The following is a 914314-nucleotide window of genomic DNA, read 5'->3' as shown; positions in this document are numbered from 1 at the left end:
CACATTCGCTTCCACGCTGTCCAGGTCCGGCGCGGCAGGCGCGTTGACCAGGCCGTGCGCGAACACTTTCCACAGCAGCGCGATATCGTCGCGCGTGGTGGTTTCATCGAGCGACACGCCCACGTGGGTATTGTCGATCTTGCGCAGGTTGACGCCGTGGTGAATGGCCGTCGCGTGCAGTTGCGCCGCATCGGCGACGTTGATGGTCAGGGTGTCGAAGTAGCTTGCATTGACGACGCCATAGCCCAGGGTCTTCAGGTTGGCGGCCAGCACGCCCGTGTAACGGTGCACGCGCTGGGCGATCTGCAGCAGGCCGGCAGGGCCGTGGTAGACGGCGTACATCGAGGCCATCACGGCCAGCAGCACTTGCGCCGTGCAGATGTTGGACGTCGCTTTTTCGCGGCGGATATGCTGTTCGCGCGTTTGCAGGGCCAGGCGATACGCCTTGTTGCCTTGCGCATCGACAGTCACGCCGACCAGGCGGCCCGACATATTGCGCTTGAATTCATCGCGCGTGGACAGGAAGCCAGCGTGCGGGCCGCCGAAACCGAGCGGCACGCCAAAGCGCTGGCTGTTGCCGACGACGACGTCGGCGCCCCATTCGCCTGGAGGCGTGAGCATGGTCAGGGCCAGCAGGTCGGCTGCGACGATGACCATGGCGCCATGCGCGTGCAGTTTTTCCACGCCGGCGCGGTAGTCGCGCACGACACCGTTCACGCCAGGATATTGCAGCAGCACGCCGAAGCAGGCGTCCAGCGACTCGATTTCCGCCGGGTCGAAGGTGCGCACCTCGATGCCGATCGGCTGGGCGCGCGTCTGCACCACTTCCAGCGTTTGCGGCAGCACGTCATTGGCGACATACAGCACGTTCGATTTCGACTTGCCCACGCGCTGGATCAACGTCATCGCTTCGGCGGCGGCCGTGCCTTCGTCCAGCATCGAGGCATTCGAGATGCCCATGCCGGTCAGGTCGGTGATCACTTGCTGGAAGTTCAGGATCGCTTCCAGGCGGCCTTGCGAAATCTCGGGCTGGTAGGGCGTGTAGGCCGTGTACCAGGCAGGATTTTCAAAGATGTTGCGTAAAACCACACCAGGGGTGAACGTGTTGTAATAGCCTTGGCCAATCAGCGACTTGAGCACCTGGTTCTTGCCGGCGATGGCTTTCAGGCGCGACAAAGCTTCCTGTTCCGGCATCGGCTGCGAATACGCGCCCAATGGCAGGGCGCCTTTGTTGCGGATGTTGGCCGGTACCAGGGCATCGATCAGCGCGGCGCGCGATGGATAGCCGAGGGTCGCCAGCATGGCTTGCTGTTCGGTGGAGGAAGGGCCGATGTGGCGGGCGATGAAGGCATCGCGTGCTTCGAGTTGGGTCAGGCTGGTGCGGGTCATGATATAGAGGCCAAAAAAGACTGAAAAACCGGGAGGCGGCGCGCGGGCGCTGCTGGAAAAAAGCAAACGGGCCGCAAGCGCGGCCCGTGAGTCAAACGCGATTACGCGCTGGTGGTGGCGCCATAGGCGGCAGCGTCGAGCAAACCGTCCAGGGCCGACACGTCGGCTGGCTTGATCTTGAACAGCCAGTTGGCGTAGGCGTCGGTGTTGATCGATTCAGGCGCATTGACCACGTCGTCGTTGACGGCCACGACTTCGCCGGCGATAGGCGCGTAGATGTCGCTCGCGGCCTTGACCGATTCCACCACGGCGGCGTCGTCGCCGGCGCCATAGGTATTGCCCACGGTTGGCAGTTCGACGAAGACGATGTCGCCCAGGGCGTCCTGCGCGTACTCGGTGATGCCGACGGTGATAGTGCCGTCGCCTTCAAGGCGTACCCATTCGTGGGAGGCTGTGTACTTCAGGTCTGCAGGAATGTTCATGTGTGGCTCCAGATGGTAAGTGTTCGTTATTGATTATGATTGTTCGGTCTTGCGGGCGGTGGCTCTCTATCGCTAATCGCTTACGCAGCCAGGATTTTACCGTTACGCACGAAAGGAAGCTTGACGACGGAGGCGGCCAGTTGTTTGCCGCGGATTTCCACGTGCACGGTGTCGCCCACGTTCACGCCATTCGGTACGCGCGCCAGGGCAATCGCTTCCTGCATGGTCGGGCTGAAGGTGCCGCTGGTGATTTCGCCTGTGGCTTCGTTGCCGGCGATGATGACTTTTTGGTGGGCGCGCAGCACGCCGCCTTTTTCACGCAGGATCAGACCGACGAATTGCGCGTTCTGGCCTTTTGCCAGCAGGGCGGCCTTGCCGATGAAGTCACGCTCGCTGACCAGGTCGATGGTCCACGCCAGGCCCGCGTCAAGCGGGTTGACGGTTTCATCCATGTCCTGGCCGTACAGGTTCATGCCCGCTTCCAGGCGCAGGGTGTCGCGCGCACCCAGGCCGGCCGGCTTAACGCCGGCGGCGATCAGGGCGTTCCACAACGCTTCCACCTGGGTCGCGGCCACGCCGATTTCAAAACCGTCTTCGCCCGTGTAGCCGGTGCGCGCCAGCATGACTTCGCCGAACGCGGTGTCCTTGACGATGACGACATTGAAGGGCTTGATGGCTTCGGACGCGGCTTGCGTCTCCGGCAGCACTTGCCACACCTTGGCGCGTGCGTTCGGCCCTTGCACGGCCACCAGGGCCATGGCGTCATTGCCGTCGCGGCGTTCGGTAATCGTCAGGCCGCTGTTGGTGTTGGTATTTTGCTGCTGCATCCAGGCCACGTCTTTTTCCGCCGTGCCCGCATTGACGACCAGGCGGAACCAGTTTTCGCTGAAGAAGTAGACGATCAGGTCATCGATGACGGTACCTTCGGCATTCAACATGCACGAATACAGCGCCTTGCCCGATACTTGCAGCTTGTCGACGTTGTTGGCCAGTAAGCCGTGCAAAAAGGCGCGCACGTTCGGGCCTTCGATATCGACCACGCACATATGGGACACGTCGAACATGCCGGCGTCGCTACGCACGGCATTGTGTTCTTCGATTTGCGAGCCGTAGTTGACGGGCATGTCCCAGCCGCCGAAATCGACCATGCGGGCGCCGAGGGCACGGTGGGCGTTGTTGAGTGGGGTCGCTTTGAGCGTCATGGATTCCTCGGGACGAAGGTAAAGGGGGAAGTTAACAGAACACACAGAGCCAAACACGGCTTTCCGGCGTGATCACTGACCCCCCTGTCCTTTGTACCTGAGAGATTACGGGGGCTTGCCCCGTGCGCCCCTTCGGTGGGCCGCCGGCAATAGCCGCGGCCGCTCTCCAGAGTTGAGCTAAAGGTGTCGCAAAAGCAACAACTTCAGTCCGCCTGATCGGTCCTTTTGCCTGAGAGTTTTTGGGTAGTGCCCCTTCGGCGGCAACGCTGGGTTGCCCTCTCCCGATCAAGTGTGAGGAATATATGCCAGCAGGGGTATTCTGTCAATCTGTAAAGGCGTTGCCAAATTGCCGTAAAAGCCCCGATTTGCGGGGCTGTTGAGGGGGCTGACCCAGTGCAAAAGGGCGCCCGGCCCCGCGCGAATGGGCTATGATGAAGTTCGGGCTTTCTTGTGGGTGGCTGCCATGAACACGACACAGAGCGGGATACAATACGAGATACAACACGAGATACAAAACAACACCGAGCAGCACGGTTACTTCACCCTCTCGGGCGACGTCAACAGTGACATGGTGCGGCGCGTCTTCAACGCCGTGTCCGACATCACGGAAGACAAGCTCACTACCGCGCACATCCTGATTCAATCGAACGGCGGCTATGTCAGTGATGGCATCTGTTTGTACAACTTCATCAGTCAGTTGCCGCTCGACATCATTACCTATAACGCAGGCGCCGTGGCGTCCATCGCCGTCACCCTGTTTCTGGCGGGGCGGCACCGCCATGCCAGCGACACGGCCCGTTTCATGGTGCACAAGTCGCATGCAACCGCCTCGCCCGGTTCCCGGCCCGATGCGCTGAGCATCATCGTCGAGGGCTTGCGCGCTGATGACATGCGTACGGAGCGCATCCTGCGCGCCCACGTCAAGCTGACGGACGAGCAGTGGCAGGTGCATGCGTATTCCGACCTGCACCTGACGGCCGACCAGGCGCTGGAAGTGGGCATGATCGAATCGATCCGCGATTTTGCGCCGCCCAAGGGCAAACGCCTGACGAATATCTGAGGCGCGCCCGGCGCTGTCAGGCGGATGGTTGGGCGTGGAAATTTTGTAATCGAATGTAATTCTTCGCTGCAGCACAGCAAAAGCCGCGCGGAACAGGGCCGAGTCATGGCATAGTGCGAGTTGTTCATGAAATAAGTGCAAGCACGATGACTTGGTGGAATGGGATTTCTTTTGCGGCTGACATGTCCGTGATGGGGCCGGCTGGTGTGGCGATCGCCCTGTGGCTGCTCGTGTCGCGCCAATGGCGCCTGGTGCTCAGCTGGAGCTTGTGGTACGGCGGCGGACTGGCCCTCGTGGTGCTGTCAAAACTGGCCTTCATGAGCTGGGGCGTGGGCAGCAGCGCGCTCGATTTTACCGGTTTCAGCGGCCACGCCATGCGCGCCGGCGCCGTGTTTCCCGTGCTGATGTATGTGCTGCTGCAGCGGGCTGAACCGCGCTGGCGCAATGCCGGCGTCTTGATCGGCGTGGCGTTTGCCGTGCTGGTCGCCATTTCCCGCGTGGTCGTGCAGGCGCACAGCGTGTCGGAAGCCGTCAGCGGCTGCGTGCTGGGCCTGGCGCTGGCGCTGGGCTTCATGTGGAATGCCCGCGGCGTCGTCAATTTCGCCGTCAGTCATGCGCTGGCGCTGGCCAGCATGGTGCTGATGGTGGCGCTGAGCTTCAAGGCCGAGCCCATGCCGACCGAGCAGTGGCTGCAAAAACTGGCCATGTTGCTGTCCGGCCATGAGCGTGTTTTTTCCCGCGAAGACTGGAAGCTGGCGCAGGATGGCCGCCCAGCCCCGTGACAAGGGGCACGCTGCTGCCTGGCGCTGCTGTTTTTTGGCCAGAAAAGCATCAGGAAATGGTATGATGAACCACTTTTCAGCGGTGAGCAGCCAGGCTGCCGTCGCAATGGTGCATCTGAACTGAATATGAACCGGGTTCGCCGATCTCAACCGCCAGCATAGGCCAGGAACTCTAAAACACGTGCGTCTCTCTTCCATCAAGTTGTCGGGATTTAAGTCTTTCGTCGATCCCACCAATTTCCAGGTGCCAGGCCAGCTCGTGGGCGTGGTCGGGCCTAATGGCTGCGGCAAGTCGAATATCATCGACGCCGTGCGCTGGGTGCTGGGCGAATCGAAAGCGTCTGAATTGCGCGGCGAGTCGATGCAGGACGTCATTTTCAACGGCTCCACTCATCGCAAGCCTGCCGGGCGCGCTTCCGTGGAACTCGTGTTCGACAATAACGATGGCAAGGCGTCCGGCCAGTGGGGCCAGTACGCCGAGATCGCCGTCAAGCGCACCCTGACGCGCGACGGCACGTCCACCTATTACATCAATGGCCAGCCCGTGCGCCGGCGCGACATCCAGGATATTTTCCTCGGCACGGGCCTCGGCCCGCGTGCCTACGCCATCATCGGCCAGGGCATGATTTCGCGCATCATCGAATCGCGCCCCGAAGAATTGCGCGTCTTCCTGGAAGAAGCGGCCGGCGTGTCGAAATACAAGGAACGCCGCCGCGAGACGGAAAACCGTCTGCAGGATACGCGCGAGAATTTGCTGCGCGTGGAAGACATCTTGCGCGAACTCAATGCCAATCTGGAAAAGCTGGAAGCGCAGGCGGCCGTGGCCACGCGTTTCCACGCCTTGCAGGCGGACCAGGAAGAAAAGCAGAAGTTGTTGTGGCTGCTACGCAAGAACGAGGCGCAGAACGAGCAGACGCGCTATTTCCGTGAAGTGGAACAGGCGCAGACGGACCTGGAAGAACAGACGGCCAAGCTGCGCAACGTGGAACTGACCCTGGAGCAGATGCGCCAGGCGCACTTCGCCGTGGGCGACCGTTTGCATACGGCGCAGGGTCATCTGTACCAGACGAATGCGGAAATCGGCAGCCTGGAAGCGCAGATCAAGTTCGTCATCGAATCGCGCGCCCGCCTGCAGGCCCAGCTGGCCACCCTGACAGCCCAGCGCGACCAGTGGAACAGCCAAGGCAGCGAGTACCAGGAACAGATCGAAGAGGCAGAATTCCACCTCGAGGAACTTGCCGCCAAGGTGGAACAATCGCAAATGATGGCCGAGCAGAAGGGCGAGCAATTGCCCGAGCTGGACGCCGCCTGGCGCGCCGCGCAAAACAAGAGCACGGAATCGCGCGCGCGGATCATGCAGGCCCAGCAGCAACTGGAACTGGAATCGGCGCACCAGCGCAATGCCTCCAACATCCTGGCCAGCCTGTTGACGCGCCGCGAGCGCTTGCAGCAGGAAAAGAACAGCCTGAGCCTGCCAGACAGCAGCCATCTGGAAAACCTGAAACTGCAGCTGGAAGAAAAACAGCAAACGCTGGAAGAACAGGGTTTTTACCTGGAAGAAGCGCTGGAGCAGCAGCCGAAGCTGGAGCAGGAGCGGATGGAGGCGCAGGCGCAGGTCAATGCCGAGACGGCTGCCAACGCGCAGCTGGAAGCGCGTCTTTCCGCTTTGAAACAATTGCAGGAACGAGTACAGACGCAGGGCAAGGTTCAGCCGTGGCTGAAAAAGCACGAACTCGACACCTTGCCGCGCCTGTGGCAAAAGCTGCAGATCGAAGCGGGCTGGGAAGCGGCCATGGAATCGATCCTGCGCGAGCGCACGTCGGCCCTGCAACTGTCGAATATCGACTGGGCCAAGGCTTTCTTTGCCGACGCGCCGCCAGCCAAGCTGGCCCTGTATGCGCCGTCCACCGTGGCGCCGCTGCCCCTGCCAGAAGTGGCGGGCCTGAAACCGTTCCTGAACTTGCTCAAACTCAACGATCCTGGCTTGCGCGGCTTGCTGCAGGATTGGCTGTACAACGCCTACGCCGTGGAAGACGCGGCCGAGGCGCTGGCCGAGCGGGGCAAGTTACCGCCAGGCGGCTATTTCGTCACGCGCGCCGGCCATGTGGTCACAGCGTCCAGCGTGCGTTTCTATGCGGCCGATTCGGAGCAGGAAGGCATGCTGGGCCGCCAGCAGGAAATCGAGAATATCGGCAAGCAGTTGCGCGCACAGCAATTGCTGGCCGAAGAGGCGCGCGCCCGTTCCGTGCGGGCCGACGCGGCCGTCGCTACCCTGACGCGCAACCTGTCCGACTTGCGCCTGCGCATACAGCAACTGACCTCGTCCGTGCATACGTTGCAACTGGACGTGGTGAAACTGTCGGAAGTGGAAGCGCGCTTCAACCAGCGCAGCACGCAGATCGGCGCGGACCTGGCCGAAATCGCCGCGCAGGAAGCGGAACAGATGCAGACCAAGCTGGAATCGGAAGAAAAATTCGAACAGCTGGACATGGAGCTGGGCAACTTGCAGGAAGCGCACGAAGACGGCCATACGGACTTCTTGCAAAAGGAACAGCGTCTGGCCGAGGCGCGCGAAGCCTTGCGCGACCTGGAGCGGGCCGCCAAGGATACGGAATACGCGGAAAAAGCCCACCGCGCGAAGATCGAGGAATTGCGCCGCAACATCGCCACGGCCAGCACGCAGGCGCAGCAAGTGACGGCCAGCCTGCAGGCGGGCGAACTGGAGCTGGCCAACCTGGAAAGCGGCGCGGCCGCCGACGGCTTGCAGGACTTGCTTGAGCGCCGCACCACGCAGGAGCGGGCGCTGGCGGACGCGCGCCACGAACTGGACCAGATCACGCAGCAACTGCGCCTGTCCGAAGATGCGCGCACGCAGTCGGAGCGCAGCTTGCAGCCGCAGCGCGACAAGATCATGGAAATGCAGCTCAAGGAACAGGCCGCGCGCCTGAACCAGGAGCAGTTCGCCCAGCAATTGCTCGAATCGGGCGCCGATGAAGCGGCCTTGACGGAAAAGTTGCATCCGGACATGCGTCCATCGTATCTGCAGGGCGAAGTCACGCGGTTGACGAATGCGATCACGTCCCTGGGCGCCGTCAACCTGGCCGCGCTGGATGAACTGGCACAGGCCTCCGAGCGCAAGAACTTCCTCGACGCCCAGAATGCCGACCTGACGGAAGCGATCAACACCTTGGAAGACGCGATCCACAAGATCGACAAAGAGACGCGCGACCTGTTGCAAGACACGTTCGACAAGGTCAACCATCACTTTTCCGAGCTATTCCCGATTCTGTTTGGCGGCGGCCAGGCGAAACTGACCATGACGGGCGACGAGATTCTCGATTCCGGTGTACAAGTCATGGCGCAGCCTCCCGGCAAGAAAAATGCCACCATCCACCTGTTGTCCGGTGGAGAGAAGGCGCTGACCGCGACCGCATTGGTGTTTTCCATGTTCCGCCTGAATCCGGCGCCGTTCTGCCTGCTCGACGAAGTCGATGCACCGCTGGACGATTCGAACACGGAACGCTTCTGCCGCATGGTCAAGCGCATGTCCGACCAGACCCAATTCCTTTTCATTTCGCATAACAAGATTGCGATGGAAATGGCCCATCAATTGATCGGTGTGACGATGCAGGAGCAGGGCGTATCGCGCATCGTGGCGGTGGACATGGAGTCCGCCGCAAATTTTGCTACCGAGGCACAAGCAGCATGACAGACTTACAAATTACCTTGTTCGGCGCCGGCGGCGTCTTTATCGTCGGTGTTTTCTCATACAACAAATGGCAGGAGTACAAGGCCAAGAAAAGCGTGGAACGGGCCTTTTCCACCGACCACGACGATGTGCTGATGCGCGAGGGCGACGCCCCCGTGACGGATGTCCCGGAACCTGTCTTGCGCCAGGAACCGCGCTTTGATGCCGCGCCTGCCGCCAAGGCCGAACCGTCGTTCGGCGCGCCGCCGGCGGCACCCGTGTCCGACGCCCCTGTGCATGCGGAACCGTCGCTGGGGGATAGCCCAGCCGAGCCGGTCCAGGCACCTGCTGCCGAGCCCGTGCAAGAGGTGAGCGCCGCCAGCGAACAGGCGACCAGCCTGGTTGACCCGCTGATCGATTGCCTGCTGCCCCTGTCGCTGGAAGCGCCCGTGCGGGGCGACAAGATCCTGCCGGTCCTGCAAACCTTGCGCCTGGTGGGCAACAAGCCCGTGCACTTCATTGGCTTGCACGTGAATGGCGACTGGGAACCGATCACGCATGGCGGTGTCTATACCAAGATGCAGGGTGGCGTGCAGCTGGCCAGCCGCAGCACGGCCTTGAATGAACTGGAATACTCGGAACTGGTTACGCGGCTACGCGGTGTGGCGGACGAAATCGGCGCCGAACCGGAAGTGCCCGACATGATGGAAGTGATGGCCGAAGCGCGCAATCTGTACCGCTTTGTTGCCGGTCACGATGCCCAGCTGGGCGTCAACCTGCACACGAACGGCGCGCCATGGGCCATTTCCACCTTGCTCTTCGCCTTGGAAAAGCAAGGCTTTGATGTGCGTCCGGACGGCCGTTTCGTCATGCCTGATGGCGACGGCAGCTATCTGTTCTCGCTGTCGACGAATGTCACGCTGGCCGAGGAAACCACGCCCCGCCTGACCCTGCTGCTGGACGTGCCTTGCGTGGCGCCCGCGCGCGACGGCTTCGGCTCCATGGTTGCCTGCGCCAAAGCGCTGGTGGGCCGCCTCGACGCGACCATCGTCGACGATTACAACCAGGCCTTGTCCGATGCGGCCCTGGCCGAGATCGCCGGCCAGGTGCAAGAGTTTTACCAGGAAATGGACGCGGCCGACATTCCGGCCGGTTCCACCCGCGCCCTGCGTTTATTTAGCTGAAGAATCCCGCAACAATGACTGATCCGACTAACCAGGACGCCGCCCGGCGCGTCCTGGCACTCACTGCCGAACTTAACCGGCATCTGCACGCCTACCACGTGCTCGACAACCCCACCATTCCCGACGCCGAGTACGACAAGCTGTTCGTCGAACTGCAGGCGCTGGAAGCGGCCCATCCTGACTTGCGCACGCCCGATTCGCCCACCTTGCGCGTGGGTGCGGCGCCCCTGCCGCAATTCGAGCAAGTCACGCATACGGTGCCGATGTTGTCGCTGAACAATGGTTTCACCGATGACGATATTGTCAATTTCGACCGTCGCGTGCGCGAAGGCCTGGACCTTGATGGTGCAGAAGTCGAGTATGCCGCCGAAGTGAAATTCGATGGCCTGGCCATCAACCTGCGCTATGAAAACGGTTTGTTCGTGCAGGCGGCCACGCGCGGCGATGGCGCCACGGGCGAGGACGTGACGGCCAATATCCGCACCATCGCTGGCATTCCGCTGCGCTTGCAGGGCGACATGATTCCCTCCGTGCTCGATGTGCGCGGCGAAGTGATGATGTTCAAGGCCGATTTCGCCCGCCTGAACGAACGCCAGCGTGTGGCGGGACACAAGGAGTTCGCCAATCCCCGCAATGCGGCAGCCGGCAGCCTGCGCCAGCTCGATTCGCGCATCACTGCACAGCGCAAGCTGCGTTTTTATGCCTACGGCATCGGCGCCCTCGGTGGCGCCGCCATGCCGGTGTCGCATTCGGCCTTGCTGGACTGGTACGCAACCCTGGGCATTCCCGTGTCCAAGGAACGCCGTGTGGTGCAGGGCGCAAAGGGCTTGCTGGCATACTACGCCGATATCGGCGCGCGCCGTCCCGCCTTGCCCTATGAAATCGACGGCGTGGTCTACAAGGTGAACGCGACGCAAGACCAGCAGGAGCTGGGCTTTGTGTCGCGCGCACCTCGTTTTGCGCTGGCGCACAAGTTCCCCGCCGAAGAAGCCTTGACCGTGGTGCTGGGTATCGATATCCAGGTGGGCCGCACGGGCGCCATGACGCCCGTGGCGCGCCTGGCGCCCGTGTCCGTGGGCGGCGTGACGGTGACCAATGCCACCTTGCATAATGAAGATGAAGTGCTGCGCAAGGATGTGCGCGTGGGCGATACCGTTGTCGTGCGCCGTGCCGGCGATGTGATCCCTGAAGTGCTGTCCGTGGTGCTGGACAAGCGCCCCGAACCGGCGCCGCCGCCTTTCAAGATGCTGGAACGCTGCCCTGTTTGCGATTCCCACGTGGTGCGCGAAGTGGGCGAAGCGATCGCCCGCTGCTCGGGCGGCCTGTTCTGTTCGGCCCAGCGCAAGGAAGCATTCCGCCATTTCGCGGGCCGCCGCATGATGGATATCGAAGGCCTGGGCGAACGTTATATCGATACCCTGGTCGAACTGGAATACGTGCATGGCCTGGCCGACCTGTACAGCCTGACCCTGGACAAACTGCTGGAAATGAAGCTGCGCGCCGACGAGCGCGATGGTTCGACGCCAGAAACAGTGCAACAAGGCAAGATTCCCACCAAATGGGCGGAAAACTTGCTGGCTGGCATAGACGCGAGCAAGCGCCCGCCGCTCGAGCGTTTCCTGTTCGCGCTAGGCATCCGCCATGTGGGTGAGTCGACGGCCAAGACCCTGGCCGAGTGGCTGGGGAGTCTGGCGTATGTGCGGCAGGCGCCGGCGGCCTTGCTGCGCGTGCTGCCCGATATCGGCGGCACGGTGGCCGAGTCGATTGCCGATTTCTTTGCCGAAGAAAAGAACCAGCAGGCGCTGCAGGCATTGCTGGATGCTGGCGTCACGCCGCAGGGTGAACACGCGCCCAGTGCGAAGCTGCGCACGCAACTGGAGCAAACCACGCTGCTGGCCGCTATCGGTATCCCAAAGCTGACGGAACCGCGCAGCAAGCAACTGGTGGAGCGGGGCGTGACCCTGGCCAGTCTGGCGGCGCAGGGCGCGAGCTTCCACGCGGGCTTGCCCGCCGCCGTGGCTGAATCGCTGGCGCAATGGCTGGCCAATGACAGCAATGTCAGGCTGCTAGCTCAACTGGACGCCTTGCGAAATGAATTACTGTCACAATTACCTGAAATGCCAGCGGCTGGTGGCAAGCTGGACGGCAAGACTTTCGTCCTGACGGGCACCTTGCCCACTATGAGCCGCGACGAGGCTGCGGAGCTGATCGAGGCTGCCGGTGGCAAAGTCAGCGGTTCCGTGTCAAAGAAAACCGCTTACGTCGTGACCGGTTCGGACGCTGGCAGCAAGCTGGCCAAGGCGCAGGAACTGGGCGTGGCCATACTCGACGAAGCTGGTTTGCTAGCCTTGCTCGCGCAAGACTAATCATTAAAATATTATAGAAGACCCATGAAAAAAATCAGAAAAGCAGTCTTTCCCGTCGCCGGCCTGGGCAGCCGTTTCTTGCCTGCGACCAAGGCACAACCGAAGGAAATGCTGCCCATCGTCGACAAGCCGTTGATCCAGTACGCGGTGGAAGAAGCGGTGGCGGCCGGCATCACGGAAATGATCTTCATCACGGGTCGCAACAAGCGCGCCATTGAAGACCATTTCGATACTGCCTATGAGCTGGAGTCGGAGCTGGAAGCGGCCGGCAAGCGCCAGTTGCTCGAGATGGTGCAAAATGTCATTCCCAAGCACGTCAATTGCATTTACATACGCCAGTCGGCGCCGCTGGGCCTGGGGCATGCCGTGCTGTGCGCCCGTCCCGTGATCGGCGACGAACCGTTTGCTGTCTTGCTGGCCGACGATTTCATGGATGTGGAAGAGGGCGTGCGCCCCGTGCTGGCGCAGATGACCGATGTCTTCCAGTATGAAAACTGCTCGCTGCTGGCGGTGCAGGATGTGCCGCGCGCGGAAACCAAGCAATACGGTATCGTATCGGCAAAGAATTATCAGCCCGACCTGGAACTGGTCTCGGCGATTGTGGAAAAGCCTGCGCCGGAAGAGGCGCCATCGACCCTGGCCGTGGTGGGCCGTTATGTGCTGACCAGCCGTATCTTTAACCACCTGGAAAATATCGGCACGGGCGCCGGCGGCGAAATCCAGTTGACGGACGGCATCGCCGCCCTGATGCGCGAAGAGCGCGTGCTGGCTTACCGCTACCAGGGGCAGCGTTATGATTGCGGCTCCAAACTTGGTTATCTGAAGGCCACGACGGCGATGGGCATGAAGCATCCGGAAACGGGTGCTGCCTTCCGCGCCTACTTGCAAGAACTGCAAACAACACTGGGCGAAAAATGACGGTACGCGAGATTCTGAAGATGGGCGATCCACGCTTGCTGCGCATGGCCGAGCCCGTGCGTGACTTCGATACGCCCGAATTACACGCCTTGATCGCCGACATGTTCGACACCATGCATGCCGCCAATGGCGCGGGCCTGGCGGCGCCGCAGATCGGCATCAACCTGCAACTGGTGATTTACGGCTTCAAGCAGAATCTGCGCTATCCCGATGCGCCGCAAGTGCCGGAAACCGTGTTGATCAACCCTGTGCTGACGCCTTTGTCGGAGCGCAAGGAAGAGGGCTTTGAAGGCTGCCTGTCCGTGCCGGGTATGCGCGGCAGCGTGCCGCGCTGGAGCGAACTGCACTATGAAGGCGTGGACCAGTTTGGCCAGCCCATCAGCCGCGACTGCGACGGCTTCCATGCCCGCGTGGTGCAGCATGAAGTGGATCACTTGCACGGTATTTTGTATCCGATGCGTATCGTTGATTTTACGCAATTCGGTTATACGGAAGTGATGTTCCCCGACCTGGACCCGAACGACGACGATTGATTGGCGCTTAAGCTGGGGGCTGACCCGCCGGGTCAGGCCCCGAACGTTGTCAGTCGCAGTGCCGAGTAAGTATGAAAAATGGCCGTGCAGCTATCAGCTGGGCGGCCATTTTTTCATGTGGTGCAGCTCAGCGCACCTTGCGGTTGCTGCCCAGGTTGTCGAGCAAGGCTTTCAGCTCATCTTGCATGGCATCCGTCAGGTTCAGGAAGCGGCAGCCGATCTGCACTTGCTCGCCCAGCAGGAAGGAGCGGAAGGTGCGCGACAGGCGGATTTCCAGGTCGGCGATCATGACTTTGTCCGGCCCCAGTTCCAGGCGCACGCGCGACAGCTTGCGGCCCACATACAGGCCGACCGTATCGCGCGGGTGGGCACGCATGCCGATGCCGCCGGCCGAGAAGTCATACAGCTGCAATTCGTACGGCCGTCCTTCCAGCACAAAGGCGGCCAGGTAGTACACGCCCAGCGGTGTTTCCAGGCGTGCCGATTCGCGCCGTTCCAGCACCAGGCAATGGCTGGGGAAGTTCGTCAGGTAGACGTTCGGCCGCTCGGGATAGGCCTCCCATTCGCCATTGATGGTAAATTGCAGCTTGGCGCTTTGCACCCACGACACAAACGTGGCGCCACCAGGCGGCAGGGTCGCGCCTTCATTCAGTTCCAGCACGAATTGCGGCAAGTCATCGTCGACGGACAATATGCGCGCCATGATGACATCTTCGCCGCCTGTCGGGTAGATGGAAATGGCGTCGCCGTTATCAGCCAGGCTGCATAGGGTTTCGCCGATATCCCACGGATCGCTCATATGGTGCGGCTTGGTGCCTGGCTCCATAGGCTCGGCCACATCGGCCAGGCTGGGCGCGCCTTTGCGCAGGGGATTGGGGATGGGATCGTTCACGACAGCGTATCTCTTTTGTTCTAATGGGGAATAGTGTATAGGTTTAAGGCAATATTTACTAAGTAAATCACAATAATTGTTTTTATATCACTATATTCCTGTTGCTTATGTAGCATGGCATGCCGGGGCGCATGCCATCTCGATACCGTCGCTTAAAACTGTTCGTCCGCGCTCAGGTAGCGCCATTGGCCCGTTGGCAAGTCGCCCAGCTTGACCTTGCCGATGCGCACGCGTTTCAGGCCCAGCACTTTCAGGCCGACGGCTTCGCACATGCGGCGGATCTGGCGTTTCTTGCCTTCGCGCAAGGTAAAGCTCAGCTGGTCTTCATTTTGCCAGCGCACCTTGGCCGGCAGCAGCGGTTTGCCGTCGAGCCACAAGCCATGGTTGAGCCTTTTCAGCTCGCTGTCGGGCAGGGTATCGCCTTTGGTGTAGCTCACGCGCACCAGGTATTCCTTGTCGATATCGGTATCGTGGCCGATTAGCTGTTTGGCCACGCGCCCATCCTGCGTCAAGACCAGCAAGCCGACGGAATCGATGTCCAGGCGGCCGGCGGCAACCAGGCTGCGCAGCTGGGTCGGGTGGAACTGTTCCGGGCTGCGGTCTTCCGCCCAGCGGTTTTCCGCCTTGATCAACGCCACGGCGGGCGTGTAGCCGTCTTCGGCCTGGCCGCTGACATAGCCGACGGGTTTGTTGATCAATACGGTGACGCGCTTCGACTGCTCGGCTGCCGCCTGGCGTTCCACGGTGACGCGCTGGCTGGGATAGACCTTGCTGCCCAGCTCGGACACCACCTTGCCATCGACGCGGACCCAGCCGCGCGCGATCCATTCATCGGCTTCACGGCGCGAGCACAGGCCCAGTTCGGACATGCGTTTGGACAAGCGTAATAATTCTTCGGTCATGTTGTTTCAGTTTCAGTAAGGGTAGGCGCTGCACGCAAGGTTTACACCTTCAGCGCATCGAGTAAATCGGTTTCCAGCAATATCTGGTTGCGGGCATTGTTGAGCGCGGGACCGTCGACGAGGAAGACGTCTTCGACCCGTTCGCCCAGGGTCATGATCTTGGCCGTGTGCAGGTTGATGCGGTACTTGGTCAGCACATTGGCGATCGCATACAGCAGGCCCGTGCGGTCGTTGGCGGCCACCGACAGCAGGTAGTACTGTCCCCTTTCGTCGGGCCGCAAATCCACCGTCGGCTGGAAGGGGAAAGTGCGCGACAGGCGCGACAGCCGTCCCTTGCCCGGCGGCGGCAGCGGCGTTTGCGACTGCAGCAGTTCGCCCAGCTCGTGCTCGATCAGGCTGATGATGTCGCGGTAGCTCTTGGCGAAGTTCTGCTCCGTGACGAGGAAAGTGTCGAGCGCGTAGCCATTCCTGGTCGTGTGGATCTTCGCGTCGAGGATGCTGAAATTCTTGCGGTCGAAATAGCTGCAGATGCGCGCGAACAGGTCGGGCTGGTCGGGCACGTACACGGCTACCTGCAAGCCTTCGCCGATGGGGGCCAAACGGCATTTTACCACCGGCAACTTGCTGTCGAGCTTGTCATACAGCGAGCGCGTCTGCCAGGCGATGTCGGAGGCGTCGTGGCGCAGGAAATACGCCACGTCCAGCTGCTGCCACAGTTTCAGATGGGCATCGGGCGGCAGGCCGTACAGGCGCAGCGTGGCCAGCGCTTCCTGCTGGCGGTTCTTCAGTTCGCGGTCGGCCGTATGCGGTTCGCCGCCCAGCACGCGCAGGGTGATCTTGTACAGGTCTTCCAGCAGTTTGCCTTTCCATGCGTTCCACACTTTCGGACTGGTGCCGCGGATGTCGGCCACCGTCAGCAGGTACAGGCCCGTCAGGTGGCGCTCGTCCTTGACCACTTTCGCAAAGGCGGCGATGACGTCGGGGTCGGACAGGTCTTGCTTTTGCGCCACTTGCGACATGGTCAGGTGATTTTCCACCAGGAAAGCCACCAGTTCCGTGTCCTCTGCCGACATGCCGTGGTCCTGGCAGAACTGGGTGGCGTCGGCCACGCCCAGCTTGGAATGGTCGCCGCCGCGGCCCTTGGCGATGTCGTGGAACAGGGCCGCCACGTACAGCAGCCACGATTGCGAGAAATCGGCCATCAGCTGGCTGCAGAACGGGTATTCGTGCGCATGTTCGCTCATGGTGAAGCGGCGCATGTTGCGCACCACCATCAAAATGTGCTGGTCGACCGTGTACACGTGGAACAGGTCGTGCTGCATCTGCCCCACGATGCGGCGGAAATTCGGCAGGTAGCGCCCCAGGATGCTCATCTCGTTCATGCGCCGCAGCGCATGGATGATGCCCACGGGCGCCCGCATGATGCGCAGGAAGAGGGCGCGGTTGACGGGATCCTGGCGGAAGGCGGCATCGATCTTGAAGCGCGCATGCCACAGGGCCCGCGTGGCGCGCGACGTCATGCCCTTCAGGGCGGGGCGTTCCGTCATCAGGACAAATATTTCCAGCATGGCCGACGGGTATTGCTCGAACGTATCGTCGGCGCTGATGTCGATCAGGCTGTTGACTTCATTGAAGCGTTCGTTGATGGGCACGGCCACATCGTCTTGGGGAAACAGCCGTGCCTCGATATTTTGCAGCAGAATCGTGTTGAGCTGGGTCACCGTCTTGGCGGCCCAGTAATAGCGCTGCATGAGAAATTCGCTGGCGCGGCGCATGTGCGGCCCGCTGCCCGTGGCTTGCAGGCCCAGTGATTCGGCAATCGCCGTCTGCACGTCGAACACCAGGCGGTCTTCGCGCCGCCCCGCATGCAGGTGCAAACGCACGCGGATATCCTTGAAGGCGCGCTCCTTTTCCATCAACTGGCGCGCTTCCGTCAGGGTGATCAGGCCTCCCGTGGCCAGGGTGCGCCAGGAATTGGCCAGGCCGGCCGCCTTGGCCACCCACAAAATCACCTGCAAGTCGCGCAAGCCGCCCGGGCTTTCCTTGCAATTGGGCTCCAGGCTGAAGGCCGTGTCTTCGTATTTGGCATGGCGCTGGCGCATTTCCGCCGTTTTCGCCTGGAAAAACGCCTGTGGGTCCATGGCGGCCTCGTAGCGCTGCTGCAGTTGCGCGAACAAGTCCGCGTTGCCGCACACGAGGCGCGCTTCGAGCAGGCTCGTTTGCACGGTGATGTCGGCTTTCGATTCGACCATGCACTCCTCGACCGTACGGATGCTGTGGCCGATTTCCAGGCCCAGGTCCCACAGCAGTTGCACCAGTTCCTCGAGCTTTTCCTGTGTCGCCGCGTCCGGCGCCTGCTGCAGCAGGATCAGCAGATCGACGTCGGAATACGGAAACAGTTCACCGCGGCCGTAGCCGCCCACGCCCACCAGGGCAGTGCCGGGAGGCAAACCCGCCTCCTGCCAGGCGCGCGCCAGCACCCCATCGACGCTGTGGCGAAGGCCGCGCAGCAGTTTTTCAGGCTTGCCATCGGCCTGGAAGGCCGCAATGACGACCTGGCGGTCGGCTTTCAGTTGCTGTTTCAGCTGTTCCCGAACTTGCTTTTTCATCTGGGCCCTGGGGTGGCGGTGCGTGGGATGGAAGAATCAGGCTTTGTTCAGGATCAAGGCTGGCGGCGGCGGCATGCCAGGCGAGACGGTCAGCACTTCATAGCCCGTTTCCGTCACCAGCACCGTGTGTTCCCACTGCGCCGACAGGCTGCGGTCCTTGGTTTTGATGGTCCAGCCATCGTTCATTTCGCGGATCTCGCGGCGGCCCGAGTTGATCATCGGTTCCACGGTGAAAATCATGCCCGCCTCCAGGCGCTCCAGCGTGCCTGGTTTGCCGTAGTGCAGCACTTGCGGTTCTTCATGAAAGACCTTGCCGATGCCGTGGCCGCAGAATTCGCGCACCACGCTGTAGCCTGCTTTTTCCGCGTGTTGCTGGATGGCGTGCCCGATATCGCCCAGGTGGGCGCCCGGTTTGATCTGGTCTATGCCCAGCCACATGCATTCATAGGTGATTTCCGACAGGCGCTTGGCCAGGATGGTGGGCGTGCCGACGAGGAACATGCGGCTGTTGTCGCCGTGATAGCCATCCTTGATGACGGTGATGTCGAGGTTGACGGAGTCGCCGCTCTTCAAGACCTTGTCGCCCGGAATGCCATGGCAGATGACGTCGTTGACGGAGGTGCAGATGGCTTTCGGGTACGGCGTATAGCCGGGCGGGCAGTAGTTCAGCGGGGCGGGAATGGTGCCCTGCACATTGACCATGTATTCGTGGCACAGGCGGTCAAGTTCGCCCGTGGTGACGCCCACCTTGACGAAAGGGGTGATGTAGTCGAGCACTTCGGCGCCGAGCTTGCCGGCAACGCGCATGCCTTCGATGTCGGCGGCGCTATTAATACGGATGGTGGACATGGTGTAATTCGCAATCTGCAAGATATTCGGCTGAAAAGCGCGGGTGAAAAGCACAGACGATTCCTGTGTAGGGGAAAAAGTCTGCAAATATGTCGAAATTATAAACGAGCCGCCCTGAATCCGCCGCCTCCTTCCTATGGCCGGGCGGCGATTTGTGGGGGGAATGGAGAGGTGCTGCCGCGGCGGCCATGTCTTGCACCATAGTGGTGCATAGGACGTTTCCGCCGGGCGGGCGATTTGCAGTGCGGACTTGATGCGGCGGTCATTTTGGTGTAGAATCCCGGGTTGCTTGAATTCACTTTTGAGCAATGCAATAAATAGTGTCTTTAATTTTAAATAAACACGCGAATCCGGTCGACAAGGGTGCCTGTATGGTGACTGATCGGATTCCAGACCCAACCCTGGAGTTAATAATGTCCGTAACAATGCGCGAAATGCTGGAAGCCGGTGTCCACTTTGGTCACCAAACCCGTTTTTGGAATCCAAAAATGGCACCGTTCATCTTCGGCCATCGCAACAAGATCCACATCATCAACCTGGAAAAAACCATGGCGATGTACCAGGACGCAATGAAGCACGTGCGTCAACTGGCTGCAAACCGTGGCACCATCCTGATGGTCGGCACCAAGCGTCAAGCTCGCGAAATCATCGCTGCTGAAGCACAACGCGCTGGCGTGCCTTTCGTTGATCAACGTTGGTTGGGCGGCATGCTGACCAACTTCAAAACGATCAAAACCTCGATCAAGCGTCTGAAGGACATGGAAGTGATGGTCGAAGACGGTTCGATCGAGAAGCTGTCGAAAAAAGAAGCGCTGATGTTCTCCCGCGAAATGATCAAGCTGCAAAAATCGATCGGCGGCATCAAGGATATGGGCGGCATTCCTGACGCAATCTTCGTTGTGGACGTCGGCTACCACAAAGGTGCGATCACCGAAGCAGCTAAACTGGGTATCCCGGTCATCGGCGTTGTCGATACCAACCACTCCCCAGAAGGCGTGAACTTCGTGATCCCAGGTAACGATGACTCCTCGAAAGCCATCATGTTGTACGCTCGCGGTGTTGCTGATGCAATCATCGAAGGCCGTGCAGCTGCCGGTAACGAAGTTGTTGAAATGGTTAAAGCAGCCGCTGGCGACGAATTCGTCGAAGTGAACGAACAGGCTTAATAGCCAGGCTATCGCGAGATAGCCGTTTGTAAGCACAGCAGTAAGGGAAAAGGGGTGGCAGCAGCTCCCCCTTTTTTTTAACAAAAAAACGATAGTGACCGCTGGCGAGGCATACCTGCCCGGCCGCGACTATCGACTCACCGAATCAGGAGAAACACATGGCAGCGATTACAGCAGCGATGGTAGGCGAATTGCGCGGCAAAACCGACGCACCAATGATGGAATGCAAAAAAGCACTGACCGAAGCCGATGGCGACATGGCTCGTGCGGAAGAGATCCTGCGCGTCAAACTGGGCGGCAAGGCATCGAAAGCATCGGCACGTATCACCGCTGAAGGCGTCGTGGCAACCTACATCGCCAATGGCGTAGGCGCCCTGGTTGAAGTCAACTCGGAAACCGACTTCGTTGCGAAAAACGACGATTTCCTGGCACTGGCCAACAACGCTGCCCGTCTGGTAGCAGAACACAACCCGGCTGACGTAGCTGCCCTGCTGGCCCTGCCACTCGATGGCAAGACCCTGGAAGAAGTGCGCGCTGCCCTGATCGGCAAAATTGGCGAAAACATGACCATCCGCCGCTTCCAGCGTTTCGAAACCAGCAACAAGCTGGCTTCGTACCTGCACGGTTCGCGCATTGGCGTGATCGTCGAATTCGACGGTGCCGATGAGCAAGTAGGCAAAGACGTGGCCATGCACATCGCTGCCATGAAGCCAGTGTCGCTGTCTTCGAACGAAGTTCCAGCGGAACTGATCGAAAAAGAGCGTTCGGTTGCCCAACTGAAAGCCGAAGAAGACGCAGCCAAAGCGGCCGCCGAAGGCAAGCCAGCGCAATCGCCGGAAATCCTGGCCAAGCGCCTGGAAGGTTCCGTACAGAAGTTCCTGAAAGAAGTATCGCTGCTGAACCAGGCATTCGTGAAAAACGACAAGCTGTCGGTTGAGCAAATGCTGAAGGCGGCTAACACCAGCGTCAAGGGTTTTGCCATGTACGTGGTAGGCGAGGGCATCGAGAAGAAGCAAGACGACTTCGCAGCAGAAGTCGCAGCACAGATGGCTGCCTCCCAGGGAGCGTAAGTAAAGCGGGCCGAGAGGCCCGTTTTTTTGGCCCGCCCGCACCTGTCGTGCCGGGCGGCGGCATGGGCAGCCCCGCGCGCCTGTCCGGCGCTGCAAGGCGCTGCGCCATGTCATACTCGAATAAACTCATTTATGGAGCCCCAGCTCATGTCAAAACCAGCCTACAAGCGCGTCCTCCTCAAGTTGTCCGGCGAAGCCCTGATGGGCGATGATCCCTACGGCATCAACCGCGCCACGATCGAGCGCATGGTGGCCGATGTGGCCGAGGTGGCGAAATTGGGTGTGGAACTGGCAATCGTGATTGGCGGCGGCAATATCTTCCGCGGCGTTGCGCCTGGTGCGCAAGGCATGGATCGTGCCACCGCCGACTACATGGGCATGCTCGCCACCGTGATGAATGCACTGGCCCTGGCCGATGCCATGCGCCATGTCGGGATCACCGCACGCGTCATGTCGGCCATCGGCATCGAACAAGTTGTCGAGCCGTACGTCCGTCCGAAAGCCCTGCAATACCTGGAAGAAGGCAAAGTGGTCGTCTTCGCCGCCGGCACCGGCAATCCGTTCTTCACTACCGACACGGCGGCCGCCCTGCGCGGTTCCGAGATCAGTGCCGAGATCGTCCTGAAGGCCACCAAGGTCGACGGCGTCTACACGGCCGATCCGAAGAAGGATCCGAACGCCACCCTGTTCCACACGATTACGTTCGACGACGCCATCGCCAAGCACCTGCAAGTGATGGATGCCACCGCATTCGCCCTGTGCCGCGACCAGAAACTGCCAATTAAAGTGTTTTCGATCACCAAGCCAGGCGCGCTGATGCGCGTCATCATGGGCGAGGATGAAGGCACCTTAGTGCACGTTTAAGGAGATATGGAAGCCATCCATGGTTGCCATGGATGGTTTCCAGACTCCCGACTGCGCGGGCTTGTTTCCTGAGCCTGGCACAGTAGTATATTTATTATTATCAAGATTGGAGAGCAGCATGTCCTTAGCTGACGTTAAAAAGAATGCCCAGGAACGCATGACGAAGTCGCTGGAAACACTGCGGGCCGACCTGGCCAAGGTGCGTACCGGTCGCGCCCATACGGGTATCCTGGACCACGTGATGGTCGATTACTACGGTTCGCCCACTGCGCTGACCCAGGTTGCCAACGTGACCCTGATCGACGCGCGTACCATCGGTGTGCAGCCGTACGAAAAGAAAATGGCTTCGACCGTTGAAAAAGCTATCCGCGACGCCGACCTGGGCTTGAACCCATCGGCACAGGGCGACCTGATCCGCGTCCCGACGCCGCCGCTGACGGAAGAGCGCCGCAAGGAAATGGTCAAGCTGGTCAAGAGCGAAGCGGAAGACGCGAAGATTGCCGTGCGTAATATTCGTCGCGACGCGAACGAGTCGCTGAAGAAGCTGGTCAAGGAAAAAGCCTGCTCCGAGGACGATGAGCGTCGCTCGTCGGAAGAAGTGCAGAAGCTGACGGACAAGTTTATTGCCGACATAGACAAGATGGTAGTCGATAAAGAAAAAGAAGTGCTGACGGTCTAGTTTTCAGTCCTTTTGACGCTGCCCGGAAAAGCATGGCTTTTCCGGGCAGTGCTATTTGGCGCATAATAGTTATCTGTTATTTTTTGGTATTCGTGTTTTCATGATCTATTCGAGTTCGACAACGGCAGTACCTGAGGTTGGCACGGTGCCGCGCCATGTGGCAATCATTATGGATGGCAATGGCCGCTGGGCAACCAAACGCTTCTTGCCGCGCGTGGCTGGCCACGTAAAGGGCGCTGACGCCGTGCGCGGTGTCGTCGAGACCTGCCTGGAACGGGGCGTCGAGTATCTGACCCTGTTTGCTTTCAGTTCGGAAAACTGGCGCCGCCCGGAAGAAGAGGTGTCGATGCTGATGCGCCTGTTCGTTACCATGCTGGAACGCGAAGTGGTCAAAATGCATGCCAATGACATCCGCCTGAAAGTGGTGGGTGACTTGTCCCGCTTCAACGACCAATTGCAAACCCTGATCGCCGATGCGGAACGCAAGACGGCCCGCAACACGCGTCTGACGGTGACCATCTGCGCTAATTATGGCGGCCGATGGGACATCATGCAGGCAGTCAACAAAATGACGGTCGAGGCTGTAGCCAAGGGCCAGCCTGCCGGACAGGCTTACACGGAAGAACAACTGGCGCCGCACTTGGCCATGGCCTATGCGCCCGAGCCTGACCTGTTCATCCGCACCGGCGGCGAGCAGCGCATTTCCAATTTCCTGCTGTGGCAACTGGCGTACACTGAGCTGTTTTTCACCGAGACTTTCTGGCCCGACTTCAACGAAGAATGCCTCGACGCGGCAATCGCGTCTTACCAGCAGCGCGAACGGCGCTTCGGCCGCACTAGCGCGCAATTAACTGAAAAGACAAACTGATGCTGAAAACACGGATAATCACCGCCCTGGTCCTGTTGGCGGTCTTGCTGCCGGTTCTGTATCTGAATTATTTCCCTGCCTTCGCCGTGATCGCCACGGCGTTCTTCGGCGCCGCCGTATGGGAAAGCTTCCGCATCTTCAAAAATCGCCAGGCGCTCCTGATTGCTGCCGTCTGGACTGCCGCCTTCGCGTATACGTTTTTTGTCGGTAACGGCATGGCGCAGCTCAATTTCTGGTTCGCCCTGTGCGTGGCCATCTGGCTGATCCGTTTCGTGCCATCGCTGGCGACGGGCTTGCCACCCACCGAAGGCTTGGGCAATACCTTGCTCAGTCTGGTGTATCCGGTCACCATCGTCGGCTGCTTCGTCGCCATCATTGCCTTGTTCCTGCATAGCCCTTTGTTCCTGCTGTCCGTCATGGCGCTCGTGTGGATCGCCGATATCGGCGCGTATTTCTCGGGCAAGGCTTTCGGCAAGCGCAAGCTGGCGCCAAGTATTTCCCCGGGGAAATCCTGGGAGGGTGCCATCGGCGGCGGGATCGCCGTCTTGCTCATCGCCGCCATCACCATCGTTGCCGCGCCATCGCTGCCAGTGCTGCAAGACACCTTTGCCGTGCAGCTGCAATTGCGCCGCGGTTGGCTGGTGGCCTTGCTGGTGCTGCTGCTGGTCGTCGCTGCCAGCATCGTCGGCGACCTGTTTGAATCCCAACTGAAGCGCCGCGCCGGCATCAAGGACAGCAGCAACCTGCTGCCCGGCCACGGCGGTGTACTCGACCGTATCGACGCGCTGATCCCGGTCCTGCCATTTGCCGCCCTCGTGGCCAGTTGGCTTTAAGGAAACTCATGCAATACATCACCATCCTTGGCGCGACCGGCTCGATCGGCGTGTCTACCCTGGACGTGCTCGCGCGTCATCCCGAGCAATACAGCGTGTATGCGCTGAGTGCACACAGCCGCGTGGCCGAACTGGCCGCCCAGTGTCTGAAGTTCCGTCCGCAGCGCGCTGTCGTCGGCACTGCTGAAGCCGCTCTTGAACTGACGCGTTTGCTGCGCGGGCAGGGCGTCGATACGCAAGTCGAGTACGGCGTGGAGGCCCTGTGCGCCATTGCCAGCGCGCCGCAGGTGACGGGCGTGATGGCGGCCATCGTTGGCGCAGCAGGCCTGGCTCCCACCTTGGCGGCGGCACGTGCTGGCAAGAAAGTATTGTTGGCCAATAAGGAGGCGCTGGTCATGTCTGGCCAGCTGTTCATCGATGCCGTGCACGATAACGGCGCCGTGCTGTTGCCCATCGACAGTGAGCATAACGCCATCTTCCAATGCATGCCGCACGCCCATGGTCGCGCGCCAGGCGCCGCTGGCGTGGCAAAAATCGTGCTGACGGCTTCCGGCGGTCCCTTCCTCACGCGCGACGTCGAGACGCTCGACAAGGTTACGCCGGACCAGGCCTGCAAGCATCCGACCTGGGCCATGGGGCGCAAGATTTCCGTCGATTCGGCCACCATGATGAACAAGGGGCTGGAGGTAATCGAGGCGCACTGGCTGTTCGGCGCGCCTGCCGAGCAGATCGAAGTGCTGATCCACCCGCAAAGCGTGATCCATTCGATGGTGTCGTATATCGACGGTTCCGTGCTGGCCCAGTTGGGTAACCCGGACATGCGCACGCCGATCGCCCATGCGTTGGCGTATCCGCAGCGCATCGCTTCCGGCGTGGCGCAGCTGGACCTGGCGCAAGTGGCAACCCTGCAGTTCGAACGTCCCGATTTCCGTCGTTTCCCTTGCCTGGCGCTGGCGTTCGACGCCTTGCGCGCGGGCGGCACGGCGCCGGCCCTGCTCAATGCGGCCAATGAAGTGGCCGTGCAATCCTTCCTCGACGAGCAGATCGGCTTCCGCCAGATCGACCGCGTCATCGCCCACGTGATCGAGACTGTGCCGCATGGCGCCGCCTCCAGCATCGAGGCCGTGATGGAGCAGGACCGCCTGGCCCGCGTGGCCGCGCACGCGTATATCGCCCAAAGGCTGGCCGCATGACGCTGATCACCACCTTGCTGGCTTTTATCGTCGCGCTCGGTTCGCTGATTACCTTGCACGAGCTGGGTCACTACCTGGTGGCGCGCTGGTGCGGCGTGAAAGTGCTGCGCTTCTCGATCGGTATGGGGAAAGTGGTGTATTCGCGCAAGTTTGGCAAGGACCAGACGGAATGGGCTATTTCCGCGCTGCCGCTGGGCGGCTATGTCAGCATGCTCGACAGCCGCGCGCAAGACCTCAGCGACTTGCCGGAAAGCGAATTGCGCCGCGAATTCACGCGCCAGAGCGTGTGGCGCCGCATTGCCATCGTGGCCGCCGGCCCGCTGGCCAATTTCCTCGTCGCCATCGTGCTGTACGCGGGCCTGTTCATGCATGGCATCGAAGAGCCGTCGAGCATGCTCGGCCCCGTAGCCGAGCAGACAGCTGCCTATGCGGCTGGCTTGCGCAGCGGCGATACGGTCGAAGCGGTGAATGGCAAGGCCGTGGCCAGCTGGTCCGAACTGCGCTGGGAGCTGATCCAGGCCACCCTCGACAAGCAGCCGGCCCGCATCGAAGTGCGCCGCCCCGACCGTGGCCAGCAGGAAGCGACCTTGCCGACGGCCAGCCTGACGGAGACGGACCTTGAAGGCGACGTGCTGGGCAAGCTGGGCCTGACCCTGGCCCGTTCCGCGCCCACCCTGATGGAAATCATGCCCGATGGCGCCGCCGCGCGCGCCGGCCTGCAGAAAAACGACCAGATCCTGGCCATCGACGAACAGCCCGTGCACGACGTGGCGGCCGTCATCGCCACCCTGAGCCAGGCGCCTGGCCGGACCTTGCAATTGCAACTGTTGCGCCAGGGCCAGGACCTGACCTTGCCCATTACGCCGGACGCCGTGCCGGGCACAGGGACAGAGGGAGCTGTAACAGTTGGTAAGATCCAGGCAAAGCTGGGACAGGTGCCGGATATGATTACCGTGGCCTCCGGACCGTTCTCTGCCGTGGGCAAGGCGTCTGCCAAGGTCTGGGATACCAGTGTCATGAGCCTGAAAATGCTGGGTAAAATGGTCACCGGCCAGGTCTCGCTGAAGAATGTGACGGGGCCCATTACCATCGCCGATTACGCGGGCCAGACGGCGCGCATCGGCCTGGTAAGCTACCTGAGCTTCATCGCCTTCATCAGTATCAGTCTGGGCGTGATGAATTTGCTACCCATTCCTGTTCTGGATGGCGGGCATTTGCTGTATTATTCGCTGGAAGTTTTGACCGGACGCCCCTTGCCGGAGCGCGTAGGCGAGATTGCCCAGCGCCTGGGGATCGGTTTGTTACTGACCTTGATGGTGCTTGCCGTCTTTAATGACGTGTTGCGATTGCTTAATTAGGGCGGTGGTTGATGCCATTGCGTGAGTCGCACAAGCAATCTTTTGTGTATGTTGTCCATTGATTTACCCATTGAATAACCCCAATGAAATTACATTCTGCTCGTTTTGCCTTGCCTTCCTTTCGTCGCAGCCTGATCGGCGCCGCCGTCATGGCCTTCTGTGCCGGCCATGCGCTGGCCGTCCAGCCATTTACTGTCAAGGACATCCGGGTCGAAGGGATCCAGCGTACTGAAGCGGGCACTGTTTTCAGCTACCTGCCGGTGCGCGTCGGCGAAACGTTCTCCGACGAGAAGAGTATCGCCGCCATCAAAGCCCTGTACGCGACGGGTTTCTTCAAGGACGTGCGCCTGGAAGTCGATGGCGACGTGCTGGTGGTGCTGGTCGAGGAGCGCCCGGCCATCGCTGCCGTGGAATTCACGGGCACCAAGGAATTTGAAAAAGATGTGCTGGTCAAGGCATTGAAGGAAATCGGCGTCGGCGAAGCCAAGATTTTCGACAAGGCCTCGGTCGACCGCGCTGAACAGGAACTCAAGCGCCAGTACCTGTCGCATGGCCTGTACGGCGTGAAGATCACCACCACCGTCACGCCGATCGAGCGTAACCGCGTCAACGTGGTGTTCGCCGTCGACGAGGGCGACGTGGCCCGCATCAAGCAGATCAACATCGTCGGCAACAAGGCCTTCACCGACAAGGAACTGCGCGAACAGCTGGCCCTGAACACGGGCGGCTGGTTCAGCTGGTATACCAAGGCGGATCAATATTCGAAGACCAAGCTGACGGGCGACATCGAGTCGCTGAAGTCCTACTACCTGGACCGCGGCTATATCGAGATGCAGGTCGACTCCACGCAAGTGTCGATCACGCCCGATAAAAAAGATATCTACCTGACAATCAATATCACCGAAGGTGAAAAGTACAAGATTGCCGGCACCAAGTTCGAAGGCGAGATGTTCGGCCGCGAAGAAGAGCTGAAAGCCCTGAACCTGATGCGCGAAGGCGAGATTTACTCGGGTGCGCGCCTGACAGCCACGAACAAGCGCATCCAGGACCGCCTGGCCACGTTCGGCTATGCCTTTGCCAACGTCAATGCCAATCCGGAAATCAACCGTGAGAAGCATGAAGTGGGTTTTACTTTCTTCATCGATCCGGGCAAGCGCGTCTACGTGCGCCACATGAATATCGCCGGCAACACCACCACGCGCGATGAAGTCATCCGCCGTGAATTCCGCCAGTTCGAATCGTCCTGGTACGACAGCAACAAGATCAAGCTGTCGCGCGACAGGGTCGACCGCCTGGGCTACTTCAAGGACGTGACCATTGACACGCCGGAAGCACAGGGCACGACCGACCAGGTCGACGTCAATGTGACGGTGGTGGAAAAACCGACGGGTAACTTCCTGATCGGTGGTGCCTTCTCGCAATCGGAGAAGTTCACCCTGTCGGCATCGATTTCGCAGGCCAACTTCGCCGGTAGCGGCAACACCGTTGGCATCGAACTCAATACCAGCCATTACAGCCGCACGATCGCGTTTTCGCAAACCAATCCGTACTTTACGGACGATGGCATTTCGCGCAGCTTTGAAGTTTACCTGCGTACAACGGAACCGCCGGCGCTGAACATCGGCAGCTACAAGATCAAGCAAACCGGTGGCCGTGTCAGTTTCGGCGTGCCATTCTCGGAAGTCGACACTGTCTTCTTCGGCATCGGCGCCGAGCGCTCGCGCATCGAAACCGACATCACCAGCCCAATCCGCTTCAAGCAGTACGTGATCGACAATGGCGGCCCGTCCGACGGTATCGGTTCGGCCACCACGAATTCCATCCCGCTGACGGCGGCATGGCAGCGCGACAGCCGCGACAGCGCCCTGACGCCATCGATCGGCCGCTACCAGCGCGTCAACCTGGAGGCTGACCTGATCGGCGACCAGAAGTACTTCCGTGCCATCTATGAGCACCAGTATTTCCGTCCGCTGTTCAGCAAGGTCACCCTGGCGCTGAAAGGCGAGATCGATTACGGCCACGGCATCGGCAATCACGTGTATCCGGTCTTCAAGAACTTCTACGGCGGCGGTATCGGTTCGGTGCGCGGCTACCTGAGTTCCTCGCTGGGCGCGGTCGAACCGAGCACCAACGATGCACTGGGCGGCGCTTCGCGCCTGATCGGTAATGCCGAGCTGCAGATGCCATTCCCCGGTTCGGGCAATGACCGCAGCCTGCGCTGGTTCGGTTTTCTTGACGGCGGCCAGGTCTACCAGGAAGGCGAAAAAATGCGGATCTCGCAATTGCGCTATTCTGCTGGCTTGGGCATCAGCTGGATTTCACCGGTGGGCCCGCTCAAGCTGAGCTATGCCAAACCGCTGAACGCCAAGCCGACTGACCGCCTGGAGCGCTTCCAGTTCCAGATGGGCACCGGTTTCTAACCGGCCATCTGAACCGGGGCGACAGCTTTTACCTTTTGACCATGGAGTATCATGAACACCGCATCCGCTACCCTGCCCAAGTCCCTTGCCGTGATCGCATTGTGCTGGAGTTCGCTGTTGCCGGTGCAGGCGCAGGCTCAGGAGTCGAAAATCGCCTGGATCAGCAGCGAACGTATTTATAACGAGTCAAGGCTGGCCAAAGCGGCCAGCGCCAAACTGGCCGAAGAGTTCCGCGCGCGCGAAAAAGCCGTGCAGGAACTGGCCAGCCGCTTCAAGGTGGCCAACGAAGCCCTGGAAAAGGACATGCCCACCTTGAGCGAGGCCGAGCGCGCCAAGCGCCAGCGTGAGTTTTTCGAGCTGGACAAGGAGCTGCAACGCCGCCAGCGCGAATTTCGCGAAGACTTGAGCCAGCGCACGAACGAAGAGCGCAGCGCCATCGCGGAAAAAGCCAACACCATCATCCAGCAGATGGCGCATATCGAAGGATATGACATCGTGCTGCAGGAAGCCCTGTGGGCCAGTCCGCGCATCGACATTACCGACAAGGTCTTGAAGGCGCTGGACAAGTAATCGAAACGGTTTTAAGCCTGGCAGTGCCTTAGCGAGCGGATGTGAGTTGTGGTTGAGAAGCGGAGCTGTGCGTATGCACGGGGCCGCCCGAGGCAGTGAGCTTCGGAGACCGCAATTCGCGCCGCGCAGCAGGCGTAGTCAGGCGTTCTTATAAGGGTAAAAGATGGGCACTCGACTAGGAGACTTGGTCGAACGCTTCGGTGGTCAATTGGCGGGCGATCCCAACCTGGAAGTCACAGGGATCGCGCCGCTGGCCGACGCCGGCGCTTCGCACATCAGCTTTCTCAGCAATAGCAAATTTCGCGCACAGGCGGCGCAAAGCGGAGCTGCCGCGCTGATCCTCACGCCTGCCGACGATGCGCTGATCGGCGCCGAATACGCCGGCACGCGCATCGTCACACCGAATCCCTATGTCTATTTCGCGCGCGCGGCGCAGTATTTCGCCGCACTGCATGAGATCAAGGCACCGGCAGGCATCCATCCGAGCGCCTTTGTCGATGCCGGCGCGCAGGTCGATGCCAGCGCCTCTGTCGGCGCACACGCGGTGATCGAGGCCGGCGCCATTGTCGGCGCCGGCTGCATCATCGGCCCTGGCTGCGTGGTGGGGCGCGATGCGGTCATCGGCGCGGGCACGCAATTGCTCGCCAACGTGACCTTTCATGCGCGCTGCGTGATCGGCCAGCGCGGCATCATCCATTCCGGCGCCGTGATTGGTACCGACGGATTCGGCTTTGCCAACGAAGGCGGCGTGTACATCAAGATTCCGCAAACGGGCAGGGTGGTGATCGGTGACGATGTCGATATCGGCGCCAATACCACCATCGACCGTGGCGCACTGGCTGACACCATCATCGAAGATGGTGTCAAGCTCGATAACCAGATCCAGATCGGCCATAACTGCCATATCGGCGCGCATACGGCCATGGCCGGCTGCGTGGGCGTGGCCGGTAGCGCCGTCATCGGCAAGTACTGCACCTTTGGCGGCGCTGCCATGGTGCTGGGCCATTTGACAATCGCCGACCGCGTCCATGTCGGCTCTGGCAGCATGGTGTCTCGCTCGATCGCGGAACCGGGCCAGTACACGGGTTTTTATCCGCTGGCCAAGAACGCCGACTGGGAAAAGAGCGCCGCCATCGTGCGCAACCTGTCAAGCATGCGCGAGAAGATCCGCACGCTTGAAAAAACAATTAAAACACTGACCACGCAAGACGAAAAATGACTACTGAAAAAAAGACCCTCGACATCCTGGCCATCAAATCGCTGCTGCCGCACCGCTATCCGCTGCTGCTGGTTGACCGCGTGCTGGACTGGGAAGCGAACAAAACCATCACCGCCATCAAGAACGTGACGGTCAACGAAGAGTTCTTCCAGGGCCATTTCCCGCACAAGCCGGTCATGCCTGGCGTGCTGATGATCGAAGCGCTGGCGCAAACGGCGGCCTTGCTGTCGTTCCTGTCGATGGGCGTCAAGCCCGACGAAAATTCGGTGGTGTACTTTGTCGGCATCGACAATGCGCGTTTCAAGCGTCCTGTCGAACCGGGCGACCAGCTGAAGATGGATGTGGAAATCCTGCGCGTCTCGCGCGGCATCTGGAAATACAAGGCAGTCGGCTCGGTCGACGGCAAAGTGGCGCTGGAAGCGGAATTGATGTGCACCATCCGTAGCGCGCAGGATGCGAGCCAGTCTGCGAGCCAGCCAGCGGGGCAGTGATGGCGGCCATCCACTCTACGGCAGTGATTGACCCGAAGGCTGAGCTCGACAGCTCGGTCGAGGTGGGTCCGTATACCATCATCGGTCCGCACGTGCGTATCGGCGCTGGCACCAAGGTCGGCCCGCATGTGGTCATCGATGGCCACACGACGATCGGCTGCGACAACCACCTGTTCCAGTTTTCCTCCATCGGCGCGCAGCCGCAGGATAAAAAATGGGCGGGTGAGGCGACGCGTCTGGAAATCGGCGACCGCAACACCATCCGCGAATTTTGCACCTTCAACACGGGCACCGTGCAGGGTGGCGGCGTGACGCGCCTGGGCAATGACAACTGGATTTCGGCGTACGTTCACCTGGCGCACGACTGCCTGGTTGGCAACAACACGATTTTTTCGAACAACGCGCAGCTGGCGGGCCACGTGGAAATCGGCGACTGGGTCATCATGAGCGGCTTCGCCAATGTGCACCAGTTCTGCAAGATCGGCGCCCACGCCTTTGTCGGCATGAGCACCAGCCTGACGCAGGACGTGCCGCCTTTCGTACTGCTGAACGGCAATCCGGCGCAGGCACATGGCGTCAATATCGAGGGCTTGAAGCGCCGCGGCTTTACGCGCGAGCAGATCAACGGCATCCGCACCGCGTATAAACTCATCTACCGCGCGGGACTGACCCTGGAAGAATCCAAGGCAGCCCTGTTCGAAGAAGAAGCGGCGTCGTCGCCTGAGGTGGCGCAACACATTCGCGCCATGCGCGAATTTTTGGGCGTGGCGTCGCGTGGCATCGTCCGCTGACCAGGCCAGCGACCTGTCGGTCGCCAATGTCGCCATCGTCGCCGGCGAGGTGTCGGGCGACCTGCTGGCCAGCCGGCTGCTGTCCGGCCTCGTGCCGCAGTTGCCCGGTGCCCGCTTCCACGGCATCGGCGGCGAGCACATGGCCAAACAGGGTTTCATTTCCGACTGGCCGCTGGACAAGCTGACCGTGCGCGGCCTGTTCGAGATCATTCCCCGCTACCGCGAAATCAAGGGTATCCAGAACGCGCTGCGTGACCAGTTGCTGGCGGAGCGTCCCGCCGTCTTCATCGGCGCCGACTATCCGGGCTTTAACCTGGGGCTGGAGCAGCAGCTCAAGGAAGGCGGCATCCCCACCGTGCACTACATCGGGCCGCAGATCTGGGCCTGGCGCGGTGGACGCATCAAGAAAATCATCAAGGCTGTCTCGCACATGCTGGTGATCTTCCCGTTCGAGGAAGAGATCTACCGCAAGGCGGGTGTGCCCGTCACCTATGTCGGCCATCCACTTGCTGAAATGATTCCCCTGCAGCCGGACGAGGCGGCCGCGCGCCGCGCCCTGGGCTTGCCGGAAGATGCCAACGTGATGACCCTGATGCCGGGCAGCCGCATGGGTGAACTCAAATACAATGCGGTGGCCTTTGTGGCCGCCTGCAAGCTGCTGCTGGCGCGCGACCGCTCGCTGCGTTTCGTCGCCCCCATGGCCGGTGAAAAGCAGCGCCAGTACTTTTTACAGCTGATTACGGAAGCGGGCTTGCAGGACGTCGAGATACTGCTCACCGATGGCGGCTCGCACACGGCCATTTGCGCCGCCGATGCAGTACTGGTGGCGTCCGGCACGGCGTCGCTGGAAGTGGCGCTGTACAAGAAGCCCATGGTCATCGCCTACAAGATGATGCGCGCATCGTGGGAAATCATGCGCCATATGGGCTACCAGCCGTGGATTGGTTTGCCAAATATCCTGGCGCGCGACTACCTGGTGCCTGAGCTGCTGCAGAACGCGGCCAGCCCGCAAGCGCTCGCCGACGCCATGTGGCAGCAGCTGAGTGACGTGCCAGGGCGCTTGCGCCTGGTGCAGCGCTTCACGGACATGCACCACAGCCTGCTGCGCGACAGCGCGCGCGAGAGCGCCAACGCCGTCATGCAAGTCATCGCCGCCCACCGCAAGTAAACTCCGTTCATCGCTTCAATCGCAGTACCAACCAAAGATTCAACGTGAAAAATATCTATCCCGGCCTGTTTGACGACTTGCCATTCTCGCTCGATGAAATCATCTGTGGCGTCGACGAGGCAGGCCGCGGTCCGCTGGCCGGCCCCGTCTTCGCCGCTGCCGTGATCCTCGACCCGCACCAGCCCATCGATGGCTTGCGCGATTCGAAAAAACTCACCGAAGCCAAGCGCGACTTGCTGGCGCCACAGATCAAGGCAAAGGCCCTGGCCTGGGCCATCGCCGAAGCGTCGGAAGAGGAAATCGACCGCCTGAACATTTTGCAAGCGTCGATGCTGGCCATGCGCCGCGCCGTCGAGGCGTTGAGTACCGTACCCACGCTGGCCCTGATCGACGGCAACCGCTGCCCTGTGATGCCGATACGCGGCATGGCCATCATCGGCGGCGACGACAAGGTCGATTCGATTTCCGCCGCCTCGATCCTGGCCAAGACGGCGCGCGACGCGGCCCTGGTGCACCTGCATGCGGCCTATCCGGAGTACTGCTTCGACCAGCACAAGGGCTATGGCACCAAATTGCACCTGGAGCGCTTGCACTTGCACGGCGCCTCGCCCGTGCACCGCCGCTCGTTCGCGCCCGTGCGCAATGTGATCTCCCTGTTCGGTGGACAAGAGGTGGTGGCATGAAGACGATTACCTCGCGCGACAACGCGCAATACAAGGATTTGTTGAAACTGGCGGGCAGTTCGCAGGTGCGCCGCAAGTCGGGCCGTACCTTGCTCGACGGCGTGCATTTGTGCCAGTCATACTTGCAGCTGCGCGGCATGCCGGAGCAGTGCATCGTCAGCGAAAGCGCCTTGCGTAACCCGGAAGTGGCGGACATCGTCGGCCAGCTGGAAAGCCAGCGCGCGCACGTGCTGGGCTTGCCCGATGCGCTGTACCACGCGGTCAGCCAGGTCGAACACGGCGTGGGCGTGATGTTCCTCATCGAGACACCGGAACGCGCCGTGACGCAGCCTCTGAGCGTGTCGGCCGTGCTGCTCGATAACCTGCAAGACCCGGGCAACGTGGGCTCCATCCTGCGCAGCGCGGCCGCTGCGGGCATCACGCAGGTGTACTGCAGCGCCGGCACGGCTTTCTGCTGGTCGCCGAAAGTCCTGCGCGCGGCGATGGGAGCGCATTTCGTGCTCGACATCTTTGAAAACGTCGACCTGGCGGCGCTTGTTTCCGGCGCCAAAGTGGCGACACTCGCCACCAGCGGCTACGCCACCCAGCGATTGTACGACGTCGATCTGCGTCAGCCCGTCGCCTGGCTGTTTGGCCATGAAGGGCAGGGCGTGGCCGACGATCTGCTGTCGATGGCGACACACCAGGTGGTCATTCCGCACCTGGGCCAGATCGAATCGCTGAACGTGGCCGCCTGCGCCGCCGTCTGTTTCTTCGAGCAGCTGCGCCAGGGCCAGTCCTGACACCTTCCAGGCAAAGCCCGCCATGCCTGATCATCCAGTTCTGCCTTTGCTCGCCGACGGCGCCGCACGTGACGCGGCCTGGTGGCGCCAGGCCGCCGCCTTTTATCCCGCGCCGCCGGACGCCATCGTCAATCTGGAGCATGGCTATTTCGGCGCCATGGCGGCGCCCGTGCAAGCCGCCTTCGAGCAGGCCGTGCGCTATACGAATGAACAGCTGAGTCCTTTCGTGCGCGGCGAGTTCACGCGCACGCATGTGGATATCCTGCGCCAGCGCGTCGCCGCGCTGATCCGGGCGGAGCCGCACGAGATCCTGCTTACCCGCAGCGGCACCGAGTCCATGCAGGTGCTGATCACGCAATACCACGGTCTGGCGCCCGGTGATACGGTGCTGTGGAGTAATCTCGACTATCCGGCCATGCGGACGGCCATGCGCTGGCTGGCGCAGCGCCATGGCGTCACGAGCACGCAAGTCACGTTGCGCTTGCCCATCAGCGATGACGAGATCATCGCCAGTTACGCGCAAGCCATGCGCCAGGCTGTCAAGCCCAAATTGGTGCTGCTGTCGCAGGTGGCGCCAGCCAATGGCCAGCAACTGCCGGTGAAGGACATCATGGCGCTGGCGCGCGAACACGGCATCGACGTACTGCTTGACAGCGCCCATGCGCTGGGGCAGGTCGACGTGGACGTGCAGGCCATGGGCGTCGATTTCGCCGGTTTCAATCTGCACAAATGGCTGGGGGCGCCGGCGGGATTGGGCGTCGTGTATATCCGCGCATCGCAGTTGCACAAGATCGAGCCGCATTTTGGCGACGATGATTATCCGCTTGACGATATCCGCAGCCGCCTGCACATGGGCATGCCGCCAATCGGCGCCATCCTGGCCGCGCCTGCCGCGTTCGACTTTCATGAGCGCCTGGGCGGCACGCCGGCCAAGAAGGAGCGCCTGGCCTGCTTGCGCAATTACTGGGTCAGCCGCGCCGCGCAACTGCCTGGCGTGCGCCTGCTGTCGCCGCTGGACGCGGCGCACGGCACGGCGCTGGTGGCGTTTGCTGTCGATGGCATGGACGCACGCGCGCTGCAACAGACCTTGCTGCACCGTTTCGGGATCTTTACCGTGCAGCGCAATGTCGGTGATACCGATATCGTGCGCGCCACGGTGGCCGTCACGACGCAGACCAGCGAACTTGATCAGCTGGTCGCAGCGCTGACAGTGCTGTCCAGCGAGGCGAACGCCTGACAGGTTTGGTCAAGCGTTCTAGTACTCGCGGCGGTTCGGCTTGATCTCCTGCAGGATCGTCGTGGAGATCTCTTCGATCGACTTGGTGGTCGAGGAGAGCCAGCGAATACCTTCGCGTTTCATCATTTTTTCCGCCTCGTTGACCTCGTAACGGCAATTTTCGATGGCCGCATACTTGCTTCCAGCGCGTCTTTCGTTGCGTATTTCCGACAAACGTTCGGGCGTAATGCTCAATCCGAAAATTTTATTCTTAAATTCCAGTAGGGCCGATGGCAGTTTGTCGCGCTCGAAATCGTCGGGAATCAGCGGATAGTTGGCCGCCTTGATACCGTACTGCATGGCCAGATACAGGCTGGTCGGGGTCTTGCCAGAGCGCGAAACACCCACCAGAATGACATCGGCCGAGGACAGGTTCTTGTGCGACTGGCCGTCGTCGTGCGCCAGCGAATAGTTGATCGCCTCGATGCGGTTCTTGTATTCCTCGCTGTCCACGATATTGTGCGAACGCCCGATGGTATGGGTCGACATCACGCCCAGTTCCTGCTCCAGCGGAGCGACAAAGGTCTGGATCAGGTCCATGTGCATGCCGCTGGACTTGCGGATCACGGCCGACAGGTCGTTCTTCACCAGGGTGGAGAAAATGATCGGGCGCTGGCCATCGGTGACAAAGGCTTCGTTGATCTTGCGCGCCGCCTCGTAGGCCTTGTCCATGGTATCGATGAAGGGCAGGCGGATCTGGCGGAAACGCAGATCGAACTGCGTCAGCACCGAGTGGCCAAAGGTCTCGGCGGTAATGCCGGTGCCGTCGGAAACGAAGAAGACGGTGCGGGCCGCAGAGGGCAGAGGGGGGCGTGGATCTTGTGTCATGGGTTTTCGGATCAAGATTGTGCGTCGTCAATTTGCGCCGCACAAGGTAAAATGGCTGCAACGGTATGATTGTGCTGCACGACGCCAAGAATAACAAGAAGACTGTCCGTGCGCCGCGCGTAAAGATTTCTATCATCAGTAAGGGTGTCATTATGACCAACGCAGTATCGCAACAGCAGGAAGACAAGGACGCGGTGTATGTTGCCTCGTTCGAGCATTTGCGCATGACGGATGTTGAATCCGTCGGCGGCAAGAACGCCTCCCTGGGCGAAATGATCAGTCAGCTGGCGGAAGCCGGCGTGCGCGTGCCCGGTGGCTTTGCCACCACGGCGCAGGCATTCCGCGATTTCCTGTCGTACAGCGCCAACGGCGGCTTGCCGCTGGCCGAACGCATCGCCCAGCGCCTCGAAGGGCTGAACATCGATGATGTGCGCTCGCTGGCGCAAGCCGGCGCCGAGATCCGTCAATGGATCGTGGAAACCCCGTTCCAGCCGCGCCTGGCCGCCGAAATCGATCAGTTCTATGCCAAGCTGGTGGCCGATTCCGACACGGAAATGTCGTTTGCCGTACGTTCCTCGGCAACGGCGGAAGACTTGCCGGACGCGTCTTTTGCTGGTCAGCAAGAAACCTTCCTGAACGTGGTCGGCATCGACAACGTGCTCGACGCCATGAAACAGGTGTTCGCGTCGCTGTATAACGACCGCGCCATCTCGTATCGCGTGCACAAGGGCTTTACGCATGCTGAAGTAGCCTTGTCGGCCGGCGTGCAGCGCATGGTGCGTTCCGACCTGGGCGCGGCCGGCGTGATGTTTACCATCGATACCGAATCGGGCTTCAAGGACGTGGTTTTCGTTACCTCCAGCTATGGCCTGGGCGAGACCGTGGTGCAGGGCGCCGTCAATCCCGACGAATTCTATGTACACAAGCCGATGCTGGAAAAAGGCAAGTCGCCTGTGATCCGCCGCAATATCGGTTCGAAGCTGCTGAAGATGGAATTTACGAACGAAGCGAAAGCTGGCCGTTCCGTGAAAACCGTCGACGTGCCCGTCGAAATGCGCAACCGCTACTCGCTGAACGACAGTGAAGTGGTGGAGCTGGCAAAGTACGCCGTCATCATCGAAAACCACTACGGCCGTGCGATGGACATCGAGTGGGGCAAGGATGGCCGCGACGGCAAACTGTACATCCTGCAGGCGCGTCCTGAAACCGTCAAGTCGCAGCAAAAGGCGACTGACGTGCAGGAACGCTTCAAGCTGAAAAGCACGGGCACGGTGCTGACGTCCGGCCGTGCCATCGGCCAGAAGATCGGCGCCGGCCCTGTGCGCGTGATTCACGATCCGGCCGACATGGAACGCGTGCAGCCAGGCGACGTGCTCGTTGCCGACATGACGGACCCGAACTGGGAACCGGTCATGAAGCGTGCATCGGCCATCGTCACCAACCGTGGCGGCCGCACTTGCCACGCGGCAATTATTGCGCGTGAACTGGGCGTGCCTGCTGTCGTCGGCTGCGGCAATGCCACCGACGTGCTGAAAGACGGCACCTTTGTCACCGTGGTGTGCTCGGAAGGCGATGAAGGCAAGATCTACGATGGCTTGCTGGAAACGGAAGTGTCGGAAGTGTCGCGTGGCGAGTTGCCGAAGCTTGACACCAAGATCATGCTCAACGTGGGCAATCCGCAGCTGGCGTTCGACTTCCAGTCCGTGCCGAATGCGGGCGTGGGCCTGGCGCGCCTGGAATTCATCATCAATAACAATATTGGTGTGCATCCGCGCGCGATCCTGGAATACCCGAACATCGACGCCGACCTGAAAAAGGCCGTGGAATCGGTGGCGCGTGGCCACGCTTCGCCGAAAGCCTTCTATATCGACAAGCTGGCCGAAGGCATCGCCACCATCGCCGCCGCCTTCTGGCCGAAAAAGGTCATCGTGCGCCTGTCCGACTTCAAGTCGAACGAGTACAAGAAGCTGATCGGTGGTTCGCGCTACGAGCCGGACGAGGAAAACCCGATGCTGGGCTTCCGCGGCGCGGCGCGCTACCTGTCGGCCGACTTCTCCGAAGCGTTCAACATGGAATGCGAAGCGATGAAGCGCGTGCGCAATGACATGGGCCTGACGAACGTGGAAATCATGGTGCCATTCGTGCGCACCCTGGGCCAGGCCGAGAAAGTCATCGACCTGCTGGCGAAAAACGGCTTGAAGCGCGGCGAGAACGACTTGCGCGTCATCATGATGTGCGAAGTACCGTCGAACGCCATCTTGGCCGACCAGTTCCTCGACCATTTCGACGGCTTCTCGATCGGTTCGAACGATCTGACCCAGCTGACCCTGGGTCTGGACCGCGATTCCGGCATGGAATTGCTTGCCGCCGACTTCGACGAGCGCGATCCAGCCGTGAAAGCGCTGCTGTCGCTGGCTATCAAGGCTTGCCTGGCGCGCGGCAAGTACATCGGCATTTGCGGCCAGGGTCCTTCGGATCACCCTGACTTCGCCGTATGGCTGATGGAGCAGGGCATCGAGTCGATGTCCCTGAATCCCGACTCGGTGATCGACACCTGGCAGAAGCTCGCTGCGCTGAAAGCGTAAGCATCTTTTCGCCCTCTGAAAACCCGCTGCCGCTCACCTGGCAGCGGGTTTTTTTCATGCCTTGTTCATTGCCATCAAGTTCATCGCGGTCGGCGCACGCGTCTGAACGATGAGGTGGCGCAAGATCAGCTAAAATGATTCCACCAACACATAGACGGGAGTTCATATGGCAAGCAAGAAACCGAGCAAAGCTGCAAAGATCGACATCGGTATTTCCGAGGCGGACCGCGCGAAGATCGCGGAAGGCCTGTCCGGCCTGCTGGCCGACAGCTATACCCTGTACCTGATGACGCATAATTTTCACTGGAACGTCAAGGGACCGATGTTCAACACCCTGCACCTGATGTTCATGACGCAATACACGGAGCAGTGGGCCGCGCTGGACCTGATCGCCGAGCGTATCCGCGCCCTTGGCTATCCGGCGCCGGGCACCTACAAGGAATTCGTCAAACTGGCCTCGATCAAGGAAATCGACGGCGTACCGCCGGCGCTGGATATGGTCAGCCACCTGGTGGCGGCACAGGAAGCGACCGCGCGCACGGCGCGCCGCTTGTTCCCGCTGCTGGAAAAAGCCAATGACCAGCCGACCGCCGACCTGATCACGCAGCGCCTCGATGTGCATGAAAAGACGGCGTGGATGCTGCGCAGTCTGCTCGAGGAATAAAAGCCGGGCCGGCGGCGCTAATTCGCCCCCGGCTATTGACGCCATCAGGAATTGCGTTAGACTGTTTGTATATAGGTGTTTGGCAAGAGGAATATCAGGCAGCACTGCGCATTAAACCCCGTCGCTTATATAGGCCGCGGGGTTTTTTTATTTTTGGATTCGCAAGGATGGAGGCATCATGGCTGAATGGGTAGGCTGGTTTGTTGCGGCTGGCGCGGTATTGATCCTGGAACTGTTTACGGGCACGTTTTATTTGCTGATGATCGCCATCGGTATCGGTGCCGGAGGACTGGTGGCGCTGGCGGGAGGCAATGGCAGTTGGCAGGCCGCGACCGCCGCCATAGTCGGCGTGGCGGCCACGCTGTTATTGCGGCGCAGCCGCTTTGGCAGGGCGGCGCGGCGCGATGCGGCACAGGATCCGAATGTGAACCTGGATATTGGCCAAAGCGTGGCGGTCGCGCATTGGGTCGATGGCGCTGCGCGCGTCATGTATCGCGGCGCCTTGTGGGATGTGGAACTGATTGCCGGCAGCGATACGCAGGCCGGTCATTACACCATACGTGCCGTACGTGGCAGCCGTTTGATTGTTGGATAACCTGGAGAGTAGATTATGGAAGTAAGCATCGGAAGCATGTCGCTGATCTTGTTATTGCTGGCATTGGTATTTGTCTTCAAGACGGTCAATGTGGTGCCGCAGCAGCATGCCTGGGTGGTGGAGCGCCTGGGCAAGTTCCACGCGGTATTGGGTCCTGGCCTGAATATCGTTGTGCCCTTCGTCGACCGCATCGCTTACAAGCACGTGCTCAAGGAAATTCCACTCGACGTGCCGCCACAGGTATGCATTACGCGTGACAATACGCAATTACAGGTCGATGGCATTCTGTATTTTCAGATTACCGACGCCATGCGTGCTTCATATGGTTCGTCGAATTATATTGCCGCCATTACGCAGTTGGCGCAAACGACCTTGCGTTCGGTGATCGGTAAAATGGAACTCGACAAGACATTTGAAGAGCGCGACCATATTAATACCGCCATCGTGAATGCCATCGATGAATCGGCAGCGAATTGGGGGGTCAAGGTGTTGCGTTATGAAATCAAGGATTTGACGCCGCCCAAGGAGATTCTGCATGCGATGCAGGCGCAGATTACGGCCGAGCGTGAAAAGCGCGCACTGATTGCCGCCTCGGAAGGGCGCAAGCAGGAGCAGATCAATATTGCCAGCGGCGAGCGCGAAGCGAACATTGCCCGCTCGGAAGGCGAAAAGCAGGCATCTATCAACCGCGCCGAAGGCCAGGCTACGGCCATCGTCGCGCTGGCGCAAGCCAGTGCTGAAGCGCTGCGCCAGGTAGGCGCCGCCATCCGCGAGCCGGGCGGTGAGGATGCCGTCAATTTGAAAGTGGCCGAGCAGTATGTGGGCGCGTTTGCGCAATTGGCGAAAACGAATAACTCGATTATCGTGCCGGCCAATCTGGGCGATATGAGTGGTTTGATCGCCACGGCGATGCAAGTGGTGAAGACGCAGAAGCCGAAGGGCAGCGTGGCTATGCCCTGATTGCCTGACTGGCTGGGTAAATAGCAAGCTTGTAGCAAGGTTTCATCAATACTGCCCGCTGTATAGCGGGCAGTTTGCATTTGCGCTTTCCCTATTATCTGGTGGTGTTAGGGCTGACGTATCGGTGGCTACATGAATTGCGTTGAAAATATTTTCTTTATGCTATGCTAAGCGCACATTCAGGATTACTTGCTGTCATGTTGCGCTTATTTCTTTGACTGGCGTACCATCTGCTGCGCAGGATCCCTGGTAGCATTTGCAGGCGATGTGCGATTGGCGATAGTATCGGACCCATGTATATTTTGAATTGCATTTTATAGTTGTTATAAATTGCAATGAAACAAAAAGTGCTGCAGAATAAATATAGCCGATGGCGCTGTATTGAATCGCAGCCGCACAAGGCAGGGTACTTGCACAGACAGTCCATGGCCGATTTTCGCTCCCGTGATTGAACACCAACATCGCTTGATCGCCCGGGATGCAGTTTTTTGGTCAGAGAATTGTAAAAAACAATCAAATCTTAAGAAAAATCACCTTAGGCGCGTTACAATTGGATAGAATTTAACTATTCAGTTATATTTTTCAACTCACACAAGGAAATATCATGGATCTGTCGAGCTTATCCCTGTCCGAGCTGCGCACCTTGCAGGACGACATCAAGAAGCAAATGAAGAAGCGCGAACAGGACGATCTGTCCAAGGCGCGCGAACAAATCCTGGCGATTGCCCAGAGCGTCGGCGTTTCCGTAAAAGATCTGGTTGGTACGGGTATCCGCGCTAAAACCGGCACGGTTGCAGTACGCTATCGCAATCCGGATGATGCGACACAACAATGGACTGGCCGTGGCCGTCAACCGAAATGGGTCAAAGAATGGACCGATTCGGGCAAGTCGCGTGATCTGCTGAAGGTTTGATTCTGAAGGTTTAAAAAACCGTTCATTCGGATGCTTGTACTGTGGAGTAGTGCAGGTGTAGTACACGGCAGCATGCAAGCATCCGGAACTTTCCAGGTTTATCGTCTTTGGCCAGACAGGCCAAGCTAATGTACACAGGCTTATCTCAATGGTATTTTCGCCAATACCAGTCTTTTCCCCGCCTTACCTGCTTCCTCTCCCGTTTTATTTCCGTCGCGCTGAGTTCTTTTCCGTTTGCTGAAGGCAATCGGCAAAATAAAACCCGGCATATAGCCGGGCTTGTTGATATGGCGTCAGCACGCTGCGCGCAGCGGCGTATCAGCGGCGTATCAGCGGCGGTGCGACTTCATTGCCGCCTGCACTTCGCGCGCGCCATCGCGGTCGCGCTCTGCAGCCCGCTTGTCGTGCTGTTTCTTGCCCTTGGCCAGGCCGATCTCGCATTTCACGCGGCCGCCCTTGTAGTGCAGGTTGAGCGGCACCAGCGTGTAGCCGGAGCGCTCCACCTTGCCGATCAGTTTATCCATTTCCGTGCGGTGCAGCAGCAGCTTGCGCGTGCGTACGGCTTCCGGATGAATATGGGTGGAGGCGGTCGGCAGGGCGCTGATATGCGCGCCGAACAGGAAGAGTTCGTCGCCGCGGACGACGACGTAGGCTTCCTTGATTTGTACACGGGCGTCGCGGATGGCTTTGACTTCCCAGCCTTCCAGCACGATGCCGGCTTCGTAGCGATCCTCGATAAAGTAGTCGTGGAAGGCTTTTCTGTTGTCTGCTATGGTCATGAGATGGTAAATGTGCGCGGGTCGGTTAAACTACTGTCTCGCGCAAGCGCGATAAAATCAAATGTATCCAACATCATAGCAAATGGTTCTTCAATGGCAGTAGTACATAAATCAGTTTTTCTCGGGTATAGCGCCGAACAAATGTTCGCGCTGGTGGTGGCGGTGGAAGATTATCCCAAATTCCTGCCCTGGTGTGGTGCGGTCGAGATTCGCGAGCGGAGCGAGAACACGGTTGTCGCCAGCGTGGGCATACATTACCACGGCGTGCGCCAAAGCTTCACCACGTCCAACGAGAACGTGCCCCCGACATCCATCAAGATGAAGCTGGTGGACGGTCCTTTCAAGACCCTCGACGGCGTGTGGACCTTCAAGGCCCTGCGCGAAGATGCCTGCAAGATCGAACTGGATCTGCACTACGAGTTCTCCAGCCGCGTGCTCGAGCAGATCATCGGCCCCGTCTTCGGCATGATCGCCAACAGCATGGTCGATTCCTTCTGCAAGCGCGCGGAGACGGTGTATGGCTGAAGCAGACATCACGGTACAAGTATGCTACGCGATGCCGGACAGCACGTTCCTGCGCTCCTTGAGCGTGCCTGTGGGCACTACCATCGGGCAGGCTGTGACGCAGAGCGGCTTGCAGCAGGCCATCCCGGGCATCGATCTGGCCATCAATTTGGTTGGCATCTATGGCAAGAGGAAGCCGCTCGATACCGTATTGCACGAGCATGACCGTGTGGAAGTGTACCGGCCCTTGCTGGCCGACCCGAAGGAGGCGCGCCGGCGCCGCGCCAGCAGCAAGCCTGCCAAAGGCTGAGGCGCCAGGGCGGCACCGTCTGACGACCGCTATTTTTTGCCATTCTCAAGTATCTTTTCTATGCTGCAAGGATGGAGGGCGCTTTTTCCTTGATAAGTTGCTTTTATCCGTCACAAGCGATTATCCATGCGGGTTCCAGCCATTCCGCAATAGGCATGGGCGAAACATTGGCGAAAAAGCTAAGCGCCCCTTGCCTTAAGCCCATCCGTCAAGTCGCAGTAGTGATCGGGCAAGACCCCTCCTTCCTGCTCAAGCCAGTGGCCGTAAGTTCTTATGGTCGTATCGGTATGTCCCATTTGCTTTGCCACGTACATCGCGTTGGCGCCCGTCGTTAGCAGGGGCGACGCGAAGGTGTGCCTTGTTTGATACGGATTTCGGTAGCGGACCTGGGCCTTCTCGATCATTGCCGTCCAGAAGAGGGTCAGGCGCTGCGTGTTGTCCCAGCCCTGACCGGTAGCCGGATCAAGGAACACCAGGCCGCCAGCAAGGAGGCGATGTAGTTTCTGCGCAAGCAGCGCGTTGACGGCGCCGCTACGCAGATCGACCAGGCGGCCGGCGCGCGTCTCCAGTTCCTCCCGAGACTTGCCCATCACGCGTCACCGTGCTGGGCCATTGCTATCCGGACGTATCGAACCTGGGCGACATGACCAAGATCGCCGTCCTGGTCCGAGACGGCTTCTTGCCTGCGCCGGACGTCTTCTGCGGCGGCACGCCGTGCCAAGTGTTCTCGATTGCGGGCCTGCGCAATTCGCTCGACGACGAGCGCAGTAACCTTTCCCTTGTTTTTTGCGAGATCGCAGATGAAATTGACGCACGACGCGCTGCAGCTGGTCTTCTTCCAACCGTTGTTTTTTAGCCGACCTGGAGCGGCGCTTGGTCGATCAAGCCCGCGCCAACGAAATCGAAGCGCAGCGTTTGCGCGACGAAGCGGCAGCACGGGCTGCTGGGGCTGTCGCCAATTCGCAAGTTGCCAGCCTGAGCAAGGAGCAACTGCAGACTACGCTGGATCACAAAGGCATCAACTATCCCACAGCAGCAAACAAGGCTGAACTGCAAGCGCTGCTGGGCGTTTGAGCGAGCCAGTCGTGACCGGCAATGAAACCGGCGCCATCATGCCAGGCGCCGGCTTCGATCAAGTGGACTTGTTCTTGCGACGAGCCACGAAGCCGAGGAGGCCCAGGCCCGCCAGGAGCATGCCGTAGGTTTCTGGCTCAGGCACGGCGGCGGTGATATTCGCTGTATAGGTCAGATTGCTTACATAATAGGTGTCCCACGCCTGATTCAAATCAAGGGGATTTTTGCCACCAGAATTCAGATACACGAAATTACCTGCCAAGCCACCGTCGCCGGTCGACCCTAGCATCGTTACGCTTGAAATGGGATTGGTGATGCCCGCGACTGTTAAGTATGCGATGTAATTTGCATTGGCCTCTAATGTCAAATTGATTCCATTTGCTCCGAGCAGCTGGCTGCCGCCGGTGTACGCGATGGGTGAACTGGTGTACAAGGCGGGCCCGATGGCTTTGCTGCCATCCCAGGCTGCAATTGTCAGCCCTACGTTGCCTCTAGCCCCTGAAGTCGCATAAAAGGTGAAATCTTGAAGCACTCCGCCGAGTGAGGTGAAAGTTTCGCCATAACTGGTCGTGTCAGGAGCGCCGAGGGAGGAGATTGCCGTACCTATTGTCCCGACGTTGGAATAGGTCGTGGCTTGTGCATGGATAGAGGAGCAGCAAATGAGAGCGCTGAGTACAATTTTGGCAACGGCTTGTGTGTTCATTTTTCCCCCGTATTATTGATGTTTAAAAGGTACGAAAATTAATTATATGATAATTTCCGTGGGGTATTCCGCCTATAGTTTTTTATTATAAAAACAACATAAGTGATTGTGATCATCATAGAATCTGGCACCGGCCTGCCTAATGCCGACTCCCAAGCCGGCATCGCCGCAGCGGACGCCCGTTGCACCAGCCTGGGCGGCGCTGGATGAGGCAGCCAAGGAACTTGCGTTGCGCAAGGGTCAGACGATGGGCAATGTTGTAGGAAAACCGCACGCCGCGGTATGCCACGAATTGGATGGAACTGCCCAAGGTGAGGGCGCAGTAAAACCCGGCATCCCTATTGGCCTCGACGTGAATTTCTATGCTACTGCCTCGCGGAGTGGCGTTGCGCTGACAGCGACTTGGGGGGCGTTGCAGTAGTTCCACCAGATATGCAGCAGCAGCATGCGTTTTTCCAGCAAGTCGTCCCTGCGATACGCCGCCTCCACCTTGTCAGGCAAGCTGTGCGCCAGCCGATGTTCGCACACTTCGCGCGGGAAAAAGTTTGCAACCGATTCCAAGCACCAATCGCGTAACGTCGACCGGAAGCCGTGCACGGTGATAGTAGGCCGGTTCCTGTGGCGCCGCTGCCCGCGTTGCGGCCGATCCCATCGGCGGGCTACCTCCTGACGCAGTGGCGCGAGATATTCAAGCCTTGATCCTGCAGACGGAAGAGGTGGCCGCGACAGTGCGCACTTGCCAGGCGTTTGTGAGTCGGAACGGCATGCGTCAGTAGCATCATGCAATCGCCCTGTGTTGCCTACGGCTATCATTTATTGACAATGAGCTTCAGCTCCAGTAGTCTGAGGATATTGTCTAAAGTATAAAGAAAAAAGATGCCTCAGCCCCTTATCTCCAATGTCCAAGCCTATATCGGCGAGCAATTTCTCACGATGTATTTCGATGTGGCGCTCGACGCCGCACATCCGCCGCCAATCGAGGCCTTCGAGGTGTATATCGACGGATTCCCGACCCCGGTGACCGGAGTGCAAGTCGATAGCGTCGCCAAGACCGTCACGTTGAGCTTCAGTGGCTCGCCGCTTAGCGCCAACAACTCCATCGATATCGTGTACTACGATCCGAGCGGCGGCAACGACCTTAATGCCATCCAGGGCGTAGACGGCGCCGATGCGCCCGATTTTATTAGTGGCACCATCGTCTCCGGCTTCCGTCCCCCCCCGTCCGCACCGTCGACGCCGGCGCTCTCCAGCGGCAGCGACAGCGGCATACTGGGCGACGGCATCACGAATGACACAACGCCGACGGTGACCGGAACCGCCGCCGCTAATGCCACCGTCAAGCTGTACGACACCAACGGCACCACCTTACTGGGTAGCAGCACCGCCGATGGTTCCGGCAACTGGAGCATCACCAGCAGCGCGCTGACCGAGGGTACGCACTCGCTTAAGACGACCCAGACCGACAGCGGCAACAAAACATCGCCGCTGAGCACCGGACTGTCGCTGACCATCGACACCACGGTGATCGCGCCGAGCAGCCTGCAGTTGTCGAACGGCAGCGACAGCGGCAGCCTGGGCGACGGCATTACCAACGCCGGCACACCGACCATCACCGGCCACGCCGAAGCCAACGCCGCCGTGCGCCTGTACGACACTAACGGCACCACCTTGCTGGGCTCGACCACCGCCGACGGCTCCGGCAACTGGAGCATCACCAGCAGCACGCTGATCGAGGGTGCGCACACGCTGACGGCCAAGCAGACCGACGCCGCCGGCAACGTCTCCGGTACCTCCAGCGGCTTCAGCTACATGCTCGACACCATCGGCCCCGTCGGCATGGCGCTGAGTTCGACCTCGGTGGCGATGTCCAACGCCACCAACGGCGCCACCATCGCCACGCTGTCGGCCACCGATGCCACCGCCATCACCTACGGCTTCGCGGTTGGCAACGGCACCACCGACGCCGACAACGGCAAATTCACCGTCTCCGGCACATCACTTGTGGCGGCGCAGAGCCTGGCCGCCGGCACTTACCATATCTACATGAAGGCCACCGACGCTTCCGGCAATGGCGCGTACCAGATTTTCGCCATCCAAGTGGTCAACGCCCCCAGCGTCACCGCCATCGAGCGCACCGCAGGGGCCTCGCTCACCGTGCCGAGCGGCGCCACCTCGGTGAACTACACTGTCACCTTCGACCAGTCGGTCACCGGCGTCGACACCGGCGACTTTACGCTGACCGCCACCGGCAACGCCGCCGGCACCATCAGCGGGGTCGTCGGCAGTGGCAGCACCTACACCGTCACCGTCAATGGCGTCAGCGGTGACGGCACGCTGCGGTTGGACCTGAACAGTAGCGGCACCGGCATCCAGAACGGCTCGTCGGTCGCTATCATCGGCGGCTACGCGGCGGGCCAGATCTTCGGGCTGGACCACACGGCCTCCTCCGCGCCGTCCACTCCGGTGATGAAGGCCGGCGCCGACACAGGCACTTCCAACACCGACGGCATCACCAGCAATGCCATGCCGGAATTCACCGGCACCGCAGAGGCCAACGCCACCGTCAAGCTGTACGACACCAACGGCACCACCTTGCTGGGCTCGACCACCGCCGACGGCTCCGGCAACTGGAGCATCACCAGCAGCACGCTGACCGACGGCAGCCATACGCTGACGGCCAAGCAGACCGACGCCGCCGGTAACACCTCGGGCGCCAGCGGTGGATTGGTGGCGGTGATCGACACCAGCGCCGCAGCGCCGGCTGCACCCACGCTGGCCGTTGCCAGTGATGGTGGCGTGCCGGGTGACGGCATCACCAAGTATGCCACGCCGACCATCACAGGCACGGCCGAAGCCCATGCCAGTGTGACGCTGTACGATACCGACGGCATGACCGTGCTGGGTATTGCGACGGCCGATGCCAGCGGTGCCTGGAGCCTCGTTTCTTCTCCCCTGAGCGAAGGCAGTCATACGCTGAGCGTGAAGCAGGTCGACTTGGCAGGCAACGTTTCGTCCATCAGCGCCGGCCTAGCGCTGACCATCGATACGCAGGCGCCGCCCGCGCCGTCCGTTCCTGTGCTGGCAGTCGCCAGCGACAGCGGCACCGTGGGCGACAACATCACCGATATCACCGCACCCGTCATCAAGGGCAGCGCGGAGGCCAACGCCACCGTCAAACTGTACGATACCGACGGCACGACGGTGTTGGGCACGGCCGTCGCCGATGGCGCGGGCAACTGGAGCATCACGAGCAGTACGTTGGCGGTCGGCGTGCATACCCTGAGCGCCAGGCAGGTCGACCTGGCCGGCAACGAGTCGTCGGCCAGTGCATCGCTGGCGCTGACGATCAAGGCCTTGCCAACGCCGTCGCTGCCGACGACACCCGTTACCTCGATCGATGGCGTGGACGTGACGCAGCAGCCGGTTGCCTTGCCGGGCGGCGGCACAGGTACCCAGACCACGATTCCGATCGTCAGCACCGACCGCAGCGAATCGACCGGCAATGCCAGCGTCGCCGACATTCCACTGGTAACGGCGGGTGTCAATAACCTGCTGCTGGCGCAGCTGTCCCCCGGCTTCGGCTTGACGGCCAGCGGCGGAGCCAGTCAACCGGCCGGCAGTTCGATCGAGCATCTGCTTCAAGCCATCCTGGCGGCCACGTCTGGCCATGCCGCCAGCGATCAGGGGCATCTGACCGGCAACGGCCTGGCGTTTTTGAACCAGTTGGCCGCCAGCGTGCCGCTGCTGGTACAGACCATTGTGCCGACCAGTACGCCGACGGCGCCGAGCGGCGCGCTGACGCTGACAGGCACCAGCACCGACGCGCAACACACGGCGTTGGTCATCGACGCCAGCCATCTGGCCGCCGGCAGCTCGCTGGTGCTAAACGCTGTGGATTTCGCCGCCATCGTCGGTGCCGCCAACGTGGTCGCCAATACCAGCGGGCAGGTTTTGGCGGGCGACGCCGCCAGCCAGCAATTCACGGTTTCTTCAGCCAGTGGCGGCGCAGTATTCTCGGGCGGCGGCAACGATACCCTGCTGTTCAATTCGCCGTCGGCCGCACCGGCCGGTGCCACTGGAGTGGCCGCGCGGGCTGCTGCCGGCGCTGACACGACCACTATCCTGCACGGTGGACTGGGCAGCGATACTGTGGCTTTCAGCGGCGCCAGTTCCGACTATACGGTGGAGACCCATGAAGGCTATCTGATTGTAACCGCCAAGACGCAGCCGACGCAGCACGCGCTGGTATTGAACGCGGAGAACCTGAAGTTCAGCGATACCACGGTGGCCGTGGAAAATCGAGAGGTGCTGACGTCGATTGCCGGCCTGTACCAGGATATCCTGGGGCGCCAGGCCGATTACTTGGGCATCGAGTACTGGGCCACGGCGGAAAAGAATGGCGTCAGCATGGGCAAGATTGCGCTCGACATGATCAGCGCGTCAGAGGGCCACCTCTTGCAGTCCACGCCTTTTAACGGTGACAGCGCGCATGACCTGGAACTGCTGTACCAAGGGATCTTCAGTCGCCACAGCGATGCTGGTGGATTGACGTACTGGAGCGACAAGTTGGCGCAGGGTATGAGCCTGGAATTGGTGGCACAGAACATGATCGCCGCCGAGGAAATGAACGGGCATAAGGTGGCGGTGCAGGACTGGAATTTCTTCGCCTAGCCGTGCCGTCGGTGCGGAGATCTGCTGCCTGAGGTCTCCGTTCGCCTGAGCTATCGGGTGTGGCGCGACATCAAATGACGATTTCGCGCCGCACACCAAAAGGCCTATTGATGCCTATGATGGGCGGCATGGCGAAGGACCGGGGCGGCCGCCTGTTGTTTTGGCCTGGCGGTTTGCATTGGCCCGTACGCTACCGGAACCCGGCCGCCTCTCCACCGTAATTGCGCTGTAGGCGCTCGCCCGGGGGCTGACAGCTGACGGGCGCGCTGTAGCGGGCGGCGAGGGCGAAGCTGTCCAGCCCTATCAGATCGCCGCTGCGGCGTTCAACAATGCCGTTTGATCTGCAACGGCACAGTGCAAGCAGAGGAGGGCGCCCAGCGCGTGCTTCATTGCAATCTTTCTATTTTCTTATGTTTGCAGATGGCACTGCCTTCGATTATGTCGGGTGCCTGTCTACCTGATCTTGGGCAGCATCAGAAAGAGACGAAGAAGCCGCCAAAACAGGGGCGAAATTTGGGCGAAAACGTGGACATTTCCAGACATTTCGATGGGGCCGAAAACGGCATTCCCACTATGTCTACCGAGGTTTGTGAATGTTCAAGACAAGAGGCAGGAATTTCTGTATAATCTGCTTTTGCGCCAATAGGAAATGCTATGCGTCTACTTCAAAAAGCACTCACATTCGATGACGTGCTGCTCGTCCCAGCCTACTCCAACGTTCTGCCCGCCGATACGTCCCTCAAAACTCGCCTGACCCGCAATATCACCCTGAATATTCCCTTGCTGTCCGCAGCCATGGATACGGTGACGGAAGCCCGCCTGGCGATCGCGATGGCCCAGGAAGGCGGCATCGGCATCATCCACAAGAATTTGAATCCGAAGGACCAGGCGCGTGAAGTGGCCCGCGTAAAGCGTTTCGAAGCTGGCGTATTGCGTGATCCGATCACGATTCCGCCGGACATGAAAATCCGCGACGTGATTGCGCTGACGGAACAATACGGCATCAGCGGTTTCCCTGTCGTCAAGGGTAAGGAAGTCGTCGGTATCATCACCAACCGCGATTTGCGCTTTGAAAAGGAACTCGACGCGGAAGCTTCCGCCAAGATGACCCCGCGCGAAAAACTCGTGGTCGTCAATGAAGATGCCGATACGGCCGAAGCCAAGCGCCTGATGAACAAGCATCGCCTCGAGCGCGTGCTGGTCGTCAACGACGCATTCGAATTGCGCGGCCTGATCACCGTCAAGGATATCCAGAAGTCGACTTCTCACCCGTTCGCGTCGAAAGACAGTCAGGGCAAGCTGCTGGTCGGCGCGGCCGTCGGCGTAGGCGCCAAGGATGAAGAGCGCATCGACCTGCTGGTCGCTGCTGGCGTCGACGTGCTGGTGGTCGACACGGCCCACGGCCACTCGCAGGGCATCCTGGACCGCGTACGCTGGATCAAGACGAAGTATCCGCAAGTAGAAGTGATTGGCGGCAATATCGCCACTGCTGCTGCCGCCAAGGCGCTGGTGGAATACGGCGCCGATGCAGTCAAGGTCGGTATCGGTCCTGGCTCCATCTGCACCACGCGTATCGTCGCCGGTGTGGGCGTGCCGCAAATCACGGCCATCTCGAACGTTGCCGAAGCACTGGAAGGCACAGGCGTGCCATGTATCGCCGACGGCGGTATCCGCTTCTCGGGCGATATCTCGAAAGCGCTGGCCGCTGGCGCTTCGACCGTCATGATGGGTTCCATGTTTGCCGGTACGGAAGAAGCACCGGGCGAAGTGATCCTGTACCAGGGCCGCAGCTACAAATCGTACCGCGGCATGGGTTCGCTGGGCGCGATGTCCGATGGTTCGGCTGACCGTTATTTCCAGGACGCCACCATGAAGGCCGACAAGTTCGTGCCTGAAGGTATCGAAGGCCGCGTCGCTTACAAGGGCAGTGTGCTGGCGATCATCTTCCAGCTGGTCGGCGGCGTGCGTCAATCGATGGGTTACTGCGGTTGCGCAACCATCGACGAATTGCGCGAAAAAGCGGAATTTGTGGAAATCACCTCGGCCGGCATGCGCGAGTCGCATGTCCATGATGTGCAGATCACGAAAGAAGCGCCAAACTACCGTTCAGAGTAATTAGCGACAGACCAGACCGGCGCCTAGTGCGCCGGTTTTGTAATGACCTCAGATAAAGTCCCCATCATGCATTCTAAAATCCTCATTCTCGATTTCGGTTCCCAAGTCACCCAGTTGATCGCCCGCCGCGTGCGCGATTCCGGCGTGTTTTCCGAAGTCTTTCCGTATGACGTCAGCGACGAATTCGTGCGCAACTATGGCGCCGCCGGCGTGATCCTCTCGGGCAGCCACAACTCCACGCTGGACGGTGATTCGCCGCGTGCGCCGCAAGCCGTGTTCGAGCTGGGCGTGCCTGTGCTGGGCATCTGCTACGGCATGCAAACCATGGCGGCCCAGCTGGGCGGCAAGGTTGAAAACGGCCTGGTACGCGAATTCGGCTACGCCGAAGTGCGCGCCCGCAGCCACACCAAGTTGCTCAACGGTATTGCCGACTTCGTCACCGACGAAGGCCACGGCATGTTGAAAGTGTGGATGAGCCACGGCGACAAAGTGCTGGAGATGCCGCCAGGCTTCAAGCTGATGGGCAACACCCCGAGCTGCCCGATCGCCGCCATGGCCGATGAAGAGCGCCAGTTCTACGGTGTGCAATTCCACCCGGAAGTGACGCACACGGTGCAGGGCAAGGCCATGATCGGTCGTTTCGTGCATGAAATCTGCGGCTGCAAGTCGGACTGGAACATGCCTGACTACATCAGCGAAGCGGTGGAAAAAATCCGCGCGCAAGTCGGCACCGACGACGTCATCCTGGGCCTGTCGGGCGGCGTCGATTCCTCCGTGGCCGCTGCCCTGATCCACCGCGCCATCGGCGACCAGCTGACCTGCGTCTTCGTCGACCACGGCCTGCTGCGCCTGGACGAAGGCAAGATGGTGATGGACATGTTCGCCAAGAACCTGGGCGTGAAGGTCATCCGCGTCGATGCGGAAGACCAGTTCATGGGCCACCTGGCCGGCGTCACCGACCCGGAGCAGAAGCGCAAGATCATCGGCCGCGAGTTCGTCGAAGTGTTCCAGGTCGAATCGGGCAAGCTGGTCAACGCAAAATGGCTGGCGCAGGGCACGATTTACCCGGACGTCATCGAATCGGCCGGCAAGGGCAAGAAAGGCCAGACCATCAAGAGCCACCACAACGTGGGCGGCTTGCCGGACACCATGAAGCTCAAGCTGCTCGAACCCTTGCGTGAATTGTTCAAGGATGAAGTGCGTAAGCTGGGCGTGGCCCTGGGCTTGCCGCATGACATGGTCTACCGTCACCCATTCCCGGGCCCGGGCCTGGGCGTGCGCATCCTCGGTGAAGTCAAGAAAGACTACGCCGACCTGCTGCGCCGCGCCGACGCCATCTTCATCGAAGAACTGCGCAACACGCCCTACGAATTCGTCGCTGGCCAGGCCGTCGACCCGGACGCGCTGCCAGCGAACTGGTACGAGGCTACCAGCCAGGCTTTCGCCGTCTTCCTGCCCGTCAAATCGGTGGGCGTGATGGGCGATGGCCGCACCTATGAATACGTGGTGGCCCTGCGCGCCGTGCAGACGCAAGACTTCATGACGGCCCACTGGGCGCATCTGCCGCACAGTCTGCTGGGCAAGGTGTCGAACCGCATCATCAATGAAGTACGCGGCATCAACCGTGTCGTCTACGACATTTCGGGCAAGCCGCCGGCGACCATCGAATGGGAATGACGAGTTCGCTTTAACCGATTGACTTAAAGTGAAAAACATATGGCCCTGGATCATTCCAAGAGAATTATCCAGGGCCATTTTTTTGATGTGCATTCGCTTGATCATCTCAGCGCACATGCGCTGAACTGGACAGGCATCGTTTTACCTGGTCTTGTCGACCATCAGATCGATGGCAAGGCCGAACGCTTCATTCCATCGGCGCTGTGCGAATGGGTCTATGGCTTTGCCTGCCAGAACTTGCAGGGGCGTTTGCGCATGCTCAAGGAATGGAATCATCACGACAAATGGCGCCCGCCACATCAGGGCGTTGCTGGCAAGGCCCCGATGTCACGGCGCAGATCCTGTGCGAATAATTTCTTGCAATTCCACATATTCTTTGAGAACAGGCTGCGTAGTCATAGCGAGGATTGGCCTGTGCCGCCGCGACGCAGGAGAGAGTTGAAACTTGCGGATATCTTGCTCGAATTTCAAGCACGCGCCGCTACTTCATCTGTTGTAACTGCACCAGCAATCCATTTAGCGCACCTTGCGCCGGGGGGCTCAGTTGTGGGGAGCGCCGGTCGATTTCATTGGCCAGGTCGGATGCCAGCCACTCCAGTTCGTCGAGCATGTGGCGTAATTCTGCCAACATATCGGGGTCATCCTGGGCAATGACAAGCATGCTCGCCATGCTTTCCGGGTCGAATCCTGCCTGTAAAATCAAGGAGCGCATGGTGGCCATGCGTTCGAACAGGAATTCCAGTGCCGTGGTGTCGGGCTTTGCAGGGGCAGCTTCCTGCCTGATGATGCCACGCAAGGTGATCCACGTTTCCAGCAATGCAGTCATATGCTCCACCTGGGCAGTTGCATTGCGGGCCGGCCGCATATTCTGTGCATCGGTGGTGGTAATGTGCAGCAGGTCGCGCAAGGCATTGACGATGTTGCTGTCAAAGCGCTTCTGACCGAGCCTGAACAGCATCTCCACACGCAGAAGGTCAAAACGCCGGATGGCGGTCTCCGCGACGTCGGCGACCGCCAGCACTCGTGCGGGCATCGCTATGCTGTCGCCCTGCAGGGCGTTGGGATAGCCGCTGCCGTCGAGTCGTTCATGATGCTGCAAAATGGCCAGGGTGGCATCGTTTGAAAAACCGGACAAGCCTTGCACCAGTACATGACCCGTGATGGGGTGGACATGGATGTACCGGCGTTCGTCTTGGGTAATGTCGTGCTCTGCAACAAGTATTTCGGGGTCGGTATGCATCTCGCCGAAATCGTGGCAAAGTGCTCCCAGCAGGATGGCGGCCCGTTGCCCCTCGGGCAGATCGAGGCTCTGCGCCAGGGCGAAGGCGATCAGTGCTGTATGTATCGAATGCATGAACAGTTCGGGCCGGCGCTCGCGCATGACCGTCAGGCGTAGCATGACCTCCGGCGCGAGCTGCATGCTGGAGAGCGCTTGTTTCATGGCGTGCGGGTCGCCCGTCCGCGTCAATATGCGCCGATAGACAGCTTCATGTTTGACGACACTGTCCAGCTCCATCACGAGGCTGTGCGTATTGACCGGATGCTTTGCCGTGAGCATGCTGTCCAGCGGTGCCGTGAGGCGGTGCTGGGTAAGCCGGTTGAACAGACGGCTATCGATACGTGTGCCCTTGGCAACCAACTTCATGCCATTGCTTTCGAAGATGTCCGCATGGGCGATCACTTCCTGCGTGTCGCCCACTTGCGTGACGGCGCGAATATAGTGCGGATTTTCGTCTGGCGGAAAGGAGAGGCGGATGTCAGGAACATTTTTGTTCATCAAAGTACCTCTGTGCAGAAGGAAATCCACAGGCCAGACATATGCGACACTCTGCCGTGCATGGCGCCTGCAATTGTTTCTAGTAGGACACAGTATGTGCTTGCATGTGTACACCAGGTACTGCGTAAACTCTCAGTACTGTGTGGCAATTACATGGCATTTAATGTAGGGGAACACCTGCATGCGCCGACAGTTTGTTGTCAGCAGCCCCCGGGATCTCCCGAACCTGACTATGCTGTCGCCGGCGCACCTGGATCGGCGGTCCACTTCAGCCGCAGCGACACGGGTGTTCAAGGTGTCGTTGAATGCTCGTCAGAAGCTGGCAGGGCTGGCTTGACTGCGGATGCGGCGCAAGCCAGGTCCTTCTGGCGCATGGCATCAAGGCCCAGATGTACCAGGTCCAGCACTTCCATCTCGACGGTGCTGCCATTTTGCATGGCCAGTCGCTTTACGACGAAGGCAAGCGCGGGGGGAAGTTCCAGGAATTTCAGGATCAGCCCCCCTCCGGCCGGCACGGGAGGGTCGATTTGTGTCCCTCTTGCAACAGGTAACGTCCCGTGCACGAGCCAGGCGGTGCTGACGCCGAGCGCTGCGGCGATCTTCTCTGCCGCTTCCGGCCGCAGTTTGGCCTTTCCTGATTCGTAGCGATAAAGCTGCGTTGGATTGATGCCCGCCAGTTCGGCAAGAAACACTTGCGAGATACGCAGATTTTCGCGGCAGTTTTTGATCCGTTCAGAAACATGGGTGTCGCCAGACATACATTTTGCCTTTCAATAGACAGCGTTCGTGAATGACCGGCTGTCGCGCACTTGTCAGCGGAGTGATGAACGGTACGGTCGCGCTTTTCCAGCGACAGCCTGGTCACCAGCATGAATTTTACCGCCTGGGCGTGCCACCGCGGCATCTCCTTGTCTGGATTGGGGCCGGTTTGTGTTGACGAGATAGCCAAGGCTCATGCTAGTGCCGCTCGCCGGCGATTGACCATGATCTACATCACTGTTCTCGTTCGTGCCAGGCCTCAGGCCCCAGTCTCCCAGGCAGTGGCAGTGCCACTTGACGCATTGGCAGCGCTGCGACAGTATGGCTGCACAATGAGGAGCCAGCATGTCAACGCCAATGCCAACGCCAGCGGTTACCAAGATCGAGCCGTCCCCCGGCGCGCCCATGGTGCAGTCCTTGATCTCGTTTCTCGAACACGAGGTCCAACCGATGATCGTGCTTGACCCCAATTACACGATTCTGGCTGCGAACGTCGCTTACCAGCGGCAATTTGGCAGCATCGGCCAGCCGGTGACCGGCCACAAGTGCTACCGCATCTCGCATCACTACGATGCCCCTTGCGACCAGGCCGGTGAACATTGCCCCATGAAGAAAGCGCGGGAATTGCGCGGACCCGACCGTGTGCTGCACATCCACCATACGCCGCGGGGCCCCGAACACGTCGCCGTCGAACTGCGTCCGATCTTCGATGCCGGCGGCACTATTACCGCGTATGTCGAGCGGCTGGAAGTGGTGCGCAGCGCCTCGGCCAAGCCGAGCGAGGAAGGGCTGGTTGGGCGTTCCGCGCCATTTAACCGGGTGCTGTCGGCATTGCAGCGGGTGGCGCCCTCGATGCTGTCGGTGCTGCTGCTGGGCGAGTCAGGCACCGGCAAGGAACTGTTTGCGCGCGCCGTGCATGAAAGCAGCACGCGGGCCGCAGGACCGTTCGTCGTGGTGGATTGCTCCGGACTGACCGAAACGCTGTTTGAAAGCGAATTGTTCGGGCACGAAAAGGGCGCCTTCACCGGCGCGACCTCGCGCAAACCGGGGCTGGTCGATACGGCGCAAGGCGGCACCTTGTTTCTTGACGAAATAGGCGACGTGCCCCTTTCCATGCAAGTCAAGCTGCTGCGCCTGATTGAGTCAGGCACTTACCGGCGCGTGGGCAGTGTCGAGACCCAGCATGCGAATTTCCGCCTGGTCGCCGCCACCCACAAGTCCCTGGAACACATGATGGCGCGGGGCGAGTTCCGGCAGGACTTGTATTACCGCATCAGTGCCTTCCCCATTGCCTTGCCGCCGCTGCGCGAGCGGCCGGACGATATCGCGTTGCTGGTGCAGTCATTCCTGCGCCGCGCGGGTGCGGGCAAACGCCCCCTGACGATAGACGCCGATGCCATGGCGCAGCTGCAGCGGCGCCCATGGCCCGGCAATATCCGCGAACTGCGCAACGTGCTGGACAGGGCCAGCCTGTTCGCCGATGATGGCGTGATCCGCGTCGAGCAGCTGCTGGCGGCACCGGTGGAGCAGGGCGCCTGGTCAGGCATGGCGCTGCGCGGCGCCAGCATACCGCTGGCCGAGGTGCACGCCACCTTCGGCGGCACGCGCAAGGAACTGGCCGCCCACCTCGGCCTCAGCGAGCGCACCTTGTACCGCCGCCTGAAAGCGCTGGGTATCGCCTAGCGGGAGCCGGGAGCGATGGCCGGCCGGGGCCTGGCGGCACTGCCATGCTGCCAGCGTGGCAGTGCCGCCGGTCGAATGGCAGCGCGCTGCTGCCTGCCACATCGTCCCAAGTCCCTGTTTTCTATCCATTCCTCACCTCGTGTAACGCTGGCATGAAATATGCACAGATGTAGCAGGACGCGTACCGGGAATGAGGGCGTGCGTCTCTTGTTGTCATCGCGACGATCAACCATTGAGGAGCAAGACCATGAACGCGAACGTCGGCAATATCGATCGTGCCATTCGGATACTGTTGGGGCTGGGCTTGATCACCGCCACCCTGGCTGGCGCCATCGGCGTCTGGGGCTGGCTGGGCGTCATTCCCCTGGCGACAGGCATCTTCCGCTTCTGTCCCGCGTATCTGCCGTTTGGCATCCGTACCTGTGCGGTGAAAAAATGAAACTGGGAAGGGAGGTTGAAACATGATCATGCATGCTGGCGGCTATCGCGCATTGACGCAGTCGGTGTCACAACAATTGGCGACCCTGCGCACCGATATTCCCGACGTGATGAAAGGCTTTGGCGATCTGGCGCGCGCGGCAACGCGCGATGGTGCGCTGGACAAGAAAACCAAGGAGTTCATCGCGCTGGCCCTGGGCATCGCGGCCCATTGCGATGCCTGCATCGGATTTCATGTCCAGGCTCTCGTCAAATTGGGCGCTACCCGGGCCGAATTCGAAGAGACCCTGGGCATGGCCATCTACATGGGCGGCGGCCCGTCGGCGATGTATTGCGCCTATGCGCTGGCGGCGTTCGAGGAGTTTTCCGTTCCTGCGTGAGCCGCATGCTGCTGCCGCGCATTGCCTTTGGCCTCAGGCCGCAATGTGTCACTTTAGTCTCGCAGCGATTGATCTATGTCATGAAGGGCCAGTGACGTGACTGCCCGCAGTCGCGTACATTGGCCGGTAGTGGCGACACTTGCCGCCATGAGCGTGTGGCATTAAGCTGCCGCAATATCGACCGGATTGCCACCATGGGAGTAATTTTCATGCAACGAACCGCACTCGTCACTGGTGGCACCCGAGGCCTGGGCAAAGCCATTTCGCTCGCATTGCAAGCAGGCGGTCATCGGGTCGCCGCCGTCTACCACAGCAATGCGGACACCGCCGCTACCTTTTCCGAGGCCACAGCGATTCCCGTATTCCGATGGGATGTCAGCGATTTCAACGCCTGTCGCGACGGCATTGCCGCCGTGGAACAGCAACTGGGACCCATCGATATCCTGATCAACAATGCCGGCATCACCAGCGATGCGCTATTGCACCGCATGGACCCGGATCAGTGGTGGCAGGTCCTCAATACCAATCTCGGCTCGATGTTCAATATGTGCCGTCATGTCATGGAAGGCATGCGGGCGCGCGAGTTCGGCCGTATCGTCAATATCAGTTCGGTCAATGGAGAGAAGGGCCAGCTTGGGCAGGCCAACTACGCCGCCGCCAAAGCCGGTATTCTCGGCTTTAGCAGGGCGCTGGCGCTGGAGGGTGCGCGCAAGAAAATCACGGTCAACGCGGTCGCTCCCGGCTATTGTGATACCGACATGGTGGCCGAGGTCGCCCCCGATGTCTTGCAAAAAATCATCGCCGGCATCCCCGTTGGCCGGCTCGGCACGCCCGAGGACATCGCGCGCCTGGTGGCATTCCTGGCCGACGACGCCAGTGGCTTCATCACGGGGGCAACCTTTGATGTCAATGGCGGCCAATACATGGGCTAGCGCTACCCGTAGCCGCGCATGCGGCTTGACGCGGTGCAGTGGCGTCTTTGCGGCACGCCGGGGATGGCTCGCATGATCTCGCTGACGGTCAATGGGCGGGCTGTTGACGTCGAAGAAGGCGCGACCTGCCTCGATGCCGCCAGGGAGCCAGGCGTGCATATTCCCACGCTTTGCTACTATCCGCGCTTGCCCACTCATGCCGTGTGCCGCATGTGCCTCGTGCATGTCGCAGGCCAGCCGCAGCTGCAGCCGGCCTGCATCACGCTGGCAAAAGCAGGCGACGTTGTCGAGACGGCATCGAGCGACCTGCAAGCATTTCGCGCAATGGATGCACAATGGCTGCTGGCGCGCCATCCGAACGATTGCCTGCGCTGCGAAGTCAACGGGTCTTGCCGCTTGCAAAGCCTGATCGGCGAAAATGAATGGGTAGAGCGCTGGGAAAAGATGCCGCGCGGCTCGGTGGCGCATCCCGAGCACCGCTTGATCGATCATACCTCGCCGAGTATCTGGCGCGACCTGTCCAAATGCATCGAATGCGGCCTGTGCGTGGAAGCGTGCGGCGCGTCGGGACAGAAGCAATACGTGATCGGCTTTGCCGAACGCGGCTCGGGGCGCTTGCCGGTGACTGTATTTGACCATACCCTGGCCAATACTCAATGTATTTCCTGCGGTCAATGTACGCTGGTCTGTCCCGTCGGGGCGCTCGTCGAGACGCCGCACTGGCATGCGGTGCTACACACCCTGGATGCGCACAAGCGCGTCTCCGTGGTGCAAGTTGCGCCCGCCACCCGCGTTGCCATCGGCGAAGAATTCGGCATGCTGGCCGGCACGGTCAGTACGGGAAAAATGATCAATGCCTTGCGACAACTTGGTTTTGACTACGTGTTCGACACCAATTTCGGCGCCGACCTGACGATCATGGAAGAAGCCAGCGAGTTGCTGGCGCGTATACAGGGGCAGGCAGGAAACGCGCAGCCCTTGCCCCTGTTGACTTCCTGTTGCCCGGGATGGGTGAACTGGGTGGAAATCAACCGGCCCGACCTGCTGGACCACCTGAGCACGACCCGGTCGCCGCAGCAAATGCATGGCGCCTTGACGAAGCGCAGCGCCTTCGCGCGCACGCTCGGTCCCGCCTTTGCCGAGGGCAGGGAGGAGCCTTACGTGGTCAGCGTCATGCCCTGCACGGCCAAGAAGGACGAGGCGGTCCGGCCCGGCCTGTCCGGCGATGTCGACCATGTCCTGACCACGCGGGAACTGGCCAGGATGATCAAGTCGCGCGGCATCGCCTTTCATGCGCTGGCCGACGATGGCGCATTCGACGACCCCTTGGGGGAAAGCACGGGTGCCGCGCAGATTTTCGCCGCGTCGGGCGGCGTCATGGAGGCCATGCTGCGCACCGCCGCCTACTTGCTCGGCAGGCCAGAGCCGCTGGCGCTGGAGTGGCTGCCACTGCGCGGCATCGGGCCAGGGATCAGGACAGCGCAGATCGCCGGCTTGGGGGCGGTCGCCATCTGCAATGGCATCGCCGCGGCACAGCATCTGCTGGAGACAGAGGCCTGGCGCGATCAATTCGTCGCCATCGAGGTCATGGCCTGCGTCGGGGGCTGCCTGGGCGGCGGTGGCGAGCCCAAATCGATGGATCCCCTGGTGCTGGACAAGCGCATGCGGGCGATTTACGCACTCGACGAGCAGGCAGCGCAGCGCAGTGCACATGAAAACCGGGCCGTGCAAACCTGGTACGCCACTGAGCTGCAGGAACCCCATGCCGTCCAGGCGCGCGCGCTGCTGCACACAAGCTATGCCGCGCGCAATTCCGGGCGCCTGCTGCTGATGCAATTTCTCGATTGCGTGGACCGGCGCGACGGCGCGCAGGCGGCAGCCTTGCTGCATCCCGATGCGTGGTGGTCGACGGCGTCTCCATTCGGCGACGTTCACGGCGCCAGCGCGATCCAGGCGCTGATCGATACAAAGTTGCCTCCACGCAAGTATGGACCGGCGTTCGCCCGGCACCGGATGGTATCGGGCGCCGATGTGGACGACCTGGCCGTCATCACCCCGATGGGCGAGCTGTGCAGCTTCAGCGTGGAGGTTGACCGCAGCCAGTCACCGATGGTGATCAGCAGGCTGGTGCGCACCATGCGCCAGGAATGCGTTCTGTTGTCAGCTGCGGCAGATCCGGCCCTCCTGGCAAAGGGAACGGGGTGAGACAGCGGCTTTCCGTGGTGAAATGGCTGGCGCCGCCGCGCTTTCCGGCATAAGGATCCCTGCGCCGTTTGATGTGCATCATTCATTTTCCTGTAGCAAATCAATATCATAAGTTCAAGCATCTATCCGGGTGCCGGTCAACAGGGAGGGAACATTGTCATGGTTAATCGTCTGACTCGATTCGATCCATTTTCTGACATCGCACGCTTCGAACCCCTGAACGGCATCGAGGACTGGTTTCGCGATTTTCAGCTTCGACCCTCCTTGCGCGACTGGAATGTGGAGCCGCGCATCAAGATCGATGTGTCGGAAACGGATGTGGCGGATACCGTGAAGGCGGAGATTCCCGGCGTGAAGAAGGAGGACATCAAGGTGGACGTCGAGGGCGGTGTCGTGTCGATCACGGCCGAATTGAAACACGAGAGCGAAGTGGAAACCGGCAAGTTGCTGCGTACGGAGCGTACATACGGCGAACAGCGCCGCAGTTTTACGCTGGCGCAGGATATCGACGATGCCAAGGTGGTCGCCAGTTATGCCGACGGCGTGCTGACCCTCAGTTTGCCGAAAAAAAGTGGCAAGGCAAGCCAGCACATCCCGATCAGCTAGGACTGTTGCGCGGCGGGTATGAGGCTGTCCTGACATGCGCGCCAGCGTAGGAACTGCATGCCGGGATGCAACAGGAACGTTGCCGGGGGAGGGGGCGCCGCATGCTGCATCCCATGTGGGCAATGTGGCTGCGACGAGCCACCGGGCACTTCCAGTGACGCCAGGGCCGCGTTCACTGCGCATCGTTTCCGTCTTGCTGCATCTGTATGCCGAGTGAAAAGGGCGAGTCTATGTCTGCTACGGTGCGTTCTGCCACCCATCCAGGGTGGATTGTTTTCCGGAAATTTTCTCTGGTCGCGTTGGCGGCTGGATGTGTAGTGCTGGCATGCCTTTTTATCCTGGCGATCCAGTTGTCGACCATATGGCGCGCGCGCGAAGTGCGGTTGCACGAGGCGGGCGACGCGGCTGCGAATGTCAGCCAGGCGGTCGCACAGCATGCCTATGACACGCTCAAGGAGGTCGATACGCTGTTGCTTGGATTGGTCGAGCGCGGCGACATTTTGGGGCCGTCAGACATCGATCGTTCCCGCATGCAGGCGTTGTTGAGGAGCCGCGTCGCCGAACTTCCCCAATTGCAGGCAATCGTCGTGTTTGCCGATGACGGCAGGGCGCTGATCAGTTCCGGTACGGGTATGCCACTCCATTTCGATAGCGCAGACAATGAATATCTTGGCCACCATCGTCAGCAGAATGATTTGCAGCCGTATATAGGAATGGGGGTGGGAAACCAGGCAAATGGTGACTGGATCATGGCAGTGTCGCGCCGAATCAATCTGCCCGACGGGCGGTTCGGCGGCGTTGTGCTGGCTACCCTCCGCCTCGACTATTTTAGGAAGTTCTACGAAGAGTTTTCCATCGGCGAGCAAGGGGCGATCCTGATGCAAAGCGCTGCTGGCCGTATCGTGCTGAAAAGGCCATTTGATGGTGACCTGCCAGAAATTGAGACACGGCCATCGACTTTCTTTTCGGAAGCCCTGGCGGCGGTGAAGCTCAAGGAAACGCGCGCCAGCCAGGGGCAAGACGGGAAATCAAGGATCATCAGCTATCGTAAAATCACCGACTATCCATTGGTCGTATTGACTGCCTTGTCACAGGATGAAGCCTTGAGGGCGTGGCGTAATGATGGCTGTCTGCAAATTGCGGCGTTGAGCGCCCTGATCCTGCTCATCGGATTTTTGGGCTGCCGCATGATCAGGCAGCTGACTTCGCGCCTGATCATCGAGGAGGAATTCAAGGAGTCGAGCGATGAATTAAAAGTATCCAACCAGCTTCTGACGCACCTCGCCCTGCAGGATGGATTGACGGGCTTGGCAAATCGACGCAGTTTTGATGACGCATTGACTGTGGAGTTCAGTCGTGCCCAGCGCGCGGGAAATTCCCTGGGCCTGATGATGATCGATGTTGATTTTTTCAAGCAATATAATGACCTTTATGGCCATGTGGCCGGTGATGAATGCTTGAAGAAAATTGCCTGCGTGGTCGCCACAGGCATGCGCAGGGCGGGCGATATGGCGGCACGCTATGGCGGCGAGGAAATGGTGTTGTTATTGCCAGGATCGGATATCGCCGGAGCCGTATCGCTTGCGGAAACCATACGTCATGGCATAGAGAGTTTAGGCATTTCCCATCTTGGCAGTCCCCTGTGCAAGGTGACGGTAAGTATCGGGGTGGCGGTGTTCCCCCTGATTAAAATGGATACGATGGCCATTACCCTGCTAAATGCTGCCGACCATGCCCTGTACAAGGCCAAGGCCTCGGGGCGCAATAATGTATGTACCTGCGATTCGCGCGAAAAGAAGTTCTTCCGCAGCAATGCCGTTGAAATCAATGAGAACTGGTGCCAGGAATATGTGGCACAGGCAGACGTGCGTTCGGAACGTTAGCGACGGCTGCCAAGCAGATCCGCAAATGGCATGAGAACCAGCTTGTCCATCGGGGCGAGAAAATTCCAAAATATAACATTCTATTTTTGATAACTGTGTTGTTGTCAGGCTCAGTTATTCGCCTCATTGATGTAGATCATTCATCTGCCGTGACTGTACCTATTTGGAACGATACAGTACACATCAGCAAGCACCCCATTCACCCTTCCCCAGCAACGGCTTGGGTCGACCCAAGGCAGAGCCCAGCACAGCGGGCATATGCACAACGATAGGAAGCTCTCCATGCATGCAGATATCTGGATAGTTCGGAACGGTAGCGATTATCTCTTGTTGCATGGCCATTTGCGCCTGCATTCCACCTTGAACGGCGAGGGTGCCGCCTATGTCGAGGTGGCGGACGAAGGTATCGTCAAGATCACCTGCGTATCGGGCTGCCTCCAGGTCGATTCCGGTAATGCGCTGTCACCACTTTGTGTTCAGGGGGCAACAGTCAAGCCCCTGGGCGAAAACCTGCCCAACGCTTGGTGACGGACAGCGGCCTGGCGAGCCACGGCGCCGGGCGATCACATCGATCCATGCGGGTTATTCTGGCCGCATGTTGTGCAAAAAAACGGCATATTTTTTTCGCGACTATGACTGAGCTCGCTATTGCGCTAATATAAATTAGATTGCTTGTTAGTACATTCCATCCATGAACCTTGCCAAGATGTGATGCGGCAGGGGGACAACTTGCTAACGATGGATATGGTTAACGAATTATGTGCGCGAAGCGAAGAAAGTATTTTGCCGCTCCCTTTCAGACTGAGCAATATTGGCACTCATTGCGTCAGCATGCGGAGCAGCGGCTGAAATTACAACAGGGATCGTCCAGGCGTCTCTCTCATGAGCGTTATCCCGCGTCGCTGCAAGCAGTGCGGCGAGAAATGAGCGTGCGGGAGATCGAGCTGGAAATGCAGAACGATGAACTGCGTGCCGCCCAGGCCGCATTGAAGAATACTGGCGAATTGTATAACCGCCTGTACGACCAGGCGCCCGTCGGCTATGTCAGCATGGATGCCCGCGGCATCATCATCCAGTCGAATCTCACCGCTTCGGCCTTGCTGGCCATTTCGCCGGAAATGCTGCCTGGCCAGCCGTTCACGCGTTTCATTGTGCCGGATGACCAGGATATCTTTCACTTTTTACGCCAGCGCCTCCTCGCTGGCACCGCATCGTGTTCGGCCGTACTGCGCATGAAAAAGGGCGAGGGTGCCACATTTTCAGCGATGGTGGAGGCCAAGCTGAGCCAGGAACATTTTGGGCCCGGCGTCGTTTTGTTGGTACTCAATGATATTACCGAGCGCACCGTGGCGGCGGCACAGCTGCATGCCAGCGAGGAACGTTTTCGCGGTGTGTTTGAAAACGCCACACTGGGCATGATCATTGCTGACATGCATGGCAGCTGGGTCAATGTAAACCGGGCGCTGTGCGAGATGCTGGGCTACACGGGGCCGGAACTGCTGGCGAAGGGATACCTGAAACTGACGCACCCCGACGACGTGGACAATAGCGTGCAGTTCGGGCGGCGCCTGTGCAGCGGCGAGATCGGCAGCTATCGCATCGAAAAACGCTATGTGCACAAGGATGGCACTGCCATCTGGACCGTGCTCAGCGCCACGACGGTATGCGATGCCACCGGGCTTACCCGGCAGTACGTGGGTTTGGTGGAAGATATCAGCGTGCGCAAGCTGGCATTGGAAACGCTGGAACTATCGCATGAGAAACTGCGCCAGTTCATCGCCCACCAGGAGCGCGTGAAGGAAGGGGAGCGTATACGGATTGCCCGGGAAATGCACGATGAACTCGGTAGTGTATTAACTGGGGTCAAGGCCCACCTTTCCGTTGCTCTGATACATGACCAGCGCAATGGCGGCACGCTGCAACCCCGCCTTGACGATGCCTGTGCCTTGCTCGATACGGCGACCGCTGCCGTGCGCAGGGTGATTACCGAACTGCGCCCCAGCGTACTCGACCAGCTTGGTGTCTGGGCAGCGCTGGATTGGCACGCGGAGGAGGTCTGTGCCAGGGCGGGACTCATTTGCCATGTCCGCCTTCATCCTGAAACTGTTCTGCTGGAGATCGACCCCGAGCGCAGTACCGCCTTGTTCCGTATCTTGCAGGAAGCGCTCACCAATGTCGTCCGCCATGCCGGGGCAACGCGGGTCGACGTGCGCGTCAGTCATGCCTACGCATCGATCCGGCTGGAAGTGGAAGACGATGGCAGGGGCATGGATTGCGAAAGCCTGTTGACGGCCAACTCCTGGGGGCTGGCGGGCATGCGGGAGCGCGCCCATCATTTTGGTGGCGATATCCGTTTCATGGCGGTCGAGCGTGGCACCTTGCTGGTTTTGCAGTTGCCGATACGGGGGGGCGCGTGAGAAGCGGAAAAATCAGGGTGCTGCTGGTGGACGACCATGTTGTCGCCCGCAACGGCATTCGGCTGATGCTGGGCACGGATGATGGCATCGAAGTTGTGGCCGAGGCCGAAACTGCGCGTGCGGCATTGTATCTGCTGCAGTCTCAGCAATTTGACCTTGCCATTGTCGATATCGGACTCCCCGATCAGAACGGTTTGCAATTGCTGAAGCAATTTCGCCGGGAGCAACCACGCCTTGCCGTGCTGATGCTTTCCATGTATGCCGAGACGGTGTACGCCGTGCGGGCCCTGCAATACGGCGCTGCCGGCTATCTGACCAAGAACTGCAACGCGTCCGTACTGCTCGGGGCGGTACACAAGGCTGCCTCCGGAGGGAAGTACATCAGCTCGGCAGTGACGGAAGATCTCGCCGACATGATCAGTGGCAGCAGGATGGCCTGGCACGAGAAACTATCGGACCGCGAGCTGGAAGTCCTGCGCCTGCTTGCCGCCGGCGAAGACCTGGCTGATATCGCGCAAATATTGCATTTGAGCATTAATACCGTGGGGACTTACCGGGCACGCCTGTTGGAAAAGACGCGCGCCAAGAACAATGTGCAGCTGACGCGCTTCGCCATCGAACATGGCGTCGGTCCGCCGATTCTTGGCGGCGCTTAGCCTGTGCGCCGGCACCGATGCAAGGCCGCTGGATCCGGCACTGCATCGATGTGGCGCTGCTCAAGCCTGCTTCGCTGTCCTTGAAATGGAGGCCAGTATCGCCGTGGTGTGCTCCGTGAGCGATTCCATGCCTGCCACTGTTTCCATGCTTTCGCCGTTGGCCAGCGCCGCGATGGCGGCATGATTGAGGATATGCAGGTCTTTGCCGTCCGTGCTGATCCAGCCCTGGCGGCGGAACTTCGACATCAGGCGACTGACGCTTTCCATCGTCAAGCCGATATAGTTCCCGATGTCTTCACGTGACATCAGCACCGTGAAGTCGTAGCGCGAATAACCCCGGGCCGCGAAACGGTTCGACAGATCCAGCAGGAAAGTGGCAAAGCGCTGCTCGGCCGAGCTGCCCAGGAAGCGCATGACGCGCTGGTCGCGATTGATTTCCTCACTCAAGATGCGGTGGAAATGTTGTTGTAGTGCTGGAATGCTGGCGCACAGGATCTGCAGCTGGGCAAAGGGAACTTCGCAGACCTCGCTATCCTCGAACGCCATCGCATTGCTGTCATGAATGCCGTTACTGATGGCGTTCATGCCCAGAATTTCGCCTGCCATGTGAAACCCCATGACATGCTGCTTGCCATGTGCGCTATCGCGGAACGTCTTGAACTGGCCGCCGTGAATAATGTACAGGCAATGAAAGGGTTCGCCTACCCGTATCAGCAGCTCATTGCGTTCCACCCAGTGGCGTTTGCCGATAATTCTGTCGAGCTGAGCGACGCCGCGCTCGTCCAGGCCAAATGGCAGGCAGCGCAGCTTCGAACTGCATTTCGCGCAGGTATTGTTTGCCGCGTAGTTTTTCTCTGGCAACGATTGACAGGTCGAGAGTTGGACGTTCATGGGATCCTCTTATTGCTGTTCATGGTTTGCATTGAGCGTCTTGTATTTCTGATTACATTTTTTGCTACATGCTTAATAGTATGTGCGCACACAAGCACCGTGCATATAAGACTTAACCCCTGCCTCGCGTAGCAATTTCCTCATATCGAAGAGTAGGGGAATCCCTGCAAGCATCCTTGGCCCCCTACGCATGGGCTTTGTTTGCCGCGCAGGCACGCCGGTTTCAGCTTGGCGTTGACGCCGCTTGCCGTTGGGCGCAGAATCAAATGCATGAAAATCATCGATTCACGCTAGGCTAGGCATGTTCAGGACGTCGGTCATGGAAGCGAAAAACATTCGGGTGCTCTTGGTTGACGACCATGCCATCGCGCGCAATGGCGTGTCGCTGATGCTGGGCACGGCAACGGACATTTGCGTTGCCGCCCAGGCGGCATCCTTTGACGACGCGAGCGAACGTATTGCTTCCGAGGAATTCGATGTCGCCCTCGTTGACATTGCCATGCCAGGCAAGAGCGGTTTGCAACTATTGCAAATGCTGCGGTTGACCAGGCCGCGCATGCCAGTGGTGGTACTGAGTCATTACTCGGAGGAAGTCTATGGCTTGCGGGCGCTGCATTTGGGAGCAGCGGGCTACCTGACCAAGGATGTTTCAGCCGACGTGCTGGTGCAGGCCGTGCGCAAGGTGGGATCTGGAGGGAAATATGTCAGCGAGGCAATGGCGGAGCGGCTGGGAATGCTGGTTGCGCAGGGGCCGCTGGGTGCGCACGAGAATCTGTCCGAGCGCGAATTGCAAGTGTTCCAGCGCATCGCCGCTGGCCAGTCGCTGGTGCAGATCGGCACCGCATTGAATTTGCGCCCGAATACCGTTACCAGTTACCGTGCACGCGTTCTGAAAAAGATGAAAATGGCATGTAACGCCGATTTGACCCGCTATGCGCTGGAACTTGGCATGCTGTAGGCTACTCAGGGCTCTGTCGGCAGGGAAGCCGCGTCACACGCGCGCCATGGGACGGGACGTTCAGTAACGACTGAACGTTGTGCTGCTGACTTGGGGGCAATGATGAAACTGACGTTCTTGGGCGCGACGGGGACGGTTACTGGTTCGCAATATCTGCTCACCAGCGGGAGTGAACGGATTCTCGTCGATTGCGGCCTGTTCCAGGGGTATAAGCAGTGACGCTTCGGCAGAAGACGCGGCATCGGTCCGGCGCGCGAAGCGCTCGACGTGCTGGCCGTGTTGCAGAATCACAGCGGTGGGCCGGATGACTTGCGCCAGCGGGCGCTGGCCGCAGGCTTGCTGGAGCTCGCCGGCAAGGCGTCCCAGGGTGCCGGCACGGTCATGGCCATCGACAACCGACTGCTGGCCCGGACCGCCAGGCTGGGCCGGCGCACCCAAGACGCCGGCGGCAGGCATGGTATTTCATGCGCCGCTAGGTACGCTGGTGGCGGTGGGGCAACCGCTGTTTACCTTGCACGCAGGCTCCCCCGGCGAACTCGCGTATGCGCTTGCCTATGCACAGGCGCAGGATAATCTCGTCACGATCGGCGAGGCGGGGTAGGCGCCGGTCTGGCCGGCGCTGGACCAGGCTTCCGCGCGTGCTCAGGCGGCACGAAAGACCAGCACCGGCAGAGGGCTGTGCACGAGGACTTTGTGTGTTTCGCTGCCCAGCAGCACGCCTTTCAAGCCGAATTTGCTATGCGTCCCCATGGCGATCAGGTCGCAGCCGTTTGCCTCGGCCGTCTCGAGTATTTTTTCGTGGGGGTGATCGGAGCGCGTCAGGAAGGTGCCACACTCGACACCGGCTTCGCGCGCCTGCCCGCAGACGAAATCGAGCACTCTCTTGCCGTTCTCCATGCTTTCGTCCAGATAAGTTGTGCGGGTCGCCTCCAGCATCTCCGTATCATGGCTGAGGACGTGAAAATCCGGTACCACATGCAGCGCGGTAATGCGCGCGCCGCACGAGCGCGCCAGCGCGATGGCCGACAGCAGCGCAGGCCTCGAGGCGGGCGAACCATCCGTTGGAACCAGTATGTGCTTGAACATGGTGCTCTCCTCAAACTTGTTGTGGTGCGTCCAGTGTGACGTTGATAATGCAGAGTAACCATGATCCTGATCATTCTGGCGACAGCAAATGTATGCCTGGCATGGGCTGCCATGCCGGGTGATGGTCGGTATTGTCGCTTGCCGTACTCGCACTTCCTTTCGATGCAGGATGCTGCCCTGCGGCAATCTGATGCAGGGCAGGGCGGTCGAGCAGGCGAAGCTGGCGATATCTGACGGAGATGATGCCGAGCTCCTGCAGGTGCGAGATCATGCGCGTGACGGTGGCATGCGTCAGGTCAAGATAGTCGGCAATCTCCTTGCGCGACAAGGCAAGGTGCAATTGAGGCACGTGATCGTTCTGGTCGCCGCCTTTCCAGGCCTGGTGCGACAGGAACTGCGCGAATTTCTGTTCCGCATAATCACACCGGACCAGCAGGCCCAGCTCCTGCTGTTGCCCCAATTGCTTGCTCAGCCGCCATTCCAGCGAACGCGCAAGTCCAGGAAAGTGCCGCGCCGCTTCAATGAGTTGGGGATAGGAAAACTCGCACACTGTGCTGTCGCAGAGCGCCGTCGTTGAGTCGGTGTAGCGATCGAGGTCGAGACTGTCGAGTCCCAGCAGGTCTCCTTCACTGGCGAACCTGGTAATACAGGGTTTTCCATGCTGGTCTGCCTGAAAGGACTTGAACTGGCCACTGCGAATGGCATACCAGCGACCGCGCACCGGTTCATTGACACCTTGCAAGGCATCGCCCCGCACCAGGTGATGCTGCTGCAGCACCAGGCCACTGACCCTGCCGCAGTCCGCGTCGTTCATGTCTGCTGGCAAGCATACGCCGCGCGTGCTGCACTCGGAGCATGGAAGAGGAGAGGCCGCATCGCTGGCGGAACTGGAGGTCTCGTACATGATTAGCTCGTCGAAGAGTGGCTGATGGCAAAGGGGGAGCGGGCAGCATGGGGTGAAGCGGGGTGCGCGGCAGTGGCGATCGTTTCCATTGCGCCGGCATCAAGGAGCGCGATATAGCGGTTTTCCAGCAAAATGAGGCCGGCTTGCTTGAAGTGATGCATAACCCTGCTGACGCTCTCCGGCGACAGGTGCAGGTAGTTGCCTATGTCGCAACGCGACATGGGCAAGCGATAGCATGGCGGCGTGCCCTCCTGGCGGGTGTGCCTGGCCCGCTCAAGCAGAAAAGCGGCCAGTCGCTGCTCGGCCGTGGCCTGATGCATTTGCACTGTGCCTGCGCGCATTTCCCGGATGCTCAATGCGAGCAGGTGGTGCAATATGGTCTGCTGCTGGCGCAATATGGCGTAGCTGATCACATACACTTCGCTGTCTTCCAGCGCCACGGCGGTACAGGGATGCCAGTCAAGCCCGATACTGTCGAGCGCAAGGAAATCCCCGCGGGCAGGGAAACAGGTGATTTTCCTTGCCCCCGTCTCATCCGTACGATAGTGCTTGAAACTGCCGGCGTGTATGAAAAACACGCAATCGGTGACGCGATCTCCAGAACGATACAGGCTGGTATTGCGCCTGATCCACTGGCGCTGCCCACCGGCGATGTGATCGGGAAACCCGCGAGCGGCAGGTGTAGTGTCATTGTGCATTACGTCCTCGCTTGCCAGGGCGCGCGAACCAGCCGCCTGTGCACTAAGATAGTCAGGGAAACCATCGCCTCATGCTCCCGCCGCTAGCGGTCCGGCATTGCGCAGTCGTTGAGCGACAGGGACACGAATGGCCCCGCTTCCACGCCGGTCTGCAGCCCTGTGCCCAGTTTGAAGAAGGCGGGAGCGCTCCAGCTGCCATTCTCCCGCTTGCGCAGCAGTACACCGGTGCCGCCGCTGGCGCCGAAGGCCAGCGTGGCGCGGCGGCAGGAGGGCAGTATGAAGACCCCTTTCGACCAGCGCAGCGCTTCCGTCATCAGCGTATCCTTTTCCAGCAAGGCCACAGCAGTGCGCGCGTTGTCGACATGCTCATTTGCCGTCGCTTGCAACTGCACTCTTGCGATTTCCTGGTCGGACGCAAGTCCATCCTTCGGCTGGGTTAGGGCGAGCATGGGAACGCAAGCGAGCAGGATGCCGCACAGCACGCTGCCAAGCGGTTTTATATGGGCAATCATGGCCTTACTCCTGTTTTAGGGGGGCAACTGCCTTTCACACTACAGGCAGGCAGCCACCGCTTGCCATGATCTGTATCAATACCGCGCTTGAATAGTGTTGTGCAGCCCCTGTGCCATCCGCGATGGCTGTCACCCGGGCCAGGCCTGCGTCTGCCGATTACCGTCGCTCTTGATATCGATCATTGTTCGGACAGACAAGTGGAAATTCACCCTTTATAGTGAGCTTGGGTACACGGTTGCCGCTGCCCGCGAACGCCCGGCGATACGGCGACGGGAGCTTGGCCAGCCGATTTTCAGGTAATGGAGGGGAAGTGAAGAAAAATGCACTGACAAGCGAACCTTTGCCGTTGATGGGGCCGGGTACGTTCGAACTCGATGCCGATATCAGTGCCCTGGGCATGGCCCTCATCGAGGTGTTGAAATTGCGCCAGTCGCAGCGCGAATTCAGCGAGCACGAGCTGTCCTGGTACCGGCTCTCGCGCCTGCTGTGGGCCGCCGATGGCTGCAACCGCCCCAGCACGGGCCATCGAACGGCGCCATCCGTTTGCAATGCGCAGGAAATTGAGATTTATGTCGCCATGTCCAGCGGCCTGTACCGATATGATCCGGTGGCGCCATCACTGCGGCAACTGAGCACTGTCGATATCCGGGCCGTGACGGGGAAGCAGGATTTCGTGGCGACGGCGCCCGTCAACCTGCTGTATGTCGCCAATTTGTCGCGGATGCCGCCCGAGGAGCAGGCCAGGCAGTTGCTGTTTGCCGCCCTCGACGCCGGTCACATCAGCCAGAACGTGTACCTGTTTTGCGCCGCCGAGGGCCTGGCGGTGGTATCGCGTGGCTGGTTCGACCAGGGAGAGCTGGCCGCGGCCATGGGCTTGGCGGATGGACACCACGTGATGCTGGCGCAATCGCTTGGCCATCCGCTGGCTGTCGCGGCGCCACCGCGCTACTCCTGAGTGTCGGGGCGGCTGGGGAGGGCATGCGGCACCTGACTAGGACGAGCCGATTTTCTGCCACTGCTTGTAGCCGTCATAGAGGGCCGAACTGCCGCCTTCCACCAAGGTGCGTTGCATGTCCAGCAGGATGGCGAACAGATTCACGCGGTAATCATCGCCCAGTGTGCATTGCGCTTGTAAACTGGCAGCATCGAACTCGTACAGGTGGGCGACGCCTTTCTCTTGCACGCGCTGGAGCAGCGTGTTCATGTTTTCCTGTGACAAGTCTTGCAGGTAATGCAGTGTCAGGCGCGCGGCGTCTGCGCCATTGTCGAGTGTGTGCTCCGCCATCGCATGGTAGTGATCGAGCAAGCTGCTGCTGCCCGAAGTGAGCAGCTTGGCAAAGTTGATGTTGATGTCGGGCATGTTGGCTCTCCGGCGTAGGCGTGTCGCGGCACGCAGGGTTTGCTGCGGGAAACGCAGTGATGACGTCAGTGTAGTAGCCGGCATCCGCAGCGGAAGGCGGTGAATTGATGCGTATCAAGCGCGACATTAATCTGCCATGCCCCAGGCGCAAAGCCGGTGACGCGCCATGTATCAGCTGACAGCAAATAATTCGGTGTGGCCGAACCCCAGTTCATAGTTCAGCAAGGAAATGACGCTTGGCTTGATGCGCAGGAAGACGAGGCCAGGCCACGGCGCGGCCGTGCTGGCCCCCATGACGTCGCGCAGCTGGGGAAAGCGAAACAGCATCAGGTCGGCCACCTGCTCGTTTTCGCTGGCATTGTCGACCAGGGCTGCCGTGCCCGCCATGGAAAGGCCGCGGATATGCTGCCAGTCATGGTACGGGGGCGTAATGGCCAGAGAAACCTTGTCGTGCTGCCGGATATTATGCGCTTTCTGGCTGTTCAGGCCGATGCTGCAATACAGCGTCAGGTCGTCGTGCACGTAACTGACCACCGTCGTCTGAGGATAGCCATCCGGACGCACGGTGGCCAGGGCCATGTCCGGCGTGGCTGCGAGTACATCGGCAATGAACTGGCGATGGGATGAGTCCAGCGGCATCATGATGGCTCCTTGACGCAATGCACGGTGGGCGCACTGGGCCCGGACTTTGATAGTAGTAAGTTGCACGGTGTTTGGCAAGGCGCCAGATCATGTGCCTGCGATGTTGCCCGGCCGGCGTGCCGCAGACGCCAGCGACTTTGTAGCGTTAATGTGATATGTCTAAAAGTACCAGGAAGGCAACGTTATCGCGACGCGCTACAGTGGACGGGTGGCAGCGCGAACATGCTGCTCAAACTACATCAAGGTGCGGCAGCCATGACTCAGCGTAATCGCAAACGGCAGGCGCGTATCGAGCAGCTGGAGCAGGAGCCGGGACACGATGGGCGGCAGCGGGAAACCGTAGCGCCATGCGCACTGAAGGGCTGCCGAATCCTCGATGCCGGTGTCCCACCCATATGGGCGGACGCTTCAGTTGCCAACCTGAAGCTGGTTCGTGACGGCAGTGATGCCAGGCGCCATCCAGGCCGCGCGCTCGACCTCGTCGCGTTCAGTCCAGGAACGTACCTTGCCGCTCAGGATGACCGCATCGCCATCCGCCTCGACCTTGATGCCGCTGGCCTCGATCAGGGCGCTGCGCTTGAGGGCTGCCTGGATGCGCGCCTTGATATCGGCCGGGATGGCCTTGTGGCTGATATCGATGGCGCTCTTGATGCTGCGTATGCCATGGACATGGCGCAGTGCCAGCTGGGCGTGCTCGCGCTGGTAGTTCCAGTCAACCGTGCCTTCCAGCCTGACATGGCCATGCTCGACGATGACCTTGATCGTTTTTGACGACACGGGCAGTTGCAGCGCGATGGCGGCGATGGCATCGTGGGCAATTTCCGCGTCCAGCCGCGAGTGGGGGCGCACCTCGATGTCATTGGCCACGCCCAGCACGCCAGCGAGGCATTGCGCGTCGCGCTCGGCGTGCAGCTTGTGGCTGTAGGCATGCACAAAGCCCGACAGCGTGACGACACGGTCGTTGACCGAGACGCCGATGTGGCTGGGATTAATGCGTGCATCCCACAGTAATTCCTGTTCGACTTGCGCCTTGATGTCGTTGTCGGTGATCATGAGTGTGCTCCCTGGAGGATGAAAAGGCGCTTGCTGCCTGCGCCTCGGCATCAGCAGTGCGCAAGCGGCCGGGCGGCGACGCCGCTCAATGGCCCAGCAATACCGGCGAGCGTGACTGGCTCAGCAGGCTTTGCGTCGTCCCGCCGAGCACCCATTCCTGGAAGCGGGCCAGCTGTTCCCGCGCCGCGTCGCGCAAGGGCTCGTAGTCTATCGGCGGGGGCGGCGCCAGCGTTACCGCCCCGTAGACCAGGTAATCGAGTTGCGGCCCGCCGCTGGCCACAGTGCCTATCAAATGCGAGTCGGCTTCGCTGGCGAGTGCCGCCGCCACTTGCAGGCGCCGTTCGAAACCGGAAAACTGGTCGGCATACATCAGGATGGTTTTGTACATGGTGGCCTCCAGAAAAGACTTACGATACGTGTTTCAGCCTTGCCTGTAATGAGCGCCAACTGATCCAGGTCAAGCCAGCCATCAATTCATGGGTTTTGGGAACTGGCGCCGGGCAAGCAGTGATCCGGATCATGTTTTCTGGCGGAGTGGCCATGCTAGGATCACTGCCGGAAAGCTGATGCACAGCAAGAAGTGGCGGTTTGCCCGCAGCGTCTGGCCCCAGGAGGAAAGCATGTTGACCGATGCTGAAGTCAAGCAGAATGTAGAGCATGAACTCAGCTTTGTTGCCCGTATAGGGCCGCCTTCCATCGTGGTGTCCGTCAATCACGGTGTCGTCGCCTTGTCGGGACGCGTGCATTGTTTTCCCGACAAGATGCGGGCCGGGCGCTGTGCCGCAGGCATGGCCGGGGTGGCTGGCGTGCTCAATAACATCGAGGTGGCGCTGTTGGGCGAGAAGCGCCCGGATGCGGACCTGGCGCGCGCGGCGGTGGCGGCCGTCAAGGCGCAATTTCCCAGCTCCGCCGACGCCATCGCGGTGCTGGCACAGCACGGCATGCTGCGGCTCGAAGGGACGCTGTGCTGGAACTATCAGCGCAAGCGGGCCGAGGAAGCAGTGTATGCCTTGTGCGGGGTGCGCGGCGTCGAGAACCGCATTGCCCTGGCGCCCGCAGGCCCTTGCAGTGAAATACGATGGAAAAGACGGCTGCCTTCCCATGTCAATGGCGACATCCATGCTCTCCGGCGAAACCCGGCCGCGCAGGGCAACGCTGTGCGATTCGGCGACAATGTAGCCAGGCAGACCGGTGTACTGCCCCTCGTCGCGCAGGGGCCGATGCACATGCCGCAAAGCGAGCAGCAGTGGCCGGATAGCAGGCAAAGCCACGTGGAGGAGTACGAGGTTTTGCGGCAAACCAGGCTATTGCGCCGTCTGGCCCATCGCCTCGACAGCGAAGGTGCGCCGGTGCAGGTCATCGTCACCGATATTTCACGCATCATGCTGGTGGGCGACCTGGCCTACAAGTTCAAGACGGCCCTGCATCGCGACGTGCTCGATTACAGTACCCTGTCAGCGCGGCGGTATGCATGCGAGGAAGAGTTGCGCTTGAATCGGCGCCTGGCGCCGGAATTGTACCTGGGCTTGGCAAGCATTACCGGTACGCGGGCCTGTCCCGCCATCGACGGCGAGGGCCCGGTAATCGAGTACGCCGTGCGCATGCGTCGCTTTGAGCAGTCCGCCCTGTGGCAGGCGCGCTTGAATGCCGGCCAGCTAGGCGTGGATGAAGTCAGCGCTCTTGCGTTGTTGCTGGCGGATTTTCATGCGGGCGCTGCGCGGGCGACACGCCAGTCGCCCTGGGGCAACGGTGCATTGATCGTTGCCCGCACCCACGAGGATGTGGCTGGCATTGCCGCCGTACTCGACGACACGCGCCAGCGAGCCATGCTCGACGAGATTGCTGCCTGGTTGACGTGGCAGGAGCAGGCCCTGGTGCCGCTGTTTACGCGCCGCAAGGCTGATGGCTGGGTGCGCGAATGCCATGGTGATTTGCATTGCAGCAACATCCTGACCCTGGCCGGACAGGTTCGCGTGTTTGACGGCATTGAATTTAACACCGCATTGCGCTGGATCGACGTGGCGCAGGACCTGGCGTTTGCCTGGATGGACTTGCAATGCCAGGGCCGCCGCGGTCTGGCCGCCCGCTTGCTGAACGATTATCTGGAGCGTTGCGGTGACTACGGCAGCCTGGCGCTGCTGCCGTATTACCGGGTGCAGCGGGCACTGGTGCGCTGCAAGGTGTTCCTGTTGCGCTCCCGGGCTGGCAGCCGTGGACGCTCTGCGGCGTTGCTGCAGGCGCAGCGCTATCTGGCCTTCGCGCATGCGTGCATCGCACCGGCCTCGCCGGCGCTGCTGATCTCCTGCGGACTGGCCGGCAGCGGCAAGTCATGGCTGTGCAATGCGCTGGTCGAAGGGCTGGAGGCGGTGCGTATGCGCTCGGATGTCGAGCGCAAGCGCCTGTTTGCGGGGCCGGCCGCCACCGGCACCACAGCTTCGCCTGCGCAGGGGATGTATGACCAGGCCGGTAACGCAGCGACCTACCGGCGGCTGGCGCAGCTCGCACAGCAAGGGCTGGCGGCCGGCTTCGTGATGGTGGTGGACGCCACTTTCCTGGAGCGCCGCCGGCGCCTGGCCTTTCGCGCCTTGGCGCGCCGCAGCCAGGTGCCGTTCCTGCTGCTGCACGTCGATGCGCCGCTGCCCGTGCTGGCGTCCCGTCTGGCCTCCCGTGCGCGAGCCGGTACGGACCCATCCGATGCGGACATGGCCGTTCTCGCCGGCCAGATCGAGCGCTGCGCCGGGCAAGGCTTGCGTCCGGACGAAGCGGCTGACGTCATCGAGATCGCCAACGGCCCCGAATTTGACGCCGCAGCGTTGGCGTTGCTGCTGGAACAGCTGCGCCAGGCCTTGCTGCGGCGCGCCGCAGCATGCGAGCCGCATCGGAACACGACATGATCTGCCCCCACGGGAGCCGTGTGGTGTGAACTGCTGAAGCGGCTCCGACGCCCATCCACTGGGACTTGACCCGGCGCCCACGGCCCGGAAGCGGTGTGCTCAACGCGAACAAGCGCCGAGGGGGCGGTTGATCTACGCTCTGTTTGCGCAATGTCTCTTTTTAACTGTGGATACAGCAATATTCTTTTAATTTATTAAAAAGCAAAATTTCATATTAAAATTACTACTTGGTTGCCAGGGCTGTGCCAACTTGGCTAGTCACGAATCACTGACACGGTGATTTTTGCCGTTGTTATTTGTATGTTGATAGTCAGCTTGCGGCCGCCGCGACAGCCTCCAAGCCCAGTACCGGACAGGGAGTGATGATGCAATTGAAGACCCCCGGCGTGTATATCGTCGAGCAGGATGCATTTCCCAATACGGTCATCGAGGTGCCCACGGCAATACCGGTGTTTCTTGGCTACACCGAAAAGGCTGTCGATGGAGCGGTTCCCAAGGCAGGCATTCCCACCTGTATCGGCTCGCTGCTGGACTATGTGCGTATCTTCGGCGGCCCACCGGTATCGAGGTTTTCGCTGGCCCCCAGCGTCGACCAGGAGACCCTCACCGCCGCATTGGCGCAGCGGTTTTTCCTTTATCACGGTGTGAAGCTGTACTTCATGAACGGCGGCGGACCGGCCTACGTGCTATCGCTGGGAACTTTTGCCAGCGTCCAGGCTAATGGCATCCAGGCCTCGGATTTCATGCCGGAGCCTGATCCCGCTATTGATAGGGTAGCACCGTTCGATGCCTTGGAAAAAGTGCCGGAGGTGACGCTGATCGTGGCGCCAGACAGCACCCTGCTCGATAGCGCAGACGATTGCTACAGGTTCTGGCAGGCGGCGCTCCAGCATTGCAGCACGATGCAAAGCCGCATGGCGCTGATCGACATCCATGGCGGCGGCACGAAGCGTAGCCATGACCCGGACGGTGATGTTATTTCCGGCAAGAACGATGGCTTTCGCGAGAAAATCGGCAGCAATTTCCTCAATTACGGCGCAGCCTATTATCCGTGGCTTAATTTTGATGTGGTTGACGCAGGCAGCATTAGCTACGACAACCTGACAGACGCAGGGCTGGCGGTGCTGGCTGACGCGCTCAAGGGCGAACTGGCGGCGATGAAGCCGCAACCCTCCGCGCAGATGCAAGTCCGCATGAGCACCCTGTATGCAGCCATCCAACAGCGGCTGCCTGCCGACGCCGTTGCGCTGCCAGCCGGCACGGAAAGCCGCACGGCGGTGATCGCGCGCGGCCATCAACAGCTCATGTAGGTGAGTCCCCTGTACCAGCGCGTGGCGGCCGACATGCTGACGCTGGCCAACCAACTGCCGCCTGCCTGCGCCATGGCTGGCGTGTACGCACAGACGGATGCAAACAGGGGCGTGTGGATGGCGCCGGCGAACACCAGCATCGTGGGGGCGGTCTCGCCGATGGTGGATATCTCGCAGGACGAGCAGGAGGATCTGAACATGCCGCTCGACGGACGGGCGGTCAACGCGATCCGCACCATTCCCACGCGTGGCCTGGTGGTGTGGGGCGCCCGCACGCTCGATGGCAACAGCGACGACTGGCGCTACATCAATGTGCGGCGCACGCTGCTCATGATGGAGCAATCGATCAAGAACGCGATGCTCGCCTATATCTTCGCGCCCAACGTGGCTACCACCTGGGTGGCGGTGCAGAACATGATTTCCAACTTCCTGATCAACTTGTGGGCGCAGGGTGCGCTGGCCGGCGCCAAGGCGCAGGATGCGTTCAGCGTCCAGGTCGGTCTGAACAGCACCATGAGCAGCGACGATATCCTGAACGGCTATATGCGCGTGTCGGTACGCGTGGCATTGGTCCATCCGGACGAATTCATCGTGCTGACATTCCAGCAGCAACAGCCGGTTTCCTGAGCGCTTATTGAGGAGTCATTATGATGGCAGGTGAAGCGCAAGACGCAGGCATATGGCCGTTGCCGAAGTTCCATTTTTCGGTGGACATCGGCGACATGAAGGACCTGGCGTTCCAGGAAGTGAGCGGATTGGAGGCGGAGGCGCAGATCATCGAGTACCGCGCCGGCAACAGCAAGCAGTTTTCCGGCGTGAAGATGCCCGGCATCGCCAAATGCGGACATGTCACGCTGAAGAAAGGCGTTTTCGCCAGGGACAACAGCTTCTACGCCTGGTACGCGCAAATCTCGATGAGCCTGATCAAGCGGGTAACGATGGTGATCAGGCTGCTCGACGAGAAGGGCAACCCGACCATGGTCTGGACCTTGCAGAATGCCTGGCCTACCAAGGTCAGCGGCACCGACCTGAAAGCCGACGGCAACGAGGTGGCGATCGAGACGCTGGAAATCGCCTACGAGAGCCTGGTCATTGCTGTTCCGCCGCCACCCGGGGGCGCCGCATGAACGTTTCGCCGCTGGACGGCGAGACTGACCTGGTGTCGATGACGGTCATGCTGAACGGGCATGCCATGCCAGATGACTATGTAGTCGAATGCATGCACGTCACGCGCGAGGTCAATCGCCTGGGCACGGCCCGCATCGTGCTCGCCGACGGCGATCCATCGATGGGGGGATTCAAGCTCAGTACGGCAGACACGCTGGCACCCGGCGTGATGGTGGAGGTCAGAATGGGCTACCACCAGAACACCAGCACCGTGTTCAAGGGCATCATCGTCAAGCACGGCGTGAGGATGGCCCAGCAGGGCCGTTCGCAGCTGGTACTGACCTGCACCGACAGTGCCGTCAAACTGACGGCGGGCCGCAAGAGCGCCGTGTATCGCGGCCAGTTCGAGGCCGATATCTGGCGGGCACTGCTGGAGGCGCAGGGGCTGACGCTGGTGCAGGGCGGGGCAGCCGGAACAGGGGAGGGTGCGGTGGCAGAACCGTCGGACCTGGTGCGCTATGACAGCAGCGACTGGGACTTCATGCTGGCCCGCGCCGAGGCTGGCGGCCTGGTGCTGCTGGTGGACGACACCGAGGTCGCCATCGGTGCGCCGGTGCAAGCCGACAACGGCTGCGGGCTGCTACTCGCCTATGGCGTGTCGATGATCGCGCTCAATGTCGAGATCGATGCGCGCAACCAGCTCAGCGCGGTAAGTGCCGGCGAGGTGCCCGGCGCAGGCGTGCGCGGTACGGTGAGTTTCCAGGGCAACGCACTGGCGGTGCCGGGCAAGACCATCAAGCTTGCCGGACTGGGTGGGCGCTTCGACGGCGACGTGTACATCACCCGTGTGGAGCACACGCTGGAACAAGGTAACTGGGTGACCGAGGTCGCTTTCGGCCTGCCGCCGCGCTGCTTCGCCAGTGACGACGCGCAGGTGCATGCCCCGGCCGTGTTGGGCTTGCAGGTTGGCAGCGTGCTGCAGATCGAAGCCGCCCCCCAGGGCCAGCTGCGCGTCCGTGTCAGCTTGCCCATGCTTGACGCCGAAGACAAAGGCGTGTGGGCACGGCTGGGCACGCCATACGCGACGGACCAGGGCGGGTTGACGGTATTGCCGGAGGATGTCAGGAAGATCACCACCATCAGCACGCCGGGCGGCCATACGCTGGTGCAGGATGATGACGGCCAGTCAAACACCATCACCGACTCGGATGCGAAGATGGTAGCCATGTCGAAGGAGGGCGTGGCCCAGTGCAGCAAGACCAGGCTGCCCCTCAGCGCCGACGGGGACAGCGAGATCACGGCCGCCAGGGCGCTGGAGGCCGAGCTGGCCTGGCTGGATGCCGTCATCGCGTCGTCGATGGCGCATCATTTCCAGCACGCCGACGCTCCTTGCATGCTGCTGGAGCCGCCCAACTTGCCGGCGCACGCGCCGTATGCCTTGGCGTTGCACAAATGGGGGCTGAGTGCCGAGGAGCGGCTGGTGCTGATACTCGCGCTGGCGCCGCATGTGCGTCCGCAGGCGCTGGACAGTTTCCTGATTCGCAACGCCAACCTGGATTTGCCGTTCAGCGAATTCGGCGGGCAGGGCGGTAGCCACCGGGGCTTCTGGCCGACAGCCGAGACCGCGTCATTTCTGCTGGCCGGCGACCGGCTGGCGGCACGCGTGGCCACGCAGCGCCTGTTCGGCGCCGGCGCGCCGCTGCGCAGGCTGGGCTTGCTGGCCTGGGATGAGTGGCCAGCCGACGGCGCTGCGCCCCGGGCCCTGTTCGATCACCCGCTGACACTGGGACGCGATGCGCTGTCGTTGCTGGTCACCGGGGAGTCTTGCCAGCCCGACTACGACGGCGACTTTCCGGCCCGGCGCCTCAGTACCACCTTGGACTGGGACCAACTGGTGCTGGCGCCGCAGCTGCAGGACCAGGTGGACGAAATCCGCGCCTGGATCGAACACCGCGACACGCTGCTGCGTGGCTGGGGATTGGAGTGGCGCATCCAGCCGGGCTTCCGCAGCCTGTTTTATGGCCCGCCCGGCACCGGCAAGTCGCTCACCGCCGCGCTGCTGGGCAAGCAGAGCGGCTTGCCGGTGTACCGCATCGACCTGTCGATGGTGGTGTCGAAATATGTCGGCGAGACGGAGAAAAACCTGGCGCGCGTGTTTGAACAGGCCGAGCAGCAAGACTGGATCTTGTTCTTCGACGCGGCTGATGCACTGTTCGGCAAGCGCAGCGGCGGCTCCGGCGTCAACGGCCGCTACGCCAGCGAGGACGCTGCCCGCCTGTTGCAGCGGATCGAGGATTACCCAGGCGTGGCCATTCTGGCGACTAATCTCAAGGACGATATCGACGAGGCCTACGCGCGGCGCTTCCAGTCGATGCTGCATTTCCCGATGCCGGACCGCGCCGAGCGCCTGCGGCTATGGCAGGACGCCTTTGCGCCGCCGTGCCGGCTGGCGCCGGACTGCGTGCTCGATGTGCTGGCCGATGAATTTGAACTGAGCGGCGGCGCCATCATCAACGTGCTGCGCTACGCGGCGTTGGCTTGCCTGCGACGCGGCAGCGAGGAAATCGGCATGGACGACGTACGCCAGGGCGTGCGGCGCGCGTTGCGCCAAGACGCTTGCCTTCCCCTTCTGGAGAAACGATGTTAGGGCAGAGCGTTTCCTGAACTCTCCAATGGCAGTCGCAAAACTGCCGGCGATACCTGCATCGACTACTCTGTCGTCTGCCCCAGGCTGACCAGGCGAGCCAGCGTCTCCTGTGCGTTCATTGACTTGGCCAACGAAACGGCATTCATGCCGCGGCTGTCCACGGCATCGATGCTCGCGCCGTGCTGCAGCAGCAGGTCGAAGATGGCCAGGCGGTTGAACATGGCGGCCATCATCAACGGTGTCTTGCCGTCCGGGCTGGCGCCTTCGACGCTGGCGCCGTGCTGCAGCAGCAGTTCGGCGATCTCCAGATAGCCCTTGTAGGCCACGCCGGCCAGTGGCGTCTGGCCCTGGTCGTTGGGCACGTTGGCGTCGGCGCCCGCTTCGAGCAGCAGGCGCGACGTTTCCAGGTGGCCGAGGTAGCTGGCCAGCATGATCAGGCTGTCGCCTTTTTCGTTGCGGAAGTTCACTGGCACGCCGTGGGCGAGCATGGCGCCCAGTTGCTGCGTGTCGCCTTCGCGCACCAGGGCGAACAGGCCCTGGATGAATTCCAGCGTTTCGGCATCCATCGTTGCCGGGATTTTTCGTGCATCGGTGTTCATCGTATGTTTTCCGCAAAGGTGGGTCATGCCTGTAGTCTACTATGTGGCTGGCGCCAGCGCCTTTTGCCGCGAGGCCAGCGCCGCGCCGATGAAAAGGGCGATGGCCGAGGCGATCAGCCCCCGCTCCAGGCCGGCGGGCCCGTCGGCGATCCAGCCGACCACGATGGGGCCGACGATCTGGCCCAGCGCGAATACCGTCGTGTAGGCGCTGATGCCGGCCGTCCAGGATTGCTGTGGCAGGTTATGCCGCACCAGGGCCGTGGTCGACGCCACCACCGACAGAAACACGGCGCCGAAGACCAGTCCGGACAGGAACACGACGGGGACAAAGCTGGTCAGCGCAGGCAGGATGGTGACCACGCCCAGCACGCCATTCAATATAGCCAGCGATTCGCCGCCCCTGTAGCGGTCCAGCATGCGTGCCCAGATGCGCGACGACGCCACCACCGCCAGGCCCAATACCGTGTAGAACACGGTGATCAAGGCAGGCGGCATGCCTTGCTGCTTGAGCAGGGCGATGACGAAGGTCATGTAGCCGATGTAGCCGACGCCGAACATGAAGTAGCCGGCCAGGCTGGGGAAAAAGTCGCGCCAGGCGAAGCGCAGCGGCGTGTCGAGGGTGCGCGGCGCTTCGCCGATGGCTTTCGCCGGCAGGGCCATGATGGCAGTGGCGGCCAGGCAGGCGATGCCCAGTGCCAGCCATGGCCATTGCCAGGCATGCGCGGCGCCATGCTCCTGTGCAGATGTCAACGCGGCCGGCACCAGCAAGGCCGACAGCGCGATGCCGAAACCCGTGCCGCCGTAGTACAGGCCGATATAGAAGCCGGCGCGCTGGCTGTGCATGGAACCGAGGCGCGCCGCCAGCACGCCACCGGCGATGAACATGAAGGCGCTGGCCACGCCCGCACACACACGCTGCAGGAACAGGGTAGTCGTATCGCTGACGAGGCCCGACATCAGCATGAAGATGCTGGCCAGCACGGAGCCGGCGATCAGCAAGCGCCACACGCCCAGGCGGCGCATCAGCGCTGGCGTGGCCAGGGCACCGAGAAAATAGCCGAGCGCATTGAATGTGTTCATGGCGCCGGCCAGCAGGTAGGACCAGCCCAGGTCGGCGCGCATGGGCGGCAGCAGCAAGCCATAGGAAAAACGCGACAGGCCCAGGGCCACGGCGGCACCCAGCGAGAGTGCCAGCGCCGTGGCCAGCGGATGGGAGGGGGAATGATCGTGTGACGGCATGGCCTGGTGACCCATCTAGAGGAAAGCGTGCGGTGGAGTTGGCGCCGGGGCTGGGCGCGGTGCAAGGTCTGTCGGTCGCGGTGGCACTCACCGTACGCCGTTTTTTACTGCCAAGTTAATGAATTGAGCTTGAGAAGTCAAGCATGCGCCGTAGCTGCATGGCACTGGCAATAAGGCAATCCTTTCCGCCTTTACTTTTGGAAAAGATTATGAAACACGCAATCCCATTTGATTGCAAGCAGAAAATTAACTTTCTTGCAATTAATTTTGCAGCTTGCTCCTGATCCTCCATGGCATAAGGGCACTATGAACAAGAACAAACCTGGCGCATTGTTGGCTGGCTGCGCTTCGGAGTCGTCAAAAGCCCTGGCTGTCCTCACGTTGGTCCACACACCCTGATCGCTGCCGGCAAGTTCGACAAGCGCGAGAATTTCATGCGCGCCATCTTTTCCGATGGCATTGACCGTCTGGGCAGCCAGTTGAAAACGTTTTTGATTGTGCACCTGCAGACGTCCAACCGTTTCAATGTGCTCAACCGCGATAACGTGGCCGAACTCAAGCAGGAAGCGCAGTTCAAGAAGGATATCTTGCCTGATTCTTGCCGTGCTAGGAATCTATGAGTATGAAAATGGCACAGCAGGAATTGATATTGCGACTGCGGTCATCACAGAGTTCGCTCTAGCGGTAGTATTTTTCAATCTTTGGCGAAGTGACCGGACGCTGTTAGCGCGCATGCTTATCGGCCGTACATAAATCTGACAGGATGTTGAAGGGTAAGCGCTGCCGTAGTCTAATATCGGCCAGGAGCAGACCTATTGCGAGGCTACGCCTTAACTCGTCATGTAGTCGTTACATCGAATTCTCATTGTTCGTTGTTCGACTTCAGAGATAATCATCAGTAACCCCAGATTCAGCATCCTCCAAACGTAGCAAGAAAGGATTCAATGCGCCGTCTCGTCACCTTAATTCCCCTGATGTTTTGCACTCCTATGGCCTTTGCTGCCGTACCAGTGAATATTCACGTTCCACCTAATGTACAAGCGTGCACTCGTGCGCAACCCTGTCCAGTTGCAATCCTTAGCCCAGGATATGGGCTTTCCGGTTCAGACTACTCATTCGTCACACGAAATCTCAACCGAATGGGTTACTTGGTTGTCGCGTTGCAAGATAGCTCTGGCGGCATAGAGTTAGATCGAGACGCGCCGATTAGGAAGCAACTACAGGCGATGGCCCGCGTAGCTTCACGGTCGATCTCCACCGTGATCGACGGGACCGCAGTCCGCTATCCTCAGTTCGATTGGCGACACTTGCTTCTCGTCGGGCACTCCCTTGGTGGCGACAGTTCGGCTCAGTTTTCCGCTGACAACCCGAGCCGCGTATCCAGCTTTATCAGCCTCGACAGCCGTCGGGTCGCGTTGCCCCGCTCAGCTGGTATCCACGTCCTGACAATTCGTGCCAGTGACACCACTGCCGACCCCGGTGTACTGCCGAATAAGAAAGAGCGCGGCTACTACGGTACATGCGTGGTCCACATCAAAGGCTCGCGCCACAAGGATATGCAAGATGCTGGTAGTGAACAATTGAAGGCCAAAATTGTATCCGCTATCGATACTTTCCTCGCTCCAGCGCAGCACCCTAAATACGCTTGCGACCGAGACTCAAAGCTCGAATAATGTTCAGGCGATCATTTTGATATTGCAAAGTCCGCTAAGGGGTGGAACCTGCCGATGACTGCGACCGGCCAGGAGCGGACAGTCGGCAATTGACCAATCAAACTTTACTCAGAAAGTCAGCATGTCTCACCGTGATCCTTTTGATGTTATTTCATCCACCGTTGATCTGGATGATCCGGTAGAGCACGGTGATGCTCAACGCTTTATGGTTAACGCCCTGGCTCGGGTGATCGAATGTCTACCCGTTACCGCGCAGTCTTCTGTTTTGGCTGCTAAACGATATCTTGAGGGCGCGGCAACGGATAGCGAGGCCATAGCTGTCCGGGTGAGGCTTTGGGAGACCATCCGAGGACGCGATATGTCGGATGACCCTGAGGTGTTGCGTATCAGAACCACGATTTGTGCGCTGCACGGCATGGACGCTGAAGCACCTTACGACAAGTTGGAATACTTTCTGTTTTTTTGGGAGCGCAGCGGCTTAAGCATGGTCGAGCTAGCTGGAGCGATGTTCGACACATACGGCGTTGTTTATCACGACGCTTAATCGGCTGCGGTGACATATGTCGAATGCGCCAGAACTATGTCTCTATGTATGCTTCGAGGCGGAGCCTGGCAACGATGGCAACCAGCCACAGCGGACTTAAGTACTGCATGAAAATTGATAAATATTTGATCACACGACTGCCAAAGAACGGTAAGGATGTGGACGGTGCCAAAGAACTGTTGGCCTTAGAGCAAGATGTCCATTCGGGGCGATAGTGGTCGTTTTGCGAGGCTACTTTGAGCCGAGCTGCTAAAAAGCAGAGGCTCGCTAACCCTGTCGCCCCTGTTGAATGTCCGCTTAGTTTATTTAAGGAAGAATTGATGTCAAAAATATCTATATCGCTCGCAATGCCAAGTAATAATTTGGATGCTGTGAAATTGATTCATAAGGTAACGGGGTTGCCACTTGGTGTGGCAAAAGAAAAGATTTCGATGGGTGAAAAGGGAGTATTTTATTCTACTGAATTATTCCTTAATGATCACGTCACTAGGGACAAAGAAATTAGAGCACTAATCCATGGATTTCATGAAATTGGTCTCGATTTGTATATTGCTGAAATACCTTATGATCAAGATTGGGATGCTGCAGTTGATATCGGTCGTATAGATGAAGAAATATTGGAGAATATGTTGGATAGCGCATACGATTAGAAAAGGAGCAAGAAGGCCGGCCCTGTGGCTCCTGCGGGAATATGCGTCAGGGGAGCTTCCGCTTTGGGGTGCAGACGGTCGCCTGACGTGATGTGTCAGCTCAAGTCTGAGCTACTGCAATTCAGGTCAGCTTCAACGTGGTATCGGAAGAGATGCGGGACAAGACCGCGCTGGTCTTCCTGAAACCGCAGAACCCGCAGAGCAAATGCCAGATCCATGCCTGGCAAGTGTTGACGGGCGTGCCTGACACCACCAAATCTATCGTCTACCCCCATATCCAATTCGACGGCAACTGCTACGTCGTCGCCAGGCCCATAGGGCCATGCAATATGTCGATGCGCATTCGGCCACGATGCAGGGCGTGGCGCCGGTCCCGGCCGGCGTCAGTGGGCAGGGGCGACAATGCCTGCGTACCGGGTCACTTGCTTGCTGACGTGGCGGGCGCCAGCCGGCTTCCCCCAGCCACGTTAAGATAGCGGTATTTTCAAGACTATGAGGTGCCTGCGTGCGCGTGTTACTGGTGGAGGATGATCCGATGATCGGGGAAAGCCTGGTCGAGGGCTTGCGCGGTGAGTGCTATGCCGTTGACTGGGTGCGCGATGGCCACGATGCGGAGCTGGCGCTGGCCGGTTTCGCCTACGATTTGATGCTGCTGGACCTGGGCTTGCCCGGCAAGGAGGGCATGGAGGTGTTGCGCGCCATGCGTGCCCGGGGCGCCGAGTTGCCCGTGCTGATTATCACGGCGCGCGATGGCACGCCGGCACGCGTCGAAGGACTCGACAGCGGCGCCGATGATTACCTGATAAAACCGTTCGACCTCGATGAATTGCTGGCGCGCATACGCGCGCTGCTGCGCCGCAGGGTCAGCCGTTCGCGCTCCGTCATTGAACATGGCGCGCTGACCCTGGACCTGGCCAGCCACGACGTCACTTATGAAGGTGCACAGATCAAGCTGCCGCCGCGCGAGTTTTCCGTGCTGCGCGCTTTGCTTGACCATCCGGGCAAGGTGGTGTCGAAGCGCCAGCTGAGCGAAAAGCTGTACGGCTGGGATAGCGAAGTGGAAAGCAATACCGTTGACGTGTATGTCTACCAGCTGCGCAAGAAGCTGGGCGCGGACAGCATCCAGACCGTGCGCGGCGTGGGCTACAAGATGCGGGTAGCAGCTTGATGACCATCCGCCGCCAGTTGCTGCTGGGTTTGCTGGCGGCCACCTTGCTATGCGTGCTCGGCGCGGGCATTTCGCTGTTCCGTTCGCTGCTGGAAGAAGCCAATGAACTGGCCGATTTGCAGCTGCGCCAGCTGGCCGTGGCCTTGCCCGACGAGTTCGAGCCGCAAACGGGCCTGGCCGCCGCGCAAGAGCCGGAAGAAGCGTTCGCGCTGCAGGCGTGGGACGAGGACGGCCAGCCGCTGTCCGTCTTGCCGGACCAGCCGGCACTGCCACGCTATGCGCTGGCCGGCTTTGCCGATGTCACCTTGCGCGGCGAGGACTGGCGCCTGTACGGCGAGACGCGGCGCGGCCGCTATGTGCAGGTGGCGCAGGCGCAGGCCGTGCGCGACCAGCTGGCCTGGCAGATGACGATGCGCGCTGGCGCACCCCTGCTGGTGTTCGCGCTGATCCTGGCGTTGCTGATCGTCGCCGTGGTGGGACGCGCGCTGGCGCCCCTGCACCGGCTGGCCGAATCGGTGGCGGGCCGTTCGCCGGACACCCTGACGCCGCTGGTGGCCGACGACATGCCGCCTGAGCTGCGGCCCGTGGCGCTGGCGCTGAATGGATTGATGGGGCAGTTCGAGGCGACGCTGACGGCGCAGCGCACCTTCGTTGCCGATGCCGCGCATGAATTGCGTTCGCCGCTGACGGCGCTGAAATTGCAGCTGCAGGTGGCCGAGCGGGCCGGCAGCGAGGAAGAGCGCCGCGTCGCGCTGGCGCGTCTGCATGAACGGCTGGACCGCAGCACGCACCTGGTGCGGCAACTGCTCAGTCTGGCGCGCCACGAAACGGCGCTGGCGGCCAGCCAGCTGCACACGGTGGACCTGGGGCAGTTGCTGGAAGCGGCCGTTGCCGACCACAGCGCGCTGGCCGACAGCCGTGCCATCGACCTGGGCGTGGTGGAAACCCTGCCGGCCAGGGTGCTGGTGCAGGCCGATCCCGATGGTTTGCAAGTGTTGCTGAATAACCTGATCGACAACGCCTTGCGCTACACGCAGCAGGGCGGAAGGGTCGACTTGCAGGCGGCGGTGGAAGAGGGCCGGCCCCTGCTGCGCGTCTCCGACAACGGCCCCGGCGTGCCGCGCCAGCACCATGCACGCCTGTTCGACCGCTTCTTCCGTCCCGACGGCAACGACGCCTGGGGCTGTGGCCTGGGCCTGTCCATCGTGCGCCATATCGCCGAGCACCACCGGGCCGATATCGCGCTGGCCGATGGGGAAGCGGGGCGGGGCCTGCAGGTGACGGTGCGCTTTCCGCAGCCAGCATGAATGTAAAAAAAGCGGATGCCGGTCAACATGACATCACCGCTCAACACGCTAAAATGAGGTGCCTACTCTAGCTGATAGCGTTGTCAAGCGCGGTCTCTAGCCTCTTGCGGCCGCTGGCCCGAACATGATGCATGCCAAGTCGTTTTGCCATCGCTGTCACCGCATCGTCGCCAGCCCAACCTTCTCTGGCGACCAGTTGGGCGAGGGATATGAGTTCCGCCATGCAAATTTCGTCCACGCTGCGCCCACCTTTTCCGTCGTGGCTGAACAGAGTAGGTAGCTCAGGCTCTCGGTCACGTGTCCAGAAGAACATGCCGACGTCCTCCTCCGTGAATTTCAGACATGACAGCGCTATCGAGGTGACGCGCTCCTGAATGCGCGTGCCCGTACGCTGCCAACCGTGGGCCCGTGCGATCCGGCGCGCCAGTACGGTGTCGCGTGATGGTCCATCGAGATCAACGATCTGTTCAATCATCTGTTGAAGATGGCCATCGTAGGATGCATCAAAGAAAGCGTCGGCGTTCATGCTGCCTACCGGTGCAGGGCTAGTCATGTCAGATTGCGGGATGATCGTCGAGTCAAGAACCTGACCCGTTACAACACGTGAGGCGTATTGGATCTCAAGAACGGGTCTTGTCAGTTCTATCATTTCTGTGGACGCCGTCGTTTCTGCTTCCGCCTTGGCTAGGATTTCCTTTGCCTCAGCATCAGCCGCCTCTCGCTCCGCTACCTTACTGCGCCGTTGCCGGCTCAATTCTAGCAAGCGCTCTAATGCCGCGTGTGTCTTTTCAAGTGTACCTGCCCGGTCTATCCACCAGTCGGTAGACCAGATGCGCACGATTTCCCAGCCTAAACCTCGCAATACCTGTTCACGTAACATGTCCCGGTCGCGCGCCGTTGCCGAGCGATGGTAGGTAGCGCCGTCGCACTCGACTCCGCACAGATAGATGCCAGGCGCATCGGGATGCACCACGCCCAAGTCCACCCGGAATGACGATGCGCCGATTTGGGTATGCACCAGCCAGCCACGAGAGGCCAGCGCTGATGCCACTGCTTCTTCAAATGGACTGTCGAAGCCACCCAAGCTACCTTTGGTCACCTCGGCCAGCGCGCGCGGGCCACGTTCGGCAAACTCCAGAAAGTGCTTGAGGTCTCGCACCCCAGCGGCTTGCGTGCGAGACAGGTCGAACTGCTCCGGCTTCAGACTAGAAAACACTCGCAACTCTTGGCGCGCGCGCGTGATCGCGACATTCAGCCGGCGCTCGCCGCCATCGCGGTTCATCGGACCAAAGTTCATCGAAACCGCACCTGCCAGGTCTGGGCCATAGGTGAGCGAGAAGTAGATGATATCGCGCTCGTCACCCTGCACCGATTCCAGATTCTTGATAAACAGAGGTTCGAGTTCAGTCTCCGAAAAATATGGCTCCAGCGATGGGTCCTTGCGGCGCTCTTCGTCAAGCAAGTCTTCGATCAGGTTCATCTGTTCGGTATTGAAGGTGACGACGCCAATCGTCAGTTTTGAATCCTTGAAGTTCGGCGCGCGCAGCTTTGCAACGATATCGGCCACCAGCTCCTTCGCTTCGCGCTTGTTAATGCGCGCGCCACCTTTCTCATACACACCATCCACGTGATGGAAACTGACGGCACGGTCATCGGCGACCGGTGATGGGAATGTTACCAGGCCGCCGCCATAGTAACGATGGTTGGAAAACGCGATTAGGGATTCGTGGCGGCTGCGATAGTGCCAGGCCAGATTCATTGTCGGCAGGTTCGCCCCCATGCATTCATCGAGGATGCTTTCCAGGTCGCCTTCGACATCCCCGTCATCGTCCGACGATTCGGCGCGATCAAAAAAAGCGGTCGGCGGCAACTGCTTGGGATCTCCCACCATCACTACCTGCTTGCCGCGCGCCATGGCACCTATCGCATCCCATACCGGAATCTGCGATGCTTCGTCGAACACCACCAGGTCAAATGCACTGGCATCGGCTGCCAGGTACTGGGCAATCGATAGCGGACTCATTAACAGACATGGCGCCAGCTTGCCCAGCACAGAGGGAATCTTTTGTATCAGCTCGCGCAATGGCATGTGCTGCTTCTTCTTGTTGATTTCATGACGCAGATCGCCCCATTCCGATTGGCGCGTAACGTCCTCAGAGCGTGGCATGCCGGCGCACAGCGAGGCGCGCACCCACGCGCGCGTGACGTCGGTAAATTGCCGGTCAAGTGCGCGGAAGTCTCCGACCCGCTTTTCATGCTCGGCAGAAACGAAGTTGCGGATAACGGTTTCGTTGTCGACAGCCTGATTGAGCCACCAGCGGCTATAGTTAGTTTCAAAGGCACGCAGCACTTCTGCTGGCTGCACACTGCCGTTCTCCATTGCGTTGACCAGCGACGTCAGCGACAACGACAGCGCTTCAGTGCGTACCTTGCGCCACGCGCACCAAGCCTTTAGGCGTGGTTCTGCGGCAACGATATGCTTGCAGCAGGCGATCAACTCGTTCAATGGCAGCTCGTTGAACGGCATGGCGCCGCCTTCGCTGAATGTGCCGACGTTGGCAAGACTTGCGAGCACGGACTGCAAGGCGTCAAGCGCGGCGCGATACTGCGCGCCGGTGCTGGCCAGTACACCGGACGGTGTTAGTAATGCGTTGCCTTCAACCACCAATTGTTCAAATGCCTGACGCAGCACGCCAGCGTCTTCGACTGTCTCGGCCAGGTTGGCAATTGCAGCTGTAAGCACCGAATGGAAGGTTGTCACGCAGTCGATGTCGTCTGCGCGTGTCTGTAGGCCTGCCCAAGTGCCGCCGGTCGAGGCGCGCAGATAATCAAATGTGCGTAGCTTTTCCTCAAGAATGGCGCGTTGACGCACATGCTGGTAGTCAGCTGCCAGAGCCGGGCCACAGTCTGACGCCGCGACCTCGTCATGCTCGCCTTGCAGTGCGCCGGCGTCCTGCACAGCGCGCAAGGCAAGTGCAAAGCGCATGGCTGCTGCCAGCAGATGCGGGCGTGTCGCCTGACCATCCCACAGTCCGTCTGTCTCTGCTGCCAGCGGCTGCATATCCGTGATCTCGGTATTCAGCGCGCGCAGTTGCCGCAAGCGCTCCAACTCCAGTGCAAGTAACTTGCCACAACGCCCGCTCTCGATGATGTCAAATCCCTGGTCATTCCAGGCTTCTTGCCGGCGTGCCTGCCCCAGCACATGTTGCAAGCGCAGCGCCGCCTGAACAAAGTCATGGCGGGTCTTCAATCCCGCCCAGATTCCTTCGCTCACCGGACCCATTTCCACCTTGTCGATTGTGGACCGCACTTCACGGATACGAACCAACAAAGGCAGGTCACGCGCGACATCGGCATCACCCTCGCCGGTCACGCAATCGGTCAGTACTTTGGTGATCTGGCGCTTGCGCATCCACGACAAGGGCCATGCGCTGCGTTCTGCTTCGACCCAGCCACGTTGCAGCTGGTGCACGTTCAGTGCGTCCACCTGCTCGCCATATTGCACGGATAGGCTGCTTACACTCGCGGCCAGATCGTCGAGCAGTTGCAATCCTTTCTCTAACTCGGCTTGAATATCGTCAGACCAGGGTTGGCCCAGCAACGACATCACGCGGTCACGCTCGTCGAGCAGCGCCAGCGCTTTTTTGCCTCGGGCGACGACGGATTCGGTCCATGCAGGACGGATGTGCTCACTCAGATTACGATGCTGGAGAAGCAGTTGGTATCCTTCACGCAGATGAGTCAGCAGCTCGCGTGCGTCAGGCCGGAACACGAAGCCCCATTGACGGCCAAAGGCATCGGGCAGCGCTTGCGCGAGATCGGCCACTGCCAGGCGCGCGCGCCGGCCAGTCGGCAAGCCCGCAAGACTTGTTGCATTCTCAAAACTGGTGATGGCCAATTGTAGTTCTTCAGCTGCTGGCGCCACCGCTTTCGTCGCGCTGATGAATGCCTGCTGCCAGGAAGGTGTCCAGTCCGCTTGCCCGACTGCCATCAGCGGCCCGTTGAGTATTTCGTGGGCGCCAACCGCCCCGGCATTGACCTCCAATCGGGTAGTCAATTCGCGCATGGCCTCAAGCTGGGTATGGTCGTGCGTATCGGCTGCGGACCAGGAAAGATCGAGTTTAGGTACATCTTCGCCATCGACCACGATGCCGATCGCCTTGTAAATTGTCAGGCCATTACGATGTCGATGGTGCAGTCGAGCGACATACTGGTTCAATTCGTCGCGCAGCCGCTTCAACTTGACCGCCTGCGCTTGCCATTCTTCGGGATCAACCGCGCCCTGGGCCTCCCAAGCCCTTTGGAGCTGGGTGATCACATCGAGCTTGCGTGCCTTGCTCGAGTGCAGTTCGAGGCAGAACTCGCCTAGACCCACCTCGCGCAAGCGCCGGTACACGACATCGAGTGCGGCGATCTTCTCCGATACAAACAACACTCGTTTTCCCTCGGCTAGGCACTGGGCTATCAGGTTGGCAATGGTTTGGCTCTTGCCTGTGCCCGGTGGCCCGATTAGTACAAAATTCTTGCCCTTGGCTCCAGCCATGACAGCCGAGAGTTGCGATGAATCGGCAGGAAGTGGACAGAAAGTCTTGTCAGGAGAAAATTGCGCATCGAGTTCTTTCGGCAGCGGAAACGCTACCGTGGACGGATAGGGCTCGCGCGGACTGTCGATCAGGTGGCGCACGACCGGACTCTGGCGCAACTGATCCGTGCGCTGCGTTAGGTCGACCCACATCAGGTATTTGGCAAACGAGAACGAAGCTAGCACCACTTCGTCTGACACTTCCCAGCCCTTGATGTCCCGCACGGCATGCGAGACGGTACGCCAGATGAGCGCGACGTCAAGTCCTGCTGCATCCTGCGGCAACTTGCCATCAGTGACGCCCAGGTTGAGATGGAAGTCTTGCCGCAGCATCTCGATCAGCGTTGGATTGAAGCGCGGTTCGTCTTCATGCAGGCACAAGGTAAAGCCGGAGCGCGCACTCTTGCGCTGCAGCGACACTGGAATCAGGATCAACGGCGCCTTGCACTTCTGTCCCGCTTTGTCATCGCGTGTCCAGTTCAAAAAACCTAGTGCCAGGAACAGCGTGTTGGCTCCCCCTTCCTGCAACACCGTGCGGGCACTACGGTAAAGATCGACGAGCCGGGTCTCCAACTCCTGTTCGTTCACGCTGACGAATACCTCGCGTCGTTTCAGTGCATCAAGGGCATGTTCGCGACGTACATCTTCACGTGCGCGCTGTTCGTGTATTGCCTGGTTGCGCGGATCCTGCCCATCCATCAGGTCCGGTCTCGGCAACAGGCGTATCGGTGCACCGTCGGACAGCACATCCTCCTGCATGCCAGGTTCCGGTGCATCGATTCTGAGAGATTTCTTGCCGCTTTTGAAATTGAGGAGATTGTTACGCAGCGATAGATCAAGCAGCTTGCGTTGCCATCGGGCCAGCCTGTCCGTCGGATCGAAACCGGGTGCCTCGGTCGTCATCCCGGAGTCCGGCAAATCAGGTGCGCCATCATCAAACGTGGTGGCAGTTGCTTTCATCGTGCTATCGGCGGGTGGTAGGATGACCTGGCTTGCACCACTGGCAAGCGGTTTGATCCGTTGCATGCGGGCACGCCGGATATCAACCACCAGCTCGAATTGTTCTTCGGCCTGTTCGGCGACCTGACTGGCGGCCAGATCGGTGGCATACGTAAAGGATGGTGCCGGCCGCGAGGTAACCAGTGTCGTTTCGAACAGGGTTAGTTCTTTCAACCTAATGCGTTTGCGGATGGCCGTCACGTCATCGACAACCACTGTGGAAAATTCTTCCTGGCGTAGCCATACGCCAGCGAATGCGTGACCCTTCGTGAATATCACAATGGGATTCAAGCCCGCCTGTTCCAGCGCTGAGCAAAACATCAGCGTCAGGTCGAGACAGGTGGCGATGCGTGCGTCCATCACCTGTGCTGCACTGCGTACCTTCTGGCCCCGGTGCTCGAAACTTGCTGGTGGCAGTGCATAGTCTAATCCCAGCCCTGCCACGGCTGTCCACAGTGCCGAGGTCAGCTCCCATGCCCGTTTTGCGCCACCCTGATAACCATCCAGCGCCGGGCTTTTTCCCGCCTGCCGCAATACCTCGGCGGCCTGCTTGAGCAACCGGTCGATTGCCGGCTCATTTGGCTGCACGAATGCCGCTACGAGGTCGGGCAGGTGGGACAGCCCCCCCCACTGGTTACGCGGCAACAGCTCGACCTTGCGCTCTTCAGTCGCTAGCACGCGCTCCGTGGCCGAGCCTGCCTTGCCAACCAGTGTCAATGTAATTGTCGAGGTCTCGGCTTCGGTCAGTTTGCCCAGTACGATGCCGTCCAGCTGCACATCGCAGTCCTTGATGTCGTAGTTGGACTTTGCCTGACAGGCATCGATCAACCAGGTTTTCGATTTCAAAAACGGAGGAAACGATTCTAGGCGCAACCGCAAGTCGGTGATCTCGCCACCACCATCGTTGACAATGGCCAGTTCACGCAGCAGAGGAATGGAGTTCTGGAAGTCTGCCAGGTTCAGCTTGCTGGCATTTGATATGCGAATTGCGTACTCAGATGTTGCTTTGACGGGCTGTTCCGCCAGGTCTTCTACTTGTTCCACGTACTTCCCCGTTAATGAATTCGATGAATTTCGTATCTATTTTACAAATCAATTTGCTATAGAGACATTCATCGAACGACATTAACACATTGGAAAGAGACAATTACTCACCAAATCTCACTTCGTTGACATTCGGTTCCGGTAGTGTGTTCTTGCAGCGACGTGCCCGCGCTGCGCTGCCGCGGTAATATCACTGGACACGGGTGAGCTGCCATGAAAAAAAGCGGCTGCCGGTGAGGGCATCCGCTTTTCAGTCACGGGCCAGGCGCTTACGCCAGCTCGGTGATGAACTGCTCGCGCGCAGGGCGCACTTTTTTCAGGTCCACCAGCCAGTCGCCCTCGTCGGCGCGGTAGCCCAGCGGCAGCATGACGACGGAACGCAGGCCTTTTTCGCGCAGATTCAGGATTTCATCGACCTTGGCCGGATCAAAACCTTCCATTGGCGTCGAATCGACTTTTTCCTGCGCCGCGGCGATCAGGGCCGTGCCCACGCCGATATACGCCTGGCGCGCCGCGTGCTGGTAGTTGGTTTCCGCATCGCGCTGCGGATACGTGGCCAGGATTTGCTGGCGGTAGGCTTCCCAGCCTTCGTTCTTGAAGCCGCGCACGGTATTGACCAGGTCAAACATCTTGTTGATGCGTTCAACCGTGTAATTGTCCCAGGCAGCAAACACCAGCAGGTGCGAGGCGTCTGTCACTTGCGACTGGTTCCATGCATGCGGCTTGATCTGCTCGCGCAGGGCCGGATTCGTCACGACGAATACTTCATACGGGTGCAGACCGCTGGAGCTGGCTGTCAGGCGCACGGCTTCCAGAATGCGCTCGACCTTGTCTTGCGGCACCGTTTTCGTCGGGTCCATCTTCTTGGTGGCGTAGCGCCATTGCAGTGTTTCGAGCAAATCGGACATGTAAGTCCCTTTCATAATGAATAGTTCAGATTGGAAATGATAGCGGATTCAGGCATTTCAAGTGCAAAGGGCCAAAGAACTTGTATAGCGCACTCAAACGGGGTTGTCTACAGGCCAAGCATGGCAAGCTCATGCTGTGGATAGCGCGCGCCCTGCACGCTGGCGGGCGCAAAGGCGGCGCCGATGGCGGCCAGTTCGGTTTCGCTCAGGGTGATCTGCGCAGCAGCCACATTCTCTTCCAGGTGCGTCACGCTGCGGGCGCCAGGAATGGGCACGAGATCGGCGCCCTGGGCCAGCAGCCAGGCCAGTGCCAGCTGGGCCGCTGTGGCGCCGCGCGCCGCCGCCAGGCGCTGCAGCTCGGCAATCATGTGCGCGTTGGCCGCCATCGCCAGCGGCTGGAAACGGGGCAGGCTGTGGCGGTAGTCATCCGGCGCCAGTGCGGCGCTGGACGTGAGCTGGCCCGTCAGGAAGCCCCGGCCTAGCGGGCTGTAGGGGACGAAGCCGACGCCCAGCGCGCGGCAGGCCGGCAGCACTTCGGCTTCCACGTCGCGGCTCCACAGCGAATACTCGGATTGTACGGCCGCAATCGGGTGCACGGCGTGGGCGCGGCGCAGGGTGGCGGCCGATACTTCCGACAGCCCCAGGTTGCGCACCTTGCCCGCGCGCACCAGATCGGCCATGGCGCCCACGACGTCCTCGATGGGCACGGCGGGGTCCACGCGGTGCTGGTACAGCAGGTCGATACACTCGATGTCCAGCCTGGACAGCGATGCTTCCACGGCGCGGACGATGTGCTCGGGGCGGCTGTCCACGCCCGCCATGCGTTCCACACCCTGGCCGTGGGGCAAGATCTTGAAGCCGAACTTGGTGGCCACACTGACCTTGACTTTGCCGCGCAGCTGCTTCAGGGCGCGGCCCACCAGCTCTTCGTTGGCGTAGGGGCCGTAGACTTCCGCCGTATCGATCAGGGTGACGCCCAGTTCCACGGCGCGGTGCAGCACGCGCAGCGAGGTGGCTTCGTCGGCGCCGCCGTAGGCAAAGCTCATGCCCATGCAGCCCAGGCCGATGGGGGCGACGCGCAAGCCGGACTTGCCCAATGTTCTGTATTCCATTTCCATTCCTCGTCAAAAAAGATGCAATGAGTATGGACGAAGCAACAGCATGCGATAAGATCACTTATTCTACATGTATTACTGAATATGGCTCATTAATCTTTTTCCTCCATCATGGCTGACCTTAATGAATTGACGGCCTTTGCCGCCGTCGCCCGCCTGCGCAGCTTTCGCAAGGCGGCCCTCGAACGGGGCGTGTCCGCCTCGGCCCTGAGCCATGCGCTGCGCACGCTGGAAGAGCGCCTGGGCGTGCGCCTGCTGAACCGCACCACGCGCAGCGTCACGCCGACCGAGGCGGGGCAGCAGTTGCTGGCGCGCCTGGCGCCGGCCATGCGCGAAATCGATGATGCCTTGCTGGACCTGAGCACCTTGCAGGATGTGCCTGCAGGCAAGCTGCGCCTGAACGTGCCCCGTCCGGCCGCGCGGCTGCTGCTGGCGCCCATGCTGAGCTGTTTTGTGGCCCGCTATCCGCGCGTGCAAGTGGAACTGGTTACCGATGACGGCATGATCGATATCGTGCGCGACGGTTTTGACGCGGGCATCCGCTTCGGCGAGCAGGTGGCGGCCGATATGATTGCCGTGCCTGTGGGCGCGCCGCAACCGTTCTTGGTGGTGGCGTCGCCCGCCTACCTGGCTGCGCATGGCGCACCGGCCACGCCGCACGCGCTACTGGAGCATGCCTGTATCGGTCGGCGTTTTCCCAGCGGGCGCCAGTATGCGTGGGAGTTCGGGCAGGAGGGGGAAGCCGTCAGCATCGCCGTCAGCGGTCCGCTGGTATTCGACGATGATGAGCTGATGCTGCGCGCGGCCCGCGATGGCGCGGGACTGGCGTATGTGTACGAGGCCGATGCGCGCGCCGATATCGCGGCGGGGCGCCTGGTCAATGTGCTGGAGCGCTGCTTGCCGCCGCCGTCCCGTTACTTCCTGTATTACCCCAGCAGGCGGCAGATGCCGGCCGTATTGCGCGCCTTTGTCGACATGCTGCGTGCGCCGCCGGTGTAGTCAGCCGGTGGCCGGCGGCGCGCCATGCTCGACCGGCCACTTGATCGTAAACAGGCTGCCGCCCGCCTTGCCGCGCGTGCACACCGCGCTGCCGCCATGGGCCCGGGCGATGGCTTCGACCACGGCCAGCCCCAGGCCGCTGCCCGCGTTCAGGTCGACACGCGCGCTGTCGCCGCGGCGGAACGCCTCGAACACGTGCGGCGCCAGTTCCTCGGCAATACCGGGACCCGCATCCTCGACGCTCAGGTAGTACTGGCCGGCCTGTACGCGGGTGCGCAGGCGCAGCAGGCCCGGATGCGCATAGCGGCGCGCGTTGTCGAGCAGGGCCAGCACGATTTGCCGGATGCGCGCGGCGTCGCAGCAGACGGGATGGTCGGACAGGTGCAACTGCAGGGAAAAGCCGGCCGCTTCCATGTCCGGCGCCAGCAGGCGGCCCACTTCCTCGATTTCCAGCGTCAGGTCCGTCCACGCCATGCGCAGCTGCATGTAGCCGCTGTCGGCCAGGCTCAGGGTGCGCAAGTCCTCGATCAGGCGGCCCAGGTCCTCGACTTGCGATAGCAGGCTGGAAAACGGCACTTCTTCGGGCTTGAAGACGCCGTCGACCACACCCTGCAAGGTGCCGCGCAGGATGGTCACGGGCGTGCGCAGTTCGTGCGCGATGGCGGCATTCCACGTCTCGCTTTCCTTGGCCGCCCGCTGCAGGCGCTCGGCCATGCTGTTGAAGTCATCGACCAGCATGGCCGTCTCGCCCAGGCTGCGGTCGCCCGCGAAGGCGCGCGCGGACAGGTCGCCATGCGCCACGCGGCGCACGCTGTCCATCACCGAATTGATGGGTTTCAGGATGCGCGAAGCGAGTTTGATGGCGAAAAACGCGGCCAGCAGCAAGCCGAAGATGGTGATGGCGAAGATCCACAGCCACTCGACGGTACTGGGCGACCAGTCGTCGGGTTCGGACAGCATGTTGGGGTCGATCTTGAAGGCGACGGCAAAGAAGATCCATGAACCCATCCAGATGAGCAGGATGCTGCTGACCATCAGCACGGACATCGACAGCACGATCTGCCGGTTCAAGCCTGTGAAGCGCATCAGTCGCTTTCCAGCCGGTAACCTACGCCGCGCAGGCTGGCCGGCATGTTCATGACGCCCGCTTCCTCGAGCTTCTTGCGCAGCTTGCTGACATGGCTGTCCACCGTGCGTTCCAGCGAATTGCTCTCGGGCATGCACGACTCCAGCAATTCCAGGCGGCTGCAGACGCGCCGCGGCGTGCGCGCCAGGTGGGCCAGCAGGCGAAATTCCGTCAGCGTCAGGCTGAGCATGAGGGGCTGGGGCGCGCCTTCGCGCAGCACGCTGGCCACATACGTTTCCTGGTCGATCTCGATGGGGCCGCAGCGCAGGCGCTGGCCGCCCACCGGGTGGTGGCGCACGCGCGAGCGGCGCAGCACGGCCGCCACGCGCGCCACCACTTCGGCTGGATTGAAGGGCTTGATGATGTAGTCGTCGGCGCCCACGCGCAGGGCGGCCAGCTTGTCCGCATCCTGGTCGCGCGCCGTGAGCATGATGACGGGCGTTTCGCCGCGCCGCCGCACTTCCGTCAGCACGCCCCAGCCATCGACCTTGGGCATTTGCACGTCGAGCAGCAGCAGGTCCGGCGCCAGCGCCAGGTGCTGCTGCAGCGCTTCCTGGCCGTCCAGGGCGAAGGCCGTGCGGTAGCCATCTCGCTCCAGATAACCGGCGAGGATGCGGGCGATTTGCGGTTCATCTTCAGCGATCAGGACGAGGGCGGAAGGGGGTGTGGTGGCAAGAAACGAGGGCTGCGTGGCGCTGTGATGATAGTTCATATAAATAGTCTAGCATTCTTCGCGCTCTCCATCGAATCTCCACATTTCTTTGACGAAACATCCACGCAAGGCTTTTATGCTGCGCTTATCTGTCGACCGGACCGCCGGTTGGGATCCGCCATAGAGAAAAGTCATGCCAGTCAAGTACCTCGCCAGGAAAAACATATTCATCGCCGCGGCACTGCTCAGCCTTGCCGCCTGTTCCAAACCCGCGCCGGAAGAAGGCGCCGCACCGCCCGCCGCCGTGACGGTGCTCAAGCTGCAAGCGGCGCCCGTGGTCCTCAGCGACGAATTGCCGGGCCGCGTGGCCGCCTTCCGCACGGCCGATATCCGCCCGCAGGTGGGCGGCATCGTGCTGCGTCGCCAGTTCGAGCAGGGCGCCGAAGTGAGGGCGGGGCAGAAGCTGTTCCAGCTCAACCCCGCGCCGTTCCAGGCGGAAGTCGATTCGGCCGCCGCCGCCCTGCAGCATGCGGTGGCCACGGCGAACCGCGCCAGCAGCCAGGCCGACCGTTTGAAACCGCTGGTGGAGGCGGACGCCATCAGCCGCCAGGCATATGACGATGCAGTCGCCCAGCGCGAGCAAGCCGTGGCCACCGTGGCGCAGGCGCGGGCCAGCCTCGCGCGCCGCCGCCTGGACCTGGCCTTTGCCAGTATCGAGGCACCGATTGCCGGGCGCATCGGCTCCGAACTGGTGACCGAAGGCGCGCTCGTGGGCCTTGCCGATGCAACGCCGATGGCGCGCATCCAGCAAATCGACAAGGTGTATGTCGACGTGCGCCAGCCAGCCGCCGCGCTGGCAGCGCTGCAAGCCTCAGGCAACGGAGGCGCTGACAAGCTGCCCGTGACGATCCTGGGCGCGGACGGCCAGCCGCATCCCGTGACGGGGCGCATCCTGTTCTCGGGCATCAGCGTCGATGCGGGCACGGGCGACGCCGTCATCCGCGTGCTGGTCGACAATCCGCAGCGCCAGCTCTTGCCGGGCATGTTCGTGCGAGCCCGCATCGCCCGCGCCGTGCAGGCAAATGGCGTGCTCGTGCCGCAGCAAGCCGTCTTGCGCAGCAGCGATGGCCAGGCGCAGGCCTGGGTGCTCGATGACACGCACAAAGCCAGCCTGAAACCGATTGCCGTGGGCGACGTGGTCGAGCACCAGTATGTGGTCAACGGCGGATTGAAGGCAGGTGAAACCGTCGTCATCGAAGGCCAGGAACGCTTGCAACCAGGCGCCACCGCCGCGCCCCAACCGTGGAAGCGCGCCGCCGCCGTTGCCAAAGCACCTCCCGTCAGCGCCGTGCGCTGACCCGTACGCATTGAAAGTGTACTTACTGAAAGTGGTTTAATCACATGCCTCAATTTTTCATCAACCGCCCCGTCTTTGCGTGGGTGGTGGCGGTCTTCATCGTCCTGTTCGGACTGATCGCCATACCGCAATTGCCGATTGCGCGCTTTCCTTCCGTGGCGCCGCCTAGCGTCAGCATCAGCGCCAACTACCCTGGCGCCACGCCGCAAACCATGAACGATTCCGTGGTGGGCCTGATTGAACGCGAGCTGTCTGGCGTCAAGCACCTGCTGTATTTCGAGTCGTCCACCGATACGTCGGGTTCGGCCTCGATCACCGTCACTTTCCAGCCCGGCACCGATCCGGAAATGGCGCAGGTGGATGTACAAAACCGCCTGAAAGCCATCGAACCGCGCCTGCCGCAAGCCGTGCGGCAAAATGGCCTGACGGTGGAATCTGCGTCGTCGGGCTTTTTGATGATCGTCAGTTTGATCTCCGAGAATGGCCAGCACGATGAAGTAGCGCTGGGCGACTACCTGGCGCGCAATGTGACGGAAGAACTGCGCCGCATTCCCGGCGTGGGCAAGGTGCAGCTGTTCGGCTCCGAGCGGGCCATGCGCATCTGGGTGGACCCGGCCAAACTGGTATCGTACAACATCGCCATGGGCGAGCTGACGGCCGCCATCGCGCAGCAAAATGCGCAGATTGCGCCCGGCCGCCTGGGCGACTCGCCCGCCGTCGAAGGCCAGCGTGTCACCATTCCGCTGACGGTGCAGGGCCAGCTGCAAACGCCGGCCGAATTTTCCGCCATCGTGCTGCGCGCGAATGCGGATGGCTCGAAAGTGACGATTGGCGACGTGGCGCGCGTGTCCTTGGGGGCGCAAAGCTTCAACTTCAGCATCCGCGAAAACGGACAAGCCGCGTCTGGTGCCGCCATCATGCTGTCGCCGGGCGCCAACGCCGTGCAGACGGCGGCGGCCGTGCGTGCGCGCATGGCCGAGCTGGCGCACACCATGCCTGCCGGGATCAAGTACTCGGTGCCGTTCGACACGGCGCCGTTCGTGAAAATCTCGATTGAAAAGGTCATCGTCACCTTGCTGGAAGCGATGGTGCTGGTGTTCCTTGTCATGTACCTGTTCCTGCAAAAGATACGCTACACGCTGATTCCCGCCATCGTCGCGCCGATTGCCCTGATGGGCACTTTTACGGTGATGCTGCTGGCCGGCTATTCGGTCAACGTACTGACCATGTTCGGCATGGTGCTGGCCATCGGCATCATCGTCGATGACGCCATCGTGGTCGTGGAGGCGGTGGAGCGCCTGATGGCCACCGAAGGCTTGTCGCCAAAGGAAGCGACGTCGAAAGCAATGCGCGAAATCACGGGCGCCGTGGTCGGCATCACTCTGGTGCTGACTGCCGTGTTCATCCCCATGGCCTTGGCCAGCGGTTCCGTGGGCGCCATCTACCGCCAGTTTACGCTGGCCATGGCCGTGTCGATCCTGTTTTCGGCGTTTTTGGCGCTGACCCTGACGCCGGCCCTGTGCGCCACCATGCTGAAACCGATCGGCCCGCACGACCACGATAAAAAGGGATTCTTCCTGTGGTTCGACCGCCAGTTCGAGCGCATGACGGCCCGCTATGAAAAGGGCGTGGTGGCGATGCTGAAACGCGCCGGCCGTTCGATGGTGCTGTATGGCGCCATCGTCGCGGCGCTGGGCGTGGCCTTCATGCAGCTGCCATCGGCCTTTTTGCCCGAGGAAGACCAGGGCTATTTCATCACCTCGATCCAGCTGCCGTCCGACGCCACCATGGAGCGCACGCTCGATGTCGTCAAACTGTATGAGCAGCACGTGGCCACGCGACCCGGCATTGAGGTGAATCAATCGATCCTCGGCTTCAGCTTTTCCGGCGCGGGACCAAATGCGGGCCTGGCGTTCACCATGCTGAAGGACTGGAAAGAGCGCAAGGGCGCCACGGCGCAGGAAGAAGTGGCGCTGGCGCAGGCCGCCATGTCGCAGGCGAAGGAGGGCGTGATCATGAGCCTGATGCCGCCCGCCATCGATGAACTGGGCAACTCGTCCGGCTTTTCCCTGCGCCTGCAAGACCGCGCCAACCAGGGTATCAACGCTTTGCAGACGGCGCAGAACCAGTTGCTGGGCCTGGCCGCGCAAAGCAGCAAGGTGGCGGGCGTGTATCCGGACGGCTTGCCGCCCGGCGCCAGCGTGCGCCTCAATATCGACCGCACCAAGGCCGAGGCATTGGGCGTGTCATTTACAGCCATCGCCGACATGCTGACGGCGGCCATGGGCTCGACCTATGTCAATGATTTCCCGAATGCTGGCCGCATGCAGCAAGTGATCATCCAGGCCGATGCTGCCGCGCGCATGCAGTTGAACGACGTGCTGGCCTTGCGCATCCGCAACAACGCGGGCGGCATGGTGGCCTTGGGCGAGCTGGTGCGCCCCGTGTGGAGCGAATCGCCGCTGCAACTGGTGCGCTACCAGGGTTATCCGGCGGCGCGCATTTCGGGCAGCGCGGCGCCCGGCGTGTCCAGCGGCGACGCCATGCTGGAAATGGAACGTCTGGTGAAACAGCTGCCGCCCGGCTTCACGCTGGCGTGGACGGGACAGTCGCTGCAAGAGAAGGAATCGGCCTCGCAGGCGCCCATGCTGATGGCGCTGTCGATGCTGGTGGTCTTCCTCGTGCTGGCGGCCCTGTATGAAAGCTGGTCGATTCCCGTCTCCGTGATGCTGGTGGTGCCGCTGGGATTGCTTGGCGCCGTGCTGGCCGTGATGGTGCGCGGCATGCCGAACGATGTGTTCTTCAAGGTGGGCATGATCACGATCATCGGCCTGTCGGCGAAGAATGCCATTTTGATCGTCGAATATGCGCGCCAGTTGCAGGCGCAGGGCAAGGGGCTGGTCGAAGCGACGGTGGAAGCGGCCCGCTTGCGTCTGCGCCCGATTCTGATGACGTCTTTGGCGTTCGCGCTGGGCGTCGTGCCGCTGATGCTGGCCACGGGCGCCAGCGCCGAGACGCAGCATGCAATCGGCACGGGCGTGTTCGGCGGCATGATCACCGCCACCGTGCTGGCCGTGTTCTTCGTGCCCGTGTTCTTTGTCGTGGTGCTGGGCGCCGTGGACAAGATGGGCAGGTACTTCAACAAACGCAGTAATCGCATCGCCGTCAAGGCGGTGGAAGGAGAGTTGTAATGCGTTTATTTTTTATTACGCCGCTGGCTGCGCTGGCCTTGTCGGCGTGTTCCTTGACGCCGCCGCTGGTCAAGCCGGCGCCGCCCATTCCCGCCAGTTATGAGGCGACGCCGCCAGTGGCGCCAGGCATGGCTGACACTGCGGCCGACCTGGGCTGGCGCCAGATGCTGCTCGATGCGCGCCTGCAGCGCCTGGTCGACATCGCACTGGAAAACAACCGCGACTTGCGCGTGGCCTCGCTGAACGTGGAAGCCGTGCGGGCCCAGTACCAGATCCAGGATGCGGGCCGCACTCCGGCCATCGGCGCCAATGCGGGCGGTGTGCGCCAGCGCGGCACCGATGCGGTGACACAGAATCAGTTCACTTCGGGCATCGCCATGAGCGCGTTCGAGATCGACCTGTTCGGCCGCCTGCGTTCCCTGTCGGACGCCGCGTTTGCCCGCTACCTGGCCACGCAGCAGGGCCAGCGCGCCGCGCACATGGCCCTGATCGGGGCCGTGGCCGATGCCTACCTGGAACAGCGGCTGGCGGAAGAGCAACTGGCGCTGGCCCGGCAAACCCTGGCCGACTGGCGCCAGGCTTTGATCTTGACGCAGCGCCTGCACGGCGCGCAGCAGGGCAGTGGCCTGGACGTGGCGCAGGCCGAAGGGCAGGCCGCCACGGCGGAAGCGGATGTGCAGGCCCGGGAGCGGGCCAGCGCCTTGGCGCGCAACAACCTGGAGCTGCTGCTGGGCGCGCCCCTGCCAGCAGATTTGCCGGCCGGCCGCGCACTCGACGGCCAGCCCGTGCTGACGCAGCTGCCGCCCGGGCTGCCGTCGGACTTGCTGGTGCGCCGGCCCGATATTTTGCAAGCCGAGTACACGCTGGTGGCGGCAAATGCGGAAATCGGCGCCGCCCGCGCCGCCTTCTTCCCCCGTCTATCCTTGACGGCGTCGCTGGGCATGGCCAGCCCGGAACTCGGTGACCTGTTCCGTGGCAGCGCGCGCAGCTGGTCGTTCGCGCCGCAAATCACCCAGCCCCTGTTCCAGGGCGGCCAGCTGCGCGCGGAGCTGCAACTGTCGCGCCTGCGCAAGGACGTGGCCGTGCTGCAGTACGAGCAAGCGATCCAGGCGGCGTTTCGCGACGTGCGCGACGGCCTGGCCGGCAGCGCCACGTATGCGCAACAAATCGATGCGCAGCAGCGCGTGGTGGTGGCGGCGCAGCAGCGCCAGCGCCTGTCGCAGCTGCGCTACGACGCGGGCCAGGACAGTCGCCTGGAATTGCTGGATGCGCAGCGCCAGTCCTATGCGGCCCAGCAAACCTTGCTCGACGTGCGGCGCGACCAGTTCAAGTCGGCCGTGGCCCTGTACAAGGCGCTGGGGGGAGGGCTGGAAGAGTAGTCGCTGCGCGGGCCTGGCCCGTACACGCCCCGATCGATCGCTTGCGCGCCAGGCTCCAGCCCGTCGTGTGTTTGGCTGCTGGCTGGCCGTCCGCCTGGTGCAGGCTGTAGGTCCAGAGGCTTTCCGTCAAGCGCAGCTTGAACTGCTCGTTCGGCATGTCATTGGGATGGGTTTGCAACTCGATTTCGCTGATCAGGGCGTCGCGCAGGGCGATGGCGATGACGGGGCGCCCCTGTGTGCGCGCCGCGTTGCTGACGTCTGTCGTTCACTGCTGCTGTATGCCCTGGCCCTGGTGCAGCGAAACCAGTTCCATGCAGTTCGTCCTATCCTGGAATGTGGCGCCATCGCCCCAGATGGCATCGTTGCCACTGCTGACCTCGTGTTCGGCGCCTTGCCGAACACGAGGTCAGGGTTGGCGGGTTCCAGCAAAATCAAATCCATGACGCGCTCCTCCGCCTGATGTCAGGCGCCGCCGTGCGACAGGCAGCCCTTGTACCGATGTGGCCTGGCCCAGCCTGCTTCGCTGGCCTGGTCGACAAAACAGATGGTCAGCTGCGCAAAGCCTTGCGAGGTGAAATACACGCTGGCCGTGGCATCCTGGCGCTCACGGGTGATGAACCACTGCGCGTCGCCATGCGCCAGGCCCAGGCTGGCAACGCGGTGCACGAACAAGTCGGCGTTGCCGCGCGGCACGATGGCCACCCGCAAGTCGGCTTCGGCCATGTTGTTGGTCTGAAAGATGCGCGCCACTGTCCTGCCCCCTGTTTCAATCGTGCCTGCGACTATACATCGATTATGTTGCTTAACGACAATCAAAAACGGCGGTGGAGACACTTTTTTTCCACCGCTGCATCCAAAAGCGCGCATGGGGGGTAGTACCGGGGTGCGCTCGCTGCAACAGCGGCTTGGGCGGCACTTCCATTCACTCACTTACCGGAGTCACGCTCATGTCCACACTGCCATCCTTGCCATTTGCCAAGCTGTTGCTCGCTTCGGCCGTCGCCATCACCTTGTCCGCCTGCGGGGGCGGCGACAGCCACGATGATGTCGTCGTCGCGCCCCCGCCGCCCCCGCCGCCAGCGGTCGTCACGGGCGACGTGTTTGTGCTAACGGCCAGCAATAAACTGTTGTCGTTCGACCGCGCCGCGCCGGGCACCATTCGCAGCGCGGTCACCGTGACAGGCTTGCAGGCGGGGGAAAACCTGCTGGGCATCGATTTCCGGCCCGCCGATGGCCAGCTGTATGGCGTCGGCAGCACGGGCCGCATCTACACCTTGAATGGCAGCACGGGCGCCGCCACCGTGAAAGCCAGCCTGGCGGCCGATGCGGCCGACACTACGGCGCCCTACACGGCGCTGGCCGGCACGGAATTTGGCGTCGATTTCAACCCCGTCGCCGACCGCCTGCGCATCGTCAGCAACACGGGCCAGAGCCTGCGCATCAATGTCGATACGGGCGCCACCACCACGGATGGCAACATTAATGGCGGCGTGGCCAGCACCGCCATCACGGCCGCCGCCTATACCAACAGTTTCGCCGGCACGGCCAGCACCACTTTATTTGTCATCGATGGGGTCAACGCCACCCTGTACACGCAAAATCCGCCGAACAACGGCACCCTGGCCGGCGCCGTGCCGCTGGGCGTCACCGCCACGGCGGTGGCCGGTTTCGACATCGATGCGCGCACGAACACGGGCTACGCCGTCATGACGGTGGCCGGTGCGCGCAATCTGTACAGCGTCAACCTGGCGGCGGCCAGCGCCCCGGCGACCCTGGTAGCGGCCATCGGCGTGACGGAAGAGCTGCGCGGCATCGCCTTGACGCCGCTGGCGGCGCCCGTCGCCTACGGCTTGACGGACGATGGCCGCGTCGTTACCTTCAAGACGGCTACGCCAAACACGCTCGATGCCAACGTGGCCGTCACGGGCCTGGCGGCGGGCGAGCGCCTGCTGGGCTTTGACATTCGTCCCAAGGATGGCCTGCTGTACGGGATATCCTCGACGGGCCGTATCGTCACCATCGACCCGGCTACGGGCGCCGTCACCGTCAAGGCGACGCTGGCGGCCGACGCGGCGGACGCCAGCGCGCCATACACGGCCATTGCCGGCACTGCCTTTGGCGTGGATTTCAACCCTGTCGCCGACCGCCTGCGCGTGATCGGTAACACGGGGCAAAGCCTCCGCATCAATGTCGATACGGGCGCCACCACCACCGATGGCGCCATCAACCGGGCGGGTACGGCGCCTGTCGTTACGGCAGCGGCCTATACCAACAGCTTTGCGGGCACGGTGACGACCATGCTGTTCGATATCGACACGGCCAGCGCCAGTCTCGCGCTGCAAAACCCGCCGAATGACGGCACCCTGGTCAATGTGGGGTTGCCGGGCGCGCTCGGTGTCGCCGTGGCGGGCGACGTAGGCTTCGATATCGCGGGCGGCGCCAACGGGCTGGCACTGGCGGTCCTGCGCACGGCGGCCGGCGGCCCCAGCTCGCTGTACCGCATCGACCTGGCGACGGGGGCGGCGGTGCTGAGCGGCGGTGCGGCCACGCCGGCCCTGTCGGCTATCGGCAATGGGACGGTGGGATTGAGCGATATCGCCATCGCACTGAAATAGGGCAGCTTCGCCGCAGCCTTTGCATCCATTCAATAATTCCAGTATTATGGAATTATTGTTGACATTCACAGGCTGCGGCGCATGGTGCCCGCGATGCCGCATCGCACGGGACCCTAGCCGCATGCTGACCGCTTTCCTCATCTTTCTCGCTACCCTGATCCTCGTCATCTGGCAACCGCGCGGCCTGGGTATCGGCTGGAGCGCCGTCATCGGCGCTTGCGTCGCCTTGCTGGCCGGCGTGATCCACTGGGGCGACATCCCCGTCGTCTGGCATATCGTGTGGAACGCCACCGGCACCTTCGTCGCCGTGATCATCATCAGCCTGCTGCTGGACGCGGCCGGCTTCTTTGAATGGGCCGCCTTGCACGTGGCGCGCTGGGGTGACGGCAGCGGGCGCAAGTTGTTTGTCTTGCTGGTCTTGCTGGGCGCCGCCGTGTCCGCCGTGTTCGCCAACGATGGGGCCGCGCTGATCCTGACGCCCATCGTCATCGCCATGTTGCGGGCGCTGAAGTTTTCCACCAGGGCCACGCTGGCCTACGTGATGGCGGCCGGTTTCATCGCCGACACGGCCAGCTTGCCGCTGGTGGTGTCGAACCTGGTGAATATCGTCTCGGCCGATTTCTTCAAGATCGGCTTTGCCGAGTACGCGTCTGTGATGGTGCCCGTCAACGTCGTCGCCGTGCTGGCAACCTTGGCGGCCTTGCTGCTCTTCTTCCGCCAGGATATTCCACGCGACTATGAAGTGACGCAGCTGAAACGCCCGGACGCCGCCATTCGCGACCTGGCCACCTTCCGCGCCGGCTGGGTGGTGCTGGCGCTGCTGCTGGTGGGCTTTTTTTCCCAGGAACACCTCGGCGTGCCGATCAGCCTGATCGCCGCCGCGGGCGCCGCGCTCCTGCTGGGCGTGGCGGCCAAGGGCCACGTGATTTCCACGCGCCACGTGATCCGCCATGCGCCGTGGCATATCGTTGTCTTTTCGCTGGGCATGTATCTGGTCGTGTATGGCTTGCGCAATGCGGGCTTGACGGCTTACCTGACGGGCATGCTGAATCACTTTGCGCAGTACGGCGTGTGGGGCGCGGCCATGGGCACGGGCGTGCTCACGGCGTTATTATCTTCCGTGATGAACAACCTGCCGACGGTGCTGGTGGGCGCGCTGGCCATCGACCCCACGACGGCGCAGGGAGCTGTGCGCGAAGCAATGATCTACGCGAACGTCATCGGCAGCGACCTGGGGCCGAAGATCACGCCTATCGGCAGCTTGGCTACCTTGCTGTGGCTGCATGTGCTCGACAGCAAGGATATCCACATTTCCTGGGGCTACTATTTCCGTGTCGGCATCGTGCTGACCGTGCCCGTGCTGCTGGTGACCCTGGCGGCATTGGCGCTGCGCCTGGCGTGATGCCAGAGGCGAATATCGTTTACTAGACGATCGGTCAGATTTGTTGCTATACTGGCCGCATGAGCAAAAAATCCTCCGCTGACATGCGCCAGCACCTGATCAATATCGCCAAGGCACTGATGGCAGAGAAGGGCTACACGGCCGTGGGCCTGGCGGAACTGGTGGCGGCGGCCGGCGTGCCGAAAGGTTCCTTTTACTATTATTTCAAGTCGAAGGAAGAGTTTGGGCAAGCCTTGCTCGATGACTATTTCAGCAGCTATCTGCAGACGGTCGACGCCTTGCTGGCGGGGCCTGGCAATGCCCGTGAGCGCCTGCTGGCCTATTTTGACAACTGGAGCGCGACCCAGGCAAGCAGCGCGCCGGAAGGCAAATGCCTGGTGGTCAAGCTGGGTGCCGAAGTGTGCGACTTGTCGGTGGACATGGGCGCCGTGCTGCAGCGAGGCACGGGCGCCATCCTTGAACGCCTGACGCTGTGCGTGGAAGCGGGCCATCTCGACGGTTCCGTGGCGACGACGACGCCGGCGCGGATGCTGGCGGAGTCCCTTTACCAGTTGTGGCTGGGCGCTTCCCTGATGGTCAAGGTCGCCAGGAGCGGCGGGCCGTTCGACTCGGCGATGGTGACCACGCAACGGCTGCTGTCGTAGCCGTTTTTTTTAATCACAAACTAGACGACCGGTCAGTTATGTCGGTTTTTTCTCACAGAACATGAAAGCAATACGATGATCGAGCAGCATGAAAGCGATTTGTTTTCTCCCGTCAAACTGGGTGCGTTGGCCCTGGCGAACCGCATCGTCATGGCGCCGCTGACGCGCAGCCGCATGGACGACGATGGCGTGGCGCTGGCCGTGGCGCCGCGCGAGGCGTATTACGGTGGTGGCGCCCATGGCTACACCGACTGGCTCGCAAGCCCGTACTGATTTCTTTTTCACCCAACTAGGGAGCGCAACATGAACAACACCACTTATGTACAGGATTACCAGGCGATTGTCGCCGTGCTGAATCGATACAATGCGGGCGGCGCGCAGGCCGACAGCAGCATCATGCGCCCGGCTTTCAGCAGCCAGGCCACCATTTTCGGCGTCGATGGCGAAGATAAACTGACGGGCGGGCCTATCGAGGGCCTGTTCGAGATCATCGACAGTGCCTTCCGGCCATCGCCGCAGGCGCAGGCGGCTATCGTGCGCGTCGATATCGTGGGCACGGCCGCCAGTGCGCGCGTCGACACGGATGATATCTCGGGTTTCCGCTTCACCGACTTTTTCAACCTGCTCAAGGTGCAAGGCGAGTGGAGCATCGTCAGCAAAATCTATCACACGCACGCAGGCGCCTGACGCACAGGCGGGTACAGGGGCATCAGATGCTGTATCGTGTGGCGTCGAGCATGCGGGGAGAAGGAATGAAACTGATACTGATAGGCGCCACCGGCCTGGTGGGCCGCGAAGTACTGCGCCTGGCGCTGATGGATGCGCGCGTCAGCAAGGTTGTGGCGCCAGCGCGCAAGGCTTTGCCGACGCATCCAAAACTGGAAGCGCCCGTCGTCGACTTCGATCACTTGCCGCCCGACGCGCCCTGGTGGCAGGCGGATGCCGTCATCTGCACCCTGGGCACGACCATGAAGGTGGCCGGCACGCGGCAGATGTTCATGCGCGTCGACCACGACTATCCCCTGGCCGTGGCGCGCCTGGCACTGGCGGCCGGCACGCGCACGTATGCGCTCAACTCCGCCGCCGGCGCCAACGCCGCTTCGCGCTTTTTCTACAACCGGGTCAAGGGCGAGCTGGAACGCGACCTGGAAGCGCAGGGCTTTGCCTCCCTCACGCATGTGCGCCCCGGCCTGATCGGCGGCGAGCGCGACGTGGCCCGGGCGGGCGAGGGCGCCGCCTTGCGCCTCCTGCGTGTGCTGGGCCCCGTGCTGCCGCGCCGCTGGCGCATCAATCCCGCACCGCGCATCGCCCGTGCCTTGCTGGAGGCGGCCATCGCCGCTGCGCCAGGCGTGCATGTGGTGACGTCGGAACATCTGCTGTGAAGGGCGGAGCCGACTAATTTCCATTCCTGTTTTTGAAAGGATAACAATGCAGACAGTACGTCCTTACCGGGCCAGTGACCGCGATAACTGCCTGGCCCTCTTCGATGGCAATACGCCGCGTTTTTTCGACCTCTCGGAGCGCGCCGGCTTTGCCGCCTGGCTCGATACGTCGACGAACCCGTATCTGGTCATCGAGCGCATCGTCGATGGTGACGCGCGCATCGTCGCCTGCGGCGGCCATGCGCTGGACGCGGGCGGCGCCGTTGCCAGCCTGTGCTGGGGCATGGTGGCGCAGGATCTGCATGGGCAGGGACTGGGCCGCGCGCTGACGCAGGCGCGCCTGGACGCCATCCGTGCCGTGCCGGGAGTCGCCAGCGTGAGCATGAATACCAGCCAGCACACGCAGGGTTTTTATGCGCGCTTCGGTTTTGAGACAGTTAAAGTGACGCCGGACGGCTTCGGGCCAGGCATCGACCAGTGGGATATGCACTTGTCCCTGAAAAACGAGGAGCCTGAACATGGTCATATCGCCCCCGTGCCACTGGAAAAAGCCTATCGCCTGCTCAACCACGGCCCGTCCATCCTCGTCTCTGCCCGCCATGCTGGCATCGACAACGTCATGGCCGCCGCCTGGGCTTGCGCCCTCGATTTTGCGCCACCGAAACTGACCGTGGTGCTGGACAAGGCCACGCGCACGCGCGCGCTGGTCGAGGGCAGTGGCACGTTTGTCATCCAGGTGCCGACGGCGGCGCAGCTGCAACTGACGCATGCCGTGGGCACGCACAGCCTCGACGCGCAGCCCGACAAGCTGGCGCGCGCCGGCGTGCAGCTGTTTCACATGGAAGGTTTTGATTTACCGTTCGTCGCCGGCTGCTCAGCCTGGCTGGCCTGCCGTTTGATTCCCGAGCCGCACAACCAGGCTGCGTATGATCTGTTCATCGGAGAGGTGGTGGGCGCCTGGGCCGATACGCGCGTGTTTCGCGACGGGCATTGGCATTTCGAGGAGGCCGATCCATCCTGGCGCAGCCTGCACTATATCGCGGGCGGGCGCTTTTACGCGATTGGCGAAGCGCTCGACGCGGATACCTAACTAATCGAGGGCGATGATACGGTCGTTTGCTCCGGGCACGCAGCCGTCGGCGATCGGTTCCCAGCCCCGGTGCACCACCACCTGCTTGCCGTCGTGGCAGATTTCCACGCGTTCGCTGGCGGGCAGGCGCTGGCGCGCGAACGCTTCCAGACTGGCCGGCAGGCTCACTGCCAGCTGCATCGTGCCGATGGCCTCCGGCGGATGGTCGTCCATATGTACCAGGGGGACGAAAATCGAACCGAGCATCAGCCAGCGCGCGCCCACGTCGACGGGGGCGGGCGCATACGGCGCGGCGCGCAACCAGTCCTGGGCGCGCGCGCGCAAATCGCTGCCCTCGGCCAGCTCGCCCCAGGCGGCGGCCAGCAATTCCACCACCCATTGATTGCAATTCTGATATTTCAGGCTGAACGCATAGGCGTTGGCGCTGTAGCGGCCAGCCAGCAACTGCTGCACGCGCACCGGGTCGAGCAGGGCGCGGCGCAGGGGCGGCACGGTTTCCGCAGGCAGTTTCACGACAGAGATGTAGCCGAGTGAGGGATTGTCCGTGCCCATGGCGAAACCGGCCGTGCCCTGGTCGAAGATGCGCGGGCGGCCTTCGTCGCAGGCGTAGTAGAGCTGGCGCGCGGACCAGCCCTTGTCATCGTCATGACGCCAGGCCAGCGCAGCGTGCGAATAGCGGATGCCGAAGCGGGCCAGGTCCAGGCCGGAGCGGCTGATCAGGGCCACGCTGCCTTCGCTGGCGGCCAGCTCCTCGCGCACCACGGCGGCAAAGCGCAACAGGCGATCTTGCTCCGTGGCCGTGAGTTCCTGTGCGCGGTCGCAAAAGCGCGATGAGGCGAGCGAAGTAGCTGCCTGGGCGGTGCCAGCCAGGACCAGGGCGGCGCAGCAGGCCAGCAGCCGCGCCAGGTGACGCGAGGTCAAACGAGGGATCAAAGGCTGACGGGACGCGTGGCCAGTTCGCCGTACCAGTCATCGGCCAGCACGAGGAAGAAGGCGGCGCGCGTGTCGTTGCGCGAGAATTCGATGCCGTAGGCGCGGTTTTGCGCATGCACCACGTCGCCCTGCGCCAGCTGCTGCTTGTCGAGCGCCGCTTGCGGCAAGTCCAGCACCAGCGGCGTTGCCGTGGCATCGGCCTGCATCGTCAGGCGCGTCATGCCGTCGCGGCCCGGCATGGCGGCCACGTCGATGATGCGGTAAGGGCCATTGGCCACCTTGTTGTCGCGCGAGGAGCTGTTGCTCGAACCGTTGAGCGAATCGGAAATGCTGCCGCTCGACTGGGAACCGGCGCTGGAGGCCGAAGAAACGAAGCTGTCGGCGTTGGCGTTGCACGCCATGGTCAAAGCTGCGGCCAGGCCGAGCATGCGTAAGGAGGTAGTCAAGGCAGTTTTCCAGTGGACGTCAATGAAAGCGGGCCGGGTCTATCCCGGCCTGCGCCATCATAGCAGATCGGCTATCAGCTGAGCAGTACCTCGATCAGGCCCTTTGCTTCGGCCGACGGCTCGGTGCGCAGCGCCTGCAGCACGGGATCGTGCTCCAGGTAGGCTTGCAGCGGAGCGCTGACGGTGACGTTGGCCTGCGGTAGCGGCGAGGGCACGGGCGCGAGCGCCTTGGCCAGCAGCAGGGTATCGCGCAAGCCTTCGGGCGGCAGCATGATGGTCGAGCCGGGCAAGGCATTGACGGCATCAGCGACGGGCAGCGGCACGCTCAGCTGGCGCATCAGCGCGCGGCCAATCACTTCCAGGGTGGATGCCATCTGGATTTCCAGCTGGGCGTACAGGCCCGGAGTCTTGTCGGCCTGGGCCAGCATGTAAAAGCCGGCCACTTCATGCACGATGCCGGCGAACAGGGCCGTATCGGCATCCGTGTGCGTGACGGCGCCCGCCAGCGCATGCGCCAGCGCCGCCACGTGCACGGTGTGTGCCCACAGCTGGGTGGCGCGGGCGCGCAAGGCTTCGTCGCGGATGCCGGCGTTCAACTGGCGGATCACGGCCGCCGTCGCCAGCGCATACAGGTTGCGGTGGCCAAGCCGTTCGACGGCGGCGCGCACGCTGGTGATGGCGGGCGCCTGGCCCGGCGAGAACAGGGCCGAATTGGCCAGCGCCACGGCACGTGCCGACAAGGTCGGTTCGCACAGCAGCAGCCGGCTGATGTCGGACGAATGGCAATCCGGGTTGGCCAGTTCCTTTTGCAGGAGCAGGGCCGTGTTGATGCTGGTGGGAAAGGCCAGGGTTTCCGTTTCGGCACTGGCCAAAAGTTGCGCCAGGCTGCTGAGCGTGTTGACGTGCATGGATAGGGGGGAGCGAGAAGTAGCAATGCCCCATCTTATCAGGCAATCCGGCCCGCATGGCGCCCGCCAGCCTTAACTGTGACACAAGCAACTATTCGTCAGGCTAGCTGAGCAGCCCTGGCGCGTTTGCGCCGCCAGGCGACGCAGGCCAGCACTGTCAAGGCAGCAGCAGCGTATGCTGGCTGGCCGTATGAAAATCGCGCCACACGCGGTTGATGGTGCTGTCTTCGCGGGCTGCGTACAGGCCGCAGTAAGGATACAACGCGTCGACGGCCGCGCGGCAGACGGCCACCAGGGCCAGCGAAGTGGTTTGCACGGCCTGCATGGCGTCGTCGTCCAGCGCCGCGCCGGCAGCCACTTGCGCCCAGCTGTCGTCCAGCACGGTGTAGTAGCGGGTGCGGGCGGCGGTGAACGCATCTTTCCTGTCCTGCAACATGTTGGCCACTTCCGGCACGTCCAGCAGCGGCAAGCCGGCGCGCGCATGGCGGCGATGGCGCATGCATGCTTCGGCCAATTCCATGAAATGCCCGGCCATGCCGGCCATATTCGCGGCCAGGGTCACATAGGCTAGCGAGTAAAACGGGTAGCGGTACAGGGGGCCGCCAGCCGTCGCGGCTGCGGGGCTGATCGTAAAACCGTGTTCCTTGCTCAGCCACTGGCCGTCGATGCGGTAGCTGTGCGAGGCGCTGGCGCGCATGCCGATGCTGTTCCACGATGGCACCAGTTGCACCAGCGCGGCAGGGACCAGGAAGGCGCGGATGCGCGGCTTGCCTTCTACATCGAGCAGGGGCTGGCCATCGCGCTGCAGCCGGGCGTTCAGGGTGAAATGCGTGGCCATCGGCGCGCCGCTGGCGTAATCCCAGCTGCCCGTGATGCGGTAGCCGTCGCCTTCCTCTTCCGCGCAGCCCGTGGCCGCTCCGCTGCCGCCCAGGCAGACACGGGGCGTGCCGATGATGCTGCGCGCCATGTCAGGGGCCAGAAAACCCGCGAACCAGCCCGCGCCCGCGCACAGGGTCAATACCCAGCCCATGCTGCCGTCGACGGCGGCCACTGCTTCTTCCAGGCGCACCACGTGCGGCAAGGGCAGCTCGGCGCCGCCCGCGCTGCACGGCGCCAGCATCGTCAGCCAGCCGCGCCGGTGCAGCAAGGCTTGCTGGGCCGGATGCAAAAAGCGGGCGGCGTCGGCTGCCGGCGCATGGCGGGCGATGCGGCGGGCGTCGCGCTCGCAAAGGGTATCGATGACAGCGTGCGGCATGGGCAGAATCCGGCAATGGCGAAGGCGGGCATTTTCGCACAGCCCGGCGCGCCGGGGCCAGCCTTCGCCCGTTATCGTCCCAGTCCGGCGCCTCCAAGCTGCAGGAAAGGGGACGCCATGAGCAGATCGGGAACGTCACCTATGCCACCACCGCATTGCTGCGCAGGTGATAGCGGTGACCGTTCCCGTCCTACAACAAGGGGGGCGATAGGGCCGGACGGCAAGGCTATTTGCCGATTTGTTTGCTGACCACATTTTCCTGCTGGTTCAGGGCGCGCTGGTCCGCCTTGGTGATATGGCCGTTATCGAGCTTGGCCATACTGCGCTCTTCGCGGCGGATGCTGCGGTCTTCGCGGTGCAGGGCGGCCGCCTGCCCTTTGGTGATGTCGCCTTCCTTGACTTCCTTGTGGATGCGCGCGTTTTGATGCGCGAGGCGGTTGTTCACCTGTTCGCGGCGCGGATGGTTTTTCTGCCAGGTCGTTTCTGCGGCAAAGCTGCTGGCGGTAGCCGAGGCAAGAGTCATCAGGAGGATGGCGGACAGAGTGGTGGTTTTCATTGCAGTCTCCAGGTGGATGGTCAGGGATGTGACCCTGCTCAAACGTGCCGCCGGGGCCGCTGGTGCACAGCATATTTGTTTCAAATGTAAGCAAATGTGGCTGGAACGGCGGTTTTGCCGCATCATGGAGCGGACCAGTGCCACCCACCAGGAACATCGCCATGAGCGCATCGGCTGCGACGCAATTGAACCGCTGGCAAGATGTCAGTGCCGGCCTGTCGATCGCCGGCCTGCTGCTGCCTGAAGCGGTGGCGTATGCCAGCATCGGCAATCTGGCGCCCCAGGCGGGTATCCTGGCCCTGTTCGCCGGTTTACTCTGCTATGGCGTGCTGGGCACGAGCCGCTTTGCCATCGTGTCAGCCACGTCGTCATCGGCCGCCGTGCTCGCCGCCGCCATGGCGTCCATGCCGGGCGGCACGGCGGGGCACCGGCTCATGCTGATGGCAGGATTGGTGATGTTGACGGGGGGATTTTTCCTGCTGGCCTGGGTGGCCCGGCTGGGCAGCGTCACGCAATTCATCGCCAAGCCGGTATTGCGGGGCTTTTCCTTCGGCCTGGCCATCGTCATCATCGTGAAACAGCTGCCCGGCGTGCTGGGCGTGCAGCCGCCGCAGGGCGACATGCTGCACCTGGTGCCCGGCTTGCTGGCACGGGCAGGGCAGTGGAACGGGGTTGGCGCGGGCCTGTGCGCGGCGGCCCTGTTGTTGCTGTTCCTGCTGCGGTGCCGGCGGCGCTGGCCCGCCGGTCTGATCGTCATTGCGCTGGGCATAATTGCAGGCCGCTGGCTGGATCTGCCTCGCCACGGCGTGGCCCTGGTGGGCGCCATCGATGTCAGCCTGGTCATGCCCGTCCTGCCGCGCCTGACGCAAGAGGAATGGACGCGCCTGGCCGAGCTGGCGTTTGCACTGGCGCTGATCCTGTATGCCGAATCGTATGGCGCCATCCGCAGTTTTGCCTTGAAGCATGGCGACCCTGTGGCGCCCGAGCGCGACTTGCTGGCGCTGGGCGCGGCGAACGTGTTGGCGGGATTGCTGCAAGCCATGCCGGTGGGCGCCGGCTATTCGGCCACCTCCGCCAACGAGGCGGCGGGCGCCACCTCGCGCCTGGCGGGCCTGGTGGCCGCCGCCGTGGTAGGCCTGATCGTGCTGACCCTGCTGCCGCTGGTGGCGTTCACGCCCGTACCCGTGCTGGCCGCCGTGGTCATCCACGCGGTCAGCCATACCCTGAATCCTGTTTCTTTGCAGCCATACTTTGTCTGGCGCCGCGACCGCCTGCTGGTGCTGGCGGCGATTGCCGGCGTGCTGCTGTTCGGTGTCCTCGACGGCTTGCTGGTGGCCATCGACATCAGCCTTCTGCTGATGCTGCGCCGCCTGTCGCGGCCGGGCATGTCCGTGCTGGGGCGGCTGGGCAACAGCCACGACTACGTCAAGCTGGCGCTGCATCGCGATGCCCGGCCGCAGCCGGAGCTGCTGATACTGCGTCTCGATGAACCCCTGTTCTTTGTTAACGCCGAGCGCAGCCTGCACCTGGCGCGTGCCATGCTGGAAGAGCGGGCCGGTCCGCTGCGCAAGGTAATCCTCAGTCTGGAAGAGTCGCCCGACCTCGATGGCAGCAGCGTCGAAGCCTTGCGCGACTTTGCCGCGTTTGTGCGTCAGCAGGGGCTGGCGCTGGCGCTGGCGCGGCTGAAGGAGCCGGCCTGCAGCGTGCTGCAACTGGCCTTGCGCGACATGCTGGCTGTCCAAGCCGGGCCGGCACTGCTGCTCAGTGAGTTGAGCGTGGCCGAGGCCGTGCGACTGCTGGACGGCGCCACGCCTGAACATTAGCGGCGACTATGCTAGGCTGGCGGCCAGGCGATGCACCTTGGGAGATGGCATGACAAGCGCGAAACCGCAACTGGTCAAGGCAAGGCTGAACAAGCTGCTGCCCACGCAAATCACGGTCGGCATGGCTGAGGTGGCGCTCAAGCGCGCGCACTGGGCCAGCCTGGGCAGGAAGGCGCGGACGGCGGCGCTGGCCGATCACTGGTTTCCCAGCATCATCGGCCCGGAAGGACGCCACTACATCGTCGACCATCACCATTTCGGCCTCGCGCTGCACCAGGAAGGCGTGAAAACCGTCAGCCTGATGATACTCAAGGATTTGTCCTGGCTGGAGCCGCTGCACTTCTGGCATGTAATGGACCACCACCAGTGGGTGCACCCCTACGACAGCGAGGGCTTGCGCCGCGATTTTTCCGCCATTCCCCGGCACCTGAGCGGCTTGCACGACGATCCTTACCGCAGCCTGGCCGGCGAATTGCGCGGCGCAGGCGGTTATGCCAAGGATGTGACGCCGTTCAGCGAGTTCCTGTGGGCCGATTTCCTGCGCAGCCGTATCGCGCCCGCAAGCCTGCAAAAGAATTTCCCCAAGGCACTGGAGCAAGCGATGAAGCTGGCGCGCGGCCAGCTGGCGCGCTATCTGCCTGGCTGGAGCGGCGTCGTGCCACCGGCCTGACAGCGTCTACAGCAGGAAGGCGCTGCCGGCCGCCAGTATGCCGGCCGCTGCCGCGCCCACGGAGCCCCACAGCAGCCAGCGGCGCCGCGTCAGCACCGTGATGGTGGCCAGCGCGACGGCGATCTGGATGAAGGTCAGGGCCATGGCCAGGCGTTCGTGCGGGCGCAGCTTGGCTTCCGATTCCTCGCCCAGCTTTCTCGATTGCTCTTCCAACTGGCGCGCGATGGATTGCACCACCAGTTTTTCCCTTTCCTGCCTGGCTTGCTTTTCGCGGGGGCAGGTGGGAGCGAAGAAACTGGTATTGACATGATGTCACTACCGCATCTGCCATGCAAGCTGGCGAGCGCCGCAACATGGTGCGAACAGGCATAAGCGGGTACAGTACAGCGTTCCGTCCCTGAAAGCGTATAGCCCATGAGCACGTCCCGTCTTCCCGACCCGCAATTTGCCGACAGAGTCCGCGCCAGTTTTGATTTGCAGAATGCCATGACCCTGATTCAGGCCAGCCTGCCCGTGGTGGCGCATGGCAGTACGGAAATCCACGTGCCGCACTGGAGCGGCATCGAGCAGCAGCACGGTTTTGTGCATGGCGGCGTGGTGGGCATGATCGCGGACTCGGCCGCCGGCTACGCGGCCATGAGCATGGTGCCGGACGGTGCTTCTGTGCTGACCGTGGAATACAAGATGAATCTGGTGGCGCCCGCCGATGGCGAGAAACTGATCGCGCGCGGCAAGGTGGTGCGCCCGGGCCGAACCCTGATCGTCACGCAGGCCGAAGTGTTCGCCGTCAAGGATGGCCGGGAATCGCTGTGCGCGCTGATGCAGCAAACCATCATGGTGATGCACGGCAAGTCGGAAAAAACCTGAACCGTACACCACGGCACGCGATTCAAGCGGCTTTTGCCAGGCCCTCCGCTGCCAGCGCCGCCTTGACGCTGTCGCGCTGGGCAATTCTGCCCAGGAAGGCCTGCATATTTGCCAGGCCCGACAAATCGACGCCCACGCGCGGCGCCCAGCCCGTGATGACGAACAGGTAGGCATCGGCCACGGTGAACGTGTCGCCCGTCAGGTAGGCCTGGCCTTCCAGGCGGCTGTCCACCCATTTGAACTTCTTGCCAAGTTGCTCAATGAATAAGGCCTTGGTGGCGGCGTCGTAGCGGGGATCGAACAGGGGACTGAACGATTTGTGCAGCTCGGACGTGATGTAGTTCTGCCATTCCAGCACCTTGTAGCGGGCAAAGTTGCCCACAGGGGGCAGCAAGTCCTGCCTGCCCGCCAGTTCGGCGATGTATTGGGCGATGACGGGGCCTTCGCTCAATGTCGTCCCATTGTCGAGCGCCAGCAGCGGCACCTGCCCCTTTGGGTTAAGTTCGTAGTAATTGCCGCCTTCCTGCGTCTGGTGCTGGCCCAGGTCGACCTTGACCAGAGTGAATGGTGTGCCCGTTTCGCGCAGGATGATGTGCGGTGCCTGGGAGCAGGCGCCCGGCGAGTAAAAGAGTTTCATGGCGATCCTTGAATAGGTGGGAAAGAGGCCACTATAGTCCTGTGCTGGCGCACAGTAAACGCGTGTTCGCGTGGTGACTATGACTGCCCGGTGCAGGATTGCGCCGGCTCGGGTAATACAGCTTGTAGCCTGCATATGTGGGGCACCAGTCGTCCAGCACGCGCATTGACAGGCCATCGGCCAGGTAGGGCAGGACGATATCTTCGGCCATGCAGGCCACGCCCAGGCCATCGAATGTCGTTGAAGGCGATTTGTGTCATATCGTCAACTTTCGGTCATTCATCGTGCTGCGTGTGCGCTTATTCTGCAAGCATGTCCCCGCCATGTAGCCGGAATATCGCCTGACGAAAACTTTTCTTGATTCGCTACTGGGTGTTGTCCTTGCCAGCGTCATCGCATGGGGCGATCTGTTGCTGTGGGGCGCTCTGGTTTTGCATCTGCCGCCTGGCGACAGCTATTGGGACCGCACGCCGTTTGCGGCCGACATTTGCGTTGACCCTGGTTTCACGCAATGCATTCGCGCTGCTAATCAATTCGTGCCGAACTTAGCACCTATTCACGGTAGTGCGTACATCTTACGGTGATGGCATGCTGCTGTCATGCCGCCGCAGCCGCTGACCACTCGCGCAGCAATTGCCCGAACGCTTCGGCCGCCGCCGTGGTACTCGCGGCACGCCAGAGCAGCTGGAACTGGGCGGCGGGCAGGGCGGGCAAGCCATGCTGGCCATCGATGACCACCATGCCCGGCTCCAGGTCGCCCTGTGGCAGGGCCGTGATCGCCAGGCCCGCCAGCACGGCGGCGCGCAAGCCCTGCTGGCTGGGCGAGGTGAACGCCACGCGCCAGTCGAGGCCGGCGCCGTCGAGGGCGTCGACGCCCACTTGCCGGTGCATGCACGGCGCCGGTGAAAACGCCAGCGGCAGCGGCGCCTGGCCGTCATGGCGAAAATCCTGCGCCGCCGCCCAGACGAAGCGCGTGCGGCGCAGCACGGCCGGCTCATCTTGCCCGCCGGCCAGCGCCATGACGACGGCCAGGTCCAGCGCATCGGCGGCGACCAGTTTCTGCAAGTCAAGATACGTGCCGACTGTCACATCCAGGCGCACGGCGGGAAACAGGTGCGCAAACTGCGCCAGCAGGGCCGGCAGGCGCGCGCCCATGAAATTTTCCGGTACGCCAAAACGCACGGCGCCAGCGATCGAGGAACGCTGGAAGCGCCGCGACAGCGCATCCTGGGCCGCCAGGATCTGCCGCGCGTGGCGCAGGAAATCCTCGCCATCTTCCGTCAGGCGCAGGCTGCGCGTCGTGCGTACCAGCAGCGCGGCGCCCGCCTGCTCTTCCAGGCGGCGGATCTGGTGGCTGATGGCGGACTGGCTCAGGTGCAGCCGTTCGGCGGCGCGCGTAAAGCCGCCTGTGTCCTGGACGGCGACGAAGGCGCGCAGCAGGGCGGTATCGAAGTCCATCGTGTCTGGCTCCTGTGATTCATGATGAAAATGAATGAATTGTACAAAATTTTATCATTTCCCTCATGAGTCGATGCTTTCTAGAATGGTGGCTCCAGCGCGCCGGCACCACGCGCTCCTCCATGACTACCGACATCAAGGCTTCGATGCACCTGACTACTTCGCAACAAAATGCACTGACCCTGGCCGCCGTGTGCCTGGCCTCGCTCATGTTCGGCCTGGAAATTTCCAGCGTACCCGTCATCCTGCCCACCCTGGAAACCGTGTTGCACGGCGACTTCAAGGACTTGCAATGGATCATGAACGCCTACACCCTGGCCTGCACCACGGTGCTGATGGCAACGGGCACCCTGGCCGACCGTTATGGCCGCAAGCGCTTGTTGCTCGCCAGCCTGGCACTGTTCGGCCTCAGTTCGCTGGCATGTGGCTGGGCCGGCAGCACCGGCCTGCTGATCGCCGCGCGCGCGCTGCAGGGCATGGCCGGTGGCGCCATGCTGATTTGCCAGGTGGCCGTACTGTCGCAGCAATTTCCGGCCGGCGCCGCGCGGGGCCGGGCGTTTGGCGCCTGGGGCATCGTCTTTGGCCTGGGCCTGGGTTTTGGCCCTATCATAGGCGCGGCCATCGTCGCGCTGTCAAACTGGCAATGGGTATTTCTCGTGCACGGGCCGCTGGCGCTGGCGGCCCTGCTGCTGGTGGCGCTGGGCGTGAGCGAATCGCGCGATCCGCAGCAGCGCAAGCTGGACGTGGCGGGTATCGCCACCCTGTCGCTGGCCGTGTTCAGCCTGGCATGGTGCCTCACGCAGGGGCCGGCGCTGGGTTTCACGGACCCGCTCACGGTGGCCAGCCTGGCCGTGGCGCTGCTCAGCCTGATGCTCTTTGTCATGATCGAGCGGCGCCAGCCTGAACCGATGATCGACTTCAGCGTATTTCGCATTCGCCGTTTTTCGGGAGCACTGCTCGGTTCGGCGGGCATGAACTGCAGTTTCTGGCCGCTGATGATTTATCTTCCCCTGTACGTGCAACATGGCCTCGGCTACAGCAGCCTGGGCACGGGCCTGACCTTGCTGGCCTACACCTTGCCCACCTTGCTCGTGCCGCCCCTGGCCGAACGGCTGGCGCTGCGCTACCAGGCCGATACGGTCATTCCTGCCGGCTTGCTGGCCATCGGCCTGGGTTTTCTGCTGATGCTGTGGGGCAGCAGTGTGGATGCCGCCAACTGGCTGACGATCTTGCCCGGCTGCCTGCTGGCCGGCACGGGCCTGGGCTTGACGAATACACCCGTCACCAACACGACGACGGGCGCCGTGCCCGGCGAGCGGGCCGGCATGGCTTCCAGCATCGACATCAGCGCGCGCATGGTCAGCCTGTCGATCAATATCGCGCTGATGGGCTTTATCCTCGTCGAAGCCATACAGTCCGCCTTGCGGCCCCATCTGCCAAATGGACTGGACGCGGCCACATTGCGCGCCATGGCGGAAGATTTGTCTGCCGGCAAGGGGGCCGGCACACTGCCGGCCGGCATGGCGCAGCTTGCGCTGGCACAAGGCTTTGGCGCCGTGATGCTGTACGGCGGCGTGGCCGCCTGCCTGTTCGCCGTGGCCAGCTGGCTGGTATTTGGCGCCGGGCGGACGCGGCAGGCAGCCGGGCAGCCGGTGCGCTGAAATCCAGGAGCAGGGGAGGCTATAATCTGGGCACGTTGGCAAGTGTTGCTCAACGTCATTACGAGGCTGCCCATGCATAAACTGATTTCCGAACTCACCCGCCTGTACCTGTTCGAGGAACAGCAGCACTATCTGGATGCGGATGGCGGCGCACAAGCGCTGACGCCGGCTGTGCTGGCGCGCCATCTGTCGGGCGAGCAGACGGTGGCCGTAGAACTGGTACAGGATCGGGGCCATGGCGGCCTGACGCGCGCACTGGTGCTGGAGTTTGGCGGCAAGGGCGGCGGCGAAGCGCACTGGAGTGCGCTGTGCACGATCGCCAATGCCGTGCAGCACGAGCTGGACATGCCGGCGCCCGCCGTCAGCATCTCGGGCAAGGCGTTCCAGTTATGGCTGTCTCTGGCCACGCCCGTACCCGTCGCCCAGGCGCGCCAGTTCGTGCAGCTGCTGCGCTCGACCTTTTTACCCGCCTCGACCGACATCCTTGCCGTCGCGCCGCCAGGCGACGTGGAACAGGTGGCGCTGCCGCCATGTTTGCAGCCATCGGGCAAGTGGGCAGCTTTCATCCACCCCAGCATGGGGGCCGCCTTCGTCGACGAACCGGGCCTGGACATGCCGCCACCGCCAGCCGCCCAACTGGGTTTCCTGGAAAGCTTGCGCAGCATCAACCCGGCCCAGTTCGCGCAGGCGCTGGCGAAGTTGCAAAGACATGCGGGCTTGCTTGATGTCGTGTCAACTTCCGTGCCCGTGCCCGCTCCCGTCGCCGCCGCATTGCCAGCGCCTATGCCTGTTACACAACCAGGCTTGCTGCTGCAGGACGCCACCCTGGAAGACATCGTGCGCTGGCTGCACGCGCGCAATATCGAGCCCACTTTCCGGCACCGGCTGCCGTAACGGGGGAGCCTGCAGATAACGGCAGCGGGCGGCCAGCAGTGGATATTTCCACTGGTGTGACAATGTATGCATTTTTCTTACCGGCAATTTGCTATCGTTCACGGCCGCTCTCGACTCATGTTTTCAATGAAAAGCCAGGCCGAGCATCGCAACAATTCAAATCCAGGAAACCGTCAATGCAACTGCCAGCCGATAAAAATGCCCCCCGGGATTTTGATTTCATCATCGGTGACTGGCTAGTGAAACATCGCCGGCTCAATTCCAGATTCACCGATTGCAAGGAATGGACGGAATTTGACGGGCTATCTTCGACCGTCAAGACACTGGGTGGCTTTGGAAACCTGGAGGATAACGTACTCTACTTCCCGGAAGGCAGCTTCCGCGCCCTTGCACTGCGCTCGTTTTGTATTAAATCCGACACCTGGTCGATCTGGTGGCTCGATGCACGCAAGCCGACAACGCTCGATGTCCCAGTTGTTGGAAAATTCTCCAATCACGTCGGCGTATTTTTTGCCGATGACCTACTCGATGGTCAAGCAATAAAAGTGCGCTTTACCTGGACTGCAACACCTGGGAAGAATCCTCGCTGGGATCAGGCTTTTTCCAAGGACCAGGGAAGAACATGGGAAACGAACTGGACTATGGATTTCATGCGCAGCGCACAGGCAAGGGCACCCATTCAGCCTTGAAGGCTGCGACTGCCAACGGTAGCAAGCGGCCAGAAGCGGACCTTCAGGTGAAGTAGCAAAAAGATCGATATTTTCTCGATACAGAATCGTTTGCGACCTATGTCCCCCTTACCCGCGAAGAGTATGCTCGTTCGACACGGCTTCAGGTCGTCGAGACCGCGAGAAAATCGAAGGCGAGTCCCTGATAAACGGGGGCGAACTCCGTTTTTTTGAAAGCATTGCGCGTATGCATATCAAACGGGAAGGACTTTAGAGCGAAATTACGGCAATTTACTCATGCGCCCGGTGGGCGGTTAGAGGGAGAACAACATGTTTCGAGTTTTGCTTGCCTGTCTCTTGATGGTCGGTACCGCTGCAAAGGCGGACAATATCGAGCGCGACCTCGATGCCATCGTACAAAGCTACGGTAAGGTCGGCATATTCGCCGGCACGGTGCTGGTGGCGCATGACGGAAAGACCGTCTACGAAGCGGCCGTGGGCCTGGCCAATCGCGAGACCAATGTGCCAAACCGCGCCAACACGCGCTTTAACATTGGCTCCATCGGCAAGACCTTCACCGCGGTGTCCATCTTGCAGCTGGCCGAAGCAGGCAAGCTCAAACTAAGCGACCCGATCTCGCGCTTCCTTCCCGAGATCCCTTACGCGGAGAAGGACACGATCACCGTCGCCCACTTGCTGAACCACTCGGCCGGCACCGGCAACTACATGGCGCACAAAGACTTCGCCGCGAACATGGGCAAGCTGCGCACCATCGACGCCTTCCTTCCTCTGATTTACGACCAGCCGCCCAGCTTTGCGGCCGGCAGCCGCTTCCAGTATTCGAACTCGGGCATGGTGTTGCTCGGCGCCGTCGTCGAAAAAGCCAGCGGCCAGTCCTACCGCGACTATCTGCGCGACCATATCTTCAAGCCTGCCGGCATGACGGACAGTTCGCTCACCCTCGAAGACGAGCCACTGCCTAACCGCTCGATCGGCTACACCCGCAACGGCGACGGCAGCATAAGCGCCAACGTGAGGTCAGTTCCCCCGCCGTCCTCCGATGGCGGCATGCGCACGACCACGCGCGATATGCTGCGCTACGATCAGGCGCTCAAGCAAACGGCGTTGTTGTCCGAAGCGAGCAAGGCGGCCATGTGGGCCCCTGTGGGACCGGACAAGGAATATGCCTTCGGCTGGCAGCGCAAGAGCGCTTTCGGCGACACCGTCATCGGCCATACTGGCGGTGCGCCCGGCATCAGTGCGGTGTTCCACCGCTACCAGGGCAGCGGCTATACGGTCATCGTCCTTTCCAACACGGGCATGGGAGCAAGCGACGTTGCCGAAAAGATCGAGGCACGCCTGTACGGCAAACCAGTGCAACTGGCCGAGCAGGCCGATTCCGACATGATGCTAGCGCTCGATCTGGTGATGCGCGGCGACCTGCGCGGCGCCGCCAAGCTGTATGACCGCAATCCGAGCCACGCACCGTCGGTGTACCAGGCTGCTAGGACCCGCATCGACGGCGGCTATGAAGCCACCGAGGCGATAGCACTGCTGGACCGCTACCTGCGTTTCGACGCCGCAGTCCAGGTGGCGCCTCCCGCTGGTGCTTGGTGGCGCAAAGGCTTGGCCTACGAGCAGCTGGGCGACAAGACCATGGCGCGCGCGAGCTATATGCAGTCGCTGGCGCTCGATCCCGCGTTCGACAAGGCCAAGCAGGCGCTGGCGAAGCTCGATACGCCAAAGACCTGATGCTAGGCGTGGCCGGCGCGCGAATTGGGGCGGTGCTTCCGCCCGTGCCTGCATGCCGTAATTGCGCACAACATGGGGCACCCGCAGACGGTAGTCGGCGAAGATGTCGCCCCGCATGCTTCCTGAATGGCGCGGTGCGCTTCGAGCTTGTGCCAGCTCTTATGGATACTTAGCCTACGCTCAAAACGGATTCGCGCTTTCCAGAAGCCGGAAAACCAGTTGCGCGTGCATTCCACGTAGGTCCGCTTTGGGCGGAACCTGGCAACGATGGCAACTGGCCAAGAGAAAACATCGAAACTTTGCAGTATAAGGAGGACGTCATGGCGATTAAAAGTGTTGTTCTGCTGGGCGCCGCAGCACTCAGTATCAGCGTTGGGGCTATTGCAGGAGAAATGCATGCAACAGTGGTTTCGGTACATTATTCAGTGCAAGAAAATGACCCGGAGACGCTGGAGAAAAACGTGCTGAATCCAATGATGAGCAGTATGCAAAAGCTTGATCGCGTCATGAAGGTAGCCTCCACCATTACCCATGGCGTTGTTGATCTGGAAGTTGGATTTCAAGGTAACGCGACGGCGCAAGATTTGGCTGCCGTCACCGCTCAAATTGAAATGCTGAAGTTCGATGAACACGTCGCTGTTCTGTCCCGCATTATCGAATTGCGGCCTGCTCGTTTTCTGTTGGAACCATGACGTCTATCGGCCAGGAGCAGCCATTCAGCTTGACGTGACAATGCGTGACTTTTCGCACTTGGTAATTCGTTATGCTCATGAGCCGGTGATGGCCAGGCAAATCCACCGACTTAATAGATTATGAAGGAATTTATAATGACAAAAATCATTGTTCGACGAAAGAAATCAATTTGGCAAGATAGAGCTCGGAAATACACTGTTCTTCTGGATGGGAGCGAAATTGCCAGCGTTTCGAATGGCTCGGAAGTTGATTTCGATGTCGAGCCCGGAAAGCACACCGTGCAGATGCAAATCGATTGGTGTCATTCGCAAAAGTTTGAGGTTGACGTTCGTCTTGCAGAGCCTGTGATACTTGAATGCGGGCCGAATGCGTCACCATTTTCAGCGATTTTTTACATCACCGTATGGAAGAACAAATATATTTGGTTGCGAGTTTGGCGTAACGTTAACGTCTGAGCGACTTAGACAGGATTCGTCCAGAAGCAGGCACCCCACAAAAAGCTACCGTCGCCTGTAAGGAGTTCAGAAATGTGATGAATTCATTGTATGTTTAGTATTTTTCTCAATGTGTGATAACTCGTGAAATTTTTTCATGGTTAATATGTTAGATTTTCAATACCCCGCACTTCAGCCGGAGCCGCGCTTCGAAGTCGGCGGCAGCACTTCAAATAGACGATTCGAGAACCAATGTGAATCGCCACGAGTTCACTAGACACTGCTGAACTGCTCATAAGCTCTGGCGGGGCGACAGTTGCAAACAGTCAGTATTGCATGCAATGGGGCGTAACCTGCCAACGACGGCAATCGGCTGCCAAAAGGTGCCAGTCGCCAATATATATGGAGAGTAGTAGATGCAAAAGGAATATAATAAAATCTTGCTAGCAGGAGAATTGTTGGTCGAAGCAGCGAATGAATTTCGGAAAGCAAAGAGTGATGTCGGCTATGCAAAAAGCATTCTTTTGGCTGGAGCAGTCAGTCTAATAACCACTCCGTATCTGAGCGAGCTGGGCATCGATTCAATGCATGAAAGTTTGGCGAAAGCAGCTGTTCAGATGGATGGGACTGACATATCCAAACTAACAGCAAAACAACTTTATGAAGCCGTTGGAAAGGGAATCGGCTATTATCGGTTCACCTACAATTCACTAAAGCATTCGGGTGATAAGAGGCGTGACATCAAACCGTCTGATGACTTGAACTTCACTGCTAACTTGCGTGAAGAAGCGAATTGGCTAATCGACGCAGCTATTTCTGACTTCAGTCGACTTCCTCATCAGCTGAGTACAATAAACAACGTATTTTCCGACGAGCTTCTTACATTACTCCAATCGCCTTGGAATTTCTCACCGATAGAAGATAAGAAAAGACTTAGTGATTTTTAATTTGTCGCAGGTCGGCTAATTGCAGACGTTCGACTCGGAAAGCCAGCGTGAAATTTTCGCAACGTAACTCTCGGAAGCAAAATGACAACAAGGCTAACACCAGCTGAGTTCGCTGCCCACTTTGACGCGCTTGTTAGGACTATGCCTCCAATCGCTACACTATGTCACGACAGCCAGGAAAACCATGAATAGTTGGGTTTGGCTGCCCACCTAGTTCAGACAACGAATTATGTTCGGGGAATGACATTTAGTATGGAAATGACAAGGCTGTATAACGGTTTGAACCGTATGCCGGGCGAGACTGAGAAATTATTGGTTTCTATGGTGCAACAGTGCAAGATGGAATGGCGGTTCAAATCGTCTGGGCCACTCGCTGTAGCGTTTGAACCGCGTCGACCATTCGCTTACTTCGATGAAGTGCGGAAATATATTGAATCAGCGGCGACGGAAGTTTTTTTCATTGATCCATATATGGATGCGGAATTTGTGTCTCGTTACCTGCCATTTGTTAAGCCGGGCGTAGCGGTTCGTCTTCTCGAAAGCAATAGGATCACGGCGCTTAAAGCTGCGGTCGAAATGTACTCGGCACAGAGCGACACTGCTATCGCGTTGCGGCATTCCATGTTTCATGATCGGTATCTGATTATCGACAAATGTGAGTGCTACCAAAGTAGCGGAAGCTTCAACCATGGGGCGGCGACGGCCGCATCTTTGTTGGTGCAGATCGTCGACGCATTTGAGACAATTCAATCGATATACGAGGCCCGCTGGGCTACGGGCACCGTGCATATATAAGACCTATACGGTGACAGTGAATACACGAATCAAAAATTATTAGGGCCGCCGCTTTCCTGTGCGTCTATTTTTTATTCCTCCCAACCGACTGCCTTGGGGCGATTGCTGACGTAAAATCTGCGCTGTAGAATGAAGTAAATTTCAGAACTGTGTTAAGGATTTTTCAATGTTTCTATCTCTTCCAGATGTATTGCGTACGCAAAGAATGATATTGCGTAAACCGCGTCAATCAGATGTCCGGATTATTTTTGATGCATATGCCCAAGATGTTGAAGTAGTACGCTACATGGTATGGCGTCCACACCGCACATTGGCCGAGACTGAAGCCTTCATTTCATATTGTATCGAGGAGTGGGATAGTGGTCGTAGCCGTCCTTATGTTTTGGCCCTTGAGGAAAATGACGACGAACCAATTGGTATGTTGGAAGCAAGTTTGCATGATCACATGATAGATATTGGATACGTTTTGCAACGCAAGTATTGGGGCGCGAAACTCATGTCCGAGGCAATAAATACTTTGAGTGAAGCAGCCTTGGCGCTGCCGCACTGTTTTCGTATTCAGGCAACCTGTGACACAGAAAATTATGCATCTGCGCGTACATTGGAAAAGTCCGGGTTTGTACTTGAGAGCAAGCTTGCGCGACACCTGGTTCTACCAAATCTTGCTGACGAACCTCGGCCATCTCTGATGTATGCCCGCTGCAGGTAAGGCGCCAAAAGTACGGACTTGAAAGGAGGTCGCTACCGTTCAGGAGCAGATTTTTAAGAATCCGTATGTGTGTACCTTATGATTGCGCTCAGAAAATGTATACTCACTAGACATTCAATAGTTTGCGATAGGTGCCGGTGTGCATCTTCTGAAGATTGGATGTCCGCAAAGGCGAAAGCGGATACCGCTGTGTAGCCGTAGCGCCGGGCCACCTTTTTATCTCCAGGTAACACATGGCCTGTGGCATAGCTGTCCTGGCGGCAATCATGTCAACGGCATGCTGAAATCAGCGCGCCATTTCCCTAGCCAAAGTCAACACCAATTCCTCCGCGCCCATTTCCCGCGCCAGCGGCGCGCCCTGGCCGGCCCATTGCGCGGCGAATTCACTGTTGCCGTGCTGGCTGGCTGCTGCGTTCAATTGTTTTGCGGCATCGTAGGCGACCGGGTAGTCGGCCGGCGGTGGGCTGCCTGGCGCTTCGCCATGTTCGATCAAGCGGTTCACCATGCCGCGCGCCAGCCGGCCCGACAAGGTCGCCGTCAATCGCGTACTGGCGGCCCGTTCGCTTTTCAGGTTGGCGCGGTAGCCCGCGTTGGCCGCCGATTCCGGGCATAGCACGAATGCCGTGCCCAGTTGGACGGCGGCGGCGCCCAGGTCCAGTGCGGCGCGGATGCCTTGTCCATCCATGATGCCGCCGGCGGCGATGAGGGGCAGGGCAGTGCGGCCCGCCAGCAGGCGCAGCAGCACGCTGGTGCTGTGGCGCTCGTCGTGCGCTTGCGGATCGAAGACGCCGCGATGCCCGCCCGCTTCCACGCCCTGCGCCACGATGGCGTCGACCCCTGCCTGTTCGATCAGGATCGCTTCGCGCACGCTGGTGGCCGTGGCCATCGTGTAGATGCCGGCCTGGCGCAGGGCGGCAATCTGCTGCTGCGTCGGCAAGCCAAAATGAAAGCTGACGACGGCAGGGCGCTGCTCCAGCAACAGGGCGAATGCCGCCGCATCGCCGATAAACGTCCGGTAGATCTCTTCAAGTCCTGCCGGCACGGCCGCGCCCAGCTCCGCAAACAGGGGCGCCAGATGGGCCAGCCAAGCCGCTTCGCGCCGCGCATCCCTTGCCGCAGGCGCATGGCAAAACACATTGATGTTGAAGGGGCGGTCCGTCAGCGCGCGCGTGTCTTCGATCATCTGGCGCGCCTGCGCCACGCTGCCGGCGCCAATGCCCAGCGAACCGAGGCCGCCCGCATTCGAGACGGCGGCGGCGAGGCGCGGCGTGGAGACGCCCGCCATTGGCGCCTGGATGATGGGCAATTGCAGGCCGAGGCGGTCGAGGAAGCGCTGGGACGAGCTCATAATGTTTCCTTCAGGAAGTTGAGGATGCTGTGTCGTACGCATATTCGTATTCGTATTTTGAGAATATAATAGCATAATCATTTCGAATGAGAGAACATGATGGACATGGAGTCATTGACGATTTTTTGTGCCGTGGCCAGTGAACTGAGCGTCACCCAGGCCGCAGCCAGGCTGGGCCGCGCGCCGTCCAGCGTCACCACGCGCATCCAGCAGCTGGAAGCCGATATAGGCGCCGAACTGTTCGTGCGCACGAACAAGCGCATGGCCCTGACGGCGGCCGGCGAGCGCTTTCTCGAGTATGCGCAGCGTCTGCTGGCGCTGGCGGAAGAGGCCAGGCATGTCGTCACGGGCGGGCGCGAGGGCGGCACCTTGCGCGTCGGCAGCATGGAAAGCACGGCGGCCAGCCGTCTGCCGGCGCTGCTGGCCGCATATCACGCCCGCTATCCGGCGACGCGGCTGGCGCTGAGCACGGGGCCGTCGCGCCCCCTGATCGAGCAGGTGCGCACAGGTTTGCTCGACTGTGCTTTTGTCGCCTTGCCGCCATCCTTCGGCGGCGCCGCCGCCTTGGCGGAGCTGGGCCTGGCCGCGACAGCCGTGTGGCGCGAGGAACTGTGTTTGCTGCTGCCGGCCAGCGAAGCGCAGGCGCGCCGCGCCGCGGACGTGCGCACGCGCTCGCTGGCGGCGTTTCCGCAGGGTTGCACCTACCGCGGCATCGCCGAAGAGTTGCTGTGCGTGGCCGGCAGCACGCAGTGGCGGGTGCAGGAAATGAGTTCGTATCACACCATGATCGCTTGCGTGGCGGCCGGCGCCTGCGTGACCCTGCTGCCGGCCAGCGTGCTGGCGCTGTCCGAGGCGCCGGCCGCCTTGGTGACGCTTTCCGCTGGACAAGCCGACACCTTGCTGGTGTGGCGCGCCGGATTCGACGTGCCCGCCTTTCAACACTTGCTGGCGCAGCTGGGCGAGGTGGCGCCGTGAGCGCGCCGGCCAGGCTGCGTGCAGCCATCGCCGCAGCGGCCATCCTCGCCATCGGCATGGGCTTCGGCCGCTTCGCCTTCACGGCCATCTACCCGCACATGGTGGCGGAAGGCGTGCTGACCTTGCGCGACGGCAGCTTGGCCGCTTCGGCCAACTATGCCGGTTACTTGCTGGGCGCCATCCTGGCCATGCGCGCGCGGGCCCACAGCGCGCACCGGCTATGCCTGTGGTCGGTGGCCGGTACGGCGCTATGCCTTGGCGTGCTGGCCTTGACTATGCCGGTCTGGCTCATCGTGACGGTGCGGGGCGTGGCGGGCGTCTTCAGCGCCCTGGCCATGGTCGCCGCCTCGCTGTGGCTGCTGGAACAGCGCCGGCATGGTCGTGGTGCGCCGCTGCTGTACGCGGGCGTGGGCGCTGGCATCGCCGTGTCGGCCGAATTGCTGGTGCTGGCATCGCACCTGGGCTGGCACAGCGCCGGCATGTGGCTGCTGCTGGCCGGCGTCACCGTGCTGCTGGGGCTGGCGGCTGCGCCCGCCATCGCCGCCAGTGGCCAGCCGACGCTGGATGCGCCGCCGCATGCCGCTGCATCGACCTTGGCGCCCGTGGCGCCGTGGCCGCTGGTGCTGATCTACGGACTGGCGGGGCTCGGTTACATCGTCACGGCCACGTATCTGCCCGTGCTGGTGGGCGTGGCCTTGCCTGGACTCAATTCCGCCCATGTGTGGGCCGTGTTCGGCCTGGGCGCGGCGCCGTCGTGTTTCCTGTGGCACCGGCTGCACGAGCGTCTGGGCACGCGCCAGTCACTCAGGCTGAACTTGCTGCTGCAGGCGCTGGGCGTGGCCTTGCCCGTGCTGGCGCCTTCGGCCGCCGCTTATCTGCTCAGCGCCATCCTCGTCGGCGGCACGTTTGTCGGCACGGTGACCATCGCCATGCCCGCCGCGCAGCGGGCCGCCGGCAAGGTGGGCAAGTTTGGCACCAACATGATGGCCATCATGACGGTGGTGTATGGCATCGGCCAGATCATCGGCCCCGTGCTGGCGGCCAGCCTGTATGCGCAGTCGCACAGTTTTAATAGTGCACTATTGGCGGCGGCCGGCGCGCTGCTGCTGGCCATCGCCGTGAGCTTGCGCCTGTAAGAACGCCTATCAACACCTGCTGCGCGTCGTAATTTGCGGCCTGCGATGCTCACTGCCTCGGCGGCCCCGTACTTCGTACAGTTGCGCTTCTCGAGTCAACGGGGGCGCCGAGCCTTCCTTCCGCTCGCTACGGTTTTGTTAGGCGTTGTAAAACTTAGAGACCGAACGCGCAGCGCATGACGTCGCTCCGCAGCGCGTTGATCCTGGTGAAATCGCGCGTGTAATACAGCTTGTTCGTCAGCAGCACCGCATAGCGGCCGCGCCTGGGGCTGATCCACATGGCCGTGCCGGTGAAGCCCAGGTGGCACCAGACGTCGTCTTCCGGCCCGGTGCCTGCCGCCGGATGCCAGAACAGGCCGCGCGACGGAGTCAGCGAACCGGTCTGCACCGTCAGCGAAGCGCGCACCCAGTTGGCGTCCAGCACCTCGCCCTGCAGCTCCTGCGCCAGCATCGCCTGCAGGAAGCGCTGCAGGTCGGGTACGTTCGAAAACAGCCCGGAGATGCCGCACACGCCCCCCAGCAGGCGGGTGGAGAAATCATGCGTGACGCCAGAAAGGTGTGCGCCCGCCTGCTCGCAATATTCAGTCGGCGCGACCTGCTTGCCATGCGCAGCTGCCAGCGGGCCGAAGCCCGTGGCAGCCATGCCCAGCGGCCGCAGGACATGCTCGGCCAGGGCCTGGTCCAGGGGCAGACCCAGCAGCCGCTCGATGACCAGGCCGAGGATCAGGGCCGCGCGGTCCGTGTATTCCACGGCTAGTCCCGGCGTGCCTTCCAGCGGCTCGCGCAGTACGCCACGCACGATATCGTCGTACACCTCGCCATAGCTGGCGCGCAGGCGGGCGCGCAACGGCAAGCCAGCGGTATGGGTAAGCAGCTGGAAAATCGTGACGGGCGCCAGCGCATGGCCCTGCGTGCCGGGCAGCACGTCGGCCAGGCAGCTGTCCAGGCGCAGGCGATTTTTGCGCAGCAGCCAGCCCGTCAGCGACCAGACGCTGATGATCTTGGTCAGCGAAGCGATGTCGAACAAGGTGTCGACCTGCATCGCTGCACTGCCGGGCTCGGGCGTGAGTCGCCCGGCCGCGCCCGCCACGCCGTGGTCGCTGGTGCCCATGGCCCAGGCCGCGCCCGGGAAAATCTGTTCCTGGACGCCGGCTTGCACCAGCGCTGTCAGCTGTTCTGTATGGTCTGTCAGGTTTGCTATTGGCATATTGATTGTGTCGTGATTGTCTTGTCATGCACTGCCGCGTCCACCCCCAGCCAGCGCGCCACCGATTGCGCCACCCATTCCCCCTCATCCAGCGGCAAGTCGTGCCCGGCGTCGCGGTGGATCAGGCAGTCGGCCTGCCAGGCGCGCGCCAGGCGCTGCGAGCAGCGGTGGTCGACCAGCCGGTCTTGCGCGCCGGCCATCACCAGCACGGGCATGGCGGGGCGGATGAGGGGGGCGCGGTAGCGGGCGGCCGACAGTAGCTGGCGCAGCGCGTTGCGGCGGCTGACGGGATATTCTTGCTGATATGCACACCAGTCGGCCAGCAGGGCGGCGTTGCCCTGTGCATGCCGGCGGCTGGTCAGGCGCAAGATCAGCGCTTCCTGGCTGCGTTGGTCGCCCAGCAGCAGTTGGCGCAGCAGGGCGCCGTAGTTTTGCCAGCGCAGGCGCCGGTAAAACGGATTGAACGGTCGCATGCTGGTGTTGAGCAGCACGCAGCGGGCGATTTCCTGCGGGTAGCGGCTAGCCCATTCGACGGCCACCATGCCGCCCAGCGACAGGGCCAGCAAGTGGTACGGTGCAGCGATGCCCCGCGCCGACAGGTCCTGGCGGCAAGCTGCCACCATATCTGCCACACGGGTGGCGCTGTCCTGCGCGTGGCGCCTGCCATTGCCGGGCAAGTCGGGCGTGACAATGCTGGCGCCGGGCAGGGCGCGCGCCAGGGTGGCGGGGAAGTCACCCCAGTGGCGTTGTTCGCGCATCAGGCCGCGCAATAAAATCCATGTGGGCTGCGTCATGACTCATACCATTGCGCCAGGGCGCGCCGGCGCTGCGCCTTGCGCAGCAAGCCTTCCGGCATCCAGCGGCCGTGGCTGCTGGCGGCGCGCATGAGGAAATCGAACCACACCAGGTGCCGCCGCAACACCCGCTGCAGGCGGTGCGCGGCCGTGGGGTTGAAGATGCTGACCCGGTTGAACAGCTGGCGCGGGTTTTTCTTGACCCACAGCCACGAGCCCATTTCCAGGGTCAGCGGCAGGAACACGCGCCCGCTGTAGCTGGTGCCGTTCAGGTACAGATAGTCCCACAGGTCGCCATGCGTGCGGTATTGCCGGCTTTGCGGCTCGAACACATAGTTGTGGTTGGGGTAGCTTTGGCTGAACAGTTCTTCCAGGGCGCCGATCTCGGCCAGGTGCTCTATCGGCACCTTGGTATGCGCATGGGGAAACCAGATGCGGTCGCGCAAGCCGAAGCCGGAATGGCAATCGAGGGCGATGCTGAACTGGCGCGACAGCAGCTCGCGCTCGACCAGGTCGCACACGGCCTGGCTTTCCTGCTCCATGGGCGCATCGGCTGCGCCCCGGTACCAGGGCAGTCGGGCGCTGTAGCGCTGTCCACCCAGCATGAACGGCACTTTTTCGCGCGCGCTCAGCGGTGCGTTGCGCATCAGGTCCACGCCGCGCGGATTGCAGCGCGTGGCTTGCCACATGCCGCCCGGGTTGACCAGCGGCATGAACACGAGGCGCATGGTTTCCAGCTGCTGGTGCAGGGTGGCATCCCAGCGCAGGCGCGCGATCAGGCTTTCGAGGAAGGACAAAAGCACTTGCGTGCCGATGCGTTCGAGGCCGTGGATGCCGCCAAAAAAGCCCAGCACGGGCACGTCGGGGCCGGGATTGCCCAAGGCGATGGAGTACACGGGAAAGTCGCGCCCATCCATGGCGATGCTGCAGGGCGCGGCCACTTCCAGGTGGCTGCCACCTTCGTCAATGAGACGCTTCAGCATGACCAGCTCGGGCAGATTCTTTTCGATCATCAGGCGTCAGAAAGGGAAAGTAACAGCCAGTGTAGCCGAAATAGTTGCTGCGCCAGACGTCCCGCATGGCGAAATTTATTGGTGGCAAGCATGTCACGAAGCCGTCATGTTTGCTGTGTAGGCTATTGCAGCTGACACAAGAATTATTACTCGGCACTACCCCATTTCCACGCCGTTCCACCCTCACGCAATAGCGACGCGATAGCAATATAACAGGCAGGTCGGCATCCGTCCATGTGCTGGCGCTGGGGGATATCTGGTGCTGCCGGGCTTCCTGATTGCGGTAGGGCCCGCACGGGCCATGCGGCGCTGGGCGGCGCCGGCACGACCCTGCGCAGCCTGAGGCTGAACGTTCGTTCGCGTACAGACGCGTCACATTCCTGCCGCCAGACTGGCACTTCGGGCCTGCATGCGCCCACCCAGCCAGTAAACAGCCAGGAGGAAGCGCGAGATGACAGAGTGTAATCACATCAATGCCGGCCGGCGCGGCTTGCTGATCGCCGGCGCGCTGTCGGCCACGGCCGTGGCTGTGCCCGGCGTGGCCGGGGCCGCTGAAGCTGCCCATGCTGCGGCCCAAGCCGGCCAGGCGCCGCCCGTCCTGATGAAGGTCAATCTGGATATCAACGGCCAGCGCCATAGCCTGGAACTCGACACGCGCACCACCTTGCTCGACGCCTTGCGCGAACACCTGTATCTGACGGGAACCAAAAAGGGCTGCGACCACGGCCAGTGCGGCGCCTGCACCGTCATGCTGGACGGCCAGCGCATCAACGCCTGCCTGAGCCTGGCCGTGATGCACGAGGGCGCCCGCATCACCACCATCGAGGGACTGGGCACGCCCGACAAGCTGCACCCGATGCAGGCCGCCTTCATTGCGCATGATGGCTATCAATGTGGCTATTGCACACCGGGGCAAATCTGCTCTGCCGTCGCCGCACTGGGAGAAATCCGCCAGGGCATCCCCAGCCACGTCAGCGTGGACTTGAACGCTGCCCCGCAGGCGACGCCGGAAGAGTTGCGCGAACGCATGAGCGGCAATCTCTGCCGCTGCGGCGCCTATTCCAACATCATCGAGGCGATTTCCGAGGTGGCGGGGAGGCCGGCATGAGAGTGTTCAGCTACCAGAAGGCTGCCACGCCGGCCGAAGCGGCGGCCGCCGCCTTGCACACGCCGGGTGCCCGCTTTATAGCCGGCGGCACGAATCTGCTCGATTTGATGAAGCTGGAGATCGAAACGCCTACGCATTTGATCGATGTCAATGGCCTCGCGCTCGATCGCATTGAAACGACTGCGGACGGCGGCTTGCGCATCGGCGCCCTGGTACGCAACACGGCGCTGGCCGCCCACGCCACGGTGCGGCGCGATTACGGCGTATTGTCGCGCGCCTTGCTGGCCGGTGCTTCGGCACAATTGCGCAACAAGGCGACGACGGCGGGCAACCTGCTGCAGCGCACGCGCTGCCCGTATTTTTATGACACCAACCAGGCCTGCAACAAGCGCGTGCCGGGCAGCGGCTGCTCGGCCATCGGGGGGGTCAGCCGGCCGCTGGCCATCCTGGGCGGCAGCGATACCTGCATCGCCACGCATCCCAGCGACATGGCCGTGGCCATGCGCGTACTCGACGCCGGCATCGATACCGTGCGGGCCGACGGTGCCGTGCGCACCATCCCGATTGCCGATTTTTACCGCTTGCCGGGCACCACGCCGCAGCTGGAAACGCTGCTGCAGCCGGGCGAACTGATCACCAGCGTGACCTTGCCCCCGCCCGTCGGCGGCACGCACGTCTATCGCAAGGTGCGCGACCGCGCTTCTTACGCGTTCGCGCTGGTGTCCGTGGCGGCGATTATCTTGCCCGATGGCACGGGCAGGCTGGCTCTGGGCGGCGTCGCGCCGCAGCCGTGGCGGGTTGCCGGCGCGGAGCAGGCGATGCCCGCTGGCGCCGCCGCCGTGAACGAACGCCTGCTGGCCGGCGCCAAACCGACTGCCGACAATGCCTACAAGCTCATCCTGGCGCAGCGTACCGTGGCAGCCGTGTTGAGGGAAACACCAGTAATGAAAGGCTAAGTCCATGAAATTCACGACACCCGCCACTACCAACCCCATCGACCAGCTGAAAGTCGTGGGCCGCCCCACGGACCGCATCGACGGCCCCCTGAAAACCACGGGCACGGCGCCGTACGCGTATGAACAGCACGCCGCGGCGCCGCATGCCGCCTACGGCCATGTCGTCGGCGCGGCCATCGCCAAGGGGCGCATCGCCTCCATCAACACCAGCGCCGCGCGGCGCGCACCGGGGGTGCTGGCCGTGGTGACGGCGGAATCCGCAGGAAAACTGGGCAAAGGCAAGATGAACACGGCGCATCTGCTGGGCGGCCCGGAGATTGAGCATTATCACCAGGCCATCGCGCTGGTGGTGGCGGAAACCTTCGAACAAGCACGGTCGGCCGCGCAGTTACTCGACGTAAAGTATATCGAGCAGCCGGGCGCGTTCGACTTGGCCAAGGCGAAGAACACGGCGGCCAAGCCGAAGGACGGCAAGCCCGACAGCAAGGCTGGCAATTTCGCCGGCGCCTTTGCCCATGCCCCCGTACGCCTGGACGCCAGCTACACGACGCCTGACCAGTCACATGCCATGATGGAGCCGCACGCCTCGATTGCCGCCTGGGAGGGGGGCAAGCTGACGCTCTGGACGGCGAACCAGATGGTGGACTGGAGCAGGGGCGACCTGGCCCGCACCCTTGGCATTGCAAAAGACCAGGTGCGCATCGTCTCGCCCTATATCGGCGGCGGTTTCGGCGGCAAGCTGTTCTTGCGCGCCGAAGCGCTGCTGGCGGCCCTGGGCGCGCGCGCGGCACAGCGTCCCGTAAAGGTGGCCCTGACGCGGCCCTTGATGTTCAACAACACCACGCACCGGCCCGCCACCATCCAGCGCCTGCGCATCGGCGCCACGCGCGACGGCAAGATCACGGCCATCGGCCACGAATCGTGGTCGGGCGATCTCAAAGGCGGGCAGCCGGAAACGGCCGTGATGCAGACGCGGCTGCTGTACGCGGGACCAAACCGCATGACGGCCATGCGCCTGGCCGTACTCGACTTGCCGGAAGGTAACTCCATGCGCGCGCCGGGCGAGGCGCCGGGCTTGATGGCGCTGGAAATCGCCATGGACGAGATGGCGGAAAAGCTGAACATGGACCCCATCGTCTTGCGCATCCTGAACGACACGAAAGTGGACCCGGAAAAACCGGGCCGCCCGTTTTCCCAGCGCCGCCTGATCGATTGCCTGCGCACGGGCGCCGTGGAATTTGGCTGGAAGGAGCGGCAAGCACAGCCCGGCAAGCGGCGCGACGGCCGCTGGCTGGTGGGCATGGGCGTGGCGGCCGCCTTCCGCAATAATCTCGTCATGCGGTCCGCCGCCCGGGTGCGCCTGGACGGCAAGGGCATGATCACGGTGGAAACGGACATGACGGACATCGGCACGGGCAGCTACACGATCATTGCCCAGACAACGGCGGAAATGCTGGGCGTGACCCTGAACCGCGTCGTCGTGCGCCTGGGCGACTCGGATTTTCCCGTCTCGGCCGGTTCGGGCGGGCAATGGGGCGGCAATAGTTCCACGGCGGGCGTGTATGCGGCTTGCGTGCGCTTGCGCCAGGCCATCGCAGGCAAGCTGGGCTTTGACGAAAATCAAGCGCGCTTTTCCGATGGGCAAGTAAGTCAGGGCGAGCGCAGCGTGCCGCTCGCTGCCGCTGCCTTCCATGGCGATGTGGTGGCGGAAGACCACATGGAATACGGCGACCTCGACAAAAAATTCCAGCAATCCACGTTTGGCGCCCATTTCGTGGAAGTGGGCGTGGACAGCGACACGGGCGAAGTGCGCGTGCGCCGCATGCTGGCCGTCTGCGCGGCCGGCCGCATCCTGAATCCGAAAGCGGCGCGCAGCCAGGTGATCGGCGCCATGACCATGGGCGTGGGTGCGGCCCTGATGGAAGAACTGGTGGTCGACCGGCGCCGCGGCTTTTTCGTCAACCACGACTTGGCCGGCTACGAAGTGCCCGTGCACGCCGATATCCCGCACCAGGACGTCATTTTCCTGGACGAAACAGACCCCATATCCTCGCCCATGAAAGCCAAGGGCGTGGGCGAGCTGGGCATCTGCGGCGTGGCGGCGGCCATCGCGAATGCCGTGCATAACGCCACGGGGGTGAGGGTGCGCCACTATCCGCTGACCCTGGACAAGCTGCTGCGTGGGCTACCCGAGGTCACCTAGCACCGTTACGCCGCCATGCGCGTGACAAAGCGTGTATTTTTGGTAATTTTCAAGTGCTATGCTCGGAACGCATGCTGCGGGGCAAGTTCCCGGTCCGCAAGGTCATGCCGCCAGGAGAATGCATGAATAGCTCATCAATGCCGCCACGTATCCTCATCGTCGATGACGAGCTGGCGCATGTGTACGCGCTGTGCGATACCTTGCGGGGGCAGGCGTATGACACGACGGGGCTGGCTTCGGGCGAGGCGGCGCTGTCCCTGCTAGCCGTCGAATCGTTCGATCTGCTGCTGGTCGACCTGATGATGCCGGGCATGAACGGCATCGCCGTGGTGGAAGCGGCGCGCCTGATCGACCCGGACCTGGCTTGCGTCATTATGACGGGCGAAGGCACGATTGCCTCGGCCGTGCAGGCCATGAAGGCGGGCGCGCTCGATTATGTGGTCAAGCCGTTCAAGGTATCGGGCATCCTGCTGATACTGGCGCGGGCGCTGGAAACGCGCCAGCTGCGCATCGCCAATGCGCGCCTGGAATTGCTGCTGCGCCAGCACACGGCCGAACTCAACGCCATGAACAAGGATTTGCAGCTGGCCCGCGAAGTGGCCGAGCGGGCGAACCAGGAAAAGACCAATTTCCTGTCCAGCATGAGCCACGAGCTGCGCACGCCGCTCAACGCCATCCTGGGCTTTTCGCAGATGCTGATGTCCGATTCCATCCCCTCGACGGCGCAGGAAAAGAAAACCTTTGCCTCGCACATTTTCGGCGCGGGCCGGCATTTGCTGACCCTGATCAACGATATCCTCGATATCGGCAGGATCGAGTCGGGCAATATGTCGCTGGCGATGGAAGCCGTGGAACTGGCCGGCATCTACCATGAATGCTGGCAAATGATGGAACCGCTGGCGCACAAGCGCGGCATCACCTTGACGTTCGTCGATGCGGGCGGCATGCATGTGCTGGCCGACCGCACGCGCCTCAAGCAGGTGCTGCTCAACCTGCTGTCGAACGCCGTCAAGTACAACCGTGAACAGGGCGAGATCCACGTTGATTGCCAGCCCGTCGATGCGCGGCAACTGCGCCTTTCCGTGCGCGACACGGGCGGTGGCATGAGTAGCGCGCAGCTGGAGGCGCTGTTCCAGCCCTACAACCGCCTGGGACGCGATGCGCGCGACGAAGAGGGCACGGGCCTGGGGCTGGTGGTCAGCAAGCGCCTGGCCGAAGCCATGCAGGCCAGGCTGGGCGTGGACAGCACGCCCGGACGCGGCACCACCTTCTGGCTCGATATCGCCAGTTGCCCGGCGCGCCAGCCGCTGCAGGAAAGCCCACGCCTGTCCGCCATTGCCCGACCCGCAGAAACGATACGGCTGCCGGACCGCAAGACGCTGCTGTATGTGGAAGACAATCCCCTGAATCTGGCCCTGGTGGCGGGCCTGATCCATTTTCGCCCCGATCTTGACCTGCTGTCGGCCGGCGACGGCCAGACGGGCCTGGAGCTGGCGCGCCGCCACCTGCCGCAACTGATACTGATGGACAGCGACCTGCCCGACATCAGCGGCACGCAAGTCATGCAGCTGCTGCGCGCCGATGCCCGCACCGCGCATATCCCCGTCATCGCCCTGACGGCCATGGCCGGGCCGGGCGATGTACGCCAGGGGCTGGCGGCGGGCTTCTACCGCTATCTCACCAAGCCGATCGACGTGGTGGCGTTTTCCGAGGCCATCAACAGTGCGCTGGAATCGGCCACGGCGCAGCGCAGCGCATGACTGGCGAGGCCCCGGTGCGGCGGGCGATCTGGCTGGCGGCCGCAGTCCTGCTGGCGCTGGCCGCTGCAGCCGTCTGGCTGCTCAATGCCCGTCCTGGCCCGCCGCCCGGCCCCGTGGAAGTGTTGCGCGTGGCCGTGAATGCGGAATACGTGGGCAGCTGCCCCGTGCTGGCCGCGCGCGCACAGGGCTATTTTGCGCGTGAAGGCATCGACGCGCTGCTGCAACCGTATTCCTCGGGCAAGGCGTCGATGGAAGCCGTGTTGGGGGGCAGGGCCGACCTGGGCACCGTTTCCGACATCCCCGTGGTGCTGGCCAGCCTGAAGAACCAGTCCGTCGTCATCATCGCCAGCATTTTCGAGGCCGAGCGCGACCACGGCATCGTGGGGCGCCTGGACCGCGGCGTGTCCACGCCCGCCAGCCTGAAAGGCAAGCGCATCGGGGTCACCCTGGGCACCTCCGGCCATTTCACGCTGGACGCCTTTTTGAACCGCCAGAAACTGTTGCCCGCTGAAGTCACCTTGCGCAACTACACGCCGGACCAGCTGGCCGGTGCGCTGGCCCGGGGCGATGTCGACGCGGCGGCCGGCTGGGAACCGTTCCTGACGGGCATGACGCATGCTATCGCGGGCAACGCGGCCATCTTCTATGGCGAGGACGTGTATGCGGGCCTGTTCAACGTGGCCGGCACGGGCGATTATGTGCGCAGTCACCCGGCGACGATGCGCAAGGTGCTGCGCGCGCTGCTTGCCGGGGCGCGCTTTTGCCGCGACGAACCCGACGCCGCGCGCGCCCTGTTTACCACGGCGTCGGCCAGCGAGGCGGCGCGCCTGCAAGCGGCCTGGCACGGTTATCAGTTCGGCATCGTGCTCGACCAGGGCTTGCTGCTGGCGCTGGAAGACGAGGCGCGCTGGGCCATCAAGAACCGGCTGGCCGAACGCGGCGAGATGCCGAACTTCCTCGATGCCGTCTACCTGGACGGCCTGGAAGCCGTGGCACCATCGGCCGTGACGGTCATTCATTGAGAAAGCCACCGTGAAAATCGTAACGCGCTTCAAGCTGGCAGAACTGTTTTGCGTGGTGCTCGTGGCCATCATCGTCGCCATGCTGTTCTCCACCACCATGGCGATGCAGCGCGAACTGGCGAAGAACAAGGCTGCGGGCGATATCCTGCAAGCCGTCACGTCGCTGCGCTACCTGTCGATCGAATATGCGCTGCACCATGGCGCGCGCACGCGCGCCCAGTGGCAGCTGCGCAGCGAATCGCTGTCCACGGGCTTGCTGGCTACGCCCGCCTTCAGCACCGGCGAGGAGCGCGCGCTGCTGCGCGAATTGCAGACCGACCTGGCCGGCGTGGGCGCTCTGTTCGAGCTGTTTGTGGCGAATCACCGCGAGCTGGGGCAGGACCCGCTGCGGCGCGAGGTGCTGGGCGAACTGGAGTCGCGCCTGTCCGGCCAGATCATGGGCAAGGTGCAGGGCATGATCTCGGATGCGATGCGGCTGTCCGAATTGAGCCGGCAAGGCGTGCTCGATGCGCAGCAGCGGGCCAATGTCGCCGTGATGTTGTTTGGCGGCGTGATCATCGCCCTGGTGGCCGGCCTGATTTACTTCACCATGACCAGCGTCACGGGACCGCTGGAAAAGCTGCGCCAGGGGACCTTGATCGTCGGCGCAGGCAAGCTCGATTTTGCGCTGGGCGTGCACACCAAAAATGAAATCGGCGACCTGGCGCGCGCCTTCGACGGCATGACGGAAAAGCTGCGCCGCACCACCGTCTCGCGCGACGAGCTGGCGCACACGAATGCCGCCCTGGAAACGCAGATCGCCGAGCGCCAGCTGGCCGAGCGCAAGGTGCATGAGCAGCTCGAGCGCCTGAACCTGCTGCAGCAGATCACGCGCTCTATCGGCGAGCGGCAGGACTTGCGCAGCATCTTCCAGGTGGTGGTGCGCAGCCTGGAAGACCAGCTGCCCATCGATTTCAGCTGCATCTGCCTGTACGAGCCGTCCCAGCACGCGCTACAGGTAACGTGCGTGGGCGTGCGCAGCGAAGCGCTGGCGCACGCCTTCATGATGGGCGAACAGGCGCACATTCCCATCGACGAGAATGGCCTGTCGAGCTGCGTGCGCGGCAAGCTCGTGTATGAAGCCGATATCGCCGAGGTAGCGTTTCCGTTTCCACAGCGGCTGGCGCAAGGGGGCTTGCGCGCCCTCGTCATGGCGCCGCTGCTGGCCGAAAACACGGTTTTCGGTATCCTGATCGTGGCGCGCCGCACTGCGCACAGCTTCACCAGCGGTGAATGCGAGTTCCTCAGCCAGCTGAGCGAGCACGTGGCGCTGGCCGCCAACCAGGCTCAGCTCTACGGCGCACTGCAGCGCGCGTATGATGATTTGCGCCAGACGCAGCAATCGGTGATGCAGCAGGAACGCCTGCGCGCGCTGGGGCAGATGGCCAGCGGCATCGCGCACGACATCAATAACGCCATTTCCCCCGTTGCCCTGTACACGGAATCGCTGCTGGAGACGGAAACCAGCCTCAGTCCACAGGGCCGGCATTGCCTGGAAGTGATCGAGCGCGCCATCGACGACGTGGCCGCCACGGTGGCGCGCATGCGCGAATTCTACCGCCAGCGCGAACCGCAACTGGCGCTGTCGCCCATCAATGCCAACCTGGTGGTGCAGCAGGTGCTCGACCTGACGCGCGCGCGCTGGAGCGACATGCCGCAGCAGCGCGGCATCGTCATCGCCCTGCGCACGGAGCTGGCGGACGAGCTGCCCATGCTGCCCGGCAGCGTGGGCGAACTGCGCGAAGCGCTGACCAACCTGGTCTTCAACGCCGTCGACGCCATGCCAGACGGCGGCACCCTGACTGTGCGCACCAGCTGCATCGGCGTGCCCGGCCAGGCGGCGCGCCAGGTGCAGATCGAGGTGGGCGATACAGGCATCGGCATGGACGAGAATACGCGCCGCCGCTGCCTGGAACCGTTTTTCACCACCAAGGGCGAGCGGGGAACGGGCCTGGGCCTGGCCATGGTGTACGGCATGATGGAGCGCCATGGCGCCAGCATCGACATCCTCACGGCGCCGGGGCAGGGCACGGCGGTGCGCCTGGCTTTTCCCGCCTGCGCGGCAGGCGAGGGGGAGGAAGCGCCCGACACGTTCCACGCCGTGCCGCCGCGCCTGCGCATCCTCGTGGTGGACGATGATCCGATGGTGCTCAAGTCCCTGCGCGACATCCTGGAAATCGATGGCCACGAAGTGGTGTCCGCCGATGGGGGGCAGGCCGGCATCGACTGCTTCCTGGCCGCGCGCGACCGGCACGAACACTTTGCGGTGGTCATCACGGACCTGGGCATGCCCCACGTGGACGGGCGCAAGGTGGCCAGCGCGGTGCGCCAGTGCTCGCCGGACACGCCCATCATCATGCTCACGGGCTGGGGCCAGCGCCTGGCTGCCGACAGCGATTTCCCCGAACACGTCAACTGCGTGCTGGGCAAGCCGCCCCGGCTGAAGGAGTTGCGGCGCGCGCTGAACGCGGTCATGTCGATGGGGTAATGCCATGCAGGGAGGAGCAAGGCCGTCGGCGCCTTGCCGCGTTGCCGGCCGGGGAGGGGCGTACTATGCTCCCGTGCAAGTCGTTTCGGTCATATTCAAATGTGCGGGATTGATGCGGGCATTCAGGCGGAATTCCCGGCCCCGTCCAACTGGCGCATCTTGCGTGCTATAGATGCCGGCGCTGCCATCATGCGCGGCACCGGGACCCGTGATGATGCCCTGGTTAAGATTAGCGTGTGTGCCGATGCCCAAGATACGGGTAGTGGGCGAGGCCAGATATCTGCAAGGTATCGCCGGCGCCGTCGGCGATCTGTCCCAGGGCCTGCGAGCCCGTTGCACACTTCCACTTGCCGTCCGATGTACCGCTGCTGATGGCCGCGATGCGCGATGGCGCGGTGGCATCGCCACCGCTATCGCTCTCTAGCAATGTAAAAAACCGGAGCCGTCGCGCCTGGCCTGCTCCGGTGCCGGGGTTCAGAACCGGTACGTCAAGGTTCCCCGCACGCTGCGCGGCGCGCCATACGTGCCTTGCGCATAGGTATTGATGTTGATGTATTTTTTATCCAGCACGTTTTCCACGTTCAGCTGGGCCGTCAACTGGCGCGACAGCTGGTACGTGGCCATCAGGCTCACCGTGCTGTAGGCCTCCTGCGTCACGCGCTCCTTGCCGTTCGGCCCTTCGTCGTCAAAGTAGAACTTGCTTTGCCAGTTGACGCCGCCGCCCACGGTGAGGCCGGGCTTGACTTTCCAGGTGGTAAACAATCGCGCCGTCGAGCGGGGCGACAGGGTGTTGATGTCCTGCTGCTCGCGGTCCCTGGCCCGGAAGTGGCTGGCGCTGGCCGTCACATTCCAGCCCGGCGCCACGCGGCCCGACAATTCCCCCTCGATGCCGCAGCTGGTGGCACCCCGCGCCGCATAATACGCTTGCGTGGTGGTGCCGGGGACGCGGTGCGCGCCGTCCGGCTGGGCCAGCTTGTCCTGCTTGATTTCAAAGATGCCGATGGAACCGTTGGCCCTGCCCTCCGCCAGTTCTCCCTTCAAGCCCACTTCCATGCTTTGCCCTGTCAGCGGGTCCAGCCAGGCACCCGTGCGGTCCTGGTTTTCCTGAGGGCGGAAGATGTCCGTGTAGCTGGCATACAGCGAATACGTGTCGTTGAGGTCCACCACCACGCCCGCGTAGGGAACAAACTTGTTCTTGGCGAAGGCAAAGCGGGCGCTGCCGTCAAAGCCGATGCGCTCCTTGTCCCAGCGGCTCAAGCGTCCACCGAGGATCAGCTTGGTGTTCTCGGCCAGATTCAGGCGCGCGGCGCCATATGCGCCATATTGCTTGGTGGTATATTTTTCCGACAGCACGGGTTCGCCCCAGGCCGGCTGCGGGTAGCTGCCATCCCAGGCGAGGAAATTGCCGATCGGTTCAGGGTCGAGCGCTTCCTTGACGCTGAACTCGGCGTGCTGCAGCGTGTAATTGGCGCCGACGATGACTTCATGCTGGCGTCCGCCCAGGGTAAGCGGGCCGGACAGCTTCACGTCGGCGCTGCTCTGGTCGCGCGCGCCGATGTAGCGGTTCGGGTAGCCGAGCATGCCCAGGCCCGTGATGCGGTCCGGCCGCTCGGCCAGGAACACCAGCGGCGTGTCTTCCGTGTGCTTGCTGTACATGGCTTGCGCCTGCGCCTTCCAGCCCTGGCCCAGCGCGTGTTCCAGGGTGGCGTGCACATTCGTCTGTTCCGTGGCCCAGGCGGCCCAGCGGGGCGCCGTCGTGACGGAACGGTCGAAATCGGTGCGCGAGCCGTCGCTGTACCACAGGGGGAAGCCGCCCCAGTTGCTGCCTTTCGGATCGTTCTTCTGGTAGCTGGCGCCCACCATGGCCACGCTGCCGGGAGCCAGGTCCGCCTCGACGGTCGCGTAGGCGAGCTGGCGCTGGTTCGAATAGCCATCGGTAAACGATTTGCGGTCCTGCCAAGCGCCCGCCACCCGGCCGCGCACGGAGCCGTCCCCGTTCAGCGGCGTGGCCAGGTCGAGCGTGCCCCGGTAATCGCTCCACGAGCCGGCCGCCAGCGACCATTGCCCTTCGAATTGCCTGGCGCTGGCGCGCTTGCGCACCAGGTTGATCGAGGCCGACGGGTAGCCGGCGCCCGTCAGCAAGCCCGTGGCGCCCCGCGTCACTTCCACGCGGTCGTAGATCAGCGAGTCCATTTCCGACTCGCCGCCAGAATACTGCACCTTGTAAGTGGTGGGCACGCCGTCGTACTGGAAATTGTCGACGTCGAAGCCGCGCGCGGAAAAGGTGCTGCGTTCCGTGTCGAACTGGTTGACGGCGATGCCGGGCGTGTTGCGCAGCACGTCGCGCACTGTCAGCAAGTCCTGGTCGTCCATGCGCTGGCGCGTGATGACGCTGACCGATTGCGGTGTCTCGCGCAAGGACAGCACCAGTCCCGTGGCGCTGGCCGTGGCCGGCGTCGTGTACGAACCCGTGCCTTCCGTGCTGGTGCTGCGTTCGGCCGTGGCGCGCACGGCGATGCCGGGCAGGGTGGCCGCGTCGGCTATCGAGGGCAGCCTGCGCACGGCGTAGTGGCCGCCGCCCTGGTCGACGGCAATGAGGCCGCTGCCATCGAGCAGGCGGGCGAAACCGTCAGCCACCTGGTAGTTGCCGTTCAAACCGCGGCTGTGCAAGCCCGCATACAGGCTGGCGGCGCCGGAAATGCTGACGCCGGCGTCGGCCGCAAACGCGGACAGGGCCGTGCCGAGGGGGCCGGGCGCCACCTGGTAGAGGCGCGCGGGCGCCTGCTGCGGTTGCTGCTGGGCGAATGCGGGCGCGACCAAGGCCAGGCTGCCCAGCAGGGCCAGGGTCATGGTAGTGTGGCGGGGGTGCTTCATCAGGTGTTTCCCTTCGTTCATGTGTTGGTCCTGTGTGGATTGACGGGGTACATGCGCGAAAGGGACATACTTTTCCAAAAACTTTATGCGGACTCGACAGAAATCCACCAACGGCTGTGGCGCCGTACGCGGATGGGCAGCGACGCCTGCAACAGGGCCAGCAGGGCGTCCGTGTCGCGCAACTGGTACACGCCCGACACGCGCAACCGCGCCACGACCGGATCGCAGCGCACCACGCCGGGGCGGTAGCGGGCCAGCTGCGTCAGCACGTCGGCCAGCGGCGTGTCGTCCGCGTACAGCAGGCCATTGAGCCAGGCGGCCGCATGCGGTGCCAGCGGCCGTGGCGCGCTGGCGGCCATTCCATCGAAACTGGCTTGCCAGCCCGCCTGCACGATGACGGGCCTTCCATCGGCAGGCCGCACTTCGACGGCGCCCTGTGACACGGCCACGTGGGTATGCGCGCCCAGCAGGCGGTCCTCATGGCGCACCGTGAAGCGCGTGCCGATGGCGCGGATGCTGCCATTGCTGGTGCGCACGAGGAAGGGCCGCCGCAGGGGATCGGGGCTGGTCGCCACGTGGATTTCGCCGGCACGCAGGTGGACCAGGCGCAGGGACGCGCCGAAGACGATGTCGGCGGTACTGGCCGTATTCAGGCTCAGCGCGCTGCCATCGGCCAGGGGGACATGGCGGATTTCTCCCGTGGCCGTGTGCAGGTCGGCCGTCCATGCCTGCCATGGCGCCACGCGCAGCAAGGCCCAGCCGGCTGGCCCGGCGACGATCAGCACGGCCAGGGTTCTCAGGATGGCGCGGCGCTGGGCGCGGGCCGGGCGGTCCAGCACTTGCCTGGACAACGGCATGGCCAGCGGCGGGGGCAGCATGCCAAAGGTGCGGCACACTTGCTCGGCCCGCTGCCACGCCGTTTCATGGTCGGCGTGAGCGGCGCGCCAGCGGGCCAGCCCCTGTTGCGCGGCAGCGTCCAGTTCGCCGCCTTGCAGGCGCATCATCCAGTGCGCCGCTTCGCGCGCGGCGCGCGCATCGATGGCTGCGCTCATGTCAGGCCAGCAGCAGGATGCATCGTTCGAACGCCTGCACCATGTAGCGCTTGACGGTGCGCTCGCTGACGCTCAGGCGCGCGGCGATGTCCGCATACGCCATGCCTTCCAGCTGCGACAGCAGGAAGGCCGTGCGCACTTTCGCACCCAGGCCGTCGAGCATGGCGTCGATCTGGTGCAGGGTTTCCAGGATCAGCAAGCGGTCTTCCGCCGACGGCGTGACGGGGGCGGGCAGCTGCGCCAGGGTGGCCAGCCATGCCTGCTCCAGCGACTGGCGACGGTAATGGTCGATCAGCAGGCGGCGCGCCACGGTAGTCAGGTAGGCGCGCGGCTCGCGCAGGGTGACGGCGCGTTCGCCGGGCGTGGCCAGCAGCTTGACGAAGGTATCCTGCGCCAGGTCGGCCGCGTGATCCGTGCAAGACAATTTTCCGCGCAGCCAGCGCAGCAGCCAGGGGTGGTGCTGGACATACAGATGAGCTAAAGAATCGGCGGCAGGCGATACGGCATACGTCACGGCACACTCCAGGTTGGCGCGGAAGTCCCGTGCCGCTGGCGCATGCAGGCCCTTCTTAAATGCGAATGGTTCTCATTTTACATTGGCGCGCCTGAATGTCAATGCGGCAAGCTCCGTTGGCAGGGCAATCACGGTCTTTCCGCTATACTGGCCCCCCGATATTGCCGCCATTCTTAGAAAATCACCATGGACCTGAGTACCCACGCCGCCGTCGTCAATTGCGAAGCCTATCGCGATGGCAAGAAAATCGCCCATTTCGACATCGACAAGGTGGGCGACTTCCTCGGCGACTCCGATTGTTTCGTCTGGATCGGCATGGCCAGCCCCGACGTCACGGCCATGCAGGCGTTGCAATCGGCCTTCGGCTTGCATGAACTGGCGGTCGAGGATGCGCAGGGCGCGCACGAGCGGCCCAAGCTGGAAGAATACGGCGACACCCTGTTCATGGTGATGCACACGGCCACCCTCGACGGCGACGCCATCGTTTACGGCGAAACCCACGTCTTTCTCGGCCCCCGCTTCATCATCACGGTGCGCCACGGCGCCTCGGCCGGCTATGCGAAGTTGCGTGAGCGCAAGGAAAGCGTGCCCGAGAAACTGGCGAGCGGCCCCGGCTACGTGCTGTATTCCATCATCGACTTCATCGTCGACCAGTACCAGCCCTGCATCGACCATTTGCAGTCCCGCTTCCAGCACTATGAGCTGCAACTGTTCAAGCCCAGTCTCTCCGAAGACAAGCTGCAGGATTTCTACCAGCTCAAGACGGAGCTGCTGAAGCTGGACGCGGCCGTCAATCCCCTGCATGACATTTGCACTCAGCTGATCCGTTTCCATGGCGATATCGTGCCCAAGGAAAACCGCATCTATTACCGCGACATTCTCGATCACGTCAAACGGGTCACGCACACGGCGGGACAGATGCGCGAACTGGTCAATTCGGCCATGCAGGTGGCGCTGGGGCAAATTTCGATCCGCCAGAACGAGGTGGTCAAACGCCTGGCCGCCTGGGCCGCCATCCTGGCCGTACCCACCATGGTCTTCAGCCTGTACGGCATGAACTTCGAATTCATGCCGGAGCTGAAGTGGCGCGGCAGCTATCCGGCCGTGATCGTTGTCATTATCGCCGGCTGTTACTGGCTGCACCGTCGCCTGAAGCGCGAGGGCTGGCTGTAGGCAGCAGGCCGATTCTTAGGCCACCGCGCCGCTTCCTGGATCGACGCAGCCGCTTCTGCTCATGTGCTACCCCAGGTGTGGGGGGGGGGGGAACATCGGCGCCGTGCATGAAGAACGGCTAAGCGCCGCATGAAGACAGGCTGAAGGGCGGTGCGCGCTACAGCATGCGCTGGAAGACGCCGTCCTTGTCCAGCAGCAGATGTTTGACGCCCGCCAGTACATGCAGCACGATCAGACCGGCCAGGGTCCAAGCGCCCAGTTCATGCAGGCCGAACCACTGTTCGGCCAGCGCATGGTTGGGCGCAAACCAGCGCGGCAGCGCCAAACCGAAGAAGGCTACGCTACTCTTGCTCAGCAGCGCCCCCGCCAGGCCAGCGGCAGGCACCAGCAGCATGCCCGCATACAGCAGGCCGTGGCCCAGGCGCGACAGGCGCGCCTGCAACGGCGCCACCGACGGCGGCAGGCTTGCCGGCCTGTGGCCCAGGCGCCAGGCGGCGCGCGCGGCGAGCAGCAGCAATAGCAGCAGGCCCAGCGATTTATGCAGATTGAAGTACACCTCGCTGCCGGGATCGTCTTCGACCTCCATCATATACCAGCCCAAGGCCAGCATAACGGGGATCAGTACCGCCATCAGCCAGTGCAGCAGGCGTGCCGGAGCTGCATAGCGCCAGTCTTGCGTCGTCCATTTCTCGGTGTTCATGGTGTTTCCTTTTCGGTGAGTCGCATGGATGAATCGTGTAAGCGCCGCATCAGTCGATGGACCAGATGGCGTGCGCGTCGAGCTGCAGGCGCGCCTGGGCCGCCAGCGCCTCGATCTGGGCCGTCTGCGCCGTCAGCGCCGCGTCGAGCGCCTGCCGCCTGCCGGCCAGCGCTTCGGCCAGCGTGCATTCGCCCGCCTGGTAGGCGCGCTGCATCAGTTCGGCCTGGCGGATGGTTTGTTGTTGTACCTCTTGCAATGTAGTCCATATTGCGTGGCTATGCACGCTGTCGCTGGCGGCACGCCGGGCCGCCAAAGCGACGCGCAGCTGTGTCTGCGCCACCCGTTCGCGCGCCATCGAAGCCTTGATGGCCGCCGCCGACCTGTCCGCTGCACGTCCGGCGCCGGGCAGGGGAAACGACAGGCTGACGCCGAATACCCGCTCCTGGCCGTCGCGCTCGCGCGCGGCCCGCAGTGCCAGCGTCGGGTCGGGCATGGCGTCGCTGGCCAACCGGCTGGCGCGCATGGCGTACAGGTCCGCTTCCGCCTGGGCCAGCTGCAGTTCGTGGTTGTCGTGCACGATGCGCTCGGTCAAGCCGTCTACGGCTTCGCTGCCGGCTTGCGGCAGTGGCAGCGAGTCGGCCAGTGGACGCGGCAAGCCGGGGTAGCTGATGGCCAGCAGCGTGAGCGTCTGTTCGCTGCGCTGGCGCGCCTGTTGCAGCAGGGCCAGCACGCGCCGCTGCTCCGTGTCGGCCTGCAGCAAGTCGAGCGCGGCGCCGTCGCCGGCCTGCACGCGGCGCGCGGCAATCGATTGCAAGCGCTGCGTCACGGCCAGCTGCTCTTCCAGCCGCGCTACGCCGGCCAGGTCGCGCAGCGCGTCGAACCAGTCGCGCAGCAGGGTGCGTCCCGCTTCGTGCCAGGCGTCGCCATGCAGCGCGCGCGCCACAGTCAGCCCTTGCTCGCCCAGCGCCTGGTCCAGGCTGGCCTTGCCGAACCAGCGCAGGGGCCGTTCCAGCGCCACTTCCTGCTCCAGGTAGCGTTCCGCGCCGGGGGCGGTGCGCCGGCTGGCGCCGGCACGCACCGTCCATTCATAGGGGCCGGCGGCCAGTTTGTCCCGTTCCGCGCCGGCCAGTGCGGTGTTTTGCATCCCCTGGCGCAGCGCAGGCAGGCTGGCCAGCACGCGCCGCACCTCGGCTTCGGGCGGCAGCGCGGAAGGGTTGCCAGGCGCCGCCTGTGCTCCCGCCGCGAGGAACAGCAACGCCAGGGCGCGCGCCTTCATGCCAGCCTCCCGTGGCACAGCACGGGGCTGATCCAGTAGGCGATGTCGGGCTTGGGCAACTGTGCCGCCAGCGCCTGCACGAGCAGGCGCAAGTTGGTATCGGCGCCGGCGATCAGGACCAGCTTGCGCCGTCCCCGTCCCCGTACTTGCTCCAGGCTGGAGGGGTAGGCGGCGCCCGGTCCCATGCCTTGCGCATCGAGCACGGAAAAACCGGCCGCCCAAGCCGGGTGCAGCAGCAGGAAATCGAGGACGTCCTCTTCGAGGGCTACGGGCATGGCCAGCGTCAGCATGGCGTCGCAGGGGGAATGGTCAGGGTGCTGCATGGTGGGCTCCAGTCAGGGCAATGGTAGGGACAGATGGCCGCGCCACGCCGTAGCGGCGGAACAGCAGGGGCAGCAGCACGAGGGTCAGCACGGTGGCGCTGAGCAGGCCACCGATGACGACGATGGCCAGCGGCTTCTGGATTTCCGAGCCAGGCCCCGTGGCCAGCAACAGCGGCACCAGGCCCAGGCCTGTAATACAGGCCGTCATCATGACGGGACGAAAACGCCGGACGGCGCCTTGCAGGACCAGGTCGCCGACGGCCGCGCCGCGCGCATGCAGATCGTTGAAACAGGTGATCATCACCAGGCCATTGAGCACGGCGATGCCCATCAGCGCGATGAAGCCCACCGAGGCGGGCACGGACAGGTATTCGCCCGTCAGGGCCAGCGCATACACGCCGCCCGTCAGCGCGAACGGGATGTTGACCAGCACCAGCAGGGTTTGCCGGATGCTGCGCAAGGTACAGAACAGCAGCAGGAAGATCAGTGCCAGCGCCACAGGCACGACCAGCGCCAGGCGGGCTGCCGCGCGCTGCTGGTTCTCGAACTGGCCGCCCCAGGCAATGTGGTAGCCGGGCGGCAGCGGCACCTGGCGCGCCACCAGGGCCTTGGCCTCGTCGACAAAGCCGACCAGGTCGCGGCCGCGCACATTGGCGCGCACCACCACCAGGCGCGCGGCGTTTTCCCGTTCCACCTTGACGGGGCCGTCGACCGTGCGCAGGCTGGCCACCTGGCTCAAGGCGATGGCCGGGCCGTCGGCCATGGGCAGGCGCAGCTGCTGGAACAGGTCGGCCGACAGCTGCAGCTGTTCGCCGCCGCGCAGCAGCAGGGGCAGTCGCTTGCCGCCTTCGATGACGATGCCCGCCTGGCGCCCTTCGACAAGGGTGCGCAAATCGCCTTGGATCTGTTCCACGGAGAGGCCCAGGCGGGCGGCCGCCACGCGGTCGATATCGACTTGCAGGTATTGCACGCCCGAGTTTTGCGTCGTCAGCACATCTTCACTGCCGGCCAGCGTTTGCAGCTGCGTCACGATGCGCGCGGCCAGCGCGCCCAGCGCCTTGCTGTCCGGGCCGTAGATCTTGACGGCCACGTCGCCGCGCACGCCGGACAGCATTTCCGAGGTACGCATTTCGATGGGCTGGGTAAAGCTGATGTTGACGCCTGGAAAGCTTGCCGTGGCCGCCCGCAAGGCATCGACCAGCGCTTCCTTGTCCGCGCTGCGCCATTGCGCGCGCGGCTTGAGCACGAGGAAGGAGTCCGTTTCGTTCAGGCCCATGGGATCGAGTCCCAATTCGTCCGACCCCAGGCGTGCCACGATGCGCTGCACCTCGGGCACCTGTTCCAGGATGCGGCGCTGGATGGCCTGGTCCAGGCGCGCCGATTCCTGCAAGTTCACGGAGGGCAGTTTTTCGATCTGCATGATGATGTCGCCTTCGTCCAGCGTGGGCATGAACGATTTGCCCACGTGCAGGAAGACGCCGGCGGCCAGCAGCAGCGCCGCCACGGCCACGCCGCCGACCAGGCGCTCGCGGCGCAGGGCGCGCCCGAGCAGAGCCAGGTAGGCCGCTTCCATTTTCTGCACCAGGCGCGGCGTGCCCGCGTGGCGTTCGGACAGCAGCAGCGAGGCGAGCACGGGAATGACGGTCAGCGACAGCAGCAGCGAGGCGGCCAGCGCGAAGAGGATGGTCAGCGCCACGGGGGCGAACAGCTTGCCTTCCAGGCCCTGCAGGGTCAGCAGGGGCAGGAAGACGATCATGATCACCAGCATGCCGGCGCTGACGGGCAGGGCAACCTCGCGCACGGCCCGGTAGATGCGGTGCAGGCGCGGCACGCCCGGCTGGGCATGGGCGCCATGGGCCTCGATGTTTTCCACCACCACGACGGCCGCATCGACCAGCATGCCGATGGCGATGGCCAGGCCGCCCAGCGACATCAGGTTGGCGCTCAGGCCATATGCCTGCATGAGCAGGAAGGTGCCCAGCGCCGCCAGCGGCAGGATGCAGGCGACCACCAGCGCCGAGCGCAAGTTGCCTAGAAAAACAGTCAGCAGCACGATCACCAGCACGGTGGCTTCGGCCAGGGCGCCCGTGACGCTGGCCACGGCCCGCTCCACCAGCTTGCCGCGGTCGTAGAAGGTGCTGATGCGGGTGCCTTTGGGCAGGCTGGGGCCCAGCGCATCGAGGCGGGCGCGCACTTGCTGCACCACTTGCTGTGCATTCGAGCCGCGCATGGCCAGCACCAGCGCCTGCACGGCTTCGCCGCGCCCATCCTGCGTGACGGCGCCGTAGCGCGTCAGCTGGCCGATGCGCACCGTGGCCACCTGGCCCACGTTCACCGCCATGTCGCCGCGCCGCGTGATGCCGATGGCGCGCACGTCAGCGAGCGTGCGGATGCCCGCGTCGCTGCGGATTAGCAGCGCCTCTTCGCCGCTGCCCAGGCGGCCCGCGCCATCGCTGCGGTTGTTCGCTTCCAGTGCCTGCTGCAGCTGGGCCAGCGACAGGCCGCGCGCGGCCAGGGCGGCCAGGTCGGGCACCACTTCGAAGCTGCGCACCATGCCGCCAAGCGAATTGACGTCGGCTACGCCGGCGATGTTGCGCAGCTGGGGACGGATGGTCCATTCGAGCAAGGTGCGTTTTTCCATCAGGCTCAAAGGCCCCTCGATGGTGAACATGAAGATTTCACCCAGCGGCGTGGTGATGGGCGCCAGGCCGCCGCTGACGGAGGCAGGCAAGTCCTTCAGCACGCCGGCCAGCCGCTCGCTCACCTGCTGGCGCGCCCAGAAGACGTCCGTGCCTTCCTGGAAGTCCAGTGTGATGTCGGCGATCGCATACTTGGACTGCGAGCGCAGCACGGCCTGGCGCGGTATGCCCAGCAGTTCCTGCTCGATGGGGGCGACGATGCGCGCCTCGACTTCTTCCGGCGTCATGCCGGGCGCTTTCAGGATCAGCTTGACCTGGGTGCCGGCGACATCGGGAAAGGCGTCGATGGGGAGCGCGCGGAAGGCTTGCACGCCGGCCGCCGCCATCAGCGCGGCCAGTACCAGTACCAGCAGGCGCTGCGACAGCGACAGGGCGATCAGCCGGGCCAGCATCACTTGCCTCCTTGGGCGGGCGCGTCCGCAGTTTGTCCCAGGCCGCTCCAGCTGCCCTTGAGGGCCGCCAGGCCGCTTACGGCCACCGCGTCGCCTGCGGCCAGTGCGCCGCGCACCCAGGCCATGCCGCCACCGGCCGGCGTGGCTTGCACGGGGGTGACCAGGAAGCCTCTGGCGTTGGCGACAAAGACATAGTCTTGCCGCGCCTCGCCCATGCCGCGCACCAGCGCCACGGCCGGTACGGCCACGCCGCCCACCGCGCCCGCCCGTTGCGCCGGGCGCAGCAGGCGCGCTTCGACAAAGGCGTTCACCTTCAGGCACGGATCCTGGCCCACTTGCTGTGCGCGCAGCTGCGCGCTTTGCGTGGCGCCGTCGACGACGGGAGAGATGGCCGTCACGCGCAGCCTTGCGCAGCCGTCCACCTGCAGCAGGTCGCCCACGTGCAGCAGCGGCAGTTGCACACGGCTCGCCTGCAGCTGCACCCACAGGGGGCCGCTGGCGGCCATGCGGGCCAGCAGCGCGCCCGCTTCGACATGCTGCCCCTCCTCGACAGGCAATGCCAGCACGCTGCCGGCGCGGCTGGCGCGCACCGTCAGCAGGGGCGACAGCGTGCGTTGTTCGCGCAGGCGCCGCAGCGCCACGCCATCGAGGCCGGCGCTGCGCAGCGCCTGTTCGCGTTCGCTGGCCGCCAGCGTGGCCAGCTGCGCCGCATCGCGGCTTTCATCAAGACGGGCACGGGCGATGATGCCGTCGCCGTACAGTCCTTCGTCGCGCGCCAGCCTGGCATGCGCCAGCCGCGCCGCACTGGCCTTTTCCAGGTAGGCGCGCTGCCACTCCAGCCAGCCCTGGCTGTACAGGGTCAGCAGCGGCATGCCGGCGCGCACCTGTTGCAGCGGCGTCACGTGCACCTGCTGTACCACGCCGTCCTGCACGGCGCTGGCCACGGCGCCCGAGCTGGGCGGCGCCACCACGGTGCCCGACAGGACCAGGTCGTTGCCCGCCGGCGTCCCTTCGCCGGCCAGCGTGGCGACCGCCGGCGTGGTGGCGATGCCGGCACGGCTGATTTGTTGCGGATTCAGCAGAAGTTGCTGTGGCGCGGCCGCCGATAGCAGCGGCCAGCCGAACAGGGCCAGTATTGTCCAGCAAGGCTGGCAGCGGTTAAGATGGGGAGAAGCGGGCATGGGAGGCAGCCGGAAGTGGATGATGGACGGATAGTCGCCAGCAGATGTTAAGAAGTTCTTAATGTCCGGCGCCTACGCTGCCAGCATGAAATTCGGACACGACAGCCGGACACGACATCCAGACAGGACAAGCCACGATGCGCATATTGCTGACAGAAGACGACCCCCAGCTGGGGCGCGCCACGCAGATGGGGCTGGAGCAGGCCGGCTATGCGGTCGACTGGGTACAGACGGCTGAAAGCGCGCATATGGCCGTGCGCCTGCACCGCTATGGCTGTTTGCTGCTCGACCTGTCCCTGCCGGGCGAGGATGGCATGCAGGCGCTGGCGACCCTGCGCCGCGGCGGTTACGACGGGGCGATCCTGATCGTCACGGCGCGCGACCAGATCGCCGACCGCGTGACGGGCCTGGATGCGGGCGCCGACGACTTCATCGTCAAACCCTTCGACCTCGATGAGCTGGCGGCGCGCATGCGCAGCGCCTGCCGCCGCGCGGCCGGGCGCACGCACGAAGAACTCGTGCATGGCGATATCGTCATCGATGTCGCCGCCCGCCAGGTGCGGCAGGCTGGCGTGGCGGTGCCAGTGACGGGCAAGGAGTTCAGCATCCTGCTGATGCTTGTCGAGCAGCGCGGGCGCATCCTGAGCCGCGTGCAGCTGGAAGAAGGCGTCTATAGCTGGGGCGAGGAAGTCGACAGCAACGCGCTGCAGGTACATATCCACCATTTGCGGCGCAAGCTGGGCAAGGCGCTGATCCGCACCGTGCATGCCATCGGCTACAGCATCGACAAACCCGATACCCAGGAGTGTCCATGACGACGCGCGCCCTGCGCGCCGCCGGCGCATGGTCGCTGCGGCGCACGCTGCTGGCCGTGTTGCTGGGACTGACGTTCACCTTATGGGGCTTCAGCGCCGCTATCGTGTACCTGGAAGCGGGGCGCGAAAGCCAGGAACTGTTCGACCAGTCGCTGGCCGAGACGGGGCATTTGCTGCTCTCCCTGGCCGAGCACGAGGTGCAGGAACATGGCGCGAGCACGTCGCTGGTGATGCCGGTGGCGCAGAACCGCAACCACCGCCAGTATCTGCTGTTTCAGGTGTGGGATGCGCAGCGGCGCCTGTTGTACAAGAATGCCGGCGCGCCGGACCAGGCGTTCGCCGCGCCGGCCGATGTCGGCTACAGCTGGCACGACAACGATGGCCAGCTGTGGCGCATCTACACGAGCTGGAATCATGACGCGCAGCTGCAGATCCAGGTGGCGGAACCGGCCAGCCACCGCCAGGAAATCAGCAGCCGCTTCGCCCTGAAGTTGCTGGCCATCGGCTTGCCGATGGCGGCCCTGGCGGCGCTGGCCATCTGGTGGAGCATCAACCGCGTGTTTCGCGCCCTGCGCCGTAGCGCCGATGAAGTGGCGCAGCGCACGCCCGACGATCTCGCCAGTGTCAGCGTGACGGGCGCGCCGCTGGAAGTGCAGCCGCTGCTGCAGGCCATCAACCGCCTGTTCGTGCGCGTGCGCCAGACGCGCGAGCAGGAGCAGCGCTTCACGGCCGATGCCGCGCATGAATTGCGCACGCCGCTGGCGGCCATCAAGACCAACCTGCAGGTGTTGCAGCGCGCGCGCAGCGATGCGGAACGCAGCGAGTCCGTGACGGGCCTGGGCTTGAGCGTGGACCGTGCCACGCGCCTGGTGGGGCAGTTGCTGACCCTGTCCCGGCTCGACCCGCAGTCGCAGCCGCCGCCCGACCTGCCCGTCCTGGACCTGGCCGCCGTGCTGGCCGAACAGCTGCCTGGCTGGATGGCGCAGGCGCAGCGCCAGGATCTGCAACTGCGGGCCGACCTGGCCACGGCGCCGTGCCGCCTGCAGCTGGACCATGTCCTGATCCTGGTGCGCAACCTGATGGACAATGCCATGCGCTATACCCCGGCCGGCGGCACGCTGATGCTGGCCTGCCGCACCGAGGCTGATGGCGTGCTGCTGCGCGTGAGCGATACGGGGCCCGGCATCGCCGAGCAGTTGCGCGAGCGCGTGTTCGAACGCTTTTTCCGCGCCGCCGGCGCGCACCAGCCAGGCAGCGGCCTGGGCTTGTCGATCGTGCGGCGCATCGCCGAAACGCATGGCGCCAGCGTGCAGCTGGCCGCCGGACCGTATGGCGCGGGCCTGGTGGTGACGGTGCACTTCCCCGCGCCCGCCGGCGCGCCCATTCATGAATAAAGGAGGCTGACCATGCCATTGCGACACCGCGAGTTTCACCGGATGGACAACGTGGGCTGGCTGCGCGCCGCCGTGCTGGGCGCCAATGACGGCATCGTTTCGACGGCCAGCCTGGTGCTGGGCGTGGTGGCGGCGCACGCCACGCACGACAGCATCCTGGTGGCCGGCGTGGCTGGCCTGGTGGCGGGCGCCATGTCGATGGCCACGGGCGAATATGTCTCGGTGCAGTCGCAGGCCGATACGGAACAGGCGGCGCTGGAACGCGAGGGCGGCGAACTGTTCGATGATCCCAAGGGGGAGCTGCACGAGCTGACGCACATTTATGTGGCGCGCGGCCTGGAACCGGCGCTGGCCGCGCAAGTGGCCAGGGCCCTGACGGCGCACGACGCGCTCGGCGCGCATGCGCGCGATGAACTGGGCATCACCGAAAGCATGCGCGCGCGCCCGCTACAGGCGGCGCTGGCCTCGGCGCTCAGTTTTGCCGTCGGCGCGGCGTTGCCGCTGCTGGTGGTGCTGCTGGCGCCCATGCCCATGCTGGCGCCGGCCATCGTTGCTTCCGCGCTGCTATTTCTGGCGCTGCTCGGTGGCTTGGCGGCCAGGGCCGGCGGCGCGCGCTTGGGCCGGGGCGTGCTGCGCGTGGTGTTCTGGAGCGCGCTGTCGATGGCGGCGGCATCGGGCATCGGGGCGCTGTTCGGCGCCACGGTCGCGTGATGCTGTCAGTGTGATACCAGCACCGGCAAGGTCATCTCCTGTAACACCGTGCGCGTGACGCCGCCCAGCAGCGTCTCGCGCAGGCGCATGTGGCCGTAGCAGCCCATCACCACCAGGTCGCAGCGCCGCTGCGCCGCCATCGCCAGCAGGGCCGTGCCCACGTCCTGGCCAGGCGGCGTGTCATGCTGCAGCACTTCGACGTTGACGCCGTGGCGCGCCAGGTACAGGGCCAGGTCGGCACCCGGCTGCTCGCCGTGCGCGGCCGGCTGGGCGTGCGAATTGACGACGGCCAGGCTGACCTGCTGCGCGCGTTGCAGCAGCGGCAGCGCGTCCGTGATGGCGCGCAGCGCTTCGGCGCTGCCGTTCCAGGCCAGCAGGGGATGCTGCGCGCTGCCCGATAGTGCGGCGGACGGGGCGTGCGGCACCATCAGCACGGGCCGGCCGCAATGGAGCATCAGGTATTCGGGCGTGCCGGCGATGACGCGCGACGGCGTATCCTGCGCGTCGGTCTGGCCGAGGATCAGCAAGTCGCAATAGCGCGCCTGCAGCAGCAGAGCGCCTTGCGCGTCGTCGTCGACGAAGCGCGTTTCGTAGGTGCCCAGGCCTTCTTCGCGGGCGATGCGCTCGAATTCGTGCAGGGCTTCGCTGGCCTGGCTGCGCAGCGCCTGCATCTGCGCCGGCGCAAATTGCAGCGCGTTGACGCCGCCGCCATACGCATAGCGCGAGATGCCGCTCATGGCCGAACCGATCAGGTGGGCGCCTTCTGCGACGGCCAGGCGTACGGCCAGGCGGATGCGCTGGGCACAGTGGCGGGAATTGTCTACGTGGACCAGCAGGGTAGTGTAGGGCATGGCGTTTTCCTCGGTTGTCTGAAGTCGGTTGTCAAGTCTGCAGCACGTAGTTGCCCGGCGCGTCGCCCAAGTCTGGGCCCATCGCTGGCGGCGCCACCTGCGCGCCCGAGCGCTCTGCCAGCCAGGCTTGCCAGGCAGGCCACCATGAACCGTCGTGACGCGTCGTGTCGCGCTGCCAGCTGTCCGCGTCGATGTAGGGCGCGTCGTGGGCGTGCGTGGCCAGCTGGTAGCTGCGGCGCGCCTGTCCCGGTGGCGAGACCACGCCTGCATTGTGCCCGCCCGAGGTGAGCAAAAAGGTGACGTCCGTGTCGGTCAGCAGCTGCAGCTTGTACACAGAGCGCCATGGCGCCACGTGGTCCGTCAGCGTGCCGACGGCAAAGATGGGCGCGTCGATGTCCGGCAGGGCGATATGGCGGCCTGCCGTGCGGTAGCGGCCTTCGGCCAGGTCGTTGTGCAGGAAAAGGCGGCGCAGGTATTCCGCATGCATGCGGCAGGGCATGCGCGTGGCGTCCGCATTCCAGGCCATCAGGTCGCTGTCCTGCTCGTCCAGCCCCAGCAGGTAATGGCGCAGCCGGCGCGACCAGATCAGATCGTTCGAACGCAGCAGCTGGAAGGCGCCCGCCATCTGCCGCGTATCGAGGTAACCCTGCTTCCACATGGCCGCCTCCAGGAAGCTCACCTGGCTCTCGTCGATGAACAGCGACAGTTCGCCCGGTTCCTTGAAGTCCACCTGCGACGCCAGCATGGTGAGGCTGGCCAGGCGCGCATCGCCGTCGCGCGCCATGCTTGCTGCGGCAATCGCCAGCAGGGTACCGCCCAGGCAGTAGCCGGCCGCATGCACCTGCGGCGCGCCCGTGATGCGGGCAACGGCGTCGAGCGCGTCCATCACCCCCAGCTGGCGGTAGTCTTCCAGCGACAGCTCGCGGTCTTCTTCGAGCGGATTTTTCCATGAAATCATGAACACCGTGTGGCCTTGTTCCACCAGGTAGCGCACCAGCGAATTGTGCGGCGACAGGTCGAGTATGTAGTATTTCATGATCCAGGCCGGCACGAACAGCAGGGGCGTGGCATGCACGGTCGCTGTCGCTGGCGCGTACTGCAGCAGCTCGATCAGGTCATTGCGGTAGACCACCTTGCCGGGCGTGACGGCCACGTTGTCGCCTGCCTTGTAGCTGCGCTGGTCGGGCGCATGCGCGCCCATGGCGGCGCGGCGCCAGTCGTCGGCCAGGTGCCGTGCGCCATTCGCCAGGTTGGCGCCGCCGCTCGCCAGGGTTGCCTGCTGCACCACGGGATTGGTCAGCATGAAGTTCGACGGCGCCAGCATGTCGAGCCACTGGCGCACGGTGAACGTGACGACATCTTCGTGATGCGGCGAGACGCCGCGCACGCCAGTGGTGGCGCGGTGCCACCACTGCTGCTGCAGCAAGAAGCCCTGGTAGGCCAGGTTGTAGGGCCAGCGCTGCCAGGCCGGGTCTTCGAAGCGCCGGTCCTGCGGCAGCGGCGCGATGCAAGGCGGCTCACTGGCGCTGCCGGTCTGGGCCGATTGCAGCGCAGATTGCAGCGCGTACTGCTGCCAGCGGCCGATCTTCTTCCACGCTTCCTGCAGCAAGGTTAGCTGCTTCGATGGCGCCAGTGCCAGGTGGCTGAGCCAGTCGGCATAAGCATTGCCCAGCGCGGCCGGCGAAATGCCGCCCGTGAACTTGCCCAGCCAGGCGTTTAGCAGCAGGTCGAGAGTGGCACCTTCCGGTGCGCTCTCCGGATAGTCGGGCGCCGGCACGCCTTGCCAGGCGCTGCCCTGGCGCTCATGTTCAACTTTTTGCTCCGCATTGCTCGGCTGCGTCTTGCTCATCCAGGACTCCTGTCATTTTTTTACAGGATAGCAAGAGCTTGTTCAAAAAATTATGATCTACATCAAGTTTGCCCGGATGCGTGCAGTGTCCCGCCTGTCGCCGCGATGGCCGCGCCCGTTTCCTGCATAAACAGCCGCAACTGTTCCTCCAGCGCATCGAGGCGCGCCAGCAACGCCGTTTGCGGGGCCTGGGCTGCTTCGCGCTCGATGGCTGCGACGATGGCGACGGCGGGGAGGGCATGGAAGTTGGCCAGCAAGCCAGCCAGGGTATGTGCCTGCCGGCTCGCGGTGGGCCGGTCGCCCGCCAGCATGGCTGCGCGCAAGGCCGTCAGCTGCTCCGGCAAGCCGGCCAGGAAGGAGGCGCCGATGATGCCGATCACGTCGGCGTCGGCGTTGGCCAGCGCGGCGGCGTAGTCGAAGCGCGGCGCGCTGCCGGTGGCCGGCGCTGCCACTTCCGGCGCCATGGCGGGCGGCAGCGTAAACTTGCTTATCTGCAACACATGCTGCTCGATCAGACTTTGGAAGGCGGCGGTGCGGAAAGGCTTGGACAGGTAATCGTCCATGCCGCCGGCGATGCAGCGTTCGCGGTCGCCTTCGAAGACGCTGGCCGTCATGGCGATGATGACGCTCTTCGGCATGCCTTGCGCTTCGCGTTGGCGTATCTGCGCGGTGGCTTCGAAACCGCCCATTTCCGGCATCTGCAGGTCCATCAGGATCATGTCGAAATGGGCTGCCGCCTGGCAATCGAGGGCGATGCGGCCGTTCGCCGCATGCGTGACCCGGTGGCCCGCATTGGACAGCAGTACGGTGGCCAGTTCGCGGTTCATGGCGTTGTCCTCGACCAGCAGGATGTCCAGGCTGGACGTGCCTTCGCGCACGGAATGGCGCGTCACCACGGGCGCAGCGCTGGGCATGCCGCGGCAGGTGCCCAGCACGCTCATGGTGATGGCCAGCAATTCCTCGGGGCTGGCCGGCTTGAGCAGGTAGCCCTGGATGCCCAGTTCGCGGCAGCGCGCCGCGTCGCCCAGGCTGCCGCTGGAGGACAGCATGACGATGGGCACCTGGCTCCAGTGGGGCAGGGCGGCGAGGGCCGCTGCCGTGTCGAAGCCATTCATGCCGGGCATGGCAAAGTCCATGATGATGCAGTCGGCCGGCAGGGCGGTGCGGCAGTGGTCCAGCGCCGCCTCGCCCGACTCGCAGGCGGTGACGCTGGCGCCGCTGTGCTCGAAGATCTTGCGCAGGATGGTCAGGCTGCTGGAATTGTCGTCGACCAGCAGGATCGCCCGCCCCGCCAGCGAGGCAGCCGGCGGCGGCAGGCACGGCTGATTCTCGCCGATGGGCAGGGCCAGATCCACGGTGAAGCTGCTACCCTTGCCCAGTTCGCTCGACAGGCCGATGCTGCCTTCCATCATCGTCACCAGGCGGCGCGTGATCGACAAGCCCAGTCCCGTGCCGCCGAAGCGCCGCGTGGTCGAACCGTCTTCCTGCTGGAAGGCATCGAAGACGGCCTCCTGCATGTCGGCGGCGATGCCGATGCCGGTGTCGCGCACGCACAGCTGCACCTGGGCCATGCCATCGGCGCAGGCGCGCAGCTGGGCACTGACAGTCACCTCGCCGCGCGGCGTGAACTTGATGGCGTTGCCCGCCAGGTTGGTCAGCACCTGGCGCAGCCGGCCAGGGTCGCCGAGCAAGGTTTGCGGCAGCGCGGGATCGACGTCGAGCACCAGTTCCAGGCCCCTGGCCTGGGCCCGCATGGCCTGGGCACGCATGGTTTCCTGCATCAGCTGGCGCAGATTGAAAGGAATGCTTTCCAGGGTCAGCATGCCCGCCTCGATCTTCGAGAAATCGAGGATGTCGTTGATAATGCACAGCAGGGCGTCGGCCGAAGCCTTGACGATTTCCAGGTATTTGCGCTGGTGCACGTCGAGTTCGGAATCGAGTACCAGATCCGTCATGCCCAGGATGCCATTCATCGGCGTGCGGATTTCGTGGCTCATGTTGGCCAGGAATTCGCTCTTCGAGCGGCTGGCCGATTCGGCCACTTCCTTGGCCAGCAACAGCGCGCGCTCTGCCGCCTTTTGGCTGGAAATGTCGACTATGGTGCCCACCAGGCCGAGCAGGCTGCCGTCCGACTTCAGCAGGGCCGCCTTGCTGAACAGGACATCGACCTGGCGCGTGCCGATGGTCAGGCGGTCTTCAAACGTCTGCTTGCCCTGGTCCTGCAGCAGGTGGCAATCGTGCAGAATCACTTGCTGCGCCCCCTGCTGCGGCAGGATGTCGGCCATCGTCATGCCCAGGATGTCCGTTTGAGCGAGATCGAAGAAGGCGCAAAAGGCGCGGTTGGCGCGCAGGTAGCGGCCCTGCACATCCTTCAGGTACAGGGGAATCGGGATGGTCTCGATCAGTGCATCGACGAAGTTGAGGTTGTGCTGCAGGTCGCGCGCCGCCAGGCGCCGTTCGGTGATATCGGTCAGGCTGCCGGTGATGCCAGCCAGGCGTCCCTGGCCATCGCGTTCGGCGCGTGCGCACACGTCGACCCAGCGCACGTTGCCGTCCTTGGTGACGTAGCGCGCTTCATGGCGCATCGTGTCCACCTGGCCTGCCAGAAGCTGTGCCAGGCCGATGCCGGCGCGCTCCCGGTCGCGCGCATCGATGAATTGCAGGACATTCTTGCCCATGCTGTCGGCGGCGCTGAAGCCGGTGATGGTGTGCCATGCGGGGTTCAGGAAGGTCCAGGCGCAGTCCAGGTCTGTGCGGAAGACCACTTCATTGAGGCTGTTGACAACGTTGCGATATTCGCGCTCGCTTTTGGCGATGGTTTCGGCCATGCGCTTGCTTTCGCTGATTTCCGTGCGGATGGCGATGTACTGATAGGGCTTGCCGGCCGCATCGAGGAAGGGCACGATGGTGGCGTCGACCCAGTATTGCCCGCCATCCTTGGCGTGGTTGCAGATTTCCCCGTGCCACACCTGGCCGGCGGTAATGGTTTGCCACATCTGCGCAAAGAAGGCGTCAGGATGCGTGCGCGAATTGATCAGGCGGTGCGTCTTGCCGATCAGCTCTTCGCGCACGAACCCGCTGATGGCGCAGAACTTGTCGTTGACGTAAATGATGACGCCGGCTGTGTCGGTAATGCTGATAATGGCATGCTGGTCCATCGCAAAGCGCTGGTTCTGCAGTTCGATGCGGCGCAGTTCCTGTTGCGACACCAGCTCGGCGAGCAGCACCGAGAGGCCTTCGATATCGCCTTCCTGCGGCAGGTGCTGGCCGGAATCGTCGTTGTCGAGCAGGTGCACGGCTGCCACGCGCAGCGATTGCAGGACGCGGTTGCGGCTGGCCAGTTCCGTGCGCAGCAGATCGTTGGTCATGCTCAGTTCTGTCGAACTCAGCTCCAGGCTGCGCGAGCGCAAGTCCAGGTCGCGTTCGGACTGTTCGTAGGCGCTGTCGATGCGCAGCAGCAGGGCCGGCAGGCCGGCCAGGAAAGCGGCCAGTTCGGGGGGCGTGCCGGCTTGCGCCCCTAAGGCCTGGGCCTGTTCCAGCAAGGCGATGCAGGCGCTTTCCGAGTCGATATTGCAGACGCGGCTCAGTTGGCGGGCAAGGGTACGGTTCATGCTTCGCTCAGCACGGTCACGGTCATCGTCTGGTTATGCAGCTGGCACGCGCCATGCGGCTGCGTGATGCCGATTTCGCCGTTCGAGTAGAAACCGGCGATACAGGTGGCACCGCTGCCCAGTACGTCGGCCACCGCTTCGACCTCTTCCTCGACACTGTCGCCCATGACCAGCTTGCGCCCCACGCAGCTGACCAGCAGGGCCAGCTGGTCGCCCACCGCATCGGCGTGGAGCTGGACGCTGTGCGCGGCCGTTTCGGCCCCGTCTATCAGCCGGTTGGTACTGGAATGCATTAATTTCAGGTAGCCGTCGGCGAGGATGTCACCGGCCAGTGTCAGCGAACCCTGTTCTTCATCGACGGCGAGGATGGTGCGAAACACATTGCTTTTTTCATGCGCCGCCGTGAGCATTTCAAACGGAAACAGCAGGCCCGAACCCGGCAGGTCGCGCGCATAGTCGCCCAGGTACAGTTTGTAGATGTCCAGCGCCCGCGCGCCATCCAGCCCATACAGCACGTTGTCGACGCAGCGCGTCACCTTGCGCGCCGGACCGAACGCTTCCCATCCCGCATGGCTGCCGTAGCCGAGGCGGATATGCTCGCCGTACAGGCCGACGGCGATGATGGTATTGTCGGCCGTACCGCGTGGACCCAGGGTCCAGGTCTGGCGGAAGGCGCCGCCGTCGGCGGCCAGCCCGCCGGATATGGTGACGCCCGGGGGAAGATTCGCCTGCAGGCCAGCGATGAGGGCACTGCCGTTGATGGCCACGCCCGTGCCCAGCATGAAGACCGCCGTCAGGTTTTCCTGCGGCAGCGCCTGCGCCAGGCGCTCGCCCGCATCGTGCGAGTCCGCCATGTCGCAGATAATGGCGTCGGCGATGGCCACCGCCGTGTGCGCGAAGGCGATGGCGGTGATGACGCAGCTGTCGTCATAGACGCGCTTGCCGGCGATCTCGCCGGCCGTGGAGCAGCCGGCGATAACGGCGCCGGGCAGTTGGCGGCGCAGCGCCGCCGTCAGCTCCGGGGTGGAGAAATAGGCGCAGGCGCCAAAGACAAGCACCAGCTGCGGCTGTATGGCGGCCAGGGGTGCCAGTGCGGCATCGATATCGGCACGATTTTTCAGGATCAGTTGTTGCACGCGCATGGCAGGGTCCTCGCTTACAGTGGGTGGGCGTGATGCTGGACGGGGTCGGGCAGGCTGCTGCGGATATCGAGCACCTCGTCCCAGGCGCCCAGGAAGGCGTCGATGCAGCGCGGGCAGAAATGACTGCCCGTATTCTGTTGGAGGAACAGGTACGCTTGCTCCACTGGCCAGGCCGGCTTGTACGGGCGTTCCGAACTGAGCGCGTCGAAGACGTCAGCCACGGCGACGATGCGCGCCGACAGTGGTATTTGTTCGCCCGCCAGGCCGTCCGGATAGCCGCTGCCGTCGTATTTTTCATGGTGGCTGCGGGCGATTTCCTCGGCCAGGCGGATCAGCGGCGCATCGCTGCCGGCGAGGATCTGGCCGCCGATTTCCGCGTGCTGGCGCATGATGGCCATTTCCTCGTGGTTCAGTCGCCCCGGCTTGAGCAGGATATGGTCGGGCGTGGCCAGCTTGCCCACGTCGTGCATGGGGGCTGCCTTGAGCAGCAGTTCCTGCCATTGCGCATCCATGCCCAGGTTCCTGGCGATCAGCGCCGAGTAGCGGGCCATGCGCATGATGTGAGCGCCCGTTTCAGGGTCGCGGAATTCGGCCGCCCGCGCCAGGCGCGTAACCAGTTCCATCTCGCGCGCCGTGACGTTGGCGATGGCCTCGCTCACTTCATGCTCGAGCAGCTTGGCACGGTCGGCCAGCATGGTTTGCGCTGTGCGCAGGGCCAGCAGATTGCGCACGCGCAGGCTGAACTCGATGGTGTCGACGGGCTTGGTGAGAAACTCCGTGACACCGAGCGAAAATGCCTGCTTGCGCACGGCGCGGTCGTTCTCGGTGGTGACCATGATGATGGGGATGTCGGCCATGCCTTGCATCTTGCGGAAAATGCTGAGAAATTCATTGCCCGACAGGCTGGGCATCCGGTAGTCGAGCAAGACCAGGTCCGGCACATGCGACTCGCACCAGGTCAGCGCATCGATGGGGTCGTTCATGCAGACGGGCTCGATGCTGCTGGCCTTGCGCGCCAGGGTCGATAGCAGGCTCAGGTTGGTGTCGTTGTCATCGACGATCAGGATGCTCATATTGTCTCCGGAGGATGGCTGTCAGGTGGCGGCCGGGATGGCGATGGCTGCCTCAGGCAGCCAGTTTGCCCGTGGCGGGCATGCCCAAGCCTGACAGCAGGCTGTCCATGTCGAGCACGATCAGCAGCCGTTCATCCAGGCTGCCGATGGCCGTTACATGGCCGGCCATCGCCGAGCCGTGCAACTGCGGCGGGGGCTTGAGCTGTGCCGGCATCAACGGCACCACATCGGCCACGCGGTCGACCACGATGCCGGTGGCGCCATGCGCGAAGATGAGGATGATCACCACGGTCGAGGCGTCGTATGCGGGCGCGGCCTGGCCCAGTGCAATGCGCAGGTCGATCAGCGGCACGATGCTGCCGCGCAGGTGGATGAAGCCCTTGAGGAAGGCGGGCGCATTGGCGATACGGGTCACGGCGCCGTAGCCGCGGATTTCCTGCACCAGGCCGATGTCGATGGCGTATTCCTCATTGCCAAGGCCAAAGACCAGCAATTCCCGGGCGCCCGCTTGCGCCAGCTGGCTTGCTGCCGCGGCATGTGTTGTGGTGGTTTCCATGTGCTTGCTCCTGTCAGGTGATGCGTGATGCATGAAACTGCGAGGGTTACCGGGTGATGCTCAAACCTGCTCGATGCGGTTGCGGCCATTGCTCTTGGCCTGGTACAGGGCGGCGTCGGCTTGCATGAAGCCGGCTTTCCAGTCACCGTCTGCAGGCAGCGGCGCCAGGCCGATGCTGATCGTCACCGTGATGGGCGTGTGCTCGAAGTCGACGCACGTTTCGGCCACGGCAAGGCGGATGCGTTCGGCCACCTGGCGCGCCATGACCATGTCTGTATGGAGAAACAGCAGGCCAAATTCCTCGCCGCCCATGCGGGCGACGACATCGGATGCCCGCGCCTGGCTCTGGAGCACGGCCGAGATGGCTTGCAGCACGGCGTCGCCGGCGGCGTGGCCATGCCGGTCGTTGACGAGCTTGAAGAAATCGATGTCGGCGATGCCGATGGTCATCGGACTACCCGCGCGCCTGGCCCGCGTGGACGAACGCACGGCGTCTATCTCGAAGGCGCGGCGATTGGGCAGGTGAGTCAGGGGATCGCTCAGGGCGATGCGCTGCAACTGCTGCCAGCGGGCCGCGTTCTGCAGTTCGATGGCGCGTTCGTGGCGCTGGTCGATGAAGAAAGCGCCCATGTAGTTTTCATTATCCAGCTTGCCCAGATCCATGGCCTTGAGCATGATGGGCAGCATCGTGCCATCGCGATGGCGAATGGCGAAATGGCGCTTGTTGCCCAGCACCTTGGGGTTCTTGCAGCTGCCGGCCAGATAGGCGCCGATCTGCTCGCCATGCTGCTCGCGCACGGCGTTAGGCAGCAGCGTTTCGATCTGCTGGCCCGGCAGGCTGCCTGCGTCATAGCCGCTCAGCGCATACATGGCATCATTGGCATAGTGGATGCGTGAAGCGGCATCGATGATGATGGCTGCATCGTCGGCGACGTCGAGCAGGCGCAAGGCCAGGATTTGGTTCATGTACTTCTCCCCTGCAAAGAATACGGAGATGCCGGGTGGTCGAGGCTGCGATAGCTGTTGCACCACTTTGATTTCTCCTTGGAAATCATCATACATCAAATAAAATTGATTTCAACAAATATTTTGATTTTCATGATTTTATTTGGTTTTTTTGCACGCGACAAAATCCCGCTCTTGATCGCCTTGCCAGCGTATCGGTCGTCATTTCACTCTCCGGGCAGCTGTATTTTCCCAGTATTCGTTTGCCTGTCGGCAAAGGAAATTGTATTTTTCGGGTATATATTTATTGTATTTGGTAAATTTATGCAGCAAAATACCAGGGATACAGGTCAGTCACTGTAAATGGAGGAGATGGACATGCGTACGAAGATGCCGGTCAGGGGCAGGGCAGTGGTGTACAAGGGCGGGCCGGCATCCGGCAGCGCTCCCCATCGGCACAGGCTGGGCGATGGCGTCTCCCGTTCAGCGTCGCGGCGCCTGAAGGCGATCGCCTGTCTGATCTTGTTGCTGGCCGTGATACCGGCCGCGACTTGCATCGCCACGGGGCACGCCGGCGTGCCGAAGCTGTTCAGCACCGTGTGCGGCGTGGTGTCGTGCGCGGCCGCGGCTGGCAGCGTGCACGGCTGGTAGGTGGCGCTTACAGCGCCTGGCTGGCGGCGTAGATCAGCAAGCCGGCCAGGCCGCCCACGATGGTGCCGTTGATGCGGATGAATTGCAGGTCACGCCCGATGGCCAGCTCGATGCGCTCGCTCATTTCTTCCTTGCTCCACAGGTCCAGCCGACTGGCGATGAAGGCGCCCACTTCGCCACGGTAGCGGCGCACCAGCGCACCGCTGCCGGTGACGATGGCGTCGTTCAGCCATTGCCGCGCAGCCGTATCCGCGGCCAGCACCTGGCCCGTGTTGCGCGCCAGGCTGGCGATGGCTTGCGCCATCACAGGCTGGGCCGCGTGCAGGTCGGCCAGCAAGCGCGTACTGAGGTTGTTCCAGACGTCGCCCAGCATCGCTTGCACCGTATCGCTGGCGATCAGCTGCAGCTGGTAGCGGCGCACGGTCTCTTGCCACTGCGGGTCGGCCTTCAGGTGCAAGGCGCTGTCGGCGATCCAGCCGGCGATGCGCTGGCGCAGCGGGTGCTGCGGATCAAGGCGCACGGCGAGGGCAAATTTTTGCAGCGAGGCGATCATGCGCGGCTCATACGCTTTCACGGCTTTTTTCACCAGCGTGTTTTCGATCTGGAAGGCGCCCAGCACGAAATCGCCGATGGCGGCGTGGTGGCGCTCGTCGTCCAGGTAGGCGGCGCTGCGGTCGAGCATGAAGTCCAGCAGTTCCTGCGGCTTGCCGTCAGCGATCAGCGCGTCGATACAGTCCGCCGCCACCTCCGATACATTCAATTGGCCCAGGTAGTTGCTGGCCTGTACACGCAGCAGCCGGCCCAGTGCTTCGTGGTCGGCCATTGCCAGCAGTTGCCTGGCGACGCCGGCGCTGGCCATGCCCAGCTGCTGCGCATGGGCAGGCTGGGCCAGCCAGGCGCCCAGGCGTGCGGCAGGATCGACCTGCACGATGCGTTCGGCGATGCCTTGTTCGGTAATGAAATGGTTTTCCACGAAGGCACCCAGGCTGCGGCCGATGTCCGCCTTGCTGTTCGGGATGATGGCCGTATGCCACAGCGGGATGCCCAGCGGGTGGCGGAACAGGGCCACCACGGCGAACCAGTCGGCAATCGCACCCACCATAGACGCTTCGGCGAATGCCTCCACATAGCCCCAGGCGGGATGGCTGCCGCGCTGCGAACGGGCCACGGCGAAGACCAGCGCTGCGAGCAGCAGCAAGCCGACGGCCAGCCACTGCATGCTGCGCAGGCGCGCGCGCTTGAGCTGGTCCGTGCTCTGGTCCAGTTGTTTGATGAGGTCGGGGGAACGTTGCATGGATGGCGGCCTGTATTGCTGCGAGACCGCCATCTTAACTGGGACAGCGACAGAATATGTCGCTGCAGGGACTTTTACTGCGGCGGGTGCAGCAGCGAGCGCCGGCGCGCGTAGCCGAAGTAAATAACCAGGCCGATCGCCAGCCAGATGCTGAAGGCCATCCAGGTGACCCAGCTGAGGAAGGTCATCAGGCCCACGCACAGGATCACGGCCAGCGCCGGTACATAGGGCACGCCGGGGCAGCGGAAGGCGCGCGGCAGGTCGGGACGCTTCTTGCGCAGCACCACCACGGCGACGGAGACCATGGTGAAGGCGGCCAAAGTACCAATGTTGATCAGCTCGGCGAGGATATTGAGCGGGATCACGGCGGCGATCAGGCCGAAGACGATGCCGACCAGCCAGGTGGCGAAGAACGGCGTGTGGAAGCGCGGGTGCACGGTCGACAGGCGCTTTGGCAGCAAGCCGTCGCGTGACATGGCGAAGATGATGCGCGTCTGGCCGAAGGCCATCACCAGGATGACGGTCGTCATGCCAAGGATGGCGCCCAGGTCGACGAAGCCGGCGATCCAGTTTTCGCCCGCGTATTGCAGGGCCAGCGAGACGGGATGGTCGACGCCGAGGAATTTTTGATACGGCACGATGCCCGTCATGATGGCCGAGACCACCACGTACAGCACGGCGCACACTGCCAGGGAGCCGATAATGCCGATCGGCAAATCGCGCGATGGTTTCTTGACTTCCTCGGCGGCCGAGGTGACGGCGTCAAAGCCGATGAAGGCGAAGAACACGAGCGCGGCGGCGCTCAGCATGCCGTGGTAGCCGAACGGCATGTAGGGCTGCCAGTTGGCCGGCTGCACGTGGCGCGCACCGAAAATGATGAACAGCAGCACCACGCCCACCTTGATGGCCACCATGATGTTGTTCAGGCGCGCCGATTCGCGTACTCCCCAGCCCAGCATGGCCGTCAGCAGCAGCATGATGACCAGGGCCGGCAGGTTGATGAAGGTGGTGACGCCCGGCAGCGCGCCCGGCGCGGCCGTCAGGGCCGCAGGCAGGGCGATGCCAAAGCCCGACAGCAGCGACTGGAAGTAGCCGGACCAGCCGACGGAGACGGCGGCCGCGGCCAGGCCGTATTCGAGCAGCAAGTCCCAGCCTATCATCCAGGCGGCCAGCTCGCCCAAAGTCGCATAGCTATAGGTGTAGATGGAGCCGGCCACGGGCACGGTGGAGGCGAATTCCGCATAGCACAGGGCGGCGAAGCAGCAGGCGACGGCGGCCACGACAAATGACAGCGAGAGGGCGGGGCCGGCCGTCAGCGCACCCGTGCCGGTGAGCACGAAAATGCCTGTGCCGACGATGGCGCCTATGCCCATGAGCACCAGGTCGAAGGGCCCAAGCACCTTGGCCAGTCCTCCCGGCTTCTTGCTGTGGGCAATCATGTCATCCAAATTCTTGGTTCTAAATAAGCTCACTGTGTCTCCTGGTAGTTTTTGTCATGGCGCCATTGCCGCCTCGTGAGTAGCACGACGCAGCCAGATTCTAGCCCAGGCGGCGCGCATTCCAGAAGGAAAACTGTACTGTGCCGTGCCTGCCCGCCTGCAAGCTTGTCTGGCAGGCAAAAAAAAGCCCCGGGATGATGGACCGGGGCTGTAAAGGAGACTACTTTATTTATCTATTTTGCTATTTTGCAAAATGGGCTTCGATCTCTTCCAGAGTCTTGCCCTTGGTCTCGGGCAGCAAAAACGCGGCCGCCAGGAAGTACAGCACGGTGCAGCCGGCGCCGAAGAAGAACAGTGTCGAATAGCCGTGCAAGCCCACCGTCGGCAGGAAGATGGCGGCGATCACCGTCGAGACGAACTGGTTCACCAGCAGGGCGATGCTCATGCCATTCGAGCGGATACGGGTCGGCATCAGTTCGGACAGGGCCAGCCACACGCACACGCCCGGTCCCACGGCAAAGCTGGAGACAAACACGCAGATGGCGATCGCCACCAGCCAGCCGTGCGTGGACGAGGGCACGGGACCCAGGCTGGCCTTCTCGATGCGCAGCGGCGCTTCGCGGCCGGCGGCCGGGTCGGCGAACGGGTTCAGGTGCAGCTTGCGGAAGAACACGCCGATCACGCTGTCGGCCTGTACGGCGTCTTCGCGGGCGATGCTGACCTGGCGCAGCACGGGATCATCGCTGCGCAGGCTTTTCACATTCGTGAACGGGCCGTAGGCGTAGGCGATGGTCAGCTGCTGCGGCGTGCCGTCGGCCGCCGCGCCCAGGGCGGTCAAGGTGGCCACATCGAGGCGCAAGGCCAGGGCGTCGTTCTGCACCTGGGTGGCGATGGCGGGGCGCACGTCAACCAGATGCGCTTCGGCGCCGCGGAACAGCAAACCGGCCGCCAGCAGAGAGACGACGATGCCGCCCGTGCCCAGCATCAGCAGGAATTTGCGGCCCTTGCGGTCCACCAGCAGCACGGCTACCACCGTCATCACGGCATTCAGTACTTTCAGCAGGACGTCCGCCATGTTGGCCGAGGCGCCGGACAGCCCCGCCTGGTTGAGGATGTTGACAACATACGCGAGGATGGAATTGATGCCCGTCGCCTGCGTGCAGGCCAGGATCAGGCAAGCGAGCAGGAAGGGCAGCACATAGCGGCGGCTCAGCAGCGGGTCCTTCGCCTTGCCGTTTCCGCTGGCCTTGGCCGCATTTTCGGGGGTATCGAGCATTTCGCGCAGCTCCAGGTCGGCAACGGCGGGCAGGCGCGTGCGCAGCAGCGACTGGCGCGCCTGTTCGATGCGGCCGCGTTGCGCCAGCCAGCGCGGCGATTCGGCCAGCAGCAGGGCACCGATGGTAAACACCAGGCCCGGCGTCAGGCAGACCCAGAAGATGCTGCGCCAGGCGTGGTCCTTGGCCGTGAAGATGGCGGCGATGCGGCCCGCTTCCGGCAAGGCTTGCGCCGCTTGCGTGGCCGTTTCCACCGTCTGCGCCTGCTGCAGGCCGATCAGGGCGGCGGCTACCAGGCCGATGGTCAGCAGCAGCTGGAACAGGGCGGCGCCCCGTCCGCGCTGTTGCGCGGGCAGGCATTCGGCCAGGTACAGGGGCACGACGACGCCGATCAAGCCGCCGCTGATGCCTTGCAGCAGACGGCCCAGCAGCAGTGGCGTGTAGCCATCGGCCAGGGCGATCAGGGGAATGCTGGCGCTGAACAGGGCGCCGGCCAGGAACATCACCCAGCGCCTGCCGAGGAGATCGGCCAGGGCGCCGGCGAACAGCGAAGAAAGGACTGAACCCAATAGCACGGCGGCGACGATAAAACTCAGCTGCTGGGCCGTCAGCTTCCACGCCACCGAGGCCGTCGATTCCAGGTAGGGCAGGGCGCCTGCGATGATGCCGATGTCTATGCCGTACAGCAATCCCCCCATGCCGGCAATGAATAGCAGGTAGCGCATGGCCCACACGGGGGCCTTGTGTAACGTGTCGTGCATGAAAACTCCGTGACGGGGTTGAGGTAGGTTGAGGTGGTCTAGCGGGTGGAAAGATCGATGGCCGCGCCTTCGACGAAGACGGACACTGGCTGCAAGTTGGTATCGAGGACAACGATATCGGCCCAGGCGCCGGGCGCCAACCGGCCCCGTTCGGATTCGCCCAGGTAATCGGCGGGGTACAGCGACAGGCGGTTCGAGGCGTCGGCCAGGTCGAGGCCCAGCTCGACGAAATTGCGCAGGGCCTGGTCCATGGTCAGCACGCTGCCTGCCAGCGACCCCGTGGCCAGGCGCACGCAGCCCAGGCATTTGTAGACGCGCTGCGTGCCCAGGCCATATTCGCCATCGGGCATGCCGGTGGCCGAGGTGGCGTCCGTCACGCCGTACAGGCGCGGAATGGCGCGCAGGGCCGCGCGCAGGGCGCCCTTGGCCACGTGCTGCAGGTCGGGGATGATTTCCGCGTACTCGGCATGCGCGAGCGCGGCGCCCACCATGCCCGGGTCGTAATGGCTCATGCCCGTCATGCCGTTGTACAGGTGGGTAAAGCCGGCGACGCCGGCTTTCAGGGCCGCCACGCCTTCGTCATACGTGCCGGCGCTATGGCCGATCTGCACGCGGATGCCCATCGCCGCCAGTTGCGGGATCAGTTCCATGTGGCCCGGGATTTCCGGCGCCATAGTGAGTACCTTGATGGGGGCGATGGCGTGAAAACGCTGCACCAGCGCCAGGCTGGCTTGCACTACGTCGGGCGGCTGCGCGCCCAGGCGGTGAAGGTTTAAAAAAGGTCCTTCCAGGTGCACGCCCAGCATGCGCGCGCCGTTGGCCGGGCGCTCGGCGATGACGCCGGCCAGACCTTGCAGGGCGCGCAGGATCGAGGGTTCCTTGGCCGTCAGGGTGGTGCCCAGCAGGGCGGTGGTGCCGTGGCGCGCATGCACTTGCGCCACGGTGGCGCCCGCGTCGCCCCCTTCCATGATGTCGACGCCGGCCGCGCCATGCACGTGCAGGTCGATAAAGCCGGGCAAAATGGTCAGCGCGCTGTCGGCGGCAGGGTCTTCTTGTATCTGAACGATACGCTGGTCAAAAGTGATGGTGCCCGTGATCCAGCCAGATGGGGTAAGGATTCTGCCGCTCAGCATGTGTTATTCCGCTATAAAAAGTTCGATGCCCAGCTTTTGCAGCCCTTCGCGGTATTCCTGGCTGATGCTGGCATCGGTGATGACGGTATCGACGCGGTCCAGCTGCACGATGCGGTGCAGGCTGACGCGGCCGAACTTGGAGGCGTCCGTGAGGACGATGATTTTCTTGGCCCGTTCCACCATCTTGTGGTTCAGGCTCGCTTCCGCTTCGTGGTGGGTGGTGACGCCGAACTGCAGGTCGAAGCCGTCCACGCCCAAAAACAGCTTGTCGAAACTGTAGGCTTGCAAACAGGTTTCCGCCTGGCTGCCCTGGATCGACAGCGATTGCTTGCGCAGCAGGCCGCCCGTGAGGATCAGGTCCACGCCGGGCGCGTCGGCCAGTTCCCACGCGATGTTGAGGCCATTCGTGGCCACCGTCACGCCGGTTGCATCGCGCAAATGGCGCGCCAGCGAGATGGTGGTGGTGCCCGAGTCGATGATGATGTTGTCGCCCGGTTCCACCAGCCGCGCCGCATAGGCGCCGATGCGCTCCTTTTGCTCGTGGTTGATGGCGTCCTTCTGGCGTATCGTATGCTCGGGCGGCGGCGTGCGCGTCAGGGTCGCGCCGCCGTGGCTGCGTGTGGCCATGCCTTGCGCTTCCAGCGCATTCAAGTCGCTGCGGATGGTGACCGCAGACACGCCGAGTTTTTCCACCAGATCGGTTACTTGCACCGAGCCCTGCTGGGTAAGCATTTGGAGGATGGATTCACGGCGTTGGCTGGTATTTCGCATGGTGGCGGGCTCAGTAAAAAATGAAAATATCGAGCTTAACAGATTGCCGCTTCGGCAACGACGGGGACTGCCGTATTGCGGTTGCAGGCACGCGCATATTGCGCCAGCAGGCTGCCGATCTTGTGCTCGATCAAGGCCGGCGCCTCCGCCCTCAAGCTGCCCTGCACCACAGCCAGGTACTGCTCCGGCAAATGCTGGCTCAGGAGCGGCAGCGGAATCGTCAAGGCGTCCAGGTTGGCCAGCAGCTTGTCGACGGTGGCTGCCACTTCCGGCTCGCCCCAGTAATAGCGGCAACGGTCGCTCAAGCCGTAGCGGCGCATCAGACGCTGTTCTTCCGGCGTGCCCAGGTAATGCTTGATCCAGTTCTTCGGCTTGGCCAGCATCACGTCGTCGAGTACCTGCATCAGCCGCGAGGTGGCGTGCGCCGGCAGCAGTTCCTCCTCGATCTGGCATAGTGCATACAGCGCCTCGCGCAGGGCGAAGGTGGCGGCCGGACCCACTTTCAGGATGGCGAAATGGTCGCGCACCATGGCGTGCAGGGCCGATTCGCGCTGGTAGTCGGTGGAATGGGCCTCAAATACCAGGCCAGGCTGCTCGGCAACAAAGGCCGACAGTTCGGCGGCCGCAGGCGCATCGTAGTGCTGGATGCTGCTTTGATCGAAATCAACGCCCGGCTGCACCACCATGGCGATGACGCGGCGCCAGGCGCCGTGCAAGTCATTTTCCAGGAAGGCGCTGCGGTGCACGTCCAGGGTGCGCCGCGCGGCAAGCGGGCTGGTGACGGCGCCGGCCTGCGCCAGCGATGCTTCGCCGCCGGGTATCGGCACTTCCGTGCCGATCACGTAGACGGGCGGCGCGAAGCCGGCGGCGGCGGCGGCCGCTTCGGCGACGATGCACAGGCGCGCCGAACGGGCGGCCACGGTTTCATCGTCGAGCTGCAAAGGGTCATCGGCACAGCGCATGCTGCAATCGAGGTGTATTTTATGGAAACCGGCCGACGCATACGCGGCGATCAGGGTCTCGGCGTGGTCCATGGCGGTGGCCGCATCGAGGTGCTGCCAGGCGTTCGGGCCAAGATGGTCGCCGCCCAGCACCAGGCGCTCGGTCGGGAAACCCTGTTCCCGCGCCAGTGCCAGCATGGTGTCGCGGAAAACGGCCGGCGTCATGCCCGTGTAGCCGCCGAACTGGTCGACCTGGTTCGAGGTCGCTTCGACCAGCAGCACGGTGTCGTAGTCGCTGGCCACGCGCATGGCGGCGCGCAGCACGCTCGGGTGGCTGCAGCAGACGGCGTACAGTCCCACGCGTTCGCCGCGGCGGTGCGCCTTGATCACTTGCTGGATGGGGGACAGTGTAAAGGTCGGGTTTTCCACTTGCTTCATCATGTTGACGCCTTTGTATGTTGTCGTATCAAAAGGGCCGCGCCGCGCGCGCCGCCGGCGTCGCCAAAGCGGGGCGGCAAAATGGGCGGCACGTGCACGCCGGGGAACAGATGGCGCTTGACGGCGGCCGGCAGCTTGTCGTACAGGTGGGGCAGCTTGGACAGGCCGCCACCGAGCACGATGACGTGCGGATCGTAGGCCAGCACCAGGCTGGCCAGCGCGTGGCCCAGCACATCGAGGTGCACGGCCACCGTGCGTTCGGCCACGGCATCGCCCATGTTGGCCCGGGCCACGATGGCCAGCGGCTCGGCGCCGTCGCCGCCGAAATGCGCGTGGATTTTGCTCATGGCTGGGCCGGAGACGTAGCGTTCCAGGCAACCCGTCTTGCCGCACGGGCAGGGGTATTCTGCCAGGCCGTGCTGTGCCAGCAGGGTGGCGGGCAGGCTCCAGTGGCCCCATTCGCCGGCCACGCCGTTAAAGCCGCGCAGCAGCTGGCCGCCCACGCAATAGCCGCCGCCGGCGCCCGTGCCGAGGATGGCGCCGAACATGCTGGCGGCATTCTCGGCCGCGCCGCCTTGCGCTTCGGACAGGGCGAAACACTGGCAATCGTTGCCGATGGCAACCGGGCGCTGCAAGGCCTGTTGCAGGGTTTGCGCCACCAGCCGGCCGTTCAGGGCGGGCACGTTGGAACTCAGTTGCCGGCCGCTGGCGCTGTCGATCACACCGGGCAAGCCGATGCCGACAGGCGCCGCCGTGCCCAGGGCGGCGTCGCCGCGCGCTACCAGGTCGACGATGGCTTGCACGAAGGCGGCAAAATCGTCACCGGGCGTGGCCACCCGTTCGCGGAACATTTCCGTCAGCGTGCCGTCGCGGTCGGCAAAGGCCACCAGCTCCATCTTGCTGCCGCCGATGTCGATGCCGTGGTAGCCCGCGGTAGGGTTAGAATTGGTCATGGCCATAGATGGTGACGCCCTGCACGACACGGTTGACGATGCCGCCGGCAAATGGATTGTCGGGGCGCAGTTGCAGCAGCGCGGACTGGTGCAGCGCATATTGCTGCGCCATCAGCAGCCACAGCGGGGCCAGCCACGCATCGGGCCAGGCCGGCGCATCGGCCGAGAGGTCGCCGCCGATGCCTACCGTCAGGCACGTCTGTGCCACGCTGTCGCGCTGCAGCTCTTTAAGTAAGTCATCTTCATACTGGCGCGCCAGCGGCTTGCTGCTGCGCAGCAGTATCACCAGCGACTCCGTGGTGACGGCCGATTTCGGGCCGTGGCGGAAACCCAAAGGGGTATTCGCCATCGCCATCACGCGGCCACCCGTCAGTTCCAGGATCTTCAGGGCCGCTTCCTTGGCCAGCGCTTCCAGCGGACCGCTGCCCAGGTAGACGACGCGCTGCACCGGGGTTGATCCCAGGTCCGCCACAGGCGCCGACCAGTCGCGCAAGGCTTGTTCGCCCAGTTGCGCCAGCGTCTCCAGGCGGGTCAGGTCCGTGCCCTTGCCCAGCACCGACAGGGCCGCCAGCAGCATGCTGCTAAAGCTGCTGGTCATGGCGAAGCCGCGATCACAGCTGCCTTCCGGCATCAGCAGGTTATAGGTATTGCTGTCATTGGCGCCCTGGCGCGCCAGCTTGCCGTCCGCGTTGCAGGTGATGTTGAGGAAGCGCGCGCCAGGCACGACCTGGCGCAGCAATTCCACGGCGGCCAGGCTTTCCGGGCTGTCGCCGCTGCGGGCAAACGAAACGAGCAGGGTGGGCGCGTCCGCTTCCAGGTACAGCTCGTGGTGCGTCAGCAGGGTGGTGGTGGCGATGGCGCGGATCTGCGCGGGCCAGGCGGCATTCAAGGTGTCGACGACGATTTCGCCCACGTAGGCCGAGCTGCCGGCGCCCGTCAGGATGACGCGCTGCACGGGATTGGACAGTGCGTCGCCCAGGAAGGCGGCCAGGCTGGCCTGCTCGCCGCGCAAAATGCCGGCCAGCGCACGCCAGATGGCCGGCTGGTGGGCGATTTCCTCGGCCGTGTGCAGGCCGCCGATGTCGCGCCAGGTTTGAATGTCACGCTGAAGTAGGGTAGTCATGGAGTGTCAGTAAAGTGTTTGTTGGAGAAAGCATAAATACTAAATTTCGAAAAGTCAAATACGAAAGCAAAACGAAAGTAAATTGTTTTTCGGCTTGCGAAATAATGTCGTTTTATCGGGTCTGTATCGTGTTGCGGTGCCGCATGAAACCCAGTTGTGCTGCCGCTTGTCGCTGAAATGCGACGATAACGAAAGTATGTTTTGTGACATTTTGGTGAAACGTAAGAAAAATGCGCCAATTTTGGGCGTTTTATTAATAAATTGCTTGCAAAACTTTGTTTTGATTGACGATATTTATTTTTCTTCTTAAAGTATTTCCATCACTTCGATTTTCTGAAAGCCGCCTGATGAAACCACTCCCGCTTCCCCGCCGCGTCCTTGCCGCCTGTGTCCTCGCCGCCCTTGCCACCCTGGCTGCCCCTGGCCTGCATGCCGCGCCGCTCGGCAATTTGCAGTCGCTCTCCGCCGTGCACCTGGCCGACGTGGCCAAGGGCGAGGCGCTGGGCTGGGATGTGCGCAGCGATACGGGCATGCAGTTGCGTATCAGCCTGCCACAGGTGGACGTGCTGCGCATCCAGGCGGGCGGCAAGGCCGGTCTGACGGGGCCGGGCGACAAGGCCGCGCCCATCGTTGTCGGTCAGCCTGCGGCGCAGGTGGCGTATCAGCTCAGCGAGCAGGCCGACCATGTCCTGATCAGCACCAAGGCCCTGAGCTTGCGCATCGACCGCAAACCCTTGCGCTTTACCTTGTTCCGCAAGGGCGACGCAGTACCGCTGTGGCGCGAGGTGCAGCCTTTGTCGCTGGACGACAAGCAGGGCGTGCAGGTGCTTTCCAGCCTGCCGGGAGAACGCTATTTCGGTGGCGGCCAGCAAAATGGCCGCTTCGAATTCAAGGGCAAGCAGGTGCCCGTGTCGTATTCGGGCGGCTGGGAAGAGGGCGACCGCCCGAATCCCGCGCCATTTTTGATGAGTTCACGGGGCTGGGGCATGCTGCGCAATACCTGGTCCGACGGTAATTACGACTTGCGCGACAAGGAGCAGATCTCGCTGCAGCACGCGGAAGGCCGCTTCGATGCGTATTTCTTTGTCGGCAAGGACCTGCGCGACGTCGTCGCCCGCTACACGGACTTGACGGGCCGCGCGCGCATGTTGCCCCGCTGGGCACTGGAATACGGCGACGCCGATTGCTACAACGACGGCGACAATGTGAAAAAGCCCGGCTCCGTGCCGAAGGGCTGGACCGATGGCCCCACGGGCAAGACGCCGGACGTGGTGGAAACGGTGGCGCGCCAGTACCGCGAACACGACATGCCGGGCGGCTGGATCCTGCCCAACGATGGCTATGGCTGCGGCTATACGAACTTGCCGGAAACGGTGAAGGGACTGGCTGGCTATGGCTTCCGCACGGGCCTGTGGACGGAAAATGGTGTCGACAAGATCGCCTGGGAAGTGGGCCAGGCGGGCAGCCGCGTGCAGAAGCTGGACGTGGCGTGGACGGGCAAGGGCTACCAGTTCGCCATGGATGCGAACAAATCAGCCTACGACGGCATCCTGAACAACTCCGACAGCCGCCCCTTCCTGTGGACGGTGATGGGTTGGGCCGGTATCCAGCGCTACGCGGTGGCGTGGACGGGTGACCAGAGCGCCAGCTGGGACTACATCCGCTGGCACATTCCGACCCTGATCGGTTCGGGTCTGTCGGGCCAGGCGTATGCGTCCGGTGACGTCGATGCCATCTTCGGCGGCAGCCCGGAAACCTATCTGCGCGACCTGCAGTGGAAAAGCTTTACGCCCGTCCTGATGGGCATGTCCGGCTGGGCCGCGGCCGAGCGCAAGCATCCGTGGTGGTTCGATGAGCCGTACCGCGACATCAATCGCCGCTATTTGAAACTCAAGATGCGTTTGACACCGTATATGTATACGCTCGTGCGCGAAGCGGAGCAATCGGGCGCGCCGCTGGTACGCGGCCTGATGTGGGATTACCCGCAAGACCCGGCCGCCTACACGGAAGCGTACAAATACCAATTCCTGCTGGGGCGCGACGTGCTGGTGGCACCCGTTTACCGCAGCCAGGCCGTCAGCGGCGGCTGGCGCAAGGGCATCCACCTGCCGCAAGGTACGTGGTACGACTACTGGGATGGCCGCCAGGCCACGGCGGACGCGAAAGGGCGCGACCTGGATATGCAGGTGACGCTGGACAAGCTGCCCGTGTTTGTGCGCGCTGGCGCCATCCTGCCCATGTATCCGGAAATGCTGTACGACGGCCAGAAGCCCAAGGATCAGCTGACCCTCGATATCTACCCGCATGGCGATTCCGCGTACACGCTGTATGAAGACGACGGCAACACGCGCCAGTACCAGGGCGGCGCCTTCAGCCAGCAAGTCATCCGCATGCGCCAGACGGGCGGCGATGTGCAGGTCGACATCGGCGCCGTCGATGGCAAGTACCAGGGCCAGGAGGCGCGCCGTGGTTACGCGCTGCGCATGCTGGCGGGCAAGGCACCGGCCGCCGTGCGCGCGGGTGAGCGCCTGATCGCGGCATCCGGTGAACGTGCCGCCTATGACAAGGCGATCGAAGGCTGGTATTTCGACGCGGCAGACCGGCAAGGCACCCTGCACGTGAAAGTGGCGTCGCAGGACATCCGCCAGCCTTTGATGCTGCAGGTCGCTGGTGCGCTGGCCGTGGCGAGAATCGATGCAGATTTCCCGGCCGCCCCCGTGCCGGGCCGCGCCTTGCCGGCCGACGCCATGCAGGTGGTGGCGCGTCCGTTTGAAGAAAGCGGCTATCCGCTGGAAAACGCCTTCGATGGCAAGCCGGAGACATGGTTCCGCACCGTGCGTAGCCCGTCCGTGAAAAGCGGTCCGCACGAATGGGTGATCGGCTTTACGGAACGGCGTTTGGTGGACGGCATCGAACTGGCGCCGCGCAACGACCAGCACTGGAAGCATGGCCAGGTGCGCGACTATGAAATCTACATCGGCGACAACAACGGCGAGTGGGGTGCGCCGCTGGTGCGCGGCACCCTCAAGCTGCAGGAAGGCAAGCAGACGATCAACTTTCCGGCCACGGCCGGGCGCTTGCTGCGCTTCCGCGTCATGAGCACGCAAAATCCGGAAGGTGACGGCGCAGCGTCCACCGATCCGATGGTCACTGCGGCGCAAGCGGGGCCGGTGGCGCGCGCGTTTGATGCGGCGCTGGCGACCGACGTGGCGCCAGTGACCTTGTCCGAATTCCGCGTGCTCGAACACCGCATGGCCGAAGGCGAGGAGGTGCTGCGCTACCTGTCGGACCTGGCGCTGCCGAAGAATATCGCGAAAGACCGGCCGGCCGGCAAGGCGGCCGAGATGCGCATGAACGGGCTGTGGTTCCGCAAGGGCCTTGGCGTGGGACCAGCCAGCCGCATCGACTTGCAGCTGGCTGGCAATTGGAATCTGCTGCGCGCCGACCTGGGCGTGGACGATAGCTGCCGCAGCGCGGGCGGCTTGCAATTCCAGGTATGGAGCGGTGAGCGGCTGCTGTACGACAGCGGCCTGGTCACGGCTCCCGGGGTGGTCAAACCCGAAATCGACGTGCGCGGCCTGAGCCAGCTCAGTTTGCGCACTCTGGGCGCGCGCGGCGTCCGGCCGGCCCAGGTTTGCGGCAACTGGGCCAATGCCGTACTCACCGGCACGGAAGGCGCGACAGTCAAGCCGCGCTAACCGGCCTTCAATCATTTCACTAAAAACGAGCCCCTCTTCGGACCGGGGAGGGGCTCTTGCAGCCTGACGAAAACAAATCACTTATAAGAGGGAGATGGGAATGCACTTGAAAAAACTGATGGCCGCCATGGTGGCGGTAGGGTTGGCGTCGACAGCGCTGGCAGCGGAGGAGGAGAAACTGGCGCGCGTCGAAGTGACGGGCTCGAGCCTGAAGCGCATCAACGCGGAAACGGCGTCGCCGGTACAGGTGATCAATGCCAAGCAGATCGAAAACATGGGCGCGCTCACCTTGCTGCAGGTGCTCGACAACCTGCCCGCCGCCCGCCCGGCGCAGCAGGACTTCCGCTCGATGTTCACGGGGTCGGACGGCGGTTCGCAAGCGAACTTGCGCGGCCTGGGGGCGCAGGGCACCTTGGTGCTGCTGAATGGCCGCCGCCTGTCGTTCTATGGCGCGCCAGCCGGCTTCCAGACCATGTTCGTCAATATCGACGCCATTCCTGCCGCCGCCATCGAGCGCATGGAAATTTTGACGGACGGCGCGTCGGCCGTGTATGGCTCCGATGCCGTGGCCGGCGTGATCAACGTGATCACCAAAAAGAGCTACCAGGGCCTGGAAGCGCGCGCCAACGGCGAGTTTTCTCCCCGCGTGAAAGCCTATGGCGAGCGCCAGGCCAGCGTGCTGTACGGCCTGGGCGACCTGGCCAGCGACGGCTACAACATCTACGGTTCCGTGAACGTCTACCAGCGCGACCGCATCGCGCTGGCCGATACCTACCAGAAGCGTCCCTCGTATTTTTATGTAAACAATCCCAATTTCATTCCGAACATGCGCGTGGGCGTCGGCAGCGAACCGGGTGTGATGAATCCCGGGACCTTCTTTGTCTTCGACAAGGCCAACAACAATGCCCGCACCCAGCGCGCCGCGCCAGGCTGCAACAACAGCATCACCGAGGCGTCGGGTAGTCGCTGCGTGTGGAATGCGCTGCCCAACCAGCTCGACACGGGCCCGACCTCGGAGCGTGCAACGGCTTACCTGAGCGGCCGGCTGAAACTGGGTGGCGACATGGAAGCGTTCGCGGAAGGCGCCTTCACCCACATCAAGATGCGCGGCGAGAATGGTCCGTCCAGCTTCAACAGTGGCAGCACGAATAACTGGTTCGCGCGTAACACAGGCAATACCCTCAACACCTTCGCCACGCCTTTCCTGAGCCCGAACAACGTCTACCTGAAAGGCAAGCTCGATGCCGACATGGTGGCCAAAATGGGCGGCGCGGCCGGCTTGAATTACCTGTTGCAGGATGCGACGAGCCACTTCGGCCAGAAGAATGTCGATGAAAACTACCGCGCGCTCGTCGGCTTGCGCGGCAGCCTCGGCGGCGGCTGGGATTTTGAAACGGCGCTGAGCGTGGCGGGCAGCCACTCCACGCTGTTCCAGACGGCGAATATCAACATCAAGGGTTTTGAGCAGGCGTTTGGCCCGTTCACGAAAGACCCTGTCAGCGGCCGCACGTATATCTCGGACAATCCCGCCTACAAGTTCGGCGAAATCAGCGACGCCAACGCGGCGCTCCTGCGTGCCGCCTACCCGACCTTCGCCATCGAATCCTGGACCAAGCTGATGACCTGGGATGCGAAGCTGGAAGGCACCTTGTTCAAGCTCGGTGAGCGCGAAGTGCGCGCCGCCGTGGGTACCAACATCATGCGTGAGAGCTTCCTCACGCCCGGCAACGCGGACGCGGCCAATGGCCTGATCACGCAGCAGGGCGGTTCCTGGTTCGATGGCCGGCGCACCATCGCCGCCGTGTTTGGCGAAGTGGTGGTGCCGCTCAGCGACACGCTGGAAGTCAATGCGGCCGCGCGCCTGGACAAATATCCGCATTTCGCCGCCAACCTGGCGCCCAAGCTGGGCGTGATCTGGCGCGCGCGGCCTGACCTGATGCTGCGCGGGACATATTCCGAGGGCTTCCGCGCGCCCAATCTGGCTGAAGCGGGTTCGGGCGGCGTCTTTGCGCAGGTGGGCGGCATCCGCGACACTGTGCGCTGCGATGAAACGAACGCCATGGCGCGCGCCCTGATGAAGTCCCGGGTGGCGACGGATGCGGACCTGGGCAAGAGCTTGCTCAATTCGAATTGCTCGACGACCGTGGGCGGCCTGACCCCGCCGAACCAGAACCTGCGTCCGGAGAAGGCCAAGATTTCGACCGTGGGCCTGGTCCTGCAGCCGGCCAAAGACGTGAGCATTTCGCTCGATTACTGGTTCATCAACCGCCGCGACGAAATCGTGCGCCAGGACTTCAACGAGCTGTTTACGGAGTTGGTGGACAAGTACGGCCCCACTCTGGCCGGCACGTCGAGCGCCATCCGCAATGGCTTGACCGACGCGGACCGGGGCAACATGGCGGCGGTGGCGGCCATGTGCGCCAATCCCGCCAACGCGGGCGTGTGCGCGGCTGGCGTGCCGGGCTACTCGGTGGGCAACCTGGGCGGCTTGATCAACTCGTATTCGAACCGTGGCCGTACCCTGATGGACGGCGTGGACATCGATGCGCGCACGCGCTTTGCGCTGGGCGACTGGGGCAAGCTGAGCACCGGCATCGCGGCCACCATCCGCAAGCGCGACACCCATGACAGCGAAGACGGCAGCGACATCAAGGGCAATACCGTCGGCTACTACGATTCGCCGCGCTACCGCGCTACCGTCAACGCCGACTGGAGCTACCACAACTTCGTCAGCAGCGTGTTCGTCAATTACTCGGGCAAGACGCGCTGGGCGTATGGTCCTTGGGACAAGGACAACACACCGGAAAACTGCACTGCGGCCTCCGTGGCCCTGCCTGCAGGACAGTGCAAGGGAGCGCCGTCGTACACCACGGTCAACCTGGCCTTCAGCTGGAAGCCGATCAAGCACCTGGACGTGGGCCTGAACGTGAAAAACGCGTTCAACAAGCAGCCGTACTACGACCCGAACGGATGGGAAGGCTACAACCATAGCCAGGACCTGTTCGGCCGCCAGTTTGCCCTCTCGGCCAGCTACAAGTTCTTTTAAGACGTGATGATGCCCCGGCCCGCCAGCGCGACCTGCGTTATGGCGAGCTGGGCTACTGTCATGAAAAGAAAAAGACAGCATTCCGAAATGCGCAATACGAAAGATAAGCGTAAGCGAAAGTGGATAGCCATGTCCACTTTCGCGTTTTTCTCCCCCGGTTCCTGTGCGAAATATGCGCTGCCGACCGTCTCCTTGCGTTCAGGTGTATCTGCCACACCACGGTAACGAAAGTTATCTGCCTCGACACTCATTCAATCGAAAGATAAATCGCCTTTTCGTGCCACGTTTAACGATAATTTTGCCTTATAACTTTCTTTTCATTGACGATACTTATTTTTCTTTTTAAAGTAATCCCAAGAAAACGAAAATCGGCCGATACGGACCGATTTCCCGAAAGGTGCGGTTGCCTGGCTGCACCGGCCGACGACCACCATAAAAATTGCGCCCCCGACTCCGCCCTGGAGCTGGGAGGGCGCGTAAAACCCTCGATATAGACGGAGAGACAATCATGCATACCACCCGACTCAAATTGCGCGACATCAGCCGCGCCGCCGCGATCGTGATCGCACTGGCGGCCGGCGTGCCAGGCCAGGCCTGGGCACAGTCGAACGCCACCAGTACCATTTTCGGCGAAGTGAGCGCACCTGCCGGCGCCACCGTGGTGCTGGAAAACCTGGCGACGGGCGTGCAGCGTACCCTGACGCCGGATACGTCGGGCCGCTATGTGGCCAACTCCATGCCGCCAGGCCGCTATGCGGTGCGCGTGCTGCGTGCCGGTTCGGTCGAGGCATCTCAGGAAGTCGAAGCGCTGATCGGCGCGGGCGCCGAAGCCAACTTCGGCCCTGCCAGCGCGGCCGGTACCGTGGGGCAGGAGCAGACCGTCGTGGTGAAAGCGTCGCGCAATCCGATCGACGTGTCGAATACGAACAATGGCGTGATCTTCACCGCCAAGGAATTGAAAGCGCTGCCAGTCGGTAACGACGTGGCTTCCATCGTGCAGCTGACGCCGGGCGTGGCGCGCGGCACCAACAGCGTGTACGGCAATGCGCCATCGATCGGCGGGGCGGGCCAGTCGGAAAACGCCTTTTACGTCAACGGCTTCCCCATCACCAACATCCTGACCCAGGTGGGCGCGTCGGAGCTGCCGTTTGGCGCGATCTCGAACCTGCAGGTGCTGTCGGGCGGCTATGGTTCGGAGTTTGGCCGCTCCACGGGCGGCGTGATCAACATCACCACCAAGAGCGGCGGCAACAAGGTCGAATTCGGCGGCAAGGTGTCCATCATCCCCCTCTCGCTGAAGGGCGAGCCGGAAAACACCTATTACCCGAATACGGGCGCCAATCCCAAGACGGACGGCAATCTGCTGTACTGGAACCGCGACAATGGCAGCACCAGCAAGGTGGTGGGCTTGTACGGCAGTGGCCCCCTGATCAAGAACAAGCTGTTCGCCTTCGTGGCGCTGGAACAGACGCGCACCGACAGCCAGGCCGTTGCCGCCACCGCCGACTCGGGCACGGCCCTGGCGCGCGGCTGGAGCACCAGCCAGAGCAAGGTGGACCGCATGATGGCCAAGCTGGACTACAACCTGACGGACGACCATCACTTCGAATACACCAAGCTGTATGACCGCACGAAGACGGACAGCCAGGCGTATGGCTACAGCTACGCCACGCATGCGAGCAACGGCGTACAGGCAGGCAAGGGCGAGACGACGGTCAACTGCTGCGGCTCATCGGCCGCGCCGGGCGCCAATATCGACATCTTCAAATACACGGGCTACCTGACGGACAATCTGACGGTGACGGCCATGATGGGCGAATCGCGCACTTCGCACACCCGTACGCCCAATGGCTACAATCCGCTGCTGGCGCAAACGTCGTCGAATGCATCGACACAGGTGCCTGGCCTGGCGTACGCCAATCCGCAAACGGTGACGGGCACCCTGGTCGACCCGTCGTCGGAAGACCGCCAGAAAGCCAAGCGCCTGGATCTCGAATACAAACTGGGCCAGCACTCGCTGCGCGGTGGCATCGATCGCATCGACGTGGAATCGAAGGTGGGCCTGAGTCTGGCCGGCGGCTACCGCTGGAGCTACCAGCGGGCGACCGATCCGAACCGGGCTATCAACGGCGCTTTTGAGACGCCAGCCCAGGGTGGCGGCTATGGCGCGCAAGGCTATTACGTCAGCAAGGACCTGAACGCCAACCTGGCGCGTCCGACCAGCGTGCAATCGGCGCAATACATTCAGGATCACTACCAGGTCACCGAACGGGTGCTGCTGGATCTGGGCTTGCGCCGCGAACAGTTCACCAACTACAGCACCGATGGCGTGGCTTTCATTTCGCAGCGCAACATGATTGCCCCGCGCTTGGGCGCCACCTGGGATTACCTGGGCGACGGCACCCTGAAATTCTTTGCCAACGGCGGCCGCTACCACTTGCCGGTGCCATCGAATTTGTCGAGCAACATGGCCAGCCCCTTCCTGGCCACCAGCGAGATGTACACTTACACGGGCGTCGATCCCGTCACTGGCGCGCCGACGGGCCTGCATGCGATCAGCAAGCCATATTCGGCCAACAACGCTTATGGCCAGAGCCGCGATGCGCGCGAAGTGACGGCCATCGGCCTGAAACCGCTGTCGCAGGATGAATTCTCGCTGGGCTTCGAACGTGCCCTGAGCAAGAAACTGGTGGTGGGCGCCAGCGTCCTGTACCGCAAGCTGAACGATACCAACGACGACGTCTGCGACGCGCGTCCGCTGCAAGCCTGGGCCACGCGCAACAGCGTCGACACGAGCAACTGGGGCGGCTTCCAGTGCGCCATCATCAACCCGGGCCGCGACAACAGCCTGATGGTGGACTTCGATGACGGCAAGGGCTTGCGCCGCGTGGATATCTCGGCGGCAGAGTGGGGCAATCCGCTGCCATCGCGCACCTATCGCGCCTTGAACATGTTCGTCGAACATCCTTACACGAACGGCTGGTACGGCAAACTGACCTACACCCTGTCCGCGCTGAAGGGCAATATGGAAGGCCAGACGGACAGCATCGGCGGCGGCGACGTGGGCCTGACAGTCAGCGACGACCACAAGGAACTGATGTACAACGCCTATGGCTACCTGCCGGGCGACCACCGCCACGCCTTCAAGGCCTACGGCTTCATGCAGGTCATCCCGGACGTGACGGTGGGCGCCAACCTGTCGCTGACCTCGGGCGCGCCACGCAACTGCATCGGCGCGCTGCCCGATAACCTGAAGTTCGAGAACGATTACGGCGATTCCTACTTCTATTGCAATGGCAAGCCGGCGCCGCGCGGCAGCCAGGGCCGCCTGCCATGGCAAGCCCAGCTGGACATGAATGTGGCCTATACTCCCAGCGCCGTCAAGGGCCTGAGCCTGAAAGTGGACGTCTTCAATGTGTTCAACAGCCAGACCGTGACCCGCTATAACGAGACGCGCGAAGACCATGGAGCCATCGCCCGCAGCTATTTGCAGGTGGCCGGCCGCACGGCGCCGCGGTCCGTGCGCTTCACTGCTGAATACACCTATTAAACTGCAGCCGGTCTGCCAAGCGGCGGGCCGGCGACGATCATTACCAATGGAAGCGAGAAGAGACCAATGACGACAACACAATTCAATCGACGCAATTTCCTGTCCGCCAGCGCCGCGCTGGCCGGTGGCGCCATGGCCGGCAGCGCATTGCTGCCTGGCGCCGCCAACGCCGCCCCTGCCGCCGCCCGCGACAAGGTGCGCCTGGGTCTGATCGGCACGGGCATGCGTGGCCAGGTGCTGCTGGCGGAACTGGTGCGCCGCGATGATGTGGAAGTGGTTGCCCTGTGCGATATCGAACCGATCATGCTGAAACACGCGCTGGGCCAGGTGGAAAAAGCCGGCAAGCCGCGTCCGCGCACGTATGGCGAAGACCGCGACCAGAAAGCCTACAAGCGCATGCTGGACGCGGGCGGACTCGATGGCGTGATCATCGCCACGCCGTGGGAATTCCATGCGCCCATGGCGATCGCCGCCATGCAGGCCAAGATACCCGTCGGTTGCGAAGTGGTGGCCGGCATCACCCTGCAAGACCACTGGGATGTGCTCAACACCCAGCTGAAAACGGGCACGCCCTACATGTTGCTGGAAAACGTATGCTACCGCCGCGATGTGATGGCCGCGCTGCAGATGGTGCGCGCGGGGCTGTTCGGCGAACTGCTGCACCTGCAGGGCGGCTACCAGCACGATCTGCGCGCCGTCAAATTCAACAGCGGCAATCCGGCCAAGCCATATGGCGGTGGCGTGGAATTCGGCGAAAAGGGCTGGTCGGAAGCCCATTGGCGCACGCAGCACTCGGTCGACCGCAATGGCGAACTGTATCCTAGCCACGGCATCGGCCCGTGCGCCATGTACACGAACATCAACCGCGGCAACCGTTTTACGCGCATCAACGCCTTCGCCACCAAGGCGCGCGGCCTGCACGACTACATCGTCAAGCAGCCGGGCGGCGCGCAGCATGCGAATGCCAAGGTGAAATTCAAGCTGGGCGATATCGTCACCACCACGCTGGCGTGCGAAAACGGCGAAACCATCATCCTGCAGCACGACACGAGCCTGCCGCGTCCGTATTCGCTGGGTTTCCGCGTGCAAGGCACGGACGGCCTGTGGATGGACTTGAACAACTCGATTCACATCGAAGGCGTCAGCAAGCCGCACCAGTGGGACGACTTCAAGGCCTACCAGGACAAGTATGACCACCCGGTCTGGCGCAAGTACGCGGCGCAGGCGGAAGGCGCGGGCCACGGCGGCATGGACTTCTTCGTCATCCACGCCTTTGTCGAAGCCCTCAAGGCCAACGCGCCGATGCCGATCGATATCTACGATGCCGTGACGTGGAGCGCCATCACGCCGCTGTCCGAACAGTCTATTGCCGCCAACTTCCAGACCCTGGACTTCCCGGACTTCACGGGCGGGCAGTGGAAATCGCGCAAGCCGATCTTTGCCCTCGACGGCAAGTACTAAGCCTTCACAACCCGCTACCGCGCCTGCCGCCGTAGCGGGTTTTTTCTATTCCAGGAGACGTTGATGAAACACCGAGGTTCATTGCTGTACGCAGTCCTTCCCGCCATGCCCTTGCTGCTGGCAGCCTGCGGCGGCGCCACCGCCACCACCACCAGCACGGGCGGAACCGCCTTGCTGGCCGCCAGCGTGGCTGCGCCGGCCACGTCCGCCAGCGTGGAACTGGCCGGCAATGCCTTCATCACCAGGGGGCAGGAGGGCGCCGTCATCGGCGAACATGGCCTGGCCGGCTGGAGTAATCCGGCTGCGATAGCCAGTACGTATTTCCGCGTGGACGGGGCGGGCCCCGTCCAGGTGGCGCTCGACGCCAGCCTGGCCGATGGCGGCAACAGCACCATTCGCGTGAAGATCAATGGCACGCCGTTCGACGTCAAGCTGGCCGGCAAGGCCAGCAAGACCTACGCCGTCGGCACCGTCAATGTGCCGGCGGCCGGCTATGTGAAGGTGGACTTGCAGGGATTGACGCGCGCCAAGGCCACGTTCGGCGACGTCACCGCGCTGAAAGTGACGGCGAATGCCACGCTCAATTATGCCAACGATCCGGCTAATTATTACTGGTCGCGGCGCGGACCTTCCGTGCACATGGGCTACACGGTGCCGGCCAATACCGAGTATTTTTATAACGAGATGACGATACCCAAGGGACAGGATGCGATCGGCTCCTATTTCATGGCCAACGGCTTCGGCCAGGGCTATATGGGCATCCAGGTGAAGTCACCGAGCGAGCGCTGGATATTGTTCTCGGTGTGGGATGCCGACAATGGCGCGAAGACCACTCTGGTCAGCAAGGGCGCCGGCGTGGTCGACAATGCTTTCGGTGGCGAAGGCACGGGCGGACAGACTTATCTGTCGTATGACTGGGCGGCCGGCACCACCTACCGTTTCATCACGCGCGCGCGGCCTGATGGCAAGGGCGGCAGCGATTACTCGGCCTGGTTCTTCGCGCCCGAAACGGGCAAGTGGCGCTACATCGCCACCTGGAAGCGGCCGGCCATCAGCACATATTTGACGGGCGTGCATTCCTTCCTCGAGAACTTCATCGATACCCTGGGGTACACGGAGCGCCGCGTCCAGTTCGGCAACCAGTGGGCGAGGAACGTTTCCGGCACCTGGTCGGAAGTGACGGCAGGGCGCTACACGGGCGACGCCACGGCCACCAACGCGCAGCGCATGGATTACGCAGGCGGCCTGGAAAACGGCAGGTTTTACCTGCATAACGGCGGCTTCTTTGCCGATGTCGTGAAAACCGGCCAGAACTTCACACGCCCGGCCACGGGCCAGGCGCCGGCTGTCGATGTGGCAGCCTTGCCGATGCAATAGGCGCCCTTAGCCCGGCCGCTTGCCCGCCATCGCGTCGATGCCGCGATAGTAAGTGAGTGGCCGGCCTATCGTCACGCCCATCAACGCTGCCGCCTGAATGATGTCGTTTGTATCGCGCCGGTACACCAGCAGCGCATCCATTTCGTCGGAGCCGTTGCCGTCGATCTGGATCAGGTCATAGCCGCTTTCTTCCACGGCGCGCTGCGCCAGTTCCGTGTCCAGCCACTCGAAATAGGGCAGCGCGCTGCCGCCACTTTCCTTGAGCAGTTCGTACGGGAAGTCGGGGAATTCGTCGAACATGTCCTGTATCTGTTCGTGCAGTTCATCGAGCTTGTCGCTCGACGCGATATAGTCGGCCAGGTGCGAGAGGATCGCCACCGCGTAGGCTTGCGCATCGCTGTCGATCCACTCGTCGCGTGGAGCGGAGGGCGCATCGGTGATGGCGGTGACAGCCTCGTCGAGCTCCTTTCCTTCCAGGTCACCGCAGGTCAGCTTGGTCAGCAGTTCAGATAGCAGCATGTTTGCCTTTCGATGGGGGCGGCATGGCCGGGATGGCCAGCTTGTGCAAGATGTCATAAATACTATCATTGCCGTGCAAGCTGGCGCGTTCTGCAGAACCGATCACGCGCCCTCCGCCGACCGCTTGCGCCGCAGCACCGCCTAGATATAGAATGCGAATCATTATTATTTGCGAACCAGGGAGTATGCGACGTGTCGGCTGCCCAATCCGGCGTCCACCAGGAGGTGGGCAGCCTGTATCACGAACACCACAGGTGGCTGCAAGGCTGGCTCAGGCACAAGTTGGGCAATGCGTTTGACGCGGCCGACGTGGCGCACGACACCTTCATGCGCCTGCTGAGCCGCGACGAGGCCATCGCCGCGCGCGAGCCGCGTGCCTTTCTGACGACGGTGGCCAAAGGCGTGCTGGGCAATCTGTACCGCCGCCGCGACCTGGAGGCGGCCTACCTGGAAACCCTGGCCAGCCTGCCGTCGCAAAGTGCGCCCGATCCCGAGGCGCAGGCGATTTTGCTCGAAGCCCTGTTCGACATCGACCGCCGCCTCGATGGCCTGGCGCCTGCCGTGCGCCGCGCCTTTCTGCTGTCGCAGCTCGATGGCATGCCGCAGGCGGCCATCGCGCTGGAACTGAATATCTCACTGGCCATCGTACAGCGCCACCTGGTAAAAGCGATGCACCAGTGTTTCTTTTCCCAGCCGGCGCCGTGATGGGCGCCTTGACGCCGGAAGCGGCCAGCTTGCAGGCGGTCGAATGGCTGGTGCGCCTGCAGGACGGTGACGCCACGCCGGAAGTGGAGCAGGCGTGGTGCGCCTGGCGCGGCAGCGACCCGAAAAACGAGCAAGCCTGGCAGCATGTGGAAGGCTGCATGGCGCGCATGCGTGCCTTGCCCGCGCCGCTTGCGCACGGCACCCTGGTGCGCAAGCCCGCGCATGCGCAGGTCAATGCGGCGCGCCGGCTGTCGCTCAAGTTGCTGGCGCTGCTGGCCGTGGGTGGCGGCGGCTGGCTGGCGGGCGGCGATGAGCAGGCGCGATACTGGCTGGCCGATTACCGCACCGGCACCGGCGAATTGCGCCACGTCGTGCTGGCGGACGGCACGCGCATCACCCTCAATACGGCCACCTCCATCGACGTGCGCTACGACGCGGATCAGCGCCTGGTGACCCTGTTAAAAGGCGAGATCATGGTCGCTACGGCGCGCGATGTGGCGGGCCGGCCTTTTTTCGTGCGCACGGCCCACGGCCGCTTGCAACCCGTGGGCACGCGCTTTGCCGTGCGAGCTGGCAGCGAAGTCACGCGCCTGGGCGTGTTTGCGGGCGCCGTCGACATGGTGCCGGAACAGGCGCCCGATGCGGCGCGCAGGCTGCAGGCCGGCCAGCAAACCAGCTTTACGGCGGCGCAGATCGGTGCAGTGCAAGCCCTGCCTGCCGGGGCGGATGCGTGGACGGCAGGCATGCTGGTGGCGCACGACATGCCGCTGGCCGATTTTGTCGGTGAGCTGGCCCGCTACCGCCATGGCCGCCTGGCCTGCGATCCGGCCATCGCCCACCTGCGCGTTTCGGGCATCTATCCGCTGGCCGATACGGGGCAAGTACTCGACATGCTGACGCGCACCTTGCCCGTCGACGTGCGCGAGAGCACGCGCTTCTGGGTGACCGTGGTGCCGCATCGGAAGAATTCATGATTATTTTCTGAAAAACTGAGGGGTTTTCGATTTTCGCGTGACATAGCAAGTGAACCCTTCATTCACTTTCAGGAAAACAGTCCGCATGCCCAGCACAACACCTATTTACGCCTCTTCCGCTTCCAGCACATGCCGCCGCAGCGTGGCGGCGCTGGCCGTCAGCCACGCCCTGTGGCTGCTCGCCGCCAGCGGCGCCTCGGCTGCCGCACCTATTGCCCAGGCAGCCAATGCGGCGCGCATCGAACTGGCGATACCCGCCGGCACCCTGGAACAGGTGCTGGTGCGCTTCGGCCAGGAGACGGGCACCATGATCTCTTACCAGGCCGCCACCGTGGCGGGCAAGCGCAGTGCCGGACTGACGGGCAGCTACAGCGTGCCCGAGGCGCTGGGCGCCATCGTCGCCGGTTCCGGCTTGCGCGCCGTGCCGCAGGCAAATGGCGGTTATGTGCTCGACGTGGCTGCGGCCGATGGCGGCCAGACCATGCCCGAGATGAAGGTCAGCGCGAGCGCCGAGGCGAATGGCGCGACGGAAGGCAGCGGCTCGTATACGACGCAGACCATGCGCTCGGCCACGCGCCTGGGCCTGTCCGTGCGCGAGACGCCGCAAGCCGTCAGCGTGGTCACGCGCCAGCAGATGGACGACCAAAATTTACAGACGGTGGAGGAGGTGCTGCAAAACGCGGCCGGCGTGGCCATCAACCGCTACGACAGCGACCGTACCTCATTCTTTGCGCGCGGCTTTTCCATCGCCAGCTACCAGTACGACGGCATTCCCACCACGGTCGACAATGCCTACAACGTGGGTGACAGCACTCTGGACATGACGGCCTACGACAGGGTCGAGATCGTGCGCGGCGCCACGGGCCTGCTCACTGGCGCTGGCGAGCCGTCGGCCACCATCAACCTGGTGCGCAAGCGCGCGTCTTCGAGGCAGCTGGCCGGGAATGCCGCCCTGAGCCTGGGTTCCTGGAACAATGCGCGCGCCAGCGCCGACCTGTCCACGCCCTTGAGCAGCGATGGCAAGGTGCGTGGGCGCGTCGTGGCCAGCTACCAGGACAGCGAATCGTATGTGAACCTGTATCACGGCAAGAAAGCCATGGCCTACGCCACCGTGGAAGCGGACCTGGCGCCCGGCAGCGTGCTGATCGCCGGCTATGAATACCAGGATAACCGCCCGCGCGGCGGCATGTATGGCGGCTTGCCGCTGTGGTATGCGGATGGCGAGCACGCCACGTTTTCCCGCTCCACCACGACGGCAGCCACCTGGAGCCGCTGGTTCAGCACCAGCCAGACGGCTTTCCTGCGCCTGGAGCAGGACCTGGGCAAGGGCTGGAACCTGACGGCCATGCTGAATCACGGCTGGGGCAATTATTCGGCCGCCGAGACCTTCGCCTATACCTGGCCAGACAAGGCCACGGGGCAGGGCGTGACGGGCAGCCCCGGGTTTTACTCGGGCACGCGGCGCCAGGATAGCGTCGACGCCTATGTGCAAGGGCCGCTGCAGCTGCTGGGCCGCACGCACGACCTGGCGTTCGGCGTCTCGGGCAGCAACCAGTTCGCCAGCAATCCTGGCATTTCGGGCGGCAGCGTCGATTACGCCAATTTCCATCAGTGGCAGGGCGTGGCGCCGGAGCCGGACTGGAATGACCCGAATTTTTACCGCTGGAAGCTGCTCGATACGGTGCAGCAGCGTGGCATCTATGGCACGGCGCGCTTGTCGCTGGCCGACCCATTGAAATTGATCGTCGGCGCGCGCTACAGCCGCTACAAGGCTGACCACGTCGATGACTGGGGCGGCAACTACTCCTATGCCAAGCACGCCGTCACGCCCTACGCGGGCCTCGTGTGGGATATTGATGCACAGCATGCGCTGTACACCAGCTACAGCAAGATCTTCAAGCCGCAGGGCTACCAGGACCGCTTCGGGCGCTACCTTGATCCCGTACAAGGCAAGAATTTGGAAGCGGGCGTGAAGGGCGAGTATTTCGGCGGCAAACTCAATGCGGTGCTGGCCGTGTTCCGCATCGCGCAAGATGGCCTGGCGCAGGAAGACACGGGCCATTTTGTCGGCAATTCGCTGACGCAGGCGTATTACGCGGCATCGGGCACCACCAGCAAGGGCGTGGAACTGGACGTCTCGGGCGAGCTGGCACAGGGTTGGAACGTATCGGCCAGCCTGTCGCACGCGGCGGCCGAGGACAACAAGGGAGCGCGCCTGAACAGCTATGTGCCGCAAACCCTGGCGCGCGTGTTTTCCACATACCAGCTGCCTGGCGGCTGGCGCGCATTGTCCGTGGGCGGCGGCGTGAACTGGCAAAGCGGCGCCTACCGCGACGCCACCGGACCGAAGGGCACGCAGCGCGTGGAGCAGGGCGGTTATTCCGTGGCCAGCCTGATGGCGAAATACGCGCTGTCGCGCCAGTTGTCCCTGCAGGCGAATATCAACAACCTGTTCGACAAGCATTACTACAGCCAGCTTGGCATGTACAACCAGGGTTACTGGGGCGCCCCGCGCAACGCCAGCGTCACCCTGCGCTATATCTTCTGATGTATCAGAGTGGCCATGCCTGTTTGGTGACGGCCACGGCGACGAGGTAGGCAAATACCAGCACGGCGAGTGCGAAGGCGGCGCCGCGCACGGCTGGCGTCTTGCCACGTTTCAGGGCGATGGTGCCCAGCACGATGTAGGCCACCAGCGCGCACAGCTTGGCGGCCAGCCAGGGCTGGCTGCCCGGCGACTGGCCGCTCCACACGGCCAGGGCGATGGCGCTGGCCAGCAAGGCCGTGTCGACCAGGTGCGGCAGTACCTTCACCCAGCGCTGCTGCAAGGCGGGCGAGGCGCGCAACATCCAGGCGCCACGCAAGAGGAAAAGAAAGCCGCTGGCAGCGGCGCAACCCATGTGGAAATGCTTGAGGCTCAGATAATCCATGCGTGATGTGATGGGCGTTGATTGACGATGGCGCCAGCATAGCCGCCTTTGACGTGCCGCGCCATACGCCGTCGGGAGGACGCGCAGTCAGCAGCACCATTTCATGTACACCAACTCCGGGTCACCCTCATCGAGATGGTCGATCTGGCCGCTGCGCACGAAGCCCGCGCGGGCGAACAGCTGTTGCGCTGCCAGGTTGGACGCGTTGGTCGAGGTGAACAGTTTGGGCGTCGTGCAGGCGTCTGCGGCGGCCGCCAGCAGGCGCAAGCCCACGCCTCGCCGCTGCTGCCCGGGAGCAACCACCACCAGCGACACAAAACCGTAGGCGAAGAAGTCGTCGTGCGTGAGGACATAGCCGGCCACCTGGCCGGCGCAAATGGCCACCTGGCAGTGGCCCTTGCCTACGGCGGCGCCCACGGCATCGCCCCGGCTGGCGTGCGCCTGCGCGTACGCATCGCAGGCCAGCATGGCTTCAACATCGCCAGCCTGGGCCGCGCGCGTGCGGACGGTGTCTGTTTCGTTCCTGTTCTCCATGCCGCTCCTTTTCTCCAGGCGCCGAGTGTGCCAAAAATACGTCCGTTTGTAAAACGCCCGCCATCCAGGCTAGGTCCGCGTGCCTGCATCTAGTCACTTTTGCCGATGCGGCTATCCAGATTGCCTTCCCAAAATCACCCTGTGGCCGATAGTGCCTTTCGTCACTGCCACGTAAGCTGGTCGGGACGGCTGGCCAGACGGCCAGTGCATTCATGGAGAAACATCGTGGCTACCCTAGATGGCACTAAGAACAACAGTAGTAACAAGGCAGTCGAACCGGGCATGCGGCGCAAGCAGGCGTCCGTGCTGATCAGCAGTACCTTCGCGTTTACCATCTGCTTTGCGGTATGGATGATGTTTGCCGTGCTGGGCATCCCCATCAAGACCAGCCTGGGCTTGACGGAAACGCAATTCGGCCTTCTGGCCGCCATGCCCGTGCTGACGGGCTCCCTCGTGCGCGTGCCGCTGGGTATCTGGACGGACAAATACGGCGGACGCCGCGTTTTCTTCCTGCTGATGCTGGCCAGCGTGGTGCCGATTTACCTGATTTCCTACGCCACCGCCTACTGGCACTTCCTCTTGCTGGGCATGTTCGTGGGTCTGGCGGGCGGCTCGTTCTCCGTCGGTACGCCGTATGTGGCGCGCTGGTATGAAAAGGAGCGCCGCGGCCTGGCAATGGGCATTTTCGGCGCCGGGAACTCCGGTTCGGCGCTGACCAAGTTCGTCGCGCCGGGCATCGTCGCCGCCTTTGGCTGGCAAATGCTGCCGAAGGTGTATGCGGTGGCCATGCTGGCCACGGCCATCATCTTCTGGCTGTTTTCGTACACGGACAAATCGCACCTGGCACCATCGGGCGAAAGCTTTTCGGCGCAGATGAAGGTGCTGAAGGACCCGCGCGTGTGGCGCTACTGCCAGTACTACTCGGTGGTGTTCGGCGGCTATGTGGCGCTGGCGCTGTGGATGACGAAGTACTACGTGGCCGAATACGGTTTCGACCTGAAGCATGCGGCGCTGCTGGCCGCCTGCTTCTCGCTGCCTGGCGGCGTGCTGCGCGCGCTGGGCGGCTGGATCTCCGACAAATACGGTGCGGCAAAGGTGACGTGGGCCGTGATGTGGGTGTGCTGGGTGTGCTTCTTCCTGCTGTCGTATCCGCAAACGCAGATGGTGGTGGAAACTGTCACGGGGCCGCTGGCTATCCACATCGGCCTGTCGCCGCTGTGGTTCACCGCGCTGCTGTTCATCGTCGGCATCGCCATGGCCGTGGGCAAGGCGTCCGTCTTCAAGTTCATCGGTGATGACTTTTCCGACAATATCGGTGCCGTGTCGGGCGTGGTGGGCCTGGCCGGAGGTCTCGGTGGCTTCATCTTGCCCGTGATGTTCGGCGCCCTGGTGGACTTCACCGGCGTGCGCTCGAGCGCCTTCATGCTCCTGTACGGCACCGTCTGCGTTTCCCTCGTCTGGATGTATTTCTCGTTCAAGCCGCTCCGTGCGGCGACTAACCCTCAACCTGCAGGAGTAACGTTATGAGTAAGCTCGTGAGCCGCTACATGATCAATACGTGGGAGCCGGAAACCCCGAGCTTCTGGCAAAACACGGGCAAGGCCACGGCCGCGCGCAACCTGTGGATTTCGATTCCCGCGCTGCTGCTGGCGTTCGCCGTGTGGATGGTGTGGAGCGTGGTGGTCGTCAACCTGCCCAACATCGGTTTCACCTACAGCAACAACCAGCTGTTCTGGCTGACGGCCTTGCCTGGCCTGTCCGGCGCCACCCTGCGCATCTTTTATTCGTTCATGGTGCCCATCTTTGGCGGCCGCCGCTGGACAGCCATTTCCACGGGCTCGCTCCTGATTCCCGCCATCGGCATCGGCCTGGCCGTGCAGGATGTAAACACGGGCTATCCGACCATGCTGATCCTGGCGCTGCTGTGCGGCTTCGGCGGCGGCAATTTCGCCTCGTCGATGGCCAACATCAGCTTTTTCTATCCGAAGGCGAGCAAGGGCTTCGCGCTGGGCATGAATGCTGGCCTGGGCAACCTGGGCGTGTCGGTGGTGCAGTTCGTCGTGCCGCTGGTGATCACCTTCGCCGTCTTCGGCGCCTGGGGCGGCGATTCGCTGACCTGGGTCAAGAATGGCGTGAGCAAGGACATGTGGCTGCAAAACGCGGGCTTCATCTGGGTGCCGTTCATCGCCTTGAGTACCTTGCTGGCCTGGTTCGGCATGAATGACCTGGCTTCGGCCAAGGCTTCGTTTTCCGAACAGGCCGTGATCTTCAAGCGCAAGCACAACTGGCTCATGTGCTGGCTGTACACGGGCACCTTCGGCTCCTTCATCGGTTATTCGGCCGCGTTTCCGCTGCTGATCAAGATCCAGTTTCCCGACGTGAACCCGCTCGATTACGCCTTCCTGGGCCCCCTGGTGGGTGCGCTGGCGCGCGTGGCCGGCGGTGTGATTTCCGATAAATTAGGCGGCGCCCGCGTCACCCTGTGGTCTTTCCTGCTGATGATAGGCGCCGTGCTGGGCGTGCTGTACTTCATGCCGCAAGCTGGCGTGGGTGGTAGTTTTAGTGGCTTCTTCTGGATGTTCATGCTGCTGTTCGCCGGCACGGGCATCGGCAATGCGTCGACCTTCCGCATGATTCCCGTGATCTTTTTGACGGAGCATCAGCGCGCGGCCGCCGGCAAGGGCAAGGCGGCGCAGGAGCAAGCCATCGTCGACGCCAACAAGGAGGGGGCGGCAGTCCTGGGCTTCACGTCGGCCGTGGCGGCCTACGGTGCCTTCTTCATTCCGAAAAGCTATGGCACCTCGATTTCGCTGACGGGCAGCCCCGATGCGGCCCTGTGGTGCTTCATCGGCTTTTATGTCAGCTGCATCGCGATCACCTGGTGGTGCTATGCCCGCAAGAACGCGCCGATGCCTTGCTAGTTAGAACGTCTGGCAAGTCGTTCTTGCCAGACGTTGAGGAAATGAAAGTATGTCATGGAAGAACTGGAAAAATTCGTCAACGGCTTCAGCCTGTTTCAGCAGCAGTACTTCAGCGAGCCGCAGACCTTGTACGACAGCTTGCGCGATGGGCAGCGGCCCACGACCTTGCTGATCGGTTGCTGCGATTCGCGCGTCGACCCCATGCTGCTGACGGGCAGCGACCCGGGTGACATGTTCGTCGTGCGCAATATCGCCAACCTGGTGCCGCCGTGTACGCCCGACGCGCCGCCCGGCGTCAGCTCGGCCATCGAGTTCGCCGTCTGCAAGCTCGAAGTGGCCAGGGTGATCGTGCTCGGACATGCGCGCTGCGGCGGCATCCGCGCGCTGCTGGAACCGCAGCCGCGCGCGGAAGGACAGGAAACGGACTTCGTGGGCCAGTGGATGCGCATTGCCGAACCGGTGGCGCAGCGCGTGCGGCGCGAGCTGGCGCACCGCTCATCGGAAGAGCAGCACCATGCGTGCGAACTGGCCAGCATCCTGCAGTCGCTGGACAATCTGCTGACCTACCCTTGGCTGAAGCGCCGGGTGGAGCAGGGGGTGTTGAAACTGCATGGCTGGTATTTCGACATCGACAGCGGCGCCCTGATGGCGTATTCGGCGCGCCAGCAGCAGTTTTTGCCCCTGGTATGCCCGATAGAGCGCGCGCGGCATTTACACGAGCGCCCTTGGCCGGATTCAGCTAAAACGTAACAAATCCCCGCTGCGGTCAAACGCCAGCAGGCTGTCGATGCGGCCTTGCTCGATGGCTGTCACCATGCCGCGCAGGGGCGCTTCGCATTCCTGCGCTGCCGGCGGTTGGCCATCCTGGCCCGCCAGTCCCGCCACGAAGACCACGTCCCAGTGCGTCTGCATCTGTTTCGACTCCTCCTTCAATGTATCGAAGCTGTCCAGCTCCTCGGGCAGCTTGTCTGCGCACATCACAGGCGTGAGGGACTTGCCCTGGCCGCCAGGCTGGGCCTGCGCCTGGGTAAAGGTGAACAGCAGGCGTTGCGGCTGCTCCTGGTTGCGGGCGCTGCGCAGCAGGCTGGCGTAATCGGTGATGGACATGGTTTTCTCCTGGTTGAACGATGGCGACAGGTATACCGCAGCAGGTCTGCGGTGCCCATAGGCAATAGTGACTACCCGCCTATGCATTCCTGGTGCGGGAAACCGACTTCTTGCCAATACCGCCGGGCAGGGCGCATCGATAGACTGTTTGTATCGACGCTTGAGCCATCCTGCTTGCAGCGTTTTTTAAGACCTGGCGCCGCTGTCCGCGGCGTAATGTGGAGGTAGCATGAGTCACTTTCTGGACCGCCTGAAATTTTTTAGCAAGCCCGCCGAGCCGTTTTCCAACGGCCATGGCACCGTGGTCGATGAAGACCGTACCTGGGAAAACGCCTATCGCCAGCGCTGGCAGCACGACAAGATCGTGCGTTCCACGCATGGCGTGAACTGTACCGGCTCGTGCAGCTGGAAGGTGTATGTCAAGAATGGCCTGATCACCTGGGAAACCCAGCAAACCGATTACCCGCGCACGCGGCCCGACCTGCCCAATCACGAGCCGCGCGGCTGCCCGCGCGGCGCCAGCTATTCCTGGTACGTGTATTCGGCGCAGCGCGTGAAGTATCCGATGGTGCGCGGCCGCCTGATGGAAATGTGGCGCGAGGCGCGCAAGACCATGGACCCCGTGACGGCCTGGGACTGGATCAGCCAGGATCCCGTGCGCTCGCAGCAGTACAAATCCATCCGCGGCCTGGGCGGCTTCGTGCGCGCCACGTGGGAAGAATCGAATGAAATCATCGCCGCCGCGAATGCGCTGACGATCAAAAAATATGGCCCGGACCGCATCGTCGGCTTCTCGCCGATTCCCGCCATGTCCATGGTCAGCTATGCCTCCGGCACGCGCTACCTGTCGCTGATCGGCGGCGTGGCCCTGAGCTTCTACGACTGGTACTGCGACTTGCCGCCCGCCAGCCCGCAAGTGTGGGGCGAACAGACGGACGTGCCGGAATCGGCCGACTGGTACAACTCGACCTATTTGATGGTGTGGGGCTCGAACGTGCCGATGACGCGCACGCCGGACGCCCACTTCTACACGGAAGTGCGCTACAAGGGCACGAAAACCGTGGCCATCTCTCCCGATTACGGCGAAATGGTGAAGTTCGGCGATATCTGGCTGGCGCCTAAACAAGGCACGGACGCCGCGCTGGCGCTGGCCATGGGGCACGTCATCCTCAAGGAATTCCACTCGGAAGGGCAGAGCGCCTACTTCCGCGAGTATGCGCGCCAGTACACGGACTTCCCCATGCTGGTGCTGCTCAAGGAGCATAACGGCACCCTGGTGCCCGACTACTTCCTGCGCGCTTCGCACCTGGACAACAACCTCGACGAAACCAATAACCCGGAATGGAAAACCCTGGTCATCGACGAAACCACGGGGGCGATCACGGCGCCGGCCGGCTCCATCGGCTTCCGCTGGGGTGAGTCGGGCAAGTGGAACCTGGAACAGAAGGCGGGCGGCAGCGGCGTGCCCATCGTGCCGATGCTCTCCATGATCAACGACAGCGACGCCGTCACGGAAGTGGGTTTCGCCTACTTCGGCGGCAAGGATGCGGCTGACATGCTGCTGCGCAAAGTGCCGGTGAAGACCATCCGCCTGGCCGATGGCACGACGGGCCTGGTCACCACCGTGTTCGACCTGACCCTCGCCAACTACGGCATCGACCGTGGCCTCGGTGGCGGAAACGTGGCGGAAAGCTATGACGACGACGTGCCATACACCCCCGCGTGGCAGGAAAAGCACACAGGCGTGAAGCGCGCCGACGTCATCACCGTGGCGCGCCAGTTCGCGCAAAACGCGGACCAGACGCGCGGCAAGAGCATGGTCATCGTAGGCGCCGGCCTGAATCACTGGTACCACATGGACATGACATATCGCGGCATCATCAACATGCTGATGATGTGCGGCTGTATCGGCCAGTCCGGCGGCGGCTGGGCCCACTACGTGGGCCAGGAAAAACTGCGTCCGCAAACGGGCTGGACGCCTTTGGCCTTCGCCCAGGACTGGGTGCGTCCGATGCGCCAGATGAACGGCACCTCGTTCTTCTATGCCCACACCAGCCAGTGGCGCCATGAAAAGCTGGAAACGGGCGACATCGCCTCGCCATCGGCGGCCGGCGGCACGGGCGACCTGACCCTGCTCGACTATAACGCCAAGGCTGAACGCATGGGCTGGTTGCCATCGGCGCCGCAGCTGCAAACCAATCCGCTGGAAGTGGCCAGGGCCGCCAAGGCGGCAGGGCAGGCACCGGCCGCATATGCGCTCGATCAGATCAAGGCGGGCCAGCTGCAGTTCTCGTGCGACGATCCGGACAATCCAGCCAACTTCCCGCGCAATATGTTTGTCTGGCGCTCGAATATCCTGGGCAGCTCGGGCAAGGGCCACGAGTACTTCCTCAAGTATTTGCTGGGCACGCAGAATGGCTTGCTCAGCGACGAAGACGACTGCATCACGCCAAAGCAGGTGAAAGTGCGTCCCGCCGCCGAAGGCAAGCTCGATCTGCTGGTGGTGCTGGACTTCCGCATGTCGACCACGTGCCTGTATGGCGACGTGGTGCTGCCGACGGCCACCTGGTATGAAAAGGATGACTTGAATACGTCGGACATGCACCCCTTCATCCACCCGCTGTCGGAAGCCGTGCAGCCCCTGTGGCAATCGAAGTCGGACTGGGAAATCTACAAGGGTATCGCCGAGAAATTCTCGGAAATCGGTGGCGAACTTCTGGGCACCCAGCAAGACATCATCCTCACGCCGCTGATGCACGATACGCCAGGTGAGCTGGGCCAGCCTTTCGATCCCAAGGACTGGCGCGCCGGTGAATGCGAGGCCATCCCGGGCAAGACCATGCCGAACATGACGGTGGTCGAGCGCAATTACCGCGACGTGTACAAGAAGTTCACCTCGATCGGACCACTGCTGGAGAGCATCGGCAACGGCGGCAAGGGCATTTCCTGGAAAACGGGCCATGAAGTCGAGGTACTGCGCGGCATCAACCGCACGGTGCTCGATGAAGGCGTGTCGAAGGGCCAGCCGCGCCTCGACACGGCCATCGATGCGGCCGAGATGATCCTGACGCTGGCGCCGGAAACGAATGGCCACGTGGCCGTCAAGGCCTGGGCCGCGCTGTCCGCCATCACGGGACGCGAGCACACGCATCTGGCCAAGCCGCGCGAGCATGACAGCATCCGCTTCCGCGATGTACAGGCGCAGCCGCGCAAGATCATTTCCTCGCCCACCTGGTCAGGACTGGAAAGCGAAGAAGTCAGCTACACGGCCGGCTATACCAACGTGCATGAAATGATCCCATGGCGCACCCTGACGGGCCGCCAGCAGTTTTACCAGGATCACCTGTGGATGCGCGATTTTGGCGAAGGGCTGTGCGTGTACAAGCCGGCCATCAACACGAAGACGACGGAAGCGCTGTTGGGTACCAAGCCGAACGGCAACAAGGAACTGGCGCTGAACTTTCTGACGCCGCACCAGAAATGGGGCATCCACTCCACGTATTCGGACAACCTGCGCATGCTGACCTTGTCACGCGGCGGGCCGCACGTATGGCTGTCGGAAATCGATGCGAAAACGGCCGGTATCGTCGACAACGACTGGATCGAAGTCTTCAACGTGAATGGCAGCCTGACGGCGCGTGCCATCGTCAGCCAGCGCATCCCGGCCGGCATGACGATGATGTACCACGCCCAGGAAAAGATCATCAACGTGCCCGGCGCGGAGATGACGGGCAAGCGGGGCGGCATCCATAACTCGGTGACGCGCGCCGTGCCCAAGCCGACGCACATGATCGGCGGCTACGCCCAGCTGGCCTACGGCTTCAATTACTACGGCACGGTGGGCTCCAACCGCGATGAATTCGTATTGGTGCGCAAGATGAACAAGGTTGACTGGCTCGAAGGCCCGTTGCAGGAAGAAGGAGCATAGTATGAAAATCAGAGCGCAAATCGGCATGGTGCTGAACCTGGACAAGTGCATCGGCTGCCACACCTGTTCCGTCACCTGCAAGAACGTATGGACCAGCCGCGACGGCGTCGAGTACGCATGGTTCAACAACGTTGAAACCAAGCCCGGCATCGGCTATCCGAAGCAGTGGGAAAACCAGGACAAGTGGAATGGCGGCTGGCGCCGCACGGACGCGGGCAAGATCGAGCCGCGGCAGGGCAGCCGTCTGAAGATCCTGGCGAATATCTTCGCCAACCCGAACCTGCCGGCCATCGACGAGTACTACGAGCCGTTCACCTACGACTACGAGCACCTGCAAAGCGCACCGCTGTCGCAGACGCCGCCGACGGCCCGTCCGATCTCCGTGCTGACGGGGAAAAAGATGGAAAAAATCGAGTGGGGTCCGAATTGGGAAGATGACCTGGGTGGTGAATTTGCCCAGCGCAGCAAGGACAAGCTGTTCGACAATATGCAGAAGGAGATGTACGGCACCTTCGAAAACACCTTCATGATGTATCTGCCGCGCCTGTGCGAGCATTGTCTCAACCCGACCTGCGTGGCGTCCTGCCCGTCCGGCTCCGTGTACAAGCGCGAAGACGACGGCATCGTGCTGATCGACCAGGACAAGTGCCGCGGCTGGCGCATGTGCATCTCCGGTTGTCCGTACAAGAAGATTTACTACAATTGGTCGTCAGGCAAGGCGGAGAAGTGCACCTTCTGCTTCCCCCGCATCGAGGCAGGCCAGCCTACCGTGTGCTCGGAAACGTGCGTGGGCCGCATCCGCTACCTGGGCGTGCTGCTGTACGACGCCGACAAGATCGAAGCTGCCGCCTCCGTGCCGCAGGAGCAGGACTTGTACCAGGCGCAGCTGGACCTGTTCCTCGATCCGCACGACCCGGCCATCATTGCCGAGGCGCGCCGCCAGGGCATTCCCGACCTGTGGCTGGAAGCGGCCGTCAAGTCGCCCGTCTACAAGATGGCCGTCGAGTGGAAAGTGGCGTTCCCGCTGCATCCCGAGTACCGTACCTTGCCGATGGTGTGGTACGTGCCGCCCCTTTCGCCGATCCAGGCGGCTGCCGAATCGGGCAAGCTGGGCGTGAATGGCGTGCTGCCGGACACGCAAAGCCTGCGCATTCCCGTGCAATACCTGGCCAATTTGCTGACGGCGGGCGACCAGCCGCCGATCATCTCGGCGCTGGACCGCATGCTGGCCATGCGCGCCTATATGCGCAGCAAAACCGTCGAGAAGGTGGAGAACCTCACGGTCCTCAAGCAAGTGGGCCTGACCAAGGCGCAGGTGGAAGACATGTACCACATCATGGCCATCGCCAATTACGAAGACCGCTTCGTCATTCCCAGCAGCCACAAGGAAATGGCGGAAGACAGCTTCAACGAGAAGGGTTCGTGCGGCTTCAGCTTCGGCAATGGCTGCTCGGACGGCAGCAGCGAACCGACCTTGTTCGGCAAGAAAAAACATGGTTCGGCCATCTTCATGCAGATGCCGAAGTCGCGCAAAACGGCGCCAGGCGCTTAAGGAATCGATATGACACACGCTATGAATCACTATCAAATCCTCTCGCGCCTGCTGCTGTATCCCGAGCCCGAGCTGATCGCGCACCTGCCGCAGCTGGACGCGGCGCTGGCCGCCATGCCGGAACAGCACGCCTTGCTGCGGCCCTTGCTGTCGCACCTGGAAAGCAGCAGCCTGATCGACCTGCAGCAGCAGTACGTGGCCACGTTTGACCGCAATCCATCGCACTCGCTGCACCTGTTCGAGCATATCCACGGCGAATCGCGCGACCGGGGCCAGGCCATGGTTGACCTGATGGAGGAATACAAGCGCCATGGCTTGCAGATGACGGGGGACGATCTGCCCGACTTCGTGCCCTTGTTCCTGGAATTCCTGGCGCAGCTCGACGCGGCGGCATCGGCGCCGCTGCTGGGCGACGCCGTCCACGTACTGGCGCATATCGGCCGCAAGCTGACGGCCAACGGCAGTCCATATGCGCCCGTCTTCACGGTGCTCGAACGACTGAGCCCCGTGGCAGCCGAAATGCTGGCCGAACCGCCCATCCGCGACATGGATGAAGCGCTGGAAACCTTCGGTCCTGGTGCGGATGGCGTCGAGCCATTGCTGCGCCCAGGTCAGGGCCAGGTCGCAGGCGGCGTCCATCCCGTGCATTTTCACCCGCAGCCGCGGCGCGCAGCTTGAAGCGCGCCCGCATGAGGAGAGTACATCATGAATAATTATCTGCATCAATTTGTGTATGGCATCTATCCATACATCGCGCTGGCCATCTTTTTCCTTGGCAGCCTGATCCGTTTCGACCGCGAGCAATACACGTGGAAGTCCGACTCCAGCCAGCTGCTGCACCGTGGCAGCTTGCGCCTGGGCAATATCCTGTTCCACATCGGCATCATCGGCCTGCTGTTCGGCCATGCGGCCGGCTTGCTTACCCCCGTCTGGGTGTGGGATACCCTGGGCATCACGCACAGCCTGAAGCAGGGCGTGGCCATGGCGGCAGGCGGCATCATGGGCGGACTGTGCCTTGCCGGCCTGCTGATCCTGCTGGTGCGCCGCTTTTCCAATGACCGGCTGCGCGCCGTCACCACGGCCGGCGACAAGCTGGTGATGGTGTGGATTTTGCTGACCTTGCTGCTGGGCTTGTCGTCGATCTTTGTCTCGGCTTCGCACATGGATGGCCACATGATGGTCTTGCTGATGAATTGGGCGCAGCACATCGTCACCTTCCGCGGCGACGCGGCCAGCTTCATCTTTGACGCGCCGCTGGTCTTCAAGCTGCATCTGTTCATGGGCATGTCACTGTTCGTCATCTTCCCGTTCACCCGTCTGGTGCACGTGTGGAGCGGCTTTGGCGCAGTTGCCTATTTGGGCCGCGCCTATCAACTGGTGCGCCGCCGCTAAGAAAGGAGTCAGTCATGGGAATCTCCGTCAATGGCATCGATATCGACGATGCCGACATCGCGCAGGAACTGTCGCATCACGACCGTGCCGGCAATCCGCTGAAACAGGCTGTGCATGAACTGGTGCTGCGCCGGATGCTGCAAGACGAGGCCGAGCGCCTCGATGTGCCGGGCGACAGTATCGACGACCGCATCGAGGCGCTGTTTGAGCGGGAAGTGCGCGTACCACCCGCCGACGATGCGGCTTGCCGCACCTTTTATGCGCAGCGTCCGCAGCTGTTCCGCAGCGGCGCGCTGGTCGAGGCGCGCCACATCCTGTTCCAGGTGACGCCGGAAGCGCCACTGGAGCTGCTGCGCGCGACGGCACAAGCCGTGCTCGATGCCCTGAAACAGGCACCGGAACGCTTCGCCGAACTGGCAGCGCAGTATTCGAACTGCCCGTCAGGCGCGCTGGGGGGCAACCTGGGCCAGCTCTCACCGGGGCAGAGCGTGCCGGAATTCGACGCGCTGCTGTTCCGCCTGGAGGCGGGTGCGCTGGCCGGGCACTTGCTGGAAACGCGCTTCGGCTACCACATCGTGCAGGTGCAGCGCCGGGTCGAAGGCCAGGCTATCGCCTACGAGGCGGTGCAGGCACAGATCGCCGACCGCCTGTCGCGCGCCGCGTGGCAGCGCGCCGTGCACCAGTATCTGCACATGCTGGTGGCGCGCGCCGAGATCTCGGGCATTGAACTGGAAGGTGCAAGCGTCGAAGGCACCGCCAGCCCGCTGGTTCAGTAGGCTGAAATGCCTAGGCCGGAAGGCGTAGGCCGCTAGGCCTTATGGGGCACAGTCAGATCGTGCCCCAGCCTTTACAATCAAGGAAGAAACAGGAGTAGCGTCATGGGTAGCGTCAAGTTGCAGGACCGTTTTGGCCGTTCGATCGATTATGTGCGGCTGTCCGTTACCGACCGCTGCGATTTGCGCTGCAGTTATTGCATGCCCAAGGGCTTTCGCGGCTTCGAAGAGCCGAAGGACTGGCTGACGTTCGACGAGATCGAGCGCTTGCTGGGTATTTTTGTTCGCCTCGGCACGCGCCGCGTGCGCCTGACGGGCGGCGAGCCGCTGTTGCGGCGCGACCTGCCCGAACTGGCGCAGAAGCTGTCCGCGCTGCCCGGTTTGCAGGATTTGTCGCTGTCGACGAACGCTACCCAATTGGGCAAGCATGCCGTGGCACTACGCGCGGCGGGCGTGGACCGCATCAATGTCAGCCTGGACTCTTTGGACCGCGCCTGCATGCAGCAGATCACGGGACGTGACAGCCTGCAGCCTATTTTGGACGGCCTAATGGCGGGCAAGGCGGCCGGTTTCGACCCGATCAAGATCAATATGGTGGCCATGCGCGGCATCAATGACGGCCAGATCGAGGCCATGGCGGCCTTCTGCATCGAGCAGCAGTTCATCCTGCGCCTGATCGAAGCCATGCCCATGGGCAGTACGGGCCGCAATGCCAGCTACATGCCGCTGGGCCCCGTGCGCGAGCGCCTGGCGTCCCGCTTTGGCCTGGTGCCGCAGGCGATGGAACTCGGTGGCGGGCCGGCGCGCTACATGGCGACCCCCGATGGACGCTCGAGCATCGGCTACATCACGCCCATGTCGCAGCATTTCTGCGCCAGCTGCAACCGCGTGCGCCTGTCCGTCGATGGTACCCTGTATCTGTGCCTGGGCCAGGAAGAGAAATTCGCCTTTGGCCCCATGCTGCGCGGCGGGGCCAGCGATACGGAGATCGAAGCGGCAATCCGCGCCGCCATCGAACTGAAGCCGCAGCAGCATGATTTCAATACGCAGCCGGACAAGATCGTGCGCTTCATGGCGCAGACGGGCGGCTGAGTGGAGGTGTCACTGCTGGGGTCAGACCCGCCGGGTCTGACCCCGGATCTTGGCCTGTGGGTGGAGTGATGTCGCTGACTTGACTGCATAAGGGCCACAAACAGGCATTTATTAGGGGTAGTATGAAAATCAAGGCGATGTTTTCCTCCTGGCAGAAGCTGTCGACCAAGATCGTCGGCGCGCTGCTGCTCATGCTGGTGCTGGCCTTGAGTGCCATTGGCTGTACCCTGTTCCTGTCGTGGCAGCTCGAAGGCAGCTCGGCCGCCATCAACGAGACGGGCCGATTGCGCATGCAGACTTACCGCCTGACCCTGCTGCTTGCCAGCGACGCCGATGAGCAGGCACGCCAGCAAGTGCTGCTGATCGACGAGACCCTGGCCAAGATTGGCCACGGCGACCCGCAGCGCCCCTTGTTCCTCCCCCCCAGCACGGCCATCAAGTCGGAATTCGAGCGCATCAGCGCCGCCTGGCGCGGCGCCTTGCGCCCGGCCGCCCTGGCTGCCGCTTCCGCCGCGCGCGCGCGCCAGTTCGAGCACGACGCCGATACCTTTGTCGGCCAGGTCGACCAGCTGGTGCGCCTGATCGAGCATGATAGCGAACAGCGCACCTTCTGGCTGCGCGCCTCGCAGCTGATCCTGGTGGGCATGGCCGTCATCGGCACGGTCAGCATGATTTACCTGATGTTCATGCTCATCATCGAGCCTGTGACGCGGCTGCGCCTGGGCATGCAACGCATGAAGGAACGCGATTTCAGCGTGCGCCTGGCCGTCGAAAGCAATGACGAATTCGGCCAGCTGGCCAGTGGCTTCAACCAGATGGCCGACCGCCTGCAGGCCCTCTACGGCAACCTGGAAGAGGGCGTGCGCAGCAAGACAGCTACCCTCGAGTACCGCAACCGCGAATTGGCCCTGCTGTATGAAAGCTCAGCTTTCCTGCAGCGCCCGCAGCCCCTGGAAGATCTTTGCGGGGGCTTCATGCAGCGCATCGTCGATTATTTCGAGGCGGACGGCTCCACCGTGCGCGTGCTCGATGCGGAGCGTGGCAACCTGCACATGGTGGTGCACCACGGCCTGTCCGAGGAACTGGTGGCGTCCGAGCATTGCCTGAAAGTGGGCGACTGCCTGTGCGGCACGGCCGTCGAGATGAAGGTGGCGAAGGTGCATGACATGCGCCGTATCGACAAGGCACACGAGCTGCGCTGCCACCGCGAGGGCTTTGCCACCGTCTCCGTCTTTCAACTCCACGCGCACGAACAGCACCTGGGCTTCTTCAACCTGCATTTCCGCCATGCGCGCGTGTTTTCCGCGCGCGAGCTGGCTTTGCTGGAAACCCTGGGCCAGCTGCTGGGTATCGCCCTGGAAAACATGCGCCTGGCCGCGCGCGAGCGCGAGATGGCCATTTCCGAAGAGCGCAACCTGGTAGCGCAGGGCCTGCACGACAGCATCGCGCAAAGCCTCAATTTCCTCAACCTGCAAGTGCAGATGCTCGACGATTCCGTGCGCAATGCGCGCTTCGATGAAGTGGCGGGCATCGTGCCGGCCCTGCATGCGGGCGTGAAGGAAAGCTATGAAGACGTGCGCGAACTGCTGGCCAACTTCCGCAGCCGCCTGATGGAGGATGATCTGATCGGCTCCCTGCGCGCGGCAATCGACAAATTCCGCCGCCAGACGGGCATCGAGGCCGAGCTGCTGGCCGATGTCGACGGCGCGCCATTCCCCCGGGAACAGCAATTGCAGTTACTATTCATCGTGCAGGAAGCGCTGTCGAACATCCGCAAGCACGCCCAGGCCAGCCATGTCGAGGTGCGCCTCGCCGATCATCAGGACTTTACGCTGACGATCAGCGACAATGGCGTCGGCTTCGATGCTTGCGCCTTGCTGGAAAAGGGCGACAGCCATGTCGGCATCCATATCATGCGCGAGCGCGCACAGCGCATCGAAGCGACGTTCGACGTGCACGCCTGTCCCGGTGGCGGTACGACCGTGGAACTGCATCTGTCGCGCGAGCAGCGCCGCGCCGCCTAAGCCACTATCTGAAAGCACAAAAAAATGGAGATTCCCGATAAACCGATCACCGTCATGCTGGTGGACGACCACGCGCTGTTCCGCAGCGGCATACGCTCGTTGCTGCAGCGGCATACCGAATTTTCCGTGGTGGGCGAGGCGGCCGATGGCGTGGAAGGCATCAAGCGCGCCATCCAGCTGCAGCCCGACGTAGTCCTGCTGGACCTGAACATGGCCGGCATGTCGGGCGTCGAAGCGCTGCAGCTGATGCAGCATGACTGTCCCGACACGGCCATCGTCATGCTGACCGTGTCCGAAGATGCCGAGGACCTGGCGACAGCCCTGCGCGCGGGCGCCTGCGGTTATCTGATCAAGAATATCGACGCCGACTACCTGGTGCGCGCCATCCGCCGCGCGGCCGCCGGCGAAGTCGTCATCGCCGAAGCCATGACGGGCAAACTGGTGGCGCAGCTCCAGGCGGGCACGCGGCGCGAGGAACCTGTGTCGGAACTCGACAAGCTCACGCCGCGCGAAAAGGAAATCATCGACTGCCTGTCACGCGGCGAGAGCAACAAGGGCATCGCGCGCACCCTCGACCTGGCCGAAAGCACGGTCAAGATCCACGTGCAGAACGTGCTGAAAAAACTCAATCTCACCAGCAGGGTGCAGGCCGCCGTGTATGCGGTCGAGCACCGCCAGGGCAAGTAGCCCGGTAAATGGGGTCTGAACCGCCGGGTCGGACCCCATGCCCACTTCCATCTATTTCGCTAGTTCTTTTTGCCGATAGCCGTCTTTGTGCTTTTAAAGTAGTATATTGAATATATCTTTAAAAACGAGTCCATCATGGCCATCACCCCGATCAGCGAACCTACCCCATCCTCCACGACAGCCGGCGCCGCGCCCTGGCATGCCCGCCATGCCGTCTGGCAGCTGGGTTTTAGACCGTTCTATCTGCTGGCGGCCGTGTTCGCGGCCCTCAGTATTCCGCTGTGGCTGGCCAGCTATGCCGGCTTGTTGACGGGCAGCCTGCAAGTGGGCCTGGGCTGGCACATGCATGAAATGGTGTTCGGCTTCGCGCTGGCCGTCGTCGTGGGCTTTTTGTACACGGCGGGACGCAACTGGACGGGCTTGCCCACGCCGCATGGCGCCCAGCTGATGGCGCTGCTTGGCCTGTGGTTGGCGGGGCGCATCGCCATGCTGTGCGGGCCCGGGCTGGCGGCGGCGCTGGTCGATTGGCTGTTCCTGCCGCTGGCCGCCTGGCCCCTGTATCAGGTACTGCGCCGCTCGGGCAATACGCGCAATCTGTTTCTGGTGGGGCTGCTGGCCTTGCTGGCGTTGGCCAATGGCCTGTTCCACGCGGCCGTGCTGGGCTGGCTGACGCTATCCGTATTCCTACCCGTGCAGGCGGCCATCTTCCTCATCGTGCTGATCGAATCGGTGATCGGCGCGCGCGTCATTCCCATGTTTACCCGCAATGGAGCGCCTGGCAGTACGCCCGTGGCCAGCCCGAAGCGTGCGCTGGCAGCCGTGGCCTGCATGGCGGCGGCGGCCATCGCGTGGCTGGCCGGCGCGCCAGCCTGGCTGACGGCGCCGCTGGCCCTGGCGGCAAGCGGCGTGTCGCTGGCCAATCTGCTGGCCTGGCAGCCGCATCGCACCGTGCGCGTGCCCTTGCTGTGGATTTTGCACCTGTCGTATGCGTGGATAGGCGTGGGCTTTGCGCTGCTGGCGCTGGCCAGCCTGGGGCTGCTGCCGGCCAGCGCCGTATTTCACGCGCTGACGGTGGGCTCGATGGCGGGATTGATCATCGGCATGATGACGCGCACCACGCTGGGCCACACGGGCCGCCCTTTGACGGGCGGCCGTGCAGAAGCGGCGATGTACTGGCTGATCCAACTGGGCGCGCTGGCACGCCTGCTGGCCGCCGTCGGTCCAGCAGCACTGGCCATGCCACTGCTGCTGGCTGCCGGCACGTGCTGGTCGCTGGCCTTTGGCGCGTATGTGTGCGTGTATGCGCCCTATCTGTGGCGTGCCAGGGTGGACGGGCGAGAAGGGTAGGCGGCTGTCAGAAAGGGCGCCAGGCCATCAGTTTCCTGATTTCCGGCGCCCAGTAAGACAGCGATTCGCCCACGACGAATAGCAGCAGGCCCAGCATCAAGGCTCTCAGTAGCACATCCCTGCACCAGATCATAGCGTCCCCCGAATTTTCATATTGGCAAGTTTACCATTGGTATGCGCTGGCAGGTTAAGTTTATGGCGCTGACCCTGGTCATTGCAGGCACAGCTTGCCTGGTTCATTGCACCACTCCTGCCCCCACGGCTGGCTGGCTGGGTGGCGGTGTTTGCGCCGTGAAGGCAGCGACGGCATCGATGGCGCGCGCCAGGGCCTGTTCCAGTGTATCGAGCGCGGCCGACGCATCGTCGCCGGCATGCAGCAACTGCTCTGCTTGCTGTGCAGCCTGCAGGGTGGCGGGCAGGGCCAGGCTGCCAGCCTCGCCCGCCAGCTTGTGCGCGAGCGCGGCGGCATCGTCGCGCGCGTTGGCCGCCAGCAGTTCGCGCATGGCGCCCACCGCGTTGCGGTAGTTGCGGCCAAAGCGCGACAGATGCTGGCGGTAGGGCGCCTCATCGAGCCACTGCGCCATGCCTTGCGCCAGGTCGATCACGGATGCCGCGCCGCATGGCGGCACGGGCATCGTCGCTTCGGCCACGACCGGGGCCAGGGCTGGCAGACCTTGCGCATGGCGGCGATGCGCGCGCGCGATCAGGGCGATGGTCTGCGGCACGTCGAATGGTTTGCTGATGAAATGATTCACGCCCGCTTCGAGTGCCGCCGTGCGCTGTGCCTGGAACGCCCCGGCCGTCAGCGCCACCACGGGCAAGTCTTGAAACTGCGGTAGCTGGCGCAACGCGCGCGTCGCCTGCAATCCATCCATGACGGGCATCTGCACATCCATCAGCACGATGTCGACGTCGGCGGGGGGGGCCTGCAGCCAGTCCAGCGCCTGCCTGCCATCGCAAGCGAACGATGGCACTGCCCCCTGGTCGCACAGGATATGGTTGACCACATCGCGGTTGATTTCGCTGTCGTCGACCACCAGCACCCGCACGCCGGCAAGCACGCGTCCTTCCAGCGTACCCGGGCTGGCATCCACGCCGGCCGCCCGGGCGCGCTGCTGGCGCGCTTCCATCGTCGCGTTGTACAGGCTGGAAGCCGTCACCGGCTCGTTGAGGACGGCGTCGGCAGGATCGGCCGGGTCACTATGGCGCCGCGCCGGCCGCGTGGCTGGCACGTCGCTGGCCGCCAGGATGATGACGGGGCAGTCCTGCGGTGGCAGGTGTTCGCGCAGCGCGCGCGCGGTGGCTTCGCCGTCCAGCTCGGGCATGCGCGCGGCCAGCAGGACGACGCCGGGCCGCGCGCCCTCGGCGCAGGCGAGCGCATAGTCGAGGGCCGCCCGCCCGCCGGACACGGCATGCACGCTCCAGCCCAGGCCGCGCGCCACGGCGGCAACGGCATCGCGCGTGTCGGCATTGGCATCGGCCAGCAAGGCATGCAGGGCTTTCATGTCCGGCGAGGACAGGGCGCCGGCGGGCAGTAGTTGCAGCGGCACCGTGAAACTGAAGTCGCTGCCCTGGCCCAGGCCGCTTTCCAGGCGCAGCGAGCCGCCCATCAGGCTGACCAGCTGGCGGCAGATGGTCAGGCCCAGGCCCGTGCCGCCGAAGCGGCGCGTGGTGGATGTGTCTGCCTGGGCGAAGGCGGAAAAGATCGTCTCCTGCACCTCGGGGGCGACGCCGATGCCCGTGTCGCGCACGCTGAAACGCAGTACGGCGGCGTCGCCGTCGCGGCGCTCCAGTGTGGTCAACAGCTCCACCGTGCCTTGCGGCGTGAACTTGATGGCATTGCTGGTCAGGTTGACCAGCACCTGTTCCAGCCGCAGCGCGTCGCCCAGCACCTGGTCCACGCCATCGGGCAGCGGCCCGATGCGCACGGCGATGGGTTTGTCATGCGCGGCAACGTCCATGCTGGCGGCGATCTTCTCGATCACCTCGGCCAGGCGGAACGGCGCTTGTTCGATGGTCATGTGGCCTGCCTCGATTTTCGACACGTCGAGCACGTCGTTGATGATGCCCAGCAAGGATTGGCCGGCGGCGCGGATCTTGCGCGTCATCTCGAGTCCTTCCCCGTCGAGCCTGCCACGTTCCAGCAGCCATGCCATGCCGAGGATGGCGTTCAGCGGCGAGCGGATTTCATGGCTCATGTTGGCGAGGAATTCCGCCTTGCTGCGGTTGGCCGCTTCGGCCGCATCGCGCGCCAGCAGCATGGCCTCTTCGGCCTGCTTTTGCGCGGAAATATCCTGCGCAAAGATCAAGGTGGCCGGTCCATCCTTGAGCATCACGCGCGTGGTGGTCTTGAACACGGGCACGGAAAGGCCCTGCTTGCCCAGACCGATGGCTTCGAATACCTGTTCGCTGGGCGAGTCCGCCTCGATCAACGCCTCGTTGGTGGCCAGTGCCGCCTGCGATTGCGCGGAAATCATGGCGGACCAGGGCAGGCCGTTCAAATCGTCTTCAAACGAGTAGCCATGCAGCCTGCGGTAGCGGGGATTCGAGTAGATGAAGCGTCCGTGGCGCAGGATGGCGATGGCCACGGGCGCATCTTCGATCAGCGTGCGAAAGCGCGTTTCGCTGTCGGATATGGCTTGCATGGCCTGGCGCTCCGTTTGCTGTTTCGCATGCCATGCCGCCTGCTGCCGGCGCCGCCGCTGGCTCCAGAACAGCAGGCTGGCCGCGGCCAGCGCCAGCACGGCAAAACAGAGGGTGTAGGCCAGCACCTGCCGCCGCAATGGGGCGGCGATGGCCGCTTCGTCGCGGCTCAGGCCAATGATGATGGCGCGGTCCATGTGCAGCGCGGGAGGCGCGATGGTCGCCATGGCCATGATGCGGGGTGCCGCCACGCTGGCGCCGGCGATCTCGACGCCGCTCAGCACGCCAGCCTCATAGCCGCTGTCGCGGAAGCGCCGCAGGAAGCTGCCGGGGACATCCATATTGCCGCCATCGGCAGTCCTGGCGGGATAGTTCAGGAATTGCCGGCCGTCGCCATGCAGCAGCACGGCCCAGACATCGGGGGCATACATGGCGGTGCGGAACTTGGCCGTGAAGTATTCGGGATCGAGGGTAGCCACCACCACGCCGGCAAAGCGGCCCTGCTTGTCCTGCACCATGCGCGACGCCGTGATGACCAGGTCGCGCTTGAAAGACAGGAAGGGGGCCGAGATGTACAGCATGCGCGCATCAGGGGCGTCGCGCGCCGTCTGGTAGTAGCCGCGGCGCGAAAAATCCTGGTCGGCCAGTTCCGGGATATTGGTGGCGATAGGCTTGCCCTTCGCATCGATGACCAGCATGGTGCGCACGCCCGGCATGGCGTCGACCACTGCGGCCAGGCGCCGGGGCAGGGCTTGCGCGGAGTCCGTAGCGCCGGCGGCAAGATAGTCGCGGATCACGCCGTCGAGCACCAGGTTGGTCGCTGCCAGGTCGACTTCAATATTTTTTGCCAGCAGTGCCGTCAGCACGCTGAGCCGTTCACGCTCGGCCGCGTCGTGCCGCGCCGCTTCGGCCAGATGCGCGTAGGCAAGGGCAGCCGCCACGAGGAGCAGCCCGAGGAGTAAGAAAAGCCATTCGATCCATCGTCTGCGTACCGCCGCCGCATCTGTGTGGTAGGTCATGGGACGATGCTATACCCGATATGCACGGAGGACAACGTTTGCGTACGACTACGCATGCGATAGTGTGGTCAATTTGCCGCCAGCCGCCATCGCGCCGGCCGTGCCGCCGAGCGGCAGCCGCAGGCGGAAGGCGGCGCCGTGGCCCGGCGCGGATGCCACGCCGATGCTGCCGCCCATCAAGGTGGCGAGCTGGCGCGCGATGGCCAGCCCCATGCCGGCGCCACCATGGGCGCGGCTCGGCGAGTCGTCCGCCTGCGAGAATTTGTCGAAAATGGTGGCTTGCTGCGCCTGCGCAATGCCGATGCCCGTATCGCGCACCTCGATTTGCAGGTCCGCGCCATTGCGCATGACGTGGACATCGACCCGCCCAGCGGACGTGTAGCGGATGGCATTGTCGAGCAGTATATCGAGCACGCGCACCAGGCGGACCCGGTCGCAATCGATGCTGAGCGGCGTTGCGGGCGCGACGTGCGAGGCCAGCAGCAGGCCCTTGTGCGCCGCGCGCTGCCGGTGCGGCGCCAGCGCCAGCGCCAGCAGCTGGTCCAGCGGCACGGCGCCAGACTCCAGCCGCACCTGGTCGTTTTCGAGCGCGCTCAGTTCCATCGCGGCCTCGACCATGCCAAGCAACTGGCGGCCGCTGTTCTGTATCGTTTGCGCGTAGGCGGCCTGTTCCGGCTCGTGCAGCTGCTCCAGCAGCAGCTCGGAGAAACCCAGGATGGCATTGAGGGGCGTGCGCAATTCATGCGACATGTTCGACAGGAAGCGCGACTTGGCCTCACTGGCGGCGATGGCCCTGGCGCGGCTGCCGACGAGGCGGCCGATCAGCAGCACCAGCGCAGCCCAGGAAAGCACGATCAGCGCGCTCGTGACTGCGGCCATCAGCAAGGCCTGGTTGCGGCGCGACACATAGTCTGCCAGCACCGTGTCGTGGTCCAGTCCGACCAGCATGTAGAGCGGGTAGTTGGCCAGTTTTTCGAAGGCGTAAATGCGCAGGGTGCCGTCGACGGGACTGCGCTCGGTGAAGCTGCCCCGCGTGTTACCTTGCATCAAGCCAAATACCTTGCTGCCGCTGACATCCTGGCCGATGGTGTTGTCGGCGCCGACCCGGCGCGCGCGCACCACGCCGTCGCTGCCGACGAGCGTGATGGAACTGTTCGCGCCCAGGTCGACTTCGTCATACAGGCGCGTAAAGTAATACGGGTCCATCGAGACCACCACCACGCCCTTGAAGTGGCCGTCGGCATGGTTGATGCGGCGCGTCATCTGGATCGACCATTTTTTCGACACGCGGCCCAGCACCGGCTTGCTGATATACAGTTCGCTGCTGTCGCCTTGCATGTGTACCCGGATGTGTTCGCGGTCGGCCAGGTTGGTCGGTTTGAAGGGGCGGCTCGACAGTACTGTGTCGCCACGTTCGTCGACGATGGTAAACAGGTTGTACAGGGGGCCGGGATTGAGGCCTTGCTGCAGGTCCGCCACGATGTCGAGTTGCTTGCCCAACGCCTGGTAGCGGCTGCGCAGGTAGGTGACCGCCTGGTCCGCCGCCTCGATCGTGCGGATCGCGTGTTCGTCGAAGACGCGCGCCATGCTGCGCGCATCGCGTCCGGCATCGGTGATGGCGGTATCGTGCGCGCGCTGCAATTGCAGCAAGGTGATGCTCCACAACCCTGCCAGCAGGACCGCCATGAAGAGCGACAGCAGGCTGCGCGTATCGCAGCGCTCCCAGGCCATGGCTTTCCAGTATCTGTACTCCCGCATGCTGCCTCCGCAAGGTCTGCCGTTCGCCTGGGTACCCGGCGTCACCGGCGCGTTGATTTGTCAATTATAGCGAATATAATTGATTTCATCAAATAAAACGATTTTTATGAGGAGGTGTTGTTTTCAGCGCAGGCCCGCGGGGCTAGCGCATTGCCGCCTGGCGCGTCAGCCAGTGCTCCACCGTCGCGCGCAACTGGGCGGCGGTAAAGGGTTTGGAGAGATAGTCGTCCATGCCGGCCGCCATGCAGCGCTGCCGGTCGTCCTCGGTAACGCCGGCCGTCAGGGCGATGACGGGCAGGCGTGCCGCGCCGCTGGCCGTTTCGCGGGCGCGCAAGGCCTGGCAAGCCTGGTAGCCATCCATGACGGGCATCATGCAATCCATCAGGACCAGGTCGTACTGCTGTTCAGCCAGCGCTTCCAGGCCCAGTGCGCCGTTCTCCGCAGTGTCGATGCTGTAGCCGCGGTCGGCCAGCTGCAGGCATACCAGTTGGCGGTTCAGCGCCGTATCCTCGACCAGCAGGATGCGTGCGACCGGCACGGATGCCGATGCGGGTGTGGCTGCGGGTAGTGGAGCAGGACCCGGCTCCGGCATGGAAGCGGCCGTTGTCTGGGCCACCTGGCAGGGAATGCGCACGGTGAAGCGGGAGCCGGCGCCGGGCTCGCTGCTGCAGAAAATTTCGCCGCCCAGCAACGCCACCAGGTGCTTGCAGATGCTCAGACCCAGTCCCGTGCCGCCATAGGCGCCGCTGATGCTGTCGTCGGCCTGGCAAAACGGCTCGAAGATGCGGCTCAGCTGCTGCCCGGTCATGCCGATGCCCTGGTCGTTGACGCTGGCGACGAGGCAGGGGCCGGCGCCGTCCGGCGTGGCCGGTTCCAGGTGCAGGCGCACGGTCACGCTGCCGGAGGGCGTAAACTTGATGGCGTTGCTGAGCAGGTTGCCGAGGATTTGCGCGATGCGCGTGCGGTCCGAGCACACCAACTGCGGCACGCTGTTGCCGATTTCGCTGGCAAGTTGCAGCTTCTTCCTGTCGGCTTGCGGGCGGTGCAGCGCCAGCACGTCATCAAGCAGCAGGCGCGGGTCGAAGTCGCGCAGTTCGATGCTCATCTGGCCTGCTTCCACCTTGGACAGGTCGAGGATGTCATTCAGGATGCGCATCAGGTGCTGCACGCCATCGCCGATGCGGTGCGCATATTGCTGCTGCGAGGCGTCGAGTTCGGTTTCCCGCAGCAGTTCGCCCATGCCGGCGATACCGGCCATCGGCGTGCGGATCTCGTGGCTCATGATGGCCAGGAAGCGCGACTTGGCCGCATTCGCCGCGTCCGCGCGCGCCTGCAGTGCCAGCGCCATGGCCGCGTCGCGTTCCTGGCGCCGCAGCAGGGCCATGATCAGCGCAATGGCCAGGGCCAGCACGAGCAGGCTGATGACCGCGGCGCCGCCCATGGTGCGCAGCATGCGCCGCCAGGCCGCCAGGTAGACGTCGTCGCTAATGGTCACGTTGATGGCCAGCGGATAGTCGCGCACCAGCCGTACGCCGGCCAGGCGGTCGACCGTGCGCCCCTGCTCGGCCGTGCGCGGCGAGTCCACCTGCAGCACGCCATCGGTCTTGCCCTGTTCCAGCAGGCGGTAGGTGCTGCCCGTCAGGTTGCGCTTGCCCATCATCGCGGGTACGGCTGGCCATCGCGCCAGCAGCGTGTAGTCGCTGCGATACAGGGAAAAGGCCGTGTGCTCGCCGATGCTGGCGTTCTGGAAGAACTTGCTGAAGAAATCGCACGACAGGCCCACCAGCACCACGCCCAGGAAGCGGCCGTCGGGGCTGCTGATGCGCCGGCTGATATAGAAGGTCCAGGCGCCATTGCCCTTGTTTTGCACGGGTGCGCTGACATGCATGCCGCCGTCCGGGTGGCGCCGGTGATATTCGAAGTAATCGCGCTCGTCGAGGCGGATGGGCGGCGCGGGATACGCGCGGCTGAAGGCCAGTACGCTGGCATCGCTGCCGACGATGGATACGACGTCCACTTGCGGTACGCCGCCGATCTTGTGCAGCAGCATCTGGTGCATGGCCGGGGTGCCGACGGCGGCCGCCAGCGCGTGCGCGTCTGCGGGGGCGGCGGCCTGGATGTCGCTGCTGACGCCGTCGAGCACCAGGCGGGCCGCCGTCATGCTTTGCGCCGTGTTTTCCGCCAGCAGCAGCGACAGGTTGGACAGATCCTGCTTCCAGTCATCGACAGCTTCGCGGTGCAGCAGTACGCCGGAAACGACGATGCGCAGCGCCAGCAGGCACACCAGCACCAGGCCCACTACGGCTGCCGTGCTGCGCGGGCGATAGCGGTGCGCCAGGCGCAAGACGGCCTGGCGTGGGTTCATGCCTGCGCGCCCGTGTACTCGCGCATGCTGCGGCGCACCTCCTGCTCCACTGCGCCGACCAGTGCTGCCGTTTCCGCCAGCCAGCCGGCTGCCGCCACGCCCTGGTGGCGCACCAGCTGTTCCAGTTCCGCCAGGCGCGCTACCAGCGCGCTGGCGCCCAGCAGGGCCACGGTGCCGCGCAAGGTATGGCAGCTATGCACGATGGCTTGCGCCGCACCGCCCCGTACGGCCTGTTCCACGCGCGCGAACATGGCCGGTGAAGTGTCGAGGTAGGTCTGGGACAGGGCGCGGAACATCTCCAGGTCATGGCCGGTGGCCTGGAACAGCACGGCTGGATCGATGTGGCGATAGGCTTGCATGGCGGCTCCGTGGCGAGGGAAAAACGGTGGCGGGCTAGGCGGCCAGGCTGTTGCGCCGCGCATGGCCGGCGCAGCAGGCGCGCAGATAGCCACGCAGCTCGTCGTAATTGACGGGTTTGGCAAAGAACACCACGCCGGGCGGCACGCCACCGCGTTCTTCCAGTTCCTCCGGCGTCAGGCTCGACAGCATGGCGATATGCATGTCCGCCAGCAGCGGGTCGGCCAGGATGGTACGGATGACCTCGTAGCCATCGATGCCTTCCATGACGATGTCGGCCAGCAGGATGTCGGGCTGGTCGCGGGCGATTTCCATCAGCGCCTGGTAGCCGTTCTCGCAAAAGCGCAGGCTTGCCTGCAAGCCCCATGAACCGATCTGCTTTTCATACAGCGCGCGTTCGATCGGATTGTCTTCGATCACCAGGATGGACGGCGGGCGGCCCGATGGTGCGGGGCGGCTGGCGCGTGCCGTGCGCTGATCCTGGCCTTGCTGGCCGGGGTTGCCCTTGTAGGCCTCGACGGCCGCGAGGGGAATGCGCCGGTGGCCGCCCTTGGTCTTCCAGGCTTCGATAACGCCGGCCTCGACCAATTGCTGCACCGATGTGACCGAAATGCCGAGGATTTCGGCGGCCTTTTGGGTAGTGCATACGTCTGCAGTGTGCATGATGGACTTTATGGTCGAGGATGAGGATGAATGGAATGATACGCAATCACGCTCAAAAAATCAATTTCAACAAATTAGATGAATTCACTAAAAACCTGCCGCGCGGCGGGCCCGATTCTGATGCGCGTGCGGCAAAGGGCAATATGGGCGTGCGGTTCGAGGATCTCGCGCCATTCGCTCCACTCCGCGTTGCTGTGGCGCAGCAGGGTTTCCATGTGGTCCACATCCAGCCCCAGTACTTGCGCTGCGGCCGTGGCCGGCCCCCGCGGTCCCTGGCCATTGCGCAGTATCAGGTCGGCGAAACTGCTGGCCAGTTTCAGCAGCCAGGCCAGGTCTGTCATGCGTCCGGCCTGCCCGAAACCGGGTGGCGCGGCATGGCAGCGCACGGCGTCGCACAGGATGTCCGGCATGCCCCAGCCCCGCATGAGGCTAGCTGATAGCGCCAGTTGATGGTGGCCGAAACGCCGCGATTCCTCGCGCAGCAGCAGCGCCCTGGCAGTGCTCCCGTGCTGGTCCAGCAGTTGATCATACGCTTGCGGATGCAGCACAGCCAGGGCCAGTTGGCCGGTATTGGCCAGCAAGCCGCAAGTGTACAGCTCTTTGGGCGGCGCCAATTTCAGCGCATCGCCCGCCACGCGGGCAGCGCAGGCCATGGCCTGCGAATGCGACCAGTAACGCTGTTCGTCGAAGTGCGCACACGTGGCCGCTGGCAGGGCCGGGATGGCGAACGCCTGTCGCAGGGCGGGCAGGCCGATGGCTTCCAGCATCGCGGCGTCGACTGCCGCATGCTTGTGCCCGCCCGGTGGCTCGGCCCCATTCGCCAGGCCGATGATCTTGCCGGTCAGGGCCGGATCGCAGCCCAGTTGTTCTGCCATTTCATTGAACGGTACCTGCTGCTGGCATAGCGTCGCCAGCCAGTGGCGCCGCCAAGCGGGCGAGGGCAGGATGGCGCCGCCGAGCAGGCGCGCCAGGTCGATGTGCGCGCTCATGGCCGGCTCTCTACGCCGTCGCGATCATCGGCCAATACCGCGCCCGTTTGCAGGGCGGTGACCGCTTGAGACAGGGCATCGAGCGCCATCAGCAGGTCCGCGTGCAGGTGGCGCAGCGCGCCGATGTCGTTGGAAAAGCCCGCATGCACGGCCTTGCGCGCCAGTGCCTGCAAGGGAAGCAGGCCCATGGCCTGGCTGCTGTCGAGAATTTCCTGCGCCAGTACGCGTGCCGGGGCGGGGCGTTCGCAGCGCAGCGCATGGGCGATGCCGGCCAGCCGGTCGCGCGTCTCGGCCACGAAGAGGGCCAGAATTTCACCCTGCAGGCGCCGGTCGTGGCCAAACATGGCGTCCAGGCGGGCCAGCTCGAACGGCGGCCTGTCCAGTGCCTCTGGCTCTGGCGGCGGTGCCGTGTCTGCCGCCTTGGCCGGGTGGATTGCCTTGCGCATTTGCAGCTGCTGATGCAGATCGACAGCTGTCGCGTTGGCGGCAGGTGCACAGCCGGCCTGGCGCCAGCGGAGGCGGCGCCAGAGCAGGGCGGCCAGCAGCAGCATCAGGCCTGCCAGGGCCAGCGCCGGCCGCATCAGCGAGACGTCGTCGCAGCGAAGGAATGGTTGGGCGGCGAGGAAGGCGTTCATGGCAAGGCCTGCATGCAGTAAGAATGGTTGGAAACGGATGTCATGGCGATGCTCCAGGATGATCGATGCTGATGTAGCTGCGTGCTGGCTGGGTCAGAATTCTTCCCAGTCGCCGCCGGCACTGGTACTGGTCGTGCTGCGGGCATGGCCGGGGTCGCGCTGCGCGACCAGCTTGAGCCGCGCCACCTTGCGCGCTGCAGGCGGCTTGGCGGCTGGGGCTGGGCGCACCGGCGTGCTTTGTTGCACCGCGTTGGCTTGACCATGCGCCAGCTTGAAGGCGCCGACCAGGTTGGCCAGGTTGCCTGCCTGCTCCTGCAGCGATTGCGATGCCGCCGCTGCTTCTTCGACCAGGGCTGCATTCTGCTGCGTGACTTCGTCCATCTGCGTGATGGCGCGGTTGATTTCGTCGATGCCCGTGCTTTGCTCGGCGCTGGCGGCCGAGATCTCGCTGACGATGTCGGTGACGCTGCGTACCGTGTCGACCACTTCCGTCATGGCCGCGCCGGCTTGCTGGACCAGCTTGCCACCTTGTTCCACCTGCTCCACGGAATCGCTGATGAGTGCCTTGATTTCCTTGGCCGCCGCCGCCGAACGGTGCGCCAGGTTGCGCACTTCGGTGGCCACGACGGCAAAGCCGCGTCCTTGTTCCCCCGCCCGGGCCGCTTCCACGGCCGCATTCAGGGCCAGGATGTTGGTCTGGAAGGCGATGCCGTCGATGACGCTGATGATGTCGGCGATCTTGTTGGACGAGCTGTCGATCGCTTCCATGGTGCGGATGACGTCGCCCATCACCTCGCCGCCCCGCACCGCCTTGTCCGAGGCGCTGACGGCCATTTGCTTGGCCTGGCGGGCGTTGTCCGAGTTTTGCCGCACAGTAGCCGTCAGTTCTTCCATGGCCGAGGCGGTTTCTTCCAGCGAGCCGGCCTGCTGTTCCGTGCGTGCCGACAGGTCCAGGTTGCCTGCCGCGATCTCGCCCGAGGCCGTGTTGATGGTCTCCGTGCCGGAGCGCACTTCGGAGACGATGCGCACCAGGCTCTCGCTCATGTCGGCCATGGCGGTCATCAACTGACCTACCTCGTCGTTCGAGGCGGCGCTGATCTGCACGCTGAGATCGCCGCCTGCAATGGTGCGGGCAACACCGACGGCGCTGGCCAGCGAGGAGGCGATGCGCCGTGCCAGCATCAAGCCCATGCCGGCCACCAGCACCGTCACGGCCAGGGCCAGGACTATGGAAATCCAGCGCGCACTGGCAGCGGCAGCGGCGCCGTCGGCGGCGCCCTTGGTGGCCAGGCTTTCGTTGTAGTGGTGGTGGGCGGCGAGGGCGTCGACCAGTTCCTTAATGATGGGCTGGTTCTGCATCAGCAAGTCGCGTGCCGCGTCGAGCTCACCCGCCTTCGACAGCGCCAGTACCTTGTCGCGCACGCCATCGTAGCGCAGCAATACGGCACGGTCCGTGGCCAGCAGCGCTTTGTCTTGCTCGTCGGAAATATCCTCTTTTTCATATTTGTCGAGCGCCTGGCTGACTGCCGCGCGCGCTTCATTGATGCTCGCTTCCAGCTTGGCGCGCGCGGCGGCATCCTTGCTGGCCATATGTTGCCAGACGGCCGTGCGCATCTGTGTAAAGGGCACGAAAGCCTGGTTCAAGGTCAGCAGGCTGGGAACGGTGTTGACCGTGGCATAGCTGGCCGCTGTGTAGACGCGGTCCATTTCATAGATGCTGAAGCCCGTCAGCGCGGCGAGTCCGAGGACGACGGAGAGTATTAATGCATACAGGCGTTTTGCGATTGTCATGATGGGTGCCGCTCCACGTGAAGGTTGAAAATCGGGAAAATCGGTTGCAAAAGTTCATATTTTTCATTTTACGGGAAAAATTTGATTTATTAGAGAAATTTGTGATTTATTTGATTTATTTTGTGTTTTTTTGAAATCACAAGATGAAGGGCCTGCTGGCGGGGACGGATTGTGATGAAAAGCAACACCGCGCGGATATCGCGTTCTGGCGTGTGCCACGCTTGGCAAAATAGTGAAAAAATGGAACTCCTTGATTGCCATCAAATACGGTGCGCAGGCGCGTGCCGCCGACCGACTCTTGTAAAGGAGCATCATGACTGCCTCTGCCCGGCCTGGACCCTTGCTTATCCTCACCGCAGTCATCTTCATCTTGCTGGGCCTGGCGCTTGCCGGCGGCGGCGCCTGGCTCGTCAGCCTGGGCGGCTCCTGGTATTACGTCGTGGCCGGCATCGGCATGCTTGTCGCCGGTGCGCTGGTATGGCGAGGGCGGCGCAGCGCACAGCTGTGTCTCGCGCTGCTTTTGTTCGCCACCCTGATCTGGTCCGTGATCGAAGTGAAGTTCGACTGGTGGCAATTGCTGCCCCGCCTCGATATTTGGTTTGCCGCTGCCGTCTGGCTGCTGCTGCCCTTCATCGACCGCCGCCTCGATCCGCCATTGACGGCCGGGGCGAAACCGCGCGACGCCGGCAAGAGCGCCCTGGCCGCCGCGGTGCTGCTGACGGCGGCCGTGGGGGTGTTCTCGCTGTTCCAGGATTACACCACCTTGCACGGCGAAGTGCCGGCCGAGAACATGGCCGCCGCGCCGCAAGGCGATTTTGCGCCTGGTGTGGCGCCCAACGACTGGGCTGCGTATGGCCGCTCCGGCTATGGCGATCGCTACGCGCCGGCCGCGCAGATCACGCCGGCCAACGCCGCGCAGCTGAAACAGGCGTGGGTGTACAACACTGGCGACTTCAAGGGGCCGAACGACCCGGGCGAGATCGCCAATGAAGTCACGCCCCTGAAAGTGAACGGCATGCTGTATCTGTGCACGCCGCACAACATCGTCATCGCGCTGGACCCCGACACGGGCAAGGAAATCTGGCGCCACGATCCGAAGATCAACCGCGACGCATCCAGCTACCAGCACATGATTTGCCGTGGCGTCGCCTATTGGGATGTCAAGGCTGGCCGCGCCAAGGATGATCCGGCGCCCGAAGCTGCCAGCATGGAATGTCCGCGCCGCATCTTTGCCCCCACCATGGATGCGACCCTGATTGCCGTCAATGCCGATACGGGAGTAGCGTGCAAAAGCTTTGGCGAAAACGGGGTGATTGGCCTGTACCACGGCATGGGCATGAAGAAGCGGGGCTTTTTGATGCCCACGTCGCCGCCGGCCGTGGCGCAAAACGTGGTGGTGATGGCTGCCAGCGTGACGGACAACTTTTCCACGGAAGAGCCGTCGGGCGTGATCCGTGGTTACGATCCCGTTACCGGCAAGCTGATGTGGAACTGGGATGCTTCGAATCCGGACGACACGGCGCCGATTGCCGAGGGCAAAACTTACACGAACAATTCGCCCAATTCCTGGGGCGTGTCCAGCGTGGATGAAAAACTGGGCATGGTGTATATCCCGATGGGTAATGAAACGCCGGATACCTGGGGCGGCAACCGCAATCCAAACGGAGAGAAATACAATAGCGCCATCGTCGCGCTCGATCTTGCCACCGGCAAGGTGCGCTGGGCCTACCAGACCGTGCACCACGATATCTGGGACATGGATATCGGCGGCCAGCCCACCCTGGTCGACATCGACACGCCGAAAGGCAAGGTCCCGTCCGTGGTCGCCACAACCAAGCGGGGCGACATCTATGTGATCGACCGCCGCGACGGCAGCCTGGTCGTGCCGGCGCCGGAAAAACCCGTGCCGACGAATAACCCCGCTCCGGGCGACCGTTTGTCACCCACGCAGCCATTCTCGGCCCTCACTTTCCTGCCCGAGAAAAACATCAGCGAAACGGATATGTGGGGCACGACGCCGTTCGACCAGCTGGCGTGCCGCATCATCTTCCGCCAGCACCGCTATGAAGGGCCGTTCACGCCGCAGACGGTGGCCGAAGGCAAGATCAAGGGCGCCATCATCTCGCCGGGTCCGCTGGGCATCTTCGAGTGGGGCGGGGCGGCCGTCGATCCCGTGCGTCAGTTGCTGTTGGTCAATCCCGACTACATGGGATTCCTGGAGCGCCTGGTGCCGCGCGCGCAAGCCAACGCGAAAGGCGGCACGGGCACGGAAATGGGCTTACAGCCGCAGACGGGCGTGCCGTTTGCCGTGGAAATCAAGCCCTTCCTGTCGCCACTGGGCTTCCCATGCCAGGCGCCGCCGTGGGGCTATATCGCCGCCGTCGACCTGCGCACCATGAAAAAAGTGTGGATGCACAAGAACGGCACCACGCGCGACAGCGCGCCCGTGCCCATCGCCTTGCCGCTGGGCGTGCCCAGCCTGGGCGGCATGAGCACCACGGGCGGCGGCGTGGCCTTCCTCAGCAGCACGCTCGACTACTACATCCGCGGTTACGACGTGCGCAATGGCAAAACCGTCTGGAAAGCCCGCTTGCCGGCCGGCGGCCAGGCTACGCCGATGAGCTATGTCTCCGACAAGACGGGCAAGCAATATGTCGTCGTCATGGCTGGCGGCCACGGTTCGCTGGGCACCAAGATGGGCGATAGCCTGGTGGCGTTTGCCTTGCCGGATGAAGCGGTGAAGGAGGCGGGGAAAACGAAATAGAGCATGGACGGTGCGGCGCCATCGCGTGGATGGTGCCGCATGCAATTGCGCATGGCGGCACTCGGCCACCTGCGCTTGTTTTATTTGAAAGGCAGCCATGAGTACAGCCAGGACCAGATTGATTGGAGCGCTCAGTGCCGTCCTGAGCTTTCTCGCGGTATTTCTCGTCTACACGAGCTTTGAAAATTTCCCAGGCATGGTGCATGTATTGGCCATCGCTTCATGCGGATTGGTCATCGGCATATGCCAGGGTTTTTTTATCCAGCGTCCACAACATCGAACCATCGGCATGGCGACCTTCGTCGGTGTGTTGATTTTATGGCTGCCGGTGGTCTTTGTTACTTACGGGTTTGCCTTGCTGGCACTGCCCCTGCTGGCTGCATTTTCGCTGCTGGTCTTCTACGGTGCCAGACTGGGTAGCCATATACGCGCGTCGGCTTGGCGGTCCGCATAGCAAGCCGCCGGCACTGCTGCCGCTTGCATGGCGTTGCCGCAAGCTTGTTGCGGCAACGCCTGTCGATTACTGCGCAGCCAATCCCAGCTTCAGGCCCACCAGCTTGCCCGGCGCGGCCTCCGTTTTTTCCGGCGCGCCCGCGCTGACCCTGGCAGCCGGTGTACCGTCCTGCTGCAGGGCCGCCAGAATGGCCGCGCTGCGCTGGGCGCCCAGCTTGCTCAAGGCATCGGCAGGCAAGGGCTGCTTGGCTTCCAGCTGTTCGCGCAAGCCGGTATAGAAGGCGCCCGTATCGGCCACTTGCGGCTCGCCTTCAATCAGCTTGCCCAAACGTTGGAAGACGGGGATTTTTGCCGCTGCGGGAGCGGAGGCGGCAGATGAGGCCGCCGCTGTCGCCGGCGCGGCCGATTCCGCCGCCTTCTTCTGCTTGTCCAGCTCGGCCTTGCCGAAGCGTTCGCCGTACAGGTCGCGCAGGGCGCCCCGTATCTTGCGTTCGCCCAGGTTCAACGGTCCCGGTTCTTCTCCCGCTTCCAGCTTGATGCCGGCCTTGGCGGCGACGGCGCGGCGCACGGCTTGGGCGCGCAGGGCAGCCGCATCCGTGTCGCTGTACTGGCCCGGCACGGCCAGCTTCAGCTGTTCGCGTTTGGCCAGGATTTGCGCCACCTGCTTGAGCTTTTCCCGCTCGGGCGGCAGCAGCACGGCGCTGCCCGCGTCGAAGTCGATGGCTTCGAGCTTGTCGGCGCTGATGCCCAGCAAGTTGCCCAGCGCGCGGAACGGCGCCGTGACGATTTTCGTCAGCACATTGCCCACGGCTTTCCAGATCAGGGCGCCATAGCTGAATTGCGGGTCGTTCATGTCACCCGACACGGGCAGACCCAGGTCGATACGCCCATCGCTATCCTTGAGGATGGCCAGTGCCAGTTCCAAAGGCAGCTTCAGGGCATCCGGGCTGTCGATGCGCTCGCCCAGGGTCAGCTTGTCGAGCACGATCTGGTTGGTGCCGTCGAGCTGGCGGTTGCGCACCTTGTATTGCAAGTCCAGCGAAATCTTGCCTTCCGCCACCTTGTAGCCGGCGAACTTCATCGTGTACGGCGAGGCGGACACCATGTCGACGTTCTTGAAGACCACATTCAAGTCCGTGTTGTCGGTGGGCGCGAACGGGTTCAGCTGGCCGCGCACGCGGGCCAGGCCGAATTCGTCGATGCGGCCATCGAGTTCGATCTGGCTGCGCGCATCGCGTTTCGTCGACAGGCCCGTGACGACGCCATTGAGTTCATAGATCTTGGCGGCGAACTGGGGCCGCAGGCTGAGGTCGGCAAAGTCCAGCTTGGCGTTTTGCAGGCGCACGCGGCGCACGCGCACGGGGAAGGCGGCGTCGGCCGCCGGCGTGGCGGTGGCGACGGGGGCGGCGGCGGACGGCGCTGTTGCCGGCTCCGGCGCCTTGACCAGCAGGCGCTGCGCATTGAGGCTGCGGTCGTTTTCGATGATCAGCTGGGCGTTCGGTTCCACCACGCGCAGTTCGGGGATGTCGACAAAATCGGGGCCCACGCTGGCCGTCAGCTTGTCGGCGCGCACGCTCTTCCACGACGCAAAACGCTTGCCATCCGTTTCATTCAGCACCAGGCCGGCGATATCAACGCCGCCCTCATAGCGTACTTTTGGCGCTTTCGGCGCACCGCCGCCCGTCGTCAGGCGGCCGCTGCCGGAGAGCGAGCCGCCCGCCAGTTTCAGCTTCACATGCTGCGCCAGCAAGGGTTGCACTGGCGCCAGGGTCAGCTGTTTCAGGTTCAGCTGCGCATCGACGGCGCCCGTGCCAGGCACGAACTTGCCATTGGCCGTGAGCAAGCCGCCTTCGCGCAAGCCCACGCCCAGTTCGAACGGCAGCGCCTGTTTCATGTCGTTGCTGACGTTGTGCAAGGACAGGCGTGCATCCTGCAAGTTGCCCTTGATGCCAGTGCCCGCATCATCGAAACGGGCGCCGAACTTGCTCAGTTCCACCTTGTCCACCTTGGTGGACCACGGTGCTGATGGTGCATCCTTGCCCGCGTCGGCCTTGCCGGAGGCAAATACGGGTAGCTTTTGCGCAATCGCAAACTCTCCCTGGCGGTTGCGCGCCAGGTCGATCTGCGCGCCACTGGCCGTCAGCGCGCCCAGGTGCACGGTATGCGCTGCCAGATCGATCTTGCCTTCCGTAAAGCCCAATTGGTCCAGCTTGAACGGTGTTTGTGCACCGCGCTGCATGGTGAGATCGGCCAGGCCGAAACTGGCGCCATCGACAATGATGCTGTTCCCCGCCTGCGCCTGCTGCAAGGCCAGTTGCAGGTTCAGCTGCAGCTGCCTGGCGCTCAGTTGCAGGGCCGGCGAAACGGTTTCATCAATGGCGGACACGTCCACGTTGGCCAGCGCCAATTGCTTCAAGTCCACCTTCCACTTGCCAGGCTTGGATGGCGCGGTGGTGGCTGATGCTGCCGGTGCGGGATTGCCAGGCAGCATCAAATTTGCCACGTCGATTTCGCCCCTGGCATCGCGGCGCACGGCCACCTTGCCGCCATACAGATTGATTTTATCGACGGTGACGCTCTGGTGCGCCAGGTCGGCGTTCACGCCGGCAATACCCAAGGTGTTCAGCGACGTAAATGCTTCTCCCTTGCCGTCGCGTACCAGCGCCAGGTCGCGCAAGGCCAGGCCAGCGCCTTTGACCGTGGCTTCCAGCTTGCCGTCGGTATAGGAAAAGGCGTAGGGCAGGCGCGCGGACAACTTGCCGCTAGTCACTCGCGCGCGCGTATAGGCTTTCAAATACGCGGCCAGGCCGGGCAGGGAGGCGTCGTTCAGGATCAGTTCGCCTTCGCCACGGATGGGGCTGAGCGAGGCCGTGCCGCGCCAGTGCAGCTTGCCGCCGCGCGCCGCATAGGCGCTGAGGCTATAGCTGCCGTTGGCGTCAGGCAGGGTGGAGATATTGTCGAGCGTGAAGTTGATCGGCGTGAAGTTGTCTGCATAGCCCGCCTTTTGATCTTGCCAGTCCACTTTGCCTTGCTCCAGCGCAAAGTGGGCGATGACGAGGCGCGGCATGCCGCCGTCGCTCTTTTCCGGGTGATTGCGTTGCCAGGTGGCCAGCACTTCGGCCAGGTTGAACTTGCCGTCGGGCGTGATCGTCAGATGCGTTTGCGGTGCCGTGATGCGGATTTCCGCCAGGCTCCAGGCGCGGCGCACGATGGACTTCCATTCCAGTTGCACGGCCAGCGCACCAATGGACAGCAGCGGCGCACCGGTTTTGCCATCCGCGCTGGCCGCTTCCCTGAAAGCGATCTTGTCCGCTTCCAGGCGCAAGGTAAACGGGTTGAAGCGTACGTCGTCTATGCTGGCCTGGCGCGCGAGTTCTTTTTCGGCAAATTTGGGTAACTGGTTTTTGATGACGTAGGGCACCAGCCAGAAGCCGGCCGCGCTGTAGGCCGCCAGGGCGCAGCCTGTGCCAACGGCCCAGCGCTGCCAGCGTTTCCAGCGAAATGTTTTCGTCTGCACGCTTTTGTTGTCGATTGTGTTCACGAACTTACCTTTTGATCTTGTTGGGCGGCGCACCTGTGCGCCGTGACTGTCAGTATGCCTCTTTGCGGCCTCGTCTGCAAAATCCAAACGTGTTCATGTGATAACAGGCGCCAGAGGGAGCTTGTTTCTTCTGTAAAACTCACACAAACTCACCATTTCTTGATAATGATTCTCATTACGAGTATCATGCTCGCTTACCGTAAGTTTCCATTTGTACATATTTCCTCATTGAAAGCCCGATGTCATGCCTGTCGTTTCTCTCCGCACCCGCCTGCTTCCACTCGCCGCTTCTCTGTCGCTGGCCTTCGCTCCCCACGCCGCGCTGGCGGTCAATGGGGCCAGCGGCCAGGACGACTTGACGGCGGACGATGCGAAAGTCATGCAAGCCGTGCAAGTGACGGGCGCACGGGCACAAGGTCTGGTGCCCGTCACTACGGAGGCGGGCAGCTTTCGCGGCGCCAACATCATGGATGTGCCATCGACCGTTAACGTGATCACGCGCGAATTGCTGGAACAGCAAGCCGTCTCCGGCCTGTACGATGCCGTGCGCAATACGGCCGGCGTGACGCGCCAGCAAAATGGCGGCGAAACCTGGGACCAATTGGTGATACGCGGCATCGCCGTGGAAAACCGCACGAATTACCGCCTCAACGGTTCCATGCCCATCATGAACTTCTCGCAAGTACCCATGGAAAACAAGGAAAGGGTGGAAGTGCTGAAAGGCGCTTCGGCCCTGTACTACGGTTTCACCTCGCCGGCCGGCGTCGTCAACTTCGTCACCAAGCGGGCCGGTAGCCAGCCCGTCACCAGCATGGGCCTGAGCCTCGATGACCGGGGCAGTGCCGTGGCAAACGTGGACATCGGCCGCCGCTTTGGCGCGCAGCAGGAATTCGGCGTGCGCATCAACGCCGCCGGCGGCACCCTGGGTTCTTACCTGGACCATGTCGGCAACGGCAACCGCCGTTTTATCTCCACGGCGCTGGACTGGCGCGTGAGCAACAAACTGCTGCTGAAGGCGGACCTGGAATACGAGCGCCGCAAGGTGACGGAGCAGGCGGGCGTGGCCTTGCCGGCCGCCGTGAAAGGCGTGATCACCTTGCCGCGCGCCGTCGATCCGCGCCAGCTGATCGGCCCCGACTGGTCCGCTTTCGAGGCGCAAACGAAAAACGCGCAATTGCGCGCCGATTACGCCATCGCGGATGGCTGGGCCTTGACGGTAGAGGCGGGCCACTCGGAAACGGCGCGCGACCGCCGCCTGGCCATCTTTCGCCTGAACAATTCGGCGGCACTGGCCACGGGCGCGGGCCGCATCACGGGCAATATCCAGCACAGCGTGACGGCGTCGGACTTGCTGCGCCTTGAACTGGCCGGCAATTTCCACACGGGTTTGATTGCCCATGAACTGACCCTGGGCGCTTCGCGCACGGACAAGTCGCAAGACCCGATTTACCAGAGCAATTACACGATTGCGTCGCAAAACCTGTACAACCCTGTGCCCGTGACGAATGTCGTGTTCGGTCCCAAGCCGACTTCGCCCACGACGGCTGCGCTCGACACGCGCGACACGGGCTTGTACGCGCTCGACCGCATGGTCTTCAGTCCGCAATGGCAAAGTATCATCGGCGTGCGCCGCAGCAGCTATCAAAGCGACCAGGGCGCCAGCCACTACGACGTCAGCAAGACGACGCCGATGGCCTCGCTGATTTACAAGTCCACGCCCGAACTGTCGTTCTACGCGTCCACGGCGCGGGGGCTGGAAGAGGGAGAGACAGGCCCGACGGGCACCGTCAACCAGGGCGTCAAGATGGCGCCCGGCGTGAGTAAACAAAAGGAACTGGGCGCGCGCTGGCTGACGCCTGCTGGCACCTTGCTGTCGGCCGCGCTGTTCGACATCACGCGCCCCGGCTATTACACGGATGCCAGCAATGTGTTTACGTCGGATGGCGAACAGCGCTACCGCGGCCTGGAACTGTCGACGCAGGGCAAGCTGACGCGCCAGCTGTCGTGGCAGACGTCGGCCCAGTTCCTCGACCCCAAGTTTGCCAATATCAATGCCGATTACAACGGCAAGGCGCCGGAAAACGCTTCCAAGCGCACGGCCAGCGCCTTCCTCGCCTACGCGTTTGACGCTGTGCCGGGCCTGTCCGTCAATGGCGGCGCGTACTACTATAGCGCCCGTCCCGTCAACGATTTGAACCAGGCCTTCCTGGGCGGGGTGACACTGTTCAGTGCGGGCGCCCGCTATGCGAGCCGCGTGATGGACAAGTCTGTCGTGTGGCAGCTGAACGTGGAAAACCTTGCCGACAAGCGCTACTGGGCCGGCGCCGGCACGCGCCTGGCGTCCGGTGCGCCGCGCGCCATCAAGCTGTCGATGAAGGTGGATTTGTAAGAACGCCTATCAAAACCTACTGCGCGTCGGTATAGGCGGCCTGCGATGCTCACCGTGCTCAAGCACGGTTGCGCTTCTCAGCCACCTCTTCCTTCCGCTCGCTACGGTTTTGTTAGGCGTTGTAAGTCAGGTTTGACCTGCGCCCTGTGCGCAGGGTGCTTGCCCTGATACAATGTTGCCATGTTCATCAGCAAAAGCAAGGCCAGCATCGTCCTGTGGATCGCGTGTATCGCCATCTTCCTGGCCACGCTCGCCCCTACGGTGTCGCGCGCGCTGACGGTCGCCAGCGGCATGGCCGTGCCCAGCCTGGAAATCTGCTCGGTGGCGGGCGGCATGCAAGCCATGCCCATCCGCTACAGCGTGGAGCAGCCATCGGCTCCTGAAAAATCGGGCATGCGCATGGCTGATTGCCCCTGCTGCAGCATGCATGCTGACACTTTATCGATTCCGCCCACCTCCCTCGTGCTCGCTTCCGGAGAACTGCTCACGGGCTTGGTGCCCGATCTGTTCTACCAGTCCGCCACGCCGCTGTTCGCCTGGACGCCCGTCCAGCCCCGTGGCCCGCCCGCCGCTTTCTGATCTGTCCCTTTTCCTGAACAGCCTTGCGCCGCGCGTGTCGTGCGCTTGCGTCTGTTCGACTTACCTATACAGAATTTGAAAGCAGCACCATGAAACATTTACCGTTATTGATTTCCCTCGCCATCGCCATGCCTGCCTTGGCGCAATCCCGCAATGAAGCAGATAGCACCGTCCTGCCCGAGATGAAAGTCATCGTTACGGCCATTGGTGATGGCTACCGGCCCGTCGCCGACACGGCGCTGATGCTCAGCAGTACGCCTGGCTACAGCGTGGCGGCAGGCGGCGGGGTGTCCGGCTTGCCAGTGGTCAATGGCTTTGGGGATGACCGCATCAAGATTCGCATCGACGGCATGGAACTGACGTCGGCCTGTGCCAATCACATGAATGCGCCGCTGTCCTACATTGATCCGCAACAAGTGCAGCGCATACGCCTGATCGCCGGCGTCACGCCCGTCAGCGCGGGCGGCGACAGCATAGCCGGCACCATCGAGGTGCAATCGAACGTACCCGTGTTCGCCCAGCCCGGCGCGCCGTTGTTGACGCAAGGCAGCTTTGCCGTGTCGGGCCGCAGCGTCAACAATAGCGTGGCGACCAGCGTGCATGCCTCGGCCGCCAGCGACAGTCTGAGCGTCGGCTACAGCGGCGCCTATACACGCGGCCACAGCTATGACGATGGTCATGGCAACAAGGTGCTGGGCAGCATGTTCGAGAGCATCAACCAGGCCATCGTGCTGGCGGCAAAAGGCCAGGGCCAGCAACTGACCCTGCGCGCCGGCGTGCAGCACATCCCGTATCAGGGTTTTCCGAACCAGTATATGGACATGACGGACAACCACGGCCAGTTCGCCAATCTCGCTTACAAGGGCGAATTCGGCTGGGGCGTGCTTGATGCGCGTGCCTACTGGCAACAGACGGACCATGAAATGGGCTTTTTCACGCCTGAGCGCACTGGCACGATGCCGATGCTGACGCACGGGCGCAACACGGGCTATGCGTTGATGGCCAGCCTGCCCACGGGTACGGGCGAGTTGCGCCTGGGGCAGGAGTGGCACGGTTTTCGCCTTGACGATTACTGGCCGGCCGTGCCCGGTTCCATGATGATGGGGCCGCGCACCTATCTGAACATCAACGACGGCAAGCGCGACCGCACCGTGCTGTTCGGCGAACTGGAAACGCGCCACGATGCGCGCTGGACGAGCGTGCTGGGCTTGCGCGGCGAATCCGTGCGCATGGACACGGGCGACGTGCAATCGTATGGGACCAATATGATGAACATGCCGGACGTGATGGCCGCCAGGGCCTTCAATGCGCGCAGCCGCAGCCAGCGCGACACGAATATTGATGCCTCGGCGCAAGCGACCTTCACACCGGACGCGGCCAGCAACTATGCATTCGCGCTGGCGCGCAAGGTGCGCTCGCCGAATCTGTACGAGCGCTACTCGTGGGGCCGCGGTTCGATGGCGATGACCATGACCAACTGGTTTGGCGATGGCAACGGTTACGTGGGTGATATCGACCTCAAGCCCGAGACGGCTTACACGGCAGCCTTCACGGCCGACTGGCATGGCGGCGGCGAGGAGGGCTGGTTCCTGCGCGTCAACCCCTATTACAGCAAGGTCGACAATTACATCGATGTCGATGTGCTGGCGTCTTTCCACCCGTATATGAAAATGGTTGCGAACGGCAATTTGCTGCGCTTTGCCAACCACGACGCCAAGCTGTACGGCGCCAATGTGGCATGGCAGCTGCCGCTGGCCAGCAGCGCACGCTGGGGCCGCTTCATCGCGACGGGCAATGCTGCTTACACGCGGGGCAAGCGCAGCGATGGTGGCGACCTCTACCGCATGATGCCGTTCAACGCCTTGCTGGCCGTCGAGCACAAGCTGGGCGCCTGGAGCAGCCGCATCGAAACGAAGATCGTTGCCCGCAAGGACAAGGTCGACGCCCGCCGCTTTGAACCGGAAACGGGCGGCTATGCCCTCGTGAACCTGCGCAGCAGCGTGGCATTGAGCAAGATGGCCAGCCTGAGCGCGGGCGTGAGCAACCTGTTCAATCGCGCGTATGCGGACCCGCTCGGTGGCGTGTATTTGTCAGGCTTGAAGGCGAACGGTGGCGCGCTGCAAGCCTTGCCGGCCGAAGGCCGGTCGATTGATGTGGGGCTGCAGCTCAAGTTCTAAGGTTGCCATCAGAAAGGGCGTCTTCCTGCTGCTGATGCCGGGAGCGGAAGGCGCCCGCTGACTTTTCGTATCGGCGACAGCCAGATGTTCGTGACAATGTGCGCATGTTTCGTTTCGGTAATTTGTTATTGTTTACAACTTACTGTTTCCGGCATTTTCCACACAGGAGTGCAATAGCGAGGCTCGTCGTTGTCGGTGGATGATGCTGACTTGCAAAAAGGGTGTACATGATCGCATTTAAAGATTTTCGTTCGTCGACTTCAGGCAGTCCTCTCTCCGATGGCATCGACAGATCGCTGGTATTGGCCAATGAATGGCTGCAGAAAACGGGTGTCCGTCCTGTCAACATCGAAACCATCACGGAAACCAGGGGCAGAATGGCTATAACCCAGGTTGAGCGGGGTCTGCGGGTGTGGTATGAAGTGGGCTCCATGCCGCTTACTCCGTAAGGAGATTGGTATTTTCCCCCGCAAGCTGCTAGGCGACGATGCCGCCGCCATCGTGCTGTCCCTGACCGTTGTCGCGTATGTGGCATCCTTGTTGTTAACGGCAATCGTGGACTCCCACGAAGTCTTGCTGGGTGGGGGCGTATTATTGCTCGGCTGGCTAGGGCCGTTGACCGGCAGTTTTGCCTGGTTTGCCAATCCGCTGCTTATTTTTGCCATGTACTTCTCGAAAGAGAAGCCCAGTGCCGCAATGGTGGCCGCCTTTTTTGGCTTTGCACTGGCCCTGACAACCTTTGGCATCAAGACAATTCCCAGTGATAATGGTTACTACACGGTGCTGGGATTCGGTGCCGGATTCTATCTTTGGCTGGCCTGTTTTCCAGCCGTGTTCATCGCATCGTTCTTAAGCAGCAGAAAATCCACGGCCCTTGCTCCTGGCGAATAGCATGGTGTTTTCTGTAGCAGCATGACAGATGACCTCTCGTCATCCATTGCCTGATCAACCATCCTTTGCCAGCGGCGCCCGGATGCGGTCTAATCATGGCTTGTTCCTTCACGAGGTTGCCATGCTGCCCACTTCCGCCATCGCCGCGCTGCGCGAAAAATTTCCCCTGATTACAGACCTGATGGCCTTGCAGCCCTTGAGCTGGTTCAATCCCGGCATCGCGCCGTCGGCCGAAGCCTTGAACGACGTGGGCTTGACGGCTGCTGACGTGGCGGACTCCAGCGCGCGCCTGGCGCGCTTTGCGCCGTACCTGGCCAAGGCCTTTCCTGAAACGCAGGCCAGCGGCGGCATCATCGAGTCGCCCGTCGTGCCGCTGCCTGCCATGCAGGCGGCGCTGGGTTTGGCGTTAGGCATGACGAGCGGTCAGCTATGGCTCAAGCAGGATAGCCATTTGCCCATTTCCGGCTCCATCAAGGCGCGTGGCGGCATCTATGAAGTGCTGAAGCACGCGGAAATGCTGGCGCTGGACGCGGGTTTGCTCAAGGAGGGCGACGATTACAGCCTGCTGGCCAGCGACGCCGTGCGGGCGTTTTTCGGCCAGTACGCGATCGCCGTCGGTTCCACGGGCAATCTGGGCTTGTCGATCGGCATCATGAGCGCGCGTCTGGGCTTTCGCGCCACCGTGCACATGTCGGCTGACGCGCGCCAGTGGAAAAAGGATAAATTGCGCAGCCATGGCGTCACCGTCGTCGAGTACGCGACCGACTACAGCGTGGCCGTGGAAGCGGGGCGCAGGCAGGCGGAGAGCGATCCGACCTGCCACTTCGTCGACGATGAAAACTCGCACGATCTGTTTCTCGGCTACGCGGTGGCGGGGCAGCGCCTGAAAGCCCAGTTCGACGCAAACGGCGTCAAGGTGGATGCGGATCACCCTCTGTTCGTGTATTTGCCGTGCGGCGTGGGCGGCGGCCCCGGCGGCGTGGCCTTCGGCTTGAAGCTGGCGTTTGGCGATTTCGTCCACTGCGTCTTCGTCGAACCGACCCACTCGCCGTGCATGCTGCTGGGCGTGCATACGGGCTTGCATGAAGGCATCAGCGTGCAGGAGATCGGCATCGACAACCTCACGGCCGCCGATGGCTTGGCAGTGGGCCGGCCTTCCGGCTTCGTCGGGCGCGCCATGCAGCGGTTGATCGACGGCTACGCCACCGTCACGGATGAAGAACTGTACCGTTTGCTGGCGACGCTTGAGCAAACGCAAGGCTTGCGTTTGGAACCGTCCGCCGTGGCCGGTTTCGCGGGCATAGCACCTGTGCTGGCCGCGCCGCAATATCAGCAGCACCTGGAAACGGCCACGCACCTGGTCTGGGGCACGGGCGGCAGCATGGTGCCGGAGGAGGAAATGCTGGCCTATGTGGCGCGCGGCCGCGCGCTGCTGGTGGCCGGAGTGGTTTGATGCCGGCCAGCGCGCCGCGCATGGCCGCGCTGACGGCCAGCCAGTTCGCCAACCTGCACACCTTCCTGGTGGCGGCGCGCCACGCCAGCTTCGCGCTGGCCGCGCAGGAACTGGCGCTCACGCCCAGCGCCGTCAGCCACCGCATCGCCCGCCTGGAAAGCAGCCTGGGCCTGCGGCTGTTCGAACGACTGACGCGGCAAGTCAAGCTGACGCAAGACGGCGAACGCATCTTCGCCGCGCTGCAAATTGGCTGGGATGGCTTGCATGCGGCCATTGCCGGCGGCGATACGCTGGCGGGCAGCATCACCGTGCATGCACGCCCCTCCATCGCCCAGTGCTGGCTGGTGCCACGCCTGGCAGGGTTCGCTGCGCAGTATCCGGACTTGTCGATTGACTTGCGCGTGGGAAATGATAGCGTGGACTTTCGCGCCGGCCAGGTGGACCTGGCCTTGCACTATGGCGATGGCCACTTTCCCGGCCTGGCATCGCGCAAGCTGATGGAGGAATGGCTGGCGCCCGTGTGCAGTCCCGCGTATGCGCGCGAGCACGGCTTGTTTGACGCGCCGCAACAGCTGTCCGGCGCGACGGTGCTGCACGACACCCTGGCCTGGCCCGCCTGCGCGCCCGATGCCGAGTGGCGCCTGTGGCTGGACGCGCAGGCGCCAGAGGTGAACTTGCCCGTGCGCAGCCTGCGTTTCGACCGCGCCGACCTGTGCGCGCAGGCGGCCATCCACCACGCGGGCGTGGCCATGGGCCGGCGCCAGCTGGTGCAGCCGTGGCTAGCGAGCGGCCAGCTAGTCTTGCCGTTTGGCGGATTTACCTTGGCCAGTCCGCAGGCGTATTACCTCGTGCATGCCGCGCGGACACTGCCGGCGAGAGTGCAGGCGCTGCTGGATTGGTTGCTGGGGCAAGGCCGGGGTCAGACCCGGCGGGTCTGACCCCAGTACGCCACTTCAGCCACATTTGATACACTGCGGCCCTTGCTGGAATCAGCGCAGGAAGGAAGCACCATGCACGCATCATCTTCATTGACCTCCACGCCGCCGCAGGAATTGCGCACCACCGCGCTCGCCTGCCTGCTCGAACCAGACCCGGCAACCAAGGTGGCGATGGTGGCGGCCATGGCCGAGGCGCCACTGGCACTCGATGCGCAATCGCCTTTGGCCCCCACCGGCCCCGTGCCGGGCCGTCCCGAGCGCCCGGAATTGGTGCCGCCGCGCCTGGTGGGGCGGCGTTCGATGATCACGCCGGAAGGGCGCGCCATGCTCGTGCATGCGCTCGCGCATATCGAATTCAATGCGATGAACCTGGCACTCGACGCCCTGTGGCGCTTCCCGGACCTGCCCTTTGACTACTACACGGACTGGCTGCGCGTGGCCAAGGAAGAAGCCACGCATTTCGCCATGCTGCAGGCGCATCTGCAGGTGCTGGGTCATACGTATGGCGATTTCCCCGGCCACGACAGCCTCTGGGAAATGGTCGACAAGACGCGCGGCGACGTGCTGGCGCGCATGGCGCTGGTGCCGCGCACCCTGGAAGCGCGGGGCCTGGACGCGATTCCACCGCTGCGCGCCAAGCTGGCGCAGGCGGGCGACATGGCCGCCGCCGCCATCCTCGACATCATCCTGCGCGATGAAGTGGGGCATGTGGAAATCGGCAACCGCTGGTATGGCTACCTGTGCCAGCAGCGGGGCCTGGAGTTGCGTGCCACGTATGCCGAACTGGCCCTGCGCTATGAAGCGCCCACCCTGCGCGGCCCGTTCAACCTGGAAGCGCGGCGCCGCGCCGGGTTTTCGGAGCTGGAACTGTCCGATTTGCCGGCCTGATTAGGCGACCCACATTCTGTCGGGTGGGATCAACGCGCCCGCGTTGACCAGGTCCGGCGTGGCTGGCTCATGCGGCGGTTTCCCGATGACGATCCTACGCTGCCAGGGCAGATGGAAGACGTGATCTGGCCGTGGCACTACGACCATATCCCTCCGCAAGGCTTGCTTTGCAATGAAATGCCTGGCGCGCTCCGTGACTGGCCGCGCTCGCCTGGACATTTGCGCAGGATGATACCTTAACCATGAACTGCAATTGTTGAGCCTGTCAGCGTTGTCCTACCCATCTTGTCGAAACTGTCTGATTGTATGCCTTGTGGAAACACGCGATGATCGTGTTCAAGCTGCAACAGCCAAACCAATCCGATGGAGTATGCGATGCACAAGCCAGACCAGTCCATTCACGTGAACAAGCCTTTCCTGCTGATCTGCCTGTTCACCTTCTCGACCCTGGCGGCGACGTTGATGAATACGGGCGATGCGCAGACGAGCGATGCCACACCGGCCGCCGTGGCGCGCGATGCGGGGCACGGCGCCTTGCCGGTCTGCAGCAGCGATGCCCTCAAGCTGTCGGCACACTGCCAGCCTGGGCGCCAGGCTTGACTTGAGCGGGCTCTTGCAGCCGTTGCTGCAGCAAGGCCAGCACGGCCGCTTCTTCCGGCGCCAGCGCCGACAAGTCTTCCTGCAACTGCTGGCGCGCCCGTACGCGCATGCCTTCCAATAGACTGCCATCCAGATACGACGCCAGCACGGCCGGGTGCACATAGCACTTGCGGCAGATTGTCGGCGTGTTACCCAGTTTTTTTGCCACCGACTCGATCGCCTGCACGATGTTCTTCTTGGCCTGCGCCTGGGAATCGACTTGCTCGAACGCCTGCAGGGCCAGCGCGGCGAGCACGGTGCCGGACCAGGTGCGGAAATCCTTGGCCGTGTAATCCTCGCCCGTCACCTCGCGCAAGTAATCGTTGACGTCGCCCGAATCGATGCCGTGGCGCTCGCCGTTTTCATCGACATATTGAAACAGTTCCTGCCCCGGCAGCTCGCGCATGCGTTGCAGCACCCTGGCCAGCTTGCGGTCGCTCAGGCGGATATCGTGGCGCACGCCGCTCTTGCCCCTGAAGTGAAATGCCACGGCGCTGCCATCGACCTGCACGTGGCGCGTGCGCAGGGTGGTCAGGCCGAACGATTTATTCGTGCGCGCATATTCTTCGTTGCCGATGCGCATCATCGTCAATTCCAGCAAGTGCACGATGGTGGCCAGTACTTTTTCACGGGGTAAGCCAGGCAGCTGCATGCCGCGCGCGACGGCGGCGCGGATGACGGGTAGGGCGCCGCCAAAGCTGAGCATGCGCTCGTACTTGGCCTCGTCGCGCACCGCGCGCCAGCGCGCATGGTAGCGGTATTGCTTGCGGCCCCGCGCATCGCGCCCCGTCGCCTGCAGGTGGCCGTTCGCACGCGCGCAGATCCACACGTCCGTCCAGGCCGGTGGGATGGCCAGCGCCTTGATGCGCGTCAAGGTGGCGGCATCGCGCAGGAGCTGGCCTTCGCCGTCGCGGTAGCGGAACTTGCCGGGCTTGCCCAGGCGGATGATGCCGCTTTGATGGTCGCCCGTGTAGCGCAGGCCGGCGGCGCGGGCCGTAGTGGTAGCAGATATTTCCATGACGATAGCTTACCTTGAACACCGCCCGTCCGGCGCGCCGTTATGCTAAGGTGCGCATTCGTAACGCCGTGCGCGGCAGACAGGAGCAGCAGATGTTTGGCAGAAAAAAGAATCTGGAAGAAGACCACGCCCCCCAAGCCGACAAACAGTATGAAAAGAAATACACGGAAGACAGCTTCTGGGACAAGGTCGTCAAGTTCGCCAAGACGGCAGGGCGCGAAGTCATCGAGAAAGCCCTGTGGCTATACTACGCGGCGCAGCAGCCGAACACCCCGCTATGGGCCAAGACGGCCATTTACGGCGCGCTCGGCTACTTCATTTCCCCCATTGATGCGATTCCCGACATCACGCCCGTGATCGGTTATGCGGATGACCTGGCCGTGCTGGCGGCGGCCGTTGCCACGGTCGCCACCTATATCACGGCCGACGTCAAGGAACGCGCCGCCGAGAAACTGCGCGGCTGGTTCGGCGCCTAGCCTTTCTTGACAGCACGCGCGCCGCTGCCGCCATGCGCCAGCAGGCGCAGCACGACTTCTTTCTGGAACGAACGAAACTCCTTGTCGGCGCCGACGTTGGCGAAGGCCAGCACGGCGGTCTTGCTGGCGGGGTCGACGCAGACGACGGACGCGGCGCCCGGGTCGCCGCCACTGTGCGTGGCCAGCGCCTTGCCGTCGACATCGCGCAGCAGCCACACCAGGGCCTGGCGCACGGACGAATCGGCAGGCACGACGGCAGCCGTTTGCGGGGCAAAAAATAATTGCAGGGTGGCATCTTGCAGGTAGCGGTGGCCATCGACCCGGCCGCCATTGCTGAAAATGGCCAGGAAGCGGGCAAAATCATGCGCCGAGCTGCGCAGCAGGCCGGCCGGCCAGTCCGGATAGCCGACGGGCGGCAGCACTTGCAGGCCCGGCTCCTTGTGCGCATACGGCTGGGCAACGATGGCGCGCCGCGGCAAGCCGGCCAGATTCCAGGCCGTGCTGTCCATGCCCAGTGGCTCGAACAGGTGCTCGTGCGTGTAGGCATCAAGACCGTCGGGGTTCAAGCGGCCCACCAGATAGCCGAGCAGGGCGATGGCCACATTGCTGTAGCGCCATTCCGTGCCGGGCCGGGCGGCAAACGATACATCCGCGTCATACCAGGCGCCGCCGCGCGACAGATAGCCCTTGACGAAGTCGCGCAGTGGTAATCGCGGATCGCCCTGCACGGCAAACGCCGTCGTCTTTTCGTACACGGCATCGGAAATGCCTGACGTGTGGCTGAGCAAATGGCGAAAGGTGATGGGCACGTCGGGAAACTTCGGATGCATGAGCGGGAAGTCCAGATAGGCGGCCACCTTGTCGTCGAGCTGGAAGACGCCCTGTTCCATCAGCATCATGACGGCCGTGGCCGTGACGAGCTTGCTGACGGAGGCGACATGGAACACCGTGTTGGCATCGGCCTTCTTGCCGGCCTGGATGTCGGCCCATCCATAACCGCGCGCGAAAATGGTTTGCTCTCCGCGCACCACGGCCACGCTCATGCCCGGCGTTTCCGTGCGGGCCAGCCCGTCGCGCATGAAGCCGTCAAATTCTGTTTCCCACGCCAGCCTGGCCGGATCGGTGGCGCAGCCCGTTTGCAGCAGGGCCAGTGAGACACCCAGTCCCAGCACGCTTCTTCGTTTCATTGATTCTCTCTTTTGCCGTTTTTAATTATCTTAACAATATTTCCGCCCGTCATAGGGGCAATTGACAAAACATTGCTTTGCAGCAATGACAAAGGGGGCTGACCAGCGCTTATTTGCACCAGTTATTTGCGCCAGTAGCGTTCCAGCAAGGGTTTGACGGTCAGGCCGTGCGCGACGATGGAGAGGATGACGACGACGACGGTGATGTCGGCCAGTTCGCGCGCCAGGGTGCGCGGCAAGCCATGCGCGATGGCATAGCTGAGGTAGTACAGCGAGCCGATGCCGCGCACGCCGAACCAGGCGGCCAGGCCCCGCAGGCGCACGCTGGTGCCCGAAGCCAGCAAACCGAGCATCACGCTGGCCGGGCGCGCGACCAGCAGCAGGAACAGTGCCACGCTCCACGCCTGCCAGCTCCAGGCGGCCGCCGTGACAGTACCGCCCAGCAACAGCACCAGGGTCAGTTCGGACAGGCGTTCCAGGTGTTCCTTGAAGACGAGCGATTCGCCGCTGACGGTCAGCGGCACCTCGCTGTCGTGCGGCTTGGTGGCGGACACCGCGTGGGTTTCCTCCGCTTGCAGCAAGCCTTGCCTGTCCTTCGGCGCGCCGGCCAGCCGCAGTTCCGTCTGGCGCAGGGCCACGCCGGCAAAGAATACGGCCAGGAAGCCCCAGGCGTGCAGCCACGTGGCCACGCCATACACGAGGGCGATCAGGCCCAGGGCGGCCAGGTCGTCCAGCATCGCGTGTTTCGGTTCCTTGGCGCGCACCTGCCAGCCCAGCCAGGCCAGCAGCGCGCCGCCGGCCGCGCCCAGGGCGATGGCGGCCCCGCTGGCCCAGAATAAATCGCGCCACAGCCAGGTGGCGCCATGCGGCCCCAGCTCATGCAGGCCCAGCAAGCCCAGGCCCAGCATGACGAAAGGAAAGCCGCTGCCATCGTTCATGCCCGCTTCGCTGGTCAGCATGAAGCGCAATTGCTCGCTGTCGCCCGCATGGCGCAGCTGCACGTCGGTAGCCAGCACGGGATCGGTGGGCGCGAGGATGGCGCCCAGCAGCACGCCCGCACCCAGGGGCAGGCCCAGCACCAGGCACGCAAAGGCCGCCACCAGCGCCACGGAGACAGCCATCGATAGCCAGGCCAGGCGCAGCGACGGCAGCCAGCGTGCCAGGCTGAAGGGGACGGGCATCTTGACGCCGGCGGAAAACAGCGAGATGAGGACGGCGATTTCCGTCAGGGTTTCCAGCAGCGGGGCCTGCTGCAGCAGGTCGAACGCAAACAGGCCGAGAAACATGGGTCCCAGCAGCAGGCCCACGCCCAGGTAAGCCATGGCCGAAGTCAAGGGCAGGCGCGCGATGCGGTCGGCGCCCAGGCCACGCGCCAGCATCAGGCAGCCGATCAGGATGAACCAGGCGGTGGTGCTCATGCGGCCATTGTAGCGGCGCGTGGGCCAGGGCAGCGCGCCGCAGGTTTTTTCAAGCCTGGTTTTTAGCCTGGTCCTAAGCCTTGTACAGCGACACGCTGTCGTTCTGCGCCTGCATCTCGCGCACTTCGATGGGGTCGTGCGTGGAGCGCAGGCGGGGCAGGCCGTGCGGGTAATTGGCCGTAATAAATGCCAGCATCTGCTCGCGCACGATGCAGCGCAGTTCGAAGGCCGTGCCCGAATCTTTCGCACTGATCAGAAAGCGTACGCGCACGGCCCGCTCGTTCGAATCCGTCGCCTGCACCGTGCAGACCCGGCCATCCCATTGTGTGGCGGACTCGCAGATGCGCGTCAGTTCCGCGCGCAGCGGCTTGATCGGGATGCTGAAATCGAGCCACAGAAACACCGTGCCCAGGATGTCCGAGGAGGTATGCGTCCAGTTTTCGAACGGATTTTCGATGAACCACTGCAGCGGCACGATCAAACGCCGTTCATCCCACACGCGCACGACCACATACGTGCCCTTGATTTCCTCGACCGTGCCCCATTCGCCATTGACGATCAGCACGTCGTCGATGCGGATGGGTTGAGAGAACGCAATTTGCAGCCCTGCAATGAAATTACCGAGCACGGGGCGGGCGGCGATACCGGCCACCAGGCCCGCCACGCCGGCCGAAGCGAGCAGGCTGGCGCCAATCTGCCGCGCGCCCGGCAGTGTCAGCAGTACGAAGGACAGGCCCAGGATGACGACGATGGCGTGTGCGCTGCGCGTCAGCACGCGCGCCTGGGTGATCCGGCGCCGCGCGCGCAGGTTGTCGGCCGCGTCGACGGGATTGATCTGGGAAATCGTGATGGAAAGCGACTCGATGCATTGCATGGCCAGCCAGGTCAGCGCGATGATCAGCGCCACGCTGGTGAGATGCGACATGGCGACCAGGCCCGGCGTGTCGTCGGGCGCGCCGGCCAGCACCATGCGCAGGCCGAAGACGATCATGCACAGCTGGCTGGCGCGGAAGGCCACGCGCGCGACGTTGCTGGTGAACGGGTGGCCATTGGCCAGTTTTTTCAGCAAGCCGATGCCGGCCCGGTGCACGACGATGGCGACCAGGGTGACGAGCAGGGCGGAAACGAGCACGGTCAGCGCCGAGCGCAGCGGGCCTCCCATCAGCGAGTGGAACGTGCTGAGATCCATAGGCGAAAACTCCTTGAGATGGTGAGATGGATATTGGAAGCGGCTATTTTACGGGCAGATGACGTCGCGGGGGCGTGCGTTGCCGTACGGATAAGACTTGGATCAAGGTAGATACTGGCAGAAATTGCTGCGGTGCGCCATGCCACGTTGACGTTTCAATACGCAAACCAAACGGGCGCCGCCTTTTTGGAAATGTAGCCATACTTGCAATGGTTGTTTATGTCTGCAAAGGAAAACGATGATAGTACGATCACTCCGAATGTCCTTGCGCTTCATCCTGCCACTGGCCCTGGTGCTGGGATTGTTTGCTTATATTGTGGTACCCCTGCTCGATAATATTACCTTGCGCTGGTATGTGCGCGACCTCGACAGCCGGGCGGAATTGCTTGCTGGAACACTCCGGCCCTCGCTCAGCGAATACCTGCCCGCCCAAGACGCCACGCGCGTCAAAGAACTGTTCCAGGGCGCCACGCGCGACGAACGCCTGATCGCCATCGGCTTTTGCGACAATGCGGGCCACCTCGTCTACCAATCCGCGCAATTCCCGGCCTCGATCGGCTGCTGGACCACGCCTTCCACGGGCGGCCTGTACAAATCCCTGGCGCAGTTGCCGCAAGGGCAAGTCCACATCAGCGAAACTCCCGTCATGCAGGACGCGACCCAGCTGGGCCGCCTGGTGCTGGTGCAGGACATGAGCTTTGTCGAGCGCCGCAATACGGATACCAAGCGTTTCATCTTTGCCTTCCTGGCCGTGCTGGCCGTGCTGATTTCCCTGATGACCGTGTTCGTGGCGCATCTGAGCTGGCGCGGCTGGCTGTCGGCCGTGAAGGATATATTGCGGGGCGAGTTGATGCCGCGCAGCGCCATGGCCGTCCAGGCCGCCGATGCGCCCGCCGCCGCGCCCGCGCCGCCGCCGGAAATGCAGCCGCTGATCGGCGACTTGCGCGAATTGCTGCAGGAATACCATCTGGAACGCCAGGGCGACAGTGGCTGGACCTCGGAATGGACGCCGGAAAAACTGCGCGGCTTGCTGGAAGCGGATCTTGCGGGAGATCAAGTGCTGGTGGTATCGAACCGCGAACCGTATATCCACACCAAAACGGAAGATGGGATAGCGGTGCAGCGCCCGGCCAGCGGCCTGGTCACGGCCGTGGAAGCGGTGATGCGCGCCTGCTCTGGCACTTGGATCGCGCATGGCGCCGGTTCCGCCGACCGCGAAACGGTGGATAAACTCGACCACGTGCCCGTGCCGCCCGATCATCCCAGTTATACCTTGCGCCGCGTGTGGCTGACGGAAGAGGAAGAGCAGGGCTATTATTATGGCTTCGCCAATGAAGGCATGTGGCCGCTGTGCCATATCGCCCACGTGCGCCCCGTGTTCCGCTCGTCCGACTGGGATCAGTATGTGAAGGTCAACCGCCGCTTCGCCGAAGCCGTGATCGCCGAGGCGAAGACGGACAATCCCGTCGTGCTGGTGCAGGATTACCACTTCGCCTTGCTGCCGCGCATGGTGCGCGAAGCCTTGCCGAAAGCGACGATTATTACCTTCTGGCATATCCCTTGGCCTAACTCGGAATCGTTCGGCATTTGCCCGTGGCGCGAAGAAATCCTCGACGGTTTGCTGGGCAGCACGATCCTCGGCTTCCACACGCCATTCCACCGCAAGAATTTCCTGGAAACGGTGGACCGCTACCTGGAAACCCGGATCGAGCCGGAAGCGTCGACGATTTCGTATGGCGGCGAGATGACGCAGGTGGAGGATTACCCGATTTCCATCGCCTGGCCGGAAGTTGATCCGGCACAGCCCGACGTGGCAACCTGCCGCGCGCAAATCCGTGCCGAGCTGGGCGTGGCGCCCGATCACTTGCTGGGCATCGGCGTGGATCGCCTCGATTACACGAAAGGCATCGTCGAGCGCTTCCAGGCCGTCGAGCGCATGCTGGAACAGCAGCCTGGCATGGTCGGCAATTTTACCTTCGTGCAAATTGCCGCCCCCAGCCGTGCTTCCCTGGACGAATATCAAAGTTTCGATGCCCGCGTGCGCAAGATGGTCGAGCGCATCAACCGCCGTTTCGGCAGCGGCAACTACGTGCCCATCCTGCTGAAAGCCGAACACCATGGCCAGGACGACTTGCAGCGCTATTTCCGCGCTTCCGAGGTGTGCATGGTGACAAGCTTGCATGACGGCATGAATCTGGTGGCCAAGGAATTCATCGCCGCGCGCGACGATGAGATGGGCGTGCTGGTGCTGTCCCAATTCACGGGCGCGGCGCGGGAACTGCATGAAGCGCTGATCATCAATCCGTATCATATCGAGCAGGGCGCTGATGCCTTGTACCGTGGCCTGGTGATGCCGCCCGTGGAGCAGCGCGAGCGCATGAAGAGCATGCGGGCTAGAGTCAAACATTTCAATGTCTACCGCTGGGCCGGGCGCATGCTGCTGGACGCGGCCCGTTTGCGGCAGCGCGACAAGGTCATGACCAAGATCGACGCCCACAGCCGCATCAAGCGGCGCAAGGGGATTTGATGACGGACATGCCTGACGATAGCGCAGCCCTTTTGGAGCTGCTGAGTACCCCCGGCAGCGCCGTCTTTCTCGACTTCGACGGCACCCTGGTCGACCTGGCGCCCACGCCCGATGGCGTGCGCCTGGAACCGGGTGTGGTGGAAGCGCTGGCGCTGCTGGCCGAGCGCCATGGCGGCGCGCTGGCCCTTATTTCCGGGCGTCCCGTGGCGCAGATCGATGCCATGCTGGCGCCCCTGGTCTTGCCGGTGGCGGGCGTGCATGGCGTGGAGCGGCGCGGCGCGGACGGCGCGCTGCGTGTAGCGGTTACGCCCGACGTGTCGCCCGTGCTGGCGCGCGCCCGGGCGCTGGCGGCGATTCACCCCGGCTTGCTGGTGGAACAGAAGCGGGGCGCCGTGGCCCTGCATTACCGGCTGGCGCCCGAACTCGAGCATTTGTGCTCGCAGGAAATGACGGCCGCCGTGCAAGCGTGCCCGGGGGTGTTGCTGTTGCATGGCAAAATGGTCCTGGAAGCCAAGCCGGCCGCCACCGACAAGGGCGGCGCCATCGCCGCCTTCATGCAGGAAACCCCATTCGCCGGCCGCCGGCCCGTATTCGCGGGCGACGACACCACCGATGAGGCAGGCTTTGTCTTTGTACAACAAGTTGGCGGGCAGGGCGTGAAAGTGGGCAGCGGCTCCAGCGCCGCCACCCTGCGCCTGGCCAGCCCGGGCACCCTGCGCACAGCGCTGCTGGCCGCCTCCGTATCCCCAGAAGGAGTAGATGATGACGCAATCCCAGGAACAACCGTATGACACGCCCAGCGGCGCCGCCGATTCGCTGGCTGCTTCCGCCACTGCCGCAGCCAGCGCGTCGGCACCCGTCACGCCCATCCAGGCTAGTCTCAACTGCGGCGTGGTGGGCAATTGCGCCTTCAGCGCCCTGATCGACCAGGCAGGGCAGGTCGTCTGGTCCTGCCTGCCCCGTTTCGATGGCGATCCCGTGTTCAACAGCCTGCTGGACGCGACGGAAAACGGCAGCGTGTGGGGCATCGATATTGAAAACTATGCGCGCAGCGAGCAATTCTACGAGCCGAACACGGCCGTGCTGCGCACGCGCCTGTACGACACGGAAGGGCGCGGCGTGGAAATCACGGATTTCGCGCCCCGTTTTCTCAGCCGCGACCGCATGTTCCGTCCGCTGATGCTGATCCGCCGCGTGCGTCCGCTCGATCACGCCGTGCGCATCAGGGTACGCCTGCGCCCCCGCTACGACTGGGGCAAGCTGGCGCCGCAGATCACGCAGGGCAGCCACCACATCCGCTATGTGGGGCCGGAACAGACCTTGCGCCTGAACACGGATGTATCGCTCAACTATGTACTGAGCGAAACGTATTTCGTGCTGGGGGGCACCGCCAACTTCCTGCTGGGACCCGATGAAACCCTGGCTGGCGGCATCGACGAGACGGCGCGCATCTTTGAAAAGGAAACCATTAACTACTGGCGCACCTACACGCGCCGGCTGGCCGTGCCCCTGGAATGGCAGGACGTAGTCATCCGCGCAGCCATCACCCTGAAACTGTCGCTGTATGAAGACACGGGCGCCATCATCGCCGCCATGACCACCAGCATCCCCGAAGCGCCGGGCAGCAGCCGCAACTGGGATTACCGCTATTGCTGGCTGCGCGACGCTTTCTTTGTCGTGCGCGCGCTGAACAGCTTGTCCGAAGTGGGCACGATGGAAGAGTATTTGCGCTGGCTGACGAATATCGTCGCCCGCTCGAAGGGCGGCCATATCCAGCCACTGTACGGTATCGGCCTGGAAGAGCAGTTGCCGGAATCGACGCTAGCCCACTTGCCCGGCTACCGGGGCAACGGCCCCGTGCGCGTGGGCAACCAGGCGCAGGAACACTTCCAGCACGATGTCTACGGCAATATCGTCCTGGGCGCGGCGCAGGCGTTTCTTGACCACCGTTTGTTCCACCGGGCCGGCAAGGCCGAGTTTGCCGCGCTGGAAGCCGTGGGCGACCAGGCATTCCGCTTGCATGCGGAACCGGACGCGGGCATGTGGGAGTTGCGCACGCGGGCGCGTGTCCACACTTCGTCCATGCTGATGAGCTGGGCCGCCTGCGACCGCCTGGCGAAAGTGGCGCATAAACTGGGCTTGCCGGACCGGGCCGACCACTGGAACAGCCGCGCCGTGCTGATCCGCGAACGCCTGCTGCGCGAAGCGTGGAGCGAGGAGCGCCAGGCCTTCGCCGAAAGCCTGGGCGGACGCGACCTCGACGCCTCCGTCTTGCTGATGGCGGAAGTCAACTTCATCGACCCCATGGACCCCCGTTTCATCGCCACCGTCGATGCGCTGGAAGCATCGCTGTGCGACGGTCCCTACATGCGCCGCTACGAGGCGCCTGACGACTTCGGCAAGCCCGAGACCGCCTTCAACATCTGCACCTTCTGGCGCATCGACGCCCTGGCGCGCATCGGCAGGAAAGACGAGGCGCGCAAAATTTTTGAGACCATGCTGCTGGCGCGCAACCACCTGGGCCTGCTGTCGGAAGACACGCATCCGGTGACGGGCGAAATGTGGGGCAATTTCCCGCAGACGTATTCGATGGTGGGCTTGATTAACTGCGCCGTGAGGTTGTCGGCGCCGTGGGATAGCGCTATTTAAGTGCGGGCCTGGATCGCGGGCCCGGGGAGCCCGAGGTTTCGGGCTTCGATGTAATCATGCGCTTCGCTCGCCACGCCCATACAAGCGGCACTCGGCCGCCAGCGCCAGCAAATTCGGGTCGCGCTCGCGGCTGCTCAGCATCAGCAGGGTGATCTGCTGGTGCGAGCCGTAGCGCGCGTCCAGCGGCAGCAGTTCGATGCGCGAGCTGAAGGCGCGCACCCGGCCGGGCAGCAGGCTGTAGCCGATGCCGCCGCTGACCAGGTTGATCAGCGAGAAGATATCGCCCACGCGCATGGCCGTGTCGGGTACGAAGCCCGCCAGTTCAAACGCGTGGTTGAAGCTTTGCGAGGTGACGAAACCCTCGTTGAGCGTGACGAATTTATCGTCGCGCAGCTGCTGCAAGTCTACCGATGCGGCTCCCGCATAGGGCGAGGCTAGCGGCGCGGCCAGGTAGACGTCGTCCTGGAACAGGGGCACTGCTACCAGGCCCGCATGCTGTTCGTCTTCCTGCACGCCGATGATGATGGCGTCCAGGCGGCCGTCAGCCAGGCTTTGCAGCAGGTCGCGGTTCGAGCCCAGGGTCAGGTCGATGTCGAGACCGGGCCGGCGAAGCTTCAGGGCGATCACCAGCTGCGGGATGCAGTGCAGGGTCAATGAATACAGCGAACCGATCTTCAGGCGCACGGGATTGATGCCCGACATTTCGCGCACCTTGCGCACGCCTTCCTCGCATTCGGCCAACGCGCGCCGGGCCGATTCGGCAAAGGTGTAGGCCGCATGCAGGGGGATCAGGCTGCGCCCCTCGCGCTTGAACAGGGGGCAGCGCAAGCCGTCTTCCAGCGAGTGCAGGGCGCGGTGCACGCTGACGGTGCTCTGGCCAAGTGCATCGGCCACCCGCGCCAGGTTGTTCAATTCCATGAAGCTGAGAAAAACTTCCAGCTTTTTCAGGGTAATTTCTTCGTTGATAGCCATGGCTAGCCCCTTCCAAGGGAGTTCATTAACTTCAGGGTAATGAACATGGTAGCAGCTTGATTGTAGTGGTGCCGCCTTTTCACTATCGTTGAAGTTCGATAGCTAACAGGGAGGCATGATGTCAACCGCCACAGCAGCGCCAGCGCAGCGGCAAAAACAATGGGACACGCGGCGCACCGAGAAACGCCGCCGTCTCGACGCCGTGCGCCATTACGCGAACGGTCCCGTCCTGCAACAGGGGGACATGGTCGCCGTGCTCGAAGCCTTGCTCGCGCCGGGCGACCGCGTTGTTCTTGAAGGCAATAACCAGAAGCAGGCCGATTTCCTTGCCCGCATGCTGACCCAGGTCAACCCCGACAAGATCCACCATCTGCACTTGATCATGCCCAGCGTCAGCCTGCCCGAGCACCTGGACCTGTTCGAACGGGGCATCGCCCGCAAGCTGGACTTTTCCTTTGCCGGCACGCAAAGCCTGCGCATCGCCCAGTTCCTGCAGGATGGCTTGCTGGAAGTGGGCGCCATCCATACCTATATCGAGCTGTATGCGCGCCTGTTCGTCGATCTCACGCCCAACGTCGTCATGGTGGCCGGCTACATGGCTGACCGCCAGGGCAATCTGTACACGGGCCCCAGCACGGAAGACACGCCCACCCTGGTGGAATCGGCGGCCTTCCGCGACGGTATCGTCATCGCCCAGGTGAACCAGATCGTCGATGCTGTCAGCGACTTGCCCCGGGTCGACGTGCCCGGCTCGTGGATCGATTTCGTCGTGCAGTCCGACAAGCCGTTCTTCATCGAGCCTCTGTTTACCCGCGACCCGCGCGTGATCAAGCCCGTGCACGTGCTGATGGCCATGATGGCGATTCGCGGCGTGTATGAAAAACACCAGGTGCAGTCGCTCAATCACGGCATCGGCTTCAATACGGCCGCCATCGAGCTGATTTTGCCCACCTACGGCGAGCAGCTGGGGCTGAAAGGCAAGATTTGCCGCAACTGGGTGCTCAACCCCCATCCCACCCTGATACCGGCCATCGAGACGGGCTGGGTCGAGAGCGTGCATTGCTTCGGCGCGGAGCTGGGCATGGAAGGCTATGCGGCCGCGCGGCCCGACGTGTTTTTCACGGGCCGGGACGGCTCCATGCGCTCGAACCGCGCCCTGTGCCAGCTGGCGGGCCAGTACGCGGTCGACCTGTTCATCGGTGCGACCCTGCAGATGGATGGCCTGGGCAACTCGTCGACCGTGACGAATGGCCGCCTGGCGGGTTTCGGCGGCGCGCCCAATATGGGCCACGATCCGCATGGCCGGCGCCACCCGACGCCCGCCTGGCTGGACCTGATCGAGACGGACGACCCTCTGGCGCGCGGCAGGAAGCTGGTGGTACAGATGGTCGAAACGTTCCAGGATGGCGGCCAGCCGACCATCGTCGAATCGCTCGATGCGGTGGCCGTGGGCCAGGCCAGCGGCATGCCGCTGGCGCCCGTGATGATCTATGGCGACGACGTCACCCACGTGCTGACGGAAGAGGGCATCGCTTATCTGTACAAGGCCCGCTCGCTCGACGAGCGCAAGGCCATGCTGGCGGCGGTGGCTGGCGTGACGCCCATCGGCCTGCGCCATGACCCGAAAACCACGGCCAAGCTGCGCGCCGACGGCCTGATCGCGCTGCCCGAGGATATCGGCGTGCAGCGCGGCGACGCGAATCGCTCGCTGCTGGCGGCGAAAAGCATTGCCGATCTGGTCGAATGGTCCGACGGCCTGTATCAACCCCCCGCCAAATTCAGGAGCTGGTAATGACCACAATGATGACAATGACTATCGCGATGCCAGTGCGGGAACGCTCTGCCGCGCTGGCGCGGCAGGTGCTGCAGGCGCTGCTCGACGAAGTGACCCTGACGCCGAAACCGGGCCTGGTCGATTTGCGCAGCCGCGGCGCCCACACGGACTTGAACTGGGCCCTGATGTGCCATTCGGCCTGCGCGCTTCGGCCTGTGTTTGCCGCCATGGCGCAAGCGGGTTGGGAAAGTAACGATGACGACGGCCTGCGCCAGCGCATCGGCGCCATCGGCCGCGATGGCGAAGCGCTGATGCTGGCGGCCACGGATGGCGTGAACACGCACCGGGGCGCCATCTGGGCACTGGGATTGCTGGTGACGGCGGCGGCGCAGCTGAGCGCGCGCGGCGCGTCGCTGGCGCCGCGAGCCGTGGCGGCGCGGGCCGGTGCGCTGGCCCGTTTGCAGGACCGCAGCGCGCCAGGCGAGACGGGTAACAAGGGCGAGCTGGCGTGCCGCCAGTACCAGGTCGGGGGCGCACGGGGCCAGGCCCGCGCCGGTTTTCCCCTGGTGACGGGCGCCGGCTTGCGGCAGCTGCGCGCCTCGCGGTCGCGCGGCGACAACGAAACGACGGCGCGCCTGAATGCCTTGCTGGCCATTATCAGCCAGCTGGACGACACCTGCGTGCTGTCGCGCGGCGGCGAGACTGCCTTGCTGGAATTGCAAGCGGGAGCGGCGCAGGTGCTGGCGGCGGGCGGCGCGGCCACGGCCGCCGGGTCGCAGGCGCTGCTGGCGCTGGAAGCGTGCGCGCTGGCGCGGGGCGTGTCACCGGGCGGCGCGGCCGATTTGCTGGCGGCGACCCTGTTCCTGGATCGATTGACTGAAGGAGAAGCGCATGGAAACGCGTGACTATACATTCCCGGCCGGGAAGCCGGCGGCAGGGCGCGCCTTGGCCGGCGTCGTCGGTTCGGGCGACCTGGAAGTGCTGCTGCAGCCCGGCGACGATGGCGTGACACGCATCGTCGTCAACACTTCCGTCGACGGCAAGGGCGCCGTCTGGGATGCGCTCCTGCAGCGCGTATTCGGCGGCGAGCCGCTGCCAGCGGCCAGCATCGCCATCAACGATTGCGGCGCCACGCCGGGCGTGGTGCGCATGCGCATCGAGCAGGCCTACGAAGAATTGCAAGCGGGGAGGGCGGCATGAGCACATTGAAGGAATTACTCGAGCGCGACAGCTTCATCGAACGGAGCGCGCGCAGCCGGGCACGCGCCTTGCTGGACGCAGGCAGCATGCGCGAACTGCTCGACCCGTTCTGCGGTATCGCTTCGCCCTGGCTGCCGCAGCAGGGTGTCACGGCGCAGGCGGACGACGGCGTGGTGGTGGCCAAGGGCCTGTTCGACGGCCAGCCGGCCGTGGTGCTGGCTATCGAGGGGGGCTACCAGGGCGGCAGCATGGGCGAACTGGGCGGAGCAAAAATCGCCGGCGCCCTGGAACTGGCGGCGCGCGACAACCGCCAGGGCGTGCCGACACGGGCCGTGATCCTGTTCGAGACGGGCGGCGTACGCCTGCAGGAAGCCAACCTGGGCCTGGCGGCGATTGCCGACATTCATGCGGCCATCGTCGACTTGCGCCGCTACCAGCCCGTGATCGGCATCACGGCCGGCACGGTCGGCTGCTACGGCGGCATGTCCATCGCGGCGGGCCTGTGCAGCTATTTTGTAGTCACGCGCGATGCGCGCCTGGGCCTCAACGGCCCCGCCGTGATCGAGCAGGAGGCGGGCGTGGACGAATTCGACTCGCGCAACAAGCCCTTCATCTGGAGCCTGACGGGTGGCGAACAGCGCTTTCACAGCGGCCTGGCCGACGCCTACGTAGCAGACGACACGGCGCAGATGCGCGCCACGGTGGCTGATTTGTTCCGCCGCGGCCTGCCGGCGCAGCACCGCAGCGATCAGGCGGTAGCCTTTCTGGCGCGCCTGGCCGACGTCGACGCGAGCGTGCAAGTCACGCCGGATGCCGTGCGCTTGATTTACAGCAAAGGAGTCGCAGCATGAACGCCATCACCGACACGAGCCGCGGCGCCACCTGGCTGGCGGCACTCACGGATAACACTGCGCCGCTGGAAGGTTACCCCGCTTCCGTGCGCGTGGTGGACGCGCCACTGGCGGGCGAACTGGCGCGCTACCTGGCCGTGCTGCCGGACCCGGACAACCGCTTTACGCGCGCACGCACGGGTGAAATCGGCCTGGTCGAAGCGTGGCAGCTGGCGCGCGCCGTGCAGCAGGTGGTTCATGAAGACCACGCGCTGGCCGTCAAACGTCCCATCGTCGCCGTCATCGACGTGGCCAGCCAGGCGTATGGCAGGCGCGAAGAGGCGTATGGCATCCACCAGGCGCTGGCCGGCGCGGCGGGAGCTTATGCCAGGGCGCGCCTGGCCGGCCACCCCGTCATCGGCCTGATCGTCGGCAAGGCCATGTCGGGCGCTTTTCTGGCGCACGGCTACCAGGCCAACCGCCTGATCGCGCTCGACGATCCGCAAGTGATGGTGCACGCCATGGGCAAGGCGTCGGCGGCGCGTATCACCTTGCGCACTGTGGAGGCACTGGAAGCGCTGGCCGAGACCATCGCGCCCATGGCCTACGACATCAGGAACTACGCCACCCTGGGGCTGCTGTGGCAAACCTTGCAGGTGGCGCAGCCGGATGCGCCGTCAGCGCTTGATCTGGCGCAGGTGCGCGCCAGCCTGCAGGCAGCGCTGGCCGACATCCGCGCTGACCCGCTGGCGGACCTCTCCAGCCGGCTGGGCGCACCGCACCGCCAGGCTTCGGCCAGGGTCAGGGAGGTGCTACGGCAGCAATGGTAGGTGAATCAAAAGAGAAGACAAAAAGTCATTCCTATTCCTCATCCTGTAACGGAGACAATCATGATCATTTACGGAACCGCACTGCTGGCCCTGTGCCATTTGCTCGGCATCTTCCTGGGCGACTTGCTCGGGCAGCTGATGGGCGTCAAGACCAACGTGGGCGGGGTGGGCATCGCCATGCTGCTTTTGATCTGCGCCCGGCTCTACATGCAGCGGCGATCCTGGCTGCCGCAGATGACCGAACGGGGCGTCGAATACTGGGGCGCCATGTATATTCCCGTGGTGGTGGCCATGGCGGCGCAGCAGGATGTGGTCGCGGCGCTGCGCGGCGGCCCGGTGGCCGTGCTGGCCGCCATCGGTTCCGTGCTCGTCTGCGGCGCCGTGATTTCTCTGATGAACAGGATGGAAAGCCCGGCCGCCGTCGCCGCCGCCGAAGCTGAGTCGATTCTGATCAAGGAGCACCGTCATGCTTGAAATCTTTGAAAAAGCCGCCATCCACAATGGCCTGGTGACGGCATTCGCCTTTGTCGGCCTGATCATGCTGCTGTCGGTGGCGCTGTCGAAGTATCTGACCCTGGGCCGCGTGCACGGCTCGGCCATTGCCATCGTGATCGGCCTGGGCCTCGCATACTGGGGCGGGGTGCATAGCGGCGGCCATAAGGGCCTGGCCGATTTGTCGCTGTTTGGCGGCATCGGCCTGATGGGCGGTGCCATGCTGCGCGACTTTGCCATCGTTGCCACCGCTTTCGAAGTGCAGGCGACGGAGGCGCGCAAGGCTGGCCTGATCGGCGTCGTGGCCCTGATGCTGGGCGTGGTGCTGCCGTTCCTTGTGGGCGCTGGCGTTGCCTACGCGTTTGGCTACTCGGACGCCGTCAGCATGACCACCATCGGCGCTGGTGCCGTCACGTATATCGTCGGCCCCGTCACGGGCGCGGCCATCGGCGCCAGTTCGGATGTCATGGCCTTGAGCATCGCGGCGGGCTTGATCAAGGCCATCCTGGTGATGGTGGGCACGCCCGCAGCGGCGCGCTTCCTGCGCCTGAAAACGCCGCGTTCGGCGATGGTCTTCGGCGGCCTGGCCGGTACCGTCAGCGGCGTGTCGGCCGGCCTGGCGGCAACCGACCGCAGGCTGGTGCCGTATGGCGCGCTGGTGGCCACGTTTCACACGGGCCTGGGCTGCCTGCTGGGTCCATCCTTGCTGTTCTTTGCCGTCAAGGCGGTGGTGGCCTGATGCAAAATCTTCGCGCGCATGATCTGCTCTGGGCATCCGGCCTGCCTGAGGGGGCGCCGTTGCCCGCCTGGCTAGACGCGCTCTGGCTGCGGGCGGCGCCGCTGGTGGTGCGGCGCGCCAGCTGCGCGCCCGGACGCATTCCCGTAGGCGCGCGCGGCATGCTGCGCAGCGAGCGGCACGCGTGCGAAGTGGAGGCCGCCGCCGTGCTGCACCGCGTGACGCCGGAAATGCTGGCGCGGCTGGCGCACGCGCCGCTGCCTGGCTTTTCCTGCGCTGCGCTCGATGCGCTGCGGCAGGTGGCGCCCCTGCTCGACGCCACGGGCTGGAACTGGGGCCCGACGGGCGGCGTGGGTTTCGCGCTGGCCAGCGGCTTGCCCGTGCTGCGCGCGGACAGCGACCTCGATTTGCTGCTGCGCATCGCCGCGCCGCCGGATGGCGCGCAAGCCGATTCCCTGCGCGCCATCGCGGCGAGTGTCACGGCGTGCCGGCTGGACTTGCAGATCGACACGGGCATAGGCGGCTTTGCGTATGCCGAATGGGCGGAGGACCGGGGCAGGGTCTTGCTGAAAACGGATCGCGGCCCGCTTCTGACGGCCACGCCCTGGGAGCTTGCATGAGCGTGTTATTTACCTTTCCGGGCCAGGGGGCCCAGACTCCGGGCATGCTGCATGCGCTGCCGGACGATGCGGCCGTGACGGATACCCTGGCCGAAGCGGCGGCCGTGCTGGGCCGCGATCCGCTGGCGCTGGACACGGCCGTCGCACTGGCCTCGACGCGGGCCGTGCAACTGTGTTTGCTGATCGCGGGTGTGGCGATGGCGCGTTCCCTGGCCACGCGCGGCGCGCTACCGGACATGGTGGCCGGCTTTTCGATCGGCGAGTATGCGGCGGCCGTCGTCGCCGGCGCGCTCGATTATGCCGATGCCCTGCGCCTGGTGGCGCGGCGCGGACAATTGATGGAACAGGCGTATCCCAGCGGTTACGGCATGGCGGCCATCATCGGGCTTGATTTGGCGCAACTCGAATCGTTGCTGGCGCAAGTGCACGGCGCCGCCACGCCCGTGTATATCGCCAACCTGAATGCGCCGCGCCAGATTGCCATCGCCGGCAGCGAACCCGCCCTGCAAGCCGTGATGGCGCTGGCCCTGGCGCATGGCGCCAGCAAGGCCAAGCGCCTGGCCATCAGCGTGCCGTCGCATTGCCCGCTGCTGGACGGTGCCGCGACCGACATGGCCGCCGCCTTCGATGGCGTGATTGTGCGCCGGCCGTCGCTGGTATACCTGAGCAGCAGCACAGCGCGCGCGCTGTTCGACCCGGCCCGCATCCGCGACAGCCTGGCCGCCAACATGGCGCAGCGCGTGCAGTGGACCGCTACCTCGCGCCTTGCATGGGAGCGGGGCGCCCGGCTGGCGCTGGAAATGCCGCCGGGCAGCGTCCTGACGCGCCTGACGGCGCCTGACTTCACCGATGGCGTGGCCGTCTGCTGCGATGGCAACCGGGGCGACAGCCTGCTGGCGCTGGTGCAGCGTGAGCGGGGTAGTGCCGCTTAATCGGCCGCCGCAAGCTTTTTCTTCGCCTGCAGCCGGCGCGAACGGCGTTTTCTTTCCCATATGACGATGCCCGTCACCGACAGCACGGCGACCATGACGCCCATGAAGGACATCAGAATGCGTCCCGGCAGGCCGAGGATGCGGCCCGAGTGCAGGGGGAACTGCAGTTGCACGAAGACGTCGGCGGCCGTGCCTTGCCACGGCTTGTGCTGGCCGATGATGGTGCCGTCCATGCCATCGATGTAGAGGTTGGACAGGCCCATGCCGGCCGCGCCGAACTCGTCGGCCGGGTCGAAGAACGAGACGTTGTAGAAGGAATAATTACCGCCATAATAGATGCCGCCTATGGGTGCCGTGATACCGCGCTGCACGGCTTGCTCTTTTGCAATATCCACGGCCTGCTCGAAACCGATCACGGGCTTGATGTAGCTGCCGTAGGGTGCCGGCGTCTGCGTTTCATACGGGCCTGGCGTGGTTGTCGATACCAGCGACATGAGGGGATAGAACACTTCGCGGTACAAATTCAGCGAGAACGAGGTAAACGCGACGACAATGATGATGGCCCACACCCACAGGCCCCCCGCACGGTGCAAATCGAAGTTGAGCTTGTAGCCGCCGGCCGCCCAGCGCACCACCCACGATGGTTTCCAGCGTTGCCACCAGCTGGCAGCATCGCGGTGGCGCGGCGCCTCGTCCGGGGCGCGCGGGCGCAAACGGCGTGGCGTGGTCAGATAAAACGCCACCATGCTGTCGAGCAGCCAGATCAGGGCGACCGTTCCCATCAGCCAGTAGCCCCAACGGTCGGTGCCCCAGAAGGCGGGCACGTGCAGGCTGTAGTGCAGGTGGCGCAAGAACGGCATCAGGCTGCGGCGCGACAGGGAAATGGCGGTCGAATCGCGCGTGCCCGTGATGTGCGCCGTGACGGGGTCGATGTAGACTGTGTCGTAGTCGAGCACGAACGGCTTGTTGCTCGCCGGGTCCGTCAATGGGCGGACCATGAAGGCGGCGGCATGGCCTTCTTCCAGGCCCAGGGTCAGGTAATTGACTTCCACGCGTGGGTCTGCGGCGGCTACCTTGTGCGCCAGCGCAAACGGCGCCTGCAGGGGGCCGCGGCCCGGCGTGTCCATGATGTCGGCGTTGAGCCACTCGTCCAGTTCATGGTCCCACGAGGTGACGGCGCCCGTGAGGCCTGCGACGATGAGAAAAAGGGCGATGGTGAGGCCAGCCCAGCGGTGTATGACAGTCCAGAAAGCGCGCATGCAGTACAAACCTTCAACATAAAACCGGCTTGTTGCCGCCAGCGGGCGCCAAAGCGGCGCACAGGGAAAGCCAGGCACACGCCTGGAATTTTGATAATGGGAATCGTTCTCATTATCCGTCGTGGCCAGGCGTTTGTCCAGCGCGAACGGTGTTGCCCAAGGTGCAATTGTGCATGCTAAGATGCCGGCAATTAGGTAATTTACATTCCCAATGGAAATATTCTGGGCATGCGCATGGAAGATCTGCACCATGTCCGCGTGAGCGAATGCGCCGGTGCGCCGCAGGCGTCGTGGTGTTCATGCACGGCCATGCCGTCAGCGGAGGTCCCCTGATTTGCGTGGGCCACTTCTGCGCCATGAACGCCTTGCCGGCTGCCATCGCCGCAGCGATCCCTGCGGCTAGCATCTCATCCTCGTGGCCATCACGGGCCAGGACAAGGACCGCCAACTGGCGTCCGATGGGGGCTTTGATTTGCACCTGAGCAAGCGCGCGGATGTTAATGCGCTCGATGCGATGTTGCAAAAGATGCTGCAAACGGGGTGAGGATGGTATGAGTAAAATGAAAGACATGGAACAACTGACAGAACTTGAAATCGCCGTTTTCCAGCTCGACATGGGTTTTGCTCCGGCTGAGCGCTGCGTGGACTGGGCCGTGGAACGCCTGCGCCTGGACCAGGAAGGCGACGACCTGGAGGTCGTGCTGCTGGCCAGCGCCCGGGGGCGCGATGAAGTGCTGCCGCTGGCCGACGTGATCATCGCGCGCTACCGTGGCGCGCAGCGGCGCGATCAGCAGTTTTTGGCTGGCAAATACATCGTCGAGTTGCGCCTTGCCTATCTGCAAAGACTGGAAAGCGTGTCGTCGCTCGATGCCATCTTTACCCGCTTGTACCCGGCGCTCGCTTATCCGGACTGGCTGGTCATGTTGAGCCGCAATTGCGAGTATGCGATGGACGTGCCCGATTTTGAGCAGCCGTTCGAAGAGGAATTCAATTACATCGCCGCATTGTGGGCGAATGCTGACAGTCGCGCTGACTTTGATCGCCTGTATAGCCGCGAGACGTCGAACCGGCATGATGTCATGCTGGGCTAGGGAATGACCACACTGGCCTTGCCAACCATCGTTGAGAAAAGAATCCACAGTCTGATGAAAATTGTCCACGTATCCGATGCAGCCGGCGCAAAGAGTAATGAAGATCTGGTGGCGGTTTATCTGCACAATGCGGGAATCGTGGATATCCTGATATTTGATGGTGCAAGCTCGGTCTCCGAAAAGAATTATTTCGATACGCTGGTAGGCGACGCCGCCTGGTTCGTGTCGGCTTTTGCGGCCCTGCTGAAAGAGGTGGTCGCGCCCGGATTAAGTCAGCATGACAGCATCAAGCTGGCATTGGCACATTTTCAGCGCGATGTGCAGGCGAGTTTTAATCTGGCGCAGATTCCTGCGTATGCCTACCCGATTGCCGCCTTGACGTGGGCACGCATTGTCGAAGGCGGCGTGGATGCCGCTGTACAGATCTACGCGCTTGGCGATTGCAAGGTGTTTGTCTCGAACGCAGCCGGGGAAGTGCGCGATATCGATCCCTACGAGAATGCGCAGGAAGATATTCTGAAGGCGGCCATTGCACAGTTGAAAGCGCAAGGTATCGAGGATAAGGCGCAGGTATTCGCGGCCTTGCTGCCGATGTTGCGGGAGCGGCGCGCATTCCAGAATATGCATGCTGCGCCGACGATACTGTGCATGTATCCGCAAGGGGAATTCGAGGCCAGGCAATATGCGTTTGACATGGAGGGGCAATCGCAACTGCTGGCAATGACAGATGGCTTCTACCGCCTGGTCGATACCTATGGCCTGTATTCCATGGACGGACTGGTGCGGCGCTGTGCTGAAACGGAGCTGGACACGCTGCTGCAGGAATTGCGCCAGTTTGAACAGGATAATCTGGCGTCCGGCGCACATTCCGTCAAAAAGTCCGACGATGCCTCGGCCGTGCGTTATGCGCGGCGCGCGCTCAACGGCGAGAGCATTGCAATTTTATAAGCCTGGCCACGCCTTTGCTTGGCTTGCCTCAACGTATAATTTACGCAATTCATGGCGTGGGATTTGACGTGCAAAACAAGACTATCGGTTTAATTGGCGGCATCGGCTGGGCTTCCACCCTCGAATACTACCGCTTGCTCAATGAAATGCTGGTGGCGCGCATCGGTCCCGCCCATAGCGCGCGCATCTTGCTGGTCAGCATAGACCAGGCGGATTTTGTCGCGCACGCATCGCAGCCCGATTCCCATGCTATCGAGCAATTTCTGGTCGGGGAAGGGCAGCGTCTGCAAGGCATGGGTGCGGATTTCTTCCTGCTGTGCGCGAATGGCGCGCACCGTTTCGCCCCGGCCGTTGTGCCGCAGATCGGCTTGCCATTCATCAGCATCGTTGAGGAAACGGCGAAAAGGGTGCAGCAGTCGGGCGCTCACAAGGTGGGCTTGCTTGGCGTCAAACAGACGATGGGGGGCAGGTTTTATCACCAGGCACTGGAAAAGTGCGGCATCGCGACGGTGACACCCGATGCGGCCGACCAGGAAATCATCCACGACATCATCTACAAGGAACTGGTGCAGAATATTTTTACCGACGCCAGCCGGGAAATTTTTCTCGGCATCATCGAGAAACTTCGGCTGCAAGGCGTGCAGGGCGTGATTTTGGGTTGTACGGAGATACCGTTGCTGATCCGGCAGGTCGATGTCGACTTGCCGCTATTTAATACCACGGAGATTCATTGCGAGGCGGCGGTGTCATTTGCCGTTGCGGACTAGGCGCAGGCAAATGAGCGGCCGACCAAGCTGGTCGCCGCTCTTGTCAATCATCAAGCCGGCTGCGCGCCGCTCAGGTTGCGGCTGCGGTTTTCCACCAGTACGGAAATGCCGAGCACGACGATGCCGCCGCAGGCCAGCATGGCGCCGACCCAGCCTGTCGAACGCAAGCCCATGCCCATGGCGATGGCGATGCCGCCGGCCCAGGCACCCAGCGCGTTGGCGATGTTGAAGGCGGAATGGTTGAGGGCGGCGGCCACGGTTTGCGCGTCGCCGGCCACGTCCATCAAGCGCGTTTGCACGGCGGGGGCGACGGCGATGCCGGCGCCGATGGCGAACAGGTTGATCGCCGTCAGCCAGACATTGCTGCTGGTGTAAGTAAACGCGGCCAGCGCGGCCACGTTCCACAGCAGCACGCCAAAAATCGTCCACAGGCGCGAGCGGTCGGCCAGCCAGCCGCCGATCAGATTACCCAAGGTCATGCCGACACCGATAATGGCCAGCAAGATGGAAATGACCAGGGGCGACACTTTCGTGATTTCCAGCAAGGTTGGCGTGATGAACGTGTAGACGGCGAACATGCCGCCGAAGCCGATCGCCACCATCAGCAGGGTCAGCCATACTTGCAGGCGGCGGAACACGCCCAGTTCGCGGCGCGGGCTGGAATCGCCGGCAGCGACCATGGGCACGAAGATGCGCACCATCAGCATGGTCAGCAAACCCAGCGCGGCGACCAGCAAAAAGGCGGAGCGCCAGCCCAGGGTCTGGCCGATATACGTGGCCAGCGGCACGCCGAAGATATTTGCGACCGTCAAGCCCATCAGGACACGCGCCACGGCCTGGCCCCGCTTGTCCGGTTCGGCCAGGGCGGCCGCCACCAGGGCTGCCACGCCAAAATAGGCGCCATGGGGAATGCCGGCGACGAAGCGGGCCACCACCAGCAAGCCATAGTTGGGGGCGATGGCGCTGAGCAAGTTGCCGCCAGCGAACATCAGCATCAAACAGATCAGCATCAGCCGGCGCGGCATGCGCGCCAGGAAGATCGTGATCAGGGGCGCGCCGATGACCACGCCCAGCGCGTAGGCGCTGATCATGTGGCTCATCTGCGGCAAGGTCGTGCCCAGGTCGTCGGCCACCACGGGCAAGATGCTCATGGAAGCAAATTCGCCCGTGCCGATGGCGAGGCCGCCGATGGCCAGGGCCAGGTCGGCATAGCCAGCGCCAAAAGGCGCGGTGACGCGCGGAATGAGGGGATCTACGGAGGCGTGCATGTTCTTGTTAGTTGGGTAAGGAATGACAGGGTGGAGAGGCGTGCTGTGGCCCGGCCGGAAGTGGCCATATGCCACCAGAGTCGACGGCTGGCCGGTATTTTCGGGCGATAAGAACTACTCAAGGACAACATTGTAAAAGATTCGGGCAAGCTCTGCTGGGCGATGGCTAAAATCTGCTGCACTGCACACACCAGCGATTGCTATGTTTGTTAACGATAACACGGAACGCGTCCGCTGGTGGGATCTTCCGCGAGACCTTGCTGGAGCAGGCGGGCATCGCCGCCTAGATTTTCCTGGCGTGCTTCAAGTGCAAGGGCAGCCACCACCACATGCAGATGATGAGTGAGCCCATCAGCACGCAGGCGACGATGCCGGCGACGTGGCCGAAGACTTCCGACATCACCAAATTGGTGCCGAGGATGAAGGCCAGTGCCAGGGAGAAGGCACCGCACATCATGATGCGGTCAGCCACGCGCTTGAAGCGCTCGCGGTCTTGCAGGGGGCGCATGACGCGGTGCTGGATGGCTGGCGCGCTGAGCAGCACCAGGCTGGTCATGGAGAGGAAAAACGTCAACAGGAAGACGATCTTTTCCGCTTGCACGATCTTTGCGAAGCCGCCGTTGAAGGGCAGGATGATGAGGAAGGCCGTCAGCATTTGCGCGCCCGGCAGCAGGATGCGCAATTCGCTGAGCAGGTCGGACAAATCGCCTTCGTCGCCTGGCTGGCCATCTTCATCCTGGTGTTGCGCGTGTGGCATGGGAGCGTCCTCGTGGTGGTGATGGGGCCAGTCTACGCACAAGCGCCCAGGCCGACTGTGGCCCGGCGCACCGTCAGAAGCATTGCGTGTAGTGTCGACGCAAACGCCACAGGGGCGTCGAAACGATGGGCGTGGCGCTGTGCGAGGCATCATGGCCGCAATGGCCGCAACTGTGGCGCCGGTGCGGCGCCAGCGCGAAGCTGCCCAGGTCCAGATGCGGGTGGCCGCAGCGGGCGCAGTCGCTGCAGTCCATCGGCATGGCCGCCTGCAAGGCGGCGGCGTAGGCTTGCGCGGCGGGCGGCGTGATATTCAGCTGCACGATGTCGGGAGGGAACAAGCCGGGCAGGGCGCGGCAGTCGATGGCCAGCGCGGCTGCGTTGCGTGCCAGCAGGGTGCCGCCGTCACCAGTCCGGGCGCGCAGTTGCAGCAAGCCATCGGGGCCCAGACGCAAGGTGGTGGCGTGAAACTGGCTGGGGTCGAACAGCACCGGATACAGTACATAGCCCATGGGACTGGCGTGCTGGCGGCAACGCATCTGCTGGCTTGCTTGCCGGTCGGCCAAGTCGGCCTGAGTGCCCCAGTAGCATTGGTGCGTGCGGCACCAGTGGCGTGCTGCGCCATTGCGAAACTTTCCGGCGGGGAGCAGGTCGCACAGGACGATGGCGTCTTCGCCCGCGCCGGCGCGAAAGTGGCCGGTGATGTGGGCGGTGGTGACGGCCAGATGGCCCGTGCTCGCTTGCAAGGGCCAGCAGATGCCGGGCAGGGTCAGCGGCATAGACAATGGCGCCTCCGCGCAGCTATCGGCTTGCCAGCCAATAGCCTCCCGGAATGAAAAAGCCCGCCGACTTGGGCGGGCTGTGCTGACGGGCTTGGCTGGTGCATGTCCCCGTCTATTCTTCCGTATCGGCCAGGGTGACGATGGCGCGCGCCCACTTCGAGTATTTCAGGTTCGCCAGGTCGCGCACGGTCTTGATATTGAATGCCTGCTTGAGCAGCTCTGCATCCTTCTCGCTTACGCCTTGCAGCGCATCAACAGGGGCATCAGCGATTTCCTTGAACGTTTTTTTCTCGTAGGCTTTGTCTACCGCTTTATTGATGTTCATGTATTGATACTCCTCAGTAAGTAGGAAAATTAATTCTACACGTTTTTGCGAGCCGTCAATTTACGCTTGCATGTTGTGCCGAACTAAATATGATGGAGGTGGGCGCAGCTGAGGCCAAGCCTGTTTTTGAATAGCTTGTTGCATTGTAAATATGGCATGTGAATTATGTATAGTATAATTGTTGTGTATGTCGGCGACTAGGCGTCGGCCTACCGGACGCCGCTATACGCGGCACTAATGGACAGCGTTCAGGAGAATACGATGAGTTTGCTAGATCAACTTGCGGGACAGGCGATGAGCGCTTTGGGCAATAAGGGCGCGGATGGGGAGGCCCCGTCGGGGCTGATGGCCAGTGTAATGGATCTGGTCAACCAGCATGGCGGCTTGCCGGGCCTGCTGCAGAAATTCCAGGAAAGCGGCCTGGGCGACCAGGTGGCCAGCTGGATCGGCACCGGTGCCAATGCGCCCGTCTCCGGCGAACAGATCAAGGATGCGCTGGGTGCCGACACGATCTCCCAGATCGCTGAAAAAGCGGGCGTCGCACCGGACGCGGCCTCGGGCGGCCTGGCAGCCTTGCTGCCCCAGCTGATCGACAAGCTGACGCCCAACGGTCAAGTGCCAGAAAGCAATGACCTCGTCAGCCAGGGCTTGAATATGCTCAAGGGTAAGTTCTTCGGTTGATTTTCTGGTCTTGGAAGTGAAAAACCTCGCAGCGATGCGAGGTTTTTTTATGCGCAAGGTCTTGCGTGTAATGTGTGAACGTCTGAAAAACGCCTGCGGCCAGGCGCCGCCCCGATGGCAGTAGGCCAGTACGGCGAAGGACTAGAGTAAGCCCGGCAACAACGCCACGGTTTTTTTTCAGGCAGCGGCCATCATGCCGAAATGGGGTTGCGCGTCGGTCAGCCGCGCCGTACTTCCCTCCACCAGATAGGAACAATAGCGCCGCCGCTCGGCGATGCCGCCGCGCCGCTCCATCAGTTCGCCCAGCATGGCGACGGCATCGGCAGCCATTTTTTGCACGGGCTGGCGCAGGGTGGTGATGTCGTAGCTGAGCCAGCCGGACGCTTCCAGCGCGTCGAAACCGGCCACCGACATTTGCAGCGGCACCTGGATGCCCAACTGGTGGCGCGCCGTGTCCAGGCAGCCGATGGCCATGATGTCGTTGCCGCAAATGACGGCGTCCGGCACGCGACCCAGGCGGTCGATGACCTTGCGCAAGCCCCGACCGCCGCTGGCGTAATCGTAGTTGCCGCTGACGACGATGGGCGCGGGCAAGCCCAGCGTGAACAGCCGGTCCAGCACGCCGGCCTTGCGTTCCTGCGCCACGGCCGAATCGCCGGGGCCATCGATGATGGCGAACTGGCGGTGACCCGCCTCGGCCAGGCGCGAGACGAGCAGGCGCGCCGCTTCCGCCTGGTCGCACAGCACGGCATGCACGGCGTGCTCTCGGGGGCTGCGGTTGAACAGCACCAGCGGCACGTCGCGGCGGCCAAATTCGGCCATTTGCTCGTCCGACAGGCAGGCGGCCACGACGGCGCCATCGACCTGGTATTGCCACACATCGCTCAAGACTTTGCCGATGTCCGCTTCGCGCTCCAGGGTAAATAGCAATAAACGCTTGCCCTGGCGGGCGATTTGCTGGCTCAGGTCGGACAACACTTGTGGATAGTACAAATTGGCCAGGTTGGAAATGATGACGGCAACCAGGTTCGAGCGGCGCGTGATCAAGCTGCGCGCGGCCGCGTTGGGGATGTAGTCGAGGCTGATTGCCGCCTGCATGACCTTGGCATGCGTGGCGGGCGAGATGCTGGCGCCCGGCTTGAAGCATCGCGATACGGCCGATTGCGACACGCCGGCAAGCAGGGCCACATCATACGAGGTCACGCGCCGTCCGGCACCGGGTGCGGGGCGGGTGGTGATGGGTGTCCGGGCCACAGTATTCTTTTTTCGCATATTGGTCTGGCAAGCAATCTGTCTCAAAATATTCCTGCAGGCCCGGCCGCTCGTGGCGGCCTGGGCGGGCAGAATGAGCATAGCGCAAAAGATTGCCGCATGGCAAGACTGTTTTCTTGTTCATGTTGCAAAAAATATGACTGAATGGCAAGTGGTATGCTTGCCCTTGAATCGGTACCGCGCCGCCGCCGTCGCAGCAGACCAGGGAAACGAGGAGGGCAGCCAGCAACGCTGCGGCCAGGGCGCGCGGGCGGTGCATGGGGGCGTAGGGCGCGATGGGTCTCCGGGAGCTGGCCGAGTTGCTCGGTGTCACTTCCCAAGAGTAGCTTTTGCACGCCGTAGCTACTTGATGAAAAGCAAGCTTGTTGTCTTGGCCGTACCGGAAGTATTTTTCTGGTGCAATGGCGTGCATTCTGATAAGATAACGCCCCTTTATTCAGGGAAGGGTCGACATGGCCAATGCTTGCGGCGTCGATTTCGGCACGTCAAATTCCACGGTAGGCTGGGCGCGTCCCGGGCAGAGCACCATGCTCGGCCTGGAAGATGGCAAGACGACCTTACCGTCCGTTGTCTTCTTCAATGCGGAAGACGAGGAAGTCAGTTTTGGCCGCGCGGCGCTGGCCGGCTATCTGGCCGGCTACGAGGGGCGCTTGATGCGCTCGCTGAAAAGCTTGCTGGGCACCAGTCTCATCGACGGCCAGACGGAAGTGGGCGGCCGTGCGCTGCCATTTCGCATGTTGCTGGCCCAATTCATAGGCGAAGTGAAGCGCCGCGCCGAGCAATCCGCCGGCCGCGAATTTTCGTCCGCCGTGTTCGGCCGTCCCGTCTTCTTTATCGACGACAATGCGCAGGCCGACCAGCTGGCGCAAGATACCCTGGCCGAGGTGGCCCGTTCCGTGGGCTTCAAGGACGTTGCTTTCCAGTTCGAGCCGATTGCCGCTGCGTTTGACTACGAGTCGCAAATCGACAGGGAAGAGCTGGTACTGATCGCCGACATCGGTGGCGGTACATCCGACTTTTCCCTGGTGCGGCTGTCGCCGGAGCGTGCGAAGAAGACGGAGCGGCGCGAGGATATCCTCGCCACCGGCGGCGTACACATCGGCGGCACGGACTTCGATAAATACCTGAGCCTGTCTTCCGTCATGCCTCTGCTCGGCTATGGCAGCCGCCTGCACAACAATAGCGAAGTGCCATCCAGCTATTATTTCAACCTGGCTACCTGGCACACCATTAACCTGGCTTACACCAAGAAGATCTGGGTGCAGCTGGCCGACGTGTGTCGCGATTCGCGTGAGCAAGACAAAGTGAAACGTTTGCAAAAGCTCATCGACGAGCGCGCCGGTCATTGGCTGGCCATGAAAGTGGAAGAGGGCAAGATTGCCCTGTCCGACGCGGCTGAAGTGCAGCTGGAGCTCGACCGTTTGTCGCCCGCGCAAAGCCTGTTGCTGAAGCGCACGCAATTCGACGAAGCCATCGGCCATTTGTGCGGTTCCGTGGAAGAAACCGTGCTGCGTTTGCTGCGCGATGCGGGCGTGGCGCCGGAAGCCGTCGACACCGTGTTCTTCACGGGCGGCTCTTCCGGCGTGCGCTTGCTGCGCGAAAAGATCGCCGCCCTGGTGCCGGCCGCGCGCAAGGTCGAAGGCGACTTGTTCGGCAGTATTGGCGCGGGATTGGCGCTGGACGCAGTACGTAAATTTGGTTGATAATCATCACCCCGCCGCACCTCCGAAAGAACGCCCCATGAATGTGTTTGACAAACCGATCGTCATGATCGACTTCGAGACGACCGGTCTGTCACCCGACATGGGCGATCGCATCACGGAAGTGGCGGCCTTGCGCATCGAGGGCGGGAAAATCACCGACCGCTATGTGACCCTGATCAATTGCAATGCGCGCATTCCCTCGTTCATCACGGGCTTGACGGGCATTACGCAGGCCATGGTGGACAAGGCACCGCCCGTGGCCGAGGTGGTGCCGCAGCTGCTCGATTTCATCGGCAGCGATGCCTTGTCGGCGCACAATGCCAGTTTCGATGAAAAATTCCTGCGCGCGGAAAGCGCCAGGCTGAACCTGACGCCCGCGCACCAGTCGCTCGTGTGTTCCTTGAAACTGTCGCGCCGCGTGTTTCCCGGCATGGCCAGCTACAAGCTGGGCTTGCTGTCGAGCCAGCTGGGCATCGCCTTCAAGAGCGCCGCCCACAGGGCCGAGTCCGACGCGGAAGTAGCGGCGCAAGTGCTGATCCATATTGGCCGCCATTTGCGCAGCAATTACGGCATTGCCGATGTCGACGCCGACCTGCTGGTGTCACTGAACAAGCTGGCGGCCGCGAAAGTGCCGCAATTCCTGCAAAAGCACCCATCACGCCGCTGAGCTGCATCGCGCATCGAAGCGGGCTCATCAAAACGATATGATTTTGCTATTTCGTTTGAGCCTGCTCAAGTCCTTCCCCCGCATCGAATTTACAATTTAGGCAACACACGATTTCGCCGCCCTGGGCCGCCGTTTTGCGCGTGCCGCCGGCAAGCGCGATGTGGGTGGGGGCGCACATGGACAAGCACCATACTGCCAGAGACAGCCATCAGGCGTATATCTGGTTCCGCACGGCTGCCGAGCAGGGCAATGCCTATGCCCAGTTCAACCTGGGATTGCTTTACAGGAAGGGCGAAGGCGTGGCGCAGGACGACGCGCGCGCCTTTGTCTGGCTACGCCTGGCCGCGCTGCAAGGGCTGGCTTATGCGCAGAACCACCTGGGCGCCCTGTATTACCACGGCCGCGGCGTGGCGCAGAGCGACGAGGACGCCGTTCTGTGGTTTCGCCGCGCGGCCGCCCAGGGCGATGCTTCGGCCCAGCATAACCTGGGACAGATGTACCGCAAGGGGCGGGGCGTGCTGCAGAGCGACGAGCTGGCCCTGGCGTGGTTTTACCGCGCCTCGGAGCAGGGCGTGGCCAGTGCGCAATCGCTGCTGGGTGTAGCGTATGCCCGAGGGCTGGGAGCGCAAAAGAACGATGCGCTTGCCCTGGCCTGGTTCCGCAAGGCAGCCTTGCAGGGCGATGCGCAGGCGCAGCTGAACCTGGGGTTCGTCTACAAGCGCGGCCAGGGCGTGGCGCAAAACGATGCGCAGGCGCTGTCCTGGTTCCGCCAGGCCGCTGCCCAGGGCTTGGCCGTGGCCCAGCGGCAACTGGGCGTGGCGTATGCGGAAGGCCTGGGCGTGGCCCCCGACCAGCGGCGTGCCTATGCCTGGCTGCAGCGTGCAGCCGAGCAGGATGATGCCGAAGCCCAGTTCAACCTGGGTCTGATGCTGGCGCGCGGCCGGGGCGTGGAGCAGGACGAGGCGCGCGCCCTTGCCTGGTACCGGCGCGCTGCCCTGCAGGGCCATGGCATGGCGCAATACAATCTGGGCGGCATGTATGCGGGCGGGCGCGGCATCGCTCGCGACTTGCGCCAGGCGCTGGACTGGTATGCCAAGGCGGCTGCCCAGGGCGCGTCGAATGCGCAGTTCAACCTGGGCGTGATGTATGCCAATGGCCAGGGCGTGGAACGCGACGAAGTCTGTGCCGTGCGCTGGTATCGCACGGCCGCCGAGCAGGGCGATGCCAGCGCGCAAAACAACCTGGGCGTCATGTATGCGAATGGCCATGGCGTGCCGCAAGATGACAGCCTGGCCGTGCAATGGTATGCGCGCGCGGCCAGCCAGGGCCTTGCGCTGGCCCAGTACAACCTGGGTTGCATGTATAACAGCGGGCGCGGCGTGGAGAAGGACTTGCCGTGCGGTTACATGTGGCTGGCGCTGGCGTCCGAGGGTGGCGATAGTGGGGCGGCCAGGGCCAGGGAAGCGGCGGCCGCCAGCCTGGAACCGGCACAGTTGGAAGAGGCGCAGCAGCGCTTGCGGCAATGGCAGCAGGGGCGTTACCCGCCGTCGTCGCCGCCAGACTGAAGCGCGGCCGCTGTGCGCGCACGCACGCGCACTGCATGCGATAATTGCTCACCGGCATGTCGCGCCGCATTGAGGCAATGCGCGCATGCGTGCGGCGCAGATTTTTGGCATAGTGAAAGGTGGAACATGGTAAGGCAGGCAGGCGAGGATGCATCCGAGCAAAAAGTCATCGACGACATCGCCACGCATGGCTGGCATGGCGTCCATATCCGTGCTGATGAAGAGGGTCCCGGCTATGCCTTCACCATAGGGGCTGGCCACAGCTTTGGCCAGCCCGAATTTCTCATCATGGGCTTGCCGCGCGCCATGGCCCATCAGATACTTGACCTGGCGCTGGATGCCGTGCGCAGCGGCGCCATCACGGATTTCGCGGCCACCACGGACGTCTTGCTGGAAGGCCATCAGTGCGCCTTCGTGCGCGTGCCCGTCGCGCAATACCGCAACTATGTGGGCTATGCGCGCTGGTACTACCAGGGCGACGATTTTACCTTGTACCAGATCGTCTGGCCGTCGCGTGATGGCCATTTCCCGTGGCAGGCGCAGGCCAGTGCGCAATATGTGGATAGCCAGCCCCTGCTGGGACCGGCGCCGCTGGCGGCATGACGGCAGGGACGACGGCCAGGGTTTGTACCGACACGGCTACCCTGTGCGTGTTCGACCCGGCGCTCTTGCGTCACAAGCTGGACGATGACTGCGACTGGTGGAGCATTCCCGGCGCGGAATTGGCGGCCGTGAATGCGGGCCAGGTGGCTTTTTTCAACGTGGGCGGCGACGGCGCGTATGACCTGGTAGTGCACGCAGAACTTGCCGAGCCGCACGTTAGCGTGCATCTGGCCGTGGTCTCGGGCCGCGTCTTCATCGGTGCCGGGGAAGACGTCACGGGCGGCGGCCTGGAACCGGACACGGCATTTGGCGGCCTGTTCGTGGACGTGCCCGTGGGCGGCTGCGGCGTGCAGGCGCGCCGCGATGGCGACTTGATCAGCCTGGCATTCGTGCCCGATGCGCGCAGCAGCAATGCATTTGGCGACCTCGTGCGTATCTGATCCCCATTCATTCTCTTGCTATCGACCCTGGCTAGGCATCCAGGCGCGCCACGCCCGCACCTTGCCGCCGGTCCAGGAACAGGCTGTTGCCGTGGATTTTTTTCGCCTGCTTCTTTGCTTCGGCCGCCTGCGTGGCAATCTGATGGTGGGTGTAGTACTGGTGCGCCTCGACCTTGATGACGCCCAGGGATAAGCTGATCAATGAATAAAACACTTTCTTGCCCTGCCGGTCTTCGCTGATGTAGCCGCCCCGTTCGCAGTCGCTTGTGCTGTAATAGGCGAGAATGGCGGCGGCAAAGCGCTCCAGGATGGCCTGGCAGCGCGTTTCCCAGTCTTCGCTCTGGAACAGAATCATGAAATCGTCGCCGCCGATGTGGCCGATGAAGTCGCGGTTCGGGTCGCAATGGCTGCTGAGGATTTCTCCCGTCAGCTGTATCACGTCGTCGCCCTTGCGGTAGCCGTATACATCGTTGAAGGGCTTGAAGTGGTCGAGGTCGCAATAGCAGACCCAGAAACGGGCACCGCTGTGCAGCAGGCGGTCGATATGCTCGTTAATGGGCACGTTGCCGGGCAGTTGCGTCAGCGGGTTGGCGTAACGCGCTGCATTGATCTGCATCTGCGTGATTTCGCGCATCAGGTCGTGGCCCGTGCCCATGCCCAGGTAGCGGCCCTCTTCGGTGATGATGAAGCCGTTGAACAGATGGTGGGCATCGGACTGCACCATGGTGTAGCTGAGTTCCTGCAAGCTCGTCTCGTGATCGGCAATCAGGGGCGTGGCATCCATGAACAGGCTGCATGATTTCTTGCCATACAGTTCGCGCTGGTAGGGACGGGCGAAGTGGTCGATCATCTCGAAGCGGCTGATCAGGCCCAGCGGCACGCCGTCATCGACGACGGGGATGATCATCAACTTCGGTTCTTTCAGGAAGATATCGTACACCTCGTTATTATTGCGCTGCGGCGAGACGGCCGCCACCCGGTGCAGCAGCTTGCGGATGCTGGAGCCGTTCTTTTCCAGGCTGCTGCGCTGCGGATACACGGCCACGCCGTTGCGCCCCAGCGCCTGCACCACTTCGGCCGGCAGCGCGCGAGCCGGCACCGCGTTGGGCCGTCCCAGGTGATAGCCTTGCCCGAAGGCCACGCCCAAGTCGCGCAAGACCAGCAATTCCGTCTGCGCCTCGATGCCTTCGGCAATGACCAGGGTGCCCGATTTTTCCGCGATTTCCTGGATCGAGCGCACGAACTGCAGTTTCACGGGATCATGATTGATGCCCTGGATGAAATGCATGTCGATTTTTACGTATTCCGGGCGCAGTTCCGACCACAGGCGCAGGCTGGAAAAGCCTTCGCCCAGGTCGTCGATGGCGATCTGGAAACCCATATTGCGGTAATGTAGCACCGCTTCGCGCATCAGCTCGTAATCGTAGGTGGGTTGGTTTTCCGTCAGCTCGATGATGACACGGTCCGGATTGATGCCGATGTGCTCGATGTATTCCAGCGTTTCGCCATGGCGGGCATTGCGTAGCAGCAGGCATTCGGGGCTGACATTGAGAAACAGCTTGCCCGGTAGCTGCAGTTCGGCAAAGCGTTCTAGCACCACTTGTCGGCACAAGTGTTCCACTTCCAGGGTCAGGTCATGCGCGCGCGCCACCTTGAACAGATTCATCGGCGCGTGCAGGGGGCTGTCGGACGGTCCCCGTATCAAGCCTTCGTAGCCGATGATGTCGCCGCTGTGCATGTGGATGATGGGCTGGAACAGTGCGCTGAGTTTGCGGCCCGCCAGGATCTCGTGCAAGGCATCCGTTCCTTCGATGGGCATGGGGGCCGATGGCGGCTTCAGGTAAGCCACATTCGATGGCATCGCGCCGGGCGGCGCGGCGGTGGTGGAAGGGAGGGCGAGAGTGTGCATAGGAGGATGTGGCGGCACGGCCTCTGGACGGGCCATGAACATGTTGCCTATAGTAAAGAAGATTTATGACAGCTTGATGAAACGTATTAGCTTTTGATAATGTTTCTTTCCTACCTGTCAGTTTGCCGATTCTCCCCAAAAACGTGATTTACCACGGCGTTTACTGTGGAAATCCCAAACAAAAAACGGCAAATCCCGCAGATAACTGTGCTTTAAAAGTGGCAATCCGCGCTATGATTTCTCTTGGCGAAAGTCAACATGGGCAGCCGCCACGCGTGTTTGTGCGGCCTGCTTTCCTCGACATCCAACAATGAGACAAACAACCCATGCAATTACGTAGTGCAACCCTCATATTCAGCTTGCTGGCCGCTTTCGGTGGCAATGCCATGGCACAGTCCGCAACAGCATGCCCGGCAGGCGACGGCGCTCCCGTGACGTATCCGCTCAGCAAAAAAGTCGACCAGCAAGACAGCTATTTCGGCACCACCATCGCCGATCCGTACCGCTGGCTGGAAGACGCCAACAGTGCGGAAACGGGCGAATGGGTCACGGCGCAAAACAAGCTGACGCAGTCGTACCTGGGCACCATTCCCGAGCGCGCCGCGATCAAGCAGCGCCTGACCAAGCTGTGGAATTATGAGCGTTTCTCTACGCCAACGAAGCAGGGCGGGCGCTACTTCTACAGCCGCAACGACGGCTTGCAGAACCAGGCCGTGCTGTACACGGTGAAAAAACTGACGGACGAGCCACGCCTGCTGCTGGACCCGAACACCCTGTCCACCGATGGTACGGTGGCGCTGGCCGGCACCTCGATCAGCCCGAACGGCAAATATCTGGCTTATGCCACGTCCGCTTCCGGTTCCGACTGGAACGAGTGGAAAGTGCGCGACATCGAATCGGGCAAGGATTTGACGGACCATATCAAGTGGGCCAAGTTCTCGGGCGCTTCGTGGACCAAGGACAACAAGGGTTTCTTCTATAGCCGCTATGACGCGCCGAACGAAGCAACCAAGCTGGCTGATATCAATTACTTCCAGAAATTGTATTTCCACAAGATCGGTACGCCGCAAAGCGACGACGTGCTGGTCTTCGACCGTCCCGACCAGAAAGAATGGGCGTTTGGCGGCAGCACCGTCAGCGATGACGGCAATTATTTGATCATCACGGCCACGCAGGGCACGGAACGCAAGAACCGTGTCTTCTACAAGGACTTGCGCCAAAAGAACGCCAAGGTGGTGGGCTTGCTGGAAGCGTTCGACGCTTCCTACTCCTTCATCGACAACGACGGCCCCGTGTTCTTCTTCAAGACGGACAACAATGCGCCGAAATCGCGCGTAATCGCCATCGATACGCGCAAACCTGCGCCTGCCGACTGGAAAGAAGTCGTGCCGCAAAGCGCGGAAACCCTGGTTGCCGTCAACCTGATCAACAATCAGCTGGTGCTCGATTACCTGAAAGATGCGCAAACGCAAATCAAGATCGTCGACCTGAACGGCAAGCTGGTGCGCGAAGTGGCCTTGCCGGGCATCGGTTCGGCGGGAGGCTTTGCCGGTAAACGTGGTGACACGGAAACGTTCTACTCGTTTACCAGTTTTACGACGCCAGCGACCATCTACCGCTACGACATGAAGTCGGGCAAAAGTACGGTGTACCGCCAGCCGAAGGTCGATTTCGACCCGAATGCCTTTGAAACGCGCCAGCAATTCTTTACCAGCCGCGACGGCACCAAGGTGCCGATGTTCATCGTCTCGAAAAAAGGCATGAAGCTCGACGGCACGAACCCGACCTATCTGTACGGCTATGGCGGCTTCAATATTTCGCTCACGCCTAGCTTCTCCGTGGCGAATCTTGCCTGGGTGGAAATGGGCGGCGTCTACGTGATGGCCAACCTGCGCGGCGGCGGCGAATACGGCGAAGCCTGGCACCAGGCTGGCACCAAGCTGAACAAGCAAAACGTGTTCGACGATTTTATCGGCGCGGCGCAGTGGCTGGTGGACAACAAGGTTACCTCGCCATCGAAACTGGCGATCGGCGGCGGCAGCAATGGCGGCCTGCTGGTGGGCGCGGCCATGACGCAGCGTCCGGACCTGTTCGCTGCAGCCATCCCGCAAGTGGGCGTGCTTGACATGTTGCGTTTCCACAAGTTCACCGTGGGCTGGGGCTGGGTGCCTGACTACGGTTCGTCGGACGACGCAGAGCAGTTCAAGGCGCTGGTGAAGTACTCGCCATTGCACAACCTGAAGGCGGGCGGCTGCTATCCGGCCACCATGATCACCACGGCCGACCACGACGACCGCGTCGTGCCAGCCCACAGCTTCAAGTTCGCCGCTGCTGCCCAGGCGGCGCAAGGTGGCCCGGCACCCGTGCTGATCCGCATCGACAGCAAGGCGGGCCATGGCGCCGGCAAGCCGACGACCAAGCAGATCGAAGAAGTGGCTGACCGCTGGGGCTTCCTCAGCCGTTCGCTGAAGATGACGCCGGTAGTGGCGGAGCCGGCCAAGGTGGCGGCGCAGTAAAACACGGCAGGTCGGATTAGCGCGGCATCGCCGTGCGTAATCCGACACCACCTGTCATGTCAGCACGATGTCGGATTACGCGGGGCTTTTCGCCCCGCTAATTCGACCTACAGTCACAATCCTCGCCAGCACACCCTCCCCAAACAAGGCCTGAAACGGCAAATCCTTGCGCTGCGCATAGCCGATATAGCAATCGCACTTGAAGCGGGGGCAGGGCCGTTCCTGCAGCATGTCCTCCAGTTCATCCGCGTACAAATTCCCCAGCCGCTCGGGCACGAAGTGGCAGCGCGCCAGTTCGCCAGCGCCATCGACGGACAGCGACGCTTCGCCCGCCAGGCAAGGTTTGCCGCGTGAGGGAGACGGGCGGCGGTTTTGCGCGAACCACGGGTCGACGCCATCGAGCCAGGCCAGGTCTTGCTCGCTGTAGTAGCCGGGGCCACGGCGGTCATACGCATTCAGCCACAGGTAGACGTGGGCGGGCAGGGACTTGCGAAGGGCGCGGATGGCATCCAGGTGTTCATTCATTGCCACGACGCCCACGGAATAGCGCACGCCCATGGCGTCCAGGCGCGCGCAGCGTGCGAGAAAACGGGCCAGTGTCGTCTGGTCCGGATGGTAGGTGCACCACAGGCCGATCTTTTCCAGCCCGTCCATGTTCTCCAGCCAGCCCAATGGGCCGGACAGATTCGTCTGTAGCGCCACCTGGCGCACGTGCGGCAGGCTTGCCAGGGTTTGCATGGCCGTACGGTAGTGGCGCCGCACCAGCGCTTCACCCCAGGGCGTGAACAGGACACTGATGTTCCGGTTTTGCGCCGCCACCCAGCTGGTGAAGCGCGCCACTTCGTGCGCATCGCGGGCCAGCGCAGCGCGGCTGTCGCGTTTCTTGGCAAACGGGCAGTAGCCGCAGGCGTAATTGCAGCTCGATAGCGTGCCCCGGTACAGCAGGGACAGCGTTGCTGCCGGCGCTGTCAGCACGCCTGGCCGCCTTCGGCCATCAGCGCCCGCACCGTATCGGACGCCAGCCAGGGGCCGATGGTATCGGCGTAGCTGTAGCCCCGCTCATTCAGGCGCAGCAGCGGGCCATCCTCTTGCACCAGGGCCAAGGAGTGCAGCTCGGCCAGTTGCGGCAAGTCTTCTTCGCAGCGCGTGCCGAAGCGCGCCATGTAGGTGTCGCGGTCCAGGCCCGGTTCGGTCAGCAGCGACTGGATCACGTAGCGGCGGCGCTGTTCTGCTTCATCAAGCTGGTAGCCGTGTTCTGCCTGCGCGAAGCGCGCTTCATCGAGCGCCAGATACTGTTCGATGATGTTGATGGTGTCCGTGCGCGCCACTGCGTACTCGCTCGAATAATGGAGGTTGGCCGTGTAGGAGCGGGCGCCCGCGCCCAGGCCCACCATGCCATCGTTCTGGCAGCAGTACGATGGCCCGTTTTGTTCCGGCGCATGGGGCGCGCGGAACATGCGCATCGAGACCTGCTCGTAGCCTTGCGCGCGCAAATGGTCGCGCGCGGCCGCGTACAGGGCCAAACGGCTGTCGCCGTCCTGCGCCAGCATGATGGGATTGAGCGATTGAGCGCCCTGGCGGCGCGCCACCTTGCCGAGGCCTGTCTGCTCGCGCACGTACAGCGGATACAAATAGATTTCCTCGGGCGCGAAGGCCAGCGCGCTGTCGATGGAGGCCAGCAGGCTGGCCACGGTTTGCCCGGCGATGCCGTAGATAAGGTCCAGGTTCAGGGTCGGAAAACCGGCGGCGCGTATCAGGCCGATGGCGTGATGGACGGTGGCGTTTTGCTGCGGCCGGGCCAGCGCGCGCATTTCGCCGGCGGCAAAACTCTGAATGCCCAGGCTGACCCGGTCGATGCCATGCGCGCGGCACACGGCCAAGCGTTCGGTGGTGATGGTTTCGGGCGACGCTTCGATGCCGGCCGGCGTGTGCTGCAGGTCGATGCCGAGAATATCGCGCGCGCCGCGCAGCAAGGTGTCCAGCTGCGCCGGCGACAGATAGGTGGGCGTGCCGCCGCCCAGCGCGAAGCGGGCAAAGCGCCGTTCGCCCAGTGCGCCGGCCAGGGCGCGCATCTGCACCAGCACTTGCTGCACATAGCGCTCGACCATGTCGCCGCTTGGGCGGGCCATGGCGAACAGGTTGCAAAAGCCGCAGCGCATCTCGCAAAACGGGATGTGGATGTAGGCAAAGAGGGCGGAACGGTCTTGCTGCGCCCACAGTGGCGCGAGGGGCGCCGCCTGCGGCAAGGCGCGGTAGGCTGCCTTGTGCGGATAGGAGTAGGAATACGCCTGGTAGGGCGTGTGGCGCATGCGCTGCGCCAGGGTGCCAGGCTGTTCGGCTGGGTTCACGGTGGGGACTCCTTGGGATGTGTATCGGGGGCGATGAGGAAGTGCGCGTACGGCACGTTCCAGACGCTGTCATGGGCCACCCTGTGGCCCCGGTAACCGTCTTCGCCATACGCGCTGCCGTGATCCGAGCAGACGATGGCAAACGTGGGCGCGCGCGCGGCGCAGGCGGCAAACAGTGGCGCCAGCGCCTGGTCGACATAACGCAGGGCCGCCGCATGGCTTTCCAGGCAGTCGGCGCGGCAGCCGGGCAGGTAGGCGCGGTTCGGCGTGTGCAGGGCCGCCACGTTGATGAACAAGAAGGTGCGCTGATCGCCGTCCGCCAGGCGGGCTATGGCCAGAGCTACCTGTTTTTGCGTCGAATGGCGGCTGGCCACGCCCATGCCGGCGTTCCAGTGGCTTTCCTGGAACAGCGCCGGCAGCACCGTGCCCAGCGCCGTCTGTTTATTAAAGAAACCCACGCCGCCGATGCAGATGGTGCGGTAGCCGCGCGCGGCCAGCGCGGAGGGAAGGTCCGCTTGCTCGAACGCAAACGTGTGCGGCGAGGTGGTTTCGCTGCCCGCAAAAGCGCTGGCGAACAGGCGCGGATGGCGGCCCGGTGCGGCCGGCGTGGGCAAAAAGCCCGCGAAGAAGGCCTGGTGCGCCGCATACGTGAAGGTCGCGGGCGAGTGGCGCCGTTCCCAGCCACCCGGTGGTAAAAAACGCCCCAGCACGGGCAGTTCGCCTGCTTCATGCAGCGCTTGCGCCACGTCAAAGCGCAGGGTGTCGAGCGTGATGAAGACGATGTCGTGGCTGCCGACGATGGCGTGCATGTCAGGGATGGTCGGTGGTTCTTTAGGCATGTTGGCTGAAATGAGAGAGCTGCGCCGTGTACGTATCCGCGTCATGCCACAGCAGGCCGGGCAGCAGGTCGCCAAAGGCATTGGCTTCGAGCACGCGGGCCTTGCCGTTGCTCACGACAAGGTCGTAGCCTGTCACATGGCTGGCGGGGAAGGCGCGCGCCGCTTGGGAGCTTGTGTTCTCCAGTGCGCGCATGTCGGCGTCGTTCAGCAGGCTGGAAGCGTCGCCGCGCCGGTTGTCGAGGTGCAGATTGGTCATCATGTGTTGTCCGATGCGCGCCACGCGGTGCGCGGGCTGGCCGGCTACGGTCACGACGCGCAGGTCGTAATGGCTGTCGCCGCAGCGGGGTTTGTTCAGCCACGCTTCCGCGTACAGTTCCTGCGCGGCCAGCGTATCGACCAGGGCCGCGATGTCGTGTTGCGTCTCGTAGCGCGCCATGCGCTTGACATTGAACAAGCGTGTCTGGCCATCCGCCTGCGATAAGGTGGCCGAGGTGGTGGCTTGCTGCCGCCCGGCCTTGTTCCTGCGGTAGGCGACGACGCCGGATGCGGACGAGCCGTAGCGCGGCTTCAGATACACGCGGTCCAGGTCATGCTGGTGCAGCAGCGACTGCAGGTGCGCGTAGCCGTGCACGGGGCCGAGCAGGGTGGGAATGGCGACGCCATGCGCGGCAAGGTGGCGCTGGCAGGCCAGCTTGTCCGTCATGAGGCGGATGTCGGCCGGCGCATTGAGCACGCGCGCCGGCGGCAGCTCGGCCAGCTGCGCGGCCAGGGTCGCCATGGCAGACGTAAAACCGGCAAACCAGGCATCCATGGCCAGCAGTTCGCCATGCGCAGGCGCGGCGACCGGCGGACGGTCCAGCAGCCGGCAGCCTGCCTGCAGCAACAGCAAATGGGCGGCGGGATCGTCGCCGGGCGGTTCGATTTTCAATAGGCGGGGATGCGCCAACGCGACATTGAGCAAGGCGGGCTGACTTAGCCAGTCGCGCCATTCCAGCACCTGCGCGGGCGGCAGGCGCAGCTGCGCGCGCGCCGCCTGCATCAGGCGCACGCGCTTGCTGCCAGCGGTCGCCAGCAGGGTGAGATGCGTGTGCAAGGAATGAAACTCCGTTTACTTGACCACGACTACTCGCCCACGGCCACGTAACGGTAGCTTTCACCGTCGTCTTCGTCCGCTTCCTGCGGATCGTCCAGCACCACCTCGAAGGGCAGCGCCTTCAGTTTCGCCTGGTTTTCCTCGGAAATGTAGTGGTGCGACAGGTCCAGGCGCGTCAAGCCGCCCAGCTGCGTGTGATTGAGTACGGCCACGGCGCCCAGGTCGCCGATGGTGCCCAGCGACAGGTCAAGCGTGGCGAGCTGCGCCACCAGCGGTTCTTCCGCCAGCCAGACGGCCAGGTCGTCGGCGATTTCCGCGTCGCGCAAGCCCAGGTAACGCAGGGAGGGCACGGTCAGCTGTGCCAGCACCTTGCGGTACAGGTCGACGTCTCCCGAAAAGCCATATTCGTCCGTGCCCAGCCACAGTTCCAGGTGTTCCAGCTGCGGCATGCTCGATTGCGCCAGTGCTTCGGCGATCTTTTGATCGAGTCCGCCCGCTTCGATGGTGAAGCGACGCAGGTGCTGGTGGGCGAACGGTTCGATGACAAGTTCATTGCCGCCGCGGATACGCAACTCTTCCAGCTGAGGAAAGGCCTCCAGCAGGGGCTTGTAGCTGCCTTGCACGATCCACGAGATTTCGCATTCCTCGTACGTCATGTCGCCGATGAACAGGGCGCGCAAGCTGGGCAGTTCGGCGGCGTGGGCGATCAGCGCGGCCATCACCTCGTCGGCGCCCGATTCGTACGGGTCGCCCCACATGCCGATGATCAGCGCTTCGAGCGCATTCTTGTCGGCCTTGCCGAGGAAGCCGGCGATCAGCTCGTCCATCTTGCGCTCGTCGTCGTACTCGAGCGACAAACGGTAGACGATGTCGGGCGAGGCGTCGAACGGCAGGTCCGGGTCGTACTGGACGACTTTCTTGTTGTGGAAGGTGGTGGTGCTGTCGGAAATCGTCATTGCTAAGGCTCCATGAAAGACAGTGAAAATCTTGTCTAATCCAAAATCTTAGCATGGGCGAAAGAGCTTATTGCACACTGCTGAAAAGCAACTATCTATGGATTACCACTAATAAGGCTTTGCCTTCGGTCTTGCCCAGGTTGCGGATGATATGCGGCTGGTCCGCCGGATAGCGTGCCGTACCGCCATTCTTGACCTTTTTCTTTGCCGCGCCCACTTCCAGTTCCAGGTTGCCGTGGATGACCGTCAAATGCTCGGTCGTGCCCGGGTCATGCGGCTGCGACGCCAGTTCGCCACCCGGTGCCAGGGTCACTTCATACCATTCATATTTGCCCGCCAGTTCCATCGGCCCCAGGATGCGCAGCACGTAGCCCGCATGGTCGCCGGGCAGGGTGGGGGTTTCGTGGGCGTCCGTGATGCGGATGGTTTCCACGGCTTTTTCCGCGCTGGAGAGCAATTCGCCGATCTGCACGCCCAGGGCGTTGGCCAGGCGCCAGGTGATGGCGATGGTGGGATTGGCTTTTTCGCGCTCGATTTGCGACAGCATGGACTTCGAGACGCCCGCGATGCGCGACAAATCCTCGAGTGTCAGGCCGCGCGCCAGGCGCAGCCGTTGCAGGGTGGCACCCACTTCAGGGGGAGAATTGGTCGAAACACTGGTTTTCATCGGCGGGTGGCTTGCAAAGTTCAATCGGCTTGGGTAATATCCACTATATTGAATTTCAGTTCGACATAGTGGATTTTGAGGAAAAACACGGAAACGTGTAGACTTCAAACAGCGCTTCACGGTACAGCATACTGCGCGCACCGGTCAAGCGGCCGCTCCCCCTATGACGGCTGAGGTCACCCGGCTACCACACATACAACAGGGACACACAAGGATCATCATGAGCGAGCAAGCGAAGAACACCTTTTTCAGCGGTCTGCAACAGAATCTCGATCAATTGCGCCAGCAGGGCTTGTACAAGCCCGAGCGCGTGATCGCCTCGCGCCAGGGCGCTGAAGTGGTGTGCGACGATGGCCGTACCCTGATCAATATGTGTGCGAATAACTATTTGGGCCTGTCCGGCGACCTGCAAACGCAGGAAGCGTCTATTGCCGCTACGCAAAAATACGGTTACGGCCTGTCGTCCGTGCGCTTCATTTGCGGCACGCAAACCGTGCACAAGGAACTGGAGCAGGCGATTTCCGCTTTTCTGGGTACCGAGGACACGATTTTGTACGCGGCCGCATTCGATGCCAACGGCGGCGTGTTCGAGCCTCTGTTCGATGAAAACGACGCCATCATCTCGGACGCGCTGAACCACGCCTCCATCATCGACGGCATCCGCCTGTGCAAGGCTGGCCGCTACCGCTACGCGCACAACGACATGGCGGACCTGGAAGTGCAGCTGCAAGCAGCGATTGCCGCCGGCAAGCGCCATAAAGTCATCGTGACGGACGGCGTATTCTCGATGGATGGCACGATTGCGCAACTCGACAAGATCTGCGACCTGGCCGACAAATACGGCGCGCTGGTGATGATCGACGAATGCCACGCCTCCGGCTTCATGGGCGCGACGGGCCGCGGCACGCACGAACACCACAATGTGATGGGCCGCATCGACATCATCACGGGCACCCTGGGCAAGGCACTGGGCGGCGCCATGGGCGGCTTTACCTCGGCGCGCAAGGAAGTCATCGACACGCTGCGCCAGAAATCGCGCCCGTACCTGTTTTCGAATACCCTGGCGCCATCGATCGCAGGCGCCTCGCTGTCGGTGCTGGAGCGTCTGGCCAAGTCGACCGAGCTGCGCGACCGCCTGCATGAAAACACGGCTTTCTTCCGCAGCGAAATCGAGCGCATCGGCTTCACCATCAAGCCGGGCACGCATCCGGTGGTTCCCGTGATGCTGTTCGATGCTCCCGTGGCGCAGAAGTTCGCCGCCCGCCTGTATGAACTGGGCGTGCTGGTGACGGGTTTCTTCTACCCGGTCGTGCCGATGGGCCAGGCCCGGGTCCGCGTGCAGCTGTCGGCCGCCCACAGCCGTGAACAGCTGGTGCAAGTGCTGGCCGCCTTCGAGCAGGCCGGCAAGGAACTCGGTCTGCTGACCAACACCACCACTACCAATTAACAAGAACCCAGGAAAATAGCATGGAACGCATCTTAGTCATAGGCGCAAACGGCCAAATCGGTAGTGAGTTGGTGGGCGCGCTGGCGCAGCAGCACGGCGCGGACAACGTCATCGCCAGCGACATCGGCACGAATAACCTTTACCAGGCCAAGCGCTATGCCCAGCTGAACGTGCTGGACAAGGACGGCCTGGCGAACATCATCGCCGACGAAGGCATCACCCAGGTATACCAGCTGGCGGCCATGTTGTCGGCCACGGGCGAGGCGGCGCCATTGAAGGCGTGGAGCTTGAACATGGATGGCTTGCTCAATATCCTGGAACTGGCGCGCGAGCGGGGCGAAGCGGGCAAGCCATTGCGCATCTTCTGGCCATCGTCGATTGCCGCATTTGGCCCGAACACGCCGCAAGTGAACACACCGCAAATGACGGTGATGGACCCGACGTCGATGTACGGCATCAGCAAGCTGGCCGGCGAACGCCTGTGCGAGTACTACTTCAACAAGTATGGCGTGGACGTGCGCAGCATCCGCTACCCTGGCATCATCAGCTATAAATCGCCTCCGGGCGGCGGCACCACCGATTACGCCATCGCCATCTTCCATGCGGCCTTGCGCGGCGAACGCTATGACTGCTTCCTCGATGCGAACACCACCTTGCCGATGATTTACATGCCCGACGCCATCCGCGCCACCATCGAACTGATGGACGCGCCGGCTGCATCTATCCAGATCCGTTCGTCCTACAATGTGGCCGGCGTGTCGTTCAATCCCGAGCAACTGGCGAAAGCCATCGTGCACATGGTGCCGGACTTCAAGATCAGCTACAAGCCGGACAGCCGTCAGGCCATCGCCGACAGCTGGCCGCAAAGCCTGGACGACAGCAAGGCCAGTGCCGACTGGGGCTGGAAGGCGCAGATCGGCGTCGAGCAGATGGTCACTGACATGCTGGCCAATGTCGATGCAGGGCAGCCGGCCAAGGCAGCCTGAGTCCCACACAAGCATTCATAAAAACATACTAATATAAAGAGACACTACATGGATATGAGCGTATTTGACCTGTTCAAGATCGGCATCGGGCCGTCGAGTTCCCATACTGTGGGGCCGATGGCGGCGGCGCGGCGTTTTCTGGTCGAATACGGTCCGCTGGACCAGGTAGTGGGCGTCGAGGCGGCCCTGTATGGCTCGCTGGCGCTGACGGGTGTGGGCCATGCGACGGACAAGGCCGTCATTCTGGGTTTGATGGGTGAAACGCCGCAAGACGTCGCGCCCGATGCGGTCGACAGCAAGCTGGCCGCCATCGAGTCGGCCGGTGAAATCGCGCTGCTGGGCACGCATGTAGTGCCGTTTACGGCGGCCACGGGCTTGATCTGGCACAAGAGCGAGTCCCTGCCCGAGCACCCGAACGGCATGCGCTTTACCTTGAAACTGGCGGACGGCAGCCGTGTCGACAAGGTGTATTACTCGATCGGCGGCGGTTTTATCCGCGAAGCGGGCGAGGCGCAGGCCGAAGCGGCCGTGGAGTCGGCCGCCAGCGCCAGAGTTGTGTTTCCGTTCGACACCATGGAGCAGTTGCTGGCGCATGGCGTGGAAAGCGGCCTGTCGATTCCGGAAATGCTGCGCGCCAACGAGTGCGTCAAGCGCAGCGACGAAGAATTGAATGCTGGGCTGGACCGCATCTGGCAGGTCATGCGCGACTGCATCGCGCACGGCCTGGAAACGACGGGTAACCTGCCGGGCGGCTTGAACGTCAAGCGCCGCGCCGCCAAACTATGGCGTCTGGCGCAAGAGGCGAAGGCGTCCGACAACCGCGCCAACGACTTGCCGCACGACGCCGTGCACCTGGTCAGCCTGTACGCGATGGCTGTCAACGAAGAAAACGCTGCCGGCGGGCGCGTGGTGACGGCGCCGACCAACGGCGCCGCCGGCATCATCCCGGCCGTGTTGCGCTATTACGCGCAGGATTGCCGCCCCAGCGACCCCGTGGGCGGCGTGCGCCGCTTCATGCTGACGGCGGCGGCCATTGGCATGTTGTGCAAACGCAATGCCTCGATCTCGGGCGCCGAAGTGGGTTGCCAGGGCGAAGTGGGCGTGGCCTGCGCCATGGCGGCTGCCGGCCTGGTGGCGGCCCTGGGCGGCACGAACGAACAAATCGAAAACGCGGCCGAAATCGGCATCGAGCACCACCTGGGCATGACCTGCGACCCTATCGGCGGCCTGGTGCAGATTCCCTGCATCGAGCGCAACGGCATGGGCGCCGTGAAAGCGATTACGGCCGCCTCGCTGGCGCTGAAGGGCGACGGCACGCATTTCGTCAGCCTCGACGAAGTCATCGAAACCATGCGCCAGACAGGCGCAGACATGCAGGACAAGTACAAGGAAACGTCGCTGGGCGGCTTGGCCATTCACGTCATCACGGTGAACCACGCCGCTTGTTGATGCGCTGGCGGTGGTGTCGGATTACGCGCGGAGCGCTAATCCGACCGACGATACGCCACGGTCGGCGTAGGTCGGCTTAGCCCGCAGGGCGTAAGCCGACATCACCACCTCAGCCACCAACTTCACTCCTCCTCAAACAGCTGCTCCAGCCTTCTCGGGTAGTGATTCAAAAAATCGCGCGTCACGGCATAGTGTTCCGTATCCTCATACGCCACTTCGTGGATGCCGCCGCCCGTAAACATCAGGATTTTCGCGTTCGGGTAGGCCAATAAAATCGGCGAGTGGGTGGCGATGATCAGCTGCGAGTCGTCCTGCACCAGCTGGTGGATCACCGACAAGGCCGCCATCTGACGGCTGGGCGACAGGGCCGCCTCGGGCTCGTCCAGCAGATACAGACCCTTGCCCCGCAGCTTGTTGATCAAGGTCGCCATGAACGCTTCGCCGTGCGATTGCGCGTGCAGTGACTTGCCGCCATAGCTTTGCAGGTATTCCGGCGGCATCTCGTCCATGTAGGTGGCGACGTTGAAAAAGCTCTCGGCGCGCAAAAAATAACTGTCATCGGGCTTCTTGTAACTCTTGCTCAGACGCAAGTGCGCGTGCAAGCCCGATTCCTCGTCCGATGGCAGGGCGATGCGCACATTGCGCGTGCCGCCATCCTTGCCGAAGCCCAGCGCCACGGCCAGCGCTTCGAGCATGGTCGACTTGCCGCTGCCATTCTCGCCGACGAAAAACGTCACGTCGCGGTGGAAGTCCATGTGCACGAAGTCACGGATGGCGGGGATGGTGAATGGATAGTGGTCCAGGTCGACGACGGCGTCGGTGCGCAGCGTGGCGCTTTGCAGATACGGTTTTTTACTCAGCGACATGGCCTGTTCCATGAATGGCCGCAATTCGGCCGACAAACACCAGTGTGGCGCAAATCAGGCGCGCGCGCCAGTATGGGGACGCATCTTTACGAGGGGCGTTGATCTCGCCATAGAAAATTTCCAAAGTGCAATGGTTCTAGCTCTGCCGGGCGCTGCTGTTTGACAACAGATGCGGAGGGCCGGACGGCTGTGTTCGCAGGCGATTCGCCTTGGGGAGCGGCTGGCACTATAATATCCGCTGCCATTCATGATCAACCGCACTCAGCTCAACTGGACTCTTCAAATCTATGCATTACGTGTCTACCCGCGCTGATAAAGCGCCATTGCAGTCGCAACAGTCATCTTTGCAGCAATTTTCCGACATCCTCCTGGGCGGCCTGGCCCCCGATGGCGGACTGTATCTCCCAGAACACTACCCGCAAGTCACTGGTGCCGAGCTCAATGCCTGGCGCACATTGTCGTATGCCGACCTGGCATTCGAAATCCTGAAGAAGTTCGCCACCGATATCCCGGCCGCGGACCTGAAGGCACTGACTGCGAAAACCTATACCAAGGCAGTTTACAAGAACGCCCGCGCCGGCGAAAACGCGGCCGACATCACGCCGCTGCGCGTGCTCGAAGAAAACGTCGTCAAGGGCGGCCAGACCACCCTGATGCTGCAGGCGCTGTCGAACGGCCCGACCCTGGCCTTCAAGGACATGGCCATGCAGCTGCTGGGCAACCTGTTCGAATATACCCTGGCCAAGCACGATGCCGAGCTCAATATCTTCGGCGCCACGTCCGGCGACACGGGCAGCGCGGCTGAATACGCGATGCGCGGCAAGAAGGGCATCCGCGTCTTCATGTTGTCGCCGCACAAAAAAATGAGCGCCTTCCAGACGGCGCAGATGTTCAGCCTGCAAGATCCGAACATTGTCAACATCGCCGTCAAAGGCGTGTTCGACGACTGCCAGGATATGGTCAAGGCCGTGTCGAACGATTTGCCGTTCAAGGCGAAACAGAAAATCGGCACCGTCAATTCCATCAACTGGGCTAGAGTCGTGGCGCAAGTCGTGTATTACTTCCGCGGCTACCTGGCGGCCACCACCAGCAATGAGCAAAAAGTGTCGTTCACGGTGCCGTCTGGCAACTTTGGCAATATCTGCGCCGGCCATATCGCCCGCATGATGGGGCTGCCGATCTCGAAACTGGTGGCGGCGACGAATGAAAACGACGTGCTCGACGAATTCTTCCGCACGGGCGTGTACCGTGTGCGCAAGTCGGCCGAAACCTACCACACGAGCAGCCCGTCGATGGATATCTCCAAAGCGTCGAACTTCGAGCGTTTCGTCTACGACCTGGTGGGCCGCGACAGCGAGCGCGTGCGCGCGCTGTTTGCCAAAGTGGAAACGCACGGCGGTTTTGACTTGTCCGGCAAGCCTGGCAGCGATGGCGACGAGTTCAAGCTGGTGGCAAAATATGGTTTCAAATCTGGCAAGTCCACGCACCGGGACCGCCTCGACACCATCCGCGACGTGGCCGACGACTACGGCATCACCATCGACACGCACACTGCCGACGGCATCAAGGTGGCGCGCGAGCACCTGGAGCCGAACGTGCCGATGATCGTGCTGGAAACGGCGCTGGCGGCCAAGTTCAACGAAACCATCCTCGAGGCGCTGGGCGTCGACGCCGAGCGCCCGGCCGGCTTCGAAAACATCGAGGACTTGCCGCAAAAGTTCGACGTGATGGATGCCGACGTCGAGAAAATGAAGGCGTACATCGCCGCCAACACGGGACTGTGATGACAGACGCCAGCACTGTACGCAAGCCGATGCTGTCGGTGGCCGAGGCGCAAGCCTTCATGCTGGGCGCGGCGCGTCCGGTGGCCGAGGTGGAGCATATTGACACCATGCGCGCCAATGGCCGCGTGCTGGCGACGGCGCAAACGTCGACCCTGAACGTGCCCGAACGCGACAACACGCAAATGGATGGCTACGCCGTGCGCGCGCAGGATTGCGCCAGCGGCGCGGCCAGGCTGGCCGTGTCGCAGCGCATCGCGGCTGGCCACGTGGGCCAGCCCCTGCAGCCGGGGACGGCGGCGCGCATCTTTACGGGCGCCTTGCTCCCGGACGGCGCCGATTGCGTGGTGATGCAGGAGCAGTGCACCTTGCTTGAGGGCGTGGTGACGGTGAATCACGTGCCGCAGGCGGGTGAATGGGTGCGCCGCCAGGGCGAGGATATCCGCGCCGGCGGCGAGATCCTCGGTGCGGGGCGGCGCCTGCGCAGCCAGGAAATGGGCCTGGCTGCCTCCGTGGGCCTGGCCCAGGTGCCCGTGCTGCGCAAGCTGCGCGTCGCCGTCTTCTTTACGGGCGATGAACTGGCCATGCCCGGTGAACCCTTGGCGCCGGGCGCCGTCTACAACTCGAACCGGTTTACCCTGCGCGGCCTGCTGGAAAACCTCGGCTGCGAGATCACGGACCTGGGTATCGTTCCCGACAGCCTGGAGGCCACGCGCGCCGTGCTGCGTCGGGCTGCCCAGGGCAATGATTTGATCATCACCTCGGGCGGCGTGTCCGTGGGCGAGGAAGACCATATCAAGCCGGCCGTGGAAGCGGAAGGGCGGCTGAACATGTGGCAGATCGCCGTCAAGCCGGGCAAACCGCTGGCGTTTGGCGAAGTGCAGGATGCGTTCTTTGTCGGCCTGCCCGGCAATCCCGTGTCCAGCTTCGTTACCTTCCTGCTGTTCGTGCGTCCGTTCATCCTGCGCCTGCAGGGCGTGGCGGGCAATCTGGCGCCGCGCAGCTACAGGCTGCCGGCTGCGTTTGAACGCCTGAAGGCGGACAGGCGCAACGAGTTTTTGCGCGCCAGGATCAATGAGGAGGGCGAACTGGAACTGTTCGCCAACCAAAGCTCGGGCGTGCTGACGTCCACCGTGTGGGGTGACGGCTTGATCGATTGCCCGCCGGGGCTGTCGATTGCGCGCGGCGACATGCTGCGTTTTATCCCGTTTAACGAATTGCTGTACTAAGGAAGTATCGATGAAGATCAATCTGCGTTTTTTCGCCAGCGTGCGCGAGCTGGTGGGCACGGGCCAGGAAGTGCTGGAGGTGGCCGGGCCGCTGACGGTGGGCGAGGTGAGAACCCTGCTGATCGCCCGCGGCGGCAACTGGGAATATGCGCTGGCGCAGGGCCGTGCGCTGCGCATGGCGCATAATCAGGTGATGTGCGATGCCGATACCGTGATTGCGGAAGGCGATGAAGTGGCATTCTTCCCGCCCGTGACGGGTGGCTGATCGGGCTTGCCCAAATGAAACGGCCACTTCATCGAAGTGGCCGTTTTTTCATGAGGACTTGGTTTTCCGCTTGCTGGCCGGTGTATCGCTGCAGGTGGCGCAGGCGATGGCTTTCTTGTAGCGCCAGTATTTCGAGCCGATGAAGATGGCCGACGCCACCAGTGACCAGGCCAGGGCACTGAGGATATCGGCCTGGCTGGTCGTGCCCTTGCTGTACTCGACCACTGAAAGGATGATGAATAAAATCGAGCTGGCCAGCAGATAGCGGGAAATCCAGAATCCTGCACCCATGTGTTTCTCCTCTTGTCGTCTCATTGTCTCGTGAAGTCAAAGTACTGATCGCTACAGCATGTCCGCGCAGTATGCATCATTTTTCGGCATTATTGCCATCCCCTGGCCTTATCTCGACTAAAATGCCGGGGTTTTCAGCGTCTTCCCTGCTTGCCATGACCAACTCCAGTTCCCCTCCGTTTCACATCGCCGTCATCGGCGGCGGCCCCGCCGGCCTGATGGCCGCACAGGCGGCCGCCGACCAGGGCGCGCAGGTGGAATTGTTCGACGCCATGCCGTCCGTCGGCCGCAAATTCCTGCTGGCTGGGCGCGGAGGCATGAATATCACGCACGCGGAAGGCTATCAGGCCTTTGTCTCGCGCTACGCCAGGCAGGCCAGCCGCCTGAAACCGGCGCTGGACCAGTTTGGCCCGCAGAGGGTGCGCGATTGGGTGCACGGCCTGGGCGTGGACACCTTCGTCGGCTCATCGAACCGCGTCTTCCCCACCGATATGAAGGCCGCACCCTTGCTGCGCGCATGGCTGCACCGCTTGCGCGAAGCGGGCGTGCAATTTCACATGCGCCACCGCTGGACGGGTTGGCGGGACGGCCAGCTGGCCTTCGCCACGCCGGACGGCGAACGCCTGCGCTCCTTCGACGCCGTGATCCTGGCGCTGGGTGGCGGCAGCTGGGCGCGCCTCGGTTCCGATGGCGCCTGGGTGCCTTTGCTGCAAGGGCAGGGCGTGGCCGTGGCAGCGCTGGCGCCGGCCAATTGCGGCTTCGACGTGGACTGGAGCGAACATTTCAGCAGCCGTTACGCGGGCGAGCACCTGGCCACGGTGGCCATCACGGCGCATGACATCGACGGCTTGACTGTCAAGCGCCAGGGGCAGTGCGTCATCACGGCCGGCGGCGTCGAAGGCGGCCTGATTTATGCGCTGTCGGCCGCACTGCGCGAGCAGATCGCCGCTGAGGGCCACACCACCATCTGGCTGGACCTGGCGCCCGACCACAGCCATGAGCGGGTGTTCGAGGAAGTCACGCGCCCGCGTGGCGCCCGTTCCATGTCCAGCCATCTGCAAAGTCGGCTGGGCATCAAGGGCGTGAAATCGGGCTTGCTGCGCGAATGCCTGGGCGCGGCCGACTTTGCCGACGAGGCCAGGCTGGCTGCCGCCATCAAGCTGCTGCCCGTCACCTTGCAGCGCCCGCGCCCCATCGATGAAGCCATCAGCAGCGCCGGCGGCGTGGTCTTCGATGGCATCGACGGCTGCATGCTGCGCGCCATGCCGGGCGTGTTTGTCGCCGGTGAAATGGTGGACTGGGAAGCGCCCACGGGCGGCTACCTGCTGACGGCCTGCCTGGCGCAAGGCAAGGCGGCCGGCGAGCAGGCGGTCAGTTGGCTGGAAGGGAATTCTTGAAATTACAACAGCATTTGGTCGTTCGCGCCATCATTAATGCCAGATGATGTCGCCTGATCCGCTTTTCTGCGCATCGCGCTGGCGCGGGTTGCCGTGGACGTGGATGTCGCCGCTGCCGCGCAAGGTCAGGTTGGCGGCGTCGCGCACGAAGACGGTGCTCTGACCCGAGCCTTGCAGGCTGACGCTGGCCTTGTCGGTGGCCAGATGCTCGGCATCGATGTCGCCTGAGCCGCTCAAGTCGGCGCGCAGGAATTTCGTGTTGCCGCTGGCGGCGATGCGCCCGGAACCCACCATTTCCAGCACCACGCTATCGCTGTTGCCGCCATTGATGTCGAGGTCACCGCTGCCGTTGACCGTCGCTTGCACCTGCTTGTAGCGTCCCGTGAAGCTGACGTCGCCCGAACCCGTCAATTCCAGGATGAAACTATCGCCCGAAAATCCCGTTATCTTGCTGTCGCCATTGCCGTGCACTTCCAAGCGCACAAGCGATGGCAGCACCAGTTCCACCTGTAACGGCTGGCGATGGTGGAAGAGCATGCCTTTCTGGCCGATATGCAGGGTCGTGCCGTCGGCGGTGGTCGCGACGTTCGACAGCAAACGCTGCTCGCCGCTCACCTTCATCGATGGCATGGCGCCGCGGCGCAGCACCAGGTCGATGGGGCCGGCCAGGTCGATGCTGTTGATATCGGCGGAAATCGGGCGCGTTTCGCTACGCACGGCGCGGCCGGCAGCGCTGCTGGGATTGCTGATTCCCTTGGCGCGCAGCGCCGCATAGGACATGGCGATCAGGACCATTGCCAGCAGCAGCATGGACAGGCCAACTTTGAGCAAGCGTTTCATGGCAGCCTTTCTAGTGACCTTTGAGCAGGGAGACATTCATGGCGATGTAGCGCTTGATACCGATCAAGGTGTAGCGCGTTACCACCAGACTGAGCAGGAAGATGGCGATGCCGCCGAGCAGCATGCCCACGCCGAAGACGGTTTGCGTGGTGCGCGCATCGCGGTCCATATCGGTGGAGATGCGGATGCCGCCTCCGGCCAGCGCTTCGGCCCGTTCCATCATGCGCGACGACGCACCCGGTGCCTCGGGTTCGGATTTGACGGGGCCGGGCAGGTGATCGACTTCGATGCCCGTGTCGCCGATGGTGATGCGTGTCTCGCGGCGCTCGCCGCCATCGTCGTCATGGATGAAGACGTGGCGCAAGGGGCCGTCGAGCACCAGTTCGTTGGCGCCGGACAGGCCGCTGGCCGTGATGGCGATGCCGGCCAGGTAAAAGCTCAGGCCCACGGCATACAGGGTGGCCAGCAGGGCCGCGTAGACGGCGGCAGGCACGACCATGAACAGGTTGAAGATGGCCAGGCCCACCAGCGAGACGAGCAGGCGCAGCAGGTTGACGGGGGTTTTTTTGTGTTCGAAGGCCTGGCGGTGTGTGCTGTTGCGCAAGGTCAGGGCGATTTTCTTCGGGTCGCCCAGGTCGTCGGCCATCTCCTGCTCGCTGCGGCCGGCCGCAGCGCCTTCGATGAAGGTCTGTTCGTAATAATCGAGGGTCTTGGCCACCAGATCCGGTGGCAAGCCTGCCAGCGCGCGCCGCAGAGAGTCGAGATAGTCTTGCTTGTTCATCATATTCTTCCTGTCCGTCCGCTTCGCCGCCTCAGCCCACTGCTGGCAGCAACATGCTTGCCTGGCTCAGCAGCAATGGCGCTTGTGGCGCCTGCTGACCGTGTATGACGATCAGGGTGGCCAGCGCCACGCAAGCCAGCAGCGCCAGGGCTTTCAAGCTGTTTTTCAAGTGCAAGGTGGTGTGCATGGTATTCCCCGTGGCATGGCCGTTGTCGATGATCAGACTGTACCCAAGCACACGCGAGCGCACCAGCGCGGTGCGACAGAATGCAATTTCGCAGGGGCGAGCGACACCAGGGGAGGATGCCCCGTCAAGTCTACTTTGCCACCTTGCCCGCGGTGACGGCCTTTGCCGCCGCCACGCCGCTGCGCACGGCCGCCTCGATGGTGGCCGGATAGTCTTGCGTTCGGTCATCATTGGCCGTGTAATCGCCCGCCAGCAGCAGGCCCGGCATGCCGCTGGCGTTGCCGGGATGCAATAAATCCGGCGTGCAGGCAAAGGTGGCGCGTTTTTCCGTGATCAGCTGGGTCCAGATCGGTTGTGCCAGTTCCGCCCGCTGCAACACCTGCGCCAGCTGCGCCGCGATGGCTTGCGCCAGCGGCCCATGGCCTTGCTCGGCGGCAGGGCCGGAGGCGCTGATGACAACGGCCAGCAAGCCCGCCTGGCGCGCGTCGAGCTGACCCCGGTCGAAGACGAACTGGCCCCAGTGCTGCCGCTCCGGCGCATCGACAAGGGCGTAAAACGGCAAGTCCAGGCGCACCGAGGCGTCGTATTGCAGATAGCAGGTGCTGATGGCTTCCGGCGTGAAAGCTTGCATGCGGCTAATGACGTCGTCGAGGCGCGGATCCTGCAAGCCTTGCAGCAGGCTGGCCGCCTGCACGGACGAGGTGGCCACGATGACGCCGTCATAGTGCTCGCCGTCATGGCCGCCGTCATCGAGCCGCCAGCGGCCATCGGGCAAGGCGTGCAAGGCGGCCACCTTGGCGCCCGTGCGCACTGCGCCGCCATGCTGGACCAGATATCGGGCGGCGGCCTCGGGAAACAGGGCACTCAGGTTTGCTTTCGGGATCAGCATGTCGGATGCGCGGCGGCGGCTCGCGCCCAGGCTGTCGCGTAGCACATTGATGAAGACGCGCGCCGAGGCCCGCTCGGGCGGCGTATTCAGTGCAGCCAGGCACAGTGGATACCACATCAGCCGGTTCAGGCGGTCCGTCTGGTCGAAGCGCTGCAGCAGTTCGCTGACCGTGCAATCGTTGTACAGTTGCCAGCCCATCCACCGCATGGCGGTGGAAAAGCGCATCAGAGCGAGCTTGTCGGCGCGCAGCAAGCCCTGGGCGCGCAGCAGGGCCCACGCCAGATGCAGCGGTGCGGGCAGGCGCGGCGCGACGAAATCCATACCATCGGAACCGGGCGGATAGCGCATCTGCAGGGGCAGGGTGAGGATCACTTCGGCCGGGTCTTGCCCCGCCAGCTTGATCAGGCGCAAGGTTTCCGTGTAGGCGCCCAGCAAGATGTGCTGGCCGTTGTCGAGGACAGTGTTTTCTCTCTCGACCCGGCGCGCGCGCCCGCCCAGGGTACGCGCCGCCTCGAAGACGGTGACGGCATGGCCGGCGCGCGCCAGTTCCATGGCCGCCGCGCAACCAGCCCAGCCGGCGCCGATGACGGCGTAGCGTTGCTTCACGCTACTCTCAGCCACGAACCCAGGTCTTCCAGGCCAGCCACAGTTTGCGGATCGGCGTGAGCGAAATGCGCTGTTTCAGCACGTGATAGCCGTCGCGCTCGACTTCATTGAGCACGGTACGGTAGATGGCCGCCATGATCAGGCCCGGGCGCTGGGCGCGGCGGTCCTCGGCTGGCAGGAGCGCAAACGCTTCGTCATACGCCTTTTGCGCGCGCGCTACCTGGAAACGCATGAGATTTTCAAAGTTTTCGCTGTGGCGCGCGTTCAGCAGGTCGGCCGCCGTGACATTAAATTGCTGCAACTCGCTGATCGGCAGGTAGATGCGCCCCTTGCGCGCATCTTCGCCCACATCGCGGATGATATTGGTCAGCTGGAAGGCGTGACCCAGCTTTTCCGCGTACAGCAGCGTTTCCGGGCGCGTCGCGCCAAAGATGCTGGCCGACAAGATACCGACCACGCTGGCCACGTGCCAGCAATAGCGGCTCATGGCCTGGTAGTCGAGGTAGCGGGTCTGGTTCAAGTCCATTTCCATGCCGTCGATGATGGCCTGCAAATGCTTTTCTTCCAGCTTGTAGGTGTCCAGATGGGGCTGCAGCGCGCGCATCACGGGATGCGTGGGATTGCCCTCGTACATGGCCTTGACTTCCTTGCGCCACCAGACCAACTTGGTGCGTGCCACGGCTTCGTCCGTGCATTCATCGACCGTGTCATCGACTTCGCGGCAGAAGGCATACAGGGCCGTGATGGCCTTGCGGCGCTCCGCAGGCAGGAACAGAAAGCTGTAGTAGAAGCTGGAGCCGCTCTGGGCGGCCTTTTGTTGGCAGTATTCGTCGGGAGACATAGTCAAAAGAGCAAGGGTTGCAGATCGAAGCCGCTATTCTATCGTCTTACAGAGTGGGCGACGGGGGAAAAGCCGTTTTTACTTGCGTCTCTTGATGCAGGCTTTTGCGCGACATGCGCAGGGCGCGCCAGAAAATGATCAGCCAGTCGCGTTTCTCCAGCTTGGGGCGGCGCCGGAACACGTCGTAATTGACCGCTTCGATGGCTTCGAGAATGCGCAAGCCTCCTTGCACCACGAGACGCAATTCCCAGCCGATGCGCCCCCGCAAACGCAGGGCCAGCGGCGCGCCGGACAGCATCAGGGCGCGCGTGCGGGCCACTTCGAAGCGCATCAGGGCGCTCCACTTGCCGTGCGCTTCGGGCCGCTCAAAGGAGGCGGCGGAAACGGCAAAGCGGGTCAGGTCTTCCATCGGCAGGTAGATGCGCTCCTTTTGCTGGTCGATGGCGACGTCTTGCAGGAAATTAATTAGTTGCAAAGCTGAGCAAATCGCATCGGAATCGCGTACATTCTGTTCATCGGCCGCACCGTACAGGTGCAGCATCAGCAGCCCCACCGGGTTGGCGGAACGGGCGCAGTAATCGAGCACGTCGTCGTAGCTGACATAGCGCGTCGTTTCCACATCCTGCTTGAAGGCCGACAACAGATCGTAAAACGGCTTGAGCGGCAGCTGGAATTTGGCGATGACGGCGGCCAGGCGTTCGAACATGGCGGCGTTCTCGCCCGCATGGCTTTCGTGGCGGGCTATGCGGCCCAACGCCTCTTCGTAGGCGTGCAGGGCTGCCAGGCGTTCGGCCGGCGTGGCGTCGCCTTCATCGGCCAGGTCGTCGGCGCTGCGGGCGAAGGCATAGATGGCCTCGACAGCGGGCACCAGGCGGCGCGGCAGCAGGAATGATGCAACAGGAAAATTTTCGTAATGGTCTACAGGCATGAACACACTTCTCTAGTCTTGCGTTTGTCCGGCACCCTGCCAACGCAGGAAGCGCCAAACGTTGTACGTCTCAAGATTAATGACGCAAAAGTCACTAAAAGCTTTTGCGCACGATTATAATTAATAACCAGAAAGTCATTAGGGGAAATCGCTCCCTGTCATGACCAAGCTGATATTGTCACAAATTTAAGGATATCGTGTGCGAAAAAGTTTGGCTAGCATCACTTAGCAAGCGAAAAGTTTCCTCACGCAAAAATCTAACAGCCCGCATAGTAAAGGAAAATACCTTGTTTGCCCTGAAAACCCTGCGCCGCGAGACCGGCGCACCCGCACTGCCCGCTCTGCGGCTGATTGCCGCCGCCGCCCTGGTACTGACCCTGGCGGCCTGTTCCAAGCCGGCCGTCAAAGTGGAAGATGTGCGCCCCGTGCGCGCGATGGTGTTGTCTAGCAGTAATGTTGACGTCAGTGCGGAACTGGCGGGCGAGGTCGTGCCCCGCGTCGTGTCGCAGCTGGGTTTCCGCGTGGGCGGCAAGATCGTCGCGCGCAAGGTCGATGTGGGCGCCAGCGTGAAAAAGGGGCAAGTGTTGATGCAGCTCGATCCCGTCGACTTGCAGCTGTCGCAAGCCCAGGCCAAGGCGTCGCTGGTCAGCGCGGAAACGAACCGCGACCTGGCACGCGCGGAATTGAAGCGCTACCAGGATTTGCGCGCGAAGAATTTCGTCAGCCAGGCTGTGCTTGATGGCAAGGATGCCACTTACAAGGCGGCGCAGGCCAACGTGGAAGCGGCCCAGGCCCTGCACCGCGGCCAGGCCAACCAGTCCGGCTATGCCAGCTTGCTGGCCGACGTCGATGGCGTCGTCACGCGCATCGAGGCCGAGGTGGGGCAGGTGGTCGCGCCTGGCACGCCCGTGGTGCAGGTGGCCAAAAGCGGCGAAAAGGAAGTCGTGATCGGCCTTCCCGAAGACAAGGTCGAGACCTTGCGCAGCGTCAAGGATGTGGTGGTGCGCCTGTGGGCCGATCCGAAGCAGGGCTGGCCGGGCAAGATACGCGAAGTGTCGCCCGTGGCCGATGCCGCCACGCGCACTTACCTGGCCAAGGTCAGCATCCCGGACGTGCCGCAAGCGCGCCTGGGCATGACGGCCGTGGTGCAGTTCGCTTCGCAGTCGGCCACGCCGCAGATCAAGGTGCCGCTGACGGCCCTGTTCAATGAAAAGTCGCAAAGCTCAGTGTGGGTGGTGGAGAACGGCGCCGTGAAACTGGTGCCGGTCACCGTGGGCGGGGTGGCGGGCAATGAATTGCTGCTGACCTCGGGCGTGAAAGCGGGGCAGACGGTGGTCACGGCCGGCGTCAACTTGCTCAAGCCCGGGCAGAAAGTCTCTATCCTTGGCGCAGAACTGGCCAGCAAGCCGGATGTGGCCGCCGCCGCAGTCAGCGTGGGGGCCGGCAAATGAAGGGCGGCTTCAATCTGTCGCGCTGGGCCCTCGAACACATCCCGCTGACGCGCTACCTGATGGCCGTGCTGCTGATCGGCGGCATGCTCAGCTATGCCAGCCTCGGCCAGGATGAAGATCCCCCGTTTACCTTCCGCGCCATGGTCTTGCAAGCGTACTGGCCCGGTGCCACGGCGCTGCAGATGGCCGAGCAGGTGACGGACAAGCTGGAAAAGAAGCTGCAGGAAACGCCCTACATCAATGAAATCACCAGTTATTCGAAGCCGGGCGAAACCCTGATCTTGCTGGAGCTGCGCGAATCGGCGCCACCCAAGGAAACGGCGGCCGCCTGGTACCAGGTGCGCAAAAAGATCGGCGACATCAAGGGCACCTTGCCGGCCGGCGTGGTGGGACCGTTCTTCAATGACGAGTTCGGCGACACCTACGGCTCCATCTTCGCCCTGTCCGGCGACGGTTTTACCTACGCGGAAATGAAGGATTACGCGGACAAGGTGCGCCAGGAGCTGCTGGCCGTGGGGCAGGTATCGAAGGTGGAACTGTTCGGCGTGCAAGACGAGAAGATCAATATCATCTTTTCGCACAAGAAATTTGCCCAGTTGGGCATTCCTTTTGACGCCATCGTGCAGCAATTGTCCGAGCAAAACAGCATCAACGCCACGGGCGTGCTGGTGACGCCGACAGACAATCTGCAAGTGCGCGTGACGGGCGCCATGGTTACCGTCAAGGATCTGGAAAACCTGGAGCTGCGCGCCAACGGCACGACCTTCCGGCTCGGCGACTTTGCCACCGTGAAACGCGAATTCGTTGATCCGCCGAAGGACAAGATGCGTTTCAATGGCAAGGAAGTGATCGGCCTGGGCGTGTCGATGGAAAAGGGCGGCAACATCATCGACATGGGCAAGGCCTTGCAAGCGACGGTGACGCGCATGAAGAGCGAATTGCCGGTGGGCATAGAGCTGCAGCGCGTGTCGAACCAGCCGGAAGCTGTGTCCGCCTCCGTGGGCGAGTTCGTGCATACCCTGATCGAAGCCATCCTGATCGTACTGGCCGTCAGCTTTGTCGCGCTGGGCCTGCACACGAAACCGCTGCGCATCGACGTGCGGCCCGGCCTGGTGGTGGCCCTGACCATCCCCCTGGTGCTGGCCGTCACCTTCCTCTTCATGCGCCTGCTCGATATCGACTTGCACAAGATTTCCTTGGGCGCCCTGATCATCGCGCTGGGACTGCTGGTCGATGACGCCATCATTGCCGTCGAAATGATGGTGCGCAAGATGGAAGAGGGCATGTCGCGCTTCGACGCGGCCACGTTCGCCTACACGTCGACAGCCATGCCCATGCTGACGGGCACCCTGATCACGGTGGCGGGCTTCCTGCCCATTGGCCTGGCCAAGTCGGCCGCCGGCGAATACACGTTCTCCCTGTTCTCCGTCAATGCGCTGGCCCTGATCATTTCCTGGGTGGTGGCCGTCGTCTTCACGCCCTATATCGGCTACGTTTTGTTGAAAGTGAAACCGCACGCGCATAACGACCATGAATTGTTCGATACGCCGAACTTCCGCCGCTTCCGCCGTGCCGTCACATGGTGCGTGGAATGGCGCAAGACGACGATCGCCGCCACCCTGGTCATCTTTGCGCTGGGTATTTATGGTTTTAACTTCATCGAAAAGCAATTCTTCCCCGATTCCAGCCGTCCCGAATTGATGGTGGAGCTGTGGTCGCCCGAGGGCACGACCTTTGCCGCGAATGAAAAGCAGGTGAAGAAATTCGAGGCATTTGTGGGCAAGCTCGACGGTGTGGACAGCGTGACCAGCTATGTGGGCACGGGTAGCCCCCGTTTCTACCTGCCGCTGGACCAGATCTTCCCGCAGACCAATGTGTCACAAGTGGTGATCTTGCCCAAGAGCCTGGCGGATCGCGAGCAACTGCGCCAGAAGATCATCGATGTCTTCAAGAAGGATTTCCCGGAAGTGCGGGGCAGGGTAAAACTGTTGCCGAACGGGCCGCCTGTGCCGTATCCCGTGCAATTCCGTGTCACGGGGCCGGAAGTGGCGGGCGTACGCACCATTGCCGACCAGGTCAAGGACATCCTGCGCGCCAATCCGAACACTCTGGGCGTCAACGATAACTGGAATGAATCGGTAAAAGTGCTGCGCCTGGACCTGGATCAGGACAAGATGCGCGCGCTGGGCGTCACCTCGAAAACCGTGATGCAGGCGGCCAATACGATTCTGTCGGGCACCGTCATCGGCCAGTTCCGCGAAGACAATAAGCTGATCGATATCCAGGTGCGCCAGCCACTGGAAGAGCGGGCGACGATATCCGTGCTGAATGACACGAATATCCCGACGGCAACGGGCAAGTCCGTGCCCATCTCGCAGCTGGCCCGCGCGCATTTCGTGTGGGAGCCGGGCGTGGTCTGGCGCGACAAGCGTGAATGGGCCATTACCGTGCAGTCCGACGTGGTCGACGGCATCCAGGGCGCGACGGTCTCCACGCAGCTGGCGCCGCAGCTCGACGCCTTGCGCGCCAAGATGCCGGCCGGCTACCGCATCACCGTGAAGGGCGTGGCGGCCGACAGCGGCGAGGCGGAAGCGTCGATCGCGGCCAACCTGCCGCTGGCCATCTTCATCATCTTCACCTTGCTGATGCTGCAGCTGCACAGTTTCTCGCGCTCCCTGCTGGTGTTCCTGACGGGCCCGCTGGGCGTGGCGGGCGCCGCATTTGCCTTGCTCCTGCTGCATCGCCCGCTGGGCTTTGTGGCCAACCTGGGCGTCATCGCGCTGTTCGGCATGATCATCCGCAACTCCGTGATCCTGGTCGACCAGATCGAGCAAGACATCAAGGATGGCTCGGCCCCCTGGGATGCCATCATCGACTCGGCCGTGCGCCGTTGCCGCCCCATCGTGCTGACGGCCGCCGCCGCCGCACTGGCCATGATTCCTTTGTCGCGCTCCGTCTTCTGGGGCCCGATGGCGGTCGCCATCATGGGCGGCCTGATCCTGGCGACGGCCTTGACCTTGCTGTTCCTGCCGGCCCTGTATGCGGCCTGGTTCCGGGTCAAGAAGCCGGAGCAGGTGAGCGCAAAAGAGGGCTAGGGACAGGCGCCAGGGTATCAGCATAAAAAAGGCGGCATTCCTCTGGGAAATCCAGTAGAATGCCGCCTTTGCTTTAGCGCGGGCTTGCTCGACAAGTCCAAGGTAGCCAGATCGTTCCTGAGTTGTTAAAATCAGTAACGGCAGGTGTATAGCCTGCGGCAAATAGTACGAAATGCGGATGTGGTGGAATTGGTAGACACGCTGGTCTTAGAAGCCAGTGCTTCGGCTTGGGAGTTCGAGTCTCCCCATCCGCACCAATCCGGGTTGTTACAGCCCGGACGTGCAGCACCATCAAGTTGTTCTTCAGCCTCGTTGCAGGCATCTTTTTTGTTTTCCTGTTGCCTTTGCTATATTTCCGTCATTCGGGATGTCTTCGTTTGCACTATTTTTTGCCAGAGATCGGGCGGCGGTGCAGGAGCCGGGCTGAGATTTGCCTGGAAAATGGCCAAATTGAGGTAAATCAAAGGTTTTTTGCCCGAAATCTTCGCCAAGAGCGCATTTCTTTGTTTCGGACGGAGCGACAGTTCGCATATACTAATGAACGAAGCAGGCTGGAAAGCCTGTCTCTGGTGAAATAAAGAATGCCGGGGCAAGAGTAAAGACAGGGCCATCCAGGCTGTGGCGATTCGTTCGCCGCCGCTGGCATCCTCTGTGGTCGGGCTGCAAAGCCAGCCACTTTCCCGAAGTCCTTTGTTATAATGCCACGCTTTACCGAATGATGGCCGGCCTTGCATTTACTTGGAAGCAAAGCTGGACGCTCGGAGCCCTGTCGCAGTACTGGAAGCGGCGGATTGTTTGGTGCCTGGTGCGGGTTTTTCCCTCAGCCGGGTAGACCAGGTCCATCGTCCTGTTTTCCAGTACTTTTACAGATGAATATGCGAGCGAGTGAAGCTGGACCCATGTCTTGCCGCCAGTGATGGCGCAAGGGGTCGGGTCTTCTTTTCTCGCACCAACAGTGTTTATTTTTTGGACGATTTTTTACATGGCAACTGCAGTCGAAACCTTGGGCAAACTCGAACGTCGTATCACGATCTCCTTCCCGCTGACGGACGTCCGCACGGAAGTTGAGAAGCGCCTGAAAGTGCAAGCCCGTACGGCTAAGGCACCGGGCTTCCGTCCGGGCAAAGTGCCGTTGAAAATGGTCGCAGCACAATACGGCTACCAAATTGAATCGGAAGTGCTGAATGACAAAGTCGGCCGCGCGTTCAACGACGCCGCCAACGAAAACAATCTGCGCGTGGCCGGTTTCCCGAACATCGTGCCGAAAGAAGAAGCAGCCGAAGGTCAGCTGGCTTTCGATGCAACCTTCGAAGTGTATCCGGAAGTCGCCATCGGCGACCTGACGGCTGTTGAAATCGAAACCGTGCAAGCCGACGTGTCGGAAGCCGAAATCGACAAGACCATCGACATCCTGCGCAAGCAGCGCGTGCACTTCCACACCAAGGGCGAAGCTGGCGAACACAGCGACGGCGGTGAGCCGATCGCTGCCAACGGCGACCGCGTGACCGTCGACTTCGTCGGTTCTATCGATGGCGTTGAATTCCCGGGCGGCAAAGCTGAAGGCTACGCTTTCGTGCTGGGCGAAGGCCGCATGCTGCCAGAATTCGAAGCAGCGACCCTGGGCCTGAAAGTGGGCGAGTCCAAGACTTTCCCATTGTCGTTCCCTGAGGACTACCATGGCAAGGACGTGGCCGGCAAGACCGCCTCGTTCACCATCACCCTGCAAAAGCTGGAATGGGCGCACCTGCCGGAAGTCAACGCTGAATTCGCAAAGTCCTTGGGCGTTGCCGATGGCGACCTGGCCAAAATGCGCGAAGACATCAAAGTCAACCTGCAACGCGAAGTTGCTGGCCGCGTAAAAGCACGCAACAAGGAAGCCGTCATGGACGCGCTGATCAAAGTTGCTGAACTGGACGTGCCAAAAACGCTGATCGCTCAGGATTCCGAGCGTCTGGCCGAAATGACCCGTCAAGACATGGCGCAGCGCGGCATGAACGTCAAGGACGTGCCTTTCCCAGCAGAACTGTTCGCAGAAAAAGCCGAGCGTCGCGTACGCCTGGGCCTGATCCTGTCGCAACTGGTGGGCGACAACAAGCTGCAGGCAACGCCTGAGCAAGTCAAGGCGCAAATCGAAGATTTCGCTCAAAGCTACGAAGATCCACGCGAAGTGCTGAAGTACTACTACAGCGACCGTCGTCGTCTGGGTGAGATCGAAGCCCTTGTATTGGAAGAAAACGTCGTCACTTACGTGTTGGGCCTGTCGAAAGTCACGACGAAAGCAGTTGCTTTCGACGAACTGATGGGAAGCAACGCACAAGCGTAAACCAGTTGGTATTGGGATGCCATTGTTGCTGAAAAGTAATGGTGGTATCCCCTAACTGCTTCACAAGGAAATGAAATGACAGGTATGAACCGTAATCCAGCGCTGGACACAGAGATGCTCGGCCTGGTGCCGATGGTGGTGGAACAAAGCGGTCGCGGCGAGCGCTCGTATGATATTTACTCGCGCCTGCTGAAGGAACGCTTGATTTTCATGGTCGGCCCGGTCAATGACCAGATGGCCAACCTGGTTGTCGCCCAGCTGCTGTTCCTGGAAAGCGAAAATCCGGAAAAGGAAATTTCGCTCTACATCAACTCGCCAGGTGGTTCGGTCTCGGCCGGCATGGCCATCTACGATACCATGCAGTTCATCAAGCCGGACGTCTCGACCCTGTGTACGGGCATGGCTGCTTCGATGGGCGCTTTCCTGCTGGCCGCTGGCGCCAAGGGCAAGCGTTTCTCGCTGCCGAACTCGCGCATCATGATTCACCAGCCGTCCGGTGGTTCGCAAGGCATGGCGTCCGACATCGAGATCCAGGCAAGGGAAATCCTTTACCTGCGTACCCGCTTGAACGGCATCATGGCCGAGCGCACGGGCCAGTCGATCGAGCAGATCGCCAAGGACACCGACCGCGACCGTTTCATGTCCGCCGACGAGGCCGTTGAGTATGGTTTGATCGACAAAGTGTTGACCAGCCGCGCTTGATGAGCCCCTACCGGTATTGCTAAGCTTGTAAGTAAACGCCCGGGCGATCAAACGTTCGGGCGTTTCGCTTTTATTTCGGGTAGCATGGAGCTTGTGCACGTTGTTGGCTTGCGCCATGGGTGGCTGTCTTTCGGACAACTACCGCACTCCGGCTTGCGATTTTGCAATATTGTTAATGCAGTTCCAACCAAAATGCCTTATGTCAGACAAAAAATCCTCTAGCGGCGAAAAATTACTGTATTGCTCGTTCTGCGGCAAAAGCCAGCACGAGGTGAAGAAACTCATCGCCGGCCCGTCCGTGTTCATTTGCGACGAGTGCATCGACCTGTGCAACGACATCATCCGTGATGAAACGTCGAGCATCGAGACGGTGACCGGTAGCAAATCCGACCTGCCGACGCCGCAAGAAATTGCCGCCTTGCTCGATCAGTACGTGATCGGCCAGCAGACTGCCAAGCGCATCCTGTCGGTGGCGGTGTACAACCATTACAAGCGCCTCAAGCACCTGGGCAAGAAAGACGACATCGAGCTGGCCAAGAGCAACATCTTGCTGGTCGGTCCTACCGGCTCGGGCAAGACCCTGCTGGCACAGACCCTGGCGCGCATGCTCAACGTGCCGTTCGTGATCGCCGACGCCACCACCCTGACCGAAGCCGGTTACGTGGGTGAAGACGTGGAAAACATCATCCAGAAGCTGCTGCAAAGCTGCAACTATGACGTCGAGAAAGCCCAGCGCGGCATCGTCTACATCGATGAAATCGACAAGATTTCGCGCAAGTCCGACAATCCGTCCATCACGCGCGACGTGTCGGGCGAGGGCGTGCAGCAAGCTTTGTTGAAACTCATCGAAGGCACGATGGCTTCCGTGCCGCCACAAGGCGGCCGCAAGCACCCGAACCAGGATTTCGTGCAGATCGACACGACCAACATCATGTTCATCTGCGGCGGCGCCTTCGACGGCCTGTCGAAAGTGATCGCCAACCGTTCCGAAAAGAGCGGCATCGGCTTCTCGGCCACGGTGCGCAGCAAGTCGCAAAGCTCGGCCAGCGAACTGATGCTGCAAGCAGAACCGGAAGATCTGGTCAAGTTTGGCCTGATCCCGGAACTGGTGGGTCGTCTGCCCGTCATCGCCACCCTGGCGGAACTGACGGAAGAGGCGCTGATCCAGATTCTGGTCGAGCCAAAGAATGCGCTGATCAAGCAGTATTCGAAGCTGCTTGAGATGGAAGGCGCGGAACTGGAGATTCGTCCGGCCGCCCTGCATGCGATCGCCAAGAAGGCGCTGGCGCGCAAGACCGGTGCCCGTGGCCTGCGTTCTATCCTGGAACATGCTTTGCTGGACGTCATGTACGAACTGCCGAGCGAACAAAATGTGGTGAAGGTCGTTATCGACGAAAATACCATCACCAGTGGTGCCAAACCTTTGTTGATTTACCAAGAGACTGCCAAAGCCTCCGGAGAAAATTGAAAACTGCCGAGACAAATGCATAAAAAGGGTTTTGATTCCTTAATGCATGGCAGTACAATTTAAATTAATGAGTGCAGGCTTCAATCGTAAAGCCACTCGCGGCGCTTAGCTGCGCGTGGCTTTTTTACTGTTAAAACTGCATTTGTTACAGTCATGCGGGTGTGTTTTGCGAAATAGACTCTATGTTTGTTTCACAGAATTATTTATTCTCGCCGGTCTTGTGTTTTGGCAGCGAGCGCCAACATCGTAAACACGCTTTCTATAAGGTACGCCATGACAACTTCCAAATTAACTGAGCAAACTCAACTGCCGTTATTGCCGTTGCGGGATGTCGTCGTTTTCCCGCATATGGTGATACCGCTGTTCGTTGGCCGTCCAAAGTCGATCAAGGCGCTGGAAGCTGCGATGGAGCAGGGCAAGAGTATTATGCTTGCCGCTCAAAAAGCAGCCGCGAAGGACGAGCCGTCCCCTTCGGATATCTATGAAATTGGCTGTGTCGCCAATATTCTGCAAATGCTGAAGCTGCCCGATGGCACCGTCAAGGTGCTGGTCGAAGGCGCGCAGCGTGCCCGAATCAACCACATCAGCGATTCGCCGACGCACTTCATCGCCGACCTGACGCCGCTCGAGTCCGAGCCGGGCGACGAGTCGGAAGTCGAAGCCATGCGCCGTGCGATCGTGCAGCAGTTTGACCAGTACGTCAAACTGAACAAAAAGATTCCACCGGAAATCCTTGCTTCGCTGTCGGGCATCGACGATGCCGGCCGCCTGGCCGACACGGTGGCCGCGCATCTGCCTTTGAAGCTTGAGCAAAAACAAGTCATCCTGGAAATTTTCAGCGTGGCCAAGCGTCTCGAGCACCTGCTGGGCCAGCTCGAAGGCGAGCTCGACATTCTGCAGGTGGAAAAGCGCATCCGCGGCCGCGTGAAGCGGCAGATGGAAAAATCGCAGCGCGAGTACTACCTGAACGAGCAAGTCAAGGCGATCCAGAAAGAACTGGGCGAGGGCGAAGATGGCGCCGACCTCGACGAGCTGGAGAAAAAAGTCGCTTCGGCAAAGATGCCGAAGGAAGCGCTCGACAAGGCGACCAACGAGTTGAAAAAGCTCAAGCTGATGTCGCCGATGTCGGCCGAAGCCACCGTCGTGCGCAACTACATCGACACCCTGGTCAACTTGCCTTGGAAAAAGAAATCCAAGGTCAATAACGACCTGGCGAATGCGGAAAAAGTGCTCGAAGGCGACCACTACGGCCTCGACAAGGTCAAGGAACGCATCCTGGAATACCTCGCGGTGCAACAGCGCGTCGACAAGCTGAAAGCGCCTATCCTGTGCTTCGTCGGTCCTCCGGGCGTGGGTAAAACCTCGCTGGGCCAGTCCATCGCCCGCGCCACGAACCGCAAGTTCGTGCGCATGGCTCTGGGCGGCGTGCGCGACGAAGCCGAGATCCGCGGCCACCGCCGCACCTACATCGGCTCGATGCCGGGCAAGATCTTGCAATCGCTGTCGAAAGTTGGCGTGCGCAATCCCCTGTTCCTGCTCGATGAAGTCGACAAAATGGGTGCCGATTTCCGTGGCGACCCGTCGTCGGCCCTGCTGGAAGTGCTCGATCCTGAACAGAACCACACGTTCTCCGACCATTACATCGAAGTCGATTTCGACCTCTCCGACGTGATGTTCGTGGCGACGTCGAACTCGTACAACATTCCGCCAGCCTTGCTTGACCGCATGGAAGTGATCCGTCTGTCCGGTTACACGGAAGATGAAAAGACCAGCATCGCGCAGCGTTACCTGCTGCCGAAGCAGATCAAGAACAATGGCTTGAAGGAAGAGGAAATCTCGGTGGCCGAGTCGGCCTTGCGCGACATCATCCGCTACTACACGCGGGAAGCCGGTGTGCGTTCGCTCGAGCGTGAAGTGTCGAAGATCTGCCGCAAGGTGGTCAAGATGCTGCTGCTGAAGAAATCCGACAAGAAGGTCATCGTCAACTCGAAGAACCTGGATAAATTCCTTGGCGTGCGCCGCTATGATTTTGGTGTCGCAGAGAAAGAAAACCAGGTGGGTCAGGTGGTCGGTCTGGCATGGACGGAAGTGGGCGGCGATCTGCTGACCATCGAAGCCGTGTCGATGCCGGGCAAGGGCGGCATCATCCGCACGGGTACCCTGGGCGACGTCATGAAAGAGTCGATCGAGGCAGCCCGCACGGTGGTGCGCAGCCGGGCGCAGCGCCTGGGCATCAAGGCGGACGTGTTCGAGAAGAGCGATATCCACATCCACGTGCCGGAAGGCGCGACACCGAAGGATGGTCCTTCGGCTGGCGCGGCCATGACGGTGGCGATGGTGTCGGTCTTCACGGGCATCCCCGTGCGCGCCGACGTGGCGATGACGGGCGAGATCACCTTGCGCGGCGAAGTGTTGCCGATTGGCGGCCTGAAAGAGAAGCTGCTGGCGGCCCATCGCGGCGGCATCAAGACGGTCCTGATCCCAGAGCAAAATGTGAAGGACCTGGCCGAAATTCCGGACAACGTCAAGAACAAGCTGGAGATCGTGCCTGTGCGCTGGATCGACAAAGTGCTGGAAATCGCCCTCGAGCGCATGCCTGAACCGTTGGTCGAAGTCGCTGCGGTGGAGGCCGTCACGGCCGCCGCAGCCAAGCCTGACGCGGCTGGCGAGGTGGTAAAACACTAACGTTTTACCCCTGTTTTCCCCAAACAAGCGCTTTTAGAGCGCTTGTTTTATATTGAAACGTGAATTGCGCCCCCAAAGCGCTTGACACATATACAGTGTGGCTTGTTTAATACGCCTGCACATTTTTTTCGCCGGACAGCTGTGGTGCCAAAAGTGCCGCAACGATACGGTAAACGTTTTATACCTTTGTAATTGGGGATGCTAGTGAACAAGACTGAATTGATCGACCACATTGCTGAAAAAGCTGACATTTCCAAAGCCGCCGCTGCGCGCGCACTCGACGCTGTTATCGGCGGCGTGACGGAAACTTTGAAAAACAACGACAGCGTGACGCTGGTTGGTTTTGGCACTTTCTCGGTCAGCGAACGCGCTGAGCGTACCGGCCGCAATCCGCGTACCAAAGAAGCGATCACGATCGAAGCAGCAAAAGTTCCAAAATTTAAAGCTGGTAAAGCTTTGAAGGATGCTGTAAACTAACGGACTTCGGTGAGGTGACAATCACCGGAAACATTTGGCGGTGCCCCCGGGTGCCGCGATTTCAGGATCGAAGTTCCTTGAATAACGATCCTGGATGCAAATGCAAGTAGTACTGTGTATTTTTCGGAGTGGTAGTTCAGTTGGTTAGAATGCCGGCCTGTCACGTCGGAGGTCGCGGGTTCGAGTCCCGTCCGCTCCGCCAAAAAAAAATACGCTCTTAAGGAGTGGTAGTTCAGTTGGTTAGAATACCGGCCTGTCACGTCGGGGGTCGCGGGTTCGAGTCCCGTCCGCTCCGCCAGAATATAGAAGCCCGCGCTGCTGAATAAGTAGCGCGGGTTTTTCTTTTATGCGTCCGATTATCTTGGTGCTCCTTCATTTTCAATTATCCGCCTGCCGTTTTTAATTGGACGGCGCGGGTATTTAAATCCGCTTTAAGCTTTGCCGTGTTTAATGTCTCTGCTGGCGCCTTGCCAGCCCGGCGCCGCCGGGGCAGGGCGCGCGCCCTGATTTACTCTTGCTATAGCGCTATGGGCATTGTAGAATCAGGAGATAATGGCTTGGGCGTCAGAATCCTGCTTTAGTTCCAGCGCCAAGTTGTTGAATCTAAAGGGGAAGTGGACATCTGTCCCGTCCATTCCGCCGAAGAAATCAAGGCGAACGCATGTTCGCCTTTTTTTATAGTGATCCACTCATCCCGAATTGGCTGACCATGTTTGAATTTATTCGTACCCATCGACGCTTGATGCAGTTTCTCTTGATGCTGGTCATCGTCCCGTCTTTTGCACTGGTCGGTATCAGCGGCTACCAAAGCTTCGGCGACGGCGCGAACACCATCGCCAAGGTCGGCGACCAGGTCGTGACGCAGCAGCAATATGAAGAAGCGCAACGTCAGCAGATCGACCGCTACCGCCAGATGATGGGCGAGCAGTTCGACCAGAAAATGTTTGACACGCCGGAAGCGCGCCAGAGCATCCTCGACAACCTGATCGCCGAGCGTGCCGTGGCCGCCGAAGTGGGCCGTAGCCACCTGGTCATCAGCGATGCCGCGCTGCAAAAGGAAGTGCTGGAAATCCCAGGCTTGACCTTGCCGGACGGTAAATTCGACCTGGAACGCTACAAGTCCATGCTGGCCGCCCAAGGCATGACGCCGCAGATGTACGATGCGCGCCGCCGCAGCGACATGGCCCTGCAGCAATTGGCCGGCGCCGTGCAAGGCACCGCCTTCGCGCCGAACACCGTCGCCAAGCGCCTGTCCGACATCACCTCGGAAGAGCGTGAAGTGCAGGAATTGCTGTTGCCGATCGCGCAGTACGTGCCGGAAGTCAAAGTGACGGACGCCATGATCAAGGCTTTCTATGACAAGAACAGCAAGTTCTTCGAAATCCCGGAACAAGCCAAGATCGAATACGTCGTGCTGGACGACAGCGCTGCCGGCGAGCAAGTCGACGTCACCGACGCCGACGTGACCGGCTACTACGCGAAGAACCAGAAAGCCTACACGACCGAAGAAGCGCGCCAGGCCAGCCACATCCTCGTAGCCGTCAAGAAAGACGCATCGGCCGCCGACAAGGCAGCTGCCAAGGCCAAGGCTGAAGCGATCCTGGCCGACGTGCGCAAGGCACCTGCCAGCTTTGCCGCCGTGGCCAAGGCCAAGTCGGAAGACCCGGCCTCCGCCGAACAAGGCGGCGACCTGGGCGTGATCGGCAAAGATGGCTTGCCGGCACCACTGCTGAGCGCAGTCAGCAAACTCAAGCAAGGCGAAATCAGCGATGTTGTCGCTTCCGATTTCGGCTACCACATCCTGACCGTTACCTCGCTCAAACCACAGCACGTGCGGGCGCTCGATGAAGTACGCGGTGAAATCACGGCCGATCTGCGCAAGCAATTTGCTGCCAAGAAATACTCGGAAATGGCAGAGACGTTCACCAACACGGTCTACGAGCAATCGGACAGCCTGAAACCGGTGGCTGACAAGTTGAAGCTGAAAGTGGAAACCGCCGCCAACCTGTCGCGCACGCCGTCGCCAGCATTGGGCAAGGCGCCGTTCAACAACGCCAAGTTCCTCGCCGCCATCTTCTCGAACGATACACTGAAAGACAAGCGCAACACGGAAGCCGTCACCGTTGCACCGAACGTGCTGATCGCCGGCCGTGTGGTGGAATTCAAGCCTGCCTCGAAGCGTCCTCTGGCTGAAGTCGAAGCGATGATCCGTCAGCGCGTGACGATGGAAGAAGCGGAAAAGCTGGCCAAGAAAGCGGGCGAGACCAAGCTGGCAGCCTTGAAGGCTTCTGGTGATGCCAGCGGTTTCGGCGCCGCACAATGGGTGTCGCGCAGCAAGCTTGACGGCATCAACCGTGCCGCCATTGCGCAAGTCATGAAAGCGGATACGAGCAAGCTGCCAGCCTATGTGGGCGTGGACTTGCCAGCCCTGGGCTATGGCATCTATCGCATCGGCAAGGTGCAGCAGCCGGCGCAAGTCGATGCAGCACGCCGCCAGCAAGAGAAAGACCAGATCAGCGGCATCCTGGCACAACAGGAAATGTTCGATTACGTCGAGTACCTGAAATCCAAGGCCAAGGTGAAGATCGTCAAGCCGGTCACCGCCCCGGCAGCCACAGCGCCAGAAGCACCATAAGAGTTAGTTTCCACGCATAAAAATAGCCGCTTTCGAGCGGCTATTTTTTTGTCTGCGTGTCGTGAACTTTATTCAACCCACCGGAGTAAGACTGGGGCCAGTCACTTCGTGATCGGAATACGCTCCATTGGAGCGTATTCCCCCGGCGGGTCTGACCCCGGATTCTTGTCTCGGGCTGGAGGTAACGTCTACAACTGGCTTACTTCGCGTTCAGTAACGGCGCTAGCCGCGGCCAGATATTCTTCAGTATCGTTGGATGCGCCTGCGCATTCGGGTGCATGCGGTCGGCCTGGAATAGCTGCGGCTGGTCGGCGATGCCCTCGAACATGAAGGGCACCAGCGGCGCCTTCCATTCCCTGGCCAGCTTGCCGTACACGCCATAAAACTGCTCGCCATAGGCACGGCCATAGTTGGGCGGCATGCGCATGCCCACCAGCACCACCTGCGCGCCCGATTTCCTGGCCGCCTCGCCCATGGCGCGCAGATTCGCTTCCGCGGCCGCCACGGGCAAGCCGCGCAAGCCGTCGTTGGCGCCCAGTTCGATCAGCACGACATCGGGCTGGTGCTTGGCCAGCAGCGCAGGCAGGCGCGCGCGGCCGCCGCTGGTGGTCTCGCCGCTGATGCTGGCGTTGACGATGCGCGTATCGTTCTTTTGCGCTGCCAGCCGCTGCTCCAGCAGCGCCACCCAGCCCGTGCCCCGTGCCAGCCCATACTCGGCCGAGAGGCTGTCGCCGAGCACCAGCAGCGTTTTTGGTGCAGAATAGGCATTCGTCATGCTCGATACCAGCAGCAGGGCTGCCGCAGGAAGCAGGGACAGCGTGCGCCGCCGCATGCGGCTGCTGCCCTTGACACTTATTTGTTCACGAATTTTTTTAAGATAGATCAGCATGCCCGAATTCCCTAAAGCGACTTCCACCAGTTTTCTCCCGTCCGACGCAGCGGCCCAGCGGCCTGCTGCAGCCAACAGCCAAAATGCCCAGCCGGCCATCGAAGTGGTCCAGCTGGCCAAGCGCGTACCCGATGCCGATGGTGAGCTGACCATCCTGCATCAAGTCGATTTTACCGTGCAAACGGCCGAGACGCTGGCCATCGTCGGCGCCTCCGGTTCCGGCAAGTCGACTTTATTGGGCCTGCTGGCCGGCCTGGACACACCGAGCGAGGGCAAGGTCATCCTCGACGGCACCGATATCTTCGCCCTCGACGAAGACGGTCGCGCCGGTTTCCGCAAGGAAAAGCTCGGCTTCGTGTTCCAGTCCTTCCAGCTGCTGGCCCACCTGACGGCGCTGGAAAACGTCATGCTGCCGCTGGAATTGCGGGGCGACCCGGACGCAAAGGAAAAGGCGCAAGCCATGTTGGGCAGAGTCAACCTGGGCAGCCGCCTGAAACACTATCCAAAATACCTGTCCGGCGGCGAGCAGCAGCGCGTGGCCCTGGCGCGCGCCTTTGTGACGGAGCCTCCGCTGCTCTTTGCCGATGAGCCGACTGGCAGCCTGGACGCGGCCACAGGGGAGGCCGTGATCCAGCTGATGTTCGAGTTGAACCGCGAACGGGGTTCGACCCTGGTTCTCGTCACGCATGACAGTTCCATTGCGGCCCGTTGCGGGCGCACCATTACGATTGCGGCGGGCAGGTTGGTGTGATTGCGGCGCGGTGGTGTTGGATTACGCTGCGCTAATCCAACCTACGGCTTGAGGATATCGGACGTCGGGTAGGTCGGATTAGCGGAACGCGTAATCCGACAAACACGCACCGTATACCTATGCCGACAAGGCATTGATCAGCTTGCGGATGGCCGGGATCAATTCCCCTGCAGTCAGGCCGATGGGGCCGCTGCCTGCGGCCACCAGCGCATCGGCCGCCGCACCATGCAGCCAGACGGCGCCGAGCGCCGCTTCCCATTCCGGCCAGCCCTGCGCCAGCAGGCTGCCGCACAGGCCGGACAGCACATCGCCCGTGCCGGCAGTCGCCAATGCGGGGCCGCCCGTGTTGTTGATGACGATGCCACCATCGGGTGCGGCGATGACCGTGCCCGAACCCTTCAACACCACAATGACGCCCAGCTGCGTGGCCAGCTGGCGCGCCGCGCCCAGGCGGTCGGCCTGGACCTCGGCCACTGTCAGGTCGAGCAGGCGTGCCGCTTCCAGCGGATGGGGCGTCAAAATTGTCGCCCCCGCGCCCGTGCGCACGGCCAGCGCCGATTGCAGTTCCGGTTCGGCCGCCATCAGGTTCAGCGCATCGGCGTCGAGCAGCAGCGGGCTGTCGCTCTCGAACGTCCGCTGCAGCAGCTCCACCGTATCGACATCGTCGCCCAGGCCTGGTCCCGCCACCAGCGCGGCAAAGTGCAGGCCCGAGAAATCCACGTCCCTGGCGTGCCGGCACATCAGTTCCGGCTGGCCGCTGTCAAATGCTGGCGGCGTGTCGGGAAAGGCGATATAGACTCTTCCCGCGCCCGCATGCAGGGCCGTGCGGGCCGCCAGGATGGGTGCGCCCGCCATGCCTTGCGCGCCGCCGATGATGGCCACGCTGCCGTAGCTGCCCTTGTGCGTATTCTGGCGCCGTGGCTGCAACTGGCGGGCGAACAGGTGCAGGCCGCCCAGCTGGGCTTTGGCGGGCTGCAGCAGGGAAGGATCGATGGCCAGCGCGGCCACTTCCACCTCGCCCGCATAATCGCGGCCGTTTGCCGTGTGCAGACCAGGCTTGTCGCCGATGAAGGTGAGCGTATGCGTGGCGCGGATGGCGACGCCGTCGATGGCGCCCGTGTCCGCTTGCAAGCCGCTGGGCACGTCGAGCGCCAGCACGGGGCATGCTAGCTTGTTGACCAACTGCGCCACTTCGCGGCATTCGCCGTCCAGGGGGCGCGATGCGCCGATGCCGAACAGGCCATCGATGACGAGGTGCCATGACGCTGCGCCCACTGCCGCCGAGGCCATGGAAGTTGCCGCGTCCATGAAGCGCGCGGCGCTGTTGCGCGCGCGGCTCAGGGCCTGTTCGCGCTCGGGCGACGTGGCTTGCGCCTCGGGCGCCAGCCATATCAGCACCTCGGTGCCGCTGGCGGCCAGGTGCGCGGCCGCTTCCAGCGCATCGCCGCCGTTGTCCCCGGGGCCAGCCAGCACCAGTACGCGCCGGTGGCCCGCTTCGCCGTGTTCCGTGGCGTGCAGCAGCTTCAAGGCGGCACTGGCGGCGGCCTGGCCCGCCCGCTGCATCAGCAGCCCTTGCGGCAGGTCTTGCATGGCGGCTTGTTCGATGGCGCGCAGTTCGGCGACGGAATAGAGGGGAAGGGCGGTGCTGGCAAAGTCGGTAGGGGTCATGGTGCGTTCCATTTGTTGGTATGCCTTCAACATAAGGCCGATCCACGCGGAAGGCAAGGCGCGCACGCCTGAAACGCGCGTCTGTTTGGCGGCTACAATAGCCATCTCACATAAGTACGGGGGCGTGACGATGGACTGGCAATTCTGGATCGACCGGGGCGGCACCTTTACGGACATCGTGGCGCGCCGTCCTGACGGCAGCCTGGCCACCCACAAGCTGCTGTCGGAGAACCCGGGCCAGTACCGCGATGCGGCGCTGGCCGGCATGCGCCGGCTGATGGGCCTTGCACCCGGCGCACCGCTGCCCGTCGAACGGCTGGGCGCCATCAAGATGGGCACGACGGTAGCGACCAATGCGCTGCTTGAGCGCAAGGGCGAGCCCACCGTGCTGGCCATCACGCGCGGTTTTCGCGACGCCTTGCGCATCGCCTATCAGAACCGGCCGCAGCTGTTTGCGCGCCAGATCATCTTGCCGGAACTGCTGTACGGCGACGTAATCGAGATCAATGAACGCCTGGGCGCCCACGGCGAAGTGGTGCAGGAGCTCGACGAGGCGGCTGCGCGCGCGGCGCTGGAACACGCGCATGCGCGCGGCGTGCGCGCCATCGCCATCGTACTGATGCACGGCTACCGCTACCACGCGCACGAGGCGCGGGTGGCGCAGCTGGCGCGCCAGGCGGGATTTACCCAGGTATCCGTGTCGCACGAGGTGAGCCCCATGATGAAACTGGTGGCGCGCGGCGACACCACGGTGGTCGACGCCTATTTGTCGCCCATCTTGCGCCGCTATGTCGACCAGCTGGCAGCCGAGCTGCCCGGCGTGCACCTGCAATTCATGCAGTCGAACGGCGGCTTGACGGATGCGCGCGCTTTCCAGGGCAAGGACAGCATTTTGTCCGGCCCTGCGGGCGGCATCGTCGGCATGGCGCGCGCCAGCGCGCTGGCCGGTTTCGATAAGGTCATCGGCTTCGACATGGGCGGCACGTCCACCGATGTGTCGCACTACGCGGGCGAGTTCGAGCGCGTGTTCGAGACGCAGATCGCCGGCGTGCGCATGCGCGCGCCCATGATGAGCATCCACACGGTGGCGGCGGGCGGCGGCTCCATCCTGCATTTCGATGGCGCCCGCTACAAGGTGGGGCCGGACAGCGCGGGCGCCAATCCCGGCCCCGCCAGCTACCGGTGCGGCGGCCCGCTGGCCGTCACCGACTGCAATGTCATGCTGGGCAAGCTGCAGCCGGCATTCTTCCCGCGCGTTTTCGGCCCGGACGCCAATGAAGCGCTGGACGCGGCCACCGTGCGCGCCCAGTTCGTGGCGCTGGCGCGCACGGTGAACTCGACGCCGGAGCAGGTGGCCGAAGGCTATATCGCCATCGCCGTGGGCAATATGGCCAACGCCATCAAGCAGATTTCCGTGCAACGCGGTCATGACGTCACCGAATATACCCTGACCAGCTTTGGCGGCGCGGGCGGCCAGCACGCCTGCCTGGTGGCCGATGCGCTGGGCATGCGTACGGTCTTCATCCACAGCCTGGCGGGTGTGATGTCGGCCTACGGCATGGGCCTGGCCAACCAGAGCGCCATGCGCGAGCAGGCCATCGAGGCGGCATTGGGCGTGGACCTTGGGCGTGATGTCGCGGCGCTGGGCGAACTGGCGCGGGGCGACTTGCTGCGCCAGGGCGTGGCAGGGCAGCGTATCGCGCTGGTGTCGCGCGTGCACCTGCGCTATGAAGGCACGGATTCGGCCCTCGTCGTGCTGTTCGACACGCTGGCCGGCATGCAGGCGCAGTTCGAAGCGGCATACAAAAAGCGCTTTTCCTTTTTGATGCCGGCGCGGGCATTGATCGTCGAAGCCATCTCCGTGGAAGCCATCGGCGCGTCCGATGCGCCGCCAGTGGCCACACCGGCGTATGCATCGCGTGAAGGCGGGCTGGCGCCCCTGCAGACGGTGGAGATGTACTGCGCCGGAAAGTGGCGGCCAAGCGGCCTGTTTGGGGCTGACAGTCTGCGCCCCGGCGATACCATAGCCGGTCCTGCCATCGTCAGTGACGCCAACGCCACCACCGTCATCGAGCCGGGCTGGCGCGCGGAAGTGACGGCGCATGGCCATTTGATCTTGCGCAGGGTCGTCGCCTTGCCGCAGCGTGTCGCTATCGGGACGCAGGCCGATCCCGTGATGCTGGAAATATTCAATAATCTGTTCATGTCGATCGCCGAGCAGATGGGACTGCGCCTGCAAAACACGGCCCATTCCGTCAACATCAAGGAGCGGCTCGATTTCAGCTGCGCCATCTTCGACGCCCAAGGCCACTTGATTGCGAATGCGCCCCACATGCCCGTGCGCCTTGGTTCCATGGGCGAGAGCATCCGCACGGTGATGACGCGCAACGCGGGCGTCATGCAGCCGGGCGACGTCTTCATGCTGAACGACCCGTATCACGGGGGCACGCATTTGCCCGACGTGACGGTCATTTCTCCCGTCTTCGATGAAGAGGGCAAGGCCATCCTGTTCTATGTCGGTTCGCGCGGCCACCATGCGGACATCGGCGGCACCACGCCCGGTTCGATGCCGCCCGATTCCACGCGCATCGAGGAAGAGGGCGTGTTGATCGATAATTTCAAGCTGGTGGACGGCGCCACGGGACGGTTAGCAGAAGACGAGACCCTGGCCATGCTGGCGGGCGCCACCTGGCCCGCCCGCAATCCCCGGCAAAACCTCGCCGATTTGCGCGCCCAGGTGGCGGCCAACCAGAAGGGGGCCGAGGAACTGCATGGCATGGTCGCGCATTTTGGCCTGGACGTGGTGCAAGCCTATATGGGCCATGTGCAGGACAATGCCGAGGAAGCCGTGCGCAGGGTCATCACGACCCTGAAGGATGGCAGCTACGCGCTGGACCTGGACAACGGCGCGCGCATCGAGGTGGCGATCAGGGTCGACGTGGCTGCGCGCAGTGCCACCATCGACTTTACGGGTACTTCAAGCCAGCTGCCGAACAACTTCAACGCGCCGTCCGCCGTCTGCATGGCGGCCGTGCTGTACGTGTTCCGCACCCTGGTTGACGACGAGATTCCACTCAATGCGGGCTGTCTGAAGCCTTTGACCGTGATCATCCCGCCCGGCTCCATGCTCAATCCGCAGTACCCGGCCTCCGTCGTCTCGGGCAATGTGGAAACCTCGACCTGTATCACGAATGCCCTGTATGGCGCGCTGGGGGCGATGGCTGCCTCGCAGGGCACGATGAACAATTTCACGTTCGGCAGCGCCAAATACCAGTATTACGAGACGATTTCGGGTGGCTCTGGCGCCGGCCCGGGCTTCGACGGTACGGATGTAGTGCAGACGAACATGACCAATTCGCGCCTGACGGACCCGGAAATCCTCGAGTGGCGTTTCCCCGTGCGGCTTGACAGCTATAGCATCCGCGCAGGCTCTGGCGGCGCGGGGCGCTGGCACGGCGGCAATGGTGGCGTGCGCCGGGTGCGCTTTTTGGAAGCGATGACGGCGGCGATCTTGTCGAACAACCGTGTCCATCCTCCGTTTGGCATGGATGGCGGTGCGGCGGGCGCGCTGGGGCGCAACTACGTGGAGCGCGCGGACGGTACGGTGGAGCACCTGGCGCATATCGGCAAGACCGGCATGCAGGCAGGTGACGTGTTCGTGATCGAGACGCCGGGCGGCGGCGGTTACGGCAAGACGGAATAGGCGGTGCCGGCGCTGGCCCCGCTGAGCTGCGCGCGCACCTGGCCCACGTCGCGCATCGGTGCGCGGCCGAACTGGCGGCTGTATTCGCGGCTGAACTGCGATTCGCTGGCGTAGCCGACCCGGTAGCCGGCCGTGCCTGCGTCGATCTGCTCGACCAGCATCAATCGCCGCGCTTCCTGCAGGCGCAGCAGCTTCTGGTACTGCATCGGCGTCATGGCGGTGATCGCCTTGAAGTGATGGTGCAGCGACGACATGCTCATGTTCGCCATGCCGGCCAGGTGCTCGATGCGCAGCGGCTGCGCGTAATGGTGCTTGATCCAGTCGATGGCTTGTCCCACCTGGTGCGACTGGCTGCTGGCCAGCGCCATGTGGCGCAGGCGCGCGCCGACAGGGCCGTTCAGCAGCCGGTAGGTCAGCTCGCGGCGGATCAAGGGCGCCAGCGCGGCGATTTCTGCCGGTTTGTCCAGCAGGCGCACGAGGCGCAGCATGGCGTCGAGCAGCTCGGGCGAGACGTCGCTGACGGAAATGCCGCGCGTGGCGGGCAGGATTTTCTGCTGCGCCGCACCGCCTGCGCTTTCACTGTCGAGCAGCGCCGCCACGTCGGCGATGTCGATGCCCAGCACCACGCACAAATGTGGTTGTTCTTCGCTCGCTTGCGCCACGCGCACCTGCACGGGCAATTCGACGGACGTCAGCAGGTACTGCATGCGGCTGTAATGGAAGGTTTCCGTGCCCAGGGTGACGTCCTTCGCGCCTTGCGCGATGATGGCCACGCTGGGTCGCGCCGCATGGAACAGCGATTCCGTGACGGACGACTGGCGGTGGAACGTCAGGTTGCCGATGGCCGTCGCGTAGTCGCCGTTGCGCGGCGCGTGGCGGCTGATCAGGGCGGCAATTTCATCTTGCGGAGCGAGTGGTGTGGGCATGGAGTTCAGTATGCGTCAGGCGAGGAGGGGCAGGGGGTGATCTTACCCAGATTTGGAGGATCGTGCAAAGGTCTTGCAGGATCGCGATAACGGCGGGCCGGCATCTCGGGCACACTTGTGCAATCGCATGCATGGCAGGCGTCCCCCTCGTCACACACATATAGATACAGGAGTTTTCATGACCACCATCGCCAAAGGCTACGCCGCACTGGGCCCGACTTCCGCACTGCAACCGTTCACGTTCGAGCGCCGCGCCCCGCGCGAAGACGACGTGGCCATCTCGATCAAATACTGTGGCGTGTGCCATTCCGACATCCACCAGGCGCGCGACGAATGGGGTGGCGCCGCCTTCCCGATGGTGCCTGGCCATGAAATCGCCGGCGTCGTCACGGCCGTTGGCGCCAACGTCAGCAAGTTCAAGGTGGGCGACCATGTGGGCGTGGGCTGCTTCGTCGATTCCTGCACCACCTGCAAGACGCGCAACGTGGACCTGGAGCAGTACATGCCAGGCCTGATCCAGACCTACAACGGCCTGGAAGCGGATGGCAAGACGGCCACGCAGGGCGGCTACTCGGACAGCATCGTCGTCAAGGAAGGCTATGTGCTGTCGATTCCCGACAACCTGCCGCTGGACGCAGCCGCGCCGCTGCTGTGCGCCGGCATCACCCTGTACTCGCCGCTGAACCACTGGAAGGCCGGCCCTGGCAAGCAGGTCGCCATCCTGGGCATGGGTGGCCTGGGCCACATGGGCGTCAAGATCGCCCACGCCATGGGCGCCGATGTGACGGTGCTGAGCCAGACCCTGTCGAAGCGCGAAGACGGCCTGCGCCTGGGCGCCAAGCATTACTATGCCACCAATGATGCGGAAACCTTCAGCAAGCTGGCCGGCACGTTCGACCTGATCATCTGCACCGTGGGCGCATCCATCGACTGGAACCAGTACATCAACTTGCTGAAAGTCGATGGCAGCATGGTCATCGTCGGTATCCCGGACGGTGCCGTGCCGCCGATCAGCGCCTTCGGCCTCGTGGGTGCGCGCCGCAGCCTGTCTGGCTCCATGATCGGCTCGATCAAGGAAACCCAGGAAATGCTGGATTTCTGCGGCAAGCACAATATTGTCTCCGACATCGAAATCATCCGCATCCAGGAGATCAATGAGGCGTTCGAGCGTGTGGTGAAGAGCGACGTCAGATATCGTTTTGTGATCGACATGGCATCGCTGTAACACCCGGCGCAGCTGTGTTTGTCGGATTAGCGCGCAAGCGCGTAATCCGACAATCCCACCAACGTCCACATCCCCGCCAAAAATCAAGCTCGCGCGTCACTTTCTTTACTTGCGTCAAGAATCGGCCTAAAATGAAACCGTACAGTACAGTTTCACTACGTAGATTTAAATAATCAGCCATCTCCGGCGTATTTGCCTGGGCAGGGGAGGCGTCATGGATAAAAAATGGACACATCAGTAAATAAAGGGGCGCCGGCGATCCCGGCGGTCTTCAGGGGCAAGCGGCTTGCCCTGACGGTTTTTGGCGTTTTTCTTGGATTTTCCGGCCTGGCCCTGGCGGCGGGCGGCATCGAACTCATTACCCTGGGCGGTTCCTGGTATTACCTGCTGGCCGGTCTCGGCCTGATCCTGGCCGGCGTGCTGTATCTGCGCCGCAAACCGCTGGCTGGCAATATCGTTGGCGGGCTGCTCGCCGCCACCCTGATCTGGGCTGTATGGGAAATCGGGTTTGCGTTCTGGCCCATGGTGCCGCGCCTGGCGCCTTTCCTCGTCATCGGCCTGGTGGCCACCCTCGTGCATCCGTGGCTGACTGGCCAGGCACACACTGGCCAGTCGCGCGGTTTCGCCGCCCTGTTTGCCGTCGTGCTGGTGGCCGGTTTCGCTGCCATGTTCAAGCCGCATGGCGTGACGGACGCCGCGGTGCAGCCGCAGCAGGATGCCGTGACGCCCGTCAATGACGGCAGCGCCAACTGGGCACACTATGGCTATGGGCCGAAAGGCACGCGCTTCGCGCCGTACACGCAGATCGACAAGGCTAACGTCGATCAGTTGCAGGTGGCCTGGACCTACCGCTCGGGCGAATTGGCCGAAGGCGCTTCCGAGTCGCAAAACACGCCGCTGCAGATCGGCGACACCATCTACACGTGCACGCCGACCAGCAAGGTCATCGCGCTGGACGCGGACACGGGCAAGGAGCGCTGGACCTTCGATCCCAAGCCGGCCAACACCAAGACGTGGAACCGCTGCCGCGGCGTGGGCTATTACGAGCCTGCCAAGGTCACAAAACCGTTCCAGTTCGAAGGCATGCAGGCGGCCAGCGCTGCGGCGGCCGGCGCGTGTGCCAAGCGCATCGTGCAAGTGACCATGGATGCGCGCCTGATCGAGATCGACGCGCAGACGGGCAAGCAGTGCGAGGGCTTTGGCGACAAGGGCTCCGTCGACCTGACGGTCGGCCTGGGCAAGGTGAAGATGAACGTGCCGTATTACGCCTACACGTCCGCGCCCACGGTGGCGCGCAACCTGATCATCCTCGGCGGCTGGGTGTTCGACGGCCGCTCCACCGATGAACCATCGGGTGTCGTGCGCGCCTACAGCGCCGACACGGGTGAACTGGTATGGGCCTGGGACCTGGGCAATCCGGCCATCACCAAGCTGCCGCCGGAAGGGCAGACGTACACGCGCAGCACGCCGAACATGTGGTCGGCGCCCGCGTTCGATGATGCACTGGGTCTGGTGTACCTGCCGACGGGGAACGAGCAGCCCGACTTCTGGGGCGGCAAGCGTCCGCCGCTGACGGAAAAATACGCGTCGGCCATCGTCGCCCTCGACATGGCCACGGGCCGCGAGCGTTGGACCTATCAAACCGTCCACCACGATATCTGGGATTACGACGTGGCCGCGCAGCCGGCCCTGTACGACGTCCCGGACGGCAAGGGCGGCAAGATCCCTGCGCTGGTGCAGCTGACCAAGCGTGGCCAGATCTTCATGCTGGACCGCCGCACGGGAAAACCCATTGCCGACGTGGTGGAAAAACCCGTGCCGCAGGAGCACGCGGCCGGCGATTGGGTGGCAAAGACGCAACCCTATTCCACCGGCATGCCGGCCCTCGGTGCAGAAACGCTGACGGAGCGCGACATGTGGGGCGCCACTTTCTTCGACCAGCTGGCGTGCCGCATCAGCTTCCGCAAGCTCAATTACCAGGGCGAGTTCACGGCCCCAAGCACAAAGGAAACGCTGATCTACCCGGGCTATTACGGTGGCTTCAACTGGGGCGGTGCAGCCGTCGATGAAAGCAACGGCTATATGTTCGTCAACGATATCCGCATGCCGCAAGTGGTCAAGCTGGTGCCGCGCGAAACGGTGGACGTGGCCAAGCTGACGGCTGGCCACGGCGTGGGCAGCACCTATCCGATGGATGGGACGCCGTTCGTCATCGACCACAAGGCCTTCAATTCGCCGCTGGGCATACCTTGCCAAAGCCCGCCCTGGGGCGTGTTTGCCGCCATCGACCTGAAAACCCGCACGAAAGTGTGGGAACGTCCGGCCGGCACGGTGCAAGATGCCGTCATTAACGGCGTGCGCGCGCGCCTGCCTATCCCGCTGGGCATGCCCACCCTGGGCGGCGGCATGAGTACGGCGTCGGGTCTGGTGTTTTATGCGGGCACGCAGGATTACTATCTGCGCGCCATGGATATCGCCACTGGGCGTGACGTGTGGAAGGTGCGCATGCCCGTGGGCTCGCAAGGCACGCCGATGACGTATGTGTCGCCCAAGTCGGGCCGCCAGTATGTCGTGGTGGTGGCGGGCGGCGCCCGCCAGAGTCCGGATCGGGGAGATTACGTGATAGCATACGCGCTTCCCAAGACACAGTAAGAGTTTGCTTCATGCCCCAGTTGCGCACCGTTCCAGCTTCCCCGACTACCCGAAGCGAGGAGCGGCGCCGCAAGCTGCTGGTGGCGGCCGCGGACCTGTTTCTCGCCTCCGGCTACGACGGCGTCAGCATGGATGCCATCGTGGCCGAGGCGGGTGGCTCGAAAGCCACCGCTTACCGCTACTTCGGCAGCAAGCAGGAGCTGCTGGTGGCGGTGGTCGAATACCTGTGCGCGGACTTCATCATCGCGCTGCGCCAGCTCGATACGTCGCAAGCGGGCCTGGAACAGGGTTTGCAGCTGATCCTCGATGAACTGGTGGCCGTCGTCACCAGCCCCCGCCACGTGGCTTTCTACCGTCTCGTCGTAACCGGCGCCGCCGCCGTGCCGGCCGTGGGCCTGACCTGGTACGAACACGGCCCGAAAGTGTGGCACGCCCTGATATTGCGCCTGCTGGAGCAGCAGCGCGCCCAAGGCCGCATCGCGGCCGATACCTCGTTTTCCAACCTGCCGCAGATTCTGTTCGACGCCGTCTTCTCGCACCTGACCACGCGCACCGTCATGCTGGGGCAGGGCGGCAACGCAGCCACCTTCCGGCCATTGATTGCGGAATTGATCGAGCTGGTGGTGGCGAGGGTGGCGCGCAGGGCGAATTAAGCCCCAAGAGCGGCTGACATACTTTCAACATACGTCACTGAAACGTGGCCGAGCACCTTTCGGCGACGGTGTGCTGAAGGCGGGCAGCAAAAAGGACGCGGGACCCACCAGGCTGCATTGCTTTAACCATTGCATCAGTTCAGCTCACTATCCTATTGCTGACCGCCGCGTCCGTCCGCTTTCGCCCAAATCGGACCTTCGCGTTAATTGAAAACGCTGGTGTTCCATACCTGCGCCAAAAGACATAAAAAACTAGCCCGGCCGAACCGCGCAGGGCAACTCTGCTCACCTACTTCGCGTCTCTCAGCCTCCGTGCAAACTCGCGCATCGTCTCCGTGAACTTATTTGGCTCGATGACCTGTAGACGGCGGGCGCGCAATTTGGAGATAAATTGGAATTGCAAGGGATCGCTCTCGATGCCCCCCATCGACCACTTCTCAAAGATCCGATCGTTCGCCGGGGAAATATAAAGAATCTGTGCGTCGCTGTGTCTTGGATCATCTAGAATCTTCACATATTTTCGAAGCACATCCTGTTCCGGCCCTTCTAAAACTTGCATGAACAGTCCTCCACCGTGGATCAGGATGCCAGTGATACTGCTGGCCGAATTATTTCGGCGCGAGGACAGAAGGATGTCCTGCACTTGTTCATCCGATATCATGGGGGCGGCGTGGCTGATATAGAGAAGTCGAATCATTGAGTTATCTTCGTAGGGCCAGCCGCAACGGCATGAGGGTTGTTGTTGGAATGGATCACGAACGTCTGGTTGAAGCGTTATTTGTTGTCGTGGTCATAGGGCTCGACAATGCGCAAGACAGGACTTCATTTTCTGAACGGCGGCTTCTGGCCGCTAGCGGACGAGGGTGCTCGGAATAGCCTAGCGTACTAGGTTATTGCTTTCCGAGCAAATAAGTGATTTCGTCAGGTGCGCTAAAACCGCAAGCCAGGACCGCGGTTGGACGGGGACGCCGAGTCCCCCAGGGTCCAAACCCGTCAGTCAAAGGGGGCAGGCAGGAGTCAGGTCGCAATACCGTATTTATGCTGGGTCGCCGCATACTGCTGCTTGAGCGACTCCAGCTTCGGATGCCTGGGGTCGATCTTGCGGATCACTTGCATCTGGTGCTGCGCCTGTTCGGCCAGCGGGGCTTCCCAGCCCAGCATATTGAGCTGGCGCAAGATGGCATCGACGGAGGCGAACAGCACGGGCAGGTTGCCTGGGGTCTTGCGCAGGGCCTGGCGCAGTACGAACACAGCTCCCTTGAGTTCTCCGCTTTCCGACTTGCTGGCCGCATCCTGCATCAATTCCTGCACCTGGTTCGTGATCTGCTGGCCCATGCCTTGCGCCAGGTCATGTCGGCCCGCCTTTTCAAACACGTCGACGGCCGCTTCCATCGTCACGTCGCTGTCGGCTTCGTTGACGAGTTTCATCATGACGTCGGACGCTGCCTGCTCCAGGTTGTTTTTCAGGCAGCTCTGCACCAGGCCTACCTTCAGTTGGGTCGACAGGCCCCGCGCCGTGTCCAGGGCGGCGGCGGCCAGTTGCAGTTCGCTGGCGGCGGCGATGTCGTTGCCCGACAGTTCATGCAGCATGGCGGCCGAGATGGCGCGGCAGGCTTCCACATTGGCGCCGCCCCGCAGGGAGCGCTCCATGTCGCGCAGCACGCCGCTCGCTTGGGGCGCATCGCCCTTCTTGACCAGCGTCTTGACCAGGTTGACGTGGTCTTCGGGATCGCGGAATTCAGAGTACTTCGCTTTCGTCACCACTTGCTTGTAGGCCCGTTCGGCCGCGCCGATATCGCCCGTGTCAAACGCGATGCCGCCCAGGTGGCGCAGGCGGCGCACCATGTGCGGCGAAATGGCCACCGCGTCTTCGAGGATTTTCTTCGCCTGCAGCTGCTGGCCCATGGCTTCATGGTTTTGCGCCAGCAGGTCGTAGGCGGCCATGAAGCGGGGATAGGTCTCCACCAGTTCCAGCAGCGCTTCCTGCGCCTCTTCATGGCGCTGCTGTTCGAACAGGGTGCGCGCCAGGCCCAGGTGGGCCCAGGCCATGGGCCGCGTGGCCAGCATGTCGGCGTACAGCTGTTCCGCCTCCTTCCATTCATCGAGGGAGATGTGCAGCTCGGCGCGCAGGCGGGTGAAATCGGCCGCCAGGCGCGGGTGCTGCAGTTCGGCCGCGCGGCAGCTTTTCACGGCTTCACGCAAGTCGCCCTTGTCGATCAGCTGATACGTGGGCAGGAAGATGGCGCGCCGTTCGATGGCGCGGGCGATGCGTCCGCTCAGCACATCGACGGTGAACGGTTTCAATATGTAGTCGGACGGGGTCAGTTCGGCCGCGCTGATCACCTTGCTGTGGATGGCTTCGGAGGTCAGCATGATGAAGATCGTCCACAGGCCGATCAGCTTGTGGTGGCGCAAGTCTTCCAGCAATTGCTGGCCATCCTGGCCGTCCGTGCCACTACCAAGATCGTACTCGCACAGGATGATGTCGAACGGTTTCTTCATCAGCAGGCGGATGGCCGTGCCTGAATTGACGGCATATTCCACCTTGGTGATGGCCGCCTGGTTCAGCATATTGTGCAGATTGCCCCGCATGCTGGGGTTGGGGTCGACGATCAGGACAGATAAGTCGCTAGTTTCTGGCATTGTTCAGCTCTCGTTCATCTGTTCGGTCATTTGCGGGAACTCTTTTATATGTCTCTGCCCGGCAGCATTATTTTTTATCAGCATACTGCAAAGCTGGCTGGCACTGCCAGCAAAATGCATGCAATCCGGCGCGCTGCGTGAGGGCAGGCGCGTCCGGCGCCGTCCAGCGTTGTATTTCATGACACAGGGTTCCGCTTGGGGCGGTGCCAGCAGCTGTTTTTTCGTCCATTGATTGACTAGCGTGATAGTATTTTATAAATGCAACAAGTGTTGCATCCCGCGCCATGTCGCGGCCAGGCATGCGCAGGCTGTACGGGCGCTTTCTCCCTCTCTGGTATTGATACCCGTCATGCGTTTACCTGATCTGTCTACCTTGCGGCGCATTGCCGTTCCGCTGGCATTTGGCGGCAACAGCGAACAGCAGCATACCTATTTTGCGGAACTGCACCGGGTCGGCATGGTCACGCAGCTGCTGGGCATCATCGCCTACAGCCTGACCTGGCTGATGATGCCGGAGCCCTATCATCCGAATCTGGTGCACGCCGTGCTGGCGCTGCTGGGCATGCTGGCCAGCCTGGTGGTGCGCTACCGCTGCACCACCCTTGCCGTGCTGACTATCACCGGCGCTTGCGCCGTGCTGGCTCTGACCTTCGGCCTGCGCACCATGGCCGACGCCGTCCAGCACGCCAGCTTCTGGGTCTTGCCCGTGGGCGTCTTCATGACCCTGGCCATCGCCTCCATTTTCAATGGCGGCCTCAGCTACCTGGCCGTGGTGGCGGGCGTCTGGTGGAACGTGGGCCACGGCCTGTACCCGGTGAACGCGGGCTTGCCTGACCAATCCTGGGCGCCCTTGATGATTGCCGTCAGCGTCCTGTTCGGGCTGGCGCTGAACGTCAGCTTCAGCCTATTGCGTTTGCGCAACTATCACGCCAAAGTGGAGTTGACGCGGCTGGCCTTTCAGGACAGCCTGACTGGCCTGAATAACCGCCGCATGTTCACGCAGCGCGCCCAGCAGATGCACGGCGCGACTCGCGGCGGCATGCTGTATTTCCTGATGATCGATATCGACGATTTCAAGGTCATCAACGACCAGCAGGGGCACGATGCGGGCGACGAGGTGCTGGTGCGCACGGCCGCCATCATCGCCGACAAGGCGCAAGGCCATTTGTGCGGACGCCTGGGCGGCGAGGAATTCGGCGTGGTCTACGCGGGCAGCCGCGAGGATGCGGGCGCCTTTGCTGGCGGCCTGGTCGAGGCCGTCAGCCAGGCCTTCCTGACAGCACAGTTCGTGTCGATCAGCGTGGGCGTGGCCGAACTGGACCGGGGCAAGGAGCTGGGCCACAGCTACCGGCTGGCCGACGAAGCGCTGTACCTGGCCAAGCGCCAGGGCAAGAACCGCTATGTGATCGCCTGATGATTGCCAGAGGGTGTTGCTGGCGTGTCAAAAAACTGCCGCTTTGCGGGGCAAGAGGGTGGCAAAAGGGGGGCAAAACCGCAAGTTCCGGTCATAAGGCAGGGGTAAAACGGGTATAATGCGCGCAAAGGAAATTTGCCGTACGAAAGATATTGTCATACCTACCTTTAACCCGCAGCCACGCTGCATCAACCACCTTCCAATCATGTTGATACTGCCGGGTTCCAATGCCCTGTCCGTTTTCCGTAGCCACCGTCTGTTAAGCCAACTGCAAGCCGTGTCGCCTGCGATTGTTGCCGTACAAGCACGCTATGTCCATTTCATCGATGCCAGCGCGCCTCTCACCAACGACGACAGCACGCGCCTTGGCGCCTTGCTGACGTACGGCGAGCCGGCCCAAGCTGACAATACGGAAGGCGCTGCCGAAGAATTCTTCGTCATCCCCCGTTTCGGCACGATTTCGCCGTGGGCCTCGAAAGCCACCGACATCGCGCACAATTGCGGCATGGCGCACATCAAGCGCGTCGAACGCGGCATCGCTTTCCGCATCAACCTGAAATCGGGCATTCTGGGCAGCGCCATTGGCGCCGGCAAATTGTCGGACGAGCAGGTGCAGGCTGTGGCCGACCTGCTGCACGACCGCATGACGGAATCCGTGCTGCGCAGCGCCGACCAGGCCAAGGACTTGTTCCGCACCCTGGAAGCGCGCCCGCTCGAATCGATCGACTTGCTGGGGCAGGGCAAGCGTGCCCTGGAAACGGCGAACACGGAACTGGGCCTGGCGATGTCGGAAGACGAAATCGACTACCTGGACGCCGCCTTCACCAAGGCTGGCCGCAATCCGACGGACGTGGAACTGATGATGTTCGCGCAAGCGAACAGCGAGCATTGCCGCCACAAGATCTTCAACGCCGACTGGACCATCGACGGCGTGGCGCAGCCAAAATCCTTGTTCGGCATGATCAAGAACACGCACGAACTTCAGCCGAAGGGCACCGTCGTCGCCTACAGCGACAATTCCTCGATCATGGAAGGCGCGACGGTATCGCGCTTCTACCCGCGCGGCGCCAGCCACGAATATGCGGCATCGACGGAACTGACGCACACCCTGATGAAGGTGGAAACGCATAATCACCCGACGGCGATTTCTCCTTTCCCCGGCGCCTCCACGGGCGCAGGCGGCGAGATCCGCGACGAAGGCGCGACGGGCCGCGGCGCCAAGCCAAAAGCTGGCCTGACCGGTTTCACCGTATCGAACCTGTCCTTGCCGGATGCAGTGCGCAGCTGGGAAACGGCCGCTTCCGTGACGGCGTCTCTGGCTGGCCGTACTGACGCCGATCAATACGGCAAACCGGAGCGCATCGCTTCGCCGCTGCAAATCATGATCGAAGGCCCGTTGGGCGGCGCCGCATTCTCGAACGAATTCGGTCGTCCCGTGCTGGGCGGCTACTTCCGCACGTATGAACAGAACGTCGGCGCAAAAGAAGCGGGCGCCCCTGACGCCGTGTTCGGCTACCACAAGCCGATCATGATCGCTGGCGGTATCGGCAATATCTCGGCGCAGCACACGCACAAGAACGACATCCCTGTCGGCAGCCTGCTGGTGCAGCTCGGTGGCCCGGGCATGCGCATCGGCATGGGCGGCAGCGCCGCCTCGTCGATGACCACTGGCAGCAACACGGCCGACCTGGACTTCGATTCCGTCCAGCGCGGCAATCCGGAAATGGAACGCCGCGCCCAGGAGGTCATCAACGCCTGCTGGCAAATGGGCGCCGACAATCCGATCATCTCCATCCACGACGTGGGCGCGGGCGGCTTGTCGAACGCATTCCCGGAAATCACCAACGACGCCAAGCGCGGCGCGATTTTCGACCTGCGCAAGATTCCACTGGAAGAATCGGGCATGGCGCCGAAAGAAATCTGGAGCAACGAGTCGCAGGAACGCTATGTTCTCGCCATCGCGCCGGAAAGCCTGCCCCTGTTCAAAGCCATGTGCGAACGCGAACGCTGCCTGTTCGCCGCCGTGGGCGTGGCCACCGAAGAGCGTCAACTCAAGCTGATCGACCCGGAACTGGGCAACGAACCGGTCGACATGCCGATGGACGTCTTGCTGGGCAAGCCGCCCAAGATGCAGCGCGACGTGGTTCACGTGGCCAACGATTTCCCCGCCATCGACCTGACGGGCATGGACCTGGTGGACGTAGCGCAAAAAGTGCTGCTGCTGCCGACCGTGGCCGACAAATCCTTCCTGATCACCATCGGCGACCGCAGCGTGGGCGGCATGACCGTGCGCGACCAGATGGTGGGACCATGGCAAGTGCCGGTGGCCGATTGCGCCGTCACCACCATGAGCTTCGAAGGCTACCTGGGTGAAGCGATGGCCATGGGTGAACGCACGCCGCTGGCCGTCATCGACGCCGCTGCCTCGGGCCGCATGGCCGTGGGTGAAGCCGTCACCAACATCGCCGCCGCCGCGATTGCCGACATTTCAGACATCAAGCTGTCCGCCAACTGGATGGCCGCCTGCGGCCAGCCTGGCCAGGACGCAGCCCTGTACGACACGGTGAAAGCCGTCGGCATGGACCTGTGCCCGGCGCTGGGTATCAGCATCCCCGTCGGCAAGGATTCGCTGTCGATGCGCACGACGTGGAAAGACGACAGCACGGGCGCGGCGAAATCCGTCACGTCGCCAGTGTCCCTGATCGTGTCCTCGTTCGCGCCAGTGACGGACGTGCGCAAGTCGCTCACGCCGCAGCTGAAAACGGACAAGGGCGACACGTCATTGATCTTGATCGACCTGGGCCGCGGCAAGAACCGCTTGGGCGCCTCCGCCCTGGCGCAAGTCATGGGCCAGCTGGGCAATGAGACGCCGGACGTGGACAGCGCGGAAGACCTGAAAGGCTTCTTCGCCGCCATCCAGAAATTGAACAGCGACGACAAGCTGCTGGCCTACCATGACCGTTCGGACGGCGGCCTGTACGCCACCCTGACGGAAATGGCCTTCGCCGGCCACACGGGCATGTCCGTCAACCTGGACATGCTGACCATGGAAGGCGAGCACTCGAGCGACTGGGGCGACGCCAAGAACTGGACGGGCCAGGTAGCGGAACGCCGCAACGAACTGACCCTGCGCGCCTTGTTCAGCGAAGAGCTGGGCGCCGTCATCCAGGTACGTGCGGAAGAAAAATCGCTCGTCATGGACGTGCTGCGCACCTTCAATCTGGGCGCCTGCAGCCATATCATCGGCAAATTGAACGACCGCGACGTCATCGAATTCACGCGCGACGCCAAGCTGGTTTACACCCAGCCACGCGCTGCCCTGCACCGCCTGTGGAGCGAAACGAGCTGGCGCATCGCCCGCCTGCGCGACAATCCGGCTTGCGCGGACGCCGAATACGACCGCCTGCTGGACGTGCAAGACCCGGGCATGTCGCCTATCGTCACGTTCGACCAGAACGAGAACATCGCCGCGCCATTCATCGCCACCGGCGTGCGTCCGCGTGTCGCCATCCTGCGCGAGCAGGGCGTCAACTCGCACATCGAGACGGCTTACGTGATGCACCAGGCAGGCTTCACGGCTGTCGACGTGCACATGAGCGACCTGATTGCGGGTCGCGTCAAGCTGGACGACTTCCAGGGCGTCATCGCCGTGGGCGGCTTCTCGTACGGCGATGTGCTTGGCGCGGGCGAAGGCTGGGCGAAAACGATTTTGTTCAACGCCAGCCTGGCGGAACAGTTCGCGCGCTTCTTCAACCGCACGGACAGTTTTGGCTTGGGTATCTGCAACGGCTGCCAGATGATGAGCAACTTGAAATCCATCATCCCCGGCGCCCACGCCTGGCCTAAATTCACGCGCAACAAGTCGGAGAAATTCGAAGGCCGCTTTGCCATGGTCGAAGTGATGGATTCTCCGTCGATCTTCTTCAACGGCATGGCCGGCACGCAAGCCGGCATCGCCATCGCCCACGGCGAAGGCTACGCCGACTTCTCGCAAACGGGCGACATCACCCAAGTCAGCAAAGCCATGCGCTTCGTCGACAACAAGGGTGCCTCCACCGAAGCGTACCCGTACAACCCGAACGGCTCGCCGGAAGGCATCACCTCCGTCACCACGCCAGACGGCCGCTTCACCGTGCTGATGCCGCACGCAGAACGCGTGTTCCGCAGCGTGCAGCAGTCGTATCACCCTGAAGCATGGGGCGAGGATTCGCCATGGATGCGCATGTTCAGGAATGCGCGGAAGTTTGTGGGGTAATTTTTTATCTGCGGCGCGTCGTGGTTCAAGGCGCTGCTGTTGGGTAGGAATGAGAAAGCCGCTGTCGGGAGACAGCGGCTTTTTTTATCAATCAATTGTTTAAAATTTTTTGGGCTGGTATATCCGTTCTAGGGAGCCTTTCCCGAAATATTTTTCATATTCTTGAGCCGCGAAAGAGTCCATCATTCCAGCTATATAATCAATGACTAGACGCTCAATTGGATCATTTAAATGCCGTAATTCTGCGGGTAATAATAATTTTCCCTTATTGTATGACTTGTCCGTAAGAACTTCATATAGTCCTTTTATTATTTTCTCACCACGTTTTTCATAAAGTTGAACATCTTTTTTTCTTAGTATCGCTTTGAAGAGGAGATTTTTTAATCCGGCAGCAAGATCATGCTTCGATGCATAGCCAAGCATTTTATCATCGTTATCGCCAATTACTTTAATATCCTTGCATAATTCATTAACAATGGTGGATGTTAATTCTTTTCTTAATACTACTGAATATTCCTCGGATGAACAATGCGTATTACATTTAAGTGCTTCACTTTCTGAGTGTTTTACAATTTTCGAGAAATCATCGTATGCCGAATTGTATTTGGCGCTAATTTTGAACTCGTGTAAAATTTCACCTATGGTTATCATCTTGAAGCTTAATGCATCTTCAAGGTCGTGTGCTGCATAGGCAATTTCATCAGAAATATCCATTATCTGCGCATCAATACTTTTTCTGATCTTGATGTCATGAATTGAAAGTTCTTTAGTTAAAAAATCATAGTCGTCCGGGTAAAGATATTTTTTACTATTTTCTTCTTTTTTGTGAAAATACTTAGTGATTCCAAAAAAAGTTCGAATTGTTAGATTTAAACCTTCGTAAGAATGATGTTTTTTTTCCAGTTTCCTCATTACTCTAAAAGCTTGCGCATTACCCTCGTAGCCACCAATATCAGAGCTTAATTCATTTAGTACCACTTCACCGTAGTGACCAAAGGGCGGATTGCCTATATCATGCGCCAAAGAGCAAGTTTCAGCTACAACGCTTTTTTGAAGGCCTAAATCTACCGCAATGCTTCTTGCTAATTGCGCAACCTCTAAACTATGTGTCAGTCTGTTGCGGTTAAAGCGATTGGCATCCACTCCGAGTAATTGCATTTTTCCTTGTAAGCGGCGGAATGATGAGGAGTAAAGAACACGTGCATAATCGCGCATAACTTCATCCCTACCTTCGCCTCTGCTGTCGTTGCTATCCGTCGCTCTATACTCCAGCGGCAAGACTATTGCCTCTTGTTCCTGTGCAAAATTCTTTGTTTCTTCATCATACATGTCGGTTTTCCTTAGAGTGTTTTTATGGTATTGCTATTGTATATATTGTCGAGAATAGTTATGCGAAAAGAGAGATCTTGATCTCGATTATTTTTTTCGCCGATTGAAAGTGATTTTTAAAAAACCATATTTTTTGCGTGCTTGATTTTTTGGCTAGATGAAAAATCTAGTCTGCGAGTCTATTAATACCATGTTGAGTTAATTGCTGCATGCGTTGGCCACGATGATCGGCGTCCGTGGAAGTGTTTATTCATTAATCATACTTTATCGCTACTCCGTTAGGTTGTAGTGGGCTCCGCTTGGTAAAGCGATACCTCATCATGCACTCTAAGCTCAAAGAGCGGGTTGAATTTTTTCCTCGGTTAATAAAGAGCATGTCTCATGCACATTTTTTGGCATCATTATACGTTAGGGGATGTTGCTGGGTAATAATGAAAAATCCGCCATTCCAGACAGCGGATTTTTTCATAAAATACTAGTTGAACTACTTTATGGCTTCGTAAATTTGCAATCAAAGCTACTTGAAATTAATTCTCGAAGATTTATTACTGTAATTCTGTTTTCATAAGTTCCTCCATCCGTGTTCTCAATGTCAAATATTTCCCATTCGAAAGAATTTCCGGGAATTTTTCGTACATTTCCGAAGCATGTAAACGTGTCTCTAACCGATTTTTCTTCATCGACATTCACATCCCACGCAACGATAAAATCAACTACAGCAAGAGCGTGATTGAAAGGGCCGAAATTATTAAACTCATATTTGTATTCTATAGAGCAAATATTTTTTTCATGCAGTGGATGTGTCGCGTGTTCGTCGCGCAATCCTAAACTATCAATGCCTTGGGTTGAGAAAGTTATAATTCTACGCCAATATTTTTCCAGTTCTTTATTTTTTCCTTTAAGCGCAGATAATTGAGAGTACATCACTCCAACCAAGTATTCTTCGCCAGGTTGCGGGGATAAGAATAAGTGTTTTTCCTTTGTTGAATCCGTTATTCTAATTCTTTCCCTGGATTTAATATTGAATTTTGCTAATCCCAACATTTCAATTTGCTCATTAAGCAAATTTTCGGAGCTTTCTCTCCTTAGTCTGGAAAGTAATTCGGCAAACGTATAATCGGTGGTAAATTGCGTGTCTAGGAACTTCTTTATCTCAGACATGAAATTTGGATCAGTTAAAGTGTCATATGCCCGTTTGCTGAGTGCACTTCTATTCGTGACAAGATCAAAGTCCCCATCAATTATTAGTGAGTAGTGACTTGCTGCATCTCCTTCGGATAAGACCTCATAACCGTCTATTCTTGTTAAAATATCAGGATATTTGCAAATTTTTATGCCTTTTACAGAAATAAAAACACCTCTTTGATCACTTAACCTAATGCCAGACTTTCCTTGACCTTTTCTGCCTAAATTTGGATATTCATCGTGTGCTCGACGATTGCCGTCAATTGCTAAAATAATCGAAAATTTATTTGGTCCTACGCTAAACTTCTTGGCTGATCGACTAAAAAATCTACCGTCTCTGAGGCGAGCAATTTGAGCGGGACCTTTTAAACTCGGATCAGGATTACCTTTTTCAAGATATGGATAGCCAAATGGTATTTTTGAAGTGTGTTCGTCGGCAAATAATGTAAAATCAGCAGCTTTCAACCCTGAAGTTACCTGTTGACGTTGACTTGCTGTGAACCCTTGTGCCGTTGTTAAATGCCTGACGTCACCGTGGCGAGTGTAGAATTGAATGTAATTTTGAACATAGGATTCATTTGATGATGGACCAAATGTAAAGTGTTTCAAATATGCTTCTGTTTCCAAATGATCAATTAGTACAAGTGTTATGGAAGACGATAGCTCTGGATCTTCAATAGCATTTTTTATGTATGAAATAGCCATTGCTGTATCTGATGTTGGTGCGATTATAAATGAATCAAGAATGTCATTTATGTTATTTGATGCAATAGGGGTAATGTCAAAATTTGTATCGAGGTTTGCCCGTGGGTTATCGATGGTCTTGTATTTCCATTCGCCTTTATTTTTGTCTGATGTTGTTGCAACTAAAATTCTTGCGCATGCAAAACATAATTTCGATCCTTGGCATTTGTAGCCAATAGTTTCACCTTGTTTTTTTGTTGATTTTCCAATTGAAAAAAATGCCTCCCAAGGTGTTATCCCATTTATCTTGGTTTTATCATCAAGGCCAGTTCCGTCGTCAAGAAAGAGAAAACCTTGCCGATCTTTTAGCGGGACATATATCATATGAGTAGCTTTAGCATCATATGAATTTGATATTAACTCTCTCAGTACTTCGCAAGGATCGTTTCTGTTTACAGAAAGCTCACCAAGTACATGACTAAACTCAATTTGTGGCCGCATGTCTTATTTTTCTTTCAATAGATTATTTAATGAGTTGGGGAATAATAGAAATATTTATAATGTTTTATGATGCTTTTTCTTGATTACGTTTATATATTCTTCGCCACCCCCACAATCACCACTGCCGACGGCACCAGCAAAAACTGCGCAATCAGCGTCCCAGCCAATCTGCTCCCCACCAGCCATACCACCGCACGCCGGAATTGCGATTCTTCGATCTTGCCTTCGATGACGTCATCCGTCATGCCCGACATGTGCGGGTCGATGAAGACGGCCATGATGATGGTGGCGCCGCCGTTGATGATGGAAGACAAGGTGCTGGAGGTGACGCGCACGCTGGGGTCCAGCACGCCCGCGTATAACGCCGCGAAGACGCCCACCGTCCACAGGGCCGTGGCGATGATGTTCATGGCTGTCATGGAAATAGATACGCCGGATTTTTCGCGCAGGCCCGTGACGTTGGCGGGCTTCGGCAGGCTGGCGGAGGTCTTGAGATAGGACAAGCCGCCCTTGAAGACGGCGTGCAGCAGCAGTTTCGGTACCGACCTGTGCACCTGGAAATGCTCGACGGCGCGGCAGAAGGCGCGCTGGAAGGTGGGGATTAGGATTGCGCCGAGTATCGTCGCCAGGCTGGAGGAAAACAGCAGCCAGCGGAAGTCTACTAATAGCGTGCTGGCGGCGACATGCTGGTCGATTCCCGTTTCCACGCGCTTGGCGAGGAATGGCCCGAGGAAAGAGTTCGAGGTGCGCGACAGCAGCATCAGAATACTGAACAGGGCCAGCGAGACGGCGATGCGTCGCGTGCGGATGCCGGCGATGCGCACGGAGTAGGCGAGGGTGCCGATAATGTGGATGATGAACGTCAGTGCGCAAATCAACAGCAATTGCTTGTCCATCACAACCTTGCAGTAAAGAAAATGTAATTCCATGCTGCCATGGAGTTACTTATTTTTCAACTGCAAATAAGATAATTTTATGTGATTGGGGTTTTGTGGTGGTTTGTGTGGAGTTGACTGAATTTCATCCCAAGGCAGAAACTGGGGTCAGACCCGACGGGTCTGACCGCGGCCTTTGCCTGTGGGGGGGATAAATGCCGCCAGTGAGTGTATGGCGTGGTTTCATTGCTTGTATTTCAAGCTTGCACCCTCAACTACCGCACATGGCGGCGTGTCTTGCCGCACTGATCAATTACCCAACCCGGAGGTACACCATGAGTTTCGATTCCTTTCTGTCCAAACTGAAGACCAAAGCCAGCGAACTGAAAACCGAGGCCTTGAAGTATAAGAACAAGGATTTCCTGAACGCCGCGATGGCGGGCTCGGCCTTGATCGCCATGGCCGACGGCAGCGTCAGTGCGGAAGAGAAGCAGAAGATGGTGAAGTTTATTGAAAGCAATGATGCGCTGTCGGTGTTTACCACCACGGACGTGATCAAGGCTTTCCAGGACTATGTCGGCCAGCTGGAATTCGACAAGGATATCGGCGAAGCCAAGGCGTATCAGGCGCTGGGCAAGATGAAGTCGAATGTGGAGGCGTCGCGCCTGCTGGTGCGCATGATTATCGCCGTCGCTTCGTCGGACGGCAATTTTGACGCTAACGAGCAGCGCGTGGCCAGCAAGATCGCGCGCGAGCTGGGCTTGACTCCTGCGGAGTTCGAGCTGCAGTAACTGCCAAGCCAGCCGAGCCCGGCTGGCTAGCTCAAGCCTTCCAGGTCATCGTCATGCCGCATCGGCTTGCCAGCGTCATAGGTAAAGCGCAGGATGACTTGCGTGGGCTCGCTGGCAGGATGGCGCGTGGTGCTGGTGCAGGCGGCGCTGACAAGGGCCGGCAGTGGCCAGGCCAGCAGGCGCAGGCCGCCGCGCAGCACCGTGAATGTCGGGTTACTGCGAGTGTCTGCATTGCGCTCCATGGGTCGTTGCCATTCTTTCAATGAAATGGCGGCGATGGTAGCATGCGATGGCAGCGCAAACCTTCCTGGCACTCTGCTACGGTATAGCGCCATTCGTTTCTATTAACGGTGCCCGCCGCCTCAACGCGACGCCAGGCCGATGGTTTGCACGTGGGAGGGCACGATGCCGCCGCTCGACACATTCTGCGACGGCACCACCATCACCAGTTCGCCATCCACGCTGCCGTCATCGTTGTGGTCGATGCGCACCTTCAACTGGCGGTCCAGCGCGACGAAGGCGTTGTGGTCGGTGGCGACGATGCGGTGCTCTTCCTGCTGGCCGATCCGCGCATACTTGACAGCGCCGGCGAGGCGCAGTTCCAGGGTGTCGCCATTCGACAGATCATAGGTGCCGACGAATTTCTTGAAATCCTGGCGCATCATGTAGCGCTGGTGTTCTGGCACGTCGATGCTCGGCGAGTTGCCCGGCACGGTGACAGTGTGTTCTGGGGGCAGGGTCTGCGCGATGGCTGCCGTGCTGGCGGCGGCGAGACACAGGAGTGTGCTCAGGATGATGGTTTTCATTGTCGTCCTCGTTGGTTTGTGGCCTCTGGCGCATGGTGCGGGTGGGCTAGGGGCAGTAAGCAGTCTAGGTGCGGGTTTGGCGATGTGCATTGTTCATTCGATGGAGAGCCGCAGTTCATGCGGCGTCGATATTCAGCGGGACCATGCTAGGACGCGCCGTGATTCAATTCCTGCAGCACTTTCTTGCACAGCAGCCCGTATCCCATGCCCGTGCCGCGTTTGTGTGCGGCCAGGTCGTAGCTGGCGCTGATATCGTCCCACGCCACGCTGCCGGGCAGGGGCCGCAAATCGTCGTCCAGGTCCATCTCGAAATGGATGAAGTGGCCGTCGGCGCTCAGCAGCTTGCCGTACACGGCGGGCATGCCAGGGTAGGCCAGTTGCAGGTCAAGCATGAGGGCCGTGCCCAGTGCCACGCCATGGCTGGCGGCGCACTGGCGCAAGGCGTCGGGCAAGGGGCGGGCGCGCCACCAGGCCGCCGTCTGTCGGATGGCGGCCAGGGTCAGCGCGTTTTGCTGTTGGACAGAATATTGTTTGCTCATGGCTGCCACCGATGCGGAATGCAACATGCCCCCTCAACGTGATGCCAGGCCCATGTTTTGCACGTGGGCAGGCACGAGGTCGCCGTTCGCCAGTTTCTCGGCCGGTACCTGCATCAGCACTTCGCCACCCACGCTGCCATCGTCGCGCAAGTCGATGCGCATGGCCAGTTGCCGGTCGAGCGCCACGAAGGTATCGCGGGAAGAAGCGACGATCCGGTGTTCTTCCTGGTCATCGATGCGCGCATACATGAAGGCGCCGATGCTGCCCGCATTGCGCAGGTGGAGCACCTGGCCGTTCGCCAATTCATAGCCGCCGCGGAACGGGGCAAATTCTTGCGCAGTCATAAGGTGCCTGTGGGCCGGCAGTTCGATCGCGTGCAGGCGTCCACCGGGAATGGTGACGGTCTGGCTGTCGGGAAGCGTTTGCGCATTTGCCAGCAGGGCGCAGACGCCCAGGGTGCCGGCCAAGATCCATGTTTTCATTTTTTTACCCATCCTTGAACTTTGGTGCCGTCCGCTGCCGGCGCGGCGATGTTGATGTGGGTGCCAGGGAACCAAACCGGCTGGTCCGTGTGCGGTGCTGTCACTCTGGCAAGGCGCGGGCTACCGGTCTTGCCAGTGTAGGCAGGCAATATGCACCGCGCATCATCCGATCGGATGACATGTCCTCATGCATCAAGGACGGCCAGGTGCGCCGTTGCGCCGTGGATCAGGGCGATCAGCTCGCCCTGGCGCCGTGTATCCGTCTTTAAATAGGTGTGGTGCAAATGCGTCTTGACGGTGTTGACGCTGATGCCGCTTCGTGCGGCGATTTCCTCGATGGTGGCCCCTTGCGCCAGCGCCTTGCCGACCTGCGCTTCGGCTTGCGTGAGGTCAAACAGCTGCCGCAAGGCCGGGACGGAAGTGCTCGTTTTTGTGGGGTCGTGCGCGATCATCAGCGCGCAGGCGGGCTGGCAATCGGCAAGCGGGGTGACAGTCATGGCCAGTGGCGCTTGCTGCTTGCGCGCCAGGCGCAGCGACTGGCATTGCTGTGCGCCGTCGGCGCTGGCGATGACCAGGCGCACGGCGCGCGCCAGGGTGGGCGGCACGGACGGTTCCAGTTGTGCCGCATGCAGGGCGTGGCCGGCGGGGGTGGCAAAGCGCAGTCCGAGGCCCGCGTCGAGCACCAGCACGGCGGCGCCCATGGCGTCGAGCGCCGCCAGTGCGCAGTGGCTGGCCAGTTGCGCTTCGCGCAGGCGCTGCTGCAGGCACAGTGCGCGTTGCAGATGCGGCAAGAGTTCCTGCCATTGCTGGCCGCTCAGACCTGCGCTGTCGAGTTGCGGCCAGTCGTCTGCGCCGCAGGCCGAGTCGTACATGGCCCCGATCAGCTTGCTTACATCTGTTGCCGTGCCCATGCTTGCCCCCATTGCCCGATGACATCAGTGTGCCGCAGGCGTGCAGGTGCGGAACTGGGTAAGGGCGGTGTTGTGCAGCGATCCTCCCCACCTTTGTGAGGAAGGGGTGGTCGCTGCCATCTGGCCTGGGCAACTTTCAAGATAGTACAAAGATAGTGCTGCTGCAATGGAGCGCGCAAATCTGCCTGGATAGTGTTCTGTAGGAAACTCGCGCGGCTAAAACGCGTCCATGATGTAAGATTCGCACTATGTCCGATTTCACATTTACCGATTGCCCATGAGTTCAATAATGATTCCCGACGTCGCCCTGGTCGACAACACCGAACAACGCACGCCGCTGGTGCTCGTGCTGGACTGTTCCGGCAGCATGGATGGCGAACCCGTGTCGCTGCTGAACGAAGGCCTGGCCTTGCTGGAACAGGAACTCAAGTCAGACGTGATCGCCGCCAAGCGCGTGCGCATTCTGGTGATTCAATATGGCGCCCACGATGAAGCGGTGGTCGCCAGCAACTGGTGCGATGCCATGGATTTCACGGCGCCCCACCTGGAAGCGAACGGCACCACGCCGACCGGTGCAGCTGTCGAGTTGGCCCTGGCCGAGATCGAGCAGGAAAAGCAGCGCTTCCGCCAGGCGGGCGTGGCGTACACGCGGCCATGGCTGTTCCTGATGTCGGACGGCGAACCGACGGACCGCTGGCAGCATGGCGCCGAACAGGCGCGCGCGGCCGAGCAGGCCAATAAAGTGGCGATCTTCCCCATCGCCGTGGGCGACAACGCGAATATCGATAGCCTTGGGCAGTTTTCCAGCCGTGGCGAGCGGGGCGTGAAGCAGCTGAAAGGCTTGCAGTTCCGCGAACTGTTCCTGTGGCTGAGCGCCAGCATGCAGGTGGTGTCGCAATCGCGTCCTGGCGCGCAGGCGCAGCTGGCCTCGACGGACGGCTGGTCTGTCGTGAATACGTGAAAGCCCGCTGATCCATGGCGATAGCAAATAAGCATTGGCGCGTGTTTGGCGCGTCCGTCACGGGCAAGGCGCACCTGGATAAAGATATCCCATGCCAGGATGCGCACGCGCATGCCGTCGTCAACGGGGTACTGGTGGCCATCGTTTGCGATGGCGCCGGTTCGGCGCGGTTGAGCGAGCAGGGCGCGCAGTTTGTCGCAATGCAAACCGTGCAGGCGCTGGCCGGACGGCTGGAGCAGGGTGCCACCGTGCAGGATTTGCATGACGGCGCGCTGGCGGGCGCCCTGGCGCAGATCCGTGCCGCACTGGACGACATCGCACGCGCCGCCAACGCCACCCTGGACGACTATGCCAGCACCGTGGTGGGCGTGGTCATGGGCGCCGACCAGGGCTTCTTTTTCCACCTGGGCGATGGCCTGGGCGTGGCGCAATTGCCGGACGGTGGAGAGCTGATTTCACTGCCCGCCAACGGCGAGTATGCCAACGAAACCTACTTTATCAGCGGCGAGCGCTGGCGCGAACAGCTGCGCCTGCTTGCGATTCCGCAAGCCGCGCGCGGCGTCGTGCTGATGTCGGACGGCTGCATGCCCTTTGCCATGAGCAAGAACAATGCGGCGCTGTATGCGCCTTTCATGGATGCCGTGCAAGGCTATCTGCGCACGGTCGGGAGTATCGAACTGGGCAACGAGGCGCTGGCGTCCACCCTGGCCGACCCGCGCACGCACCAGATCACGGGCGACGACAAGACCCTGCTGCTGGCCTTGCGCGCATGAGCCAGAAGCAGGGTGTGACACCGGGCCTGAGTCCGGGTGGAAAAATTTGGCTGGATAAAGTCCGTAGTTTGATCCTGGGCAAACTCGTCAAGAGCGGCGGCGCGGGTAGCGTGTATCTGTTGCCCGGCGCGCCCGCGCAGGTGGCCAAGCTGTACCACCCGCACCTGGACCGGGCCGCCAACCGGCGCAAGCTCGAAGCGATGCTGGAACTGTCGCCCGAGCTGCCCGATCAATTGGAAAACGGCAAGCGCTACGTGCAGATCGCCTGGCCGCAAGCGGCCGTGTTCGACGGCCAGGGCGGCTTTGCCGGTTTCGTCATGCCCCTGCTGGACATGGCGCAGACGGCGGAGCTGGAACAGATCATGCAGGAGCGCCAGGCGCGCGCGGCCGGTTTGCCCACGGGGCTCGGTCCCAAGCTGACCCTGGCCGCCAACCTGGCCGCCGTCATCGATGCGCTGCACCAGCAGCAGCATTACGTGGTCGATCTGAAACCTGTGAACTTGCGCTTTTACCGCGATTCGCTGTACATCGCCATGCTTGATTGCGATGGTTTCAGCATCCAGGGCCATGCCGAGCGTTTTCCTGCCGAGCAATTCACGGCCGACTACCTGGCGCCGGAATTCCAGCGCAAGGGCATGCCGGCGGGCACCGAAATGGCGCAGGACCGATTTGCGCTGGCCGTTATCATCTTCCAGTTGCTCAACTTCGGCATCCACCCGTACAGCGGGCGGCCAGGCAATGCGCAGGTGGCCACCGACATTCCCGGGCGCATTCGCGACGGCTGCTATGCGTATGGCGTGAAGCGCCACAAGCAGCTGGCGCCGAACGCCACCAGCGGCCACGCGCTGATGCCGCCCGAATTGCGTGCCATGTTCGATCGTGCGTTTTCCCAGTCCCCCAAACCGCAGCGCCCGTCGGCTGCCGACTGGGCGCAGTTGTTGCGCGGCTATGCACAGCGCAGCGGCGGCAAGCTCGTCGTGTGTACCGTCAATCCCGAACACCAGCATTTTGCGGGCCAGGGCTGCGCCGCCTGCGCGCGCGACAAGGTCATCGTCGCGGCCGCGCAAGCGTCCGTGCAGGCGCAGCAGCAGATACTGGCGCAGTCTCAGCCTCAGCCGCCGCAGCGCAGTACGCGCCGCACGGCGCCGGGGCAGGCGCCCGCCGCCATTCCAGTGGCGGGCAACACGGGCGGCGGCATCACGGGCAAGGGCTGGGCCGTCGTGGTGCTGCTGATCGTGCTGTTCCTGATCGGCTTTACGGCCTGGACCTCGTCGCCGAATGAAACCAAGGCCAAGGCCAGCTTGCAGGCGCAAGCCGAGCAGGCGGCTGGCCTGGAAGTGTTTCGCTGGCGTACGCGCAAGGCGGCCGGTTTCCAGCCGTCCGATGCGCGCAAGGCCGTGCGCAGCCTGTCGCAAGCGATCAGCAAGGGCGACGATGACGCCGTCACGCGCGGCTTGCAGCTGTTGTACCGTTCCGGCCAGGAAAAGCCGTCCGACTACGGCGTCGACCGCACGCAGGCGCAGCTGCGCGCCTCGTTGCTGGAGGGCCTGGGCTGGGTGCCCGGCTATGAGCCGGGGCTGGTCGCGACCTATCTTGACCTGCTGCAAGCGAACCCGCGCGACCATCTGGTGGCGGCGGCCATGGGCCGCATGCATCTGAGCCTGAACGAACCGCAGGCGGCGCGCCAGTACTTCGAGCAAGCCGTGTGGGCGCACCCAACGGATGGCACGGCCTGGCTGGGCATCGCGGCCGCGGCGCAGCTGCGCGGCGGCGACGAGGGCGATGCCGTCAATCTGGTGGCGCTGGCGCAACTGACGGCTTACCGCTACGCCGTGGAGCATGCCTTGCCAGCCGAGCCGGGTCAGCCGGCCGACAATGGCGTCGCGCGCATGACGCAGCGCATGGATCTGAACGCCAAGGTGCTGCGTCTGGCGCAGCCGGGCGCTTACCAGAAACGTTGGGACAAGGTGCTGGCCGAGGGCGCGCTGCTGGCAGCCAGGCTGAAGGCCTTGCCGCCCTTGCGGGACCAGGTCGGCAGTGTACAGCGCGAGACGATGACGACGGTTGCGTATGGCGTGCTGGACGAAAAGCACGCAACGGGTGAAAACCGCCTGACCCTGACCATCGCGGCCGACGGCACCCTGACCTATGCGGCGGCCGAGTTGCCGATGGAGCCGATGCTTAACAAGGTGCTGCTCGATAGCGTCAAGCGCTGGACCTACTTGCCGGCCGTGCAGCACGGTCAATTGCGGGATGCCGAGGTGGTGGTGCTGGTGCGCTACCGCGATGGCCGGGTCAGCTTCGTGCCGGGCGGTGTGGCCGTCACGGCGGAAAATTAAAGGAATACCATGAAAATCAAGATTATATGCGCCTTACTGGGCGCCTCCTTGCTGGCCTCAGGCATGGCGCAGGCGGACATCGTGCAGCGCCTGGTAGTGACAGCCATGGCGGCCGAGCCAGATAGCGAAGGCGGCGATGTGTACACTATTGCGGGCACGACGGCCTGCGGCGGCAAGCAGATACGCATGGATGCCCGCTCGGTGAACCTGGACGAGGCGCCTTACGACGCGCTGAAAGCCGATCTGGCCCGGCACATTCGCAACAAGACGCCCATGCGCGTCACCCTGAAAAAATGCCCGGAGGATGCGAGCGTACCCATCGTGCGCGACATCGCCGCCTGCACGCCAGCGGTCTGCGCCGATGGCCGGGCGCGGCTGTACCTGCACGACCGTTTCTTCCCCATCGAGCAAGAAAAAGCACCGAATGTGCTGCTGTTGCCCTTGCCGAAAGGCAAGCTGCCAGGCACGTGGAAAGTGGAGATTTATAGCGTCGCCGGCCACAAGCTGCGCCTGTCCGGCCAGGTCAACAAGGCCGATTATGCATCCGGGGAACTGGTGGGCGGCTATGTCACGTATTACCCGAACGGCAAAATCGAGAAACAGGTTGCGCAGGATGGGCAGGGTCAGCAGCACGGCATCGGCAGCAAGTACTTTCCCGATGGCACCCTGGAGTTGCGCGGTAACTGGCGCCATGGCTTGCCCGAGGGCGAGCACCAGCGTTATCACGCCACGGGCAAGCTGAGCGAGACGAGCAGCTACCGAGATGGCAAGCAACTCGACGGGCCCGTGCAGAAGTTTGATGAAAATGGCAAGCTGAGCAGCAGCTACACTTTGCGCGACGGCAAGATGGAAGGCGAGATGCTCACGTACTTCCCGGATGGAAAAATCTCCAGCCGCGCGGAAATGCAGCACGGCAAGTTCAACGGCGTGAGCACGAATTACTACCCCGATGGCGCCGTGCGAGCCAGGATGACGCAGGTTAACGATTTACCCACGGGCGTGGCAATGGAATTCTATCCAGATGGCAAGGTGGAGAGCCGCCAGGAGTATGGCGACAAGGGCGGGCTGCTGAGCTTGCAGCGCTACAGCCCCCAGGGTGTGCTGGTGCTGGAAAGACGGTGGGATGCGCAATTGCGTGAACAAGGCACGTCGCGCTCGTGGTACGAGAACGGCAAGCCCGAGCAATCCATCGAGTACGTGAACGACCGGCGCGAGGGATGGAGCCGCAGTTGGCGCCAGGATGGCAGCCTGAAGAGTGAATGCCAGTATGTGGCCGGCAAGGCTCAGGGGGCTTGCGGCGAAGCGCCGCCAGCGCCGGAATTGTTGCGCAAGGAGCAGGCATGGCGCGCACTTTGAAACATTTATTTGGCGCCATGCTGCTGTTGCCGGCGCTGGCCAACGCCGAGATTGAGCAGCGGCAAGTAGTCACCGCGATCAAGGCGACGCCCGACGGCGATGTGCTGACCCTCGCCAGCGACAGCGGCTGCGGCGGCAGGCAGGTGCTGATGAATGCCGTTTCCGTGCGCCTGGATAAGGATCAGTATGTCGCCATGAAGCATCAATTGGCTACCTTGATCCGCAACAAGACGCCCTTGTTGATGCGTATCACATTCTGTCCCGCGCCAGGCAAGGTGGGAGGCGAAGCGGGAGCGCTCGCCATGCCCGAAGTTGGCAAGCTGGGCCGCTGCGAGCCGCAGGCCTGTGCCGACGGCAAGCCGCGTTTGTACCTGAATCACAATCTGTCGCGCGGCGAAGTCAAGGAACATGCGCGCTATGCGCTGGTCCTGCCGCTGCCGCCAGGCAGTACGCCAGGCACCTGGCAAGTCGAGGTTTATCATGTGCGCGAAGGCGAGCCGAAGCGTCTGACGGGTCTGGTCAACGATCCAGATTACCTGCGCGGCAAGCTGGTGGGCAACTACAGCATGTATTACCCGCATGGACAGCTGGAAATGCAGGTTGAGCAAGATGGGCGAGGCGTGCAGCAGGGGACGCAGACCCGCTATTACCCTGACGGCAAGATGTCCATACGCGGCACGTGGCGCAACGGCGTGCAGGAGGGGGAAGAGCAGACCTATCACCAGAATGGCAAGCTGATCGAATCGCGCACCTACCGCAACGGCGCCCGTGCCGATGGCCTGGTGGAAACGTTCGACAAGGATGGCAAGCTGCGCACGCGCATGACGCAGGTCAAGGGCCAGACGGAGGGCGAATTGCTGCTGTTCTATCCGGACGGCACAGTAGAAAGCCGCAGCCTGTATGTGAACGGCATCCAGACGGGGCCGAGCACCAGTTATTTCCCGGATGGCAAGGTGCATCGCACAGGCAACTATGTCGACGGCAAGCCTGCCGGCGAAAGCGTCGAGTATTATCCGGACGGCAAGGTCGCCAGCAAGCGCACGCATAGCGGGCACTACGTCATGCGCAGCGAACAACGCTTCAGCCGGGCCGGCGTCTTGATCGTGCAAAAGCAGTGGAATGCAGGTGGGCGCGAGGAGGGCGCATTGCGTTCGTGGTACGCCGATGGCAAGCCGCGCCAGCTGATCGAGTATGTGGATGGCGAGCGCCAAGGCTGGACCCGGCACTGGCGTGCAGATGGCAGTGTGGAAAGCGAATGCCGCTATGTAGCTGACGAGCCCCAGGGAATGTGCACTGGAGATTCAGCCAAAATGTCGTACGCGGAAGATGGGATTGCGTTCGACATGCCGGAACCCTGACCAGGGAAAGTTATTGCCTCTCGATCCGTAATGCGTGGCCTGCCTTTTTGCGACGCATGTACCGCTACAGGAAAGGGCACTGGAGGGAGTTCAGACTTTGTCCCGTTGCGTCACGGTGCCGGTGGTGTCGTTTCGCGTATAAACACCGCTGCCAGCCTGCACCGGACCGTGGCGCACGGCTGCCTGCGCCGAGCAGGGCTTGTTGTGGTCGGCAGCTGTCGCCCCATTGCCGCCGTTCGAGTTTCGATGGCCACGGTCTGCTATGTAACGCTTACCGGCTGATGCCCACATGCAAGCTGACCGGATGCGTGGGAAGAGGCGCTTGCATAAAACCTGAAAAATCGCATCCAGCTCCTGTCAAGCTCAGCCGGCCGCTCGGCTTCGTCACTGGGGACATGACTTTCTATCCGCGTGGAATCCCGTACACATCATTCAATGCGGTACAGGCTGTCAAAGCCGCCTACCTCCACTGACGTGCTGTCTGCGCCACCAAGCAGCGGTAGACCCTGGCTCCATCCGGCTGCCAAGACCTGCACGTCACGCACAGGATCGGACGCCTTGGCCCTCTCGTTGCGGATGCGACAGGTTTCGGTATCTGTGGCGAACAACCCACGTGCGAAGCCCCGGCCCTGTTCCGCCAGCCTTGCGGTTTTGGGAGCGCGAATTCTCGCAAACGCCTGGAAGATGTCTTCCAAGCCTCCACTTGCACCATCCAAACACCGGGCCAAATGCCACGCATCCTCAAGCGCCTGGCAGGCTCCTTGCCCCGACGTCGGCAACGGCGCGTGCGCCGCATCTCCCACGAGCAGCACATTTGCCCGGCTCCACGTGTGCAGCGGCTCCAAGTCGTGCACGGCAATCAGTCGGATGGCATCCGCCGGTGTCGCCTGGATGAGACGTGTGACAGGCTCAGGCCATTCCGCGAACAGGTCCTCAATTTCCTTACGCATATCCGCTGCAGGCGCCGCCATCGGCAATGGCCGTGCCTGCGCCGCCGCCCAGTAGACCAGATCCGGCCGGACCGGCACGCAACCGAAGCGCTTGCCCACCCCCCAGAAGTCTTGAATCGAAACATCGTTCACCAGCGCATGCGGCCCCTGCGCTACGCCAATCCAGTTCACAAAGCCTTGATAGATTGGTGTGTTGTCACCCGCGACAAACCTGCGCGCCACTGATTCCATGCGGCCGTCGGCCCCAATGAGCAGATCCGGGCGGACGCTCGCGCCATTTTCGAAATGGGCCACGGCTCTGCCATGAGTATCAAGCTCAATAGCCACCGCCCGGTGCCCGAACTCCACCGGAATCCCTGCCCGTGCCGCATGATCCAGCAACACCTCCTGCAGGTGCCTACGCAGCACCGTGTAGGTCGGGTATCCCATCGTCCGGTCCAGCAAACCAATATCGAGGCCCCCCAGTGCATTTCCCGCAGCATCCTGGCGACGCATTGTCAGCGGTCTACCGCCAATGGCCTCAATGTCTTGCAGCAGTCCCAGTTCTTCCAGCACAAAGCTGGCATTGGGCCAGAGCGTCACGCCAGCCCCCATGGTTGCCGGCCCCGCCCGGCGCTCATATACGCGGGGACTGTACCCCCGCTTGCTCAAGGCAAGCGCCACGCTCAACCCTGCAATGCCGCCGCCAAGTATTCCGATTTCCATGCTAAAGCTCTCCTATTCAATCCGTCCCGACGTGCCGCCGACGGCGATTCATCGGACGAGATGGCATATTAAATTCCGCCACTGTGGAGTACTAGTATGTGAAAATGGATAGCTTTCATACCTTAATCGGGATAATAATGCGCAATGCCCTCGACCTGAATACAGTCCGTGTCTACGTGGCGGTCGTCGATGAACAAAGCTTTGCCGGCGCAGCACGCCTGCTGACCCTGCCATCTTCTAACGTTAGCCGCCACGTCGCCTCGCTGGAACGCATGCTGGGCGTCCGCCTGCTGGAACGCAGCACCCGCCACCTGCGCATGACGGAAGCTGGCAGGCTACTCTACGAACGCGCAAAACCCTTGCTCGACGCCTTGCTCTCCACCGAGGAAGAGCTTGGCGCAGTACAGCGTGAGCTGCGTGGCCCCCTAAGGATGTGCATGCCAGGCGAAGCGCCAAGGCTGCTAGCTCCTATCCTGGCCGAATTCTGTAGCCTCCATCCAGGCATCGAGCTTGAATGCGATACCCGGATGACCGGACTTGAGGTACTTCGAGAGGACGTCGATCTTTCAATCGTCTTCCACCGTGGCCATCAGGAGGACAGTACTTTCATCACCCGCGAACTCGCCACCCTGCCCAGCATCGTGGTTGCCGCCCCCACCTTGCTAGCCAAGACCGGCATGCCACACTATGTGCGCGAACTGAAGTCTCTACCGTGCATCACCACCCTCAGTGCGCTGAAAGGTCAGCCCTGGCAGTTTCAGAACGCTGCGGGAGAAATCGTCAAGGTGCCGGTCCGCAGCCGTTACCGCGTCAACAGCGGAGAACTGGCAGTGGCAGGCGCACGGCAAGGCATCGGCTTCGCGATTGTGGCGGCCTATCCCTGCCAGGAAGATCTTGCTACGGGCCGATTGCAGGAGGTACCACTGGACCTGTGTCCCGCGCCCCTGAAATTACTGGGGGCATACAGCCATCGCCATTCCGTGACCGCGCGTGTGCGGGCGCTGCTGGATTTGATACAAGTGCGGTTGGCTGGGTCGGTTAACCCTCCCGTGGACCCCATAACTTGTGGAACGGTCTAGGATCGAAGTAGTGCACTGGACTCAAAGTGGAGTTCTTCGGAGCAGAAGCAGTCGCTCGGTATGACTTTCTCAATGTCAGCTTTTGGCCGAACCCGGCCGTTCGGGCAGCATAGCAGGTTGTCAGGGTGAAAATCTAGCGGCTGCATCGTCAGGCTGGATTCGCCCCAAAGCGGACCTTCCAGCATCCATCAGGAACGGGCGGCCGCCAATGGCTTGGCGTCTGGATATCGGGTAACGAACGAATCGATGGCCTGCGCTGGCAGATTGATCAGAATCGTTCCACTACTATCCCAGCAAGCAATTTCGAACAAAGCACCTTCTAGCTGCGGCCCCGGTTCCGTGCCGTCCCAATATCGCGGGTTGTCCTCAACGCATGGCGCCGGAGTAGTTATCGGACGAAGCCCCTTCGGTACCGCACTAAACACCGCCCAGATAAACTGAATCTCGTTGGCAAGCAGAAAGCCTGCGAGTTCGTCGCCGGTGAACCATTGATCATCCAGCTTAAACCCCGGTGGCTTCCAGTTAGTTTCGATGTCGCTGACGTACCAGTCATAGTCTTGCGGCGCAATGTTGGCGGCCTCGAACACGTCGCGCATGTTGGTGTACCAGCGGACCTGATCGGGTTTTTCCAAGATGAGATTTTTCATTTTTCCCTTTATCCCTTGACCGTTGAAGGACCGGTTTTGGCCGATTGCCGTCGTCGGCAGTTTCCGCCCCAAAGCGGAAGTTCGAAATTATTCCTCATCACGCAATCGCGTCCGAGCTTCTGACAGCGCTTGACCATATTCCATATTAAATGGAGCTACTGATTTCTTCTCAAAAAAGCAGCACAGATTCCAGAGCGCTCTTTGTTCTGCTTGGTCTATTATGTTCAACTGGTCTGAATCAGAGTAGCGGCTCAACAGCTCAAATAATACAAGGGCTACGTCAGCAGTAAGTGTTATTCCCTCCAACCCTTCTAAGGTGTCACGAGCTGCGCAGAAGCGCTGCCTTCGGGGATAATCAGGGCAAAGTCGTAGCCGTTGATCAGGTTAAACATTTCAATGTCGCCCCCCGCCAGTTTGCGCGAGCCTGGCCGCAGTGACCGCAGATCAAATAGAGACCAGCTGCCGTCGGTGGCGCCTGCACTGGCCAGCAGATTGAAGGCCGGGCTGTCAAGTTCGATGTGTGCCGGCTGATATGGCTTGCGCGCTCCCCCGAATCTCAGTTGCGTACCCTTCGCCGCCAGCACGATCAGGTGCAGCGAGGTATGGCCCTGGCCTTCGGCGCGTTCAGCCAGAAAGTTGCCAATGTCACGATTGTTGAGTGGATTAAGACCCTTGTATGCGTGATTTGCGCCGACCTTGACCACCAGCTTTTGCTCTTGCATGCCGAGCCGGGTTTCCAGGGTTCGCTTTAACAGCGTCAAACGTAAGCGGTTGGAGAGGTCGCGATCACCGGGCACTTGAGAGGCGCTTTTCTGATAGATGGCGCGGGTGGCCAGCAATGCATCGAGCAGCCCTAGCGCGGTTTGCTCTTTGGGGCCGGCAAGTAGCGGGCGCAACGAGGTCAGTGCCTCGCTTGGGGCCGACAGCATAAAGTACTCGAAGGGATTGCCGGTGGCTGCCGCCTTTTGAGATGCGACGGCTTCCATTTGACGCAAGGCTTCCAGCTTCGCGCGGGCAGCCGGATTAACCGGCTGGGCCAGCATCAGGGTGATCAGGTATTTGGCCGCCCCCACGAATTCCTGATCGATGCCCCAGTGCTTGAAGCGCGGTCCTGCGGCCAGGGCAAAGCCGGCGAGCATCTCTGCTTCCTGGCGCATGGTGTAGAAAGCAACGGAGTCCGGATAGGTGGCGTCGAATCTGGCGATAGCAGCAACCGCGTCGGGGCCCTTGAGTATCCCTTCGAGCGCGCTCGTCACGGCTGGACCATTTTCAGTTACCAAGGTCGTGAAGCCGGCAGGGGGCAAGGCATTGAAGTAGGCGGATGAGAATTGGGCGATCTCGGCGACACCGTGATCCTCGCCGAGGAGGACGTACTGCGCCTGGCGCGAAGCCTGTAGCAGCAGTGCCGCACCGGGTCCCGATAACGTGCCTTTGTCAACGGTGATAGCGAGCCGGCTGGCCGTGAGTTTTTCAAGGACGGCGGTATCGGCGACGGCCGAATCGGCGAAGCCGAGCGTCAGGGTGGCGGCAAGGAAGGCGAGACGGATGAACATAATAGTGTGGGCCGATCAGGGCGGTCAGTGAATGTATCAACAGTTTAACTGTCGCTGGCAACATCGGCTTCTGGCCGAAAGCTGCTATTGCCAGGTTCCGTTCCAAAGCGTACCGTTTGACCTCACGCTGAGGCCTATACGATCAAGTTATTTCTACCCGCACGCCGTTGTCATTGATGCGGCAACACTATTTCGCGGGTTTGCTCCACTCGCCATTGGCAGCAACGTCATTCAATTCAGCAGTGCCCTCGGCAAGCAAATACTCTTCGGTGCCATCGGCGTAGCAATTGTATTCATAAACAAATACCGGCAGGCCTTCACTAAGCAATACACTGGCACTCGTTGCATCAATAATAAGGTCGGTTTTTGATAGCAACACCACATCTGGTTGAACCAGTTCGTTGAAGTCCACTTGTATTCTTGGCTTTTCCATCGCTCTCATCGTAAGCGAAGCGTGATGTCAATCAAGTAATTAGTTGCGATGGCCGCTACTGGCCGATAGCGGAACACCGCAATGACTGATCGCACGATGCGCCTGCCTTCCGAATCAGGAGGCGGTTGCCTTGTTGTCTACCTGTGCGGCGGCGTCAGCACGCTGGCGATGGCTTTCGGCAAGGTTTCCGGATAATCACGGCTGAAGTGCAGGCCACGGCTTTCGCGGCGCGACAGGGCGCTGTTCACGATCATCGAGGCCACGTCGACCAGATTGCGCAATTCCAGCAAGTCGTGCGTGATGCGGAAGTTGCGGTAGTACTCGTCGATTTCCTCTTTCAGCAGGGCGATGCGGTGCTGGGCCCGCTCCAGGCGCTTGGTCGTGCGCACGATGCCCACGTAATTCCACATGAAGCGGCGCAGTTCATCCCAATTGTGGGAAATCACCACTTCTTCATCCGCATCCGTGACGCGGCTTTCATCCCAGTCGGGCAAATACGGCGTGCCCAGCTTTTCCTTGCTTTCGATATCCTGTGCGCAAGCGCGGCCGATGACGATGCATTCCAGCAAGGAATTCGACGCCAGGCGGTTCGCGCCGTGCAAGCCGGTACAGGCCGTCTCGCCCACTGCATACAGGCCCGGCAAGTCGGCGCGACCGGACAGGTCCGTGACGACGCCGCCGCAAGTGTAGTGGGCGGCGGGCACGATGGGGATAGGCTGCTTGGTGATGTCGATGCCCAGTTCCAAACAGCGCGCGTAAATTGTGGGGAAGTGTTCGATGAGGAACTCGGCCGGCTTGTGGCTGATGTCCAGGTGCACGTAATCGAGGCCGCGCTTTTTGATCTCAAAGTCGATGGCGCGCGCCACCACGTCGCGCGGCGCCAGTTCGGCCCGCTCATCGTGGGCCAGCATGAAGCGCTGGCCGGCCGCTGCGCCCGCTTCAGGCGGCAGTTTCAGCAAACCGCCTTCGCCACGGATAGCTTCGGTGATCAGGAAGGATTTCGCATACGGGTGGTACAAACAAGTCGGGTGGAACTGGATGAATTCCATGTTCGACACGCGGCAGCCGGCGCGCCAGGCCATGGCGATGCCGTCGCCGCTGGCCGTGTCAGGATTCGTTGTGTATAAATACACCTTGCCGGCGCCTCCCGTGGCCAGCACGGTGTGCTCGGCGGCAAAGGTGTGCACCTTGCCCGTTTGCTCATCCTGCACGTACAGGCCGTGGCAATGCGGTTGCGCATTGCGCTGTGTCGGCTTCATGCCCAGCTTGTCGGAGGTGATCAGGTCGATGGCGCAATGGTGTTCGAACAGGCTGATGTTCGGGTGGGAACGTACCTTTTCTTCCAGGGTCACCTGCACGGCATGGCCCGTGGCGTCGGCCGCGTGGATGATGCGGCGCTGGCTATGGCCACCTTCGCGGGTCAGATGGAAGCCCAGTTCGGCCGTGGCGTCGCGCGTAAACGGCACGCCTTGCTCGATCAGCCATTCGATGGCTTCGCGGCCGTGTTCGACGATATAGCGCGTGGCGCTCTCGTCGCACAGGCCGCCGCCCGCTATCAGTGTGTCTTCGATGTGCTGCTGATGGCTGTCGCCCGAGTCCAGCACGGCCGCGATCCCGCCTTGCGCCCAGTTGCTGGCGCCATCGAGCAGCGCGCGTTTGGAAATGATCGCGACAGTGCGCGTCTCAGCTAAATGCAGTGCAACCGATAAACCCGCCAGGCCACTGCCGACAATCGCTACATCAAATTTCATGACATTCATCTCATTTAGGGGAAGCATACTATATGCCATTTCCCCTCATTCGGTAATGTGTTGAGATAAATTCTGCAAGCGAAAGATCGCCGGGGGCGTAGCTTGTGGCGCATCAATGTCCTCGCGGAACAGTTGGCCATCATGGCAAGACAGCAGCAGGCCGCCCTGCGCGCGGCGTGCCGCTTTTTGCCGCAGGAGGAACCATGATCCGCATCTTCAGCCATTATGTCTCGAAAACAGCGTTTATATTGCTGTTGCTGGAAATCATGATCCTGTTGCTGTCGGCCACCCTGACATCGATGCTGTGGCTGGCGGACGACAGCCGCCTGGTGCGGGTGGGTGAGCTTTACCTTTCGTCCACGATCTTTGCGCTGGTCATCGTGCTGAGCATGAGTGCGCTGGGCATGTACCAGCACCGCTCGCGTGAAGATATCCGCAACACTTTATTGCGCATCCTGCCTTCGTTCGCGCTGGGCTTTGCCGTGCTCAGCGTTTTGATCCGTTTCATCCCGTCCTTGCATTTCGGGCGCGGTAGCGTGCTGATCTTTGGCCTGGGCGCCATCGGCGTGCTGCTGGCGCGCCTGGTGGTGTTCAAATCCTCGCAATCGCCGCTGATGGAAGGCCGGCTGATCCTGGTGGGCGGCGGGGCACTGGCGCGCGAATGCATGGACTTGGCAGCGAGCAAGATCGGTTTTCACCAGTTTACGGTGGTCGGCTGCATCGATGTGGCGGGAGAGCAATGCTGCGTGCCGGTCTCGGCCTTGCTGCCGGCCGAGCCGTCGCTGCTGGCCATGGCCCAGCGCCATGCGGCGCATGAGATCGTGGTGTCCGTCAGCGACCGGCGCAATGGGGCGTTTCCTGCCAAGCAGCTATTGGAATGCGCGCTGGGCGGCGTGAAAGTGATCGACGCGGCCACGTTTTTCGAGCGCGAAGCGTGCCAAATCCGCATCGATTCCTTGCAGCCCAGCTATCTGATCTATGGCGGCGGCTTCGACCAGAGTTTTTTCCGCGCCGCCTCGAAGCGCCTTTTTGACCTGGCCGCCAGCAGCGTCATCTGCCTGGCGGCGCTGCCCGTGATGCTGGTCACGGCAATGTGCATCCGCCTGGAAGACGGCGGCCCCGTGTTTTACCAGCAGGAGCGGGTGGGGCGCGACGGCTTGCCCTTTAAGGTGCTGAAATTTCGCAGCATGCGCTGCGATGCCGAGCGCGATGGCAAGCCCATCTGGGCGCTGGCCAATGATGCGCGCATCACGCGGGTGGGCAATCTGATCCGCAAGCTGCGCATCGACGAATTGCCGCAAATGCTCAATGTGTTTCGCGGCGAGATGAGTTTTGTGGGGCCGCGCCCCGAGCGTGCCTACTTTGTCGAGCAACTGAAGCAGCAGGTGCCGTACTACAACATTCGTCATAGCATCAAGCCCGGCATCACGGGCCTGGCGCAGGTGCGCTATCAATATGGCGCCTCCGTCGACGATGCCGTGAAGAAGCTGCAATACGATTTATATTATGTGAAAAATAATAGCCTCTTCCTCGACTTGCTGATCCTGCTCGACACGGTGCAGGTGGTGCTGTTTGGCAAGGGCAGCCGATAATGCAGGCGCAATCGGCCTGGCTGGCGCAGACTGATGCGGCGGCCCTCAGCCACGGCCTCGCGTCGCTGGCCTTCTTCGCGCTGGCACTGCTATTCATCAGCAACTGGCGCGCGCGGCAAAACGTGCGCGCCTTGCTGCTCGCCTGCCTGGCGACGGGGGGCTGGGCCACGGGCACGGTGGTGCTGGTGCTGCTGGGGCAACGCATCGCGCTGGCCGGCGATGCGCTGGAGTTGCTGCGCACCCTGGCCTGGCTGGTTTTTTTGCTGCTGCTGATCGAACCGTCGCGGCCCCGCTTGCGTCTGGTGCTGGCCGGCGTCGCCCTCACGGCGCTGGCGCCCTGGCTGTTGTCCATGGCCTCGTCGTGGCTGGCGCTGCCTTTGCCGGCGCGTATCATCGCCAGTGTCTGCCGTTTGCTGCTGGCCGTGCTGGGCATGCTGCTGGTGGAGCAGTGGTACCGCAACACGCCGCCCTTGAAACGCTGGGGCATCAAGTTTGCCTGCCTGGGCGTGGGCGGCCTGTTTGCCTACGATTTCTATCTGTACAGCGACGCCTTGCTGTTTCGCGCGATCAACGATGATATCTGGGCCGCGCGCGGCATCGTCGACGCCCTGTGCGCCCCGCTGCTGGCCGTGTCGGCCGCGCGCAATCCAGGCTGGGCGCTGGGCCTGTCCGTTTCGCGCCAGATGCTGTACCGCTCGGCCGCCTTGCTGGGTTCGGCCATCTATTTGCTGGCCATGGCGGCCAGCGCCTACTACTTGCGCTATGTCGGCGGCACCTGGGGTTCGCTGATGCAGATGGCCTACCTGGGCGGCGCGGCCCTGTTGCTGGCGGGCGTGCTGTTTTCCGGCAGTCTGCGCGCCAAGCTCAAGGTCACCATCAACAAGCATTTCTATAACGCCATCTTCGATTACCGCGAAGAATGGCTGCGTTTTACGCGGGCCTTGTCTGAAGATGGCCCGGCCCTGGGCGAACGCACGATACAGGCCATGGCGCAGCTGGTCGAAAGCCGCGCCGGCGCGCTGTGGATAGTGCGCGAACAGGGGCAGTTTGCCCCGGCCGCCACCTGGAACTGGCCACCGAGCACGTGGAGCGAGCCGGCGACCGGCAGCCTGTGTCAGTTTCTGGAAGCGCGGCAGTGGGTGATCGACGTGCCTGACTGTCGGCAAAACCCGCGCCAGTACGGTGGCTTGCAGCTACCGCCTGCGCTGCTGGCGCTGCCCGACGTGTGGCTGCTGCTGCCCTTGATGCTGCATGGCCAGCTGTTCGCCTTTGTCGCGCTGGCGCGGCCCCGTACGCGTATCGGCTTGAACTGGGAAATCCGCGACGTGCTGAAAATTGCCGGCAGCCAAGCCGCCAGCTATTTGGCGCACCGCGAATCGCTCGACACCCTGACGGTGTCGCGCCAGTTTGACTCGTTCAACCGCATGTCCACTTTTATTGTGCATGACTTGAAAAACCTCGTGTTCCAGCTGTCCTTGTTGTTAAGCAATGCCGAAAAGCACCGCGCCAATCCCGCCTTCCAGCAGGACATGCTGGGCACCCTGGACCATTCCGTGCAGAAAATGAAGACCTTGCTGCAGAAGCTGGCGCGTGGCGAGGCGCCGGAAGCGCCGGCGCCGCTGCTGCTCGATGGCTTGCTGCGCCAGGCCGTGGCCGCCAAGGCCAGCCTGGCGCCGGCGCCCCGACTGGAAATTGTCGATGCCGAGCTGACGGTGCTGGCCAACCGCGCTCGGCTGGAAAGAGTGCTGGGCCATTTGATCCAGAACGCCATCGAGGCCACAGCCAGCGATGGCAAGGTGGCCGTACGGCTGCGGCGCGAGCAGCACACGGCCGTGGTCGAGCTCGACGATACGGGGCAGGGCATGAGCGAGCAATTCATCCGCGAACGCCTGTTCAAGCCCTTCGACACGACCAAGACGGCGGGCATGGGCATCGGCGTGTTCGAAAGCCGCGAATACCTGCGCGAAGTGGGCGGCAGCCTGGAAGTGCGCAGCGAACCCGAGGTCGGCACCAGGTTTCGCGTGATCCTGCCGCTGCACGCGGCCTAGCAAAGGAGTGCCATGGGCAAGCAAAAACTGCTGGTCATCGAAGACGACCCGGGCCTGCAAAAGCAGTTGCACTGGAGTTTTGACGGCTATGAAGTCTTGTTGGCGGGCGAGCGTGAAACGGCGCTGGCGCTGGTGCGGCGCCACCAGCCATCCGTGGTGACGATGGACCTGGGCTTGCCGCCGGACCCGGACGGCGCCACGGAAGGCCTGGCCACCCTGCAGCACATCCTCGCGCTGGCGCCGGACACCAAGGTCATCATCCTCTCGGGCAACCAGGAGCGGGCGCATGCGTTAAAGGCCATCGCCCTGGGCGCCTACGATTTCCACCAGAAACCGTTCGACGCCGACATGCTGGGCCTGGTCATCGCCCGCGCGTTCTACCTGCACGCCATGCAGCAGGAAAACCGCCGCATGCTGCAAACGCAGGCGGACTCGCCGCTGGCCGGCATCGTCAGCCGCGATCCGGGCATGCTGAAACTGTGTCGCAGCGTGGAAAAAGTGGCGCCCTCGTCGGCCAGCGTGATGCTGCTGGGCGACTCGGGCAGCGGCAAGGAATTGATTGCGAAGGGCTTGCATGCACTGTCCAGCCGCCATGCGCAGCGTTTTGTGGCCATCAATTGCGCGGCCATCCCGGAAAACCTGCTGGAAAGCGAGCTGTTCGGTTATGAGCGGGGAGCATTTACGGGCGCGGCGCGGCAAACCCTGGGCAAGATCGAGCTGGCTCACGGCGGCACCTTCTTTCTCGACGAGGTCGGCGACATGCCGATGGCCCTGCAGGCGAAATTGCTGCGCTTCCTGCAGGAAAGAGTCATCGAAAGGGTGGGCGGGCGCGCCGAGATCGCCGTCGACGTGCGCATCGTCTGCGCCACGCACCAGGATTTGAAAATGCTGGCGGAACAGGGGCGTTTCCGCGAAGACCTGTTCTACCGCCTCAGCGAAATCGTCTTGCGCATTCCGCCCCTGCGCGAACGAGCTGGCGATGCAGCCTTGCTGGCCCACCATTTCAAGAACAAGTTCTGCGCCAGCGAGGGACGCAGCAACCTGCATTTCAGCGCTGGCGCGCTGCAGCTGATCGAAAGCCATGGCTGGCCGGGCAATGTGCGCGAGGTGGAAAACTGCATCAAGCGCGCCGTCATCGTGAGCGACGGGCCGCAGATCGCGGCCGACGATCTGGGCTTGTCCGCCAGCGCCCAAGCGGCGCCCATGGACGAGGCCATCAACCTGCGCCAGGCCCGCGAAGCGGCCGAATACAAGGCCATGGTGCGCGCGCTGGCGCGGGCCGACGGCAATATCGCCCGCGCAGCTGACTTGCTGGGAGTGAGCCGGCCCACCTTGTACGACCTGATGGGCCATCACGGCATCAAGTAGCCGCAGGATACTGATATGAATTGAATATCAAGTTTGTGTAAGGCGTCGCACATACGCTGACGCCGCCATGGCGCATCCTTGTCTCATCCACAACAAGGAGGCGCCATGAATGCGATCAGTTTATTAATGCAGGACCACAAGGCCGTCAAAGCCTTGTTTGCCCAATATGAAGGCTTGAGCGACCGCTCATTCGCCACCAAGAAAAAGTTGGCCGACCAGATCTGCCAGGAATTGACCGTGCACACGCAGCTGGAAGAAGAAATCTTCTACCCGGCCGTGCGCCGCCCCATCCACGACGGCGATTTGATGGATGAAGCCGTCGTCGAGCACGCGAGCGCCAAGGAACTCATCGCGCAGATCGAAGCGATGGATCCCGCCGACGACCTGTACGACGCCAAGGTCAAGGTGCTGTCCGAACAGATCGAACACCACGTCAAGGAAGAAGAGGGTGACATGTTTCCCAAAGTGCGCCATACAGCCGTCGACCTCGATGCGCTGGGCCGGGAAATGGCCGCGCGCAAGGAACAGCTGAAGGGCGTGGCCACCTGAACGGCTTAAAAAATCAACAACCAAGGGAGAATTCCATGCAAGCTACACAATTGTCCGTGTCGGACCTGAACAATCCGGGCGTATCCTGGGGCGCCGTGCTGGCGGGCGCTGCCGCTGCTGCGGCCTTGTCCTTCATCTTGCTGATCCTCGGCGTGGGGCTGGGCCTGTCGTCCGTGTCGCCGTGGTCGTTCAACGCCACGGCCATCGGCGTGTCGACCATCGCATGGCTGGCCTTCATGCAACTGGCCGCGTCCGGCATCGGCGGCTACATGGCCGGCCGTTTGCGTGTGAAATGGAGTTCCATCCACACGGATGAAGTGCATTTCCGCGATACGGCGCATGGCTTGCTGGCCTGGGCCGTGGCCACCCTGATCACCGTGGCCGTGCTGGCCGGCGGCACGCGCGCCGTGCTCAGCGGCGCAATCGATGCGGGCAGCGGCGTGGCGGCGGCAGTGTCACCGGCCGCAGCGGCTGGTGCTGGCGTGGCTGCGTCCAAGGCGGGCGAGGGCGGCAGTGCCGTCAATCCGCTCGATTATTTCTCGGACATGCTGCTGCGCGCCGCACCCGCACCCGCACCTGCTGCCGTCAGCGGCGCGCCCATGCCAGCATCTGCTGGCGTCACGCTCGCCGACCAGCGCGTGGAAATCGGCAAGATCTTTGCAACGGGCCTGTCCACGGGCAGCCTGGCCGCCGATGACCGCGCCTACCTGGGCCAGGTCGTGGCCAGCCGCACGGGCTTGACGCAAGCTGAAGCAGAAGCGCGAGTCGACGCTGTCTACGGCCGCGCCGCCAAGGCCGCCGCCGATGCCAAGGCAAGTGCCCAGCAAGCGGCCGATACGGCACGCAAGGCCGGTGCCCACACGGCCCTGTGGATGTTCGTCGCCTTGCTGCTGGGCGCTTTCGTCGCCAGCCTGGCCGCCACTGTTGGCGGGCGCCAGCGCGACCATGAGCGCGTGCTGCGCCATGTGACCATTTAAATCATCCATTTCAATCTAGGAGACTGCCATGCGTTCCATCCTCTTGCTGCTGCTGGGCATTCCATTGCCCATCGTCATACTGATCGCCCTGTTCGTGCACTAACAAAGCAAGAACCGGCGCCCGCCGCAAGGTGGGCGCCGGTTTTTGCGTGAAAGCGGCCGCATGTGTAAGATGGCGCCATCTTTCCACCGAGACTATCCATGAATGTGACCGCCATCCGTCCCTTGCTGAAAACCGCCGCCATCGCCGCTTTTACCTGCACGCTGCTGGCCTCGTGCTCCACCCTGATCGGCCCGCGCGACGTGAATGTGTCGCTGAGCAAGATGCAGCAAGGCCTGGAGCGCCGCTTTCCCATCGACAAGCGCGTGTTGTCCGTGCTGGACGTCAAGCTGACCCACCCGCAACTGTCCTTGCAGCCCGAGCGCGAGCGCGTGGCCCTGAGCGTGGATGCGAGCGTCTTGCCGCCGTTCATACGTCAGAGCTGGCGCGGCAGCCTGGCCATGTCGGGCCGTCTGGTGCTCGACGCCCAGCGCAATGCCGTCTACCTGAGCGAAGCGAGCGTGGACAAGGTAAGCATCGACGGCATGGATGAAGCGCAGCAGCGCCAGTTCGCCAAGGTGGCCAGCCTGGTGGCCGACCAGCTCATGCATGAAACGCCGATCTACACCTTCAAGCCCGATGAATTGCGCTACGCGGGCGTGCAATTCGTGCCCACGCAGATCAGGACCACCGGCAATGGGCTGACGGTGACGTTCGAGCCGGTGAAATAGGCTAGACCTCGAACGCTGGCGAGCTGATTTGCGTTGCCGTGTTATTGCGCGGCGTCGCCTCTTCGTGGAACAGGTCAGCCAGGTATTCGCACAACGCATCGGCTTGAATATCGTCCGGAATAATGAAATCGGCGGGCCGGCGCTTGCCTTCCGTGCCGAGATAGAATGCGCGCCATGCTCCCGGATTTCCCCGGACGGCAATCAGCGTGCCGAAAATATTGAATCTGCATTCCTGCATCAAGCTGCTCCATTTCCTTGCTCAAGTTTGACATTTGTTGTGCTATAGTAATATTTACTTATATAGTAACATTTACTTATCCAAGGGCGGGCAATGGTCAATATCAGCACGGCGGGAATCCAACCCGGGGCACTGTCTGCCGCGGAAGGCAGCAAGGTGTCATCAGGCAAGGCAGCATCGGACAAGGCCCAGACAACCCAGGCGCCGGCCGGCGCTGGCGCCGTGGCGGACGATGTCGTGATTTCGACCCTGGCCGGGCGCCTGGGGAAGGCTGCCACGGCCACCAGCGCCACCATCCGGGGCTTCGATCATGCGGCGCTGGGTCGGTGGGTGAATGACAATACCGATGACATCCTGTATCCGCTGGACGCCGAACAAAAGGCGGCCGCGGCAAAGCAGGTGCCGCAACCGAATGACGCGGCATCGGCAAAGTCGGCCGCCGCCGCCACCGCTTATGTCGACAGGAAGGGCCCCAATCCGTTTGCCGGGCTTTCGCGCGAGCAATTGTCCGCCATTTCGAACGATGACAGCGGGACATTTACCATCAACGAGCGGCGTGCCGCCTTTATGCAGGCGTATCAGGAAGAAGAGGCCTGGCGCACTCAAGTCGTGGCGCAAGCCATGCATGAATACAATACTACCGGCAAGACGACCAATTTCTTCAAATCCGTGCTCGCGCATTTCAATGCATTGCCCCAGCTGGAACAGTCGCAATATCCCGCCAATTATGCGAGCGACCTGGAAGACAAGATCAAGCTCGATTTTAACTATTTCAATCATGCGGCCGGCAATGGGGGGCCAACGCCGGGTTCGCTTGCAGACATGCTGAAAAATCAGGATAGAAAAGGCCTGGATCTGTTTGATCTCCTGGGCCGCTGACCTCTGGAATTGTTCAACTGTCATTGTTGCCCGCAGGCAGGCCGACTATAATCCTGCCTCCCATGCCTGGACACAGCATGTTACCCAACATGAAGTTAAAACAATTAAAGGAATCTTCGTGAAACGTTCACTCATCAGCGCCGCTTGCTGCGCCTTGCTCGCCTTATCTTCGCCATCGCTGTACGCCCAGCAAGGTGCTACCGCCGCTGCGCCAGTCTCAGGCATCGACCTGAAAACCCTGGACCCCGCGGTCAGCCCCAGGGATGATTTCTACGGCTACGTCAACGGCGTGTGGACCCGCAATACGGATATCCCGGCCGACAAATCCGTCTGGGGCACGTATATCGAATTGCGCGAAATCGCGCAAGGCCAGCTGCGCGGCCTGATCGATGCCACCGTCAAGAACCCCGGCAAACCCGGCAGCGAGGCGCACAAGATCGCCGACCTGTACACGAGTTTCATGAACGACAAGGCGCGCGATGCGGCCGGCTTCAAGCCCCTGCGCACCGAGCTGGCCCGCGTTGCTGCCGTAAAAGACAAGAAGGACTTGCCGGCGCTGTTCGCTTACCTGCAAGGCAATGGCGTTGCCACGCCGTTTTCCGCCTATGTGGCGCCCGATGCGCAAGATCCCGAGCACTACACGGTCAACATCAGCCAGTCCGGCCTGGGCTTGCCTGACCGCGACTACTATCTGAAGGAAGACGACGCCAAGCTGCAAGCCGTGCGCGCCAAATACCTCAAGCATATCGAGACCATGCTGGCCATGAGCGGCGACAAGGGCGCCGTTGAACACGCGGCGCAGATCCTCGATGTCGAAACGCGTCTGGCGGCCGTGCAGTGGACGCGCGTGCCGATGCGCGACCCCGTCAAGTCCTATAACCGCGTCGACTTCGACAAGTTCGCGGCACTGGCGCCGGCCTTCGACTGGAAAGCCTACTTTGCCGCCGCCGGCCTGGCGCCGAAAGCCTCTTCGGCCGTCGTGCGCCAGCCCAGCTTCATCAATGGTTTTTCCGAGGCTGTGGCTGCCGTGCCGCTGGCATCGTGGAAGAGCTATCTGAACTGGCGCATCATCGAAAGCTATGCATCCTACCTGGACAGCGCCAGCGTCAAGGAGCGTTTTGCGTTCGACGGCACGGTGCTGCGCGGCGTGCCGCAAAGCGAACCGCAGTGGCAGCTGGCGCTGCGCTTCACGGATAACGCCATCAGCGACGCCGTCGGCAAGCGCTACGTGGACATGTATCTGCCGCCGGAAACGAAGCCGCGCGTGATGGCCATGTTTGACAATTTCGTCGCTTCGTTCAAGGATGGCATCGAGCAGCTCGACTGGATGGGCCCGGAAACCAAGAAGGAAGCCCAGCTCAAGCTGGCCGCCTTGAAGCCGAAGATCGCCTATCCGGACACCTGGCGCGACTACAGCAGCATGAAGACGCAGCCAAACGACTTGATCGCCAACGTGCGTGCGTCGCGCGCGTGGAGCCGCCAGCAAAACCTGGACAAACTGGGCAAACCCGTCGACCGCGACGAATGGTCGATGACGCCGCAAACCGTCAACGCCAGCTACAGCCCGGCCCTCAACGCCATCACGATTCCCGCCGCCATCCTGCAGCCGCCATTTTTCAATGTGAAAGCGGAAGATGCCGTCAATTACGGCTTGCTGGGCATTACTTTCGGCCATGAAATCAGCCATGCCTTCGACGATTCGGGCAGCCAATATGATGCCAAGGGCCGTTTGCGCAACTGGTGGACGGCAGAGGACCGCACGGCCTTCAAGGCGCTGGCCGCCGGTCTCGTCAAGCAATACGGCGCCTACAGCCCCGTGCCTGGCTACCACATCAATGGCGAGCTGACCCTGGGTGAAAACATCGGCGACAATTCCGGCCTGTCCATCACCTACAAGGCCTATCAGCGTTCGCTCGGCGGCAAGCCATCGCCCGTACTCGACGGCCTGACGGGCGAACAGCGCCTGTACATCGGCTTTGCGCAGAAATGGCGCGCGAAACTGCGTCCGGAAGCGGCGATTGCCCAGATCAAGAGCGACCCGCATTCGCCGGGCGAATTCCGCGCCAAGGGCACGGTGAAGAACCAGCCCGGCTTCTATGAAGCGTTCGGCATCAAGCCGGGCGACCCGATGTATCTGCCGCCCGAACAGCGCGTGATCATGTGGTAAATCATGTGGTAAGCCCGTAGGGCCGTCGGGCAAACGCGCCGGGGACTATTCCTTGGCGTGGTTGAGCGTGTACCGGGGCAGTTCCACGGTCAGGTCTTCCTGGCTGACGCGTGCCTGGCACGACAGGCGGGAATGGGGCTGCAAGCCCCAGGCCTGGTCAAGCATGTCTTCCTCATTGTCGCCCAGTTCATTGAGCGAGTCGAAACCCTGCACCACGACCACGTGGCAGGTGGAACAGGCGCCCACCTGGCCGCAGGCGTGTTCCATGTCAATCTTGTTGAGCAGCAAGGCGTCGCAAATGCTCATTGTTTCTCGCGCGTCGAACACGGCGCCGTCGGGGGCCAGCTCGGGATGGGGCAGGACGGTGATTTTTGGCATGTGGGGTTCTCCTCGGTTATTCTTCAATCCCGTCACCTTGGACCTTCCCGCCTTGGCAAGGTCAAGCCCCTGCGCGATCCTGTCCGACGATGCACGCATCCAGATGGTCGAGCAATTGCAGGAACACGCGTTTATCTGCAATGTGATTCATCGTGGCACTCGTCAATACATCGCTGGCAGCCGCCGTCACGGCCTCCTTGGCCGCTGCGCAGGCGGCATGCAGTTGCGCGCGATCCAGTTCCTGCAGCGCCGTGTCGATGCCTGCGCGCGTGAAATCGAAGGCATCCATGCCGCAGCAGCCGGCCACGCAATGGGTTTCCAGCCGGCAAATCAGTGGCCACAGCCCGTCCAGCAGGGCATCGATGTCGCCGGCCTGATGATAGCGCTCCCCGATGTCGATGCATTCGATCCAGTCATCATCGGCGATCTGGATATCGTATTGGTGCTCGCGTTGAGTCATTTTTCAACATTCTCCTGGTCTGTGGGATCGCATTATAAAAAAACCGCCCGAAGGCGGTTTGCTTGCATCCGAGACGGCGCGTCAGCTAAATAAGCTAGATAAAGTAGATCAGCGCGACCACACCTACGACGAGGGCCACGCGGGTAATTTGATACGCGGTCTTGTTCCACGCCTTGAAGCGGCGGCGGTACTGGCCCATGGTCCAGGAAATCTGGAACAGTTTGCTGACACCGCCCACCTGGTCGCCCAGTTCGTTGGGCGAGGCGGCGGCCGTCATCAGGGTGCGGCCCAGCCAGCGGTTCAGACCTTGCGCCCAGCGGTAGCGCATCGGGCGCTCGATGTCGCAGAACAGGATGATGCGGTCGCTGTCGGCATCGTTACGGGCCCAGTGTATATACGTTTCATCGAACATCACGGCCTGGCCATCGCGCCAGCTGTGGCGTTCGCCATCGACGTCGATGAAGCAGCGGTCATCGTTGGGCGTCTGCAAGCCCAGGTGGTAGCGCAGCGAACCGGCGAACGGGTCGCGGTGCGGGTTGAGCTTGCCGCCTTGCGGCAGTTCCGCAAACATGGCTGCCTTGATCGAGGGAATCGATTGCAGCAGCGCATAGGTTTGCGGGCACATCTGCTGAGCAGACGGGTGGTTCGCGTCATACCATTTCAGGTAGAAACGCTTCCAGCCATATTTGAAGAAGGAATTGAAGCCCACGTCATTGTTCTTTTCCGCCGCTTTGATCTTTTTCATTTCCTGCATGCGCAGCGCTTCATCGCGGATGATCTGCCAGTTCTGCTGCAGCGGCGCCAGTTCGGGAAATTGATCGACGGAAAGATATGGCGTGGCCGGCACCTTGGAAAAGGTGTGCATGAACAGGTTCAGCGGCGCCATGAACGAGGAGTGATCGAAGATCTGGCGGCGAAACGGCAGGCGCACCTTGCCACGAAAATGAATATGTAAAACAGAAAACACAAAAATGCCCAGCAAGGCCCACTTCATACACAACCTCGTTTTTTAAGAATGGGGCAATTATAACCAGTTAATGCCACCGCTACCCCCTGCGACGGTGAAGGAAAGATGAAGCAGCGCGTGCGCGCCGCCTGCCCTACAATGGTTTTTTCTCCACACTTATCCGAGGTAACAATGGAAATCTGGCACGCACCGCTCGACCTGGCCACCCTCAACGCCGCCTGTGTAGGCACGGCCATGCGCCACCTGGGCATTGCATTCACGGCCTTCGGCCCCGACTGGATCGAGGCGACCATGCCCGTCGACCACCGCACCATGCAGCCGTTCAAGCTGCTGCATGGCGGCGCTTCCGTACTGCTGGCCGAAACCCTGGGCAGCATGGCCGCGAATGCCTGCCTCGATTCCAGCCGGCAAGTGAGCGTGGGACAGGAAATCAACGCCAACCACGTGCGCGGCGTGCGCGGTGGCCACGTGACGGGGCGCGCCACGCCGATACACCGGGGCCGCAGCAGTCAGGTGTGGGAAGTCCGCATCGTCGACGATGACGGCAAACTGTGCTGTATATCGCGCATCACCATGGCCGTCATCGACGCGCCTTGACTTGCATCAAAGCAATAAAAGTGAGCGCGTGAAATCATCCATAACGCTGTTCGCTTATAATTCAGTGTGCTGTTGTGTGGCGTGGGGTGTCTCCCGCATGCCTGCATTGCCCGAATATTAGAAGCTGACTGCCCAAAAAACGCCAGTTGGATACTGATATTGCTCTCTACGCAATATCGGCAAATGACGGTGAGCAGATCGCCCGGTTCCAGCGGAGCCGGCAAAAATCAACTTTATTACAGGGCAATAATAACAATGATGTCATTCAATCGTTTGACGATAGGCGCACGCCTGAGCGCAGGTTTCGGCTTGCTGGTGGTATTGATGCTGGTGCTGGCTGCCTTCGCGCTGCTGCGCATCGCTGCCATCTCCGGTGCCATGGACGCGCAGGACAAGGTACAGCAGGAAAAACTCGACCCGCTGTACGTGGCGCGCGAAGCGCTGGACCAGACGGGCCTGGCCGCCCGCAACGCGTATATCTTTCATGATCAGGCCGCCGCCGAAAAAGAGCTGGCCATCCTCGACAGCCAGAAGGCGCTGTACCTGGAAGCGCTGGCCAGGCTGGCGCCGCATTTCGCCGGTGACGCGCAATTCGAGAAAGTCAGCACGGGCCTGAAAACCATGGCGCAGGAATTGCAGCGTCCGCGCCAGTTCCGTGCCACGGGGCAGATGGAGCAGTACGGCACCTTCCTCGTCGAGGAGTGCAGCCCCCTGCGGCGCCAGATCGTCGCCGACATCGATGCCGTCCTAAAAAAGGTGCAGCACGAATCGGAGCAAGCCAGCGTGGCCGCGCGCGCCATCTACGGCCAGTCGCTGCGCTGGATCGGCGTGCTGGCCGCGCTCAGCGTGCTCATTTGCATTGCGGTGGCCACCGTCATCACGCGGGGCCTGCTGCGCCAGCTGGGCGGAGAACCGGCGTATGCGGCTTCGATTGCCGGGCGCATCGCGCTGGGCGAACTGGCCATCGACGTGCACACGCGCCACGGCGACGATAGCAGTTTATTATTTGCCATCAAAACCATGCGCGACAACCTGGCCACCATCGTCGGCAAGGTGCGCCACGGTACGGAAAGCATCGCCACGGCCTCGACCGAGATCGCTACGGGCAACCGGGATTTGTCGCAGCGCACGGAGCAGCAGGCCGGTTCGCTGGAAGAAGTGGCGTCGTCGATGGAAGAACTGATCTCCACCGTGCGCCAGAATGCGGACAACGCGCAGCAGGCGAACCGTTTGGCGCGCGAAGCGTCCACCGTGTCTGAACAGGGCGGCAAGGCGGTGGCCGAAGTGGTGCACACCATGGGCTTGATCAATGCCTCGTCGAACAAGATCGTCGACATCATCGGCGTGATCGACAGCATCGCCTTTCAGACCAACATCCTGGCCTTGAACGCGGCCGTGGAAGCGGCGCGCGCCGGTGAACAGGGTCGCGGTTTCGCCGTGGTCGCCACCGAAGTGCGCAGCCTGGCGCAGCGTTCGGCCGCCGCCGCGCGTGAAATCAAGACCCTGATCGACGATTCCGTCAGCAAGGTGGGCACGGGCACGGTGCTCGTCGAGCAGGCAGGCGCCACCATGCATGAGGTGGTGGCCGGCATCGGCAGGGTGACGGGCATCATGGCCGAGATCAGCCACGCCACGCAGGAGCAGGGCGCCGGCATCGAACAAGTCAACCGCGCCATCGTCGACATGGACCGCGTCACCCAGCAAAACGCGGCCCTGGTGGAACAGGCGGCCGCCGCCGCGCATGAGCTGCAGCAGCAGGCGGCCCAGCTGGAACAGGAAGTGGGTATCTTCAAACTGGCCCAGCCGGCCAACGCTCCCTTGCGCCTGGCGGCCTGAGGCCGTTCGCGCAGCAGCGCGGCGCGCCAGCAGACTTATTACGCGCTACAATAAGAGCTGGATCACCGCCAGGACTACTCATGCAAGTGCGCAGCAGCCACGATCTCTCCAGCCCGGACGACGACAAGCCGGCGCCGCCCGTGCTGCAGCTGGCCCTTGCCGGCCTGGGCTGGGGCTTGCTCACCTGCATGCTGTGTTTTGCCATCCTGTTCCTCACCAAATGGCTGCTGCCGCCCGACTACTGGGGCGCGCACACGGGCCTGACCAAGTTCAAGCGCGAAATGTCGCTGCCCTTGCTGGTGTTCTGGGTCGTCATCTATTCTCCCATCCTGGAAACCTTCCTCGGCCAGCTCCTGCCGCTGGAAATTCTCAAGCGCCTGGGCGCCAGCCGCCAGCTGAGCATTTTCATCGGCGCTGTCCTGTGGGCCATCGTGCATTTCATCAGCGGCGGCTTGCTGCACGCCATTGTCGCGCTGGGCTCGGGCGCCATGTTCAGCTTTGTCTACCTGCGCTACCGTGCTCCCGGCGTGGCTGTTGCCTATGCGACGACGACCTTTTCCCGCGCCTGCAACAATATCGCCGTTCTGGTCGCCGTGTTCTATGGCCTTGATGCCTGAGTCCCATCCTTTCTGAGCAAACACGGCACCAGCGCCGCCAGTGCCACGGCCAGCCCCGCCAAGCCGCCCAGCAATTGGCGGAAGGCGGCGTCATAGCTGGCGCGCAGCAGCGCTTCCTGCCCGCCCAGCAGTTGTGTTGCCTGTTGGATATCGCCGAGCGCGGCGCGGCTGGCGGCCGCCAGCACGGGCAGATCGGCAGGCAGCTGGCGCGCCAGGCCCGCGCCGATCAGACCGGCCAGCACGGCGCCCGCCAGGGCCAGCGCCACGCCATCGGCGCTGATGCGCACGGTATTGAAGATGCCCGTTGCCATGCCGGCCCGCGCTGTTTTCACCACGTTCAGCGCCATGCCGTCCATCAAGCCCCAGGGTAAGCCGATGCCCGTGCCGATCAGTAGCAGCGGTCCGGCCCAATCCGCAGGGGTGCCATGACCCAGGACCTGCGCCAGCCAGGCCAGGCCCGCCGCCGCCAGCAGCAGACCTGCCGCGCACACGGTACCGGCCTTGACCCAACGCAACAGCAGCGGCGCCAGCATGGGCACGAGCAGCAGCGGCGCGGCCAGGGCGGTCATCAGGCGGCCCGCCGCCAGCGCGGACATATTGTCGATGCCGATGAAGCGCCCCGGTAGCATGACGATGAGCACGATGAACAGGAAGGCGGGCGAGGCGGCCAGCACTTGCACTGCGACAAAGCGACGCTGGCGGAACAGGCTCAAGTCCAGCATGGGCTGCGTCGTCCTGCGCTCGATCGCGATAAAAACGCATGCCAGCAGCACGGACAAGGCGACGGGCAACAGCACGGCCCCGCTGTGCCAGCCGTGTTCGGGCGCCAGCAGCATGCCCAGGGTCAACAGGGCCAGCGCGGCGCTAAAGCTGAAGGCGCCAGGCCAGTCCAGCCGGCCCTTGCCGCGCGGCGGATCGGCCGGCACCTTGCCCCATACCAGCAATATGCCAATGACGCCCAGTGCGGCCGTGGCGTAAAAGATGGCGGGCCAGCGGGCCAGTGCCAGCATGGCGCCCGCTACCAGGGGACCGAAAGCCAGGCCCATGCCAAAGGTCGTGCCCAGCACGCTCATCACGCGGTTGCGCGCCGCACCGTGGAACAATGGCGCCAGCGACGACATGGCGGCGGCGAACGCGGCCGCGCCACCGAGGCCCTGCACGAAGCGCAGCGCGGCGATCCAGGCCACCGAGGGCGCGACGGCAATGGCCAGGGTTGCCACGCAAAACAGCGCCAGCCCCGCGAGCCAGACCCGGCGCCGTCCCAGCACATCCGTCAGGCTGCCCGCTACCATCATGGCGCTGCCATAGCTGAGGATATACGCGTTGATGACCCAGTTCAGGGCGGCGGCGCTGCCGTGCAATTCGGCGCCGAGGGCGGGCAGCGCCACGGCCGGGCCCGTGAAGCACAGGGGAATCAGCAGGCCCGTCAGGCAGGCGGCCAGCACTTGCAGGGAGAGTGAAAAAGATGAGGAAGAGGGCATGGAAATCGGTTCGGAGTGAAGGAGCGGCGAGTATGGCGCGCCCGTCATTGAAGAAAAATGGGCTAAACTGCCGAACATATCGGACAAAAATGTCCGCAATGGGGAATCATATGGATAGCTTGGGTGGCATCGCCATGTTTGTGCAGGTGGCCGACAGTGGCAGTTTTTCGGCCACGGGCCGGCTGCTGGGCTTGTCGTCGTCGGCCGTGGGCAAGAGCGTGGCGCGCATGGAGGCGCGCCTCGGCGCGCGCCTGTTCCAGCGCAGCACGCGGCACTTGGCGCTGACGGACGAGGGCGAGAAATTCCTGCTGCGCTGCAAGCGCATCCTGGCCGAGGTGGCGGCGGCCGAGCGCGAACTGAGCGAGTCCAGCAGCGGTCCCAGCGGACGCTTGCGCATCAGCCTGCCACGCTACAGCGGCCTGTTCGAGCCGGCCATCGGCGCCTTCATGCAAGCCTATCCCGCCATCGAACTCGATCTCGATTTCTCCGACGCCATGGTCAACCTCGTCAACGACGGCTATGACGTCGCCGTGCGCACGGGCGAACTGGACGACTCGGGCTTGACGCGTCGCAAACTGTGCACGTTTCGCCGCCTGCTGGTTGCGTCCCCCGCCTACCTGGCGCGCCATGGCCGGCCCCTCGATGGCGCCGAGATGCTGCTGCACCGGCGCCTGGATTACCGTTTTCCCGCCACGGGCCGCCTGGAACAGTGGCCGCTGCCGGACGAGGCAAACCAGCCGGCGCCCGGCATGGTTTGCAACAGCGTGGAAATGCGCATCTTCCTGGCCGTGCAGGGGCAGGGCATAGCCTACCTGCCTGCCTTTGCCGTGCAGCGCGAACTGGCGGCGGGGCAACTGGTGTCGTTGCTGGACGAGCATACGCAGGCGCGCACGGCCTTCTGGCTGCTGTGGCCAGCCAGTCGCCACCTGCCGCCGCGCCTGCGCGTGTTGATCGATTTCCTGGTGGAACAATTGCAGGATCAGGCTTATGGAGCGCAGCCCTGACGCTTGCTTCCTCCCTGGAAGCGCCGTAGCTGCATGTGCCTGGTGCCATCGCGCGCCATGGCCGCGCAATAGTGACTATATTGATAGCTATCCTTCCCGGCGCGGGAAGGCGTTCCTATCCTGACTATTCCGACCTAGGGAGACATCATGCACAGCGTACAAAAGATTACCCCATGCCTATGGTTCAACGGCAACGCCGAGGCGGCGGCCCGGTTTTATACGGGAATATTTCCCAATTCGAAGGTTGGCCAGATCCTGCGCTACGGAGAGGAGGGCAGGGAAATTCACGGCCAGGAACCGGGCAGCGTACTGACGGTGGCCTTCGAACTCGATGGCCAGACGTTTACGGGCTTGAACGGCGGCCCTTTGTTCCAGTTTTCCGAGGCCATCTCGTTTCAGGTCAATTGCGAAACCCAGGACGAAGTCGACCACTACTGGAAGCAGCTGTCCCAAGGTGGTCCACCGGAAGCGCAGCAGTGCAGCTGGCTCAAGGACCAGTTTGGCGTGTCCTGGCAAATCGTGCCCACCCTCATGATCCGCCTGTTGACGGACCCTGATCCCGTCAAGGCCGCGCGGGTGATGAAAGCCATGATGGGCATGAAAAAAATCGACATTGACGAGATCAAGCGGGCTTACGCCGGTTAGTGCGAGCCGCCGGACGGGGACGAGCGGCCGCACGCCAGCGGCGCGCCCTGTCCAAGATGGCCCGCATTTGTTATAGTCCCAGCCATCTTTCCAACGCCACCTGACCCTGCCATGACCTCAAGCACCAGCAGCACCATCGCGCCCCGCACCTTCGGCACGCCCCTGTCGTCCACCGCCATCAAAGTCATGCTGCTGGGCTCGGGCGAACTGGGCAAGGAAGTGATCATTTCGCTGCAGCGCCTTGGCGTGGAAGTGATCGCCGTCGACCGCTATCCGAACGCGCCGGGCCACCCCGTGGCGCATCGCTCGCACGTGATCGACATGAGCGATGGCGTGGCCCTGGCCGCCCTGATCGAGCTGGAAAAGCCGGATTTGATCGTGCCGGAAATCGAAGCCATCGCCACCGACACCCTGGCTGCGCTGGAAGCGGCCGGCCAGATCACCTGCATCCCGAACGCGCGCGCGGCCGTGCTGACGATGAACCGCGAAGGCATTCGCACGCTGGCGGCCGAAACGCTGGGCGTGGCGACCTCGCCATACCGCTTCGCCAGCAGCCTGCAGGAGCTGCAGCTGGCGTGCCAGGAAATCGGTTTCCCTTGTGTCGTGAAACCCGTGATGTCGTCGTCCGGCAAGGGCCAGTCCAAGCTCGATAGGGCCGCTGACGTGGACGCGGCGTGGGCGTATGCGGCCAGCGGCGGCAGGGTCGACACGGGCCGGGTCATCGTCGAAGGCTTCATCGACTTCGATTACGAAATCACCTTGCTGACCGTGCGCGCCGTCGGTGCCTCGGGACAGATCGAGACGCAGTTTTGCGAACCGATCGGCCACTTGCAGGTGCAGGGCGATTACGTGGAATCGTGGCAGCCGGCCCGCATGGCGCCGCTGGCCCTGGAGCGTTCGCGCGACATCGCCCGCAGGGTGACGGATAATCTGGGTGGCCTGGGCCTGTTCGGCGTAGAACTGTTCGTCAAGGACGACATGGTATGGTTCTCGGAAGTGAGCCCCCGTCCGCACGACACGGGCATGGTCACCATGGCCAGCCAGGTGCAGAGCGAATTCGAGTTGCACGCGAAAGCCATCCTCGGCTTGCCTGTCAACGTGGCGTTGCGTTCGCCCGGCGCCTCGGCCGTCATCTACGGCCAGCTGGAAGCGAAGGGTATCGCCTTCGAAGGCGTGGCCGACGCCTTGAGCGTGCCGGGCGCGGACTTGCGCCTGTTCGGCAAGCCGGAATCGTTCGCCCGCCGCCGCATGGGCGTGGCGCTGGCTACGGCGGACGATACTGACACGGCCCGCGCGCGCGCCGTGCTGGCCGCGTCCAAGGTCAAGCCGGTCGCGAGGTAATGGCTGCCCTGATGGTGGCCCCCAGCCTGCCGCTGGCCGACGCTGGCGGCGACGACATCAAGCGCAAGCTGCGCGGCCACATCGCGCGGCGCAACCTGGCCGGCGCCGCCAACGACTGCAAGTGGAACGAGCTGCTGGCCTTCATGCGCGGGCAGACTGAATGGCTGCCGTCGTACCGCTATGGTTCAGTGTCCGGCTATGTCTCGCGCTGGGATACGGAATGGGATTACCATCCGCCGTTCCCGTTCATGGGCGTGGAATGGTTCGACATCGGCCTGACCTCGGAAGAACACGTGGGCATGCTGCTGCCGAAGATCATCATCGACCATGGCGTGTGGATCGTGCCTGAACTGGAACGCATCGGCTTCGATTTCGAGGTGCGGGACCGGGTGGCGCGCATCTGGGGCTATTTGCCCCGCAACTATCACGACTTTCCACCCGCCGACTAATTCAAAGAGTAATCTCATGCCTGACAACGATATCCCGCAAGTACCGCAACCGGACGACGCCGTCGTCGGCAAGGAAGCGGGCGCGCAGATGCTTGCTGCGGCCTGCGCCGCGCGCGACGCTTTTTATGCCACCCTGGGCACCATGGACGCCGACGTGCTGGCGCCGCTGGTCAATCCCGCCTTCATGGGAGGCCCCCGCTGGCCGTCACTGCGGCAAGCCTGGCGCGTGATCCGCCGGCCTGACTCGGTCATTATCGCCAGCGACGGCTTGAGCGACCCGTTCGAGGATGACGACGACGTTTTCGTCCCGCGCGGGCACCTGCTGGAAGTGTGCATTGAGGCGCCGCTGGCCGCCTTCGACGGCGATCCGGTGCAGGCCTCGTGGCTGTTCGACGTGATCTATCAAATCAGCCAGAACGTGGCCGATCATGGCTCCATCGATTTGCTGCTGCAGCGCCACGGCAGCGTGTCGATGGTGCTGGATGTGCAGGATGCGCCGGAGGGGCTGGAAGACGAAAACGAACAGGTGGGCGTGCTGCTGGCTCAGGGGGCAAGCACCATCCCGCCATTGTTCGCCACGCCATATGGAGAAGTGATGCTGCTCACCGCCACCGTGCTGCAGCCGGCCGAACTGGCGTACATCAGCGAGGCCGAAGACAAGGCGCAGTCGCGGCGCGACCTAGCCGCTGCGCTGGCTGCTTCGCCGTCGGGGCATTTGAGCGTGGCCAAGCGGCCAGCCGTCATTCCTCGCTAGTTTTTTCGGCCGGCACGGCAGTTGCAGGTACTGGCGTTTCTTCCGTTTTAGGGGCTGCCTTCGCTTCTTTGTCTTGAATGACGGCCGGCGGCGGATCGCGCCACTGGCCCGCCGCTTTCAGTTTATTCTTCAGTCCCGGCAGGGGAAAACCCAAGGCATAGGCTTTTTGCGCGTGCGCGCTGGCCTTGTCGTATTCCTTCTTTTTGACATACATCAGGCCCAGGTTGTACTGGATGGTGGCCTGGTCGGGCGCCAGGCGGCTGGCCGCCTCCAGCTGTTCCAGCGCCGTCGCATCCTGGCCCATGGCCAGCAGGTAGTTACCATACACCATGCGTGCCGTCACGTCGTGCGGCGCGAAGGCGATGGCCCGTTCGAAAAAGCAGCTGACCGTATAGCGGGCGCCGACTGGCTGCGCGCTTTTCAGGCGCAAGCCCAGCCTGGCCATGGATGCCAGTGCACGGTGGTGGTTCGCGAAGTGCTCCAATGTGTAGCTGATGTCGCCCCCCAGACTGCCCGTCATACCTTGCGTGAGCGTTTCCACGGCGCGCGAAAAATGGAATTTCTCGACCACGGACAGGCCGGAGCGGTCTTCCGCGCTCGTATAGTCGCCGCCCGGCGTGTGCTTGACGTAGGGCGGGCAGTCGGCGGCGCCGGTATGGGCGCAGCAGGCGGCGAGGGCGCAGGCAAGTATCAGGTGTTTCATGTTCTTCTCCTGTGGCTGACCTGGTCCAGCAAGTCGGCCAGGGCGTTGCTGCGGGCTTGCCGCGATTGCAGGGCGATGGCGTTGGGACTGGCCAGAGGGGCGCGTCCCTGGCGCGCCAGTTCCAGGAAGCGCAGCAACGCGCGCGCGCAGTCGGTGCTGGAATCGAGCCGGCCGATGGTGTCGATGCCGCAGTGGCGCAGCTTGGCCGCGCTGTCGCCCGCCAGGTCGGTCAGCGCCAGGATGGGCCGGCGGCAGCGCAGGTATTCATACAGCTTGGCGGGAATCTGCGCATTGCAATTAGCCGCCTGCAGCAGCAGCAAGCCGTCGGCCGCCAGCATTTCCTGCAGAGCCGCACCGTGTGGCTGCAAAGGTTCCAGGCGCACCAGGTCCCGGATGCCGTATTTCGCCAGCAGGCAGGCCAACCATGCATCGTGGCCTGTGGCGCGCAGCACCAGCTGGAAATTATGCGCCTGCAGCACGCCGTCGTGGCGCAGCCTGGCCAGGGCCTCGAACAGCGGTTGGGGATCGCGCTCGGACGGGTAGATCACGCCGCTGTGCAGCAGCAGGAAGCGGCTGCGGTGGCCGCCCGGCCCGTGCGGCGGCGCGTCGCCTTCGTCATCGTCATGGCCATTTTCGATCAGGCGGAAGCGCTCGCGCCCCACCTGCGCCAAGCGCCGCCGGTGCGCGTCGATGGCGCCCGGCGTGGTGCAGACGATGGCCGCGCTGCGCGCCGCGATGCGCTGTTCTATCCACGCATGCATGCGGTGCAGCTGCGGTTCGGTCGGATACGGCGCCAGCGGGTCGCTGTCGTCCAGCATGGGGTCGCGCTGGTCGGCGACCCAGGGCAGGCCGCTGAGTTTTTGCAAGGTCAGCGCGATCAGGTGCGCCGTGGCGATCGGGTACGTGGACCAGATGGCGTCGGGGCGGTACTGGCGGATCATGCGCAGGCCGGCCGGCACGGCGCTCAGCCACCAGGATATCCAGCGGTCGGGCAGCGCCAGGCAGCGCGGATAGCGCCCGGCGATGGCCAGGTGGCGCGCCGCATCCAGCGCCAGGGTGCGCCGCACGGTCGCTTGCGCGCCGATCCGCGCCAGCTGCGCATCGCCCCGCTGCGCATACGCGAGCGGCGCGGGGCTGAGCACCAGCGGCTGCCAGCCGCAGTCGGGCAAATGGCGCGCGAAGCCCAGGGTGCGCAGGATGCCGCTGCCGCCAGCAAGCGGCGGGAAATGGTAGGCCACCATCAGCACCCGTTTTGGTCGGGCCGCGTTCGGTCGGGCCGCGTCCGGCGTGATCCCTACCATGACTGCAGCCACCGTGCACACAGTTGTTCGACTTCGCCGCGCCAGGCGCCACTGGCGAAAGTGTGGTTGGCGCCAGCCACCTGCGCCTGCGTCCAGTGCGCGCGCGCGGCGACGGCGCGCCACGCCACATCGCCATCGAGCAGGGCTTGCCACTCGCGCGCGCCCAGATCGTCGCCGCTGAGGATCAGGAGCACCTTGCCCTGGAATTGCGCCAGCGCCCGCAGCAGGGCCGGCGCGGGCGCATCGTCTTGCTGCATTGCCTGCAGCTGCGTTGCGGCCGCCACCTGCCGCAGCGAGGCCAGGCTGGCGCCCAGCTGCAGTCCGCCGCCAGCCAGCTTGCGCCAGAACGCACCTTGCAGCAGGCGTGGCAAATAGTAGTGGCGCAAGGTGGCCCGCGCCAGGCCCATGCTGCTGCGTACCCACGGGTTGAGCAGGATCAGTGCGACGATGCGCGCGTCGCTTGGCGCATGGCAGGCGGCGGCCGTGGCGCCATCGCACAAGCCCCATAGTGCCACTTCGCGCAGCGACGGCACGCTGTCGAAGAATTGCTTGAGCGCGCCCGCGATGTCGGGGCCGGCAGCGCGGTAATCGCGCGCGCTCCCTTCGCTGTCACCCATGCCGCGCAAGTCGAAGCGCAGCACGGGCCAGCCGTGCGCGGCCAGGGCGCGCGCCAGCAAGACAAACTGGCGGTGGCTGCCCACCCGGTACTGGGGCCCGCCCGTGATGATCAACACGCCGCGCGGCCCTGGTGCGGCGGGCAGGCTGAGGATGCCGACCATGCGCGCCGGCGCTTCGGCGTCGTCGGCCGCGCTGCGAAAGCGCAGGGGCAACTCGCGTACGCTGTACCCTGCGAGGTGCTGCTGACTGCTGTCGCGCTTCATGGCCGCGTCCTTTCCTCGCCGAGCCAGTCGTGGCACAGTTTTCCCGTGGCGTCCAGCAGTTGCGGACACGCCAGCAGCTCGCCGCTGTGCCAGAACGGACCGTCGCCGAAGCTGGCCACATGCACGGCGGCGCCATGTTCGCGCCACTGGCGCGCCAGCGGCGGCACTGGTGCGCAGGTTTGCTCCGGTGCCTGGTAATTGAGCCAATAGACAGGTACCGCGGGCAGCAGCGCTGCTGCGCTGACGCCATCGATGGCCAGCGCCAGCTCGGGCGCCAGCAGGTAGCCGGCCACTTCCACAGCTTCGCCTTTCGCCAGTGTGGCGCGCGCCTGGCCGGGCGCTTCCCGCGTGCTCCTGGCCAGCATGCTGGTGGCCAGGCGCAGGCGCAGGAAGCGGTCGATGCTGCGCCGTCCATCGAGTTCCGGTTGCCAGAGCAGCAAACGCGCCAGGGGCAGCGGCGCGCGGCTGGCGAAATCGAGGGCCAGCAGGGCGCCCAGGCGCAAGCCCCACACGGTCAAGGGACCATCGACCCGCTGCGCCAGCCACGCGCCAGCCAGGTGCAGGTCGTTGTGCCAGATGTCCCAGCGCGCCTCGCCGAAGTCGCCGCTGCTGTCGCCGCAGCCAAACAGGTCGATTTGCAGCACGCTGTAGCCAGAGGAGGCAAAGGCGCGCGCCTGCGCGGCAGCCACGTGGCGACTTTTATTGAGTTCCTCCGTAAATGGATGCACATAGAGGATGCCGCCGCGCGCGCTGCGGCCCGGCGGCGGCAGGTGCAGCAGGCAGTAGCGCTGTCCGCCGCTGGCGGGCAGGAAGAATGGCAGCAGCGGCAGCGCGTCGATGGCGGCGCTGTTCATGATCGCAGCTGTGCAGACACGAAATCATGCAGGGTGCCGACAGTGGCGAAGTGGCGCGCGTGAATGTCGTCGTCGGCGACAAAGATGCCGAAATGCTCTTCCAGCGCAGCGATCAAGCCGATCACGGCCATCGAATCGAGCTCCGGCACGCTGCCCAGGAGCGGCGTGTGGGCTTCCAGCGCGCGCCCGTTCAAGCACAGCGTGGTGTCGAGGATGTATTTTACTGCTTCAAGATGCGGCATGTCAGCTCCAGGGATGGGTAGTGGGGCAGGCGGCTGGTATCGAAGGCCAGGCAGGGAATATCGTCGGGCCGGCGCGACAGGTAGAGATACGGCGGCAGGCTGGCGGCCATCCATTGCCAGCGCCCGCAGCGGATGAACGTGGCCGTGCCCAGCGCGTGCGTGCCCAGGCGCGCATGGGCGCCCAGCGAAGCGCGGTTGAAACGCGAAATGCGGCTGCACGACCAGCGCACGCCCTGCGCGTACAGCACGGCGTTGGCTTCTTCCCACAGGCGTGCGAAGACCAAGCCGCCCCGTTGCGCGGGATGCACCCACACGTCCAGGTCCCACGAAGACTGGCCCGACGCCAGCGCATAGCGGGCGCGCACCTCGTCTTCCTGGCAGCCGTGGCGCAGCAGCCAGATCCAGCCGGACATGCATGCCGTCTTCTCGTCTTGCGCGCTGCGCGCGACCAGGCATTGCGCGCCCTGGCGGTAGCGCTCGCGCAACGCGCCGGGACGGCGTTCGGGGCCGGACGGCAAGTCCGCCTCCGCCAGGCAGGGCGTGACGGTGATCGACTGGCCGCGCCCGCGGCACAGCGAGCCGGGCGCCACGGCTTGCGCCACGAACTGGTAGCGGTGCAGCGCGCAGCGCCCGCCCGGCACCATCGCCAGCAGCCGCGCCAGGGCCAGCCAGGCGCTGTCGCACCAGCCCAGCTGGCGAAGGCTGGCGGCAAGCCGTTGCAGGCGGGGGGAATGGAGGAAATGGACGAAGCTGGCCATGGCGCTCAAGGATGGGACGGCTTTGCAGCCAACGCTATTCATTAGAACGCAGCGGCCAGCGGCGGTCTTGCGCCGGCTCAAGCTGTGTTGCTGAAACTGATAATTGATCAAAATCAAGACCGCTGTGGCCGTTTGTCTGAATCATAGGGGAATGCATGGCAATCATGGCAACCCGGGGGCGAAACGATGGCGACACTGATACACGATCTGATCTTCGACGCGGCGCAGCGCGCGCCCCATGCGCCGGCGCTGTCGTGGCAGGGCGAGGAAATCAGCTATGCAGCGCTGGCGCAATCCGTGCGCGATGGCGCAAGCACTTTGCTGACCCTGGGCTTGCAGCGCGGCGCGCGCGTGGCCGTGTACCTGGAAAAACGCCCGGAAAACGTCAGCGCCATGTTTGGCGCGGCGGCTGCCGGCGGCGTGTTCGTGCCCGTCAATCCGCTGCTCAAGCCGGACCAGGTAGCGTATATCCTGGCCGATTGCAACGTGGTCATCCTCGTCACGTCGCGCGAACGCCTGGCGCAGCTGGGCCCCGCGCTGGCCGCCTGCCCGGACTTGCGGACGGTGCTGCTGACGGGCGAACTACCGCCGCAAAGCAGCCTGGACGGCGTACGGCTGCTGCCGTGGAATGGCGTACCCGCGGGCGGCGCGCCCGCGCCCGAACCCCTGTGGCATACGGTGATCGACACGGACATGGCCGCCATCCTGTACACCTCGGGCAGCACGGGGCTGCCGAAAGGCGTGGTGCTGTCGCACCGGAACATGCTGGCGGGCGCGCTCAGCGTGTCGTCCTACCTGCGCAATACGTCGCAAGACCGGATTTTGTGCGTCCTGCCGCTCAGTTTTGACTATGGCCTGAGCCAGCTGACGACGGCGTTTGCCAGCGGCGCCTGCGCCGTGCTGATGAATTACCTGCTGCTGCGCGACATCGTCGAAGCCGTGGAGCAGGAGGCCATCACGGGATTGGCCGCCGTGCCGCCCCTGTGGGTGCAGTTGTCTCAGCTGAGCTGGCCCCTGTCCACGCCCTTGCGCTACATCACCAATTCGGGCGGCGTGATGCAGAGATCCACGCTCGACCGTCTGCGCCATGCGCTACCGCGCACCCAGGTCTACCTGATGTATGGCTTGACGGAAGCGTTCCGCTCCACCTATCTGGCGCCGGAACAGCTGGAGCGGCGTCCCGATTCCATCGGGCAAGCGATTCCCAACGCGGAAGTGCTGGTGCTGCGCCCCGATGGCAGCCTGTGCGACGCCGACGAGCCGGGTGAGCTCGTGCACCGTGGCGCGCTGGTGGCGCTTGGCTACTGGAACGATGCGGCGCGTACGGCCGCGCGCTTCAAGCCGCTGCCGCCGCAGGCTAGCGGCCTGGTGCTGCCGGAACTGGCCGTCTGGTCGGGCGACACCGTGCGCCGCGATGCGGACGGCTATCTGTATTTCGTGGGCCGTAGCGACGACATGATCAAGACGTCCGGCTACCGTGTCAGCCCGGCCGAGATCGAGAAAGTCGCGTATGCGAGCGGGCTCGTGGGGGAGGCTGCCGCGCTGGGCCTGCCCCATGCCGTGCTGGGCCAGGCTATCGCCTTGCTCGTCACGCCCGCGCCGGGCGTCGCATTGCTGCGCGAGAGCGTGCTGGCCGCCTGCCGCGCGCGCCTGCCCAGTTATATGGTGCCGCTGTGGGTGGAAATCCGCGACGGCGTGCTGCCGCGCAATCCGAACGGCAAGATCGACCGTCCCTTGCTGGCCAGGGAACTGGCGCGCGCGGGTGCGGTCCAATCAGGAGACGCGGCATGAATGGTCCCGCCATGAAAGACGCCCATTTGAGCCGCCCCGATAGCGCGGAAAGCCCCGATAGGCTGGAGCTGCCGTCGCACGCGCCCCTGCGCCAGTTCGCCGTTGCGGGTGACATGCTGCACGTTGGCGGCATGCCTTTGCGCCGCCTGGCACAGCGCGTGGGCAGCACACCGTTCTATGCGTATGACCGCGCGCACATCACGCGTCGCGTGGCGGAACTGCGCGCTGTCTTGCCCGCTGGCGTGCACGTGCATTACGCGATGAAGGCCAATCCCATGCCGGCCGTGGTGCAGTGGCTGGCCGGTCTGGTCGATGGCATCGACGTGGCATCGGGCGGCGAACTGTCGACCGCGCTCGATACGACCATGGCGGTCGAACGCATCAGTTTTGCAGGGCCGGGCAAGAGCGATGGGGAACTGGCGCGGGCTGTGGCGGCTGGCGTGCTGATCAACGTGGAATCTGGCGCCCAGCTGGAAAGGGTGGCGCTGGCCAGTGAACGGCTGGGCGTGACGGCCAGAGTGGCCGTGCGCGTGAATCCCGATTTCGCCTTGCGCCGCACGGGCATGCGCATGGGCGGCGGGGCGCAGCCGTTTGGCGTCGATGCGGCCCTGGTGCCCGCGCTGCTGGGCCGCATCGGCCAGCTGGGCCTGGATTTCCACGGCTTTCACCTGTATGCGGGCTCGCAAAACCTGTCGGCGGCGGCCCTGGCTGAAGCGCAGGCGCTCAGCGTGCAACTGGCCCTGCAACTGGCCGACAGCGCGCCGTCGCCCTTGCGTACCCTGAATATCGGCGGCGGCTTTGGCGTGCCATATTTTCCCGGCGAGCAGGCACTCGAGTTGGCGCCCGTGGCGGACGGCCTGCAGCGGCAGCTCGCCATCCTGGCCGAGGCGGCACCCGGGGCGCGCCTGAACCTGGAATTGGGGCGCTATCTGGTGGCCGAGGCCGGTGTTTATGTGTGCAAGGTGATCGAACGCAAGCTGTCGCATGGGCAAGTGTTTCTCGTCACGGATGGGGGTTTGCACCATCATCTGGCCGCTTCCGGCAATTTCGGCCAGCTGATCCGCAAGAATTATCCGGTCGCCATCGGTAGCCGCCTGCAGGGCGGGGCGCGCGAAGTGGCGTCCGTCGTGGGCCCGTTGTGCACACCGCTGGACTTGTTGGCCGACCAGATGGAGATGACGCGCGCCGAGGAGGGCGACCTGGTGGTGGTGTTCCAGTCGGGCGCATATGGCTTGACGGCCAGTCCGACGGCCTTCCTCGGCCATCCTTTGCCGGCCGAGGTGCTCGTATGAGCGGCCTGTGCGGTTGGCTGGCGGCGGCGGGCAGCGTTGCGGCAGCCGATGGCGCGGCGCGGGCCACCTTGGCGAGCATGGCCGCGCCCCTGTCGCGTTTCGATGGCGCTCCCCTGGCCACCAGCGCAAGTGACGTGGGCAGCGTGGCCGTGGCCGCCATCGATGGCAGCCGCCATGTATATCAGCAGGATGGTTTGCAAGTGGCCATCTGGGGGCGGCCCGTGCTCGACGGCTCGGCAGACGACGTGGCGGGCCGCCTCGCATCCCTGTGGCTGAGCCGGGGCGTGGGCGCCTGCGCCTGCCTGTCCGGCCCCTTTTCGCTGGCCATCCTCGATGCTTTTTCCGGCTCGGCCCTGCTGGCCGTGGACCGTGCCGGCATGCATCCGCTCAGCTATGCGAGTAATGCGCAAGGCCTGTTCTTTGCCTCCTCGCACGACGCCTTGCTGGCCCATCCGAGCGTGCGGGGCGCGCTCGATCCCCAAGCCCTGTATCACTATCTGTTCTTCCACATGGTGCCTGGCCCGGCCACGGCTTACCTGGGCCAGCAGCGCTTGCTGCCGGGCGAGTACCTGCATGTGCGGGGCGGCAAGCCATGCAAGGGCCGCTATTGGCAGCTGGCCTTCCAGGAACCAGGCGCGGCGCACGCGCGGGCCAGCTTTGCCGGCAACAAGCAGGAATTCCTGCGCTTGCTGCGCCTGGCCGTGGAAAGCAGCCTGGGGGCGGATGGCGCGGACACCGGCGCATTTCTCAGTGGCGGCACGGACAGTTCCACCCTGGCCGCCATCATGGGCCAGGTGACGGGCCGGCCCGCGCGCACGTATTCCATCGGTTTTGATGCGCCCGGCTATGACGAAATGGCGTATGCGCGCCTGGCCGCCAGTCATGCGGGCAGCATCCACCACGAGCGCTACGTGACACCAAACGACGTGCTGGCCGCGATTCCTGCCATGGCGGCCGTCTTCGACCAGCCTTTCGGCAATGCCTCGGCCATTCCCGCCTTTTACTGCGCGCAGATGGCGCGCGAGGATGGCGTGAGACGTTTGTTGGGCGGCGATGGCGGCGATGAATTGTTTGGCGGCAATGAACGCTATGCGCACCAGGCCTTGCTGTCGCAGTACGGGCGCTTGCCCGTCATGCTGCGCCAGGCCATCATCGAGCCGCTGCTGTTCCGTGTACGCGCGGGCAAGCCGTGGCGACTGGGCGACAAGGCGCGCCGCTACATCGAGCAAGCGAGCCTGCCGTTGCCGGCCCGCCTAGACAGCTATAACCTGCTGCTGCGCCATGGCCATGGCACGGTGCTGGAAGCGGGTTTTATAGACACCATCGTCCCGGGCATGGCACCTGGCTGCGTGAACGTCGCCTATTGGGAGCGGCAAGGCCAGGGCTTGAGCCAGATCAATGAGTTGCTGGCGCTGGACATGCGCTTTACCCTGGCCGACAACGACCTGTTCAAGGTGCGCAAGGCCTGCGAGCTGGCCGGCGTGGAAGCGGCCTTTCCCTTCCTGCACGATGCGATGGTAGCGTTCGCTTCGCGCCTGGCGCCGCGCGACAAGCTCGACGGCAGGCAGTTGCGGCCCTTCTTCAAGCGGGCGCTGGCGGACATCCTGCCGCCGGCCATCGTGCGCAAGAAAAAGCACGGCTTCGGCTTGCCCTTCGGCTTATGGCTGCACAGCCACGCGCCGCTGCGCGAATTTGCCTTTGATAACCTGACGCAGCTGCGGGGGCGCGGCATCGTGCGGCCCGCCTTCATCGACGATTTAAAAGGGCGGCTGCTGGCGGAGCACCCGGCCTATCACGGCACCATGGTGTGGCTGCTGCTGATGCTGGAACAATGGCTCAGCCAGCATCCGGGCGCGCTGGGTGCGCTTGCCGGCGGTTTTGCCGCAAGCGCCACAGAAATGCCAGCCGTCCTCGATCCCACGGCGTAAAGCGGGGCAGCTGCAGCAGATCCAGCCCCGCGCCGGGGCGCGCCACGCCCCAGTCCGTGGCCACGGCCGCTTTGAAACCGAGGTTACGGACCATTGCCACGTGCGGCGCGCCATAGTCGCGCCCGGCCTTGCCGTTCGGATAAGCAAACAGGGTGACGGGCGCCTGGATCAAGTCTTCCAGCTGATGCTTGCCCTTGGCGATGTCCAGCCGCGCCTCCCGCTCCGGCATGGTGGACAGGATAGGGTGGCTCGCCGTGTGCGCGCCCAGGCCCATGCCGGCCCCGTGCAGCTGGCGCAGCTGCGCCGTGCTCAGCATGGCGGGCGGTCCGGGCGTGGCGCCCGCTTGGTGGCGGATGTGCATGGCCAGCTGCTGGCGTTGGGCGAACGGCAGGTACTTGAGCTGCCCGAGCAAGGTGGCGATGGCCGCTTGCCGCTGCGCCAGGCTGGCGACGGACAGGCAGTCCAGACCGAGGCCTCGCAAATCGAGCACGGGACCGGGCGCATGGCGCACGGCATCGATCACCGTGTCGTTCCACATCTGTCCGCCGTCCAGGTAGCCCGTGGCGATAAAAAACGTGGCGTGCAAGCCATGGCGCTGCAGCAGCGGCAGGGCGACTTGCGCATTGTCCGCGTAGCCGTCGTCAAATGTGATGCAGGCGGCGCGCGGCGCCAGGTTGCCATCCTGCAGCCGCTGCACGGCCACGGCCAGGGGCAGCGGCGCATAAAAGCGTTTCAACAGACGCAGCTGGCGCTCGAACAAGCGCGCATCGACTTCGCCGGGAAACAGGGGATCGGGCCGCGCCAGCACGCGGTGGTAAATCAAAATGCTCAGGCTGGCCGTCATGGCTGCTCCGCGATGGCGGCCCGGGCCTTGGCCTGGCGGGCGGTGGCGTCGGGGGTGAGGATGGGTGCCTGCTGCTCGACGATGATGCGCGTGGCGATCAGGGCGGCCATCAGGTAATACGGCATGTCGAAATACAGCAGGCTGAGGAAGGCGCCGCCCACGGCAAAGCCGATCAGGCTGGCCTGGCTCATGGTGGCCAGGCCGTGTGCCCAGCGCAGTTCCGGCTTGCCCCGCGTGCGGCGGATGATGGCGGCAGCTGTGCGCCAGGTGGCGACGCCCAACGCCAGGTAAATGAACAAGCCGACGAAGCCGTGTTCGCCCAGCGCCTGGAAGTAGATGCTGTGCGCGGCATGCACGTCCATGGGGTTGGGCGCGTAGCGGGCAAAGATGGCGGCGTCGGATACATCGAAGCCACCTCCAGGAAAACGGTCGCGCGCCAGGTTCCAGGCCATGCGCCAGGCATTCAGGCGGCCCATGGCGGACACGTCATCCTGATACGTGTTGATGGTGTCCATGCGTTCGGCCCAGCGCTCGGGCATGAAAGCCAGCAGCAGAGGAGCGACTGCACCGAGCAGCGCGCCCAGCACCAGCTTGCGGTCGCTTTTCAGCCACATGAACAAGCCCATGGCGGCAATGGCCAGCAGGCCACCGCGTGAGTACGAGCCCAGCGCGGCCAGCGCCGACAGCAGCATCGCCGCCGACAAGCCGTGGCGCACCCAGCGCTTGCCCGTGTTTTGCTGCAAATAATACATGAGGGGAATGATGATGATCAGGGCCAGGGCCAGCGCATTGTTATCCCCGATAAACGTTTCTTCCGGCCCCCAGACCCGTTCCGTACCGCCGCTGCGGAGGGTGAAGATACCGCCTTTCACGCCGTAATAGCCGATGGAGCCCACCAGCACCCACACGAGGCGCACGATGTCCCGCCGCGTGCGTATCACCATCATGATCACAAAGCTCATCAGCATGATCTTCATGACCTTGTTCCACTGCACCCACGACGCGTCGGGCAGCAGGGCGAACGGCGCCGTGACATTCATCCACCCGACGAACAGCAGCAGCAGCACGCTGACGGGCGTGAGCGGCAGGCTTTTCGGCGAGCGCGTCATCATCAGGCTGAGCATGGTGGCGATGGCGATGATGAAGGCGAATGGCAAATGGGTGGCAAAGCCCCACGCTTGCGTGTGGGGATTCATCACGCTGACCCAGACCCACATCAGGCCGCCGATGGCCGGTGACTTCAGGATGAAGGGCAGCGAACCCAGAATGATGATGGTAATCAGTATGTCGCGCATGAATGGGGACGCTCCTGTTTTTGCCCGGCTTGGCAAGGTCTTGATGCCTGTCAACGGGCTGGCGGGCAAGCTCGGTAGACTGGATTAAACCTGTTCAGCGCTGCTGAAACTGCGGATCAGTTTTGTCATGGTAAGACCAGGGAGGCATGTCCTTGTTGACCGTTCTCATGGCGACCTACAATGGCGCCGGCACCTTGCCCCAGGTATTGCGCGCCTACATGGCGCTGCGCCCGCCCGTGGGTGGCTGGCGCCTGATCATCGCCGACAATGGCAGCACGGACGCGACGGCGCAGGTGATCGCCGCCTTCTGCGGGCGCTTGCCCTTGAGTTCGGTCTACGTGGCGCGGCGCGGCCGCAGTCCCGCCCTGAACGGGGCCGTCGAGCACGCCTTGCGCCAGGGCGGCGATGGCAGCGAGCTGTTCGTCTTTGGCGACGACGACGCCATGCCCGCGCCCGACTGGCTGTGCCGCTTGCAGGACAGCGCGCGTGATCACCCCGGCTATGCCCTGTTTGGCGGCGCCATCGTGCCCGCCTGGCGGGAGCCACCGGCGGACTGGCTGCTGCGCCTGACTCCTGTCGGTTTGACATGGGGCATCACCAGCCCCGACCTGCGCGACGCGCCCGTCTATCCGGGCCTGGTGTGGGGCGCCAACATGGCGATTCGCCGCCGCATCTTCGAGGCGGGCGCCCGCTATGACGAAAGCATCGGCCCGCAAGGGAGCAATTACGCCATGGGCAGTGAAACCCGCCTCAACCTGGAGATGCATGCGGCCGGCAACCCTTCCTGGTTCTGTCCGCTGGCCAGAGTGGCGCACATCATCCGCGCCGCGCAAGTGCAGCGCCACTGGATACTGCGCCGCGCCATGCTGTTCGGACGGGGCCAGTGCCGGCTGGCGACCTTTGCGCCCAGCGTGGAGCTGCTTGGCGTGCCCCGCTGGATGCTGGGCAGATACCTGCGCGATTCCCTCGGCGCCGCGCGGGCCTGGCTGCGGCGCGACCGCGCCGACCTGTTCCTGCGCCAGTGGGAACGTGCCTGGCTGCGGGGCTTCTTCCATGAAGCGTGGCGGGGGCGACGCAAGCGGCTGCCGCGCATCGTCATCAGCAGTTATTCGGGCGAACTGGGCGGCATGGAGCTGCGCATGGCGCAAGAGGCGAAAGTACTGGGTGCGAGCGGCTATGACAGCGTGCTGGCGCTGCGCCGCTTTCCCGGTTTTCAAGCCTGGGTGCGGGGCTTGCGCGCGCAGCATCTGCAGGTGTGCGTGTATGAACCGCCCTTGTTTCTCGAACACTGGGCGTGGCGCCGCTGGAATCAGCTGCGCGCCAGGGTCTCGGGCGCCTGGCGGCTGCGGCGGCTGCGGCCCGACCTCGTCCACGTGGCGTTTTGCTGGACCAGTTATGGCGCTTCCATCCTCTGGCTGGCCCGGCAATGCCGTTTGCCGGCCGTGATCAGCGTGCACAATGCCTTTCCTCTGGAAGCCTTCAGCGACTGGCAGCGGCCCCGCTTGCAGGAAGCATTCCACAGCGTCAAAGGCGTATATGCCGTGTCGGACTCGGCCATGCGTCACTTCCTCGACCTGTACCGCGACATGCTGCCGCCGCAAACGCGGCTGGCCGTCATTCCCAATGGCGTCGATACGGACACTTTTATTGTCTCGCCCGAACGGAAAGTGCTGGCGCGCAAGCAACTCGGGCTGCCGCCCGATGCTCTGGTGCTCGGTTGCGTGGCCAGATTATCTACGCAAAAGCGTCCGCAAGCGCTGCTGGCCCTGTTCGCCCGCCTGGCGCCGCAGTTTCCCCAGTTACATCTGGTGCTGGTGGGCACGGGGCCGCTGGAAGCCATGTTGCGGCGGCAGGTGCAACAGACGGGCGTGCAGGAGCGCGTGGTGTTTGCCGGCTTCCAGCAGCGCATCGAGTTGCTGATGCCTGCCTTCGACCTGCATGTGCTGCTGAGTAAAAATGAAGGCTTTGGCATCGCCACCATCGAAGCCATGGCCTGCGGCGTGCCGGCCGTGGGGACGGATGTGCCGGGCACCCACGATATCCTGCACGATAGCGCAGGGGGGCTGCTGCTGCCGCTCGACGACGATAACGCCGCCTGCGCGGCCATCGCAAAGCTGCTGCTGGATGCCCCCCGGCGCGCCCGCATGGGACGGCTGGCGCGCGAGGAAACCGTGCAGCGCTACTCGATGCCACGCCTGGAACGCCAGTTGCGCCAGTTCTATGCAGGCCTCGTGTAGACGCGGGCGGCCCGCATGAGTGCCACCCGCCATTCGTTTTTCTTTTCCTTCGCCGAAAAATATACGGTGCTGCTGCTGGGCATCATCGCCACCATGGTGCTGTCGCGCCTGCTTACGCCGGCCGAGGTGGGCGTGTATTCGCTGGGCGCCGTGCTGGTGGCGCTGGCGCAAGTGGTGCGCGATTTCGGGGTAGGGCAATACCTGATCCAGGAAAAGCAGCTCGATACCGCGAAACTGCGGGCCGCGCTGGCGACCAGCCTGCTCGTTGCCTGGCTGCTGGCGGGCCTGGTGCTGCTGGCCAGCGCGCCGCTGGCGCAGTTCTATGGCGAACCCCGGCTGACCCTCGTGCTGCGCCTACTGTCGGTCAATTTCCTCTTGATACCGTTGAGTGCCTTGACACTCCCCATGCTGCGCCGGCAATTGCGTTTTCGCGCCATCTACGCCATCAACGCGGCCAATAGCGTGGTCAACCTGCTGGTGGCCGTGCTGCTGGCGCTGCATGGCTACAGTTACATGAGCATGGTGTGGGCGGCGTTGGCCGGTTCCTGGGCTTCGCTGCTGGTGAGCCTGCTGGTGCGGCCTGGCGAGCTGCCGTGGCTGCCGGGCCGGCGCGGCATGGGTGCCATCGCCCGTTTTGGCGCGTATGCGACGGGTGGCAGCCTGGTCGACGAGGCTGGGGTGGCGGCGCCGGACCTCATCATTGGCAAGCTGATCGGCATTGAAAGCCTGGCCCTGTTCGGCAAGGCGCAAAGCGTGCTCAATCTCTTTAACCAGGCCATTACCAGCGCCATTTCTCCCGTGGTGTTTCCCCTGTTTGCGGCCCGTGCTCGCGGAGAAGGGGGGCAGGGCGGGGCGGAAATCGTGTATTTGCGCACGATCAGCTACATGACGTCACTGGCCTGGCCCTTCTTTTTCTTCCTTGCCTGCATGGCTTTGCCCCTGGTCAAGGTGTTGTATGGCACGCAATGGCTAGCCTGTGTGCCCTTGATCCGCATCATGTGCCTGTCTTCGGCCGTGTATAGCATGTTCAGCATGGCCCGTTATCTGTTGGTGGCGACGGGCCAGTTGCCTGCACAGGTGCGGCTCGATGCCTGCGCTGGCGTAATCAAAGTGGCGCTGCTGCTGGCCGCGGCGCCGTTCGGCCTGGTGGCGGTGGCCTGGGCCGTGGTGCTCGGCAATGTGCTGCGCAGCTGCCTGGTGTATGGCTGCCTGCGGCGCTTGAGCGCTCTGGACTGGCGCATTTTGGCGCGGGCCGTGCGCAAAAGCCTGCTGTTATGCGGCATCAGCGGCATGGCGCCCGTCGCTGCGCTGCTGTGGCTGCCGCTTGATACACCGGCGTTGCTGGCGCTGACGGGCACTGCGCTGCTCTCCTTGCTGTGCTGGCTGGCCGGTCTTTTCCTGTTGAAGCATGAGCTTGCCGGCGAATTCCTGTTGTTGCAGCGTCAGCTGCTTGGCCGTTGGCTGGCTGTCAAATCACGGCACTGAGCCGTTGACAGTGGCGCGGGCGCACGAAAGGATGACCATGCGTGTTGGTATCTTGTCCTACCCGATGCTGTTCCAGCGCGACGGCGGCTTGCAGTTACAGGTACGTGAAACCATTGCCGCACTGAAGCTGCTGCCCCAGCGGGCGGCGCGCACGCTTGACGTGCAACTGGTCGACGCCAACCACCAGCGGCTGGCCGATTTCGACGTGCTGCACGTGTTTTCAGCCAGCAATGGCACTTACCGCATCATGGAAACGGCCAGCGAGCAAGGTGTGCCCGTGGTGCTGTCCCCCTTGCTGTCGCCGGGCTGGAGCCGTGCCAGTGCCTGGCGCGCGCGGCTGGCCGACCGGTTGGCCGGGCGCCTGACGGCATGGATGGTGCAAACGAGCTATGCACAGACGCGGCGCGCCTTGCAGCTGGCCGACGTGGTGATCGCGCTGGGCGAGGCCGAGCGCGACGCCATCGTGCAAGGTTTCGGCATGCAGGACGACGCCATTCGCGTCTTGCCGAATGGGATCAACCCGCATTTCTTCACGGCGAATGGCGATTTTTTTCTGCGCGAAACGGGTATCGCCGGGCCATTCGTGTTAATGGTGGCCAGCATTTCACCGTACAAGAATCAGCTTGGGCTGGCCCAGGCGCTGGTCGGGGCCGGCTTGCCCCTGGTGCTGATCGGCGCGGTGCCCCGCGAACAGCAAGTGTATCTGCAGCAGTTGCTGGATTTGCCGCATGTCAGATGGCTGGGCGCGCTCGATCACGCCGACCCGCTGCTGGCCAGCGCCTACCATGCGGCGGCTGTGGCAGCCTTGCCCAGCCAGGGCGAAGTGTTTCCCTTGAGCGTGCTCGAAGCGCTGGCGACCGGCACACCCGTTGTCATGACGGCGCAAAGCGCGCTGGACCTGCCCGATTCTGCGTTCGCGCTGCGCAAGGTGGCCTGGAACGATGGCCCCGCGCAGCGCCAGGCCATCCTCGCATTGCTGGCGCTGCCGCCCGAGCGCTGCCGCGTGCGGGCGCTGGTGGAACGTTTTACGTGGGAAAGGGTGGCGGCCCGGATTGCCGATTGTTACTACCAGGTCCAGTCCTTGCCTGCCAGGAGGCAACATGCTGTTTAATTCCTTTGCCTTCCTGTTCGCTTATCTACCCATCGTGCTGGCCGGCTATTTTCTGCTGGACCGCCGGGCGTCCTGCGCCAGTTGGCGCCTGGCGCCAGCCGTGTGGCTGGCGCTCGCCTCGCTGTTTTTCTATGCATGGTGGGACGTGCGCTATCTGCCGCTGCTGCTGGTCTCCATTTGCGTCAATTATGGTGCCGGGCGCTTGCTGGGGGCCAGCGCGGGCGCGGCCCGCAAGCGTGTGCTGGTGGCGGCCCTGGCGCTGAACCTGGGTTTGCTTGCGTACTACAAATATGCAAATTTCTTCATCGATAGCGTGAACGCCATCGCCGAGCTTGCTGGTGCTCGTGCTGGCGCTGGCAGCCTGCCGTGGCCTGGCCTGGCCATCATCCTGCCGATCGGCATCTCGTTCTTTACTTTCACGCAGATCGCCTTTCTCGTCGATTGCTACCGGGGCGAGGTGCGCGAGTACCATTTCATTCATTACGTGCTGTTCGTCAGCTATTTCCCCCATTTGATCGCCGGCCCCGTGCTGCATCACCGCGACATGATGCCGCAGTTTGCCGACCCGGCCAATGCCCATCCGCGCGCCGCCAATTTCGCCATCGGCCTGTCGATTTTCACCATCGGACTGGCAAAAAAGGTGCTGATCGCCGACAATCTGTCGCCGCTGGCCATCCCTGTCTTTGCGGCCGGTGCCACACCCGCTCTGATCGAAGCGTGGATCGGCGTGCTGGCCTATACTTTCCAGCTGTATTTCGACTTTTCCGGCTATTCGGACATGGCCATTGGCCTGTCGCGCCTGTTTGGCGTGAAATTGCCGCTGAACTTCAACTCGCCGTACAAGGCGGCCAATATCGCCGACTTCTGGCGCCGCTGGCACATGACACTGTCGCGTTTCCTGCGCGACTATCTGTACATTCCCCTGGGCGGTAGCCGGTGTGGTGTCGCCATGCGCTACCGCAACCTGATGCTGACCATGCTGCTGGGCGGACTGTGGCATGGCGCCGGCTGGACCTTCGTCATCTGGGGCGGCTTGCACGGCCTGTACCTGGTGTTGCAGCAGGCATGGCAGCGGGTCTTTGGCGCGGCCCGGTCTCGTTGCTGGCCGGCCATCCTGACCTTTCTTGCCGTGATGCTGGCCTGGATATTTTTCCGCGCGCCCGATGTGGCCACGGCCTGGGATATCGCGGGCGCCCTGGTGGGGGCGAACGGCGTGAGCCTGCCGCGCGGCCTGGTGAGTCACGCGGCCAGCCTGGCGCAGTGGGGATTGCATCCGGCCTTCGACGGCATCCGCTGGATCGAACTGGCGGGACCGGGCTTGCCCGTGCTGCTGTGCGCCATGCTGCTCGCTTTCAAGGCACCCAATACGCAAGAAATTTTCTTTCTCTACGAGCCTGCCATTGAAAGAATATTTCAACCCGCAGGACGCTGGGCCTTCAGTTGGCGGCCCACGCGCCGCTGGAGCGTGGGTTGTGCCGGGTTGTTCGTCGCCTGCATCTTTGGCATGAACCGGGTCACCGAATTTCTCTACTTCCAGTTCTGAGCATGGATACCAACGCCCGCCATTACCTCGCCATCTTCCTTGCCTGCGTGCTGGCCGCGCTGGTCCTCGTTTCCGCCGTGAATTACCGTGTCGATCCCTACTTGCTGCACCAGTGGGACACGCCCCTGGTGCAGCGCCTGCGTCCCACGTCTGAAAAGCTGGCCGTGTGGGGCAAGACGTATGCCGTGGCGCGCTACCGGCCCGCCGTCGTCTACATCGGCAATTCGCGCACGGAAATGGGCTTGCCGACGAGCAGCATGCGTACTTTATTCGCGGGCAAGAGTGTCTTCAACAGCGCCGTGTCGGGTGCCTCCATCGGCGACGCCATCTTGCTGGCCGAGCACGCGGCCAGGGTCAGCCATGTCGACACCATGGTCTGGGGCATCGACGCGCCCTCGTTTTCCCTGGAGCTGGGTTCGGCCGGGGTGGAACCGGGCCTGACGGAGGGCGGCCCCGCGTTTTTCGCGCGGCGCGCCTTGCTCAACATCAAGCGCGGCCTGAGCCTGGACATGACGCGCGACACCTGGCGCATCCTTAGCGGCAGCTACGACGGCGCCTGCCTGTCCAGCCTGGCCCTGCATGGCCAGCGCGACCAGGCTTGCATCACCAGCCGCAATCACGGCTGGGCCGGCACGGCGCGCGCGTTCACGCCACGCCTGCAGGAATTCGGCGACGGCCTGGGTCCGACGGCGCCCGCGCTGCAAGCTTTCGATACAAGCGTCGGCAAGCTGTGCCGGGGCGGCACGCGCTTGCGCCTGTACATCAATCCCACGCATGCGCTCACGCTCGACGCCCTGTACTGGCGCGGCAAGTGGGACGCCATGCAGCAGTGGCAGCGCGACCTGGCGTGGATGGCCGGGCGCTATCGGCGCCAGGGCTGTGACGTGCGTCTGTACGATTTTTCAGGTTTCAACAGCATCACCAGCGAGCCGATCCCGCAGGTGACGGGGGCGCGCGCGATGCGCTATTACTGGGAAGCGTCGCACTACCGCGACAATGTGGGCCGCTACATCCTGGCGCGCCTGTTCGGCGGCGCGCCACAGCCGCCGGCGGACTTTGGCGTGGAGCTGACGGAAACCGGCATCGCCGCCCACCAGGCGGCCATGCGCGCCGCGCGCGAGCGCTACCATGCGCAACATGCGGACGAGACAGCGTACCTGCGCCATGCCTTGACCTTGCCCCGCGAGCCCAAATAGGCGGAAGCCGGTGCCAGGCGTACGCCGTGGGGCAGGGCGCTTGCGTTATGATAATGTTTTGCCATTCAGCAAGTTCCAGGACTCCCCATGAAAATCGCCTTCTTTGCCAGCCAACCCTACGACCGCCGCTTCTTTGACGAAGCCTTGCCGTCCCAGCCCGACTCTGCCGGCATCGAACTGGTCTTCCACAGCGCCTTGCTGAGCGAGGAAACCGTGGTCCTGGCGCAAGGCGTGGACGCCGTCTGCGTCTTCGTCAACGACGTGCTCGACGCGCAAGTGCTGGAATCCCTGCACGGCTACGGCGTGCGCGCCATCCTGCTGCGCTGCGCCGGCTACAACAACCTCGACCTGGAAGCGGCGAAGCGCCTGGGCTTTTTTGTCGCCCGCGTGCCCGCGTATTCGCCGGAAGCCGTGGCCGAATACACGCTGGCCCTGGTGCAGACCCTGAACCGCCACACGCACCGCGCCTACGCCCGCGTGCGCGAAGGCAATTTCTCGCTCGATGGCTTGCTGGGTGCCACCTTGCATGGCAAGACAGTGGGTATCGTCGGCACGGGCAAGATCGGCCTGGCCACGGCGCGCATTTTCAAGGGTTTCGGCTGTAAGGTCCTGGGCCACGACCCGTATCCGGCGCCCGCGTTCGCAGAACTGGGCACAATGGTGGAATTGCCGCAGTTGCTGGCCGAATCCGACATCGTTTCCCTGCATTGCCCCTTGATGGAAAGCACGCGCCACATGATCAGCGAAGCAACGTTGCCGCTGATGAAGAAGGGCGCCATGCTGGTGAACACCTCGCGTGGCGGCCTGATCGACACGGGCGCCGTCATCGAAGCGCTGAAATCGCGCCAACTGGGTTCCCTGGCCATCGACGTGTACGAGCAGGAGAGCAATCTGTTCTTCCAGGACCGTTCGTCCGACATCATCGACGACGACATCTTCCAGCGCCTGATGACGTTCCCGAACGTGCTGGTGACGGGCCACCAGGGCTTCTTCACGATCGAAGCGCTGCGCGAGATCGCCGCCATCACCTATCACAACCTGCAATGCTTCCTGCAGGGCAAAGTTTGCGAAAACAGCGTATTAGCTGGCTGAAGCCGGTTTTCTGGGCTTGGGCGGCGGCTTGGGTTTGGGCAGCGGCAAGGCGTCCGCCGTGCGCCGCGCCAGCTGGCTCAGCCAGTCGCGCTCGTCCCATAGCCCGCCATCGATCAAAAAGTATGGCTTGGCTTGCGGGTAGGGCGGCGCTTCCTGCAGCGTGCCTTGCGCGCTGATCCAGGCGCGGCCTGCGTCCGTCGGCTTGATGAACAGCTGGTCGTCGGCGACGATGGCGAACATCTTGCCGTCGCAATACAGGCCATATTCGCCAAACATTTTTTTCGCATGGATGTTGCCTGCGCCCGCCAGCTGGTCGAGCAAAAAATCCACCGTGCCTTGCTGTGATGCCATGTTGTCCTCCATTTGAGCGGCCAGTGTAGCGCAAGCTATTTAGCCCAGCGGCCTTTTTCGGCGGCGCTCTGGCCAGCGGGCGGCCGGCGCGGCTACACTATCGCCATTATTTATTGAGCACTGTTTATTTTTCCATGACTCCCCACCTGATCACTCACCGCGGCATTTCCATCGCCACCCTCGCATCGACCCAGGACGTGGCAGACCACTGCGCGCCGGGCCAGACAGCCATCCGCGAGCAGGGCGACGGCTGGTGGCTGTATTTTGTCGACGAACACGGCACGGTCGACGGCTATGACAGCCCGTTCGCCAGCTACGCCGAGGCGCTGTGGGCGGCCAAGGCCGCGGCCGAGTTCAGCGCGCAATGAAGGCCAGTCCATGGGCTTTCCTGGGTTTGCGGCAAGCGCCAGTGCCGGAAGCGGAAAGCGCGGACTACGGCGCCTGCCGCGCCGAGCTGCACGGCAAGCGGCTGGTCTTGCGCGTGGCGAAAACCACGCCGACGAAAACCGGCCAGTTCGTCACCGTCTGGAAGCGCCCCCATCCCGATGCCGAGATCGCCCCGCTGGATGAAGCGGACCCCGTCGATGTCGTCATCATCGCCGTGGGCGACGGGGCGCAGCACGGCTTCTTTGTCTTTTCCCGCGCCGTGCTCCTGGAACGGGGCGTGATGTCGCGCGCGTGCAGCGGCGGCAAGCGCGCGCTGCGCGTCTATCCGCCGTGGTGCGCGCCCGCATCCATCCAGGCCCAGCGCACCCAGCGCTGGCAGGTCGAGTGTTTTGTAGCGGCCGGGGATCAGCAAGGGCTGGAGCAACTATGCAGGAGCGGAAAGGTTCAGGGTGAATTTTGATTTTTTCGATCGTTGCCCCAAAAGATGTCGTGCGCAACTCTTTCGGCAGCTCATCAATATTATGTCGCATACCAAGTCCTAAAGTTATCGAAACGCTTGATCCTTTCAATGGGGAAGGTAAGCGTCGCCAAAAAAAGAAAGTCGTGTCGATGCAAATTTCAATGAATGACGTGATCACTGAGCAGGAAGTTATTGACATCTACAAGGCCAATAACTGGTCGTCTGCAGAAAAACCAAAAGAACTGATGGCCGCGCTGCGCAATTCCCACAGCCTGGTTACGGCCCGCGCAGCTGGAAAGTTAATTGGCATCGGCAATGCCATTTCCGATTGATATCTGGTTGTCTATTTCCCGCATATGCTCGTCGATCCGATGTCGCAAGGACTAGGTGTCGGCAGAAGGATGATGGCTGCCATGCTTGAAAAATATGCGGGGTTTCACCAGCAAATGCTGACAGCAGACGGCAAGGCCATCGACTTCTACAAGTCCGTGGGTTTCGTTCGCGCCGGGAAAACAGAGCCCATGTGGATCTATGCAGGCGACGAGCACTGAAACTGACCATGTTGGAAATACCAAAGCTAATAGAGCCCGTCTTTCGAGAAGCAGGCTGGAAGGGACCGAAGAGCCAAGCACCTCTAGGCAGGCCTCCAGCGTCTGCCTATGCCATCGCCAATCAAATAGTTGATGAGTTCGGAGGTTTGACTGTAGGTACCTGTGGCTTAGGAACAGAAATGGCATCGAGCGACGTGCGCTTCTACGAGTGTCCTCGTTGCGGTTTGTTTCAAGCTTGGGCAGAACAAATTGGTGAGGTTGTCGCATTTGCCTCGGCCCACCATGACCACATGATCTTGTCTGTCGGCACTGATGGGACATTTTATGTATTTACCGATCCTGACGGTCAGCTATACCAAGGGCCGCAGAATTTCGGAGAGCTGATGCGTCGTTTGCTTTGGGGCTTTTCCTACGGTTCCACAATGTCAAAAGACGCGTACCAGTTCTAAGATCGCACCGTTCGCCGCTGATTAAAAAGACCGACTTTGCCTGCGGGTAGGGTAGCGCCTCCTGTGGGCGCCGAGTTTTGCTGACCAAACCCATTGCGCGCCTGGGCAAACGGCCATCCGGGAACAGGGGCGAATGTAATGCTTTGATTCTGCACTCCTTTAGTGATTTTACATAATATAAATTATGCGAAGTTATGTATAGATCTGAGAAAAGCCCCATTTTGCCAATTCCCCAATCGCAAATGCGATTTTATCCCTCTGCGCGCAGCTACCGTTGCTGTGCGCCTTCGCTTGAACTAGCTACATGAAATACGGCTTGTCCCCGTCTGTGTTCGGTTTGTTCACACCCAGGTTGGCGTGCCGGTGCAAGTCTGGTGCGTCGATGATGCTGGCGATCAGGTCTGCCACGCTCCTGCGCGATACTACGGTGCCTTTGAATGGCGCGTGGCGCGTCGTCAGTTCGTAGTCGACTTCGTCTTCATTTCCACTTTCATCATGGCACGGTGCCATGATGAAAGTTACAGGCTTTCTCTGACGAAAGAAACACGGCGCGCTTATAAAAAAGAGATGGCCCCGTGAAGCGTGCCGGCCCATCGCCTTGTCTCGTGGTAAATTGCCGCCCGTGACAAATCTTTCATTGCCTGCGATATCAATCAAATCGGCAATAAAATCAGTCTCTTGCCGACTATTTTGAATGAAAAGTCTCAACATTGAGTTTCGATGATCAGGAGACCCGCATGACACAGGCACATCCACGTACCGTGCTCTTATCGCAGTCCCGCCGCTGTCTGTCCCTTGCCGGCGCGCTGGCCATCGCGGCCGCTTTGTCTGCCTGTGCCAGTAAGCCCGGCCCTTGGCCTGCACGCGCCCTGCCGCCGTCTGCTGCCGTGTCGGTCGATGCCACGCAGTTTCTACCCAGGAAGCAACTGGTCGACTGGCAAGTCGACCTCGATGAGCGCCGCCTGCGTGCCACGGGATCGCCGCGGCATGAAGCGTATATCGACGCCCTGCATGAACGCCTGGCGCGCGCCGGTGTCAAACAGCTGCGCTACGAGCCGTTCAGTTTCCGGCAATGGTCTGTGGAAGCGGAAAACTGGGGTCTGGACGTGGTCTACGACGACAGATCTGGCGTGCTGCCCTCGGCTGGCTATATCCCGTATTCGGGCGTGACGCCGGCGTCCGGCATTACGGGACGCGTCGTCTATCTGGCGCCAGGGGCCCGGCCCGATGCCAGTCTGGCGGGCAAGTTGGTGCTCGTCGAGATGCCAAAAGTGGCGTGGACAGGCCAGGTTTTCCAGCAATCCGCCGTCCACATTCACGATCCGGACCACGCCGTGGGGCCGGACACGCCATATGTGCGCCCGTTCCAGATGCTGGGGCCATTCATCGCCTTGCTGGACAGCTTGCAGGAGGCCGGTGCGGCGGGCGTGATCGTCACTCTCGATACGCCGTCCAAGATGGCGGATGGCTTGTATGCGCCCCACGACGGCGTAGTGCGCCAGTTGCCTGGCGTGTTTATTGACCGCGAACTGGGCAAGCGCCTGCGCGAAAGAGTGCTGGCAGGCACGGCCCCAGTCTTGCGGCTGACCATGGCTGCCACCGTGCGGCAGGTGCAGACGCGCAACCTGGTCGGCATCATCCCCGGCGAATCCGGGGAATTGATGGTGCTGGCTAGCCACACGGATGGCCCGAACGGGCTGGATGACAATGGGGCGAACGCCATCGTCGACATGGCCCAGTACCTGACGCGCTTGCCGCAGAACAGCCTGCCGCGCAGCGTCATGCTGCTGTTGACGAGTGGCCATTTCGCGGGCGGCGTGGGTATCGAGCAGTTTTTCAAGCGCCACCAAGACGATGGATTGACGCAGCGCATGGCCGCGATACTGGCCATCGAGCACCTGGGCGCGCTGGAAGTGCTGCCCGACAGCAATGGTTATTTGCATCCCACTGGCAGGTCCGAGCCGGCCGCCTTGTTTTCGCCGCGCACACCCGCCTTGATGGATGCGTCCTACGCCATGCTGAAACATGCCAACGCAGCACCCGCGTTCGTGCTGCCGTCGATCCAGCCCGGCCCGAAGCACGCCGCCTGGCTTGGCGAAGGCCGGTATTTCCAGGTGGCGCTGCCCATTCCCACGCTTCATTACATGGCGCAACCGTATTATTTGCTCAGCCATGGCATCGACACCACGACCCAGCTGGATTACCGACTGATGCAGCGCCAGACCGTGGCCTTGACGCAGATGCTGCTGGACCTGTCGCGCGTGCCGTCTGCCGATTTGCGCAAGGAAACGGCGCCGTAACTGCCGCAAGACCTTGCCTGGCGTCCTCCTCCCTTCCCCGCCCTGCTCCCGGCACCATTCCGGACACCATACCAGCGCACTGGAAAACAGGCACTGGTATGGCCCGCATAGCCCATCTCCTGGGGTAATGCCACAACTGGTATTGTGATATTGCGCAAAAGACGAAACCAGTTGACTACCAGCTACTGTGCTTGCACTCTGAAAAATCGGACGGTGTCCAGCCGCCCGGCCATGAAAAAATACACAAGGAGATGCGATGAACCGGACAGTCATGAATACCCTCATCCTTACCCTCTTCGGGGGGACGTTGGCCGCCTGCGGCGGTGGCAGCGGCGACGGGTCCAGCGGGGGCGCGAGCCAGCTGCTGGCCGCCTCGACGGAAGCAGTCGCCTGCTTTACGCCGTGGAACAGCGGCACCGCCTACAACGGCGGTGGCAAGGCCAGCTACAATAACGTGAACTACACAGCCAATTGGTGGACGCAAGGCAATAACCCGTCGACCAGCAGCGGCGGCGCCGGTAGCGGCCAGCCCTGGACGGCGGTGGGAGACTGCGGCACGCCGACTCCTACCCCTACTCCAACGCCGACTCCTACCCCGACACCAACGCCTACTCCGACACCAACGCCAACGCCAACGCCAACGCCTACTCCGACACCAACCCCGACTCCAACACCCACGCCTACCCCCAACGGCCTGGCGAAACACGCGCTGATCGGCTACTGGCACAACTTTACCAACCCCAGCGGCGCCACCTACCCGATCAGCCAGGTCAGCGATGACTGGGATGTGATCGTCGTCTCGTTTGGCGACAATGCGGGCGGCGGCAATGTCAGCCTGACCATCGATCCGGGCGCGGGCACGGAAGCGCAGTTCATCGCCGACGTGGCGGCCAAGCGTGCCAAGGGCAAGAAAGTCATCCTGTCGCTGGGCGGGCAGAACGGCTCCGTTTCCGTCGGCAACACGGCCGAAGCGACGAATTTCACCAACAGCCTGTACGCCATCATCACGAAATATGGCTTCGACGGCATCGACCTGGACCTGGAAAACGGCGTGGCGCAAGGCGCGGCCATTCAGACCTATTTGCCAATTGCCGTGAAAAACCTGAAAACCAAGGTCGGCAGCAGCTTTTATCTGTCGATGGCGCCGGAATGGGTGTATGTGGAAGGCGGATATACGAGCTATGGCAGCATCTGGGGCGCCTACATTCCCATCATCAACGCCTTGCGTTCCGAGTTGACGGTGCTGCACCCGCAGTACTACAACAATGGCGACATCTACACGCCGTATGCGACGGGCGCCATCAAGGCTGGCTCGGCCGACCAACTGGTGGCCACGGCGCGTATGCTGATCGAAGGATTCAACTATGGCGGCAACACCTTCGCTGGCCTGCGTCCTGACCAGGTGGGCTTCGGCGTGCCATCGGGACGCAGCTCGGCGGGCTCGGGATTTACCACCAACGCCGACGTCAGCAATGCCCTCAATTGCCTGACGCGCCTGCTCAACTGCGGCACCATCAAGCCGCTGCAGGCGTATCCGGACTTCCGCGGCGTGATGACGTGGTCGATCAACTGGGACCGCCACGATGGCTATAACTTCTCCGTGCCGACGAAGACTGTGCTGAAGACCTTGCCGTAAGCTGCATTAGCCACGGTCGAGCAGCAGCAGGTCGTCCAGGGAAAGTCGTTCCAGGTGTTCGAACAGGAACTGGCGCTCGCCGCGTTCGTGGACGGAGGCGGCGAGCATCAGCTCAGGCCCCCTGCAAGAACAGGCCGAACAGGCCGAATAGGATTTTATCCATGAGAACTGGTACTGGGAGCACTGATTTTTTTTAACAGACGCAACTGGGAAAAAATGACAATAAATCGCGCCACAGCCGCAAAAGTCTTGGAATGGTAAGCGATCCGTGCATTCCTATTTAAATGTAATTGCAAATTTATATATAAAAATTACTAAAAAACCGTGTTAATCCTATCAGGCCGCCATACGATTAAGCGAAGTAACTAATACCACCACCAAGCATAATCAGCTCCCCTCAGCAATATCACCATTCAGGGCATCGCCCGAAGTTGCATTACCGCGATCTCCACCGGATACCATTATTACTTCACCCATAATCAATATTTGCATATTTAATCCTGTTTGGTCAACGATCACTTCTGCGGGCCGGCGCAGGGCGTCACCTGCGCCCCGGACACCGTGCTTCACGCCCGCCGCTATTGCGGGCCGCGCGGCTTTGCCCTATTCTGCTGCTTTTATGGCAATTCCTGGGGCCGTCACATTCATGTTTACACTGCGCTCCGCCATTGATGGCCTGCGAATCTGCCTGTCCGCGCGACGCTTGTGCGTGGCCGGGCTTGCTGCGCTATTCGAATTCTCCCTGTTTTCCCTGTCCTGGGAAGATCCGCTATGGTATCTGGCCATGGCGGTCTTCCTGCCGGCGCTGGCGGCGCTGCTGGCGTATGGCCTGTTCGAGCGCTGGCCGCGCCGCTTGCCCGGCAGGCTGTCCCACTGGGTGTTGCAGGTGGTGGGCGTGGCGCTGGCGATCGTGCTGACCCTGGCCAGCTTGTATCTGTTCAATACCAAGCCCGGTGCGCCGCCGTTCTGGCAAGTGCCGGAGCGCTTGCAGAGTTATGTCGCGCTCGCTTTCCTGGGACTGTTGCTTGGCCCATGGACGGCGATGGCCGCCCTGCTGCGCCAGCGCGACGCCCGCGTGCGCGAAGCCGAGCGCAGGCGCGGCGAGCTGGAACGCCAGGCCCGCGATGCGCGCGTGTGGCTGCTGCAGGCTCAGGTCCAGCCACATTTCCTGTTCAATACGCTGGCCAGCCTGCAAGCCCTGCTTGATGCGGGATCCAGCCATGCGGCGCCAGTCCTGGCGCACCTGGTCACGTATCTGCGGGCCGCCGTGCCGCGCCTGAGCGAAGCGGCCACCCGCCTGGAACAGGAACTGGAGATGGTGCGCGCCTACCTGGTACTGATGCAGATGCGCATGCCTGACCGCCTGCAGTTCGGCATAGCCGTTGCGCCTGGCTGCGAGAGACTGCAGTGTCCGCCCATGACCCTGATGACGCTAGTCGAGAATGCGGTGCGCCATGGCATCGATCCCTGCATGAATGGGGGGCGTATCGATGTACGCATCGGCGAGGTGAATGGCCGTTGCCATATCGAGGTCAGCGATACCGGAGCGGGCCTGCAAGCGGGCAGCCCCGGCCTCGGCACGGGACTTGGCAGCCTGCGCGAGCGCCTGGCGCTGATGTTTGGCGGCGAAGCGGCCTTGCGCATCAGCGAACTTGCCCCTCACGGTTTCCGTGTTTCCATAGAATGCCCCGCATGGCCATGACATTGACCGCCCTGATTGCCGACGATGAACCCTTGCTGCGCGCCAGCCTGCGGCGCCAGCTGGCCGAGTGCTGGCCGGAGCTGCTGGTCGTGGCCGAAGCGCGCAACGGACCGGAGGCGCTCGCGCTGTTCGAACGGCACCGGCCGGCGGTCTGCTTCCTCGATGTGCACATGCCGGGCCTGTCCGGCGTCGACGTGGCAAGCCAGATCGGCGACCGCGCCCACCTGGTCTTTGTCACCGCTTACGACCAGTATGCGCTGCGCGCCTTCGAGCAGGGTGTGCTCGACTATCTGGTCAAGCCGGTGCAGCTGGCCCGCCTGGCCGCTACCGTGACGCGCTTGCGCGAGCGCCTGGCGGCCATCCAGCCCGGCGCCGCCAGCGAGTCGCTGTTGCGGCAACTGGCGGCGTACCTGCAGGCCGCCCCCGCGCCGGTGCCTGCACCAGCTGCGCTGCGCTGGCTGCGCGCAAGCGTGGGCCCGGCCGTGCGGCTGATACCGGTCGATGATGTCGATTACCTGAAGTCCGACGATAAGTACACGCTGGTTGCCTGGCGCGACGGCGGCAAGCCCGCCGAAGCGCTGCTGCGTCATTCCCTCAAGGAATTGCTGGTGCAGCTCGATCCAGCGCAGTTCCAGCAAATCCACCGGGCCGTGGTGGTCAATCTGCATGCCATCCGCCAAGTCGTGCGCGGCGCTCACGAGACGGCCGAAGTGACCTTGAAGCACCGGCCGGAAGTGCTGCCGGTCAGCCGCACCTTCCTCCACCTGTTCAAGGCGGAATAGTCCCCGGGCGCGGCAGGGCCGCGTCACTCATCGTGCATAGGCGCAATTCGGCCCCTTGGGCGCGTGACGCGTCGGATCGGCCTTGCCGCGGCGCGTCCGTATGCCGACACTGCGCTCGCTGGTCCTGCCTCGGCAGGCTTGATCCCACTCCGACAAAGGTGTATCGATGAACCAAACCAACTCCTCCGCCACGCGGCAAGCCCCTCCCCTGTTCGCCTTGCCCCTGCAGCGAGGCGCCGCCATCCCGTTGGGGCGGTGGCTGGGACTGGGCTTGCTACTTATTTTCGGCCTGGGCATCTGGTCGAATTTCTGGCTGCAGGAACAAGTATTTGCCGCGCCGGGTTTCCTCTTGCGGGCGGCCGGCATGCCGCTACAGGTGGGGCTGATCGTCATGCTCGGTCTGCTCACGGCCTTGATTGGTCTGGCTATCGCGGCAGCCCTGCGCGGCCTGTATGGCGAGCAGCACCCCATCCTGAGCCGCTGCTACGTGGCGCTGGTGGCGGCGGCGCTGGCAACCAGCCTGTTCGAAGGCACGCTAGTGCTGGCCATGCGCAGCCTGAGTATCGCCTTCCTCAACGCCGGCGCAGACGGCAATGTCTATGAGCCGGTGCGCGCCATGCTGGCGGGACTGCGTAACGGCGTGCACTTTCCGGACAAACTGCTAGGCGGACTCGGCGTGACCCTGATGTATCTGTTGCTGTACCGCGCCCGGGCAATCCCGCGCCTGCTGGGGCTAGCCGGGATGCTGGCTGGCGTGCTGCAGTGGATCGCCGTCGCGCGCGAACTGTTTGGCCTGGATGTGATGCACGCCTTGCTGATTCCGCTGGGCCTTGTGTACCCGCTGACCGGGCTGTGGCTCTTGCTGCGGGGCCTGGCGCCGCGGCCTGCCGGTCGTTGATGCTGTCGTCCTCGCAGAGCTTGCAATGAGATGCAGCCTATTAATAGTTTGTATCTATTGATTCGGTTGAAATATTTTACTTCCTTTTGTAAATGAGAATCGTTACTATCTAAATCAAGGATAAGCGAATTCAACAGAAAGGAGCATCCCTTGTTCACCGCCATCAAAACATTTAGCCAGGTCTGCACGCATATGTCGATCGCCTTCGGCCTCGCCTATTTGCTGACGGGGTCGCTCGCGCTCGGTGGCTTGGCCGCCATCATCGAACCGATCATCAATGTGGGCTTGCTGCCATGGCATGAAAAAGCCTGGCACGCGATCCGCCGCCGCCATGCCGCCAGCCGCGTGGGCTTTGCCGCCCTGGCCGGCGAAAAGCTGAGCCAGACGGCCTTGCACATGGGCGTGGCCTTCGGCGTCATGTACTGGGCCACGGGTTCCATGGCGTTCGGCGGCTTGCTGGCCGTGGTCGAGCCGATCTGCAATGTGATTGTGCTGCCCTTCCACGACCGGCTGTGGGAAAAAGTCCGCTTTCGCCTGGAAAGCCGGGGCGCGGCGCCGCTGGCTACGATGCCCACCTGATACTTTTCACCCAAGAACAAGGACTAGGGTCGGACCCGCCGGGTCCGACCCTGGCTTCTTGTCGCTGGCCAAAGCCGTTATGGTGGCCGGTTTCAGCTTTCTGCAAGGCATGCTTACACCTTGCCCGCCCACACGGGTGGCCGCCTTTGGCCCCATGGCGCCGCCCGTTCCAGTTGCCCTGCCAGGCGCAGCAGGACGCCATCCCTGGCGTAGCCTGCCATGAATTGCATGCCTATCGGCAAGCCTTCCTCCGACATGGCCAGCGGCACGGACATGGCCGGCAAGCCCGCCACGTTTGCCAGCGGGGTGTACGGTGAATGCTCGAACAGGCGCGCCGTCCAGCCCAACCCATCGAGTGTTTCCTCGTCCTCGCCATAGCGCCCCAGCTGCCAAGGCACATCCGGCATGGTGGGCGTCAGCAAGACGTCGTATTGCTCAAACAAGGCGCCTGCGTGGCGCGTGACCGTGTTGCGCACGTCGAGGGCGGCGACGAAATCGACGGCCGAGACCATCTGCCCATGGCGGTAGCAGGCCAGGGTCGCCGGCTCCAGGGTATCGCGAGACACATCGCGGCCGCTCTCGCGCGCCAGGCTGTCTATCCATGGCACCAGATTGGCGCACCAGATGCTGGCATTGGCGTGCACGAACGCGTCCCACGACACGCCCAGCGCGGGTGCTACTTCTTCCACGTGGTGGCCCAGGCTTTCCAGCAGGCGCACGGTAATGTCAAGCGCGCCATCGATGGCGGGCGCGGGACGGGCGCCATTGCTGGCTGCGCGCTGCACGCCGATGCGCAAGGTGCCCGGCGCCACACTCACCTGCGACAGCCAGCTGTGGCCGGGAGGACTCGTCAGATAGGGTTCACCGGGTAGTACTGCCTGCGTGCAATCGAGCAAGGCGGCGCTGTCGCGCACGGTGCGGCTCACGCCCAGTTGCACGCCCAGGCCGCTGAAAATCTCGTCCATGGCAGGGCCGTTCGACACTCTTCCCCGGCTCGGTTTGAAGCCGAACAGGCCCGTGGAGGCGGCTGGAACGCGGATGGAACCGGCTGCGTCCGTCGCATGGGCCAGCGGCACGATGCCGGCCGCCACGGCTGCCGCTGCGCCGCCGCTGGAGCCGCCCGCGCTCAAGCTGACGTTCCACGGGTTGCGCGTGGCGCCGTACAAGACCGGTTCCGTGGTGGTGGCAAAGGCCATTTCAGGCGTGCTGGTGCGGCCGAACGTCACCAGTCCTGCCTGACGGAACTGCGTCATCAGATGGGAATCGACGGGCGCGACATGGCCGGCACCCAGGCGGCTGCCCGCTTCGCTGCGCTGGCCCGCCATTGTCACGGCCACATCCTTGATCAGGAATGGCACGCCGGCAAACGGCGCCGCATGGTCAATCTTGGAAAAATCCGCTGGCCACAGCTCGACCACGGCGTTGAGGCGCGGGTTGACTGCGGCGCAGGCGCGCACGGCCGCGTCGTGCAATTCGGCGGCCGAGACGGCGCCAGTGCGCAGCAGTTGCGCCAGTCCTAAACCATCAAAGCTTGTATATTCATGGAGTTGCATCGCTTAGTTCCTGTAATAGATAAAGAGTGGGTATCACAGAAACTACTCTAAGCCTTGCGCTATCATAGTGGAAATGAATAGATGATATACAAGGTATAGCCATGAACAATTTGCGCAAGCTGGACTTGAACCTGCTGCTGACCCTGAACGCGCTGTTAATTGAACGCAACGTCACACGGGCGGCCGCGCGGCTGCACCTGAGCCAGCCTTCCGTCAGCGTCCAGCTGGGCAAGCTGCGCAAGGCTTTCGGCGATCCCTTGCTCTTGCCCGGTCCGCGCGGCATGCTGCCCACAGCGCGCGCGCTGGCCTTGTTTGAACCACTGCAAGCCGTGTTGGCCCAGCTGGAGCAAGTCTTGCAGCCAGGACAGGCGTTCGAGCCGGCCACGGCCCAGGTGTGCTGGAACCTGGCGGCGGCCGATGCCACCGAATATGCGATTTTGCTGCCCCTGCTGCCGTCCCTGCGCGCGCAGGCGCCCTTGTCGCGCATGGCCGTGTTCGAAGCCGTGCCGGCGCGCATGGCGCAAGACCTGGAAAGCGGCCAGGTCGACCTGGGCTTTTTGGCGCAGGAGGAAGCGCCGCCCGGCTTGCGCCACCGCAGCCTGTTTACCGAGCACTATGTGCTGGCAGGCCGCCACGATCACCCGCTGCTGCAGGCACCGCCCGACCTCGATCAGTTTTGCGCGCTGGAATTCATCGTCGTCTCGCCCAACGGCGGCGGGTTTCGCAGCAACGTCGATACGGCCTTGCAGCAGCGGGGCCGCACGCGCAAAGTGGTGCTGTCCGTGCCGCATTTCCTCATTGTCCCGCCCCTGCTGGCGGCGTCCGACATGGTGGCCCTGCTGCCGTCGCGCCTGCTGAAGAATGCGCTGGGCGCGCTGCGCACGTGGGAGCCGCCCGTCACCTTGCCCGATTACGAGATGGCCATGGTCTGGCACGAGCGCATGCATCTGGATCCGGCGCACCGCTGGCTGCGCGAGCGCATCATGGCCAGCTTGCAGCCTGCCTTACACGATTTTCTAGTGTGAAACACTAGGGAAGATTACCTAGTTGATCGAAAGAAACTCCCAATTTTCGCCGTGGTGACGAATGCGTAAGCTTGCGCTTAATAATAAAGGGTCACCATGAACGCCATTTCCATCCTGCATCGCGGTGCGCACCGCTCTCTTGCCTCTATCTTTGCGACAACTACCTGGCTGGCGACAATGCTGCTACTCTTGGGCATGCTGGCCGTTTGCGCCAACGTCTGGGCCGCGCCCGCCATGCCCGCCGCCTCTGCCAAACTGATCAAGCGCGGTGAATATGTCGCCCGCCTGGGCGACTGCGTGGCTTGCCACACCAGCCCGAACGGCGCCTCCATGGCCGGCGGTCTGGAGCTGAAAACGCCGTTCGGCACCATTTACAGCACAAATATCACGCCCGACGCCAAGACAGGCCTGGGCACGTACACCTTCGTGCAATTCGACCGCGCCATGCGCAAGGGCGTGGCGGCTGATGGGCACAAGCTTTATCCGGCCATGCCCTACCCTTCCTACGCGAAGATCACGCCGGACGACATGCAAGCGCTGTACGCCTACCTGCAACGGGGCGTGGCGCCCGTGGCGCAGCAAAACCGCGAAACGGACATGAAATGGCCATTTAGCATGCGCTGGGGCTTGTCCTTGTGGAATGCCGTCTTCCTCGACGATGCGCCATTCAAGCCCGACAGCGCCAAGTCGGCCATGTGGAACCGGGGCAGCTACCTCGCCCAGGGCCTCGGCCATTGCGGCTCCTGCCACACGCCGCGCGGCGTGGCCTTCCAGGAAAAAACCATGAGCCAGGATGGCAGCAGCGGCAAGCAATACCTGGCCGGCTTCACGTTCGACGGCTGGCATGCGGTGAACCTTCGCAATCTGTGGACGCCGGGTGACATCGTGCAATTGCTCAAGACGGGCCGCAACAGTTTCGGCACGGCGGCCGGCAGCATGACGGAAGTCATCACCCACAGCACGCAATACTTTACGGATGGCGACCTCGATGCGCTGGCGCATTACCTGCACGGCTTGCCGGCCAAGGACGGGACTGGCGCGCCGCCGAAGAAAACGGCGCCCCTGGTGGCGGCCAGCAACGATGCGCTGTACAACACGCGCGGCGGCCTCGGCTACCTGCAGTTTTGCGCTACCTGCCACCGCCGCGACGGCCGTGGCGTAGAAAACATCTTCCCGCCGCTGGCGCAAAATGACACGGTGCAGTCGAAGGACGCCACTTCCGTCATCCATATCGCGCTGACGGGCTGGCAGTCGGCCGTCACTCAGCACTCGCCCCGTTCCTTCGGCATGCCTTCATATGACCGCCTGTCGGACACGGAACTGGCGGAAATCCTCACCTTTGTGCGCGGCAAGTGGGGTAACCATGGCGCCCCCGTCACGCCCGCGCAGATCGCCAGGGTGCGCAAGGAGCTCAAGCGCAAGGCGCCGGACGCGGGCGGCTTCGTCACGCCCCGCTTCGCCGCCCTGACGGCCGATCCGAATGCCAGCCAGCTGATCCACGGCATGCAGCTGATGACGGAAACGCGCGCGCGCCTGCCCCAAAACGTGGGCAACGACCTCAATTGCAGCAGTTGCCACCTGAATGGCGGCACCGTGGCCGACGGTTCGCCCTTCCTCGGCATTGCCGCCTTCTTCCCGTCGGAAGCACCGCGTGCCGGCAAGGTCATCAGCCTGAGCGAGCGCATCAATGGCTGCTTCCGCCGCTCCATGCACGGCAAGCCGCTGCCCGTGGACGGCCCCGACCTGCAGGCGATGGTCGCCTACATCGACTGGATGAAGGGCGCCACGCAAGCGAACGACAAGGTACCGGGACGGGGCGTGGCGAAGATAGCCCGCAATCTGCTGCCCAATGCCGTGCATGGCAAAAAAGTGTATGCCGAGCAATGCGCCGTCTGCCATGGCGCGAATGGCGAGGGCATCAAGGGCGCCAACGGCGTGGTTGCATTCCCGCCGCTGTGGGGCGAGCGTTCGTTCAATATCGGCGCCGGCATGGCCCGCACTTACACGGCGGCCGGCTTCGTCAAGGCGAACATGGTGATGGGCCACGGTCAGAAATTCCCGCTGGGCCAGGGCAACCTGTCCGACCAGGATGCCGTCGACGTGGCCGAATATTTTACGCACATGCCGCGCCCGGACTTCCCCGACAAAGTCAAGGATTGGCCGAAGGGCGGCAAGCCCAAGGATGCGCGCTACTGACGCCCTATCAAAGTCAAATATTTATGGGCCTGTGTATGCGAGCAAACAGAAGAATGTGGCGTTGGCGGCAATGATGGGGCACACTCACCTATTACAAGGAAAAGCCATGTTCGCCATTCCACGCCCACCCCTGCCCTACGAGCCACGCTACGAGTTTGAAGAGGAAGGCGAGCAGGAGACGTGCGCGCACCTGCTGCAAACCCTGCACGGCATTTCCGCCACCACCTATGCCGACTCGGGCCATGCCACGCGCAGCGTGCATGCGAAAAGCCACGGCTTGCTGCGCGCCCGCCTGCAGGTGCTCGATGGCCTGGCGCCCGAGCTGGCGCAAGGCCTGTTCGCCACACCGGCCAGCTACGACGTGGTGATGCGCATCTCCACCATCCCTGGCGACATGCTTGACGACAAGGTGTCCGTGCCGCGTGGCATGGCCATCAAAGTGATCGGCGTACCGGGCACGCAGCTGTCCAGCCTGGAACCGGACGATGGCACGGAGCCCGCCAGTACGCAGGATTTCGTGCTCGTCAACGGCCCCGCCTTCCTCGCACCTAGCGCGAAAAAGTTCCTCGGCAGTTTGAAGCTGCTGGCCAGCACCACGGATAAAGTCCCGCGTCTGAAACAGGCACTGTCGACCGTACTGCAGGGGGCGGAAAAGGCGCTCGAAGCAGTGGGCGGCGAAAGCGGTACGCTGAAAAGCCTGGGAGGCCATCCGGAAACTCATGTGCTGGGCGAAACCTACTATAGCCAGGCGCCCATTTTATATGGGGCCTACATGGCCAAAGTGGCGCTGGTGCCCGTGTTGCCGGAACTGTCAGCCCTGAAAGATGCGCCTGTGGACCTGGATGACAAGCCGAATGGCTTGCGCGACGCCGTCGTGGCCTACTTTGCCCGCCATGCCGCCACCTGGGAAGTGCGTATCCAGCTGTGCCGCGACATCGCCAGCATGCCGCTGGAAGACGCCTCCGTCGCCTGGCCCGAGGAAGACAGCCCGTATCTTTCCGTGGCGCGCATCACGGCCCCGCCGCAGGCGGGCTGGAGCGAAGCACTGTCGCGCGCCGTCGATGACGGCATGGCCTTTAGTCCCTGGCATGGCCTGCTGGCACATCGCCCCCTCGGTTCCATCATGCGCGTGCGCAAGGCCGCGTATGCGATGTCGGCCCATTTCCGCTTCGAGCGCACGGGCACAGTGGCCCGCGAACCGCACAATCTTGACGATTTCCCAAGCCATTGACACCCCCTCATGCACAGCGACAAGCCCACGAATGACAAACCAGTCCCTTCCGACACCTGGCTGGGCAAGCTGGGGCCGGGCCTGATCACGGGCGCGGCCGACGACGACCCCAGCGGCATCGCCACGTATTCGCAGGCGGGCGCCCAGTTCGGCTTCGGCATGCTGTGGACCGTATGCCTGACGTTTCCCCTGATGCTGGGCATCCAGGTCATCAGCGCCAAGATCGGCCGCGTCAGCGGCCATGGGCTGGCGACGAATATTCGCCGCCACTATCCCCGTTCCTTGTTGTACGCCATCGTCGGCTTGCTGCTGCTGGCCAATGTCATCAATATCGCCGCCGACGTGGCCGCCATGGGCGATGCGTTGACCCTGATCATCGGCGGCCCCACCCATTTGTACGCCGTGGGCTTCGGCCTGCTGTCCCTGCTGCTGCAAGTATTCATTCCCTATCAAAAGTACGTGCGCATCCTGAAATGGCTGACCCTGGGCTTGCTGGCCTATGTGGCCACCGTGCTGACCGTGCACATTCCATGGGGCGAGGTGGCGCTGCGCACCGTCTGGCCTCAGTTCGCCTGGTCGGCCGCCTCGGTGACCATGATCGTGGCCGTGTTCGGCACCACCATCAGTCCCTACTTATTTTTCTGGCAAGCTTCGCAGGAAGTGGAAGACTTGCAGGCGGATTCTGGCGCGCAAGCCTTGCGCCGCACGCCCGAGCAGGCGCCACGGCAATTCCAGCGCATCAAGATGGACACGGCCATCGGCATGGGCTTTTCCAACCTGGTGGCGTTCTTCATCATGCTGACCACGGCCGTGACGCTGGGCGCGCAAGGCATCACGCACATCGACACCTCCGCGCAAGCCGCTTCCGCCCTGCGCCCCATCGCGGGTGAGTTCGCCTTCGCCCTGTTCAGCCTGGGCATCATTGGCACGGGCTTGCTGGCCATTCCCGTGCTGGCCGGCTCGGCCGCCTACGCCATGGCGGGCGCCTTTCACTGGAAAAACAGCCTGGAACTGGCGCCCAAGGCCGCCAAGAAGTTCTACGGCATCATCGTCACGGCCACCGTGATCGGCGCCGCCCTGTGCTTTTCGCCGCTCGACCCCATCAAGGCCCTGTACTGGAGCGCCGTCATCAATGGCGTCATTTCCGTGCCCATCATGGCCCTGATGATGGTGATGGCTTCGCGCCCCGCCATCATGGGCACGCTGACCATTTCGCGACGCCTGCGGGCGCTGGGCTGGCTGTCGACCATCGTCATGGCGACAGCCGTGCTGGCCATGTTCGCCACCATGGCGTTCTGAAGCCTACGCCGCCCTCGGCTTGAGCATGCCTTCCACGATGCCCAGCACGGTCTGGCGGGGCAGCAATCGCGGCAGCCAGGCCAGCAGCCGGTTGGGACGGCCCGCCACGTGGCTGCTGCGGCCCCGGTCCAGCGCGCGCAGCGCTTCATCGACGACGTCTTGCGGCGCCATGCGCTTGCCCACGGCAGCCTCGGGCGCTGCCACCACGTCGAAGAAGGCCGTTTCCGTGGCGCCCGGGCAAAGGGCCAGCACGCGCACACCGCGGCTGCGGTTTTCCGCCCACAGCGCTTCCGAAAACGACAGCACGAAGGCTTTGCTGGCGCCGTAAATCGCCATGTAGGGATCGGGCTGAAGGGCAGCCGTGGACGCCACGTTGATGATGGCGCCCCGCCCTTGCGCCAGCATGTGCGGCAAGGCGCAGTGCGTGAGTTCCATGAGGGCCGTGCAATTGACGGTCACTTCGGCCGCCTGGCGCGCCAGATCGATGCTTTCGAAGCGGCCATGGGTGGCAAAACCCGCGTTATTGATCAGCACGTCGGGCGGCATGCCCAGCGCGCACGCTTGCGCATGGGCGTGGGCGGCCGCGCCGGGCAGGCTCAGATCGGCCACCAGCGTATGCGCGCGGATGCCGTGCCGCCGGGAAAGGTCGGCGGCCAGCGCATCGAGCACGGCGCCCGAGCGGGCCAGCAGCAGCAAATGCGCGCCGCGTGCGGCCAGGGTTTCCGCAAAGACACGGCCGATGCCGGACGAGGCACCTGTGATCAGCACGGTTTGATTGGTGTAATTGAAAGCGGTCATGGCAGCGGTGTGGAGTGAATGGAGTTTTCACTGTAAACTGTGGTCTTTAGTCCACGGTCAAGGGGAATCGATGCGCATCGGAGAAATCACCCGCCTGACGGGCGTCAGCAAGGATACGGTGCGCTTCTACGAGCGCCAGGGACTGCTGGATGAAGCGCCGCAGCCGGGCATGACGAACAACTATAAAGAGTACTCGGCGCAAGCCTTGCGGCGCATCGAGCTGATCGGTCACGCCAAGGCGCTGGGCTTTACCTTGAAGGAAATCGCCGAAGTCATTGCCGTATGGCAGGAAAACGCCCTCGATGCGGCGACCAAGCGGGTCATGCTGGAGACGAAAATCGCCCAGATCGATGAAAAGGCCCGCTCGATGGCCGTGCTGCGCGCCGGTCTCGTCGATGCGCTGGCAAAGGTAGAGACGGGCTGCGAGGACGGTGTGACGATCGCAAGAAATTTACAAGGATAATCAATGACTTATTACACGCAATACCGCCACCTGGCGCTCGAGGGCGCCAAGCCTGCCCCCACGGCACAGCAGATTGCCGCCATCGAAACCTTGCTGGAAGCCCCGCTGCCGCCCGCCTTCCTGGCTTTCCTGCAAGTGGCCAACGGCGCCTGGTTCGACTACACCACGGATGTACCGGACGGCAGTGGTGGCGTGGAAAGAATGGGGTTCAACACCTTCTTCAGCGCCGACGAAGGTGATTTCTGCGATGAAACGCTGGTGGGCGAAATCCGCGCCGCGCGCCAGCATACGGACATGCCGGTGCGCATCCTGCCCTTTGCCCGCGATGGCGGCAATTCCATGGTTTACCTGGATTTGACGCAAGAAGGCGGCGGACGCGTGCTGGCCTATGTGCAAGAGTTGCCCGAGTGGACGGGCAAGCGCGCCCACGGTTTCATCGAACTGGCGCCCTCCTTCGATGCCTGGCTGGACAGCCTGTACATCGACCGCGACACGGTGCTGGACGAACTCGAACACAGCGTCTCGGAGCCATGCCATCTGGATGCGATGGCGGAGTGGCTCGATATCGGCATGCCCGCCTGGCGCCGCGATGCCGGCATCGCCGCCTTGTTTGCTCTGAAACAAGTCGAACTGTGCGCTAACGAACAGGATTAGTCCTACGGGCATGGCCGCGACTGTCCTATGGGTGTGCGCAGGCTGCGGGCTTAACATTGCCATCAGCTTGCAGGAAAAACCATACTTGAAAGGCATCCCATGCGCATCTCGACCACCAGTTCCCGTACCCCCTCCCTGAAAAGCGTGGCCATCGGCGCCGCCGTGGCGCTCTTGAGTGGCATCGCCATCAACAGCATCGCCGCTGCCGCACCGGGCGCGTACGACAAGCAATTCCTCAGCAAGGCTGCCGACGCGGGCAGTACGGAAATCGCCGCCAGCAAGGTGGCGCAAAGCAAGAGCAGCAATCCCGAGGTGAAGAAATTCGCCGACGCCATGGTGACGGAACACGCGAAAGTCGCGGAGGAACTGAAACAGCTGGCCAGCAGCAAGCAGATCGCGGTCAGCGACCAGCCCGGCGCGAAGCACAAGCTACAGATCGACAAGCTGGGCCGGCTGGAAGGCCAGCAATTCGACAAGGAATATGCGGCCAGCATCGGCGTCGCCGCGCACAAGGAGGCCGTGAAACTGTTCACGGATGCCAGCCAGAAAGCCGGCGATCCCGACATCAAGGCTTTTGCCGCGAAAACCTTGCCAACGTTGCAACATCACCTGGATATGGCGAATGCCTTGCAGGCAGCATTGGCGAAATAGGCAACCATACGGGGCGAAATGCGTGCTGTACGTGCTGTACGGCAAGCACTTCCGGTCTTGACATACAATGCGGCAACTCAGTTTCTGGCACCGCCATGACCTCATGCAGCTACTCAAGAAAACCGGCCTGATCGCCGCCGCCATCCTCTTCCTCATCCTGCTGGCAGGCTGGCTGTTCATCAAGGTGGCGGCTGCCCGCAACGCCACCGTGTATGCCCAGCAGTGGAACGAGCAAGGTACGTGCGTGATCAAGACCTATGTGCCGCACTATGGTAACGGCGTGCCGCACACCATCGTGCGCGCACTGAGCACCTCCACGTTTTTTCGTGTCTATCACAAGGATGGCACCTTGCTGGAAAGCACGGAATGGGTGCTGGACATGCATGAAGACGGCATCCTCGACCATGCCCGCTGGGGCCAGAACCAGAACCGCGCCATCTACCCGACCGACATGGGCTATGAAGGCTGGACCTTGCCCGAGTGCGCGTAAGCCAGCCATGATGCCGAAATCTAAGTCTACAGGCCGACGCAGCCCCTGGGTCGACGTGCCATATGAACCCACGCTGTACCATTTCCTCGGCCCCTTCGACGTGTATGACCGCGAACACACGCTGGGCGTGGAACTGGACGCCTGGGACATGAATGATCCTGCCCAGCGCGCGGCGCTGATACGGCGCGATATCACGTCGCAATACAAGGAACTCAGCTACCGGCACCGCCATGCGCTGATGGCCGTGCTGGCGCAGGCGCTACAGGACCCTGATTATGACTTCCAGGCCATCCTCGAACATGACCCGGAGAGTACCTACGCCCTGCCCGCCCGCTGGGATGAGATGGCCGACCCGCGCGCCTTCTTTGCCGATATCTACCGCCTGGCACGGCAAGACTGGCGCGATGACCTGGCGCGCGCGGCGGCGGAAGACCCGTCCAGCTGGTAGGACGGTGTGGATGCCACACTAGCGTATCGATAGTCTGCTGCCCTCTTTCTCCTCTGAAAACTCCATGGTGGCAAGGTGCAAGTGGCGTTGCAAAAACGCCCATCTGAAAAAAAATCTGTTGCACCAGCGCATGCCCGTCGGCATCGCGCTACCATGAACCGTCAGCATTCACCCCACCGCACCGGTTCCCCGCCGGCTTTCCCTGCCGCAATGTGAAGGAGATTCTCATGTCCAAGTTCGCCCCTGCCGTTGGCCTGTCGCTCATGCTTGCCGCCGCCACCCTGCCATCCATCGCCAGCGCTGCCGACGGCGGCGCCACGCGCCCCGATGCCGAAGCCATGGTCAAGAAAGGCGTGGCCTACATCAAGAGCGCCGGCGATGCCAAGGCGTATGGCGAGATCACGGCCAAGTCGCCGCAATTCATCCTGCACGACCTGTACCTGGTCGTCTACAAGCTCGACGGTACGGTCGTCGCGCATGGCGCCAACCCGAAAATGGTGGGCAAGAACTTGATCGAGCTGAAGGATATCGACGGCAAGGCCTTCGTCAAGGAGCGCGTCGACCTGGCCAAGAGCAAGGGTACGTTCTGGCAGGAATACAAATTCACGAATCCGGAAACCAAGAAGATCGAGCCAAAGGTGATGTATTGCGAAAAGCTGTCCGAAACCGTCGTCTGCGGCGGCATCTACCTGTAGCCATCGCCGCGCCGCCAGTGGCGCGACGGCACACCGATCTCGCAACGAATTTCTCAACGATACAGGCCCCGATGAAAATCGCACAGAAGATGTTGATCGTCCCGGTGGTCGCTCTGGCTTGCCTGCTGGCCATGGGGGCCTTGTCTTACTTCGCCATGCAGCAGAACGAGCAGCGCATGCGTGACCTGAAAGACGTCACCCTGACGGCCGAGCGGCTTGCCAACCAGCAAGCTATCGCCCTGGGCCAGGTGCATGCCGACGTGTATGCGAAGATTGCCATCGCCGCCAGTCTGTCGGACGAGCAGTTCAAGCAATTCGGCGCGCAAACGGATGGCCAGCTGAACGCCATCGTGCAAGGCTTGACGGAACTCAAGAAATTTTCTGGCGCGGCCACGGAAGCAAGCCAGGCCCTGCCGGGCGTCGAGCGCTACCGAGCCAGCGTGGCGCAGGCACTGGATCTGGCCTCGATGGACCCGAATACGGGTGTGGCAGCGATGCAAAATGCCGCCACGCACTACCAGCAGGTGCGCGGGCAGCTGCACCAGGTGCTGCTCAATCTCGACCATCGCACTGTCGATGCGCTGCAGGAGACAAAAAATGCGGGCCAGCGCGCCGGCTGGCTGTCGCTGGGCACCATGGCCATCGGCTTTGCCCTGCTGGCCCTGATCGCCATCTGGGTGGCGCGCTCCGTGGTCGGCCCCATCGACGAAGCGTACCGCGCCGCCGAAAGCCTGGCCGCCGGCGACCTGACCATGCGCATCGATGCCCGGGGCGACGACGAGGTGGGCAAGCTGTCGCGGGCACTGGCTACCGTGGTGAAAAACTGGAGTACCTTATTGGGCGAGATACGCCAGGCGGGCTCCACCATCACGGTGGAAGCGAGCGAAATCGCGCTGGGCAATGCTGACTTGTCGGCCCGCACGGAGTCGCAAGCCCATTCCTTGCAGGAAACGGCAACCTCCATGCATGCCTTGACCGATACCGTGCGCGAAAACGCCAGCCATGCGCACCAGGCCAACCAAATGGTGCTGTCGACCTCGAACGTGGCGCTGGAAGGCGGCCGCGTGGTGGGCCAGGTAGTCGAGACCATGGGTTCGATCAAGGCCAGTTCCGGGCGCATCGTCGATATCATCGCCGTCATCGACGGCATTGCCTTCCAGACCAACATCCTTGCCCTGAACGCGGCCGTGGAAGCGGCGCGCGCGGGCGAACAGGGGCGCGGCTTTGCCGTCGTCGCCACCGAAGTGCGGGGCCTGGCCCAGCGCTCGGCCACGGCGGCGCGCGAAATCAAGCAGCTGATCGAGGATTCCGTTGCCAGGATAGAAACGGGCAGCGAGCTGGCCGACAGCGCCGGGCGCACCATGGGCGACATCGTCGCGTCCGTCCAGCAGGTGACGGCGATCATGAACGACATCACGGCGGCCAGCCAGCGCCAGAGCAAGGGCATCGAGGAAGTCAACAATGCCATCACGGAAATGGACGAATTGACCCAGCGCAATGCCGCCCTGGTCGAGCAATCGGCCGCTGCCGCGCAAAGCATGCAGGACCAGGCGCATGATTTGCTCAGGGTAGTCGACGCCTTCCGCCTGGGCGATGGCGGCCCGCCGCTGTTGCCGCGTTAGTGGCGTTGCGGCAACGCGGCCTTGGCGCAGGCCAGCATCTTATTGCCCGCCTCAGCCAGCGCGGGGTCCGGGTCCGCCTGCAAGACGCTGCCCCTGCTGTTCTGGTCATCGTAACTGCCCAGCATGGCCGCATACAGCGAGGCCTGGTCCTGCAGGCGCCAGGTGGCGCTGCGGGAATTGCTGGGCGCGGCAGGCATACTGGCGCTGAAGTAACTATACAGGCCGCCGACCTGTTTCTTGTGCAGCCATTCCATCAATTGCACGATGCGGTACTGTTCCAGCAGGGTCAATTCGCTGACATTGACGCCGGACAGGGTGTAATACAGTTCCAATCGGGCCATCCAGTTGCCCTTTGCGCCAGCCGCCACCAGCGCATCCCAGGCGGGGCCGGAGCGTACGCTGCGCACGGCGCGCGGCGCGCCTATCCAGGCGTCAACGGCGGCCTGGTCCGGCACGGGGCCGTAGTGGCCGGGTGCGCGGCAGACGAACTGGCGCGCGTCTGGCCCACCATCCTTGAGCGCGTTGCTAATCTGCGCGGCAACCTTGTCGCCTATGCCCAGCAGGCGCTTGCCATAGCCTTCCAGGGTCCAGCTCGACGGCAGGCGCCCCAGCCAGGCCAGTGCATCGTCGTTGGCCCTTGCCGCCACCGCATAGGCGGCGATCCTGGCCTGCATCTTGGCGTCCTTCTGCTGCTCCGCCAGCTTGAGCGCATCCTGCTCTTCGTCATAGCGGCTCGTGGTTTTGGCCAGTTGCATGCATTGCTGGAAGGCGTCAGGGGCGCCCAGCCAGCATTGCGCGGGGACCTTCAGCTGCCAGCGCATGCTGACGGTTTTCAGGATATAGTTTTCTTCGCCCTCCTCCGCCTTGACATAGGCGCGGCCATCGGCCTTCGTCACCCCCTTCGTCAGCTGCTTGCCGCCAGCCGTGCTCCAGGTGTACGGGTCATCGTCCTGCGGCACGCCGGGCACGGCGTACAGGGTCAGGTAATGGCCAGCAGCGGCAGGCGGATCGGCCGCATGGCTTAGCGGCGACAGCAGGGATAAGGTCAGCAGAGTTCTTCCAGGTAGCAGTTTCAGCATGCAGTCATCGGTTCAATGGAGTTCGGTATGGCAGGCGCAGTCGTGGCCGCTGGCCGCCTCGGACAGGTTTTGCAGGATGGCGCAGTCTTGCGACGGCTGCGGCTGGTCACATTGGTGGCGCAGGGTCACCAGTTGCTGCTGCAGGGTTTGCAAATTCGCCATCTGTTCGGCAATGCGCAAGATATGGTGGTCGAGCAATTCATTGACGCTTTGACAACCTTCGGCCGGATTGTTCTTGAACTCCAGCAAGGCGCGGATATCCGTCAAGCCGATCTGCAGGGAGCGGCAATGGCGGATGAACTGCAGCCGTTCCTGGTGTTCTTCGCGGTATTCGCGGTAGCCGGCGCTGTTGCGCCCCGGTTCCTGCAGCAAGCCCGCCTTTTCATAGTAACGCACGGTTTCCACGTCACAATCTGTCCGTTTGGCCAGTTCTCCGATACGCATGGCATCCCCTTTTCATTCTTTCGTGCAAATTCTGCTTGACCCTGTAGCGGCTACAGGGTTTCTAATGGAAGCATACACCAATCCTGAAGGATGATGCGATGCCGCACGATAGCCATAACCACGCGCACGACCATGACCACGAGCACGAGCACAAGCCTGCGCAAAATGCCAAGCCTAGCCACGGCGGCTGCTGCTCACACAGCCACGCCGCCCCCGCTGGCGACTCCGCGCCTGTCCTGCCCAGCGCTCCCATCGCTGGCGCGAGCACGGCCAAATACCGGATTGCCAACATGGATTGCCCCACGGAAGAGCGTTTGATCCGCAACAAGCTGGCCAATATGAGCGGCGTGGTGGGCCTCGATTTCAACCTGATGAACCGCGTGCTGGACGTGCACCACACCTTGCCGTCGCTGGCCACGGTGGAAGCGGCGCTGCACGGCATCGGCATGCAGGCGATCCCCATGGAGGCGGACGCCGTCGTCGCGCGCGATCCGAACGAAGGCAGCCTTAGCGGTCTGCAGAAAGGCTTGCTGGTCGTCTCCGGCCTGGCTGTCGCCGGTGCCGAGGCGCTGGCGTGGACCACGCATGAAGACAGTTCGCCCCTCGTCATCGCCCTGGCCCTGCTATCGATCGCCACGGGCGGCTGGCCGACTCTGAAAAAGGGCTGGATTGCCCTGAAAACCTTCACTCTGAACATCAATTTCCTGATGAGCCTAGCGGTGTTTGGCGCCATCGCCATCGGCCAGTGGCCGGAAGCGGCCATGGTCATCTTCCTGTTCGCCATTGCCGAGCTGATCGAAGGCTTGTCCCTGAACCGCGCACGCAACGCCGTGCACAGCCTGATGCAACTGGCGCCCGACACGGCGACGGTCGCCGACGCCAGCGGCGCCTGGCAGCCAGTATCCGTCGCCACGGTTGCCATCGGCACCTTGATGCGCGTCAAGCCGGGCGAACGCATCGCGCTCGATGGCGTGGTGGCCAGCGGCGCATCGTCCGTCAACCAGGCGCCGATCACGGGCGAAAGCATGCCGGTGGACAAGGCCGTGGGCGATGTGGTGTATGCGGGCACCATCAATGAGCGGGGCTTGCTCGACGTCACGGTGACGGCCAACAGCGGCAACAGCACCCTGGCCAAAATCGTCAAGGTGATCGAGGAAACCCAGGGAAAACAGGCGCCCACGCAGCGCTTTGTCGATAACTTCGCCCGCTACTACACGCCGGCCGTGGTCGTGTTCGCCATCCTCGTGGCCGTGCTGCCGCCACTGCTGCTGGGTCAGCCCTTCATGGCCTGGGTCTATAAAGCGCTGGTCATGCTGGTGATTGCCTGCCCGTGCGCGCTGGTCATTTCCACGCCGGTGACGGTGGTCAGCGGCCTGACGGCGGCTGCGCGTCGCGGCATCCTGGTCAAAGGCGGGCAATTTCTGGAAACGGGCTACCGCCTAAAGGCAATCGCCGTCGACAAGACGGGCACCCTGACCATGGGCAAACCGGCCGTGACGGACGTGGTGGCCATGGACGGCAGCAACCGCGATGCCATCCTGCTGCTGGCCGCCAGCCTGGACGCCAATTCGGCCCACCCGCTGGCTGCCGCCATCGTCAAGGCCGGTCCGCCCGCCAGCAGCCACTTGCCCGTCAGTCAGTTTGCCGCCCTGCATGGACGCGGTGTGCAAGGCGATATCGCTGGCCAGACCTATTACCTGGGCAATGCGCGCCTGATGGCGGAATTGAAGGTTTTGACACCGGAACTGCAAGCCATCCTGGCGCGGCTGGAACAGCAAGCGTACACGGCCATGGTGCTGTCCACCTCAGCCGGCGCCTTGGGCGTGATCGCCGTGGCCGACGTGCTGCGCTCCACGGCGGCGTCCGCCATCGCCAGACTGAATGCCCTGGGCGTGACCACCGTGATGTTGACGGGAGACAATTTGCTGACGGCGCAGCGCATCGGCGCCGAGGTGGGCGTCAGCCTGGTCAAGGCGGAATTATTGCCGGAAAACAAACTCGATGAAATCAAGGCCTTGCAGCAGCAATTCGGCGTGGTGGCCATGCTGGGCGACGGCGTCAACGACGCCCCGGCCCTGGCGCAGGCCGACATCGGCTTTGCCATGGGCGCAGCCGGCAGCGACACGGCCATCGAAACGGCGGACGTCGCCCTGATGGATGATGAACTGGGCAAATTACCTGAATTCATCAGCCTGAGCCAGCGCACGCGCAGCATTCTCGTGCAAAACATCAGCTTCGCCATCGGCATCAAGGCCGTCTTCTTCGGCCTGGCCCTGGCCGGTACGGCGACCCTGTGGATGGCCGTGTTCGCGGACGTGGGCGCCAGCCTGCTGGTGGTAGCCAACGGGCTGCGCTTGCTGCGCAATAGCAAGCAAGCATAGTCCCGCGCAGAAATATTTCCTTCTGGACAATTGCTGTAAAAAACGCTACTTTGGCGGCTGCTCCCCATCGCCGCCAAGGTAGCCGATGACATTCCTGCCCCGCCCGACACTGCTTGCCACTCTGCTGGCTGTCACCTCCCTGCACGCCGAACCGATGTTTTTCACGCCCTGCTCCGTGCAGAGAGCCTGAACGCAGCGGCGCACTCGGTTCTGTGGATCAATAGAATAGCTAACTATCAAATGGAATCAATTATGGAAAAAGATGACATACCTGTTTCGTCAAAACAGGTTCTGTACCTTGCCCTCCTGATCTTTCTTCCTTTGGCTCTGTCAGCCGCCATGATTCACTGGGCTCCCCCAAAACCGGGACAGACCGAGTTGGATAATCTTTTGGCTTTTGGAATTGTAGGAGCAATCGCTACTGTCCTATTTGGCATGCTTATCATTGCGGCGAAGCGGCACGTGATTGAGATTTCACGCGATGTGTTGGTCGTAAAACATAGCCTGTACACGTTAGCTTTAGACCGCAGCGAAGTCGAATCAGCGAAAGCTCGTGAAGTAAATTCATTGGATCAACTTGGACTATCAACAAGAAAAAATGGCATTGCCGCATTTGGCTACTTTTCTGGTTGGTTCTGGGGCGCGCACGGAAATATTACATTTTGTGCATTGTCAAGGTGGCCGGTCTACCTTGTAACGTTCGAAGGCAGTACGAAATGTCGACAACTCGCCCTAAGCGCAAGTCCGGAAGTGGTTCGTCGTATCGAAGTATGGGCCAACTCGTAAATTTTCCTATTGCGCCAATAAATGGGCCTTGATGTAAGGCATCAGGCCAATCTATTAACTAATAGCGAGCGCAAAAAAAATGCAACTAAAATCGGTATTATGTTGTTACTTGAAGCTCAAAGCCCGAAGACGCCATACGCGTGCGCGCAGGCGCACGTGCCGGCTTTGACGCAAAGCAAGGCCGGCAAGGTGGCCCTGTCCACCGTGCGCAACGCGCCGCTTTTCCTTTCATGGACGGCGCCCGCCTGCTTTGAACAGGCCAGCCGGCGCTTTATCGCCGGTAAATCCGCGCAGAATTGCACGCTGTAATTCCCACGGCCGTTGCTGCGCTAAGCAAGCCATCAGTCTCGTGCCTGCCGCGCCGATGCCAGCGCCTCGACGAAGGCGGCGTCGCCCTCGGTGCAGGCGCTGGCCATGCAGCTGCCCGTGTCCTCGGCGATTCGGAAGCCTTCGCCCAGGCTGCTGGCATTGCCGCGCCCGCCATGCCCGCGCGCGGCGCTACGCAGCACCTGGCGCGAGGAAGAATAGCTGCCGCCCCGCGTGATGAAATAATCGCCTTCCGCTTCGCAGCCCCGGATCCAGGCCGCGCCATCGGCGGGCGCCCCCCGGTAATCGGGGTGCTGGCAATCGGCCACCCACTCGGCCACATTGCCCATCATGTCGTGCAGGCCGTAGCCGTTGGGCGCATACATGCCCACGACAGCCGTGTACTCGGCGCCATCGTCGCAATCGGTGACCAGCATGTCGAGGCCATGATCGCGCAGGGCCGCTGCCTTGAAGCGCCGGTCTTTCATATTGGCGTAGGTACATAACTGCTCGGGATGATCACCGGACGAGTATTTCGTGCTGGTGCCGGCGCGCGCCGCGTATTCCCATTCCGCCTCGCTGGGCAGGCGGAATGGGCGGCCCGTTTCCCGCGCCAGCCATTGCACATAGGCCGTCGCGTCGTTCCAGCTCACGCAGATGACGGGGTGATAGTCCGTTGGCGCATGCGCGGGGGCGTTCCAGCCCGACTCCTTGAGCGCGATGCCGTCAGTGCGGTCGAATGCCCAGCATTCGCCAGCCGCCCGATAACCGGTGGCTGCAACAAATTGCCGGAACTGCGCCACCGTCGTCTCGTATTTTGCCAGTCGGAATGCGGCCACGCGCACTTCGTGGGGCGGCCCCTCGGCCGGATTGTGGCTGCCGTCGCCGATGCGCGGCTCCGTACTGCCCATGGTAAACACACCGGCGGGAATACTGGCCATGGGCGGGAGGATGGGTGCGGCGTCGGCCTGGGCGCTGCAAAAGATGGCGCAGGCAAAGATAAGCGTGATGTGCTTCATGTGGCTCCTGTAATCGGTGGGTGAAAACACAGATTGACAGTTCGGCCAGAGGATGGCGGTGCGCATGCGACGAATCGACAATAGGGCCGATGAATGGCAAGCCATGTTCTGGTCAATCAGGCAACGGGCCGCTACACTATGCCCATGATCAGAAAAACGACTTTGGCACAGGGCTGGCATTCACTTTGGGAACTGCGCCCCCGGCACGATGTGTCCACCCTGAGCCGCCTGCTGGTCGTTTCCCTGATCGGTGTGGCCCTGGCATTGGCCCTGATGGCCATCGTGGCCATCTTCGGCCGGGTCGACCGGCCGCTCTGGTGGTGGGCGTCGCTGCTGCCGAACATCGGCATCTGCCTGTGCATCGTGCATACCCTGTTTGGCGTGCTGCGCCTTGCCGAGCGCTGCCTGCCGGCGCCGCTCGTCGAGCGCATGTCGAACGTGCGCGACTTGCGCGCCGGCATGGGTCTGGGCGCGCTGGCCCTGGGCGGCATTATCGTCGGCATGAGCATCGGTTTCACCATCGTCCCGATACTGGTGGGTTTCAAGGTGTGGGGCATGTTCGTCTCCCTGCCTGCCGCGCTGACCAAGTTTGCCGTGTTCATCCTGTTTGTGATGGCGGCCAACTGGGCCTGGTGGCGTTCGCGCCTGCGCCAGCAGCAGCTGCAAACCGAGGTGACGGATGCGCACCTGCGCCTGCTGCAGGGCCAGATCGAGCCGCACCTGCTGTTCAATACCCTGGCGAATATCCAGAGCCTGATGGACTACGACCCGCCGCGCGCGAAACGCATGCTGGAAATGTTTTCCAGCTATCTGCGCGCCAGCCTGGCCCAGCTGCGCCAGGGCGACAGCACCCTGGACGCGGAACTCGACATGGCGAGCCAGTATCTTTCATTGTTACAAATACGCATGGATGAGCGCCTGCGTTTCCGCATCGACGCCAGCGCGGAGGCGCGCCTGGCCCGCATGCCCACGCTGATGCTGCAGCCGCTAGTCGAGAACGCCGTCCAGCACGGACTGGCGCCCAGGCTGGACGGCGGCAGCGTCGTCGTGCATGCGGCAGTGCACGCGGGCCGCCTGGAAATCCGCGTGCTTGACGACGGCGTGGGCTTGACGGCGCCCGGCAAGCCACGCCGTGCGGGTGGCGGCCTGGCGCTGGCCAATCTGCGGTCGCGCCTGCAGGCTCAGTTCGGCGCCGCCGCCAGCCTGAGCCTGCGTGAGCGCGAGATTGGGCCTGGCGTCGAAGCCGTGCTGGAGCTGCCCTACCAGCGCGCCGCCGGCGCCCCCGCAGTGCAGGCAGCGGCATGATGCGCGCCCTGATCGCGGACGATGAACCGCACTTGGCGCTCTACCTGCGCGACCAGCTGCTGGCCCTGTGGCCGGACTTGCAGATCATTCATATGGCGCGCAATGGCGTCGAGGCCGCCGCCTGCATCGCCGAGCTGGAACCCGATATCGCCTTCCTCGATATCCAGATGCCGGGACTGACCGGACTGGAGGTGGCGCAAGGCATCGAAGGCCATACCCGCGTGGTATTCGTCACGGCCTACGACGAATTTGCCCTGCAAGCCTTCGAGCACGCGGCGCTCGATTACGTATTGAAACCCCTCACCATCGAACGGCTGGCCCGAACCGTGGCGCGCTTGCGGTCGGTGGCGCCCTTGCCTCCCGCCAGTGCGGCCATGGCACAGGCGCTGCAGCAACTGACGGCCGCGCCCTGCCCTGTCCGCCCCCGGCTGCGCTACATACTCGCGTCCCGGGGCGAGCGCACGCACCACCTCGACGTGGCCAAGGTGCGCTTTTTTCATGCCGACGACAAGTACACGGTCGTCGCCAGCGTGGACGGCGAATTCCTGATACGCACGCCCATCACGGAACTGGCCAACCAACTTGATCCGGAACAATTCTGGCAAGTGCACCGCTCCACTCTGATCAACCTGGCCTGGCTGGACGGCACGCGCCGCGACGACGCCAGCCGTTTGTTCCTGCGCATGCGCGACCATGCGGGCGAGCTGCCCGTGAGCCGCGCTTTCGTCCACCTGTTCAGGGCCATGTAGCTCCAGCTACCAAGTAGCGCTGACGTCGCCGGAGGTCGTCCTGGCGTCGATCTGGCAAGTCTTGCCCTCAGCCAACTGCGGGTACGAGGTACGAAAATGCAACTGGCCCGCCGTTTGCGCGGCGAGCCAGTATTCAGTTCAATATTTTCGGGGCGTAAGGCCCCGTCCATCAAACCGCGCGGCGTGCCCTCAGATGCAAATGGCGGATGGTGGCCGCGGCCGCCATCAGGATGGCGGAAGCCGTTGCCAGCACGACAATAAATGCCTTGTCGAACGCTGAACGGGCCAGCTCCGACACTTGCAAGCCCAGTTCGGCCGGCAATTGCTCGGCGGCCAGCAGCGCCGCGTCGAGGGTGTCATGGGCATTCGGCAACAGGCCAGCGCTTTCCGGGATCACCAGAGTGGCGCTGTAGACCGCCGACATGATCGTGCCTAGCACCGTCACGCCGATCACGGCGCCCAGTTCGTACGACACTTCCTCGATCGAGGCGGCCATGCCAGCCTGTTGCGGTGCCACGTTCAGCATCACGGCGCTGGATGCGGCCGTCATGACGGCGCCCAGGCCAAGGCCCAGGATCACCAGGCTGGCCACTTGCGCCGAGACGGCGGCGTCATGCAGCACCAAATACGATGCCATGCCGATACCGGACAGCAGCAGCGAACCCCACAATACCTTGGCCTTGTCGGCGCGCGGCAGCATGAAACCCGTCAGCGGGCCGGCAAATACGGACGCCAGCGGCAGCGGCAACAGCAGCAAGCCAGCTTCCAGCGGTGACAGCTCGCGCACCAGCTGCATGTGCTGGCTCAGCGCCAGTTCCATGCCGATCAGGGCGGCGGACGCCACCATGGCGGCCGCCACGGCGCTGGAAAACGGCAGTTCGCGGAACAGGGCGAAGTCGATCAGCGGCTTGGCTTGGCGCTTCTGGCGGCGCACGAACTTCAGCATGAAGAAGGCGCCCACGGCGAACGAGGCGGCCGCCAGCGCATACGAGGGCTGCGACTTGCCCAGCTCCTTGATCGCATACACGCCACCAAGCAGACCCATCATGATTTGCAACGAGCCCTTCAAGTCCCACGGCTTGTCGCGGTTACCGGCCCGTTTTGGCAGTACCACGGCGGCCAGCACCAGGGTCAGCAGCACGATGGGCACGTTGATCAGGAAGACGGAGCCCCACCAGTAGTGTTCCATCAGGAAACCGCCCAGCACGGGGCCGAACGCGGCGCCACCGGAGGCAATCGCCGCCCACACGCCGATGGCGAACGAGCGCTCGCGGTTATCGGTAAAGGTCAGGCGGATGATGGACAAGGTGGCCGGCATCATCAGCGCGGCGCCGATGGCCAGCAGGATGCGGGCAAAAATCAGCCATTCCGGCGCGGGCGAAAACGCGGCGCACAGCGAAGCGATGCCGAACACGGCCAGGCCGGCGAGGAAAACGGGTTTGTGGCTCAAACGGTCACCGAGGGTGCCGAGGCCGGGCAGCAGACCGGAGACGACCAGCGCGTACACGTTGATGATCCACAGTTTTTGCGAGGATGTCGCCTGCAAGTCGCGCGTCAGCGCGGGCAAGGCGGTGTAGAGCACGGTCATGTCGACCACGATCAGGAACAGGGCGCTGGAGACGATGGCCAGCGTCAGCCATTTTTTCATTGGATGCATAAACAACTCATGTATTATTTAACAACTATCGGTTTGGATGAATTTGGTGCTGCGCAAATATTTACGTTCCAGGCTGCCACGGGCCTGGCCTTGTCGGGGGCGGCGGGCGTCAGCCACGGTCGCCATCCTTGTCATCTACCGCAGCGCTCGCTGGGGAAGCGTCCAGTTCGCGCAGCATGACGACGGACACTTGCTTGAAACCACGACCCTGGAAGAATTTCTGTGCCGTCAGGTTATGCGCGCCGCATTCGAGGAATAAACGGGCGATGCCGTGGCTGCGCAGCTCGTCGGCTACCCACTCCACCAGCAAGCTGCCGATGCCGCTGCCGCGCACGGAAGGCAGCAAGACCAGGTCGTCCAGTGCGGCGAACGATTTCGAGGCGCGCTGGCGCGTGTCTATCGACACGAGGGCCATGCCGACGATGGCGTCGCCGGACATGGCGACAGCCAGCAGGGTCGAATCGCCATGCGCCCAGTCATGCGACAGGGCAGCGCGGATTTCGCCGCGTATCACCTCAGGCAAGTCCGCGCGCCAGTTGCCAGGCGCATCGGCGCGCTCTCCCTGCAGCTCCGAATGGGAGATATAGTCGGCGCTGACGTTGTCAAGATATAAATTGCACAAGGTATCTTCGGCGGTGGCGTCGTGACACCAGCTGAAGCTGATGGCGGGGGTATGGGCTTGAGCGTTTTTCATGGCGGATCTCATGTTATTGAATTAGTAAAGGCATTTTATGTCGCCCCTGAATGGCATTCAAGTTAAAATCCATCTGTAAAACAGATAGGTGGATGCCATGCAATGGACTTTGGAACAAATGCGCTACTTTGAGGCGGCTGTCGCGGCCGGTTCTTTCTCGGGCGCGGCGCGCCGCCTGGGCCGCGCGCAATCGGTGGTCAGCACCTCGATCGGCTTGCTGGAAGCGGAATTCGGCGTGGAACTGTTCGACCGCTCGCGCCGCAGCGCCGTGCTGACAGAAGCGGGCAAGGTGATGCACCTGGAAGCGTGCGAACTGCTGCGCCAGGCCGAGCGATTGCAGCTGCGCGCGCAACTGTTGAGTGTGGCACCCGAAGCCCAGCTCACCCTGGCACTGGACGAAGCCCTGCCCTACCTGGCCATCAGTACGCTGGTGAAAGAATTGGCGGCACGCTACCCGGCGCTGGAATTGGTCATGCTCAACGCGACGGCGTCGGAAGTGGCGCAATACGTGGAGCAGCAGCAAGCCGACGTAGCTTTTCATTTTGACCGCGGCCCCATTTCCCCCGTACTGGAACAGCAGCACATCGGCAGCGTGGCGCAAGGCGTGTTCGTCGCGAAAGGCCACCCCATGGCCCACGGCCAGGAAGTAAGCCGCAACGAGCTGACCCGCTACCGCCAGCTGATCATGGATTCCGAGTTGAACCGCGAACACGCCTTCAGCCCCGCCGTCTGGTTTTCCGACAGTTTTTACAGCATCGCGGAAATGGTCGCGGACGAGCTGGGCTGGGCCATTCTGCCGCTGAATATCGCCAATTACGACAACTACAAGGGTTATTTGCAGGAAGTGCCCTGCCCTGCCTTGGCCTTGTCACGCCTGCCGGTGCGGCGCTTGTCGATACATGGGAAGAAGCTCAGCGAGACGAGTTTGTGGCTGACGACTAGGCTGGCGGAATTGCTGTTGGATGGGCCGAGGGGCTAAGGCTTACTGCAGTCATTCAAGTAATTTAAAGAGGGAAGAGCCAGTTCCGGTATTTTGGTGGCATGGCAAAGGCAGTATGATGGCCGTAGTTGAAAGGTATATCGAAAAGATGCCCCTTGCATTGAATGCCATCTCAATTCACAAGCAGAACTGGCGGCATAAAATTGCACTGCACGGTGACATTACTGTGACTGCGAGAAGGAGCACAGCATGGATTTCGATTGGCACGGCGGCGTCATTAAGCGGAACACGGTCGTTGATGCCCACTACAGGAGCACGCAAAACGTCAGGCGTTTCCTGTTTGACCAGTGCGGTCCCGCATTCAAGCTTGACCGTGATTTCATGGCCTGGATACGCGACGGCGCCGTCAAAACCATGGGCGATGTCGCGGATGAATGGATGCGTAGGCATCATCAAGCCAGTGATGCGTAAATAAACAAATTAAACAAATATTAATAAGTACTGAAAGCTTTACATGATGCACTCAACTGTCGTAAGCAACTGGCTCGCCATGGCAAAAGACGATGCCGTGGAGATTGATCCCGACGACATCAATCACGAAGCATTGAGCAATATGTGGAGGTTTTCGCCCACGGACGAGGAAACGCCGCAGATCCATGCGGCGGATATCGTTGCGTTCATCGGCCAGGTGATTGCGGCCCGCAGCAGCGCACTCAAAGGCGAGGACATGCTGTTCTATTGCTGGCACGATGCGCAATGCCGCCAACTACGGTTCAGTCTGGTGTCGCGTTCGCATGGCCGGCTGCCGTTTCGCTGCGAGTTGCGCGAAACGCAGGATCTGGCGCTGATCGTCGACCGCGTGGTGAACGGGGACTGGCGCAACGAGCACTATATGCAGGAACCGCCAGAGCAAGGGGATGAACAGGAGCCGGCGCCGTTCGTCCTGCCCGTCTTCGTGGCGCCTGTGCCGCAGGAACCCGCGCACGATCACGCCTGAAAACGCGCGGGCCGGCAAGCCTCCAGGGCTGACGCTGGCTGTCCATCGACGATTTCCTCGCTGGCGAGCTGGCCCACGATGGCCGCCAGCACCACGCCCGGATGCATGGCGCATACGTACACGCTTTCGACCTGCGGCAAATAGCCGATGACGGGTACGCCGTCAAAGGGCATGGGGCGCAGGCCGACACAGGCAAGTTCCAGCGCGATGGCGTCGGCGCCCTCGAGTTCATTGCGGATCGTGCTGGCCGTTTGCTGTGCCATGGCGGCGGGCTGGTTTTCCGGCGCCTCGTCCACATAGTCTTCCGCTGCCAGCAGGGTCCCGTCTTCGGCTTGCCGCACTTCCATTGCATGGCTGGAAATAATGCCGCGCACCAGGCCCGGAGGCGCCTTGTAGCGCAGGAAGATGGCGGGCGAGGCGTGAATCGGCAGGCTGGCCCCCAGTTTCTGCGCCAGCGCGGCAGTGCCTGTGCCCGCTGCCAGCACGACCATATCGGCCTCGATGACCTTGGTGGCCGTTTCCACGCCCGTCACCCGCCCGTCCTGGATGGAAAAGCCCAGCACGGGCGTGTGCGTGCGGACAGTCGCGCCCAGCGCCCGGGCCGCTGCCAGCAAGGCATGCGTGGCGGCAACGGCGTCGAGGGCGCCCTGCTCCGGCTCGTACAGCGCTTGTTCCGGCGGCTGCCGCAGCTGCGGTTCAAGCTGGGCGATGCGCGTGCGGTCTATCAAGATGGACCCGGGCGACACCCGCCCATCCTGCGTGCCATACGACAAGGCGCCATGCCAGCGCACCGTCAAGCCGGGCACTTGTGTTTCCAGCTGCCGATAGGCCTCGATGGCGCCGGCGCGCAGGGCCGCAATGGGGTCGGACCCCGCGCAAGACGTGTTAATCCAGGCAAACGAGGTGCTCGTCACGCCGGAAGCGATGCCGCCCGCCTCGACCACGGTGACTTGCGCGCCCTTGCTGGCCAGGTGATACGCGAGCGACGCACCGACGATGCCGGCGCCGATGACGATGATGTGTTGCGGCTTTTTTAGATTCATATTTGCCAACGTTGAATATTTGTCACAGGGCAGAGTCTACCCCAGCCACCCGCAAATCCAGCGTGTAGGCATGGCCATCGACGACCTTGCCTTCCACCATGGCAATATCGGGTACGGCCCTTCCCTGCACGAAACCGCAGCGTTCCAGCACGCGGATTGACGCCGCATTGCCATCGATGGCGTAGGCGCACAGGCTGGCAAGCTGCCATTCGTCTTGCGCCAGGGAAATCAGGAAGCGCAGCGCGGCCGTGGCCAGGCCCTTGCCCGCCTGCTGCTCCCCGATGCGGTAGCCGACTTCGGCCGTTTTAGCCTGCGCGTCTATATCCTTGAGGTTGGCGCGACCGATCAAATGTCCGTCTTCATCGACAATGACGCAGGGGTGCAAACGCTCCTGTTCGTGCTCGTCCAGGAATTGCCTGACGTGAGCATGGATGCCCTCAATACTGTAAAAATCGTCCGGGCGCGAGTCGATATGGCGCTCGAACCAGGCCCGGTTGGCTTGCTCAAATGCCAGCAGTGGCCCGGCGTCGTCCCGGTGCAAAATGCGGATGGTGTATGTGCTCATGGATGCTCCGAACTATGCCGGTGTGGGCAGGGAAAGGCATGAGTCTAGTGATGCGCCACCCGGCCCGTCAATCTTGATTCCATCAATCAATATAAAATGACAAACGCTACAATGGCCGCCATGAACAACGATTTGTCCGCTACTGAGGCGGCGCGCCTCTTGGGCGTCAGCCTGCCTACCCTCTATTCCTATGTCAGCCGGGGCTTGCTGGTTTCCGTCAGCAATGGCGCGGCGCGCCGCAAGCGCTATCCGCAAGAGGAAGTACTGCGCCTGGCAGCCCGCAAGAATGACGCCAGGCGGGGTGGCCAGGCGGCCGTGACCGCCATGCACTGGGGTTTGCCGGTGCTGGAAACGCAGATTTCCCACATTCTCGAAGGACGATTGCTGTACCGGGGCTGCGATGCGACGTTGCTGGCGCAGCACGCAAGCCTGGAAACGGCCGCCAGCCTGCTGTGGGACGATGGCGCAATCGACTATTTTCATCAAGACGCGCCGCCCCTGCCGCCACAGCTGGCCAGCGCGCCGGACGCCACGCCACTCACGCGCGCCATGGTCGCCATGGCTATGCCGGCGTCCACGCCCGCGCCGGCGACTACGCCTGCAAGCATGCTGCAGGCCGGCCCCGCCCTGATGCGCACCCTGGCCGCCGCCCTGCTGCAGACGGCGCCGTCCGCCCTGCCGTTGCACCAGCAACTGGCTCAGGCGTGGCAAGCCGACGCGGAACAGACTGAATTGCTGCGCGCCGCGCTGGTGCTGCTGGCCGACCATGAATTGAATGCGTCGACCTTTGCCGTGCGCTGCGTCGCTTCGACGGGTGCCAGCCTGCCCGCCGCGCTGGGTGCGGGCTTGGCGGCCTTGTCAGGAGACAGGCACGGCGGCGGCAGCGCAGCGGCGCGGCGCATGTTGACGCAGGCGTTGGCAGCGTCTGACGCCAGGGACGCCGTCGGCGCCTATTACATGAGCATCGCACCGGAGTTTGCCGGCTTTGGCCACCCGCTGTATCCGCACGGCGACCCGCGTGCCGCGTATCTGCTGGGAATCTTGGCGACGCTGGCGCACGAGCCCCCGCGGCTGCAGGCGATCCTGGCTGCATGCGCCACGGCGGAAGAGTTGCTCGACGCCCGCCCGAATGCCGACCTGGCGCTCGCCGCCATGGAGCTGGCTTTCGGCTGGCCCGAGGGCGCGGGCATGAGCGTGTTTGCGCTGGCCCGCTCGGCCGGCTGGATCGCGCATGCTGCCGAGCAAGCCGCCAGCGCGGCCCTGATACGGCCGCGGGCCCGCTACATCGGGCGCCACCAGCGCGATTAGAAATCCAGGCTTGATTTATTACGCATACGTAGTAGTATACTTCGCATGCGTACCAATACCTCCCCCACCCCAGACATTCCCGATGCTGCAGCCTGCCCGCTGGGCGAACGTTCGCCGCGACTGTTCAACTTGCTCAACCTGGCGCGCCAGAACCTGTTCCGCTCGGCCGATGCCGTCTTTACCAGCGAACTGGGCTTTTCCGGCACACAAGTTGTCGCCCTGTTTGCCCTGAAGGGCGAGGAAGGCTGCCAATTGAAGGATCTGGGACGATTGTTGCAGCTGAAAAATTCGGCCGTGACGGGTCTGGTGGCGCGCATGGAAGAAAACGGCCTCATCGTGCGCGGCCAGTCGGCGTTAGATGCGCGCGCCGGCACCCTGCACATGTCGGCCAAAGGCGGCGAGGTGCTGGCCGCCGCCCTGCCCCTGCTCGACAGCCTGAATGAACAATTGAAGCAAGGTTTCAGCGAAGAAGAACTGGCCGTCGTCGCCCGCTTCCTGCTGCACGCCTCGCGCCTGCGTTTTGCGCAGGACGTCTGAGTCATCCCCACATTACCACCACAGGAGTTACCCATGCACCCGAACGACATGACTGGCTTGCAACTGATGCAAGCTTTCGCGCAAGGCCTGTTTCCACGGCCCGGCATCTCCAAGACCATGCCCATGGACGCGCACACGGTGGAGCATGGCCGCGTGATTTTCACGGCCACGGCAAATGAAACGCACACCAATCCCATGGGCGGCGTGCACGGCGGTTTCGCCGCCACCGTGCTCGACACGGTCACGGGCTGTGCCACGCACACGGTCTTGCCGGCCGGCGAAAGCTATGGCACAACGGACCTGAACATCAAGATGTGCCGCCCCCTGCCCTTCAACGTGACGGTCTACGCAGAAGGCAAAGTGATCAATGCGGGGCGCAACCTGGTCATTTCCGAAGGCACCATCCGCGACGAAGCCGGTAAAGTGTACGCGCACGCGACAGCCACCTGCATGATCATCCGCCCGCGGGAACAAGCGGCCGCATGATACGGCCCGGCACGATCGAGGAAGCCTGGCAGGTGCTGCAGGCCATACCCGAGTTCGACCAGCGGCGCAGCCTGTCGCAGCTGCGAGACCGGCTACCCGCGGGAGCGCTGATCCTGATCGCGGAAGCGGACGGCCAGCCCGTCGGTTTCAAGCTGGGATATGGCGCCGAGGATGGCTCTTTATATAGCTGGCTCGGCGCCGTGCTGCCCGCGCACCGCAAGACGGGCCTGGCGCAGCGCCTGCTGGAAGCTCAGGAAGCTTGGGCTGCCGAAAACGGCTTTGCGGCCGTCACAGTGAAATCGATGAACCGCTACCCGTCCATGCTGCGTTTGCTGATACGCAATGGATACCCGATCCGGCTAGTGGAGCACTTTGGCGACCCGGCCAGGGAGCGCATCCACTTCATCAAGCCCTTGCCCTGGAACGGCGCACAAGGCCACTTGCTTGCCAATAGAGCATTGATGTGACGATCATTTTCCTGGCTTACTCCTTGTGACGAATAGCTTCGACAACAATCCGCAGTGCCCTCGATTCGTGGCGGCGGCTGGGATAGTAGGCATGGAGGCCAGGAAACTTTCCACACCAGTCTTTCATGACGCTGATTAATCGGCCTTCCCGTACGTGTCCGGCCACCAGGTCTTCCGTGACGAACGCCAAACCATTGCCGCTCAAGGCGGCTTGTACCATGGGCACGGCGCTGGTAAACACGGCCTGGCCACTCACCCGCGCCTCCACGTTGCGCCCGTCATGCTGCAGCTCCCACGCATAAATGCCACCACTGCCTGCGAGCCGCAGCGTGATGCAGTTGTGCTTCATCAGGTCTTGCAGCTTGGCGGGTTGCGTATGCCAAGAGAAGTAGCTGGGCGAACCAACGATCATGGTAGGTATGTCGGGCGTGAGCCGGACGGCAATCATGTCTTCCGCTACCTGATCTCCATAGCGCACCCCAATGTCATAACGGTCCGCCGCAATATCGATCAACTTGTAATCCGACTGAATCTCGATATGCAGGTCTGGATAGTGAGGCAGGACGGGAGCCAGCCTTGGCCACAGCAGGGTATCAATAACATGGTCGATGGCCGTGATGCGCACGGTACCCGCCGGTTTGCCATTCAAATCGCTGACGGCGGCAATTTCAGCATGGACTTCCTCAAGCCGCGGCGCGACATTGCTCAGCAGGCGCTCGCCTGCTTCGGTCGGCGAAACACTCCTGGTCGTACGATTGAGCAGCCGCACGCCCAGCCGGGCTTCCAGATCCCGAATGATGTGACTGAGAGTGGATTGGGACATGCCCAGCTTGATGGCGGCACGGGTGAAACTGCGTTCGCGAGCGACCTCGAAAAATATAAGAATATCAATAATATTATCTCTGGCCATATGAGTCATTCCTGAAGCCGGCTGTTAAGAGTATCCCGTCGTGGTGCCTGGCAATGGATGATAGCAGTGGAATGAGCGATTTTTAATATAAATATACGTAGCATTCATGGCCTGGGCACATATACCTGTTCGAGATTTCGGTGCGCAGATGCGTTAGCCGCAACGTACGATGTCCGTCAACGCATGCAACGCGCCCCATACCTGACGAACTGGAGAAACAGACATGACCATAGATGATGTAGCACGCCGAGATTTCCTGAAGACTGCTGGCACAGGCATGGCCGTCCTGGGCAGCCTTTCCATTGCCGCCAGTTCCGCGTTCGCCGCCGATAACAATCCAGTACCGGACATGTCCAACAACGCTGACAACTTCTACAGGAGCGCCACAGTCACTGCGCGCAAGGTCAGTTTCAACAATCAGTACCAGATGCAGGTCGTCGGCGAGCTATTCACGCCCAAGGATCTCAACCGCAATGCCAGGCATCCCGCGATCATCATCGGCCACCCGATGGGCGCGGTAAAGGAGCAAAGCTCGAATCTGTACGCGCAGAAACTGGCCGAACAGGGCTTCGTCACCCTGGCCATCGATCAGTCATTCTGGGGCGAAAGCGCCGGCCAGCCGCGCAATGCTGTGGCGCCGGATATCTACTCGGAAGCCTTCAGCGCAGCGGTAGACTATCTTGGTACCCAGCCGTTCGCCGACAGGGAACGGATCGGCGTTCTCGGCATTTGCGGCAGTGGCAGTTTCGTCATCAGCGCCGCCAAGATTGATCCGCGCATGAAGGCGATTGCCACCGTCAGCATGTACGATATGGGCGCCGCCAACCGCAATGCCTTGCACCATTCGCAGACGCACGAGCAACGCAAGCAGATCATTGCCGAGGCGGCGCAACAACGCTACGTGGAATTTACCGGCGGCGCCATCAGTTACACCGGCGGCACCGTGCACAAGCTCGATGGCAATACGCATCCCATCCAGCGCGAGTTCTACGACTTTTATCGCACCTCGCGCGGCGAGTTCACGTCGGCAGGTTCGCCGCGCGAATGGACGACGCACCCCACGCTGTCCAGCAACGTCAAGTTCATGAACTTTTATCCGTTCAACGACATCGAGACGATTTCGCCGCGTCCCTTGTTGTTCATCACGGGCGACCAGGCGCATTCCCGCGAGTTCAGCGACGATGCCTACCGGCTTTCGGCCCAGCCCAAGGAACTGGTGATCGTTCCAGGCGCCGGGCACGTCGATCTGTATGACCGGGTGAAACTCATCCCCTGGGAGAAGCTGAACGCGTTCTTCCACAAGAATCTGGCATAGGCGCATCCCATGACAACACCAATAAGCAGCACGCCCCACGGTGGCGTGCAGGAAGGGCATGCTGATGTCAGCACTCAGGCAGCCATGTGGGGCGGGGTCTTCGCCATGACGCTGTGCGTTTTCGCGCTGATCGCCTCGGAGTTCATGCCCGTTAGCCTGTTGACGCCTATGGCCAGGGATCTCCGGGTCAGCGAAGGCCTGGCTGGACAGGGAATTGCCATATCGGGGGCATGCGCCGTGCTCACCAGCCTGTCGATTTCCGTCATGGCTGGCAGCATGAATCGCAAGATACTCCTGCTGGGGCTAACCGCCCTGATGGCCGTCTCCGGGGCCGTTGTCGCGATGGCGCCGAACTATTTCCTGTATATGGTGGGACGTGCGCTGATCGGCGTGGTGGTGGGCGGTTTCTGGTCCTTGTCGGCGGCCACCGCGATGCGCCTTGTGCCATCCCATCAGGTGCCGCGTGCCCTGGCCATCTTCAATGGCGGCAATGCGCTGGCGACCGTCGTCGCCGCACCCCTCGGCAGTTATCTCGGTTCCGTCGTCGGATGGCGTGGCGCTTTCTTCTGCCTGGTGCCAGTGGCCTTGATTGCCTTTGTCTGGCAGTGGATCAGCCTGCCTTCCATGCCACCCCAGGCTGCCTCGGCGGATTCCCGCAACGCCTTCAGACTGCTTCGCGATCCGAAGGTTGCCCTGGGCATGCTGGCTGTCAGCACGTTTTTCATGGGTCAGTTTGCCTTGTTCACCTATTTGCGCCCATTCCTTGAAAACGTGACGCGGGTAGGCATCTCCACCTTGTCGCTGATTCTGCTGGCAATTGGCGTAGGCGGCTTTATCGGCACCACCGTCATCAGCAAGTTCCTGAAGTGGCATTTTTCCCGGACCTTGGTTGCCATTCCCATCGTGATGGCAATGATCGCCGTGGCGCTGACCATCTTTGGCAGCAAACTTGCTGCCGTGACGGTACTGCTGGGCATCTGGGGCGTTGTCGCAACCGCTGCGCCCGTGGGCTGGTGGTCCTGGCTGGCAACAACGCTGCCCCGGGATGCAGAGGCAGGTGGTGGCCTCATGGTTGCAGTCGTGCAACTCGCCATCGCCCTGGGTTCCACGATCGGCGGTTTCCTGTTCGACAAGAGTGGATACCAAAGCACGTTTATCGCCAGCGCGGCCGTACTGCTGCTGGCTGCCTTGCTGACCTCGCGCGCGCAAGCGCTGCGGGCAAGCTGAGCCATATATCAAGGAAGGAGCAAGCAATGGTCACACGCAAATTAGCGGTTCGCAACGGCGCACGGCATCCAGTAGCCAGCATGAGCGAGTGCCGCCTGTCCGATCGCCTGCATGGACTGGGCCTGTTGCTTGGCTTGCTCCTCCTCGGCGCTTGCGAAGCCCGACAGCAATCTTCCTCCGGGCCATGCGCTTCCGCCTCGGCTGAGGCTGCAGCCGCCCTGAAGCCCGATGAGTCGCGCATGTCGATGATCGTTGGAGAACGTCGCTTCGTCGTCACCTTGTCAGACAATGCGACTGGGCGAGCCTTTGCCCAGATGCTGCCGCTGACCCTGGATATGGCCGAACTCAACGGAAACGAGAAGCATGCAGATCTGCCAAAGCCGCTACCGGCTCACGCGACTAGAACGCAGATAATCTGCAATGGTGACCTCTTACTGTACGGTTCGAAGACCTTGGTTGTCTTCTATAAGGCATTTACTTCACCGTATTCCTACTCAAACGTTGGCCGCGTGGACGATCCGGCTGGGCTGGCCCATGCGCTGGGCCAGCACGGTGTGCGGGTCGAGTTTCTTCAATATAAATGACCGCACTCAAGGCTTGTTCAAAGACCGTTTTGGGGTGAAAGCAGACGCACAAATCCGTGACGCGGGCATAAGGCTGGCCGTCCTGTCGGCCGCCGGACTGACGCCCGCGTGGGCCGTTGAGGGATTCCTTGCACGGCGGCACCGATTTCGAAGAACGCGCAGCCGTCATGAGCGATGAGCATGCCTTCAACAAGCGTTCCTTTCACTCCTTCCGTAGGCCCGCCGCAAGGTCTTGTCGGGCGCCCTCAGCCCGCCGGCTTCTTCTTTCCCTTCAATAAACTGCCCGCCGCATTTTCCTCGAAGCGCCCCGCCTCTTCTATATAGCCATGCACGGTGCCGTCGTGGCGCCAGCCGCCCTGGCGCTTGATGGCCTGGAAATCGGCGCCTGCCCGGTGCGCGCTGGTGGCCATGCCGCGGCGCAGGCTGTGGCTCGATAGTTCCGGCACGTAATCGAGCGCAGCCAACCCGGCGCAGCTTGCCAAGATCGTATTGATGCTGCTCGCGTGTAATCCTTTCATGCTCACGTGGCCCCACTGATTGACGGGGCGCAAGAGCGGTCCTGTGCGGATATGCGCGGCGGCCAGCCAGGCGCGCAGGGCCGTGGCTGGGCAGCAAACGCCGTCGCCAAACGGGATCGCCTTGACGATGCCCTCCCCCAATTGGTCCGTTTTCGAGCGGGGCAAGGTGATCACCATGCCCTGCGGTTCCCAGCTCACGTCTTCCAGCATCAATCCCACCAATTCGCTGCGGCGAAACCCTCCAAAAAAGCCTAGTTGCAGCAGCGCGCTGTCGCGCAGGGCCTTGACGCTGCCCAGCGCGGCCAGTTTGGCGACAATTACTTCCAAATCTTCCAAAGGCAAAGCCTTGGCCTTCTTCTTCGGCTTGCCATGCAGGCGGGCGATGCCGGCCAGGGTCTTGCGCACGGTGGGCGTGGACGCGGGGTCGGCAAAGCCCTGGTACACATGCCATTGCGACAGAGCCGTCAAACGCAGGGCCAGGGTGCGCGCGTTCAGGCTATCCGCATAGGCCAGCAGGTAGCGGATGACGGTGGACTCGTCCGCAGGCAGCGCCCCGCCCCAGCCCTGGAAGTGGCGGATGGCAGAACGGTAGGTGCGGCGCGTATTTTCGGACGTGGCGGCCGCAATAAAAGCCTGGTGGCGCGCGGCAAGCTCGGCATCGATCAGGGTGCCGCGTAATGGCGCAGCGGCGACGGCGACGCTTTTCGGTACGACAACACGGCGTTTCGGGAGGGGTAAATCAGGCATGGCGGCAGCGAAATCGTGGTTTTGTACTGTGAGGTACGCAGAATAGCATGCAAAACACCCCCATAACACGTGATAAGCGATCTTATCGTAACTTATATTTCTAAAAAATATGCAAAATTTCTATCGTAATATAATGCGATATTACGTATCATGTAATACGTTACTAAATTTCGCTCATAGGTGGTTTTATGGCCCGCACCGGCATTTTGTACTCTGATGTTATGAAAGCAGCTCAAATCGTTGCTGCCGATGGGCGCAATCCCACGGTCGACAGCGTGCGCGAGGCACTGGGCAGCACGGGCAGCAAGAGCACCATCGCGCCCCTGCTGAAACGTTGGAAGGAAGAGTTCCAGGGCGCGGGCGCCGTGAAAACGGAGGCAGGCTTGCCGGCCGAACTGATGGAAGCGATGCGCGGCGTCTATGACAAGCAGCAGCGCGACGTGGCGCAGCAGCTGGAAACGGGCATGCAGCAAAACCGCGCCGAACTCGATGCGGCGCTGGAAAAGCTGAAGAAGACGGAAAACGAAGGACTGAAACTGACGGAGGCGCGCGCCGCCCTCACCCAGGAATTGCGCGCCACCCAGCATGCGCTTGCACAACTGAAGGAAGAACACCATTTTCGCGCTGTCACCCTGGCCACCTTGCACAGCGATAACGCGGGCCTGACGCAGCGCCTGGCCGACCGCAGCGAGGAAATCGCCGCCCTCAACCGCCAGCTGGCGCAAGTGCGCTCGCAGTTCGACCATTACCAGGAAGCGTCAGCCGCACAACGCAGCGAGGAACGGGCGGAGGCACAGCAACGGATCAGCCGGCTGGAACAGGACAACGCGCAGCTGCAACAGCGCCTGCAAGGCCAGCAAGCGACCCTGGTGCAGCAAGACATGCGCCTGGCGCAACTGCAGGCGGAACACGCGCACTTATCCAGCGTAGCGACCGCCGACCGCGAAGCGCTGGCCAGCGTGCGTCCCGAGCGCGACCAGTTCGAATTTCAATACTTGCAGGCGGCCGCGTCCGCCGACGCCTTGCTGGCCAAGCTCGACACGGCCTTGCTGGCGCTGAATGACGCCAAGGTGGCGCTCGCCGCGCAAGACCGGCAGCTCGACATGCTGGCGGAAAATACACAGGCATCGCAGCAGAAGATAGAAAGCCTGGCGCAGGAGCGCGATGGTTTGTTGCGCGACAATGCCGGCATGGCGGCCAGGCTGGCCCTGCTCATGGATAGCAAGGAGAAACGTGATGGTTGAACCGGTTTGCGTGGCATGGAATATTGACGGTGCCAGCCCGGTCGGGCCTGGCCAGCGAACAATGACTGAAAGCGCTGCCAGGCGGCGTGCTGCGTGCAGGCGAAGTGCAGTGTTCACTTTGCGCCACGTCCAATCTGAAGCTAATCTGACGCGTCACTCTCGCTTTCGGATACAATTGGCAGCCCCGTATTGGCCAGCAACTGCTACAGGCGGCGGTTCAGCACGCTGTCGATATCGTGGCTAGGCAGTTCAAGGTCGACCTTGCCGTCTTGCAGCCAGTAGCCGTCACCTCCCCGTTGCAGCGCATCCATGTCGAGCGTGCCCAGCGCTGGCGGGATGGCGGCCGCGAGCATCGCTGCTACGTCATCCCACGCCGCATAGAAAAGTTTCAAATACCAGCCGTCGTCGTGGGCAAAGGCGAGAAAGCGGCTGCGCAGGGCCGGCAGCGGCGTGAGGGCGGCACGGTGGTCGAGCATCGCGGCCACATCCGCCTCAAGGGAAGCAGGTGGCTTGCCCTGGCCATCCTTGTGCCAATCGGCCCAGGCATGACTGCCGCAGGCGTACAGCTCTTCGTGCGCCATGGCCGGCAGTTGCTGCCGCGCCAAGGTCTGGTAGCGGCCAGGTTTCCTGGCCGTCCCGGCGCTGCCCGTGCGCAGCACGACGCCGTCCGCCTTGACGAGGGCGGGGATAAAGTCTTTGAACTCGATGCCCGAAGCAACCAGCATGCGTTCGGCCGGCTCGTGCCAGATATACAGATAATGTCTCAAGTAGAAGTCCGTTTTGGTTTTGGCGCCGTATTTGCGGCCACCGCGGCGCGTATCAGCGCCTTGAACGCCGCAGTGTCGAGGTGCTCGCCTTCGTGTATGTCGATGGCGCGGCGCGTGTTGCCGTCCAGGCTGGCATTGAACAGGCGGGCCGGATCGGGCAAGGCGGCGCCCTTGGCGAAGGTGAGCTTGACAGCCAGTTGATAGGTTTCGCCCGTGCAAATCATGCCCGCGTGCGACCAGACGGGCACGCCGCGCCATTTGACTTCTTCGACCACGTCAGGGTCCGCCTCGTGGATCAGTGCGCGCACGCTGGCCAGGGTCTTCCCGCGCCAGTCCGCCAGCGAGGCGATCTTCGCGTCGATCAGACTGGCGGCGGGTCCTGCGTTCGCGGCGTCATCGTCGGGCGGCTTGCCCGCTGCTGCTTTTTTCATGGCTGGTATCTCCTTCAATGCACGTACGCCTTAAGTGCCGTACAGGCCATGCAACTGACCAGGGAGGCAAGGCGCTGGTCGAGCAAGGGCTGGTATTGCCCATCCGCCGAAAAGTCACGCGGATCGGCAGGCTGGTTCAGTATGCAGGCGGTGGCGACCGTGCGGCTGGCGGCGTGCAGCAGCCAATACAGACTGATGATACCCGGTGCCTGCGCGATACTTGCGTTATGCAATCCTGGCACTTCCACGCCATCGCGCGCGTCCGTTTCCAGAGGCAGCTGCTGCGGCGGCTTGCCCGTGGCGGCCATTTCCTGCATCTGCGCCACGTTGGTCTCGCGGTCGGCGGCAAACTGGCCTTCGGCGCTGCGTTCGATCTTCAGGTTCGCGAAAAGCAAGCTGCTCTTGCGCCTTGACCTTGAACTCGCTGCGATTGATGCATTGTGCCAATGACGCCAAAGGATCTGCCTTGCGGCCTTGCGCCTGGACGCCCGGGGCGGCAAGCAAGGCGGGGATGGCAAGCACATGGCGGCGGTGCATGAAAGGCATCCATCATGGAGTCCAGGTGCCGCGAGCATAACTGTCTATATTACCAGAAGGCAAATGTTTAATTATCATCCTCTAAATACCCACGGGGATAGCTTCTTAATATGAACTTCACCTTGCCCGCGTAGCATTCAAACTGGCAAGGCTCTCATTGTGCAGCGCCTGCCATTTCCCGGCAAAACCATGAATGACAACGCTTTAACCTTGTGCCACAGCACCGCCGTGGCGCCACATCGCGCCAGCGGGCACCGCCTGAAAGCGGCGCTGGGCGCCCTTTTCTTCCCCCGCCAGCGCACACGCTGGCAAGCCTTCCTGGGCAGCATGCCCGGCTTGAACTCTCTGGCGCAACTGCATCCCTGCTTGCGCTTCAAGATTTACCGCCCCTATGCCTCGCGCCAGCTTGCTTGCGCAGATCGCCTGGCCTTGCTGGAAGGGCATTACCGCTTCCTGTGGCAGGCGGGTGCGCGCACGCTGGTCGAGCGCGCCGCGCGCCTGCCCGTGGTGCTGGCCGCGTTCGAAGGCAAGGATGGGGCGCTGTACCGATTGCAGTTGACGGCCATCCACGACAGCTACCGCGAAGGCGAACTGTGCCTACGCTTGACACGCGACGGCCAGCCCCTGTACCTGGCCAGTTTTTTGTTCCTGCCGCGCGCCGATGGCGTTTCCTTGCAGCTGGGCGCGCTGCAAGGCTTGCGCTCGGAGGCGGGCAAGCTGGCTGTCAAGGACGCCACGCGGGCCTTGCACGGTTGCCGTCCGAAAAACCTGATGGTGACGGCCTTGCGCGATTTCGGCGATTTTTTTGCTTGCAATAACCTGTTTTTGATCTGCAATGACAACCGCATCGCCCTGAATGCGCGCCGGCGCCGCCGTATCGCCGCCGACTATGACCTGGTGTGGCAGGAATTGCACGCCTTGCGCATGCGCGACGGTAATTATCACTTGCCTTGCATTCCCTACCGGGTGCCCGACATGGCCGAGGTGCCGTCCAAGAAACGCGCCGATGCGCGCCGGCGTGGCGAATTGCTGCTCTGCATGGCCGCCGACATGCGCGCGCAGCTGGCGGCCATGATCACCGCGCCATCTTGCCAAAACGGCCATCTTGTCAATGGAACTGTTATGCTGTATTCCCATCAATCACATACCTGACGGAATCGACGATGCTCCCACGCTTACGCACCCTGCTGCTACCCATGCTGTCCATGTCCAGCGCCGCCACCCTGGCCGCCCCCGCCCTCGATGCCGCCGTGCGTGAACGGGCAGAAGCATTGGTGCGTGACGGCAAGCATGCGAGCCTGGTCATCGCCGTGATCGACGGCAAGGACAGCGCCGTGTACGGCTTCGGCCGCGCGCGGCCCGGCGACAAAGGCGTGCCCGATGCGGATACCGTGTATGAAATCGGCTCCGTCACGAAAACCATGACGGGCTTGCTGCTGGCCGACGCCATCGTGGCAGGCAAGGCGCAGCTGGAACAGTCGGTGGCCGAACTGCTACCAGCCTACGCCATCCCCGCGCTGGCGAGCCAGAAAATTACTGTAGGCCAACTGGCCACGCACTTTTCCGGCTTGCCCCGCCTGCCCGCCAATCTGGCGCCGGCGGACATGCGCAATCCCTACGGCGACTATGCCGAAGGCCAGTTGCGCACTTTTTTGGCCGGCCATGCGCTGGCGCGCGCGCCGGGCGCCGCGTATGAATACTCGAACCTGGCGTATGGCTTGCTGGGCACGGCATTGGCCACGCAAGCCAATATGTCTTACGAAGAACTGCTGCAAGCGCGTATTTTCCGTCCGCTGGGCATGGCCAGCAGCTCGGCAGTGACGACGCCCGCCCTGCGCGTGCGTCTGGCGCCGGGCCACCTTGCCGACGGCAAGCCGGCCGAGAACTGGGACTTCCAGGCCATCGCAGGGGCTGGCGCCGTGCGTTCCAGCGCCCGCGATATGATTGCCTACATGCAATCGTACATGCGGGCGACCAGTCCCGCGCAGCAACTGGCCGTGCAGCCGCGCCGGGTACTGGCCGGCGAAGGCGAAGGCGATGGCGTGAAAAAGATCGGCCTGGCGTGGATGCTCGACCAGGTCAAGGGCCAGCCTTTTGCCTGGCATAACGGGCAGACGGGCGGCTATGCCAGCTTTGCCGGCTACACCCTGGATGGCAAGCGGGGCGTGGTGGTGCTGAGCAGCACGGCACGCGACGTCGATGGGCTGGGTGTGGGCGTGCTGCTACCCGGCAGCCTGCCGCCGCCAAATGCCCCGGCGCCGAAGGAAATCGCCATCGCCCCCGCCGAACTGGCCCAATATGCGGGCCAGTATGCGCTGGCGCCCACGTTTGTCCTCAGCGTGCGCCAGGGTCCGGACGGTTTGCTGGTGGGCGCCACGGGCCAGCCCGAAGCCCCCGTGTACGCCAGCGCGAAAGACACCTTCTTTTACAAGGTGGTGGAAGCGCAACTGGTATTCCAGCGCGACGCCCAGGGCGCCATCACGGGCGTCGTCCTGCACCAGAATGGCCAGGCGATGCCGGGCAAGCGAAAACCCTAAATATTGCCAAATCAGCAAAGGTGGCATAAAACTCAGGCGGCCTTCATGTTGGCGCCGTATCCTTCCCAGCGCATGCCAGCCACCTTATCCAGGCGCTGGCCTGTATTCGGCCCACCCTGGACAAGGTTCCCATGACACCCACTTTCGCCCTTCTCCCCCTTTGCCTCATCGGCAGCAGCGCCCTGGCCGCCCCCACCCTCGACGACGCCGTACGCCAGCGCGCGGAAGAACTCACGCGCACGGGCATGCACGCCAGCATTGTCATCGCCGTGATCGAGGGCAAGCACAGTGCCGTGTATGGCTTTGGCAGCGTGCATGCAGGCAAGAACGCCAAACCGGGTACCGATACCGTCTACCAGATCGGTTCCGTCACCAAGACCATGACAGGCTTGCTGCTGGCCGACGCCGTCGTCGATGGCAAGGTCACGCTCGAGGAGCCGGTGGCGACATTATTGCCCGGCTATACGGTGCCTGCGTTCGAGGGCAAGACGATCAGCGTGCTCGACCTGGCCACGCATTACTCCGCGCTGCCACGCCTGCCCGACAACTTCGCGCCGAAAGACCCCGCCAATCCGTATGCAGATTACACGGACGCCAAACAGCGGCAGTTTCTCGCCGCCTACCATCTGCCGCGCGCCCCCGGCAGCGCCTTTGACTATTCGAATATAGGCTATGCCGTGCTGGGCACAGCCCTGGCTACGCAGGCGGGCAGCAGTTATGAAGCGCTGCTGCAGTCGCGCATCGCCGTGCCCTTGGGCATGCGCTCGACCTCGAACACGCCCACCCACGGCATGTTGGCGCGCCTGGCGCCCGGCCACCAGCTGTCGGGCGAACCGACGCCGGCCTGGGACTTGAACGTGGTGGCGCCGGCCGGCGGCGTGTATTCGAGCGCGCGCGATATGATCGCCTATCTGCAAGCCTACATGTTCAAGCCGCTGCGTCCGTATGCGCTGGCGATCAAGCCGCAGCGTCCGCTGGCGCCGGACAGCGACACAAAAATCGGCCTGGCCTGGTTGCTGGAGCAGCAACAGGGACAAAGCTACGCCTGGCACAGCGGGCAGACAGGCGGCTACACCAGCTATGCGGCATTTACCACGGACGGCAAGCGGGGGGTAGTAGTGCTGACGAACACGGCGCGCACCGTCGACACCCTGGGCTTGTCCGCCTTGCTGCCTGGCACGCCCTTGCCGCCCCTGAAAAAGCCGCAAGCCGCCATCGAGCTGCCGCGCGCAACGTTGGCTGAATACGTGGCCGACTATGTGCTTGAGCATTCCCCTGAGGAACATTTCACCTTGACGGTGAGTCAGGGCAAGCATGGGCTGGAAGCGGCCGGCACGGGCGTCGGCTCGGCGCCCCTGTTTGCCAGCGCAAAAGACCAGTTTTTCTTCCGCGCCATCGAGGCGGAGCTGACCTTTACGCGCGACGCCACGGGCAAGATCGTCAGCGCCGTGCTCAAGCAAAGCGGGCAGGACGTGGTCTTGGCGCGCAAACAGTAAAACTCAAGCTGCAGGGTCTTGCATGAATTGCTCGACCCGTTCAACAAACGCCGCCTTGCTGCGCGTGCGCCATTCCCCAAGGAACACCTCGCTGCCCTTGACGGCTTTGCCGTGGCGGTCATAGTCCACCTTGCCCATTTCCAGCACGAATTCACCGTCTGGATCGTCTTCCGGCTCGAAGTGCGAATTGAAGCAGTAGCCGCTATCGCGACGATGGCCCCACAGCAGCAGCGCGCTGCTGAACCACTGCATGGTGTCCGGGCCCGGTTCCACCTCGAACAGGGTATTGACGGTGATGTGCCAGCCACCGGGCACGCGCAGCGGCTGTAGCGGATAAGGGAAGTTTGCCTGTTTCATGTGGACGATGGCGCGCGGCGCGCCCGGTAAAAAGTGAGGAATTCTGCAGCCGGCAGCGCTTTGGCAAACAGCCAGCCCTGGCCGAATTCGACTTTGCGTTCCAGCAAATAATCGGCTTGCTGCTGCGTTTCTATGCCTTCGGCCACGATCAGCATGTTCAAGGTGCGGGCCATGGCGATGATGTGCGGTGTGACGCTGCTGGTGGCGGCGTCCGTGCCGATGGTGTCGACGAAGGATTTGTCGATTTTCAGGGCGTCGAGCGGCAGGTTTTGCAAGCTCGACAGGCTGGAGTATCCCGTACCGAAGTCGTCGATGGCCACGGCGTGGCCGCGTGCTCTCGCCTTGTCGATGGTGGCGCGGGCCGCTTCCACGTTGATGAAGCCCCGTTCCGTTGCTTCCAGCCAGATCTGCTGCGCCTCGATGCCTGTGCCGTCCAGCGCACGCTCGAGCACGTCGAGCACCCTGCCCGTTTCGATATCGCTGGCGCACAGGTTGATGGCGATGTGCAGATCGCGGTCGGCCAGCAGCGCGGCGCGCATGTCGGCGATGACGCATGCGATGACCTGGTCGGTGATGGGCAGTATCAGCTCGCTTTCTTCGGCAACGGGGATGAACAGGTCCGGCCTGATCATGCTGCCATCGGGACGGCGCCAGCGTATCAGCGCTTCGGCGCCCACGCACACGCCCGTGTCGAGCGCGATGATGGGTTGATAATGGACAAAGAATTCGCGCCGCTCGATGGCGATCTTCAGTTCTCCCATCAGTGACAGGCGGCGGCGCGATAGCCACACGACGATGCCGACGATGAAGGCGGCCATCAGCAGGCCCAGCGGCAAAAGCAGCAGCTGTTCGCGCCGCAGCCTGTCGTTCAGCTTGCTGCGCGGCTCGATCATGACGGCCGTCAAGCCGTCGCGGTACAGCATGGCATGGATGCTGCCGTCCTCGGTGGCGCCGCCCGCCCCTGGCTGGCCGGCGAGCAAGGCTTGCACCAGCGCGGGATCGGGATGGTGCAAGGTGTCGAGCACGCCACCCTTGCCGATGGCCACGGCCATCTGGATATCGCTGTCGACAATGACGTCGGAAAAGCGCACGGGATCGATCAGCACTTTATAGGCGCGGTAAGTCAGCCCCACCATGCGCTTGCCGCCACTGACGACGGGGCGCAGATTGAAATCGAGGCCCATGCCATTGTCCAGGATGAAATCGGGGGGCGTGACGGCGATGTGCTCGTCCTCCATGCCCGTGGAGGTGCATTTAAGCAAACCATTCTCGATATAGCCGATATCGTCGATACTGCGCGTGGTGATGGTGATGCGGCGCAGTTGCTGGACATGCGCTTCCGAGCACGGCGCCAGGTCCAGCGCATCGGCGCTGCGCAGGGCCATGCTGGCCGAGGCGATCGAACGGTGGGCACGCTCGAGCGCGTAGCCGGCCAGCAGGCGCAGGCGTTCCTGCTCGCCTTGCTCGGCGCGCACGGACGACAGGTAGAAGGCCAGGCTCAAGGGAGCGGCCACGCCGATGACTGCGACCAGCACGCTGGTGATGATGATGCGTTTTCTGCGCATGCGATTGCCTGTGGTAGTTATATGATTGCCATGTATTTCCTGATGGCATCATATTACAAGCCGAGGCCGTGTACTTGAATATTGCTGAACAGTTACACTTTTCATACTTTCTGTACCGGCCGGGTCAGCACGAAGACCAGCGCCGCCACCACGGCCGCCAGCCCGCCAGCCAGGTAGAGCACGCTGGCAAAGCCATCGATAAAGGCGTGCCGGGCCGCTTCCTGCGCCACGGCCTGCATGGCGGGCGGTAGCTGGCCGAAAGCCTCGGCCGCGTTGCCGGCGACGATACGCCCGATCATCTCGGGCGAGGCCTTCAAGCCGTGCAACCACGCCAGCTTGTCGAACGAGGCAGCCGTGCGCATGGCCAGCACGGCGCCCAGCGCGCCCACGGCCAGGACGATGCCGACAAAGCGCGTGGTGGTGCTGATGCCGGACCCCATGCCCGTGCGCTCGCGGGGAATGCAGGCGAGGATGGCTTTTTGCGTCGTTCCATTGAGCAATCCTGCCCCCGCGCCCGTGACGACCATGCCGGCTGCCACCAGGCCATACTGCAAACTGGCGGCGGCCAAGGCAGTGGCCACGTTGCCCACGGCGACGATCAACAGACCCGTCACCAGGATGCCGCGGTCGTCCAGATGGCGCATGGCGCGCGGCGCCAGGCGCGACAGCACCACCATGGCCACGGCAAACGGCAACATGGCGCAGCCGGCCAGCACGGCGGAAAAGCCAAAGGCGTTCTGCAAATAAAGCGGCAAGAAGGTCATCATCACTTGCGCGGCGATGGCGTAGCCGAACATGCCCAGCACGGCGCCGACAAACACGCGGCGGCCAAACAGGGACAGATCGACCATGGGCGCGCGCTGGCGCCGTTCCACCAGCACGAACCCGGCCAGCAGCGCCGCGCCCGCCATAAACCGCAGCACAGTGGCGTGGCTGGCCCAGCCCGCCACGCTGGCGTCGATCAAGCCCCAGATGATGCAGAACAGGCCAGCCGAGAACAGCAGCGCGCCCAGCGGGTCGAAACTGGCGTTGGACGCATCCTTCGATTCATCCACATGCTTGCCTACCAGCCACATCAGGATGGCGACTACGGGCAGGTTCAGATAAAAAATCCAGCGCCAGTTGATGGCGCTCGTGATCAGGCCGCCCAACAGCGGCGCCACCGTCATGGCCACGCCCATGGCCGCGCCCCACACGGACCACGCCCTCGCCCGCTCCTTTTCCGCGTGAAAGGTGTGGCCGATGACGGCCAGCGCGGACGTGAGCAGCAGCGCGGCGCCCAGGCCCTTGATGGCGCGCGCCACGTTGAGCACGAACGGCGTCCACGCCAGGCCGCACAGCAGGGACGCCAGCGCGAACACGGCCAGGCCAAACAGCATCACCCTGCGCCGCCCCAGACGGTCGGCAATGCTGCCGGCCGGCAGCAAAAACGAGGCGAACGCCAGCATGTAGGCGCTGACTACCCATTCCACGTCGACAAAGCTGGCATTGAGCGAGCGGGCGATCGACGGCAGGGAGACGGCCACCACGTTGGTGTCGAGCATAATCAATGCACACACGCCCGAGCACGTATATAAGGTCCAGTTGGTATTCTTCATGCCTCGATTGTAAGCAAGCTTGTATTATTTCCTGTTATAAGATGAGCGCCTTATAATTCACCCATGGTGAATATAGACAAAGACATGGAGTTGCGGCACTTCCGCTGCGTGCTGGCCGTGGCGCACAGCCTGCATTTCGCGCGGGCGGCTGCCGAGCTGGGCATTTCGCCTCCCGCGCTGACCAAGCAGGTGCAGGAAACGGAGCATTTGCTGGGCACGCGCCTGTTCCAGCGCAGCAAGCGCGCCGTGGCCCTGACGGCCGCCGGAGAATTGTTCGTCATCGAGGCCACGCGCGCGCTGGCGCAGCTGGCGCAGGCGCAGGACGTGGCGCGGCGCGCGGGCCGGGGAGAGCTTGGAAGGCTGGAAATCGGCTACGTGGCCTCGGCCGCCTATTCCGGCGTGCTGCAAGACCAGTTTGCCCGCTTTCGCGCCAGCCACCCCGGCATCCACATCTGTGCGCGCGAACAGGCGATGGATACCCTGCCCGGCTTGCTGGACCAGGGCCGCGTTGACCTGGCGTTCGTGCGCCCGCCCCTGCACCTGCCGGACGGCATAGACATGGTGGTCTTGCTGCGCGACCGCTTCGTGCTGGCCCTGCAGGCAGACAGCCCGCTGGCCCGCCTGGACGTGGCGGAACCGGCCGCGCTGGCGCAGCAGGCCTTCATCGTGCCGGAACAGGAGCTGGGAACACTGGAAGTCAGCCGGCGCGGCGGCTTTGCGCCACAGGTAGTGTCGCGCCCCGGCAGCCTGGTGGCCGTGCTGACGGAAGTATCGCTGGGCGTGGGCTGCGCCATCGTGCCCCACTCCGTGATGGCCAGCGTGCAATTGCCCGGTGTGTGCTTCCGCGACCTGGCAGCGCCGCAGATCAGCTCGGAAATCGCCGTAGCCTTCCGCCGCCACGAACAGGCGCCCGCCGCGCGCGCCTTCATTGCCCAGCTGCGCGCCGCGGCGCTGAATTGAGAAGATGCTGCCTCAGCCCTGCTTCAGCACGACCACGGCATAGGTGCAATCGCTGGCCGTTTCATTGCTGAACACGCAGTCGGCGGGCGGACCCAGTTCCAGGCAATCGCCCGCGTCCAGCATGTGGCGGGTATCGCCTTCGATGAAGACGAGGCTGCCGCTGAGTGACCAGATCAGCTGGCGCCGCGCCACATAGGCGGCGGCCGGCATCGCCACCATGGCGCCTGGCGGCAAGCTGATATGCACGAGGTCGAGCGGCATGTCGGACGCGGGCGACACATGGCGCCGCACATAGTCACTCTGCGGGTCGATCCACACGGGCTGCTCGGCCTTGCGCAGCAAGCGCCCTTCGCGCATCTCCGCGCGGGCGATCAGTTCTGACATGCTCAGGCCGAAGGCGCCGGACAGCCTTGCCAGCAAGGTGGCCGTGGGGCTGCAGTCGCCCCGCTCCACCTTGTGCACCATCGCGCGCGAGACGCCCGAACGGGCCGCCAGTTCCGTCAGCGACCAGCCCAGCGCTTCCCGTTCGAGGCGCACCCTGGCGCCGATGCGCTGGTTCAATTCGTCTGGTTTAGTGGACATGGGTCAGATTCTATTCGGATTCTATTGGACAAGGCTTGGACGGCAATCTATGATTTGTCCATTATAGTAGACGACTAGCAAGGAGATCAACATGCACATCCGCGATGCCCATGCGGGCGATATCGAGGCAATCACGGCCATCTATAACGATGCCGTCAGCAATACCCTGGCCATCTGGAATGAACGGACCGTCGATGCGGCCAACCGCGCAGCCTGGCTGGCCGACCGCGAGCGGGCCGGCTATCCGGTGCTGGTAGCCATCGATGCGCAGCACAATGTCGCCGGCTACGCCTCGTTTGGCGACTGGCGCCCGTTCGAGGGTTTTCGGCATACGGTCGAGCATTCCGTGTATGTGCGGGCCGATCGCCGCGGCGCCGGCGTCGGCAAGGCCTTGATGGGGGAACTGATCGTGCGCGCGCGCGGCCTGGGCAAGCACGTCATGGTGGCGGGCATCGAAGCGGGCAACGCCGCCTCGATCGCCCTGCACAAGCAGCTGGGTTTCGAAGAGGTGGGATTGATGCGCCAGGTGGGCACCAAGTTTGGCGCCTGGCTGGACCTGACATTCCTGCAGCTTCAGCTCGATGCGCGCAGCGATCCGGACGGCATCACGCCGTCCAGATAAGGTCAGGCAGGCATCAGGGATCGCGTATCAGAGATCGCGTATCAAAGATCGCGTATCAAAGATCGATATCCGGCGGCGGGCGGCGCAAGGCCATGTGTTCCCAGACGGCCACCAGGACCAGCACGCAACTGGTGATGCAGGCCAGGGTCAACGGCGTGTACAGGCGGCCATAGGCCATCGGGATCAGCGCCAGGATGATCAGGATGCCCAGCAGATGCGACAGCGGCGGCGTGGCGCGGTCATTGCTGACCCATTTGAACAGCGCATTGCCCAGCAGATACAGGATCGGCCCGCCCAGCAAGGCGCTGATGCCGGCGAAGCTCGCTTCATCCGGATGCACGAGCGCCAGTTCGTCGGCCACGGCGCTGACGATCACGCCGCCCACGATCAGCACGTGGATATACGTGTACGCCTTGCGGGCGATGCGGCCCGGGTCCTTCGAGTGGGCGATGCGGTGGTGACCCGCCTCGGCGCCCGTATCGAAATAAATCCACCACATGGCGATGCTGCCGACCAGTGCCGACAAAAAGCCCAGCCAATTGCCGGCCGTCCATTCCAGACCCGCGAAGGTGGCGCCCGTCACCAGCAAGGATTCACCGAGGGCGATGATGACGAACAGGCCGCAGCGTTCGGCCATGTGGCTGCCATCGACATCCCAGTCGGCGATCGTCGAACGGCCCAGGCCCGGCAGGCCGAACTGCATCCATGGGCCGGCCAGGTCGATCAGCAGGGCCGCGCCCCACCAAAAGATGCGCTGCTCGGGCGACGCGAGGCCGCCGGCGATCCAGAAGATGCCGGACAGCACGGCCCACAGCGCGATGCGCTGGAAATTGCGGCGGCGCGCCAGCGCTTCATGGCGCACGGCCCACCAGGCGAACAGGGGCCGACCCACCTGCATGGCCACGTAGGCGCCCGCAAAGCCCAGGCCCCGCGTGCCGAACGCTTCAGGAATCGAGGCCGACATGATCAGGCCGCCCAGCATCAGCGCGAACAGGCTGATGCGCACGGGAATGCGCTCGGGGTCGAGCCAGTTGGTGATCCACGACGTAAAGATCCATACCCACCAGACGGCCATCAGGAGCAGGCCCGTCTGCAGCCAGCCCATGGCGCTCAGGTGCGCCAGCAAGCCGTGCGACAGTTGCGTAACGGCAAACACGAACACCAGGTCGAAGAACAGCTCGATCATGCCCACCTTGCCGCTGTCCTGCCCGCCGCGCGTGCGCAACAGCGATTTTGTCAATTCCATAGATACTCTTTCATTCATGCTAGTAAAACGTTCAATTCGGGCGTTTATGACTTTACCGGCGTCAATAAGGGCAAGCCGGCAAAGTGCGCCGCCAGATTATCGACGACCAGTTGCCCCATCGCATGGCGCGTTTCCACGGTCAGGCTGCCCACATGCGGCGTCAGCACCACGTTCGGCAAGGCGCGCAAAGCGGCCGGCACGCGCGGTTCGTCCGCAAACACATCCAGGCCTGCCGCGCCCAGGTGGCCATCCTGCAAGGCGGCAATCATGGCGTCTTCGTCGATGAGGGCGCCACGGGCGATATTGATCAGGGTGCCTTGCGGGCCCAGCGCGTCTAGCACGGTGCGGTCGATAATCTTGCGCGTGGCGGGCGTGCCCGGCGCGCAGACGATCAGATAATCGCATTCCTGCGCCAGGGCCAGCAAGGATTCGGCGCGCGGTACGGATGTGCCGGCAATGGCGCGGGGCTGAAAGTAGCGCACTTGGACACCGAAGGCGGCCAGGCGCAGCGCGATGGCCTGGCCGATCTGGCCGAAGCCGAAGATGCCGGCCGTCTTGCCGCGCAGGCTGGAGGCGGGGGCGATGGCCTCGCGGCGTTCCCAGCCGCCATCGCGCACGAAACGGTCGAGCGTCACGATGTGCCGCGCGCTGGCCAGCAGCAAGGCCAACGCCACGTCGGCCACGTCATCCGTCAGCACGTTCGGCGTGGTGGTGACGGCGATGCCGCGCGCGCGGGCTGCGTCGAGGGCCACGCCATCGAGGCCCACGCCATTCACGGCGATGATTTCCAGGGCGGGCAGCAAGGCCATGTCGGTGGCGTTCAAGCCCAGCGCGCCCGTCGTCACGACGGCGCGGATGGCAGGCGCGCGTTCGGCCAGCCAGGCGTGGCGCTCGTCCGCCGGCACTTGCCAGGCGTGGTGGCAGGTATATTGCTGCTCCAGCTGCGCGTTAACGGCAGCCGAGGGGCTGGGAGCGAGGATGAGGAGTTCGGGTGGCATGGGCGTCCTGGGGCGTGTCGACATAAGGGTGGGAAACAAACGCAGACGCAACTTAGCATATTTGACGCCCAGCCGGGGATGGCTGCCCCGGAATGGCCGTCAAACCCATACCATTGATACTGTCTTTAGCCAGGGCAAGGCACGCGTTTCACCTTGCCGCCCGTCTTGAACGGGTCAGCGCCAGAGCCAGGATTCTCGGCCATGCCATAGCAGGTGGCGCCGCCGGCGCTGACCACGCGCGTGGCGGGCCGGCCATCAGCCGTCAGGTATTCCTCCACGCGAATGACGGGGCCGCCGCGCCAGGCGGAGGCGACCAGCTTCTGGAAAGCGCTTTCGCTTTTGAGTTCGGCTGCGGCCAGCCACGGCTTGTCTTGCTTGATTTCGCCGCGCAGGGACTTGTCGGCGGCCCCCGCGGCCAGACGGGCGCGCGTGCGCAAGTCTGCGGCGGGCGCAGCTGCGGGCGATTCTTCGGCAGGCACGGTGATGGTTTCTGCTGCAACGGCGGGCGGTGCGAGGATGGCGGGAGGCGTGGCAGGCGTTGCACTGGCGCGCGCACGCGGCATGGGAAACGGCAGCGGCAGCGGCAGCGGCAAGGCCATCGGCGGCGTCTGCGGCGGTGGACGGGGCGGCATCAGGCTCATGAAGGCCACTTCCGTGTATTGCTTGAGCTGGCGCGCCGGCAGCATGAGGAAATACAGGCCCAGCGCGTGCATGGCGAGTATCAGCGCAACAGCCATGCCTTTCAGGCTCAAGCCCCGCCGCATGCGCAGGGAGGCGGACTGTAGATGGCGGAGCAATGGCATGCGGTTTCCTGTAGGCGCCGGGCGCGATGGCCCATTTTAGCGAAACTTGAGCATAGGCATTAATAAATCCATAAGGTATCGTCTGGCGCGCCTTTTTCCGCCAGATTCCAGTGCCTGCCTGCCTGGTGTTGTACGAATGGCGACTTTTTTTATGACATTCTCACACTTATTCACGCCCCGCTCGTCACTGGAATATAATGATAATCATTCTCATTAATATCCAAACAACACCATGCGCCCCTTCCGCCTCGCTCCTACCCCCTTCGCCCTGGCCGCCTTCCTGCTGGCCAGCACTGCCGCCCACGCCCAACATACGTCGCCAGACAGCGATGCGCAAACCATGCCCACGGTGGAAGTGAATGCCTCGGCCGATGCGTCGGCGGAAGGCTTGTCGAAAGCGTATGCGGGTGGCCAGGTGGCGCGCGGCGGGCGTTTGGGCTTGCTGGGCAACGTGGACATGATGGACACGCCCTTCAACAGCACCAACTATACGCAGGCGCTGATCCAGGACCAGCAGGCACAGGGCGTGGGCGATGTACTGCAAAACGATGCTGGCGTGCGCGTGACGCGCGGCTTCGGCAATTTCCAGGAAATGTACATGATCCGCGGCTTCGCCGTGAATTCGGACGACCTCGCGTATAACGGCCTGTATGGCTTGCTGCCACGCCAGTTTGTCGCTTCCGAATTGCTGGAACGCGTGGAAGTGTTCCGTGGCGCGAATAGCTTCATCAATGGTGCGGCGCCCGGCGGTGGCGGCGTCGGCGGCACCATCAATCTGGTGCCCAAGCGCGCCACCGATGCACCGCTGACACAGATTACGGTCGGCACGGAAAGCGGCGGCCAGGGCTATGTGGCAGCCGATATCGGCCGCCGCTTCGGCCCCGACAATAATACCGGCGTGCGCATCAATGCAGTACGACGCGATGGCGACACAGCCGTCGACCGCGAAAAGCACGAACTGAGCGTATTCTCTGTCGGCGCCGATTACCGCGGGCGCGATTTCCGCCTGTCGGCCGATGCCGGCTTTCAGGAACACAAGCTGCGCAATCCGCGCCCAAGCGTCAGTGTGGCCAGCGGCGTTGCCGTGCCCGCTGCGCCTGACGCCAGCAGCAACTTCGCGCAAGGCTGGACGCACTCCAACGAACGCGATACTTTCGGCACCCTGCGCGGAGAATACGACCTCGCCAAGGACGTCGTGGCTTGGGCTGCCATGGGCTTTCGTAATGGCGACGAGTCGAACGTGCTGGCAGCGCCCACGGTGAACAGTACGTCCGGCGCGGCCAGTTCCTATCGCTTCGACAATACCCGCCACGATAGCGTCCGTACGGGCGAGATCGGCGTGCGCGGCAAGCTGCGCACAGGCAGCGTCGGGCATACCATCAGCGCCACCGTCTCGACCTTCTGGTCGCAATCGAAGAACGCCTATGGCATGAGCGATTTTGTGACAGGCTTTGGCACGAATATCTATGCTCCCGTGCAGGTAGCCGCGCCCGCGCCAACCTGGTTCATGGGCGGCGACCTGGCGCATCCGCTGGTGACGGCACGCACCATGCTGTCGAGCTTTGCCATTGCCGACACCATGGCCTTTGCCGATGACAAGGTATTGCTGACTGTGGGCGCGCGCCGCCAGACCATCAAGGACGATTCGAACGACTACAACACGGGCGTCCGGTTTGATAGCAGCAGCTACAGCGAAAGCACCACCACGCCTGTGCTGGGCCTGGTGTATCGCCCAGTCAAGGAAGTGTCCGTCTATGCCAACTATATCGAAGGCCTGCAAAAAGGCGCGGTCGCCGCTGGCACCGGGGTGACCAATGTCGGCCAGGCGTTCGCGCCCTACAAGTCGAAACAGAAAGAAATCGGCGTCAAGTATGACGCTGGCCGCATCGGCGCCAGCCTTGCCCTGTTTACCACCAAGCAGCCATCGGCCTATGTGGAAAACGGTATCTTCGGCGTGTTTGGCGAACAGCGCAACCGCGGCATCGAATTGTCGGTCTTCGGTACACCTGCCCGTGGCCTGCGCCTGCTGGGCGGCCTGACACTGCTCGACACGGAGCAGTTGAGCGCCATGAACGCTGCCAACGTGGGCAAGGATGCCATCGGCGTGCCTGCTACCCAGCTGAATTTCGGTGCGGAATGGGATGTGCCCGGCGTACGCGGCCTGGCTTTGACGGGACGCACCTTGTATACGTCGAAGCAATACATCGATGGCGCCAATATGCAGAAAGTGCCGTCCTGGACACGCCTGGACTTGGGCGCACGCTACCTGACCACCATCGCCGACCGCGCCGTCACCTTGCGCGCGCGCCTGGATAACGTGACCGACAAGAACTACTGGGCGTCTGCCGGCGGCGCCTCGGGCGCTGGCTATCTTGTGCTGGGCGCCCCACGCACCGTCGTCGTGTCGGCGTCAGTGGACTTCTAAGCCAGAAGACAAAGCTGCCCGAGGGCAGCTTTTTTTTTCGCGTGCGCGCCTGTGCCGGCACGCCCGATTCGGCGACAATGCCCGCATGAAACGACTCCCCGCCCTGCTGCTCTTGCTCTGTCTATCCCTGCCGGCGGCTGCCCAGAAGCAAGCCGCCTGCCCCTATGCCGCCTGGAAAAGCGGCTTCAAAGGTGATGCGCGGGCGCAAGCCACGTGTTTATTACGTCCCGTCAAGTTGTATGCGCGCCTGGGCGACAGCGCGCCGCTACCGGACATTCTTGCCGCCCACATCGGCCAGCGCACGGGCATCACTCCGGCACGGCTGCGCGCCTGGCTGGCACAGCAGTCGATCAGTGAAGCGGACGTGGGCGGCGCCGTCGACGCACCGCTGTCGCGCGCCGTGGGCCGGCTGGCGGCGCCCATGGCCCGCTATTTTGTCATCCATGACACCAGCTACCCGAATTTCTTGCTGGAAACTATTCCCGACCATATCAACGATGCCAGCTGGGACTTCAACGATTTTAGCTTGCGCAATCCGGCGCTGGGTGGCGGGCCGAAAGGCCATGTGTATGTGAACCGCCTGGGCGCCTCGCTGCAAGTGCGCGACTTTGGCACGCCCAGCTACGCCAGCAAGCTGGAAAAGGACAAGCCGTCGCTGACGGGCCTTTTTCTGCACGTGGAGCTGGTGCAGCCGCGCAATTCCGTGCCGGGCGGCGGCAAGGGCAACGACGGGCTGGCCCCCGATCCGGGCTTTACGCCAGCGCAATACGACCGCCTGGCCCTGCTGTACATCGCTGCCAGCGTGCGCAAGGGCACGTGGCTGATTCCCGCCTTCCACGCCGTGCTCGATACGGGTTTTGCGAACGGTCATGACGACCCGCAGAACTTTTCTCTGGACGAGTGGTCAGCATCGCTTTCCCGCCTGCAGGCGGCTCTGCGGCAAGCCGATACGGGACAATAAGGCGTTTCCCTGGCCGCCGAATTGGCGCATACTATGATGAGCATAGCCATTCCTGTCAGGGAGTTCAGGTGAATATTGCCACGGATCATCAGGCGGACCGCCAGGCGGGCGCGCGCCATCCACTGCAGCGCGCACAGCGCATCTTTGCCATGCGCGACGCCGTCCTTGGCGTCTGGGAACAGCGCGTGCGGGCCAGCGTGCGCGGTGCGGATCAGTTGCTCAAGCCCATACTCACCAACACCTTGCCCGCTTTTTTCGATAATCTGGCCGAAGCACTGACCCCGGGCCACCCGCGCGAAAACGCCGCCAGCAACAGTAACGTGCCCGCCGTGCATGGCAATGAGCGGGCGCGCATGACGAATTACGGGCCGGAACAGGTAATCCAGGAATACCAGATCTTCCGCGACTGCTTTGCCGCCGTCGCGCATGAATCAGGTATCACCCTGCGCAGCAAGGATTGGCATGTCATCAACGAGTCCATCGACGTGGGCATCTGCGAATCGATACGCGAATTTACCAACATGCACGAAGCTTTCCGGCGCCGCATCGCGGCCGGTCTGTCGCACGACATGCGCAACCCCCTCGCTGTTATCAGCACCAGCGCCCAGTTGCTGCTCAGGCCAGTGGACCCGGAACGGGTGGTATTGCTGGCGCACAAGATTGCCGAGCACAGCAAACGGCTCGACAGCATGATCGAGGAATTGCTCGATAGCCTCAGCTACCACCAGGGCCAGCGGCTGCCGCTTGCCCTGAGCCAGTTCGATGTGCTGCCCCTGGTGCACGCCGTGGCCAGTCAGGTCAATCTGCAGCTGCCCGACAAATGCCAGGTCAACGGCCAACCTGTCGTCGGCTGGTGGTGCGAGAACTCGCTGCGACGCGCGCTGGAAAACCTGCTCGGCAATGCCATCAAGTACGGCGACGACGCGCCCATCAGCGTGCACGTGGAAGCGGTCCACGAACGCCTGATCATCACCGTCCACAATGGCGGCCAGGCCATCGCGCCGGAGCAGGCCGAACGCATCTTCGACTACCTGCGCCGCGAGAACGACAGCCCCGCGCCAGGCTGGGGCATCGGCCTGCCTTTCGTGCAGAACGTGGCCGAAAGCCACGGCGGCAGCATCGCCGTCGACAGCGCACCTGAAACGGGCACCAGCTTCATCTTTGACGTGCCCGTCGATTGCCGTCCCTTCGTCCAGCCCGCCGACTTCCCCAAGAGTGACAGTTAGCGCACCAAATCGGTGCGAAGAACGCCGCAACGCCACAAAAGTGGTCATATTTGCACATCTTCGAGGCCACCCTGTTGGCACGCTTCCTGCTGAGCTATACATAGACACGGCTCAAGGGAAATCACAACATGGCAAATTTTTTCAATGAAATGACTGCGGATGAAGTGGGTACGGACAGCAAGGTACGTGAACACTATCGTGAATTTGACAACTGGCTGGCGCAGCAATCCCCCGAGACCATCGCCCGCAAGCGGGCCGAAGCCGACCTGACGTTCCGCCGGGTCGGCATCACCTTCGCCGTGTATGGCGACGATGCCGGCACGGAGCGCCTGATACCGTTCGACACCATCCCCCGCATCATCCCCGCCGCCGAATGGGCGCAGATGCAAACGGGCCTGGTGCAGCGCGTGCAAGCCTTGAACATGTTCATCCATGATATTTATCATGGGCAAAACATCATCAAGGCGGGCATCATTCCTGCCGAGCAAATCTACAAGAATGCCCAGTATCGGCCGGAAATGCAGGGTATTTCCGTCGCCTCCGACATCTACGCGCACATCGCCGGTGTCGATATCGTGCGCGCCGGCCAGGGCGAATTTTATGTACTGGAAGACAATTTAAGGGTGCCTTCGGGCGTGTCCTACATGCTGGAAGACCGCAAGATGATGATGCGGCTGTTCCCGGAACTGTTCGCCCGCAACCGCATCGCCCCCGTTGACCATTATCCGGACATGCTGCTCGACAACCTGCGCTCCGTCGCGCCCATGGGCGTGGATGACCCAACGGTCGTCGTCATGACACCCGGCATGTACAACTCCGCCTACTTCGAACACGCCTTTTTAGCCCAGCAAATGGGCGTGGAACTGGTCGAAGGCAAGGATTTGTTTGTCAACGACAACTCCGTGTACATGCGCACCACGCGCGGCCCCAAGCGCGTCGACGTGATCTACCGCCGCGTCGATGACGATTTCCTCGATCCGCTGGCTTTCCGCTCCGATTCCTCGCTGGGCGTGCCAGGCCTGCTGTCCGTCTACCGGGCCGGAAGAGTCACCTTGGCCAACGCCATCGGCACGGGCGTGGCCGACGACAAGTCCATCTACCCCTTCGTGCCCGACATGATCAAGTTTTACCTGTCGCAGGAGCCGATACTCAACAACGTGCCCACTTACCAGTGCCGCAAATCGGCCGACCTGTCCTACGTGCTGGCGAATTTGTCCAAGCTGGTGGTCAAGGAAGTGCATGGCGCGGGCGGCTATGGCATGCTGGTGGGCCCGGCATCGAGCGCCGCGCAGATCGAGGATTTCCGCCAGCGCCTGCTGGCCAATCCGGGCGGCTACATCGCCCAGCCTACACTTGCCCTGTCCGCCTGCCCCACGTATGTGGACGCCGGCATTGCGCCGCGCCATATCGATTTGCGCCCGTTCGTGCTGTCTGGCAAGACGATTTCCATGGTGCCGGGCGGCCTGACCCGCGTGGCGCTGGGCGAAGGCTCGCTGGTAGTCAATTCCTCGCAAGGGGGCGGCACCAAGGATACCTGGGTACTGGAAGCCACATCCGCTTTTGCAGGAGAAAAAACATGCTGAGCCGCACTGCCGATCATTTGTTCTGGATGGCCCGCTACACGGAACGGGCGGAAAACACGGCGCGCATGCTGGACGTCAACATGCAGACCTCGATGCTGCCCCAGTCCGAGCAGGACGCGGAACAGGGCTGGCGCGCCACCCTGGGTATTTCCGAACTGCAAAGCGCGTATGACCACAAATATGGCCGCTTCCATACGCGCGACGTACTCGACTTCATGGTGCGCGACCCGAACAACCCGTCTTCCATCCTGGCCTGCCTGACGGGCGCGCGCGAAAACGCCCGCGCCGTGCGGGGTACATTGACGACCGAAGTGTGGGAAATCCAGAACGCCACCTGGCTCGACATGCAGAAACGCCTGAAGAGCAATCTGCTGGAAACGGACCCCAGCCAGTTCTTCGAATGGGTCAAGTACCGCTCGCACCTGTCGCGCGGCGTGACCCTGGGCACCATGCTCAAGGATGAAGCCATCCATTTCATCCGCCTGGGCACCTTTCTGGAGCGCGCCGACAACACGGCGCGCATCCTCGACGTGAAGTTCCACGGCGCGCGCGACACGTCGAAAGACATCACCCAGCGCGACTTTTACTACTGGGCGGCCCTGCTGCGCTCCGTCTCCGGCTTTGAAATCTACCGCAAGGTCTACCGCGACGTGATCACCCCGGCGCGGGTAGCGGAATTGCTGATGCTGCGCGGCGACATGCCCAGATCCTTGCTGGCCTGCATGGATGACGTGGTGGAAAATCTGAAGCATATCCGCAACGATGTGTCGGCCGATACGGAGCGGTTCGCCGGCAAATTGCATGCCGAGTTAAAATTTGGCCATATCGACGACATCATGAAGGCTGGCTTGCACCAAACATTGACGGAGTTTCTGGAAAACATTTATGAGCTGGGCAACCGGGTCAGCCGCGACTTCCTCGTTCCCCTGGCGGCCTGATGCAGCTCACCATCCGCCACGAAACCCATTACGCCTATAGTGCACCGCTGGCCTACACCATCCAGCAGCTGCATCTGACGCCGCGTATCGAGCCGCAGCAGCGCGCCCTGTCCTGGCAGATCACCACGCCAGGCCGGTGCCACGCTTATACGGATGCCTACGGCAATTTGTCGCACATGCTGACCATCAGCGGCAGCCATCAATCCCTGAGCCTGGTGGCGCACGGCGTGGTGGACACCATCTACCCGCACAAGGGACGGCTGAACCTGATCGACACCTTGTCGCCGCTCTTGTTTACCATGCCGACACCCCTGACGCAGGCTAACCCCGCCATCCTTGAACTGGCGGCTGCCAGCCTGCCGGACCGCCGGGTGACGGCCGGCACGGGACATTTGCTGCGCCTGGCCGAGCACATCGTCGGCAAGGTGGCGTATGAAAGCGGTGCCACCATGGTCACCACCACCGCTGGCGATGCCCTGGCGCTGGGACGCGGCGTGTGCCAGGACCACGCCCATCTGTTCCTGGCCTGCTGCCACGCCTGGGGCATCCCGGCCCGCTATGTGTCCGGCTATATCGATCCGGGCACGACGGGCCATGCGGCCAGTCACGCCTGGGTCGACGCCTGGACGGAAGACACGGATTTCGCAGGCTGGGTCAGCATCGACGTCACGCATGCGCGCCTGATGACGGACGCGTATTGCCGCCTGGCCATCGGGCGTGACTATGATTCGGCCGCCCCCGTGCGCGGCGTGCGCCAGGGTGGCGGCACGGAAACGTTAAGAGTCGATGTGCAGATCGTGCCCGTGTAACTGGCAGGAATGAGGCTGGCCGGGCCTTGCCAGCAGGTGGCAAGGCCCGGCTGGTGTAGAATGTCCACCCTTTTGACTTGATTTACGACGATGACTTATTGCATAGGCATGCGCCTCAACGAAGGCCTGGTCTTCCTGTCCGACTCCCGCACCAACGCCGGCGTGGACCAGGTGGGCACCTTCCGCAAGATGAGCGTGTTCGAAAACCCGGGCGACCGCATGCTGGTCCTGATGACGGCCGGCAACCTGTCGATCTCGCAGGCGATCCGCCAGATCGTCTCCGAACACGTGGATGCAGATGGATGCAGTATCTGGAACGTGGCCAGCATGTACGATGCGGCGCGCATCGTGGGCGAAGCCGTGCGCACCGTGCACCAGCGCGAAGCGAAGGCCCTGGCCGAGTGCGGCATCGATTTCAATGTCAGCTTCATTTTAGGGGGCCAGATAGGCGCCGAACGCTGCCGGCTGTTCCAGGTGTATTCGGCCGGCAATTTCATCGAATCGCACGATGAAAACACGTATTTCCAGATCGGCGAAGCGAAATACGGCAAGCCCATCATCGACCGGGTGATCAACCCGGCCACGCGCCTGGACGAAGCGGCCAAGTGCGCGCTGATCTCCATGGATTCGACCCTGCGTTCGAACATTTCCGTTGGCTTGCCGCTCGATCTGCTCGTCTACGAGACGGGCAGCCTGGCCGTCACGCGCTTCGTCACCATCGATGAAAAGAACCAGTATTTCCGCATGATCCGCGACACCTGGGGTGAGCAATTGAAACATGTTTTCGAAGGCATCGTCGATCCCGTGTGGAATGCGGCGCCGGAAACCACGACGAACGTATTGTCGTCGGCCAACATGCACAGCAAGCCCGTGCGCGTGGCCATTCCCGAGCACGTGAGTCGCGGCGGCCTGACGGTGGCGCCCTTGCAATCGCTGGCGCAGCAGTTCGGCGACGACAAACAGCATTGATCTGCCGCGCACCGCCCACGCGCGGTGCTGGACAAATCGTCCCTACCGTGCTTTTATGGCAATATGGCTTGACATTCAATCCAGATTGACCTGAAAGGCAGGTGGCGCATGGACTTGATTACTTCCGCCGTCGTGGCGGCCATCGGACAGGGCGCGCCTGACCACGCGTCCGAAGCCGTTACCAGCCATTTTCAAAGGCTCAAGCGGGCCATCGCCAAGTTCGACAGCGCGGCCTCCATCCTGGCCGCCATCGCCGCCGTGGAGGCGGCGCCGGACCATACCCGGCTGCAACTGGCCCTGTCGGCCGCCCTGTCCCGCGCGAAAGTACCTGATGACATGGAAGCCCTGTTCGCCGCGCAAGGCTTGCTCGATGCGTTGCAGCGGCCTTTCCCCCAAATACCTGAAGTGCAAGCGGTGCCCGCGCCTGCCGATAAAAGCGCCGTCGTGTCCAATTATGCGGTGATGAAAGTGTATTTCGCCACGGACCGCCAGCGCGACGTGGGCAAGCCGCCCGCACAGCGCTTCAGCGGCGAACGCAGTAAAGGAATGAGCAGCGGCAACGGCGGCGGCGATGGCCTGCTCAGCTATGGCAGCTGCGACATCAGCATCCCCCGCGACCACCGCATGGGCCAGCTGGAATCGCCGTCGTTGTGGCGCCTGGAATTTCGCGACGACCCGGCCAAGCATGTCGTGCTGCTGGACGCCGTGGTGCAAGACCGCGAGCTGTTCTTTGCGGCCTTGAAAACGCAGATCCGCGCCTCGGCCGGCAAGAGCGCCTTTGTCTTCGTGCACGGCTACAACGTGAGTTTCGAGGATGCGGCGCGGCGCACTGGGCAAATGGCCTACGACCTGGGTTTCGATGGCGCGCCCGTTTTCTACAGCTGGCCGTCGCGCGGCGACCTGGCCGGCTACACCATCGACGAAAACAATATCGAGTGGAGCACGCCCCATATCACCAATTTCCTGGCCGACTTTCTCGCCAGTACGGAAGCGGCGCAAGTCTATCTGGTGGGACATAGCATGGGCAGCCGGGGCCTGGCGCGCGCCGTGGCCGACTTGCTGGCCGCGCAGCCGCAGCTGGCGCAAAAGATCACGGAAATCATCCTGTCCGCGCCCGACATCGACGCCGCCATCTTCAAGCATGATATCGCGCCGAAACTGGCCGGCGCGCGCAACCCTGTCACTTTATATGCCTCGTCGCAAGACCTGGCCCTGGCCGCCTCGCAAGCCGTGCACGGCTACCCGCGCGCGGGCGCCAGCGGCGCCGCCATGCTGATCGTGGCGGGCGTGGAAACCATCGACGCCACGGGAGTCGACACGAGCTTCATGAAGCACACCTACTTTGCGGAAAAGCGCTCTGCCCTGTCCGACATATTCTATTTGATACGCAACCATGCTCGTGCCAACCAGCGCTTTCTCGACCCCGTCGATACAGTAGCCGGCCGCTACTGGACGTTCAAACCATGACGCGGCTTCATGCTAGTGGGCACGCATGCTAAGATACGGCCAAGAGGGTGGCAACGGGCACGGCGATGACGCCGTCAGCCGATCCCCCGCAAGCAGGCCATATCATGTTGACATCATCTTCTACACCGCAAGCCGAATCACTGATCCGCAACACCAACGCCCGCGTCACCAAGACGCGCGTAAAGGTGCTCGACTTTTTAATGGCGCAAAGCCGTTCGCTGACCCACCATGAAATCCAGCAGGCACTGTCGCAGGACAGCGATATCGATTCCGTCACCCTGTACCGGGTATTGGAATGGTTGACGGAAAATGAACTGGTGCACCGCATCGCGGGTGCCGACCAAGTGTGGCGCTTCAGCGCGGGCGCTGGCCACCAGGCGCACGAACACGCGCACTTCCAGTGCACCAAATGCGCCAACGTCACCTGCTTCAATGAAGTCAAGCTGCCACCGCCCGTGCTGTTGCCGGAAGGTTTCAGTGGCGGCGAAGTCGATTATTTGATCAAGGGCCTGTGCCCCCGCTGCAAGTAAGGCACTTCTGACATCACTTGAGCAGCCAGGCCAGGTGATGCTCGTCGTAAAGCAAGTTGCCCACGCTCATAGAGCGCGGCTCCGTGCCATACGGGATAAATCACGGCGATTCATATAATTGCCGTGTGGCATTTTTTTCCGCATTCACGCTCATGCATGACTGCAGGGTCCGTCCCGGCCTGTTCCATGCAGGCGTTGACGGGACGCGACGCCACCCCCTTACCCCGCTGCGCCACATCGACGCAGACGCCCCATAGCAAGGCCTTGTGCCACAGCTGGCGCAGCGGTGCGCGCCGCAAACCGGCAAAGCCCACGAGGCGTTCGCCATCGAAGGCGCCAAAGCCGCTTTGCTGCGCGCCGCCGGCGATGCGCTGCGGGTGTTCTTCTTGTGCGCGCGCCAGTTCGTCCTCGCGCGACGATGAAAACGCGCTGGGCGAATCAAGGATGGCGCGCAGGTGCAATGCGCAGAGGCGGCGGGGTCTGCTGGCGTCAGCAGGCGGATGACGATAGCCGGTGCGTGCCTGGTGGAATTCGGCTTTTTTCCATCCTGCCCACGCCCTGCCCTTACGCAGGCACGCGGCGCAAGACTAGCAAGGTCCAGCCGTACAGGGCCGCCATCAGCAATACCATGGCCCCGCCCAGTGCCGCCATCCAGCTTTCCGGCAGCGACCAGGCGTCGTTCAGCTTGCCGGCGGCCATGCAGGCGGCCATGGCCACACAGATGGCGACGATGGGCCAGCCCAGGCGGCGCCGGAAGGCCCGCACGATATCAATCTTGCCGGTGCGCATGACTTTCGCCGTGACCCAGCCATCGAAGGTATCCGTCACGGCCATGCCCACGGCAAACACCGTACCTGTGAGCAAGGCCGGCCCCATGCCGCCCAGCGCCACGGCCGCATAGCCCCAGGCGGCCGCCTGCACGGCCGTGTCGAACACCAGCGCGAACAGCATGCCGACGATGATGGCGGCAAGCGGCCCGGACGTGTCCCGCACCCAGCGGGGTAGCAGCCGGGCGCGCACCTCGGCCAGTTGCGCGCCCGCCAGCAAGCTGCGCGCGTTCAGGGCTGCGATGAGCAGCAGCAAGGCGATGGGCAGCCACTCCAGCCAGCCGAACACGGCTTCCGATGGTGAGAAATGCCTTGAGGCCAGCGCGGCGACAGCCACGATGGCCAGCACGCTGACGCCATGCCCCAGCGCAAACAGCGCGCCCATCCACGGCGCCCAGCGCGGATGGGCGGACTGGCTGCGCAGGGTCAGGCCATCGACGGCGGCCAGATGGTCCGGCTCCAAACCATGCCGCATGCCGAGCAGGAAAATCAGCGCCAGGGCGGGCAAGCCCGCGTCCACGCTCATGCGGCCGCCAGGCTGGGGGCGCTGGCCGCCCCTGCCACGCAGCGGTCCAGGCCCCGCGTCAGCATCTCCTGCGGCAGGTCGCGACCGATGAAAATCATCTTGCTGGCACGCGTTTCATCGTCGCGCCATGGCGCACCCAGTTCCGAGCCCATCAGCATGTGCACACCCTGGAAGACGGCGCGGCATGGCAAGTCGGCAACAGACAAAATGCCTTTGTAACGCATCAGCTGGGTGCCGAACAGCTGCACCACGGCGTCAAGGAAGTTTTCCACCTGCAGCAAATCGAGGGGCTGGGACTGGTGGTACACGAACGATTGCACGCCGTCGCCATGGCGGTGGCCCAGTTCCCCCAGGAAATCCGGCTCCAGCTCGACGATGGCGTTCAAATTGAATCCGCGAATGTTCAGGATATCGCGCAGCGGTACATTGCCAAAGCGCACTTTCTGTATGCTGGCGCGGCCATTGATGGCGACCAGGCGCTGGCGCAGCGCGGCCAGCTCGTCCTTGCTGACCAGGTCCGTCTTCGACAGCAGGATGCGGTCGGCAAAGCCAACCTGCTCCTGCGCTTCCTTGTGCGCCGTCAATTGCTGTTGCGCATGGCGGGCGTCGACCACCGTCAGGATGGCGTCGAGCATGAAAAACTCGCTGACGGACGGCTCGGCAAAGAAGGTTTGCGCCACGGGGCCGGGCGCGGCCAAGCCCGTCGTTTCGATGATCACGTGGTCAAAGGCGATCATCGCGGCGGCCCGTTTGGCCTGCAATTCGCCCAGGATGCGGATCAGGTCGCCACGTACGCTGCAGCAGATGCAGCCATTGTTCATTTCCACGATCTGCTCGTCGCTATCTTGCACCAGCAAGCCATGGTCGACGCTTTCGGCGGCAAATTCATTTTCGATCACGGCGATGCGCACGCCGTGATCGCCCTGCAATATGCGCTTGAGCAAGGTGGTTTTCCCGCTGCCGAGAAAACCCGTGATGATGGTGACGGGGATCAGTTCTGTCATGGTGCGTTCCTATCGATGGTTAATCTTCCAGTTCTTCCATGCGTTGCCATTGGGGAAACGGGTCGGGAAACTTGCGCCAGGCGGCCATGCCCTGGCGCGTTTCCGTGTAGTTGAGTTGACATTTCTTTAAGTCCGCCTCGATGGCGGCCTGGTCCATGTCCTGGCCGATGAAGACGAGTTCCTGGTAGCGGTCGCCATACGTTTCGCTCCAGCCCGCTTTGACTTCCGCCAGCGAGGCCGCATCCGTGGGCCAGCGATCTTTCGGCACGGAGGCCCACCACAGGCCCACGGGTTCGATATTCATCAGCTTGCCTGCGCCGGACAGGCTGGCCACCCATTCGGGCCGGCTGGCCAGCCAGAAATAGCCCTTGCTGCGTACCACGCCCGGTATCGGCCGGGAAATATAGTCATGCAGGCGCTGCGCGTGGAAAGGCTCTTTCGCCCGGTAGACGAAGCTGTGGATTCCATACGTGTCCGTTTCCGGCGTATGGATGCCGGCCAGCTCTTGCGCCCAGCCCGGCATGGCGGCCGCCTGCTCCAGGTCGAACAGGTTTGTGCCCAAAATGGCGTCCAGCGGCACGACGGACTGGTTGGTTTCAATGATGCGCGCTGCCGGATTCAATGCCTTGAGGATGGCCAGCACGCGCCGGCGCGCATCCGCATCGACCATGTCAACCTTGTTGAGGACGATGACATTGGCAAACTCGATCTGTTCCGTCAGCAAATTGGCCAATTGGCGGTCGTCGCCCTCGCCCGCGATCTCGCCGCGCTGCTCCAGGCTGTCTTCGCTGTGAAAATCCGCCAGCAGGTTGGCGCAGTCGACCACGGTGACCATGCAGTCGATGCGCGCCACGTCGTTCAGGCTGTCGCCGTGCTCATCCTCGAAGTCGAAGGTGGCGGCCACGGGCATGGGCTCCCCTACGCCCGTCGATTCGATCAGCAGGTAATCGAAACGGTCTTCGGCAGCCAGGCGCCGCACTTCCAGCAACAAATCGTCGCGCAAGGTGCAGCAGATGCAGCCATTGGACATTTCCACCAGTTTTTCTTCCGTGCGCGACAGGGCCGCGCCGGCCGCCTCGGCACTGTCCTTGACCAGCGAGGCATCGATATTGACTTCGCTCATGTCGTTGACGATGACGGCCACGCGCTTGCCTTCGCGGTTGCGCAGTATGTGGTTGAGCAAGGTGGTCTTGCCGGCGCCGAGAAAGCCGGACAGGACGGTGACGGGGAGTTTGCGCTGGGTCATGGGTAATCCTTCGGATTGGTGAGTTCGTGATGGTGGACGTAAATGCAGCTTAGTTGCATTTTTAAATTATAATGCAACTTACTTGCATTTGCATGGCAATCGTTACCCACCATGACGAAAGAAACCTTGCTACACACTCGCATTTCACGACATGTCGTGCAGTCAAGGACCACGCTCCTCAAGGTGCTATAGTGAAATTGTGTCGGCCATGCTATCGAAGCAAGCGCATGGCGACTGAACAGTCAAATTCTCACAGTTTCCAAGGAATCGATGATCTTGCGCAGCTATACAATGTTTCTTGCATTAGTTATTTTGATGATGGGCAGTGCGATTGCCGCAGAAATAAAACACCCGATCAAACACTATATTTACTTTAATCACCGCGAACTGAACGGGGAAAACATCACCTCGGATAAAGCACTAAACGATCCCCGTTTCAGCGGCGCGCAAATCGTGTACACGTGGCGCAGCCTGGAGCCGGAACAGGACCGTTATGATTTTGCGGCGATCCGCCACGACATCGCCTATCTCGATTCAATCGGGAAAAAACTGTGGATACAACTGCAGGAAAAATCATTCACGCCACGCTATAACGTGCCGGCCTATTTGCTCAGTGATCCTCGCTACCATGGCGGCATCATCAAGCAAAGCATGCTTTCGGCGCCGGAACGCGACCCGCGCAAGCCGGTGACGGATGATGAGTACGGCTGGTCGCCAAAAATGTGGGAAGCACCGGTACGCGAGCGCTATCAACGCTTGATACGGGCGCTGGGCAAGGAATTCGACGGGAAAATCGAGGGCATTAATTTCAGCGAAAGCTCGATCGACATTGGCGTTGAGGACAGCAAGGGAAATACTACTTTCCCCGATGATTTCAAGCCGCAAGAATATGTGGATGCCATCAAGGAAAACATGCAGGTACTGGCCACTGCTTTTCCCCACACCACCACCATGGTGTACTTAAACTTTCTGCCGGGTGAATGGCTGCCGTGGACCGACAAGGGCTATATGCGCAGCCTGTTTGCGCAAGCGCAAACGCTGCATATGGGCGTGGGCGGTCCTGACCTGATGCCGTATCGAAAAAGCCATATGGGCCAGAGTTACCGCTTTATCAAGGACTACCCTGCGAACCTGGTCAAGGGCATGGCCGTACAGGACGGCAACCTGCGCCAAATCAATCCCCGTACCGGAAAAAAAATTCCGTGGAAGATTTGCTCGATTTTGCCCGCAATTACCTGGGTCTGAACTATATTTTCTGGGTAGAAGACGAGCCTTACTTTAGCAATGAAGTGCTGAAAAAACTGCCGGCGCATTGATACGCAATCGCGCCATCGCGCGGCAGCGTGTATCCATGCGCCTTGCACGGCTGTCATCGGCGCGTCATATGGCGGCGTTACAGTCGCGTCCTTTGAATCTTTCCGAGGGCGGTAATGAAAACAAATTGGGTCATGCTGGCGGCGCTGGCAAGTGCAGGTTTAACTGGCTGCAACGGCAGCTCGACGACGGCGCAGGTCATTCAAGAAGGGACGACGGTCACCGTGGCATTACTGGAAACCACGGATATCCACTCGAACGTCCTGAGCTACAACTATTACGCGCTGGCCGAAGACACCAGCCTGGGCCTGGAGCGCACGTCGACCCTGATCCAGGCGGCGCGCGCGGAAAACCCGAACAATGTGTTGCTTGACGATGGCGACGTCATCCAGGGCACCCTGCTGGCCGACCTGCAAGCCGTGGCCGCGCCCGTGCCCTGCTCCGGCACTCTGGCCGTGCACAAGGCCATGAACGCGCTGAAATACGATGCGGGCGGCATGGGCAACCATGAATTCAATTATGGCTTGCCCTACCTGAGCCAGATCACCAACACGGATTTCGGCATTCCCGGCGTGGCCAAGCCGACGGGCACCTGCGGCGCGCCCGCCTTCCCTTCCGTGCTGAGCAATGTCGTCGGCGTAGCCAGCGGCAAGCCCATCTTCCAGCCCTACACCCTGCTGCCCCGCGATTTCACCGCCACGGCACCCGATGGCAGCAAGCTGACCGTGAAGATCAATGTGGGCGTGCTGAGCTTTGTGCCGCCGCAAATCCTCGAATGGGATCAAAAAGTACTCGCTGGCAAGGTCAGCGTGACTGGCGTGCAGGAAGCGGCCAAGCAATACGTGCCGGAACTGCGCAGCAAGGGCGCCGACCTCGTCGTGGCCCTGTCGCATGGCGGCCTGGACACCAGCGCCTACAGCCCGAAGATGGAAAACGGCAGCTATCACCTGACCAGCACGGGCATCGACGCACTGATGATCGGCCATTCGCACCTGATCTTCCCGAAGGGTAAAGAAACGGGCGCGGCCGCGCTGGACGCGTCGTTTGCCGCCTTCCCCGCCAGCGCCAAGATCGACGCCGTCAACGGTTTCGTCAATGGCGTGCCCACCGTCATGGCACAAAGCTGGGGCCGCCGTCTGGGTATCATCAAGCTGACCATGGTGTATCAGGGCGGGCGATGGGTAGTACAGCCGGCCAAGACGACGGTGGAATCGCGCGGCTTCAAGTACACGGATGGCACGACCCTCGTGAAAGCCGACCCGGCCATCGCGCCCCTGGTCACCACCGAGCACGCGGCCACCATCGCCTATGCCAAGCAGCCGCTGGGCATCAGCACGGATTTCGAAATGTCCGCCTATTTTGCGCTGGTGGGCGACGTCAGCGCCATCCAGCTGGTGAACCAGGCCCAGCTCGATTACGTGAAGAACTTCATCGCCACCAGCACGGATGCCACCTTGGCCAGCTACAAGAACATCCCCGTCATCTCGTGCAGCGCGCCTTTCAAGGCGGGCCGCAACGGGCCATCGGACTTCACGGACGTGGCTGCAGGCGCGACGCCAGCCGCACCAATCGGCTTGCAGGTGCGCAATCCGGGCGACTTGTATTTATATAGCAACAACAACCTGCAAGCCGTCAAAATCAAGGGTTCGGACTTGAAGGCGTGGCTGGAAACGTCGGCCAAGCAATTCAATCAGATCGACCCGAGCGCCACGGCCGAGCAAGACCTGGTGCCGTCGTATGGCACGATTTACAACTATGACGTGTTCTACGCGGAAAACAATGCTCTCACATACCAGATCGACGTGACGAAAAAGGTCGGTAGCCGCATCGTCAATCTCACGTACAAGGGCGCACCCGTGGCCGATGGCGATGACTTCATCGTCGCCACCAACGACTACCGCGCCGGTGGCGGCGGCGCCGTGCCGGGCATCGATGGCAGCAAGACCATCATCAAGTCGCCCGATGCGAACCAGGCCGTGGTCAGCAACTACCTGGCGTCGCTCAGCACCAAGGGCGGCAAGGTGACCCTGGCGGCCAATGGCAGCGCACGCAGCTGGAGCTTCGTCAAGACAGCCACGGCCGGCCCCGTGATCCTGCGTTCGGCACCGGGCCATCTGGCCTTGGCGCAAGGCAACGGTATCGCCAACGTGGCGGCTGAAGGCGGACTCGACGCCAGCGGTTTCGCCAAGTACCGCATCGACCTGAGCAAATAAGGTCCATGGGCCGGGACTGCGGTGGTTCCGGCCTGTTTTGATGAAAGGTGATCCAGATGAAACATGCACTCTCCCTCCCCGCCGTCGTGCTGGCTGCCGTCCTGGCCGCCTGCCAGGCATCGCCGCCGCCCACGCCGGCTGAAATCGAAGCCGTGGCCATGCATGCGCGCCAGGCGGGCGACCACCAGGCCGAGCGCCGTGTGCGCAGCTGGGCCAGCAAGGACATCCCCGTCGCCGAGCGCGAACTGGCGCTGATTTACCAGCCCCGTCCGGAACGCCGCGCCGAGGCGCTGAGTCTGTTCGAACAGGCGGCCCGCGCCGGCGATACGGAAGCGGCATTCGAACTGGGGCAAATGCTGCGCGCGGCAGCGCCCGGCCAGGCCTGGTTATGGTACCGGCAAGCGGCCCAGCAAGGCCATGCGAAGGCGGCATTGATGCTGGGCTTGCTGGCAGCGAACGGCGAAGGCGTGCCAAAAGATCAAAGCGAAGCGGCGCGCTGGCTGGAAAAATCGAGTGAGCTGGGCAACCCGCACGCCATGTTCCTGCTGTACAACGCCTACCGCGAAGGCCGCGGCGTGCAGCGCGACCTGGTCAAAGGCCATGCCCTGCTGGAAGAAGCGGCCCACCACGAATACCCGCCCGCCATCCAGGAACTGGCCATGACGGTGCAGGCGGACGACGCTCTGCGCGCGGGGCATCTGATGAAGGAAGCGACGGAACACCGGCACAATAACTGGAACAAGTTTTAAGCCAGTTCAATGTCAAGCCGTATTGCTGGATGCCACATATCGCTAGCGCCAGAAAATCACGCTGCGCTTTGGGCCAGGTCAATCGTGTTGGACTGGACATTGCCGAGGGGCTATGATGAACAAGCTGCTTCCGTGGAGGCGGCGGGGCTGTTGCCGGCCCCGAAATAGCACACTGTATTTGCTTTTTAGAAATTTGTTACTCTGGACCAGCCTCGGTGAGCATGTCGCATACGCTCAGCCCAGCCAGTGTTTGGGTAGGCCCTGGCTCGTCCGTTGACCTCCCTATAAGAAAGAGTCCAATGAAAAAGCTGACCACCGCCTTTGGCGCGCCTGTAGTCGACAACCAGAACATCCAGACGGCCGGCCCGCGTGGCCCTGCCCTCTTGCAAGATGTGTGGTTCCTGGAGAAGCTGGCCCACTTCGACCGCGAAGTCATCCCCGAGCGCCGCATGCATGCAAAGGGTTCCGGCGCGCACGGCACGTTTACCGTCACGCACGACATCACGCGCTACACCCGGGCGAAGATTTTTGGCGCCGTGGGCAAGCAAACGCCCATGTTCGCACGCTTTTCCACGGTGGCTGGCGAGCGGGGTGCGGCGGACGCGGAACGCGACATCCGCGGCTTTGCCCTGAAGTTCTATACGGAAGAAGGCAACTGGGATTTGGTCGGCAACAACACCCCCGTGTTTTTCATGCGCGACCCGCTGAAATTCCCGGATCTAAATCACGCCATTAAGCGCGACCCGCGCACGGGCTTGCGCAGCGCCAACAGCAACTGGGATTTCTGGACCTCGCTGCCCGAAGCGCTGCACCAGGTGACGGTGGTGATGAGCGACCGGGGCTTGCCGCGCAGCTTCCGCCACATGCATGGCTTCGGCAGTCATACCTTCAGCTTCCTGAATGCGCAAAACGAGCGTTTCTGGGTCAAGTTCACGTTTAAAACCCAGCAAGGGATACAAAACCTGACGGACGCCGAAGCAGAGGCGCTAGTGGGCAAGGACCGCGAAAGCTCGCACCGCGACCTGTACGAAAGCATCGAGAACAAGGATTTTCCCCGCTGGACCCTGTACGTGCAGATCATGCCGGAAAAAGAGGCAGGCACATATCACATCAACCCCTTCGACCTGTCGAAGGTGTGGCCGCACGGCGACTATCCGCTGATCGAGGTGGGCGTGCTGGAACTGAACCGCAATGCCGACAACCATTTCGCGGAAGTGGAACAAGCTGCCTTCAACCCGGCCAACGTGGTGCCCGGCATCAGTTTTTCGCCAGACAAGATGCTGCAAGGCCGCTTGTTTTCGTATGGCGACGCACAGCGCTACCGCCTCGGCGTCAACCACAGCCTTATCCCCGTCAACGCGCCAAAGTGCCCGTTCCACAGCTACCACCGCGACGGCCAGATGCGCGTCGACGGCAACCAGGGAGGAACCCTGGCCTATGAGCCGAACAGCGAACAGGAATGGGCCGAGCAGCCGGATTTCCGCGAACCTCCGCTGAGTATCGAAGGCGCGGCCGACCACTGGAACCACCGGGTCGACGAAGATTACTATTCGCAACCGCGGGCCCTGTTCCGCCTGATGACCCCGGCACAGCAGCAAGTGTTGTTCGACAACACGGCGCGCGCCATCTCGGGCGCCTCGGAGCAAGTCAAGCAACGCCACATCGGCAACTGCACCCTGTGCGACCCCGCTTATGGGGCGGGCGTGGCCGAAGCGATCGGCCGCCTGAGCAAATAAGGGCAGGCTGAAAGCAGACAGTCAGGAAAGACGGCGGCGCCATGCCTGGCAACAGGCCTGGCCCGCAACACCGTGCGACTTGGTCGCCAGGGCCGCTTGCCTAACTGCGCTCGATATCGACCTGGCCCGTGATGCTCGTTTCCACCGGATAGCCATCGACTTGCGACGGCACGCGCCGCCTGACGGACGCATCATGCAAATACACGACGAGGGCTTCGCCGCCGATGGCGGTCTGTCCCAGGCTGACGCCTTCGACCCCATCGATCGCCATCAGGGCCCGCTCGTGGCGCCGCTTTGCCGCTTCCAGCCGGCCAGGTGGCGGGGCCGCATCAGCGAAGCCCGCCACCGCGTGGCCACTGGCCTCGTCCGGCACATATGGCATGGCCCCATCCTCGAAAACGGCGTATGGCGCTTGTACGAATTTACTGTTTGACATGACACATCCTCCCGATGCTGCCCATGGCACGCATGGAACAAGGAGGCACGGCAGCGCCTCTTGCCCGTCAGGCCATGCATGGCAGCCACACCTGACCAACTCATCATCGTGCAAAAGGCCGTGCAGTGCAAGGTAGCATCACGCCGCCACGCCGTTTTCTGTGACAATGATCAAGTGTACAACTCTCTGTTCGTCCCTTGCCGCTGCTGCCCGGCGGGGTGCCCGCAGTCTGCGACGTGCAGCTCCTTGCGCACGCTGTCCATGCGGCGGCCGTGTTCGCCATCCTCAGCCGCCTGCGCGAGCACGGCCGCTTCCAGAAAGTGCGCGCAGCCGTGAAGGCGCACAGGTCCGAACTGCTCGCCACGCCTGACTTGATGGCACGCTACCCATGCTGACCTCCCGCCAACTGATGCGCACCTCAGGCCAGGTCCGCCTGCGCCACATACCAGGCAATGGTCTGCCGCAAGCCCTGCGTCAGGTCGTGCGTGGGCACATAGCCGAGCAGGCGGGCCGCCTTGGCGATGTCCGCCTGCGAATGGCGCACGTCGCCGGCGCGGAATGCGCCATATTGCGGCGCCAGCGGCACGTGCTGCGGGCGGGCGGCCAGCAACATCTGCTGCATGGTGGCGTGCAGCAGCGTCAGGCTGGTGCTGGCGTTGACGGCCACGTTGTAGACCTGGTTCACGGCGGCCGGATCGGCTTGCGTGGCGGCCAGGATATTGGCTTGCACGGCATTGTGCACAAAGCAGAAGTCGCGGCTGGTGGCGCCGTCGCCATGGATGTACACGGCCTGCTCGTCCAGCATGGCGGCGATCCAGCGGGGAATGACGGCCGCGTAGGCGCCCAGCGGGTCTTGCCTGGGGCCGAAGACATTGAAGTAGCGCAGCCCCACCGTCTGCATGGCGTAGCAGCGCGCGTACACCTGCGCATACAACTCGTTGACATACTTGCTCAAGGCATACGGCGACAGGGGCGCGCCGATGTGCTGCTCCACCTTCGGCAAGGCCGGGTGGTCGCCATAGGTGGCGCTGGAGGCGGCGTACACGAAGCGCTGCACGCCCGCGTCGCGCGCGGCGGCCAGCATGTTCAGGAAACCGCTGACATTGACGGCATGGCACAGCAGCGGGTCTTCCAGCGAGCGCGAGACGGAACCGAGCGCCGCCTGGTGCAGCACGTAGTCGACAGGACCGCCAGTCCCGGCACGGCCGCAGCCGGCAGTCTCCGCTTCAGCGTCGCCAACGCTGGCGGCCAGCGTCGGCGCGCCACACGCGCGCGCGCACGCCTGCGGGTCGCGGATATCGGCCTCGATGAAGGTGAAGCGCCGCCATGCCGCTTCGCCCACGCTGGCGCGCACCAGTTCCAGATTGTGGCGGTGGCCCGTCAGGAAATTGTCCAGGCCTCGCACTTCCTGCCCCAGTTGCAGCAAGGTTTCCAGCAGGTGCGAGCCGATGAAGCCGGCCACGCCCGTCACCAGCCAGCGGCGCGGCTCCCTGGCCAGCTGCGCGCAGGCCAGCGCATACGCACCTGTCGCCGGGCCGCCGGCGGGATCGCCTTGCGCCATGTTTGCGCCTTGATCGAAGGCATCGGCCGCCATCACAGCCGCCACACATGCAAGCCCCCATCCTCCAGCGGACGGGGGTCGAAATGCGATTTGATGTCGATGAAGCAGCCGTTTTCCAGCACCTTGGCCTGGAAATCGGCCAGCGGGCGGGCCAGCAAGGCCTGGTGCGAGACGGCGCTGATAATTGCCTCGGCACGCGGCAGCTGCTCCCAGCTTTCCAGCGCCAAACCGTATTCTTCCAGCGCTTCGTGGCCATCGGCGACGGGGTCGTGCACATGCACCTGCACGCCATACGATTGCAGTTCGTGAATCATGTCGACCACTTTGGAGTTGCGCAAGTCCGGGCAATTTTCCTTGAAGGTCAGGCCCAGCACATTCACGTGCGCGCCCTTGAGTTTAAAACCGGCGCGCACCATTTCCTTGATGGTTTTTTCCGCCACGAACTTGGCCATGCCGTCGTTGATGCGGCGCCCGGCCAGTATCACATGCGGGTGGTAGCCCAGCATTTCAGCCTTGTGCGTCAAATAATAGGGGTCGACGCCGATGCAGTGGCCGCCCACCAGCCCCGGGCGGAATGGCAGAAAATTCCATTTCGTGCCCGCCGCCTGCAGTACTTCCAGGGTGTCGATGCCGATGCGGTCGAAGATGATGGCCAGCTCGTTCATCAGCGCGATGTTCAGGTCGCGCTGCGTGTTTTCGATGACCTTGGCCGCTTCCGCCACGCGGATGCTCGACGCCCGGTGCACGCCCGCCGCGACCACGCCTTCGTACAGGGCGGCCACCTTGTCCAGCGTGGCGTCGTCGTCCCCCGAGACCACCTTGCGGATGCTGTGCAGGGTATGCGCCTTGTCGCCAGGGTTGATGCGCTCCGGCGAAAAGCCCACATGAAAATCTTCCTTCCAGCGCAGGCCAGAATGCCGCTCCAGTATGGGGATGCAGATTTCCTCGGTGGCGCCCGGATACACGGTAGACTCGTAAATGACGATGGCGCCGCGCCGCATGTGGCGGCCGACGGCCGCGCTGGCGCCGGCCAGAGCGGAGAAATCGGGATTGTGTGCGCTGTCGACGGGCGTGGGCACGGCCACGACAAGAAAATCGGCCAGTTGCAGCTCGGCCGGATCGCAGCCCACGCTCAGCCACTGCGCCGCGCGCAACTGTTCCGTACTCACCTCGCCCGTGGGATCGACATGGTTGCGGTAACTTTCTACCTTGCGTGCCGACAAGTCAAAGCCGATGGTGCGCTGGCGCATGCCAAAGGCCACGGCCAGCTGCAAGCCGACATAACCGAGCCCTACCACCGCCACCACGTCCGCCTTGCCACCTTCCTTGCTATCCATATGCATGTGCTCCCAATGGTTGCGGCCTGAGCAACGCCGTCCGGGAAATTCTACGGTCGCCGGCCCGGCAATTCTTGAGCGGGAACAAGGAACACGGAGCATGGGCAGGCAGGCGCGCGGCCAATCGGCCGCTTGTTGAGCGCAATCAAGGAGAGCTGCGGCCATCTTTTTAAGCTAGGCCATGCCCATCCTTCATGCACGCCGCTACCGGAGACTTCCATGGCCCGCTCCCTGCCCCGTCCTTTTTCCGCCTTGCCGGCCGCTGCGCTGTGCTGCACCCTGCTGCTGCCCGTGCTGACGGGGTGCCACGGCACGCAGAGCAGCGCATCCCTGCTGGCTGACGCGCAGCAGTACCGCCAGAAGGGCGAGGCGCGCGCCGCCATCATCCAGTTGAAGAACCTGCTGCAAAAGGAACCGGACAATGCAGCGGCCCGCTTGCTGCTGGGCAGCATCTATCTCGACACGGGCGAAGCGCTGTCGGCCGAGAAAGAATTGCGCAGGGCAAAGTCGCTGGGCCTGGCGGCGCAGCAAGTGATGCCATTGCTGGGCAAGGCATGGCTCATGCTGGGCCAGTTTGACAAGGTACTGGCCGAGATCGCCGACGATGCGGCGCAGCCCGCCAGCGTGCTGGCCCTGCGCGGCGATGCCTTGCTGGCCCTGGGCCGTCAGGACGAGGCGCGCGCCGTGTTTGCGCGCCTGCTCGAAACCCATCCTGGCCAGGTCGAGGCCCTGCTGGGCCTGGCGCGACTGGCGGCACTGGAGCAGCAGGTCGCGGCGGCCGAGCTGCTACTGGCGCAAGCCTTGAAAGGCGCGCCCGCCAACCTCGACGCCTTGCGCCTGCAGGGTGACCTGCTGCGCCTGCAGGCCAAGAATGGCGCGGCGCGCCGCGCCTACATGCAGATCCTCAAGCTCAAGCCGGACAATACCCAGGCGCATATCGACCTGGCCAACCTCGACCTCCTGGAAAACCGCTACCTGGAAGCGGCGGCCCAGCTAGCCACGGCGCGCAAGACGGCGCCCAACAGCCTGGCCTTGCTGCAGGCGCAGGCGCTACTCGATTTCCGCCAGGGCAAGAACAAAGCGGCCCTGCAATCCTTGCAACTGGTGCTCAAGGCGGCACCCGAGCACATGCCGTCCGTCCTGCTGGCCGGCGCCGTGCAACTGAAACTGGGCTCGCTGCAACTGGCGGAAAACTATCTGCAGCGCTTCCTGGCTGCCTATCCCAGACATGTGTACGCGCTTAAGATGATGGCGTCGATCGAACTGATGCGCGGCAAGACGGACGCCGCCCTCGACATGCTGCTGCCCGTGCTGTCCGCCTTTCCCGACGACGTGGAACTGCTGTCGCTGGTGGGCGAGGCGCATTTGCGCGCGCGCCGCTACGACCAGGCCTCGGCATACTTCGAAAGGGCCAATACCCTGGCGCCGGACACGGCCAGGCTGCATGCGGCGCTGGGCATCAGCAGCCTGGGCATGGGAGAGAACAGCCGTGCCATCGACGAGCTGGAACGCGCCAGCATGCTCGACAAGAGCACGCCGCAGGTGGGCACCATGCTGGTGCTGACCTTGCTACGCAACAAGCAGAACGACAAGGCCCTGGCCACCGTCAAGATGCTGGAACAGCAGCAGAAAGGCACGAATCCGCTGTTGCTGAACCTGAAAGGCGGCGTCTACCTGGCCTTGCGCGACTTGCCCGCCGCGCGCGCCAGCTTCGACCAGGCCCTGGCGATGGACCCTGTCCATCTTCCCGCCCTGAACAACCTGGCGCAGATCGACCTGGCCGGAAAAAAGCCGGAACAGGCGAAACAGCGCTTCGAGCAGGCGCTGGCAAAAGCGCCAAAAAATGCCGACCTGTGCGCGGCGTTGGCCAAGCTGGCCGCCTCGCAGGGCAAGACGGACGAGGCGCGGCGCTGGCTGGAACGGGCTCACCGCGACAATCCAGACGCCGTCGCGCCGGCTCTGCTGCTGAGTAACTTTTACCTGCAGAGGGGCTCGCCAGAGAAGGCGCTGGAACTGGCGCGCACCCTGCAGGCTGGCCACCCGGGCGACGCCGATGCGCTGGCCCTGCGGGCGCAGGTCGAATACGGCGCCGGCCAGACGCAGGCTGCGCTCGACAGCTACAGCAAGCTGGCCAGCATACAGACGACGTCGGCACCGCTGCAGATGCGCATCGCCAGCCTGCACCTGGCGCTGGGCGACCGCCACAATGCGCTGCAAGCCGTCAAGCGGGCGCAGGTGCTCGATTCCACGCTGCTCGAAGCGCGCGTGGTCGAAGTGACGCTGCTGCTGGGCCTGAACCGCCAGCACGACGCGCTGGCCGTGGCGCGCCACGTGCAGGAGCAGCAGCCGAAGCTCGCGGCCGGCTACAAGCTCGAAGGCGATGTGCTGATGGAGCAGAAACGGCCGCAGGAAGCCGTCAAGCTGTACCAACACGCCCTCCAGCTCAGCAAGATCGGCCCCATGCAAGTGCAGCTGCACCGTGCCTTGCTGGCCGCGGGCCAGGTGCGCGAGGCGGATGCACGCATGGCGGCCTGGCTGAAGGACAAGCCCGATGACCTGGGTGTGCGCACCTATCTGGCCGGCGCCAAGCTGGCCGCAAAGCAATACGGCGCGGCCATCGAACAGCTCCAGCACATCGTTGCCAAGGACACGGCCAATGTGGCGGCGCTGAACGACCTGGCGTGGGCGTATCAGCAGCAAAGAGATCCGCGCGCGCAGGCGACGGCCGAGCAGGCGCTCAAGATGGTGCCGGACAACCCCATCGTACTCGACACCCTGGGCTGGATCGTGCTGGAACAGGGCGACATCAAGCGCGCGACCACCCTGCTGCGCAAGGCGGCCGGCCTGGCGCCGGAGTTGCTCGACATCCAGTACCACCTGGGGGCGGCGCTGGCGAAATCGGGCGACAAGCCGGGGGCGCGCAAGCAACTGGAACAGCTGCTTGCCGCCAGCAAGGATTTCCCGCAGCGGGCCGAGGCGCAAGCCTTGCTGACCCAGCTCTAGGCCATGCTGGCGCACGCAGCCCTGCCCGGCCTGGCAGCGCGGCTGCTGGCCTTGCTGGCGGGCGCGGCCTGCATGCTGGCCCTGCGCCATTATCCGCTGGACCACGGCTGGCCCGCCCTGCTCTTTGCCACCCTGCTGCCCGCCTATTTCCTGCTGCTGTGCTGGCGTCCCGCCTGCTGGCTGTTCTGCCTGCCGGCCTTGCTGCCCGTGCTGGACCTGGCGCCGTGGACGGGCTGGTTCTTCTTCGAAGAAATCGATGTGCTGCTGTTGCTGACGGTGGCCTGCGGCTATTGGCGCCTGGGCGGGCCGGCCCGGCCTGCAGCGGCGCAGCTTTCGCCCGCCGCCCGCGCCTGTCTGCTGCTGTGCAGCCTGGCCTGGCTGGCGGCGCTGTTGCGCGGCGTTCTGCCGCTGCCACCCCCAGCCGTGTATGCCTGGGATAATTACTTAAGCCCCTACAACAGCTTGCGACTGGGCAAGGCCTGGGCCTGGAGCATGCTGCTGCTGCCGCTGCTGCTGCGCGACGGTAACGCAGCCGCCCTGCGCCGCTACGCGCTGCCGGGCATGTTGGCCGGGCTGGCCATGGTATCGCTGTTCGCGCTGTGGGAACGGGCCGTGTTTCCCGGTGTGATGAACCTGTCCAGCGACTACCGCATCACGGCGCCGTTTTCCGCCATGCACACGGGCGGCGCCGCGCTGGACGGCTATCTGGCCCTGAGCCTGCCATTTGCGGGACTGTGGCTGGCGCGCGCGCGCAGTCGCTGGCCAGCGGCGCTGGCCATGCTGCTGCTGGCACTGGCCCTGCACGCGGCATGCGCCACTTTTTCACGGGGCCTGTACGCGGCCGTGGCGGCGGCTGTACTGCTGGCCTTGTGGCACGTCTTGCGGACGCCCCCCGGCGCGGCGCGGCGCCCGGCCGGCCCGCTGCCAGCGCGGGGCAGGTTGCTGAGGCTGCTGCTGGCCGGCTTGGGCACAGTACTGCTCGTGACCATGTTCAGCCTGGCCGGCTACCGGGGCTTGCTCGCCGCCGTGGTCATGCTCGCAGCCAGCTTCGTGCTGGCGGCGCGGTCCTTGCCGTGGCGCTTGGCGCCAGCCACCGTGTTGTGCGCGCTGTGCCTGCAGGGGCTGCTGGCCGGCTGGTGGCCGGAACCTGCCGGCCAGCAGGCCGCCGGCTGGCTGAAAGGCCCGTATTTCCTGTTCCTGATGTCCACCATGCTGCTGGCGGGCGCGCTGTGGCCGGGCGGCGCTGCCAGCAAAAGCCCAGCCAGGCTGGGCCTGGCAATGATGGCGTGGACCATGCTGGCGTGCAATCTCGTCTGGATAGGCTGGCACTGGGCCGGTGCTCCCGCCCTGATGCCAGCCGGGCTGGTCGTGCTGCTGGCCATGCTGATGCTGTGCAATGGACGCTTGCGCCCTCCGTTGTGGCGACTGGACCGCGCAAGCCTGAGCATGGCGGGCGCGGCCGCTATCGTGTTGCTGCTGGCCATACCCGTCTCGGCCAGCTATTACGCCGCAGAACGTTTCGCCACTACCGCCTTCGACATGCAAGGCCGCTTGCGCCATTGGCGGCAAGTGCGGGCCATGCAGCCATCCGACTGGGGCGATCAGCTGTTCGGCATGGGCATGGGCAGCTTTCCCGCCACGTACTACTGGCACAATCCCCAGCGCGAGGTGCCGGCCAGCATCGCCTATGCCGAAGAAGTGGGCCAGCCTGGCAATGCCGGCAACACCTATGTGCGCCTGGCCAGTCCCGGCTACAGCGCCGGCTACGGCGAACTGCTGCGGCTGCTGCAACGCCTGCCGGTGCAGCCGGCCAGGCGCTACACCCTTGCGCTCGACGCGCGTAGAAGCGGCACCATGCCCGTGCTGCTGGTGCGCCTGTGCCAAAGACAATTGCTGTACGCACAAAATTGCGTGCCTATCCCCCTGCACCTGCGCCTCCCGCAGCCAGGCGAGCCGGCCGGCACGTGGCAGCACTATGAAGTAGCGTTCGACAGCGCATGGCTGGGTGCGGGCGCCTGGCTGCTGCGCCCGCCCGTGCAACTGGAACTGGCGGCCAGCGGGACGGCCGCCTCATCCGTGATCGAGCTCGATAATCTGAGCCTGCACGCACCGGGCGGCGAGGAATTGATCGCCAACGGACGTTTTACGCAGGCCAACAATTACTGGTTTTTCAGTAGCGACCACCACCACTTGCCGTGGCATATCAAGAGCCTGGCGCTGCATCTGCTGGTGGAAACGGGCTGGTGCGGCGCACTGTCCATGCTGGGCCTGCTGGCCCTGGCCGGCCTGCGCCTGCTGCGCCAGGCGGCGGGAGGCGACCAGGGCGCGCTGGCCTGCGCCGCCGCCCTGCTGGGTTTTCTCGTCGTCGGCCTGTTCGACAGCCTGCTTGACGTGCCACGCATTGCCCTGTTGTGCTATCTGATGCTGCTATGCGCGCTGCTGCAGCCGCCGCCATCTCCTCCTGCTGAAAGTACGCCACCATGAAAGCCCTGCCGCAGACGCTCTCCTCCGCCCTGATGTCCTGCCTTGCCTTGGCCCTGGCCAGCGCACCCTGCAGCGCCGACGATGCGCTGGCGCAAGTCATTGCGCGCGTGAAACCCTCCATCGTCGGCGTGGGCAGCTGGCAAAAGACGCGCACGCCGCCCATGCATTTCATTGGCACGGGCTTCGTGGCGGGCGACGGCTTGAGCGTGCTCACTTGCGCCCATGTGATCCAGAAGCTGCTAGACGCCAATCCGGACGAAGTCATCGGCATACTCACGGGCCAGGGCGAGGCGACGCAATTTCGCCCCGCCAAAGTCCAGGTGCTGGACACGGAACACGACCTGGCCCTGCTGCGCCTGGCGGGCGCGCCGCTGCCTGCCTTGGCGCTGGGCGACGCGGCCACGGTGCGCGAAGGCCAGGCCATGGCCTTTACGGGATTTCCTCTGGCTACCTTGCTGGGCTTACATCACGTCACGCACCGCGCCACCGTGTCGTCGCTGACGCCGGTGGTCACGCCCAGCGACAATGCGCAGCGCCTTGACCCACGGCGCCTGGCGCAACTGAAAAAAGCACCGTACATCGTGTTCCAGCTGGACGCGACGGCGTATCCGGGCAGCAGCGGCAGCCCCTGTGCGACCCCGAGACCGGTCTCGTCTACGGCATCGTCAACATGGTGTATGTCAAAGGTTTGAAAGAAGCGGCCATCAGCACGCCCAGCGGTATCACCTACGCGATTCCGGGCAGCCACATGCAAACGATCCTGCTGAAAGATAAATGCGTCAGTTGCGTCCCTGCCTCAGCCGGTCGGTGATGCCAGGTTCATCCCATGTCGGGAAAAAATAGGGGTAAAACGATCGTTCACCGCCATGCTGCTCCATCATGCCGCCGTACTCGCGGATCCTGGCCCCCATGTAGTCGAGGTCCAGACGCAGCAGCACGGCCGGCGCCCCCACGCGCGTGCACTCTCGCTGGCCGCCAAAATCCTTGAAACCGAGCATGCGCTTGTAAAACACCACATGCCGTGGATTGACTTCGATCACGTAATCCGTAAAACCGTGAATATTGTGGGCATAGATATACGAAATATGAATCAGCGCCGCAAACACGCGCTTGCTCACGCCCTTGTCGATGGCCAGGCGCGATGGTTCGCACAGGCGCCGCCCCTCCTCGCGCAGCACGTCGAGCTTGTCGCGGAAGTTTTCATCGGCGGGCAAGCCCGTCTCTTCATTGTCCAGGCACAAGGTCATGGTACCGACGGTGGAGCCTGCCGTTTCCGCAAACAGGGTGATTTTGTTCAGGGCATGCGCGATGCCGGGATCGACGGCATAGCCGCGCCAGCCGTACATCTTGCGGATCAGCAAACTGGCCGCTTCGCGCCGGCCACGCGAATTGGCCATGCGGATATGAAAGCGCTGCAGGTCGAGCTCGTGCTCCATGGCCGGGTCGATCTGTCCCTCGCCCACCACCAGGTCACTGAAGGTGCCTGGCGTGTCGAAGGAAATAATGGGTTCATCTTTCACGCTCATCTTGTCCTCACGTTCATCGGCCGCAATCGCTACGGATTGAAGCCAATGCCTTGAGACAAGAAAAAGTCGAGAAAAGTTCCCAATTCCAGGCAAATAAACAGAAGATGGCGCCTTTGGATGGCAACATTGCACGCTGAAATTTGCTGAAGAGTACAAAAAGACAAATGTCACTGCTGTTTTAATATTGCTGAGTTCGTTACTAGAAGAAGCTCTCCGGTATCAATAGCACGTCACCCGGCCGCATCATGACGTTGGCGGAAATATCGCCACTCTTGAGCAGGTCATCCAGGCGCACACCCAGCTGCTGCTGCCTGCCATCGGTTGTGCGGATGATGCTGGCCTTGTTGCCAGCGGCAAAGTCCGTGATGCCGCCCACGGCGATGAGCACATCCATCAGCGACATGCCCAGGCGGTACGGCAGCGCCTGCGGCTTGGCCGCCTCGCCGATGACCCGGATCTGCTCGCCGTACGGGCCGGAGAAATTGGTGACAATGACCGTCACCACCGGTTGCTGGATGAACTTGCCCAAGGCTTGCTCGATGTCGCGCGCCAGCTGGGTCGATGTCTTGCCGCTGGCGGCCAAATCCTCGACCAGCGGCGTCGTGATCTTGCCGTCCGGCCGCACGGCCACCGTTAGCGACACTTCCGGATTGCGCCACACAACGATGTTGACGGAGTCGCCCGGGCCGATCAGGTAATCGTGCATGGGGGCGCTGTCGTCGGCGGGCGCCAGCGGATAGCGTGTGCGGCAGCCCCCCAGCAAGCTCGCGCTACAGGCCAGGACCAGCGTGTGGCAGACAAATGCACGGCGAAACGGATTCATGCGGGGCCTCTTCGAGTCGATGGCGCGTCCATGGCAGTTCCCGCAGAACCAGCCTGGGCCGCGAATTTCCTATGATTATTAAAACCCGGCAAGTGAACCTTGAGGCGTATCAAGAAGCAATCATCTTGGGAAATCTTGCCCGATAGGCGCTCTATACTTTGCTTACTCAACAGGCAAGCATTCCTTGCAAGACGCCGTTGTCCGCGCCGCCCAGCCATCGACCGTGCAGCACCGTCACCTGAAGGAAGCGACATGGAGCAATTGATACAGCAACTGCTTTCCAGCCTGAAGGGCATCTGGAAATACCGCTGGCATGCAGTGCTGGTGGCATGGCTGGTGGCGATCGGCAGCTTCATCAGGGTGATTACGCTACCCGACGACTTCCAGACGTCGGCGCGCGTGTTTGTCGATACGCAAACCATCCTCAAGCCGCTGCTGGCCGGCATGACCAGCGTGCCGAACACGGAGCAGCAGGTGGCCATCATGAGCCGCACCCTGCTCAGCCGCCCGAACGTGGAGCGCGTCATGCGCATGGTCGACCTCGATCTCGATTCGAAGACCGTGCGCGAACATGAAGCCCGGCTCGATGAGCTGATGAGCCGCATCAAGATCACCGGCACCAACGCCTACGATATCTACACCATCAGCTACAGCGGACGCGACCCGAAGCTGGTGCGCGACGTGGTGCAAAGCCTGCTGACCATCTTTGTCGAAGGCAGTTTCCAGGGAAAAAAAGGCGATTCGCAGAAAGCCGTGCAATTCATCGACGAGCAGATCAAGAATTACGAGGACAAGCTGAGCGCGGCGGAAAACCTGATGAAGGAATTCAAGATCCGCAACAATCTGCTGCTGCCGCGCCAGGGCATCGACTATGGCAGCCAGTTGCAGATGTCGTCCGATAGTCTGAACAATGCGAAGCTGGAATTGCTCGAGGCGGAGCAATCGCGCAAGGCCATCCTGAGCCAGATCGAGGGCGACGAGCCCGTGCTCGACCTGGAGCCGAACGCGTCGGCCATCACGAACCCGGAACTCGACGAGCGCATCGCCTCGCTCAACAAGAATCTGGACAGCCTGCGCATGCAATTTACGGAGTTGCACCCCGACATCATCGCCTCGAAGCGCCTCATTGCCCAGCTGGAAGAGCGCAAGGTCGAGGAAAGCAAGCTGAAAACGGCGTCAGGCGACCCGGGCAAGAACTACAGTCCAATGCTGCAGCAGCTGAAGGTGGCGCTGACGGACGCGGACGCCAAGGTGGCCGCCATCCGCGCCCGCGTGCAGGAATACAAGGCGCGCAATGAGCGCCTGCTGGCGCAAAGCAATGCCGTGCCCGAGGTGGAATCGCAGCTGGCGCAACTGAACCGCGACTACATCATCAACAAGGAAAACTATGAAAAGCTGATTGGCCGGCGCGAAGCGGCCAAGCTGTCGGGCGAACTCAGTTCCACCACCGAGATGATGGCCTTCAAGATCATCGATCCGCCCACGGTGCAATATGCGCCCGTCGGCCCGAACCGTCCGCTGCTGTTCAGCGCGGCGCTGGGCGCAGCCCTGGTGGCCGGCATCGCCACGGCCCTCTTGATCAGCCAGGTGCGCCCCACCTTCCTCAGCCCCGCCGAACTGCGCGATGCCACGGGCTTGAACGTGCTGGGTACGGTATCGATGAACTGGACGCCGCTGCAGCAGGTGCGCCGTCGCCGCGCCCGCTATGGATTTACCGCCTGTCTGGGCAGCCTGTTTTTGCTGTACAGCGGGGTCATGACGGCCGCCCTGCTCAAATTCTAGACCACGCCACGGGAGCGACGATGACCAGCAAGGAGTGCATCAGCAAGGACAGCGGCAGGCAGGATGGCCTCATCCCGGGCGTGGCGGAAACCCCCATGCCGTACGCAGCGGACAACGCCGATGGCGCCGACAGCGCGGACACCCTGGCGGCGGCCAGCAACCCCCAGTACCGCGCCCTGAACCTGGCCAGGCTGGCGGAGCAAGGCATGCTCACGCTGGAAGGCGGGCGCAGTTCGGTGGCCGAAGACTTCCGCATCATCAAGCGCCCGCTGCTGCGCCAGGCGCGCGCCAGCGGCGCCGAGGCCATCCGCCACGGCAACCTGATCGTCGTCACCAGCGCCATGCCAGGCGAAGGCAAAACGTATTGCGCCGTCAACCTGGCCATGAGCATCGCCATGGAAATGGATATCACGGTGCTGCTGGTCGATGCCGACGTGGCGCGCCCGTCCGTGCTGAAAGTGCTGGGCCTGTCGCCCGAGCCGGGGCTGATGGACGTGCTGCTCGACCCGCAGCTGGCCATGGCGGACGTGATCCTGAAAACCAACGTGGCCAACCTGAGCATCCTGCCTGCCGGGCGCAGCAACAAGCATGCGACGGAGTTACTGGCCAGCCGGGCCATGAGCCGGCTGCTGGCCGAGATCGCCAGCCGCTACGCCGACCGCGTCGTCGTCTTCGATTCGCCGCCCCTCTTGATCACCAGCGAAGCGCACGCGCTCGTGGGACAGATGGGCCAGGTGGTGATGGTGGTCGAGGCGGAAACGACGACCCAGCACGCCGTCAAGGAAGCGCTGCGCCAGATCGAATCGTGCGAACACATCCATTTAATCTATAACAAGACCAAATCGTTTCCCGGCAACGACTACTACGGCTATGGCTATTACGACTAGCCGCCGCACGCCGCCGGCGATGCCGCTGCTGCCCTTGCTGTCCCTGCTGCTGCCCGTGCCGGCCTTGGCTGTCGACTGGCTGGTGCAACCCTCGCTGCGCCAGCGTGTCAGTTATACGGACAATGCGCTGCGCGCGCCGCCCGGCAAGGCGCAATCGGATTACATCACGGAAATCGCACCCGCCATCGCCCTCATCGGCACGGGCCCTCGCCTGCGCGTGGACCTCGATTACAGCTGGCACAAATCCCTCTCGGGGCAGCGCGGCAATAGCGAAGACCACGACTTGCGCGCTGCGGCCGACGCCGAACTGGTGCAGGACTGGTTCTTCATCGATGCCAACGCCAGCGTGAGTCGGCGCAACATCTCGCCATTCGGCCAGCAACTGATAGCCGATCTTCCGGACACGGACAATGCCAGCACGGTGCGCACCACCGGCATCAGCCCCTACCTGCGCCACCGCTTCCGTGGCCTGGCCACAGCCGAACTGCGCTACACGCGCAATTCGGTCGACAGCGGCGGCGACCTGCTGTCCGTACACAGCGACGAGCTGGAATTGCTGCTCGGCGGCGAGCCGCGCAGCCAGGGCTGGACCTGGAACGCCAGCCACGACGTGCGCCGCACGCAGGACAGCAAGCTGGCGCCCGTGCGCATGCAGCGCAGCAGCGTGGGCCTGCGCTATCCGTTCGGCAGAAAATGGGCGGCCACGGCCAGCGGCGGCACGGAAAAGGAAGGCTATATGTCGAGCACCGGCAAGGCGCCGGAAGGCCGTTTCTGGTCGCTGGGCGGCGTGTGGACGCCGTCGCCGCGCACCAGCCTGGCCTTCAGCACGGGCAAGCGCTTTTTTGGCAACACCTACAGCCTCGATGCCACGCTCCTGCAGCGCCATACCAACTGGCAACTGAGTTACAGCGAAAACATCACCACCCTGCCAACGCAGTTTGCGCGCCTGGGCGACCGCGACGCGGGCCAGTTGCTCGATCAATTATGGCGCGCAATCCTTCCCAATGCGCGTGACAGGCGCTTGCGCATCGCTGCCTTCCTGCGCTACGCCAACAAGCTGGGGCCGGAACGGGGCGCCATCAATTACTTCAGTCACCGCTATTTCCTGCAAAAACAGCTGCAACTGACGATGGCGCGCGCCACGGCGAAAAGCGCGATGGTCGTCGGCGTCACGGCCGTCGACCGCACGGCGCAAACGGCCAGCGGCATCGACAGCGCCTTACTGCCTGGCATGACATTCGGCAGCGAAGACCGCATGCGCCAGGTCGGCGGCAATCTGGGCTGGAGCTGGCAAGCCAGTTCGCGCAGCAGCGTGAATGTCGATGCCGGTTACGCCAGCGTGCGCTCGCTGAGCGTGCCGCGGCGCGACAACAACATCACCGTGACGGCGGGCTATACGCGCATCCTGCAGCCGAACATGACGGCCAGCATCGACGTGCGGCACGTGCGGCACACCAGCAACCGGGGCGGCGACTACCGCGAAAACGGCGTCAGCGCCACGCTCACCATGCAATTCTAAGGAGGCTGCAGCATGTCCGACCCTGCCCTTTCATCCGGCGCGCCCGCGCACCTGCTGTGCGTGGTGGCCGCGCGCCCCAATCTCATGAAAATGGCGCCCATCCTGGCCGCCCTGGCGCGCCAGGCGCCTGCCGTGCGCGTGACCTTGTTGCATACTGGCCAACATTACGACACTACCATGAACGGACAACTGTTTGCCGACCTGGAAATGCGCGCGCCCGACATCGCCCTCGACGTCAGCTCCGGCAATCACGCGCAGCAGACGGCCGAGATCATGCGCCGCTTCGATGCCGTGCTCGACGCCCATCCGCCGCTGGCGCCCGACGCCGTGCTGGTGGTGGGCGACGTCAATTCCACCCTGGCGTGCGCGCTGGTGGCGGCCAAGCGCGGCACGCCCGTGATCCATGTGGAGGCGGGCTTGCGCAGCGGTGACCGGCACATGCCCGAGGAAATCAACCGCGTGCTGACGGACCAGTTGTCCGACTTGCTGCTGACCAGCGAGGAAGGCGCGCGCGCCAACCTGCTGCGCGAAGGCATAGCCCCCGAACGCATCCACTTCACGGGCAACGTCATGATCGACAGCCTGCGGCAGCAACTGCCGCGCGCAGTCAAGCCCGCCACCACCCTGCGCGCGCACGGCCACGCCTGCCCGCCCGCGTATGGCCTGTTGACCCTGCACCGGCCATCGAACGTGGATGACGCAGTGCGGCTGGAAGCACTGCTGCAGGCGCTGGGGCAACTGGCGCGACAGCTGCCGCTGCTGTTTCCCATCCACCCGCGCACCCGGGCCAGCTTGCGCCTGGCGGGCCTGGAAGCGTTGCTGGCGCGGCAAGCCATCGTCTGCCTGCCGCCGTTGGGCTACCTGGAAATGCTGGGCCTGATGCAGGGCGCGCGCCTGGTGCTGACCGATTCGGGCGGCATCCAGGAAGAAAGCACGGCCTTGGGCGTGCCCTGTCTGACCCTGCGCGCCAGTACGGAGCGGCCCGTCACGGTCAGCGACGGCACGAACACCCTGGCCGGCACGGACCCGGCCGCCATCATGGCGCTGGCGCGCGCCATCCTGGAGACGGGCGGTAAGCGTGGCCGCATTCCCCCCCTGTGGGATGGCCACGCAGCCACGCGCATCGCCGCCGTCATCGCGCCCTGGCTGGCGGTGCGCCGGGGACCGCCATGACGCCGCCAGCCATACTACGTAACGCCCTGACCATCGACGTGGAAGATTATTTCCAGGTGTCCGCCTTCGCGCCACATATCGCGCGCGCCGACTGGCCGCACCTGGAATGCCGGGTCGAGGCGAATATCGAGCGCATCCTGCTGCTGCTGGAAGAGCGCCGCATCCACGCCACCTTTTTTACATTAGGCTGGATCGCCGAGCGCTACCCGGCCATGCTGCGCCGCGTGGCCGCCGCCGGGCATGAAGTGGCCAGCCACGGCTATGCGCACCTGCGCGCCTGCGAGCAGTCGGCCGCGCAGTTCAACGACGATGTACGCCGCAGCAAGACCATCCTGGAACAATTGACGGGGCTGGCCGTGCACGGCTACCGGGCGCCCAGCTTTTCCATCGGCGCGGCCAATCTGTGGGCCTTCGACGTGCTGCTGGAAGCGGGCTACCGCTACAGTTCCAGCATCTACCCGATCCGCCACGACCACTACGGCATGCCAGATGCTCCCCGCTTCGCCTGGCGTCCGCGGGGGCCGCAAGGCGTACTGGAATTGCCTGTCAGCACCGTGCGCCTGCACGGGCGCAACGTACCGGCCGGCGGCGGCGGCTATTTTCGCTTGATGCCGTATGGACTGTCGCGCTGGCTTTTGCGACGCATCAATTCGCGCGACGGGCAAGCTGGCATATTCTATTTTCATCCCTGGGAACTCGATCCCGGCCAGCCGCGCCCACCCGGCCTGAGCGCGAAGACGCGCTTTCGCCACTACCTGAACCTGGGGCGCATGGAAGCGCGGCTGGCGCGCCTGACGGGCGACTTCGCCTGGGACCGCATGGACCGTATTTTTCTGGAAGGCACATGATGCACGAAGGCAGCCGTCCTCCCGACCCGGCGCCGTCCAGCGCTGCCATTGCCGTGCGCTCGCTGCAGGCGCATGAGCATGCGCGCTGGGATGCCTTTGTCGACGCCTGTCCCGACGCCACCTTCTTTCACCGGGCAGGCTGGAAAACCATCATGGAGCAAGGCTTCGGACACGACAGCCATTTCCTGTACGCGGAACAGGACGGGCGCATCGCCGGCGTGCTGCCGCTGGCCCATGTGCGCAGCCGCTTGTTCGGCACGTCCCTCGTCTCGCTGCCGTTTTGCGTGTACGGCGGCATCGCCGGCGGCAGCCCGGCCGTGCGGCTGGCCCTCGACGACGCGGCGCAGGCACTGGCGCGGCGTCACGGCGTGGGGCACCTGGAATACCGCTGGCGCGAGGTGGCGGAAAATGCGCCGGAAAGCGCCGATGCATGCTGGCTGCAGAAACCCCTGTACGCCACCTTCCGCCGCCCCCTGCGCGTGGATGCCGAGCAGAATCTGCTGGCGATACCGCGCAAGCAGCGCGCCGTCGTACGCAAGGCCATGTCGGCCGGCCTGCACAGCAGCATCGAGCATGACCTCAGCCATTTCTACCCGATCTACGCGGCCAGCGTGCACCGGCTGGGCACGCCCGTCTTCGCGCGCCGCCATTTCGCCCTGCTGCGCACGGTCTTCGGCACCGATTGCGACATCCTCACCGTGTGTCACGGCCAGCAGGCGCAGGCCAGTGTGCTGCTTTTCTATTTCCGCGATGAAGTGCTGCCTTATTACGGCGGCGGCACGCCGCTGGCGCGCAGCACGGGTGCCAACGACTTCATGTACTGGGAAACGATGCGCCGCGCCTGCGAACGCGGCTGCCACCTGTTCGATTTCGGCCGCAGCAAGCTGGGTACCGGTGCATACGACTTCAAGAAGAACTGGGGCTTTACGCCGCAGCCCTTGCCATACGCCTACCAGCTCGTGCGTGCCAAGGCCTTGCCGGAAGTGAATCCGCTCAATCCCAGGTACGCACTGTTCATTCGCGCCTGGCGCCACCTGCCGCTACCACTGGCCAATCTGCTGGGGCCGCACATCGTGCGGCAGCTGGGCTAAGCAACTGGACACACTATGCGCGAACTTCTATTACTCGCCCACCGCCTGCCGTATCCGCCCAACAAGGGCGACAAGATACGCTCGTGGCACATGCTGCAGTACCTGAGCCGGCATTTCCGCGTGCACCTGGGCTGTTTCATCGACGATGACGACGACTGGCAGCATGCGAAGACCGTGGCCGCCCTGTGCGCCAGCACGCGCTTCATCGGCTTGCGGCGCGGCGCGGCCCGCTGGCGCGCCATGCAGGCGCTACTGTCGCGGCAAGCCATGAGCGTGCATTACTACCGCGATGCGCGCCTGCGGCAATGGGTCGATGGCCTGCTATCGGGCGGCAATGTGCAACACGCGCTGGCCTTTTCCGGACCCATGGCGCAATACATCGACGGCAGCGCGGGTCGCGCCCTGCACCGCGTGATCGATTTCGTCGATGTCGATTCCGATAAATGGCGGCAGTACGGCGACAGCAAGCCCTGGCCCATGTCACTGCTGTACCGGCGCGAAGCACAGCTGCTGCTGCAGTACGAGCGCCATATCGCCCAGCAGTTCACGGCCGCCAGCTTCGTCTCGCCGGCCGAAGCGGCCCTGTTCCGCCAGTGCGCGCCGATGGCGCGGCGCAAGACGGGCCATGTCAATAATGGCGTCGACACGGCGTATTTCGCGCCCATGCCGGCCCAGCCCGGCGTGTATCCACCCGGCGTGCAGGCGCTGGTGTTTACGGGCGCCATGGATTACTGGCCGAACATCGACGCCGTGCAATGGTTCGTGCGCCACGTCTGGCCCGCGCTGCGGCGCCAGTTTCCCCAGTTGCAGTTCTATATCGTCGGCAGCGCGCCCGTGCCCGCCGTGACGGCGCTGGCCAGGGTGGCCGGCGTGGTGGTGACGGGCAAGGTGCCCGACATCCGGCCCTATCTGGCCGGCGCGGCGCTGGCCGTGGCGCCCCTGCGCATCGCCCGGGGCGTGCAGAACAAGTTGCTGGAAGCGATGGCGATGGGCAAGATCGTGCTGGCCACGCCGCAGGCACTGGAAGGTATCGCCGCCCAGCCGGGCCTGGAACTGCTGCTGGCGCGCGACGACGCCGAATTCATCCACCATGCCGCGCGCGTGCTGCGCAACGCCCATGGCGGCACGGCCGAAGGGAGCGGCGCGGCCATCGGCGCGGCGGCGCGCCAGCTGGTCTTGCAGGATTACGACTGGGAACGCAATTTGCGCAGCTTGGGCGCCATGCTGGGCCTGCCTGCCGAGGCCAAGGCCGAAGCCGGAGCGGGAGCCAGCACCGCCGCCGCGCCGACGCCGCCCGTGGGGGTACCATCCACATGAGTTTGCAACTCGACCAGGTCGCCCCCATGCCGGACGCGGCCGTCCTGCCGCATGGGCTTCATGGCCAGGGCCAGGGCCGGCGCCAGGCCGCCCTGGCTGCCCTGCCGCTGGCCCTGGCCGCCGTCGTGCTGCTGTACCACGCCACTTTCTGGTCGATGGTGGAATTGTGGTCGCGCTCGCAGACCTTCGCGCACGGTTTCCTGATCGTACCCATCAGTTGCTGGCTGGCCTGGCGCCAGCGCACCCGCCTGGCTGCGCTGGTGCCCCAGCCGTCGCGGCAAGGCTTGCTGCTACTGGGGGCGCTGGGCCTGGCCTGGCTGCTGGCCGACGCCGCCAACGTGCCCGTGGTGGAACAATATGCCGCCACGGCCATGCTGCCCGCCTGCGTGCTGGCCATCCTCGGCCGGCCGGCCGTGCGCCTGCTGGCCTTCCCGCTGGCGTACCTGTTTCTCGCCGTGCCGTTTGGCGAAGTCTTCCTGGCACCCCTGATCGACTTCACGGCCGCCTTTACGGTAACCGCCCTGCAATGGACGGGTGTACCCGTATTTCGCGATGGTAGTAATTTTTCGTTGCCTACCGGCAACTGGTCGGTGGTCGAAGCGTGCAGCGGCTTGCGCTACCTGATCGCCGCACTGGCCCTGGGCGCCCTGTACGCCCACGTGCACTTTCATAGCACGCGGCGGCGCCTGGCCGTCATGGCCGCCGCCCTGCTCATACCCATCCTCGCCAATGGCGTGCGCGCCTACCTGATCGTGATGCTGGGTCACCTGAGCAATATGCGCCTGGCCGTGGGCGTCGACCACCTGATCTATGGCTGGCTGTTTTTCGGCGTGGTGGTGGTGCTGCTGTTCTGGCTGGCCGCGCGCTGGCGCGAATTGCCGCCAGCGCGCGCCGCACTCCCCCCCACCCTGCCCGTGTACCCCGGCGCTGGCGTGCCCGGCATGCGCGCCACCATCCGCGCGAGCGTGGCCTGCCTGCTGCTGGCGGCGCTGTGGCCGGCGCTGGCCCTGGCCAGCCATCGCCACGACGGCGCCAAGGCGCCAGGTTCCCCCGTTGTGCTGTCCTTACCCGACCCGCCTGCCTGGCGGCGCTTGCACGACGCGGCGTCGGACGGGCTGATCTGGCAGGCGCCGTATGCGGGCGCGCCCGCGCGGTTCGCCGCCACCTATGCGCGCCAGACTGGCGACGGCGCGCAGGTGAGGCTGCAATTGCGCTGGTATGCGCGCCAGATGCGCGATGCCGAACTGCTGACGCACCTATCCTCGCCATACGGCGCGCGCTGGTTGGCGCTGGCGCAGCGCGTGCAAGACGTCACCCTGGCCAGCGGCGCCCTGGCCGTGCGCGAAAGCGTGCTGGGGCACGGCGGTGAACGACTGTTGGTGTGGCGCGTCTACCGCCAGGGCGGCGTCGTCACGGCCCGGCCCGTGCTGGTGAAACTACTGCTGGCGCAAGCCAAGCTGCTGGGCAGGCGACAGGATGGCGCCGACATCATCGTCTCTGCCGCCTACGACGAGCTGGCGCCGCCACCGCGCGCACGCCTGCAAACCTTCCTGCGGGCAGCAATGCCCGTCATCGAACGACGCTTGCAGGAGCTGCCGCATGGCCCCTGACCTCGATACCGGCGGCACCCACGTGGCCGGCGCCGCCCCCCTGATCGTGCACGTGATCCACCAGCTCGACGTGGGCGGGCTGGAAAACGGCCTGGTCAACCTGATCAACCATCTGCCGCCTGAACGCTACCGGCACACCATCGTCTGCCTGAAGAACGCCACCGCGTTTCGCCAGCGCCTGACCACGCCGGGTGTCGATGTCATCAGCCTGGACAAGCGCGAGGGCAAGGACTGGCGCCACTACCTGCGGCTGTACCGCGTTCTGAAACAGCTGCGCCCGGCACTCGTGCATACGCGCAACCTGTGCTGCCTCGAGGCGCAACTGCTGGCCTGCCTGGCCGGCGTGCGCCTGCGCGTGCATGGCGAACACGGGCGCGACATGAGCGACTTGTACGGCACGCGCCGCAAATACCTGCTGCTGCGCCAATGCATGCTGCCACTGGTGCAGCACTTCATTGCCGTCAGCGCCGACTTGGGGCAATGGCTGGTGGAGACCATCGGCGCGGTTCCCACGCAGGTTTCGCACATCGGCAATGGCGTCGACAGCGTGCAATTCCATCCACGCCTGGGGCCGCCCGCCGCCGTGGGCCCGCCCGGTTTCCTGTGCAACGGCGCCTTCGTCATCGGCAGCGTGGGCCGCATGGCGGCCGTCAAGGACCATGCATCGCTGGTGCAAGCGTTCTTGCTGCTCCTGGCGCAACCGGGCGCCCACGCGCGCCTGCGCCTGATCATCGCCGGCGACGGACCGTGCCGCCAAACATGCATGACCCTGCTGCAGCAGGCCGGCGTGGCCCATCTTGCCTGGCTGCCCGGCGCGCGCGACGACGTGGCGCAACTGCTGCGCGCCATGGATCTGTTCGTCCTGCCGTCGCTGGCCGAAGGCAGCTCGAACACCATCCTCGAAGCGATGGCGACGGGTCTGCCCATCGTCGCCACCCAGGTGGGCGGCAACGCGGAACTGTTGCAGTCGGGCTGGAGCGGCACCCTGGTACCGCCCGGTTCGCCCGAGATGCTGGCCGACGCCATGCTCGACTACTACAGCATGCCGGAACTGGGCCCGCGCCACGGTGCGCGCGGGCGGCGCCAGGTGCTGGCCGAGCACAGCCTGCCCGCCATGGCCGGCGCCTACCTGGCCGTGTACGACCGCTTGACGGGCGCGCACCAGCCCTCTCCCCTGTCCACCACTCCCTTAAAGGCCTCCCATGTGCGGCATCAGCGGCATCTTTGACTTGCAGGGCCAGCGCGACATCGACGTGCTGCTGCTGGCGCGCATGAACCACAGCCTGCGCCACCGTGGGCCGGACGAAGGGGGGCTGCACCGCGAGCCGGGACTGGGCCTTGCGCACCGGCGATTGTCCGTGATCGACCTGGCCAGCGGCCAGCAGCCGCTGTTCAACGCCGACCGCAGCATCGCCATCGTCTTCAACGGCGAAATCTATAATTACCGCAGCCTGATGGCCGAACTGCGCCAGTTCGGCCATCAGTTTCGCACCAGCAGCGACACGGAAGTCATCGTCCACGCCTGGGAACAATGGGGCGAGCAATGCGTGCAGCGCCTGCGCGGCATGTTCGCCTTCGCCCTGTGGGACCGCCGCCGCCATCTGCTGTTCCTGGCGCGCGATCGCCTCGGCGTGAAGCCCCTGTATTACGGCGAGGCGCAGGACGGCACCCTGCTGTTCGGCTCCGAACTCAAAGCCCTGCTCGCGCATCCGGCCATGCCGCGCGCACTCGACCCGCTGGCCGTGGAAGAGTATTTTGCCTACGGCTACGTGCCCGAGCCGCGCAGCATCTTTCAGCACGCGCGCAAGCTGCCACCCGGCCATACCCTCTTCCTCCGCGCGGGCCAGCCGCTGCCCGCGCCGCAAGCGTACTGGGACATTCCATTCACGCCGAATCCGCCCGTCAGCGAGGCGCAGGCTGCCGACGAACTGCTGGCGCGCCTGCGTGAAGCGGTGCGCATCCGCATGGTGGCCGAAGTGCCGCTGGGGGCCTTTTTGTCGGGCGGCGTCGATTCCAGCGCCGTCGTGGCGTTGATGGCCGGCGCGAGCGCCACGCCCGTCAACACCTGCTCCATCTCGTTCGGCGACCCGGCATACAACGAGGCGCACTACGCCGACCTGGTGGCGCGCCGCTACGCCACGGCGCATCATGCGCGCCAGGTGGAGCAGGACGACTTCGAGCTGATCGACCTGCTGGCTAGGCTGTACGACGAACCGTTCGCCGACAGTTCCGCCATGCCCACCTACCGCGTCTGCCAGCTGGCGCGCCAGCGCGTCACGGTGGCCCTGTCGGGCGACGGCGGCGATGAAAGCCTGGCCGGCTATCGGCGCTACCGCCTGCACACGCGCGAGGACAAAGTGCGCAAGGCGATGGCCCCCTTGCTGCCTGCCGGCCTGCGCCAGTCGCTGTTCGGCACCCTGGGGCGGCTGTATCCGAAGGCCGACTGGGCGCCCCGCTTCCTGCGCGCCAAGACCACCTTCGAGGGCCTGGCGCGCGACACGACGGACGCGTATTTTCACGGCGTCAGCCTGCTGGGCGACGCCATGCGCGCGCGTTTGTTCAGTCCCGAGCTGCGGCGCAGCCTGCACGGCTACCGCGCCGTGGAAGTACTGCGCCGGCACGCGCTGGCCAGCCCCGCGCAAGATCCGCTGGCGCAAGTGCAGTATCTCGACTTGAAAACTTACCTGCCCGGCGACATCCTGACCAAGGTGGACCGGGCCAGCATGGCGCATGCGCTGGAAGTGCGTTCGCCCCTGCTGGACCATGAACTGGTAGCGTGGATGTCCGGCTTGCCGCCGCAGTTCAAGCTGCGGCGCGGCGTAGGCAAATACCTGCTGAAAAAAGCCTTGCGCCCGCTCCTGCCAGACGCGCTGCTGTACCGCCAGAAGATGGGTTTTTCGATCCCGCTGGCCCACTGGCTGCGCGGCCCGCTGCGCCAGCGCCTGCAACAGCGCCTGCTGGGTCCCACCCTGGCGCAGTGCGGGCTGTTCGACATGGACTACGTGCGCCTGCTGCTCGAGCAGCATGCGAGCGGGCGGCGCGACTACAGTGCAGCCCTCTGGGCGCTGCTGATGTTCGAAGCCTTCCTGCGCCAGGTTGCAACGGGGTCTGACCCGTCGGGTCAGACCCCAGCCGTCCCGGTAGCAGCCACCGTCCCAGGCTAATCCATGCGCATCCTGCACATCCTCGACCACTCGCTGCCCCTGCACAGCGGCTACACCTTCCGCACCCTGGCCATCCTGCGGCAACAGCGCGCGCTGGGCTGGTTCACCATGCAGCTCACCAGTGCCAAGCAGGGACCGTCCGACGGTGCGCAGCAGCAGCTGGTCGACGGCTGGCATTTCTACCGCACGGCGCCGAATGCACGGTGGTGGGCGCGCCTGCCCGTGCTGCGGCAGGTGGCCGTCATCATCGGCCTGGCCGTGCGCCTGCGCCAGCTGGCGCGGCAAGCCAGGCCGGATATCCTGCATGCGCATTCGCCGGCCCTGAACGCCATCGCCGCCCTCAACGCGGGCCGCGCGCTGGGCATCCCCGTCGTATATGAAGTGCGCGCCTTCTGGGAAGACGCGGCCGCCGACCATGGCAGCAGCCGGCCCGGCGGCTTGCGCTACCGGCTCACGCGCGCACTGGAAAGTTATGCGCTGCACCGCGCCGACGCCATCACCACCATCTGCGACGGCTTGCGGCGTGAACTGTGCGCGCGCGGCGTGCCCGCGCATAAAATCACGGTCATCCCGAACGCCGTCGACGCCGCGGCCTTCGATGCCGTCGCCGATCCCGCGCTGGTGCACAGTCTGGGTCTGGATGGCTGTCGTGTCATCGGCTTCATCGGCTCTTTCTATGCCTACGAGGGATTGGCGCTGCTGCTGCGCGCCATGCCGCGCCTGCTGGCAGCGCAGCCGGCGCTTCGGCTGCTGCTGGCCGGCGGCGGCCCGCAGGAAGCGGCGCTGCGCGCGCTGGCGGCGCAATTGGGCACAGACCACGCCGTGGTCTTCGCGGGCAGAGTGCCGCATGCGCAGGTGGCCTCTTATTATCAGTTGGTCGACATCTGCGTGTATCCGCGCCTGCCCATGCGCCTCACGGAACTGGTGACGCCCTTGAAGCCGCTCGAAGCGATGGCCCTGGGCCGTCTCGTGGTGGCGTCCGACGTGGGCGGCCACCGCGAACTGGTCGAACACGGCAAGACGGGCATGCTGTTTCGCGCTGGCGACGTCGAGGCGCTGGCGCAGGCCATACTGGCCCTGCTGCTGGCGCCCGCCAGTTGGCCGGCGTTGCGGCGCCAGGCGCGCGCGTTTGTCGAGACGGAGCGCAGCTGGAGCGCCAGCGTGGGCCGCTACGCGCCCGTGTATGCGCGCGTAGCGGCGGCACGCATGGCGGCGGGAGCGGCGCCATGATCTTCACGGGCCTGCGCATCGCCCTGGTCGGCCCGCTGCCGCCGCCGACCGGCGGCATGGCCAATCAAACGCAGCAGCTGGCGCGGCTGCTGCGCGAGAATGGCGCGCATGTGCAGCTGCTGGCCGTCAACGGCCCCGCACTACCACCCTGGCTGGCGCGCATCCGCTACCTGCGCGCGGCGCTGCGCCTGCCCGTGTACCTGTGGCGCCTGTGGCGCACGGCCAGTACGGTCGACCTGTTCCACATCATGGCCAATTCCGGCTGGTCCTGGCATCTGCATGCGGCACCGGCATTATGGATCGCCAGCCTGAAAGGCAAGCCGGCCCTGCTCAATTACCGGGGCGGCGAAGCGGCCGCCTTTTTTGCCCGTTCGCCGCGCCTGGTGGCGTTCAGCCTGCGCCGCGTCTGCGCCATCGTCGTGCCCTCGGCCTACCTGGCCGGCATCTTCGAGCAGTATGGTCACACGGCCCACATCGTGCCGAACGTGGTGGACTTGCAGCGCTTTACGCCGGCGCCGCCGCGCACGCGCGCCGAAGATCCGTGCATCCTCGTGGCGCGCCACCTGGAACACCTGTACGACAACGCCAGCGCCGTGCGCGCCTTTGCCCTCGTGCGACTGGCCTTTCCCAAGGCGCGCCTTGTGCTGGCAGGCGGCGGGCCGCAGCGCGCTGCGCTGGCGTGCCTGGCCAGGTCGCTCGGCGTGAAGGACGCCGTGCGCTTCGCCGGACCTGTCGACAACGCCGCCATGCCTGCGCTGTACCAGGCCAGCGACATCGTCCTCAACCCCAGCCTGGCCGACAACATGCCCATTTCCGTGCTCGAAGCGCTGGCCTGCGGCGTGCCGGTCGTCAGCACCAATGTGGGCGGCATCCCCTCCCTGCTACAGGACGGCGTGACGGCGTTGCTGGTGCCGCCCGGCGATCCGGCCGCCATGGCGCAGGCCATCGTGGCGCTGCTGCGCGACCCGCCGCGCGCACAGGCGCTGGCAGACGCGGGCCTGGCGCACGCCGCCACTTTCGGCTGGCCCGGCATCGCGCCCTGCCTGGCCGGGCATTACCGCCGCATCCGTGCAGCGCCGCGCCCGGGTGCCTACACGCGCTGCGTCGCCCGCTGGCTATTTCCCCTGCATGAATGGCTCAAGGGCCACCACAGCGTACGCCTGCTGCGCCGCCTGGAACGCTCGCAGTGGTGGAGCGCCCAGCAGCTGCAGGAGTGGCAGCTGGCGCGCCTGCGCGCGCTGCTGCGCCACGCCGGCGAGCACGTGCTCTACTACCGGGCGCTGTTTTCCAGCAGCGGCTTCGACCCGGAACAGGTACGGAAACTGGCCGATTTGTCTCGTTTGCCGCTGCTGCGCAAGGTTGACATTGCGAGTGCGCGCGACAGCTTCAAGTCCGCCCGCGCCGTGGGCTTGCGCCCGTTTGCCACGGGCGGCTCCAGCGGTGAACCGCTGCAGTTTTTCCTGGGACGGCGCAGGATCAGCCACGACATCGCCGCCAAGTGGCGCGCCACGCGCTGGTGGGGCGTCGACATCGGCGACCGCGAAGCCGTCTTGTGGGGTTCCCCCATCGAGCTGCAGGCGCAAGACCGCCTGCGCAGCCTGCGCGACGGGCTGCTGCGCACCACCCTGCTGCCCGCGTTTGCCATGTCGCCCGCGCGCCTCGATGGCTACGTGCGGCGGCTGCGCCGATGGCGTCCGCGCATGCTGTTCGGCTACCCGTCCGCCCTGTGCCGCATCGCCAGCCACGCTGGCGCGCGCGCGCTGCCGCTCGACGGCCTGGGCGTGAAAGTGGCGTTCGTCACGGCCGAACGCCTGTATGACGAGCAGCGCGCGCAGATCGCCGCCGCCTTCGGCTGCCCTGTGGCCAACGGCTACGGCGGGCGCGACGCGGGTTTCATCGCGCACGAATGCCCGGACGGCGGCATGCACATCACGGCCGAAGACATCATCGTGGAAATTGTCGATGGCAATGGCCAGCCGCTGCCGCCAGGGACCACGGGCGAAATCGTCGTCACCCATTTGGCCACGCAGGACTACCCCTTCATCCGCTACGCCACGGGCGACGTGGGCGCGCTGGGCACGCAGCCTTGCGCCTGCGGCCGCGGCTTGCCCCTGCTGCAAAAGATCGAAGGCCGCAGCACGGATTTCATCACGGCCGTCGATGGTACCGTCATGCACGGCCTGGCCCTCGTCTACATCGTGCGCGAACTGCCGCAAGTGCAAAGTTTTAAAATCATCCAGGAAAGCCTGCTGCGCACGCGCGTGCTGCTGGTCTGCGTGGCGCGCCTGGATGACGCCACGCGCAGCGCCATCGTGAGCGGTTTCCAGGCCAGACTGGGCTCGCAAGTGGACATCGCCATCGAAGAAGTCGACGAAATCAAGGCGGAAGCGTCGGGCAAGTACCGCTATGTGGTGAGCGAGGTGGCTTAGGTGGGCGGCCTGCAGTGCCGTACGGCCAGCGCGGACGCAATGGCACGATGAATCGGATCCGCCCGCCCGGGGGCTTAGCCGCCCAAGTCCCAGAGGAAGGGGATATGCCAGAATGGCATGTACTCGTGCCAGCCGGCGAAAAAAGAAAAGGCAGCATGAATTGCCGGCGATGAGGAAAAGCCTAACAACACATACCAGACGAACTCGCTGCGCTGCATGCGGAACGCCAGCGGAGGAAGCGCAAGGGTCACGTCTCTTATCTCCTTGTTACTGTCTGCCCATGCGACGATCCTCATCGCACGCAGCGCACGGATGCAATGTCCGGCACCAGACAAAAAAGCCTGCTTATGCAGCGCTGGGCTGCTTGGGGAAGCGTGGTGGCACTGAAGTTCGCGATATGTCTAACGTGCGCTGATACATTGATGTAGATCAATCATTTTTTGAACTGTGTGCAGCAGAATATGAGCATTCGCAAGGGTCTGTTGATCAGACCATGGCAGTGCGCCTGACTGACCAAGCACAACACGTCAGCCCAGCACCCGCGCCCTGCGCTATGCATGACTAACTTCATAAGGAATAACATGACCCCCACTACCATGAAAGCCGCAGTTGTCGAGCAACTGGGTCAGCCCCTGGTGCTGCGCGACGTTCCCGTGCCGGTTCCCGGCCCCGGCCAGATCCTGGTCAAGACGGAAGCTTGCGGCGTGTGCCACACGGACCTGCATGCGGCGCGCGGCGACTGGCCCGTCAAGCCTACACCGCCGTTCATTCCTGGCCACGAAGGTATCGGCCGGGTGGTGGCCATGGGTACTGGCGTGACCGAAGTGCAGCTGGGCGACAGGGTCGGCGTGCCCTGGCTCTACTCGGCTTGCGGCCATTGCGAACATTGCCTGGCAGCCTGGGAAACCGTGTGCGCCGAGGCGCAGTTCGGCGGCTACACCAAGAATGGCGGCTTTGCCGAATACATCCTGGCCGACCCGCGCTACGTTGCGCATATTCCGGCCGGGCTGTCCGCCGTGCAGGCGGCGCCCATCATCTGCGCCGGCGTGACCAGTTACAAAGGCATCAAGGAAACGGGCGCGCGGCCGGGCCAGTGGCTGGCCGTGTCCGGCATCGGCGGACTGGGCCACCTGGCCATCGAGTATGCGGTGGCCATGGGCTTGCGCGTGGCGGCCGTCGACATCGATGAAGGCAAGCTGGAACACGCGCGCGCCCTCGGTGCCGAAGTGACCATCAATGCCCGTCAGGGCGATCCCGTCGCGGCCCTGCGCGAAGCGACCGGTGGCGGCGCCCACGGCGTGCTGATCACCGCGCCATCGATCGATGCCTTCCAGCAAGGCGTGGCGATGACGCGCAAGCGCGGCACCTGCGTGCTGGTGGGCTTGCCGCCAGGCGACTTCCCGACGCCGCTGTTCGACGTCGTCGCCAATTGCGTGACGATACGTGGCTCTTTTGTGGGCACGCGCCAGGACATGGCCGAGGCGCTTGCCTTTGCCGCCACCGGCAAGGTCAAGGCCGGGATCGAATTGCAGCCGCTGTCGGCCATCAATGAGATCTTCAGCCGCCTCGAGCATGGCAAGGTTGCCTCGCGCGTGGTGCTCGATTTCAGCAGCAACTGATCAGTACTCAGGCCAAGCGGTGTATCTGTGCGACGGCAAGGAATTGCCGTTGCTATGATGGCATATCATAAAGGACACACCGATGAAAACCTCCCGCTTTTCCTCCCTCTCTTCCCTGCTGGCCTGCGCCGCCCTCGCCTGGCCGCTTGCTGCCAGCGCGGCCGATCAGGCCGCGCCCTCCCTGCCCGGACACTATTACCTGCAAGGTGTCATGGAAACGGGCTCCGAACTGCTGCTGAAAAAGGACGGCACCTTCGAATGGATGCTCAGTTACGGCAATACCGACCAGCAAGCCAGCGGCGAGTGGCGCGTTGCCGGGGACACGCTGACCCTGGTGGCAGGAAACGGCGACAAGGAGCCGCAGTTCCGCGTGTTCGAGGAATCGGAAATGCGCATCCAGAAACCGGCCGAAGCGGGATTGTGGGTGGCCATCGTCGGTTTTCCCCGGCTGGGGCCGATGGCTGGCGTGGAAGTGAAGTTCGAAGCGCAAAGCGGTAAGACGGCCACGGCTGTGAGCATCGCGAACGGCGACGCCATCGTCCGTATGCCAGCGTCGGAACGCTGGGTGCGCGCCGGCTTGCGCCGCCAGGGATCAAAGGCCGACTATCAATGGCTGGCCGTGCCGTCCGGGCGCGCACAGGAACGCATCGCCGCCTTCGCCGTCACCGACCCACAGTGGCTCAGGGGTCAGGCATTCCAGAAGCTGGCCTTGCGTATCGTCAAAGGCGGGCTGCAAGTGGACGAGACAGACAGCAGCCTGGCCAGAGGCCTGTACGCGAAACCGGCATCGAAGCAATAGCCCCGCTCCACCTCACTCATCTTCCCGGCACGCTGCCCTGATCAAGGATATTGACCAAGGCAGCGCTGTTTGTGCCCAGGCGCAGCCGTGCGCCGTTGACACCCTGCACGGTCTGTCCTATAGTCGCCGGGTTAACAAGAAATGAGAATGAGAATCATGTTCATTAAAATGAAAAAGTGGCTCGCATGCTATCCGCTCGTGGCCGCCAGCCTGTTGCTGGCCGCTGGCGCGCAGGCGCAAGTGGCCGATCCTGGTGCCGGTGCCAAGCAATTGTGGCAATTGATAGACTATGTTGCTGTCGATTACAGCGGTGCCGTCGAACACGGCAAGGTGGTCAGCGAGGCCGAATACGCGGAAATGCTCGATTTTACCGACAATGCGACGACGCAGATCGCTGCCCTGCCAGCTCACGCTTCGCAGGCGGCCATCGCCGCCGCCATCGCCGACCTGCGCAAAGCCGTCGTGGCCAAGGCCGATGGCGCGGAAGTCAAGCGCCTGGCGCACCACGCGAATGGTTTGCTGATTGCCGCCTACCCGATTCCCGTGGCGCCCAAAGTGCTGCCCAATCTGGCGCGCGGCGCGGCCCTGTATGCGGCCCAGTGCGCTTCTTGCCATGGCGTGGCCGGTGGTGGCGACGGTCCGCTGGCGGCCAGCCTGGAGCCGAAACCGATCGCCTTCACGGATGGCGAACGGGCGCAGTCGCGCAGCCTGATGGCGCTGTACCAAGTCATTTCGCAAGGCGTGGCGGGCACTTCGATGGCCAGTTTTGGCCAGCTGTCCGAAAATGAGCGCTGGGACCTGGCCTTCTTTGTCGGTGGCATGTCGCACGATGCGGCGGCGCGCGCGCGCGGCGAAAAGCTGTGGCGGGACGATCCGCGCAGTAAAAACCTGTACACCGACCTGGCCGCCGTGACGACCCTGACGCAAGAAGCGGCGGCCGCCAAGCTGGGTGCGGACGAAGCGCAAGCCTTGACGGCGTACTTGCGCAGCACCCCTGGCAAGGCCGAGGCGCACAAGCCGGCGGGCCTGGCCCTGTCGCGCTTGCGCCTGGAAGAAAGCCTGGCCGCCGTGCACGCAGGCGACCGAGCGGCCGCCACGCGCCTGGGCCTGTCGGCCTACCTGGACGGTTTCGAGCCGATCGAGCCGATGGTCGGTGCACGCAACAAGTCCTTGCTGCTGGCCGTGGAAAACGCCATGCTGGCCTACCGTTCCGCCGTTGCCAAGGGCACGGTGGCCGATGCCGAGGCGGCGGGTGAAAAGCTGCAGCAACTGTTTAGCCACGTGGAAGCGGAACTGGGGGACGCCAAGGCGGAGCCGATGACGACCTTTATCGGCGCCCTGACGATCTTGCTGCGCGAAGGCGTGGAAGCGCTGCTGATCGTGATCGGCATTATCGCCTTCCTGCGCAAGGCCAAGCGCAACGACGTGCTGCCGTATGTGCATGGCGGCTGGATCAGCGCGCTGGTGGCGGGCGGCCTGACCTGGGTGGCGGCAACGTATCTGGTCACCATCAGCGGCGCCAGCCGGGAAGTGAGCGAAGGACTCGGTTCCGTGTTTGCTGCCCTGGTCCTGCTCAGCGTGGGCTTGTGGATGCACCAGAAGAGCAGCGCCGGACGCTGGCAGGAATACCTGCATGAGAAACTCACGGCAGCGATGAGCCGGCGCTCTGCCTGGGGCCTGTTCGCTCTGGCCTTCATCGCCGTCTACCGCGAAGTCTTTGAAACTGTGCTGTTCTATTCCGCCCTGGCGGCGGACGGCAATGGCGGCGCCCTGCTGGGAGGCTTCCTGGTGGCCATCGTGCTGCTGGTCGTGATCGCCTGGGCCTTGCTGCGCACCAGCGCCCGCATGCCGATCGGCAAGTTCTTCTCGTGGACGTCCGCCTTCGTGGCCGTGCTGGCCGTAATACTGATGGGTAAAGGCGTGGCCGCGCTGCAGGAAGCGGGCTGGGTCGGCGTCACCCCCGTCGATTTCATGCGCATCGACCTGCTGGGCATCCTGCCGACCCTGGAAACGCTGCTGGCGCAAGCGGCCATCGTGGCCATCATCATCGCCGGCTACGGCTGGAACCGCGTGTCCGCAGGCAGACGCAAGCTGGCCTGAGCTTGACACTCGCCCCTTGAAACGCGCCGGCACGGGCGTTTCCACCATCCCCCAATCGCTGCAGCCAGCCATTGGGGGATTTTTCATTGCAGCCGCTAGACGCGACATTTCGCCTGACGACTTTCATCCGACAACAGCGCTGGCCTGCAACAGGAAAATCGCTGGTCACGACCATCTTGGCATCTTTGCCGCTGCTGGCCATCAGCCACATTCAAGAAATCGTCCATAGCTGTCCAGTCCCGTTTGATCGTAAAGGCGCTTTACGAATAGATCTGGCGTCTATTGCTGCCATTCTTTGGGTGCCTGAATGGGTGTTTTTGCACCGATGGCCCCCTGCTGCAGCAGTTGCTGCTGCGCGGCCTGTGGGCCGATGTCGTCGATGACAGCTTGCCGAAGCCGCAGTGGATAGCACGCTGGTGCGAACTGGGTGCGTCAGGATTTCCCTTCATCAACTCCCCTGCAACGCCTGCTGGACGCCGGCGTCGACGTGCATGACCTGACGGACGTCGTGCGTTCCGCGCAGGTCTTAACGATCTACAATATCGCCCAGCTGATCGACGAGCCTTGCCGCGACCTCGGCTATGACGTCGAGGCAGCGCCCGACGTGCAACTGGGGTATGTGGATGAGGCCGGCGCACCGCACCTGCCCGGCAGCCTGCATGATGCGCTGGAAGAACTGGATCCGGCGGGCCGCCACGGCCAGCCCCGCTCGCTGGAACTGCGCCAGTTTGGCGGCTTGCCGGGCGATCTGCAGATGCAGCTCAAGGACTTGCTGGAGAAGAAAGCCTGGTCGCAGGCGGCCGTCCTGTGGAAGCGTACCGTTGGCGGCGAGCTGGCGCACTGCCTGGCGGCAATGCAACAGCTGGCGCGCCAGCTGTAATACCTTACCAGTAGCCAAGCACCTTCCACCACGTCGTGCCGACAATGGCAAAGATCAGCAGTTCCACCACGCACATGATGAAGCCGACCCGCCACCAGTTGCCCATCGTCACGAAGCCGCTGCCGAAGATGATGGGCGATGTGCCCGTCGCGTAGTGGGTCAGGGTCATCATGATGGCCGAGCCGGCCGTCATCATCAGCATGAACGGCACGTGGTATTCGGCGGGAATCAGGTGCAGGCCCACCGTCAGGAAGGCCAGCAGCATGGCGCTGATGTGGGCCGTCGTGCTGGCAAAGAAGTAATGCGAAAAGACAAACACCAGCACCAGGACGGCGGCGATCGGCAGCGAATCCATGCCGCTGGCGACGATGGCGGCCTTCATGCCGGCCGAGAACCAGGCAATCACGCCCGTCTTGTTCAATTGCTCGGCCATCATGACGAGCGCGCCGAACCACACGAGGGTATCCCAGGCGCTCTTCTCCGACAGCACGTCGTCCCAGTCGATGGTGCCCGTGATAATCAACACGAACAAGCCGACAAAGGCTACCACCGTCGCATCGAGTGCAAACGCGGGGCCGAACAGCATGGCGGGCACGTTCGCCCACAGCAACAGCAGCAGGGCAAAGGTGCCCAGCATGACTTTTTCCGACGGCGACAAGGGACCCATGCTCTTCAATTCCGCCTTGGCGTAAGTGACGGCGTCCGGCGTGGCTTTCAGTTCCGGCGGCGACAGCCAGTAGATAATCAAGGGCATCACCAGCAGGCAGACGAGGCCCGGCAACAGCATGCACAGGGCCCAGGTGGTCCACGTCAGATGAAAACTCTGGCCGCTGGCCTTGGCCACGAAATCGACCACCAGCGGATTGGGCGCCGTGGCTGTCAGGAACATGGCCGAGGTAATCGGGTTGGCGTGGTAGTTCACGAGGGCCAGATACGTGCCCACTTTACCTTCCGTGCCCTTGGCAGGGTCCGAATCGAAGGCGTTGGCGATCGATTTCATGACGGGGTGGACGATGCCGCCACCGCGTGCGGTGTTACTTGGCGTAAAGGGCGCCAGCACCAGTTCGCAAATGGCCAGGCCGTAGCCGATGCCCATGGTGCGCTTGCCCAGCAGGGAAATGAACAGCAGACCGATGCGGCTGCCCAGCCCCGTCTTTTTCAGGCCGCGCGAAATCAAAATCGCCACCACGATCAGCCAGATCAACGGATTCGAGAAACTGCTGAGCGCATCCGTGATGGCGCCTTTGGACGAGGTCGACGTTACTTGTGACAATGACACGATGACGATGGCCATCATGGCCATCACGCCAATCGGCATGACTTTCAGGATGATCGCCAGGATGGTGGTGAGGAAGATTGCCACCAGGCCCCAGGCCTTGGGCGTCAAGCCATCGGGCGCCGGCAGCAATAGCATGCTCACCAGCAAGGCCGTGCAAATCAGGGCGGGGACGAGGCGGAATGGGACGGCTTCCTTGAAATGCAGGAACATGTCGCGCACTGTTTTATACATCTTTATTACCTTTCGCTGTGGGTCAGGCATCGTGGCAAGCGGCATGGTGCGCGCAGAGTCTTGGGCTGGCGCGCAGAAAAAACGCACCTTCAACGATGACAGATGCCCAACAATTCTGTTCGGCAATATCATACACGCAACGCGTGCCCGTCCCCGGCTCCATTCGGCGCGCCGTTCCCGCCAATTGCAAAATCGTTGACCTGCGAGCGACATATGTCGCATAATCGCCCCTCATGTCGCCTAAGCCTACGAGGAAGCCATTGCAAGCACGCAACCATCATATCGACGCCTTGCGGGGCGCGGCCATCCTGTGCGTGCTGCTGCTGCACTTCGCGCTGGCCTACGGCCTGAAGAACAGCCCGCTCTCCGCCTTGCCGGGCTGGCTGCTGGGCGCCGCCTACCAGGGCAATTACGGCGTGACCATCTTCTTCGTTATTTCCGGCTACCTGATCACCTCGACCTCGCTACGCCGCTGGGGCGACCTGGCGCGCATAGACCTGGCCGCGTTTTATCTCTACCGCATTCCCCGCCTGCTGCCCTCTCTGCTGCTGGCCCTGTCCCTCATCGTGCTGCTGGGCGTGCTGGACGTGCCCTTCTTTGCCAATTCGGACGGCGGCAAGGACTTGCCAGCCAGCTATTTCGTCATCGCCATCGCTTCGGTGCTGACCTTCTGGCACAACGTGCTGATGCAAAGCGCCGGCTATTTCAATTACTGCCTGAACGTCTACTGGTCGCTATCGGTCGAGGAAATGTTTTATCTGCTGCTGCCGCTGTCGTGCCGCTTGCTGCGCCAGCGCCACTGGATCATGCTGCTGTGCGGCGCTGCCATCGTGGCCGGCCCCGTCTACCGCAGCTTGCACGCGGATAATGAGATTGACTTCATGTACGGCTACCTTGCCTGTTTCGACGCCATCGCCATCGGCTGCCTGACGGCACTGTTGACACAGCATTGGCGGCCGGGCGCGCGTGCCGGACAACGCTTGCGCTGGACAGCGGGCCTGGCCCTGGCGGTCCTGTACGTGCGCGGCATTGGCGGCCATGAAGTCTTTGGTTTCAGCGCGATCGCGCTGGCCAGCGCCGCCTTCATCGTGGGCGCCACGGCGGGCCAGGCAGCCAGCCAAGGCCGCCCAGGCCCGCTGCAATGGCTGGGACGGCACAGCTATGAGCTGTACTTGTTCCATATCATCGTGCTGGCCGCCATGCGCAATGTCGTCGACAAGGCGGGCCTGGGCTACTCGGAGCGCCTGCCGTGGCTGGCGCTCTTCCTGGCTGCGACCGCACTGGCGGCCGCCCTCGTCGCCCGCTGCGTGTCCGAACCGGCCAATACCGCCCTGCGCCGGCGCTTCCGGAGCGCCGCCACGGCCGCGCCTGCACGCGCGGGGGGCAGCCCTGGAGCGGCGCCTTGAAAAAGTGAGCCAGGTCAAGAGACCGCATGCCGGTCGTGCGTTTCAGGGGGATTTCCAGCCCGAACTTGCCATCCGCACTATAATGTCGGCACCGCGTGCGGCAGCATTGGCGGCGATAGACGGTAACAATTTCGTGTGGACGCCAGTACAATAGCGTCTGGGCCTACACAGGGTTTCACTTTTGCCAGCAGTTGCCAGCAACTAACCATTTTTTTGACCAGCCAACAAACACTATGAGTTCGATGAATGAAGAGCGCGTATTAAGCGTGCACCACTGGACGGATACCCTGTTCTCCTTTACCACCACGCGCGACCCGTCGCTGCGTTTCTCGAATGGCCATTTCACCATGATCGGCCTGCGCGTCGATGGCAAGCCACTGCTGCGCGCCTACAGTATCGCCAGCGCCAATTATGAAGACCACCTGGAGTTTTTCAGCATCAAGGTGCCGGGCGGCCCGTTGACGTCGCGTTTGCAGCACTTGCAAGTGGGCGACACCGTCATCGTCGGCCGCAAGCCGACGGGCACCCTGGTGTCCGACTACCTGCTGCCAGGCAAGCGCCTGTACATGCTGTCGACGGGCACGGGCCTGGCCCCTTTCCTCAGCATCGTGCGCGATCCGGACATCTACGAGCGCTTCGACCAGTTGATCCTCGTGCACGGCGTGCGCCAGGTCGATGAACTGGCCTACCGCGAGCTGCTGGAAGAGCACCTGCCGAAACATGAATTCCTGGGCGAAATGGTCAGCGACAAGCTGCGCTACTACCCGACCGTCACGCGCGAAGACTTCCGCAACATGGGCCGCATCACGGCACTGATCGAGAACGGCAAGCTGGCCGAAGACCTGGGCTTGCCAGAGCTGAACCCGGCCGAAGACCGCGTCATGATCTGCGGTAGCTCGGACATGCTGCGCGACCTGAAAGAGATGCTGGAAGCGCGTGGCTTCAAGGAAGGCAATACCTCGACGCCTGGCGACTTCGTTGTCGAGCGCGCGTTCGCCGAGAAGTAATCCGCAACGCTACAGGTGCCGGGTCCCGCCGCTTTGCGCGGCGGGACCCGGCTTTTTTATTGCTGGATCAACGGGCCAGCGCTGCCCCGCGCTGGTATTGCAAGCCATTCATGAAGCGCTGCACGGGCTGAAAGCCGCCGCTGAGGATATCGTCATGCGCCGCGTAATAGCGCGTCTCGATCTTCAGCAGGCCCAGCACGGTCGCATCGAGCTTGTCGGTCTGATATGGCCGGCTTTCCAGCGCCGCGCGCGCGGCCGTCGATTGCGGCGCTTGCCGGTTGCTCCAGATCAACATGGGAATTTCATAACCACTCTTGTCCGAGGCGGAATGGCCCGCGTGATTGCGGCTGTAACCCACTTCCTGCCCATGGTCAGAAACGAACAGCAGCGAGGCGGCGCGGTCGGTCTTGGCCTTTTCCGCCATGCCGATCAGGGTGCCCAGCACGTAATCGCCATAGCGGATTGCGTTATCGTACTCATCGCGCTGGTTGCGTATCCAGCCAGACCTGCCCTGGCTGGCCATCTGCACGCTGACGGCGTCCTGCGCCTTGTCGAAATGCGCAAAGCGGCTGGGATAGCGCATGTCATAGCTGGGATGGGCACCCAGCAAGTGCACGACGATCAGCTTTTTCGGCGCGTCGTCGCGCAGCGCATGAGCGAAGGGCTGGAACAGGTTGCCATCGAAATTGTTTTCGCCGCGGCCAGTACCGTAGTTGATGAAGTCGCTTTCATCGGCCTCGCCCGCCAGCAGACCGATCCAGCCGTCGTTGCGCGTCTGGTTCGATACCCAGAAAGTCTTGTAGCCGGCCGCCTCGGCCAGCATCAGCAAATTCGGCTTGGCCATCCACGCATCGGGGTTGCCGATATCGGCCGGCGTGAGCATCGTCATCATCGATTCCACCGTGCTGGACGCGGGCGAAATGACATCGTTGAACACCAGCAGCTTCGCACGCATGGCGTCGAGCCTGGGCGTGGTGGCGCGCGGGTAGCCATACAGCGACATCGAGGCGCGGTTGGTGCTCTCGCCGATCACCAGGATGACGGTGCGCGCATCCTCGCCCACATAGCGCACATGCCAGTCGCGCGGCGCGGCCATGGCCGCCGTCAGCGCATGCTGCATGGACTTCATCGCGTCCAGCTGCGCGCTGTACTGCTGGTAGCGCAGTGGCCAGAACAGCGCCGGATTTTCGCGCCGCATGGTGGTATTGACGTGCAGCAGCACGAGAAAGACGGCCATGCTGGCAGCAAAGCTTTTTTGCAGCAGGCCCGGCACGCGACTGGCGCGCGCCGCTTGCCAGCGCAGCAGCTGGCGGTCAGCCAGCAGCACCGCCGCCGTCACGAGTACAAACCAGCCCGCCGATTGCGCCAGCGCGATGCTGTTGTGCAGGAAAAATTCACCCGTTTCGGCTTGATCTGTCGCAAACATGGCCTGTAAAACTGCATTCGGATTCGGCCGCATGCCAAAATAGCCACGCAAAAAACCTTTGATGGCGGCGTCGAGGTAAAACACGGGCACCACGATGCGCACCAGCACGGTGACCAAGCCGGCGCTGGTGCTGCTGCGCCAGGCATGCAGCACGCCGCCTATGCCCAGCAGGAAGGCCGCCAGCAAGACGCACAATTTCAGGCATTCGTTCGCACTTAACTGATCGAAGAGGAAGAACAGCAGCAGGCCAGCAAGACTTAACAGGACACGGAAAAACAGAATCAGCATGGAGGCAGTAGATAGTAAACGTTCGACGGGGACAGGCCCGAGCGGACGGGCCAGCGATTGTAGCGTAGTCCCTTGCCACGCGTAGCAGCATTTCTTGCATGCTCCTGACAGAAATTGTCAGTGCTGTCCATTATGCTTTTGGCACCAGCAGGCTAAGCAGCCTGTACTATTGATATCTCCACCTGCGACAGGACTTTTCATGACCCGTGCCATCACCATACTGACCGAGAACTTTGCCGATTGGGAAACCGCCCTGATCAATTCCACGGCGCGCCTGTATTACGGCTTTTACACGCAGTTTGCCACGCCGGGCGGCCTGCCTGTCACCTCGTCCGGCGGCATGCTGGTCACGCCGCAACTGGCGCTGGAAGCCATTTCGCTCGACGAACTCGACTTGCTGATGGTGTGCGGCGGCAGCCACTGGCAAAGCGGCAAGGCGCCCGACCTGGGTCCGCTGCTGCGCGCCGCACGCGACAAGGGGGTGGTGCTGGCCGGCATTTGCGACGGCACGCGCGTGCTGGCGCAGGCCGGCGTGCTCGACACCGTGCGCCACACTTCCAATTCCGCCGACAACCTGATGGACACGGGCTATGCGGGCGCCGGCCAATACCAGGATGTGCCCTGGGCCGTGGCCGACCAGCGCATCATCACGGCGCCCGGCACGACGCCCGTCACCTTCACGCAAGAAGTCTTGCGCGCCCTGGGCATAGCCGACGAGAACCTGGCCGCCTACCTGGCCTTGCATGGTGCCGAGCACGGCAAGGCTGCGGCTGCCCAGGCAGCCCGCTAGTCGGCAGCCAGCACGCGCAAGCGCGCCACGGCGTGCTTGTTGCCGGGGTCCAGTTCCAGCGAGCGGCGGTAATGCGTGACGGCCAGCGCCTTGGCGCCGTCCGCCTCGTACGCTTCGGCCAGGCTGTCGTGGCCGTTCGCCCCTTGCGGGTAGAGTTGCACGCCAAGCTGGAAGACGGCAACCGCCTGTTTCAGCTGCTGCCGGCCCAGCAGGCGGTAACCCCAGGCGTTCAAGTCGTCTTCGGTGGGCGCAGACAGCCCGTGCTGGCGCCGGATGGCCGCCAGTTTCTTGTCCAGCCCGTCGAAACCACCGCTGGCCGCGCTATTGCGCAGCAGGTGCGCGGCATACGCGCCGCCACGCTGCTGGCGCAGGGCGGGAATATAGAAGCCGGCGATGGTATCGATCAGCTGTTCCGGCTGGCCTCCAGCCAGGTTGCTCAGGATAATGATGGCCAGGTCATCATCCGGGTACACATAAAAGGCGGAGCGGGCGCCGCCGATGCCGGCCACGGCGCGGTGGCCATCGCGGCCGATCGTGGGCCAGCCCAGCGCCCACGGTGCCGGCTTGCCGTCATTCAAGCTGGTCGGCTGCCACAGCCGTTCCACGCTGGCGGGCGCCAGCAAGCGTCCTGACTGTAGCGCGATAAGCCAGTTCGTCAGTTCACCCACATTGCTGTTGATGCCGGCCCCCGCGCGCATGAACACGGGGAAGTCCTCGATCACGTTGCGGTAACCGTTGCCGCCCCGGTTCAGCACATAGGAACTGGCCTTGTTGGCGACCACGTCCTTCGCATCGCCAAAACCGCTGTGCGGCATGCCCGCCACGTCGAACTGCCTGTGCTGGATGAAGGAGACAAAGGGCTGGCCGCTTTGCTGCTCGATCAGTTGCGCCAGCAACACATAATTGGTCTGGTTATAGCGGAAGCGCTGGCCTGGGCGGGCTTCCACCGGCAGCGCCCGCACGGCTGTCCACGCCGCGTCGGCGTCGTCCGGCTGCGGCCCCACCAGCTTGCCGCTGCGCTGGTCCAGCACATCGGGCAAGCCCGAAGTATGGTTGAGCAATTGCGTCACCGTCACGGCTTGCCAGGCTGGCGGCAGCCCCGTCAGGTACTGGCCGATGGGCGCCGCCAGGTCGATCTTGCCCTGCTGTACTAGCTGCATCACGGCCACGCCCGCAAATGCTTTCGTTGCCGAATTGATGGAAAACAGGCTGGCGTCCGTCACCGGTACCTGATATTGCAAGCTGGCCAGGCCGAAATTGTGCTTCAGCACGACCTTGCCACCTCGGATGACCGCCAGTTGCAGACCTGGAATCTGGCGCTCCTGCATTTCACTGCGCAAGAAGGCGGCAATTTCCTGTTCCGCGGGGGACGCCTTCGGCCCGCTGGCGGGGGCGGCCGTGGCGGCCACGGTGACGGGAGCGGCAATGGCGGCAAGCGCCATAACGAGCAGAACAGATGGGAGGCGTGGCTTCAAGATGCGGCTTTCGGCAAGAGAAAACGGAACAGCAGCATCCCATACCTATTTATCAACGTCAACGAGAATATTACTGCTTAGAAAGTTACTCTTCCAGCCACGCGTCCTCATAGCCTTCCCGATCGAGAATGAATTTGGCGCCGCTGGGCAAGGCCAGGTAATCGAGCACCTGCGGCAGCATCTCGTGCAGGTGTTCCACATGCAGGGGCTGGTAAAAGCCGCTGGCAGTGTCATGCTCGCCGCAGTGGATGAACCAGCTGATGGTGCCGTTTTCCGGCAGCACGATGCGCGTGCCGTAGATGGGCGACTGCGCCAGGCTGCCGATGGCCAGGGCCACCATGGGTTCGGGCGCCTGCGCCGGCAAGCCGAATTTGTCGCAAATGCGCCGCTGTGTTTCGCTGATCAGTTCAGTCATGGTGCTCTCAGGATCCGATATATTGATAATGCAGCCGTAGCGCGCCATCGGCGCCGGACATTTCCAGGTGCAAGGTCGCTTCACCCGGCTTGCCATCGGCCAGCAACATGCATTCCAGGCCCAGCGGCCCGGCGTCGGTGGCATACACATCGATGGCGGAACGGCCATCCTTGCCCGGCACAAAGGCCTCGGCCAGCGGCGCCAGGGAGAGCGCCTGGTTTGCCGAAAAATAGCTGTCGAGCATCTCGAGGATCTCCTCGGCCACGCCCGCCGACAGGGACCAGTCGCGTTGCAGCGCAACAGGATCGCGCAGGTCGAGCGTCTGCACGAAGGCGGCCGCCTGTGCATAGGCCTGCTGCCGCAGGCTGTCGGTAATACTCATTTCCATGCTGCGATTCCTCTCTCTTGAACAGGCGCCATTATAGTGCGCGCCCTGACGGATGCGGCACAGTCGCCATGCCAACAGTTGCATGACAGTACGGCATCCCTGTAAAGTGGGCCACGATGAAAAAAACCTACCATGGCAGTTGCCACTGCGGCAGCGTGCGCTTCGCGGCCGAGATCGACCTGGCCGCTCCCAGCCTGCGCTGCAACTGTTCCTATTGCCTGAAAATCCGCTGCTGGGCTAGCCAAGTGCCGCCCACAGCATTCCACCTGCTGGCAGGAGAAGCGGAGTTGAGCGAATACCGCTTTGGCGCCGGTCGGGAACGCCACTACTTTTGCCGCCACTGCGGCGTGCGCCCGTTTGGCCGCGGCGATTCTGCCCGCAGCGGCCCGTTTGTCGGCATCGGCGTGAACTGCCTCGACGATGCCTCGGTGGCCGAACTGGCCCAGGTGCCCGTCACCTTTGTCGATGGCTGGCATGACGACTGGGACGCGCCGCCGCAGGAAACGCGGCATCTGTAAAAATGCAATGTAGAAATGGTTGTCACGCACCACGGAGTTTTCCTACGTGGCGACAGGTAGTGTCCCTATGGTGAAGCCAGCGTCCGGCAGCGAAAATGGCCTTAACGGTGCTGCACGGCGCCGGAGGCCAGGCAGGAGCATCCTTAATCCATCCTTACGCCATCCTTGGTGCGGATGATGACGCAGACTAACCACAGGGGGAACGATCATGACGTCAAACAGCAACGACAAAAGCGGCAAGCAGTCGAGCAAACCGCAATCGGGCAACCAACAGTCGGACAAGCAGCAGGCGGACAAGCCATCCGGCACCCGCCAGCCATCCGGTGGCACCCAGGGCGGCAAGCACGAGCAGAACATTGACGCGAGCCGCCAAAGCCACAAAAATGACGGCAACAAGCAATCTGCTTCGCAACAAATGGGTCTGGGCAGGAGCGCCAGTGAACAATCGGGTTCGGGCGCCGGTTCGCGCGGCGGCACGCATGATCAGCAAACGGAAACGGGACGTCAAGGCCACAAGAATGATGACAAATCCTGATAGCCGAATCGTGTGATTGCCGGCAAATCTGCCAAGACTTCGCTGCAGCATGGGCCGGTGCGGCAGTGCCGTGCCGGCCCATGGGTAGCGTAAGGCCAGGCCCGCCACTTCATGGGCGGTCAGACAGGTGAGGTGCGAAAGGCCGTTGTCTGGATCCGCATTCTGGGTGATAATTACGCCCATGAACGATACCACTACCTTACCCCCATTGCCCGATCGCCTGTCGATCGACCCTAGCAGCCCTTTCCACGTTGCAGCCGTGTTCGAGAATGACGTCGGCATCCGCTTCAACGACAAGGAACGTCTTGACGTGGAAGAATATTGCATCAGCGAACGCTGGATCAAGGTCGCTTCCACCAAGTCCCTGGACCGCCGCGGCCGTCCGCTGCAGATCAAGCTGAAGGGCAAAGTCGAAGCGTTTTACCGCTAAGCAACACATGTAATGTCATCGAGGCCGATTTCCATCGGCCTTTTTTTCGTCTGCAGGTATTGCTCAGCCGTGTAGCGATCAAGCCGCCGGTGGCGGCTGGTATGCGCAAAAGCCCGGCCACTGGTCGCGGCTGTCGCACACTTTCAGGCAGCCTTTATTATCCTTGAACGTGGCGACAACCTTGATGTGGAAACCATATTTTGGTGTGGTGGCCAGAAAGGCGGACGGGCAGCTTTGCTCATTGCTGAAGCGGAAAGTGATTTCTTCGCGGCGGCCCTTGCGCTCAAAACCCAGCATGAAGGTTTCATTGCTGTTCCACTGCGCCTTGCCCGGCACGCGGAAGCGGTAGCGCGGACTGCCCTGCTGCTGGCCTTCGAGTTTCTGGCCGAAGACGCGGCTGCTGGCCGTGGCCATCTCGACTTTGGCAACCGGATACACGATGGCAAACATATAGGTGCCAGCGAAACCCTGGTCAAAACCGAGTCCCTTCTGGTAGAACGGCACGACGATATGCGGCGCGCCCCCGTACTCCACCGTGTTGCGGGCCGTCACGCGCGACGTCAGCTTGTCATCGGGCGCTTGCCCGAAGACCACGTCCAGTTCCAGCAGCGCTTGTTGCTTGTCGATATCTTGTGCCAGATAATCCTTGGGGAACATTTCGCCGTGCACGCAGCCGGCCAGCAAGGAGGCGGCGAGGCAGCCGGTGAGGAGTTTAGGTATTGTCATGGCTGTTTTCCTTCTGGCGGCGTTGAACTGAGGCCCAGCCCCGTCACTTGCCAGCCATTCTTGCCTTGTTTCCATTGAAATTGCTGGCCGAACCAGGCCAGTTCCAGTTCGCGCCGGATGCGGTTCGAATCGGTGCGGCCCTGGCGCGCCTTGATGGCGGCGCCCGCCTGTTCGGAAGCCGCCTCCGACAAGGGCTTCAACCACCGTTGATAGGTGTCGGGCGGCAAGGCCAGGATCCCGGCGACGCCGTCGTCGCGCGTGGCAACGATGATTTGCAATTTGGTCAGTTTCCTGGCGAGATAGGCGCCGCGCCGCCCGTCGGGCGAAACGGAGACCAGCATGGCGGGCGCGTAATCGCCAGTGACGGTGTCCGGCATGTCAAACCACAGCAGCTCGCCCGTGTCCGTATCGAGCGCGCGGCCGTCGCGGGCAAACAGCAGTACTTCGGGACGGCCCGGCTGCGGCACGCCCCATTCCGGATCGCGCTCCGTGCGCACCATGCTGTCGCGCTGCATGGGACTGAGGGGGCGCATCAGCGGTTCGCCATTTTGCACGCCGATGAGGATGGTGCCCTGCCCCGTATAGCCCTTGGTAAAGGCCAGCAGCATGGGTTGGCCCTCGCGCGTGGCCTTGAGGGGGCGCACTTCCACCACTTCGCGCGCGCCGCCGGGCCAGTAGCCGTGCTGGCGGAAAGACAAAGTGACGAGCGAGTCGAAGCGGTCATTCGTGACGACGAAGTCGCCGTATTGTTTGGACACCGGCACGTACGGCGCTTGCGCCAGCGCGGCAGGCACGAAGGCGGCCGCCAGAGCGGCGGCGGCCGCCAGGCGGCGTAAAGATAGCGACAGAGGTAGGAACAGCATGGCATCCTGTGTGGGTCGCACTGGGCGAAGGATGCATATCATAGACGATTCCTCGCCAGCAACACTGTCCGGTAGGAAACATCAGTGGCGCTGGATTTCGATCAGCTCGATCTCGAACAGTTTGGGCCACAGTTTGCCCGTGACAAACAGGCGCTTGCCGCGCGCGTCCCAGGCGATACCGTTGAGCACGGCGTCGGGATTGGCCGTGCCCCGCTTCTCGGGCGGCAGCAAGCCAGTGAGGTCGATCCAGCCCACGACCTTGCCGCTGGCAGGGTCGATGCGGGCGATCACGTCCGCGCCCCACACATTGGCAAACAGCTCGCCGTCGACCATTTCCAGTTCATTCAGGCGGTCGATGGGGCGGCCTTCGGCCTTCACTTCGAAGCGGCGCACCTCGGCCAGGGTTTTCGGATTGAGCACGCGGATGGCGGAGGTGCCGTCGCTCATGTAGACAAATTTGTCATCGCTGGCCAGGCCCCACCCTTCGCCCTGGTAGCTGAAGCTGCGTTTCAGTTTGAACGTCTTCTGGTCGAACACATAGCCAGTCTGCGAAATCCACGTCAGGCCCAGGATTTCATCGCCCACATCCGTGATGCCTTCGCCGAACACTTTTTTGTCGAGCATGCTTTTCTGCAAGACCTTGCCCGTCGTCAATTCCACCTTGCGCAGCGAGGACTGGCCGTTCTGGCCCGTGCTTTCATACAAATGGCCATCCTTGAACAGCAAGCCCTGGGTAAACGCCTGGGGGTCGTGCGGATAGGTGTTCTTGACGAAATAACCATACACGGGAAGCGCGGCCTGGGCGTAGCCCATTTCGCTCATCAGGCCCACGGTGCATAACAATCCCAGCAGCAGCGAGCCGGCGGTGCGTTTGAGTCTGGCGTTGACGTTGATGTTCATCTGGTGGGGCGGAAGTTGGTGTACGCCTATTGTAAACGTGCCGCGTCCGCCATGCGCGCCCTGACGAGGTCCAGCCAGGCGCGCCCCGCGAAAGACAGGCGTCCACCGCGGCGCCAGGCCAGCATCAGATTCCATTCCACGGGCGGACCGTCCAGGGGAATGACGGCAAACTGCGCCGGCTCGAGCGTGTCGCAATACATCTTCGGCAACAGGCAGATGCCCACGCCCAACCGCACCAGCGAGGCAATGAAGTCCCACTGGCCGCTGCGGCCCGTGATGCGCGGCGCAAAACCGGCCCGCTGGCAGGCATCCTGCACAATGTCGTTCAGGGCAAACGCTGCGCCATAGAAGATGAAGGGGCTGTCGGCCAGCTCGGCCAGGGCCACCGAGGCGCGCCCCTGCCACGGCGAGCCGGGCGCCGCAAGCAGGCACAGGGGCGAGCGCACGATGGGCAGCGACTCGAAATCCTGCCAGGTGGCCGCATTGCCTGGATAGTCAAGCATGGTGCCCAGTTCCACCGTGCCGGTGCGCAAGTCGCGTTCAATGGCTTGCGTGCCGCTTTCATACATTTTCAGCTCGATGCCCGGATAGCGCTGATGGTATTCGGCCAGCCACGGCGCCAAGGTGGAATGCGTCTGCGGCGATACGCCCACGCGCAATTCCCCCCGTTCCAGTTCTTGCAGGTCGCGCAATTCCACCTTCAGTTCCGCATGCAGGGCCAGCAGCTCATGCGCGCGCGACAGCACCACCTTGCCCGCGTCCGTCAAGGTAAAACGCTTGCCCGCGCGGTCCAGCAAGGCCAGGTCCAGCGACTGCTCTAGCTGGGCAATCATCTTGCTGACGGTGGGCTGCGTCACGTGCAGCTTGGCGGCCGCGCGCGTAAAACTGTTTTGCTCGACCACCTCGACGAAGTAGCGCAAGGAGCGGATATCCATGATGCATTCCAATATCGAATGATAATCATGAGTTTAAGTCATTTTATCTTTTGATGTTGGGTCACTACAATGAAGACTTCCCCCAGCCGTTTGAAAGCCCGCCGTGAAAGCACCAGCCTTGCAGCATTCCATCCATCCCGCCCCCGCCCTGCCGTCCGCCCCTGCCTGGCGCCAGCCCGCGCAGACCGCGTGGCAAGTGGGCATACTGATTGCCGCCTGGTGGCTGGCCGACGAGGCTGCATCCGCCCTGCATTTGCCGTTTTCCGGCGGCGTGGTGGGCCTGTTCGTGCTGGTGGCCCTGCTGCTGTCGGGTTGGGTGCGGCCTGCCGCCATCGAACTGGGCGCGAACTGGCTGCTGGCCAATATGCTGCTGTTCTTTATTCCGCTGGTGGTATCCGTGGTGCAATTTACGCAACTGTTGAAATCGCAGGGTCTGATGCTGTTCGTGAATATCGGCCTGGGCTTTGCCAGCGTGATGCTGGCCACGGCGTTGACGGTGGAATGGGTGTGCCGTTATGAGCGCAAGCTGCGCCTGCAAAAACTCGTGCGCCAGCGCACAGCCAGGGCGGCAGCATGAGTACCCTGATTCTGTCCCTGCTGTTCTTGCTGCTGACCCTGGTCTTGTTCTATGGCAATCAGGCCGTGCACCGCCGCCACCCGCATTTTTTGCTGACGCCCGCCATCTGCACCTCGGCGATATTGATCGCCATCGTGCAGGCGACCTCGACGCCGTTCGCCACGTACTTCGGCGAAACGCGCTGGCTGCCGTGGCTGCTGGGGCCGGCCACCATCGCCTTCGCCCTGCCCATCTTCCAGGAGCGCAAGCTGATTCGCAAGCATTGGCTGGCCCTGTCGCTGGGCAGCTGCGCCGGCATCGTGGCATCCGTCGCCGCCACCCTGCTGCTGGACCGGCTGATGGGCGTGCATGGCGACATGGCGCGCAGCCTGCTGGCGCGGTCTGTCTCGACACCATTCGCGCTGGAAGCGTCGCGCCACATGGGCGGCTCGGCCCAGCTGACGGGGATTTTTGTCGTGATGACGGGCTTGTTCGGCTTGATGCTGGGCAAACCCTTGTTAAAACTGCTGCCCTTGCGCATGCGTATCGCCCGTGGCGCGCCGTATGGCGCGGCCGCGCACGGTTTTGGCCTGTCCGTGGCGCGCCGCGTGGGCACGGAAGAAGGCGCCGTGGCCAGCCTGACGATGATTTTTTCGGGCGTCGTGACGGTGCTGCTGGCACCGCTGCTGGGGCATCTTTTGGGCTAGCGGTCCGCTTGCAGCACCTGCATGCCATGCACGATCAGGTCGATTCCCGCCAGAAAATCCTCCCGGTCGTCGTGCGTGCGCAACTGCCCCGCCACCTTGCGGGCAAACGGAAACGCCTGCGCATCGAGGCGTGACCACGCGCCCGCCAGGCTGTCGAGGAAATGCGCGCGCTCCAGGCCCTTGTCCCTGGCGATGACGGCATTGGCCGCATTTTGTCCGCTCACGCCCAGCAAATAGTTCAACAAGGTGCATGCTGCCAGCCATTGCCTGTGCTGCGGCACGCCCAGGGCATCGACTTGCTGGCCCAGGCGTTCCAGAATGCGCACGCTGGGCAGCTGGCCCGGCGCGCGCGACAGGGCCGAGCCCAGCCACGGATGCGCATCCATGGCCTCGAACATGGTCAGCGCCACGGCGCGTATGCCCGCCTGCGGCGTAGCTCCTTGCGGGGCGGCATCCATGGCCCGGGTGACGATGGCGTCGCTGGACGCCGTGAACAAATCATCCTTGTCGGCCACGTGCCAGTAAATGGCGCCCGCCCCCGTGGACAGGCGCGTGGCCAGGGCGCGGAAGGTCAGACCGCCCTCGCCGGCTGTATCGAGCAAGGCAATGGCGGCATCGATGATGGTGTCGCGCGTCAGGGCATCGGCGCGTCGTGGAGGGGGCGCTACAGTATTGGACATCGCTTATCTTGACACAGATGCTGGCTTGCCGCAAAATTCCTGTGGAACGCTGTTCCACCAACATTTTGGACACTACCCTCAAGGATCACCATGCATATCGCCATCATCGGCGCGGGCCTGGGCGGGCTGATGCTCGCCCGCGTGCTGCACGTCCACGGCATCGCCGCCACAGTATATGAGGCGGATGCGTCGCCGCAGGCGCGCCGCCAGGGTGGCCTGCTCGATATCCACGAGGAAAGCGGCCAGCAAGCGCTGCGGGCGGCTGGCCTGCATGACGCCTTCCGCACCCTCATCCATGCAGGCGGCGAGGCCAGCCGCGTGCTCGATCAGCACGGCACCGTTTTGCTCGACGAGGGGGACGATGGCACCGGTGGCCGGCCGGAAGTGGCGCGCGGCGAACTGCGCCGCATCCTGCTCGATGCCTTGCCTGACGGCTGCGTGCGCTGGGGCCATAAATTGACCAGCATCACAACCATGGACGGCGGCCAACACATGCTGAGCTTTGCAAATGGCGCCACGGCAACCAGCGACCTGCTGGTGGGCGCGGACGGCGCCTGGTCCAGGGTGCGGCCCCTGCTCTCAAGCGCGCAGCCCGGGTACAGCGGCATTGCCTTCATCGAAACGTATCTGTTCGACAGCGACCGTCGCCACCAGGCCAGCGCGCAAGCCGTGGGCGCGGGCGCCCTGTTCGCGCTGGCGCCGGGAAAAGGCATCCAGGCGCACCGGGAAGCCGATGGCGTGCTGCATGCGTATGTGGCCTTGAGCAAGCCCGAGGAATGGCTGGCCGCCATCGATTTTGCCGATCCCGCCGCCGCCCGCGCTTGCATCGCCGCGCAATTTGCCGGCTGGGCACCCGCGCTGACGGCCCTGATCACGGACGCGGACACGCCGCCCGTGCCCCGTCCCGTGCACCTGCTGCCCGTCGACCACCGCTGGCAGCGCGTTGCGGGCGTGACCTTGCTGGGCGACGCTGCCCATTTGATGGCGCCGGCCGGCGAAGGCGCCAACCTGGCCATGCTCGATGGCGCCGAGCTGGCGCAGGCGCTTGCCGCGCAGCCGGGCGACATGGACGCGGCCCTGCTGGCGTATGAAACGGCGCTGTTTGCGCGCAGCAGCGTGGCTGCGGCGGAGTCCAAGCGCATCCTGCACCTGTGCTTTGGCGACGAGGCGCCGCACAGCCTGGTCCAGTTCTTTTCCGGCATGCAAGATGCCGGCCCTGAGCGGGAAGTGTAAGGGCGGCGGTGAGGCGCGGCGCCAAAGCCCCACGCCAGCGGCCTTTATCGGGGATAATACGTCTTTCCCCATTCCAAGCAGCCGCGCCACGATGAAATACCCTGCAGTCCTGCCTTTCAGCGACATCCTGTCCCGCTTGCACGAGTTCGATGCCATCATCGACGTGCGCAGCCCGTCCGAATTCGCGGAAGACCACTTGCCGGGCGCCATCAACCTGCCCGTGCTGGACGACGAGCAGCGCGTACGGGTGGGCACTTTATATAAACAGACGAGCGCCTTCGAAGCGAAGAAGCTGGGCGCGGCGCTGGTGGCGAAAAATATCGCACGGCATATCGAAGAGAGTTTTCTGGGCCACCCGCACGACTGGAAGCCCCTCGTCTACTGCTGGCGCGGCGGCAACCGCAGCGGCGCCATGGCGCACATCCTGGCGCGTATCGGCTGGCCCGTCACGCAGCTTGAGGGCGGCTACAAGGATTACCGGCGCCATGTGAACGCCGAGCTGGCCACCCTGCCCGAGCGCTTCGACTTCATCAACGTGCTGTGCGGTCCCACGGGCAGCGGCAAGAGCCGCTTGCTGCAGGTACTCGACAAACAAGGCGCGCAAGTCATCGACCTGGAAGACCTGGCGGCCCACCGCGGCTCCGTGCTGGGCGGTTTGCCCGAGGAAGAGCAACCAGCGCAAAAAGCGTTTGAAAGTGCGCTGTGGCAGCAACTGCGTACTTTTGACCCGTTGCTGCCTGTATTCATCGAGTCCGAAAGCAAAAAAGTGGGTCGGTTGCGCGTGCCCGATGCGCTGATGGAAAAGATGCGTGCTTCCGCCTGCACGGACGTGCGGCTCGATACGGCCCAGCGCGTGCAATTGCTGATGCAAGACTATGCGCATTTCGTCGGCGACCCGGCCCGCCTGAACGTGCAGCTGGCCCTGTTGACGCAGCTGCATGGCAAGGAGAAAATTGCCCACTGGCAGCAACTGGCCACTTCGGGCCGCATGGCCGAGCTGGTGGAAGAGTTGCTGGTGCAGCATTACGACCCCGTCTACCGGCAATCGATCGCCCGCAACTTCAGCCGCTACGCCCAGGCGACGCCGCTGGTCTTGCCCGATATTTCAGAACATGCCTTTGAGCAAGCCGCGCGTGCATTATGTGCTATCGTCGGCGAACCCCGTACCGCCAGCGCCGCGTAAGCGCCGGCGTAGCTTCCAATGACCTTTTTGAGCAGGATGACGACCATGTCCGATAGCGTTCCAACCCCCATCCGATTGACCGAATTTGCCCATGGCGGCGGCTGCGGCTGCAAAATTGCGCCCGGCGTGCTGGCCGACATTTTAAAGGGCAGCGGCGGCTTTCCCCTGCCGAAGGAATTGCTGGTCGGCATAGAAACCTCGGATGACGCGGCCGTCTACCAGCTCAACGACGAGCAGGCGCTGATCGCCACCACGGATTTCTTCATGCCCATCGTCGACGACCCGTTCGACTTTGGCCGCATCGCCGCCACCAATGCAATTTCCGATGTGTACGCCATGGGCGGCACGCCCATCATGGCCCTGGCCCTGGTGGGCATGCCGATCAACAAGCTGCCCGTGGAAACCATCGGCCTCATCTTGAAGGGCGGCGAAACCATCTGCGCCCAGGCCGGCATTCCCATCGCGGGCGGCCACACCATCGATTCCGTCGAGCCGATCTACGGCCTGGTCGTGCTGGGCCTGGTCCACCCCTCGCAAGTGAAGCGCAATGCGGGCGCGCGCGCCGGTGATAAATTGGTATTGGGCAAGCCGATCGGCGTGGGTATCTTGTCGGCCGCGCTGAAAAAGAATGCGCTGGACGCGGATGGCTACGCCTCGCTGATAGCCAACACCACCAAATTGAATACCCCGGGCAAGAAACTGGCCCTGCTGGACGGCGTGCATGCGCTGACGGATGTGACGGGCTTTGGCTTGCTGGGCCACACCCTCGAACTGGCGCGCGGCGCCAAATTGCAGGCGCGCATCGCCATGGCATCCGTGCCGCTGCTGCCGCAAGTGCAGCAACTGGCGCAGAATGGCAATATCACGGGCGCCTCCGGCCGCAACTGGCAGGGCTACGGCGCGCAAGTGGCGCTGGCCGACAGCCTGAGCGCCATCGACAAGGCGATTTTGACGGACCCGCAGACGGCAGGCCCCCTGCTGGTGGCGTGTGCGCCGGAAGCCGTCGAGCAAGTGCTGGCGATTTTCCGCGCCGAAGGCTTTGGCGACGCCGTTGTCATCGGCGAGATGCAGGACGGCAGTACCGGGGTTTCCGTATATTAATGAACAATTTTCTTAAAGGCAGTCCCATGACCACGTTCTCCAACTCATTGAGCAAGTTCCCCGCCATCCTGGCCACCGTTGCCGCCACCCTGGCCATCCACAGCGGCCTGGCGCAGGCGCAGCAAGTGTTGCGCGTGTCCGCCATCCCCGATGAAGCGCCGACGGAACTGCAGCGCAAGTTCAAGCCGCTGGGCAGCTATCTGGAGAAAAAGCTGGGCATGAAGGTGGAATTTACGCCTGTCACCGATTACGCGGCGTCCGTGGAAGGCTTGATCAATAACAAGCTCGATATGGTCTGGTTCGGCGGCTTTACCTTCGTACAAGCGAACGTGCGCAGCGGCGGCAAGATCGTGCCCCTGGTGCAGCGCGAGGAAGACACGAAATTCCGCTCCGTATTCGTGACCACCAGCAAGGACATCAATCAATTGTCCGACCTGAAAGGCAAAAATTTCACGTTCGGCTCGGAATCGTCGACCTCGGGCCATTTGATGCCGCGCTACTACTTGCTGGCCGCCAAGATCAACCCGGATACGGACATGAAGCGTATCGCGTTTTCCGGCGCGCATGACGCCACCGTGGCGGCAGTGGCCGGCGGCAAGGTCGATGCTGGCACCTTGAATATTTCCGTGTGGGAAAAGCTGGTGGAAGCGAAAAAGGTCGATCCGAGCAAGGTGCGCGTGTTCTACACGACGCCCGGCTACTACGACTACAACTGGAGCGTGCGCGCCGACATGAATCCCGTCGTGCGCAAGAAGCTGACGGACGCCTTCCTGGCGCTGGACCCTTCCACGCCTGAAGGCAAGGAAATCCTCGAACTGCAGCGCGCCACGAAGTTCATCCCGACCAAGGCCGAGAACTACAAGGATATCGAAGCGGCCGCGCGCGATGCGAAGCTGTTGAAATAATTCTCGACACGCAGCAGAAATCCGGGGTCAGACCCGCCGGGGGAATACGTCCCAATGGGACGTATTCCGATCGCGAAGCGACTGACCCCAGCCCTCATTTGCAACGAAACATCGCATGACATTCCAACTTCACAAGGTCAGCGTCCACCACGCGGGCGCCGCCAGCAATGCGCTGGCACTGCGCGAGCTGGACCTGGACGTGGCCCAGGGCGAACAGATCGCCCTGATCGGCCCTTCTGGCGCCGGCAAGACCAGTTTGCTGCATACCCTGGCCTGCGCGCTGCGCCCTGAATCCGGCAGCCTGAACATCCTCGGCACTTCTCCCTGGCAGATCGCCAGCGGCGAACGCCACGCCTTGCGCGCGCGATTGTTCCTGGCGCCGCAAACGCCGCCGCTGCCGCCGCGCCAGAGGGTCGTCAACGCCGTGCTGGCAGGCCGATTGCCGCAATGGAGCTTGTGGACGGCCATCCGTTCCCTGCTGGCGCCCGTCGACCCGCGCGCCGCGTGGGAAGCACTGGGCAAATTCGAGCTGCAAGACAAGCTGTATGCAAGAGTCGACCGCCTGTCCGGCGGCGAACGCCAGCGCTGCGGCATGGCACGCGCGCTCGTGTCGGATGCGGAAGTCTTCCTCGTCGACGAGCCCTTGTCCGCGCTCGACCCCACACTCGCTTTGCAGACGATCCATGTGCTGCAAGCGGAAGCGACAGCGCGCAACGCCACCCTGATCTGCAGCCTGCACCAGGTGGAAATCGCACGCGCCTGTTTTACGCGCATCGTCGCCTTGCGCGATGGCAAGATCGTCTTCGACGCGGCCAGCGCCGACGTCAGTGACGCCATGATAGAGCAGCTGTACCGCAACAAGGCCGATCCGGCGCCCCTGATCGAGGTGCTGGAGGCGAACCAGGACGCGGCGAGGCCCCTTTGCTGAAGAATGCCAACGCCGCCATGCCGCGCGATCCCGCCTGGCGCGGGCGCCTGACCTGTGCTGCCATCGTGCTGCTGGTGCTGTGGCCGATGCTGGTGCAGGCCGAATTCAAGCCGTGGATTTTATGGGATGCGCAAAGCCTGGCCGCCACCTGGCAATTCCTTGCCAGCTTCGTGCCGCCCGCCCACTCGCTGGAATTCCTGCAGTTGGTGGCCATTTCCAGCTGGGAAACCATCGCCATGGCCACGGCCGGCATGGCGCTGGCCATGCTGGGCGCCATACCGCTGACTTTATTGGTGACGGAGCGCCTGTCGATTTCGCGCATCGGCAGCGGCACCGTTTCGCCCCTGGCCGGCACCGTGCGCCACGCAGTCCGGGCGCTGCTGGTGCTGCTGCGCAGCGTGCCGGAACTGGTCTGGGCCTTGTTATTGGTGCGCATCGTGGGACTGGGACCGACGGCGGGCGTGATTGCCATCGCCCTCACCTATTGCGGCATGCTGGGCAAGGTGTATGCGGAAATCCTCGAATCGTCGGATGCCGCCGCCTGCAACGCCTTGCTCAACAACGGCAGCGGCCGCTTGAAAGCCCTGCTGTATGGCGCCTTGCCGGAGTCGGCCGCCGAACTGGTGTCGTACACGATTTACCGCTGGGAATGCGCGATCCGCGGCTCCGTCGTCATGGGCTTTGTCGGTGCGGGCGGCCTGGGCCAGCGCATGGATGAATCGATGAAGATGATGGCAGGCAATGAACTGGCCACCATGCTGATCGTCTTCGTGTTACTGGTGGCGGGCGCTGACGCCGTTTCCGCCATGCTGCGCCGGAGGTTGGCATGAAAACGGAACCGATGCTGCCCGCCTTGCCTGCGTCCGCTCCCGTGCGCTGGTCGACCTGGGCCTTGCTGGCAGGGTTATTACTGCTGGTCATCGCCAGCTTCGCCACACTGCCCCTGAAATGGGGCGAGTTCTTCAGCGCCGACGCCGTGCGCACGAGCGCCGACTTCCTGCACGGCTTCGCCCCGCCCGAGCTGGCGCCCAACTTTTTGATGAAAGTCGGCGTGGCCACCTTCGAGACCCTGGCCATGTCGGCCATCGGGACGGTGATCGCCGCCGTGCTGGGCGCGCTGCTGGCCCTGCCCGCCAGCGGCCGTTTTGGCAAGCTGGCGCGCAATGCCACGCGCGCGGTGCTCAACGTGCTGCGCTCGATTCCCGAACTGGTGTGGGCCTCGATCCTGCTGATCGCCGCCGGCCTGGGACCTTTCGCGGGCACCCTGGCGCTGGCCCTGCATACGGTGGGCGTGCTGGGACGCTTGTTTGCCGATGCGTTTGAAAATTGCCCGCCCTTGCCGGCCGCCACCTTGCGCATCAATGGCGCGCGCCCTGCCGTAGCCTTCCTGTACGCGACCTTGCCACAATGCAGCCCGCAAATGATGTCCTACACGCTGTACCGCTGGGAAAACAATATCCGCGCCGCCGCCATCCTCGGCGTCGTCGGTGCGGGCGGCCTGGGGCAGATGCTGAAGTACCATCTGTCGCTGTTCCAGATGCAGAGTGCCGCCACGGTCATCGTCGCCATGCTGCTGATGGTGGCCGCCGTCGATGGGCTCAGCTATGTGCTGCGCCGGGCCATGACCCGTTAAATATTACTTTTCACAAGGAGTGCCCATGTCAGGCTGGTGGACCATTATCTCGACGCAAACGCCCGAACAGATGGCCGATATGACGAAAGTCAACAAGGAAGCCTTTCTGGCCAGCTGGGAAGCGGGCCTGTTCGGCGCGGACTGGATCGCCCAACTGTGCGCACAAGGCAAGGCGACCCAGCTGGCGTTCAACGGCTTTCCCAACCGCTATACGGCCCCGGTGGACATCATCGCGCCCCTGCTGCAGGCGGGCATTGCCGAGGCGCACGATGGCGACTTTCCGCAAGATGAACTCACGGGCTGGCCCGGCAGCATCACCGTGTATCCCGAACGCATCGCCGCCTGCCTGCCAGGACAGTTGCTCAGCATCGAAGTGTGGGACCAGTCCTAAGTTGCGCGAAATCAATACAAATGCGCAGCCGGCATGGCAGCGATCCTGTTAATATTGTCAAATACTTCAATGTTTGGCGTCACCCCATGGAGAGGCGCCACACCATTCAAGCATGATGGACGCATTTTCCTGCACTGCAGGCCACTCTTGCATAGGCTGACAACACCATGAAGAAACTGCTCCTGGGCGCCCTCGCCGCCTGCTGCGCGCTGCACGCCGGCGCCGCCCCTGTCGAAGACTTTATTGGCACCTGGAAACTGGAACGCATCACCGTCCCGAACTATATCGTCATCAAACAGGAAGGCGAGCGGCTCATCGCGCTGCGCTATACGCGCAATGTCCTCGGCAACAAGATCACCGAACGGCGCTTTCCCGCCAGTTATGCAAACGGCGATGTCAGCATCACTGCGGGAGAAACGCTCATCGAGGCGCGCAGCGTGAACGATGTGGCGACCGTCACGACGCTGGCAGAAGCGTACAGGAAGATATCGTCGTCCACGGCCGCGCCCACCAGTTAAGGCATGTCGCCGATTTGAAGACTATCATTATCCGCCCCACCAGCGCCGCCGACTGGCCGGCGCTGAAAGCCACGCGCCTGGCCGCCCTGCTCGACGCCCCCACCGCCTTTGGCACCAGCCACGCCAGCGCGGCCCGCCTTAGCGATGCAGACTGGCAACAGCGCGCCATCAGCACGCCGCAGCGCACGTTTTTCCTCGCCTTGGAGAGAGAACAGCCCATCGGCCTCGCCGCGCAAGTGGTAGCCGGCAATGGCGATTGCCATCTGATCGCCATGTGGGTACATCCGGAATGTCGGGGTCTGGACGTGGCGCAAGGCCTGGTCGACGCCGTGAAACAATGTGCCGTCGGCAACGGCCACGCGCGGCTGGTGCTCGACGTGGCACAGGAGAATGCGCGCGCGGCGGCGTTTTACCAGAAACAGGGCTTTGTCTTTTTGCCGGAATGGGAGCCGCTGGAAAGCCATCCCCATATCCAGGTGCAAAAGATGGCGTGGCTGGCGGCGGCTTGAGCTCAATCAGCCTATCTGACGACCATTGCAGCCATCCATGCCGCTGCTTGTGCCCCCCGAGGATATACCGTGCTTGACTGGATTTTCGACGCCATCGTATGGATCGTACGCCTGTTACTGTATGGCCTGTTGGGAACAGTCATAGAAAAACTGTTCTATTGGCCAGGCTGGGCAATGCTGCGACTACTCACGCTGGGCCACTATCCTCCGGCCAGGGGGTTCCCTCACAATCACTTTGCCGTTGCCCTGTTTGCGGCGGTAGTCATTGCTTCCGGCTTGCTGATGGCACTGACGTAAATACCGGTGCGCCTAATGCGGGAAAACAGCACTTTCACGCATTCCATTGATCCCCCCATTCACATTCTGTCTTAATAACTTGCTCGTGGCGTTGTTTTTTTCTACACTCACGTTTCCATTGATGCGTAGAAAGATCGGGGATGCGAGCAATCAAGAAAACTGGTCTTCTGCTGTGCTTGTGCGGCGCTGCGGCGCAGGCATACGCTGATACTGATCAAGTCATGGCGCAAGCGGGGCAGGATGCGGCGGCGTCAGTCAATGTAAAGGGTATACGGGATCCGGACTGGAAGCCATACAGTGCCATGCTCAAGGGCGTAAAACGGTTCGAAGAAAAACATGCGCTGGCGCCGGGCGCCGAATTGCGCTTCATACTGGAACCGCGCCGTCCCGACGTCGACATGCACGCCATCGCGCTCAGGCTGGAAAGTGACGAGGCAGGTACGGCGATACCGCTGGGGGAGCGCAATATCTTCGGCTTGCCCGTCGAACTGGGCCCGCTGTATGAAAAGGCCGAGCTGACCTTGAACCGCAAGGCCGGCTCGGTCCGGTGGATTCCCTACATCCGCAGCGCGGCGACCAGCGACACCATCCGCCGCCTGGGCGACTTGCGACTGACGTGCGAAGTCCATTGGGCCATCGACAAGGACTCCTTGCCTTTCGCCATGCGCGCGGCGATGGGCGCATTGGGCGGGCCGTGCAATTTCGTGTCGCAAAAGGGAACCTACAGCTTTGTCGAACCGCGGCGCATCACGGCTGCGACGATCAGCTTCAACGGCAAAAGCGCGCCCGTGCCCTTCAGCGGCGCGTCGTTCACGCCGCCCTTGCGGGAGCAGGACTGGAGCGACGACAGCGTGCTCGAGCTGACTTTCGAAAACCACTAGCCTTTTCCGCGCGCACCTATTCACTTCACAACGATACCTGGACATGAAAAAACTTCTCCTCCTGATCCTGTGCACGGCCGCTACGCTGAACGCCGCTGCCGCCCCCCTTTCGCTGATCCCTGAGGCGGGCACGCACGCTGTCGGCCTGCGCATCGTGCAGCAGTATGACTACAGCCGCGTAATGGACGCGCAGCTGGACGCCTTTGGCAAGCCCCTCCCGACGGGCAGCGGGCGCGCGATCCAGACGCTCGTCTGGTATCCGGCCAGGAAGACGGCAGGTTCCCGTATGCAGGTGGCCGATTATCGCGCGGCCAGCCTGTCCGACGTGGACTTCGCATTTTCCGGCACGGAGGCGGCCAGGCAGCGCGCAGCCTGGATGTCGGGACCGCAAAAAGCCCAGTACGGCAGTGCCACCCTCGCCGTACGCGATGCCCCGGCCTCCGGAGGTATCTACCCGGTGGTAATCTACGCGCCTAGCTTCGCTGCCCCCGCACACGAAAACCTGGACTTGTGCGAATACCTGGCCAGCCACGGCTATGTGGTCATCGCCAGCCGCAGCCTGGGCGCCCGCTCTGTCGTCATGACGGAAGACGTCGAAGGCGTCGAGGCGCAGGCCGCCGATATTGCCTTCCTTGTCAACTATGCGCAAACCCTGCCGCAAGCCGACATCAGCAAGGTTGCAGCGACCGGTTTCAGCTGGGGCGGCATGGCCAACGTCTTTGCCGCGGCGCGTTCGAGCCGCATCAAGGCCCTGGTCAGCCTCGACGGTTCGATCCGGTTTCATCCCAAGATATGGGGCGCCGCCACCTATGTGCGGCCGGCGCGCACGCCCGTGCCCATGCTGTCATTGGGCGCCCGTGCCCCGTCGGCAGAGGAGCTGGAGCTCAACGACAAACTGGGCATCAGCTATCTCAACAGCATGAAGTATTCCGACGTCTACATCGGCACCATGCATCCGATGACGCATCCGCACTTCAGCGCGTGGCACTTGCGCTTTTCCGCTGACGATGCATTCGGCGACTACCAGCGCGCCGATGTCGTGCTGGCATACCACAGCGGCACGCTGTATGTGCGCCGCTTTCTGGACGCCTACCTGAAAAACGATGCCCAGGCGCGGGCATTCCTGCAACAGTCCCCGGCGCGGCACGGAATCGCGCCGCAAGTGATGTCGATGCAGTTCCGGCCAGCCAAATTCTCATTGCTGGGCGAATCGGACTTCCTGCGCGCCTTCGCCGACGGCGGCTTCAAGGATGCGCAAGCGATCTATACCAGCATGGCGGCGGCGTCGCCGGACTTCAAACTCAGCCCCCTCAACCTCAACAACCTGGGCTACCAGCTCCTGCGCGGAAACAAGGCGCGCGGCGCCGTGGAGCTGTTCAAGCTGGCGACCCACATCGAGCCGCAATTTGGCAATGCCTTCGACAGCGAAGGCGAAGCGTACGAGGCACTTGGCGAAAAAGCGCTGGCGATTGCCGCCTACGAAAAGGCTGTCGCAGTGGACAAGGAGCAAGTCAACGCCGTGGCGCGGATCAAGGCGCTGAGCGCCGGTGGTTAAGCCTGTTCAGTGAACCAGCGATGCCAGGCGAGCGGGCGCCGCCCCTGACGCGGTGCGTGTTTGAAAATCGGAAAGATAGCAATTGTGCGCCGTCTGCCGGAAAGCGCCCTACTTCACCCGCTGCTTCTCCAGCTTGCGGGCCAGGGTGCGCCTGTGCATGCCCAGCCGCCTTGCCGTTTCCGAGATATTGAAATCCGTCTCGGCCAGCATTTCGTGGATGCGTTCCCATTCCAGGGTCTTGATGTTGGTGGCGCGGTTCGTCAGTTCGATGTCGGCGTTGCCGGCCACGTGGCCAAAAGCCGCTTCGATGTCGTCCGTATTCGATGGTTTCGCCAGGTACTGGCAGGCGCCCAGCTTGATTGCTTCGACAGCCGTGCCGATGCTGGCGTAACCCGTCAGCACGACGATCAGCATTTCCGGGTCGTGCTGGTGCAGCATCTGTACGCAAGCCAGGCCCGACGTATTGCCATTCAACTTCAGATCGACGACGGCGTAGTCGGGGCAATTTTGTTCCAGCAGGGCGCTCGCTTCATCGAAGTTGGTGGCCAGGATGACCTGGTAGCCGCGCCGCTCGAACGAGCGGCCCAGGGTGCGGGCAAATGCCGCGTCGTCCTCCACGATCAGTAACAGACGGTCATCCTGCATGGTGGTCGCTTTCTCTTTCCAGTTTGATGGCCGCCAGCGGCAAGGCCAGATGCACTACCGCCCCGCCCTGCACCCTGTTGCGCGCCGTCACCGTACCACCCAGGGTACGCGCAACATTCACCACCAGGAACAGACCGAGGCCGCCGCCTGGCTTGCCCTTGCTGCTTTGATACGGTTTGCCCAGGTGCGTCAGCATCGACGGCTCGAAGCCGGGGCCAGCATCGGTAATGACCAGGTGCAAGGCGTCCGCTTCGCGCGTCGCTTCGAAGCGCAGCCAGTCGGGCGACGCTTCCAGCGCATTGTCGAGCACATTGCAAATGGTTTGTTTCAGGGTCGAATCGAAGACGACGGGCACATCATGCTCGATGCGGTTATCGTACTCGAAACCCTGAATCGGGCGGCTGCTGCGCCACTCGTCGACCAGGTCGTTGAGGAAGGTGTTGATCGTCGTTTTCACGGACGATTCGCCGCGCGCCTCGCCCGCCGACAATAAAATGCCGCTGACGATGCTCTTGCAGCGCTGCAACTGTGCCTGCATTTCCGTGATTTCTTCCAGCAATTCGCTGTTCTTGCTCAGTTCCGGCATGCGGCGCCAGTCGCCGAGGATGACGGACAGGGTCGCCAGCGGCGTGCCAAGCTCGTGCGCGGCGCCCGAGGCCAGCAAGCCCATGCGGATGATGTGCTCTTCTTCCGCCGCGCGCTGGCGCAGATCAGCCACCTTGGCGTCGCCGGCGCGCTGGTTGCGGTTGATGCGTGTGATGAACACCACCAGCAAGGCGGCATTCAGGATGAAGCAGATCAGCAAGCCTTGCACGTAGAGGCTGGAAAAACCCCGCTCGGGGTCGATCGGCAAGGTCAAGGGACCGGGCAGCAAGGCCAGGCCTGCCAGGCACAGGCTGGTGATCGCCACCATGATCCAGGTCGACCACACTTCCAGCAGCACGGCGCTGAGGATGACTTGCAACAAATACAGGAAGGCAAACGGGTTGCTGATGCCGCCGCTCAGGTAGAGCTGGGCCGTCAGCACGGTGACGTCGACCAGCAGCGCGAGAAACAGGGCCGTGTTGGAAACGGGCTGGCGTTCGTGCCAGCGCAAGAGGCTGGCAAGATTGAAAGCGATGAGGCAAGACAGCACTTCCAGCATGTAGGGTACGGGCAAGGCAATGCCCAGCCCTACACCCACGCCGAAGATGGTGCTGATCTGGCCGATCACGGCCAGCCAGCGCAGCTGGATCAGCAGCTTCATGTTCTGGTGGCCGGCCGGATGTTCCATCTCGGCCGCCACCGCACCGCGCTCTAAGACTTCGCGGTTGGGCAGGATCTCAATCCTGCCCGGCATGGTCGCTTTCCTGGCGCTGGGCGCCACGGGCGCGGCGGCGCTTGTCTTCACGCACGATCCACCAGCTGATGCCGGCCACCATCAAGGCCAGCGCAAACCACGTCAAGGCATACACGAGGTGGTTGTTGTGGAAGGAAATCACGGTCAGTCCGCCGACGGGCGCGTCACTGGCCGTTTCCGACTTTTCCTTCGCATCGACAAAATATGGCGCCACGTTGCTCAGCATGTGCGAGGCGCCGATGGCGGCCACGTCGCGCGAATACCAGTGCTGCGTGGCAGGACTATTCTCGCGCAGGAAACCGCCGCCCGTCTCGCTGATGCGCAGCAAGCCGTCGACGTTGACGATGCCGGCCGGCGTGCTGGCGGCGATGCTGGCGCGCTTCGGCACGAAGCCGCGGTTGACGAGCACGGTGCTGCCATCGGCCAGGCGCAATGGCGTCATCAGCCAATAACCGCTGCCCAGTGCCGTCGTTGCCTGCACCAGGGTATTGAAAATGGGGAGATAAGTACCGGAGAGTCGCACATGGCGGTATTCATCCGTTTGTGGCGTAATGCTGGCCCAGGCTGCGGGTCCAGGTGCGTCCGTTGCGGGCGCATGTACGCGTTGTTCGACGCGCTCGATCAGGTCAAGCTTCCAGAACAGGCGCTTGACTTGCCAGGTGCCCAAGGCACAGAAACCGGCAAATAAGATCCCCGCCAGCACGGCCAATGCATATCGCACGACCATGCCGCGTGGGCCTGGCGCAGCATCTTGCGATGCGGCGCCAGGGGCGCGCCCGGTGTTGCTTGGGCGCGGTTGACTCATCATGGAGCCGTTTTCGTATGCATGTACTCAGGCATCAGATCCGGCATCATGTTGTGGTTCATGTGGTACATGACCCACAGGGAACCGGCCATGGCAATGCCCACGATCATGATCGTGAAGATCAGCGCCATCATGTTCCAGCCGCCTTCGGACTTGGTGTTCATGTGCAGGAAGTACACCATGTGCACGACCACTTGAACAGCCGCAAACGCCAGCAGGACCAGGCCCATGGTGCCCGAGTTGGTGATGGCTTTCGTCATCACCAGCCAGAAAGGAATGGCCGTCAGGATCACCGACAGGATGAAGCCGATGGTGTAGCTTTTCAGGCTGCCATGATCGTGCTGGTCATGGTGGTGGCTATCGCCGTGTGTGTTGTGGTCGCTCATGGCAGCACTCCCATCAGGTAGACAAAGGTGAAGACGCCGATCCAGATGACGTCCAGGAAGTGCCAGAACAGCGACAAGCACATCATGCGACGGCCGTTTTCCGGGGTCAGGCCATGCTTGTTCAACTGGAACATCAAGGTCACGAGCCAGATCACGCCGAACGTCACGTGCAAGCCGTGGGTGCCGACCAGGGCGAAGAACGACGACAGGAACGCGCTGCGCTGCGGACCGGCGCCTTCGTGGATCAGATGAATGAATTCATACATTTCCAGCGACAGGAAGGCCAAGCCGAACAGGCCCGTGATGCCCAGCCAGACCAGGGTGCTGCGCAATTGCTTGCGCTGCATGGCCAGCATGGCGAAGCCGTAGGTGATCGACGACAGCAGCAGCATGGCCGTGTTGACAGCCACCAGTGGCAGGTCGAACAGCGCGGCGCCCGTCGGGCCGTCCGCATAGCTGCGGCCGACCACGGCGTAGGTGGCGAACAGACAGGCGAAGATCAGGCAATCGCTCATCAGGTAGAGCCAGAAACCCAGCAGGCTGCCGTTTTCCGGGTGGTGCTCGCGCACAAAGTAGCTGCGCGTGCTTGGTGCGGCGCCAGCGGCGCCGGTGTTATGGGCGATGGTATCAGACATGGCTGCTCAGCAATTTAGTGTAAGCGTCTTCGGTACGGACCACTTCTTCCGCAGGAATGTAGTAATCGCGCTTGTAGTTAAAGGTATGGACGATGATGGTGACCATCATGATCACGAAGCCTATGCTGGCGACGAGCCACATTTGCCAGATCAGGCCAAAACCGACCAGTGCGGAGAGTGCGGCGATCACGAAACCAGCCCAGGTGTTCTTCGGCATGTGGATCTTCGTGAAACCGGACGTCGGACGCTGGTAACCGTGTTTCTTCATGTCAGTCCATGCATCGAGTTCGTGCACTTGTGGCGTGAAGGCGAAATTATAGTCTGGCGGAGGCGACGACGTCGACCATTCCAGCGTACGGCCACCCCATGGGTCACCGGTCACGTCGCGCAGGGCGTGACGGTTGCGGTAGCTGACATAGAACTGGATCAGCATGGAAGCGATACCCAGTGCGATCGAGACGGCGCCAAACCAGGCGATGATGGTCCAGATTTGCAGCGATGGATCTTCAAAGTGGTTGACACGACGGGTCACGCCCATCAGGCCCAGCACGTACAGCGGCATGAAGGCCAGGTAGAAGCCGACGAACCAGAACCAGAACGAGCACTTGCCCCAGAACGCGTCGAGCTTGTAACCGAAGGCTTTCGGGTACCAGTAGTTAATTGCAGCAAATACACCGAACACCACGCCGCCGATAATCACGTTATGGAAGTGGGCAATCAGGAACAGGCTGTTATGCAAGACAAAGTCCGCCGGTGGTACGGCCAGCAGCACGCCAGTCATGCCGCCGATGGTGAAGGTGACCATGAAGCCGATCGTCCACAGCATAGGCAGTTCGAAGCGGATACGGCCGCGGTACATGGTAAACAGCCAGTTGAAGATCTTCGCGCCCGTCGGGATCGAAATGATCATCGTCGTGATGCCGAAGAAGGAATTGACGCTGGCGCCAGAACCCATGGTGAAGAAGTGATGCAGCCATACCAGGTACGATAGAATCATGATGACGCAGGTGGCGTAGACCATCGAGGCGTAACCGAACAAACGCTTGCTGCTGAAGGTCGCAACGACTTCCGAGAACACACCGAACAGTGGCAGGATCAGGATGTAGACCTCTGGGTGACCCCAGATCCAGATCAGGTTGACGTACATCATGGCGTTGCCGCCCAGTTCCGTCGTGAAGAAGTTAAAGCCTGCAACGCGGTCCAGCGACAGCATGGCCAACACAGCCGTCAGTACCGGGAAAGCGGCGACGATCAGAATGTTGGTGCACAGTGCGGTCCAGGTGAAGACTGGCATTTTCATCCAGGTCATGCCTGGCGCGCGCATCTTGACGATGGTGGCGATCAGGTTGACACCGGACAATAGCGTCCCGACCCCGGCAATCTGCAAGGACCAGATGTAATAGTCTACCCCCACGTCCGGACTGCCGACGATGCCCGACAGCGGTGGATAGGCCAGCCAGCCCGTGCGGGCGAATTCGCCGACGAACAGCGAAGCCATGACCAGGGCAGCGCCCATGGTGGTCATCCAGAAGCTGAAGTTATTGAGGAAAGGGAAAGCCACGTCGCGCGCGCCGATTTGCAGCGGCACCACGTAGTTCATCAGACCCGTCACGAAAGGCATCGCGACGAAGAAGATCATGATCACGCCGTGAGCGGTGAAGATCTGGTCGTAGTGATGCGGTGGCAGGAAGCCGGCATTGTCGCCAAAGGCGATCGCCTGCTGGGTACGCATCATGAGCGCGTCGGCAAAGCCGCGCAGCAGCATGACCAGGCCCAGGATCATGTACATGATACCGATTTTTTTATGGTCGATACTGGTGATCCAGTCGCGCCACAGGGTACCCCAGACGCGGAAATACGTCAGTGCCGCAACGAGTGCGATACCGCCCAGGGCGACCATCGCAAAGGTCGCCAGCAGGATAGGTTCGTGAAATGGAATTGCATCCCAAGTCAGACGGCCGAAGATAAGCTTCGTCAGATCAATATGGTCTAGCATTGTTACTCTCAGAGAAAAAAGGGAGGCGCCAGGCAAGCGGCGCCAGTATCTGCAGCGCAATGCGCTGCGGGATTCATGCAGTCGTTACTTGGCTTGAACGCCCTTTTCAACTATTGCATCGCTAGCGACTACTGCCGTTACGGCCGCTACCGGGCTCTTTGCCATCGTCAATTTGTATGGCTCGACCGGCGTCACGCACAGGGCGTCGGAAACGATGGTGCGGTTCAGGATTGCCTTGTACAGATCGTTAGGTACGGCGCTGTAGCGGCGCACCGGATCGCGTTCGCTAGGCTGGGCCAGCGACAGGTAATCGTCGCGGTTCAGCGCGCCACCACCGGCACGTGCCGATTCCACCCATTTGTCGAAGTCCGCATCATTGACACCGTGGAACTTGAAGCGCATGCCCGAGAAACCGGCACCGCTGTAGTTCGCGGAGAAGCCCTTGTATACACCAGGCTTGTTGATGACGGCATTCAACTGCGTTTCCATGCCCGGCATGGCGTAGATCTGACCTGCCAGTGCGGGGATGAAGAACGAGTTCATGACGGACGAGGCGGTGATCTTGAAGCGGATCGGACGATCGACGGGCGCGTACAGTTCATTCACGGAAGCGATGCCTTGCTCCGGGTAGATGAACAGCCATTTCCAGTCCAGGGCCACGACTTCGACGATCATCGGCTTGTGGCTGGCAGGAATGGGGCGGTTAGCGTCGATACGGCTCAATGGGCGATATGGATCGAGGGTGTGGGTGCTGATCCAGGTCAGCAGGCCCAGCACGATGATGATCAACAGGGGCGCACCCCAGATAATCAGCTCGAGGCGAGTCGAGTGGTCCCAGTCCGGCTCGTATTTGGCCGCGGTATTGTTTTTTCTATAGCGCCATGCAAAGAGCAGGGTCAGGGCGATTACCGGAACGATAATCAACAGCATCAGCAATGTCGAGATGACAATCAGATTGCCTTGCTGAACTGCGATGTCACCAGACGCATTCAGTACCACCGTATTGCAACCAGCCAACAATGCGAGAGGTAAAAGAAGCAGTCCGCGACGAACTTTTAATGAAAACATACAGGAAAGTCCAGTACAGGGGATGAAGATATGGTACTGTATTCTCACTGGAGCGCGTTGGCAATTGGACGTTTTGTCCACCCCCTTGCTCGGATTTTCACTGGGTATGTGCAGAGTTTTTTAACGACTACCTGGTGAATAATCCTACTCCGGGCGTGAGACACCCGGGGTATGTTACGCGTTGGCCGAACTCGAAACTATATTGGAGACGATCATCATGTCCAGCACACGCACACACGGCGGGGATGTACCCGCCGACTTTTCCCCCCATTCCCTGCGCGACGCACGCGGAGACGGCACGGTCGAATCGCATATCGACCCCGGTGAGATTGCCGTCGGCGTGATCATCGGCCGCGCTTCCGAATACTTTGACTTCTTTGTCTACGCCATCGCTTCGGTGCTGGTGTTTCCGCGCGTCTTCTTCCCTTTTGAAGAACGCCTGGAGGGCACATTATATGCCTTCCTGATCTTCTCGTTTGCCTTCATCGCCCGTCCGTTCGGCACCGTGATCTTCATGGAGATCCAGCGCCGCATGGGGCGCAGCGCCAAGCTGACGATCGCCCTCTTCCTGCTGGGTGTGTCGACGGCCGGCATCGCCTTCCTGCCGACCTACTCGCACCTGGGCTTTGCCGCCATCATCTGGCTGTCCGTGCTGCGCATCGGCCAGGGCGTGGCGCTGGGCGGTTCGTGGGACGGCTTGCCATCGCTGCTGGCCCTGAACGCGCCGGAAAACAAGCGCGGCTGGTACGCCATGCTGGGCCAGCTGGGCGCGCCCTTCGGCTTCCTGATCGCCGCCGGCCTGTTCTGCTTCATGCTGGTCAACCTGACGGACGAAGAGTTCCTTGACTGGGGCTGGCGCTATCCTTTCTATGTCGCCTTTGCCATCAACGTGGTCGCCCTGTTTGCCCGCCTGCGCCTGGTATCGACGAATGAATATGCGCGCCTGCTCGACGAACGCGAACTGCAGCCCGTGAGCGTATTTGAAATGAGCCGCGGCCAGGGCCGCAACGTGCTGATCGGCGCCTTGGCCGCGCTGGCCAGCTACGCCCTGTTCCACCTGGTTACCGTGTTCCCGCTGTCATGGATTTCCGTCTACCAGACGCGTTCCGCTTCGGACTTCCTGCAAGTGCAGATGCTGGGCGCCGTGCTGGCTGCCATCGGCGTGGTGATTTCCGGCTTGCTGGCCGATAAAGTGGGCCGCCGCACCACCCTGGGCGTGCTGGCCGTGCTGATCGCCATCTTCAGCGCCTTCGTGCCGACCCTGATGGGCGGCGGCAATACGGGCCAGGACGTGTTCATCCTCGTGGGCTTCAGCCTGCTGGGCCTGTCTTACGGCCAGGCATCGGGTGCCGTGACGGCCAACTTCCCTGCCCGCTTCCGCTACACGGGCGCGGCCCTGACGTCCGACCTGGCCTGGCTGGTGGGCGCCGGCTTCGCCCCGCTGGTGGCGCTGGGCCTGTCGGCCAACTTCGGCCTCGCCTATGTCAGCTTCTACCTGCTGTCGGGCGCCGTTGCCTCGCTGGCAGCCCTGAGCCTGAACCGGGCACTGGAAATCCGCGATTGACATATATATATACAGCGCAGAGCGCAACGCAGTGAAAAACGCCGGCACCGTCCGGCGTTTTTTTATACCTGGCAGCCATTCCACTCCACCTCATCTGTGCGATGGCGCGCATTGCATGACCTTGCGCCTCGGCAATCTATCGCAAGGCTGTTATGCTAGCGCACGCTTTGCTTGAGCTCCAGAAAACTTGCATTTCAATTAAAATTGACTTTTTCGCGCCAGCCTTACACGGACATGATGAATACCAAGACCCCGATCGATTCCTTCAGCTTTCGCCGCATCCTCGCCCGCAACGTGACCTTGCCGCTGGTCATCGGGGTCGTCACGGCTCTCGTGTTTGTCGGCCTGATCGTCTACCTGCTTTCGGCCCTGCGCTCGGTCGAGCATTCCGAACGGGTGATCGGCAATGCGAATGAGGTGATGAAGTTGTCGGTCGACCTGGAAACGGGCATGCGCGGCTACCTGTTGACAGGCGACGAAACGTTTTTGGCGCCGTATAAATCGGGCAAGGCCAAGATTGCCGTGGAAATGACTACCCTGCTCGACCTCGTGTCCGACAGCCCCATCCAGGTGGACCGCTTGCGCCGCATCCGCGCCCTGCAGGGCCAGTGGATGGAGTATGCCGAAGGCGTGATCGCCCAGCGCCGCAGCAACCAGGAATTCCTCGCGCGCGTGCGCCAGGGCGAAGGCAAGCTGGAATTTGATGAAATCCGCCGCGAATTTCTCACCTTCCTGTCCATGGAACAGCGGCTGCGCCAGGAGCGGGCCGACACGGCCGAGAGCCGCACCATGCTGGCCGTGGTGGTGTTCCTGATCCTCAGTCTGGGCATGTCCGGCCTGCTCGCCTACCTTGGCCGGCGCGAGCTGCTGCGCCTGTCCGATATCTACAGCGATGCGCTCGAGCAGCGCGGCAAGGATAACGACGTGCTACAGGAGCAAGCCTGGCTGCGCACGGGGCAGACAGAGCTGGCGGCCCATACCAGCGGCCAGCTGGGCTTGCCGCAACTGGGACGGCACGTGCTCGATTTCCTCGCCCACCGGCTGGAAGTGGCCGTCGCCACCCTATACGTCGTCGACGACGATGGCAGCCTGCGCCGCACGGCCGTGTACGGCTTCAACGAACAGGGCGTGAAGGACAAGCAAGTCTTCAAACTGGGCGAAGGCCTGGTGGGCGAAACGGCACGCGAGAAAAAGCTCAAGCATGTGAAGCAAGTACCCGACAATTACCTGACCGTGACGTCGAGCCTGGGCCGCGGTGCGCCGCTGGAACTGATACTGGCCCCGGTCAACAATGAAGGCGTCGTCAACGGGGTCATCGAACTGGGCTTTACGCATCCCGTCAGCACCCGCGCCAAGGAATGGCTGAACTTGATTGCGGCAAATGTCGGCACCTCGCTGGAAGCGGCCCTGTACCGCCAGCGCCTGCAAAACGTGCTGGAAGAAACCCAGCAACTGAATGAAGAGCTGGAAGTGCAGCAGGAAGAATTGCGCACGGCCAATGAAGAGCTGGGCGAGCAATCGCGCGTGCTGGAACAGTCGCAAGCCCACCTGGAAGAGCAAAAAGCGGCGCTGGAGCAGTCGAACGAGCAGCTGGCCGTGCAGGCGCTGTCGCTGGACCAGAAAAACATCGCAATCGGCCAGGCGCACGCGCAGCTGGAAGCCCGCGCGGAAGAGCTGCAGCGGGCCAGCCGCTACAAATCCGAATTCCTGGCGAATATGTCGCACGAGCTGCGCACGCCGTTAAACAGCTCGCTCATCCTGTCCAAGCTGCTGTCGGACAATGCCAGCGGCAATTTGACGCCGGAGCAAGTGACGTTTGCGCAAACCATTTATTCGGCCGGCAACGATTTGTTGACCCTCATCAACGATATCCTCGACATTTCCAAGGTTGAGGCAGGCAAGCTGGAATTGACGCCGGAAGCCGTTCCCTTTGACGAACTGCTCAGCGGCATGAAGATGCTGTTCGGCGCCCAGGCGCAGCAAAAGAAACTGGTTTTCAACGTCAGCGTGGCGCCGGACACGCCGCCGTCGCTGGTAAGCGACCGCCAGCGCCTGGAACAAATCCTGAAAAACCTGCTGTCGAACGCCATCAAGTTTACCGATACGGGCACGGTGTCCCTGCACGTGAGCGCCGATGCTGCTGGACAGGTGCGCTTCCAGGTGCAGGATACCGGCATCGGCATTGCTAGCGACCAGCAGCACAAGATTTTCGACGCCTTCCACCAGGCCGATGGCACCACCAGCCGCCGCTATGGCGGCACGGGCCTGGGCCTGTCCATTTCGCGCGACCTGGCAGCTTTGCTGGGCGGCAGCATCGAGCTGGCCAGCACGCCAGCCCAGGGCAGCACGTTTACATTGGTGCTGCCGGCCGTCATGCCGGAACGCGCCGTGGAAGTGGAAACAGCAGCAGTGCCCAACTCCGCGCCGCAAGCGCCCGCAAAAATCTCCGTCGCCGCGCCCAAGGCGGCTCCCGCCGCCAAGCCCGTGCCGCTGCCTACCTTCCAGGACGATCGCAATAGCGCCCCCCCTGGCAAGACGGGCCAGCGTTCCGTGCTGGTGATCGAGGATGAGCCCTCGTTTGCCGGCATCCTGTTCGACCTCGCGCATGAAATGCAATACCGCTGCCTGGTGGCGCACGGCGCCGACGAAGGCTTGCGTCTGGCGGAAGAGTTCCTGCCCGACGCCATCCTGCTCGACATGGGCTTGCCGGACCGCCCCGGCTTGCTGGTCTTGCAGCAACTCAAGGAAAATCCGTTGACGCGCCACATTCCCGTGCACATCGTGTCCGGCAATGACCAGATCCAGGAAGCCATGCAGCTGGGCGCCATCGGCTACGCCACCAAGCCGCGCACGCGCGAGCAGTTGAAGGAAGTGTTCCGCAAGCTCGAATCCAAATTCACGCAAAAGATGAAGCGCATCCTGCTGGTCGAGGATGACGAACGCCAGCGCGAAAGCGTGGTCCACCTGATCAGCGACGACGACGTGGAAATCACGGCCGTGGCCCTGGGCGAGCAGGCACTGGAATTACTGAAGACGCAGATTTTCGACTGCATGATCATCGACTTGAAGCTGCCCGACATCCAGGGCAACGAATTGCTCGAACGCATGGAACATGAAGAACTGTGCTCGTTCCCGCCCGTCATCGTCTACACGGGCCGCAACCTGAGCCGCGAAGAAGAAGCGGACCTGATGAAATATTCGCGCTCCATCATCATCAAGGGCGCCCGCTCGCCGGAACGCCTGCTCGACGAAGTGACCTTGTTCCTGCACAAGGTGGAATCGGAACTGTCGAGCGAGCGCCAGGGCATGCTGCAGCAGGTGCGCAGCCGTGAGCGCGTCTTTGAAGGGCGCAAGATCTTGCTGGTGGACGACGATGTGCGCAACATCTTTGCCCTGACGAACGCGCTGGAACAAAAAGGCGTGGCGGTGGAGATCGGCCGCAACGGCTTCGAAGCCATCAGCAAGCTCAACAGCGTGGATGATATCGATCTGGTGTTGATGGATGTCATGATGCCGGGCATGGATGGCCTGGAGGCGACGCGGCTGATCCGCGCCGACGGCCGCTACAACAAGCTGCCCATCATCGCCATTACCGCCAAGGCCATGAAGAATGACCAGGAAGAATGCCTGCAGGCGGGCGCGTCCGACTACCTGGCCAAGCCGATCGACCTGGACCGCTTGTATTCGCTGCTGCGCGTATGGATGCCGAAGATGGAACGCATCTGATGTCCCTGCGCTACACGGACGCGCAAATGCATGCGCTGATGGAAGCACTCTGTCAGCGCTACAGCTATGATTTTCGCGACTATTCCCTGCCCTCGCAGCGCCGCCGCCTGAACCAGGCCATCGAGCGTTTCCACTGCACGGACTTGCCCGCCCTGCAGCAACTGGTGCTGGACGACCCGGCCGCCTTTGACAAGCTGCTGCAGATTTTGACCGTGCCGGTCACGCAAATGTTCCGCGACCCGGCGTTTTTCCGCGCCTTGCGCGAACACGTGGTGCCCGTATTGAAAACCTATCCGTCGCCGACGATCTGGGTGGCCGGCTGCTGCACGGGAGAAGAAGCGCTGTCACTGGCCATCGTGCTGCAGGAGGAAGGCTTGCTCGAACGCAGCACGATCTACGCCACCGACATCAACCCGCAAGCGCTGGCTACAGCCGCGCGCGGCGTATACCCGTTGCACCGCATGGCCGACTATGGCGACAACTACCTGGCTGCGGGCGGCCTGGGGCAGTTGGACGAGTACTACACGGTCGAGCATGCCACCGCGCATTTCCAGCAGCGCTTGCTCGACAGTATCAATTTTGCCGACCACAGCCTGTCCACGGACAGCGTTTTTATTGAAACGCAATTGATTTTGTGCCGTAACGTGCTGATTTACTTCAATAAAACCTTGCAGGAGCGGGCCTTGGGCCTGTTCCAGGACTCGCTTTGCCATCGGGGCTTTCTAGGCCTGGGCAGCAAGGAAAGCACGCATTTCACAAGCTTCGCCGCCGATTTCGAACCATTGCCCGGTCCCGAAAAGCTCTACCGCAAGCGTGCTCAGTCGCACGCCGTATCCCACTACGCTGGACGGCATGATCATGCCAGGAATGAAACATGATGAATGAAACAAGCACCAAACTGCTGATCGTCGACGATTTGCCTGAAAACTTGCGCGCGCTCAATGCGCTGATCCGTGAGAGCGACCGCAGCGTGTACCAGGCATCTTCGGGCGAAGAGGCGCTGGCCCTGCTGCTGGAACACGATTTCGCGCTGGCCATCCTCGATGTGCAAATGCCGGAAATGGATGGTTTCGAGCTGGCCCAATTGATGCGCGGCACGGAAAAGACGCGCCACATCCCCATCGTCTTCGTCACGGCGGCCGGCAAGGAAATGAATTTTGCCTTCCAGGGCTATGAAAGCGGCGCCGTCGACTTTCTGCACAAGCCGCTCGACATCAATGCCGTGCAAAGCAAGGTCAACGTCTTCGTGGCCCTGCACCAGCAGCGCAGCGAGACGCGGCGCCAGGTGCAGGCACTGGAGCACAGCCGACAGCAGCAGGAAGCGCTCTTGAAAGAATTGCGCGCCACCCAGGCCGAACTGCAGCGCTCGTTGCGCCTGCGCGACGAATTCATGTCCATGGTGGCGCACGAACTGCGCACGCCCCTGAACACCTTGTTCCTGGAAACGCAGATGCGCACCGTCAACCTGGAACGGGGCAACCTGGCCGCCTTCGAGCCGGAAAAACTGGGCAAGATGGTGGCGCGCGACGGGCGGCAAATCCGCAGCATGGTGCGCCTGATCGACGACATGCTTGACGTCTCGCGCATCACCAGCGGCAAGCTGTCGATCCGCCGCGAAGCCGTCGATCTGACCAGTCTGGTGCGCCGGGTGGCAGACGATCTGGGGCCGTATGCGGCCGCCACGGGCAGCGTGCTGGAAGTGCTGGCCTTCGAACCCATCCATGGTTTCTGGGATGCGTTCCGCGTCGAGCAGATCGTTGTCAACCTGATCAGCAATGCCGTACGCTACGGCCAGGGCCAGCCCGTGGAAATCAGCCTCGCGCACACGCAGAACAGCGCCGTCATCGAAGTGCGCGACCATGGCATCGGCATCAATGCGCGCGACCAGGAACGCATCTTCGACGCCTTCGAGCGCGTCATGTACCAGGACCGCACGGGCGGCCTGGGCCTGGGCCTGTTCATCACCAAGCAGCTGGTCGATGCGCATGGCGGCGCCATCACCCTGCAAAGCCAGCCCGGCAATGGCGCCCTGTTCAGCGTCACCCTGCCGCTGGCCGGCAGCTGAGGCCGGCATGACCAGTACACCGCTCTCCCGCAGCCAGGCCGGCGCCAGCGGCGTCGCCTTCCTGCTGCAACTGGAACGCCGGCTGCGCCTGCTGAACGACACGGGCGAAATTCTCTCGCTGTCGGCGCAGTTGCTGGGACAGCGTCTGGGGGCCCAGCAAGTGGCCTGTTTCGATATCGACCAGACCCTGCAGTGCCCCACCCTCCAGCATGCGTGGAGCGATGGCCTGGCGCCCGGCGCATCCGGCGAATATTTCCTCGGCGATTATGCGGCCCGCCTGGCCGATACGCTGGCCGCGGGCCAGGTGCTGGCTGTCAGCGATGTGGCCAGTGACCCGCGCACGGCAACGCCGGCCGCGCTGGCCACGTTTGCGCGCCTGGGCATCCGTGCCTTCCTGAACATTCCCATTGCCAAGGAGGGCCGGCTGGCGGCCCTGTTCGTCGTGCACAGCCGCGCCGCGCGCCTGTGGCATGCCGACGAGATCGAACTGGCCGTGCAAGTGTCGGAACGGGTCTGGTCGACCATACTGCGGGCCCAGGCGGAATCACGCCTGCGCACGCTCAGTGCCAGCATGGAAATGCAGGTGGCCGAGCGCACGCGCGAATTTGGCCGTACCTGGAACGTCAGCCCCGATTTGCTTGGCGTGCTCAACCTGGACGGTTACTTCGAACACTCGAACCCCGCCTGGCAAGCCACCCTGGGCTGGTCGGTGGAGGAAATCCGCACGACGCGCTTCCTGGAACTGGTTCACCCGGACGACTTGACGCGCACCCATGCGGCCTGGGAGGCGGCCAACCAGGGCCAGCCGGCGCTGCGCTTCGAAAACCGCTACCGCCACAAGCTGGGCGGCTGGCACTGGCTCTCGTGGGTCGCCGTGCCCGAGGGCGAGAAGGTCTATTGCAGCGCGCGCGACATCACCGTGGAAAAGAAGCTGGAAGCGGACCTGGCCGCGCGCAACAGCGAGCGCGAGCGGCTGTGGCGCAGCGCGCAAGACTTGATGGTGGCCATCGATGCCGAGGGCTGCTTTGCCGCCGTCAACCCGGCCTCGGCCGCCATCCTCGGTTGGCTGCCCGAGGAAATGCTGGGCCGCAGCCTGTTCGACTTCGTGCTGCCCGAGGATGCCGCCGCCACGCGCCTGGCGCTGGCGCAAGTGACGCAGGAAGCCATGCCCAGCTTTGAAAACCGCTACCGGCACCGCGAGGGCGGCCACCGCTGGCTTTCCTGGTCGGCCGCCCCCGAAGGCGACTTGATTTTTGCCACCGGGCGCGACGTCACGCTGGAAAAGCAGGCGGAAAGTACTTTGCGCAGCATGCAGGAATCATTGCGCCACAGCGAGATGGCCCTGCTGCAATCGCAAAAACTCGAAGCGCTGGGCAAGCTGACGGGCGGCGTGGCCCATGATTTCAATAATGTGCTGCAAATTATCTCCGGCAATCTGCAACTGCTGCAGATGACCCTGGAAGACGACCCGCTGGCCGCCAAGCGTATCGCCAGCGCCTCGGCCGCCGTGGAACGGGGCGCCAAGCTGTCGGCCCAGCTGCTGGCCTTTGCGCGGCGTCAACCATTAAAACCGCTGGTGACGGACCTGGCGCAACTGCTGCGCTCGACGGAAGAGCTGCTGCGGCGCGCCACCGGAGAAACCATCGAGACGCGTTTGCTGCTGGCCGACGATTGCTGGCGCGCCCTGGTCGACCCGCACCAGCTGGAAAACGTCATCCTCAACCTGGCCATCAACGCGCGCGACGCCATGGATGGCCAGGGCCAGCTGACCATCGAACTGAGCAACAGCGTGCTGGGCAGCGACTACGCAGCGCGCCATGCGGACGTGGCGCCTGGCGACTACGTGCAGCTGACCGTCTCGGACACGGGCTCGGGCATTCCCGCCGACTTGCTGGACAAGATTTTCGAACCATTCTTCACGACGAAGAAGGAAGGCGAAGGCACGGGCCTGGGCCTGTCCATGGCCTACGGTTTCCTGCGCCAGAGCGGCGGCCACCTGACGGTGGACAGCCTGCCCGGCCATGGCAGCACCTTCCGCATTTACCTGCCGCGCTCGCTCGAAGCGGAAACGGAATTGCCGCTGCAGCTGAGCGGCCCCGTGCTGGGCGGCAAGGAAACCATCCTCGTCGTGGAAGACGACGTGCAGGTGCAGACGACGGTGGTCGACATGCTGCGCGGCCTCGGCTATGTCGTGCTGCGCGCCAGCGATGGCGAAAGCGCGCTGGCCATCGTCGGCAGCGGCGTCCCCATCGATTTGCTGTTTACGGATGTGGTGATGCCTGGCAAGGTCGCCAGCACGGAACTGGCGCGCCAGGCCCGCTTGTTGCTGCCCCAGCTGGCCGTGCTGTTTACCTCGGGCTACACGCAGGACGCCATCATGCAGGGCGGCCGATTGGAACCGGGCGTCGAGCTGTTGAGCAAACCCTACCGGCGCGAAGACCTGGCACGGCGCATCCGCCACTTGCTGGCCAACGGCCGTCACGTAACGGCGCTGCACCAGTACCGCGCGCAGCTGGCGCCGCAGCAACCCGCGCCGCCTCTGCCGGGGGCGCAGCCGGGCAGGCGTCACATTCTGCTGGTGGAAGACAATGCGGACGCGCGCGCCATGACGAGCGAACTGCTGTCCATGCTGGGACACACGGTGCTGGCCGTGGGCACGGCCGAGGAAGCCTTGCCGCTGCTGGGCACGCCGGGACTGGAACTGCTGCTGACCGACATCAGCCTGCCGCACATGTCGGGCGTCGAGCTGGCCGAGCTGGTGGCACGCGAGCAGCCGCAGCTGGAAGTGGTGTTCTCCACCGGCCATGCGCCCGCCAATTCCGGCGTGCTGAACCCGGCCGCGCGCTTCCTCGTCAAGCCATTTACCCTCGATCAATTGCAGCAAGCCTTGCTGGCCCCCGGGACCCCGCCTGTTTAATAGACGTCCAGCCGGCGCGCCTTCAATGCGCCGGCCAGCTCTTCCAGGCCAAATGGCTTGCGCAGGAAGCGCGCGCTGGCGTCCTGCATCAGGCTGGCGCCCCAATCGTGCCCGGACGCAAACACCACGTCCAGCTGTGGCCAGTGGGCGCGCGCATGGCGCGCCAGTTCCAGGCCGGACATGGTGGGCAAGCTGATGTCCGTCACCAGCACGTCCAGGCCCGGCATGGCCAGCAGGGGCAAGGCTTCCTCGGCGCTGGCCACGCCATGCACTGTATGCCCCAGCATATTGAGCATTTCCGTCGTCATGACACGCGCGTCGTCATTGTCTTCCACCAGCAGGATGCGCCGCCCGGAAGGGTCGGGCGCGCCCACCAGGCGGCGGTCGGCCAGCAGGTGGCGGATACGCCGGGCCAGGTCTTCGCGCCGGTAGGGTTTGCTCAACAGCTCCACGCCCGGGTCCAGCCGCCCGCCCTGCATGATGGCGTTGTGCGTATAACCCGAGGTAAACAACACGGCCAGGTCTGGCAGCAGCAGCCTGGCCTGCCGCGCCAGCTCCTTGCTGCTGACGGGCCCCGGCATGACCACGTCTGTAAACAGCAGGTCGATAGCCACGCCCGTGCCCAGCAGGGCCAGTGCCGAAGCGCCATCGTCCGCATGCAGCACGTCATAGCCCAGGCCGCGCAACATGTCGACTACCGTATGTTGAACAGGCGCATCGTCTTCCACCACGAGGATGGTCTCGCCGCCGCCCAGCACGGGGCCCGTCAGGCCCGGTGGCGGCTCGGCCAGCTTTTCCAGCGAACGGGGCAAATAAATCTTGAAAGTGGTGCCGGCACCAGGCGCACTGTGCACCTTGATGTGGCCCGCGCTCTGATGGATGAAGCCGTAGGCCATGGAGAGGCCCAGGCCCGTACCCTCGCCTTCGCGCTTGGTGGTGAAGAACGGCTCGAAGATCTGGTCGATCACGTCGCGCTCCATGCCATGGCCCGTGTCGGTGATGGTCAGCAGCACGTATTGACCCGCCAGCACATCGGCATGCAGGCTGGCGTAGGCGGCATCGAGCGTGACATTGCTCAAGGTGAACGTCAGGCGCCCGCCCCCTTCCATCGCGTCGCGCGCGTTGATGGCCATGTTCAGCAACACGTTTTCCATCTGGTTCGGGTCGACCAGGGTATGCCACAAGCCCTCGCTGATGAAGGTTTCTTCGGTGACAGCCTCACCCAGGGCGCGGCGGATTAGCTCGTGCATGCGGCGCAGCAAGCGGCCCAGGTCCGTCACCAGCGGCTTCAACGGTTGACGCCGCGCAAAGGCCAGCAGTTGCGACGACAGCTTGGCGCCGCGCTCGACAGCCGAAGCGGCCGAATCGAGGCGACTGGCCGCCTGCGGATTGTCGGCCACCGTCAGTTTCAGCAACTGCAAATTGCCGGAAATGATTTGCAGCACGTTATTGAAATCGTGGGCCACGCCGCCCGTCAGCTTGCCGATCGATTCCAGCTTTTGCGCCTGCAATAAGGCTTGTTCGCTGCGCACCAGTGCCAGCCGCGCCTCTTTTTCATCGGTAACGTCGCGGCCGATGGCGTGGATCAGTTTTTGCGCGGGCACGGCCGTCCAGGAAATCCAGCGATAGCCGCCATCGCGGCGACGGTAGCGGTTTTCCATGCGCAAGGTGGGCGCGCCATGCGCCAGGCGCGACAAATCCTTCAGTGCCGCCATGCGGTCGTCGGGATGCACGAGGCTGATGAAATCCATGCCCAGCGACTCGATTTCAGGGCGGTCCAGGATCTTGCTCCAGGCGGGATTGACGGCGATGATCATGCCGGACAGGTCCGCCACCAGCATGATGTCGGTCGACAGCCGCCACATCCGGTCGCGGTCGGCCGTGCGGTTGGCCATTTCCACTTCCAGCGAGGAATTCAGGTAGGCCATCTTTTCCAGCACGTTTTTCTGTTCCTGCACGTCCGTATTCGTGCCCACCCAGCGCAGCACCTTGCCCGTCTCGTCGAACAGGGGCAAGGCGCGCGCCAGGAACCAGCGGTAGGCACCGTCGCTGGCGCGGCGCATGCGGAATTCGTGTTCGTAGGCGCTGGCCGTGGCGACGGCCCGCTCCCAGCTTTTCTGCGTGGCTTGCACGTCGTCCGGATGCACGCAGGGGCGAAATCCGCTGGTGACCAGCGACTTCAGCGATTGCCCCGTGTACTCGCACACCTGCTCATTGACCCAGTAGGTAGCGCCGCTGCCATGCGCGAGCCAGGCCTGGTTGGGCATGGTCGAGGCGAGCGAACGGAATTGTGCCTCGCTGTCGAGCAAGGCATTGCGCGCCTGCCAGTGCTCGTCGATGTCTTCGCAGGAGCCATACCATTTCACGGGCTGGCCCCGCTCATCGAGCCGGCAATACGCGCGCGAGTGCACCCAGCGGTACTGGCCGTCCTGGCGGCGCACCCGCATCTCCTGGTCCAGGGGCTGGCCGCTGGCCAGCGCTTCGCTCCAGGCCGCCAGGGAATGGGGCACGTCGTCGGGGTGGATGGCGTCCAGCCAGCTGGTGCCGAGACCGTTGCAACCCGTCCATTCGCGCCAGCGCTGTGCCACATAGTCGAGTTTGCCGTCGATGTCGGCCGTCCACAGCACTTGCGCGTTGAGCTCGATGGCGTAATGAAAGTGTTCGCGGCTGTCGTGCAGCGCTTTTTCCAGCTGGCCCCGCTCGATGACATGCGCGGCCACGCGCGCGGCCAGCGCCAGCAGTTCAATTTCAGGTTGCGTGGGATGGCATGGCGCCGGGAAGAACAGGCCCAGCACACCCAGGATATGTCCCTTGGCGCCGAAGACTGGGGCGACCCAGCAAGCGCGGTAGCCGTGCAGCATGGCTTCCTTGCGTCCAGCGCTCCAATGTACATCGCGCATGATGTCGCCGCAATACACGGGCGCGCCGGAAAAGGCTGCCGTGCCAAACGGCGAAGGCTGTTCACCGCCATGGCGCAGGGCCAGGCACAGGTCTTGCGGAAGGCTGGGCGCGGACAAACCGCAAAAACGGTCGGCCTCGTCGATGAGGAACAGACAGGCATGCGCGCCGCCCTCGGCCAGGTCTTGCAGCGCCAGCAACAAGTGCTCCAATGCATGGGCCAGGTCGGCGCCTGCCGCGATACTGCCCAGCGCACTATGCTCGGCGTCCAGCAAGGAAAGAATGTTGTTTGCGTGCACCGTGTCGATAAGGGGGAAACTGATGCCCGGAATATACCATGGGGCACCCCTCTTGCAGGAGGAAAACAGTGCACTGCTTGATCTCTGCGGCCACGCGGCCCTATGCTACAGTGTTATTCTATTCTCAAGTGAAACCAACGATGCCCACGTCCCTGCCATCCTCCCTGATCGCCACCGCCCTGCTCGCCTCCGTCCACGGCGCCGTCGCCGCCCCCATGAGCCTGGACGACTACCTGGCGCTGAACGGTTCCCCGCCGACCGTGCAGATCGCGTACGGCCCCGCGCCGTCGCAATACGCCCAGCTATTCCGACCCGAAGGCAACGGACCGTTCCCCGTCGTCGTGCTCGTGCATGGCGGCTGCTGGACGGTGGCCTTCGGCGGCATCCAGCAAATGCGCAACGTGGCCGGTGCCCTGGTAGCGCAAGGCATCGCCGTGTGGAATGTGGAGTACCGCCGGGTCGACGAACCGGGCGGCGGCTATCCGGGCACGTATGAAGACATGCACGCGGCGCTGGACAGCCTGCAGCAGCACGCGCCCCAGTACCAGCTGGACGTGAACCGCATCGTGGCCATGGGCCATTCGGCAGGTGGCCAGCTGGTACAATGGATTGCCGGGCGAGAAAAACTGCCGAAGAGCAGCCCTCTGTACCGCGACAAATATCTGCCAATAAAAAACATTGTCAGCCTGGGCGGCCTGGCCGACCTGCGCCACGAACGAGACTTGATCAAGACCAGCTGCGAGCGCGACATCGTGCAACTGGCAGGCAGCGCCAGCACTGAGCGTCCCGACATCTACAGCGACACCAATGCGGCCGACCTGATGCACAACGGCAGCCGCACCGTGCTGGCCACGGGCGAGCTCGACACCATCTCACCGCCCAGAGTCGCGCATGACTATGCGGCCAAAGCCAAGCTGGCCGGTGACCATGCGGAAGTGCTGATCCTGCCCGGCGCCAGCCATTACGACGAGATTGCGGCGACATCGAATGCGTGGAAGATGATGTTGCCGGTAATTCGTGGGATGTTGGGGATGGAGGCGAAATGAAGCACCTCATCGTCTTCACAGTGCTTGCCGCGTCTTCCGCCTTGGCCTTCGCCGACGATAAGCAGTCGCTCGAAAGCGGCTTGCTGCATGCCATGCAGCTAAAGAAAGGCACGTCCGAGCGCACGGGCACGTCCGGACAGGCCATCCGCGCCTATCAGCAAGCCGGCCTGGTCAGCAAGACACCCCGCCAGCGCTTCGACTACACCGACTACTACCTGCTGGAAAAGCCAGTGCCCTTCATGGGCCACGAACTGGTGCTGATCGAAGAAGAATACCGCAGCAAATACATAGGCTGCTGCGTCAGCCCCGGCGTCGGGATCACGGTGAAAGTCCATGGCAGCATCAGGAATCTGCAACAGTTCGCCCGCGCCAGCCGCTGCACCCTGACCGATCATATTGATTTTGCACATAACCTGCGCGAAGTGGCGATCAAGAACAAGGTGCCCAAGGCGCACTATGCGTCCTTGAGCTGCCGCGAGCGCGATGCCGAGCGCGATGAATCATGAAGTATCCCCGCGCGGCAAGCCTGCTGGTACAGATAGCGCACTAAGTCGACGACCACTTTATTGGCGTAATCGCCTGCGTGCTGATCGATGCGGATGGCAAGCGGCATGCATGCACAGAGAACGCGCCCGTGGTCAGTGCCGATGATCTTTATGTGATGGATGCGCAAATCCTCGATAGGTGATGACGGACGACTATCGTCTGCGCAGTCAGGCAGTTGACGTGACAATGCGTGACTTTTCCTGCTGACTAATTCGTTATGCTCATTGCCGCAGTCGGCCGCTACCGGCCAAACGAGGTCATTGCCAAATTCTTGCGCTTGGAGTGTCAACCTGCTGCCTCCTTTAAGAGATTCAGCAGTGTCTATTAAATAGTGGCGTTTCAGCTCGCACCAGTTAGGGAAAATATGAAAAAAACAGTTCCACATTTTGTCAGTGTTGGTTTGGGAGTTGCGACTGGAACCTTGCTTTACACTCGCTTCCTTGGGGAAGCGCATGAATTCGATTGGGGACGTGCTGCCTTTGTCGGTATATTTTTCGCAACAATCGCTTTTATCTGGCCATCAAAAAAGAATTAAGTTCAAACCGCACTTCGCTGGAAAGACCAACGATACGCTTCAGGGCGGTTCCAGCCAAGGACGGCCAGCGGCCAGACACAGCCATTCGCCCGAATGTGACAATGAGTGAGTTTTTCCTTTCGGAAATTTGTTACTCTCTATTGCTGTTCGTAAGCACGAACTCCAAAGCATGACGTGACGGTATCGCATGACGTCTACGTGTTTGTAAAAATTAGCAATGTCATTAATCGAGGCTCTGAATGTATATTGTCGCTCCCCTATTCTTTGTCACAGGTGCTGCCCTGCTCGCTGTCGGTTTCAGGAAAAACAATCGAAAACTACTCACCTTCGCAGCTTGTCTGTGGCTAGTCTCCGGTGCATGGGACGATTTCTCTGAAGGTTTTACAGATGGCGTGAACAACAACGCCCCGGCCGTGTCATCTTCGCATACGCCATAGTATCCCCAAGCAGGCGATCTGACTTGCCTGCAGTCCGTTTGCGGCCAGGAGCGTAGCTAGAGGGGCGAAATGAGAATTGCCAATATGCCATGCTCATGGCATAAGCCAAGGAATTTCCCCACAAGCTCCAAGTTTCAATGGACAAGCAACGGATAAACATATGTTTTCTAACGTTCGTCATATATTTGATCGAAATACATATGCCGAGCTGAATCAAATCGTAAATAAGAAATAAGAAATAAGAAATAAGAAATATGGTTAGATCATGAAAACAAAATTCGCTCTCTTTTTTCTTTTAAACATGTTCGCGTTTCCTGCCACGGCTCAGTGGAAGGCTACGACAAAGCAAGAATGCACCAAAAGGTGTATCGTATCAGACGCTGAAAGTCCAAGAAAAACAGCGTTTAAAGAAAAACTGAGGCAAATTCACGAAAAGAAAAAAATAGAGCAAGATGACGATAAACTTCAAAAATTGCTAAAGGAGGAAGAGCAAGAGATCGAAAACCATAAGGATAACGTTCAAAAGATATGTACCGCTATCTGCAAAGGCAATCCTGCGGACAACTAAGTATCTCGTCACTCATTGCTCGTTGCTCGTTGCTATTTCTTGTACAAGCAGGCACTCCTCAAGCGCCGACTGGCAACGACAGCAAGAACACCCACCGCAGCTCCATCCAAGGCACCCCAGGCCCGCGACTCTGGCCAGCGCTTCAATAAAAAGCCCTACTGAACCCGCGCCAGGTACTGGGCCAGCTGGCCAAACGTCGCCGTGAACCCCTGCTTCATCGACTCAAACCCCTGCTTGAAAGTCTCATGCTGCTCATCCGTCGCCTTGTGCGGCGTTGACCTTAACGTCATCGTCGTCTTGCCGTTTTCCTCGGTCAGGGTCATGGTATTGAACGATTCCAGCGGCCACGTGGCGCTGACCGGGTGCTGTACGGGGTTGCCTTGCTTGTCGGCGAATGACAGGATGGAGACAATCTTTTCCGGCGCCTCGATCTGCTGGTAGGTGAACTTGCCCCACATTTCGTAGCCATTGTCGGCGCGCATGCCGTAGTGGAAAATGCCGCCCGGCTGCACGTCCAGCGCCAGCACGCTCAATTCGAAGCCGACAGGTCCCCACCACTGAGCCAGGCGCTCCGGCTCCACCCACGACTGGAACACCAGCTCGCGAGGCGCGTCGAAAGTTTGCGTAATGACAAAGTCGCTGCTGTCGCGGTGCTGGCCGTCCTGCTTCTGTTCTGCGGTGGTCATGGCGGTCTCCTGAGGGTGATGGACTGGCACTAATGTACCAGCGGTGCCGATAAACGGGAAGGCCTGCACGCCTGTCAAACCGGCATGCTAAAATATTAGTTAGACACCTAACCATTAGACCACTTACCTTATGATTTCTATCGAAGAGCGCTTTTCCGCCGCGCTCCACAAGACGGCACGCGGCTGGCGCCATGCCATCGACCGGCGCCTGAAGGACCTGGATCTGGGGCAAGCGAGCTGGATGGCCATCGCCATGATCGCCAAGTCGCCGCAGCCGCCTTCGCAAAGCGAGCTGGCCCATCAGCTGGGCGTGGAAAACCCCACCATGGTGTCGATGCTGGACCGGCTCGTGAAATCGGGCTTCGTGCAGCGCCAGCCATCGGAAACGGACCGCAGAGTCAAGCTGGTGGTGCTGACGGAAGCAGGCATGCAGGTCTATGAAACCGTGCGCAAGGAAGCGGACGGTTTCCGCAAGGAGTTGTTGCAGGGAATTGATCCCGATCAACTGCGGGCCGCCACCGAACTGCTCGAAGCGCTGCAAGCGGCGACGGAGAAGTCTGCATGAGTTCGGCCACTGCCAGCGCCACGCCGGCGCTGCCCGCTGCACAGGACCCCACCCTGAACCGGCGCATGATCACGATGTCGATCATGCTCGCCACCATCATTCAGGCGCTAGACGGCACCATCGCCAACGTCGCCCTTCCCCACATGCAGGGCAGCCTTTCCGCCTCGCAAGACCAGATCACCTGGGTGCTGACCTCTTTTATCGTTGCCGCTGCCATCGCCACGCCCCTGACGGGCTGGCTGTGCGACCGCTACGGACAGAAGAACACCTTTCTCGTCTCCGTGGCCGGCTTTACGCTCGCTTCCGTGCTGTGCGGCCTGTCCGGCACCCTCTCCGAGATCGTCGCCGCGCGCCTGCTGCAGGGAGTGTTCGGCGCGGCGCTGGTGCCGCTGTCGCAGGCGGTCTTGCTCGACATCAATCCGCGCGAAAAGCACGGCTCGGCCATGGCCATCTGGGGCATGGGCGTGATGATCGGCCCCATCCTGGGACCGACGCTGGGCGGCTGGCTGACGGACAGCTACAGCTGGCGCTGGGTCTTCTTCATCAACATCCCCATCGGCGCCATGGCCTTCTACGGCATCTGGCGCTACATCCGCAAGGACCCACCGAAGGGCCGCATGCATTTCGACATGTTCGGCTTTGCCACCTTGAGCCTGTCGATCGGCGCGCTGCAGATGCTGCTGGACCGGGGCGAGCAGAACGACTGGTTTTCTTCCACGGAAACGTGGATCGAAGCCATCGTGCTGGCCATGAGCTTGTGTTACTTCATTGCCCACACGGCCTTGCGCCCGGCCGGCAAGTCCTTCCTCGACTACCGGCTGTTGAAAAACTCGAACTATGTGAGCGGCCTGCTGTTCATCTTCATCGTCGGCATGGTGCTGTTCGCCACCCGTGCGCTGACGCCATCGATGCTGCAAGGCTTGATGAATTACCCGGCGGCGATTGCCGGCATGGTGACGGCGCCCAGCGGGCTGGGCACGATGCTGGCGATGCTGATCGTCGGCAAGCTGACGGGCAAGATCGATACGCGCATCCTGCTGGGCGTGGGCTTTTCGATTACGGCGTTTTCGCTGTGGCAGATGGCCAATTTCACGCTGGACCTGGTACCCAAGACCGTCGTGTGGAGCGGCATCATCCAGGGCATAGGCCTGGGCCTCGTGTTCGTGCCCCTGAGCGCAGCCACGTTTGCCACGCTATCGCCCGAGATGCGGGCGGAAGGCACGGCGATATACAGCCTGGTGCGCAATATCGGCAGCAGCATCGGCATCGCCCTCGTGCAAACCTTGTTGGTGCGCAATACGCAGATCGCCCAAGCGTCCCTGACGGAACACATCACTATCGCCAGCCCGGCCCTGCACGACCCCGGCATTGCCCAGGTGTTCGACCTGGGCACGAGCTCGGGCATGGCGGCCCTGAATGGCGAAATCACGCGGCAAGCGTCGATGATCGCCTACCTTGACGACTTCTGGCTGATGATGTGGCTGACTATCCTCGTGCTGCCGCTCTTGCTCCTGATCAAACCACCGAAAAAGAATGCGCCAGTCGTGGTCGACCACGCGGCCATGGAATAACCCTCATGCCCACACCGATGAAACTCTCCCTCTCCCTGAGCGTATTGGCCCTCAGCGTATCGCTGGCCCTGGCCGGCTGCGCCAGCATCCCGCCCGACACGCAACAGCTGCCGCAACAAGACCTGGCCAAAGTGCAATTGGCGGCCGACATCCACCTGGCCAGCGAAGGCTGGCCCGCCGCCCAGTGGTGGCGCCAGTTCCAGGACGAGCAGCTGAACCAGCTGATTGAAAACGCCCTGTCCGCCAGCCCCAGCCTGGAGGTGGCGAATGCCCGCATCGGCTCGGCCCTGTCCGCATTCGATGCGCAACATGCGCAGCGTGGCCCCAGCATAGATGCCAGCGCGAACGCCAACCGCCAGCGCTACTCGGGCAATGGCCTGATGCCCGCCCCCATCGGCGGCAATTACTACAATGAAATCACCGTGGGCGTGCAAGCCCATTACGACCTCGACTGGTGGGGCAAGCACAAGGCGCAGATCGCCGCCAGCCTGGGCGAAGTCAACGCGCGCCGCGCCGAATACGCGATGGCGGAACAGATGCTGGCGGCCGAGATCGCCCGCCACTATTTCAGCATGCAAAATGGCTGGGCGCGCATGGACAACCTGCATGCGCTGGTCCAACTGCAGCAGCAACTGGTCGTAGACAAGGAAAAGCGCATCGCCAACGGCCTGGGCGTCAGCGATGACCATTTGTCCGCGCAAACACGCTTGAGCTTGCTGCAACAGCAAATCGCCCTGCTGGAAACACAGATCGTCACGGAACGGGAAGCCTTGCGCGCCCTGCTCGGCGCCGACAGCACGGCGCTGACCAGCCTGCAGCCGAAGCAGGCACAGGCGCTGCCGCATGCCCTGCCCGGCAAGCTGGGCATGGAATTGCTGGCGCGCCGACCCGACCTGCAGGCGGCGCGCTGGAGAGTACAGGCGGCCATGAGCAAGATCGAAGCGGTACAGGCGTCGTTCTACCCCGATATCGACCTGGGTGCATCGTTCGGCCTGGATGCCATCAAGCTGGGCAAGCTGCTGCAGTCGGGCAGCCGCACCCTGTTCATCGGCCCGGCTTTGTCGCTGCCCCTGTTCGACAGTGGCCGCCTGCAGGCGCAGCTCGGTGGCGCGCGCAGTGAACGCAAGGAACTGATCGCCGATTACAACCAGAACGTCTTCAATGTAGTGCGCGACGTGGCGCAGGCCGGTGCCAAGGTACAGGGCGTGGAAAACCAGCTGCGCCTGCAGCAGGAAAACCTGCGCGCCAGCGTAGCGCAGTTGCGCAATGCCAATGCCCGGCTGAAACAGGGATTGGCCGATCGCGCCACGCAACTGAATGCGGAAATGACCGTGCGCGGCCAGGTGGACCTGGGCATGCAGCTGCAAAACCAGCGCCAGGATGCAGAAATCAGCCTGACCGTGGCGCTGGGCGGCGGCTACCGGGGCAGCAGCGACTTTGCCACCACGACGACTAAACAATAACAATCGACTACGGAACACATCATGAGCAGCGATACCACAGCAAGCACCACCCCCACCGAACAGCCGGGCAAGCGCAAGGCCGTCCTCATCGCCATCACGGCCGCCTTTGTCGTGGCTGGCGCAGCCTGGGCTGTCTACTATCAGCTGGTGCTGGCCAAGGAGGAAGTCACGGACAACGCCTACGTGGGCGGCAATATGGTCACCCTGTCCGCGCAAGTGACGGGCAATGTCGATGCCATCCGCGCCGACGAGACGCAGATGGTGACGGCGGGCGCGCCCCTGATCACCCTGAACGCCATCGATGCGAACCTGGCCCTGAGCCAGGCCGAGGCGCGATTGGCTAATGTCGTGCGCCAGGAGCGCGAGCGCTATGCGAACGTGGCGCAGTACGACGCCGTTATCGAGCAGCGCCGCCTGGCGCTAGCCACGGCCCGGGGCAACCTGGCGCGCCGCGCGCCGCTGGCGGCGGACAACACGATCTCGGGCGAAGACCTGGCCCATGCGAAGCAGGCCGTCGATGATGCAAAAGCCGCCTTGACGGTGGCACAGCGCCAGGCCGAGTCGGCCAAAGCGGGCGTGGCCGGCGTGCACCTGGCCAGCCATCCGGCCGTGCTGTCGGCCCGGGGCGACGTGCTGCAGGCGTGGCTGGCCGTGCGCCGCAACGCCGTGGTCGCGCCTGTCTCGGGCTATGTGGCCAAGCGCAGCGTGCAGCTGGGGTCGCACGTGACGCCGGGCACGCCGCTGATGTCCATCGTGCCGCTGGACCAGTTATGGGTCGATGCGAACTTCAAGGAATCCGAATTGCGCAATATCCGCGTGGGCCAGGCGGCGACCATCGAAACGGATTTGTATGGCAGCAAGGTGGTCTACCACGGCAAGGTGCTGGGCATGTCGGCCGGCACGGGCAGCGCTTTTTCGCTGTTGCCGGCGCAAAACGCCACGGGCAACTGGATCAAGGTAGTGCAGCGTGTGCCCGTGCGCATCACCCTGGACCCGAAGGAGCTGGCCGCCCACCCGCTGCGCATCGGCCTGTCGACCACGGTGACGGTCGATACCAGCCATGGCGAAGGGGCGACCCTGGACCAGCCGATGGTGGCGTCCACCGTCTACACGACCAGGGCGCTGAGCCAGCCCGTGGACGAGGCGGAGAAAATGGCCGATGCCATCATTGCGCAAAACTCGGCTAACTGACACCTATTTCGCCTTCCCCGCCGCAGCCACCTGGTCCAATACATGCTTGGGCACGGCGGCATAGTGCTTGAATTCCATGGTGTAGGTGGCGCGGCCCTGGGTCAGCGAACGCAGGGTGGTGGAATAGCCGAACATTTCCGCCAGCGGCACCAGGGCCTTGACAATACGCCCCGCGCCGCCGGGGATGTCGTCGACGCCCTGCACCATGCCGCGGCGGGCCGTCAGGTCGCCCATGACGTTGCCCATGAACTCTTCCGGCGTTTCCGCCTCCACCTGCATCATCGGTTCCAGCAGCACGGGCGACGCTTTGCGCATGCCGTCCTTGAAGGCGATGGAGCCGGCCATGCGGAAGGCATTCTCATTCGAATCGACGTCGTGGTAGGAGCCGAAGGTCAAGGTAGCCTTCACGTCGACGACCGGATAGCCGGCCAGCACGCCGGCCTTTAACGTTTCGGCGATGCCCTTGTCGACGGCGGGGATGAATTCGCGCGGCACCACACCGCCCTTGATGGCGTCGACGAACTGGTAGCCCGTGCCAGGCGGCAAAGGTTCAAGTTTCAGCACCACGTGGCCGTACTGGCCCCGTCCGCCTGACTGCTTGACGAACTTGCCCTCGATATCTTCCACCGTGCGCGTAATGGTTTCCCGGTATGCCACCTGCGGCTTGCCGACATTGGCTTCCACGCCGAATTCGCGCCGCATGCGGTCGACTAAAATTTCCAGGTGCAATTCGCCCATGCCCGACATGATGGTCTGGCCGGATTCCTCGTCCGTGTGCACCTTGAACGACGGATCTTCCTGCGCCAGGCGGTTCAGGGCGATGCCCATCTTTTCCTGGTCAGGCTTGGTCTTTGGTTCGACCGCCTGGGAAATCACGGGTTCCGGAAAAATCATCTTCTCCAGGACGATGATATGGTCGATGGCGCACAGGGTGTCGCCCGTAGTGACAGCTTTCAGCCCCACGGCGGCGGCGATGTCGCCCGCATACACTTCCTTGATTTCCTTGCGTTCGTTCGCATGCATCTGCAAGATGCGCCCCAGGCGCTCGCGCGCGCTCTTGGTGGGGTTGTAGACCATATCGCCGGAGTTCACCACGCCCGAATACACGCGGAAGAACGTCAACTGCCCCACGAAGGGGTCTGTCATGATTTTAAAGGCGAGCGCGGCAAAGTGCTCCTCATCCGTCGGGTGGCGCTCCACTTCGTTGTCGTGCTCGTCGTGGCCCATGATGGGCGGCACTTCCATGGGCGACGGCAGGTATTCGATGACGGCATCGAGCATCGCCTGCACGCCCTTGTTCTTGAAGGCGCTGCCGCACAGCATGGGCACGATTTCGTTGCGGATGGTGCGCGCGCGCAAGGCTTGCTTGAGTTCGGCTTCCGTAAACGTGTCGCCATTCAGATAGCGTTCCGTCATGTCGAGGCTGGCCTCGGCCGCGTGTTCGACCATGTGCTCGTGCCACTCCTGCGCCTGCGCCAGCAGCTCGGCGGGAATCTCGCCATAGCTGAACTGCACGCCCTGGCTGGCCTCGTCCCAGGTGATGGCGCGCATTTTCAGCAGGTCGATCACGCCCGTGAAATGGTCTTCGGCGCCGATGGGCAGCTGGATGGGCACGGCCACGCCTTTCAGGCGCTCGGCGATCTGCTTGCGCACGCGCAAGAAATCCGCGCCCACCCTGTCCATCTTGTTGATGAAGGCGATGCGCGGCACATGGTATTTATTGGCTTGCCGCCACACGGTCTCGGACTGGGGCTGGACGCCGCCGACGGCGTCGTAGACCATCACGGCGCCGTCGAGCACGCGCATCGAGCGTTCCACTTCAATCGTGAAATCCACGTGGCCCGGTGTGTCGATGATGTTGATGCGGTGTTCGGGGAAGTTGCCGGCCATGCCTTTCCAGAAGGCCGTGGTAGCGGCCGAGGTAATGGTGATGCCCCGTTCCTGCTCCTGCTCCATCCAGTCCATGGTGGCGGCGCCATTGTGCACTTCGCCGATCTTGTGGTTGACCCCCGTATAAAACAGGATGCGCTCGGTGGTGGTGGTCTTGCCGGCGTCGATATGGGCGCTGATGCCGATGTTGCGGTAGCGCTCGATAGGTGTCTTGCGGGTCATCACAATCTCCATGGCTAGCCCCGGCACGACTGTGTTTGCGCCGGTTTTCCAGTGTAGCAGACATCGATTTGCAGGGCGGCCCGCAACCATTTTTTGGCGTGCGTACAACACTAACACACACGCGCACGCGCGTTGTACAGGACAAACAGGAGATTCCGCTATACTTTCAACTTTATTAATCCAACAAAGATTAATCAAAATCAAGACGCACGGTGATACATCGTGCAAGGCGACGCCGCTGGCATGCCAGCTCAGGTGCGCACCGAATGACATGCCCTACTCAGCCTATGACTATCCGACTAAGAAAAATAATCCTCTCCTCCCTGCTGGCGTCGCCAGCGCTGGCCATGGCCGGCGAACTGGAACAGCAAATGCAGCGTTGCGCCGTGCTTGGTGACGCCAGCGCCCGCCTGGGCTGCTTCGACACCCTGGCCAAGGCGGCGGAAAAGGCCACCATTGCCGCCGGCGGTGATCCCGCCATCGCGGCCGTCACCCTGGCTGCCGCTGCCGAGGTCGCTCCGTTCACGCCCGTCAGCCCGCCTGGCGTAGCCACGCCGGACGCCGTCAACGCCGCCATTCCCGCCATCGCGCAAGCTGGCGCGGCGCCGCCGGAAGCGCCGATTTCGCGCACGCAGCAATCCTGGGAGCTCAATGACGCTTCGAAACGCGGCCTGTTCAACTTCCGCCCGCACCGCGACACCTATCTGCTGCTGGCCAATTACAGCGATGCATCCAACGACGAACCGTTCCAGGATTTCACGCCAGGCGGCGTCAAGAGCCAGCACGTGGAATTGACATTCCAGCTGAGTTTCAAGATGAAGCTGCTGGAAGACATAGCTGGCACGCCCATCGACATGTGGTTCGGCTACACGCAGCAAAGTTTCTGGCAAGCGTATAACCGCAAGGCATCAAGCCCCTTCCGCGAGACCAATTACCAGCCGGAACTGATGCTGATCTTGCCGATCAACAAGCATTTCGCGGGACTGGAATTCAATTACCTGAACTTCGGCCTGGTGCACCAGTCGAATGGCCAGACCTCGACCCTGTCGCGCAGCTGGAACCGCGTGTATGCCGAGCTGGGCGTGGAAAAAGACAACCTGGCCGTCACGACGCGCGTCTGGCACCGCCTCGACAATGGCAAGACCGACAATGACAATATCGACATTACCGATTACATGGGGCATGGCGACTTGCGCGTGAGCTACCGCAACAAGGGCCATGAGTATGCCGTGACGGCCCGCCGCAATTTCAGCAAGAAGCATGGCTCCATGCAGGCCAGCTGGGCTTTCCCATTGAAAGCCAACCTGAAAGGCTATCTGCAACTGTTCTCCGGCTATGGCCAGAGCTTGATCGACTACAACTATTCGCAGAAATCGATCGGCGCCGGTTTCATGGTCGACCTGTAAGCAAGACAGTGATACAAACAAAAATGGCGCCGAGGGCGCCATTTTTTATGGGAAATTCAGTTTAGTGCCGCCCGCCGCCCAGCACGCGGGCCGGCAGCATGACGATGGCGCGCAGCAATTCGAACACGCCTTCCACGCCGATGCCGATCAGGCGCAATGGCAGCAACAGCAGCCATGCCAGCGGGTACAGCACGAGTGCCAGCAAGGCCAAGGGCCAGCACACCAGCAAGAGCAGCAGCCACAGCACAAATCCCAGCATCGCGTTCCCCTCGAATGAAATGTGCGGAGCAAGCCGTGCTTGCCCCGCTACCGTGACAGCACTATAGTAAAGCTCCGCCGGGACGGCAACGGCCATGCGATGAACTGCAGGATGCGGGGATGGACTGAGTAAAAACAGGAATGAACGGTAGCTGGCGATGATCTTATTGGCCGACGCAAATCACTTTCGTGATGTACTCATGCGCGTTCGGCTTCTTGCTGGTGGCCCATTTGATGGCCTGCTTGGCCTCGTCGATGGTCATGACGGTGGCCTTTTCCTTCGACTTGATGAAGGACACGCCTTCAAACACGCCTTCCTTGCTGCGCATTACCTTGGCAAACACGGGTGGCTTGGTCTCGCCATCGCTGATTTTGTTCTGTTGCACGAGGTAACGCTGATCGATCTGTTCCATGATAATAAAGCTGTCCAGTGGTAAAGGACGAAATATACCCTGAATGGACAAACGCCGCAGGACGAAATGCCTGCGGCCTTGCCTTTAAATTAATGCAAATCAGGCATAGACAGCGTTCTGTGTCACTGGCTGCAGGTTCACATCATAGATTACCTGCGCGCGCATCGACGCTTCCAGCGAGGGTATCGAGCCGCCGGCGCGGTACTGGAAGCTCACTTGCAGCACGTCGCCCGCCTTCACGGCCAGCGGCGTGGCCAGCGGCAAGCACATGTAGTGGTTCAGCCAGTCGATGGTGGTCGAGCGCTCGGGCACCACGGCCAGGATGTTCTTGGTGACGAAACGCAAGGCGTTCAGTGTGCCGCTGCGTTCGACGACGAACTTGCCATCAAAGCCGAACACGCTGTCCGTCGGCTGGCTGAAGTCGATGATGCTGTACACGGACGGCGGCGCCAGTTCCTGCACACCCGGATGGATGGCCGTGGTTTCCTGGAATTGCACGATGGGCGCATAAAAACCCTCGAAATCGTATTCCTGCTGCATGGGCTGCACGGCCATGATGACGGCTTCGGGCAGGAAGATGGGCAGCGGGCCGCCAAAACGGGCCAGGTAGCGGCGCTTGAATGATTCGATCACTTCCACTTGCTTTTCGCGCAGCATGCCCACGTGTATCATTTCGCAGATGACAATGTCGACGGGTTCGGGCGGCAGATATTCGAAGGCGTCCGCGTGGACAACTTCCACTTTTTCACCGTTGGGATTGAGCGCCAGCATCTTGCGCGCTTCCTTGACCATGTCCGGATTGAACTCCACGCACCACACCTTGTCAGCGCGCGCAGCCGCAAACCACGACAGCACGCCCGTGCCGCCACCCAGTTCCAGCACCTTCATGCCGGGCTTCACCGCGTAATCGATCGCCGACTTGAACCCGTGCATGCGGTTCTGGTCCATCAACATATTGTGGTGGTAATGGACGGGGATAAATTGCCCCAGGTAACAACTCTCGATTTCTCGTTCATTCAGCATGTCTGTCCTCTTGGAGTCTGGCTCCGATGGCCGATCGGTTTTGTCATTCCAGAAAGCAGTGATATCGCACGGGCTGCGCGAGGGGCGGCGACAATACAGCCGGCGCCTGACGGTGATGTGATGGCCCATGCGACGATCTCCTGATTAATGCGACAGGATCATTATCGTTAATTGGCCGGGGGAACAAAGCGCTGAGGTGAGAGGCATTTCCATGCCAGTTTCAGCGCTGGCATGGAAAATATGACTAGAAAGATCACTTACGGGAGGCGCGCGCCTTCTGTGCCGCTTCGATGATAGCCACCACGCCGGGCTTGTCGCCCGCCTGGGCGAACTGCGCGGCCGTCCAGCCATGGTCGCTTTTCAGGCTGGCGTCCGCGCCCCAGGACAGCAGCAGCTTGACGGCACCTTCCTGCCCTTCGCGGGCGGCGAACATCAGCGGCGTGACGTTGGCAGGGGCGCGCGCATCGACCACGGCATCACGGTCCAGAAAAATCTTCATGATGGGCAAGTCGCCCGCCGAGGCCGCATAGTGGAGCGCCGTCCAGCCGCTCTGGTTGACCTTGGCGCCCTTGGCCAGCAATGCTTGCACGGCGTCCAGCTTGTGCTTGTAGGCGGCAATCATCAGCGCCGTGTTGCCATTGGCCGAGCGCGCTTCGATGTCGATGCCCGGCGTGTCGAGCAGCAGCTTGAATACCTTGTCCGCATCGTCGCGCAAGGCCAGCACGAGGGGAATGTCACCCCGCTGCGTATCAGGCTGGTTCGGATTCATGCCTTCGTCCAGCATGCTGCGCACGCCGCTGGCGTTGTTGACGGACACGGCACGGAAGAAAGTGTCCGGTTCCGGCGCCGCCTGGCTGGCGGTGGCGCAGCACAGCAGCATCGCCAGGGCGAGTTTTTTCATCATGTCTAACCTTAAGAAGTTATGGCAACTGATTGAATAACTTGAAGAAATTATCCGTCGTCTGGCGCGCCACCTGCTCCAGGGGGATGCCTTTCAGGGTCGACAGATATTCGGCCACGTGGGCCACATAGCCGGGCTCATTCATGCGGCCGCGGAACGGTACGGGCGCCAGATACGGCGAATCCGTCTCGATCAGTATGCGTTCGAGCGGCACGTCCAAAGCCACGGCTTGCAAATCCTTCGCGCTCTTGAACGTGACGATGCCGGAAAACGAAATATAGAAACCCATGTCTATGGCGGCGCGAGCCACTTCCAGCGACTCCGTAAAGCAATGCATGACGCCGGCCACGCCGCCATCGGATACGCCCGCGCCCTCTTCGCGCATGATGCGTATCGTGTCTGCACTGGCCGCCCGTGTGTGAATAATCAAGGGCTTACGGGTGATTCTTGAAGCTTTGATGTGCGTGCGAAAACGCTCGCGCTGCCATTCCAGGTCGCCCGTCAGGCGGAAATAGTCGAGACCCGTCTCGCCGATGGCGATGATCTTCGGGTGGTCGGCCAGGCGCACCAGGTCTTCCACGGACGGTTCAGGCGTGTCCTCGTAGTCGGGATGCACGCCGACGGATGCGAAAATATGCGGATACTGCTCGGCCAGGGCCAGCACCTGTGGGAAGCCCGGCAAGTCGACGGACACGCACAGGGCGTGCGTCACCTTGTTCTCGGCCATCTTGGCGAGGATCTCGGGCATGCGAGCAGCCAGCTCGGGGAAATTGATATGGCAATGGGAATCGATATACATAAGGCGGGATTGTACCGGAGGGAGCAAAAAATGGCAGGGGAACAGCGCCGTCGTCCCCTGCCATGGTGGTGCGGATGCTTACAGCTTCGAGGCAGGATGTTCCGCCAGCGGAACGAAGTGGCCGGTCGACTCGTCGAGCGCGTCAAGGGAACCGTTCTCGATGTCGTACACCCAGCCGTGCAGGGTCAGTCTGTTTTGCGCCATGGCCAGCGCCACCGAGGGATGGGTGCGCAGGTTATTGAGCTGCGCGACCACATTGGCGCGCACCATGCCGTCGATGCGCGACTGTTCCGTCGGATGCTCGACCGACTCGTTGATCATGCGCGCCGCATCGGCATGGTGCAGCCAGCTGCGCACGGCCGGCATATGGTCCAGGCAGGCACAGGTGGCAATCGCCTTCATCGCACCGCAATCGGAATGGCCGCAAATAACGATGTCGCTCACGTTCAAGGCGGACACGGCAAATTCCACCGTGGCGCTCACGCCACCCGGTTCGGGGCCGTACGAGGGCACGATGTTGCCCGCGTTGCGAATCACGAAGAGCTCGCCTGGTTCGCGCTGCGTTACCAGTTCCGGCACCATGCGGCTGTCTGAGCAGGAAATGAACAGGGCCTTGGGGGTTTGTCCCGTGGCCAGCGTCTTGAACAACTCGCGGCGCTCGGGAAAAACCTCTTTTTGAAAGCGTAGAAATCCAGCAATAATGTCGCGCATAAATAAATAAAATGGTTGGCTGAGACGATATTATCGCTGATCTGGCGCCTGAGTTCCCTATTGCCCCTCGGGTGGCTGCCACAGCTCCACCTTGTTACCCTCGGGATCAATGACCCAGCCGAACTGGCCGTATTGCGAGTCGGGCGCCTTGTCCAGCACCGTACAGCCCTCGTCGCGCAGCACTTGCAGCAGCGCATCGAGGTCATCGACCCGGTAATTGATCATGAAGGCAGCCTTGCCCGGCGCGAATTGCTCGCTGTCCTGTGCCGCCACGGACCAGATGGTGGTGCCACCCGTGGGCTGGCCATTAGCATCCGTCCAGGTGAAGGCGGCCCCGCCCCAGGGCTGCACATCCAGGCCCAGGTGGCGCTGGTACCAGGCGCGCAGCGCGGCCGGGTCTTGCGCGAGGAAGAAGATGCCGCCGATGCCAGTGACGCGTTTCATGCACGCCTCCATTGCTGTCCAGTGCCTTGACTGTATCACCGCGGGGCTAGCGTGGCAAACGGCCATGGCGCGCCAGGCAAAAATATTATCAAGATATATAGTAGACTGCCGCTGCGCAGCCATGGGGGTTGCGCGCGGAAACGTGGAGAGTGTTCATGCTGAAACCTGCGGCCAAATCATTCGCATCGAGCCAATAATTAAATAATCTGCATTAACTTGGTGACGCAAGCGCTTGATTTCATTGGCAACTTGAGGAGTAATCGAGCAGCATGTCTTCCAGGAACAGCTTGGGCGACAAGGGGTGCTCGGCGATCGCCCTGCGCTCATTGGCTGCCTTGATGGCGGCCATCAAACGGCTGACGTTGATGCGTGCGGCCAGCGCTTCCAGCTCCCGCCTGTGGCGCGGATAGTAGCGGATGGTGCCGGACAATTTCACGGAAAACACATCGTACAGCCAGCGCTGCAAGGACGCCACCAGTGGCGCCAAAGGCGCCTTCTGCAGCTTGTCGGCCGCCTTCAGGGCAGCTTCCACGCCCGGATGGGCCAACACTTGCAGCAACTGTTCCGTTTCTTCGCGGCCACCCGACTCGGATTGGGCCAGCGCGGCCAGCGGCGCGCCGCCCTGCTCGCGCAGCCAGCTGTCCGCGTCATTCAAGCCTTGGGCCTTGAGCCAGGTCAAGGCCTGCTCGTGGCTGGGCATGGGCAAGGCGAACTTGCGGCAGCGTGACAAGATCGTCGGCAGCAAACGGTCCAGGCTGTTCGATGCCAGCAGGAACAAGGTACCCGGCGGAGGCTCCTCCAGCGTCTTCAGCAAGGCATTCGAGGCGGGCGTATTGAGCGCCTCGGCCGGGTACAGCACCACCACGCGCAAGCCTTGGCGGTGCGTGGAAATGTTCATGAAGTCGGCCAGGTTGCGGATCTGCTCGATCTTGATGTCTTTCGACGGCGTCTTGGTCTTGGCGCTCTTCTTCGCGCCTTCGCCCTCTTCGCCGTCGTCGGCCACCTCGTCTTCCAGCGCTTCCGGACGGACCCTGCGGTAATCCGGATGGTTGCCCTGGCTAAACCAGCCGCACGAAGCGCACGCGCCGCAGGCATGACCGTCTGCGCGTACGTCTTCGCACAGCAAGGCCTGCGCGAAATGCTCGATGAAATCTGCCTTGCCGATGCCTTGCGCGCCATGGAACAAAATGGCGTGCGGCATGCGCGGGCGCAGCGCTTGCAATTGCTGCCAGGCGTCCTGCTGCCAGGGATAGAGAGAACTTGTCATATCATCTTCTTTTAAATCAGCGTGTTACAGCACTTTGCTCAAGCAGAACATCAAGCAGCTGTGCGAGCTGTACTTGAATGTCAGCGATGCTTTGCGTGGAATCGATGATGCGGAAGCGTTCAGGGAACTGGGCGGCGCGGCGCAGATACTCGTTGCGCGTGGCGGCGAAGAAATCCGATCGCTCCTGTTCGAACTTGTCGAGCGAGCGCGTGGCGTCCAGGCGGGCACGGGCCACGGCCAGCGGCACGTCGAACAAAAACGTCAGGTCCGGCTGCAGGTGGGGATGCACCCACGCTTCCAGCGCTTCCATCTTGCGCAAGTCCATGCCCCGGCCGCCACCCTGGTAGGCAAAGCTGGCATCGGTAAAACGGTCGGAAATGACCCACTCGCCCCGCTCCAGGGCAGGCGCGATGACTTGCGCGATGTGTTCGCGGCGGCTGGCGAACATCAGCAAGGCTTCCGTTTCCAAATGCATTTTTTCATGCAACAGCAGTTCGCGCAGCTTTTCGCCCAGGCCGGTGCCGCCCGGTTCGCGCGACGACACGAGGCTTACGCCCCGCTGCTGCAAATAGTCGGTAACAAAGCCGATATGCGTCGACTTGCCCGCGCCATCGATGCCTTCGAAGGTGATGAAGCGGGGTTGATGGTGTTGTGTCATGAAACTTCTTACTTAATCAGGTGAAATTACCGCTGGTACTGGTTCACGGCGCGGTTATGGTCGGGCAAGTTGGCCGAGAACTGACTGGTGCCGTCGCCGCGCGCCACGAAATACAGCGCCTGCGTGCGGGCCGGCGCCAGCGCCGCCGTCAGCGATTGCGCGCCAGCCAGCGCGATCGGCGTGGGCGGCAAGCCGCCGCGCGTGTAGGTATTGTACGGGGTGTCCGCTTCCAGGTCGCGTTTGCGGATCTTGCCCTGGTAGTTGTCGCCCATGCCATAGATTACGGTCGGGTCCGTCTGAAGCAGCATGCCGGTCTTCAGGCGGTTGACGAAGACGCCGGCGATCATGGCACGTTCGGACTTTTGTCCCGTTTCCTTTTCCACGATGGAAGCCATGATCAGCGCCTCGTACGGGTTTTTATAGGGCAAGGCGGGATCGCGCTTGAACCACGCCTCGGACAAACGACCTATCATGGCCGTGTGCGCCTGCTTGAAAATCTGCATTTCGCTGGCGCCCTTGGCAAACAGATAGGTATCCGGGAAGAACAGGCCTTCCGGCAGCACAAATTCGGGACTGATTTTCGCCATCAACTCCTTGTCGGACAGGCCCACGGTATCGTGCTTGAGCCCGGGATGACTGGCCATCGCCTGGCGCATCTGCTTGAAAGTCCAGCCTTCGATGATGGTCAGCGATTCTTGCGCGAATTCACCGCGCGCCAGCTGCGTGATCAGACGCTGCGGTGTCGTGCCAGGCTTCAGTTCGTAGGAACCGGCCTTGATCTTCGAGGTCTTGCCTTCGATACGCGCCAGCAAGTTGAACAGGATGGGCACGATGGGCACGCCCGCGTCCGCAATCTGCTGGCCGGCCGCATGCGCGCCACTGCCCGGCATGATCGTAAACGGGATCGCTTCGCCTTCCGTGGTGATGGGTTGCTGCGCCCAGTACACAAAAGTACCCCCGGCGCCGATGGCGGCGATGAGCGAACTGACTACAAGTTTTTTAAAGAAAGCCATTGTTCCGATTCTTGTGATGCGGGCGCTACCGGGCAGCGCGCGCTTGTTATGATCGTTCATTTGTGAAGCAAGTACGCGCAAAGCGGCGCCAACACTGGCATTCTTGCCGCTGCCGACGCAATCTGCGCGACATCACTATAATGAACCCGTAATGATAATGCTTAATCGCTGATCTAATGGAAATTATGAATAACTGGAATCAATTTTTAACTGCACAAGGCGCCCGCCCCGTTGTCATCGATGGCGCGCCTGACAGCACCGCTCTTGTCACCAGCGTCGCCACCAACGTCTACCCCATCGCCGATTTTGGCCAGTCCCTGACAGTGTCCCAGCTGCAAGAAGGTTTTGTCGCGGCCATCACGGACCAGGGCTTGATCGGCTTGACCGGCGACGAGGCAGCCAGTTTCCTGCACGGCCAGCTGACCAACGATGTGGAACACCTGGACCGGGAGCAAGTGCGCCTGGCCGGCTATTGCACGCCCAAGGGCAGGATGCTTGCCAGTTTCCTGATGTGGCGCAATGCCACCACCATTTATCTGCAATTGCCGCGCGCCATACAGCCAGCCATCCAGAAGCGCTTGCAAATGTTCGTGCTGCGCGCCAAGGCCAAGCTGCACGATGCGTCCTTTGATGAAGCGAACCAGGTCATCCTGGGCTTCGGTGGACTAAAGGCCAGCGCCGCCCTGTCCGCCTGCTTCCCCGTACTGCCCGCCACGCCGTTCAGCAAAGTGGACCACACTCTGGGCACCCTGCTGCGCGTGGCCGATGCCTTTGGCAGCGCCCGCTATGAATGGCTGACGTCCGCCGCCACGGCGCGCGAGCTGTGGCCACAGTTGACCGAACAACTGGCCAAGGGCGGTAATGACGCCTGGCAATTGTCGGAAATCCATGCGGGCATCCCGCAGATCACGGCCTCCACGCAAGAGCAATTCGTGCCGCAAATGGTCAATTTCGAGCTGCTGGGCGGCGTCAATTTCAAGAAAGGCTGCTACCCGGGCCAGGAAATCGTCGCGCGCAGCCAGTATCTGGGCAAGCTCAAGCGCCGTACCACCCTCGTCAGCATCGCTGACGCAGCGGCAGTGGCCGGTGGCGAACTGTTCGCCACCAGCGACCCGGACCAGCCTTGCGGCATGCTCGTCAACGCCGCGCCCAACGGTGCCGGCGGCATCGACGCCCTCGTTGAAATGAAGTTGGGGGCGATAGCGGAAGGTTCAAGCGCAGCCGGCGCCGTGCGCTACGGTTCGGCCCTGGGCGCTCACGTGCAGTTCCTGCCCATGCCTTACGTGCTCGACGCACTCGACTTGTGAGAATGCCATGAAAGATTTGTACATTTATTATCAGGTCAAGGAAGAGCACGCCCAGGCGCTGGAAGCGCGGGTCCGCTCCTTGCAGGCAAAGCTGGCGGCCGCCTCCGGCGTGTCACCGCAACTCAAGCGCCGTCCGGAAGTGAAGGACGGCTTGCAGACGTGGATGGAAATCTATCCCGTCGTCGGCGAAGGTTTCGCCGAACTGCTGGCCGCAGCCGCCGACGAGGCGGGCTTGCTGGCCCTGACGGCAGGCGCGCGCCATACGGAAGTGTTCATGGATTTGCCTCCATGTGCCTGATCGTTTTTGCCTGGAAAGTCAATCCGCACATCCCGCTGATTGCCGCCGCCAACCGCGACGAATTCTATGAACGCGCCAGCGCCCCCGCCGGCGCCTGGCCCGAGCACCCGCAAGTGTATGCGGGCCGCGATCTGCAGGCGGGCGGCAGCTGGATGGGCATCACGCAGGCCGGCAGCGGCAGTTCGCGCTTTGCCGCCATCACCAATATCCGCAGTCCGCAAGACCGCAACCCGGACGCCCCCTCGCGCGGCGCCCTGGTGGCCGACTATCTGGCCGGAAATATGTCACCGCAAGACTACATCGCGCAAATCCGCCCCGGATGCAAAGCCTACAACGGTTTCAATCTGGTACTGGGCGACGCGCATACGCTGATCTGGTTTTCCAACCGGGGCGATGGCGATGCACGCAATGGCCAACCGTTGGAACCGGGCATCTACGGCTTGTCGAACGCCCTGCTGGACGCGCCGTGGCCGAAAGTCTTGAAGACCAAAGCCCAGTTTGCCAGCCTGTTGTGCCAGGGCGCGCCCGACGACGCGTATTTCGACATGCTGGCCGATACCACGCGCGCGCCCGACTTCCGCTTGCCGGACACGGGCGTGCCGCTCGACCTTGAGCGCGTGCTGTCCGCCGTCTGCATCGAAACGCCGGGCTATGGCACGCGCACTTCCACCGTCGTGAAACTGTTCCCGGACTCCCCCGGCGAATTGCATGAGCTGGTGATTCAATAACGCAACCTTGCCATCTTGATGAGGCGCAGGTCGGGGTAGGTCGGGTTAGCGCGCAAGCGCGTAAGCCGACAACACCACCACACTCAGCCAACATCACCGCCGTCCCAGGCGTCGGATTACGCGCGCCTGCGGCGCGCTAATCCGACCTACGCACGCTTCTCCTTGTCTTCATCGAAAAGCCACTCGGCATGCGTCCGCACAAAAAAGAAAGCGCTTGCGCAAGCGCTTTCTTTTGTTTACGATAGATTCAAACGCGGCGACACAGCCGCACCCAATCGCAGTACACAATAATAAAAAAACCATCAGGAGACACCATGGCCACCATGGAAGATGTAGCGCGGGCGGCGGACGTATCGTTGTCGACCGTCTCTCACGTAGTCAACGGCACCCGCAAGGTCAGCCCGAAAACCGTCGCCGCCGTCAACGCGGCCATGCAGCAGATCGGCTATGTGCCGAACATGCTGGCGCGCGCCCTGGCCGGCTCCTCGTCGGGCACCATCGGCGTGGCCATTTCCGCCTTCACCAATCATTACTTCAGCGAAACCGTGCGCGCCATCGAGGCGGCCTGCACGCGCCACGGCTTGATGATGCTGTTTTCCGACACGCATGACGATCCCGAACAGGAACTCAAAGTGGTGCAGAACTTGCACCAGCGCCGGGTCGACGGCATCGTACTGGCGCCCTCGGGCGATCCGCACAACCGCGCACTCGACTATTTGACCAGCAACAAGATCGCTTCCGTGCTGGTCGACCGCATGTCGCCACAACCGTTCGACCAGGTGGGCGTGGAAAACACCGAGGCGACGGCCCAGCTGGTCAGCCACCTGATCCTGGCCCACGGCCACCGCCGCATCGGTTTCATTGCCGGCGCGCCCGGCCTGTCCACGACGGACGAGCGTATCGCAGGCTACCGCCTGGCCTTGCAGCGCGCCAATATCGACTTTGACGCGGAGCTGCTGCGTTCGGGCGACTCGAACCTGGAACGCAGCGGCGCGGCCACTCTGGAACTGCTGGCACTGTCACAGCGGCCCACGGCCATCGTGGCCGGCAATAACCTGATGACCATCGGCACCATGCACGCCTTGCGTGACGCCCACATTGCGGTACCGCAAGACGTCGCGCTGGCCGGCTTCGATGATTTCGACTGGGCCGATTATTTCAGCCCCCGCCTGACCGTGATGGCGCAGCCGCTCGAAGAGCTGGGCGCCATGGCCGTCGACCTGTTGATCGACCGTATCGCCAACCCGGGCCGCGCCCAGCACGTGCAGCGCTTGTCGCCGGCCCTGCGCGTGCGCAATTCCTGCGGCTGCCCCTGACCTTTTACAGTAATCCAATATGCATCCAGCGATTTCCCTCGGTATCGACCTCGGTACCTCCGAACTGAAAACCGTGCTGATGGACAGCACAGGCAGCGTGCGCGGCCAGGCTTCCGTGCGCCTGGACGTGAGCCGCCCGCAGCCGGGCTGGTCCGAACAAGCGCCGCAGGATTGGTGGGCCGCCTGTGTCAACGCGCTGGGCCAGCTGCGCGCCGGCTGGCCGCAGGAATACGCGCGCATCGTTTGCATCGGCCTGTCCGGCCAGATGCATGGCGCCGTGCTGCTCGACCATGACGATGCCGTGATCCGTCCCGCCATCCTGTGGAACGATGCGCGCGCCGAGGCCGAAGCGGCCGCCCTGGCGCGCGACTTTCCCGCCTACGCGGACGTGACGGGCAGCCTGCCCATGGCGGGCCTGACGGCGCCAAAACTGCTGTGGCTGCAAACGCACGAGCCTGACGCTTTCGCCGCCATCGCCTGCCTGCTGTCGCCAAAAGACTATTTGCGCCTGCGCTTGACGGGGATCAAACTGACGGACATGTCCGACGCGGCCGGCACCCTGTGGCTGGATGAGGCCAAACGCGCCTGGTACGCGCCCATGCTGGCCGCCTGCGGCCTGGCGCCGGAACAGATGCCGGCCCTGGCTGAAGGCGATGCCGCGACCGGCACCGTGCTGGCCGCCATCGCCGACCAGCTGGGCTTGCCCATGGACGTGGTGGTGGCGGGTGGCGGCGGCGACAACCCTATCTCGGCCGTCGGCATCGGCGCCGTCAACGGCGGCGACAGTTTTATCTCGCTGGGCACCAGCGCCGCCATCGTCTCCGTCACCGAAGCGCCTTTGGGCAATCCGGCCGGCGGCGTGCACAGCTTTTGCCACGCCCTGCCCGGCCGCTGGTACGCCATGGGGGCGATTTTGTCCGGCGCCAGCTGCTTGCGCTGGGCGACTGGCGTGCTGGGCCAGCCCGACGAGGCAGCCCTGCTGGCGCTGGTGGAAGCGGGCTTGCCGCTCGACACAGCTGTCGCGCCATCCGCACCGCTGTTCCTGCCCTACCTGTCAGGCGAGCGCACGCCGCATAATGACCCGCAAGTGCGCGGCGCCTTTTTGCAGCTGGGCCACGACAGCACGCCGGCCCAGCTCGGTTATGCCGTGCTCGAAGGCGTGGCCTTTGCCTTGCGCGACGCCATGGCGGCAGTGACATCGACAGGTGCCGTCGTTCCCCACTGCATGCTGGTGGGCGGCGGTGCGCGCAGCCAGTACTGGGCGCAATTGCTGGCCAATGTGCTGGGACGCGAAATGCGCACCCTGCACAACAGCGAACTGTCGGCCAGCCTGGGCGCGGCCAAGCTGGGCTTTGCCGCCATCGGCGACACCAGCCTGCTGGCGCAGGGCTTGCCCATCAAAAACACTTTCCTGCCCGATGCCGCGCACAGCGCAGCCTTGAGCATCCGCTACGGTCGCTACCGTAGCCTGTTTCCCGCCGTGCAAGCCTTGCACCAACTCAGTGATAAGGAATAGTAATGAATCAGCTGCAACAATTGAAGCAAACCAGCACCGTCGTCGCCGACACGGGTGACTTTTTGCAATTGGCCCGTTTCGCACCACAAGACGCCACCACCAACCCGTCGCTGATCCTGAAAGCTGTGCTGCAGCCCGATTACGCGCCCTTGCTGGAAAGCACGGTTGCCGCGCATAAATCCGCCTCGCTGGACGATATCGTCGACCAGGTGCTGGTGCGCTTCGGCCTGGAAATTTTGAAAGTCGTGCCGGGACGCGTGTCGACGGAAGTCGATGCCCGCTTGAGCTTTGACCGCGCCGCCACCGTGGCCCGGGCGCGCCGCCTGATCGCCCTGTACGAACAAGCGGGCGTCCAGCGCGAGCGCGTGCTGATCAAGATCGCCGCCACCTGGGAAGGCATCCAGGCGGCCCGTGAACTGGAAAAAGATGGCATCTTTTGCAACCTGACCCTGCTGTTCGCATTTTGCCAGGCCGTCGCCTGCGCCGACGCGAAAGTGCGCCTGATTTCGCCGTTCGTGGGCCGCATCTACGACTGGCACAAGAAATCCCTGGGCGCGGCATGGGACGAAGCGGCGCGCAGCCTGTCCAACGATCCAGGTGTACAGTCGGTCACGCGCATCTTCAATTACTACAAACAACATGGCATCGCCACGCAAGTGATGGGCGCCAGCTTCCGCAACGTGGGACAGATCACGGCCCTGTCCGGCTGCGACTTGCTGACCATCAGCCCAGACCTGCTGGCCAAGCTGGAAGCGTCCAACGCACCATTCGAGCGCGCGCTGGGCGGCGACCTGGGCGCGGCGCAGCCGGCCATCACGTATGACGAAGCGGCTTTCCGCTACGCCTTGAACGACGATGCGATGGCGACCGAAAAGCTGGCCGAAGGCATCCGCGGCTTTGCCGTCGATGCGGGCAAGCTGGACGCCATGATCGAAAAGTTACGCAATCAATAATGCAAGCAATCAGTTTTCACCCGTAGCACCAGTCGCTTTTCACAATAAAAACTCTTGGAGATCTTCATGAAAAAAGTCATTACCGCCACCCTGCTGCTGTCCGCCGCCTGCGGCGCCTTCGCTGCCGATAAACCGCTGAAATCCATCGGCGTGAGCGTGGGCGACCTGGCCAACCCGTTTTTTGTCGCCATCGGGCGTGGCGCGGAAGAAAGCGCGAAAAAGCTGGGCGGCCCTGGCGTGAAAGTCACCACTGTTTCCAGTAAGTATGACCTGAACACCCAGGTGGACCAGATTGAAAACTTTATTGCCAACAAAACCGACATCATCATCCTGAATGCCGTCGATTCCAAGGGCATCGCCCCGGCCATCAAGAAAGCACGCAATGCGGGTGTGGTCGTGATCGCCGTCGACGTGGGCGCCGTGGGCGCTTCGGCCACCGTGATGTCCGACAACACCATGGCGGGCGACGTGTCGTGCGCCTACCTGGCCAAGCAGATCGGCGGCAAGGGCAATGTCGTGATCCTCAACGGCCCGCCGGTCACGTCCGTGATCGACCGCGTCAACGGCTGCAAGAAAACCCTGGCCGCGTTCAAGGATATCAAGATCCTGTCCGACAACCAGAACGCGGGCGGCAGCCGCGACGGCGGCATGACCGTGATGTCGAATTTGCTGACGGCCCATCCGAAGATCGACGGCGTATTCGCCATCAATGACCCGACGGGCATCGGCGCCGAACTGGCGATCAAGCAATCGAAGCGCACGGACGTGAAACTGATCACGGCCGTCGATGGCGCGCCCGATGGCCAGAACGCCCTGAAGAACAAGGCCGGCCTGTTTGCCGCCACCTCGGCGCAAAACCCCTACCGCATGGCCACGGACGCCGTGCAGATGGGCTACGACATCATGAATGGCCGCACGCCGAAGCAAACCATGGTGCTGTTGCCGACCCCGGCCATCACCAAGGAAAACGTCGCCACCTACGCGGGCTGGGTAAAGAACTGATCTGCCTGACCTGAACCACGAGGCGCCGCCAGCTTGCGGGCAGGCGGCGCCAGTTTCACAAGCAAGGAAGGACAGTCATGAGCGACGATATTATTTTTGAAATGCGCGGCATCGAGAAGCGCTTTGGCGCCACGCGCGCGCTGCGCGGCGTGCACCTGACGGTGCGCAGCGGCGAAATCCATGCCGTGATGGGCGAAAACGGCGCCGGCAAGAGCACCCTGATGAAGATTTTGTCCGGCGTGTACACCCCCGATGCGGGCGAAATCATTCTCGACGGCAAGCCGATCAAGATCCGCAATCCGGGCGAGGCGCGCGCCCTGGGCATTAACCTGATTTACCAGGAATTGAGCGTGGCCAAGAACATGACGGTGGCGCAGAACGTCTTCATGGGCAGCGAACCGCAAGGACCGTTCTGGACCGTCAAGGGCGGCGAAATGCGCGCGCGCACCAACGCCATCCTGGCCGACCTCGGTTCCCGCTTCGACGCGGACACCATGGTGTCGACCCTGTCGATCGCCGAGCAGCAGCAGGTGGAAATCGCCCGCGCCCTCGTGCATGAAAGCCGCATCCTGATCATGGACGAGCCCACTGCCGCCCTGTCCGACCGGGAAACCGAACAATTGTTCCGCATCATCGAAGAACAGCGCGACAAGGGCCTGGCCGTGCTCTACATCAGCCACCGCATGGCCGAGGTGGAGCGCCTGGCGCGCCGCATCACGGTGCTGCGCGACGGCGCCTATGTGGGCGAGCTGGGCAAGGATGAACTGGATCAAAAGAAAGTCGTGCAAATGATGGTGGGGCGCCCCGCCGACGACTTTTATTCGCACCAGCGCCGCACCACGCGTGGCGCCGAGCGCCTGCGCGTGGAAAACGTGGGCGGTGGCAAGGTCAAGCCCGCATCGTTTACCCTGCATGCGGGCGAAGTGACGGGCCTGGCCGGCCTGGTCGGCGCGGGCCGCACGGAACTGGCGCGTTTGATCTTTGGCGCTGACAAGAAGCAATCGGGGCAAGTCTGGCTCGACGGCCAGGAAGTACATATCCACCGGCCGCTGACGGCGATACGCCACGGCATCGGCTACCTGCCGGAAGACCGCAAGAGCCTGGGCTTGTTCATGCAATTGTCGGCCATGGAAAACATGTCGATGAACATACTTTCCAAGCATTCCACGGCGGGCGTGGTGAACCGTGGCGCCCTGACCCAGCTCACGCGCGAGGCGATCGCCAACCTCAACGTCAAGGTCTCTGGACCGGACGGCATCGTGGGGGGATTATCCGGCGGCAACCAGCAGAAAGTCTTGCTGGCGCGGTGGCTGGCCATCGCGCCGAAAGTGCTCATCCTCGACGAGCCGACGCGGGGCGTGGACGTGGGCGCGAAGAGCGAAATATACAAGATCATCCACCAGTTGGCGGATGCGGGTACGGCCGTACTGTGCATTTCCAGCGAACTGGCCGAGCTGGTCGGCATTTGCGACCGCGTGATGGTGATGTGCGAAGGACGTTTGACGGGCGAAGTGACGGGCGACGACATCACGCAGGAAAACATCCTCGCCTATGCCACGCAGCTGGAAGCGGCGTAAGAGTACGCAATAGAATAATCATTCAGGAGATTGACCATGACAACGACTACCACCAGCGGCGCCCCGCGCGCCGGCGAACCCTTCAATGCCTCGAACCTGATGCGCCGCCTGGGCATGCTGCCCGTGCTGGTCGTGCTGTACCTGGCCATGTACGGCCTGACCGTATATTTCTCGGCCGACGGCACGTCGACCTTCATGACCAGCAATAACACCATGAACATCTTCCGCCAGGTGTCGATCAATATCGTGCTGGCGTCAGGCATGACTTTCGTCATTCTTACCAGCGGCATTGATTTATCGGTCGGCTCCGTGCTGGCCGTCTCGGCTGTGGCAGGCATGCTGATGTCGCTGTCGGCGCAGTTTGCCGGCTTCTCGATTCCCACCTTCCTCATCGTCGGCCTGCTGCTGGGCGCGCTGAATGGCGTGCTGGTGGCCCTCGTCGGTCTGAACCCCTTCGTCGTGACTTTGGGCACCATGACGGCCCTGCGCGGCGCCGCCTATCTGCTGGCCGACGGCACCAGCGTGCTGAACACGGAAATCCCAAGCTTCGAATGGATGGGCAACGGCAGCTTCCTGGCCGTGCCCTGGCTGATCTGGCTGGCCGCGGCCGTCGTGCTGCTGACCTGGTTTATCCTGCGCAAGACGACGCTGGGCCTGCATATCTACGCCGTCGGCGGCAATATCCAGGCGGCCCGTTTGACGGGCATCAAGGTAGGCCTCGTGCTGATGTTTGTCTACACGATCAGCGGCCTGTTCGCTGGCCTGGGCGGCGCCATGTCGGCCAGCCGTCTGTATGCGGCCAACGGCAACTGGGGCACCGGCTATGAGCTGGACGCCATCGCGGCCGTCGTGCTGGGCGGCACCAGCCTGATGGGCGGCGTGGGTTCCGTCTGGGGCACCGTCATCGGCGCCCTGATCATCGGCGTGATGAACAATGGCTTGACGATTCTGGGACTGTCGTCGTTCTGGCAGTATGTGGCGAAAGGTGTCGTGATCGTGCTGGCGGTGATTCTGGATAAATGGCGCCAGTCGCACGCGCAAAATTAAAGTCCGGGGTCAGACCCGCTGGGGAATGTGTCCCGATGGGACGCATTCCGATCGCGAAGCGACTGACCCCAGCATTACTTCACTTAAACTCCAGTCGCATCTCCACATGCGCAATCCCCGCCTCTTCAAATACCTCCCCCTGCTGCACGAAACCGTGGCGCGCATAGAATGGCGCGGCCACGGTTTGCGCATTCAGCACCACCGCTGCATCGCCCCGTTCGCGCGCCTTTTGCATCAGCAAGCTCAAAATGGCGCCGCCCACGCCCGTACCACGGCCCGGCTGGCGCACGGCCATGCGGCCGATGTGGCCGTCTGGCAATAGCCTGCCCGTGCCGATGGCGTTGCCGGAGCCGTCATAGGCAACGGCGTGCAGGCAGACGGCGTCCATGTCGTCGAGTTCGATCTCGGCCGGCACTTTCTGTTCATCAACGAAAACTTCAAAACGAATGGCGGTGGCGTCAAGGCCCAGGGTGGCCCAGTCGCCGAGGCGGATGGTGTGCTTGGTCATGGTAGGTGCTAATGTAAGACGGGACGCAATTGTCGCACGGCCCGCCTTGAGGGAAGAAGGTCAGTCCAGCTTCACCAGCTGCTTGCCGAAGTTACGCCCTTTCAACAGGCCGATGAAGGCGTCGGGCGCGCTGGCCAGGCCATCGGCCACGGATTCGCGGAATTTCAGTTTGCCCGTCGCCACCAAGGCACCCAGTTCAATCAAGCCCTGCGGCCAGAATTCCGCTTGCTCCGAAACGATAAAGCCGCGCATCGTCAGCCGGTTGGTAAGGATGAAGCGCGCATTGTCAATTGGCGTCGGCTCGCCGTTGTAGCCGGCGATCCAGCCACACAGGGCTACGCGGCCAAAGGCGTTGGTGCGCGCCAGGGCCGCGTCAAACACGGCGCCGCCCACGTTTTCAAAGATGGCGTCGATGCCGTCCGGCGTAGCCGCCGCCAGGTCGGCGGCCAGCTTGCCCGCCTTGTAGTCGACACAGGCGTCGAAACCCAGTTCCTTGACGACATATGCGCATTTCTCCGCCCCGCCAGCGATGCCCACCACCCTGCAGCCTTTCAATTTGGCCAGCTGGCCCACGACGCTGCCCACGGCGCCACTGGCCGCCGACACGACGACGGTTTCGCCCGCTTTCGGTGCCATGATCTGGTTCAAGCCATACCACGCCGTCATGCCTGGCATGCCGACGGAACCCAGGTAGGCCGAGGCGGGAATATGCGTCGTGTCGACCTTGCGCAGCATCGTGCCGTCCGATACAGCCACTTCCGTCCAGCCCAGGGTACCGACAACCGTGTCGCCCACGGCGAACTTCGGATGCTTCGATTCGAGCACCACGCCCACCGTGCCGCCTATCATGGTTTCATCGAGCGCCTGCGGCGCCGCATAGCTTTTATTCGCACTCATGCGTCCGCGCATGTACGGGTCGAGCGACAGATACTGGTTGCGCACCAGCAGCTGGCCCTCCGTGATGGCGGGAATCTCTGCCGTTTCCAGGCGGAAGTTATCCGGCTGGACTTCAGCCGTGGGGCGCGAGGCGAGGACGATGCGTTGGTAGGTGGTCATGATGCTCCTTGACGATTGGTAGAGTCAGCAGAAGGCTGAAGTCTGTTGCGTAACGACTAAATCTCATAATCCATGCATTGCCGTGCTTCCCGCACAGCCCCAAAAAACGGCTTGATTTTCACGTGCTCGGGATGGTTCTGGTAGGCATCGAGCGCTGCGCGGCTGGCGAACTCACTGTAGAGCACGATGTCATAGGTGGCTTCCAGGCCCGGCTGGGCCACGGCTACCTCGAATTTCAAGATGCCTGGCACCAGGTCCGCGCAGGAATCGAGCAAGGCTTTCAGTTTCAAGGCATTCGTGGCGCGGTCAGCACCTTCGGCGTGGTCTAACAGTTTCCAGAAAACGATGTGCTTGATCATGGTGGCAGGCTGCTTGTTTATAAACGAAGCATTACTGTAACCGCTATCGGCCCGGCTTGCAGGAACAGGGCAGGCAATGCAAACGGGCGGCCCAGGAAGCCGCCCGCAGACTGGGTTTTATCTACATTACAGCACTTCGAACAGGCCGGCCGCGCCCTGCCCGCCGCCGATGCACATCGTGACGACCACGTATTTGACGCCGCGGCGCTTGCCCTCGATCAAGGCGTGGCCCGTCAGACGCGCACCCGACACGCCGTACGGGTGGCCGACGGCGATCGCCCCGCCATTGACGTTCAGGCGGTCCATGGGGATGCCCAGAGTGTCGGCGCAATACAGCACTTGTACGGCAAATGCTTCATTAAGTTCCCACAAGCCGATGTCGGCCACCGTCAAGCCCGCCTTTTTCAGCAGTTTCGGAATGGCAAACACGGGACCGATGCCCATTTCATCGGGTTCGCAGCCGGCCACGGCAAAACCGCGGAAGATGCCCAGCGGCTGCAAGCCTTTTGCTTCGGCCACTTTCGCATTCATGACGATGGCCATCGAGGCGCCGTCGGAAAACTGGCTGGCGTTGCCTGCGCTGATGACGCCGCCCGGCATGGCGGAACGGATCTTCGCGACGCCTTCATAGGTCGTGTCGGCGCGGATGCCTTCATCGCTGGAAATCGTCACCTCGCGCGACACCAGCATGCCGCTGGCCTTGTCAGCCACGCCCATGATGGTGGTCATTGGCACGATTTCCGCGTCGAACAGGCCCGCCGCCTGGGCCGCGGCGGCGCGCTGCTGGCTTTGCGCGCCATACACATCCTGGCGCTCGCGCGAAATCTGGTAGCGCTTGGCCACGGTTTCGGCCGTCTGCAGCATGGGCCAGTACACTTCCGGCTTGTGCTGCTGCAGCCAGACATCGCGGTACATATGCGTATTCATTTCATTTTGCACGCAGGAAATCGATTCCACACCGCCCGCCGCATAGATGTCGCCTTCTCCGGCGATGATGCGCTGCGCCGCCAGGGCGATGGCCTGCAAGCCCGACGAGCAGAAACGGTTGACGGTCATGCCGGCCGTGGTGACGGGGCAGCCGCCGCGCAAGGCGACCTGGCGCGCGATGTTACCGCCCGTGGCGCCCTCCGGGAAGGCGCAGCCGACCAGCACGTCTTCCACTTCCTCCGCCTCGATGCGCGCGCGCTCGACGGCAGCGGCCAGCACGTGGCCGCCCAGGGTGGCGCCGTGCGTCATGTTGAACGCGCCCTTCCAGGACTTGGCCAGGCCCGTGCGGGCGGTCGATACGATGACGGCTTCATTCATGCTGTGTCTCCTTGTGGGAATGTTATTGGTCAATGATGGTATCTGAGCAAGCAGAATAGCACATTTAAGTACGGTCGTTCGCAAAGTTATGGCGAGCGCCAATATGTAAGCTTCGTGTAAGTTTCAAGCAAGCATGACGTAAGTTTCAGAGAACACACTCGCCCCAAGCTGTTGCAAGAATGGTCAAAAAGACCTCGGCACCAGTTCACTATAAAACATAGGGAGACAAACCATGGCAACACCATCCGGCTCGGCCGACGTACGGAAATTTTCCACAAAGGGAACGCCGATCACGCCTGAAGAACGCAAGGTCATCTTTGCGTCTTCGCTCGGCACCGTCTTTGAGTGGTACGATTTTTATCTGTACGGTTCGCTCGCTTCCATCATCGCCAAGCAATTTTTCATCGGCGACCCCACCACCACCTTCATTTTCGCCCTGCTGGCCTTTGCCGCCGGCTTCATCGTGCGTCCCTTCGGCGCGCTGGTCTTCGGCCGCCTGGGCGACATGATCGGACGCAAGTACACCTTCCTGATCACCATTTTGATCATGGGCGGCTCCACCTTCATCGTCGGCTTGCTGCCGGGCCATGCTTCCATCGGCATCGCCGCGCCGATCATCCTCGTCATCCTGCGCATCCTGCAAGGCCTTGCACTGGGCGGCGAATACGGCGGCGCAGCCACCTATGTGGCCGAGCACGCGCCTGAAGGCAAGCGCGGCGCGTTCACGGCGTGGATACAAACGACGGCTACCCTGGGCTTCTTCCTGTCGCTGATGGTCATCCTGGGCACCCGCCTGGCGACCGGCGAGAAGGATTTCGAAGCATGGGGCTGGCGCATTCCCTTCCTGGTCTCCGTCATCCTGCTGGGTATTTCCGTGTGGATCCGCCTGGCCATGAATGAATCGCCAGCGTTTTCCAAGATGAAAGCCGAGGGCAAGACCTCGAAAGCACCACTGACGGAAGCATTCGGCAAGTGGAAAAACCTGAAGATCGTCATCCTGGCCCTGATCGGCCTGACCGCTGGCCAGGCCGTCGTCTGGTACACGGGCCAGTTCTACGCCCTGTTCTTCATGATTCAGACCCTGAAAGTGGACCTGGCAACGGCCAACGTGCTGGTCGCCGTCGCCCTGCTGCTGGCCACGCCGTTCTTCCTGTTCTTCGGCAGCCTGTCCGACCGCATCGGCCGCAAGTACATCATCCTCGGCGGCTGCCTGATCGCCGCGGCGACCTACTTCCCGATCTTCAACGGCCTGACCCACTTCGCCAATCCGCAGCTGGAAGCGGCACTGAAGAACTCGCCAGTGGTGGTGGTGGCAGATCCTGCCTCTTGCCACTTCCAGTTCAACCTGACGGGCCAGAAGAAGTTCCCATCGTCGTGCGACATCGCCACGGCTTTCCTGTCGAACAGCTCGGTGAACTACACGAAAGAAGATGCACCGGCCGGCAGCGTGGCAAAAGTGCGCATAGGTGCCAAGGAATTAACCTCGTTTAACGCCGTCATGACGGCCGATGGCTTGAATTTCGATGCGGACAGCAAAGCCAAGGAAGCCGCGTTCAAGAAAGAAATCGGCGCCGGCATCAAGGAAGCGGGCTATCCGGCCAAAGCGGACCCTGACCAGATCAACAAGCCGATGGTCGTATTGCTGCTGTTCATCCTGGTACTGTACGTGACCATGGTGTATGGCCCGATCGCCGCCATGCTGGTGGAAATGTTCCCGACCCGTATCCGTTACACCTCGATGTCCCTGCCCTACCATATCGGTAACGGCTGGTTCGGCGGTTTGCTGCCGACCACGGCCTTCGCGCTGGTGGCCTTCAAGGGCGATATCTATTACGGCTTGTGGTACCCGATCGTCATCGCCCTGGCGACGGTGGTCATCGGCACCCTGTTCGTCAAGGAAACGAAGGATAACAATATCTACGCCGACGATTGATACGATCCAGCCCCGGCCGCAATGCCGGGGTCTGCAAAGCAAAACGCCGCTGACTGGTCAGCGGCGTTTGTTTTTTATGCGGCGTATGCGGCGGCAAGCTTAGTTGTCGTTCTTCTTTTTCAGCTGGTCGCGCTGCTGCACGTATTCCTGGTAGCTGGTCTGGTTGCGCTTGCGGCAGGCATTGCGGTCGTCAAAGTTATTGAGGCTGTTGCAATACTCACCGATCTTGTCCCGGTTCGCGTCATACAAGACTTCACAGCCAGTCATGGCCAGCAAGAAGGGAACGATCAAATATTTCATTGCTACTCTCATGGATAGGGACGAAATTGCGCATAAAAACACCAGATTGCCCACTTGATAAGCGAGCAAGCTTTATCTTAACGCGATCCCGGAGGAAAGTACAAGCGCTCGGTATTACTGAATGGAAAGGATTTCCGGCGCGCCGCATGCTATGGTGGAAGTTTCTTCCACCGTACTCGCGCCAGGCATGCCGACCATTGCTCCCGCCCCCTGCGGCCCATTGCAGCACCATTTCGACGCCTTGCTACAGGACGTCTGCGCCAGTGTGGCGACGCAAGCCGGTAACTTGCTCGATAGCATATATCTGTATGGCAGCGTCGCTCGCGGCCACGCCACGCCGGGCGTATCCGACCTCGACCTGACCCTGGTGCTGCGCCATCCTCCCACGCAGCAGCAGAGCGACGCGCTGGAAGCGCTGCGCCTGGCCTTGCAGGCGCGCCACCCGGAAGTACTGAAAATCGATTTCGATATCGGCCACCTGGCCCAGGTGCTGGCACCGGAGCACCTGTACAGCTGGGGTTATTGGCTCAAGCACCAGTGCCGCTGCCTGTGGGGCGATGACCTTGCGTCGCACTTTGCGCCGTTCGCGCCTTCGCGCGCCATCGCCCTGGCCGTGAATGGCGACTTTGTCCGCGTGCTGGACGATTATGCGCAGCGCCTTGAAGACGAGCGAGACCCTGTCGCCATCGTCCGCCTGCAGCGCGAAGCGTCGCGCAAGCTGATCCGTTCCTGCAACATCGTGCGCCAGGATGACGATCCCTGCTGGCCTGGCAGCCTCGATGACCATGTCGCGCTACTGCTGCGGCACTACCCCGCCATGCAAGCGAAAATGGCCTATTTCCTTGCCCAGGCCAGGCCCGGTGCCGTGCCAGCCAGCGGTTTTACGCCAGCGCTGCGCCAGTTCACACAGTGGCTGGAGCAGCAACAGGCGAGCTAAACGCCCAACTCCTCATTCAACAATGGATTGCTGGCCGCAAACGCCGCCAGGTGTTCCAGCAGCACGCGCACGCGGGCCGGCAGGTAGCGCCGCTGCGTCCACACGGCATACACGTGGCGCGGCTGCGGCATCCAGTCGGGCAAGACACGCACCAGGCTGCCATTGGCCACTTCGTCGCGGCATTGCAGCAGCGGACACAGCAGGATGCCGATGCCCGCGTCAGCCATCTCCACGGCCAGGCGCATCTCGTTGACACGCAGGCGCGCCTGCGGTTCGATTACCATTTCGGCGCCGTCGCCAGGCCGCCGCAAGCGCCAGCTGCGCAGCGGCTCGGCCACGATCAGCTCGTGTCGCGCCAGTTCCTGCAAGTCGCGCGGCACGCCGGCGCGCGCCAGATAGCCGGGCGCGGCCACCATGACCAGCGCGGCGCTGCCCAGGCGCCGCTGCATCAGCGAAGAATCGTCGAGCGCGCCCACGCGGATGGCCAGATCGGCGCCGCTGCCCACCAAGTCTTGCAGCAGGTTCGACAGTTCCAGTTCCAGGCGGATGTCCGGATACTTCTGCATGAAACTGACCCAGGCGGGCGTCAGCAAGCCGCTGGCGAAATTGACGGGCGCCAGCACGCGGATGCTGCCCGAGACGGCCGACAGGCTGGCGTCGAGCTGCTGCGTCGCTTGCCGCAAGGCATGCACCAGGGGACGGCATTGCTCGTAGTATTGCCAGCCTTCCGCCGTCGGCTGCAGGCGGCGCGCGCTGCGGTTGAGCAAGCGGTAGCCTAGCTGGCTTTCCAGCTTTTGCAGCCGGCGCGTGACGGTCGCGGCGGGCAAGTCTTCCTTGACGGCCGCCGCATGCAGGCTGCCTGCCTCAACGATGGCGACAAACAGGGCGAGATCATCTAACATGATTTCATTTTCGGAATTTGAAATTAAAAATATGGCTCTAGTATAGATTGCTGCAAGTCGTTACGCTGCCACATCCTCACTATTTCGAAAGTACTCCATGTCCGAAGCCCTGCGCCTGCGCTGCGTATTTGCCTTCCTGATGTCGCTGCTCATGACTCTGCTGATGAGCGCCTGGGTCACCTGGCTCAATATCGGCCTGCAAGCAGACTTCCTGCCCCGCTGGCGCCATGCGTTCTTTGCCGCCTGGCCCGTGGCCTTCTGCGCCGTGATGCTGTTCGCGCCCCGCGTGCAGCTGATGAGCCGCAGCATCGTGACCCGGCTCGCCCGACGCCCTTAACCTGCAGTTAAGCACTGGCAGTATCACTCGGTCACTCGCGCCCACGGCTGCCCCGATCCGGGCTATGCTATGGCGGTCCTTGTCCTTACAGTGGAATGCCCATGCTCGATCACGTCTCCCTCACCGTCAGCGATCTGGAACGCGCCGAGCGCTTCTACGACGCCATCTTCGCCGCGCTGGACGTGCCCAAGGTGGGCAGCGACCATGGCCACGCCTGGATAGGCTATGGCGAGCGCAGCGATGCCGAACATCCCGAACGCAGCTATTTCTCCGTGCGCCTGGGGCCGAAGCCCGACGACGCGCCGCGCCGCCATTGCTGCTTCAAGGCCCCCTCGCGCGCGGCCGTGGAAGCGTTCTGGCATGCGGGCCTGGCGCACGGCGGCATCGACCTGGGCGCGCCCGGCCTGCGCCACTATCACGCCAGCTATTACGCGGCCTTTTTGTTCGATCCGGACGGCAACCGCATCGAAGCCGTCTGCCACCGCGCCGACGTCGGCTGACAGGACGGGAAATCCGTTTCTGTTCGGCATTTCCACTTCGTGACGATTTGCCTATAATGGCTGGAACGCCATACCGGTCCCCGGTCCCTGCACCAAGAAGGAGATTCATGCATCATTTATTCGTTGGCCGCCCCGCGCGCACCATGCTCCTCTCCAGCGCAGGCTTGCTGCTGGCAGGCTGTTTTTCCGGCTGCTCCCTGCTGCCGTCGTCGCCTGCCACGCCCGGCGTGCCCGCCACGGCTGCCCTGCCCGACGCCAGCATCGCCTACACCCTGAGCGGCCAGGGCGGCTTGCCCGTGGTGTTCCAGTCGGCCATGGGCGACGGCAAGGATGTGTGGGCCAAGGTGGTGCCCGAAGTCGGCAAACAGCACCGCGTGCTCGTGTACGACCGTCCCGGCTACGGCGACAGCCGCAAAACCACCACGCCGCGCGATCCCTGCACCATTGCTGCCCAGCAGCGCGCCCTGTTGACACAAGCGGGTCTGAAACCGCCGTATGTGCTGGTGGGCCATGGCTTGGGCGGGCTGTACCAGTACGTATATGCCAAGCTGTACCCGCAGGACGTAGCCGGCCTGGTCCTGCTCGATCCCACGCACCCGCAGCAATGGAACCGGACGCAGACGGACGCGTCCACCTACGCCATGCTCGTGAAGACGCGACGCAAACTCATGTTCAACAGTACGGAATCGGCGGAATTCGATGCACAGACGCAATGCCTGCAACATGTCGACATGAGCAGCCCGCTGCGCGTGCCCGCCATGCTGCTGGTGCGCGACAAGTTCGGCATCGAGGAAATGGGCTCGTTTGAAAATGTGGTGCGGGCCCAGGAAAAAGATTGGCAGCGCCTGTCCGGCGCGCCAGCCATCGAGCGCATCACGGGCGCCGGCTATTACATCCAGAAAGACAACCCCGTCATCGTCAACGAGGCGATCAAGATGGTGGCCAAGAAGAAATAAAAAAAAGGGCAGAGAAATCTGCCCTTTTTCATTCAGCGCGCGTGCATCAGCTATTGAAGCCCTTGCCCTCGCCCGCCAGCTTTACCAGCAGCGGCGCCGGAGTCCACGCTTCGCCGTGGCGGCCTTTGGCGTAGCCGGCAATCGCGCCCTGCACGTTCGGCAAGCCTACCGTGTCGGCGTAGAACATGGGGCCGCCGCGGAACAGTGGGAAGCCGTAGCCCGTCAAGTACACCATGTCGATGTCCGAGGCGCGCAAGGCGATGCCCTCTTCCAGGATGCGTGCGCCCTCATTGACCAGCGCATACACGAGCCGTTCGACGATTTCCTGGTCGCTGATCTTGCGCCGCGCCACGCCGATGTCGGCGGAGTGCTGCACGATCATCGCATTGACCTGTTCCGACGGATAGGCCTTGCGGTCGCCCGGCTTGTAGTCATACCAGCCGGCGCCCGCCTTCTGGCCATAGCGTTTCAATTCACACAGCAAATCGGCCGTCTTCGAATACGTCACTTCCGGCTTTTCCACAGTGCGGCGCTTGCGAATGGCCCATCCGATGTCGTTGCCGGCCAGGTCGCCCATGCGGAACGGGCCCATGGCAAAACCGAATTTCTCGACCGCCTTGTCGACCTGTTCCGGCAGACAGCCTTCTTCTAGCAGGAAGCCGGCCTGCCGGCTGTATTGCTCGATCATGCGGTTACCGATGAAACCGTCGCACACGCCCGAGACGACGCCCGTCTTTTTCAGCTTTTTCGACAGCGCCAGTGCCGTCGCCAGCACGTCCTTGCCCGTTTCCTTGCCACGCACGATTTCCAGCAGCTTCATGACGTTTGCGGGGCTGAAGAAGTGCGTGCCGATCACGTCTTGCGGACGCTGGGTAAACGCGGCGATCTTGTCCAGGTCCAGAGTCGAGGTGTTCGAAGCGAGGATGGCGCCCGGCTTCATGACGGCATCGAGCTGCCTGAAGACGGTTTCCTTCACGCCCAGCTCCTCGAAGACGGCTTCGATGACGATGTCGGCTTGCGCAATGTCGGCATACGCCAGCGTGCCGCTGATCAGGGCGATGCGCTGCTCGGCCTTCTCTTGCGTCAGTTTGCCCTTCTTCACCGTGTTCTCGTAATTCTTGCGGATGGTGGCCAGGCCCTTGTCCAGCGCTTCCTGCTGCGTTTCCAATAGCTTCACGGGAATGCCCGCGTTCGCGAAATTCATGGCGATGCCGGCGCCCATGGTGCCGGCACCGACAATCGCCGCGCTGGCGATGCTGCGCACGGGTGTGTCGGCCGGCACGTCGGGCACCTTGCTGGCAACGCGCTCGGCGAAGAAGGCATGGCGCAGGGCTTTCGACTCGGGCGACTGCACCAGTTGCATGAACAGCTCGCGCTCGTACTTCAAGCCATCCTCGAACTTCATCGTCACGGCGGCCGCCACGGCATCGACGCATTTCAGCGGCGCGGGGAATGGGCCGGACATGGCTTTCACCGTATTGCGCGAAAACTGCAGGAAGGCTTCATGGTGAGGGTAATCGACCTTGCGCTCGCGCACTTTCGGCAGCGGGCGCACATCAGCCACCTTGGTGGCGAAGGCTATGGCGGCTTTCAGCAAGTCGGCGCCGGGGGCGATGACTTCATCGAACAGGGCCGTGCCGGCCAGTTTTTCGGACGCCACGGGCGTGCCCGAAACGATCATGTTCAAGGCCATTTCCAGGCCCAGCACACGCGGCAGGCGCTGCGTGCCGCCCGCGCCCGGCAAGATGCCGAGCTTGACTTCAGGCAAGGCCATTTGCGCGCCTGGCGCGGCCACGCGGTAGTTGCAGCCCAGCGCCAGCTCCAGGCCACCGCCCATGCAGACGCTGTGGATGGCCGCCACCACCGGTTTGGTGGATTGTTCGACGACGTTGATCAGGGTGTGCAGTGTCGGTTCCGTGAGCGCCTTGGGCGAATTGAATTCCTTGATATCGGCACCGCCCGAAAAGGCCTTGCCGGCGCCCGTAATGACGATGGCTTTGACGGCCTCGTCCGCCAGCGCCTGGCGGATGCCCGCGACGGCGGCAGTGCGCGTCGCCAGGCCCAGCCCATTGACGGGCGGATTGGCGAGGGTAATGACGGCAACAGCGCCGTTCACTTGATATTCAGCACTCATGTCTCTTCCTTATTGATTTTGCTCAGCGATGAGGTGGTTGCAAGGGATGAAGCTTTACTATACCGCATAAAAGAACGCTCGTATTATTTTTATCTCGACGCGCGCAGCGCCTGTGCCTGTCGTCATGGTACAACATCGCCCACGCCGGCTGGCCGCCCCCTCGCAAAAAAGGGCCAGCAACTATCGATAACATATTCATTTAAATAAATAAAAAACAACAAGTAAAACAGCGTTTTATAATCTGCTGAATATGCCTTCCTATCCATGCGCAGGCCACTGGCGACACTTTCAGCATTATTTATTCAGGCCACTTGTTTTTCTCATGGCGCTGAGGAATAATAAAATTATTGATTCAAATCAATACTCTGCAACTGATTTAATATTATGGAACAATGCCGCCCGATAACGCCGTGTTCGATTTTGTTATATCGTGCAGATTCTCACCGATTATCACACCCGCCCTTTCCGGGTAATGATGCAAGCGTTTTATATCGTCATTAGCTGTCAGTATTATCGCCACTCCTTTCTCTTCTCACATTGAAGGAAATACTATGGACGCAGCCAGCCATGTCAGCCACTCCCAGGATTTGGACTTACAAGCGATAAATACTGCATTGAACCGTGTCCAGGCCGTCATCGAATTCGAACTCGACGGCACCATCCTGCATGCGAATGACAATTTCCTGCGCGTCCTCGGCTACACCTTGGCCGAAGTGCAAGGCAAGCACCATGCCATCTTCTGCGACGCCGAGTATGTGAAAACGTCCGAATACGCCGACTTCTGGGGCAAACTGGGCCGTGGCGAATTCGACCATGGCGAATACAAGCGCCGTGCCAAGGATGGTCGCGAAGTGTGGATCAACGCTTCCTACAACCCCATCCTCGATGCGGATGGCAAGCCGTATAAAGTCATCAAGTTTGCCACCGACATCACGGCCAGCAAACGCCGCAATGCCGATTACGAGGGCAAGATCGATGCCATCAGCAAGGCCCAGGCCGTGATCGAGTTCCGGCTCGACGGCACCATCCTCGACGCCAACGACAATTTCCTCAAGTCCGTCGGCTACACGCTCGACGAGATAAAGGGCCAGCACCACCGCATGTTTTGCCTGCCCGAATACGCCAGGAGCGACGAGTACGCGCAATTCTGGCATAAGCTGGGACAAGGCCAGTTTGATGCGGGCGAATACAAACGCCTCACCAAGGATGGCCGCGAAATCTGGCTCAATGCCTCGTACAACCCCATTTTTGACGTGGAAGGCCGGCCCTTCAAGGTGGTCAAGTTCGCCAGCGACGTGACGGCCCTGAAAAAGCGCAACGCCGAATACGAAGGCAAGGTCAGCGCCATCGGCAAGGCGCAGGCCGTGATCGAATTCGACATGCAGGGCAATGTGCTGGACGCGAACGATAATTTCCTCGCCGTCATGGATTACGACTTGAGCGATATCCAGGGCGAGCACCACCGCATGTTCTGCGAGCCCGAGTATGCCAGCAGCGCCGAGTACAAGAAATTCTGGCAAAAGCTCAACCGCGGCGAATTCGACGCGGGACGCTACAAGCGCCTGGGCAACCATGGCAAGGTGGTGTGGATACAGGCCACCTACAACCCCATCCTGGACTTGAACGGCAAGCCGTACAAGGTAGTCAAGTTCGCCATCGACATCAGCGAACAGGTGAACCTGGAAAACAGCATCCAGTCCAAGGCCGCCAACGACAGCCGCAAGGTCAACGCCCTGCTCGATTCGGTGGCGCGCGCTGCGCAAGGCGATCTGACCTGCAATATCGTGCCTGAGGGCGATGAGCCGATCGACCTGCTGGCCGGCGGCATCAGCAAGATGATCGTCGACTTGCGCGGCGTGATCGGCAATGTGGTGTCGGCCGCCAACGGTTTTGCCGACGCCTCGCATACGATCGCCGAACGGGCGACGGGCGTGGCCGTGGGTACGCAGGCGCTGGGCGCCACGGTGGAAGAAATGAACGCCTCCATCGATGGCCTGACCTTCTCCATCAATTCCATCGCGGAAAACACTTCGAATGCCGATTTCCTGGCGAAAGCCACGCAGCAGGAAGCGGAAGCGGGCGCGCGCGCCGTCGCCAAGTCAATCGAGGCGATGGACTTGATCAACCGCTCGTCGGAGGACATCGGCGAAATCGTCAAGGTCATCAGCGAAATCGCCAACCAGACGAATATGCTGGCCTTCAATGCCGCCATCGAGGCGGCGCGCGCGGGCGAGCACGGCCTGGGCTTTTCCGTCGTCGCCGACGAAGTGCGCAAGCTGGCCGAACGTTCTTCGCAAGCGACCAAGGAAATCTCCAAGCTGATCAACGAATCCGTCAAGCGCGTCTCGACGGGCAGCGAGATTTCGCGCCAGGCCAGCGATGCCTTCGACAAGATCGTCTCGGGCGTGGCGAAGACCACGCTGGCCATCTCGGATATCTCGAAGGCGGCAAACGAGCAGTTGCTGACGGCGCGCGAAGTGTCCACTGCGATCCAGTACATCGCCGAGGAAACGGAAAAGTCGGCCGCCAACTGCGACAGCATCGCCCGTTCGACGGATGGCTTGAACGAGCGCGCGGGCAGCCTGAACCAGACTGTCTCCGGCTTCGTGGTATAGGCCATGAGCCACGCGGCCACCTTGACGCCCGAGGTGCTGACGAGCCTGATCGCGCTGGTGCGCGAGCATACGGGCATCGCCATGACCGCGCGCAAGAGCGTCTTGCTGGAACGGCGCTTGCAGCCTCGGCTGCAGGCGCTGCGCCTGCACAGCTACCAGGATTACCTGGACCGCGTCAGCAGCGACCGCGACGAGGTGGCCCATTTCATTGACCTGGTGACCACCAACGACACCCTGTTCTTCCGCACGCCACAAATCTGGGATTACTTCCGCGACCGCTACCTGCCCGCCTGGGCCCGCGCCCACCCGGACGGCTGCCTGTCCATCTGGTCCGCGGCCGCCGCCAGCGGCGAAGAACTGTATTCGATCGCCATGCTGTGCGAGCAATTCAAGCTGCAAGCGCCCGCTTTCCGCTACCAGATCCTGGCCAGCGACATTTCGCAGCAAATCCTTGGCGCGGCGCGGGCCGGCCAATACAGCGGGCGTTCCGTCGAGCGCATCCGCTTGTCGCACCCGGACTTGCTGCGCAAATATTTCTCGCCCTCGCCGTATGGCGTCAAGGTCAACGAGGACTTGCGGCAGCACGTGAGCTTTGCACAGCATAATTTGCTGGAAGCGCTGCGTCCGGCGCGGCAATTCGACCTGCTCTTCCTGCGCAATGTGCTCATTTATTTCGATGCCGAGCACCAGGAAACCGTGCTGCGCCAGGCCCGCCTGAGCCTCAAGGATGACGGCCGGCTGATCCTGGGCGAATCGGAAACCATCGCCCGGCTCGGTACCGGCTATCAATTCGAGTTTCCCATGATTTACAAGGCGGGACTGGCATGATCCACACGCACACTCCGGCAGACGCGCCGCCGCTGCACCTGGTTGGCATGGGGCAACTTGGCGTGGGTACGCAGGGCGAGCAACTGCAAGCCTTGCTCGGCTCCTGCATCGGTATCGGCTTCATCTGGAAGAATGGCCCCTGCTGCGGCCTGGCTCACTGTTTGCTGCCGGAAGCGCCCGGCGCAGACAGCGCCCCAGGCGCCCCGAATGCACGCGCCCTTAATGCACGCTATGTGAGCCAGGCCGTGCCCTCGCTGCTGCGCCTGATGGGCGTGCGCGAAGCCGACTACGCCGATATCGAGGTGGTGCTGGCGGGCGGCGCCAGCATGTTCGGCCCAGACAATGGCCATGGCCGCCTGCAGGTGGGGCGGCAAAACGCGGCAGCGGCGCAAAAATACCTGGACCAGTGCGGCTTGCACCTCAGTTTTTGCGCGCTGGGCGGACGCCACGGGCGCCAGTTGCTGATCGATTGCGCCCGGCACAGCTACGCCGTCACCGATGTGGTGGCGCGACCCGGATTGACTCCACGCAAGGAAGGCGTATATGGATATCCATGAAAACCACGAGGGCGGGCGCGACGGCGCCACCGAACTGTTCGGCTCCTTCCACCTGGGCGATGCTGAATTCGCCCTGCCCGCCAGTTGCATCCGCGAAGTGGTTAACTACCCCGCCAAGGTGACCGCCCTGCCCCTTTCGCCCGCGTATCTGGAAGGCATGTTCACTTTGCGCGGCAGCGTCATTCCAGTGGTCAACCTGGGCCGTTTGTTCTGCGCCGATGCGCCGCGCGCCACGCCCACGGACAAGATCGCCATCCTCGACTTCCAGCAAGTGCTGATCGGCGTCGTCTTCCAGGATACGGGCGAAATCCTGCGCGTCCCCGCCAGCGCGCGCAGCGCCCTGCAGTATGCGGCCGGCGACGCGCACGCCGTCATCGCTGGCACGATCTTGCTCGACGGCGGCGCGCGCCTGCTGCAAATCCTCGACCCGCACGCCCTGCTGCGCATTGAAAACGTGCCCCATGTGCTGGCCCTGCAGGCGACAGGCGCCAAGCTGAACACGGCTCGCTACCATGCGCAAAGCGAGCGCCGGCAATGCGTCAGCTTCCATGCGGCCGGGACCACGTTTGCCTTCGAAATGCTGGCCATCCAGGAAATCATCAAGGTGCCAGAACTGCACGGCTCCCTGCTGAATAGCGAGCTGTGCCTGGGACGCATGCATTTTCGCGGCAGCCAGGTGGCCGTCGTGGATTTTGGCGCCCTGCTGCAGGCGGCCGGGTCCGGCAATGCGGCCAAGGCTGCCACGCTGGAGCAGCGCATCATCGTCGTGCGCATTGATGACACCACCATCGGTTTTCTCGTTGACTCCGTCGACAGCATCGTGCATTTCTTTGGCGACGAGGTGCTGCCGATTCCCCTGCTGAGCAAGGCGCGCGCGGCCATGTTCGCCGGCTGCATCACGAAAGACGGTCTGGGCGATATCATTTTTCTCGACCACAAGGGCATCCTGTCGCAGGCGGAGATCGTCGACATGCGCGATGGCCACGCGCGCCTGTATCCGGCCGATACGGCAACGGCAACGGCCGCCACGCGCCAGGTGCAGCGCCGCGTCTACATCACGTTCACGGTGGAAAGCCGCTTCGCTGTGGAAATCGGCCAGGTGCGTGAAATCATCGATTTCAGCAGCGCCATCACCACGCCACCGGGCATGCCGGCCTGTATGCGTGGCCTGCTGAATTTACGCCAGCAAATGATCAGCATCATCGACCTGCGCCAGTTGTACGCGATGCCGGCCTTGCCTGACGAGGGCGCAGGCAAGATTTTGATCGTGGAACGGGGCGCCGAGCGCTACGGCTTCCTCGTCGACCATGTCGACAACATCATGACCATTTCCGACAGCCAGCGTTTTGCGGCGCCACAAATCATCCGCACGGGAGCACATGACGACTTGCGCAGCGAAATGGATGAAATGATCGATATCGGCACGCAGGCGCAGCGCCAGACCCTGTCCGTTTTCCAATGCGATCATTTGCTGGAAAAGCTGGGCTCGGCGCTGCCGCAGGCCGCATGAGCGCGCTATAGCACTACATGCCGGGCAGCTGGTGGCCCTTGAACTGCTCGCGCAGCTTGTTCTTCTGGATCTTGCCCGTCGCGCCCATGGGCAGGGCGTCGATGAACAGCACGTCGTCCGGCGTCCACCACTTGGCGATCTTGCCCTCGAAAAACTGCAGCAAGGCTTCGCGCGTGACTGTCATGCCGGGACGCAACACCACGACGAGCACGGGGCGCTCGTCCCATTTTGGGTGGAACACGCCGATGCAGGCCGCCTGCAGCACGGCCGGGTGCGCCATGGCCAGGTTTTCCAGGTCGATGGTGCCTATCCACTCGCCGCCCGACTTGATCACGTCCTTGCTGCGGTCCGTGATCTGCATGTAGCCGTCCGCATCGATGGTGGCCACGTCGCCCGTGGGGAACCAGCCATCCTGCAGCACGTCGCCGCCTTCGTTCTTGTAATACGAGGCAATGATCCACGGCCCTTTCACCAGCAAATGGCCATAACTGATGCCATCCCACGGCAACTCCTTGCCATCGTCATCGACGATCTTCATGTCCACGCCGTAGATGGCATGGCCCTGTTTTTGCAGGATCTTGCGCTGCTCGTCCTTCGACAGGTCCAGGTGCTTGGTCTGCAAGCCGCCCGCCGTGCCCAGCGGCGACATTTCCGTCATGCCCCAGGCGTGGATGACTTCGATGTCGAACTTGTCGATCAGGGTATCCATCATGGCCGGCGGGCAAGCCGCGCCGCCGATCACCGTGCGGCGGAAGGTGGAAAATTTCAAGTTATTTTGCAAGGCATGGTTCAGCAAGCCCAGCCAGACGGTGGGCACGCCCGCCGAGAACGTCACTTTTTCCGCCTCGAACAAGTCGTACAGCGATTTGCCATCGAGCGCCGCACCGGGAAACACCATGCGCGCGCCGGACAGGGGCACGGAATACGGCAAGCCCCAGGCATTCACGTGGAACATGGGCACGACGGGAAGCACCGTGTCCGAGGCGCGCACGTTCAGGGCGCTGGGCATGGCCGAGGCATACGCGTGCAGAACGGTCGAGCGGTGCGAGTACAGGGCACCCTTGGGGTTGCCCGTCGTACCGGACGTGTAGCAAAGCGTGGCGGCCGCATTCTCGTCGAACAAGGGCCAGGTGTAATCGTCGGAATGCGTGGCGATCAAGTCTTCATAGCACAGCAGGTCGGGGATGCTGGTACTGACAGGCATGCGCTCGCGGTCGCACATCAGCACGAAGTGGCGCACAAAAGTGCAGTCGGCGGCGATTTTCTCCACCACGGGCAGGAAGGTCAGATCAAACAGTAAAACCTGGTCTTCTGCGTGATTGGAGATATAGGCGATCTGGTCGGGAAACAGGCGTGGATTGATGGTGTGCAGCACGGCGCCCGAACCTGACACGGCGTAATAGGCTTCCAGGTGGCGGTAGCCATTCCAGGCCAGGGTGGCGACCCGGTCGCCCATGCCGACGCCGAGGCCGTGCAAGGCGTTCGCCAGGCGGCGCGCGCGCTGGTGGCAATCGCGGTAGGTGTAGCGGTGCATATCGCCCTCCACCCGCCGCGAAATGATTTCGCTGCCTCCATAATGACGCGCTGCAAACTCGATAATGCTGGAAATCAGCAGGGGCTGATTCATCATCTGGCCCATCACTGGACTCAAGGGAAATGCCGACATCGTGTCTCCTGGGCTGGATACTCGGTTATTGTTGAAATTTAAAGACTTTCCCTAGTTTCGTACGGTCGTGCGGAAATCGTCAACGCATTTCGATATTGCAATGCAGCATGGAATTTTTGATTCCGTTTTTTGCCCCGTTCGTAGTCGCCACGGCACCCGACACGGCAGCCTCGCCAGCGCCCGACACGCGCCTTGGCGCCGTGCGGTAAAATCGCATTCCAGGCTGGCGTTACTTGCCGCCATATCTTATTTTTGAATGGAATCGCCATCACCGCTCCTACCTTACCACTGGACAATGCCTTTGCCGCCTTGCCGCCCGCGTTCTATACGCGCTTGATGCCCACGCCCCTGCCCGCCCCGTATTTCGTGGCCGCCAGCGCGCCGGCAGCAAGCCTGGTCGGCCTCGATGCCGCGCGCCTGGCCGAACCCGGCTATGTGGAGTTGCTGATTGGCAATACCGTGGCCGAGCGTTCGCTGCCCCTGTCGGCCGTGTATTCGGGCCACCAGTTCGGCGTCTGGGCCGGCCAGCTGGGTGATGGCCGCGCCATCTTGCTGGGCGATATCGCGACAGAAAGCGGCCCGATGGAGCTGCAATTGAAAGGCGCCGGCGCCACGCCGTATTCGCGCATGGGCGACGGACGCGCCGTGCTGCGCTCGTCCATCCGTGAATTCCTCTGCTCGGAAGCCATGGCGGCGCTGGGCATTCCCACCTCGCGCGCGCTGTCCATCATGGGTTCGCAGCAAGGCATCATGCGCGAAACGGTGGAAACGGCGGCCGTCGTGACGCGCATGGCGCCCAGTTTTGTGCGCTTCGGCTCTTTCGAACATTGGTTTTACCGAAAAAAAACGGACGAGCTGAAAATCCTCGCCGATTACGTCATCGATGGCTTTTATCCCCATTTGCGCGCCGCATCAAATCCCTATCAAGCTTTGCTGGCTGAAGTGTGCGTGCGCACGGCGCACATGATCGCGCAATGGCAGGCCGTGGGCTTCATGCATGGCGTGATGAATACGGACAATATGTCGATTTTGGGCCTGACCCTCGATTACGGCCCCTTCGGCTTCATGGAAGCGTTTGACGCCGAGCACATCTGCAACCATACGGACCAGCAAGGTCGCTATTCCTACGCCAACCAGCCGCAGGTGGGCCACTGGAACTGCTATGCGCTGGGCCAGGCGCTGCTGCCGCTGATCGGCGAAGTGGACTCGGCGCAGGCAGCGCTGGACAGCTACCAGGGCGCCTTTGCGGACAAGATGAATGCCTTGCTGCGCGCCAAGCTGGGCTTGCGCACCGTGCAAGAGGAAGATACGGCGCTGTTCGACAGCATGTTTGCGCTGATGCAAGCCAATCACGTGGATTTCACCAACTTCTTCCGCGCCCTGTCGACCTTGCAAGTGGCCAGCCCCGAGCATGACACGGCACTGCGCGACATGTTCATCGACCGCCCTGCCTTCGATGCCTGGGCAGTTAGTTACCGCGCGCGCCTGTTGCAAGAAAATAGCGTCGATGCGCAGCGCCAGGCCGCCATGAACAAGATCAACCCGAAATACGTGCTGCGCAATTACCTGGCGCAAGTCGCCATCGAAAAAGCCCAGCAGCAGGACTATACGGAAGTGACAAAATTACTGGAAATATTGCAAAAGCCATTTGACGAACAGCCCGAACACCAGCACTATGCGGCCCTGCCGCCCGACTGGGCCAGCCACCTTGAAGTCAGTTGCTCATCCTGAGGAGTCATTATGACCACCAATAAAGTCAAAAAAACCGACGCCGAATGGCGCGCCATGCTCGACTCGATGCAATACGAAGTCACGCGCCACGCGGCCACGGAACGCGCCTTCACAGGCAAGTTCTGGGACCACCATGAACACGGCATCTATACCTGCGTCTGCTGCAACACGCCCCTGTTCGCTTCGGATACGAAGTTCGATTCGGGTTGCGGCTGGCCCAGCTATTTCCAGGCCCTGGACCCGGCCAACGTGACGGAGATTGTCGACCGCAGCCACGGCATGGTGCGCACGGAAATCGTCTGCGCCGTCTGCGACGCCCACCTGGGCCACGTCTTTCCGGATGGCCCACCGCCGACCGGCTTGCGCTATTGCATCAATTCAGCTTCCCTGCGCTTCGATCCGCAGCCTTGATGGCGGCGATGGCTTGGGCGTTGCTCCTAAGCCATTCCTAAGATGATTCTAATAAGACCAGTGTAAAGTCTCGCCATGAAATTTCTATTCGACCTATTCCCCCTGATCGCCTTCTTTGCCGCCTTCAAGCTGGGCGGCATGTATGAAGCGGCCACGCACGATTTCGTGCAGCAATATTTGTCCGGCTTCGTGTCTGGCGGCCTGATCAAGGCAGACCAGGCGCCGTGGATACTCGCCACCCTGGTCGGCATCGTCGCCACCGCCTGCCAGGTCAGCTATCTGCTGTTGCGCGGCCGCAAGGTCGACGGCATGCTGTGGCTGTCGCTGTTCATCTTTGTGGTGTTCGGCGGCGCCAGCATTTACCTGCATGACGATTTCTTCCTGAAATGGAAGCCGACCCTGATCTACTGGCTGTCCGGCCTGGCCCTGCTGATTGCCCATGTGGGTTTCAAGAAAAACCTGATCCGCAAAACCATGGAAGCGCAAGTGCAACTGCCCGATGCCGTCTGGAACCAGTTGCTGGCCGCCTGGATCATCTTCTTTGGCGTCATCGGCGCACTGAACCTGTTCGTGGCCTTCGTGCTCTACAAGGGCGACATGGCCGCCTGGGTCAGCTTTAAAGCGTTTGGCGCGACGGGCATTTTCTTTGCCTTCATCGTGGCGCAAACCCTGTTCCTGGCCAAACATATCAAGGAAGACGCATGAATACCACCATTCTCAACGCTGCGCCGGAAACGCGCATGGAACGCATTCGTACCCGCCTGGAAACGGCACTTTCTCCTCTGGAATGCGTGCTGGAAGACGACTCGGCGCGTCACCGGGGCCATGCGGGCGCCGCCTCTGGCGGAGGCCACTACAATCTACGCATTATTTCTAGTCAATTTGAGGGGCTCAGGCTCGTCATGCGCCATCGACTGGTGTATGATTCCGTGCACGATATGATGCATAATGAGATACATGCATTGGCGATTGTGGCTCTGGCGCCGTCCGAAGTAGTGTAAGGATGGCGTTTTGGCGTACCGGGGCAACTTGGTATGCCGCTTGCCGCAAGCGCCATGCACGCGTTTTCTTTCCATGCGTTTTTTACGAAACTTTCCCTAACAGGATTTAATAATGACTTTTAAGCCAGCCCGCTTGCTGATTGCACTACTCGCCGTTGTCGCGGTACCTGTTTTTGCGCAAAATGTTGCCGTTGTTAATGGCAAGCCTATCCCATCGTCGCGCGTTGATGCAGTCGTCAAGCAAGTCGTCGCCCAAGGCCAGCAACCGGATTCGCCGCAATTGCGCGAAATGATCAAGAAGGACTTGATCGGCCGTGAAGTGCTGATGCAAGAAGCGGAAAACAAAGGTTTCGGTAAAGATGCAGCAGTCAAGCAACAAATCGAGAACGCACGCCAGGCCATCGTCATCAATGCCCTGGTCGGCGACTACCTGAAAAAGAACCCTGTCAACGACGCTGAAATCAAGGCGGAATATGACAAGTTCGTAGCCCAGACCGGCGACAAGGAATACCACGTGCGCCATATCCTGGTGGGCACCGAAGCTGAAGCGAAAGACATCATCGCCAAGCTGAAAGGCGGCGCCAAATTTGAAGATCTGGCCAAGCAATCGAAAGATGCCGGCTCGGCCGACAATGGCGGCGACCTGGACTGGGCAGCGCCATCGTCCTTCCCGAAAGTCTTCTCCGACGCCTTCGTGAAACTGCAAAAAGGCCAGGTCACCGACACCCCGGTGCAAACGCCTAACGGTTTCCACGTGATCAAGCTGGACGACACCCGCGCGGCAAAACTGCCAACCCTGGAAGAAGTCAAGCCACAGATCGCCGAAGCGCTGCAGCAAAAGAAACTGCAAGCATATCAGGAAGAAATGGTCAAAAAAGCAAAAGTTCAGTAAGAACTGACCTCCCCGGCGCCCTTTTCGGCGCCGGTCGTGTATTCTGCGCCTGAATGTGCACTGCATGGCAGTCGCGATCTTTTGTACCAGTTTTTTGTATACTTATTAGGAATGAACATGATTTTGAAGCCAGCCCGCCTGATCTTAGCCCTGGTCGCCGTTGTAGCGATCCCTGCGTTCGCGCAAAACGTCGCCACCGTGAATGGCAAGGCCATCCCATCGTCGCGCGTTGACCAGGTCGTCAAGCAAGTCGTCGCCCAAGGCAAGCAAGCCGATTCGCCGCAATTGCGCGAAGCCATCAAGAAAGACCTGATCGGCCGTGAAGTGCTGATCCAGGAAGCCGACAAGCAAGGCTACGGCACACGTCCGGAAGTCAAGTCGCAGATCGACAATGCCCGTCAAAGCATCATCATCAATGCCCTGCTGGCCGACTACGTCAAGAAAAACCCTGTCAAGGACGCTGAAATCAAGGCCGAGTACGACAAGTTCAAGGCGCAAGCCGGCGACAAGGAATACCATGCACGCCACATCCTGGTGGCCACCGAAGCCGAAGCGAAAGACATCATCGCCAAGCTGAAAGGCGGCGCCAAGTTCGAAGAACTGGCGAAAGTATCGAAAGACGGTTCCGCAGCCAATGGCGGCGACCTGGACTGGGCTAGCCCAGCGTCGTACGTGAAGCCATTCTCCGACGCCATGGTTGCCCTGAAACCAGGCCAGATCACGCAAACGCCAGTGCAATCGCAATTCGGCTTCCACGTGATCAAACTGGAAGAAACCCGTCCGACGAAGCTGCCGGCACTGGAAGAAGTCAAGGGTCAAGTGGCGGAGTCGCTGCAACAGAAGAAACTTGCAGCCTACCGCGACGAGTTGATGAAGAAGGCAAAAATCCAATAATATTGGATGAGCATGAAAGGCGCTCCACGGAGCGCTTTTTTTACGCTTGAAAAAAGCGAGTTGCAATGGATCTACATGCAGAACTGAAGGCCGCGCTGGAAACGGCCGCCGACCCGGCTCGTGCCGCGCCCATGCAGGCCTATATGCGCGGCCAGTTCATTTTCCTGGGCGTGGCCGCGCCGCAGCGGCGGCTGGCAGCCAGGGACTTGCTCGCGGGCTTGAAAGGCGTGGGAGCCGATGCCTTGCTGGAACATGCACAACTGCTGTGGCAACAGCCAGAGCGCGAATACCAGCACGTGGCGCTCGACATGCTGGGTCTGCACCGACGCCAGCTGGGCATCGGGCACATCCCCGCCCTGCTGGCACTGGCACGCCAGGGGGCGTGGTGGGATAGCGTCGACGGGATGGCCGGCATCGTCGGCGACGTGCTGCAGGCGGAACTGCGGCATGGCGGCGATGTCCATGCGCATATGGTCCCGGCCTTGCACCACGAAGACTTCTGGCTGCGCCGCATCGCCCTGCTGCACCAGCTGGGCTGGCGTGGCGATACGGATGCCGGCTGGCTGTTCGACGCGGCCCTGGCGCTGGCCCATGAGGACGAGTTTTTCATCCGCAAGGCCATCGGCTGGGCCTTGCGCGATTACGCGCGCCACGCGCCCGAGGCCGTGACGGCGTTTGCCAACGCGCACCGCCAGCTGCTATCACCGCTCAGCTACCGCGAAGCGCTGAAGCACCAGCCACCTTGAACGCCTGCCCAACAAGCAATCGCAGCGCCGCATCGATGCGCGGCGCGGCATCCCAGGCCGGCACGGGCGCCAGCAAGCCCAGCGCCATCTGCCGCAACGGCTCGGCGATCACCATGGCCAGCAGCAGGCCGGCCAGTTCCGGCGCATTGCCGGTCACCACGTAGCCGCGCGCGGCCTGGCGCTGCAGCCACTCGGCCAGCAGGGCCGTGCCCCGCTCGATGCCATTGCGCTGATACACAGCCAGTAAATCCGTGCGGGCGGGAAAGTCCGTGCACAGCAGGCGGAACAGGCCCACGGCATCCGCCGTCAACACGCGCGCCGCCATCGCCTGCAATATTTCCCTCAATAGCGGCAAGACCTCGCCGGGCGCGGCTGCGTCGTGCGCCATGGCCGGCAGGAAGGCGTCCGTCCAGCCGCGCACCACCAGCGCCACCAGCTCTTCGCGGTTGGCCGCATATTGGTACAGCGATTTCTTTGCCATGCCCGCGTGGCGCGCCACCGCCTCCATGGTCGTGGCCGCATAACCTTCGTGCAACAGCAGCCAGGTGGCCGCCTGCACGGCCGCCTCGCGTGCTTCCTCGGGTGGGCGCGCCGGACGGCCCCGTCCACGCATGGCCTTGCCTTCTTCTTCCTGCATGCCAGCTCCAGTCTTGATCGATGGGCAATTCTACACCGAAACATATTTAAGAAACGTAGAGCGTTTCTTTAATATATAATTGTCTCACCCTAACAAAGGAGAACGACATGACGAACAACGCGCATATTGAATTCCCATGGAGCATCACTACGACGGGCGACTTGCTCGACCCGTTTCCCCTGCATCTGGAAACGGGCATCACGCGCCTGGACGATGGCTGCCTGCTGGTGGCCGCGCGCACGGAACTGCACGGCTGCAGCGGGCGCATGCTGGACTGGTGGTTTACGTTTTTCGAGACGACGCAGCACATCAAGTGGTGGCACCCGCACGATCACGTGGCGCACCATGGCTGGAACAGCGCGTGGAAAAAAGGAGAGAGTTACTACGGCGCCTCGATCGAGGCGGTGGAATCCCTGGGCGACATTCCGCCCGTGAAAGCCAAGCTGAAGTTCCATGATCCAAAAGACGTGTTTGATCCGCTGCAATTGCAACTGGCCAGAGATAGCGGTGCCCTGTCGGCCGCCATCTGCGCGCGCATCGGCTTTGGCGAGCATGTGCAGCTGGACCCGCAGGGCGACCCGCTCGACGGCGAAATGCTGCATTTGACACGCGACACGCCCACGGGCTGCGTGCTGCGCAGCCGCTTCCTGCTGGGCCGTAACAGCCTCGATCCCGTGCGCGACGTGCCCGACGTACTGGGCCTGAATTTGCTGCGCCATTGCTACAGCGAATTTACCTATCTGTCGCGCTTCCTGCCCTCGCTGTATTACGGCGAGCATGCCAACGGAGAGAAGGCGCCGTTGCCCTGGTAAAACCTTGCAGCCAAGGCGCCCCTTACAGCCGCTTGTGCATGCGCGCCAGCGGCAGTTTGATGTCACCAGGCAAGTCGAGGTAGAAATCTTCCGTGACGGAGAAGCCGCTGGCCAGGTACAGCGGCACCCCGGGCAAGGTGGCGGCCAGTTCCAGCGCAGTGAAACCAGCGGCCAGCGCCTGCCGTTCGCAATAACGCATCAGCATGCTGCCCAGGCCCTGGCGCGCACTAGCCGGCTCGACAAAGAAGGCGCGGATGCGGCCCGGCTGGCAGGCCGGGTCGAGCAGCGGGTCCGGTCCGCTCTTCGCGCGGTCGGCGCCGTACAGGGTGGCGCGCTGGCTCCAGCCGCCACAGGCCAGGATGGCACCGCCGCGCTCGATCACGAAATACGTCCGGTCGGCAACGAGCTGCGTATCGACGCCGAACACATGGCGCGTCACGGCTTCGGCCTGCTCTTCACTGTAAAACCCCGCGCTCAGCACCACGCCGGAACGGGCGATCAGCGCATTCATGGCGGGCACGTCGGACGGCAGCGCCACGCGCAAGCTGGTCAGGGCGCCAAAGCTGAACCAGGCACGCGCGATACGTCCCTGCTCCACCTCATATGTCGCCACCAGTTCCTGCGCGGAAACACCGTCTGGCGTGTCGCCATGGACGATTTCATGGTCGATCACCAGCTTGCCGCAAGCGATACGGTTGAGCAACTGCGCCCGCGGTTTGCTGGCCGCGAATCGGGCTGCGAAACGGGGGCCGATCTGCGCGCCACCTTGGGCCAGCAAGGTAGCCGGGTGCTGGAATTGCTGTGCGTCATCGGCATAGATCGCCAGCAAGGCCGCCACATCGTGGGCATTGTAGGCGTCCAGTTCGGCCTGGACCACCGCGACGGGAGAAATGCGTGTATCGTTGGCAAGCGCCATGCGTATACCTGTTATGGAATGGGTGGAAAGTTGCAAAGGGTAACATTGTCGCCCCTGTCGCGGCGCAATTTACTGCGATAATAACAAGATTCGTCGCACGAACTATATTCAGGCGTCACCAATCAATCGCACAATCGCAGCAGGAGTAAAGATCATGAAATGGGAAGGCAATCGCGAAAGCGACAATGTGGAAGATCGCCGTGGCGAAGATGGCGGCGGGGGCGGCGGTGGGGGTGGCTTCGGCTTTGGCGGGCGTTCTATCGGCATCGGCACCATCGTCATCGCCCTCGTCGGCTCGTATGTGCTGGGTGTCAACCCCCTGACCTTGCTCAACCTGCTCAGCGGCGGTGGCGGCCAGATCAGCACCCAGCAAAGCCAGGCGCCCGCGCGCCAGCCGCCCGAATCGGACGACATGGCCCGTTTCGTGAAAACCGTGCTGGCCGATACGGAAGACACCTGGGGCGCCCTGTTCAAGGCCGAAGGCGGCAGCTACGTGAAGCCGAAGCTGGTGTTGTTTTCGGGCAGCATCCCCACAGCCTGCGGCACGGGCCAGAGCGCCAGCGGCCCCTTCTATTGCCCCGGCGACCAGAAAGTCTACCTGGACCTCGACTTCTTTAAGCTGATGCAGCAGCGCTTCAAGGTCTCGGGCGAATTTGCCGAAGCCTATGTGATCGCCCATGAAGTGGGCCACCACGTACAGAACCTGCTGGGCTTATCCGAAAAGGTAGACAATGCGCGCCGCACACAATCGGAGCGCCAGGCCAATGCCATGTCCGTCCGCCTGGAATTGCAGGCCGACTGCTTTGCCGGCGTGTGGGCATTCCACGCGAACCAGGACCGCAAAATCCTGGAACAGGGCGACGTGGAAGCGGCCCTGAAAGCGGCCACGGCCATCGGCGACGATGCCTTGCAGCGCCAGTCGCAAGGCCATGTCGTGCCTGACTCGTTTACGCACGGCACCTCGGAACAGCGCGTGCGCTGGTTCAGCAAGGGCATCGAGGGCGGCCAGATTTCCCAGTGCAACACGTTTGAGGCGCGTCAACTGTAAATGAAATCCACGCATGCCGCCCTGCGGGACGGCATGCGCATCTATCAGGGCACGCTAACGTCGTAGCGCTTGCCCAGCCGTTTCAGTTCGCCCGTCTCGATCAGCTTATTCAATTCCTGATCAAACTGCAGGCGCAGCTTGTCAAAGGCAGGCGAACGGGGGAAGACGAAATAGCCGTTTTGTACTTCGATGACTTTGGGTAAAGGTTTTACCTGGCGGCCATAGCCCAGGCGGGCGATCACTGGGTCGGTATTGCGGCGGTTGCTGACGAACACGTCCACGTGATTGTGCACCAGCATCTTCAATCCATTTTCCACATTGTTGGCCACGCTGACCTGCAAGCCTGGCCGCATGCGCTCCCAGTCCGCACCATACGCCCAACCGTTCAGCAGCACTACTCTGCGGCTCTTGAGCACCGCGTCATCACCATCCCAGCCAAAGCTGGCGTCCTGGCGCGTATAAAAGACCATCTGGTCCTGGTAAAACGGCTTGTCGGAAAAACCCATGCTGGCGATGCGCTCGGGCGTCTTGTAGGGACCGATCAGGATATCGGCCTGGCCCTGCACCAGCATGGCTTGCGCGCGCGCCCACGGCACCATGCGAAAACGCACGGTGTTACCGGTGCGCGCCGCCATCAGGCGCAGCAGTTCCACGCCCAGTCCGTCATACTCGCCACTCTCCTGGTATTCGAACACGCGCGCGAACTGCGCGCCCACGGCCAGCAGCTCGCGCGCCTGCAGTGGCAAGGTGAATGCCGGCCACAGCAGCGCCAGGGCAAGCAAGCGCCGCCCTGCTCTGTTCATCAGCCGACGATGCGCAAGGAGTAATCGGTAGCCCGCACATCCTTGGTCAGGCTGCCAATCGAGATACGGTCCACGCCCGTTTCGGCGATAGCACGCACGGTATCGACATTGATGCCGCCCGACGCTTCCAGCAAGGCGCGGCCATTCGTCAAGGCCACGGCTTCGCGCATCATGTCGTTGCTGAAGTTATCGAGCAAGACGGAGACGGCGCCCGCGTCCAGCGCTTCCTGCAATTGCGCCAGGGTTTCCACCTCGATCTGCACGGGCACGCCAGCGTCGAGGTTGCGCGCGTTTTCCAGGGCCTGGCTGACGCCACCTGCGGCCGCGATATGGTTTTCCTTGATCAGGATGCCATCGTACAGGGCCAGGCGCTGGTTCTTGCCGCCGCCGACGCGTACCGCATACTTTTGCGCCAGGCGCAGACCGGGCATGGTCTTGCGTGTGTCCAGGATGGCGGCCCTGGTGCCGGCGACCACATCGACATATTGGCGCGTGGCCGTGGCGACCGCCGACAGCAGTTGCAGGAAATTGAGGGCGCTGCGCTCGGCCGTGAGCAAGGCGCGTGCGGGCGCCTGGATCGTGCAGACGACGCTGTCGGCCGTCATCATGTCGCCTTCGGCGTAATGCCAGACGATATCGATGCTGCGGTCCAGGCTTTTCATGATGCCTTCGAACCACGGCGCGCCGCACAGCACGGCCGCTTCGCGCACGATGACTCTGGCCGTGACGATATGGTCGGGCGGCACCAGTTCGCCCGTCAGATCGCACTGGCCCACGTCTTCCAGCAAGGCGGCCAGCAAATTGCCTTCGAACGCGCGCGCCAGGGCCGGATCGAAGGGGGCGAAAGAATTAACGAGGGTACTCATGCTGGACCGATTCCTTGGAACAATGTGGTTTCTTTTGCCAGGTCCGCGCCTGGCTTGAGGCCCGCCTTCTTGGCGGCGGCGAAGTCCAGCATGCGATTGATCGAGCGCACGGCCAGCTGGCCGACGGCGGGATCGACGTGGATTTCGTTGTGCATGTTTTCCAGCGTTTCCGCCAGGTTCAGCAAGCCATTCATGGCCATCCACGGACAGTGCGCGCAGCTCTTGCACGTGGCGCTGTTGCCGGCCGTGGGCGCTTCGATGAAGCGCTTGCCCGGAGCGGCCGCGCGCATCTTGTGCAAGATGCCGTTGTCGGTGGCGACGATGAAGGTATCCGTATCCATGGTTTGCGCTGCCGCAATCATTTGCGACGTCGAACCGACCATGTCGGCCAGCGCCACCACGTTCGCGGGCGACTCCGGATGCACGAGCACCTTGGCCTGCGGATACTCTTCCTTGAGCAAATCGAGTTCGATGCCCTTGAATTCGTCGTGCACCAGGCAGCTACCCTGCCACAGCAGCATGTCGGCGCCCGTTTCCTTCTGGATATACGAACCCAGGTGCTTATCGGGCGCCCACAGGATTTTCTTGCCCTGCGCATGCAGGTGGGCAACGATGTCGAGGCCGATGGATGACGTCACCATCCAGTCCGCGCGCGCCTTGACCGCGGCGCTGGTGTTGGCGTAGACCACCACGGTACGGTCCGGATGGGCGTCGCAGAAGGCCGTGAATTCGTCCACCGGGCAACCGAGATCGAGCGAACAGGTCGCGTCGAGGTCGGGCATCAGCACGGTTTTCTCGGGACTGAGGATTTTTGCCGTTTCGCCCATGAAGCGCACGCCGGCCACGACCAGAGTCTTGGCCGGATGGTCGCGCCCGAAGCGGGCCATTTCCAGGGAATCGGAGACGCAGCCCCCCGTGGCTTCGGCCAGATCTTGCAGGTCGGCATCAACGTAGTAGTGGGCAACGAGCACGGCTTCGCGCTCGATCAGCAGGCGCTTGATGCGCGTGATCAGTTCGGCTTTTTCAGCCGGGGATGGCGTCGCTGGCGTGCGTGCCCAGGCGTGGGCAGTGCAGCTGGCTCCGTCTTGTGGGTGTTCATACTCGACGGATTTGATGGCTAAAGTTTGCATGGCTGTGTCAAACAAAAACGGGATAGACCGGCACAAACGCAATGAAGCTGGTGCGCCGGAACGAAAAAACCGCGGCGCGTCGGTGTGTGCTGGTGGCAGGCGTTGTAATGTCGGATTACGCTGCGCTAATCCGACCTACGCGACCTACGCGACCAACCCGGGCAACTCACCCTGACGTAGGTCGGATTAGCGCACAGCGCGTAATCCGACGCAACGTTACCCTACATAATTAATCAATCCCTTGGCTTCTGAGGTAATCCTCATAGTTGCCGCGGTAGTCGACCACTTCATCTTCCTTGATCTCGATGATGCGATTGGCCAGCGAGGACACAAATTCGCGGTCATGCGACACGAAGATCAGGGTGCCTGCGTATTTTTCCAGCGCGATGTTCAAGGACTCGATCGATTCCATGTCCATGTGGTTGGTCGGTTCATCGAGCATCAGCACGTTGTGGCGGCCCAGCATCAGCTTGCCGTACATCATGCGGCCCTTTTCACCACCGGACAGTACCTTGACGGCCTTTTTTACATCGTCGCCGCCGAACAGCAAGCGGCCCAGGATGGAACGCACGGCCTGGTCGTCATCGCCCTCTTTCGTCCACTGGCCGATCCAGTCGGTCAGGTTCGTGTCCTTGGCAAAATCTTCCGTCGGGTCTTGCGGCATGTAACCCACGTTGGCGTTTTCCGCCCACTTCACGCGGCCCTGATCAGGCTGCAAGCCGGCGATGTCGCCAGCGATGCAGCGCAGCATGGTGGTCTTGCCGGCGCCGTTGGCGCCGATGATGGCGATGCGCTCGCCCGCTTCCACCATGATGCTGAAATTCTTGAACAGCTGGCGGTCAAAGCCTTTCGAGATATTCTCGACTTCCACGGCCAGGCGGTGCAATTTCTTTTCGCCGTCGAAACGCACGAAGGGATAGGCACGCGACGATGGCTTGATGTCGTCGACCTTGATCTTTTCGATCTGCTTGGCGCGCGACGTGGCCTGGCGGGCCTTCGATTTGTTCGCGGCGAAGCGGCGCACGAATTCCTGCAGCTCGGCAACCTTGTCTTTCGCTTTCGCATTGTTGGCCAGCTGCTGGTTGCGCGCCTGGGTCGAAGCGAACATGTATTCGTCGTAGTTGCCTGGATAAATCTTCAGGGTGCCGTAGTCCATATCGGCCACGTGGGTGCACACCTGATTCAGGAAGTGGCGATCATGGGAAATGATGATCATGGTGGAATTGCGCTCGTTGAGCACGTCTTCCAGCCAGCGAATCGTGTTGATATCCAGGTTATTCGTCGGCTCGTCGAGCAGCAGGATGTCCGGGTTCGAGAACAGCGCCTGCGCCAGCAGCACGCGCAGCTTCCAGCCTGGCGAGACATTGCTCATCGGGCCTTGATGCAGCTCGATGGCGACACCGGCGCCCAGCAGCAGTTCGCCCGCGCGCGATTCGGCCGTGTAGCCGTCGTATTCGGAGACTTTGCCTTCCAGATCGGCCGCCTGCATGTAGTCGTCGTCCGTTGCTTCCGGATTCGCGTAGATCGCGTCGCGTTGCTGGATGGCGGCCCACATTTCCGTGTGGCCCATCATGACCACGTCGAGGACGCGCATGTCTTCAAAGGCAAATTGGTCCTGGCGCAGCTTGCCCAGGCGTTCGTTGGTATCGAGCATGACATTGCCGCCCGACGGGTCCAGGTCGCCGCCCAGGATCTTCATGAACGTCGATTTGCCGCAGCCGTTCGCGCCGATCAAACCATAGCGGTTGCCGTCGCCGAACTTGACGGAGATATTCTCAAACAATGGCTTGGCGCCAAACTGCATCGTAATATTTGCGGTTGAAAGCATGTGATATTAGGTCTTTATTCAGTTAAAACAGCTAGTTATGTACTTTTCTCCCATTATACAGCACCCACCATGAACCACTGTATAACACCCCCTAAAACAATGACTTACGGCTGTATATTCGACGATTTCTAACGCGCAAGTTCGCGTACTGGTCGGTATCCAGTAGCATCACCATGCGCTTTTCATCGTCGGCTTGTGGAAGCGCTGCATCAGCGGGTACCCGTCGCCGTTAATCGTCAGCATCGAAAACGACAGCAGCTGATCAGCCGGCCGATATCCCCATATCCCGGCGATGGCCACCGGCCCACCATCGGCGCGCTCGATGCGACAGTGCACAGGCTTGCCGGTTTCGCAGTTGCACTCGAAAAATTGGCGGCCGGAATGATGCAGAACTGCTAGCGTTTCCAGGCGCTGCGGAAAGATAGGTCCATGACCACTATCTCGGTGCGTGCGCTGTAGATCTGGCGAACCATGTTGTGGTTGGCCCAGTGATGCACAAAACCAAACATGGCTGAAGCGATTTCCATCTCACCACACATCTGGCTCCAGGACGCTTGCGGCCTGATTGCCGTCGACGCCCAGGCGATTTCCTATTGGTCAACATTCTGAGCCGCCACCAGGTCTTTTAAGGCCGCCCCTGCGGGTTCGACGTGGCGGCACCCACTATCCCTATTGCCAAGTTAAGTACTGAAACGCAAGCGGTGTTGGCGTCGGCAGACGTGGGTGGCATCTCCGTAGCGCCAGGGGCAATATCGGCTTTAATGCGATATGTTGAAATAAGGAAATAAATTAATGTAAGATGTACCACGTTCGATACCGACCCGCCATCATCTTAATATTGCATTTCTCACCAAGCGCCAGGCGCCCGATACTCACACATCGCTATTCACTCTTTTCCTTTGGACGGTATACATATGATTACGCAAACTTCTATTTTATTCATAGACTGCCGTGTGAAGGATGCCGCCAGCTTGCTGGCCGAGCTGGCGCCCGATGTCGAAGTCGTCACACTCGATGCCGGACAGGATGGCTTGAGTCAGATGGCCGCGGCGCTGGCCGGACGCAGCGGCATCAGCGCCATCCACGTCGTCTCGCACGGCGCCGAGGGCATGGCACAACTGGGCAGCCTGGCGCTGAACAACGATAGTATCGCTTCCCATGCGGCGGACCTGGCAACGATAGGCAAGGCGCTTGCCGCCGATGGCGATATCTTGCTGTACGGCTGCGGCACGGGGGCCGGCACCTCCGGCGCCGCGCTGGTGCAATCGCTGGCCACGCTGACGGGTGCCGATGTCGCCGCTTCCAGCGACGTCACGGGCGCGGCCAACCTTGGCGGCAACTGGATATTGGAAGTGCAGGTCGGCCACATCGAAGCGGCACTGCCATTCAACGCGCAGGCGATGCAGAACTTCCACGAAACGCTGGCCACCGGTACGGCACTGGCACCGGCGGTCCCTGGCAACTACAACAGTAATCAAGGCATTGCGCTACTCAGCAATGGCGGCCATGTCGACGTCTTCCTGCAGCAGATCGGCGGTGATAATTCCTACTATGGCGAGCCGCCGCAGTATTCGGCCAAGATCGTGGTCGCCAACGGCGCCAACCAGATCGTGCAGAACCTGACGGTATCGGGCAGTGACTATGTGATAAACGCCTCTGTCGCTAAGCTGGTCAACGGCGGTTTCGTTGTTGGCTGGAGCGCCGACACCTCTGCCGCGCATGACTTAAACGGCAGCAAGGCGCTGTACTACCAAATCTATGACAACGCGGGCGTGCCGCAAGGCGGCGCCCAGCAGCTCAGCAGCGTGGGAGGATCGGGCGTTGCTCTGACGGCGCTGGCCGATGGCGGTTTTGCCGCTGCCTTTGCCGCCCAATCCAACAATGCCGAGGGCCTGGTGGTGTATGGCTATGACAATGGCGTCATCACGCGTACGCAGGAGACTCTTGTCGGCGGTAACACCGGCCCGAATTTCAGCAATGGCGCCGATACGAACGTGCGCCTGTGGTCGGTGTCCAGCAGCAACGGTGGCACGCCGTCCATCATGCAGCTGTCCGACGGCAGCATCGTCGTCACCGATTCCGTGTACGCCTACGGTTCGCCTACCTACACGCCGATCGGCGAATATGCCTTCAAATACTCCAGCGCCGGCGTGCCGGTCAATTTCGCCTCTGGCTACTCGACCCAGCGCCTCAACTGGTCCTACGACGTCTCCCAAAACAGTGGCCAGCATGCGATTGCGCTTAAGGACGGTGGCTTCGCGGTCGTTAGTCTGAACGCCTATTCTGGCGGCTCGCCAGCACACTCGTATGAGCTGATGCTGTTCAATAATGACGGCACGCCCATCAACCCGGGCGACACCTTGACGCACAACGTCAGCGTGCCGGGCGGTGGCTCAACCACGCCGAAGACCTATTTTGCCAAGACCATCGCCATCGATAGCACCGACCCGACCGACATGTACGGTTCCACGCGCTTTGCTGTGGTGGAGGCGAGCAATGGCAAGATCCTGATCGCCTTGCCGAATGAGGAAAACGCGGGTCTCGATATCTACACTTTCAGCAAGACCGGCACCGCATTGAGCGGGCCGGTCGATACGAACATCGTGCCGACGCCGGGAATGTGGATAGGGCATCCGGTGCTGGCACCCGCCGTCGACGGCGGCTACGCGCTCTCGTATGATGAATACAGCCACGACGTCAATTACCTGTATAGCGGCACGGCCTACAGCTATGGTACGCCGTACTCGGAAGTCCCGAATACGGCGCCCGCGTTCACGGGCACCATCACTGCAGCGAACGCCGCGCAGAACGGCGTGGCTATCGACCTAGCCACCTTGCTGCATGTCAGTGACAGCGACAGCGGCCAGACATTGACCTGGTCGCAAAGCGTGGCACCCTCGCACGGCACGCTCACCTTTAACGCTGCCAGCGCGAGTTCCGGCAGCGCCAACGTGACGCCCGGCGGCGTCATCACCTATACGCCGACGGCTGGTTTTGCCGGCAGCGACAGCTTCACGGTGCAGGTCAGCGACGGCGTCGCTACCGTCACGCGCGTCATCACCGTCAAAGTGGCGCCTGTGACGCCTGGCGCGCCAGACCTGGCGGCCGCTTCCGACAGCGGCATCAGCTCCAGTGACAACATCACCAACAGCGCCTTCCTCTCCTTCAGCGGCACGGGTGCGGCCGGCGACAGCGGCAGCACGGTGCAGGTGTTTATCGACAAAAACGGCAACGGCAGCTACGATCCCGGCACGGATAGCACCGCTGCCGCCACCATGAGCGCCGGTGTCTGGACAGTCAATAACCTAAGCACCAGCGGCTTGGCCGATGGCCAGTACAATGTGTATGCCATTACCACCTCAGCCACCGGCAGCATCAACAGCGCGCTTAGCGCGCCATTCAACTTGACCATCGACAAGACCGCGCCCGCCACCACGTTCGGCGGGATGGCGCTGTCGGAGGACACGGGCGCTGGCTCCACCGATTTCATTACCAGCGTCGGGGCGCAAACAATCAGGGCCACGCTGAGCGTGGCGCCGGCCGCCGGCGAGATGGTGCAGGGCTCACTGGACAATGGCGCCAGCTGGATCAACCTCAGCACCATGGTGAACGGCACGTCGCTGGCCTGGACCGGCGTCACCCTGGGTGCCAGTGGCACCATTTTACTGCGCGTGGTCGACGTCGCCGGCAACGTCAGCCTCTCGGCGGGCCAAGCCTATACACTGGACACCAGCGCGCCGTTAGCGCCAACGGCGCCGGCACTAAGCACCAGCAGCGACAGCGGCGTGCTCGGCGACGGAATCAGCAACGTCGCCACGCCAACGTACACCGGCCAAGGGGAAGCGTACGCCCAGGTAAAGCTGTACGATACAGACGGGGTCACTGTGCTCGGCACGAGCACAGCCGATGGTTTGGGCAACTGGAGCATCGCCAGCACGGCGCTGAGCGAAGGCACGCATACGCTGAGCGCAAAACAGACTGATGCGGCGGGAAATGTGTCCGGCGCTTCGAGCAATTTCAGCTATACCCTCGACACGGTCGCACCGTCAGGCATGGCGCTGAGCACGACTTCGGTACCCTTGTCGGGCGCAACCGTTGGCGCTACCCTGGCCACCCTGTCGGCCACCGACACCACCGCCCTTTCTTACGCTTTCGCTACAGGCAACGGTGTTATCGATGCCGACAACGGCAAGTTCGCGGTCTCGGGCAATTCACTGGTAGCCTCACAGAGTCTCGCGGCCGGCACTTACCATATTTACATAGCGGCGTCGGACGCGGCCGGCAACCAGTCACTCCAGTTCTTCGCCATCGACGTCGTCGATGCACCCGGCGTGCTCTCCATCGCGCGCGCCGGCGGTGCCTCAGCCACAGTGCCGGCGGCACCCGCGTCGCTGAGCTACACGGTCACCTTTAGCCAGGCCGTGACCGGCGTCGATGCCAGCGACTTCAGCGTGATCGGCAGCGGCACGGCTGAAGGCACTATCGCGTCGGTCACCGGCAGCGGCGACACCTATACGGTGACTGTCACCGGCATCAACGGCGACGGCAACCTGCGACTGGACTTGAATGGCAGCGGCACCGGCATCGCGAACGGCTCCGCCACCGGCATCATCGGCGGCGGCTACCAAGGCCAGAGCTACACGCTGGACCATACGGCGGCCGCCGCGCCTTCCACACCTGTCATGAGCGCCGTCACCGATACGGGTACCTCGAACAGCGACGCCATCACCAGCAACACTACACCTGTCTTCACGGGCACCAGCGAGGCCAATGCCACGGTAAAGCTGTACGATACAGACGGCGTCACTGTGCTCGGCGCGAGCACGGCCGATGGTTCGGGTAACTGGAGCATCACCAGCAGCACGCTACAGGAGGGCAGCCATACGCTGACCGTCAAGCAGACCGACGCCGCCGGTAATGTCTCGGTTTCCAGCGGCGCGTTGGCCGTCGTCATAGATACCAACGCTGCGGCACCCGCTGCACCCGTGCTGGCCATCGCCAGCGACAGCGGCACACCGGGCGACGGCATCACCAAGTTCGCCACGCCGACCATCACGGGCACGGCCGAGGCCTTTTCTAGCGTGACCTTGTACGATACCGACAAAACGACCGTACTTGGCACGGCCACGACCAACGCCAGCGGTGCCTGGAGTATCGTCTCGGCCAGCTTGGTCGACGGCGTCCATACCTTGCACGTGAAGCAGACCGACCTTACCGGAAACGTGTCCGCCATCGGCGCCGGCCTCGTGCTGACGATCGATACGCAGGCGCCGTCCGCGCCATCAGCGCCGACGCTGGCTGCTGCTAGCGACAGCGGCACCGTAGGCGACAACATCACCAGTATCTCCGCACCGCTCATTAAAGGCAGCGCGGATGCAAACGCCACCGTCAGGCTGTACGATACGAACGGCACCACCGTACTGGGCACGGCCGTCGCCGATGGCGCGGGCAACTGGAGCATTACCAGCAGCACGTTGGCGGTGGGAGCGCACACCCTGAATGCCAGGCAGCTGGACCTGGCCGGCAACGAGTCGCCGGCTGGAGCAACACTGTCCCTGACGATAGAGACGCCACCAATTCCACCGGCTCCACCGCCCACCAAGATCGACGGCGTGCTAGTGACGCAGTTGCCGGTCACCTTGCCGGGCGGCGGTATGGGCACGCAAACTGTCATTCCGATCGTGAGCAACGACCGCAGCGATTCAAGCGGCAATACCAATGTTGCCGACATCCCGCTGGTGACGGCGGGCGCGAATAACCTGCTGCTGGCGCAGTTAGCCCCAGGCTTCGGCTTGACGACCAGCGGCGGCGCCAGCGAGCCGGCCGGCAACGCCGCCGAACACCTGATCCAGGCCATTCTGGCGGCTACACCCGGCCATCCTGCCAGCGACCAAGGGCACTTGACGGGCAATGGCGTAACCTTCCTGAACCAGTTGGCCGCCAGCGTGCCGCTGCTGGTGCAGACCATTGTGCCGACCAGTACGCCGACAGCGCCGAGCGGCGCGTTGACGGTCACTGGCACGAGTACCGATGGGCAGCATACGGCGCTGGTCATCGACACCAGCCATCTGGCCGCTGGCAGCACGCTGGTGCTAAACGCGGTGGATTTCGCCGCCATTGTCGGCAGTGCTAATGTGGTCGGCAACACCGTGGGGCAGATTTTGACGGGCGATGCCGCCAGCCAGCAATTCACAGTGTCCGCTACCAGCGGCGGCGCGGTCTTCTCGGGAGGCGGCAACGATAGTCTGGTGTTCAATTCGCCGTCGGCCGCGCCGGCCGGCGACAGGGCTATGGCCGCGCTGGCTGCGGCGGACGCCGGCATGACCACCATCCTGCACGGCGGACAGGACAAAGACACAGTAGTTTTCAGCGGCGCCAGTTCCGACTACACGGTGGATGCCCATGACGGCTACCTGATCGTGACCGCCAAGGCGCAACCGACGCAGCACGCGCTGGTTTTGAACGTGGAGAGCCTGAAATTCAGCGATGTCACGGTGGCCGTAGAAAATCGCGGCGTGCTGACCTCAATCGCCGGCCTGTACCAGAGTGTCCTGGGCCGCCAGGCCGACTACCTGGGTATCGAATACTGGGCCACGGCGGAAAAGAATGGCGCCAGCCTGGGCAAGATCGCAATCGACATGATCAGTGGCGCGGAGGCCAACGTAACGCGACCCACACCGTTCAATGGCAACAGCGCGCATGATTTGGAGCTGCTTTACCAGGGCATATTCGGTCGCCACAGCGATGCTGCCGGTCTGGTTTACTGGGACGACAAGATGAAAAAAGGCATGAGCCTGGAGCAGGTGGCGCAGAATTTTATCGTTTTCGATGAAATGAACGTGCACAAGATTGCGGTACAAGACTGGAACTTCTTTGTCTAAATACTTTGCCGGAAAAGCGTTCCGTTGCAACGGCGGAGTGTTTCTTCTGGCATGAACCATTGAGAGCGCGGGGCGCAGGCCATGCGCAAGCCTGGCACCAAGCATTCTTTATAGCATGCGGGCCTTCGCCGTTGGAGCTCTGTTGGTAGAGGAGCATATTTGCATGCGAAGGTCGTCAGTTCGACATCGGCCAACAACACCAGTAATTAGAATTAAAACCAGAGGGTTACATGCTTCGGCCTGTAACCCTTTTCTATTTTCGGAAGATGAATCAATAGCAACCCTTGACCACCGCTTCCAAGTCCGCCTCACATAACAGCCCGCGCGGCCTGCCCAACACCGGCGCTACGGCCACATGCCGTTGCCGCCCACAAATGCCTGACACATCCCCCCCGTCACGGCAACCTCCTCCGTCTGCACGATCAAGGCTTGAATATCTCGCGCCACCGCGTCAGAAAGTAGCCTGCCGGAGAGATCGACTGCAACGCCGGCAGCGGCGCCACCGGAACCGGCCCGATATCACCGTGCAAGGTTTACAGTCAACGTTCCGCGACTGGTGCTTGGAATCGGTCGCAAAATCGTTCCCGTGCGAAGTTTGCGAGCATAACCTGTGTCACCGCCCGTGCCAAGCAGGGCCGCGATGAATTGCGGCGGAGCCTCCTGGCCATGATCCGTCGGTGAACTTCGCCCGTTTTCTAAGCTCTGTCTTCTCGATACTCAAAAAAAAGCCGCCAGCACAGTGATACGGCAGGCGACGAACAATGATCGAGAGGGATGGACTTTCTTGGCTTTTATCCACCGTATTGGCTACTAGGCCCCACCTCGCGGTCTGGGCCTCTCGAAACTGGAGGGGGTGACGGGCCTCGAACCCGCGTCGCCGACTTGGAAGGCCCGCGCTCTATCACTTGAGCATCACCCGCGAAATTTAGTTACCGGTTACAGCGTTCGGCGCCAAAAAGCCGCGCCTACAACACGTGTCAGCTGGGTACAATCTAACCTGCTCGCGACGTGTGGCGTCAACTGAGTATCTCCGGGCGGGTGCTCCGAAACTCATCAGCCGATTTTTGACCCGTGCGCACTGAAGTGTCGCTTCTAACGCCGGCAGCAGCCGGGATTGGCGACTGGCAGTGTTTTTTGGGGACTCCCTACTTCATGATGCACGCCCTTTACTGACCTGCGGCGGCCTGAGCGCGCGTGCATCGGGTCAGACCACGCGAATAAATAAACATTTCTGCTTATATTGTTTGCCAGAATAAGCAGAATTGCTTATACTCTAGCCATCAAAAAAACAATGGGGCAATGAAACAGCGTGAGTTTGTACTGTGGCTCAAGCAGAACGGAGCGACTTTCAAGGATGACACGAACCACCTGAAGGTCTATCTAAACGGCAAACAGACGATCCTCCCGAGGCACCCAAGCAAGGAGCTGAAAACAGGCCTTGTTGAAGAAGTCAAGAAACAACTAAACCTGAAATGAGGCAAGCCCTGAAAGGGGTTTGCAGCATGATTCGCCGCACCGCAGTATCAGCATTCATCTGAGGACGACCATGAAATATCCAGCAACTTTTACACCAGATCCGGATGGCGGCTATGTCGTCACGTTCCGCGATATCCCAGAAGCGATCGCTCAGGGCGACGACGAAGTCGAGGCGCTCGCCGAAGCCCGCTCTGTCCTTGCCACAGCAATGGATTTTTACTTTGAGGACCGCCGCGCCGCGCCGGCGCCATCAGCAGCGCTGCCTGGCGAGCGCCTTGTTAGCCTGCCGGCCAGCGTTAGCGCCAAGGTACTGCTGCTGAATGAAATGGCCGCACAGGATATCAGACCGGTCGAGCTGGCCCGGCGCCTGGGCGTGAAGCCCCAAGAGGTAACGCGACTGCTCGACCTGGCGCATACAACCAAGATCGACGCTATCGAAAACGCGATGCATGCACTTGGTCGAGAACTTGAGGTGGTTGCGGCATAACTGTGCAACGAAGTATGCGGCCAGCGTCGTGTTGCACGAATCCGACGGCCAGAGGGTGACCTCTGCTGCCAGCTGCTTACAGCTAAAATAGAAAAACCACCTCAAGGGTGGCTTCGTCTTTCGCCCCCACGACAATAATGCGTGGTGAGCGGAAAATTCAAGGCGAGCAGAGCCAACGCGGGCCGGGTACTGTCACAAGTTCCAGCTATTCAGCTAAAACAACTAGTTAGGTACTTTTCTCCCATAATACAGCACCCACCCTCTTCCACTCTATAGTGGTCCAGCAGGGGCACGCTGAGTCAATGCGGAGGAAAACAGGAGGGAGTTGATGGCAAGAAAATACTATTGCAGCTGTTCTATTTAGCGGATACCCTGCGTGGCATCCGTTTTCCACACATCACCTTGCAGGCATCACTTGAAAAAAATCACCATAGCCGCCAGCGTGGCCGTCATTGCCTTCGCCGCCGGCGCCTACGCTTCGCCCTACTACGCCTTGCACCAGATCAAGACTGCCCTGGCCGAACGCAATGCCGAAACCCTGGCTACACACGTGGACTTCCCCGCCCTGCGCGCCAGCGTCAAGGCGCAGCTGGAGGCCAGCATGGCCCGCAGCATCGAGGCGACTGCCGGCAGCGGCAACCCGCTGGCCGCCCTGGGCCAGTCGATCGCTGGTGCCATGCTGGGCAAGATGGTCGACACCATGGTTTCGCCCGCCGGTGTCGTGGCGCTGGTCAACAAGAGCGCCGTCAGCCCGCAAGCGGGAGCAGAAGGCGATGCGGATGCGCCCGCCGATGGCGCGCAGAAAAAAGCCGGTTACACCGCAGGCTATGCCGGCGTCAACACCTTCGTCGTCCGGACCAAGGAAGGCAGCGGCCAGAACGGCGCGCTGGTCTTGCAACGCCACGGTGTGTGGGACTGGAAACTGAGTTCGATCGAGATTGCGTCGGCGATGGCGGTCCGCTAGCGGTGCAGGTGCGGCAGCCTGTTGGCGGCTCCCGCTCACCCGCACGCCATTAAAAGGTCATCGGCAACCTGACTGATATGGACACATCGGGCGTATCGCGCGTCAAACCGGCGCCCACCGACACGTTCAAGCTCCGGTCCTTGCTAAGTCGATACGAAAACCCCATCAGCAGGGTACCCAGCTGCGTGCGCACGGAACCGGGCACGGTCACGCCATTTTGACGCGTGCGTCCAACGCTGCTGTGATCGTAGCCCAGACTGAGCGACGCCTTTTCATTCAGCGCCAGGCCGATGCCGAAATTCACGCCGAAAATTTTTCCAGGTTCGATGGTGCCCAGAGGTTCGCGCGCGCCATCGAGCACCAGGCGGCTGACATCAGTGCGCTTGAAGCTGTGCAGGTAGCTGATGCTGCCAAAGAATACGGCGGGATCGGAGGGATACAGCCAGGTCAGGCTGGGCTGCAGGGAATAGAATCCGGAGCCGGTGGGCAAGTCCAGCGGCAAGCCCGTACCCGTCGCATTTTCGCCCACGCAGCGCTGCGTACAGTCCGTGACAACCTGGAACGGATCGCGTCCGGTGCGCGACTTGAAGCGCAGGCCGGCCACGTAGTACGGCTTGTCGGCGCCGCCATTGTTCAGCTGGTAGCGGGCGGCCACCTCGATATCGCCCAAGGCGCGCCCGCTCGTATCGAACACCCGCTCCGAGGCCGTGCCGGTGAACAGTTCGCGGCTGACGGTAGCATCGGAGCGATACACATACGGTACCCTGGCTTCGACTTCAAGGCGGTTGGTCAAGCCGGTGCGCACGGTCAGCGCGCCGGTCAGGGTATTGCGCTTGACTTCGCGCACATCGATCAAGCCGATCAGCAAGGCGGGAATAATGGTGTAGCCGACCAGGGCGACCCGGTTGCTGGACGAGTAGCCGAATTGCATCGACGGTTCCAGCACGTAGCTCCCCTTGGGCGTCAGCACCCCGGGCTGTTCGAACAGGGGCGCCACTTCGGGCGGCCGGACGGGCTGGCTTGGCGCCACTCCCACCGGTTGGGGCGTCGATGGCGGCGTCTGCGGAGCGGACCCGGTGTCCTGCATGTCCGCCAGCGACAGGTAAGCCGCCCGCAACCCTGTGCCCCGCTGCCTGGCCAGGCTGTTATTGTCGACAGGTTCATTGCCCTGCAGCACGTCGATGCGGCGTTGCTGATCATGCATCGATGCGCGCAGCGCCTCCAGCAGGTGCCGCTGTTCGGCCAATTGCGCTTTCAGGCTTTCCAGCTGCGCCACCAGATCGTCCTGGCTGGCGCCGGGCGCTTGCTGGGCCTGAACGGCTGCACACAGCAGAAAAGCTGATACACCCGCCGTACCAAATCGCAATAAGTAAAGATGCCGCATAGTCTCTCCCGATGACAAGCCCTGCCTATCAGTAGCCGGCGCGGGCAGCACAACCGCAATGGCCCGGCGCTACTGCACGATGCCGCCCGGGGAATCCGGGCGGCTTGCTGAAAACTCTATCTGGAACCTGCAACATTGCCTAGCGCATTTTGCAAGGTATCCTGGAAGTTCGCCAGCTTCAGCAATTGAAGACTGTTCACGCTGCTATTGACGATGGTCTGGGTACGCAAGACCTGGTCATTCAAGCTGTTCTGGATCACGGTGCCGGCCATCGTTTGCGCCATCGGGCCTGGCGAAAACACATTGCCGGCACCATTTTGCACGACATTCATCGACGTGATTGCCGTACGCGCCAGGCTCGCTTCTTCGACGCTCAGGTGCGCCACGTCGGCAATCGTGAACGCCACGCTGGAAACCACATTGCCATTGATGCTGACCAGGCGCTCTATGCCCAGCGACAGGCTCAAGCCACCTGGCATGTCGAAGCCGCCCCGAGTTTGCTCCAGCGTTTCTTCGCTGACCGCCGTCCATCCCCCTTCCGGCAGTGCGGCGTCAGTATTCTGCGCGACAACAAGCAGGCAGGCCAGGCTCGCAGCAGCTAACCGCTCTTTCTTGTACATACATCCTCCAGCGTGGCGTTTGCCCGCCATTAGAAATTCCCACCGTCATTCTTCGGCATGGTGAGCTGATCGAGCCCGCTGCGGCTGATCGCCAGTCCCAGTGGCGCTTGCGGCGCCGCGCGCCAGTCATCGACATCATTGAAGCGGGCTGCCTGCATCGCCACATCATCCACCGGGCCCGGTGCGGACGATGTCGCACGGCCATGGATTACAAACAGCAAACGGCCCTGCCAGATCGCCTCGAAACCGGCGCGCGGCATGGCACGGGTGCCGCCGGCAGGATCGCCGATCAGCACACGGCTCTGGTTCAGCCCCTTGACCACGACAAAATGCCGATAGCCTTTTTCGGCCACCAGCACGATGGCGGGAAAGCCCGCCTCAGCCAACTTATCCAGCGGCAACTGAAACCCGTCGGCCAGAAAGCCTCGGCTTGCAAGAAAACGCTTGATATCGAGCAAGGAAAATCCCTCTTTGCGAATCTTTTGCTGATCACCTTGCTTATACATTTGTTCAAAAACAAACTCTTCCGTCACAGGATCCGCGTAATGATGGGTCAACAGGGTGGCCACCGCAGCGGAACCACAACTGAAGTCGTATTGCTGATGCAAAGTGCGCTGGAAACGCGCCTCGCGCATGCTGACCAGCGGCACATTAAAGCGTGCACTGCCGAAGGCGCCGATATCGGCTGCGCCCGCGTCAGCGGATGCCACGCCGCCAAGCAAGGGCAGGCAAAGCGTGAGGAGCGAGCATGTGCGAGTCGTGGCCATGCCTAGTGCAACTGCAAATTGATGATGGTGGCGTTCTGGATCAACACATTGGCGCCCGAATTCTGAATGACGATGGGGATGCCGGAAGCGTTGGCAAACGCGGCACCATCGATCGTGTTGGCCCCCGTGCTGATGTAGCTGGCCGAGTTGCCAGTGACGAAGCCGCTCAGGCGTGCTTCATTGGTAACCGTATCGGTACCGCCACGCGCCTGATCCAGGGCGGATTCGCCAGCGGCCCGGCCAAGGCCCACGGCAAACGCCACATCCGCCGTCAGCGGCATCAGCGCGGTCAGCGACGTGGGCGGAGCGGCAATAATCGGCAGATTACACTCTGGCCCGGCGAGCAAGGGCAGCGCCCTTGCTTCCTGTGCAGCCATGACACCTGTGGAAACACAGGCCAGACTGGCACAGCATATCGAATGAAAAAAAAGGCGCATGCTCATCCCCTTGTTCATGACCTGTGATGCTCCGCCGCAGCATTGCCACGGCGGAGCCTGACACCAGACAAACGCTAGCCTAGTGTCCCACTGCCAGATTGGCCTGCACTGTCACACTTTGCTGTATCAGCGAAGAAATGCCGCTGTTCTGGCTGATAACCAGCAAGCCTGCCGCCGACTGCGCGGTACCGGTCATGGTGTTGGACATGTCGAACGCACCGGCATTGACTGCCAGCGCACCGCCCGCACCGCCCGTGCCACCAGCGCCGGCACCGCCAGTTGCCGCGCCGCCCGTGTTGGTGCCACCGCTACCGGCCGCGCCACCGGTATTGCTGCCGCCGCCTGCACCGCCAGCACCGCCAGCACCGGCAATGGCACTGCCGTTCGAAGGCGAGCCGTTAGTCGCGCTGCCATTGCTCGAACTGCCGCCAGCCGCACCGGCACCCCCGGTGTTTTGCGCCATCCCGCTGCTGCCGCCACTGCCGCCAGTCGCACCAGCAGCGCCGCTGCCGCCGGTGCTGGTGCCACCCGTGCCGGCACCACCAGCACCACCGCTACCGCCAGTTGCAGCAGCCCCGGCGCCACCCGTACTCGTCAATGCAGCGCCAGCACCACCGGCACCGGAGCCACTTCCCCCGCCTGCGGCACCTGCGCCAGCCGTATTGGTGCCACCAGCACCACCGGCGCCGCCCGTCGCAGTACCACCGGTGGAAGTGGAGACGCCGCCACCCGCATTCCTGGCGCGGCTGTTGGCACTGCCGCTGCCGCCATCGCCGCCAGCGGCGCTACGGCTATAGCCACCGTCGCCACCTGCACCGCCGATGGATTGGCCGCTGTCACCGCCGTTGCCGCCTGTCGTGCTGCCGGTACTGCCGCCAGCGCCGCCAGTGGCACTGCCTGCCAAGCCACCCCTGCCGCCGTTGCCGCCAGACACATCGCCACCGGCCGCACCGCGGCCACCTGCGCCGCCTGTGCCGCCAGCACCGCCATCGCCGGTACTGGCATTCTTGGCCAGGCCGCCGGCACCACCTGCCCCGGCCGTGCTGTCACCCACCATCGCTGCGCCATTGGTGGCACTGCCATTCCTGGCGTTGCCACCGCTCGCACCCGATGCGCCAGCGCCACCGGCGGAAGCACCACCCGCGCCGCCCTTGCCGTAGGCATCGCCACTCTGTGCTCTGCCGCCGACGCCCCCCATGCCTGTGCCACCGCTGGTATTGCCATTATTGGTGGCGACATTGCCGATGTTACTGACCGTGTTGCCCGACACCGCGCCACTCAGGGTGCTCGCTGCAGTTGCCGTCGAAGTATTGAAGGCATTTGCCGCGCTACTGGTGCTGGTGCCGCCATTGTTTGCCGCGGATGCGCCCAACGCACTGGCATTCGCGTTGCCGCTGCTATTGTTTTTCCCTGTGCTCTTGTCGTTATTCTGGTCCGAGTTATTGTCCTGCGTAGCGGTGGAGTTCGCGTTCGCCCCGGGCCCGGCGCCGGACAGCGTCGTGGTATTGCTCGCCGTCTGGGTATTGTTACCCGTGACATCATCGACCCTGGTCGAGCCATTGTTCTGGGCATGGGCGCTGAAGCCGAAGGCCAGCGCTACCGCTGCCGCGATGAGAGTTTTTTTCATTGCAGTTTCCTCTTTAAAAGTTGATCAGGATGCTGGCACCAGACTGACTCGTCAGGTACACAGCTTCACAGCAAATTTGGTGCCAGCAATAAAAAATTCGGCCAAGCCATTGAATTGAAACGCCTTATTCGATGACCGCCGGCTTGCGTGGCATTCCCCTCGGAAACTTGACAAACAAAACACGGAAAACTGTCACAGCCATGCGCCACCCGCTTTTCAGTCACGGCTCGCAAAAACAGCGATATCGACGAAAAATCAAGCACTTGCAAGACGCCATGCCGGTCCTGCGACTGTCTCAATTCTGTTACACCGTTACAGCTGCAACTATCCACACGCAGGGCAAAGGACTTCCCCCGGGGCGCCAGGTTCAACATTCGATATTGAGCTTTTTGATCATCCGGTACAGCGTCATGCGCGACACGCCCAGATTGCGTGCGGCCTTGCTGACATTGCTGTCGGCACTGGCCAGGCAGGCCTGCACGGCGTCACGGTCCGCGCGCAAGCGAATACTGCCGAGTGCAACATCGGCGCCTGGCGCGTCCGCAGCGGACAATCCCAGGTCCTGCGGCAGGATCGCCCTGCCCTCTGCCATCACCATGGCACGCCGCACCCGGTTGATCAATTCGCGCACATTGCCCGGCCAGGTATGGTTGCAGATCGCCTCGACGGCTGCGTTACTGAAGCCTCGCACCAGCGGCGCCCGCTCCGAGACATAGGTGGCAAAAAAATGGTTTGCCAGCAACATCAAGTCTTCCTTCCGTTCGCGCAAAGGAGGGACATCGAGCGCCAGCACATTGAGCCGGTAATACAAATCTTCCCGGAACCGCCCCTGCTGCACGGCCTCCAGCAAATTGACATGCGAAGCAGCAATGACGCGCGCGTCCACGGCGGTACTGTGCGTGGAGCCGACACGGTAAATCGTTTTTTCCTGCAGAAAGCGCAGCAAATTGGTTTGCAAGGGGAGCGGCAGGTCGCCTATCTCGTCAAGAAATACCGTGCCTCCTGCCGCCGACTCGATCAAGCCCCGCTTGTCCCGGGTGGCCCCGGTGAATGCACCCCGTTCATGGCCGAATAGCTCGGATTGCGCCAGGCCAGCCGGAATCGCGCCACAATTAATGGGCACGAAGGGCCCTGCCGCGCGCGCGGAATGGACGTGTATCGCTTGCGCCGTCAGCTCCTTGCCACTGCCCGACTCGCCCCAGATCAGTACTGGCGCGCTGGCACCTGCGACCTTGAGGATCTGGCGCCGCAAGCGGCCAATGGCGACGCCACTGCCCTTGAGCGCCATATCAGGCTGTTCCAGCGCACACAGTGGCGCTTCCGGCATCTCGCGCAAAGTGGCGTAGCCATAAGCATGGCCCAGGGTATGGCGCAGCCGCAGCATGTCGACAGGCAAGGTGTGGTAATCATAGCAATGATCGCGTACCAGACGCCGGCATGCCGCCGTCTGCAAGGCACGCGGTGGAAAAATGCCCACCCATTGCATATCCCAATGCTGATGCAAGAAACTGTCGATTTCTCCCAGCCCGTCGAGCGGGGAAATCAGCACCCCCACCGGAAAAGCCTGCGTGCGCAACGCACGTGCCGCGGCAGCCAGGCTCGTCACGGCGCAGACTTTCCAGCCTTCCCACGCCACGCCAAACTGCTGCATGCTTGCCTCATGCTGCGAGCCAGTGCCACTCAAATCGATACACAATAACTGTCGTTTCAACATCCAGCCTCCAAATGGACTGCCATCATCAGGAAACATCCCGCCATCGCGTCCCGCGAGTAGAAGCACCCGTGGGGCTAGCCCATAATCTGTCGCACTCATGCAAGCCAGTCTTGCTTTTCGGCATGATGAAAACGATGAAAAGGCTACAGCGGATTAACACACCGTCAGAGCCACAGCGCCGCCAACATGACCCTTTTCCAGCAACATACAAAAGCCCAATTGCACCTGGCACAGCCAACTACCTGAAGCAAATAGTTACGTTAATAATCAATGACTTAAGATAATGACTGGCAAAGAAATACAGGCAATGGAGCAGCTCTATGGCAGCGTAGCGAGAATTGTGTAGATGTGTGACAATTATATTGATATACATCAATGTGGTGCTAATAAATACTCTTCTTTTCTAGTGATTTAATATTTTTTTGCCACACTGTGTTTCCCATTGGAATCAAATCAGCATAAATAATTTTGAATTGGAAATTAATATTTCCAGCGTTTAATTACCATGCAGAATGTCGCTTTCCAGAAAATAAATAAGCGAATAGATGGAATGCGCCAGCCCTCCGTTATCTGGCGGAGCGCAATCGCCCTCCTTGCCGTGTGCGCATAGGCAAACTCGCCATTCGATGCCAGAATGCATGGCATTTCTTCCCATGCCCCAGCGCGCGCCACTTGCCGCGCAAGCCGCACCTCCACGAGATCCCATGCTGACAAAACACATTTTCACGCTGGCCATCGCCGCCGGCCTCGCCAACCCGCTCCAGGCTGCCGAGCCAATTGACATGCGGCAAGCCGAACGCAGCCACTCTGTTGCCTCGCGCATGCAGGCGGAAACGTCCGGCGCCGCCGATCCCGATGCCCCCGCGCTGTTGCCCGTGCCCAGCGACATTTCGCTGGCCGAGCTGGAGCGCCGCTGGGCGCTGGGCCTGGCGCAGGCTGCCGAAAAACACTATAGCAGCGCACTCGACCCGGCCGCGCTGACGGCCCTGGCGCAGCAGATGGCGTGCCACGATATCGTCGGCGTGCAACCGTATGGTTTCCCGCTGGAACGGGCGCATCCTACCGTCCTGAGCGGCGCGCACCTGCTGGCGCGCTGCCCGGACCGCGCCTATCTGACGATCACGGCAATGTCGATGGCGGGCAAGACGGGCAAGCGCGTTACGATTTCGCCGCAATCGTTCCATCAGACGGTGGACGGCAGACTCGCGCGGCGCCTGTATTACAAGGCGCCCAGCGGCCGCCAGAAGGAAACGCTGACCATCATCGATGGCAGTTATGTGTACGCGCTCGAGTACTGGTCGCTCGATGACAGGCAGCACAGCAGCATGGTCGGCAAGTCTCGCTTGGAAACATTGACGTTGCCGCAATAAAGACGGGTGCAAAGAAGAGAAATACTGTATATTTATACAGTTATTAACTATCATGCTGTCAGCCATGCCTGCCACACCGCACAAGGACTCGCCCTACACCATCTGCGTCAGCGCCATGCTCGACGCGCAGGCTGAACAAACCATCCTTGAAGGATTGAACGCCTACAACGATGCCATCACCGGCTATAGCGACAGGCAAGTATTGAACTTGGTCGTGCGCGATCGGGAGAGCCAGCGCGTGCTGGGCGGCGCCATGGGCAGAACCTCGCTGGGTCTGCTGTTTCTCGATTTGTTTTATTTGCCCGCTGCCTTGCGGGGACAGGGCCTGGGCAGCCAGGTACTGGCGCAGTTCGAGGAAGAAGGCCGCCGGCGCGGCTGCGCCTCGGCGGTGCTGTACACCATCAGTTTCCAGGCGCCCGAATTTTACGAGCGCCGCGGCTGGCGCCGCTTCGGTGACATCGCCTGCAGTCCCGAAGGCACGAGCCGGGTGTTCATGAGCAAGACCCTGTAGGCTGTCAACGACAGTGGCCGGTGGCAGACATGCCGCCAGCCACTGTCCGCGACAGCTGCTTACATGCCCAGGGACTTGAGCAGGTCGGCGTTGTCGTCGTCTTCCGGTTCCGCCGCAGGCGCCGGGGCGGCGTCGCGTTCGCGGTTCGCGTATTCGGTATCCATCAGCGAGTCGGCATCGACTTCACGGGAATCGAAATCGTGCAACTTGATGAACTCGGTACGGTCGATCGCCAGTTCCAGATAGAAAATGTTGTTCTTTTCCGTGTAGAAGGTGACGCGGCGCATTTCCGGGCGGTCCAGCGGCGTGTCAACGCTGAGCATCACCTGCTTGTTCAGCACCAGCATCTTCGGCTGGCTCTGGGTGATATTCGTTTGCAATTCGCGTCGCACCTTGCCCGTGAAGTCGCCCACGATCTGGTTCATCAGCTCACCCATGATGTTCGACACTTCGTCCGACGTGTAGAAACTGGCCAGTTCCGACTTCGGCATGCCCATGTGCAACATATAGCGCTCATAGATTTCCATCGCCGTATCGGCGGCGAAATTAAGCACCACCAGGCCCGTGAAACCGCCATCGAACATCACGAAGCAACCGATGTCCGGCTTCAGGCCGGTCTTGGTGATGCGCTGCACCATGCCTGAATAATTGACTTTACTTTGCGTTGCAACGTTGAGCACCCGAACTACCGAGTTACACAAACTCATCAACAAATCTTCTGTACCGTACACAACATCCTTTTCTGCATCCATGAGCAACCTCTCCTACTATTTTAAAGATGACAGCACTGTTTCCCTGCCCGTCGCGAGCCGAAACACGACAGTTTCGCTCAGCAAGCGGACGACTTCACCTTTGCATGCCTGACCTTGCCTGGCCGTGCGAGCCGCGTTGCCGCTGGCACGAACCGCCCTCTTACCTTTTTCTGTATAGAAATAAGTATCAGATGCGCAGAATACCCAGATGTAACATTTCCGTCCAGCCATACCTGCATTTACTTGACGATCTGTGCGGAAATGCCATACGCCGCCGTCCGCGGGGCCACAGTGCCGGATCCTAGGCGCCCATGCTCAAGGCCAGGGGCCGGCGCGCGGCATTCCGTGGCGCGCCTGCCTGCGTGGCCGGCGGCGCATCCTTCAAGCGAAACACTTGCACGGCGTGCGACAACTGCGCCGCCTGATCCTGCATGGCATTGGCCGCGGCCGCCGCTTCCTCGACCAGGGCCGCATTTTGCTGTGTCACCCGGTCCATCTGGCTGATGGCTTCATTGACCTGCTCGATACCGAGGCGCTGCTCTTCGCTCGCATCCGTGATCTCACCGATGATGGCACTCAGGCGCTGCACGCTGTCGACCACGTCCTGCATGGTGGCACCGGCCTGGTCGACCAGCTTGCTGCCCGCCCCCACCTTGTCCACCGAATCATCGATCAAACCCTTGATTTCCTTGGCGGCGCTGGCCGAACGGTGGGCCAGGTTGCGCACTTCCGTGGCCACCACGGCGAAACCACGCCCCTGTTCGCCCGCCCGAGCAGCCTCCACGGCGGCATTCAGGGCCAGGATATTCGTCTGGAAGGCGATACTGTCGATCACGCCGATGATGTCGGCAATCTTGCGCGAGGAATCATTGATCGAACCCATGGTCTGCACCACTTCGGACACTACCGCCCCTCCCTTGACAGCCACGGCAGACGCCGCCGAGGCCAGCGCGCGCGCCGCCAGCGCATTGTCCGCATTCTGCTTGACGGCGGCAGTCAACTCTTCCATTGACGATGCCGTTTCTTCCAGCGAACTGGCCTGCTGTTCCGTGCGCGATGACAAGTCCATGGTCCCGACGGCGATCTGCGCAGAAGCAGTAGCGATGGTATCGGTACCGCCGCGCACTTCGCCCACGATGCTGACCAGTGCCGTGTTCATGTCGCGCAGGGCGGCCATCAGCTGGCCCGTTTCATCTTGCGAACGCACGACGATATCGCTGCTCAGGTCGCCCTGCGCCACGCGCTGGGCCACCGCCACGGCCTCGACCAGCGGGCGCGTGATGTTGCGGGTCAGCAAGATCGCCAGCATGCAAGCCAGCAACGCGGCGATGGCGCCGCCGCCCAGCAAGACCAGCGTCGTGCGCGACTGCAAGGCAGCCGCTTCATGGCCGCGTTGCCCCAATAAAATACTTTCCGTCTTCTCTATGTTGGCAAGCAAGATACGCATCGCATCCATGGCCGCCTTGCCCTTGCCGGCCTGCTCCGCCGCCACCACGGCGTCGAGGCTGCCATCGACGACTGCCGCGCGGCGCAAGGCGATCACGGGATCGATCGCCGTCGCCAGCCATTGCTGCTGAGCGCCTTCCAATGCCTTCAACCGGTCCAGCTGGGTAGGGTTGTCGGCAGTCAAGGCGCGGATCTTTTGCAAGTGTTCGGCAAAGCCGCGCTGGCCACTTACCAGCGGTTCCAGCGAGCTATCCTTGCCGGTCAGGGCAAAGCCGCGCTGGCCGGTCTCGATGTTGATCAGGCTTTCGAGCAAGGCATCGGCCTCCCCCATGACCTCGTACGTATGGATATTCAGTCCGTTGGCCTCACCCAGGCGGGAAAAATTCGCTTGCGCTGACGCGACCAGTATCGCCAGCAACGCGACGACGGCGCCAAAGGCCAGATACAGGCGGGTGCCGATCTTCAAGTTGGACAATGCCATTTTCGTACTCCATTTCAGAACAAACATCAAGGCGCCATCATAGCGATAAAAATGGAAACATTTGTTGCTGGTGGGATACAATTTATATCTTATCGTCTTTTACTTACTTCCATGGATCGCTTGTCTGCCCTGCTGCTGCGCTTTGGATTTTCAGCCGATACCTTCTTTCAGGGGGCGTTTTGCGGCAGCAACCACTTCCCCGCGCAGCCGGGAACGGGCCATTTGCACCTGGTGCGCGAAGGGCCGGCAACCTTCGCGCACGAAGACGGCACGCTGCTGCGCATTGATGTACCCACGCTGATTCTCTATCCGCGCCCGCATGCGCATGGACTGGGGACGGGCGCCTGCACAGCGCAACTGCTGTGCGCCACCGTGCACCTGGCCGGCGACGGCGAAGCCATGCTCAACAGCCTGCCGGCCTGCCTGCAGGTACCGCTGGCGCAATTGCCGGCCATGTCTGGCGTGCTCGAACTGCTGTTCGACGAGGCGCAGCATGGCGGACTGGGGCAAAAACTGGTGCTCAACCGCCTGTGCGACGTCCTGATCGTCCAGCTATTGCGCCATGCGCTGGCCAACCATCTCATGTCGGCAGCATGCCTGCTCGACCAGTCCGACGCAGCCCTCGCCAACGCCATGACGGCCATGCACGACCATCCCGGGCGCCACTGGACGGTGGCATCTCTGGCCAGCCTGTGTGGCATGTCGCGCAGCCGCTTCGCGCGCCAGTTCCACGCGGCCATCGGTTGCCCGCCGGCCGAATACCTGACGGGCCAGCGCATGCTGCGCGCCCAGGCGCTACTTCAGCAAGGAAGGCTGGTGCAGGATGTCGCGCTGGAAGTGGGCTATGCCAGTCAGCCAGCCTTCACCCGGGCGTTTCGCGCATGCACCAGCCTGTCGCCGCGCGACTGGCTGGCACAGGGCGGCAGCTAAAAGTCGAGCGCCCGCAAGACCACGCTGCTGACCCGCAGATCACGGCTCAGATAAGCAAAGGCGCGCTGACCGATGCGCAGGCGGTGGGTGTCGAAGATGGCCAGCCAGTTGCCGCCCTGGCCCTGGTCCAGGCTGCGCAATGCCGTCACGGTAATGCGGCAAGTCTTCCCCGCCCCGAAAACGGCGAGATGGAAGTGGATGGCGTCTCCCGCCGGTTCGAGCGCGACGCTGTCACGCGGGATGTCATAGGGCATGGCCACCGCATCCGCTCATGTGACGAAGGTGGCGACAGCCCCGGCATGCCGGGGCAGGTCGATGATGAAGACGCAGCCATGGCCAGGCACGCTGTCCACGCTCAAGGTGCCGCCATTCGCTTCCACGCTGCGCCGGGCAATCGACAGCCCCAGCCCCAGGCCCGTCTTGTTGGCACCGCCTTGCGTAAAGGGCATGAACATGCCATCTGCGGCCTCCGGCGACAGGCCGGCGCCGTTGTCCTCCACTTCGATCCTGATCCTTTCGCCGTGCGCGTAGGCCCGCAGCACCACCGTCCCGTTCGGCGCGCCAAACTTGAAGGCATTCTGCAGCAGGTTGCCCACGGCGGAGAGCAGCAAATCCTGGTCAGCATAGAGCTGCGGCATGGGAGAGACCTCTTCCATGATCAAGGTGCAGCGCAGCAAGTCCGCTTCCAGCCTGGCTGAATAGCTCAGCTCACTGATGAAGTTGCTCACGGAAAAAACCGTGCGTTGCAAGGTCAGGCCTGCCTCCACCCGCACTTCGGCCAGCGAGCGGTCGATCAGGGTACGCAAGCCCACGAGGCTGCGGTCGAGCACAGCGCCAGTGGCGCCCGTCACGCCCATGCCGCCCTGCTTGATCGCTGCGACGGCCAGGCCTGCCGTGCTGAGGTGATTGCGCAGCTCATGGGCGAAGAAGCCGATACGCTGGCTCAGTGCCAGTGCCTGCTCATTGGCGATGACCACATCGCGCCGCTGGATAAATTCGGAGACTGCTTCGGCAATGCCGTTATCAAGGCAACGGTTCAGTGTCCTGAATTCCTCGACGGCAAATTGCTCACCCAACACCACGGCAAGATCGCTGACAGCCTGGCACAGGTCGCCATAATCGTGCACCACCTGACTGACGGAATAGCCGAGCGCCAGCAATTGCCCGCCGTGCGTGGTCGCGCTGTCGGCCAGCTCCGAGATAACCGCCGCACTACCGTCGGCGGGACCGGAAATGGCCAGGCTTTGCGCCAGCTTGCCCGCCTCTTCCGCCTTCAGGGTACGGATCAGCTGATCCAGGAAGATGGGGATGCCTTCTCTTAACTGCATTTCAGTCGAAAAACGCAGGGGCCGCTTGGCGACTTTTTCGCGGCAACGGCGCTCCAGCTCGGCGCGGTTTTCCGCGAGAAATATATGCATCATGGCGTTTTCGGCAATCTCAATGATTAAGAATAGGCCAGCCTAGCGCGTTGACCTGCCAAGCACCGTCTGCTACCGAACATAGTTGCGCGCACGCCCGTCCGGTGCCGTGCAGCGCAGGCATCGGCCATCCCCCTGTGCTATTGTCATCGGATACATAACCAAGCAGGTGCCTCGCATGCAAAACATTGTTACCAGCGTTTCATTCCGTTACCTCGATCCACGCCAAAAGGAACCGGGCCCGAGCAGGGAATTCATCAATCAGAACATTCTGCTGCCGCCGGGCGCCCATCTGCCGCGCATGGGCGAAGCCATCGAACTGATGCACTGGGACTTGAAGCGCGACATGAAGTCCGGCGTGTATTCCGTCCTGTTCATCCACACGCGCATCGCCTTGTTTGATGGCAATGACAAGCCATCGGGCTGGCACAGCACAATTACCGTGGGACCGCTGTCCGACGATATCGACGCGCGCTTCCTCGCCGCTGCCTCCTGACAGCCGTGCGGCCCTTGTTGCAGCCAGGCTTGAACACCTAAAATAGTGCTTTATATTAAACATGACCGTGACGGCAGCCGGTGGCGCTGTCACGCGCAATGCAGGGAAAGACGACGATATTGATGAGTACACTTGTAGAGATGGCAACACAGGAAATGACGGCAGCCATTGACGCCTGGTTCGATGAGCGCCTGCAGCGCACCGACCTGGAGCAATCCGTCAAGCGCACGACCTTGCAAGCGGGCATCTTCAATGACTTGATGCTCGACTACAAGCCAGGGAGCGCGATCGCCGACGATCTCGACCTGGGTTTCGATGACGACGACGCGCGCCCCAGGACGCCGGCGCGCCTTGACGATGCGCAAATGCGCGAGGCTGTCGCGCCACAACTGACGGCGCAGGTGCAAGCCCGCCTGGCGCCGCTGGTGGACACGCCGATGATCGACTACCGTTTCACCTGCCGCGGCAAGTTCCAGACGGCGCAGGGCAAACTGCACCTGACGTTGCTGGAATACGTCAACGAGGACAAACGCCAGGCCTTGCTGGAAAACGTACACGCGTACATTGAGCAAAAGCTCACGTATGGCAAGCATCCGACGAAGCCACTGGAAACGTTCTTCCTGGCGCACCACCTGCTCGACCCGCAACTGTTCCCGCAGCTCGACGTGGCCTGGAGCATCGCCCAATACGAACGCATCCAGGCCTTGAGCAAGACCCAGCCGGAGGCCCTGGCCAAGCACCGTGCCGACATCATCCGCGCCATCACGCAATGGGCGGAAAACGTTTTCCTCCCGCAATTTTATGACCGCGCGCTGTCCGCCTACCGCGCCACGGAATACACCTTGAAAGCGGGTGCGGCGCCCGATGCGCAGGCGCTGCAGCCGATCGACCTGCTGCTGTATGGCGCCGTCATGATCCTGCGCCACGAACCGAGCTACGCCAAATCCAGGGGCCTCAAATTCCTGGACATCGCGCGCGAACTGGGCAGCGAACGGGCCGTGCGCATGCTCAAGGAGGGCAGCGGCACCTTCCCCGATGCCGACATCCACCTGAAAAATGCGCTGCTGGAATGCCGTGCCAACGATGTGTTTGCCACCATCAGCATCAATATCGCCAGGGAAGAGGAAGACGCGTATGCGCAGGCGCTGGCATTCATCACGCATTTGCTGCAAAACGGTTTCCCGAAAAGCTACCAGATCAAGCTCAAGTCCAAGGTGAAGGAATATCTTCCCTTGAAAGGGCTGGCCAGGTCCGATACGCACCGCTTCTTTGCCAACGCCCTCGCCTATGCATCCCTGCGGCCGCAACTGGAAGCGTATGCGCGCGCGGCCATCGAAGAATTCGAGTTCTATGCCGACACGGAAGGCGAAAAGAACTGCATGCCCGGCAGCTATGCCACGTTTGGCCTGGGCCTGCTCGACGTGCGCTATTTCTCCCTGGTGCAGCACTACATGGCCAACGTCGACGAAGAGCACCAGTCCGTACAGGATCAGTTCACGGCCGCCTTTGCCGAGCGACATGGCGTCACGGGCGACTCCATTGCCGTGCTGGCGGCGTGTCTGCGCGCATGCACGGATAACGCAAAGGTCAGGATCCAGGCAGAGCTGGAAGAGGTGGAGAAACTGGAGCTGTTCTGCCAGCAACTGCAGGGGCTGGAAGGCTATCTGGTGGAGCACATGCTGTATCCGGTCTGGGGCAAGCTGGAAAAACTGGCGGCCCTGGCGCGCAAGGCGGAAGGCCAGCGCAAGGAGCTGCTGCTGGCCCTGCTGGCAGCGGCAAGCAAGGCGCACGCCTGAGGTGTGCAACGTTATGACTTTCACCATATATAATGCGCACGCCTGAGTTGCCCTACAGCATCTTTCGGCGCCTGACATTGAATCGTGGAGAAAATACATGCACAAGCAATTCCCTGCCGCCAGACTGCTGGCCGCCACCTTCGCCGCTGCACTGATGCAGCCCGCCATCGCCGCCGAAGCACCAGCCGTGGAGCTGGCACCGGTCGAGGTGGCCAATCTGTATATCAAGACCATCATCAACCACGATGAAGCCAGCGTCGCCAAGCTCAACGCCTACCTGCGCCCCACCCGCCTGGCGGGCCAACAGAGCGCCGAATACGCATCGTACAGCGGCTTGAAGGAAACGGACGCCAAGTTTCCAAAGGAAACCGGCAAGCTGATCGCCGACCTGTTCCCCGCCACCATGCGCGCAGCCGTGACGCCGGCGACCGAACTGCTGGCCGCCAATGTCATCGCCGCCAAGAATGGGGCCGCCTGCCAGGCCATCAAGGCAGATCCGGTGACGGTGGAAAACGGCATGCAGACGGCTGCCGTCAGCTTCGAATGCCAGGTCGTCAAGGTGCCCGTGGCATGGGCGGCTGCGGCCCAGCAACTGGCCAAGAGCGGCTGCAAGGTCGAGCAATGCACGGCCGGCCTGCAAAAGATCGCCGCGACCTACACCGGCGCGCCAAAGCAGACCTGGCGTGCCGTGTTTGCCGTCAGCCGCGAAAAGAACTCGGAAGCCTGGCGCAACGATTTCGCGCGCGAAACCTTCGATGAAATCTGGGAATACCTGTAATCCTGGCGTCGTTTAGAATGACTGGATGAACAAATTCACTCCGGCACCACAGCCCGCAGGTCTGGCCTTGCTGCGCCTGCTCGACCCCGACCATGTGGAAGGCGCGGTGGCCAAGCAGGCGCTGGCGCAAGACTTGCCTGCCCTGCACGGCAAGCAACTGCTGGCGCTGCTGCGCCGGCTGCGTGCCGCGCAATCCAACCAGCAGAATTATGCAGGCGCCAGTCCAGCGCAAGCCGAGCAGCAGTTCGGCGCCGCCATCGCCGCCGTCAAGGCGGAGCTGGCCAAGCGCCCGCACATTCTCAACAAGCAAGAATCCAGGGCGCTGCGCCAGGCGGCAGCAAAAAAGCGTTGAGCGAGGCGCAAGCCAGCCGCCAGCAAGGCCATCCCTTGGCCAAACGTGAGGGCAAGCACGCCTGGCCCCTCCTATAATCGGAAGATCTCCTGTTTCCGCTATTGAAAGGCGCCCCATGTCAACACGATTTTCCCGTCACGTAGCCGGCTGCGCCATCCTTGCTGTCTCCGGCCTGGCCGCCATGCAGGCGGCCCATGCCCTGGAGACGGGCCCCATCGACGCGCGCGCCGTGTGGCAGGAACGCTCGTTGTCGGCCTGCCGCAGCGAGCAATCGCACAGCGCGCCCGACGTCTGCCTGCTGCGCACCATGCAGCGCTCCGGCGCGCGCCCGCAAGCCCTCGCCGCCGCCAGGATGCTGGTCAAGGCGAACAAGGCGGGCTTCATCTCCGCCTGGCGCCCGCTGGGCAAGGCGGCCCTGGCCACCGTCACCTATCCTTTCCGCGCCAACACGAATGAAGGCAGCTTGCTGATCGGCAGCGATGGCGCCGCCATCGACGTCGACGAGGACACCGTGCGCGAGGAAGACCGCACCACACCGGCCTGGCGCGCGTTTGCCGCCGCCCACCCGGACGCCGTGCCGTTTGCCCCCGCCGATTTTGTCGGCAGCACGGCCGCCGACGATGGCGGCCAGCGCCTGCTGTTTTCCACGCCCCTGAAGAGCTGCCATGCCTGCGCCGACGATGGGGCCCTGCTGGTCGCCTATACGGTGGACAAGGCCGGTATCGTGCGCGAACGGGAAATCTTGACGATCAAGTAAGACTGCATCAAAGATAAGATAGAATTGCTTGATGGCATGTCTATACGCGTACATGCCATCTATCCACTACTTATCACGGGAAAACATGCGCCGCTCTCGCCTTGCACTGCACTTCACTGCCGCCCTGCTGCTGTCCAGCTCCTTCCCTCTCGCCATTGCCGCGCCCGCCGCTGCCGCTTCCTCCAGCGCGGCCACACCGCTCGTCATTGGCGAAACTTTCAGCATCGATTCGCAGGCGCTGAAGGAAAAGCGCCACATCAATGTGTACCTGGCGCGCGCCTGGGATACGCCGCCCGACGCGCCATTGCCCGTGCTGTACATGCCGGACGGCGGCGTGGCCGAAGACTTTTTACACGTGGCCGGCTTGCTGCAAGTATCGGTAGCCAACGGCACCATGCGTCCCTTCATGCTGGTCGGCATGCAAAACACGCAGCGCCGGCGCGACCTGACGGGGCCAACGGACAATGCGGAAGACCGCAAAATCGCCCCCGTGGTGGGTGGCGCGTCCGCTTACCGGGCCTTCATCCGCGATGAACTGATGCCGGAAGTCAAACGGCGCTACCGCACGACAGGCGAAACGGCCATCGTCGGCGAGTCGCTGGCGGGCCTGTTCGTGGTGGAAACGTATTTACTGGAACCGCAACTGTTCGACCATTACCTGGCCTTCGATCCCAGCCTGTGGTGGAACCATGGCGCACTGCCGCGCCAGGCGGCGGCCCTGCTGGCCAAGGGCAAGCCAGGCAAGCACAACCTGTACCTGGCATCCAGCAGCGAAGCGGGCATCGCCGTCGAAGTGCAGCGTCTGTCGCAGGTGCTGGAAAAACAGGCGCCGCCCGGCTTGCAATGGCATCTGGAAAAGATGCCGGAAGAAAGTCATGGCACGATCTATCACCCGGCCGCGCTGAAGGCATTCCGCGCCGTCTTCAAGCCGCAAGTAGCGGCCAAGCCGTAAACATGGACAAACTGTAATCTGGCGCAGGGCCTGCCCGCCGTCACTGGCGGGTAAAATCGGCGGCCCCTCCCCCGCCTGAGTCCCGATACCCATGAGCTTTTTGCAATTGTTTATTCTTTCCATCGTCCAGGGCTTCGCCGAGCTGCTGCCCGTCTCCAGTTCCGCCCACGTCATCATGGCGGAAAAATGGATGGGCCTGGACCCCACGTCACCGGAGCTGACCATGCTGCTGGTGATGCTGCACACGGGCACGATGTTCGCCGTCATCGTGTATTTCTGGAAATCCTGGCGCGTTACGTATTTCAGCTCGGCAGCCGCCTTCCGCAGCAATGTGCTGCTGCTTGTCGCCGCCACCGCCCTGACGGGCATGGTCGGCTTTGGCTTGCTGAAGGGCATTACCCACATCATGAGCAAGGATGCGCCTGGCTTTGAAATCGAGCACCTGTTCGGCAACGCGAAACTGATGGCCGCCGCGCTGGCCGCTGCCGGCGTGCTGATCATCGTCTCCTCGCGCCAGCAAGCGCGCCAGCATGGCAGCTTATCCTTCGGCAAGGCCATGGTGATCGGCGCCGTGCAAGGCCTGTGCCTGCCCTTCCGGGGATTTTCCCGTTCGGGCGCCACCATTTCCGCCGGCATCGCCATGGGCGTGCCGCAACGCCGCGCAGAAGAATTCAGCTTTGCCCTGGCTGTGGTGCTGACGCCAGCCGTGCTGATCAAGGAAGGCTGGCGCTTTTACCAGGCCGTGGCAAATGGCAGCCTGGACCATCTGGAACACGGTAACAGCCTGCTGCGCCTGCTCGGCCCCAGCCTGCTGGGCATGCTGCTATCCTTTCTGGCCGGCTTGCTGGCGCTGCGCTGGCTGTCTCGCTGGCTGGAACAGGGCCGCTGGCATTTCTTTGGCGCCTATTGCCTGTTTGCCGCCTTGGTGGTGCTGTACGTAGGGTAAAATTGCCGGGTTTGTAATTTGCAACTCACCATCCCAGCCAAGTTTTACCGAAAGCCAACGATGAATTTCGCCGCCACCGCCGCTCTCTCCCTTGCCATGTCCACCGATGCCTTCGCGGCCGCCGTGGGCAAGGGCGCCGCCTTGCACAAGCCGCAATGGCGCGAGGCGCTGCGCACTGGCCTGATCTTTGGCGTCATCGAAGCCATCACGCCCGTCATCGGCTGGGCCTTGGGCAGCGTGGCCGCACCCTATGTGGAAGCGTGGGACCATTGGATCGCCTTCAGCCTGCTGGGCATCATCGGCCTGTTGATGATACGCAATGCCCTATCCGACGCCGACGAGGACGAAGCGCCGGCCCAGTCGCACTCGTTCTGGGTGCTGGCTGTTACCGGCCTGGCCACCAGCATCGATGCGATGGTGGTAGGCGCGGGCCTGGCCTTGCTGGGCGCCAACATTGTCGTCACGGCCGCCGCCATCGGCTTTTCCACCTTCGTCATGGTCACCCTGGGCGTGATGCTGGGCCGCGTGCTGGGCACGGTGGCGGGCCGGCGTGCCGAGCTGGTAGGCGGCCTGGTGCTGATCATCATCGGCTGCGTGATCTTATACGAGCACATCGGCCATCCGGCCTGACGATGGGCCGACCAACGGGCGCGCACGACATACGTGCGGGCATGGACGACGGCGCGCTTTGTGCTACATTCATTACTCTGCATTTATGTCTCGCAAGGTGACCATCATGGAAACTCTGGAGCTTATTTTTGCCTCGCTGGTGCGCGAAACGGCCGAGTCAATACGCGAGCACCACGTCCCTTTCGCCATCAGACAGGACGAGCGCGCCTATTTCGAGTGGATGGACGGGCACCCGATCAATGGCTATATCCAGGAAGCGTATCGGGAGATCGAGGAAACGGCCCAGCAGATCCGCGCCATTCGCGCTGGGTGAGGACAGCTCGCCAGATCGGCTGCGCAGAGCACCTTGCGGCTGGCGATGCTCACCGTACTTTTAATACACTTCTCAGCCTCAAATCAGCGCCGCTCGCTACGCTTGCGACTGGCGTCGATGCGCTAGTTGAACCCTGGCTGACAGTATTGATGCAAATCAAAGACTCGACCGTTCGATGCGCGTAAAAAGGTCTGGGCCACGACAAACAGGTCTGGAGGCGGGAGATATGGATCAGCTACAAAAACACCAGATCAGCGGCTATGAATTTCATGTCGCGGGGGCGCTGGAGAAGGATGGGCGCTATCGGGGCATGATTTTGATCAGCAAGCGCGGCGATACGCAACAGGTGTATGCCAAGCCCGTGCTGATTGAAACGTCCAGCAGCTTCAAGTCCGTGCATGCGGCCCTGATCGAGGCATCGGCGTACGCCCAGGAACTCATCTATAGCGGCGCAATCACGGCGCTGCTGCCCGTCGATGCGCCGGCCGGCGGCAAGCAGGCCCAACAGCCGCCCGACCTGGTCGGAAATTAACGCGGCGCAAGGAGCGGCGCGTATAATCGCGTTCCCCTTGCTAAGAGTGCTTCACCATGGAATTTGTAAATTTGCCGCTGGTCTTCCTGGTCGGCTGCGCGCTGATCGCCTTGCTGGCCAAGAAGAATGGCTACTCGTGGTACCTGTTTTTCTTCGCGATTGCCGTGCCTGCGCCCCTGCTGCTGCTGGCCTTGCCGCATATGCTGGGCGTGGAGGCCGCTTCGCTGACCTCCGTACGTCTGGGCGCGGCCCTGCTATTCCCGATTGCAGGCCTGTTGCTGGCCCTGCGCAAGCGCTAAAGCCGTTTCAGCGTACCGGCACGCCATCGGCGAGGCTCCAGCCCATCGACAGAGCCACTTGCTGCGCCTCTTTTTCATTGCTGCAATCGTCATAGTCGCAGGTATCCGCATACGCGCCGCACGCCTGGTTTTGGCTGACATACGAACCGACCCAGCGGCCATCGCGGCGCTGGCTGGCCGTGGCACTGATGGTAAAACCTTTGTGGATGGTGGGATTTTCAAACGACATGATTCCTCCGATGCTAAAAGCGTCAGCCATCTGACTGGCCTCCACTGTGCGCCACATCCCGCCCGCAGTCTGTACGTTGGCCCACACCCACGCCAGGCGCGCGCCAGCCCGCGTGCGCCATGGCGATCGGGTATGATTTCGCCATGTGTGGACGATTCGATCAAAATGACACGGCGCGCGTGCTGGCGTCTTCCTTCGGCTGGACCGACGCGGTGTTCGACAGCGAGGCTGAGCCGCACCTGAACGTCTCGCCCGGCACCTACCGGCCCGTGATGCATGTCGAGGACGGCGTGCAGCGGGTCGACGACGTCTTCTGGGGTTACCGCCCGGCCTGGGCCGCACAGGCCGTGCCCGCGCCCGGCAAGAAAAAGATTCCCATCGCCATCAATGCGCGCCTGGAAAAACTCGCTGGTGCCTACTGGAAACCCTTGCTGCGTGCAGGGCGCGGTATCGTCTGTGTGTCGGGCTGGTACGAATGGACGGGAGAAAAAGGCAGAAAACAGCCCTGGCACATCCACCGCCGCGACCGAGCGCCACTGTTCCTGCTGGCGCTGGCCCATTTCGGCCCCTGGAAGTTCAGCCGCGAGGACGCAGGTTTCGTGCTGGTGACGGCCGACAGCCTCGGTGGCATGGTCGACATCCACGACCGCCGACCCGTCGCCGTCAGCCGGGAAGACGCGCACCGCTGGCTCGAACCGGCGCTCATTCCTGAGCAAGCACTGCACCTGGCACGCAACTGCATGCTCGATACGGCGTTATTCGAATGGCATGCTGTGGATAATCCACTCGTGCCCGCTGCCAGGGCCAAGGCGCCGCCAGCGGCTGCGGCGCAAGGCGCGTTTGACTGGGGAACGGATTAAGGCAGGCGCGCCAGCCTGCGCCACAGCGCCTCCATCGGTCCCTGGCGGAAGTATTGTAGCCAGTAACGGCTGAACAGCACCTGCCCCGCCATAATCACTACCGCCAGTCCCAGCATCTCGGCGGGACGCAAACGGGCGCCCCATCCCAGGCCCGGTCCCTGCAGCAGCCAGGTACCGATCAAGGATTGCAGCAGATAATTGCTCAGCGCCATGCGTCCCACGGGCGCCAGCCATGCGCCGAGCCAGCGCAGCATGAAGGGGCTGGCCAGCATCAGCGCCGCCACATAGCCGGCCGCCAGCACAGGGCCACCCGCGAACAGGCCCACTTCGAACAGGGCCGTATCGAAAACGGTTTGATACGGATCAGCCACTTGCCAGGCGATGGCGCCCGCCGCCAGCAGACTGAACGGCAAACCCACGCCCAGTCCGACGGCACACACGCGGCGCCACAGGCGCTGGTGGCGCTGCGGCTGCGTCAGCCAACCACAACGCACGGACAAGATGCCCAGCAGGAACAGCACTATAATATGCGGCAACATGACAGCGGCGTACAGCAAGGAGACGAGAAAATCGTTGGCGCGCAGCCTGGCCACGGCCCACGCGCCGCCTTGCGTGTAGATGGCGTGGCGCTCCGCGAAGCCTTGCAGATCGCGCGCGATATCCGGCGCGCCGCCCTGCTGGCCCACGGGAATCAACAGGCACAGGAATAGCAGGAAGCCGGCGGCCACCAGCCAGGCGCGGTTGCGCACGCGGCTGAGCCTGGCTGACGCCAGGGGCAGGATCAGCATGCCGGCGACGGCATACGAAGTCAGCACGTCGCCGCTCCAGATGCAGAAACCGTGCAGCAGGCCGAATGCCAGCAGCCAGCGCAAACGGCGTCGATAAGCCGTTTGCGCCGCCTCCCAGCTGCCCAGCTGGCGTTTCAGGGAACGCGTCTGCAGGGCAAAACCGGCGCCAAACAAAAAGGCAAAGATGGGATAAAACTTGAATTGCGCCAGCGCCGCCACCGCGAAGATGGCGAGCTGGTCCAGCACGGGCGGCTGCGCCGGCAAGGTGCCGTAGCGCAAGGAAAGCGTGCCCCAGGCAAAGCCCCAGATATTCACCAGCAGGATGCCAAACACGGCGATGCCGCGCAGCACATCGAGCCGCAGCAACCTGCCGGGCTTGGCGGTCACGGCGCTGAGGGCGTTCAGGGGCGCGCCAAGGTGGGGTAATCGGTCACCGTCAGGCTGAAACCGGACGCATCCGACTGCAGCCGCGCGTGGCCACCGAACGGCAAGGTGACGCGGCGGCGGATGTGGCCGAATTCGAGTCCCGTCAGCACGGGCACGGGCAGACGCTCGCGCACGTAGGCCAGCATGGCGTCGAAATCGTAGCCCTTATCCATGGGGCTCAGTTTATAGGCGGAAAAATCACCGAGCACGATCGCATGCTGGCGCTGGAGCACGCCCGCGTGCAGCAATTGCAACAGCATGCGCTCGACCCGGTACGGGTGTTCGTTGACGTCTTCCAGGAACAGGATGCCGCCGTCGATCTCCGGGAAATACGGCGTGCCCAGCAAATGCACCAGCATGGCCAGGTTGCCGCCCCACAACTTGCCTTGCAGCTCGACCTGCGGATTGCCCGCCGCCGTGCCCGTGACCTTATGCGTGGGGCCGGCCAGGCACGACCACAGTTGATCGAGCGTAAATTGCTCAGGCTCGTCGCGGGTAAAATCGTCGCAGAGCATGGGGCCGGCGAAGCTGGCACGGCCCGTCCTGGCCAATAAGCCCATATGGAAAGCCGTGAAGTCGCTGTAGCCGACAAACAGCTTGCCACTGGCGGCCATGGCGCTAAAGTCGATGTCGGGCAGGATGCGGCTGATACCGTAACTGCCGCGCAAGGCGATCACCACCTGCACGTCCGGGTCCGCGGCCGCCGCGTTCAGCTGCGCCAGGCGGCCCGCATCTGTGCCACCGAAGCGCTGGAATGTGTGTTCGGGGTCGTAGTAACTGTGGACGGTGGCCCCTTGTGCCTGCAAGCGGGCGATGCCGCGCGCCACGGCCGCTTCATCGGGCGCGCAACCGCCCGGCGCCACAATGGCGATGCCAATCTCAGGTGTCTTCAAAATATATCGGGCTAATCAAATGGTGGGCGCGCCTGCTTACTTTCAAGCTGGCTGGGAGCGCATCTGGGGCGCCATCTTACCTTGCAGATGCACATCGATCAAGGCGAGCAGGCGCTCGATCAGCTGGGGCGGCATGTCGTGCCCCATGCCCTCGATCACTTCCAGCCGGGCGCCCGGGATCAGCGCCGCCGTATCGATGCCGCAGGCGACGGGTATCAATGGGTCGGCCGCGCCATGGATCACCAGCGCCGGACAGCTGATGCTCGGCAGCAAGGCCGTGCGTTCGCCCGAAGCGGCAATCGCCACCATCTGTCGCGCCACGCCTTCCGGGCAACTGCCACGCTGCAGCGCCGCTTCGATGCGCTGGTACAGCAGTTTTTCCGAGACGGGATAGGCGGGACTGCCGATGACGCGCACGGTGGCGGCCATGTGCGCCATCAATTCGGCGCGGCTGGCATTGCGCTTCGGACGTTGCAACAAGGCGTTGCGCGCCGCCCGCGTGGGGCCGGGCAAGCCGCGCCGGCCGCTGCTCGACATGATGGAGGTCAGGCTCAGCACCTGCTGCGGCGCGCGCGCCGCCATCACTTGCGCGATCATGCCTCCCATCGAGACGCCAATCACGTGTGCCTGGGCAATACGCAGGGCCGCCAGCAAGCCCAGCGCATCGTCCGCCATGTCGTCGAGGGTGTAGGAAGTTTTCAGGGGCCAGCCGATGAGGTTTTTCACGTAGGCGAGCGGCAGATACGGCTTGCCTCCCAGCGCCATCTTGCTCGACAGGCCGCTGTCGCGGTTGTCGAAACGCAGCACCCGAAACCCTTGCTCGACGATGCCTTCGACGAAGTCCGCCGGCCAGGCGATCAGTTGCATGCCCAGGCCCATGACCAGCAGCACGCACGGATCGTCCGGGTTGCCGTGGCTTTCATACGCTATGCTGAGGCCGTTCGCCATGATGGTTGCCATGATTGCCTCTCTTCAGGAACCAGCACGCAGGCACGATCGCTGCGGCCTTGGACTCAGCATACCACTATTGTGATCTTGCCATCGTGACTCATGCGGAAGTCGAACTGAAGTGTTGCCGCGCCGGTACGCAGGGCGGCAACGGTGCAGTCTCAACGGTGCTGCTTACTTGGCTTTTGGCAAGGAATCGGCCAGATCCACCCACGCTTGCGGCTGCGGCTTACCCCGCTCGCGCACGCCGAAGAAGGAGACCACTTGCGTGCCGTCGTTGTCGAAGAATTCGACGGAAGTAACGCCGCCACGCTTGACGACCCAGCCGCTGCGCAGGGCCGTGTCGCGGATGTGCAGGTTGAAATCCGGGTCCAGTACATTGAAGAAGCCGCCGGCGGCCATGGTTTTCTCGATCTTGCCGCTGTAGATCTGCGTCAAGCCTTCATTGCCCAGGAACACCATGATGGCGACCTTGTCCTTGGCCGCGTTTTCCAGCAGAGTGCGCAGCGCTTGCGGCGTCACGCGCTCGACCACGCCGGCCGGTGCCAGGCGCAGCGCCTGTTCGCGCGTCAAATGGAATTCACGCATGATTTGCGCAAACTGGTGCACGTCCGTCATGTCTTTCCAGGCCAGCTGGAATTCCTTGACGTCGATCTCGGCATCGGGCTTTTCCGCCGCTTTCGGCGCCACGGCCAGCACGTTCAATTCCCCGCTTTGCTGGGGCATGCGGAAATTTGCCGCCAGCTTGTCGTAGACGGCCACGCCCGCGTCACTGCGCACATAAATCTTGTGCACGGCCGTGCCGTTGGCGTCAAAAAATTGCAGGCTGCGCGTGGGCTTGCCGTCGCGGCCCGCTTGCTCCACGGCAAAGGCATATTTCCAGTGTTCAAAGTGGAAACGCAGGTCGATCTGACCACCCAGGTAGCCGCCCGCGATATTGCGCTGGCGCGCTTCCGTTTCCGGGTCCTGCTTGGCATCGGCCTGTTCCGACTTGTCGCCCGCCTGCTTGAACTTGCTGGCGACGCCCGTCGTTTCGATGACGCCGTTTTCATTGCGCGTGATGGCTTGCACGAGGCCCAGGTCCAGCGCGGCGCGCATGATTTCGCGCGGCTGGTTGCCATCGGCCTGCAGGCGCGTGACGCCTTTGCCGATGTTGGTTGCCAGCAATTGTGCTTCCGATACGCCTAGCGCACGGGCCGCATCGCGGATCTGCAGCTTCGGCTGCTCCGTGCGCAAGGTGGACCAGCGTTCCGCCAGGGTCGCTGGGGCCGCGGTTGCGTTTGCAATCAGCAGGCTGCCTAGCAGGGATAGAACGAGTTTGGATAACTTCATAGAGAGACCATTCAATCAAACATGGAAAAAAGAGGGGCAAGCACCCCTCCCCCGGTAAAAATCAGAAATTGACGCTGAGGTTGGCGGCGACGTTGCGGCCAGGCTTGGCGTAGCGCTCGATCTCGGCGCGGCTGGCGGCCGTGGTGCCGGCGGACAGGCTGCGCGCAGCGGCGTAATCCCAGTACTTGCGATCCGTCAAGTTGTACACGCCAACGACGATCTTCGCGTTCTTGTGCACGTTCCAGTAAGTCGACAAGTCGAAGATGGTGTACGACGGCACGGTGAAACGCGGCGCGGTCGTGCCCGTCAGCAAGTCATTCGGCGCCTGTTTTACGCCCGCATGCACGGCCGTCAGGGCCAGGCCGAACAGCTCGTTCGCATGGTCGTAGCCGAAGGTCAAGGCCGACTTGGCCGGCGCAACCGAGGCCAGGCCGCCGCTGTCGCCCGTCAGGGTATTGAAGGAGCGGCCCTTGGCCACGCCCGTGGCCAGGTCGACGTGGTAACCCTGCATGGCTGGCGCCCAGGCGCCCAGCTCCGCGCGCAAGGTCAGCTCGGCGCCCCAGGTGCGCGCATTGCCGATGTTTTCAGGGCGGAACAGGCCCTGGGTGATGGTGGGATAGTTGACCGGGTCATCTTCCTGCATCACATACTCGATCATGTTTTTGTATTCCGTCTGGTAGACGGAGGCGTGCATGCTCAAGCCCTTGACGACGTCGCCCTTCAAGCCCAGTTCATAGGCCTGGCTGGTTTCCTTGCGCAAATTCGCATTGCCCAGCACGGCATAACCCTTGCCCGTGCCCGTATAGCTGATGGAATCATAGGTACCCGTGCGTTCGGCCGCCGTCGGCAGGCGCGTGCCGCGCGTCACGGTGGCGTAGGCATTCATTTGCGGCAAGACTTCCACGGACAGGCTCAGGCTGGGCGTGAAATAGGTGTCGCTCTGCTTGCGCACTTCCTTGGCTGCGCCCGGTACACCGATGGCGTAGCGTTGCAGGTTTTTCGGCTCGTCCTTGCGGTAATCGGCACGCAAGCCCGGCGTCAGCAAGGCTTTCTTGCCAGCAAGATCAAAGCTGAGGTCGTCGCGCACGTACAGGGCCAGCTTGGTCGTGTCCATGTCGGCCATGCGGTTCTTGTTGGTGATCTGATGCTGGCCCGTGGCGATGATGAGACGGTCTTCACGCCACGGACGGCCCGTTTTCAGCTGTTCCAGCTGCACGCCGTACAGCAGCGCGTTGTCGGCGTTAAGCTGCTTGAACGCTTCGGACGTGACGCCGATGCTGTCGTTCTTGAAGCTGGTGTCGATCGAGCGCTGCGCCGGGCTGCCAAAGGTGTAGACGCCTTGCGTCTTGTCATCGGTTTTCGCATTCTGCAGATACACTTTCGACGTCAGGCGGTCGAACAGGGCGAAATCCTTGAGCGCCACGTCGTGGCCCAGGCTGACGCGCGTGCGCCTGGTGGTGGAATCCTGCTGCACGCCTGTCGGATAATACGTGCTGACCTTGCTGCGCAGATCGCGCTTGTTCTTGCGCTCGAACATGTCGACCGTCAAGTCGAGCTTTTGTTCACCCGGCAAGGTCCACACGAGCTTGGACAGCAAGGCGTTCGAATGCCAGTCGTCCGGGTTGACGGGCGTGGTGCCGCGGCTGTCCGTCTGCTCGCCGTCACGGTGCACATACACGGCCAGGCCTTGCAGCTTGTCGCCGATCCTGGCGGCGCCCGTCAGGGTGTGCGCATTGCTGTGGTCGGCCGTGGCGCGGCCGTATTTATAGGAGACATAATGATCCTGCCCCTCGCCCAGGTAATCCTCGGGCGACTTGGTGATGAAGGCCACGCCGCCGCCCAGGCCCGGATTGGCGCCGCTGGCGGCCGTCGTGCCCGAATCGATGCGCACTTCGCGGAACGTTTCAGGGTCAAAATAATCACGGCCCGTGGCGAAGGCGTTGAGGGTGTTGCCGTCCGGCTTGGGCGCCGCGTCGGGCAGCACAATGCCATCGAGCTCCAGGCTGACCCGATTGCCTTCCAGGCCGCGGATGTTGTAACCGGTATTACCCGAACCATCCCACACGCTGCCGCTGCCCGAGGCGGCCGCTGGCGCGGTAATCAATGGCAGGTAGCGCACGATGCCGCCCATTTCCGTGACATTGCGGCGCTCCAGGTCGTCCGCCGTGACGACCGTCTTCGTGCCGGCGCGGCGTTCATAGTCCTGCTTGGCATTCACGACGATTTCCGGGAAGACAGGCAGCTTGGCCGGTTCCTGCGCCGCCGTGCCCGCGTTGATGGCGGCGTTTTGCGCAGCGACGGGCAGCAGGGGTGCGGCAAACAGGCCCAGCAAGGCGGCGCGCAGCACCAGGTTGTGGCGACGGTTTGGCAGGTAAACTTGGGGTACGACGGGCGCAGCGGAGCGCTGCAGAAGCACTGTAGTCATGATGATCCGGTTTAAGAGTGGAAGCTGGCTCTTGAACCCGGATCGATAACGATGCGCAAGGGAAGTTTGCTGGCGAAAACAATACTGTAACACGAATCATTCTCATTTGAGAATGGCGAAGTGGTCTAGACAGATTTTATTTCGCAACAGTTGCAAAAATGCCAGCCGGAGTGGCTGGCAAGGCATGGCTTATTACTGGCAAGGCCGTGGCGGCCCTGCCCTGTTCCGGAAAATGCTAGCCCGGCGGATTGGCCAGCTTGCGCGCTTCCGCCTGCGCGCGGCGGCGCTCGGCAAAGAAACGCTTGAGGAAGGCGCCGCACTCGTCGGCCAGCACGCCCCCTTCGATCGCCGTCTGGTGGTTCAGCGCCGGCTGCTCGAACAGGTTCAGCACGGAACCGCAGGCGCCCGTCTTCGGGTCGCCCGCGCCGTACACCACGCGTGCCAGGCGCGCATGCAGCATGGCGCCCGAGCACATCACGCACGGTTCCAGGGTCACATACAGTTCGCAGCCGGGCAGCCGGTAGTTGCCCAGTTTTTCGGCAGCGGCGCGCAGCGCCATCACTTCCGCGTGCGCCGTGGGGTCGTGGCGGCCGATGGGCTGGTTGTAGCCCACGGCGATGACTTCCCCATCCTTGACGACAACGGCGCCGACGGGCACTTCGCCCAGGTTCCACGCGTGCTGGGCCTGCTCCAGGGCCAGCTGCATGTAGCGCGCGTCCTGCGCGCTAGCGTGCGTTTCAGTCATCGGTCACTTCTGCCCAGCAATTCGGCGTTTCATGCAGCACCAGTTTATGCAGGTGCAAGCCCGTGCCGAAATGGTCGGTAAACGCCGCTTTCAGGATCTCGAAGGCGATACGGGCCAGGTTTTCCACTGTGGGGATGCGGTCGATGACGACGGTTTTATGGTCAGGCAGGCTGGCCAGGAAGTCGCGCACGGCCGTATCCTTTTCATAGACGAGGAAGGCGTGATCCCACACATCGACCAGATGCTGCTTGGCGAGGGTTTTCACGTCGGAAAAGTCCATGATCATGCCATTGTCGGAATTGCCTTCCGCTTCGATGACCTTGCCGACCAGGGTGATTTCCACCGTGTAGCGGTGGCCGTGCAAGTTGCGGCACTGGCTTTTATGGTCGGGAATGCGGTGGCCCGCGTCGAATTCGAGCTTGCGTGTGATAGTCAGCATATTGTTTTGTTAAGGGATTTGCAGGAGTTTATGGGTTTGCAGGCTCAGCTTCCATTTCGGGTTGCTTTTGCACGTCTCGATGGCCAGCTGCATGTTGTGCGCGGCCAGGGGGCCGTCCATCGCTTGCACGAAGAAGTTCTCGAAGTCGAGCCCTTCGTAGGCGGCCAGGTCTTGCTGGAACTGGGGAATGACGACCTTGATCTCATTGCCTTTGTGCACCACCAGGGTGGAGCCCATCTTCGGGCTGACACAGATCCAGTCCACGCCGGCCGGCACGGGCAAAGTGCCGTTGGTTTCGATGGCGATCGTAAAGCCGACCGCATGCATGGCGTCGATCAGGGCCGTGTCCAGTTGCAGCAGCGGCTCGCCGCCCGTAAACACCACGTATTTGCTCGGTGCGTAGCTGGCCGGCCACAGGCTGTTGATCAGCGCGGCCAGTTCCTCGGGCGTCTTGAATTTGCCGCCCAGTTCGCCGTCCGTGCCGACGAAATCCGTGTCGCAGAACTGGCACACGGCCGTGGCGCGGTCGCTTTCGCGGCCCGTCCACAGATTGCAGCCGGAAAAGCGGCAAAACACGGCCGGACGGCCTGCGTGTGCACCTTCGCCCTGCAGGGTGTAAAAAATCTCTTTGATGCTATAAGTCACTGTATTTCCTAAGAGCTGGCTGGCGTCCTCGCGCAGGGCGTACGCAGCGATGCCGGCGCACAGCGCCGTCACCGCAAAAGCCGATTGACAACCCTCTATTATATGCCGCCACGACACTTCCCGTGCAAATGCCTTGGCCGCCACCTGACGCTGCGACACCAAAGGGCAAGAAAGCTCCAGCGGCAGACCTACCTGCGCAGCTTTTGCGCTTAGACAACACAAATAGCCCAAAGATAATATATTTTCTGTAATAACATTGCCTGATGAGAACATTTTGGGAGCGAGTAAATGATGCAACGCTGGTTACTCCTGCCGTACCGCCTGAGCATCCTGGCCTGTCTGGCGGCCGGCGCACTCGCTACCCTGCACACCGTGCCGATGCTGCAGACAGACACGCCCGCCACCTTGATGGCGGCATGTGATGCCCTGCTGGGTGCGCTGACCCTGCTGCTGTGGCGCCAGCACCGCCTGGCGCTGCGCCTGCAGGTGCAGGAACAGCTGCGTGCGCACGCCGAGCAGACGCGCCTGAGCAATGAGCAGTACAAGGCCCGCGAACAGGAACGCCTGCGCATCGGGCGCGACATCCACGACGACCTGGGCCAGCATCTGCTGACCCTGAAAATCGACCTGTCCATGCTGCTGGCCAACACGCATGGCGCGACGCCCCAGCTGACACGACACCTGGCCGTGATGGCGCACAATGTCGACCTCAGTATTGCGGCGCTGCGCCGCGTCATCCACGACCTGCGCCCGCCCGCCCTCGATGCTGGCCTGCAAGCAGCGTGCGACGGCTTGCTGGTGGACTTTCAGCGCAGCACGGGCATAGACTGCAGCTGCGATTACCGGCTCGACGCCGCCGCCGGCTGCGCGCACGGCCCCTTGCTGTACCACGCGCTGCAGGAAGCGCTGGCCAATATCGCCCGCCATGCTCACGCCACGCATGTTCAGCTGCGCCTGCAGCAAGCAGGCGCCACCCTGACTTGCCGCATCCGCGACGACGGCGTCGGGCTGTCAGGCTCGCCGCCACGCCTGGGTCGCGGCCTGTCCGGCATGCATGAACGCGTGGCCGCCGCTGGCGGCAGCCTGCACATCGACAGCCACAGCGGCGCCGGAACCACCTTGCACCTGTCGCTGCCCCTGCCAAGCTGCTGCCAGGACGAAGCGATGCTGCATCGCTGAAAATATTGCTCAAGATCAACACCGTCTTTTCTTCACGCTGCAACATGGCCTAAGAGCCCGCCCCCATTCACGCCCAAGAAGGATGCATACATGCCGGATAGCCATGCACATGCCAGCGCATTGCCCTGCGAAGTAGCCCAGGGTTTCGCCGTCAAGATGATGGAATTGCTGGTGGTGCCCACCTTTGTCCTCGATGTGCACGGGCGGGTGATGATCTGGAACCGCGCCTGCGAGCAGCTGACGGGCGTGCCGGCGGCCGAAGTGCTGGGCATGCGTGAGCCGGGCCGCTGCTTTTACAATGACGAGCGCCCCACGCTGGCCGACCTGCTGCTGGCCGGGCGCGGCGCCGACATGCGCGCCCTGCATCTCCAGCAGCAATACCGCAGCAGCACGGGCAGCAATCTGTGCGCGGAAAACTGGTGCGACATGCCGCGCACGGGGCGCCGCCGCTACCTGGCCGTCGATGCCAGCCCCATCTACGGCAATGGCGACGAACTGATCGCCGTGGTCGAAACCCTGCGCGACATGACCGATGAAAAGCGCGCGCAGGTGGAGCTGGAACGCCTGGCCACGCGCGACGGCTTGACGGGCCTGGCAAACCGGCGCTGCTTCGATGACACCATCCTGGCCGAATGGCAGCGCGCCCGGCGCCAAGGCCAGCCCCTGTCGCTGCTGATGGTCGATGTCGACAACTTCAAGGAATACAACGACAGCCACGGCCACCAGGGTGGCGACCTGTGCCTTCGCAAGGTGGCCGGCGCCGTGGCCAGCGAGATGCGTACAAACGACCTCGTGGCCCGCTATGGCGGCGAAGAATTTGCCGTCATCCTGCCGAACCAGTCGCTCAAGGGCGCGGCCATCGTGGCCGAACGCATCCGCCAGCGCGTGGAGCGGCTGCAACTGCCGCGCAAGCGTCCCGACGGCGCCTGCGTCACCGTCAGCATCGGCGCCGCCACGGCCCTGCCCGGCCCCGGCACGGAACTGGGGCAGCTGATCCACACGGCAGACTGCGCCCTGTACCGCGCCAAGCACCTGGGCCGCAACCGCATCAGCCTGCCGGCAACGACGCTCCCGTAAGCACCCGCCCCAGCGGCAGGCCTTGCCAGTTCCTGGCGCAGCGTTGACGGGCCAGCCCTGACCTGCCAAAACACTTGCCCCTATGCACGGCGGCATGAATATTCTATGCTGCGGCGTTGCACTTTCCACATTCCAAAAAAAGAAGGAGCCTTCGTGTCAAGAATCATGCCCGCTTTATTACCTGCTTTCGCCCTGGCCCTGTCGGCCATGGCATCGTCGAACCTGGGCGCCGCGCCCGTGAAGCCGACCGCCGCCCACAGCGCTACCGCCAGCAAGGCCGATTTGCTGCCATTCAAGGCGACGGAAAAGACCCTGGCCAACGGCTTGAAAATCATCATCGTGCCGACCGGTTTCCCCAACCTGGTCTCCTTGCAAATTCCCGTGCAGACGGGTTCGCGCAATGAAGTCGAGCCGGGCAAGTCCGGCTTCGCCCATTTTTTTGAACACATGATGTTCCGCGGCACCAAGGCCTATCCGCCCGAGAAATACCAGGAAGTCATCACCCGCGCAGGCGCGCGCCAGAACGCGTATACCAGCGACGACTTGACCAATTACCACACCACGTTTGCCAAGCAAGACCTGGAAACCGTGCTGAAGGTGGAGGCGGACCGCTTCCAGCACCTCGAGTACGCGGAAGATGCGTTCAAGACGGAATCGCGGGCCGTGCTGGGCGAATACAACAAGAACAGCGCCAATCCCGTCTCGAAACTGTTTGAAGTGATGCGCGACAGCGCCTACACGACGCATACCTACAAGCACACGACGATGGGTTTTATCCAGGATATCGAAGACATGCCGAACCAGTACGCATATTCGAAGGTCTTCTTTGACCGCTGGTACCGTCCCGAGCGCACCACCATCATCATCGCCGGCGACGTGGAGCCGCAGCAAGCCATCGCGCTGGTGGAAAAATACTGGAGCGGCTGGCAGCGCGGCAAACAGCAGGCGGCCGTGCCCGTGGAGCCCAAGCCGCACGGGCCCGTCTACAAGCATGTGGCCTGGCCTACGCCGACCCTGCCGTGGGTAGCCGTGGGCTTCCACGCGCCCGCGTTTTCCGTGAAGGACAAGGACCAGGCGGCGCTGGCGACCCTGCTGTCGCTGTCGTTCGGCCGCACCTCGCCGCTGTATAAACGCCTGGTGCAGAATGAACAGAAAGTCGACCAATTGTTCGACATGACGCCGGACCGTGTCGACCCGACCCTGGCCGTGCTGGGCGCGCGGGTGAAAAACATCGATGACGCCGTCTACGTGCGCGACGCCATCCTGGCCACCGTGGCGCAGCTGCGCGACACGCTAGTGAGCGAAAAAGACCTGGCGGATGCCAAGTCAGCCGAAAAATATGGTCTGATCCGCACCTTGGACAATACCGAGCAGATCGCCGGCACCCTGGCTTCCTTCGTGCATTTCGACCGCTCGTATGCCACCCTGAACCAGTACTACCGCCTGATCGATACGCTCACGCCGGCCGACCTCCAGGCGGCCGCGCGCAAATACCTGACGGATGACGGCCTGGTGGTGACGACCCTGTCGCACCAGCCGATGGCGGCCGCGATCGCCACCACGCCGAAGCTGGCCAGCCTGCTGCCGGCCGCCTCGAACGCCAAGTTCGACGTGCTGGTGCAAAAGTCGGCTCTGCCGCAAATCCGCTACAAGCTGCTGTTTACGGCCGGTTCCGCGCAAGACCCCAAAGGCAAGGAAGGCCTGGCCGCGCTGACGGCCGCCATGGTGGCGTCCGGTGGCTCGTCCGAACGCAAGATCGACGAAGTCAACCAGGCCCTGTTCCCGCTCGCCGGCAGCTTCAGCCAGCAGACGGACAAGGAAATGACGACGTTTACGGGCTCCATCCACAGGGATAACTGGACGCAGTTCAACGCCATCGCCCTGCCACTGCTGCTCTCGCCCGGTTTCCGCGAGGATGACTTCCGCCGCCTGAAGGATGCGCAAAAGAACGCGCTGTTGCTGGACCTGAAGGACAATAACGAAGAAGAGTTCGCCAAGGAGCGCCTGCAAACCAATGTGTATGCGGGTACGCCGTATGGCCACCCGGTGCTGGGCACGGTGGCAGGCATCGACGCCATCACCCTGGACGATGTGAAACAGTTCTGGAAGAGCGCGTATGCGCAGGGCGCCGTCAAGGTGGGCATTTCCGGCGATGTGTCCGACGCCATGACGGCCTCGCTGACGCGGGCGCTGGCAAGCTTGCCTGCCGGCCCCGGCTTGCCAGCCACCGCAAAACCTGCGGGCCGCAAGGCACAGGGACTGGAAGTGGAAATCATCGAAAAGAACACGCGCGCCACGGCCATCTCCTTCGGACTGCCGCTCGACGTGACCCGCACGCACCCGGACTTCCCCGCCCTGTGGCTGGCGAAGACCTGGCTGGGCGAGCACCGCGCCTCGAATTCCTATCTGTACCAGCGCATCCGGGAAATTCGCGGCATGAACTATGGCGATTACGCGTACATCGAAGCCTTCCCGCGTGGCATGTATCAGTTCTTCCCGAACCCGAACCTGGGCCGCAAGGCGCAGCTGTTCGAAATCTGGATACGCCCCGTGGCGCCGGACAACGCCCACTTCGCCCTGCGCGTGGCCCTGACGGAATTGGGCAAGCTCATCGACAACGGCTTGACGCAGGACGATTTCGCCACCACGCGCGACTACCTGATGAAAAACGTGTTCGTCATGACGTCGACGCAAGACCAGCAACTGGGCTATGCGCTCGATTCGCAATGGTATGGCACGCCGGAGTTCACCAAGCTGATGCGTGATGGCTTGACGAAACTGACGCTGGCCGATGTCAACCGCGCCATCAAACAGCATCTGTCGGCGAAGAACCTGTCCGTGGTGATCGTCGCCAAGGATGCGGCCGGCCTGAAGGAAAAACTCGTCAGCGACGCGTTTTCTCCCATCAAGTACGACGGCAACAAGCCGCAGGCTCTGCTCGATGAAGACAAGGTCATCGGCGCGATGAAGCTGAACATCAAGCCGGAAGCGGTCACCGTGACGCCAACTGCACAGGCGTTCGCCAGGTAACCGCGACAGAAAAATAACGCACAAAGTAAATGCAGTCATGGCCGCCAGCATAAAGCTGGCGGCTTTTTTTATGCACGAAAATGGCGCACCGCAGCATCCATTGGCGATTATCTGCCGATATTACCCCGCTTAGCCGGGTGCGTCATAGAGCCTCCGTCGCCGCACCAGAACGGTGCATCTGCAACATATTACAAATGTAAAAGTTTGCAACTTGGATGGACATCCACAAAACAGCAAAAAAATATTTTTAAGCGGAAATAATTTAAATTAATTCTTACAAATCAATAACTTAAAAAGCTAATGGTGCATTTATGACATTGCTTCTTTTGTAATTTCTGGATATTTCCTAGCATAAAATCTTTTGCCTGCCATCAATTTTTTACCGAATATGTAAGCATAAAAATAATCTAGATAAACTGTTGTGTCAACGTGACAATGTTGAAAAAAAGCATGGCGCAACTTTTCCGAAAATGTTTTGATAAAGGTCTAGGCAATACTGTTTATACGGTTTTGCAACAAAAATCGCTCAAGCGATCCACTAGACCGGGAAAGTCGCGCATCGCACAACGATGCCCGACCATGTGTTCAGCAGTTGAAATTCGATGGAGAATATTTTGCTTAAAAAAATAGTCTTAAAACAAAGTGTGATCGCAGTCGCCTTGACCTTATCTTCCTCGCAATTAGTCTACGCGCAGCTGGCACCACAGGAGCCGGCGCTGCAAAAAATTCTCATTACAGGTTCGAACCTGAAGCGCGCCGACAAGGAAGGCACTTCCCCTGTCGATGTGATTACCGCCAAGGATATCAAGGACAGCGGCGCATCGACCGTTGCCGAACTGATGAAACTGGTGCCATCCATGGGCACCGACACCAATCAGGACCAGCTCGGCGGTTCCGGCTTTGCCAAGGGCGTCGCCACCGCCTCGCTGCGCGGACTGGGTTCAAGCTCCACCCTGATCCTGCTGAACGGACGGCGCATGACGCCATCGGCCTACGCCGACCCGAACAACGGCAACTCCACCCTGTATGACTTGAACAGCATCCCGCTGTCCGCCCTGGACCGCGTCGAGATCCTGAAAGACGGCGCTTCGGCCGTCTACGGCTCGGATGCCATCGGCGGCGTCATCAACTTCATCACCAAATCGAATTATCGTGGCGGCCAGATCGCTGGCAATGCTGGCACCAACGACGATGACCGGTTCCGCCGCAAGAATGTGAGTGGTTTCTTCGGCACGGGCGACTTGGACACCGACGGCTACAATATCTTCGCCGCCGTCGACTTTTCCGAGCGCGACCGCGTGGCACGCCGCGATGCAAAGGACATCGCTTATTCAACCTACCAGGACTTGAACGGCCGCTTCCGCTCCAACTACTCGAGTTCCATCTCGAAATACGCAACGGTCTACCGCGAATCGTCGCCAGGCTCGCGCAACTTCGGCGTGACGCAAGCGAACGCGCCACAGCGCGTGACGTTCAATCTGGGCTGCGACCCGTCGGAACGCATTACGGGGGGCACCAAGGATGGCTTGCTGCCAACGAGCATCCTCATTGGCCGCACTTTCTGCAACTATGATGCAGATAAGTTCCTGGAAAGCCAGGGCGACGGCCGCGATGCCAGCGTGTTGAGCCGCGGAACCCTGAAGATCAGCAACGCCGTCACCGGCTACGCCGAAGCGGCCTACACCCGCTCCGTGCGCTCGTACACGCTAGCACCGATCACCCTGGGCACGACCTCCGTCACCAACTACATGGCGACGGGTTTGGCCGATCCATTCCAGGCCATCCTGCCGATTGGTCATCCGGACAACCCGCTGACGAATGCCCGCGCCTCGGTCGCCTACCGCTTTGAAAACCTGCGCGGCGGCTCGGAGACGACCAACCAGAACACGCGCCTGCTGACTGGCCTGCAAGGCGATCACTTCGGCTGGAGCTGGGACACCGGCCTGCTGTGGAACCGCTCCAAGCGCGATGAAACAACATATGGCCGCCTGTACCTGCCAACCTTGCGCAAGCTCAATACCGGTACCTCGCTGGCACAGCTGGCCGCCGATCCGACCATCGGCTACGACCCGCAAAGCGTAGGCATAGCGGAAATCTTCCAACTCGACGGCAAGGCCAGCACGGAATTTGGCAAGCTGGGTGGCGGGGCCATGGGCCTGGCAGTCGGTTTCGAACTGCGCCGTGAAAAAATCCGTATCGATCCGGACGCAGCAGTCGCCGCCGGCCAGATCTACGGACAGTCCAATACCATTATCGACGGCCAGCGCGACGTCAAGTCGGCCTTCGTCGAACTGCGCACGCCATTCACCAAGAGCTTCGAGATGGACTTTGCCGGCCGCGTAGACAAATATCCTGGCATCAAAACCAACTTTGTGCCGAAAGTGGGCGCCAAGTGGACCGCCACGGATACGCTGGCCTTCCGCGGCACGTATGCCGAAGGTTTCCGCGCCCCGGCATTGTCACAAGTGACGCCAGGCGGTGCACAATTCTTCCTGTCCGGCGTGTGGGATCCGAAACGCTGCCAGGAAGATGAAAGCACCCCGCGTCCGGGTGGCGTGACGGCCGACTGCAGCAAATCGATCTCTGGCGTCGGCGGTGCCAATCCGGACCTGAAGCCGGAAACGTCGAAGAGCTACTCGCTGGGCCTGATCTACTCGCCGACCTCCAACATCGACTTTGTCGTTGACGTGTACCGCGTACGCAAGGAAAAAGAAGTGGCGCTGGGTACGGCTAGCGAAGCGCTGAAAAACGAAGACCGCGCGCCGGAAAACGTCCTGCGCGATCCGAATCCAGCCAACTTCATCACCGATGCGAACGGCAATCCGATTCCCGGCACGGGCACCTTGTTGTCGGTCAAGACTCCTTGGTCCAACCAGGGTTCGACCGAACTGCGTGGCGTGGACTTTGAAACGCGTCTGCGCAACAAGCTCGGTGAATGGGGTTCGCTCAGCACCGCCTTGCGCGGCACCTACGTCTACAGCTACAAGCTGGAGCAGCACGAAGGCGACACGGTCAGCAATGTGACCGGCACCCGTCCAGGTATTTACGACTGGCAATTGTCCACCGGCACCGACATGCCGAAGGTCAAGGCTTCGCTGACCACCAACTGGACGCGTGGCGACCATAGCGTTAACGCCTCGCTGAACTTTGTTGGCAGCGTATCGCTCAAGCGTAACCGCGACGGCGCCGAGATCTACGACCAGCCTTTCTGCTACTACGGCACGAAGAAGCCAACCGATGCGGCGCCGGATCGCAATACCACGATCCCTGGCTATGAAGCGGCCTTCCCTGACTGCAAAGTCGCCAGCTGGACCACCGTGGGCCTGGGCTATACGTACACCGGCTTCAAGAACCTGAGCCTGGGCATCAACATCCAGAACTTGTTCGACAAAGCCGCACCGTACGATCCAGCGTACCCACTTGAGGGCTACAACGAAGGCTTGCATAACGCCTACGGCCGTTACTTCACCTTCAATGCGCGCTACACGTTTTAATTAACAGCACGCAAGAGACCAACGCCTCCTTCGGGAGGCGTTTTTTTTGCCACTACTCAAATGGATTGGCCACCGTCGTCATCTCGGGCGACGGCAGTTGGTCGGGCAGGACCTGCTCTTCCCGCTGCGCCAGCACGTCGCCCAGCAGTTTTTACAGCTGCCTGACCGTGGCAAGACCCGTTTTGTCCAGGGTCAGGTCGATATCGCCGCTGATGCTGATGCGGTCGACACGGATTTCGATGCTCAGGCCGCCGATGTCGCGTACATCGCTAGCATGGGCATACAGGACGAATTTCTTTGCCCACATGGGTTTCCTTTCAAGGGGATTATTGTCTGGGCTTGCCATGAATCTTGGGCAAACTCGGCATGTGCTGCTTTTTCTGCCGCGCCAGTGGCGGTAGCTGATGAAAACCGTCTTCGTCACGCCAGCGGCGCAGGCCTTTTCCCGGTAAGGTTGGTCTGGTATTCAGCACGGCCAAACGCGCCTTCAAGCGGCAAATCCTGGCCTTGGTCGCAAAGTGTCATCTTGGCAATCTACTTATCCCCATAATGTTTTTCGACTCTTCCCGAGTAAAAACCATGACAAGGATATCCATGCATCTGCTCCATCCCCACCTTTACGCCAGTTGCATCCTCGCCGTTGCCGCGCTGCCTGGCGCCCTGTACGCCCAAACCCCGGCCCTTGCGGGGCATTGGCAATTCCGGACGGCGACGGGCACGACAACGACGAATGGCGCCGAAGTCGACCTGATCGACACGGGCATACTCGACATCACCGAAGACCAGGGTGGCTTGCGCGCGACGATATCCTGGCTCGACGAGCGTGGCCAGCTTACCTCGCCGCGCACGGTCAATGGCACGCCCGGCCCCGCCGGCACCGTCTTCAGGCATGGTGGCAAGCGGATCAGCACGGGGAGAGACGGCAAGGAGGTGAGCACCGAGGTGACGATCCGCTGGACCTTGCAGGCCAAAGGCATGGTGCTGAGCGGCGAACGCCTGGTCGAAACCGATGAGAACGAACCCAAGCCTGTGACGGGAACGCGGCTCACGGAGAGCTATGTGCCGCCGGCGCTGCCGGCCACACTGCCGGGAGCTGCGGCAAGCGCCACCGCGCGCGGCCCTTCCACGCCGGCCGAACGCGCGCGCGTGGTGGAGATGGCGAAAGCGGCGCAGGACGATCCGCAGGCGCTGCAGCAGCGCGATGGCGCCTGGCTCAGCGCATGGATCGATGCCATTCCCGACCTCACGTTTGGCGCCAGCATGCCCGATGACTGGCTCAGCACCGCCCCCACGCCGGCCACGCGCGAGGCGCTGCGCTTCCAGTACCTGGCCAGCGTGATGGCCTTCCAGATCGAACACCCGGAACAGGCCCGGCAGAAAGGGGAATGCGACCTGGCGGGCATGCGGGGCGTGCTGCGCGCCTACGACACACTGCAGCGCCAGGATAGCCGCTACCGTTCCGCAAAGCTGGACGCGGCGCTGGCGGCGCGTCAGCAAGGCAGGCTGCCCGCCTTCCTGGCTACGCTGTCCGGCAGGAATGCCAGCATCAAGGCCACGCCATCACCCTCTGGCGACGCCACGGCGCGCCGGATTGTGGCGCTGGGCACCAGCGACCCGCGCGCCATGGACTGGCTCGACATCCTGAGCAACCGCTTCGGCGGCCGCATGGCTGGCAGCGATGCCTACACGCATGCGGCGCAATGGGCACACAGGCAACTGCGGCAATGGGGCGTGCAGGCCGAATTGGAAGAAGCCGGCGACATGCCCGTCGGCTTCAACCGCGGCCCCTGGACGGGCAAGATGCTGGCGCCCCAGGAACAGCCCTTGCGCATGGCGACGCCCGCCTACTCGGCCGGCACGCGTGGCGTGCAGCAGGGCCTGGCCACTCTGGGACCGGCCACCCTGGAAGAGGCGCAGGAGCGCGCCGCGCAATTCAAGGGGAAATGGGTACTGATTGGCGGCGAAAGCGGCGGTGGCGGGCGCGACGGCAAGACGATCCACAAACCCAGGGCCATCACCCGGGTGTTGATGGAGGCGGGCGCCCTCGGTACCATCCAGGCTGGCGAAGAACCACTGTATGCCGCCAGCGCGGCGCCCGCCACCTGGGCGACCCTGCCCACCCTGCCCGACATCAAGCTGGCCGCGCCACAATACGCAGACATCCGCCAGCGCCTGGCGCGCGGTATGGCGGTCACCCTGGAGTTTGATATCCGCAACTGGTTCTATCCGGGGCCGGTGACGTATCACAATGTGGTCGCCCACATTCCGGGCACGGAAAAACCCGAGGAAATCGTGCTGATCGGCGCCCACCTCGACAGCTATGATGGCGGCACGGGCGCGGCCGACAATGGCGGCGGCGTGGCCACCATGCTGGAAGCGATGCGCCTGCTGGCCAAGTCCAATGCCAGGCCGCGCCGCACCATCATGCTCGTGGCCTTTGGGGCGGAAGAAATCGGCCGCAAGGGTTCGTTCGCGTTCGCCGAACGGCATGCGAGTGAATTGAAAAATATCGTCATGATGCTCAACCGCGATGGCCGGCCTGGCGCCATCGACGGCATCGCGATTCCCTCGGCCTGGAAACCCGTGTTTGGCCGGGTCGAACAGGCCCTGCAAGACGTCCATCCCCTGTTCGGCTTCGCCACGAGCGTCAATGACGTGCCGCGCGACGCCAGCAAGGCGATGAACGCGCGGGCAGGCAGCGATGACGCCGTCTTCAGCCTGCATGGCGTGCCGACGCCGAAATTTACCGTGCTCGGCGATTTCGACTATGCGCGCGTGCATCACACGGTGCTCGACACCTATGAGAGCGTGCTGCCTTTCAGCTCGGCGCAGCAATACTCCGCCATCGCCATTGCCCTGACCGCCTACGAGGTCGCGAATGCCCCGGAAGAGATCAGCCGGAAGGGCTACTATCGCGCCGCCAGTCCGGAAAAATAGGTGCCGGCCCCAACGTCACTCGAAGGGATTGGCCACCGACGTCACCTCGGGCGGCGGCAGCTGGTCGGGCAGCGCCTGCTTTTCCAGCTGCGCCACCACGTCGCCCAGCAGTTTTTGCAACTGCCTGGCCAGGGCCAGGCCCGGCTTGTCCAGGGTCAGGTCGATGTCGCCGCTGATGCTGATGCGGTCAACACGGTTTTCGATGGTCAGGCCGCCGATGTCGAGCACATCGCTTTCATTGGCATACGGGACGAATTTCTTTGCACACATCGGATTTCCTCTCAAGGGGATTATTTCTTGGACTTGCTATTAATCTTGGGCAAACTCAGCATGCGCAGCTTTTGCTGCCGCGTCAGCGACGGTAGCAGATCGATGCCTATCCTGTCTTCCAGTTGCGCAATGCTCAGCACCTCATACGCCTTGGTATCGACGTTTTCAATGAAGTAGGCGGCGCCGGCGCGCTGGCGCGGGCTGTACACGGCCTTGTACAGATGGCTGGGCACGATGACTCTTCCCACCTTGCGCAAGTTCCCGCCAATAAAGGCCGGTCCCGTGATGACGTACAAATCGCCCTCCTTCTTCGCCATCTTGCGCACGGCGCCTTCGATGCCGGCCCACACGTAGCGGTTGTTGCGCGCGTCCTGCGGCACCATGTTGGCCAGGGTAAAGCTGTCGCGCTGGCTTTGGCGGTCCGGCATGTCGCCGTTCGGTGCCATATGGCCGCGGTCGAAGCCGCTGCGCGCATAATCGGCCAGTTCGGCGCGCTGGGCGGCGGGCAGCTTGCGTTCGGCATGGAAGGAATTTTCGCGCGACAAGTCCTGTGCCGCTTCCAGGTTGTTCACTGTCAAGTGTTCAGCGGACCACAGGGGCGTGCGCGTAATCCCCGAATGCATCACGCCAAACACGTTGTAGCACAGTTCCTTTGTCGCCACGTCCAGCTTGGGGTTGGTAATTTCCGGCTTGCGGCCATCGACATAATGGGCAGGACAGGCATCGGCATGCGCCAGGTTCGCGGCAAAGGCGGAAGCCAGCAAGCCACACGCCAGGGTCAGCCTGGCGATCGATCGTTGAATCATATTTCCCTAAATGAAATCTTTGCAGGCCAGCATTCTAGCGGACGGCGGTCCTCGCCACAAACCTGCACAAGGCAGGCGTGCGCGTGTACAGGCAGCGGTGAACGCAGGTGCAGGCGGGCGTGCATGCGGCCCTGCGCAGAGCTGGCGCAAATAAAGGCCAACAGGCTGCGCACAGCCATTCATATCTGCTAAGATTGCCTTGATTTGTTCGCATCGACCATTCAATATTTGGAGAGCATATGATCAAAAAAACCCTGCTGCTGATCGTTGTCGTCGTCGCCGCCATCCTCGGCTATGCCACCACCAAGCCCGATACCTTTAGTGTCCAGCGCGAAATCACCATCAAGGCCCCGCCCGAGAAAATTGCTGGCCTGATCACAGACTTCCATTATTGGGCCGCCTGGTCGCCGTGGGAAAAGCTCGATCCCGCCATGCGCCGTACCTTTACGGGCCCGGCCAGTGGCCTGGGCGCGCAATATGCGTGGCAAGGCAACGACAAGGTGGGTGCCGGCCGCATGGAAATCACGGAAGCGGCCCAGCCCGAGCGCACCGTCATCAAGCTGGACTTCCTGAAACCGTTCGAAAGCCATAACACCACCACCTTCAGCATGACACCCGGGGGTGACGGCACCAAGGTGAACTGGACCATGACAGGCCCCAGCCCTTACGTCAGCAAGGTCATGACGGTCTTCGTCAGCATGGACAAGATGATCGGCAAGGATTTTGAAAAAGGTTTGACCAACCTGAAGGCGGCTGCGGAACAATAAGTTCAACCCTTACCCACCGCCGACAGGGCCGCATGGCCCTGTTTTATTTTGCGCCCCGTCAGAACTGCTCGATCCAGGCCGCCAGGTGGTCCGGCGTGAGCGCCGGTTCAGCCTGAACCACCTTGCCCTGCAAGCCCAGTTCCGTCTTGCTCAGTTGCAGGGACCAGCCGCGCCGCGCCAGCCACAGCAAGCTGGCCAGCCAGAATGCGTGGATGGACGAGACGGGCGTGGTGGTGGGCGTTTCCAGGAATTCCGTCAGCAGGCGTCCATCGAGGAACAGCGCCGTACCGCCCTGGTTTTGCAGCGCCACACCAAACGCGGGCAACAGCATGTCGATCGCTTGCTCCACGCCGCGCCCCGGATGCTCGCGCTCGAGCGCGTCGAGCTGCTGGCGCACGGCGGCGGCAAAGGCGGTGCCGCGGAAGGCTTCCGAACTGACCAGGTCGGCATAATCCATGAGCAGCCAGTCCGGCTCGGGCGGCGTAACGCCGGCCGTCAGGGCTGCCGACAAATACGCTTCCACGGGCAGCTGCTGTTCCAGACCGGCCAGGCTGGCGCACAAGGCGTACAGGGTGCCGATGCGGTTGGCCACGGCTTGCCGCTGGCGCACCATCAGCTTTTCGCGCAGCAACTGCGCGTGTTCATTGCGCAGCCGCGCCAGCTCCAGCGCCTGCTTCAATTCCATGCGTAGCGCCGCGATATCCCACGGCTTCTGGATGTAGCGGTGGATCTGGCCCTGGTTGACGGCTTCCACCGTGTGCTCCAGCTCGGAATACGCGGTGGTCAAAATGCGCACGATATGCGGATGGCGGTCCCAGGCGTACGACAGCAGCTCGTTGCCGTAGGCGCCGGGCATGCGCTGATCCGACACCAGCACGGCGATGCGGTCGGCCTGCTCGTCGAGAATGCGCTTGCCCTCCTCGACCGAGGTGGCCGTCAGCACGTGGGCCAGCGGCGCGATGGCGCGCTGGAAGTATTTGAGGGCGTTGGCCTCGTCATCGACATAGAGTATCGTCGGCAAGCCTTGCGTTGGCTCACGCTGAGCCGGCAAACGCAGATTGGCGTCAATCATGCTCGTTCCTTATATGTACTGGAAAATTCAGGGTTACCGTGGTGGCACTGCCAAACTCGGAGGCGATATCGAGGTTGCCGCCGAACGATTGCATCATGCGGTGGCAAAAAACCATGCCCCAGCCCTTGCCTTCATTGCCGCTGGCACCGACGGGGTCGATCAACAGCTGCGCAACAATCTCGGGGGCAATGCCGGCGCCATTGTCGCGCACCGTGATGCGGCCGGCATCGATGCAGATGCCGATCGCAGGATGGGCGTGCTCACCGGCCGAGCGCAAGGCGTTCGCCAGCACGGACGATAAAATCAGCGCGACGCAGTTGGGTGACTCGGCAATGGCGAAATCATCGCCCTGCTCGACCGTGATGGCGGCGCGCTGGGCCGGGCTCAAGGGATAGCTTTCAAGCAAGACGGCCAGCAGCTGGCGCGCGCTGCCGGCGCTGCGTCCACCCTGCATGCCGGGCCCGGCGCTGGCCAGGCGCACCGTGTCGACGAAGCTGGCCAGCACGGACAGACAATAACGCGCATTGTCGTGCATCAAGGTGGCCGCTTCGCCGATCTCCGCTTGCGGTGCAGCGTCCGTCTGCGCTCGCCGCGCGATGCCGCGCCCAAAATTGGCGATGGCCGCCAGCGGCGTGTTCAATTCATGCGCGAGAAAGGCCAGCGATTCTTCCATCGCCACCAGCCCCTGGCGGCGCGCGGCGCGCTCGCGTCCCGTCTGCACGGCCAATTGCAGCGCCGTTTGCATGGCGGGCAAGTCGAGCGGCTTTTCCAGCAGACGGAACAGCGATCCGCCGTTGATCAGTTCCAGCAACACTTCCTTGTCCGCGTAGGCCGTCACCAGCATGCAGACGATATGCGGATAGCGTTGCGCCACTTCCTGCAGCAACTCGCTGCCCAGGCGGTCCGGCATGCGGTAATCGGTAACGAGCACGTCGATGCGGGCGGCCTGGTCTTTCAGCAAGGCCAGCGCCGCATCGACGCTCTGCGCCGTCAGCACGCGGTAGCGCGGGCCGACGGCGCGCTCGAAATACTTGCAGGCGAGCGCTTCGTCATCCACGTACAACACGCTGGCGCGGCTATCGTTATCCATGTTAACGGCCCTCCCAGTCGGAGCGCTGCAAGTCGAAATTCATGCTGGCCCATTTGCCCAGCTCGCTTTCGGCGCTCAGAGTGCCACCATGGCGTTCGATCACGCCATAGCTGATGCTCAGGCCCAAGCCCAGCCCCTGGCCCACTTCGCGCGTGGTAAAGAACGGTTCGAACACGCGCGCCAGGTTTTCCGGGGCGATGCCGGGGCCGTTGTCGCGCACGCTGATGCGCAGACGCTTGTCATCCCAGCGGGCTGTGATGCGGATCTCGAATGGCGGTGCATTACCCTTGCGCATGGACAGCACGGCGTTGCCCAGCAAATTGATCAGCACGCCCACGATGGCCGCCTCGTCGCCGCGCACCAGGGTGTCGACCGGCAAGTCGTGGCTGATGCTGACATTCTTCGTTTCATGCCCGACCAGGCGGATGGCCGCGTCGAGCGCACTGCGAAACTGGAAGTGCCCCGTTTCCAGCTGGTTGCCGCTCTTGCGGTAGGCAAAGGTCTTCAAGTCGGACACGATGTGCTGCACGCGCAGCATGCCCTGCTTGGCGTCGGCCAGGCATTCGCTCACCAGCGCGCTTTGCTGGGCGGCCGGATCTTCGATGGCCACCTCGATGGCCATCATGCAGAAATTCACGGGATTGTTGACTTCATGCAGCATGCCGGCGGCCAGGGTGCCGATGGCGGCCATTTTCTCCTGCTGCAGCATCTGCCCCTTGATATCGGCCAGGCTTTTATTGGTTTCTTCCAGCTGCGTGTTCTTTTGCGCCACTTCCGCCTTCAGCTGGAACAGCATGAAGCGGGCGCGCTCATTGAAATAGGTGAAGACGGCGCTGATGCTGGCCGACATGATGAGAAACAAGCAGTTGACGACAAAGGTGTCCGGCAAGTTGAAGCCGCCCGCATGCCAGGCGCAGGCAGCCACGTACAGCAGACAGGAGATAGCGCCGAAAACCATGTTTTGCCACAAGCCGAACGCCAGCACGATGCCCGACGAATAGATGGCCAGGGTCATGCCCACGTAATAAATCGAGGTGGCGCCTTCCGTGACGGCGATCATCCATGCGATCATGATTTGCGGCAGGATCAGCCACACAAAAGTCAGTCCCTGGATGCGGTCCTGCGCCCAGCGCGTGCGCATGGCCAGCACGACGCAAAAGATCAGCGCCGACACGAGGATGCGCGCACTGGTGAAGGCCGACTGCTTGTCGGGATACAGGGCCAAATCGAGACCCACGCCCAGCAGGATCAGCACGATGCCCGTGTAGGCTCCGCCGCGGCTGAATTCCAGCCGGAAGTCGCGCAGAACGGCCGCGTAGCCGGCGTGCAGGCCTGGAGTATCCATCAAGGAATGCTCACTTCTGCAAACACATTCACGCCCGTGGCGTCGACATAGATTTTCGGTTCTGTCGCGTGTTCGGGTAGCAAGGCCGACAAGCCCGCTTCATTGCGATAGATCAAATGCCACTCCAGCAAATGCTCCATGCCGAACTTGCCCGGATTGTCAGCGTGCACATTGGTGACGAGCAAACGTCCGCCCGGCCCCACGCGCGAGGCGAAGTGCAGCAGCAGGCGCGCGCACACCTTGTCGGACAGGTAATCGAACAGGCCGGCGCAATACACGGCGTCGAAGCTGCCGGGCGAGCCCGTGGCGCCCGAGCCGTGGCGGCGCTTGAGCAGGTTGTGCACGGAATCATGCACGTAATCGATCTCCACCACACGTCCCGTGCGCTGCATGATGGTGCTCAGGCGCGCGCGCGTCCAGTCCAGCGTCTCGCTGCTGAAGTCGACCAGCTCGAAGGCCAGCCACTGCGCATCGGGGCACGTTTCCAGGAAACGCTGCACCTCAATGGCCGGGCCGCAGCCCACGTTGAGCACTTTGTAGACGCACCCGGCAACACGCGCCTCGGCCGCTTTCTGCGCCAGGAATTGCGTCAGTATATCGATGCGGTTGCGGTGCGCCGTGGCGACGGCCGCCTGCAAAAAGGCCGCGTTGACGATCTGAAAATAGGTGCTGGGACCCTGGCGCGGATCATCCAGCAACTGGTTGACCATCTGGTAATCGCCCGCATAGCCGAGCGGTTTTGTAAACGTGCGGAAGACGAAGGGCGCGCGCAGTATCAGCGGGTGCAGCGCCGCCTGGGCGAACGCGCGGTGGGCCGGCGCCCGCTCTTCCTCGACGAGCGAGGCTTCCACCTCGAGCTGGCGCAAGTACAACTGGGTTTGCTCCATCAGCGGCAAGGCCAGTTCATCGAAGATGTCGGCGCGCAGGCGGCCGTTTTCCTTGGGCAGCGAATCGGACAAGTCGACCTGCTCGACCCAGCGCGCCACTTCCGACAAAAAGGCGCGCATTTCATTGACGACGATCTGGTAGTCGCGGCGGATGCGGAAGCGCTCGCCCCAGCCGGCGACAAAGGCGCTGGACTCTTTCGCCACGGCGCCCTTGACTACGACCACGTCGCTGAGCTCGCGCCACTCGTCGATCAGGGTCACGGAAACGATGGCGGTCAGGCCCGTATTGACGCTGCTGATGACGACGGCCTTGCCGACGTAGGCGTTCTTCGCCCCCATGCGCACCGTCACGTCATTGAGCACCTCGCTGACCTGCACAATCGAGTATGGATTGTAGATTTCCATGACCAGCGAATTGCGCTGCAAGTTGAAAATCGTGCCGCGCACCGCCTCACCCTGGGTGTTGCGAAAACTGACGACTGGATCGATCTGCGATTGTGAATACACGATTGAGCATTATCAAGTTACCCGGTTTCCGGCGCACCACGTTGGGGACGCCAGTTTCCAGGCTGGGTTAAGGCACGGCACACCGGTCGTCTGCCGCCGGCCCGCCATCGAAATGGCGGCGTTGCGGCGTCGCGTGACGCCGTGCCGGAGCGCCTCGAAGCGCGTCTGTTCGCTCTCTGATCGAGTGTACTATGGATGTGGCAGAACGGGCAATTGTTCCCTCTGGAACGACTGTCTGTGGCGCCGGCGCACAACGCTGCGCGCAGAACGTCTTTAACCAGCAACAAACAAGGCCAAGGCGTGACGCAACAGCTGCGGCGTTTGCCCCGTCCAGCGCTTGAACGAGCGACGAAAGTTGGTGGCATCATGAAAGCCGAGGTAGGCGGCCACGGCATCGTTGTCGTAGCCATGCGCCTGGAACAGGTAAATGGCCTTGTGCGCGCGCACCTGGTCCAGCTCGGCCTGGAAATGCGTGCCATGGCGCGCAAGGTGGCGTTTCAAGGTGGCGGGACTGACGCCAAACTCCTGCGCCGTGCGTTCCAGTGTCGGCGCGCAGCGGATATTGGCCAGCAGGTAATCGTACAGCGCACCGAGCAGGCTCGCTGGCGGAACGGGCGCCACGGCCGCAGCGCGCAAGGCCAGCGCGGCGGCCGTGGCATTGCCGCGCGGCCAAGGCTTGTCGAGCCAGCTGGAATCGATCAGCATGGCGTCGACCTGGCAATCGAAACGCAGGCACTGGCCCAGGTGCACTTCATGCTGTTCCACGTGCCGGGGCCGCGCGCGGTTGAAGCAGAAGCGCCACGGCAAGGAGACTCCCGCCAGCCAGCGGCACATGGCCGCCAGTGCCGTCATGTGCATCTCCACCAGAAAAGGCAGCTGGCTCGGCGCGCCAAACGCAGCAACCCAGTACAGCACGTGCATGTCGCCCGCCTCGCGCAAACGGGGCTGCAACAACGGACACAGCAAGGCATGAAAATCGCACAGGATGGTCAAGGCCTGGCGCAGATTCTGCGCCTGCAGCAAGGCATGGCTGGCGGCGCCGTAATGGCCGGGCAGCATTTGCTGGCCCAGCATGAAGCTGGTATCGGCACTGTCCAGGCCGCGCGCCACGTTGGCCAGCAATTGCAGGTATTGCGCGGCGCTGACCTGGCTTTCCGCGGACGGCAGCGCGCCGCCATCGAGGCCGGTGCCCTTGAGCAGCGATGCCGCGTCCAGGTCGCGGCTGCGCGCATAATCGAGCACCAGCGCCGGCTGGTGATGGGCCGCGATGCTGGCGTCGCCCTGCTGGTTCAGTGGCATCAGGCAGGCGCGGCGGAACTGATCCCGGCACCGGAGCGCGGCGTTTCCACGGCCCGGCTCAGCTCGGCAAGCACCACCTCCGGCACACCATCGGTGAGCGAGCAGGCATGCCGCAGGCTCAAGCGGATTTCGCGGTTGTCGTTGGCGTGGTGGCGCATCTGCCCCACCATGGCGCACAGATGACGCGCCTTCACGGCCGCGTCCTCACGCGACACGCCCGGCATCAGCACGGCGAAGCGGTCGCCCGCATAGCGGCACAGCAGATCGTCATTGCGCAAGTTCAACAGCAGCATGTGGCCCACGGCTTGCAACACGCGGTCGCCTTCGCGGTGGCCGTATTCGCGGTTAATCAGGTGAAAACTGTCGATATCGAGCAAGACCAGCGCGCAATCGAGGCCGGGCCGGCGCTCCTGTTCCAGTCGCATCTGCGTGCGCAGGTAGCTGGCGTCGGCCAGTTGCGTGATGCGGTCGAAGGCGCGGTGGTCGCGGAACAGGCGCTCGCGCTTTTGCAGGTGCTCGTTCAGGCGGAACTGTTCCTGGCGCCAGTAATACATGCCGATGGTCAGCACCAGCATGCCAAACGGAATCAAGGCCTCCAGCCAGTTATCCCACAAGGCGCTCTTGTCGACGGCAAAGAATTCGTCCAGGCAATCGGCCCAGGACCCCAGCATGATGGCGCACAGGCCGCCGGCGATCAGGCTCGTCACCCGTCCCCGCGGACGGCTGCTGAGGGTAAACAAGAACCAGATGCCCGCCATGACGGCCGTGCCGCCTTCGCAGACGATATCCATCCACTTCCAGATGGCAAACGGTTTAACGTGGCCCAGTGTGGCGTACAGAAAAAAGAACAGGGGCAATGCCAGCGCGGCGGCAATCAGACTGTTACGGTGCAACGGCAGCATGTGGGGAACCTTTAAAAGTGGTGCTGTCGCCACGATAGCGCCCGCCCATGACGGCACGATGACATGCCCCGCGCCCGTGAGGCAGGTGCAAACGGCTCATCATTAGCAGCGCAGCTGATGCAAATCCGGCAAGCGAGTGCCCATGCGCCCTGCGCTGGCAGGTCATTTCAGCTCATCACGGTTCATTTATGGCCGGAAAGCGTACACCTGCCGTTGTTTTCAAGGTGGCAAGCCCTTGCCTGTCACGCAACCGTCATATTTGCTGCCTAGAATCCGCCCGGTTCCTTCCTCCCTAACCGAGCTCTTCATGAAAACCATGCACACTTCGTTTCCCTCCCCGCTGCGCCTGACAGCCCTGTCACTCGGCATCATGGCCATCTTCAGCGCTCAAAGCCATGCGCAGTCGCAAGCCCAGGACGATGGCCAGGCGGGCGCCACCGTGGTCGTCAGCGGCCAGCGCGCCAGCCTGCGCAACGCCATCGCCGCCCAAGAGAAAGCCGACAACATCATCAGCGTCATCAGCAGCGACGACATCGGCGGCCTGCCCGATAAAAACGCGGCCGAGGCGCTGGCCCGCTTGCCGGGCGTGTCCGTGCAGCGCGACCAGGGTGAAGGCCGCTACATCACGGTGCGCGGCCTGGGCCCGGACCTGAATGCGGTGACCATCAATGGCGCGCTGGTACCGTCGCCGGAAGCGGGCCGCCGCGCCGTGGCGCTGGACATCCTGCCTGCCGGCCTGATACGCACCCTGGAAGTGTCGAAGACCTTGCTGCCGGAAATGGATGCCAACTCGCTGGGCGCCACCATCGAAGTCAAATCGCTGTCCGCCTTCGACTTGCCGGGCAAGCTGCTGTCGGCCAACGTGGCCGCCAGCCATGATGAAAAAACGGGCAAGACCAGCCCCAGCGGCGGCGCCCTGTGGGCCCAGCGCTTCCTCGATGGCAAGCTTGGCGTGGCCGCCGGCCTGAGCGCGGAAAAGCGCTCGTTCGGCTCCGACGACGTAGAAACGGGCGGCGCCTGGAGCAAGGGCAAATTGTCAGGTCTGGAATTGCGCGACTACCTGCCCGTGCGCAAGCGCGGCGCCCTGGCAGTCAACCTCGATTACCGTCCGGAAGCGGGCAACAGCTGGTTTTTGCGCTCGTTCGTCAGCGAATTTTCCGACGATGAAGTGCGCGACCGCCTGACCATCAGCAATATCGCGGGCGGCAGCCTTGCCGAAGGCGCATCGGCCAGCGCGCGCGCCGAGCGCCGCATCCGCCAGCGCAAATACACGCAGCAAGTACGCTCGCTCGTGCTGGGCACGCAGCAGAAATCGGGCGACTGGACCCTGGACGTGAAAGGCGGCATGAGCCGGGCGACGGAAGACACGCCGGAGTCGCTGAACGATGGCCGTTTCCGCAGCACCAGCAATGTCGCCGGCATCAGTTTCAATGACACTCAGGAACCCGTCTTGAGCGGCCCCGCCTCGCTGTACGACCCGGCCAGCTATGCGCTCAACGCCATCACCCTGCAAAAGCGCTACTCGAAGGACAATGAACACCACGCGCGCATCGACCTGGCACGCAAGTTCGACATCGCCACGTTGAAATTCGGCGCCAAAGTCAGCCGCCGCGAAAAAACCAATGATACGGATCAATGGACATATAACAGCAGCAAGGCGTCGAGCGGCAATTTCTGGGGCGCCGGTTCTACCTCGATGAGCAATTTCGTGCAGGGCCACAATCTCGACTACGATCTGGGCAACATCGGCGTGGCGCTGGACCCGGGCCTGATCCGCGCCCGCGTGGCCGGCCTGGACCGCGACAAGGCGCGCCTGGCTACCGAGTCCATCATCAACGATTACCGCATGCATGAAGACATCAACGCCATGTATGTGCAGAACAGCTATGACTTCGACGCCTGGCACATCCTGGGCGGCGTGCGTCTTGAACGCACCAGCTTTGAAGCTGCCGGTTCGCAAGTGGACAGCGCCGGGCTTGCCACGCCCTTGACGCGCGAACGTTCGTACACCAACTGGCTGCCAAACCTGCAAGCCCGTTATGACCTGGATCAAAAAACCAGCGTGCGGGCCGCCTGGACGCAAGCCGTGGTGCGCGCCAACTTCAGCCAGCTGGCGCCCGGCATCAGCCTGGCCAGCAACACGGAAGCCGTGATCGGCAACCCGGACTTGAAACCCTTGAAGGCAAACAACCTGGATTTGGGCATCGAGCGCGTGCTGGGCAACGACGGCGTGATATCGGCCTACGGTTTCTACAAGGACATCAAGAATTTTACGTACACGACGAATCTGGCCGGCACGGGCCAATGGGCAAGCTACACGACGGCCACCTCGTATGCGAATGGCGACGCGGCCAAAGTCAAAGGCATCGAACTGGCCTACATGCAGCCGCTGCGCATGTTGCCGGCACCGTTCAACAAGTTTCTCGTCGGCGTGAATGGCACCCTGAGCACCTCGAGCGCGCAAATCGGCCGTTTCGACAAGGCCGGCAACAAGCAGCTCACCCGCGACATCCGCCTGCCGGGCCAGTCGAACCAGGTGATGAATTTAATGCTGGGCTATGAAACCGGTCCGATCAGCGCCCGCCTGGCCCTCAACTACAAGTCGCCCTACCTGCTGGAAATGGGCGGCGACATCCTCGACCAAAGCCAGGACCACATCGTCGCCAGCCAGAAGCAGCTCGATTTCTCGCTGTCTTACCAGATCAGCAAGCAGTTCCAGCTGATGTTCGAGGTGGCCAACCTGAACAACGAGAAATACTACGTCTACCAGGGCACGAAGCAATACAACGTGCAGAACGAACAGTATGGCCGCACTTTTAAAGTGAGCCTGAAAGCCAGCGCCTTCTGATGAGGATCTTGAATAACATGAAAACAACCGTCCTGTGCAGCGCTTTGCTGGCTGCCTTTTGCCTCACCGGCACGGCGCAAGCCACCCCGGTCGCGTCTAACACTGTGCCCGCCTTCGCGCACGAGGCCGAAGAGCTGGCCCGCCTGCCCGGCGGCGGCTGGCTGACCTTGGACAAGCACGGCTTGCGCTTGTTCACTGCGGCCGGCCAGGAGCAGGACCGCATCGCCGTGCGCGCCAAGCAGCTCGACACGCGCATCGATGCCAATCGCGTGCTGGCCGTGTTCCTGGAGGCCGATACGCAGCGCCCCCTGCCCGTCTCCGTGGACGTACAGGCAGGCAAACTGGTCAAGCTGGCGCCGTTTCCCGTGCCGACGTTTTCCGTGGAAGCGTCCTGCCTGTACCGCGACGCCCAGCGACTCGATCATCTGTTCTTGATCGGCAAGGATGGCCAGGCGGAACAGTGGGTGATGCAGGGCGAGCAGCGCAGCCTGGTGCGCAAACTGGCTTTGCCGCCGCACGCCAAGCATTGCCGGGTCGACGATGGCGCGCAGCGCCTGCTGGTGAGCGAGTCCGACATGGGCGTGTGGGCCTATGACGCCGAGTCCGAAGGCATGGGCAAGCGCGAGGTGGTGGCCTTGCGCAAGCCGTACGGCCAGCTGGATGGCGGCGCCGGTGCATTGGCCGTGCTGCCGGGCGGCGTAGCCGTACTCGATGGCAAGGCGGAAAAGCTGCACTTGTACGCCCGCCAGGGGAGTACATGGACGGCGCAGCCAGCCCAGGCCGTCGCCTTGAACGTGCGCAAGGGTGACAGCCAGCTGGCACTGGACGAAGACACGCTACTGCTGCGCGGCAAGAATGGTTGGCAAGCGCGGCCCGTAAAATGGCGCGGCAAGGGGGAAACGCAGGCTGCTGTGGCCATCATCGCCCCGCAAGCGCAGACGGAGCCGATGGCGCGCCAGGGCGACGCGGCCGACGATCCGGCCATCTGGCTGGCCAGCAACCCGGCCGACTCGCGTATCCTCGGCACCAACAAGAAACAGGGTCTGTTGGTCTACGACCTGCAAGGCAAGCAAACGCAGCTGCTGGAAGTGGGCCGTTTGAACAACGTCGATGTGCGGCAAAACATCAGTTTTGGCGGCAGCAAGGTCGACCTGGCCGTGGCCACCCAGCGCGACGACAACAGCATGATGCTCTTCACCATCAATGCCAGTGGCGACGTGGCGGAAGCGGGCCGTTTTCCGACCGGACTGAAAAGCATCTACGGCATGTGCCTGTACCAGCCGGCCAGCGGCGGCGTGGAAGCGTTTATCAACGACAAGGATGGCACCTTCCAGCAATACCGCATTGGCGTGAGCGGCAACCAGTTCAGCGCCACCCTCTTGCGCAGCTTCAAGGTCGCCACGCAACCGGAAGGCTGCGTGGCCGACGATGCCAACGCCCGCCTCTTCCTGGGCGAGGAAACGCGCGGCGTGTGGACCACCTCGGCCGACGCCGCCAAGCCGGACACCCTGGCCATGGTCTTGCCGGTGGGAGCGAACCTGAGCGCCGACGTGGAAGGCATGGCCATCTACCGCAAGCCGAACGGCAAGGCTGACTCTGGCTACCTGATCGTTTCCAGCCAGGGCGACAGCAGCTACGTGGTGCTCGATGCGCAAGCACCGTATAAAGTGCGCGGCCGCTTCAAGGTGGGATTTAACTTGCCGGCCGGCATAGACGGCACCTCGGAAACGGATGGCCTCGACGTCACCTCCGCCAACCTGGGCGGCGCGTATGCGCAAGGCATGCTGGTGATCCAGGATGGCTACAAGCGCTTGCCCGATGGGCCGCAGAACTTCAAATATGTGGCGTGGGAGGATGTGGCGAAGGCCTTGAAGCTGGACTAATGACATGCGGGCAGCCTGTACAGGCTGCCCCAATAGTCGCCCAGTCGCTGCGCCAAAGACCCGGCTACACCATGCGCGGCATATCGATGGCAAACGGCAGGCTGCTACCAAAGAAGTCCACCTTGCCTGCAAGCGCCAGGCGTTGCGAGGACAATTCCACCAGGCGCAACTCCGCGACATCATGGTAATCCATCATGTAGAGACTACATTCGCCCTCTGTACAGCTTGCATCAACGGCTAGCATATGCACGGGCGCGGCATCCGCTTCCGCCACGAGCAAGCCTTGCAAAATGAAGGATGGCGGATACAAGGCCCACGACCAGGGTGCATCGTCGTCTTCCGTCAGCCGCATGAACACGTCGTCATCGGCCTCAATCCTGATATTGATTTCCCGCATGCCATCGGCGCGTGCCGCCAGGCTGATCCGGGATTTCGCGACATCCACTTCAAAATTGGTGTCGCCGATACTGAATACATGCATTTCCCTGTTACTCCTGATTGACACGTTAATATACTGCTCGGCGGGCCAGCAGACAGGCGCGAGTAGCCGTCAATCGCCCTGCTGTTGCCACACTGCCTTGCCACCCTTGATATAGATCAGGGCACTGGCAGAACCCTCTTTCCCCACCACGATCCCGTCCGTTTTCAGCTTGAGGGATTTCTCATGGTAGCTGTGCTGGCGCGAGCCCTTGTCCTCCACCTGCCAGACTTCCAGCCAGGCAAAATCGTCGCCGCCGTTGGACAATGCATGTCCGGCACCGACGATCAGGGGCGCCGTCTTCTGTCTTAACAGGAAGACGATGCCCTCTTTCTTGCTGTCTTTGTTCTTGATCAGCACAGCCAGATCGCCCTTCCCATCGCCATCGAAATCGCCGCGCAAGACAAAGGGATTCATGCGCGCATTGATTTCGATCGCCTCGCGTTTGGCCAAGCTTTCAAGCTGTTGCGTCGCCCAGCTTGGCAATTGCGCCTGCGGCGGCAAGGCCTGCGCACCGGCCATATCAGCGGAAAATACCAAAGCGACGGTCACTGCAATGCTTCTCCCATTCATGGGGCGGCTCCATCAAGATGAAGAATCGGGGGTGGCGCACGGTAGTTCCGGGCATGCAGGCAGAATAGCATTCTCCGGAAATACTTGCACTGCCACAACAGGTGCCCGCTCCGCATTGCGTGCCAGTGTCCATGGAAAAATTGCCGTCCGTTGCAGATATGCCAGCGACTGGCGGCCTGCTGCGTATTAAAATGGCGCCCCATGACCTCCCCCGCCTCGACCTCCCCCCTGCCCGACAGCATTTTGCTCCCTTCCCTGGCCGTCCTGGGAGGGCAGATTTCTGTCAATCTGGGGGCGGCGATTGCGAAAAATCTGTTTCCTGTCATCGGGGTCGAGGGGATTACGGCGTATCGCGTGGGGTTTTCGGCGCTGATTTTACTGGCTATCTTTCGTCCCTGGCGCTTCCGCCTGACGCGCAAGGATGTACTGAACTTGCTGGTCTACGGTTCCGTGCTGGGATTGATGAATTTGCTGATTTACCGGGCGTTTGCGCTGATACCGATCGGTATTGCGGTCGCCATCGAGGTGACGGGGCCGCTGGCGGTGGCCATGCTGTCGTCGCGCCGGCCCCGCGATTTGCTGGCCGTGGCTTGCGCCGTGTTCGGCTTGTATTTGCTGTTGCCGCTGCAAGGCAGCCCGGGCAGCCTGGACCCTGTGGGAGTGGCGTATGCGCTGGGGGCGGCCCTGTGCTGGGCGCTGTATATCATCTTTGGCAAGCGCGCCTCGACCTTGCAAGGCGGGCAAGCCGTAGCCTGGGGCATGACGGTGGCGGCCATGGTAACGGTGCCCATCGGCGTCGCTTACTCGGGCACGGCCTTGCTGGCGCCGTCGATTGCCTTGATGGGCCTGGCCATTGCCATGCTGTCCAGCGCCCTGCCGTATTCGCTGGAAATCTTTGCCCTGCGCCGCTTGCCGCAAGGGGTGTTCGGCATGTTCAGCAGCGCGGCGCCGGCCGTCAGCGCGCTGGCTGCCATGGCCGTGCTGGGAGAACTGCTGAGCCTGACCCAGTGGCTGGCTATCGCCTGCATCGTGTTCGCGTCGGCCATGGCGGCGCTGGGTGCGCAAGGCGGCAAGCGCTAGCCGCGCACGGCAAGTCCTAAATCAGCCATGCGGATGGTCTAGGTGCTCGCCAGCAATTTCCGGCATTGCCACGCGCGCCGACGGGCAAGTTTTGATGCCTGGCTGTAAAATGTGCCATCCCTTGCCACGTACGGCATGCCAGCAGGCATGCTTGCTCCTCCAATGACATTCGCATTCCTTTTACGCTTGTTCTCTCCTCTCGCCGCTGCAGCCTTGCTGCTGGCGCCAGGCGCCGCCGCGCAGGCAGCCGCCGCGCCCGCCACCCTCACGGGCAATGCCGAAGCGGGCAAGGCGGCGTTTCGCAAGTGCGCCTCCTGCCACCAGGTGGGGCCTTCGGCGCGCGGCGGTTTCGGCCCCAAGCTGACGGGCTTGATCGGCCGCAAGGCCGGCTCCACCACAGACTACAAGTATTCGGCAGCCATGAAAAACGCGAATATTGTCTGGACCGAGCAAAACCTGGCCGGCTTCCTGAAAGCCCCCAGCGATTTCATTCCCGGCAATAACATGCGCTTCTGGGGCATCGGCAATGCGCAGCAAGTGGCCGACTTGCTGGCCTACCTGCGCACGCAGTAAGCAAGCAGGTAAGTAGGCAGGTCATGCTCCTGCCTGCCTGCCCGCACGCGGACAGGCGGACACGACCCATCAAGTCATGACCGCAGCGCAAGCCTGCAGCGCTTGCAGCCAGCCCTTACGCTTCTTGCGCGCAGCCCGGGTAACGCCCTTCATGCTTGAAGTTTCGTTCCAGCTGCTTGAATTCGCGTTCACGCCGGGGATGCTCACCGGCAGTCATCTGCTTCCACTAGGGCTTGGTGGGCAGCTTGCGCACGCACAGGTAAATGGAATACAGCGCCGCCAACCCCACCAGCACGTACACGCCACGCGACGCGGTCGACATGGCACCAAGGATGCGGGCCACGATATCGATATCGAACAAGCCCACCAGCGCCCAGTTCAAGCCGCCCACGATCAGCAGGATCATGGAGATCCAGTCGACCACGTTCAGGCGCTTTGCCGTCATTTCCTCGTTTGCCGCACCGTCCGATCCTTCCTGGATATTCGCCATCTCAGCCTCCTGTAAGAAGACAGGACCCGCCGTCGGGTCTGTGCAAAGTTCAGTGTAGGCGCGGCACCGCCACACGCCAGTCGGACGATGCCGGGTGTCGAGGTAGGACGAATCTGTAATACGGCAGGTGATTTTATCCGGTACCAAGCCAGGCGCCAGGCAAGGCGGCTATGCGATCTAGTAATAGTTACCAGCTGTTGCTAAACAAGCAGTGACCAATTCCAATATGGAAATATTTATAGATTACTTAGTATTGCACTGCTACACTCATTTCACCCCGGCAACATCAGGGGCAACAGCGCCGCGCCGTGCCGCCCGCATGGGGTGCGGCCACCATGGGACAACAGTTGAGGGGACATGAATATTTCTAACATACGCATCGGTGTACGCCTGACCACGGGTTTTTTGCTGGCATCGCTGTTGCTGGCGGTGGTCGTCAGCATCAGCACGTGGCAACTTGCTACGGTGAGCGGGGAAATCGACAGCAGCGTGAACCAGCGCTATGCGCGCATCGCGCAATTGCAGGCCACACGCAACAGCACGCAGGAGCAGCCCGCCCTGCGCGACATCGACCAGCAGATCGCCACGCAATCGGCGCAGATGCGCGCGGCGGCCGAGGCGGCCATCGCCCGCGCGCACAATACCAGCGTGCTGATCATCGCGCTGGGCCTGATCGGCGGCGTGCTCAGCCTGGCCACGGCCTGGTTCATCAGCAGCGGCATCGTGCGGCCCCTGCGGCACGCCGTCAAGGTGGCGCGCAAGGTGGCCGGCGGCGACCTGAGCGGCAATATCCGTGTGGAATCCGGCGATGAGGTTGGCCAGTTGCTGCAGGCACTGAAAGACATGAATGCCAGCTTGATCCATATCGTGGGTGACGTGCGCGGCGGCACGCAGGACATCGCGGGTGCCTCGGGAGAGATTGCTGCCGGCAACCTGGACTTGTCGCAGCGCACGCAGGCGCAAGCCAGTTCGCTGGAGCAGACGGCCGTCTCCATGGAGGCACTGACGGGCACCGTCAAGCAAAATGCGGACAATGCGCGGCAAGCCAACCAGTTGGCGCTATCGGCCGCCGATGTGGCCGGCAAGGGTGGCAAGGTGGTGGCAGAAGTGGTCGACACCATGAGCTCGATCAATGCATCGTCGAAAAAGATCGTTGATATCATCGGCGTCATCGACGCTATCGCCTTCCAGACGAATATCCTGGCCCTGAATGCGGCTGTGGAAGCGGCGCGCGCAGGCGACCAGGGACGCGGCTTTGCCGTCGTGGCCGCCGAAGTGCGCACCCTCGCCCAGCGTTCGGCCGGGGCGGCGCGGGAAATCAAGCAATTGATCGGCGACTCCGTCGAGCGGATCGACGCGGGCGCGCGCCTGGTCGACACGGCAGGCGCCACCATGCGCGAAATCGTTGCCAGCGTGCACCGCGTGACGGACATCATGGGCGAAATCAGCATGGCCAGCGGCGAGCAATTGTCCGGTATCGAACAAGTCAATGCCGCCATCGTGCAGATGGAGCATGTGACGCAGCAAAACGCCGCCCTGGTGGATCAGGCGTCGGTAGCGGCCGCCAGCATGCAGCAGCGCGCCCAGCAGCTATCGGGCACGGTGGGCATCTTCACCTTGGGAACGGAGGTGGCGCCCCCGCACGCGGCGCGGGCCATCAGCCTTGTCGCGACGCATGACAAGGAGGCACCCGCCCTGACACGCTTACGCGCCCCTGCCGTTAGAGCGCGCCTGAAAGCCTGAGTTCCCCGCCTGAGTTCCCCGCTATAGCTGCTTGTACATGATGGTCGTGGCGTCCAGCCGGTCGCCTGCAGGCGCCAGCGCATAGGCGGGGATGCTGCCGGCCACCACGTAACCGAGCGACAAATATAACGGTTCGGCATGGTCGCCGCTGCGCGTGTCCAGGGTCAGCAGGCTGCGCGGCAAGAGGCGCGCCTGCTCTTCCAGCGCCAGCATCAACTGGCGCGCGAGGCCGAGGCGGCGGTAAGCTGGCGCGACCAGCAGCTTGCGCACTTCGGCCCGATGCGCCTGGTTGGGATTGGTGTCCCAGTCGAGCTGCACGGCGCCGGCCACCCGACCATCGACTTCGGCCACCAGCAGCAGGCGCACGCCGCGCGCCACGGCGGGCAGCACATTGTCCGTCCAAAACGCCTGGCTGGCCGACGCGTCGAAGGGCAGGATGAAACCGATGCTGGCGCCATCGTGCACGCAGTCTTGCAGCAAGGCGCCCAGTTCCGGCAGGCGGACGAGAATATCGGTGGACGAAAAGTGGCGTAGCGATATAGACATGGTAGCCTCAGACAAGAAAGAGAAAATAGCGGGCGCCGCTGTCTGGCGGCGTCGTAAACGCGCTGGCGCCGTGCAGCTGGTAGCGCAGGCAATCGCCGGCCATCAAATCGTGCGAGCGGCCGTCGACGGTGACGTTCAGCTTGCCCTCTTGCAGCAATAGATGGTGCTCCATACCGGGCCGGGGCGAGGCGGCATAGGCGATCGTGACGCCCGCGCCCAGTTCGCATTCGAGCGCTTCGCCAGCCAGCGCGCGCGACGGCGGCGAGATGGAACGGCGGATAAAACCCGTGTCCGGATCCGTCCACACGCCCTGCTGGGTGCGCCGCAGGACGGGCACGAAATCGTCTTCCACCATGCGCAACAGGCGCGACATGGCCAGGCCATACGCGGCGCACAGCTTACCCAGCACAGCCGTGGTCGGGCTGACTTCGCCATTTTCCAGGCGCGACAGGGTAGCGCGGCTGACCTGGCTGGCACTGGCCAGCTGGTCCAGCGACCAGCCCCGCTCCACGCGCAACTGCTTTAAACGCGCCGCCAGGCGCTGTTGCGTATCGTTATCAGTCAATTCTGTATTTTCCATATATGGGAATTTATCCCTAAAACGGGAATTTGGCAAGCAATCGTCGCAGAGTTGCTCAACGCACAGACCCACACCCGGACTCCAGGCACCATGGCGCCACCACTTCAAGGAGAAGCCATGTCCGCCACTCCCCCCACTCCCGAGCCGCGCCAAGGCCAGGCGCCCGCGCCACTGGGCAGGGTCGAATTTCATTTGCAATTTATCCGCTCGTTTGCCGACCCCACGTTTGACGCCGTACGCGACGCCCTGGTGCAAGTGGAAGATGTGGCGTGGAAGAATTATCAGGATGGCCGCAAGGCGCCCGTCACGCAGAAGGCCGGACCGGGCTTTGCCGACCCCGACTACGATTTATCCGTGGAATGGCTCGCCACGCGCGACCGCCTGCTGGCCGCCGAGGCGCGCCAGAAAGATCCCGCCACGCCGTCGCGCGTGCTGCTGATCTGCGGCGCGGCACGCAATGACGGTTCTTGCCCTGGCGAAATATCGAAGACCTGGCGCATGACGCAATGGGCCAAGGAAGTGCTGCAGGCGGACGCCATTGAAGCGGACGTGCTGGACCTGAGTTTGCTGACCTCCGCGTATGATTTGCACATTCATCCATGCAAGGGCTGTGTCTCGACGGCCATGCCCCTGTGCCACTGGCCATGCAGCTGCTATCCGAACCATGGAGAACGCCAGACGAATGACTGGATGGCAGAAATATACGAGCGCTGGACGGCCGCGCACGCCGTCATCATCCTCACGCCCGTGTACTGGTACCAGACGCCCGGCGTGCTGAAACTGATGATAGACCGGCTCGTCTGCGCCGATGGCGGCAACCCGGACCCCACGTCCACGCACGGCAAGAAAGCCGTGGAAGCGAAGGCCCTGGAATTGCAAGGCTGGAATTACCCGAAACACCTGGCCGGGCGCGCGTATGGCCTCGTCGTGCATGGCGACGTGGCCGGCATCGAAGGGGTCCGGCGGGGCCTGTCGGACTGGCTGGACTGGATGGGCCTGGTCGATGCGGGCGCGAAATCACGGCTGGACCGCTACATCGGCTATTACGACACTTATGCGCAAAGCCATGAGACGCTGGACCGCGATACCGATATGCAGGAAGAAGTGCGCAACGTGGCGCGCGCCGTGGCCGACGCCGTCAAGCGGCTGCGCGCAGGCACGCTGGCGCCGCCCGATGCGGCATTACAAGCTCCGCGGCCAAAATGATACCTTGCGTACCTAACCCGCCATGCGCGAGGCGTGGCGGCACAGTTCCAGGAAACCGCGCAAGCGGGGCGAGAGTATTTTTTTAGACTGGCGTATCAGATAAAAGTTGCGCTCCAGGGGCGGCAGCATGGTTTCCAGTTCCACCAATTGCCCGCTGGCCAGCAGATCGGCCACCACCACCCTGGACAGGCAGGCGATACCCAGCCCCGCCGCAGCGCCATACTTGATGGCTTCCGAATTGCTGAACTCGCCCGCAGCGCGCAGATAGTGCAGGTACGGCACCAGCGCCTGCTCCACCGCTTCGCGCGTGCCCGAGCCCGCTTCGCGCAGCAGCCAGCCCGCCTGGTTCAATTCCGCAAAGCTGAGCAAATGGCGCAACTGCGCCAGCGGATGCGTGGGCGCGGCCACGATCAGCATCTGGTCCGTCAGCCATGGCTCCACCAGCAAGCCCGCTTCGTGGCAAGGTCCTTCGATCAGGCCGATATCGACCTGGAAGGCGGCCACGGCAGCGGCGATATCGGCCGTGTTGGCAATCGTCACTTGCGGGATGCTGGGTCCGTACTGCTGCGCCGCCTGGGCCAGGATCTGCGGCAACAGATAGATGCCGATGGTGGTGCTGGCGCCGATTTGCAGGCTGACGGGCACGGACGGGTCGGCGCCCGCGAACTGGCGCTCGATACTGGCGGCCCCGTCGCGCATCTGCCGCGCCTGCGGCAACAGCAGACGGCCATTGTCATTGAGCAGCAATCGCTTGCCCACCCTGTCGAACAACTGCGCCCCCAGCAAGGTTTCCAGCTCATTCAAGGAGGCGCTGGTGGCCGATTGCGATAGGGCAATCAGGTCGCCGGCCGCGCTGGTGCTGCCCGTGTCCGCCACAGCCAGGAAAATCTGCAGTTGCCGCAAGGTTAACGCCATGCACTACTCCTCCAATTTACCTATTTTTCAGGTTAAATATACAAAAACAATCCGTTTTACCATTTAATCGACGCGCTGTACAGTCATGCCATACGAACACAGAACCATGGAGTACGGCATGTCATCTCTATCAACGACGAATACAACAAGTTTCAGCGACCGCTACGGCCGCCTTTTGCCGGGCCTGCTGCTGAGCGGCGTGATCGCCTGGGGCGCCATTCAACTGGGCAAGCTGGAATGGATGCAAAACCACGGCATGAGCGCCCTGACCCTTGCCATCATGCTGGGCATTGTGCTGGGCAACAGCGTGTATGGCCGCCTGGCGCCCAGCTGCGGCGCGGGCGTGGCCTTTTCCAAGCAGACTTTATTACGTCTTGGCATCATCCTCTACGGCTTTCGTTTGACCTTCCAGGATATCGGGCAAGTGGGCCTGGCCGGCATCGCCATCGACGCGCTGGTGCTGGCATCCACGTTTGGCCTGGCCATGTTCCTCGGCATCAAGGTGTTCAAGCTGGAGCGCAACAGCGCCATTCTGATCGGCGCAGGCAGCTCGATCTGCGGCGCGGCGGCCGTGATGGCCACGGAACCCGTCGTCAAGGGGCGCAGCGAGGATGTCACCGTGGCCGTCTCCACCGTCGTGGTGTTCGGCACTATCGCCATCTTTTTATACCCCTTGCTGTACCAGTTGAATCAGGGCTGGCATGTGCTGGCGGCCACGCCTACGGCCTTTGGCGTGTACATCGGCTCGACCGTGCATGAAGTGGCGCAAGTGGTGGCGGCCGGCAAGTCGATCGGGCAAGAGGCGGCGAACGCGGCCGTGATCGCCAAGATGGTGCGCGTGATGATGCTGGCGCCCTTCCTCGTCATCCTGTCGGCGGTGCTGGCGCGCGGCAAGGCCCAAGGTGGTAACGGCGGCCATGACAAGGCGGCCAAGCTGGCCATCCCCTGGTTCGCCTTCATTTTTATTGCCGCAGTGGCCTTCAATTCCCTGGGCCTGTTGCCAGCAACTACAGTAGCGGCCATCACCGAGTTCGACACGGCCCTGCTGGCCATGGCCATGGCGGTCCTGGGCTTGACGACACATATGTCGGCCATCCGCCGCGCCGGCATCAAACCCCTGCTGCTGGCCGGCCTGCTGTTCTGCTGGCTGATCGCCGGTGGCGCCGCCATCAACCACATGGTCGCCAGCCTGTTTGCCTGAAGTTGCGCCAAATTCAAGCGAGGGCCGCTGACACGGGAGTCGAAAACTTCGTACAATAAGCGTGTTTTGACTTTCAATCCCGCTTCGGCCCCACCCAGGAACACCCATGCATATCTCGAACTGGCTGCTTTTCTGCAGCGTCGCCCTGCTCGTCACGTTTTCTCCCGGCCCGGCTGTTCTGCTGGCCATCTCGAATGCCATCGCCGTCGGCCCGCGCCGCGCGATGATCAGCAGCATGGGCAATGGTTTTGGCTTGTTCATCATTTCCGGCGTAGCCATGGCCGGCATGGGCGTCGTGCTGGCGACCTCGGCGACGGCCTTCATGCTGCTGAAACTGGCTGGTGCCCTGTATCTGGTGTACCTGGGCATCAAGCAATGGCGCAGCAAGACCAGCATCGTGGCCGATGCGCCCGTGGCGCTTGGCGCGGCCAATCCTAATTCGTTCTGGAAACTCTTCCGCCAGGGCTTGACGGTGGCGCTGACCAATCCCAAGGCCATCCTGTTCTTTTCGGCCCTGTTCCCGCAATTCATCACGCCGGGCGAACCCGTGGCCATCCAGTTCACCGTGCTGACAACGTCGTTTGTCGCCTGCGCCATGCTGGCCCACTTGTTCTACGCCAACCTGGCGCGCCTGCTGAAAACCCAGCTGGCGACGCCGGGACGCGCCAAGCTGTTCAACCGCATTTCGGGCGGCGCCTTCGTGCTGTTGGGCCTGAGCCTGTTGCGCCTGCGCGCCAAGACCGCGTAACTAGTCCTTTTCCGTCAAAAACGCCTCGATGCTGGCCGCCAGGGCCAGCGGCGCTTCATTCATCGGATAGTGTCCCGCATTGGCCAGCACTTCCAGCCTGGCCCGCGGGTACCACGCCAGATACGTGCGGCGCATCAGGGTCGCATCGAAGCGGGGATCGTGCTCTCCCACCAGCGCCAGCAAGGGCAGCGGCGCCGCCGCCCGCCTCACTTCGCCACTGAAATCGGAGCCGCTCCACGCGAGGAAGTAGGCCGCGAACGCGGCTGGATCCGAGCTTTCCCACGAATACTGCGCCTTCCAGTCCAGCCAGGAGGCGGACAGGCGCCCGCCCGTGCTGCGGGCGATGATGGCGCGCCGCGCCTGACGATCGCCGCTGGCATCCAGAAACAGTTGCCGCGCCGCCCCGTCCAGTGCCACGCCGCAGCTGGGTACGGGCGCCACGGCCACCAGTTTGCGCAAGCGCATGGGCTCCAGCAAGGCCAGCCGTTCCAGCGCCATGCCGCCCATCGAATGACCCACCACGCTGAACGTGGCAAAACCCAGCGCATCGGCCAGCGCCAGCGCGTCGCGGGCGACCTCGTCCAACGAATACTCGCCCGCCGCGCCGCGCATGCCGCCATAGCCGCGGCAATCCATGAAGACATAGCTGAAAGCGTCACCATCGAGGGCCACCTCCATCGGTGCAAACGCGTGCGCGTCGCCAAACCAGCCGTGCAGGACGATGACGGCGTGAGCGCCATGACCCACGCGATGATAGCTATTGTGCATATACACTCCTGAAAAAGAGTGGATGGTAAGCGGAGATCAAGCGGCCCGCCTTCGATGTCAGGTCAAATACTGTAGAGTATGGGCCATGGATGATTTTTATACGGAAGTGCCCCGCCCATTGATCGCCACGGCGCGCGACCATGCGCCCGATGAGATGTTTCCCAGCCACAGCCATGCGCGCGGCCAATTCGCCTATGCGGCGCGGGGCGTCATCAGCGTACATACGCCGCAAGGCAACTGGCTGGTGCCCCCGCAGCGCGCCTGCTGGGTCCCGGCCAGGCTCATCCACGGCATGCGCATGCATGGCGCCGTGACCATGCACAATATATTCGTTGACGAGGCCGCCATCGCAAGGATGGGCTTGCCACTCGATTGCCAGGTATTGGACGCTTCGCCGCTGCTGCGCCAGTTGCTGGCCGAGGCAGTGACGGTGGAGACCCTGTATGCGGAAGAATCGCGCGACGGACGATTGATGGGCTTGTTGCTCGATGAGATTGCCGCAGCCAGGCCCCTGCCCCTGAGCGCTCCCCTGCCGCAGCAACCCCGGCTGGCGCGGCTGTGCATGGAATTGCTCCGGCAACCAACCCTGGACAGCAGCCTGGATGCGATGGCGGCGCAGGCGGGCATGAGCCGGCGCACCTTTACGCGGCAGTTCCGCGCCCAGACGGGGCTGGCCTTTGCTCAATGGCGCCAGCAAGCGTGTTTGCTGGCGGCCATCACGCGGCTGGCCGAAGGGCAAGCCGTCACCAGGGTCGCGCTGGACCTCGGTTATGCCAGCCCCAGCGCCTTCACGGCCGCCTTCCGCCGCGTGCTGGGCCAGGCGCCCAGCGCGTATTTAAGTCAAGTTACGCTGGACTAGGCAATGATGGCGGCGATGCGCTGGTCCAGCGCCAGCGCCAGTTTCTGCACATGGTAGCCGTCGACAAAGCCGTGGTGGGCCTGCGCGGAAAACGGCACCCGCATGCGGCCATCCCCCTGCGTGGGACCGAACTTGCCCCAGGTAAAGGTCGGGATATCGGCATCGCAGTGGCGGTAGATGGGGTGTTCGATGGCCGCCAGCTCCAGCCATGGCAGGCAGGTGATGAAAATATTGTTGCGTTGCTCGCGCTCTGTCTCTCCCTCGCCCGTGTTGATCAGCGCGGCACTGGCTTCGGCGATGCGCTTGGCTTCCAGGCTGCGTTCGATGAATAGATCGAGCCGGTCCGTCATCGTGAAACGCGTGTAGTTGAGGTTCTCGTCGCCGTTGATGACGGTGTAGGAAGCGGGGAAATCGTCGATCTTGATCACCTCGCTCTGGTAGATGCGGTACATGAAATTGTCGATCTCCCTCACCGTATTGAGCAGGCAAAACAGGAAGAAGTGGAACACGGGGATTTTCCGTTCCTTGCACCAGGGCCGGAAGTCCGGCACGTCGAGCTGGAAGTTGATGTTGACGAGGGGATTGTCAAATGCCCGGAACAAGTCATAGCGGTCGCGCCGCTTTTCAAAATTTTTCATGCGGCGAGTGTAGACGATGGGGGTGCTGGCGGGCAAGTCATGCCATAGGCGCATGAAATGTTTTTTGATATTCGTCATTCCACAGTCAATGTGTTTTCACTTTTATCTGACGTTGACTGCCGACCGGGATAGCCCGGTCGCAAGCCTCCCTGTATCGGGAGGCATATTTTCGCCGGATTTTTACGCGGCCTGATTAATCTCGTCGTCCAGCATATTGGCGAACAGATCGAAACTCAGAATACCCGTGCCAATGCACGAAAACACCGTGGCGCCCGCCGCATCCTTGATCGTCACTTTCTCGGTCCAGTCACTCAGATTCATGCATTTCAGGCTGGCGCCAGGAAAGGTCACGCCATCCACATGCAAACCCTGGGCAGACAATGCCACTACTTGTGTCTTGAAATTCAGGAAATTACCGAGCAAACGTTTCTTGTACACGTTACCGCTACTGATGTAATGGAAGTTCACGCGTTCGCCGTCTGCAATCTTCTGCTTTAATACGGGCATGCGGTGCAAGACATAGCGGGAACGAAACTCGTCCATGAAATCGCCAAAACGCTTGAGTTCTGCGGTAGCCAGTATCCAGGGCTGGTCGGCGCCCGTGCGATAGGCAAAGTTATTGATCAAGCCTGACATGGCGGTGGAGCCGGCGGCGAATAGATACAGGTCCTCGATATCGGCAAATGCAGCGTAGCTGCGGATGCCACCCGATTCATGCACCACCCCGTCTTCATGCAATTCAAAACGGCTCTTTTGCCGCTTGAGCATTACCGCACGCATCACCAGTACCAGCAGTGCGATCAGCAATAGAAAAGCCGCTGTGCCATAAAGAATAGTCAGATTGCTGTGCGTGCCCAGCTTGGCGCCATTTCTCAGTGCCATGGCCGAAGATTCCGTCAGCGTTTTCTGCGGCAGGATCGTGCTTAAATACAGCACGAATCCCGCCACTGCCGCCAATATGGCCGCAAATACCGCAAAGAGCATAGGCACTGTCTTGCCATGAAAATACACGGCGAGTGCTTTATTGGTTTGCGGGATACTAAAATTACCCATGTAATCTTCCTGTTAAATGATAGGGGGGCTTCAAAACCCGGATGTCGACATAATTCGGACCGGATTGTCCCCCATCTGCCGCAGGAATGGCCACACGCACGCACATTCAATATTGATGCGCTCAATGCCAATACCGGATGCCGGTCGCGCACGGTTATTATCTAATGTCCCAACATTTCCCGAGCTACCTCGGCCACGCCTTCTTCCAGCTCTCCAATTGTTGGCGCATGCGCCAATCGGTTCAATTCCCCGCCTAATTCGAATGCCAGCTTCGGGGAATGGCGCACGATACCCAGCAGAACAAAATACTTCCATTGTTCGTCATCACTGGCGAGCACCGTTTTTATATAGGGGGCGAGGCGTGGACCGATACCAGCCAGATAAGGCAGGAGCACGGCGGCCACTGGCCAATTGGCATCTTGAACCCATTCCAGTATCTGCGGCATGGCGGGGCGGAGCTCCTCCCAGCTCAAGGCGATGAGCGCTTGCGCATGCTGCGTATCGTGTTTGTCGCGCGGCAATGGCAGCCTCATGCAAGGCCTCCTGTCATGTGGCGCCACCGTGTGACAGGCCCCGCTGCACCTTCCACGCCAGCGGCAAGGTCAGCAGCAAAACGCCCGCCAGCGCCAGCAAGGCTGTGTTCACGCTGCTATGGTCGCTCAGCGTGCCGAACAGCACGGGCGACAGCGCGCCACCGCCGATGCTGCCCGTGTAGAACAGGGCGAACGCATGCTCGCGCTTGCCAGGCTCGGCCAGTTCCGGCACCGCGCCATACAGCACGGACGAGGTGCCGTTCAGCGCCAATCCAAGCAAGGGCAGCATGGCCATGACGCCGGCCAGCGGCAGCCACAGTGCCGCGACGATGAGCACGGACGTCATCGATTCCGTCAGCCATACTGTCTTCATCATGCCGATGCGCGCGCCCAGATAGCCGCACAGCAGCTTGCCGAAGGCGCCGCCCACGAACAGCAGCGATAGCGCCACGCCGATGCCGGCCGTGCCCGCACCCTTGCTTTTCAGTAAGAATGGCAAGAAGGTGAGAAAACCCATGCGCACGGCGCTGTCCAGGGTACCGGTGGCCAGCAGCGCTCGAAAGCTCGCCTTCGAGCCGCTGCCCACGATGCTCTTGCCGGGCTTCTTCGCGCCCGCCTGAAGCTCGCCCGGTTTCGGCAATAGCCACCACAGCAAGCCGGCCGCCGCCAGGCCCAGCAAGCCAAGCAGCGAAACGCTGGCTTGCCAGCTGCACACCAGCAACAGCAAGCCCACCAGCGCGGGAATCAGGGTCTTGCCGATATCGCCGGCAAAGTTGTAGTGCGACAGCGCCTCCTTCACGCCGCCGCCCGCCTCGTGCGTGTCGGTGACGATGGACGAGGCCAGCGGATGCTGGGTGCTGGCGCCCAGTCCGCCCAGCAGCAAGGCGAACAGCAGCACGGCCAAGCCGCCCGCCTGCCCGGCGATCAGGTAAGCGATGCCGGCCAGCGCGGTGCCGCCCACCAGCAGGCGTTCGCGCCCCCAGCGCCTGGCCATGCGGCTGGCCAGCAACTGGAAACCGGCCATCATGCCCGAGTACGAGCCCCGCAAGAGGCCTACCATGGCGTAGCTGATGGCAAACTGCGCCTGCCAGATGGGCAGGAGCACATAGATCACGTCCGTCAAGCCATCATGCACGGCATGCGCGCTGCAGGCGGCAAACAGCGAGCGGCGGCGGATCGATTTGTCGGAGGGATTTGCTTCGGGGGACAGCGCGGCGGCGGATCGTTCGGTCATGACTGTGCATGCAGGAAATCAGGAGGCGACCAGCTTACTACAAATTGCAAACTGGCATCTTGGTCGCCTTGCGTCCCCTTACAGGCGAGCCTGCTTGCGCTGCCGCATCAGGCCAAGCAGGGCAAGTCCGGCCACCAGCATGGCGTAGGTGGATGGTTCCGGCACTGGCGATATGTCGATGCTGCGAACAGCGGTACCGTCCAAGATATCGAAACCGCTGCCTATGCCGCTGCAGCCGCTGCCGCCGATGCGCGCGCCGTCGCCCGTCGACACATACGAGGTGGCGGAATAGAGCCCGCCGCATGCGCTTCCCACGCCAGTGACGCTGGTGCCCGCGCCTACGCTGACGTAATCCTTTGCCAGGATGGTGCCGATGAACTCCCCGCTGGCCCCCAGGCTCGTGTAGCCGCCACTGTTCCAGATGACGCTATTGCTGGCATCGGCATTGATCAAGACAATTTTCATAGCCGCTCCAGTGACCAGGTAATCGTCGATATTGAACACCCAGGATTGATTGGGCCGGTTCTGTCCGTCCAGGGTCAGCGTGATGCCGGCCGTGGTCGACAGATTGGCAGCCGTAAACACGCCCGGGTACAGCGTGGTATCGAGCGTCATGGTCGTGCCCAGGGCGGTCCCCTGCCCCATGTTCTTCAGTGCGGCCTGCGCGGCGCCGATCTGCTGCGCATTGCTCTGCACGTTCGTCGGCAGCGCGGAAAGCGTATCTGCGCCATGGGTGGTGCTACTGGCGGACAAGGTGATGGCTCCCAGCGCCGCCACCTTGCCGGCAACAGTGGCATTGGCGCCGACGGTGGCGGCGCCGCCACTGACCATATTGCCGCTCACGACGGCATTGGCACCGATGGTGGCCGCGCCCAGGGACTGCAGATTACCGCTGAGCAACGACGCGGCGCCCATGGTGGCGACATCGCCCGAGACGATATCGCCTGTGACGGTCGAGTTGGCGCCGGTCGTCGCATAGGTTAGGGCAAACACGGAGGTGCCTGACAGCGACTGGCCAAACAGGGGCACGCCTTCGGCGTGGACTTGCGCGGCGGTGCATGCCAGCGTAACGAGCAGCGCCAGTGTTGATGGAGGCAATTTCATGGATTTCTTTTTGCGCAGCTTGCGCATGAATGGAGTCACGTGCGAATGCCGGGACGGCTACAGGAAGCACCACGAAAAAAGCGCGCAGCGTATCCCCGGCCATCATGGCCAACTTGAGAATGAATGGTCGTTTCGCGACTAGCAGCAGGCAGCAGAGGTGAAACACCTGAAACGATATCGTCGAATGCAGCAAACCAGTACGACTGCGCGCAAGGGCCGGTAGGCGGGGAAATACCGCGGGGGATGGGCGGCGGGCGGTCAGCTATTCCGATGGGCGGGTCACGGTGACGACGTGACGCATCGGAACTGGTAAATTGCTTAATGGAAATAATACAGCGCCTGTCGGCGATTAGCCAATCAATTATTACTATGAGGCAATTTGTATTATTTTCTGTCTCATTTACCCGTCCTGGCGCAGCCTTCCCCTGTCTTGACGGGACATAAATATAGCGCTACTGGCACAGGACCGTGGTATAAGGACTGTGTACAACTTGTATATTCTTCATCAGAGGCAAGCGCGACCATGACGTCATCCAGCGACACCTCGGGCCAGGCCGGGAAAAAAGCAGGCTGCAGCAAGTGCCGGGACAACGAGCCACTGGACTTCGACTTCACGTTTGCCTATCAACCGATCGTCGAACTGTCCACCCGCTCGATCTTTGGCCATGAAGCACTGGTGCGCGGCCCCAACGGCGAATCGGCTTATTCGGTCTTGTCCCAGGTCAATGACGAAAACCGCTATATGTTCGACCAGGCCTGCCGCGTGCGCGCCATCGAGGGCGCGGCCCGGTTGGGCATCCAGGAATATCTGTCCATCAATTTTCTGCCGAATGCCGTGTACCGTCCCGAAGCTTGCATCCAGGCCACTTTAGCCGCGGCGCGCGAATACGACTTCCCCATCCGCCGCATCATCTTCGAGGTAACCGAAGGCGAAGAAGTGCGCGACCGGCCCCACCTCGTCAACATCTTCCATGAGTACCGCCGCTTCGGCTTTCAGACGGCCATCGACGATTTCGGCGCCGGCTACGCGGGACTGACCCTGCTGGCGGAGTATCAGCCGCACATCATCAAGATCGACATGGAACTGGTGCGCGGTATCGAGGCAAGCGCACCCAAGCAGGCGATCGTCAAGGGCATCACGGCCATTTGCAAGGAACTCCACATTACCGTTCTGGCGGAGGGTATCGAAACGGCCGCCGAACGCGATTGCCTGAAGGAGATGGGCATCGACCTGATGCAGGGATATCTATTTTGCAAGCCGGCATTGATGGCCATCGGCGTGATCAATCCCGCAGCGTGGTGACAGGCAGTCACCACGCCTTGATCTGCTTCAGCCTTACTTGCCCATCGCATCCTTTTTCATCTCATCCTTTTTCATCTCGTCCTTTTTCATGCCATCTTTCGCCATGGCATCTTTTGCCATACCATCCTTGGCCATGTGATCCTTCTTCATGTGTTTCTTGGCCATCGGCTTGTGCATGCCATCCTTGTCCATCGCATCCTTGTGCATGGCGTCGGTCGAAGCGTCCTTGGCCATCGGGTCTTTCTTCATGGCATCCTGGGCGAAGGCGGCGCCCGACATGAGGATGGCGGAAGCGATAATGGCGGTGATGGTGGTTTTCATGATAAGTCCTTGTCTCAGTGTTGGATGGGCGAGATTGCCCGGTGGTAAAGCTGTTGCTGTGCTACAGGGTGCTGCTTGCTGCTAAATAATAGGAAGGCCGGGAGGGGTCAGGGCCAGGCGCATTGCCGCAGGCAGTACGATTAGTACGACAAGGCAATGCAACATGGCCGCCTTTGCCGTCTTCCTAAGAACCGCCGAACCAGTTATATCCCTGGTTTTCCCAGTACCCTCCCGGATACGTATTCGTCACGAAGATGGCCTGGATGTGCTTGGGATTCTTGTAGCCCAGCTTGGTGGGCATGCGCAGTTTCATCGGATAGCCGTACTTGGGCGACAATTCCTGACCGTCATACGTCAAGGCCATGATGGTTTGCGGATGCAGGGCCGTGGCCATGTCGATGCTGGTGAAGTAATCGTCGGCGCACTTGAAGCCGATGTATTTGGCCGTCGTGTCGGCGCCGACCCGTTTCAGAAAATGGGAAAACGGCACCCCGCCCCATTTACCGATGGCGCTCCAGCCTTCCACGCAGATGTGGCGCGTGATTTGGGTTTCCTGCGGCAAAGCACGCAGCTGCGGCAAGCTCCACGGTTTCTTGTCGGCGATCAAGCCGCTCAATTCCAGACGCCAGGCGTCGCCATCGACCTCTTCCACTTCGTCTTCACCGTAATACGCGTTGAAGGGAAACGGCCGGGTGATCATGGATTCGGGATAAGTCGGCGCCAGTTTGTTCGGGTCGAAGAGCCAGCCCTGCACCCGGTCGTTGAAGCGCGAGACCGCCGTCAAGGCTGTCTCGATGCTGGACGGGTCGCTGGCGTTGCAACCGGTCAGCAGCGACAGGCCGCCCAGGGTCAGGCTGCGCTGCAGGAACAGGCGCCGTGATGGCTGCTTGATCTGGCGCAGGGCGTCGGCCAGCATGGCCTGGCCCTGCTCTTGCACGAGGATGGTTTTTTTCATGATCATCTCCTTAGCGGCCGCGCAGCATGGCGACCAGGGTGCGCGGTACCAGCGCCACCATCAGCAAGTGGACGCCGACAAAGCCCACCAGCAGCGCCATGGCGATGAAATGCACGCGGCGCGCGCTCTCGTAGCCACCCAGCAACTCGCGCAAGAGGGGGAACTGCACGGATTTCCACAGCACCAGGCCGGACAGCACCAGCACGATGCAGTCCAGCATGACGAACAGATAGGCGGCGCGCTGCACCATGTTGTAGTGGCGCGGGTCTGCATGGGCCAGCTTGCCTTTCAGCGCGGCGACGAAATCGGCCAGCAGCAGGCGCGGCGACAGGGGAAAGAACTGGCGCCGCAGCCGTCCCGATACCATATTAATGATCAGATAGAGCAAGCCATTGGCCACCAGCAGCCACATGGCGGCAAAATGCCATTGCAGGGCGCCGCCCAGCCAGCCGCCCAGGGTCAGGGCGCGCGGCAGCTCGAACGGGAAAAATGGCGCAGCATTGTAGATGCGCCAGCCGCTGGTGGTCAGCACCACCACGGCGACGGCATTGAGCCAGTGCGTCAGGCGCAGCCAGGCGGGGTGGATCACGGCGTTGGAATCAGTCTGCGTATGCATCACAGTACTCCCTTGGCGCATGGCGCCGTGCTGACGGCTTGCAGGATGGCGCTGCTGTCGGCCCGCTGCACGAAGGCGACCACTTGCAGGTGTTCGGGGCGCCAGTTGGCGGGCAGCTTGACTTCGCGGCGCAGTTGGGCGCGGCCTTGCTCCAGCGCAACTGGCCCCAGCCACAGGCGCACGGCCGCGTCGTGATGCAGGGTGGCGCCGCGGTTTTCGCCGCGCAGCACAGTTGACACGATGCCGCTTTCGCTGATGGCCAGGTAGAGCTGGCCGCTGGTCAGCGGGTCTGGCGCACTGGCATTCGCTTCCAGCAGTAATTTCCCACCCTGCCCTGGCGTGGCGGACAGGCTGATGTTGACGGGCGCGGCGGTTGCGTTGATGCGGCGTATGGCGGCCGGCAACTGCGTATCCCAGCTGCGCAACTCTGTGCCGCCCACGAAAAACTGGGGCGTGTAAGCCACATGGCGCGGCTGGTGGCGCAGCAGCTCGGCCTGGCGCGCATCGAATTGCGCCTGCGCCAGCGGGTCCGTCCAGCCGATCTGGTCCCAGTAGGTGACGTGCAGCGCCAGCGGCACGACCAGGCTGGCCGTCCCCGCTTCCTTGCGCAAGGCGTTCAGGCGCTGGTCGGCGGGCGGGCAGCTGGAGCAGCCTTCGCTGCTGTACAGTTCCACCAGCGCCGCTGTTTGCGGTCCGCTTTGCACGGCGCAGCGCTGGCCGGCCGCCATCTGCGCGTAAGCGGGTGCCGTCGCGGCCCACAGACAGAGCGGAACGAGGCTGGCGGCAAGGCGGTGCTTGATATGCATGATGACTACCCGTTATAGTGAATGAAGAAACGTGCTTGCTTGTCAATTCGCCGCGATGGCCGGATTGGTTACAGCCACCTTCAATTATTTTTGAATTTGTTGTTAGATTTATTTTTCAACGCCTGTCACCAAAGGCCTGCATGCAACGAATACCTGTTAGCGAGCATCTGCACGGCACGGAATTGCGGCTGCATGGCTTGATGCTGCGCGGGCTCGATGGCGATGCGCAGGCCTACCGCAGTTTCTTGCAGGCAAGCAGCGCCCATTTGCGTGCGTTTTTCCGGCGCCGCCTGCAGCGCTGGCCTGACGAAGTGGAAGACCTGGTGCAGGAATGTTTGCTGGCCATCCACAACCAGCGGCTGACGTATGACACGGGTGTGCCGCTGACGTCGTGGATCCATGCGATCGCACGCTACAAATTGATCGACTGGCTGCGCCGGCATGGGCGGCGCGAGGCGCAGCACTTGCCGTATGACGAAGAAGACAGTGCGCAGGAAATGTTTTCCAGCGCCGATGCCGAGGCGGCCGAGGCCAGCCGCGACCTGGGCAAGCTGCTGGCCACCCTGCCGGCGCAGCAGCGCTGCGCCATCGTGCATACCAAGCTCGACGGCTGGTCCGTGCGCGACACGGCTGCCGCCATGGACATTTCGGAAGCCAGCGTCAAGGTGGCCGTGCATCGCGGCTTGAAGGCACTGGCAGCCAATTTAAGGATAGAAGGAAGCGCATCATGAAAACCGATGACTTGATCGCCATGCTGGCCAGCGGCCCGGACGTAGCCGCCGCAGCGCCCCCGGGCACGCACTGGCGCGCCGCGTCCACCTTGGGCGCCGGCCTGCTGGCCAGCGTCGCCTTGACGGCCATGCTGCTGGGCGTGCGTCCCAACCTGGAGCAGCTGGCACTGCTGCCCGACTTCTGGATCAAGGTGGGCTTTGTCGTGTGCCTCAGCCTGGCTGCCTGGCACGTCAGCCGCCGCCTGTGCGTGCCGGGCGCCAACACACGCGCCCTGCCGCTGCTGATCGCCATGCCCCTGCTGCTGATGTGGGCGCTGGGCGCCATCATCATGCAGGAAGCCCCAGCCGACCAACGCGCCGAACTGTTCTGGGGCGCCACCTGGCGCAGCTGCCCCTTGCTGATCGCGCTGCTCTCGCTGCCCATCTTGGCCGCCGTCCTGCGCCTGATGCGCCAGCTGGCGCCCACGCACCTGCGCCTGGCCGGCGCGGCTGCCGGTTTTGCCGCCGGCGCCATGGCGGCGCTCGTCTATTGCCTGCACTGCCCCGAACTGGCGGCCAGCTTCGTCGGCTTCTGGTACGTACTGGGCATGCTGGTGCCAACCGCCATCGGCGCGGCCATCGGCCCCAAAGTGCTGGCCTGGTAAGGGGCCGGCAAGTTCAGCTGCACACGTTGACAAAAAGTTGAATCCGTTTTTTTTCCCCGTTCGTATAAGTTTGGCAGCCTGCAGTTTCTTGGACCTGCCTGTCAACGCTAACAAAAATCGGGAGAATCGAAATGTCATTGTCACACTCGAAAACCGCACTGGGCGCCGCACTCCTGGGCAACCTGCTCGCCGTGTCTTTTACGTTGGCCATCGTGCCAACGGCCTACGCTTCCAGCCACCGCGAAGCGCCATTCATCACGCAAAACCCCAAAGTCGACGCCACCGACTTCTATATGTTCCGCAGCTATGAAACGGGCCGCGGCGCCTACACCACCCTGGTGGCCGATTATATTCCCCTGCAAGACGCCTACGGCGGCCCCAACTACTTCGCCATGGATCCCAACGCCCTGTACGAAATCCATATCGACAACAATGGCGACGGCAAGGAAGACCTCACCTTCCAGTTCCGCTTCACCAACACCATCAAGGATGGCCAGTTCACCGTGGGCGGCAAGAAAGTCTCGATTCCGCTCGTCATCAATGGCGGCGCCATCGATAGCGTCAACCCGGCCGGCCTGAACGTGCGCGAAACCTACAGCGTGACAGTAGTGCGGGGCGACCGCCGCACGGGAACGCGCAGCAGCGTGACCAATGCCACGGGCGGCGGCACGACCTTCGATAAACCAGTCGACTACATCGGCACCAAGTCCATCCCCAACTATGCCGCGTATGCCGCGCAGCATGTATATGCCGTCAACATTCCCGGCTGCGCCACGCCGGCGCGCATGTTCGTCGGCCAGCGCAAGGACCCCTTCGTGGTGAACCTGGGCGAAACGTTCGACTTGATCAATATCAAGGCACCCGCCACGGAGTTTGCCGCGAATGCTGAGTCGGCCGCCAAGGATGACCTGGCCCGGAAAAACGTCACGGCTATCGAGATGGAAGTGCCGACCGCCTGCCTGACGGCGGGCAGCGACCCCGTCATCGGCGGCTGGACCACGGCCAGCCTGCGCCAGGGCCGTTTGCTGAACCCGGCGCCGGGCAGCACTGCGGCATCGAAGGAAGGCGGCGCGTGGGTGCAAGTGTCGCGTCTGGGCATGCCGCTGGTAAATGAACTGGTCATCGGCCTGAAGGACAAGGACCGCTTCAACGCCAGCAAGCCCTCGGGCGATGCGCAATTTGCCGACTATGTCACCAACCCGACGGCGCCAGCGCTGGTGGAAGTGCTGTTCGGCTCGGCAGGCGCCAAGGCGCCCACCAACTTCCCCCGCAACGACCTGGTAGCCACCTTTTTGACGGGCATCAAGGGCGTGAACCAGCCAGTCACCGTGACGGCATCAGAAATGCTGCGCCTGAACACCTCGATCGCGGCCACCAATGTCGGTGCGCAAAACCGCCTCGGCGTCATCGGCGGCGATAACGCGGGCTTCCCGAACGGCCGCCGTCCCGGCGACGACGTCGTCGACGTGGTGCTGCGCGTGGCCATGGGCAAGCTGTGCACCTTGAACATCGGCTGCGCGCCAAGTGACGCCCCCGCCGGCGGCCTGCACTTCACGGACGGCGCTTTCCTCGATGAAACTTCCTTCACGGCAGGTTTTCCTTACCTGAAAACACCCATGGCCGGTTCGCCGCAGCTGTAAGCCAACCAGGAGAATGCGATGAAAAAGCTCTATGCATGCAGCGCCCTGGCGCTCACGGCCCTGCTGGCCGGCTGCGGTGGCGGTGGCAGCAGCCACGGCGGCGATAACGGCAACGGCGGCGTCAACCCGCCTCCGGTAGTCTTGCTCGATGCGTTTTATGTGGCCGTCAGCAACGTCATCCTGACCACCAGCGATGACAAGGAAGGCGTGGGCATCGACGCCATCATGGCGACGTCTCCGGAAGACACGGAACCGGTGCCGTTGTAAGCCATTGCGGGCGCCGCGGAGACTAGCTCTCCCCGGCGCCCGCCCTGTTCCCCCACCGTTCACGGCGTCCACCATGAAAACACCATTTTCCCTGCTGTGCGCCTGCCTGCCCATGCTGGCATGGGCCGCGCCCTACACGCCGAAGGATGGCAGCGCCGTCATCGAACAACTGCCGCGCCGCGCCGACGCCACGCAAATCGCCCTGCGCGGCCTGCGCCAGCAGCTCGACGCCGCGCCGCAAGACCTGGCCCTGGCCAGCAGCCTGGCGCAGCGCTACATCGCGCTGGCGCGCAGCGAAACGGACCCGCGCTACCTGGGCTATGCGCAAGCGGCGCTGGCCCCCTGGTGGCGGCAGGCGGCGCCGCCCCTGCCCGTGCGCCTGCTGCGCGCCACCATCCTGCAAAGCACCCACCATTTCGATGCCGCCCTGCTAGACCTCGATGCCGTCATTGCCCAGGAACCGGCCAATGGCCAGGCCTGGCTGACGCGCGCCACCGTGCTCACGGTGCAGGGCGACTACACGAAAGCAACGGCGGCCTGCGCCCGCCTGTCGGCCTTGACGACGCAGCTGGTCACCGTCACCTGCCTTGCCAATATCGCCAGTGTCACGGGCCGCGCTGCCAGCAGCGAGCGCTTGCTGGACATGACCCTGCGGCGCAGCGCCGGCGCAGCGCCCGAACTGGAAAGCTGGGCCTTGAGCCTGCTGGCGGAAATGGCCACGCGGCGCGGAGAGAGCACGCTGGCCGAAGCGCGCTACAAGACAGCGCTGGCGCAGCAGCCGCGCGACAGCTACCTGCTGGGCGCCTACGCGGATTTCCTGCTCGACCGGCAGCGCCCGCAGGACGTCGTCAAGTTATTGAAGGAGCAGCAGCGCATCGACGCCCTGCTGCTGCGTTACGCGCTGGCCCTGCAATCGCTGCCCGGCCAGCAGACGGCATTCCTGGCGGCAAAAGCGGAACTGGCGGCCCGCTTCAACGCCGCCATGCAGCGTGGCGATACCGTACACCAGCGCGAGCAAGCCCGTTTCACCCTGTTTTTGCAACGGGATGTGCCGGCCGCCCTGCAACTGGCGCAGAAAAACTGGGCCATCCAGAAGGAAGTTCCCGACATGCGCATCCTGCTGGAAGCGGCCCTGGCCGCACGCAGTTACGGGGCCGCGCAACCGGTGCTGGCCTGGATCGCCGCCAACGGCGTGGAAGACGAGGCCCTGCAGCGCCTCGTCCGGCAGCTGGGGCCGCAGGATGGCCAGAAACTCAGTGCAGCGAAGAAGGCAGGTGTACTGTGAAACGATGCCTCTTCATCCTGCTACTGTGCGCCTGGCTCGCTCCCGCGCAAGCCCACAAGCCCAGCGACAGCTATGTGAGCCTGGCTATCCAGGGCCAGCAGATCGAGGGACAATGGGATATCGCCCTGCGCGACCTCGATTTCGCCATCGGCCTCGATGGCAATGGCGACGGCGCCCTGACCTGGGATGAAATCCGCGCGCGCCACGAGGCGATTGCCGCCTACGCCCTGCAGCGCCTGCAGGTGGCCAGCGACCAGGGCGTCTGCCCCTTGAAAGCTGTCGACCAACTGATCGACAGCCACACGGATGGCGCCTACAACGTGCTGCGCTTCCAGGCCACCTGCCCCGGCACCGCGCCAGCCAGTGTGACGATCGGCTACACCCTGTTCGCTGACCTCGATCCGCAGCACAAGGGTTTACTCAAGATCAATAGCGGCGGCGCCACGCAAACGGCCATCTTCGACCCGGACAGCCCGCGCCAGACGCTGTCCCTGGCCGCGCCCGACCGCCTGGGGCAGTTCGGCGCCTACGTCAAGCACGGTATCTGGCATATCTGGATCGGCTATGACCACATCCTGTTCCTGCTGTCGCTGCTGCTGCCGGCCGTGCTGCTGCCCGGCTTGCGCGAGCAGCAGCACGGTTTGAAGGCGGCGTTTGTCGACGTGCTGAAAGTCGTCACGGCGTTCACGCTCGCCCACTCCATCACCCTGAGCCTGGCCAGCCTGTCGCTCGTGTCGATGCCGTCGCGCTGGGTGGAATCGGCGATTGCCGCTTCCGTGATCCTGGCCGCGCTGAACAACCTCCTACCGCTGTTCCGGGGCAAGCGGCCCGTGGCGGCCTTCGCCTTTGGCCTGATCCACGGCTTCGGCTTTGCCAGCGTGCTGCGCGACCTGGGCTTGCCGCAGGGCTCGCTGCTAGCCAGCCTGCTGGGCTTCAACGTCGGCGTTGAAATCGGACAGCTGGCCATCGTCGCCGCCTTCCTGCCCGTCGCCTGGCTGCTGCGCAAGACCTGGTTTTACCGGCAAATCCTGACCGTGGGTTCGCTGGCGATTGCCTTGGTGGCGTGCGTGTGGCTCGTCGAGCGGCTAGCCGACATCAAGCTGATCAGTGCATGAGCGGGGCCATGCATTCGCCCAGCGCATGCCGGCTCAAGGAAAGCCGATAAACGCCTGCGGCACGGCATCAACCAGCCACACGCCGTTTTCCGATAGATAAAACACCTGGCCTTGCGCCTGCATGGCGGCCGCATCCACCGTCAGCACGACGGCCTTGCCGTGGCGCGCCCCCACGGCCACGGCCGTTTCGCGGTTGGCAGACAGATGGACATGATTGCGCGATCCGGGCAGCAGGCCGGCCGCGCGGATCGCCTCGACAAAGCGGCTGGCAGTGCCGTGATACAGCATGGCGGGCGGCGTGGCCGGTGGCAAGTCGATGTCGACAGCGGCCAGGGAATGCCCCTGGTTGGCGCGGATGCGCAAGCCGTCGGCACTGATGGCGTAGCGCGTCTTGCTGTCGCGCGCCACCACATCCCGCAATTGCTCAAGGGAAATGGAGCGGCCATGGCTGCCCGCCTGCGCCAGCAGCTGGCCGATGTCGGCCCAGCCCTGGGCATCGAGTGCAAGGCCGATTTTTTCGGGCGCGTGGCGCAGTATGAGGGAAAGAAATTTACTGGTATTTACCAAATGATCTGTCATGCCACAGTTTACCGTTATCAGAACGCATATGACAAGGTCAGGCGCGCGGAACGCGGTTCCACCGGGTGGAAATGCCGGTCGTTCACCCCGTCCACCGCCTCGCCGGGCAGGCGCGACGCATAGTAATAATCGATGTCGCTGGCGCGCTTGTTGAACAGGTTGAACACGTCGAGCGACAGCCGCGTCTTGCGGTTGATCTGATACGCAAGGCGCGCATACGCCAAGGTTGTCGAGGCGGAGCGCACGCTGTTGTCCTCGATCAATGGGCGGGGACCGAAATAGCGCAGCTGGAAGGCGGCCGACCACGGTCCTTGGTCCGTCACCGTCACGCCGAACGAAGCCACCTTGTCGATGGAACCCGGAATGAAGTTGCCGGCCGTATCACTCTGCGTATAGCGCGCGCGTGAGGCGGCCAGATCCAGGTCGAACAGCAGCCAGGGCGCGGCTATGTAATGGTTGTTCCACTCGATGCCGTGGCGGCGGCTGGCGCGGCTGGGTTCCGTCTCGCCCGCGTCACCGACGAACAGCAGTTCGGACGCGATATCGAGACGCCACAGGGCCAGCGAGCTTTGCAGGCCCGGCAGCCATTGCGTGCGCGCGCCCAGTTCCATGCCTTTCGTCGGCACCAGGGGTGTGACGGGCGTGGAAGGCGCGCCATCGGGCAAGCGCGTCTGCGTCGCGCCCCGCGCATCGTTGCTATGGAATCCCTTGCCATAATTGACAAAAAACTCCGTACTGCTCCACGGCCCGAGTATCAACGACAGCTTGGGCGACACCACGTGGTCGCTCGCCGTGCCACTGTTGCCGTCGATACTGCTATCGACCTTGAAACGGTAGGCGTCATAGCGCACACCCGCCACGGAACGCAGCCAGGGCAGCCATTGCACGGTGCTTTCCCCATACAGGCCGACGCTGGCCTCGCGCACCCGGTCTTCGCGCACGGTGCTTTGCCGCACCCGCTCCACCGTGCTATACAGTCCCACGGGCGACAGCCGGTCGTAGCGTGCCTGTACGCCGAGCTTGTTTCGCATGGTCAATCCCGCCAGCTCCGTGTTCCAGCTTTCGCTGGCGTTCACGCCGGCCACCGTGCGCCGCTCGCTTTGCTGGAACTGGTCGCCATCTGCCGGGTTGGCCAGGAAGTAGGTGAAATCGCTGTTGAGTTCCAGCTGCGAACGAATCAGATACGCGTCCAGCTCGAACAAGCGGTTCTGCGTGCGCTGGCGCATGGCATACGACAGGCTGTAGCGCGACGTGTCGCCCCCGTCGCTGGGCGCCAGCGAACCAAAACGGCCGATCTGGCCCGATTCCACGGCGCGCAGCGGCACCTGGTCGGTGGCGTTCCAGCTGTTGCGATACGCCATGGCCGTCACGCTGTAGCCATCGTCAGGCGTGCCCTGGCTGTAGCGCAGCACGCCGCTATATTTACGCACGTTTTCCGGCACGTCCCAGGGGCCGTTGTTGCGGTTCACCTCCAGGCCGTACAACAAGGTGCCTGGCCCAGCATCCAAGGATGCAGCCACGACGCCGCGCACGTAACCGTGCTGACCGATGGATATGCTGCCCTGGCCTTGCGGCAATTTGTCGGCCAGGCGAATACGCGCAGCACCGGCCGAGGCAAAATCGCCTTCGCTGGCGAAATACGGTCCCTTCTTGTAATCGATACGCTGCACCAACTCGGGAATCAGGAAATTGAGGTCGGAATAACCCTGTCCATGCGCGTGCGTGCGCATGTTGACGGGCATGCCGTCGACATAAGTGGCGAAATCCGTGCCGTGGTCAAGATTAAAGCCGCGCAAAAAATACTGGTTGGCCTTGCCGTCGCCACTGTGCTGGGTGACGATCAGCCCCGGCACGAATTCCAGCAACTCTCCCGTGCGCAAGGAGGGCCGGTTGACGATCAGTTCGCTGGTGATGACGCCCTGGCTGGCCGCGTCCGACGTGCCGACGGCGTTGTCATAGTGGCCCGTCACGCGCACGGTGCGCGCCTCATTGGCAACTGCATCAGGCACCGCGTCGGCAGGCGGCTCCGCCCATGCGCTGGCCTGGATGGCAAGCCAGGCCAATGCCAAAGGGACTCTCCTCGATTGCATATCTTCTCCCGTTCATCCTGAAAACAACTGCTTGTGACTAGTCTCTGAAGATACGCAAAACACCGGCGTTCGGATTCAAACATTTGCGCAAAATCAAGCTGCAAAACACATGTTTTCAAACAATGCAATAAATAGAGGCGAGGTTATCTTTAGAGAGAATGTCGCCATGTAAAAAGTGCATACTACCTTTCAGAATCCGCGCACAAGACCGGCCCGCCAGCATCTCCTGCCATGCCTGCCGCTCTTTCGCCCGCGCCGCACCGCCGTGCGCATCAGGGCTGTCGCTGTGATTTCGCCGTCTACGCATCGCCCTGCCATATCGACCAGGCAGGCTGGCGCAGCTGCGGCAAAGTCTTTGGTTTTTTCCATATTGTCAGACACCGGCACGCCTGCACGGCGCGGCCTGGCGACCACTTTGAACTGGAGAACTACATGACATTGTTCCTGCCCTCTTCCACTCTGCTGATATCGGGCGACAATCCGGACGGCCAACGCTTCGTGCTGGCCTCGCAGCAATGGATCGACCTGCAGACGCGCATCCAGGCCGTGCTGGCCCTGCCGTCGGATATCGGCGAATACGAACAGCGCTACGGCGACGCTTCGTCCGGTTCGCAAATGAAGGAATGCTTCGACGCCATGCGCAAGCTGCGCCAGACGGCCGAGCGCTACGGCAGTCCCAGCAGCCTGCGGGCAAAGATCCTGCGCGACCCGAATTTCCTGGCCAGCGGCACGCGCCCAAAAAACGATGCCTTTTCCTCCACCGTCTGGACCGTGGAACGGGCGCACCGCGATGCCTTTACGCTGTCGTCGACCTTGCGCAGCATCCCGGAGATGGCGCGCCACGAATCGGCGGCCGACGCCACGGCCGGCATCAAGAGCCTGTTCCTCGACAATGGCCAGATACTCGACAATATGCAGAACACCATCGCGAAAATCGGCGAATTGATTGCGGAGTTCGAACAAATCGAAACAGCGCTGGACGAAGCCCAGTTGCTGATGCGCACCTTCACCGAACGCTCATCCAAGACGCGCACTGAACTCGACAAGGAAATCGGCGCCCTGGGGCAGAAAATCGGGGATCTGGAGCGCGCGCGCGACGCCGCCTACTCGAAATGGCTGGCATTGACTATTTCCGCCTGCATCGTGCCCGCCGTCATCGGCATCATCGGCATCGCCATCATGGTGATCTTGGCCGTGCCCACGGGCGGCGGCAGCTTTGCCATCGGTTCGGCCGTCACGGGCGGCGGCGTGGCCCTCTCCGCGGCGGCGCTGGGCGCGGCGGCCGGCGTGGCGCGCGGCAAATACGATGGTCTGGTACAGGATGTACACGAGCAGAGCGCCTTCCTCGCCAAGCGCGCGTGCTACCGCAGCGACCTGGGCGCGCTCGATGAACTGATGAAATTCTCGCTGCCGGCATCCAACGGCATCCTGGGCCAGTTGCGCAGCGTGCAAGCGGCCTGGAGCGCATCGGCGAGGGAACTGGGCGCGCGCGCCAGCGATTTGAGCGTGGACAAACTGCACACCGGACCATGGCTGCGCGAAGCCGAGATGGTCAAGGCTGCTGATGGCTGGCGCACGCTCGACAACGCCTTGAAGGCGTTTGTTACCGGGTCCTTTGTCGATGCCAATCTGCTCGGCTTTGGCGCCAGCTTGCCGCCAGACCAGCCCGACTGGCAGCAGCAACTGGCGGCCAGGCTCGCCGCCTGACGCCAGCGTTTTCAGTAGCTGTCTTCCGTACTTCCACGCAGTCTGACCTGATCACTGAAGGGAACTACCATGAGTGTTACCGCTATTAATACCGCCGCCACGCCATCGATCGACCCGCCGCCAGGCTTGACCACGCCTGCCAATCCCCAATCCGGACAAAAGAGCCAGTTTGCCCTGTTCAGCGATAGCTGGATCGAATTGCAAGCCTATGTGGGCTCGGCCAGCGAATTGCCCATCACCAAAGGCGATTTCGAAAGCAAGTACGGCGCCGTCGATGGCTCGCAGACGGTACTCGATTGCATCGGCGCAATGAAAAGCGTGCAAAACGCCTCCACCGAATTCGGCAACCCGAAAAGCCTGCGCGCGGCCCTGATCAAGAATCCCGGCCTCCTGGCCACGCCGACGCCGCCGACAGAAATCTACACGCACACAGTATGGCTGGGCCAGCGCGTGCATGACACCTCGACCAAGCTGGTGAGCGGCTATCAAAGCGTGCTGGATGAACTGCCGGGCCTGCCTCCCAAGGAACAGGTGGAGAACCTGAAAGCCTATCTGTTCGACCAGACCATGGGTCCGATACCGCTGGCGCAAAAAATGTCGGCCGAAGTGGCGGCACTGATCAGGAAGCTGGGTCTGTTCGAACAGAAAATGAATGAATACAACAGCAAGCTGCAGGCATTTACCAGCAGTTCGTCGACGATGATCGCTAATGTCAACCGCACCATCGGCGGCCTGGAAACGAAGATCGTGGAACTGGAGAAACTGCGCGATGCAGCCTACAAGGCCTGGCGCGACTTCACCATCGCCGCCGTCACGGCGTCCGTCGGCTGCGCGCTGATCGGCGGCCTGCTGGCGCCGTTCACGGGCGGCGTCTCGCTGCTGGTGGGCGGCGCAGCCGCCATCGCCACCGGCGTCGGGCTGGGCATCAAGGCGGCGCAGAACCGCGCCGCCTACAACGAATATTGCACACAGATCAGCAGCCAGACGCAGGAATTGCAAAAGAAACAGCGGCTGCGCAGCGACCTGGGCGACTTCAACACGCAGATGGCGCGCGTGGGGCCGGCCATGTCCAAATTCCTCGGCAGCCTGCAAACGGTGGAAGGCGTGTGGGTGCAGATGAATACGGACATGATCACGCTGGGCAACAGCATCACGGAATCGAACGTGGGCAGCATGCCTTTCCTCGTCAAGGCGAAAGCCAAGCTGGCCATCGATTCCTGGCAAGCCATCGATGACAGCGCCAAGCAGTTTACCGTGCAGTCGCTGGTCGACTACGACAGCCTCGCATTCGGCCAGCACTTGTCGGAAAACCAGCGCGCCGCTTGATGACAGTTGCCCCCCGACCCAGGCACCGGGGGGCAAACATACCGATCGTTGGCTTACAGAAAGGCAAACACCATGTCGAGACAATTCGGATATCCGCTGGCGGTGCAACAGGCGGCGCTGCGGCAAGCTGTTGATGATGGCAATCCCCATCTGGCGTTTGAAGGCGGCAGCGCCTGGGATCACCTCACGTACTACATAGCCCAGGCGGACAAGCAGCAGCCCGGCCCGGACAAGCCGCTGGCAACGGCGGCGCAAGCCGTAGCGGACGAGGCTGCCCGCTTTGGCACGCCGAAAAGCTTGCGTGCCCTGCTGGCCACATCGCCTGACACCCTGGCGCAGAACACGCCGCCGGCCATGCTGTACGCGGGCCTGGTATGGTTTGTCTTGCGCTTGAAAAGTTCGGCTGCCAGCATGCTGTCGTATCAACAATCACTGCTGGAGGCAGGTGTTGCCGCCAGCGACAGGCGCGAAGTACTGCATGCGCTGGGACCGATGGTGGAAGAAGCGCGCGCGTCCATTGCCCCCCTGCTGCAAGGCTTGAACAAATGGAAGGATGGCGTCTTGCCGGCGAATGCGGCGCTGGCCCAGCTGGCTACACAGACGGGCACCGATCTGCAGGCGCAGCAGGAGGCGCTGGGGCGCTTGCAGGCAGCCATCGCATCGATAGAGGAACAATTGGCGCACCTGGGCCTGTTCAGCGGGCACAAGAAAAAGGAACTGGAGGCGCAGTTGCACGCCTTGCGTGAGCAGCTGGCGCGCGACACGGCGCTGTCCGAGCAGCTGCGACTGCAACTGGAAGGCGTCAACCTGCTGCTGGCCAATGGCGGCTGGCTGGAAGCGGCTATCGATGAGCTAATCCATTGGCTGGACGGCTTGCGCACCGCGTGGAGCGCTCTCGGTTCCGGTACGACCCAGCTGGCGGCCGACGCCAGCGACGCGGAACTGGGCAACGACAGCTGGCTGGCGCAAACACTGGCCAGCGCCATGGCCTTTCCCCTGTGGCAGGCGCTCATCACCGCCGCGCAACGCTACGCCAGCAACGCGCTGGTCGACTTCCCCGCGCCGCCCGACGCGGCGGGACGCCAGCCATGAGGCGCGCCGCCGCACGCCTGCTGCATCTGCTGGCCATGGCCACCCTGGCGCTGGGACTGCTGCATGCGCCCACCATGGCGCAAAACAGCAATACCGCCGCGCTGGAAAACGCGCTGCGCCAGCTGGCGCAATTCCAGCGCGAAGTGGCGAATATGCGCAATGCCGTGCGCCAGCCTCTGGGGCCGTACCCGCTGTACACGCAGTGTAGCTGGTGCAGCGAGCATGCGTGGTGGGGCCTGGGCATGTGCACCAAGACGACCACGGAAACATGGTCGCAGAATGTCGATTTCACATGGACGCGCAACCAGCTCGATCAAGTGCTGGCCCGCGCCGAACGCGATGCGGGCAACCTGGGCACGGCATATGCTCCCACCCAGGCGTGGATAGACAGCTTGCCGGCCTTTAGCCGCGCCTTTGACGCGAACGCCGACCGCGTGCTGGCGGTGCAGGAGCAGATTCGCCAGGGAATCGGGCCCAACGACCAGCAGAGGCAAACGGCGACGCAGGCGCTGCAACAGCTGAGCAGCGACATGGAGCGCAGTTCGGCCCAGCTGAAGGCGGGCACGCAGGCACTGGCGGTGTCGCTGCAGCAGCAAAGCGCCTATCGCGAACAGATCCGCCTGGCCATCGAGGGTGCCGACCGCTCGGCCCAGGAAGCGCTGCGACAGATTGAACAGGCGGCCCAGTCGCATCACTGCCAGGATGGCTTGCCGCAAAAGTTCAATGCCATCCGCGACGACTTCAAGCGTTCGATCCAGAGCATCTCGGCAGCTTTCCAGCAGCTCGATAGCAGCAGCCGCGGCGCCGAGACCGGCCTGGCCGCACTGCTGGGCGCTGTCGTCACCTCGCAGACCGACATGCAATCCATCCTCGACCTGCTCAAGGCGGCGCAGAACGACAAGCTGGGCAGTTTCCTCGAGCGGCTGCACCTGAATGCGGCGAAACAGCAATGGCACGACCTGGCCAATGCCTATACGCGGGTGGCGCGCGAAGCGGCGCTGGCGCAAGGAGGCGGCTGACAAAGACTGACACTGCCGGATGCCGCCGCTTTGCGCCGTCTCAATACCACGGCCGCCCTACTTCCTATGATGAGCATATGCAGCTTGTGCAATGCCGCATCCATTGGGGGGGCCGTGGGCAAATCGGATACCAGCAGCGCCGGCGCCAGTGCGCCGGCAGCGGTGCGCAAGAAAGATGCGCTGCCATTCATCCTGCTATACATCCTGCTGGCGGGCTTGCTGGCAGTGATAGGGGGGGCGGTCCTGGCGCCCCGCTACCAGGCCGTGCCGGCGCTGCTGTGGAGCCTGGGTTTTTGCGTCAGCGGCATGCTGCTGGGATTTCTGTTCGGCATTCCCCGCACCCTGCCCTCTGGCATGGTCAACATGGCGCAAGCCGAGGACCGTCCGAACGGCAAGCGACGCAGCACGGACGAGAACACTAACGGGGGGGCCGGCAATACCCTCTTTCTCGGCACGCCCGCGCCGATGGAAATCAATTCCAACTTGGTGGAAGTATCGGACTGGCTGACCAAGATCATCGTCGGCGTGGGCTTGATCGAAATGAAGACCTTGCCCGCTACGGCGCGCGGCGTGGCCGCATTCATCGCGCCCAGCCTCGCCATTGCGCCAGACACGGCCCAGGCCGTCGTGAGCGGCATCATGCTGTTCTTTTCCGTGCATGGTTTCCTGATCGGCTACCTGCTCACGCGCATTTACCTGTCCATCATGATCCAGCGGGCCGACAGCCTCGTCAAAAATGATTCCGTGCGCCTGGAAAGCGGCAAGGAAATCGAAGTAACGGAACTGAGCCGCTTACAGCAGAAATCGCTCGACGACATGCAGGAAGCCGTCACGCAACTGCTGCTGGCCCATCCACCGGACGGGGGCGCGGCAGTCACGGCCCTGGCCGGCGTGCCGACAGCGCAAAAGCCGTCCAGCCTGGTGCTGTGGCTGGATGACCATCCGTGCAACAACACCTTGCTGGTGGAACAGCTGGAACGGGAAAACATCAAGGTAGACCAGGCTGTATCGACGCGCCAGGCGCTGGACATGCTGCAACAGAAGGCCTATGCACTGCTCATCACGGATATGGCGCGGGTGGAAAACCGCCGGCGCATCAAGGATGCGGGCGTGCGCACGGTGCGCGAAGTGCGGCAGGCGCTGCCCACGCTAGCCATCATCGTGTATTGCAGCAAAGATACGGTCGCCAGTTACGGCACGCAAGCGCAGGCGGCCGGAGCCCGCTTCATCACCACCTCGGGCACCAGCCTGCTGGCGGCCGTCAACAAGCTTTTGCATGAAGAACGCCAGGACGGCGATCAATCCACCCGGTAACGGTAGCTGCCCACGTAATGCAGCGAACTGCGCTGGGGGTGCGCCAGCCGGTTCGGCGCAAACACGCACACGCTCGTGTCGGCCAGCACACCCTGCGCCTGCGCATCCGCGCACGCCTGCGCCAGCCAGCTGTCGCCATACGAGACGCCATCGAGCAATTGCGCCAGCGGCACGGGCGAGGCCAGCAGCGCGCTTTCCACACACGCTGGCTCGTAGTGCGTGAGACCCGTTTCCAGGAAAAATGGCGACGGCACGGCGTCTCCATCCTCCGTGTACGTGGGCGACAGGTAAGCCTGCAGCGCTTCCCAACTGGCGAAGCGCCCCTTGCAGGCAAATACGTGGACGGTGGTCACGGTGGAAGACAAGCCTACAGCTTCTCCATTTTTTGCCGCACGGCCGGGGCCGTCGAGGACGTCGGCGCCAGTTCCAGATAGGTTTTGTACGCGGCCTTGGCCTTGGCGGCATCGCCAGCCTTGGCATACGCGTCACCCAGGTTCAAATAGGCGATCGCGCGCGACGGGTCCATCTTGACCGTATTTTCAAACCAGCGGGCCGCTTCGCGGTATTTTTCCTGCTTGTAGAAGACAAAGCCCAGGTTGTTCGCTGCCAGCGCGAAGTCGGGACGCAATTTCAGCGCTTCCGTAAATTGCGCTTCCGCCGCCGCATACTGTTTCTCCTTGTACAACTGCAAGCCACGGTCATTGGCCCGCTGCGCCAGCTGGCGCGCCGACGTGGGCACGGCGCCCGGCGTGACGATCTTTTGTTCACCGCCCTGCAAATCCTTCACCGTGACGCTGGCAGCTTGCGGCTTGGCGTCGAGCTTGCTGTTCAGGGCGATGGCTTCCGTCGACAGCTGTGTCGTATTCGGGCTGAGGAACTCCGTCTCGCCCGGCAATTCGAAGACGAAGTCGCCCCCTTCCGAGCCAGGCAGGCTGCCAAACGCGGGGGTCTGGTTCGATACGCTGGACACGGCGGGCGCCACGTAGGCGGCCAGTTCCGTGGCCGTGATGAGGCCATCGCCGTTCAAATCGCCCTTGCCCGCCAGGCCTTGCAGCAGGGTCCAGGTGAACACCGAGTGGCCGTTAGGTCCGCCATCGGCCACCAGCTGGTCGCCGCCGCCGGCCGTCAGCATTTGCCGGCCGATGCGCTTGGCGTTATCGCGCAAGAAGGAGCTGGAACCGGCTCCGCGCGTCAGGCCCAGGCCGCTGTAGCAGGCATCCATGACAAAGAACGCATGCTTGGCCGTCAGCGATTCCGCGATATTCTGGATTTCCGTCATGGGAATCGCATCCGTGGCGAACTGCGCCGGGTCAGAATCGACGGGCACGATGTAGCCAAGGTCGCGCCCGGAGCTGAGCTTGCGCGTGGCGCCGTGGCCGGCGAAGAAGACGAAGATGCGGTCATTCTTTTGCACGCCGCCATGCGCCAGCTTGTCGTGGAAGGCGGCCAGGATGTTGTTGCGCGTCGCCTCGCCATTCTTCAGGGTCACGACGCGCTCGGGCGCAAAAGCGAACTTTTCGATCAGGGTTTCGCGGATGCCTTGCGCATCGCGCACCGCGTATTGCAGTTTTGGCCACTTCGCATAATCATCGATGCCGATCACCACGGCCCAGGAATTGGCGTAGCCCGTGGTGACGGGCACTTTCTCGGGTGCGGGCGCCGTGCTTTTCGCCACCTGGAAGCTGCTGCCATCCCAGCCTGCGAATTGATAGCCTTCAGCGATCAGCTTGTCGAGCACGGCCGGCAAGGCTTTCACCGTGCGCTCATGGATGTCATGGAACAGGACGATGCCGCGTCCCGCCTTGTCGACGGAGGCCAGCACGCGATTCGTGATGGAGCTGGGCACGGGATCGGCCCAGTCCAGCGAATCGATATTCCACATCACGGATTTCAAATGCGCATCGGCCAGCGCGGCCATGCCTTCGCTGTTGCGCGCGCCATACGGAAAACGGAACAGCGCGGCCCGCTCGGGGCTGATAGCTTTCAACAAGGTGTCCGTGCCGAGGATTTCGCCTTTCAGCTTGTCGCCCGTCTGTTTCGACAACTGGGCGTGACTGAAACTGTGGTTGCCCACGGCATAGCCCTCTTTCATCAGCTTGCGGCTCACTTCCGCGCCCGCGTTCAGCTTGGCGTGGCCTTCCGCGTCGAGCGAGCCCAGGTTGCGGCCTACGTTGAAGAAGACGGCCGGCACGCCATACTGTTTCAGGATGGCGCTGATTTCTTCCGTGTAGCGGCGGTGCGGGCCGTCGTCGAAGGTCAGCACGATGGTTTTCTTCGGCAAGCCCAGGCCAAAGATTTCCGCCTCATCTTTTTTTGGCGCCGGCTTGGCTTCGGGTAGGGAACCGGCGGGCGGTACCGCATACGGTACGACGATGCCGTTTTCCTTCAGAATCTGTTCGCGGCTGTAGAGCTTTTTCAGCTGCGCCACGTAATCGTCCCAGCGTTCGCGCTTGAGTTCGATGGCGCGCTGCCCCAGGTTACCGAAGATTTGCCGGATTTCCTTCTCATAATTGCGCTCGATCTCGCCCAGCGCATCGAGGTCCTCGGAAATGCGCTTGTGCAGCTTGATCGCCGGCAAGGAGCTATCCCTGGCCACGTCGGCCAGCATGCTTTGCAGCAGTTCGCGGAAAGCCAGGCGGTCCGCATCGTACAGGCCGGGATCGGACTCGATATACGTCAACAGGCTATCGAGCGCTTCGAAGCGGCCCGGATTGGTGGGCGCCGTCAATTGATCAAGCGCAAGATCGAGCTTGGCGATGCGTTCCTGGTTTTCATGGAACAGCGCCTGCCCCACTTTACGTGCTTCGTCGCGCGCTCCTTCCGGCAAGCTTTGCTCGTCGGCCAGCAGCACGATGATCTTGCGGAAATTGCCCAGCAAGTCGCGGAACTGGCTGGCCACGGCGGCCGTGTCGACGGTGGACTGCGGCGCGGCGGCCGGGCTGTCCGAGGCGGGAGCGCCAGGTGTGGCGGTGGCGGCGGGACGGGTATAGGCATAAATGCCGGCCCCAGCGGCGAGAGCCACAACGACGGTGGCGGCGATCTTGATCGGCTTGGAAGTCACAGGCTTGTCATTCCCTTCACATACTATGCATAGCATTCAGATGGCGCGGATGCGCACGATGCATAATTGTAAAGCACGCCTGGCACAAGCTCAGCCCGCACGGTGAATTTCGGCAATAATATTGCTGAACACCTCCATAGATAGTGAAAACGGAAACGACGATGCACAAGAAACTTTGCGCGGCTGCGCTGATGCTGGGCGTGGCCCTGATGCTGCTGCAACTGCGCGCACATGCGGGCGATACGGGAGCAAAATCGGTGGGACGCGTGTGCCTGCCGCACTGAAGCGCTGATGGCACGGATCACGGCAGCCCGCGGGCGGGCGCGGGCCGCCTGACTGGTTACCCCTGATCAGGATCAAAATGCTTGCGCAAGCCTTGCCAGCACTCGAAATAGTCGTTTTGCAGCAGGCCGCCATTCAAGGCGAACGGCGTCGGCTTGAGGATGGTGCGCGTCTCGAACATGAAGGCCATGGTGTCGGCCACTTTGACGGGCGCGGACGTGTCGCTGCGGGAAGCCCTCTCGAACGTCTGCGCATCGGGACCGTGGCCCGACATGCAGTTGTGCAGGCTGGCGCCGCCGGGCACGAAACCGGCCGCCTTGGCGTCGTACACGCCGTGGATCAGCCCCATGAATTCGCTGGCCACGTTGCGGTGGAACCAAGGAGGCCGAAACGTGTGCTCGGCGGCCAGCCAGCGAGGCGGGAAGATGGCGAAGTCGATGGCGCCCAAGAGCGGGTTTTCGCTGGGCGCTTGCAGCACCAGGAAAATCGACGGGTCCGGATGGTCGTAGCTGATCGAGCCGATGGCGTTGAAACGGCGCAAATCGTATTTGTAAGGCGCGTAATTGCCGTGCCAGGCCACCACGTCCAGCGGCGAATGGTCCAGGGTCGTACGCCACAAATGGCCGCCGAACTTGGCCAGCAGCTCGCACTCGCCATCGATATCTTCGTAGGCCGCATGCGGCGTCAGAAAATCGCGTGCATTCGCCAGGCCGTTCGAGCCGATGGGCCCCATGTCCGGCAAACGGAAGGCCGTGCCGAAATTTTCGCACACATAGCCGCGCGCCATGCCATCCGGCAAGGTCACCCGGAAGCGCACGCCGCGAGGGATGACGGCGATTTCCTGCGGTTCCAGCTCGATCAGGCCCAGTTCCGTGGCAATTGCCAGCCGGCCTTCCTGCGGCACGACAAGCAATTCGCCATCGGCCGAATAAAAGAAGCGCTGCATGGAGCGGTTGGCCGCATACACGTGGATGGCGCAGCCGCTCATCGCTTCGGCGCTGCCGTTGCCGGCCATCGTGTGCCAGCCGTCGATGAAGTCGACCGGCGTACTGCTGTCAGGCAGCGCCAGTGGGTCCCAGCGCAGCTGGTTCGGCGGCGTGGGGGGCATGGCATGGAAATCGCTGACGATGTTGTTATTCGCCAGCAAGGTAAACGGCGGATGCTGGCTGGCCGGGCGGATGCGGTACAGCCACGAGCGCCGGTTTTGCGCGCGCGGCGCCGTGAAGGCCGTCCCCGACAATTGTTCCGCGTACAGGCCCAGGGGCGCTTGCTGCGGCGAGTTTTGCCCATGCGGCAAGGCGCCGGACACGGCCTCCGTGGCAAATTCGTTGCCGAAGCCGCTTTGGTAGCCGGCCCCTATCATGCGCTCACCGCCAGGCCGTCGGCAGCGTCGCGCAGCAAGCCCTGCACCACGTCGGCCTTGCCGATGGCGCCCATGGCCAGCAAGGCAAAGCGGGCGAGGAACAGCGGCGAGCGCTGTTCGCCCAGGCCGCCCATGGTGTGGCACAGTTCAGTATATAAATTATCGAGTTCGATGTCGTTCATGTTGTCTCCTTGTTACTCTGATTGGGCGATGCAGACCGCCGCCAGCGCTGCCGCCACCTGCCCCGCCGTCACTTGCCTCCAGCGTCCCAGCACGTGGCCGTCCGGACGCACGAGGTAAAACGTGCCTGGCTGTGCGTCAAACAATGAGAATACCTGCGCAGTGTGGTCCCAGGCGCACAATTCGCCACTGGCCCCGGCCGGATTACGGGCCAGCGCCACGGTGGCCAATGGCCATGTATCGCGCAGCGCCAGCAATTGCGGGGGCACGGTGCCATCCTCGCTGAAATACAAGCCCGTAAAGTCGCCATCCGCACCTTGTACCAGATCGGTAATATACCCCGCTTTTTGTCCGCCGCTGTACGGCAGCGCCAGCGGGCACTCCGGCAAGACCATACCCGGCGCGGGCCCGGCCGTGAACACATCCGGGTCGGGCGCGTTCAAGGGCGACTGCGCATACGCGATGGCGCTGGTCTGGCGCGGATTGATCAGCGAGCGCACGTGCGCATGCTTGCCCGCCAGGCCAAGCACGGCCGTGCGCATCAGCTCGAAAGCGAACGTGGGCGGCGCCATGAATTCCGTGCTTTTCGTGCCGTGGCGCAAGTTTTCACGGGCGGCGAACACGCGCTCGTCCGAATAGCTGTCCAGCAAGCCATGGGGTGCCTGCCCTTTGACCACATACGCGAGTTTCCAGGCCAGGTTGTCGGCATCGTCGATGCCGGAATTGGCCCCGCGCACGCCGAAGATGGGCACCAGGTGGGCCGCATCGCCCGCGAACAGCACGGGGCCGTGCCGGTATTTGTCCAGGGTCAGCGCGTTGGCTTTATAAATGGTGATCCACACGGGATGCCACGGCGCAGTTTCCCCCATCATGGCCAGCAGGCTGTCCACGCGGGGTGCCACGTTTTCCAGCAACACGGCCGACTGCGCGTCCTCGTCATCGCGCAACTGGTAATCGATGCGCCAGATATCGTCGGGCTGCTTGTGCACCAGCACGGTCGAACCGGGATTCGACGGCGGGTCGAAATACGCCAGGCGCTCCGTCGGTCGGTCGCTCTTCAGGTGGATATCGACGATCACATAACGCCCCTCGTAACTGGTGCCCTGCAATTTGAGACCCAGCGCCTCGCGCACGGCACTGCGCCCGCCATCGGCCGCCACCAGCCAGTCCGTATCGATTTGATACGTATCTTCCGGTGTCGTCACCGTCACGCTGGCGCCATCGGCGCGACGATCCACGCGCGTGACTTTCGTTTGCCAGCGGATATCGATCAGCTCCGGCAGGCGTTCGGCCGCGTCAAGCAGGAATTGCTCGATATGGTATTGCGCCAGGTTGACCATGGGCGGCAATTTCTGGTTCGCGTCTTGCGGCATCGTAAAGTGCAGCACTTCTTCCTCGCGGTAAAAGCTGCGCCCGCCCGCCCACGGCAAGCCCTTGGCCAAAAAGCCGTCGAGCGCGCCCAGGCGGGCTATGATTTCCAGGCTGCGCCGCGAGATGCAAATGGCGCGGCTGCCCGTGCACACGCCATCATCCGCTTCGATCAGCACAGAGCGCACGCCGTGGCGCGCCAGGCCCAGGGCCGTGGCCAGTCCCACGGGACCGCCACCGATGATCAGTACCGGTACATGCTGCGTGCCGGCGCCCACCGGCTTGCCAGGCGGATAGACTTTCGGCACATGGGGATAGGGGTGAAATGTGTCGCTCATGATGCTTTCCTCTTCAAGAAGGTGTTTTACCAGTACGCGCAATGGGCAGGGTCAGCACGATGGCCGCACCTGCCACGAGCAGCACGCTGGCATACAGCAAGCCCGTGGCAAAGCTGTGCGTGAAATCCTTCAGCCAACCCACGACGACGGGGTTCAGGGCCGAGCCAATATTGCCCGTGGCATTGATGACGGCAATGCCGATGGCCCGCGCCCCCAGGCTCAGTGCCCGGTCCGGCGTCGTCCAGAAGACGGACATGGCCGTATAGGCGCCCGTCGAGGCCATGCACACGCCCAGCAGCTGCACCACGGGGTTGCCGGAATACGCAGTCAGCAGCCAGCCAGCGGCCGACAGCAGCATGGGCCAGACGATGTGCCAGCGGCGTTCCTGCAGGCGGTCCGAGCGGCGGCCCCACAGGACCATGCCGATGACGGTACATACCTGCGGGATAGCGGCCAGCAAGCCGATTTTCGTGTTGCTGGCGTCGCCGCTGAAGCTCTTCACGATCAAGGGTGTCCATACGGCAACCATCGCCAGGGTATTGACCAGGCAAAAATAGGCGATACCGAATTTCAGCACGGTAGACGACAGCATTTCCGCCAGCACCGAGGTTTTCGTTTGTCCTGCGGTTTGTGGAGCTGCCGGCTTGTGCTCGGCCGCCAGCATGCGCGCCAGCACCTGCTGTTCCAGCTTGCCCAGCCAATGCGCCTTGTTGGGCGAATCGTCGAGGTAGCCGTACACGGCCAGGCCCAGCAGGACGGATGGCATGCCTTCGAGCAAGAACAGCCATTGCCAGCCCTTCAAGCCCCAGTGGCCGTCCAGGCCAAGGATCAGGCCCGACAGGGCCGAACCGATGGCGGCCGTGACGGGCATGGCGATCATGAACAGGGCGTTGGCGCGCGCGCGGTAGGCGCTGGGAAACCAATACGTCAGGTACAGCAGCATGCCGGGCAGGAAGCCCGCCTCCGTCACGCCCACCAGGAAACGCAGCGCATACAGGCTGGCCGGACCGCTGGCGAACAGGGTCGCCGTCGAGGCCAGGCCCCAGGCGATCATCATGCTGCCGATCCACTTGCGCGCGCCGATGCGGGCCAGCACGATGTTGCTGGGAATGCTGCACGCGATGTAGGCAATGTAAAACAGGGTGGTGGCAAAGCCGAACTGGGTGCCGGACAAGCCCAGGTCTTGCATCATCGTCAGGCCGGCGAAGCCGATATTGATGCGGTCGAGAAAGGAAAACACGAACAGCAGGAACAGAAATCCCAGCAAATGGCGCGATACCTTGCGCATCACCTGCTGTTCCAGTTGATTGGCGGCCGCGTCAAGAACGGGCGCATGGGTGGCGGGGGTGGCCGCTTGGGCGATGGTCATGCTTGTCTCCATAAGGTGTCACTCTCCCCTTGTTGATTTTATTGGGTGAGAGTTGCCGGATGCTCCGGCTTGAGACACAGTATGCAGACGACTACGCCAACGGCTGTCCCCATTTTGGGGACAGCCGCTGGCCAAAAGGACTAACCGCGTTTCTTGATGGGCACGTTGTCGATCTTCTGGTTGCCATAGCTGAAGGAACCGTGGCCGCTCCAGTTGTTGTCGGTCACGAAAGTCGCTTCAAACTTGGCCAGGTAGCTGCCGATGGCCGGTGGCGGCACGGACACCACGTATTCGCCGCTCAGGCTGAAGACGCGCGTGGCATTGCCCAGGCCCAGGCCATGCACAGGGCCGCTGACGGGACGGATCACCACGCGGCCATGCGGTGGCGCGATCGATTGCGTGATCAGCGCTTCGCCGCTGACGCTGCCGTCGTCGGGATTGTAAAACAGGGCGAGATTCAGGATGGGTGCGCCAGGCAGACCGAGATTGCCGGCGATCAGATAGACATGTTCTACCGCATTCAATTCAGATGAGGACACAATGAACTCCTTATGGGATGATTCCTGAGCCATGAAAAGGGAGATCGCGCGCGGCGACAGGCACTGGCTATCAGCCTTGCTGATGGCGCTTCAGCGCATCAACACTCTGCCGGCAGCATAGCCTTTTTTTTCATATCAATATGCTCACATTATTGCCTTGAATTCCAGTATTTTTGTGCACTGCCCCCTATGCACGGCGCGCTAGCATTTATACGGCATGCGGGCTTAGACATAACGCAAACAATTGGCGCTGGCTGGCAATGCCCAGCCGTTTGTACGCGCGCTTCTGATAGGTGACGACGCTCGATGGCTGCACGCCCATGGTCTCCGCTATTTCCACGGCAGTGAGCCCTTCAAGCACGCCGCGCAGCACGTCGAGTTCGCGCTTGCTCAATTGCGGGCCATGCTGGCGCAGCCGGGCCAGCATCATGGGCGAGACGCCTTGCGCGGGCTGGCCATTGATGCTGTAGTGGTGTCTGGCCGCATGCGCGAACAGGGGCGACAGGGTTTCGATGGCGGCGATTTCGCCGGGCTGGAACTGGCCCTGGCTGCTGTCGCGGTAGAAATTGACGGACAGCCAGATATCGCTGGCCGGCTGTACCAGCAGGGACAGCCGGTCCGACACATTGGGTTTTTGATAGCAGACGGCGCGGTAGCCGGGGTGGCGGATCTCGTCGCTGGCTTGCTGGTGCAGCACGATGGCGGGATCGATGTAGGGCCGGGCGGCGGGCGCGATGACGCTCTGGTTGCCGTCGAGCGCATAGTAATGACGCGCGTAGCTGTCGGCAATATCCTGCAGAAAACGCCCGCCGCGCCGGTCGGCCACGGCCACCGTGCGGGGCCGGTTGCCGAATTCATAAGCGAAGATCGTGCACTGGGCGATGGATGCGGCCGCGCCGGCCGTTTTCAGGATGGCGCTTGCCATGGCATTCACATCGGCATGGCTGATGGCGGCCACCAGATCGAGGGCGCGCCCCAGATCCAGCTGCCCTTCCGCCTGCCGCCGCTCTACCTGCCAATAGCGCATGGCTGCCTCCCGTGACGCTTATTGTTGACGCTGCGGCAAGACCCAGTCCGGGCGGATGTAGTGGCAGGTATAGCCGTGCGGCAAGCGCTGCAGATAATCCTGGTGCTCCGGTTCCGCTTCCCAAAACGGGCCGGCCGGCGCCACTTCCGTCACCACCTTGCCGGGCCACAGGCCGGAAGCGTCGACATCGCGGATGGTCTCTTCGGCCATGCGTTTTTGCTCGTCGCTCGTGTAAAAGATGGCCGAACGGTAGCTCGTGCCGCGGTCATTGCCCTGGCGGTCTTCCGTGCTGGGGTCATGGATCTGGAAGAAGAATTCCAGGATCTTGCGGTAGCTGATGGTGTTCGGGTCGAAAATAATCTCGATCGCTTCCGCATGCGTGCCGTGGTTGCGGTAGGTGGCATTGGCCACATCGCCGCCGCTGTAGCCCACGCGCGTGGCAAGCACGCCCGGATAGCGGCGCAGCAAGTCTTGCATGCCCCAGAAGCAGCCGCCGGCCAGGATCGCGGTTTCGTTATTTTGTGTCATGTTGTTCATTCCTTGATCTGAGAACCTTATCTTACCCTGTCGCGGCGTTTTCTTCAGCGGGCCAGCAAGCGCTTCAGCTGCGCCGCCTGGTAGGCGCCGATGGCGTCATTGAACAGGCAGCGGATCAAGGGATCATCGACGATGTCCGCTTCCATCAGCTCGGCCTGCGTGGCCGCGTCGAAAGGGCCATCGTTGATGCGCATGTACATTGAAGTCAGCGATTCGCCCAGCACCAGCGCCGCATGGCACTTCGCCAGCGGCACCTCGGTGGTCCAGCCGGGCGCCTCGCCGGTGGCGGGCACCAGGTCGATCAAGTCGCCATGCGTGCGGTAATGCAGCACCGTGGCCGCGCCGTCATGGCCATACAGCGACAATCGCCACAGGCGCGGCGCCTGGAAATAGCTGTCCTCGGACAGCTCCAAGTCGCGGTAGCGCTCAAGCAAGCCGCGCTGGCAAAAATCGAGCACCAGCGCCGCGTCGGCAGCGCTCAGGGAGGCGAAACGCCGGGCAACGTCAGCCGTGGCGGGCGGCGGCGCATCGGGACGGTAGTCAAAATCCACGCCCTGCGGCCCGACGGGGATAACCCAGGGCAGCGGCGCGGCCGGCGTCAATCCTTGCGCATCGAGCAGCACGGACGTGGACGGGTCGAGGCGGAAGATGTGCACGCCGGGCAGCGCGGCGCCGATCTCCTGCGCAAACTGGCGGTAGGTAATGGGGAACATCGCGTGGTTGTACCAGGACCAGTCTTCCTGCACGAACTGGCAAGAGCTGGGCACGATGTAACGGGGCGCCAGGGCCTGCAGTTGCGGCACCCAGTCATCTGGCAAATCCACTGGGCCTCGCGTCGCCAGCGACGGCGCGATGACGGCGATCTCGCGCATGGTCTGGAACGGCCACAGCACCATGTCCCAGGGCGCGAAGGCGGCCAGCTGCTCCAGGGTTTCGGGGCCGATCCAGGAATCGACGACGTTGAGCACATTCAGGCCGGCGGCGCGCACCTGGAACAGCGAGTCCACATCGTCGTCCAGCGCACGGCGCGGGATCACCTCGATGGCGCCCACCCGCACGGGCACGTCGACGTGCAGCCGCTCGACGGCGGTAAACCCCAGCGCGCGCAGCATGGCGAACAGTTCGTCGAAGACGCAGTACAGGTAGATGGGCGTGGCGCGGTCGAGCACATCGAGGCTGTCGAGCGAGCAGTGGTCGTCGTGGAAGTGCGAGATAAAGACGGCATCCCAGCGCAGCCGGCGCACGGCATCGAGGTCGAAGCGCACCGAGGGAAAGGCGTGGCAGTTGCGGCTGAACGGATTTTCGACGATGGGGTCGAAGGCGATGGCCGTGCCTTCGCATTCGAAGACATAGCCGGCGTGCAGGATGCGGGAGATTTTCAGGGGCATGGGAAGCTAAGAATACCCAACGGCGTGAATGCTGGGGTCAGACCCGGCGGGTCTGACCCCGGAACTTGCTTTGGGGGTGAAGATAATTGACGGGGAAATGCTTAATACGGATTATTCAGCACATCCATCGCGAAGTACGTAAAGATCATGTCCGCGCCCGCGCGCTTGATGGCGCCCAGGGTTTCCTGCACCACGCGGCGCTCGTCGATGGCACCCGCCTGCGCGGCGAACTTGATCATCGCGTACTCGCCGCTGACCTGGTAGGCGCCAATCGGCAGGCGCGTCACTTCGCGCAGGTCGCGGATGATGTCCAGATAGGCGCCGGCAGGTTTCACCATCAGCGCATCGGCGCCTTCGGCTTCGTCGATCAAGGACTCGCGGATGGCTTCGCGGCGGTTCATCGGGTCCATCTGGTAGGTCTTGCGGTCACCCTTCAGCGTGCTGCCTGCCGCATCGCGGAACGGGCCGTACAGGCCGGAAGCGAACTTGGTGGAATACGCCATGACGGGCGTGTCGTGGAAGCCGGCTGCATCCAACGCGCTGCGGATGGCTGCCACCTGGCCATCCATGGCGGCCGATGGCGCGATGATATCGGCGCCCGCCTGGGCCGCGATGACAGCCTGCTTGCCCAGGTTCAGCACCGTGCTGTCGTTGTCGACCGTGTCGCCATGCAGGATGCCGCAATGGCCGTGGTCCGTGTATTCGCAGAAGCAGGTGTCGGACATGACCACCATTTCCGGCACGGCGTCCTTGATGATGCGCGACATGCGCGCCACCAGGCCGTCCGGGTTCAGGGTGTCCGTGCCGTGGCTGTCCTTGTGGTGCGAAATGCCGAAGGTCATCACGGAGCGCAGACCGGCGCGCGCGTAGCGCTCGACTTCCTGCGCCAGCTTCGCTTCGGGAATGCGGCGCACGCCGGGCATGGACGTGATGTCGATGAAATCGCTGGAACCTTCGTCGACGAAGATCGGCAGGACCAGGTCGCGCGGATTGATCTCGGTCTCGCGGAACAGCTCACGCAGTTGCGGGGTCGCGCGCAGGCGGCGCATGCGCGAAGTTGGGTAGTGTGCTGGCATGGGATGACTGGCTTCAGGTTGGGAACGCCGATAAGTATACGCCGATCACGCCGGTTGCGCCGGGCCGTCCGGCAAAAAAGCCGCCCAGGTCAAAAAATGCCGTCGGGTGCTTTCATTGCGCGTGAAGCAAAGCCGTCACTTGCCAGCGCATGTCCGCCGCCAGTTGTAGCAGCATGGCGCCGCGGCGTCGCGCCTCGGCACGCTTTTTCGACGGCAGTTGCTCCAGGTCCGGCATCCTGCAAGGGCCGCATGGCAGGCGGTAATTGCCGTCACTGGTAGGCAGCGCATGCAGTTCCTGCCACGCCAGGTCGTAGTCGCAGGAGATGTGGCGGCGCCGGCGCCAGTTCAGCGCGATGCGGTTGGCATTGCTGACCAGGTCCAGATGGCCGCAGCCGAAAAAATCGCCCAGGTCGCGCAAGGCGGCCACCATCAGATTTTTTGGCCGGCAGCCGTGCAGCGCCCGCGTGGCCGCTTTCACCGCCTGGGCGCCGGCGGGCGAGCGCAAGCCCTGCAAGGCGCCCAGCTGGATGGCGCAGCCGCCAGGCTGCGGCCGGAACAGGAAACCGGCCAGATACAGCGAGACGCCGTCGCGCGTCAGGCGCAGGCACAGGTCGCCCTCGCGGTGGCTGTCGTGGATAGCGGTCAGCTGCAAGCGGTAGGTGGCACCATCCCTGCCCTCGATGGTGGCCAGCACCAGCGCGCGCCGCGCCGCGTATTCCACCAGCGGCCGCGCGCCAGCCTGCCACAGGAAGCGGTAATGCCCGCGCAACAGCTCCACGCGCGCCGCGCAGGGAAACTGGCGGCTGGCGTAGGGCCGGTAAATTTTATACAACATGCTGGGATGGGCTTGCGCCAGCGCCGCCAGGCCCGGCGTGCCGGCAATGAAGGCTTGCCAGCGCGCGCGCTGCAGGGGAAAGACCAGTGCGCCCAGGGCGGCCTTGATACGGTGTCCGTGCGGACGCAGTGCCGGCTGCTGCGGCGCGGCGTTGTCGCCGGTGGCGCTAAAAGTATGCATGCGAACGACTCTACTGAACGGGACGCGGCGACGGCCGCAAACAGCCCGTCACAGGCTGCTGCGCGTGCGCAGCCGCTCTATGCCGGGGTAGAGCGAATGATAGGGGGAGGTGAAAACGAAGGGGGTTACAAGTTGGTAATGTCGACCTGGCGTCTGGCGCACAAGCACATTATGGTATGGAGCCGGCTGCCGCCACCCTGAGGCCGCGCTTGAGCCGCTGCAGCAGCCAGCGCCGTGCCGGCACTTCCAGCAAGCGATAGCTGATGTTACTGACAAAGAGCAGGATGGCGGTGAAGATCGCCGCCTTCATCATGTAGTCCGCTATGCCCGTGCCCGGAAACATCAGACGCAGCGGCTTTTGCAGCAGCATGACCAGCGGCACATGCAGCAAGTAAATGGCATACGAGCAGTCGCCCAGAAAGGCTGCCGCCCGGCCCTCGAGTATCGCCGGCCGCAGCCTGGCGGCGAGCCATACTGTCCCAGGTAATACGCCCATCACGACGATGCCCAGCGGTATGACATCGGCGGTATCACCCACCGCATAAAAGGCGCCAAAGACGCCAAGCGTTAGGGCCGCAAAATAGGCCAGTATCCAGGCATGCATGCGGCACTGGAACAACAGCAAGCCGCCTGCAAAGCCCAGCAGGCCACGCAGCAAGCCTTCGTGCAGGTCGTCCGACTCATAGCCGGCCAGGTAGCGGTTCATCCAGACGGCGAATCCCCATAGCAGCAGCACCGAGCCAAGGTGCAGCGCGAGCTTCCAGCGCAAAGTATGCATGCCCATGCGGACGGCAGGGAACCAGATCAGATTGATGCACACCTCGACGAAAATCGACCAGCTAGGTCCGTTCCAGGGAAAGGTAGACACGCCATCCTGCAGGCAGGGCAGCATCAGCGCATTGGGCACGAAGCATGCGATGTTAGCCGGCATGGTGCCGATGCGGCTCTTGATCACGGTAACGGCGAGGGCCGCCACTAACGCGACGGCGTACAGCGGATACAGCCTTGCAAAGCGGTTGTGCAGAAAGGCTCTGAACGGCATGCCAAGGCGGATCCGCTCTTCATAGCTATGTGCCATGACCCAGCCGGAGAGGATGAAAAAGAAGTCGACCGCCAAATAGGCGTGCGTGACCTTGAAGCCGAAGATGAACGGCAGATGATACACGGCGACCAGCAGCGCGGCCAGACCACGCAAGCCATCGAGAGAAACGATACGGCCGCTGAAATGGCCATTCTTCATGCCATCACCAGTCATGCTTACCCCCGATATCCGCCTGTCGAACTGGCGCACCGCGCCAGCAATGAAAACCAGGCAGATATGGCGATCACTCGATGCAGCCTCCCGACGACGGGCAGGATCCACCGTCAAATGGCGATGCCACAAAAAGTATCAAAATTATATCATGATATTTTATTAAAAAGAAAATATGACAACACTTATGTCAAAAAAATATCACGACTAGCAAGGCTGGCTTAGCGGACAGCAAAACCGTCCAGTCTGAAACGCAGCCGCAAGCCCGGCGCCGCATCCTCGATCTCCAGGCTGCCGCCATGCAGGGCCGCGATGGCCGCGACGATGGACAGGCCCAGGCCATTGCCGGGCAGGTGGCGACTCTTGTCGAGCCGGTAAAAACGCTGCGTCAGCTTCGGCAGTTCTTCCGCTGGCACGCCGGGGCCGTTGTCGCGCACAGCCAGCCAGCTGCCCTGCTCATCGCTGCCGGCCGACACTTCCACCGTGGCGCCCGGCCCCGCATACTTGATGGCGTTGTCGACCAGGCTGGCCAGCGCGCTGCCCAGCAGGTTACGGTCGCCGCGCGCCGGCACGCCCTCGCCATACATCTGCACCAGCAGCACGCCCTGCTCGTCGGCCGTCGCCTCGTACATTTCCACGATGTCGGCAGCGATCTGATGCAGGTCGATGTCATCGAAATTCTCGGGGCGCATGCCCGATTCGGCGGCCGCGATCTGCAGCAGCTTGTCGAACACGCGCGTCAGGTCGTCGATGTCGTCGATGGCCGCCTGCGCCGCGCTCTCAAAGCCGGCCACGCCCTGCTGCTGGCGCAAGGCGCCATCGAGCTTGTTGCGGATGCGCGCCAGCGGCGTGCGCAAGTCGTGCGCAATGGCGTTCGACACGTGGCGCACGCCTTCCATCAGGTGTTCGATGCGATCAAGCATGCGGTTGATATCGCGGCTCAACAAGCCGAATTCATCCTCGCTGGCCACGGGAATACGCCTGCTCAGGTCGCCTGCCTCGATTTCTCCCGCCGTGCGGCGGATTTGCCCGATGCGCGCCTCGATCTGACGGCGAAACAGCCAGGCGCCTGCCACCACCAGCAAGATGGCCACCCCGCCGCCATAGGCCAGCGAGCGCAGCACCAGGGAGCGGATCGACTTGCCCTCCTCCATGTCGCGTCCAACGAACAGGCGCGCGCCGTCCGCCAGGTCGCGGATCAGCATGCGCGCGGGCACCCTGCGACCTTCGCGCGTGACGTCGCGGTGCAGCAGGCGGCCGACGGGGCTGGCAAGGTCGGGCCACGACGACAGATTGCCCGCCACGCGGCGGCCATCGGCGTCCACCAGCAAGAAGATCTCCGTGTCGCTGTCGGTGCGGTCGGTGAGCAGATGGGCGATTTCCGCCGTCGTGCGGTTGCTGCCGCCCTGCTGGTACAGCGCGGCAAGGCGCTCCGAGAGCAGGGTCAGCTTGCGGTCCACGCTGCGGTCCAGCACGCCGATGGTGCCAAAATAGAATACGGCGCAGACAATGCTGATCGACACGACCACCAGCACGCCATAGCCAAGCGCCAGGCGGGCCGCGATCGATCGGTGCCAGTTACGCACCATCGATCACGCCCAAGGTGTAGCCGACGCCGCGCACCGTGTGGATCAGCGGCGGCGAAAATTCCTTGTCCACCTTGGTGCGCAAACGGCTCACCTGCACGTCGATGACGTTCGTCTGCGGGTCGAAATGGTAGTCCCACACGGCTTCGAGCAGCATGGCGCGCGTGACGGACTGGCCCTGGTGGCGCATCAGGTATTCCAGCAGGCGAAATTCGCGCGGTTGCAGGGCGATTTGCCGGTTGGCGCGCGTCACGCGCATGGTGCGCATGTCGAGCACCAGGTCGGCCACCTGCAGCTGCGTCGATTCGGGGACGGGCGCGGCGCGCCGCAGCAGCGCCTCGATGCGGGCCAGCAGTTCGGCGATGGCGAACGGCTTGGACAGGTAATCGTCTCCGCCGCTGCGTAGGCCGCGCACGCGCTCGTCGACGCTGGACAGGGCCGACAGCACCAGCACGGGCGTGTTGCGGCCCATGCCGCGCAGACGCGCGACGATGGCCAGGCCGTCGATCTCGCCGGGCAGCAGGCGGTCGAGCACCAGCGCATCCCAGTCTTCGCCGCAGGCCAGGCGCATGCCGTCGATGCCATTGTCGCAGGCGGTGACGTCGTGGCCCGCCTCGCGAAGGCCGGCACAAATGTAACGGGAAGTTTCGGCTTCGTCTTCGATGACCAGGCAGCGCACGGGGAATTCCTTGTAAAGATCGGGACAGTAAACAGACGCAGCATACGCCAGGCGCGCGCCACTTGCCAGCCCCGTCGCGAGCCCGTGCCGCCACGGGACATTCCGGCCTAGTTACATTTTCCGCGCAGCTTGGCGATCGCCACGAAGGGCAAGGCATACACGCCGCCGATACCGATCGGGCCGATGTTGGTGGGCTGGCGCTTCAAGCCATCGGCATGCAGGCAGTCAGGCACCTTTGCCTCGGCAAAGGCGGCAGCAAACTGTTCATATTTCCGGTCGGCGCGTATCGTCACCTGCTGCATGGCCGGCTGCGGCAGCGCGTCGCGCACCTGCGCCTCTTCCGCCAGCACAGCGCGCACGGCATCGCGTATCATCGATTGCGTCAGTTGCGGAACCGGGACGGGGGCGGCGTCAAGCGCTTGCGCGCCGGCTTGCGCCGCGAGGCACAGCCAGGCCACGGGGACAAGATTGCGTACCATTTTCATCGTCATCATCCATGCATGCCAGGTTTGCAATATTTCCCATAATATAGCAGCATTCGTGCGCGCCGCCGCGTGCGGCAAACGATGACAGGGTCGGGTACAATACAGCCTCGACAATGTTTGGCCGCGCCTGCGCGCGCATGTCCACATGTTTTAACCGGCGCCGCCCGGCTTGCCGCGGCCTGCATAGCCACCACTGCCACTAACGAACAGCAGGCGCGCCCGGCGCGCGCCACAGACAAATACAGCCATGAAATCGACCCACTCTCTCGCACTGGCGCTGGCCATGGCCATCACCTGCGGCAGCGCCGCCGCTGCAGACACCAAACAAACCATGCTGTTCGATGAAATTCCCATCGGCAGCTGGAGCACCTCCGCCGAACTGGGCGCCATCACCACCTCGGGCAATACGGTCGGCACCTCGGTGACGGGCAAGATCGACGCGCGCCAGGAACTCGATGACTGGAGCAACCAGTACATCTTCAGCGGCTACTTCAAGGAAGACGAAACGACCAACGACGACGGCGAGAAAGTGCGCGAACGCTCGGCCGAACGCTTTTCCGCCTCCGCCAAGGCCGCCTACAAGCTGATGGCCGACCATGAAAAACTGTTCGTGCTGGCCTCGCACGTGAACGACAAGTTCGGCGCCTACACCAAGTACTCTACCCTGGCCGTCGGTCATGGCTCGCGCTGGTATCAGTCGAGCGACAAAAGCGTCGACGTGGAATTCGGTCCTGGCTATTTCAGCGGCACCAACGACACGGGCGAATCGGAGCACGGCCTGACGGTGCGCGGCGCGGCCGCCATGAAATGGAAAATCAGCCAGTCAGCGATGTTTACGCAAACGGTCAGCGTCGAACGGGGCACGTCGAACACCCACTCCATCGCCGAAACAGCCCTCAGCACGAAAATCAACGGCACCATGCAGATGAAGGCCGCCTTCAGCGCGCGTAACGACACACGCGTACCGGACGACAAGAAAAACACGGATACGCAGACGTCGCTGACCCTGGTCTACTCGTTCTGAGATGCCTGCCACGCTGATGCGGCGACTGCGCCTGGGCGCCCTCGTGTGCGCCGCGGCGCTGCTGAGCGGCTGTGCCGCCGTCACCGTCAGCGCCATTTCTCCGGCCGACTACCTGCAGCAGCGGCGCGGCGACATCCTCACCACGGGAAAACTCAGTGCCTCGGCCAGCGAAGTGCTGCGCATCATCGGCAGCGACATCTCCGCCTGTGTAGCCAATACGGGCAGCTGCCGCGCCGACCTGGCCCGCTCCGAGCTGCTCAGCGACGAGCAGCGCCTGGCGACGCTCTCCGAATTGTGGCTGGAAAGCGCGCTGGCCGAAGAGAGGCAAGGTGGCCATGCCAGCGCCGAATTGCTGGCCGCCTGGCTGGAATCGGCCCGCTACGCCTATGCCTACCTGTTCTACACGACGCGCACACCGGGCCAGCGCGCCTTCGAGGAGCGGCAGACGCAAATCCGCGACTACTATAACTATGCCGTGCAAAAGGCCGTCGGCAACCTGTTCCGCCACCGCGGCGAATACCGTCCCGACGGCCATGTGATCCGCGTCGCCGGCTGGCAGATCGACAGCGAATTGTCGGCCCTGCGCCTGCCCGAGGACGGCACCCTGCCCGAAGAACTGCTGCCGGCCACCTCGCTGTCGTTTTCCGGCCTGCGCAATGTGTACCGGCGCGACGGCTTCGGCGCCGACCTCGTCGCCGTCATGCCCAAGCCAGGCGCATCGAAAGGCGAGTATATACCCTACCAGGAAACCCGCTTCCCCGTCGTCACGGCGCTGATCCGCTTCGACGGCAACAGCCTGCAGGAGGTATTGGCCACGCAGCAGTTGATGGTGATGCTGGTGGACCCGACGCGCAGCGAATCAACGCGCATGGCGGGCCAGGAATTGCCCGTCGCGGCCAATTTCACAGCCGGCTATGGCCTGTGGCTGGCCCGTTCCGGCTTCGGCGTGCAGGCGCTGCGCACCCTGTTCGGCCGCGCCGACGGCATTTCGCGCCCGCAGGTGCACCTGATGCAGCCCTACGACCCGAACAAGCGCACCATCGTCATGCTGCACGGCCTGGCCAGCAGTCCGGAAGCGTGGATCAATGTGGCAAATGAATTAATGGGCGACGAGCAGCTGCGCCGCCGCTACCAGATCTGGCAGGTGTACTACCCCAGCAATGCGCCGCTGGCGGCCAACAACGCCGCCATCCGCCAGGCACTGCAAGCCACGCTGGCGCAGTTCGACCCTTCGGCCAAGGCCGATGCCGCGAACGACATGGTCTTGATCGGCCACAGCATGGGCGGCGTGCTGGCGCGCCTGATGGTCTCGGACGCCAGCAACACCCTGCTCGACGCCATCACGGAAGAATACAATTTGAAGGGCAAGAAGGCGGAAAAAGTACGCGCCGGGCTGGCGCCCTATCTGAATTTCACGGCCATGCCGCAGGTAAACCGCGCCATCTTCATCGCCGCGCCGCACCGCGGCACCTCGTTCGCCAATCACAAGGTGGCGCGCTGGATCGCCAACCTCGTCACCTTGCCCATCACCATGCTGGACCAGTTGTCCGACGCGGCCGGCAGCCTGGCGCAGCTCGACACGGGCAGCAGCGAACCGCTGCGCATCCCCAACAGCATCGATAACCTCAGCGACAAGGACCCGTTCGTGCGCCTGGTGGCCGACCTGCCCATCAGCCCGAAAGTGCGCTACTACTCCATCATGGGCAACGATACGCCCGAGCTGCCGCTGGCGGAATCGAGCGATGGCGTAGTGCCCTACGCCAGCGCCCACCTCGACGGCGCGCTGTCGGAAAAAGTCATCCCCTCGTGGCACAGCGTGCAGGAAAGCCCGCAGGCGATCCTGGAAATACGGCGGATTTTGCGGCTGCCGGACTAGGCGAGTGCCATCGTTCTACGCCGGCTCGCGCCACTTGTCCTTGATCTCCAGCATGGCCGGCAAGTGTTCGACAAACAGCGCCAGCAGGTCCGGGTCGAAGTGCGTGCCGCTGTCGCGCTGCATGGTGGCGATCGCGTCCGATACCGTCCAGGCAGGCTTGTACGGACGTTCGCTGGTGAGCGCATCGAAGACGTCGGCGATGGCGACGATGCGTCCTTCGTGGGGGATTTCCTCGCCTTTCAAGCCGTGCGGATAGCCGCTGCCATCCCATTTCTCGTGATGCGTCAGGGCGATGGTGCGCGCCATTTTCAACAGGCCGCCCGCGTGCTCGCCGATGATGGCCGCGCCGATTTCCGCATGGCGGCGCATGACATTCCATTCGTCCGCATCGAGTTTGCCCGGCTTTTGCAAAATGGCGTCGGGGATGCCGATCTTGCCCACGTCGTGCATGGGCGCCGCGTTGAGCAGGTCTTCCGCCCTGCCCGCGCTGTAGCCGGCCGCCAGCGCCAGCTGGCGCGCGTAATAGCTCATGCGGATGACGTGCATGCCCGTCTCGTTATCCTTGTATTCGGCCGCCTGGCCCAGGGTCTGAATCACCTGCAGGCGCGAGCGGCGCAACTCCTCTGCGTCCACCAGCGACAAATGCGTGCGCACGCGGGCGCGCACGATGGGCGGGCTGACCGGTTTGGTGATGTAGTCGACGGCGCCGGCGTCAAATCCGTCCGCCTCATCCTTCACGTCGCACAGGGCGGTGACGAAAATGACGGGGATGGACGCGGTGGCCGGCATGGCTTTGAGCTGGCGGCACACTTCATAGCCCGTCATGGAGGGCATCATGATGTCGAGCAGGATCAGTTCGACGGGGTTGTTCTGCGCCAGTTCCAGCGCCTTCTCGCCATCCTTGGCATACAGCAGGCGGTAATCGTCCTGCAGGATCTGGCGCAGCACCTGCAGATTTGTCGCTTCGTCGTCCACCAGCAGCAGGATCGGTTTTTCTTCGTGTAAGGTCATCGTTAGCCCAATATCAGGAAAGGTCGGCAGGTGCCGGTGCTGCCAGCCACGCCAGCAACTGGCGCAGCACGCCTGCTGCACGCGCAAATTCAAAGTCGTCAATGGCACTGGCCAGCGCCTGCAGGCGCTGCTGCTGGCCGTGGGGCGCCAGCATGGCGGCGATCTGCGCCATCAGGACGTCGTCCAGCTGCCCGCCTTCCAGGCTGGCGATGGCTTGCCGCAGCAAGGCGTCAGCGGCGGGCGCATCGAGCGGCGCGCTGGCAGCCGGCGCTGGCATGGCCACGGGTGACACCAAAGGCGCCTCGGCGCCCGCCTCCAGCTCACCGGCGAGCGCCATGAAGGCGGCCGCCAGTTGCACCAGCAATTCGGTCGCCGGCAGCTGGCGCGCGATCGCTTGCTCGATGCGTCCCAGCAGGCTTTCCACCTGCACAAGGCACAGGTTGCCCGCCGCGCCCTTGATACGGTGCAGCAGGTGGCCAGCCACGCTGCTGCCGCCACGTTCCAGCTCCGCGGCCAGCATGGCGGCGCAATCGCCATTGGCCTGCACGAAGCGGCTAATAGCCCGCTGCAAGGGCTCGCGGCCGCCCCACAGCGCGATGCCGCGCTGCCAGTCCACCTGGCCGGCGGCGGCACGCGCCGCCGCGCCGGCCGCCGGCGGCGGCATGGCCACGGCGATATCGAGCAGACGGGCGATTTCCGCCGTCAGCTTGTGCATTTCCAGCGGCTTCGAGGCGAATCCGTTCATGCCCGCCGTCTGCGCGGCCCGCCGGTCCTGTTCCAGCACACTGGCCGTCAGGGCGATGATGGGCGTCGCCTTCAGGCCCTGTTCGCGCTCGTACACACGGATCAGGCGCGTCGCTTCCAGGCCATCCATGCGCGGCATCTGCACGTCCATCAGGACAATGTCGAAGCTGCCCTTGCTGAATTCGCGCACGGCGCTCTCGCCATCGCTGGCGGCGATCACCTGGTGGCCGGCCGCGCCCAGGCTGATCAGGAGCAGCTCCACGTTCTGCGGCACGTCGTCGGCCGCCAGGATGCGCAGCGGCGGCAAGGCCACCACGGGCTGCTCGCTGCGGCGCGCCACAGCCTTGCCCGGCGCCAGCGGCAGCAGCACGTGGAACACGCTGCCCACGCCCAAGGTGCTTTCCACTGTGATGGTGCCCCCCATCAGTTCGACCAATTGCAGCGAAATCGTCGTACCCAGGCCCGTGCCGCCAAAGCGGCGGCTCATCGAGGAATCGGCTTGCGTGAACGGTGCGAAGATCTTGTCCAGGCGGTCGGCGGGGATGCCGATGCCCGTATCGTGCACGGCGATATGCACCTGCTCGCCCTGCATGGCGACGGCCACGCGCACATGGCCTACTTCCGTGAACTTGACGGCGTTGCCGATCAGATTCGTCAGCACCTGCTGCACCCGGCGCGCGTCGCCCAGGAAGAACTGGCCCATGCCCGGATCGACATCCACATGCAGCACCAGGTCGCGCGCCTGCGCCGTGACGCGCAGGGAGGCCGCCACGTGGTCGACCAGGTCAGGCAGCGAAAAGTCCACCAGTTCCAGCTCGGTGGCGCCTTTTTCCAGCTTGGCCGTGTCGAGGATGTCGTTGAGCAGTTCGAGCAGCGAACGCGCCGACTGGCGCACCGTGCCCAGATGGCGGCGCTGCAGGCTGTCCAGGGCAGTCCCCAGCAACACTTCCGTAAAGCCGATGATGGCGTTCATCGGCGTGCGAATTTCATGGCTCATGTTGGCCAGGAAGCTGGTCTTCGATTCGGCGGCCAGTTCGGCGCGGTCTTTCGCCGCGCGCAGGTTTTCCTGCATGGCGCGCCGTTCGCTCACGTCGGTGGCCAGCTTGACCACCTTGAACGGCTTGCCGTCCGTGTTGAAGATAGGGTTGTACGAGGCCTGTATCCACACTTCCCCGCCATGCTTGTCGATGCGCTTGTACTCGCCCGTGTTGAACTGGCCATTGGCCAGCTGCTGCCAGAACGCAATGTAGTCCGGCGAGGTGACATACCCCGGTTCGCAGAAGATGCTGTGGTGCAGGCCCAGCACGTCGTCGAGCTGGTAGCCAACCAGGTCGAGGAAGTTCTGGTTCGCCGCCAGGATGCGTCCCTGCAGGTCGAACTCGATGACGGCCATCGCGCGCGAGATGGCCGTCACCTTGCCTTCGTATTCGGCGTTGCGCAATTCGCTTTCCGTGATGTCGAGGATGACGCCGTCGATCCAGCGCACCACGCCATCGTTGTCGAGCACGGGGCCGCTGCTTTCGCGCACCCAGCGCTCGCGCCCATCGCGGTGGATCAGGCGATAGACGTTCTCGAAATCGCGCCGTTCGCCGGCAGCCTGCACGCAAGTGTCGTTGACGCGCTGGCGGTCATCGGGATGCACGAGGTCGAACAGGCTGACCCGCCCTTCGATGAAGTCCTGCGGCATCCAGCCTGTCAGGTTGAAGACGGCATCGCTGATAAAAATCATCTTCCATTCGGGCCCGAAGCTGCAATGGAAGGACACGCCGGGGATATTGCGGATCAGGGTACGGTACTGGCGCTCGCTGTCCTTCAGCGCCTGCTCCATGCTGCGCGAGGAGCGCATATCCGTGACAAAAGCCACGAACAGGGGTTGGCCCGGCGTGTCGATCTTGCCGATCGCCACGCGCATGGGCAGTACGGCGCCATCCTTGTGGCAACCATCGAGTTCCCGGCCACTGTCGAGGATGCGCGAGGCGCCCGTTTCCAGATAGTCGCGCAGATAGCCTTCGTACTCGGCGGCGTCGGCTGCTTGCAACAGCACGCTGGCGTCGCGCCCCACGATCTCCCCTTCGCGCCAGCCAAACAGGCGTTCCGCGGCGGGATTGAAGGAACGGACCTGGCCCTGGCCATCGATGGTGATCAGGCCATCGGCCGCCGTATCGACGATGGCGCGCAGGCGCGACTCGCTGGCGCTGGCATGGCGCAGCAACTGGCGGTAGCGCAGCAAGCCGTTCGCAGCCACCACGAAGACGGTCAGGGTGACGGTGATCAGGGCCACGGCCAGGGCTACGAACGAAGCTTGTACCGTAATCGTGTTCTCGCCTGCCGTGGGCGTGCCGGAAAAGCGCGCCGCCAGCATGCCCGTGTAATGCATGCCGGAAATGGCCAGGCCCATCACGACACTGCTGACCAGCAGCGCCGCCAGCGGACTGAGGCGCTGACGCAAGGCATTCAGGCCGAAGCGTATCCACAGCGCCAGCATGGCCATGACGACGGCCACCAGCAGCGACAGGACGAACAGCCACGGTTGATAATGCAGGGTCAGCGAAGTTTGCATGGCGGCCATGCCGCTGTAATGCATGGAGCCGATGCCCAGCCCCACCAGCACGCCGCCCACCACCAGCTGGCGCCAGCTGATGCGCGGGCGCGCCAGCAAGTGCAGCGCCACCCACGAAGCGGCCACGCCTGGCAGCATGGACAGCAGGGTCATGCTGGGCTCGAAGGACACGCGCGTGCAGATGTCGAAGGCCAGCATGCCAATGAAGTGCATCGACCAGATGCCGCCGCCGAGCGCGATGGCGCCCGTGATGATGGCTGTCTGGCGCTGGAAGCCCCGCTCGCTGCTGCGCGCCATGCCGGCGATCTGCAGGGCCATGAAGGAGGCGAAAATAGCGATGCCGATGGAAAACAGCACCAGCCAGGCATTGTGCGTGCCATAGATATAGGCAAGCGTGTTGTCCGATACATCAAACATGGAACTAAGCATACTGTCGTGGCATAAGGTGAGTGAAACGTGACGTCGTAAAACATGACGGCGCACCGCGCGTGCCGGTGCCACGCCTTTTACTAAAGCGGCAACACAGCGGAAATGACAACGGTAGCAGTCGACCAGGGCAAGGCTCGGTCATCACGCCCGCGCCTGCCGCGCGGGGGAAAGGTGCTTTTTACACAATGAAAAAGCGAAATGCGTACGAACTCTGGCGCGGATGTCTGGCCGCCAGCGTGACGATGATTTTCTAAAGAGCCATGAGTATAGTTGCTTTGCGAACATATTCATAGGACTTCAGCAATATCATGGCAATAAAAGCAACATTCTGCGGCCCTGATGCGACAAGGCCCCGCCGCTCAGGCTGACGGCCACTGGGCGCGTATTGCGGACGATGCCTGATAGGAGGGACCGGCCCGCACGGCCACGGGGATACCGGCCAGCGTACAACGGCGACTCAGCTCGTCCTTGATCTGCCGCAACGACCAGCGCTGCGGAACGGGCAAATCCATGCCGACTACGCGGATCAGCGGGCAGTCCTCAAGGGTCGTGTGCAGCAGCAGCTCCAGGCGCGCCATCGGTGGCCCGCCGCGGTAGACATCCACCGGGCCCGCGTAGCTGACCACCTCCAGCTCGCGTATCTGCTGCGGCGCCAGCTGCAGCTCCCTCTCATGGCCGGGCAAGCGCCGCGCCACCCGGCGCAGCAACAGGCCAGCGTCGTTGATCTCGACATGAAAAGACAGATTGGTATCCGGCAGCAGGACCAGGCCGACAATCCAGATGACCAGCGCCGGCAGGAGCAGCAGCACTGCCTCGCCCGCGTACGACACATCGCGCCAGACGGCTTGCAGGACAAAGGCGAGGATCAGGGCGCAGCCACCCAGCAGCACGCTGCGCCACAGCACGGGACGCAGATTGGCCATCATCGCCGCATGCGAGCTGGCATCGTCAGCCGGCGAAAAACGGATCCATTCGGCGCGCGCCGGCTTGCAAGGCCTGGCGCGATTAGCGCTCAAGCGTCGGGCGCCAGCATGCCGCGGAACCACGCCAGTTGTTCGCGCGTCAGGTAATTGGCGCCATCGCCATGCAGGAGAACGATCTCGATCTCGGGAGGAATCGAAGCGATCAGCTGCGCTCCCGTGACGGGAATCTTGGGGAAGGCGATACCCGCCAGGAAAGCCGGGTCTTCCGCCACCGTCACGCACTGGCGCTCGGGATTGGGCGATGGCACGAGGAACAGGTCGATCTGCTCGCTTTGCCCGCCGATGACGACATGCAATTGCGCGGCCAGCAGTTCGGGCAGAATCAGCTCGATGTTATTCTCGGCGCGCGATTGCTGGAAAGCGCTTTTCAGGGGCGTGAGGACTGGCGTGGCGGACATGGGAGCAGTGTAAAAGTGAAGACGGCGGCAGTGTAGCAGAGGCGCCCGCCAGTGCGCGCTCCGCTGGTGCGCCGAAGTAAGGGCTACAGCTTGTAGTTCAAGGACAGCAGCACGCTGCGCGGCGCGCCGTAACGCTCCAGCCCGCCCGACCAGGAATAGCCTAGGCCCTGGTAATAGCGGCGGTCCAGCACGTTATCGACACTCACGCGCAACTGCAGCTGCTCGCTCAGGCGGTAGCCTGCCGTCAGGCCGACGATGGCGTAGCCGCCCTGCTGCGTCAGGTAAGCCGTGTCGCGGCGGTCAATCTTGTCCTGCGCGTAGACGGAGGCGCCCAGATTCCACCGCGCCAGGCTGCCGCTCAGCTGCACAGTCGTGTACAGCTTGAACAATTGCTTCGGCTCATCCGTGGCGATGCGCTGGCCGATGTTCGCCGTCACGCTGTCCTTCGTATACTTGGCCATTACATAGGTGTAACCGCCCGCGATCTGCCAGCCAGGCACAGGTGATCCCGACAATTGCAGATCGACGCCTTCGCTCTGCACCTGGCCTGCCGCGCGGGCGCAATAGATGGCGCCGCCCGTGGGACAATTGAGCTCGTCGGCCATGGCGCGGTTATTCTGCCTGATGCGGAACAAGGCGCCGCTGGCATTGAGCCTGCCGCCAAAATACTCGCCCTTGATGCCCGCTTCCAGGTTGGTGCCGCTCAAAGGCGGCAAGGTATTGCCCTTTACATCGAGTACGCTTTGCGGCTGGAAGATCTGCGTACCGCTCGCATACACGGAATGGTGCTGATCCAGGTCGTAGACCAAGCCCGCATACGGCGTGAACTTGGCGTTTTCCGTCAGGTCGCGGCGCCATGTGGGGTTGGTGGCATACCAGCCCGTGACATCCTGCGCATACCAGCCGAAGCGCCCGCCCAGCACCAGGCGCAGCGGATCGGCCAGGCTGAAGTTGCCGGCCGCATAGATACCCTTCTCCTCCGTCTTGCGGCCCCAGTTATAGGGCTCGAACGGCCCGCCGCGCATCGGGTAGGCACGGGGATTCCACTGGCGCAGATCGAACAGGCGCGTCCCGGCGCCTTCCCAGCTCTGACCCGCATCCGAATCGTCATGGCGGTAGCTGGCGCCGACGATGACGTCATGCTGGCGGCCAAACCAGCTGACGGGGCCGCTCAAGCGCCAGTCGGCCACCACTTGTTGCGTGTTGTACTTCCAGCCCGTTTCCGACTGCTCCAGCAAATACGTTTCGCCCTCCACGCGGCTGTTGGTGGTATTGCGCGTCGATGAAGAGGCATCGATGTGCGTGACGGCGAAGCGGCTGCGCCAGCCCTTGTCGAGGCGCGTTTCCAGGTCCGCGAAGACCACGTTGTTGTCGCCGTTTCTGGAAGGAATCGGCATTGTTCAGGAAAGTCGAGCGGGGCAAGTCCATGTGGCGGCCGTCGGGCAAGGTCGGCAAGCCGACGAACACGCCGTCGGTGCGGCTGTGCTGGCGCGAAAAGCCGATGCCGGCCGTGGTCGAAGGCGTCAGGTCCGCTTCCACGATCGCATACACGGTGCCGTTGGTGTTGTTAACCACGTCGACAAAGCTGTCACTGTCGCGCCAGCTGGCCGCCACGCGCCCGCGCACGCTGCCCGATTCATTCAGCGCATTGCTGGCGTCCACCGTCAATTGCCGGTCCTTCCAGCTGCCCAGGTGGGCAGACGCGTTCAGCAATGGCGTGGCCGTGGGACGCTTGCGTATCATATTGATGCTGCCCGACGGCGCGCCCGCCCCTTCCATCAGGCCCGTGGCGCCGCGCACCACTTCCACGCGGTCGTACATCAGCATGTCGGCCGAGACGTTGCGTTCATTGAAACCCGTGACATCGAGCGGCAAGCCATCGACATTCACGTGGCTCAAGGCGAAACCGCGCGCAAAATACGTGGTTTCCTGGTCGGATACGCCCTGCGTCTTGCCATACAGGCCGGGTGTGGCGCGCGCCACGTCCTGCAAGGTGGTCAGGTCGAAATCTTCCATTTGCTGGCGCGAAATGACACTCACCGTTTGCGGCGTGTGGCGCTGCGACAGGTTCAGGCCCGTGGCCGTCGACATGGCGCGCGAGGTATATAAACCCGTGCCTTCCGTGGCACGGTCCGCCTCGGCGCTGACGACCACGGCGGGCATGCTGTCCAGGCCACCGTCGGCCGTGCTGATATTAATCTTGCGCAACAGATAATTTCCATTGCCACCATCCGTCACTTCCAGGCCGCTACCCTGCAGCAGTTTTTGCAGGCCGGCGGAGACGCCATGGCGCCCCTGCAAGCCCGGCGTCGTCAGGCCGTCGAGCGCCGCGCCCTGGGTAGACAGGTTGATCCCTGCGGCGATGGCAAACGTGGACAGCGCATCGCGCAGGCTGCCAGCAGGAACGCTGTAGTCGCGCACAGTGGCGGCCGGGCTGGACTCGGCAGCCACCACCGCCTGCGGCAAGCCGGCGCCGGCCCCAGCCACGGAGAGGAGCAGGACCAGCGCGGCGCGCACGGCGCCGGTGGTGGGATGGAGCGTCATGCGTGCTGCTGTCAAACTGCGGTGCTGCAAAGCCATGTGGACCCTTTCGATGGTTCGGATTGTTTGTTCTCTACCTTGTATGACGAAGCAATCCGCAAAAAGGGACAGGCAAGAAGTAAATTGGAGCACGTCGGCTTACGCCCTGCGGGCTAAGCCGACCTACCATACCCGACAGGCGTAGGTCGGCTTAGCGTGGCAAGGCCACGCTAAGCCGACAATCTCAAGCCGCCTCGACACTGATCCAGTAGCGCGTGCGGCGCGCCAGCCTGATCGGCAAGGAGCGCTGCAGCAAGAGCAGGATGTTGTCCGGATCGTTTAACTGGAAGATGCCGTCCACGGGCATGGCAGCGCACGCGGGATCGCAGCGCAGCACGCCGTAGCGATAGCGCGCCACCTGCGCCAGCACTTCGCCCAGCGGCATGCGCTCGGCGCTCAGCACGCCCTGCACCCAGCCGGCAGCGTGCGGCGCCAGCGGCGTCAAGGCAGAAACGGCATCATCATCGAAACTGCCCTGCCGGCCCGCATCGACCTTGCGCAAGGCGCCGGGAGCTTCATTTGGCTGTATCTCGACGGCGCCTTCGCTGACAGCCACCTGCGTGCGCGGCGCCAGGACGCCGCCACCCAGGCGCACGCTGAAGTGCGTGCCCAGCGCGCGCACGACGCCATTGCTGCTGCGCACGAGGAATGGACGCGCGGGCACGGCCCCGTCGTGCGCCGTGGCGACATGGAGTTCGCCCGCATGCAAGACACCAGCCGCGCCGCGCCGTCAAAGCGCACATCGATGGCCGTGTCCGTATTGAGCACCAGTTGCGTGCCATCCGGCAATGCCATGTGGCGGATTTCCCCCCTGGCCGTGCGGATGGTGGCACGCCACGCTTGCCATGGTAGCGAATGGCTGGCCAGCCACAGCGCCGGTCCGGCCGCGATCAGCCCGGCCAGGCCGTAGAGCACGGCGCGCCTCTGCGGCGACTGCGGCGCCGCGTCCGCCGTCCGGCGCAGCGCGGGCGGCACGCTGCCCAGGGTGCTGCACACCAGTTCGGCCCGCTGCCACGCCGATTCGTGCGCGGGGTCGCTGGCGCGCCAGGCCTGGAAAGCTTGCTCCTCTTCTGTAGTCAAGGCGCCCCCGTGCAGGCGCACCAGCCATTGCGCCGCCGCGCGGGCGGCGCGGGGATCGATGGCAGTCAGGTTGGCGCTCACAGAATCAGCAGAATGCAGCGCTCGAACGCCTGCACCATGTAGCGCTTGATGCTGCGCTCGCTCACGGCCAGGCGCCGGGCGATTTCCCCGTAAGCAAGGCCATCGACATGGGCCAGCAAAAAAGCGCTGCGCACCAGCGGCGGCAAGCCATCGAGCATGGCATCGATGCGCTGCAAGGCTTCCAATACCAGCAAGCGCTCTTCCGGCGACTGCATCAGCAGATCGGGCTGCTGCGCCAGGGTTTCCAGCCATGCCTGCTCCAGGGACAGGCGCCGGTAATGGTCGATCAGCAGGCGCTGCGCCACGGTGGTCAGGTAGGCGCGCGGTTCGCGCAAAGTCTGCCGGCCTTCGGGCGGCGCCGCCAGCAGGCGCACGAAGGTATCCTGCGCCAGGTCGGCCGCATGGTCGGCGCACTGCAGCTTGGCGCGCAGCCAGCGCATCAGCCAGCCGTGGTGGTGGCTGTAAATGACTGCGATCGACTCGCTGGACTGCGCAATGCTCACTAGGGACTCCGATGCGCTCAAGGCAAGGCGCGGCTAACTGATAATAATTCTCATTATCACAAACCATTGCCTCCGGCGTCAATGCCGGCGCCTGCCCATGCCTGGAAACTGTTGTTTCAGCGTGGCTGCCAGTGCTTTATATACTGTCGTGGTCGATCAGGTGGTCGCGGGCGATTATGCCGGATGGCGTTTCTCTGGCCTTGCGGCCAGCGCGAAGGGAATGGCAAACGGCCCAAGAAACACCACCAGGATGGCCCTGACAGCAGTTGTTTTCAAAGAGCGGCGTTTGGCAATGAAGAGGCAGGCGAAGGCCGACAGCGACCAGATCAAGGCAGGCAGATAGGTACTCATCATGGACTCCGGATGCGCCTCGAAAGACAGGAAAACCATGCTGACACGGAAATGTGGGCGCCGCAACGGCAGATTGCGCATCCTGCCTGCGGTGCGCCGGTGTGGACGCATCTTTCAGGCATTCTTAAGTCTGCAGCGACGCTTGCCGGCTTGTGCGCGCAGCGCCAAGCCGGCTTACGCCGTTTCCAACTATGCCATGCTTAGTGCTGGCCGATCTTCATGATTTTCAGCGCATTCGTGCCGCCGACCTTGCCCATCGGCTCGCCCCAGGTCAGCACGACGGTGTCGCCCTTGGCCACGACTTTATGTTCCAGCAGCAAGTCTTCCGCCTGTTGCAAGACCTTGTCGCGGTCCGTGCCAGACGTTAATTCCAGGGTGCTGACGTTGCGGTACAGGGCCAGCTTGCGGCGCGTGCCCACGCTCGGGGTCAGTGCGACGATGGGGATATCGATGTTGCAACGGCTCATCCACAGGGCAGTGGAACCCGATTCCGTCAGGGTGGCAATGGCTTTCACGCGCAGGTGATGGGCCGTAAACAGGGCGCCGTAGGCGATCGACTGGTCGATGCGCGAGAACGTGGCGTTGAGGAAATCGGCGTCCAGCTTGCACGTATCCCATTTTTCCGCGTCCAGGCAGATGGCGGCCATCGCTTCCACCGTCTCGATCGGGTAGCGGCCCGAGGCCGTTTCCGCCGACGTCATGACGGCATCCGTACCGTCGAGCACGGCATTGGCCACGTCGGATACTTCGGCGCGGGTCGGCACGGCGTTGACGATCATCGATTCCATCATCTGCGTGGCCGTGATCGCCAGTTTATTCGACGCACGCGCCATCTTGATCATGCGCTTTTGCAAGGCCGGCACGGCAGCATTGCCCACCTCAACCGCCAGGTCGCCGCGTGCCACCATGATGCCGTCGGACGCGTCGAGAATTTCTTGCAACGCAGGAATGGCTTCCGCCCGTTCGATCTTGGCGATCATCATCGGCTTGTGGTCCCACGCTTCGCCGGCGATATTGGCCAGCTGGCGCGCCATCACCATATCGGTGGCGTTTTTCGGGAAGGACACGGCCACGTAATCGGCCTGGAAACTCATCGCCGTTTTCACGTCTTCCATGTCTTTCGCTGTCAAGGCCGGCGCCGACAGACCGCCGCCCTGGCGGTTGATGCCTTTGTTGTTGGACAACTCGCCGCCGATCTTGACGGTGGTGTGGATTTCGCTGCCGACGACTTTATCGACCGTCAGCACGATCAAGCCGTCGTTGAGCAGCAGCACGTCGGCCGTGCGCAAGTCGCGCGGCAATTCCTTGTAATCGAGACCGCAGCGCTCGATGTTGCCCAGTTCGCCGTTTTCACCCCATTTCGCGTCGAGAATGAACTTGGCGCCGTTTTCCAGGAAAATCTTGCCCTCTTCAAATTTGCCGACGCGAATCTTCGGACCTTGCAAGTCGGCCATGATGGCCACTTCGCGACCGCACAGGGCTGCCGCCTCGCGCACCATGCGGGCGCGGTCGATATGGTCTTGCGCCTTGCCATGCGAAAAGTTCAGACGCACGACGTCGACGCCGGCCTTGAACATGCGGACCAGGGTATCGATATCGTTCGAAGCGGGGCCGATGGTGGAAACGATCTTGGTGGCGCGTTGCTGTACTTGCATGGTCATGGTGTGCTGCTTTCTATAATGAGTTACTACAAGGGCCAGCCTTGTGGGCCGGCCGTCCTGGTGCGCTGGATCAGCGGTGGTTCTTGACTTACTTGGCCGCCATCAGAGCGACCGTGGTGTCGAGCATGCGGTTCGAGAAGCCCCACTCGTTGTCGTACCACGACGACACTTTCACGAGGCGACCCGAGACCTTGGTCAGGGTCGAATCGAAGTTCGACGAGGCGGGGTTGTGGTTGAAATCGATGGAAACGAGCGGCTCCGTCTGGTACGTCAAAATACCTTTCAGGGTGCCTTCCGAGGCCGTTTTCAGCAAGGCGTTGACTTCCTCGACCGTGGTGTCGCGCTTGGCGATGAAGGACAGGTCGACCAAGGAGACGTTGATGGTCGGCACGCGGATGGCGAAACCGTCCAGCTTGCCATTCAGTTCCGGCAAGACCAGGCCGACAGCCGCCGCCGCGCCCGTCTTGGTGGGGATCATCGAATGCGTAGCCGAGCGGGCGCGGCGCAAGTCTTCATGCATCACGTCGGACAGCACCTGGTCATTCGTGTAGGCGTGCACCGTGGTCATCAGGCCCGATTCGATGCCGATGGCGTCATTGAGCGGTTTGACCAGCGGCGCCAGGCAATTCGTCGTGCACGAAGCGTTGGAAATGACCGTGTCCGATGCCTTCAACACATGCTGGTTGACGCCGAACACGATGGTGGCGTCCACGTCCTTGCCACCAGGGGCCGAGATGATGACTTTTTTCGCCCCACCCTTCAGGTGGGCCGAGGCTTTTTCCTTGGTGGTGAAGAAACCCGTGCATTCGAGCACGACGTCGACGCCCAGTTCGCCCCACGGTATCAGGGCCGGGTCGCGCTGCGCGAAGACACGGATGCGGTCGCCGTTGACGATCATGTTGTCGCCGTCGATGGTGACGACGCCGGGAAACTTGCCGTGCACCGTGTCGTAGCGCGTCAAATGCGCATTCGACTTGGCATCGCCCAGGTCGTTGATAGCGACGATTTCGATATCCTGCTGCTTGCCGCCTTCATAAAACGCGCGCAAGACATTGCGGCCGATGCGGCCATAGCCATTGATGGCAACTTTGATGGTCATGCTGTCTCCTTGTTGTTTTACTTAAAAGCAACCCAAGTGCAAAATCCGGGGTCAGACCTTTAGGTCTGACCCAGCATTTGTTGTTGGATTAGAAAGAATCAACCACTATTTCTCAGCCCGGCAGCGATGCCGTTGATCGACAAATGAATGCCCGTGCGCGCCGCCGCATCCTGCTTGCCTTCGCGGAAGCGTTTCAACAGCTCCACCTGCACGTGATTGAGCGGGTCGATATACGGGAAACGGTTGCGTATCGAGCGCTGCATCAGCGGATTGGCTTGCTGCAACTCTTCCTGGCCCGTGATCAGTTTCAAGGCGTCCAGGGTGGCCGCGTATTCGGCGCGGATGCGTGTAAAGATGGCCTCGCGCAAAGCCTTGTCCTTGACCAGTTCCGCATACTTGCCGGCAATGGCGATATCGCTCTTGGCCAGGACCATATCCATGTTCGACAGCAGCGAGGTGAAGAATGGCCAGTCCGTGTACATGCCGCGCAGCACGTCCGCACCATCGGTGGGATGGGCGGCCAGGTAGGCTTGCACGGCGGAACCAAAGCCGAACCAGCCCGGCAGCATCAAGCGGCATTGCGCCCAGCTCAAGACCCAGGGAATGGCGCGCAAATCCTCGATGGAAGTGGATTTCTTGCGCGACGCCGGACGGCTGCCGATATTGAGCGCGGCAATTTCCGCGATCACCGTCGATTCCCAGAAATACAGCTCGAATCCTTCCGTGCCGTAGACCAGGTCGCGGTAAGCGTTCAGGGCCGTGCCGGACAGCTCTTCCATTGCGGCCAGGTGGCCCGCGCCGGCCGAGGCCTTCGGCTGCAGCTGTGCCTGCGGCAGCAGGGTCGACTGGATGGTGGCAGCCACCAGCACTTCCAGGTTGCGGCGCCCTACTTCCGGGTTCGCATACTTGGCCGTGATGACTTCGCCCTGCTCCGTCAAACGGATCTGTCCCTGCACGGCGCCCGCTGGCTGGGCCAGGATGGCTTCATAGCTGGGACCGCCACCGCGGCCGACGGAGCCGCCGCGGCCGTGGAACAGGCGCAGCTTGATCTGGTATTGCTTGAAGACCGTCACCAGCTCGATCTCGGCCTTGTAGAGTTCCCAGCCGGACGTGAGGAAGCCGCCGTCCTTGTTGCTGTCCGAGTAGCCTAGCATGACTTCCTGCTGGTCAGCGCGCGACTCAAGCAAAGCCCGGTAGAACGGCAGGCCAAAGGCGCGCGCCATGATGGCGGGACCGGCGCGCAAGTCGGCGATGGTTTCAAACAGGGGGATGATGTTGACGTCCACTTCGCGGCTGTCCTGGCGCAGCAAGCCCACTTCCTTCAGCAGCAGCGCCACTTCCAGCAAGTCCGAGACGCTGGCCGCCTTCGAAATGATGCAATTCGGCACCGATTCACGGCCGTACTTGACATGGGCTTCGCGCACGGCGCGGAAAATGTCGAGTTCAGAGGTGGTTTCCTCCGAATAGTGCGCATACGGCGACGTCAGCAGGCGTGGCGACTCCAGTTCGGCCAGCAGCACGGCGATGCGCTGCTCTTCATCGAGGTCCAGATACACGAGGCCCGGCTGGGCGCCCGCGAACAGTTCACCCACGACGCGCTCGTGCACGTCGGAGTTCTGGCGCAAATCGAGCGGCGCCAGCGAAAAGCCGAACACCTTGACGGCGCGGCGCAGCTGGCGCAACCGGCCACGCGCCAGCGCGCGCAAGCCATTGCTGACCAGTGAATGCTGGACCACGTCCAGATCGGCCAACAATTCAAACGCCGCAGCGTAGGGCTGCACGCCTTCGGCTTGCTTGCCCTTGCCGCACAAGGCGACGCGCGTGGCTTCCAAGCGTGCATGGATGCCATGCAGCGCGCGGCGGTACGGCTCGTCGACCCGGTGCGGCGAGGCATCGGCCGAGCGTTCGGCCAGCGCGCGCAGCGGCTCGCTGCATGCATTGAGTATTTGCGCCAGGGACAGTTGCGAAGCGAGCTTGCGCAATTCACCGAGGTAGAAATCGAGCACTTTGTCGGCCTGCGTCTGCAGGGTGCTGCGCAGGATGTCGGCGGTGACAAAGGGATTGCCGTCGCGGTCGCCACCTATCCAGCTGCCGACCTTCATGAAATTGGGCAATTCCGCATCTTCCCAGCGGGCATCGCGCTGGGCCAGCATCGTTTCCAGCGAGGAATACAATTTCGGCAGTTCGCGCAGGATGGTGTGGTCGTAGAACGACAGGCCATTGGCCACTTCATCCATGACGGACAGTTTGCTCGTACGCAGCAAGCGCGTCTGCCATAGCGTGACGATGCCGCGGCCCAGCGCTTCTTCGTTTTGCTCCGCCTCTTCCGGCGTCATTTGCACGCGGTCGCGCTCGCTCAACAGGCGCGCGATGGCCATCTGGCAATTCTGGATACTCTTGCGCTGCACTTCCGTCGGATGCGCCGTGAAGACGGGGCTGACGAAGGCATCTTCAAAGAAGGTTTCCAGTGCATCGGCCTTGCCCGCGTCAAATACGTTGCCGACGGCATGGCTGAGGCTACCCTGGCGCGGCGGCGAACCGGCGATCAAATGGGCGCGCGTGCGGCGGATGTGATGTTGATCTTCCGCAATATTGGCCAGCAGCGAGAAATAGCTGAAAGCGCGCGTCAGTTGCGTGGTTTCTTCCTGCGACAGCGCTTGCAGCGCGTCCGACAGCTGCGCGCGCGCCGCTTCATCATTGTCGCGCCGGAAACGAATGGCCAACTGGCGCACATGTTCGATGCGCTCGAAGGCGGGGTCGCCCAGGTGGCTGCGGATGGCGTCGCCCAGCAGACGGCCCAGCTGGCGGATATCGCTGCTCAGCAGCTCGTCTTTCACTTCATTCATTTGCATGGTATTCATTTCCCGGGGCGGCCACGGCGGCACCGCACAGATTGCGTAGTACGCGCTTCCCGGCCCGGGAAACGCCCATCATCCATTTTGTAGTAAATTTACCTTATTGTCTCACCATCCTCTTGATTTTCATCAATAAAAGCCACGCCCAAAGGGTCGCGAAGGGCCTACAAGCTGTTTAGCAGGGCAATAATATGAAAATTTACTACGCATTTACGCGAAAGGCAACCAAATTTGTCTTTCCAGGCTGAAAAGTGACGGCGCAAGTCACATGGCGGTGGCGATGGTCAGGCACTCTCCTGTATGCTGGCGGCTTGAAACAAGGATGTAATCCACATCTTTACAAGCGAACCTCATGCGACTGACTGCCTATACCGACTATACCCTGCGCACCCTGATGTATCTGGGCGTACACCGCGACCGCCTCGTGACCATCCAGGACATCGCCGACCTGCATGCGATTTCAAAGAATCACTTGATGAAAGTGGTGCACCAGCTGGGCCTGTCAGGCATTGTGGAAACGGTGCGTGGAAGGAATGGCGGTCTGCGCCTGGCGCGCGATCCGGCCGAGATCAATATCGGCACGGTGGTGCGCGAGACGGAAAACGATTTTTTCATGGCGGAGTGTTTTAACAAGGAAAACAATACCTGCCCGCTGACGCCAGATTGCCTGCTGAAAGCCAAGCTGGGCCAGGCCACAGCCGCCTTCCTGGCCGTGCTCGACACGGTGACCCTGGCAGCCATCCTGGAGCCCGCAGGCCATGCGCCGGCAGCAACGGCGGGCGTGATTCCCCTGCACCTGGCAAAGTAAGCCCGAAGGCAAGCACGCCAGGCGGTGCGCTAAAACAACAATGCCCGGCAAGCCGGGCATTGTTCATTTCTAACGCGACAGGATCAGTTTAGTGCGCGCTGGCACCGGAGGCGCCGATACCCGTTTCCGAACGCATTTGCTGCGCTTCATAGCCGGCGCGGTCGATGCGCGCGCGCGGGCTCTTGTCGAGCACCGAGAACAGCCAGATGCCGACAAAGCCTGCCGTCATCGAGAACAGCGCCGGCGAGGCGTACGGGAACAGCGCTGCCGGATGACCCAGCACGTCGACCCACACGGACTTCGACACCACCGTCAGCGCGACGGCCGTGGTCAAGCCCAGGAAGCCGCCTATGGTGGCACCCCGGGTGGTGCAGTCTTTCCACAGCACCGACATGAACAGCACGGGGAAGTTGGCCGAGGCGGCGATGGCGAAGGCCAGCGAGACCATGAAGGCGATGTTCTGCTTTTCAAAGGCGATACCCAGCACCACGGCGATAATGCCCAGCACGATCGTCGTCACGCGCGACACTTTCAATTCATTGGCGCCCGTGGCCTTGCCCTTCTTGATGACGGTGGCATACAGATCGTGCGATACGGCCGATGCACCGGACAGGGTCAGCCCCGCCACGACGGCCAGGATGGTGGCAAACGCGACAGCAGACATGAAGCCGAGGAACACATTACCACCCACGGCCTTGGCCAGATGCACGGCCGCCATGTTATTGCCGCCCAGCAACTTACCGGCAGCATCCTTGAACTCGGGATTGGTACTCACCAGCACGATGGCGCCAAAACCGATGATGAAGGTCAGGATGTAGAAGTAGGCGATCCAGGTGGTGGCCCAGAACACGGACTTGCGCGCTTCCTTGGCGCTAGGCACCGTGAAGAAACGCATCAGGATGTGCGGCAAGCCGGCCGTACCGAACATCAGCGCCATGCCGAAGGAAATGGCCGAGATCGGGTCCTTGATGAAAGAACCGGGGCCCATGATGGCTTCCTTGGTGGCATGCACGTCCACCGACTTGGCGAACAGCGCTTCCGGGCTGAAGTTGAATTGCGCCAGCACGGCCACGGCCATGAAGGTGGCGCCGCCCAGCAACATCACGGCCTTGATGATCTGCACCCAGGTGGTGGCCGTCATGCCGCCAAACAGCACGTAGATCATCATCAATGTACCGACCAGGACGACGGCGATCCAGTATTCCAGGCCGAACAGCAGCTTGATCAGCTGGCCTGCGCCCACCATCTGCGCGATCAGGTAGAACGCCACCACGACCAGGGTGCCGGACGCCGAGAAAATGCGGATCGGCGCCTGCTTGAAGCGATAGGCGGCCACGTCGGCAAAGGTGTAGCGCCCCAGGTTACGCAAGCGCTCTGCCATCAGGAAGGTGATGACGGGCCAGCCGACGAGAAAACCAATGGCGTAGATCAAGCCATCGTAGCCGTTCAAGAAGACGGCGGCGGAAATGCCGAGGAAGGAAGCGGCCGACATGTAGTCGCCCGCAATGGCCAGGCCATTCTGGAAGCCCGTGATGCCGCCGCCGGCCGTGTAGAAATCGGAGGCCGACTTGGTCTTCTTGGCTGCCCACTTGGTGACGAACAGGGTAAAGATGACGAAAGCGGCGAACATGGTGATCGCCGTCCAGTTGGTGGGTTGCTTGACTGCCTGGCCCAGGTCGGCGCCAGCCGCCAGCACGCTGTTGCTGGCGCCGGCCAGCAAGGTCAGGGCTGCGAGGCAGGCGAGCTTGCGTTGCGTCAATGGAGCGCCGTTCATGCTTGCACCCGTGCCTGGATGGCGCTGGTCAGATCGTCGAATTGCTTGTTGGCGCGGCGCACATAAATGCCGGTGATCACCACGGTAAACACGATGACGAACAGGCCGATCGGCATGCCCCAGGTCATCACGCCAGTGCCCGTTTTAGTGGCAAGAAATTCCTTGTTGAAGGCGATGAGCAGGATGTAGCCGTAGTACACCAGCATCATCAGGCCCGTCAGCGCCCAGCCGAAGCGTGAGCGCACCCTGAGCAATCGATGATAATTGGGGTCGCTCTTGAGTTTTTGTACCAGATCGTCATGCATGTGTTGCCTCCTGTTATGTGAGCGTGCTCTTTTCTTTTCGAGCTTGCATTCACAATACGGCGCGAGACTTACCCGCCCCTTACGGCAGCGTTTTTTTCTCGCAGGAGCAACACGGGGCAGGCAAGGTCAATTCAGCGCGGCGGCCGGTCCGAAGAACTCATGGTGCGTCTGCTGTTCCGGCACGCCCAGCTCGCGCAAGTATTGTTTGACGGCGCGCATGAACGGCTGCGGCCCCAGGAAATAGGCATCGACGTCGCGCGAGGCCGGCAGCCAGTGCGCCAGCTGCTCTTTATCGAGCAAGCCGACGGCGTCCGGCGCATCCTGTTCGCCGCCATGTTCCGCGTAGCAATAATAACGCTGCAGCTGCGGATGCTGTGCAGCCAGTGCGTCGATCTGCGCACGGAACGCATGCACGCCCTGGTTGCGCGCCGCATGGATGAAATGCACGGGGCGCTTGCCGCGCAGGGCCGCCGTCAGCATGGCCAGGGTCGGCGTGATGCCCACGCCGCCACTGATCAGTACCAGAGGTTTTTCGCTGTCGCGCAGCACGAAGTCGCCCGAGGGCGGCGTCAGCTGTACCGTGTCACCCGCCTGCACATGGTCGTGGAAGAAATTGGACACCTTGCCGCCCGCTTCCCGCTTGATGCTGATGCGGTACGTCTGGCCGTTGCTGGCGGCCGACAAGGAGTACTGGCGGCGCATGGGCACGCCATCGACGCTGGCCAGTACGCCGATATACTGGCCTGGCGCAAAGTCGAGCACGGGCTGGTCATCGGCGGGCGCCAGCAGGAAGGAAGTGATCTCGCCGCTTTCCACCGTCTTGCTGCGCACGGTAAAGTCGCGTGCGCCGCTCCAGCCGCCGGGCGCGGCCGCCTGCGCCTTGTAAATGCGCCCTTCCTCGCCGGCCAGGATGTCGGCCAGCTGGCCATAGGCCGCGCCCCAGGCGTCGATGACGGCGTCGCTGGCCACCTCGGCGCCCAGCACTTCTCGGATGGCTTGCAGCAGGCTGGCGCCCACCAGCGGATAGTGCTCGGCGCGGATCTGCAAGGCCACGTGCTTGTTGACGATGGTGGCCACCAGGTCGCCCAGCGCATCGAGTTTATCGATATGTTTGCCATACATCAGCACGCCATTGGCCAGCGCGCGCTGCTGGTCGCCGCTGTGCTGGTGCGCCTGGTTAAAGTACGGCAGCACTTCGGGATGGTCGCGGAACAGATTCTTGTAGAAATGGCGGGTCAGCGCTTCACCACCCTGTTCGAGGATGGGGACGGTGGCCGTGATGATGGCGCGTTGTTCTTGGGTCAGCATGTAAAACTCCTGTATGTCTATTAATTAGTAAGCGGTCTCAGGCCAGCGTTTCAACGGCTGGATATAACTCGGTGTCTTCGCGCCGCATGCGCTGGTACAGCGCGTGCAGCACGGTATTGGCTTCGCTGCGGAACGCTTCCGGCTCGGCGGCCAGGCGCATGGGCGTATTCCAGCGACCGGCAAAGTCCAGGTAGGCACCGGCGATGCCGTGCATTTCATGTTCGTACTGGCGCCCCAGCCGTGCCACCTTGGCCACGCCGCAGGCCTGCGCGGCCGGATACAGGTAGCGCTGCTCGACGGCCAGGTGCAGCTTGATCAAGCCGCTCATGGCGATGATCTGTTCGGCAATCGCCTGCGCACGTGCGGCGACACCGCCGCGCGCCAATTGGCGCAAGTCATCGATGGCGGCCAGGATGGCCAGGTGCTGCTGTTTGAACTTGTCGATATTCATGGCGTGTTTCTCTTGTTGAGAGTTGCCAGTGTAGCGGAGTTCGCTTAAACATGCAAAGTATATGCATGTTTAAAACTTCCGTGTTTACTGCGGGAATCTGGATCGACATGCGCCACTATGTGCGGCACAGAACACAAGCCACGGCCCTCCCTGCCTATAATTTATTCATCACAGCGCGTGCCCGTTTGCGGCCGTGCCGCACCCTCCACTCCAGCCAAGGACGAGCATGAAAATCAAGACGGGCACGGGCCAGGCGCAGCAACTGGCCGGCATCATCAACGAGCACCACACGGAACTGCTGGAAGGCTGGATGGCCGGCCTGATCGCCCGTCTGGTACGGCGCGACAAGATCGCGGAAAACGAGCTGCGCCAGCAGGCAGCGCAATTGCTGCCTCTGCTGGCGGGTGCGCTGGAAAGCGGCGACTCTTTCGACATCGAAGGCGGCGCCTGGGACGACACGCGCGCGCTGCTCGCCGAAATATCGCAATCACGCGTGCGCCAGGGCTATTCGCCGATCGAGACGGCCAGCTTCATGTTCGCCCTCAAGGAGCCGCTGTTCGCTTACCTGCGCAAGGAAATCACGGCGCAACCGCAGGAACTGGGGGACGCCATCGTCAGCACCAGCAAATTATTCGACGAGCTGGGCCTGCTGACCATTGCCATTTACCAGAAGGCGCGCGAACAGGTGATCTTGCGCCAGCAGCAGGAATTGCTGGAACTGTCCACGCCCGTGGTGCAGCTGTGGCAAAACGTGCTGGCCCTGCCCCTGATTGGCACTCTCGACAGCGCCCGCACGCAGGTGGTGATGGAAAGCCTGCTGCAAAAGATCGTCGACACGGGCGCCCTGATCGCCATTATCGACATCACTGGCGTGCCCACCGTCGACACCCTGGTGGCGCAGCACCTGCTGAAAACCATCGCCGCCGCGCGCCTGATGGGCGCAGACTGCATCATCAGCGGCATCCGCCCGCAGATCGCGCAAACCATTGTGCACCTGGGCGTCAACCTGGAAGACGTGATCACCAAGGCCACCCTGGCCGACGCCTTTGTCGTGGCCCTGAAACGCACGGGCTCCAGCATCACCTACCAGCAGCAACAACACTGAGGCGCCTATGGAAAGAATCCCCATTTTACGCATGGGCCGGCTGCTGCTGGTGACGATCCAGGTGGACATGCATGACCGCCTGGCGATGACCTTGCAGGACGACCTGACCACGCGCATCGTGACGGACCGCGCCACGGGCGTGCTGATCGACATTTCCGCGCTCGACATCGTCGACTCCTTCATCGGCCGCATGATCAGCAACACGGCGGCGATGGCGAAAATCCTCGACGCGCGCACCGTGGTGGTGGGCATGCAGCCGGCCGTCGCCATCACCCTGGTGGAGCTGGGCCTGGCGCTGGAAGGCGTGAGCACGGCGCTCAACGTGGAACGGGGAATCAAGCTGCTGGAACGGGGCGGCACATGCGCGTGACGGGGGCGCCGTGCTAGGCGCGCAAGCACAGGAACGCGCGCAGGCAGTGGCGCAGATCCTGCCCCTGCACAGCGATGAAGATGTCGTGCGGCTACGCAAGCAGGTACGCGACAGCATGGTCGCCATGGGTTTTGGCCTGATCGAACAGACCAAGATCATCACGGCGGCGAGCGAACTGGCGCGCAACACCCTGCGCTACGGCGGCGGCGGCGAAGCGCGCATCGCGCGCGTCAGCGATGGCGCGCGCCAGGGCCTGGAACTGCGTTTCATCGATGCGGGGCCGGGCATCGACGATATTCCCCTGGCGCTGACCGATGGCTATACCAGCGGCGGCGGGCTGGGACTGGGGCTGGGTGGCGCCAAGCGCCTGGCCGACGCCTTTCACATTGACACGGCGCCCGGCGTGGGCACCACCGTCACCATCGCGAAATGGAAGCTGTTTTGAACCACCTTGACCAAGCCCCTGACATTGCCAGGCAACGCAGTTTTCCCATCGGCGAACCGAGCGAGATCGCTGCGGCCCGCCGCGCCGGCAACGAACTGGCGCGCCGCATCGGTTTCGACGACGTGCGCACGGGCCAGCTGGCCATCATCATCAGCGAAGCGGCCACCAACATCGTCAAGCACGCGCAGCGCGGCGAAATCCTGCTGCGCAAGGTGCTGCGCGGCGGCACCAGCGGCATCGAAGTGCTGGCCATCGACAGCGGTCCAGGCATGGCCAATGTGCGCCAGCACATGCAGGATGGCCATTCCACCACGGGCACCTACGGCGTGGGACTGGGCGCGATACGCCGCCTGGGGCAGGAATTCGACCTGTACACGGCGCCCGGCAAGGGCACGGTGCTGATGGCGGTGGTCTGGGGGCAGCATGCCAGCAGCGCCATTCCCGCTCATCCGAACTGGCGGATCGGCGCCGTATGCCTGCCGCTGGCGTCGGAACAGGTGTGCGGCGACGCCTGGAACGTGGTCTGCGAGGGCCATGAATTGAGCCTGATGGTGGCCGATGGCCTGGGCCACGGCCCCCTGGCTGCGCGCGCCTCGGAATGTGCCAGCGCGCTGCTGGAACACGACACGCCCGGCCTGCCGCCCCTGCCCGCGTCCTTCATCGAACTGGCCCACGGCGCCCTGCGTAACACGCGCGGCGCAGCGCTGGCGGTGGCGCATATCGATAGCGCGCGCCGCGAATTGCGCTATGCGGGCGTGGGCAACATCGCCGCCTGCGCCTTCGATATGCAGCAGCGCCGGCATTTGCTGTCGCATAACGGCATCGTCGGCAGCAACCTGCGCAAGGTGCAGGAATTTTGCTATCCGTGGCAACTGGGCGCGACACTGATCATGCATACCGACGGCCTGCATACGCGCTGGGATCTGGAGCAGTATCCGGGTCTGATGCACTGCCATCCCAGCATCATCGCCGCAGTGCTGTACCGCGATTTTTCACGCGGGCGCGACGACGTCACGGTGGTGGTGCTGCGCGAACATGAGGACCACCAGGCTGTTACAGCAGAAGGGACAGGTGCGGCATGACACAACGCATATTGACAGCCCATATCGGCAGCGAACTCGATGTGGTGGGCGCTCGCCAGCGCGCGCGGCAGATTGCCGCCATGTGCGGCTTTGGCGCGCAAGACCAGGTGCGCATCGCCACGGCCGTGTCGGAACTGGCGCGCAACGTCTACAACTACGCCGGCAGCGGCAAGGTGCATTTCGCCATCGATGGCCTGACGGCGCCGCAGGTGCTCAGCATCCGCATCGAGGACCAGGGCCCCGGCATCGCGCAGCTCGAACAGATACTGGCCGGCACTTACCGCTCGCACACGGGCATGGGGCTGGGCATCCTGGGCGCGCAGCGATTGATGGACCGCTGCCACATCCGCAGCGCGCCGGGCGATGGCACGCACATCACCTTGCAAAAGTTATTCCCGCGCGACGCGCCCCTGCTCGACGGGCAGGGCATCGGCGCCCTGTCCGGCAGCCTGCAGGCGCTGCCATCGGACATCACACTCTCTGAAGTGCAGCAACAGAACCGCGAGCTGCTCGCCACCCTGGCCGAACTGAAGACGCGCCAGGACGATTTATTACAGCTGACGCGCGAACTGGAAGACACCAACCGGGGCGTAGTGGCGCTGTTCGCGGAACTGGATGAAAAAGCCGACCACCTGCGCCGCGCCGACCAGATGAAATCGCGCTTCCTGTCGAACATGAGCCATGAATTCCGCACGCCGCTCAGCTCCATCCGTGCCCTGTCCAAGCTGCTGCTCGACCGCATCGACGGCGAACTGTCGGAAGAGCAGGAAAAACAGGTGCTGTTCATCCTGCAAAGCGCCGTCAGCCTGAGCGACCTGGTGAACGACTTGCTGGACCTGGCCAAGATCGAGGCGGGCAAGGTCGACGTGCATGCCAACAATTTTCAGGTCGCCGATCTGTTCAGCGCACTGCGCGGCATGCTGCGCCCGCTGCTGGTGTCCGATTCCCTCTCGCTCACCTTCATCGACCCCGATCCGGCGCTGCACATTCATACGGATGAAGGCAAGCTGTCGCAAATCCTGCGCAACTTCATCTCCAACGCCCTCAAGTTCACGGAAGCGGGCGCCATCGTCGTCAGCGCCACGCCGCTGCCAGAGCAGAATGCCATCCGCTTTTCCGTCTCCGACACGGGCCTGGGCATCGCCGCCGAAGACGTGCAGCTGATTTTCGAGGAATTCAGCCAGGTGGAAAACCACATGCAGCGCAAGGTCAAGGGCACGGGCCTGGGCCTGCCCCTGTGCCGCAACCTGGCCACCCTGCTCAATGGCACCGTGTCCGTGGAAAGCACGCCGGGCCAGGGTTCGCTGTTTTCCGTCGTCCTGCCCACCAGCTACCATGCGCCCGAAGGCAGCCTGCCGCCGTGCGCGCCGGCCAACGACAACGGCAATGACCAGCGCATCGGCGTGCTCGTGGTGGAAGACAATCCGCCCATCCGCCTGCTGTATGAAAAATTTCTGGCCGGCAGCGAATTTCGCGTGATCCCCGCGCGCAGCGTGCGCGAGGCGCAGGAGCGCTGGGAACAGCAGCGCCCTGCCGCCGTCATCCTCGACATCCTGCTACACGGCGAAACGGCATGGCACTGGCTGGCCGAGCTGAAAAACGATCCGCTGCGGCGCCAGGTGCCCGTCATCGTCGCCACCGAGATCGACGACGTGCGCAAGGGCCTGGCCCTCGGCGCCGACGCCTACTATGTCAAGCCGCTGCTGCGCCAGCAATTGCTGGCGACCCTGCGCGCGCTGATAGGCAATCCACACCACCGGCAAGAGCCGGTTCCGCCGCAAGGCACAACCACCTGGGACAATGCGCATGCTACCGGATAACAATAGCGATGCTCTGATCCTGAACGTCGATGACAGCGACGGCGCCCGCTACGCCAAGTCGCGCATCCTCAAACGCGCCGGCTTCAAGGTCATCGAAGCCTCGAACGGGGGCGACGCGCTGCTGCGCGCCCGCCAGGACCGGCCCAACCTGATCCTGCTGGACGTCAAGCTTCCCGACATCAACGGCCTGGAAGTGTGCCGCCAGCTGAAAGCCGGCGCCGAGACAAACACCATCCTGGTGCTGCAGACGTCCGCGTCCTGTATCGGCACGGCCGACAAGATCCGCGCCCTGGACGGCGGCGCCGACAATTACCTGGTCGAACCGATCGAGGCGGATGAACTGATCGCCAACGTCAAGGCACTGCTGCGCCTGGGCCGCGTCGAGCGCGCACTGCGCGACGTGGACCGCCGCAAGGATGAATTCCTGGCCACCCTGGCCCACGAACTGCGCAACCCGCTGGGTCCCATCCGCACGGCGCTGGCCCTGCTGTGCAAGCTCGATCCCGTCGTGCCGGCCATGCAGGATAACGCGCGCCGCACCATCGGGCGCCACACGAGTCACCTGGTGCGCCTGGTGGACGACCTGCTCGACGTGTCGCGCATTTCGCAGGGAAAAATCTCGCTGCAATGGGAAAGGGTGAGCATGGCAAGCGTCATCCGCAGCGCGCTGGAAACGAGTTCGCACAGCGTCGAAGCGCGCGGCCATGCGCTCGATGTGAGCCTGCCCCGGGAAGAACTGTGGGTCTGCGGCGACGCCGTGCGACTGTCGCAGATCGTCGCCAACCTGCTGCTCAACGCAGCCAAGTTCACGGCGCCGGGCGGGCGCATCACGATTTCCGCCGCGCGCGAAGACGACAAGGTGCGTATCCGCCTGAGCGACAACGGCATCGGCATCGCCGCCGCCAGTATCGACAGCATCTTCGACCTGTTCGAGCAGAGCGGCCACGCGCCCGACCGGGTGCAGGATGGCCTGGGCATAGGCCTGTCGCTGGTGCGCAAGCTGGTGACCTTGCACGGCGGCCAGGTCAGCGTGCACAGCCCCGGCGTGGGGCTGGGCAGCACCTTCGAGGTCGTTCTGCCGCTCGACGCCCAGGTGCCGCCTCCGGCCATCGCGCCAGTGCCGGAGACGGCCAGCGGCGGCAGCCAGCGCATCCTCGTTGTCGACGACAACTGCGATGCAGCCGACACCCTGGCCGAATTGCTGGAAATGTACGGCCACACGGTGCGCACCGCCTATACGGGCGCGCAAGCAATCGAGCGCACCCTGGAATTCACGCCCGACATCGTCTTTCTCGACATCGGCCTGCCCGACATGAGCGGCTACGAGGTGGCAGGCAAGCTGCGCCAGTTGCCGATACCGCAGCAATTCCTGCTGGTGGCCCTGACCGGCTATGGCCAGGAACACGACCGCCAGACGGCCCTGCAGGCCGGTTTCAATGAGCACTTCGCCAAACCCGTCGATTTCGGCAAGCTGGCCATGCTGGGACTGCATATCGGGCCATGACGCTGGACTGGCAGCGAGTTGGTCTTTTATATAACGCTTCGGCTATAATCGGCCGTGCGAAACGCGACTGTTTCGGGCCACCTGGGATGAACAATTGCGGCAACAACCGATGTGTAACGGCGCTGCTGTGCCTTTTCTTCCATGGCTGCGCCCCCGTGCTTGGGTGGCCGCCTTGGCCGCCACGGCCTTGTTGGCGGTGCCCGCCAGCGCCGAAGAAGGCTTGCCGGCCAGGCTGGTATGCCATGACGATCTCTTCGTACCTTACTTCATGCAGAAGCACGGCCGCATCGAAGGATTGAACGTGGATGTGCTGCGTGAGGCGGCAGCCCGCCTGGGCATCGCCATTGAATTTCGCGCCATGCCATGGCGCCGGCTCGAAAGTGAGCTGGCCAGGCCGCAGGGCACGGTCGATTGCGCCTTCGCCATGAGCCGCACGCCGGCACGCGAGCAGTACCTGGAATTTGGCAAGGTAGCGCTGCAGCCGACCGAATATGCGCTGTTCGTGCGGCGGGACGACACGCTGCCGGCCGTGGGCAAGCTGGACGACCTGGCCGGCAAAGTGATAGGCGTGCGCGCTGGATTCCGCCTGCCCGAAGCCATCGCCGCCGGCGTCGCGCAGGGCCGCTGGAGCGTCGCCGAAGTACCGACGGATGCCGCCAATTTCCAGAAACTGGCGCTGCGCCGCATCGATGCCGTGCTGGCGGACGGCGTCGTCGGCCAGTACACGGTCAAACAGCTGAAACTGCAAGGCATCGTCCGCGTGGCGCCGCAACTGGCCCGCTTCGACACCTATATCGTGTTTCGCAAGAATAAAGGCTCGCCCGCGCTGGCCGCCGCCTTCGACCGCGCATTCCGGCGCATGCGCCAGGATGGCAGTTTCACGCGCATCACTTCCGCCTATCTGGGCGCACCGCTTCTGGAACCTTGACATGACAACCCGCACGCCGCTGCTGCGCATCACGATGATACTGGGCGCCCTGCACGCCCTGCTGGGCTGGCTGCTACTGCCTGCGCTGCCCGTCGGCCTGGCCGGCTGGCTGCTGGGCGGCCTGGCCTTGCTGGCTTCGACCATGTTGATGCCGATGACCATCTTCGCCCGCGCCGTCACGGCCAATGCGCGCCTGGCCGACCGTTTGAGCTGGGCCGGCTCGCTGTGCATGGGATTTTTTTCCTCGCTGTTCGTGCTCACCGTGCTGCGCGAACTGCTCATGCTGATTCCCGCCAGCCGCCCCCACGCGCAGGCGTCCGCCGTGGCGGCACTGGCCCTGGCGCTGCTGGCTACCATCCTTGGCTACATCAACGCCCGCAAGGTGGCGCGCGTGCGCGAGGTCGATGTGCCCATCGCCGGCCTGCCGCCCGCCCTGCAGGGTTACACCATCGTGCAGCTGAGCGACATCCATGTGGGCGCCACCATCAAGCGCGCCTACGTGGAGGCCATCGTCGCGCGCGCCAATGGCCTGCAGGCGGACCTCATCGCCATCACGGGTGACGTGGTCGACGGCACGGTGGCCCAACTGGGCGCGCACACGGCGCCGCTCGGCGACTTGAAGGCGCGCCATGGCGTCTTCCTCGTCACGGGCAACCATGAATACTATTCGGGCGCCGCGCCCTGGGTGGCGGAATTTCGCCGACTTGGCTTGCGCGTGCTGATGAACGAACATGCGGTCCTCGAACACGGCGGCGCGCGCCTGGCCCTGGCCGGTGTCACCGACTACAATGCCGCCGCCTTCGATACCGCCCAGGCTAGCGACCCGCAGGGTGCCATCGCCGGCGCGCCAGCCGGAATCCCGCGCATCCTGCTGGCGCACCAGCCGCGCAGCGCGCCCGAAGCCGAAGCGGCTGGTTACGACTTGCAATTGTCGGGCCACACGCACGGGGGACAATTCTGGCCGTGGAATTTGTTCGTGCCGCTGCAGCAACCGTACGTGGCAGGCCTGCACCGGCGCGGCCGCCTGTGGATTTATGTCAGCCGCGGCACAGGATACTGGGGTCCGCCGAAACGTATCGGCGCGCCGGCGGAAATTACGAAGCTGAGGCTGGTAGCGGCTTAAGCTTCACTCCTCCCAGCCGGTCATCCATGCCTCGAAACGCGCTACCACCGCCGGTGGATTCAAGCGCGCCATCGCGCCTTCCACTGGCTCGCTGTCGCTGACATCGAACAGCAGCACGGATTCGTCGCGCCGCGCGCCCGTGCCGAACACGCCTTCGGCGTCAACCTGCGCCAGCGCCGCGATGCAGGCGTCGAACACGCCCGTGCGGAAAGTGGCGAAATCTACATCGAATGGCAAGTCGCGGTGCGCCTGCAACAACAGGCGGTAGGCGCTGTCGAAGTAGGCGCCGCCGTCGTCATGCGCCCATTCGGCCGGATTCCACAGCATCTCTTCTGCATAGTCCGAGGCGGCCAGCGCTTCGCGGCTGTTGGCCATGGGGCCGATAGTCATGGCGCTGTCGTCGCTCACCAGTGCGAAAGCGTTGATATGCTGCTCCGGATGCGCACGGCGTACGGCATCAACGGCCAGGCGCGCGGCACCCGCCACCAGTGTTTGCAGCAGCGCGTAATCAAACACGGCCGGGTCGATGACGCTCTCGCGCGCCAACGTATAGCCATCAGCCAGAGCGCTGCGGCAATGCGCCTGGTAGGCGGCATGCGCTCCAGCGACACTGGCGTAGTCCTTGCGCGTCTCTTCGCCCCATGTCTGGACCGCGCCGGCTGCCGTCCATACGGTCGCGCCAAACACGCGCGCTTCCTGGAAGCGGGCCGGCTGATCGCCGTCAAAGGTGTAAAACAGGCTGTAATTGCTATACATAAGTGCTTCTTATTGTTTAATCGGGCCGCATCTGCGCGGCGAAATCGCGCTGGCGGAACTGCTCCAGCAAAAACTCGACGAACACGCGCGTCTTCGCCGGCAAGAGCTTCTTGCTGGCATAGTACACGGACAGGGGGCCTGAATCGGCATGCCAGCCGGGCAGCAAGCGGATCAAGGCGCCGCTGCGCAAGTGCTCCAGCGCGTGCGCCATGGGCAGCAGCGCCACGCCGACGCCCATGACGGCAGCCTGCGCCATCGCGTCCGGGTCGTCGAAGATGGCGCGCGGGCGGTATTCGGCCACGCCTTCGCCGCCCGAGCCATTACGCAATATCCAGCTGCGCAGTCTCCCGCTGCCGGCCGAGCGGCGCGCCACGCCGTCGAAGTGCGCCAGGTCCGACGGATGCACGGGCATGACCTTGCCCTGCATGAAGGCGGGCGACGCCGTGGCGACGACGTGGACGTGGCCCAGTTCGCGCGCCACCACGCCCGGCGCCAGCTCGATGCCGCCGCCGATGGCCACATCAAACCCTTCGCCGATCAAGTCCACTTGCCGGTTATCGAAATGGCAGTCGGGAACCACGCCCGGGTAGCGGGCGATGAAGTCGCCCAGCAGCGGCACCACGTAGCTGCGCCCGAACGACGGCGCCATGCTGATCTTCAGGATGCCGGCCGGCTGGCCGCCCTCTTCGGCCACGCCAGCGATCGCCTCGCGCAAGGTGGACAGGGCGCCACCGATCTGCTGCAGGAAGCGCTCGCCCCCTTCCGTCAGGGTCAGGCGGCGCGTGCTGCGCTGGAACAACCGCAGTTCCAGGCTCGCTTCCAGCCGCGCCACGTTCTTGCTGACGGCCGCCGGCGTCAGTCCCAGGCGGCGCGCGGCCGCTGAAAAGCTGCCCAGCTCGGCAGACAGCACGAAGGATTGCAAGTGATTCAGGGCGTCCATGCACCTATTTTACCCGCTCATTTGATAGTTATGGTTGAAAGTGATTGTAGCGATTCATGGCTACCGCGCAGGCAATGGAAGGCAGATACTGACCTTCTCGACTCCTCACACAGAAAGCACATCATGCAAACCCAAGCTACCAGCAGCACTTCCCTGCCACTGCAAAACAAGATCGCCTTCGTCACGGGCGGCTCGCGCGGCATCGGCGCCGCCATCGTGCGCCGCCTTGCCAGCCAGGGCGCCAACGTCGTCTTCACCTATCAAAGCTCGGCCGCCGAAGCGCAGGCGCTGGCCGCCACGGTGGAAGCCAGCGGCGGCCAGGCGCATGGCGTGCAGGCCGATGCGGCCAATGCCACAGCCCTGACGGCCGCCATCGACAAGGTGGCCGCGCAGTTTGGCAAGATCGATATCCTGGTCAACAACGCGGGCGTGTTCCTGCCCGGCGCCATCGACGACTTTACTCTGGCAGACTTCGACAAGACCTTGAACGTCAATGTGCGCGCCGTGTTCGTGGCCATCAAGGCAGCCGTGGCGCACATGCAGACGGGTGGGCGCATCATCAATATCGGCAGCACGAATGCGCACCGCATGCCGTTCGGCGGCGCGGCTGCCTACGCCATGAGCAAATCGGCGCTGAGCGGCCTGACGCAAGGCCTGTCGCGCGACCTGGGCCCGCGCGGCATCACCATCAACAACGTGGAACCGGGCCCCGTCGCCACGGATATGAACCCGCCCACGGGCGACTTCGCAGACCTGATGCACGGGCTGATGGCCCTGCCCCGCCACGGCACGGCCGATGAAATCGCCGGCATGGTGGCTTACCTGGCCAGCGCAGAAGCGGCATTCGTCACGGGCGCCGGGCTGAAGATCGACGGCGGTTTTGCCGCCTGATCCAGTCCGAGCATCAGCGAGCGGTGTGCCGCTATGCCCGCCATGGCGCCATCAGCCACCGCGAACGCCACGCTGCCGGCCATGCGCCCCGCATCGCCACAGCAAAAGACGCCGGGCACGCTGCTGGCCTTTTGCTCGTCGGTGCGCACGAACGGGCCCATGGCTCCCTCTTCCAGCAAGCAGCCCAAGTCGCCAGCCAGGGAACTGGCCAGGCGGGTACGGGTCGCCACGAACAAGCCGGCCATCACGTGGCGGCTGCCGTCCGCCATCAGCACATCGGCCACCCCGTCGATCTGCGCCACAGGCGTGCGCACCAGCTTTACGCCACGCGCATCCAGTTGCGCCAGCTGCGCCGCGTCGGGTTCGAAGGCGCCATTCAGAAAAAAGGTGACCGTGCCCCAGTCCGGCAGCATCAGGGCATGGTGCATGGACAGGGGCCCGGTGGCCAGCACGCCGATGGCGCCCTGCTCCAGCTCATAGCCGTGGCAATACGGGCAGTGAAAGACGCTGCTGCCCCAGCGTTCGGCCAGGCCTTCGACGGTCGGCAATTCGTCGATCACGCCGGTCGCCAGCACCAGGCGGCGGCCGTGCACGACACTGCCGTCCGCCAGGCTCACGTCAAAGCCATCGCCGCTGGCCACCGCCTGCCAGGCCGTGCCGTCCAGCCATGTGACGGTGGCATACGCCAGCAATTGCGCCTTGCCTTCGGCCGCGATGGCGGCCGTCCCGCTGCCGTCGCGGGTCAGGAAACCGTGGGAATGGCTGGCGTAGCGGTTGCGGCGCTGGCCGCCGTCGATCACCAGTACGCGGCGGCGGGCGCGCGCCAGTTGCGTGGCGGCGGACAGGCCAGCATAACTGCCGCCGACGATGATGGCGTCGAACGGGGCGCAGGTCGTGGCGCCGTCCGCGCCCTGGGGTTCAGAAATGTGCATGAGGTGCTCCTAGGTGTATGGCGTATTGTTGGCTGAAACGTTCGGCCAGGTCGGCCAGGGTGACGGCGCCGAAGCGCTGGATCAGCAACGCCTCGGCTTCATCAAAGGCGCCGGCCAGCGACTGGTTGACCACTTGCTCCACCAGGCAGCCCGGCTGATCGATGCGATTGCCCATGGCGAAGATGGTGGGCGAACCCACGGCCACGTAAATGTCTTGCAGGGTCACGCCGTGCAAGTCGCAAACGATGCGCCAGCCGCCGCCATGGCCCTTGACCGACGCCACGTAACCGCGCTCGCGCAAGCCAGCCATTACGCGCCGCACCAGCACGGGGTTGGTGTCCAGATAGCCGGAGAGTTCATCGGACGTCATCGGGCGTCCCGCGTGGGCCATGTGCAGCAGCACATGGAGGATGGATGATAGTTTGCTGTCGCGTCTCATGTAACTAATGATAGTACATAATCCTCACACATGCAAACGAGTTGCAATACCGGGGCAAAAAAAGGGGCCAGACCCTGTCAGATCTGGCCCCCAGCCTTTGCCATGGTTTCAGGCTTACACCGCCTTGCTCCGCCGTCCCCGCCACCACAGCAGCAAGGCCAGCAGCACCAGCACGCCGACGATGATGCCCGCGCGGGCAAGGCCGATCAGGTTGGACGGCACCCCACCGTTGCGCAAAGTCGTCACCTGTTCCGCCGTCACCTTGACGTCGGGATTGCCGTACATCTTCTGCACGTAATTGCCCAAGGTGACGATCTGCTCGTCCGACAGGGTCTGGCGGAAGGCGGGCATCAAATGTCCCGCAGTATGACTACCCTTGCCATCCTGCCGTTCCACGCCATCGAGGATCGCCATCACCAGGTTGTTACTGTTGCTGCGGCCGGTCACCGAGTTGTGGAACAACGGCGGCAAGCTGCCGTCGAAACTGCCCTCGCCCCTGGCCTGGTGACAGCTGGCGCACTGCGCATCGTACAGCTGCGCACCCGACATCTTGTTCAGGTTTTGCGGCAACGGCACGCCACGGATCGCGTTCAAATCGTCGCCAGCCTTGCCCCATTGCGTCACCGCTTGCGTGTCCGCCTTGTCGCGGATGGCGGGTACGGTTTTCAGGTAATGCGCCACGGCGTTCAAATCCGCATCGCTCAGGTGCTTCAGGCTATGGTCGATGGCTTCGGCCATCGGTCCGGCAGCCTGCGCCCTGTTGACCGCGCGCCCCGTGCGCAGGTAGCCGGCCAGCTCATGCTGGCTCCAGCTGCCGATGCCGCTGTTGACGTCCGAGGTGATGTTCGGCGCGTACCACGTGCCCAGGTCCGCGCCACCCAGCTCTTTCGACAGCTGTTCTGCCATCAGCACATTGCGCGGCGTATGGCAGGTGGTGCAGTGGGCCAGGCCTTGCGCCAGGTAGGCGCCGCGGTTCCACTCCATGCTTTTCGACGCATCGGCCACGAACGGCTTGGTATCGAGGAACAGCAAATTCCAGCCCGCCATCGACTGGCGGATATTGAAGGGAAACGGCAAGTCCGTCTGCGTTGCCGGTGCCGTATCCACCGCTGCCACGCCATGCATGAAATAGGCGTACAGGGCTGCCGTGTCGTCATCCGTCACCTTGGCATAGGCCGTGTAGGGCATGGCCGGGTACAGGTGTGCGCCATCGGCCCGCACGCCGCGGCGCAGCGCATCGGAAAACTGCTGCAAGGTATAGTTGCCGATACCATGCGTTTTCGATGGCGTGATGTTGGTGGCGACGATGGCGCCCAGCGGCGTGGCCAGGGCCAGGCCGCCCGCCATCGGCTTGCCGCCTGGTACGCTGTGGCAGGCGATACAGTCGCCCGCCGTGGCCAGGTAGCGGCCACGTTCGACTGCCTGCACATCGGCGCCGGGGGCGTCCGCCGCCAGCACCGGCAAGGCCACGAGGGACAGCAAGGCGGCACTGGCCGCCAGTCGGAAGCTTGCCATCATGCTGCCACCCCCTGTTCGTCGAGAATGTGCTTGACGGTGCGCAAGGCTACGGCCAGGCCGTTTTCCGTCGAATTGCAGGTGCCGGACGTGGGCAACACGCCGGTGCTGCACAGGAACAGGTTGGCGTGATCAAAGGTGCGGCCCCATTGGTCGCACACGGCCTTGGCCGGATCGGAACCCATCGACAAGGTGCCGCAGATATGCTGGTTGTTGGCAAACACGCCTTCCTTGCTGTGGCGCAAATTGGTGCCGCCCATCAGCTTGGCGATCTGCTCGAAATCCTGCTTCGAGCGTTCGTGGCCCCGCTTTGTGTAGTCATCGATCGCATAATGCGCCTGCGGCTTGGGGATGCCCATGGCATCCTTTTCGCTGCTCAAGGAGATGCGGTTTTCCGGGTTCGGCAGCACTTCCAGCACGTTTTTCAAGCTCATTTCGCGCGCCGAGCGGAAACGCAGCTGTTGCTCGAACTCGGCGCCAAATACGCCCTTGCCGATCAACTCCCTGGTCGCGCCATCCACGCGCGAGATGTTGGTGAAATCCAGGCGGTACGGCGAATGCTGGCTGCGGAAGTCGCCGTCACGCATGCTGTTGATGGAATTGGGGCTTTGCGGGCCCCGGCCCAGCCACAGGTCTTCATCGGCGTCGAAAGTGATCGAAGTGCTCGGGTGATCCATCAGGTTGCGGCCTACCATGTCGCTGCTGTTGGCCAGGCCGTTCGGGTACTTGTCCGAGGCGGAAACGAGCAGCAAACGGGGGCTTTCGATGCCGTTGGCCGCCAGAATGAAGGTCTTGGCCGTGACTCGATGACTGTTCTTGTCGACGTCGTAGTACAGCGCGGCCGTGATGCGGCCCTGAGCGTCGTGTTCCAGCTTGTAGACGTTGGCATTGCACAGGATCTTGACGCCCGCGTCTTCGGCCTGCTGCGCGGCGATGCCGCCGTGGTATTGCGCGTCGATGGGGCAGATCGGCTGGCAGCTGTTGTTACCGCAGCAGGCCGGGCGGCCACCGTAGCTGACGCTGTTGCGCGCCACCGTGTTGCCGACCACCTTGAACGACGGGTCGAGACGCTCGCGGATGCGGCGCATGGCGTACGGCTCCGTCACGGACTCCATCGGAAATGGCTGCTTGCGCGGCGAACCCGTGTTCTCGGCACCCGAGACGCCCATGATGTCTTCCGCTTCCTGGTAGAACGGCTCCAGGTCGTCGTAGCTGATGGGCCAGTCCACGCCTACGCCATACAGCGTATGGATGCGAAAGTCGTTCGGCACATTGCGCCAGGCCTGCGCGGCCCAGTGCCACGAGGTGCCGCCGAACTGGCGGATGTATTCGGCCGGATACGGGTACGGGCCGGCCTGTACCAGGTAACCGTTATCCTTCGGCTGGTAGATAGGGTGCGGTGCCGTGGCCACCGAGGGATAGGGCGACATCCAGTCGCTGCGGCGCGTCGTGTTGCGGAAACGGGCGACGATTTCGCCGCGCGACACGCGCGGGCCCGCTTCGAGGATCAGCACCGAGGCGCCGGCCAGCGCGAGTTTGCGCGCGGCCAGCGAGCCGATGATGCCCGAGCCGATCACGAGGTAATCGGCAGTAAGTTGTTCAGCCATGATGACTCCTTAAATTGGTTTTCTGGCCCAGCTGCCATAGGCGCCGTAGGAATACGTGGGAGGTTTCAGCACATCGGCCACGACGGCGGCGTTCAGCGCCTGCTCGTAGGCGACGCAGACGGCCGCCTCGCCCGTGCCGACGATGCCCAGGTACCAGGCGCTGGCGATCTGGCGCGGCAAGGCCGCCAGCGGCAACTGCACCGGATCGAGCGCATCGAGCGCTTCCTGCAGGCCGGCCGCCTGCAAGCCCTGCGCATTGATCAGGGTCAACAGCGCGCGCACCTTGGCGGGAAAGGCGGCGTCCTGCGCCACCAGCGCGTCATACAGGCGCTTGGCCAGTACGGGGTTGAGCACCTGGCGCCCGACCAGCATGGCCGACACGCCCAAAAAGGCGCCCTGCTCCGCATTGGCGACCGGCTCGGCCAGCGCCCAGGGAATCAGTGCCGCGGCTGATGCCGACAGCAAGCCGGCCAGCACCATGCGGCGGCCGGGATTGAGAGGGCCGCGGCCCTCCTTGTTATGTGTAGCGTCCAATTGAAGCTCCCGTGAGTTCAGCAACCGTTCAGAAAGAATGCTTGAGACCAACCATCACCACTGTCTGGCCGCCATTCGACGATGGCGTGCCGTTTTGCGAATCGCCCACCGAGGCGACGGCGTCGACGATGGCGCCGCCGTCGCCCAGAGTCTGGCCGCGCGCCAGCTGGCGCGCTTCGATCAGGTAGATCGCCGTACGCTTGGACAGCGCATAGGTCTGCTCGAACGACAGCTGGCGGTAGCGCGCGCGGTCCGACACGCCATTGGCGCGGCTGGTGTAGGTGTCGCTGTAGCCGGCGGCCAGGAACCACTGCGGCGTCAGCTGGTAGCTGGAAATCAGGCCGGCCGTGTTGAAGATGGCGGTGTCGCGGAAGGTGGAGTGGCTGCCCGCCTGGTACTGCACGTTGCTGGCATTGGCGCCCACCATCCACTTGCCCATGGTATAGCGCGCGCTGGCGGCAATGAACGCTATGCTTTCCGCCGAGGCATAGCCCCGGTTGAGGGCCGAGATACCGAAGCTGCCCGATGCGTTGTCGCTCCAGCCAGCGCCATTCTGTCCATTTTTCAGTTTCAGATAGCCGAGCGCAAATTCGGCCGGCGAGGTGCTGTACTTGACGGCGGCGCTGAAGCTGCTGCCCACGGCATTGCCGTCGGCCGCTTCACCGAAGCCGTATTGCGCGCTGGCCTGCAGGCCGCGCCAGGCTGGCATATTGTAGGTGACGGAATTGCTGATGCGCACGGTCGTATCGAGGCCGTCGATATCGCCCGGGTGGGCGCCGGTCGCGCCCGTCAAGACATTGCTCGACGCCAGCGAGCCCACCAGCAGATAGTACGGCGTGTACTGGCGCCCGGCCGTCACGCTGCCGTAGGCCTTCGATTGCAAGCCCACGTAGGCCTGGCGGTTGAACAGGGAGCTGGCCGAACTCTGCGCGCCCGTATCGCTTTCAAAGCCGTTTTCCAGCAGGAACAGCGCCTTCAGGTCACCGCCCAGCTCTTCCACGCCCTGGAAACCGATCTTGCTGGCGGACAAACTGCCGCTGCGCATATAGGTATTCGACTTGCCGCCCTGGTTGCTGGCGTAGGCGGTGGCCGCATCAACTACGCCGTAAATGGTGACATTGCTTTGGGCGCAAACGTTTGCGCCGATGAGCGAAGTGACGGCCAGCGCCGCAGCGCGCATGCATATAGTGTTCATTTTTTCCTGATTTTCCTGTTTTGTTGTACGTCCAGCAAGCATGTCCACCGCGATGGCGGAACACACGCTGTGACGCTGCGTTGCCGCCCCATCCGGCGATGGGGGCATCCGCTGTTCTTCTTGATTTGGATCAAGTGCAGCAAATTATACGCTTATTTGCTCACATGTAAGTGATTAACTATAAGGCGTAGTCTTATAGCAAAACATGGATAGCTCTTATAGCAAAACCGATAGATGCGCGGGCGCAAGCCCGGCAGAATGGGGGAAAGCGTGGAACAGGCGTGACAAAAGCAGCGGAGGCGCGTGTTAAAAAAACACGCGCGGCGGAAGGTCAGACAGGCAGAAAACGGGGGGGGGGGGGCTGGACGATTCAGCGCAGGATGGCGGGCGCCACCGGCAGGGTTTCCAGGGCAATGAAGGCTTCCAGGGTACGGCGCATGTCTTCAAACACTTGCTTGCCGTAAGCCGCTTCCAGGTGTTCATATTGCAAGTCAATCAACTTGCCCATCTGCAGCAACAAGCTGGCGCCCGATTCCGACAGGTGCACCTTGCGGCGGCGCTGGTCGCCTTCAAACTTGCTACGCCCGATCAAGCCGATTTCTTCCATGCGCGCCAGGATGCCGCTCATGCTGGGACTGGAAATCTGGCAGATATTGCACAGCTCGCGCGGTTCCAGGGTGGGGCTTTCGTTCAGCGCGCGCATGATGCGCCACTGCTGCTCCGTCACGCCGAAGTGATTGAGGATGGGGCGGAAATGCTGGAGCAGGCTGTCGCGTGCCTTCAGCAGCAGTTGCGGCATGTTCGGATAACGGATCGGTAGCTGCAAGTGGAACTCCAGGGTGGCCAGCACAATGAGCGTAATTATACGACTCGCCCGAGGAGAATAGCGGCAAAAATGCCTTTCCCTGCCGCTCTTGATGCCATGGCGTCAGCCTCTGGCTTTTCTCTGCTCGGGAATAAAGTGTTCGCGCACGGCCTTGGCCAGCAGGCCAGGCGGCAGCAAACCCTGTCCCAGCAGGAAGTTGTTGAAGGCCAGGCGGTCGAATTTCTCGCCCAGCGCCAGCTCCGTTTCCGCGCGCAGCTGCAGGATGCGCGTATAGCCATAGAAATAGCTGCCCGCCTGCCCCGGCATGTTGAAGGTATAGCGGTCCAGCTCCTGGCGCGCCATCGCTTTCGACAGCATCACTTCATCCGTCAGGATGCGGCCCGCTTCTTCACGCGTGACCTGCCCCAGGTTCAGCATCGGGTCGAGCATGGCGCGTGCCGCGCGCAGCATGCGGAACTGCAGCGCGATGAACTGGCCTTCGGCCGGTTCGTAGGGAATCATCTCCGCTTCCGCATACAGCGCCCAGCCTTCCACGTTGACGCTGTTGAACGCGTACAGGCTGCGCGCCTGCGACACGCCCCGCTCCACCATGGCGCTGAACTGCAGCTCGTGGCCGGGCCGGCCCTCGTGCGCGCTCAGGGTCCATGCCGCGCCCGCGAAGTTGAAATCGTCATATGCTTCGCCCTTGCCGCTGGTGGCCGGATTGCTGACGGGGAGGACGAACTGGCCGTGTTCTCCCGTATTACCGATCAGCGGAGGCGGACGCATGTGCGGCGCCGGCTGGGCCGCCGATTCGGCATTCGATGCAAGGCGCATGGTCATGGCGCGCGCAGGAATATCGACGACGCGCTGCTGGGCGATGCGCTCTTCCAGCTGCGCATTGACGCCCTTGTAGTGCGCTTCCAGCTGCTCGTTCGGGATAGAATCGACTTTCAGCGCGCGCAGCACCTGGCGGTAATCGCTGCCGTCGACGCCCTTCAACGCCAGCCTGGCCGCCACCACGGGCGCCAGCGCCTGCATGGCGGCGCGCGTTTCCAGGTAGGCCACTTGCGCCCGTTCGACCAGCGCGCGCGGCTCGATGTCGATGCCCACCTGTTTCAGGCGGAAGGCGTACAACTCGGGCGCCATGCGGAAATCCGTGCGCGACAGGGGCAGCACCACTTGCTTCTCCCACGCCGCATATTCGTTCAACTGCTGTTCCATGGCCGCCAGCGCAGGTTCGGCGTCCGCGATCTGCATGTCGGCAAACAGCTTGCGGATGCCGGCGATATACGTCGGCACGTTTTCCAGCGACTGCTCCACCTGCAGGCGCACGGGACCGGCCAGGCCAGGCTTGCCGATTTTTTCCGTGAAGCGCGCCTTGGCCTGCTGCGTGATCGGCGTGCTGCCCGGGAACCGGCCCACATAGCGCTGCAAACGTTCGAGCGCCTTGGCGCGTCGCGCGGCCGGACGCTGCTCCTGCAGCAAGCTTTGCATGCTGCCAAAAACCATTTGCGGCACATCGACCCACGGCAAGGTGAACTTGGCGTCCAGCTGGGCGCCGGTGATTTCCTGGTCCACAGCCTGCGTCAGAATCTGCAGATCCTGACGGACGCGCTCATCTTTTTCCATCGCCAGCTTTTGCTGCAATTGCGCGCGCGCCTGCCGCATGGCTGCCACATAACGTTCGGTGATCTTCGGCCCCAGGTCGGCGGCCAGGCCGTCGTACTGCGCCAGGCCTGTGTCGGAAGCGTTTTCGGGCGAGAACTTCGCCTGCGCCGCCAGCACGATGGCCGCGTTACGGTTGCTGGCCTCGACCCAGGCCGATTCGGCGCCAGCCGCTGCCGGGGCGGCGGCCATGGCGGGCATGGCAAACGCTATGGAGAGTGCTGCGGCAAGCACGGTCTGGTGCAATTTCGGAATAAGGTACATCGGGGTTTCCTTCCTGGCAGAATCGGCGAACAAAACGGCGAACGAAGCGGCCAGTATCGGCGAGCGCCAGGGTGCTGTCAATCGGACGGGGACAGGCCGCGCCAGGCGACCCGTCCCGCGCCCGTCAGTACGCCAGCCCGTCGCCGAACTTGTACAGCGGATGGGCCGTGTCATACGGCACGTCCGATTTCTGCATCTGCACTTCGGCCATCGACGACGGCAACTCGAACGGCAGTTTGCCTTGCGGCTTGGCCTTGCCCGTCAGGACATCGAACAGCGCGCCGTCGCTCACGCCAAAGTTGGCGAGAATGGCGCTGGCCTTGTCCTGCACGTTGCCGAGGATGGCCGGACGGTCCAGGTACACCGTCACCACCGTCTTCGGCGCGTATTTCGCCGCGTTCTTGATCGCCTCGTAGTCGGCATTGCCATCGACGTAATCGAGCCGGCCTTCGTGCTGCATGCTGCCGAAGATGTAATTCGGGTGCAGGGTTTCATAGGGCGCGGCCACGCGCAGCAGGGCCACGTCCGCTTCCTGCGGCGTGGCCACCACCGTGTAGCCGTACTGCTTCGCCACGGCCGCATCGATGCCATACAGGTAGACTTTCTTGACGCTGGCCGCCAGCGGCAAGACCTTGTCCTTGTTTTCCAGCAAGACCAGCGAACGGCGCTGCGCATCCAGGCCAGCCTCGACGAATTCCGCCTTGCCCACCGTGGTGGATGCCTTGGCCGCATCGACAAACGGATGCTCGAACAGGCCTTGCTTGAATTTCTGGATCAGGATGCGCCGCGCCGAGGCGTTGATGCGCGCTTCCGTCAACTGGCCACGCTGCACGGCTTGCGTCAGGTACGGCGCTTCCGTCACGCCGCCAAACTGGTCCATCCCCGCCGTGACGGCCTTCACGTAACGTTCGGCCTTGGTGGCGTCTTCCATGCCCCACGGCGTGCCAAAGCCGATGAACGAAGGCGCGACGCCCGGCGGCGTGCCGTTGCGGCAGTTGGCGTCGCAGTCGGAAGTGATGCCCCAGTCGGACAGGATCACGCCTTCGAAGCCGTATTTGCCGCGCAGCAGATCGGTCAACATGGTCTTGCTGAAACCGGCCGCCACCTGCTCCAGGGTGATGCCGGCTATGGTGATATTACCGTCTGGCAGGGCGTACGTCGGCATGACGGAAGCCGCCTTGGCGGTGAACGCCCCTTCGAAGGGCTTCACGTGGTAAGCGAAGTTGTTGCCCGGGTAGGTCATGTAGCGGCCATAGTAATTGTGGCCGTCAAAGCCCTCTTTCGTGGCGCCGTAGCCTACCCAGTGCTTGACGACGGCCACCACGCTGCCGTCATGCAAGCCCGTATTGCCGTCTTGGAAGCCCTCGATATAGTGCTGCACCATGCGCTTGGCCAGGTCGGCGTCTTCGCCAAACGTGCCGTTGATGCGCGACCAGCGCGGCTCGGTGGCCAGGTCCGCCTGCGGTGATAGCGCCTGCGTGATGCCGACGGCCAGGTATTCCTGGCGCGCGATATCGCCGAAACGGCGCACCAGCGCATCGTCGCCGATGGCGGCCAGGCCCAGGGTTTCCGGCCACTGCGAGAAGCCCTTGGTGCCGGCGCTGGCGCCCACCGTGTACTGGAAATGGTGGCGCGGATCCGTGCTGATGGACACGGGGATGCCATGGCGCGAGGTTTCGCTCAGGGCCTGCACCTTGTTGTACTGGGCCGCCATATTGGCCGTATCGCCCGCCATGCGCGTAATAAACGTGTTGACGTACTGCTTGACGATCAGGTCTTGCAGGGCCGCCAGGTCATACGCGCCGCCCAGGCCGATGCCGGAAGGGTCGGACACGGTGGGCGCCGTGCCGTGCATCATCAGGCCTGCCTTTTCATCGAGGCTCATGCGCGACAGCAGGTCGTCGGCGCGCGCCTCGGCCGTCAGGCGCCAGTCTTCGTACGGCTCGATCTTGCCGTTGCGGTTCATATCCTTGAAGGTATAGCCGTCGACCTTGAGCTGGGTGTAAGTAGTGGCGCCGAACGCGGGCTGCGTGTAGCCCTCGCTTCCGGTATCGCTGCCGCAAGCGGCCAGGGCAAGCGTGGCGACGCAGCCGGCAACCACGCGGGCCATCGGTTTCAAAGTGCAATTCATCATTATCTCCAAGACTGTTTTTGTAGGTATAGGGCGCGGCAGCAAGGCCGGCCGAAAACAATATAGCGTGAGAATGCGTGAGTTTCTTGACCGCGCAGCACCCGTTTTATACCCGCGAGAACAATTTTTGGTGAGACGGCATGACAAGCAACAATCTCTTACAAAGTGCTAATATTTGTGAAAAAATACTACAACAAGCAGGAGACACCCTTGCACAAACCCGACACGCGCACGGTTTCGAACCGCATTGCGCAACAATGTGCGCGCGCCATGCAGGCTGATGGCCACGATCCCGCCGACTTTTTCCGCCATACGGGCATCACGCCGGCGCAACTCACGGAACCTGGCGGCCGCATCAACGCCGAGCGGCATCGCCGCATGACGGCCTACGCCCAGCAGTTGCCGCAGCACCGGGCCATTCTCGATCTCGACGTGACGCACTGGTTCGCGCATTACTCGGGTATCGCCCACGTCTGCTTCAACCGCCCCACCCTGCGCAGCGCGCTGCACGAGCTGCTGCACTTGCGGGGTCTGATCGGCGAATTCGATTTCATGCTGATGAGCGAGAGTGGCACGCGCATCGAGATCGAATACCTGTCCGAGTTCTGCCCCATGGGGGGGGCCATGCAGGCGCTGGCCAATTTCCGCATGTTGTCGCTGGTGGCGCGCGCCTACGACGATGGCATGGCAACCGCCTTCCGTGCCAGCTTCCAGGGCAAGGCGCCATGGTTCGCGCCAGCCATTTCCGCGTGTTTCGGCGCCGCTGCCAGCTTTGGCCAGGCGCGCAATACATTGACATTTGACGCGCCGGCGCTGGACCGGCCCTTCGCCCAGTTCAACGCCATGCTGGCGCCGCACGCGCTGCGGCACGCGCAGGGGCAATTGCAGCAGTTGCAGAGGGCGCAGCTGTTTTCGGCCCGCGTGGAGCAAGCCATCATCGATTTACTGGGCCAGCAAGGTGCGGGCGATACCGATGGCGCCTCGCTGCTGCCGGCCCTGTGCGACGGCCTGGCGATGAACCGCTGGACCTTGCAGCGCCAGCTGCAGCAGGAGCAGACCTCGTTCCGCGCGCTGGAATTGCGCGCCAAGAGCCGAGAATCGCGCCGTTTGCTGCGAGAAACGAGCCTGAGCGTGGCGGAAATCAGCGACCGCCTGGGCTTTTCCTCGCAAAGCGCGTTTACCCGCTTTTTCAAGAACCAGTTCGAACTGCCGCCAGCGCGCTACCGGCAGGATGCCGCCGGAGCCTAGAGAAAGAGACAAGCAACAAGCAAACCGGCAAACCACGAATGGCCCTAGTCGAGGAGACGGGTTCCCCGCGTCTCCGGCCCGCTGTTCAAGCTATACAGCCTGCGGCCGTATTCTGAACCAGATCGCATACATCGCCGGCAGAAACACCAGGGTCAGCACCGTGCCGGCAAACGTGCCGCCGATCAGGGTGTAGGCCAGCGTTCCCCAGAAGACCGAATGGGTCAGCGGAACGAAGGCCAGGATAGCCGCCAGGGCGGTAAGGATCACCGGTCTGGCGCGCTGCACGGTCGCTTCGACGACGGCATCGAAAGGCGCCAGCCCGGCCGCCTCGTTATGGTGGATCTGGCCGATCAGGATCAGCGTGTTGCGCATCAAAATGCCCGACAGTGCGATCAAGCCGACCAGCGCATTGATGCCGAACGGCTGCTGGAACAGGATCAGCGTGGGCACGACGCCGATCAAGCCCAGTGGACTGGTCAGGAAGACCATGACCATGGCCGAAATCGAGCGCACCTGCAGAATGATGATCAGCAAGGTCAACGCCAGCATGATGGGGAACAGGGGCAGCATGGCCTTCGTCGCCTTCGCCGATTCCTCGATCGAGCCGGCCTGCTCGATGCGGTAGCCGCCTGGCAGTGTATCGATGATGGACCGCAGCTGCGCCGTGATGGCGCCCGACACGTCGGGCGGCTGCATGCCGTCGGCGATGTCGCCGCGCACGGTAATCGTCGGCTGGCGGTCGCGCCGGCGCATCACCGGTTCTTCCCAGCGTACCTCGACCGTTCCCACCTGCGACAGCGCGATGCGCTCGCCGTTGGCGCCAGCCAGGGTCAGGTCGGCGATACGGGCCGGGTCCTGGCGCATGTCGCCGGCCGCGCGCGCCACCACCTGCACCGTGCGGATATCTTCACGCACGGCGGTGACGGCTACGCCGCTGAGCAGGAACTGCAGCTGCTGCGCCACGGCGCCTGAGCTCAGCCCCATGGCTTGCAAGCGGTCCTGCTGCAGGCTGAAATGCAGGGTGGGCGCGCGCGTGCCCCAGTCAGTATTGACGGTGCGCATCATGGGACTGGCCTGCATCACGCGCTGCACCTGGCCGGCGATGGTGCGCAGCACCTCGGGGTCCGGGCCGCTGACGCGGTAGGCGACGGGAAACGGCGAGTATGGGCCGAACACCAGTTGTGTGACACGCACGCGCGCCTCCGGCGCCAGGCCTGCGGCAACGGCCACGCGCAAGCGCTGCTTGAGGGTGTCGCGCGCTTGCTGGCTGTCGGTGCGCACGACGATCTTGGCAAACGAAGGATCGGGCAATTCCGGCCCCATTGCCAGGTAAAAGCGCGGCGCGCCCTGGCCAACATAGGCCGTGACGATCTTCGCCTCGGGCTGGCGCGCCAGCCAGGCTTCCACTTTCACCGCCGCACCGCTGGTCTGCCCGATCGCGCTGCCGTAAGGCAGTTGTACTTCGATCAGCACTTCAGGACGGTCGGAGATGGGGAAAAACTGTTTCTTGACGATGGCCATGCCCAGCACGGCCAGCACGAACAGGCCGATCACGGTGGCGAACACCAACCATTTGCTGGCGATCACGCGGCCCAGCAGGCGGCGAAAGCGGTGGTAGCGCGGCGTGTCGTACAACGCATCATGGCCGCCGGCGACCTTTTTCAGCTCGGGCAGGAGCTTCACGCCCAGGTAAGGTGTAAACAACACAGCCACCACCCACGAGGCGATCAGGGCGATGCCGACGATCCAGAACATATTGCTGGTGTACTCGCCGGCGCTGGAGCGGGCAAAGCCGGTGGGCATGAAGCCGACGGCCGTGACCAGGGTGCCCGCCAGCATGGGCGCGGCCGTATGGCTCCAGGCATACGCGGAGGCGGCAACGCGGCTGTAGCCCTCCTCCATCTTGACCACCATCATCTCGATGGCGATGATGGCGTCGTCCACCAGCAGGCCCAGGCCCAGGATCAGGGAACCGAGGGTGATGCGGTCGAAATTCTTGCCTGTCGCGGCCATCACGATGAACACGACGGCAAGGGTCAGCGGCACGGCGGCGGCAACGACGATGCCGACGCGCCAGCCCATGCTGACAAAACACACCAGCATCACCACCAGCAGCGCGGCGAGGAACTTGAGCATGAATTCATCCACGGCCGCGCCGATATTGACAGCCTGGTCGGTGACCTTGGCCAGGCTCATACCCAGCGGCATTTCAGTGCCGATGGCCGTCACTTCCCGCTCCAGCGCCTTGCCCAGGTCCAGGCCATTCCAGCCATCGCGCATGACCACGCCCAGCAGCAGCGCCGGCTCGCCGCCATTGCGCACCATGAAGCTGGCCGGGTCCTCGTGGCCGCGACGCACGGTGGCGATATCGGACAGGGCCAGCGTGCGGCCCTGCGCCACCACCGGCGTGTCGCGGATCTTTTGCAGCGCGTCGAGCGCGCCGTCGAGGCGGATGAACACTTGCGGCCCCCGCGTCTGGACCGAACCGGCTGGCGTGAGCGCATTCTGGCCGTGCAGCGCCGCAAACACGTCCTGCGCCCTGACGCCCAAAGTGGCCAGGCGCTCCTGAGAAAACTCGACATAGATGCGTTCGGCCTGCTCGCCGATGATATTGACCTTCTTCACGCCCGGCACGTGCAGCAGGCGCTGGCGCAAGGTTTCAGCCTCGCGCACCAGCAGGCGCTGCGGCTCGCCCCGCGCCTTGAGCGCAAACAGGGCAAAGGTGACGTCCGCGTATTCGTCGTTGATCATGGGACCGATGACGCCGGACGGCAGGTTGGCCGCCTCGTCGCCAGCCTTCTTGCGCGCCTGGTAGAACTCCGCCTGCACCTGGTCGGGCGGCGTGCTGTCGAGCAGGGTCAGGGTGGTAAACGCCAGGCCGGGCGTGGTATAGGTTTCGGCGCGCTCGTACCAGCGCAGCTCCTGCAGGCGCTTTTCGATCTTTTCGGCCACCTGGTCCTGCATTTCGCGCGCGCTGGCGCCTGGCCAGGCGGTGACGATGGTCATCACCTTGACCGTGAAGGCCGGGTCTTCCGCCCGTCCCAGCTTGAAGAAGGACAAGAGGCCGGCCAGCGATATCAGGCAGATCAGGAACAGCGTGACGGAACGCTCGCGCACGGCCAGCGCCGACAGGTTGAAGCCCCCGCTCATGGCCGCGCTCCCGCACCCGCTTGCTCAAGTGCGACCTGCTCGCCGTCGCGCAGCAGGTGAGCGCCCAGCGCAACGATGCGTTCGCCGCTTTTGAGCTGGCCACTGACGTCGGCGCCGTCATCGTGCAGGCGACGCACCTTGACGGGCCGCCAGGCCAGCCGCGCCGGCTCACCCTGGATCAGCCACACGCCCGGCCCCCTGCCCCCATCGTGCAGGGCCGCGAGCGGTACCCGTACGGCATCGCCGGCATCGGCGCTACCGGCAATGCGCACCGTGACGGTGGCGCCCAGTGGCGCGCCCGACAGCGCTGCATCGAGCACATAGCGTGCCTCGAAGGTGCGCGTTTGCCGGTCCGCATTCTGCGACAACTGCCGCAGCGTGGCTGGCACGCTGGCGCCCGGCCTGCCAAACAGCGTGGCCTGGGCGGTCGAACCAAGCGCCGGGCGCAAGGTTTCCGGCAACTGGATCGCCGCTTCGCGCCGCCCGTCATGGGCCAGGCGCACCGCCGGCTGCCCGGCAGCGAGTACCTGGCCCGGTTCGGCCAGCGTATCCGTCACGATGCCATCGGCATCGGCCACCAGCACTGCGTAGCGCAGCGCATTCCGCGCCACGTCGGCCTGGGCCTCGGCTGCCTTAAGCTGGGCAGCCGCGGCGTCGGCCAGCGCCCTGACCTGGTCGTACGCTGATGCCGAGATGGCGCCGGTGCCGCGCAAGTCGCGGTAGCGCGCCTCCTCGTCGGCCGTCTGGCGCGCGCGGGCGCGCTCGGCCGTGACCGCGTCCTGGCGTGCCTGGGCCAGCAGCTGCAGGTCCTGCGCATCCAGGCGCATCAAGGCTTGGCCACGCCGCACGGCCTGGCCGGCATCGACCAGGCGCTCCTGCACCTTGCCGGCGACCCGAAAACCCAATTCGCTTTGCACGCGTGGCGCGACGACGCCGGTAAAGGTACGCGCACCCGACTCGGCACCCTGCACCGTTACGGCGCGCACCAGCGGCATGGCGGTACGCGGATCGGCTTGCGCCTTCTCGCCGCAGGCGGTCAGGCCCAGGGACAAGGCCAGGGGCAAGGCGGAGATGACAGCAGATGAGGCAAGACGGCGCCAGCGCATAAGAATCCCATGAACGAATTGAACAGGGTTCTCATTCTGGTACTGGTGACCAAATAAGTCAACAGTCACAAACCGGCATTGTGACTAGGGTGACAAGCTGCGCAACACGAGGCTGGACAATTGTGCCGGCGCCGTCTCGCTCGTCTCCAGGCTGTGCTGCAGCAGCAAGGGATTGATGTAGGGGCGCATCACCAGGTAGATCGCGCTTGCTGTTTCGTCGAGCGGCGTCTTGCGCTCGAAGTCGCCCGTCTTGCGGCCCTGCTGCAAGATATCCTGCAGCAAGGCGCCCATGGCCAGCTCATAGGCCTGCACCGTCGGCCAGCGCCCGGTGGCGGCCGAGGCGGCGATGTCGTACAGCTTGCGGTCCTGGAAGAACAGCCGCAGGCTGGCCTCGACACTGGCCTTGAACATGCGCCGCAGCTTCTCTGGCGGCTGACCGGCGGCATCCACCGCTGCCCTGACCTCGGTTTCAATCTGGCGCAGGCAGTTGCCGCAGATATGTTCGCCGATAGCTTGCTTGGACTCGAAGAACTTGTAGATATAAGCCTTGGAAAAGCCGATGGCCTTGGCCAGGTCGGACACGGTGGTCTTTTCGTAGCCATACAGGCTGAAATATTCGGTGGCGGCGACGACGATCTGATCGCGCACGTCGTGGCCGGCCGGGCCGCGCGCGGGCGACGGAATTGCTGGATGAAGTGTGGTGTGGTTCATGGCAACAGCTTAACGCGCCGCGCCAAAATGCACAATAAGTGACCAAAATGTATTATAGTCACACTCATTTTCTTTTTTTAACGAACAGGACAATCCCTATGCCCATCCCAGCCCTTCTGCGCCTCCCCTTCGTGCTGTGTGCCGCCGGCCTGGCCGCGGGCTGCACCGCCGGTGCCGATTACCACCGGCCCGCACTGCCGCAAGCGGCGCAGTATCTGCACCAGTCGGCAGTCGGCTTGCGCCAGAACGCCGATACAGCCGAACTGCAGCAGTGGTGGACGGCGTTTGGCGATCCGTACCTGACTCGCCTGGTGACGCTGGCACTGGCGCAAAACCTCGACCTGGCGCAGGCTGCAGCCAGGGTGCACCAGGCGCGCGCAGTGCTTGGCGCGGCCGATGCCGCATTGCTGCCCTCGGCCAATCTCGAAGGCCAGACCGCGCGCGCCTATCAATCGGTGCAGACGCCACTGGGCAAGGTGCTCGATGCCACGCCCGGGTTCGCGCGCGCCGGCAGCGCGCACGAAGTCAACCTGGAAGCGTCATGGGAACTCGACCTGTTCGGCGGCCTGCGCCGCGAACGCGAAGCGGCGCGCGCCGACTACGAGGCGACGGCAGCGGGATGGGCGGCAGCGCGCCTGGCCGTGGCGGCACAGACGGCCGACTTGTACCTGACCATCCAGGGCCTGCAAACGCGGCGCGATCTGGCACGCAAGCAGGTCGACACCCAGGCGGCGGCGCAGGACATCGCGACGCTGTTGTACGGCAAGGGGCTGGTGAACGAGCCGACGCTGCGGCAAGCCGAGGCGGCACTGTCGCAGGCGCGCGCGGCCATGCCGGGCCTGGAAACGGCGCGCGAAGTGGCACTGCATGCGCTCGACGTGATGCTGGGCGCGGCGCCCGGCACCCATGGCCACGAACTGCCCGCCAGCGGCATCATCGCGGTCGCGCCACGCATCACGGCCGGGGGTACGCCAGGCGACCTGCTGCGGCGCAGGCCCGACCTGATCGTGGCCGAGCGGCGCCTGGCCGCAGCGAGCGCGCGCACCGGCGCGCAAGTGGCCGAATACTATCCCAAACTGAGCCTGGGCGGCCTGCTCGGCAGCACCACCGCCGGCGGCTCCCTGTTTGCCAGCGGGTCCGGCCAGGCTGCGGGCGTGCTCGGCATGCGCTGGCGCCTGTTCGATTTCGGCCGCATCGCTGCGCAGATCGACGCCGCCCGGGGCCAGGAAGCCGAGTTACTGGCGGCCTATCGGCTGGCCGTGCTGCGTGCCGCGGAAGACGTGGAGAATGCCTGTTCGGCACTGCTCGGGTACGAACAGCAGGCAGGCCTGCTGGCGCAAAGCGTCGATGCGCTGCAGCGCGCGCGTGCCTCTGCACTGGCGGTCTTTCACAAGGGAGCGATCAGCCGCCACGATGTGCTGCAGGCCGACGCCCAGCTGTTGCGGGCCGAGGATGCGCACGCGCAGGCGCAAACGGCCGCCGCACGTGCAGCGGTCGCCACCTACAAGGCGCTGGGCGGCGGCTGGCAGGCGCCAGCGCCTGCGGCCCTTGCTGCGCGTTAAAGCCGGGACAGCGCTCAGAAAAAGTGGCGCATCCCCGCCATCACGCCATTCTGCGTGCGGCCCGCGCCCACGGTGCCGCCCGCGTCCAGCGCCACGGCGGCAGCGCCATCGTTGTCCATGCGGCCGATGGCGCTGTAGACGGCCGTGCGCTTGGACAGGTGATACGTCAGGCGCACGGTGGCCAGGGTGGCATCGTTGGGACTGTGCTTGACGGCCAGCCTCGCGATTTGCCCGTCGAGGACCAGCGCGGGGGCGACCGGCCAGGCGGCGCCGACATACAGCAGTTGCGAGTCGACTTGCCCCGTGGCGGCGCGGATGGTGCGGTCGATGATGCCGCCGCCGATTTTCAGCTTGTCAGCCATGGCGTAGGCGCTGGCGATCACGCGGCGGTCGAAGTTGCGGCTCGATGTGAGGCCGTTGGCCGCGCCCGCGTTGCCGTACATGATGTCGTACGACGCCGTGGCGCCGTAGCGGCCTGTGTCATAGCCCAGCAAGGCAGTGATTTGGCGGCAGGCCTTTGCATTGCCCGCCACTTCGCCCGCGCAGCCCGTGGCCGCCGGCCCGCCCGCTGCCGAGGCATCGCGCCCCAGGCTGTAGGTGGCGCCCACCGTCACGTCGGAAAACGTGCCCAGATAGCCGATGGCGTTGTCGCTGCGCGCATTCGGCAGGTACAGATCGAGGCTGCTGATGGAAAACAGGGCCGGGCCCATGATGTCGGACTTTTGCGTGGCCCAGAACGACATATTCATTTGCCGCCCCAGCATCACGCTGCCATAGCGCCCCTTCAAGCCCACGTATGACTGGCGGCCGAACAATCTCCCGCCCTGCCCCGCGATGCCCGTATCGACGCCGAAGCCCGATTCCAGCGCAAAGATCGCTTGCAAGCCGCCGCCCAGGTCTTCCACGCCCTTCAAGCCGAAGCGCGATGGCAATGAACCCGTCAAGGTGGGCATCTTGGTGACGCTGTCGCCGGCCGCGTTGGCATTCGTCGTGTAGGCCATTGAGCTGTCGAGCACTCCGTACAGGGTGACGCTGCTTTGCGCGTGGGCGCTGGTGCTCACGCCGTGGGCGCACGCGCCCAGCAGCGCCATGGTGATGGCGTTGATTTTTCTCATGCTTGTCTCCGTTTTTTGTGGTTTTTATTCTGCGTCTGGCTGCACATCGGGGTGCGCCTGCTGAAAAGCCGGCAGCGCCTCGCAATGCGCGACGATGCGCAGGATCGTCGGATACGGCGCCAGGTCGCACTTGAATCGCAGCGCGTTGTATACCTGCGGCACCAGGCAGCAGTCGGCCAGGGTCGGCGTGTCGCCATGGCAGAACATGCCTGTATGTGCGCTGCTCGCCAGCTCCGCTTCCAGCGCGGCCAGGCCCAGATGGGTCCAGTGCTGGTACCACGCATTCTTCTGTTCCTGCGACAGCGCCAAGGGCCCCGTCAGGTAATTGAGCACGCGCAGGTTGTTCAGCGGGTGGATGTCGCAGGCGCAGACCATGGCCAGCTGGCGCACGCGGGCGCGGCCCGGCGCGTCGGCCGGCAGCAGTTTTTGCCCCGCCTGTGTCTCGTCCAGGTATTCGATAATGGCCAGCGATTGCGTCAGCACGGCGCCGCCGTCCTCCAGCACGGGCAGCAGCTGCTGCGGGTTAAGGCTGGAAAACGCCGGCGTGAACTGCTCGCCGCCATTACGGCTCAGGTGCACATAGGCCGTATCGGCGTGGAGGTTCTTCAGGTTCAGCGCGATGCGCACGCGGTAAGAGGCGGAGCTGCGGTAATAGCCATGCAATTTCATACGGTGCTTTCAGTCAGGGTAGCTGGAACGGCGGCAGAGCGATTCCGGACGCGCATCAAACGGCCCATGGCCAGCAGCGCCAGGGACGCCAGCACGGCCGGGATGGCCAGCAGGAAGAAGATGGTTTCGTTGTCGAGTTTCAGGGTCAGCATCAGGCCACCGGCCATGGATCCCAGCACGGAGCCGCTGCGGCCCACGGCGGCGGCCCAACTGACGCCTGTGGCGCGGCTTGACGTCGGGTAGAACGCGGCGGCCAGCGCATTGGCGCCCACTTGCGAACCGCTGACGCCAAAGCCCACGCCGAAGACGGCCAGCACCAGCAAGGCCAGGCTGCTGCCCGACAGGGCCACGACGACGATGCAGCCGGCGGCCGCCAGGTAGGCGATGCTCAGCACTTTATGGGGGCTATAGCGGTCCATCCAGCGGCCCAGCAGGATGGCGCCCACCGTGCCGCCCACCTGGAACATCACCGTCACCAGAGAGGCGTTAGACAGGGACAGGCCATTGCCGTTAAGCAAAGTCGGCATCCAGCTAGAGAGCAGATAGATGATGAGCAGGCTCATGAAGAACGTGGACCACAGCAGCAAGGTGCCGCCAATCACGCCGGGACGGAACAGTTCCGCCATGGGGGAGCCGGCGAGTTTTTTGTCGCTGACCACGAGGCGCGGCAAGGCGGCCAAGGCGGGCGCGATGCGGCGCACGATGTTCAACACCTGGCTACCGTCGCGTCCTTTCAATACCAGCCAGCGCAGGGACTCGGGCAGCGCCAGCAGCAGCACAGGCACCAGCAGCAGGGGCAAGGCACCGCCCAGCATCAGCACCCCGCGCCAGCCGATCAGGTGCAGCAGCTGCGCCGAAGCCAGGCCGCCCAGCGCGGAACCGATGGTAAAGCCGCAGAACATCATGGTCACGAGGCCGGAACGGCGCTGCTGCGGGCAGTATTCGGACGTCATGGTCACCGACGTCGGCATGGCGCCGCCCAGGCCCAGCCCCGTGAGGAAGCGCAACACCAGCAGCATCGTCAGATCCGTCGACCAGGCCGACAGCAGGCTGGCCGCGCCGAAGAAGGCGACGGACACGATCAGCACAGGACGGCGGCCGTAGCGGTCCGCCAGGGGACCGAATAAAAATGAGCCCGCCATCAGGCCAAACAGCCCGGCGCCGAACAGGGGCGCCAGCGCGGCGGGGGTCAAACCCCATTCGGCGCGGATGGCAGGCGCGATGAAGCCGATCGAGGCCGTGTCGAAGCCGTCGATGGCGACGATCAAAAAGCATAGCCAGAGAATCAGCTTCTGGTAGCGGGAAAACGGGTGACTGTCGAGGAAGTGCTGGACGTCGGTGCTGGCATTGCTGTTCATGCTGTCTCCATTCTTGTTGGTGGCATTACCGGGCTGCGCGATCTGTGCCGCGCTGGCCCGGGGATGTTTATTGCACGGCGACGGTGATCGGCGTCAAGCCGGCGATGCGCGCCTCCATGGTTTGCCCGCTGGTGACGGCACCCACGCCTTCGGGCGTGCCCGTCATGATGATGTCGCCCGGCTGCAGCTCGAACAGGGTCGACAGATTGGCAATGACTTCATTGACGGACCAGATCAGGTGCGTGAGGTCGCTCGTCTGCACGACCTTGCCGTCCACTTCCAGCACGATGGCACCCGTGGTGATCTCGCCGGACGCGGCGATGGGCGTGAGCGCGCCAATGGGGGCAGAATAGTCGAATGCCTTGCCGATTTCCCACGGGCGCCCCTGTTCGCGCATGCGCATCTGCAGGTCGCGCCGCGTCATGTCCAGGCCCACGCCATAGCCGAAGATGTGCGACGGCGCATCCTCCAGGGCGATATTGCTGCCGCCTTTGCCGATAGCGACCACCAGTTCGATTTCATGGTGGTAATTCGACGTCTGCGCCGGATATGGCACGGTGGCCGTCACGCCGGGCGGCACGGGCACGACGGACTTGTCGTCGTTCGGCTTGCAAAAAAAGAAAGGCGGTTCGCGGTCCGGATCAAAACCCATTTCGCGCGCATGGGCGGCGTAATTGCGGCCCACGCAATAGATGCGGCGCACGGGAAACTGGCTATCGGTGCCGACGATGGGCAGGCCGGCGATGGCTTGGGGGGCGAAGATGAAGTTGGTCATGTCAAAGTCCTGTCTGAAAAATCAATCGGTCAAAAACTGCTCGCGCAGTACGCCCATCGCTTGCTGCACGGGGCGGTCGGAAAAACTGAACAGCACCACGTCTTCCTGCGGGCAATCGAAGGAAACGGCGGCCCATGAAGGCACGACGAAGGTGTCGCGCGGGGCGAAGTCGAATAGCTGCTCGCCTATCGTCACCTTGCCGCGGCCTTCGACCACGCTGTAGACAGTGCCGTCCGTGCTGCGCGCGCGCTTGCCCGCAAACCCTTTGGGCAGCAATTGCATGAAGGTGGCCATGGTCGGCATGGGCGAGCCACCCGTCAGGGGGTTCACATATTTGAGCTTGTAGCCGTGCCAGCAGTCGATGGCGTCCGTGCGCGACAACAGGTCCAGCGCTTCGCGCGAGCGGGCATACGGGTAGTTGAAGATGGGCGACGTGGCGCCCTCGTGCAGCCGCTTCACGGGCGCCATGTTGTAGCCGTAGCGGGCGAAGCTCTGGCCTTCCGGGCGGGTGACGGTCTGGCTGTCTTCCGTGTCGTTTTCCGCGAAACCGGAATCGAAATAGCGAAGCATGGGAATGTCGAGGCCATCGAGCCAAACGACAGGCTCGCAGACGCCATCCACACCCAGGTTGCCATGATCATGCCAGGTCCACGAGGGAGTAATGATGAAGTCCCCCGGATGCATGGTGGTGCGCTCGCCCGCCACGGTCGTGTAGGCGCCCTGCCCGCTCACGACAAAGCGCAGCGCCGACTGGCTGTGACGGTGCGACGGCGCCACTTCTCCGGGCAAAATCAGCTGCAAGCCCGCGTACAGCGATTGCGTAATCGAGGAGCGGCCCGGCAAGGCCGGGTTTTCCAGCACGAGGACGCGGCGCACGGCTTCGTGGGCCGTAATCACCTCTCCGGCGCGCGCCAGCTGCGGCGCGATGTCGGCATAGCGCCACAGGGCGGGAGCATACGGCGCCGTCGGATGGGGCGGCACCAGGGTGTGCAAGGATTGCCACAGCGGCGACAGATGCATGCCGCTCAGGGCTTCATATAAAGCCTCGCGTTCGGGCGTTTGATGGGAAGTCATGCTGCGTCCTTCTCGGTGGTGGCCAGGCAGGTTTGCGCCGTCCAGCCATACAGCCAGGCCAGCGCCTCATAGAATTGCGCGGGCGTGCGGCCGCGCCACAGGTCGTTACGCACCAGGCGTTCGACGCCTTTGGCGTGATACAGACGGCCCATTTCGCGCGCCGACAGCACGACGCGCGCGGTACGGGCGATGCGCGAGGTTTGATACAGCTGGAAGGCGGCGGCCATGTTGAAATCGCAGGCGCGCACGGCCTCGCCCAGGGTCACGGCATCTTCCAGCGCCATGCAGGCGCCCTGCGCCAGGTATTGCAGCATCGGGTGGGCCGAGTCGCCCAGCAAGGTCATGCGCTTCGTGCTCCAGTTGGCGACGGGGTCGCGGTCGGCCGTGCTCCAGCGTTTCCACGAGGTGGGCTTGTGCAGCAGCTGGCGCGGCTGCGCGTGGACGCCGTCGAAGTAGGACAGCACTTCTTCCTTGCTGCCGTCCTTGACGCTCCACGCTTCCTGATCGCGGCTGTGGAAGGTCACTACCAGGTTGTATTGCTCGCCATTGCGCAGCGGGTAATGCACGAGGTGGCAGTTCGGCCCGGCCCAGACGACGGGCGCGTTCCAGCGCAAATCGGCCGGCATGTCGGCGGCCGGCACCACGGCGCGGTAAACCACGTGGCCGGAGACGCGCACCGCATCGCCCACGATACGCTCGCGGATCACGGACTTGACGCCGTCGCAGCCGATCAGTACATCGGCGCGGAAGCTGCGTCCCGCCGCATCGACCACGGTGACGCCCGTGTCGTCTTCCGTCACGTCCCTCACCTGCGACGACGTCACGAACGTGATCAGCGGCGAGGTGCGCACCGCGTCGAGGATGGCGCCGTGGATGTCGGCCCGGTGGATGACTGCGTAGGGATTGCTGAAGCGTTCACGGAAGGCCGCATCGACGACAAAAGTGCCTACCTCGGTCGCGTCGACGGCATCCATCATCACCAGGCGTTCCGTGAAGACGGCCTTGGCACGCGTGCGTTCTCCCACGCCCAGCGCGTCCAGCGCGGCGAAGGCGTTGGGCGCCAGCTGGATGCCGGCGCCGATCTCGCCCAGGGTCGATGCCTGTTCCAGCACGGTGACGGCCAGCCCCAGGCGCGACAGGGACAGGGCGGCGGCCATGCCGCCAATGCCGCCGCCGACGATCAAGACTGACGGTTTGTGGGAAGCTTCCATTTCTTTCCTCCAATTGATCTGTGTGCTTGCGCGATGCACGTTTGACGTGCTCTTGGTATGACAAGCAGTGTGCCGACAGCTCAATATTTGGTAAAGCGATGGAATACAATAGCAACAATCAGGTTTTTAAATAATGGTAGGGAGAGTAACCCATGTCGCGCTTCGATATCGAACTGCTGTTCATCTTTGACGAGATCTATAAAAGCCGCAATGTGACGCGCGCGGCGGAAAACCTGGGCTTGCCGCAGTCGACCGTGAGCATTGGCCTGGGCAAGCTGCGCACGCATTTCGGCGACCGACTGTTCGCGCGCACCTCGAAAGGCATGGAGCCGACACCGCGCGCGCAAAACGCCGTGCAGGACGTACGCGCCGCAATTGCCGCCTGGCAGCACGCACTGGCCGACCAGCCCGTGTTCGATCCGGCCGCCAGCACGCGCGAATTTGCCATCTGCATGACGGACATCAGCGAAATCGTGCTGCTCCCCACGCTGCTTAACCATCTGCAGCAGATCGGGCCTGGCATCACCCTGGACGTGTCAAAGATCGCCACCGACACGCCCGAGCGCCTGGAAGGAGGCGAAGTGGACCTGGCCGTGGGCTTCATGCCGCACCTGGAATCGGGGTTTTATCAGCAGAAGCTGTTCGACCAGCACTTTGTCTGCCTGGTATCCAGCAGCCACCCGCGCATCCGCGACAGCATCACCGTGGAACAATTCCTGCAGGAGGGGCATATCGAAGTGAAAAGCTCGGGCACGGGACATTCCATCGTGGAAAAGGTCCTGGCGGCGGCTGGCGTGCAGCGGCGCATCGTGCTGAAACTGCCCAGCTTCCTCGGTGTATCGCGCATCGTCGCCGAAACCCAGTACATCGTCACGGTACCTTACCGCTACGCGCTGCAAATGCAGGACCACGAAGCGTTCCGCATCCTGCCCCTGCCCGTGGCGCTGCCCAGCTTTTCAGTCAAGCAGCACTGGCACGAGCGCTACCATGAAGATGCATCGAACCGCTGGCTGCGCCAGACGATGGCGCAGCTGTTTGGGGCTGGCGACGCCACAACCTTGCCTATCGGATAATTTTTCCGCATACTGCCACACCTAGCCTTTTCACTGCCTTCCACTATGCCCATCAGCCTGCGTGCCGTCACCGCCGACAATTTTGACATCATCAGCGAACTGCCTTTGCTGCCACAGCAGCGCGACTATTTGGCCAGCAACGACTATTCCATCGCGCAAGCGAGTTTCCATCCCGCCACCATGCATACGCGCGCCGTGTATGACGATGAGGAGGTGATCGGTTTCCTGATGTTCGTCTCGCCCGACGACGACGATCCGCCCGGCCACTACCAGATCTGGCGCTTCATGATCGATCACCGGCGCCAGGGACAAGGCCATGGCCGGGCCGCCCTCGCCCTGGCGCTGGCGGAAATCCGCACGCGACCGGATGCGCGCAGCATCGAAATCTGCTACAAGCCTGGTAATGCCAACGCGAAACAGTTCTATGCGAGCATGGGTTTCCTGGAAAAAGGCATGGATGCCGATGACAATGACATGCTGGCCGTCATTGATCTGGCCTAACTGAGCTGACCTTCGGGGAAGGCATGCGCTGGGAAATGCCGCCGATCATGCGGCGTAGGTGTAGCTTGATTGTCTGGCTGCGGCGGAAACTGTTTCGGCGCAGCCAGACTGGGCATGGCAGGCAAGAAAGGGCAAGATGCGCTAAGCTGCATCCGCCCCATCACTTAACAAGGACCACCATGACCCTGATCGTCGTCGCCACCATCGATGCCCAAGCTGACCATATCGACGCCGTGCGCGCCGCCCTGGAAGCAGTCGTACCGCCCAGCCGCGCGGAAAGCGCCTGCCTGCGCTACGAGTTGCACATCGACAACAAGATTCCCACGCGCTTCATCATGCTGGAAGAATGGGCCGACCAGGCGGCGCTGACGGCGCATTATGCGACGCCCCACTTCAATACGCTGGTCGCCGCCGTGGGCGACAAGGTCGTCAAGATCGACGTGGCTGAGTTGAGCAAGCTGAAATAAGGGCAAGCGCGTGGCCATAAAGAAATGTTGCCATCTATAATATGGCAACTATTCCTTATGGCCATCATGACACCATTTTCCAAGATACGCGGCGCCGCAGCGGCAGCCGCCTTGACTCTCTGCACCGGCGCCGCGGCGCAAGCGCCCATGCCCAAGCTCGCGGGCGAGTACAACTTGCTCTCCTCGACGACCGTGCCGCCCAGTACCTGGGGCTATTCCAAGGCCCGTGTTTCAATCAAGCAGCTCGACGACCGTCACCTGCTGATCCTGCTCGCCTGCGAATGGAAACGCGAACCGAAGGCCGTCTGCGGCGATTACTTCTATGCCCAGTGGCGCGACGAGGGCCTGTACCTGCAGGATATGAACACCTTCGCCATGCGCCTGTATTTCGATCCCGCCTCGCGCAAGCTCACCATCATTTCGCGCGGCGCCGACGCCAAGCAGAGCGTGCGGCACGAGGTCTTCGGCACGACAACCGCGCCGCTGGTCGACACCGCCCTCGTGCGGCGCATGAAGCGCGAGCAATCGAATGCAGACAGCAAGGAAAACCGGCGCGTGTTCGGGCCCTACACCAAGTGGGACTACCAGGAAAACCGCATCGAATTCCAGCGCCAGGACTTGACGGCTCCATGATGTCGCGCCTGATCCAGCCCATGCGGCGCCAGCTGCTGCGCCTTGCCGGCGCCTTGCTGTGCTCTCCCACGCTTGCGCGTGCGGCCGATGACGGCCTGCCCGTCGCCGTGCGCCAGCGCATCCTGTCCACCCTCGACTCGCCGCTGCCCAAGGTGCTCAATGTGCACCATCTGGCGCTGATACGGCGCTTCAACATCGGCTGGTCGCCCGTGGAAAGCGGCGCGCCCATGCTCAATCCGGCCTACCCGCTGGGCAAAGGCGATACCCTGGCGCTGGCCATGCAAGCCATCGCCAGCAAGGATGCGGCGCTGGCCGCGCAGCGCCTGATGGAAGCGTCGCAAATGCTGCCCCACTTCGTGCACATGGCCGACCTGAAACCGGGCAGCTATGCCAACGGCAAGGCGCCCTTCGTCCTGACCGGACAACATGTGACATTGCTGCGGCAGCAGTCATGGATGTCTCTGGAAATGCTGGGCATGGGCGCGGCCGAGGATTACCTGGCCGAGGGCTACTGGCCCACCCCGTCCGTCGACGGCAAGCGCCCGTATGGCGACTTCACGAATTACCCGGTCGAGATGGCGCAAGCGCTGGGCCTGCCCGTGCGCCAGCAAGCGGACGGCAGCCTGGCCATCACGCCCGCGCTCCGGACGGAGCTGAAGGTGCTGCACCAGCAAACCATGCCTGCACTGCAAGTGTTCGTGCGGCAGGCGGGGTTGAGGCGCAATACGCTCTGAGCGTGCCGGGCCGGATTGCCCGGTTTTACAGGGAATCGAGCCTGGCCAGCATACTGGCCGCCTGCTGCCGGAAATCCGCTATCGTCGCCGCGTCCATTTTCTCCAGCTGGCGATACGCCATGCCTATGCGGGGATTGCGCTCCAGGGTGTCCGCGTTGCGATGAAAAAAATCCCAGTACAGGGCATTGAAGGGGCAGGCACGCTCGCCGATGCGCGCCTTTTTATCGTAATGGCAGCCTTTGCAATAATCGCCCATGCGGTCGATATAGGCGGCGCTGGAGACATACGGCTTGGTGGCCAGCAAGCCGCCATCGGCGAACTGGCTCATGCCGACGGTATTGGGCAACTCCACCCATTCGAAAGCATCGATATAAATACCCAGGTACCAGCCATGCACCCTGGCAGGATCCAGCCCGGCAAGCAGCGCGAAATTGCCGATCACCATCAGGCGCTGGATATGATGCGCGTGTGCCTGCTCCAGTGACTGGGTGATCGCCTGCGACAGGCAATGCATCTTCGTCTTGCCATCCCAGAACCACGAAGGCAGCGGGCGCGTGTGGCCAAAGAAGTTCTTCTCCGCATAGCCGGGCATATGCGCCCAGTAAACACCACGCACATACTCGCGCCATCCCAGTATCTGGCGGATGAACCCCTCCACCGCAGCCAGGGGCGCATGGCCGGCGTGATAAGCCGATTGTGCCCTCGCGACGACTTCGCGCGGCTTGAGCATTTTCACGTTCAGCGCGAACGACAGCAAGGAATGAAACAAGCGCCATGCCTTGCTGCTCATCGCATCCTGGAAATCGCCAAAATGCGGCAATGCATGGGCGATGAAGGCATCAAGCTGCTGCAGCGCTTCGTCCCGGTTCAGCGCCCAAGGCAGCCGGTCGGCCTGGGGAGCGCCAAAGCTTTTCACGCCTGCGGCGACGATGGATTGCCATAATTGCCCATGATCGTGCAGCGTGCGCGGGTCTTGCGGCTCGGCGGGCGTACCGCGCCAGGGCTTGCGGTTATCGTGATCGAAGTTCCATTGGCCGCCCACGGGTTTTTTCGCGTCTTCCATCAGCACCTGGTGCGTGCTGCGCATCTGGCGATAGAAAAACTCCATCAGCCATTGCTTGCGTCCGGCGAAAATATCGGCCGCCTCGTTGCGGGCCGTATAGAAATGGTCGCTGTCGACCATCAGCCAGGGGATGGCCGAGCGTCGTCCCGCCTGGTAGAGCTGCTGGTCAAGGCGCCATTCGTCCGGTGCCTGGTATTCGAAGGCGCCGGCGTCATAACGGGTAATCAGCGCTTCAATATTCTCCGGTATCGAGCGCGTGCTTGCCGCCTCGTCGATGGCGATGTAATGGACTGTGTGGCCGAGCTGGCGCAGCTGGCGCGCCAGCTCCCGCATGGCTGCGAAGATCGCCAGGATTTTCTGCGCATGATGCAGCACGTAATCCGTTTCTTGCCGCACTTCCATCAGGACATAGATGGTGGCGTCATCGACTTCGGTGAACCAGCGATGCTGCGCATTGAGCTGGTCGCCGAGTATCAGGCGCAGTGTGGGCTTGTGTGAGGTCATGATTATTCTTTGCAATGGTTGAATTTGCCATGGCGGCGGCGCCTACCCTTGCGGCACCGGCACCGGCACAGGAGCGGGTTGCGGTGCAGGGGATGGCGCCGGCGCAGGCTCCTGCACCGCCTTGCCATGCGACTCCTGTCCACCCTCGCCTTCGGCCGGCATGGCCAGCGGCGCTGGCGGCGCGCCTTCCTGCAGCAAGTTGCCCGGCTCTTCCACCGGCTCATCCTGTGGCTCCTCGACCGCTTCCACATGGCGTAGCGGCGGTGGCGGCTTGCCGCCGGGGAAGATGGCGTCGCGCGACAGCTTGCCCGTATCGAGCGCCGTCTTGAAGAAGTCGCCCACCACCAGCACGGCGTTGTGGCCGCCCTGGCCCCAGTAATTGCTGCGCATGGTGACCCTGGCGTCATTGAAACCTACCCAGGCCCCGCCCACCAGTTCCGGATGCATCAGGATAAACCAGCCATCCGCATTGTTTTGCGTGGTGCCGCTCTTGCCGGCCACGTCGGAGCGGATGCCGAAGCGGCTGCGGATGGCCGTGCCCGTGCCGCGGTCGATCACGCCGCGCATCATGTCCGTCAGGGTGGCGGCCGATGCCGCCTGCATGGCGCGCGTGGGCTTGTCTTCGCCAAAACGGGCGATGACCGTCCCTTCGCGGTCCGTGATGTGCGTCACGACGAACGGCAGTCGCGCCTCGCCCTGGGCCGCGATGCTGGCGTAGGCGTTGACCATTTCCAGCAAGGTGACGGGACTGGTGCCCAGCGCCAGCGACGGCACTTTTTCCAGCTTGCTGTCGCGGATGCCCAGTGCGCGCGCCAGCTTGATGATAGGCGGCAAGCCGACATCCTGCATCACTTGCGCCGTGATGGTGTTTTTCGAGTAGACAAGACCGTCTCGCATGGTCATGTCGCGCCCCGTGGTGCCGCTCATGTCCGTCGGGCGCCATATCGTGCCGTCGGATGCCTTGATATCCATCACGGCATCGCGGTAGACGTGTTCGGGACTGAGGCCCTTTTCCAGCGCCGCGCCATACACGATCGGTTTAAAAGTGGAACCGGGCTGGCGTGCCGCCTGCGACACATGGTCGAATTGTTCGCGCGCAAAGTCGCGGCTGCCTACCCAGGCGCGCACGGCGCCCGTGGCCGGGTCCATGGCCGCAAAGCCCGCTTCCAGGCGCGTCTTCGACTTGCGCAGGGCCGCCATGAAGGCGCGGTCGCCTTTCAGCTGCGCCAGCGCTGCCTCTGGCGTGCCGCCGGCGGCCGTCAGCTTGCGGTAGTCGCCCGACTCGCGCACGAAGGCGTCCAGCAGGGCCGGATGCGATTTCCAGAAGTAATCGAACGGCACGCTGCCGCCCTGCATGCCCGCATACATGCCCGTCGAGGTAGACGACGGCACCCCGGCGCGACTCCATTCCACGTCGGCAATGGCCTGCAAGGCGTTCGCCTGGCGCTCGACGGCGCGCTCGGCCGCCTGCTGCAAATCATGGTCGAGCGTGGTGTGCACCACCAGGCCATCGCGCTCCAGGTTGTAATCGTTCTCGTCAGCCCAGTCGATCAGCCACTTGCGCACATAGGCCGTGAAGTGGCTGTCCGACTGCGCCCGCTCGCTCTGGCGTTCGAAATGCAGGCGCAGCGGACGCTTGATCAACTGCTGGTAACGCGCTTCGTTGATAACATCATGTTTGCGCATCTGGCCCAGCACCACATTGCGCCGCTGCAGGGAACGCTCGGGATTGCCGACGGGATTGTAGTAATTCGTGCCCTTGAGCATGCCGACCAGGGTGGCGCTTTCCAGGATGTCGAGGCGCGACGCGGGCTTGTCGAAATACGTACGGGCCGCCATTTCGATGCCGTAGGTGTTGTACAGAAAAGGTACCGTGTTCAGGTAGGCTTCCAGGATTTCCGTCTTGCTGTAGGTGGCCTCGATCTTCAGGGCGGTGATCAGCTCCTTCAGCTTGCGGTTCAGGTTGCGCGAGCGGCCAATTTCCTCGGGGAACATATTGCGCGCCAGCTGCTGCGTGATGGTGGAACCGCCCTGGGGGTTGCCCCCGGCAGTGTGCAGGATGGCGCCGGCCGTGCGCGTGAAGTCGATGCCGTGGTGTTCGTAGAAACGGTGGTCTTCCGTCGAGATCAATGCGCTGATCACGTTCGGCGAAATCTGCTTCAAGGTGACCCGCTCCTGCAAGCCCTGGTCGAAACGGACCAATTCCTTGCCATCGGCGCTGACCATGGTGCTCGGTGCGGCCGCGCGCGCCTGGCGCAAGTCGTGGATGCTGGGCGTCAAGGGGACCAGCAGCAGCATGTACAGCGTCACCAAGCCCAGCACGGCCAGGAAAGACCATAGTCCCAGCACCAGCGCGCGTCGCACGGGCGGCAAGGTCATCAAGTGCGCATGGCCGCGCCGGTACAGCGCCACCGCCTTGACCCACGCCAGCCCCGCCACGCGAACGACCTGCGCGCGCGCCTGTATCAACGCCTGCTGTGCTTTTTCCTGAAACTGCTCCATGCCTGATGCCATGCTTGTAACCTTGTCTGATGCCGGATGATCCGTTTCAGCAAGTATATAGGGCGGGCAATGTGGCGGGATGGAAATAAGTAAGCGGAAGTACGCAAGATGACAGGATTATTGCCAATACATAAAACAATCAGTTAATATCGGCCGGTACTCCCGCCACACTCCCTGATGGACGCCGCCATGCCAACTCTGTCTGCACGCCAGCAACTGCAAGCCATCTTCCTTGCCTCCTGCGGCTTTGCCGTGTTTTGTTTTGGTATCCGGCTCGGTTATCAACTGGTCCATCGGCTTCTCTCGGGGGCCTAAGCAAGACAGGCATCGAGCCGCGCCAAAGTGATGCCCACGTACTTGCCCACGCAGCGTGCGTCCCGCGTATAAAAAGCATCTTCCACTAGCAGCAGGCCGCAGTCGCACACGACGGGGTCGACGCTGATCACCTCGCCCAGCGCCAGGTAGCGCCAGCCTTCGAGCCGCAGCAGGCGCTTTTCGCGGCCAGGATTGGCGCTGAAAATGCCGTTCCAGTCATCGCGTTCGCTGGCCATGGGCCACAGTTCGGCCTGGAACTGCGTGCCGGCGGCCATTTGCGCGCCGCCGAACTCGTCCATCACGTGCAGGCGCTGGCCGCCCACCTCGATCACGGCTTCCAGATAGTCGCCCTCGGTCACAATGAAGGTGGCGGCAACGATGCTGGCCGTCACTTCTGCGCCTGCTCCAGCAGGGCCGGCAACTCTTTCAGCATGGCGTCGCGCGTGCGCAGTCCCGCCGATGGCAGGCCTTTCTGCTCGTCCTGCACCAGGCGCGCGAAGACGATGCTGCGCTCGCCCTTGCTGGCCCAGCCCACGAACCAGCCATAGCCATGCGCTTCGTCAAAGCTGCCGTCGGCCTTGCGCGGGAAGGCCGCACCCGTCTTGCCATGCACTTGCCAGCCGCCCACGTCTGCCAGGCGCGTCAGGCGCTGCGTTTCCTGCATCGCCTGCTTGCTCACAGGCAACTGGTAATTGACCAGCTTGCGCAAGAAACCCAGCTGTTCCAATGGTGAAATTTTCAGCGAAGAGCTGATCCACGAGCGCTCCAGGCTATTGTCCTTGCCCGGGTCGCCCGAGACGTCCGCATTGCCATAGCGCAAAGCCCTGGCGTATTTCTGGAAGCGCTCGGCGCCCAGCGCCTGCGTGATCTGCTGCGAATACCAGACGACGGAATACTGCATCCAGCGCGACGGGTCCGTATCCTGGCGCCACGCTTCACCGCCCCAGTCCACATAGCCCTGGCGGTATGGCAGGCTGGGCTTGTGCTCATCCTTGAGGAAACCGGCGTCATAGCCCATCAGACTGAGCGCGATCTTGAACGTGGAGGCAGGGGTAACGCGGTCGATGCAATTGCCTTCTTGCAGCAAGACGGCACCCGTCCTGGCGTCGGCCATGGCGGTGCAGATGGTGGCGGCCTGGGCTTGCGAGACGGCCAGAGTGGCGCCTGTCAGGCCGAGGATGAACTGGAAAAATGCGCGATATTTCATGGGCCTCCGGGGTTGGGGGAGCAGAACAAAGCGAAATTGTACCGGGCAGCGCGGCGCGATGCCAGCGGCCATCGATCACCGTGGCCCTGTGACCCTGCAAACTAGCGCCCTGCCGGCGCGCCCGGTTGGCGTTCCCGCTTCAGGTGCTCCTCTTCCAGCTCGTCCATGCCCAGCTTTTCCTCGTCGATCAGCGCATGGTCGCGCCGTTCGCGCTCGAGTTCCTCTTCCAGGCTGGCTTCGCCAGGCTCCTGCGTGATTTTCTCCGGCATGCGGTCTTCCTCCACGGTGGTTGAGTGAAAAGCTCAGGCAAGCTGGCCTGCCTGTGCCACGGCATCGTGCGGATGCAGGCTTTCCATATGCCGTACGGTAACACGCGCCTGCGCATAAGGTGGCGCAAGCGCCGCCTGCACGCGGCGGGCCGCGTCTTCCACATACATCAGATTAGCACCATTGAGGCGCGCGAACGCCTGCTCGTCGGCCCGTTTCACGGCCGTCTGCAGCGGCGTCGCCAGCGCTGCCTCTACAAGGTCGATCAGGGGAAACAGGTTCAGCTCCGCCTGTTCCGTCAATGGCACGGTGACCGTCGCCGTGCTGCGCTGGCTGTGCGGCGTGGCCAGGCTGGCGTGCTCCCGCAGCCAGGCGCGGGCGGCAGCGGCGTCGACGCTTCCTCTGCCAAACTGCGCAGCAAAGGCGTCGGCCAGCAACTGCCGCGCCAGCGCCGCCGAACATGGACAGGTCGACGAATAGCCGATCTCCACCGTCAGGGACAGGGCAAAGCCCTGCGGGGAGCAACTGGCCTGCAGGCGCACGGGATACGATTTCCAGCCCGACAGTCCCGCCGTCAACAGCGCCGGCTGCCGCCGCAGCACGGGGAACGCCAGCGCCATGCGCGCCTGCGTGCTGCCGCAATCGGTGTGACTGTCCGCCATGCGCCGCAACACGGCGGCCAGCGCGGCTGCATCGAGCGGCTGCGCGGCGGCAAACGCATCGAGCAGCAGATACAGGCGTGACATGTGGATGCCCTTGACGTGCGGGTCGGGCAAATCGACTTGCACGTCGGCCCAGGCATGCACTTGCTGCGCCTGCCCACCCTCCTCCAGCCACAGCGGCAAGGCGATGCCCTGCATGCCCACCCACTCCAGCGGCAAGGGGCTGCCCAGATGGGGACCGGCCGCCACGTCGGGCAGGGGCGAGGAAAGGCAAGTGCGCTTCATGGTGATGGCTCCATATGCAAACAAGTTGCATATCATGCAGAAAATCGCCCTCTTTTGCAAGTTAATTGCATTACCGAAGTAGGTGCACGCACAGCCTGGCGTCAGCTCAGGCAGCCTTGCGAAACGTCAGATTGATGCGCTGCGCGCCCAGCAGCGCGTGTTCGCCCTCCTTCAGGGGCGCCACGCCATGGAAGCGCAGGCGGTCGGCGCCGCCCCACACCAGCACGTCGCCATGCTGCAGGGCGATGCGCGCCGCCTTGTCACCGCGCTCGGCGCCGCCGAACAGGAAAGTGGCGGGCAAGCCCAGCGAGACCGAGACGATGGGCGCGTTGAAATCGCATTCATCGCGGTCCTGATGCAGGGCCATGCGCGCGCCGGGCGCATAGCGGTTGACCAGGCAGGCGTCGGGCGTGAAGCCCGGATAGCCGGCCGCCAGCGCCGCCTGCTGCGCCAGACGCAGGAATACGGGCGGCATTGGCGGCCACGGAAGGCCGCTGGCCGGATCGAACCGCGCATAGCGGTAGCCGCGTCCATCCGTGATCCAGCCCAGGGGGCCACAATTACTCATGGCTACCGACATGCGCAAGCCCCCCGGCGTGGCCATGTGGCGCAGGGGCGCCGCCAGCACGATGGCGTCCAGCGCCGGCAGCACCTCGTCCAGGTAAGGCAGAGCGAAGCCGCGCAGCAGAACCGACGCGGACGTGCCGGGCACCAGCGGCGCCGGGCCGGCCTGGGCGTAGTCTTCATCGGCAAACAGGGACAGGTTCATGCCGCCTATTGTAGGCCTCACATGGAAAAAGCGCGCGCGCCTGGCCCTTGGTGCGCTACAGTAGCGTTTCCAGCCACTACCACCCGCCACCACGATGGATCATTACGCCGATTTGCTGCACACCCTGGCGCAACAGGAAGAATCCCTGCAATTCGAACGCTTCGACAATGACGCCGCGCTGGCCGTGGGCCTGTGGATCGTCGAGGAAGTGCGCCGACGCGGCAAGGCCGTCACCGTCAACATCACGCGCAACGGTCAGATCCTCTTCCACCACGCCATGACGGGCGCCACGGCGGACCAGGCGGACTGGATACGCCGCAAGAACAATACGGTACAGCGCTTTTGCCGCAGCTCCTACTACATGGGTATCTCGTACAAGAGCCGCGGCAGCACCTTTGAAGACGTGAAATACCTCGATGACATCGAGTACGCGGGCCACGGCGGCGCCTTTCCCCTGTTGATACGCGGCGTGGGCCTGGTCGGCACGGTAACCGTCTCCGGCCTGGCGCAGGCCGACGACCACGCGCTGGTGGTGGCCGCGCTGCAGGCGCAGCTGGATACGCAGCTGACTCGGTAATCAGGCGGCCAGCGCCCTGCGCAAGGCCGCGCGCGCCAGCAGCCGCGTGGAGTCCAGGGTCGGCAGCGGCGAATTGGCATCGCTGATGATCAGCGGGATTTCCGTGCAGCCAAGGATGACGGCGTCGCAGCCCTGCTCCCGCAAGCCGGCGATGATGGCCTGGAAGCGTGCGACGCTGTCCGGTTTGACCACGCCCGGCACCAGTTCTTCCATGATGATGCGGTTGATCTCGCTGCGCGCATCCTCGTCGGGCCGCACGCAAGCGATGCCGCGCGCCGCCAGCATGTCCGGATACACGGTGCTGTCGACCAGCCAGCGCGTGCCCGTCAAACCGACTCGCTGGTAACCACGCGCGGCCGCTTCGGCTGCCACGACATCGGCGATATGCAGCCAGGGCAGCGGCGAATGGGGCGCCATCAGGGCAAACGCCTGGTGGATGGTGTTATCGGGGCAGATCAGGAAATCGGCGCCGGCGGCGGCCAGCTTGTGCGCCGACGCCAGCATCAGCCCGGCCACGCCGGCCAGGTCGCCCCCGTTCAGGCAATCCACATAGCGCGCCAGCGACGGCGTGTGCAGCGTCACTTCCGGGTGTTCATACGCGCCCAGCGCATGCGCGCCCTCTTCGCAAATCGTGCGGTAGCACAGGGCCGCGCCTTCGGCCGAGCAGCCGACGATGCCGATATGTTGTGTCATGTGCTCTTCCCTTTCAATTAAATGCGCTGGCCGCCGTCGATGGGAATTTCCGCGCCCGTGATGTACGAGGCGCGCTCGCTGCACAAAAACTCCACCAGGTCGGCCACTTCAGCCGTCGTGCCCAGGCGGCGCAGGGGAATTTGCGTATCGACGATGTGCGAGGTGCCGGGCGACAGGATCGCCGTGTCGATCTCGCCCGGTGCGATGGCGTTCACGCGCACGTTCAGCGGCGCCATGTCGTTGGCCATTTCGCGCGTCAGCGACGCCAGGGCCGCCTTCGAGCTGGCGTAGGCGGAGCCGGCGAACGGGTGCACGCGGTAGCCGGCAATCGAACACAGGTTCACGACAGAGCCGTGCGCGTTCGACAATTCCTGCGCAAAGCCGCGCGTCAGGGCCAGCGGGGCAAAGAAATTCGTGTTGTACATTTCCTGCCAGGTCTGCATGTCGGTGGTCAGCGAATTGACGCGCGAGCCGCCCGGCCCCTTCGGCGACACGCCCGCGTTGTTGACCAGCGCATGCAGTTTCGAGTCGCCCAGCATGGGGCGCAGCGTATCGACCATCTGCCCGATCTGGCTCAGGTCCGACAAATCCATGCACACATGTGTGTTGTGCTCCTGGCTGCGCGGGCAGCCGCCGGGAATCGGGCTACGCGAAACGGTGATGACCCTCCAGCCCAGGCTGCGGAAGCGTTCCGCGACGGCATGGCCGATGCCGCGGCTGGCGCCCGTGACGATGGCCGTTTTCTGTTCAATCTTGTGCTTGATATGCGTCATGTTCATCCTTGTCTTGTAGTGTTGCGCCGGCGTGGATGCGCTCCTGGCGCATCACATAGGCCAGCATTTGCGTGCCGCCGTCGAGAATGTCCTGTTCGATGGCGCGCCGCGCGGCCGCGCTGTCGCGCTGGCGCAGCGCGCTGATGATGGCGTGGTGATGACCGACACGCATGTCGGGCGAAAAGCTGGCGTAGCCGGCGGCAATCAGGGGCGCCGTTTGCATCCACAAATGGTCGACAAAGCGTTTCAAGGTCGGCATGCCGGCAGCTTGCGCCAGCGCCAGGTGAAACGCCTGGTTGCATTGCAGGGCCGCTGGCAGGTCGTGCCGCGCGATGGCGTCTTCATTCGCTTGCAGCAGGCGTTCCAGGTCGGCCAGGGTGGCGCCGTCGATGCGCTGCGCCGCTTCAAACGCGCCCAGCCCTTCCAGTTCCAGGCGCAGCGCGCGGATTTCCAGGTAGCGCGCCACGCTGAGCACGGGCACGCGGAAATCGCGCGGCGAGCGCAGCACCAATGTCTCTTCCTGCACCAGCTGCAGCATGGCGTCGCGCACGGGCGTGACGCTGGTGCCCAGCTGCAGCGCCAGCTCGCGAATGCGCAGCCGGTCATTCGGCTGGAAGCGCCCTGCCGCCAGTGCGTCGCGCAGCGTCGCATATACGGATTTTCCCAGATTGACGTGCACCAGGCTGTCCAGCGGAGAGTTCATGGGTGTTTTGAGTAGGTGCTTTGAAATTGGCATTATGATGCATCATACATCAACATGAAAAAAGCGTTTTTCCATGCGTGCGCGAGAGACAGGCGGCGCCGCAAGAACGTACAATCAGCCGCCACCGTATCGAAAGGAGTGCACTTGAACTGGGACTATCCGCACGCCCACACCCTGCCCGTCATGCCCGTAGCGGCCGACATCGACGGCTTGCAGCATACGAACAATGCCGTCTACGTGCGCTGGTGCGAGCATATTGCCTGGCATCACTCGGCCGCTCTGGGGCTGGATCTGGACGATTACCGGCGCCTGGACCGCGCCATGGCGATACGCCGCGGCGAATACGATTACCTGCTCCCCACCAAGATGGGTGAAGCGCTGACCCTGGCCACGTGGCTATGCGCCAGCGATGGCCGCTCCAGCATGGAACGGCGCTTCCAGCTGATCCGCGACAGCGACGGCGCCACCGTCGTGCGCGGACGCTGGGAATTGATCTGCATCGAACTGAGCAGTGGCCGCGCGCGCCGCCTGCCGCCCGAGTTTCTGGCCGTGTACGAACCTGCCATCGTCGCGGCGCGCCAACCGGCGCAGGATTAAGCGGTCAGGCGCGCTGGCTCCAGCGCGATCAGCACGAGCAAGATGCCCAGCGGCACGGCCAGCGCGGCAAAGCCCACGGCCAGGTAGGCAAAGGCGGCCAGGATGGCGCCCACGGCAAAACCCAGCAGGGGCCAGAAAAATTTGAGGCAGCGCTCGCGCGTGGCGCCATCAGCAGCGCCGCGCAGCACGTCGACCGTATCGATCACCAACTGCGTCACATTGCCTGTCATCATGGACGTGGGCGCCAAGTGCGCCAGCAGCAGCCGGCTGATGGCGCTATGCGCGCCCATGGCGGCCGCGCCGAACAGTCCTGCCGTCATGGCCAGCGCGCCCGGCTCCGCAGCCAGCGGTTCGGCCAGCACGCCAGACACCATGAAACCGAGCAGCAGCGCCAGCTCCAGCAGCAGCGTCAGGCGCAGCGCCGGTCCGCCGCGGCGCTCGGCCGCCACGTTCAAGAGCCGCGCCGCCGCCACGCCCAGAATAAACGCGGGAAACGCCAGCAGCTTGAGGGCGATCGAGGCATGCGTGGCGTTGGCCAGCGCCGCGCCGATCAGCACGAAGTTGCCCGTCACATGGGCCGTGAACAGGCCAAACAGGGCGACAAAGCCCAGGGTGTCGACATAGCCGGCCAAAAAGCCCAGGCTGATGCCTTGCAAACGGCTGCGCTGCGCAGGGTTCATACACGCTCCTTGAAATTTGCCATCATGATACCGTGCCGCCAGCGCAGCCTGCAGCGGTTTTGCACGCCGTTCGGCGAAGTTGCGGGGCTTTTCTTGCGCCCCCGCAGTGCAACATGCATTTCGCTCCTGATTTGCACGCCCATGCTTTAGAATCAGCGACCTCAGCCCCGTAAAAACAGGATAAAACATATGACGGCAGTCGGGAATACCGAACCACAAGAGCTCAAGCGCGGCCTGAAAAGCCGTCACATCCAGCTCATCGCCCTGGGCGGCGCCATCGGCACCGGCCTGTTTCTGGGCATCGCGCAAACCATCAAGATGGCCGGCCCTTCAGTGCTGCTGGGCTATGGCATCGCCGGCGTCATCGCCTTCCTGATCATGCGTCAGCTGGGCGAGATGGTGGTCGACGAACCCGTCGCCGGCTCCTTCAGCTATTTTGCCGACAAATACTGCGGCCACCTGCCCGGCTTCCTGTCGGGCTGGAATTACTGGGTACTGTATGTACTGGTCAGCATGGCCGAACTGACGGCCGTCGGCATCTACGTGCAGTACTGGTGGCCGGACGTGCCGACCTGGGTCTCGGCGCTCATCTTCTTTTGCGCCATCAACGCCATCAGCTTGTTGAATGTCAAAGCCTTCGGCGAGATGGAATTCTGGTTCGCCCTCATCAAAGTGGTCGCCATCATCGGCATGATCGTCTTCGGTGCCTGGCTGCTTGCTTCCGGCGACGCGGGCCCGCAGGCTTCGGTGGCCAATCTGTGGCAGCACGGCGGCTTTTTCCCGAATGGCTGGCAAGGCCTGGTGATGGCCATGGCCGTCATCATGTTCTCGTTCGGCGGCCTGGAACTGGTGGGCATCACGGCGGCCGAGGCAGACGACCCGAGCACGACGATTCCGCGCGCTACCAACCAGGCCATCTACCGCATCCTGATTTTCTACATTGGCGCACTGGGCATTTTGCTGTCACTGTACCCGTGGCAAAACGTCGTCACCGGCGGCAGCCCCTTCGTGCTGATTTTCCATGCACTCGACAGCAACCTCGTGGCCACGGCCCTGAACGTGGTGGTGCTGACGGCCGCCCTGTCCGTCTACAACAGCGGCGTGTACTGCAACACGCGCATGCTGTTCGGCCTGGCCAAGCAAGGCAATGCGCCGCGCGCCCTGCTGCACCTGAACCGCCGCGGCGTGCCGCTGGCGGCGCTGGGCGTGTCAGCCCTGGCCACGGGTGCCTGCGTGGTGGTCAATTACTTCATGCCGGGCGAAGCGTTCGAAGTGCTGATGGGACTCGTGGTGTCGGCGCTGATCATCAACTGGGCCATGATCAGCTGGATCCATTTGCGCTTCCGCGCGCAGAAAAAGATCGAAGGCAGAACGACGCTGTTCCAGAGCCTGGGCTACCCGTTTACCAACTACCTGTGCCTGGTCTTCCTGGCCGGCATCCTGGTGATCATGTACCTGACGCCGGGCTTGCGCATCTCCGTCTACCTGATTCCCGTGTGGCTCGCCGCGCTGGGCGTCGGTTACTGGATCAAGCAAAGCAAGGCCAAGGCATAGGCTGCTTTACGCCATATCGGGCACAAATAAAAAGCCCGTCTTCGCAGGAAGGCGGGCTTTTTGCATTGCATGCTGTCTATTCCTAAGCGGCGGCGGCCTCGTCCTCCTCCGGCAGCACATCAGCTTGCCACAGGCTGATTGTCTGGCCCGGATATGACTGCAGCAGCACCTCGTCACCCAGCGTTTGCAGCAACTGCGCACGCTGCTCCGCTTTTTTCTCGGGCGTCATGCCCAGCTCGTCCGTCTTGTACGGCCCCAGCACACCCACCAGGTCACGCAGCAGCGAATGGTTGGTCGGCGTGGTGACATCCGATTCCACCTTGGCCAGCACATATTTCATGATGTGCGTGGACTGGCTCGCTTCCTGCTGCAGGCTGGCCTTGACCAGCTTGCCATCCTTGTAGGCCATTTGCGCATCGCTGCTGGCCGTATCCTCGATCTGATGATACGTGTAGTTTTGCGACTCCACCTGGTCGGTCAGGCGCAGGGGCAGGCCGGGGATCAAAGTCTGATGGAAACTGGCACTCAGTTTCGATTGCTGCTGCTGGCGCAGCGTGCGGTCATCCTGGCTGGCGCCGGCCACGCTCGTCTTTTGCGACAGCTCATACTGGAAGCCATCCCGTTCCGATGAACGCATGGGGTTGCTGAATTTCACCGTTTGCGACACGGACGCGGCGAAGTCCGGCAAGCCCGTCAGCATGGCCCGGTCTTCGGCGGCCAACCGCCATTTGCCGTCTTCCGGCAGACTGGTACCTGCTGGCGGGAGCGGAGCATTGCTGTGCATGGCCGTAAACGCATCCTTGAACATGGACATCAGTCCGGCATCGCCGTGGCCGCGCGAAGCGGCCTGGTCAATCTGCTTGATGTAGCTGTTCATGGCCTTCGCTTGCCGCTCCTTGCTACCCATAGCATGCAGCTGGCTGGCGTCGACTTTCACGTCCAGCGATCCGGCCACGCCGCTGAAGCTGACCTTGCGCTGCGCGCTGTCGGCCTGGAAATCCAGCGTCTGCGTGCTTTGCGGCTCGGTGCGCACTTTCACTTCCGCATGCAGGTTCACCGAGGCCAGCACGTCCTGGTCGAATTGCATCAGACCGCTCAACTTGATCTTTGGCTGCCCTTTCGCCATGCCATCGATGGCTTCCTGGAAGGCGTCCGCCATGCCGCCCAGCGCGTCGGCCTCGGCCTCGCTGAGTTCGCCGCTCGTGCTCATGCGCACGGCCAGGCCATCGTCCTGGCTGTCGAGAGACAGCTTGACCTCCACGCCGCTCTTGGTCGTGATGCTGAGGGTGACCCTGTCTTCACCATTGCCGTGCAGGCTGGCCGGCGGCAAGGCTCCGATTTCGCTATAGGTATTGGGTTCCATGCGCGGCGGCGCTTGCTGCACCGCCTGCGATACATTGCGCACGCCCCCCTTGATCTGCTCAAGCAAGCTCGCACCCAGGCCGCCGAAACGCCCGCCAAACGTGCGCGAAGCGAAGTTGTTCGTCATTTTCTCGCTGACGCCATCGCGCGACGGGCTTTCCCACACCCTCGGCGAAGGCACGAGAGAGGACACGGCCGGCGGGCCGCCGAAGGCGACGATGGCGGAAGGAGTCGGCGCCGGAGACGGCACGGTATCCGTCCTGTTGGCCGCGGCACTGACTGCGCGGTAGGGGCTTGGATTCCAGCTCGGGATCGAGGAGACGGAGGTCATGGTCGTTATGCCTTGCTAAACGAGTAGTGGTGTATGGGTGAGATATTCATAACTTTCAGTTTTTGATAACAATCAACCGTCAAGCTAGCCCAATTCCAGCAAGACGTGGGATACACGCCGCTTCAGGTGCCAGGCTGACACAGCTATAACGACGTGAAAGGTGAAATCATGAGCGCAATGTGGCATGAAAATTTTTCATTCTTGATACAAATCACGTTCCGCTGCCAGGCCAGCGTTCGCATCTGTTCGCCATCTAACTCATTCTTCACTGTCGTCGCAAGTATATTTCTACTGTTGCTCAAATGCTGAAAGTGACTATGTGTGATATTCCACCAGCCCGCAATCACTATGATCGCTGAGTGCTTTGCAGTAAATCCGCATTAACTTATGCGAAACAGCAAGCACGGCCTTAAGGAGGCAGCATGAGATCTCTGAACTTGACCATCGCCAAGCGGCTCGGCCTGGGCTTTGGCCTGGTCGCCCTGTTCCTGTTGCTGGTCATCGCGCTGGGGCTGACCAGCATGCGGCAAATCCAGGACCGCATGGATGAAGCGACCAAGGTCAACGACGTCGAAACCAGGCTGGCCCAGACGATGGACTTAACTGTGACCGAGCGGGCGCTGGCGCTGCGCAATCTGATTTTGCTGAAAGAGGACAAGGAAATCCAGATCGAGGTCGCGCGCATCGAGGAGCAGGAAAAGAAGTACGCCATCGCCCAGCAAAAGCTGGGGGCGATGTTTGCCAGGCTGCGGGGAACGTCGAGCGAAGAAAAGAGCCTGCTCGAACAGATCCGCACACAAAGCGAGCTGGCGGCCCCCTTCATACAACGGGCCGCCGCGCTGGCGCTGCACCAGAAGCAGGACGATGCCTACAAACTGCTGCGTTATGAATTCCGCCCCGTGCAAAAGCGCTGGTGGGAATTGCTGCGCACCTTGATCGCCGTCGAGGAAAAGCAGAATAACGAAGCGTCAATCAATGCCGAGGCTGCCTACAGCCAGGCGCGCCTGGTGATGCTGAGCATCGGCTCGCTGGCCCTCGTCACCAGCCTGCTGGCCGCTGTGCTGATCACGCGCGGCGTGACGCGCCAACTCGGTTGCGAACCCGATGAAGCGGCGGCGATTGCCGGTCAAATCGCCAGCGGCAACCTGGCCGTGCCCATTCATACCCGCGCCGGCGACACGCACAGCCTGCTGTACGCCATGCAATCGATGCGCGACAGCCTGGCGCAAATCGTCCAGCAAGTTCACGCCAGCACCGAGACCATCGCCACGGCGGCGGGACAAATCGCCATGGGCAACCTGGACTTGTCTTCGCGCACGGAGCAGCAGGCCAGCACGCTGGAGCAAACCGCATCTTCCATGGAAGAACTGACCAGCACTGTGCGCATTAACACCGACCATGCGCGCCAGGCCAACGGGCTGGCCGAATCGGCCTCCGATGTCGCCACCAAGGGCGGCGCCGTGGTGGCGCTGGTGGTCGACACCATGGCGGCCATCGATGTCTCGGCGCGCAAGATCGTCGACATCATCGCCGTCATCGACGGCATCGCCTTCCAGACCAACATCCTGGCACTGAACGCGGCGGTCGAGGCGGCACGCGCCGGCGAACAGGGGCGCGGCTTTGCCGTGGTCGCCACCGAAGTACGTAACCTGGCGCAGCGCTCGGCCGCCGCAGCCAAGGAAATCAAGGATTTGATCGGCGACTCGGTCGACAAGGTCCAGGCCGGCAACCGCCTGGTGGAACAGGCAGGATCGACCATGCAAGAGGTGGTCGCCAGCGTCAGGCGCGTCACCGGCATCATGTCTGAAATGATGTCCGCCAGCCAGGAACAATCGGCCGGCATCGAGCAAATCAATATGGCCGTGACGCAAATGGACAATGTGACGCAGCAAAATGCGGCGCTGGTCGAGGAAGCCGCCGCCGCCGCACAAGCGATGCAGGAACAGGTCAACAGCCTGAACGAGGTGGTCAGCGTCTTCCGTTTAGGCAACATCGCCGGCGGCCGCGAAGCGCCACCACGCGTGCTCAGCCGTCCGCCACCGCCGCTGGCGGCGCGACGCCTGCCCGCCACGACGAAGCCGGCACGGCCAGTCGCCGCCAAGCCCAGCGAAATCGAATGGGAGCAGTTTTGAGCCGGCAACGGGGGAGTGGCGCACGTGGGTAAACGAGAACAGATCGCCGCTGCGGGCGGCGGGGCGCAACACATATTCCCGCATACGGGCCATATCGGCAAGGAGCAGCGGGGTCTGCTGGCCGGCCAGCGGGCCGCGACGCTGTGGCTTACCGGCCTGAGCGGCGCAGGCAAGTCGACGCTGGCGTACGCGCTGGAAAGGCGACTGCTGGCGGAGGGCCGCCTGAGCTGCGTGCTCGACGGCGACAATATGCGGCACCACCTGAATGGCGACCTGGGCTTTTCTCCCTGCGACCGCCGGGAAAATATCCGCCGCAGCGCCGTCGTGGCCAGGCTGATGAACGATGCCGGCATGATGGTCATCTGCGCCTTCATCTCGCCGCTGCTCAGCGACCGCGAGATGGCGCGCCAGATCATCGGCAGCGACGATTTTATCGAAGCCTACATCAGCACGCCATGCGCGCTGTGCGAGGAACGCGATCCCAAGGGACTGTACCGGAAAGCGCGCGCCGGACTGATCCCGGCATTTACGGGCGTGTCGGCGCCCTACGAAGCACCGCAGGCACCGGCGCTGACGCTCGATACCAGCACGCTGTCTCTGGAACAGGCGTGCGAACGGCTGTTCCAGCAGCTGTGCCCGCGCTTCATCTGATGCCGCGCGCCCAAATTTCGAGGAATGATGAGATGAGCGACAGCCCCCCTCCCGGTCACGGCGCGCGCCCGCGCCCTGTCATGATGATCCCCCTGCGCCGCTGCGGCAGCCATGCGCTGCGCCTGCGCCTGAACCTGTCGCCCCAGTTTTATTCACCGTATCCGCTGCACCTGGTCGATATGATGCCGCTGCTGCCCCTGTACGGCGACTTGCGCGACGACCGCGCCTACTTTCGCCTGGTCGTCGATGTGGTGGGCCTGGCGGCAGTCAGCATGGTCAAGTGGCCGGGTGGCGTCTTCGATCCGGTGGAAGTGTTCGAGACATTGCGCGGCCAGCCGCGCAGCATCCACCGCGTGGCATGGGAGCTGCTGCTGCGCGCGGGCGAACGCCGCCAGGCACAGGTGGTGATGGACAAGTCGCTCGACAGCGTGCACTACGCCGACGACATCGTGCGGCTCTATCCGGACATGCTGTTCCTGAACGTGGTGCGCGATCCGCGCGCGCAAGTGGCGTCGATGAACCGCGCCATCATCCACGACTTCGACACGCTGCTCAATGCCAGGACCTGGCTGGCCGCCCACACGGCCGCCGACCAGGTCCTGCAACGCCATCGGCAGCGCGTGCTGACGATACGCTATGAAGATTTCCTGTCGCGGCAACAAGAGACGCTGGAAGCGGTATGTGACTTTCTCGGCATCGCCTTCATGCCGCAGATGCTGGACGTGGCCGCGTCGGCGGAAGCGAGGCACATCGCGCAGTTGTCGTCGCTGTGGTCGGCCAATTGCTATGCGCCGATCGCGGCCAACATCGACAAATTCAGGCAGCAACTGTCGGACGATGACATCAACCTCATCGAAACGCTCACCGGCCCGTACATGGACCGCTACGGCTACACACGCCTGAGCCGGGGCGACGCCAGCATCACGCCCGCGCGCATCGAGATGGCCGGCAGGCACTCGGCGTAAGGACGCGAACGCGCCTGGCGCGACCTGGAACAGGATAACTTCCGCGATTACGTGCTGCGCCGCTGCCGCGCCGACTATCTGGCCCAGCTGCATGCACGGCTCAGCCAGGCCAGCGACGAACCGGGCAGTAGCACCATCGTGACGCTGGATCACCTCGACCCGGGCGCGTTTGTCGTCAGCGATTAAAAGCCTGGCCATCGCCTGCCCCAGGCTGCGCTCCTGCGTCTGAATGCGACTTTTTGACCGGATACCTCCCCCGCCGCAACAAGCATCGGTACGCCGCCGCTGCCGGCCCGGCAAGCCGTAATCAATGCCCTTTGTTTTCTAAAAACAACAATTTCAATATTGATCGGCAATGTCCACTAGAATAGTGAACATATGAAACACATGATTAGCGCGCCGGTCGCCAGTTTCACCGATTTACTGCTCGACGCCGTGTGCATGGTCGATGTGAACGGGCGCTTTGTCTTCGTCAGCGCCGCCTGCGAACGCATCTTCGGTTACACGCAGCAGGAAATGATCGGCAAGCTCATGCTCGACCTGGTCGCTCCCGCCGACCGTGCGCGCACCCTGGCCGCCGCGCAAGCCATCATGGATGGCCATGCGCAGACGCACTTTGAAAACCGCTACCTGCGCAAGGATGGCAGCCTGGCGCACATCATGTGGACTGCCCGCTGGTCCGTCGCCGACCAGCTGCGCGTGGCGGTGGCGCGCGACATCACCTTGCTGAAACAGGCACAGGCAAAGCAGGCCGCGCTGTACGCCATTTCCGAAGCCATGCAGGCGACACAGGACTTGCCCGCCTTGCTGCACCGCATCCAGCACATCATCGGCGAACACTTGCCGACGCGCAGCCTGACCTTGCTGCTGCATGACGAACACGGCGCACAGCCTCCCATAAGCTGCCATGCCGACGACAGCGCGCCCCAGCCAACGTCGTCCCTGGCCAGCCTGCTGTGCGACGAAGTCCTGCGCAGCGGCCGCCCCCTGCTGCTGCAGGCGGGACAACTGGCCGGTCTGCCGGCAGCGCTGCAAACGGCGGCCTGCTCCCTGTCCTCTTGCTGGCTAGCCGTGCCGCTGTATTCCTCCATGGGCAGCATCGGCGCGCTGGCCTTGCAAGGATGCCAGGACGCCGTCATCGGCACGGAACAGGATCAGGATTTGCTGCAATTTGTCGCCAAGCAACTTGCCACCGCCATCGAGCGCCGGCAGTTGCAGACGCAAATGCAGTTCATGGCCATGCACGATGAGCTGACCCGCCTGCCGAACCGCCGCCTGTTTCTCGACCGCCTGCACACGGCGTTCGCGCGCGCGCACCGCCAGGAAGGCCGGCTGTCGCTGCTGTTCCTGGACCTCGACCACTTCAAGCGGGTCAACGACGAGCACGGCCATGCTTGTGGCGACCTGCTGCTGCAGACGGTGGCGAGCCGCCTGCGCGATTGCATGCGCGAAACCGACACCCTGGCCAGGATGGGTGGCGATGAATTCGTCGTGCTTCTGGAAAGCAATGCCACGCCGGTGGACGTCGGCCTGATCGAGCAGAAAATCCACGCGGCCCTGGCCACGCCGCTGCTCCTGGGCAACGGACAGCAATTGCGGATCGCCGTCAGCATCGGCGTGGCCCACTATCCGGAAGATGGCGATACCATGCAGCTGCTGCTGCGCCATGCGGACCGGGCCATGTACGCCTCGAAGGTACTCACCGCCGCCTCGCGCTAGCGGGCGCCTGCTCTTGGCGGCAGTGCCCCTATGCTATACTTTTTGGCGATGCTAAGACTCTTCAAAACATGGCTGATCCTGCTGTTGATCACGGCGGTGCCGCTGCAAGCGGCCGCTGCGGGCGCCACGCGGACGTGCGCGCCGCTCGCTGCCCTGCCTGCCGCCACGATGGCAGCGGATTGCCAGCAGCATCATGCCCAGCCATACGCCGTCCCGGACGGCGCTGGCACGCCAGAAGAAAATACAAGCCCTGCCAAGCACCCCGCGTGCGGCGCCTGTTCGATCTTTTGCTTGGGCGCACTGATGCCGCCCTACCTCGCCCTTCCTGCCGCGGCCTGCACCGGCGCGCAACAAGTCGCCATCGCAACGGCCACCTTGCTGACGGGATTCATTCCCGACGGCCCGCGCCGGCCCCCGCGGCCGCTTTCTGCTTAACTACCAAGCAGGCCACCCGCGTGGCCACGATAGACCCTCTCCGTCTGAAAGCAACACATGATCCAACTTTTCCTATTGCGCGGCGCCTTCGCCGCCATGCTGGGCCTGCCCACCTTCGCCATGGCAGCCCTGCCCGTCATTGAAGTCTACAAGAGCGCTTCCTGCGGCTGCTGTTCCGAATGGATCAAGCACCTGGAAACGAACGGCTTTACCGTGCGCGCCAAGAATGTCGAGATGCCGGCGCAATACCGCAAGCTGGCAGGCATTCCCGACCAGCTCGGTTCCTGCCATACGGGCCTCGTCAACGGCTACGCCATCGAAGGCCATGTACCGGCCAGCGAGATCAAGCAGTTGCTGCGTGACAAACCCAAGGCCAGGGGCCTGGCCGTACCGGCAATGCCCGTGGGCTCGCCAGGCATGGAAGGGCCGCGCAAGGATGCGTATGACGTTTTGCTGGTCAAAAACGATGGCAGCACCAAGGTCTACAAGCACTACCGGTAAGACTGCGGGACAATGAAAAACGCCGCCGGGATCACTCCCGGCGGCGTTTTTTATCTTGCAGCAGTAAACAACTTACTACCTGTCAGGACCGTATCAGATGCTGTCGAGCACGGCATTCAGGCTGGCGCTTGGACGCATGACCGCTTCCGTCTTCGCCGGATCCGGCAGGTAGTAACCGCCGATATCCGTTTCCTTGCCTTGTACTGCTTTCAGCTCGGCGACGATCTTCTCTTCATTCTCGGCCAGGGCTTTCGCCAGTGGCGCGAAATGCGCTGCCAGTTCCGCGTCGTCCTTCTGCGCTACCAGCGCTTGCGCCCAGTACATGGCCAGGTAGAAATGGCTGCCGCGGTTGTCGAGCTCGCCGGTACGTGGCGATGGCGACTTGCTGTTGTCCAGCAGCTTGCCGGTGGCTTCATCCAGGGTTTTCGCGAGAATTTTGGCCTTCGCATTGCCCGTCTTGATGCCCATGTCTTCCAGCGACACGGCCAGGGCCAGGAATTCACCCAGCGAATCCCAGCGCAAATGGTTTTCTTCCACCAGTTGCTTGACGTGTTTGGGGGCGGAACCGCCCGCACCCGTTTCGTACATGCCGCCACCGGCCATCAACGGCACGATCGACAGCATCTTGGCGGACGTGCCCAGTTCCAGGATCGGGAACAGGTCGGTCAGGTAGTCGCGCAGGATGTTGCCGGTCACCGAGATAGTGTCCAGGCCGCGGAATGCGCGTTCCAGGGTGTAGCGCATGGCGCGCGTCTGCGACATGATCTGGATGTCCAGGCCCTTGGTGTCGTGCTCCTTCAGGTAAACCTGTACCTTCTTGATGACTTCATTCTCGTGCGGACGGTAGGAATCGAGCCAGAACACGGCAGGCATGCCCGAGTTGCGCGCACGGGTGACGGCCAGCTTGACCCAGTCGCGGATCGGCGCATCCTTGACCTGGCACATGCGCCAGATATCGCCCTCTTCCACCGTTTGCGTCAGCAGCACTTCGCCCGTTTCCAGGTCGGTGATGTTGGCAGTGCCGCCTTCAGGCACTTCAAAGGTCTTGTCGTGCGAACCGTATTCTTCCGCTTGCTGCGCCATCAGGCCCACGTTCGGCACGGTGCCCATGGTCTTCGGATCGAAGTTGCCGTGCCATTTGCAGAAACCAATCATTTCTTGGTAGATACGCGCGAAAGTCGATTCCGGCATGACTGCCTTGACGTCTTTCGGACGGCCATCGGCACCCCACATCTTGCCGCCGATACGGATCATGGCAGGCATGGACGCGTCGACGATGATGTCGTTCGGCGAATGGAAGTTGGTGATGCCCTTGGCCGAATCGACCATGGCCAGTTCCGGACGATTCGCATGGCAGGCGTGCAAATCTTTCAACACTTCATCTTTTTGCGACGCTGGCAGGGTTTCGATCTTGTCGTACAGGTTGCTCATGCCATTGTTGACATTCACGCCCAGCTTGTCGAACAGTTCAGCGTGCTTGGCGAACGCATCCTTGTAGAAAATACGTACGCAGTGGCCGAAGACGATCGGGTGCGAGACCTTCATCATGGTCGCCTTGACGTGCAGCGAGAACATCACGCCCGTCTTGAAGGCGTCGTCGATTTCTTTCTCGTAGAACTCCAGCAGCGCTTTCTTGCTCATGAACATGCTGTCGATGATTTCGCCCGCTTGCAGGGAAACCTTCGGTTTCAGCACGATGGTCTTGCCGGAGGCGGTGACCAGTTCCATCTTGACATCGCGTGCCTTTTCCAGGGTCAGCGATTTTTCGCCATGGTAGAAATCACCATGATGCATGTGCGAGACGTGGGTTTGCGACGCCTGGCTCCACTCGCCCATCGAATGCGGGTGCTTGCGTGCATACTCTTTGACAGCCTTCGGCGCGCGGCGGTCGGAATTGCCTTCACGCAAGACCGGGTTGACCGAGCTGCCGATGCACTTGCCGTAACGGGCCTTCAAGGCTTTTTCTTCTTCCGTCTTCGCGTCTTCCGGATAGTCCGGCAGCTTGTAGCCACGGCCTTGCAATTCGCGCACGCAAGCGATCAATTGACCTTGCGAGGCACTGATGTTCGGCAGTTTGATGATGTTGGTGTCCGGATTCTGCGTCAATTTGCCCAGTTCAGCCAGGGTATTCGGGACTTTTTGCGCGTCCGTCAGGAATTCGGGAAATTCGGCCAGTACACGCGAGGCCACCGAAATATCAGTGGCGACCACGTCCACGCCAGCCGGCGCGGTGAATTTTTTGATAATTGGCAGCAGGGAATACGTCGCGAGCAGCGGCGCCTCGTCAGTCAGCGTGTAGATGATTTTGGATTTTTGTGTTGCCATGTTCATTCCCTTGTATGCGGTGAGGCCTGGTGGTTAACTTTCTTCATTCCAAACACAGGACGGTTAGCCTTGCTTTGGACGGCTAGTGTGCCGGCGGTGACGCCGTGCTTGCCCACCACGTATTTTAGACTGTCCTGCCGCTGTTTGTGTATCAGATGCCGAGGAATCTTATATAAGACAGCAAATATGCCCGGTAGACAGGTGCAGTTGACGGTTTTCCGCAGTGAAATAGGTGCATGCGGTCCGGCAAGCCATGTACAAGATATAGGAAACAAATATTTTTTTACAAATAAAATCACTTAAACGCTGTCACGAGCGCTCGTTCTTTACGATGCCACGCACGTTCGTCAGCGCCAGGCAAGCATTCAGGACGATCAGCGCCCAGGCCCCGTCTTGCCAGCCCCAGCAGACCCACAGACCATTGCTGAACAAAAATACCCAGAAGCCCGCAAAGCGCCGAGCGGCCGCGCGCGACCCCACCAGCCAGGCCGCCAGCAGCGAGGCGGCCATGGCGGGCCACTGCAGCAATTCGATGATATCGGGCATGGCGGCTCCCGTGCGTGAAAGATTAGACAATATTGGCGTTTTTGCCGGCTTCCTGGCGCGCGCCTGCCACTTCCCCCTCACTTCCGCGCAATATCGACTTGCCACGGGCAGCCAAGACCAACCTGATCGCCTGATCCAGCGACGTGTTTGCGCATGGCCAGCCGTTCGTCAACAGGGGTGCATCAGCATTTACGGCAAGTTTTCAATCAACCTGGCCGTGAACGTCAAGTCGCCCCCCTATTTTTCGCCCGCCGCGAGCGGTCAAGCGGCCAAGCGGCTCACTGCCGGCTTGAAGGCGACCCGCGAGAGAGGCGCCTTGATGGCGACATGAGTGCTAATGCGGCTACCTTCGGGATCGGCGGTGAGCTGGAAAACGCCGACCACTTCGGCTAGCATCTGCGCTTCTTTCTGCAGCGATGCGGCTGCGCTGCTGGCTTGTTCGACCATGGCGGCGTTCTGCTGGGTCGCTTCGTCCATCTCGCCTACGGCTTGGTTGACCGACTCGATGCCGGTGCTTTGCTCCTGGCTGGCCAGGCTGATCTCTGCCATGATGTCGGTGACGCGTTTTACGCTACGCACAATCTCTTCCATCGTAGTGCCGGCATCGTCAACCAGGCGCGCGCCGATATCAACCCGCTGCACGGAACTGCCGATCAGGGCCTTGATTTCGCTGGCGGCCGAAGCCGAACGCTGAGCCAGGTTACGCACCTCGGTTGCGACGACAGCAAAGCCGCGGCCCTGCTCGCCGGCGCGAGCCGCTTCCACGGCGGCATTCAGCGCCAGGATATTGGTCTGAAATGCAATCGAGTCGATCACGCCGATGATGTCGACAATTTTCTTTGACGATTGGTTGATTGCAGCCATAGTCTCAACCACTTGCGCTACCACGGCACCCCCACGTACGGCAACTTCGGATGCGGACTCGGCCAGTACATTGGCCTGCCGCGCATTGTCGGCATTCTGACGCACGGTGCTAGTTAATTCCTCCAGAGACGATGCGGTCTCTTCCAGCGTTCCTGCCTGGCGTTCGGTGCGCGATGAGAGATCAAAGTTTCCGGCTGCGATCTCGGTCGAAGCGTTGAAAATTGTTTCGGTGCCGGTCCGCACCTGCGCAACGATATCGACCAGGTTGTCGCGCATTTTTTTCATGGCGAACAGCAGGCTGCTGTGGTCGTCCTTCGCTGTGTGAATCGCGACAGACAGGTCGCCAGCAGCGATGCGGGTGACGATACTGACAGCATAATCCGGTTGCCCGCCGAGCTGCTTCAGCAACCCGCTACCGATATACCACGCACTGCTTACGCCGGCGGCAATGGCTACCGAACACAGCACTAGCATCCAGGTGAAGAAGCTGCCGCTCAGCGCGCGGGCACCGGCGGTAGCGTCCTGGCTCATCTTTTCCTCCAGGTCGATCAGTTTATTCACCGACGCCAACCAGTCCACGAAGGCCGGGCCGACCTGTTGCGCCAGCAGGCTGGAAGCTTGCGCAAATTGCTCGGCACTCCGCAACTCAATCACCTTGGCAATCAACGGTTGCACGCGGCGCTCGGTGTCCTTGATATTGCTCAAGGCTGCTTTTTCATCGGCAGTCACGGCACCGGCAAATAAGGCATCGAGGGGGGCCGCCGATTGCTGGTATTTTTCATCAAGCGCCTTGATTTTGTTCACCTGCGCCTGGACGGCGGCGGCGTCAGTGGCCAACACCACGTCGCGCACGGCAATCGCACGGTCATGGACGCTGCCGCGGAAGTTGATCGCGTGGCGCTGTTTGACGTTATTGACATCGTTGACGCGGCTGAGCGTCTGATCGATACTGCCGACTCGATTCATGGCTAGGCCGGTGAGCAAGATTGTCAACGCGAAAGTGATGCCGAAACCTATAGCCAGACGGGTGCCGACGGTTTGAGTGGAATTGTTCATACAAGTCTTTATGTAGGTTGCCGGACAGAGCGATCAGGAAGCCATTGTCCGATAAATGATGATTCTTTGCGGCAACGTCTTTAGCGAGCAGATAGCGGTTGCAAATTTAAAATTAGCAATCTTTAATTTCTTGCAATGGGCACGCAGCGCGGAAAGGCAGGATTTTTCTAAAAGGCGTGAATTTATTCAGGACGGAAACTGCCCATCTGTTTCCCAGCCGTTGCTTGTGTAGCGTTTCTTGTTGTCGAGGATGAAAGTTGGGCCATCATCGGTCTGATGGGTCATCGCGCCTCGCCTCATGCATGGCTGGCGAAGCTGGTGGCAAGCAGACTTGCAGCAGCGACGACAGACAACTGTAGCCTCAGCGGTAAATACCACCCGGGCAGCCCGGCGTGCCTGAATAGCCGCCAGTCCTGCAAGTAATGGACGCCAAAGCCGGTCGCCAGCAAGGCACTGCCGGCAAGCGGGTCAAGCGCCAAGGCCAACCAGGCCAGCAAGGCGGGAATCACACTCCAGGCAAAGCAGACGTTGCGCTTACGATCACTGACGAATTGCACGCTCATGGCAAAACCCCAATGCAGCGCGCCTACAAAACTGAGGATCACAGCGCCGTATTGAAGTGATAATTGCTGCCAGACACTGCTACGCTGCGTATCGAGCCAGCTCGCCGCCAATAAGGCAAGGAACGGTATCAGGCCAGCGTAAGCCAGGCAGGCAACGATGCGCGGCGTGCTGCCCCGGTTCATTTGAACCACCCCATGCAGCTTGTGGCGCTACCGCTGGCGCACACCTGACAGGCAACACAGCGTCTCTTTTCCTGCGCCAGACTGGTAACGGCATCGGGCGGGGCGGCCCCCTCCAGCTCGCCGGCCACCGCCGCATTCAATGCTAGCTTGTTCATGCAACCCTCTTTGTTTATCAATGTCATGCGGCGTTTATCGCTGCACTAGCAAGTATGGCGAGATTGTAGCTATAATGAACCGCATAGTCCAATATAAACTGGTTCAATGTAGGTTCACTGCAACAAGTGATAACAATTTGAAGAGGCCATATCATGCCCAATCCTGACGAAAACAGTGTCACGACAACCGTTTTTTTTGATGGCTCCTGCCCTTTATGCCGATGGGAAATCAGCCTCTATCAAGGTACTGTGCCGACGAGTCCCATCCAATGGGTCGATGTCAGCGATACCAAGCAAACGGCAATCGAGGGTTGCAGTTGCAGGGAGTTGATGGCGCGATTTCATGTGCAAACGAAGGAAGGCGCCATGCTGAGCGGCGCGGCGGCATTCGTTGCCCTCTGGCTGTTATACCCGTCGTGGCGCTGGCTAGGGAAACTGGGCTCCTTACCCGGCATGCAAGCGCTGCTGGAGTTGCTTTATCGTGGCTTCTTGCACCTGCGTCCCGGCATCCAGTGGCTGACCAGACAATTCGCCACTGCCAAGCGGTAGTAGTGCAAGTATTGTCGGGCACGGCGTAGCTTCAACAACTGCCGATACAATGAACCGAATATGAACCGTCTTTGACACAGGAAACAGCAAAACACGCTGGACACGCACAACGCCGGCCGATAAGCTCAAGCTGGGAATCGCGAATTGCAGGTTCGTCCGACCAGATCCAGTTGCCATGGCCAAGTCGGTATGAGCGCCAGCGTGCTTTGTAACGGCAGCAACAACAAGGAAACTGAGGATGAGAAAATTATCCTGTCCACAGGCTCCGGCGCACAGTTTGCGCAGGGCCAGTACAGGCAGCGGAGTCGGCATAGCGAAGTCAGGCAACGCTCACCGGCACTTGAGGAAACAGATAGCTACACCCCCACCTTTGAATGGAGCAGCATGCCATGATGTCCAGCCTTCCTGATCAGTTTAACGCGCTAGTGCTTGGAGCGTCGGGCGCGATCGGCGCCGCATTCGTCGACCTGTTGAGCGCCATGCCACGCTGCGCATCTGTGTGCGGCCTGCATCGCCACTCGACACCACGACTCGACTTTACCGACGAAAACAGCATTGCCGAGGCCGCAAGAGAACTTGCCACCAAGCCCCGCTATCACCTGATCATCAACGCCGCAGGCATGCTGCACGACGGCAATCTCATGCCTGAGAAACGCCTGGCCGACCTGAATTATCAGCAGATGCAGGCAATTTTCCAGACCAACACCATGGGGCCGGCACTAGTCATGCGCCATTTCTTGCCCCTGCTCGATGGTGAACGCGCCATCATGGCCATGTTATCGGCGAAAGTGGGCAGCATAGGTGACAATCAGCTAGGCGGCTGGTACAGCTACCGCGCTTCGAAGGCCGCACTCAACATGCTGGTCAAGACGGCAGCCATTGAATTGGCGCGCAACCAGAAGCACAGCGTGCTGGTCGCGCTGCATCCGGGCACCGTCAACTCCCGGTTGTCGCGGCCATTTCGCGGTGAGCTTATAGGACGTCCGGCACATGACGCCGCCAGCGACATGCTCACCGTGCTAGACACCCTGAGGCCGTCTGACAGCGGCACATTCCTGGCATACGACGGCACGCGGCTCCCCTGGTAGTACGCACTGCGCCAGCACGCGCGCCACGCTTAAGCGGAGCCGGCAATGATGCGTTGTGCCAGTGCATGACCGCTAAGCCAGGCAGCCTCCACTGTGCCACCGTTCAGCCAATCGCCGCAGATACCCAGACCCTGCCCTGCCTCCCAAATGCAGACATCGTTGCGCGCCTGGGGCGTACTGGCATAGCGCCAACGGTGTACGCTCCAGCGTTGCGGTACCTGCCCGCCCAAACTGATAAAGGCTGCGAGCAGCTGCGCGGCAATGCTATCGGCATCGAGCTCAATGTGCGTCTCGCTCCATTCAGCACTGGCATGCAACAGCCAGCTTTCGCGACCGCTACGGCCAGGCTTGGCGCTGTCGCGTGCCACCCAGCGCAGCGGACCGGAGTTGAGGAAAGCCGCATTGAAGTCCAATGCCAACGGCTGCGCAAACTCCAGCATCATTGCCCAGCAGCCTGCCATGCTTGTCCCGGCCGCCAGCGCGGCCTGCAATGGCGCCACCTGATTCAGCAGTGGTACCGCCTGCGGCGCCGGCACGGCAAGCACTACCATGTCATAGCGCTGCGCAAGAGGCCCCTCGTCCTGCACATGCAAGCGCCAGGCGCTGTCTTCACGTTGCAAGGCACTGATCGCAGTCTCTGTGTGCAATGCCAGATCTGCGGCCAGCCACGCGGCGATAGATGACATGCGCGGAACGCCGACGAAGCGCTCGACGGGTGCACCGCGGCTGCATCCGTCGGCATCGGGGCTGCGCAGCTGCAGCTGCCAATGCGCAGCCACGCCGGCATGTTCCCAGCGGACCACCTCGGCCCGAAATTCAGGGGTGCGCGCTGTAAAGTACTGTGCGCCATGGTCGCATTGCCAGTTGGCGCCGCGCCGTGTGCTCATGCGCCCTCCCGCGCCGCGGCTCTTGTCAAACAGACAGACCTGGAAGCCTGCCTGCTTCAGGGCCGTGGCACAGGCCAGACCGGCGATGCCGGCGCCAATGACGGCGATGCGAAAAGAGCTCGTCATGAGATTTTCAGCCTCTTGCGCAGTGCACAGCGGGCTGTCGTGATGGTGGAATACGGCATAGTGCTCCTGATAAGTGATGACCTTGCGCTTACAGGCCCGCCGGCAAAGGCAGGGCCTCCGCCCGGGCAAGCCGCAACAGTGCTTCCTCCAGGACCATGCGGGCGGTTGCGGCGGCGTGCCCCAACTGCTCATGCAGCAGCGCGTCGGCCACATTGCGCGACGAGCATTGTTCGCTGTAACGCTCGAAGCTGTTGATCATTAACAAGATCTCCGTCAGATGGCGCGGGCACTCACAGTGGACAGTACTGCTGGCCGCCGCCAGCTCCGCCAAAGCCCGGTCGTCGAAGCGGCGCGGGACAGGCGCCGCCGGGCGCTGCCGCGCAAGCTGAGCTTGCGCCAAGGGCAACGCAGCCAGCGCCGCCTGGCACAGCAACACTATTTCTGCCACATCGCTGGGTACGCGCGCAACCAGGCAGCCCTGAGCGCGCAACTGGCGTATGGTCGCGCTGGCGCCGAAACGGTACAACACCACCACCGCCATTCCCAGTTTTTGGCGCAGCGCGCAAATCGCCGGCACCACGTGCTCATCGAGTTCCGATATTTCCATCAACAGCAGTTGCGCACCGGTGCCGGCCCATGCCGCGGCCGCATCGTCCAGATTCTGAAAGTTGGCGACGATATCGAGCGCCAGCAACTCTCGCCCGCCGACGGCCAGGCGTCGCGCCAGAGCCGCACCCATCAGCGCCAGGCGCAGAGGCTGCAAAGGCTGCATAGGCACGCCAGGCTCCGGTACCAACGCAAACTGGCCCAACTGTTCCAACTGCAGCTTGGCCAGCGCGCCAATCGGATGACCCTGGTCGACCAGTTGCTTCATAAGCCGCAGCCGACGAACCTGATCCTCGGAATACAAGCGCTGGCCATGCGCGCTACGGCCGGTGTCGGAGATGCCGTAGCGACGCTCCCACACCCGCAACGTTTCAACCGGCAAGCCAGCAAGTCTGGCGGCGACCCCGCTGCGATATTGAACAGCCTGGCTGTTGTCGACCTGAGGAGGGAGTAAAGATTGCACCATAGCTAGAACCGATAATGAACCTATAATGTCTGATTATATCGCGCAATCGGCAGACAACAGACGAAAAATACCGAAGACAGCGGTGCAAATCCAGTTCATCGCCACAGCAACTCCTGGTGAGACGGGGACAGACCCCACTTTTTTGAGTTAAAAGCAACAAAATTGAACATGAACCCGCCGCAAACGGCTGATTCCTCGACAGATTTCGTGCAGATGAGATGGCGCGTCGCCCTTATGCCCGGCCAAGGACCGCAGCGCCAGCCATCAGCTCGTCGACCAGCGAGAGCGAACTGTCTCCGCCAAGTGCGAACGGATCGAACTCGGGAAGCATCGAGTAGCGCAGAAGCGTGCCCGGGTTGAGCTTGTCGAGGTTGGTCTGCCCCATCGTCCAGCCAGCGTAGCGACGCTCGCTCATTTCTTCATAGTGCAGCAGTGTTACTCCCGTGTGTCGTGCATCGGCGAGAATGCGGGCATACAGGATATTGACCTGTTCGCGTCCGCCTTCGATCAGCTGCAGGTAAAACCGTTCGCTGTGGCATAGGACGCCGGTGATGCCGCTGGGTGGATTGTGGCGGCGGGACTGCTGGAGTATGGCGCCGATGGTAGCGACATCGATAGTGCCCGTGGTGCGGCTGGCATACAGTAAACGGACGAGCATAGGAACTCCTTTGGATGGTGTATCAGCGTTTGATCAGTGAGAGGAACTCGCGCCGCAGCGCGGGGTCCTTGAGGAATGAACCGTGCATGACGCTATTGATCATACGCGCGTCATTGTCTTTAACGCCACGCCACTGCATGCAGAAGTGATCGGCCTCCATGATCACGGCCAAACCGTCCGGCTTGACCTTTTCCTGCAGCAGTTCTGCCAGCTGGACCACGGCTTCTTCCTGGATCTGCGGGCGGCTCATGATCCATCCCGCCAGCCGCGCATACTTGGACAGGCCAATCAGGTTGGAGTGCTGGTTGGGCATCACACCTATCCACACCTTGCCCATGACGGGGCACAAGTGGTGCGAACAGGCGCTGCGTACGGTGATGGGACCGATGATCATCAGCTCGTTCAGGTTGGCGGCGTTGGGAAATTCTGTCACGGGCGGCGGGGCGATGTAACGCCCGCCGAACACTTCCAGCAAATACATCTTGGCCACGCGGCGCGCCGTATCCTGCGAGTTATGGTCGTTGGCGGTGTCGATCACCAGACTCTCCAGCACGCCCTGCATGCGCAGGCTGACCTCGTCCAGCAGTTCATCCATTTCGCCGCTTTCGATGTAGTCGGCGATATTGTCGTTGGCGTGGAAACGGACACCGCTCGCCATCAAGCGGGCGCGTATGCGTGCGGAGGCAGGCGTGCCGGCGACACGGTAATTAAGCTGCTTTTCATTCGTCATGGGAATTCCTTGTTGTTGGTAGTGCGATGTATCGTTTATCCGAGCAGTACAGGGTTGCGCTGCCAGATGCTGAAGCACAGTACCCCGGCAAAGCTGACCCATGCCAGGTAGGGCCATAGCAGCATGGCGGCGAGGCGTTCGCGGCGGCCGAACAGCACGATGGCAGCCGCGATCATCAGCCACAACACGACGATGCACACAAACGCCGCCGCGCACCGATGCCAGGCAAAAAATAGCCAGCTCCATAGTGCGTTGACCGCCAGCTGCGCCAGATAGAGCAGTAGCGCCGGGTACGCGCGCGGTGCAGCCGTGCGACCGATGCGCCAGGCGGCGATGGCCATCATCAGATACAGCAAGCTCCACACGGGACCGAACAGCCAGGCGGGCGGTGCCCAGCCGGGGCGGTCCAGCTGCGCATAAAACACGGCCGCGTGAACGGAGGCGAACGCGCCCAGCGCCGCAAAAGCGGCGGTCAGCGCGATCCAGCCGGCCAGCTGAAGGAATGCGCCCGGCTTCATGGACTTGGCCGCGCTCATGCCCTCCTCCCCTTTGTTGCTGCATCGGGCACCGGTACGCGGAAGCGGCCGCGCAGCCATCGGATCGGGGCGCCGACCAGTGGCAGCTTTTCCAGCAGCTCTTCGGCGGCATCCCAGTAATCGCGGTGCATCACGACCAGACCGTCCGCATTGAAGCGCAAATGGCTGCCGCCGGAGATCTGATACGGCACGCCGCGCAAGTGGAACACGAATAGCCAGGTGACGAAGGCCTGGTCGCCCTGCACCACGCGCTCGCCGATGATGAAGCGCGGCTGCTCGGTGTGGACAAACATATGGCGGAAGATCGCCTCAATCGCTGCAACGCCGCACACATCGTTGAACGGATCGCGAAACTGCGCGTCCGCCGCGTAGAATTCGCCCGCCCGTCCAACGGTGTCCGGGGTCAGCGAGGCATACCATGCCAGGAGTGGTTCAGTATCGTTCATTTTGCCAGCAAAAAGTAAGTGATGGCGATGGGCCGGTTGAAGGGGCGCATGCGCGCCCGCGGAACATCAGCGCGACCTGGCCCAGGCGCCACAGCAACGTCATGGCCGACTAGGCCTTCTGGAGCAGGAATTGAACAACATCGGTTCGCCCCTCGTCAAAGGCAGCCTCGCAATAGGCAAAGTACATATGCCAGATCCGCATGAAGTGTTCATCGAAGCCCAGGCCCGCAATCTGCGGATGGTGCAGGCGGCAGCGAGCATCCCAGCGACGCAGCGTTTCGGCGTAGTCGCGGCCGAAGGCGTGGCGTTCGACCGGGCGCAGGCCGCAACGGGCCGCCTGGCGTTCGAAACGTTCGACGCTGGGCAGCATCCCGCCGGGGAAAATATACTGCTGGATGAAATCGGTGCTGCTGCGGTAGCGCGGAAAATGCTGTTCGCCGATGGTGATTGACTGTACCAGCGCCTGTGCACCGGGCTTGAGCCGCGCCGCGACGGTGCGGAAATACTGCGGCCAGTACTGCTCGCCCACGGCCTCGAACATTTCAATCGACACCACGGCGTCGTACTCGCCGCCCAGGTCACGGTAATCACACAGCGCCAGCTGCACGCGGTCGGTCAGCCCCAGCGCCTGCACGCGGCGCTGCGCCACCTCCAGCTGCGACGGCGAAATCGTCACGCCATGCACGTGGATACCTTGCTGCGCGGCATGCTCGGCAAAGCCGCCCCAGCCGCAGCCGATTTCCAGCACGCACTGGCCGGGCCGTAGCTCTAGCGTGTCGATGATGCGCTGGTATTTGCGCCGCTGCGCGTCCTGCAGCGTCAACTGGTAGTCGCCGTCGAACAGCGCGCTGGAATACGTCCAGCTGGGATCGAGCCAGAGCTGGTAGAAGTTGTTGCCGATGTCGTAGTGCGCGTGGATATTGCGCTGACTGCCCTTGCGCGTATTGGGGCGCAGCCAGTGCCGCAGCCGGTACCAGCAGCGCGCCAGCGCGCCGCCGAACACCAGCTGGTCCAGCGACGCTTCGTTGCGCAGTGCCAGGCGCAGCAGCGCGGTCAGATCGGGCGTGCTGGCCCAGCCAGCCGCGTAAGCCTCGGCAAAGCCGATGTCACCCGCGCGCAGTATGCGCTGGCAGGCGCGCCAGTCGTGCAGCTTGAGCGTCGCGCCGGAAGACGCATGGGCGTCGCCGAACACCATGCGCGTATCGCAGGGTGTGATCAGTTCCAGGTGCCCGTGACGGATATTGCTCAGTAGCCTGAGGAATAGCCGCGCGCCAGCGGGGGCGGACAGCGTGGCGGTGGACAAGGTGCGATTCATCGGACAGTCTCCTGGTGCACGGTGGTTTGATGGGCGGGGGCAGGCGGCTTGCTGAAGAACGGAACGTGTTTCAGCCAGAGCCTGAACGCCTGCCAGTGAATGCGGAACACAATGCCGAGCCCCAGAAGCGGATAGCGCAGCAGGGCAACAGCCAATGCGCTGTCGGTCATCGGCACGGGGCGGCCGCTGAGCGCGGTGCGCAGTAGCACGCCGTCGCCGTCGTGATAATCAAGCCCGGTGCAGTGGCTGGCACCGTCCAGGCGAAAGCGAAAGCGATAGTGTCCCTGCACCTCGCAGAACGGCGACACGTGCAACTGCTTGACAGCAGTGGCCGTGGACGCGCCACCCGCCGTGTGGCCGATGCGCATCAGGTAGCGGTGGCTTTCGCCGAAGGTGTTGTTGACCTCGGCCAGCACAGCGCGCAGCTGCCCAGCCGCGTCGTGGCAATGCCAGAAGCTCACGGGATTAAACACATAGCCAGCCACGCGGGGAAAGGTTTGCAACCAGATTTCGCCGTCGGCGTCGATGCGGTGGTCGCGCAGTAGAGCGCGCATCCATTGCTCCAGACTGGAGCCATCGCGCGGGCCATAGTCGCGCCGCCATATCGACAGGGGCCGCCAGCGGTCCACGCCGAACCAGCGAGAATGACATTCGTCCAGCCGGTCCAGGTTCAAGCGCACATAAAATAGCGGATAGACGAAACGGTGCGGCACCGGGCGCAGGCGCACATGCGTCACCTGGCCGTGCAACAGTTGGGCGGCAGGCTGCTTCATGGCAGCACACTCCAAAGTGGCGCCGTATCGAATGCCGCGGCGATGCGCAGTGCCGATTTGAGGCCGTCTTCGTGGAAGCCGTAGCCGGTCCAGGCGCCGGCGAACCAGACACCGCCCTTGCCCTGGATCTGCGCAAGCTGCTGCTGCGCGCGTACGGTGGCCAGGTCCATCACCGGGTGGGCGTAGTCGAACTTGGCCAGCATTTTGCTTTCGGCCGGCAGGGTGTGCGGATTGAGCGTCACGATCACTGGTGTTTCGAACGGCAATGCCTGCAGCTGGTTCAGCCAGTAGCTCACGCACACGGGACGCTGTCCGTCCGACTGCGCGCCCGCCAGGTAGTTCCAGGCCGACCAGACCTTGCGCCGCCGAGGCATAAGATTCGCGTCCGTGTGCAGGTAGGCCGTGTTGGGCTGGTAGCGCACGCCGCCGAGGATAGCGCGCTCTGTCTGGCTGGCGTCGTGCAACATGGCCAGCGTGGTCGGCGCGTGGGTAGCGAACACGACGGCGTCGAACTCGTCGGCGCCCGCTCCATTGCTCCACACCTGCATCCTGCCAGCGCTGCGCCGCACGGAATGCACCGGCGTGTTCAGACGAATGTCAGGCAGCGTGGCGGCGATCTTGTGGACATAGTGGCGGGCTCCGCCTGCGACCGTGCGCCACTGCGGACGGTCGTTGACCTGCAACAGACCGTGGTTCAGACAGAAACGCAAAAAGGTCGCTGCGGGAAACTGCAAGATATCGCTTGGCGAACTGGACCATATTGCTGCCGCCATCGGCAGCAGATAGGCGTCGCGGAAGCGCGCGCCATAGCCCTCCTGCTGCAGAAGCTGTCCCAGCGTCAGCGCTGTCTGGTTCGACCATTGCAGAAAGCGCTCCGCGTTGCGGTTGAAATGCAGGATGTCCCACAGCATGCGCAGGAAGGAAGGCGAGCCGGCGTTGAGGCGCTGCGCGAACACGGTATCGAGGCTGGAGCCTGCCCATTCCAGCGCTCCGCCGTCCATGGACACGCCGAACGACATGTCGCTGGCTATGCTGTCGACACCCAGCTCGTCGAACAGCGCCACAAGGTTGGGATAGGTGCGCTCGTTATAGACCAGAAAGCCCGTATCGACGCCATGGCAGCGCCCTTCCAGCGTCACATCCACGGTGTTGGTGTGGCCGCCAAGATAGCCGCCGGCCTCGAACAGCACGACGTCGTGCTTGCGGTTGAGGAAATAGGCGCTGGCCAGGCCTGAGATGCCGGAGCCGATGATGGCGATACGTTTACGTGGCGGGTTCATGTAGTTTTGTTGTTTATGCTGACCATTTTATTACTGGCATGCTAATATTACTACCATCGAACAACAAAAGCTACTGATTAGTATCGGAAATTTACCAATGAGTATCATCCCAAGACTAAGCTTTAAAAATCAAGCATTTAAGCTGCGCGAGAACGCTATCCTGGATGCCGCGACGGCGGTACTGAGCCAAAAAGGCTATGACTTGATGACCATGGATGACGTCGCCGGCATGGTGGGCATCTCCAAACCCAGCCTTTACAAGCACTTCAAATCAAAGGAAGAGCTAGTCGGTGAGGCGCTGATACGCCTGCTCGACGGCGCTCTCGATTATGTCGCCGCGCTAGACACCTCACTCAGTCCGCTGCAGAAATTGTCATCCCTGCTGGAGTGGGCGCTGCGGGTACGCCTGGACGGCGGACTGCCGTTTCTGCCATCGACCAGCCCGCACGTGCGCGACATGTTGATCCGCAATGTGAAGTACATGCTGCGCGTCATGAAACTGAACCGGCAGCTGGAGGCCTTGGTCAAGCTGGCGCAGCAGCAGGGGCAGTTGAACCGCGAACTGCCCACAGACGTTGTACTATTCAGCTACTACGCTCGGACCTGTGACCCTGCGGTCGAGTATTTACAGAAATACAGCAAGATGGAATCTGACGATATCATCCGCCATATGCTCAAAGTATCGTTTGAAGGCTTGAAGTGAAACAGACTCAAGCGCCCTACCCGCGCTGCGCCAACTGGTGGCACGACTGGGCGCTGCTGCGCCGTTTTGTATCGGACCTCATGCATGCTGAATTGCTCATGATGCGGCGCGGGAGCGCCGGTTTGCCGTCGTTGCCGTGGGCTGATGGCCTGAAGCTGGAAGCTGACTTGGGTATCGATTCACTGGAGCGCTACACCCTTGCGACGGCGCTGTCCGCTTGCCTGCACCTGCACGAGAGTGGCGCCGACCAGGCGTTGCTGGGGTGCACCACGCTCGAGCAGTGGATCGCCTGCGCCAGTAACGGCCTGGACCAGTACAGCGCCGCGCTGAGCTTTACAAGCTCCGGCAGCAGCGGCGTGCCCAAGTCCTGCCCCCACAACCTCGACATGCTATGGCAAGAGGCGTGCTTTTTCGCAGCACAACTGGCGCCTGCGCGGCGCGTCTTATATACCGTTCCTGCGCATCACATTTACGGCTTCCTGTTCAGCGTGCTACTCCCGTTGGCATGCGGCCCGGTGCGCGCCTCGCTGGTCGATGCGAGAAATATGCTCCCAATGGAGTTGATCGCGCAGGCCACGGACGGGGACGTGATCATCGGCTACCCGGAACTTTGGTCCGCCGTTGCCCGACACGCCCCCATTTGGCCCAGTGGTGTTACGGGCGTGACGTCGACCGCGCCCTGCCCGCCCGACCTGGCGCTGCAACTGACGGCGTCCGGCTTGTCTCTGGTAGAAGTATACGGTAGCAGCGAAAGCGCGGGTGTGGGCTGGCGCACCGATGCGCGCCGGCCCTATGTCTTGCTGCCCCACTGGCGGCGCTCCGCGTCCGGCGACACTTTGGTGCGCCAGGCGCCGGACGGCACCGAGCTGCGCTGCGACTGCCCGGACCAGATCGACTGGCAGGGCGAGAATGCTTTCGTACCCGTGGGCCGGCGCGACCAGGCAGTGCAGGTCGGTGGCAAGAACGTTTATCCGGCGCAGGTGGCAGAGGTGCTCAAGCGCCATCATGGCGTCAGCGAGGCCCACGTGCGGCTGATGCGTGCAGACGAAGGGCAGCGGCTGAAGGCGTTCGTGGTGGCCGCGCACTTCGGCGGAAGCGAGCGCCTGCCGGACCAGTTGGCGTCCTGGGTCAGGGAGCGCTTGCCACCTGCGGCGCGCCCTGTGTCGTTCACCGTCGGCGCCGCTCTGCCGGTGAACCGGCAAGGCAAACCAAGCGACTGGATCATCAGCGATGGCCCCTGGGCAGACGAAGCGTAATATAGATGACCAAGCGACGCTCGTATGGACGCGCTACTGAGTGAGGCGTGGATACCCGATACAGCGTGATTAACACGACAACAGAGATCCACTTGCGATACGTACAGGAGCAGCCAACAATGAACATGCAAGCAGAAATACAGTTTGACCAGCCTGGCGTCTCCATGCTCCTGGAGACGATGGATGAAGCCGCGCTGAATGCGCTCGACTTTGGTGTCATCGGCTTCGGAAGGGACGGTCGGGTTCAGCGCTACAACACCTTCGAATCGAAGGCGGCGGGCCTCGGCGTCGAGCGCGTGCTGCAGCAGGAGCTGTTCACGGTGATCGCGCCGTGCATGAACAATTTCCTCGTCGCGCAGCGATTTGCGGACGCGTATGAAAGCGGGCAAGCCCTGGACGACACGATCAGCTATGTGCTGACACTACGCATGCGGCCGACAAGGGTCAAGCTGCGTTTGCTGTCGGATCCGGCGGCCGAACTATCCTACGTCCTGGTGCACCGTTTATGAGCAACCTCAGCCATTCTACGGAATCTCAGGAATACGAAGCATTGCTTCAGTTTCTGTACATGGCGCCGGTCGGCCTGGTTCAACTCTCGTCGGACGGTACCATCATCATGCTCAATCCGCTTTCGGCCCAACTGCTGATGCCGCTGAGCCGAGATGGCGAACTGACCAACCTGTTCGATGCGCTCGCGCCGGTTGCACCAGACCTGCAACTGCAGTGCAGCAAGTTTAGTGCAAGCTATGGCCAAATCTGCGATGCAACTCGGCTGTACCTGCACGCGGACGGCGCGGCCAGCGGCCCGCAGGTGCTCTCGTTGAGTATGCTGAAGCTGGATGCGGAGCGGATGATGGCGGTACTGAACGATATCACCATGCAGGACAGGCGCGAACGACAGCTGCGCAAGACCGACGCCTGGCTTAACGCGATCATGACCAATATTGCCGACTACGCCTTGGTTAGCTTGGACAAGCGAGGTCGCATCGAATCCTGGAATGAAAGCATTGGCCGGGTAACTGGCCATACACCGAGCATCAAGGGGCAGCCATATGCCATTTTTTACCCCTCCGAGGCTACTATCCCAGAACAACAACTGGACCGTTTGCGGGAGGCAGACGAGAACGGCTGGGCTTTGGATGAGGGGGCGAGGCTACGCGCCGACGGCAGCGAATTCTGGGGCAGTTCAATGATTTCGCCACTGCCCATCCGTATCGATGAGAGCTCTCAGCCCATTCAGTTCAACGATGAAGAAGCTGCCTATTGCATGATCCTTCGGGACATTTCAGATAAGCGTGATGCCAGCGAGAATCTTCGCAAGGCAGCATATTGCGACCACCTCACCGGCCTGTCAAACCGCCGTGCTTTTTTCGAGGCTGCCGATCTGGAGCTACTGCGCCGCAAAAACGCCTTGCGGCCGGTGTCGCTGATCATGCTCGATGCCGACCACTTCAAGGCAATCAACGACCAGTACGGTCATCCGGCAGGCGATGCAGTGTTGTGCCATCTGGCAGCCACAATGAAGAGCGTATGTCGACAGGTTGACGTACTGGCGCGTATCGGAGGCGAAGAGTTTGCGGTGATTTTACCCTCTGTGGATCTGGCCGATGCAATGGCGGTGGCGGAGCGCTTAAGGGCCCAGGTACAACGCATTCCCGCCATATATGAACAGCATGTCATCGCATACACTATTAGCATAGGCGTTGCGGCAATGGACGATAGCCTGACGGGATTCGACGGGCTGATGAAACGCGCCGATCAAGCCCTGTATGCAGCAAAACGCGGAGGCCGAAACCAAGTCGCATTCTTTGACACTGATGCAGCTGATTTTCCTACATAACATTTAGGAGTAGGCCATGAGCGGTGAAAATGACAGTGCCTATGAGGCCTTGATACAGTTTTTGTATCGTGCTCCTGTTGCCCTCATACAGCTGCAAAAAGACGGCAGTATAGAGATGCTCAATCCTATGGCTTCACAATTGCTGATGCCGCTCTCTCTGGACGGGGATCTTGTCAATTTTTTTCAGGTGCTACAGCCGTATGCACCGGGTCTGCTGCGCCTGTGCACCAACTTCACACCTGAGCAAGGACTGATCTGCGAAAGCATGCGGGTCGCGGTCAATGAGAATCACCGACATCATCCTGAAAGTCCCGCAGTACTGTCATTAGGCCTGCTCAAGATTGATGACAATCGCTTAATGGCAATATTGCTGGACGCGACCCATGAGGTAGTCCGGGAGCAAAGCATACTGGCTAGTCGCCTCGCGAGTGCAGCAAAGCTGGATGCGTTGACACAGTTGCCCAATCGCGCGGGCGCACTGGAATTGTTACATGCGATGACGCAGCGCGCACGTGCCCGCAGTGGCGATTATTGCGCGGTGCTGTTCGTCAACTTTGATCGCTTCAAGCAGATTAATGACACTTTAGGCAATGAGGTCGGAGATCAGGTCATTGTTCTTGTGGCGGAACGCCTGCGCACGACGCTGAGATCGCTTGGCCAGCTACCTGGAAGGCGCACTTCGACTGCGCTGACAGCAAGAGTGGGGGGTGACGAGTTCGCAGTGCTATTGGATGGACTCGCTGATCCTGGCGTCGTATCAGGCATTGCTGCGCGCTTGCTCGACCGCCTGAGCAAACCCTACATCATTGGGAATCATGAGCTCACATGCACGTTCAGCGCCGGTGTAGTGGTGCTGAACTCTGAAGCCTGTGATGCTGATGATCTGCTTCGCGACGCTGCGATAGCCATGGCCATTGCCAAGGCCGAAGGAGGAGACCGTTTTGAGGTATTTCGCCAGCAGATGCGCGAAGATGCGCTGCGGCGTGGAGGCATGGAAACCGATCTCCGATATGCAATAGAGCGAGGCGAATTATATAATTTATACCAACCTGTGGTCGGACTCCTGGCGGGCGGAAAATTTGACCCGGCAGCCGGCGTCGAAGCCTTGGTAAGGTGGCAACATCCGGTACGAGGAGTCGTCGGTCCCGTGGAGTTCATCGGCATCGCCGAGGACTGTGGCCTGATCGGTGCAATCGGTGAAAAAGTGTTGGAAATGGCATGCCGCGATTTTGTACGCTGGAAGCAACGATTGGGAGCGCGAGCGCCGCGGCTGCTCGCAGTCAACTTATCACGCGCACAACTGAGCCAAGACGATTTATGCGACAAGGTGAATGTCATTCTTTCCGCCAGTGGAATGGAGCCAGACAAATTGCAGTTGGAGATTACCGAAAGTTTGGCGGCCCAGGGGAAAGATATCCAAGAACAGTTACTCCGCCTGAAAGCGCTTGGGGTCAAGCTTGCCCTGGATGATTTTGGAACCGGTTATTCCTCGCTATCGAGCCTGCACCTATTGCCCGTCGATACCGTCAAGATTGACCGTTCCTTTGTTACCTTGGTCGGTACCAGCCTCCATCACGAAGTTTTGATAGAGGCAACTGTGAAAGTCGCGCGTAGCTTGGGCATGAATACTGTCGCGGAAGGAATAGAGACTGAACAGCAAGCAGCCGTGGTTTACTCCCAGGGATGCGACAAGGGCCAGGGCTATCTATATAGTCGGCCTATCTCCGGAGACGCAATTGAGGAATGGTTAAGTGAAATGGCTTAGTTTAAACAGTACAGCGTATACCACTGCCCTTCCCCCGCCATGACGAACGGTACTCCCCCCCCCATTTTTAGAGCACGCTAACAGTCGAAATTGAATGACCAAGGCGAGTTTCTGTTTCGGCGCGATGCCGCCAAATTCCGTGTTGGGCCGGTCGTGATTGTGAGTCCATAGCCAGCGGCTTGCAAAATCCTGGATCTCATCGAGCGTTTCAAACTGGTGATGGGCCAAGCAATCGTAGAGCGCCGTGCGCTTATAGCGTGCAACAGTGGCATTCTGTTGCGGCTGGGCAGGCTGGATAAAGTTGATGCGTATGCCACGCTTGGCCGCCCAGGCTAAGGTCACGGAGCTGCTGTACTCCGAGCGGCAACGGTTCTTCCCGCACCAGCCGACGACGTGGCTTGATGCGCAGGTTCAGGTCCAGTTCGCGATAGATCCGATACCAGCACCAATCTTGCGCAGGTGTATCTGACGCACCTTTTCCCTTCGCAGTACATGTTTGCAGCGCAGATACAGGCCACTATGCTGAAATCGCAATTCACCGCTCTTCTCCAGATGCGCCACCAATTCCGCAGCAATCATCGGATCTGCCGCGCGCCGATATAGACTCACCCAAACCCGTTCTTCTTCAACTTCGACCAAAGAGCGCCGCCGCTTTCCGGTCCTTATCTCTCCATCGTTTTGCATGATGTCCTCCACCAAAAACAAAAGGGAACGCCGGCATCCCATCGGATGATGGTGCTCCCTCATCTACACACGCCTCGCTCCTTTAACAAGCAAACGAGACAATCTATTTAGCACTCCCCCTCATCTGGTAACGAATAACCACATGCGGGGCAATAAACGCTCCAGTGTTGATTGATCGTGCCAGACTCGGCGCTTTCCCAGCTGTGATACCTGGCCCGTTCATGCGAACATGCCGGGCACTCCGCCTCAAAGCGCTCATCGTCGAGATCCATCCCACCTGGTTCGACGCCCTTTCCAAATACCCTGGTTACCATGTCGGTCTCCTTACCAAGGCCTTGGTGCAGACGGCGAATGACTCCGGGCAATCAGCCGCTTCAGCCAGGGTCGCAGCAACCAAAACTCAGTCGCGAGATGGATAACACAAGCAACCAACATACCTATGCTTGACATCAGGTACTGAAATGCACTGCCAGGATGAGGGCGATATAACTGCAACGCGTCCGCAGAAGCCTGCGACACCAGAGGGTTAGCACTTGGATCGCTACAAGATTGATCTTGGGGTAGGAAAAATTGCCTTCTACAACAAAGGTCTCCAACTTTGCCGCGTCGGCGGGGTCGGGAATGGTGTTATTCCACAAACCCATCCAATGCCAGTAGAAATATTCGAAATTTCCGCTTTGCTCGAACAGCGGCGTGTCTGACTTGTCGAGGTAAATCTTCCCCAAGGAAGGCTGGAAGATATCGATCAGCGACGTTTCGACGCGGCGGGAGCGCTTGAAAGCCAGGGCCTCTGTACCTGGCGTCTTGCCGGAAGGCTTGGAAATCATGAGATGTGACTTGAGCCCGTCAGCATCCGGGTCAAGCAGCAAGGCTTCGCGCTGCGGCAGGCTGGGTTGGGTGCGCGATGGCTCGTACAGGCCATTGCCTGGCGTTAAAGTGCTTTCCGCGATATATCCATGCCAATTCTTGTTTTCGAATACGCTCGACACAAGCAGCCAATCGGTGCCGGCATCGCCGCCATTACTCAAAATCGTAACAGGGTGCTGCGCCGGCAGCGTCGCAATGACATTGTCGTGGTCGCCCGCGAACGGCGTTGAACGAAGGTTGGTCGTTCCTTTGGTAAACCGTATCTCGTACATCGCCGCCTCCAGAGAATATGCACGCTCCATCCTAAGGTGCAAAAAAGGAGTTGAACAGTCGGGAATGCCGTTTAAAGGGGGGGGGGGGGTTGGTCCGCACATTGATCTAGCGCAGGTTTGTATGTATATTTTTTGTGGCGGCGCAACACAATCGTAAGATTTTTATTTGAGAAGTGGGCAATGGCTCAGGAAAGAGTAGAAAAAACCGCCGATGCGCCCTATCCACTCTGCCAAGGTCGAGCGGGCCAGTGACACGCCCTAGCGCGCGGCGATCTGTTCGATCCGGTACAAGGGCAGATGGTCGAGGTATTTGCAGGCCGCGATCCACGCTAGCAGGCCGACGGCGGCCATGCCGCCATCGATGACGGCCGGCGGGATAGGCGCCGCCGTCACCGTCTAGCACGGACGGCACGCGTACTGCGGGCGGATATGGCGGTGCACGAAGAAGCGCGCCGGCTCCACGTCCAGTTGCTCGCTGACGTCTTCGCCGATCTTGACCAGGTCGGCGCCGCACTGGCCGCACTGGCACGATTCGGGCTCATGGCGGTGCTCGATGCGCGGCAGTTCCGGATGCAGCGGCTGGCGGCCGGCACGCTTGCGTGACGGTTTGGCCAGCGCCTGGCGTTCGAGTACCTCTTCGATCGCGGCCAGGTCCATGTCAACCGTTTCTTCGAACAGCAGGCGTTGCTCGCCGACGAGCGCTTCACTGGCCTTGCCGAAGCGGATCCGGCGGTAATAAACCAGTTCGTGCGTCAGCGCCGTGATCTTGAAGTTCTTCTCGGCCAGCTTGGCCTGCTGCTGCGCGGCTTCGTCAGGCCGCGGCCAGGTGCACTACTGGCCACGGTGCAGTCGGCGCAGGCACATCCAGACGCCCGTGCCGTCCCAGCACACCAACTTGAGGCGGGTGCGACGGCGGTTGGCGAACACGTAGGCGGTGCCGTCGCATGGCGGGCGCCCCAGCACCTGCTGCACGTGCAGCGACAACCCATCGATACCGGTACGCATGTCGACCGCTGCCGTCGCCAGCCAGATCGCCTCGGCGGACACCTGCATCACAGCGCTCGCATCAGTTCGGCCAGCCAGCTGGCAGGCACATTACTCGGCAGCGTCAATGTCCAGCCTTGCGCGCTGCGCAGGCTGAGCGGCGCTCCTGGTGCAAGCACCGGCACAACCCGCACCGGCGGCAGTGCTGGCGCCGACGCCACTTGGGCGCCTGTTAGTCGCCGAACCCAGTAGCCGACCTGCCGTATAGGGATACCGTGTTTGAGTGCGAATGCACGCTGCGACAAGCCGCTCGCTCGCAATTGCACCAAGCGTTCCTGCCAGACCCTCTCTCGTTCTGAATTCACCACTATCTGTCTTCCCGCAATCACCGAACGTGCCAGTGTGATGAGGCCGATTACGAATTCATAGGTGGGCCGGTTGGCCGCTTACTCTTTAATGGCACTTATACGCAAAAGCAGTTCCAGTCACTTTGTTGATAGGAATCGATTTGGATACAGATCCAGAGGTAGCGTCCGTAAGGCTGCCCGAACCAGCCAGCTAACCTAAGCGGCGTCTGTCGATCGACAGCTTACGTTCCTTCCCACCCTCTGTCGAACCTGGCGGCTCAGCATGGCTCCCATGCCCACAGGCAGTAGCCTATGGTGGAACTCAACAACCATCAGCTCGCAAAAAGCCATTGAGTCTAAACCCGCTGACGGAAACCTAGTTTACATGGGTTAAAAATGTTGCTTCAAACAATTCTCCGGACGTGACTTGATTCCTGATATCCGTCAGGTATCCGACTATACATGCGTATTATCAGATGCACAAAGTCTGACCTTCAACTCTTTCAAACGATCGACAATGGCAACGCTGGCAGCGTCAATAAAGGCCTTAGCGCAGGCCGAATATTCACGTTCCGCCAATGCATGGGAACGGAAATTCCGAAAATCATTGTCAATTATTGTGAGGAATGGATCCAAAGCCGCATCGGGAAGTGCCGCCGAAGCGTTCACCAAACTTTCAATTCGGGCCGCCTCAGTCTTCAAGAGCAGCATTAGCGCAGTGCGCCGCTCCACTAGGCCACGCCTATTCAGCCCGTAGATCGCAATACTTTCGTCGCCATAGGGATCTGACATGCCAGCACCCACCCGCGGCGCTACTATACTCAGCGCACTTGGTTGATCCGCATAATTCAACTCTTCCCAGATAAGATGCCGGTCTGGGTCACGTCGCGTTGGATCAATCAGCAGTGGATCTTCGAGTGCATGATCGTCCCCCTCCAAGCATGCACGCGCTCCCGCAATAGGAAAAGCATCCTTCTTGCCGCTCAGAATGCGGGCAATGGCATCCAACTCACGTTGGGTCATGCCATCCATGCCCACGTGCTGATATCGTTCGCGATTGCAGTCTATGCAAGACGCCAACAAATTTTCCCACTCGGCCGCCAACCACCAGTAGCCGCGATGGGCATTGTCGCCTTTCACCCCGCCCTTGGGGCGATAGTGTTCGATATCGATGGGTGAGACGGCCTCGAAATTGCTCTCGCAATAGGCGCATTTCTTCTTGAATAATTCGCGCAGCGCCGCTACCACATCTTCGCCCTTGTATGCCCTAAAGTCGTAGCTACCAGTACCTGGCTGCATGTAGTGCAGTCTGGCCTTGTCCAGTTCCTTCATACCTGCACCGTCGGCGTCTGTCAGCGATGCGGGCGCAGCAACGGTATTGCGATCGACATACCTCATGGACGCATGGCCCTTTCCAGTACACCGACGATCTGGTCGATCGCGTCCTCGCGCATCACAGAGTGGTCACCCGACCGAGCAGAATCCACATTACGCAAATGCCGGGTCATCGCCTCAGCCAATATTTGGCGATCCGGGCTGTTACCTATCACAGGCATCCCACTGAATTGCGCCAACAACATGTCACGGTCATACCGTTCGCTCACACTCAGGTTTCCTTCGGGCCGCCCGGCTAACGCAGCAAGGCGCATCAGCACTGTCTCCTGCTCCATATCCGCCGTGGTCCACAGGCCAAAATAGTCCGACGTGAGAATCTGTTCGGCGCGCATAGTTTCAATGTCTGGCAGATCTTCAACCAATTGAACTTGGCCGACACTATCGCGGTAGAGTACGTGCACTTCACCATTTTTCATGCCGCGTAAGCACAACGGGTCGTGGGTGGTGACGATAAACTGCACCTGCGGCATGGCTTGGCGCAACGCGGACATCACCTGCATCTTCCAACGCGGGTGCAGATGGGTTTCAATCTCGTCGATCAATACGAGGCCGCGGGCATACTCAAGGTTGTCCCACACTTCCAGCATATTGCGCATGATATCGATGGCCATCGCGAACAAAGACCGATAACCATCGCTCATTCGCTCGACCGGGGTTTCACGACCATGCGCTCTTACCAACACGTTACCGTCTTCATTGCGCAGGATACTGTCCTCGTCGCGTAAGGCAAGCACGTCCCGCATCGCGCGCGCCACCGCATCGAAGGTATGTTCGTCAATGAAACGTAACCAGAGACTCGGATCTGGCAATGTGGCCAACGGATCGAACAGCGTCTTGTTCACGCGCTCGCCCTTGCGCCTCGCACCTCGCTCAACAAAAAATCGACGAGAACCATATCCCAAGATGGTAAAGGGGAAGTCGTTTTTGATCTCGAAAAGATGTCGGCCAGATTCATGGTAGCGCAGGCGCGCTTGCATACCACCTTCAAAACGTAACGTCACCTTCGGTGTCGCACCTCCAGTCAACTGCCAGCTTCCCGAATCTCGGCTGAGGAAGTCCTCCTCCTGCAACTTGAGTGCCCTGCGATCCGCCCCGTCCATCAAAGTCATCACAACCGCCTGCAGGATACTACTCTTCCCGACCGAATTCTCACCCAGCAACATAGCGCATGGTGCCTCCTTGGACCGCCGATGCCGGTCGCCGCTCACCTTCAACTCGATCTCATCGATACCCTTGAAGTGCTCAATCTGTATGCTCTCAAGCAGGGGCTGCTCTCGGTGAATCCTGCGTTTCACCGGCACAGGCCCCGAGACGGAATAAAACTGGGATAGATAGGGCGCTGCGATCATTTCGTCGCCCGTGTGCATTGCCCGTAACCACTCGTCATTGTTGACCATGTTTCGCGCAATGGTCAAAGTCTGAGCAAGTAGCTTATATCCGAGCGGCAACTTTATGCCGCGCATTGCCGCGATAGCGCGACAGACACCCATCGCAAAGGTGCTCAGTGCACCGGAATGAATCCGCGTCACATCCAGCAACGTATTGACGGTATGGTCAGTGGCCTCTGGCGCGAGCGCGGTAAGTTTTTCAAACACGACAGCACGTGTCTCAAGCAATTTCGGTCGGTTCAGCCTCAGTGAATCGATGGTCGCCTCGCCACGCCGCGATAATGGATAAACCTTCCCGTTTACCGTGAACGCAAGATGTCGCCATGGCTCGTCAATACAGGGATCGAGCAACAACGCATTCTCGGCTGCCACCGCCTCGCTCCAAGTCGTCAGTGGTAACGCTCGCGGCCCATCCACAGGAAAGAGGTTGCCCTTCATGTCTTCACATTGCGCACAAAGCAACAACAAGTTGCGCCATTCGTAGGCCAGCCAGGCATAGTGGTCCGGACTACTGTTGTTGACGTGGGAAGTGGCAGCATTGGAAGGTGGGCGCAAGTGGCATACTCTGCCCCCATCCGTACCTAGCCAGGATTCGCAAAAGGCACATTTCCCGTGAAACACGGCTCGCAAAGCCGTGCGTAGTCCGTGATCATACTCGATGACCTTGCTGTTGTACGGTGGCCGACGACGGTGACGCTCTCCCGTCGGCAACATGAAATGGCGGTAAATTTCCTCCAAATCTTGTTGTCTGTGCTGGGAGCCTAGCAGCTCCGGCTTCGGCACAACATTACGATTATTCTTGTGCATCGGCACTCCGTTTCAATTCTGTTTAGGTGCGACGACTAGCGCAGGTTCGGGCCTAGGCGCAGTTGCAGACAGGTCGATGCCTCCAACCTCCGCATCGACACCAATAATGCTGGTCCACAAGATGTGGCCGGCCTCCCGCTCACTACGGTTGAGTGGATAAGCGTTTTGCGCGGACGCGCCTTCGACCAACCACATTTCTGCGTACGAAGGCGCGAGACGCTGCTGCGTTAAAGCGGCCTGCATCGGCCTTAGCGCCGTTTGCAACAACGCCGCCGCGCTGCGCATCCGTACCCAGCGGTGGTTTAACCAGCCGCTCTTGGCAGGATCGTCACACTGGAAACGAGCGATGATCTTGTCCGCCGCAAGTATCCCACTGTCTCGCATGCGCTCTATCGACTCTGTGGGCATATTAAGGTTTAAGCCGCCCTCTTCCTTGCTGTGATGAATTTGCACCAGGCGGTCACGGTAACCGGGCGTGCGCTTCAATGCTTCGTCGCGCCAAGTCCGTATGGTTTGAAGAATGCCCATACCTAATTTAAACGGCGACGGCAGGCCATCCACCTCGTCCACAACCAGGTAGGAGGGGCTAACGCCATGATTATTGGTGACGGGCAGGACGACCCGCTCTTCGTTTGGCTTGGACGAGTCAAAGTCGTTCATCAGCGTAATACCGAACGTGGACCGAACCGGCAACAATGCGTCGAAAAAATGGATCGGGAAATTGCTAGTCAGCCCGCCGTCCGAGAACCAAACCCGGCAAAGTGATGGCCCCGGCGATCCGTCTTGACTTTCACGGATACGAAACAACGGCACCGCCTGCAACAATACGGGAAAGCTTAGGCTCATGCGTGCGGCAACCAGGATCGGCAGCTTATCAGCTTCCGGAAGGAAGTAATGGTCGCTTGCCCCTCCATTGTCGGCCGCGTCAAGCAAGGCTTGTGTTTGCTCGCTATGGGAAGCATGGTTAGAATGGGCAATCATCCACGCCACAATATCTTCAGGAAAAAGCCGACGAAACTCGGAGGCGCGAAAGACCAGATCACGGCTGTCGTGCGGCAGTCGATGGGCCCGCAGCTCCGATACACCTGTCGTCATTAACGCCAAATCAATCGGAGGTTCAGATGTCTGCAAATTACCAAAGGTCAAAGGTACCTCGGACGCGAGACCGGCAATGTCCTGCACTAGGCCGTGCAGCCATTCCGTCAACGCGGGTGGGCTAATACTGCTCTCACGCAAGCCCGGACATATCCCGCAGCGGTTCCTGCGTAGTCCGATCCAGCCGGTGGCGATGAACTCAAGCAGCGCGCCAAGCCAAATGCACGACAGCAAGCTGACTCCGAACCAGACCATCGCAGGCAACGACAGCGCAAATGACGCTTGCCCCCCTAACAATAATCGACTGGTATAAAAGCTGAGATACCATACTACAGCTCCGAAGATACTGCCCAAGGAGAAGCGTACGATCAATGAAATTGACGCATGAACCACCTTCGTAATTTTGCCGCCACGGTTTAGAGACGCGGCAACGACGCCGAAGTGCCTCCTCAAGTCAGGACAAGGCTGGAATAAAGAAAACAAACGACTCTTACCATCGAGATCCTCTTGTAGTTCGACAGGAATGTCTGCCAACCGATCAAAACCATCCTTCGATCCATCACGATTGCGCCGAAATTGCGCCGCAGCTGCCGCTACGGCAGCCACCGCCCCAACACTGGTGCCACCGATCGAGCGCAACGTAAAACGTCGGGATAGGCCTGCGACGAAACTAGGATAGACGATGCCAGAAGTCACGCCACCTTCCATCACGAGGTCACATTCATCCGGCACGAATTTACTCATGGTCATCCTTTTATTTGGGAACGACATTATGGTATAAAAACCCTGCCACAATGCTCTCAAATTATCACCACATACACGTGAGACCGGGATAAGTCGTTGCGATTGGCGAATTATGCAATCATCCGTTTATCTGTTAGCGAGAAAGATGCACTCCGCGCACGCAGTGTATTCCGTCAAGGTACCCGTCAGAACGTGTGGACTCACGGTCCTGAATTCAGAATCGTTTTTACATACTATTGTCCATGCGCTCGTCGCTCGTATTTCAACGGTTTCCTTTCCGAAACTTTAACGTACACGATGGGTATCGTCATATATTTACTCTTCCTAGTAACATGAAGCGCTCGTGAACCAATTGATTAAAACAGCGCATGAATTCTCCCCCATCGTCACAAGTCACGATCACATGCTTTTCCAGGCGTCCGAGTCGCGAAACGCGCCGCGTGTCAGCAATCACGCACGATGTGTGACTGAAATTGCAGATAACAAACGGCCGCCCCTCCACTGACGCATCATAATAAGCTTGCGCCGCGAGACGAGCATCAGCCACCTCAATACCCTTGCTCCCACTCTTCTTGATCACGGTGTAGGTTGATCCAACTGTCCGGCATGATCGTACCTAGGACGAAAAATGGCCCCGCGTTGGCTGACTACGGAGCTGTCACGATGGCTAATGCGCTCAAGAATACCGTGACGGACATGCCCACCCTTTTGTGGCAGTCATTGACCGGGGGGCGTGGCAAAGAACTTTCAGATCATGCCCGCTTCACGGTCGAGTGCGGGGTGAAGGCACTCTTCGCCGACCCGCATAGGTCATGGCAGCGCGACACAATCGAAAACACGAATAGCCTATTGCGGCAGTACTTCCCAAAGGGTACAGACTTGTCTCGGTGGAACGCTCTAGAAATCCAGGCTGTTGCCAATGCACTGAATTCTAGACCCCGGAAAATGCTTGGTTGGAAGACCCCGGCAGAAGTACTGGACGAATACCTAAAATTTGTTCAACAGTCTAGTGTTGCGAGGACGTAAGCGTCTTCCCAGCGCCGTCTAGACTGTCTGACCACCACCAGTGCTCGTCCGCGCCCGTCCATGCTGATGGGTATGCGTTCGACCACCGGGCGCGGCACCTTGCGCACCAGCAGAAAGGCGGCGGCGCTGCGCTGGCCGTAAGTGAGGGCCCATTCCAGGCCCTGGCGCACGATCGACGCATGGCGGGCATCGGTGCGCGGAGTTTTCTTGATATCCATCCCATCACTATCGAATACGCGACGATGGCGCACGGTACGGCGGCGTACAGTGCGAGGGTTCTTCCAGTACACTGCGTAGCTCGACTACAAAGCCAGGAAAAAAGACGATGTTACGTTTGATGTTGCCACTGCTGGCCTGCGCGTTACTGGCCGGCTGCGCCCTCACCCGCGTTTCCGACGCCACGCTGGCGGCCGAAGTGGACCAGCTGCACGCGGTCGGCCTGACCATGGACGCGGCCAGAAAGGTCGCCACGGAACAGGGCTTCGAGTGCAGTCCCTACATCAACCGGGACGTCTCGGTATCTACCCCGCAAGGCACGCGCAAGACCGACATGCTCGAATGCAGCAAGAAGTCGCTGGAACTGGTCTGCCCGCAGCGCCGCTACGTGGTGTTTAATATCGAACCTTCTACCGGCTTGGTGCGATCGGTTGGCAAGCGGTTCAACCAGAATTCATGCTTTTGATGTCCAGATCAGCGTAAGCGTCCGCTCAGCGCCTTATTGAGTGCAGGGGCGTTTTGATCGATGATGGCGTCACGCCGCTGGGAAGCGGCGTGATCTCAAAGGGCTGCTGGCAGGTTGCAGTTCCAGGGCAAGAAATCATCAACCCGATTGACGGGATGATCGGCGATATGCGTCAGCACGTGACGCAACCAGGCTTCGGGGTCGACACCGTTCAGCTTGGCCGTGCCGATCAGCGAGTAGATCGCGGCGGCGCGCTCGCCGCCGCTGTCGGCGCCGGCGAACAAGTAATTGCGGCGGCCGATGGCCACGCCACGCAAGGCGCGTTCGGCCGCAGAGTTATCGATCTCGATGGCGCCGTCGTCGCAATAGCGCAGCAGCGCGGGCCATAGCTTGAGCGCGTACAGGATTGCTGCCGCCGTGTCGGACTTGCGCGATAAAGTATCGAGCATGCTGCGCAGCCAGCGCTCCAGGTCGTCGAGCAGTGGGCGCGAGAGGGTTTGTCGAACTTGCCTTCGTTCGTCGAGTGGTTTGCCCCGGATCTCGCTCTCGATCAGATAGAGCTCGGCGATCCGGCGCAGCGCCTCGGTAGTCAGCGGCGTTGCGCGCGCTGCGTGCAGGTCGTGAAATTTGCGCCGAGCGTGCGCCCAGCAGGCCGCTTCGCGGATCGTGCCGTCGTCGAACAAGGCGTTGAAACCCGCATATCGGCGCGCACTGGCGCTACCCGCACGCTATTCCCGACAACGTGCAGGCGCAGCTCGAATATGAGCTGGAACTGATCGGCGACATGCAGTATGAACCGTATTTTTTGACGGTATTTGACATCGTGCGCTTCGCCCGCTCGCAAAAAATCCTCTGCCAGGGGCGCGGATCGGCGGCCAATTCGGCGGTGTGCTACTGCCGGTACACGTCAAGGCCGTTTGGACTTCAGTGCGCCAGCGTTCCAGCTGTTCCACCAGCAATCCCTTGCGACGGCAGTACGCTGCCAATTCAGCCTCGTTCAGTGGGGCCGCCTCCAGCACAACCGCGAACTTGTCGGCGGAACTCCATTGCTCGGGATTTTGTCCATCGCCAGGCACCGCGCGGCCTTGCTCGCGCGCCTGCTTGCGCCACAGGTACAGCGTGGCCTCCGGCACTCCGGTTAGCTGCGCCACTGCGGCCACAGGCTTGTTATGCGGCGCGCTCATCTGGCTGAGCGCATGCTCTTTCTTCTCGTTGGTGTATTTTGTCATCGTCAAATCCATCGCCCCAGGGCAGATTAGAACTCCAATTGCTGGAGGCGACAACTATTTTGACAGAGGGGGCTGCCTCGGCATCACCGAGGTCGATCCCTCGCGCGGCACCCTCCTCTTCGAGCGCTTTATCTCGCGCGAGCGCGATGAACCGCCCGACATCGATGTGAATTTCGAACACCAGCGGCGCGAGGAGGTGATTCAATATAAATGTTGACTTGATTTGTTCACGTTCTATATTTTGCGAGCGAGACAATGCGATATGGGCAAAACAACTGTTCATGAACACTTTTTTTAGCCGCGTAGGAAATCTGACATTTTTTCACCATCATTTTTTCACCATCAGCTAGCAAGAGCGTTCGCTGTGAACTGACACGCCGGTCCGGTACTTCAAGGCCCGGCGCCGAAAGGTTCGCGATGAGGCTGCCCCCTAGAAAAGAGTGTTTATTTGCCAGTGGTTGGGTGCCATTGTCGCTCAGAGCCCTTGCTCTAAAGTCGTGGCCGTTGCGGACTTCCTGAGCAACGCGTCCCCATGCACAGTCATTGCTAGACAATGTTGTGGATTCCTGTCCATCTTAAACGCAACACAATCATTCGCTGTTTTGACGGCGTCGATAATCGTTGTTCCTGACTCCCAGGACGACATGAATGGGTCGAGCCAGCGGAATGTCATCAGCGAATCTAGCGGCCATGGGGATGCCACTACGGCACGAACTCCGGAAGAAAGCAAAAGCTTTGGCATGCCGACGGTCGTGTTTTCATGGGGGTGCTTGTCCATACGGCCACCACTGCAGACGAATAGAATGACTACTTCAGTACCGGCAAAAGAACGAGCAAACGCACTAGGAGCCAATATCAGTTTTCCTTCGTCTCGAATAGAGTGAATAAATTTTTGGTCATAAGCCAAGCCTCCGTGAGCGACGACAACTGCAATTGCGGCGTTGGATGCTGCTGCCGGAATAGTACCGCTTGAATCGATTTCGAATTGGTATTTCTTGAATGTCTCTTGAAGGTTGTCGAACGCGATGTTCAATGGTGAAATCTCTCCCGCCAAATCGTCCGCTGAGATCCAGGCAACATACTTTTCACTTGCAGTTCGAGGGGCACTTCTGATGGCAGATAGCCACGATAATGACGGCACAGTTCCAATTGCGGTGGATGTTCCCAAAAAGTATGGAAATCCGTCTGGTGACTGTACCAATGCCAAGTTCCACGTAATTTGTTGCAGGGCAGGTTCTGCAACAATGAGCAATCTGGTGGGGGCAGGAATTTTCAACTCAAGCGGTTCGATAGACCGTTCGATCTCGAGAGCATTAACATTTGCGTCTCCGTAACGCCGCGGGTGCTTCTGGAGCCAATTTGACAAGCGTTGTCGAAAGGAATTTGCGTGAATTGGTTGTGGAATGAGTCTTTCGCCATGAGAGTCCACTTCCCCGAGTAAAATCTCGCCATCGTCACTGAGAGCGGCACTGATTATGCTGATATTTTCTTTCGCCAGGCTGCTGCAAAATTGAGTTGGCCACTCCGCTGACAGCGTTTTATGTGGAATTCCAGCTGGCATTTCGATCGCTTGTTCTGCCAATAGTTCGGTAGCAAGGAATACAATTTTCGGGTCAGTACTCAGTCCGTTGCGTCGACGACCGAGCAGTCTACGCGCAACAATAGTAACTTTTGCATAGTCGCTTGGGGTATCAGCGGCATACATTGCTTTTTGTACGTCATTAAATAAAGCAAGCGTGCTCTTCACATCAGGTGTGAAACTTGAAAAAGTTGAGACGAAGTTTGCTGCACTTTCATCCAGCTTAGCAACGGTTTCTTTAAATACCTGATTGTGTTTTTCATCAACGGGAACAGCAGCGCTGTGAGATCTACCAATAGCTTGAGCAAGTAGTAGTGCAGCGGGAAGGAGATTGTCCCTGCGGCCTAACAATGCGGCACAATTTTTACTTGCATCAGCTACTAGTCTTGCAATCCCTTCAGAATCTTTAGAGTCCGTGTCCATTAAGCGAATGCTTATGTCCAACGATGATAGGCGAATGTCAGTATGTGGGTCGACCCCAAGCTGTTCAAGAAGTCGTGCTAGCAATGGGAGATATTCCTTGGCTAGCTCAAAAAAGTGTAAATCGCGCAATACCCGGACTAACGCATAAACCTCTTGCCAGAGTACTTCACCGTCTACGTCGACGCTACTCGCCATCGCGCATGCGATACCGAGTAGAGCTTCCACATGGTTATTGCATCTATGATAGATATCCCCGTACGCGTTCCAGACAAGGCGACACCTGACAGTGTCATTTCGACACAGTCTAAGAAGTTGCTCAGCAATATTACGAGCATCTTGATATTGCGAGGAATCAGCCAGCCGATCTGCAAGTATTCTTAGCGCGCTCAGGTCTTCGTTTTTTGTCTCGTCGGCGTAGTGCGTGATTGAACAAATTACTGCGACGACTTTTTCCATTGTCTCTATGTCGAGCTCGGCGCCGTGCTTCGCTGCCATAATCCCGAGTATGTTGATCAAACGTCTAACTGTGGCGTCTACATTGCTTGGAACCAGCCCAATCGGAAGGTGGGTAACACCATATTCCGCAGCGCCTTTTTCGCTCATCCATTGAAGTGCGTTCCTGAAGAAATCTGTAAATTCTTTGTCCAAACCTGCACTATTAGATGATGAGGTTTCTTTCTGAAAAATAAGCTGTTGTGACGTTTCTTTTTTTTCTTCAGAGATGCTATTTTGCAGGCGGCCTAATTCCGAGTTCGCCTTTGCTAGAGTAAGTGCGGAAATTATCGGAAGTCCGATCAGACCACATGCCTCTATGGAAAATAGGCGCGCTAGGCGACTACGAACTGACGTGTCATGAGGTGCTTTTGAAAGGTAATCGACGACTGTAGCAAGTGGAGCGCGATAAAAGTCTGAATCTGACGGAGCAATCGATTGTTTTAGCATAAGTTTTTGCACTGCCTGGAGGAGCACTTGTGCTGCTTGACGGTCATATTGTGGCGACTGGATAACAGACTGAGCAAGTTCAATAGCTAGAAAATCGTTTCCCTGCTTATGTGCGTGCAGCGCACTGCAGACGCGAGCTAATTCTTCCCAGCTGGGATCTTCCCCTTTTATTTTTAGAAATAGCTCGTCATAGCTGTCGGCATTTACAGACAGCCATTCGAAAATTATTTGGTGTTGCGGAGCCCATCCGATGCTAGGGAATAATTTCTGATCCGTGCCCGTATTTATACAATTCAGAATTAAGCGACGATCCCGGGTCTCTCGCAAGAATGCAGAGTTGGGGAGGACTGATGCCAGTTGCTGATCGGCCTCAGCAATTAAAACATCATCTCGTAGTTCGAGAGCTACCTCTAAAGCCTGTTCAATCCAGTGCTCGTCTTTGGCTCCAATGATTGCTTCTCTAATTAGATCAGTTGCTTGGGATTTTCCTCCCGCCTTCATCACCATTGAAGCTAATTGAATGCGCTGGGAACTTTCCATACCCTTTAAGCCGATGCGGATCAGTTCATCTATTTGCTCCAGTAACTGATCAAAGCATCCGGCTCTTGAATACACTTGTGCGAGCAAATGAATGCGTTGATGTTGATCAATTTTAAGTTTTTCAATTTCAGCGCGCACTTCTTTTATTTTCCCGGTAAGCGCCAATCCGATCCAACGCTCGGCCTCCGAAACGACCTTCCACTCTTCAACTATTCCACTTTGTATATATATGGGGTAGCAGTGTGAAACAGCATTCAGCAATTCCTCGTTTACGGGCCGAGTGGGAGGTAGTTCATTGACTTGTAAGATTGCGTACGACTCACTGCCGATGAGGACAGAGATTACCTCCTCCGCTAGGACAGCAACATGCGGACACCACATGTCTTCCTCAGCGCGCGTTGCGGTGATTCCAGAAATTGGAGAAATATTTGCACGAGTAGATCGGTATTTTGACGCATCCACTATGGCAACAATATGTCGTTCTTTCACTTCAGATTTTATCAGCTCTATTACATCCTCAGTTGCGAGTGACCTGCAATGCTCGATCCGAATTCTGCTCTTGAGATTTAATATTTCTTGATCGTCGAATTCGTTGCCTCTGATAAATTTAGCTCCTTTGTTGAGAGCTAAAAAAATACTCGCTGCGTCCGCATCGGTTGCAAGTTTGGGCGGAAGCACAATCGTAACATTTCGGAATAGTTTTTTACCCTCGCCATCCTGTGCAGCTAGGAGAAGAAAGGATGCTGTTCGTCCGATGATCTCTTCAAAGCCTGCGCCAATGATCAAATCGGCGATCTCTAAATATATTTCAGGAAATGCAATGCGAGGGTCGAATCCATTGGTCATAGGGGCAGTTAGATTTTTCGTGGTTTCCATAAAATTTTCTTAAAAGATCGATTTCTCGCGGCTGTTATTTTTTCACCGATTTAATCAGTGATCTTCTTTGTGCTCGCGCATATGCGTGATTCTTATTTATTAGCAGTGTCGCATAAAATACTTAAACTATGATCGCGTGCTCGGAATAAGCACAGGTTGCCTTGAGCAGATTACCAATTTCTTGCTTCCACGAGTCATGGCTACGTAAAGGTGGCGAGCATTCATGCGTTCTGGTTCGAGAATTACTGCTATGTCGGATTCAAGACCTTTTAGTAAGAGAGTGCTTCCAACGGCGCGGTTTGGCATCATTCGTCCGATGTGTCGGAAACGCTCGCGCTCTCGAATCGCTGCGGCTTGGAACGTGAGGCCTGCGTTTGCAGCCCGCAAAGCCTTAATGCAGAGGCGTGCTACGTCAGGTCTGTAGATGTATATTTCTGACGACTTGCCAAACTTCTCAAGAAGTTCTGCTGCTGCACCGAACGATGGTTTTATACAAAACTGTAATGCCAATGCTTCAAGGTGAGTCGGCTGAGTTCTCGCCCGCCCGCTCTCCAAGCTTCGCGTCCGTTTGACTAAATCCTGGGGGGAGAGGCCACTCATTAAGCTTGCGGCGAAGGCAATTGTTTTTTCGAGCGCATCCTCCGCGAGCGCATCGAATCGTGCGGAAAACTCGACGAAATCTTTCATGTCGAGTGCTTCGACCATATGTGCGCGACCGCGTGCTGCGGCGTCCCATTGACTTTGCTTGTTCGCACTGTCTGCAATGAGAAGTACTGATGCATTCGCATATCGTTTCTTGGCTGCTGCAAGTCGCTGTTCTGGGAACTCGTTCGGTGAGCCCTTGAGCTGGACCCATTCGACTTGCGCCGGAGCGTGGGTGAGGTCGATTGGCTGGCCCGTATGTAGAGCCGGACGAACTACTTCCAACAACCAGTCTCCAAGTTCGGGTGCCCCAGCGCGCTTCCATCGCCATGGTATTTGTAATGAAGGTAAGGCTGCTGTGGCGCCTTGTACACGTAACGTGCGGTCAGCCAGACCTGAACGCTTTGGAAAACTCTGAACGACACGGATGGCCCAGCCATCCAAGGTTGCGACCCGAGCAGTTGACGCGGTCACTCCAGCACGTTTCAAACGGTGTTCTAGTGCTGCTCGGCCGGCGTTTGTATGTGTGAGCACAAGTGCAGGCTTGGAGGCTGCGCCGTGTTTCAGCGAAGCGGTTATAAGTTCGGTCTTGCCGCACCCAGCAGGCGCCATTACGCTCACTTTTTTCTGGCTAAAGATGTCAATTTCAGGTTCAGCCATGTGCGTGGGCAAAAAGTGCTTGCATGACATCCTTCAATTTAACATCGGAGTCAGCCAAATTAGGGCCGAGTACATCGGCGCCGACCCGTTCCATCTTTGTTATTGACTTGAACCAGCCTTTCCGACCCGGAGCCGTTTTGGTATCTTTAGTCGTGAGTTTTGCTGCTTTTCCCAAGATAGCTCGTTCATCGTCGGAGTAGGCTGCATCTCCGCCCACCAGACTCAGCACATAGGCGAGGGTAAGTGTTCCGGAAGATACCGCTTCAAGAGCTCCTGCAACCAAATCTTCCGAATTCAGTTCTATCGCTAGGGTTATCAACGCGTCAATGGCGCAGTCCGGTAGCAAGGTGAATAATGCTTCTTCGAGGGCAAGCTTCCCCTCCCAAGTATGAACTTCAACCCCTTCGGCTTCGGCGATGTCGACGTCCCAGTCGTCGATTGCTACATCGCTGTCGAGAAATGCAAGAGTACTGAAGCCCCATTTAGAGAAGACACCGGCTTTCCGCAGAATATGTTCTGGCGATCGACCGCCGGCATCAACAAAGGCCGTTGCTGACGCGTATGCTGAGGGCTTCCCTTGGGACGCATAGTATCGATCGACACCCCTAAGGAGACCCACTTCGCTCGCTCCTTCGCACACCACTATTGTACGTGCGAGGAATGCCTCTGGATATGTTCTAGCCACTCCCTGAATCGCGTCGTCGGTACCCACAATCTTGGTAGTATGTTTTCCAAGTGTCTCCCTGCGAACGATGACGAGTTGGTCGCCGCTCAGCTCCCGGACTACAACGGGTGAATGGGTTGTCATGAAGACTTGCAGTGGCGGCGTTTTTTCGTCTTTTGACCCTAGCGAGTGCAACAGACGAATAAGCCGGGGGGGGGTTCCAGCCCATGCTCTACTTCATCGACTAGAAGGGTGCTTGCCGTAGTCGAGGCTTCCCTGTGGAGGCTCGCCAAAATCAGTCGTGTCGAGCCAGTACCTAGGCTTCGCAACGGAACGCCGTTTTCAGCATGGAGGCAAATGGCGCCGTCGGAGAAAGAAAGTGCGTTAGCGTCCAAGAGCGCTTGTGCAGTTTCACCAATGTCGACGCCTAGTTCCACAGCCTTCTTTGTGACGAGTTCAAGGACTTCAGTTAGTTGGTTGCCAGCTCGGTTGCCGAAAGCTTTTCTCGCATCACGCGCGGCAGTAACTAAGTCCGTTCCAACGGCTAGTTTCGTTTCTGACAGCTTTGTGAGTACTGAGTTACGCGTCCATGAAAGGTTTGCGTGGGAGTGCCTCCCAATGCGACTAGGCGCAAACAGTGCGCGATCCTTCCATAGCAACTGCTTTTGATAAGTCTCAGAAAATGTGCGCTCGGAGTAGAGCGTACGTTTGGTTTCAAGGTCCGCCGTGACGCGAAGTTCCAGCGTGAGAACAACTTCAAGCCCCTCTCGCGGCTCATCTTCAATTACCTGCTTTTCCTCGCTGAACGCTCTAAGGACTTCACCATAGGAATCTAAGTCCATTAAGTGCTCAGGCAAGGCGCCGAGGGTAACTTGGACTACGATGGGATTCTCGACATCCAACTCGTGAAAGTCGGCGTCACAAAATTCCATGTTTTTCCTGACAGATAAGCAGGCATCAATGGCGTCTAAAATGGTTGTCTTCCCGCTGTCGCCTGGGCCGATTAGGCAGTTGACTCCAGGGGTAGGGAACCAGGAAAGTTCTTTAATACTCCTAAAATTTCGAATTTCAATGTGTCGAATCTTTGGCACTGCGTCCTCCAAAGCTTGACCGACAGGCTAGGGTTTTAGAAAAAATGCGTGAGCAATCTATGTTAAGAAATGCCGCTAAATTTCACGACCAGACAACGATATCAAACTTTCAGCTCGGAATACTCTCAGATTGTCACGGATGTTAGCGTTTGCATCTTTGCTCGTATACGATGAGCCTTCGATTTTAGATTAAGGCATCATTTATCCCGCGAAAAATGCTGGTGCAACGTAAGCGTATTCCCAGCACCGTCTGGACTACCCTGCTGATAAGCCGGATAGAATTGCGCTACTAGCCCCGTTGGCCACTTCAAATTCCCCCACCCTTGGCCGGGTCTACTCATCGCCCGCATTAAAAATGGGGGGATTACCAGGGTCAGTTGCCCGCTTCGCTTTACTTCGTCTTACGTACAAATCCAGGCCTTCCGCCACATGAAGCACACGGCGAATAAAATTTCGACTGAGCCTGTGAAACCGTTAAAAGGTGTCCCGATCTACACCTATTACAAGATGGAGAGTGATACGTCTTTCCTTGGCCACTCGCGGCTATTTTTACCAAGTATTCAGCTCGCCCTGTTTCAACTAAATGCAACCGATACATGCTGGGTGTCCTGCCTGGCGCCTGGTGCGCGGTCTCGTAGCTGCCCTATCCAACGACGAGATCGGGTCCGGGTCTATCTCCCCTGCCCTGCAAAGACTCATGGCGCGCGCTAGCATAAGCTACTTGAGCTTCGGGAGGTTCGTGCATTAACGTTCCCATCGAAAAACGCCTTGCGACGGCAATCTCAGGTTCCGCAGGGCACGGCGCAATCGATTCAAGTACTCTTTCGCATCATTTCCACTCTGCAATGATGCATTTAAGTTAAAGTGTTGCGTTGACCGATTGAATCCGCACTGCTTGCCGGCTTAGGAAGGTTTTGTTAGAGATACTTTAGACTCTTAATGCCGACATGAATGCTTTCAGTCTGCCTATAACTGATGTTTCAATTCAACGGGGTTTTCACATGCGCAGCTTAGAAGAAAGAAAAATAATTTATTACCTTCCTTTTTTGGAGACAGCGACAGTCGTTGAATTTTCCAAATTCAAAATCACTCCGTTTTTTGAAAAATCCGAATATGGTGACTTGCGACCAAAAGGGATTTTTGAAGGTAATGGTTCATTGATCGAGGTTAATGGATTCAAAAGTGGGGACTTTTACACAAGAGAGGTGGACAGGCTAACATTCATTGTTCTTGAGAGGTTGAAGTTCGGCTACTTCCTCTATAATCCACCGCACGTCATGAGTCATGGTGGTTATGTCTCCAGTGAAAATTTTGAGTGTTTTAGACTGATTGAGACAAATGAAGATCCCTCGTTTGAACACAAGGTTTATCTTTCAAATGGAATATATAATTTCTCGGAGTCTCTTAAAACTTATTATGAGTCCCGCGTCTCTCTCAAGCACCGGAAAATTTCGGCGAGAAAAGATTTCAATCTCTTCACATACGTTGATTTTCTTTCTGAAAATATAACAGATGAAGACCTATTGACGGCTATGAGGCTCTATAACAGGTGTTGGAGCACATACTCGCTGCACAACAGCCTTGATAAGCCAATATTTGCAAGATCCAGCATTGAGATCCTGGCAAAAAACCAATATGGCGAAAAAAATGGATTAAAAAAATTCATAAGCGAGTTCTTCAACAAATCATTTGCGAAATTGGACGAATTATCCAACTCAGATGAAACGATCAAACGTCTGACAGCGCTTGTAACTCCAAATCGTATTGAATTGGAGAACGTCGTCACAGAGCACCTTGAGCGAATCAAAATGGCACGACACAGCTATGCACACGCTGGTGTTGAGACAGAAGAACTTACCAATATGCCTTTTTACCTTCTATGGTTCCCTCTTTTCTGGATTGTACTTCTTAACTACGAAAAAATGACGCCCGTTGAGGGCATACGGCTAGGCTTGTTTTTCTGTCTATTGAAAGTTAACCCTGAACGTTGGCAACACATCGATTTCAATGTTTTGCCGTCTAACATCAAATACCCGCACATACGCACCTATGCCCATTATTCTCGAATTCTTCCGATTTGGGCGAAAACAAATCCAGAAGAGACTGATATGGTGCTGAAGGCGATACCTAAATGGTTTGACATTTAAGCGAAAATACAGGTGTACTGCTGCCAATAGCGTTCTGAAATGCGGTGGTTTTAAGAGCGCCTGTCGAAACTCCAACTTGCCAGCGGAGCAATACGGGCCGTACACTGAGCATTGCGAACGGCCGAGTTCGGCCACAGACATCGTCGATGACGTAAAACGGACATGCTATTGGTGGCCCATCGAGGCAGGACCGCGCCTGACAGCATCACTAAATTCAAAGGAATGCCATGGATGAGAAGGAGTTGTTGCGCGTTATCGCTTCCTCGAAGATTTTCAAGAGTTGGCACTGGTTTAGTTATCACTTTGGGACTCAATTTAACGGCAGACTACATCCACTGGCTGAATCAGTAGTTTCAGCTTGCCTAATCTGTGAAGCCAAGATGCCTGGTTATGCCTTGCAGTTCATCGAGCGCTTGGCAGGCGTATCGGGAAGGGAGAAGCATATGCCAGATTGGGAGCAGCTTATTCAGCAGCTTGCAGAACTCCATGTAATCTCTCGTGTTGCAAGCTGGTACAGCGAGGGACAAGCTACGTTTGACCTCGAACCTACTTCCCAGGAATCGAAAAAAAACCCCGAAATCCTGTTCTCAACTGCTACACATAACGTTGGTGTTGAGGTGAAGGCCCCAGCAATTTTCAAGCATTGGGAGTCGCGTTCAGGGAACCCCATTCAATTTTCTTCGCGCTTTGCACCAAAAGAAATCATTGAAAAATTGGCAGATGGCCAGTCATCAACGCTGCCGCGCGATAATCCAATTAAGGACTTTTTAATCAGTGCAAATGAAAAATTCTCTGGTTTTGCCTTGGAGGATCCGGGATTCATCGGAATTCTCGTAATATGTTGGGACGACCACATATATGAGCCAATTTCTTCGCTCATCCAGTCGGACTGCGGCCTCTTGACGGAAAACTCATTTTTTAGGGATCAAGATGGACGGCCTCACCGATTCGAAAACATCTCGGGAGTAATTGTAATTCGCCACCTATATCAACTCGTTAGAGCTTGTAGAAGCGAACCTTTAATGGACGGCATTTCTCATCCACTAGATTATGGAAAAGAGGGAGAGTTCCCTTGGAAGGCGTTTTTTCAAAACCCTCACGGAAGAACTGTTCCAAGAGAAATATTGGAGTGTTTCGATGGGCGGGAAATATGTGACGAAATGGGGGCGGAATATCGCCCTCAAGAATTTGTTATGTGGATTTAATGAGCAGATTTTGTGGTAGCCAATCAAAATAATATCTGCTTAAACACTATTACTATAGTGCCCAGGCCAGCTTGCAGGAAATTGCCGATGAGCTGCATCACCGCTGCGCTCTGCGCGTGTGCGCAGCAACGATTCGTCGTGCCCTACGCGCGTTGGGCGTCGTACGGCTCAAGCCACTGCGCCGTACGGTCACGGTGCGAGCCGAGGGCGCCAAACGGTATGGCTATACGGCAGCTCACCGGCGCGAGGCCATCTCGCCATACAGCACGAACCTGACAGATGCCGAATGGGAGCTGGTTGCCGATTTGTTCGAGCGTACACCGGGCCAGCGAGGCACGCCCGTGCATTACAGCCGCCGATATCTCGTCAATGCGTGCTCTTACGTGCTGCGTACAGGCTGCGCATGGCGACTGCTACCCGAGACCCAAGCCTGCGATCAACTCCTCAAGCGCGACCTCGGTACAAAGCAGGATCTCGCTGCGACGAGGAATATGATCGCACGAAACTAAACAAGTAAGTAAAGTGGGCGTCTTACCAGGCACCTTGTATGCGATCTCGTAGCAGCCGGATCCAACGACGAAATCGGGGCTGACCTTGCTATCCCCTGCCCTGCAGAGACTCCTACCGCGCGCAAGAAAAAGTTGACCTCCCCTACCTATCACTGCCGGCGAAGGATGGCATAGCTGGCAGAGGCAACAGCAGAGCGCCTGCTTTTGCGCGCTATAGCGGTACAGTTGGCTACGATAAACTAGCCCGTCATCTGTTTCGTGCGCTCAGCCAGATCGGGGGCTTTGCGCGCTGGCGGTGGAGTTGCGATCTCGGCCGGCGCGACATGGCACCTGACGGTATCAAGCTAAAACAGAAGTTTGCCATGGCCACTTAACCTCTACTTTTAGAGAGCTCTAAAAATGGGGGGATTACCCAATGACGCCCCCCTGACAAATGGGAGGCAAAAAAAACGGCCTAATGGCCGTTTCTTAGTTCTCAGGTATCACACTACACGTTGATGCCCAACCGCCGCAGCGATTCAAGCATGCTCTGTCCCGCCCCTGCCTCTGTCAGTGCCTCGCGAAGTCTTACGGTCGCGGGATCGCTCCTTTTTTTTGCGATCTCCAGCGCTGTCAGCGCATTTTGCCCTGTAACACTCATAGGAATATTTATAATACCGTTCGACACATTAGACAGCCGGGAGAGCGCTTCACGGGCTATATCGACGGCCTGTGGATGAACAGTAGGTAGAGCAGCTATGTGTGCAGAGCCCTTAAACAAAGCTGCTCCTTCGATTTTTCCGTACTTCTGAGCAATATCGGCCGCCGCTTGACGTGCCGCCTCGACAACAGGCGCCTCTTCGGCAAATGGTTTCCGACTTCCAGAATGGATTTTGATGTTAGGAGGTGACATAATGAATTCAGTCTATATCCAAAGCGGTGGTTTCACAAGAAAAAGTGGCACAACCGTACGTAATGTCAGCTGTCGAGATAGGGAGTTATCCGACCGATTGTCCAAAGTATTTTGGTGCTTTTGCTTGGATTGCAAGGTGAGCACAACACCTAGGCTGTCAGCAGGGAGGCCGATCTCTTGTGTCCGCCCCGCACCGTCGCGCCACAATCCAATCGATCTAGCGGGCTTGGCCTCTAGCCAGTTTGACCGATCTACCATCGCCGCACACGTAAACGACAACACCGCCGAACCAGGATCTTCTGCGAGCACTGTCGCGTAACGGCCAGGCCAACGGGTGGACAATTGTGGCCCATCCATCAGCAATGCTACCACTAAGTTAGGCCCCACTGCACGAATGGCCGTCATGGCTGGATCTGTACGCGCGAGATCCTCACATATCAGAGTAGCAAGTGACATGTCTTTACGCAATGTCAGGAAAGGTAATTTACGTTGACTTACATCAATGTCTTCCCACCATTTATCATTCCCAGGATCATCATCGAAATGTAAAGCGTACCGCTCAGTTTGACCCCGATCGAGCCGCCAACGATGGTGTTTATTTTGCTCAGCGATCGTGACATCTCCCCCCTCTTGAAATGCAATCGTGAGCGCTCGGTTGTAGTGGGTACCGTCATCAGACGTATCAAGAACGCCTGTTATAAGAAATTCAATACCAGTATTTCTTAGCGCCTCGGCTAACTCGCCAGCAAGCGCTGTCGTCAAAGCACACTCAGGAAGAATGATACCGTTGGGTTTTTCCCCTGTTTCTACAAACGCTTGATCAATAAGCGGCACGATTAAATCGTCCGCCAATTGCTGACCTGTTAATGACTTCCCTTCTGATTTAAGCCAACGGGTGACCAACTCGAAGTAAGCAGGCACATGATTTTTCCCGAGCGGCGTGCGTGGTGAGCTTCGTTTAAAACTACTCGCATCGATCGTATAGGGAAATGGGATGAGCAAAAGTCGCATGTCATACGGAGCGGTGAGATCAGATCCAACTACAACCACCGATTTTTTACTGGACAGAATCCAAGACGTATCCAGCACTGAACTGGGAGGCAAAAGCGCCAAATAATGGGAAAGACTACGGATAGTACAACCTACCGCCGAGTTGATCGATTTGGGTAAGACTACAGCGAGATCAGGGGAAACCATAACACATAACGATTTAGGAACGTAGGGCAGAGCCAATGCGGGGTTGGCCTTCGTCAGCGCAGCAAAAGCGATGGATGAAAACTGGTGGCCCATTGCATTATCAGGATTCACGTCCCATCCCATGCCGATACATGCTTCATCGGCAACTGCGAACAAGCTCAAGAGTAATTTAACCAAGTTTAAATTCTGTCCAATTCGATCGATTGGTGTCTCTGCATAGACCAACACGACCGCAGCCCACCAATCTTTCACCAAGGCGGGCACTTCACTAACATTGGCATTCCACTCCTTGGCAGTCTCAATGATTAAATCAAGATACTCGGCATGAGCAACAAGTCGCGCGCGGTCAGGACTAGCGAGCGTGTAACAACCAGATCTTTCAATGATTGACCCAACAACTGCGAAGAGATCGATCGGCCAGGTCGGACACTGGTCCCTGTCTATATTCAGTGGATATTCTTGAACCTCCTTCATAGAGTCATAGGCATCGGCCCCCTCAGGTAGAAGGTGCTCAATCAGTTCCATAATCGTCATTCTGTCTCCATAGTGGCAAGCGTCCGCTTGCGCGTAGCCATTACCTTTTCTCTCAAAGATATGACTATAGACTATCAGGTTGTAAGAACAAAACCTACAAAGTGGTAGAAATTCAATACGTCGTAATCAAATCACTGGCCGCGATCACGATCCAATCATTCATCAACAAGGAAATTGTCCGTCTGAATCGGCATGAACTCACTAGACGACTCGCAAGTCGTTTGACATGCGGCTTTTCGTAAGACCCGGAGCAGCTTGTTGTTGAAGCAGTGACGTAAGCGCCCTTACCGCCATTCCGATCCGTAGTCCGTACATGTCTGGCTGGTGTGGTACCGACTACCGTCAGATCCCGCGCGGTGCGAAGTCATCGTCGAAAACGTCCCGTTCGCCCTGGCGGAGCATACCGCCGTTCCACGCCATCTTGTAGTCTAGCTGCCGCCGAAACTCGCCCCATCCTTGATCGAGAATGGCGCGGTTCAGCCCCGACTTTTGGCTGACCTTCTTGCCCGGCTGTTCGACAGTGCCTTTGGCGGACCTGGACATATTCCCTACCTGCAAATCCTCAATGCAGACGAGCACGTGATTTCGGCTGACTGTCGTGGTAATTTTGTGCAGGAAGTCTTTACGGGCATTGGCGATGCGGGTGACCGGGTATTCCTTGCCCGCTCCCCAGGCGATGGTAGTGCGTCCAAAAGGCTGGCAGCATTTGCCCAGTTCCTTGTCGGTGCCCGGGATGGGATATATCAGCTGGGATTCCCAAAAGCCGATGGACAGGCCTATCACCGGATTGACTTTGCACGTGCAGATCGGACTGGGCGGATTGGCGGTGTCTTCCTGGCCGCCCAGGTTGCCCAGGGTGACGCTGCCCAGGGAGATCGGCAGGATGCATGACCAGCAAATATCCGTGATCGGGTTCGGAAAGGCGCCCGTGCAGGTACCGACCTGTTGCGCGACTACCTGCAGATCGCAAAGCGAAACCTGGAATTGTCGACCTACAACTGCTACCAGCAGGTAGCGAAAAACCATCTGTTTCCCCAATGGGAGGACAAGCCAGCCGCTGAACTGACCACACGCGACCTGCGCAAGTGGATCATGGGCCTGAACGGCAAGAGCAAGACCATCCAGCTGATCCTCACCCCGATGCGCAACGCCATCGAACTGGGCGTGACCGAGGGCGACCTGGAATCCAATCCTTTCGACAGCATCAAGCTAGGCAAGCTGCTGCCGCGCGACCAGCGCGTCAGCAAGTTCAAGGCTGACCCATTCAATATCGATGAGATGGAACTCATCCTGAAAGCCTGCGAGCGCGATGAAGAGCGCAACATGCTGCAGTTTGCCTTCTGCACCGGCATGCGCCCATCCGAATACATCGCACTGCAATGGCCGGCCGTGGACGAGCTGAACCACCAAGTCAGCGTGGCCGGGGCGTTCGTCGATGGAGAAATGAAGGACCGCGCCAAGACGCTGAGCGGCCTGCGCACGATCGATATGCGCTGCGGCGCGCTAGCCGCGCTGCAGGCACAGTACGCGCTGACGGGCGCTGGCGCCGGAACGGTATTACTGCACCCGCGCTGCGGCAAGCCGTGGCAGGGAGACAAACCCATCTACAACTGCTGGAAACGCATCATCAAGGCCAGCGGCGTGCGCTTTCGCAACCCCTACCAGACACGCCACACCTTCGCCTCCAACCTGCTCATGCTCGGCGCGCTGCCGCTGTATGTCGCCACGCAAATGGGCCATGCGGACACGACCATGATCGTGCGCACCTACGGCAAGTGGATTGTCGCAGGCCTGGACCATGGACGCAGGGAACGACTACTGCGCCTGTACGCGCAGACGAACCCGCAGCGGGCGGATGAATTCCCGAAATACAATTAAATATAGCTGGATATGACAACGGCCGCAGGAAGCGGCCGTATCGTTTTGGGCTGGACAATGGACGAAAAAGCCATTGCCCCAAGTTTGCCCCAAGTTCGTATTTAGACAAGATTGGAAATCCTAAGTCATTGAATACAAACGAAAATTTTGGTGGGAAGTGCAAGTTTCGAACTTGCGACCCCTGCAGTGTGAATGCCATTGAGAGCACGATTTTGCAGGGTTCTCATAGGGGGAATTTCTTAGTGGCAGGCATGAAACGCCATTAAATTGCACCAAATTACACAGGAATTTACACAGGCCCAGCCAGCTGCCCAAGGTTTTCTCACATAGTTGGCATCGACAGCTTTGCCCTCGCCGCCCGCTACAGCGCGCCCGTCAGCTATCACCACCAGAGCGAGAACTCACAGCGCAATTACGGTGGCGGGACGGCCGGGTTCCTGTAGCGTACGGCCAATGCAAACCGCCAGGCCAAAACAACAGGCGGCAGCCCGGTCCTTCGCCATGCCGCCCTTGATAGGCATCAATAGGCCTTTTGGTGTGCGGCGCGAAATCGTTATTTGATGTCGCACCACACCCGATAGCTCAGGCGAGCGGAGACCTCAGGCAGCAGATCTCCGCACCGACGGCACGGCTAGGCGAAGAAATTCCAGTCCTGCACCGCCACCTTGTGCCCGTTCATTTCCTCGGCGGCGATCATGTTCTGCGCCACCAATTCCAGGCTCATGCCCTGCGCCATCTTGTCGCTCCAGTACGTCAATCCACCAGCATCGCTGTGGCGACTGAAGATCCCTTGGTACAGCAGTTCCAGATCATGCGCGCTATTACCGTTAAAAGGCGTGGACTGCAAGAGGTGGCTCTCTGACGCGCTGATCATGTCGAGCGCAATCTTGCCCATGCTGACGCCATTCTTTTCCGCCGTGGCCCAGTACTCGATGCCCAAGTAGTCGGCCTGGCGCCCCATGATATCCTGGTACAGGCCGGCAATCGACGTCAGCACCCCTCGATTTTCCACGGCCACCGTGGTATCGCTGAACTTCAGGTTCTCCGCGTTCAATACCAGCGCGTGCTGCGTCGGCTGCGTCTTGGCGGTCACAATCAGATAGCCTTCATGGGCCTCCACCGTGTAGTCGGAACTAGCGCCGCTGAAAGCCACAGTATCGCTGCCCAGTCCACCGTGCAGGATAGTGGTCGTGTCAGCGCCGGCAGCAGCCCGCGCGGCCACTCCCGTGGCACCGGCCGGTGCGGCCGACGGCGAATTGAACAGCAGGGTATCGTTGCCGCCGCCCGAGAATACTGCGCCGCCACTGGCTGAAGAAACCGTGAATTGCTGGCTGGCGGCGTCGCCCGCCAAAACCTGCCCGCTGGTATTGGCGACCACGTTGGCGGCACCGACGATGGCGGCGAAATCCACAGCGTTTAGCACCAGCGAGCTGCCGGCGGCCAGATGGCTGGCGTCGATGACCAACGCCGTGTGTTGCGCGTCGGTGCTGGTGCCTGTCAGCGTCAGCGCGCCGCTCGGCGCCGTCGGCGTACTGGTCGGCACAATGGTCTGTACCAGCAGCGGCACGCTGGCGGCCAACTGGTTCAAAAACGCCAGGCCGTTGCCGGTCAGATGCCCCTGATCGCTGGCGGCATGGCCAGATGTGGCCGCCAGGATGGCTTGAAGCAGATGCTCGATCGAACTGCCGGCCGGTTGACTGGCTCCGCCGCTGGCCGTCAAGCCGAAGCCGGGGGACAGCTGCGCCAGCAGCAGGTTATTGACACCCGCCGTTACCAGTGGAATGTCGGCGACGCTGGCATTGCCGGTCGATTCGCTGCGGTCGGTGCTGACGATCGGAATCGTGGTTTGGGTACCTGTGCCGCCGCCCGGCAAGGCAACCGGCTGCTGCGTCACGTCCACGCCATCGATCGAGGTAACGGGTGTCGTCGGCAGCGACGGCGTTGGCAAGGCCTTGATCGTCAGCGCCAGCGATGCACTGGCCGACGACTCGTTGCCGGCCAGGTCGACCTGCCTGGCGCTCAGGGTATGCACGCCAACCGCCAACGTACTGCTCGTGATGCTCCAGTTACCCGCGCCATCGGCGACGGCCGTGCCCAACACCGTCGTGCCGTCGGTATCGTACAGTTTGACGGTGGCGTTGGCCTCCGCGCTGCCCTTGATGACAGGTGCGGTGATATCGGTGATGTTGTCGCCCACGGTGCCGCTGTCGCTGGCGACTGCCAGCACAGGAACGGACGGCGCGGATGGCGCCTGCGTATCGATGGTCAGCGCCAGGCCGGCGCTGATGGACGAAACGTTGCCTGCCAGGTCGACCTGCTTCACGCTCAGCGTATGACTGCCGTCGCTCAGGGGAGAAGAAACGAGGCTCCAGGCACCGCTGGCATCGGCCGTCGCAATACCCAGCACGGTCGTGCCGTCGGTATCGTACAGCGTCACACTGGCATGGGCTTCGGCCGTGCCTGTGATGGTCGGCGTGGCATACTTGGTGATGCCGTCACCCAGCACGCCACCATCGCTGGCAACGGCCAGCGTGGGTGCAGCCGGCGCTGCGGCGCTGGTGTCGATCACCACCACCAATGCACCGCTGGCGCCCGAGGTGTTACCGGCGGCGTCGGTCTGCTTGGCCGTCAGCGTATGGCTGCCGTCGGTCAGCGTGCTGCTGGTGATGCTCCAGTTGCCGGAGCCGTCGGCGGTGGTCGAGCCCAGCAAGGTGGTGCCGTTGGTGTCGTACAGCTCGACGGTGGCGTTGGCCTCTGCGGTGCCGGTGAATTCAGGCATGGCATTGCTGGTGATGCCGTCGGTGTTGGAAGTGCCTGTGTCGGCGCCGGCCGTCATCACCGGAGTGGACGGCGCGGAGGCCGTGTGGTCCAGCCTGAAGATCTGGCCCGCCGCGTAGCCGCCGACAATAGCGACCGACGAGCCGTTCTGGATGCCGGTGCCGCTACTGTTCAGGTCCAGCCGCAGCGTGCCGTCGCCGCTGACGCCATCGACGGTGACGGTGTAGGTGCTGCCACTGCCGACGACCCCCCTGATGGTGCCGGCGGCGTTGCCGGTGGCGGTCAGCGTGAAGTCGCCGGTGTCGACGCCGGTGACCGACTGGTCGAAGGTGACAGTGTAGTTCACCGAGGTGGCGACGCTCGGCACGGTGAGCGAGGCCCCTGCGGTGCGCTCGATGGCGGTGACGCTGGGGGCGTTGACCACTTGGATGGCGAAAATCTGGTACGCGCCATTGCCGGAAGCGTCGGTGGCCTTCATGTAGATATGGTAAGTGCCGGCGGCCAGGCTCTGCGCCGCCACAAGTGATGTGCCGGAGACGGTGAATTTGCCGTTGTCGGCGTCGGTGGTGCCGTTGCCGACCGCGAAGCCGTAGGTGATGGCGGTGGCATCGGTGGCCGACAGCGTGGCGATGGTGGCGCCGTTGGTGGCGTTGGACATCGCCACCGAAGTCGTACTCAGCGCCATGCCGACGGGGCCGATGGTGTCGAGCGTCAAGGAAAAGCCGCTGGAGGCGGCGCTGCTGTTGCCGGCAACATCCGTGGCCCTGACGCTCAGGTTGTGCACGCCGTCAGCCAGTGCGCTACTGGTGATGCTCCATACGCCACCGGTGGCCACGCTGGTACCTAGTACGGTGCTGCCGTCGCTGTCGTACAAGGCGACGGTGCTGCCGCTTTCGGCCGTGCCGCTGATGACGGGCGTGGTCACGTGCGTGATGTGGTCCGAATTCGATACGCCACTGTCGCTGGCGGGGTTGAGCGTCGGCGTGGCCGGCGCACCCGGAGCGGTAGTGTCGAGCATGATCGACAACGGGGGCGATGCGGCGCTGGTATTGCCGGCGCCATCGACGGCCTTGGCCGTCAGGGTATGCACACCCTGGCCCAGCGTGCTGCTGGTGATGCTCCAGTTGCCGGAACCATCGGCGGTGCTGCTGCCCAGCAAGGTGGTGCCGTTGGTGTCGTATAGCTGGACGGTGGCATTAGCGGCGGCGGTGCCAGTCACCGTCGGCGTTGTGTCATTGGTGATGCCGTCGCCCAATATGCCGCTGTCGCTGCCGCTGGAGAGCGCCGGCGTCGGCGGTGCGGACGGGCCGGGACGGACGCCGGAGACGGTGGTCATATCACTAAAATCGGGCGCATCAGCGCCGTCCTCGCCTTGGATGGCATTGACTTCGTTGCCGAAGCTCGGATCGAAGTATGAGAAATCGACGATGTCGCCGGCGATGAGCGGCGGAGCGTCGAAGGTCAAGGTGACGGTCTTGGCGACACTATCGACTTTCACGCCTGCCACCGAAACCAAGGTGTAATTGATAAACACGTTGAAGGCCTCGATTGGCGGCGGATGCGCGGCATCGAGCGCCACATCAAAATACATCGTGAAAAATTGCTCGCCGATATAGGCTTTAAAATTAGAGAAAAGGGGCTGGGACATGTTTTTCTTTGTGTTTTAGATAATACCTTCAGGCTACTGGAGCTGAAGCTCATTGTCAATAAATGATAGCCGTAGGCAACACAGGGCGATTGCATGAAGCTACTGACTCATGCCATTCCGATTCACAAACGCCTGGCATGCCCACCCCGTCGCAGCCATTTCCTCCGTCTGCAGGATTGAGGCTTGAATATCTCGAGCCACTGCGTCAGGAGGTAACCCACCGTTGGGATCGGCCGCAACGCCGGCAGCGGTGCCACCGGAGCCGGTCTAATATCCCCGTGCAAGTCTTCCGGTCGACGTTCCGCGACTGGTGCTTGGAATCGGTTGCAAACTCTTTCCCGCGCGAGGTGTGCGAAAATGCGCTGGCGCACAGCTTGCCTGACAAGGTGAAGGCAGCGTATCGCAGGGACGACTTGCTGGAAAAACTCAGCCTGCTGATGCAGGTCTGGTCGAACTACTGTAGCGCTCCCCAAGCCCCTGTTAGCGTAACTCCACGAGGCAGTGGCATCGAAATTCACGTAGAGGCCAATAAGCATGCCAGGTTTTACTGCGCCATCACCTTCGGCAGTTCCGTCCAGTTCGTGGTGTAACGAGGCGTGCGGTTTTCCGACAACATTGTCAAGCCCCTGACTAGGTCAGCAGAGCCGAGATGCACAGTATCCCGTCCGAAACGATCGTTCAGCGCAGCCATGGCGTGTACTGATTGCGAACGGTCTGGATCCGTATCAAGCGTGAGCGAAATCATTCCTAATGAGCAACTAAATCCAGATGCAAGGATTGCTGTCGTCCATCATAATCTGCGAACGCTCCCGCACTCCTATCAAATTTGAAAAGCAAAGTTACCAATTAAAGGACAACAGAGCTTCTCTCGACGCGAGCCCCCTGGCAAGAAGTCGCACAACAGACCTGATTTCTCCCAGATTCTTTCGCTTTATACAATGCTTTGTCGGCGGCCTCAACCAACTCAACAGGCTGGTTTTCTAAATAAATCGGAGAAAAAGCCTCGATGCCAATGCTGACCGTCACAACACCGATCGGGTTTCCAGTATGTTCAAGTCCCATAGATTGAATGGCACTACGAATGCTCTCAGCAACCTCCAAGGTGCCGAGACGGTCCGTTCCGGGCAACAGCACGGCCATCTCCTCGCCACCATAACGAGCAGCAACATCACCGGGCCGGCGCATGCAATAGGACACCACCTTGCCGATTTTTCTAAGACATTCATCACCAGCAACATGGCCGTAGATGTCGTTGTATTGTTTAAAAAAATCGACATCTATCATGGCCAAGCCGATAGAAGTTTCACCGCGCTGCGCACGACTAAACTCACAAAATAACGACTCATCGAAGTGCCGCCGATTACCTAGGCCTGTTAAGCCGTCCTGGCTGGCAAGACGGGCCAAGGTTTCATTGATTTGCTCCAATTCTTTGCTGGCCTCCAAGAGCTTTCCTTCGGCCCTTGATCGAAAATCTATTTGTTTCACCATACGATAGCCAAGGAATCCAATAACTAGTGCCAAAACTCCTCCCACCACACTTTGCAAATACGACTCAGCCCGCCAACTAGCCAAAACCTCATCTTGGGACAATGCGGCGGAGACGACCAAGGGGTATTCTTCTACTCTCCTATAGCTATTGATACGTGTAACCCCATCCAATTTTGATTTTATTAATGCGGTGCCTACAGGGGCCTTCGATAAGTGGTCTTTGAATAGCGGAAATTTCGATATGTCTTGTCCAAGCATTTTTTCTTCAAATGGCCTTCTTAGCAAAAGTGTTCCACTCCCATTTGCAATGAAAATTGCACCTCGATCCCCTATAGAAAATCTATCATAAAACGATCTAAAGTAGTTCATATTAATTGTAGCAAGAACAACCCCTCCAAAATTGCCATCGGAAAGATTAAAACGACGCGACACCGTAATAATCCAGTCCCCTGTCGACTTACTCCGTATAGGGGGGCCTATGTAAGGGCTGCGGTCGCTGTTATTTTGATGGTACTTAAAATACTCTCGATCGGAATTATTCAAATTCTTCAGCAATATTTTCTGAGAATTGACCAGCCAGCTTCCATCTTTTGCATAGACGAAAATCCCTTGCAATTGGGGTAATTCACCTACACGCAAAACCAGCAAGTTATGAATTCGCGACAGTTCAATGGCCGAGAGTCCGTCATTTTCTAAACGTTCCACCAATCCAACCAATGCGGTATCAGTCTCTTTGATCGTGTCGTAGGCATGTTGTGCCACGGACTGCGCCAGATTAGCGCTTGCCAGACCTGCCTCGCTTATTTGCACCTCTCTTGCACGCCATATTGTCCATAGCTGGGTTGCAAGAAGTGCCAGACAAACCACGACGACAAATGTAATCGCCAATGGAAATAAGGAAAAGCGCTTAAAGCTTGTCCCCATCAGACGCTGCAGCAGCTGGTTTGAAGCACTCATCGAACATCTCCGGGTTTTAATTGTGTAAAGTGTGCACCGAATACACCCGAAAATACTCACGAATCGTAACAAATAAGATGTGAAAAAGTTAAAAAACAACACTGCCTCGCCACACTCATAAATGAATGCCCAGCGGTTCCGGCTTCTGTTGAAATTGAGTTACGGCCCCAATCCGGCCAAAAATAGGAGAGCGTTTGGCGCACCACCTCGAGGTGGGCCAAAATGAGGATTTTTCTTAGCTCCATAGCAACGTCATTCTTCGGGACGTGAAGAAGCCGCCTCATGGGCGGCTTATGCGGTGACTGCGGGCGCAAGGGTTAGGCGCTGCGGAAGGACGGCATACAAGCTACCGTGTCCGTGCTCGCGTTGTAGGTCTGACAGCTAGCTTGTGGTCGGTACAATGGGGCGCCATGCCGAACATGGCCGGCGCCACTTCTAGTTCACCGGGCGCCTCCTGCGAACCTCGCAGGATCGGCGCCATATAGCCGGGCCATGCCTCTGGCGGCAAATCGAGTTGAGCTGATCGAACATCGAACAGAGCTTCGATCTGCTCTTTACGGCGAGAGGTGTGGTCAGCACACATGCCACTACTACAAGGGTTTTATAGAAAAGTTCGATTGCGCAATGATTGCAAAACTATACTTTCCCTGGCCAAAGTTGGAGCTAAAATCTACCTCTGCGAATCTATTCACTGTAATCCGACTTGAAGTAGAAGCCCATGGAGACCAATCGAAAAATGCAACATGGTGAATACGAGTACCAGATACTCAGCTACAGAAAGGCGAACGGAATGTATCAGGGGATGATACTGCTTCGTGCTCATGCAGGCATCCAGTACTCTCCGATTATTGAAATCCCGACGCCTAGTGTATTCAAAACGGAACGAGGGGCAACGATTGAGGCTTCGGCAATCGCATGCCAACTTATAGAAACTGGCGCTATCGCTGCTCTTGTGCCAGAGGATGGCAAAACCAGTTCTTGGCCGGTGGAGTCTGCGTTCTTTCTATAGCGCAAGTGAAAACGCATGAACGGGCGCTGCGATAATCAGCGCTCTGTTTTTTCATCTGGCGGAATGCAGCCCGCAATTACCGCCTCCAATTCCCCTTCGTACTTCCGGCCGCGCGGCCAGTCTCGCGCCAGCGCCAGGACGATCTCGCCATCCGTTGCCATCGGCGTCAGCCTGTCAAATTCGTAGGCCGGCCGCTTCGGCACCACCTTTACACATGGTGTAAAGACGGGAACTTCGACCCTCTGCGGCATCATTGGCGCGCTGCTGCAGCCGGCCAGCAGCAATACAAGCATCCATTTCATCGCACGCCCTCCAGCAGCATCCTGACGGCCGGCATGGCCTCGTCGCAGGTATTGGCGCGCGCGCCAGCGATCTGCACTAGGGCGGCGTCATACTTCTTTCCCCTGGCAGCGGCTGCCACCTGTGCTGCAGCGCCGCGCTCCTGCGCCGCCAGGGTTGCCTTGGCCATGCCATCGATGGCGAGGTTTTGCTCGGTGATCGAGCTGTGCATCTGCGCGCTAACGCCTTGCTCCAGCACCAACGCAGCGCGCGCGGCGTCACGGTCGCCAGCGGCCAGCCACCAGCCGGTGCCGGTGGAGCTGGCCACCAGCAGCAGCGCTGCGGCGAGCACGACGGCTGCCGCCTTCCAGATCCCGCTGACGGCGCCGGCAGCCAGCGTGCCAAGGGCGCTCATACGATGCCCGTCACGTAGCTGACGCCGCCGCCGACAAACTTTGCCGTCAGCACCTGGCGCCGCGGCGCGCCGGCCGACAGCGCGATGTGCACCCACGTGCCCTCGTAGATCAGTTGGTCGTAGATAATGCCGCTTTGCCGGATCAGCAGGGCCAGCGCTTTCGGTGCCAGCTTGTTGGTGCAGATGTCGGCGGCCAGGCCCAGCACGTGGGCGCTGCTGGCTGCGCCGCCCACGGCACGGTTCAGCGCCGGCGAGCGGTAGCCACTGGAAACGGTGATCGGGCCGCCGACCAGCGCGCGCACCTGTTCGAGCAGCGCGGCCAGGCGCGTGAGGTTGGCGATGATGGCCGGGCCCGGCGCGTTGTCGATGCCCTTGCGGGTAGCCACTTGCGAGGCGACCAGCTCGGCCAGGCTGAAGTGTTCGGTTAATTTCATGGCACAGCCCTCCGATTTTTAGCAAACCAGCCGACCATGACCACGCCCGCCATACCTGCATTCAGTAGCACCTCGCCAGTTGGCGGCTGCGTGTAGCCGTACAACGGGCCGGTCAGCACGGCAACGGCGCCCACGCCCAACAGCACGTAGAACAAGCGGTACAGATGGTTGCTGCGGCGGTGCATGCGATTGAGCACGCACAGAGAGTGGGCCAGCAGAACGATGCCGGCCAGCCAGTTCAGGGTGAGCATGCTCATTGTGCGCCTCCACGTTTTTTGAGCCAGCCCAAGGCCAGCGGTACGATGGTTTGCGCCGAGACGCCAGCGGCGAATGCGCAGAACCAGCGCACAGCATCGGCCGATTTCGCCGTCCAAGGGAAGTACTCCAGTGCGCCAGCATGCGCGATGGGGCCGACATAGCCGGCCACCAGGGCGCTGGTCATGACGGAAATGACCATTTTCAGGCGGCTGGTCTGGTCGACCATCGACAGCGCGACTAGGCCGCCAGCCAGGCCGACAAGCAGCACGTCGTATTCCAGCCCGAGAATCGAGCCTGTCAAGGTCACGGTGCCAAGGGCGAGTGCGCCGCCGGCGGCGGTAATTGTTGCGGGTTCAGTCATGGATGCCTTTCAGGCGGTGGAAATGCAAAAACCCGCAGAAGCGGGTTGTTTGGGGAGGAATGTCTACAACAGCTACGTGCCAGCAGAATCGCGGCAATGATGCGGGTCCAGCCAGTCGAGCCAGCGGCATAGGACGCAACCCCAGCGCCTAGCGTGTACACGAACCCCACTTACTCAAAATGACTAATAATTGCATGGCGGGAATTACTCAATTTGAGTAACTCCCGCCGAGAGCGTGTGTAAAAACACGAGGCCATGCCCCATCGCCAAGCAGGTTTGTTGCCCTGCACGGGCGTGGCGGTAGGCCAGCGTAATGAAGAACTCCCAGGAAAGGCCCAATCCTCGTGTTTTCACACACGCACTGCCGCTGGCCAGCTAAGCTACTCAAAATGACTAATTTTTTGCCCTGGCGCAGTGTTCGGAGGAATTACCGCAGTAGAAAAGACAAAGGGCACTCCGAGGAGTGCCCTGTTCACAGAGTCAGCAGGCTGGGGTTCCAGAAGCAACGGAACGTAAAACCGGGTTGGCGTGTGTGAAAACACGAAGCTGAGTGCGAGTAGTTGCTTTACTAGTGACTGACACCCGTGGAACGAGCATTATGTGGGTGGCAAGAGCCAGTACCGTTTATTTATCGGAGACTTTATGAACAATGACCAGCCTCAGGGTATCAGGCAAGACCCTTCCACCAATCGCCTGGCGCTTGCCGTGCGTGACATGCAGGACGCCTTGCGCTATTTAGATGCCCACGACGAACTGGATCGGCTGCAGCAAGATCGCGGCACCAGTGAGTTTTTTGACCATTGTGAGGGGTTGCTCATTGCGGCCATTGTGGCTTACTGCCGCCCTTATAAGTACAGTCAATCAAAGGGAGACGCTGATCGTTGCATCGTCGCCAGTAAGATCGACGCGTTGGCAAACCGCATGCCGCTTCACGACCTGGTGATGTTCAAGCGCGATAAATTCATCGCGCACGCGGATTGGGTAGCCCGGCCGACCAAAATCGTCAACGTGTGCGGGCGCATCGTTGACCGACATACACCGGTGCCTATTGTGCGAGAAGGCCTGGGCGACCTGGCCGAATTTCGCACCCTAATAACCGAGGTGGCCACGGAGTGCGCCAAGACCGGCTACATCGCAGACCTGCTGGCCAACTTCGATTGTCCGGCAGCGGCAGCGGCGGGCGAGGGCTGATACTCTCGGCGCGCGCCCGGTTGTCGCGGCTGCTGAGCGTTTCGGTTTCGACACCATTGGCGGCGGCATTGCCCGCCCGGTCCAGCGCCACGGCGATGCGCAGCGCTTTGGCCGGATTCGACAGAATCGACCAGAGCATGCGCAGCAGCGTGAGCACGGCCGCGCCAATGCAGGCCAGCCAGACGGCCAGGAGGCTGAGGCGCTTCACAGCGTGTCCGCGTGGATGAACAGCGCGTCGAGATCCAGATCCAGGGCGGCCCCTATCAGCACCACCAGCGGGTGCCACCGCTCGTAGTCCTGCGCATCATCCCATTCGATCTGCGCCAGGCGCCGCTTTGTCTCGTCCTCGATGGCAGCGATAACTAGCGGCACCTGGTCAAGTTTGCCTGCCAGCAGCAGCGCCAGGCGGCCCTTCCGGCGGCTGACTTTTTGCGGCACTCGTGCCCGATTCTCATCCTGCGTTTCCACGCGCACCGTCCAGGTCATCGTCCACACGCCCCCGACCATCTCCACGGCGCCGCATTCGGCTATCTGCCCGGGAGCGACGGTAGGCGCGCTGCCTCCCAACGTCACGATGCCGTGATATTCGAGCATGTCGTCGGTGATCGCGTCTGGGAACAGAACGTTTGTCAGGACGCGACGAATAGCGCTGTGGTCTGTAAAAATAGTGCTTGTTGCTGGCTGATAAAACATGGTCTTCCTTACTCGTCTGCTGTTCTTGTTGATGGATACGAGCGGCCAGGACCCCAAATGACTCGACCGGCCCCGCCAGAGGACGGGCCTACGCTAGCGTAGTTCATGGTTACCGGGCTGCCTGCACCGCCTGAAGCCCCACCATATGTGCCTCCCACGCCGCTAGTGTTATACGCGCCGCTATAGGTAGCGCTGGAGCCTGCCGCCCCGCCTGATCCGCCAGTGCCGCCCGAAACGTCGTTACCGACTCCGCTCACACCCTCCCCAAGCAGCCCAACACCACCGCCGCCACTGGCCCCTGCGCCCTGCCCGCCCCATCCGCCACCACCACCGCCCCCCCCACTACCATTGGTGGCGTAGGTACTCGGTGCTGATGCCCCTTTCCCGCCATCGCCAGAATAACCCCCAGCACCGCCACCACCCCCGCCACGTGGTCCATTCTGATGGCTCCCTAGTATGCCGCCAGGTCCGCCATTTCCGCCGCCTACTACGCCTCCGTACGGGCCTGGACCAAATGGGGTTGAATCAGTCCGATTGCCTCCTGCGGCGACCAAGAGATTTAACGTACCGCGCTTTAGGAATGAGCTCTCACCAGAGATACCTGGTGCTCCATCTGCGCCTTTTTCAGCGGCATCACATCCAGCTCATCGATCAGCGCGTGGCCGATCTTGAAGCCGACGATGGTTTCCGGCTTCTCCATCGAGCGGCAAATGACCGTGCCGCGATAGCGCCGGCCCTCATATACCTCGACTTCGTGGTCGCCCTGCTTCACCTTGATGCGCAGGCCCATCGCATAGGCCACCTCCTCCATCGTGGGATAGAAGATGTCGCGGATTTGCGGATAGGTCGGCGCGAAGTAGCCCTGGTTGATGCCCGGCCACTCCCAAAAGTGGGCGCAGATTCCGGCGCAGCCCACAAACGTTTTGCCCGAGCCGAACCCGGCCACGTAGGCCTTGAACTTGTGCGGCAGCTGCAGGAAGCTCGATTGCGGGACGTTCAGGTCAAACTGGATTGTCGTCATGGCGCTTGGCGTCTTTCACGCCGAAGGTGATGGCGACAGGTGTGGGCGCCTGGTCGGTCGGCTCGGCCTTGCCCTTGTTCACGTAGATGTCGCCCACTTCCTTGGCGGCCTGCTCGTAGAGGCTGGCCACCAGCGGCAAGTTGCGCATGTTCTCGGCCTTCTGCGCCAGGCGGCCCAGGCCACGCAAGCGAAACGCCTTGCTGGCGATCGGGATTTCCTCGGCCGTGGCGCGAAACTTGGCCCGGGTATCTTCGAAGATCACCCTCCACTTCTGGCTGAGGTTGCGGCCGACGAAAGTGTTCGGGTCATACAGCGACACCTGCTGGCGCGGCACGTCGAGGCCAAATTCTTCCTTTACTGCAATCGAAACCTGCGTCGGCGAGTCGAAACAGGCCAGCGCGTTGACGATGTACAGCTTCACCTCGTCCTTGAGTGCGGCCATGTTTTAGTTTCCTGTAAAGCAACGTAAAGCCTACGCGGCCTTCAGCAGACACGTTCCGCACGCCCTCGCTATGTTGATTTTCGCCACTTCTGGCGCTGTCTTTGCTGCGTCAATGATCCGTTGCACGTCCTCGCTGGCGCCGTAGCGCCGGACCACGCCGACGAACTCTTCGACGTCATGTGCGCGCATGCACAGCTTCGGCAGTCCGTACTTGTTGAAGGCCGGCGCACCGAAGTCATCCATCTCCTGGGCGATGTGATAAAGCTCGTGCTCGAGCAGCGCGCAGAATTCGGCGTCGCTGCAGGTCAGGCAATACGGGGCGTCCAAGGTGATGAGGAAATCTGGTACCGCGCCGAACCAGTCGGCCATCTGCTGTTGCTGGCGGCCCTTCTGCCACGGTCCACAGCGGAACGTCACTTCTTCGCACTGGCCCAGCACGGTGCGGCCGGCCTTCACGAACCCTACTGGCGCCCACAGGAACTGCACGTCGGCATATTCCAGGTGGGCGTGGTCTTCGTTGTAGAGCGCGCCGCCTTCGGTGAGGATGGTTGCGCGCGCCCACTTGAGTACCTCGGGCGCGGACACGTACCGATTGTTCAACGGGTCGGCGAATTCGGGCGGCGGCATCGGGCGCGTCGACGTGGGCACTGCGGAATTGTGGCTTTTCTTCATCCCGACCTACTAGATGTAGTGTTTGACAGTAATTCTGGCGGTCTCAGCCCGGTGATTTTTGACACTTTCGTCCGCCACCTACTATATGTAGTGTCTCAAGTGCTTTCGACGCTCAAGATGACAGGTGGCATCGTCGCGCCAAGCACCCACAGCGCGATGGCCCCGCCAGCATCCAGCACGGCCAGCTCCTCGACGCTCGGGCGCCAGTACGACACGACTGCCAGCAGATCACCAACGTGCGTGTGGGTGATTGGCAGCGCGCTGCAGGGCAACTCGCCTTGGTCCCAGCCCGCTGGTGCACCGAGAACGCCGTTGTTCGAAGGGTGCTGAATTTTATTCATAAAATATTTGTACGAAGCATGATCGAAATCAACGCCTGGATATTTCAACGACGTACGATTTCTATTTTGCGAAAAGAAATTTATGAACTCGCGCACCCACCACAAAGGCACACCCACCGCCCCATTGAGCTCTCGGCCTGACGCGGCGGCTGAGGAAATAATTAATACTGCCGTGCGCATGGTGATGGACGTCGGCTTGGCCGCTGCAGAGGAATATCTGCGCGGTCAAGGCGTGAGCAAGAGAACTGCCTTGCGAGTGCTGAGCCATAATTCGCTGGTACGTCGAAAGCAACGCTAGAACATTTCTGTCTGCATATCACCGCCCGCCCCCAGCAGGCGCCGCAGTGCATCGCGGCTGGAGTCCTCTGGGGCATTGCTACGTCGGTGACTGCGCCCGTTTCTTCAAGCTCTGCCACTGGAGCGCGCTGGCAGGTCGCAAGTTCTCTATCGGAATTTGGTTGAACTGGTGCCGTGCGCCTGGCGCTGCGCGATGTCCGGCTGCATGCCGAGGATCTGGAGGTAGATGGTCAGCCAGCGGCAGTAGTCGTCGGTGGTCATGCGCTCTCGCCCACCAGCCGCCAACCAGTGACTATGCCGCCGGTCGCGTACTTCTTGCTATAGTCGATGCCGCCGCGCCGGGCATGTTTCATCATCGCCTGGTGCGCAGCCTCTGTGCGCTCACGCATCCAGGAATCGAAGCCGATCACTTCGGAGGGGTGCGGCTTGGCATCGTCCAGCTTCGTGCGAGGGACCAGCTCATATTCAGCCAGCACCGTGTCGACGCCGTCAGCGTCTTCCGGGTAGTACTCGCACTTCACTGTGACTATCTCGCCCACCGCACAGCGCAGCTCGAACGAAACGCAGTGTTTCGGCAGGCCGAGCAGCGCGATCAGTTGCGGGCCCAGCGTGTGGACAGTCATCAGGCCACTCATGCTGTCACCGCATGCAGCGCCGGCTTGGCCATGGCCCACAACCATGGCCAGGCCAGCAGCACGAGTGCGACGATGGCGCCGCCAATCAGCGCGCCCGCCAGAACCAGGGTGATGATCATCCCGCGGAAGTCGATATCAAACATGCGGCACCTCAAATAAAAAGCCGCTGGCACAGATGCGGACAGCGGCGAAAGCCTGGCGTTGGCCGGGCGGGCGTAGAGGGGTTGGTCTTTCATCTTGCGCCCCAAATGAAAAAGTCACCTTACTGGTCTAAGTTGCCAAAACCTCAAACCACGGATACAATTACCTGAAGGCAACAACCGCTAATTTCTGATGGCCGCGCCGATTAACGAAATTCAAGTTAGGAATCAAAGATGAAAGCAAAAATCCTTCTCGCGCTGCTAGCCTCTTTTGTAGCGACGCAATCCAGCGCTGCTGGTCCCATGCGTGTCTTCGTGAGCTCCAAAATTTCCCAAGTCAACGGCTGCAACAGCAGAGTCGACGGAATCACTGAGAACTTCATTAACAGCTTGGCGCGCGAAGCCTTAATCAAGAAGGGATACGTAATCGCCAACACCAAGCAGGAGGCGACCGACGGTCTGCGAGTACAGTTTGATGTGAAATTGTGCGGTGTAAGTTTTGGCGAGCATGTTAATTACACCTCATCTATGGGTATGTATTCGATCAGTGCCGGGTCTTCAGTAGTAGCCACAGATTTAAAGGAGCTACCATTTTCCTACTCAAGTACTTTCGCATTCGCGTATGGCGATTCAACCAGAAATCAAGCATCGCGATTGGCTGAGTACATCAAGCCTCAGATTCGCGAACAAATCAATTCCTCTTTCTAAAACCCTCAGCAGACATTTCAGGCTTCAGCGGCGGGTCCAGGGAGCGCGTTGTGCGTCCATGTAGTCGCGGATCGGCTGCTTTGTCGGCTTAGTCGTCTGCGTCATGGTCGCCTCGCTTAAAAGCGCAAATGGTCGAGGTGCCGGACCCTCTCAGCGCTAAACGCTGGAAAGAATTTGACCCGTGTATTGCCGCCGGCGGCCAAGGGTTGCGCCCCCTACGATCCGCAGTCATTTGCATTCGATTACCGGTTACAGCGTCCGGCGCCGAATAGCCGCGGTTACAACGCGCGTCGGCTGGGTGCTGCTTATCCTGCTCGTGGTTGTAGGCTGATTGATGCGCTAAGGCCTCGCCAGTGCCAAACTACCCGCTGCGCCGATGGCTAAATGCGCGGTAAGTCGCTTTCACATTTGCGCCGCATGGCGCTGGGGATGATTTCTTCGCTACTTCATGTCGCACCTCCTTTTCAGGCGTGCGGCGGCATGCTCACGCGCGCATCTGGCCAACTCATATGCGTTCACTGCATTCGACCTATGCAATCTCTCGATTTTTATATGCAATAATGGCAACTTCAAGCGACTACGCCACGACCTGGCGCGTAATTACAAAGGAGAGAAATGCGAAACTTAACATTCAACGGCGGCCCGGATATTAGTGGAAAATCAACGCAAGCTGCTTTGGAGATCCTTGCGCAAAACTGCCGCGATACAGGGCAAATAGTTTTCGCTCTGAACAAAGAAATCGAGGAGCTAAAAGATGAGATCGAACAACTGAAAATGCGAATTCGATAAAACTCTCGCAAAATGAAAAGCCACCCATGAGGTGGCTTATTTTTTGCTCCCACGGCCATAGTGCGTGGTTTGCGACAAATTCAAGACGTGCAGGTACTGCGCTGGGTCCGGGCACTGTCGCGAGTTCCAGCTATCGGTGGCGCGATGCGCACATTACGATTTCCGGAAGAATTTTCTTGAATAAGAGCCTGAAGTATACCGCAGAAATACTGTTTGTAAACACAGTCTTAAAGAAAACCTTCGCTACATGTCTCCGCAGCGTAACAATCCACCCGCCCGGCCAGAATGACTGTCGTGAATAGAGCTCAGTTCGCTGACCATGTCCTTGACGCGCTCCAGTTCTAGGCCCGCCACGCCGTACACTGCTCCCACTCCGGTTCCCTTGCAGCTCGTGCAGATGCCATTTCCCAGCAGCACCTTGACGCCGGTGCCGCCGCAGCCCCTGCACTTGCCGTCCAGCCAATGCGCCAGCGACTTCTCGGCCACGCGCCGGTAAAGCGCTTGCGCCGCTGCCGCATCCCAGGCTGTATTTTCCGGCACCCAGCGGCGTGCCCGGCCGCGCTTAATCACCTCGACAGTCCAGATGCGCAGCAGCTGCGCCAGATTCTGCTGGTTGCCCTCAAACATGCGGTTGAGCGTGCCGTCTGCGTACTTCACGCGGCACAGCAGCGCGCCGATGCCACCTGCCAACGCCGCAGCGACCAGCGGGTCAGTCTGGTGGTGCAGCGCATCGTCCATCAAGTTGTTCGATCCGAGGGCTGCGACATAACGATCTGAAAAACCCATGAAATCTCCAAATAAATATTATTTAAAATTATCACCCGGCAGTAGGCTCGTGATGATCTTACTTCTCAATGGTGAAACATTCCACCAATACTTTTAGCTGCAAACAACACACTCCTGTAAGAAATACATCCCTTCAGAGAAATTTCAAATTCATTCTTATTTACAAAACCATAATTTCATACTAAAGTGTCATTGATTTTCACCATAGGAGATAAAATATGCGAGTATTAGAACGCAGTTCCGTATTTCATCTGAAAGATATTGATGGCTTCGCAGATAGCATCACTGAAGTGTGGTTCGTTCGAGAAAAAGAATCTCCTACTAGCGTGAGCGTCGTTCTTAAACAAGGGGACGCTTGTATTATTCTCAATGCAGGAAATATCGACTTTAATAGCGCCTCGTCTGCAGTCCCGTTGCAGGAATTGTATAAATGGTTAAATTTTCATAAAAAGCTTGCAGTTCCTTTTCATTTTTATGAAGATACAAAAAATGTGCTAATTTTAACAAAGAAAGGTGGCTTGCTATCTGCAGGTTCTCTAAGCGTAGTAACCGATCAAACGCTTCTCGCCCGAATGCAAAGGTGGTTATCAGGCGCTACGAACTGGATGTAGAAGAGTAACAAACAGCTGACAATTACAGACGCAGCATTCCCGTCTGGTTAAATTCGCGCACGGTTGCTAAGCAGTGCGCGAGCAATTTCGACGTTCGGCATGTCGCCCAGGAACACCATCGTCTTGCCAACACCTTCGCGCAGGGCGCACATTTCATCGCCGTTGACGCCGAAGGTGCCCGTGCGCTGAGCCCGTGCCATTATTTCGGCGATTGCCTCGACCACGGCCTGGGCCACCGGCAAGATGGCATGGCCATCTGGCGCGATGCGGCGCGCCATATCGGCGTTGCTCAGCAGGTTGTAGGCGTGCAGCTCCTGGAAGTGACCCTTGCCCATGGCCTCGCTAGCCTGGAAGCCTGGGATTTCGAATGCGAAGTCTTTGCGCAGGCCCGCTGGCAGCACGGCCGGCTTCGGGATGTACCGCTTGCGCGGCTTCTTGTTCGCGGCCATCAGAATTCCTCCGTTTTCCAACCGCCGCCCGCCTTCTTCGGCAGCGCCTGGACGGCAACGAAGCGCAGCGGGTACATGTCGGCAGCGATCTTGATCTTCGCGCGCGCGTCGTCCTGCCAGTAACCTTTCACTTCGTGCGCCTCCAATGCGCCGTCGGCAAGCTGCACGGCGAAATCCGGCGTGTAGAACGTGTTGTCGGCCAAGCGAAACTTTAGGCCCTCGAACTTGTACCAGGCAACCTCGCCGGCTGCCTTGCGCAGCTCCAGTGTCTGCGCATACGCGGCCTCAGTCTTGTTCATGGCGCCGACCTTGAGACGGCCCAGCGCTTGCAGGCCACGGGCCATCATTGCGCACGCTCCAGGCGATGCGCGGCCGCCATCACGATTGCAGCGCGCGCCGCGGCATCCCTGTCCGGATAGCACCGGTATCGCGCTAAGAAGCCACTGGCATCGACGCAAGTCGATGCTGGCGTCAGGCGTATCTCGAACTGCGCGAGCAGCGGCGCGGCTGCAGCCCAGTCGTCCATCCAGTCGGGCACCATGGCTTGGCCGCGACTTGCGACCGCGCCCGCCGGCGGCGTCCCGACCAGGGCGCCGCCTACTTCGACAATGTTGGACCAGCCAAGCAGCTCGGCCAGGCGTTTGTTTGCTGCGATTTTGTTTTCTTGATTTTTCATTTGAAGCCTTTTAAGCCGTTTGTCTGATGGGTACGTCACTTCGTAGCGGCCATGCCCCTTGCGCAGTGCGGCGGTGCCTCTGGCAAATCCTGAGCGGCATTCGCGCTTGCCGGGCCGGGTGCATTTCTGCCGCCAGCCAGGTAAAGCTGCACACGTTCGGCTGTCAACCGTTTGAATTCTTCGTCCGCCAGGCGGTGCTGCTCGACACGCTCCAAGCGCGCTGCCTCCTTTGCTGCGGTGCCATCAGCAATCATTTTTTTGATCGCAGCGAGTTGCGCCCGCGCGGCATCGTCCGGCGTCTGGTCCTGCTTGCCCTGCAGCAGGCCGGCCACGGCCGGTGCCGGCAGCAGCCCTGCCCTCACCGCATTGCCCAGCACCTCGACGTGCCGCGTCTTGTCCCAGCCCACGGATGCCAGCCACTCGGCCGGGCGCCGATCCAGGCGCGCAGCGGCAACGATGCGCTCGTACGCCTCCAGGAACGGCTTGCGCGCGCTGATGGCGCCGCTGGAGTCGAGCACAGGCTGGCAAATGCGGAAAGCCTCGGCAATCTCGGTCGTCCAGACCACGCTGGCCATTTCGTCCTGGCCGATCAGCGCGATTGCCCATGCTTCCTCGGCGCCCGGGCGGCCGTCCATGCCCAACGGCACGTCGAAGCCCTTGCGCTGGGCCAGCTTAATCTTGGCGCGCAGGAATTCGCTGTACGCGGCTTCTTTCAGGTGTTTTTGTTCTTGCGGGCTAAAGGCGCTCATGGGTGTTCCAATGTAGGTTGAATGGCGGCGGGCGCTGCATCGAGCAGACCCAACGACCGTAAAATTTCGTGTGTGAGGGCGACTGCCGCGCGAAAGGCAGCCTCCAGGCCTGCCGGCGACAGATCAGCCGGGCGCGGGCGCCGGCCGTCGAGCACGTCGTGGCAAGAGCTGCAGCCGAACGCGGCAGCGGTGTCTGGCGCCTTCAGGCCCATGCCCTTCCCGTCGCTTAAAAAGTTCGAATGGCAAAGCACGGTGGTGTCAGGGTCGAAGTTGCAGACGGCCAGGCGCAGCGTGCAGTCTTGGCCGCGCGCGGCGCGCCGGATCGGGGTCGAGCGTGGGCCCTTGCTTTTCAGCGTGGCCTTGCGCTTCGGCGCCGTGCGCTGGTGCGACTGCAGTGAGAGCATGCCGGTGCTGGGCATAGGCGAGGTACGCTTGAATGGCGTGCGGGCCAAGGGGGCGCCTCGCTTCATAGATGAGCGGCGCATCATGATAAGATTTCCTTTTGACAAGGAAATTTATGCTGACCTGGTTTAGATGGGCGACCCTTATGACTGCGTTGTGTGCAGCTTTCTTCTATGGATATCGCACCGCTCCTTGGTCGTACGTGGACGCGACCGTAACCGCATATTGGGTACAGGCGATTGGTTCGGTGGCCGCTATTTTTTTCTCTGGATGGTACGCCACCAGGCAAGCTAAGCGTCAGTTCATAGACGCATCCAAGCTGCAACAAATTGCGGCGACGAACTCCGAGCTCAAGATGGCTGAGGCCCTCGAAATGATTGCTTTGCTCGCATCGAAACGAATGCTGCACTTGATTAGAGAAATTGGCTGGAACCGGGAAATTTTCACAAATTACTGTACCGGTGCGACGCATTTCGACAAAAATTTGCTCAACCAAATTCAATATGATTTGGATGCTATTCAATTGCATGACTTGCCGAACAGCAAAATTATTTATGAAATCGCGACTCTTCGCTCTATTACCCGCCAAGTAAAAGAGAACGTTACCAAGGCATTCAATGACTATCGCATCATGACTGGGCAGAACTTCGCCAGTTTTTTTAATATGCTCGATGATGCTCACAAACAAATGTGTGTTAGCTTGATCTCCCTTGAAATCGAGACTATTAACATAAGAAATAGACTGTAAAGTTGTTGCGCTTTTCAGTTGCAAGATTTCCGTAATCCTGGTGTCGATGAAAAATTGATTGATTTTCATGTATCCGATTCCGAAAATAAACGCGGCTGGATAGCGCCGTTGGCGTAGACTGTATCCATTATCATCGTGGCGATCGGCTCGTCGCCGTCCCATCCATGCGGCCACGTCTGCAGCACGATCAGCTCACGGATGCGTGCTTCCTCCTCGGTATTGATCAGGTCGATCTCGGGCCGGCCAGTGGCACGCGCCACCGCGTTGACGGTGGCCTGGATGGTCAAAATGCGATCCAGGCCCATCAGCCGCGCCTCGAACGTCAGCGGCCCCATGCGCTGCGGATTCGCCGCTACGGCGCCGCTTTTCAGTATCTCGCGCCCGGCTTTGCGCAGGCGGTGCTGTGGCTCGCGTAGTTCTCGCCACAGCGGCTTGATGCCCTTGAGCGGCGCCAGATAGGCCCATTGCGGGTTCAGCAGGATGGTGTCCAGCGCCTTGTCTTCGGCCGCCAGCGGGCAACCGATGCAGCCGGTGCGCGCGTTGACCTCTTCGGCCTCGTCGCCGCCATAGGCATCGGCAATGATGGCCGTGCTCCAGTCGCCGAATTCAGCCTGTGGCGCCCAGTGGCGCAGCCACTCCCACACGTGGCAGACGCGCCAGTGCAGGAGTGGCGCCAGCGTCGACATGCGGCCGCGCAGGCCTTTGGCGCTCGGCAGCACCTGCTGATACCAGCCCTGGCCGCACTCGGCGCCATCCTTGCTGCAGCTCATTTCAATACGTCGATCACGGATGGCGCTTTCGCCCTGACGCACGCCGGTAATCATCAGGATCTGGCCGTCGAGCTGGTCCAGACGGTCGCGCAGCGCCTGTTCCATCGGGTCGATCTTGATCTGGCGCGTGCACCAGCGCAGCGTGTTGTTGTTCGGCGGCGGCACGCCACGGCCCAGGATGTAGACCATGAAACGCTTGTCCATCGGTGCCGTGACGACCTCGACGCGAATGCCGCGCTCTTCCAGTTCGTCCATTATCTGGCGCGCCGCGATGGCCAGCGGCGGCAGCTCTTGGCGCGTATCGGCATAAAACACCGTCAACGACTTGGGGCGCGCGATCTTGCCGGTGTCGAGCAAGTGGGTGATCAGCGTCAGCGTGGCGCTGGAATCTTTGCCGCCGGACCAGGCAATACCCCAGTGCTCGTGCGTAGCGCCGTAGGCCAGCAAGGACTGGATAGTCAGGTCGATGGAATCGGTCATTTGCAGGCGCTGGGCACCGGCGGAGAAAATATCGGCTTGGTTCATCCTCAATCCTCCATCGCGCGCTTGATGCCTGCGGCGTCGAGGCCAGCAGCCTTGCAACCCAGGCGCGTGGCGTAAAAGTAGGTCATTTCGTTGCCGGCGCGGCCAGCCGTGGCCAGGCCGGCGCCCACCAAGCGCTGCATGGCCTCGTACTGCTGGCCGCTGCCAGCGGCAAAGTAATTGCGGTTGCCCCAGCGATTCTTCGGCTTGCCCTGCACGGCGCCCAGCATGTGCTGCGGCTTGGCGAAATCGCCTGACATGATTGCGTCGCGGACGGCGGCCAGCGCGCAGGCGGCGCATTTGCAGTGCTGGGCAAGCTGCTTGGCAGTGCTGGCCTTGCCGCAGGCGCAAACCTTGCGGATCAGCGAATAAGTGGGCGCGGCTTGGTTCGCCAGGTGATGACGGGTAATTTGGGCGGGATTGACTGTCATGATAAGATTACTTTATGGAAACTTTTAAAAAGTGGGTAAATAGCCCTGCGGGTACCGGAACAGCTCTCGCCATATCTGGTATCGCGACATTTATATTCATTGGCCGGGGGTTCGATCTCAACAAGTCGGAATGGGCTTATTGGGTTCAGGCCCTCGGATCTATCGGTGCTATTGTGGGAACGTGGTATGCAACGAAAACGCAACTTATGCACGCGAACAAAGCCCGTAAAATTCAGCGCCTTGCGGAACAGGCGGGGCACGCACATATCGCTTTTGATCTTGCGACGGACACACATCGTGCGCTGAGGAGTATTGAAAAGAAGTTCGCGGAGGCAAATAAGCACACCAAACGTATTCGAATCCCCCTTGATCGACTGCAGGCACTCAGCCAGTCCTTGCACAATTTTGCAGCCCTGCCAATCCATCCTGTGTATTACTTCGAAATCCTCTGTCTGCAGCGCGAGGTTGCGTTCACTATCAGCGCCGTTTCCCAACAAGCTGCGAGCCCATACGTCGTGATGCCGGAACGCGTCATTAATGCTCGAAAGCGAACCGCCGCCGTCTTGGTAAGTAAATTGAAACTTGAGACTGCGCTTAACAGAGCGCGGAGCGCTGCTGGGATAATCACCCCAGTAATTGAGCGGGAAATTGATGCCGAGTACGAAGAATCGTAAACTCACGCCACCCTCGCAATCTCACGCTCATGCGCGAAGTTGGCCCGCATAGCAGCATCAATGCGGCGGCCAAGCCAGGCGACATTCGATACAGCCCAGCTGTTGCCGATGGCTTTATAGCGCGGGCCGTCAGCCGCAGCGCGTGCGACCTGGTCTCGGGTCATCACTCCGCCGCGCAGCAGATATTTGATCCAGTCCTGGTTGAGCTTTTCTGGCCGGATCTTGCGGCCGAACGGAATGAGCGTGTAGTCGTCAGGGAAATCCTGCAGGCGCTCGCACTCGCGGGGCGTGAGGCGGCGGACTGCCATGCCAGGCGCAACATACGTTGTTTGCTTCATGCCGGGCTGTGCCGACAATGCTCCCGAAATTTCTCCGTCGCCGCCCATTAAGCGGACTTCGTCCCGAGTGTTCTGGCAAAATGCCATCGATGGCACAATCGGCTGACCGCGCCCTGTGCCATCTTCACTCACATCGAATCCTTCAGCCTTGAGGGTGTTCGTGATGTCGCCGGTGGTGCAAAGAACCTGCGGGACGCCATGGCCCCGACCTTCTTCTGATGAAAGGCACGGCGAAAGGCCCTCTTGCCCATAGATACGGCGCCGCTGCGTTTCACCGGGGGTTAGGCACTCAACAGCGACGGCCACGGCCTGCGCCTGCGCCTGCGGGCTGGAAGATCCCAGCGCGCCGAACACTTCGGTGCTGCTGATGGTGTTCTGGCTGGCGTCGAAGGCGATGGCCGGTGGGCTGCCGGCGTTAGCATGGCTGCCGGCGTAGTTACCAGCGCGCAGCGTCGGTGACAGGTCGACGCAAGCGTCACCGCCGTAGTCCTTGCTGCTGAATGCGATAGGCGCCAGTACCACGCCGTGTTGCGACCCGTTGTCCAGTGTGTACATCGGTGCGCCGGCGTCGCCGATCCCCAGGCCGTTCTGATCCTTGCCACGAGTAGCGTTCTGAATCGGATAGGCGGCAATAGGCGCTTCATGGTTGCAAGTCAGCGTCGGGCTACGATCAAGCGAAATCTCGGCGCCGCCTTGGCCGTGAGCCATGCAGATTACGCCAGCAATCAGTGTGTCCAGACCGTCGCCGCGCGGGCGCTCGACGCCGCTCGTCACGGGAGCGGCTACTGCAGCACCGAAAGCAAGGTCTTTCCCGTCGCTCTGTCGTGCTCCGCCAATATCCTCGGCACTGACTGGCTGCAACCCGAGGCCACATTCGTCTTGCACTCCACCACGGCGCGCAGCGCTTGCTCTAACTGTGCCGGCAACGTCTTGCGGCGTTTCTCGGCTCGGCGGAGAATCCCGGCGCACGCCGTCGAACTCAAAAAGTACCTGTGCGGGATCGAACCCTTCTCCAGCACTTGCGACAACGAACACACGACGGCGTCGTTGGGCCACTCCGAAATATTGGGCGTCGAGGGTCCGCCACGCGACTGCGCGCGCGGGGCCATACACACAACCAGCGTACGCCCATTTACCCCCTGGTGGTTCGATTGGATCATCTTCGCCGGCAAGGCCAGCAAGGAAGCAGCCGAAGGCATTGTCTTTTGTGGAGAGCACGCCCGGGACGTTTTCCCAGAAGACAACGGTTGGAAGAAGTCCAGCTGCAGCGCGTCGTGCGTCAATTTCATCTGCAATCTCGCAAAAAACAAGGGAAAGGTTGCCGCGTTCGTCGTCGAGCGAATTGCGCAGGCCCGCAATCGAGAACGCTTGGCACGGCGTGCCGCCGCAAAAGACATCGGGCGCTTGCACGAATCCATCGCGGATCAAGGCAGCAACCTTGGTCATGTCGCCCAGGTTCGGCACGTCTGGATAGTGGTGCGCCAGCACGGCGCAAGGGAAAGGCTCGATCTCAGCCAACCAAGCGGCGCGCCAGCCGAGCGGGTGCCAGGCGACGCTGGCGGCTTCGAGGCCGCTGCATACGGAGCCGAAGGTAATGGGCATAGTGAAGGCGTCGCGCTTCATGCTAAGATTCCTTTCAAACAACTTTCGGCAAACGCATGAAATATCCCTACCTCACGGTCGCACTCCTGGTAATTTTTGGCATTATCGACATCGGTATATTGGGAAATCACTACGAACTCACGAAGTCCGATTGGCCCGGTTGGGTGCAAGCAATAGGTTCGATAGGCGCATTGGGAGTTGCGATCTTTGTTATGAACCGGCAAAGTCAGCACGCTGTTGCGCTTGCACTCGGTTCCGATAAAAGGGCTCTGATCAGAAGGGCATCCTCCGTTAAATCTCTCATCGAACGGGCGAACTCCCACATTGGTTCGTGTCTTGACACCATTAAAAAAGTCTTCACGAGTAGTGGCGCCATTTCCATAGATGAGTTTCGCACCTTTGCGTGCGGAAAACTCGCGGAGGCAAGACGTACGCTCGTAGCAATCCCCGCGCACGAGCTTGGATCTTATGACCTGACCGATGCGGTTCAGAACATGATTGAGTGCATTGCGGACCTTGAAGTTATTATTAACGCTGGTTCGCCCGCTGCCGTTATTGCCAGTCAACTGCAATACATCAGCGAAATTGAAAAACAATTTGATAGGGCAACTTCTTATCGCAATGACTTCAAAGATGGATTGCTCGCACTTGAAAACAGCTAGCCTATCTATATTTTCAAAAGTCATGGACGCACCTCAGCAGCCGGCGCGCCAAACATAGCCGCTACCAGGTAGTCACGGCCGTGCTGCCCGCGCGGCCAGTTGCTGCTTCGATTACGGTAGAGGTCGAATTCGTCCTGATCATCCAGGTCGGGCATGCCATACAGGGCGCGGGAATGGGTTGCTGCGGCCTCGATCAGCACGAGGTGCCCAGCCTTGACCAGCTTGGCGAGGCGCTTGCGGACGGTTTCGCGGTGAAGTGTCAGGTCTAGGGCGATATCGCCGATGGTGGCGGCGCCGCAGCGCTTGACCGTGGCCAGGATATCGGCGGCGCGGTCAGCGCTTGCGGAATTGCGGCTGGAGGCTACGCCAGCAGGCGCGCGCGTGCGATTGTCAACTTGGCCAGTCACAATGCCACCTCGCCAGATCCGGTATCGACGCCTTCAATCGGTGCGAGATAAAGCGCACCGTCGTCCATTTCACGCCAAAAATTCCACACGTCGGTGACGGAAAACAGCATGTCCGCCTCATCAAAGTTATTGTCGAGAGCGAGAAATGCCATTTCAATGAATTTGTCGGCTGGCAGTTCGGCGCCGCGCAGTTGATGAAGCTCGTTGACGGCGCCAGCAGCCATGTGCGAGATCAGCTGCGCGTGTGTTACGCGCTGATCAGTAACAAGCCGCAAGAAAAGGAATTGAGCAGCGGAAGCATCACAACCATCTGCGACTCCCCACAATCGAACCAAATATTGCATTGTGGAGTTCATCACTTCGGCTGCATATAGCGCCATACGCAAATGGCTGGCAGCACGAGCAATCACCCCTTCCATGCGGGCACCACCGAGCATTTTCTCGCAGACGGCATTGGACATTTTCCTTTGGCGTGCCAGACGCTCGGCATGAGCTGCGGCATCGAACAGAGAAAACGACGGGAGCATGGCCTCAACCACAGTTACGGCTTCTGAGAAATCACAAGCGAACCATTCTCCAACTACTCGACACGATGCGAGGGCAGCGTGAGCGCGCGCCTCCAAGGCTGACGAGTCGTCAATCTGAGGACTGAGCCAAGTACGCATTTCACGAATGCCACCCATCGCTTGGATGGCCTTAAATCGGGCGGAAGGCGTATTCGTGCGTCCTATTTTGATCAAGCCGAGCCCACCGTCGACCACGTAGGCGTGGCCTGGCGTCAGGCGCCTCATGACCTACCCCAAACGGCGCATTTCAGCGCTTCCGCAATATTTACACTTTTCTGTTGTACAATTTCGGTCATAAATTCTTTCGCGAATTTTTGTTGTTTCAAGGAAGCCCGCCTGCCAGCGGGCTTTTTTCATTTCTGGCCTTGCAGTTCCTGCAGCATTGCTTCGTAGTGCTGGCGCGTCCGGACGTGGCCCGGGTCGACCGGCAGTTCGCGCTCGGTATGCCCTTGCTCCTGGGCGCCCTCCTCGCCCGGCGCGGCGCTGGCGCCAGATGCCGGCTGCGTGGTCGACCAGGTCAAGCCGCCACCTCGGCGCGCGCGATGCGCTTGAGCTCGCGGATAGACACGTCGAACACCTCGTGCATGCGGATCAGCAGCGAGGCGCCGACCGGCAGGCGGCCGTGGCGAATCTTGGAAATCACTGGTGGTGCCACTTCCAGCGCGCGGGCCAGGGCGGCGTCGTTCTTTGGGCCCTTGGCCAGCAGCATGTCGAGCAATTCGTTGTTGCCTTGGGCGTCGTCCAGCGAGCGATACGGCGATGTGGCTGTTGTTTGCGTCATGTCATATTCCTAATTGATGGTGATTAAAATGGCCGATTCCGGCCGTGCAATGCTGTAGCTGTCGGGTGCGGGTTCGTTATGGCGGCTCGCGCCGCGGCACCTCATATTTTTTCGCCACCCTGTCGGCGGCATCGCGCCATTTCTGGCGCGCTTCCTTGTGCGCGGCCTTCGCCGCGCTCTCGCCCTCGCCGTCCTTTGCGCCCAGCAAGTCTTTCTCGGCCTGGCGGTAAATCATCGAACGCTGGAAGATCAGCTCCTTCTCCTCGGCTGTGACCTCGGCTTGTTTATTCAATAGCTGCCTCCATGCCGTTAAACCCGCATCCGCACGACGCGTGGGACGACGCCGAAGCACGGGCGCGGTGCCGGCACAATCTGGGCCCTGTTATTTATTGATTTGGGCCTACCTCCGCTGGAAAACGGCGGCGTATCATTCCGTTTCGGCCTGGCGTCCAGGTGATTGCGGATGATTACGATCGTGCATTCGTTCAACACGTCGCTGACGCTCTTGCGCATCGCAGTACACGCGGCTTGCAAGGCATCCTTGTTGTCGTCCGTGATGTAGCCCTTGACGAGCGCGGTGCGTTTTTGCTTCTGTTTCATGGTTTTCTCCTGGTGGTCGGTGTTACAGGGTTTGGGTGCAGCGAAATGCAGGTCGTGCGTTTGTGCTGTTTTAAGGCGGACGCTCGCTTACGGGCGATGCGCACTCCTCAAGCGGCTCGCCGAAAGGCAGATGGTGCGGTTCGAGCAGCGGGATGCGCACGATGTCGTCAGCCGGGCGCGGCGGGGAAATGGGGATCAGGCGGATCATGGTTTTGCGCCCCCGTCGAAGATGACGTTGTTGGCATGCGGTTGGCGGCCGGCGTAGCCTGACGCTGGGACCGGGTCAGTGGCGCGGCGAGGTGTGGACGCAGCAGCCAAGTCAGGCCAAATCTTGTGCCAGTCGTCAGGGCGCAGATCTTTGCGGGAAACCTCCCCTGCGGTTGCCGTTTCGATAGCGAGGCAGTATTCGATGGGCACGCTGCGCAAGCGCCAATTGCCGAGCCGTGCGGAGCTGACGTCGATCTCCTTGGCCAAGGCTGAAAGGCCGCCGCACAACTGGATTGCTTTATCTAGTGGATTCATGAAGATCATATTACACGACCTGTGTATTTTGATCAAACATTTTGTGTAACACACTCTGTGAATGTTTAGCTATTCTTTGATGATGAACAAAAAGGCAAACAATATTCCTTGGGAGCGCATTGAAGCGCGACTGGAGGAACTGCAAAAAGACCAGCAATGGCTCCGTGAAACGCTGGGCATTGCCCCCGCTGTATTGACCAACTGGAAATCACGCGGAACACCAGTTGGCAAAGCCGTGCCGGTCGCGCGCGCCCTTGGCCTGACGACTGATCAACTGCTGGGACTGGACAGTTCATCCCATATCGCAGGGGCTAGCCCTGTTACTGATGATGAGGAAATGGCGCCATCCACTGTCGCCATTCGCATGGCCCCAGAGCATGTGCGCGCCGGCATTACTGGATTCGGCTCGGATCACGTGTTCGAGGACGGTGGGCACTACCACCTAAAGCGCCTGTGGCTCGAAGAGCGCGACTTGGCGCCTGGCGCATTGCTGGCCATAAAAATCAGGGGCGACAGCATGCGGCCGCTGATGTTCGAGGGCGACGTTGTTGTCGTGAATGTCACGGACAAGAGCCGAGTGAACGGGAACATTTTTGCGCTGAATTTTAAAGGCGAGTCGGTAGTAAAGCGCCTCAAGTATGAGCGCCGCGAGTGGTATTTAACTTCCGAAAATCCAGACTTCCCACAAGAGCCATGCCGCCCAGGTGATTGCGATGTCATAGGTCGAGTGGTGTATTTTGAGGCCCGAAATTTTAAGGATCGCCTGTAAAAGTGCCGGACCAATTTCAACTCAGTTTGCGCATCAAGAGGATATTTTGAGAATAGTTATAGCTACCACTTTCTTCACAACATTAATTTTTGGCTTTCATCAATCTTCTATGGCTGCGAATGAGGATTCGACAGCAGTAGAGTCCATGGAAAAAATTGTTGCTGGCTATGAGTCCTTTTTTTCTTCGCCTCAGAAGATGATATCTCTCTTCATGTGCAGTGGTTTGTGCAACGGGACATATGCGGTTACGAAAAACTATGTTGTTAGAAACATTGCTTATGACGTTCAAAAAACTACGTCGCTTGTTTCCCCATACACGGCAACAGTCTCCTTCAATGCCAGCATTTCACAAAACACAAAATGCGGAAATATAAGGCTGGGCGGCTCAATATCTGTCTCGTCGAGCGAGGCTGAGGCATTAAAAATATCCAGCAACGAATCTTGTTTCGCTGCTCCGTATGACAATAACGACCAAGTACAGATTGTTTATGCTTACCAAAAAAACAAATGGACAATGAAGTCTGCTTATCACATAGGTTCGCGCGGCATGATACTGAACCACGGACTTCTTGCCGTCACTGGATCGCCATCGGACACGTCCATGCCAGTCGTTGATATCGAGACAAAGGCATTCAATCGCGGATGGGTTGCAACCATCACGCCATAACTATTGCTTCATCCACTGTTGCAGGTATTCAACTAATGAATAACATAACAATTCGTTAGATTTCCTGTTGGTAATTTATATATGATGTGGCGCGCGCTGCTGTACTTCGAAGTCAGCTAAGGATAATGTGGGAAGTTTAATTTTGGCGCTGGTCGCCATCGCCCTCGTGCCCCGAGCCGATGAGGAGGGCTAACGGCGCCCTGTCACTGAGGATATCAGTGCATCCCTAACCAGGCTGTTCTTGTGCCGAACGAATGCTGCAAGCTAGCGAGGTGAACGTGGTTGTTGCCGCACTGCATCGATTAACGGTCGGATAGAAATTGCCAGAACCCTACGAGTTACGACCAAGGCCATATGAGTGTTCAGATAGTTGAAATTATCGGCCGATCCGCAGATGGCATGACGAAGCCATTTATTTGTCGCGGAGACGATGGCCATATTTACTTCGTCAAAGGGCGCGGCGCCGCGAGGCGCAGCTTGATTTGTGAGTGGATAGCAGGGAGCCTAGGGCAAAGCTTAGGCCTACCCATTGCGCCCTTCATTATCGTTGATGTCCCAGAGTCACTTATTCAGCTCGGATCGCGTGATGATTTACGCGATCTCGGTGCTGGCCCAGCCTTTGGCTCGCGCAAAGTTGCGGCCGTGGAGATCACAATCTCACATCTAGATCAAATTCCCATCACATTGCAATGCGACGTTCTCGCCTTTGACTGGTGGATCCGCAACGCA

At 62.2% G+C, this 914314-nt stretch carries 822 protein-coding genes, 3 tRNA genes, 16 pseudogenes and 2 riboswitches (2 of these 843 running past the window's edge); of the genes and pseudogenes, 450 read left to right on the top strand and 391 right to left on the bottom strand.

Translation table 11 applies throughout. The features are described 5' to 3' along the window. The 3 genes from gcvP to gcvT all read right to left on the bottom strand — a co-directional run. Window positions 1-1389, bottom strand: partial view of an aminomethyl-transferring glycine dehydrogenase gene (gene gcvP, locus ACQ4WZ_RS11120; RefSeq protein ID WP_436573415.1) — the 5' end (the start) only. Its footprint begins 1512 nt before the window's first position; the window shows 1389 of its 2901 coding nt (coding positions 1-1389); its start codon is at window positions 1387-1389; its stop codon lies beyond the left edge, outside the window. 101 nt (window positions 1390-1490) lie between these two features. After that, complete coding sequence (gene gcvH / locus ACQ4WZ_RS11115) at window positions 1491-1871, bottom strand: glycine cleavage system protein GcvH (protein WP_101480885.1); 381 nt, start codon at window positions 1869-1871, stop codon at window positions 1491-1493. An 80-nt stretch (window positions 1872-1951) separates the two neighbouring features. Then, a complete protein-coding gene (gene gcvT / locus ACQ4WZ_RS11110; protein WP_436573414.1) occupies window positions 1952-3073 on the bottom strand; it encodes a glycine cleavage system aminomethyltransferase GcvT in 1122 nt (373 codons plus the stop codon). Between the two features lie 74 nt (window positions 3074-3147). Beyond that, window positions 3148-3253: riboswitch (glycine riboswitch) on the bottom strand. A gap of 27 nt (window positions 3254-3280) precedes the next feature. Beyond that, a riboswitch (glycine riboswitch) is annotated at window positions 3281-3367 on the bottom strand. 169 nt (window positions 3368-3536) lie between these two features. On the opposite strand from gcvT, the gene ACQ4WZ_RS11105 reads away from it, so the two are divergent. The 7 genes from ACQ4WZ_RS11105 (at window position 3537) to def (ending at window position 13604) form a co-directional block, all read left to right on the top strand. Continuing rightward, complete coding sequence (locus ACQ4WZ_RS11105) at window positions 3537-4133, top strand: ATP-dependent Clp protease proteolytic subunit (RefSeq protein ID WP_243858132.1); 597 nt, start codon at window positions 3537-3539, stop codon at window positions 4131-4133. 182 nt (window positions 4134-4315) lie between these two features. Further along, on the top strand, window positions 4316-4915 hold the full coding sequence (locus ACQ4WZ_RS11100) for a phosphatase PAP2 family protein (protein WP_133993556.1): 600 nt from the start codon (window positions 4316-4318) through the stop codon (window positions 4913-4915). 181 nt (window positions 4916-5096) lie between these two features. Further along, window positions 5097-8624: a chromosome segregation protein SMC gene (gene smc / locus ACQ4WZ_RS11095; protein WP_133992075.1), complete on the top strand. Its 3528-nt coding sequence runs from the start codon at window positions 5097-5099 to the stop codon at window positions 8622-8624. Then, complete coding sequence (locus ACQ4WZ_RS11090; protein WP_436573413.1) at window positions 8621-9787, top strand: cell division protein ZipA C-terminal FtsZ-binding domain-containing protein; 1167 nt, start codon at window positions 8621-8623, stop codon at window positions 9785-9787. The genes smc and ACQ4WZ_RS11090 overlap by 4 nt, the downstream gene beginning before the upstream one ends. Before the next feature lie 14 nt (window positions 9788-9801). Beyond that, a complete protein-coding gene (ligA, locus tag ACQ4WZ_RS11085) occupies window positions 9802-12153 on the top strand; it encodes an NAD-dependent DNA ligase LigA (protein WP_436573412.1) in 2352 nt (783 codons plus the stop codon). A gap of 24 nt (window positions 12154-12177) precedes the next feature. Continuing rightward, window positions 12178-13071, top strand: coding sequence for a UTP--glucose-1-phosphate uridylyltransferase GalU (gene galU / locus ACQ4WZ_RS11080; RefSeq protein WP_101480892.1), 894 nt, complete (start codon window positions 12178-12180; stop codon window positions 13069-13071). Beyond that, window positions 13068-13604, top strand: a complete 537-nt coding sequence (gene def / locus ACQ4WZ_RS11075; protein ID WP_101480893.1) for a peptide deformylase — start codon at window positions 13068-13070, stop codon at window positions 13602-13604. The genes galU and def overlap by 4 nt, the downstream gene beginning before the upstream one ends. Window positions 13605-13731: 127 nt before the next feature. Here the strand turns inward: def and ACQ4WZ_RS11070 are convergent, their stop codons facing one another. The 4 genes from ACQ4WZ_RS11070 to map form a co-directional block, all read right to left on the bottom strand. Beyond that, on the bottom strand, window positions 13732-14496 hold the full coding sequence (locus tag ACQ4WZ_RS11070; RefSeq protein ID WP_133992066.1) for a flagellar brake protein: 765 nt from the start codon (window positions 14494-14496) through the stop codon (window positions 13732-13734). 152 nt (window positions 14497-14648) lie between these two features. Continuing rightward, a complete protein-coding gene (locus ACQ4WZ_RS11065) occupies window positions 14649-15398 on the bottom strand; it encodes a pseudouridine synthase (RefSeq protein WP_101480895.1) in 750 nt (249 codons plus the stop codon). A gap of 41 nt (window positions 15399-15439) precedes the next feature. Further along, the gene (locus ACQ4WZ_RS11060) at window positions 15440-18007 is read right to left on the bottom strand and encodes a [protein-PII] uridylyltransferase (RefSeq protein WP_101480896.1); all 2568 of its coding nucleotides are present in this window, start codon (window positions 18005-18007) and stop codon (window positions 15440-15442) included. A gap of 36 nt (window positions 18008-18043) precedes the next feature. Next, window positions 18044-18856: a type I methionyl aminopeptidase gene (gene map, locus ACQ4WZ_RS11055; protein ID WP_096238442.1), complete on the bottom strand. Its 813-nt coding sequence runs from the start codon at window positions 18854-18856 to the stop codon at window positions 18044-18046. Window positions 18857-19269: 413 nt separating this feature from the next. Between map and rpsB the strand changes: the two genes are divergently transcribed. The 17 genes from rpsB (at window position 19270) to ACQ4WZ_RS10970 (ending at window position 36248) form a co-directional block, all read left to right on the top strand. Beyond that, on the top strand, window positions 19270-20022 hold the full coding sequence (gene rpsB / locus ACQ4WZ_RS11050) for a 30S ribosomal protein S2 (protein WP_071077760.1): 753 nt from the start codon (window positions 19270-19272) through the stop codon (window positions 20020-20022). Window positions 20023-20180: 158 nt separating this feature from the next. Beyond that, a complete protein-coding gene (gene tsf / locus ACQ4WZ_RS11045; protein WP_101480897.1) occupies window positions 20181-21092 on the top strand; it encodes a translation elongation factor Ts in 912 nt (303 codons plus the stop codon). Between the two features lie 147 nt (window positions 21093-21239). Further along, a complete protein-coding gene (gene pyrH / locus ACQ4WZ_RS11040) occupies window positions 21240-21956 on the top strand; it encodes a UMP kinase (protein ID WP_034752258.1) in 717 nt (238 codons plus the stop codon). Between the two features lie 118 nt (window positions 21957-22074). Continuing rightward, on the top strand, window positions 22075-22635 hold the full coding sequence (frr, locus tag ACQ4WZ_RS11035) for a ribosome recycling factor (protein ID WP_092802600.1): 561 nt from the start codon (window positions 22075-22077) through the stop codon (window positions 22633-22635). A 100-nt stretch (window positions 22636-22735) separates the two neighbouring features. Continuing rightward, complete coding sequence (gene uppS, locus ACQ4WZ_RS11030; RefSeq protein WP_133992060.1) at window positions 22736-23503, top strand: polyprenyl diphosphate synthase; 768 nt, start codon at window positions 22736-22738, stop codon at window positions 23501-23503. Continuing rightward, window positions 23503-24336 carry a phosphatidate cytidylyltransferase gene (locus ACQ4WZ_RS11025; protein ID WP_101480900.1) on the top strand — a complete coding sequence of 278 codons (834 nt, stop codon included), beginning with the start codon at window positions 23503-23505 and terminating at the stop codon, window positions 24334-24336. Before uppS ends, ACQ4WZ_RS11025 begins: the two co-directional genes overlap by 1 nt. Before the next feature lie 8 nt (window positions 24337-24344). Further along, a complete protein-coding gene (ispC, locus tag ACQ4WZ_RS11020; RefSeq protein ID WP_101480901.1) occupies window positions 24345-25529 on the top strand; it encodes a 1-deoxy-D-xylulose-5-phosphate reductoisomerase in 1185 nt (394 codons plus the stop codon). Continuing rightward, window positions 25526-26887 carry an RIP metalloprotease RseP gene (rseP, locus tag ACQ4WZ_RS11015; protein WP_436573411.1) on the top strand — a complete coding sequence of 454 codons (1362 nt, stop codon included), beginning with the start codon at window positions 25526-25528 and terminating at the stop codon, window positions 26885-26887. The genes ispC and rseP overlap by 4 nt, the downstream gene beginning before the upstream one ends. An 83-nt stretch (window positions 26888-26970) precedes the next feature. Further along, a complete protein-coding gene (bamA, locus tag ACQ4WZ_RS11010; protein ID WP_101480903.1) occupies window positions 26971-29307 on the top strand; it encodes an outer membrane protein assembly factor BamA in 2337 nt (778 codons plus the stop codon). A gap of 51 nt (window positions 29308-29358) precedes the next feature. Next, window positions 29359-29877 (top strand): OmpH/Skp family outer membrane protein, encoded by a 519-nt coding sequence (locus tag ACQ4WZ_RS11005; protein ID WP_101480904.1) that lies wholly within the window; start codon window positions 29359-29361, stop codon window positions 29875-29877. A 163-nt stretch (window positions 29878-30040) separates the two neighbouring features. Further along, a complete protein-coding gene (lpxD, locus tag ACQ4WZ_RS11000; protein ID WP_133992054.1) occupies window positions 30041-31096 on the top strand; it encodes a UDP-3-O-(3-hydroxymyristoyl)glucosamine N-acyltransferase in 1056 nt (351 codons plus the stop codon). Beyond that, complete coding sequence (gene fabZ / locus ACQ4WZ_RS10995) at window positions 31093-31587, top strand: 3-hydroxyacyl-ACP dehydratase FabZ (RefSeq protein WP_071077748.1); 495 nt, start codon at window positions 31093-31095, stop codon at window positions 31585-31587. The genes lpxD and fabZ overlap by 4 nt, the downstream gene beginning before the upstream one ends. Further along, window positions 31587-32378 carry an acyl-ACP--UDP-N-acetylglucosamine O-acyltransferase gene (gene lpxA, locus ACQ4WZ_RS10990; protein WP_101480907.1) on the top strand — a complete coding sequence of 264 codons (792 nt, stop codon included), beginning with the start codon at window positions 31587-31589 and terminating at the stop codon, window positions 32376-32378. The genes fabZ and lpxA overlap by 1 nt, the downstream gene beginning before the upstream one ends. After that, window positions 32362-33546: a lipid-A-disaccharide synthase gene (lpxB, locus tag ACQ4WZ_RS10985; RefSeq protein WP_436573410.1), complete on the top strand. Its 1185-nt coding sequence runs from the start codon at window positions 32362-32364 to the stop codon at window positions 33544-33546. The genes lpxA and lpxB overlap by 17 nt, the downstream gene beginning before the upstream one ends. Window positions 33547-33590: 44 nt before the next feature. Beyond that, a complete protein-coding gene (gene rnhB / locus ACQ4WZ_RS10980; RefSeq protein WP_101480909.1) occupies window positions 33591-34229 on the top strand; it encodes a ribonuclease HII in 639 nt (212 codons plus the stop codon). Continuing rightward, window positions 34226-35011: a TrmH family RNA methyltransferase gene (locus ACQ4WZ_RS10975; protein ID WP_101480910.1), complete on the top strand. Its 786-nt coding sequence runs from the start codon at window positions 34226-34228 to the stop codon at window positions 35009-35011. Before rnhB ends, ACQ4WZ_RS10975 begins: the two co-directional genes overlap by 4 nt. A 22-nt stretch (window positions 35012-35033) precedes the next feature. After that, the gene (locus tag ACQ4WZ_RS10970; protein ID WP_436573409.1) at window positions 35034-36248 is read left to right on the top strand and encodes an aminotransferase class V-fold PLP-dependent enzyme; all 1215 of its coding nucleotides are present in this window, start codon (window positions 35034-35036) and stop codon (window positions 36246-36248) included. Window positions 36249-36266: 18 nt separating this feature from the next. Here ACQ4WZ_RS10970 and ppsR read toward each other — a convergent pair whose 3' ends face one another. Beyond that, a complete protein-coding gene (gene ppsR / locus ACQ4WZ_RS10965) occupies window positions 36267-37115 on the bottom strand; it encodes a posphoenolpyruvate synthetase regulatory kinase/phosphorylase PpsR (RefSeq protein ID WP_100872735.1) in 849 nt (282 codons plus the stop codon). A gap of 152 nt (window positions 37116-37267) precedes the next feature. Here ppsR and ppsA point away from each other — a divergent pair, with 152 nt between their 5' ends. From ppsA to ACQ4WZ_RS10940, 5 genes are all read left to right on the top strand, one after another. Then, window positions 37268-39700 carry a phosphoenolpyruvate synthase gene (ppsA, locus tag ACQ4WZ_RS10960; protein WP_101484488.1) on the top strand — a complete coding sequence of 811 codons (2433 nt, stop codon included), beginning with the start codon at window positions 37268-37270 and terminating at the stop codon, window positions 39698-39700. A gap of 166 nt (window positions 39701-39866) precedes the next feature. Continuing rightward, complete coding sequence (locus ACQ4WZ_RS10955) at window positions 39867-40364, top strand: Dps family protein (protein WP_101480912.1); 498 nt, start codon at window positions 39867-39869, stop codon at window positions 40362-40364. A 178-nt stretch (window positions 40365-40542) separates the two neighbouring features. Continuing rightward, on the top strand, window positions 40543-40959 hold the full coding sequence (locus tag ACQ4WZ_RS10950) for an NfeD family protein (protein ID WP_101480913.1): 417 nt from the start codon (window positions 40543-40545) through the stop codon (window positions 40957-40959). A gap of 15 nt (window positions 40960-40974) precedes the next feature. Beyond that, entirely contained in the window at window positions 40975-41919 is a 945-nt protein-coding gene (locus ACQ4WZ_RS10945; protein ID WP_101480914.1) for an SPFH domain-containing protein, read from the top strand. Between the two features lie 604 nt (window positions 41920-42523). Next, window positions 42524-42832 carry an H-NS histone family protein gene (locus ACQ4WZ_RS10940; protein ID WP_010397665.1) on the top strand — a complete coding sequence of 103 codons (309 nt, stop codon included), beginning with the start codon at window positions 42524-42526 and terminating at the stop codon, window positions 42830-42832. A gap of 329 nt (window positions 42833-43161) precedes the next feature. Here ACQ4WZ_RS10940 and smpB read toward each other — a convergent pair whose 3' ends face one another. Then, entirely contained in the window at window positions 43162-43611 is a 450-nt protein-coding gene (gene smpB, locus ACQ4WZ_RS10935) for an SsrA-binding protein SmpB (protein WP_034752217.1), read from the bottom strand. A 93-nt stretch (window positions 43612-43704) separates the two neighbouring features. On the opposite strand from smpB, the gene ACQ4WZ_RS10930 reads away from it, so the two are divergent. Both ACQ4WZ_RS10930 and ACQ4WZ_RS10925 read left to right on the top strand, forming a co-directional pair. Further along, window positions 43705-44136 carry a type II toxin-antitoxin system RatA family toxin gene (locus tag ACQ4WZ_RS10930; RefSeq protein ID WP_436573408.1) on the top strand — a complete coding sequence of 144 codons (432 nt, stop codon included), beginning with the start codon at window positions 43705-43707 and terminating at the stop codon, window positions 44134-44136. After that, window positions 44129-44425: an RnfH family protein gene (locus ACQ4WZ_RS10925; protein WP_436573407.1), complete on the top strand. Its 297-nt coding sequence runs from the start codon at window positions 44129-44131 to the stop codon at window positions 44423-44425. Before ACQ4WZ_RS10930 ends, ACQ4WZ_RS10925 begins: the two co-directional genes overlap by 8 nt. Before the next feature lie 179 nt (window positions 44426-44604). Here ACQ4WZ_RS10925 and ACQ4WZ_RS10920 read toward each other — a convergent pair whose 3' ends face one another. Further along, on the bottom strand, window positions 44605-45015 hold the full coding sequence (locus ACQ4WZ_RS10920) for a tyrosine-type recombinase/integrase (RefSeq protein WP_436573882.1): 411 nt from the start codon (window positions 45013-45015) through the stop codon (window positions 44605-44607). Between the two features lie 11 nt (window positions 45016-45026). On the opposite strand from ACQ4WZ_RS10920, the gene ACQ4WZ_RS10915 reads away from it, so the two are divergent. Both ACQ4WZ_RS10915 and ACQ4WZ_RS10910 read left to right on the top strand, forming a co-directional pair. After that, entirely contained in the window at window positions 45027-45281 is a 255-nt protein-coding gene (locus ACQ4WZ_RS10915) for a DNA cytosine methyltransferase (protein WP_436573406.1), read from the top strand. A gap of 17 nt (window positions 45282-45298) precedes the next feature. After that, a complete protein-coding gene (locus ACQ4WZ_RS10910) occupies window positions 45299-45499 on the top strand; it encodes a hypothetical protein (RefSeq protein ID WP_436573405.1) in 201 nt (66 codons plus the stop codon). A gap of 58 nt (window positions 45500-45557) precedes the next feature. Here the strand turns inward: ACQ4WZ_RS10910 and ACQ4WZ_RS10905 are convergent, their stop codons facing one another. Continuing rightward, window positions 45558-46202, bottom strand: coding sequence for a PEP-CTERM sorting domain-containing protein (locus ACQ4WZ_RS10905; RefSeq protein WP_257560971.1), 645 nt, complete (start codon window positions 46200-46202; stop codon window positions 45558-45560). An 876-nt stretch (window positions 46203-47078) separates the two neighbouring features. Between ACQ4WZ_RS10905 and ACQ4WZ_RS10900 the strand changes: the two genes are divergently transcribed. The 3 genes from ACQ4WZ_RS10900 (at window position 47079) to guaA (ending at window position 54665) form a co-directional block, all read left to right on the top strand. After that, a complete protein-coding gene (locus ACQ4WZ_RS10900) occupies window positions 47079-50873 on the top strand; it encodes an Ig-like domain-containing protein (RefSeq protein WP_436573404.1) in 3795 nt (1264 codons plus the stop codon). Window positions 50874-51527: 654 nt separating this feature from the next. Beyond that, on the top strand, window positions 51528-52988 hold the full coding sequence (gene guaB / locus ACQ4WZ_RS10895; RefSeq protein ID WP_071077665.1) for an IMP dehydrogenase: 1461 nt from the start codon (window positions 51528-51530) through the stop codon (window positions 52986-52988). A 66-nt stretch (window positions 52989-53054) separates the two neighbouring features. Next, window positions 53055-54665 (top strand): glutamine-hydrolyzing GMP synthase, encoded by a 1611-nt coding sequence (gene guaA / locus ACQ4WZ_RS10890; RefSeq protein ID WP_101480991.1) that lies wholly within the window; start codon window positions 53055-53057, stop codon window positions 54663-54665. A gap of 481 nt (window positions 54666-55146) precedes the next feature. Here the strand turns inward: guaA and ACQ4WZ_RS10885 are convergent, their stop codons facing one another. Both ACQ4WZ_RS10885 and ACQ4WZ_RS10880 read right to left on the bottom strand, forming a co-directional pair. Next, on the bottom strand, window positions 55147-56442 hold the full coding sequence (locus ACQ4WZ_RS10885) for an HD-GYP domain-containing protein (RefSeq protein ID WP_436573403.1): 1296 nt from the start codon (window positions 56440-56442) through the stop codon (window positions 55147-55149). A 290-nt stretch (window positions 56443-56732) separates the two neighbouring features. Continuing rightward, the gene (locus tag ACQ4WZ_RS10880) at window positions 56733-57200 is read right to left on the bottom strand and encodes a helix-turn-helix domain-containing protein (RefSeq protein WP_101480993.1); all 468 of its coding nucleotides are present in this window, start codon (window positions 57198-57200) and stop codon (window positions 56733-56735) included. A 346-nt stretch (window positions 57201-57546) separates the two neighbouring features. Between ACQ4WZ_RS10880 and ACQ4WZ_RS10875 the strand changes: the two genes are divergently transcribed. From ACQ4WZ_RS10875 to ACQ4WZ_RS10830, 10 genes are all read left to right on the top strand, one after another. After that, window positions 57547-58884, top strand: a complete 1338-nt coding sequence (locus ACQ4WZ_RS10875) for a sigma-54 interaction domain-containing protein (RefSeq protein ID WP_436573402.1) — start codon at window positions 57547-57549, stop codon at window positions 58882-58884. Window positions 58885-59131: 247 nt separating this feature from the next. After that, window positions 59132-59323, top strand: a complete 192-nt coding sequence (locus tag ACQ4WZ_RS10870) for a YgaP family membrane protein (protein ID WP_101480995.1) — start codon at window positions 59132-59134, stop codon at window positions 59321-59323. 28 nt (window positions 59324-59351) lie between these two features. Further along, window positions 59352-59702 carry a carboxymuconolactone decarboxylase family protein gene (locus tag ACQ4WZ_RS10865; protein ID WP_436573881.1) on the top strand — a complete coding sequence of 117 codons (351 nt, stop codon included), beginning with the start codon at window positions 59352-59354 and terminating at the stop codon, window positions 59700-59702. A gap of 209 nt (window positions 59703-59911) precedes the next feature. After that, the gene (gene phbB, locus ACQ4WZ_RS10860; RefSeq protein WP_101480996.1) at window positions 59912-60634 is read left to right on the top strand and encodes an acetoacetyl-CoA reductase; all 723 of its coding nucleotides are present in this window, start codon (window positions 59912-59914) and stop codon (window positions 60632-60634) included. Window positions 60635-60706: 72 nt separating this feature from the next. After that, the gene (locus tag ACQ4WZ_RS10855; RefSeq protein ID WP_436573401.1) at window positions 60707-62839 is read left to right on the top strand and encodes a [FeFe] hydrogenase, group A; all 2133 of its coding nucleotides are present in this window, start codon (window positions 60707-60709) and stop codon (window positions 62837-62839) included. Between the two features lie 159 nt (window positions 62840-62998). Further along, complete coding sequence (locus ACQ4WZ_RS10850; protein WP_436573400.1) at window positions 62999-63445, top strand: Hsp20/alpha crystallin family protein; 447 nt, start codon at window positions 62999-63001, stop codon at window positions 63443-63445. A 230-nt stretch (window positions 63446-63675) separates the two neighbouring features. Then, window positions 63676-65328 carry a sensor domain-containing diguanylate cyclase gene (locus tag ACQ4WZ_RS10845; protein ID WP_436573399.1) on the top strand — a complete coding sequence of 551 codons (1653 nt, stop codon included), beginning with the start codon at window positions 63676-63678 and terminating at the stop codon, window positions 65326-65328. A 282-nt stretch (window positions 65329-65610) separates the two neighbouring features. After that, window positions 65611-65856, top strand: coding sequence for a hypothetical protein (locus ACQ4WZ_RS10840; protein WP_436573398.1), 246 nt, complete (start codon window positions 65611-65613; stop codon window positions 65854-65856). A gap of 230 nt (window positions 65857-66086) precedes the next feature. Next, window positions 66087-67745, top strand: coding sequence for a PAS domain-containing sensor histidine kinase (locus ACQ4WZ_RS10835; protein WP_436573397.1), 1659 nt, complete (start codon window positions 66087-66089; stop codon window positions 67743-67745). Beyond that, window positions 67742-68401, top strand: a complete 660-nt coding sequence (locus tag ACQ4WZ_RS10830) for a response regulator (RefSeq protein ID WP_101481002.1) — start codon at window positions 67742-67744, stop codon at window positions 68399-68401. The genes ACQ4WZ_RS10835 and ACQ4WZ_RS10830 overlap by 4 nt, the downstream gene beginning before the upstream one ends. Window positions 68402-68461: 60 nt before the next feature. Here the strand turns inward: ACQ4WZ_RS10830 and ACQ4WZ_RS10825 are convergent, their stop codons facing one another. Next, window positions 68462-69292 (bottom strand): helix-turn-helix domain-containing protein, encoded by an 831-nt coding sequence (locus ACQ4WZ_RS10825; RefSeq protein ID WP_436573396.1) that lies wholly within the window; start codon window positions 69290-69292, stop codon window positions 68462-68464. Between the two features lie 319 nt (window positions 69293-69611). On the opposite strand from ACQ4WZ_RS10825, the gene ACQ4WZ_RS10820 reads away from it, so the two are divergent. Next, window positions 69612-70250 (top strand): response regulator, encoded by a 639-nt coding sequence (locus ACQ4WZ_RS10820; protein WP_101484499.1) that lies wholly within the window; start codon window positions 69612-69614, stop codon window positions 70248-70250. A 60-nt stretch (window positions 70251-70310) separates the two neighbouring features. On the opposite strand, the gene ACQ4WZ_RS10815 is transcribed toward ACQ4WZ_RS10820, so the two are convergent. Beyond that, window positions 70311-70706, bottom strand: a complete 396-nt coding sequence (locus ACQ4WZ_RS10815) for a hypothetical protein (protein ID WP_436573904.1) — start codon at window positions 70704-70706, stop codon at window positions 70311-70313. Between ACQ4WZ_RS10815 and ACQ4WZ_RS10810 the strand changes: the two genes are divergently transcribed. Continuing rightward, a complete protein-coding gene (locus tag ACQ4WZ_RS10810; RefSeq protein ID WP_436573395.1) occupies window positions 70618-70851 on the top strand; it encodes a hypothetical protein in 234 nt (77 codons plus the stop codon). The genes ACQ4WZ_RS10815 and ACQ4WZ_RS10810 overlap by 89 nt on opposite strands. A 41-nt stretch (window positions 70852-70892) precedes the next feature. Here the strand turns inward: ACQ4WZ_RS10810 and ACQ4WZ_RS10805 are convergent, their stop codons facing one another. The 4 genes from ACQ4WZ_RS10805 to ACQ4WZ_RS10790 form a co-directional block, all read right to left on the bottom strand. Further along, the gene (locus ACQ4WZ_RS10805) at window positions 70893-71336 is read right to left on the bottom strand and encodes a universal stress protein (protein WP_101481005.1); all 444 of its coding nucleotides are present in this window, start codon (window positions 71334-71336) and stop codon (window positions 70893-70895) included. A 70-nt stretch (window positions 71337-71406) separates the two neighbouring features. Next, window positions 71407-72150, bottom strand: coding sequence for a Crp/Fnr family transcriptional regulator (locus ACQ4WZ_RS10800; RefSeq protein WP_436573394.1), 744 nt, complete (start codon window positions 72148-72150; stop codon window positions 71407-71409). Between the two features lie 92 nt (window positions 72151-72242). Continuing rightward, complete coding sequence (locus ACQ4WZ_RS10795; protein ID WP_436573393.1) at window positions 72243-72938, bottom strand: Crp/Fnr family transcriptional regulator; 696 nt, start codon at window positions 72936-72938, stop codon at window positions 72243-72245. A gap of 83 nt (window positions 72939-73021) precedes the next feature. After that, the gene (locus ACQ4WZ_RS10790) at window positions 73022-73450 is read right to left on the bottom strand and encodes a lipid-binding SYLF domain-containing protein (RefSeq protein ID WP_143452541.1); all 429 of its coding nucleotides are present in this window, start codon (window positions 73448-73450) and stop codon (window positions 73022-73024) included. A gap of 311 nt (window positions 73451-73761) precedes the next feature. On the opposite strand from ACQ4WZ_RS10790, the gene ACQ4WZ_RS10785 reads away from it, so the two are divergent. Continuing rightward, window positions 73762-74406, top strand: a complete 645-nt coding sequence (locus ACQ4WZ_RS10785; RefSeq protein ID WP_208327735.1) for a SagB/ThcOx family dehydrogenase — start codon at window positions 73762-73764, stop codon at window positions 74404-74406. 36 nt (window positions 74407-74442) lie between these two features. Here ACQ4WZ_RS10785 and ACQ4WZ_RS10780 read toward each other — a convergent pair whose 3' ends face one another. From ACQ4WZ_RS10780 to ACQ4WZ_RS10765, 4 genes are all read right to left on the bottom strand, one after another. Then, window positions 74443-74811 carry a hypothetical protein gene (locus ACQ4WZ_RS10780; protein WP_436573392.1) on the bottom strand — a complete coding sequence of 123 codons (369 nt, stop codon included), beginning with the start codon at window positions 74809-74811 and terminating at the stop codon, window positions 74443-74445. Window positions 74812-74982: 171 nt separating this feature from the next. Then, window positions 74983-75453, bottom strand: coding sequence for a pyridoxamine 5'-phosphate oxidase family protein (locus ACQ4WZ_RS10775; protein ID WP_436573391.1), 471 nt, complete (start codon window positions 75451-75453; stop codon window positions 74983-74985). A gap of 408 nt (window positions 75454-75861) precedes the next feature. Then, the gene (locus tag ACQ4WZ_RS10770) at window positions 75862-76506 is read right to left on the bottom strand and encodes a BON domain-containing protein (RefSeq protein ID WP_436573390.1); all 645 of its coding nucleotides are present in this window, start codon (window positions 76504-76506) and stop codon (window positions 75862-75864) included. An 85-nt stretch (window positions 76507-76591) separates the two neighbouring features. Beyond that, the gene (locus ACQ4WZ_RS10765; protein ID WP_436573389.1) at window positions 76592-76894 is read right to left on the bottom strand and encodes a hypothetical protein; all 303 of its coding nucleotides are present in this window, start codon (window positions 76892-76894) and stop codon (window positions 76592-76594) included. Window positions 76895-77126: 232 nt separating this feature from the next. Between ACQ4WZ_RS10765 and ACQ4WZ_RS10760 the strand changes: the two genes are divergently transcribed. The 5 genes from ACQ4WZ_RS10760 (at window position 77127) to ACQ4WZ_RS10740 (ending at window position 84464) form a co-directional block, all read left to right on the top strand. Then, window positions 77127-79400 (top strand): AAA family ATPase, encoded by a 2274-nt coding sequence (locus ACQ4WZ_RS10760; protein WP_436573388.1) that lies wholly within the window; start codon window positions 77127-77129, stop codon window positions 79398-79400. A 362-nt stretch (window positions 79401-79762) separates the two neighbouring features. Then, the gene (locus tag ACQ4WZ_RS10755; protein ID WP_436573387.1) at window positions 79763-80710 is read left to right on the top strand and encodes a hypothetical protein; all 948 of its coding nucleotides are present in this window, start codon (window positions 79763-79765) and stop codon (window positions 80708-80710) included. Next, window positions 80711-81337, top strand: a complete 627-nt coding sequence (locus ACQ4WZ_RS10750) for a phage tail sheath family protein (RefSeq protein ID WP_436573386.1) — start codon at window positions 80711-80713, stop codon at window positions 81335-81337. Window positions 81338-81357: 20 nt separating this feature from the next. Continuing rightward, window positions 81358-81837 carry a phage tail protein gene (locus tag ACQ4WZ_RS10745; protein WP_436573385.1) on the top strand — a complete coding sequence of 160 codons (480 nt, stop codon included), beginning with the start codon at window positions 81358-81360 and terminating at the stop codon, window positions 81835-81837. Next, a complete protein-coding gene (locus tag ACQ4WZ_RS10740; RefSeq protein ID WP_436573384.1) occupies window positions 81834-84464 on the top strand; it encodes an AAA family ATPase in 2631 nt (876 codons plus the stop codon). The genes ACQ4WZ_RS10745 and ACQ4WZ_RS10740 overlap by 4 nt, the downstream gene beginning before the upstream one ends. Before the next feature lie 62 nt (window positions 84465-84526). Here the strand turns inward: ACQ4WZ_RS10740 and ACQ4WZ_RS10735 are convergent, their stop codons facing one another. Continuing rightward, on the bottom strand, window positions 84527-85063 hold the full coding sequence (locus ACQ4WZ_RS10735) for an ankyrin repeat domain-containing protein (RefSeq protein WP_436573383.1): 537 nt from the start codon (window positions 85061-85063) through the stop codon (window positions 84527-84529). A gap of 39 nt (window positions 85064-85102) precedes the next feature. Further along, complete coding sequence (locus ACQ4WZ_RS10730; protein ID WP_101484502.1) at window positions 85103-86302, bottom strand: YbfB/YjiJ family MFS transporter; 1200 nt, start codon at window positions 86300-86302, stop codon at window positions 85103-85105. Window positions 86303-86736: 434 nt separating this feature from the next. Between ACQ4WZ_RS10730 and ACQ4WZ_RS10725 the strand changes: the two genes are divergently transcribed. The 6 genes from ACQ4WZ_RS10725 (at window position 86737) to ACQ4WZ_RS10700 (ending at window position 91644) form a co-directional block, all read left to right on the top strand. Then, window positions 86737-86922 (top strand): hypothetical protein, encoded by a 186-nt coding sequence (locus ACQ4WZ_RS10725; RefSeq protein WP_133991965.1) that lies wholly within the window; start codon window positions 86737-86739, stop codon window positions 86920-86922. A 324-nt stretch (window positions 86923-87246) separates the two neighbouring features. After that, entirely contained in the window at window positions 87247-87975 is a 729-nt protein-coding gene (locus ACQ4WZ_RS10720; RefSeq protein WP_133991962.1) for an alpha/beta hydrolase family protein, read from the top strand. A gap of 121 nt (window positions 87976-88096) precedes the next feature. Next, window positions 88097-88519 carry a hypothetical protein gene (locus ACQ4WZ_RS10715; protein ID WP_099667459.1) on the top strand — a complete coding sequence of 141 codons (423 nt, stop codon included), beginning with the start codon at window positions 88097-88099 and terminating at the stop codon, window positions 88517-88519. Window positions 88520-88839: 320 nt separating this feature from the next. Further along, the gene (locus ACQ4WZ_RS10710; protein WP_133991957.1) at window positions 88840-89169 is read left to right on the top strand and encodes a hypothetical protein; all 330 of its coding nucleotides are present in this window, start codon (window positions 88840-88842) and stop codon (window positions 89167-89169) included. A gap of 505 nt (window positions 89170-89674) precedes the next feature. Further along, entirely contained in the window at window positions 89675-90337 is a 663-nt protein-coding gene (locus ACQ4WZ_RS10705; RefSeq protein ID WP_133991955.1) for a response regulator transcription factor, read from the top strand. Next, window positions 90337-91644 (top strand): ATP-binding protein, encoded by a 1308-nt coding sequence (locus tag ACQ4WZ_RS10700; protein ID WP_436573382.1) that lies wholly within the window; start codon window positions 90337-90339, stop codon window positions 91642-91644. The genes ACQ4WZ_RS10705 and ACQ4WZ_RS10700 overlap by 1 nt, the downstream gene beginning before the upstream one ends. Window positions 91645-91711: 67 nt before the next feature. Here ACQ4WZ_RS10700 and proA read toward each other — a convergent pair whose 3' ends face one another. From proA to ACQ4WZ_RS10685, 3 genes are all read right to left on the bottom strand, one after another. Continuing rightward, a complete protein-coding gene (gene proA, locus ACQ4WZ_RS10695; RefSeq protein WP_436573381.1) occupies window positions 91712-98269 on the bottom strand; it encodes an anti-phage protein ProA in 6558 nt (2185 codons plus the stop codon). Between the two features lie 269 nt (window positions 98270-98538). Next, a complete protein-coding gene (locus tag ACQ4WZ_RS10690) occupies window positions 98539-99177 on the bottom strand; it encodes an NAD(P)H-dependent oxidoreductase (protein ID WP_353657524.1) in 639 nt (212 codons plus the stop codon). A 107-nt stretch (window positions 99178-99284) separates the two neighbouring features. Further along, on the bottom strand, window positions 99285-100289 hold the full coding sequence (locus tag ACQ4WZ_RS10685; protein WP_133991949.1) for an aldo/keto reductase: 1005 nt from the start codon (window positions 100287-100289) through the stop codon (window positions 99285-99287). Window positions 100290-100403: 114 nt separating this feature from the next. Between ACQ4WZ_RS10685 and ACQ4WZ_RS10680 the strand changes: the two genes are divergently transcribed. After that, window positions 100404-101291, top strand: a complete 888-nt coding sequence (locus ACQ4WZ_RS10680; RefSeq protein WP_133991947.1) for a LysR family transcriptional regulator — start codon at window positions 100404-100406, stop codon at window positions 101289-101291. On the opposite strand, the gene ACQ4WZ_RS10675 is transcribed toward ACQ4WZ_RS10680, so the two are convergent. Together ACQ4WZ_RS10675 and ACQ4WZ_RS10670 are read right to left on the bottom strand one after the other, a co-directional pair. Then, window positions 101292-102377: an ATP-binding protein gene (locus ACQ4WZ_RS10675; protein ID WP_101481025.1), complete on the bottom strand. Its 1086-nt coding sequence runs from the start codon at window positions 102375-102377 to the stop codon at window positions 101292-101294. Then, the gene (locus ACQ4WZ_RS10670) at window positions 102377-103129 is read right to left on the bottom strand and encodes a response regulator (RefSeq protein ID WP_436573380.1); all 753 of its coding nucleotides are present in this window, start codon (window positions 103127-103129) and stop codon (window positions 102377-102379) included. The genes ACQ4WZ_RS10675 and ACQ4WZ_RS10670 overlap by 1 nt, the downstream gene beginning before the upstream one ends. Window positions 103130-103262: 133 nt before the next feature. On the opposite strand from ACQ4WZ_RS10670, the gene ACQ4WZ_RS10665 reads away from it, so the two are divergent. From ACQ4WZ_RS10665 to ACQ4WZ_RS10650, 4 genes are all read left to right on the top strand, one after another. After that, on the top strand, window positions 103263-104426 hold the full coding sequence (locus ACQ4WZ_RS10665; RefSeq protein WP_436573379.1) for an efflux RND transporter periplasmic adaptor subunit: 1164 nt from the start codon (window positions 103263-103265) through the stop codon (window positions 104424-104426). Between the two features lie 44 nt (window positions 104427-104470). Next, window positions 104471-107617, top strand: coding sequence for a multidrug efflux RND transporter permease subunit (locus ACQ4WZ_RS10660; protein WP_436573378.1), 3147 nt, complete (start codon window positions 104471-104473; stop codon window positions 107615-107617). Continuing rightward, a complete protein-coding gene (locus ACQ4WZ_RS10655; protein ID WP_436573377.1) occupies window positions 107617-108996 on the top strand; it encodes an efflux transporter outer membrane subunit in 1380 nt (459 codons plus the stop codon). Before ACQ4WZ_RS10660 ends, ACQ4WZ_RS10655 begins: the two co-directional genes overlap by 1 nt. 172 nt (window positions 108997-109168) lie before the next feature. Continuing rightward, on the top strand, window positions 109169-109456 hold the full coding sequence (locus ACQ4WZ_RS10650) for a hypothetical protein (protein ID WP_436573376.1): 288 nt from the start codon (window positions 109169-109171) through the stop codon (window positions 109454-109456). Window positions 109457-109458: 2 nt separating this feature from the next. On the opposite strand, the gene ACQ4WZ_RS10645 is transcribed toward ACQ4WZ_RS10650, so the two are convergent. Beyond that, a complete protein-coding gene (locus ACQ4WZ_RS10645) occupies window positions 109459-109746 on the bottom strand; it encodes a 7(1) septoil knot domain-containing protein (RefSeq protein ID WP_133991938.1) in 288 nt (95 codons plus the stop codon). Window positions 109747-109943: 197 nt separating this feature from the next. Between ACQ4WZ_RS10645 and ACQ4WZ_RS10640 the strand changes: the two genes are divergently transcribed. The 8 genes and pseudogenes from ACQ4WZ_RS10640 (at window position 109944) to ACQ4WZ_RS10605 (ending at window position 116129) form a co-directional block, all read left to right on the top strand. After that, a complete protein-coding gene (locus tag ACQ4WZ_RS10640) occupies window positions 109944-111611 on the top strand; it encodes a DUF4394 domain-containing protein (RefSeq protein WP_436573375.1) in 1668 nt (555 codons plus the stop codon). A gap of 121 nt (window positions 111612-111732) precedes the next feature. Beyond that, window positions 111733-113013, top strand: coding sequence for an arsenic transporter (locus tag ACQ4WZ_RS10635; protein WP_436573374.1), 1281 nt, complete (start codon window positions 111733-111735; stop codon window positions 113011-113013). Window positions 113014-113072: 59 nt separating this feature from the next. Next, on the top strand, window positions 113073-113657 hold the full coding sequence (locus ACQ4WZ_RS10630; protein ID WP_436573373.1) for a TetR/AcrR family transcriptional regulator: 585 nt from the start codon (window positions 113073-113075) through the stop codon (window positions 113655-113657). Window positions 113658-113732: 75 nt separating this feature from the next. Beyond that, a pseudogene (locus tag ACQ4WZ_RS10625) lies at window positions 113733-113882 on the top strand (oxidoreductase); the annotation flags it as partial. 78 nt (window positions 113883-113960) lie between these two features. After that, window positions 113961-114344, top strand: coding sequence for a nuclear transport factor 2 family protein (locus ACQ4WZ_RS10620; protein WP_133991934.1), 384 nt, complete (start codon window positions 113961-113963; stop codon window positions 114342-114344). Between the two features lie 65 nt (window positions 114345-114409). Then, window positions 114410-115039, top strand: coding sequence for a Rossmann-fold NAD(P)-binding domain-containing protein (locus ACQ4WZ_RS10615; RefSeq protein WP_436573372.1), 630 nt, complete (start codon window positions 114410-114412; stop codon window positions 115037-115039). 46 nt (window positions 115040-115085) lie between these two features. After that, a pseudogene (locus ACQ4WZ_RS10610) lies at window positions 115086-115523 on the top strand (GNAT family N-acetyltransferase); the annotation flags it as partial. After that, window positions 115524-116129 (top strand): flavin reductase family protein, encoded by a 606-nt coding sequence (locus tag ACQ4WZ_RS10605; protein WP_436573880.1) that lies wholly within the window; start codon window positions 115524-115526, stop codon window positions 116127-116129. Here ACQ4WZ_RS10605 and ACQ4WZ_RS10600 read toward each other — a convergent pair whose 3' ends face one another. The 5 genes from ACQ4WZ_RS10600 to ACQ4WZ_RS10580 all read right to left on the bottom strand — a co-directional run bounded on the left by ACQ4WZ_RS10600 (window position 116130) and on the right by ACQ4WZ_RS10580 (window position 120194). Next, window positions 116130-117050 (bottom strand): DUF2145 domain-containing protein, encoded by a 921-nt coding sequence (locus ACQ4WZ_RS10600; RefSeq protein WP_436573371.1) that lies wholly within the window; start codon window positions 117048-117050, stop codon window positions 116130-116132. 8 nt (window positions 117051-117058) lie between these two features. Beyond that, window positions 117059-117490 (bottom strand): hypothetical protein, encoded by a 432-nt coding sequence (locus ACQ4WZ_RS10595; RefSeq protein WP_436573879.1) that lies wholly within the window; start codon window positions 117488-117490, stop codon window positions 117059-117061. Window positions 117491-117582: 92 nt separating this feature from the next. Further along, entirely contained in the window at window positions 117583-118416 is an 834-nt protein-coding gene (locus ACQ4WZ_RS10590) for an HDOD domain-containing protein (protein ID WP_436573370.1), read from the bottom strand. A 157-nt stretch (window positions 118417-118573) separates the two neighbouring features. After that, window positions 118574-119671 carry an acyl-CoA dehydrogenase family protein gene (locus ACQ4WZ_RS10585; RefSeq protein ID WP_436573369.1) on the bottom strand — a complete coding sequence of 366 codons (1098 nt, stop codon included), beginning with the start codon at window positions 119669-119671 and terminating at the stop codon, window positions 118574-118576. 226 nt (window positions 119672-119897) lie between these two features. Further along, entirely contained in the window at window positions 119898-120194 is a 297-nt protein-coding gene (locus ACQ4WZ_RS10580) for a hypothetical protein (RefSeq protein WP_243858314.1), read from the bottom strand. A 194-nt stretch (window positions 120195-120388) separates the two neighbouring features. On the opposite strand from ACQ4WZ_RS10580, the gene ACQ4WZ_RS10575 reads away from it, so the two are divergent. Next, on the top strand, window positions 120389-122050 hold the full coding sequence (locus ACQ4WZ_RS10575) for a SulP family inorganic anion transporter (protein WP_436573368.1): 1662 nt from the start codon (window positions 120389-120391) through the stop codon (window positions 122048-122050). A 49-nt stretch (window positions 122051-122099) separates the two neighbouring features. Further along, window positions 122100-122720 carry a ParB-like protein gene (locus ACQ4WZ_RS10570; protein WP_436573367.1) on the top strand — a complete coding sequence of 207 codons (621 nt, stop codon included), beginning with the start codon at window positions 122100-122102 and terminating at the stop codon, window positions 122718-122720. A 6-nt stretch (window positions 122721-122726) separates the two neighbouring features. Here ACQ4WZ_RS10570 and ACQ4WZ_RS10565 read toward each other — a convergent pair. Beyond that, window positions 122727-122978, bottom strand: a pseudogene (locus ACQ4WZ_RS10565) (DUF4337 family protein); the annotation flags it as partial. Between the two features lie 156 nt (window positions 122979-123134). Between ACQ4WZ_RS10565 and ACQ4WZ_RS10560 the strand changes: the two are divergent. Beyond that, window positions 123135-123587, top strand: a complete 453-nt coding sequence (locus ACQ4WZ_RS10560; protein ID WP_436573366.1) for a PaaI family thioesterase — start codon at window positions 123135-123137, stop codon at window positions 123585-123587. A gap of 22 nt (window positions 123588-123609) precedes the next feature. Here the strand turns inward: ACQ4WZ_RS10560 and gstA are convergent, their stop codons facing one another. The 3 genes from gstA to ACQ4WZ_RS10545 all read right to left on the bottom strand — a co-directional run bounded on the left by gstA (window position 123610) and on the right by ACQ4WZ_RS10545 (window position 125682). Further along, window positions 123610-124224 carry a glutathione transferase GstA gene (gstA, locus tag ACQ4WZ_RS10555; RefSeq protein WP_436573365.1) on the bottom strand — a complete coding sequence of 205 codons (615 nt, stop codon included), beginning with the start codon at window positions 124222-124224 and terminating at the stop codon, window positions 123610-123612. A gap of 31 nt (window positions 124225-124255) precedes the next feature. Continuing rightward, a complete protein-coding gene (locus ACQ4WZ_RS10550) occupies window positions 124256-124435 on the bottom strand; it encodes a type 2 periplasmic-binding domain-containing protein (protein ID WP_436573364.1) in 180 nt (59 codons plus the stop codon). A gap of 386 nt (window positions 124436-124821) precedes the next feature. Further along, window positions 124822-125682 (bottom strand): LysR substrate-binding domain-containing protein, encoded by an 861-nt coding sequence (locus ACQ4WZ_RS10545; RefSeq protein WP_436573363.1) that lies wholly within the window; start codon window positions 125680-125682, stop codon window positions 124822-124824. A 122-nt stretch (window positions 125683-125804) separates the two neighbouring features. Here ACQ4WZ_RS10545 and ACQ4WZ_RS10540 point away from each other — a divergent pair, with 122 nt between their 5' ends. The 9 genes from ACQ4WZ_RS10540 (at window position 125805) to ACQ4WZ_RS10500 (ending at window position 134235) form a co-directional block, all read left to right on the top strand. Next, window positions 125805-127343 (top strand): MFS transporter, encoded by a 1539-nt coding sequence (locus tag ACQ4WZ_RS10540; protein WP_436573362.1) that lies wholly within the window; start codon window positions 125805-125807, stop codon window positions 127341-127343. A gap of 72 nt (window positions 127344-127415) precedes the next feature. Then, on the top strand, window positions 127416-128237 hold the full coding sequence (locus tag ACQ4WZ_RS10535) for a hypothetical protein (RefSeq protein WP_436573361.1): 822 nt from the start codon (window positions 127416-127418) through the stop codon (window positions 128235-128237). Window positions 128238-128413: 176 nt separating this feature from the next. After that, window positions 128414-128926 (top strand): DUF1579 domain-containing protein, encoded by a 513-nt coding sequence (locus ACQ4WZ_RS10530; protein ID WP_436573360.1) that lies wholly within the window; start codon window positions 128414-128416, stop codon window positions 128924-128926. Window positions 128927-129235: 309 nt separating this feature from the next. Then, window positions 129236-130657: a serine hydrolase domain-containing protein gene (locus ACQ4WZ_RS10525; RefSeq protein ID WP_436573359.1), complete on the top strand. Its 1422-nt coding sequence runs from the start codon at window positions 129236-129238 to the stop codon at window positions 130655-130657. 320 nt (window positions 130658-130977) lie between these two features. Next, window positions 130978-131349: a hypothetical protein gene (locus ACQ4WZ_RS10520; protein ID WP_436573358.1), complete on the top strand. Its 372-nt coding sequence runs from the start codon at window positions 130978-130980 to the stop codon at window positions 131347-131349. Window positions 131350-131484: 135 nt separating this feature from the next. Next, on the top strand, window positions 131485-131805 hold the full coding sequence (locus ACQ4WZ_RS10515; RefSeq protein ID WP_436573357.1) for a hypothetical protein: 321 nt from the start codon (window positions 131485-131487) through the stop codon (window positions 131803-131805). A 395-nt stretch (window positions 131806-132200) separates the two neighbouring features. Further along, window positions 132201-132731, top strand: coding sequence for a hypothetical protein (locus tag ACQ4WZ_RS10510; RefSeq protein ID WP_436573356.1), 531 nt, complete (start codon window positions 132201-132203; stop codon window positions 132729-132731). A gap of 240 nt (window positions 132732-132971) precedes the next feature. Beyond that, window positions 132972-133526: a hypothetical protein gene (locus ACQ4WZ_RS10505; protein WP_436573355.1), complete on the top strand. Its 555-nt coding sequence runs from the start codon at window positions 132972-132974 to the stop codon at window positions 133524-133526. A 166-nt stretch (window positions 133527-133692) separates the two neighbouring features. After that, a complete protein-coding gene (locus ACQ4WZ_RS10500) occupies window positions 133693-134235 on the top strand; it encodes a GNAT family N-acetyltransferase (protein ID WP_436573354.1) in 543 nt (180 codons plus the stop codon). A 286-nt stretch (window positions 134236-134521) separates the two neighbouring features. On the opposite strand, the gene ACQ4WZ_RS10495 is transcribed toward ACQ4WZ_RS10500, so the two are convergent. Continuing rightward, on the bottom strand, window positions 134522-135583 hold the full coding sequence (locus tag ACQ4WZ_RS10495) for an NAD(P)H-dependent flavin oxidoreductase (protein ID WP_436573353.1): 1062 nt from the start codon (window positions 135581-135583) through the stop codon (window positions 134522-134524). A 99-nt stretch (window positions 135584-135682) separates the two neighbouring features. Between ACQ4WZ_RS10495 and ACQ4WZ_RS10490 the strand changes: the two genes are divergently transcribed. Beyond that, window positions 135683-136558 (top strand): LysR substrate-binding domain-containing protein, encoded by an 876-nt coding sequence (locus ACQ4WZ_RS10490; RefSeq protein ID WP_436573878.1) that lies wholly within the window; start codon window positions 135683-135685, stop codon window positions 136556-136558. Next, entirely contained in the window at window positions 136555-137694 is a 1140-nt protein-coding gene (locus ACQ4WZ_RS10485) for a YbfB/YjiJ family MFS transporter (protein ID WP_436573352.1), read from the top strand. Before ACQ4WZ_RS10490 ends, ACQ4WZ_RS10485 begins: the two co-directional genes overlap by 4 nt. Before the next feature lie 154 nt (window positions 137695-137848). Here the strand turns inward: ACQ4WZ_RS10485 and ACQ4WZ_RS10480 are convergent, their stop codons facing one another. Genes ACQ4WZ_RS10480 through ACQ4WZ_RS10470 form a run of 3 tightly spaced genes read right to left on the bottom strand, consistent with a single transcriptional unit; the run spans window position 137849 to window position 140708 of the window. Further along, complete coding sequence (locus ACQ4WZ_RS10480; protein ID WP_436573351.1) at window positions 137849-138901, bottom strand: serine hydrolase domain-containing protein; 1053 nt, start codon at window positions 138899-138901, stop codon at window positions 137849-137851. Then, entirely contained in the window at window positions 138892-139695 is an 804-nt protein-coding gene (locus ACQ4WZ_RS10475) for an alpha/beta fold hydrolase (RefSeq protein WP_436573350.1), read from the bottom strand. The genes ACQ4WZ_RS10480 and ACQ4WZ_RS10475 overlap by 10 nt, the downstream gene beginning before the upstream one ends. Beyond that, entirely contained in the window at window positions 139692-140708 is a 1017-nt protein-coding gene (locus tag ACQ4WZ_RS10470; RefSeq protein ID WP_133991900.1) for a M14 family zinc carboxypeptidase, read from the bottom strand. Before ACQ4WZ_RS10470 ends, ACQ4WZ_RS10475 begins: the two co-directional genes overlap by 4 nt. Window positions 140709-141159: 451 nt before the next feature. On the opposite strand from ACQ4WZ_RS10470, the gene paoA reads away from it, so the two are divergent. The 6 genes from paoA (at window position 141160) to ACQ4WZ_RS10440 (ending at window position 150284) form a co-directional block, all read left to right on the top strand. After that, window positions 141160-141816, top strand: coding sequence for an aldehyde dehydrogenase iron-sulfur subunit PaoA (gene paoA / locus ACQ4WZ_RS10465; protein ID WP_436573349.1), 657 nt, complete (start codon window positions 141160-141162; stop codon window positions 141814-141816). Beyond that, window positions 141813-142772, top strand: coding sequence for an FAD binding domain-containing protein (locus ACQ4WZ_RS10460; RefSeq protein ID WP_436573348.1), 960 nt, complete (start codon window positions 141813-141815; stop codon window positions 142770-142772). The genes paoA and ACQ4WZ_RS10460 overlap by 4 nt, the downstream gene beginning before the upstream one ends. 4 nt (window positions 142773-142776) lie before the next feature. Continuing rightward, window positions 142777-144975, top strand: coding sequence for an aldehyde oxidoreductase molybdenum-binding subunit PaoC (gene paoC, locus ACQ4WZ_RS10455; protein WP_436573347.1), 2199 nt, complete (start codon window positions 142777-142779; stop codon window positions 144973-144975). Window positions 144976-145097: 122 nt separating this feature from the next. Continuing rightward, window positions 145098-146735, top strand: coding sequence for a response regulator (locus ACQ4WZ_RS10450; protein WP_436573346.1), 1638 nt, complete (start codon window positions 145098-145100; stop codon window positions 146733-146735). Further along, window positions 146732-147757, top strand: coding sequence for an ABC transporter substrate-binding protein (locus ACQ4WZ_RS10445; protein ID WP_436573345.1), 1026 nt, complete (start codon window positions 146732-146734; stop codon window positions 147755-147757). The genes ACQ4WZ_RS10450 and ACQ4WZ_RS10445 overlap by 4 nt, the downstream gene beginning before the upstream one ends. A 10-nt stretch (window positions 147758-147767) precedes the next feature. After that, complete coding sequence (locus tag ACQ4WZ_RS10440; protein ID WP_436573344.1) at window positions 147768-150284, top strand: ATP-binding protein; 2517 nt, start codon at window positions 147768-147770, stop codon at window positions 150282-150284. Between the two features lie 474 nt (window positions 150285-150758). Here ACQ4WZ_RS10440 and ACQ4WZ_RS10435 read toward each other — a convergent pair whose 3' ends face one another. The 3 genes from ACQ4WZ_RS10435 to ACQ4WZ_RS10425 all read right to left on the bottom strand — a co-directional run bounded on the left by ACQ4WZ_RS10435 (window position 150759) and on the right by ACQ4WZ_RS10425 (window position 154724). Beyond that, complete coding sequence (locus ACQ4WZ_RS10435) at window positions 150759-153179, bottom strand: TonB-dependent siderophore receptor (RefSeq protein ID WP_436573343.1); 2421 nt, start codon at window positions 153177-153179, stop codon at window positions 150759-150761. Window positions 153180-153241: 62 nt separating this feature from the next. Continuing rightward, window positions 153242-154210, bottom strand: a complete 969-nt coding sequence (locus tag ACQ4WZ_RS10430) for a FecR domain-containing protein (protein WP_436573342.1) — start codon at window positions 154208-154210, stop codon at window positions 153242-153244. 1 nt (window position 154211) lies between these two features. Continuing rightward, window positions 154212-154724, bottom strand: a complete 513-nt coding sequence (locus ACQ4WZ_RS10425) for a sigma-70 family RNA polymerase sigma factor (protein ID WP_133991876.1) — start codon at window positions 154722-154724, stop codon at window positions 154212-154214. A gap of 186 nt (window positions 154725-154910) precedes the next feature. Here ACQ4WZ_RS10425 and ACQ4WZ_RS10420 point away from each other — a divergent pair, with 186 nt between their 5' ends. Beyond that, entirely contained in the window at window positions 154911-155897 is a 987-nt protein-coding gene (locus tag ACQ4WZ_RS10420; RefSeq protein ID WP_133991873.1) for a magnesium and cobalt transport protein CorA, read from the top strand. A gap of 157 nt (window positions 155898-156054) precedes the next feature. On the opposite strand, the gene ACQ4WZ_RS10415 is transcribed toward ACQ4WZ_RS10420, so the two are convergent. From ACQ4WZ_RS10415 to ACQ4WZ_RS10395, 5 genes are read right to left on the bottom strand one after another with little or no spacing between them, the layout of a single operon-like run. Beyond that, a complete protein-coding gene (locus tag ACQ4WZ_RS10415; protein ID WP_436573341.1) occupies window positions 156055-156597 on the bottom strand; it encodes a cytochrome b in 543 nt (180 codons plus the stop codon). A gap of 49 nt (window positions 156598-156646) precedes the next feature. Next, window positions 156647-157873 (bottom strand): TolC family protein, encoded by a 1227-nt coding sequence (locus ACQ4WZ_RS10410; protein ID WP_436573340.1) that lies wholly within the window; start codon window positions 157871-157873, stop codon window positions 156647-156649. Next, a complete protein-coding gene (locus tag ACQ4WZ_RS10405) occupies window positions 157870-158196 on the bottom strand; it encodes a DUF3240 family protein (RefSeq protein WP_101481066.1) in 327 nt (108 codons plus the stop codon). The genes ACQ4WZ_RS10410 and ACQ4WZ_RS10405 overlap by 4 nt, the downstream gene beginning before the upstream one ends. After that, window positions 158183-161287 (bottom strand): efflux RND transporter permease subunit, encoded by a 3105-nt coding sequence (locus ACQ4WZ_RS10400; protein WP_436573339.1) that lies wholly within the window; start codon window positions 161285-161287, stop codon window positions 158183-158185. Before ACQ4WZ_RS10400 ends, ACQ4WZ_RS10405 begins: the two co-directional genes overlap by 14 nt. Continuing rightward, window positions 161287-162468: an efflux RND transporter periplasmic adaptor subunit gene (locus ACQ4WZ_RS10395; protein ID WP_436573338.1), complete on the bottom strand. Its 1182-nt coding sequence runs from the start codon at window positions 162466-162468 to the stop codon at window positions 161287-161289. The genes ACQ4WZ_RS10400 and ACQ4WZ_RS10395 overlap by 1 nt, the downstream gene beginning before the upstream one ends. A gap of 137 nt (window positions 162469-162605) precedes the next feature. On the opposite strand from ACQ4WZ_RS10395, the gene ACQ4WZ_RS10390 reads away from it, so the two are divergent. From ACQ4WZ_RS10390 to ACQ4WZ_RS10380, 3 genes are read left to right on the top strand one after another with little or no spacing between them, the layout of a single operon-like run. Continuing rightward, window positions 162606-163283: a response regulator gene (locus ACQ4WZ_RS10390; protein ID WP_436573337.1), complete on the top strand. Its 678-nt coding sequence runs from the start codon at window positions 162606-162608 to the stop codon at window positions 163281-163283. Next, the gene (locus tag ACQ4WZ_RS10385; protein WP_436573336.1) at window positions 163280-164677 is read left to right on the top strand and encodes an ATP-binding protein; all 1398 of its coding nucleotides are present in this window, start codon (window positions 163280-163282) and stop codon (window positions 164675-164677) included. Before ACQ4WZ_RS10390 ends, ACQ4WZ_RS10385 begins: the two co-directional genes overlap by 4 nt. Before the next feature lie 12 nt (window positions 164678-164689). After that, on the top strand, window positions 164690-165388 hold the full coding sequence (locus tag ACQ4WZ_RS10380) for a VIT1/CCC1 transporter family protein (RefSeq protein WP_133991861.1): 699 nt from the start codon (window positions 164690-164692) through the stop codon (window positions 165386-165388). Between the two features lie 5 nt (window positions 165389-165393). On the opposite strand, the gene ACQ4WZ_RS10375 is transcribed toward ACQ4WZ_RS10380, so the two are convergent. The 7 genes from ACQ4WZ_RS10375 to ACQ4WZ_RS10345 all read right to left on the bottom strand — a co-directional run bounded on the left by ACQ4WZ_RS10375 (window position 165394) and on the right by ACQ4WZ_RS10345 (window position 175436). Further along, the gene (locus ACQ4WZ_RS10375) at window positions 165394-166239 is read right to left on the bottom strand and encodes a universal stress protein (RefSeq protein WP_133991859.1); all 846 of its coding nucleotides are present in this window, start codon (window positions 166237-166239) and stop codon (window positions 165394-165396) included. A gap of 31 nt (window positions 166240-166270) precedes the next feature. Beyond that, window positions 166271-168088: a PHA/PHB synthase family protein gene (locus tag ACQ4WZ_RS10370; protein WP_436573335.1), complete on the bottom strand. Its 1818-nt coding sequence runs from the start codon at window positions 168086-168088 to the stop codon at window positions 166271-166273. A 62-nt stretch (window positions 168089-168150) separates the two neighbouring features. Then, entirely contained in the window at window positions 168151-171699 is a 3549-nt protein-coding gene (locus tag ACQ4WZ_RS10365) for a PAS domain S-box protein (protein ID WP_436573334.1), read from the bottom strand. Further along, window positions 171696-172841: an FIST signal transduction protein gene (locus ACQ4WZ_RS10360; protein WP_436573333.1), complete on the bottom strand. Its 1146-nt coding sequence runs from the start codon at window positions 172839-172841 to the stop codon at window positions 171696-171698. The genes ACQ4WZ_RS10365 and ACQ4WZ_RS10360 overlap by 4 nt, the downstream gene beginning before the upstream one ends. A gap of 14 nt (window positions 172842-172855) precedes the next feature. Next, window positions 172856-173914, bottom strand: a complete 1059-nt coding sequence (locus tag ACQ4WZ_RS10355; protein ID WP_133991851.1) for an HD domain-containing phosphohydrolase — start codon at window positions 173912-173914, stop codon at window positions 172856-172858. Window positions 173915-173966: 52 nt separating this feature from the next. Next, window positions 173967-174470: a chemotaxis protein CheW gene (locus ACQ4WZ_RS10350; RefSeq protein ID WP_436573332.1), complete on the bottom strand. Its 504-nt coding sequence runs from the start codon at window positions 174468-174470 to the stop codon at window positions 173967-173969. Between the two features lie 60 nt (window positions 174471-174530). After that, window positions 174531-175436, bottom strand: a complete 906-nt coding sequence (locus ACQ4WZ_RS10345; protein WP_166674801.1) for a GGDEF domain-containing protein — start codon at window positions 175434-175436, stop codon at window positions 174531-174533. A gap of 357 nt (window positions 175437-175793) precedes the next feature. On the opposite strand from ACQ4WZ_RS10345, the gene ACQ4WZ_RS10340 reads away from it, so the two are divergent. Continuing rightward, on the top strand, window positions 175794-176066 hold the full coding sequence (locus ACQ4WZ_RS10340) for a hypothetical protein (protein WP_436573331.1): 273 nt from the start codon (window positions 175794-175796) through the stop codon (window positions 176064-176066). Between the two features lie 7 nt (window positions 176067-176073). Here the strand turns inward: ACQ4WZ_RS10340 and ACQ4WZ_RS10335 are convergent, their stop codons facing one another. The 8 genes from ACQ4WZ_RS10335 to ACQ4WZ_RS10300 form a co-directional block, all read right to left on the bottom strand. Next, complete coding sequence (locus ACQ4WZ_RS10335; RefSeq protein WP_436573330.1) at window positions 176074-177360, bottom strand: DUF445 domain-containing protein; 1287 nt, start codon at window positions 177358-177360, stop codon at window positions 176074-176076. A gap of 74 nt (window positions 177361-177434) precedes the next feature. Further along, window positions 177435-178832 (bottom strand): branched-chain amino acid transporter BcaP, encoded by a 1398-nt coding sequence (gene bcaP / locus ACQ4WZ_RS10330; RefSeq protein WP_101481079.1) that lies wholly within the window; start codon window positions 178830-178832, stop codon window positions 177435-177437. A gap of 208 nt (window positions 178833-179040) precedes the next feature. After that, window positions 179041-180834, bottom strand: coding sequence for an MFS transporter (locus ACQ4WZ_RS10325; RefSeq protein ID WP_436573329.1), 1794 nt, complete (start codon window positions 180832-180834; stop codon window positions 179041-179043). A gap of 38 nt (window positions 180835-180872) precedes the next feature. Next, window positions 180873-181967 (bottom strand): N-acetylglucosamine-6-phosphate deacetylase, encoded by a 1095-nt coding sequence (locus ACQ4WZ_RS10320; RefSeq protein ID WP_436573328.1) that lies wholly within the window; start codon window positions 181965-181967, stop codon window positions 180873-180875. Window positions 181968-181970: 3 nt separating this feature from the next. Continuing rightward, entirely contained in the window at window positions 181971-182738 is a 768-nt protein-coding gene (locus ACQ4WZ_RS10315) for a DeoR family transcriptional regulator (protein WP_101481082.1), read from the bottom strand. A 35-nt stretch (window positions 182739-182773) separates the two neighbouring features. Further along, the gene (locus ACQ4WZ_RS10310) at window positions 182774-184117 is read right to left on the bottom strand and encodes a D-tagatose-bisphosphate aldolase, class II, non-catalytic subunit (RefSeq protein ID WP_436573877.1); all 1344 of its coding nucleotides are present in this window, start codon (window positions 184115-184117) and stop codon (window positions 182774-182776) included. Then, window positions 184117-185070: an ROK family protein gene (locus ACQ4WZ_RS10305; RefSeq protein WP_436573327.1), complete on the bottom strand. Its 954-nt coding sequence runs from the start codon at window positions 185068-185070 to the stop codon at window positions 184117-184119. Before ACQ4WZ_RS10305 ends, ACQ4WZ_RS10310 begins: the two co-directional genes overlap by 1 nt. Then, window positions 185057-186193: an AgaS family sugar isomerase gene (locus ACQ4WZ_RS10300; RefSeq protein WP_436573326.1), complete on the bottom strand. Its 1137-nt coding sequence runs from the start codon at window positions 186191-186193 to the stop codon at window positions 185057-185059. The genes ACQ4WZ_RS10305 and ACQ4WZ_RS10300 overlap by 14 nt, the downstream gene beginning before the upstream one ends. Window positions 186194-186540: 347 nt before the next feature. Between ACQ4WZ_RS10300 and ACQ4WZ_RS10295 the strand changes: the two genes are divergently transcribed. From ACQ4WZ_RS10295 to ACQ4WZ_RS10275, 5 genes are all read left to right on the top strand, one after another. Further along, window positions 186541-189891, top strand: coding sequence for a TIM-barrel domain-containing protein (locus tag ACQ4WZ_RS10295; protein ID WP_436573325.1), 3351 nt, complete (start codon window positions 186541-186543; stop codon window positions 189889-189891). Window positions 189892-189991: 100 nt separating this feature from the next. Next, complete coding sequence (locus tag ACQ4WZ_RS10290) at window positions 189992-192937, top strand: TonB-dependent receptor plug domain-containing protein (RefSeq protein ID WP_436573324.1); 2946 nt, start codon at window positions 189992-189994, stop codon at window positions 192935-192937. A gap of 508 nt (window positions 192938-193445) precedes the next feature. Further along, window positions 193446-196487 carry a TonB-dependent receptor gene (locus ACQ4WZ_RS10285; RefSeq protein ID WP_436573323.1) on the top strand — a complete coding sequence of 1014 codons (3042 nt, stop codon included), beginning with the start codon at window positions 193446-193448 and terminating at the stop codon, window positions 196485-196487. Between the two features lie 66 nt (window positions 196488-196553). After that, window positions 196554-197948, top strand: coding sequence for a Gfo/Idh/MocA family protein (locus ACQ4WZ_RS10280; protein ID WP_436573322.1), 1395 nt, complete (start codon window positions 196554-196556; stop codon window positions 197946-197948). Window positions 197949-198011: 63 nt separating this feature from the next. After that, window positions 198012-199325 carry a DUF3472 domain-containing protein gene (locus ACQ4WZ_RS10275; RefSeq protein WP_436573321.1) on the top strand — a complete coding sequence of 438 codons (1314 nt, stop codon included), beginning with the start codon at window positions 198012-198014 and terminating at the stop codon, window positions 199323-199325. A gap of 6 nt (window positions 199326-199331) precedes the next feature. Here the strand turns inward: ACQ4WZ_RS10275 and ACQ4WZ_RS10270 are convergent, their stop codons facing one another. Beyond that, window positions 199332-199844 (bottom strand): hypothetical protein, encoded by a 513-nt coding sequence (locus tag ACQ4WZ_RS10270; RefSeq protein WP_436573320.1) that lies wholly within the window; start codon window positions 199842-199844, stop codon window positions 199332-199334. Window positions 199845-200036: 192 nt separating this feature from the next. Here ACQ4WZ_RS10270 and ACQ4WZ_RS10265 point away from each other — a divergent pair, with 192 nt between their 5' ends. The 3 genes from ACQ4WZ_RS10265 (at window position 200037) to ACQ4WZ_RS10255 (ending at window position 204071) form a co-directional block, all read left to right on the top strand. Further along, window positions 200037-200549 carry a sigma-70 family RNA polymerase sigma factor gene (locus tag ACQ4WZ_RS10265; protein ID WP_436573319.1) on the top strand — a complete coding sequence of 171 codons (513 nt, stop codon included), beginning with the start codon at window positions 200037-200039 and terminating at the stop codon, window positions 200547-200549. Beyond that, on the top strand, window positions 200522-201523 hold the full coding sequence (locus ACQ4WZ_RS10260) for a FecR domain-containing protein (protein ID WP_436573318.1): 1002 nt from the start codon (window positions 200522-200524) through the stop codon (window positions 201521-201523). The genes ACQ4WZ_RS10265 and ACQ4WZ_RS10260 overlap by 28 nt, the downstream gene beginning before the upstream one ends. An 85-nt stretch (window positions 201524-201608) precedes the next feature. Then, window positions 201609-204071 carry a TonB-dependent siderophore receptor gene (locus tag ACQ4WZ_RS10255; protein WP_436573317.1) on the top strand — a complete coding sequence of 821 codons (2463 nt, stop codon included), beginning with the start codon at window positions 201609-201611 and terminating at the stop codon, window positions 204069-204071. 4 nt (window positions 204072-204075) lie between these two features. Here ACQ4WZ_RS10255 and ACQ4WZ_RS10250 read toward each other — a convergent pair whose 3' ends face one another. Together ACQ4WZ_RS10250 and ACQ4WZ_RS10245 are read right to left on the bottom strand one after the other, a co-directional pair. Beyond that, complete coding sequence (locus tag ACQ4WZ_RS10250) at window positions 204076-204453, bottom strand: SirB2 family protein (RefSeq protein WP_436573316.1); 378 nt, start codon at window positions 204451-204453, stop codon at window positions 204076-204078. Between the two features lie 87 nt (window positions 204454-204540). After that, window positions 204541-204987 (bottom strand): GNAT family N-acetyltransferase, encoded by a 447-nt coding sequence (locus ACQ4WZ_RS10245; protein WP_436573315.1) that lies wholly within the window; start codon window positions 204985-204987, stop codon window positions 204541-204543. A gap of 282 nt (window positions 204988-205269) precedes the next feature. Here ACQ4WZ_RS10245 and ACQ4WZ_RS10240 point away from each other — a divergent pair, with 282 nt between their 5' ends. From ACQ4WZ_RS10240 to ACQ4WZ_RS10230, 3 genes are read left to right on the top strand one after another with little or no spacing between them, the layout of a single operon-like run. Then, a complete protein-coding gene (locus ACQ4WZ_RS10240) occupies window positions 205270-206514 on the top strand; it encodes an MFS transporter (protein WP_101481095.1) in 1245 nt (414 codons plus the stop codon). A gap of 8 nt (window positions 206515-206522) precedes the next feature. Beyond that, the gene (locus ACQ4WZ_RS10235; RefSeq protein WP_101484514.1) at window positions 206523-207908 is read left to right on the top strand and encodes a NarK family nitrate/nitrite MFS transporter; all 1386 of its coding nucleotides are present in this window, start codon (window positions 206523-206525) and stop codon (window positions 207906-207908) included. A gap of 54 nt (window positions 207909-207962) precedes the next feature. Continuing rightward, a complete protein-coding gene (locus ACQ4WZ_RS10230; RefSeq protein WP_100872822.1) occupies window positions 207963-208658 on the top strand; it encodes a carbonic anhydrase in 696 nt (231 codons plus the stop codon). Here the strand turns inward: ACQ4WZ_RS10230 and ACQ4WZ_RS10225 are convergent. Next, the gene (locus ACQ4WZ_RS10225) at window positions 208644-209015 is read right to left on the bottom strand and encodes a ribonucleotide reductase subunit alpha (protein WP_436573314.1); all 372 of its coding nucleotides are present in this window, start codon (window positions 209013-209015) and stop codon (window positions 208644-208646) included. The genes ACQ4WZ_RS10230 and ACQ4WZ_RS10225 overlap by 15 nt on opposite strands. 229 nt (window positions 209016-209244) lie before the next feature. On the opposite strand from ACQ4WZ_RS10225, the gene ACQ4WZ_RS10220 reads away from it, so the two are divergent. The 9 genes from ACQ4WZ_RS10220 to ACQ4WZ_RS10180 all read left to right on the top strand — a co-directional run bounded on the left by ACQ4WZ_RS10220 (window position 209245) and on the right by ACQ4WZ_RS10180 (window position 221810). After that, a complete protein-coding gene (locus ACQ4WZ_RS10220; RefSeq protein WP_436573313.1) occupies window positions 209245-212943 on the top strand; it encodes a nitrate reductase subunit alpha in 3699 nt (1232 codons plus the stop codon). Window position 212944: 1 nt separating this feature from the next. Then, window positions 212945-214495 (top strand): nitrate reductase subunit beta, encoded by a 1551-nt coding sequence (narH, locus tag ACQ4WZ_RS10215; protein ID WP_101481098.1) that lies wholly within the window; start codon window positions 212945-212947, stop codon window positions 214493-214495. A 21-nt stretch (window positions 214496-214516) separates the two neighbouring features. Then, the gene (narJ, locus tag ACQ4WZ_RS10210) at window positions 214517-215173 is read left to right on the top strand and encodes a nitrate reductase molybdenum cofactor assembly chaperone (RefSeq protein ID WP_436573876.1); all 657 of its coding nucleotides are present in this window, start codon (window positions 214517-214519) and stop codon (window positions 215171-215173) included. A 27-nt stretch (window positions 215174-215200) separates the two neighbouring features. Continuing rightward, window positions 215201-215887, top strand: a complete 687-nt coding sequence (narI, locus tag ACQ4WZ_RS10205; RefSeq protein WP_101481100.1) for a respiratory nitrate reductase subunit gamma — start codon at window positions 215201-215203, stop codon at window positions 215885-215887. A gap of 14 nt (window positions 215888-215901) precedes the next feature. Continuing rightward, window positions 215902-216663 carry a peptidylprolyl isomerase gene (locus ACQ4WZ_RS10200; protein ID WP_436573312.1) on the top strand — a complete coding sequence of 254 codons (762 nt, stop codon included), beginning with the start codon at window positions 215902-215904 and terminating at the stop codon, window positions 216661-216663. A gap of 102 nt (window positions 216664-216765) precedes the next feature. Continuing rightward, the gene (moaA, locus tag ACQ4WZ_RS10195) at window positions 216766-217752 is read left to right on the top strand and encodes a GTP 3',8-cyclase MoaA (protein ID WP_436573311.1); all 987 of its coding nucleotides are present in this window, start codon (window positions 216766-216768) and stop codon (window positions 217750-217752) included. A 122-nt stretch (window positions 217753-217874) separates the two neighbouring features. Then, on the top strand, window positions 217875-219776 hold the full coding sequence (locus tag ACQ4WZ_RS10190; RefSeq protein ID WP_101481103.1) for a type IV pili methyl-accepting chemotaxis transducer N-terminal domain-containing protein: 1902 nt from the start codon (window positions 217875-217877) through the stop codon (window positions 219774-219776). Between the two features lie 24 nt (window positions 219777-219800). Continuing rightward, window positions 219801-220463 carry a response regulator gene (locus ACQ4WZ_RS10185; protein WP_180338441.1) on the top strand — a complete coding sequence of 221 codons (663 nt, stop codon included), beginning with the start codon at window positions 219801-219803 and terminating at the stop codon, window positions 220461-220463. A 135-nt stretch (window positions 220464-220598) separates the two neighbouring features. Then, complete coding sequence (locus ACQ4WZ_RS10180; protein WP_436573310.1) at window positions 220599-221810, top strand: NnrS family protein; 1212 nt, start codon at window positions 220599-220601, stop codon at window positions 221808-221810. 236 nt (window positions 221811-222046) lie between these two features. Here ACQ4WZ_RS10180 and ACQ4WZ_RS10175 read toward each other — a convergent pair whose 3' ends face one another. The 8 genes from ACQ4WZ_RS10175 to ACQ4WZ_RS10140 form a co-directional block, all read right to left on the bottom strand. Beyond that, window positions 222047-225394: a response regulator gene (locus tag ACQ4WZ_RS10175; protein WP_436573309.1), complete on the bottom strand. Its 3348-nt coding sequence runs from the start codon at window positions 225392-225394 to the stop codon at window positions 222047-222049. Window positions 225395-225520: 126 nt separating this feature from the next. Then, window positions 225521-227230, bottom strand: coding sequence for a cache domain-containing sensor histidine kinase (locus ACQ4WZ_RS10170; protein ID WP_436573308.1), 1710 nt, complete (start codon window positions 227228-227230; stop codon window positions 225521-225523). 142 nt (window positions 227231-227372) lie between these two features. Beyond that, complete coding sequence (locus ACQ4WZ_RS10165) at window positions 227373-229595, bottom strand: hybrid sensor histidine kinase/response regulator (protein ID WP_436573307.1); 2223 nt, start codon at window positions 229593-229595, stop codon at window positions 227373-227375. Next, window positions 229592-229954 (bottom strand): Hpt domain-containing protein, encoded by a 363-nt coding sequence (locus ACQ4WZ_RS10160; protein WP_180338443.1) that lies wholly within the window; start codon window positions 229952-229954, stop codon window positions 229592-229594. The genes ACQ4WZ_RS10165 and ACQ4WZ_RS10160 overlap by 4 nt, the downstream gene beginning before the upstream one ends. Window positions 229955-229988: 34 nt before the next feature. Then, a complete protein-coding gene (locus tag ACQ4WZ_RS10155) occupies window positions 229989-230615 on the bottom strand; it encodes a response regulator (protein ID WP_101481109.1) in 627 nt (208 codons plus the stop codon). Between the two features lie 74 nt (window positions 230616-230689). After that, complete coding sequence (locus tag ACQ4WZ_RS10150) at window positions 230690-231604, bottom strand: HDOD domain-containing protein (protein WP_436573306.1); 915 nt, start codon at window positions 231602-231604, stop codon at window positions 230690-230692. Then, window positions 231601-232239 (bottom strand): hypothetical protein, encoded by a 639-nt coding sequence (locus tag ACQ4WZ_RS10145; RefSeq protein WP_436573305.1) that lies wholly within the window; start codon window positions 232237-232239, stop codon window positions 231601-231603. Before ACQ4WZ_RS10145 ends, ACQ4WZ_RS10150 begins: the two co-directional genes overlap by 4 nt. 93 nt (window positions 232240-232332) lie before the next feature. Then, window positions 232333-234030 carry a methyl-accepting chemotaxis protein gene (locus ACQ4WZ_RS10140; RefSeq protein WP_101481112.1) on the bottom strand — a complete coding sequence of 566 codons (1698 nt, stop codon included), beginning with the start codon at window positions 234028-234030 and terminating at the stop codon, window positions 232333-232335. A gap of 313 nt (window positions 234031-234343) precedes the next feature. Between ACQ4WZ_RS10140 and ACQ4WZ_RS10135 the strand changes: the two genes are divergently transcribed. Both ACQ4WZ_RS10135 and ACQ4WZ_RS10130 read left to right on the top strand, forming a co-directional pair. After that, window positions 234344-236794, top strand: a complete 2451-nt coding sequence (locus ACQ4WZ_RS10135; protein ID WP_436573304.1) for a membrane-bound PQQ-dependent dehydrogenase, glucose/quinate/shikimate family — start codon at window positions 234344-234346, stop codon at window positions 236792-236794. Between the two features lie 97 nt (window positions 236795-236891). Beyond that, on the top strand, window positions 236892-237248 hold the full coding sequence (locus tag ACQ4WZ_RS10130) for a hypothetical protein (protein ID WP_133991758.1): 357 nt from the start codon (window positions 236892-236894) through the stop codon (window positions 237246-237248). Between the two features lie 66 nt (window positions 237249-237314). Here the strand turns inward: ACQ4WZ_RS10130 and ACQ4WZ_RS10125 are convergent, their stop codons facing one another. After that, entirely contained in the window at window positions 237315-240788 is a 3474-nt protein-coding gene (locus tag ACQ4WZ_RS10125) for a DUF748 domain-containing protein (RefSeq protein WP_436573303.1), read from the bottom strand. A 244-nt stretch (window positions 240789-241032) separates the two neighbouring features. Between ACQ4WZ_RS10125 and ACQ4WZ_RS10120 the strand changes: the two genes are divergently transcribed. From ACQ4WZ_RS10120 to ACQ4WZ_RS10080, 9 genes are all read left to right on the top strand, one after another. After that, a complete protein-coding gene (locus ACQ4WZ_RS10120) occupies window positions 241033-243177 on the top strand; it encodes a TonB-dependent siderophore receptor (RefSeq protein ID WP_436573302.1) in 2145 nt (714 codons plus the stop codon). Window positions 243178-243357: 180 nt separating this feature from the next. Then, window positions 243358-243756 carry a DUF2946 domain-containing protein gene (locus tag ACQ4WZ_RS10115; protein WP_436573301.1) on the top strand — a complete coding sequence of 133 codons (399 nt, stop codon included), beginning with the start codon at window positions 243358-243360 and terminating at the stop codon, window positions 243754-243756. 89 nt (window positions 243757-243845) lie between these two features. Then, a complete protein-coding gene (locus tag ACQ4WZ_RS10110) occupies window positions 243846-245933 on the top strand; it encodes a TonB-dependent receptor (RefSeq protein ID WP_436573300.1) in 2088 nt (695 codons plus the stop codon). A gap of 227 nt (window positions 245934-246160) precedes the next feature. Further along, window positions 246161-246382, top strand: coding sequence for a hypothetical protein (locus tag ACQ4WZ_RS10105; RefSeq protein ID WP_436573299.1), 222 nt, complete (start codon window positions 246161-246163; stop codon window positions 246380-246382). Next, complete coding sequence (locus ACQ4WZ_RS10100) at window positions 246351-246824, top strand: hypothetical protein (protein WP_436573298.1); 474 nt, start codon at window positions 246351-246353, stop codon at window positions 246822-246824. The genes ACQ4WZ_RS10105 and ACQ4WZ_RS10100 overlap by 32 nt, the downstream gene beginning before the upstream one ends. A 121-nt stretch (window positions 246825-246945) precedes the next feature. Continuing rightward, a complete protein-coding gene (gene dsdA, locus ACQ4WZ_RS10095) occupies window positions 246946-248277 on the top strand; it encodes a D-serine ammonia-lyase (RefSeq protein WP_436573297.1) in 1332 nt (443 codons plus the stop codon). Further along, complete coding sequence (gene dsdC / locus ACQ4WZ_RS10090; protein WP_436573296.1) at window positions 248277-249215, top strand: DNA-binding transcriptional regulator DsdC; 939 nt, start codon at window positions 248277-248279, stop codon at window positions 249213-249215. The genes dsdA and dsdC overlap by 1 nt, the downstream gene beginning before the upstream one ends. A gap of 72 nt (window positions 249216-249287) precedes the next feature. Then, a complete protein-coding gene (locus ACQ4WZ_RS10085) occupies window positions 249288-250103 on the top strand; it encodes a ferritin-like domain-containing protein (RefSeq protein ID WP_436573295.1) in 816 nt (271 codons plus the stop codon). Window positions 250104-250478: 375 nt separating this feature from the next. Beyond that, window positions 250479-250703 (top strand): hypothetical protein, encoded by a 225-nt coding sequence (locus ACQ4WZ_RS10080; protein ID WP_133991741.1) that lies wholly within the window; start codon window positions 250479-250481, stop codon window positions 250701-250703. On the opposite strand, the gene ACQ4WZ_RS10075 is transcribed toward ACQ4WZ_RS10080, so the two are convergent. Continuing rightward, a complete protein-coding gene (locus ACQ4WZ_RS10075; RefSeq protein ID WP_436573294.1) occupies window positions 250663-251760 on the bottom strand; it encodes a DNA topoisomerase IB in 1098 nt (365 codons plus the stop codon). The genes ACQ4WZ_RS10080 and ACQ4WZ_RS10075 overlap by 41 nt on opposite strands. Before the next feature lie 92 nt (window positions 251761-251852). Between ACQ4WZ_RS10075 and ACQ4WZ_RS10070 the strand changes: the two genes are divergently transcribed. Next, a complete protein-coding gene (locus tag ACQ4WZ_RS10070) occupies window positions 251853-252236 on the top strand; it encodes a YkvA family protein (protein WP_101481123.1) in 384 nt (127 codons plus the stop codon). Here the strand turns inward: ACQ4WZ_RS10070 and ACQ4WZ_RS10065 are convergent. The 3 genes from ACQ4WZ_RS10065 to ACQ4WZ_RS10055 all read right to left on the bottom strand — a co-directional run bounded on the left by ACQ4WZ_RS10065 (window position 252233) and on the right by ACQ4WZ_RS10055 (window position 256030). After that, the gene (locus tag ACQ4WZ_RS10065) at window positions 252233-253423 is read right to left on the bottom strand and encodes a serine hydrolase domain-containing protein (protein WP_436573293.1); all 1191 of its coding nucleotides are present in this window, start codon (window positions 253421-253423) and stop codon (window positions 252233-252235) included. The two genes, ACQ4WZ_RS10070 and ACQ4WZ_RS10065, sit on opposite strands and share 4 nt — an antisense overlap. A 122-nt stretch (window positions 253424-253545) precedes the next feature. Beyond that, entirely contained in the window at window positions 253546-254841 is a 1296-nt protein-coding gene (locus ACQ4WZ_RS10060) for a cation:proton antiporter (RefSeq protein WP_436573292.1), read from the bottom strand. A gap of 73 nt (window positions 254842-254914) precedes the next feature. Beyond that, window positions 254915-256030 carry a mechanosensitive ion channel family protein gene (locus ACQ4WZ_RS10055; RefSeq protein WP_101481126.1) on the bottom strand — a complete coding sequence of 372 codons (1116 nt, stop codon included), beginning with the start codon at window positions 256028-256030 and terminating at the stop codon, window positions 254915-254917. 259 nt (window positions 256031-256289) lie between these two features. Between ACQ4WZ_RS10055 and ACQ4WZ_RS10050 the strand changes: the two genes are divergently transcribed. Genes ACQ4WZ_RS10050 through ACQ4WZ_RS10040 form a run of 3 tightly spaced genes read left to right on the top strand, consistent with a single transcriptional unit; the run spans window position 256290 to window position 261206 of the window. Continuing rightward, entirely contained in the window at window positions 256290-258557 is a 2268-nt protein-coding gene (locus ACQ4WZ_RS10050; RefSeq protein ID WP_101481127.1) for an alpha,alpha-trehalose-phosphate synthase (UDP-forming), read from the top strand. Beyond that, window positions 258557-259348, top strand: coding sequence for a trehalose-phosphatase (otsB, locus tag ACQ4WZ_RS10045; protein ID WP_436573291.1), 792 nt, complete (start codon window positions 258557-258559; stop codon window positions 259346-259348). The genes ACQ4WZ_RS10050 and otsB overlap by 1 nt, the downstream gene beginning before the upstream one ends. Further along, complete coding sequence (locus ACQ4WZ_RS10040) at window positions 259320-261206, top strand: glycoside hydrolase family 15 protein (RefSeq protein ID WP_133993510.1); 1887 nt, start codon at window positions 259320-259322, stop codon at window positions 261204-261206. The genes otsB and ACQ4WZ_RS10040 overlap by 29 nt, the downstream gene beginning before the upstream one ends. A gap of 54 nt (window positions 261207-261260) precedes the next feature. Here the strand turns inward: ACQ4WZ_RS10040 and ACQ4WZ_RS10035 are convergent, their stop codons facing one another. Further along, window positions 261261-262178 carry a LysR family transcriptional regulator gene (locus ACQ4WZ_RS10035; protein WP_101481130.1) on the bottom strand — a complete coding sequence of 306 codons (918 nt, stop codon included), beginning with the start codon at window positions 262176-262178 and terminating at the stop codon, window positions 261261-261263. A gap of 115 nt (window positions 262179-262293) precedes the next feature. Between ACQ4WZ_RS10035 and mdcA the strand changes: the two genes are divergently transcribed. The 9 genes from mdcA to mdcH are packed head-to-tail and all read left to right on the top strand — an operon-like array spanning window position 262294 to window position 269592. After that, window positions 262294-263970 (top strand): malonate decarboxylase subunit alpha, encoded by a 1677-nt coding sequence (gene mdcA / locus ACQ4WZ_RS10030; RefSeq protein WP_436573290.1) that lies wholly within the window; start codon window positions 262294-262296, stop codon window positions 263968-263970. Window positions 263971-263987: 17 nt separating this feature from the next. Next, the gene (locus ACQ4WZ_RS10025; RefSeq protein ID WP_436573289.1) at window positions 263988-264857 is read left to right on the top strand and encodes a triphosphoribosyl-dephospho-CoA synthase; all 870 of its coding nucleotides are present in this window, start codon (window positions 263988-263990) and stop codon (window positions 264855-264857) included. Further along, entirely contained in the window at window positions 264844-265152 is a 309-nt protein-coding gene (locus tag ACQ4WZ_RS10020; protein ID WP_101481131.1) for a malonate decarboxylase subunit delta, read from the top strand. The genes ACQ4WZ_RS10025 and ACQ4WZ_RS10020 overlap by 14 nt, the downstream gene beginning before the upstream one ends. Next, window positions 265149-266003 carry a biotin-independent malonate decarboxylase subunit beta gene (locus tag ACQ4WZ_RS10015; protein ID WP_436573288.1) on the top strand — a complete coding sequence of 285 codons (855 nt, stop codon included), beginning with the start codon at window positions 265149-265151 and terminating at the stop codon, window positions 266001-266003. Before ACQ4WZ_RS10020 ends, ACQ4WZ_RS10015 begins: the two co-directional genes overlap by 4 nt. Further along, entirely contained in the window at window positions 266000-266812 is an 813-nt protein-coding gene (gene mdcE / locus ACQ4WZ_RS10010) for a biotin-independent malonate decarboxylase subunit gamma (protein ID WP_436573287.1), read from the top strand. Before ACQ4WZ_RS10015 ends, mdcE begins: the two co-directional genes overlap by 4 nt. 60 nt (window positions 266813-266872) lie before the next feature. After that, complete coding sequence (gene madL / locus ACQ4WZ_RS10005; protein WP_101481134.1) at window positions 266873-267286, top strand: malonate transporter subunit MadL; 414 nt, start codon at window positions 266873-266875, stop codon at window positions 267284-267286. Further along, window positions 267279-268043 carry a malonate transporter subunit MadM gene (gene madM, locus ACQ4WZ_RS10000; protein ID WP_133991722.1) on the top strand — a complete coding sequence of 255 codons (765 nt, stop codon included), beginning with the start codon at window positions 267279-267281 and terminating at the stop codon, window positions 268041-268043. Before madL ends, madM begins: the two co-directional genes overlap by 8 nt. Beyond that, complete coding sequence (locus ACQ4WZ_RS09995) at window positions 268043-268660, top strand: malonate decarboxylase holo-ACP synthase (protein WP_133991720.1); 618 nt, start codon at window positions 268043-268045, stop codon at window positions 268658-268660. Before madM ends, ACQ4WZ_RS09995 begins: the two co-directional genes overlap by 1 nt. After that, complete coding sequence (gene mdcH, locus ACQ4WZ_RS09990; RefSeq protein WP_436573286.1) at window positions 268657-269592, top strand: malonate decarboxylase subunit epsilon; 936 nt, start codon at window positions 268657-268659, stop codon at window positions 269590-269592. Before ACQ4WZ_RS09995 ends, mdcH begins: the two co-directional genes overlap by 4 nt. Here the strand turns inward: mdcH and ACQ4WZ_RS09985 are convergent. Further along, a complete protein-coding gene (locus tag ACQ4WZ_RS09985) occupies window positions 269589-270851 on the bottom strand; it encodes a PepSY-associated TM helix domain-containing protein (protein ID WP_436573285.1) in 1263 nt (420 codons plus the stop codon). The genes mdcH and ACQ4WZ_RS09985 overlap by 4 nt on opposite strands. Window positions 270852-271266: 415 nt before the next feature. Here ACQ4WZ_RS09985 and ACQ4WZ_RS09980 point away from each other — a divergent pair, with 415 nt between their 5' ends. The 4 genes from ACQ4WZ_RS09980 to ACQ4WZ_RS09965 all read left to right on the top strand — a co-directional run bounded on the left by ACQ4WZ_RS09980 (window position 271267) and on the right by ACQ4WZ_RS09965 (window position 273657). Then, window positions 271267-271395 (top strand): response regulator, encoded by a 129-nt coding sequence (locus ACQ4WZ_RS09980; protein WP_257560994.1) that lies wholly within the window; start codon window positions 271267-271269, stop codon window positions 271393-271395. A 25-nt stretch (window positions 271396-271420) separates the two neighbouring features. Next, entirely contained in the window at window positions 271421-271942 is a 522-nt protein-coding gene (locus ACQ4WZ_RS09975) for a hypothetical protein (protein WP_436573284.1), read from the top strand. A gap of 3 nt (window positions 271943-271945) precedes the next feature. Next, window positions 271946-272890: a hypothetical protein gene (locus ACQ4WZ_RS09970; protein ID WP_436573283.1), complete on the top strand. Its 945-nt coding sequence runs from the start codon at window positions 271946-271948 to the stop codon at window positions 272888-272890. 68 nt (window positions 272891-272958) lie between these two features. Then, window positions 272959-273657 (top strand): aspartate/glutamate racemase family protein, encoded by a 699-nt coding sequence (locus ACQ4WZ_RS09965; protein ID WP_436573282.1) that lies wholly within the window; start codon window positions 272959-272961, stop codon window positions 273655-273657. Window positions 273658-273707: 50 nt separating this feature from the next. Here the strand turns inward: ACQ4WZ_RS09965 and ACQ4WZ_RS09960 are convergent, their stop codons facing one another. The 4 genes from ACQ4WZ_RS09960 to ACQ4WZ_RS09945 all read right to left on the bottom strand — a co-directional run bounded on the left by ACQ4WZ_RS09960 (window position 273708) and on the right by ACQ4WZ_RS09945 (window position 276785). Next, a complete protein-coding gene (locus ACQ4WZ_RS09960; protein ID WP_133991693.1) occupies window positions 273708-274925 on the bottom strand; it encodes an MFS transporter in 1218 nt (405 codons plus the stop codon). A gap of 283 nt (window positions 274926-275208) precedes the next feature. Then, complete coding sequence (locus ACQ4WZ_RS09955) at window positions 275209-275682, bottom strand: DUF6328 family protein (protein WP_101481143.1); 474 nt, start codon at window positions 275680-275682, stop codon at window positions 275209-275211. A 73-nt stretch (window positions 275683-275755) separates the two neighbouring features. Continuing rightward, the gene (locus ACQ4WZ_RS09950) at window positions 275756-276457 is read right to left on the bottom strand and encodes a hypothetical protein (RefSeq protein WP_101481144.1); all 702 of its coding nucleotides are present in this window, start codon (window positions 276455-276457) and stop codon (window positions 275756-275758) included. 115 nt (window positions 276458-276572) lie between these two features. Further along, entirely contained in the window at window positions 276573-276785 is a 213-nt protein-coding gene (locus ACQ4WZ_RS09945; RefSeq protein WP_034751103.1) for a hypothetical protein, read from the bottom strand. A gap of 261 nt (window positions 276786-277046) precedes the next feature. Here ACQ4WZ_RS09945 and ACQ4WZ_RS09940 point away from each other — a divergent pair, with 261 nt between their 5' ends. Further along, the gene (locus ACQ4WZ_RS09940) at window positions 277047-277466 is read left to right on the top strand and encodes a YidB family protein (RefSeq protein WP_101481145.1); all 420 of its coding nucleotides are present in this window, start codon (window positions 277047-277049) and stop codon (window positions 277464-277466) included. 177 nt (window positions 277467-277643) lie between these two features. Here ACQ4WZ_RS09940 and ACQ4WZ_RS09935 read toward each other — a convergent pair whose 3' ends face one another. Beyond that, window positions 277644-278720 carry a LacI family DNA-binding transcriptional regulator gene (locus tag ACQ4WZ_RS09935; protein WP_243858093.1) on the bottom strand — a complete coding sequence of 359 codons (1077 nt, stop codon included), beginning with the start codon at window positions 278718-278720 and terminating at the stop codon, window positions 277644-277646. 470 nt (window positions 278721-279190) lie between these two features. Here ACQ4WZ_RS09935 and ACQ4WZ_RS09930 point away from each other — a divergent pair, with 470 nt between their 5' ends. The 5 genes from ACQ4WZ_RS09930 (at window position 279191) to ACQ4WZ_RS09910 (ending at window position 283716) form a co-directional block, all read left to right on the top strand. Beyond that, window positions 279191-280441: an Hsp70 family protein gene (locus tag ACQ4WZ_RS09930; RefSeq protein WP_436573281.1), complete on the top strand. Its 1251-nt coding sequence runs from the start codon at window positions 279191-279193 to the stop codon at window positions 280439-280441. 37 nt (window positions 280442-280478) lie between these two features. Next, a complete protein-coding gene (locus ACQ4WZ_RS09925) occupies window positions 280479-281108 on the top strand; it encodes a 3'-5' exonuclease (RefSeq protein WP_436573280.1) in 630 nt (209 codons plus the stop codon). A 176-nt stretch (window positions 281109-281284) separates the two neighbouring features. After that, window positions 281285-282673, top strand: coding sequence for an SEL1-like repeat protein (locus ACQ4WZ_RS09920; protein ID WP_436573279.1), 1389 nt, complete (start codon window positions 281285-281287; stop codon window positions 282671-282673). A gap of 126 nt (window positions 282674-282799) precedes the next feature. Continuing rightward, window positions 282800-283276, top strand: a complete 477-nt coding sequence (locus tag ACQ4WZ_RS09915) for a DUF4262 domain-containing protein (RefSeq protein ID WP_436573278.1) — start codon at window positions 282800-282802, stop codon at window positions 283274-283276. Then, on the top strand, window positions 283273-283716 hold the full coding sequence (locus ACQ4WZ_RS09910) for a DUF6386 family protein (RefSeq protein ID WP_436573277.1): 444 nt from the start codon (window positions 283273-283275) through the stop codon (window positions 283714-283716). Before ACQ4WZ_RS09915 ends, ACQ4WZ_RS09910 begins: the two co-directional genes overlap by 4 nt. A 31-nt stretch (window positions 283717-283747) precedes the next feature. On the opposite strand, the gene ACQ4WZ_RS09905 is transcribed toward ACQ4WZ_RS09910, so the two are convergent. Further along, window positions 283748-285535, bottom strand: coding sequence for a GGDEF domain-containing protein (locus ACQ4WZ_RS09905; RefSeq protein WP_101484522.1), 1788 nt, complete (start codon window positions 285533-285535; stop codon window positions 283748-283750). A gap of 476 nt (window positions 285536-286011) precedes the next feature. Between ACQ4WZ_RS09905 and ACQ4WZ_RS09900 the strand changes: the two genes are divergently transcribed. Then, a complete protein-coding gene (locus tag ACQ4WZ_RS09900; RefSeq protein WP_436573276.1) occupies window positions 286012-288141 on the top strand; it encodes a prolyl oligopeptidase family serine peptidase in 2130 nt (709 codons plus the stop codon). 75 nt (window positions 288142-288216) lie between these two features. Here ACQ4WZ_RS09900 and ACQ4WZ_RS09895 read toward each other — a convergent pair whose 3' ends face one another. From ACQ4WZ_RS09895 to ACQ4WZ_RS09870, 6 genes are all read right to left on the bottom strand, one after another. Next, window positions 288217-289116, bottom strand: coding sequence for an STM4011 family radical SAM protein (locus ACQ4WZ_RS09895; RefSeq protein WP_133991687.1), 900 nt, complete (start codon window positions 289114-289116; stop codon window positions 288217-288219). Continuing rightward, window positions 289110-290489, bottom strand: coding sequence for an STM4012 family radical SAM protein (locus tag ACQ4WZ_RS09890; protein WP_208327725.1), 1380 nt, complete (start codon window positions 290487-290489; stop codon window positions 289110-289112). Before ACQ4WZ_RS09890 ends, ACQ4WZ_RS09895 begins: the two co-directional genes overlap by 7 nt. After that, window positions 290486-291328, bottom strand: coding sequence for an STM4013/SEN3800 family hydrolase (locus ACQ4WZ_RS09885; RefSeq protein WP_436573275.1), 843 nt, complete (start codon window positions 291326-291328; stop codon window positions 290486-290488). The genes ACQ4WZ_RS09890 and ACQ4WZ_RS09885 overlap by 4 nt, the downstream gene beginning before the upstream one ends. Then, window positions 291321-292421, bottom strand: a complete 1101-nt coding sequence (locus ACQ4WZ_RS09880) for an STM4014 family protein (RefSeq protein ID WP_436573274.1) — start codon at window positions 292419-292421, stop codon at window positions 291321-291323. Before ACQ4WZ_RS09880 ends, ACQ4WZ_RS09885 begins: the two co-directional genes overlap by 8 nt. Before the next feature lie 29 nt (window positions 292422-292450). After that, entirely contained in the window at window positions 292451-293377 is a 927-nt protein-coding gene (locus tag ACQ4WZ_RS09875; RefSeq protein WP_436573273.1) for an STM4015 family protein, read from the bottom strand. Between the two features lie 91 nt (window positions 293378-293468). Next, complete coding sequence (locus ACQ4WZ_RS09870; protein WP_071323776.1) at window positions 293469-294044, bottom strand: helix-turn-helix domain-containing protein; 576 nt, start codon at window positions 294042-294044, stop codon at window positions 293469-293471. A gap of 220 nt (window positions 294045-294264) precedes the next feature. Between ACQ4WZ_RS09870 and kbl the strand changes: the two genes are divergently transcribed. From kbl to ACQ4WZ_RS09855, 3 genes are read left to right on the top strand one after another with little or no spacing between them, the layout of a single operon-like run. After that, window positions 294265-295491, top strand: coding sequence for a glycine C-acetyltransferase (gene kbl / locus ACQ4WZ_RS09865; protein WP_436573272.1), 1227 nt, complete (start codon window positions 294265-294267; stop codon window positions 295489-295491). Window positions 295492-295511: 20 nt separating this feature from the next. Beyond that, window positions 295512-296477 (top strand): NAD-dependent epimerase/dehydratase family protein, encoded by a 966-nt coding sequence (locus tag ACQ4WZ_RS09860; RefSeq protein WP_436573271.1) that lies wholly within the window; start codon window positions 295512-295514, stop codon window positions 296475-296477. Window positions 296478-296525: 48 nt separating this feature from the next. After that, window positions 296526-297926: an L-serine ammonia-lyase gene (locus tag ACQ4WZ_RS09855; RefSeq protein WP_101481156.1), complete on the top strand. Its 1401-nt coding sequence runs from the start codon at window positions 296526-296528 to the stop codon at window positions 297924-297926. Between the two features lie 122 nt (window positions 297927-298048). Here the strand turns inward: ACQ4WZ_RS09855 and ACQ4WZ_RS09850 are convergent, their stop codons facing one another. Next, entirely contained in the window at window positions 298049-298792 is a 744-nt protein-coding gene (locus ACQ4WZ_RS09850) for an AAA family ATPase (RefSeq protein ID WP_166674795.1), read from the bottom strand. 287 nt (window positions 298793-299079) lie between these two features. Here ACQ4WZ_RS09850 and thrC point away from each other — a divergent pair, with 287 nt between their 5' ends. From thrC to moaD, 3 genes are read left to right on the top strand one after another with little or no spacing between them, the layout of a single operon-like run. Then, window positions 299080-300576 carry a threonine synthase gene (gene thrC, locus ACQ4WZ_RS09845; protein WP_436573270.1) on the top strand — a complete coding sequence of 499 codons (1497 nt, stop codon included), beginning with the start codon at window positions 299080-299082 and terminating at the stop codon, window positions 300574-300576. Then, window positions 300576-301802 (top strand): molybdopterin molybdotransferase MoeA, encoded by a 1227-nt coding sequence (locus ACQ4WZ_RS09840; protein ID WP_436573269.1) that lies wholly within the window; start codon window positions 300576-300578, stop codon window positions 301800-301802. Before thrC ends, ACQ4WZ_RS09840 begins: the two co-directional genes overlap by 1 nt. 10 nt (window positions 301803-301812) lie before the next feature. Then, window positions 301813-302067 carry a molybdopterin converting factor subunit 1 gene (gene moaD / locus ACQ4WZ_RS09835; RefSeq protein WP_101481159.1) on the top strand — a complete coding sequence of 85 codons (255 nt, stop codon included), beginning with the start codon at window positions 301813-301815 and terminating at the stop codon, window positions 302065-302067. A gap of 48 nt (window positions 302068-302115) precedes the next feature. Here moaD and ACQ4WZ_RS09830 read toward each other — a convergent pair whose 3' ends face one another. Further along, the gene (locus ACQ4WZ_RS09830) at window positions 302116-302358 is read right to left on the bottom strand and encodes a hypothetical protein (RefSeq protein ID WP_133991673.1); all 243 of its coding nucleotides are present in this window, start codon (window positions 302356-302358) and stop codon (window positions 302116-302118) included. 155 nt (window positions 302359-302513) lie between these two features. Between ACQ4WZ_RS09830 and ACQ4WZ_RS09825 the strand changes: the two genes are divergently transcribed. Continuing rightward, window positions 302514-303755, top strand: coding sequence for a TIGR03862 family flavoprotein (locus ACQ4WZ_RS09825; RefSeq protein WP_436573268.1), 1242 nt, complete (start codon window positions 302514-302516; stop codon window positions 303753-303755). 33 nt (window positions 303756-303788) lie between these two features. Here the strand turns inward: ACQ4WZ_RS09825 and ACQ4WZ_RS09820 are convergent, their stop codons facing one another. From ACQ4WZ_RS09820 to hpnC, 6 genes are all read right to left on the bottom strand, one after another. Next, complete coding sequence (locus ACQ4WZ_RS09820; protein ID WP_101481162.1) at window positions 303789-304595, bottom strand: head GIN domain-containing protein; 807 nt, start codon at window positions 304593-304595, stop codon at window positions 303789-303791. A 10-nt stretch (window positions 304596-304605) separates the two neighbouring features. Then, complete coding sequence (locus tag ACQ4WZ_RS09815; protein ID WP_436573267.1) at window positions 304606-305379, bottom strand: DUF1700 domain-containing protein; 774 nt, start codon at window positions 305377-305379, stop codon at window positions 304606-304608. Window positions 305380-305407: 28 nt separating this feature from the next. Beyond that, entirely contained in the window at window positions 305408-305563 is a 156-nt protein-coding gene (locus ACQ4WZ_RS09810; protein WP_166674794.1) for a hypothetical protein, read from the bottom strand. Between the two features lie 130 nt (window positions 305564-305693). After that, window positions 305694-307058 carry a hydroxysqualene dehydroxylase HpnE gene (gene hpnE, locus ACQ4WZ_RS09805; RefSeq protein WP_436573266.1) on the bottom strand — a complete coding sequence of 455 codons (1365 nt, stop codon included), beginning with the start codon at window positions 307056-307058 and terminating at the stop codon, window positions 305694-305696. Between the two features lie 7 nt (window positions 307059-307065). Continuing rightward, complete coding sequence (gene hpnD / locus ACQ4WZ_RS09800) at window positions 307066-307899, bottom strand: presqualene diphosphate synthase HpnD (protein ID WP_133993504.1); 834 nt, start codon at window positions 307897-307899, stop codon at window positions 307066-307068. A gap of 46 nt (window positions 307900-307945) precedes the next feature. Next, window positions 307946-308827, bottom strand: a complete 882-nt coding sequence (gene hpnC / locus ACQ4WZ_RS09795; RefSeq protein ID WP_436573265.1) for a squalene synthase HpnC — start codon at window positions 308825-308827, stop codon at window positions 307946-307948. Window positions 308828-309114: 287 nt separating this feature from the next. On the opposite strand from hpnC, the gene ACQ4WZ_RS09790 reads away from it, so the two are divergent. From ACQ4WZ_RS09790 to ACQ4WZ_RS09740, 11 genes are all read left to right on the top strand, one after another. Continuing rightward, window positions 309115-310278: an efflux RND transporter periplasmic adaptor subunit gene (locus tag ACQ4WZ_RS09790; protein WP_436573264.1), complete on the top strand. Its 1164-nt coding sequence runs from the start codon at window positions 309115-309117 to the stop codon at window positions 310276-310278. Beyond that, window positions 310275-313373, top strand: coding sequence for an efflux RND transporter permease subunit (locus ACQ4WZ_RS09785; protein ID WP_436573263.1), 3099 nt, complete (start codon window positions 310275-310277; stop codon window positions 313371-313373). Before ACQ4WZ_RS09790 ends, ACQ4WZ_RS09785 begins: the two co-directional genes overlap by 4 nt. 174 nt (window positions 313374-313547) lie before the next feature. Continuing rightward, window positions 313548-313630, top strand: a tRNA-Leu gene (locus ACQ4WZ_RS09780). 725 nt (window positions 313631-314355) lie between these two features. Next, window positions 314356-315696 carry a trigger factor gene (gene tig / locus ACQ4WZ_RS09775; RefSeq protein WP_436573262.1) on the top strand — a complete coding sequence of 447 codons (1341 nt, stop codon included), beginning with the start codon at window positions 314356-314358 and terminating at the stop codon, window positions 315694-315696. Window positions 315697-315780: 84 nt separating this feature from the next. Beyond that, on the top strand, window positions 315781-316398 hold the full coding sequence (gene clpP, locus ACQ4WZ_RS09770) for an ATP-dependent Clp endopeptidase proteolytic subunit ClpP (RefSeq protein ID WP_373629889.1): 618 nt from the start codon (window positions 315781-315783) through the stop codon (window positions 316396-316398). Between the two features lie 199 nt (window positions 316399-316597). After that, window positions 316598-317866: an ATP-dependent Clp protease ATP-binding subunit ClpX gene (gene clpX / locus ACQ4WZ_RS09765; RefSeq protein WP_101481168.1), complete on the top strand. Its 1269-nt coding sequence runs from the start codon at window positions 316598-316600 to the stop codon at window positions 317864-317866. Between the two features lie 273 nt (window positions 317867-318139). Beyond that, a complete protein-coding gene (gene lon, locus ACQ4WZ_RS09760) occupies window positions 318140-320551 on the top strand; it encodes an endopeptidase La (protein WP_101481169.1) in 2412 nt (803 codons plus the stop codon). 204 nt (window positions 320552-320755) lie between these two features. Next, window positions 320756-321028, top strand: a complete 273-nt coding sequence (locus ACQ4WZ_RS09755; RefSeq protein ID WP_010398442.1) for an HU family DNA-binding protein — start codon at window positions 320756-320758, stop codon at window positions 321026-321028. Window positions 321029-321153: 125 nt separating this feature from the next. Then, window positions 321154-321230: transfer RNA gene (locus ACQ4WZ_RS09750), tRNA-Asp, on the top strand. A 19-nt stretch (window positions 321231-321249) separates the two neighbouring features. Beyond that, a tRNA-Asp gene (locus tag ACQ4WZ_RS09745) sits at window positions 321250-321326 on the top strand. Window positions 321327-321737: 411 nt separating this feature from the next. Beyond that, window positions 321738-323663: a SurA N-terminal domain-containing protein gene (locus ACQ4WZ_RS09740; RefSeq protein ID WP_166674793.1), complete on the top strand. Its 1926-nt coding sequence runs from the start codon at window positions 321738-321740 to the stop codon at window positions 323661-323663. Window positions 323664-323862: 199 nt separating this feature from the next. Here the strand turns inward: ACQ4WZ_RS09740 and ACQ4WZ_RS09735 are convergent, their stop codons facing one another. Then, window positions 323863-324552 (bottom strand): arylesterase, encoded by a 690-nt coding sequence (locus ACQ4WZ_RS09735; protein ID WP_436573261.1) that lies wholly within the window; start codon window positions 324550-324552, stop codon window positions 323863-323865. Here ACQ4WZ_RS09735 and ACQ4WZ_RS09730 point away from each other — a divergent pair. Next, window positions 324551-325303: an ABC transporter ATP-binding protein gene (locus ACQ4WZ_RS09730; RefSeq protein ID WP_436573260.1), complete on the top strand. Its 753-nt coding sequence runs from the start codon at window positions 324551-324553 to the stop codon at window positions 325301-325303. The genes ACQ4WZ_RS09735 and ACQ4WZ_RS09730 overlap by 2 nt on opposite strands. Before the next feature lie 117 nt (window positions 325304-325420). Here ACQ4WZ_RS09730 and ACQ4WZ_RS09725 read toward each other — a convergent pair whose 3' ends face one another. Continuing rightward, window positions 325421-326971, bottom strand: a complete 1551-nt coding sequence (locus ACQ4WZ_RS09725) for an NAD(P)H-hydrate dehydratase (protein WP_436573259.1) — start codon at window positions 326969-326971, stop codon at window positions 325421-325423. Window positions 326972-327101: 130 nt separating this feature from the next. Here ACQ4WZ_RS09725 and ACQ4WZ_RS09720 point away from each other — a divergent pair, with 130 nt between their 5' ends. Continuing rightward, complete coding sequence (locus ACQ4WZ_RS09720) at window positions 327102-330674, top strand: hydantoinase B/oxoprolinase family protein (protein WP_436573258.1); 3573 nt, start codon at window positions 327102-327104, stop codon at window positions 330672-330674. Here the strand turns inward: ACQ4WZ_RS09720 and ACQ4WZ_RS09715 are convergent. Continuing rightward, a complete protein-coding gene (locus ACQ4WZ_RS09715; RefSeq protein WP_133991653.1) occupies window positions 330656-331600 on the bottom strand; it encodes an AraC family transcriptional regulator in 945 nt (314 codons plus the stop codon). The two genes, ACQ4WZ_RS09720 and ACQ4WZ_RS09715, sit on opposite strands and share 19 nt — an antisense overlap. Window positions 331601-331778: 178 nt before the next feature. Here ACQ4WZ_RS09715 and ACQ4WZ_RS09710 point away from each other — a divergent pair, with 178 nt between their 5' ends. The 3 genes from ACQ4WZ_RS09710 (at window position 331779) to ACQ4WZ_RS09700 (ending at window position 336130) form a co-directional block, all read left to right on the top strand. Further along, window positions 331779-332825 (top strand): NAD(P)-dependent alcohol dehydrogenase, encoded by a 1047-nt coding sequence (locus ACQ4WZ_RS09710; RefSeq protein ID WP_436573257.1) that lies wholly within the window; start codon window positions 331779-331781, stop codon window positions 332823-332825. Window positions 332826-333050: 225 nt separating this feature from the next. Further along, window positions 333051-335477 (top strand): membrane-bound PQQ-dependent dehydrogenase, glucose/quinate/shikimate family, encoded by a 2427-nt coding sequence (locus ACQ4WZ_RS09705; RefSeq protein ID WP_436573256.1) that lies wholly within the window; start codon window positions 333051-333053, stop codon window positions 335475-335477. An 11-nt stretch (window positions 335478-335488) separates the two neighbouring features. Beyond that, a complete protein-coding gene (locus tag ACQ4WZ_RS09700; RefSeq protein WP_436573255.1) occupies window positions 335489-336130 on the top strand; it encodes a TetR/AcrR family transcriptional regulator in 642 nt (213 codons plus the stop codon). 289 nt (window positions 336131-336419) lie between these two features. Here the strand turns inward: ACQ4WZ_RS09700 and ACQ4WZ_RS09695 are convergent, their stop codons facing one another. Both ACQ4WZ_RS09695 and ACQ4WZ_RS09690 read right to left on the bottom strand, forming a co-directional pair. Then, on the bottom strand, window positions 336420-336827 hold the full coding sequence (locus ACQ4WZ_RS09695; RefSeq protein ID WP_436573254.1) for a BLUF domain-containing protein: 408 nt from the start codon (window positions 336825-336827) through the stop codon (window positions 336420-336422). 320 nt (window positions 336828-337147) lie between these two features. Next, window positions 337148-338773: a tetratricopeptide repeat-containing response regulator gene (locus tag ACQ4WZ_RS09690; protein WP_133991645.1), complete on the bottom strand. Its 1626-nt coding sequence runs from the start codon at window positions 338771-338773 to the stop codon at window positions 337148-337150. 349 nt (window positions 338774-339122) lie between these two features. On the opposite strand from ACQ4WZ_RS09690, the gene ACQ4WZ_RS09685 reads away from it, so the two are divergent. Both ACQ4WZ_RS09685 and purL read left to right on the top strand, forming a co-directional pair. Further along, a complete protein-coding gene (locus ACQ4WZ_RS09685) occupies window positions 339123-340187 on the top strand; it encodes a GGDEF domain-containing protein (protein WP_436573253.1) in 1065 nt (354 codons plus the stop codon). A gap of 205 nt (window positions 340188-340392) precedes the next feature. Beyond that, window positions 340393-344442, top strand: coding sequence for a phosphoribosylformylglycinamidine synthase (gene purL / locus ACQ4WZ_RS09680; RefSeq protein WP_436573252.1), 4050 nt, complete (start codon window positions 340393-340395; stop codon window positions 344440-344442). Window positions 344443-344541: 99 nt separating this feature from the next. Here the strand turns inward: purL and dgt are convergent, their stop codons facing one another. From dgt to ACQ4WZ_RS09665, 3 genes are all read right to left on the bottom strand, one after another. Beyond that, complete coding sequence (gene dgt / locus ACQ4WZ_RS09675; protein WP_436573251.1) at window positions 344542-345771, bottom strand: dGTP triphosphohydrolase; 1230 nt, start codon at window positions 345769-345771, stop codon at window positions 344542-344544. A gap of 489 nt (window positions 345772-346260) precedes the next feature. After that, window positions 346261-348141, bottom strand: coding sequence for an ATP-binding protein (locus ACQ4WZ_RS09670; protein ID WP_436573250.1), 1881 nt, complete (start codon window positions 348139-348141; stop codon window positions 346261-346263). A gap of 89 nt (window positions 348142-348230) precedes the next feature. After that, window positions 348231-349037 carry a lipid II flippase Amj family protein gene (locus tag ACQ4WZ_RS09665; RefSeq protein ID WP_436573249.1) on the bottom strand — a complete coding sequence of 269 codons (807 nt, stop codon included), beginning with the start codon at window positions 349035-349037 and terminating at the stop codon, window positions 348231-348233. A 314-nt stretch (window positions 349038-349351) separates the two neighbouring features. On the opposite strand from ACQ4WZ_RS09665, the gene ACQ4WZ_RS09660 reads away from it, so the two are divergent. Then, entirely contained in the window at window positions 349352-349807 is a 456-nt protein-coding gene (locus tag ACQ4WZ_RS09660) for a tellurite resistance TerB family protein (RefSeq protein ID WP_096235317.1), read from the top strand. Between the two features lie 26 nt (window positions 349808-349833). Here ACQ4WZ_RS09660 and ACQ4WZ_RS09655 read toward each other — a convergent pair whose 3' ends face one another. The 5 genes from ACQ4WZ_RS09655 to ACQ4WZ_RS09635 form a co-directional block, all read right to left on the bottom strand. Further along, complete coding sequence (locus ACQ4WZ_RS09655; RefSeq protein ID WP_436573248.1) at window positions 349834-350049, bottom strand: hypothetical protein; 216 nt, start codon at window positions 350047-350049, stop codon at window positions 349834-349836. Window positions 350050-350169: 120 nt separating this feature from the next. Continuing rightward, window positions 350170-350613, bottom strand: coding sequence for a hypothetical protein (locus tag ACQ4WZ_RS09650; protein ID WP_101481182.1), 444 nt, complete (start codon window positions 350611-350613; stop codon window positions 350170-350172). A 146-nt stretch (window positions 350614-350759) separates the two neighbouring features. Then, on the bottom strand, window positions 350760-351179 hold the full coding sequence (locus ACQ4WZ_RS09645; RefSeq protein WP_436573247.1) for a hypothetical protein: 420 nt from the start codon (window positions 351177-351179) through the stop codon (window positions 350760-350762). 6 nt (window positions 351180-351185) lie between these two features. After that, window positions 351186-351635: a hypothetical protein gene (locus tag ACQ4WZ_RS09640; protein ID WP_133991634.1), complete on the bottom strand. Its 450-nt coding sequence runs from the start codon at window positions 351633-351635 to the stop codon at window positions 351186-351188. 185 nt (window positions 351636-351820) lie between these two features. Beyond that, a complete protein-coding gene (locus ACQ4WZ_RS09635; protein ID WP_436573246.1) occupies window positions 351821-352546 on the bottom strand; it encodes a helix-turn-helix transcriptional regulator in 726 nt (241 codons plus the stop codon). 277 nt (window positions 352547-352823) lie between these two features. On the opposite strand from ACQ4WZ_RS09635, the gene ACQ4WZ_RS09630 reads away from it, so the two are divergent. From ACQ4WZ_RS09630 to ACQ4WZ_RS09610, 5 genes are read left to right on the top strand one after another with little or no spacing between them, the layout of a single operon-like run. After that, a complete protein-coding gene (locus tag ACQ4WZ_RS09630; RefSeq protein ID WP_101481186.1) occupies window positions 352824-353507 on the top strand; it encodes a vWA domain-containing protein in 684 nt (227 codons plus the stop codon). A gap of 14 nt (window positions 353508-353521) precedes the next feature. Further along, complete coding sequence (locus tag ACQ4WZ_RS09625) at window positions 353522-354280, top strand: PP2C family serine/threonine-protein phosphatase (RefSeq protein WP_133991632.1); 759 nt, start codon at window positions 353522-353524, stop codon at window positions 354278-354280. Further along, window positions 354277-356619 (top strand): hypothetical protein, encoded by a 2343-nt coding sequence (locus ACQ4WZ_RS09620; protein WP_436573245.1) that lies wholly within the window; start codon window positions 354277-354279, stop codon window positions 356617-356619. The genes ACQ4WZ_RS09625 and ACQ4WZ_RS09620 overlap by 4 nt, the downstream gene beginning before the upstream one ends. Before the next feature lie 9 nt (window positions 356620-356628). Continuing rightward, window positions 356629-357975 carry a toxin-antitoxin system YwqK family antitoxin gene (locus ACQ4WZ_RS09615; RefSeq protein ID WP_436573244.1) on the top strand — a complete coding sequence of 449 codons (1347 nt, stop codon included), beginning with the start codon at window positions 356629-356631 and terminating at the stop codon, window positions 357973-357975. After that, entirely contained in the window at window positions 357960-359333 is a 1374-nt protein-coding gene (locus ACQ4WZ_RS09610) for a toxin-antitoxin system YwqK family antitoxin (RefSeq protein WP_436573243.1), read from the top strand. The genes ACQ4WZ_RS09615 and ACQ4WZ_RS09610 overlap by 16 nt, the downstream gene beginning before the upstream one ends. Window positions 359334-359761: 428 nt before the next feature. Here ACQ4WZ_RS09610 and ACQ4WZ_RS09605 read toward each other — a convergent pair whose 3' ends face one another. Beyond that, on the bottom strand, window positions 359762-360988 hold the full coding sequence (locus tag ACQ4WZ_RS09605) for an FAD-dependent monooxygenase (protein WP_436573242.1): 1227 nt from the start codon (window positions 360986-360988) through the stop codon (window positions 359762-359764). 137 nt (window positions 360989-361125) lie between these two features. Here ACQ4WZ_RS09605 and ACQ4WZ_RS09600 point away from each other — a divergent pair, with 137 nt between their 5' ends. After that, window positions 361126-362067, top strand: coding sequence for a LysR family transcriptional regulator (locus tag ACQ4WZ_RS09600; RefSeq protein WP_099419983.1), 942 nt, complete (start codon window positions 361126-361128; stop codon window positions 362065-362067). A gap of 188 nt (window positions 362068-362255) precedes the next feature. Here the strand turns inward: ACQ4WZ_RS09600 and ACQ4WZ_RS09595 are convergent, their stop codons facing one another. The 4 genes from ACQ4WZ_RS09595 to nadB all read right to left on the bottom strand — a co-directional run bounded on the left by ACQ4WZ_RS09595 (window position 362256) and on the right by nadB (window position 366451). After that, complete coding sequence (locus ACQ4WZ_RS09595; protein WP_436573241.1) at window positions 362256-362714, bottom strand: hypothetical protein; 459 nt, start codon at window positions 362712-362714, stop codon at window positions 362256-362258. Between the two features lie 311 nt (window positions 362715-363025). Continuing rightward, a complete protein-coding gene (locus tag ACQ4WZ_RS09590; RefSeq protein ID WP_436573240.1) occupies window positions 363026-364267 on the bottom strand; it encodes a hypothetical protein in 1242 nt (413 codons plus the stop codon). 187 nt (window positions 364268-364454) lie between these two features. Next, complete coding sequence (locus ACQ4WZ_RS09585; protein ID WP_436573239.1) at window positions 364455-364679, bottom strand: hypothetical protein; 225 nt, start codon at window positions 364677-364679, stop codon at window positions 364455-364457. Between the two features lie 158 nt (window positions 364680-364837). Continuing rightward, complete coding sequence (gene nadB / locus ACQ4WZ_RS09580; protein ID WP_101481197.1) at window positions 364838-366451, bottom strand: L-aspartate oxidase; 1614 nt, start codon at window positions 366449-366451, stop codon at window positions 364838-364840. Window positions 366452-366654: 203 nt separating this feature from the next. Here nadB and ACQ4WZ_RS09575 point away from each other — a divergent pair, with 203 nt between their 5' ends. The 6 genes from ACQ4WZ_RS09575 (at window position 366655) to ACQ4WZ_RS09550 (ending at window position 373756) form a co-directional block, all read left to right on the top strand. After that, window positions 366655-368043 carry a TIGR03013 family XrtA/PEP-CTERM system glycosyltransferase gene (locus ACQ4WZ_RS09575; RefSeq protein ID WP_436573238.1) on the top strand — a complete coding sequence of 463 codons (1389 nt, stop codon included), beginning with the start codon at window positions 366655-366657 and terminating at the stop codon, window positions 368041-368043. After that, window positions 368043-370091 carry an XrtA/PEP-CTERM system histidine kinase PrsK gene (prsK, locus tag ACQ4WZ_RS09570; RefSeq protein WP_436573237.1) on the top strand — a complete coding sequence of 683 codons (2049 nt, stop codon included), beginning with the start codon at window positions 368043-368045 and terminating at the stop codon, window positions 370089-370091. The genes ACQ4WZ_RS09575 and prsK overlap by 1 nt, the downstream gene beginning before the upstream one ends. Before the next feature lie 12 nt (window positions 370092-370103). Next, window positions 370104-371459: a PEP-CTERM-box response regulator transcription factor gene (prsR, locus tag ACQ4WZ_RS09565; RefSeq protein ID WP_436573236.1), complete on the top strand. Its 1356-nt coding sequence runs from the start codon at window positions 370104-370106 to the stop codon at window positions 371457-371459. A gap of 105 nt (window positions 371460-371564) precedes the next feature. Beyond that, window positions 371565-372008 (top strand): hemerythrin domain-containing protein, encoded by a 444-nt coding sequence (locus ACQ4WZ_RS09560; protein ID WP_133991611.1) that lies wholly within the window; start codon window positions 371565-371567, stop codon window positions 372006-372008. Window positions 372009-372043: 35 nt separating this feature from the next. Continuing rightward, on the top strand, window positions 372044-372985 hold the full coding sequence (locus ACQ4WZ_RS09555; RefSeq protein WP_436573235.1) for a hypothetical protein: 942 nt from the start codon (window positions 372044-372046) through the stop codon (window positions 372983-372985). Window positions 372986-373186: 201 nt separating this feature from the next. Continuing rightward, on the top strand, window positions 373187-373756 hold the full coding sequence (locus tag ACQ4WZ_RS09550; RefSeq protein WP_101481203.1) for a DUF1439 domain-containing protein: 570 nt from the start codon (window positions 373187-373189) through the stop codon (window positions 373754-373756). A gap of 1 nt (window position 373757) precedes the next feature. On the opposite strand, the gene ACQ4WZ_RS09545 is transcribed toward ACQ4WZ_RS09550, so the two are convergent. Continuing rightward, complete coding sequence (locus tag ACQ4WZ_RS09545) at window positions 373758-373994, bottom strand: DUF7661 family protein (RefSeq protein WP_101481204.1); 237 nt, start codon at window positions 373992-373994, stop codon at window positions 373758-373760. Between the two features lie 156 nt (window positions 373995-374150). Here ACQ4WZ_RS09545 and ACQ4WZ_RS09540 point away from each other — a divergent pair, with 156 nt between their 5' ends. Then, window positions 374151-374873 carry a hypothetical protein gene (locus tag ACQ4WZ_RS09540; RefSeq protein WP_436573234.1) on the top strand — a complete coding sequence of 241 codons (723 nt, stop codon included), beginning with the start codon at window positions 374151-374153 and terminating at the stop codon, window positions 374871-374873. A gap of 118 nt (window positions 374874-374991) precedes the next feature. Continuing rightward, entirely contained in the window at window positions 374992-377040 is a 2049-nt protein-coding gene (locus tag ACQ4WZ_RS09535; RefSeq protein WP_436573233.1) for a M13 family metallopeptidase, read from the top strand. Window positions 377041-377085: 45 nt separating this feature from the next. Here ACQ4WZ_RS09535 and fdx read toward each other — a convergent pair whose 3' ends face one another. The 3 genes from fdx to lpxO all read right to left on the bottom strand — a co-directional run bounded on the left by fdx (window position 377086) and on the right by lpxO (window position 378872). Then, window positions 377086-377418: an ISC system 2Fe-2S type ferredoxin gene (gene fdx, locus ACQ4WZ_RS09530; protein WP_101481207.1), complete on the bottom strand. Its 333-nt coding sequence runs from the start codon at window positions 377416-377418 to the stop codon at window positions 377086-377088. Window positions 377419-377479: 61 nt separating this feature from the next. Beyond that, window positions 377480-377878, bottom strand: coding sequence for a DUF6331 family protein (locus tag ACQ4WZ_RS09525; RefSeq protein WP_101481208.1), 399 nt, complete (start codon window positions 377876-377878; stop codon window positions 377480-377482). Between the two features lie 94 nt (window positions 377879-377972). After that, complete coding sequence (gene lpxO, locus ACQ4WZ_RS09520) at window positions 377973-378872, bottom strand: lipid A hydroxylase LpxO (RefSeq protein WP_101481209.1); 900 nt, start codon at window positions 378870-378872, stop codon at window positions 377973-377975. A 144-nt stretch (window positions 378873-379016) separates the two neighbouring features. On the opposite strand from lpxO, the gene ACQ4WZ_RS09515 reads away from it, so the two are divergent. The 3 genes from ACQ4WZ_RS09515 (at window position 379017) to ACQ4WZ_RS09505 (ending at window position 381895) form a co-directional block, all read left to right on the top strand. Further along, window positions 379017-379442, top strand: coding sequence for a hotdog fold thioesterase (locus ACQ4WZ_RS09515; RefSeq protein WP_101481210.1), 426 nt, complete (start codon window positions 379017-379019; stop codon window positions 379440-379442). Between the two features lie 255 nt (window positions 379443-379697). After that, window positions 379698-381278 carry a methyl-accepting chemotaxis protein gene (locus ACQ4WZ_RS09510; RefSeq protein WP_101481211.1) on the top strand — a complete coding sequence of 527 codons (1581 nt, stop codon included), beginning with the start codon at window positions 379698-379700 and terminating at the stop codon, window positions 381276-381278. 80 nt (window positions 381279-381358) lie between these two features. After that, on the top strand, window positions 381359-381895 hold the full coding sequence (locus tag ACQ4WZ_RS09505) for a CPBP family intramembrane metalloprotease (protein ID WP_101481212.1): 537 nt from the start codon (window positions 381359-381361) through the stop codon (window positions 381893-381895). Here the strand turns inward: ACQ4WZ_RS09505 and ACQ4WZ_RS09500 are convergent. Then, window positions 381877-383376, bottom strand: coding sequence for an MFS transporter (locus tag ACQ4WZ_RS09500; protein ID WP_436573232.1), 1500 nt, complete (start codon window positions 383374-383376; stop codon window positions 381877-381879). The two genes, ACQ4WZ_RS09505 and ACQ4WZ_RS09500, sit on opposite strands and share 19 nt — an antisense overlap. Window positions 383377-383486: 110 nt before the next feature. Between ACQ4WZ_RS09500 and ACQ4WZ_RS09495 the strand changes: the two genes are divergently transcribed. The 5 genes from ACQ4WZ_RS09495 to ACQ4WZ_RS09475 all read left to right on the top strand — a co-directional run bounded on the left by ACQ4WZ_RS09495 (window position 383487) and on the right by ACQ4WZ_RS09475 (window position 387569). Next, window positions 383487-384380, top strand: coding sequence for a LysR family transcriptional regulator (locus ACQ4WZ_RS09495; protein ID WP_436573231.1), 894 nt, complete (start codon window positions 383487-383489; stop codon window positions 384378-384380). Window positions 384381-384527: 147 nt separating this feature from the next. Beyond that, window positions 384528-385025: a VOC family protein gene (locus ACQ4WZ_RS09490; RefSeq protein ID WP_436573230.1), complete on the top strand. Its 498-nt coding sequence runs from the start codon at window positions 384528-384530 to the stop codon at window positions 385023-385025. A gap of 111 nt (window positions 385026-385136) precedes the next feature. After that, window positions 385137-386366, top strand: a complete 1230-nt coding sequence (gene purT, locus ACQ4WZ_RS09485; RefSeq protein ID WP_436573229.1) for a formate-dependent phosphoribosylglycinamide formyltransferase — start codon at window positions 385137-385139, stop codon at window positions 386364-386366. Continuing rightward, on the top strand, window positions 386366-386815 hold the full coding sequence (locus tag ACQ4WZ_RS09480) for a DUF6678 family protein (RefSeq protein ID WP_436573228.1): 450 nt from the start codon (window positions 386366-386368) through the stop codon (window positions 386813-386815). Before purT ends, ACQ4WZ_RS09480 begins: the two co-directional genes overlap by 1 nt. A gap of 16 nt (window positions 386816-386831) precedes the next feature. Continuing rightward, window positions 386832-387569 (top strand): hypothetical protein, encoded by a 738-nt coding sequence (locus tag ACQ4WZ_RS09475; protein WP_436573227.1) that lies wholly within the window; start codon window positions 386832-386834, stop codon window positions 387567-387569. On the opposite strand, the gene ACQ4WZ_RS09470 is transcribed toward ACQ4WZ_RS09475, so the two are convergent. The 6 genes from ACQ4WZ_RS09470 to ACQ4WZ_RS09445 are packed head-to-tail and all read right to left on the bottom strand — an operon-like array spanning window position 387556 to window position 392308. Continuing rightward, window positions 387556-388272, bottom strand: coding sequence for a tetratricopeptide repeat protein (locus tag ACQ4WZ_RS09470; RefSeq protein ID WP_436573226.1), 717 nt, complete (start codon window positions 388270-388272; stop codon window positions 387556-387558). The two genes, ACQ4WZ_RS09475 and ACQ4WZ_RS09470, sit on opposite strands and share 14 nt — an antisense overlap. Then, window positions 388269-389573: a glycosyltransferase gene (locus ACQ4WZ_RS09465; protein ID WP_436573225.1), complete on the bottom strand. Its 1305-nt coding sequence runs from the start codon at window positions 389571-389573 to the stop codon at window positions 388269-388271. The genes ACQ4WZ_RS09470 and ACQ4WZ_RS09465 overlap by 4 nt, the downstream gene beginning before the upstream one ends. Beyond that, window positions 389567-390454 (bottom strand): hydrolase 1, exosortase A system-associated, encoded by an 888-nt coding sequence (locus ACQ4WZ_RS09460; RefSeq protein WP_436573224.1) that lies wholly within the window; start codon window positions 390452-390454, stop codon window positions 389567-389569. The genes ACQ4WZ_RS09465 and ACQ4WZ_RS09460 overlap by 7 nt, the downstream gene beginning before the upstream one ends. Continuing rightward, window positions 390451-391308 (bottom strand): hydrolase 2, exosortase A system-associated, encoded by an 858-nt coding sequence (locus tag ACQ4WZ_RS09455; RefSeq protein ID WP_436573223.1) that lies wholly within the window; start codon window positions 391306-391308, stop codon window positions 390451-390453. Before ACQ4WZ_RS09455 ends, ACQ4WZ_RS09460 begins: the two co-directional genes overlap by 4 nt. Then, complete coding sequence (locus tag ACQ4WZ_RS09450; RefSeq protein ID WP_436573222.1) at window positions 391305-391550, bottom strand: acyl carrier protein; 246 nt, start codon at window positions 391548-391550, stop codon at window positions 391305-391307. The genes ACQ4WZ_RS09455 and ACQ4WZ_RS09450 overlap by 4 nt, the downstream gene beginning before the upstream one ends. Beyond that, window positions 391529-392308 (bottom strand): hypothetical protein, encoded by a 780-nt coding sequence (locus tag ACQ4WZ_RS09445; protein WP_436573221.1) that lies wholly within the window; start codon window positions 392306-392308, stop codon window positions 391529-391531. Before ACQ4WZ_RS09445 ends, ACQ4WZ_RS09450 begins: the two co-directional genes overlap by 22 nt. Before the next feature lie 186 nt (window positions 392309-392494). Between ACQ4WZ_RS09445 and ACQ4WZ_RS09440 the strand changes: the two genes are divergently transcribed. The 3 genes from ACQ4WZ_RS09440 to ACQ4WZ_RS09430 are packed head-to-tail and all read left to right on the top strand — an operon-like array spanning window position 392495 to window position 397319. After that, on the top strand, window positions 392495-394099 hold the full coding sequence (locus tag ACQ4WZ_RS09440) for an acyl-CoA ligase (AMP-forming), exosortase A system-associated (protein ID WP_436573220.1): 1605 nt from the start codon (window positions 392495-392497) through the stop codon (window positions 394097-394099). Between the two features lie 11 nt (window positions 394100-394110). Next, window positions 394111-395391: a pyridoxal-dependent decarboxylase, exosortase A system-associated gene (locus ACQ4WZ_RS09435; protein WP_436573875.1), complete on the top strand. Its 1281-nt coding sequence runs from the start codon at window positions 394111-394113 to the stop codon at window positions 395389-395391. Further along, the gene (locus ACQ4WZ_RS09430) at window positions 395388-397319 is read left to right on the top strand and encodes an asparagine synthetase B family protein (RefSeq protein ID WP_436573219.1); all 1932 of its coding nucleotides are present in this window, start codon (window positions 395388-395390) and stop codon (window positions 397317-397319) included. Before ACQ4WZ_RS09435 ends, ACQ4WZ_RS09430 begins: the two co-directional genes overlap by 4 nt. Here the strand turns inward: ACQ4WZ_RS09430 and ACQ4WZ_RS09425 are convergent. Further along, the gene (locus tag ACQ4WZ_RS09425) at window positions 397228-398163 is read right to left on the bottom strand and encodes a polysaccharide deacetylase family protein (RefSeq protein WP_436573218.1); all 936 of its coding nucleotides are present in this window, start codon (window positions 398161-398163) and stop codon (window positions 397228-397230) included. The two genes, ACQ4WZ_RS09430 and ACQ4WZ_RS09425, sit on opposite strands and share 92 nt — an antisense overlap. Continuing rightward, window positions 398160-399458: a putative O-glycosylation ligase, exosortase A system-associated gene (locus ACQ4WZ_RS09420; protein ID WP_101481225.1), complete on the bottom strand. Its 1299-nt coding sequence runs from the start codon at window positions 399456-399458 to the stop codon at window positions 398160-398162. Before ACQ4WZ_RS09420 ends, ACQ4WZ_RS09425 begins: the two co-directional genes overlap by 4 nt. A 146-nt stretch (window positions 399459-399604) precedes the next feature. On the opposite strand from ACQ4WZ_RS09420, the gene ACQ4WZ_RS09415 reads away from it, so the two are divergent. The 6 genes from ACQ4WZ_RS09415 (at window position 399605) to ACQ4WZ_RS09390 (ending at window position 408122) form a co-directional block, all read left to right on the top strand. Continuing rightward, window positions 399605-401695 (top strand): glycosyltransferase, encoded by a 2091-nt coding sequence (locus ACQ4WZ_RS09415; RefSeq protein ID WP_436573217.1) that lies wholly within the window; start codon window positions 399605-399607, stop codon window positions 401693-401695. 15 nt (window positions 401696-401710) lie between these two features. After that, window positions 401711-403180: a lipopolysaccharide biosynthesis protein gene (locus ACQ4WZ_RS09410; protein WP_436573216.1), complete on the top strand. Its 1470-nt coding sequence runs from the start codon at window positions 401711-401713 to the stop codon at window positions 403178-403180. A gap of 37 nt (window positions 403181-403217) precedes the next feature. After that, the gene (locus ACQ4WZ_RS09405; protein WP_436573215.1) at window positions 403218-404291 is read left to right on the top strand and encodes a glycosyltransferase family 4 protein; all 1074 of its coding nucleotides are present in this window, start codon (window positions 403218-403220) and stop codon (window positions 404289-404291) included. Beyond that, a complete protein-coding gene (locus ACQ4WZ_RS09400) occupies window positions 404281-405834 on the top strand; it encodes an MBOAT family O-acyltransferase (RefSeq protein WP_436573214.1) in 1554 nt (517 codons plus the stop codon). Before ACQ4WZ_RS09405 ends, ACQ4WZ_RS09400 begins: the two co-directional genes overlap by 11 nt. Window positions 405835-405836: 2 nt before the next feature. Next, window positions 405837-407030 (top strand): hypothetical protein, encoded by a 1194-nt coding sequence (locus tag ACQ4WZ_RS09395; RefSeq protein WP_436573213.1) that lies wholly within the window; start codon window positions 405837-405839, stop codon window positions 407028-407030. Between the two features lie 87 nt (window positions 407031-407117). Beyond that, complete coding sequence (locus ACQ4WZ_RS09390; RefSeq protein ID WP_101481231.1) at window positions 407118-408122, top strand: 2-hydroxyacid dehydrogenase; 1005 nt, start codon at window positions 407118-407120, stop codon at window positions 408120-408122. Here ACQ4WZ_RS09390 and ACQ4WZ_RS09385 read toward each other — a convergent pair. Next, on the bottom strand, window positions 408111-408473 hold the full coding sequence (locus ACQ4WZ_RS09385) for a TfoX/Sxy family protein (RefSeq protein ID WP_133991564.1): 363 nt from the start codon (window positions 408471-408473) through the stop codon (window positions 408111-408113). The two genes, ACQ4WZ_RS09390 and ACQ4WZ_RS09385, sit on opposite strands and share 12 nt — an antisense overlap. 134 nt (window positions 408474-408607) lie before the next feature. Between ACQ4WZ_RS09385 and ACQ4WZ_RS09380 the strand changes: the two genes are divergently transcribed. Genes ACQ4WZ_RS09380 through ACQ4WZ_RS09360 form a run of 5 tightly spaced genes read left to right on the top strand, consistent with a single transcriptional unit; the run spans window position 408608 to window position 410320 of the window. Further along, window positions 408608-408841, top strand: a complete 234-nt coding sequence (locus ACQ4WZ_RS09380) for a hypothetical protein (protein WP_101481232.1) — start codon at window positions 408608-408610, stop codon at window positions 408839-408841. Then, a complete protein-coding gene (locus ACQ4WZ_RS09375) occupies window positions 408838-409320 on the top strand; it encodes a MepB family protein (protein ID WP_133991562.1) in 483 nt (160 codons plus the stop codon). The genes ACQ4WZ_RS09380 and ACQ4WZ_RS09375 overlap by 4 nt, the downstream gene beginning before the upstream one ends. Continuing rightward, window positions 409317-409652, top strand: a complete 336-nt coding sequence (locus ACQ4WZ_RS09370) for a hypothetical protein (protein WP_436573212.1) — start codon at window positions 409317-409319, stop codon at window positions 409650-409652. The genes ACQ4WZ_RS09375 and ACQ4WZ_RS09370 overlap by 4 nt, the downstream gene beginning before the upstream one ends. Window positions 409653-409676: 24 nt before the next feature. Continuing rightward, window positions 409677-409871, top strand: a complete 195-nt coding sequence (locus tag ACQ4WZ_RS09365; RefSeq protein WP_436573211.1) for a GNAT family N-acetyltransferase — start codon at window positions 409677-409679, stop codon at window positions 409869-409871. A gap of 8 nt (window positions 409872-409879) precedes the next feature. Beyond that, on the top strand, window positions 409880-410320 hold the full coding sequence (locus ACQ4WZ_RS09360) for an SUKH-3 domain-containing protein (RefSeq protein WP_133991560.1): 441 nt from the start codon (window positions 409880-409882) through the stop codon (window positions 410318-410320). Between the two features lie 300 nt (window positions 410321-410620). On the opposite strand, the gene ACQ4WZ_RS09355 is transcribed toward ACQ4WZ_RS09360, so the two are convergent. Next, the gene (locus ACQ4WZ_RS09355; RefSeq protein ID WP_436573210.1) at window positions 410621-411031 is read right to left on the bottom strand and encodes a Rossmann-fold NAD(P)-binding domain-containing protein; all 411 of its coding nucleotides are present in this window, start codon (window positions 411029-411031) and stop codon (window positions 410621-410623) included. A gap of 26 nt (window positions 411032-411057) precedes the next feature. Between ACQ4WZ_RS09355 and ACQ4WZ_RS09350 the strand changes: the two genes are divergently transcribed. From ACQ4WZ_RS09350 to ACQ4WZ_RS09325, 6 genes are all read left to right on the top strand, one after another. Then, on the top strand, window positions 411058-412620 hold the full coding sequence (locus ACQ4WZ_RS09350) for a PA domain-containing protein (RefSeq protein ID WP_436573209.1): 1563 nt from the start codon (window positions 411058-411060) through the stop codon (window positions 412618-412620). 271 nt (window positions 412621-412891) lie between these two features. After that, window positions 412892-414256 carry a chitinase gene (locus ACQ4WZ_RS09345; protein WP_436573208.1) on the top strand — a complete coding sequence of 455 codons (1365 nt, stop codon included), beginning with the start codon at window positions 412892-412894 and terminating at the stop codon, window positions 414254-414256. A gap of 646 nt (window positions 414257-414902) precedes the next feature. Continuing rightward, the gene (locus tag ACQ4WZ_RS09340; protein WP_133991556.1) at window positions 414903-415958 is read left to right on the top strand and encodes a sensor histidine kinase; all 1056 of its coding nucleotides are present in this window, start codon (window positions 414903-414905) and stop codon (window positions 415956-415958) included. Beyond that, complete coding sequence (locus tag ACQ4WZ_RS09335; protein WP_436573207.1) at window positions 415955-416740, top strand: LytR/AlgR family response regulator transcription factor; 786 nt, start codon at window positions 415955-415957, stop codon at window positions 416738-416740. Before ACQ4WZ_RS09340 ends, ACQ4WZ_RS09335 begins: the two co-directional genes overlap by 4 nt. Before the next feature lie 166 nt (window positions 416741-416906). Continuing rightward, window positions 416907-417638: a DUF4386 family protein gene (locus ACQ4WZ_RS09330; RefSeq protein WP_436573206.1), complete on the top strand. Its 732-nt coding sequence runs from the start codon at window positions 416907-416909 to the stop codon at window positions 417636-417638. Between the two features lie 150 nt (window positions 417639-417788). Beyond that, the gene (locus ACQ4WZ_RS09325) at window positions 417789-418217 is read left to right on the top strand and encodes a DUF2061 domain-containing protein (protein WP_436573205.1); all 429 of its coding nucleotides are present in this window, start codon (window positions 417789-417791) and stop codon (window positions 418215-418217) included. A 113-nt stretch (window positions 418218-418330) separates the two neighbouring features. Here the strand turns inward: ACQ4WZ_RS09325 and ACQ4WZ_RS09320 are convergent, their stop codons facing one another. Further along, entirely contained in the window at window positions 418331-419770 is a 1440-nt protein-coding gene (locus ACQ4WZ_RS09320) for an amidase (RefSeq protein ID WP_436573204.1), read from the bottom strand. A gap of 101 nt (window positions 419771-419871) precedes the next feature. Between ACQ4WZ_RS09320 and ACQ4WZ_RS09315 the strand changes: the two genes are divergently transcribed. The 4 genes from ACQ4WZ_RS09315 to ACQ4WZ_RS09300 all read left to right on the top strand — a co-directional run bounded on the left by ACQ4WZ_RS09315 (window position 419872) and on the right by ACQ4WZ_RS09300 (window position 425521). Further along, complete coding sequence (locus tag ACQ4WZ_RS09315; protein ID WP_436573203.1) at window positions 419872-420795, top strand: LysR family transcriptional regulator; 924 nt, start codon at window positions 419872-419874, stop codon at window positions 420793-420795. A gap of 177 nt (window positions 420796-420972) precedes the next feature. Then, a complete protein-coding gene (locus ACQ4WZ_RS09310; RefSeq protein WP_436573202.1) occupies window positions 420973-422991 on the top strand; it encodes a c-type cytochrome in 2019 nt (672 codons plus the stop codon). 106 nt (window positions 422992-423097) lie between these two features. Further along, the gene (locus tag ACQ4WZ_RS09305) at window positions 423098-424222 is read left to right on the top strand and encodes a catalase family protein (protein WP_436573201.1); all 1125 of its coding nucleotides are present in this window, start codon (window positions 423098-423100) and stop codon (window positions 424220-424222) included. 9 nt (window positions 424223-424231) lie between these two features. After that, window positions 424232-425521: an NRAMP family divalent metal transporter gene (locus ACQ4WZ_RS09300; RefSeq protein ID WP_436573200.1), complete on the top strand. Its 1290-nt coding sequence runs from the start codon at window positions 424232-424234 to the stop codon at window positions 425519-425521. 3 nt (window positions 425522-425524) lie between these two features. Here ACQ4WZ_RS09300 and ACQ4WZ_RS09295 read toward each other — a convergent pair whose 3' ends face one another. Next, window positions 425525-426319: an SDR family NAD(P)-dependent oxidoreductase gene (locus ACQ4WZ_RS09295; protein ID WP_436573199.1), complete on the bottom strand. Its 795-nt coding sequence runs from the start codon at window positions 426317-426319 to the stop codon at window positions 425525-425527. A 70-nt stretch (window positions 426320-426389) separates the two neighbouring features. Here ACQ4WZ_RS09295 and ACQ4WZ_RS09290 point away from each other — a divergent pair, with 70 nt between their 5' ends. The 7 genes from ACQ4WZ_RS09290 (at window position 426390) to ACQ4WZ_RS09260 (ending at window position 431342) form a co-directional block, all read left to right on the top strand. Continuing rightward, complete coding sequence (locus ACQ4WZ_RS09290) at window positions 426390-426782, top strand: MerR family transcriptional regulator (RefSeq protein ID WP_436573198.1); 393 nt, start codon at window positions 426390-426392, stop codon at window positions 426780-426782. Between the two features lie 3 nt (window positions 426783-426785). Next, window positions 426786-427436 carry an SMI1/KNR4 family protein gene (locus tag ACQ4WZ_RS09285; RefSeq protein ID WP_133991538.1) on the top strand — a complete coding sequence of 217 codons (651 nt, stop codon included), beginning with the start codon at window positions 426786-426788 and terminating at the stop codon, window positions 427434-427436. 99 nt (window positions 427437-427535) lie between these two features. After that, the gene (locus ACQ4WZ_RS09280) at window positions 427536-428087 is read left to right on the top strand and encodes a DUF4142 domain-containing protein (RefSeq protein ID WP_133991536.1); all 552 of its coding nucleotides are present in this window, start codon (window positions 427536-427538) and stop codon (window positions 428085-428087) included. A 103-nt stretch (window positions 428088-428190) separates the two neighbouring features. Continuing rightward, the gene (locus ACQ4WZ_RS09275) at window positions 428191-428577 is read left to right on the top strand and encodes a hypothetical protein (protein ID WP_436573197.1); all 387 of its coding nucleotides are present in this window, start codon (window positions 428191-428193) and stop codon (window positions 428575-428577) included. A gap of 7 nt (window positions 428578-428584) precedes the next feature. Next, window positions 428585-429025, top strand: coding sequence for a hypothetical protein (locus ACQ4WZ_RS09270; RefSeq protein ID WP_436573196.1), 441 nt, complete (start codon window positions 428585-428587; stop codon window positions 429023-429025). A 227-nt stretch (window positions 429026-429252) separates the two neighbouring features. Further along, on the top strand, window positions 429253-429720 hold the full coding sequence (locus tag ACQ4WZ_RS09265) for a cache domain-containing protein (RefSeq protein ID WP_436573195.1): 468 nt from the start codon (window positions 429253-429255) through the stop codon (window positions 429718-429720). A 71-nt stretch (window positions 429721-429791) separates the two neighbouring features. After that, a complete protein-coding gene (locus ACQ4WZ_RS09260) occupies window positions 429792-431342 on the top strand; it encodes a methyl-accepting chemotaxis protein (protein ID WP_243858076.1) in 1551 nt (516 codons plus the stop codon). On the opposite strand, the gene ACQ4WZ_RS09255 is transcribed toward ACQ4WZ_RS09260, so the two are convergent. Both ACQ4WZ_RS09255 and cadR read right to left on the bottom strand, forming a co-directional pair. After that, window positions 431339-432421: a hypothetical protein gene (locus tag ACQ4WZ_RS09255; protein WP_436573194.1), complete on the bottom strand. Its 1083-nt coding sequence runs from the start codon at window positions 432419-432421 to the stop codon at window positions 431339-431341. The two genes, ACQ4WZ_RS09260 and ACQ4WZ_RS09255, sit on opposite strands and share 4 nt — an antisense overlap. 12 nt (window positions 432422-432433) lie before the next feature. Then, window positions 432434-432865, bottom strand: coding sequence for a Cd(II)/Pb(II)-responsive transcriptional regulator (gene cadR, locus ACQ4WZ_RS09250; protein WP_034787498.1), 432 nt, complete (start codon window positions 432863-432865; stop codon window positions 432434-432436). A gap of 98 nt (window positions 432866-432963) precedes the next feature. On the opposite strand from cadR, the gene ACQ4WZ_RS09245 reads away from it, so the two are divergent. From ACQ4WZ_RS09245 to ACQ4WZ_RS09235, 3 genes are all read left to right on the top strand, one after another. Continuing rightward, window positions 432964-435246, top strand: a complete 2283-nt coding sequence (locus ACQ4WZ_RS09245; protein WP_436573193.1) for a heavy metal translocating P-type ATPase — start codon at window positions 432964-432966, stop codon at window positions 435244-435246. A 252-nt stretch (window positions 435247-435498) separates the two neighbouring features. Continuing rightward, window positions 435499-436032 carry a hypothetical protein gene (locus ACQ4WZ_RS09240; protein WP_436573192.1) on the top strand — a complete coding sequence of 178 codons (534 nt, stop codon included), beginning with the start codon at window positions 435499-435501 and terminating at the stop codon, window positions 436030-436032. Between the two features lie 21 nt (window positions 436033-436053). After that, entirely contained in the window at window positions 436054-436341 is a 288-nt protein-coding gene (locus tag ACQ4WZ_RS09235) for a hypothetical protein (RefSeq protein ID WP_436573191.1), read from the top strand. Between the two features lie 32 nt (window positions 436342-436373). Here the strand turns inward: ACQ4WZ_RS09235 and ACQ4WZ_RS09230 are convergent, their stop codons facing one another. Next, a complete protein-coding gene (locus ACQ4WZ_RS09230; protein ID WP_436573190.1) occupies window positions 436374-437357 on the bottom strand; it encodes a formylglycine-generating enzyme family protein in 984 nt (327 codons plus the stop codon). A 210-nt stretch (window positions 437358-437567) separates the two neighbouring features. On the opposite strand from ACQ4WZ_RS09230, the gene ACQ4WZ_RS09225 reads away from it, so the two are divergent. Together ACQ4WZ_RS09225 and ACQ4WZ_RS09220 are read left to right on the top strand one after the other, a co-directional pair. Next, window positions 437568-438662 carry a sensor histidine kinase gene (locus ACQ4WZ_RS09225; RefSeq protein WP_166674786.1) on the top strand — a complete coding sequence of 365 codons (1095 nt, stop codon included), beginning with the start codon at window positions 437568-437570 and terminating at the stop codon, window positions 438660-438662. Continuing rightward, entirely contained in the window at window positions 438659-439411 is a 753-nt protein-coding gene (locus tag ACQ4WZ_RS09220) for a LytR/AlgR family response regulator transcription factor (protein WP_133991512.1), read from the top strand. The genes ACQ4WZ_RS09225 and ACQ4WZ_RS09220 overlap by 4 nt, the downstream gene beginning before the upstream one ends. A gap of 169 nt (window positions 439412-439580) precedes the next feature. Here ACQ4WZ_RS09220 and ACQ4WZ_RS09215 read toward each other — a convergent pair whose 3' ends face one another. Beyond that, window positions 439581-441059 carry an MFS transporter gene (locus tag ACQ4WZ_RS09215; protein ID WP_279587413.1) on the bottom strand — a complete coding sequence of 493 codons (1479 nt, stop codon included), beginning with the start codon at window positions 441057-441059 and terminating at the stop codon, window positions 439581-439583. Window positions 441060-441177: 118 nt separating this feature from the next. Next, on the bottom strand, window positions 441178-441762 hold the full coding sequence (locus ACQ4WZ_RS09210) for a GNAT family N-acetyltransferase (protein ID WP_166674785.1): 585 nt from the start codon (window positions 441760-441762) through the stop codon (window positions 441178-441180). 97 nt (window positions 441763-441859) lie between these two features. Here ACQ4WZ_RS09210 and ACQ4WZ_RS09205 point away from each other — a divergent pair, with 97 nt between their 5' ends. The 3 genes from ACQ4WZ_RS09205 to ACQ4WZ_RS09195 all read left to right on the top strand — a co-directional run bounded on the left by ACQ4WZ_RS09205 (window position 441860) and on the right by ACQ4WZ_RS09195 (window position 443699). After that, the gene (locus tag ACQ4WZ_RS09205) at window positions 441860-442741 is read left to right on the top strand and encodes a LysR family transcriptional regulator (protein WP_166674784.1); all 882 of its coding nucleotides are present in this window, start codon (window positions 441860-441862) and stop codon (window positions 442739-442741) included. Window positions 442742-442951: 210 nt separating this feature from the next. Continuing rightward, window positions 442952-443173, top strand: a complete 222-nt coding sequence (locus ACQ4WZ_RS09200) for a DUF6434 domain-containing protein (RefSeq protein WP_101481258.1) — start codon at window positions 442952-442954, stop codon at window positions 443171-443173. A 79-nt stretch (window positions 443174-443252) separates the two neighbouring features. Further along, entirely contained in the window at window positions 443253-443699 is a 447-nt protein-coding gene (locus tag ACQ4WZ_RS09195; RefSeq protein WP_436573189.1) for a hypothetical protein, read from the top strand. On the opposite strand, the gene ACQ4WZ_RS09190 is transcribed toward ACQ4WZ_RS09195, so the two are convergent. Next, on the bottom strand, window positions 443690-444742 hold the full coding sequence (locus ACQ4WZ_RS09190) for an NAD(P)/FAD-dependent oxidoreductase (RefSeq protein ID WP_436573188.1): 1053 nt from the start codon (window positions 444740-444742) through the stop codon (window positions 443690-443692). The genes ACQ4WZ_RS09195 and ACQ4WZ_RS09190 overlap by 10 nt on opposite strands. Before the next feature lie 22 nt (window positions 444743-444764). After that, window positions 444765-445307, bottom strand: coding sequence for a GNAT family N-acetyltransferase (locus tag ACQ4WZ_RS09185; RefSeq protein ID WP_101481261.1), 543 nt, complete (start codon window positions 445305-445307; stop codon window positions 444765-444767). A gap of 96 nt (window positions 445308-445403) precedes the next feature. On the opposite strand from ACQ4WZ_RS09185, the gene ACQ4WZ_RS09180 reads away from it, so the two are divergent. From ACQ4WZ_RS09180 to ACQ4WZ_RS09165, 4 genes are read left to right on the top strand one after another with little or no spacing between them, the layout of a single operon-like run. Continuing rightward, window positions 445404-446615, top strand: a complete 1212-nt coding sequence (locus tag ACQ4WZ_RS09180; RefSeq protein ID WP_436573187.1) for a citrate synthase — start codon at window positions 445404-445406, stop codon at window positions 446613-446615. Between the two features lie 45 nt (window positions 446616-446660). Next, window positions 446661-447152, top strand: coding sequence for a MarR family winged helix-turn-helix transcriptional regulator (locus tag ACQ4WZ_RS09175; protein WP_436573186.1), 492 nt, complete (start codon window positions 446661-446663; stop codon window positions 447150-447152). 33 nt (window positions 447153-447185) lie between these two features. Further along, entirely contained in the window at window positions 447186-447638 is a 453-nt protein-coding gene (locus tag ACQ4WZ_RS09170; RefSeq protein WP_034748275.1) for a PaaI family thioesterase, read from the top strand. Next, window positions 447635-448105, top strand: coding sequence for a GNAT family N-acetyltransferase (locus ACQ4WZ_RS09165; protein ID WP_436573185.1), 471 nt, complete (start codon window positions 447635-447637; stop codon window positions 448103-448105). Before ACQ4WZ_RS09170 ends, ACQ4WZ_RS09165 begins: the two co-directional genes overlap by 4 nt. Before the next feature lie 16 nt (window positions 448106-448121). Here ACQ4WZ_RS09165 and ACQ4WZ_RS09160 read toward each other — a convergent pair whose 3' ends face one another. Then, entirely contained in the window at window positions 448122-449015 is an 894-nt protein-coding gene (locus ACQ4WZ_RS09160; RefSeq protein ID WP_436573184.1) for a LysR family transcriptional regulator, read from the bottom strand. 277 nt (window positions 449016-449292) lie between these two features. On the opposite strand from ACQ4WZ_RS09160, the gene ACQ4WZ_RS09155 reads away from it, so the two are divergent. The 3 genes from ACQ4WZ_RS09155 to ACQ4WZ_RS09145 are packed head-to-tail and all read left to right on the top strand — an operon-like array spanning window position 449293 to window position 452141. Beyond that, entirely contained in the window at window positions 449293-450330 is a 1038-nt protein-coding gene (locus tag ACQ4WZ_RS09155) for an alpha/beta hydrolase (RefSeq protein WP_436573183.1), read from the top strand. Window positions 450331-450339: 9 nt separating this feature from the next. Then, window positions 450340-451557: an MFS transporter gene (locus tag ACQ4WZ_RS09150; protein ID WP_436573182.1), complete on the top strand. Its 1218-nt coding sequence runs from the start codon at window positions 450340-450342 to the stop codon at window positions 451555-451557. Window positions 451558-451583: 26 nt separating this feature from the next. After that, window positions 451584-452141 carry a cyclophilin-like fold protein gene (locus tag ACQ4WZ_RS09145; RefSeq protein WP_436573181.1) on the top strand — a complete coding sequence of 186 codons (558 nt, stop codon included), beginning with the start codon at window positions 451584-451586 and terminating at the stop codon, window positions 452139-452141. 245 nt (window positions 452142-452386) lie between these two features. Here the strand turns inward: ACQ4WZ_RS09145 and ACQ4WZ_RS09140 are convergent, their stop codons facing one another. Then, window positions 452387-453406, bottom strand: coding sequence for a tyrosine-type recombinase/integrase (locus tag ACQ4WZ_RS09140; protein WP_436573180.1), 1020 nt, complete (start codon window positions 453404-453406; stop codon window positions 452387-452389). Window positions 453407-453627: 221 nt separating this feature from the next. Here ACQ4WZ_RS09140 and ACQ4WZ_RS09135 point away from each other — a divergent pair, with 221 nt between their 5' ends. After that, window positions 453628-454650 carry a DNA-binding protein gene (locus ACQ4WZ_RS09135; RefSeq protein WP_436573179.1) on the top strand — a complete coding sequence of 341 codons (1023 nt, stop codon included), beginning with the start codon at window positions 453628-453630 and terminating at the stop codon, window positions 454648-454650. 203 nt (window positions 454651-454853) lie between these two features. On the opposite strand, the gene ACQ4WZ_RS09130 is transcribed toward ACQ4WZ_RS09135, so the two are convergent. The 3 genes from ACQ4WZ_RS09130 to ACQ4WZ_RS09120 are packed head-to-tail and all read right to left on the bottom strand — an operon-like array spanning window position 454854 to window position 456243. Continuing rightward, entirely contained in the window at window positions 454854-455417 is a 564-nt protein-coding gene (locus ACQ4WZ_RS09130) for a hypothetical protein (RefSeq protein ID WP_436573178.1), read from the bottom strand. After that, window positions 455414-455848 carry a DUF1801 domain-containing protein gene (locus ACQ4WZ_RS09125; protein ID WP_133991484.1) on the bottom strand — a complete coding sequence of 145 codons (435 nt, stop codon included), beginning with the start codon at window positions 455846-455848 and terminating at the stop codon, window positions 455414-455416. Before ACQ4WZ_RS09125 ends, ACQ4WZ_RS09130 begins: the two co-directional genes overlap by 4 nt. Before the next feature lie 14 nt (window positions 455849-455862). Next, the gene (locus ACQ4WZ_RS09120) at window positions 455863-456243 is read right to left on the bottom strand and encodes a hypothetical protein (RefSeq protein WP_436573177.1); all 381 of its coding nucleotides are present in this window, start codon (window positions 456241-456243) and stop codon (window positions 455863-455865) included. Window positions 456244-456574: 331 nt separating this feature from the next. Between ACQ4WZ_RS09120 and ACQ4WZ_RS09115 the strand changes: the two genes are divergently transcribed. The 3 genes from ACQ4WZ_RS09115 to ACQ4WZ_RS09105 all read left to right on the top strand — a co-directional run bounded on the left by ACQ4WZ_RS09115 (window position 456575) and on the right by ACQ4WZ_RS09105 (window position 460418). Then, window positions 456575-457537 (top strand): DUF535 family protein, encoded by a 963-nt coding sequence (locus ACQ4WZ_RS09115; protein ID WP_436573176.1) that lies wholly within the window; start codon window positions 456575-456577, stop codon window positions 457535-457537. An 11-nt stretch (window positions 457538-457548) separates the two neighbouring features. After that, window positions 457549-458922, top strand: coding sequence for a serine hydrolase (locus tag ACQ4WZ_RS09110; RefSeq protein WP_436573175.1), 1374 nt, complete (start codon window positions 457549-457551; stop codon window positions 458920-458922). 131 nt (window positions 458923-459053) lie between these two features. Beyond that, window positions 459054-460418, top strand: coding sequence for a serine hydrolase (locus ACQ4WZ_RS09105; RefSeq protein WP_436573174.1), 1365 nt, complete (start codon window positions 459054-459056; stop codon window positions 460416-460418). 3 nt (window positions 460419-460421) lie between these two features. Here ACQ4WZ_RS09105 and ACQ4WZ_RS09100 read toward each other — a convergent pair whose 3' ends face one another. From ACQ4WZ_RS09100 to ACQ4WZ_RS09090, 3 genes are all read right to left on the bottom strand, one after another. Further along, on the bottom strand, window positions 460422-460775 hold the full coding sequence (locus ACQ4WZ_RS09100; protein ID WP_436573173.1) for a hypothetical protein: 354 nt from the start codon (window positions 460773-460775) through the stop codon (window positions 460422-460424). Continuing rightward, entirely contained in the window at window positions 460772-462340 is a 1569-nt protein-coding gene (locus ACQ4WZ_RS09095; RefSeq protein WP_436573172.1) for an EAL domain-containing protein, read from the bottom strand. The genes ACQ4WZ_RS09100 and ACQ4WZ_RS09095 overlap by 4 nt, the downstream gene beginning before the upstream one ends. Window positions 462341-462441: 101 nt before the next feature. After that, complete coding sequence (locus ACQ4WZ_RS09090; RefSeq protein WP_436573171.1) at window positions 462442-463938, bottom strand: MFS transporter; 1497 nt, start codon at window positions 463936-463938, stop codon at window positions 462442-462444. Window positions 463939-464010: 72 nt separating this feature from the next. Between ACQ4WZ_RS09090 and ACQ4WZ_RS09085 the strand changes: the two genes are divergently transcribed. Further along, complete coding sequence (locus tag ACQ4WZ_RS09085) at window positions 464011-464898, top strand: LysR family transcriptional regulator (protein ID WP_166674885.1); 888 nt, start codon at window positions 464011-464013, stop codon at window positions 464896-464898. A gap of 12 nt (window positions 464899-464910) precedes the next feature. Here ACQ4WZ_RS09085 and ACQ4WZ_RS09080 read toward each other — a convergent pair whose 3' ends face one another. Next, window positions 464911-465480: a helix-turn-helix domain-containing protein gene (locus tag ACQ4WZ_RS09080; protein ID WP_436573170.1), complete on the bottom strand. Its 570-nt coding sequence runs from the start codon at window positions 465478-465480 to the stop codon at window positions 464911-464913. Window positions 465481-465571: 91 nt separating this feature from the next. Between ACQ4WZ_RS09080 and ACQ4WZ_RS09075 the strand changes: the two genes are divergently transcribed. Further along, window positions 465572-466102, top strand: coding sequence for a GNAT family N-acetyltransferase (locus ACQ4WZ_RS09075; RefSeq protein WP_101481282.1), 531 nt, complete (start codon window positions 465572-465574; stop codon window positions 466100-466102). A gap of 55 nt (window positions 466103-466157) precedes the next feature. Here the strand turns inward: ACQ4WZ_RS09075 and ACQ4WZ_RS09070 are convergent, their stop codons facing one another. The 3 genes from ACQ4WZ_RS09070 to ACQ4WZ_RS09060 all read right to left on the bottom strand — a co-directional run bounded on the left by ACQ4WZ_RS09070 (window position 466158) and on the right by ACQ4WZ_RS09060 (window position 469149). Beyond that, window positions 466158-467342: a low temperature requirement protein A gene (locus ACQ4WZ_RS09070; RefSeq protein ID WP_436573874.1), complete on the bottom strand. Its 1185-nt coding sequence runs from the start codon at window positions 467340-467342 to the stop codon at window positions 466158-466160. Between the two features lie 50 nt (window positions 467343-467392). After that, the gene (locus ACQ4WZ_RS09065) at window positions 467393-468346 is read right to left on the bottom strand and encodes a 2-hydroxyacid dehydrogenase (protein WP_101481284.1); all 954 of its coding nucleotides are present in this window, start codon (window positions 468344-468346) and stop codon (window positions 467393-467395) included. A gap of 125 nt (window positions 468347-468471) precedes the next feature. After that, window positions 468472-469149, bottom strand: a complete 678-nt coding sequence (locus ACQ4WZ_RS09060; RefSeq protein WP_436573169.1) for a hypothetical protein — start codon at window positions 469147-469149, stop codon at window positions 468472-468474. A 232-nt stretch (window positions 469150-469381) separates the two neighbouring features. On the opposite strand from ACQ4WZ_RS09060, the gene ACQ4WZ_RS09055 reads away from it, so the two are divergent. From ACQ4WZ_RS09055 to ACQ4WZ_RS09015, 9 genes are all read left to right on the top strand, one after another. Further along, complete coding sequence (locus ACQ4WZ_RS09055) at window positions 469382-471574, top strand: TonB-dependent receptor (protein ID WP_436573168.1); 2193 nt, start codon at window positions 469382-469384, stop codon at window positions 471572-471574. 85 nt (window positions 471575-471659) lie between these two features. Continuing rightward, complete coding sequence (locus ACQ4WZ_RS09050) at window positions 471660-472535, top strand: hypothetical protein (RefSeq protein ID WP_133991461.1); 876 nt, start codon at window positions 471660-471662, stop codon at window positions 472533-472535. A gap of 68 nt (window positions 472536-472603) precedes the next feature. Next, complete coding sequence (locus ACQ4WZ_RS09045) at window positions 472604-473761, top strand: sensor histidine kinase (RefSeq protein ID WP_436573167.1); 1158 nt, start codon at window positions 472604-472606, stop codon at window positions 473759-473761. Between the two features lie 128 nt (window positions 473762-473889). Then, a complete protein-coding gene (locus ACQ4WZ_RS09040; RefSeq protein ID WP_101481288.1) occupies window positions 473890-475344 on the top strand; it encodes a circularly permuted type 2 ATP-grasp protein in 1455 nt (484 codons plus the stop codon). Then, window positions 475338-476282 carry an alpha-E domain-containing protein gene (locus ACQ4WZ_RS09035; RefSeq protein WP_436573166.1) on the top strand — a complete coding sequence of 315 codons (945 nt, stop codon included), beginning with the start codon at window positions 475338-475340 and terminating at the stop codon, window positions 476280-476282. The genes ACQ4WZ_RS09040 and ACQ4WZ_RS09035 overlap by 7 nt, the downstream gene beginning before the upstream one ends. Further along, window positions 476282-477091, top strand: coding sequence for a transglutaminase family protein (locus ACQ4WZ_RS09030; protein WP_133991457.1), 810 nt, complete (start codon window positions 476282-476284; stop codon window positions 477089-477091). The genes ACQ4WZ_RS09035 and ACQ4WZ_RS09030 overlap by 1 nt, the downstream gene beginning before the upstream one ends. Before the next feature lie 90 nt (window positions 477092-477181). After that, window positions 477182-478060 (top strand): proteasome-type protease, encoded by an 879-nt coding sequence (locus tag ACQ4WZ_RS09025; RefSeq protein WP_133991455.1) that lies wholly within the window; start codon window positions 477182-477184, stop codon window positions 478058-478060. Window positions 478061-478168: 108 nt separating this feature from the next. Continuing rightward, the gene (locus ACQ4WZ_RS09020) at window positions 478169-479527 is read left to right on the top strand and encodes an alpha/beta hydrolase (protein ID WP_436573165.1); all 1359 of its coding nucleotides are present in this window, start codon (window positions 478169-478171) and stop codon (window positions 479525-479527) included. A 104-nt stretch (window positions 479528-479631) separates the two neighbouring features. Continuing rightward, entirely contained in the window at window positions 479632-480057 is a 426-nt protein-coding gene (locus tag ACQ4WZ_RS09015) for a Fur family transcriptional regulator (protein ID WP_034787417.1), read from the top strand. A 110-nt stretch (window positions 480058-480167) separates the two neighbouring features. On the opposite strand, the gene ACQ4WZ_RS09010 is transcribed toward ACQ4WZ_RS09015, so the two are convergent. The 4 genes from ACQ4WZ_RS09010 to zigA all read right to left on the bottom strand — a co-directional run bounded on the left by ACQ4WZ_RS09010 (window position 480168) and on the right by zigA (window position 483660). Continuing rightward, window positions 480168-480518, bottom strand: a complete 351-nt coding sequence (locus ACQ4WZ_RS09010) for a GNAT family N-acetyltransferase (protein WP_436573164.1) — start codon at window positions 480516-480518, stop codon at window positions 480168-480170. 103 nt (window positions 480519-480621) lie between these two features. After that, a complete protein-coding gene (locus ACQ4WZ_RS09005; protein WP_436573163.1) occupies window positions 480622-481410 on the bottom strand; it encodes a HoxN/HupN/NixA family nickel/cobalt transporter in 789 nt (262 codons plus the stop codon). Beyond that, window positions 481407-482414, bottom strand: a complete 1008-nt coding sequence (locus ACQ4WZ_RS09000; protein WP_436573162.1) for a CobW family GTP-binding protein — start codon at window positions 482412-482414, stop codon at window positions 481407-481409. Before ACQ4WZ_RS09000 ends, ACQ4WZ_RS09005 begins: the two co-directional genes overlap by 4 nt. Before the next feature lie 19 nt (window positions 482415-482433). After that, window positions 482434-483660 (bottom strand): zinc metallochaperone GTPase ZigA, encoded by a 1227-nt coding sequence (gene zigA, locus ACQ4WZ_RS08995; protein WP_436573161.1) that lies wholly within the window; start codon window positions 483658-483660, stop codon window positions 482434-482436. Between the two features lie 270 nt (window positions 483661-483930). Here zigA and ACQ4WZ_RS08990 point away from each other — a divergent pair, with 270 nt between their 5' ends. The 4 genes from ACQ4WZ_RS08990 (at window position 483931) to ACQ4WZ_RS08975 (ending at window position 489672) form a co-directional block, all read left to right on the top strand. Further along, the gene (locus ACQ4WZ_RS08990) at window positions 483931-484905 is read left to right on the top strand and encodes a hypothetical protein (RefSeq protein WP_436573160.1); all 975 of its coding nucleotides are present in this window, start codon (window positions 483931-483933) and stop codon (window positions 484903-484905) included. 185 nt (window positions 484906-485090) lie between these two features. After that, the gene (locus tag ACQ4WZ_RS08985) at window positions 485091-487187 is read left to right on the top strand and encodes a bifunctional 2',3'-cyclic-nucleotide 2'-phosphodiesterase/3'-nucleotidase (RefSeq protein ID WP_436573159.1); all 2097 of its coding nucleotides are present in this window, start codon (window positions 485091-485093) and stop codon (window positions 487185-487187) included. A gap of 56 nt (window positions 487188-487243) precedes the next feature. Continuing rightward, window positions 487244-487936 carry a tetratricopeptide repeat protein gene (locus ACQ4WZ_RS08980; RefSeq protein WP_436573158.1) on the top strand — a complete coding sequence of 231 codons (693 nt, stop codon included), beginning with the start codon at window positions 487244-487246 and terminating at the stop codon, window positions 487934-487936. A gap of 299 nt (window positions 487937-488235) precedes the next feature. Continuing rightward, complete coding sequence (locus ACQ4WZ_RS08975) at window positions 488236-489672, top strand: catalase (protein WP_101481299.1); 1437 nt, start codon at window positions 488236-488238, stop codon at window positions 489670-489672. 100 nt (window positions 489673-489772) lie between these two features. On the opposite strand, the gene ACQ4WZ_RS08970 is transcribed toward ACQ4WZ_RS08975, so the two are convergent. Continuing rightward, complete coding sequence (locus ACQ4WZ_RS08970; protein ID WP_436573157.1) at window positions 489773-490108, bottom strand: hypothetical protein; 336 nt, start codon at window positions 490106-490108, stop codon at window positions 489773-489775. A 236-nt stretch (window positions 490109-490344) separates the two neighbouring features. Here ACQ4WZ_RS08970 and ACQ4WZ_RS08965 point away from each other — a divergent pair, with 236 nt between their 5' ends. After that, complete coding sequence (locus ACQ4WZ_RS08965) at window positions 490345-490503, top strand: hypothetical protein (protein ID WP_436573156.1); 159 nt, start codon at window positions 490345-490347, stop codon at window positions 490501-490503. Between the two features lie 23 nt (window positions 490504-490526). Here the strand turns inward: ACQ4WZ_RS08965 and ACQ4WZ_RS08960 are convergent, their stop codons facing one another. Together ACQ4WZ_RS08960 and ACQ4WZ_RS08955 are read right to left on the bottom strand one after the other, a co-directional pair. Further along, window positions 490527-491669, bottom strand: coding sequence for an SDR family oxidoreductase (locus tag ACQ4WZ_RS08960; protein WP_436573155.1), 1143 nt, complete (start codon window positions 491667-491669; stop codon window positions 490527-490529). A 32-nt stretch (window positions 491670-491701) separates the two neighbouring features. Continuing rightward, window positions 491702-493006 carry a nucleotide sugar dehydrogenase gene (locus tag ACQ4WZ_RS08955; protein WP_101481302.1) on the bottom strand — a complete coding sequence of 435 codons (1305 nt, stop codon included), beginning with the start codon at window positions 493004-493006 and terminating at the stop codon, window positions 491702-491704. 219 nt (window positions 493007-493225) lie between these two features. Here ACQ4WZ_RS08955 and prsT point away from each other — a divergent pair, with 219 nt between their 5' ends. From prsT to ACQ4WZ_RS08940, 3 genes are read left to right on the top strand one after another with little or no spacing between them, the layout of a single operon-like run. Next, window positions 493226-496009, top strand: coding sequence for an XrtA/PEP-CTERM system TPR-repeat protein PrsT (gene prsT, locus ACQ4WZ_RS08950; protein WP_436573154.1), 2784 nt, complete (start codon window positions 493226-493228; stop codon window positions 496007-496009). Between the two features lie 3 nt (window positions 496010-496012). After that, window positions 496013-498493, top strand: a complete 2481-nt coding sequence (locus ACQ4WZ_RS08945) for a hypothetical protein (protein ID WP_436573153.1) — start codon at window positions 496013-496015, stop codon at window positions 498491-498493. Further along, window positions 498490-499185: a S1 family peptidase gene (locus tag ACQ4WZ_RS08940; RefSeq protein ID WP_436573152.1), complete on the top strand. Its 696-nt coding sequence runs from the start codon at window positions 498490-498492 to the stop codon at window positions 499183-499185. The genes ACQ4WZ_RS08945 and ACQ4WZ_RS08940 overlap by 4 nt, the downstream gene beginning before the upstream one ends. Window positions 499186-499272: 87 nt before the next feature. Here ACQ4WZ_RS08940 and ACQ4WZ_RS08935 read toward each other — a convergent pair whose 3' ends face one another. Both ACQ4WZ_RS08935 and ACQ4WZ_RS08930 read right to left on the bottom strand, forming a co-directional pair. Then, window positions 499273-500019, bottom strand: a complete 747-nt coding sequence (locus ACQ4WZ_RS08935) for an N-acyl amino acid synthase FeeM domain-containing protein (RefSeq protein WP_436573151.1) — start codon at window positions 500017-500019, stop codon at window positions 499273-499275. Between the two features lie 199 nt (window positions 500020-500218). Next, entirely contained in the window at window positions 500219-500842 is a 624-nt protein-coding gene (locus tag ACQ4WZ_RS08930; RefSeq protein ID WP_436573150.1) for an XrtA/PEP-CTERM system exopolysaccharide export protein, read from the bottom strand. A gap of 252 nt (window positions 500843-501094) precedes the next feature. Here ACQ4WZ_RS08930 and ACQ4WZ_RS08925 point away from each other — a divergent pair, with 252 nt between their 5' ends. From ACQ4WZ_RS08925 to ACQ4WZ_RS08870, 12 genes are read left to right on the top strand one after another with little or no spacing between them, the layout of a single operon-like run. Further along, complete coding sequence (locus tag ACQ4WZ_RS08925) at window positions 501095-502624, top strand: XrtA system polysaccharide chain length determinant (RefSeq protein ID WP_101481308.1); 1530 nt, start codon at window positions 501095-501097, stop codon at window positions 502622-502624. Window positions 502625-502644: 20 nt separating this feature from the next. After that, complete coding sequence (locus ACQ4WZ_RS08920; RefSeq protein ID WP_436573149.1) at window positions 502645-503511, top strand: XrtA-associated tyrosine autokinase; 867 nt, start codon at window positions 502645-502647, stop codon at window positions 503509-503511. Beyond that, a complete protein-coding gene (locus tag ACQ4WZ_RS08915) occupies window positions 503495-505030 on the top strand; it encodes a TIGR03016 family PEP-CTERM system-associated outer membrane protein (RefSeq protein WP_436573148.1) in 1536 nt (511 codons plus the stop codon). The genes ACQ4WZ_RS08920 and ACQ4WZ_RS08915 overlap by 17 nt, the downstream gene beginning before the upstream one ends. A gap of 12 nt (window positions 505031-505042) precedes the next feature. After that, complete coding sequence (gene wecB / locus ACQ4WZ_RS08910; RefSeq protein WP_436573147.1) at window positions 505043-506203, top strand: non-hydrolyzing UDP-N-acetylglucosamine 2-epimerase; 1161 nt, start codon at window positions 505043-505045, stop codon at window positions 506201-506203. Beyond that, window positions 506200-507051 carry an XrtA system polysaccharide deacetylase gene (locus tag ACQ4WZ_RS08905; protein ID WP_436573146.1) on the top strand — a complete coding sequence of 284 codons (852 nt, stop codon included), beginning with the start codon at window positions 506200-506202 and terminating at the stop codon, window positions 507049-507051. The genes wecB and ACQ4WZ_RS08905 overlap by 4 nt, the downstream gene beginning before the upstream one ends. Further along, the gene (locus ACQ4WZ_RS08900) at window positions 507051-508142 is read left to right on the top strand and encodes a FemAB family XrtA/PEP-CTERM system-associated protein (protein WP_436573873.1); all 1092 of its coding nucleotides are present in this window, start codon (window positions 507051-507053) and stop codon (window positions 508140-508142) included. The genes ACQ4WZ_RS08905 and ACQ4WZ_RS08900 overlap by 1 nt, the downstream gene beginning before the upstream one ends. Window positions 508143-508157: 15 nt before the next feature. Further along, window positions 508158-509459 carry a TIGR03087 family PEP-CTERM/XrtA system glycosyltransferase gene (locus tag ACQ4WZ_RS08895; protein ID WP_436573145.1) on the top strand — a complete coding sequence of 434 codons (1302 nt, stop codon included), beginning with the start codon at window positions 508158-508160 and terminating at the stop codon, window positions 509457-509459. Next, complete coding sequence (gene xrtA, locus ACQ4WZ_RS08890; protein ID WP_436573144.1) at window positions 509456-511069, top strand: exosortase A; 1614 nt, start codon at window positions 509456-509458, stop codon at window positions 511067-511069. Before ACQ4WZ_RS08895 ends, xrtA begins: the two co-directional genes overlap by 4 nt. Beyond that, entirely contained in the window at window positions 511059-512297 is a 1239-nt protein-coding gene (locus tag ACQ4WZ_RS08885) for a TIGR03088 family PEP-CTERM/XrtA system glycosyltransferase (protein WP_436573143.1), read from the top strand. The genes xrtA and ACQ4WZ_RS08885 overlap by 11 nt, the downstream gene beginning before the upstream one ends. Then, a complete protein-coding gene (locus tag ACQ4WZ_RS08880) occupies window positions 512272-514233 on the top strand; it encodes an XrtA/PEP-CTERM system amidotransferase (protein ID WP_436573142.1) in 1962 nt (653 codons plus the stop codon). The genes ACQ4WZ_RS08885 and ACQ4WZ_RS08880 overlap by 26 nt, the downstream gene beginning before the upstream one ends. Before the next feature lie 3 nt (window positions 514234-514236). Next, the gene (locus ACQ4WZ_RS08875) at window positions 514237-515463 is read left to right on the top strand and encodes a TIGR04063 family PEP-CTERM/XrtA system glycosyltransferase (protein ID WP_436573141.1); all 1227 of its coding nucleotides are present in this window, start codon (window positions 514237-514239) and stop codon (window positions 515461-515463) included. Further along, entirely contained in the window at window positions 515460-517892 is a 2433-nt protein-coding gene (locus ACQ4WZ_RS08870) for a glycosyltransferase (protein ID WP_436573140.1), read from the top strand. The genes ACQ4WZ_RS08875 and ACQ4WZ_RS08870 overlap by 4 nt, the downstream gene beginning before the upstream one ends. A gap of 74 nt (window positions 517893-517966) precedes the next feature. Here the strand turns inward: ACQ4WZ_RS08870 and ACQ4WZ_RS08865 are convergent, their stop codons facing one another. Continuing rightward, complete coding sequence (locus ACQ4WZ_RS08865; protein WP_436573139.1) at window positions 517967-518143, bottom strand: hypothetical protein; 177 nt, start codon at window positions 518141-518143, stop codon at window positions 517967-517969. Window positions 518144-518473: 330 nt separating this feature from the next. Here ACQ4WZ_RS08865 and ACQ4WZ_RS08860 point away from each other — a divergent pair, with 330 nt between their 5' ends. The 4 genes from ACQ4WZ_RS08860 (at window position 518474) to ACQ4WZ_RS08845 (ending at window position 523290) form a co-directional block, all read left to right on the top strand. Then, window positions 518474-519511 (top strand): zinc-dependent alcohol dehydrogenase, encoded by a 1038-nt coding sequence (locus ACQ4WZ_RS08860; RefSeq protein ID WP_436573138.1) that lies wholly within the window; start codon window positions 518474-518476, stop codon window positions 519509-519511. A gap of 82 nt (window positions 519512-519593) precedes the next feature. After that, window positions 519594-520310 (top strand): hypothetical protein, encoded by a 717-nt coding sequence (locus tag ACQ4WZ_RS08855; protein ID WP_101481319.1) that lies wholly within the window; start codon window positions 519594-519596, stop codon window positions 520308-520310. 168 nt (window positions 520311-520478) lie between these two features. Next, window positions 520479-522410: an FTR1 family protein gene (locus ACQ4WZ_RS08850; RefSeq protein ID WP_436573137.1), complete on the top strand. Its 1932-nt coding sequence runs from the start codon at window positions 520479-520481 to the stop codon at window positions 522408-522410. 427 nt (window positions 522411-522837) lie between these two features. Beyond that, window positions 522838-523290 (top strand): hypothetical protein, encoded by a 453-nt coding sequence (locus ACQ4WZ_RS08845; RefSeq protein ID WP_436573136.1) that lies wholly within the window; start codon window positions 522838-522840, stop codon window positions 523288-523290. Window positions 523291-523294: 4 nt separating this feature from the next. On the opposite strand, the gene ACQ4WZ_RS08840 is transcribed toward ACQ4WZ_RS08845, so the two are convergent. Continuing rightward, on the bottom strand, window positions 523295-524800 hold the full coding sequence (locus ACQ4WZ_RS08840; RefSeq protein WP_436573135.1) for a DASS family sodium-coupled anion symporter: 1506 nt from the start codon (window positions 524798-524800) through the stop codon (window positions 523295-523297). A gap of 260 nt (window positions 524801-525060) precedes the next feature. Between ACQ4WZ_RS08840 and ACQ4WZ_RS08835 the strand changes: the two genes are divergently transcribed. Then, window positions 525061-526206 carry an acyltransferase family protein gene (locus tag ACQ4WZ_RS08835; RefSeq protein WP_436573134.1) on the top strand — a complete coding sequence of 382 codons (1146 nt, stop codon included), beginning with the start codon at window positions 525061-525063 and terminating at the stop codon, window positions 526204-526206. A gap of 233 nt (window positions 526207-526439) precedes the next feature. Beyond that, window positions 526440-527213 carry a ferredoxin--NADP reductase gene (locus ACQ4WZ_RS08830; RefSeq protein ID WP_101481324.1) on the top strand — a complete coding sequence of 258 codons (774 nt, stop codon included), beginning with the start codon at window positions 526440-526442 and terminating at the stop codon, window positions 527211-527213. Window positions 527214-527280: 67 nt separating this feature from the next. On the opposite strand, the gene ACQ4WZ_RS08825 is transcribed toward ACQ4WZ_RS08830, so the two are convergent. Next, a complete protein-coding gene (locus ACQ4WZ_RS08825) occupies window positions 527281-528927 on the bottom strand; it encodes a phosphoethanolamine transferase (RefSeq protein ID WP_436573133.1) in 1647 nt (548 codons plus the stop codon). A 199-nt stretch (window positions 528928-529126) separates the two neighbouring features. Between ACQ4WZ_RS08825 and ACQ4WZ_RS08820 the strand changes: the two genes are divergently transcribed. Continuing rightward, window positions 529127-529717 (top strand): DJ-1/PfpI family protein, encoded by a 591-nt coding sequence (locus ACQ4WZ_RS08820; RefSeq protein ID WP_436573132.1) that lies wholly within the window; start codon window positions 529127-529129, stop codon window positions 529715-529717. On the opposite strand, the gene ACQ4WZ_RS08815 is transcribed toward ACQ4WZ_RS08820, so the two are convergent. The 3 genes from ACQ4WZ_RS08815 to ACQ4WZ_RS08805 all read right to left on the bottom strand — a co-directional run bounded on the left by ACQ4WZ_RS08815 (window position 529714) and on the right by ACQ4WZ_RS08805 (window position 531995). Then, entirely contained in the window at window positions 529714-531192 is a 1479-nt protein-coding gene (locus ACQ4WZ_RS08815) for a serine hydrolase domain-containing protein (protein ID WP_436573131.1), read from the bottom strand. The two genes, ACQ4WZ_RS08820 and ACQ4WZ_RS08815, sit on opposite strands and share 4 nt — an antisense overlap. 85 nt (window positions 531193-531277) lie before the next feature. Continuing rightward, window positions 531278-531607 (bottom strand): immunity protein Imm33 domain-containing protein, encoded by a 330-nt coding sequence (locus tag ACQ4WZ_RS08810; protein WP_436573130.1) that lies wholly within the window; start codon window positions 531605-531607, stop codon window positions 531278-531280. A gap of 7 nt (window positions 531608-531614) precedes the next feature. Then, window positions 531615-531995 carry a hypothetical protein gene (locus tag ACQ4WZ_RS08805; protein ID WP_436573129.1) on the bottom strand — a complete coding sequence of 127 codons (381 nt, stop codon included), beginning with the start codon at window positions 531993-531995 and terminating at the stop codon, window positions 531615-531617. 116 nt (window positions 531996-532111) lie between these two features. Here ACQ4WZ_RS08805 and ACQ4WZ_RS08800 point away from each other — a divergent pair, with 116 nt between their 5' ends. From ACQ4WZ_RS08800 to ACQ4WZ_RS08790, 3 genes are all read left to right on the top strand, one after another. Next, a complete protein-coding gene (locus ACQ4WZ_RS08800) occupies window positions 532112-532513 on the top strand; it encodes a GFA family protein (RefSeq protein WP_101481330.1) in 402 nt (133 codons plus the stop codon). A gap of 208 nt (window positions 532514-532721) precedes the next feature. Then, window positions 532722-533048: a hypothetical protein gene (locus tag ACQ4WZ_RS08795; protein WP_133991389.1), complete on the top strand. Its 327-nt coding sequence runs from the start codon at window positions 532722-532724 to the stop codon at window positions 533046-533048. Window positions 533049-533229: 181 nt separating this feature from the next. Continuing rightward, a complete protein-coding gene (locus ACQ4WZ_RS08790) occupies window positions 533230-533478 on the top strand; it encodes a DUF3297 family protein (protein WP_101481332.1) in 249 nt (82 codons plus the stop codon). Between the two features lie 78 nt (window positions 533479-533556). Here the strand turns inward: ACQ4WZ_RS08790 and ACQ4WZ_RS08785 are convergent, their stop codons facing one another. The 4 genes from ACQ4WZ_RS08785 to ACQ4WZ_RS08770 form a co-directional block, all read right to left on the bottom strand. Beyond that, on the bottom strand, window positions 533557-534204 hold the full coding sequence (locus ACQ4WZ_RS08785) for a hypothetical protein (RefSeq protein WP_436573128.1): 648 nt from the start codon (window positions 534202-534204) through the stop codon (window positions 533557-533559). Then, window positions 534201-535067, bottom strand: coding sequence for a hypothetical protein (locus ACQ4WZ_RS08780; RefSeq protein ID WP_436573127.1), 867 nt, complete (start codon window positions 535065-535067; stop codon window positions 534201-534203). Before ACQ4WZ_RS08780 ends, ACQ4WZ_RS08785 begins: the two co-directional genes overlap by 4 nt. An 81-nt stretch (window positions 535068-535148) precedes the next feature. Next, a complete protein-coding gene (locus tag ACQ4WZ_RS08775; protein ID WP_101481335.1) occupies window positions 535149-535967 on the bottom strand; it encodes a glutaminyl-peptide cyclotransferase in 819 nt (272 codons plus the stop codon). A 26-nt stretch (window positions 535968-535993) separates the two neighbouring features. Continuing rightward, window positions 535994-536902, bottom strand: a complete 909-nt coding sequence (locus tag ACQ4WZ_RS08770) for a LysR family transcriptional regulator (RefSeq protein WP_101481336.1) — start codon at window positions 536900-536902, stop codon at window positions 535994-535996. Between the two features lie 103 nt (window positions 536903-537005). Between ACQ4WZ_RS08770 and ACQ4WZ_RS08765 the strand changes: the two genes are divergently transcribed. Then, on the top strand, window positions 537006-537479 hold the full coding sequence (locus ACQ4WZ_RS08765) for a CidA/LrgA family protein (protein ID WP_436573126.1): 474 nt from the start codon (window positions 537006-537008) through the stop codon (window positions 537477-537479). Further along, window positions 537476-538165 (top strand): LrgB family protein, encoded by a 690-nt coding sequence (locus tag ACQ4WZ_RS08760; protein ID WP_436573125.1) that lies wholly within the window; start codon window positions 537476-537478, stop codon window positions 538163-538165. The genes ACQ4WZ_RS08765 and ACQ4WZ_RS08760 overlap by 4 nt, the downstream gene beginning before the upstream one ends. Here ACQ4WZ_RS08760 and ACQ4WZ_RS08755 read toward each other — a convergent pair. Then, window positions 538162-538845: a TetR/AcrR family transcriptional regulator gene (locus ACQ4WZ_RS08755; protein WP_436573124.1), complete on the bottom strand. Its 684-nt coding sequence runs from the start codon at window positions 538843-538845 to the stop codon at window positions 538162-538164. The two genes, ACQ4WZ_RS08760 and ACQ4WZ_RS08755, sit on opposite strands and share 4 nt — an antisense overlap. A gap of 90 nt (window positions 538846-538935) precedes the next feature. On the opposite strand from ACQ4WZ_RS08755, the gene ACQ4WZ_RS08750 reads away from it, so the two are divergent. From ACQ4WZ_RS08750 to ACQ4WZ_RS08690, 13 genes are all read left to right on the top strand, one after another. Then, a complete protein-coding gene (locus ACQ4WZ_RS08750) occupies window positions 538936-540078 on the top strand; it encodes an FAD-dependent oxidoreductase (protein ID WP_208327719.1) in 1143 nt (380 codons plus the stop codon). 91 nt (window positions 540079-540169) lie between these two features. Beyond that, complete coding sequence (gene mnmH, locus ACQ4WZ_RS08745; protein WP_133991381.1) at window positions 540170-541261, top strand: tRNA 2-selenouridine(34) synthase MnmH; 1092 nt, start codon at window positions 540170-540172, stop codon at window positions 541259-541261. 45 nt (window positions 541262-541306) lie between these two features. Continuing rightward, window positions 541307-542362 carry a selenide, water dikinase SelD gene (selD, locus tag ACQ4WZ_RS08740; protein ID WP_133991379.1) on the top strand — a complete coding sequence of 352 codons (1056 nt, stop codon included), beginning with the start codon at window positions 541307-541309 and terminating at the stop codon, window positions 542360-542362. Window positions 542363-542388: 26 nt separating this feature from the next. Next, window positions 542389-543267 carry a putative selenate ABC transporter substrate-binding protein gene (locus ACQ4WZ_RS08735; RefSeq protein ID WP_180338451.1) on the top strand — a complete coding sequence of 293 codons (879 nt, stop codon included), beginning with the start codon at window positions 542389-542391 and terminating at the stop codon, window positions 543265-543267. 115 nt (window positions 543268-543382) lie between these two features. Then, the gene (locus ACQ4WZ_RS08730) at window positions 543383-544195 is read left to right on the top strand and encodes a phosphonate ABC transporter ATP-binding protein (protein WP_133991377.1); all 813 of its coding nucleotides are present in this window, start codon (window positions 543383-543385) and stop codon (window positions 544193-544195) included. A 17-nt stretch (window positions 544196-544212) separates the two neighbouring features. Beyond that, window positions 544213-545025, top strand: a complete 813-nt coding sequence (locus tag ACQ4WZ_RS08725) for a PhnE/PtxC family ABC transporter permease (protein WP_436573872.1) — start codon at window positions 544213-544215, stop codon at window positions 545023-545025. Continuing rightward, window positions 545022-545828 (top strand): phosphonate ABC transporter, permease protein PhnE, encoded by an 807-nt coding sequence (gene phnE, locus ACQ4WZ_RS08720; protein ID WP_436573123.1) that lies wholly within the window; start codon window positions 545022-545024, stop codon window positions 545826-545828. The genes ACQ4WZ_RS08725 and phnE overlap by 4 nt, the downstream gene beginning before the upstream one ends. 25 nt (window positions 545829-545853) lie before the next feature. Next, on the top strand, window positions 545854-546219 hold the full coding sequence (locus ACQ4WZ_RS08715; RefSeq protein WP_101481342.1) for a hypothetical protein: 366 nt from the start codon (window positions 545854-545856) through the stop codon (window positions 546217-546219). A gap of 167 nt (window positions 546220-546386) precedes the next feature. Further along, on the top strand, window positions 546387-546737 hold the full coding sequence (locus tag ACQ4WZ_RS08710; RefSeq protein ID WP_436573122.1) for a hypothetical protein: 351 nt from the start codon (window positions 546387-546389) through the stop codon (window positions 546735-546737). Between the two features lie 14 nt (window positions 546738-546751). After that, the gene (locus ACQ4WZ_RS08705) at window positions 546752-547246 is read left to right on the top strand and encodes a GNAT family N-acetyltransferase (RefSeq protein WP_133991371.1); all 495 of its coding nucleotides are present in this window, start codon (window positions 546752-546754) and stop codon (window positions 547244-547246) included. 69 nt (window positions 547247-547315) lie between these two features. Next, entirely contained in the window at window positions 547316-547543 is a 228-nt protein-coding gene (locus tag ACQ4WZ_RS08700) for a hypothetical protein (protein WP_436573121.1), read from the top strand. Window positions 547544-547845: 302 nt separating this feature from the next. Next, entirely contained in the window at window positions 547846-548424 is a 579-nt protein-coding gene (locus ACQ4WZ_RS08695) for a hypothetical protein (RefSeq protein WP_143452557.1), read from the top strand. Between the two features lie 43 nt (window positions 548425-548467). Next, window positions 548468-549979, top strand: coding sequence for a dienelactone hydrolase family protein (locus tag ACQ4WZ_RS08690; protein WP_436573120.1), 1512 nt, complete (start codon window positions 548468-548470; stop codon window positions 549977-549979). 108 nt (window positions 549980-550087) lie between these two features. On the opposite strand, the gene ACQ4WZ_RS08685 is transcribed toward ACQ4WZ_RS08690, so the two are convergent. From ACQ4WZ_RS08685 to cyoA, 7 genes are all read right to left on the bottom strand, one after another. After that, window positions 550088-550624 carry a response regulator transcription factor gene (locus ACQ4WZ_RS08685; RefSeq protein ID WP_101481348.1) on the bottom strand — a complete coding sequence of 179 codons (537 nt, stop codon included), beginning with the start codon at window positions 550622-550624 and terminating at the stop codon, window positions 550088-550090. Beyond that, a complete protein-coding gene (locus ACQ4WZ_RS08680) occupies window positions 550614-551963 on the bottom strand; it encodes an ATP-binding protein (RefSeq protein WP_101481349.1) in 1350 nt (449 codons plus the stop codon). The genes ACQ4WZ_RS08685 and ACQ4WZ_RS08680 overlap by 11 nt, the downstream gene beginning before the upstream one ends. Then, on the bottom strand, window positions 551947-552771 hold the full coding sequence (locus ACQ4WZ_RS08675) for an SURF1 family protein (RefSeq protein ID WP_101481350.1): 825 nt from the start codon (window positions 552769-552771) through the stop codon (window positions 551947-551949). The genes ACQ4WZ_RS08680 and ACQ4WZ_RS08675 overlap by 17 nt, the downstream gene beginning before the upstream one ends. Beyond that, window positions 552768-553154, bottom strand: a complete 387-nt coding sequence (cyoD, locus tag ACQ4WZ_RS08670) for a cytochrome o ubiquinol oxidase subunit IV (RefSeq protein WP_101481351.1) — start codon at window positions 553152-553154, stop codon at window positions 552768-552770. Before cyoD ends, ACQ4WZ_RS08675 begins: the two co-directional genes overlap by 4 nt. Then, window positions 553151-553789 carry a cytochrome o ubiquinol oxidase subunit III gene (cyoC, locus tag ACQ4WZ_RS08665; RefSeq protein ID WP_034788486.1) on the bottom strand — a complete coding sequence of 213 codons (639 nt, stop codon included), beginning with the start codon at window positions 553787-553789 and terminating at the stop codon, window positions 553151-553153. Before cyoC ends, cyoD begins: the two co-directional genes overlap by 4 nt. Continuing rightward, on the bottom strand, window positions 553782-555785 hold the full coding sequence (gene cyoB / locus ACQ4WZ_RS08660) for a cytochrome o ubiquinol oxidase subunit I (RefSeq protein WP_101481352.1): 2004 nt from the start codon (window positions 555783-555785) through the stop codon (window positions 553782-553784). The genes cyoC and cyoB overlap by 8 nt, the downstream gene beginning before the upstream one ends. A gap of 84 nt (window positions 555786-555869) precedes the next feature. Further along, window positions 555870-556853, bottom strand: coding sequence for a ubiquinol oxidase subunit II (gene cyoA, locus ACQ4WZ_RS08655; protein WP_257561015.1), 984 nt, complete (start codon window positions 556851-556853; stop codon window positions 555870-555872). A gap of 217 nt (window positions 556854-557070) precedes the next feature. On the opposite strand from cyoA, the gene ACQ4WZ_RS08650 reads away from it, so the two are divergent. The 5 genes from ACQ4WZ_RS08650 (at window position 557071) to ACQ4WZ_RS08630 (ending at window position 567125) form a co-directional block, all read left to right on the top strand. After that, on the top strand, window positions 557071-558417 hold the full coding sequence (locus tag ACQ4WZ_RS08650) for an MFS transporter (RefSeq protein WP_101481354.1): 1347 nt from the start codon (window positions 557071-557073) through the stop codon (window positions 558415-558417). Window positions 558418-558654: 237 nt separating this feature from the next. Continuing rightward, window positions 558655-562143: a response regulator gene (locus tag ACQ4WZ_RS08645; RefSeq protein ID WP_436573871.1), complete on the top strand. Its 3489-nt coding sequence runs from the start codon at window positions 558655-558657 to the stop codon at window positions 562141-562143. After that, window positions 562143-563021, top strand: coding sequence for a CheR family methyltransferase (locus ACQ4WZ_RS08640; protein ID WP_436573119.1), 879 nt, complete (start codon window positions 562143-562145; stop codon window positions 563019-563021). Before ACQ4WZ_RS08645 ends, ACQ4WZ_RS08640 begins: the two co-directional genes overlap by 1 nt. Continuing rightward, window positions 563018-564208, top strand: a complete 1191-nt coding sequence (locus tag ACQ4WZ_RS08635) for a hybrid sensor histidine kinase/response regulator (RefSeq protein WP_436573118.1) — start codon at window positions 563018-563020, stop codon at window positions 564206-564208. The genes ACQ4WZ_RS08640 and ACQ4WZ_RS08635 overlap by 4 nt, the downstream gene beginning before the upstream one ends. 7 nt (window positions 564209-564215) lie before the next feature. Beyond that, complete coding sequence (locus ACQ4WZ_RS08630) at window positions 564216-567125, top strand: hybrid sensor histidine kinase/response regulator (RefSeq protein WP_436573117.1); 2910 nt, start codon at window positions 564216-564218, stop codon at window positions 567123-567125. Here ACQ4WZ_RS08630 and ACQ4WZ_RS08625 read toward each other — a convergent pair. After that, complete coding sequence (locus ACQ4WZ_RS08625) at window positions 567122-570322, bottom strand: PAS domain-containing protein (protein WP_436573116.1); 3201 nt, start codon at window positions 570320-570322, stop codon at window positions 567122-567124. The genes ACQ4WZ_RS08630 and ACQ4WZ_RS08625 overlap by 4 nt on opposite strands. Window positions 570323-570462: 140 nt before the next feature. On the opposite strand from ACQ4WZ_RS08625, the gene ACQ4WZ_RS08620 reads away from it, so the two are divergent. The 4 genes from ACQ4WZ_RS08620 to ACQ4WZ_RS08605 all read left to right on the top strand — a co-directional run bounded on the left by ACQ4WZ_RS08620 (window position 570463) and on the right by ACQ4WZ_RS08605 (window position 573454). Then, window positions 570463-571368, top strand: a complete 906-nt coding sequence (locus ACQ4WZ_RS08620) for an alpha/beta hydrolase (RefSeq protein ID WP_436573115.1) — start codon at window positions 570463-570465, stop codon at window positions 571366-571368. Continuing rightward, window positions 571365-571874, top strand: a complete 510-nt coding sequence (locus ACQ4WZ_RS08615; protein ID WP_436573114.1) for a hypothetical protein — start codon at window positions 571365-571367, stop codon at window positions 571872-571874. The genes ACQ4WZ_RS08620 and ACQ4WZ_RS08615 overlap by 4 nt, the downstream gene beginning before the upstream one ends. Window positions 571875-572278: 404 nt before the next feature. After that, entirely contained in the window at window positions 572279-572449 is a 171-nt protein-coding gene (locus tag ACQ4WZ_RS08610) for a hypothetical protein (protein ID WP_436573113.1), read from the top strand. A 702-nt stretch (window positions 572450-573151) separates the two neighbouring features. Further along, the gene (locus ACQ4WZ_RS08605) at window positions 573152-573454 is read left to right on the top strand and encodes a hypothetical protein (RefSeq protein WP_143452558.1); all 303 of its coding nucleotides are present in this window, start codon (window positions 573152-573154) and stop codon (window positions 573452-573454) included. 155 nt (window positions 573455-573609) lie between these two features. On the opposite strand, the gene ACQ4WZ_RS08600 is transcribed toward ACQ4WZ_RS08605, so the two are convergent. Beyond that, window positions 573610-574140 carry an SRPBCC family protein gene (locus tag ACQ4WZ_RS08600; protein WP_436573112.1) on the bottom strand — a complete coding sequence of 177 codons (531 nt, stop codon included), beginning with the start codon at window positions 574138-574140 and terminating at the stop codon, window positions 573610-573612. A gap of 130 nt (window positions 574141-574270) precedes the next feature. Here ACQ4WZ_RS08600 and ACQ4WZ_RS08595 point away from each other — a divergent pair, with 130 nt between their 5' ends. The 4 genes from ACQ4WZ_RS08595 to ACQ4WZ_RS08580 are packed head-to-tail and all read left to right on the top strand — an operon-like array spanning window position 574271 to window position 578930. Further along, window positions 574271-574705 carry a MarR family winged helix-turn-helix transcriptional regulator gene (locus tag ACQ4WZ_RS08595; RefSeq protein ID WP_436573111.1) on the top strand — a complete coding sequence of 145 codons (435 nt, stop codon included), beginning with the start codon at window positions 574271-574273 and terminating at the stop codon, window positions 574703-574705. Then, window positions 574702-576276, top strand: a complete 1575-nt coding sequence (locus ACQ4WZ_RS08590) for a DHA2 family efflux MFS transporter permease subunit (RefSeq protein ID WP_436573110.1) — start codon at window positions 574702-574704, stop codon at window positions 576274-576276. The genes ACQ4WZ_RS08595 and ACQ4WZ_RS08590 overlap by 4 nt, the downstream gene beginning before the upstream one ends. 5 nt (window positions 576277-576281) lie before the next feature. After that, complete coding sequence (locus ACQ4WZ_RS08585) at window positions 576282-577739, top strand: efflux transporter outer membrane subunit (protein ID WP_436573109.1); 1458 nt, start codon at window positions 576282-576284, stop codon at window positions 577737-577739. Between the two features lie 21 nt (window positions 577740-577760). After that, window positions 577761-578930, top strand: coding sequence for an HlyD family secretion protein (locus ACQ4WZ_RS08580; protein WP_101481366.1), 1170 nt, complete (start codon window positions 577761-577763; stop codon window positions 578928-578930). A 3-nt stretch (window positions 578931-578933) separates the two neighbouring features. On the opposite strand, the gene fusA is transcribed toward ACQ4WZ_RS08580, so the two are convergent. Then, complete coding sequence (fusA, locus tag ACQ4WZ_RS08575; protein WP_101484551.1) at window positions 578934-581042, bottom strand: elongation factor G; 2109 nt, start codon at window positions 581040-581042, stop codon at window positions 578934-578936. 287 nt (window positions 581043-581329) lie between these two features. Between fusA and ACQ4WZ_RS08570 the strand changes: the two genes are divergently transcribed. Then, window positions 581330-582448: a phospholipase A gene (locus ACQ4WZ_RS08570; protein ID WP_436573108.1), complete on the top strand. Its 1119-nt coding sequence runs from the start codon at window positions 581330-581332 to the stop codon at window positions 582446-582448. 61 nt (window positions 582449-582509) lie between these two features. Here the strand turns inward: ACQ4WZ_RS08570 and ACQ4WZ_RS08565 are convergent, their stop codons facing one another. From ACQ4WZ_RS08565 to mltG, 10 genes are all read right to left on the bottom strand, one after another. Further along, complete coding sequence (locus tag ACQ4WZ_RS08565) at window positions 582510-582707, bottom strand: hypothetical protein (protein ID WP_101481368.1); 198 nt, start codon at window positions 582705-582707, stop codon at window positions 582510-582512. A 163-nt stretch (window positions 582708-582870) separates the two neighbouring features. Continuing rightward, window positions 582871-583119, bottom strand: a complete 249-nt coding sequence (locus tag ACQ4WZ_RS08560) for a hypothetical protein (protein WP_101481369.1) — start codon at window positions 583117-583119, stop codon at window positions 582871-582873. Window positions 583120-583218: 99 nt separating this feature from the next. Then, window positions 583219-584142: a class I SAM-dependent methyltransferase gene (locus ACQ4WZ_RS08555; RefSeq protein WP_133991348.1), complete on the bottom strand. Its 924-nt coding sequence runs from the start codon at window positions 584140-584142 to the stop codon at window positions 583219-583221. A gap of 253 nt (window positions 584143-584395) precedes the next feature. Next, complete coding sequence (locus ACQ4WZ_RS08550) at window positions 584396-585046, bottom strand: ankyrin repeat domain-containing protein (protein WP_436573107.1); 651 nt, start codon at window positions 585044-585046, stop codon at window positions 584396-584398. A 16-nt stretch (window positions 585047-585062) separates the two neighbouring features. Beyond that, window positions 585063-585842, bottom strand: coding sequence for a TatD family hydrolase (locus tag ACQ4WZ_RS08545; RefSeq protein ID WP_436573106.1), 780 nt, complete (start codon window positions 585840-585842; stop codon window positions 585063-585065). A gap of 78 nt (window positions 585843-585920) precedes the next feature. Further along, on the bottom strand, window positions 585921-586553 hold the full coding sequence (locus ACQ4WZ_RS08540; RefSeq protein ID WP_101481372.1) for a carbonic anhydrase: 633 nt from the start codon (window positions 586551-586553) through the stop codon (window positions 585921-585923). Between the two features lie 57 nt (window positions 586554-586610). Next, window positions 586611-586997 carry a VOC family protein gene (locus ACQ4WZ_RS08535; protein WP_436573105.1) on the bottom strand — a complete coding sequence of 129 codons (387 nt, stop codon included), beginning with the start codon at window positions 586995-586997 and terminating at the stop codon, window positions 586611-586613. A 238-nt stretch (window positions 586998-587235) separates the two neighbouring features. Beyond that, window positions 587236-588264 carry a DNA polymerase III subunit delta' gene (locus tag ACQ4WZ_RS08530; protein ID WP_133991340.1) on the bottom strand — a complete coding sequence of 343 codons (1029 nt, stop codon included), beginning with the start codon at window positions 588262-588264 and terminating at the stop codon, window positions 587236-587238. A 16-nt stretch (window positions 588265-588280) separates the two neighbouring features. Further along, a complete protein-coding gene (gene tmk / locus ACQ4WZ_RS08525; protein WP_101481375.1) occupies window positions 588281-588922 on the bottom strand; it encodes a dTMP kinase in 642 nt (213 codons plus the stop codon). Window positions 588923-588948: 26 nt separating this feature from the next. Next, a complete protein-coding gene (mltG, locus tag ACQ4WZ_RS08520; RefSeq protein WP_101481376.1) occupies window positions 588949-589935 on the bottom strand; it encodes an endolytic transglycosylase MltG in 987 nt (328 codons plus the stop codon). Window positions 589936-590111: 176 nt separating this feature from the next. Here mltG and ygfZ point away from each other — a divergent pair, with 176 nt between their 5' ends. The 9 genes from ygfZ (at window position 590112) to ACQ4WZ_RS08475 (ending at window position 599679) form a co-directional block, all read left to right on the top strand. Further along, window positions 590112-591242: a CAF17-like 4Fe-4S cluster assembly/insertion protein YgfZ gene (gene ygfZ, locus ACQ4WZ_RS08515; RefSeq protein WP_436573104.1), complete on the top strand. Its 1131-nt coding sequence runs from the start codon at window positions 590112-590114 to the stop codon at window positions 591240-591242. A gap of 7 nt (window positions 591243-591249) precedes the next feature. Further along, entirely contained in the window at window positions 591250-591540 is a 291-nt protein-coding gene (locus tag ACQ4WZ_RS08510) for a DUF4936 family protein (RefSeq protein ID WP_101481378.1), read from the top strand. Beyond that, on the top strand, window positions 591531-592268 hold the full coding sequence (locus ACQ4WZ_RS08505) for an NRDE family protein (RefSeq protein ID WP_101481379.1): 738 nt from the start codon (window positions 591531-591533) through the stop codon (window positions 592266-592268). The genes ACQ4WZ_RS08510 and ACQ4WZ_RS08505 overlap by 10 nt, the downstream gene beginning before the upstream one ends. A gap of 314 nt (window positions 592269-592582) precedes the next feature. After that, window positions 592583-593584 (top strand): LacI family DNA-binding transcriptional regulator, encoded by a 1002-nt coding sequence (locus ACQ4WZ_RS08500; RefSeq protein WP_436573103.1) that lies wholly within the window; start codon window positions 592583-592585, stop codon window positions 593582-593584. 31 nt (window positions 593585-593615) lie between these two features. Further along, entirely contained in the window at window positions 593616-595100 is a 1485-nt protein-coding gene (gene xylB, locus ACQ4WZ_RS08495; RefSeq protein ID WP_436573870.1) for a xylulokinase, read from the top strand. Window positions 595101-595102: 2 nt separating this feature from the next. Next, window positions 595103-596053 carry a transaldolase gene (gene tal / locus ACQ4WZ_RS08490; protein WP_101481382.1) on the top strand — a complete coding sequence of 317 codons (951 nt, stop codon included), beginning with the start codon at window positions 595103-595105 and terminating at the stop codon, window positions 596051-596053. Between the two features lie 66 nt (window positions 596054-596119). Continuing rightward, a complete protein-coding gene (locus ACQ4WZ_RS08485) occupies window positions 596120-597055 on the top strand; it encodes an ABC transporter substrate-binding protein (protein WP_133991327.1) in 936 nt (311 codons plus the stop codon). A 77-nt stretch (window positions 597056-597132) separates the two neighbouring features. Further along, window positions 597133-598632: a sugar ABC transporter ATP-binding protein gene (locus ACQ4WZ_RS08480; protein WP_436573102.1), complete on the top strand. Its 1500-nt coding sequence runs from the start codon at window positions 597133-597135 to the stop codon at window positions 598630-598632. A gap of 36 nt (window positions 598633-598668) precedes the next feature. After that, a complete protein-coding gene (locus tag ACQ4WZ_RS08475; protein WP_101481385.1) occupies window positions 598669-599679 on the top strand; it encodes an ABC transporter permease subunit in 1011 nt (336 codons plus the stop codon). Between the two features lie 79 nt (window positions 599680-599758). On the opposite strand, the gene ACQ4WZ_RS08470 is transcribed toward ACQ4WZ_RS08475, so the two are convergent. The 4 genes from ACQ4WZ_RS08470 to ACQ4WZ_RS08455 form a co-directional block, all read right to left on the bottom strand. Continuing rightward, on the bottom strand, window positions 599759-600187 hold the full coding sequence (locus tag ACQ4WZ_RS08470) for a GNAT family N-acetyltransferase (RefSeq protein WP_101481386.1): 429 nt from the start codon (window positions 600185-600187) through the stop codon (window positions 599759-599761). A 60-nt stretch (window positions 600188-600247) separates the two neighbouring features. Beyond that, window positions 600248-601243: an NADP-dependent oxidoreductase gene (locus ACQ4WZ_RS08465; RefSeq protein ID WP_436573101.1), complete on the bottom strand. Its 996-nt coding sequence runs from the start codon at window positions 601241-601243 to the stop codon at window positions 600248-600250. A gap of 56 nt (window positions 601244-601299) precedes the next feature. Beyond that, complete coding sequence (locus tag ACQ4WZ_RS08460; RefSeq protein ID WP_133991321.1) at window positions 601300-601602, bottom strand: Dabb family protein; 303 nt, start codon at window positions 601600-601602, stop codon at window positions 601300-601302. Window positions 601603-601728: 126 nt separating this feature from the next. Further along, window positions 601729-602907, bottom strand: coding sequence for an acetyl-CoA C-acyltransferase (locus ACQ4WZ_RS08455; RefSeq protein ID WP_436573100.1), 1179 nt, complete (start codon window positions 602905-602907; stop codon window positions 601729-601731). A gap of 232 nt (window positions 602908-603139) precedes the next feature. Here ACQ4WZ_RS08455 and ACQ4WZ_RS08450 point away from each other — a divergent pair, with 232 nt between their 5' ends. Beyond that, complete coding sequence (locus tag ACQ4WZ_RS08450) at window positions 603140-604840, top strand: MFS transporter (protein ID WP_101481390.1); 1701 nt, start codon at window positions 603140-603142, stop codon at window positions 604838-604840. Between the two features lie 99 nt (window positions 604841-604939). On the opposite strand, the gene ACQ4WZ_RS08445 is transcribed toward ACQ4WZ_RS08450, so the two are convergent. Beyond that, window positions 604940-605140, bottom strand: coding sequence for a hypothetical protein (locus ACQ4WZ_RS08445; RefSeq protein ID WP_101481391.1), 201 nt, complete (start codon window positions 605138-605140; stop codon window positions 604940-604942). 187 nt (window positions 605141-605327) lie between these two features. Here ACQ4WZ_RS08445 and ACQ4WZ_RS08440 point away from each other — a divergent pair, with 187 nt between their 5' ends. Further along, the gene (locus ACQ4WZ_RS08440; protein WP_436573099.1) at window positions 605328-606077 is read left to right on the top strand and encodes a nucleotidyltransferase domain-containing protein; all 750 of its coding nucleotides are present in this window, start codon (window positions 605328-605330) and stop codon (window positions 606075-606077) included. Here ACQ4WZ_RS08440 and ACQ4WZ_RS08435 read toward each other — a convergent pair. Next, window positions 606074-606979 carry a LysR family transcriptional regulator gene (locus tag ACQ4WZ_RS08435; protein WP_436573098.1) on the bottom strand — a complete coding sequence of 302 codons (906 nt, stop codon included), beginning with the start codon at window positions 606977-606979 and terminating at the stop codon, window positions 606074-606076. The two genes, ACQ4WZ_RS08440 and ACQ4WZ_RS08435, sit on opposite strands and share 4 nt — an antisense overlap. A 97-nt stretch (window positions 606980-607076) precedes the next feature. On the opposite strand from ACQ4WZ_RS08435, the gene ACQ4WZ_RS08430 reads away from it, so the two are divergent. The 3 genes from ACQ4WZ_RS08430 to ACQ4WZ_RS08420 all read left to right on the top strand — a co-directional run bounded on the left by ACQ4WZ_RS08430 (window position 607077) and on the right by ACQ4WZ_RS08420 (window position 608772). Beyond that, window positions 607077-607316, top strand: a complete 240-nt coding sequence (locus tag ACQ4WZ_RS08430) for a DUF2798 domain-containing protein (protein ID WP_436573097.1) — start codon at window positions 607077-607079, stop codon at window positions 607314-607316. A 95-nt stretch (window positions 607317-607411) separates the two neighbouring features. Further along, window positions 607412-607816: a VOC family protein gene (locus ACQ4WZ_RS08425; RefSeq protein ID WP_208327717.1), complete on the top strand. Its 405-nt coding sequence runs from the start codon at window positions 607412-607414 to the stop codon at window positions 607814-607816. Window positions 607817-607923: 107 nt separating this feature from the next. Beyond that, window positions 607924-608772, top strand: coding sequence for an alpha/beta fold hydrolase (locus tag ACQ4WZ_RS08420; RefSeq protein WP_436573096.1), 849 nt, complete (start codon window positions 607924-607926; stop codon window positions 608770-608772). Window positions 608773-608818: 46 nt separating this feature from the next. On the opposite strand, the gene ACQ4WZ_RS08415 is transcribed toward ACQ4WZ_RS08420, so the two are convergent. Beyond that, window positions 608819-610906 carry a 3-hydroxyacyl-CoA dehydrogenase NAD-binding domain-containing protein gene (locus ACQ4WZ_RS08415; RefSeq protein ID WP_436573095.1) on the bottom strand — a complete coding sequence of 696 codons (2088 nt, stop codon included), beginning with the start codon at window positions 610904-610906 and terminating at the stop codon, window positions 608819-608821. Window positions 610907-611520: 614 nt separating this feature from the next. Between ACQ4WZ_RS08415 and ACQ4WZ_RS08410 the strand changes: the two genes are divergently transcribed. From ACQ4WZ_RS08410 to ACQ4WZ_RS08395, 4 genes are read left to right on the top strand one after another with little or no spacing between them, the layout of a single operon-like run. Continuing rightward, a complete protein-coding gene (locus ACQ4WZ_RS08410) occupies window positions 611521-613521 on the top strand; it encodes a methyl-accepting chemotaxis protein (RefSeq protein ID WP_436573094.1) in 2001 nt (666 codons plus the stop codon). Between the two features lie 3 nt (window positions 613522-613524). Beyond that, window positions 613525-614349, top strand: a complete 825-nt coding sequence (locus tag ACQ4WZ_RS08405) for a CheR family methyltransferase (protein ID WP_133991305.1) — start codon at window positions 613525-613527, stop codon at window positions 614347-614349. After that, entirely contained in the window at window positions 614346-614906 is a 561-nt protein-coding gene (locus tag ACQ4WZ_RS08400; RefSeq protein WP_133991303.1) for a chemotaxis protein CheD, read from the top strand. Before ACQ4WZ_RS08405 ends, ACQ4WZ_RS08400 begins: the two co-directional genes overlap by 4 nt. Then, window positions 614893-616416 (top strand): chemotaxis protein CheW, encoded by a 1524-nt coding sequence (locus ACQ4WZ_RS08395; RefSeq protein ID WP_133991301.1) that lies wholly within the window; start codon window positions 614893-614895, stop codon window positions 616414-616416. Before ACQ4WZ_RS08400 ends, ACQ4WZ_RS08395 begins: the two co-directional genes overlap by 14 nt. Window positions 616417-616429: 13 nt before the next feature. Here the strand turns inward: ACQ4WZ_RS08395 and ACQ4WZ_RS08390 are convergent, their stop codons facing one another. Then, window positions 616430-618082 carry a 3-(methylthio)propionyl-CoA ligase gene (locus ACQ4WZ_RS08390; RefSeq protein WP_436573093.1) on the bottom strand — a complete coding sequence of 551 codons (1653 nt, stop codon included), beginning with the start codon at window positions 618080-618082 and terminating at the stop codon, window positions 616430-616432. A 252-nt stretch (window positions 618083-618334) separates the two neighbouring features. Between ACQ4WZ_RS08390 and ACQ4WZ_RS08385 the strand changes: the two genes are divergently transcribed. The 7 genes from ACQ4WZ_RS08385 to ACQ4WZ_RS08355 all read left to right on the top strand — a co-directional run bounded on the left by ACQ4WZ_RS08385 (window position 618335) and on the right by ACQ4WZ_RS08355 (window position 623757). Next, window positions 618335-619813, top strand: coding sequence for a protein adenylyltransferase SelO (locus ACQ4WZ_RS08385; RefSeq protein ID WP_436573092.1), 1479 nt, complete (start codon window positions 618335-618337; stop codon window positions 619811-619813). Between the two features lie 9 nt (window positions 619814-619822). Next, window positions 619823-620224, top strand: a complete 402-nt coding sequence (msrB, locus tag ACQ4WZ_RS08380; RefSeq protein ID WP_070218372.1) for a peptide-methionine (R)-S-oxide reductase MsrB — start codon at window positions 619823-619825, stop codon at window positions 620222-620224. Between the two features lie 75 nt (window positions 620225-620299). Further along, window positions 620300-620929 carry a septation protein A gene (locus tag ACQ4WZ_RS08375; protein WP_101481402.1) on the top strand — a complete coding sequence of 210 codons (630 nt, stop codon included), beginning with the start codon at window positions 620300-620302 and terminating at the stop codon, window positions 620927-620929. Then, window positions 620926-621225, top strand: a complete 300-nt coding sequence (locus ACQ4WZ_RS08370) for a BolA family protein (protein WP_133991297.1) — start codon at window positions 620926-620928, stop codon at window positions 621223-621225. Before ACQ4WZ_RS08375 ends, ACQ4WZ_RS08370 begins: the two co-directional genes overlap by 4 nt. Window positions 621226-621337: 112 nt before the next feature. After that, a complete protein-coding gene (locus ACQ4WZ_RS08365) occupies window positions 621338-622117 on the top strand; it encodes a peptidylprolyl isomerase (protein ID WP_101481404.1) in 780 nt (259 codons plus the stop codon). A 117-nt stretch (window positions 622118-622234) separates the two neighbouring features. Beyond that, on the top strand, window positions 622235-623011 hold the full coding sequence (locus tag ACQ4WZ_RS08360; RefSeq protein ID WP_070218375.1) for a peptidylprolyl isomerase: 777 nt from the start codon (window positions 622235-622237) through the stop codon (window positions 623009-623011). Between the two features lie 65 nt (window positions 623012-623076). Continuing rightward, window positions 623077-623757, top strand: coding sequence for a DNA alkylation repair protein (locus ACQ4WZ_RS08355; protein WP_436573091.1), 681 nt, complete (start codon window positions 623077-623079; stop codon window positions 623755-623757). Here the strand turns inward: ACQ4WZ_RS08355 and ACQ4WZ_RS08350 are convergent. Continuing rightward, the gene (locus ACQ4WZ_RS08350; RefSeq protein ID WP_436573090.1) at window positions 623720-624394 is read right to left on the bottom strand and encodes a TetR/AcrR family transcriptional regulator; all 675 of its coding nucleotides are present in this window, start codon (window positions 624392-624394) and stop codon (window positions 623720-623722) included. The genes ACQ4WZ_RS08355 and ACQ4WZ_RS08350 overlap by 38 nt on opposite strands. Window positions 624395-624501: 107 nt before the next feature. Between ACQ4WZ_RS08350 and ACQ4WZ_RS08345 the strand changes: the two genes are divergently transcribed. Then, on the top strand, window positions 624502-625206 hold the full coding sequence (locus tag ACQ4WZ_RS08345) for a DAPG hydrolase family protein (protein WP_133991290.1): 705 nt from the start codon (window positions 624502-624504) through the stop codon (window positions 625204-625206). Window positions 625207-625228: 22 nt separating this feature from the next. Here the strand turns inward: ACQ4WZ_RS08345 and ACQ4WZ_RS08340 are convergent, their stop codons facing one another. Continuing rightward, window positions 625229-626122, bottom strand: coding sequence for a GNAT family N-acetyltransferase (locus ACQ4WZ_RS08340; RefSeq protein ID WP_436573089.1), 894 nt, complete (start codon window positions 626120-626122; stop codon window positions 625229-625231). Between the two features lie 154 nt (window positions 626123-626276). Here ACQ4WZ_RS08340 and ypfJ point away from each other — a divergent pair, with 154 nt between their 5' ends. Next, window positions 626277-627170 (top strand): KPN_02809 family neutral zinc metallopeptidase, encoded by an 894-nt coding sequence (gene ypfJ / locus ACQ4WZ_RS08335; protein ID WP_436573088.1) that lies wholly within the window; start codon window positions 626277-626279, stop codon window positions 627168-627170. 44 nt (window positions 627171-627214) lie between these two features. On the opposite strand, the gene ACQ4WZ_RS08330 is transcribed toward ypfJ, so the two are convergent. From ACQ4WZ_RS08330 to ACQ4WZ_RS08315, 4 genes are all read right to left on the bottom strand, one after another. Further along, the gene (locus ACQ4WZ_RS08330; protein WP_133991282.1) at window positions 627215-627973 is read right to left on the bottom strand and encodes a substrate-binding periplasmic protein; all 759 of its coding nucleotides are present in this window, start codon (window positions 627971-627973) and stop codon (window positions 627215-627217) included. After that, the gene (nadC, locus tag ACQ4WZ_RS08325; RefSeq protein ID WP_436573087.1) at window positions 627973-628839 is read right to left on the bottom strand and encodes a carboxylating nicotinate-nucleotide diphosphorylase; all 867 of its coding nucleotides are present in this window, start codon (window positions 628837-628839) and stop codon (window positions 627973-627975) included. The genes ACQ4WZ_RS08330 and nadC overlap by 1 nt, the downstream gene beginning before the upstream one ends. Further along, window positions 628836-629969 (bottom strand): quinolinate synthase NadA, encoded by a 1134-nt coding sequence (nadA, locus tag ACQ4WZ_RS08320; protein WP_133991278.1) that lies wholly within the window; start codon window positions 629967-629969, stop codon window positions 628836-628838. The genes nadC and nadA overlap by 4 nt, the downstream gene beginning before the upstream one ends. Window positions 629970-630198: 229 nt before the next feature. Then, complete coding sequence (locus ACQ4WZ_RS08315) at window positions 630199-631797, bottom strand: ABC-F family ATPase (RefSeq protein WP_071077220.1); 1599 nt, start codon at window positions 631795-631797, stop codon at window positions 630199-630201. 914 nt (window positions 631798-632711) lie between these two features. On the opposite strand from ACQ4WZ_RS08315, the gene ACQ4WZ_RS08310 reads away from it, so the two are divergent. From ACQ4WZ_RS08310 to ACQ4WZ_RS08295, 4 genes are all read left to right on the top strand, one after another. Then, window positions 632712-638678, top strand: a complete 5967-nt coding sequence (locus ACQ4WZ_RS08310) for an Ig-like domain-containing protein (protein WP_436573086.1) — start codon at window positions 632712-632714, stop codon at window positions 638676-638678. Between the two features lie 1299 nt (window positions 638679-639977). After that, window positions 639978-640154, top strand: coding sequence for a type II toxin-antitoxin system HicA family toxin (locus ACQ4WZ_RS08305; RefSeq protein ID WP_133991274.1), 177 nt, complete (start codon window positions 639978-639980; stop codon window positions 640152-640154). A gap of 70 nt (window positions 640155-640224) precedes the next feature. Continuing rightward, complete coding sequence (locus ACQ4WZ_RS08300; RefSeq protein WP_133991272.1) at window positions 640225-640641, top strand: type II toxin-antitoxin system HicB family antitoxin; 417 nt, start codon at window positions 640225-640227, stop codon at window positions 640639-640641. A gap of 415 nt (window positions 640642-641056) precedes the next feature. After that, window positions 641057-641605, top strand: a complete 549-nt coding sequence (locus tag ACQ4WZ_RS08295; RefSeq protein WP_436573085.1) for a DUF2939 domain-containing protein — start codon at window positions 641057-641059, stop codon at window positions 641603-641605. Between the two features lie 49 nt (window positions 641606-641654). On the opposite strand, the gene ACQ4WZ_RS08290 is transcribed toward ACQ4WZ_RS08295, so the two are convergent. From ACQ4WZ_RS08290 to ACQ4WZ_RS08265, 6 genes are all read right to left on the bottom strand, one after another. Continuing rightward, window positions 641655-642989, bottom strand: a complete 1335-nt coding sequence (locus ACQ4WZ_RS08290) for a transporter (RefSeq protein WP_101481416.1) — start codon at window positions 642987-642989, stop codon at window positions 641655-641657. Between the two features lie 116 nt (window positions 642990-643105). Next, window positions 643106-643609 (bottom strand): hypothetical protein, encoded by a 504-nt coding sequence (locus ACQ4WZ_RS08285; RefSeq protein ID WP_436573084.1) that lies wholly within the window; start codon window positions 643607-643609, stop codon window positions 643106-643108. A gap of 29 nt (window positions 643610-643638) precedes the next feature. After that, window positions 643639-644376: a C39 family peptidase gene (locus tag ACQ4WZ_RS08280; protein WP_133991266.1), complete on the bottom strand. Its 738-nt coding sequence runs from the start codon at window positions 644374-644376 to the stop codon at window positions 643639-643641. Between the two features lie 2 nt (window positions 644377-644378). Further along, a complete protein-coding gene (locus ACQ4WZ_RS08275) occupies window positions 644379-644753 on the bottom strand; it encodes a hypothetical protein (RefSeq protein WP_133991264.1) in 375 nt (124 codons plus the stop codon). A 139-nt stretch (window positions 644754-644892) separates the two neighbouring features. Next, complete coding sequence (locus ACQ4WZ_RS08270; RefSeq protein WP_436573083.1) at window positions 644893-646440, bottom strand: hypothetical protein; 1548 nt, start codon at window positions 646438-646440, stop codon at window positions 644893-644895. Window positions 646441-646807: 367 nt separating this feature from the next. After that, window positions 646808-648091 (bottom strand): sigma-54 interaction domain-containing protein, encoded by a 1284-nt coding sequence (locus tag ACQ4WZ_RS08265; protein ID WP_436573082.1) that lies wholly within the window; start codon window positions 648089-648091, stop codon window positions 646808-646810. 767 nt (window positions 648092-648858) lie between these two features. Here ACQ4WZ_RS08265 and ACQ4WZ_RS08260 point away from each other — a divergent pair. Together ACQ4WZ_RS08260 and ACQ4WZ_RS08255 are read left to right on the top strand one after the other, a co-directional pair. Continuing rightward, complete coding sequence (locus tag ACQ4WZ_RS08260) at window positions 648859-649524, top strand: hypothetical protein (protein WP_436573081.1); 666 nt, start codon at window positions 648859-648861, stop codon at window positions 649522-649524. Between the two features lie 115 nt (window positions 649525-649639). After that, window positions 649640-650035, top strand: coding sequence for a GNAT family N-acetyltransferase (locus ACQ4WZ_RS08255; RefSeq protein WP_436573869.1), 396 nt, complete (start codon window positions 649640-649642; stop codon window positions 650033-650035). A 59-nt stretch (window positions 650036-650094) separates the two neighbouring features. On the opposite strand, the gene ACQ4WZ_RS08250 is transcribed toward ACQ4WZ_RS08255, so the two are convergent. Both ACQ4WZ_RS08250 and ACQ4WZ_RS08245 read right to left on the bottom strand, forming a co-directional pair. Then, window positions 650095-650787 (bottom strand): DUF3334 family protein, encoded by a 693-nt coding sequence (locus ACQ4WZ_RS08250; protein ID WP_101481424.1) that lies wholly within the window; start codon window positions 650785-650787, stop codon window positions 650095-650097. A gap of 301 nt (window positions 650788-651088) precedes the next feature. Then, a complete protein-coding gene (locus tag ACQ4WZ_RS08245) occupies window positions 651089-652714 on the bottom strand; it encodes a methyl-accepting chemotaxis protein (RefSeq protein WP_436573080.1) in 1626 nt (541 codons plus the stop codon). A 120-nt stretch (window positions 652715-652834) separates the two neighbouring features. Here ACQ4WZ_RS08245 and ACQ4WZ_RS08240 point away from each other — a divergent pair, with 120 nt between their 5' ends. Further along, window positions 652835-653644: an AraC family transcriptional regulator gene (locus tag ACQ4WZ_RS08240; RefSeq protein WP_436573079.1), complete on the top strand. Its 810-nt coding sequence runs from the start codon at window positions 652835-652837 to the stop codon at window positions 653642-653644. Here the strand turns inward: ACQ4WZ_RS08240 and ACQ4WZ_RS08235 are convergent. Continuing rightward, window positions 653641-653898, bottom strand: a complete 258-nt coding sequence (locus ACQ4WZ_RS08235) for a DUF1488 family protein (protein WP_436573078.1) — start codon at window positions 653896-653898, stop codon at window positions 653641-653643. The two genes, ACQ4WZ_RS08240 and ACQ4WZ_RS08235, sit on opposite strands and share 4 nt — an antisense overlap. A gap of 15 nt (window positions 653899-653913) precedes the next feature. Continuing rightward, window positions 653914-655065: a sensor histidine kinase gene (locus tag ACQ4WZ_RS08230; protein WP_436573077.1), complete on the bottom strand. Its 1152-nt coding sequence runs from the start codon at window positions 655063-655065 to the stop codon at window positions 653914-653916. A 175-nt stretch (window positions 655066-655240) separates the two neighbouring features. Between ACQ4WZ_RS08230 and ACQ4WZ_RS08225 the strand changes: the two genes are divergently transcribed. The 11 genes from ACQ4WZ_RS08225 to ACQ4WZ_RS08175 all read left to right on the top strand — a co-directional run bounded on the left by ACQ4WZ_RS08225 (window position 655241) and on the right by ACQ4WZ_RS08175 (window position 662913). Further along, the gene (locus ACQ4WZ_RS08225) at window positions 655241-655558 is read left to right on the top strand and encodes a hypothetical protein (RefSeq protein WP_436573076.1); all 318 of its coding nucleotides are present in this window, start codon (window positions 655241-655243) and stop codon (window positions 655556-655558) included. A gap of 122 nt (window positions 655559-655680) precedes the next feature. Beyond that, entirely contained in the window at window positions 655681-657354 is a 1674-nt protein-coding gene (locus ACQ4WZ_RS08220; protein WP_436573075.1) for a DUF6138 family protein, read from the top strand. Window positions 657355-657451: 97 nt separating this feature from the next. Beyond that, window positions 657452-658132, top strand: coding sequence for a hypothetical protein (locus ACQ4WZ_RS08215; RefSeq protein WP_436573074.1), 681 nt, complete (start codon window positions 657452-657454; stop codon window positions 658130-658132). 25 nt (window positions 658133-658157) lie between these two features. Continuing rightward, entirely contained in the window at window positions 658158-658484 is a 327-nt protein-coding gene (locus tag ACQ4WZ_RS08210; RefSeq protein WP_436573073.1) for a hypothetical protein, read from the top strand. Between the two features lie 115 nt (window positions 658485-658599). After that, window positions 658600-659241 (top strand): hypothetical protein, encoded by a 642-nt coding sequence (locus ACQ4WZ_RS08205; RefSeq protein ID WP_436573072.1) that lies wholly within the window; start codon window positions 658600-658602, stop codon window positions 659239-659241. Between the two features lie 85 nt (window positions 659242-659326). Next, complete coding sequence (locus tag ACQ4WZ_RS08200; RefSeq protein WP_436573071.1) at window positions 659327-660193, top strand: alpha/beta hydrolase; 867 nt, start codon at window positions 659327-659329, stop codon at window positions 660191-660193. A gap of 91 nt (window positions 660194-660284) precedes the next feature. After that, complete coding sequence (locus ACQ4WZ_RS08195) at window positions 660285-661139, top strand: undecaprenyl-diphosphate phosphatase (protein ID WP_436573070.1); 855 nt, start codon at window positions 660285-660287, stop codon at window positions 661137-661139. A gap of 60 nt (window positions 661140-661199) precedes the next feature. Further along, window positions 661200-661769: a manganese efflux pump MntP gene (gene mntP / locus ACQ4WZ_RS08190; protein ID WP_101481436.1), complete on the top strand. Its 570-nt coding sequence runs from the start codon at window positions 661200-661202 to the stop codon at window positions 661767-661769. A gap of 106 nt (window positions 661770-661875) precedes the next feature. Then, window positions 661876-662082 carry a hypothetical protein gene (locus ACQ4WZ_RS08185; protein ID WP_133991234.1) on the top strand — a complete coding sequence of 69 codons (207 nt, stop codon included), beginning with the start codon at window positions 661876-661878 and terminating at the stop codon, window positions 662080-662082. 226 nt (window positions 662083-662308) lie between these two features. Beyond that, complete coding sequence (locus tag ACQ4WZ_RS08180; protein WP_436573069.1) at window positions 662309-662614, top strand: hypothetical protein; 306 nt, start codon at window positions 662309-662311, stop codon at window positions 662612-662614. A 56-nt stretch (window positions 662615-662670) separates the two neighbouring features. Continuing rightward, complete coding sequence (locus ACQ4WZ_RS08175; RefSeq protein ID WP_133991229.1) at window positions 662671-662913, top strand: hypothetical protein; 243 nt, start codon at window positions 662671-662673, stop codon at window positions 662911-662913. Between the two features lie 7 nt (window positions 662914-662920). Here the strand turns inward: ACQ4WZ_RS08175 and ACQ4WZ_RS08170 are convergent, their stop codons facing one another. Continuing rightward, window positions 662921-663142 (bottom strand): hypothetical protein, encoded by a 222-nt coding sequence (locus ACQ4WZ_RS08170; RefSeq protein ID WP_101481440.1) that lies wholly within the window; start codon window positions 663140-663142, stop codon window positions 662921-662923. A gap of 119 nt (window positions 663143-663261) precedes the next feature. Between ACQ4WZ_RS08170 and ACQ4WZ_RS08165 the strand changes: the two genes are divergently transcribed. After that, the gene (locus ACQ4WZ_RS08165; protein ID WP_436573068.1) at window positions 663262-664002 is read left to right on the top strand and encodes an SOS response-associated peptidase; all 741 of its coding nucleotides are present in this window, start codon (window positions 663262-663264) and stop codon (window positions 664000-664002) included. On the opposite strand, the gene ACQ4WZ_RS08160 is transcribed toward ACQ4WZ_RS08165, so the two are convergent. From ACQ4WZ_RS08160 to queE, 8 genes are all read right to left on the bottom strand, one after another. After that, a complete protein-coding gene (locus ACQ4WZ_RS08160) occupies window positions 663999-665177 on the bottom strand; it encodes a DUF418 domain-containing protein (protein WP_436573067.1) in 1179 nt (392 codons plus the stop codon). The genes ACQ4WZ_RS08165 and ACQ4WZ_RS08160 overlap by 4 nt on opposite strands. 14 nt (window positions 665178-665191) lie before the next feature. Next, entirely contained in the window at window positions 665192-666109 is a 918-nt protein-coding gene (gene ldcA / locus ACQ4WZ_RS08155) for a muramoyltetrapeptide carboxypeptidase (RefSeq protein WP_436573066.1), read from the bottom strand. A 42-nt stretch (window positions 666110-666151) separates the two neighbouring features. Further along, the gene (locus ACQ4WZ_RS08150) at window positions 666152-667069 is read right to left on the bottom strand and encodes an alpha/beta fold hydrolase (RefSeq protein ID WP_133991225.1); all 918 of its coding nucleotides are present in this window, start codon (window positions 667067-667069) and stop codon (window positions 666152-666154) included. A 162-nt stretch (window positions 667070-667231) separates the two neighbouring features. Further along, complete coding sequence (locus tag ACQ4WZ_RS08145) at window positions 667232-668389, bottom strand: hemin-degrading factor (protein WP_436573065.1); 1158 nt, start codon at window positions 668387-668389, stop codon at window positions 667232-667234. Between the two features lie 61 nt (window positions 668390-668450). Continuing rightward, window positions 668451-670814 carry a TonB-dependent hemoglobin/transferrin/lactoferrin family receptor gene (locus ACQ4WZ_RS08140; RefSeq protein ID WP_436573064.1) on the bottom strand — a complete coding sequence of 788 codons (2364 nt, stop codon included), beginning with the start codon at window positions 670812-670814 and terminating at the stop codon, window positions 668451-668453. A 235-nt stretch (window positions 670815-671049) separates the two neighbouring features. Further along, window positions 671050-671559 (bottom strand): tRNA adenosine(34) deaminase TadA, encoded by a 510-nt coding sequence (gene tadA / locus ACQ4WZ_RS08135; RefSeq protein ID WP_436573063.1) that lies wholly within the window; start codon window positions 671557-671559, stop codon window positions 671050-671052. After that, a complete protein-coding gene (queD, locus tag ACQ4WZ_RS08130; RefSeq protein WP_035819191.1) occupies window positions 671552-671998 on the bottom strand; it encodes a 6-carboxytetrahydropterin synthase QueD in 447 nt (148 codons plus the stop codon). Before queD ends, tadA begins: the two co-directional genes overlap by 8 nt. A gap of 9 nt (window positions 671999-672007) precedes the next feature. Beyond that, window positions 672008-672643, bottom strand: coding sequence for a 7-carboxy-7-deazaguanine synthase (gene queE, locus ACQ4WZ_RS08125; protein ID WP_133991217.1), 636 nt, complete (start codon window positions 672641-672643; stop codon window positions 672008-672010). Between the two features lie 288 nt (window positions 672644-672931). Between queE and ACQ4WZ_RS08120 the strand changes: the two genes are divergently transcribed. The 4 genes from ACQ4WZ_RS08120 (at window position 672932) to ACQ4WZ_RS08105 (ending at window position 681423) form a co-directional block, all read left to right on the top strand. Further along, window positions 672932-673822, top strand: a complete 891-nt coding sequence (locus tag ACQ4WZ_RS08120) for a sensor histidine kinase (RefSeq protein ID WP_101481447.1) — start codon at window positions 672932-672934, stop codon at window positions 673820-673822. Between the two features lie 90 nt (window positions 673823-673912). Further along, window positions 673913-674899 carry a sensor domain-containing diguanylate cyclase gene (locus ACQ4WZ_RS08115; protein ID WP_436573062.1) on the top strand — a complete coding sequence of 329 codons (987 nt, stop codon included), beginning with the start codon at window positions 673913-673915 and terminating at the stop codon, window positions 674897-674899. 153 nt (window positions 674900-675052) lie between these two features. After that, window positions 675053-677929, top strand: coding sequence for a M16 family metallopeptidase (locus ACQ4WZ_RS08110; RefSeq protein WP_436573061.1), 2877 nt, complete (start codon window positions 675053-675055; stop codon window positions 677927-677929). 659 nt (window positions 677930-678588) lie between these two features. Further along, window positions 678589-681423, top strand: coding sequence for a TonB-dependent receptor (locus ACQ4WZ_RS08105; protein WP_436573060.1), 2835 nt, complete (start codon window positions 678589-678591; stop codon window positions 681421-681423). A 151-nt stretch (window positions 681424-681574) separates the two neighbouring features. Here ACQ4WZ_RS08105 and ACQ4WZ_RS08100 read toward each other — a convergent pair whose 3' ends face one another. After that, window positions 681575-681730 (bottom strand): hypothetical protein, encoded by a 156-nt coding sequence (locus ACQ4WZ_RS08100; RefSeq protein ID WP_436573059.1) that lies wholly within the window; start codon window positions 681728-681730, stop codon window positions 681575-681577. 19 nt (window positions 681731-681749) lie between these two features. Beyond that, window positions 681750-681914 carry a hypothetical protein gene (locus ACQ4WZ_RS08095; RefSeq protein WP_436573058.1) on the bottom strand — a complete coding sequence of 55 codons (165 nt, stop codon included), beginning with the start codon at window positions 681912-681914 and terminating at the stop codon, window positions 681750-681752. 103 nt (window positions 681915-682017) lie between these two features. On the opposite strand from ACQ4WZ_RS08095, the gene ACQ4WZ_RS08090 reads away from it, so the two are divergent. Next, entirely contained in the window at window positions 682018-684360 is a 2343-nt protein-coding gene (locus ACQ4WZ_RS08090; RefSeq protein ID WP_436573057.1) for a M28 family metallopeptidase, read from the top strand. 15 nt (window positions 684361-684375) lie between these two features. Here ACQ4WZ_RS08090 and ACQ4WZ_RS08085 read toward each other — a convergent pair whose 3' ends face one another. Both ACQ4WZ_RS08085 and ACQ4WZ_RS08080 read right to left on the bottom strand, forming a co-directional pair. Continuing rightward, window positions 684376-684630: a nucleotidyltransferase family protein gene (locus ACQ4WZ_RS08085; protein ID WP_101481450.1), complete on the bottom strand. Its 255-nt coding sequence runs from the start codon at window positions 684628-684630 to the stop codon at window positions 684376-684378. A gap of 20 nt (window positions 684631-684650) precedes the next feature. Beyond that, a complete protein-coding gene (locus tag ACQ4WZ_RS08080) occupies window positions 684651-685436 on the bottom strand; it encodes a DNA/RNA non-specific endonuclease (RefSeq protein WP_133991210.1) in 786 nt (261 codons plus the stop codon). 239 nt (window positions 685437-685675) lie between these two features. On the opposite strand from ACQ4WZ_RS08080, the gene ACQ4WZ_RS08075 reads away from it, so the two are divergent. Further along, on the top strand, window positions 685676-686203 hold the full coding sequence (locus ACQ4WZ_RS08075) for an SRPBCC family protein (RefSeq protein WP_101481452.1): 528 nt from the start codon (window positions 685676-685678) through the stop codon (window positions 686201-686203). Between the two features lie 58 nt (window positions 686204-686261). Here ACQ4WZ_RS08075 and ACQ4WZ_RS08070 read toward each other — a convergent pair whose 3' ends face one another. From ACQ4WZ_RS08070 to ACQ4WZ_RS08045, 6 genes are all read right to left on the bottom strand, one after another. Continuing rightward, window positions 686262-687275 carry a response regulator gene (locus tag ACQ4WZ_RS08070; RefSeq protein WP_436573056.1) on the bottom strand — a complete coding sequence of 338 codons (1014 nt, stop codon included), beginning with the start codon at window positions 687273-687275 and terminating at the stop codon, window positions 686262-686264. After that, window positions 687268-688365, bottom strand: a complete 1098-nt coding sequence (locus ACQ4WZ_RS08065) for a hybrid sensor histidine kinase/response regulator (protein WP_436573055.1) — start codon at window positions 688363-688365, stop codon at window positions 687268-687270. The genes ACQ4WZ_RS08070 and ACQ4WZ_RS08065 overlap by 8 nt, the downstream gene beginning before the upstream one ends. Window position 688366: 1 nt before the next feature. Then, the gene (locus ACQ4WZ_RS08060) at window positions 688367-689710 is read right to left on the bottom strand and encodes a sensor histidine kinase (RefSeq protein ID WP_133991204.1); all 1344 of its coding nucleotides are present in this window, start codon (window positions 689708-689710) and stop codon (window positions 688367-688369) included. Beyond that, a complete protein-coding gene (locus tag ACQ4WZ_RS08055; RefSeq protein ID WP_133991202.1) occupies window positions 689710-691104 on the bottom strand; it encodes a class I SAM-dependent methyltransferase in 1395 nt (464 codons plus the stop codon). The genes ACQ4WZ_RS08060 and ACQ4WZ_RS08055 overlap by 1 nt, the downstream gene beginning before the upstream one ends. Before the next feature lie 273 nt (window positions 691105-691377). Further along, a complete protein-coding gene (locus ACQ4WZ_RS08050) occupies window positions 691378-692403 on the bottom strand; it encodes an AraC family transcriptional regulator (RefSeq protein WP_101481457.1) in 1026 nt (341 codons plus the stop codon). Then, window positions 692403-693305, bottom strand: coding sequence for a GGDEF domain-containing protein (locus ACQ4WZ_RS08045; RefSeq protein ID WP_101481458.1), 903 nt, complete (start codon window positions 693303-693305; stop codon window positions 692403-692405). The genes ACQ4WZ_RS08050 and ACQ4WZ_RS08045 overlap by 1 nt, the downstream gene beginning before the upstream one ends. 307 nt (window positions 693306-693612) lie before the next feature. On the opposite strand from ACQ4WZ_RS08045, the gene ACQ4WZ_RS08040 reads away from it, so the two are divergent. After that, window positions 693613-696153 (top strand): TonB-dependent receptor, encoded by a 2541-nt coding sequence (locus ACQ4WZ_RS08040; protein WP_133991200.1) that lies wholly within the window; start codon window positions 693613-693615, stop codon window positions 696151-696153. Between the two features lie 17 nt (window positions 696154-696170). Then, the gene (locus ACQ4WZ_RS08035) at window positions 696171-698036 is read left to right on the top strand and encodes a phytase (protein ID WP_436573054.1); all 1866 of its coding nucleotides are present in this window, start codon (window positions 696171-696173) and stop codon (window positions 698034-698036) included. A 64-nt stretch (window positions 698037-698100) separates the two neighbouring features. Here the strand turns inward: ACQ4WZ_RS08035 and ACQ4WZ_RS08030 are convergent, their stop codons facing one another. Both ACQ4WZ_RS08030 and ACQ4WZ_RS08025 read right to left on the bottom strand, forming a co-directional pair. Beyond that, on the bottom strand, window positions 698101-698517 hold the full coding sequence (locus ACQ4WZ_RS08030; protein WP_436573053.1) for a hypothetical protein: 417 nt from the start codon (window positions 698515-698517) through the stop codon (window positions 698101-698103). Between the two features lie 69 nt (window positions 698518-698586). Next, on the bottom strand, window positions 698587-699087 hold the full coding sequence (locus tag ACQ4WZ_RS08025) for a hypothetical protein (RefSeq protein ID WP_436573052.1): 501 nt from the start codon (window positions 699085-699087) through the stop codon (window positions 698587-698589). Window positions 699088-699288: 201 nt separating this feature from the next. Between ACQ4WZ_RS08025 and ACQ4WZ_RS08020 the strand changes: the two genes are divergently transcribed. Both ACQ4WZ_RS08020 and ACQ4WZ_RS08015 read left to right on the top strand, forming a co-directional pair. Then, window positions 699289-700167 carry an EamA family transporter gene (locus ACQ4WZ_RS08020; RefSeq protein WP_166674772.1) on the top strand — a complete coding sequence of 293 codons (879 nt, stop codon included), beginning with the start codon at window positions 699289-699291 and terminating at the stop codon, window positions 700165-700167. Between the two features lie 162 nt (window positions 700168-700329). Then, the gene (locus ACQ4WZ_RS08015; protein ID WP_436573051.1) at window positions 700330-700740 is read left to right on the top strand and encodes a c-type cytochrome; all 411 of its coding nucleotides are present in this window, start codon (window positions 700330-700332) and stop codon (window positions 700738-700740) included. Between the two features lie 226 nt (window positions 700741-700966). Here the strand turns inward: ACQ4WZ_RS08015 and ACQ4WZ_RS08010 are convergent, their stop codons facing one another. Further along, a complete protein-coding gene (locus ACQ4WZ_RS08010; RefSeq protein ID WP_436573050.1) occupies window positions 700967-701230 on the bottom strand; it encodes a DUF378 domain-containing protein in 264 nt (87 codons plus the stop codon). 357 nt (window positions 701231-701587) lie between these two features. Here ACQ4WZ_RS08010 and ACQ4WZ_RS08005 point away from each other — a divergent pair, with 357 nt between their 5' ends. Further along, a complete protein-coding gene (locus ACQ4WZ_RS08005; RefSeq protein ID WP_436573049.1) occupies window positions 701588-702973 on the top strand; it encodes a methyl-accepting chemotaxis protein in 1386 nt (461 codons plus the stop codon). Window positions 702974-702994: 21 nt separating this feature from the next. On the opposite strand, the gene ACQ4WZ_RS08000 is transcribed toward ACQ4WZ_RS08005, so the two are convergent. Together ACQ4WZ_RS08000 and ACQ4WZ_RS07995 are read right to left on the bottom strand one after the other, a co-directional pair. Further along, entirely contained in the window at window positions 702995-703519 is a 525-nt protein-coding gene (locus ACQ4WZ_RS08000; protein ID WP_436573048.1) for a GNAT family N-acetyltransferase, read from the bottom strand. Between the two features lie 7 nt (window positions 703520-703526). Beyond that, the gene (locus ACQ4WZ_RS07995) at window positions 703527-704099 is read right to left on the bottom strand and encodes a helix-turn-helix domain-containing protein (protein ID WP_436573047.1); all 573 of its coding nucleotides are present in this window, start codon (window positions 704097-704099) and stop codon (window positions 703527-703529) included. Between the two features lie 117 nt (window positions 704100-704216). On the opposite strand from ACQ4WZ_RS07995, the gene ACQ4WZ_RS07990 reads away from it, so the two are divergent. Then, entirely contained in the window at window positions 704217-705305 is a 1089-nt protein-coding gene (locus tag ACQ4WZ_RS07990) for a flavodoxin family protein (protein WP_436573046.1), read from the top strand. 12 nt (window positions 705306-705317) lie between these two features. On the opposite strand, the gene ACQ4WZ_RS07985 is transcribed toward ACQ4WZ_RS07990, so the two are convergent. Then, on the bottom strand, window positions 705318-706220 hold the full coding sequence (locus tag ACQ4WZ_RS07985; protein WP_436573045.1) for a LysR family transcriptional regulator: 903 nt from the start codon (window positions 706218-706220) through the stop codon (window positions 705318-705320). Between the two features lie 118 nt (window positions 706221-706338). Here ACQ4WZ_RS07985 and ACQ4WZ_RS07980 point away from each other — a divergent pair, with 118 nt between their 5' ends. Together ACQ4WZ_RS07980 and ACQ4WZ_RS07975 are read left to right on the top strand one after the other, a co-directional pair. After that, entirely contained in the window at window positions 706339-707421 is a 1083-nt protein-coding gene (locus ACQ4WZ_RS07980; RefSeq protein WP_436573044.1) for a YeiH family protein, read from the top strand. Between the two features lie 106 nt (window positions 707422-707527). After that, on the top strand, window positions 707528-708169 hold the full coding sequence (locus ACQ4WZ_RS07975) for a LysE family translocator (RefSeq protein WP_101481470.1): 642 nt from the start codon (window positions 707528-707530) through the stop codon (window positions 708167-708169). Here the strand turns inward: ACQ4WZ_RS07975 and ACQ4WZ_RS07970 are convergent, their stop codons facing one another. After that, the gene (locus ACQ4WZ_RS07970; protein ID WP_436573043.1) at window positions 708170-708937 is read right to left on the bottom strand and encodes an alpha/beta fold hydrolase; all 768 of its coding nucleotides are present in this window, start codon (window positions 708935-708937) and stop codon (window positions 708170-708172) included. Between the two features lie 85 nt (window positions 708938-709022). On the opposite strand from ACQ4WZ_RS07970, the gene ACQ4WZ_RS07965 reads away from it, so the two are divergent. Further along, complete coding sequence (locus ACQ4WZ_RS07965; protein ID WP_436573042.1) at window positions 709023-709796, top strand: AraC family transcriptional regulator; 774 nt, start codon at window positions 709023-709025, stop codon at window positions 709794-709796. On the opposite strand, the gene ACQ4WZ_RS07960 is transcribed toward ACQ4WZ_RS07965, so the two are convergent. The 5 genes from ACQ4WZ_RS07960 to ACQ4WZ_RS07940 form a co-directional block, all read right to left on the bottom strand. Next, window positions 709793-710512 carry a CatA-like O-acetyltransferase gene (locus tag ACQ4WZ_RS07960; RefSeq protein ID WP_436573041.1) on the bottom strand — a complete coding sequence of 240 codons (720 nt, stop codon included), beginning with the start codon at window positions 710510-710512 and terminating at the stop codon, window positions 709793-709795. The genes ACQ4WZ_RS07965 and ACQ4WZ_RS07960 overlap by 4 nt on opposite strands. A 102-nt stretch (window positions 710513-710614) precedes the next feature. Continuing rightward, window positions 710615-711445: a hypothetical protein gene (locus tag ACQ4WZ_RS07955; protein ID WP_436573040.1), complete on the bottom strand. Its 831-nt coding sequence runs from the start codon at window positions 711443-711445 to the stop codon at window positions 710615-710617. Window positions 711446-711648: 203 nt separating this feature from the next. Then, window positions 711649-712020, bottom strand: a complete 372-nt coding sequence (locus tag ACQ4WZ_RS07950; protein WP_101481473.1) for a DUF5071 domain-containing protein — start codon at window positions 712018-712020, stop codon at window positions 711649-711651. Window positions 712021-712033: 13 nt separating this feature from the next. After that, window positions 712034-713254, bottom strand: a complete 1221-nt coding sequence (locus ACQ4WZ_RS07945) for an MFS transporter (RefSeq protein ID WP_436573039.1) — start codon at window positions 713252-713254, stop codon at window positions 712034-712036. Between the two features lie 78 nt (window positions 713255-713332). Further along, window positions 713333-714358 (bottom strand): ice-binding family protein, encoded by a 1026-nt coding sequence (locus ACQ4WZ_RS07940; RefSeq protein WP_436573038.1) that lies wholly within the window; start codon window positions 714356-714358, stop codon window positions 713333-713335. 523 nt (window positions 714359-714881) lie between these two features. On the opposite strand from ACQ4WZ_RS07940, the gene ACQ4WZ_RS07935 reads away from it, so the two are divergent. Continuing rightward, a complete protein-coding gene (locus ACQ4WZ_RS07935) occupies window positions 714882-715661 on the top strand; it encodes an EAL domain-containing protein (protein WP_101481475.1) in 780 nt (259 codons plus the stop codon). Window positions 715662-715694: 33 nt separating this feature from the next. Here the strand turns inward: ACQ4WZ_RS07935 and ACQ4WZ_RS07930 are convergent, their stop codons facing one another. From ACQ4WZ_RS07930 to ACQ4WZ_RS07915, 4 genes are all read right to left on the bottom strand, one after another. After that, window positions 715695-715982 carry a pentapeptide MXKDX repeat protein gene (locus ACQ4WZ_RS07930; RefSeq protein WP_436573037.1) on the bottom strand — a complete coding sequence of 96 codons (288 nt, stop codon included), beginning with the start codon at window positions 715980-715982 and terminating at the stop codon, window positions 715695-715697. Between the two features lie 184 nt (window positions 715983-716166). Then, window positions 716167-716943, bottom strand: coding sequence for a molybdopterin-dependent oxidoreductase (locus tag ACQ4WZ_RS07925; RefSeq protein ID WP_436573036.1), 777 nt, complete (start codon window positions 716941-716943; stop codon window positions 716167-716169). Between the two features lie 4 nt (window positions 716944-716947). Continuing rightward, window positions 716948-717553, bottom strand: coding sequence for a cytochrome b/b6 domain-containing protein (locus ACQ4WZ_RS07920; RefSeq protein WP_436573035.1), 606 nt, complete (start codon window positions 717551-717553; stop codon window positions 716948-716950). Further along, window positions 717553-718359 (bottom strand): DUF1223 domain-containing protein, encoded by an 807-nt coding sequence (locus ACQ4WZ_RS07915; protein ID WP_436573034.1) that lies wholly within the window; start codon window positions 718357-718359, stop codon window positions 717553-717555. The genes ACQ4WZ_RS07920 and ACQ4WZ_RS07915 overlap by 1 nt, the downstream gene beginning before the upstream one ends. A gap of 140 nt (window positions 718360-718499) precedes the next feature. On the opposite strand from ACQ4WZ_RS07915, the gene ACQ4WZ_RS07910 reads away from it, so the two are divergent. From ACQ4WZ_RS07910 to ACQ4WZ_RS07885, 6 genes are all read left to right on the top strand, one after another. Further along, window positions 718500-719090 (top strand): sigma-70 family RNA polymerase sigma factor, encoded by a 591-nt coding sequence (locus ACQ4WZ_RS07910; protein WP_101481479.1) that lies wholly within the window; start codon window positions 718500-718502, stop codon window positions 719088-719090. Further along, window positions 719087-719734 (top strand): NrsF family protein, encoded by a 648-nt coding sequence (locus tag ACQ4WZ_RS07905; protein WP_436573033.1) that lies wholly within the window; start codon window positions 719087-719089, stop codon window positions 719732-719734. Before ACQ4WZ_RS07910 ends, ACQ4WZ_RS07905 begins: the two co-directional genes overlap by 4 nt. A gap of 131 nt (window positions 719735-719865) precedes the next feature. Next, entirely contained in the window at window positions 719866-721374 is a 1509-nt protein-coding gene (locus ACQ4WZ_RS07900) for a DUF4331 domain-containing protein (RefSeq protein ID WP_436573032.1), read from the top strand. Window positions 721375-721392: 18 nt separating this feature from the next. Beyond that, window positions 721393-721641, top strand: a complete 249-nt coding sequence (locus tag ACQ4WZ_RS07895) for a hypothetical protein (RefSeq protein WP_101481481.1) — start codon at window positions 721393-721395, stop codon at window positions 721639-721641. Window positions 721642-721714: 73 nt separating this feature from the next. After that, window positions 721715-722926 (top strand): tetratricopeptide repeat protein, encoded by a 1212-nt coding sequence (locus ACQ4WZ_RS07890; RefSeq protein WP_101481482.1) that lies wholly within the window; start codon window positions 721715-721717, stop codon window positions 722924-722926. Next, window positions 722923-724041, top strand: coding sequence for a HupE/UreJ family protein (locus tag ACQ4WZ_RS07885; RefSeq protein ID WP_436573031.1), 1119 nt, complete (start codon window positions 722923-722925; stop codon window positions 724039-724041). Before ACQ4WZ_RS07890 ends, ACQ4WZ_RS07885 begins: the two co-directional genes overlap by 4 nt. A 33-nt stretch (window positions 724042-724074) precedes the next feature. On the opposite strand, the gene ACQ4WZ_RS07880 is transcribed toward ACQ4WZ_RS07885, so the two are convergent. Then, on the bottom strand, window positions 724075-724620 hold the full coding sequence (locus ACQ4WZ_RS07880; RefSeq protein ID WP_436573030.1) for an RNA 2'-phosphotransferase: 546 nt from the start codon (window positions 724618-724620) through the stop codon (window positions 724075-724077). A 17-nt stretch (window positions 724621-724637) separates the two neighbouring features. Further along, window positions 724638-726710: a TonB-dependent receptor gene (locus ACQ4WZ_RS07875; protein WP_436573029.1), complete on the bottom strand. Its 2073-nt coding sequence runs from the start codon at window positions 726708-726710 to the stop codon at window positions 724638-724640. Window positions 726711-727142: 432 nt separating this feature from the next. On the opposite strand from ACQ4WZ_RS07875, the gene ACQ4WZ_RS07870 reads away from it, so the two are divergent. The 5 genes from ACQ4WZ_RS07870 to ACQ4WZ_RS07850 all read left to right on the top strand — a co-directional run bounded on the left by ACQ4WZ_RS07870 (window position 727143) and on the right by ACQ4WZ_RS07850 (window position 733168). After that, window positions 727143-728417, top strand: a complete 1275-nt coding sequence (locus tag ACQ4WZ_RS07870; protein WP_436573028.1) for an alpha-xenorhabdolysin family binary toxin subunit A — start codon at window positions 727143-727145, stop codon at window positions 728415-728417. 69 nt (window positions 728418-728486) lie between these two features. Continuing rightward, entirely contained in the window at window positions 728487-729743 is a 1257-nt protein-coding gene (locus tag ACQ4WZ_RS07865) for an alpha-xenorhabdolysin family binary toxin subunit A (RefSeq protein ID WP_101481486.1), read from the top strand. Between the two features lie 72 nt (window positions 729744-729815). Continuing rightward, complete coding sequence (locus ACQ4WZ_RS07860) at window positions 729816-730835, top strand: hypothetical protein (protein ID WP_436573027.1); 1020 nt, start codon at window positions 729816-729818, stop codon at window positions 730833-730835. Beyond that, window positions 730832-731854 carry a hypothetical protein gene (locus tag ACQ4WZ_RS07855; protein WP_436573026.1) on the top strand — a complete coding sequence of 341 codons (1023 nt, stop codon included), beginning with the start codon at window positions 730832-730834 and terminating at the stop codon, window positions 731852-731854. Before ACQ4WZ_RS07860 ends, ACQ4WZ_RS07855 begins: the two co-directional genes overlap by 4 nt. A gap of 114 nt (window positions 731855-731968) precedes the next feature. After that, window positions 731969-733168: a response regulator gene (locus ACQ4WZ_RS07850; protein WP_436573025.1), complete on the top strand. Its 1200-nt coding sequence runs from the start codon at window positions 731969-731971 to the stop codon at window positions 733166-733168. On the opposite strand, the gene ACQ4WZ_RS07845 is transcribed toward ACQ4WZ_RS07850, so the two are convergent. Beyond that, window positions 733153-733533 carry an immunity 22 family protein gene (locus ACQ4WZ_RS07845; protein WP_436573024.1) on the bottom strand — a complete coding sequence of 127 codons (381 nt, stop codon included), beginning with the start codon at window positions 733531-733533 and terminating at the stop codon, window positions 733153-733155. The genes ACQ4WZ_RS07850 and ACQ4WZ_RS07845 overlap by 16 nt on opposite strands. Before the next feature lie 2 nt (window positions 733534-733535). Beyond that, window positions 733536-736229, bottom strand: a complete 2694-nt coding sequence (locus ACQ4WZ_RS07840) for a polysaccharide deacetylase family protein (RefSeq protein ID WP_436573023.1) — start codon at window positions 736227-736229, stop codon at window positions 733536-733538. 161 nt (window positions 736230-736390) lie between these two features. Here ACQ4WZ_RS07840 and ACQ4WZ_RS07835 point away from each other — a divergent pair, with 161 nt between their 5' ends. After that, the gene (locus ACQ4WZ_RS07835; RefSeq protein WP_436573022.1) at window positions 736391-736513 is read left to right on the top strand and encodes a hypothetical protein; all 123 of its coding nucleotides are present in this window, start codon (window positions 736391-736393) and stop codon (window positions 736511-736513) included. Window positions 736514-736569: 56 nt separating this feature from the next. Here the strand turns inward: ACQ4WZ_RS07835 and hmgA are convergent, their stop codons facing one another. The 14 genes from hmgA to ACQ4WZ_RS07765 form a co-directional block, all read right to left on the bottom strand. Further along, window positions 736570-737874: a homogentisate 1,2-dioxygenase gene (hmgA, locus tag ACQ4WZ_RS07830; protein WP_436573021.1), complete on the bottom strand. Its 1305-nt coding sequence runs from the start codon at window positions 737872-737874 to the stop codon at window positions 736570-736572. Next, on the bottom strand, window positions 737871-738056 hold the full coding sequence (locus ACQ4WZ_RS07825) for a hypothetical protein (RefSeq protein WP_436573020.1): 186 nt from the start codon (window positions 738054-738056) through the stop codon (window positions 737871-737873). Before ACQ4WZ_RS07825 ends, hmgA begins: the two co-directional genes overlap by 4 nt. Window positions 738057-738068: 12 nt before the next feature. Then, complete coding sequence (locus ACQ4WZ_RS07820; protein WP_436573019.1) at window positions 738069-739760, bottom strand: FAD-dependent oxidoreductase; 1692 nt, start codon at window positions 739758-739760, stop codon at window positions 738069-738071. Window positions 739761-739773: 13 nt separating this feature from the next. After that, the gene (locus ACQ4WZ_RS07815) at window positions 739774-741129 is read right to left on the bottom strand and encodes an MFS transporter (RefSeq protein WP_243858044.1); all 1356 of its coding nucleotides are present in this window, start codon (window positions 741127-741129) and stop codon (window positions 739774-739776) included. Window positions 741130-741269: 140 nt separating this feature from the next. Further along, window positions 741270-741668: a DUF1842 domain-containing protein gene (locus tag ACQ4WZ_RS07810; RefSeq protein WP_101481496.1), complete on the bottom strand. Its 399-nt coding sequence runs from the start codon at window positions 741666-741668 to the stop codon at window positions 741270-741272. A 208-nt stretch (window positions 741669-741876) separates the two neighbouring features. Continuing rightward, window positions 741877-742695, bottom strand: coding sequence for a helix-turn-helix transcriptional regulator (locus ACQ4WZ_RS07805; protein ID WP_101481497.1), 819 nt, complete (start codon window positions 742693-742695; stop codon window positions 741877-741879). Window positions 742696-742713: 18 nt separating this feature from the next. Beyond that, window positions 742714-743223 carry a peptide-methionine (S)-S-oxide reductase MsrA gene (gene msrA / locus ACQ4WZ_RS07800; RefSeq protein WP_101481498.1) on the bottom strand — a complete coding sequence of 170 codons (510 nt, stop codon included), beginning with the start codon at window positions 743221-743223 and terminating at the stop codon, window positions 742714-742716. A 53-nt stretch (window positions 743224-743276) separates the two neighbouring features. Continuing rightward, complete coding sequence (locus ACQ4WZ_RS07795; RefSeq protein WP_436573018.1) at window positions 743277-744620, bottom strand: MBL fold metallo-hydrolase; 1344 nt, start codon at window positions 744618-744620, stop codon at window positions 743277-743279. A gap of 101 nt (window positions 744621-744721) precedes the next feature. Beyond that, complete coding sequence (gene hemB, locus ACQ4WZ_RS07790) at window positions 744722-745696, bottom strand: porphobilinogen synthase (RefSeq protein WP_096235656.1); 975 nt, start codon at window positions 745694-745696, stop codon at window positions 744722-744724. A gap of 112 nt (window positions 745697-745808) precedes the next feature. Next, entirely contained in the window at window positions 745809-746711 is a 903-nt protein-coding gene (locus tag ACQ4WZ_RS07785; protein WP_101481500.1) for a VirK/YbjX family protein, read from the bottom strand. A 169-nt stretch (window positions 746712-746880) separates the two neighbouring features. Further along, window positions 746881-748074, bottom strand: a complete 1194-nt coding sequence (locus tag ACQ4WZ_RS07780; RefSeq protein ID WP_436573868.1) for an acyltransferase family protein — start codon at window positions 748072-748074, stop codon at window positions 746881-746883. 110 nt (window positions 748075-748184) lie between these two features. Beyond that, entirely contained in the window at window positions 748185-749552 is a 1368-nt protein-coding gene (locus ACQ4WZ_RS07775) for a sensor histidine kinase (RefSeq protein WP_101481502.1), read from the bottom strand. After that, window positions 749542-750228, bottom strand: a complete 687-nt coding sequence (locus ACQ4WZ_RS07770; protein WP_101481503.1) for a winged helix-turn-helix domain-containing protein — start codon at window positions 750226-750228, stop codon at window positions 749542-749544. Before ACQ4WZ_RS07770 ends, ACQ4WZ_RS07775 begins: the two co-directional genes overlap by 11 nt. Window positions 750229-750335: 107 nt before the next feature. Beyond that, window positions 750336-750713, bottom strand: coding sequence for a hypothetical protein (locus ACQ4WZ_RS07765; RefSeq protein ID WP_143452569.1), 378 nt, complete (start codon window positions 750711-750713; stop codon window positions 750336-750338). Window positions 750714-750960: 247 nt separating this feature from the next. Between ACQ4WZ_RS07765 and ACQ4WZ_RS07760 the strand changes: the two genes are divergently transcribed. Together ACQ4WZ_RS07760 and ACQ4WZ_RS07755 are read left to right on the top strand one after the other, a co-directional pair. After that, window positions 750961-751737: a DUF481 domain-containing protein gene (locus ACQ4WZ_RS07760; protein ID WP_101481505.1), complete on the top strand. Its 777-nt coding sequence runs from the start codon at window positions 750961-750963 to the stop codon at window positions 751735-751737. Between the two features lie 16 nt (window positions 751738-751753). Next, on the top strand, window positions 751754-753613 hold the full coding sequence (locus ACQ4WZ_RS07755) for an esterase/lipase family protein (RefSeq protein WP_436573017.1): 1860 nt from the start codon (window positions 751754-751756) through the stop codon (window positions 753611-753613). Window positions 753614-753628: 15 nt separating this feature from the next. Here the strand turns inward: ACQ4WZ_RS07755 and ACQ4WZ_RS07750 are convergent, their stop codons facing one another. The 7 genes and pseudogenes from ACQ4WZ_RS07750 to ACQ4WZ_RS07720 all read right to left on the bottom strand — a co-directional run bounded on the left by ACQ4WZ_RS07750 (window position 753629) and on the right by ACQ4WZ_RS07720 (window position 762982). Further along, entirely contained in the window at window positions 753629-754624 is a 996-nt protein-coding gene (locus tag ACQ4WZ_RS07750; protein ID WP_101481507.1) for a response regulator, read from the bottom strand. Window positions 754625-754637: 13 nt separating this feature from the next. Next, the gene (locus ACQ4WZ_RS07745) at window positions 754638-758345 is read right to left on the bottom strand and encodes a PAS domain S-box protein (protein WP_436573016.1); all 3708 of its coding nucleotides are present in this window, start codon (window positions 758343-758345) and stop codon (window positions 754638-754640) included. A 371-nt stretch (window positions 758346-758716) separates the two neighbouring features. After that, entirely contained in the window at window positions 758717-759373 is a 657-nt protein-coding gene (locus ACQ4WZ_RS07740) for a hypothetical protein (protein ID WP_101481509.1), read from the bottom strand. Beyond that, on the bottom strand, window positions 759370-759738 hold the full coding sequence (locus ACQ4WZ_RS07735) for a hypothetical protein (RefSeq protein ID WP_436573015.1): 369 nt from the start codon (window positions 759736-759738) through the stop codon (window positions 759370-759372). The genes ACQ4WZ_RS07740 and ACQ4WZ_RS07735 overlap by 4 nt, the downstream gene beginning before the upstream one ends. An 83-nt stretch (window positions 759739-759821) precedes the next feature. Further along, a complete protein-coding gene (locus ACQ4WZ_RS07730) occupies window positions 759822-761135 on the bottom strand; it encodes a TonB-dependent siderophore receptor (RefSeq protein ID WP_436573014.1) in 1314 nt (437 codons plus the stop codon). 415 nt (window positions 761136-761550) lie between these two features. Continuing rightward, window positions 761551-761754: pseudogene (locus tag ACQ4WZ_RS07725) on the bottom strand (hypothetical protein); the annotation flags it as partial. Window positions 761755-762502: 748 nt separating this feature from the next. Next, a complete protein-coding gene (locus ACQ4WZ_RS07720; protein ID WP_436573013.1) occupies window positions 762503-762982 on the bottom strand; it encodes a FecR family protein in 480 nt (159 codons plus the stop codon). A 39-nt stretch (window positions 762983-763021) separates the two neighbouring features. Here ACQ4WZ_RS07720 and ACQ4WZ_RS07715 point away from each other — a divergent pair, with 39 nt between their 5' ends. Further along, entirely contained in the window at window positions 763022-763228 is a 207-nt protein-coding gene (locus tag ACQ4WZ_RS07715; RefSeq protein WP_436573903.1) for a hypothetical protein, read from the top strand. 101 nt (window positions 763229-763329) lie between these two features. Here the strand turns inward: ACQ4WZ_RS07715 and ACQ4WZ_RS07710 are convergent. The 6 genes and pseudogenes from ACQ4WZ_RS07710 to ppc form a co-directional block, all read right to left on the bottom strand. Then, window positions 763330-763479: pseudogene (locus tag ACQ4WZ_RS07710) on the bottom strand (FecR/PupR family sigma factor regulator); the annotation flags it as partial. Then, complete coding sequence (locus tag ACQ4WZ_RS07705) at window positions 763476-763976, bottom strand: sigma-70 family RNA polymerase sigma factor (protein ID WP_436573867.1); 501 nt, start codon at window positions 763974-763976, stop codon at window positions 763476-763478. The gene ACQ4WZ_RS07705 and the pseudogene ACQ4WZ_RS07710, both read right to left, overlap by 4 nt. A gap of 180 nt (window positions 763977-764156) precedes the next feature. After that, window positions 764157-764414: a hypothetical protein gene (locus tag ACQ4WZ_RS07700; RefSeq protein WP_436573012.1), complete on the bottom strand. Its 258-nt coding sequence runs from the start codon at window positions 764412-764414 to the stop codon at window positions 764157-764159. Between the two features lie 119 nt (window positions 764415-764533). Next, window positions 764534-765994: a pyruvate kinase gene (pyk, locus tag ACQ4WZ_RS07695; RefSeq protein WP_081345659.1), complete on the bottom strand. Its 1461-nt coding sequence runs from the start codon at window positions 765992-765994 to the stop codon at window positions 764534-764536. A gap of 88 nt (window positions 765995-766082) precedes the next feature. After that, window positions 766083-767093 carry a type I glyceraldehyde-3-phosphate dehydrogenase gene (gene gap / locus ACQ4WZ_RS07690; protein WP_133991080.1) on the bottom strand — a complete coding sequence of 337 codons (1011 nt, stop codon included), beginning with the start codon at window positions 767091-767093 and terminating at the stop codon, window positions 766083-766085. Between the two features lie 98 nt (window positions 767094-767191). Continuing rightward, the gene (gene ppc / locus ACQ4WZ_RS07685; protein WP_436573011.1) at window positions 767192-769945 is read right to left on the bottom strand and encodes a phosphoenolpyruvate carboxylase; all 2754 of its coding nucleotides are present in this window, start codon (window positions 769943-769945) and stop codon (window positions 767192-767194) included. Between the two features lie 355 nt (window positions 769946-770300). On the opposite strand from ppc, the gene ACQ4WZ_RS07680 reads away from it, so the two are divergent. Further along, window positions 770301-770756 (top strand): RrF2 family transcriptional regulator, encoded by a 456-nt coding sequence (locus ACQ4WZ_RS07680; protein WP_436573010.1) that lies wholly within the window; start codon window positions 770301-770303, stop codon window positions 770754-770756. Window positions 770757-770844: 88 nt separating this feature from the next. Here the strand turns inward: ACQ4WZ_RS07680 and ACQ4WZ_RS07675 are convergent, their stop codons facing one another. From ACQ4WZ_RS07675 to ACQ4WZ_RS07660, 4 genes are all read right to left on the bottom strand, one after another. Then, window positions 770845-772530, bottom strand: a complete 1686-nt coding sequence (locus ACQ4WZ_RS07675) for a cation acetate symporter (RefSeq protein ID WP_180338464.1) — start codon at window positions 772528-772530, stop codon at window positions 770845-770847. Beyond that, entirely contained in the window at window positions 772527-772835 is a 309-nt protein-coding gene (locus ACQ4WZ_RS07670) for a DUF485 domain-containing protein (RefSeq protein ID WP_101481516.1), read from the bottom strand. Before ACQ4WZ_RS07670 ends, ACQ4WZ_RS07675 begins: the two co-directional genes overlap by 4 nt. Window positions 772836-772961: 126 nt before the next feature. Further along, window positions 772962-774143: an NO-inducible flavohemoprotein gene (hmpA, locus tag ACQ4WZ_RS07665; protein WP_436573009.1), complete on the bottom strand. Its 1182-nt coding sequence runs from the start codon at window positions 774141-774143 to the stop codon at window positions 772962-772964. A 37-nt stretch (window positions 774144-774180) separates the two neighbouring features. After that, on the bottom strand, window positions 774181-774594 hold the full coding sequence (locus ACQ4WZ_RS07660; protein ID WP_101481518.1) for a hemerythrin domain-containing protein: 414 nt from the start codon (window positions 774592-774594) through the stop codon (window positions 774181-774183). Window positions 774595-774820: 226 nt separating this feature from the next. Between ACQ4WZ_RS07660 and ACQ4WZ_RS07655 the strand changes: the two genes are divergently transcribed. The 8 genes from ACQ4WZ_RS07655 to ACQ4WZ_RS07620 all read left to right on the top strand — a co-directional run bounded on the left by ACQ4WZ_RS07655 (window position 774821) and on the right by ACQ4WZ_RS07620 (window position 782971). Next, window positions 774821-775699, top strand: a complete 879-nt coding sequence (locus ACQ4WZ_RS07655) for an STAS domain-containing protein (protein ID WP_436573008.1) — start codon at window positions 774821-774823, stop codon at window positions 775697-775699. Between the two features lie 7 nt (window positions 775700-775706). Beyond that, complete coding sequence (locus tag ACQ4WZ_RS07650) at window positions 775707-776069, top strand: STAS domain-containing protein (RefSeq protein WP_101481520.1); 363 nt, start codon at window positions 775707-775709, stop codon at window positions 776067-776069. A gap of 10 nt (window positions 776070-776079) precedes the next feature. Next, complete coding sequence (locus ACQ4WZ_RS07645; RefSeq protein WP_243858041.1) at window positions 776080-776514, top strand: ATP-binding protein; 435 nt, start codon at window positions 776080-776082, stop codon at window positions 776512-776514. Then, a complete protein-coding gene (locus ACQ4WZ_RS07640) occupies window positions 776511-777596 on the top strand; it encodes an ATP-binding SpoIIE family protein phosphatase (RefSeq protein WP_257561037.1) in 1086 nt (361 codons plus the stop codon). The genes ACQ4WZ_RS07645 and ACQ4WZ_RS07640 overlap by 4 nt, the downstream gene beginning before the upstream one ends. Then, a complete protein-coding gene (locus tag ACQ4WZ_RS07635; protein WP_436573007.1) occupies window positions 777593-779416 on the top strand; it encodes an ATP-binding protein in 1824 nt (607 codons plus the stop codon). Before ACQ4WZ_RS07640 ends, ACQ4WZ_RS07635 begins: the two co-directional genes overlap by 4 nt. Next, entirely contained in the window at window positions 779403-780920 is a 1518-nt protein-coding gene (locus tag ACQ4WZ_RS07630; protein WP_101484572.1) for an ATP-binding response regulator, read from the top strand. Before ACQ4WZ_RS07635 ends, ACQ4WZ_RS07630 begins: the two co-directional genes overlap by 14 nt. 127 nt (window positions 780921-781047) lie before the next feature. Further along, entirely contained in the window at window positions 781048-781848 is an 801-nt protein-coding gene (locus ACQ4WZ_RS07625) for a substrate-binding periplasmic protein (protein ID WP_436573006.1), read from the top strand. A gap of 1 nt (window position 781849) precedes the next feature. After that, window positions 781850-782971 (top strand): metallophosphoesterase, encoded by a 1122-nt coding sequence (locus ACQ4WZ_RS07620; protein WP_101481524.1) that lies wholly within the window; start codon window positions 781850-781852, stop codon window positions 782969-782971. A gap of 3 nt (window positions 782972-782974) precedes the next feature. Here the strand turns inward: ACQ4WZ_RS07620 and ACQ4WZ_RS07615 are convergent, their stop codons facing one another. Together ACQ4WZ_RS07615 and ACQ4WZ_RS07610 are read right to left on the bottom strand one after the other, a co-directional pair. Next, window positions 782975-783727, bottom strand: a complete 753-nt coding sequence (locus ACQ4WZ_RS07615; RefSeq protein WP_101481525.1) for a DUF4303 domain-containing protein — start codon at window positions 783725-783727, stop codon at window positions 782975-782977. Between the two features lie 16 nt (window positions 783728-783743). After that, on the bottom strand, window positions 783744-784667 hold the full coding sequence (locus tag ACQ4WZ_RS07610) for a LysR family transcriptional regulator (protein WP_133991062.1): 924 nt from the start codon (window positions 784665-784667) through the stop codon (window positions 783744-783746). A 123-nt stretch (window positions 784668-784790) separates the two neighbouring features. Between ACQ4WZ_RS07610 and ACQ4WZ_RS07605 the strand changes: the two genes are divergently transcribed. Beyond that, the gene (locus ACQ4WZ_RS07605; protein WP_133991060.1) at window positions 784791-785558 is read left to right on the top strand and encodes an SDR family oxidoreductase; all 768 of its coding nucleotides are present in this window, start codon (window positions 784791-784793) and stop codon (window positions 785556-785558) included. Here ACQ4WZ_RS07605 and ACQ4WZ_RS07600 read toward each other — a convergent pair. From ACQ4WZ_RS07600 to ACQ4WZ_RS07560, 9 genes are all read right to left on the bottom strand, one after another. Continuing rightward, window positions 785486-786490 carry an NAD(P)/FAD-dependent oxidoreductase gene (locus ACQ4WZ_RS07600; protein WP_436573005.1) on the bottom strand — a complete coding sequence of 335 codons (1005 nt, stop codon included), beginning with the start codon at window positions 786488-786490 and terminating at the stop codon, window positions 785486-785488. The genes ACQ4WZ_RS07605 and ACQ4WZ_RS07600 overlap by 73 nt on opposite strands. Then, on the bottom strand, window positions 786477-786929 hold the full coding sequence (locus tag ACQ4WZ_RS07595) for an RrF2 family transcriptional regulator (RefSeq protein WP_436573004.1): 453 nt from the start codon (window positions 786927-786929) through the stop codon (window positions 786477-786479). The genes ACQ4WZ_RS07600 and ACQ4WZ_RS07595 overlap by 14 nt, the downstream gene beginning before the upstream one ends. 114 nt (window positions 786930-787043) lie before the next feature. Further along, window positions 787044-788447: a c-type cytochrome gene (locus ACQ4WZ_RS07590; protein WP_101481530.1), complete on the bottom strand. Its 1404-nt coding sequence runs from the start codon at window positions 788445-788447 to the stop codon at window positions 787044-787046. Next, window positions 788444-790051, bottom strand: coding sequence for a GMC family oxidoreductase (locus ACQ4WZ_RS07585; protein WP_133991052.1), 1608 nt, complete (start codon window positions 790049-790051; stop codon window positions 788444-788446). Before ACQ4WZ_RS07585 ends, ACQ4WZ_RS07590 begins: the two co-directional genes overlap by 4 nt. A gap of 9 nt (window positions 790052-790060) precedes the next feature. Beyond that, window positions 790061-790585: a sorbitol dehydrogenase family protein gene (locus ACQ4WZ_RS07580; protein WP_243858039.1), complete on the bottom strand. Its 525-nt coding sequence runs from the start codon at window positions 790583-790585 to the stop codon at window positions 790061-790063. A 28-nt stretch (window positions 790586-790613) separates the two neighbouring features. Next, entirely contained in the window at window positions 790614-791780 is a 1167-nt protein-coding gene (locus ACQ4WZ_RS07575) for a porin (protein WP_436573003.1), read from the bottom strand. A 370-nt stretch (window positions 791781-792150) separates the two neighbouring features. After that, window positions 792151-792606 (bottom strand): homoprotocatechuate degradation operon regulator HpaR, encoded by a 456-nt coding sequence (gene hpaR, locus ACQ4WZ_RS07570; protein ID WP_243858038.1) that lies wholly within the window; start codon window positions 792604-792606, stop codon window positions 792151-792153. Window positions 792607-792708: 102 nt separating this feature from the next. Beyond that, entirely contained in the window at window positions 792709-794517 is a 1809-nt protein-coding gene (locus ACQ4WZ_RS07565) for a DUF885 domain-containing protein (protein ID WP_436573002.1), read from the bottom strand. Between the two features lie 124 nt (window positions 794518-794641). Then, window positions 794642-796651, bottom strand: coding sequence for a glycoside hydrolase family 3 protein (locus tag ACQ4WZ_RS07560; protein WP_436573001.1), 2010 nt, complete (start codon window positions 796649-796651; stop codon window positions 794642-794644). Between the two features lie 207 nt (window positions 796652-796858). On the opposite strand from ACQ4WZ_RS07560, the gene ACQ4WZ_RS07555 reads away from it, so the two are divergent. After that, window positions 796859-797896, top strand: a complete 1038-nt coding sequence (locus ACQ4WZ_RS07555; protein ID WP_436573000.1) for a helix-turn-helix transcriptional regulator — start codon at window positions 796859-796861, stop codon at window positions 797894-797896. A 90-nt stretch (window positions 797897-797986) separates the two neighbouring features. On the opposite strand, the gene ACQ4WZ_RS07550 is transcribed toward ACQ4WZ_RS07555, so the two are convergent. The 3 genes from ACQ4WZ_RS07550 to ACQ4WZ_RS07540 form a co-directional block, all read right to left on the bottom strand. Next, complete coding sequence (locus ACQ4WZ_RS07550; RefSeq protein WP_436572999.1) at window positions 797987-801046, bottom strand: efflux RND transporter permease subunit; 3060 nt, start codon at window positions 801044-801046, stop codon at window positions 797987-797989. Continuing rightward, window positions 801043-802152 (bottom strand): efflux RND transporter periplasmic adaptor subunit, encoded by a 1110-nt coding sequence (locus ACQ4WZ_RS07545; RefSeq protein WP_436572998.1) that lies wholly within the window; start codon window positions 802150-802152, stop codon window positions 801043-801045. The genes ACQ4WZ_RS07550 and ACQ4WZ_RS07545 overlap by 4 nt, the downstream gene beginning before the upstream one ends. Window positions 802153-802236: 84 nt before the next feature. Then, window positions 802237-802863, bottom strand: coding sequence for a TetR/AcrR family transcriptional regulator (locus tag ACQ4WZ_RS07540; protein WP_436572997.1), 627 nt, complete (start codon window positions 802861-802863; stop codon window positions 802237-802239). A gap of 98 nt (window positions 802864-802961) precedes the next feature. Between ACQ4WZ_RS07540 and ACQ4WZ_RS07535 the strand changes: the two genes are divergently transcribed. After that, window positions 802962-804425 carry an efflux transporter outer membrane subunit gene (locus ACQ4WZ_RS07535; RefSeq protein WP_133991040.1) on the top strand — a complete coding sequence of 488 codons (1464 nt, stop codon included), beginning with the start codon at window positions 802962-802964 and terminating at the stop codon, window positions 804423-804425. A gap of 14 nt (window positions 804426-804439) precedes the next feature. Here the strand turns inward: ACQ4WZ_RS07535 and ACQ4WZ_RS07530 are convergent, their stop codons facing one another. The 6 genes from ACQ4WZ_RS07530 to ACQ4WZ_RS07505 form a co-directional block, all read right to left on the bottom strand. Further along, on the bottom strand, window positions 804440-805540 hold the full coding sequence (locus ACQ4WZ_RS07530; RefSeq protein ID WP_436572996.1) for a porin: 1101 nt from the start codon (window positions 805538-805540) through the stop codon (window positions 804440-804442). 24 nt (window positions 805541-805564) lie between these two features. Continuing rightward, window positions 805565-806209 carry a maleylacetoacetate isomerase gene (gene maiA / locus ACQ4WZ_RS07525; RefSeq protein WP_101481542.1) on the bottom strand — a complete coding sequence of 215 codons (645 nt, stop codon included), beginning with the start codon at window positions 806207-806209 and terminating at the stop codon, window positions 805565-805567. Further along, window positions 806206-807567, bottom strand: a complete 1362-nt coding sequence (locus ACQ4WZ_RS07520) for an MFS transporter (protein WP_101481543.1) — start codon at window positions 807565-807567, stop codon at window positions 806206-806208. Before ACQ4WZ_RS07520 ends, maiA begins: the two co-directional genes overlap by 4 nt. Before the next feature lie 67 nt (window positions 807568-807634). Then, window positions 807635-808342 (bottom strand): fumarylacetoacetate hydrolase family protein, encoded by a 708-nt coding sequence (locus tag ACQ4WZ_RS07515; RefSeq protein WP_133991032.1) that lies wholly within the window; start codon window positions 808340-808342, stop codon window positions 807635-807637. Window positions 808343-808363: 21 nt separating this feature from the next. After that, on the bottom strand, window positions 808364-809416 hold the full coding sequence (gene gtdA, locus ACQ4WZ_RS07510; RefSeq protein ID WP_133991030.1) for a gentisate 1,2-dioxygenase: 1053 nt from the start codon (window positions 809414-809416) through the stop codon (window positions 808364-808366). Next, complete coding sequence (locus tag ACQ4WZ_RS07505) at window positions 809413-810627, bottom strand: 3-hydroxybenzoate 6-monooxygenase (RefSeq protein ID WP_436572995.1); 1215 nt, start codon at window positions 810625-810627, stop codon at window positions 809413-809415. The genes gtdA and ACQ4WZ_RS07505 overlap by 4 nt, the downstream gene beginning before the upstream one ends. A 152-nt stretch (window positions 810628-810779) precedes the next feature. On the opposite strand from ACQ4WZ_RS07505, the gene ACQ4WZ_RS07500 reads away from it, so the two are divergent. The 5 genes from ACQ4WZ_RS07500 to ACQ4WZ_RS07480 all read left to right on the top strand — a co-directional run bounded on the left by ACQ4WZ_RS07500 (window position 810780) and on the right by ACQ4WZ_RS07480 (window position 814035). Next, window positions 810780-811700 carry a LysR family transcriptional regulator gene (locus tag ACQ4WZ_RS07500; RefSeq protein WP_101481547.1) on the top strand — a complete coding sequence of 307 codons (921 nt, stop codon included), beginning with the start codon at window positions 810780-810782 and terminating at the stop codon, window positions 811698-811700. 45 nt (window positions 811701-811745) lie between these two features. After that, a complete protein-coding gene (locus ACQ4WZ_RS07495) occupies window positions 811746-812201 on the top strand; it encodes a GNAT family N-acetyltransferase (RefSeq protein ID WP_436572994.1) in 456 nt (151 codons plus the stop codon). A 179-nt stretch (window positions 812202-812380) separates the two neighbouring features. Next, window positions 812381-812668 carry a putative quinol monooxygenase gene (locus tag ACQ4WZ_RS07490; RefSeq protein ID WP_133991023.1) on the top strand — a complete coding sequence of 96 codons (288 nt, stop codon included), beginning with the start codon at window positions 812381-812383 and terminating at the stop codon, window positions 812666-812668. Window positions 812669-812734: 66 nt separating this feature from the next. Continuing rightward, complete coding sequence (locus ACQ4WZ_RS07485) at window positions 812735-813301, top strand: hypothetical protein (protein ID WP_436572993.1); 567 nt, start codon at window positions 812735-812737, stop codon at window positions 813299-813301. Then, the gene (locus tag ACQ4WZ_RS07480) at window positions 813298-814035 is read left to right on the top strand and encodes a hypothetical protein (protein WP_436572992.1); all 738 of its coding nucleotides are present in this window, start codon (window positions 813298-813300) and stop codon (window positions 814033-814035) included. The genes ACQ4WZ_RS07485 and ACQ4WZ_RS07480 overlap by 4 nt, the downstream gene beginning before the upstream one ends. Window positions 814036-814060: 25 nt before the next feature. On the opposite strand, the gene ACQ4WZ_RS07475 is transcribed toward ACQ4WZ_RS07480, so the two are convergent. The 7 genes from ACQ4WZ_RS07475 to alkB form a co-directional block, all read right to left on the bottom strand. Beyond that, on the bottom strand, window positions 814061-815602 hold the full coding sequence (locus ACQ4WZ_RS07475; protein WP_436572991.1) for a cryptochrome/photolyase family protein: 1542 nt from the start codon (window positions 815600-815602) through the stop codon (window positions 814061-814063). Window positions 815603-815644: 42 nt separating this feature from the next. After that, window positions 815645-818116 carry a penicillin-binding protein 1A gene (locus tag ACQ4WZ_RS07470; protein WP_436572990.1) on the bottom strand — a complete coding sequence of 824 codons (2472 nt, stop codon included), beginning with the start codon at window positions 818114-818116 and terminating at the stop codon, window positions 815645-815647. Between the two features lie 299 nt (window positions 818117-818415). Continuing rightward, a complete protein-coding gene (locus tag ACQ4WZ_RS07465; RefSeq protein ID WP_436572989.1) occupies window positions 818416-818811 on the bottom strand; it encodes a hypothetical protein in 396 nt (131 codons plus the stop codon). Further along, entirely contained in the window at window positions 818808-819626 is an 819-nt protein-coding gene (blaOXA, locus tag ACQ4WZ_RS07460) for a class D beta-lactamase (RefSeq protein ID WP_133991011.1), read from the bottom strand. Before blaOXA ends, ACQ4WZ_RS07465 begins: the two co-directional genes overlap by 4 nt. 101 nt (window positions 819627-819727) lie before the next feature. Continuing rightward, window positions 819728-819895 carry a hypothetical protein gene (locus ACQ4WZ_RS07455; protein ID WP_180338466.1) on the bottom strand — a complete coding sequence of 56 codons (168 nt, stop codon included), beginning with the start codon at window positions 819893-819895 and terminating at the stop codon, window positions 819728-819730. Between the two features lie 33 nt (window positions 819896-819928). After that, window positions 819929-820840: a GTP cyclohydrolase FolE2 gene (gene folE2 / locus ACQ4WZ_RS07450; protein ID WP_436572988.1), complete on the bottom strand. Its 912-nt coding sequence runs from the start codon at window positions 820838-820840 to the stop codon at window positions 819929-819931. Between the two features lie 106 nt (window positions 820841-820946). After that, window positions 820947-821609: a DNA oxidative demethylase AlkB gene (gene alkB, locus ACQ4WZ_RS07445; protein WP_436572987.1), complete on the bottom strand. Its 663-nt coding sequence runs from the start codon at window positions 821607-821609 to the stop codon at window positions 820947-820949. Between the two features lie 94 nt (window positions 821610-821703). On the opposite strand from alkB, the gene ACQ4WZ_RS07440 reads away from it, so the two are divergent. Then, entirely contained in the window at window positions 821704-822186 is a 483-nt protein-coding gene (locus ACQ4WZ_RS07440; protein WP_133991007.1) for a heme-degrading domain-containing protein, read from the top strand. On the opposite strand, the gene ACQ4WZ_RS07435 is transcribed toward ACQ4WZ_RS07440, so the two are convergent. The 3 genes from ACQ4WZ_RS07435 to ACQ4WZ_RS07425 are packed head-to-tail and all read right to left on the bottom strand — an operon-like array spanning window position 822187 to window position 824355. Next, window positions 822187-822879 (bottom strand): aspartate/glutamate racemase family protein, encoded by a 693-nt coding sequence (locus ACQ4WZ_RS07435; protein WP_436572986.1) that lies wholly within the window; start codon window positions 822877-822879, stop codon window positions 822187-822189. 17 nt (window positions 822880-822896) lie between these two features. Further along, window positions 822897-823652, bottom strand: a complete 756-nt coding sequence (locus ACQ4WZ_RS07430; RefSeq protein WP_101484576.1) for an SDR family NAD(P)-dependent oxidoreductase — start codon at window positions 823650-823652, stop codon at window positions 822897-822899. Continuing rightward, window positions 823627-824355 carry a GntR family transcriptional regulator gene (locus ACQ4WZ_RS07425; protein WP_436572985.1) on the bottom strand — a complete coding sequence of 243 codons (729 nt, stop codon included), beginning with the start codon at window positions 824353-824355 and terminating at the stop codon, window positions 823627-823629. The genes ACQ4WZ_RS07430 and ACQ4WZ_RS07425 overlap by 26 nt, the downstream gene beginning before the upstream one ends. Window positions 824356-824499: 144 nt before the next feature. Between ACQ4WZ_RS07425 and ACQ4WZ_RS07420 the strand changes: the two genes are divergently transcribed. Next, window positions 824500-824952 (top strand): acyl-CoA thioesterase, encoded by a 453-nt coding sequence (locus ACQ4WZ_RS07420; protein WP_436572984.1) that lies wholly within the window; start codon window positions 824500-824502, stop codon window positions 824950-824952. On the opposite strand, the gene ACQ4WZ_RS07415 is transcribed toward ACQ4WZ_RS07420, so the two are convergent. Then, window positions 824949-825632 (bottom strand): YoaK family protein, encoded by a 684-nt coding sequence (locus ACQ4WZ_RS07415; RefSeq protein WP_436572983.1) that lies wholly within the window; start codon window positions 825630-825632, stop codon window positions 824949-824951. The two genes, ACQ4WZ_RS07420 and ACQ4WZ_RS07415, sit on opposite strands and share 4 nt — an antisense overlap. A gap of 189 nt (window positions 825633-825821) precedes the next feature. Between ACQ4WZ_RS07415 and ACQ4WZ_RS07410 the strand changes: the two genes are divergently transcribed. After that, window positions 825822-827186 (top strand): amino acid permease, encoded by a 1365-nt coding sequence (locus ACQ4WZ_RS07410; protein WP_436572982.1) that lies wholly within the window; start codon window positions 825822-825824, stop codon window positions 827184-827186. An 82-nt stretch (window positions 827187-827268) separates the two neighbouring features. On the opposite strand, the gene ACQ4WZ_RS07405 is transcribed toward ACQ4WZ_RS07410, so the two are convergent. Then, on the bottom strand, window positions 827269-828879 hold the full coding sequence (locus ACQ4WZ_RS07405; protein WP_436572981.1) for a hypothetical protein: 1611 nt from the start codon (window positions 828877-828879) through the stop codon (window positions 827269-827271). Window positions 828880-829301: 422 nt separating this feature from the next. On the opposite strand from ACQ4WZ_RS07405, the gene ACQ4WZ_RS07400 reads away from it, so the two are divergent. The 6 genes and pseudogenes from ACQ4WZ_RS07400 to ACQ4WZ_RS07375 all read left to right on the top strand — a co-directional run bounded on the left by ACQ4WZ_RS07400 (window position 829302) and on the right by ACQ4WZ_RS07375 (window position 835282). Next, window positions 829302-831011 (top strand): methyl-accepting chemotaxis protein, encoded by a 1710-nt coding sequence (locus ACQ4WZ_RS07400; protein ID WP_436572980.1) that lies wholly within the window; start codon window positions 829302-829304, stop codon window positions 831009-831011. 24 nt (window positions 831012-831035) lie between these two features. Beyond that, window positions 831036-831662, top strand: a complete 627-nt coding sequence (gene cysC, locus ACQ4WZ_RS07395) for an adenylyl-sulfate kinase (RefSeq protein ID WP_436572979.1) — start codon at window positions 831036-831038, stop codon at window positions 831660-831662. A 32-nt stretch (window positions 831663-831694) separates the two neighbouring features. Next, a pseudogene (locus ACQ4WZ_RS07390) lies at window positions 831695-832813 on the top strand (sulfotransferase family protein). Window positions 832814-833005: 192 nt separating this feature from the next. Continuing rightward, on the top strand, window positions 833006-834346 hold the full coding sequence (locus ACQ4WZ_RS07385) for a sensor domain-containing protein (RefSeq protein ID WP_101481564.1): 1341 nt from the start codon (window positions 833006-833008) through the stop codon (window positions 834344-834346). A gap of 30 nt (window positions 834347-834376) precedes the next feature. Beyond that, window positions 834377-834781, top strand: coding sequence for a hypothetical protein (locus tag ACQ4WZ_RS07380; protein WP_436572978.1), 405 nt, complete (start codon window positions 834377-834379; stop codon window positions 834779-834781). Window positions 834782-834838: 57 nt separating this feature from the next. Continuing rightward, window positions 834839-835282, top strand: a complete 444-nt coding sequence (locus ACQ4WZ_RS07375; RefSeq protein ID WP_436572977.1) for a DUF411 domain-containing protein — start codon at window positions 834839-834841, stop codon at window positions 835280-835282. 93 nt (window positions 835283-835375) lie between these two features. Here ACQ4WZ_RS07375 and ACQ4WZ_RS07370 read toward each other — a convergent pair whose 3' ends face one another. The 4 genes from ACQ4WZ_RS07370 to ACQ4WZ_RS07355 all read right to left on the bottom strand — a co-directional run bounded on the left by ACQ4WZ_RS07370 (window position 835376) and on the right by ACQ4WZ_RS07355 (window position 840819). Then, window positions 835376-837607, bottom strand: coding sequence for an NADP-dependent isocitrate dehydrogenase (locus ACQ4WZ_RS07370; protein ID WP_436572976.1), 2232 nt, complete (start codon window positions 837605-837607; stop codon window positions 835376-835378). 309 nt (window positions 837608-837916) lie between these two features. Further along, entirely contained in the window at window positions 837917-838153 is a 237-nt protein-coding gene (locus tag ACQ4WZ_RS07365) for a hypothetical protein (protein ID WP_101481567.1), read from the bottom strand. Between the two features lie 261 nt (window positions 838154-838414). Next, window positions 838415-840073 (bottom strand): methyl-accepting chemotaxis protein, encoded by a 1659-nt coding sequence (locus tag ACQ4WZ_RS07360; protein ID WP_436572975.1) that lies wholly within the window; start codon window positions 840071-840073, stop codon window positions 838415-838417. Window positions 840074-840369: 296 nt separating this feature from the next. Then, entirely contained in the window at window positions 840370-840819 is a 450-nt protein-coding gene (locus ACQ4WZ_RS07355) for a DUF3429 domain-containing protein (RefSeq protein ID WP_436572974.1), read from the bottom strand. A gap of 308 nt (window positions 840820-841127) precedes the next feature. Between ACQ4WZ_RS07355 and ACQ4WZ_RS07350 the strand changes: the two genes are divergently transcribed. Both ACQ4WZ_RS07350 and ACQ4WZ_RS07345 read left to right on the top strand, forming a co-directional pair. Then, window positions 841128-841523, top strand: a complete 396-nt coding sequence (locus ACQ4WZ_RS07350; RefSeq protein WP_436572973.1) for a thiol-disulfide oxidoreductase DCC family protein — start codon at window positions 841128-841130, stop codon at window positions 841521-841523. A gap of 392 nt (window positions 841524-841915) precedes the next feature. Further along, on the top strand, window positions 841916-842611 hold the full coding sequence (locus ACQ4WZ_RS07345; RefSeq protein ID WP_218973491.1) for an SDR family NAD(P)-dependent oxidoreductase: 696 nt from the start codon (window positions 841916-841918) through the stop codon (window positions 842609-842611). Window positions 842612-842640: 29 nt separating this feature from the next. Here the strand turns inward: ACQ4WZ_RS07345 and ACQ4WZ_RS07340 are convergent, their stop codons facing one another. From ACQ4WZ_RS07340 to ACQ4WZ_RS07300, 9 genes are all read right to left on the bottom strand, one after another. Next, window positions 842641-843624: an NAD(P)/FAD-dependent oxidoreductase gene (locus ACQ4WZ_RS07340; RefSeq protein WP_436573866.1), complete on the bottom strand. Its 984-nt coding sequence runs from the start codon at window positions 843622-843624 to the stop codon at window positions 842641-842643. Window positions 843625-843712: 88 nt separating this feature from the next. Further along, complete coding sequence (locus ACQ4WZ_RS07335) at window positions 843713-844696, bottom strand: MerR family transcriptional regulator (RefSeq protein ID WP_436572972.1); 984 nt, start codon at window positions 844694-844696, stop codon at window positions 843713-843715. A 232-nt stretch (window positions 844697-844928) separates the two neighbouring features. Further along, entirely contained in the window at window positions 844929-845354 is a 426-nt protein-coding gene (locus ACQ4WZ_RS07330) for a BLUF domain-containing protein (RefSeq protein ID WP_101481572.1), read from the bottom strand. A gap of 22 nt (window positions 845355-845376) precedes the next feature. Further along, window positions 845377-846084, bottom strand: a complete 708-nt coding sequence (gene folE, locus ACQ4WZ_RS07325) for a GTP cyclohydrolase I (protein WP_101481573.1) — start codon at window positions 846082-846084, stop codon at window positions 845377-845379. 35 nt (window positions 846085-846119) lie between these two features. Continuing rightward, entirely contained in the window at window positions 846120-846620 is a 501-nt protein-coding gene (locus tag ACQ4WZ_RS07320) for a TspO/MBR family protein (protein WP_436572971.1), read from the bottom strand. Continuing rightward, window positions 846617-847066, bottom strand: a complete 450-nt coding sequence (locus ACQ4WZ_RS07315) for a nuclear transport factor 2 family protein (RefSeq protein WP_436572970.1) — start codon at window positions 847064-847066, stop codon at window positions 846617-846619. The genes ACQ4WZ_RS07320 and ACQ4WZ_RS07315 overlap by 4 nt, the downstream gene beginning before the upstream one ends. Window positions 847067-847175: 109 nt before the next feature. Next, window positions 847176-848381 (bottom strand): class I SAM-dependent methyltransferase, encoded by a 1206-nt coding sequence (locus ACQ4WZ_RS07310; protein ID WP_436572969.1) that lies wholly within the window; start codon window positions 848379-848381, stop codon window positions 847176-847178. Beyond that, window positions 848378-849154, bottom strand: coding sequence for a DUF1365 domain-containing protein (locus ACQ4WZ_RS07305; protein WP_436572968.1), 777 nt, complete (start codon window positions 849152-849154; stop codon window positions 848378-848380). Before ACQ4WZ_RS07305 ends, ACQ4WZ_RS07310 begins: the two co-directional genes overlap by 4 nt. Next, window positions 849151-850434: an NAD(P)/FAD-dependent oxidoreductase gene (locus ACQ4WZ_RS07300; protein ID WP_436572967.1), complete on the bottom strand. Its 1284-nt coding sequence runs from the start codon at window positions 850432-850434 to the stop codon at window positions 849151-849153. Before ACQ4WZ_RS07300 ends, ACQ4WZ_RS07305 begins: the two co-directional genes overlap by 4 nt. A 97-nt stretch (window positions 850435-850531) precedes the next feature. Here ACQ4WZ_RS07300 and ACQ4WZ_RS07295 point away from each other — a divergent pair, with 97 nt between their 5' ends. The 5 genes from ACQ4WZ_RS07295 (at window position 850532) to ACQ4WZ_RS07275 (ending at window position 855998) form a co-directional block, all read left to right on the top strand. Then, the gene (locus ACQ4WZ_RS07295; RefSeq protein WP_133990966.1) at window positions 850532-851137 is read left to right on the top strand and encodes a TetR/AcrR family transcriptional regulator; all 606 of its coding nucleotides are present in this window, start codon (window positions 850532-850534) and stop codon (window positions 851135-851137) included. After that, on the top strand, window positions 851134-852393 hold the full coding sequence (locus ACQ4WZ_RS07290) for an AMP-binding protein (RefSeq protein ID WP_436572966.1): 1260 nt from the start codon (window positions 851134-851136) through the stop codon (window positions 852391-852393). Before ACQ4WZ_RS07295 ends, ACQ4WZ_RS07290 begins: the two co-directional genes overlap by 4 nt. Window positions 852394-852512: 119 nt before the next feature. Beyond that, window positions 852513-852902, top strand: a complete 390-nt coding sequence (locus ACQ4WZ_RS07285) for a PAS domain-containing protein (protein WP_436572965.1) — start codon at window positions 852513-852515, stop codon at window positions 852900-852902. Further along, on the top strand, window positions 852899-854233 hold the full coding sequence (locus tag ACQ4WZ_RS07280) for a sensor domain-containing diguanylate cyclase (RefSeq protein ID WP_133990962.1): 1335 nt from the start codon (window positions 852899-852901) through the stop codon (window positions 854231-854233). Before ACQ4WZ_RS07285 ends, ACQ4WZ_RS07280 begins: the two co-directional genes overlap by 4 nt. 16 nt (window positions 854234-854249) lie before the next feature. Further along, window positions 854250-855998 (top strand): putative bifunctional diguanylate cyclase/phosphodiesterase, encoded by a 1749-nt coding sequence (locus tag ACQ4WZ_RS07275; protein WP_436572964.1) that lies wholly within the window; start codon window positions 854250-854252, stop codon window positions 855996-855998. A gap of 93 nt (window positions 855999-856091) precedes the next feature. On the opposite strand, the pseudogene ACQ4WZ_RS07270 reads toward ACQ4WZ_RS07275, so the two are convergent. From ACQ4WZ_RS07270 to ACQ4WZ_RS07230, 9 genes and pseudogenes are all read right to left on the bottom strand, one after another. Further along, window positions 856092-856437: pseudogene (locus ACQ4WZ_RS07270) on the bottom strand (integrase core domain-containing protein); the annotation flags it as partial. Then, window positions 856410-856682 carry a hypothetical protein gene (locus ACQ4WZ_RS07265; RefSeq protein ID WP_436572963.1) on the bottom strand — a complete coding sequence of 91 codons (273 nt, stop codon included), beginning with the start codon at window positions 856680-856682 and terminating at the stop codon, window positions 856410-856412. The gene ACQ4WZ_RS07265 and the pseudogene ACQ4WZ_RS07270, both read right to left, overlap by 28 nt. Window positions 856683-857131: 449 nt before the next feature. Next, entirely contained in the window at window positions 857132-857821 is a 690-nt protein-coding gene (locus tag ACQ4WZ_RS07260) for an SH3 domain-containing protein (protein WP_436572962.1), read from the bottom strand. A 261-nt stretch (window positions 857822-858082) separates the two neighbouring features. Next, window positions 858083-858631: pseudogene (locus tag ACQ4WZ_RS07255) on the bottom strand (transposase domain-containing protein); the annotation flags it as partial. 21 nt (window positions 858632-858652) lie between these two features. After that, the gene (gene tnpB / locus ACQ4WZ_RS07250) at window positions 858653-858874 is read right to left on the bottom strand and encodes an IS66 family insertion sequence element accessory protein TnpB (RefSeq protein ID WP_436572961.1); all 222 of its coding nucleotides are present in this window, start codon (window positions 858872-858874) and stop codon (window positions 858653-858655) included. Continuing rightward, window positions 858874-859170 (bottom strand): IS66 family insertion sequence element accessory protein TnpA, encoded by a 297-nt coding sequence (gene tnpA, locus ACQ4WZ_RS07245; protein WP_436573865.1) that lies wholly within the window; start codon window positions 859168-859170, stop codon window positions 858874-858876. Before tnpA ends, tnpB begins: the two co-directional genes overlap by 1 nt. Before the next feature lie 438 nt (window positions 859171-859608). After that, window positions 859609-860550, bottom strand: coding sequence for an HNH endonuclease family protein (locus tag ACQ4WZ_RS07240; RefSeq protein WP_436572960.1), 942 nt, complete (start codon window positions 860548-860550; stop codon window positions 859609-859611). Beyond that, the gene (locus ACQ4WZ_RS07235) at window positions 860547-862742 is read right to left on the bottom strand and encodes an AAA family ATPase (RefSeq protein ID WP_436572959.1); all 2196 of its coding nucleotides are present in this window, start codon (window positions 862740-862742) and stop codon (window positions 860547-860549) included. The genes ACQ4WZ_RS07240 and ACQ4WZ_RS07235 overlap by 4 nt, the downstream gene beginning before the upstream one ends. 12 nt (window positions 862743-862754) lie before the next feature. Beyond that, window positions 862755-864581, bottom strand: a complete 1827-nt coding sequence (locus tag ACQ4WZ_RS07230; RefSeq protein ID WP_436572958.1) for a patatin-like phospholipase domain-containing protein — start codon at window positions 864579-864581, stop codon at window positions 862755-862757. A 609-nt stretch (window positions 864582-865190) separates the two neighbouring features. On the opposite strand from ACQ4WZ_RS07230, the pseudogene ACQ4WZ_RS07225 reads away from it, so the two are divergent. Next, a pseudogene (locus ACQ4WZ_RS07225) lies at window positions 865191-865607 on the top strand (IS30 family transposase); the annotation flags it as partial. Here ACQ4WZ_RS07225 and ACQ4WZ_RS07220 read toward each other — a convergent pair. Further along, window positions 865580-865825, bottom strand: a complete 246-nt coding sequence (locus ACQ4WZ_RS07220) for a hypothetical protein (RefSeq protein ID WP_436572957.1) — start codon at window positions 865823-865825, stop codon at window positions 865580-865582. The pseudogene ACQ4WZ_RS07225 and the gene ACQ4WZ_RS07220 overlap by 28 nt on opposite strands. A gap of 107 nt (window positions 865826-865932) precedes the next feature. Here ACQ4WZ_RS07220 and ACQ4WZ_RS07215 point away from each other — a divergent pair, with 107 nt between their 5' ends. Continuing rightward, window positions 865933-866289 (top strand): hypothetical protein, encoded by a 357-nt coding sequence (locus ACQ4WZ_RS07215; RefSeq protein ID WP_076567848.1) that lies wholly within the window; start codon window positions 865933-865935, stop codon window positions 866287-866289. 95 nt (window positions 866290-866384) lie between these two features. On the opposite strand, the pseudogene tnpC reads toward ACQ4WZ_RS07215, so the two are convergent. After that, window positions 866385-867014, bottom strand: a pseudogene (tnpC, locus tag ACQ4WZ_RS07210) (IS66 family transposase); the annotation flags it as partial. Here tnpC and ACQ4WZ_RS07205 point away from each other — a divergent pair. Beyond that, window positions 866987-867187, top strand: a pseudogene (locus ACQ4WZ_RS07205) (hypothetical protein); the annotation flags it as partial. The pseudogenes tnpC and ACQ4WZ_RS07205 sit on opposite strands and share 28 nt — an antisense overlap. A 13-nt stretch (window positions 867188-867200) precedes the next feature. Here ACQ4WZ_RS07205 and ACQ4WZ_RS07200 read toward each other — a convergent pair. Continuing rightward, window positions 867201-867518, bottom strand: a pseudogene (locus ACQ4WZ_RS07200) (transposase); the annotation flags it as partial. A 76-nt stretch (window positions 867519-867594) separates the two neighbouring features. Here ACQ4WZ_RS07200 and ACQ4WZ_RS07195 point away from each other — a divergent pair. Further along, window positions 867595-867726 (top strand): annotated as a pseudogene (locus ACQ4WZ_RS07195) (hypothetical protein); the annotation flags it as partial. A gap of 267 nt (window positions 867727-867993) precedes the next feature. On the opposite strand, the gene ACQ4WZ_RS07190 reads toward ACQ4WZ_RS07195, so the two are convergent. From ACQ4WZ_RS07190 to ACQ4WZ_RS07175, 4 genes are all read right to left on the bottom strand, one after another. After that, window positions 867994-871878, bottom strand: coding sequence for a CHAT domain-containing protein (locus ACQ4WZ_RS07190; RefSeq protein ID WP_436572956.1), 3885 nt, complete (start codon window positions 871876-871878; stop codon window positions 867994-867996). Window positions 871879-872004: 126 nt separating this feature from the next. After that, window positions 872005-873180, bottom strand: coding sequence for a UvrD-helicase domain-containing protein (locus ACQ4WZ_RS07185; protein ID WP_436572955.1), 1176 nt, complete (start codon window positions 873178-873180; stop codon window positions 872005-872007). Continuing rightward, entirely contained in the window at window positions 873173-873988 is an 816-nt protein-coding gene (locus ACQ4WZ_RS07180) for an ATP-dependent nuclease (protein WP_436572954.1), read from the bottom strand. The genes ACQ4WZ_RS07185 and ACQ4WZ_RS07180 overlap by 8 nt, the downstream gene beginning before the upstream one ends. Window positions 873989-874026: 38 nt before the next feature. Continuing rightward, a complete protein-coding gene (locus ACQ4WZ_RS07175) occupies window positions 874027-874935 on the bottom strand; it encodes an AAA family ATPase (protein WP_436572953.1) in 909 nt (302 codons plus the stop codon). A 1001-nt stretch (window positions 874936-875936) separates the two neighbouring features. Between ACQ4WZ_RS07175 and ACQ4WZ_RS07170 the strand changes: the two genes are divergently transcribed. The 3 genes from ACQ4WZ_RS07170 (at window position 875937) to ACQ4WZ_RS07160 (ending at window position 878796) form a co-directional block, all read left to right on the top strand. Then, the gene (locus ACQ4WZ_RS07170; protein ID WP_436572952.1) at window positions 875937-877082 is read left to right on the top strand and encodes a class-II aminoacyl-tRNA synthetase family protein; all 1146 of its coding nucleotides are present in this window, start codon (window positions 875937-875939) and stop codon (window positions 877080-877082) included. Window positions 877083-877309: 227 nt separating this feature from the next. Continuing rightward, window positions 877310-878287: a hypothetical protein gene (locus ACQ4WZ_RS07165; RefSeq protein ID WP_436572951.1), complete on the top strand. Its 978-nt coding sequence runs from the start codon at window positions 877310-877312 to the stop codon at window positions 878285-878287. 71 nt (window positions 878288-878358) lie between these two features. Next, complete coding sequence (locus ACQ4WZ_RS07160) at window positions 878359-878796, top strand: transposase (protein ID WP_436572950.1); 438 nt, start codon at window positions 878359-878361, stop codon at window positions 878794-878796. A gap of 487 nt (window positions 878797-879283) precedes the next feature. Here ACQ4WZ_RS07160 and ACQ4WZ_RS07155 read toward each other — a convergent pair whose 3' ends face one another. The 4 genes and pseudogenes from ACQ4WZ_RS07155 to ACQ4WZ_RS07140 all read right to left on the bottom strand — a co-directional run. Beyond that, window positions 879284-879688 (bottom strand): hypothetical protein, encoded by a 405-nt coding sequence (locus ACQ4WZ_RS07155; protein ID WP_436572949.1) that lies wholly within the window; start codon window positions 879686-879688, stop codon window positions 879284-879286. Between the two features lie 12 nt (window positions 879689-879700). Next, window positions 879701-881419 (bottom strand): hypothetical protein, encoded by a 1719-nt coding sequence (locus tag ACQ4WZ_RS07150; protein ID WP_436572948.1) that lies wholly within the window; start codon window positions 881417-881419, stop codon window positions 879701-879703. A 396-nt stretch (window positions 881420-881815) separates the two neighbouring features. After that, a pseudogene (locus ACQ4WZ_RS07145) lies at window positions 881816-882064 on the bottom strand (transposase); the annotation flags it as partial. Between the two features lie 159 nt (window positions 882065-882223). After that, window positions 882224-882445: pseudogene (locus ACQ4WZ_RS07140) on the bottom strand (TraU family protein); the annotation flags it as partial. Between ACQ4WZ_RS07140 and ACQ4WZ_RS07135 the strand changes: the two are divergent. Beyond that, window positions 882404-883297 (top strand): tyrosine-type recombinase/integrase, encoded by an 894-nt coding sequence (locus tag ACQ4WZ_RS07135; RefSeq protein WP_436572947.1) that lies wholly within the window; start codon window positions 882404-882406, stop codon window positions 883295-883297. The pseudogene ACQ4WZ_RS07140 and the gene ACQ4WZ_RS07135 overlap by 42 nt on opposite strands. A 631-nt stretch (window positions 883298-883928) precedes the next feature. On the opposite strand, the gene ACQ4WZ_RS07130 is transcribed toward ACQ4WZ_RS07135, so the two are convergent. Further along, complete coding sequence (locus ACQ4WZ_RS07130) at window positions 883929-887723, bottom strand: Ig-like domain-containing protein (RefSeq protein ID WP_436572946.1); 3795 nt, start codon at window positions 887721-887723, stop codon at window positions 883929-883931. A gap of 314 nt (window positions 887724-888037) precedes the next feature. On the opposite strand from ACQ4WZ_RS07130, the gene ACQ4WZ_RS07125 reads away from it, so the two are divergent. Then, on the top strand, window positions 888038-888313 hold the full coding sequence (locus ACQ4WZ_RS07125) for a hypothetical protein (protein ID WP_436573902.1): 276 nt from the start codon (window positions 888038-888040) through the stop codon (window positions 888311-888313). Here ACQ4WZ_RS07125 and ACQ4WZ_RS07120 read toward each other — a convergent pair. The 7 genes from ACQ4WZ_RS07120 to ACQ4WZ_RS07090 form a co-directional block, all read right to left on the bottom strand. Continuing rightward, window positions 888268-888414: a DUF4113 domain-containing protein gene (locus ACQ4WZ_RS07120; RefSeq protein ID WP_436572945.1), complete on the bottom strand. Its 147-nt coding sequence runs from the start codon at window positions 888412-888414 to the stop codon at window positions 888268-888270. The genes ACQ4WZ_RS07125 and ACQ4WZ_RS07120 overlap by 46 nt on opposite strands. 155 nt (window positions 888415-888569) lie before the next feature. Continuing rightward, window positions 888570-890168: a sensor domain-containing diguanylate cyclase gene (locus ACQ4WZ_RS07115; protein ID WP_436572944.1), complete on the bottom strand. Its 1599-nt coding sequence runs from the start codon at window positions 890166-890168 to the stop codon at window positions 888570-888572. A 1044-nt stretch (window positions 890169-891212) separates the two neighbouring features. Then, a complete protein-coding gene (locus ACQ4WZ_RS07110; RefSeq protein ID WP_436572943.1) occupies window positions 891213-891479 on the bottom strand; it encodes a hypothetical protein in 267 nt (88 codons plus the stop codon). Then, window positions 891476-891871 carry a hypothetical protein gene (locus tag ACQ4WZ_RS07105; RefSeq protein WP_436572942.1) on the bottom strand — a complete coding sequence of 132 codons (396 nt, stop codon included), beginning with the start codon at window positions 891869-891871 and terminating at the stop codon, window positions 891476-891478. Before ACQ4WZ_RS07105 ends, ACQ4WZ_RS07110 begins: the two co-directional genes overlap by 4 nt. Beyond that, the gene (locus ACQ4WZ_RS07100) at window positions 891868-892305 is read right to left on the bottom strand and encodes a D-Ala-D-Ala carboxypeptidase family metallohydrolase (RefSeq protein ID WP_436572941.1); all 438 of its coding nucleotides are present in this window, start codon (window positions 892303-892305) and stop codon (window positions 891868-891870) included. The genes ACQ4WZ_RS07105 and ACQ4WZ_RS07100 overlap by 4 nt, the downstream gene beginning before the upstream one ends. Beyond that, on the bottom strand, window positions 892302-892562 hold the full coding sequence (locus ACQ4WZ_RS07095; RefSeq protein WP_436572940.1) for a hypothetical protein: 261 nt from the start codon (window positions 892560-892562) through the stop codon (window positions 892302-892304). The genes ACQ4WZ_RS07100 and ACQ4WZ_RS07095 overlap by 4 nt, the downstream gene beginning before the upstream one ends. After that, on the bottom strand, window positions 892559-892924 hold the full coding sequence (locus ACQ4WZ_RS07090) for a putative holin (protein ID WP_101480978.1): 366 nt from the start codon (window positions 892922-892924) through the stop codon (window positions 892559-892561). Before ACQ4WZ_RS07090 ends, ACQ4WZ_RS07095 begins: the two co-directional genes overlap by 4 nt. 642 nt (window positions 892925-893566) lie before the next feature. Here ACQ4WZ_RS07090 and ACQ4WZ_RS07085 point away from each other — a divergent pair. Further along, window positions 893567-894115 carry a hypothetical protein gene (locus ACQ4WZ_RS07085; protein ID WP_436572939.1) on the top strand — a complete coding sequence of 183 codons (549 nt, stop codon included), beginning with the start codon at window positions 893567-893569 and terminating at the stop codon, window positions 894113-894115. A gap of 204 nt (window positions 894116-894319) precedes the next feature. On the opposite strand, the gene ACQ4WZ_RS07080 is transcribed toward ACQ4WZ_RS07085, so the two are convergent. The 7 genes from ACQ4WZ_RS07080 to ACQ4WZ_RS07050 all read right to left on the bottom strand — a co-directional run bounded on the left by ACQ4WZ_RS07080 (window position 894320) and on the right by ACQ4WZ_RS07050 (window position 898359). After that, the gene (locus ACQ4WZ_RS07080; protein ID WP_101480976.1) at window positions 894320-894808 is read right to left on the bottom strand and encodes a hypothetical protein; all 489 of its coding nucleotides are present in this window, start codon (window positions 894806-894808) and stop codon (window positions 894320-894322) included. Between the two features lie 574 nt (window positions 894809-895382). After that, entirely contained in the window at window positions 895383-895829 is a 447-nt protein-coding gene (locus ACQ4WZ_RS07075) for a terminase large subunit domain-containing protein (RefSeq protein ID WP_436572938.1), read from the bottom strand. Then, complete coding sequence (locus tag ACQ4WZ_RS07070) at window positions 895810-896271, bottom strand: DUF2280 domain-containing protein (protein ID WP_101480957.1); 462 nt, start codon at window positions 896269-896271, stop codon at window positions 895810-895812. Before ACQ4WZ_RS07070 ends, ACQ4WZ_RS07075 begins: the two co-directional genes overlap by 20 nt. 30 nt (window positions 896272-896301) lie before the next feature. Then, on the bottom strand, window positions 896302-896943 hold the full coding sequence (locus tag ACQ4WZ_RS07065) for a putative metallopeptidase (RefSeq protein WP_436572937.1): 642 nt from the start codon (window positions 896941-896943) through the stop codon (window positions 896302-896304). 95 nt (window positions 896944-897038) lie between these two features. Continuing rightward, window positions 897039-897464, bottom strand: coding sequence for a hypothetical protein (locus ACQ4WZ_RS07060; RefSeq protein ID WP_257560978.1), 426 nt, complete (start codon window positions 897462-897464; stop codon window positions 897039-897041). Window positions 897465-897838: 374 nt separating this feature from the next. Further along, the gene (locus ACQ4WZ_RS07055; RefSeq protein ID WP_436572936.1) at window positions 897839-898204 is read right to left on the bottom strand and encodes a hypothetical protein; all 366 of its coding nucleotides are present in this window, start codon (window positions 898202-898204) and stop codon (window positions 897839-897841) included. Window positions 898205-898212: 8 nt separating this feature from the next. Then, window positions 898213-898359 (bottom strand): hypothetical protein, encoded by a 147-nt coding sequence (locus tag ACQ4WZ_RS07050; RefSeq protein ID WP_436572935.1) that lies wholly within the window; start codon window positions 898357-898359, stop codon window positions 898213-898215. Window positions 898360-898590: 231 nt separating this feature from the next. Between ACQ4WZ_RS07050 and ACQ4WZ_RS07045 the strand changes: the two genes are divergently transcribed. Both ACQ4WZ_RS07045 and ACQ4WZ_RS07040 read left to right on the top strand, forming a co-directional pair. Continuing rightward, entirely contained in the window at window positions 898591-899064 is a 474-nt protein-coding gene (locus tag ACQ4WZ_RS07045; protein ID WP_436572934.1) for a hypothetical protein, read from the top strand. A 615-nt stretch (window positions 899065-899679) separates the two neighbouring features. Then, on the top strand, window positions 899680-899853 hold the full coding sequence (locus tag ACQ4WZ_RS07040; RefSeq protein WP_436572933.1) for a hypothetical protein: 174 nt from the start codon (window positions 899680-899682) through the stop codon (window positions 899851-899853). A gap of 243 nt (window positions 899854-900096) precedes the next feature. Here ACQ4WZ_RS07040 and ACQ4WZ_RS07035 read toward each other — a convergent pair whose 3' ends face one another. Then, a complete protein-coding gene (locus ACQ4WZ_RS07035; protein WP_436572932.1) occupies window positions 900097-900639 on the bottom strand; it encodes a hypothetical protein in 543 nt (180 codons plus the stop codon). Between the two features lie 218 nt (window positions 900640-900857). Here ACQ4WZ_RS07035 and ACQ4WZ_RS07030 point away from each other — a divergent pair, with 218 nt between their 5' ends. Next, window positions 900858-901250 carry a hypothetical protein gene (locus tag ACQ4WZ_RS07030; protein WP_436572931.1) on the top strand — a complete coding sequence of 131 codons (393 nt, stop codon included), beginning with the start codon at window positions 900858-900860 and terminating at the stop codon, window positions 901248-901250. Between the two features lie 47 nt (window positions 901251-901297). On the opposite strand, the gene ACQ4WZ_RS07025 is transcribed toward ACQ4WZ_RS07030, so the two are convergent. Genes ACQ4WZ_RS07025 through ACQ4WZ_RS07005 form a run of 5 tightly spaced genes read right to left on the bottom strand, consistent with a single transcriptional unit; the run spans window position 901298 to window position 903612 of the window. Further along, window positions 901298-901699: a hypothetical protein gene (locus ACQ4WZ_RS07025; RefSeq protein ID WP_436572930.1), complete on the bottom strand. Its 402-nt coding sequence runs from the start codon at window positions 901697-901699 to the stop codon at window positions 901298-901300. After that, complete coding sequence (locus ACQ4WZ_RS07020) at window positions 901699-902046, bottom strand: DUF1064 domain-containing protein (RefSeq protein ID WP_436572929.1); 348 nt, start codon at window positions 902044-902046, stop codon at window positions 901699-901701. Before ACQ4WZ_RS07020 ends, ACQ4WZ_RS07025 begins: the two co-directional genes overlap by 1 nt. After that, complete coding sequence (locus ACQ4WZ_RS07015; protein ID WP_436572928.1) at window positions 902043-902375, bottom strand: hypothetical protein; 333 nt, start codon at window positions 902373-902375, stop codon at window positions 902043-902045. Before ACQ4WZ_RS07015 ends, ACQ4WZ_RS07020 begins: the two co-directional genes overlap by 4 nt. A gap of 35 nt (window positions 902376-902410) precedes the next feature. Then, window positions 902411-903124 (bottom strand): hypothetical protein, encoded by a 714-nt coding sequence (locus tag ACQ4WZ_RS07010; protein WP_436572927.1) that lies wholly within the window; start codon window positions 903122-903124, stop codon window positions 902411-902413. Further along, window positions 903121-903612: a nuclease domain-containing protein gene (locus ACQ4WZ_RS07005; RefSeq protein ID WP_436572926.1), complete on the bottom strand. Its 492-nt coding sequence runs from the start codon at window positions 903610-903612 to the stop codon at window positions 903121-903123. Before ACQ4WZ_RS07005 ends, ACQ4WZ_RS07010 begins: the two co-directional genes overlap by 4 nt. Before the next feature lie 29 nt (window positions 903613-903641). Here ACQ4WZ_RS07005 and ACQ4WZ_RS07000 point away from each other — a divergent pair, with 29 nt between their 5' ends. Next, a complete protein-coding gene (locus ACQ4WZ_RS07000; RefSeq protein ID WP_436572925.1) occupies window positions 903642-904274 on the top strand; it encodes a hypothetical protein in 633 nt (210 codons plus the stop codon). A gap of 65 nt (window positions 904275-904339) precedes the next feature. On the opposite strand, the gene ACQ4WZ_RS06995 is transcribed toward ACQ4WZ_RS07000, so the two are convergent. Both ACQ4WZ_RS06995 and ACQ4WZ_RS06990 read right to left on the bottom strand, forming a co-directional pair. Then, window positions 904340-905569, bottom strand: a complete 1230-nt coding sequence (locus tag ACQ4WZ_RS06995) for a phosphoadenosine phosphosulfate reductase domain-containing protein (RefSeq protein ID WP_436572924.1) — start codon at window positions 905567-905569, stop codon at window positions 904340-904342. Window positions 905570-905571: 2 nt separating this feature from the next. Beyond that, complete coding sequence (locus ACQ4WZ_RS06990) at window positions 905572-905997, bottom strand: hypothetical protein (RefSeq protein WP_436572923.1); 426 nt, start codon at window positions 905995-905997, stop codon at window positions 905572-905574. A 14-nt stretch (window positions 905998-906011) separates the two neighbouring features. Between ACQ4WZ_RS06990 and ACQ4WZ_RS06985 the strand changes: the two genes are divergently transcribed. After that, on the top strand, window positions 906012-906671 hold the full coding sequence (locus ACQ4WZ_RS06985) for a hypothetical protein (protein WP_436572922.1): 660 nt from the start codon (window positions 906012-906014) through the stop codon (window positions 906669-906671). A 2-nt stretch (window positions 906672-906673) separates the two neighbouring features. Here the strand turns inward: ACQ4WZ_RS06985 and ACQ4WZ_RS06980 are convergent, their stop codons facing one another. Beyond that, window positions 906674-908632, bottom strand: coding sequence for a DNA cytosine methyltransferase (locus tag ACQ4WZ_RS06980; RefSeq protein ID WP_436572921.1), 1959 nt, complete (start codon window positions 908630-908632; stop codon window positions 906674-906676). A 35-nt stretch (window positions 908633-908667) separates the two neighbouring features. On the opposite strand from ACQ4WZ_RS06980, the gene ACQ4WZ_RS06975 reads away from it, so the two are divergent. Continuing rightward, window positions 908668-909273, top strand: coding sequence for a hypothetical protein (locus ACQ4WZ_RS06975; RefSeq protein ID WP_436572920.1), 606 nt, complete (start codon window positions 908668-908670; stop codon window positions 909271-909273). A gap of 20 nt (window positions 909274-909293) precedes the next feature. On the opposite strand, the gene ACQ4WZ_RS06970 is transcribed toward ACQ4WZ_RS06975, so the two are convergent. The 8 genes and pseudogenes from ACQ4WZ_RS06970 to ACQ4WZ_RS06935 form a co-directional block, all read right to left on the bottom strand. After that, on the bottom strand, window positions 909294-909680 hold the full coding sequence (locus tag ACQ4WZ_RS06970; RefSeq protein WP_436572919.1) for a helix-turn-helix domain-containing protein: 387 nt from the start codon (window positions 909678-909680) through the stop codon (window positions 909294-909296). Then, window positions 909677-910471, bottom strand: a complete 795-nt coding sequence (locus tag ACQ4WZ_RS06965; protein ID WP_436572918.1) for a GIY-YIG nuclease family protein — start codon at window positions 910469-910471, stop codon at window positions 909677-909679. Before ACQ4WZ_RS06965 ends, ACQ4WZ_RS06970 begins: the two co-directional genes overlap by 4 nt. A 128-nt stretch (window positions 910472-910599) precedes the next feature. Then, window positions 910600-910767, bottom strand: a complete 168-nt coding sequence (locus ACQ4WZ_RS06960) for a hypothetical protein (RefSeq protein WP_436572917.1) — start codon at window positions 910765-910767, stop codon at window positions 910600-910602. A 20-nt stretch (window positions 910768-910787) separates the two neighbouring features. Further along, window positions 910788-911027 (bottom strand): annotated as a pseudogene (locus ACQ4WZ_RS06955) (helix-turn-helix domain-containing protein); the annotation flags it as partial. Between the two features lie 76 nt (window positions 911028-911103). Further along, a complete protein-coding gene (locus tag ACQ4WZ_RS06950) occupies window positions 911104-911319 on the bottom strand; it encodes a hypothetical protein (RefSeq protein ID WP_436572916.1) in 216 nt (71 codons plus the stop codon). Between the two features lie 17 nt (window positions 911320-911336). After that, a complete protein-coding gene (locus ACQ4WZ_RS06945; protein WP_436572915.1) occupies window positions 911337-911627 on the bottom strand; it encodes a hypothetical protein in 291 nt (96 codons plus the stop codon). Between the two features lie 70 nt (window positions 911628-911697). Beyond that, a complete protein-coding gene (locus tag ACQ4WZ_RS06940; protein WP_436572914.1) occupies window positions 911698-911835 on the bottom strand; it encodes a hypothetical protein in 138 nt (45 codons plus the stop codon). Then, window positions 911832-912149 (bottom strand): transcriptional regulator, encoded by a 318-nt coding sequence (locus tag ACQ4WZ_RS06935; RefSeq protein ID WP_436572913.1) that lies wholly within the window; start codon window positions 912147-912149, stop codon window positions 911832-911834. The genes ACQ4WZ_RS06940 and ACQ4WZ_RS06935 overlap by 4 nt, the downstream gene beginning before the upstream one ends. Window positions 912150-912228: 79 nt before the next feature. Between ACQ4WZ_RS06935 and ACQ4WZ_RS06930 the strand changes: the two genes are divergently transcribed. From ACQ4WZ_RS06930 to ACQ4WZ_RS06920, 3 genes are all read left to right on the top strand, one after another. Next, the gene (locus tag ACQ4WZ_RS06930; RefSeq protein ID WP_436572912.1) at window positions 912229-912918 is read left to right on the top strand and encodes a S24 family peptidase; all 690 of its coding nucleotides are present in this window, start codon (window positions 912229-912231) and stop codon (window positions 912916-912918) included. A gap of 145 nt (window positions 912919-913063) precedes the next feature. Continuing rightward, window positions 913064-913585: a hypothetical protein gene (locus tag ACQ4WZ_RS06925; RefSeq protein ID WP_436572911.1), complete on the top strand. Its 522-nt coding sequence runs from the start codon at window positions 913064-913066 to the stop codon at window positions 913583-913585. A 354-nt stretch (window positions 913586-913939) separates the two neighbouring features. Then, window positions 913940-914314, top strand: partial view of a HipA family kinase gene (locus ACQ4WZ_RS06920; RefSeq protein WP_436572910.1) — the 5' portion only. Its footprint extends 360 nt past the window's final position; 375 of the gene's 735 nt are visible here — the first part of the coding sequence; its start codon is at window positions 913940-913942; the stop codon falls past the right edge of the window.

Origin of the sequence: Janthinobacterium darwini (assembly GCF_051380905.1) — a bacterium.
In the GTDB taxonomy this organism is placed as follows: domain Bacteria; phylum Pseudomonadota; class Gammaproteobacteria; order Burkholderiales; family Burkholderiaceae_D; genus Janthinobacterium.
The sequence above is the reverse complement of the archived record's forward strand: the minus strand, read 5'-3'. Positions and strand labels throughout refer to the sequence as shown.

Coding starts and splice junctions, on each gene's coding strand:
- tig (WP_436573262.1), top strand. CDS start 314,356: ATGGCAACTGCAGTCGAAACCTTGGGCAAACTCGAACGTCGTATCACG.
- ACQ4WZ_RS08205 (WP_436573072.1), top strand. CDS start 658,600: ATGTCAACACGATTTTCCCGTCACGTAGCCGGCTGCGCCATCCTTGCT.
- ACQ4WZ_RS07030 (WP_436572931.1), top strand. CDS start 900,858: ATGCGAGTATTAGAACGCAGTTCCGTATTTCATCTGAAAGATATTGAT.
- ACQ4WZ_RS10100 (WP_436573298.1), top strand. CDS start 246,351: ATGAAGTGGGCTCCATGCCGCTTACTCCGTAAGGAGATTGGTATTTTC.
- ACQ4WZ_RS07635 (WP_436573007.1), top strand. CDS start 777,593: ATGACACAACGCATATTGACAGCCCATATCGGCAGCGAACTCGATGTG.
- ACQ4WZ_RS08915 (WP_436573148.1), top strand. CDS start 503,495: ATGGCTATTACGACTAGCCGCCGCACGCCGCCGGCGATGCCGCTGCTG.
- ACQ4WZ_RS07010 (WP_436572927.1), bottom strand. CDS start 903,124: ATGAGCGCCTTTAGCCCGCAAGAACAAAAACACCTGAAAGAAGCCGCG.
- ACQ4WZ_RS10135 (WP_436573304.1), top strand. CDS start 234,344: ATGACTGCCTCTGCCCGGCCTGGACCCTTGCTTATCCTCACCGCAGTC.
- ACQ4WZ_RS10130 (WP_133991758.1), top strand. CDS start 236,892: ATGAGTACAGCCAGGACCAGATTGATTGGAGCGCTCAGTGCCGTCCTG.
- ACQ4WZ_RS09050 (WP_133991461.1), top strand. CDS start 471,660: ATGAAACGACTCCCCGCCCTGCTGCTCTTGCTCTGTCTATCCCTGCCG.
- ACQ4WZ_RS10825 (WP_436573396.1), bottom strand. CDS start 69,292: ATGAACGTCCAACTCTCGACCTGTCAATCGTTGCCAGAGAAAAACTAC.
- ACQ4WZ_RS10940 (WP_010397665.1), top strand. CDS start 42,524: ATGGATCTGTCGAGCTTATCCCTGTCCGAGCTGCGCACCTTGCAGGAC.
- ACQ4WZ_RS10845 (WP_436573399.1), top strand. CDS start 63,676: ATGTCTGCTACGGTGCGTTCTGCCACCCATCCAGGGTGGATTGTTTTC.
- ACQ4WZ_RS07620 (WP_101481524.1), top strand. CDS start 781,850: ATGACAACCCGCACGCCGCTGCTGCGCATCACGATGATACTGGGCGCC.
- ACQ4WZ_RS08895 (WP_436573145.1), top strand. CDS start 508,158: ATGCGCGAACTTCTATTACTCGCCCACCGCCTGCCGTATCCGCCCAAC.
- ACQ4WZ_RS08120 (WP_101481447.1), top strand. CDS start 672,932: ATGATGCAACGCTGGTTACTCCTGCCGTACCGCCTGAGCATCCTGGCC.
- ACQ4WZ_RS08150 (WP_133991225.1), bottom strand. CDS start 667,069: ATGGCAACCATCATGGCGAACGGCCTCAGCATAGCGTATGAAAGCCAC.
- ACQ4WZ_RS07405 (WP_436572981.1), bottom strand. CDS start 828,879: ATGACCTCCGTCTCCTCGATCCCGAGCTGGAATCCAAGCCCCTACCGC.
- hpnD (WP_133993504.1), bottom strand. CDS start 307,899: ATGTCTCCCGACGAATACTGCCAACAAAAGGCCGCCCAGAGCGGCTCC.
- ACQ4WZ_RS10145 (WP_436573305.1), bottom strand. CDS start 232,239: ATGAACGCCTTCCTCGCCGCCCAACCATTCCTTCGCTGCGACGACGTC.
- ACQ4WZ_RS09740 (WP_166674793.1), top strand. CDS start 321,738: ATGTTTGAATTTATTCGTACCCATCGACGCTTGATGCAGTTTCTCTTG.
- ACQ4WZ_RS07605 (WP_133991060.1), top strand. CDS start 784,791: ATGCAAACCCAAGCTACCAGCAGCACTTCCCTGCCACTGCAAAACAAG.
- ACQ4WZ_RS10760 (WP_436573388.1), top strand. CDS start 77,127: ATGTTGACCGATGCTGAAGTCAAGCAGAATGTAGAGCATGAACTCAGC.
- ACQ4WZ_RS09785 (WP_436573263.1), top strand. CDS start 310,275: ATGAAGGGCGGCTTCAATCTGTCGCGCTGGGCCCTCGAACACATCCCG.
- ACQ4WZ_RS10900 (WP_436573404.1), top strand. CDS start 47,079: ATGCCTCAGCCCCTTATCTCCAATGTCCAAGCCTATATCGGCGAGCAA.
- ACQ4WZ_RS08020 (WP_166674772.1), top strand. CDS start 699,289: ATGACCTCCCCCGCCTCGACCTCCCCCCTGCCCGACAGCATTTTGCTC.
- moaA (WP_436573311.1), top strand. CDS start 216,766: ATGGGTAGCGTCAAGTTGCAGGACCGTTTTGGCCGTTCGATCGATTAT.
- ACQ4WZ_RS08530 (WP_133991340.1), bottom strand. CDS start 588,264: ATGACAAGTTCTCTCTATCCCTGGCAGCAGGACGCCTGGCAGCAATTG.
- ACQ4WZ_RS10740 (WP_436573384.1), top strand. CDS start 81,834: ATGAACGTTTCGCCGCTGGACGGCGAGACTGACCTGGTGTCGATGACG.
- ACQ4WZ_RS08635 (WP_436573118.1), top strand. CDS start 563,018: ATGATGAATGAAACAAGCACCAAACTGCTGATCGTCGACGATTTGCCT.
- ACQ4WZ_RS07565 (WP_436573002.1), bottom strand. CDS start 794,517: ATGTACCTTATTCCGAAATTGCACCAGACCGTGCTTGCCGCAGCACTC.
- ACQ4WZ_RS10615 (WP_436573372.1), top strand. CDS start 114,410: ATGAAACTGATACTGATAGGCGCCACCGGCCTGGTGGGCCGCGAAGTA.
- ACQ4WZ_RS08420 (WP_436573096.1), top strand. CDS start 607,924: ATGCATCATTTATTCGTTGGCCGCCCCGCGCGCACCATGCTCCTCTCC.
- ACQ4WZ_RS10365 (WP_436573334.1), bottom strand. CDS start 171,699: ATGAACCGTACCCTTGCCCGCCAACTGAGCCGCGTCTGCAATATCGAC.
- ACQ4WZ_RS07300 (WP_436572967.1), bottom strand. CDS start 850,434: ATGAACCCGCCACGTAAACGTATCGCCATCATCGGCTCCGGCATCTCA.
- ACQ4WZ_RS07615 (WP_101481525.1), bottom strand. CDS start 783,727: ATGTATAGCAATTACAGCCTGTTTTACACCTTTGACGGCGATCAGCCG.
- ACQ4WZ_RS09620 (WP_436573245.1), top strand. CDS start 354,277: ATGAGCCAGAAGCAGGGTGTGACACCGGGCCTGAGTCCGGGTGGAAAA.
- ACQ4WZ_RS07490 (WP_133991023.1), top strand. CDS start 812,381: ATGACCCTGATCGTCGTCGCCACCATCGATGCCCAAGCTGACCATATC.
- ACQ4WZ_RS10765 (WP_436573389.1), bottom strand. CDS start 76,894: ATGTACAAAACCATCCTGATGTATGCCGACCAGTTTTCCGGTTTCGAA.
- ACQ4WZ_RS06990 (WP_436572923.1), bottom strand. CDS start 905,997: ATGACAGTCAATCCCGCCCAAATTACCCGTCATCACCTGGCGAACCAA.
- ACQ4WZ_RS10820 (WP_101484499.1), top strand. CDS start 69,612: ATGGAAGCGAAAAACATTCGGGTGCTCTTGGTTGACGACCATGCCATC.
- ACQ4WZ_RS09460 (WP_436573224.1), bottom strand. CDS start 390,454: ATGAAGCGCGACAGCAGTCAGCAGCACCTCGCAGGGTACAGCGTACGC.
- gcvH (WP_101480885.1), bottom strand. CDS start 1,871: ATGAACATTCCTGCAGACCTGAAGTACACAGCCTCCCACGAATGGGTA.
- ACQ4WZ_RS10745 (WP_436573385.1), top strand. CDS start 81,358: ATGATGGCAGGTGAAGCGCAAGACGCAGGCATATGGCCGTTGCCGAAG.
- ACQ4WZ_RS08260 (WP_436573081.1), top strand. CDS start 648,859: ATGCTGACAAAACACATTTTCACGCTGGCCATCGCCGCCGGCCTCGCC.
- ACQ4WZ_RS10335 (WP_436573330.1), bottom strand. CDS start 177,360: ATGCAACGTTCCCCCGACCTCATCAAACAACTGGACCAGAGCACGGAC.
- ACQ4WZ_RS09930 (WP_436573281.1), top strand. CDS start 279,191: ATGGCCAATGCTTGCGGCGTCGATTTCGGCACGTCAAATTCCACGGTA.
- ACQ4WZ_RS09155 (WP_436573183.1), top strand. CDS start 449,293: ATGGCCGTCCTGGGCAGCCTTTCCATTGCCGCCAGTTCCGCGTTCGCC.
- ACQ4WZ_RS07585 (WP_133991052.1), bottom strand. CDS start 790,051: ATGGCTGAACAACTTACTGCCGATTACCTCGTGATCGGCTCGGGCATC.
- ACQ4WZ_RS08215 (WP_436573074.1), top strand. CDS start 657,452: ATGCACAAGCAATTCCCTGCCGCCAGACTGCTGGCCGCCACCTTCGCC.
- ACQ4WZ_RS09100 (WP_436573173.1), bottom strand. CDS start 460,775: ATGAAACAGGCAAACTTCCCTTATCCGCTACAGCCGCTGCGCGTGCCC.
- ACQ4WZ_RS07535 (WP_133991040.1), top strand. CDS start 802,962: ATGCCCATCCCAGCCCTTCTGCGCCTCCCCTTCGTGCTGTGTGCCGCC.
- ACQ4WZ_RS08085 (WP_101481450.1), bottom strand. CDS start 684,630: ATGTGTGCAAAGAAATTCGTCCCGTATGCCAATGAAAGCGATGTGCTC.
- ACQ4WZ_RS09715 (WP_133991653.1), bottom strand. CDS start 331,600: ATGCCCACACCACTCGCTCCGCAAGATGAAATTGCCGCCCTGATCAGC.
- ACQ4WZ_RS09175 (WP_436573186.1), top strand. CDS start 446,661: ATGCGTACCAATACCTCCCCCACCCCAGACATTCCCGATGCTGCAGCC.
- ACQ4WZ_RS07505 (WP_436572995.1), bottom strand. CDS start 810,627: ATGGAAGCTTCCCACAAACCGTCAGTCTTGATCGTCGGCGGCGGCATT.
- uppS (WP_133992060.1), top strand. CDS start 22,736: ATGATCTATTCGAGTTCGACAACGGCAGTACCTGAGGTTGGCACGGTG.
- ACQ4WZ_RS08375 (WP_101481402.1), top strand. CDS start 620,300: ATGAAATTTCTATTCGACCTATTCCCCCTGATCGCCTTCTTTGCCGCC.
- ACQ4WZ_RS07440 (WP_133991007.1), top strand. CDS start 821,704: ATGGATCATTACGCCGATTTGCTGCACACCCTGGCGCAACAGGAAGAA.
- ACQ4WZ_RS10120 (WP_436573302.1), top strand. CDS start 241,033: ATGCCTGTCGTTTCTCTCCGCACCCGCCTGCTTCCACTCGCCGCTTCT.
- ACQ4WZ_RS09335 (WP_436573207.1), top strand. CDS start 415,955: ATGACATTGACCGCCCTGATTGCCGACGATGAACCCTTGCTGCGCGCC.
- ACQ4WZ_RS08840 (WP_436573135.1), bottom strand. CDS start 524,800: ATGTATAAAACAGTGCGCGACATGTTCCTGCATTTCAAGGAAGCCGTC.
- ACQ4WZ_RS09260 (WP_243858076.1), top strand. CDS start 429,792: ATGAAAATCGCACAGAAGATGTTGATCGTCCCGGTGGTCGCTCTGGCT.
- ACQ4WZ_RS07120 (WP_436572945.1), bottom strand. CDS start 888,414: ATGGCTGCGCTGAACGATCGTTTCGGACGGGATACTGTGCATCTCGGC.
- ACQ4WZ_RS08455 (WP_436573100.1), bottom strand. CDS start 602,907: ATGAATGAAGCCGTCATCGTATCGACCGCCCGCACGGGCCTGGCCAAG.
- ACQ4WZ_RS10065 (WP_436573293.1), bottom strand. CDS start 253,423: ATGAAACGAAGAAGCGTGCTGGGACTGGGTGTCTCACTGGCCCTGCTG.
- ACQ4WZ_RS08580 (WP_101481366.1), top strand. CDS start 577,761: ATGAGCAGCGATACCACAGCAAGCACCACCCCCACCGAACAGCCGGGC.
- ACQ4WZ_RS07870 (WP_436573028.1), top strand. CDS start 727,143: ATGACATTGTTCCTGCCCTCTTCCACTCTGCTGATATCGGGCGACAAT.
- ACQ4WZ_RS10595 (WP_436573879.1), bottom strand. CDS start 117,490: ATGCTCGGCCTGGCCGCAGCTTTGACCATGGCGTGCAACGCCAACGCC.
- ACQ4WZ_RS07630 (WP_101484572.1), top strand. CDS start 779,403: ATGCTACCGGATAACAATAGCGATGCTCTGATCCTGAACGTCGATGAC.
- ACQ4WZ_RS06935 (WP_436572913.1), bottom strand. CDS start 912,149: ATGAATCCACTAGATAAAGCAATCCAGTTGTGCGGCGGCCTTTCAGCC.
- cyoD (WP_101481351.1), bottom strand. CDS start 553,154: ATGAGCGACCACAACACACACGGCGATAGCCACCACCATGACCAGCAC.
- ACQ4WZ_RS09440 (WP_436573220.1), top strand. CDS start 392,495: ATGGCGACACTGATACACGATCTGATCTTCGACGCGGCGCAGCGCGCG.
- ACQ4WZ_RS07275 (WP_436572964.1), top strand. CDS start 854,250: ATGAGCGGTGAAAATGACAGTGCCTATGAGGCCTTGATACAGTTTTTG.
- ypfJ (WP_436573088.1), top strand. CDS start 626,277: ATGAAATGGGAAGGCAATCGCGAAAGCGACAATGTGGAAGATCGCCGT.
- ACQ4WZ_RS10405 (WP_101481066.1), bottom strand. CDS start 158,196: ATGCAGCACCCTGACCATTCCCCCTGCGACGCCATGCTGACGCTGGCC.
- ACQ4WZ_RS09265 (WP_436573195.1), top strand. CDS start 429,253: ATGTCCAAGTTCGCCCCTGCCGTTGGCCTGTCGCTCATGCTTGCCGCC.
- rseP (WP_436573411.1), top strand. CDS start 25,526: ATGACGCTGATCACCACCTTGCTGGCTTTTATCGTCGCGCTCGGTTCG.
- ACQ4WZ_RS09210 (WP_166674785.1), bottom strand. CDS start 441,762: ATGAAAAACGCTCAAGCCCATACCCCCGCCATCAGCTTCAGCTGGTGT.
- ACQ4WZ_RS08790 (WP_101481332.1), top strand. CDS start 533,230: ATGAACGATACCACTACCTTACCCCCATTGCCCGATCGCCTGTCGATC.
- ACQ4WZ_RS10080 (WP_133991741.1), top strand. CDS start 250,479: ATGCACAAGCCAGACCAGTCCATTCACGTGAACAAGCCTTTCCTGCTG.
- ACQ4WZ_RS10170 (WP_436573308.1), bottom strand. CDS start 227,230: ATGCGGGAGTACAGATACTGGAAAGCCATGGCCTGGGAGCGCTGCGAT.
- ACQ4WZ_RS10395 (WP_436573338.1), bottom strand. CDS start 162,468: ATGCCCGCTTCTCCCCATCTTAACCGCTGCCAGCCTTGCTGGACAATA.
- ACQ4WZ_RS08025 (WP_436573052.1), bottom strand. CDS start 699,087: ATGAATGGGAGAAGCATTGCAGTGACCGTCGCTTTGGTATTTTCCGCT.
- ACQ4WZ_RS10075 (WP_436573294.1), bottom strand. CDS start 251,760: ATGGAAATATCTGCTACCACTACGGCCCGCGCCGCCGGCCTGCGCTAC.
- ACQ4WZ_RS08185 (WP_133991234.1), top strand. CDS start 661,876: ATGGAAACTCTGGAGCTTATTTTTGCCTCGCTGGTGCGCGAAACGGCC.
- ACQ4WZ_RS09405 (WP_436573215.1), top strand. CDS start 403,218: ATGCGTGTTGGTATCTTGTCCTACCCGATGCTGTTCCAGCGCGACGGC.
- ACQ4WZ_RS08305 (WP_133991274.1), top strand. CDS start 639,978: ATGAAACAGCGTGAGTTTGTACTGTGGCTCAAGCAGAACGGAGCGACT.
- ACQ4WZ_RS10710 (WP_133991957.1), top strand. CDS start 88,840: ATGTCAAAAATATCTATATCGCTCGCAATGCCAAGTAATAATTTGGAT.
- ACQ4WZ_RS08500 (WP_436573103.1), top strand. CDS start 592,583: ATGGCCACCATGGAAGATGTAGCGCGGGCGGCGGACGTATCGTTGTCG.
- ACQ4WZ_RS07220 (WP_436572957.1), bottom strand. CDS start 865,825: ATGGATATCAAGAAAACTCCGCGCACCGATGCCCGCCATGCGTCGATC.
- ACQ4WZ_RS10385 (WP_436573336.1), top strand. CDS start 163,280: ATGACGACGCGCGCCCTGCGCGCCGCCGGCGCATGGTCGCTGCGGCGC.
- ACQ4WZ_RS07430 (WP_101484576.1), bottom strand. CDS start 823,652: ATGACGCATATCAAGCACAAGATTGAACAGAAAACGGCCATCGTCACG.
- zigA (WP_436573161.1), bottom strand. CDS start 483,660: ATGACCCAGCGCAAACTCCCCGTCACCGTCCTGTCCGGCTTTCTCGGC.
- ACQ4WZ_RS08075 (WP_101481452.1), top strand. CDS start 685,676: ATGATCAAAAAAACCCTGCTGCTGATCGTTGTCGTCGTCGCCGCCATC.
- ACQ4WZ_RS09810 (WP_166674794.1), bottom strand. CDS start 305,563: ATGCACACCACCTTGCACTTGAAAAACAGCTTGAAAGCCCTGGCGCTG.
- ACQ4WZ_RS09020 (WP_436573165.1), top strand. CDS start 478,169: ATGGACTTGATTACTTCCGCCGTCGTGGCGGCCATCGGACAGGGCGCG.
- tnpB (WP_436572961.1), bottom strand. CDS start 858,874: ATGCAGGTGTCCGCCGAGGCGATCTGGCTGGCGACGGCAGCGGTCGAC.
- ACQ4WZ_RS10605 (WP_436573880.1), top strand. CDS start 115,524: ATGCACTTGTCCCTGAAAAACGAGGAGCCTGAACATGGTCATATCGCC.
- ACQ4WZ_RS09320 (WP_436573204.1), bottom strand. CDS start 419,770: ATGCAACTCCATGAATATACAAGCTTTGATGGTTTAGGACTGGCGCAA.
- ACQ4WZ_RS08140 (WP_436573064.1), bottom strand. CDS start 670,814: ATGACTACAGTGCTTCTGCAGCGCTCCGCTGCGCCCGTCGTACCCCAA.
- ACQ4WZ_RS10415 (WP_436573341.1), bottom strand. CDS start 156,597: ATGAACACCGAGAAATGGACGACGCAAGACTGGCGCTATGCAGCTCCG.
- ACQ4WZ_RS08265 (WP_436573082.1), bottom strand. CDS start 648,091: ATGCAGCAGTTTGGCGTGGCGTGGGAAGGCTGGAAAGTCTGCGCCGTG.
- ACQ4WZ_RS09825 (WP_436573268.1), top strand. CDS start 302,514: ATGACCAACTCCAGTTCCCCTCCGTTTCACATCGCCGTCATCGGCGGC.
- ACQ4WZ_RS08975 (WP_101481299.1), top strand. CDS start 488,236: ATGAAAAAGCTGACCACCGCCTTTGGCGCGCCTGTAGTCGACAACCAG.
- ACQ4WZ_RS10920 (WP_436573882.1), bottom strand. CDS start 45,015: ATGGGCAAGTCTCGGGAGGAACTGGAGACGCGCGCCGGCCGCCTGGTC.
- ACQ4WZ_RS08610 (WP_436573113.1), top strand. CDS start 572,279: ATGAAAAAAACAGTTCCACATTTTGTCAGTGTTGGTTTGGGAGTTGCG.
- ACQ4WZ_RS07895 (WP_101481481.1), top strand. CDS start 721,393: ATGAAAAAGCTCTATGCATGCAGCGCCCTGGCGCTCACGGCCCTGCTG.
- ACQ4WZ_RS08345 (WP_133991290.1), top strand. CDS start 624,502: ATGACGAACAACGCGCATATTGAATTCCCATGGAGCATCACTACGACG.
- ACQ4WZ_RS10725 (WP_133991965.1), top strand. CDS start 86,737: ATGCGCGCCATCTTTTCCGATGGCATTGACCGTCTGGGCAGCCAGTTG.
- ACQ4WZ_RS08220 (WP_436573075.1), top strand. CDS start 655,681: ATGAGTACACTTGTAGAGATGGCAACACAGGAAATGACGGCAGCCATT.
- dsdA (WP_436573297.1), top strand. CDS start 246,946: ATGCTGCCCACTTCCGCCATCGCCGCGCTGCGCGAAAAATTTCCCCTG.
- ACQ4WZ_RS08030 (WP_436573053.1), bottom strand. CDS start 698,517: ATGCATGTATTCAGTATCGGCGACACCAATTTTGAAGTGGATGTCGCG.
- ACQ4WZ_RS07360 (WP_436572975.1), bottom strand. CDS start 840,073: ATGAACAATTCCACTCAAACCGTCGGCACCCGTCTGGCTATAGGTTTC.
- ACQ4WZ_RS08470 (WP_101481386.1), bottom strand. CDS start 600,187: ATGACCAAGCACACCATCCGCCTCGGCGACTGGGCCACCCTGGGCCTT.
- paoC (WP_436573347.1), top strand. CDS start 142,777: ATGAAATTCACGACACCCGCCACTACCAACCCCATCGACCAGCTGAAA.
- ACQ4WZ_RS10060 (WP_436573292.1), bottom strand. CDS start 254,841: ATGAGCACCACCGCCTGGTTCATCCTGATCGGCTGCCTGATGCTGGCG.
- ACQ4WZ_RS09970 (WP_436573283.1), top strand. CDS start 271,946: ATGACCACACTGGCCTTGCCAACCATCGTTGAGAAAAGAATCCACAGT.
- ACQ4WZ_RS09665 (WP_436573249.1), bottom strand. CDS start 349,037: ATGGACAAGCAATTGCTGTTGATTTGCGCACTGACGTTCATCATCCAC.
- ACQ4WZ_RS10925 (WP_436573407.1), top strand. CDS start 44,129: ATGGCTGAAGCAGACATCACGGTACAAGTATGCTACGCGATGCCGGAC.
- ACQ4WZ_RS10930 (WP_436573408.1), top strand. CDS start 43,705: ATGGCAGTAGTACATAAATCAGTTTTTCTCGGGTATAGCGCCGAACAA.
- ACQ4WZ_RS07330 (WP_101481572.1), bottom strand. CDS start 845,354: ATGCTCGTCCGTTTACTGTATGCCAGCCGCACCACGGGCACTATCGAT.
- ACQ4WZ_RS09735 (WP_436573261.1), bottom strand. CDS start 324,552: ATGCTGATCTATCTTAAAAAAATTCGTGAACAAATAAGTGTCAAGGGC.
- ACQ4WZ_RS10865 (WP_436573881.1), top strand. CDS start 59,352: ATGCATGCTGGCGGCTATCGCGCATTGACGCAGTCGGTGTCACAACAA.
- ACQ4WZ_RS11100 (WP_133993556.1), top strand. CDS start 4,316: ATGTCCGTGATGGGGCCGGCTGGTGTGGCGATCGCCCTGTGGCTGCTC.
- ACQ4WZ_RS07070 (WP_101480957.1), bottom strand. CDS start 896,271: ATGGCCGCACTCAAGGACGAGGTGAAGCTGTACATCGTCAACGCGCTG.
- ACQ4WZ_RS10545 (WP_436573363.1), bottom strand. CDS start 125,682: ATGGACTTCGATACCGCCCTGCTGCGCGCCTTCGTCGCCGTCCAGGAC.
- ACQ4WZ_RS07495 (WP_436572994.1), top strand. CDS start 811,746: ATGCCCATCAGCCTGCGTGCCGTCACCGCCGACAATTTTGACATCATC.
- ACQ4WZ_RS10795 (WP_436573393.1), bottom strand. CDS start 72,938: ATGCACAATGACACTACACCTGCCGCTCGCGGGTTTCCCGATCACATC.
- ACQ4WZ_RS07590 (WP_101481530.1), bottom strand. CDS start 788,447: ATGATGGCAAGCTTCCGACTGGCGGCCAGTGCCGCCTTGCTGTCCCTC.
- ACQ4WZ_RS09945 (WP_034751103.1), bottom strand. CDS start 276,785: ATGAACATCAATAAAGCGGTAGACAAAGCCTACGAGAAAAAAACGTTC.
- ACQ4WZ_RS09550 (WP_101481203.1), top strand. CDS start 373,187: ATGAATGTGACCGCCATCCGTCCCTTGCTGAAAACCGCCGCCATCGCC.
- ACQ4WZ_RS08785 (WP_436573128.1), bottom strand. CDS start 534,204: ATGACAATACCTAAACTCCTCACCGGCTGCCTCGCCGCCTCCTTGCTG.
- narI (WP_101481100.1), top strand. CDS start 215,201: ATGAATAATTATCTGCATCAATTTGTGTATGGCATCTATCCATACATC.
- ACQ4WZ_RS10275 (WP_436573321.1), top strand. CDS start 198,012: ATGAAACACCGAGGTTCATTGCTGTACGCAGTCCTTCCCGCCATGCCC.
- ACQ4WZ_RS10460 (WP_436573348.1), top strand. CDS start 141,813: ATGAGAGTGTTCAGCTACCAGAAGGCTGCCACGCCGGCCGAAGCGGCG.
- ACQ4WZ_RS07785 (WP_101481500.1), bottom strand. CDS start 746,711: ATGCATACTTTTAGCGCCACCGGCGACAACGCCGCGCCGCAGCAGCCG.
- ACQ4WZ_RS07085 (WP_436572939.1), top strand. CDS start 893,567: ATGAACAATGACCAGCCTCAGGGTATCAGGCAAGACCCTTCCACCAAT.
- ACQ4WZ_RS10360 (WP_436573333.1), bottom strand. CDS start 172,841: ATGCGCGTGCAACAACTGATCCTGAAAAATCGTGCCGATATCGATGCC.
- lpxA (WP_101480907.1), top strand. CDS start 31,587: ATGGCGGCCATCCACTCTACGGCAGTGATTGACCCGAAGGCTGAGCTC.
- ACQ4WZ_RS09650 (WP_101481182.1), bottom strand. CDS start 350,613: ATGAAAACCATCATCCTGAGCACACTCCTGTGTCTCGCCGCCGCCAGC.
- ACQ4WZ_RS07285 (WP_436572965.1), top strand. CDS start 852,513: ATGAACATGCAAGCAGAAATACAGTTTGACCAGCCTGGCGTCTCCATG.
- ACQ4WZ_RS09610 (WP_436573243.1), top strand. CDS start 357,960: ATGGCGCGCACTTTGAAACATTTATTTGGCGCCATGCTGCTGTTGCCG.
- ACQ4WZ_RS10835 (WP_436573397.1), top strand. CDS start 66,087: ATGTGCGCGAAGCGAAGAAAGTATTTTGCCGCTCCCTTTCAGACTGAG.
- ACQ4WZ_RS10015 (WP_436573288.1), top strand. CDS start 265,149: ATGAGCACATTGAAGGAATTACTCGAGCGCGACAGCTTCATCGAACGG.
- ACQ4WZ_RS08755 (WP_436573124.1), bottom strand. CDS start 538,845: ATGTCCAATACTGTAGCGCCCCCTCCACGACGCGCCGATGCCCTGACG.
- ACQ4WZ_RS09900 (WP_436573276.1), top strand. CDS start 286,012: ATGGCACAGTCCGCAACAGCATGCCCGGCAGGCGACGGCGCTCCCGTG.
- ACQ4WZ_RS10290 (WP_436573324.1), top strand. CDS start 189,992: ATGCACTTGAAAAAACTGATGGCCGCCATGGTGGCGGTAGGGTTGGCG.
- ACQ4WZ_RS08645 (WP_436573871.1), top strand. CDS start 558,655: ATGAATACCAAGACCCCGATCGATTCCTTCAGCTTTCGCCGCATCCTC.
- ACQ4WZ_RS09560 (WP_133991611.1), top strand. CDS start 371,565: ATGAATGCGATCAGTTTATTAATGCAGGACCACAAGGCCGTCAAAGCC.
- ACQ4WZ_RS10515 (WP_436573357.1), top strand. CDS start 131,485: ATGACAAAAATCATTGTTCGACGAAAGAAATCAATTTGGCAAGATAGA.
- ACQ4WZ_RS08860 (WP_436573138.1), top strand. CDS start 518,474: ATGACCCCCACTACCATGAAAGCCGCAGTTGTCGAGCAACTGGGTCAG.
- ACQ4WZ_RS07180 (WP_436572954.1), bottom strand. CDS start 873,988: ATGACAACCCATTCACCCGTTGTAGTCCGGGAGCTGAGCGGCGACCAA.
- ACQ4WZ_RS07065 (WP_436572937.1), bottom strand. CDS start 896,943: ATGAAGAAAAGCCACAATTCCGCAGTGCCCACGTCGACGCGCCCGATG.
- ACQ4WZ_RS09595 (WP_436573241.1), bottom strand. CDS start 362,714: ATGAAAAATCTCATCTTGGAAAAACCCGATCAGGTCCGCTGGTACACC.
- ACQ4WZ_RS07745 (WP_436573016.1), bottom strand. CDS start 758,345: ATGTTTGATGTATCGGACAACACGCTTGCCTATATCTATGGCACGCAC.
- ACQ4WZ_RS07260 (WP_436572962.1), bottom strand. CDS start 857,821: ATGTACGAGATACGGTTTACCAAAGGAACGACCAACCTTCGTTCAACG.
- ACQ4WZ_RS08010 (WP_436573050.1), bottom strand. CDS start 701,230: ATGGCGAATATCCAGGAAGGATCGGACGGTGCGGCAAACGAGGAAATG.
- alkB (WP_436572987.1), bottom strand. CDS start 821,609: ATGAACCTGTCCCTGTTTGCCGATGAAGACTACGCCCAGGCCGGCCCG.
- kbl (WP_436573272.1), top strand. CDS start 294,265: ATGAGCGAGCAAGCGAAGAACACCTTTTTCAGCGGTCTGCAACAGAAT.
- ACQ4WZ_RS08370 (WP_133991297.1), top strand. CDS start 620,926: ATGAATACCACCATTCTCAACGCTGCGCCGGAAACGCGCATGGAACGC.
- ACQ4WZ_RS08200 (WP_436573071.1), top strand. CDS start 659,327: ATGCGCCGCTCTCGCCTTGCACTGCACTTCACTGCCGCCCTGCTGCTG.
- ACQ4WZ_RS07095 (WP_436572940.1), bottom strand. CDS start 892,562: ATGAGCATGCTCACCCTGAACTGGCTGGCCGGCATCGTTCTGCTGGCC.
- ACQ4WZ_RS07890 (WP_101481482.1), top strand. CDS start 721,715: ATGAAAACACCATTTTCCCTGCTGTGCGCCTGCCTGCCCATGCTGGCA.
- ACQ4WZ_RS08415 (WP_436573095.1), bottom strand. CDS start 610,906: ATGAGTGCTGAATATCAAGTGAACGGCGCTGTTGCCGTCATTACCCTC.
- ACQ4WZ_RS08070 (WP_436573056.1), bottom strand. CDS start 687,275: ATGATTGACGCCAATCTGCGTTTGCCGGCTCAGCGTGAGCCAACGCAA.
- ACQ4WZ_RS09355 (WP_436573210.1), bottom strand. CDS start 411,031: ATGTTGAGACTTTTCATTCAAAATAGTCGGCAAGAGACTGATTTTATT.
- ACQ4WZ_RS10840 (WP_436573398.1), top strand. CDS start 65,611: ATGCATGCAGATATCTGGATAGTTCGGAACGGTAGCGATTATCTCTTG.
- ACQ4WZ_RS08080 (WP_133991210.1), bottom strand. CDS start 685,436: ATGATTCAACGATCGATCGCCAGGCTGACCCTGGCGTGTGGCTTGCTG.
- ACQ4WZ_RS07130 (WP_436572946.1), bottom strand. CDS start 887,723: ATGTCCCAGCCCCTTTTCTCTAATTTTAAAGCCTATATCGGCGAGCAA.
- ACQ4WZ_RS08360 (WP_070218375.1), top strand. CDS start 622,235: ATGATTTTGAAGCCAGCCCGCCTGATCTTAGCCCTGGTCGCCGTTGTA.
- tadA (WP_436573063.1), bottom strand. CDS start 671,559: ATGACTGAAACGCACGCTAGCGCGCAGGACGCGCGCTACATGCAGCTG.
- folE2 (WP_436572988.1), bottom strand. CDS start 820,840: ATGAAGCGCACTTGCCTTTCCTCGCCCCTGCCCGACGTGGCGGCCGGT.
- ACQ4WZ_RS10950 (WP_101480913.1), top strand. CDS start 40,543: ATGGCTGAATGGGTAGGCTGGTTTGTTGCGGCTGGCGCGGTATTGATC.
- ACQ4WZ_RS10220 (WP_436573313.1), top strand. CDS start 209,245: ATGAGTCACTTTCTGGACCGCCTGAAATTTTTTAGCAAGCCCGCCGAG.
- ACQ4WZ_RS08460 (WP_133991321.1), bottom strand. CDS start 601,602: ATGATCAAGCACATCGTTTTCTGGAAACTGTTAGACCACGCCGAAGGT.
- ACQ4WZ_RS09160 (WP_436573184.1), bottom strand. CDS start 449,015: ATGGCCAGAGATAATATTATTGATATTCTTATATTTTTCGAGGTCGCT.
- ACQ4WZ_RS10540 (WP_436573362.1), top strand. CDS start 125,805: ATGACTACCGACATCAAGGCTTCGATGCACCTGACTACTTCGCAACAA.
- ACQ4WZ_RS07025 (WP_436572930.1), bottom strand. CDS start 901,699: ATGGCCGCGAACAAGAAGCCGCGCAAGCGGTACATCCCGAAGCCGGCC.
- ACQ4WZ_RS08350 (WP_436573090.1), bottom strand. CDS start 624,394: ATGCAGGAAGAAGAAGGCAAGGCCATGCGTGGACGGGGCCGTCCGGCG.
- ACQ4WZ_RS10420 (WP_133991873.1), top strand. CDS start 154,911: ATGGACCTGAGTACCCACGCCGCCGTCGTCAATTGCGAAGCCTATCGC.
- ACQ4WZ_RS09975 (WP_436573284.1), top strand. CDS start 271,421: ATGGAACAACTGACAGAACTTGAAATCGCCGTTTTCCAGCTCGACATG.
- map (WP_096238442.1), bottom strand. CDS start 18,856: ATGTCCACCATCCGTATTAATAGCGCCGCCGACATCGAAGGCATGCGC.
- ACQ4WZ_RS09695 (WP_436573254.1), bottom strand. CDS start 336,827: ATGATTCGACTTCTCTATATCAGCCACGCCGCCCCCATGATATCGGAT.
- ACQ4WZ_RS09860 (WP_436573271.1), top strand. CDS start 295,512: ATGGAACGCATCTTAGTCATAGGCGCAAACGGCCAAATCGGTAGTGAG.
- ACQ4WZ_RS07240 (WP_436572960.1), bottom strand. CDS start 860,550: ATGAGGTATGTCGATCGCAATACCGTTGCTGCGCCCGCATCGCTGACA.
- ACQ4WZ_RS07530 (WP_436572996.1), bottom strand. CDS start 805,540: ATGAGAAAAATCAACGCCATCACCATGGCGCTGCTGGGCGCGTGCGCC.
- ACQ4WZ_RS07500 (WP_101481547.1), top strand. CDS start 810,780: ATGTCGCGCTTCGATATCGAACTGCTGTTCATCTTTGACGAGATCTAT.
- ACQ4WZ_RS10410 (WP_436573340.1), bottom strand. CDS start 157,873: ATGAAGGCGCGCGCCCTGGCGTTGCTGTTCCTCGCGGCGGGAGCACAG.
- ACQ4WZ_RS08275 (WP_133991264.1), bottom strand. CDS start 644,753: ATGGCTGCACAGGAAGCAAGGGCGCTGCCCTTGCTCGCCGGGCCAGAG.
- frr (WP_092802600.1), top strand. CDS start 22,075: ATGTCCTTAGCTGACGTTAAAAAGAATGCCCAGGAACGCATGACGAAG.
- ACQ4WZ_RS09710 (WP_436573257.1), top strand. CDS start 331,779: ATGACCACCATCGCCAAAGGCTACGCCGCACTGGGCCCGACTTCCGCA.
- ACQ4WZ_RS08750 (WP_208327719.1), top strand. CDS start 538,936: ATGCATATCGCCATCATCGGCGCGGGCCTGGGCGGGCTGATGCTCGCC.
- ACQ4WZ_RS09105 (WP_436573174.1), top strand. CDS start 459,054: ATGACACCCACTTTCGCCCTTCTCCCCCTTTGCCTCATCGGCAGCAGC.
- ACQ4WZ_RS09350 (WP_436573209.1), top strand. CDS start 411,058: ATGACACAGGCACATCCACGTACCGTGCTCTTATCGCAGTCCCGCCGC.
- ACQ4WZ_RS09490 (WP_436573230.1), top strand. CDS start 384,528: ATGCACAGCGTACAAAAGATTACCCCATGCCTATGGTTCAACGGCAAC.
- ACQ4WZ_RS09115 (WP_436573176.1), top strand. CDS start 456,575: ATGAATGACAACGCTTTAACCTTGTGCCACAGCACCGCCGTGGCGCCA.
- ACQ4WZ_RS10700 (WP_436573382.1), top strand. CDS start 90,337: ATGACCATCCGCCGCCAGTTGCTGCTGGGTTTGCTGGCGGCCACCTTG.
- ACQ4WZ_RS10380 (WP_133991861.1), top strand. CDS start 164,690: ATGCCATTGCGACACCGCGAGTTTCACCGGATGGACAACGTGGGCTGG.
- ACQ4WZ_RS10945 (WP_101480914.1), top strand. CDS start 40,975: ATGGAAGTAAGCATCGGAAGCATGTCGCTGATCTTGTTATTGCTGGCA.
- ACQ4WZ_RS10200 (WP_436573312.1), top strand. CDS start 215,902: ATGGGAATCTCCGTCAATGGCATCGATATCGACGATGCCGACATCGCG.
- ACQ4WZ_RS07595 (WP_436573004.1), bottom strand. CDS start 786,929: ATGAGACGCGACAGCAAACTATCATCCATCCTCCATGTGCTGCTGCAC.
- smpB (WP_034752217.1), bottom strand. CDS start 43,611: ATGACCATAGCAGACAACAGAAAAGCCTTCCACGACTACTTTATCGAG.
- ACQ4WZ_RS07075 (WP_436572938.1), bottom strand. CDS start 895,829: ATGACGACAATCCAGTTTGACCTGAACGTCCCGCAATCGAGCTTCCTG.
- ACQ4WZ_RS09145 (WP_436573181.1), top strand. CDS start 451,584: ATGGTCACACGCAAATTAGCGGTTCGCAACGGCGCACGGCATCCAGTA.
- ACQ4WZ_RS08850 (WP_436573137.1), top strand. CDS start 520,479: ATGAAAAAGTGGCTCGCATGCTATCCGCTCGTGGCCGCCAGCCTGTTG.
- madL (WP_101481134.1), top strand. CDS start 266,873: ATGATCATTTACGGAACCGCACTGCTGGCCCTGTGCCATTTGCTCGGC.
- ACQ4WZ_RS07985 (WP_436573045.1), bottom strand. CDS start 706,220: ATGGCGTTAACCTTGCGGCAACTGCAGATTTTCCTGGCTGTGGCGGAC.
- ACQ4WZ_RS07945 (WP_436573039.1), bottom strand. CDS start 713,254: ATGACCGAACGATCCGCCGCCGCGCTGTCCCCCGAAGCAAATCCCTCC.
- ligA (WP_436573412.1), top strand. CDS start 9,802: ATGACTGATCCGACTAACCAGGACGCCGCCCGGCGCGTCCTGGCACTC.
- ACQ4WZ_RS09185 (WP_101481261.1), bottom strand. CDS start 445,307: ATGAGCACATACACCATCCGCATTTTGCACCGGGACGACGCCGGGCCA.
- ACQ4WZ_RS09305 (WP_436573201.1), top strand. CDS start 423,098: ATGTTCGCCATTCCACGCCCACCCCTGCCCTACGAGCCACGCTACGAG.
- ACQ4WZ_RS08310 (WP_436573086.1), top strand. CDS start 632,712: ATGATTACGCAAACTTCTATTTTATTCATAGACTGCCGTGTGAAGGAT.
- ACQ4WZ_RS09985 (WP_436573285.1), bottom strand. CDS start 270,851: ATGCGCGCTTTCTGGACTGTCATACACCGCTGGGCTGGCCTCACCATC.
- ACQ4WZ_RS08725 (WP_436573872.1), top strand. CDS start 544,213: ATGCCGCGCGATCCCGCCTGGCGCGGGCGCCTGACCTGTGCTGCCATC.
- ACQ4WZ_RS10975 (WP_101480910.1), top strand. CDS start 34,226: ATGAAGACGATTACCTCGCGCGACAACGCGCAATACAAGGATTTGTTG.
- ACQ4WZ_RS09725 (WP_436573259.1), bottom strand. CDS start 326,971: ATGACCCCTACCGACTTTGCCAGCACCGCCCTTCCCCTCTATTCCGTC.
- ACQ4WZ_RS09310 (WP_436573202.1), top strand. CDS start 420,973: ATGCTGCTACTCTTGGGCATGCTGGCCGTTTGCGCCAACGTCTGGGCC.
- ACQ4WZ_RS07115 (WP_436572944.1), bottom strand. CDS start 890,168: ATGAGTGCTTCAAACCAGCTGCTGCAGCGTCTGATGGGGACAAGCTTT.
- ACQ4WZ_RS07990 (WP_436573046.1), top strand. CDS start 704,217: ATGTCCGCCACTCCCCCCACTCCCGAGCCGCGCCAAGGCCAGGCGCCC.
- ACQ4WZ_RS07950 (WP_101481473.1), bottom strand. CDS start 712,020: ATGAGGCTGCCATTGCCGCGCGACAAACACGATACGCAGCATGCGCAA.
- ACQ4WZ_RS09395 (WP_436573213.1), top strand. CDS start 405,837: ATGGATACCAACGCCCGCCATTACCTCGCCATCTTCCTTGCCTGCGTG.
- ACQ4WZ_RS09380 (WP_101481232.1), top strand. CDS start 408,608: ATGACTCCCCACCTGATCACTCACCGCGGCATTTCCATCGCCACCCTC.
- ACQ4WZ_RS10435 (WP_436573343.1), bottom strand. CDS start 153,179: ATGAACGAAGGGAAACACCTGATGAAGCACCCCCGCCACACTACCATG.
- mdcH (WP_436573286.1), top strand. CDS start 268,657: ATGAGCGTGTTATTTACCTTTCCGGGCCAGGGGGCCCAGACTCCGGGC.
- ACQ4WZ_RS07415 (WP_436572983.1), bottom strand. CDS start 825,632: ATGAACCCTGCGCAGCGCAGCCGTTTGCAAGGCATCAGCCTGGGCTTT.
- thrC (WP_436573270.1), top strand. CDS start 299,080: ATGCATTACGTGTCTACCCGCGCTGATAAAGCGCCATTGCAGTCGCAA.
- ACQ4WZ_RS10655 (WP_436573377.1), top strand. CDS start 107,617: ATGCGTTTATTTTTTATTACGCCGCTGGCTGCGCTGGCCTTGTCGGCG.
- ACQ4WZ_RS09075 (WP_101481282.1), top strand. CDS start 465,572: ATGCACATCCGCGATGCCCATGCGGGCGATATCGAGGCAATCACGGCC.
- ACQ4WZ_RS10885 (WP_436573403.1), bottom strand. CDS start 56,442: ATGAACAAAAATGTTCCTGACATCCGCCTCTCCTTTCCGCCAGACGAA.
- ACQ4WZ_RS08960 (WP_436573155.1), bottom strand. CDS start 491,669: ATGGCGCAAGGCGATCCCGCCGGCGGCCCGGCGACAGGTGCGTATGCG.
- ACQ4WZ_RS10800 (WP_436573394.1), bottom strand. CDS start 72,150: ATGAACGACGCGGACTGCGGCAGGGTCAGTGGCCTGGTGCTGCAGCAG.
- hmpA (WP_436573009.1), bottom strand. CDS start 774,143: ATGCTGACCCAAGAACAACGCGCCATCATCACGGCCACCGTCCCCATC.
- ACQ4WZ_RS07425 (WP_436572985.1), bottom strand. CDS start 824,355: ATGAACTCTCCGCTGGACAGCCTGGTGCACGTCAATCTGGGAAAATCC.
- ACQ4WZ_RS07560 (WP_436573001.1), bottom strand. CDS start 796,651: ATGATGAATTGCACTTTGAAACCGATGGCCCGCGTGGTTGCCGGCTGC.
- ACQ4WZ_RS09365 (WP_436573211.1), top strand. CDS start 409,677: ATGCTCGTCGATCCGATGTCGCAAGGACTAGGTGTCGGCAGAAGGATG.
- ACQ4WZ_RS09025 (WP_133991455.1), top strand. CDS start 477,182: ATGACTTATTGCATAGGCATGCGCCTCAACGAAGGCCTGGTCTTCCTG.
- ACQ4WZ_RS09090 (WP_436573171.1), bottom strand. CDS start 463,938: ATGAAGAATACCAACTGGACCTTATATACGTGCTCGGGCGTGTGTGCA.
- ACQ4WZ_RS10620 (WP_133991934.1), top strand. CDS start 113,961: ATGAACAACACCACTTATGTACAGGATTACCAGGCGATTGTCGCCGTG.
- ACQ4WZ_RS10570 (WP_436573367.1), top strand. CDS start 122,100: ATGACAAGCGCGAAACCGCAACTGGTCAAGGCAAGGCTGAACAAGCTG.
- ACQ4WZ_RS09375 (WP_133991562.1), top strand. CDS start 408,838: ATGAAGGCCAGTCCATGGGCTTTCCTGGGTTTGCGGCAAGCGCCAGTG.
- ACQ4WZ_RS06980 (WP_436572921.1), bottom strand. CDS start 908,632: ATGAAGCGCGACGCCTTCACTATGCCCATTACCTTCGGCTCCGTATGC.
- ACQ4WZ_RS08510 (WP_101481378.1), top strand. CDS start 591,250: ATGAAAGATTTGTACATTTATTATCAGGTCAAGGAAGAGCACGCCCAG.
- msrB (WP_070218372.1), top strand. CDS start 619,823: ATGACCACCAATAAAGTCAAAAAAACCGACGCCGAATGGCGCGCCATG.
- ACQ4WZ_RS10970 (WP_436573409.1), top strand. CDS start 35,034: ATGCCTGATCATCCAGTTCTGCCTTTGCTCGCCGACGGCGCCGCACGT.
- ACQ4WZ_RS09545 (WP_101481204.1), bottom strand. CDS start 373,994: ATGCAGGAATGCAGATTCAATATTTTCGGCACGCTGATTGCCGTCCGG.
- ACQ4WZ_RS10155 (WP_101481109.1), bottom strand. CDS start 230,615: ATGCACACTGCAGACGTATGCACTACCCAAAAGGCCGCCGAAATCCTC.
- dsdC (WP_436573296.1), top strand. CDS start 248,277: ATGCCGGCCAGCGCGCCGCGCATGGCCGCGCTGACGGCCAGCCAGTTC.
- ACQ4WZ_RS10660 (WP_436573378.1), top strand. CDS start 104,471: ATGCCTCAATTTTTCATCAACCGCCCCGTCTTTGCGTGGGTGGTGGCG.
- ACQ4WZ_RS08870 (WP_436573140.1), top strand. CDS start 515,460: ATGATCTTCACGGGCCTGCGCATCGCCCTGGTCGGCCCGCTGCCGCCG.
- ACQ4WZ_RS10370 (WP_436573335.1), bottom strand. CDS start 168,088: ATGAGCAAGACGCAGCCGAGCAATGCGGAGCAAAAAGTTGAACATGAG.
- ACQ4WZ_RS11105 (WP_243858132.1), top strand. CDS start 3,537: ATGAACACGACACAGAGCGGGATACAATACGAGATACAACACGAGATA.
- ACQ4WZ_RS09605 (WP_436573242.1), bottom strand. CDS start 360,988: ATGGAAATCGGAATACTTGGCGGCGGCATTGCAGGGTTGAGCGTGGCG.
- ACQ4WZ_RS09575 (WP_436573238.1), top strand. CDS start 366,655: ATGATCCGCATCTTCAGCCATTATGTCTCGAAAACAGCGTTTATATTG.
- ACQ4WZ_RS10445 (WP_436573345.1), top strand. CDS start 146,732: ATGACTGGCGAGGCCCCGGTGCGGCGGGCGATCTGGCTGGCGGCCGCA.
- ACQ4WZ_RS07735 (WP_436573015.1), bottom strand. CDS start 759,738: ATGTCCGCCACGCCAGTCCTCACGCCCCTGAAAAGCGCTTTCCAGCAA.
- ACQ4WZ_RS11060 (WP_101480896.1), bottom strand. CDS start 18,007: ATGAAAAAGCAAGTTCGGGAACAGCTGAAACAGCAACTGAAAGCCGAC.
- ACQ4WZ_RS09920 (WP_436573279.1), top strand. CDS start 281,285: ATGGACAAGCACCATACTGCCAGAGACAGCCATCAGGCGTATATCTGG.
- ACQ4WZ_RS07660 (WP_101481518.1), bottom strand. CDS start 774,594: ATGAATATCGACAAGTTCAAACAGCAGCACCTGGCCATCCTGGCCGCC.
- ACQ4WZ_RS10110 (WP_436573300.1), top strand. CDS start 243,846: ATGAAACATTTACCGTTATTGATTTCCCTCGCCATCGCCATGCCTGCC.
- ACQ4WZ_RS08955 (WP_101481302.1), bottom strand. CDS start 493,006: ATGGATAGCAAGGAAGGTGGCAAGGCGGACGTGGTGGCGGTGGTAGGG.
- ACQ4WZ_RS08395 (WP_133991301.1), top strand. CDS start 614,893: ATGGATATCCATGAAAACCACGAGGGCGGGCGCGACGGCGCCACCGAA.
- ACQ4WZ_RS09510 (WP_101481211.1), top strand. CDS start 379,698: ATGATGTCATTCAATCGTTTGACGATAGGCGCACGCCTGAGCGCAGGT.
- ACQ4WZ_RS09840 (WP_436573269.1), top strand. CDS start 300,576: ATGACAGACGCCAGCACTGTACGCAAGCCGATGCTGTCGGTGGCCGAG.
- ACQ4WZ_RS07910 (WP_101481479.1), top strand. CDS start 718,500: ATGCAACGAATACCTGTTAGCGAGCATCTGCACGGCACGGAATTGCGG.
- mdcE (WP_436573287.1), top strand. CDS start 266,000: ATGAACGCCATCACCGACACGAGCCGCGGCGCCACCTGGCTGGCGGCA.
- ACQ4WZ_RS07575 (WP_436573003.1), bottom strand. CDS start 791,780: ATGAACACTATATGCATGCGCGCTGCGGCGCTGGCCGTCACTTCGCTC.
- hmgA (WP_436573021.1), bottom strand. CDS start 737,874: ATGATAGGGGCCGGCTACCAAAGCGGCTTCGGCAACGAATTTGCCACG.
- ACQ4WZ_RS08685 (WP_101481348.1), bottom strand. CDS start 550,624: ATGCAGGATGACCGTCTGTTACTGATCGTGGAGGACGACGCGGCATTT.
- ACQ4WZ_RS07280 (WP_133990962.1), top strand. CDS start 852,899: ATGAGCAACCTCAGCCATTCTACGGAATCTCAGGAATACGAAGCATTG.
- ACQ4WZ_RS10585 (WP_436573369.1), bottom strand. CDS start 119,671: ATGCCGCACGCTGTCATCGATACCCTTTGCGAGCGCGACGCCCGCCGC.
- narJ (WP_436573876.1), top strand. CDS start 214,517: ATGAATCACTATCAAATCCTCTCGCGCCTGCTGCTGTATCCCGAGCCC.
- ACQ4WZ_RS08710 (WP_436573122.1), top strand. CDS start 546,387: ATGAAGAAACTGCTCCTGGGCGCCCTCGCCGCCTGCTGCGCGCTGCAC.
- ACQ4WZ_RS07105 (WP_436572942.1), bottom strand. CDS start 891,871: ATGAGCGCCCTTGGCACGCTGGCTGCCGGCGCCGTCAGCGGGATCTGG.
- ACQ4WZ_RS09410 (WP_436573216.1), top strand. CDS start 401,711: ATGAGTGCCACCCGCCATTCGTTTTTCTTTTCCTTCGCCGAAAAATAT.
- ACQ4WZ_RS08015 (WP_436573051.1), top strand. CDS start 700,330: ATGACATTCGCATTCCTTTTACGCTTGTTCTCTCCTCTCGCCGCTGCA.
- ACQ4WZ_RS08040 (WP_133991200.1), top strand. CDS start 693,613: ATGAAAACCATGCACACTTCGTTTCCCTCCCCGCTGCGCCTGACAGCC.
- ACQ4WZ_RS10310 (WP_436573877.1), bottom strand. CDS start 184,117: ATGAAGCAAGTGGAAAACCCGACCTTTACACTGTCCCCCATCCAGCAA.
- ACQ4WZ_RS07295 (WP_133990966.1), top strand. CDS start 850,532: ATGAGTATCATCCCAAGACTAAGCTTTAAAAATCAAGCATTTAAGCTG.
- ACQ4WZ_RS07215 (WP_076567848.1), top strand. CDS start 865,933: ATGTTACGTTTGATGTTGCCACTGCTGGCCTGCGCGTTACTGGCCGGC.
- ACQ4WZ_RS09245 (WP_436573193.1), top strand. CDS start 432,964: ATGCCGCACGATAGCCATAACCACGCGCACGACCATGACCACGAGCAC.
- ACQ4WZ_RS07380 (WP_436572978.1), top strand. CDS start 834,377: ATGCTATACTTTTTGGCGATGCTAAGACTCTTCAAAACATGGCTGATC.
- ACQ4WZ_RS09925 (WP_436573280.1), top strand. CDS start 280,479: ATGAATGTGTTTGACAAACCGATCGTCATGATCGACTTCGAGACGACC.
- ACQ4WZ_RS08590 (WP_436573110.1), top strand. CDS start 574,702: ATGAGTTCGGCCACTGCCAGCGCCACGCCGGCGCTGCCCGCTGCACAG.
- ACQ4WZ_RS08805 (WP_436573129.1), bottom strand. CDS start 531,995: ATGGAAATGAGTATTACCGACAGCCTGCGGCAGCAGGCCTATGCACAG.
- ACQ4WZ_RS08830 (WP_101481324.1), top strand. CDS start 526,440: ATGAGTTCGATGAATGAAGAGCGCGTATTAAGCGTGCACCACTGGACG.
- hemB (WP_096235656.1), bottom strand. CDS start 745,696: ATGCCAGCACACTACCCAACTTCGCGCATGCGCCGCCTGCGCGCGACC.
- ACQ4WZ_RS08565 (WP_101481368.1), bottom strand. CDS start 582,707: ATGCTGGGATTTGTGCTGTGGCTGCTGCTCTTGCTGGTGTGCTGGCCC.
- ACQ4WZ_RS08560 (WP_101481369.1), bottom strand. CDS start 583,119: ATGGAACAGATCGATCAGCGTTACCTCGTGCAACAGAACAAAATCAGC.
- mltG (WP_101481376.1), bottom strand. CDS start 589,935: ATGGCTTTCTTTAAAAAACTTGTAGTCAGTTCGCTCATCGCCGCCATC.
- ACQ4WZ_RS09345 (WP_436573208.1), top strand. CDS start 412,892: ATGAATACCCTCATCCTTACCCTCTTCGGGGGGACGTTGGCCGCCTGC.
- ACQ4WZ_RS10050 (WP_101481127.1), top strand. CDS start 256,290: ATGTCCTTGCGCTTCATCCTGCCACTGGCCCTGGTGCTGGGATTGTTT.
- ACQ4WZ_RS07190 (WP_436572956.1), bottom strand. CDS start 871,878: ATGGAAACCACGAAAAATCTAACTGCCCCTATGACCAATGGATTCGAC.
- ACQ4WZ_RS08885 (WP_436573143.1), top strand. CDS start 511,059: ATGGCCCCTGACCTCGATACCGGCGGCACCCACGTGGCCGGCGCCGCC.
- ACQ4WZ_RS09135 (WP_436573179.1), top strand. CDS start 453,628: ATGAAAGCAGCTCAAATCGTTGCTGCCGATGGGCGCAATCCCACGGTC.
- ACQ4WZ_RS08795 (WP_133991389.1), top strand. CDS start 532,722: ATGACGTCAAACAGCAACGACAAAAGCGGCAAGCAGTCGAGCAAACCG.
- ACQ4WZ_RS09290 (WP_436573198.1), top strand. CDS start 426,390: ATGCGCATCGGAGAAATCACCCGCCTGACGGGCGTCAGCAAGGATACG.
- ACQ4WZ_RS10315 (WP_101481082.1), bottom strand. CDS start 182,738: ATGCGAAATACCAGCCAACGCCGTGAATCCATCCTCCAAATGCTTACC.
- ACQ4WZ_RS09005 (WP_436573163.1), bottom strand. CDS start 481,410: ATGAGCGTGGACGCGGGCTTGCCCGCCCTGGCGCTGATTTTCCTGCTC.
- ygfZ (WP_436573104.1), top strand. CDS start 590,112: ATGGAAATTATGAATAACTGGAATCAATTTTTAACTGCACAAGGCGCC.
- ACQ4WZ_RS09995 (WP_133991720.1), top strand. CDS start 268,043: ATGCAAAATCTTCGCGCGCATGATCTGCTCTGGGCATCCGGCCTGCCT.
- ACQ4WZ_RS09430 (WP_436573219.1), top strand. CDS start 395,388: ATGAGCGGCCTGTGCGGTTGGCTGGCGGCGGCGGGCAGCGTTGCGGCA.
- ACQ4WZ_RS10850 (WP_436573400.1), top strand. CDS start 62,999: ATGGTTAATCGTCTGACTCGATTCGATCCATTTTCTGACATCGCACGC.
- ACQ4WZ_RS10345 (WP_166674801.1), bottom strand. CDS start 175,436: ATGAACCAAATCCTGGCCTTGCGCCTGCTCGACGTCGCCGACGATGCA.
- ACQ4WZ_RS09515 (WP_101481210.1), top strand. CDS start 379,017: ATGGAAATCTGGCACGCACCGCTCGACCTGGCCACCCTCAACGCCGCC.
- ACQ4WZ_RS10280 (WP_436573322.1), top strand. CDS start 196,554: ATGACGACAACACAATTCAATCGACGCAATTTCCTGTCCGCCAGCGCC.
- ACQ4WZ_RS09255 (WP_436573194.1), bottom strand. CDS start 432,421: ATGCTGAAACTGCTACCTGGAAGAACTCTGCTGACCTTATCCCTGCTG.
- ACQ4WZ_RS10240 (WP_101481095.1), top strand. CDS start 205,270: ATGCGGCGCAAGCAGGCGTCCGTGCTGATCAGCAGTACCTTCGCGTTT.
- ACQ4WZ_RS09400 (WP_436573214.1), top strand. CDS start 404,281: ATGCTGTTTAATTCCTTTGCCTTCCTGTTCGCTTATCTACCCATCGTG.
- ACQ4WZ_RS08100 (WP_436573059.1), bottom strand. CDS start 681,730: ATGTGGGCAAAGAAATTCGTCCTGTATGCCCATGCTAGCGATGTACGC.
- ACQ4WZ_RS07600 (WP_436573005.1), bottom strand. CDS start 786,490: ATGCACATTTCTGAACCCCAGGGCGCGGACGGCGCCACGACCTGCGCC.
- ACQ4WZ_RS08800 (WP_101481330.1), top strand. CDS start 532,112: ATGAAAAAAACCTACCATGGCAGTTGCCACTGCGGCAGCGTGCGCTTC.
- ACQ4WZ_RS09820 (WP_101481162.1), bottom strand. CDS start 304,595: ATGAAACGCTTGCTCAAAGTTGGCCTGTCCATGCTGCTGCTGGCAATG.
- otsB (WP_436573291.1), top strand. CDS start 258,557: ATGACGGACATGCCTGACGATAGCGCAGCCCTTTTGGAGCTGCTGAGT.
- mdcA (WP_436573290.1), top strand. CDS start 262,294: ATGATGTCAACCGCCACAGCAGCGCCAGCGCAGCGGCAAAAACAATGG.
- ACQ4WZ_RS10575 (WP_436573368.1), top strand. CDS start 120,389: ATGAGCGCATCGGCTGCGACGCAATTGAACCGCTGGCAAGATGTCAGT.
- ACQ4WZ_RS08935 (WP_436573151.1), bottom strand. CDS start 500,019: ATGAGCGTGAAAGATGAACCCATTATTTCCTTCGACACGCCAGGCACC.
- gtdA (WP_133991030.1), bottom strand. CDS start 809,416: ATGACTTCCCATCAAACGCCCGAACGCGAGGCTTTATATGAAGCCCTG.
- ACQ4WZ_RS10875 (WP_436573402.1), top strand. CDS start 57,547: ATGTCAACGCCAATGCCAACGCCAGCGGTTACCAAGATCGAGCCGTCC.
- ACQ4WZ_RS09330 (WP_436573206.1), top strand. CDS start 416,907: ATGAACCAAACCAACTCCTCCGCCACGCGGCAAGCCCCTCCCCTGTTC.
- gstA (WP_436573365.1), bottom strand. CDS start 124,224: ATGAAACTCTTTTACTCGCCGGGCGCCTGCTCCCAGGCACCGCACATC.
- gap (WP_133991080.1), bottom strand. CDS start 767,093: ATGACCATCAAAGTTGCCATCAATGGCTATGGCCGCATCGGCCGCAAT.
- ACQ4WZ_RS10560 (WP_436573366.1), top strand. CDS start 123,135: ATGAGCACGTCCCGTCTTCCCGACCCGCAATTTGCCGACAGAGTCCGC.
- ACQ4WZ_RS10665 (WP_436573379.1), top strand. CDS start 103,263: ATGCCAGTCAAGTACCTCGCCAGGAAAAACATATTCATCGCCGCGGCA.
- ACQ4WZ_RS07875 (WP_436573029.1), bottom strand. CDS start 726,710: ATGCAATCGAGGAGAGTCCCTTTGGCATTGGCCTGGCTTGCCATCCAG.
- ACQ4WZ_RS06940 (WP_436572914.1), bottom strand. CDS start 911,835: ATGATCCGCCTGATCCCCATTTCCCCGCCGCGCCCGGCTGACGACATC.
- ACQ4WZ_RS08465 (WP_436573101.1), bottom strand. CDS start 601,243: ATGACCACCTACCAACGCATCGTCCTCGCCTCGCGCCCCACGGCTGAA.
- ACQ4WZ_RS09705 (WP_436573256.1), top strand. CDS start 333,051: ATGGACACATCAGTAAATAAAGGGGCGCCGGCGATCCCGGCGGTCTTC.
- ACQ4WZ_RS10870 (WP_101480995.1), top strand. CDS start 59,132: ATGAACGCGAACGTCGGCAATATCGATCGTGCCATTCGGATACTGTTG.
- tal (WP_101481382.1), top strand. CDS start 595,103: ATGAATCAGCTGCAACAATTGAAGCAAACCAGCACCGTCGTCGCCGAC.
- ACQ4WZ_RS10550 (WP_436573364.1), bottom strand. CDS start 124,435: ATGGCCGAAGATATCGTCCTGCCCTACCTGGCCGATGGCCTGTCAATG.
- ACQ4WZ_RS09435 (WP_436573875.1), top strand. CDS start 394,111: ATGAAAGACGCCCATTTGAGCCGCCCCGATAGCGCGGAAAGCCCCGAT.
- ACQ4WZ_RS10715 (WP_099667459.1), top strand. CDS start 88,097: ATGTCTCACCGTGATCCTTTTGATGTTATTTCATCCACCGTTGATCTG.
- ACQ4WZ_RS09690 (WP_133991645.1), bottom strand. CDS start 338,773: ATGCCAGAAACTAGCGACTTATCTGTCCTGATCGTCGACCCCAACCCC.
- ACQ4WZ_RS10805 (WP_101481005.1), bottom strand. CDS start 71,336: ATGTTCAAGCACATACTGGTTCCAACGGATGGTTCGCCCGCCTCGAGG.
- ACQ4WZ_RS09270 (WP_436573196.1), top strand. CDS start 428,585: ATGATGCCGAAATCTAAGTCTACAGGCCGACGCAGCCCCTGGGTCGAC.
- ACQ4WZ_RS10815 (WP_436573904.1), bottom strand. CDS start 70,706: ATGCCTGCCGCCGGCGTCTTGGGTGCGCCGGCCCAGCCTGGCGGTCCG.
- ACQ4WZ_RS07970 (WP_436573043.1), bottom strand. CDS start 708,937: ATGCACAATAGCTATCATCGCGTGGGTCATGGCGCTCACGCCGTCATC.
- purL (WP_436573252.1), top strand. CDS start 340,393: ATGTTGATACTGCCGGGTTCCAATGCCCTGTCCGTTTTCCGTAGCCAC.
- ACQ4WZ_RS07185 (WP_436572955.1), bottom strand. CDS start 873,180: ATGGCTGAACCTGAAATTGACATCTTTAGCCAGAAAAAAGTGAGCGTA.
- rpsB (WP_071077760.1), top strand. CDS start 19,270: ATGTCCGTAACAATGCGCGAAATGCTGGAAGCCGGTGTCCACTTTGGT.
- ACQ4WZ_RS09600 (WP_099419983.1), top strand. CDS start 361,126: ATGCGCAATGCCCTCGACCTGAATACAGTCCGTGTCTACGTGGCGGTC.
- pyk (WP_081345659.1), bottom strand. CDS start 765,994: ATGACCATGCAAGTACAGCAACGCGCCACCAAGATCGTTTCCACCATC.
- ACQ4WZ_RS09190 (WP_436573188.1), bottom strand. CDS start 444,742: ATGAATCTAAAAAAGCCGCAACACATCATCGTCATCGGCGCCGGCATC.
- ACQ4WZ_RS07110 (WP_436572943.1), bottom strand. CDS start 891,479: ATGAAATGGATGCTTGTATTGCTGCTGGCCGGCTGCAGCAGCGCGCCA.
- ACQ4WZ_RS10790 (WP_143452541.1), bottom strand. CDS start 73,450: ATGATTGCCCATATAAAACCGCTTGGCAGCGTGCTGTGCGGCATCCTG.
- ACQ4WZ_RS07920 (WP_436573035.1), bottom strand. CDS start 717,553: ATGCATACGCAGACTGATTCCAACGCCGTGATCCACCCCGCCTGGCTG.
- ACQ4WZ_RS07925 (WP_436573036.1), bottom strand. CDS start 716,943: ATGATCATGAAAAAAACCATCCTCGTGCAAGAGCAGGGCCAGGCCATG.
- nadA (WP_133991278.1), bottom strand. CDS start 629,969: ATGCAAACTTTAGCCATCAAATCCGTCGAGTATGAACACCCACAAGAC.
- ppc (WP_436573011.1), bottom strand. CDS start 769,945: ATGCAAATGAATGAAGTGAAAGACGAGCTGCTGAGCAGCGATATCCGC.
- ACQ4WZ_RS07230 (WP_436572958.1), bottom strand. CDS start 864,581: ATGAGTAAATTCGTGCCGGATGAATGTGACCTCGTGATGGAAGGTGGC.
- ACQ4WZ_RS07900 (WP_436573032.1), top strand. CDS start 719,866: ATGTCATTGTCACACTCGAAAACCGCACTGGGCGCCGCACTCCTGGGC.
- paoA (WP_436573349.1), top strand. CDS start 141,160: ATGACAGAGTGTAATCACATCAATGCCGGCCGGCGCGGCTTGCTGATC.
- ACQ4WZ_RS08880 (WP_436573142.1), top strand. CDS start 512,272: ATGTGCGGCATCAGCGGCATCTTTGACTTGCAGGGCCAGCGCGACATC.
- ACQ4WZ_RS08545 (WP_436573106.1), bottom strand. CDS start 585,842: ATGTATATCGATTCCCATTGCCATATCAATTTCCCCGAGCTGGCTGCT.
- ACQ4WZ_RS07550 (WP_436572999.1), bottom strand. CDS start 801,046: ATGAGCGGGGGCTTCAACCTGTCGGCGCTGGCCGTGCGCGAGCGTTCC.
- ACQ4WZ_RS07150 (WP_436572948.1), bottom strand. CDS start 881,419: ATGACGATTATGGAACTGATTGAGCACCTTCTACCTGAGGGGGCCGAT.
- ACQ4WZ_RS08945 (WP_436573153.1), top strand. CDS start 496,013: ATGCTGGCGCACGCAGCCCTGCCCGGCCTGGCAGCGCGGCTGCTGGCC.
- ACQ4WZ_RS08620 (WP_436573115.1), top strand. CDS start 570,463: ATGCCCACGTCCCTGCCATCCTCCCTGATCGCCACCGCCCTGCTCGCC.
- ACQ4WZ_RS08245 (WP_436573080.1), bottom strand. CDS start 652,714: ATGGCATTGTCCAACTTGAAGATCGGCACCCGCCTGTATCTGGCCTTT.
- ACQ4WZ_RS10390 (WP_436573337.1), top strand. CDS start 162,606: ATGCGCATATTGCTGACAGAAGACGACCCCCAGCTGGGGCGCGCCACG.
- ACQ4WZ_RS08730 (WP_133991377.1), top strand. CDS start 543,383: ATGACATTCCAACTTCACAAGGTCAGCGTCCACCACGCGGGCGCCGCC.
- ACQ4WZ_RS10340 (WP_436573331.1), top strand. CDS start 175,794: ATGCGTACGAAGATGCCGGTCAGGGGCAGGGCAGTGGTGTACAAGGGC.
- ACQ4WZ_RS07815 (WP_243858044.1), bottom strand. CDS start 741,129: ATGACCATCGCCCAAGCGGCCACCCCCGCCACCCATGCGCCCGTTCTT.
- ACQ4WZ_RS07930 (WP_436573037.1), bottom strand. CDS start 715,982: ATGAAAACCACCATCACCGCCATTATCGCTTCCGCCATCCTCATGTCG.
- ACQ4WZ_RS07045 (WP_436572934.1), top strand. CDS start 898,591: ATGAAAGCAAAAATCCTTCTCGCGCTGCTAGCCTCTTTTGTAGCGACG.
- ACQ4WZ_RS08675 (WP_101481350.1), bottom strand. CDS start 552,771: ATGATGAGTCAACCGCGCCCAAGCAACACCGGGCGCGCCCCTGGCGCC.
- ACQ4WZ_RS10180 (WP_436573310.1), top strand. CDS start 220,599: ATGGCCATCACCCCGATCAGCGAACCTACCCCATCCTCCACGACAGCC.
- ACQ4WZ_RS07385 (WP_101481564.1), top strand. CDS start 833,006: ATGAAACACATGATTAGCGCGCCGGTCGCCAGTTTCACCGATTTACTG.
- ACQ4WZ_RS07315 (WP_436572970.1), bottom strand. CDS start 847,066: ATGAACGATACTGAACCACTCCTGGCATGGTATGCCTCGCTGACCCCG.
- ACQ4WZ_RS09295 (WP_436573199.1), bottom strand. CDS start 426,319: ATGACCGCTTTCAATTACACCAATCAAACCGTGCTGATCACAGGTGCC.
- ACQ4WZ_RS10480 (WP_436573351.1), bottom strand. CDS start 138,901: ATGCCAATAGCAAACCTGACAGACCATACAGAACAGCTGACAGCGCTG.
- ACQ4WZ_RS08485 (WP_133991327.1), top strand. CDS start 596,120: ATGAAAAAAGTCATTACCGCCACCCTGCTGCTGTCCGCCGCCTGCGGC.
- ACQ4WZ_RS08145 (WP_436573065.1), bottom strand. CDS start 668,389: ATGAAGTTATCCAAACTCGTTCTATCCCTGCTAGGCAGCCTGCTGATT.
- selD (WP_133991379.1), top strand. CDS start 541,307: ATGTCCGATAGCGTTCCAACCCCCATCCGATTGACCGAATTTGCCCAT.
- ACQ4WZ_RS08250 (WP_101481424.1), bottom strand. CDS start 650,787: ATGGATGCAGAAAAGGATGTTGTGTACGGTACAGAAGATTTGTTGATG.
- ACQ4WZ_RS07760 (WP_101481505.1), top strand. CDS start 750,961: ATGAAATCGACCCACTCTCTCGCACTGGCGCTGGCCATGGCCATCACC.
- pyrH (WP_034752258.1), top strand. CDS start 21,240: ATGTCAAAACCAGCCTACAAGCGCGTCCTCCTCAAGTTGTCCGGCGAA.
- ACQ4WZ_RS07020 (WP_436572929.1), bottom strand. CDS start 902,046: ATGATGGCCCGTGGCCTGCAAGCGCTGGGCCGTCTCAAGGTCGGCGCC.
- ACQ4WZ_RS08285 (WP_436573084.1), bottom strand. CDS start 643,609: ATGTACAAGAAAGAGCGGTTAGCTGCTGCGAGCCTGGCCTGCCTGCTT.
- ACQ4WZ_RS09955 (WP_101481143.1), bottom strand. CDS start 275,682: ATGCCACACGCGCAACACCAGGATGAAGATGGCCAGCCAGGCGACGAA.
- ACQ4WZ_RS09445 (WP_436573221.1), bottom strand. CDS start 392,308: ATGGCCAGCTTCGTCCATTTCCTCCATTCCCCCCGCCTGCAACGGCTT.
- ACQ4WZ_RS08300 (WP_133991272.1), top strand. CDS start 640,225: ATGAAATATCCAGCAACTTTTACACCAGATCCGGATGGCGGCTATGTC.
- ACQ4WZ_RS09495 (WP_436573231.1), top strand. CDS start 383,487: ATGGATAGCTTGGGTGGCATCGCCATGTTTGTGCAGGTGGCCGACAGT.
- ACQ4WZ_RS07090 (WP_101480978.1), bottom strand. CDS start 892,924: ATGACTGAACCCGCAACAATTACCGCCGCCGGCGGCGCACTCGCCCTT.
- ACQ4WZ_RS07400 (WP_436572980.1), top strand. CDS start 829,302: ATGAGATCTCTGAACTTGACCATCGCCAAGCGGCTCGGCCTGGGCTTT.
- ACQ4WZ_RS10020 (WP_101481131.1), top strand. CDS start 264,844: ATGGAAACGCGTGACTATACATTCCCGGCCGGGAAGCCGGCGGCAGGG.
- ACQ4WZ_RS08180 (WP_436573069.1), top strand. CDS start 662,309: ATGGATCAGCTACAAAAACACCAGATCAGCGGCTATGAATTTCATGTC.
- ACQ4WZ_RS10490 (WP_436573878.1), top strand. CDS start 135,683: ATGGACATGGAGTCATTGACGATTTTTTGTGCCGTGGCCAGTGAACTG.
- ACQ4WZ_RS10300 (WP_436573326.1), bottom strand. CDS start 186,193: ATGACTACCCTACTTCAGCGTGACATTCAAACCTGGCGCGACATCGGC.
- ACQ4WZ_RS08550 (WP_436573107.1), bottom strand. CDS start 585,046: ATGATGAAAAAACTCGCCCTGGCGATGCTGCTGTGCTGCGCCACCGCC.
- ACQ4WZ_RS10770 (WP_436573390.1), bottom strand. CDS start 76,506: ATGATCACCGACAACGACATCAAGGCGCAAGTCGAACAGGAATTACTG.
- ACQ4WZ_RS08600 (WP_436573112.1), bottom strand. CDS start 574,140: ATGACCACCGCAGAACAGAAGCAGGACGGCCAGCACCGCGACAGCAGC.
- ACQ4WZ_RS10450 (WP_436573346.1), top strand. CDS start 145,098: ATGAATAGCTCATCAATGCCGCCACGTATCCTCATCGTCGATGACGAG.
- ACQ4WZ_RS08050 (WP_101481457.1), bottom strand. CDS start 692,403: ATGCCACTGAACCAGCAGGGCGACGCCAGCATCGCGGCCCATCACCAG.
- ACQ4WZ_RS08650 (WP_101481354.1), top strand. CDS start 557,071: ATGTCCAGCACACGCACACACGGCGGGGATGTACCCGCCGACTTTTCC.
- ACQ4WZ_RS08900 (WP_436573873.1), top strand. CDS start 507,051: ATGCACGAAGGCAGCCGTCCTCCCGACCCGGCGCCGTCCAGCGCTGCC.
- tmk (WP_101481375.1), bottom strand. CDS start 588,922: ATGACACAACACCATCAACCCCGCTTCATCACCTTCGAAGGCATCGAT.
- ACQ4WZ_RS09720 (WP_436573258.1), top strand. CDS start 327,102: ATGGACTGGCAATTCTGGATCGACCGGGGCGGCACCTTTACGGACATC.
- ACQ4WZ_RS09230 (WP_436573190.1), bottom strand. CDS start 437,357: ATGAAGCACATCACGCTTATCTTTGCCTGCGCCATCTTTTGCAGCGCC.
- ACQ4WZ_RS10185 (WP_180338441.1), top strand. CDS start 219,801: ATGGAGATTCCCGATAAACCGATCACCGTCATGCTGGTGGACGACCAC.
- ACQ4WZ_RS06925 (WP_436572911.1), top strand. CDS start 913,064: ATGGAAAAAATTGTTGCTGGCTATGAGTCCTTTTTTTCTTCGCCTCAG.
- ACQ4WZ_RS07345 (WP_218973491.1), top strand. CDS start 841,916: ATGTCCAGCCTTCCTGATCAGTTTAACGCGCTAGTGCTTGGAGCGTCG.
- ACQ4WZ_RS07040 (WP_436572933.1), top strand. CDS start 899,680: ATGCGAAACTTAACATTCAACGGCGGCCCGGATATTAGTGGAAAATCA.
- ACQ4WZ_RS08775 (WP_101481335.1), bottom strand. CDS start 535,967: ATGAACATCAACGTCAACGCCAGACTCAAACGCACCGCCGGCTCGCTG.
- ACQ4WZ_RS06985 (WP_436572922.1), top strand. CDS start 906,012: ATGGAAACTTTTAAAAAGTGGGTAAATAGCCCTGCGGGTACCGGAACA.
- moaD (WP_101481159.1), top strand. CDS start 301,813: ATGAAGATCAATCTGCGTTTTTTCGCCAGCGTGCGCGAGCTGGTGGGC.
- ACQ4WZ_RS07915 (WP_436573034.1), bottom strand. CDS start 718,359: ATGCATATCAAGCACCGCCTTGCCGCCAGCCTCGTTCCGCTCTGTCTG.
- ACQ4WZ_RS10535 (WP_436573361.1), top strand. CDS start 127,416: ATGCATAAACTGATTTCCGAACTCACCCGCCTGTACCTGTTCGAGGAA.
- ACQ4WZ_RS07000 (WP_436572925.1), top strand. CDS start 903,642: ATGCTGACCTGGTTTAGATGGGCGACCCTTATGACTGCGTTGTGTGCA.
- cyoC (WP_034788486.1), bottom strand. CDS start 553,789: ATGTCTGATACCATCGCCCATAACACCGGCGCCGCTGGCGCCGCACCA.
- ACQ4WZ_RS09240 (WP_436573192.1), top strand. CDS start 435,499: ATGGAAAAAGATGACATACCTGTTTCGTCAAAACAGGTTCTGTACCTT.
- ACQ4WZ_RS07675 (WP_180338464.1), bottom strand. CDS start 772,530: ATGAACGGCGCTCCATTGACGCAACGCAAGCTCGCCTGCCTCGCAGCC.
- cadR (WP_034787498.1), bottom strand. CDS start 432,865: ATGCGTATCGGAGAACTGGCCAAACGGACAGATTGTGACGTGGAAACC.
- ACQ4WZ_RS10690 (WP_353657524.1), bottom strand. CDS start 99,177: ATGTCCGATTTGCTCGAAACACTGCAATGGCGCTACGCCACCAAGAAG.
- ACQ4WZ_RS07015 (WP_436572928.1), bottom strand. CDS start 902,375: ATGAAAAATCAAGAAAACAAAATCGCAGCAAACAAACGCCTGGCCGAG.
- ACQ4WZ_RS07410 (WP_436572982.1), top strand. CDS start 825,822: ATGACGGCAGTCGGGAATACCGAACCACAAGAGCTCAAGCGCGGCCTG.
- ACQ4WZ_RS06930 (WP_436572912.1), top strand. CDS start 912,229: ATGATGAACAAAAAGGCAAACAATATTCCTTGGGAGCGCATTGAAGCG.
- ACQ4WZ_RS07165 (WP_436572951.1), top strand. CDS start 877,310: ATGGATGAGAAGGAGTTGTTGCGCGTTATCGCTTCCTCGAAGATTTTC.
- ACQ4WZ_RS09470 (WP_436573226.1), bottom strand. CDS start 388,272: ATGAAACACCTGATACTTGCCTGCGCCCTCGCCGCCTGCTGCGCCCAT.
- ACQ4WZ_RS09385 (WP_133991564.1), bottom strand. CDS start 408,473: ATGGCATCACAGCAAGGCACGGTGGATTTTTTGCTCGACCAGCTGGCG.
- fabZ (WP_071077748.1), top strand. CDS start 31,093: ATGACTACTGAAAAAAAGACCCTCGACATCCTGGCCATCAAATCGCTG.
- ACQ4WZ_RS09645 (WP_436573247.1), bottom strand. CDS start 351,179: ATGTTGCATTCCGCATCGGTGGCAGCCATGAGCAAACAATATTCTGTC.
- ACQ4WZ_RS08680 (WP_101481349.1), bottom strand. CDS start 551,963: ATGCCGGGCAGGATTGAGATCCTGCCCAACCGCGAAGTCTTAGAGCGC.
- ACQ4WZ_RS08735 (WP_180338451.1), top strand. CDS start 542,389: ATGACCACGTTCTCCAACTCATTGAGCAAGTTCCCCGCCATCCTGGCC.
- ACQ4WZ_RS10880 (WP_101480993.1), bottom strand. CDS start 57,200: ATGTCTGGCGACACCCATGTTTCTGAACGGATCAAAAACTGCCGCGAA.
- ACQ4WZ_RS09875 (WP_436573273.1), bottom strand. CDS start 293,377: ATGACGATTTCCGACAGCACCACCACCTTCCACAACAAGAAAGTCGTC.
- ACQ4WZ_RS08555 (WP_133991348.1), bottom strand. CDS start 584,142: ATGCTGAATGAACGAGAAATCGAGAGTTGTTACCTGGGGCAATTTATC.
- ACQ4WZ_RS10955 (WP_101480912.1), top strand. CDS start 39,867: ATGGCAAGCAAGAAACCGAGCAAAGCTGCAAAGATCGACATCGGTATT.
- ACQ4WZ_RS07795 (WP_436573018.1), bottom strand. CDS start 744,620: ATGCCCCTGAAAATCTCCCGCATCCTGCACGCCGGCTATGTCTTCGAA.
- ACQ4WZ_RS09215 (WP_279587413.1), bottom strand. CDS start 441,059: ATGAAAAAATGGCTGACGCTGGCCATCGTCTCCAGCGCCCTGTTCCTG.
- ACQ4WZ_RS08925 (WP_101481308.1), top strand. CDS start 501,095: ATGGAGCAATTGATACAGCAACTGCTTTCCAGCCTGAAGGGCATCTGG.
- ACQ4WZ_RS07365 (WP_101481567.1), bottom strand. CDS start 838,153: ATGCCCGATATCATCGAATTGCTGCAGTGGCCCGCCATGGCCGCCTCG.
- ACQ4WZ_RS08970 (WP_436573157.1), bottom strand. CDS start 490,108: ATGTCAAACAGTAAATTCGTACAAGCGCCATACGCCGTTTTCGAGGAT.
- wecB (WP_436573147.1), top strand. CDS start 505,043: ATGTCCGACCCTGCCCTTTCATCCGGCGCGCCCGCGCACCTGCTGTGC.
- ACQ4WZ_RS09730 (WP_436573260.1), top strand. CDS start 324,551: ATGCCCGAATTCCCTAAAGCGACTTCCACCAGTTTTCTCCCGTCCGAC.
- ACQ4WZ_RS09870 (WP_071323776.1), bottom strand. CDS start 294,044: ATGAAAACCAGTGTTTCGACCAATTCTCCCCCTGAAGTGGGTGCCACC.
- ACQ4WZ_RS09630 (WP_101481186.1), top strand. CDS start 352,824: ATGAGTTCAATAATGATTCCCGACGTCGCCCTGGTCGACAACACCGAA.
- ACQ4WZ_RS09080 (WP_436573170.1), bottom strand. CDS start 465,480: ATGTCCACTAAACCAGACGAATTGAACCAGCGCATCGGCGCCAGGGTG.
- ACQ4WZ_RS09910 (WP_436573277.1), top strand. CDS start 283,273: ATGACGGCAGGGACGACGGCCAGGGTTTGTACCGACACGGCTACCCTG.
- ACQ4WZ_RS07060 (WP_257560978.1), bottom strand. CDS start 897,464: ATGCGCACGGCAGTATTAATTATTTCCTCAGCCGCCGCGTCAGGCCGA.
- ACQ4WZ_RS08605 (WP_143452558.1), top strand. CDS start 573,152: ATGAAAACAAAATTCGCTCTCTTTTTTCTTTTAAACATGTTCGCGTTT.
- ACQ4WZ_RS08875 (WP_436573141.1), top strand. CDS start 514,237: ATGCGCATCCTGCACATCCTCGACCACTCGCTGCCCCTGCACAGCGGC.
- madM (WP_133991722.1), top strand. CDS start 267,279: ATGCTTGAAATCTTTGAAAAAGCCGCCATCCACAATGGCCTGGTGACG.
- ACQ4WZ_RS08695 (WP_143452557.1), top strand. CDS start 547,846: ATGCTCAAGGGCGTAAAACGGTTCGAAGAAAAACATGCGCTGGCGCCG.
- ACQ4WZ_RS09065 (WP_101481284.1), bottom strand. CDS start 468,346: ATGCCACCCGAACTCCTCATCCTCGCTCCCAGCCCCTCGGCTGCCGTT.
- ACQ4WZ_RS08540 (WP_101481372.1), bottom strand. CDS start 586,553: ATGCGCGACATTATTGCTGGATTTCTACGCTTTCAAAAAGAGGTTTTT.
- ACQ4WZ_RS09110 (WP_436573175.1), top strand. CDS start 457,549: ATGCTCCCACGCTTACGCACCCTGCTGCTACCCATGCTGTCCATGTCC.
- ACQ4WZ_RS07715 (WP_436573903.1), top strand. CDS start 763,022: ATGCAAGACACCAGCCGCGCCGCGCCGTCAAAGCGCACATCGATGGCC.
- ACQ4WZ_RS07940 (WP_436573038.1), bottom strand. CDS start 714,358: ATGAAATTGCCTCCATCAACACTGGCGCTGCTCGTTACGCTGGCATGC.
- ACQ4WZ_RS11025 (WP_101480900.1), top strand. CDS start 23,503: ATGCTGAAAACACGGATAATCACCGCCCTGGTCCTGTTGGCGGTCTTG.
- ACQ4WZ_RS10780 (WP_436573392.1), bottom strand. CDS start 74,811: ATGCCCGACATCAACATCAACTTTGCCAAGCTGCTCACTTCGGGCAGC.
- ACQ4WZ_RS09815 (WP_436573267.1), bottom strand. CDS start 305,379: ATGATGAACAAGCAAGACTATCTCGACTCTCTGCGGCGCGCGCTGGCA.
- ACQ4WZ_RS08615 (WP_436573114.1), top strand. CDS start 571,365: ATGAAGCACCTCATCGTCTTCACAGTGCTTGCCGCGTCTTCCGCCTTG.
- mntP (WP_101481436.1), top strand. CDS start 661,200: ATGAATTTCGCCGCCACCGCCGCTCTCTCCCTTGCCATGTCCACCGAT.
- ACQ4WZ_RS07340 (WP_436573866.1), bottom strand. CDS start 843,624: ATGACGAGCTCTTTTCGCATCGCCGTCATTGGCGCCGGCATCGCCGGT.
- ACQ4WZ_RS09700 (WP_436573255.1), top strand. CDS start 335,489: ATGCCCCAGTTGCGCACCGTTCCAGCTTCCCCGACTACCCGAAGCGAG.
- ACQ4WZ_RS07080 (WP_101480976.1), bottom strand. CDS start 894,808: ATGTTTTATCAGCCAGCAACAAGCACTATTTTTACAGACCACAGCGCT.
- ACQ4WZ_RS10580 (WP_243858314.1), bottom strand. CDS start 120,194: ATGACTCTTGCCTCGGCTACCGCCAGCAGCTTTGCCGCAGAAACGACC.
- ACQ4WZ_RS07005 (WP_436572926.1), bottom strand. CDS start 903,612: ATGATGCGCCGCTCATCTATGAAGCGAGGCGCCCCCTTGGCCCGCACG.
- ACQ4WZ_RS10635 (WP_436573374.1), top strand. CDS start 111,733: ATGCTGACCGCTTTCCTCATCTTTCTCGCTACCCTGATCCTCGTCATC.
- ACQ4WZ_RS07375 (WP_436572977.1), top strand. CDS start 834,839: ATGATCCAACTTTTCCTATTGCGCGGCGCCTTCGCCGCCATGCTGGGC.
- ACQ4WZ_RS08340 (WP_436573089.1), bottom strand. CDS start 626,122: ATGGCGCTTGCCAACGATACACGCATTTCTCCCGTCGCGGTGGTCCAG.
- ACQ4WZ_RS07435 (WP_436572986.1), bottom strand. CDS start 822,879: ATGACACAACATATCGGCATCGTCGGCTGCTCGGCCGAAGGCGCGGCC.
- ACQ4WZ_RS09915 (WP_436573278.1), top strand. CDS start 282,800: ATGGTAAGGCAGGCAGGCGAGGATGCATCCGAGCAAAAAGTCATCGAC.
- ACQ4WZ_RS08255 (WP_436573869.1), top strand. CDS start 649,640: ATGCTCGACGCGCAGGCTGAACAAACCATCCTTGAAGGATTGAACGCC.
- ACQ4WZ_RS07370 (WP_436572976.1), bottom strand. CDS start 837,607: ATGGCAACACAAAAATCCAAAATCATCTACACGCTGACTGACGAGGCG.
- ACQ4WZ_RS09200 (WP_101481258.1), top strand. CDS start 442,952: ATGGATTTCGATTGGCACGGCGGCGTCATTAAGCGGAACACGGTCGTT.
- ACQ4WZ_RS09285 (WP_133991538.1), top strand. CDS start 426,786: ATGACTTATTACACGCAATACCGCCACCTGGCGCTCGAGGGCGCCAAG.
- ACQ4WZ_RS08930 (WP_436573150.1), bottom strand. CDS start 500,842: ATGAATCCGTTTCGCCGTGCATTTGTCTGCCACACGCTGGTCCTGGCC.
- ACQ4WZ_RS07965 (WP_436573042.1), top strand. CDS start 709,023: ATGGATGATTTTTATACGGAAGTGCCCCGCCCATTGATCGCCACGGCG.
- ACQ4WZ_RS09670 (WP_436573250.1), bottom strand. CDS start 348,141: ATGCGGCCACAAATTGAGTTTAGTCATGTACTTGGTGAGCTTTCTGTA.
- ACQ4WZ_RS10630 (WP_436573373.1), top strand. CDS start 113,073: ATGAGCAAAAAATCCTCCGCTGACATGCGCCAGCACCTGATCAATATC.
- ACQ4WZ_RS10350 (WP_436573332.1), bottom strand. CDS start 174,470: ATGGAAACCACCACAACACATGCCGCGGCAGCAAGCCAGCTGGCGCAA.
- ACQ4WZ_RS10640 (WP_436573375.1), top strand. CDS start 109,944: ATGTCCACACTGCCATCCTTGCCATTTGCCAAGCTGTTGCTCGCTTCG.
- ACQ4WZ_RS10525 (WP_436573359.1), top strand. CDS start 129,236: ATGTTTCGAGTTTTGCTTGCCTGTCTCTTGATGGTCGGTACCGCTGCA.
- ACQ4WZ_RS09465 (WP_436573225.1), bottom strand. CDS start 389,573: ATGGTAGGGATCACGCCGGACGCGGCCCGACCGAACGCGGCCCGACCA.
- ACQ4WZ_RS09315 (WP_436573203.1), top strand. CDS start 419,872: ATGAACAATTTGCGCAAGCTGGACTTGAACCTGCTGCTGACCCTGAAC.
- prsK (WP_436573237.1), top strand. CDS start 368,043: ATGCAGGCGCAATCGGCCTGGCTGGCGCAGACTGATGCGGCGGCCCTC.
- ACQ4WZ_RS10735 (WP_436573383.1), bottom strand. CDS start 85,063: ATGAACACCGATGCACGAAAAATCCCGGCAACGATGGATGCCGAAACG.
- ACQ4WZ_RS11005 (WP_101480904.1), top strand. CDS start 29,359: ATGAACACCGCATCCGCTACCCTGCCCAAGTCCCTTGCCGTGATCGCA.
- ACQ4WZ_RS07775 (WP_101481502.1), bottom strand. CDS start 749,552: ATGGTGCGTAACTGGCACCGATCGATCGCGGCCCGCCTGGCGCTTGGC.
- ACQ4WZ_RS09635 (WP_436573246.1), bottom strand. CDS start 352,546: ATGGGCACGGCAACAGATGTAAGCAAGCTGATCGGGGCCATGTACGAC.
- ACQ4WZ_RS08195 (WP_436573070.1), top strand. CDS start 660,285: ATGAGCTTTTTGCAATTGTTTATTCTTTCCATCGTCCAGGGCTTCGCC.
- ACQ4WZ_RS08170 (WP_101481440.1), bottom strand. CDS start 663,142: ATGTCGTTTGAAAATCCCACCATCCACAAAGGTTTTACCATCAGTGCC.
- ACQ4WZ_RS09165 (WP_436573185.1), top strand. CDS start 447,635: ATGATACGGCCCGGCACGATCGAGGAAGCCTGGCAGGTGCTGCAGGCC.
- ACQ4WZ_RS09180 (WP_436573187.1), top strand. CDS start 445,404: ATGACAAACGCTACAATGGCCGCCATGAACAACGATTTGTCCGCTACT.
- ACQ4WZ_RS07055 (WP_436572936.1), bottom strand. CDS start 898,204: ATGACTGTCCACACGCTGGGCCCGCAACTGATCGCGCTGCTCGGCCTG.
- ACQ4WZ_RS10855 (WP_436573401.1), top strand. CDS start 60,707: ATGATCTCGCTGACGGTCAATGGGCGGGCTGTTGACGTCGAAGAAGGC.
- ACQ4WZ_RS07235 (WP_436572959.1), bottom strand. CDS start 862,742: ATGCACAAGAATAATCGTAATGTTGTGCCGAAGCCGGAGCTGCTAGGC.
- ACQ4WZ_RS10510 (WP_436573356.1), top strand. CDS start 132,201: ATGCAAAAGGAATATAATAAAATCTTGCTAGCAGGAGAATTGTTGGTC.
- ACQ4WZ_RS08090 (WP_436573057.1), top strand. CDS start 682,018: ATGCATCTGCTCCATCCCCACCTTTACGCCAGTTGCATCCTCGCCGTT.
- ACQ4WZ_RS07865 (WP_101481486.1), top strand. CDS start 728,487: ATGAGTGTTACCGCTATTAATACCGCCGCCACGCCATCGATCGACCCG.
- ACQ4WZ_RS08175 (WP_133991229.1), top strand. CDS start 662,671: ATGGAATTTGTAAATTTGCCGCTGGTCTTCCTGGTCGGCTGCGCGCTG.
- ACQ4WZ_RS10285 (WP_436573323.1), top strand. CDS start 193,446: ATGCATACCACCCGACTCAAATTGCGCGACATCAGCCGCGCCGCCGCG.
- ACQ4WZ_RS09425 (WP_436573218.1), bottom strand. CDS start 398,163: ATGACGGCCAGCCTGAGCATTTTGATTTACCACCGCGTGCTGGCGCGG.
- ACQ4WZ_RS11065 (WP_101480895.1), bottom strand. CDS start 15,398: ATGACCGAAGAATTATTACGCTTGTCCAAACGCATGTCCGAACTGGGC.
- ACQ4WZ_RS08290 (WP_101481416.1), bottom strand. CDS start 642,989: ATGCGGCATCTTTACTTATTGCGATTTGGTACGGCGGGTGTATCAGCT.
- ACQ4WZ_RS10670 (WP_436573380.1), bottom strand. CDS start 103,129: ATGAACTATCATCACAGCGCCACGCAGCCCTCGTTTCTTGCCACCACA.
- ACQ4WZ_RS08065 (WP_436573055.1), bottom strand. CDS start 688,365: ATGGATAACGATAGCCGCGCCAGCGTGTTGTACGTGGATGACGAAGCG.
- ACQ4WZ_RS10055 (WP_101481126.1), bottom strand. CDS start 256,030: ATGGATCTCAGCACGTTCCACTCGCTGATGGGAGGCCCGCTGCGCTCG.
- ACQ4WZ_RS07485 (WP_436572993.1), top strand. CDS start 812,735: ATGACACCATTTTCCAAGATACGCGGCGCCGCAGCGGCAGCCGCCTTG.
- ACQ4WZ_RS07975 (WP_101481470.1), top strand. CDS start 707,528: ATGCATATCTCGAACTGGCTGCTTTTCTGCAGCGTCGCCCTGCTCGTC.
- ACQ4WZ_RS07310 (WP_436572969.1), bottom strand. CDS start 848,381: ATGAATCGCACCTTGTCCACCGCCACGCTGTCCGCCCCCGCTGGCGCG.
- ACQ4WZ_RS09340 (WP_133991556.1), top strand. CDS start 414,903: ATGTTTACACTGCGCTCCGCCATTGATGGCCTGCGAATCTGCCTGTCC.
- ACQ4WZ_RS10105 (WP_436573299.1), top strand. CDS start 246,161: ATGATCGCATTTAAAGATTTTCGTTCGTCGACTTCAGGCAGTCCTCTC.
- ACQ4WZ_RS10305 (WP_436573327.1), bottom strand. CDS start 185,070: ATGACCAATTCTAACCCTACCGCGGGCTACCACGGCATCGACATCGGC.
- clpX (WP_101481168.1), top strand. CDS start 316,598: ATGTCAGACAAAAAATCCTCTAGCGGCGAAAAATTACTGTATTGCTCG.
- ACQ4WZ_RS10905 (WP_257560971.1), bottom strand. CDS start 46,202: ATGAACACACAAGCCGTTGCCAAAATTGTACTCAGCGCTCTCATTTGC.
- ACQ4WZ_RS10720 (WP_133991962.1), top strand. CDS start 87,247: ATGCGCCGTCTCGTCACCTTAATTCCCCTGATGTTTTGCACTCCTATG.
- ACQ4WZ_RS09030 (WP_133991457.1), top strand. CDS start 476,282: ATGCAGCTCACCATCCGCCACGAAACCCATTACGCCTATAGTGCACCG.
- ACQ4WZ_RS09300 (WP_436573200.1), top strand. CDS start 424,232: ATGCACAGCGACAAGCCCACGAATGACAAACCAGTCCCTTCCGACACC.
- ACQ4WZ_RS10255 (WP_436573317.1), top strand. CDS start 201,609: ATGCCCAGCACAACACCTATTTACGCCTCTTCCGCTTCCAGCACATGC.
- dgt (WP_436573251.1), bottom strand. CDS start 345,771: ATGTATGATGAAGAAACAAAGAATTTTGCACAGGAACAAGAGGCAATA.
- ACQ4WZ_RS08000 (WP_436573048.1), bottom strand. CDS start 703,519: ATGTCTATATCGCTACGCCACTTTTCGTCCACCGATATTCTCGTCCGC.
- ACQ4WZ_RS07765 (WP_143452569.1), bottom strand. CDS start 750,713: ATGAAAATGGTACGCAATCTTGTCCCCGTGGCCTGGCTGTGCCTCGCG.
- fdx (WP_101481207.1), bottom strand. CDS start 377,418: ATGCCAAAAATCACCGTCCTGCCCCATCCCGAGCTGGCCCCCGACGGC.
- ACQ4WZ_RS10190 (WP_101481103.1), top strand. CDS start 217,875: ATGAAAATCAAGGCGATGTTTTCCTCCTGGCAGAAGCTGTCGACCAAG.
- ACQ4WZ_RS08330 (WP_133991282.1), bottom strand. CDS start 627,973: ATGAACAGAGCAGGGCGGCGCTTGCTTGCCCTGGCGCTGCTGTGGCCG.
- ACQ4WZ_RS07880 (WP_436573030.1), bottom strand. CDS start 724,620: ATGACAGATCATTTGGTAAATACCAGTAAATTTCTTTCCCTCATACTG.
- ACQ4WZ_RS08770 (WP_101481336.1), bottom strand. CDS start 536,902: ATGGATATCCGCTCCTTGCGCTACTTCGTCGAGGTGGTCGAGCAAAAC.
- ACQ4WZ_RS10295 (WP_436573325.1), top strand. CDS start 186,541: ATGAAACCACTCCCGCTTCCCCGCCGCGTCCTTGCCGCCTGTGTCCTC.
- ACQ4WZ_RS08570 (WP_436573108.1), top strand. CDS start 581,330: ATGACTATCCGACTAAGAAAAATAATCCTCTCCTCCCTGCTGGCGTCG.
- ACQ4WZ_RS08230 (WP_436573077.1), bottom strand. CDS start 655,065: ATGATGCATATATTTCTCGCGGAAAACCGCGCCGAGCTGGAGCGCCGT.
- ACQ4WZ_RS08445 (WP_101481391.1), bottom strand. CDS start 605,140: ATGAAATATTTGATCGTTCCCTTCTTGCTGGCCATGACTGGCTGTGAA.
- ACQ4WZ_RS10680 (WP_133991947.1), top strand. CDS start 100,404: ATGGCTGACCTTAATGAATTGACGGCCTTTGCCGCCGTCGCCCGCCTG.
- ACQ4WZ_RS10505 (WP_436573355.1), top strand. CDS start 132,972: ATGACATTTAGTATGGAAATGACAAGGCTGTATAACGGTTTGAACCGT.
- ACQ4WZ_RS09500 (WP_436573232.1), bottom strand. CDS start 383,376: ATGCCCTCTTCCTCATCTTTTTCACTCTCCCTGCAAGTGCTGGCCGCC.
- ACQ4WZ_RS07980 (WP_436573044.1), top strand. CDS start 706,339: ATGTCATCTCTATCAACGACGAATACAACAAGTTTCAGCGACCGCTAC.
- ACQ4WZ_RS07750 (WP_101481507.1), bottom strand. CDS start 754,624: ATGACCTTACACGAAGAAAAACCGATCCTGCTGCTGGTGGACGACGAA.
- ACQ4WZ_RS09455 (WP_436573223.1), bottom strand. CDS start 391,308: ATGAACAGCGCCGCCATCGACGCGCTGCCGCTGCTGCCATTCTTCCTG.
- ACQ4WZ_RS08270 (WP_436573083.1), bottom strand. CDS start 646,440: ATGAAAAAAACTCTCATCGCGGCAGCGGTAGCGCTGGCCTTCGGCTTC.
- ACQ4WZ_RS09195 (WP_436573189.1), top strand. CDS start 443,253: ATGGCAAAAGACGATGCCGTGGAGATTGATCCCGACGACATCAATCAC.
- ACQ4WZ_RS09885 (WP_436573275.1), bottom strand. CDS start 291,328: ATGCCTAAAGAACCACCGACCATCCCTGACATGCACGCCATCGTCGGC.
- clpP (WP_373629889.1), top strand. CDS start 315,781: ATGAACCGTAATCCAGCGCTGGACACAGAGATGCTCGGCCTGGTGCCG.
- ACQ4WZ_RS07860 (WP_436573027.1), top strand. CDS start 729,816: ATGTCGAGACAATTCGGATATCCGCTGGCGGTGCAACAGGCGGCGCTG.
- ACQ4WZ_RS10070 (WP_101481123.1), top strand. CDS start 251,853: ATGTTTGGCAGAAAAAAGAATCTGGAAGAAGACCACGCCCCCCAAGCC.
- ACQ4WZ_RS09360 (WP_133991560.1), top strand. CDS start 409,880: ATGTTGGAAATACCAAAGCTAATAGAGCCCGTCTTTCGAGAAGCAGGC.
- ACQ4WZ_RS06965 (WP_436572918.1), bottom strand. CDS start 910,471: ATGAGGCGCCTGACGCCAGGCCACGCCTACGTGGTCGACGGTGGGCTC.
- gcvT (WP_436573414.1), bottom strand. CDS start 3,073: ATGACGCTCAAAGCGACCCCACTCAACAACGCCCACCGTGCCCTCGGC.
- ACQ4WZ_RS10590 (WP_436573370.1), bottom strand. CDS start 118,416: ATGCACGTCAACACGCTCAGCAGCCTGGCGCAACTTTTGGCCAGTGCC.
- ACQ4WZ_RS06995 (WP_436572924.1), bottom strand. CDS start 905,569: ATGAACCAAGCCGATATTTTCTCCGCCGGTGCCCAGCGCCTGCAAATG.
- ACQ4WZ_RS07610 (WP_133991062.1), bottom strand. CDS start 784,667: ATGGACGCCCTGAATCACTTGCAATCCTTCGTGCTGTCTGCCGAGCTG.
- xrtA (WP_436573144.1), top strand. CDS start 509,456: ATGAGTTTGCAACTCGACCAGGTCGCCCCCATGCCGGACGCGGCCGTC.
- ACQ4WZ_RS10470 (WP_133991900.1), bottom strand. CDS start 140,708: ATGATCGAAAAGAATCTGCCCGAGCTGGTCATGCTGAAGCGTCTCATT.
- folE (WP_101481573.1), bottom strand. CDS start 846,084: ATGACGAATGAAAAGCAGCTTAATTACCGTGTCGCCGGCACGCCTGCC.
- ACQ4WZ_RS09140 (WP_436573180.1), bottom strand. CDS start 453,406: ATGCCTGATTTACCCCTCCCGAAACGCCGTGTTGTCGTACCGAAAAGC.
- ACQ4WZ_RS07155 (WP_436572949.1), bottom strand. CDS start 879,688: ATGTCACCTCCTAACATCAAAATCCATTCTGGAAGTCGGAAACCATTT.
- ACQ4WZ_RS08210 (WP_436573073.1), top strand. CDS start 658,158: ATGAACAAATTCACTCCGGCACCACAGCCCGCAGGTCTGGCCTTGCTG.
- ACQ4WZ_RS09830 (WP_133991673.1), bottom strand. CDS start 302,358: ATGGGTGCAGGATTCTGGATTTCCCGCTATCTGCTGGCCAGCTCGATT.
- ACQ4WZ_RS09055 (WP_436573168.1), top strand. CDS start 469,382: ATGCGCCCCTTCCGCCTCGCTCCTACCCCCTTCGCCCTGGCCGCCTTC.
- ACQ4WZ_RS10150 (WP_436573306.1), bottom strand. CDS start 231,604: ATGAGCGCGCACATCGACCTGGCGCGCCTGCTCGGCGGCGCCATCCTG.
- ACQ4WZ_RS10375 (WP_133991859.1), bottom strand. CDS start 166,239: ATGCCCTACACTACCCTGCTGGTCCACGTAGACAATTCCCGCCACTGT.
- ACQ4WZ_RS10530 (WP_436573360.1), top strand. CDS start 128,414: ATGCAACTGCCAGCCGATAAAAATGCCCCCCGGGATTTTGATTTCATC.
- ACQ4WZ_RS09950 (WP_101481144.1), bottom strand. CDS start 276,457: ATGCCGCTGACCCTGCCCGGCATCTGCTGGCCCTTGCAAGCGAGCACG.
- ACQ4WZ_RS09555 (WP_436573235.1), top strand. CDS start 372,044: ATGCAAGCTACACAATTGTCCGTGTCGGACCTGAACAATCCGGGCGTA.
- ACQ4WZ_RS09095 (WP_436573172.1), bottom strand. CDS start 462,340: ATGCGCAGAAAACGCATCATCATCACCAGCGTGCTGGTCGCAGTCATC.
- ACQ4WZ_RS08905 (WP_436573146.1), top strand. CDS start 506,200: ATGACGCCGCCAGCCATACTACGTAACGCCCTGACCATCGACGTGGAA.
- ACQ4WZ_RS07335 (WP_436572972.1), bottom strand. CDS start 844,696: ATGGTGCAATCTTTACTCCCTCCTCAGGTCGACAACAGCCAGGCTGTT.
- ACQ4WZ_RS09415 (WP_436573217.1), top strand. CDS start 399,605: ATGTCCTTGTTGACCGTTCTCATGGCGACCTACAATGGCGCCGGCACC.
- ACQ4WZ_RS08640 (WP_436573119.1), top strand. CDS start 562,143: ATGTCCCTGCGCTACACGGACGCGCAAATGCATGCGCTGATGGAAGCA.
- ACQ4WZ_RS08060 (WP_133991204.1), bottom strand. CDS start 689,710: ATGGATACTCCAGGCCTGCACGCCGGCTACGCGGCCGTTCTGCGCGAC.
- ACQ4WZ_RS09450 (WP_436573222.1), bottom strand. CDS start 391,550: ATGCCGCATCTTGAAGCAGTAAAATACATCCTCGACACCACGCTGTGC.
- maiA (WP_101481542.1), bottom strand. CDS start 806,209: ATGAAATTGCATGGCTATTACCGCAGCTCCGCCTCTTACCGCGTGCGC.
- ACQ4WZ_RS08450 (WP_101481390.1), top strand. CDS start 603,140: ATGGCAACACCATCCGGCTCGGCCGACGTACGGAAATTTTCCACAAAG.
- ACQ4WZ_RS10775 (WP_436573391.1), bottom strand. CDS start 75,453: ATGATGCCGCTGGACTCATCCCATCGCCAGTTCATTGCCGATGTACTC.
- ACQ4WZ_RS09480 (WP_436573228.1), top strand. CDS start 386,366: ATGGCTGCCCTGATGGTGGCCCCCAGCCTGCCGCTGGCCGACGCTGGC.
- ACQ4WZ_RS07680 (WP_436573010.1), top strand. CDS start 770,301: ATGCGACTGACTGCCTATACCGACTATACCCTGCGCACCCTGATGTAT.
- ACQ4WZ_RS08505 (WP_101481379.1), top strand. CDS start 591,531: ATGTGCCTGATCGTTTTTGCCTGGAAAGTCAATCCGCACATCCCGCTG.
- ACQ4WZ_RS08825 (WP_436573133.1), bottom strand. CDS start 528,927: ATGCTGATTCTGTTTTTCCGTGTCCTGTTAAGTCTTGCTGGCCTGCTG.
- ACQ4WZ_RS07520 (WP_101481543.1), bottom strand. CDS start 807,567: ATGAACAGCAATGCCAGCACCGACGTCCAGCACTTCCTCGACAGTCAC.
- ACQ4WZ_RS07935 (WP_101481475.1), top strand. CDS start 714,882: ATGACGTCATCCAGCGACACCTCGGGCCAGGCCGGGAAAAAAGCAGGC.
- ACQ4WZ_RS07835 (WP_436573022.1), top strand. CDS start 736,391: ATGCACAAGAAACTTTGCGCGGCTGCGCTGATGCTGGGCGTGGCCCTG.
- ACQ4WZ_RS09220 (WP_133991512.1), top strand. CDS start 438,659: ATGATGCGCGCCCTGATCGCGGACGATGAACCGCACTTGGCGCTCTAC.
- ACQ4WZ_RS08235 (WP_436573078.1), bottom strand. CDS start 653,898: ATGCCCTATGACATCCCGCGTGACAGCGTCGCGCTCGAACCGGCGGGA.
- ACQ4WZ_RS07825 (WP_436573020.1), bottom strand. CDS start 738,056: ATGAACGACATCGAACTCGATAATTTATATACTGAACTGTGCCACACC.
- cyoA (WP_257561015.1), bottom strand. CDS start 556,853: ATGTTTTCATTAAAAGTTCGTCGCGGACTGCTTCTTTTACCTCTCGCA.
- ACQ4WZ_RS10325 (WP_436573329.1), bottom strand. CDS start 180,834: ATGCACGACACGTTACACAAGGCCCCCGTGTGGGCCATGCGCTACCTG.
- ACQ4WZ_RS08535 (WP_436573105.1), bottom strand. CDS start 586,997: ATGAAACGCGTCACTGGCATCGGCGGCATCTTCTTCCTCGCGCAAGAC.
- ACQ4WZ_RS10085 (WP_436573295.1), top strand. CDS start 249,288: ATGCACGCATCATCTTCATTGACCTCCACGCCGCCGCAGGAATTGCGC.
- ACQ4WZ_RS08480 (WP_436573102.1), top strand. CDS start 597,133: ATGAGCGACGATATTATTTTTGAAATGCGCGGCATCGAGAAGCGCTTT.
- ACQ4WZ_RS07050 (WP_436572935.1), bottom strand. CDS start 898,359: ATGTTTGATATCGACTTCCGCGGGATGATCATCACCCTGGTTCTGGCG.
- ACQ4WZ_RS08435 (WP_436573098.1), bottom strand. CDS start 606,979: ATGTTAGATGATCTCGCCCTGTTTGTCGCCATCGTTGAGGCAGGCAGC.
- ACQ4WZ_RS07855 (WP_436573026.1), top strand. CDS start 730,832: ATGAGGCGCGCCGCCGCACGCCTGCTGCATCTGCTGGCCATGGCCACC.
- ACQ4WZ_RS08820 (WP_436573132.1), top strand. CDS start 529,127: ATGACCCGTGCCATCACCATACTGACCGAGAACTTTGCCGATTGGGAA.
- ACQ4WZ_RS07035 (WP_436572932.1), bottom strand. CDS start 900,639: ATGGGTTTTTCAGATCGTTATGTCGCAGCCCTCGGATCGAACAACTTG.
- ACQ4WZ_RS08005 (WP_436573049.1), top strand. CDS start 701,588: ATGAATATTTCTAACATACGCATCGGTGTACGCCTGACCACGGGTTTT.
- ACQ4WZ_RS08225 (WP_436573076.1), top strand. CDS start 655,241: ATGCAAAACATTGTTACCAGCGTTTCATTCCGTTACCTCGATCCACGC.
- ACQ4WZ_RS07475 (WP_436572991.1), bottom strand. CDS start 815,602: ATGACCTCACACAAGCCCACACTGCGCCTGATACTCGGCGACCAGCTC.
- ACQ4WZ_RS08045 (WP_101481458.1), bottom strand. CDS start 693,305: ATGCTGCCGTTGCACCGTAACAGTCTGATTGCCGCCGCGCTGGCATTG.
- tsf (WP_101480897.1), top strand. CDS start 20,181: ATGGCAGCGATTACAGCAGCGATGGTAGGCGAATTGCGCGGCAAAACC.
- ACQ4WZ_RS06945 (WP_436572915.1), bottom strand. CDS start 911,627: ATGAAACAGAAGCAAAAACGCACCGCGCTCGTCAAGGGCTACATCACG.
- ACQ4WZ_RS10500 (WP_436573354.1), top strand. CDS start 133,693: ATGTTTCTATCTCTTCCAGATGTATTGCGTACGCAAAGAATGATATTG.
- ACQ4WZ_RS10165 (WP_436573307.1), bottom strand. CDS start 229,595: ATGAACCCACGCCAGGCCGTCTTGCGCCTGGCGCACCGCTATCGCCCG.
- ACQ4WZ_RS10140 (WP_101481112.1), bottom strand. CDS start 234,030: ATGACAATCGCAAAACGCCTGTATGCATTAATACTCTCCGTCGTCCTC.
- ACQ4WZ_RS09040 (WP_101481288.1), top strand. CDS start 473,890: ATGGCAAATTTTTTCAATGAAATGACTGCGGATGAAGTGGGTACGGAC.
- ACQ4WZ_RS08440 (WP_436573099.1), top strand. CDS start 605,328: ATGCCGACCATTGCTCCCGCCCCCTGCGGCCCATTGCAGCACCATTTC.
- ACQ4WZ_RS09420 (WP_101481225.1), bottom strand. CDS start 399,458: ATGCGCGACATACTGATTACCATCATCATTCTGGGTTCGCTGCCCTTC.
- ACQ4WZ_RS10250 (WP_436573316.1), bottom strand. CDS start 204,453: ATGGATTATCTGAGCCTCAAGCATTTCCACATGGGTTGCGCCGCTGCC.
- hpnC (WP_436573265.1), bottom strand. CDS start 308,827: ATGCCTGTAGACCATTACGAAAATTTTCCTGTTGCATCATTCCTGCTG.
- ACQ4WZ_RS10730 (WP_101484502.1), bottom strand. CDS start 86,302: ATGCCGTCACACGATCATTCCCCCTCCCATCCGCTGGCCACGGCGCTG.
- bamA (WP_101480903.1), top strand. CDS start 26,971: ATGAAATTACATTCTGCTCGTTTTGCCTTGCCTTCCTTTCGTCGCAGC.
- ACQ4WZ_RS07655 (WP_436573008.1), top strand. CDS start 774,821: ATGAAAATCAAGACGGGCACGGGCCAGGCGCAGCAACTGGCCGGCATC.
- ACQ4WZ_RS08985 (WP_436573159.1), top strand. CDS start 485,091: ATGAAAACAAATTGGGTCATGCTGGCGGCGCTGGCAAGTGCAGGTTTA.
- ACQ4WZ_RS09015 (WP_034787417.1), top strand. CDS start 479,632: ATGTTGACATCATCTTCTACACCGCAAGCCGAATCACTGATCCGCAAC.
- nadC (WP_436573087.1), bottom strand. CDS start 628,839: ATGAGTACCCTCGTTAATTCTTTCGCCCCCTTCGATCCGGCCCTGGCG.
- ACQ4WZ_RS07755 (WP_436573017.1), top strand. CDS start 751,754: ATGCGGCGACTGCGCCTGGGCGCCCTCGTGTGCGCCGCGGCGCTGCTG.
- ACQ4WZ_RS07355 (WP_436572974.1), bottom strand. CDS start 840,819: ATGAACCGGGGCAGCACGCCGCGCATCGTTGCCTGCCTGGCTTACGCT.
- ACQ4WZ_RS09280 (WP_133991536.1), top strand. CDS start 427,536: ATGCGCATCTCGACCACCAGTTCCCGTACCCCCTCCCTGAAAAGCGTG.
- prsR (WP_436573236.1), top strand. CDS start 370,104: ATGGGCAAGCAAAAACTGCTGGTCATCGAAGACGACCCGGGCCTGCAA.
- ACQ4WZ_RS07905 (WP_436573033.1), top strand. CDS start 719,087: ATGAAAACCGATGACTTGATCGCCATGCTGGCCAGCGGCCCGGACGTA.
- guaB (WP_071077665.1), top strand. CDS start 51,528: ATGCGTCTACTTCAAAAAGCACTCACATTCGATGACGTGCTGCTCGTC.
- ACQ4WZ_RS09685 (WP_436573253.1), top strand. CDS start 339,123: ATGCGTTTACCTGATCTGTCTACCTTGCGGCGCATTGCCGTTCCGCTG.
- ACQ4WZ_RS09615 (WP_436573244.1), top strand. CDS start 356,629: ATGAAAATCAAGATTATATGCGCCTTACTGGGCGCCTCCTTGCTGGCC.
- ACQ4WZ_RS08780 (WP_436573127.1), bottom strand. CDS start 535,067: ATGCTGTTCCTACCTCTGTCGCTATCTTTACGCCGCCTGGCGGCCGCC.
- ACQ4WZ_RS07995 (WP_436573047.1), bottom strand. CDS start 704,099: ATGGAAAATACAGAATTGACTGATAACGATACGCAACAGCGCCTGGCG.
- ACQ4WZ_RS07480 (WP_436572992.1), top strand. CDS start 813,298: ATGATGTCGCGCCTGATCCAGCCCATGCGGCGCCAGCTGCTGCGCCTT.
- ACQ4WZ_RS10685 (WP_133991949.1), bottom strand. CDS start 100,289: ATGGAATACAGAACATTGGGCAAGTCCGGCTTGCGCGTCGCCCCCATC.
- queD (WP_035819191.1), bottom strand. CDS start 671,998: ATGCTGACTATCACACGCAAGCTCGAATTCGACGCGGGCCACCGCATT.
- ACQ4WZ_RS08940 (WP_436573152.1), top strand. CDS start 498,490: ATGAAAGCCCTGCCGCAGACGCTCTCCTCCGCCCTGATGTCCTGCCTT.
- ppsA (WP_101484488.1), top strand. CDS start 37,268: ATGACCAACGCAGTATCGCAACAGCAGGAAGACAAGGACGCGGTGTAT.
- ACQ4WZ_RS10355 (WP_133991851.1), bottom strand. CDS start 173,914: ATGAGCATCCTGATCGTCGATGACAACGACACCAACCTGAGCCTGCTA.
- ACQ4WZ_RS09275 (WP_436573197.1), top strand. CDS start 428,191: ATGCAGCTACTCAAGAAAACCGGCCTGATCGCCGCCGCCATCCTCTTC.
- ACQ4WZ_RS09590 (WP_436573240.1), bottom strand. CDS start 364,267: ATGTTCATCCGTCTCGCCTTCCTTGCCGCCACCCTGACGCTCGGCTTC.
- ACQ4WZ_RS10115 (WP_436573301.1), top strand. CDS start 243,358: ATGTTCATCAGCAAAAGCAAGGCCAGCATCGTCCTGTGGATCGCGTGT.
- ACQ4WZ_RS10040 (WP_133993510.1), top strand. CDS start 259,320: ATGACGCAATCCCAGGAACAACCGTATGACACGCCCAGCGGCGCCGCC.
- ACQ4WZ_RS07540 (WP_436572997.1), bottom strand. CDS start 802,863: ATGAACCACACCACACTTCATCCAGCAATTCCGTCGCCCGCGCGCGGC.
- ACQ4WZ_RS09000 (WP_436573162.1), bottom strand. CDS start 482,414: ATGACAGAACTGATCCCCGTCACCATCATCACGGGTTTTCTCGGCAGC.
- ACQ4WZ_RS08315 (WP_071077220.1), bottom strand. CDS start 631,797: ATGCTTTCAACCGCAAATATTACGATGCAGTTTGGCGCCAAGCCATTG.
- ACQ4WZ_RS10495 (WP_436573353.1), bottom strand. CDS start 135,583: ATGAGCTCGTCCCAGCGCTTCCTCGACCGCCTCGGCCTGCAATTGCCC.
- galU (WP_101480892.1), top strand. CDS start 12,178: ATGAAAAAAATCAGAAAAGCAGTCTTTCCCGTCGCCGGCCTGGGCAGC.
- ACQ4WZ_RS08990 (WP_436573160.1), top strand. CDS start 483,931: ATGATCTTGCGCAGCTATACAATGTTTCTTGCATTAGTTATTTTGATG.
- ACQ4WZ_RS08115 (WP_436573062.1), top strand. CDS start 673,913: ATGCCGGATAGCCATGCACATGCCAGCGCATTGCCCTGCGAAGTAGCC.
- ACQ4WZ_RS08760 (WP_436573125.1), top strand. CDS start 537,476: ATGAGTACCCTGATTCTGTCCCTGCTGTTCTTGCTGCTGACCCTGGTC.
- ACQ4WZ_RS10230 (WP_100872822.1), top strand. CDS start 207,963: ATGGAAGAACTGGAAAAATTCGTCAACGGCTTCAGCCTGTTTCAGCAG.
- ACQ4WZ_RS09655 (WP_436573248.1), bottom strand. CDS start 350,049: ATGGAGCGCAATGCAGACACTCGCAGTAACCCGACATTCACGGTGCTG.
- lpxO (WP_101481209.1), bottom strand. CDS start 378,872: ATGAAGTGGGCCTTGCTGGGCATTTTTGTGTTTTCTGTTTTACATATT.
- mnmH (WP_133991381.1), top strand. CDS start 540,170: ATGAAATACCCTGCAGTCCTGCCTTTCAGCGACATCCTGTCCCGCTTG.
- ACQ4WZ_RS09660 (WP_096235317.1), top strand. CDS start 349,352: ATGAGTTTCGATTCCTTTCTGTCCAAACTGAAGACCAAAGCCAGCGAA.
- lon (WP_101481169.1), top strand. CDS start 318,140: ATGACAACTTCCAAATTAACTGAGCAAACTCAACTGCCGTTATTGCCG.
- ACQ4WZ_RS10475 (WP_436573350.1), bottom strand. CDS start 139,695: ATGACGCAGCCCACATGGATTTTATTGCGCGGCCTGATGCGCGAACAA.
- ACQ4WZ_RS10225 (WP_436573314.1), bottom strand. CDS start 209,015: ATGTCCATCACCGATTACGCCAGCCTGCTGCGCAGCGCCCGCAACCAG.
- ACQ4WZ_RS09625 (WP_133991632.1), top strand. CDS start 353,522: ATGGCGATAGCAAATAAGCATTGGCGCGTGTTTGGCGCGTCCGTCACG.
- ACQ4WZ_RS07670 (WP_101481516.1), bottom strand. CDS start 772,835: ATGCATGACGATCTGGTACAAAAACTCAAGAGCGACCCCAATTATCAT.
- narH (WP_101481098.1), top strand. CDS start 212,945: ATGAAAATCAGAGCGCAAATCGGCATGGTGCTGAACCTGGACAAGTGC.
- ACQ4WZ_RS09505 (WP_101481212.1), top strand. CDS start 381,359: ATGCAAGTGCGCAGCAGCCACGATCTCTCCAGCCCGGACGACGACAAG.
- ACQ4WZ_RS08630 (WP_436573117.1), top strand. CDS start 564,216: ATGACCAGTACACCGCTCTCCCGCAGCCAGGCCGGCGCCAGCGGCGTC.
- ACQ4WZ_RS10035 (WP_101481130.1), bottom strand. CDS start 262,178: ATGGCTATCAACGAAGAAATTACCCTGAAAAAGCTGGAAGTTTTTCTC.
- ispC (WP_101480901.1), top strand. CDS start 24,345: ATGCAATACATCACCATCCTTGGCGCGACCGGCTCGATCGGCGTGTCT.
- msrA (WP_101481498.1), bottom strand. CDS start 743,223: ATGACACAAAATAACGAAACCGCGATCCTGGCCGGCGGCTGCTTCTGG.
- ACQ4WZ_RS07305 (WP_436572968.1), bottom strand. CDS start 849,154: ATGAAGCAGCCTGCCGCCCAACTGTTGCACGGCCAGGTGACGCATGTG.
- ACQ4WZ_RS07700 (WP_436573012.1), bottom strand. CDS start 764,414: ATGCGCAATCTGCCGTTGCGGCGCCCACATTTCCGTGTCAGCATGGTT.
- ACQ4WZ_RS08400 (WP_133991303.1), top strand. CDS start 614,346: ATGATCCACACGCACACTCCGGCAGACGCGCCGCCGCTGCACCTGGTT.
- ACQ4WZ_RS08430 (WP_436573097.1), top strand. CDS start 607,077: ATGTCCGAAGCCCTGCGCCTGCGCTGCGTATTTGCCTTCCTGATGTCG.
- ACQ4WZ_RS10270 (WP_436573320.1), bottom strand. CDS start 199,844: ATGCTGCTATCTGAACTGCTGACCAAGCTGACCTGCGGTGACCTGGAA.
- ACQ4WZ_RS07265 (WP_436572963.1), bottom strand. CDS start 856,682: ATGCAAAACGATGGAGAGATAAGGACCGGAAAGCGGCGGCGCTCTTTG.
- blaOXA (WP_133991011.1), bottom strand. CDS start 819,626: ATGAAATATCGCGCATTTTTCCAGTTCATCCTCGGCCTGACAGGCGCC.
- ACQ4WZ_RS10245 (WP_436573315.1), bottom strand. CDS start 204,987: ATGGAGAACAGGAACGAAACAGACACCGTCCGCACGCGCGCGGCCCAG.
- ACQ4WZ_RS09150 (WP_436573182.1), top strand. CDS start 450,340: ATGACAACACCAATAAGCAGCACGCCCCACGGTGGCGTGCAGGAAGGG.
- ACQ4WZ_RS07545 (WP_436572998.1), bottom strand. CDS start 802,152: ATGCGCTGGCGCCGTCTTGCCTCATCTGCTGTCATCTCCGCCTTGCCC.
- ACQ4WZ_RS07320 (WP_436572971.1), bottom strand. CDS start 846,620: ATGAGCGCGGCCAAGTCCATGAAGCCGGGCGCATTCCTTCAGCTGGCC.
- ACQ4WZ_RS10520 (WP_436573358.1), top strand. CDS start 130,978: ATGGCGATTAAAAGTGTTGTTCTGCTGGGCGCCGCAGCACTCAGTATC.
- ACQ4WZ_RS09390 (WP_101481231.1), top strand. CDS start 407,118: ATGAAAATCGCCTTCTTTGCCAGCCAACCCTACGACCGCCGCTTCTTT.
- ACQ4WZ_RS10675 (WP_101481025.1), bottom strand. CDS start 102,377: ATGCGCTTCACAGGCTTGAACCGGCAGATCGTGCTGTCGATGTCCGTG.
- ACQ4WZ_RS08585 (WP_436573109.1), top strand. CDS start 576,282: ATGCCCACACCGATGAAACTCTCCCTCTCCCTGAGCGTATTGGCCCTC.
- ACQ4WZ_RS09060 (WP_436573169.1), bottom strand. CDS start 469,149: ATGCCATTGCTCCGCCATCTACAGTCCGCCTCCCTGCGCATGCGGCGG.
- ACQ4WZ_RS10025 (WP_436573289.1), top strand. CDS start 263,988: ATGACTATCGCGATGCCAGTGCGGGAACGCTCTGCCGCGCTGGCGCGG.
- ACQ4WZ_RS08715 (WP_101481342.1), top strand. CDS start 545,854: ATGTCAGGCTGGTGGACCATTATCTCGACGCAAACGCCCGAACAGATG.
- ACQ4WZ_RS08980 (WP_436573158.1), top strand. CDS start 487,244: ATGAAACATGCACTCTCCCTCCCCGCCGTCGTGCTGGCTGCCGTCCTG.
- ACQ4WZ_RS09170 (WP_034748275.1), top strand. CDS start 447,186: ATGCACCCGAACGACATGACTGGCTTGCAACTGATGCAAGCTTTCGCG.
- ACQ4WZ_RS07805 (WP_101481497.1), bottom strand. CDS start 742,695: ATGCGCTATTGGCAGGTAGAGCGGCGGCAGGCGGAAGGGCAGCTGGAT.
- ACQ4WZ_RS07170 (WP_436572952.1), top strand. CDS start 875,937: ATGCGCAGCTTAGAAGAAAGAAAAATAATTTATTACCTTCCTTTTTTG.
- def (WP_101480893.1), top strand. CDS start 13,068: ATGACGGTACGCGAGATTCTGAAGATGGGCGATCCACGCTTGCTGCGC.
- ACQ4WZ_RS08390 (WP_436573093.1), bottom strand. CDS start 618,082: ATGTCGGCATTTCCCTTGAGTCCAGTGATGGGCCAGATGATGAATCAG.
- ACQ4WZ_RS09035 (WP_436573166.1), top strand. CDS start 475,338: ATGCTGAGCCGCACTGCCGATCATTTGTTCTGGATGGCCCGCTACACG.
- ACQ4WZ_RS10320 (WP_436573328.1), bottom strand. CDS start 181,967: ATGCTGAGCGGCAGAATCCTTACCCCATCTGGCTGGATCACGGGCACC.
- nadB (WP_101481197.1), bottom strand. CDS start 366,451: ATGAAATTTGATGTAGCGATTGTCGGCAGTGGCCTGGCGGGTTTATCG.
- ACQ4WZ_RS07960 (WP_436573041.1), bottom strand. CDS start 710,512: ATGACGAATATCAAAAAACATTTCATGCGCCTATGGCATGACTTGCCC.
- ACQ4WZ_RS08365 (WP_101481404.1), top strand. CDS start 621,338: ATGACTTTTAAGCCAGCCCGCTTGCTGATTGCACTACTCGCCGTTGTC.
- ACQ4WZ_RS09940 (WP_101481145.1), top strand. CDS start 277,047: ATGAGTTTGCTAGATCAACTTGCGGGACAGGCGATGAGCGCTTTGGGC.
- ACQ4WZ_RS07100 (WP_436572941.1), bottom strand. CDS start 892,305: ATGAAATTAACCGAACACTTCAGCCTGGCCGAGCTGGTCGCCTCGCAA.
- ACQ4WZ_RS07455 (WP_180338466.1), bottom strand. CDS start 819,895: ATGCCGGAGAAAATCACGCAGGAGCCTGGCGAAGCCAGCCTGGAAGAG.
- ACQ4WZ_RS07470 (WP_436572990.1), bottom strand. CDS start 818,116: ATGGCATCAGGCATGGAGCAGTTTCAGGAAAAAGCACAGCAGGCGTTG.
- ACQ4WZ_RS08475 (WP_101481385.1), top strand. CDS start 598,669: ATGACAACGACTACCACCAGCGGCGCCCCGCGCGCCGGCGAACCCTTC.
- lpxD (WP_133992054.1), top strand. CDS start 30,041: ATGGGCACTCGACTAGGAGACTTGGTCGAACGCTTCGGTGGTCAATTG.
- ACQ4WZ_RS08855 (WP_101481319.1), top strand. CDS start 519,594: ATGAAAACCTCCCGCTTTTCCTCCCTCTCTTCCCTGCTGGCCTGCGCC.
- ACQ4WZ_RS11090 (WP_436573413.1), top strand. CDS start 8,621: ATGACAGACTTACAAATTACCTTGTTCGGCGCCGGCGGCGTCTTTATC.
- ACQ4WZ_RS07730 (WP_436573014.1), bottom strand. CDS start 761,135: ATGCCGATTCCTTCCAGAAACGGCGACAACAACGTGGTCTTCGCGGAC.
- purT (WP_436573229.1), top strand. CDS start 385,137: ATGACCTCAAGCACCAGCAGCACCATCGCGCCCCGCACCTTCGGCACG.
- guaA (WP_101480991.1), top strand. CDS start 53,055: ATGCATTCTAAAATCCTCATTCTCGATTTCGGTTCCCAAGTCACCCAG.
- ACQ4WZ_RS07515 (WP_133991032.1), bottom strand. CDS start 808,342: ATGACCAACTTCATCTTCGCCCCCCAAGCCATCGCCGGCCTGCCCATC.
- cyoB (WP_101481352.1), bottom strand. CDS start 555,785: ATGCTAGACCATATTGATCTGACGAAGCTTATCTTCGGCCGTCTGACT.
- ACQ4WZ_RS06975 (WP_436572920.1), top strand. CDS start 908,668: ATGAAATATCCCTACCTCACGGTCGCACTCCTGGTAATTTTTGGCATT.
- ACQ4WZ_RS07650 (WP_101481520.1), top strand. CDS start 775,707: ATGGAAAGAATCCCCATTTTACGCATGGGCCGGCTGCTGCTGGTGACG.
- ACQ4WZ_RS08405 (WP_133991305.1), top strand. CDS start 613,525: ATGAGCCACGCGGCCACCTTGACGCCCGAGGTGCTGACGAGCCTGATC.
- ACQ4WZ_RS09905 (WP_101484522.1), bottom strand. CDS start 285,535: ATGCCCATCGAAGGAACGGATGCCTTGCACGAGATCCTGGCGGGCCGC.
- ACQ4WZ_RS08810 (WP_436573130.1), bottom strand. CDS start 531,607: ATGACTGAACTGATCAGCGAAACACAGCGGCGCATTTGCGACAAATTC.
- ACQ4WZ_RS08165 (WP_436573068.1), top strand. CDS start 663,262: ATGGCGATCGGGTATGATTTCGCCATGTGTGGACGATTCGATCAAAAT.
- ACQ4WZ_RS09855 (WP_101481156.1), top strand. CDS start 296,526: ATGGATATGAGCGTATTTGACCTGTTCAAGATCGGCATCGGGCCGTCG.
- ppsR (WP_100872735.1), bottom strand. CDS start 37,115: ATGACACAAGATCCACGCCCCCCTCTGCCCTCTGCGGCCCGCACCGTC.
- ACQ4WZ_RS10160 (WP_180338443.1), bottom strand. CDS start 229,954: ATGCAAGCCTATCGCCACATCGATCCAGCCGTGCTGTTCCAGGCCACC.
- fusA (WP_101484551.1), bottom strand. CDS start 581,042: ATGACCCGCAAGACACCTATCGAGCGCTACCGCAACATCGGCATCAGC.
- ACQ4WZ_RS07350 (WP_436572973.1), top strand. CDS start 841,128: ATGCCCAATCCTGACGAAAACAGTGTCACGACAACCGTTTTTTTTGAT.
- ACQ4WZ_RS09125 (WP_133991484.1), bottom strand. CDS start 455,848: ATGAAAAAAGCAGCAGCGGGCAAGCCGCCCGACGATGACGCCGCGAAC.
- ACQ4WZ_RS10430 (WP_436573342.1), bottom strand. CDS start 154,210: ATGAGCGCAGCCATCGATGCGCGCGCCGCGCGCGAAGCGGCGCACTGG.
- ACQ4WZ_RS09850 (WP_166674795.1), bottom strand. CDS start 298,792: ATGTCGCTGAGTAAAAAACCGTATCTGCAAAGCGCCACGCTGCGCACC.
- prsT (WP_436573154.1), top strand. CDS start 493,226: ATGGCCCGCTCCCTGCCCCGTCCTTTTTCCGCCTTGCCGGCCGCTGCG.
- ACQ4WZ_RS08355 (WP_436573091.1), top strand. CDS start 623,077: ATGGATCTACATGCAGAACTGAAGGCCGCGCTGGAAACGGCCGCCGAC.
- ACQ4WZ_RS09475 (WP_436573227.1), top strand. CDS start 386,832: ATGCCTGACAACGATATCCCGCAAGTACCGCAACCGGACGACGCCGTC.
- ACQ4WZ_RS08035 (WP_436573054.1), top strand. CDS start 696,171: ATGAAAACAACCGTCCTGTGCAGCGCTTTGCTGGCTGCCTTTTGCCTC.
- phbB (WP_101480996.1), top strand. CDS start 59,912: ATGCAACGAACCGCACTCGTCACTGGTGGCACCCGAGGCCTGGGCAAA.
- ACQ4WZ_RS08280 (WP_133991266.1), bottom strand. CDS start 644,376: ATGGCCACGACTCGCACATGCTCGCTCCTCACGCTTTGCCTGCCCTTG.
- ACQ4WZ_RS09960 (WP_133991693.1), bottom strand. CDS start 274,925: ATGCACGCCTCCGTAGATCCCCTCATTCCGCGCGTCACCGCGCCTTTT.
- phnE (WP_436573123.1), top strand. CDS start 545,022: ATGAAAACGGAACCGATGCTGCCCGCCTTGCCTGCGTCCGCTCCCGTG.
- ACQ4WZ_RS09525 (WP_101481208.1), bottom strand. CDS start 377,878: ATGACTCAACGCGAGCACCAATACGATATCCAGATCGCCGATGATGAC.
- ACQ4WZ_RS09640 (WP_133991634.1), bottom strand. CDS start 351,635: ATGAAAACATGGATCTTGGCCGGCACCCTGGGCGTCTGCGCCCTGCTG.
- ACQ4WZ_RS08425 (WP_208327717.1), top strand. CDS start 607,412: ATGCCCATGCTCGATCACGTCTCCCTCACCGTCAGCGATCTGGAACGC.
- ACQ4WZ_RS09235 (WP_436573191.1), top strand. CDS start 436,054: ATGGGCCTTGATGTAAGGCATCAGGCCAATCTATTAACTAATAGCGAG.
- ACQ4WZ_RS08690 (WP_436573120.1), top strand. CDS start 548,468: ATGAAAAAACTTCTCCTCCTGATCCTGTGCACGGCCGCTACGCTGAAC.
- ACQ4WZ_RS07820 (WP_436573019.1), bottom strand. CDS start 739,760: ATGAGCGACACATTTCACCCCTATCCCCATGTGCCGAAAGTCTATCCG.
- ACQ4WZ_RS10400 (WP_436573339.1), bottom strand. CDS start 161,287: ATGCTGGCCCGGCTGATCGCCCTGTCGCTGTCGCAGCGCCTGCTGGTA.
- ACQ4WZ_RS10755 (WP_436573387.1), top strand. CDS start 79,763: ATGATGCAATTGAAGACCCCCGGCGTGTATATCGTCGAGCAGGATGCA.
- ACQ4WZ_RS09205 (WP_166674784.1), top strand. CDS start 441,860: ATGCAATGGACTTTGGAACAAATGCGCTACTTTGAGGCGGCTGTCGCG.
- ACQ4WZ_RS08595 (WP_436573111.1), top strand. CDS start 574,271: ATGATTTCTATCGAAGAGCGCTTTTCCGCCGCGCTCCACAAGACGGCA.
- ACQ4WZ_RS08920 (WP_436573149.1), top strand. CDS start 502,645: ATGACCAGCAAGGAGTGCATCAGCAAGGACAGCGGCAGGCAGGATGGC.